At 30.9% G+C, this 922,746-nt stretch carries 855 protein-coding genes, 1 tRNA gene, 3 rRNA genes, 1 other RNA gene, 10 pseudogenes, 9 riboswitches and 7 other annotated features (2 of these 886 only partly in view); of the genes and pseudogenes, 701 read left to right on the forward strand and 169 right to left on the reverse strand.

The genetic code is table 11. From position 1 onward, the window contains the following. Window positions 1-552: the 5' portion of a DUF475 domain-containing protein gene (locus CLAU_RS14060; RefSeq protein ID WP_029170144.1), read on the reverse strand. Its footprint begins 375 nt before the window's first position; 552 of the gene's 927 nt are visible here — the first part of the coding sequence; the start codon lies at window positions 550-552; its stop codon lies off the left edge, out of view. A gap of 244 nt (window positions 553-796) precedes the next feature. Between CLAU_RS14060 and CLAU_RS14065 the strand changes: the two genes are divergently transcribed. The 4 genes from CLAU_RS14065 (at window position 797) to CLAU_RS14080 (ending at window position 4,598) form a co-directional block, all read left to right on the forward strand. Beyond that, window positions 797-1,507 (forward strand): response regulator transcription factor, encoded by a 711-nt coding sequence (locus CLAU_RS14065; protein WP_013237448.1) that lies wholly within the window; start codon window positions 797-799, stop codon window positions 1,505-1,507. Window positions 1,508-1,522: 15 nt separating this feature from the next. Beyond that, on the forward strand, window positions 1,523-1,822 hold the full coding sequence (locus tag CLAU_RS14070) for a ribosomal protein L7/L12 (RefSeq protein WP_023162892.1): 300 nt from the start codon (window positions 1,523-1,525) through the stop codon (window positions 1,820-1,822). Window positions 1,823-2,016: 194 nt separating this feature from the next. Beyond that, window positions 2,017-3,465 (forward strand): HAMP domain-containing sensor histidine kinase, encoded by a 1,449-nt coding sequence (locus CLAU_RS14075; RefSeq protein ID WP_023162893.1) that lies wholly within the window; start codon window positions 2,017-2,019, stop codon window positions 3,463-3,465. A 26-nt stretch (window positions 3,466-3,491) separates the two neighbouring features. Continuing rightward, on the forward strand, window positions 3,492-4,598 hold the full coding sequence (locus CLAU_RS14080) for a LolA family protein (RefSeq protein WP_013237451.1): 1,107 nt from the start codon (window positions 3,492-3,494) through the stop codon (window positions 4,596-4,598). A 64-nt stretch (window positions 4,599-4,662) separates the two neighbouring features. Here the strand turns inward: CLAU_RS14080 and CLAU_RS14085 are convergent, their stop codons facing one another. Then, window positions 4,663-5,421 (reverse strand): sulfite exporter TauE/SafE family protein, encoded by a 759-nt coding sequence (locus CLAU_RS14085; protein WP_013237452.1) that lies wholly within the window; start codon window positions 5,419-5,421, stop codon window positions 4,663-4,665. Window positions 5,422-5,599: 178 nt separating this feature from the next. Here CLAU_RS14085 and CLAU_RS14090 point away from each other — a divergent pair, with 178 nt between their 5' ends. The 3 genes from CLAU_RS14090 (at window position 5,600) to holA (ending at window position 11,101) form a co-directional block, all read left to right on the forward strand. Then, on the forward strand, window positions 5,600-8,188 hold the full coding sequence (locus CLAU_RS14090) for a cation-translocating P-type ATPase (protein WP_023162894.1): 2,589 nt from the start codon (window positions 5,600-5,602) through the stop codon (window positions 8,186-8,188). A gap of 91 nt (window positions 8,189-8,279) precedes the next feature. Continuing rightward, on the forward strand, window positions 8,280-10,058 hold the full coding sequence (locus tag CLAU_RS14095; RefSeq protein WP_013237454.1) for a ComEC/Rec2 family competence protein: 1,779 nt from the start codon (window positions 8,280-8,282) through the stop codon (window positions 10,056-10,058). Window positions 10,059-10,075: 17 nt separating this feature from the next. Then, window positions 10,076-11,101, forward strand: a complete 1,026-nt coding sequence (gene holA / locus CLAU_RS14100; RefSeq protein ID WP_023162895.1) for a DNA polymerase III subunit delta — start codon at window positions 10,076-10,078, stop codon at window positions 11,099-11,101. Between the two features lie 29 nt (window positions 11,102-11,130). Here the strand turns inward: holA and rpsT are convergent, their stop codons facing one another. Continuing rightward, window positions 11,131-11,397, reverse strand: coding sequence for a 30S ribosomal protein S20 (rpsT, locus tag CLAU_RS14105; RefSeq protein WP_013237456.1), 267 nt, complete (start codon window positions 11,395-11,397; stop codon window positions 11,131-11,133). Between the two features lie 260 nt (window positions 11,398-11,657). On the opposite strand from rpsT, the gene gpr reads away from it, so the two are divergent. From gpr to ppdK, 25 genes are all read left to right on the forward strand, one after another. Next, complete coding sequence (gpr, locus tag CLAU_RS14110; protein ID WP_013237457.1) at window positions 11,658-12,632, forward strand: GPR endopeptidase; 975 nt, start codon at window positions 11,658-11,660, stop codon at window positions 12,630-12,632. A 103-nt stretch (window positions 12,633-12,735) separates the two neighbouring features. Continuing rightward, window positions 12,736-13,809, forward strand: a complete 1,074-nt coding sequence (locus CLAU_RS14115; protein WP_023162896.1) for a stage II sporulation protein P — start codon at window positions 12,736-12,738, stop codon at window positions 13,807-13,809. Window positions 13,810-13,907: 98 nt separating this feature from the next. Then, entirely contained in the window at window positions 13,908-14,231 is a 324-nt protein-coding gene (locus tag CLAU_RS14120; RefSeq protein ID WP_029170143.1) for a hypothetical protein, read from the forward strand. Between the two features lie 121 nt (window positions 14,232-14,352). Then, on the forward strand, window positions 14,353-16,161 hold the full coding sequence (gene lepA, locus CLAU_RS14125; RefSeq protein ID WP_023162898.1) for a translation elongation factor 4: 1,809 nt from the start codon (window positions 14,353-14,355) through the stop codon (window positions 16,159-16,161). Between the two features lie 48 nt (window positions 16,162-16,209). Next, a complete protein-coding gene (gene hemW / locus CLAU_RS14130; RefSeq protein ID WP_013237461.1) occupies window positions 16,210-17,358 on the forward strand; it encodes a radical SAM family heme chaperone HemW in 1,149 nt (382 codons plus the stop codon). Window positions 17,359-17,547: 189 nt separating this feature from the next. Next, window positions 17,548-18,588 (forward strand): heat-inducible transcriptional repressor HrcA, encoded by a 1,041-nt coding sequence (hrcA, locus tag CLAU_RS14135; RefSeq protein ID WP_013237462.1) that lies wholly within the window; start codon window positions 17,548-17,550, stop codon window positions 18,586-18,588. 50 nt (window positions 18,589-18,638) lie between these two features. Then, window positions 18,639-19,289, forward strand: coding sequence for a nucleotide exchange factor GrpE (grpE, locus tag CLAU_RS14140; RefSeq protein WP_023162899.1), 651 nt, complete (start codon window positions 18,639-18,641; stop codon window positions 19,287-19,289). A gap of 84 nt (window positions 19,290-19,373) precedes the next feature. Next, window positions 19,374-21,251, forward strand: a complete 1,878-nt coding sequence (gene dnaK / locus CLAU_RS14145) for a molecular chaperone DnaK (protein WP_013237464.1) — start codon at window positions 19,374-19,376, stop codon at window positions 21,249-21,251. Between the two features lie 281 nt (window positions 21,252-21,532). Continuing rightward, window positions 21,533-22,681 carry a molecular chaperone DnaJ gene (gene dnaJ / locus CLAU_RS14150; RefSeq protein ID WP_023162900.1) on the forward strand — a complete coding sequence of 383 codons (1,149 nt, stop codon included), beginning with the start codon at window positions 21,533-21,535 and terminating at the stop codon, window positions 22,679-22,681. A 295-nt stretch (window positions 22,682-22,976) separates the two neighbouring features. Next, window positions 22,977-23,918, forward strand: coding sequence for a 50S ribosomal protein L11 methyltransferase (gene prmA / locus CLAU_RS14155; protein ID WP_013237466.1), 942 nt, complete (start codon window positions 22,977-22,979; stop codon window positions 23,916-23,918). Window positions 23,919-23,928: 10 nt separating this feature from the next. After that, window positions 23,929-24,684: a 16S rRNA (uracil(1498)-N(3))-methyltransferase gene (locus tag CLAU_RS14160; protein ID WP_013237467.1), complete on the forward strand. Its 756-nt coding sequence runs from the start codon at window positions 23,929-23,931 to the stop codon at window positions 24,682-24,684. 87 nt (window positions 24,685-24,771) lie between these two features. Next, a complete protein-coding gene (mtaB, locus tag CLAU_RS14165; RefSeq protein ID WP_029702468.1) occupies window positions 24,772-26,076 on the forward strand; it encodes a tRNA (N(6)-L-threonylcarbamoyladenosine(37)-C(2))-methylthiotransferase MtaB in 1,305 nt (434 codons plus the stop codon). Window positions 26,077-26,135: 59 nt separating this feature from the next. Then, window positions 26,136-26,480: a histidine triad nucleotide-binding protein gene (locus tag CLAU_RS14170; protein WP_013237469.1), complete on the forward strand. Its 345-nt coding sequence runs from the start codon at window positions 26,136-26,138 to the stop codon at window positions 26,478-26,480. 140 nt (window positions 26,481-26,620) lie between these two features. Further along, the gene (gene rpsU, locus CLAU_RS14175; protein WP_007061146.1) at window positions 26,621-26,797 is read left to right on the forward strand and encodes a 30S ribosomal protein S21; all 177 of its coding nucleotides are present in this window, start codon (window positions 26,621-26,623) and stop codon (window positions 26,795-26,797) included. Between the two features lie 29 nt (window positions 26,798-26,826). Further along, complete coding sequence (locus tag CLAU_RS14180; protein ID WP_013237470.1) at window positions 26,827-27,270, forward strand: GatB/YqeY domain-containing protein; 444 nt, start codon at window positions 26,827-26,829, stop codon at window positions 27,268-27,270. Window positions 27,271-27,501: 231 nt separating this feature from the next. Then, window positions 27,502-27,786, forward strand: coding sequence for a sporulation protein YqfC (gene yqfC / locus CLAU_RS14185; RefSeq protein ID WP_013237471.1), 285 nt, complete (start codon window positions 27,502-27,504; stop codon window positions 27,784-27,786). Continuing rightward, window positions 27,770-28,924 carry a sporulation protein YqfD gene (gene yqfD / locus CLAU_RS14190; protein ID WP_029170142.1) on the forward strand — a complete coding sequence of 385 codons (1,155 nt, stop codon included), beginning with the start codon at window positions 27,770-27,772 and terminating at the stop codon, window positions 28,922-28,924. The genes yqfC and yqfD overlap by 17 nt, the downstream gene beginning before the upstream one ends. Window positions 28,925-28,991: 67 nt before the next feature. Continuing rightward, window positions 28,992-31,097 (forward strand): HD family phosphohydrolase, encoded by a 2,106-nt coding sequence (locus CLAU_RS14195; protein ID WP_013237472.1) that lies wholly within the window; start codon window positions 28,992-28,994, stop codon window positions 31,095-31,097. Window positions 31,098-31,134: 37 nt separating this feature from the next. Then, complete coding sequence (gene ybeY / locus CLAU_RS14200) at window positions 31,135-31,629, forward strand: rRNA maturation RNase YbeY (protein WP_013237473.1); 495 nt, start codon at window positions 31,135-31,137, stop codon at window positions 31,627-31,629. A gap of 41 nt (window positions 31,630-31,670) precedes the next feature. Further along, a complete protein-coding gene (locus tag CLAU_RS14205) occupies window positions 31,671-32,369 on the forward strand; it encodes a diacylglycerol kinase (RefSeq protein ID WP_013237474.1) in 699 nt (232 codons plus the stop codon). A 197-nt stretch (window positions 32,370-32,566) separates the two neighbouring features. Continuing rightward, window positions 32,567-33,448, forward strand: coding sequence for a GTPase Era (era, locus tag CLAU_RS14210; RefSeq protein ID WP_013237475.1), 882 nt, complete (start codon window positions 32,567-32,569; stop codon window positions 33,446-33,448). Window positions 33,449-33,495: 47 nt separating this feature from the next. Then, window positions 33,496-34,269, forward strand: coding sequence for a DNA repair protein RecO (recO, locus tag CLAU_RS14215; RefSeq protein WP_013237476.1), 774 nt, complete (start codon window positions 33,496-33,498; stop codon window positions 34,267-34,269). A gap of 15 nt (window positions 34,270-34,284) precedes the next feature. Beyond that, a complete protein-coding gene (locus CLAU_RS14220; RefSeq protein WP_013237477.1) occupies window positions 34,285-34,890 on the forward strand; it encodes a DUF4342 domain-containing protein in 606 nt (201 codons plus the stop codon). Between the two features lie 208 nt (window positions 34,891-35,098). Further along, the gene (gene ccpN / locus CLAU_RS14225; RefSeq protein ID WP_013237478.1) at window positions 35,099-35,743 is read left to right on the forward strand and encodes a transcriptional regulator CcpN; all 645 of its coding nucleotides are present in this window, start codon (window positions 35,099-35,101) and stop codon (window positions 35,741-35,743) included. Window positions 35,744-35,810: 67 nt separating this feature from the next. Further along, on the forward strand, window positions 35,811-38,450 hold the full coding sequence (gene ppdK / locus CLAU_RS14230) for a pyruvate, phosphate dikinase (protein ID WP_013237479.1): 2,640 nt from the start codon (window positions 35,811-35,813) through the stop codon (window positions 38,448-38,450). Between the two features lie 133 nt (window positions 38,451-38,583). Here ppdK and CLAU_RS14235 read toward each other — a convergent pair whose 3' ends face one another. Further along, window positions 38,584-39,147, reverse strand: a complete 564-nt coding sequence (locus tag CLAU_RS14235) for a TetR/AcrR family transcriptional regulator (protein ID WP_013237480.1) — start codon at window positions 39,145-39,147, stop codon at window positions 38,584-38,586. Window positions 39,148-39,456: 309 nt separating this feature from the next. Here CLAU_RS14235 and CLAU_RS14240 point away from each other — a divergent pair, with 309 nt between their 5' ends. The 3 genes from CLAU_RS14240 (at window position 39,457) to CLAU_RS14250 (ending at window position 41,924) form a co-directional block, all read left to right on the forward strand. Then, window positions 39,457-40,647 carry a multidrug efflux MFS transporter gene (locus tag CLAU_RS14240; protein ID WP_029170023.1) on the forward strand — a complete coding sequence of 397 codons (1,191 nt, stop codon included), beginning with the start codon at window positions 39,457-39,459 and terminating at the stop codon, window positions 40,645-40,647. A 90-nt stretch (window positions 40,648-40,737) separates the two neighbouring features. Further along, a complete protein-coding gene (locus CLAU_RS14245) occupies window positions 40,738-41,334 on the forward strand; it encodes an isochorismatase family protein (protein ID WP_013237482.1) in 597 nt (198 codons plus the stop codon). Between the two features lie 257 nt (window positions 41,335-41,591). Continuing rightward, window positions 41,592-41,924 (forward strand): hypothetical protein, encoded by a 333-nt coding sequence (locus tag CLAU_RS14250; protein WP_023162907.1) that lies wholly within the window; start codon window positions 41,592-41,594, stop codon window positions 41,922-41,924. A gap of 194 nt (window positions 41,925-42,118) precedes the next feature. On the opposite strand, the gene CLAU_RS14255 is transcribed toward CLAU_RS14250, so the two are convergent. The 3 genes from CLAU_RS14255 to CLAU_RS14260 all read right to left on the reverse strand — a co-directional run bounded on the left by CLAU_RS14255 (window position 42,119) and on the right by CLAU_RS14260 (window position 43,887). Continuing rightward, the gene (locus CLAU_RS14255) at window positions 42,119-42,361 is read right to left on the reverse strand and encodes a hypothetical protein (protein ID WP_013237484.1); all 243 of its coding nucleotides are present in this window, start codon (window positions 42,359-42,361) and stop codon (window positions 42,119-42,121) included. Continuing rightward, on the reverse strand, window positions 42,351-42,464 hold the full coding sequence (locus CLAU_RS21505) for a hypothetical protein (protein WP_122059781.1): 114 nt from the start codon (window positions 42,462-42,464) through the stop codon (window positions 42,351-42,353). Before CLAU_RS21505 ends, CLAU_RS14255 begins: the two co-directional genes overlap by 11 nt. 385 nt (window positions 42,465-42,849) lie before the next feature. Beyond that, window positions 42,850-43,887 (reverse strand): CotS family spore coat protein, encoded by a 1,038-nt coding sequence (locus CLAU_RS14260; RefSeq protein WP_013237485.1) that lies wholly within the window; start codon window positions 43,885-43,887, stop codon window positions 42,850-42,852. Window positions 43,888-44,289: 402 nt separating this feature from the next. Here CLAU_RS14260 and dnaG point away from each other — a divergent pair, with 402 nt between their 5' ends. From dnaG to rnpB, 7 genes are all read left to right on the forward strand, one after another. Further along, complete coding sequence (gene dnaG / locus CLAU_RS14265) at window positions 44,290-46,062, forward strand: DNA primase (protein ID WP_013237486.1); 1,773 nt, start codon at window positions 44,290-44,292, stop codon at window positions 46,060-46,062. Continuing rightward, entirely contained in the window at window positions 46,062-47,147 is a 1,086-nt protein-coding gene (gene rpoD / locus CLAU_RS14270) for an RNA polymerase sigma factor RpoD (protein WP_029170021.1), read from the forward strand. The genes dnaG and rpoD overlap by 1 nt, the downstream gene beginning before the upstream one ends. 111 nt (window positions 47,148-47,258) lie before the next feature. After that, window positions 47,259-48,149, forward strand: coding sequence for a PH domain-containing protein (locus CLAU_RS14275; RefSeq protein WP_023162909.1), 891 nt, complete (start codon window positions 47,259-47,261; stop codon window positions 48,147-48,149). Between the two features lie 24 nt (window positions 48,150-48,173). Continuing rightward, the gene (locus CLAU_RS14280) at window positions 48,174-48,863 is read left to right on the forward strand and encodes a tRNA (adenine(22)-N(1))-methyltransferase (protein ID WP_013237489.1); all 690 of its coding nucleotides are present in this window, start codon (window positions 48,174-48,176) and stop codon (window positions 48,861-48,863) included. Beyond that, window positions 48,854-49,669, forward strand: a complete 816-nt coding sequence (locus tag CLAU_RS14285; protein WP_013237490.1) for a Nif3-like dinuclear metal center hexameric protein — start codon at window positions 48,854-48,856, stop codon at window positions 49,667-49,669. Before CLAU_RS14280 ends, CLAU_RS14285 begins: the two co-directional genes overlap by 10 nt. 121 nt (window positions 49,670-49,790) lie before the next feature. Continuing rightward, a complete protein-coding gene (locus CLAU_RS14290; protein WP_023162910.1) occupies window positions 49,791-50,504 on the forward strand; it encodes a zinc ribbon domain-containing protein in 714 nt (237 codons plus the stop codon). Between the two features lie 63 nt (window positions 50,505-50,567). After that, window positions 50,568-50,912, forward strand: an RNA gene (gene rnpB / locus CLAU_RS19820) — RNase P RNA component class A. Window positions 50,913-51,077: 165 nt separating this feature from the next. Here the strand turns inward: rnpB and CLAU_RS14295 are convergent. Next, a complete protein-coding gene (locus CLAU_RS14295) occupies window positions 51,078-52,565 on the reverse strand; it encodes a pyridoxal-phosphate dependent enzyme (protein WP_013237492.1) in 1,488 nt (495 codons plus the stop codon). Between the two features lie 215 nt (window positions 52,566-52,780). Between CLAU_RS14295 and CLAU_RS14300 the strand changes: the two genes are divergently transcribed. Next, window positions 52,781-53,542 carry a sulfite exporter TauE/SafE family protein gene (locus tag CLAU_RS14300; RefSeq protein ID WP_013237493.1) on the forward strand — a complete coding sequence of 254 codons (762 nt, stop codon included), beginning with the start codon at window positions 52,781-52,783 and terminating at the stop codon, window positions 53,540-53,542. 54 nt (window positions 53,543-53,596) lie between these two features. On the opposite strand, the gene CLAU_RS14305 is transcribed toward CLAU_RS14300, so the two are convergent. Then, window positions 53,597-53,932: a hypothetical protein gene (locus CLAU_RS14305; protein WP_013237494.1), complete on the reverse strand. Its 336-nt coding sequence runs from the start codon at window positions 53,930-53,932 to the stop codon at window positions 53,597-53,599. A gap of 443 nt (window positions 53,933-54,375) precedes the next feature. Between CLAU_RS14305 and CLAU_RS14315 the strand changes: the two genes are divergently transcribed. The 3 genes from CLAU_RS14315 (at window position 54,376) to CLAU_RS14325 (ending at window position 56,871) form a co-directional block, all read left to right on the forward strand. Continuing rightward, on the forward strand, window positions 54,376-54,630 hold the full coding sequence (locus CLAU_RS14315) for a DUF1653 domain-containing protein (protein WP_023162912.1): 255 nt from the start codon (window positions 54,376-54,378) through the stop codon (window positions 54,628-54,630). A gap of 261 nt (window positions 54,631-54,891) precedes the next feature. Beyond that, window positions 54,892-54,978, forward strand: a riboswitch (glycine riboswitch). A gap of 138 nt (window positions 54,979-55,116) precedes the next feature. Then, window positions 55,117-55,314: a transcriptional regulator gene (locus tag CLAU_RS14320; protein ID WP_013237497.1), complete on the forward strand. Its 198-nt coding sequence runs from the start codon at window positions 55,117-55,119 to the stop codon at window positions 55,312-55,314. Window positions 55,315-55,488: 174 nt separating this feature from the next. Beyond that, window positions 55,489-56,871 carry an amino acid permease gene (locus tag CLAU_RS14325; protein ID WP_013237498.1) on the forward strand — a complete coding sequence of 461 codons (1,383 nt, stop codon included), beginning with the start codon at window positions 55,489-55,491 and terminating at the stop codon, window positions 56,869-56,871. Window positions 56,872-57,268: 397 nt separating this feature from the next. On the opposite strand, the gene CLAU_RS14330 is transcribed toward CLAU_RS14325, so the two are convergent. Further along, entirely contained in the window at window positions 57,269-57,448 is a 180-nt protein-coding gene (locus CLAU_RS14330; protein WP_023162914.1) for a hypothetical protein, read from the reverse strand. Between the two features lie 44 nt (window positions 57,449-57,492). After that, window positions 57,493-57,687, reverse strand: a complete 195-nt coding sequence (locus CLAU_RS21510) for a GyrI-like domain-containing protein (RefSeq protein WP_029170020.1) — start codon at window positions 57,685-57,687, stop codon at window positions 57,493-57,495. Window positions 57,688-57,942: 255 nt separating this feature from the next. Between CLAU_RS21510 and CLAU_RS14340 the strand changes: the two genes are divergently transcribed. Together CLAU_RS14340 and budA are read left to right on the forward strand one after the other, a co-directional pair. Beyond that, a complete protein-coding gene (locus CLAU_RS14340; protein ID WP_013237502.1) occupies window positions 57,943-58,302 on the forward strand; it encodes a hypothetical protein in 360 nt (119 codons plus the stop codon). Between the two features lie 160 nt (window positions 58,303-58,462). Beyond that, window positions 58,463-59,182: an acetolactate decarboxylase gene (budA, locus tag CLAU_RS14345; RefSeq protein ID WP_013237503.1), complete on the forward strand. Its 720-nt coding sequence runs from the start codon at window positions 58,463-58,465 to the stop codon at window positions 59,180-59,182. A 43-nt stretch (window positions 59,183-59,225) separates the two neighbouring features. Here the strand turns inward: budA and CLAU_RS14350 are convergent, their stop codons facing one another. Both CLAU_RS14350 and CLAU_RS14355 read right to left on the reverse strand, forming a co-directional pair. After that, entirely contained in the window at window positions 59,226-61,133 is a 1,908-nt protein-coding gene (locus CLAU_RS14350; protein WP_013237504.1) for an ABC-F family ATP-binding cassette domain-containing protein, read from the reverse strand. Window positions 61,134-61,236: 103 nt separating this feature from the next. Continuing rightward, on the reverse strand, window positions 61,237-62,010 hold the full coding sequence (locus CLAU_RS14355; protein ID WP_013237505.1) for a GDSL-type esterase/lipase family protein: 774 nt from the start codon (window positions 62,008-62,010) through the stop codon (window positions 61,237-61,239). Between the two features lie 360 nt (window positions 62,011-62,370). Here CLAU_RS14355 and lgt point away from each other — a divergent pair, with 360 nt between their 5' ends. Then, complete coding sequence (gene lgt / locus CLAU_RS14360) at window positions 62,371-63,141, forward strand: prolipoprotein diacylglyceryl transferase (RefSeq protein ID WP_013237506.1); 771 nt, start codon at window positions 62,371-62,373, stop codon at window positions 63,139-63,141. A gap of 549 nt (window positions 63,142-63,690) precedes the next feature. Here the strand turns inward: lgt and CLAU_RS14365 are convergent. Next, on the reverse strand, window positions 63,691-64,929 hold the full coding sequence (locus tag CLAU_RS14365; protein WP_023162915.1) for a S1C family serine protease: 1,239 nt from the start codon (window positions 64,927-64,929) through the stop codon (window positions 63,691-63,693). Between the two features lie 186 nt (window positions 64,930-65,115). Between CLAU_RS14365 and CLAU_RS14370 the strand changes: the two genes are divergently transcribed. The 8 genes from CLAU_RS14370 to CLAU_RS14410 all read left to right on the forward strand — a co-directional run bounded on the left by CLAU_RS14370 (window position 65,116) and on the right by CLAU_RS14410 (window position 75,159). Continuing rightward, the gene (locus CLAU_RS14370; protein ID WP_013237509.1) at window positions 65,116-65,556 is read left to right on the forward strand and encodes a MarR family winged helix-turn-helix transcriptional regulator; all 441 of its coding nucleotides are present in this window, start codon (window positions 65,116-65,118) and stop codon (window positions 65,554-65,556) included. A 50-nt stretch (window positions 65,557-65,606) separates the two neighbouring features. After that, complete coding sequence (locus CLAU_RS14375) at window positions 65,607-66,995, forward strand: MATE family efflux transporter (protein ID WP_023162916.1); 1,389 nt, start codon at window positions 65,607-65,609, stop codon at window positions 66,993-66,995. Window positions 66,996-67,050: 55 nt separating this feature from the next. After that, a complete protein-coding gene (locus CLAU_RS14380) occupies window positions 67,051-68,724 on the forward strand; it encodes a TaqI-like C-terminal specificity domain-containing protein (protein WP_023162917.1) in 1,674 nt (557 codons plus the stop codon). A gap of 279 nt (window positions 68,725-69,003) precedes the next feature. Beyond that, on the forward strand, window positions 69,004-69,213 hold the full coding sequence (locus CLAU_RS14385; RefSeq protein WP_013237512.1) for a hypothetical protein: 210 nt from the start codon (window positions 69,004-69,006) through the stop codon (window positions 69,211-69,213). 57 nt (window positions 69,214-69,270) lie between these two features. Continuing rightward, window positions 69,271-69,371: riboswitch (purine riboswitch) on the forward strand. 77 nt (window positions 69,372-69,448) lie between these two features. Beyond that, window positions 69,449-70,885: an NCS2 family permease gene (locus CLAU_RS14390; protein WP_013237513.1), complete on the forward strand. Its 1,437-nt coding sequence runs from the start codon at window positions 69,449-69,451 to the stop codon at window positions 70,883-70,885. Window positions 70,886-71,125: 240 nt separating this feature from the next. Beyond that, window positions 71,126-72,658, forward strand: a complete 1,533-nt coding sequence (locus CLAU_RS14395; RefSeq protein ID WP_013237514.1) for a spore germination protein — start codon at window positions 71,126-71,128, stop codon at window positions 72,656-72,658. Then, on the forward strand, window positions 72,655-73,815 hold the full coding sequence (locus CLAU_RS14400; protein WP_023162918.1) for a Ger(x)C family spore germination protein: 1,161 nt from the start codon (window positions 72,655-72,657) through the stop codon (window positions 73,813-73,815). The genes CLAU_RS14395 and CLAU_RS14400 overlap by 4 nt, the downstream gene beginning before the upstream one ends. Before the next feature lie 243 nt (window positions 73,816-74,058). Then, the gene (locus CLAU_RS14410; RefSeq protein ID WP_023162920.1) at window positions 74,059-75,159 is read left to right on the forward strand and encodes a GerAB/ArcD/ProY family transporter; all 1,101 of its coding nucleotides are present in this window, start codon (window positions 74,059-74,061) and stop codon (window positions 75,157-75,159) included. A gap of 100 nt (window positions 75,160-75,259) precedes the next feature. Here the strand turns inward: CLAU_RS14410 and CLAU_RS14415 are convergent, their stop codons facing one another. Both CLAU_RS14415 and CLAU_RS14420 read right to left on the reverse strand, forming a co-directional pair. Further along, window positions 75,260-75,451, reverse strand: a complete 192-nt coding sequence (locus CLAU_RS14415) for a hypothetical protein (RefSeq protein WP_013237517.1) — start codon at window positions 75,449-75,451, stop codon at window positions 75,260-75,262. Between the two features lie 146 nt (window positions 75,452-75,597). Then, entirely contained in the window at window positions 75,598-76,230 is a 633-nt protein-coding gene (locus CLAU_RS14420) for a GDSL-type esterase/lipase family protein (RefSeq protein WP_013237518.1), read from the reverse strand. 166 nt (window positions 76,231-76,396) lie between these two features. After that, window positions 76,397-76,499, forward strand: a riboswitch (purine riboswitch). A gap of 138 nt (window positions 76,500-76,637) precedes the next feature. On the opposite strand from CLAU_RS14420, the gene purE reads away from it, so the two are divergent. The 9 genes from purE (at window position 76,638) to CLAU_RS14465 (ending at window position 86,011) form a co-directional block, all read left to right on the forward strand. Further along, window positions 76,638-77,117, forward strand: coding sequence for a 5-(carboxyamino)imidazole ribonucleotide mutase (purE, locus tag CLAU_RS14425; RefSeq protein WP_013237519.1), 480 nt, complete (start codon window positions 76,638-76,640; stop codon window positions 77,115-77,117). Window position 77,118: 1 nt separating this feature from the next. Beyond that, window positions 77,119-77,826: a phosphoribosylaminoimidazolesuccinocarboxamide synthase gene (gene purC, locus CLAU_RS14430; RefSeq protein ID WP_023162921.1), complete on the forward strand. Its 708-nt coding sequence runs from the start codon at window positions 77,119-77,121 to the stop codon at window positions 77,824-77,826. Window positions 77,827-77,866: 40 nt separating this feature from the next. Continuing rightward, the gene (purF, locus tag CLAU_RS14435; protein ID WP_013237521.1) at window positions 77,867-79,312 is read left to right on the forward strand and encodes an amidophosphoribosyltransferase; all 1,446 of its coding nucleotides are present in this window, start codon (window positions 77,867-77,869) and stop codon (window positions 79,310-79,312) included. Window positions 79,313-79,325: 13 nt separating this feature from the next. Next, window positions 79,326-80,321 (forward strand): phosphoribosylformylglycinamidine cyclo-ligase, encoded by a 996-nt coding sequence (gene purM, locus CLAU_RS14440; RefSeq protein ID WP_013237522.1) that lies wholly within the window; start codon window positions 79,326-79,328, stop codon window positions 80,319-80,321. After that, complete coding sequence (gene purN / locus CLAU_RS14445; RefSeq protein ID WP_013237523.1) at window positions 80,309-80,923, forward strand: phosphoribosylglycinamide formyltransferase; 615 nt, start codon at window positions 80,309-80,311, stop codon at window positions 80,921-80,923. The genes purM and purN overlap by 13 nt, the downstream gene beginning before the upstream one ends. Before the next feature lie 20 nt (window positions 80,924-80,943). Next, the gene (purH, locus tag CLAU_RS14450) at window positions 80,944-82,443 is read left to right on the forward strand and encodes a bifunctional phosphoribosylaminoimidazolecarboxamide formyltransferase/IMP cyclohydrolase (RefSeq protein WP_013237524.1); all 1,500 of its coding nucleotides are present in this window, start codon (window positions 80,944-80,946) and stop codon (window positions 82,441-82,443) included. A gap of 85 nt (window positions 82,444-82,528) precedes the next feature. Beyond that, window positions 82,529-83,770, forward strand: a complete 1,242-nt coding sequence (gene purD / locus CLAU_RS14455) for a phosphoribosylamine--glycine ligase (RefSeq protein ID WP_023162922.1) — start codon at window positions 82,529-82,531, stop codon at window positions 83,768-83,770. A 156-nt stretch (window positions 83,771-83,926) separates the two neighbouring features. Beyond that, complete coding sequence (locus CLAU_RS14460) at window positions 83,927-84,943, forward strand: phosphodiester glycosidase family protein (RefSeq protein ID WP_013237526.1); 1,017 nt, start codon at window positions 83,927-83,929, stop codon at window positions 84,941-84,943. A gap of 15 nt (window positions 84,944-84,958) precedes the next feature. After that, complete coding sequence (locus tag CLAU_RS14465) at window positions 84,959-86,011, forward strand: hypothetical protein (RefSeq protein ID WP_023162923.1); 1,053 nt, start codon at window positions 84,959-84,961, stop codon at window positions 86,009-86,011. 52 nt (window positions 86,012-86,063) lie between these two features. On the opposite strand, the gene CLAU_RS14470 is transcribed toward CLAU_RS14465, so the two are convergent. Next, a complete protein-coding gene (locus CLAU_RS14470) occupies window positions 86,064-86,957 on the reverse strand; it encodes an MBL fold metallo-hydrolase (protein ID WP_013237528.1) in 894 nt (297 codons plus the stop codon). A gap of 181 nt (window positions 86,958-87,138) precedes the next feature. On the opposite strand from CLAU_RS14470, the gene CLAU_RS14475 reads away from it, so the two are divergent. Next, on the forward strand, window positions 87,139-87,462 hold the full coding sequence (locus CLAU_RS14475) for a hypothetical protein (protein WP_013237529.1): 324 nt from the start codon (window positions 87,139-87,141) through the stop codon (window positions 87,460-87,462). A 49-nt stretch (window positions 87,463-87,511) separates the two neighbouring features. Here the strand turns inward: CLAU_RS14475 and CLAU_RS14480 are convergent, their stop codons facing one another. From CLAU_RS14480 to CLAU_RS14500, 5 genes are all read right to left on the reverse strand, one after another. Next, window positions 87,512-88,147, reverse strand: a complete 636-nt coding sequence (locus tag CLAU_RS14480) for a Vitamin B12 dependent methionine synthase activation region (protein WP_023162925.1) — start codon at window positions 88,145-88,147, stop codon at window positions 87,512-87,514. 23 nt (window positions 88,148-88,170) lie between these two features. Continuing rightward, window positions 88,171-90,384: a cell wall-binding repeat-containing protein gene (locus tag CLAU_RS14485; protein ID WP_023162926.1), complete on the reverse strand. Its 2,214-nt coding sequence runs from the start codon at window positions 90,382-90,384 to the stop codon at window positions 88,171-88,173. A 228-nt stretch (window positions 90,385-90,612) separates the two neighbouring features. Next, window positions 90,613-92,073, reverse strand: a complete 1,461-nt coding sequence (locus CLAU_RS14490) for an FAD-dependent oxidoreductase (RefSeq protein WP_013237532.1) — start codon at window positions 92,071-92,073, stop codon at window positions 90,613-90,615. A 51-nt stretch (window positions 92,074-92,124) separates the two neighbouring features. Continuing rightward, entirely contained in the window at window positions 92,125-92,814 is a 690-nt protein-coding gene (locus CLAU_RS14495) for an NADH-ubiquinone oxidoreductase-F iron-sulfur binding region domain-containing protein (protein WP_023162927.1), read from the reverse strand. Between the two features lie 16 nt (window positions 92,815-92,830). Then, window positions 92,831-94,945 carry an FAD-dependent oxidoreductase gene (locus CLAU_RS14500; protein WP_023162928.1) on the reverse strand — a complete coding sequence of 705 codons (2,115 nt, stop codon included), beginning with the start codon at window positions 94,943-94,945 and terminating at the stop codon, window positions 92,831-92,833. Between the two features lie 188 nt (window positions 94,946-95,133). On the opposite strand from CLAU_RS14500, the gene CLAU_RS14505 reads away from it, so the two are divergent. From CLAU_RS14505 to CLAU_RS14525, 5 genes are all read left to right on the forward strand, one after another. Beyond that, the gene (locus tag CLAU_RS14505) at window positions 95,134-95,973 is read left to right on the forward strand and encodes a MerR family transcriptional regulator (RefSeq protein WP_023162929.1); all 840 of its coding nucleotides are present in this window, start codon (window positions 95,134-95,136) and stop codon (window positions 95,971-95,973) included. A gap of 241 nt (window positions 95,974-96,214) precedes the next feature. Continuing rightward, window positions 96,215-96,961, forward strand: a complete 747-nt coding sequence (locus CLAU_RS14510; protein WP_013237536.1) for a cyclase family protein — start codon at window positions 96,215-96,217, stop codon at window positions 96,959-96,961. A gap of 43 nt (window positions 96,962-97,004) precedes the next feature. After that, window positions 97,005-97,931, forward strand: a complete 927-nt coding sequence (locus CLAU_RS14515; protein ID WP_023162930.1) for a ketopantoate reductase family protein — start codon at window positions 97,005-97,007, stop codon at window positions 97,929-97,931. A 51-nt stretch (window positions 97,932-97,982) separates the two neighbouring features. After that, window positions 97,983-99,380 carry an APC family permease gene (locus CLAU_RS14520; RefSeq protein WP_023162931.1) on the forward strand — a complete coding sequence of 466 codons (1,398 nt, stop codon included), beginning with the start codon at window positions 97,983-97,985 and terminating at the stop codon, window positions 99,378-99,380. Window positions 99,381-99,397: 17 nt separating this feature from the next. Continuing rightward, window positions 99,398-100,477, forward strand: coding sequence for a branched-chain amino acid aminotransferase (locus CLAU_RS14525; protein WP_023162932.1), 1,080 nt, complete (start codon window positions 99,398-99,400; stop codon window positions 100,475-100,477). Between the two features lie 80 nt (window positions 100,478-100,557). On the opposite strand, the gene rlmD is transcribed toward CLAU_RS14525, so the two are convergent. Further along, complete coding sequence (gene rlmD, locus CLAU_RS14530; protein ID WP_023162933.1) at window positions 100,558-101,910, reverse strand: 23S rRNA (uracil(1939)-C(5))-methyltransferase RlmD; 1,353 nt, start codon at window positions 101,908-101,910, stop codon at window positions 100,558-100,560. A 3-nt stretch (window positions 101,911-101,913) separates the two neighbouring features. Then, a complete protein-coding gene (locus CLAU_RS14535) occupies window positions 101,914-102,471 on the reverse strand; it encodes a hypothetical protein (protein ID WP_023162934.1) in 558 nt (185 codons plus the stop codon). 179 nt (window positions 102,472-102,650) lie between these two features. On the opposite strand from CLAU_RS14535, the gene CLAU_RS14540 reads away from it, so the two are divergent. From CLAU_RS14540 to CLAU_RS14560, 5 genes are all read left to right on the forward strand, one after another. Then, a complete protein-coding gene (locus tag CLAU_RS14540; RefSeq protein WP_023162935.1) occupies window positions 102,651-104,501 on the forward strand; it encodes an LTA synthase family protein in 1,851 nt (616 codons plus the stop codon). 58 nt (window positions 104,502-104,559) lie between these two features. Further along, window positions 104,560-104,661, forward strand: a riboswitch (TPP riboswitch). Window positions 104,662-104,724: 63 nt separating this feature from the next. Further along, entirely contained in the window at window positions 104,725-105,459 is a 735-nt protein-coding gene (locus tag CLAU_RS14545; RefSeq protein WP_013237543.1) for a TatD family hydrolase, read from the forward strand. 17 nt (window positions 105,460-105,476) lie between these two features. Beyond that, a complete protein-coding gene (locus tag CLAU_RS14550) occupies window positions 105,477-106,229 on the forward strand; it encodes an ABC transporter permease (RefSeq protein WP_029170017.1) in 753 nt (250 codons plus the stop codon). Between the two features lie 11 nt (window positions 106,230-106,240). Further along, window positions 106,241-107,245: an ABC transporter substrate-binding protein gene (locus CLAU_RS14555; protein WP_023162936.1), complete on the forward strand. Its 1,005-nt coding sequence runs from the start codon at window positions 106,241-106,243 to the stop codon at window positions 107,243-107,245. After that, window positions 107,226-107,963 carry an ABC transporter ATP-binding protein gene (locus tag CLAU_RS14560; protein ID WP_013237546.1) on the forward strand — a complete coding sequence of 246 codons (738 nt, stop codon included), beginning with the start codon at window positions 107,226-107,228 and terminating at the stop codon, window positions 107,961-107,963. The genes CLAU_RS14555 and CLAU_RS14560 overlap by 20 nt, the downstream gene beginning before the upstream one ends. An 84-nt stretch (window positions 107,964-108,047) precedes the next feature. On the opposite strand, the gene CLAU_RS14565 is transcribed toward CLAU_RS14560, so the two are convergent. Continuing rightward, the gene (locus CLAU_RS14565; protein ID WP_013237547.1) at window positions 108,048-108,536 is read right to left on the reverse strand and encodes a DUF6803 family protein; all 489 of its coding nucleotides are present in this window, start codon (window positions 108,534-108,536) and stop codon (window positions 108,048-108,050) included. Between the two features lie 232 nt (window positions 108,537-108,768). Here CLAU_RS14565 and CLAU_RS14570 point away from each other — a divergent pair, with 232 nt between their 5' ends. Then, window positions 108,769-109,449, forward strand: coding sequence for a response regulator transcription factor (locus CLAU_RS14570; protein WP_013237548.1), 681 nt, complete (start codon window positions 108,769-108,771; stop codon window positions 109,447-109,449). 401 nt (window positions 109,450-109,850) lie between these two features. Here the strand turns inward: CLAU_RS14570 and CLAU_RS14575 are convergent, their stop codons facing one another. Then, window positions 109,851-111,668, reverse strand: coding sequence for a serine hydrolase (locus tag CLAU_RS14575; protein WP_023162938.1), 1,818 nt, complete (start codon window positions 111,666-111,668; stop codon window positions 109,851-109,853). 176 nt (window positions 111,669-111,844) lie between these two features. Further along, entirely contained in the window at window positions 111,845-113,170 is a 1,326-nt protein-coding gene (locus tag CLAU_RS14580; RefSeq protein ID WP_023162939.1) for an aminotransferase-like domain-containing protein, read from the reverse strand. Between the two features lie 112 nt (window positions 113,171-113,282). On the opposite strand from CLAU_RS14580, the gene CLAU_RS14585 reads away from it, so the two are divergent. The 3 genes from CLAU_RS14585 to CLAU_RS14595 all read left to right on the forward strand — a co-directional run bounded on the left by CLAU_RS14585 (window position 113,283) and on the right by CLAU_RS14595 (window position 116,241). Continuing rightward, a complete protein-coding gene (locus CLAU_RS14585) occupies window positions 113,283-114,464 on the forward strand; it encodes an MFS transporter (protein WP_023162940.1) in 1,182 nt (393 codons plus the stop codon). A gap of 46 nt (window positions 114,465-114,510) precedes the next feature. Further along, a complete protein-coding gene (locus tag CLAU_RS14590; RefSeq protein ID WP_013237552.1) occupies window positions 114,511-114,699 on the forward strand; it encodes a hypothetical protein in 189 nt (62 codons plus the stop codon). A 180-nt stretch (window positions 114,700-114,879) separates the two neighbouring features. Continuing rightward, window positions 114,880-116,241 (forward strand): Na+/H+ antiporter NhaC family protein, encoded by a 1,362-nt coding sequence (locus tag CLAU_RS14595; protein WP_023162941.1) that lies wholly within the window; start codon window positions 114,880-114,882, stop codon window positions 116,239-116,241. Between the two features lie 60 nt (window positions 116,242-116,301). On the opposite strand, the gene cls is transcribed toward CLAU_RS14595, so the two are convergent. Both cls and CLAU_RS14605 read right to left on the reverse strand, forming a co-directional pair. Next, on the reverse strand, window positions 116,302-117,825 hold the full coding sequence (gene cls / locus CLAU_RS14600; protein ID WP_023162942.1) for a cardiolipin synthase: 1,524 nt from the start codon (window positions 117,823-117,825) through the stop codon (window positions 116,302-116,304). A 62-nt stretch (window positions 117,826-117,887) separates the two neighbouring features. Continuing rightward, entirely contained in the window at window positions 117,888-118,274 is a 387-nt protein-coding gene (locus CLAU_RS14605; RefSeq protein WP_013237555.1) for a zinc finger containing protein, read from the reverse strand. A gap of 203 nt (window positions 118,275-118,477) precedes the next feature. On the opposite strand from CLAU_RS14605, the gene CLAU_RS14610 reads away from it, so the two are divergent. The 11 genes from CLAU_RS14610 (at window position 118,478) to cutA (ending at window position 133,614) form a co-directional block, all read left to right on the forward strand. Further along, on the forward strand, window positions 118,478-120,187 hold the full coding sequence (locus tag CLAU_RS14610; RefSeq protein ID WP_179943928.1) for an ABC transporter ATP-binding protein: 1,710 nt from the start codon (window positions 118,478-118,480) through the stop codon (window positions 120,185-120,187). Between the two features lie 5 nt (window positions 120,188-120,192). After that, window positions 120,193-122,034, forward strand: a complete 1,842-nt coding sequence (locus tag CLAU_RS14615; RefSeq protein WP_023162944.1) for an ABC transporter ATP-binding protein — start codon at window positions 120,193-120,195, stop codon at window positions 122,032-122,034. A gap of 125 nt (window positions 122,035-122,159) precedes the next feature. Continuing rightward, window positions 122,160-124,304, forward strand: coding sequence for a formate dehydrogenase subunit alpha (fdhF, locus tag CLAU_RS14620; RefSeq protein ID WP_023162945.1), 2,145 nt, complete (start codon window positions 122,160-122,162; stop codon window positions 124,302-124,304). A 352-nt stretch (window positions 124,305-124,656) separates the two neighbouring features. Next, window positions 124,657-124,740, forward strand: a riboswitch (cyclic di-GMP riboswitch). A gap of 70 nt (window positions 124,741-124,810) precedes the next feature. Continuing rightward, the gene (locus CLAU_RS14625; protein ID WP_023162946.1) at window positions 124,811-125,821 is read left to right on the forward strand and encodes a galactose ABC transporter substrate-binding protein; all 1,011 of its coding nucleotides are present in this window, start codon (window positions 124,811-124,813) and stop codon (window positions 125,819-125,821) included. A 23-nt stretch (window positions 125,822-125,844) separates the two neighbouring features. After that, on the forward strand, window positions 125,845-127,548 hold the full coding sequence (locus CLAU_RS14630; RefSeq protein WP_029170016.1) for a methyl-accepting chemotaxis protein: 1,704 nt from the start codon (window positions 125,845-125,847) through the stop codon (window positions 127,546-127,548). 78 nt (window positions 127,549-127,626) lie between these two features. After that, window positions 127,627-127,685 (forward strand) — a sequence feature (sodium ion sensor (DUF1646 type); this cis-regulatory element may regulate processes involved in with the transportation of sodium ions). Window positions 127,686-127,731: 46 nt separating this feature from the next. After that, the gene (locus CLAU_RS14635; protein WP_023162948.1) at window positions 127,732-128,922 is read left to right on the forward strand and encodes a cation:proton antiporter; all 1,191 of its coding nucleotides are present in this window, start codon (window positions 127,732-127,734) and stop codon (window positions 128,920-128,922) included. A gap of 44 nt (window positions 128,923-128,966) precedes the next feature. Then, entirely contained in the window at window positions 128,967-129,410 is a 444-nt protein-coding gene (locus CLAU_RS14640) for a GNAT family N-acetyltransferase (RefSeq protein ID WP_023162949.1), read from the forward strand. Between the two features lie 21 nt (window positions 129,411-129,431). Then, window positions 129,432-130,859: a transglutaminase domain-containing protein gene (locus tag CLAU_RS14645; protein WP_023162950.1), complete on the forward strand. Its 1,428-nt coding sequence runs from the start codon at window positions 129,432-129,434 to the stop codon at window positions 130,857-130,859. Window positions 130,860-131,223: 364 nt separating this feature from the next. Further along, window positions 131,224-131,748, forward strand: coding sequence for an FmdE family protein (locus CLAU_RS14650; RefSeq protein WP_023162951.1), 525 nt, complete (start codon window positions 131,224-131,226; stop codon window positions 131,746-131,748). Between the two features lie 402 nt (window positions 131,749-132,150). Beyond that, window positions 132,151-133,020 carry a DUF1002 domain-containing protein gene (locus tag CLAU_RS14655; RefSeq protein ID WP_013237566.1) on the forward strand — a complete coding sequence of 290 codons (870 nt, stop codon included), beginning with the start codon at window positions 132,151-132,153 and terminating at the stop codon, window positions 133,018-133,020. Between the two features lie 258 nt (window positions 133,021-133,278). Then, window positions 133,279-133,614, forward strand: a complete 336-nt coding sequence (cutA, locus tag CLAU_RS14660) for a divalent cation tolerance protein CutA (protein ID WP_013237567.1) — start codon at window positions 133,279-133,281, stop codon at window positions 133,612-133,614. 41 nt (window positions 133,615-133,655) lie between these two features. Here cutA and CLAU_RS14665 read toward each other — a convergent pair whose 3' ends face one another. Beyond that, window positions 133,656-135,770, reverse strand: a complete 2,115-nt coding sequence (locus tag CLAU_RS14665) for a methyl-accepting chemotaxis protein (RefSeq protein ID WP_023162952.1) — start codon at window positions 135,768-135,770, stop codon at window positions 133,656-133,658. Window positions 135,771-136,216: 446 nt separating this feature from the next. Between CLAU_RS14665 and CLAU_RS14670 the strand changes: the two genes are divergently transcribed. The 5 genes from CLAU_RS14670 to leuB all read left to right on the forward strand — a co-directional run bounded on the left by CLAU_RS14670 (window position 136,217) and on the right by leuB (window position 142,296). Beyond that, window positions 136,217-137,152, forward strand: a complete 936-nt coding sequence (locus CLAU_RS14670) for a 4Fe-4S dicluster-binding protein (RefSeq protein WP_029170015.1) — start codon at window positions 136,217-136,219, stop codon at window positions 137,150-137,152. A gap of 208 nt (window positions 137,153-137,360) precedes the next feature. Beyond that, window positions 137,361-137,554 (forward strand) — a binding site (T-box leader). Window positions 137,555-137,604: 50 nt separating this feature from the next. After that, window positions 137,605-137,802: a binding site (T-box leader), on the forward strand. Window positions 137,803-137,905: 103 nt separating this feature from the next. Further along, complete coding sequence (locus tag CLAU_RS14675; RefSeq protein WP_087877532.1) at window positions 137,906-139,441, forward strand: 2-isopropylmalate synthase; 1,536 nt, start codon at window positions 137,906-137,908, stop codon at window positions 139,439-139,441. Window positions 139,442-139,469: 28 nt separating this feature from the next. Beyond that, complete coding sequence (gene leuC, locus CLAU_RS14680) at window positions 139,470-140,741, forward strand: 3-isopropylmalate dehydratase large subunit (RefSeq protein ID WP_476695728.1); 1,272 nt, start codon at window positions 139,470-139,472, stop codon at window positions 140,739-140,741. Beyond that, window positions 140,741-141,235, forward strand: coding sequence for a 3-isopropylmalate dehydratase small subunit (gene leuD / locus CLAU_RS14685; RefSeq protein WP_023162956.1), 495 nt, complete (start codon window positions 140,741-140,743; stop codon window positions 141,233-141,235). The genes leuC and leuD overlap by 1 nt, the downstream gene beginning before the upstream one ends. After that, on the forward strand, window positions 141,232-142,296 hold the full coding sequence (gene leuB, locus CLAU_RS14690) for a 3-isopropylmalate dehydrogenase (protein ID WP_023162957.1): 1,065 nt from the start codon (window positions 141,232-141,234) through the stop codon (window positions 142,294-142,296). The genes leuD and leuB overlap by 4 nt, the downstream gene beginning before the upstream one ends. A gap of 789 nt (window positions 142,297-143,085) precedes the next feature. Here the strand turns inward: leuB and CLAU_RS14695 are convergent. The 3 genes from CLAU_RS14695 to cooS are packed head-to-tail and all read right to left on the reverse strand — an operon-like array spanning window position 143,086 to window position 146,700. Next, on the reverse strand, window positions 143,086-144,348 hold the full coding sequence (locus CLAU_RS14695) for an NAD(P)/FAD-dependent oxidoreductase (RefSeq protein ID WP_023162958.1): 1,263 nt from the start codon (window positions 144,346-144,348) through the stop codon (window positions 143,086-143,088). After that, on the reverse strand, window positions 144,345-144,800 hold the full coding sequence (locus CLAU_RS14700; protein WP_023162959.1) for a 4Fe-4S dicluster domain-containing protein: 456 nt from the start codon (window positions 144,798-144,800) through the stop codon (window positions 144,345-144,347). The genes CLAU_RS14695 and CLAU_RS14700 overlap by 4 nt, the downstream gene beginning before the upstream one ends. Window positions 144,801-144,819: 19 nt before the next feature. Beyond that, a complete protein-coding gene (gene cooS, locus CLAU_RS14705) occupies window positions 144,820-146,700 on the reverse strand; it encodes an anaerobic carbon-monoxide dehydrogenase catalytic subunit (protein WP_023162960.1) in 1,881 nt (626 codons plus the stop codon). A 337-nt stretch (window positions 146,701-147,037) separates the two neighbouring features. On the opposite strand from cooS, the gene CLAU_RS14710 reads away from it, so the two are divergent. From CLAU_RS14710 to CLAU_RS14805, 20 genes are all read left to right on the forward strand, one after another. Further along, on the forward strand, window positions 147,038-148,186 hold the full coding sequence (locus CLAU_RS14710) for a DEAD/DEAH box helicase (protein ID WP_023162961.1): 1,149 nt from the start codon (window positions 147,038-147,040) through the stop codon (window positions 148,184-148,186). A 53-nt stretch (window positions 148,187-148,239) separates the two neighbouring features. Continuing rightward, window positions 148,240-149,187 carry a magnesium/cobalt transporter CorA gene (gene corA / locus CLAU_RS14715; protein ID WP_023162962.1) on the forward strand — a complete coding sequence of 316 codons (948 nt, stop codon included), beginning with the start codon at window positions 148,240-148,242 and terminating at the stop codon, window positions 149,185-149,187. Between the two features lie 129 nt (window positions 149,188-149,316). After that, window positions 149,317-150,024: a lantibiotic protection ABC transporter ATP-binding protein gene (locus CLAU_RS14720; protein WP_023162963.1), complete on the forward strand. Its 708-nt coding sequence runs from the start codon at window positions 149,317-149,319 to the stop codon at window positions 150,022-150,024. Window positions 150,025-150,029: 5 nt separating this feature from the next. Further along, a complete protein-coding gene (locus CLAU_RS14725; RefSeq protein ID WP_013237580.1) occupies window positions 150,030-150,794 on the forward strand; it encodes a lantibiotic immunity ABC transporter MutE/EpiE family permease subunit in 765 nt (254 codons plus the stop codon). Window position 150,795: 1 nt separating this feature from the next. Beyond that, the gene (locus CLAU_RS14730) at window positions 150,796-151,569 is read left to right on the forward strand and encodes a lantibiotic immunity ABC transporter MutG family permease subunit (RefSeq protein ID WP_013237581.1); all 774 of its coding nucleotides are present in this window, start codon (window positions 150,796-150,798) and stop codon (window positions 151,567-151,569) included. A gap of 200 nt (window positions 151,570-151,769) precedes the next feature. Then, complete coding sequence (locus CLAU_RS14735; protein WP_023162964.1) at window positions 151,770-152,429, forward strand: response regulator transcription factor; 660 nt, start codon at window positions 151,770-151,772, stop codon at window positions 152,427-152,429. Next, on the forward strand, window positions 152,420-153,793 hold the full coding sequence (locus tag CLAU_RS14740; RefSeq protein WP_023162965.1) for a sensor histidine kinase: 1,374 nt from the start codon (window positions 152,420-152,422) through the stop codon (window positions 153,791-153,793). Before CLAU_RS14735 ends, CLAU_RS14740 begins: the two co-directional genes overlap by 10 nt. 165 nt (window positions 153,794-153,958) lie before the next feature. Continuing rightward, a complete protein-coding gene (locus CLAU_RS14745) occupies window positions 153,959-155,908 on the forward strand; it encodes a DNA gyrase/topoisomerase IV subunit B (RefSeq protein WP_013237584.1) in 1,950 nt (649 codons plus the stop codon). A 78-nt stretch (window positions 155,909-155,986) separates the two neighbouring features. Further along, entirely contained in the window at window positions 155,987-158,851 is a 2,865-nt protein-coding gene (locus CLAU_RS14750) for a DNA topoisomerase IV subunit A (RefSeq protein ID WP_023162966.1), read from the forward strand. Window positions 158,852-159,405: 554 nt separating this feature from the next. Then, entirely contained in the window at window positions 159,406-160,395 is a 990-nt protein-coding gene (locus CLAU_RS14755) for a lipoate--protein ligase (RefSeq protein ID WP_013237586.1), read from the forward strand. Between the two features lie 188 nt (window positions 160,396-160,583). Then, window positions 160,584-161,138 carry a DJ-1 family glyoxalase III gene (locus CLAU_RS14760; RefSeq protein WP_013237587.1) on the forward strand — a complete coding sequence of 185 codons (555 nt, stop codon included), beginning with the start codon at window positions 160,584-160,586 and terminating at the stop codon, window positions 161,136-161,138. A 49-nt stretch (window positions 161,139-161,187) separates the two neighbouring features. Further along, window positions 161,188-162,420: a M16 family metallopeptidase gene (locus tag CLAU_RS14765; RefSeq protein WP_013237588.1), complete on the forward strand. Its 1,233-nt coding sequence runs from the start codon at window positions 161,188-161,190 to the stop codon at window positions 162,418-162,420. A gap of 48 nt (window positions 162,421-162,468) precedes the next feature. Beyond that, entirely contained in the window at window positions 162,469-164,244 is a 1,776-nt protein-coding gene (gene recJ, locus CLAU_RS14770) for a single-stranded-DNA-specific exonuclease RecJ (RefSeq protein WP_013237589.1), read from the forward strand. Between the two features lie 55 nt (window positions 164,245-164,299). Continuing rightward, window positions 164,300-164,755 (forward strand): arginine repressor, encoded by a 456-nt coding sequence (locus tag CLAU_RS14775; protein ID WP_013237590.1) that lies wholly within the window; start codon window positions 164,300-164,302, stop codon window positions 164,753-164,755. Window positions 164,756-165,069: 314 nt separating this feature from the next. Next, on the forward strand, window positions 165,070-166,443 hold the full coding sequence (locus CLAU_RS14780) for an APC family permease (RefSeq protein WP_029170014.1): 1,374 nt from the start codon (window positions 165,070-165,072) through the stop codon (window positions 166,441-166,443). 374 nt (window positions 166,444-166,817) lie between these two features. After that, on the forward strand, window positions 166,818-168,098 hold the full coding sequence (gene arcA / locus CLAU_RS14785) for an arginine deiminase (RefSeq protein WP_013237592.1): 1,281 nt from the start codon (window positions 166,818-166,820) through the stop codon (window positions 168,096-168,098). A gap of 88 nt (window positions 168,099-168,186) precedes the next feature. Beyond that, complete coding sequence (gene argF / locus CLAU_RS14790; RefSeq protein WP_013237593.1) at window positions 168,187-169,188, forward strand: ornithine carbamoyltransferase; 1,002 nt, start codon at window positions 168,187-168,189, stop codon at window positions 169,186-169,188. A 72-nt stretch (window positions 169,189-169,260) separates the two neighbouring features. Next, the gene (gene arcD / locus CLAU_RS14795; RefSeq protein WP_013237594.1) at window positions 169,261-170,724 is read left to right on the forward strand and encodes an arginine-ornithine antiporter; all 1,464 of its coding nucleotides are present in this window, start codon (window positions 169,261-169,263) and stop codon (window positions 170,722-170,724) included. Window positions 170,725-170,774: 50 nt separating this feature from the next. Next, window positions 170,775-171,740, forward strand: coding sequence for a carbamate kinase (gene arcC, locus CLAU_RS14800; protein ID WP_013237595.1), 966 nt, complete (start codon window positions 170,775-170,777; stop codon window positions 171,738-171,740). A 254-nt stretch (window positions 171,741-171,994) separates the two neighbouring features. Continuing rightward, the gene (locus CLAU_RS14805) at window positions 171,995-174,004 is read left to right on the forward strand and encodes a methyl-accepting chemotaxis protein (RefSeq protein ID WP_023162970.1); all 2,010 of its coding nucleotides are present in this window, start codon (window positions 171,995-171,997) and stop codon (window positions 174,002-174,004) included. Window positions 174,005-174,115: 111 nt separating this feature from the next. Here the strand turns inward: CLAU_RS14805 and CLAU_RS14810 are convergent, their stop codons facing one another. Then, window positions 174,116-174,919 carry a TrmB family transcriptional regulator gene (locus tag CLAU_RS14810; RefSeq protein ID WP_013237597.1) on the reverse strand — a complete coding sequence of 268 codons (804 nt, stop codon included), beginning with the start codon at window positions 174,917-174,919 and terminating at the stop codon, window positions 174,116-174,118. A 257-nt stretch (window positions 174,920-175,176) separates the two neighbouring features. Here CLAU_RS14810 and CLAU_RS14815 point away from each other — a divergent pair, with 257 nt between their 5' ends. From CLAU_RS14815 to CLAU_RS14825, 3 genes are all read left to right on the forward strand, one after another. Next, complete coding sequence (locus CLAU_RS14815) at window positions 175,177-176,241, forward strand: undecaprenyldiphospho-muramoylpentapeptide beta-N-acetylglucosaminyltransferase (RefSeq protein ID WP_013237598.1); 1,065 nt, start codon at window positions 175,177-175,179, stop codon at window positions 176,239-176,241. 608 nt (window positions 176,242-176,849) lie between these two features. Beyond that, entirely contained in the window at window positions 176,850-180,362 is a 3,513-nt protein-coding gene (gene nifJ, locus CLAU_RS14820) for a pyruvate:ferredoxin (flavodoxin) oxidoreductase (protein ID WP_023162971.1), read from the forward strand. 369 nt (window positions 180,363-180,731) lie between these two features. After that, window positions 180,732-181,079 (forward strand): DUF1292 domain-containing protein, encoded by a 348-nt coding sequence (locus tag CLAU_RS14825; RefSeq protein ID WP_013237600.1) that lies wholly within the window; start codon window positions 180,732-180,734, stop codon window positions 181,077-181,079. Between the two features lie 57 nt (window positions 181,080-181,136). On the opposite strand, the gene CLAU_RS14830 is transcribed toward CLAU_RS14825, so the two are convergent. Further along, entirely contained in the window at window positions 181,137-181,781 is a 645-nt protein-coding gene (locus tag CLAU_RS14830; RefSeq protein WP_013237601.1) for an HAD-IB family hydrolase, read from the reverse strand. Window positions 181,782-182,030: 249 nt separating this feature from the next. Here CLAU_RS14830 and CLAU_RS14835 point away from each other — a divergent pair, with 249 nt between their 5' ends. The 38 genes from CLAU_RS14835 to CLAU_RS15010 all read left to right on the forward strand — a co-directional run bounded on the left by CLAU_RS14835 (window position 182,031) and on the right by CLAU_RS15010 (window position 224,338). After that, a complete protein-coding gene (locus CLAU_RS14835; RefSeq protein ID WP_013237602.1) occupies window positions 182,031-182,858 on the forward strand; it encodes an aminotransferase class IV in 828 nt (275 codons plus the stop codon). Window positions 182,859-183,096: 238 nt separating this feature from the next. Then, a complete protein-coding gene (locus CLAU_RS14840; RefSeq protein ID WP_023162972.1) occupies window positions 183,097-185,049 on the forward strand; it encodes a DUF342 domain-containing protein in 1,953 nt (650 codons plus the stop codon). 124 nt (window positions 185,050-185,173) lie between these two features. Further along, entirely contained in the window at window positions 185,174-185,620 is a 447-nt protein-coding gene (locus CLAU_RS14845) for a chemotaxis protein CheW (RefSeq protein ID WP_013237604.1), read from the forward strand. Window positions 185,621-185,644: 24 nt separating this feature from the next. After that, window positions 185,645-186,133, forward strand: coding sequence for a chemotaxis protein CheD (locus tag CLAU_RS14850; protein WP_013237605.1), 489 nt, complete (start codon window positions 185,645-185,647; stop codon window positions 186,131-186,133). 22 nt (window positions 186,134-186,155) lie between these two features. Next, window positions 186,156-187,259 carry a protein-glutamate methylesterase/protein-glutamine glutaminase gene (locus CLAU_RS14855; RefSeq protein WP_013237606.1) on the forward strand — a complete coding sequence of 368 codons (1,104 nt, stop codon included), beginning with the start codon at window positions 186,156-186,158 and terminating at the stop codon, window positions 187,257-187,259. Window positions 187,260-187,263: 4 nt separating this feature from the next. After that, window positions 187,264-188,031: a CheR family methyltransferase gene (locus tag CLAU_RS14860; protein ID WP_013237607.1), complete on the forward strand. Its 768-nt coding sequence runs from the start codon at window positions 187,264-187,266 to the stop codon at window positions 188,029-188,031. Window positions 188,032-188,043: 12 nt separating this feature from the next. After that, the gene (locus tag CLAU_RS14865) at window positions 188,044-190,116 is read left to right on the forward strand and encodes a chemotaxis protein CheA (RefSeq protein ID WP_013237608.1); all 2,073 of its coding nucleotides are present in this window, start codon (window positions 188,044-188,046) and stop codon (window positions 190,114-190,116) included. Window positions 190,117-190,127: 11 nt separating this feature from the next. After that, window positions 190,128-190,727, forward strand: coding sequence for a chemotaxis protein CheC (locus CLAU_RS14870; RefSeq protein ID WP_013237609.1), 600 nt, complete (start codon window positions 190,128-190,130; stop codon window positions 190,725-190,727). A gap of 33 nt (window positions 190,728-190,760) precedes the next feature. Next, window positions 190,761-191,123 carry a response regulator gene (locus tag CLAU_RS14875; protein WP_013237610.1) on the forward strand — a complete coding sequence of 121 codons (363 nt, stop codon included), beginning with the start codon at window positions 190,761-190,763 and terminating at the stop codon, window positions 191,121-191,123. A 259-nt stretch (window positions 191,124-191,382) separates the two neighbouring features. Continuing rightward, window positions 191,383-191,784, forward strand: a complete 402-nt coding sequence (locus CLAU_RS14880; RefSeq protein WP_013237611.1) for a chemotaxis protein CheW — start codon at window positions 191,383-191,385, stop codon at window positions 191,782-191,784. Window positions 191,785-191,811: 27 nt separating this feature from the next. Next, window positions 191,812-192,807: a flagellar motor switch protein FliM gene (gene fliM, locus CLAU_RS14885; protein ID WP_013237612.1), complete on the forward strand. Its 996-nt coding sequence runs from the start codon at window positions 191,812-191,814 to the stop codon at window positions 192,805-192,807. Next, window positions 192,800-194,005, forward strand: coding sequence for a flagellar motor switch phosphatase FliY (gene fliY / locus CLAU_RS14890; protein WP_013237613.1), 1,206 nt, complete (start codon window positions 192,800-192,802; stop codon window positions 194,003-194,005). Before fliM ends, fliY begins: the two co-directional genes overlap by 8 nt. A gap of 245 nt (window positions 194,006-194,250) precedes the next feature. Continuing rightward, window positions 194,251-194,523 carry a flagellar biosynthesis anti-sigma factor FlgM gene (gene flgM / locus CLAU_RS14895; RefSeq protein ID WP_013237614.1) on the forward strand — a complete coding sequence of 91 codons (273 nt, stop codon included), beginning with the start codon at window positions 194,251-194,253 and terminating at the stop codon, window positions 194,521-194,523. Window positions 194,524-194,550: 27 nt separating this feature from the next. After that, window positions 194,551-194,958, forward strand: coding sequence for a flagellar export chaperone FlgN (flgN, locus tag CLAU_RS14900; protein WP_013237615.1), 408 nt, complete (start codon window positions 194,551-194,553; stop codon window positions 194,956-194,958). Between the two features lie 24 nt (window positions 194,959-194,982). Beyond that, window positions 194,983-196,899 carry a flagellar hook-associated protein FlgK gene (gene flgK / locus CLAU_RS14905; RefSeq protein ID WP_023162973.1) on the forward strand — a complete coding sequence of 639 codons (1,917 nt, stop codon included), beginning with the start codon at window positions 194,983-194,985 and terminating at the stop codon, window positions 196,897-196,899. Window positions 196,900-196,979: 80 nt separating this feature from the next. Further along, window positions 196,980-198,386 (forward strand): flagellar hook-associated protein FlgL, encoded by a 1,407-nt coding sequence (flgL, locus tag CLAU_RS14910; protein ID WP_023162974.1) that lies wholly within the window; start codon window positions 196,980-196,982, stop codon window positions 198,384-198,386. A gap of 50 nt (window positions 198,387-198,436) precedes the next feature. Then, window positions 198,437-198,868 (forward strand): flagellar assembly protein FliW, encoded by a 432-nt coding sequence (fliW, locus tag CLAU_RS14915; protein ID WP_013237618.1) that lies wholly within the window; start codon window positions 198,437-198,439, stop codon window positions 198,866-198,868. After that, window positions 198,869-199,084 (forward strand): carbon storage regulator CsrA, encoded by a 216-nt coding sequence (gene csrA / locus CLAU_RS14920; RefSeq protein ID WP_013237619.1) that lies wholly within the window; start codon window positions 198,869-198,871, stop codon window positions 199,082-199,084. Between the two features lie 33 nt (window positions 199,085-199,117). After that, entirely contained in the window at window positions 199,118-199,273 is a 156-nt protein-coding gene (locus CLAU_RS21205; protein ID WP_023162975.1) for a hypothetical protein, read from the forward strand. Window positions 199,274-199,283: 10 nt separating this feature from the next. Then, on the forward strand, window positions 199,284-199,466 hold the full coding sequence (locus tag CLAU_RS21210) for a flagellar protein FlaG (RefSeq protein WP_242832299.1): 183 nt from the start codon (window positions 199,284-199,286) through the stop codon (window positions 199,464-199,466). Between the two features lie 30 nt (window positions 199,467-199,496). After that, the gene (locus tag CLAU_RS14925) at window positions 199,497-199,799 is read left to right on the forward strand and encodes a hypothetical protein (protein WP_013237621.1); all 303 of its coding nucleotides are present in this window, start codon (window positions 199,497-199,499) and stop codon (window positions 199,797-199,799) included. A gap of 92 nt (window positions 199,800-199,891) precedes the next feature. After that, window positions 199,892-200,278 carry a flagellar export chaperone FliS gene (fliS, locus tag CLAU_RS14930; protein WP_023162976.1) on the forward strand — a complete coding sequence of 129 codons (387 nt, stop codon included), beginning with the start codon at window positions 199,892-199,894 and terminating at the stop codon, window positions 200,276-200,278. A 309-nt stretch (window positions 200,279-200,587) separates the two neighbouring features. Then, window positions 200,588-202,945 carry a flagellar filament capping protein FliD gene (fliD, locus tag CLAU_RS14935; protein WP_023162977.1) on the forward strand — a complete coding sequence of 786 codons (2,358 nt, stop codon included), beginning with the start codon at window positions 200,588-200,590 and terminating at the stop codon, window positions 202,943-202,945. 56 nt (window positions 202,946-203,001) lie between these two features. Next, complete coding sequence (locus tag CLAU_RS14940; protein WP_023162978.1) at window positions 203,002-203,346, forward strand: flagellar protein FliT; 345 nt, start codon at window positions 203,002-203,004, stop codon at window positions 203,344-203,346. A gap of 646 nt (window positions 203,347-203,992) precedes the next feature. Next, window positions 203,993-204,214 carry a flagellin N-terminal helical domain-containing protein gene (locus CLAU_RS14945; protein WP_013237625.1) on the forward strand — a complete coding sequence of 74 codons (222 nt, stop codon included), beginning with the start codon at window positions 203,993-203,995 and terminating at the stop codon, window positions 204,212-204,214. Beyond that, entirely contained in the window at window positions 204,204-206,048 is a 1,845-nt protein-coding gene (gene fliD / locus CLAU_RS14950; protein WP_023162979.1) for a flagellar filament capping protein FliD, read from the forward strand. Before CLAU_RS14945 ends, fliD (CLAU_RS14950) begins: the two co-directional genes overlap by 11 nt. Window positions 206,049-206,075: 27 nt before the next feature. After that, window positions 206,076-206,414 carry a hypothetical protein gene (locus CLAU_RS14955; RefSeq protein WP_023162980.1) on the forward strand — a complete coding sequence of 113 codons (339 nt, stop codon included), beginning with the start codon at window positions 206,076-206,078 and terminating at the stop codon, window positions 206,412-206,414. A gap of 280 nt (window positions 206,415-206,694) precedes the next feature. Beyond that, complete coding sequence (locus tag CLAU_RS21390; RefSeq protein WP_013237628.1) at window positions 206,695-208,407, forward strand: flagellin N-terminal helical domain-containing protein; 1,713 nt, start codon at window positions 206,695-206,697, stop codon at window positions 208,405-208,407. 158 nt (window positions 208,408-208,565) lie between these two features. Continuing rightward, entirely contained in the window at window positions 208,566-210,452 is a 1,887-nt protein-coding gene (locus CLAU_RS14965) for a tetratricopeptide repeat-containing glycosyltransferase family 2 protein (RefSeq protein WP_023162981.1), read from the forward strand. Window positions 210,453-210,468: 16 nt separating this feature from the next. Beyond that, the gene (locus CLAU_RS21225) at window positions 210,469-212,040 is read left to right on the forward strand and encodes a methyltransferase domain-containing protein (protein WP_023162982.1); all 1,572 of its coding nucleotides are present in this window, start codon (window positions 210,469-210,471) and stop codon (window positions 212,038-212,040) included. A gap of 17 nt (window positions 212,041-212,057) precedes the next feature. Further along, window positions 212,058-213,200, forward strand: coding sequence for a DUF2920 family protein (locus tag CLAU_RS14975; protein ID WP_023162983.1), 1,143 nt, complete (start codon window positions 212,058-212,060; stop codon window positions 213,198-213,200). Window positions 213,201-213,313: 113 nt separating this feature from the next. Continuing rightward, the gene (gene fliB, locus CLAU_RS14980) at window positions 213,314-214,561 is read left to right on the forward strand and encodes a flagellin lysine-N-methylase (RefSeq protein WP_023162984.1); all 1,248 of its coding nucleotides are present in this window, start codon (window positions 213,314-213,316) and stop codon (window positions 214,559-214,561) included. An 83-nt stretch (window positions 214,562-214,644) separates the two neighbouring features. Beyond that, a complete protein-coding gene (locus tag CLAU_RS14985; RefSeq protein ID WP_023162985.1) occupies window positions 214,645-215,730 on the forward strand; it encodes a hypothetical protein in 1,086 nt (361 codons plus the stop codon). A gap of 564 nt (window positions 215,731-216,294) precedes the next feature. Continuing rightward, window positions 216,295-216,471 carry a carbon storage regulator gene (locus tag CLAU_RS14990; protein ID WP_023162986.1) on the forward strand — a complete coding sequence of 59 codons (177 nt, stop codon included), beginning with the start codon at window positions 216,295-216,297 and terminating at the stop codon, window positions 216,469-216,471. Between the two features lie 234 nt (window positions 216,472-216,705). After that, entirely contained in the window at window positions 216,706-218,415 is a 1,710-nt protein-coding gene (locus CLAU_RS21395) for a flagellin N-terminal helical domain-containing protein (RefSeq protein ID WP_023162987.1), read from the forward strand. Window positions 218,416-218,536: 121 nt separating this feature from the next. After that, the gene (locus tag CLAU_RS15000) at window positions 218,537-220,630 is read left to right on the forward strand and encodes a tetratricopeptide repeat-containing glycosyltransferase (RefSeq protein WP_023162988.1); all 2,094 of its coding nucleotides are present in this window, start codon (window positions 218,537-218,539) and stop codon (window positions 220,628-220,630) included. A 178-nt stretch (window positions 220,631-220,808) separates the two neighbouring features. Next, the gene (locus CLAU_RS15005; RefSeq protein WP_023162989.1) at window positions 220,809-222,161 is read left to right on the forward strand and encodes a glycosyltransferase; all 1,353 of its coding nucleotides are present in this window, start codon (window positions 220,809-220,811) and stop codon (window positions 222,159-222,161) included. Continuing rightward, a complete protein-coding gene (locus CLAU_RS15010; RefSeq protein ID WP_013237640.1) occupies window positions 222,158-224,338 on the forward strand; it encodes a glycosyltransferase in 2,181 nt (726 codons plus the stop codon). Before CLAU_RS15005 ends, CLAU_RS15010 begins: the two co-directional genes overlap by 4 nt. A 470-nt stretch (window positions 224,339-224,808) precedes the next feature. On the opposite strand, the pseudogene tnpC reads toward CLAU_RS15010, so the two are convergent. The 9 genes and pseudogenes from tnpC to tnpA all read right to left on the reverse strand — a co-directional run. Beyond that, window positions 224,809-225,630 (reverse strand): annotated as a pseudogene (gene tnpC, locus CLAU_RS15015) (IS66 family transposase); the annotation flags it as partial. A gap of 86 nt (window positions 225,631-225,716) precedes the next feature. After that, window positions 225,717-226,727 (reverse strand): tyrosine-type recombinase/integrase, encoded by a 1,011-nt coding sequence (locus tag CLAU_RS15020; RefSeq protein ID WP_023162990.1) that lies wholly within the window; start codon window positions 226,725-226,727, stop codon window positions 225,717-225,719. A gap of 2 nt (window positions 226,728-226,729) precedes the next feature. Beyond that, window positions 226,730-226,945, reverse strand: a complete 216-nt coding sequence (locus CLAU_RS21005) for a site-specific integrase (RefSeq protein ID WP_013237643.1) — start codon at window positions 226,943-226,945, stop codon at window positions 226,730-226,732. Then, window positions 226,938-227,696: a tyrosine-type recombinase/integrase gene (locus CLAU_RS15030; RefSeq protein WP_013237644.1), complete on the reverse strand. Its 759-nt coding sequence runs from the start codon at window positions 227,694-227,696 to the stop codon at window positions 226,938-226,940. Before CLAU_RS15030 ends, CLAU_RS21005 begins: the two co-directional genes overlap by 8 nt. Beyond that, entirely contained in the window at window positions 227,683-228,261 is a 579-nt protein-coding gene (locus CLAU_RS20120; protein WP_081442036.1) for a tyrosine-type recombinase/integrase, read from the reverse strand. Before CLAU_RS20120 ends, CLAU_RS15030 begins: the two co-directional genes overlap by 14 nt. Beyond that, window positions 228,222-228,584: a site-specific integrase gene (locus tag CLAU_RS15040; protein ID WP_013237646.1), complete on the reverse strand. Its 363-nt coding sequence runs from the start codon at window positions 228,582-228,584 to the stop codon at window positions 228,222-228,224. The genes CLAU_RS20120 and CLAU_RS15040 overlap by 40 nt, the downstream gene beginning before the upstream one ends. Window positions 228,585-228,721: 137 nt before the next feature. Then, window positions 228,722-229,468, reverse strand: a pseudogene (locus CLAU_RS15045) (transposase); the annotation flags it as partial. A 185-nt stretch (window positions 229,469-229,653) separates the two neighbouring features. After that, window positions 229,654-229,911, reverse strand: coding sequence for an IS66 family insertion sequence element accessory protein TnpB (gene tnpB / locus CLAU_RS15050; RefSeq protein WP_013237648.1), 258 nt, complete (start codon window positions 229,909-229,911; stop codon window positions 229,654-229,656). Continuing rightward, the gene (tnpA, locus tag CLAU_RS15055; RefSeq protein ID WP_013237649.1) at window positions 229,901-230,281 is read right to left on the reverse strand and encodes an IS66 family insertion sequence element accessory protein TnpA; all 381 of its coding nucleotides are present in this window, start codon (window positions 230,279-230,281) and stop codon (window positions 229,901-229,903) included. The genes tnpB and tnpA overlap by 11 nt, the downstream gene beginning before the upstream one ends. 178 nt (window positions 230,282-230,459) lie before the next feature. Here tnpA and CLAU_RS15060 point away from each other — a divergent pair, with 178 nt between their 5' ends. From CLAU_RS15060 to CLAU_RS15165, 22 genes and pseudogenes are all read left to right on the forward strand, one after another. Beyond that, window positions 230,460-230,801, forward strand: a complete 342-nt coding sequence (locus CLAU_RS15060) for a hypothetical protein (RefSeq protein WP_051154306.1) — start codon at window positions 230,460-230,462, stop codon at window positions 230,799-230,801. Continuing rightward, on the forward strand, window positions 230,726-231,565 hold the full coding sequence (locus CLAU_RS15065) for a Mu transposase domain-containing protein (RefSeq protein ID WP_023162993.1): 840 nt from the start codon (window positions 230,726-230,728) through the stop codon (window positions 231,563-231,565). The genes CLAU_RS15060 and CLAU_RS15065 overlap by 76 nt, the downstream gene beginning before the upstream one ends. Window positions 231,566-231,868: 303 nt before the next feature. Next, the gene (locus CLAU_RS15070) at window positions 231,869-232,303 is read left to right on the forward strand and encodes an ATP-binding protein (RefSeq protein ID WP_250613044.1); all 435 of its coding nucleotides are present in this window, start codon (window positions 231,869-231,871) and stop codon (window positions 232,301-232,303) included. A 292-nt stretch (window positions 232,304-232,595) separates the two neighbouring features. After that, window positions 232,596-234,247 (forward strand): annotated as a pseudogene (locus tag CLAU_RS15075) (AAA family ATPase). A gap of 99 nt (window positions 234,248-234,346) precedes the next feature. Beyond that, the gene (locus CLAU_RS15080) at window positions 234,347-234,649 is read left to right on the forward strand and encodes a nucleotidyltransferase family protein (RefSeq protein WP_013237656.1); all 303 of its coding nucleotides are present in this window, start codon (window positions 234,347-234,349) and stop codon (window positions 234,647-234,649) included. Continuing rightward, window positions 234,633-235,019, forward strand: coding sequence for a nucleotidyltransferase substrate binding protein (locus tag CLAU_RS15085; RefSeq protein WP_013237657.1), 387 nt, complete (start codon window positions 234,633-234,635; stop codon window positions 235,017-235,019). Before CLAU_RS15080 ends, CLAU_RS15085 begins: the two co-directional genes overlap by 17 nt. A gap of 182 nt (window positions 235,020-235,201) precedes the next feature. Then, window positions 235,202-235,438 (forward strand): annotated as a pseudogene (locus CLAU_RS15090) (AAA family ATPase); the annotation flags it as partial. Window positions 235,439-235,544: 106 nt separating this feature from the next. After that, window positions 235,545-236,594 carry a glycosyltransferase gene (locus tag CLAU_RS15095; protein ID WP_023162996.1) on the forward strand — a complete coding sequence of 350 codons (1,050 nt, stop codon included), beginning with the start codon at window positions 235,545-235,547 and terminating at the stop codon, window positions 236,592-236,594. A gap of 232 nt (window positions 236,595-236,826) precedes the next feature. Continuing rightward, a complete protein-coding gene (locus CLAU_RS15100) occupies window positions 236,827-238,419 on the forward strand; it encodes a P-loop NTPase family protein (RefSeq protein WP_023162997.1) in 1,593 nt (530 codons plus the stop codon). Between the two features lie 128 nt (window positions 238,420-238,547). Further along, window positions 238,548-238,955: a type VII toxin-antitoxin system MntA family adenylyltransferase antitoxin gene (gene mntA / locus CLAU_RS15105; protein ID WP_013237661.1), complete on the forward strand. Its 408-nt coding sequence runs from the start codon at window positions 238,548-238,550 to the stop codon at window positions 238,953-238,955. After that, window positions 238,948-239,352 carry a type VII toxin-antitoxin system HepT family RNase toxin gene (gene hepT / locus CLAU_RS15110; RefSeq protein WP_023162998.1) on the forward strand — a complete coding sequence of 135 codons (405 nt, stop codon included), beginning with the start codon at window positions 238,948-238,950 and terminating at the stop codon, window positions 239,350-239,352. The genes mntA and hepT overlap by 8 nt, the downstream gene beginning before the upstream one ends. A gap of 44 nt (window positions 239,353-239,396) precedes the next feature. After that, window positions 239,397-239,669, forward strand: coding sequence for an ATP-grasp domain-containing protein (locus CLAU_RS21240; RefSeq protein WP_023162999.1), 273 nt, complete (start codon window positions 239,397-239,399; stop codon window positions 239,667-239,669). A gap of 56 nt (window positions 239,670-239,725) precedes the next feature. Further along, window positions 239,726-240,082, forward strand: a complete 357-nt coding sequence (locus CLAU_RS21245; protein ID WP_023163000.1) for an ATP-grasp domain-containing protein — start codon at window positions 239,726-239,728, stop codon at window positions 240,080-240,082. A gap of 105 nt (window positions 240,083-240,187) precedes the next feature. Beyond that, on the forward strand, window positions 240,188-241,195 hold the full coding sequence (locus tag CLAU_RS15125) for a dTDP-glucose 4,6-dehydratase (protein ID WP_029170100.1): 1,008 nt from the start codon (window positions 240,188-240,190) through the stop codon (window positions 241,193-241,195). Between the two features lie 224 nt (window positions 241,196-241,419). After that, a complete protein-coding gene (locus CLAU_RS15130; protein WP_013237666.1) occupies window positions 241,420-242,313 on the forward strand; it encodes a hypothetical protein in 894 nt (297 codons plus the stop codon). Window positions 242,314-242,559: 246 nt separating this feature from the next. Beyond that, window positions 242,560-244,011, forward strand: coding sequence for a zinc ribbon domain-containing protein (locus CLAU_RS15135; protein ID WP_023163001.1), 1,452 nt, complete (start codon window positions 242,560-242,562; stop codon window positions 244,009-244,011). Window positions 244,012-244,135: 124 nt separating this feature from the next. Beyond that, entirely contained in the window at window positions 244,136-244,315 is a 180-nt protein-coding gene (locus CLAU_RS15140) for a YjfB family protein (RefSeq protein ID WP_023163002.1), read from the forward strand. Window positions 244,316-244,338: 23 nt separating this feature from the next. Continuing rightward, complete coding sequence (locus CLAU_RS15145; protein WP_029170099.1) at window positions 244,339-244,587, forward strand: hypothetical protein; 249 nt, start codon at window positions 244,339-244,341, stop codon at window positions 244,585-244,587. A 416-nt stretch (window positions 244,588-245,003) separates the two neighbouring features. After that, window positions 245,004-247,211 (forward strand): cell wall-binding repeat-containing protein, encoded by a 2,208-nt coding sequence (locus CLAU_RS15150; RefSeq protein WP_242832277.1) that lies wholly within the window; start codon window positions 245,004-245,006, stop codon window positions 247,209-247,211. A gap of 208 nt (window positions 247,212-247,419) precedes the next feature. Then, window positions 247,420-252,213, forward strand: coding sequence for a DUF5050 domain-containing protein (locus CLAU_RS15155; protein ID WP_023163005.1), 4,794 nt, complete (start codon window positions 247,420-247,422; stop codon window positions 252,211-252,213). A 137-nt stretch (window positions 252,214-252,350) separates the two neighbouring features. Then, window positions 252,351-253,103 (forward strand): Ig-like domain-containing protein, encoded by a 753-nt coding sequence (locus CLAU_RS15160; protein WP_023163006.1) that lies wholly within the window; start codon window positions 252,351-252,353, stop codon window positions 253,101-253,103. Between the two features lie 165 nt (window positions 253,104-253,268). Beyond that, window positions 253,269-254,567, forward strand: coding sequence for a homoserine dehydrogenase (locus CLAU_RS15165; protein ID WP_023163007.1), 1,299 nt, complete (start codon window positions 253,269-253,271; stop codon window positions 254,565-254,567). A 68-nt stretch (window positions 254,568-254,635) separates the two neighbouring features. Here CLAU_RS15165 and CLAU_RS15170 read toward each other — a convergent pair whose 3' ends face one another. Further along, window positions 254,636-255,100, reverse strand: a complete 465-nt coding sequence (locus tag CLAU_RS15170; RefSeq protein WP_013237675.1) for a DUF441 domain-containing protein — start codon at window positions 255,098-255,100, stop codon at window positions 254,636-254,638. Between the two features lie 265 nt (window positions 255,101-255,365). Here CLAU_RS15170 and CLAU_RS15175 point away from each other — a divergent pair, with 265 nt between their 5' ends. The 36 genes from CLAU_RS15175 to CLAU_RS20745 all read left to right on the forward strand — a co-directional run bounded on the left by CLAU_RS15175 (window position 255,366) and on the right by CLAU_RS20745 (window position 285,585). After that, entirely contained in the window at window positions 255,366-255,929 is a 564-nt protein-coding gene (locus CLAU_RS15175) for a DUF3867 domain-containing protein (RefSeq protein ID WP_023163008.1), read from the forward strand. Between the two features lie 72 nt (window positions 255,930-256,001). After that, a complete protein-coding gene (locus CLAU_RS15180) occupies window positions 256,002-256,364 on the forward strand; it encodes a YopX family protein (RefSeq protein WP_013237677.1) in 363 nt (120 codons plus the stop codon). 126 nt (window positions 256,365-256,490) lie between these two features. After that, window positions 256,491-256,865 (forward strand): carbonic anhydrase, encoded by a 375-nt coding sequence (locus CLAU_RS15185; protein WP_013237678.1) that lies wholly within the window; start codon window positions 256,491-256,493, stop codon window positions 256,863-256,865. Window positions 256,866-256,982: 117 nt separating this feature from the next. Then, window positions 256,983-257,414 (forward strand): dUTP diphosphatase, encoded by a 432-nt coding sequence (gene dut / locus CLAU_RS15190; RefSeq protein ID WP_023163009.1) that lies wholly within the window; start codon window positions 256,983-256,985, stop codon window positions 257,412-257,414. A 72-nt stretch (window positions 257,415-257,486) separates the two neighbouring features. Then, window positions 257,487-257,819 carry a single-stranded DNA-binding protein gene (locus tag CLAU_RS15195; protein WP_013237680.1) on the forward strand — a complete coding sequence of 111 codons (333 nt, stop codon included), beginning with the start codon at window positions 257,487-257,489 and terminating at the stop codon, window positions 257,817-257,819. A gap of 276 nt (window positions 257,820-258,095) precedes the next feature. Further along, window positions 258,096-260,105 carry a methyl-accepting chemotaxis protein gene (locus CLAU_RS15200; protein ID WP_023163010.1) on the forward strand — a complete coding sequence of 670 codons (2,010 nt, stop codon included), beginning with the start codon at window positions 258,096-258,098 and terminating at the stop codon, window positions 260,103-260,105. A gap of 145 nt (window positions 260,106-260,250) precedes the next feature. After that, complete coding sequence (locus CLAU_RS15205) at window positions 260,251-260,589, forward strand: hypothetical protein (RefSeq protein ID WP_023163011.1); 339 nt, start codon at window positions 260,251-260,253, stop codon at window positions 260,587-260,589. 483 nt (window positions 260,590-261,072) lie between these two features. After that, window positions 261,073-261,921, forward strand: coding sequence for a flagellin N-terminal helical domain-containing protein (locus tag CLAU_RS15210; RefSeq protein WP_023163012.1), 849 nt, complete (start codon window positions 261,073-261,075; stop codon window positions 261,919-261,921). A gap of 322 nt (window positions 261,922-262,243) precedes the next feature. Then, on the forward strand, window positions 262,244-262,645 hold the full coding sequence (gene flgB, locus CLAU_RS15215) for a flagellar basal body rod protein FlgB (protein ID WP_013237684.1): 402 nt from the start codon (window positions 262,244-262,246) through the stop codon (window positions 262,643-262,645). An 11-nt stretch (window positions 262,646-262,656) separates the two neighbouring features. Continuing rightward, on the forward strand, window positions 262,657-263,088 hold the full coding sequence (gene flgC, locus CLAU_RS15220; RefSeq protein ID WP_023163013.1) for a flagellar basal body rod protein FlgC: 432 nt from the start codon (window positions 262,657-262,659) through the stop codon (window positions 263,086-263,088). Between the two features lie 11 nt (window positions 263,089-263,099). Continuing rightward, a complete protein-coding gene (gene fliE / locus CLAU_RS15225; protein WP_013237686.1) occupies window positions 263,100-263,438 on the forward strand; it encodes a flagellar hook-basal body complex protein FliE in 339 nt (112 codons plus the stop codon). 17 nt (window positions 263,439-263,455) lie between these two features. Further along, window positions 263,456-265,054: a flagellar basal-body MS-ring/collar protein FliF gene (gene fliF / locus CLAU_RS15230; protein WP_023163014.1), complete on the forward strand. Its 1,599-nt coding sequence runs from the start codon at window positions 263,456-263,458 to the stop codon at window positions 265,052-265,054. Window positions 265,055-265,058: 4 nt separating this feature from the next. Continuing rightward, window positions 265,059-266,075, forward strand: a complete 1,017-nt coding sequence (gene fliG, locus CLAU_RS15235; RefSeq protein WP_023163015.1) for a flagellar motor switch protein FliG — start codon at window positions 265,059-265,061, stop codon at window positions 266,073-266,075. Continuing rightward, window positions 266,059-266,832, forward strand: a complete 774-nt coding sequence (locus tag CLAU_RS15240; RefSeq protein WP_023163016.1) for a FliH/SctL family protein — start codon at window positions 266,059-266,061, stop codon at window positions 266,830-266,832. The genes fliG and CLAU_RS15240 overlap by 17 nt, the downstream gene beginning before the upstream one ends. A gap of 26 nt (window positions 266,833-266,858) precedes the next feature. Further along, on the forward strand, window positions 266,859-268,169 hold the full coding sequence (gene fliI, locus CLAU_RS15245; protein WP_023163017.1) for a flagellar protein export ATPase FliI: 1,311 nt from the start codon (window positions 266,859-266,861) through the stop codon (window positions 268,167-268,169). Window positions 268,170-268,208: 39 nt separating this feature from the next. Continuing rightward, on the forward strand, window positions 268,209-268,646 hold the full coding sequence (gene fliJ / locus CLAU_RS15250) for a flagellar export protein FliJ (protein ID WP_023163018.1): 438 nt from the start codon (window positions 268,209-268,211) through the stop codon (window positions 268,644-268,646). 28 nt (window positions 268,647-268,674) lie between these two features. Beyond that, the gene (locus CLAU_RS15255; protein WP_023163019.1) at window positions 268,675-270,216 is read left to right on the forward strand and encodes a flagellar hook-length control protein FliK; all 1,542 of its coding nucleotides are present in this window, start codon (window positions 268,675-268,677) and stop codon (window positions 270,214-270,216) included. A 27-nt stretch (window positions 270,217-270,243) separates the two neighbouring features. After that, on the forward strand, window positions 270,244-270,972 hold the full coding sequence (locus CLAU_RS15260; RefSeq protein WP_023163020.1) for a flagellar hook assembly protein FlgD: 729 nt from the start codon (window positions 270,244-270,246) through the stop codon (window positions 270,970-270,972). An 18-nt stretch (window positions 270,973-270,990) separates the two neighbouring features. Further along, the gene (locus CLAU_RS15265) at window positions 270,991-271,395 is read left to right on the forward strand and encodes a TIGR02530 family flagellar biosynthesis protein (protein WP_013237694.1); all 405 of its coding nucleotides are present in this window, start codon (window positions 270,991-270,993) and stop codon (window positions 271,393-271,395) included. 89 nt (window positions 271,396-271,484) lie between these two features. Then, a complete protein-coding gene (locus tag CLAU_RS15270) occupies window positions 271,485-272,456 on the forward strand; it encodes a flagellar hook-basal body protein (RefSeq protein ID WP_029170098.1) in 972 nt (323 codons plus the stop codon). Between the two features lie 282 nt (window positions 272,457-272,738). Then, window positions 272,739-272,933 (forward strand): flagellar FlbD family protein, encoded by a 195-nt coding sequence (locus CLAU_RS15275; RefSeq protein WP_013237696.1) that lies wholly within the window; start codon window positions 272,739-272,741, stop codon window positions 272,931-272,933. 65 nt (window positions 272,934-272,998) lie between these two features. After that, the gene (locus CLAU_RS15280) at window positions 272,999-273,538 is read left to right on the forward strand and encodes a flagellar basal body-associated FliL family protein (RefSeq protein WP_013237697.1); all 540 of its coding nucleotides are present in this window, start codon (window positions 272,999-273,001) and stop codon (window positions 273,536-273,538) included. Between the two features lie 34 nt (window positions 273,539-273,572). Next, window positions 273,573-273,977 carry a FliO/MopB family protein gene (locus CLAU_RS15285; protein WP_023163022.1) on the forward strand — a complete coding sequence of 135 codons (405 nt, stop codon included), beginning with the start codon at window positions 273,573-273,575 and terminating at the stop codon, window positions 273,975-273,977. Next, window positions 273,977-274,774, forward strand: a complete 798-nt coding sequence (fliP, locus tag CLAU_RS15290; protein ID WP_029170097.1) for a flagellar type III secretion system pore protein FliP — start codon at window positions 273,977-273,979, stop codon at window positions 274,772-274,774. Before CLAU_RS15285 ends, fliP begins: the two co-directional genes overlap by 1 nt. A 10-nt stretch (window positions 274,775-274,784) precedes the next feature. Beyond that, the gene (fliQ, locus tag CLAU_RS15295) at window positions 274,785-275,054 is read left to right on the forward strand and encodes a flagellar biosynthesis protein FliQ (protein ID WP_023163024.1); all 270 of its coding nucleotides are present in this window, start codon (window positions 274,785-274,787) and stop codon (window positions 275,052-275,054) included. Window positions 275,055-275,088: 34 nt separating this feature from the next. After that, complete coding sequence (locus CLAU_RS15300; protein ID WP_023163025.1) at window positions 275,089-276,909, forward strand: fused FliR family export protein/FlhB family type III secretion system protein; 1,821 nt, start codon at window positions 275,089-275,091, stop codon at window positions 276,907-276,909. Between the two features lie 55 nt (window positions 276,910-276,964). Beyond that, entirely contained in the window at window positions 276,965-278,980 is a 2,016-nt protein-coding gene (gene flhA / locus CLAU_RS15305) for a flagellar biosynthesis protein FlhA (RefSeq protein WP_406541100.1), read from the forward strand. Then, window positions 278,980-280,173 (forward strand): flagellar biosynthesis GTPase FlhF, encoded by a 1,194-nt coding sequence (gene flhF, locus CLAU_RS15310; RefSeq protein WP_023163026.1) that lies wholly within the window; start codon window positions 278,980-278,982, stop codon window positions 280,171-280,173. Before flhA ends, flhF begins: the two co-directional genes overlap by 1 nt. Beyond that, complete coding sequence (locus CLAU_RS15315) at window positions 280,167-281,045, forward strand: MinD/ParA family protein (RefSeq protein ID WP_013237704.1); 879 nt, start codon at window positions 280,167-280,169, stop codon at window positions 281,043-281,045. Before flhF ends, CLAU_RS15315 begins: the two co-directional genes overlap by 7 nt. 14 nt (window positions 281,046-281,059) lie before the next feature. Continuing rightward, window positions 281,060-281,731, forward strand: coding sequence for a flagellar brake protein (locus CLAU_RS15320; protein WP_013237705.1), 672 nt, complete (start codon window positions 281,060-281,062; stop codon window positions 281,729-281,731). Between the two features lie 3 nt (window positions 281,732-281,734). Beyond that, window positions 281,735-282,460 carry a FliA/WhiG family RNA polymerase sigma factor gene (locus tag CLAU_RS15325; RefSeq protein ID WP_013237706.1) on the forward strand — a complete coding sequence of 242 codons (726 nt, stop codon included), beginning with the start codon at window positions 281,735-281,737 and terminating at the stop codon, window positions 282,458-282,460. 27 nt (window positions 282,461-282,487) lie between these two features. Then, on the forward strand, window positions 282,488-282,970 hold the full coding sequence (locus CLAU_RS15330) for a hypothetical protein (RefSeq protein WP_013237707.1): 483 nt from the start codon (window positions 282,488-282,490) through the stop codon (window positions 282,968-282,970). 2 nt (window positions 282,971-282,972) lie between these two features. Next, complete coding sequence (locus CLAU_RS15335) at window positions 282,973-283,167, forward strand: hypothetical protein (RefSeq protein ID WP_035788091.1); 195 nt, start codon at window positions 282,973-282,975, stop codon at window positions 283,165-283,167. Continuing rightward, a complete protein-coding gene (locus CLAU_RS15340) occupies window positions 283,164-283,931 on the forward strand; it encodes a flagellar basal-body rod protein FlgG (RefSeq protein ID WP_013237709.1) in 768 nt (255 codons plus the stop codon). Before CLAU_RS15335 ends, CLAU_RS15340 begins: the two co-directional genes overlap by 4 nt. A 24-nt stretch (window positions 283,932-283,955) precedes the next feature. Next, window positions 283,956-284,744: a flagellar basal-body rod protein FlgG gene (locus tag CLAU_RS15345; RefSeq protein WP_013237710.1), complete on the forward strand. Its 789-nt coding sequence runs from the start codon at window positions 283,956-283,958 to the stop codon at window positions 284,742-284,744. A gap of 442 nt (window positions 284,745-285,186) precedes the next feature. Continuing rightward, window positions 285,187-285,585 (forward strand): hypothetical protein, encoded by a 399-nt coding sequence (locus tag CLAU_RS20745; protein ID WP_013237711.1) that lies wholly within the window; start codon window positions 285,187-285,189, stop codon window positions 285,583-285,585. Window positions 285,586-285,650: 65 nt separating this feature from the next. Here the strand turns inward: CLAU_RS20745 and CLAU_RS15355 are convergent, their stop codons facing one another. Continuing rightward, on the reverse strand, window positions 285,651-287,282 hold the full coding sequence (locus CLAU_RS15355; protein WP_013237712.1) for a putative manganese-dependent inorganic diphosphatase: 1,632 nt from the start codon (window positions 287,280-287,282) through the stop codon (window positions 285,651-285,653). 493 nt (window positions 287,283-287,775) lie between these two features. On the opposite strand from CLAU_RS15355, the gene CLAU_RS15360 reads away from it, so the two are divergent. Continuing rightward, window positions 287,776-290,316, forward strand: coding sequence for a calcium-translocating P-type ATPase, PMCA-type (locus CLAU_RS15360; protein ID WP_013237713.1), 2,541 nt, complete (start codon window positions 287,776-287,778; stop codon window positions 290,314-290,316). A gap of 36 nt (window positions 290,317-290,352) precedes the next feature. Here CLAU_RS15360 and CLAU_RS15365 read toward each other — a convergent pair whose 3' ends face one another. Then, window positions 290,353-290,757 carry a hypothetical protein gene (locus tag CLAU_RS15365; RefSeq protein WP_013237714.1) on the reverse strand — a complete coding sequence of 135 codons (405 nt, stop codon included), beginning with the start codon at window positions 290,755-290,757 and terminating at the stop codon, window positions 290,353-290,355. Between the two features lie 225 nt (window positions 290,758-290,982). On the opposite strand from CLAU_RS15365, the gene CLAU_RS15370 reads away from it, so the two are divergent. Both CLAU_RS15370 and CLAU_RS15380 read left to right on the forward strand, forming a co-directional pair. Further along, the gene (locus CLAU_RS15370) at window positions 290,983-293,304 is read left to right on the forward strand and encodes an AAA family ATPase (protein ID WP_023163029.1); all 2,322 of its coding nucleotides are present in this window, start codon (window positions 290,983-290,985) and stop codon (window positions 293,302-293,304) included. Window positions 293,305-293,944: 640 nt separating this feature from the next. Further along, complete coding sequence (locus CLAU_RS15380) at window positions 293,945-294,553, forward strand: TetR/AcrR family transcriptional regulator (protein ID WP_023163030.1); 609 nt, start codon at window positions 293,945-293,947, stop codon at window positions 294,551-294,553. Window positions 294,554-294,713: 160 nt separating this feature from the next. Here the strand turns inward: CLAU_RS15380 and ychF are convergent, their stop codons facing one another. Then, on the reverse strand, window positions 294,714-295,811 hold the full coding sequence (gene ychF / locus CLAU_RS15385; protein ID WP_023163031.1) for a redox-regulated ATPase YchF: 1,098 nt from the start codon (window positions 295,809-295,811) through the stop codon (window positions 294,714-294,716). Window positions 295,812-296,091: 280 nt separating this feature from the next. Between ychF and mraZ the strand changes: the two genes are divergently transcribed. The 20 genes and pseudogenes from mraZ (at window position 296,092) to CLAU_RS15485 (ending at window position 313,703) form a co-directional block, all read left to right on the forward strand. Continuing rightward, the gene (mraZ, locus tag CLAU_RS15390) at window positions 296,092-296,520 is read left to right on the forward strand and encodes a division/cell wall cluster transcriptional repressor MraZ (RefSeq protein WP_013237718.1); all 429 of its coding nucleotides are present in this window, start codon (window positions 296,092-296,094) and stop codon (window positions 296,518-296,520) included. An 80-nt stretch (window positions 296,521-296,600) separates the two neighbouring features. Continuing rightward, on the forward strand, window positions 296,601-297,530 hold the full coding sequence (rsmH, locus tag CLAU_RS15395) for a 16S rRNA (cytosine(1402)-N(4))-methyltransferase RsmH (RefSeq protein ID WP_013237719.1): 930 nt from the start codon (window positions 296,601-296,603) through the stop codon (window positions 297,528-297,530). A 36-nt stretch (window positions 297,531-297,566) separates the two neighbouring features. Then, complete coding sequence (locus CLAU_RS15400; RefSeq protein WP_013237720.1) at window positions 297,567-298,037, forward strand: hypothetical protein; 471 nt, start codon at window positions 297,567-297,569, stop codon at window positions 298,035-298,037. Window positions 298,038-298,043: 6 nt separating this feature from the next. Next, a pseudogene (locus CLAU_RS15405) lies at window positions 298,044-299,819 on the forward strand (stage V sporulation protein D); the annotation flags it as partial. 214 nt (window positions 299,820-300,033) lie between these two features. After that, on the forward strand, window positions 300,034-301,482 hold the full coding sequence (locus CLAU_RS15410) for a UDP-N-acetylmuramoyl-L-alanyl-D-glutamate--2,6-diaminopimelate ligase (protein ID WP_013237722.1): 1,449 nt from the start codon (window positions 300,034-300,036) through the stop codon (window positions 301,480-301,482). 352 nt (window positions 301,483-301,834) lie between these two features. Beyond that, window positions 301,835-303,229, forward strand: coding sequence for a UDP-N-acetylmuramoyl-tripeptide--D-alanyl-D-alanine ligase (locus tag CLAU_RS15415; RefSeq protein ID WP_013237723.1), 1,395 nt, complete (start codon window positions 301,835-301,837; stop codon window positions 303,227-303,229). Between the two features lie 34 nt (window positions 303,230-303,263). Beyond that, the gene (gene mraY / locus CLAU_RS15420) at window positions 303,264-304,217 is read left to right on the forward strand and encodes a phospho-N-acetylmuramoyl-pentapeptide-transferase (protein ID WP_029170094.1); all 954 of its coding nucleotides are present in this window, start codon (window positions 303,264-303,266) and stop codon (window positions 304,215-304,217) included. Window positions 304,218-304,309: 92 nt separating this feature from the next. Further along, complete coding sequence (spoVE, locus tag CLAU_RS15425; protein ID WP_029170093.1) at window positions 304,310-305,422, forward strand: stage V sporulation protein E; 1,113 nt, start codon at window positions 304,310-304,312, stop codon at window positions 305,420-305,422. A 407-nt stretch (window positions 305,423-305,829) separates the two neighbouring features. Beyond that, window positions 305,830-306,600 carry a cell division protein FtsQ/DivIB gene (locus tag CLAU_RS15430; protein WP_023163033.1) on the forward strand — a complete coding sequence of 257 codons (771 nt, stop codon included), beginning with the start codon at window positions 305,830-305,832 and terminating at the stop codon, window positions 306,598-306,600. Between the two features lie 14 nt (window positions 306,601-306,614). After that, a complete protein-coding gene (locus tag CLAU_RS15435; RefSeq protein WP_023163034.1) occupies window positions 306,615-307,328 on the forward strand; it encodes a DUF881 domain-containing protein in 714 nt (237 codons plus the stop codon). A gap of 17 nt (window positions 307,329-307,345) precedes the next feature. Beyond that, a complete protein-coding gene (locus tag CLAU_RS15440; protein WP_023163035.1) occupies window positions 307,346-307,687 on the forward strand; it encodes a small basic family protein in 342 nt (113 codons plus the stop codon). A 10-nt stretch (window positions 307,688-307,697) separates the two neighbouring features. After that, complete coding sequence (locus CLAU_RS15445; protein WP_023163036.1) at window positions 307,698-308,423, forward strand: DUF881 domain-containing protein; 726 nt, start codon at window positions 307,698-307,700, stop codon at window positions 308,421-308,423. 121 nt (window positions 308,424-308,544) lie between these two features. Continuing rightward, window positions 308,545-309,213: a YggS family pyridoxal phosphate-dependent enzyme gene (locus tag CLAU_RS15450; RefSeq protein ID WP_023163037.1), complete on the forward strand. Its 669-nt coding sequence runs from the start codon at window positions 308,545-308,547 to the stop codon at window positions 309,211-309,213. Window positions 309,214-309,225: 12 nt separating this feature from the next. Then, window positions 309,226-309,690 carry a cell division protein SepF gene (locus CLAU_RS15455; protein ID WP_023163038.1) on the forward strand — a complete coding sequence of 155 codons (465 nt, stop codon included), beginning with the start codon at window positions 309,226-309,228 and terminating at the stop codon, window positions 309,688-309,690. A 32-nt stretch (window positions 309,691-309,722) separates the two neighbouring features. Beyond that, complete coding sequence (locus CLAU_RS15460; RefSeq protein ID WP_013237732.1) at window positions 309,723-309,989, forward strand: YggT family protein; 267 nt, start codon at window positions 309,723-309,725, stop codon at window positions 309,987-309,989. Between the two features lie 36 nt (window positions 309,990-310,025). Continuing rightward, the gene (locus CLAU_RS15465; RefSeq protein WP_023163039.1) at window positions 310,026-310,799 is read left to right on the forward strand and encodes a YlmH family RNA-binding protein; all 774 of its coding nucleotides are present in this window, start codon (window positions 310,026-310,028) and stop codon (window positions 310,797-310,799) included. A 17-nt stretch (window positions 310,800-310,816) separates the two neighbouring features. Beyond that, window positions 310,817-311,500, forward strand: coding sequence for a DivIVA domain-containing protein (locus CLAU_RS15470; RefSeq protein WP_023163040.1), 684 nt, complete (start codon window positions 310,817-310,819; stop codon window positions 311,498-311,500). 125 nt (window positions 311,501-311,625) lie between these two features. Next, window positions 311,626-312,318, forward strand: coding sequence for a 5'-methylthioadenosine/adenosylhomocysteine nucleosidase (locus CLAU_RS15475; protein ID WP_023163041.1), 693 nt, complete (start codon window positions 311,626-311,628; stop codon window positions 312,316-312,318). Window positions 312,319-312,349: 31 nt separating this feature from the next. Further along, a complete protein-coding gene (gene lspA / locus CLAU_RS15480; RefSeq protein WP_013237736.1) occupies window positions 312,350-312,805 on the forward strand; it encodes a signal peptidase II in 456 nt (151 codons plus the stop codon). Beyond that, a complete protein-coding gene (locus tag CLAU_RS15485) occupies window positions 312,795-313,703 on the forward strand; it encodes an RluA family pseudouridine synthase (RefSeq protein WP_023163042.1) in 909 nt (302 codons plus the stop codon). Before lspA ends, CLAU_RS15485 begins: the two co-directional genes overlap by 11 nt. 57 nt (window positions 313,704-313,760) lie before the next feature. Here CLAU_RS15485 and uraA read toward each other — a convergent pair whose 3' ends face one another. The 3 genes from uraA to CLAU_RS15500 form a co-directional block, all read right to left on the reverse strand. Next, complete coding sequence (uraA, locus tag CLAU_RS15490) at window positions 313,761-315,059, reverse strand: uracil permease (RefSeq protein WP_013237738.1); 1,299 nt, start codon at window positions 315,057-315,059, stop codon at window positions 313,761-313,763. 43 nt (window positions 315,060-315,102) lie between these two features. Beyond that, the gene (gene pyrR / locus CLAU_RS15495) at window positions 315,103-315,636 is read right to left on the reverse strand and encodes a bifunctional pyr operon transcriptional regulator/uracil phosphoribosyltransferase PyrR (RefSeq protein ID WP_013237739.1); all 534 of its coding nucleotides are present in this window, start codon (window positions 315,634-315,636) and stop codon (window positions 315,103-315,105) included. 314 nt (window positions 315,637-315,950) lie between these two features. Continuing rightward, complete coding sequence (locus CLAU_RS15500) at window positions 315,951-317,687, reverse strand: Rqc2 family fibronectin-binding protein (protein ID WP_023163043.1); 1,737 nt, start codon at window positions 317,685-317,687, stop codon at window positions 315,951-315,953. Between the two features lie 154 nt (window positions 317,688-317,841). Between CLAU_RS15500 and dapF the strand changes: the two genes are divergently transcribed. Continuing rightward, window positions 317,842-318,663: a diaminopimelate epimerase gene (gene dapF / locus CLAU_RS15505; RefSeq protein ID WP_013237741.1), complete on the forward strand. Its 822-nt coding sequence runs from the start codon at window positions 317,842-317,844 to the stop codon at window positions 318,661-318,663. Then, complete coding sequence (locus tag CLAU_RS15510) at window positions 318,663-319,742, forward strand: hypothetical protein (protein ID WP_023163045.1); 1,080 nt, start codon at window positions 318,663-318,665, stop codon at window positions 319,740-319,742. The genes dapF and CLAU_RS15510 overlap by 1 nt, the downstream gene beginning before the upstream one ends. Window positions 319,743-320,021: 279 nt before the next feature. Here CLAU_RS15510 and CLAU_RS15515 read toward each other — a convergent pair whose 3' ends face one another. Together CLAU_RS15515 and CLAU_RS15520 are read right to left on the reverse strand one after the other, a co-directional pair. Further along, window positions 320,022-320,621 carry a nitroreductase family protein gene (locus CLAU_RS15515; RefSeq protein ID WP_023163046.1) on the reverse strand — a complete coding sequence of 200 codons (600 nt, stop codon included), beginning with the start codon at window positions 320,619-320,621 and terminating at the stop codon, window positions 320,022-320,024. 469 nt (window positions 320,622-321,090) lie between these two features. Beyond that, window positions 321,091-321,720, reverse strand: a complete 630-nt coding sequence (locus CLAU_RS15520) for a VanZ family protein (protein WP_023163047.1) — start codon at window positions 321,718-321,720, stop codon at window positions 321,091-321,093. A 662-nt stretch (window positions 321,721-322,382) separates the two neighbouring features. Here CLAU_RS15520 and CLAU_RS15525 point away from each other — a divergent pair. Further along, window positions 322,383-322,901, forward strand: coding sequence for a methyltransferase family protein (locus CLAU_RS15525; RefSeq protein ID WP_013237747.1), 519 nt, complete (start codon window positions 322,383-322,385; stop codon window positions 322,899-322,901). A 323-nt stretch (window positions 322,902-323,224) separates the two neighbouring features. Here the strand turns inward: CLAU_RS15525 and CLAU_RS15530 are convergent, their stop codons facing one another. After that, a complete protein-coding gene (locus CLAU_RS15530) occupies window positions 323,225-323,875 on the reverse strand; it encodes a Crp/Fnr family transcriptional regulator (protein WP_023163048.1) in 651 nt (216 codons plus the stop codon). Window positions 323,876-323,985: 110 nt separating this feature from the next. Here CLAU_RS15530 and CLAU_RS15535 point away from each other — a divergent pair, with 110 nt between their 5' ends. Next, complete coding sequence (locus tag CLAU_RS15535) at window positions 323,986-324,750, forward strand: class I SAM-dependent methyltransferase (RefSeq protein WP_023163049.1); 765 nt, start codon at window positions 323,986-323,988, stop codon at window positions 324,748-324,750. Window positions 324,751-325,078: 328 nt separating this feature from the next. After that, entirely contained in the window at window positions 325,079-325,489 is a 411-nt protein-coding gene (locus tag CLAU_RS15540) for a GNAT family N-acetyltransferase (RefSeq protein ID WP_023163050.1), read from the forward strand. A gap of 38 nt (window positions 325,490-325,527) precedes the next feature. On the opposite strand, the gene CLAU_RS15545 is transcribed toward CLAU_RS15540, so the two are convergent. Next, window positions 325,528-325,974, reverse strand: coding sequence for a hypothetical protein (locus tag CLAU_RS15545; protein WP_023163051.1), 447 nt, complete (start codon window positions 325,972-325,974; stop codon window positions 325,528-325,530). A gap of 628 nt (window positions 325,975-326,602) precedes the next feature. On the opposite strand from CLAU_RS15545, the gene CLAU_RS20130 reads away from it, so the two are divergent. Both CLAU_RS20130 and CLAU_RS15550 read left to right on the forward strand, forming a co-directional pair. Next, window positions 326,603-326,746, forward strand: coding sequence for a cyclic lactone autoinducer peptide (locus tag CLAU_RS20130; RefSeq protein WP_023163052.1), 144 nt, complete (start codon window positions 326,603-326,605; stop codon window positions 326,744-326,746). 141 nt (window positions 326,747-326,887) lie between these two features. Next, window positions 326,888-328,184, forward strand: a pseudogene (locus tag CLAU_RS15550) (sensor histidine kinase). 149 nt (window positions 328,185-328,333) lie between these two features. On the opposite strand, the gene CLAU_RS20910 reads toward CLAU_RS15550, so the two are convergent. Next, window positions 328,334-328,492, reverse strand: a complete 159-nt coding sequence (locus CLAU_RS20910) for a glycine zipper domain-containing protein (RefSeq protein ID WP_013237753.1) — start codon at window positions 328,490-328,492, stop codon at window positions 328,334-328,336. Between the two features lie 32 nt (window positions 328,493-328,524). Continuing rightward, the gene (locus CLAU_RS15555) at window positions 328,525-328,764 is read right to left on the reverse strand and encodes an ImmA/IrrE family metallo-endopeptidase (RefSeq protein WP_013237754.1); all 240 of its coding nucleotides are present in this window, start codon (window positions 328,762-328,764) and stop codon (window positions 328,525-328,527) included. Between the two features lie 238 nt (window positions 328,765-329,002). Between CLAU_RS15555 and CLAU_RS15560 the strand changes: the two genes are divergently transcribed. The 41 genes from CLAU_RS15560 (at window position 329,003) to scpB (ending at window position 362,292) form a co-directional block, all read left to right on the forward strand. Further along, on the forward strand, window positions 329,003-330,517 hold the full coding sequence (locus tag CLAU_RS15560; RefSeq protein ID WP_013237755.1) for a GspE/PulE family protein: 1,515 nt from the start codon (window positions 329,003-329,005) through the stop codon (window positions 330,515-330,517). A 307-nt stretch (window positions 330,518-330,824) separates the two neighbouring features. Then, window positions 330,825-331,847, forward strand: a complete 1,023-nt coding sequence (locus CLAU_RS15565) for a type II secretion system F family protein (protein WP_023163054.1) — start codon at window positions 330,825-330,827, stop codon at window positions 331,845-331,847. Between the two features lie 27 nt (window positions 331,848-331,874). Continuing rightward, a complete protein-coding gene (locus tag CLAU_RS15570; protein ID WP_023163055.1) occupies window positions 331,875-332,267 on the forward strand; it encodes a type II secretion system protein in 393 nt (130 codons plus the stop codon). Window positions 332,268-332,330: 63 nt separating this feature from the next. Further along, on the forward strand, window positions 332,331-332,783 hold the full coding sequence (locus CLAU_RS15575; RefSeq protein ID WP_013237758.1) for a type II secretion system protein: 453 nt from the start codon (window positions 332,331-332,333) through the stop codon (window positions 332,781-332,783). Next, entirely contained in the window at window positions 332,735-333,271 is a 537-nt protein-coding gene (locus CLAU_RS15580) for a type II secretion system protein (protein ID WP_023163056.1), read from the forward strand. The genes CLAU_RS15575 and CLAU_RS15580 overlap by 49 nt, the downstream gene beginning before the upstream one ends. Continuing rightward, complete coding sequence (locus tag CLAU_RS15585; protein ID WP_023163057.1) at window positions 333,240-333,737, forward strand: ComGF family competence protein; 498 nt, start codon at window positions 333,240-333,242, stop codon at window positions 333,735-333,737. Before CLAU_RS15580 ends, CLAU_RS15585 begins: the two co-directional genes overlap by 32 nt. Before the next feature lie 56 nt (window positions 333,738-333,793). Beyond that, window positions 333,794-334,147: a hypothetical protein gene (locus tag CLAU_RS15590; RefSeq protein ID WP_144289753.1), complete on the forward strand. Its 354-nt coding sequence runs from the start codon at window positions 333,794-333,796 to the stop codon at window positions 334,145-334,147. After that, window positions 334,144-334,878 (forward strand): hypothetical protein, encoded by a 735-nt coding sequence (locus tag CLAU_RS15595; protein WP_013237762.1) that lies wholly within the window; start codon window positions 334,144-334,146, stop codon window positions 334,876-334,878. The genes CLAU_RS15590 and CLAU_RS15595 overlap by 4 nt, the downstream gene beginning before the upstream one ends. Before the next feature lie 67 nt (window positions 334,879-334,945). Further along, window positions 334,946-335,389, forward strand: coding sequence for a hypothetical protein (locus CLAU_RS15600; protein WP_013237763.1), 444 nt, complete (start codon window positions 334,946-334,948; stop codon window positions 335,387-335,389). A 110-nt stretch (window positions 335,390-335,499) separates the two neighbouring features. Next, window positions 335,500-335,919 (forward strand): hypothetical protein, encoded by a 420-nt coding sequence (locus CLAU_RS15605; protein WP_013237764.1) that lies wholly within the window; start codon window positions 335,500-335,502, stop codon window positions 335,917-335,919. 307 nt (window positions 335,920-336,226) lie between these two features. Next, window positions 336,227-337,303 (forward strand): M24 family metallopeptidase, encoded by a 1,077-nt coding sequence (locus CLAU_RS15610; protein WP_013237765.1) that lies wholly within the window; start codon window positions 336,227-336,229, stop codon window positions 337,301-337,303. 328 nt (window positions 337,304-337,631) lie between these two features. Next, a complete protein-coding gene (gene efp / locus CLAU_RS15615; RefSeq protein WP_029170128.1) occupies window positions 337,632-338,189 on the forward strand; it encodes an elongation factor P in 558 nt (185 codons plus the stop codon). A gap of 39 nt (window positions 338,190-338,228) precedes the next feature. Further along, entirely contained in the window at window positions 338,229-338,630 is a 402-nt protein-coding gene (locus tag CLAU_RS15620; protein WP_013237767.1) for a CD1247 N-terminal domain-containing protein, read from the forward strand. Between the two features lie 127 nt (window positions 338,631-338,757). Then, on the forward strand, window positions 338,758-339,675 hold the full coding sequence (gene spoIIIAA / locus CLAU_RS15625) for a stage III sporulation protein AA (RefSeq protein WP_029170127.1): 918 nt from the start codon (window positions 338,758-338,760) through the stop codon (window positions 339,673-339,675). 1 nt (window position 339,676) lies between these two features. Continuing rightward, the gene (gene spoIIIAB / locus CLAU_RS15630; protein WP_013237769.1) at window positions 339,677-340,195 is read left to right on the forward strand and encodes a stage III sporulation protein SpoIIIAB; all 519 of its coding nucleotides are present in this window, start codon (window positions 339,677-339,679) and stop codon (window positions 340,193-340,195) included. A gap of 57 nt (window positions 340,196-340,252) precedes the next feature. Further along, on the forward strand, window positions 340,253-340,450 hold the full coding sequence (gene spoIIIAC, locus CLAU_RS15635; RefSeq protein WP_013237770.1) for a stage III sporulation protein AC: 198 nt from the start codon (window positions 340,253-340,255) through the stop codon (window positions 340,448-340,450). A 9-nt stretch (window positions 340,451-340,459) separates the two neighbouring features. Continuing rightward, entirely contained in the window at window positions 340,460-340,843 is a 384-nt protein-coding gene (gene spoIIIAD, locus CLAU_RS15640; RefSeq protein ID WP_013237771.1) for a stage III sporulation protein AD, read from the forward strand. A gap of 8 nt (window positions 340,844-340,851) precedes the next feature. Further along, on the forward strand, window positions 340,852-342,084 hold the full coding sequence (gene spoIIIAE / locus CLAU_RS15645; RefSeq protein ID WP_013237772.1) for a stage III sporulation protein AE: 1,233 nt from the start codon (window positions 340,852-340,854) through the stop codon (window positions 342,082-342,084). 16 nt (window positions 342,085-342,100) lie between these two features. After that, window positions 342,101-342,697: a stage III sporulation protein AF gene (gene spoIIIAF, locus CLAU_RS15650; protein ID WP_013237773.1), complete on the forward strand. Its 597-nt coding sequence runs from the start codon at window positions 342,101-342,103 to the stop codon at window positions 342,695-342,697. Between the two features lie 17 nt (window positions 342,698-342,714). Next, window positions 342,715-343,350, forward strand: a complete 636-nt coding sequence (gene spoIIIAG / locus CLAU_RS15655; RefSeq protein ID WP_013237774.1) for a stage III sporulation protein AG — start codon at window positions 342,715-342,717, stop codon at window positions 343,348-343,350. 57 nt (window positions 343,351-343,407) lie between these two features. Next, window positions 343,408-343,968, forward strand: a complete 561-nt coding sequence (locus CLAU_RS15660; RefSeq protein ID WP_013237775.1) for a SpoIIIAH-like family protein — start codon at window positions 343,408-343,410, stop codon at window positions 343,966-343,968. Between the two features lie 110 nt (window positions 343,969-344,078). Beyond that, the gene (locus tag CLAU_RS15665) at window positions 344,079-344,477 is read left to right on the forward strand and encodes an Asp23/Gls24 family envelope stress response protein (protein WP_013237776.1); all 399 of its coding nucleotides are present in this window, start codon (window positions 344,079-344,081) and stop codon (window positions 344,475-344,477) included. A gap of 141 nt (window positions 344,478-344,618) precedes the next feature. Further along, entirely contained in the window at window positions 344,619-345,095 is a 477-nt protein-coding gene (nusB, locus tag CLAU_RS15670; RefSeq protein WP_013237777.1) for a transcription antitermination factor NusB, read from the forward strand. 30 nt (window positions 345,096-345,125) lie between these two features. Further along, window positions 345,126-346,322 (forward strand): exodeoxyribonuclease VII large subunit, encoded by a 1,197-nt coding sequence (xseA, locus tag CLAU_RS15675; RefSeq protein ID WP_013237778.1) that lies wholly within the window; start codon window positions 345,126-345,128, stop codon window positions 346,320-346,322. A gap of 15 nt (window positions 346,323-346,337) precedes the next feature. Next, a complete protein-coding gene (locus CLAU_RS15680; RefSeq protein ID WP_013237779.1) occupies window positions 346,338-346,562 on the forward strand; it encodes an exodeoxyribonuclease VII small subunit in 225 nt (74 codons plus the stop codon). Window positions 346,563-346,607: 45 nt separating this feature from the next. Beyond that, window positions 346,608-347,489 (forward strand): polyprenyl synthetase family protein, encoded by an 882-nt coding sequence (locus tag CLAU_RS15685; RefSeq protein WP_023163059.1) that lies wholly within the window; start codon window positions 346,608-346,610, stop codon window positions 347,487-347,489. Window positions 347,490-347,543: 54 nt separating this feature from the next. Next, a complete protein-coding gene (dxs, locus tag CLAU_RS15690; protein ID WP_013237781.1) occupies window positions 347,544-349,418 on the forward strand; it encodes a 1-deoxy-D-xylulose-5-phosphate synthase in 1,875 nt (624 codons plus the stop codon). Between the two features lie 17 nt (window positions 349,419-349,435). Beyond that, window positions 349,436-350,260, forward strand: a complete 825-nt coding sequence (locus CLAU_RS15695; protein ID WP_013237782.1) for a TlyA family RNA methyltransferase — start codon at window positions 349,436-349,438, stop codon at window positions 350,258-350,260. After that, window positions 350,257-351,114 (forward strand): NAD(+)/NADH kinase, encoded by an 858-nt coding sequence (locus tag CLAU_RS15700; RefSeq protein WP_013237783.1) that lies wholly within the window; start codon window positions 350,257-350,259, stop codon window positions 351,112-351,114. The genes CLAU_RS15695 and CLAU_RS15700 overlap by 4 nt, the downstream gene beginning before the upstream one ends. Beyond that, window positions 351,101-351,553 carry an arginine repressor gene (locus CLAU_RS15705; RefSeq protein ID WP_013237784.1) on the forward strand — a complete coding sequence of 151 codons (453 nt, stop codon included), beginning with the start codon at window positions 351,101-351,103 and terminating at the stop codon, window positions 351,551-351,553. The genes CLAU_RS15700 and CLAU_RS15705 overlap by 14 nt, the downstream gene beginning before the upstream one ends. Before the next feature lie 11 nt (window positions 351,554-351,564). Beyond that, window positions 351,565-353,262, forward strand: a complete 1,698-nt coding sequence (recN, locus tag CLAU_RS15710; RefSeq protein WP_013237785.1) for a DNA repair protein RecN — start codon at window positions 351,565-351,567, stop codon at window positions 353,260-353,262. A gap of 172 nt (window positions 353,263-353,434) precedes the next feature. Beyond that, complete coding sequence (gene spoIVB / locus CLAU_RS15715) at window positions 353,435-354,541, forward strand: SpoIVB peptidase (RefSeq protein WP_013237786.1); 1,107 nt, start codon at window positions 353,435-353,437, stop codon at window positions 354,539-354,541. A 217-nt stretch (window positions 354,542-354,758) separates the two neighbouring features. Beyond that, window positions 354,759-355,574, forward strand: coding sequence for a sporulation transcription factor Spo0A (spo0A, locus tag CLAU_RS15720; RefSeq protein ID WP_058893784.1), 816 nt, complete (start codon window positions 354,759-354,761; stop codon window positions 355,572-355,574). A 68-nt stretch (window positions 355,575-355,642) separates the two neighbouring features. Beyond that, window positions 355,643-355,813 carry a hypothetical protein gene (locus tag CLAU_RS20915; RefSeq protein ID WP_013237788.1) on the forward strand — a complete coding sequence of 57 codons (171 nt, stop codon included), beginning with the start codon at window positions 355,643-355,645 and terminating at the stop codon, window positions 355,811-355,813. A 109-nt stretch (window positions 355,814-355,922) separates the two neighbouring features. Then, window positions 355,923-356,444 (forward strand): NUDIX hydrolase, encoded by a 522-nt coding sequence (locus CLAU_RS15725; RefSeq protein WP_013237789.1) that lies wholly within the window; start codon window positions 355,923-355,925, stop codon window positions 356,442-356,444. Between the two features lie 68 nt (window positions 356,445-356,512). Next, entirely contained in the window at window positions 356,513-357,163 is a 651-nt protein-coding gene (gene spoIIM / locus CLAU_RS15730; protein ID WP_013237790.1) for a stage II sporulation protein M, read from the forward strand. Between the two features lie 258 nt (window positions 357,164-357,421). Then, window positions 357,422-358,300 carry a site-specific tyrosine recombinase gene (locus CLAU_RS15740; RefSeq protein ID WP_013237791.1) on the forward strand — a complete coding sequence of 293 codons (879 nt, stop codon included), beginning with the start codon at window positions 357,422-357,424 and terminating at the stop codon, window positions 358,298-358,300. Between the two features lie 134 nt (window positions 358,301-358,434). Further along, window positions 358,435-359,646: a D-alanyl-D-alanine carboxypeptidase family protein gene (locus tag CLAU_RS15745; RefSeq protein WP_029170125.1), complete on the forward strand. Its 1,212-nt coding sequence runs from the start codon at window positions 358,435-358,437 to the stop codon at window positions 359,644-359,646. A 158-nt stretch (window positions 359,647-359,804) separates the two neighbouring features. Beyond that, entirely contained in the window at window positions 359,805-360,971 is a 1,167-nt protein-coding gene (locus tag CLAU_RS15750; protein WP_013237793.1) for a tRNA nucleotidyltransferase/poly(A) polymerase family protein, read from the forward strand. Next, window positions 360,972-361,727: a segregation/condensation protein A gene (locus tag CLAU_RS15755; RefSeq protein WP_013237794.1), complete on the forward strand. Its 756-nt coding sequence runs from the start codon at window positions 360,972-360,974 to the stop codon at window positions 361,725-361,727. Next, window positions 361,717-362,292, forward strand: coding sequence for an SMC-Scp complex subunit ScpB (scpB, locus tag CLAU_RS15760; RefSeq protein WP_013237795.1), 576 nt, complete (start codon window positions 361,717-361,719; stop codon window positions 362,290-362,292). The genes CLAU_RS15755 and scpB overlap by 11 nt, the downstream gene beginning before the upstream one ends. Before the next feature lie 54 nt (window positions 362,293-362,346). On the opposite strand, the gene ytfJ is transcribed toward scpB, so the two are convergent. Next, window positions 362,347-362,787, reverse strand: a complete 441-nt coding sequence (ytfJ, locus tag CLAU_RS15765; RefSeq protein WP_013237796.1) for a GerW family sporulation protein — start codon at window positions 362,785-362,787, stop codon at window positions 362,347-362,349. Between the two features lie 67 nt (window positions 362,788-362,854). Then, complete coding sequence (locus CLAU_RS15770) at window positions 362,855-363,355, reverse strand: DUF2953 domain-containing protein (RefSeq protein WP_013237797.1); 501 nt, start codon at window positions 363,353-363,355, stop codon at window positions 362,855-362,857. Window positions 363,356-363,646: 291 nt separating this feature from the next. Here CLAU_RS15770 and CLAU_RS15775 point away from each other — a divergent pair, with 291 nt between their 5' ends. Next, window positions 363,647-364,750 carry a D-alanyl-D-alanine carboxypeptidase family protein gene (locus CLAU_RS15775; RefSeq protein ID WP_013237798.1) on the forward strand — a complete coding sequence of 368 codons (1,104 nt, stop codon included), beginning with the start codon at window positions 363,647-363,649 and terminating at the stop codon, window positions 364,748-364,750. Between the two features lie 581 nt (window positions 364,751-365,331). Here CLAU_RS15775 and CLAU_RS15780 read toward each other — a convergent pair. Beyond that, window positions 365,332-365,811 carry a hypothetical protein gene (locus tag CLAU_RS15780; RefSeq protein ID WP_023163064.1) on the reverse strand — a complete coding sequence of 160 codons (480 nt, stop codon included), beginning with the start codon at window positions 365,809-365,811 and terminating at the stop codon, window positions 365,332-365,334. Between the two features lie 579 nt (window positions 365,812-366,390). Here CLAU_RS15780 and CLAU_RS15785 point away from each other — a divergent pair. The 7 genes from CLAU_RS15785 to rnfB all read left to right on the forward strand — a co-directional run bounded on the left by CLAU_RS15785 (window position 366,391) and on the right by rnfB (window position 372,067). Next, a complete protein-coding gene (locus CLAU_RS15785; protein WP_013237800.1) occupies window positions 366,391-366,807 on the forward strand; it encodes a SoxR reducing system RseC family protein in 417 nt (138 codons plus the stop codon). Between the two features lie 213 nt (window positions 366,808-367,020). Beyond that, window positions 367,021-368,394: an electron transport complex subunit RsxC gene (gene rsxC, locus CLAU_RS15790; RefSeq protein WP_013237801.1), complete on the forward strand. Its 1,374-nt coding sequence runs from the start codon at window positions 367,021-367,023 to the stop codon at window positions 368,392-368,394. An 18-nt stretch (window positions 368,395-368,412) separates the two neighbouring features. Further along, entirely contained in the window at window positions 368,413-369,408 is a 996-nt protein-coding gene (locus tag CLAU_RS15795) for an RnfABCDGE type electron transport complex subunit D (RefSeq protein WP_013237802.1), read from the forward strand. 6 nt (window positions 369,409-369,414) lie between these two features. After that, on the forward strand, window positions 369,415-369,972 hold the full coding sequence (locus tag CLAU_RS15800; protein ID WP_013237803.1) for an RnfABCDGE type electron transport complex subunit G: 558 nt from the start codon (window positions 369,415-369,417) through the stop codon (window positions 369,970-369,972). 2 nt (window positions 369,973-369,974) lie between these two features. Beyond that, window positions 369,975-370,616, forward strand: coding sequence for an electron transport complex subunit RsxE (gene rsxE, locus CLAU_RS15805; protein WP_013237804.1), 642 nt, complete (start codon window positions 369,975-369,977; stop codon window positions 370,614-370,616). Then, the gene (locus CLAU_RS15810) at window positions 370,616-371,197 is read left to right on the forward strand and encodes an electron transport complex protein RnfA (RefSeq protein ID WP_013237805.1); all 582 of its coding nucleotides are present in this window, start codon (window positions 370,616-370,618) and stop codon (window positions 371,195-371,197) included. Before rsxE ends, CLAU_RS15810 begins: the two co-directional genes overlap by 1 nt. 15 nt (window positions 371,198-371,212) lie before the next feature. After that, on the forward strand, window positions 371,213-372,067 hold the full coding sequence (gene rnfB, locus CLAU_RS15815; protein ID WP_013237806.1) for an RnfABCDGE type electron transport complex subunit B: 855 nt from the start codon (window positions 371,213-371,215) through the stop codon (window positions 372,065-372,067). Window positions 372,068-372,321: 254 nt separating this feature from the next. Here rnfB and CLAU_RS15820 read toward each other — a convergent pair whose 3' ends face one another. The 4 genes from CLAU_RS15820 to CLAU_RS15835 form a co-directional block, all read right to left on the reverse strand. Beyond that, window positions 372,322-372,840 carry a Gx transporter family protein gene (locus CLAU_RS15820; protein WP_013237807.1) on the reverse strand — a complete coding sequence of 173 codons (519 nt, stop codon included), beginning with the start codon at window positions 372,838-372,840 and terminating at the stop codon, window positions 372,322-372,324. A 28-nt stretch (window positions 372,841-372,868) separates the two neighbouring features. Then, window positions 372,869-373,252 carry a NusG domain II-containing protein gene (locus tag CLAU_RS15825; protein WP_013237808.1) on the reverse strand — a complete coding sequence of 128 codons (384 nt, stop codon included), beginning with the start codon at window positions 373,250-373,252 and terminating at the stop codon, window positions 372,869-372,871. A 205-nt stretch (window positions 373,253-373,457) separates the two neighbouring features. Next, complete coding sequence (locus CLAU_RS15830) at window positions 373,458-374,114, reverse strand: DUF4397 domain-containing protein (RefSeq protein ID WP_013237809.1); 657 nt, start codon at window positions 374,112-374,114, stop codon at window positions 373,458-373,460. 77 nt (window positions 374,115-374,191) lie between these two features. Next, entirely contained in the window at window positions 374,192-374,671 is a 480-nt protein-coding gene (locus tag CLAU_RS15835) for a DUF4883 family protein (protein ID WP_013237810.1), read from the reverse strand. Window positions 374,672-374,991: 320 nt separating this feature from the next. On the opposite strand from CLAU_RS15835, the gene CLAU_RS15840 reads away from it, so the two are divergent. Further along, a complete protein-coding gene (locus CLAU_RS15840; protein WP_013237811.1) occupies window positions 374,992-375,813 on the forward strand; it encodes a Cof-type HAD-IIB family hydrolase in 822 nt (273 codons plus the stop codon). Between the two features lie 18 nt (window positions 375,814-375,831). Next, window positions 375,832-376,131: a metal-sensitive transcriptional regulator gene (locus CLAU_RS15845; protein WP_049781880.1), complete on the forward strand. Its 300-nt coding sequence runs from the start codon at window positions 375,832-375,834 to the stop codon at window positions 376,129-376,131. Between the two features lie 12 nt (window positions 376,132-376,143). Here CLAU_RS15845 and CLAU_RS15850 read toward each other — a convergent pair whose 3' ends face one another. Both CLAU_RS15850 and CLAU_RS15855 read right to left on the reverse strand, forming a co-directional pair. Beyond that, window positions 376,144-376,620 (reverse strand): threonine/serine exporter family protein, encoded by a 477-nt coding sequence (locus CLAU_RS15850; protein ID WP_013237813.1) that lies wholly within the window; start codon window positions 376,618-376,620, stop codon window positions 376,144-376,146. Continuing rightward, on the reverse strand, window positions 376,617-377,387 hold the full coding sequence (locus CLAU_RS15855; RefSeq protein WP_013237814.1) for a threonine/serine exporter family protein: 771 nt from the start codon (window positions 377,385-377,387) through the stop codon (window positions 376,617-376,619). The genes CLAU_RS15850 and CLAU_RS15855 overlap by 4 nt, the downstream gene beginning before the upstream one ends. 337 nt (window positions 377,388-377,724) lie before the next feature. Between CLAU_RS15855 and CLAU_RS15860 the strand changes: the two genes are divergently transcribed. Continuing rightward, complete coding sequence (locus CLAU_RS15860; RefSeq protein ID WP_023163065.1) at window positions 377,725-378,969, forward strand: serine hydroxymethyltransferase; 1,245 nt, start codon at window positions 377,725-377,727, stop codon at window positions 378,967-378,969. A gap of 213 nt (window positions 378,970-379,182) precedes the next feature. Here the strand turns inward: CLAU_RS15860 and CLAU_RS15865 are convergent, their stop codons facing one another. After that, window positions 379,183-379,968, reverse strand: coding sequence for an amidohydrolase family protein (locus CLAU_RS15865; RefSeq protein ID WP_023163066.1), 786 nt, complete (start codon window positions 379,966-379,968; stop codon window positions 379,183-379,185). A 50-nt stretch (window positions 379,969-380,018) separates the two neighbouring features. Beyond that, the gene (locus CLAU_RS15870; RefSeq protein ID WP_023163067.1) at window positions 380,019-380,420 is read right to left on the reverse strand and encodes a MerR family transcriptional regulator; all 402 of its coding nucleotides are present in this window, start codon (window positions 380,418-380,420) and stop codon (window positions 380,019-380,021) included. 156 nt (window positions 380,421-380,576) lie between these two features. On the opposite strand from CLAU_RS15870, the gene CLAU_RS15875 reads away from it, so the two are divergent. Further along, complete coding sequence (locus CLAU_RS15875; protein ID WP_023163068.1) at window positions 380,577-380,819, forward strand: hypothetical protein; 243 nt, start codon at window positions 380,577-380,579, stop codon at window positions 380,817-380,819. Between the two features lie 173 nt (window positions 380,820-380,992). Continuing rightward, the gene (locus CLAU_RS15880; RefSeq protein ID WP_023163069.1) at window positions 380,993-384,763 is read left to right on the forward strand and encodes a phosphoribosylformylglycinamidine synthase; all 3,771 of its coding nucleotides are present in this window, start codon (window positions 380,993-380,995) and stop codon (window positions 384,761-384,763) included. 103 nt (window positions 384,764-384,866) lie between these two features. On the opposite strand, the gene CLAU_RS15885 is transcribed toward CLAU_RS15880, so the two are convergent. Further along, window positions 384,867-385,724, reverse strand: coding sequence for a MurR/RpiR family transcriptional regulator (locus CLAU_RS15885; protein ID WP_013237820.1), 858 nt, complete (start codon window positions 385,722-385,724; stop codon window positions 384,867-384,869). A gap of 313 nt (window positions 385,725-386,037) precedes the next feature. On the opposite strand from CLAU_RS15885, the gene CLAU_RS15890 reads away from it, so the two are divergent. From CLAU_RS15890 to CLAU_RS16030, 29 genes are all read left to right on the forward strand, one after another. After that, entirely contained in the window at window positions 386,038-387,132 is a 1,095-nt protein-coding gene (locus CLAU_RS15890; RefSeq protein WP_013237821.1) for a zinc-dependent dehydrogenase, read from the forward strand. 58 nt (window positions 387,133-387,190) lie between these two features. Then, window positions 387,191-388,729, forward strand: coding sequence for an FGGY-family carbohydrate kinase (locus CLAU_RS15895; protein WP_013237822.1), 1,539 nt, complete (start codon window positions 387,191-387,193; stop codon window positions 388,727-388,729). Between the two features lie 36 nt (window positions 388,730-388,765). Continuing rightward, on the forward strand, window positions 388,766-389,797 hold the full coding sequence (locus tag CLAU_RS15900; RefSeq protein ID WP_023163070.1) for a 2-hydroxyacid dehydrogenase: 1,032 nt from the start codon (window positions 388,766-388,768) through the stop codon (window positions 389,795-389,797). A 59-nt stretch (window positions 389,798-389,856) separates the two neighbouring features. After that, window positions 389,857-390,753, forward strand: coding sequence for a phosphogluconate dehydrogenase (NAD(+)-dependent, decarboxylating) (gnd, locus tag CLAU_RS15905; RefSeq protein WP_023163071.1), 897 nt, complete (start codon window positions 389,857-389,859; stop codon window positions 390,751-390,753). Window positions 390,754-391,231: 478 nt separating this feature from the next. Beyond that, the gene (locus CLAU_RS15910) at window positions 391,232-392,557 is read left to right on the forward strand and encodes a gluconate:H+ symporter (RefSeq protein WP_013237825.1); all 1,326 of its coding nucleotides are present in this window, start codon (window positions 391,232-391,234) and stop codon (window positions 392,555-392,557) included. A 162-nt stretch (window positions 392,558-392,719) separates the two neighbouring features. After that, window positions 392,720-394,240 carry a gluconokinase gene (locus tag CLAU_RS15915; RefSeq protein WP_013237826.1) on the forward strand — a complete coding sequence of 507 codons (1,521 nt, stop codon included), beginning with the start codon at window positions 392,720-392,722 and terminating at the stop codon, window positions 394,238-394,240. 31 nt (window positions 394,241-394,271) lie between these two features. Next, window positions 394,272-395,195, forward strand: coding sequence for a phosphoglycerate dehydrogenase (locus tag CLAU_RS15920; protein WP_013237827.1), 924 nt, complete (start codon window positions 394,272-394,274; stop codon window positions 395,193-395,195). Between the two features lie 23 nt (window positions 395,196-395,218). Continuing rightward, complete coding sequence (locus CLAU_RS15925) at window positions 395,219-395,866, forward strand: bifunctional 4-hydroxy-2-oxoglutarate aldolase/2-dehydro-3-deoxy-phosphogluconate aldolase (protein ID WP_023163072.1); 648 nt, start codon at window positions 395,219-395,221, stop codon at window positions 395,864-395,866. Between the two features lie 176 nt (window positions 395,867-396,042). Then, on the forward strand, window positions 396,043-398,205 hold the full coding sequence (locus tag CLAU_RS15930; protein ID WP_023163073.1) for a DctP family TRAP transporter solute-binding subunit: 2,163 nt from the start codon (window positions 396,043-396,045) through the stop codon (window positions 398,203-398,205). A 192-nt stretch (window positions 398,206-398,397) separates the two neighbouring features. Then, on the forward strand, window positions 398,398-399,273 hold the full coding sequence (locus CLAU_RS15935) for a DegV family protein (RefSeq protein WP_029702440.1): 876 nt from the start codon (window positions 398,398-398,400) through the stop codon (window positions 399,271-399,273). A gap of 182 nt (window positions 399,274-399,455) precedes the next feature. Beyond that, window positions 399,456-400,634 carry an ATP phosphoribosyltransferase regulatory subunit gene (locus CLAU_RS15940; protein WP_013237831.1) on the forward strand — a complete coding sequence of 393 codons (1,179 nt, stop codon included), beginning with the start codon at window positions 399,456-399,458 and terminating at the stop codon, window positions 400,632-400,634. A gap of 15 nt (window positions 400,635-400,649) precedes the next feature. Beyond that, the gene (gene hisG, locus CLAU_RS15945; RefSeq protein WP_023163075.1) at window positions 400,650-401,309 is read left to right on the forward strand and encodes an ATP phosphoribosyltransferase; all 660 of its coding nucleotides are present in this window, start codon (window positions 400,650-400,652) and stop codon (window positions 401,307-401,309) included. A gap of 11 nt (window positions 401,310-401,320) precedes the next feature. Next, window positions 401,321-402,625 carry a histidinol dehydrogenase gene (hisD, locus tag CLAU_RS15950; protein WP_013237833.1) on the forward strand — a complete coding sequence of 435 codons (1,305 nt, stop codon included), beginning with the start codon at window positions 401,321-401,323 and terminating at the stop codon, window positions 402,623-402,625. 30 nt (window positions 402,626-402,655) lie between these two features. Next, a complete protein-coding gene (hisB, locus tag CLAU_RS15955; protein ID WP_023163076.1) occupies window positions 402,656-403,240 on the forward strand; it encodes an imidazoleglycerol-phosphate dehydratase HisB in 585 nt (194 codons plus the stop codon). A gap of 123 nt (window positions 403,241-403,363) precedes the next feature. Further along, a complete protein-coding gene (hisH, locus tag CLAU_RS15960; RefSeq protein ID WP_013237835.1) occupies window positions 403,364-403,972 on the forward strand; it encodes an imidazole glycerol phosphate synthase subunit HisH in 609 nt (202 codons plus the stop codon). A 25-nt stretch (window positions 403,973-403,997) separates the two neighbouring features. Next, entirely contained in the window at window positions 403,998-404,711 is a 714-nt protein-coding gene (gene hisA / locus CLAU_RS15965) for a 1-(5-phosphoribosyl)-5-[(5-phosphoribosylamino)methylideneamino]imidazole-4-carboxamide isomerase (protein ID WP_013237836.1), read from the forward strand. 28 nt (window positions 404,712-404,739) lie between these two features. Continuing rightward, window positions 404,740-405,813, forward strand: coding sequence for a histidinol-phosphate transaminase (gene hisC / locus CLAU_RS15970; protein WP_013237837.1), 1,074 nt, complete (start codon window positions 404,740-404,742; stop codon window positions 405,811-405,813). Between the two features lie 4 nt (window positions 405,814-405,817). Beyond that, the gene (gene hisF, locus CLAU_RS15975) at window positions 405,818-406,579 is read left to right on the forward strand and encodes an imidazole glycerol phosphate synthase subunit HisF (RefSeq protein WP_013237838.1); all 762 of its coding nucleotides are present in this window, start codon (window positions 405,818-405,820) and stop codon (window positions 406,577-406,579) included. 22 nt (window positions 406,580-406,601) lie between these two features. Then, complete coding sequence (gene hisI, locus CLAU_RS15980; RefSeq protein WP_013237839.1) at window positions 406,602-406,931, forward strand: phosphoribosyl-AMP cyclohydrolase; 330 nt, start codon at window positions 406,602-406,604, stop codon at window positions 406,929-406,931. A gap of 19 nt (window positions 406,932-406,950) precedes the next feature. Next, the gene (gene hisE, locus CLAU_RS15985; RefSeq protein WP_013237840.1) at window positions 406,951-407,286 is read left to right on the forward strand and encodes a phosphoribosyl-ATP diphosphatase; all 336 of its coding nucleotides are present in this window, start codon (window positions 406,951-406,953) and stop codon (window positions 407,284-407,286) included. 344 nt (window positions 407,287-407,630) lie between these two features. Beyond that, entirely contained in the window at window positions 407,631-408,281 is a 651-nt protein-coding gene (locus CLAU_RS15990; RefSeq protein ID WP_013237841.1) for a phosphatase PAP2 family protein, read from the forward strand. After that, window positions 408,227-408,922, forward strand: a complete 696-nt coding sequence (locus tag CLAU_RS15995; protein ID WP_013237842.1) for a response regulator transcription factor — start codon at window positions 408,227-408,229, stop codon at window positions 408,920-408,922. Before CLAU_RS15990 ends, CLAU_RS15995 begins: the two co-directional genes overlap by 55 nt. Beyond that, on the forward strand, window positions 408,912-410,423 hold the full coding sequence (locus tag CLAU_RS16000; RefSeq protein ID WP_013237843.1) for a sensor histidine kinase: 1,512 nt from the start codon (window positions 408,912-408,914) through the stop codon (window positions 410,421-410,423). The genes CLAU_RS15995 and CLAU_RS16000 overlap by 11 nt, the downstream gene beginning before the upstream one ends. A gap of 83 nt (window positions 410,424-410,506) precedes the next feature. After that, window positions 410,507-411,100 carry a hypothetical protein gene (locus CLAU_RS16005; protein WP_013237844.1) on the forward strand — a complete coding sequence of 198 codons (594 nt, stop codon included), beginning with the start codon at window positions 410,507-410,509 and terminating at the stop codon, window positions 411,098-411,100. A 127-nt stretch (window positions 411,101-411,227) separates the two neighbouring features. Next, entirely contained in the window at window positions 411,228-412,151 is a 924-nt protein-coding gene (locus CLAU_RS16010; RefSeq protein WP_023163079.1) for an AEC family transporter, read from the forward strand. A gap of 14 nt (window positions 412,152-412,165) precedes the next feature. Continuing rightward, the gene (locus CLAU_RS16015; RefSeq protein ID WP_023163080.1) at window positions 412,166-412,939 is read left to right on the forward strand and encodes a histidinol phosphate phosphatase; all 774 of its coding nucleotides are present in this window, start codon (window positions 412,166-412,168) and stop codon (window positions 412,937-412,939) included. Between the two features lie 3 nt (window positions 412,940-412,942). Next, entirely contained in the window at window positions 412,943-413,437 is a 495-nt protein-coding gene (locus CLAU_RS16020; protein ID WP_023163081.1) for a flavin reductase family protein, read from the forward strand. Window positions 413,438-413,791: 354 nt separating this feature from the next. After that, complete coding sequence (locus CLAU_RS16025; RefSeq protein ID WP_023163082.1) at window positions 413,792-416,356, forward strand: glycyl radical protein; 2,565 nt, start codon at window positions 413,792-413,794, stop codon at window positions 416,354-416,356. A gap of 118 nt (window positions 416,357-416,474) precedes the next feature. Next, a complete protein-coding gene (locus tag CLAU_RS16030) occupies window positions 416,475-417,407 on the forward strand; it encodes a glycyl-radical enzyme activating protein (RefSeq protein ID WP_013237849.1) in 933 nt (310 codons plus the stop codon). A gap of 77 nt (window positions 417,408-417,484) precedes the next feature. Here the strand turns inward: CLAU_RS16030 and CLAU_RS16035 are convergent, their stop codons facing one another. Further along, window positions 417,485-418,231 (reverse strand): response regulator transcription factor, encoded by a 747-nt coding sequence (locus tag CLAU_RS16035; protein WP_013237850.1) that lies wholly within the window; start codon window positions 418,229-418,231, stop codon window positions 417,485-417,487. 68 nt (window positions 418,232-418,299) lie between these two features. Next, complete coding sequence (locus tag CLAU_RS16040) at window positions 418,300-419,511, reverse strand: sensor histidine kinase (protein ID WP_013237851.1); 1,212 nt, start codon at window positions 419,509-419,511, stop codon at window positions 418,300-418,302. A gap of 596 nt (window positions 419,512-420,107) precedes the next feature. Here CLAU_RS16040 and pduB point away from each other — a divergent pair. From pduB to eutM (CLAU_RS16105), 13 genes are all read left to right on the forward strand, one after another. Beyond that, complete coding sequence (gene pduB / locus CLAU_RS16045) at window positions 420,108-420,971, forward strand: propanediol utilization microcompartment protein PduB (RefSeq protein ID WP_013237852.1); 864 nt, start codon at window positions 420,108-420,110, stop codon at window positions 420,969-420,971. 55 nt (window positions 420,972-421,026) lie between these two features. After that, window positions 421,027-422,169 (forward strand): 1-propanol dehydrogenase PduQ, encoded by a 1,143-nt coding sequence (locus CLAU_RS16050; RefSeq protein ID WP_023163083.1) that lies wholly within the window; start codon window positions 421,027-421,029, stop codon window positions 422,167-422,169. Window positions 422,170-422,219: 50 nt separating this feature from the next. Further along, on the forward strand, window positions 422,220-423,023 hold the full coding sequence (locus tag CLAU_RS16055) for an MIP/aquaporin family protein (RefSeq protein ID WP_029170117.1): 804 nt from the start codon (window positions 422,220-422,222) through the stop codon (window positions 423,021-423,023). A 34-nt stretch (window positions 423,024-423,057) separates the two neighbouring features. Then, complete coding sequence (locus CLAU_RS16060; protein ID WP_023163084.1) at window positions 423,058-423,831, forward strand: hypothetical protein; 774 nt, start codon at window positions 423,058-423,060, stop codon at window positions 423,829-423,831. Next, the gene (gene eutJ / locus CLAU_RS16065) at window positions 423,813-424,655 is read left to right on the forward strand and encodes an ethanolamine utilization protein EutJ (protein ID WP_013237856.1); all 843 of its coding nucleotides are present in this window, start codon (window positions 423,813-423,815) and stop codon (window positions 424,653-424,655) included. Before CLAU_RS16060 ends, eutJ begins: the two co-directional genes overlap by 19 nt. Window positions 424,656-424,671: 16 nt before the next feature. Then, complete coding sequence (locus CLAU_RS16070; RefSeq protein WP_013237857.1) at window positions 424,672-424,977, forward strand: BMC domain-containing protein; 306 nt, start codon at window positions 424,672-424,674, stop codon at window positions 424,975-424,977. Next, window positions 424,971-425,237: a EutN/CcmL family microcompartment protein gene (locus tag CLAU_RS16075; RefSeq protein WP_013237858.1), complete on the forward strand. Its 267-nt coding sequence runs from the start codon at window positions 424,971-424,973 to the stop codon at window positions 425,235-425,237. Before CLAU_RS16070 ends, CLAU_RS16075 begins: the two co-directional genes overlap by 7 nt. A 17-nt stretch (window positions 425,238-425,254) precedes the next feature. After that, complete coding sequence (locus CLAU_RS16080; RefSeq protein ID WP_023163085.1) at window positions 425,255-425,926, forward strand: cupin domain-containing protein; 672 nt, start codon at window positions 425,255-425,257, stop codon at window positions 425,924-425,926. Between the two features lie 32 nt (window positions 425,927-425,958). Continuing rightward, entirely contained in the window at window positions 425,959-426,735 is a 777-nt protein-coding gene (locus tag CLAU_RS21405) for a BMC domain-containing protein (RefSeq protein WP_023163086.1), read from the forward strand. A gap of 48 nt (window positions 426,736-426,783) precedes the next feature. After that, window positions 426,784-428,301 carry an acetaldehyde dehydrogenase (acetylating) gene (locus CLAU_RS16090; protein ID WP_023163087.1) on the forward strand — a complete coding sequence of 506 codons (1,518 nt, stop codon included), beginning with the start codon at window positions 426,784-426,786 and terminating at the stop codon, window positions 428,299-428,301. A gap of 1 nt (window position 428,302) precedes the next feature. Next, window positions 428,303-428,953, forward strand: coding sequence for a phosphate propanoyltransferase (locus CLAU_RS16095; RefSeq protein ID WP_023163088.1), 651 nt, complete (start codon window positions 428,303-428,305; stop codon window positions 428,951-428,953). Window positions 428,954-428,994: 41 nt separating this feature from the next. Continuing rightward, window positions 428,995-429,285, forward strand: a complete 291-nt coding sequence (gene eutM, locus CLAU_RS16100) for an ethanolamine utilization microcompartment protein EutM (RefSeq protein WP_023163089.1) — start codon at window positions 428,995-428,997, stop codon at window positions 429,283-429,285. Between the two features lie 74 nt (window positions 429,286-429,359). Further along, a complete protein-coding gene (gene eutM, locus CLAU_RS16105; protein WP_013237864.1) occupies window positions 429,360-429,656 on the forward strand; it encodes an ethanolamine utilization microcompartment protein EutM in 297 nt (98 codons plus the stop codon). Between the two features lie 99 nt (window positions 429,657-429,755). Here the strand turns inward: eutM (CLAU_RS16105) and CLAU_RS16110 are convergent, their stop codons facing one another. Beyond that, window positions 429,756-431,072: a replication-associated recombination protein A gene (locus CLAU_RS16110; RefSeq protein WP_013237865.1), complete on the reverse strand. Its 1,317-nt coding sequence runs from the start codon at window positions 431,070-431,072 to the stop codon at window positions 429,756-429,758. Window positions 431,073-431,267: 195 nt separating this feature from the next. Between CLAU_RS16110 and CLAU_RS16115 the strand changes: the two genes are divergently transcribed. The 57 genes from CLAU_RS16115 to CLAU_RS20750 all read left to right on the forward strand — a co-directional run bounded on the left by CLAU_RS16115 (window position 431,268) and on the right by CLAU_RS20750 (window position 488,594). After that, a complete protein-coding gene (locus tag CLAU_RS16115; protein WP_013237875.1) occupies window positions 431,268-431,714 on the forward strand; it encodes an RrF2 family transcriptional regulator in 447 nt (148 codons plus the stop codon). Further along, complete coding sequence (gene nifS / locus CLAU_RS16120) at window positions 431,715-432,923, forward strand: cysteine desulfurase NifS (RefSeq protein WP_013237876.1); 1,209 nt, start codon at window positions 431,715-431,717, stop codon at window positions 432,921-432,923. Further along, window positions 432,923-433,351 carry a Fe-S cluster assembly scaffold protein NifU gene (gene nifU, locus CLAU_RS16125; protein ID WP_029170221.1) on the forward strand — a complete coding sequence of 143 codons (429 nt, stop codon included), beginning with the start codon at window positions 432,923-432,925 and terminating at the stop codon, window positions 433,349-433,351. The genes nifS and nifU overlap by 1 nt, the downstream gene beginning before the upstream one ends. 141 nt (window positions 433,352-433,492) lie before the next feature. Next, the gene (locus tag CLAU_RS16130) at window positions 433,493-434,008 is read left to right on the forward strand and encodes a PRC-barrel domain-containing protein (protein WP_406540980.1); all 516 of its coding nucleotides are present in this window, start codon (window positions 433,493-433,495) and stop codon (window positions 434,006-434,008) included. A gap of 82 nt (window positions 434,009-434,090) precedes the next feature. Continuing rightward, window positions 434,091-435,119 carry an AI-2E family transporter gene (locus tag CLAU_RS16135; protein WP_013237879.1) on the forward strand — a complete coding sequence of 343 codons (1,029 nt, stop codon included), beginning with the start codon at window positions 434,091-434,093 and terminating at the stop codon, window positions 435,117-435,119. A 95-nt stretch (window positions 435,120-435,214) separates the two neighbouring features. Then, window positions 435,215-435,402 (forward strand) — a binding site (T-box leader). 88 nt (window positions 435,403-435,490) lie between these two features. Then, entirely contained in the window at window positions 435,491-438,130 is a 2,640-nt protein-coding gene (gene alaS, locus CLAU_RS16140) for an alanine--tRNA ligase (protein ID WP_013237880.1), read from the forward strand. Between the two features lie 61 nt (window positions 438,131-438,191). Further along, window positions 438,192-438,443, forward strand: a complete 252-nt coding sequence (locus CLAU_RS16145; RefSeq protein WP_013237881.1) for an IreB family regulatory phosphoprotein — start codon at window positions 438,192-438,194, stop codon at window positions 438,441-438,443. A 63-nt stretch (window positions 438,444-438,506) separates the two neighbouring features. Further along, the gene (ruvX, locus tag CLAU_RS16150) at window positions 438,507-438,920 is read left to right on the forward strand and encodes a Holliday junction resolvase RuvX (protein WP_013237882.1); all 414 of its coding nucleotides are present in this window, start codon (window positions 438,507-438,509) and stop codon (window positions 438,918-438,920) included. 178 nt (window positions 438,921-439,098) lie between these two features. Beyond that, entirely contained in the window at window positions 439,099-439,359 is a 261-nt protein-coding gene (locus tag CLAU_RS16155) for a DUF1292 domain-containing protein (protein WP_013237883.1), read from the forward strand. A 234-nt stretch (window positions 439,360-439,593) separates the two neighbouring features. Then, the gene (locus tag CLAU_RS16160; RefSeq protein ID WP_013237884.1) at window positions 439,594-440,052 is read left to right on the forward strand and encodes a Fur family transcriptional regulator; all 459 of its coding nucleotides are present in this window, start codon (window positions 439,594-439,596) and stop codon (window positions 440,050-440,052) included. A gap of 39 nt (window positions 440,053-440,091) precedes the next feature. After that, window positions 440,092-441,759: a ribonuclease J gene (locus CLAU_RS16165; RefSeq protein WP_013237885.1), complete on the forward strand. Its 1,668-nt coding sequence runs from the start codon at window positions 440,092-440,094 to the stop codon at window positions 441,757-441,759. Between the two features lie 34 nt (window positions 441,760-441,793). Continuing rightward, window positions 441,794-442,153: a YlbF/YmcA family competence regulator gene (locus tag CLAU_RS16170; RefSeq protein WP_013237886.1), complete on the forward strand. Its 360-nt coding sequence runs from the start codon at window positions 441,794-441,796 to the stop codon at window positions 442,151-442,153. A gap of 174 nt (window positions 442,154-442,327) precedes the next feature. Next, window positions 442,328-444,151 carry a translational GTPase TypA gene (gene typA, locus CLAU_RS16175; RefSeq protein WP_013237887.1) on the forward strand — a complete coding sequence of 608 codons (1,824 nt, stop codon included), beginning with the start codon at window positions 442,328-442,330 and terminating at the stop codon, window positions 444,149-444,151. 57 nt (window positions 444,152-444,208) lie between these two features. Beyond that, window positions 444,209-444,856, forward strand: a complete 648-nt coding sequence (locus CLAU_RS16180; protein WP_013237888.1) for an O-methyltransferase — start codon at window positions 444,209-444,211, stop codon at window positions 444,854-444,856. A gap of 1 nt (window position 444,857) precedes the next feature. After that, window positions 444,858-446,084 carry a peptidase U32 family protein gene (locus CLAU_RS16185; RefSeq protein ID WP_013237889.1) on the forward strand — a complete coding sequence of 409 codons (1,227 nt, stop codon included), beginning with the start codon at window positions 444,858-444,860 and terminating at the stop codon, window positions 446,082-446,084. Window positions 446,085-446,169: 85 nt separating this feature from the next. Next, window positions 446,170-447,834 (forward strand): penicillin-binding transpeptidase domain-containing protein, encoded by a 1,665-nt coding sequence (locus tag CLAU_RS16190; protein ID WP_013237890.1) that lies wholly within the window; start codon window positions 446,170-446,172, stop codon window positions 447,832-447,834. Window positions 447,835-447,916: 82 nt separating this feature from the next. Beyond that, window positions 447,917-448,618 carry an RNA polymerase sporulation sigma factor SigK gene (gene sigK / locus CLAU_RS16195; RefSeq protein ID WP_013237891.1) on the forward strand — a complete coding sequence of 234 codons (702 nt, stop codon included), beginning with the start codon at window positions 447,917-447,919 and terminating at the stop codon, window positions 448,616-448,618. Window positions 448,619-448,891: 273 nt separating this feature from the next. Then, on the forward strand, window positions 448,892-449,947 hold the full coding sequence (locus CLAU_RS16200; protein WP_013237892.1) for a type IV pilus twitching motility protein PilT: 1,056 nt from the start codon (window positions 448,892-448,894) through the stop codon (window positions 449,945-449,947). Window positions 449,948-450,082: 135 nt separating this feature from the next. Further along, a complete protein-coding gene (locus tag CLAU_RS16205; protein WP_013237893.1) occupies window positions 450,083-451,357 on the forward strand; it encodes a glycosyltransferase family 2 protein in 1,275 nt (424 codons plus the stop codon). 386 nt (window positions 451,358-451,743) lie between these two features. Beyond that, complete coding sequence (ftsA, locus tag CLAU_RS16210; protein WP_029170054.1) at window positions 451,744-453,015, forward strand: cell division protein FtsA; 1,272 nt, start codon at window positions 451,744-451,746, stop codon at window positions 453,013-453,015. Between the two features lie 18 nt (window positions 453,016-453,033). After that, window positions 453,034-454,143, forward strand: coding sequence for a cell division protein FtsZ (gene ftsZ / locus CLAU_RS16215; protein WP_013237895.1), 1,110 nt, complete (start codon window positions 453,034-453,036; stop codon window positions 454,141-454,143). Between the two features lie 212 nt (window positions 454,144-454,355). Next, entirely contained in the window at window positions 454,356-455,153 is a 798-nt protein-coding gene (gene spoIIGA, locus CLAU_RS16220) for a sigma-E processing peptidase SpoIIGA (RefSeq protein ID WP_013237896.1), read from the forward strand. A 195-nt stretch (window positions 455,154-455,348) separates the two neighbouring features. Then, a complete protein-coding gene (sigE, locus tag CLAU_RS16225) occupies window positions 455,349-456,056 on the forward strand; it encodes an RNA polymerase sporulation sigma factor SigE (RefSeq protein WP_023163094.1) in 708 nt (235 codons plus the stop codon). Window positions 456,057-456,129: 73 nt separating this feature from the next. Then, the gene (gene sigG, locus CLAU_RS16230) at window positions 456,130-456,903 is read left to right on the forward strand and encodes an RNA polymerase sporulation sigma factor SigG (RefSeq protein WP_013237898.1); all 774 of its coding nucleotides are present in this window, start codon (window positions 456,130-456,132) and stop codon (window positions 456,901-456,903) included. Window positions 456,904-457,179: 276 nt separating this feature from the next. Next, on the forward strand, window positions 457,180-457,446 hold the full coding sequence (locus tag CLAU_RS16235) for a YlmC/YmxH family sporulation protein (protein WP_013237899.1): 267 nt from the start codon (window positions 457,180-457,182) through the stop codon (window positions 457,444-457,446). 67 nt (window positions 457,447-457,513) lie between these two features. Beyond that, on the forward strand, window positions 457,514-457,969 hold the full coding sequence (gene nrdR, locus CLAU_RS16240; protein ID WP_013237900.1) for a transcriptional regulator NrdR: 456 nt from the start codon (window positions 457,514-457,516) through the stop codon (window positions 457,967-457,969). Window positions 457,970-458,123: 154 nt separating this feature from the next. After that, the gene (gene pgeF / locus CLAU_RS16245) at window positions 458,124-458,834 is read left to right on the forward strand and encodes a peptidoglycan editing factor PgeF (protein WP_023163095.1); all 711 of its coding nucleotides are present in this window, start codon (window positions 458,124-458,126) and stop codon (window positions 458,832-458,834) included. A gap of 15 nt (window positions 458,835-458,849) precedes the next feature. Then, window positions 458,850-459,545: a response regulator transcription factor gene (locus CLAU_RS16250; protein WP_023163096.1), complete on the forward strand. Its 696-nt coding sequence runs from the start codon at window positions 458,850-458,852 to the stop codon at window positions 459,543-459,545. A 12-nt stretch (window positions 459,546-459,557) separates the two neighbouring features. Then, window positions 459,558-461,282 carry a two-component system histidine kinase PnpS gene (gene pnpS / locus CLAU_RS16255; RefSeq protein ID WP_023163097.1) on the forward strand — a complete coding sequence of 575 codons (1,725 nt, stop codon included), beginning with the start codon at window positions 459,558-459,560 and terminating at the stop codon, window positions 461,280-461,282. 169 nt (window positions 461,283-461,451) lie between these two features. Continuing rightward, window positions 461,452-462,354 carry a phosphate ABC transporter substrate-binding protein gene (locus CLAU_RS16260; protein ID WP_023163098.1) on the forward strand — a complete coding sequence of 301 codons (903 nt, stop codon included), beginning with the start codon at window positions 461,452-461,454 and terminating at the stop codon, window positions 462,352-462,354. A gap of 70 nt (window positions 462,355-462,424) precedes the next feature. Next, the gene (gene pstC, locus CLAU_RS16265; protein ID WP_029170052.1) at window positions 462,425-463,318 is read left to right on the forward strand and encodes a phosphate ABC transporter permease subunit PstC; all 894 of its coding nucleotides are present in this window, start codon (window positions 462,425-462,427) and stop codon (window positions 463,316-463,318) included. After that, window positions 463,318-464,205 carry a phosphate ABC transporter permease PstA gene (gene pstA, locus CLAU_RS16270; RefSeq protein ID WP_023163100.1) on the forward strand — a complete coding sequence of 296 codons (888 nt, stop codon included), beginning with the start codon at window positions 463,318-463,320 and terminating at the stop codon, window positions 464,203-464,205. The genes pstC and pstA overlap by 1 nt, the downstream gene beginning before the upstream one ends. A gap of 12 nt (window positions 464,206-464,217) precedes the next feature. Further along, the gene (pstB, locus tag CLAU_RS16275; RefSeq protein WP_013237907.1) at window positions 464,218-464,967 is read left to right on the forward strand and encodes a phosphate ABC transporter ATP-binding protein PstB; all 750 of its coding nucleotides are present in this window, start codon (window positions 464,218-464,220) and stop codon (window positions 464,965-464,967) included. Window positions 464,968-465,017: 50 nt separating this feature from the next. Next, a complete protein-coding gene (gene phoU / locus CLAU_RS16280; protein WP_023163101.1) occupies window positions 465,018-465,674 on the forward strand; it encodes a phosphate signaling complex protein PhoU in 657 nt (218 codons plus the stop codon). Between the two features lie 285 nt (window positions 465,675-465,959). Further along, window positions 465,960-466,583 carry a DUF47 domain-containing protein gene (locus tag CLAU_RS16285; protein WP_013237909.1) on the forward strand — a complete coding sequence of 208 codons (624 nt, stop codon included), beginning with the start codon at window positions 465,960-465,962 and terminating at the stop codon, window positions 466,581-466,583. Continuing rightward, window positions 466,576-467,571, forward strand: coding sequence for an inorganic phosphate transporter (locus tag CLAU_RS16290; protein ID WP_013237910.1), 996 nt, complete (start codon window positions 466,576-466,578; stop codon window positions 467,569-467,571). Before CLAU_RS16285 ends, CLAU_RS16290 begins: the two co-directional genes overlap by 8 nt. Window positions 467,572-467,747: 176 nt before the next feature. Continuing rightward, complete coding sequence (locus tag CLAU_RS16295) at window positions 467,748-469,082, forward strand: radical SAM protein (RefSeq protein WP_013237911.1); 1,335 nt, start codon at window positions 467,748-467,750, stop codon at window positions 469,080-469,082. Between the two features lie 3 nt (window positions 469,083-469,085). Further along, entirely contained in the window at window positions 469,086-470,402 is a 1,317-nt protein-coding gene (der, locus tag CLAU_RS16300; protein WP_013237912.1) for a ribosome biogenesis GTPase Der, read from the forward strand. A 2-nt stretch (window positions 470,403-470,404) separates the two neighbouring features. Then, the gene (locus CLAU_RS16305) at window positions 470,405-471,403 is read left to right on the forward strand and encodes an NAD(P)H-dependent glycerol-3-phosphate dehydrogenase (protein ID WP_023163102.1); all 999 of its coding nucleotides are present in this window, start codon (window positions 470,405-470,407) and stop codon (window positions 471,401-471,403) included. Window positions 471,404-471,480: 77 nt separating this feature from the next. After that, complete coding sequence (gene spoIVA / locus CLAU_RS16310) at window positions 471,481-472,959, forward strand: stage IV sporulation protein A (protein ID WP_013237914.1); 1,479 nt, start codon at window positions 471,481-471,483, stop codon at window positions 472,957-472,959. 354 nt (window positions 472,960-473,313) lie between these two features. Continuing rightward, entirely contained in the window at window positions 473,314-474,192 is an 879-nt protein-coding gene (locus CLAU_RS16315) for a YicC/YloC family endoribonuclease (RefSeq protein ID WP_013237915.1), read from the forward strand. 15 nt (window positions 474,193-474,207) lie between these two features. After that, entirely contained in the window at window positions 474,208-474,483 is a 276-nt protein-coding gene (gene remA / locus CLAU_RS16320) for an extracellular matrix/biofilm regulator RemA (protein WP_013237916.1), read from the forward strand. Beyond that, window positions 474,483-475,100, forward strand: a complete 618-nt coding sequence (gene gmk, locus CLAU_RS16325; protein WP_013237917.1) for a guanylate kinase — start codon at window positions 474,483-474,485, stop codon at window positions 475,098-475,100. Before remA ends, gmk begins: the two co-directional genes overlap by 1 nt. After that, complete coding sequence (gene rpoZ, locus CLAU_RS16330) at window positions 475,093-475,311, forward strand: DNA-directed RNA polymerase subunit omega (RefSeq protein ID WP_013237918.1); 219 nt, start codon at window positions 475,093-475,095, stop codon at window positions 475,309-475,311. Before gmk ends, rpoZ begins: the two co-directional genes overlap by 8 nt. After that, the gene (gene coaBC / locus CLAU_RS16335) at window positions 475,311-476,501 is read left to right on the forward strand and encodes a bifunctional phosphopantothenoylcysteine decarboxylase/phosphopantothenate--cysteine ligase CoaBC (RefSeq protein ID WP_013237919.1); all 1,191 of its coding nucleotides are present in this window, start codon (window positions 475,311-475,313) and stop codon (window positions 476,499-476,501) included. The genes rpoZ and coaBC overlap by 1 nt, the downstream gene beginning before the upstream one ends. Window positions 476,502-476,593: 92 nt before the next feature. Further along, window positions 476,594-478,795, forward strand: a complete 2,202-nt coding sequence (gene priA, locus CLAU_RS16340) for a primosomal protein N' (protein ID WP_013237920.1) — start codon at window positions 476,594-476,596, stop codon at window positions 478,793-478,795. A 105-nt stretch (window positions 478,796-478,900) separates the two neighbouring features. Then, window positions 478,901-479,359, forward strand: coding sequence for a peptide deformylase (gene def / locus CLAU_RS16345; RefSeq protein ID WP_013237921.1), 459 nt, complete (start codon window positions 478,901-478,903; stop codon window positions 479,357-479,359). Beyond that, window positions 479,359-480,291, forward strand: coding sequence for a methionyl-tRNA formyltransferase (gene fmt, locus CLAU_RS16350; RefSeq protein ID WP_023163104.1), 933 nt, complete (start codon window positions 479,359-479,361; stop codon window positions 480,289-480,291). The genes def (CLAU_RS16345) and fmt overlap by 1 nt, the downstream gene beginning before the upstream one ends. Window positions 480,292-480,311: 20 nt before the next feature. Continuing rightward, on the forward strand, window positions 480,312-480,992 hold the full coding sequence (locus tag CLAU_RS16355; protein WP_013237923.1) for a zinc metallopeptidase: 681 nt from the start codon (window positions 480,312-480,314) through the stop codon (window positions 480,990-480,992). Window positions 480,993-481,080: 88 nt separating this feature from the next. Next, the gene (rsmB, locus tag CLAU_RS16360) at window positions 481,081-482,412 is read left to right on the forward strand and encodes a 16S rRNA (cytosine(967)-C(5))-methyltransferase RsmB (protein ID WP_013237924.1); all 1,332 of its coding nucleotides are present in this window, start codon (window positions 481,081-481,083) and stop codon (window positions 482,410-482,412) included. 9 nt (window positions 482,413-482,421) lie between these two features. Beyond that, window positions 482,422-483,459 carry a dual-specificity RNA methyltransferase RlmN gene (gene rlmN / locus CLAU_RS16365; protein ID WP_013237925.1) on the forward strand — a complete coding sequence of 346 codons (1,038 nt, stop codon included), beginning with the start codon at window positions 482,422-482,424 and terminating at the stop codon, window positions 483,457-483,459. A gap of 14 nt (window positions 483,460-483,473) precedes the next feature. Further along, the gene (locus CLAU_RS16370) at window positions 483,474-484,193 is read left to right on the forward strand and encodes a Stp1/IreP family PP2C-type Ser/Thr phosphatase (RefSeq protein ID WP_013237926.1); all 720 of its coding nucleotides are present in this window, start codon (window positions 483,474-483,476) and stop codon (window positions 484,191-484,193) included. Then, window positions 484,190-486,097, forward strand: a complete 1,908-nt coding sequence (gene pknB / locus CLAU_RS16375) for a Stk1 family PASTA domain-containing Ser/Thr kinase (RefSeq protein ID WP_013237927.1) — start codon at window positions 484,190-484,192, stop codon at window positions 486,095-486,097. Before CLAU_RS16370 ends, pknB begins: the two co-directional genes overlap by 4 nt. A 9-nt stretch (window positions 486,098-486,106) precedes the next feature. Then, window positions 486,107-486,970, forward strand: a complete 864-nt coding sequence (rsgA, locus tag CLAU_RS16380) for a ribosome small subunit-dependent GTPase A (protein WP_023163105.1) — start codon at window positions 486,107-486,109, stop codon at window positions 486,968-486,970. A gap of 40 nt (window positions 486,971-487,010) precedes the next feature. Continuing rightward, window positions 487,011-487,661 carry a ribulose-phosphate 3-epimerase gene (rpe, locus tag CLAU_RS16385; protein WP_013237929.1) on the forward strand — a complete coding sequence of 217 codons (651 nt, stop codon included), beginning with the start codon at window positions 487,011-487,013 and terminating at the stop codon, window positions 487,659-487,661. 1 nt (window position 487,662) lies between these two features. Beyond that, the gene (locus CLAU_RS16390; protein WP_023163106.1) at window positions 487,663-488,298 is read left to right on the forward strand and encodes a thiamine diphosphokinase; all 636 of its coding nucleotides are present in this window, start codon (window positions 487,663-487,665) and stop codon (window positions 488,296-488,298) included. A gap of 122 nt (window positions 488,299-488,420) precedes the next feature. Beyond that, the gene (locus CLAU_RS20750; protein ID WP_013237931.1) at window positions 488,421-488,594 is read left to right on the forward strand and encodes a hypothetical protein; all 174 of its coding nucleotides are present in this window, start codon (window positions 488,421-488,423) and stop codon (window positions 488,592-488,594) included. Window positions 488,595-488,729: 135 nt separating this feature from the next. Here the strand turns inward: CLAU_RS20750 and rpmB are convergent, their stop codons facing one another. Next, complete coding sequence (gene rpmB / locus CLAU_RS16395) at window positions 488,730-488,921, reverse strand: 50S ribosomal protein L28 (protein ID WP_013237932.1); 192 nt, start codon at window positions 488,919-488,921, stop codon at window positions 488,730-488,732. A gap of 202 nt (window positions 488,922-489,123) precedes the next feature. Between rpmB and CLAU_RS16400 the strand changes: the two genes are divergently transcribed. The 6 genes from CLAU_RS16400 (at window position 489,124) to CLAU_RS16425 (ending at window position 495,246) form a co-directional block, all read left to right on the forward strand. Next, window positions 489,124-489,474, forward strand: a complete 351-nt coding sequence (locus tag CLAU_RS16400) for an Asp23/Gls24 family envelope stress response protein (RefSeq protein ID WP_013237933.1) — start codon at window positions 489,124-489,126, stop codon at window positions 489,472-489,474. A gap of 17 nt (window positions 489,475-489,491) precedes the next feature. Further along, window positions 489,492-491,156: a DAK2 domain-containing protein gene (locus CLAU_RS16405; RefSeq protein ID WP_023163107.1), complete on the forward strand. Its 1,665-nt coding sequence runs from the start codon at window positions 489,492-489,494 to the stop codon at window positions 491,154-491,156. A gap of 57 nt (window positions 491,157-491,213) precedes the next feature. Next, the gene (gene recG, locus CLAU_RS16410; RefSeq protein ID WP_023163108.1) at window positions 491,214-493,253 is read left to right on the forward strand and encodes an ATP-dependent DNA helicase RecG; all 2,040 of its coding nucleotides are present in this window, start codon (window positions 491,214-491,216) and stop codon (window positions 493,251-493,253) included. 386 nt (window positions 493,254-493,639) lie between these two features. Next, window positions 493,640-494,200 (forward strand): 16S rRNA (guanine(966)-N(2))-methyltransferase RsmD, encoded by a 561-nt coding sequence (gene rsmD / locus CLAU_RS16415; RefSeq protein WP_013237936.1) that lies wholly within the window; start codon window positions 493,640-493,642, stop codon window positions 494,198-494,200. A 5-nt stretch (window positions 494,201-494,205) separates the two neighbouring features. Continuing rightward, window positions 494,206-494,700 (forward strand): pantetheine-phosphate adenylyltransferase, encoded by a 495-nt coding sequence (gene coaD / locus CLAU_RS16420; protein ID WP_013237937.1) that lies wholly within the window; start codon window positions 494,206-494,208, stop codon window positions 494,698-494,700. A gap of 21 nt (window positions 494,701-494,721) precedes the next feature. Then, a complete protein-coding gene (locus CLAU_RS16425; RefSeq protein ID WP_023163109.1) occupies window positions 494,722-495,246 on the forward strand; it encodes a hypothetical protein in 525 nt (174 codons plus the stop codon). Here CLAU_RS16425 and ylbJ read toward each other — a convergent pair. Together ylbJ and CLAU_RS16435 are read right to left on the reverse strand one after the other, a co-directional pair. Beyond that, window positions 495,229-496,395 carry a sporulation integral membrane protein YlbJ gene (gene ylbJ, locus CLAU_RS16430; RefSeq protein WP_013237939.1) on the reverse strand — a complete coding sequence of 389 codons (1,167 nt, stop codon included), beginning with the start codon at window positions 496,393-496,395 and terminating at the stop codon, window positions 495,229-495,231. The genes CLAU_RS16425 and ylbJ overlap by 18 nt on opposite strands. Before the next feature lie 80 nt (window positions 496,396-496,475). Next, on the reverse strand, window positions 496,476-497,705 hold the full coding sequence (locus tag CLAU_RS16435; RefSeq protein WP_013237940.1) for a nucleotidyltransferase: 1,230 nt from the start codon (window positions 497,703-497,705) through the stop codon (window positions 496,476-496,478). Window positions 497,706-498,115: 410 nt separating this feature from the next. On the opposite strand from CLAU_RS16435, the gene pta reads away from it, so the two are divergent. The 21 genes from pta (at window position 498,116) to CLAU_RS16535 (ending at window position 515,854) form a co-directional block, all read left to right on the forward strand. Beyond that, window positions 498,116-499,117 (forward strand): phosphate acetyltransferase, encoded by a 1,002-nt coding sequence (pta, locus tag CLAU_RS16440; protein WP_023163112.1) that lies wholly within the window; start codon window positions 498,116-498,118, stop codon window positions 499,115-499,117. Between the two features lie 44 nt (window positions 499,118-499,161). After that, a complete protein-coding gene (locus CLAU_RS16445) occupies window positions 499,162-500,358 on the forward strand; it encodes an acetate kinase (RefSeq protein WP_023163113.1) in 1,197 nt (398 codons plus the stop codon). Window positions 500,359-500,421: 63 nt separating this feature from the next. Beyond that, window positions 500,422-500,925, forward strand: a complete 504-nt coding sequence (locus CLAU_RS16450) for a YceD family protein (RefSeq protein ID WP_013237944.1) — start codon at window positions 500,422-500,424, stop codon at window positions 500,923-500,925. A 13-nt stretch (window positions 500,926-500,938) separates the two neighbouring features. Continuing rightward, window positions 500,939-501,124: a 50S ribosomal protein L32 gene (gene rpmF, locus CLAU_RS16455; RefSeq protein ID WP_013237945.1), complete on the forward strand. Its 186-nt coding sequence runs from the start codon at window positions 500,939-500,941 to the stop codon at window positions 501,122-501,124. Between the two features lie 112 nt (window positions 501,125-501,236). Further along, complete coding sequence (plsX, locus tag CLAU_RS16460; protein WP_023163114.1) at window positions 501,237-502,250, forward strand: phosphate acyltransferase PlsX; 1,014 nt, start codon at window positions 501,237-501,239, stop codon at window positions 502,248-502,250. 118 nt (window positions 502,251-502,368) lie between these two features. Further along, on the forward strand, window positions 502,369-502,602 hold the full coding sequence (gene acpP, locus CLAU_RS16465; protein WP_013237947.1) for an acyl carrier protein: 234 nt from the start codon (window positions 502,369-502,371) through the stop codon (window positions 502,600-502,602). 274 nt (window positions 502,603-502,876) lie between these two features. Beyond that, on the forward strand, window positions 502,877-503,584 hold the full coding sequence (gene rnc / locus CLAU_RS16470) for a ribonuclease III (RefSeq protein WP_013237948.1): 708 nt from the start codon (window positions 502,877-502,879) through the stop codon (window positions 503,582-503,584). 18 nt (window positions 503,585-503,602) lie between these two features. Then, the gene (locus CLAU_RS16475; RefSeq protein WP_013237949.1) at window positions 503,603-504,670 is read left to right on the forward strand and encodes an elongator complex protein 3; all 1,068 of its coding nucleotides are present in this window, start codon (window positions 503,603-503,605) and stop codon (window positions 504,668-504,670) included. A gap of 25 nt (window positions 504,671-504,695) precedes the next feature. Then, entirely contained in the window at window positions 504,696-504,791 is a 96-nt protein-coding gene (locus tag CLAU_RS20585; RefSeq protein ID WP_023163115.1) for a hypothetical protein, read from the forward strand. Between the two features lie 14 nt (window positions 504,792-504,805). After that, window positions 504,806-508,369, forward strand: coding sequence for a chromosome segregation protein SMC (gene smc, locus CLAU_RS16480; protein ID WP_023163116.1), 3,564 nt, complete (start codon window positions 504,806-504,808; stop codon window positions 508,367-508,369). A gap of 34 nt (window positions 508,370-508,403) precedes the next feature. Then, the gene (gene ftsY, locus CLAU_RS16485; RefSeq protein WP_013237951.1) at window positions 508,404-509,315 is read left to right on the forward strand and encodes a signal recognition particle-docking protein FtsY; all 912 of its coding nucleotides are present in this window, start codon (window positions 508,404-508,406) and stop codon (window positions 509,313-509,315) included. Window positions 509,316-509,439: 124 nt separating this feature from the next. Further along, complete coding sequence (locus CLAU_RS16490) at window positions 509,440-509,775, forward strand: putative DNA-binding protein (RefSeq protein ID WP_023163117.1); 336 nt, start codon at window positions 509,440-509,442, stop codon at window positions 509,773-509,775. Window positions 509,776-509,791: 16 nt separating this feature from the next. Beyond that, window positions 509,792-511,141 carry a signal recognition particle protein gene (gene ffh, locus CLAU_RS16495; protein ID WP_013237953.1) on the forward strand — a complete coding sequence of 450 codons (1,350 nt, stop codon included), beginning with the start codon at window positions 509,792-509,794 and terminating at the stop codon, window positions 511,139-511,141. Between the two features lie 59 nt (window positions 511,142-511,200). Then, on the forward strand, window positions 511,201-511,458 hold the full coding sequence (rpsP, locus tag CLAU_RS16500; RefSeq protein ID WP_013237954.1) for a 30S ribosomal protein S16: 258 nt from the start codon (window positions 511,201-511,203) through the stop codon (window positions 511,456-511,458). Window positions 511,459-511,476: 18 nt separating this feature from the next. After that, the gene (locus CLAU_RS16505; RefSeq protein ID WP_013237955.1) at window positions 511,477-511,704 is read left to right on the forward strand and encodes a KH domain-containing protein; all 228 of its coding nucleotides are present in this window, start codon (window positions 511,477-511,479) and stop codon (window positions 511,702-511,704) included. 124 nt (window positions 511,705-511,828) lie between these two features. After that, complete coding sequence (rimM, locus tag CLAU_RS16510; RefSeq protein WP_013237956.1) at window positions 511,829-512,317, forward strand: ribosome maturation factor RimM; 489 nt, start codon at window positions 511,829-511,831, stop codon at window positions 512,315-512,317. Beyond that, window positions 512,308-513,036: a tRNA (guanosine(37)-N1)-methyltransferase TrmD gene (trmD, locus tag CLAU_RS16515; protein WP_023163118.1), complete on the forward strand. Its 729-nt coding sequence runs from the start codon at window positions 512,308-512,310 to the stop codon at window positions 513,034-513,036. The genes rimM and trmD overlap by 10 nt, the downstream gene beginning before the upstream one ends. A 132-nt stretch (window positions 513,037-513,168) precedes the next feature. Continuing rightward, the gene (gene rplS / locus CLAU_RS16520; protein WP_013237958.1) at window positions 513,169-513,516 is read left to right on the forward strand and encodes a 50S ribosomal protein L19; all 348 of its coding nucleotides are present in this window, start codon (window positions 513,169-513,171) and stop codon (window positions 513,514-513,516) included. Window positions 513,517-513,571: 55 nt separating this feature from the next. Beyond that, complete coding sequence (gene lepB / locus CLAU_RS16525; protein WP_013237959.1) at window positions 513,572-514,096, forward strand: signal peptidase I; 525 nt, start codon at window positions 513,572-513,574, stop codon at window positions 514,094-514,096. Window positions 514,097-514,111: 15 nt separating this feature from the next. Then, window positions 514,112-514,966, forward strand: a complete 855-nt coding sequence (ylqF, locus tag CLAU_RS16530) for a ribosome biogenesis GTPase YlqF (protein ID WP_023163119.1) — start codon at window positions 514,112-514,114, stop codon at window positions 514,964-514,966. Window positions 514,967-514,996: 30 nt separating this feature from the next. Continuing rightward, window positions 514,997-515,854 carry a ribonuclease HII gene (locus CLAU_RS16535; RefSeq protein WP_023163120.1) on the forward strand — a complete coding sequence of 286 codons (858 nt, stop codon included), beginning with the start codon at window positions 514,997-514,999 and terminating at the stop codon, window positions 515,852-515,854. Window positions 515,855-515,860: 6 nt separating this feature from the next. Here CLAU_RS16535 and CLAU_RS16540 read toward each other — a convergent pair whose 3' ends face one another. The 3 genes from CLAU_RS16540 to CLAU_RS16550 all read right to left on the reverse strand — a co-directional run bounded on the left by CLAU_RS16540 (window position 515,861) and on the right by CLAU_RS16550 (window position 518,086). Then, window positions 515,861-516,229 carry a YraN family protein gene (locus tag CLAU_RS16540; RefSeq protein ID WP_023163121.1) on the reverse strand — a complete coding sequence of 123 codons (369 nt, stop codon included), beginning with the start codon at window positions 516,227-516,229 and terminating at the stop codon, window positions 515,861-515,863. A 35-nt stretch (window positions 516,230-516,264) separates the two neighbouring features. Next, window positions 516,265-516,465 carry a hypothetical protein gene (locus CLAU_RS16545; RefSeq protein ID WP_023163122.1) on the reverse strand — a complete coding sequence of 67 codons (201 nt, stop codon included), beginning with the start codon at window positions 516,463-516,465 and terminating at the stop codon, window positions 516,265-516,267. Between the two features lie 103 nt (window positions 516,466-516,568). Continuing rightward, on the reverse strand, window positions 516,569-518,086 hold the full coding sequence (locus tag CLAU_RS16550) for a YifB family Mg chelatase-like AAA ATPase (RefSeq protein WP_013237963.1): 1,518 nt from the start codon (window positions 518,084-518,086) through the stop codon (window positions 516,569-516,571). 170 nt (window positions 518,087-518,256) lie between these two features. Between CLAU_RS16550 and dprA the strand changes: the two genes are divergently transcribed. The 37 genes from dprA (at window position 518,257) to CLAU_RS16735 (ending at window position 556,739) form a co-directional block, all read left to right on the forward strand. Then, a complete protein-coding gene (gene dprA / locus CLAU_RS16555; RefSeq protein WP_013237964.1) occupies window positions 518,257-519,357 on the forward strand; it encodes a DNA-processing protein DprA in 1,101 nt (366 codons plus the stop codon). A gap of 112 nt (window positions 519,358-519,469) precedes the next feature. After that, a complete protein-coding gene (gene topA / locus CLAU_RS16560; protein ID WP_013237965.1) occupies window positions 519,470-521,578 on the forward strand; it encodes a type I DNA topoisomerase in 2,109 nt (702 codons plus the stop codon). 316 nt (window positions 521,579-521,894) lie between these two features. Further along, window positions 521,895-522,671: a GTP-sensing pleiotropic transcriptional regulator CodY gene (gene codY, locus CLAU_RS16565; RefSeq protein ID WP_013237966.1), complete on the forward strand. Its 777-nt coding sequence runs from the start codon at window positions 521,895-521,897 to the stop codon at window positions 522,669-522,671. 345 nt (window positions 522,672-523,016) lie between these two features. Beyond that, window positions 523,017-523,724 carry a 30S ribosomal protein S2 gene (gene rpsB, locus CLAU_RS16570; protein WP_023163123.1) on the forward strand — a complete coding sequence of 236 codons (708 nt, stop codon included), beginning with the start codon at window positions 523,017-523,019 and terminating at the stop codon, window positions 523,722-523,724. Window positions 523,725-523,974: 250 nt separating this feature from the next. Next, window positions 523,975-524,895 carry a translation elongation factor Ts gene (gene tsf / locus CLAU_RS16575; protein ID WP_023163124.1) on the forward strand — a complete coding sequence of 307 codons (921 nt, stop codon included), beginning with the start codon at window positions 523,975-523,977 and terminating at the stop codon, window positions 524,893-524,895. 96 nt (window positions 524,896-524,991) lie between these two features. Further along, window positions 524,992-525,705: a UMP kinase gene (gene pyrH / locus CLAU_RS16580; RefSeq protein WP_013237969.1), complete on the forward strand. Its 714-nt coding sequence runs from the start codon at window positions 524,992-524,994 to the stop codon at window positions 525,703-525,705. A gap of 20 nt (window positions 525,706-525,725) precedes the next feature. Next, window positions 525,726-526,283 (forward strand): ribosome recycling factor, encoded by a 558-nt coding sequence (gene frr / locus CLAU_RS16585; RefSeq protein WP_013237970.1) that lies wholly within the window; start codon window positions 525,726-525,728, stop codon window positions 526,281-526,283. A gap of 160 nt (window positions 526,284-526,443) precedes the next feature. Then, complete coding sequence (locus CLAU_RS16590) at window positions 526,444-527,211, forward strand: isoprenyl transferase (protein WP_013237971.1); 768 nt, start codon at window positions 526,444-526,446, stop codon at window positions 527,209-527,211. A gap of 73 nt (window positions 527,212-527,284) precedes the next feature. Then, on the forward strand, window positions 527,285-528,082 hold the full coding sequence (locus CLAU_RS16595) for a phosphatidate cytidylyltransferase (RefSeq protein ID WP_013237972.1): 798 nt from the start codon (window positions 527,285-527,287) through the stop codon (window positions 528,080-528,082). A gap of 390 nt (window positions 528,083-528,472) precedes the next feature. Beyond that, the gene (locus tag CLAU_RS16600) at window positions 528,473-529,630 is read left to right on the forward strand and encodes a 1-deoxy-D-xylulose-5-phosphate reductoisomerase (protein WP_013237973.1); all 1,158 of its coding nucleotides are present in this window, start codon (window positions 528,473-528,475) and stop codon (window positions 529,628-529,630) included. Window positions 529,631-529,649: 19 nt separating this feature from the next. Continuing rightward, a complete protein-coding gene (rseP, locus tag CLAU_RS16605) occupies window positions 529,650-530,660 on the forward strand; it encodes an RIP metalloprotease RseP (RefSeq protein WP_013237974.1) in 1,011 nt (336 codons plus the stop codon). 41 nt (window positions 530,661-530,701) lie between these two features. Beyond that, window positions 530,702-531,751: a flavodoxin-dependent (E)-4-hydroxy-3-methylbut-2-enyl-diphosphate synthase gene (ispG, locus tag CLAU_RS16610; RefSeq protein WP_023163125.1), complete on the forward strand. Its 1,050-nt coding sequence runs from the start codon at window positions 530,702-530,704 to the stop codon at window positions 531,749-531,751. A 264-nt stretch (window positions 531,752-532,015) separates the two neighbouring features. After that, window positions 532,016-532,480 (forward strand): ribosome maturation factor RimP, encoded by a 465-nt coding sequence (gene rimP / locus CLAU_RS16615; RefSeq protein WP_023163126.1) that lies wholly within the window; start codon window positions 532,016-532,018, stop codon window positions 532,478-532,480. Window positions 532,481-532,497: 17 nt separating this feature from the next. Next, window positions 532,498-533,562 (forward strand): transcription termination factor NusA, encoded by a 1,065-nt coding sequence (gene nusA, locus CLAU_RS16620; protein WP_023163127.1) that lies wholly within the window; start codon window positions 532,498-532,500, stop codon window positions 533,560-533,562. Between the two features lie 17 nt (window positions 533,563-533,579). Then, a complete protein-coding gene (gene rnpM, locus CLAU_RS16625) occupies window positions 533,580-533,849 on the forward strand; it encodes an RNase P modulator RnpM (protein WP_013237978.1) in 270 nt (89 codons plus the stop codon). Further along, window positions 533,839-534,156 (forward strand): 50S ribosomal protein L7ae-like protein, encoded by a 318-nt coding sequence (locus CLAU_RS16630; RefSeq protein ID WP_013237979.1) that lies wholly within the window; start codon window positions 533,839-533,841, stop codon window positions 534,154-534,156. The genes rnpM and CLAU_RS16630 overlap by 11 nt, the downstream gene beginning before the upstream one ends. A gap of 17 nt (window positions 534,157-534,173) precedes the next feature. Beyond that, window positions 534,174-536,276, forward strand: a complete 2,103-nt coding sequence (gene infB, locus CLAU_RS16635) for a translation initiation factor IF-2 (RefSeq protein WP_023163128.1) — start codon at window positions 534,174-534,176, stop codon at window positions 536,274-536,276. 18 nt (window positions 536,277-536,294) lie between these two features. Then, complete coding sequence (gene rbfA / locus CLAU_RS16640; protein WP_013237981.1) at window positions 536,295-536,660, forward strand: 30S ribosome-binding factor RbfA; 366 nt, start codon at window positions 536,295-536,297, stop codon at window positions 536,658-536,660. Then, complete coding sequence (locus tag CLAU_RS16645) at window positions 536,647-537,609, forward strand: DHH family phosphoesterase (protein ID WP_023163129.1); 963 nt, start codon at window positions 536,647-536,649, stop codon at window positions 537,607-537,609. The genes rbfA and CLAU_RS16645 overlap by 14 nt, the downstream gene beginning before the upstream one ends. Next, complete coding sequence (truB, locus tag CLAU_RS16650) at window positions 537,609-538,487, forward strand: tRNA pseudouridine(55) synthase TruB (protein ID WP_029170050.1); 879 nt, start codon at window positions 537,609-537,611, stop codon at window positions 538,485-538,487. Before CLAU_RS16645 ends, truB begins: the two co-directional genes overlap by 1 nt. Before the next feature lie 2 nt (window positions 538,488-538,489). Beyond that, window positions 538,490-539,428: a bifunctional riboflavin kinase/FAD synthetase gene (locus CLAU_RS16655; protein ID WP_013237984.1), complete on the forward strand. Its 939-nt coding sequence runs from the start codon at window positions 538,490-538,492 to the stop codon at window positions 539,426-539,428. Window positions 539,429-539,543: 115 nt separating this feature from the next. After that, window positions 539,544-539,807 carry a 30S ribosomal protein S15 gene (rpsO, locus tag CLAU_RS16660; protein WP_013237985.1) on the forward strand — a complete coding sequence of 88 codons (264 nt, stop codon included), beginning with the start codon at window positions 539,544-539,546 and terminating at the stop codon, window positions 539,805-539,807. Window positions 539,808-539,878: 71 nt separating this feature from the next. Then, complete coding sequence (locus CLAU_RS16665; RefSeq protein WP_023163130.1) at window positions 539,879-542,023, forward strand: polyribonucleotide nucleotidyltransferase; 2,145 nt, start codon at window positions 539,879-539,881, stop codon at window positions 542,021-542,023. 107 nt (window positions 542,024-542,130) lie between these two features. Beyond that, window positions 542,131-543,429 (forward strand): M16 family metallopeptidase, encoded by a 1,299-nt coding sequence (locus CLAU_RS16670; protein WP_023163131.1) that lies wholly within the window; start codon window positions 542,131-542,133, stop codon window positions 543,427-543,429. An 86-nt stretch (window positions 543,430-543,515) separates the two neighbouring features. Further along, complete coding sequence (locus CLAU_RS16675; protein ID WP_013237988.1) at window positions 543,516-543,788, forward strand: YlmC/YmxH family sporulation protein; 273 nt, start codon at window positions 543,516-543,518, stop codon at window positions 543,786-543,788. A 106-nt stretch (window positions 543,789-543,894) separates the two neighbouring features. Then, the gene (locus tag CLAU_RS16680) at window positions 543,895-544,560 is read left to right on the forward strand and encodes a ClpP family protease (RefSeq protein ID WP_023163132.1); all 666 of its coding nucleotides are present in this window, start codon (window positions 543,895-543,897) and stop codon (window positions 544,558-544,560) included. 183 nt (window positions 544,561-544,743) lie between these two features. After that, window positions 544,744-547,002 (forward strand): FtsK/SpoIIIE family DNA translocase, encoded by a 2,259-nt coding sequence (locus CLAU_RS16685; RefSeq protein WP_023163133.1) that lies wholly within the window; start codon window positions 544,744-544,746, stop codon window positions 547,000-547,002. 59 nt (window positions 547,003-547,061) lie between these two features. Then, complete coding sequence (gene rimO, locus CLAU_RS16690) at window positions 547,062-548,384, forward strand: 30S ribosomal protein S12 methylthiotransferase RimO (RefSeq protein ID WP_023163134.1); 1,323 nt, start codon at window positions 547,062-547,064, stop codon at window positions 548,382-548,384. Window position 548,385: 1 nt separating this feature from the next. Then, entirely contained in the window at window positions 548,386-548,973 is a 588-nt protein-coding gene (gene pgsA / locus CLAU_RS16695; RefSeq protein ID WP_013237992.1) for a CDP-diacylglycerol--glycerol-3-phosphate 3-phosphatidyltransferase, read from the forward strand. Between the two features lie 145 nt (window positions 548,974-549,118). Beyond that, window positions 549,119-550,207, forward strand: coding sequence for a recombinase RecA (recA, locus tag CLAU_RS16700; RefSeq protein WP_013237993.1), 1,089 nt, complete (start codon window positions 549,119-549,121; stop codon window positions 550,205-550,207). A 235-nt stretch (window positions 550,208-550,442) separates the two neighbouring features. Continuing rightward, window positions 550,443-551,987: a ribonuclease Y gene (gene rny / locus CLAU_RS16705; RefSeq protein ID WP_013237994.1), complete on the forward strand. Its 1,545-nt coding sequence runs from the start codon at window positions 550,443-550,445 to the stop codon at window positions 551,985-551,987. Window positions 551,988-552,137: 150 nt separating this feature from the next. Beyond that, window positions 552,138-552,398: a stage V sporulation protein S gene (locus tag CLAU_RS16710; protein ID WP_023163135.1), complete on the forward strand. Its 261-nt coding sequence runs from the start codon at window positions 552,138-552,140 to the stop codon at window positions 552,396-552,398. Window positions 552,399-552,555: 157 nt separating this feature from the next. After that, complete coding sequence (locus CLAU_RS16715) at window positions 552,556-553,416, forward strand: decaprenyl-phosphate phosphoribosyltransferase (RefSeq protein ID WP_013237996.1); 861 nt, start codon at window positions 552,556-552,558, stop codon at window positions 553,414-553,416. 18 nt (window positions 553,417-553,434) lie between these two features. Next, window positions 553,435-554,736 carry a hypothetical protein gene (locus CLAU_RS16720; RefSeq protein ID WP_023163136.1) on the forward strand — a complete coding sequence of 434 codons (1,302 nt, stop codon included), beginning with the start codon at window positions 553,435-553,437 and terminating at the stop codon, window positions 554,734-554,736. Then, window positions 554,733-555,089, forward strand: coding sequence for an EamA family transporter (locus tag CLAU_RS16725; RefSeq protein WP_013237998.1), 357 nt, complete (start codon window positions 554,733-554,735; stop codon window positions 555,087-555,089). Before CLAU_RS16720 ends, CLAU_RS16725 begins: the two co-directional genes overlap by 4 nt. A 71-nt stretch (window positions 555,090-555,160) precedes the next feature. Further along, window positions 555,161-556,354 carry a pyridoxal phosphate-dependent aminotransferase gene (locus CLAU_RS16730; protein ID WP_023163137.1) on the forward strand — a complete coding sequence of 398 codons (1,194 nt, stop codon included), beginning with the start codon at window positions 555,161-555,163 and terminating at the stop codon, window positions 556,352-556,354. 124 nt (window positions 556,355-556,478) lie between these two features. Then, window positions 556,479-556,739, forward strand: coding sequence for an HPr family phosphocarrier protein (locus CLAU_RS16735; RefSeq protein ID WP_013238000.1), 261 nt, complete (start codon window positions 556,479-556,481; stop codon window positions 556,737-556,739). 42 nt (window positions 556,740-556,781) lie between these two features. Here the strand turns inward: CLAU_RS16735 and CLAU_RS16740 are convergent, their stop codons facing one another. After that, window positions 556,782-556,997 carry a DUF378 domain-containing protein gene (locus CLAU_RS16740; protein WP_023163138.1) on the reverse strand — a complete coding sequence of 72 codons (216 nt, stop codon included), beginning with the start codon at window positions 556,995-556,997 and terminating at the stop codon, window positions 556,782-556,784. 247 nt (window positions 556,998-557,244) lie between these two features. Between CLAU_RS16740 and purB the strand changes: the two genes are divergently transcribed. Further along, window positions 557,245-558,675, forward strand: coding sequence for an adenylosuccinate lyase (gene purB, locus CLAU_RS16745; RefSeq protein WP_013238002.1), 1,431 nt, complete (start codon window positions 557,245-557,247; stop codon window positions 558,673-558,675). A gap of 135 nt (window positions 558,676-558,810) precedes the next feature. Further along, window positions 558,811-559,743, forward strand: coding sequence for a hypothetical protein (locus CLAU_RS16750; protein WP_029169980.1), 933 nt, complete (start codon window positions 558,811-558,813; stop codon window positions 559,741-559,743). A gap of 11 nt (window positions 559,744-559,754) precedes the next feature. On the opposite strand, the gene gltX is transcribed toward CLAU_RS16750, so the two are convergent. Continuing rightward, on the reverse strand, window positions 559,755-561,197 hold the full coding sequence (gene gltX / locus CLAU_RS16755) for a glutamate--tRNA ligase (RefSeq protein WP_023163141.1): 1,443 nt from the start codon (window positions 561,195-561,197) through the stop codon (window positions 559,755-559,757). A gap of 360 nt (window positions 561,198-561,557) precedes the next feature. Here gltX and gap point away from each other — a divergent pair, with 360 nt between their 5' ends. After that, window positions 561,558-562,613 carry a type I glyceraldehyde-3-phosphate dehydrogenase gene (gene gap, locus CLAU_RS16760; protein WP_013238005.1) on the forward strand — a complete coding sequence of 352 codons (1,056 nt, stop codon included), beginning with the start codon at window positions 561,558-561,560 and terminating at the stop codon, window positions 562,611-562,613. A 115-nt stretch (window positions 562,614-562,728) separates the two neighbouring features. Here gap and CLAU_RS16765 read toward each other — a convergent pair whose 3' ends face one another. Then, entirely contained in the window at window positions 562,729-563,970 is a 1,242-nt protein-coding gene (locus tag CLAU_RS16765) for a D-alanyl-D-alanine carboxypeptidase family protein (protein WP_013238006.1), read from the reverse strand. A 407-nt stretch (window positions 563,971-564,377) separates the two neighbouring features. Here CLAU_RS16765 and CLAU_RS16770 point away from each other — a divergent pair, with 407 nt between their 5' ends. After that, window positions 564,378-564,986 carry an NUDIX hydrolase gene (locus CLAU_RS16770; RefSeq protein WP_023163142.1) on the forward strand — a complete coding sequence of 203 codons (609 nt, stop codon included), beginning with the start codon at window positions 564,378-564,380 and terminating at the stop codon, window positions 564,984-564,986. Between the two features lie 120 nt (window positions 564,987-565,106). Here the strand turns inward: CLAU_RS16770 and CLAU_RS16775 are convergent, their stop codons facing one another. Both CLAU_RS16775 and CLAU_RS16780 read right to left on the reverse strand, forming a co-directional pair. Beyond that, window positions 565,107-566,588 carry a nicotinate phosphoribosyltransferase gene (locus tag CLAU_RS16775; RefSeq protein WP_023163143.1) on the reverse strand — a complete coding sequence of 494 codons (1,482 nt, stop codon included), beginning with the start codon at window positions 566,586-566,588 and terminating at the stop codon, window positions 565,107-565,109. A gap of 166 nt (window positions 566,589-566,754) precedes the next feature. After that, on the reverse strand, window positions 566,755-567,357 hold the full coding sequence (locus tag CLAU_RS16780; protein WP_023163144.1) for a thiamine phosphate synthase: 603 nt from the start codon (window positions 567,355-567,357) through the stop codon (window positions 566,755-566,757). A gap of 456 nt (window positions 567,358-567,813) precedes the next feature. On the opposite strand from CLAU_RS16780, the gene CLAU_RS16785 reads away from it, so the two are divergent. Beyond that, a complete protein-coding gene (locus CLAU_RS16785) occupies window positions 567,814-568,191 on the forward strand; it encodes a response regulator (RefSeq protein ID WP_013238010.1) in 378 nt (125 codons plus the stop codon). Window positions 568,192-568,315: 124 nt separating this feature from the next. On the opposite strand, the gene CLAU_RS16790 is transcribed toward CLAU_RS16785, so the two are convergent. Then, window positions 568,316-570,316, reverse strand: a complete 2,001-nt coding sequence (locus CLAU_RS16790) for a methyl-accepting chemotaxis protein (RefSeq protein ID WP_013238011.1) — start codon at window positions 570,314-570,316, stop codon at window positions 568,316-568,318. 270 nt (window positions 570,317-570,586) lie between these two features. On the opposite strand from CLAU_RS16790, the gene CLAU_RS16795 reads away from it, so the two are divergent. From CLAU_RS16795 to CLAU_RS16810, 4 genes are all read left to right on the forward strand, one after another. After that, the gene (locus CLAU_RS16795; RefSeq protein WP_013238012.1) at window positions 570,587-570,958 is read left to right on the forward strand and encodes a BlaI/MecI/CopY family transcriptional regulator; all 372 of its coding nucleotides are present in this window, start codon (window positions 570,587-570,589) and stop codon (window positions 570,956-570,958) included. A gap of 6 nt (window positions 570,959-570,964) precedes the next feature. Then, on the forward strand, window positions 570,965-572,452 hold the full coding sequence (locus CLAU_RS16800) for a M56 family metallopeptidase (RefSeq protein WP_013238013.1): 1,488 nt from the start codon (window positions 570,965-570,967) through the stop codon (window positions 572,450-572,452). Window positions 572,453-572,742: 290 nt separating this feature from the next. Continuing rightward, complete coding sequence (locus CLAU_RS16805) at window positions 572,743-573,888, forward strand: S8 family peptidase (protein WP_023163145.1); 1,146 nt, start codon at window positions 572,743-572,745, stop codon at window positions 573,886-573,888. Between the two features lie 154 nt (window positions 573,889-574,042). Then, entirely contained in the window at window positions 574,043-574,234 is a 192-nt protein-coding gene (locus tag CLAU_RS16810) for a type 1 glutamine amidotransferase family protein (RefSeq protein WP_023163146.1), read from the forward strand. Window positions 574,235-574,324: 90 nt separating this feature from the next. Here CLAU_RS16810 and CLAU_RS16815 read toward each other — a convergent pair whose 3' ends face one another. The 3 genes from CLAU_RS16815 to CLAU_RS16825 form a co-directional block, all read right to left on the reverse strand. Next, a complete protein-coding gene (locus tag CLAU_RS16815; protein ID WP_023163147.1) occupies window positions 574,325-574,525 on the reverse strand; it encodes a hypothetical protein in 201 nt (66 codons plus the stop codon). 114 nt (window positions 574,526-574,639) lie between these two features. Then, entirely contained in the window at window positions 574,640-576,616 is a 1,977-nt protein-coding gene (locus CLAU_RS16820; RefSeq protein ID WP_023163148.1) for a glycoside hydrolase family 127 protein, read from the reverse strand. A gap of 22 nt (window positions 576,617-576,638) precedes the next feature. Further along, window positions 576,639-578,030, reverse strand: coding sequence for a glycoside-pentoside-hexuronide (GPH):cation symporter (locus CLAU_RS16825; RefSeq protein ID WP_023163149.1), 1,392 nt, complete (start codon window positions 578,028-578,030; stop codon window positions 576,639-576,641). Between the two features lie 133 nt (window positions 578,031-578,163). On the opposite strand from CLAU_RS16825, the gene CLAU_RS16830 reads away from it, so the two are divergent. From CLAU_RS16830 to def (CLAU_RS16870), 9 genes and pseudogenes are all read left to right on the forward strand, one after another. After that, the gene (locus CLAU_RS16830; RefSeq protein WP_023163150.1) at window positions 578,164-579,150 is read left to right on the forward strand and encodes an AraC family transcriptional regulator; all 987 of its coding nucleotides are present in this window, start codon (window positions 578,164-578,166) and stop codon (window positions 579,148-579,150) included. 121 nt (window positions 579,151-579,271) lie between these two features. Continuing rightward, a pseudogene (locus CLAU_RS16835) lies at window positions 579,272-579,436 on the forward strand (BlaI/MecI/CopY family transcriptional regulator); the annotation flags it as partial. A gap of 202 nt (window positions 579,437-579,638) precedes the next feature. Further along, a complete protein-coding gene (locus tag CLAU_RS16840; protein ID WP_023163152.1) occupies window positions 579,639-580,202 on the forward strand; it encodes a sigma-70 family RNA polymerase sigma factor in 564 nt (187 codons plus the stop codon). Next, window positions 580,196-581,659: a DUF4179 domain-containing protein gene (locus CLAU_RS16845; protein ID WP_420806601.1), complete on the forward strand. Its 1,464-nt coding sequence runs from the start codon at window positions 580,196-580,198 to the stop codon at window positions 581,657-581,659. The genes CLAU_RS16840 and CLAU_RS16845 overlap by 7 nt, the downstream gene beginning before the upstream one ends. Before the next feature lie 395 nt (window positions 581,660-582,054). After that, window positions 582,055-582,846 carry an IclR family transcriptional regulator gene (locus tag CLAU_RS16850; protein ID WP_023163154.1) on the forward strand — a complete coding sequence of 264 codons (792 nt, stop codon included), beginning with the start codon at window positions 582,055-582,057 and terminating at the stop codon, window positions 582,844-582,846. 77 nt (window positions 582,847-582,923) lie between these two features. Further along, a complete protein-coding gene (locus CLAU_RS16855; RefSeq protein WP_023163155.1) occupies window positions 582,924-583,577 on the forward strand; it encodes a bifunctional 2-keto-4-hydroxyglutarate aldolase/2-keto-3-deoxy-6-phosphogluconate aldolase in 654 nt (217 codons plus the stop codon). 150 nt (window positions 583,578-583,727) lie between these two features. Then, the gene (locus tag CLAU_RS16860) at window positions 583,728-585,026 is read left to right on the forward strand and encodes an MFS transporter (protein ID WP_023163156.1); all 1,299 of its coding nucleotides are present in this window, start codon (window positions 583,728-583,730) and stop codon (window positions 585,024-585,026) included. Continuing rightward, a complete protein-coding gene (locus CLAU_RS16865) occupies window positions 585,026-585,601 on the forward strand; it encodes a P-loop nucleotide/nucleoside kinase family protein (protein ID WP_023163157.1) in 576 nt (191 codons plus the stop codon). Before CLAU_RS16860 ends, CLAU_RS16865 begins: the two co-directional genes overlap by 1 nt. A gap of 225 nt (window positions 585,602-585,826) precedes the next feature. Further along, window positions 585,827-586,279: a peptide deformylase gene (def, locus tag CLAU_RS16870; RefSeq protein WP_023163158.1), complete on the forward strand. Its 453-nt coding sequence runs from the start codon at window positions 585,827-585,829 to the stop codon at window positions 586,277-586,279. A 180-nt stretch (window positions 586,280-586,459) separates the two neighbouring features. On the opposite strand, the gene CLAU_RS20755 is transcribed toward def (CLAU_RS16870), so the two are convergent. Then, the gene (locus CLAU_RS20755; RefSeq protein WP_013238030.1) at window positions 586,460-586,633 is read right to left on the reverse strand and encodes a hypothetical protein; all 174 of its coding nucleotides are present in this window, start codon (window positions 586,631-586,633) and stop codon (window positions 586,460-586,462) included. A gap of 245 nt (window positions 586,634-586,878) precedes the next feature. On the opposite strand from CLAU_RS20755, the gene amrA reads away from it, so the two are divergent. Further along, a complete protein-coding gene (gene amrA / locus CLAU_RS16875; protein ID WP_023163159.1) occupies window positions 586,879-588,279 on the forward strand; it encodes an AmmeMemoRadiSam system protein A in 1,401 nt (466 codons plus the stop codon). Between the two features lie 29 nt (window positions 588,280-588,308). Next, window positions 588,309-589,295 carry an AmmeMemoRadiSam system radical SAM enzyme gene (amrS, locus tag CLAU_RS16880; RefSeq protein WP_023163160.1) on the forward strand — a complete coding sequence of 329 codons (987 nt, stop codon included), beginning with the start codon at window positions 588,309-588,311 and terminating at the stop codon, window positions 589,293-589,295. Window positions 589,296-589,336: 41 nt separating this feature from the next. Here amrS and CLAU_RS16885 read toward each other — a convergent pair whose 3' ends face one another. Beyond that, window positions 589,337-589,909 carry a helix-turn-helix domain-containing protein gene (locus CLAU_RS16885; protein ID WP_023163161.1) on the reverse strand — a complete coding sequence of 191 codons (573 nt, stop codon included), beginning with the start codon at window positions 589,907-589,909 and terminating at the stop codon, window positions 589,337-589,339. 125 nt (window positions 589,910-590,034) lie between these two features. On the opposite strand from CLAU_RS16885, the gene CLAU_RS16890 reads away from it, so the two are divergent. The 9 genes from CLAU_RS16890 (at window position 590,035) to CLAU_RS16930 (ending at window position 597,381) form a co-directional block, all read left to right on the forward strand. Beyond that, window positions 590,035-590,745: an AzlC family ABC transporter permease gene (locus CLAU_RS16890; protein ID WP_023163162.1), complete on the forward strand. Its 711-nt coding sequence runs from the start codon at window positions 590,035-590,037 to the stop codon at window positions 590,743-590,745. Continuing rightward, window positions 590,742-591,056 (forward strand): AzlD domain-containing protein, encoded by a 315-nt coding sequence (locus CLAU_RS16895; protein WP_023163163.1) that lies wholly within the window; start codon window positions 590,742-590,744, stop codon window positions 591,054-591,056. The genes CLAU_RS16890 and CLAU_RS16895 overlap by 4 nt, the downstream gene beginning before the upstream one ends. A 122-nt stretch (window positions 591,057-591,178) precedes the next feature. After that, window positions 591,179-592,276: a helix-turn-helix domain-containing protein gene (locus CLAU_RS16900; RefSeq protein ID WP_023163164.1), complete on the forward strand. Its 1,098-nt coding sequence runs from the start codon at window positions 591,179-591,181 to the stop codon at window positions 592,274-592,276. Between the two features lie 177 nt (window positions 592,277-592,453). Continuing rightward, window positions 592,454-592,711 (forward strand): DUF2442 domain-containing protein, encoded by a 258-nt coding sequence (locus CLAU_RS16905; protein ID WP_013238037.1) that lies wholly within the window; start codon window positions 592,454-592,456, stop codon window positions 592,709-592,711. Window positions 592,712-592,861: 150 nt separating this feature from the next. Continuing rightward, complete coding sequence (locus tag CLAU_RS16910) at window positions 592,862-593,206, forward strand: phenylpyruvate tautomerase MIF-related protein (RefSeq protein ID WP_013238038.1); 345 nt, start codon at window positions 592,862-592,864, stop codon at window positions 593,204-593,206. A gap of 87 nt (window positions 593,207-593,293) precedes the next feature. Then, the gene (locus CLAU_RS16915) at window positions 593,294-593,632 is read left to right on the forward strand and encodes an arsenate reductase family protein (protein ID WP_013238039.1); all 339 of its coding nucleotides are present in this window, start codon (window positions 593,294-593,296) and stop codon (window positions 593,630-593,632) included. A 4-nt stretch (window positions 593,633-593,636) separates the two neighbouring features. Next, complete coding sequence (locus CLAU_RS16920) at window positions 593,637-594,803, forward strand: AI-2E family transporter (RefSeq protein ID WP_029169978.1); 1,167 nt, start codon at window positions 593,637-593,639, stop codon at window positions 594,801-594,803. Window positions 594,804-594,954: 151 nt separating this feature from the next. Beyond that, window positions 594,955-595,140, forward strand: a complete 186-nt coding sequence (locus CLAU_RS16925; protein WP_023163166.1) for a hypothetical protein — start codon at window positions 594,955-594,957, stop codon at window positions 595,138-595,140. A 207-nt stretch (window positions 595,141-595,347) separates the two neighbouring features. Continuing rightward, window positions 595,348-597,381, forward strand: coding sequence for a methyl-accepting chemotaxis protein (locus tag CLAU_RS16930; protein WP_023163167.1), 2,034 nt, complete (start codon window positions 595,348-595,350; stop codon window positions 597,379-597,381). 48 nt (window positions 597,382-597,429) lie between these two features. On the opposite strand, the gene CLAU_RS16935 is transcribed toward CLAU_RS16930, so the two are convergent. Together CLAU_RS16935 and CLAU_RS16940 are read right to left on the reverse strand one after the other, a co-directional pair. After that, window positions 597,430-598,842, reverse strand: a complete 1,413-nt coding sequence (locus CLAU_RS16935) for a sensor histidine kinase (RefSeq protein WP_023163168.1) — start codon at window positions 598,840-598,842, stop codon at window positions 597,430-597,432. Between the two features lie 51 nt (window positions 598,843-598,893). After that, complete coding sequence (locus CLAU_RS16940; RefSeq protein WP_013238043.1) at window positions 598,894-599,610, reverse strand: response regulator transcription factor; 717 nt, start codon at window positions 599,608-599,610, stop codon at window positions 598,894-598,896. A 162-nt stretch (window positions 599,611-599,772) separates the two neighbouring features. Between CLAU_RS16940 and CLAU_RS16945 the strand changes: the two genes are divergently transcribed. The 3 genes from CLAU_RS16945 to CLAU_RS16955 are packed head-to-tail and all read left to right on the forward strand — an operon-like array spanning window position 599,773 to window position 602,185. Next, complete coding sequence (locus tag CLAU_RS16945; protein WP_013238044.1) at window positions 599,773-600,684, forward strand: ABC transporter ATP-binding protein; 912 nt, start codon at window positions 599,773-599,775, stop codon at window positions 600,682-600,684. Beyond that, on the forward strand, window positions 600,681-601,442 hold the full coding sequence (locus CLAU_RS16950; RefSeq protein ID WP_013238045.1) for an ABC transporter permease: 762 nt from the start codon (window positions 600,681-600,683) through the stop codon (window positions 601,440-601,442). The genes CLAU_RS16945 and CLAU_RS16950 overlap by 4 nt, the downstream gene beginning before the upstream one ends. Before the next feature lie 11 nt (window positions 601,443-601,453). Then, window positions 601,454-602,185, forward strand: coding sequence for an ABC transporter permease (locus tag CLAU_RS16955; protein WP_023163169.1), 732 nt, complete (start codon window positions 601,454-601,456; stop codon window positions 602,183-602,185). A gap of 242 nt (window positions 602,186-602,427) precedes the next feature. Here CLAU_RS16955 and CLAU_RS16960 read toward each other — a convergent pair whose 3' ends face one another. Beyond that, on the reverse strand, window positions 602,428-603,168 hold the full coding sequence (locus CLAU_RS16960) for a LytR/AlgR family response regulator transcription factor (protein ID WP_023163170.1): 741 nt from the start codon (window positions 603,166-603,168) through the stop codon (window positions 602,428-602,430). A 210-nt stretch (window positions 603,169-603,378) separates the two neighbouring features. Here CLAU_RS16960 and CLAU_RS16965 point away from each other — a divergent pair, with 210 nt between their 5' ends. Both CLAU_RS16965 and CLAU_RS16970 read left to right on the forward strand, forming a co-directional pair. Next, window positions 603,379-605,367, forward strand: a complete 1,989-nt coding sequence (locus CLAU_RS16965) for a methyl-accepting chemotaxis protein (RefSeq protein ID WP_029702338.1) — start codon at window positions 603,379-603,381, stop codon at window positions 605,365-605,367. Between the two features lie 64 nt (window positions 605,368-605,431). Continuing rightward, on the forward strand, window positions 605,432-606,166 hold the full coding sequence (locus CLAU_RS16970; RefSeq protein ID WP_013238049.1) for a hypothetical protein: 735 nt from the start codon (window positions 605,432-605,434) through the stop codon (window positions 606,164-606,166). A 42-nt stretch (window positions 606,167-606,208) separates the two neighbouring features. Here the strand turns inward: CLAU_RS16970 and CLAU_RS16975 are convergent, their stop codons facing one another. Further along, entirely contained in the window at window positions 606,209-606,604 is a 396-nt protein-coding gene (locus CLAU_RS16975; protein WP_013238050.1) for a pyridoxamine 5'-phosphate oxidase family protein, read from the reverse strand. A gap of 277 nt (window positions 606,605-606,881) precedes the next feature. Between CLAU_RS16975 and CLAU_RS16980 the strand changes: the two genes are divergently transcribed. After that, on the forward strand, window positions 606,882-608,273 hold the full coding sequence (locus CLAU_RS16980; protein WP_013238051.1) for a methyl-accepting chemotaxis protein: 1,392 nt from the start codon (window positions 606,882-606,884) through the stop codon (window positions 608,271-608,273). 100 nt (window positions 608,274-608,373) lie between these two features. On the opposite strand, the gene CLAU_RS16985 is transcribed toward CLAU_RS16980, so the two are convergent. Continuing rightward, window positions 608,374-609,783, reverse strand: a complete 1,410-nt coding sequence (locus CLAU_RS16985) for a sodium:solute symporter family protein (protein ID WP_013238052.1) — start codon at window positions 609,781-609,783, stop codon at window positions 608,374-608,376. A gap of 344 nt (window positions 609,784-610,127) precedes the next feature. Here CLAU_RS16985 and CLAU_RS16990 point away from each other — a divergent pair, with 344 nt between their 5' ends. Genes CLAU_RS16990 through CLAU_RS17000 form a run of 3 tightly spaced genes read left to right on the forward strand, consistent with a single transcriptional unit; the run spans window position 610,128 to window position 613,314 of the window. Beyond that, window positions 610,128-610,925 (forward strand): electron transfer flavoprotein subunit beta/FixA family protein, encoded by a 798-nt coding sequence (locus CLAU_RS16990; RefSeq protein WP_013238053.1) that lies wholly within the window; start codon window positions 610,128-610,130, stop codon window positions 610,923-610,925. Window positions 610,926-610,937: 12 nt separating this feature from the next. Next, window positions 610,938-611,915 carry an electron transfer flavoprotein subunit alpha/FixB family protein gene (locus tag CLAU_RS16995; RefSeq protein ID WP_023163172.1) on the forward strand — a complete coding sequence of 326 codons (978 nt, stop codon included), beginning with the start codon at window positions 610,938-610,940 and terminating at the stop codon, window positions 611,913-611,915. Window positions 611,916-611,928: 13 nt separating this feature from the next. After that, complete coding sequence (locus CLAU_RS17000; protein ID WP_013238055.1) at window positions 611,929-613,314, forward strand: FAD-binding oxidoreductase; 1,386 nt, start codon at window positions 611,929-611,931, stop codon at window positions 613,312-613,314. Window positions 613,315-613,487: 173 nt separating this feature from the next. Here the strand turns inward: CLAU_RS17000 and CLAU_RS17005 are convergent, their stop codons facing one another. From CLAU_RS17005 to CLAU_RS17015, 3 genes are all read right to left on the reverse strand, one after another. Beyond that, window positions 613,488-614,189, reverse strand: a complete 702-nt coding sequence (locus CLAU_RS17005; RefSeq protein ID WP_013238056.1) for a FadR/GntR family transcriptional regulator — start codon at window positions 614,187-614,189, stop codon at window positions 613,488-613,490. Between the two features lie 177 nt (window positions 614,190-614,366). After that, entirely contained in the window at window positions 614,367-614,936 is a 570-nt protein-coding gene (locus CLAU_RS17010; protein ID WP_013238057.1) for a DUF6143 family protein, read from the reverse strand. Between the two features lie 22 nt (window positions 614,937-614,958). Beyond that, the gene (locus CLAU_RS17015) at window positions 614,959-615,525 is read right to left on the reverse strand and encodes a DUF6143 family protein (RefSeq protein WP_013238058.1); all 567 of its coding nucleotides are present in this window, start codon (window positions 615,523-615,525) and stop codon (window positions 614,959-614,961) included. 275 nt (window positions 615,526-615,800) lie between these two features. Between CLAU_RS17015 and CLAU_RS17020 the strand changes: the two genes are divergently transcribed. The 9 genes from CLAU_RS17020 to CLAU_RS21260 all read left to right on the forward strand — a co-directional run bounded on the left by CLAU_RS17020 (window position 615,801) and on the right by CLAU_RS21260 (window position 622,296). Next, the gene (locus CLAU_RS17020; RefSeq protein ID WP_013238059.1) at window positions 615,801-617,723 is read left to right on the forward strand and encodes an OPT family oligopeptide transporter; all 1,923 of its coding nucleotides are present in this window, start codon (window positions 615,801-615,803) and stop codon (window positions 617,721-617,723) included. Then, window positions 617,713-618,063 carry a PqqD family protein gene (locus tag CLAU_RS17025; protein WP_013238060.1) on the forward strand — a complete coding sequence of 117 codons (351 nt, stop codon included), beginning with the start codon at window positions 617,713-617,715 and terminating at the stop codon, window positions 618,061-618,063. Before CLAU_RS17020 ends, CLAU_RS17025 begins: the two co-directional genes overlap by 11 nt. A 201-nt stretch (window positions 618,064-618,264) precedes the next feature. Then, entirely contained in the window at window positions 618,265-618,501 is a 237-nt protein-coding gene (locus CLAU_RS17030) for a FeoA family protein (RefSeq protein WP_013238061.1), read from the forward strand. 24 nt (window positions 618,502-618,525) lie between these two features. Further along, window positions 618,526-618,759 (forward strand): FeoA family protein, encoded by a 234-nt coding sequence (locus tag CLAU_RS17035; RefSeq protein ID WP_013238062.1) that lies wholly within the window; start codon window positions 618,526-618,528, stop codon window positions 618,757-618,759. 21 nt (window positions 618,760-618,780) lie between these two features. Further along, entirely contained in the window at window positions 618,781-620,826 is a 2,046-nt protein-coding gene (gene feoB, locus CLAU_RS17040) for a ferrous iron transport protein B (RefSeq protein ID WP_013238063.1), read from the forward strand. A 63-nt stretch (window positions 620,827-620,889) separates the two neighbouring features. After that, on the forward strand, window positions 620,890-621,168 hold the full coding sequence (locus tag CLAU_RS17045) for a winged helix-turn-helix transcriptional regulator (RefSeq protein WP_013238064.1): 279 nt from the start codon (window positions 620,890-620,892) through the stop codon (window positions 621,166-621,168). Between the two features lie 63 nt (window positions 621,169-621,231). Beyond that, window positions 621,232-621,660, forward strand: a complete 429-nt coding sequence (locus tag CLAU_RS17050; protein ID WP_013238065.1) for a flavodoxin — start codon at window positions 621,232-621,234, stop codon at window positions 621,658-621,660. 28 nt (window positions 621,661-621,688) lie between these two features. Continuing rightward, entirely contained in the window at window positions 621,689-621,931 is a 243-nt protein-coding gene (locus tag CLAU_RS21255; RefSeq protein WP_023163174.1) for a Protein of unknown function DUF3793, read from the forward strand. Between the two features lie 23 nt (window positions 621,932-621,954). Further along, a complete protein-coding gene (locus CLAU_RS21260; RefSeq protein ID WP_013238066.1) occupies window positions 621,955-622,296 on the forward strand; it encodes a DUF3793 family protein in 342 nt (113 codons plus the stop codon). A gap of 98 nt (window positions 622,297-622,394) precedes the next feature. On the opposite strand, the gene CLAU_RS17060 is transcribed toward CLAU_RS21260, so the two are convergent. Next, the gene (locus CLAU_RS17060; protein ID WP_013238067.1) at window positions 622,395-622,640 is read right to left on the reverse strand and encodes a hypothetical protein; all 246 of its coding nucleotides are present in this window, start codon (window positions 622,638-622,640) and stop codon (window positions 622,395-622,397) included. 829 nt (window positions 622,641-623,469) lie between these two features. Between CLAU_RS17060 and CLAU_RS17065 the strand changes: the two genes are divergently transcribed. The 4 genes and pseudogenes from CLAU_RS17065 to CLAU_RS17080 form a co-directional block, all read left to right on the forward strand. Beyond that, window positions 623,470-623,922 carry a DUF2975 domain-containing protein gene (locus tag CLAU_RS17065; protein ID WP_013238070.1) on the forward strand — a complete coding sequence of 151 codons (453 nt, stop codon included), beginning with the start codon at window positions 623,470-623,472 and terminating at the stop codon, window positions 623,920-623,922. Window positions 623,923-623,930: 8 nt separating this feature from the next. Continuing rightward, the gene (locus CLAU_RS17070; protein WP_013238071.1) at window positions 623,931-624,140 is read left to right on the forward strand and encodes a helix-turn-helix domain-containing protein; all 210 of its coding nucleotides are present in this window, start codon (window positions 623,931-623,933) and stop codon (window positions 624,138-624,140) included. Between the two features lie 67 nt (window positions 624,141-624,207). Next, window positions 624,208-625,554 carry a B12-binding domain-containing radical SAM protein gene (locus CLAU_RS17075; RefSeq protein WP_023163175.1) on the forward strand — a complete coding sequence of 449 codons (1,347 nt, stop codon included), beginning with the start codon at window positions 624,208-624,210 and terminating at the stop codon, window positions 625,552-625,554. Window positions 625,555-625,583: 29 nt separating this feature from the next. Continuing rightward, window positions 625,584-626,006: pseudogene (locus CLAU_RS17080) on the forward strand (ATP-binding cassette domain-containing protein); the annotation flags it as partial. 159 nt (window positions 626,007-626,165) lie between these two features. On the opposite strand, the gene CLAU_RS17085 reads toward CLAU_RS17080, so the two are convergent. Beyond that, complete coding sequence (locus CLAU_RS17085) at window positions 626,166-627,383, reverse strand: nucleotide disphospho-sugar-binding domain-containing protein (RefSeq protein ID WP_013238074.1); 1,218 nt, start codon at window positions 627,381-627,383, stop codon at window positions 626,166-626,168. Window positions 627,384-627,399: 16 nt separating this feature from the next. Beyond that, window positions 627,400-628,011 carry a TetR/AcrR family transcriptional regulator gene (locus CLAU_RS17090; protein WP_013238075.1) on the reverse strand — a complete coding sequence of 204 codons (612 nt, stop codon included), beginning with the start codon at window positions 628,009-628,011 and terminating at the stop codon, window positions 627,400-627,402. A gap of 305 nt (window positions 628,012-628,316) precedes the next feature. On the opposite strand from CLAU_RS17090, the gene CLAU_RS17095 reads away from it, so the two are divergent. Beyond that, entirely contained in the window at window positions 628,317-630,101 is a 1,785-nt protein-coding gene (locus tag CLAU_RS17095; protein ID WP_023163177.1) for a methyl-accepting chemotaxis protein, read from the forward strand. A gap of 237 nt (window positions 630,102-630,338) precedes the next feature. Here the strand turns inward: CLAU_RS17095 and CLAU_RS17100 are convergent, their stop codons facing one another. Both CLAU_RS17100 and CLAU_RS21515 read right to left on the reverse strand, forming a co-directional pair. Then, a complete protein-coding gene (locus CLAU_RS17100) occupies window positions 630,339-631,499 on the reverse strand; it encodes a MerR family transcriptional regulator (protein ID WP_023163178.1) in 1,161 nt (386 codons plus the stop codon). 98 nt (window positions 631,500-631,597) lie between these two features. Beyond that, window positions 631,598-631,744 carry a TetR/AcrR family transcriptional regulator gene (locus tag CLAU_RS21515; RefSeq protein ID WP_081442043.1) on the reverse strand — a complete coding sequence of 49 codons (147 nt, stop codon included), beginning with the start codon at window positions 631,742-631,744 and terminating at the stop codon, window positions 631,598-631,600. 106 nt (window positions 631,745-631,850) lie between these two features. Here CLAU_RS21515 and CLAU_RS17105 point away from each other — a divergent pair, with 106 nt between their 5' ends. From CLAU_RS17105 to CLAU_RS17140, 8 genes are all read left to right on the forward strand, one after another. After that, a complete protein-coding gene (locus CLAU_RS17105) occupies window positions 631,851-632,342 on the forward strand; it encodes a MarR family transcriptional regulator (protein WP_023163179.1) in 492 nt (163 codons plus the stop codon). Between the two features lie 164 nt (window positions 632,343-632,506). Then, window positions 632,507-633,742 carry an MFS transporter gene (locus CLAU_RS17110; RefSeq protein WP_013238079.1) on the forward strand — a complete coding sequence of 412 codons (1,236 nt, stop codon included), beginning with the start codon at window positions 632,507-632,509 and terminating at the stop codon, window positions 633,740-633,742. A gap of 132 nt (window positions 633,743-633,874) precedes the next feature. Further along, window positions 633,875-634,474, forward strand: coding sequence for a Crp/Fnr family transcriptional regulator (locus tag CLAU_RS17115; protein ID WP_023163180.1), 600 nt, complete (start codon window positions 633,875-633,877; stop codon window positions 634,472-634,474). A 63-nt stretch (window positions 634,475-634,537) separates the two neighbouring features. Continuing rightward, window positions 634,538-635,338 (forward strand): SDR family oxidoreductase, encoded by an 801-nt coding sequence (locus tag CLAU_RS17120; RefSeq protein WP_013238081.1) that lies wholly within the window; start codon window positions 634,538-634,540, stop codon window positions 635,336-635,338. Between the two features lie 132 nt (window positions 635,339-635,470). Continuing rightward, window positions 635,471-636,142 carry a response regulator transcription factor gene (locus tag CLAU_RS17125; protein ID WP_013238082.1) on the forward strand — a complete coding sequence of 224 codons (672 nt, stop codon included), beginning with the start codon at window positions 635,471-635,473 and terminating at the stop codon, window positions 636,140-636,142. 1 nt (window position 636,143) lies between these two features. Beyond that, complete coding sequence (locus tag CLAU_RS17130) at window positions 636,144-637,157, forward strand: sensor histidine kinase (protein ID WP_023163181.1); 1,014 nt, start codon at window positions 636,144-636,146, stop codon at window positions 637,155-637,157. Between the two features lie 158 nt (window positions 637,158-637,315). Continuing rightward, a complete protein-coding gene (locus CLAU_RS17135; protein ID WP_013238084.1) occupies window positions 637,316-638,695 on the forward strand; it encodes an MATE family efflux transporter in 1,380 nt (459 codons plus the stop codon). A 40-nt stretch (window positions 638,696-638,735) separates the two neighbouring features. Next, window positions 638,736-639,080, forward strand: coding sequence for a cupin domain-containing protein (locus CLAU_RS17140; protein WP_013238085.1), 345 nt, complete (start codon window positions 638,736-638,738; stop codon window positions 639,078-639,080). Between the two features lie 25 nt (window positions 639,081-639,105). On the opposite strand, the gene CLAU_RS17145 is transcribed toward CLAU_RS17140, so the two are convergent. Continuing rightward, window positions 639,106-639,537 (reverse strand): MerR family transcriptional regulator, encoded by a 432-nt coding sequence (locus tag CLAU_RS17145; RefSeq protein WP_013238086.1) that lies wholly within the window; start codon window positions 639,535-639,537, stop codon window positions 639,106-639,108. A 136-nt stretch (window positions 639,538-639,673) separates the two neighbouring features. Between CLAU_RS17145 and CLAU_RS17150 the strand changes: the two genes are divergently transcribed. The 4 genes from CLAU_RS17150 (at window position 639,674) to CLAU_RS17165 (ending at window position 644,079) form a co-directional block, all read left to right on the forward strand. Beyond that, the gene (locus CLAU_RS17150) at window positions 639,674-640,186 is read left to right on the forward strand and encodes a flavodoxin (RefSeq protein ID WP_013238087.1); all 513 of its coding nucleotides are present in this window, start codon (window positions 639,674-639,676) and stop codon (window positions 640,184-640,186) included. An 85-nt stretch (window positions 640,187-640,271) separates the two neighbouring features. Further along, window positions 640,272-641,237 (forward strand): metallophosphoesterase family protein, encoded by a 966-nt coding sequence (locus tag CLAU_RS17155; RefSeq protein WP_013238088.1) that lies wholly within the window; start codon window positions 640,272-640,274, stop codon window positions 641,235-641,237. 138 nt (window positions 641,238-641,375) lie between these two features. Next, a complete protein-coding gene (locus CLAU_RS17160; protein ID WP_013238089.1) occupies window positions 641,376-642,143 on the forward strand; it encodes an ABC transporter ATP-binding protein in 768 nt (255 codons plus the stop codon). Further along, a complete protein-coding gene (locus tag CLAU_RS17165) occupies window positions 642,136-644,079 on the forward strand; it encodes an ABC transporter permease (protein WP_013238090.1) in 1,944 nt (647 codons plus the stop codon). The genes CLAU_RS17160 and CLAU_RS17165 overlap by 8 nt, the downstream gene beginning before the upstream one ends. Window positions 644,080-644,139: 60 nt before the next feature. On the opposite strand, the gene CLAU_RS17170 is transcribed toward CLAU_RS17165, so the two are convergent. Continuing rightward, the gene (locus CLAU_RS17170; RefSeq protein ID WP_013238091.1) at window positions 644,140-645,342 is read right to left on the reverse strand and encodes an MFS transporter; all 1,203 of its coding nucleotides are present in this window, start codon (window positions 645,340-645,342) and stop codon (window positions 644,140-644,142) included. A 111-nt stretch (window positions 645,343-645,453) separates the two neighbouring features. Next, window positions 645,454-646,662 (reverse strand): MFS transporter, encoded by a 1,209-nt coding sequence (locus CLAU_RS17175; protein ID WP_013238092.1) that lies wholly within the window; start codon window positions 646,660-646,662, stop codon window positions 645,454-645,456. Window positions 646,663-647,199: 537 nt separating this feature from the next. Here CLAU_RS17175 and CLAU_RS17180 point away from each other — a divergent pair. Continuing rightward, window positions 647,200-648,414, forward strand: a complete 1,215-nt coding sequence (locus CLAU_RS17180; RefSeq protein WP_023163185.1) for an LL-diaminopimelate aminotransferase — start codon at window positions 647,200-647,202, stop codon at window positions 648,412-648,414. A 112-nt stretch (window positions 648,415-648,526) separates the two neighbouring features. On the opposite strand, the gene CLAU_RS17185 is transcribed toward CLAU_RS17180, so the two are convergent. Together CLAU_RS17185 and CLAU_RS17190 are read right to left on the reverse strand one after the other, a co-directional pair. Further along, window positions 648,527-650,770, reverse strand: a complete 2,244-nt coding sequence (locus tag CLAU_RS17185; protein ID WP_023163186.1) for an ABC transporter permease — start codon at window positions 650,768-650,770, stop codon at window positions 648,527-648,529. After that, a complete protein-coding gene (locus CLAU_RS17190) occupies window positions 650,770-651,468 on the reverse strand; it encodes an ABC transporter ATP-binding protein (RefSeq protein ID WP_023163187.1) in 699 nt (232 codons plus the stop codon). Before CLAU_RS17190 ends, CLAU_RS17185 begins: the two co-directional genes overlap by 1 nt. A 281-nt stretch (window positions 651,469-651,749) precedes the next feature. On the opposite strand from CLAU_RS17190, the gene CLAU_RS17195 reads away from it, so the two are divergent. The 7 genes from CLAU_RS17195 (at window position 651,750) to CLAU_RS17225 (ending at window position 662,102) form a co-directional block, all read left to right on the forward strand. Then, window positions 651,750-652,424, forward strand: coding sequence for a response regulator transcription factor (locus CLAU_RS17195; RefSeq protein WP_023163188.1), 675 nt, complete (start codon window positions 651,750-651,752; stop codon window positions 652,422-652,424). Next, complete coding sequence (locus CLAU_RS17200) at window positions 652,421-653,449, forward strand: sensor histidine kinase (protein ID WP_023163189.1); 1,029 nt, start codon at window positions 652,421-652,423, stop codon at window positions 653,447-653,449. The genes CLAU_RS17195 and CLAU_RS17200 overlap by 4 nt, the downstream gene beginning before the upstream one ends. Before the next feature lie 257 nt (window positions 653,450-653,706). Next, window positions 653,707-654,471, forward strand: coding sequence for an ABC transporter ATP-binding protein (locus CLAU_RS17205; protein WP_023163190.1), 765 nt, complete (start codon window positions 653,707-653,709; stop codon window positions 654,469-654,471). After that, entirely contained in the window at window positions 654,458-656,344 is a 1,887-nt protein-coding gene (locus CLAU_RS17210) for an FtsX-like permease family protein (protein ID WP_023163191.1), read from the forward strand. The genes CLAU_RS17205 and CLAU_RS17210 overlap by 14 nt, the downstream gene beginning before the upstream one ends. A gap of 216 nt (window positions 656,345-656,560) precedes the next feature. Further along, a complete protein-coding gene (locus tag CLAU_RS17215) occupies window positions 656,561-657,877 on the forward strand; it encodes a DUF1254 domain-containing protein (RefSeq protein WP_023163192.1) in 1,317 nt (438 codons plus the stop codon). A 595-nt stretch (window positions 657,878-658,472) separates the two neighbouring features. Next, entirely contained in the window at window positions 658,473-659,060 is a 588-nt protein-coding gene (locus CLAU_RS17220; protein ID WP_023163193.1) for a hypothetical protein, read from the forward strand. 141 nt (window positions 659,061-659,201) lie between these two features. Next, entirely contained in the window at window positions 659,202-662,102 is a 2,901-nt protein-coding gene (locus CLAU_RS17225) for a DEAD/DEAH box helicase (protein ID WP_023163194.1), read from the forward strand. 9 nt (window positions 662,103-662,111) lie between these two features. Here CLAU_RS17225 and CLAU_RS17230 read toward each other — a convergent pair whose 3' ends face one another. Further along, window positions 662,112-662,510 carry a (deoxy)nucleoside triphosphate pyrophosphohydrolase gene (locus CLAU_RS17230; protein WP_023163195.1) on the reverse strand — a complete coding sequence of 133 codons (399 nt, stop codon included), beginning with the start codon at window positions 662,508-662,510 and terminating at the stop codon, window positions 662,112-662,114. Window positions 662,511-662,804: 294 nt separating this feature from the next. Between CLAU_RS17230 and CLAU_RS17235 the strand changes: the two genes are divergently transcribed. After that, a complete protein-coding gene (locus tag CLAU_RS17235; protein ID WP_023163196.1) occupies window positions 662,805-663,905 on the forward strand; it encodes an AAA family ATPase in 1,101 nt (366 codons plus the stop codon). After that, window positions 663,898-664,668, forward strand: a complete 771-nt coding sequence (locus tag CLAU_RS17240; RefSeq protein ID WP_029169976.1) for a hypothetical protein — start codon at window positions 663,898-663,900, stop codon at window positions 664,666-664,668. Before CLAU_RS17235 ends, CLAU_RS17240 begins: the two co-directional genes overlap by 8 nt. Before the next feature lie 107 nt (window positions 664,669-664,775). On the opposite strand, the gene CLAU_RS21010 is transcribed toward CLAU_RS17240, so the two are convergent. Together CLAU_RS21010 and CLAU_RS17250 are read right to left on the reverse strand one after the other, a co-directional pair. Beyond that, window positions 664,776-665,300 carry a hypothetical protein gene (locus CLAU_RS21010; protein ID WP_023163198.1) on the reverse strand — a complete coding sequence of 175 codons (525 nt, stop codon included), beginning with the start codon at window positions 665,298-665,300 and terminating at the stop codon, window positions 664,776-664,778. 13 nt (window positions 665,301-665,313) lie between these two features. Then, window positions 665,314-666,204 carry a ParA family protein gene (locus CLAU_RS17250; protein ID WP_023163199.1) on the reverse strand — a complete coding sequence of 297 codons (891 nt, stop codon included), beginning with the start codon at window positions 666,202-666,204 and terminating at the stop codon, window positions 665,314-665,316. 277 nt (window positions 666,205-666,481) lie between these two features. Here CLAU_RS17250 and CLAU_RS17255 point away from each other — a divergent pair, with 277 nt between their 5' ends. The 16 genes from CLAU_RS17255 to CLAU_RS17325 all read left to right on the forward strand — a co-directional run bounded on the left by CLAU_RS17255 (window position 666,482) and on the right by CLAU_RS17325 (window position 684,186). Then, window positions 666,482-668,731 carry an McrB family protein gene (locus tag CLAU_RS17255; RefSeq protein ID WP_023163200.1) on the forward strand — a complete coding sequence of 750 codons (2,250 nt, stop codon included), beginning with the start codon at window positions 666,482-666,484 and terminating at the stop codon, window positions 668,729-668,731. Then, a complete protein-coding gene (locus CLAU_RS17260) occupies window positions 668,709-670,415 on the forward strand; it encodes a restriction endonuclease-like protein (protein ID WP_029169975.1) in 1,707 nt (568 codons plus the stop codon). The genes CLAU_RS17255 and CLAU_RS17260 overlap by 23 nt, the downstream gene beginning before the upstream one ends. Before the next feature lie 885 nt (window positions 670,416-671,300). Beyond that, complete coding sequence (locus tag CLAU_RS17265; RefSeq protein WP_023163204.1) at window positions 671,301-671,978, forward strand: MORN repeat-containing protein; 678 nt, start codon at window positions 671,301-671,303, stop codon at window positions 671,976-671,978. Between the two features lie 17 nt (window positions 671,979-671,995). Further along, window positions 671,996-672,457, forward strand: coding sequence for a His-Xaa-Ser repeat protein HxsA3 (gene hxsA3, locus CLAU_RS17270; RefSeq protein ID WP_023163205.1), 462 nt, complete (start codon window positions 671,996-671,998; stop codon window positions 672,455-672,457). Window positions 672,458-672,481: 24 nt separating this feature from the next. Next, complete coding sequence (gene hxsD, locus CLAU_RS17275; RefSeq protein WP_029169973.1) at window positions 672,482-672,916, forward strand: His-Xaa-Ser system protein HxsD; 435 nt, start codon at window positions 672,482-672,484, stop codon at window positions 672,914-672,916. 24 nt (window positions 672,917-672,940) lie between these two features. Further along, window positions 672,941-673,153: an HxsD-like protein gene (locus tag CLAU_RS17280; protein ID WP_023163208.1), complete on the forward strand. Its 213-nt coding sequence runs from the start codon at window positions 672,941-672,943 to the stop codon at window positions 673,151-673,153. 18 nt (window positions 673,154-673,171) lie between these two features. Further along, on the forward strand, window positions 673,172-674,218 hold the full coding sequence (locus tag CLAU_RS17285; protein WP_029169972.1) for a prepilin peptidase: 1,047 nt from the start codon (window positions 673,172-673,174) through the stop codon (window positions 674,216-674,218). Window positions 674,219-674,226: 8 nt separating this feature from the next. Then, a complete protein-coding gene (hxsC, locus tag CLAU_RS17290; RefSeq protein ID WP_023163211.1) occupies window positions 674,227-675,405 on the forward strand; it encodes a His-Xaa-Ser system radical SAM maturase HxsC in 1,179 nt (392 codons plus the stop codon). Between the two features lie 50 nt (window positions 675,406-675,455). Then, window positions 675,456-676,868 carry a His-Xaa-Ser system radical SAM maturase HxsB gene (gene hxsB / locus CLAU_RS17295; protein ID WP_023163212.1) on the forward strand — a complete coding sequence of 471 codons (1,413 nt, stop codon included), beginning with the start codon at window positions 675,456-675,458 and terminating at the stop codon, window positions 676,866-676,868. A gap of 202 nt (window positions 676,869-677,070) precedes the next feature. Further along, the gene (locus CLAU_RS17300) at window positions 677,071-677,316 is read left to right on the forward strand and encodes a hypothetical protein (protein WP_023163213.1); all 246 of its coding nucleotides are present in this window, start codon (window positions 677,071-677,073) and stop codon (window positions 677,314-677,316) included. After that, window positions 677,317-677,451, forward strand: coding sequence for a hypothetical protein (locus tag CLAU_RS21410; RefSeq protein ID WP_023163214.1), 135 nt, complete (start codon window positions 677,317-677,319; stop codon window positions 677,449-677,451). Between the two features lie 311 nt (window positions 677,452-677,762). Next, window positions 677,763-678,008 (forward strand): hypothetical protein, encoded by a 246-nt coding sequence (locus tag CLAU_RS17305; RefSeq protein WP_023163215.1) that lies wholly within the window; start codon window positions 677,763-677,765, stop codon window positions 678,006-678,008. Window positions 678,009-678,033: 25 nt separating this feature from the next. After that, window positions 678,034-678,291: a hypothetical protein gene (locus CLAU_RS17310; RefSeq protein WP_023163216.1), complete on the forward strand. Its 258-nt coding sequence runs from the start codon at window positions 678,034-678,036 to the stop codon at window positions 678,289-678,291. Between the two features lie 20 nt (window positions 678,292-678,311). Continuing rightward, window positions 678,312-679,448 (forward strand): metallophosphoesterase family protein, encoded by a 1,137-nt coding sequence (locus CLAU_RS17315; RefSeq protein ID WP_023163217.1) that lies wholly within the window; start codon window positions 678,312-678,314, stop codon window positions 679,446-679,448. Beyond that, on the forward strand, window positions 679,438-682,371 hold the full coding sequence (locus CLAU_RS17320) for an AAA family ATPase (protein ID WP_023163218.1): 2,934 nt from the start codon (window positions 679,438-679,440) through the stop codon (window positions 682,369-682,371). The genes CLAU_RS17315 and CLAU_RS17320 overlap by 11 nt, the downstream gene beginning before the upstream one ends. 138 nt (window positions 682,372-682,509) lie before the next feature. Beyond that, window positions 682,510-684,186, forward strand: a complete 1,677-nt coding sequence (locus CLAU_RS17325; RefSeq protein ID WP_023163219.1) for an AAA family ATPase — start codon at window positions 682,510-682,512, stop codon at window positions 684,184-684,186. 34 nt (window positions 684,187-684,220) lie between these two features. Here CLAU_RS17325 and CLAU_RS17330 read toward each other — a convergent pair whose 3' ends face one another. Continuing rightward, window positions 684,221-684,619 carry a (deoxy)nucleoside triphosphate pyrophosphohydrolase gene (locus CLAU_RS17330; RefSeq protein WP_023163220.1) on the reverse strand — a complete coding sequence of 133 codons (399 nt, stop codon included), beginning with the start codon at window positions 684,617-684,619 and terminating at the stop codon, window positions 684,221-684,223. Between the two features lie 51 nt (window positions 684,620-684,670). Further along, complete coding sequence (locus CLAU_RS17335) at window positions 684,671-685,090, reverse strand: hypothetical protein (protein ID WP_023163221.1); 420 nt, start codon at window positions 685,088-685,090, stop codon at window positions 684,671-684,673. Window positions 685,091-685,298: 208 nt separating this feature from the next. Here CLAU_RS17335 and CLAU_RS17340 point away from each other — a divergent pair, with 208 nt between their 5' ends. From CLAU_RS17340 to CLAU_RS17425, 20 genes are all read left to right on the forward strand, one after another. After that, on the forward strand, window positions 685,299-688,478 hold the full coding sequence (locus CLAU_RS17340; protein ID WP_029169971.1) for a DEAD/DEAH box helicase: 3,180 nt from the start codon (window positions 685,299-685,301) through the stop codon (window positions 688,476-688,478). Between the two features lie 173 nt (window positions 688,479-688,651). After that, window positions 688,652-688,816, forward strand: a complete 165-nt coding sequence (locus CLAU_RS20920; protein ID WP_023163223.1) for a hypothetical protein — start codon at window positions 688,652-688,654, stop codon at window positions 688,814-688,816. Between the two features lie 38 nt (window positions 688,817-688,854). After that, window positions 688,855-689,166 carry a hypothetical protein gene (locus CLAU_RS17345; protein WP_023163224.1) on the forward strand — a complete coding sequence of 104 codons (312 nt, stop codon included), beginning with the start codon at window positions 688,855-688,857 and terminating at the stop codon, window positions 689,164-689,166. A gap of 452 nt (window positions 689,167-689,618) precedes the next feature. Beyond that, window positions 689,619-689,957, forward strand: a complete 339-nt coding sequence (locus CLAU_RS17350) for a recombinase family protein (RefSeq protein WP_023163225.1) — start codon at window positions 689,619-689,621, stop codon at window positions 689,955-689,957. 598 nt (window positions 689,958-690,555) lie between these two features. Next, a complete protein-coding gene (locus CLAU_RS17355) occupies window positions 690,556-690,921 on the forward strand; it encodes a type II toxin-antitoxin system RelE/ParE family toxin (RefSeq protein WP_023163226.1) in 366 nt (121 codons plus the stop codon). Next, window positions 690,914-691,198 (forward strand): helix-turn-helix domain-containing protein, encoded by a 285-nt coding sequence (locus tag CLAU_RS17360; protein ID WP_023163227.1) that lies wholly within the window; start codon window positions 690,914-690,916, stop codon window positions 691,196-691,198. Before CLAU_RS17355 ends, CLAU_RS17360 begins: the two co-directional genes overlap by 8 nt. A gap of 572 nt (window positions 691,199-691,770) precedes the next feature. Continuing rightward, window positions 691,771-693,027 (forward strand): UV DNA damage repair endonuclease UvsE, encoded by a 1,257-nt coding sequence (uvsE, locus tag CLAU_RS17365; protein ID WP_023163228.1) that lies wholly within the window; start codon window positions 691,771-691,773, stop codon window positions 693,025-693,027. Between the two features lie 116 nt (window positions 693,028-693,143). Next, complete coding sequence (locus CLAU_RS17370; protein ID WP_023163229.1) at window positions 693,144-693,941, forward strand: J domain-containing protein; 798 nt, start codon at window positions 693,144-693,146, stop codon at window positions 693,939-693,941. A gap of 19 nt (window positions 693,942-693,960) precedes the next feature. Continuing rightward, window positions 693,961-694,353, forward strand: a complete 393-nt coding sequence (locus CLAU_RS17375; protein ID WP_023163230.1) for an HIRAN domain-containing protein — start codon at window positions 693,961-693,963, stop codon at window positions 694,351-694,353. 78 nt (window positions 694,354-694,431) lie between these two features. Next, a complete protein-coding gene (locus CLAU_RS21415; protein WP_275935553.1) occupies window positions 694,432-694,554 on the forward strand; it encodes a hypothetical protein in 123 nt (40 codons plus the stop codon). 1 nt (window position 694,555) lies between these two features. Next, window positions 694,556-694,933 carry an HIT family protein gene (locus CLAU_RS17380; protein ID WP_029169970.1) on the forward strand — a complete coding sequence of 126 codons (378 nt, stop codon included), beginning with the start codon at window positions 694,556-694,558 and terminating at the stop codon, window positions 694,931-694,933. Window positions 694,934-695,047: 114 nt separating this feature from the next. Then, window positions 695,048-697,534 carry a DEAD/DEAH box helicase family protein gene (locus CLAU_RS17385; RefSeq protein WP_023163232.1) on the forward strand — a complete coding sequence of 829 codons (2,487 nt, stop codon included), beginning with the start codon at window positions 695,048-695,050 and terminating at the stop codon, window positions 697,532-697,534. A gap of 25 nt (window positions 697,535-697,559) precedes the next feature. Continuing rightward, complete coding sequence (locus tag CLAU_RS17390) at window positions 697,560-697,871, forward strand: nucleoside triphosphate pyrophosphohydrolase (RefSeq protein ID WP_029169969.1); 312 nt, start codon at window positions 697,560-697,562, stop codon at window positions 697,869-697,871. Window positions 697,872-698,273: 402 nt separating this feature from the next. After that, window positions 698,274-699,938, forward strand: a complete 1,665-nt coding sequence (locus tag CLAU_RS17395; protein WP_023163234.1) for an McrB family protein — start codon at window positions 698,274-698,276, stop codon at window positions 699,936-699,938. Beyond that, on the forward strand, window positions 699,910-702,318 hold the full coding sequence (locus CLAU_RS17400; RefSeq protein WP_023163235.1) for a DUF2357 domain-containing protein: 2,409 nt from the start codon (window positions 699,910-699,912) through the stop codon (window positions 702,316-702,318). The genes CLAU_RS17395 and CLAU_RS17400 overlap by 29 nt, the downstream gene beginning before the upstream one ends. A 39-nt stretch (window positions 702,319-702,357) precedes the next feature. Next, the gene (locus CLAU_RS17405; protein WP_023163236.1) at window positions 702,358-702,579 is read left to right on the forward strand and encodes a hypothetical protein; all 222 of its coding nucleotides are present in this window, start codon (window positions 702,358-702,360) and stop codon (window positions 702,577-702,579) included. A gap of 342 nt (window positions 702,580-702,921) precedes the next feature. Continuing rightward, entirely contained in the window at window positions 702,922-703,728 is an 807-nt protein-coding gene (locus tag CLAU_RS17410) for an Imm6 family immunity protein (protein WP_023163237.1), read from the forward strand. Between the two features lie 137 nt (window positions 703,729-703,865). Next, window positions 703,866-705,173 carry an L-cysteine desulfidase family protein gene (locus tag CLAU_RS17415; protein ID WP_023163238.1) on the forward strand — a complete coding sequence of 436 codons (1,308 nt, stop codon included), beginning with the start codon at window positions 703,866-703,868 and terminating at the stop codon, window positions 705,171-705,173. Window positions 705,174-705,401: 228 nt separating this feature from the next. Then, the gene (locus CLAU_RS17420) at window positions 705,402-707,375 is read left to right on the forward strand and encodes an EAL domain-containing protein (protein WP_023163239.1); all 1,974 of its coding nucleotides are present in this window, start codon (window positions 705,402-705,404) and stop codon (window positions 707,373-707,375) included. Between the two features lie 186 nt (window positions 707,376-707,561). Continuing rightward, window positions 707,562-710,828 (forward strand): DEAD/DEAH box helicase, encoded by a 3,267-nt coding sequence (locus CLAU_RS17425; RefSeq protein WP_023163240.1) that lies wholly within the window; start codon window positions 707,562-707,564, stop codon window positions 710,826-710,828. 271 nt (window positions 710,829-711,099) lie between these two features. Here the strand turns inward: CLAU_RS17425 and CLAU_RS17430 are convergent, their stop codons facing one another. Then, the gene (locus tag CLAU_RS17430; RefSeq protein ID WP_013238132.1) at window positions 711,100-712,413 is read right to left on the reverse strand and encodes a VanW family protein; all 1,314 of its coding nucleotides are present in this window, start codon (window positions 712,411-712,413) and stop codon (window positions 711,100-711,102) included. A gap of 181 nt (window positions 712,414-712,594) precedes the next feature. Next, a riboswitch (cyclic di-GMP riboswitch) is annotated at window positions 712,595-712,678 on the reverse strand. A 488-nt stretch (window positions 712,679-713,166) separates the two neighbouring features. Here CLAU_RS17430 and CLAU_RS17435 point away from each other — a divergent pair. Then, window positions 713,167-713,871 carry a helix-turn-helix domain-containing protein gene (locus CLAU_RS17435; RefSeq protein ID WP_242825700.1) on the forward strand — a complete coding sequence of 235 codons (705 nt, stop codon included), beginning with the start codon at window positions 713,167-713,169 and terminating at the stop codon, window positions 713,869-713,871. A 321-nt stretch (window positions 713,872-714,192) separates the two neighbouring features. Here the strand turns inward: CLAU_RS17435 and CLAU_RS17440 are convergent, their stop codons facing one another. Genes CLAU_RS17440 through CLAU_RS17450 form a run of 3 tightly spaced genes read right to left on the reverse strand, consistent with a single transcriptional unit; the run spans window position 714,193 to window position 718,348 of the window. Continuing rightward, on the reverse strand, window positions 714,193-715,929 hold the full coding sequence (locus CLAU_RS17440; RefSeq protein ID WP_023163243.1) for an NADH-dependent [FeFe] hydrogenase, group A6: 1,737 nt from the start codon (window positions 715,927-715,929) through the stop codon (window positions 714,193-714,195). 26 nt (window positions 715,930-715,955) lie between these two features. Then, window positions 715,956-717,836, reverse strand: a complete 1,881-nt coding sequence (locus CLAU_RS17445) for an NADH-quinone oxidoreductase subunit NuoF (protein ID WP_023163244.1) — start codon at window positions 717,834-717,836, stop codon at window positions 715,956-715,958. Between the two features lie 29 nt (window positions 717,837-717,865). Beyond that, window positions 717,866-718,348 (reverse strand): NADH-quinone oxidoreductase subunit NuoE family protein, encoded by a 483-nt coding sequence (locus CLAU_RS17450; RefSeq protein WP_013238137.1) that lies wholly within the window; start codon window positions 718,346-718,348, stop codon window positions 717,866-717,868. A gap of 188 nt (window positions 718,349-718,536) precedes the next feature. Between CLAU_RS17450 and CLAU_RS17455 the strand changes: the two genes are divergently transcribed. From CLAU_RS17455 to CLAU_RS17480, 6 genes are all read left to right on the forward strand, one after another. After that, window positions 718,537-719,109 carry a MarR family winged helix-turn-helix transcriptional regulator gene (locus CLAU_RS17455; protein WP_023163245.1) on the forward strand — a complete coding sequence of 191 codons (573 nt, stop codon included), beginning with the start codon at window positions 718,537-718,539 and terminating at the stop codon, window positions 719,107-719,109. Further along, entirely contained in the window at window positions 719,099-720,082 is a 984-nt protein-coding gene (locus tag CLAU_RS17460) for an alpha/beta fold hydrolase (protein ID WP_023163246.1), read from the forward strand. The genes CLAU_RS17455 and CLAU_RS17460 overlap by 11 nt, the downstream gene beginning before the upstream one ends. 177 nt (window positions 720,083-720,259) lie before the next feature. Continuing rightward, the gene (uvrA, locus tag CLAU_RS17465; RefSeq protein ID WP_035787789.1) at window positions 720,260-722,764 is read left to right on the forward strand and encodes an excinuclease ABC subunit UvrA; all 2,505 of its coding nucleotides are present in this window, start codon (window positions 720,260-720,262) and stop codon (window positions 722,762-722,764) included. A 236-nt stretch (window positions 722,765-723,000) separates the two neighbouring features. Then, window positions 723,001-724,683, forward strand: a complete 1,683-nt coding sequence (locus CLAU_RS17470; RefSeq protein ID WP_023163248.1) for a sensor histidine kinase — start codon at window positions 723,001-723,003, stop codon at window positions 724,681-724,683. Window positions 724,684-724,713: 30 nt separating this feature from the next. Beyond that, window positions 724,714-725,841 (forward strand): response regulator, encoded by a 1,128-nt coding sequence (locus tag CLAU_RS17475; protein WP_023163249.1) that lies wholly within the window; start codon window positions 724,714-724,716, stop codon window positions 725,839-725,841. Between the two features lie 424 nt (window positions 725,842-726,265). Beyond that, complete coding sequence (locus CLAU_RS17480; protein ID WP_023163250.1) at window positions 726,266-731,296, forward strand: cell wall-binding repeat-containing protein; 5,031 nt, start codon at window positions 726,266-726,268, stop codon at window positions 731,294-731,296. 1,029 nt (window positions 731,297-732,325) lie between these two features. On the opposite strand, the gene CLAU_RS17485 is transcribed toward CLAU_RS17480, so the two are convergent. Then, entirely contained in the window at window positions 732,326-733,354 is a 1,029-nt protein-coding gene (locus tag CLAU_RS17485; RefSeq protein WP_023163251.1) for a 3-deoxy-7-phosphoheptulonate synthase, read from the reverse strand. Between the two features lie 138 nt (window positions 733,355-733,492). Continuing rightward, entirely contained in the window at window positions 733,493-734,092 is a 600-nt protein-coding gene (locus CLAU_RS17490; RefSeq protein ID WP_013238144.1) for a tyrosine-type recombinase/integrase, read from the reverse strand. Window positions 734,093-734,463: 371 nt separating this feature from the next. Here CLAU_RS17490 and CLAU_RS17495 point away from each other — a divergent pair, with 371 nt between their 5' ends. From CLAU_RS17495 to CLAU_RS17505, 3 genes are all read left to right on the forward strand, one after another. After that, the gene (locus tag CLAU_RS17495) at window positions 734,464-736,137 is read left to right on the forward strand and encodes a bifunctional diguanylate cyclase/phosphodiesterase (RefSeq protein ID WP_029170204.1); all 1,674 of its coding nucleotides are present in this window, start codon (window positions 734,464-734,466) and stop codon (window positions 736,135-736,137) included. 11 nt (window positions 736,138-736,148) lie between these two features. Continuing rightward, the gene (locus tag CLAU_RS17500) at window positions 736,149-737,861 is read left to right on the forward strand and encodes a methyl-accepting chemotaxis protein (protein ID WP_023163253.1); all 1,713 of its coding nucleotides are present in this window, start codon (window positions 736,149-736,151) and stop codon (window positions 737,859-737,861) included. 71 nt (window positions 737,862-737,932) lie between these two features. Then, window positions 737,933-738,206: a binding site (T-box leader), on the forward strand. A gap of 163 nt (window positions 738,207-738,369) precedes the next feature. Beyond that, window positions 738,370-739,686, forward strand: coding sequence for an MFS transporter (locus tag CLAU_RS17505; protein ID WP_023163254.1), 1,317 nt, complete (start codon window positions 738,370-738,372; stop codon window positions 739,684-739,686). 565 nt (window positions 739,687-740,251) lie between these two features. Here CLAU_RS17505 and CLAU_RS17510 read toward each other — a convergent pair. Then, window positions 740,252-741,034 carry an IclR family transcriptional regulator gene (locus CLAU_RS17510; RefSeq protein WP_023163255.1) on the reverse strand — a complete coding sequence of 261 codons (783 nt, stop codon included), beginning with the start codon at window positions 741,032-741,034 and terminating at the stop codon, window positions 740,252-740,254. 251 nt (window positions 741,035-741,285) lie between these two features. Between CLAU_RS17510 and CLAU_RS17515 the strand changes: the two genes are divergently transcribed. The 7 genes from CLAU_RS17515 to CLAU_RS17545 all read left to right on the forward strand — a co-directional run bounded on the left by CLAU_RS17515 (window position 741,286) and on the right by CLAU_RS17545 (window position 750,581). Continuing rightward, a complete protein-coding gene (locus CLAU_RS17515; protein ID WP_023163256.1) occupies window positions 741,286-742,371 on the forward strand; it encodes a hydroxymethylglutaryl-CoA synthase in 1,086 nt (361 codons plus the stop codon). A gap of 15 nt (window positions 742,372-742,386) precedes the next feature. Then, the gene (locus CLAU_RS17520) at window positions 742,387-743,616 is read left to right on the forward strand and encodes a thiolase family protein (protein WP_023163257.1); all 1,230 of its coding nucleotides are present in this window, start codon (window positions 742,387-742,389) and stop codon (window positions 743,614-743,616) included. A 22-nt stretch (window positions 743,617-743,638) separates the two neighbouring features. Beyond that, window positions 743,639-744,079 (forward strand): Zn-ribbon domain-containing OB-fold protein, encoded by a 441-nt coding sequence (locus CLAU_RS17525; protein ID WP_023163258.1) that lies wholly within the window; start codon window positions 743,639-743,641, stop codon window positions 744,077-744,079. A 280-nt stretch (window positions 744,080-744,359) separates the two neighbouring features. Beyond that, complete coding sequence (locus CLAU_RS17530) at window positions 744,360-745,649, forward strand: MFS transporter (protein ID WP_023163259.1); 1,290 nt, start codon at window positions 744,360-744,362, stop codon at window positions 745,647-745,649. Between the two features lie 269 nt (window positions 745,650-745,918). Continuing rightward, window positions 745,919-747,205: an MFS transporter gene (locus tag CLAU_RS17535; RefSeq protein WP_023163260.1), complete on the forward strand. Its 1,287-nt coding sequence runs from the start codon at window positions 745,919-745,921 to the stop codon at window positions 747,203-747,205. A gap of 360 nt (window positions 747,206-747,565) precedes the next feature. Continuing rightward, window positions 747,566-747,799, forward strand: coding sequence for a hypothetical protein (locus CLAU_RS17540; protein ID WP_023163261.1), 234 nt, complete (start codon window positions 747,566-747,568; stop codon window positions 747,797-747,799). 301 nt (window positions 747,800-748,100) lie between these two features. Beyond that, entirely contained in the window at window positions 748,101-750,581 is a 2,481-nt protein-coding gene (locus CLAU_RS17545; protein WP_023163262.1) for an HD domain-containing phosphohydrolase, read from the forward strand. Window position 750,582: 1 nt separating this feature from the next. Here the strand turns inward: CLAU_RS17545 and CLAU_RS17550 are convergent, their stop codons facing one another. Together CLAU_RS17550 and CLAU_RS17555 are read right to left on the reverse strand one after the other, a co-directional pair. After that, window positions 750,583-750,987, reverse strand: coding sequence for a YsnF/AvaK domain-containing protein (locus tag CLAU_RS17550; protein ID WP_023163263.1), 405 nt, complete (start codon window positions 750,985-750,987; stop codon window positions 750,583-750,585). A gap of 73 nt (window positions 750,988-751,060) precedes the next feature. Next, window positions 751,061-751,510 carry a YsnF/AvaK domain-containing protein gene (locus tag CLAU_RS17555; protein WP_013238151.1) on the reverse strand — a complete coding sequence of 150 codons (450 nt, stop codon included), beginning with the start codon at window positions 751,508-751,510 and terminating at the stop codon, window positions 751,061-751,063. 366 nt (window positions 751,511-751,876) lie between these two features. On the opposite strand from CLAU_RS17555, the gene CLAU_RS17560 reads away from it, so the two are divergent. Both CLAU_RS17560 and CLAU_RS17565 read left to right on the forward strand, forming a co-directional pair. After that, a complete protein-coding gene (locus CLAU_RS17560; RefSeq protein ID WP_023163264.1) occupies window positions 751,877-752,509 on the forward strand; it encodes a YczE/YyaS/YitT family protein in 633 nt (210 codons plus the stop codon). Between the two features lie 334 nt (window positions 752,510-752,843). Then, window positions 752,844-753,797, forward strand: a complete 954-nt coding sequence (locus CLAU_RS17565) for a MerR family transcriptional regulator (RefSeq protein WP_023163265.1) — start codon at window positions 752,844-752,846, stop codon at window positions 753,795-753,797. Window positions 753,798-753,838: 41 nt separating this feature from the next. Here the strand turns inward: CLAU_RS17565 and CLAU_RS17570 are convergent, their stop codons facing one another. Continuing rightward, complete coding sequence (locus tag CLAU_RS17570; RefSeq protein WP_013238154.1) at window positions 753,839-754,207, reverse strand: winged helix-turn-helix transcriptional regulator; 369 nt, start codon at window positions 754,205-754,207, stop codon at window positions 753,839-753,841. A gap of 161 nt (window positions 754,208-754,368) precedes the next feature. Here CLAU_RS17570 and CLAU_RS17575 point away from each other — a divergent pair, with 161 nt between their 5' ends. From CLAU_RS17575 to CLAU_RS17620, 10 genes are all read left to right on the forward strand, one after another. Beyond that, window positions 754,369-755,187, forward strand: coding sequence for a dienelactone hydrolase family protein (locus CLAU_RS17575; protein WP_013238155.1), 819 nt, complete (start codon window positions 754,369-754,371; stop codon window positions 755,185-755,187). 77 nt (window positions 755,188-755,264) lie between these two features. Continuing rightward, a riboswitch (FMN riboswitch) is annotated at window positions 755,265-755,378 on the forward strand. 159 nt (window positions 755,379-755,537) lie between these two features. Further along, window positions 755,538-757,058, forward strand: coding sequence for an FGGY-family carbohydrate kinase (locus CLAU_RS17580; protein ID WP_023163266.1), 1,521 nt, complete (start codon window positions 755,538-755,540; stop codon window positions 757,056-757,058). A 304-nt stretch (window positions 757,059-757,362) separates the two neighbouring features. Then, window positions 757,363-757,438, forward strand: a tRNA-Met gene (locus CLAU_RS17585). A 536-nt stretch (window positions 757,439-757,974) separates the two neighbouring features. Continuing rightward, a 16S ribosomal RNA gene (locus CLAU_RS17590) occupies window positions 757,975-759,483 on the forward strand. A 418-nt stretch (window positions 759,484-759,901) separates the two neighbouring features. Next, window positions 759,902-762,791, forward strand: a 23S ribosomal RNA gene (locus CLAU_RS17595). Between the two features lie 265 nt (window positions 762,792-763,056). Continuing rightward, a 5S ribosomal RNA gene (rrf, locus tag CLAU_RS17600) occupies window positions 763,057-763,173 on the forward strand. The 16S, 23S and 5S rRNA genes sit together here, the layout of an rRNA operon. A 231-nt stretch (window positions 763,174-763,404) precedes the next feature. Then, window positions 763,405-763,653: a hypothetical protein gene (locus CLAU_RS17605; protein ID WP_023163267.1), complete on the forward strand. Its 249-nt coding sequence runs from the start codon at window positions 763,405-763,407 to the stop codon at window positions 763,651-763,653. Between the two features lie 44 nt (window positions 763,654-763,697). Next, entirely contained in the window at window positions 763,698-764,510 is an 813-nt protein-coding gene (locus tag CLAU_RS17610) for a CPBP family intramembrane glutamic endopeptidase (RefSeq protein ID WP_029170171.1), read from the forward strand. Window positions 764,511-764,531: 21 nt separating this feature from the next. After that, entirely contained in the window at window positions 764,532-765,227 is a 696-nt protein-coding gene (locus CLAU_RS17615; protein WP_013238158.1) for a response regulator transcription factor, read from the forward strand. Between the two features lie 23 nt (window positions 765,228-765,250). Next, window positions 765,251-766,702: a sensor histidine kinase gene (locus CLAU_RS17620; RefSeq protein ID WP_023163271.1), complete on the forward strand. Its 1,452-nt coding sequence runs from the start codon at window positions 765,251-765,253 to the stop codon at window positions 766,700-766,702. 225 nt (window positions 766,703-766,927) lie between these two features. On the opposite strand, the gene CLAU_RS17625 is transcribed toward CLAU_RS17620, so the two are convergent. Together CLAU_RS17625 and CLAU_RS17630 are read right to left on the reverse strand one after the other, a co-directional pair. Next, entirely contained in the window at window positions 766,928-768,904 is a 1,977-nt protein-coding gene (locus CLAU_RS17625) for an oxidoreductase (RefSeq protein ID WP_023163272.1), read from the reverse strand. Between the two features lie 22 nt (window positions 768,905-768,926). Then, window positions 768,927-770,075, reverse strand: coding sequence for an iron-containing alcohol dehydrogenase (locus CLAU_RS17630; RefSeq protein ID WP_023163273.1), 1,149 nt, complete (start codon window positions 770,073-770,075; stop codon window positions 768,927-768,929). Window positions 770,076-770,302: 227 nt separating this feature from the next. Here CLAU_RS17630 and CLAU_RS17635 point away from each other — a divergent pair, with 227 nt between their 5' ends. The 3 genes from CLAU_RS17635 to CLAU_RS17645 all read left to right on the forward strand — a co-directional run bounded on the left by CLAU_RS17635 (window position 770,303) and on the right by CLAU_RS17645 (window position 775,146). Next, the gene (locus tag CLAU_RS17635; protein WP_023163274.1) at window positions 770,303-771,871 is read left to right on the forward strand and encodes a PucR family transcriptional regulator; all 1,569 of its coding nucleotides are present in this window, start codon (window positions 770,303-770,305) and stop codon (window positions 771,869-771,871) included. Window positions 771,872-771,930: 59 nt separating this feature from the next. Beyond that, window positions 771,931-772,830: an NUDIX hydrolase gene (locus CLAU_RS17640; protein WP_023163275.1), complete on the forward strand. Its 900-nt coding sequence runs from the start codon at window positions 771,931-771,933 to the stop codon at window positions 772,828-772,830. Between the two features lie 402 nt (window positions 772,831-773,232). Continuing rightward, a complete protein-coding gene (locus tag CLAU_RS17645; protein ID WP_023163276.1) occupies window positions 773,233-775,146 on the forward strand; it encodes an endonuclease MutS2 in 1,914 nt (637 codons plus the stop codon). Window positions 775,147-775,238: 92 nt separating this feature from the next. Here the strand turns inward: CLAU_RS17645 and CLAU_RS17650 are convergent, their stop codons facing one another. The 3 genes from CLAU_RS17650 to CLAU_RS17660 all read right to left on the reverse strand — a co-directional run bounded on the left by CLAU_RS17650 (window position 775,239) and on the right by CLAU_RS17660 (window position 778,274). Continuing rightward, window positions 775,239-776,279: a M42 family metallopeptidase gene (locus CLAU_RS17650; RefSeq protein WP_023163277.1), complete on the reverse strand. Its 1,041-nt coding sequence runs from the start codon at window positions 776,277-776,279 to the stop codon at window positions 775,239-775,241. Window positions 776,280-776,368: 89 nt separating this feature from the next. After that, the gene (locus CLAU_RS17655) at window positions 776,369-777,553 is read right to left on the reverse strand and encodes an ABC transporter permease (RefSeq protein ID WP_023163278.1); all 1,185 of its coding nucleotides are present in this window, start codon (window positions 777,551-777,553) and stop codon (window positions 776,369-776,371) included. Then, window positions 777,543-778,274: an ABC transporter ATP-binding protein gene (locus CLAU_RS17660; RefSeq protein WP_013238169.1), complete on the reverse strand. Its 732-nt coding sequence runs from the start codon at window positions 778,272-778,274 to the stop codon at window positions 777,543-777,545. The genes CLAU_RS17655 and CLAU_RS17660 overlap by 11 nt, the downstream gene beginning before the upstream one ends. A 179-nt stretch (window positions 778,275-778,453) precedes the next feature. Beyond that, window positions 778,454-778,726, forward strand: a binding site (T-box leader). Window positions 778,727-778,901: 175 nt separating this feature from the next. On the opposite strand from CLAU_RS17660, the gene ilvA reads away from it, so the two are divergent. Beyond that, entirely contained in the window at window positions 778,902-780,113 is a 1,212-nt protein-coding gene (gene ilvA, locus CLAU_RS17665) for a threonine ammonia-lyase (protein ID WP_023163279.1), read from the forward strand. Window positions 780,114-780,185: 72 nt separating this feature from the next. Here the strand turns inward: ilvA and CLAU_RS17670 are convergent, their stop codons facing one another. Further along, window positions 780,186-780,827: a hypothetical protein gene (locus CLAU_RS17670; protein ID WP_013238171.1), complete on the reverse strand. Its 642-nt coding sequence runs from the start codon at window positions 780,825-780,827 to the stop codon at window positions 780,186-780,188. Between the two features lie 309 nt (window positions 780,828-781,136). On the opposite strand from CLAU_RS17670, the gene CLAU_RS17675 reads away from it, so the two are divergent. Continuing rightward, a complete protein-coding gene (locus CLAU_RS17675) occupies window positions 781,137-781,652 on the forward strand; it encodes a hypothetical protein (RefSeq protein WP_023163280.1) in 516 nt (171 codons plus the stop codon). A 242-nt stretch (window positions 781,653-781,894) separates the two neighbouring features. On the opposite strand, the gene CLAU_RS17680 is transcribed toward CLAU_RS17675, so the two are convergent. Both CLAU_RS17680 and CLAU_RS17685 read right to left on the reverse strand, forming a co-directional pair. After that, entirely contained in the window at window positions 781,895-782,467 is a 573-nt protein-coding gene (locus tag CLAU_RS17680; protein ID WP_023163281.1) for a xanthine phosphoribosyltransferase, read from the reverse strand. A 21-nt stretch (window positions 782,468-782,488) separates the two neighbouring features. After that, the gene (locus tag CLAU_RS17685) at window positions 782,489-783,805 is read right to left on the reverse strand and encodes a nucleobase:cation symporter-2 family protein (RefSeq protein WP_023163282.1); all 1,317 of its coding nucleotides are present in this window, start codon (window positions 783,803-783,805) and stop codon (window positions 782,489-782,491) included. A gap of 174 nt (window positions 783,806-783,979) precedes the next feature. Further along, window positions 783,980-784,081: riboswitch (purine riboswitch) on the reverse strand. Window positions 784,082-784,336: 255 nt separating this feature from the next. Here CLAU_RS17685 and CLAU_RS17690 point away from each other — a divergent pair. From CLAU_RS17690 to CLAU_RS17730, 9 genes are all read left to right on the forward strand, one after another. Then, the gene (locus tag CLAU_RS17690; RefSeq protein WP_013238175.1) at window positions 784,337-784,768 is read left to right on the forward strand and encodes a hypothetical protein; all 432 of its coding nucleotides are present in this window, start codon (window positions 784,337-784,339) and stop codon (window positions 784,766-784,768) included. Between the two features lie 281 nt (window positions 784,769-785,049). Beyond that, window positions 785,050-786,948 (forward strand): AAA family ATPase, encoded by a 1,899-nt coding sequence (locus tag CLAU_RS17695; protein WP_013238176.1) that lies wholly within the window; start codon window positions 785,050-785,052, stop codon window positions 786,946-786,948. A 143-nt stretch (window positions 786,949-787,091) separates the two neighbouring features. Continuing rightward, entirely contained in the window at window positions 787,092-787,535 is a 444-nt protein-coding gene (locus tag CLAU_RS17700; RefSeq protein ID WP_013238177.1) for a MarR family winged helix-turn-helix transcriptional regulator, read from the forward strand. A gap of 45 nt (window positions 787,536-787,580) precedes the next feature. Further along, the gene (locus CLAU_RS17705; RefSeq protein WP_013238178.1) at window positions 787,581-789,323 is read left to right on the forward strand and encodes an ABC transporter ATP-binding protein; all 1,743 of its coding nucleotides are present in this window, start codon (window positions 787,581-787,583) and stop codon (window positions 789,321-789,323) included. Then, window positions 789,310-791,232 (forward strand): ABC transporter ATP-binding protein, encoded by a 1,923-nt coding sequence (locus CLAU_RS17710; protein ID WP_029170170.1) that lies wholly within the window; start codon window positions 789,310-789,312, stop codon window positions 791,230-791,232. Before CLAU_RS17705 ends, CLAU_RS17710 begins: the two co-directional genes overlap by 14 nt. Window positions 791,233-791,800: 568 nt before the next feature. Then, a complete protein-coding gene (locus tag CLAU_RS17715; RefSeq protein ID WP_013238180.1) occupies window positions 791,801-792,274 on the forward strand; it encodes a DUF6323 family protein in 474 nt (157 codons plus the stop codon). Beyond that, a complete protein-coding gene (locus tag CLAU_RS17720; protein WP_023163284.1) occupies window positions 792,274-793,584 on the forward strand; it encodes a DUF6179 domain-containing protein in 1,311 nt (436 codons plus the stop codon). The genes CLAU_RS17715 and CLAU_RS17720 overlap by 1 nt, the downstream gene beginning before the upstream one ends. 25 nt (window positions 793,585-793,609) lie before the next feature. Beyond that, window positions 793,610-794,554, forward strand: coding sequence for a helix-turn-helix transcriptional regulator (locus CLAU_RS17725; RefSeq protein WP_013238182.1), 945 nt, complete (start codon window positions 793,610-793,612; stop codon window positions 794,552-794,554). A 256-nt stretch (window positions 794,555-794,810) separates the two neighbouring features. After that, complete coding sequence (locus tag CLAU_RS17730; protein ID WP_013238183.1) at window positions 794,811-795,533, forward strand: effector binding domain-containing protein; 723 nt, start codon at window positions 794,811-794,813, stop codon at window positions 795,531-795,533. Between the two features lie 4 nt (window positions 795,534-795,537). Here the strand turns inward: CLAU_RS17730 and CLAU_RS17735 are convergent, their stop codons facing one another. From CLAU_RS17735 to CLAU_RS17750, 4 genes are all read right to left on the reverse strand, one after another. Beyond that, window positions 795,538-796,911, reverse strand: a complete 1,374-nt coding sequence (locus CLAU_RS17735; protein WP_013238184.1) for an MATE family efflux transporter — start codon at window positions 796,909-796,911, stop codon at window positions 795,538-795,540. A gap of 182 nt (window positions 796,912-797,093) precedes the next feature. Beyond that, entirely contained in the window at window positions 797,094-799,160 is a 2,067-nt protein-coding gene (locus CLAU_RS17740) for a helix-turn-helix domain-containing protein (protein WP_013238185.1), read from the reverse strand. 412 nt (window positions 799,161-799,572) lie between these two features. Beyond that, a complete protein-coding gene (locus CLAU_RS17745) occupies window positions 799,573-801,246 on the reverse strand; it encodes a PucR family transcriptional regulator (protein ID WP_013238186.1) in 1,674 nt (557 codons plus the stop codon). Between the two features lie 241 nt (window positions 801,247-801,487). Beyond that, the gene (locus CLAU_RS17750; RefSeq protein ID WP_023163285.1) at window positions 801,488-802,021 is read right to left on the reverse strand and encodes a nitroreductase family protein; all 534 of its coding nucleotides are present in this window, start codon (window positions 802,019-802,021) and stop codon (window positions 801,488-801,490) included. 263 nt (window positions 802,022-802,284) lie between these two features. Here CLAU_RS17750 and allE point away from each other — a divergent pair, with 263 nt between their 5' ends. The 9 genes from allE to CLAU_RS17795 all read left to right on the forward strand — a co-directional run bounded on the left by allE (window position 802,285) and on the right by CLAU_RS17795 (window position 813,413). Continuing rightward, window positions 802,285-803,052, forward strand: a complete 768-nt coding sequence (gene allE, locus CLAU_RS17755; protein WP_013238188.1) for a (S)-ureidoglycine aminohydrolase — start codon at window positions 802,285-802,287, stop codon at window positions 803,050-803,052. A gap of 20 nt (window positions 803,053-803,072) precedes the next feature. Beyond that, window positions 803,073-804,311, forward strand: coding sequence for a M20 family metallo-hydrolase (locus CLAU_RS17760; RefSeq protein ID WP_023163286.1), 1,239 nt, complete (start codon window positions 803,073-803,075; stop codon window positions 804,309-804,311). 44 nt (window positions 804,312-804,355) lie between these two features. Then, window positions 804,356-805,369, forward strand: a complete 1,014-nt coding sequence (locus CLAU_RS17765) for an aspartate/ornithine carbamoyltransferase family protein (RefSeq protein ID WP_023163287.1) — start codon at window positions 804,356-804,358, stop codon at window positions 805,367-805,369. An 18-nt stretch (window positions 805,370-805,387) separates the two neighbouring features. After that, window positions 805,388-806,326: a carbamate kinase gene (arcC, locus tag CLAU_RS17770; protein WP_023163288.1), complete on the forward strand. Its 939-nt coding sequence runs from the start codon at window positions 805,388-805,390 to the stop codon at window positions 806,324-806,326. A gap of 66 nt (window positions 806,327-806,392) precedes the next feature. Continuing rightward, the gene (ilvC, locus tag CLAU_RS17775) at window positions 806,393-807,388 is read left to right on the forward strand and encodes a ketol-acid reductoisomerase (RefSeq protein ID WP_013238192.1); all 996 of its coding nucleotides are present in this window, start codon (window positions 806,393-806,395) and stop codon (window positions 807,386-807,388) included. Between the two features lie 196 nt (window positions 807,389-807,584). Continuing rightward, window positions 807,585-809,054, forward strand: a complete 1,470-nt coding sequence (locus CLAU_RS17780; protein WP_023163289.1) for an NCS1 family nucleobase:cation symporter-1 — start codon at window positions 807,585-807,587, stop codon at window positions 809,052-809,054. Window positions 809,055-809,164: 110 nt separating this feature from the next. After that, a complete protein-coding gene (gene allB, locus CLAU_RS17785) occupies window positions 809,165-810,532 on the forward strand; it encodes an allantoinase AllB (RefSeq protein ID WP_023163290.1) in 1,368 nt (455 codons plus the stop codon). Window positions 810,533-810,550: 18 nt separating this feature from the next. After that, window positions 810,551-811,909: an allantoinase AllB gene (gene allB / locus CLAU_RS17790; protein WP_023163291.1), complete on the forward strand. Its 1,359-nt coding sequence runs from the start codon at window positions 810,551-810,553 to the stop codon at window positions 811,907-811,909. A gap of 40 nt (window positions 811,910-811,949) precedes the next feature. After that, entirely contained in the window at window positions 811,950-813,413 is a 1,464-nt protein-coding gene (locus CLAU_RS17795; protein ID WP_013238196.1) for an NCS1 family nucleobase:cation symporter-1, read from the forward strand. Window positions 813,414-813,458: 45 nt separating this feature from the next. Here the strand turns inward: CLAU_RS17795 and CLAU_RS21550 are convergent. Then, window positions 813,459-813,702, reverse strand: a pseudogene (locus CLAU_RS21550) (ISNCY family transposase); the annotation flags it as partial. A gap of 159 nt (window positions 813,703-813,861) precedes the next feature. On the opposite strand from CLAU_RS21550, the gene CLAU_RS17800 reads away from it, so the two are divergent. Together CLAU_RS17800 and CLAU_RS17805 are read left to right on the forward strand one after the other, a co-directional pair. After that, complete coding sequence (locus CLAU_RS17800; protein WP_013238197.1) at window positions 813,862-814,074, forward strand: zinc ribbon domain-containing protein; 213 nt, start codon at window positions 813,862-813,864, stop codon at window positions 814,072-814,074. A 31-nt stretch (window positions 814,075-814,105) separates the two neighbouring features. Further along, a complete protein-coding gene (locus tag CLAU_RS17805) occupies window positions 814,106-814,627 on the forward strand; it encodes a nitroreductase family protein (RefSeq protein WP_013238198.1) in 522 nt (173 codons plus the stop codon). Between the two features lie 577 nt (window positions 814,628-815,204). On the opposite strand, the gene CLAU_RS17810 is transcribed toward CLAU_RS17805, so the two are convergent. From CLAU_RS17810 to CLAU_RS17830, 5 genes are all read right to left on the reverse strand, one after another. Next, window positions 815,205-816,374 carry an ABC transporter permease gene (locus tag CLAU_RS17810; protein ID WP_013238199.1) on the reverse strand — a complete coding sequence of 390 codons (1,170 nt, stop codon included), beginning with the start codon at window positions 816,372-816,374 and terminating at the stop codon, window positions 815,205-815,207. Further along, a complete protein-coding gene (locus CLAU_RS17815; RefSeq protein WP_242832262.1) occupies window positions 816,374-817,528 on the reverse strand; it encodes an ABC transporter permease in 1,155 nt (384 codons plus the stop codon). The genes CLAU_RS17810 and CLAU_RS17815 overlap by 1 nt, the downstream gene beginning before the upstream one ends. A gap of 8 nt (window positions 817,529-817,536) precedes the next feature. Continuing rightward, window positions 817,537-818,589 carry an HlyD family secretion protein gene (locus CLAU_RS17820; protein ID WP_013238202.1) on the reverse strand — a complete coding sequence of 351 codons (1,053 nt, stop codon included), beginning with the start codon at window positions 818,587-818,589 and terminating at the stop codon, window positions 817,537-817,539. Window positions 818,590-818,621: 32 nt separating this feature from the next. Then, window positions 818,622-819,098: a MarR family winged helix-turn-helix transcriptional regulator gene (locus CLAU_RS17825; RefSeq protein ID WP_013238203.1), complete on the reverse strand. Its 477-nt coding sequence runs from the start codon at window positions 819,096-819,098 to the stop codon at window positions 818,622-818,624. Between the two features lie 450 nt (window positions 819,099-819,548). Then, window positions 819,549-819,824, reverse strand: a complete 276-nt coding sequence (locus CLAU_RS17830) for a hypothetical protein (RefSeq protein ID WP_013238204.1) — start codon at window positions 819,822-819,824, stop codon at window positions 819,549-819,551. A gap of 218 nt (window positions 819,825-820,042) precedes the next feature. Here CLAU_RS17830 and CLAU_RS17835 point away from each other — a divergent pair, with 218 nt between their 5' ends. From CLAU_RS17835 to CLAU_RS17915, 17 genes are all read left to right on the forward strand, one after another. Continuing rightward, window positions 820,043-820,366 carry a DMT family transporter gene (locus CLAU_RS17835; protein ID WP_023163293.1) on the forward strand — a complete coding sequence of 108 codons (324 nt, stop codon included), beginning with the start codon at window positions 820,043-820,045 and terminating at the stop codon, window positions 820,364-820,366. Between the two features lie 32 nt (window positions 820,367-820,398). Further along, window positions 820,399-820,842: a MarR family winged helix-turn-helix transcriptional regulator gene (locus CLAU_RS17840; RefSeq protein ID WP_013238206.1), complete on the forward strand. Its 444-nt coding sequence runs from the start codon at window positions 820,399-820,401 to the stop codon at window positions 820,840-820,842. 59 nt (window positions 820,843-820,901) lie between these two features. Then, on the forward strand, window positions 820,902-821,588 hold the full coding sequence (locus CLAU_RS17845) for a response regulator transcription factor (RefSeq protein ID WP_013238207.1): 687 nt from the start codon (window positions 820,902-820,904) through the stop codon (window positions 821,586-821,588). Further along, window positions 821,548-822,807, forward strand: a complete 1,260-nt coding sequence (locus CLAU_RS17850; RefSeq protein ID WP_035787953.1) for a sensor histidine kinase — start codon at window positions 821,548-821,550, stop codon at window positions 822,805-822,807. Before CLAU_RS17845 ends, CLAU_RS17850 begins: the two co-directional genes overlap by 41 nt. Window positions 822,808-822,882: 75 nt before the next feature. Then, window positions 822,883-823,824 carry an efflux RND transporter periplasmic adaptor subunit gene (locus CLAU_RS17855; RefSeq protein WP_013238209.1) on the forward strand — a complete coding sequence of 314 codons (942 nt, stop codon included), beginning with the start codon at window positions 822,883-822,885 and terminating at the stop codon, window positions 823,822-823,824. 47 nt (window positions 823,825-823,871) lie between these two features. After that, window positions 823,872-824,534, forward strand: a complete 663-nt coding sequence (locus CLAU_RS17860) for an ABC transporter ATP-binding protein (protein ID WP_013238210.1) — start codon at window positions 823,872-823,874, stop codon at window positions 824,532-824,534. A 13-nt stretch (window positions 824,535-824,547) separates the two neighbouring features. Beyond that, complete coding sequence (locus CLAU_RS17865; protein WP_013238211.1) at window positions 824,548-825,714, forward strand: ABC transporter permease; 1,167 nt, start codon at window positions 824,548-824,550, stop codon at window positions 825,712-825,714. Between the two features lie 87 nt (window positions 825,715-825,801). Then, entirely contained in the window at window positions 825,802-826,566 is a 765-nt protein-coding gene (locus CLAU_RS17870; RefSeq protein WP_023163294.1) for a MerR family transcriptional regulator, read from the forward strand. A gap of 104 nt (window positions 826,567-826,670) precedes the next feature. Then, complete coding sequence (locus CLAU_RS17875; RefSeq protein WP_023163295.1) at window positions 826,671-828,608, forward strand: molybdopterin-dependent oxidoreductase; 1,938 nt, start codon at window positions 826,671-826,673, stop codon at window positions 828,606-828,608. 320 nt (window positions 828,609-828,928) lie between these two features. Then, entirely contained in the window at window positions 828,929-830,386 is a 1,458-nt protein-coding gene (locus CLAU_RS17880) for a spore germination protein (RefSeq protein WP_023163296.1), read from the forward strand. After that, entirely contained in the window at window positions 830,387-831,466 is a 1,080-nt protein-coding gene (locus CLAU_RS17885; protein ID WP_023163297.1) for a GerAB/ArcD/ProY family transporter, read from the forward strand. After that, window positions 831,460-832,578 carry a Ger(x)C family spore germination protein gene (locus tag CLAU_RS17890; protein ID WP_023163298.1) on the forward strand — a complete coding sequence of 373 codons (1,119 nt, stop codon included), beginning with the start codon at window positions 831,460-831,462 and terminating at the stop codon, window positions 832,576-832,578. The genes CLAU_RS17885 and CLAU_RS17890 overlap by 7 nt, the downstream gene beginning before the upstream one ends. Window positions 832,579-832,800: 222 nt before the next feature. Continuing rightward, complete coding sequence (locus tag CLAU_RS17895) at window positions 832,801-833,457, forward strand: pentapeptide repeat-containing protein (RefSeq protein ID WP_023163299.1); 657 nt, start codon at window positions 832,801-832,803, stop codon at window positions 833,455-833,457. Between the two features lie 257 nt (window positions 833,458-833,714). Next, a complete protein-coding gene (locus tag CLAU_RS17900) occupies window positions 833,715-834,155 on the forward strand; it encodes a MarR family winged helix-turn-helix transcriptional regulator (RefSeq protein WP_023163300.1) in 441 nt (146 codons plus the stop codon). Window positions 834,156-834,166: 11 nt separating this feature from the next. Next, window positions 834,167-834,985, forward strand: coding sequence for an arsenite methyltransferase (gene arsM, locus CLAU_RS17905; RefSeq protein ID WP_023163301.1), 819 nt, complete (start codon window positions 834,167-834,169; stop codon window positions 834,983-834,985). A gap of 34 nt (window positions 834,986-835,019) precedes the next feature. Further along, complete coding sequence (locus CLAU_RS17910; protein WP_023163302.1) at window positions 835,020-835,520, forward strand: GNAT family N-acetyltransferase; 501 nt, start codon at window positions 835,020-835,022, stop codon at window positions 835,518-835,520. Between the two features lie 167 nt (window positions 835,521-835,687). Beyond that, a complete protein-coding gene (locus tag CLAU_RS17915; protein ID WP_023163303.1) occupies window positions 835,688-836,119 on the forward strand; it encodes a C-GCAxxG-C-C family protein in 432 nt (143 codons plus the stop codon). Between the two features lie 68 nt (window positions 836,120-836,187). Here the strand turns inward: CLAU_RS17915 and CLAU_RS17920 are convergent, their stop codons facing one another. After that, window positions 836,188-836,646 carry a C-GCAxxG-C-C family protein gene (locus tag CLAU_RS17920; protein WP_023163304.1) on the reverse strand — a complete coding sequence of 153 codons (459 nt, stop codon included), beginning with the start codon at window positions 836,644-836,646 and terminating at the stop codon, window positions 836,188-836,190. Window positions 836,647-836,999: 353 nt separating this feature from the next. On the opposite strand from CLAU_RS17920, the gene CLAU_RS17925 reads away from it, so the two are divergent. The 5 genes and pseudogenes from CLAU_RS17925 to CLAU_RS21475 form a co-directional block, all read left to right on the forward strand. Next, a complete protein-coding gene (locus CLAU_RS17925) occupies window positions 837,000-837,326 on the forward strand; it encodes an ArsR/SmtB family transcription factor (RefSeq protein WP_023163305.1) in 327 nt (108 codons plus the stop codon). Between the two features lie 31 nt (window positions 837,327-837,357). Then, window positions 837,358-837,735, forward strand: a complete 378-nt coding sequence (gene arsD, locus CLAU_RS17930; RefSeq protein ID WP_023163306.1) for an arsenite efflux transporter metallochaperone ArsD — start codon at window positions 837,358-837,360, stop codon at window positions 837,733-837,735. A gap of 21 nt (window positions 837,736-837,756) precedes the next feature. After that, window positions 837,757-839,502 (forward strand): arsenical pump-driving ATPase, encoded by a 1,746-nt coding sequence (gene arsA, locus CLAU_RS17935; protein WP_023163307.1) that lies wholly within the window; start codon window positions 837,757-837,759, stop codon window positions 839,500-839,502. Between the two features lie 83 nt (window positions 839,503-839,585). Beyond that, window positions 839,586-840,641: an ACR3 family arsenite efflux transporter gene (gene arsB, locus CLAU_RS17940; RefSeq protein ID WP_023163308.1), complete on the forward strand. Its 1,056-nt coding sequence runs from the start codon at window positions 839,586-839,588 to the stop codon at window positions 840,639-840,641. Between the two features lie 17 nt (window positions 840,642-840,658). Beyond that, window positions 840,659-840,760 (forward strand): annotated as a pseudogene (locus tag CLAU_RS21475) (TVP38/TMEM64 family protein); the annotation flags it as partial. 96 nt (window positions 840,761-840,856) lie between these two features. Here CLAU_RS21475 and CLAU_RS17945 read toward each other — a convergent pair. The 6 genes from CLAU_RS17945 to CLAU_RS17970 form a co-directional block, all read right to left on the reverse strand. Next, on the reverse strand, window positions 840,857-841,225 hold the full coding sequence (locus tag CLAU_RS17945) for a hypothetical protein (protein WP_023163309.1): 369 nt from the start codon (window positions 841,223-841,225) through the stop codon (window positions 840,857-840,859). Between the two features lie 238 nt (window positions 841,226-841,463). Continuing rightward, window positions 841,464-841,877: a putative zinc-binding protein gene (locus CLAU_RS17950; protein ID WP_023163310.1), complete on the reverse strand. Its 414-nt coding sequence runs from the start codon at window positions 841,875-841,877 to the stop codon at window positions 841,464-841,466. Between the two features lies 1 nt (window position 841,878). Next, a complete protein-coding gene (locus CLAU_RS17955; protein ID WP_023163311.1) occupies window positions 841,879-842,280 on the reverse strand; it encodes a putative zinc-binding protein in 402 nt (133 codons plus the stop codon). Further along, on the reverse strand, window positions 842,273-843,124 hold the full coding sequence (locus CLAU_RS17960; protein WP_023163312.1) for a putative zinc-binding protein: 852 nt from the start codon (window positions 843,122-843,124) through the stop codon (window positions 842,273-842,275). Before CLAU_RS17960 ends, CLAU_RS17955 begins: the two co-directional genes overlap by 8 nt. Window positions 843,125-843,128: 4 nt before the next feature. Then, window positions 843,129-843,410, reverse strand: coding sequence for a 4Fe-4S dicluster domain-containing protein (locus tag CLAU_RS17965; protein ID WP_023163313.1), 282 nt, complete (start codon window positions 843,408-843,410; stop codon window positions 843,129-843,131). A 3-nt stretch (window positions 843,411-843,413) separates the two neighbouring features. After that, window positions 843,414-843,791, reverse strand: a complete 378-nt coding sequence (locus CLAU_RS17970; RefSeq protein WP_023163314.1) for a hypothetical protein — start codon at window positions 843,789-843,791, stop codon at window positions 843,414-843,416. A 389-nt stretch (window positions 843,792-844,180) separates the two neighbouring features. On the opposite strand from CLAU_RS17970, the gene CLAU_RS17975 reads away from it, so the two are divergent. From CLAU_RS17975 to CLAU_RS18025, 12 genes are all read left to right on the forward strand, one after another. Next, the gene (locus CLAU_RS17975) at window positions 844,181-844,558 is read left to right on the forward strand and encodes a hypothetical protein (RefSeq protein WP_023163315.1); all 378 of its coding nucleotides are present in this window, start codon (window positions 844,181-844,183) and stop codon (window positions 844,556-844,558) included. 22 nt (window positions 844,559-844,580) lie between these two features. Continuing rightward, complete coding sequence (locus CLAU_RS21520) at window positions 844,581-844,700, forward strand: hypothetical protein (protein WP_420806602.1); 120 nt, start codon at window positions 844,581-844,583, stop codon at window positions 844,698-844,700. 250 nt (window positions 844,701-844,950) lie between these two features. Beyond that, window positions 844,951-845,259, forward strand: a complete 309-nt coding sequence (locus CLAU_RS17980) for an ArsR/SmtB family transcription factor (protein ID WP_023163316.1) — start codon at window positions 844,951-844,953, stop codon at window positions 845,257-845,259. 223 nt (window positions 845,260-845,482) lie between these two features. After that, window positions 845,483-846,463, forward strand: coding sequence for a VanZ family protein (locus CLAU_RS17985; RefSeq protein WP_023163317.1), 981 nt, complete (start codon window positions 845,483-845,485; stop codon window positions 846,461-846,463). Window positions 846,464-846,580: 117 nt separating this feature from the next. Further along, the gene (locus tag CLAU_RS17990; protein ID WP_023163318.1) at window positions 846,581-846,784 is read left to right on the forward strand and encodes a hypothetical protein; all 204 of its coding nucleotides are present in this window, start codon (window positions 846,581-846,583) and stop codon (window positions 846,782-846,784) included. Window positions 846,785-846,901: 117 nt separating this feature from the next. Further along, window positions 846,902-848,473 (forward strand): serpin family protein, encoded by a 1,572-nt coding sequence (locus CLAU_RS17995; RefSeq protein WP_023163319.1) that lies wholly within the window; start codon window positions 846,902-846,904, stop codon window positions 848,471-848,473. 192 nt (window positions 848,474-848,665) lie between these two features. Then, window positions 848,666-849,211 carry a sigma-70 family RNA polymerase sigma factor gene (locus CLAU_RS18000; RefSeq protein ID WP_023163320.1) on the forward strand — a complete coding sequence of 182 codons (546 nt, stop codon included), beginning with the start codon at window positions 848,666-848,668 and terminating at the stop codon, window positions 849,209-849,211. 2 nt (window positions 849,212-849,213) lie between these two features. Beyond that, a complete protein-coding gene (locus tag CLAU_RS18005) occupies window positions 849,214-850,173 on the forward strand; it encodes a DUF4367 domain-containing protein (RefSeq protein WP_023163321.1) in 960 nt (319 codons plus the stop codon). A 281-nt stretch (window positions 850,174-850,454) separates the two neighbouring features. After that, window positions 850,455-851,135 (forward strand): M15 family metallopeptidase, encoded by a 681-nt coding sequence (locus tag CLAU_RS18010; protein WP_023163322.1) that lies wholly within the window; start codon window positions 850,455-850,457, stop codon window positions 851,133-851,135. A gap of 653 nt (window positions 851,136-851,788) precedes the next feature. Beyond that, window positions 851,789-853,201 (forward strand): L,D-transpeptidase family protein, encoded by a 1,413-nt coding sequence (locus CLAU_RS18015; RefSeq protein WP_023163323.1) that lies wholly within the window; start codon window positions 851,789-851,791, stop codon window positions 853,199-853,201. Between the two features lie 469 nt (window positions 853,202-853,670). Then, a complete protein-coding gene (locus CLAU_RS18020) occupies window positions 853,671-855,848 on the forward strand; it encodes an HD domain-containing phosphohydrolase (RefSeq protein WP_023163324.1) in 2,178 nt (725 codons plus the stop codon). Window positions 855,849-855,901: 53 nt separating this feature from the next. Next, entirely contained in the window at window positions 855,902-856,747 is an 846-nt protein-coding gene (locus CLAU_RS18025) for a TylF/MycF/NovP-related O-methyltransferase (protein ID WP_023163325.1), read from the forward strand. Between the two features lie 367 nt (window positions 856,748-857,114). Here CLAU_RS18025 and CLAU_RS18030 read toward each other — a convergent pair whose 3' ends face one another. After that, window positions 857,115-858,344 carry an aminopeptidase gene (locus tag CLAU_RS18030; RefSeq protein ID WP_023163326.1) on the reverse strand — a complete coding sequence of 410 codons (1,230 nt, stop codon included), beginning with the start codon at window positions 858,342-858,344 and terminating at the stop codon, window positions 857,115-857,117. Window positions 858,345-858,363: 19 nt separating this feature from the next. Next, window positions 858,364-859,125, reverse strand: coding sequence for a DeoR/GlpR family DNA-binding transcription regulator (locus CLAU_RS18035; RefSeq protein WP_023163327.1), 762 nt, complete (start codon window positions 859,123-859,125; stop codon window positions 858,364-858,366). 307 nt (window positions 859,126-859,432) lie between these two features. Between CLAU_RS18035 and CLAU_RS18040 the strand changes: the two genes are divergently transcribed. The 5 genes from CLAU_RS18040 (at window position 859,433) to CLAU_RS18055 (ending at window position 864,272) form a co-directional block, all read left to right on the forward strand. Then, a complete protein-coding gene (locus CLAU_RS18040; RefSeq protein ID WP_023163328.1) occupies window positions 859,433-860,851 on the forward strand; it encodes a sugar porter family MFS transporter in 1,419 nt (472 codons plus the stop codon). Between the two features lie 188 nt (window positions 860,852-861,039). Then, on the forward strand, window positions 861,040-861,198 hold the full coding sequence (locus CLAU_RS20760) for a hypothetical protein (protein WP_023163330.1): 159 nt from the start codon (window positions 861,040-861,042) through the stop codon (window positions 861,196-861,198). 204 nt (window positions 861,199-861,402) lie between these two features. Beyond that, the gene (locus CLAU_RS18045; protein ID WP_023163331.1) at window positions 861,403-862,083 is read left to right on the forward strand and encodes a response regulator transcription factor; all 681 of its coding nucleotides are present in this window, start codon (window positions 861,403-861,405) and stop codon (window positions 862,081-862,083) included. Then, complete coding sequence (locus CLAU_RS18050) at window positions 862,064-863,500, forward strand: sensor histidine kinase (RefSeq protein ID WP_023163332.1); 1,437 nt, start codon at window positions 862,064-862,066, stop codon at window positions 863,498-863,500. The genes CLAU_RS18045 and CLAU_RS18050 overlap by 20 nt, the downstream gene beginning before the upstream one ends. Before the next feature lie 196 nt (window positions 863,501-863,696). Continuing rightward, window positions 863,697-864,272, forward strand: a complete 576-nt coding sequence (locus tag CLAU_RS18055) for a phosphatase PAP2 family protein (RefSeq protein WP_023163333.1) — start codon at window positions 863,697-863,699, stop codon at window positions 864,270-864,272. Window positions 864,273-864,307: 35 nt separating this feature from the next. Here CLAU_RS18055 and CLAU_RS18060 read toward each other — a convergent pair whose 3' ends face one another. Further along, the gene (locus CLAU_RS18060) at window positions 864,308-866,272 is read right to left on the reverse strand and encodes a transglycosylase domain-containing protein (RefSeq protein ID WP_023163334.1); all 1,965 of its coding nucleotides are present in this window, start codon (window positions 866,270-866,272) and stop codon (window positions 864,308-864,310) included. Window positions 866,273-866,521: 249 nt separating this feature from the next. Here CLAU_RS18060 and CLAU_RS18065 point away from each other — a divergent pair, with 249 nt between their 5' ends. The 16 genes from CLAU_RS18065 to CLAU_RS18140 all read left to right on the forward strand — a co-directional run bounded on the left by CLAU_RS18065 (window position 866,522) and on the right by CLAU_RS18140 (window position 883,208). Further along, the gene (locus CLAU_RS18065) at window positions 866,522-867,301 is read left to right on the forward strand and encodes a transglycosylase domain-containing protein (protein WP_023163335.1); all 780 of its coding nucleotides are present in this window, start codon (window positions 866,522-866,524) and stop codon (window positions 867,299-867,301) included. 167 nt (window positions 867,302-867,468) lie between these two features. After that, the gene (locus CLAU_RS18070; protein ID WP_023163336.1) at window positions 867,469-868,083 is read left to right on the forward strand and encodes a manganese efflux pump; all 615 of its coding nucleotides are present in this window, start codon (window positions 867,469-867,471) and stop codon (window positions 868,081-868,083) included. Window positions 868,084-868,354: 271 nt separating this feature from the next. Further along, on the forward strand, window positions 868,355-868,948 hold the full coding sequence (locus CLAU_RS18075) for a phosphatase PAP2 family protein (RefSeq protein WP_023163337.1): 594 nt from the start codon (window positions 868,355-868,357) through the stop codon (window positions 868,946-868,948). Window positions 868,949-869,044: 96 nt separating this feature from the next. Then, a riboswitch (M-box (ykoK) riboswitch) is annotated at window positions 869,045-869,233 on the forward strand. A 231-nt stretch (window positions 869,234-869,464) separates the two neighbouring features. After that, a complete protein-coding gene (locus CLAU_RS18080) occupies window positions 869,465-870,691 on the forward strand; it encodes a magnesium transporter (protein WP_023163338.1) in 1,227 nt (408 codons plus the stop codon). Window positions 870,692-870,705: 14 nt separating this feature from the next. Continuing rightward, window positions 870,706-871,965 (forward strand): Nramp family divalent metal transporter, encoded by a 1,260-nt coding sequence (locus CLAU_RS18085; protein WP_029170042.1) that lies wholly within the window; start codon window positions 870,706-870,708, stop codon window positions 871,963-871,965. 266 nt (window positions 871,966-872,231) lie between these two features. After that, on the forward strand, window positions 872,232-872,792 hold the full coding sequence (locus CLAU_RS18090) for a PadR family transcriptional regulator (RefSeq protein WP_023163340.1): 561 nt from the start codon (window positions 872,232-872,234) through the stop codon (window positions 872,790-872,792). Window positions 872,793-872,810: 18 nt separating this feature from the next. Continuing rightward, window positions 872,811-873,512, forward strand: coding sequence for a flavodoxin family protein (locus CLAU_RS18095; protein WP_023163341.1), 702 nt, complete (start codon window positions 872,811-872,813; stop codon window positions 873,510-873,512). A 14-nt stretch (window positions 873,513-873,526) separates the two neighbouring features. Then, a complete protein-coding gene (locus CLAU_RS18100) occupies window positions 873,527-874,165 on the forward strand; it encodes a VC0807 family protein (RefSeq protein ID WP_023163342.1) in 639 nt (212 codons plus the stop codon). 56 nt (window positions 874,166-874,221) lie between these two features. After that, window positions 874,222-874,455, forward strand: a binding site (T-box leader). 135 nt (window positions 874,456-874,590) lie between these two features. Further along, on the forward strand, window positions 874,591-876,021 hold the full coding sequence (gene trpE, locus CLAU_RS18105) for an anthranilate synthase component I (protein ID WP_023163343.1): 1,431 nt from the start codon (window positions 874,591-874,593) through the stop codon (window positions 876,019-876,021). A 1-nt stretch (window position 876,022) separates the two neighbouring features. Further along, entirely contained in the window at window positions 876,023-876,628 is a 606-nt protein-coding gene (locus CLAU_RS18110; RefSeq protein WP_023163344.1) for an anthranilate synthase component II, read from the forward strand. Next, window positions 876,594-877,607, forward strand: coding sequence for an anthranilate phosphoribosyltransferase (gene trpD, locus CLAU_RS18115; RefSeq protein WP_023163345.1), 1,014 nt, complete (start codon window positions 876,594-876,596; stop codon window positions 877,605-877,607). The genes CLAU_RS18110 and trpD overlap by 35 nt, the downstream gene beginning before the upstream one ends. Before the next feature lie 13 nt (window positions 877,608-877,620). Next, window positions 877,621-878,397, forward strand: coding sequence for an indole-3-glycerol phosphate synthase TrpC (trpC, locus tag CLAU_RS18120; protein WP_023163346.1), 777 nt, complete (start codon window positions 877,621-877,623; stop codon window positions 878,395-878,397). A 13-nt stretch (window positions 878,398-878,410) separates the two neighbouring features. Then, window positions 878,411-879,040 (forward strand): phosphoribosylanthranilate isomerase, encoded by a 630-nt coding sequence (locus CLAU_RS18125; RefSeq protein ID WP_023163347.1) that lies wholly within the window; start codon window positions 878,411-878,413, stop codon window positions 879,038-879,040. After that, window positions 879,040-880,215 carry a tryptophan synthase subunit beta gene (trpB, locus tag CLAU_RS18130; protein WP_023163348.1) on the forward strand — a complete coding sequence of 392 codons (1,176 nt, stop codon included), beginning with the start codon at window positions 879,040-879,042 and terminating at the stop codon, window positions 880,213-880,215. Before CLAU_RS18125 ends, trpB begins: the two co-directional genes overlap by 1 nt. Further along, window positions 880,215-881,000, forward strand: a complete 786-nt coding sequence (trpA, locus tag CLAU_RS18135; protein ID WP_013238274.1) for a tryptophan synthase subunit alpha — start codon at window positions 880,215-880,217, stop codon at window positions 880,998-881,000. The genes trpB and trpA overlap by 1 nt, the downstream gene beginning before the upstream one ends. A 117-nt stretch (window positions 881,001-881,117) precedes the next feature. Next, a complete protein-coding gene (locus tag CLAU_RS18140; protein WP_023163351.1) occupies window positions 881,118-883,208 on the forward strand; it encodes an ArnT family glycosyltransferase in 2,091 nt (696 codons plus the stop codon). A gap of 147 nt (window positions 883,209-883,355) precedes the next feature. Here CLAU_RS18140 and CLAU_RS18145 read toward each other — a convergent pair whose 3' ends face one another. Further along, the gene (locus CLAU_RS18145) at window positions 883,356-884,450 is read right to left on the reverse strand and encodes an NAD(P)-dependent alcohol dehydrogenase (RefSeq protein ID WP_013238276.1); all 1,095 of its coding nucleotides are present in this window, start codon (window positions 884,448-884,450) and stop codon (window positions 883,356-883,358) included. Between the two features lie 15 nt (window positions 884,451-884,465). Further along, window positions 884,466-886,409: an oxidoreductase gene (locus CLAU_RS18150; RefSeq protein ID WP_023163352.1), complete on the reverse strand. Its 1,944-nt coding sequence runs from the start codon at window positions 886,407-886,409 to the stop codon at window positions 884,466-884,468. Between the two features lie 241 nt (window positions 886,410-886,650). On the opposite strand from CLAU_RS18150, the gene CLAU_RS18155 reads away from it, so the two are divergent. The 9 genes from CLAU_RS18155 (at window position 886,651) to CLAU_RS18195 (ending at window position 895,501) form a co-directional block, all read left to right on the forward strand. After that, entirely contained in the window at window positions 886,651-887,577 is a 927-nt protein-coding gene (locus tag CLAU_RS18155) for a LysR family transcriptional regulator (RefSeq protein ID WP_023163353.1), read from the forward strand. A gap of 318 nt (window positions 887,578-887,895) precedes the next feature. Continuing rightward, window positions 887,896-888,417, forward strand: coding sequence for a sigma-70 family RNA polymerase sigma factor (locus CLAU_RS18160; protein ID WP_023163354.1), 522 nt, complete (start codon window positions 887,896-887,898; stop codon window positions 888,415-888,417). A 1-nt stretch (window position 888,418) separates the two neighbouring features. After that, complete coding sequence (locus tag CLAU_RS18165) at window positions 888,419-889,894, forward strand: DUF4179 domain-containing protein (RefSeq protein WP_023163355.1); 1,476 nt, start codon at window positions 888,419-888,421, stop codon at window positions 889,892-889,894. 215 nt (window positions 889,895-890,109) lie between these two features. Further along, complete coding sequence (locus CLAU_RS18170; protein WP_013238282.1) at window positions 890,110-890,451, forward strand: PadR family transcriptional regulator; 342 nt, start codon at window positions 890,110-890,112, stop codon at window positions 890,449-890,451. Then, window positions 890,444-891,037 carry a permease prefix domain 1-containing protein gene (locus CLAU_RS18175; RefSeq protein ID WP_013238283.1) on the forward strand — a complete coding sequence of 198 codons (594 nt, stop codon included), beginning with the start codon at window positions 890,444-890,446 and terminating at the stop codon, window positions 891,035-891,037. Before CLAU_RS18170 ends, CLAU_RS18175 begins: the two co-directional genes overlap by 8 nt. A 47-nt stretch (window positions 891,038-891,084) precedes the next feature. Further along, window positions 891,085-891,957, forward strand: coding sequence for a CPBP family intramembrane glutamic endopeptidase (locus tag CLAU_RS18180; protein ID WP_013238284.1), 873 nt, complete (start codon window positions 891,085-891,087; stop codon window positions 891,955-891,957). 221 nt (window positions 891,958-892,178) lie between these two features. Continuing rightward, window positions 892,179-893,471 (forward strand): S41 family peptidase, encoded by a 1,293-nt coding sequence (locus tag CLAU_RS18185; protein WP_023163357.1) that lies wholly within the window; start codon window positions 892,179-892,181, stop codon window positions 893,469-893,471. Window positions 893,472-893,647: 176 nt separating this feature from the next. Then, window positions 893,648-894,094, forward strand: coding sequence for a MarR family winged helix-turn-helix transcriptional regulator (locus CLAU_RS18190; RefSeq protein ID WP_023163358.1), 447 nt, complete (start codon window positions 893,648-893,650; stop codon window positions 894,092-894,094). A gap of 15 nt (window positions 894,095-894,109) precedes the next feature. After that, window positions 894,110-895,501 (forward strand): MATE family efflux transporter, encoded by a 1,392-nt coding sequence (locus CLAU_RS18195; RefSeq protein ID WP_013238287.1) that lies wholly within the window; start codon window positions 894,110-894,112, stop codon window positions 895,499-895,501. 126 nt (window positions 895,502-895,627) lie between these two features. On the opposite strand, the gene CLAU_RS18200 is transcribed toward CLAU_RS18195, so the two are convergent. The 5 genes from CLAU_RS18200 to CLAU_RS18220 all read right to left on the reverse strand — a co-directional run bounded on the left by CLAU_RS18200 (window position 895,628) and on the right by CLAU_RS18220 (window position 898,344). Further along, window positions 895,628-896,038, reverse strand: a complete 411-nt coding sequence (locus CLAU_RS18200; RefSeq protein ID WP_013238288.1) for a peptide deformylase — start codon at window positions 896,036-896,038, stop codon at window positions 895,628-895,630. 353 nt (window positions 896,039-896,391) lie between these two features. Next, a complete protein-coding gene (locus tag CLAU_RS18205) occupies window positions 896,392-896,862 on the reverse strand; it encodes a Fur family transcriptional regulator (RefSeq protein ID WP_013238289.1) in 471 nt (156 codons plus the stop codon). Between the two features lie 61 nt (window positions 896,863-896,923). Beyond that, complete coding sequence (locus CLAU_RS18210) at window positions 896,924-897,457, reverse strand: methyl-accepting chemotaxis protein (protein WP_013238290.1); 534 nt, start codon at window positions 897,455-897,457, stop codon at window positions 896,924-896,926. A 13-nt stretch (window positions 897,458-897,470) separates the two neighbouring features. After that, on the reverse strand, window positions 897,471-897,959 hold the full coding sequence (locus CLAU_RS18215) for a MarR family transcriptional regulator (protein ID WP_013238291.1): 489 nt from the start codon (window positions 897,957-897,959) through the stop codon (window positions 897,471-897,473). Window positions 897,960-898,161: 202 nt separating this feature from the next. Next, entirely contained in the window at window positions 898,162-898,344 is a 183-nt protein-coding gene (locus CLAU_RS18220) for a hypothetical protein (RefSeq protein ID WP_013238292.1), read from the reverse strand. 11 nt (window positions 898,345-898,355) lie between these two features. On the opposite strand from CLAU_RS18220, the gene CLAU_RS18225 reads away from it, so the two are divergent. From CLAU_RS18225 to CLAU_RS18235, 3 genes are all read left to right on the forward strand, one after another. Then, complete coding sequence (locus tag CLAU_RS18225; RefSeq protein ID WP_013238293.1) at window positions 898,356-898,841, forward strand: MarR family winged helix-turn-helix transcriptional regulator; 486 nt, start codon at window positions 898,356-898,358, stop codon at window positions 898,839-898,841. Window positions 898,842-899,110: 269 nt separating this feature from the next. Then, window positions 899,111-899,356, forward strand: coding sequence for a hypothetical protein (locus tag CLAU_RS18230; protein WP_013238294.1), 246 nt, complete (start codon window positions 899,111-899,113; stop codon window positions 899,354-899,356). Window positions 899,357-899,425: 69 nt separating this feature from the next. Next, window positions 899,426-900,769, forward strand: coding sequence for a CynX/NimT family MFS transporter (locus CLAU_RS18235; RefSeq protein WP_023163359.1), 1,344 nt, complete (start codon window positions 899,426-899,428; stop codon window positions 900,767-900,769). A 120-nt stretch (window positions 900,770-900,889) separates the two neighbouring features. Here the strand turns inward: CLAU_RS18235 and CLAU_RS18240 are convergent, their stop codons facing one another. The 5 genes from CLAU_RS18240 to CLAU_RS18260 form a co-directional block, all read right to left on the reverse strand. Continuing rightward, window positions 900,890-901,558: a DUF6033 family protein gene (locus CLAU_RS18240; RefSeq protein WP_013238296.1), complete on the reverse strand. Its 669-nt coding sequence runs from the start codon at window positions 901,556-901,558 to the stop codon at window positions 900,890-900,892. 28 nt (window positions 901,559-901,586) lie between these two features. Beyond that, window positions 901,587-903,011 carry a sensor histidine kinase gene (locus CLAU_RS18245; RefSeq protein WP_023163360.1) on the reverse strand — a complete coding sequence of 475 codons (1,425 nt, stop codon included), beginning with the start codon at window positions 903,009-903,011 and terminating at the stop codon, window positions 901,587-901,589. After that, window positions 903,008-903,727 (reverse strand): LytR/AlgR family response regulator transcription factor, encoded by a 720-nt coding sequence (locus tag CLAU_RS18250; protein ID WP_013238298.1) that lies wholly within the window; start codon window positions 903,725-903,727, stop codon window positions 903,008-903,010. The genes CLAU_RS18245 and CLAU_RS18250 overlap by 4 nt, the downstream gene beginning before the upstream one ends. Window positions 903,728-903,839: 112 nt before the next feature. Beyond that, on the reverse strand, window positions 903,840-904,205 hold the full coding sequence (locus tag CLAU_RS18255) for a DUF4363 family protein (RefSeq protein WP_023163361.1): 366 nt from the start codon (window positions 904,203-904,205) through the stop codon (window positions 903,840-903,842). A 14-nt stretch (window positions 904,206-904,219) separates the two neighbouring features. Further along, a complete protein-coding gene (locus CLAU_RS18260) occupies window positions 904,220-904,948 on the reverse strand; it encodes a DUF421 domain-containing protein (RefSeq protein ID WP_023163362.1) in 729 nt (242 codons plus the stop codon). A 230-nt stretch (window positions 904,949-905,178) separates the two neighbouring features. On the opposite strand from CLAU_RS18260, the gene CLAU_RS18265 reads away from it, so the two are divergent. From CLAU_RS18265 to CLAU_RS18280, 4 genes are all read left to right on the forward strand, one after another. After that, complete coding sequence (locus CLAU_RS18265; protein WP_023163363.1) at window positions 905,179-905,505, forward strand: DUF3870 domain-containing protein; 327 nt, start codon at window positions 905,179-905,181, stop codon at window positions 905,503-905,505. A 119-nt stretch (window positions 905,506-905,624) separates the two neighbouring features. Continuing rightward, complete coding sequence (locus CLAU_RS18270) at window positions 905,625-906,701, forward strand: dipeptide epimerase (RefSeq protein ID WP_023163364.1); 1,077 nt, start codon at window positions 905,625-905,627, stop codon at window positions 906,699-906,701. An 82-nt stretch (window positions 906,702-906,783) separates the two neighbouring features. After that, window positions 906,784-908,283, forward strand: a complete 1,500-nt coding sequence (gene yjeM, locus CLAU_RS18275; protein WP_023163365.1) for a glutamate/gamma-aminobutyrate family transporter YjeM — start codon at window positions 906,784-906,786, stop codon at window positions 908,281-908,283. A gap of 12 nt (window positions 908,284-908,295) precedes the next feature. Beyond that, the gene (locus CLAU_RS18280) at window positions 908,296-909,069 is read left to right on the forward strand and encodes a serine hydrolase (RefSeq protein WP_023163366.1); all 774 of its coding nucleotides are present in this window, start codon (window positions 908,296-908,298) and stop codon (window positions 909,067-909,069) included. Between the two features lie 134 nt (window positions 909,070-909,203). On the opposite strand, the gene CLAU_RS18285 is transcribed toward CLAU_RS18280, so the two are convergent. The 7 genes from CLAU_RS18285 to CLAU_RS18320 form a co-directional block, all read right to left on the reverse strand. Beyond that, on the reverse strand, window positions 909,204-910,289 hold the full coding sequence (locus tag CLAU_RS18285) for a GerAB/ArcD/ProY family transporter (protein WP_023163367.1): 1,086 nt from the start codon (window positions 910,287-910,289) through the stop codon (window positions 909,204-909,206). A 303-nt stretch (window positions 910,290-910,592) separates the two neighbouring features. Then, complete coding sequence (locus tag CLAU_RS18295; RefSeq protein WP_029170038.1) at window positions 910,593-911,675, reverse strand: GerAB/ArcD/ProY family transporter; 1,083 nt, start codon at window positions 911,673-911,675, stop codon at window positions 910,593-910,595. 31 nt (window positions 911,676-911,706) lie between these two features. Continuing rightward, complete coding sequence (locus CLAU_RS18300) at window positions 911,707-911,925, reverse strand: hypothetical protein (RefSeq protein WP_013238308.1); 219 nt, start codon at window positions 911,923-911,925, stop codon at window positions 911,707-911,709. A 25-nt stretch (window positions 911,926-911,950) separates the two neighbouring features. Next, window positions 911,951-913,138, reverse strand: coding sequence for a Ger(x)C family spore germination protein (locus CLAU_RS18305; protein WP_023163369.1), 1,188 nt, complete (start codon window positions 913,136-913,138; stop codon window positions 911,951-911,953). Between the two features lie 31 nt (window positions 913,139-913,169). Next, a complete protein-coding gene (locus CLAU_RS18310) occupies window positions 913,170-914,771 on the reverse strand; it encodes a spore germination protein (RefSeq protein ID WP_023163370.1) in 1,602 nt (533 codons plus the stop codon). Window positions 914,772-914,830: 59 nt separating this feature from the next. Then, a complete protein-coding gene (locus tag CLAU_RS21525; RefSeq protein WP_341456192.1) occupies window positions 914,831-915,160 on the reverse strand; it encodes a GerAB/ArcD/ProY family transporter in 330 nt (109 codons plus the stop codon). A gap of 94 nt (window positions 915,161-915,254) precedes the next feature. Then, a complete protein-coding gene (locus CLAU_RS18320; protein WP_013238311.1) occupies window positions 915,255-915,815 on the reverse strand; it encodes a DUF6143 family protein in 561 nt (186 codons plus the stop codon). 664 nt (window positions 915,816-916,479) lie between these two features. Between CLAU_RS18320 and adhE (CLAU_RS18325) the strand changes: the two genes are divergently transcribed. From adhE (CLAU_RS18325) to CLAU_RS18335, 3 genes are all read left to right on the forward strand, one after another. Further along, window positions 916,480-919,092 (forward strand): bifunctional acetaldehyde-CoA/alcohol dehydrogenase, encoded by a 2,613-nt coding sequence (gene adhE / locus CLAU_RS18325; RefSeq protein WP_023163372.1) that lies wholly within the window; start codon window positions 916,480-916,482, stop codon window positions 919,090-919,092. Window positions 919,093-919,243: 151 nt separating this feature from the next. Next, window positions 919,244-921,877: a bifunctional acetaldehyde-CoA/alcohol dehydrogenase gene (gene adhE / locus CLAU_RS18330; RefSeq protein ID WP_023163373.1), complete on the forward strand. Its 2,634-nt coding sequence runs from the start codon at window positions 919,244-919,246 to the stop codon at window positions 921,875-921,877. A 92-nt stretch (window positions 921,878-921,969) separates the two neighbouring features. Continuing rightward, window positions 921,970-922,746: the beginning of an ATP-dependent helicase gene (locus CLAU_RS18335; protein WP_023163374.1), read on the forward strand. The gene runs 1,437 nt beyond the window's last position; 777 of the gene's 2,214 nt are visible here — the first part of the coding sequence; it begins with the start codon at window positions 921,970-921,972; the stop codon falls past the right edge of the window.

Raw genomic sequence — 922,746 nt, forward strand, 5'->3', positions numbered from 1 at the left:
TTTTTCGTTTTCTTCAGCATTTTTTTTAAATCCATCGGTTATAAAAAAGGCAGATGATCCAATTACAGCCGATAAAGCAAGTACTGGATTGTATTTTAAAGCTACTGCTACAATACCAACTAAAATAACTGAAACAACAGCATAAAACCAAGTACCATTTTTTAGAAAGAATTCTTCAGTTGCAAGTCCTAAATGCTTATCTTCAATAAATAACCAATGGAGAAACAAGAATACAAGAAACACCCCGCCTCCAAGCATAAGTATAGGTGTTGAATATTCTATTGATTCTATTATATGTGGATCATTTGAAAAAGTTGCAGTTAATGCTCCAATAGGACCAAGAGATTGATTTGTAGCCCATACAATAGCCCAAGGTAATAATCCTCTTACTATAAATACTGCAAATAATATTCCATATAATAAGAACCATTTTTTTGCCTTTTCAGACATGGTTGATAAAACTTCAGCGTTTATTACAGCATTATCTATACTTGAAACTACCTCAAATAAACATAAGCCTATTATGATCAAAATAATTGATATAATTCCCATAAAAATTGATCCTTTCAAATAAAAAATTCAGGTTTTTGATAACACTTATTATAACATAACTCACAAAATATCATACATTGGCTCTCTATTTTTTTAAGTCTTTTATTTTGATATATTGCTTTGAACTATAAAGTTTTTAGCATTTATTACTTCTTTATATGTATCAAATATTTGAATCACTTAATAATGTAAATAAGGAAGATTCATGTTATAATTCTAAAGAATAGATATGGAGGTTTTATTAATGGGCGAAAGACTGATGATAGTTGAAGATGATGAGGCAATTGCAAACATATTAAAGGAACACCTTGAAAAGGAAGGGTATGAAGTTAATTGGGCATCAAGTGGCAAAGAGGGGTTAGAAGATTTTAAAACATATGAATTTGCACTTGTAATGATAGATATAATGCTTCCCGAAATGGATGGTTTTACTCTTTGTAAAAATATAAGATGGATAAATGAAGATATACCTGTAGTGATAATAAGTGCAAAGCAAACAGAAATGGATAAAGTGAAAGGATTAAAGCTTGGAGCAGATGATTATATAACAAAACCTTTTAGTTTGATTGAAGTTTCTGCAAGAATTGAAGCACATTTAAGAAGGTATAAAAAGGTAGATAGAGAATCTGCCGTAAATGGAATATTAAAATTTAAAAATGGACTTATTATAATACCTGAAGAAAAAAAGGTTACTGTGAATGAAAAAGAAATTCAAATGACTATAAAAGAATTTGAACTTTTAAGTCTTATGGCACAAAATCCCAATAAGGTATTTTCAAAAGAAGAGTTATATCATCACATATGGGAGAGTATGGATGTTGAAGGAAACAATACTGTAACTGTACATATAAAAGAACTTAGAGAAAAAATAGGGGACAGTAGTAAAAATCCTACTTTTATAAAAACTGTATGGGGGGTAGGTTATAAGTTTATAGGAGAAAAGAGTATTGGTTAAATAGGGGGTGAAATTATGGATTATAAAATTGTTCTAATACTTGCGGCAGTAGGATTTTTAATATGGATAGTGGCTGATATAAGCCAAATACGAAGTGATAATATGAGAATGAATGCAACTTTGGATAGGATTGCTAGAAAAATAGGAGCATTTGACACATTAAAAGATGAATTAGAAAAGCTTATTTTAGAGAATGAAAGAATTAAGGCAATCAAATTATATAGAGAGTCTACAGGGTGCGGGTTAGTTGAAGCTAAGGAATATATCGATAGCTTAAAAGCAGAACTAAATAAGGATGAAGATAAGAATGAATAATATAACTCAACTTTTTTAGTTGAAAGTTGAGTATTTTGCTAATTATAGCATAGAGGATTTAAAAGAAAGTTGTATCAAAATGTGTATTTTTGCAGGGTGATATGGCTTTTTTCTTAATTATAAAGAAATTATTAAGTTTTATAAAGAAATAAAAAGTATTTGTATAATGATATTGTACAGGTTAGGAGAAAGATATGAAATTAAAAAAGTGGCTTATATTATCTCATTTAGCAGTTATGTTGACCCCTATAATTTTAGCTTTAATCTTGTTTGTAATTATAAATGGTTACAACAGAAATACACAGGTTATGAATTATATATCTACCATGGGCAAATTTAAGGCATATGAGAAAGTACTTGATGATCCAAATATATACGATGGAAGTTCTTTAATGAATAAAAAATTTGTAATGGATAAAGATAAAAGCTCTGTTGCAATAGAAGTATATAATGCAATGGGTCAGCAGATATATTCATCAGATGATAACATGTTAGGATATATTGACAAGAGTGAACTTTATTCTGATCTATATAAAATACAAACAGGAACTAAAGCCAATACTTTGAAAATGCCTGTATTTAAAGATAGTAAATTAGTTGGACTTTATAAAATAGTTATGACAAGAGATGATTTTATTCAAGCTGTAAATTATAGGACTGTTTTAGTCATTTTATGTTTTATATTTATGGTTTTAGTTGTATTCGCATTAGTAGTAATTCTTTTAAATAAAAAATTTAATAAGCCTATCAAACTCTTAATAGAAGGCATGAATAAGTTTGCTGTTGGAGATGAGGATAACTTAGATTACAAATGTAGTGATGAAATAGGAGAGCTTATAAACCACTTTAACAATATGAAAAATGATATTGAAGAAAAGAGAAAAACCATAGAACTTCAGCAAAAATCTAAGGAGTACATGATATCTGCAATATCCCATGATTTAAAGACGCCACTTACTGCAATAAGAGCTTATGCAGAGTCAATGGAATGTGAAGAAGACCTAGATATGAAAGATTTAAAAAATAAAGTTTCTATTATACTTCACAAAAGTGATTATATGAAAAATATGATAGATGATCTGATGATGTACAACCTTCTTACAACAGATTATAAAATGAAATTTGTGGCACTTGAAGGATCAGAGTTATTTGAAATGCTCTTTTCAGGATATGATAAGTCTTGTGAAAAAATGAAAATAAAACTTACTTCAAATATAGAGGTAAATGGTAAGTATAATGTAGATGTGAGACAAATGACAAGGGTAATAGATAATTTAATGGCAAATGCGTTTAGGTATACAAAAGAAGGAGGAGCCATATACATGGGAGCATTTTCACCTGATGAGGAACTTCCTAATTGGCTTGAAATTAATTTCCAAAATGAGATAAGAAGCTGGAAAGAAAAAAGGCTTTTGATTTTAATCAAAAATGAAGGAAGTGGAATTAAAGATAAGGAAAAGGAAAAAGTGTTTATTCCATTTTATCAAAGTGATGATTCTAGAAGTAAAAATATGTGGAAAGGTGTAGGACTTGGATTAAGTATTGTACGACTTGTAATACAAAAACATGGTGGTGAAGTAAAAGTATTTTCAGAAGAAAGCAGTACTGTTTTTATATGTGCTATACCTATGATTAAAAATTAAATAGATATTGAAGGGAGAAATTTATCATGAAAAGGAAAATTATAGCAATACTGACTATGGGGATATTAACAGCAGGTATATTTAGTGGATGTGATGGACTAAAAAAGGATACTATAATACCAGGAGATGTTATAAGTAAGGCTATGACTGCCTATGAAAAGCCTAAATCCTATTACGGAGAGGCAAAGATGGAGAACTATGAAAATGGTAAGGCAGTTATGAATGGTACTATAAAGGAATGGACAGATAATTCAAATAATAAAATAAGAAGGCGTGTAGAAGTTGACAACGAATCAGGTAAAGTGATATCTACAAGTGATGGAGGCAAAATGCTCATATACATGGAAAAAGAAAAAAAGGCAATGACTATGAAAGCAGATGGCGATTTAACTGAAAACAGTGTTGATTATAAATCTCAACTTATGAAGGAACTTAACGCAATATCAAAAACTCATACTTTGATTTATAAAGGTGAGGAAACTGTAAATGGATTTAAAACTTACCACATATTTGCTAAACCAAAACAGGAAAAGAGTTTAATAGGAGAAGTGAATTTTTGGATAGATAAGGACAATTGGTTCTTAGTAAAAAATACGTCGGAAAATGCTAATACCAAATCAAGTATGGAGTATACAAAGCTTGATTTTTCACCTAAGTTTGATAATAGCTTATTTACCCAAAAGCTACCTTCTGATGTTAAGATAGAACAGATTGATGAAAAAGTTAATCAAAATAAAATTGATATGAAGCAAGCAGAAAAAATAGCAGGAAAACCTATATTAACTTTAAATGAAAAGTCCGGATATAAATTGAAAAGTATTACCTACTTGGATGCGAAGGCAGTTAAGCACAAAGAGATAAATCAGACCTATGAAAAAAATGGAGCAGAAGCCTTAGTTCTTACAACTATCATTTTTGATGATAACAAAATACCCTCTAGTAAAGACGATTTAAAACTTGATGGGGAAAAAGATATTACTATAAGAGGTAAAAAGGGAACTTCTATGGAGGATAATGTAAAAAGCATATCATGGAGTGAAGATGGCTTTAATTATGATATGCTCATACAAGACCCTTCTATGAACATGGAGCAGGCAAAGAAAATAGTAGAGAGCTTGGAGCATTCCAAATAAAAAGCAAACAGAGACAAGGGATAAATTATATCACTTGTCTCTATTTTGATTACTTATAAAAAATTTAAATTATAAGTAATGTGGCGGCTGTAATAGGAACTAAAAGCATTGCAACTTTTAATATTGGTATAGGTACTCGTTTTGTAAATTTAGCACCTATATAGGAACCTGTTATTGTACCTACAACTACTTCAATAAGAAGATGTATATCTAAATATCCTAAGTGATAATATCCTGCTCCTCCAGCTAAAGCAATTGGTATAATTACCATCATAGTAGTCCCTACAGATTGACGTACTGACATACCTAGAATAAACATCAATCCGATTTGAATAAAACAAGCAGATCCTATGCCAAATAAACCTGAAATGGTACCTGTAACAAGTCCTATTCCACAGGCACGTATCCAAAAACTCATGCCATTAGGTAAAGAATTTTTATCCTGAGAAGAATGTCTTTTTTCTATAATAAACATACGAATCCATAAAATTAAGGCTGATAAATATAACATCCCTGAAGTCATCCATTTTAGTTCACTGGCAGGTATAATTGCAGAGAAATTAGAGCTAGTCCAAGATCCAATAGCTCCGAAAATTCCTACGGCAAGTCCCACTTTTAATACAGCATCGCCTTCTCTATAGTGACTAAAAGCTCCAGATATGGATGAAAAGATCATTGCAGCTAAAGCAGTTCCAAGGGATACATGAATGGTAAAACCAAAAATTACAGTCAAAATGGATATTATAAATCCAGATCCACCTGCCCCTACAAATCCAAGTGCAATTCCAACTATGAACATTACAAGTATTATCTGTACTGCCAACATCATTCCTTCTTTCAAAGTAAATATGAAAAAAACTTAACATAATGTTTGCATTATACCATATTTTAGACGTAATATTAAAGTATGTAATAGAACTAAACGATTATTAAAAAGATGATAATTGTATTAAGTATAAATTGCTAATAGCTTTAGACCTGGAAATGGAAGGTGTTAATATATGATTGAGTGGTACAAACGCTCCTGGAGTGAAATAGTAAAGGAATTAAATAGCAATACATACTATGGACTTGATGAAGATCAAATTACCCCTCTTAGGGAAAAATATGGGAAAAATCACATTGTTATGCCGAATAGTAAAGGTTTGTTTCATCTTACTATGGTGCAGTTTAAGGAGATATGGGTTATATCTTTAATTTTATTTGCTGCCATATTTTCCTACTTAGGTATGTTTATACAGACATTTTTGTCGCTGCTTATAGTATTTTTAAATATTTTTGCTGTAGCACTAGAACAATATAAGGAAGAAAGAAATTTTAAAGAGCTGAGAAAATTAAATTTTGGAACAGCTAGGGTAATAAGAGATGGAAGAACTATGAGGATACCTTTTGAAGAATTGGTAGTAGGAGATATAGTTATAGTTGAACAGGGGCAATTAGTACCAGCTGATATGAGAATTATAGAAAGCAATGATTTAAAAATAGATGAATGCTCCGTTACGGGAGAAAGCTTTATATCCGAAAAATATGAATCTAAAATAGATGATAATGAACTGACACTTTCAGATATGAAAAATGTATTATTTAAATCATCTTCTGTTGTTTCAGGAGATGGTACAGGGATAGTTATAGCTGTGGGAATGGATACTCAAGTAGCTAACATGGTAAAACTTTTACTGAAAGAAGAAGCGGACAGGAAATCTTTTGGTTTTAGACTCAATAAGATTTTTAATATATTTAGTGAAATTTTAATTTTTGGTCTTTTAATTGCTGGAGGAGTATCCAATTACATATTTCATCACGAAATATATTATAGCTTAAAGAGAGTGGCAAATGTATATTTACTCTCCTTGCCTCAGATATTTTCAGTAATAATTTTACTTATGGGAATTATTTTATTTAAAAACCTAGAAAAAAAGAATATAAATTTTAAAGATTTATCTAGTGTGGAAAAGCTTTCAGAGATATCTACTGTCTGTACAGATAAAGTTGGGGCTTTTTCTAAAAATAAAATGGATATTGTAAAAGCTTATGGAAGTACTGGATTTATTGATATTAGTGAGGAATCTTTAGAGGATGGCATACATGAAAGCTTGTATAGGATGATGCATATAGGTCTTTTATGTAATGATGTTAAATCTATAAATGGTAATATAGAAAATTCTAGAGAACATTTAGTAGAGCAGGCTCTTATAAAATTTTGTCAACAAAATGGAATGGATAAAAAAGATTTAGACAAAAGACATAAGAGAATATTTCAAATTTTATTTGATAGTGAAAGACGTATAATGACAACTGTAAATAGAATGGATGACAAATATAGAGCTCATGTAAAGGGAGCAGCGGATTCTATTATAGATAGATGTACTCATATGATGAAAAATGGTGTAGAAGTTGAGATAACAGAAGAAGATATAAAGGCTATAAAAGATGCGGATATTAGTATGGCTAATGATTGCCTTTATGTTGTAGCATTTGCCTACAGAAATTTTAACTATGAACCGAGTCCTAAAGAAAATATTGAGAGTAATTTAGTTTTTGTAGGGTTAATTGGTTTTGATAATATGCTCAAGGAAAATGCAGTAAATTCTATAAAGAAGGCCCTTTCACTTTCCATTAAGCCTATTATAATTACAGAAGATAATAAACTTACAGCTTTATCTGTAGGAAAAAAGCTAAATTTTGTATCAAGGCTTTCACAAATAATTTCTGGTGTGGAAATAGATAACATGACAGAAAAAGAATTTGAACGTATAGGAGGAAAGGTTAGTATTTTTTCTATGATAAATTCTAAGCATAAAGTAAAGATAGTTAAGACTTTAAAAAGCTATGGATATATAACTGCTATAACTGGGTGGAAGCTAACGGATTTGCCTGCACTTAAAATGTCTAATGTTGGAATAACTAATACTAAAAGCAACATAGTGAAAAAATTATGTGATATATTTACAGAAAACATGGATTTCATGAGTATTATAGATACCATAGAAGATTCAAGAAAAATTATGCATATGATAAAAAAAATGATTTTATATATTATAAGTTGTAGTACCGGTTTTTTCGCGTTTTTGATGATAAGTTTGTTGTTCGATCTTAATATTTCAAATAATATGATTGTGGAATCACTCTGGTTCAACAGCGTACTTGTATTTTTATCATCTCTAGCTCTTATGTGTCAGTACAAGGAAGAAGAAGGAGACTATGATACGTATACTATTGATAAAGATATAATTAAAGAAAACATGAGCTTTATTGTTTTTGGAGGATTTTTAATGGGAGTTTTAGCATTTGGAGTTTTCTACTTTGCTAGTATACAAAAAAATGAATTTCCGTTATTTACTTCTATTTCGTTACTAAATACCTGTGCTGTGTTGTTTGTATACAGCTTTTCAAATGAAAAATTTTTTAATAACATATATTCAAATGCGATTGTAATTATAAATGTTATTGTTCAGTTTATTGGTATATTAGTTTTAGGAAATTTTAAAATTTTATTTGACATAAATTACTGGAAGATTTTTTTAATTGGCACTGCCGTTTGGCTTATATTTTGTATGGTCTATAAATTTAGTAAAAATGAATATGTTTAACCTGTTATTTTTTGGATAATATAAAGTAACAGGAGGTGGATTTTTTGACTTTATTATATTATGATTATTACTACAATAGGTTAAGGAAGATATGAAAAGACCACTGGTGTTTTATTCTATCTCCTTGGCGTTAGGGTCTTTGTCCGCTTTAGTATTTTTAGATAATGTTTTTATAGCTGCAGTAATAGCAGCTTCTTTTTTTATAATAATGTTTTATACCTTGAAAATTAAATTTTGTATTCTAAATGCTATTTTTTTTATTTTTGGAGTGGTAAGTTTCAATATGTATTTTAATATACGGCCTCAAGATCCTTCTCAAATTAGGGTAGTGGAAAAGAAAAACTACTATTTTATAGGAGACTATAGAGGAAGAAAAATTATGCTAAAAAATAAATTGGATAAGCTAAAAGAAGGAGAGAGTATAAAGGTATATGGTAATTTTAAAAGGGAATTAAATGCACAAAAAGGTATAATAGGTACTTACTATATAAAAAAATATGAGACTGGAAAAAAAGATTTTATATACTCCATATATGAATTTAAAAGAAATATATATGAAAGGTTTAAAGAAGTCATAGGCGAAGAAAGATCAGCTCTTGTTATGGCATTATGCTATGGTGAAACTTCATATATTAGTCAAGATGAAATGCAGAAGTTTCAAAAGCTTGGAGTAATTCATGCAGTAAGTGTATCAGGTTTTCATATGGCTATAATATACCAGGTATTGGAGAGTATAGTAGGACTTAAAATAGCTGTGATTGTATCAGCACTTTATGTATTTTTTACGGGTATGGCAGCTGCAACTATGAGATCATTTATAATGATATTCTTATTCAAATTATCAAAAAAATTTTTTAAAGAATATGATAGCATATCCTCTCTCAGCTTGTCAGCTCTGATTTTAATAGCTGTAAAACCATATTATGTAGTGGATTTAGGATTTGACCTTTCATTTTTAGCAACTCTTGGAATACTTCTGTACAATGGGAAAATTTATAGAAAACTTTTTATGCTTCCACAAAAATTGGCCTCCAGTATGAGTTTAACTTTTAGTTCTCAAATATTTACTCTACCCTATATTGCTTTTACAATTCAAAATTTCAGTTGGGGATTTATGATTGGCAATTTATTTTTGCTTCCCCTTTTTTCAATTATAGTTGTTTTAGGAAATGCTGTGCTTTGTATATGCTTTGTAGAACCTTTATTTAAATTATTGTGTAAAGCTATGGAGGTTATTTTTACTGCCATAGATGGTGCCAATATGGTTGTTTTAAAACTATGTCCTGAAATTATATATTTAAAGTATATAGACGGACTTGCCTTTATTGCAGTATTTGTAAGTTTTTTAATGTATAAAAAAGGATATAGAAAATTAAAATATGTTCCAATAGTATGTTTTATTTTAGTATTTTTAGGAGTTTATGCACCATTTATGAATATAACTTTTATAAATAATGACAATGGAAAGGCTGCAATTATAAAACAGGGAATAAATAAAGTTATGATATGCAGCTATGATGACTTTCATTCCAGTTGGATAACAAATATAAAAGATGATCAGTATATAGGAAAGGTAATAACCAATCCGGTAAAAAACTTTACCTATATAATAAATAGTAATGCCTATTTAAATATAGATAATGATATGAATTCCAAACTTCATGTAAAAAATAAGGAGTTTCAAATTCTATTTGATGATGGAAATAGAAATGATATCGAAGTTTTTAGTAGAAATAATTGCATATTCATTCCTAGAATTAAATCCCAAAATAAAAATTCAACTAAAAAGTATGAGAATCCACTAGAAGGTAGTACTTCTTATGTTATAATATTTAATATGATTTTTAGAATACCTACAATATGCGATTAAAATGGAAGTGAGTAAAATTGATAGACATATTTACCTTTGAAAAAAATTTAGAAAAGGGAGATTTGAGGAATTGTTACTTGTTTTGTGGTATAGATGAACTACTTATAAAAGAAAATATAAAAGCTTTAATTAAAAAAGTTATAAATCCTAATTTTATGGATTTAAATTATATGAAATTTGATGGAAGTTCCCTTGAAAGTTTTGATCCCGTAATAAATGCCTGTGAGACATTGCCTTTTATGAGTGAAAAAAAAGTTGTACTTGTATATAGAGCTTCTTTTTTTGGTGAAGATAAAAATAAATTATCCACTGAATTTAAGACCATACACAGTTACTTGAAAAACCTACCTAAGTACTGCATTTTAATATTTTACTATGTATTTAAAAGTAAAAGGGATAAACCAGGAAGAAAAATATATAGTGTTGACAAGGACATTTGTGTTGTAAAAGCTGATAAAGTAAAGGGAAAACAGTTGGAAAATAAAGTTCAAGAATTTTTTTATGAGCGTGGAAAAGATATAAAAAAATTAGATTTGAGGATATTCTGCAGCCTTATGAGCGAAAATAATTTGAGTATAATAGAAAATGAAGTAGAAAAATTGTGTTGTTACACTTATGGAAGAAATATAGAAAGAGAAGACATGAAAAAGATGTTTTTAAGAAGTGGTGATGAGGATATATTTGATTTGGTAAATGCAATATCTGATAAAAAGATAAAAGATGCACTTTACATGTTAAATGAACTCATGTATAAAGGGTATAAAATAAGCTATATTTTATCTATGGTAGAGAGACAGTTCAACCTTCTTTTTAAAATAAAAATGTGCTTGGAAGAGAGAATAACCAAAGAAGAAATTATGAAAGAATTAAACATAAAATCAGAATATGGTTACAGCATTATGGTAAAACAGAGTAAAAAGTTTACAATAAATCAACTAAAAAAAGCAGTGGCATTGTGTTTGAATACAGAAAAGAGAATAAAGAGTTTATCTATAGATGAGAAAACTGAAATGGAACTTTTGATAATAAATACAACTGCATAATAAATAACCGGTTAAAACCGGTTTATTTATTATGCAGTTAATTTATTTAACTTAAAAGCTAACTTAGATTTATTTCTTGATGCTTTATTTTTGTGGATTATACCTTTTGATTCAGCCATATCCAAAGCTTTTACAGCTGCTGTAAAATTAACTTTAGCTTCTTCTACGTTTTTAGTTTCAACAGAAGCTAAGAATTTTTTTATAGTAGTCTTTAATGAAGACTTTATAATTTTATTTCTAAGTGTTTTTGTTTCGATAACTTTTATTCTTTTCTTTGCTGATTTTATATTTGCCATGCTTTCACCCCCTTATTAGTTTTATAGACCTCAACAGCGTTGGGGAAACTTGCTAGTGGGTCATTCTATTTAACAAATGATATTATAGCATTAAATTTCAACTACTTCAAGTAAAAAATCTTCATTAATTGTGCATTGTGAACTGTCAATTGTTAATTGAAGTTATGTGTTGGTATATTGAGTATGAAAACAGCTAATAATAAACTTATGAATTATTTTAATGTCCTATAAAAATAAAAGTTGAATTAGGAGCGGATAATATGTTTAGTGTGAGAACTGATCTAGCAGTAGAGGCAAGAGAAGTATGTAGAAAAGAAAGAGGAGAAGAAGTTCCAGGGGTAGAGACAGAGGAAAAAATTGAAGATGACATCAAAATAACATATGTTAACATAGTAGATGACGTAGGAGAAAAAGTTATGGGAAAGCCAAAGGGATCTTATATAACTATAGATATGCCTAAGTTTACCCACTACGATGGTGAAATCAGAGATAAGGTAAGTAAAGTAGTTGGAAAAGTATTATCAGGAGTAATAAAAATAGAAGATAGCGCCACGGTATTAGTTGTAGGATTAGGAAATTGGAATATAACGCCAGATTCACTAGGGCCTAAGGTTATTTCTAAATTAATGGTAACAAGGCATTTAAAGCAGCTTGTGCCTGATAAAATAGATGAAGGTATAAGGCCAGTATGTGTCATATCTCCTGGAGTACTAGGAATTACGGGAATTGAAACAGGAGAAATTATAAGGGGAGTTTGTGAAAAGGTAAAGCCAGATTTAATAGTATGTATAGATGCACTGGCATCCAGAAAGATGGATAGGGTAAATTCAACAATACAAATAGGTAATACAGGGATATCCCCAGGTTCCGGGATAGGGAACAGAAGAATGGAATTGAGCCAGAAGACATTAGGAGTGCCTGTAATAGCTATAGGAGTTCCTACGGTAGTAGATGCGGCTACTATGGCCAATGATACCATTGACTTGCTTTTGGATGATCTTATAAATAAAAGTAAAGGTGGAAGTGAATTTTACAAAATGCTGAAATCTGTGGATAAAGATGAAAAACAAGGGGTTATACAAGAAATAATGGAACCTTATGGGGAAAATATTATAGTGACTCCTAAAGATGTGGATTTAGTAATGGATTCAATTTCGAAAATAATTGCTGGTGGTATAAATATAGCACTCCAGCCTGCTCTTGATTTAGAGGACATAAATACTTATTTAAATTAATTTGCACTTGTGATAATTTTAATTTCCTTTTCATATAAATTAACAGTATTAAATTTACATGAGAGGGGGGAATTGCTTTAAGAAATTTTAAAGCAGTCAAATATTGAATTACAGAAGATTTAATTTTAAAGGTGATCCTAAATTAGAAATGTGTATCTTAATGTTAACGGTAATACTAGTTATCATTTTGCCCTGCATAGCAAAGGCCAATTCGTACAGCAGCAATGTAAAGAGAAATATGTTTTATGTTGAAGTCTTAAACTATGCCATGCCAACAGTAAAGACTACTTCTTTTTCTGAAGATGATATGGCAGAAAATTGTTTTTCTATAGGAAACACTATTTTGAAGACTGTAGGGTTAGACATAAATAATCCTAAATCTCTTTTAGGAAGAGAGGTGGCTTTTTTAGGACTAGGCTATTCAAAAAATCAAGATATAAGTTTTAATGAGTTTAAGTTAGATGACAAACAGATTAAAAAAAATGGAAGTACATCTAAATCAAATACTCAAAATGATTTGAATTTGGAAAATAAGGATGTAACTGTGTATAACCCAAAACTTAAAAAAACTTTAGATGTGAGTAAACCTGAGGTGCTAATATATCATACCCATACTACGGAAAGCTATAAACCAGGAGATGCAAATAGCTTTGATACTACCCAAAATGTGTGTGCAGTAGGAGATGTAATAGTAAATGAACTTCAAAATAACTATGGGATATCTGCAATAAATGATAAAACAGTGCATGATGCAGAAGCTTATACTCAAAGTTATTCCAGATCTGCTGTAACACTTGACAAGTATTTAAAAAAGTATGGTGATTTTAAACTTATAATAGATTTACACAGAGATTCTGTAGATGATAAAAAATCAGTTACAGCCAGGATGAATGGAGAAAATATATCTAAATTTATGTTGGTTATGGCCAGAAAAAATCCTCACTTTGATAAAAACATGGCTATGGCAAATTCTATAATAGATACTTCAAATAAGCTATTTCCAGGACTTTGCAAGGGAGTTTGTTACTATAATTATGGAACAAGGTACTTTAATCAGGATAAGAGCAACAATGCAATACTAATGGAAATTGGAGCAGATATAAACACTTCGGATGAATCCAAAGCCACAGGTAAGTATGTTGCTAGGATAATAGCAGAGGTACTTAATAATAAGTGATAAATTTAAAAACTTTTGTATAAAATTAGTAGAAATGTTCATCCTTATAATAGAAACTTTATGCTTTTAAATCTAGTTTCTATGTGGGGTGATTTTTTTTGAGTAAAAAAGGTATTAGGGTTGTGATAATATTTTGCATTATGATAGTACTTTTTGGATTTGTAACTATAACAGCAGGACTTCCTAAATATATAAAAGATAAATCTAATTTTAAAATAAATTATACTGTTTCTCCCTTTGATTTTACAGTTGATGTAGGGGAGTATTCATTATGTTTAAATAATAAAATAGTTTATAATTTTGAAAACGGATCTAAACAAGTTATAAATATAGTGGGAGAAAAAGTACATTCAAGTACTTCTTATATTATAAATAAGACTTCGGAGACATTTAAAAATCTAGAAAGTAAACTCCCTAAATAATGTACTTTTCACTGCATATTTGTTATGATATAATTTACTGTAGTTATTCGTACAGAAAAGCTAGAGATTAATCAAATAATGAAAATCTTTTAACTTTTCATAGGTATTGGAGGAAAAGAGTATGCAGAGCGAAAGACAAAAACATATAAGAAATTTTTCTATAGTTGCTCATATAGACCATGGTAAATCTACACTTGCAGATAGATTAATTGAAAAGACAGGAACTCTTACTGAGAGGGAAATGGACTCCCAGGTACTTGATAATATGGAGTTGGAAAAAGAAAGAGGAATAACTATAAAGTCTCAGGCTGTTAGACTTATATATAAAAGACCTTCAGGAGAAGAATATATACTAAATCTTATAGATACGCCAGGACATGTGGATTTTAACTATGAGGTTTCAAGAAGCTTGGCAGCCTGTGAAGGTGCTATTTTAGTTGTGGATGCAACTCAGGGCATACAAGCACAAACCCTTGCAAATTGTTATTTGGCACTGGATCATGATTTAGAGATTGTTCCTGTAATAAATAAAATAGATTTGCCAAGTGCAAGGCCTGAAGAGGTAAAAAATGAGATAGAAGATGTTATAGGAATAGAAGCATCTGATGCACCAACAGTTTCTGCAAAAACTGGATTAAATATAGAACAGGTTTTAGAGGCAATAGTAAGCAAAGTGCCAGCTCCTGAGGGAGATGAAAATGCACCTTTAAAAGCTCTTATATTTGATTCAAATTACGATAGCTATAGAGGAGTAGTTTGTCATATAAGAGTAATGGAAGGTGTAATAAAGCCTGGGATGAAGATAAAACTTATGGTTACAGGAAAAGTGTATGAGGTTACGGAAACAGGAATTTTTGTTCCTAATTTTATGCCAAGAGACGAACTTAAAGCAGGAGATGTAGGATACTTTACCGCATCCATTAAAAATGTAAGAGATGCACGTGTAGGGGATACTGTAACCGAAGCTTCTAGAGAAGCCAAAGAACCATTGAAGGGATACAGACCTGTCGTTTCAATGGTATACAGTGGTATATATCCTGTAGATGGAGCAAAGTATGGTGAACTTAAAGATGCACTGGAAAAACTTCAGGTAAATGATGCAGCTTTGTGCTTTGAACCAGAAACTTCTGTAGCATTGGGGTTTGGATTCAGATGTGGATTTTTAGGACTTTTGCATATGGATGTTATACAGGAGAGGGTAGAAAGAGAATTTAACCTTGACATAATAACTACAGCCCCTTCTGTTATATATAAGATTGGAAAAACAGATGGTACTGTAATAGAACTTACAAATCCAACAAATATGCCGGAAGTTTCAGAAATAAAGTACATGGAGGAACCTATAGTAAAGGCATCAATAATAACGCCTTCTGAATATGTAGGAGCAGTCATGGAACTTTCTCAAAATCGAAGGGGAACCTTTAAAGATATGCAGTATATAGAAACTACAAGAGTTTCTTTAAATTATGAAATTCCACTAAATGAAATAATATATGACTTCTTTGATGTATTAAAATCTAGAACAAGAGGTTATGCTTCACTTGACTATGAGTTAAAAGGATATAAGGCTGCTGAATTAGTAAAGCTTGACATACTTTTAAATGGAGAAGTGGTAGATGCACTGTCCATGATAGTTCCAGAAGAGAGAGCTTATGAAAGAGGAAGAGGTATAGCAGAAAGATTAAAGGAAATAATTCCAAGGCAGCTTTTTGAAATACCAATACAGGCAGCGATAGGTGGAAAAATTATAGCAAGGGAAACAGTTAAGGCTATGAGAAAAGATGTACTTGCAAAATGTTATGGAGGAGATATATCAAGAAAGAAAAAACTCCTTGAAAAACAAAAAGAAGGAAAGAAGAGAATGAGGCAGGTTGGCTCCGTAGAAATCCCTCAGGAAGCATTCATGGCCATACTTAAAACTGAGGATTAGTATATAACAGGAAATTTGTTAAGAGAGTAGGAGTTTGGAAGTGGTTTTATGCAAGGTAAAAATATAGATGTTAAAAAGGCTGTGGCTCTATATATACACATACCCTTCTGTAAAAAAAAGTGCCTTTATTGTGATTTTCCATCTTATAGTGGAAAAGAAAAACTTATGGTAAGTTATACAAAAGCACTAGCTAGAGATATAGAATCTGTAGGAGATAGAAAAATAAGAACTATATTTATAGGTGGGGGGACTCCCACCTATTTATCATTAGAATCCTGGAATAACATATATGAGGTATTAAAGAAAATAAATACAGAAGATAATTTAGAATTTACAGTAGAAGGAAATCCGGGTACATTTACAGAAGACAAATTCAAAGTTTTAAGGAAGATGGGAGTAAATAGACTCAGTATAGGTCTTCAGGCTTGGCAGAATTCTATACTTAAATGTATAGGTAGAATTCATACTTTAGAAGATTTTTTAAAGACATATGATATGGCAAGAAAATTTGGATTTTCAAATATAAACATAGATCTTATGTTTGGACTTCCAGGTCAGACAATAAAAGATTGGAAAGAATCACTGCAAAATGTAGTTAAGTTGAATCCAGAACATATATCTTGTTATAGTCTTATAGTGGAAAAAGGTACTCCATTTTACAATGCACATCAGTCAAAAAGCTTGAATTTGCCTGGAGAAGAAGAAGAAAGACAGATGTATTATTTCACACTTGATTTTTTGTCTAAAATGGGATATGAACAATATGAAATATCCAATTTTTCAAAAAAAGATAGAAAATGCAAGCATAATTTAATTTATTGGGATATGGAGGAGTATATAGGTTGTGGGGCAGGTGCCCATTCTTATGTAGATGGGTACAGGTATAGAAATACCAAAAATATAGAAGAATATATTTTACAGGGAAATTTGAACCAGTTTTTAAGATTAGATAAACATAAAAATTCTATCTGTGACAGTATGGAGGAATTTGTGTTTATGGGTCTTAGAAAAATAGATGGAATTTCTACAGAAGATTTCTATAGAAGATTTAACAAGGATATTTATTCTGTATATGGGGATGTAATTGAAAAGTACATAAAGATGGGTATTTTAATAAAAGAGGGACATAAGCTGTACTTAAGCAAAAGAGGAATAGAAGTATCTAACAGTGTAATGTGTGATTTTATATTGACATAATTTTAAGTGAGTTAGATATCTTAAGTAAATGTGAGAAACCTTAATTAATTCTATTTTAAATTATAAAAAACATATTATTTACCTTAATAATATAGTTATATAGTATTGACAAAAAAAATTATGAGTGATATTTTTTAATCATAGCAATTAGCACTCAACAACAATGAGTGCTAATAAAGAGGTGATATTATGGAAATGGATGAAAGAAAAATAAAAATACTTCAGGCAATAGTAAATGATTATATAAACACTGCGGAGCCTGTTGGATCCAGAACCATAGCTAAAAAATACAATTTAGGTGTAAGTTCAGCTACTATAAGAAATGAAATGGCGGATCTGGAGGAAATGGGTTATTTAGAACAACTTCACAGTTCTTCAGGAAGGATACCTTCCAATAATGGATACAGGTTGTATGTTGACAAATTGATGCATATACCAAATTTGAGCCAAGAAGAAATGTATATAATAAAATCACAGATTATAGATGCAGCTTTATTTGAGGTTGATAAAATATTAAAGCAGGCTGTTTGTCTTTTATCGGAGCTTACCAAACTTACTTCTATAGTTAGAGCACCTTCAGTTAAAAGAGGTTATATAAAGCATATACAGTTAATAAACATTGAATCAAGCACCAATATATTATTAGTACTTATAATTGATAGTGGTATTATAAAGAACAATTTGATAAAGGTAGGAAAAACTATTTCAGATGATATTCTTGTTAAATTAAGTAATATGCTAAACGTCAGATTAAAGAATTTAAGTGCTGAACAAATAAATTTAGAAGTTATAAATAATTTAAAAAATGATTTCCAAGGATATGAAGATATATTCAATAATATAATTTCTGCATTGTATGATAGCTTAAATAGTGTAGATAATTCAAATATATATACTCAAGGGGCTACAAATATTTTTAATTATCCGGAATATAAGGATATAGAAAAGGCAAGAGAATTTTTATCTATGATGGATAATAAAGATAAAGTTAGCAGCTTACTGAACAGTAATTCAAATATTTCAGTAAAAATTGGTAAAGAAAATTATACAGAAGGTGCAGAAGATTGCAGCGTTGTATCTGCTGTTTATAGTTTGAATGAAAGACCTATAGGTGAAATTGGAGTCATAGGACCTACAAGGATACCTTATTCTAAAGTCATATCAATACTTGCAAATGTAGTAAAGGAAATGAATTATATTTTAAGTAATGCCTATTCTGATGAAAAATAGAATGAATTTTGTAAAATAGGTATAAATGTTAGATTGGAGGAAGTATCTAAATGTTAAAGGATAAAGGTGATAATGAAAAAGACCTTAATGAAGAATGTGAAAATGATTCAGAAAATGAAAAAAAAGATAAAGATAATGAAAATGTAAATGAAAGCACAGAGGATAATTCAGAAGAAGAAGTAGAAGAAACAGAAGATAAAGAAGATAAAGAAGATAAAGAGATAAGTTTGCTAGGAGAATTAAAAAAAGAAAATTCAAAATTAAAAGATGAAAATAAAAAGGCCATAAATGAATTGGATTCTATTAAAGATAGACTTGCAAGGGTTATGGCAGAGTATGATAACTTTAGAAAAAGAACTGTTAAAGAGAAGGACAATATTTATTCCGATGCTTGTAAGGATATATTAAAAGAAGTTTTACCAGTGTTAGATAACCTGGAAAGGGCAGTAAATGTAGAAGGAAATGCAGAAGATTTGAAAAAAGGTATAGAGATGACAATGAAACAATTTAATAATGCCCTTTCAAAATTAAATGTAGAGGAAATTCCTTGCGAAGGAGAATTTGATCCAAATCTACATAATGCAGTTATGCATATAGAAGATGATAAATATGATAAAAATTCTATAGTAGAAGTGTTGCAAAAAGGATACAAAAGAGAAGACAAAATAATCAGATACAGCATGGTTAAAGTAGCAAATTAAGTTTAAAACATACAAATTAAATTTGTTTGAATTAAATATATATAAGATAATTTTAACGCAGTTAAATTTAGGAGGTAAGTTAATATGTCAAAAATAATAGGTATTGATTTAGGAACAACTAATTCATGTGTTGCAGTTATGGAAGGTGGAGATCCTGCAGTTATAGCAAATTCAGAAGGAGCAAGAACAACTCCATCAGTAGTATCATTCCAGGCAAATGGAGAAAGATTGGTAGGTCAAGTTGCCAAAAGACAGGCAATAACAAATCCTGATAAGACAATAATGTCAATAAAAAGGCAAATGGGAACAGACCATAAAGTAAATATAGATGGAAAAGATTATACACCACAGGAGATATCTGCGATGATACTCCAAAAAATAAAAGCAGATGCTGAAGCTTATTTAGGAGAAACTGTAACTGAAGCAGTTATAACAGTACCAGCATATTTTAACGATAGTCAGAGACAGGCAACTAAAGATGCAGGTAAGATTGCAGGATTAAATGTACGTAGAATAATAAATGAACCAACAGCTGCATCACTTGCTTATGGACTTGATAAAACTGATACAAGTCAAAAGATATTTGTATATGACTTAGGTGGAGGTACTTTTGATGTATCCATACTAGAACTTGGAGATGGAGTATTTGAAGTTAAAGCTACAAATGGTGATACTCATCTAGGTGGAGATGACTTTGACCAGAAAGTTATGGACTATATAGCAGAAGATTTCAAAGCTAAGAATGGTATAGATTTAAGAAATGACAAAATGGCACTTCAAAGATTAAAGGAAGCAGCTGAAAAAGCAAAAATTGAACTTTCGGCATCTACTCAAACAAATATAAACTTACCATTTATTACAGCAGATGCAACTGGTCCAAAACATATAGATATGAATTTGACAAGAGCAAAATTTAATGAGTTGACTCAAGATCTAGTTGAAAGAACAATTGAACCTATGAGAAAAGCATTAAATGATGCAGGACTTACAATAAATGATATAAATAAGATCATATTAGTTGGTGGTTCTACAAGAATACCAGCTGTTCAGGAAGCAGTTAAGAATTTTACTGGTAAAGATCCATCAAAGGGAGTTAACCCTGATGAATGTGTAGCTGTAGGGGCTGCAATTCAGGCCGGAGTTTTAACTGGAGATGTAAAAGACGTATTACTCCTTGATGTTACACCTCTTACACTTGGAATTGAAACTTTAGGAGGAGTTGCCACTCCACTTATTGATAGAAATACTACAGTACCAACTAAGAAGAGTCAGGTATTTTCAACTGCAGCAGATGGCCAGACTTCAGTTGAAATTCATGTAGTTCAAGGTGAAAGAAAGATGGCTGCTGATAATAAAACTCTTGGAAGATTTACGCTTTCAGGAATAGCTCCAGCTCCAAGGGGAATTCCTCAAATTGAAGTTACATTTGACATAGATGCCAACGGTATAGTAAATGTATCTGCTAAAGATAAAGGAACAGGAAAAGAAGCTAATATAACAATTACAGCTTCAACTAATTTAAGCGATGATGAAATAAACAAGGCAGTAGATGAAGCTAAAAAGTTTGAAGAACAGGATAAAAAGAGAAAAGAATCCATAGACATAAAAAATAATGCAGATCAATCTGTATATCAGACAGAAAAGACATTAAAGGACTTAGGAGATAAAGTATCAGCTGAAGATAAGAAAACTGTAGAGGAAAAAATTGAAGCTTTAAAGAAGATAAAAGATGGAGAAGATTTAGAGGCAATAAAGAAAGCTACTGAAGATTTAACTCAAACTTTCTATGGAATTACATCTAAAATATATAGTCAGAATGCTCAAGCAGGACAAAATCCAGGAGCAGATCCAAATATGGGAGCAGGACAAAATCCAGGGGCAGGAGCAGGTTCTCAAGGTGCATCAGAAAAAAAAGATGATAATGTAGTTGATGCGGATTACAAAGTAGATGATGATAAATAATATTTCCTCTTCACGATTATATAATAAGTGTGTATAATGGTAATAGTTAAGGGATGAGTTTTTATACTCTTCCCTTAATTTAAGTAGAGAACCCAAATCTCCGATTTGGCGTGAATCACTTACTCATTTGACCGAAGGGAAAAGGAGTTACAAAAATTAGAACCCAAATCTTCGATTTGGTGTTAATCACTTACTCATTCGACCGAAGGGAGAAGGAGTTACAGAAATTAGAACTTAAATTTTAGTTTAATGAAAATATTTTAGGTGGTGAAAAGTAAAAAATGGCACAGAAGGACTATTATGAAGTACTTGGACTTGAAAAAGGTGCAAGTGATGGAGATATAAAAAAAGCATTTAGAAAATTAGCATTGAAATACCACCCAGATAGGAACCCCAATGATAAAAAAGCTGAAGAAAAATTTAAGGAAATAAATGAAGCCTATCAAGTACTCTCAGATCCTCAGAAAAAGGCACAATATGATCAGTTTGGAACAACTGACTTCAATGGCGGCGGTGATGCAGGCTTTGGAGGCTTTGGAGGTTTTGATTTTTCAGACATGGGAGGCTTTGGAGATATATTCGATTCTTTCTTTGGTGGTGGAGGCGGATTTGGCTCTAGCAGCAGAAGAAGAAATGCACCACAAAAAGGAGCAGATCTTGAATATACTCTAAATTTAACTTTTGAAGAAGCTGTTTTTGGAGTGGAAAAGGAAATAAATATAGCTAGAAATGAAAAATGTGAGGCTTGTGGTGGAACAGGAGCTAAAAAAGGAACACATCCCCATACTTGTGATAAATGCGGTGGAACAGGACAGATGAGAACTCAGAGGAATACGCCTCTTGGAAGCTTTGTAAGTATGAGCACTTGTGATAAATGTGGTGGAAGAGGAACTATAATAAAAGATCCTTGTCCAGAATGCAGAGGAAAAGGTGCAGTAAGAAAACATAGAAAGATAAAAGTGAAGGTTCCAGCAGGAGTAGATAATGGAAATATAATTCCATTAAGGGGACAAGGAGAAAGTGGCAAGAACGGTGGACAGTCAGGAGATCTTTATGTAAATATAAGGGTTTCACCTCATTCTAAGTTTAAGAGAAAGGGATTTGATATATATACAGATACACATATAAGCTTTGGTAAAGCTTCCCTTGGAACTAGTTTAAAAGTTGCAACTATAGATGGGGATGTAAAGTATGATGTACCATCAGGAACTCAATCAGGAACTGTGTTTAGACTTAAAGGCAAGGGTGTCCCTAGGGTTAATGGTCATGGTAGAGGTGACCAATATGTAAATGTAATTGTTGATGTACCTAAGGATTTAAATGAAAAGCAGAGAGAAGCCATTATAATGCTTATGGAGGCAAGTGGAGAAATACCTGCAGGAGAAAGTGGAAAAAAATCTATCTTTGATAAACTTAAACATCACCACTAATATAATTAATAGTTAAGAATTAATAGTTAATATAAAAATATTGCGAAGCAAAGCTTTTTAAAATAACAAAGTTCAAATAACAAAGAACAGATAAAGATGATTTCCCTCGTGTCTCAGGAAACCTATAATTTTAATATTTTCTGACGTTAGGAAGAAAATTATCTTTATTGATATTTGAACTTTGAACTTTGTTCTTTAAGAAAATTGTTTCGCAATATTTTTAAACTGTGAAAGTTGAACTATTAATCTAAAATATATCTGCGTATAAGTTAAAATTTTGTATAGGAGGAAACCTATGGACAAAGAATGGATAGAAGTCTCAATTACTACTAGCAGCGAGGCAGTAGAGGCAGTTTCAGGAATACTTTACAATACTGAAGTTAAAGGTGTATCCATAGAAGATTCTCAGGATGTAGAATTTAAGAAAAAGCATCCAGAAGATTGGGATTATTTTGATGAGAGCTTGCTTAAAATAAAAGATGGAACGGCAGTAGTAAAAGGATATTATAAACAGGATAAGAACTTAAATGGATATTTGAAATACATAAAAGATAGTATAAATAACTTAGAAAGTTTTGGTATAGACAAAGGAAAAGGTTTAATTACGGTATCTAAAGTAAATGAAGAAGACTGGGAGAATAAGTGGAAAGAATATTATAAGCCTTATAAAGTTGGAAAACATATAGTAGTAAAACCAATATGGGAGAATTATGAAGCAGAAAAAGATGATATAATAGTAGAACTTGATCCAGGTATGGCTTTTGGTACTGGTACTCATGAAACTACAAAAATGTGCATAAAGGCATTAGAAAAATATATTAAACCTGAATATACTGTATTTGATATAGGAACTGGTTCAGGTATACTAGCAATAACTTCTTCAAAACTTGGAGCAAAAGAAGTTACAGGAGTGGATTTGGATCCTGTAGCTGTAAAATCTGCGTCAACAAATGTTGGATATAATCATATTAAAAATGTGAATATACTTCACGGAGATCTTATGGATGTAGTTAAAGGCAAGGCGAATATTGTAGTTGCCAATATAATTGCAGATGTTATAATTTTTTTAGCTGATGGAGTTAAGGATTTTATGCTTCCAGGAGGAGTTTTTATATGCTCCGGTATAATATTAGAAAGAAAAGAAGAAGTAGTTGATAAATTAAATAAAACAGGATTTAAAATAGAAGAAATAAATGAAGATGGAGAATGGGTGTGCATAGTAGCATCAGTGAAATAGGTGGTATGTTATGAATAAATTTTTTGTGCCTCAGGAAGACATAAATTTTAATACAGCCTATATTAGGGGCGAAGATGTAAAACATATACGAAAAGTACTTAGACTTAAATGTGGAGACAAGATAAACATAAATAACTGTAATGGAAAAGAATTTTTAGGTGCTATAGAGAAAATAGATAAAGATGAAGTTGTGGTAAACATTATAGAAGAACTTACGCTATATAATGAAAGCAAGATTAAAATTTATCTTTTTCAAGGGTTACCTAAGTCTGGTAAAATGGATTTGATAGTACAGAAGGCTGTTGAACTTGGAGTTTATGAAATTACACCTGTTGTTACAAGTAGGGTTGTTGTAAAAAATGATTCAGGAGAATTTAAAAAGGTAGATAGATGGAATAAAATTGCTAAGGAAGCTTGTAAGCAGTGTAAGAGAAGCATAATTCCTAAGGTTAATGTTCCAATTAGTTTCAAAGAACTTTTGAGTGAAGGGGAATATATGGATGTTATAGTAGTTCCCTATGAAAATGAAAGTAATACAGGTATAAAAAAAATAGTAAATTCTATAAAAGATAAAAGTAATCTAGAGAAAATAGCTATTGTGATAGGACCTGAAGGTGGATTTGAAGAACAAGAAATAGATGAACTTAAAAATATAAACTCTCATATAGCTACATTAGGCCCAAGAATACTTAGAACTGAAACGGCAGGTTTTGTATGCATATCGCTTATCATGTATGAATTAGGAGATTTAGGAGGTCTTTACTAGGTGAATTCAATTAATGAAAAAAAATTTGATTTAACCCTTGATAACAAAGAATTCTTTAATGCTTATGGAAGAAATAAAAAGGTAGGTATGTCTACTTTAGGATGTAGGGTAAATCAGTATGAAACTGAAGCTATGGCTGAAAAATTTATACAAGAGGGATATGATATTGTAGACTTTGAAGATTATGCAGATGTGTATGTGGTGAATACTTGTACTGTAACCAATATGGGAGATAAAAAATCTAGACAGATGATACATAGGGCTAGGAAAAAAAATAGTAATGCTGTAATTGCTGTAGTAGGGTGTTATTCCCAAATTGCACCAGACAAGGTATCAGAAATAGAAGGGGTAGATGTAGTCCTAGGAACTAGAAATAAAGGAGACGTAGTATATTGGGTAAGTAGGGTCTCTTATGAAGGGAAAAAAATAGTCAAAGTAAATGAAGTATTGAAAAATAAAACATTTGAAGACTTGAAGATAGACGAATACCAAAAGAGAACGAGAGCTTTTTTAAAAATTCAAGATGGATGTAATAGATTTTGTTCTTATTGTGCAATACCTTTTGCTAGGGGCGCTGTGTGCAGTAAATCTCCAGACAAAATAATTGAGGAAGTAGAGAAATTATCTCGTAATAATTTTAAAGAGATTATACTTTCAGGTATACATATTGCATCTTATGGTACAGATATAGACGGAGATTGGAATCTTTTGAGAATATTACAGGAAATAGATAAAGTAAAAGGCATCGATAGAGTTAGAATTGGATCTATAGACCCTCAATTTTTTACAGAAGGTGTTATAGAGAAAATGTCAAAGTTAGAAAAGTTATGTCCTCATTTTCATCTTTCACTTCAAAGTGGATGCGATGAAACCTTAAAGAGAATGAACAGGAGATATACCACTTCAGAATATGAAAAAATAGTATATGAGATAAGAAATGCCATAGAAAATGCATCTATAACTACAGATATCATAGTTGGGTTCCCTGGAGAAACAGAAGAAGAATTTAATAAAACTTATGATTTTTTAAATAGAATAGCTCTTTCCAAGATGCATGTATTTAAATACAGCAGGAGAAGTGGGACTAAAGCTGCAGATATGCCCGGACAGGTAGATGGTAAAACTAAGGATGAAAGAAGCAGCAAAGTATTGGAGTTAGATAAAAAATTAGAAAAGAAGTTTATGAATAAATTTTTAGGATATAATATGGATGTACTCTATGAACAAGAAATTGACAATGATGGAACATATTTCGAAGGCTATACTCCAAATTATATAAAGGTAATAACAAAGTGCGAAAAAGCTTTAAATTTGGAAGGAAAAATCTTGTGTACGCAACTTGAAGGTACAAAAGATGGATATATAGAAGGAAAGTTGAAAAAATTTATTTGACTTTAGCAGGATTTTATTATTAATTATTGAATATTATACTGTTAAGGGAGGTGAAATTTATGGAAGAATGTATTTTTTGCAAAATAATAAAGGGTGAAATTCCATCTGAGAAAATATATGAAGATGATATGGTACTAAGTTTTAAAGATATAGAACCAGCTGCACCGGTGCATGTACTTATAATACCTAAAAAACATATAGGCAGTATAAATGATCTTACCGAAGATGATTCTAAAATAATTGCTCATATATATTTAGTTGCAAAACAGATTGCAGCTAAACTTGGTATAGATGAAAAAGGATATAGAATTGTAACTAACTGTGGAGAAGAGGCAGGACAGACAGTACATCATGTTCATTTTCATTTACTAGGTGGTAGATCGTTTGCATGGCCTCCGGGCTAAAATTATAGAACAATTTAAGAGTTATGAAATTGTTGACAGTATCGAAAGGTTTATTGTATAATGGCTATGTGCTATTTGACCCATGTTAACTGTATTTGATTTTTTAAATTGAATTGAGCTAGCGGAGGGAGGGAGATAATATGTCAGAAATAAAAGTTGGAGAAAATGAAACTATAGAAAGTGCATTGAGAAGATTTAAGAGAAAATGTGCTAGAGCTGGTGTTCTTTCAGAAGTTAGAAAAAGAGAACACTATGAAAAGCCAAGTGTAAAGAGAAAGAAAAAATCAGAAGCTGCAAGAAAGAGAAAATTTAAATAGAATTCTTTGAAAGAGGGTATTAACTGGTAATGTCTCTTAAAGAAAGATTGCAAGAAGACTGGAAGAATGCTTTAAAATCTGGAGACAAATTTAAAGCAAACACTATAAGTATGGCTAAAGCGGCTGTCTTGTTGGTAGAAAAAACTGATGGAAAAAAACTTGACGATGAGAAAATTATAGATATAATAGCAAAAGAAGTCAAAGAGAGGCGTGAATCTATACTTGAATTTGAAAAAGGGAAAAGGCAGGATCTAGTTGAAAAAGCAAAATCTGAAATAGATATCTTGTTGGAATACCTTCCTCAGCAGTTAAGTAAAGAGGAAATTTCCGAAATTATTCGGAATGCAGTTAATGAAGTGGGTGCAGAAAGTATTAAAGATATGAAAAAGGTTATGGCAATTGTTATGCCTAAAACTAGAGGCAGAGCAGATGGCAAACTTGTAAGTCAAATAGTAAAAGAACATTTAAATTAAATGAGTAAAAGGTTGAGATTGTATCTCAACCTTTTTTTACTTCCGGTACGCTTTAAAGATTGTAATTACAGATGCCTAATCAATAAAGCTTACTTAGTGGGAGTGTTACAGTAGGTAGCCATCAGATAAATTTAGGAACTTTATGTAATTTATTATATACATATCTCATAAATTATTAGGAGTAAGCTAATATATTTAAGTGAATATATATAAATTCTTAGAGGTGATACTATGGGAGACAAGATATACAATGCAAAACGGAATATTGCAGATAAACTGGAATTGCCCGGAGATATAATTTTAAATATGCCCCAAATCAAAATTACAGGGGATAATGAAATAATAATTGAAAATCATAGAGGTATTATAGCGTTTGATGAAAGTCAAATAAAAGTTAATTCAGGTATAGGATTGATATCCATATATGGAAGTAGATTTGAAGTGCTTTTTATGGGAGGAAGCACTATAACTATAGGAGGAAGATTTACATCTATAGTCTATGAAGGAAACAAGTAAATTTAGTTTTAAAAACTATAGAAGCGGAATAATTTTATTGGAAATACAATCCCTTATACCTGAAAAATTTATTAACGTTATGTGGAAAAATAATATCTACATAAAAAATATTAAAAAGAAAAGTATTACAACTATGACTATGGAGATAAATTTAAGAGATTATGATAAGATAGAGGATATAGCAAGAAGAACTGGAACTAGAATAAAGATAATAAATAGAAGAGGTCCTATATTTTTTATAATTAAGCTTAAGAGAAAAATAACTTTAGTATTCGGAATAATTTTATTTATAGGAACAATATATTATTTATCTACTTTTATATGGAGTGTAAAAATAAATTCTGAAGAAGGATTGCCGCCTTATATAATAAGACAGCAGCTTAAATCTTATGGCATAAAGCCAGGTATTAACAAAGATAAAATAAATGTATATAAAATAGAAAAAGATTTAGTAAAGGATAATGACAATATAATGTGGGCAAAGGTGAGAATACAGGGTTCTGAATTAAATGTAAGTGTAGTTCAGAGAAAATCACCTCCTAATATAGTGGAAGAAAACACTCCTTGTAATTTAATAGCCAAAAGAGATGGAAAAGTTGTAAGAGCATATACCACTAAAGGAACTGTTGTTGTAAAAGTGGGGGATGATGTAAAAAAGGGACAGCTACTTGTAAAAGGTGAACAAGGATTGGAAGGATCAACTTATAGTGTTCATGCTGCAGGATATATTATATGCACGACTACCTATGAGGCATCTGAAACTGTAAAAGTAAATAATATAAAAAATGAGAGGACAGGTAAGAAAATAGAAAACTATTATATTAATTTCAGGGGAAAGAAACAGTATCTGAAAAAAGATAATAATAAATTTAATAAATATGATAAAATAGAGGAAAGTAAATTCATCTTTGGAAAAGAGACTTATTTTGAAGTTAAACAAGTTACAGTAAAAGGAAATCTTCAAAAAATAGTACAAGACACTGGGCAAAAACTTTACAATAATATATCTTGCAATTTGGATAAATCTATAAAAATTGTAAATAAGGTAATTACTTATGAGGGTCAAGATCCTTGTAAGGTTAAAGTACAAGTTACAGCAGAAGAAAACATAGCCATTCCAGATACAATTACAAATTAAGGGCAAAATATAACTAAAGATTATATAAAGAGATACGTATAAAATGAAGAATAAAGGGTGAGCTTAATTGAAAAAACTATCATTAAAAAAGGTTTTTTTACAAGAAAAAGTTAATAAAATAATTGTTTTTATGATAAGTTTTATATTTATTTATTCGCTACTTGTAACTGGACTAACGACAAAAAAATATAACTTGAAGGAAGGAGATATTGCCAAAGTCGATATAAAAGCACCAAGGGAAGTTAAGGATGAATTATCCACAGAAACGCGCATTCGACAGGCAGAGGATTCTGTACCAATTCAATACAATAAAAAACCTGAAGTGAAAACGGGAGTTATCAGTAAGTTAAATAGTTTTTTTTCTAAAATAGATCAGGTAAATAGTTCACAATTGGAAGAAAAGGATAAAATACAAAAATTAAAAAGTGAAGATAATATAGGATTAGCAGATGATGATTATCAGGATATAATAAAGTTGAATAAAGATGAATTAAAACAACTTCAGGATTTTTTGCAAAAATCTCTCTCAGATATGTATGATAGCAATAATATAAGCGATAACACACAAAGGGATAATAGAGAAGATATAAAAAGGGCCCAGGAAATTATATTGCTGAAAGTGAGTACTTCTAATAGTTTGTCAAAAAATTTAAAGGACATAGCTACTAAAATAGGATATTCTCAAATTTCTCCAAATTTCTTTTATGATAAAGATAAGACAGAAGAACTCAGAAGAGAAGTTGTAAAAAAAGTTTCACCAGTTATAATAAAAAAGGATCAAATTATAGTAAAAGAAGGCGAACCTGTAACAAAATACCAAATAGAAGTGTTAAGAGACTTAGGACTTCTAAATAATAGTTCACATTTTCAATGGCATATTTATATTTCATTAGGTATACTGATTCTTTTAGTATTGGTATTGGAATGGACATATTTTTCTATATATTGTCCTAAGATATATAATGACTTAAAAATGCTTATAATGGTTAATATATTGAGCTTATTAGCTATATTTATGGCTAGGACCATTGGCATAATTTCTACTTTCTTAATACCACTTACATTTGTACCTATGATAGTATCACTTCTTGTTGGAAAAAAAGTTTCACTAGTAATAAGTACTATTAATTGTGTTTTAATAAGTGTGGCTGTACAATTTAGCCTGGATATAACAGTGCTAGCTGTGGTAAATGCTGTAGTAGGATCTATTATCCTTAAAAAGATGCAGCAGAGAATGGATATATTATTTTCATGTTTATATATGACAGTTATAAATGTTATACTTACTTTTTCAATGGGGTTTTTAATCAGTGATAATATGGCAGATGTAGTTGAAAAGGCAGTATATATTGGAATTTCAACTATAATTTCTGGAATTTTAGTTATAGGTTTTTTGCCTCTTTTTGAAGGAGTATTTAATATAGTTACAACTATAAAACTTTTAGAATTATCTAATCCTAATAATCCACTTCTAAAGAGATTGCTTATGGAGGCACCGGGAAGTTATCATCATAGTCTATTAGTTGGAAATTTAGCAGAAGTAGCAGCAGAAGAAGTAGGTGGGAATCCACTTTTGGCTAGGGTAGCGGCTTATTATCATGATATAGGTAAAATAAGAAGACCTTATTTTTTCAAAGAAAACCAGCTGGGAAAAGATAATCCTCATAGCAAGCTAACTCCTAGCTTAAGTGCTTTAATAATAATATCCCATGTTAAAGATGGAATTGAAATGGCTAGGGAGTATAAGCTTCCTAAAATAATAATAGATGCTATACAGCAGCATCATGGCACATCTCTCGTAAAATATTTTTATGTTACTATGAAAAATTCAAGTGAAAAACCAGAGGATGTGAAAGAGGATGATTTTAGATACCCAGGGCCAATACCTGAGACAAAGGAATCGGGTATAATAATGTTAGCAGATGGTGTAGAAGCTGCTGTAAGATCAATAAATGACCCAACTGAGGATAAAATTGAGAAAATGGTAAATAACATAATTAAAGACAGATTAGATGAAGGTCAGCTTAATAATTGTGAGCTTACTTTAAAAGATATAGGTAAAATAAAAATTGCATTTATAAAAGCTTTACAGGGAATATATCACCATAGAATAGAATATCCGGAGGATAAATTCTCTAAAAAATCTATTAATCAATTAAAAAGTCCTACTTAGAAGTAGAACTTTTATATACTAAATTGGAGGAACGTAAATGATTTTTATAGATAATAGACAAAATAAACTAGAAGTAACACAGGAGTTAGAAGAAAATATAAAAGGTGTAATACAATGTGCTCTAAAAGAAGAGAATGTAAATATTCCATGTGAAATAAGTGTTATTTTTATAGATAATGAAGAGATAAAAAATATAAATAGGGAGAATAGAAACATAGATAAGGTAACTGATGTATTATCTTTTCCAATGTTAGAGTATCCAGAAGGCAGCGTATTTAAACAGGTATATGTAAATCATGAATTTGAAGAAAGCGATATGGATGATGGAAATTTAGTATTAGGTGATATAGCACTTTCTCTTGAAAGAGCAGAGGAACAGGCTCAGGAATTTGGGCATTCATTTTTAAGGGAAGCTTGTTATTTAACAGTACATTCAGTACTTCACCTTTTAGGATATGATCATATGGAAGAAAGTGATAAAAAAATCATGAGGCAGAGGGAAGAGGAAATTTTAAGCGGATTCAAACTATAATAATGTATATAAGTTAAAATTACATAAAATGGGGAATAGAGATGAAGGTTAAAAAGCTATTGGATAGTTTTAACTATGCTATTGAAGGTATAATATATTCTGTAAGAACTCAGAGAAATATGAAAATACATATGATAGCAGCTCTTTTAGTATTAGTTATATGCTTTATTTATGATTTAAGTAAAATGGAGATATTAGCCGTAATAATAACGATAAGTATTGTTATTATTGCGGAACTTTTTAATACTGCTGTAGAATCTGCTATAGATGCTACTATAAACTACTATCATCCACTTGCTAAAATTGCTAAAAATGTGGCTGCTGGTGGAGTGCTAGTTGCTGCTGTAAATGCTGTTGTGGTAGGATATATAATATTTTGGGATAAACTAAAGTATATTAATTTTATAGTCATGAGGAAGGTAAAAAGTACAAATCCTTATGTAATATTTATAATACTTGCAATTGTATTTATAACTACAATAATTATAAAGGCGATTTTTGGTGAAGGAACTCCATTAAAAGGAGGAATGCCAAGTGGTCATAGTGCCATAGCTTTTTCTATAGCTACTACTATAGCATTGATATCAGAACAATTAGCAGTGGTAATATTGAGTTACCTTTTGGCATTTATAGTGGCGCAAAGCAGGGTGGATTCAGATACTCATTCAGTTATAGAAGTAGTTTGTGGAGGAGCATTTGGTGTTTTAATAACTGTATTTCTTTTTAGAGTATTTGGATAAAAGGAGAATTTAAATATTATATTTATATGTTTTTTAGGGGAATAATATGAATTATGTAGACAAGTAATTTTAGAATTTTCATCAGAAATATGGAAAGTATACTATTTAAGATATATGAAAATTTGTATGATAAAAATATGGAAAAAACTTTAGTAGAAACTTTTACAAAAAAGATTTAGAAAATAAGGAGAAAATTTATGTTTAAATCAGGATTTATTACAATAATAGGAAGACCTAATGTGGGAAAATCAACACTTTTGAATAATATAATGGGGGAAAAGTTGTCTATTGTATCTTGTAGGCCGCAGACTACTAGAAACAGTATACAGACTATTCTAACAGAGGATGATTTTCAGTTGGTTTTTGTAGACACACCAGGTATACATAAACCCAAACATAAACTGGGGGACTATATGGTTAAAGCTGCTGAGGATTCCATCAAAGATGTAGATTTGGTGCTTTTTTTAACTACTCCTGAATTAGAGCCAGGCAAAGGGGATTTGTATATTTTAGAAGAACTTAAAAAATGTAATGTACCTGTGTTTTTAGTTTTAAATAAAATAGATGAAAATCCAGAACAGAGAGTAGCAGAAACTTTAAAAAATTATTCAGCTATATTTAATTTTGTGGAGGTAATACCTATATCTGCATTAAAGAAAAAGAATGTGGAAGAATTAATAGATCTTATGGTAAAGTATATGCCTGAAGGACCTAAATATTATCCGGATGATATGATTACGGATAAACAGGAGAAATTTATAGTGTCTGAGATAATTAGGGAAAAGGCACTCAGGCTTCTTTCCAAAGAAGTCCCACATGGAATAGCAGTAGAAATAGACTCAATGAAAAAAGACTCAAAGGGAATTTACAATATAGAAGCTACATTACTCTGTGAAAAAGATTCCCATAAGGGTATAATTATAGGTAAAAATGGTGCCATGTTGAAGAAAATTTCAACTTATGCAAGGAAAGATATTGAAAAATTTTTAGATACTAGGGTCTATTTAAAGGTATGGGTTAAAGTTAAGAAAGAATGGAGAGATAGTGATAGATTGTTAAAAGAATTAGGATATAAATAGTATGGGAATTTATTTTAAAATAAGGACATAATATAATTAGAACTGTAGTGGGGGATGATTTTCTGAACATATTCAAAACTAGAGCTGTCATAATTAAAACTCAAGATATAAAAGAGTCAGATAAATTGGTATGGCTTTTTACTGAAAAATTAGGCAAGATAGCAACTATAGCTAGAGGATCAAAAAGTAGTAAAAACTCTCTATTTTCTACTACACTTCAGTTTTGTTATGGAGATTATGTAGTGTATAAAGGTAAGAACTTGTATGTAATAAATGAAAGTAGTTTAATAGATTCATTTCAGGATTTATTAAATGATTTAAATGATTTAACTTATGCTTCTTATTTTTGTGAACTTACCGATATAGCAATGAATGACGGTGAAACTAGCAGTGAATTATTTAGATATCTGGTTACTTGTTTTTATCTTATAAGAAGTCATGGAGTTGATGTAGAAACTTTAGCCAGAGCATTTGAACTAAAAATTTTACAGATTACAGGATATGGTCTTAATTTTGATCATTGTGCTCTATGTAGAAAAAAAATTACCTCTTTTGATTATTTAAATCTTCAGTATTTAGGTGGAGTTTGCAGTGAATGTGAAAAAGTAAATGGTATACCTATAAAATATGCTACGTCAAGTGCGCTCAAATATTTGTCTAAAATTCCTTTAGAAAATGTATATAAGGTTATATTATCAGAAGATGTAAAAAAAGAACTATATAAAATTTTAACATTAATTATTTCTCAAAACTATTTTAGAAAACCTAAAAGTTTAGATGTTTTAAATTGCCTTCAAAGTTTTGAAAAAAATAAAAATTGAAAAGGAGAGAAAATTATGAGTGAAATAACATTAGAAAAAATTGATATTATAAGAGAGAGAACTGGGGTAACTTACGCCGAAGCAAAGGAAGCTTTAGAAAATTGTGAAGGAAATGTGGTTGATGCACTTATATATATAGAAGAAACTGAAAAATCAACTAAGGATAGTATGTATACTACAAAAGACGAATTTCTTGATTGGTTAAAGGACTTGGTTAGAAAGGGAAATGTAACTAGGATAAAAATAAGAAGAGAGGATAGAACAGTACTTGATATTCCAGTAAATGCAGGTATTGCAGCTACATTAACAGCACTTGTATGGCCTCCACTTATAGCTATAGGCATATTGACTGCTGTGTTTACAAAACTGAGCATAGAGATAATAAAAGATGATGGAAGTGTAGAAGTAGTAGATAAAATAATAAAAAGTGGAGTAAAGAGCACTGTAGATGATGTAAAAGATAAAGTTTTTAATGCAGCATCTTCTGTAAAAGATAAATTTACTAATAAAAACGAAGATGAAGATAAAAACACATACAAGTATACTGTAAAATTTGATGACATTGATGAGGATGAAAAAGGATATGGAGAAAATGAGGAAAAAAGTAGTGATAAGCAATAAATTTTATTATTAAGTTGTATTAAAAAGATATTTTGGGTTCAACTCATATACAATTTAAAATATATTGACAATTTTGAATAAAACAAAGAAGAGTATATTATTAATTTGTATATATGTGGTATAATAGCTTTAAGAATACAGTTATGAACTGTAAATTCCTCTTAGTAAATATTTTTACAATTAACTTAATTTACTATGAAGAGAGAGGGTGGACATCATAAAATTATCACCAAGGCAAGAAAAAATAATAGAATTAGTAAAAGAACATGCACCAATAACAAGTGAACAGCTTGCGTCTAAATTGAATGTTACAAGGGCAGCTTTAAGACCTGATTTAGCCATACTTACAATGACAGGCATATTAGAGGCAAAACCAAAGGTTGGATATATATATTCTCAAAAACCTTCTTACAGTTTATTATATGATTATATAATGGAAATAAAAGTAAAAGATATAATGTCAAAACCAGTAATGGTAGATGAAAATACTACTGTGTATGATGCGATACTATACTTGTTTCTAAATGATGTAGGGACTTTATTTATAGAAAACAATGGTGTTTTGATAGGAGCTGTTTCTAGAAAAGATTTTATAAAAATAGCTATGGGCAGTACAGATATGCATAAAATACCTGTAGGTGTAATAATGACAAGAATGCCTAATATAGTATGTGTGCAGAAGGATGATCCTGCATATTTAGCAGCTCAAAAAATAATGGAGCATGAAGTAGATAGTCTTCCAGTAGTAGAAAAGTCTTATGATAAATCCAAAAACGAGACGTTTAAAATTATAGGAAAAGTATCTAAAACCAACATAACAAGACTTTTTGTAAAGATAGGAGAAAGTAAATAAACCGATTATTCAGGTAAATCCTGTTAATATACAAAAATGTTAAAAACTTTATAAGGGAGATGTTTGTATGAATGGTAAGAAGTACGTTTATCTTTTCAATGAAGGAAATGCTGGCATGAGAAATTTACTTGGAGGCAAGGGAGCTAATCTTGCAGAAATGACCAATCTTGGCATACCCGTTCCCGGTGGATTTACTATATCCACAGAGGCATGTACCAAATATTATGAAGATGGTAAATCTATATCGCAGCAAGTTATAGATCAAATTTATGATGCACTTAAAAATGTGGAAGAGACAACAGGAAAAAAATTTGGAAGCATAGAAAATCCATTGTTAGTTTCAGTAAGATCAGGAGCCAGAGTTTCTATGCCAGGAATGATGGATACTATATTAAATTTAGGATTAAATGATGATACTGTAATAGGACTTAAAAAGTTGACAGGAAATGAAAGATTTGCGTATGATTCTTATAGAAGATTTATTCAAATGTTTTCAGATGTAGTTATGGGAATTGAAAAGAGAGAATTTGAAGATGTATTGGATGATGTAAAAAATGCTAAAGGAGTAAAATACGATACAGATTTAGATGAGTCCGATTTAAAGAATATAATCCAGAGATTTAAGGATATTTATAAAAAAGAAGTAAAGGAAGACTTTCCTCAAGATCCTAAAGAACAATTAATTCAGTCAGTTACTGCAGTATTCAGATCTTGGGAAAATCCTAGAGCAATAATTTATAGAAGGTTAAACGACATATCAGGTGATTGGGGAACTGCAGTAAATGTTCAATCAATGGTATTTGGAAATATGGGAGAAACTTCAGGAACTGGAGTTGCATTTACTAGAAATCCATCTACAGGAGAAAAGTCCATATTTGGTGAATATCTCATAAATGCTCAAGGAGAGGATGTAGTTGCAGGAATAAGAACACCTCAACCTATAACAAAGCTAAAAGAAGACCTTCCAGAATGTTATTCTCAATTTATGAGTATAGCAAATAAGCTTGAAAATCATTATAAAGATATGCAGGATATGGAGTTCACTATAGAACAGGGAAAATTGTATTTCCTTCAGACAAGAAACGGTAAGAGAACAGCTCAAGCTGCACTTAGAATAGCAGTAAATATGGTAGATGAAGGTCTCATCACTAAAGAAGAGGCCATACTTAAAGTTGAGCCTAAACAGCTCGATACACTATTGCATCCAAACTTTGACAGTGATGAATTGAAACGGGCAGTTGTAATAGCAAATGGACTTCCTGCATCACCAGGAGCAGCTTGTGGTAAGATATATTTTACAGCAGATGATGCTAAGAAACATCATGATCAAGGTGAAAAGGTAATACTTGTAAGGCTAGAGACTTCTCCAGAAGATATAGAAGGAATGGCAGCTTCTGAAGGAATACTTACAGTTAGAGGAGGCATGACATCTCATGCAGCTGTTGTAGCAAGAGGTATGGGAACATGCTGTGTAGCTGGATGTGGTGATCTTATCGTAAGTGAAAAGGAAAAGCTTTTCAAAAGATTAGATAAGGTTTACAAAGAAGGGGATTACATATCTTTAGATGGAAGTACTGGAAATGTATATGGAGAGCCTATAAAGACTGTAGCACCAGAAATATCAGGAGATTTTGGAATCTTCATGGGATGGGCTGACAATATAAGAAAATTGGGAGTTAGAACAAATGCAGATACACCAAGAGATGCAAACCAGGCTATTAGCTTTGGTGCCGAAGGAATAGGACTTTGTAGAACAGAGCATATGTTCTTTGATGAAGATAGAATACCAGAAATGAGGGAAATGATAGTTTCAAAAACGGAAGAGCAGAGGAGAAAAGCTTTAGATAAATTACTACCAAGACAAAAGAAAGATTTTATTGGAATATATGAGGCAATGGAAGGAAAACCTGTCACAATTAGATTTTTGGATCCACCACTTCATGAATTCTTACCTACTGAAACTGAGGATATAGAGTCTTTAGCCAAGGAAATGGGAGTAAGTTTTCAAGAACTAAAAGATACTATAGATTCTCTACATGAATTTAATCCTATGATGGGGCATAGAGGATGCAGGCTTACTGTTTCATATCCAGAAATAGCTGAAATGCAAACAAGGGCTATTATAGAAGCAGCTATAGATGTTAAAAAGAGAAAAGGGTATGATATAGTTCCAGAAATTATGATACCTCTTGTAGGAGAAATAAAAGAATTAAAATATGTTAAAGACGTAGTTGTGAGGGTAGCAGATGAAATAATACAAAAAGAGGGAATCAATTTAAAATATGAAGTAGGAACTATGATAGAAATTCCAAGAGCAGCTATTACAGCTGATGAAATAGCTAAAGAAGCTGAGTTCTTCTCATTTGGAACTAATGATTTAACTCAAATGACTTTTGGATTTTCAAGAGATGATGCAGGTAAATTTTTGAATGATTATTATGATAAAAAAGTATATGAGTTTGATCCATTCCAAAGGTTAGATCAAGTTGGAGTAGGAAAACTTGTAGAGACTGCTGTAAAATTAGGTAAAAAGACTAGACCTGACATTCATCTTGGAATATGTGGAGAACATGGAGGAGATCCATCTTCTGTAGAGTTTTTCCACAATGTAGGACTTGACTATGTATCTTGTTCACCATTTAGGGTACCTGTGGCAAGACTTGCTGCAGCTCAGGCTCAGATAAAGAATCCAAGACCAATCAAATAAATAAAATTAATAATATGATTTTAATTTGAAAGCTTGATATAGTGGGCGGTTGAATAAGGATCGTGATGCTATGAAAAGGATAGAGTATTGTGACTTAATTTCATTAATGATTTTAAGTAAAATACTCTATTTTTTATTTTTTTGAAAGTGATGAAATAAAGTCATCTATCATAGATTCAAAGCTCTCATCTAAAGTTACTTTATTATTATGAAAATATCCAAAGGAATATAACGAGACAAAACCATGCAAAAGACTTCTTAAAGTTCGGCTCTTATGAACCAAACGGACTTCATCCTTAATGTAAAACTCTAAAATTTGACGAATGATACGATTAGTCCCTTTTGCCAAATTAAATAGCTCTGGGTTCTCCGTACTTGGAATACTCATAAAAAGTCTATAAGCGGTCGTATTTTCAAAAGCAAACTCTTTATAAATTTTGGCATATTCTTTTATGGCCTCATCACCACTCTTACCAATTAAGTTCTGCATTAATTTTTGATTCAATTCATTTAAAAGATATATTGTCATTTCTATTTTAAGGCTATCCATATTATTAAAATGATTATACAAAGAAGGATATTTTATATTCAATTTTTCAGCGATTTTTTGGAAGGTAAGTTGATTAAGACCAATTTCATCCGCCAAAGAAAAAGAAACCTGAATAATTTTTTCTTTAGTTAAATTTCTTTTTTGCATTCACTTCTCACTCCTATAATCTTATGTTATAACAGTAGTTTAACATTACAAAATATATTTATCAAGTTATATTTAATAGTTAATAAACTATACTTAATAATTTACAAACTATAAAATATAGTTTATAATCAAGTTGAAGATAGCAATAATGCAACTAGCAAGAATAAATAATATATACTTTACTATTGCCTTGCTATTTATTAATATTTTATTACGTATTTATATGTATTGATAGCACTGTCTATGGGGTTGGTTATTATTTAGAAATCTTATTATTAATTAAGTTATATAAAAGAAAGGAGTACATTTATGGAAATATGGAGAAAAAACTTAATAGTATGTTGGTTTGGAATATTTGTGGCTGCTATAGGAATGAGTCAGATTGCCCCAGTATTACCACTCTATATACAACATCTTGGAGTTCAAGACACAGCAACAATTACAAAAATTTCAGGAATTGCCTTTGGTATCACATTTATAATTTCAGCTATTTTTTCGCCAATTTGGGGAAGTGCAGCTGATAAATATGGGCGAAAGCCAATGATACTTAGAGCAAGCCTTGGTATGGCAATAACAATAGGATGCATGGGGTTTGCACCAAACGTGTATATACTCATAAGTTTAAGGTTACTTCAAGGTGTAATTACTGGCTATAGTACAGCTTGTACTGCATTGATTGCAACTCAGACAGATAAAGAACATGCAGGATATGCATTAGGTACACTTTCAACAGCTAGTATTGCAGGGGCTTTGCTTGGTCCAACTATTGGTGGTTTTATAGATGAGATATTAGGTTTACAAAGTGTATTTTTCATAACAGGAGCTTTACTTTTAATTTCCTTTATCACAACGCTTCTATTTGTAAAAGAATCATTTGTTAGAGAAGATAAAAAAGTGCTTACTATTAAAGAGGTATGGAGTACTGTTCCACAAAAAAGCTTAACTGTTACGATGTTTGTAACCTTCTTTATATTAGCTGTAGCATTATATTCTGTAGAGCCAATTGTAACAGTGTACGTTAAGCAACTATCCAATAATAGTTCACATATTGCACTTTTAGCTGGACTTACATTTTCAGCTTCAGGTTTTGCCAATATAATTGCTGCTCCAAGACTTGGAAAGCTTTCAGATAAGATAGGAGCCCATAAAGTAATGTTAACATGCCTTATATGTGCAGTGATCATTTTTATACCACAAGCTTTTGTACAAAATACTTGGCAGCTAATGGGACTTCGATTTTTATTAGGACTAGCATCTGCAGGACTTAACCCATCTGTCAATATTATATTAAAAAAGATAACACCTTCTTCTCTTACTGGCAGAGTATTTGGTTTCAACATGTCGGCAGGATATTTAGGAGTATTTGGAGGTTCGGTCTTAGGGGGGCAGATTGCAGGAATTTTAGGAATGCAGTATGTATTTTTTATAACAAGTGCATTGTTATTTATAAATGCAATTTGGGTCTACTTTAGAGTTTATAAAAAACTCAGTTTAAATTAGTAATATTATTAGATTGTTGGATGACTAATTTTTATGAAAAGTATTAAATAATTAATTCTATAAAAATAAAATTAAAAAGGAGATATGAACATGGAAAACCTGAAATTAAATGAAAATGAATTTATTAATGTAGGAAAAAGTGCTCTTGTACTTATAGACTTACAAAATGGAATTACAGCTAGAGAAGTTTCTCCTTCGCCTTATACAAGTGAAGAAGTTATTCAAAATGCAAGCAAGCTAGTCAATGCGTTTAGTGAGAAAGGAGCTTTTATAGTTCTTGTAAGAGTTTCTACTATAGATGGTAAAGATATGGTTAGACCAAAAACAGATTTAAAAGTTACTGGAATGAAATATCCAGAAGGATGGGATAACCTAGTACCTGAAATAGCAGATACCAAGGATGCCCATATTGTTACAAAGAGACAATGGGGGGCTTTTTATGGAACTGATCTAGATTTACAATTAAGACGTAGAGGAATTGATACTATTATATTAGGTGGAATTTCTACTAACATTGGTGTAGACACTACAGCAAGAGAAGCATATCAACACGGTTATAATCAAATCTTTGCAGAAGATGCAATGACAGCAGTAACAAAGGAAGAACATGAGTATGTTTGTAGATATATCTTCCCTAGGATTGGTAAAATTAGAACTACAAAAGAAATAGTTTCATTATTAAAATAAAATAGAAACCAAAATATTAAAGATTATTCAGATATTGTTGTGCCTAAAAAGGAAAAGATGTTGATGAAGGTGCTTGTGATATGATAGGACTTAGAAGATCTCTTCTTGCAGATCCTGATTAGGTAAATAAATTGCATCTGAGTAAAACTGCGTTGATACGATTATGCCTTTATGCCATGAAGGATGTCTAGGGCGTATGGTTGTGAAACAGCTCTTTATCTAAAAAAATTGGCAAAAAAGTTACTATTGTTGAAGCTATGGATAGTTTACTGGCTTTAAATGGTCCAAGCTATTTTGCTAACATGGGAATGCTTTTAGCTCTTATCCCATACAACCATATTGATGTTCTAACTTCATCAAAGGCTGTAAAAACTACGGATAAAGGTGTTCTTGTAAATACAGAGGGCAGTGGTAAGCGGGAGATTGAGGCAGATCCAATAGTTCTTGCTGTAGAATATAATTATAATAAAGAACTTTATAATTCTCTTAAATATGAAATCCCTGATATACGGCTTTTAGGCGATGCCAGGAAGGTTTCAAACATAATGTATGCTATTTGGGATGCTTATGAGGTTGTATCAAATTTGTAGTGAATAATTAGCAAATATAGGGGCTATAAATCGTTATCCAGGGACGTACCTGCTTTAACTTCCACTTGGAGAAGTGGAAGTATTAGAGCAGGTAGTCATCGGATAAATGGAAAGCAAGCTTATATTTCTAAGTATAAGGTAACTTTTAATTACAAGCACTATATATTTTTTATATAATAAGTTGATTAAAATTATTAATGCTCCAAACATTTTAACAAATCATAGTGTACAGAAATATCATTCCTATATTCATCAATAAAAATGCGATATAGTATTCTGTCATTAATCAGAGTTTGTACAAATATGCCGTTTGAATAAATATCATACTGTTCGTCTTCAAATTCAAACATCTCCTTATTAGCTTTTGTAGCTTCAATCATAGTCCTGTCAAAGATTTTAATTTTTTGAAAAAACATTTCTTCACAACTAATTACCATAATATACTCTCCTTACAGATATATTTTCACTTATTCCTGGAATACTAGGACTTAGACAACAAATTCCACGTACAATCAAATAAATAATAGATCTTGCATTCATTAATATAAAAATGTATATTAATTATAATTTCTGCACTTCACATACCTAATTATAGTATAATTCTAAAGCTTATTGTCGAAAGTTTACATTTCTTAAACATACTTAACGTATAATTAACATAACTAAAAAATTGTAATAAGGAGTGTTATGTGATAGTTAATTAGGCTGTTGCAAATGTTTTAGCGTAATAGATGAAGTAAAGGAAACTGTACAGCTTGGCAAGGATATGATTATTCATGGAGAGTTAAGTCCTTTAAAGATAGATAAAGCTATAAAAGCAATATCATTTTTTTATGTTTAAGTTTTTAGTAAGAAGTTAATTATTAAAGCTAGTTGATTTTTATTTTAAATGTTCTTGATAAGCTGAATATAAAAATTCATACTATTAAATAATAATAGTATGAAACTTTTTTTCTACGTATTTTCCTAAACTTATAATAAATTTAAGCTGATTAATATTATTAGAACATTTTTTTAGTAAGTAGTAAAAAGAATTATGATTACATTTTGATATGTTTTTATAATAATCTCTAGATATTTTCCAAAATTTTTGAGGAAAAGCTAAATAAGATATTATATATTTATAATCATCTAATGTTAACGAAAAAGTTTTTTCGTATAAATTTAAACATTCTAATGTTATATCTAGCTGCCAGTTAGTAGAATTTCGCTTTAGAAATCTTCTTAAGAAATAGGAGATATCATGGGCACAATAGTCTATGCTGCATTTATCAAAATCTATTATCCAAATTTTATTGTTATCATCAAATATTATATTTTTATTTACGTAATCTAGATGGCATAGGCAGGTGTTTAAATTATCATAGTTTATAGAAGAAGATATTCTAGAGGACATTTGTGCCAATATAAGGTTGATTTCAAAATATTGTAGAAACAATTGTGAGAATTTATCTTTATATTTAACTGCTAAATTTGAGCAGTTTAACAGTTGCTTAAAATGTTTTTCAAAGGATATATATGTTTTTTCAAAATTAATCCTTTCAATACTACCTTTAATGGGAGTGAAGTTTTTGCTTACTTTATGCATTTTAGCTAAATTAGAGATGGACACTAAAAGATGACTTTTAATGTTATAATTGCATTTAGTACCCGTTATCCAGGGAGTAAGCATAAAAAGCATTTCATTATATTTTACATATCGACCTCCATAAATTGTAGGTAATATTCTAGGAACTCTAACGTTATTTCTAAAAAGCCATTCCATGGCAGAATATACAAAAAGTAAATTTGCTTCATCAAAATATACTTTCTTTAAACAGTAATTTTTATTTAGATGACTTATTTTATATACTGCCCTCTGCTTATCTGTGTTTTTAAATTTGATTCTATCTATAGATGCATCATCCATATTGTAATAGGGAAGTACATATTTTTTTATAGTTCTTTCAGATAACAAATCCATATAAAAACTCCTCAAAAGTTGTTCCTCTATAATAATATTAAGGTGCCTTTTATAATATACATTATTCTTAAAAAAAGAAGTTTCAGAAAATAAAATGTAACAAATTTCTCATATAGAGAAGAATAATTTTTACTAGTATGTGGGTAAAATAGGAATAAATATATAGCATTTACAGTAAAGTTACAGAATTATATTATATATTATATATTTATAAGTAAAATTATGCAGTTTTAAAATTAAAAATTTTTTTTATTGAAGGATATTTAATTTTTGTAAAGAATATATATAGTATATTCCTTATTTGAGAAAAAAGATATTTATTTTTAAAGAAGGAATATAGTAATTTATGTCGAATATATTTATTCTTGAACATAATAATTTAAGATAGGTGGGGATTCGTTAGTGATATCGGAAGATGTCATTCAGAAAATAAAGGATGCAAGTGATATAGTAGATATCATATCTGAAAGTGTAAAGTTAAAAAGGGCAGGTAGAAATTATTTAGGATTATGTCCTTTTCATCAAGAAAAGACCCCATCTTTTAGTGTATCTGTTGATAAGCAAATATATAAATGCTTTGGTTGTGGTGAGGCAGGAAATGTAATAACGTTTGTTATGAAACTGAAAAAGTTAACTTTTCCCGAAGCATTGAAGATTTTAGCTGATCGAGCAAATATAGATCTGGATGAAAATGGTAATAGAAACGGCAATAGAAAGAATACTTATGAAAAACTTTATAAACTAAACATAGAAGCTGCCAGATATTTTTATAATTGTTTAAATAAAAATAAAATAGCTAAATCCTACATGTTAAATAGAGGAATAACAGAAAAAACCATGAACAAATTTGGTATTGGATATTCTGTTGACAGTTGGAATGATATGTTGATTTTCTTAAAGAAAAAAGGATTTACTGAACTGGATATGCTATCAGATGGACTTATAATTAAAAGTAAAAAGGGAAATTACTATGACAGATTTAGAAACAGAATAATTTTTCCCGTATTTGATTTTAGAGGAAAAGTAATAGGATTTGGAGGAAGAGTATTAGATGATTCTAAACCAAAGTATTTAAATTCTCCAGAAACTCATCTATTTAAAAAGGGTATTAATCTCTATGGATTAAATTTTGCCATAAAAAATAATACTTCTAGAATGTTTATAATTGTGGAAGGATACATGGACTGTATATCTCTTCATCAATATGGTATAACCAATGCAGTGGCTTCTCTAGGTACAGCTCTTACTATAAATCAGGCAAAACTTATGGCTAGGTATGTTGATAAAGTTATAATATCTTATGATGCAGATGCAGCAGGTCAAATAGCTACAGTTAGAGGTTTAGATATACTAAAAAGTGTAGGATTAGAAGTAAGGGTTTTAGTAGTACCCCAAGGAAAAGATCCTGATGAATTTATTAGGAATAATGGAAAAGATGCTTTTTTAGAACTTGTAGATAAAGCTCTACCACTTATAGAGTATAGAATTCAAAATATAAAAAGTAACATGAATTTCAACGATTCTGAAGATACTATAAAATATGTAGAAAAAGCACTAAAAATATTGTCTCAATTAGATCCTATAGAAAGAGAAATATATGTAAAAAGTATATCTGAAGAAACTGGAATAAGGGATCAAGTACTATATGATATGTTGAATGATAATATTCAAAAAAATGTAAAAAAAAATGAAAAGGTGAATATAGATGCTGGTTTTGGACAAAAATTATATTTAGAGCCAGCATATTTAAAGGCTGAGAGGGCTCTTTTAAAACTTATTTCAGAAAATGAAGAAGCGTTTAAGTATGCGCTAGATAAAATAGAAGTTGATAATATTATATTAGAAAGTCATAAAAAAATATATAGGTATATAGTGGAAAATATGAAATATGATATAGAAAAAAGAAAAAAGTTTGTAGAGTTAAATTGTCATGACGTAGATACCTCTAAAGAATGGGTTAACATTATGGAAACTAAAATTAAATATGACAGCATCAATTACAAAGATATGATAGATAATTATATAGATAAAATAGAAAGACATAGATTGGAAAAGTCCAAGAAGCACATTATAAATAGAATAAAAGAATGTGAAGCTCAGGGAAATTTGAATGAATCTCTAAAACTGGCACAAGAATTAATTAAAATACAAAAAAGGATTGGTGAAATGCAGTAATGGCAAAAGGAGGCAATAAAATGAAAAGTAAGAGTGCAAAGCTACAGTTAGTTAAAAAAATCATAGAAAAAGGTAAAAAAAATGGCACCTTAACTTATAAAGAAATAATGGACGAATTAGAAGAAGTGGACTTAAGTCCTGAGCAAATAGAAAAAATATATGAAGCTCTTGAATCCATGGGAATAGAAGTAACTGGTGATGAACATGAAACAGAATCAAATGAGAAAAACTTAGATTTATCGGTTCCTGATGGAATTGCAATAGATGATCCTGTAAGAATGTATTTAAAAGAAATAGGAAAAGTACCGCTGCTTTTACCAGAAGAAGAAATATCTCTTGCAAAAAGAATAGAAGAGGGAGACCAAATTGCCAAGAAAAAGTTAGCAGAAGCTAATTTAAGATTAGTGGTTAGCATAGCTAAAAGATATGTGGGTAGAGGAATGCTTTTCTTAGATTTAATTCAAGAAGGTAACCTTGGACTTATAAAAGCAGTAGAAAAGTTTGATTACAGAAAGGGATATAAATTTAGTACCTATGCTACATGGTGGATAAGGCAGGCAATTACAAGGGCAATAGCAGATCAGGCAAGAACAATAAGAATACCTGTTCACATGGTAGAAACCATAAATAAACTTGTAAGAGTTTCAAGACAGTTACTTCAAGAACTTGGAAGAGAACCTCATCCAGAAGAAGTAGCACAAATAATGGAGATGCCTGTAGATAAAGTAAGGGAGATTATGAAAATAGCACAGGAGCCTGTATCTCTTGAAACCCCTATTGGAGAAGAGGAAGACAGTCACCTTGGAGATTTTATACCAGATGATGAGGCACCAGCACCTGCAGAGGCAGCAGCTTTTACTATGCTTAAGGAGCAACTTATAAATGTATTAGATACCTTAACTCCAAGGGAAGAAAAAGTTTTAAGACTTAGGTTTGGTCTAGATGACGGAAGAGCTAGAACTCTAGAAGAAGTTGGAAAAGAGTTTAATGTAACTAGAGAGAGAATAAGGCAGATAGAGGCCAAGGCGCTTAGAAAGCTGAGGCATCCAAGTAGAAGTAAAAAATTAAAAGATTATTTAGATTAAGGCACCCTTTCCAAGGTGCTTTTACTTGTCTGGAAAACTAATTTGTAAACTTTCAAATAGGAGCAGAATATAACTTTATGATATAATGTTTAGTAAAGAAGGTGAGCAAATATGAAAACTACTTATAAATCTGCAAAGGGATTAGGAGTATGGACTATAGTAGGTATAACAGTTATATATAATGTATTTATGATAGTTCTTATAAATTTTATAAATTCCTACGAAATATTTAATCTTTTTAAACTAGCGTTTATAGCCGTAAATGCTTATCAAATTTATTATATAATAATTTGTGGAACTCTAAAATACTCTATGGACGAAGAAAATTTATATATAACCAGTATGTTTAAGTTTAAGAATGAAAAAATTCCTTTTAAAGATATAAGAATGTATCAAAAATCTAAAGGGTACATTAAAGGGGTAAAGCTATCAGGATATGGAAAAAGTAAATTTGCCATAGGAAGGTCGTTTATTCATAAAGTAGGTAGAACATATATGTTTGTTACTTCAACTAAAAATGTTATATACTTAAAGACAGATGATATAACTTATGGAATATCACCGGAAAACTTTCAAGAATTTGAATTAAAAATACAAGAAAGACATATAGAAAATTTACAGTGGGAAAATAAATTAAATAAGGGTGTTGAACTAAGAAAAGAACCCAAATTTCTTGTACCATTTATAATTGCAGCAATTATAGTCCTAATGCTTACGTTAAACCCTATAATCATGTATCTTTATGGAAACTTGCCAGATAGAATGCCTTTAAGTTTTAATCCAAATTTTATAGCTGTAGAATTTGGAACAGGGAAGCAGTTTGCATTTAAACAAATGACATATGGGCTTTTGAATATGGGACTGCTGTTTTGCATGTACTATGCTGCATATATTTTTTCTAAATATGATAAAAAAGTTTTTTATAAGTTTATATATACTGCATTGGTAGTGGCAGCATTTTTTTTAATTATGCAGATAAGAATACTTTGCACATTTAAATAATATTATTTTGGAATGGAGAATTATATGGAAATTAGTTTAAGGCTTAAAATTGTATCAAGTATGGTAGACAATTGTGAATGTGTAGCAGATATAGGTACAGATCACGGATATGTCCCTATTTATTTAGTAGAAAGTAAGGTGTGTAAAAGGGCTATAGCTTCAGATATAAATAAAGGACCTGTAGAAAAAGCCAGATTTAATATAAAACTTCATGGATTGGAAAATAAAATAGATGTAAGACTCGGTAGTGGACTTGCCTCTATAAAGCCTGGAGAAGCTCAGTATGTGATAATTGCAGGTATGGGAGGCAATCTTATAAGAGACATAATTATTGACGGTATGGAAATATTTAAAAAGGCAGATGCTTTAATACTTCAACCTATGAGAAATTCTGAAGTTCTTAGAGAATATATATACAAAAGTGGTTTTAAAATAATAGATGAAGAATTATGTATTGACGAAAACAGATTTTATGAGATAATAAAAATAAGATATGATAATGAAAGACAAGAAGTAGATAGTATATTCTATGAAGTGGGAAAGGCTTTGATAGACAAAAAGCATAAGCTTCTTTTAAAATTTGTAAGAAGTAAGATTGAATCTTATAATAAAATAATTTTAAATATAAAAGACAATACGGAGCTAGCCAGAAGTAGAAAAGAAGATTTATGTAATAAAATAAAGAAGCTTCAGGAGTTGATAGAATGTATTTAAGAGTACAGGATATACATGATATATTGGAAAAAAGAGCACCTTCCATACTTAAAGAAAGCTATGATAATGTAGGACTTATGGTAGGAGATATGAAATGTGAAGTAGGATCTATACTTGTGGCTTTAGATTGTACACTAGAAGTAATAGAAGAAGCTTTAAGGAATAATTGTAATCTTATATTTACCCATCACCCACTACTTTTTAAAAGACCATATACCATAACTACTGATACTCTAATAGGAAAAAAAATAATAGAGTTAATAAGAAATAATATAAATGTATATTCCAGTCATACTAATCTTGATTCTGTAAAAGGGGGAATAAATGATATTATTATGGAAAAGCTTGGACTTACCAATCATGATGTTATTGAACCTTCTAGAATTAAGAATTATGGTGAAAATGATTGTGGCATAGGAAGAATTGCAAGTCTTACCGAACCTATGACTTTAGCTAGGTTTTGTAATGAGGTAAAGAAATGTTTGAATATCTCTTCAGTTAGATATTCAGGAAATGAACTTAAAATTATAAATAAAGTGGCCCTTATAAACGGAAGTGGCCAGGATTATTTTGATGCAGCTAAAGCATTAGGTGCAGATTGTGTTATTACAGGTGATACTACTTATCATTATGTAAGTGATTTTCAAGAACAAGGTATAGCTGTAATTGATGCAGGACATTTCGGAACAGAATGGCCTGCTATGGAAATTATAGCTAATTTTTTAAGACATGAAATAAAAGTAAGAGGATTTGAGAATACTGTAATTTTATCAAAAGTAAATAAAAGTCCGTATAAATATAAGTAGAAATGAAAATTGAATTCATTTCTACTTTTTTTAAAATAAATATGGAAAGTATTTCACAGTATGGTGTTATTTACTCTAGAATTATATTTAAAAAATTTATTTAAATTAATGGGAGGAAGATATGATAAATTTACTTATTGAAATTCAGAAAAATATGGGGATTATAAAGAAAAATAAGAAAGATATAAAAGAAGATTCAAATGTTAGCTTATTGAAAGAGATGAAAAAAGAATTTGAGGCAGAAAAGCTAAATTACAAAAATATAGATAATAAATTTAAAAAGATAGAAGAGGATATGAAAGAACTAGAAGAAAAAATAAGTAAGCTAAAAGGGGATATAAAGATAGATGAGAATAAGTTATATGGAGACATGAAGTATGATTTAAAGTTTATGGAAACGCTGGAGAAGTCTATTAAATTGAAAGAAGATGATATAAAGAAATTGGAAGAAGATAGCTTAAATCTTATGTATGAAGAAGAGAATACATCAAAAGAAAGGTCTAAAAGTAGAAAAAAGTTGATGGATTTAAAAGAAAAGTTTTATAATTGTAAGGAAAGTAGCAGTGAGAACAGAGTTAGAGCTAAAGAAAATATAGTTAAAGCAGAAGGTAATATTAAGGAATTTGAACAACGTATTCCTAAAGAACTTTTGGATGAGTTTAATGAACTATGTTCTGTTAAAGGAACAGGAGCTGCCGTAATTTCAAAAGGAGTTTGTTCTGGGTGTAAAATGAAGGTATCTGCTGTTACTGTAGATGATATTAAAAAGAATAAGCATATAGTTTATTGTGATAATTGCGGTAGAATAGTACATTATAACCATTCAATTGAATAACTTACATTAAAAAATTAAAATTTTTGTTGTAATATTTTATTAGTTATGATATTATGTAATTCGTAAGTAAGTCAGACAATCGCTGCTGTAGAAATACAGGAGAGGAAAGTCCGGGCTTCATAGGGCAGGGTGCTGGGTAACACCCAGTCAGGGTGACCTGAAGGAAAGTGCAACAGAAATATACCGCCGAAATTTATTTCGGTAAGGTTGGAAAGGCGAGGTAAGAGCTCACCAGCGCATTGGTGACTTTGCGGCTATGTAAACCCCATCTGAAGCAAGATCGAATAGGAAAGCATATAAAAGCGGCCCGCTTTGCTTTCGGGTAGTATCGCTTGAGCCCACTGGTAACAATGGGCCTAGATAGATGATTGTCTAATACAGAACTCGGCTTATAGATTTGCTTACCCACTAGAAAACACTAGGTTTTGGCCTGGTGCTTTTTTACTTACATGGAGATATGTATTTGTGGTAGTGGAAATGTCTTTAGGATTATTATGAATGATTAATTTAGAAAACAAGAAAAGGGATATATATACAATATACCCCTTAACATACAACTTTTATTACTAAGCATTATAGATTCTTTGTTAAACCGGTTCTCTCATTAAAGGCCTCAATGTATTTATCAAGTTCTGGTCCCATTTGGTGAAGCTTACCCCAGTAATTATCATAATCATACCATTGTGCGTTTAATTCTTCTAAATCATATTGTTGTTGTTCAATCCATGTATAGTATTTAAGATTATGAATACGCTTTTTACTTTGATATGTTAATTCTTCCATACTATCAGTTCTAACACCTAAAACATTTCTATTATGATCTATAGCACCGTCAACAACTTCATAATCTCTTCCTCTTTGGGCAGTCATTTCTTGTAATCTTGATTGATACATTTCTGCTGAATCAGTAAGCACTGTTATTACCATATCATTTTCATTTAATTCGTAATATTTTGCGAATTTGATACATGAAAGTATATTTGCTGCACCTGATATACCAACCCATGAAAGTTTTTTAATTACATCTTCTTTAACTCCTGCAGACCTTAGATATTCTTGTCCAGCAGGTTCATTAAATAGACGGAACATAGCTAAACTATCATTATCATCTATTGCAATAACCATGTCTGTATTTCTTATATTATGAATCCATGGGACATGTTTGTCACCAATACCTTCAATTCTATGTTCGCCAAAACCATTGTTAAGCAGGGTTGGACATTGTAATGCCTCACCAACTGCAAATTTAGCATTTGGATATTGATCCTTTAAATAGTCTGCACTTCCTAAAGTTCCAGCTGATCCTGATGTTAAACATACGCCAGCAAGTTTTCCTTTCTCACCAGCTTCAGCTTTAATAACTGATTCCATAGCACTGCCAGTAACTTCATAATGCCATAAATGATTACCGAGTTCACCAAACTGATTAAATATAACAACATTATCTCTTGTTCTTCTTAGTTCCCATGTTTTATCATAGATTTCTTTTACGTTACTTTCAGAACCAGGGGTAGCGATAACTTCTCCAGCTACTTTTTTGAGCCAATCAAAACGTTCTTTACTCATATTTTCCGGCAAGATAGCAATTGAACTGCAGCCTAATAAAGCTGAGTTATAAGCTCCTCCACGGCAGAAGTTACCTGTTGAAGGCCATACTGCCTGATGGTAAGTAGGATCAAATTGACCAGTTACTAGACGTGGAACTAGACAAGCAAAGCTTGCCCCAACTTTATGAGCTCCTGTTGGAAAGAACTTTCCTGCCATAGCAAAAATTCTAGCTTTAACACCTGAAATTTCAGGAGGAATCTCAATATAGTTTGGTAATTTGTTGTACAAACCACCTTTTGCTACAGGCTCATTATACCAGGAAATTCTAAATAAATTAATGGGATCTATGTCCCATAATCCTGTTTCTTTTAATCTAGCTTTAATTTTTGCAGGTACCTTGCTGGAGTCTTTCATTTGTGCTAGTGTTGGAATAATGATGTTTTTCTCTTTAGCACTGGCTGCTGTCTTTTTCAATTGTTCTTCATTGATTGTTAAATCGATCAATTTATGCATCCTTTTTACCTCCTAATTTATACAAATTAAAATTAGACTAACTAGTTAGTCAACATATTCTATTCTTTAGTATATAATATTTTTTAATACATGTCAAAAATAACCATAGCAATCTAGTATAAATTGAATTTATATGATGAATAAAATATATAAATTTGATTATATATTAAAAAGTTGGTAATATCAATTTGTATAAATTTATGGGGAGGTTAGAAATGATTACATATATTATAGTATGTCCGCTGGTTTTTATTGCAGGTTTTGTAGATGCAATTGCAGGGGGAGGAGGACTTATATCGCTTCCAGCATATATGATTTCAGGGATTCCGGTTCATTTTGCTATTGGTACAAATAAAATGAGTTCTTGTATGGGGACAATTATAGCTACATGTCGTTATGCTAAAAATGGATATATAAAGTTGAAACTAGGAATTTGCAGCGCAGTTTGTGCTTTGATCGGGTCACCGCTTGGGGCTCTTATTTCCTTAAAAATAGAAGACTTTTATTTTAAAATTTTAATGTTGTTCATTTTGCCTATAACAGCATTTTATGTCTTACATAAGCATAATCTTGAAGATAATAAACAGGAAACATCAATGAATTATAAAACATACATAACATGTATGTTAATTGCATTTTTTTTGGGAATCTATGATGGGTTTTATGGCCCAGGAACAGGAACATTTTTATTGTTATTATTGACGAGCATTGCAAATTTGAGTATGAATACTTCTGCAGGAATTACAAAAGCTATAAATTTATCATCAAATGTAGCTAGTTTAGTAACATTCATTATAAATGCAAAAGTATTTTTAGTTTTGGGTTTAGTCGCAGGCTTATTTAGTATTGCTGGAAATTACATTGGTTCTGGTTATTTTACAAAAAGCGGATCAAAAATAGTACGTCCTGTAATTATAATTGTACTTACGATTTTTTTTATTAAAATATTAGTTGAGATATTATCGAAGCAGTTATAATTACAGGAACGTTTATTTTGTTTTAGGACTATTGGTATAAAGTGGACTTGATTTTTACTTGTATATTTTACCATCCGGTCCTAATTCAAATATGCGTCCAGTTTCTTTACTCACTAATATAAGATTTTGAAAATCAGTTCCATCACTATTATCGTGTCCATATAAAACATAACTTGCATTTAATATATCATCAGAGAGAAACCTTTTTAAAGTATCAGTACCAACAACGTTTTGTGCAGGCTCAAAAGAAGAATTAGGATATTTACTTTCAACGATTTTTAATGCTTGACTATAGTTGACTCCTCCGTGTTCTTGTATGTATGATGCACTTTTATGAGTGATATCGTCATCATCTTGCTTCTGCTGTTTTTTTGCATTTACTGCTTCCAACTTATATTTTGATTTTTCCTGCTGATCTTGAACTGCTTTTGCAAATACATCTTTTAAATTTTTAGCCTCAGAATTATTAGGATCTATTATTAGTACTGCATCTAGGTATTTATTCTATAAATTATACAAAATTCCTTTATAAATATAACACAGAAGTGAAAAAAGAAGTAGGTACTAAAAAATTGAAAAAGTATTCCCCTAATTGGCAGCATAGTTGTTAGATCCAACTGCTTCACATGGGATGAGAGAAAAATCTCTAAAAAGTTTTATGTATCAAGCATATGAATTAGTAATGAGAAGTTCAATAAAGAGTTATTTTAAAAAGAAACGCAATTTTATTGACATAGTAGTATTAGATAAAATTGACTTTAATAAAATTCAAGTAGAAACAGAATTTACTTTAGATAATAAACGCAGAATATATATTAGGAGTGTGAAAAGATATGGACGAATTAGAAAAAAGAAAAATAGAATTACGAAATCATAAAGGAAAGATGGTTAGACATTTCAAAAATAAAAGTTACTTAATATTAGATTTTGCAACACATACTGAGACAGAAGAAGAATTAGTTATATATAAAGCTCTTTACGGTAACTGCGGTGTATTTGCAAGACCAATAGACATGTTTGTTAGTGAAGTAGATCATGAAAAGTATCCGGAAATAAGTCAAAAGTGGAGATTTGAATTAATAAAATAGAAAAGTCGTTTTCATTTTTTTGTTTTATTTAGTTTTGACTTAATATTGTCACTTTAGTATAAATGTTTTTAGAAGTTATGATGAAATATAATTTTTATTTTAGTTAAAAGTGAAGAAATTGTTGCAATTTTATCAAATATGTATTAGTATATAATAAAATTAATAATTCAGATGAAGATAGTGGGAGAGTTATGGCTTTTGCCATTCACCGAAGAAGTAAATCTTTCAGGTACCTATTTAATTATAGAGATGACCGCTATTGGATGAATCCTTGGAGAGACTCTTATTGAGCACCGAAGGAGAAAGTCGCATGGCGAAACTCTCAGGTAAAAGGACAGGGAAAAGGTAACACATCTTACAAAAGTAATATATAATTAATTACTTCATTTAGATCTTATCTATTCCCATTTGTATCTCCAACCACAAAATATTTATATAGGAAAAGGCATTTCTAGTACATGCTTTTGACTAAGATGGAGGGATAAAATGGATCAATTAACAAAACTATTTACTAAAACCAATTCTATAGTATGGAAGGGTTTACTTTTAGTCCTGCTAAATGGAACTAGAACCTATCTTACTGTACGTCTAGGGTTACTTAAATTATTCAAATTGTCTATTTTTGAGAAAAATGAATATGAAGATAATGAAAAAGGTGATGCTATTAGCTTTGCAGTATTATGAAGAATTAAAAGTTGCTTCAATTTATAGTTATATTTTTTAACAGCACTCATACTAATAGTGTATTTGTACATCATTCATATGGAAAATTATATCTTAATATCAAGATAATAACTCTAGGAATACGAATGCAGCAACATAGGTAAAAAAAGTAACGTTTAGAAAGGCGGAATATATATGTCAGAAAATCAAAATTTATCGAGAGGACTAAAAAATCGTCATGTCCAATTACTTGCAATTGGAGGTGCAATTGGTACTGGATTATTTCTTGGTTCAGGCAGGTCCATTCACTTGGCTGGTCCATCTATTCTATTTGCATATGCTATAACAGGAATTATTTTATTTTTTGTAATGCGTGCTCTTGGCGAATTATTGCTTTCTAATTTAAACTACCATTCTTTTGTAGAGTTTGTGTACGATTATCTAGGAGAAGGAGCAGCATTTATTACTGGATGGACATACTGGTTCTGTTGGATTTCACTTGCTATGGCCGATGTAGCTGCCACTGGACTTTATGTACAGTACTGGATTCCCAATGTACCTCGATGGGTACCAAGCCTTATAGTTCTTGTAATTTTACTAATTATGAACCTTACTGCGGTAAAATTATTTGGTGAAATGGAATTCTGGTTTGCATTAATTAAAGTTGTTGCAATTTTGGCACTTATTATAGTTGGTACATTTATGATTATTAAAGGATTTTCTACAAATGCTGGTGCATCTAGCTTTTCAAACCTTTGGAGACATGGAGGTTGGCTACCAAATGGGGCAAATGGCTTTATACTTTCATTTCAAATGGTTGTATTTGCTTTCACTGGAATTGAATTAGTTGGTTTAACAGCTGGTGAAACTGAAAATCCAGAGCATGTTATTCCAAGGGCTATTAATAACATTCCAATTAGAATTATTATTTTCTATGTAGGAGCACTTGCTGTTATTATGGGAATATATCCATGGAACTCAATCAATCCAGCTAAAAGTCCATTTGTACAGGTATTTGCTTCAGTTGGAATTGCAGCAGCAGCAAGCATTGTAAACTTTGTTGTGCTAACATCAGCAGCATCTGCTTGTAATAGCGGTATTTTCAGTACAAGCCGTATGGTTTACTCTCTTGCCAAAGAAAATAATGCACCTGGGTCAATGAAAAAGTTAACTTCTAATCATATACCTTGCAATGCTGCAATATTTTCTGCAGCCGTTATCTTAATTGCAGTTATTTTAAACTATATCATGCCAGGTGAAGTATTTGTACTAATTACAAGTATATCAACATTTTGCTATATATACATCTGGGCAATTATAGTTATCTGTCACATGAAATACCGTAAAACTAAACCTGAACTTGCTGCCAATAACAAATTTAAAATGCCACTTTATCCAATCATGAACTATATAATTCTAGCATTCTTTGCTTTTGTTATAGTTACATTAGCACTTAATAATGAAACTCGTGTAGCCTTATTTGTAACACCTGTATGGTTTATAATGCTTGGGGTGATTTACAAGGTATTTAAATCAAAAAAGAAAACTGAAGAAGATGGCAAAAGAAATTTAGCATAGGCTAATACTTATTGAATATTACCCTTTATATGAAAATTACTTAACCACTAAAGTCAAGACCGCCCATGGGGCGGGTGCCTTGCTTTAGTTCATCATCTATAGATATCATATTTTTTATTTGAATGGAAATTAGTAGGTTTAAAGTGATAACGCATAATATCTTGTAATTTTAATGAAAAAGCAGTTCGCTCAGGTTGAATGGTTTCTTCCACAATTTTTGCAGTTAGAAAAAGTGACTCAAAAATTGTGGTAATAAGTTTAGTCTAGTACGGCTAGTATAATACATTCCTTAATAAGTCTCAATCTATCACGAGGAGTTAACTTAAGTCCCCATCCTCCTGTGGAGTTACCATTTGGATCTTTGACCCATCTTCTCATGTTTTCCCCGAATAAATCCTCAAAACCAAATGATTTCATAAGCAATATATCCGTTTCTCACAACAACAATACCAGTTATATTGCTGTACTCGGATTTTACCATAGGCTCAAGTTTTGAAAGTTTTTCAGAGTCCATTCCCAAGGTTTTAGAATCTGCGGCTTGCCATTTTGTAGTTGGCCAGTAGTTTCTTTCTATCATAAGTACCTCCTCGTATAAATAAGATGTTTTTGTTTTGCTTGATACTACTTTTTCTTCACAGGAAAATATACTTCAGTAACAAGATCTTTAGGAATGGTGACTTGGTGGGGGTCAGTTACATATACTTCATATGGTGGGTTTGTAAGTTTATATCCTTCATTTTCTACCCATTCCCTCAACTTAGCATATACAGAGATGTTAATTCTGAATATGAGCCCCTTAAAACAGACTTCGCACAAAGGACTCCAGGCAAGTATCTTGTTCCCTTTACAATCTCCTTTATCGGAATGGCAAGTTCTGTATCATTGCCAGAAGGATTGTATTCAGCGCTGTGATAAATAGTTATTGGCTTACCAAGAAAGTCAATTACAAAAATATATATAAAGAAAGCAAAGCTACATATATTAAAGCATTTAAGGTAAAACTAAAAATATTATAAAAATGAAATTATTTTTTCTCATAGCTAAAGTTACATAATACGAGGAGGATTTATAATGAAAAAAGTAATAGGAATTATAAGTATTGTACTATTTGTACTCGTAGCACTTCAATCCTGTGCTGCAGGAGTAGGAAATGCATTAAGTAATAACAAAGAAGCTAGTGGATCTGCTGGATTATTTTTATCTGTATGTATGCTTATTGCTGGAATAATAGCAATAATATCAAAATATAGTAAAGGTATGACTATAACAGCTATAGTATTTTATTTGTTAGCTTTTGTTGTAGGGATTGCTAATGTTGGGCATTTTTCAGATTTGCAAATTTGGTCAATCATTAACTTGATATTTGCTGGACTATTGATATTTCATTTGCTTAAAAATAAGCAATTATATAATAGCAGTGGGAAAAAGTAGAATCATATATTGTAATTATTTTTAATTATGTTGGCAAAATTGAAATTGTCACTGAAACACCTCTAAATGTTTTAAATACATATGTTTAATTATTGTGACAGATTCTAATAGTAGAAAGTAGAAATTTGCTATGTTATAATGACATAGAGGTGAATGTAATATGGATGATGAGGTGAAAGTCCCAAACCATATATATCAAATGTCTACAATAAATGCACTTGTTTCGGGGCTGTATGATGGCTGTGTTTCATTATCTAAACTTCTTAAAAAAGGAAACTTTGGTATAGGTACTTTTAAAGGTCTAGATGGTGAACTAACTCTTTTAAATGGAACTTTTTATAGGACTAAACCTGATGGCAGCGTATACGTATGTTCCAAAAACGTATCCGTTCCTTTTGCTGTAGTCACTGAACTGGAAAATTATAATACTTATAATATTCAAAATCGTACTTCTTATGAAGATATAAGAAAAGAATTGGACAGCTTTATAGAAAGCAAAAATATATTTTATGCTTTCTATATGGAAGGTAAATTTAATTATGTAAAAACACGTACTGTTGTAAAACAGAATATGCCTTATAAGCCTATGGCTGAAGTTGTTAAAGATCAGCCTATGTTTGAATATAACGGTGTTGATGGATATGTGGTTGGATTTAGGTGTCCTGATTATGTTGAAGGCCTTAATGTCCCTGGATATCATTTTCATTTCATAAATAAAGATAAGAAATTTGGTGGACATATAAGTGAATTTTCCATTGAAAATGCGAAGGTTTATGTACAGAACTGTTCTTGCTTTAGGATGGAACTTCCTAAAAATGAAAGTTTTTATAATATGGAAGTACAAGATAGAAACGATGAGATAACAAGTGTTGAAAAATAAAGTATTGATAGAAAAAAACACTAGACAGTGCTAATAACAATGTCTAGTGCTTTTTATCTTGCTCAATTTTTTCATTGAGTTCATTTAAGTAAGTCCACCTGTCCATCTTTTCGTCTAGCTCTTTTTCCAGTGAATTCTTTTCGGATAAGAGATCTTCAAGAAGTGCATAATCAGATGAAGCAGCTTCCATTTCTATTTTCTTTTCAGATATAGATTTTTCTAGATGTTCAATTACCTCATCTATTTTGTCAAACTCCATTTGTTCTGCATAGGTAAATTTTAGAGGCTTTTCTTTTTGCAACTTATAGTTGTTTTTAGCTGTATTTTTCTTAGAGCTTATTTTTTCCTCTGATATTTTTGCAGTTTTGTGAAAATAGGAATAGTTTCCTGTATATTGAGTGATTTTACCGTTTCCTTCAAAAGAAAATATTTTATCAACTGTTTTGTCAAGGAAGTACCTGTCATGAGATACAGCTATAACAGCTCCTTCAAAATCGTTAATATAATCTTCTAGGATTGTAAGTGTTTCTATATCCAGATCATTTGTTGGTTCGTCCAGCAAAAGTACATTAGGGTAATTCATCAGTATTTTTAGAAGATATAATCTTCTTCGTTCTCCTCCTGAAAGTTTTCCAAGGGGAGTCCATTGAACTGAAGGTTCAAATAAAAAATTTTCAAGTACAGCAGAAGCACTTATTTTTTCACCCGATGAAGTTGACGCATATTCTGATGTCCCACGTATGTATTCAATTACCCTTTCGTTCATATCCATATCAGAAATTCCCTGAGAATAGTATCCTATCTTTACTGTTTCACCTATATCTATAGTGCCGCTGTCCGGCAGAATTTTTTGAACTAAAATATTCATAAGAGTGGATTTACCACTTCCATTAGGTCCAATAATACCTATTCTGTCATTATTTAGTATGTTATAAGTGAAATTTTTAATTAATGTCTTTTCACCAAAACTTTTGCTTATGTTATCCAGGTTTATGACTTTTTTACCGATTCTTGTACTTTGAAGACTAATATTAAGTTTTGATTTGTTGGAAGATGTACCTTCTGTAGTTAATTGTTCAAATCTTTCTATTCGGGCTTTTTGTTTTGTACTTCTTGCTTTTGCACCCCTTCTTATCCAAGAAAGTTCTTTCCTTATAAGATTTTGCCTTTTTCTTTCATTGGCATTTTCAGTTTCAAGTCTTTCAGCCTTTTCTTCAAGAAAATTACTATAGTTTCCCATATAACTATAGAGTTTTCCCCTATCAAGTTCAAACATTCTATTAGTTATTTTGTCCAAAAAAAATCTGTCATGGGTTACCATAAGCAGGGCACCACTTCGTTTTATTAAGAACTCTTCTAACCACTCTATGGTTTCATCGTCAAGGTGGTTTGTAGGCTCATCAAGTATTAAAATATTTGAAGTGGTTATAAGAGCAGATGCAAGGGCTACTCTTTTTTTCTGACCTCCAGAGAGCACAGATATTTTTTCATTAAAATCATTTATTCCAAGTTTGGTTAAAATAGTTTTAGCCTGACTTTCAATTTCCCACACATTTTGTGCATCCATTTTGGAGTTCAAGGTTCCAATTTTAGCTTGAAGACTCTTGTCTTCTGGATTTTTTTCAATAAGCTTAAGAGTTTTTTCATATTCTCGTAAAAGGCTCATAACAGGAGAAGTACCCCTAAAAATCTGTTCAAGTACTGTTAGATTGCTATTTGTAAAATCAGAATTTTGTGGAAGGTATCCTATAGTGGCTTCTTTTGACTTAGTAATTTTACCTCCATCTGATGTTTCACATCCTGCAATTACCTTTAAAAGTGTGGATTTTCCTGTACCATTTACACCTATAACACCTATTTTATCTCCTTCATTTATACCTAGACATATATTTTTAAATAATATTTTTTCACTGTAACTTTTACTTATATTTTCTGCAGTTAATAAGTTCATTTTTTCACACATCCTTTATTTTATCATATCATGTATTGGAGCTAGACCCAAATATAAAAAATTCCAATAGATTTAATTTATATAAATTTATTGGAATTTTTTATTACAAATAAGATTTTATAGCGTCTCTCCATACTTTATAGCCTTTTCCGTTTACGTGCAGTCCACCTATAGTGTATTCTTTATAAAGTTTATTTTGGTTTGGCAGAGTAAAGAGGGGATACAGATTTATATATTGTATATTTGAGTTTTTACAAAGATTATTTAAGGATGCATTCAAATTTATTATTTGATTATCTTTTGTTTTGGTTTTATATATATCTTTATTTATAGGAAGAACACTTTCTACATATATCGAAGTGCTTGGAGAATCAGTTTTTATATTTTGAATTATTCTGGAATAATTTTTAATAATCTCTTCTATAGATAATCCTTTGTCGATGTCATTTATTCCAAGCATAATAAAAATTTTTCGAGGTTTTAATTTTGTGATTTCACTTAATCTGTTTAAAGCCCCAGAAGTAGTATCAGAACTAATGCCGCGGTTTAATATATCAGGATTATCTAGAAGTTCATTCCATTGTCCAATGTCTGTAAGACTGTCTCCTAAAAATACTATTTTACCTTGTTCCCTGTATGAATTTACATAAGTCGTAACCTTTTCAATGTAATACTCAGAATAAATTTTAGGATCCAAATTTATATTTTTCAGTATATCTGTATCTTCAGAAATAACAGTATTACTTGAAAAACTTGTGGTTTGAGGTGGTGGAGAATTTAAGGATGATTTTAAACAATTATTTGAATACAATATAATTGAAAATATTGTTATGGTACTTATTATTAGTAGCAGCTTTTGTAAATTTTTAGTTTGCATAGACATTCTCCTTAAATTTTAAAATATATATATCTATCTTTACTTATTATGATAAAAAGTATGTAGGATAAATCCTAGGTAAAGGTAAAATTAAGTTAAAAGTTAATACAATATTAAGAAACTAAACAATTATTTAATATATGTGACATATTGTTGTCACATCAATTATATAAAATAATAAATGTATTTAGGTAAAGTTTAATAATAGTAAAATAATAGTCCCCTCTATTATTCAAATAGGCACTGATAACTGGCAGTGCTTATTTTTTATGAGTAAATTGTATTTAATTAAAAACATTGGTACAATTGGATATAAGATTATAATAACAAAATTATATTTTAGAAAGGTTGTAATGTTTTATGAATCCAGTAGCATTTTCAATTAGTGGCTTTCAAATAAGATGGTATGGTATAATGATAGCTTCAGGAGTTATGGCAGCACTTTTTTTAGCTAAATTAAATTGTAAAAACAAAAACTACAATTTTGATAATATAGTAGATACTTTTTTAATATCTTTTCCCTTTGCTATAATAGGAGCTAGAGCCTACTATGTTATTTTTCAATTTCAAGATTATAAGGATAATATAATAGATGTGTTCAATATAAGGCAGGGAGGCCTTGCTATTCACGGAGGACTTATATTTGGGCTTACAGCTGCGTATATATATACCAGACATAAAAAAATAGATTTTATAAAATTAGCTGATTGTGTAGCACCTTCTATAATACTTGCTCAGGCAATAGGAAGGTGGGGAAACTTTTTTAACGGAGAGGCTCATGGTGGATCTGTAAGTTATCAATTTATAAGTAAATTTCCGTTGTTTATACAAAAGGGAATGTTTATAGATGGAACTTATTATCACCCTACATTTTTGTATGAATCTCTGTGGAATTTAACTGTGTGTATAATTCTTGTATATATTTTGAGAAGAAAACATAATAGAGGTTCTGTAATAGCAGCATACATAGGATTGTATTCATTAGGGAGGTTTTTTATAGAAGGACTTAGAACTGACAGTTTAATGCTTGGAAGTATAAGAGTAGCACAGTTAGTTAGTCTTGCAGGAGTTGTATTTAGCATAGCATTTTTCATATATTTAAAGCGCAAGAAAAATATAAACTCATTATAGAATTTATCACTGAAGTCTACTTATCCGATCACTACCATTGCTAACACCCCCATCTTCTATCAAAGTGGGGATAAGCACTGCTACGTGCCTGGATAAGTTCTTCTAAGGTTCAGCTGGAGAAAGTCATTCTTATAAGCAAACTCCATCTGAACCTAAGAATCACTTGATAATCGGTCATATGCTGACAAATTTCATCTTTGTCAGCATATTTCCCAAGTATAAGTCAACTTTTAGTCATAAATTCTATTTTAGATGTTAAACATTTACTGTATTATAAAGATACATTCTAACTTAAAAATAAGATTATGCATAGATATGTTTTTTTCAATAATGAAGCACATTTAAATATTTTGTATATAAGTCTTAGTAAAAAGTTTCTGAAAAACTTAGGACTTTTGAATTGTTTGAGGTACAAGTTTTCAAAAGCCCTTAGCTTTTTCAAAATGTTTTATTTAGACTTATCAAAATATTTAACGAGCTGAATGATGTAAAAAACATTCGGAGCATAATCTTATTTTTGTTTAAAATATCTATTTTTATTTACAGGTTTTATTGTGTCAATGTTAAATTCAGTTTTTTGGTACTTCCATTTCTGTTTACGACAACTTCCACTGTGTCTCCAGATTTGTGAGTAGCTTTTATATCATTTATTTCACTTATAGACTTTACAGATTTACCGTCAAATTTTTGAATAACATCTCCAACCTTAAGTCCACATCTTTCTGCGGCACTAAATTCTTGAACTTCTGCTACATATACACCTTCAGGTACATTATATGCTTGAGAAAGCTGTGAATTTATATCTCTACCTGCAATACCTAGCTTTAAAATAGGTTTCAAAAGACCGCTTAGTTTAGGTTTTACAGTGTCTATTGGTATTGCAAATCCAATTCCTTCTACTCCACTTCCACCTATTTTAGCAGAATTTATACCTATTACTTGACCTGCAGAATTTACAAGTGCACCGCCGCTGTTTCCTGGGTTTATGGCAGCATCTGTTTGAAGATAGGTTTGAGTGTTATCGCCAACTTTAATATCCCTACTTGTTGCACTTATAACACCAGTAGTTACAGTACCTAATAATTCTTTACCAAGAGGATTTCCTATAGCTACTACAGAATCACCTACCTGAAGATTCTTAGAATCACCTAATTCTGCTACAGCTGGCATCTTTTCATTGGTAGTTACTTTAATTATGGCTAGATCTAGGCCTGCATCATAATTTACTACTTTTGCAGTTGCTTCCTTTTTATTGTTAAATATTACACTTACTTTTTCAGCGGATTCTATAACATGATAATTTGTAAGTATATATCCATCTTCATTTATTATTATACCTGACCCCATGCCATCATCTTGGTTGTCGCTACTGTTGCCGTTTGATTGACTTTCATCAGATTGACTGTTACCAGAAAAACCAAATATATCGGATGACTGTGAAGCAGTTTTTATAGATACTCCAACTACAGCAGGACCTACTTTCTTTGCTATTTCAGATACGGTAAGGCCGCCTTTTGCAGTTGATACAGGGGAAGCATCTATAGTAGAAGATTTTTCATTTCCTGTATTTTGTAAAGCTAGATTTTGATATAATGGGGTGCTCTTAAACATACCTAATGTTGGTATGAAATATAAGGCACCTGCAATTGAAATACTTCCACCTATTATACTGCATATTAATCCTACAGCTATATAAGACATAAATTTTTTACTTCTTTTAAGTTTATCTTTGAATTTAGTTTTTAAACTTATTTTTGAAGTATCATATTCATTGTTGAAATTACCCATGTAAGTACCTCCTAAAAAATTTTATTATTTATTTCATGTATATATAATAGAGTTGCTTTGTTACAGTTGTATGACAGAAGTGTTAATGAGTTGTGACAATTTTGCTTTAAATTTTACTAAATAGTATTGACAATACTTATTTATTATTATAACATAGGTTGTGCAATTAATTAGGAGGCTAACTAAATGGAAAGCAAAGCAAAATGTGAACCCTGTGATAAATTTATAACATATTGGCTTAGGGTAATTTATAGAAATATGACAAATTTACATAATAGTAAACTTGCTAAATATGGTTTGACTACATCACAAGTAGGAGTACTTGTACACTTATGGATAGAAGATGGGTTAACTCAGAAGGAAATAGCCGAAGAACTTCAATTAAGACCAGCTTCCATTACAGGGCTTGTAAATACTTTAGTATCAAAGGGATGGATAGATAGAAGAGAGGACACTAAAGATGCCAGAATAAATAGAATTTATCTTACAGAAGAAGGAAAAAACATAAGGCTTAAATGTATGTCAGCAAACGATGAAATAGAGGCAACCTTAAGCAGTGGGTTTTCAAAAGAAGAAAAGCAGCTTATGCTTTGTTGGCTGAAAAAATTGAATAAGAATTTATTGTAGAACAGCCTAAAATATTTAGGCTATTAACTATTTCTATAGGAGGAATTAATTTGGAAAGATCAGTAAAATTAAGAGATGAAAAAGTTGGTAAATTACTATTGGAATTTTCTATACCAGCTATAATTGGCATGCTAGTTAACTCACTTTATATTGTAATAGACAGGATATTTATAGGAAGAGTTGTTGGAGCTATGGCTATATCAGGTGTAAGTTTGACTTTCCCTATATCTATACTTATAATGGCTTTTGGTATGCTTGTAGGAATAGGTGCTGCAGCAAGAATATCCATAAGGCTGGGAGAAAACAATAAAGATGAAGCAGAGCACATATTAGGAAATGCATTTGTACTTTTGATTATAGTTTCTATAGTAATTACAATTTTGGGACTTATTTTTGTGGACCCTATGTTGAGGGGGTTTGGAGCTAGTGATAACACTATAGGTTATGCTAGGCAGTTTATAACTATTTTAATTTCTGTTTCTACATTTCAGACTGTAGGTTTTGGATTAAATAATGTAATACGTTCGGAAGGCGATCCTAAGACAGCAATGAATACAATGCTTATAGGAGGTATATGTAATATAATATTGGACTTCCTATTTATATATATACTTCATTTTGGAATAAAAGGAGCGGCTATAGCTACTTCAATTTCTCAGGCCATAAACATGATATGGGTACTTTATTATTTCTTAAAGGGAAATAGTATGCTTAGAATAAAAAAGAAGTATCTTCGTTTAAACAAAGATATAGTTGCAAGCATTTTCTCTATAGGAATGTCTCCATTTGCAATGCAGGTTGCTGCAAGTTTGGTAAATGTTATATTGAATAAAAGTTTAGCAATATATGGAGGAGATTTAGCTATAGGTGCTATGGGTATAATAAATGGTATATCTACTATGATACTCATGCCTATATTTGGAATAAATCAAGGGTCACAGCCAGTAATTGGGTTTAATTATGGAGCTAAATTGCATAGACGTGTAAAGAAAGCATTACTACTTGCAATTGCAGCAGCAACTTTTGTATCTGCCGCAGGAGGAATTGCAGTTCAAGTTTTCCCTACAGTTTTAGTAAATATGTTTAATAAGTCTGATATGAACTTGACTAATATAACTGTAAATGGAATAAAAATATTTATGATTATGTTTCCTATAATAGGATTTCAAATAGTAAGCTCTAACTTTTTTCAAGCTATAGGAAAAGCTAAAATATCTATGTTTTTAGCACTTTTAAGACAGGTAATAGTTCTTATTCCTATGCTTCTTATACTCCCAAGAATATTTAAGCTAAATGGAGTGTGGATGGCAGCTCCTGTATCCGATGCTGTAGCTTCCATATTGACGGCTTTGTTTTTATATTTTGAAATTAAGAAGTTAAATTCAAATGAAAAAGAAAATTTGTCTTCACCAGAAATATCTGCAGAATTCACAAAGTAATTAATGCACAATAATTGGGCATTGTGAACTGTGAATTTAGAAAAAGAGGTATGGTATGCATAAGTGGCGTGATTTATCTATACTTGGAGAAATGTATGAAAGATCAATGGAAAAGGAAGAAAGAAAACGGAAGGGGAGTTTTTATACTCCTCATTACATAGTTGACTATATAGTGAAGAATATTATGTCAAATTTAGATCTTAAGAAAAATCCTTTTATAAAAGTATTAGATCCTTCTTGTGGAAGTGGATATTTTCTAGTAAGAGTATACGAAATTTTAATGGAAAAGTTCAGTCAAAATTTAGAGACCATTAGAAATACTTTTAACGATAAAACTTATACCATTGAAACTGAAGATGGATTAAAGAGTATAGACGGATTTCACTATTGGCAGCAGGAAAATTTAAGCTTTCATATATTAAAGAAATGTATATATGGTGCAGATATAGACAGCATCGCTGTAGAGCTTACAAAAATTAATTTAAGTAAAGTCAGTGGTATAAACATTAATATGGAGGACAATATCATATGCTGCAACAGCCTTATAAAGTGGAATCAAATTGATAATGTAGAAAAATATAAGGAATCTAATATTCAATCTGTTGTTAAGTTTTGGAACACAAAATATGATTATGTACTGGGGAATCCTCCTTGGGTATCTTTAAGTCGAAAGAATAAGATGAATATAGAGGATGGATTGTTAAAGTATTATAGTGAAAATTATAATGGAAATACATATTTACCTAATTTGTATGAGTATTTTATAAAAAGGTCTATGGAAATATTAAAGCCGGGAGGAAGATTTGGATTTGTAGTTCCTGATAGGCTGTCACGAAATCTTCAATACAGTGAACTTAGAAAGAGTTTACTTGAAAATTATAATATATTAAATCTTGTGTTTGAGATATATTTTCCGGAAATAAACACAGATTCTATGATTATGATAGCAGAAAATAAACATAGAAAAGTAAATAAAATAGAAATAGATATTTATAAGAAGAGGACATATGAAATGTATCAGCATGAATATCTGAGAAATTCAAAATTTAAGTTTACATATTGTTGTTATAATCAAAACTTAAGCATAAAGGATTGTATAGAGAAAAATAGCAGCAAATTAAAAAGCATTTCCAAGACTTTTACAGGATTTATAGGTTATAGTAAAAAAATAACTCCTGTTAAAAAAAATCAACATCAGGTTGAAGTATTAAAAGGGGAAAATATAAAAAAGTTTCGAGTTTTAAACAATTACTATTATGATTTTGTGCCTGAAAACATAATAGGCGGAACTAAAAATATAGAAAAACTTACTTTTAAAAATAAATTAGTAATAAGGAAAACTGGAAAAAATTTAATAGCAGCTTTAGATGATAAGGGACGTATAATAGAACAATCTCTATATGGAATAATAAGTACAAATGAGGAATTTTCACCTCAGTATATTTTGGCAATATTGAATTCAGAGTTAATTCAATGGTATTATTTAAATTTTTTAATTACCAACTCTAATTCTATTCCACAAATTAAAAAATGCAATTTGGATGAAATACCAATAAGACATTGCAGCAGACAAGCTAAAGAAGACATAGAAAAATTAGTTTGCAAAATTATAAATGATAATGATCAAAAAAATATGTTGAAGAAAATATTAGATGATGAGATATTTGAATTATATAATATTGATCATAATTATAGAAGAATTATATTAAATGATATTGAAAATAATTAACTCAACTTTCGCAGTTTAAAAATAATGCGAAGCAAATCTTTTTAAAATAACAAGGTTCAAAATTTGATATTTTAATTTTATACTTTGTTCTTTAAAAATTTTATATGTGCTGTTTCACATTCTGTATACAATAAATTTATACAAAAAAGTACTTGATTTTTAGTTATATTCTCCCTAATATATTTATTAAGGATGATAAGAAATATGAAAAATTTTAAGCTTTAATGAATTTTAGATTTGATAAGTATCTAAATAAAATAGTGGATAGGGGGACAATTTGTGATTACATTATTTGGAATTTTATTTGCAATTTTTGCTGTGTATATTGTATTTTCTTTGTTAGGGATTATAGTGCTTCCACTTGTAGGCATAGTTATATTTCTAGCTTTTATAATGGCCATTATAGGATTTGCTTTTAAAATAGTATTTTCGCTGCCTTTTTTAATATTTGTTGTTATACTTGGATTTTTACATTTTAGCAAGAGATAGTTTATAAAAATGTTGACTTATTATGAACAAGATGATAATATAAAAACGTACATTAAATAATTTTTTTAGCAGAACATTCGTATAATCTTGATAATATGGTTCAAGAGTATCTACCAAGGTACCAAAAATCCTTGACTATGAGTGGATTCCGTGAAAATGGTATTTTTTAACTATTTTCTAACTTGGATTATCCCATAATTCATGTTAGAAATTTTTTAATTTTGGAGGGAATTACATGAATGTTGAAAAAGCGAACAAAAATGACGGTGGCAATTTATCTTTTTTAGAATCATTTTTTAAATTGCCGGAAAACAATACTACTGTAAAGACAGAGATTTTAGCAGGTGTTACTACTTTTATTACTATGGCCTATATAATCTTTGTAAATCCAACTATACTTATGCAGGCAGGAATGAATGTGCATGGACTTATGGGAGATGCAGCGGTTAAAGCCGGGTTATCTGCAATAAATGATCCTATTGTAGGATCTATATTTACGGCAACTTGTATAGCAGCGGCTGTTGGAACTTTCATAATGGCACTTTATGCAAATCTACCTTTTGCACAGGCACCAGGAATGGGACTTAATGCATTTTTTACTTACAGCGTTTGTTTAGGTATGCATTATACATGGCATCAAGCATTGGCAGCAGTTTTAGTTTCAGGAATAATTTTTATTATAATAACAGTAACTTCCATAAGGGAAAAAATTGTAGATGCTCTTCCATTTAATTTAAAACTTGCTATATCAGGAGGTATCGGACTTTTTATAGCTCTTATAGGTCTAAAAAATGCAGGAATTGTAATATCAGATCCTTCTACACTGGTTGCTTTTGGAAAACTTACTAGTGCACCCGTTTTACTAGCAATTATAGGTATTTTAATTACAGTTATACTTATGGCAAGAAATGTTAAAGGATCAATTTTAATAGGAATAATATTAACTACTATAGTTGGTATACCTTTAGGAGTGACACATCTTACGGGAATAAAAGTTGTAAGTGCACCACCATCACTTGCACCTACGTTCTTTGCTTTTGATTTTAAGGGACTTTTGGGAATAGGAAAAGCAGGTGTAGTTGGAGGTTTAACTAGCATAATTATGGTAGTCATAACATTTACTTTAGTAGATTTGTTTGATACTATAGGAACACTTGTTGGAACAGCTGAAAAAGCTGGTATGGTTGATGAAAATGGAAGAGTTAAAAATATGCACAAGGCTCTTTTTGCAGATTCCCTTGCAACTACTATTGGTTCAATGCTAGGAACAAGTACTGTTAATACATATGTAGAATCTACTTCAGGTGTATCTGCAGGAGGTAGGACAGGACTTACATCATGTGTTGTTGGAATACTATTTATACTTTCATTATTCTTTAGTGGACTAGTTGGAATAGTTCCTACCCAAGCTACAGCTCCAGCACTTATAATTGTAGGGGCACTTATGATTGGAGTAGTTACTAAAATAGACTTTAGTGATTTTACAGAAGGACTTCCAGCTTTCTTTGCTATAGCATTTATGCCTTTTAGTTATAGTATAGCAAATGGTATAGCAGCAGCAATAATATTTTATCCAATAGTTAAAATAGTTACAGGAAAATATAAGGAAGTTCATCCAATAGTATATGTACTTGCAGCTTTATTCATATTTAGATTTGCTATGCTTTCATAATTATAAATAAACAAAAATAAGAGCTATTTATAGCAATTTGAAAAATTGCTATAAATAGCTCTTATTTTTGTTTTTGAAGTAACTTAGAAATATCTAAATGTTTTTTGTTTTTTCTAATGTAATTTTGCTATTTTTTTTTTTTGATTTATTTATAAAAAATCAATATGTAAATATGTATATTGTATACAAGTTTGATAAATAATATTATAAAGTTATATATTAAGGTGGTCTATTATAAATATGCGTAATAAAAATGGAAAAGCCAATAATAAAATTTCACACCAAAACTATACAAAAAACTGCATAATTAGTAATTCCATTCAGCTAAATATAAGTTTAATTAAAGATATTTTTAATGATAATGATACACTTATTGTAAGATATTTTGAAAACCAGAAAAACAACAATGTTAAATGCTGTATAATCTTTTTTCAGGAAATGATAGATAGTGAAACAATAAACGCTAATATTATAAAGCCAATAATTGAAAATACATACTTAAACGAAAAAAATAGTAACGTTGAAAATATTTTAAATCACATAATTTTTTCAAATAATGTAAATAAAACTAAGGATGTAAATGAAATTATTGAATCAATCTTAAATGGTAATACCGTTCTTTTTTTAGAAGGCACATCAGAAGCTTTAATTATAAGTACCGTTGGATGGAAACCTAGAGCTATTGAAGAACCGGAAGGAGAAAAAATCCTGCGGGGACCGAGAGAAGGATTTACAGAATCTCTTATGGTGAATCTTTCTATGATAAGAAGAAAACTGTTAATTCCCGAATTAAAGTTTAAGGTCAGAGTATTAGGTACACAAACGCAAACAAAAATATGCCTATGTTATATAAACGGTATAGTTAATAACAAAATACTTAATGAGTTAAATAAAAGATTAGAAAGCATTGACATTGATGGTATTATAGCTTCTAGCTACATACAAGAGCTTATCAATGATGAACCTTTTTCACCATTTAAGACAATAGGCAGCACTGAAAGACCTGATATTGTTGCAGCAAAATTATTGGAGGGCCGTATTGCAATCATAGTAGAGGGTACCCCGATTGCATTAACTGTTCCGCATATTTTTATTGAACTTTTTCAGTCTAATGATGATTACTATATTAATTTTTATTTTTCTTCAATAAGCCGATTACTAAGAATACTGAGTTTTATAATAACTATAAGTTTGCCTTCAATTTTTATAGCATTAACCACCTTTCACATTGAAGCAATACCAACACCATTAGTTATAAGTATAACTGCAGCAAGGCAAGGCATCCCATTTCCCATTACGTTAGAAGCTTTGTTGCTGTTGATTGCATTTGAAATTCTCAGAGAAACTGGTGTGCGAATGCCAAATCAAATTGGGCAAGCTTTTAGCATAGTTGGTGCATTAGTATTAGGCCAGGCATCAGTTGATGCGAGATTTGTAAGTGCACCAATGATAATTATCATAGCACTTACAGGAATAACAGGACTTGCAATTCCCAAAATTAAAGGTGGCTCTATTTTATTAAGAATAATATTATTAATGCTTTCTTCTATATTAGGATTATATGGTTTTGTATTTGGAATAATAGGTATACTGATTCATTTATTTAAAATGCGTTCCTTTGGAGTACCTTATATGCTCAGTCTTATGACATTAAACCCTGAAGATTTAAAAGATACAGCAATAAGAGCACCTTGGTTTTATATGAAATACCGTCCAAAGTTCATTGCTGCTAGCAACTTAGTAAGAAGGTCATCTGGAGGTAAGAAAAGTTGAAAATCAAAAGAAGGATACTTTCTATTTTATTAGTGTTATTATCTTCAGTAACATTATGTGGATGTTGGAATTATGTAGATATTGAAAAATATTCACTTGTAACAGGACTTTCACTGGATAAAGATAAAAAAAACAATAAATATGTGGTAAATGCAGAAATATTGAATTTTCAAATGTCCGGGAAAGAAGCTAAAGCAGTATCAAACATAATTGAATCAAAAGGAAATACTATATTTGATGCAATGAGAAATATGATAAATACTACTGGTAATAAATTACATTGGGGGCATGCAAAAATTTTTATTATAAGCAAAGATATAGCAGAAGAAGGCATTATTCCAGCACTTGATCTACCTTACAGAGATGCTGAAATGAGAGAAGAAATGTATGTATTAATTTCAAATAAAAACCTTGCAAAGGAAATACTGCAGAGCAAAACTATAACCTCAAATTTAAAATCTTTTGATATTGCTAAAATGATAGAACATCAGAGAACACTTGCAAATGCACCTATAGCTAGGGTTTATGAGATTATAAATAATATTGAAGGAAATGATATATCACCAGTTTTACCTCTTTATGATATAAAAACAATTAATGGTAAGCGTACTGTAGAATTAATTGGTACAGCTGTGTTTAAAGGTGATAAGCTTGTTGGATCTTTAAATACAGATGAATCAAAATATTTTCTTTTTGCAGCTAATCAGATTGATAAAGGGCTATTGGCTGAAAAAATTTTAGACGGGAATCAGATAACCAATATAACTTTAGAAATATTTGGAAGTAAAACAAAAATAAAACCCATACATAAGAATGGAAAGCTTAGTATCAATATGAATATTAGGGTAGATGCATCAATAGCAGAAATCGAGGGAAGTAAAAATTTTATTCAAGAAAGTGGTCGTCAAAGGCTTAAACAAGCAGCTGAAGAATCACTAAAAGTATCGATAGGAAATACAGTTAACAAGGTTCAAAATAACTATGAAACAGATATTTTTGGATTTGGCAAACATATAAAATCCGACATACCTTCAGTTTGGAATGATGTTAAAGATAAATGGGACGATACTTTTAAAAACATGAATGTAAACATAAATATTGAAATTCAGCTTAGAAACAGCGGACTTAATTCAAAAACTATTCAAAGAGGAATGTAACTTATAATGCTATTTGTTTTATATTTGTTTATAATAACACTTTTTATTATATATGATCTTATTCCAGTAACTAACAATAAAAACTGGAAAGTGTTTATTGTTTATACAACTTTTATACTATTTTCTTTTGTACTTGATGTATTGTTTGTCTTTCATATTAATGTACCCAGTCCGGCAGTACCTATAAAAAAAATCATTGAATTCATATTTAAGTTACAAGGTTGATTGAAAGGAGAGAAATATGTGGATAGACAAATAATATCTAATTCTCAAGGCATATGTATAATGTCTATGTTCTTAATTGGTACTTCTATTGTGCTAGAAGTTGCTAAAAATGCGAAACAAGATGCTTGGATATCCATAGCACTTGGAATAATTATGTCACTGCCAATGATTGTTGTTTATTCAAAGCTACTTAATAATTTTCCTGAAAAAGATCTGTATGATATTTTTCAGTATGTATTTGGTAAAAAAATTGGTAAAGTAATTTCAGTATTATTTATCTGGTATGTATTCCACTTGGGTGCTTTAGTAATAAGAGTTTTTTCTGAATTTGTAAATGTAGTTTCATTGCCTGAAACGCCTCAATCTATTTTTGCTATTTTTCTCGGTCTATTGTGTATTTGGACTGTAAAATCTGGCATTGAAGTTTTAGGTCGTTTAGCTATGTTTTTTTTACCATTGATTATGGTAATTACAATAATTATCATAGCTCTTCTTTATACTAATTCCCACTTTATAAATTTAAAACCTATATTATATAATAATACAAAGCAGGTTTTGCTAGGAGCATTTTCTTCTTTTTCTTTTCCATTTACTCAATCAATTATCTTTACCACAGTTTTTCATTCACTTAGAAATAAAAAGAAAATATTTAAAGTATTTCTTAAAGCATTGTTAATAAGTGGTATATTTCTTTTATTGTCTTCTATTAATAATGTAGTTGTTTTAGGTTCTCAAACAACTACAGATTTATATTTTCCCCAATTTACATCCACAAGAACGATAAAAATAGGTGATTTTATTGAAAGATTTGAAATTATTGTTGCATTAATATTTGTACTCATGGGATTTATTAAGGTAAGTGTGTGCTTGTATGCAGCATCAACTGGAACTGCTAAAATTTTCAATATAAATAATTACGGAATAATGGTTGGTCCCATAGGACTTCTTATGATAAATTTATCACAAATACTATATAATAATACTATAGAAATGCTTTACTGGGCTAATAATATATACATTTACTATGCTGTTCCGTTTCAAGTAATCTTACCGATAGTAACATTGATTATTTCACAGATAAAATTAAAATCAAATAAATCGAAACCAAAGGTATTTTAGAAAATGCATTAACTAATACCATACTTTCATACTTTTTAAACTTAAGAATTGTATTTTTGTAAGAAAGCTGTTACACATTTAGTATAACAGCTATACATTTTTAGTCTACAAAACTATTCCAGTAATTTGAATAATCAATTGCTGCAGGTGATATATTGGAGTATTTTACATCATAGTGTTCAGCTAATGCATTTATGAATTCTTTTGCAGGCATTCCGGATTTTTCTATTAAATTTTCAATTTGCTTTTGTAAGTCTTCTGGTATTTTAGAAAAACAGTAGGTAGTATTCATTTTAACAAATCCCCCTTATAATATAGTGCTAACGTTTAATATATTATATGATATATAACTTTTTAAGTGTAATATATATGCTGAATTTCTATCTTTAGTATAGCACTATATACAAAAAAATTCAATAAAGAGTAGCCTGTAAAATATTATTTTTTATGTACTTCTTTGAAAGTAAGTATTTTTTTATATACATTTTGTGCTTCTATCAGAGTAAGTGTTTTTTGTATACATTCTGCTATTAATTTATGGCCTAGTGCTGTAGGATGAATTCCATCTATAAACAAATCGTCCTTGGTGTTTGTTTCTAATTTTTCCTGAAAGCAGCTATAAAAGTCTGCATAAAAAAGACTATTTTTAGTGCAAAAATCTATTATCCAATTTCTGTATTCACTTTCTAGCTCACTTACTTTCTCATAATCTAAAGTACTATCCCATTTTTCCTTAGCTAATTTTTTGTATACGAGAGGTTCTATGCCTATTATTGTAATTATTTTTGCAGATAAGGATTCTTTTATGATCTCTTTTAAATTATCTGTTACTAGTTTTAGAGATCTTCCAGTCATAAAGTCGTTACATCCAACCATAATGAGTACATGACTAGGATTATTTTGAATTACATCTTTATAAGAACGTGACAGCAATCCCGAAGCCGTATCTCCACATACTCCTTTGTTTAAAATATCTATTTGAAGTTTTTCTCTTAGAATGGATACAAAACATTCACTATTAGAAACACCATATCCAGCAGTTAAGCTGTCTCCTATACATACCATTTTCATAGGTAAATAATCTCCTTTCAGTTTTAAAACGTAAAATAATGTTCGATATGGTATGAACATTACAACTATATAATTTTTTACAATCTCAAAATATACGAATATTATGCGTTAAATTAGATTGAACGTATTGAATTATATAATTTGATATGATAATATAAGTATATCATAAATAAATGAATAGAATATCCATATAATCCTAATAATGAGGTTTAGGAGTATCTACAGGGAACCGTAAAATTCTCACAGCTATGGATAACTTTATTTAAAGCTAGATGTTTTTATATCAAGTTTTAGTTAAGGTGACTAGCTTAAGGTTTCACATAGATTCTCAATTGTAGATTTATTGAAACCTTTTTATTATACTTTTGGTGATATGATCTAACATTTGTTGTTTAAGGAGGACGAATATGAAAGTAGCAATTATATTTGGAAGTAGTTCCGACATTGACAAGATGAAAGGAGCTGCCAAAGCCTTAAAAGAATTTGATATTCAATATGAGGCATATATTTTATCAGCTCACAGGGTTCCGGAAAAGCTTTTGGAAACTGTAAAAAAATTAGAAGAAGAAGGCTGTGAATGTATTATTTCAGGTGCTGGTCTTGCAGCACACCTTCCAGGAGTTATTGCAGCTAATACAATTATTCCAGTTATAGGAGTTCCACTTAATGCAGCTATTTCTGGACTTGATTCTCTCTTTTCAATAGTACAGATGCCAAAATCTATACCTGTAGCTACAGTTGGAATAAATAACAGTTACAATGCAGGCATGCTGGCAGTAGAGATTTTAGCACTTAAATATTCTGAAATTAAAAAGAAATTAATTGAATATAGAAAAAATATGAAAGAAAAGTTTATAAATGAAAATGGAAAAGGAGTGGAATTATAATATGGAAAAAGGAAAAATGATATATGAAGGAAAAGCAAAAAAGGTATATGAGACAGAAGACAAAGACAAGGTAATAATTTATTATAAAGATGATGCTACAGCTTTTAATGGAGAGAAAAAGGGACAAATATCAGATAAAGGAGTATTAAATAATACAATTACTTCAATGCTCTTTGAGCTGCTTGAAAAACATGGTATAGAAACTCACTTTGAGCAAAAATTAAATGATAGAGAACAACTTTGTAAAAAGGTAGAAATAGTTCCTCTAGAAGTAATTGTTAGAAATGTAGCAGCAGGGAGTATGGCAAAGAGATTGGGACTAGAGGAAGGCAGCGCACTTAAAACTACAGTATATGAATTAAGCTATAAAAATGATGAACTTGGAGATCCTCTTATAAATGATTATCATGCAGTTGGAATTGGAGCTGCTACTTTTGATGAGCTTAAAACTATATATAAGATGACAGAATCTATAAACAATATTTTAAAAGAATTTTTCTTAAGACAGGGAATAAAATTAATAGATTTTAAATTGGAATTTGGAAAATTCAATGGAAAAATACTTTTAGCTGATGAGATATCACCAGATACATGTAGACTATGGGATGCAAAAACTAATGAAAAATTAGATAAAGATAGATTTAGAAGAGATATGGGAAATGTAAAAGAAGCCTATGTAGAAATATTGAAGAGAATAAGTAAAAATTAGCAGCTGCCTTAATTTTATGGTTAAAAGGAGAGAATTTTTAATGTGCACTTTAAATGATAAATTTAATACTTGCTCCTGTATTGATTTGGAGGAAGATAAATTCAAGGACGAATGCGGTGTATTTGGAATATTTTCTAAGAACAATATAGATGTAGCATCTTTAACTTATTATGGACTATATGCTCTCCAGCATAGGGGGCAGGAAAGTGCAGGTATTGTAGTTTCTGATGGAAGTGAATTTAAGTATCATAAAGGGATGGGACTTGTAGCAGATGTATTTAATAAGGATATATTAGAAGGACTTAAAGGGAAAAGTGCTATAGGTCATGTAAGGTATTCTACAGCAGGCTCTAGTACTTTAAACAATGCCCAGCCGCTTATGGTGAAGTATAAACTTGGATCTATTGCTATAGCACACAATGGTACTTTGGTCAATGCAGATGTCATAAGAGGACTTTTAGAAGACGCAGGATATATCTTTCAGACATCTGTAGATTCAGAAGTTATTTTAAGTCTTATTGCAAGAGAGGCTAAGAGAGATATAGGTAAAGCTGTAGTAGATACAGTTCAGGCAGTGAAAGGTTCTTATGCCATTACTATTTTAACGGAAAATGAGCTTATAGGTGTAAGAGATCCCAATGGAATAAGACCACTTTGTATAGGCGAATTAAACGGAGATTATATACTCTGTTCTGAAAGCTGTGCCCTGGATTCTATAGGAGCAAATTTTATAAGAGATGTAAAGCCTGGAGAAATTGTAATTATAAACGATGATGGAATTAAATCTATAAATTTTGCAGAAAAGACAAAATGTGAAACCTGCTCTTTTGAATATATATATTTTGCAAGACCAGATAGTACTATAGATGATATAAATGTATATACATCAAGAGTTAAAGCAGGAAGAATACTTTATAGAGAAAACCCAGTAGAAGCAGATGTGGTTATAGGTGTCCCTGATTCGGGAATACCAGCAGCTCTTGGATATTCAGAAGAATCGGGAATACCTTATGCTATAGGATTTATAAAAAATAAATATGTAGGAAGAACATTTATTGCTCCATCCCAAGAACTTAGGTCTAAAGCAGTAGCTGTAAAGTTAAACCCTCTAAAGGTAAATGTAGAGGGAAAAAGAGTGGTAATTGTTGATGATTCCATAGTTAGAGGAACTACCAGTGGAAAACTTGTAGAAATACTTAGAAAAGCTGGAGCTACTGAAGTGCACTTTAGAGTTTCATCTCCTGTAGTTAAGTATCCTTGCTATTTTGGCATTGACACCCCTTATAGGTCTCAACTTATAGGTTCTAATGCAAAAATAGAGGAAATAAGGGATAAAATAGGAGCAGATAGTTTAGGCTATATAAGTATAGATGGAATTTTGAAATCCCTTCAATGTACTGAGTCAAAAGGATATTGTTTAGGGTGCTTTAATGGAATATACCCAATATCTGTACCTATAGAAAAAGATAAAAATTATTTAGAGTAAGAGGTGGTTTGCTGTGGTAACATATAAAGATTCCGGTGTAAATATTGAAGAAGGATATAAGTCAGTAAAACTTATGAAAGAATATTCATCTAAGACTTTTATACCAGGAGTTTTAAATGGACTTGGAAGTTTTGCAGGTATGTTTGAACTTGGTAAATATAAAAATCCAGTACTTGTATCTGGAACAGATGGAGTAGGAACAAAGTTAAAAATAGCATTTCAAATGAAAATGTATGATACAGTGGGAATAGATTGCGTGGCTATGTGTGTAAATGATGTTTTATGTCATGGTGCAAAACCCCTGTTTTTTTTAGACTACCTAGCTTGCTCTAATTTAGAAGCAGAAGTTGCAGCAGATTTGGTTAAAGGCGTATCAGATGGATGTATTCAGGCAGGTTGTGCCCTAATTGGTGGAGAAACTGCTGAAATGCCTGGCTTTTATTCCAAGGGAGACTATGACATGGCAGGATTCACCGTAGGAGTTGTGGAAAGAGATAATATAATAAATGGGAGTACAGTAGAAGAAGGAGATGTCCTTGTAGGAATAGCATCTAGTGGAGTTCACAGTAATGGATATTCATTAGTAAGGAAAATTGTAAAAGATTTTGATGAGGACTTTTTGGGTACGCCTATAGGAAAAGTACTTTTAACACCTACAAAGATATATGTAAAACCTGTACTTAAACTTTTGGATAAATTTAAAATTAAAGCTATGGCTCATATAACTGGAGGGGGATTCTTTGAAAACATACCTAGAATGTTTAAAGATGATTTTACTGCAGTTATAGATAAGAAGAGTTTTGAAGTGCCACCTATATTTAAGCATTTAATGGAACTAGGTGTAGAAGAAAAGCAGATGTACAATACCTATAACATGGGAATAGGATTTGTACTATGTGTAGATAATAAAGATGCTAAAAACGTAGTGGAAGAATTAAATAAAATGGGTGAAAAGGCATATATAATAGGAAGTGTAAAAAAAGGGGAAAAAGCAGTATGTTTAAAATAGCAGTTTTGGTTTCTGGAGGAGGTACTGACCTTCAGTCTATAATAGATGCAGTTGAGAGCGGATATATAAAAAGCTGCAGTATAGAAGCTGTCATAGGTGACAGACCTGGAATTTATGCTTTAGAAAGAGCTGAAAAGCATAATATAAAATCCTATGTATTAGATAAGAAAATACATAAGTCTAATATTTCTCAGGAAATATTAAAGATGCTTAAAGACAAAGTTGACTTAATAGTATGCGCAGGATGGCTTTCCATACTTAAAGGAGAGCTGATTTCAGAATTTAGAAATAAAATAGTAAATATACACCCTTCTTTAATACCGTCTTTTTGCGGAGATGGTATGTATGGCATAAAGGTTCATGAAAAGGCAATTGAGTATGGAGTCAAAGTATCAGGCTGCACTGTACACTTTGTAGATGAGGGTACAGACAGTGGTCCTATAATAATTCAAAAGACAGTTCCTGTATATTTTGAAGATACTCCAGAAATGCTTCAAAAGAGAATATTAGAAGAAGAGCATAAAGCCCTTCCTGAAGTTATCAAACTTATTTCTGAAAACAAAATAGTGGTGGAGAACAGAATAGTAAAAGTTTGTAATTAAAATAATTGGAGGTGCAAATTATGATAGATCGTGCATTAATAAGTGTTTATAACAAAAATGGATTATTGGATTTAGCAAAATTTTTGATAAATAGGGGAGTTGAAATAATATCTACAGGTGGAACTTATAGATACCTTGTAGAAAATAATATAAAGGTTACAGAAGTATCTAAAGTTACTGGATTTGATGAGATACTAGATGGCAGAGTAAAGACACTTCATCCAGTTATACATGGTGGTATACTTGCCAAAAGAGATAATAAAGAACATATGGATACTATAAAAAGTAAGAACATAAAACCAATAGATATGGTAGTCGTAAATTTATATCCTTTTTTCGACAAGGTATGTGATAATATAACTTTTGATGAAAAAATAGAGTTTATTGATATTGGCGGTCCAACTATGATAAGAGCTGCAGCTAAAAATTTTCAAGATGTAATAGTTGTTACAGATGTAAATGACTATTCACAAATAATTAACGAAATAGAAACTTCTGGAGACGTGAAATATGAATTTAGGAGAAAACTTGCAGGTAAGGTATTTAATTTAATGTCTGCCTATGATGGAGCTATAAGTAACTTCCTACTTGAAGATGAATATCCAGAATACTTAAGCTTGTCTTATAAAAAATCTGAAAGCTTGAGATATGGAGAAAATCCACATCAAAGTGCAGCTTATTACACAGAAACTGTAGGAAAAGCTCCTATGAAGGATTTTGAACAGTTAAGTGGTAAGACACTTTCATATAATAATATGAGAGATATGGATATGGCCTGGAAGGCAGTAAATGAATTTGAGGAAGTATGTTGTGTTGCAGTTAAGCACAATACTCCTTGTGGTGTAGCCCTTGGTAAAGACTTACATGAGGCTTATGTAAAAGCTTATGAGTGTGATTCTACTTCTATTTTTGGAGGCATTATAGCTGTAAATAGAAAATTAGATGCAAAGACTGCAGAGGAAATAGCTAAAATTTTTGTTGAAATAGTTATTGCACCGGATTTTGATAAGGATGCAGTTGAAATATTAAAGGCAAAGAAAAATCTAAGAATAATTAAGTGTGATGTAAAACCTACTAATGGTGTTGAAATATCAAAATTAGATGGTGGGATACTTGTACAATCTTTTGATGATAAGCTGGTAGATGAGACTAAAGTAGTTACAGAAAAGAAACCTTCAAAAGAAGAAATGGATAATTTGATATTTGGAATGAAGGTTTGTAAATACGTAAAATCAAATGCTATTGTAGTAGTTAAAGATTTTATGGCTAAAGGAATTGGTGGAGGACAGGTAAATAGAATATGGCCTGCATGCCAGGCACTTGATAGGGCAGGAGATGGGGTAGTACTTGCCTCAGATGCATTTTTCCCATTTAGTGATGTAGTATGTGAAGCAGCAAAACATGGAATAAAATCTATAATACAACCAGGAGGTTCCATAAAAGATAAGGATTCTATAGATGAATGTAATAAAAATGGAATTTCTATGGTGTTTACAGGGGTAAGACATTTTAAACATTAGTTTTTAAGGCATTTGAAAAATAAGTCAGTATACTGACTAGTTATTTATTTGAAGGTGTCTAATATGAAAAGGGGGATTTTATATAATGAAGGTACTTGTAATAGGTTCCGGCGGAAGAGAACATGCTATTTGTTGGAAGATATCTCAAAGTCCCAAGGTGGATAAAATATTTTGCGCTCCAGGAAATGGAGGAACGGATATAGTAGATAAATGCAGTAATCTAGACATAACAGACATAAATGGACTTATAGATTTTGCATCCAAAGAAAATATAGATTTAACTGTAGTAGGCCCTGAAGGACCCCTTACAGAAGGCATAGTGGATAAGTTTAAAAGTAAGGGACTTAAAATATTTGGACCAAGTTTAAAAGCTGCCGAGCTTGAGGGAAGCAAAATCTATTCCAAGGATTTCATGAAAAAGTATGGAATTAAAACTGCTGAGTATTGCACTTTTGATGATAAAGATAGTGCTTTAAAATACATAGAAAATTGTAGATATCCTGTAGTTATAAAGGCTGACGGATTAGCGGCAGGAAAAGGTGTTTCCATATGTCAGAATTATGAGGAAGCAAGTACTGCATTAAATGATTTTATGGTAAAGGACGTATTTAAAGGGGCAGGAAAAAATGTAGTTATTGAAGAATTTCTAGAGGGAGTAGAGGCCTCAATACTTACAATAACAGATGGAAATACTATTCTTCCCTTTATATCTTCAAAGGATCATAAGCAAATATATGATGGGGGTCTAGGACCAAATACAGGTGGAATGGGAGCTATAGCTCCAAATCCATACTGCAGTGAGGAAGTTTTAAAAGACTTTGAGAAAAATATAATGGCACCTACTTTAAGAGGAATACAGAAGGAAAACCTAGATTATGTGGGAATAATCTTCTTCGGCATTATGATAACAAAAAAGGGAGTTTATTTGTTAGAGTATAATGTTAGAATGGGTGATCCTGAAACTCAAGCTGTACTTCCACTTATGAAAAGTGATTTTGTGGAACTTATAGAAAGTGCTATATATAGAAAACTTGATAAATTTAATTTGGAATGGAAAAAGGGAGCCTCCTGCTGTGTTGTAGCTGCGTCTAAAGGGTATCCTTTAAAGTATGATACTGGTTTTAAAATAGAAGGTATAGAAAAGTCCAGTAATGTTTTTGCTGCAGGGGTTAAAAAAGAAAATGAACAGTTTAAGACATCTGGTGGAAGGGTTTTAGTAACTTATGGAGTTGGAAATGATTTAAATTCTGCTGTGGAAGCTGCTTACTGTAATTTGAAAAAAATAAGTTTTCCGGGTATGTATTTTAGAACAGATATAGGAAAGTAAATTATAATTTTAGTGTAAAATTTAGAAAAACTGATTTGCCTTAATTTTCATAAGGCAGGTCAGTTTTTTAAATTAACAGAATGTAAAAGATTTTTCAGTGGAAATAATTTAAAAATAATAGTAAAATAGTTCTATACTGTATGGAGGTTAATTTAAATGAATGATTCGAGAAATAGACGAAGGAAAAATATAAAAAGAAAGAAAAAGTTTTCTCCTAGATTGTTCTTTTTGTTCATAATTTATGAGCTTATAGTAGTTGTAGTTACTAGTCCCTTGTTGGTATTTTATGGCCCATTTAAAAATGTAAAAAACCAGATAGTAAGCACAGCTATGGCTACTTTTACTCATCAATACATAGCTACCCTTTTTTTGTCAAAGGATGAAATAAATAAAATACTTCAAGAAGGTAAGAGTGGCCAAACTACTAGCCAGGAAGCTGAAAATCTAAATGATGTAAATATAAATTATGTAGGTGATAAGGATATAAAAAGGTATGATATACCTAGCACAAGATTTGATGGCTATATTTTAGAAATAAAAGATCCTAAGAGAATACGTATAGGATATACTAATAAATTAAGAGAAGTTGGAGAAAGAACAAGTGAAATAGCACAGCGAAATGGAGCGGTTGCAGCCATAAATGGAGGAGGATTCACAGATAAAACAAGTAGTGGAAAAATGTGGGTAGGAACAGGAGGCTATCCAGAGGGAATTGTAATATCTGGCGGTAAAGTAATATACAGTGATGTAAAACCTAATGAAAAAATAAATGTTACAGCTTTTACTCCAACTGGAAGACTTATAGTTGGAGACCACACACTTAAGGAACTTCTTGCTGATGGTGTAACGGAGGCAATTTCTTTTAGAAACTCACTTATAATAAATGGAAAGACTGTATCAGTAGAAAATGAAGGCTTAAATCCTAGAACAGCTATAGGGCAGAAGGCAGATGGAACAATAGTCATGCTGGCTATAGATGGTAGAAAAGGATTGAAAATGGGAGCTTCATTAAAAGAAGTACAAAATATACTTTTGCAGCAAGGTGTAATTAATGCAAGCAATTTAGATGGAGGTTCATCCACTACAATGTACTTTAATGGAGAAGTAATAAATAATCCTTGTGATTGGAACGGTGAGAGAACTGTAGCTACAGCTATATATGTAAAACCTTAGAGGAGAGTGTGGTAGATGAAAAAACTTAAGAGAATAATTGTATGGACAATGATTCCTATAGTTATGGAATTAGCAGGTCTTTTATTAGTAGATAAATTTTATTTTGGTGGTGACTCTAATTTCAATATAAAAAAAGTAGATACTACTTCAAAACAGACAGCCAACAAAATTAGTGTAAAAATACCTGAAGATGCAAAGATGGTGAAGGTATCCTATAGCGGAAATTACATATCGTATTATGATGGCCAATCTTTACAGGTAATTGATACATTAAAAAATAGCAAAAAAGAAGTGGATCTACAAAATGATTTATCCTATTATACCTGGAACTTGGATACAGATAACATACTTGTAGCAGAAAAAACAAGTGGAGGATCAGAATCAAGAAATTTAAAATTTGAGACTTATGATGCCAAACGTGATTCAACTTATCCATTGAAGAATGAGGAGAAGAAGCAGGAACTTTCAATATTACTTCCAGATAATTCTTATGATGTAAAACATATAGCTTTTTCTGGAGCTAGCAATGTAATCTATGTCAGTAGTGCTACTAATGAAGAAGGCAGCAGTAGAATATATAGAATTGATGTAATGATCAGGATGAATTTAGTCAATTTTGTAAGATGCCAGCTTGGAAATATGGCTGCTATAAATGGCACAAATGGTGATGAACTTATATATGAAGATAGGACTTCCAATAGAATAAGAACTAGCAGGGGTGGAATAATAGCTACTGGTGAAAATGCTATGCATTATTTATTAAACACAGATAACAACGACAATATTTATATAGGAAATGGAGAAGACAATAAAGTTAATAAAATATTTGTGGCAAATCTTAAAACGAATAAAAGCAGCTGGAAGGAATACACACTTCCAAGTTCTGTAAATAAAAATAATATATACGTTACAAGAAGTGGTAATATATATATTAATGATTCAAAAGATAGTCAGGTAAAAGATATTACTACAGGCAAAGTTACCAAGTATTCAGGAAATTTTGTATCTGTATATAAATACGGAGTAATAAGTCAGGATGGAAAAAAGCTAACAAATAGCCTATTTTAGGCACTTAAAAAAAATGACTAGCCACTATGCTAGTTATTTTTTTTAATATACTTTAGTTGGACTTGAAATAATATAAGTTACCGTCTTCTATAGAATAGTCTATGAGCTTTTCATTGTATAAATAGGATATGAATGCAGATATTCCTCCAAAATTCAAATGATACTCATGAAAGTTTAAAGATAAATTGTTTAAAATGGTTATGTCTTCTAATATGTTTTCTCTAGTGAGCGGTTGATCTAAAAGATCTAGAATTTGATTTTTATATTTATCTATATTTTTGATGTTTTTATCCACTAAAGAATTTATTTCGCTTTTATCCAGTACCTTTTTGGAGTGGCTTATTACAAAGTAATCTGCATCTATGTCTTTAATTTTATTCAATGACAGGATACTATCTTCTATATTATATAAGTATGGGAAGGAGTATTTATCCAGTATCTCGCTGCTGAATATGGAATCTCCAAGGAAACATACCTTTTCAGGAGTTACTATTCCTATTTGCTCTATTGAATGTCCAGGAAGTGCAACAATGTTAAATTTCTCGTCATTCAATTTATTTATGCCATATTCTAAAATGAAATCTACCTCTAGAGGTTTATTACTCCTATCAAATGCTCTTGAAGGATAGGATGAGGAAAGAATAGATGGGAAGATCTCTGTATTTTCCATAAATAATTTTTCTAATTTAGATGTATATACTAGACAGCCTGGATAGTTTTTCTTAAAGTATAAGTTTCCACCACAGTGATCTAAGTGGCTGTGTGTATTTATTATGTACTTGGGATGCAGGCTATTTTCTATAAGTAAATTCTCTATTTTTTTTGCTTCAGTGTTGTTTATGCCTGTATCTACAATTAGGCAGTTTTTATTTTTAAATATGAATACTCCGCAGTTAGTGGGCGCATCTATGTAATAGGTATTTCCTTTTATCTTATTTAAAGTCATTAAAAACACTTCCTTGAAATATTTGAATTATTATTTTGCATATATAGATGATAACATATTTTATCTTTAAAACAAATATAGTTCTCAATATGAAATGAAATTTTGAAATTTATGATTTATAATGATATAATCTTTAATAAGTATTTTTACGTTAAGATAATTTTAAATGGAGGTATTTCAAATGGATTCAGCTGTATCAGGGCTACTTATGTTTATGGGATTTATGGGTGTTATACAAGGAATTGGAATGAAATATAGCAAAGCTGTGAGAACAAAATTTAAATTGGATACAGAAGGTGTAGATCAAAAATATGTTAACTTTAAGGCAAATTTCTTAATGATACTTGGGGGAGTAATATTAATATTTCAAGCAGTTACTTTTATAAATCCTACATTTGGAAGTAAGTTACAAGTAATGCTGCCAGCAGTTTTACTTGTAGCTATTACTTGGGATTTTATATATAACAGAAAGAGGAAAAGCAAATACGATAATAAAAAAAAATAAAAAGCTAATATTAAAAGGTTCGTATAAGTTGTATACGAACCTTTTAATATTAGCTTTTTCTCATACTGCACAAATTTCTATTTGGGCATCTGGAACAGTCATGGTCTTTTTTACTTAATTTTATATTTTTATCAGCTCCATATATATATGCCATAGAGCGCATGGAAGAAAGCATATAGTCTTCATTTACAGTCAAATTTAAAAAATTCTCCGCATCTAGTTTATCTAGTATATACTTTTGACATTTAAGAGGAATCTCTCCATCTCCAGGAGATATTCTACAACTCAATCCTAAATGCAGCTCTTTAACTTTAGCATATATGTGGTTAAAGAGTTGGGAACTGAGTTCAAACAAGTAAGATGAAGCCATAGCATCAAGCATCATGCCCTCCTTCATATTTCCATAGGAAAAGAATTCATTTATTTTACTCGTACAACTATCACCCATAGTTATAATACAATACACAATGTATTCATAATTTTTTACAGCTTCAAAGTCAAAGTTATCCTCTCTTTTTTGTATTTCAAATATCCCTGTTGGTTCTATATTTTCATATAAAATAGGAAGAAGTTTCTCATATAAACCTTCCATTTCTTCATTTTTTATTATACTGCCATAGGACTTTAAAGTTTGTATTACTTGATCTTTGTTTAATTTAAAATCAAAGTCCAGTATTACATCCATTCTTATTACCCCCAAAGTACTAATTAATGTTTAATGTAGTTAACCCATTGATTTCTAATATCCATAAAGTAATTATCACCTGTTATAGAGTAAATTGCTTCTAGTAAATCTATATGAACCTTGTGATAATCTAAAGCAGGATTAGCATCCCTAGATGTCATTAGATGGCTTAAATCATAACTGGTGAAACCACCTATGTCATAGTAAGGTAATACTACTTTCAAGGTTTTAATGCCTTCATTGAAATAATAACTTGTTTGATCACCACTTATGTCAGATACTGTTTTTGAAAGTTGATTCCAGTCATATATACCTAGTAATGTAAACATGTATCCATTTAATGTATAAGTAGGTGTTGTATTCACATACTCTTGAAAGAATATATCACTTTTAAATCTAGGGTCGAGGCTTCCAAGAGTGTCCATAACGCCACCTTGACTTATTGGTGTTATCAAATAGTTAAAAGCTTTGTTACCGGCATCAATATATTTATGATCGTGAGTTATTTCGTAAGCACGAGAAAAAACATTTAATGCTTCACCTTGAGCCATACTTGAAGTCCAATTAGTTCCAAGAGATTCATAGGAGTAATAAGGAAATTTATATCTAAAACTTCCATCACTATCCATGTGATCGAGGAGAAAATCGGTACATTTTATAAATTGACTTAATACAGATGTATCTCCATGTAAATATTTTGTATGAAGATAAAGTGCATATTGGCATATTGTCACATAATTGTATTGAGCACCAAATTCCCTATAGGTTACTATTGGAATTCCATTGTCATCAAAACTTAATATATCAGATTTATTAAAATGATCACTTGTAAAGAAATCTAAATAATCCGACATAGCTTTATACGTAATTGGATTATCAAAATTAAAATTAAGTTTGCTGTACATTTCTACGGCATTTTGAACTATATCTTTAGAACTTTCCTTATAGATATATTTACTTATTATAGGATTTTTTGATGCTGCAACATTTTTGTATACAGTAGCATTAATTTTAATATTTTCAGGTACTGGCAATTGAAGTAAATAATTATAAATGTTTAAAGCTGAGTCATAATTCCCTTGATTATGAATGCTTACTGCAGTATCTAGCAAATGGTATGCATCACTGTCAAAGGCTGTCTTTAAATTATAATTGTTAGGATATAATGAAATACCTAAAGCTATGCCCTTAAAAGCAGCTAATTCATCAGAAGAAGCCTGACTATTATAGGAATTAATAAAGTCATCAGGTGTGATGTCTTTTGAATCCACAAAAAATCTATTTATTAGATAGTCTGGAGTAACATCTTCTCCACCTACAACCACACACTCTTTTAGTGTAGCTTTATTGTTTCTAACCATTCTAATCTGGTCGGAAGACATATCGTCATTTACGAGTATTACAGGTGAATTATTTTTGGCAGCTAGAGGAGAAATAGATAGTCCATCTGGATAGTTTATTCCTGCTGCTACGTATATTTTTTGTACTTTTGAAAGATCATAAAATTCTTTAATTACATTTGCATTTGTATCATATCTGCTTTGACCACTTAGTCTTTCATAATCACCAAAGTAAGAAGCGGTATCGTCAGGAATAACACCTTGTCCACCAATCACATAGGTTTTTGAAGGTTTTAAAGTACTTAAATAGTCTTTAAGTACATCAGGAATATCACTTTTAGGAGTTAAAACAATAGGTTCAGCTTTACTTGAAGCATAGGATGAAATGGATAATGCATCTGCAAAACTTTCTGATGAAACAACAAATAGCTGATTACCTCCAACTTCTTTTGCAATTTCAATGGAAGTTTCAATTCTTGTAGATCCACCCAATCTTTTTACATTTAAATTTTTTTGGGTTAATTCATTTTCTATTTCACTTGAAACAGCGCCTGTCCCACCAATTAAAAATATATTTTTAATGCCTAGGCTTGTCAATTTATTTTGTATTTCAGGACTTAAAGTGTTTCCATCTGTCATTAATAAAGGTGCATTGTACTTGGCACTTAAAGGTGCAGCACAAATTGCATCTGGAAAGTTTTCACCTGAAACAATAATTGCATAATCAGAATGACCGCTCCAGCCATAGTCAGCTATTTTCATATTAGTTGAGTATCTGTTCGGGCCAGATAATCTTGTTATAGTTGGACTTTGAGACTGAGCATTGATTACAGTAGTTTTTGAAAATATTAATGCTGTAGAAATTATTAAAGTAGTTATAACTTTTTTAGATAACATAAATTTCCTCCGATTTAGTTAGATCTTTACTAGAAAACAGAACTGAAGTCCATATAAATGATATCATTATATTATTATATTATCAACAATAACAACCTTAGTGCCGTTAATTTTAATAAGTAGCAAAAAACGCGAATAACATCATACTAAGCCTTAACAGGCAATAGGTGGATATTATTCGCTCATAAGTTTGGATTACAGGTTAAATATGCATATTTTATATGAAATTTATTGTTCTTCCATAAGATTTGCTTTAATATATTCAACAGCGCTAGACCCTGCTATTCTTCCGCTGTTCAAAGCAAAACCTAGGGAATTTCCAGGTAGTACAAAAGCATAATCAGGATTATATAGTGAATTAGCATCAGTTCCAGCAGCATAAAGTCCCTTTATAACATTTAAATCATCATTAAGAACTTCAGTATTATAGTTTATTTTTATACCGCCAGCACTTCCATATGCACTTAAACCAAGTTTTAATGCGTAATATTTAGAGCCTTTAATTGGTAATAAGTATTTAGGATTTTTATGGAATAACTCATCTTTTGAATCACAATAAGAATTATAAGTATCAATGGTATTTTTTAAGTTTTCTGCATCAATGCCAGTTTTTTCAGCTAACTCTTCTATAGAATCAGCAATAAATAATACATCACTTCCATTTTTCTTAGCTTCTTCTTCTTCTTGTCTAAAATAACTCATATCCATACTAGAAGTAACCACATTTATAAGATCTAAGCCCTTTTCTTCATAATGCTTGATTAGTTCTTCATCTATTATAGAATATGCAATTTTCTTTTTTTGTTTTTCAATAGCATTTGCGGTAAATACAGGATTTTCTATAACTTCTTCATTTATAAATCTTTCACCGTCCAGGTTAACTAAGAGATTAGGTTGACGGAAAGGTAACTCTATAGGAGCATATCCACCAGTGTTAGGAGCAAAAAATACCATTTCCATAGTCATAAAATCTTTTGAAGCACCAGCATCCCAAGCCATCTGGATTCCATCTCCAGTTAATCCAGGAATTCTATATGAGAACAAATCTTTTCCCCATTCAAGTCCAACATACTTCTTAATAAAGTCTGGATTATCACCAAATCCACCTGTACCGATGATAACTGCTCCAGCATATACTTCTAATTCACCATCTTTATCACTAGCTGTTACGCCAATTACTTCTCCTTGATCTTTAATAATACTTTTTACAGGTGTTTCTAATAATATTTTAACGCCTAATTCTTCTGCTCTTTCTGTCATAATTTTAATCATAGTAGCAGCTGCACGAAGTCCCGGTTTCCCTGTTTTAGGTTTAACAATATGCCAGGTTGCTTCTGAAGCTGGAAAATACTTTGAAGGTAATGCGAATTCTACTCCCATATTTTCTAACCATTCAATAGTTCCTGCTGACTGCTCCAAATATCTTCTTATCAATCTTGCATCTGATCTCCAGTGAGAATATTCCATGAACTTATTAAAAGCTCTATCTACAGAGATATCTATAAGTCTTTCTCTTTGCATTCTTGTTTCAACACCTAGAGGCCCCATTGCCATATTAGCACATCCACCTGTAGTATTAGCTTTTTCAAGCACCATTACTTTTGCACCATTTTCTGCAGCAGTAACTGCTGCAGCTAGCCCTGATGCTCCTCCACCAACAACAACTACATCTGTTTCAAATTCTCTCATTATTTTTTCCTCCTTAATAATATTATTTATTAATATATGAAATTTGCATTATTAGCTTCTTCTGCGTCTTCTTCTGCCAGCCATTAATCCTCCACCATTTTGTGGCTCTATTTTAAAACTTCCGACAGCTACTGGCTCTAATGGAAGCTTAGGTATTATTGCACCTGCTTTTTGAATTGCTGCTGCTTTACATACTGCTGTACATTTTCCACATCTGTCACAAATAGATGAGTCGATTATATGAATTAAATCTTTACTTCCAGCAACTGCTTTTTGAGGACACTCCTCCACACACTTATTACAGCCGCTGCATTTTTCTGGTGCAACATAATAACTGAAAAATTTCTTACATACTAAAGCATCACATCTTTTTCTCTTTATATGTTTTTCAAATTCTTCTTTGCTTTCTTCAATTATTCTTTTAGTAATTTTTCCAACCTCTTTACCATAGTCACAGCATGATCCTAGGATTAAATCATCTGATATTTCAGTTAGAATTTCAATGTCTCCATCACGTCCCTTACCTTGAGAAATTGCTTCTGTTATTACATTAAGCTGTAATATTCCTTCTCTACAAATTACACATTCTCCACAGCTTGTACGTCTTGTACTATCAGTAAACATTCTCATTTTATCAACAGGACATGGATTTTCTGACTGTTTTTTATATTCTTCAATTATAAAATCCTTAATTTCTTCTAAAGATGCCTGTTTCCATAACTTTCTTTGCACTAATGCCATACTTTTCCACTCCCTTCTATTTAACTTTATACTGAGCCCATAATTTTGGCTTTCTAATTTGTGTACGTAAATCACACTGTAAACATCTATTTGATTCCTTGCAAGCTGAAGTTTCATTTAAACAATGATTTACTTCCTTGAAATTTTTAATACGACTTTGGACATCTTCACATTCATTTTTTGCTCTTTCGATGGATAAGAAATTTTCATCTTTACCTATATATGAATTTGGAACAATATCTTCTGTTAATTTATCTTCAATTACTCCATCTCCACCTAGTTCAATATCTATAGCAGATGCAACTTTACGTCCGGCTGCAATTGCCCTAATTACAGAATTTGTTCCATATACTGCATCACCAACTGCATACATATCACTATCACTTATCTTCATTCCATCTTCAGTAATAATTGAATTTCCACGTCCAGTAGGTATATTCCACTTTTCTGGTATTTCTGCTCTTTGCCCTGTAGCAAAAATAACTGTATCTGCTGGTATTATATGTTCTGAATCTGGTGCTATTTCAAGTTTCAATCTTTTATTTTCATCAAAACTAAAGGATGCTACTTCTTGGCACTTTACTCCTGCAGCAATATTGCAGCTGCCTTCTATGGAAACAAAGGTTCTTGAATTAAGAATTTTAATTCCTTCTTCTGATCCTTGTTGTATTTCGTCATCGCTTGCAGTCATAGATTCTCTATTCTCTAAACAAGCCATTGTAATATCCTTTGCTCCTAATCTTTTTGCTACTCTTGCACAGTCAAATGCGACATTTCCACCACCTAAAACTACTACTTTTTCACCTACAGTTAATGGCCTTTTAAGGGAAACGCTTTGTAAAAATTCTATATTTTCATATACATTTTTGTAGTTAGCTCCTGGAATTGGTAATCTAACACCTTTTCCTGTTCCTATTGCCAATAAAATCTTATCAAAACCTTTAGTTTTTAAATTCTCAAGTGAAGTTATTTCTGTATTAGTCAATATAATAACTCCTGCACGCTCTATTTCTGCAATTTCATCCTGAACAGCTTTTCTTGGAAGACGATATTCTGGAATGCCAGTTGACATCATTCCTCCAGCTACTGGTGATTTTTCAAATACTGTAACTTCATGTCCGCATTTTGCTAAATAATATGCTGCTGTTAAACCTGCTGGTCCACTACCTACAACTGCAATCTTTTTATTAGTTTTAGGTTTAAAGGTAACTTTATCACGCCATAGACCTTCATCATGCTCTGCTGCAAATCTCTTTAATTCTCTAATGGATAAAGCTTTATTGATTTCTTTTCTTCTACAGGCACTTTCGCAAAATGCCATACACACATACCCTAATGAATGTGGAAAAGGTGCTTTTTCACGAATAACTGCAATGGCATCTTGATATTTTCCTTCTCTAATGTATCGAATATATTTTGGAACATCAATATTTGCTGGGCATTCTGCTTTACATGGGATAAGATTTAATTCACGGTTTAAATTTTCCTTGAATACTCCTTCTTTGTCCTGAAGTGCACCTGTAGGACATACTTCTACGCAAGCTCCACAGAAACGGCAGTTTTCTTCTTTTAAAGAATTGTGCTTCCGAATATCAACCATGATTCTATCATCTTCTGTTATTTCATAGTTAAGAACGTTTACTCCTCGAACCTCTTTACACATTCTTACGCATCGTCCACAGGATATACATCTATTTAGATCTCTTACAATAAGCGGATTAGATGCGTTTACAGGTACACTGTTTAGTGTTCTTCTTAGACGAGAAGTACTTACTCCTAAATATTGAATTAATGATTGTAATTCACATTTTAGATATTTAGGACAAGTAGTGCAGTCGTCAACATGATTGGCTAACATTAATTCCATGGATAATCTTCTCATTGCATTTAATTTTTCTGTTTTTGTATGTATTATCATTCCGTCCTCTACCTTAGTAGTACAGGCTGTTTTTATTTCATCACATCCCTCAATTTCAACAACACACAATCTACATGCACCAATGTCAGGTAGATCTGGATGATGACATAAATGAGGAATGTATATGTCTGCTTCTAGTGATGCACTTAGAATGCTTTTTTCTGAATCTACTTGTAACGTATAACCATCAATTGTAATTGATACTGTATTCATTATTTTCACTCCATTTTTATAGTATTTCATCAAGTTGTTAAGTTATTGTTTTAACAATTAAACTATATAGTCTGCCCCAGGGGAAGAGTCAATAGCTTTTTATATATTTTTCAAATGGTTTGATTAAGGAAATAAAGCATTATATAATAAAGATTAGATAAATTTGCTTTCAGGGGGAGGTATCGGAATTGAAAGATTTATATACTACGGGTGAAGTATCTAAGCTAATGAGTATACCTATTAAAGCATTACGTCTTTATGATTCAATGGGTATATTAAAACCTTTTCGTATTGATGAAAATACACATTATCGTTACTATGCTTATGATCAGTTTTTTTATATTGATTTGATTCGCTATATGAATAAAGGTTTAAAAGTATCGTTAGAAGAGATTAAATTTATGTTGAATTCTTCTGATGATTATGAAATCCTTCTAGAGTGTTTATCCAAGCATAAAGTATCTGTTGAGAAAAAAATTCAAGAACTGCAATATTCAAGTGAAGTTATTACAGAGGCAATTAATAACCTTAAAAATAGAGATAACAGTGCTATGGATTTGAAAATATATGAGCAATATCTTATGTCACGTCATGTTGCAGTTAAGAATGTCAATGTTTCAATTTATGATATCGATTTATATTGTAGAAGAAATGAAGACTTATTTGAAAGTGCTATTTCAGCCGAAGGAAATACAATGTGCTATATCTACAAGAAAAAAGATTATAAACCTGGGACACATGATTTACTAGTATCACAGATTGGATACTTTACAGATAAACGTCTTAAAAATATAGAATATCTCATTTTACCTGAAGGTCGCTATTTATGTTGTAAATTTAGATATTCTGAGAAACTTTCCTGTCAGGTTATATATGAACTTATTAAATTTGCAAGTAATAATGGAATTAATTTATCTGATACGGCTATACAGATTTTTGAGCGTTTTGACCTAAGGGCAAAAACTAAATATGAGTATGAAATGGAAATACAAGTGCTGGAACTTGGAATCAATTCAGTATCATTTTAGTATTCCTAAAAAATCATATAAAATATAGTGATATATATTAATTTATAACGCATAGTTACATTGACTGATTATCAATGCAACTATGCGTTTTTTAATAATAACAAAATTTATATAGGCTGATTATGACGATTTATTAAAAAAGTATTGACTATTTTGATAAATGGATATATATTATAATAAAGATTTACGATTCGCGAATATTTTACAAAATATGAATAAAAATGCAGAGGAGAGATGAAAAATGACAATAAATGTAGACTTGTGGAAAACATTAATTGATTTAAAAAAATGCAAATGGGTTGATTTAACACATGCCTTTGGTTCAGATACACCAAAGTGGTCTGGCTTTAAGGCTGAAAAAATTGAAACTCTTTTTACAATTGAGAAGGATGGTATATTTGTCAATCAATATACTTTTCCAGGACAGTATGGAACACATATGGATGCCCCAGGACACTTTGCAGCAGGGAAAAGACTTATTGAGGATATAGAACTTAAAGAAATGGTTCTTCCTCTTGTAGTTATTGATTGTTCAGAAAAGTTTAAAGAAAATCCTGATTATGAACTTACACTTGAAGATTTGCTTGCATTTGAAGCTGAGTACGGTATTATTCCAGAAGGTTCTTTTGTGGCAATGAGAACGGATTGGGGTAAAAATTGGCCAGATCAAGAAAAGTGTTCAAATGCAGACAGTGAAGGAAATCTTCATTATCCAGGATGGGCATATGAAACATTGGAGTTTTTATATGAAACACGAAAGATAGCAGCAAGTGGCCATGAACCATTTGATACAGATGCTCCAATAAGACAAGCTGAATATGGCTTTAAAGGTGAAAATTATATATTAAATCAAGATAAATATCAAATCGAAGTAATGACAAATTTGGATAAAGTTCCACCAGTAGGATCAATAATTTTCTGTGTGGTTCCAAAAGCTAAAAATGCTCCAGGATTTCCAGTACGTGCTTTTGCAATAGTTAATGAGTAATAAGGCATTTTCAAATAAATAAGAAAAAGGGGTTCCTATTGTAATGATTAGAGAAATAAAAAATGTATCTATAATTGGAATGGGTGCAATGGGATGTGCTTATTCAAGCCAAATTTTTAAAAATATACAAGATATTAACGTAAAGATAATTGCCGAAGGAAAAAGAGCTAAGAGGTATAGAAAAGATGGCTTTGTAATAAATGGAGAGAGATACTTTTATGATGTTGCAGAACCAGATGAAAAATGTGAGGCTGCAGATTTAATAATAGTTGCGGTAAAGTATAATCAATTAAAAGAAGCAGTTACTCAGATTAAAAATCATGTAGGTGATAATACCATTATAATATCTCTGTTAAATGGAATTACCAGTGAAGAGATACTTGGAGAAGTTTATGGAAAGGATAAAGTGCTTTATTCAATATCAGCAGGAATAGATGCTGTAAGGGAAGGACATCAAAATGTAAACTTTAAAAATATTGGATATATAGATTTTGGTGAGGAAAGCAATGATACATTAACGGACAAGGTCAAAACCCTTAAAGAATTTTTCAATAAGGCTAAAATTGAAAACAAGATTCCAAAGGATATGCTTAGATCATTGTGGTGGAAATTCATGGTTAATGTAGGTATTAACCAAACCTCAGCTGTTTTAAAGGCAAATTATGGTGTATTTCAAAGAGAAAAAGCTGCCATAAATATAATGAGAAATGCTATGGAAGAAGTTATTTTAGTATCTCAAAAGGCAGGAGTTAATCTCACAGAAGAAGATATAGAAGACTGGGTGAAGGTTTTGAATAAACTGTCACCTGAGGGAAAAACTTCAATGTGCCAGGATATACTGGCTAAGAGAAAAACAGAAATTGAGATTTTTGGTGGGACAGTAGTAGAGCTTGGCAAGAAGTACAATGTTTTAACACCTATAAATAGTACACTTACCAATATTATTAAGGTTACAGAATCCTTGTACTAATAAAATCCAGTGTTAAGTAATTAAGATATTAAATTTAAGGGGGGAATTGCATTGGCTAAGAATGAATTAAAGAAAAACCAATTGAATTATCTTGAGGTAATAGCACTATCTGTTGCTATTATAGCGCCAACCTTTGCTATGTCTATGAATGTAACTTTAATGGCTGGTATTGCTTCATACTCAACTGGATTAGTGTTTTTTGTAAGCACACTTGTAATAGGATGTGTAGCTATAGCTTTTGTAAAATTTAATCAGTATATTTCAACTGCAGGTTCTGTTTATACTTTTGTTCAAAAATCCTTGGGTAAGAAAGCGGGAACAGCTTCGGGATGGATACTATTTTTGGCATATTTTATGTTCTTTACTGGATGCTGTTGTGCCTTTTCTGGACTTTTTACAGAATTTATAAATCAAGTTAGCGGAGTTAAACTCCCATGGATACCAGTTGCAATAATATGCGGCATTACTATGTGGTACATTTCAATTAATGAAGTAGCAATAAGTACAAGGGTAATGTTAGCATTTGAAGGCATAACAATATTAATGATACTTGTGCTTTCTGTTGTAATAATTGCAAAAACTGCCATGACTACAGGTTTAAGCTTGGCACCTTTTAAACTTAATGGAAACAGTGTTGGAAGTATAGGTAGTGCTGGAGTTGTTGCACTTTTGTGTTTTGGTGGTTTTGAAGGAGCATCGAGTTTAGGAGAGGAAAGTAAAGATCCTAAAAAAATAATACCTTTTGCTCTTGCGAGTACGGTTATAGTAACGGGATTGTTCTTTATTTTTGTAAGTTATGCTCAGGTTATAGGATTTGGAATTACTAAAGGCGGATTAGAGGCTCTTACAAAGTCTTCTTCAACTACTGTAGATTTATCCCAAAAGTATATAGGAAAATCATTTGCTATAGTACTAACATTTGGAGCAAGTTTATCGGCTTTTTCATCAGCACTAGGTGCGTTAACAGCAGGTGCAAGAATTCTTTTTACAATGAGCAGAGATGGCAATGTCCCAAATGTATTTACAAAAGTTCATCATAAGCACAGTACGCCTTATATAGCACTTAATGTAATGCTAGCAGCAGCAGTAGTTATAATTTGTTTAATGTTTAAAAATGATGGGATAACTACTTTTGGATATTTAGGGACAATTGGTGCGTTAGCTTTATTGATATCTTATTTACTAACATGTCTTGGGGCTATAATATATTTTAAATCTAAAAATATATGGAAAATTCATAATTTGATACTTCCTACAGTAGGATTACTTGGACTTGCTTTTGCTTTCTATTCTAATATTTATCCTGTACCAAGCTATCCGGCAAATCTCTTTCCTTATATAGTATTAGGATGGACAATTGTAGGATTTGTGTTTAGTCAAATTTATAGAAAAAGCCATGAAGTTTCACATGAAGATTTATATGAAGAAAATGAAGAAAATGCGATATAGTGATAGGAGTGAGTATAATGGATTTTTTGACAAAGAAAATTCCAGATAATGAATTAAAACTAATGTATAAAGATTATGATAGCTTGGGATTTGGTATGATTTATACGGATTATATGTTTACTATGAAATGGACTAAGGAAAAGGGATGGGAAAAGGGGGAACTTAAAAAATATGAGCCAATGTCCTTTGATCCTGCATCAGTGGTAATACAGTATTCTCAAGAAGTTTTTGAAGGAATGAAGGCATATTATTCAGAAGATGGAAGAGTGCTTTTATTTAGACCATTTGATAATGCTAAAAGAATGTATAAGTCTGCTGAAAGATTGTGTATGACACCAGTTCCAGAGGATGTTTTTGTAGAAGCTGTAAAGGAACTTGTTAAAATAGATAAAAGGTGGCTTCCAAAGGAAAAGGGCACATCCCTTTATATAAGGCCTACGCTTATGGGAACAGGAGTGGCTTTAGGTGTTCATCCTTCACCAGAATATAATTTTTGCATTTTTATAACTGCTGTCGGAGCATATTTTAGCAGTGGTTTCAATACTGTTAGCTTATATGTAGAGGACAAGCTTGTTCGTGCAGTTGTAGGTGGAGTTGGAGATGCAAAAACAGGAGGAAATTATGCTGCAAGCCTTCTAGCAGGCTTAAAGGCAGAGAAGGAGGGATTTTCTCAGGTACTTTGGTTAGACGCTAAAGAAAATAAATATATAGAAGAAGCAGGGTCTATGAATATTTTCTTCGTTTATGGCAATAAGCTTGTAACGCCAAAGCTTACAGGTTCAATACTTCCTGGTATAACTAGAGACTCTGTAATAAAATTGGCAGCTCATTTAGGATATGAGGTTGAAGAAAGAAATATATCAATAGATGAAGTTGTGAAAGGAATTAAAGATAAAGAAATTACTGAAATGTTTGGAATAGGTACGGCAGCAGTTATAGCTCCTGTTGGTGGTTTATGTTATAAAGGAGAAACTGTTTATGCTGGCGATAACAAGGTAGGAAAAATAACAGAAGAACTTTATAATAAACTTGTAAACATCCAATATGGTGAAGATGAAGATATTTTTGGTTGGGTAGAAACAGTGGATACAATATAGTCTTAGTGAAAAGAATTATGAATGAAGTGCACCTTAAATGTTAGAGAAAGTTAACTAATATTTAAGGTGCACTTTAGATTTTACTTGCTTAGTTTAACTACGGTTTCAACGTGGGGAGTGTGAGGAAACATATCCATAAGTTTTACTTTATCTACATTGTAACCTGCATCAATTAATACATTTAAATCTTGAACTAAAGTTTTAGGATTACAGGATACGTAAATTATTTCAGGTGCATTAAAATCAATTACATATTTTAATGCTTTAGGATGAACTCCTGGCCTTGGTGGATCAAGTATTATTATGCCTGGTTTATCCTCTAAAGTATTTAAAACATCTTTTACATCTCCGGCTATGAACCTACAGTTTTTTATATTATTTAGCCTGGCATTTTCATTAGCAGAAGCAACAGCCTTTTCTATAAGTTCTACTCCTATTACTTTATTTACACTGGAAGCTAAAACTTGACCTATAGTTCCCGTACCGCAGTACAAGTCAAAAACTGTTTTTGAGGAAACATCTCCAAGAAAATCTTTAATTATAGAATACAGTTTTTCCGTACCCCTTGAATTAGTCTGAAAGAAAGATTCAGGAGAAATTTTAAACTTCAATCCTAAAATTTCTTCTATAATATAATCTCTACCATATAGTATTTCTACTTTATCTGCTTTTACCATGTCTGATAGATTGTCGTTTACAGTATGAAGTATCCCAACTAAAGTGCCTTTATAGTTGAGATCTTGCAATAACTTATTAAAACCATCTAAATCAAATTGTATTTGAGAAGTTGTCACAATGTTTATAAGTATTTCTCCAGTATTTCTGCCTTTTCTCAATACTAAATTTCTCAGATATCCCTCGTGGTTTTTTATTTTGTAATATGGTAAATTTTTTTCCCTGAAATAAGTCACAACTTTATCTAAAATAAGTGTAAAATCTGCATCTACTAGGTTGCAATTATCTACATTTACAACGCCAAAAGATCTTCCTTTTATATGCATTCCAAGGGTGAGTTGTCCTCCCCTTTGCTCATCACCAAAGGAAAATTCCATCTTATTCCTATATCCGGTTTTTTCAGGACTTTTTTCTATGCCTAGAAATTCAAAGTCACAAATGGATGCCTTTTCAAATAGATCTAGGACTTGTTTTTCTTTTAGTTCTAATTGCTTGTCATAAGGTATAAACTGAGAGGTACATCCACCGCATAAATTAAAATGAGGACAAAACGGATCTACTGCATAATTTACATTTTCAAGTATTTCTGTAACTTTTGCTTCTAAATAGTGTTTTGTTTTCTTTGTAATTCTAGCTTTTACCTTTTGACCTGGAACAGTATTTTTAATAAGTACGTCCATATCATCTTTTTTTGCTATTCCTATAGCTGGAAATTGTAGTTCTTCTATGAAAAATTCATATTCGCTGCCTTTTTTCAACTTTTAATCTTTCCTTTCTATGGATGTTGTTTTGGCGAACTTTTCACCTAATGTTTTATTTAATTTGGAACTTCTCATTATAATAGGATATAGAATTAGTATTACTACAAATAGTATAATAAATACTCCCTTCATATCCGACACATAGTATCCAAATATAAGTCTTAATAGCAAGTCAAATAAATATAGAGCTGCTATTGAAACTACAGCTGATACAGCTGTGTCTATGAAAGAAATTTTGAAATTCTGCATCAAAGTTCCCTTTTTCTTACTTGACTTATCCTCACTAGGTTCAGTTGTGGCTGAGGCTTCTTCATTAGTGTGCTGTTCTTCAATATGCTCTACTTGTTTATTTTGTTCTTCTAATTCCTTCTTTTTCTGCTCTTCTTCAAATCTTGCTTTTTCTTCCTCAAGCTTTTTTTGTTCTTCTAATTTTTTATTTTTAAGCTCTTCAAGTTTTTTCTCTTCTTCTAAATTTTTATTTTTAAGTTCTTCCAAAAATTGTTTTTTGTCTTCTTCATTTACTGAGAGTTCTTCTATATTATCTTCTTTTTCTCCCATTAAATATACAACCTCCTAATTCTTTTAACTTCTTCGTAATAAATATATTATGCTACACTATGGCATTTATGTAAATAGGTACGAAAAAATACTTTCATTTTGTTAACATATTGTTTTATAATTATACATATTAGTTTCATTAATTTTAGGATTACAAATGTCCATAGGGGGAAAGTAATATGGATAAAATTAAGTCTTTTTTTACAAATTTTATAGATGTAATTTTTTTTGTAACTGTAGTAATGTTTAAAATATTAGTATATGGAAAACATATGAGTTCATTTAAAAGCTCATTTATTCCAGCATTAGCTTCAGTATTTGTATTGGTATCCATTGCCTGCATTTTTAAAACCAGAGGTCGTGCTAGATTTTTGTATATATGTAATTGCATTATAAGTATATTAATAGTTAGTGACCTAATCTATTATAAATATTTTAAAGATATCATATCTGTATCTGTCTTGATAAGCGGATTTCAATTAAATGCAGTAAAATCTAGCGTGGCTAATTTACTGGACTTTAAAGATTTTTTATATCTTTTTGATATTGTATTTATAATTCCTTTTATAAATAGGTATTTGACAAGCCAAAATAGGAAGCTTTCTACAAAAGTTAGAGTATCAATGTTTTTAGTATTTATTTTAGTAGGTATTTTTATTGATTTCAAAAGCTTTTATGCTTTATCAAAAGAACAGCCAAGACTTCTTACAACTATGTATAATAAAGTGTATATAGCAAAAAAATTGGGTACAGTAAATTATCACTGCCTGGATATTTATAATTGTGTTTTTGCTAATATAAATAGACTAACTCCCGTGTCTAAGGACAAGTTTCAGGCTATAGAGTATTTTATAGATAAAAGCAAGTCCAGTCATGAAAATTTAAATGGAATCGGACAAGGTAAAAACTTGATAATGATACAGGTAGAAGCACTTCAAGGATTTGTTATAAATTCTTCTGTAAATGGAAAGGAGATAACTCCGAATTTAAATAGATGGATATCGCGTTCGGAATATTTTGATAATTTTTACTATCAGGTGGCAGCTGGAGGAACTTCTGATGCGGAATTTATGACAAACAATTCACTTTATCCTGCATCAGCAGGTGCAGCTTATTTGCTTTACTCTGGCAATGAATACAATGCAATGCCGAAAAATTTTAAGAATAAAGGTTATTACACTGCAGCTTTACACGGATTCAGGGAAAGCTTTTGGAATAGAAATGTAATGTATAGAAAATTTGGTTTTGATAATTTTTATGGCGAAAAAAGTTATAAGCAAAATGAGTCTATAGGACTTGGTTTAAGTGATAAATCTTTTTTAACTCAATCTGTGGAGAAGTTAAAAAATATGAAAAGCCCATACTATGCTTTTTTAATAACTCTAACAAGTCATTTCCCTTATGATGATGTAAATAAATATGGGGACTTTGATGTAGGAGATTATAAAGGAAGTCTTATTGGAAATTACATGAAGGCAATACATTATACAGATGAACAGCTTGGAATGTTCTTAGATGAACTAGACAAAAATGGTACTTTAAAAAATTCAATAGTTGTACTATATGGAGATCATTATGCAATACCTAAAGATAAACAAGATCAGCTTTTTAACTTTTTGAAGACGAGTTCCAAATCCGATTTAGAGTGGGAAAAGCTTCAAAAGGTTCCTATGTTTATTCATTTCCCTGATGAATCTGTGAAAGGAGTAAACCATGTTTATGGAGGTCAGATGGACATATATCCTACGGTATGCAATTTATTTAAACTTAAGGAAGAAGACATGCTTGGTAAAGACCTCTTTAATCCTGAGAGCGAAAGAGTTACATTTAGAAATGGTTCTTTTATAGATAAAGATTGTTATTATTCTTCACAAGATGATATTTATTATGATGTAAATACGGGAAATAAAATTTCTAAAAGTGATAAACTTGAAAAAGAAGAAGATTACATATTGAATCAGCTTGGTTATTCAGATTATATTTTGAGACATAATTTAATTAAAAAACTAAATTTGGACAAGAACAAATAATATATTTACATTTATTTGGATAAGTGTTAGTATAAAAATGTAATTAATCTAAAATTATTTATAGTGCCAGGGGTGCCATTTGTGCTGAGAAAAGTGAAAACTTTAACCCTTTGAACCTGATTCGGGTAACGCCGACGTAGGAAAGCTACTTTAATATTGGATTCAAAGCACTGTTTTTATAATAGTGCTTTTTATTTTTGTTAAAGTATAGGGAGAGAATAAAATGTTTGTAGATGCGCATAATCATATGGATTTTTATAAAGACAATTTAAGTAATGCAATTGATAGTATAAATCACAGCAATATCAAAACCTTGGGATGTTCTATGGATTTAGAGAGTTATATATTTACAAAAAAATTAAGTGAATATAATAAAAATATAACTCCATGTTTTGGAATACATCCCTGGGAGGCGCATAAAAACTACAAGGATTTAGATAAGTTCGATGATTATGTAAAGGAATGTAAAATTATTGGAGAAATAGGACTTGACTACTATTGGGTTCTGGAGAAAGAAAAATATCCTTATATGAATCTAGTATTTGAATACTTTTTAGGTAAAGCTAAGAAATATGACAAAATAACAAATATTCATACTAAAGGAGCAGAAAAGGAGGTATTGGATTACATAAGAAAATATGATTTAAGAACACCTATAATTCATTGGTATAGTGGAGATTTGAATATATTGAAAAAGCTTTTGGAGTATGGGTGCTATTTTACAATAAGTGTTGATATAGGATATTCTAAACTTACAGATGAGATAGTAAAAATTCTTCCTCTAGGCAGAATTTTAACAGAAACTGATGGCCCTAATTCACTTGAATGGATAAATAAAAAATATGGATATCCATCTGAAGTTATAAATATTGTAAGAAAAATTTCTTTAATAAAGAATCTCCAGTTTGAAGAAGTTAGAGAAAAAATTTATGACAATTTTAATAAATTAAAATTATAGACTGAAGGTGCTTATATATGGAAAAAACAAAAAACATTCAAAGTAAAATATATCCTATAGCTACAATAATAATAGTTGTGATTATATGGCAGTTAACAATAAACTTAGCCCATGTTCCTCAGTATATTATTCCTTCTCCGCTGGATATTTTAAAAACTCTTGTATCAGATTTTCAAAATATAATGGAAAATACGGAAACCACATTGTACGAGTCTTTTATAGGTTTTTTTATATCTATAATATTTTCCTTTATATTAGCTATAATAATGGATAGTTTTGAAATTGTGAGAAAGTCAATATATCCTATTTTACTAATATCTCAAACTATTCCAACTATAGCAATTGCACCTTTGTTTATAATATGGTTTGGGTTTGGGGTACTTCCTAAAATAATAGTAGTGGTAATGGTATGCTTTTTTCCGATAGTTGTAAGTCTCGTAGATGGCTTTGAGAAAGTAGACAGAGATTATATAAACTTATTTAGCACTATGAAGGCCTCAAAGTTACAGACATTTTATCATCTAAAACTTCCTTATGCCATGGTGAATTTTTTTTCAGGCTTAAAAATAGCAGCAACTTATATGATAATGTCTGCAATTATAGGTGAGTGGCTTGGAGGAGATAATGGCATTGGGGTATACATGGTAAGGGCAAAAAATGCCTATCAATTGGACAAGGTTTTTGCTTCAATTTTAGTCATTGTTATTGTAAGCATTATAATAATTTATATTATAGATTTCATAGGTAAAAAAATAATACATTGGAAATAGAGGAGACGAATATGAAAAAAAATAAAATTATATTTTTGTCGGTAACTATATTTATTATAGGTTTGTTATTTGGGGGATGTGGAACGGATGAAAAGAAACAGCAAGCTGCTTCTTTAGATAAAACTACAGTAATACTTGACTGGACTCCGAACACAGATCATACAGGATTATATGTAGCACTAGATAAAGGATATTATAAGGAGGAAGGACTGGATGTGAAGATAGTTCAACCTTCACAAGGCAATGTGACAAATCTTGTAGCTGCAGGCAAAGGAGATTTTGGTGTAAGCTATCAGGAAGATGTAACCTATGCAGTTACAAACAAGGATCCACTTCCTATAAAGTCTATTGCTACAATAATACAGCACAACACTTCAGGTTTTGCGTCACCTAAAAGCAAAAATATAAAAAGTGTAAAGGACTTTGAAGGAAAAGTTTACGGAGGATGGGGTTCACCTTCAGAAGAAGCTGTAATCAAAGCTGTTATGGAGAAAAATGGAGCAGATTTTAGTAAACTTAAGATTGTAAATATGGGAACTGATGATTTCTTTGCATCTACGAAGAAAAATGTTGATTTTGCATGGATCTACCAGGGATGGACTGGAGTTGAAGCAAAATTAAAAGGTGTGGACTTAAATTTTATACCTGTCAAAGATTTAGATCCTGCACTTGATTACTACACTCCTATTTTAATAACTAGTAATAAAAATATTAGTCAAAATCCAGATAAAGTTAGAAAATTTTTAAAAGCTACAGCAAAGGGATATGAATATGCTATAAAAAATCCTGATGAAAGTGCAAAAATACTTGTCAAGCATGCGCCAGAAATAGATAAGAAATTGGCTGTAGAAAGTCAGAAGTATATGGCAAAGCAGTACATAGCAGACGCACCTAGATGGGGTGTAATGAAATCTGATGTATGGAGTAGATATGCTAAATTTTTGCAAAGCAAAGGGTTAATTAAAAAGGAGCTAAAAACAAGCGATGCTTTCACAAATGAATTTTTACCAAAATAAACAGGATAATTCCATTATAAAAGTTAAAAATGTGAGTAGAAGTTTTGAGAAAAATCTTATACTAAAAGATATATCCATTAACTTAAAAAAGGGGGAATTCGTTTCTATTTTAGGGCCAAGTGGATGCGGAAAGAGTACTTTGTTTAATATAATAACTGGTATTATTAAAGAAGATAGTGGAGAGGTTTCAGTAAAAGGGGATCTAGGGTATATGCAGCAGAAGGATTTACTTTTGCCCTGGAAAACTGTAATGGAAAATGTAGTGCTTCCACTTGATATAAGAGGTAGTAATAAAAGAGAATCGAGAGAAAGGGCAGTTAAGTATATTGAAATAGTTGGTCTTAAAGGCTATGAAAAGAAATATCCCTATGAACTTTCAGGAGGCATGAGACAGAGGGCAAGTTTTTTAAGGACTTTTCTATCTTCTGAGGAAATAATGTTGCTTGATGAACCATTTGGTGCATTGGATTCTATAACTAGAGGTAAAATGCAAAGATGGATTCTTGATATGAAACAGGAACTGAAAAGAAGCATACTCTTTGTAACTCATGATATAGAAGAAGCCATTTTGCTCTCCGATAGGATATATGTGTTATCCTCTAAACCTGGAATGATTAAAAAAGAAATTAACGTAGATTTTGAAAATGAGAACAAGAAAAACAGAATATTTTCTAAAAAACTTTTAGAAATGAAAGCAGATATTCTAAAATTGCTTTAAAAAGAATAATAGTAAAAATAGACTTATACAGAGTATAAGTCTATTTTTAATTAAAAAGTTGAATTGTGTTCTTTAAACTATAAGCTACATATTGTGCATGGTTGGCATACTGCCTATAATTTCAGGATTTACCATGCCAAAAATCATTGCCACATGGGCTACTACAAGAAATCCCCCTACAAGAATAAAATGAATCTTCATTTTTGATTCTGGAGTTTTATTCTTAAATATTATATTAAGTTCCATCAATGCTATAGGTAAAAGAAATACGACGCCGCTTAAATAAAAACCAACTGCTACCACATCAACCCATGTATGCCATCCTCCAGTATTAGTTAAAGGTATTACGGCATTAAATAATAGGTAGATAAATATACCGGTAAAGTAAAACCCATCGAAAATACCAACGATTTTATTTAAAGTTTTAATGCCACCATTTTCTATTCTATTGAAAATTATAAAGAATTCTGTAATGGTGAGAGTTTCAGCACATATTACAGGTATAGCCATAAAAATTATTAAGTTCCAAGGTTGATTGGATGCAAGTAGTGACATGTAATGAGTCATATCCATAATTAAGTACCTCCTAAAAGTATTATTGATAAATTATAATCACATCTTCCTGTACAATATATCAAGAAAATATGTAGATATTATGTAGATATTTAAATTATCTTTATAAGTTCAACATAATTTTTTGATGTCTTAGAATAAGACATATAGTAACAACAAAATCTAACAAATATAAGTGTATAAGTATTAGAACATGTTTAAAACTCTGTTTCAATAATATTGGAGGTATGTTATGGATTCTATTTTAGTTATTGAGGATGAAATAAAAGTATCAGATGTTATAAAAGCTTATCTTGAAAGAGAAGGATATAAGGTTTATTGTGCGACCACGGGTCTTGAAGGAATAAGACTATTCAATAAAATTGAATTTAAATTAGTAATACTTGATCTAATGCTTCCAGATATTGATGGCGAGGAGGTATGCAGCACAATTAGAAGAATATCTAATGTACATATATTTATGCTGACAGCTAAGGTAACTTTATCAGATAAATTACAAGGCTTAAATATAGGAGCAGATGAATACTTAACTAAACCATGCAGTCCAAGGGAACTCACAGCTAGAGTAAATGCACTATTTAGAAGGCTATCTTCTGCTGAAGAACCTGAAATTATTTCTAGAGATGGATTGTTAGTAATAAACCATGATAAAAGATGTGTGAAGCTAAAGGGAGAAGAAATAGCTATGACACCTAATGAGTTCAATATTTTATACGTTCTTGCTAAAAATAGAGGCAGGGTTTTAAGCCGTGATCAGTTGATTGAGCAGGTATTTGGTATTGATTTTGAAGGTTCGGATAGAACTATAGATGTGCATATAAAAAATATTAGAAAAAAAATAGAAAGGGATACGCGATTTCCAAAGTATATTATAACTGTAATAAAATTAGGTTACAAATTTGGTGGTGAATAGAAATGCAAAGTATAAGAAAAAGGCTAAGCTTAGTTTTAGTACTCTGCACTATTGTAACTGTAGTATTGTCTAATAAATTACAGGGATTTTAAGCTGCGACTTTACAATTTATGTAATGCTTTAGTTAGAAAAAGCCTACATAGTGATTCTAATTGGAAATTTACCTTATACATAAAATATACTAACAAAATTGAAATTACATTTAAAAACTTTTATAAATAAGTCTTAGCTTGGTATTTTAGAAAACCTTAGGTACTTAGATGTGTTTGAGGTACGAGTTTATCTAAGTACCTTTAGGTTTTCAAAATACCAAGCTTTAGACTTATTAAAAGTTTTTAGTGTAATGAAATTTGTTAGTATATGGCTGTTATAAGTAAACTTTCCACTTAGAAACTCTATATTTATTTGGATTTATCTATTTGGACATCTTCACCTAATTGATATAAATCTAATCCCGTAGTCTGGTCTTTAACATTTACATTAAATTTAATTTCTACATTGGATACTCTGAGAAAAAATTTATTTTGTGATTCTGGAAAGAGTTCATATTTTGCTTTACTGCCACCCTGTTCATAATAAAGATGGCCTCCATTACTTGTTATAGATATATTTAGCCCTCCTGGAATAGTATAGCTTCCGGCATATTTATCTAGAGTTTTACTGTCCACTTTTACTACTTGTTTTGCACTTGGAAGCTCATAACTTCCACCCATACAGATATTTGCTAAAGTATCATTGAGAGAATTTACATTATAATATCCTACATTTGTAAGCACGATTATGGTTAAATCTTTATTTGGATATCTTGCTATATTTCCTGTAAAACCTAGAACATTTCCACCATGATATATCTCTCTTCCATATTTGCCATCAGTTAACATCCATCCGTAGCCGTAATAAGGACCATTTTTACTCATCTGCACATGATTTGTAAATATATTTTTTAGAGTGAATTGTTTTACTAATTTTTCAGTATATAACGCCCTGTCCCATTTGTATAAATCTTCTGTAGTTGAGTATAGAGCTCCTGCACCATAAGCACCATTTAAAGTTATTTCGTCACTTACAGGATACTGGTCTAAATAACCACTGTAGCCTGTAGATGTATACATTTTATCAGCACCATTATAACCTAGTCCTGTACTTTTCATATTAAGAGGATCAAATATATTTTTTTGAAGGTAGTCAATGTAACTCATTCCACTCGCCTTTGTAACTATATATCCAAGTAAAATGTATCCGGAGTTGGTATAGTCAAAATCGGTTCCTGGAGTGAACTCTAAAGGTTTATTTTTAAATAGATTGATTACATTGTTTATATCTTTAAAAGAGTCAAGTTTCATAGACCAAAACTCAGGAAAATTAGTACAATTTTGAATTCCTGAAGCATGGGTAAGAAGATTTTTTATTGTTATAGTGTCACCTTTCGGAAAGTCAGGTACGTACTTGGATAGGAGATCATTTTCATTGATTAATCCCTTTTCAACTAGCTGCATTATTGCCATTGCTGTAAATTGCTTTGTCATGGAGCCAATTGGAAATTCAGTTTGTGGTGCATTTTTGATGTTTTGTTCTGCATCTGCTTTACCATAACCTTTATCAATAAGTATATTTCCATCTTGAGCTACAAGTACACTTCCGTGGAAGTTATCTGCACTTTGGAGTAAGCTTAAATAGTTGTCTAATTTTTGTGAAGTATTTAAATATCTGCTGGAATTTACTACACTTTGAAAATATTCTTCTGTATTTTTTACAGGAGTAAGTATTTTGGCTGTTTTTGTGCTGCTATCCCAATCTATTGTCTTACCAAGGAATTGGCTGAAAAACTCCAGTGGCACAAAAACAGTAGTTCCTTTAATAATAGGTGCTGTGGATAAACTAAAAACCTCATTATTTATAATTACTTTTTTATTATTGTTTTCAAGTTTTATAGTGTAATCAGAAGTAGTGAGTGTAGCAGAACTATCTTTTATTTGGATATTTGAATTATTGCCAAGCTGTTGCATTACTGTGTTAAGAGGTACCATAACTATTGAATTTGAATCTTGATAAGGCTGTCCATCTTTTGAAGAAATATTGATTCCATCCATACTTACAGTAATTACATCTGAAGCTGATTTAGTAGCTATTACAGGACTTGCACTTACGCTTAAAATGGCTGCATTTGAAAACACGAGAAAAGTTGATATTAAAATACAAGAAAATACTTTTTTTATCATTGAATAATCATCCCCTCTATAGTTTATCTAGTAAAATTAATTATTTCTCTAATCTAGTTGCAATATAGTAAAAATAGTTTTAACATATTAAGTTTTATGAATACAATGATATCACAAAAAATGGAAAACTCAACAATAATTTATGAAATTTAAGATTTAATTAAGGTAACGTAAATTTATCTAATTATAGAGCAAATTTTGCTTATACCTTTTTCAATTTCAATGGTATTAGTTCTACTAACACTCAGTCTTACTAATTTTTTTTGTATATTAGTATTTAAATAAAATATATTTGGATCAATGAGAAGAATGTTTTTTGACTTTAACTCATTAATTATATAGTCTATATGTGTACTGTTAACCACCTCAAAACTGGCAAAAAAACCTGAAGGTGGAACGTGCCAAATTATATTAGAGTTGTAACAAGTTTTTACACATTTATTAAGACAGGCCATTCTTTTAGAATATACCTCCCTAAGCTTTTTTGCATGTATGTTGAACATACCACTTTTTATATAAATTTCTAAGGCTCCCTGTGAAAGTACAGATGTGCTTAAATCATTCCATTTTTTATATTTCCCAAAAGTTTTTAGTATCTCTTTTGGAAGTACAATTGCAGAAATTCTCAATCCAGGCAATAATACTTTAGAATAGGTTTTTACATATATAACTTTTGAGTAAGAATCTAAAGCATATATTGGGTCAGACTTTTTTTCAATATCCAAGTCAGCTAAATAGTCATCTTCAACTATATATACATTATATTTGTGGCAAAGTTTTAATATTTGTTTTTTTTCACTATTTGAATATGAAAATCCTGTAGGATTGTGAAAACGCGGGATAATATAAAAAAATTTTATATCTTTCTGTTTAAATATATTTTCAAGTTCATAAAGATTTATTCCTTTTGAAGTCCTATTTATACCTATAATATTTACATTATTAAGTTTTAAAGATTCTATAACTCCGTAATAGGTTGGTTCCTCAATAAGCACATTTTTCTTACCATTTGGAAAATCCATCATAGTGAGTATATTTATAGCTTGTTGAGAGCCTGCTGTTATAAATATATACTGCTTGTCAGTAAAAATTTGATAATTTTGAAGCTGCTTTTGTATGGTACAAATTAAGTTTTCAACTCCCTGCGTACTAGGAGGAGAGATAAGATTTTTTTTATATAAATTCAATGCTTGATTTAAACAATCCTGAAATTCTTTATAAGGCAAAATACGTTCATCTGGAGCAGATGTTGAAAAATCTATACTTTTATTATCAAAATTATTATTCATATTTAGATTATTTTCAATAAGGTAGTATCCACTTTTAGGTACAGAGTATATTATGTGATCTTTTATCAATAAGTCATATGCTTTGGCAGCGGTTATTTTGCTGCACTCAAATTTTTTACATATGTTTCTTATAGAAGGCAATTTTTTACCCGGTTTAATATATCCTTTAAATATTTGTTCTTTTATATATGTGTAAATAACGTCATACTTCATAAAACTACCTACTTCCTATGAATCTGTACTAGGCCACATTAGTATTTTTTGCATTGTATAGAAAATATATATTTCATATACTTTAATTATACTATATAAGGAGATATAAAATATGAAGCATTTAATTTGTAAAAATGAAGAACAAGTAAGCTTAAAATATGATATATTAATTGTAATTTTAGGAATTGGAGGGTTTATTTCTGCTGCTGATAATTGGTTTGTATCGCCGATACTTCCGGCCATAGCTTCAGAATTTAATACATCAATCCCCAGGACTGGTATTATATTGACATTATATATGATACCTTATGGAATAATGCAGCCTGTTTATGGATATTTTAGTGATTGTTACAGTAAGGTTAGAATACTTAAATTGATTATATGTGGATTTGCTTTAGGAACTTGTGGGTGTGCATTTGCTAGATCTTTATTTGTGCTGAGTGTATGGAGGACAGTAACAGGATTTTTTGCTGCAGGTATTATAGCTGTATCTTTGGCTTTGATTGGAGATACTGTTCCAGTTTCAAAGCGATCAAAATATGTTGGAAAATTTATGGGAATTGTTTTTTTAGGACAAGGTTTTAGCGCTGGATTAGGTGGAACATTAGCCAGATACGTCAGCTGGCGTGTATTATTTATTTTTTTTGTGGCAGCTGCAATATGCACGGTGTTTCTTTTGTTTACCATACCTAAAGGTAATATTGTTCATGTAAATAAGAAGTTTTTTACTGAAGTTAAATGTGTTACTTTAACACCAAGTGGGAAAATAATTTTTCCTATGGCATTTATAGCTGGATTTTTATTTTTGGGTTTGTATAGTTATTTGGGTGCCTATTTTCACTATGCCTTAAAGTTAAATTATATGGAATGTGGAATAATTGTAATGTTTTATGGATTTGCTTGTCTTGGTGCAGGTTCTATCATGGGAAAGTTAAATGTAAAAATAGGATATAAAAATGTGATCATATTAGGTGAAATATTTGCATTAATGACGACTTTATTTTTAATAAATTTTCACTGCTGGGAAATGGGTTTGGTTGCCACTATCAGTTTGGGTATTGGATATATTTTTGTTCAATCTACATTGGCTACTATGGCTTTTGATGTGGCATCTGATTCTAAAGGATTACCTTCAGGATTAATTGGATTTGGTTTATTTTGTGGTGGTGGATTGGGTAGTGTTTTTAGTGGCTTTGTCATTGCTAAAATAAGCTATCAGCTATTATGGATAATATTTTTTATTTTTATTTCAATCTTTATTTTTGTAACATATAAACAGATTAATAATGAATAAAACCTTTTTATGTAACAAAAACTATTGGTAGAAAGGAGAGATAAGGATGAAATTAACAGTTGAAGATATGATAAAGCAAAAACTTCTTGATGAGCAGGAGAGCGTTAGAGATTACCAGGAGTATTCTGGTAAGATAGAGAATAAAGAAATAAATCAGGTGTTTAAAAAATTTGCAGAAGAATCTGCCCTGCAAGCACGGGAACTAGAAAGACTGCTTAATAAATTTGAAAGATAACTATATAGAATTATCTCATAGAAGGTTATTATGACCTTCTATTTTTTATAAAAATTACTAGACTTTTTTAACAAAGATAATATAATATAAAATGTGGGAGTTTTTTAAATATTTGCTCAACTTTCGCAGTTTAAAAACTTTGCAAGTTAAGATAATTATTAATTGTTTTGGAGGCGTATTATGTGCAATAAGAACATCCAGGAAAGGCATAGGTACATCGTTTTAATTTTTACATTTATAGCCATACTCAGCTCTATAGTTTTTAAGGCATCATTATTTTACGCATTTACTATAAGTATAATTTTTTCAACCTGTGTTTTTGTAAAAAATGGGTTTAGTGTTACGGAGCTATTAGTTATGGTAAAGAATAGCCTTCTTGACTGTAGACAATTGCTTACTTTAATTTTATTGATAGGGGCTTTAATCCCTGTATGGTTTTCATCTGGAGTTATACCTACAATAATGTACTATGGCTTCAAATATATGCAGCACATGAATATTTTATTTACGATTTTTATACTTACGTCTGCTGTAGCAGTGTTTATAGGGTCTGCTTTTGCAACTATAAGTACTATTGGAATTGCAAGCTTAGGGTTGGCAAAGGCTTTTGGAATTCCAGATTATATTATTTTAGGAGTAATTGTTTCAGGTGCATTTTTAGCAGATAAAATGTCTCCAATTTCAGGACTTGTAAATCTTACATTAACTACTGTTAAAACATCCTATAAAAATATGTTGTCATCTATGGTTAAGATATTATTTCCTGCATATTTGATAGCTGGTTCTGTATATTTTTACATTGGACAAAGGTATAGTTTGGGTTCTAATTCTTCAAATATAAATAGATATACTACCGCCATTAAAAAGAGTTTTGTAATTTCACCACTTTTTTTACTAATACCTGCAGTAATTTTTATAGTGTCTTTTTTAGGTGTAAAAATAGTTAACTCACTTTCACTTGGATTAGCCGCCAGTGTGATTTTATCTATGGCAGTACAAAAGACTAGCATTTGGGGTGTTGTCATGGAAATAACTACGGGTTATATGGGAAATACAAAATATGAGTATTTGAATAAGGTATTAACTGGTGGTGGAATAACTTCTATGGTTGAGGTTTTACTTATAATGGGAGGAGCTATTTCGTTAAATAGTATTTTTCAAGGAACAGGACTTATAAAACCTATAGTGGATAAAGTAATTTCAACTATAAAATCAAAGGAAGAATTGGTTATAAAGACTTGTGCTATAAGCGGAATGTCCACAATAGCTTGTGATCAAACTGTTGGCATAATATTACCTGGACAACTTTTGAGACATAAGTACGAGGAATTAGGTGTGGAAAATAGGATATTAGCTAGAACAATATCTGATACTGGAACTGTTATTGCTCCATTAGTTCCATGGAATGTAAATTCCTTATTAATTTTAGCAGTCACAGGTATTTCTACCATTAAGTATGCACCTTATGCTTTGTTGTGTTATACTTTGCCAATTGTCACTATAATTGTAACATGTATCTGCAAAGTCAAAAAATCAGGATAACATAAACAGAGTTCTTGGCATCAAGTGGGGTTAAAATTATATTTGATGCAAGAACTCTGTTTATACTAATGGAGCAAACATTCTCAAAATTGATTCTACAATTTTTTTTGAAAGACTTCTTTTTTCCCATACATCTTTGTTTATCTTTTTTGATACTTCTATAGTTCTTAAAAAATCTTTGTAAATATTATCTATTATGGGGACATTGTACAGGTAGGTTGCACATTCAAAATGCAAATATAAACTTCTGTAATCTAAGTTTATAGTTCCAACTACTGCACATTCCCCATCAGATACAAAAGTTTTTCCATGGATAAATCCTGGTGTATATTCGTATATTTTTACTCCTGAATCTAATAAGTTGTCATAATGAGATCTAGTGAGAATCTGTACGATTTTTTTATCTGGAATAAAAGGGGTTATTATTCTCACATCTACTCCCCTTTTTGCTGCGAGGCAAAGTGCCAGTGTCATTTCATATCCTATTACCAAGTAGGGGGTAGTAATATAAATGTAATTTTTAGCACTGTTTATAATGTTTAAATACACGTATTCTGCTGCGCCATCAGGTTTTATGGGTCCACTGTTATAAGGCATTACAATACCCTGACTTTTTTCTAGTTTGAATGAAGTCTTATATTTTGAAAAGTCCTCTTTCTTTTTTGATATTGATTGCCACATTCTTAAGAACATAATTGTAAAACTATAAACTGCTTCTCCTTTTAAGCATACAGCCATGTCTTTCCAGTAACCATATTTTTTATATTCATTTATATACTCATCGCCTATATTAATTCCACCAGTAAAAGCAACAGTTCCATCAATTACAGTTATCTTTCTGTGATCTCTGTAATTTAGCATAAAATTTAAAATTATTTTAAATGGATTAAATATTTTTAATTTTATATTATTGACTTTAAGAGACCTTTTAAAATTTTTTGGTAAAACAACAAGAGAACCAACATAGTCTACTAGTACTCTTACTTCTACACCATTATTGGCTTTTTCTTTTAAAATCTCAAAAATTTCATCCCACATTTTACTTTTTGAGATTATGAAGTACTCTAAAAAAATAAACTTCTTGGCATTTTTCAATTCTTCTAAAAGTTTTTTATACATGTCTTCCCCTGACGAGAAGTAATCAACTTTTGTATTTATATAGCATCCATAGTCACTAATATTTTTTATAAGTCTTGTTTCATTGTATCTCATTTTATTTTCATTTTTAAAAGAAGAAAGCATATCTTGGTCTTCTTTTGGAAATACGTCTTTATCCAATTCTATTTTGTTTATCTTATTAAAGTTACGTTTTATTCCAATCATGGAAAAAATATAAATAAGTGCTCCCACTACTGGAATGAGAAGAATTAAAACTATCCAGCTTATTTTATAAGAAGTATTTTTATCCTTATAGTTTAAATGAATTACGAAAATGACACTTATGATTTCAAAAAAGACAAAGTAATATATTAAGGATATATTAAATGAATTGAAAACTAGTGCAATAGCTACAAATTGAAACATTGTCCAAAATATTAAAATTACAAATTTAAAAACTGCCACAAATATTCTTCTTTCACCCAATAGCAGCACCTACTTTTCAAGTTTTTATTCTATTTTATCATAAACTATGTTAATGAAAAAGATTAAGATTTCCTTTTAAAAGAAGTACCACAATTTTTACATGTTATGGTTATCTTTCCTTTGTGTCTAGGAACTCTTAATTTTTGGGAGCAATTTGGACACTTAAATATTTTATACTGTTTATGATTGTTCATAGAATAGGTAAACCCACTAAACCTTTTAGCTAGAGGTGAGATGAAATTTTCATAAGCCTCAAGTTCCTTGTATCTCCTGTATTTATTCCTTGAAAGGCACCTCCAGGTACTGTATATGAAAAATACAAACCCTAGTGTAGCTGTACGTCTAAATAAAGATAGAACAATTCCGCCAATATAAAGGTGGGTAGAAAGTTTATCAATACCATAACTTTCTCTAAAATAATAAGAAAGTTTATTTAAAAAATTTCTCAAAGTAATCGCCTCTTTAAATTAGATTGATATTCATAGGTTTACATAATATTCTATTTAACTTCTAGATAATTATACAGTATAATTAGTACTTTTGCATTAGACAAGAAGCTTAATTAATCTTATGTTCATAATTGAAACTGCAATTAAAAAGTAATATTATCAATAAATAAGATAAAATTTGGGGAGTGTGTCCATTGAAATATATGAAAAAATATATACATAAATACTGGAAAGGTTTTTGCCTTGCTATATTTTGTCTTGCTGTGGAAGCAATGTGTGATTTGATGCAGCCTACTATAATGTCAAAAATAGTAGATATAGGTGTAGCAAATAAGAATATGGATTACATAGTTAAACACGGATTTATAATGCTGACAGTTACAGGATTAGGTGCTTTAGGTGCATCAGGACGTAATATTTTATCTGGAAGTGTATCTCAAAAATTTAGTAGGGATTTAAGGGCAGATTTATTTAAAAAAATTCAGAGTTTTTCACTTAATAGTATTGATAAATTTAAAAGCAGTTCACTTATAACACGTCTTACCAATGATGTAACTCAAGTTCAAAATTTTGTCAATGGACTTATGAGGATATTTGTAAAGGCTCCTATTGTTTGTATTGGAAGTATTATTATGGCGTCCAAGCTGAATTTACATTTAGCAGTGATATTGTTTATTATAATACCAATTATAGTTTTACTTATATTCTTAAATATGAAAATAGGATATCCCTATTTTATGAAGGTTCAAGTATCACTTGATAAAATAAATTCTGTTATGAGAGAATATTTGTCTGGAGTAAGGGTGGTAAAGGCATTTAACAGATTTAATTATGAAAGTGAAAAATTTGAAATTGCAAATAAAAATTTAGGAAAATTAACTACAACTGCAATGCGTATCATGTCTTTATTTTCTCCAGGAAGAAATTTGATTATCAATATAGGAATAGTATGTGTTTTGTGGATTGGTGGAAAGTATGTAGAGGCAGGAGATATTCAGGTAGGGAAAATAATTGCTTTTACTAATTATATGACACAAATACTTTTTTCTATTATGATGATATCTGCTATATTTAATGTATTTGCTAGATCTAAAGCTTCAGCAGTTAGAATTTTTGAGATATTGGATGAGGAGAATGACATAGAATTTAATGAAGTCTCTACAAATTTTACTGAAAAAGGGAGAATAGATTTTGAAAATGTATGCTTTTTCTATTCAGATGGACATCAAGTTATAAATAATATTAGTTTTAACTGTATGCCAGGAGAAACAATTGGTATTGTTGGACCTACAGGTTCAGGTAAAAGCAGTTTGGTGAATTTAATACCTAGATTTTATAATGTAACTTCTGGAATCATAAAAATTGATGGAGTGAATATACAGAATATAGATCAAAAAACTTTGATGGATAAAATAGCGTTAGTGCCTCAAAAAACAACATTATTTACTGGAACTGTTATTGAGAATATAAGATGGGGCAAAGAAAATGCTTCTCTAGAAGAAGTAAAAAAAGTTTGTGAAATTGCAGAAGCTAATGAATTTATAGATAGATTTCCTGAAAAATATGATACTAAAATTGGACAAGAAGGAATCAATTTTTCAGGTGGGCAAAAACAGAGGATTTCCATAGCACGTGCACTTATTAAAAGCCCTGAAGTACTTATATTTGATGACTGTACAAGTGCATTAGATGCAGTTACAGAAGCTAAGATAAGAGAAAATTTAAGAAAAGGTTTAGAAAATTTAACGTGTATCATAATTTCACAGAAAATATCTTCTATAATGTGGGCAGATAAAATACTTGTAATTGATGGTGGAAAATTAATAGGTATTGGAAAACATGATGAACTTGTGAAAACCTGTAAGACTTATGAAGACATATTAATATCTCAGTTTGGAAAGGAGAATATATAGAGGATATGGGAAAATATGATAGAAATAATATAACAGTTCCTTTAGGTGCTAGAAAGAGAGGAAGGGGAAGAAGACTTGGACCTGTAGAAAAACCAAAAAATTTAAGAAAAACGATTCTAAGACTGTGGAAATATTTTGGAAGTGAGAGAAAATTACTAGTTATAATACTCATATCTGTAATAATAGATTCTGTAGTAGGACTTATAGGACCTTATCTTATAGGAAGAGCTATTGATGCCATGTCAGAATCCTATGGAAAAGTAAACTTTAATATGCTTTGGATAATGATTATGTTGCTTTTATTAACTTATGTAGTGGATACTATTTTAACTTTTTTTCAGGGATGGATTATGTCAGGGGTAGCCCAGCGGATAATAATGGGTCTTAGAAAAAATTTATTTGGCAAACTTCAAAAGCTTCCACTATCTTTTTTTGATATGAATACTCACGGAGAAATTATGAGCAGACTTACAAACGATGTAGAAAATGTAAGTAGTACTATATCACAATCTACGGTTCAGCTTATGTCAGGAGTAATAACAGTTTTAGGATCTTTTGTAATGATGCTTATATTAAGTCCGTTTCTTACTTTTGTGACTTTAATTACAGTGCCTATGGTTTTTTTATTAACTAAGAGTATAGCAAAAAAAACAAATCCGCTGTTTAAAGATCAACAGATAGAACTTGGAAAACTTAATGGACATATAGAAGAAACAATATCTGGGATTCAAGTAGTAAAAGCTTTTAATCATGGTGAAAAGTGTATAGAGGAGTTTAATAAAATAAATTCTTCCCTATGTGAAGTAGGGTTAAAAGCTCAAATTTGGTCAGGGTTTTTAATGCCAATAATGAATGTAATAAACAATATAGGTTTTGCAGCTGTAGCAGGTGTAGGGGGAGTGTTAGCTTTAAAGAATATTATAACAGTGGGAATTATAGCTAGTTTTTTAAGTTACTCAAGACAATTTGCAAGACCATTAAATGATATAGCTAGTATATTTAATACACTCCAATCAGCAGCAGCAGGTGCAGAAAGAGTATTTGAAGTACTAGATGAAAAAGAGGAGTTGGAAGACATTTCTGATGCAAAGGTATTTGATCATGTAAAAGGACGGGTTAGCTTTGAAAACGTAAGCTTTTGCTATAGAAAAGATGTTAAAATATTAAAAAACATAAGTTTTGATATAAGTCCTGGTACAAAAGTTGCCCTTGTTGGACCTACAGGAGCTGGTAAAACAACTATTGTAAATTTGGTCACTAGATTTTATGATGTATCAGCTGGTAAAATTTTAATTGATGGAGAGGATATAAGAAATTATAAGAGAGATAGTCTTAGAAAATGTTTTGGTATAGTTCTTCAGGATACGTATCTTTTTGCGGGAACAATACTTGAAAATATAAGATATGGTAAGTTAGATGCAGATTTTACTGAAATTAAGCAGGCAGTTAGGTTTGCTAATGCAGAGACATTTATTGAGAAACTTCCACAAAAATATAATACTTTAATTCATGAGGGAGGAAACAATTTAAGTCAAGGCGAAAGACAGCTTATAGCTATATCAAGAGCAATACTTTCAAATCCCGCAATACTTGTTCTAGATGAAGCTACTAGTAATGTGGATACACTAACAGAACTTAAAATAGAGGATGCTATGAATAAACTTATGAAGGGGAGAACTAGTTTTATTATTGCTCATAGATTAAGTACTATTAAAAATTCAGACATTATAATGGTAGTAGATAAGGGAGAAATAGTAGAGAAAGGAAGTCATAAAGATTTAATTAAAAAGAAGAGTATGTACTACAATATGTATAATAACCAATTTTACAGAAAAGAGCCACTATAAAAAATTTTAATACTACTAATAACAACGAATAAGTATTTCTTATAGTCTTTGAATTGCACACTTTTTTAGTGATATATTAAATATAGAAAGATTCAAAAAATATAAAAAATAATGGGGTAGTTATTATGGAGAATAAAGTATTAACTGTATGTCCTTACTGTGGTGCTGGTTGCAGACTGTATTTAGTGGTTGAAGATGGGAAAATTAAGAGAGCTGAGCCTGCTATGGGCAGAACAAATGAGGGAGAGCTTTGTCTTAAAGGTTATTATGGATGGGATTATTTAAATGATCCTAAGCTTTTAACTCCACGTATAAGGAAGCCTAAGATACGAAAAAATGGCAAGCTCGAAGAAGTTACTTGGGATGAAGCTATCAGTTTTACTGCAAAAAGATTGGGAGAAATAAGAGACAAGTATGGCGCTGATTCTATAATGGGTACTGGTTGTTCTAGAGGTCCTGGAAATGAAGCTAACTATATTATGCAAAAATTTATGAGGGCTGTTATTGGAACAAATAATGTGGACAACTGTGCTAGAGTTTGTCATGGACCTTCTGTAGCTGGACTTGCTAAAGTGTTGGGAAATGGTGCAATGTCTAATAGCATTCCTGAAATTGATAATGCAGACTTGGTATTTATTTTTGGGTATAATCCTGCAGAATCTCATCCTATGGTAGCAAGAAGAATAGTTAAGGCAAGACAAAAAGGTGCAAAAATAGTAGTAGTGGACCCTAGGGTAACAGAAAGTGTAAGAATTTCAGATTTATGGCTTCCGATAAAGGGTGGTACTAATATGGCACTTGTAAACGGTTTTGCCAATGTTCTTATTAATGAAGGTTTATACAATAAAGATTATGTAGAAAAATATACAGAAGGATTCGATGAATATATTAAAGTTATAAAGAAATATACACCTGAATATGTAGAAAAAATAGTAAATGTACCAGCAGAAAAGATTAAAAAAGCTATGGAAATGTATGCTTCAGCTAAAAACCCAATGATACTTTATGGTATGGGAGTATGTCAATTTGGTCAAGCTGTAGATGTGGTAAAAGGATTAGCTGGTTTGGCACTACTAACAGGAAATTATGGAAGGCCAAGTGTTGGAATAGGCCCTGTAAGAGGACAAAATAATGTTCAGGGAGCCTGTGATATGGGAGCACTTCCAAATAATTTTCCAGGATATCAGAGTGTTACAGATAAAAATGTGAGAGAAAAATTTGAAAAAGCTTGGGGAGTAAAAAATCTTCCAGACAAAATTGGCTATCATTTGACTGAAGTACCTAAAGCAGTACTGGAGGAACATAAATTAAAGGCATATTATATTATGGGTGAAGATTGTGTTCAAAGTGATCCAAATTCAAATGAAGTAAGGGAGGCTTTGGATGAGCTTGAATTTGTAGTAGTTCAGGACATATTTATGAATAAAACTACATTACATGCAGATGTAATTTTGCCAGCAACTGCCTGGGGAGAACATGAAGGGGTATATAGTGCTGCAGATAGAGGATTGCAAAAGTTTAACAAGGCAGTTGAACCAATTGGTGAAGCAAAACCTGATTGGCAGATAATTTGCGAGTTATCTTCAGCTATGGGATATAAAATGCACTATAATAATACAAAGGAAATATGGGATGAAATGAGAAGCCTTTCACCTAAATTTGCAGGTGCAACTTATGAGAAAATGGAAACTTTAGATGGTGTACTTTGGCCATGTCCTACAGAAGATCATCCAGGAACTCCTGTTTTGTATGAAAACAACGAGTTTAGTACTCCGAGCAAAAAGGGTATTTTATTTGCTTCAGAATGGAGACCTACAGAAGAATCACCAGATGAAAAATATCCGCTTAGTTTGTGTACAGTTAGAGAAATAGGGCATTACTCTGTAAGGACAATGACAGGAAATTGTCGTGCTCTACAGCAGCTAGAAGATGAACCTGGAAAAATACAGATGAGTATAGAAGATGCAGAAGAACTTGGAATTAAAACAGGAGATTTAGTTAGAGTATCTTCAAAAAGAGGTTCTGTAGTAACAAGGGCAAATGTTACAGATAGAGTTTTAAAAGGAGCTACTTATATGACTTATCAATGGTGGATTGGTGCCTGCAATGAACTTACAGTAGATAATCTGGACCCTATATCAAAAACTCCAGAATATAAATACTGTGCAGTTAAGGTTGAGGCAATAGAAGATCAAGATAAAGCTGAAAAGTATATTGATGATACTTATAAAGCTTTGCGTGAAAAGTTGGGTATTGTAACTGCAAATTAACTTTTATCAAGTGATTCTTAGGTTCAGGTGTAGTTTGCTTGTAAGGACGACTTTATCCAGCTGAACCTTATTAACAGTATTCTTAGTGTCTTTAGCACTTATAATACGTTATCCTTTAGGGGAAGAACTTATTCAGGCACGTAGCAGTACTTATCACCCACTTTGGTAGAAAAGCAGATATTCCAAATCTTTGATTTGGCGATAGTCGCTTTCGTTGTGTGCGATGGGGGTGTTAGTAATGGTGGCGATTGGATAAAAATAGAGCCAAAAGTGTAAACTTTTCACTTTTGGCTCTATTTTATTGATTATTTTCAATTTTAGCAGTAAAATTAAATAATAATTTAGTATGTTTTTAAAAGTTGGAAACAATGAAAAATTCTCTATAATTGGGCACCTGGAGAGTTTGGAGTTAGTGGTGCAACCTGCCAATAATCGATTAATTTTAATCGATTATTGGCAGGTTGCATATAAGGGAAAAATTTAGATATTTTTAGGGGGCTTTGATTGTGAAGAAATGTATGAAATCAATTGCTGTTACTGGTCTATTAACTATTATTTTGGGGACAGGCTGTTCAAATTCTTTATCTTCAAATAAAAATGAACCTGTAATTGGTTTTGTTGCCTATGAGTTTAATAATACATGGATAACTGAACTTAAGAATGAGATGTATAAGGTATCTAATGGAAAAGCTAGAGTTGATATTTGGAATGGAAATAATATCCAAACAGTTGAAAATGACAAGATAAGTCTCTTTATAAATAGAAAAGTCGATGTACTTGATATAAATCCAGTGGATGTTAATGCTGCAGGGCAGATTATTGAAAAATGTAAAAAAGCAAATATACCTACAGTATTTGTAAATCGCCAGCCTAAAAAAGAAGATGTGGAAAAATGGAATAAAGTTTACTATGTAGGTGCTAAAGCAGAGCAATCTGGAACAATACAGGGGCAGATGCTTGTAAATTATTTTAAAGGCCATCCTACTCAAGATGGCACTATTAGATATATTATGCTAAAAGGGGAAATGAGAAATCAAGATGCTGAAAAGAGAACACAATATTCTATAAAAGCTCTTGAAGATTCAGGTTTTAAGGTGCAAAAGGTGGCAGAAGATACTGCTATGTGGGATCGTACAAAGGCTCAGGAAAAAATGACCTCGTTTATCTCGTCATATGGTCCAAATTTTGACTGTGTAATAGCAAACAATGATGACATGGCCCTTGGAGCTGTTGATGCCCTAAAAGCAGCTGGATATTTTAATGGAGGAAAATATGTACCTGTAGTAGGTGTAGATGCTACGGCACCGGCAGTTAAAGCTGTTGAAGATGGCACCCTTTTCGGGACTGTTTTAAATGATGCTGCAAAACAGGGAGATGCTGCTTTTGATTTATCATATATACTTTCCAAGGGGAAAATTCCTGATGAAAGTAATTTTAAGTATAAGATTACAGATGGAAAATACATCTGGATTGATTACAAAATGATTACAAAAGAAAATGTGCAGGATGCAAAATAGGATTATTAATGGGGGAGAGTATTGTGATAAAAAATGTAAAAGTTAAAACTAAAATTTTTGTAGGATTTAGTATTATTTTGATAATGATGTTTTTAGCTACAATAGGTGCTTTTTTTAATTTTAATCGCATTGAAAAATCTACAGATAGAGTTTCAAAAGATGTCATTCCAATAGGCAATATTATGTCCCAAATTAGCAGTGAACTGATAAATGAAGAGTCAGGAGTCAGAGGTTATATTGCAAGCGATGGAGATAACAGATTTCTAGAGTCCTACGATTCAAGTGAAGAAAATATTCAAAAGAATATAAAAAATATAAAAAGTTATTATTATGTAGATGATAATTTAGCCATTACTATAAAAAATGAAGTTATACCAAATATTCAGGTAATAGATAATTATTTTAGAGATCAAATAAACTTAGTTAAGTCGGGAAAAATTCAAATAGCACGAGATAGACTTCAAGATGGAAAAGTATATATGGATGATTATAAATATGTGTATACTAAACTTAGTAATATGATAAATGAAATTACAAATAATGCATGGACACAGACTAGAAATGCAGGCTCTAGAGCAAAATGGATTATGAGTATTATATTCTTAATAAGTATTGCAGCCAGTATTTTTGCAGCAATGAAAATTTCTAATAAAATTGTATTAAGGCTTGATAAGTGTGTAGATTCCCTGGGACAGATAGCTGATGGAAATTTGATAGTTGAACCTATAAAAATAGAGGAAAAGGATGAAATAGGAGAACTGGCTACTTCAATTAATATAATGGCACAAAATTTAAAAAATATTGTAAGACTGGTTCTAAATGTTTCTAATGAGGTAACAGAAGCTTCAGAAGAACTTTATAATAACACCCATCAGTTAAACGATACTGTAGGACATGTGAATGATGCCATTATCAAGGTGGCTGAAGGAGCTGAAAATCAATCTAAATCTTCAGGAGAAGCATCTGCAGTAGTTGAGCAAATTTCCGCAAGTTCTGAGGAAGTGGCCGCTAATTCTCAGGAAGTAGCAAATGCTGCAAGTAATGCATCTTCAGCAGCTAAAAAAGGCAGTGATGTTATATTACAGGCTGTTAGCCAGATGGAATCTATTAAAAATTCAACGGAAATAGTAAAAGATTCAGTGGAAAAGCTTAATCGTGATTCTATGGCTATTGGAGAAATTGTAAATACTATTTCAGATATTGCAGATCAAACTAATTTATTGGCTTTAAACGCATCTATTGAGGCTGCACGTGCTGGAGAGCAGGGAAAAGGATTTTCAGTTGTAGCAGAAGAAGTACGTGAACTTGCAGAGGAATCAGGTGAATCTGCAGATAAAATTGTAAAACTTATTCAGCAAGTTAAAGAAAATATTCAAGGAGCTACTGTTTCTATGAAGAGTAGTATGGACAATGTAAATGATGGGACGAAAGTAGTGAACAATGCGGGGAATTCATTTAATGAAATATTAAAGCTTGTAAATGATGTTTCTTTGCAAATTCAGAGTACTTCGGAAACTTTACAGCAGCTTGCAGAAGGTAGTGAACAAATTGTTTTAAATGTAGAGACAATTGATAAGATATCAAAGGACACTGCATCTCAAAGTCAAACAGTATCTGGAGAAACCGAAGAATTATATGCATCTATGGAGGAAATAACTTCTTCTAGTCAGAATTTAGCAAATTTATCTGAACAGCTTAAACGAGCTGTAAATAAATTTAAAATTTAATAAAACAATTTATATGTTGAGTAATTGACATAATTGTGATATTATGTCTATATTAAAATTAAAAATAGTGTATATTTCGGTTGGACAAATATTTATTTGTTTTCAAGATGATAATATGACTTTTGGGGTGGAAAGTCCTTTAGGGGGGCTTTCCACTTTTTTAGCTAAAATAAGGAGGTTATAATGGAAAAAACTTTATTAGATATAGTGTTAATTCTTATATGTACAAGGATAGGCGGAATTATTAGTAGAAAGTTGAAGATGCCAGAGGTTTTGGGGGCACTCATTGCAGGTGTAATACTTGGTCCTGTTATTTTAAATGTTGTTCAGTATGATGATAATATAAAACTTCTCTCAAATTTAGGAGTAATTATGCTCATGTTTCTTGCAGGTCTTGAGACTAATATTGAAGAATTTAAAAAAGCAGGTTTATCTTCTTTTATAATTGCCATGTGCGGAATTATTTTACCTTTTATTTTAGGAACTTTAAGTGCCTATATGTTTTTTAATAATTTCTTAGAAAATGTATTTGTTGGAGTTATTTTAACGGCCACTAGCGTAAGTATTAGTGTGGAAACTCTTAAGGAACTTGGTAAGCTAAATACAAGGGCTGGTATAAATATTTTGGGAGCTGCTGTAATAGATGATGTTTTAGGGCTTATGCTCATATCTATAGTACTTGCAGTAGCCCAAAGCTCTGGTTCTGGGGCCTCAGCTTCCGGGATGATGTCACTTGTTTTTGTTTTTGTAAAAATAATTTTATTTTGTGGATTTTCTATATTGGGCATAGTGTGTTTACCTAAGTATATAAATAAATTTACCAGGGATGTAAAGCCAGGTAAAGAGATGCTTACTTTTTCACTGGCATTTGCACTTTTAATAGCATGTATTGCAGAGTATCTTGGAATAGCGGCTATTACAGGAGCATATATATGTGGACTTGTACTTTCTTCTATTGAGCATAAAAAGTATTTAGAAAGAAATATCAAAGCAATTTCTTCTGGATTTTTATCACTTATATTTTTTGCAAGTGTGGGCATTGAAGCAAATTTAAAGGGTCTCAATCTAGAAGTACTAATTATTACTTTAGTTATGTTTGTTATTGCAGTTGTTGGAAAAATAATTGGATGTGGTGGTGCGGCTAGAGTTCTTAAAATGAGTAAAAGTGAGTCTTTACAAATTGGAGTAGGTATGATCTCTAGAGGAGAAGTTGCTATAATTACTGCAAATATAGGATTACAAAAAAATATTATATCGGAGGAAATATTTCTTCCAACTTTAATGGTTGTAATACTTACGACAATTATAACTCCTGTGCTTTTAAAAGTGGCTTTTTCTCATAAAAAGAATTCTTTATCTGAACTAGATATTTAAAATTCACAAATTGTGAATTGATTATGATATTAGGAGATGTTGTAATGATAAGAAGAGGAAATATAAAAGATCTGGACACTATAGTAAAATACAATTATAATTTAGCTAAAGAAACAGAAAATCTGGAATTAGATAAAGAAATATTGAAAAAAGGTGTAAGAACTGCACTAGAAGACAATGGAAATGGAATTTATTTTGTATATGAAAAGGACGACATGGTAGTGGGACAGATCATGATAACTAAAGAATGGAGTGATTGGAGAAACGGAGATTATTGGTGGATACAGAGTGTATATGTAAACAAAGATTATAGAGGACAAGGAATATTTACACAATTGTTTGATTATGTGAAATATCTTGCTGAACGCAGCAATAATGTGTGCAGTTTGAGATTATATGTAGAAAAGAAAAATGAAAGAGCTAAAGATACTTATAAGTCCAAAGGAATGAAAGAAACGCATTATCTAATGTATGAAATTAAAAAATAATTGTTGTTGGGAGATGGTATTGTGTTTAAGAAAATAGGTAAATTTATTGTGGTAGCTGTGGTGTGTGGATTTCTATTTGTGGGTAAAGATTGCTATGCTGCAGAAAATTATAAAATTTGGAATAACGATGCCACCTCTAATGTAGCCAATAACAAGACATGGACAATAAGTTTTAATAAAAATATTGATATAAATTCAGCAAAAAACTCTATTAAAGTATATGAGCAGGACAATAATCAATCAGTAGCAGTTAATGTAGTGAGTTCAAAATCAGATGTTGTGCAGGTTTCACCTGAAAATCCCTACACTTCTGGCGAAAAATACGTTTTGGTAATAGATAATAACTTAAAATCTACTGATGGCAAGCAATTAAATGAAGGAGTAAAATATAATTTTACAGTAAATGGGCAAAATGGATCCAATGGTGAAATTTCAATACAAAATTATACTCAGTATTACAATGCTGTAAAGGATGCACTTTCTAATTATAAGGATACTTTAGTTTTAAACATAACAAACTATGATAGAAGTACTTATAATTTGGGTGTCATAGATAAGATTTTGAAAGACAATCCAAATTTAAGAGATTGGTATTCAAGTGCAGGAAGTAATGTTGAGAGTTCCAGTTCTACTAAAATGACTATAAATTTTAAGTATGACGATACTAAGCAAAATTTAATAGCTAAGGAAAATGCAATACAGCAAAAAGTCGATCAAGTAGTAAACAGTGTCACAACGCCTCAAATGAAAGACTATGAAAAAGAATTGGCACTTCACGATTATGTGGTAAATAATACAGAATATGATCAAAGGGCAGGTACAGCAGATATGCCTGATGATTCCTATACTGCTTATGGAGTTTTAGTGAATAAAACAGCAGTTTGTCAGGGTTATGCAGATGCTATGGACAGGCTTCTTACAGCTGCTGGTATAGAATGTAAAATGGTAATAGGACAGGGAAATGATGGAGATGGATGGATAAGCCATGCCTGGAATATAGTAAAAATACAGGGGCAGTATTATCAGATGGATTCTACCTGGGATGATCCTGTTACAAATGATGGATCCAAGCTCCTTTCACATTCTTACTTCAATATAACTGATTCTCAGATTGAAAAAAATCATGAGTGGGATAAATCAGATTACCCTGAATGTAACAGTACTGACTATAGTTTTGAAAAGTTAAATGTGACGGAGAAAGATAGATATGGTAATGATATAAATGTTGTAGATAATTATAATGACTTTTACAATGCATTAAAAAATTATGTAACTAGTCAGAGGCAATCTTTTAGTATTAAAATATTAAACTATAATTCTACAGATTATAATGTTCCAAAAACGTTAAAGCAAATAGTTATCAAATATAGCATTTATGGAGACTATAGTTTAACCTATTATTCGGATGAAATATCAGGTGCAGAAGTTTTCACAATAGTAAAATCTTAATTAAAGAAAGTAAGGTGGTCTCTGACTCCCTTACTTTCTTTAATTGTTACATATACTTCAAATGAATTATATTATTGTAAAGTTTTATATAAACAGAGTTCTTGGCTTCAGGTGGAGCTTTTTTCTCCATCTGAAACTTATTAACAGGATTCTTAGTGCTTCAGCACTTAGAAGGCGTTATCCTTTAGGAGAAATCGTTATCCAGGGGCGTAGCAGCCGTTATGCACAGCATAAGAACTCTAAATCGCTGAAGCTCAAGAGTTCTAATATCCCCCACTTTATAAGAAGATGTGGTATTACGGCTGGTAGCCATCGGATAAATGACGTATAATTTATATAAACAATTTAGTCAGGAGGGAATAAAATGGATAAAGAACTATGGGAAAAATGTGTTGAATTTCATGGACATTTATGTCCTGGACTTGCAATAGGCTATAAGGCCAGTGAGGCAGCTAAAGAAAAAATGGATATTTCCTTTTCAAAAGATGAGGAAATAGTGTGCATAACTGAAAACGATGCCTGTGGAGTAGATGCAGTCCAGGTGATAACAGGGTGTACCATGGGAAAGGGAAACTTAATTTATAGAGACCGCGGTAAAATGGCATTTAGTTTTTTTAATAGAAAAAATGGTGATGCCCTGAGAGTGGTATTAAAAAATTGGCCGAGAAGTGGAGACAGACAAAAAGATATTGATTATTTGCTAAACTGCCCTTGTGAAAAATTATTTTATTATAAAAAACCAGGATTTTCTGTGCCGGAAAAGGCTAGGTCATTTAATAACATAGTATGTGAAAATTGTGGAGAAGATACAGCTGAACATAGAATTAGAATAATGAATGGAAAAAAGGTATGTTTAGATTGTTTTAAAGAGTATTCAAGGAAAGAATAAATATCTTAATAATATATTAAAATTTTATATTTGGTTATAATTTTATACTTCTTTTATTCATAAATATAGTATATTATATTTATAATATGTATTAATATTTATCTCAACTTTCCCAGTTTAAAAAAATTATGAAGCAAAGCTTCACAAGTTAAGAATTAATAATGAAAAGTTAATAGTGAAGGATGATTTTTAGCTGTCGCAAAAAATCTTTAAATTTATATAAATCAGCAATGTTTCGCTTTAGCGAAATGAGTGGTGAAAAGCTTAATCAAAGATTTTTTGTAGTGTAATGGAAAAAAATCTACATTAACTATTAATTTTTCATTCTTAACTATTAATTAAAAAAGTTTTATATGTGCGAAAGTTGGGTATTTATAAAACTAAAAAAAGGAGTTTAAACACATGAAATTTAAAACAATTTTTAGTAAGTTATTGATAGTGCTTATGGCTATAACTGTAGTTTTACCTATTTCAGGAAATAGAGTTTATGCAGATGCCTATAAAGTTGTAACCTTAGGAGGAGATCTAACAGATAGCCAAAAACAAGAAATGCTTAAGTATTTTGGGGTTACTAGACAGGATGCTAATGTAATAGATGTCAATATAGATGAAGAGAAAAAATATTTAGGAGATGTTGCAAGCAGTGATAAAATAGGTACAAAATCTATATCCTGTGCTTATGTAGAACCAACGTCCAGTGGTGGATTAAATGTATCTACAAATAACATATATTGGGTAAGCAGCAGCATGATAAAGAATGCACTTATTACTGCAGGAATAAAAAATGCAAATGTTAAGGCATCAGCTCCTTTTAATGTATCTGGAACAGCAGCTCTTACTGGAATTTTAAAGGGGTTTGAAAATAGTGCAAACGGCGGCAAAATTGATGAAAATAAAAAGAAAGCTGCCAATGACGAATTGGTTACTACAGGAGAGTTAGGTGACAAGATAGGGAAAGACAAAGCTGCTGGTGTAATGAATGATATAAAAACACAAGTAGTTAAAGATAAGCCTAAAACTGAAGCCGGGGTAAGAAAGATAGTTGAAAATGTAACTAATAACTATAATTTAAATTTGAGTACCGGAGATATTGATAAAATAACTAATGTTATGAATAAAATAAATGGTTTAAATTTGAATTTTGGAGATATAAAAAGTCAGTTAGGTAGTGTTGCAGATCAGTTAAAGGGTACTTTATCTAGCGAACAGACTCAAGGATTTTTTGCTAAAATTATTAATGCAGTTAAAAACTTTTTTTCTAATCTATTTTAGTATAGTTTAGAATTGAGAGTGGATAATTGAAAGCTATCATTTACTTTCAATTATCCACTTTAAACTTCTAACTTAAGGTATTTGAAAGAAAATAACAAGTCAAAGATGCGACGAATATTTTTTATCAGACAAGGAGGCAGGCTCCGCAGATAGTGAATCCTATTTAAGGGTTTTACCGACGCAGTATGATAAAAAATAGGCTAGTATACTGACTAGTTATTTCTTTGAAAATGCCTAAACATAATTGGGGGAATAATTTTGGAATATAAAAATTATAAGATGGAAACTTTTATACCTGAGGAATATGTGACAAAACTTCGGGAGAGTTTGAATGATATAGGAGCATTAACTATAGGTGGAAATTATGACAACTGTATGTCAGTTTCTAAAGTTACAGGGTATTGGAGACCACTTTCAGGAGCAAATCCATTTAAAGGAGAAAAAGGTGAAGTAAGTGAAGAAGAGGAATGTAAAGTAGAGTTTTGCTGTAAGAGTGACATAGTGGAAAAAGCTATAAGCACTATAAGAAAGGTTCATCCTTATGAAGAACCGGTTATAAATGTAATACCCCTTTCAAATTTTGTGAAATATTGAAAAGCATGAAGTTCCAGTAACTTCATGCTTTTTAATATATATCATATTTTTAATTTTGAAACTAATCCTTTAAGATTTTCATTTCTTTCTTTAGCATATTCTGAAAGATGCTTAGCTTTCTCTGATTTTTCTACTATTGTGTTAGTTTTTTCAGCAATGGTAGTAGTTCCGTTTGCACCTTCATTTGCAGCAGTTGTTACACCATTTATTATTTCCGATAAGTTTCTAATTGAATCAAGTATTTGGTTTGATGCATCATCAAATTCTGAAACCATGTTTTTAATTGAATTTGCATCTAAACTGTACTTATCTGCTGCGTCAAGCATAGTTTGGTAATCTAGTTTAACGTTATTTGTCATATAATCCATCATACCATTTGCACTTTGTGCAAGATTGTTTACTGAAGCTATTACTTTTTCTGTTATTTGTTTAATTTTTGAAACTGCATTAGAAGAATCATCTGCAAGTTTTGCTATTTCATCTGCAACTACTGAAAAACCTTTACCGGCTTCTCCAGCTCTTGCTGCTTCTATTGCTGCATTAAGAGCTAGAAGACTAGTTTGTTCGGTTATTTCCATTATAGTGTTTGAAAGAACAGTAATTTCATCAACAGATTTTGATTGTTCTAAGGCACTTTTAAGTTTTTCACTTGTTTCTTCATAAATTTCAAGTCTTTTTTTCTCTGATTCTAAAAAGTTTGCCTTCAATTTTTTAGCAGTATCATCAATTTCTTTAGCTGATACCGCACCTTCTTTAGCCTTGTGGGCTATAACTTCCACTGATTTTTCTATTTCATTTGATGTAGCATTCATTTCTTCTGTAGATGCTGCTGTTTCTTCCATAGTTGCTGATAACTCTTCAGTAGTTGAAGCAACATCTTCTATATTTGAATTTAATTCTTCCATATGTTTTACAGTATCTATAACTGCACCCTCTACATTTGAGGACTCTTCTTTGACCCCTAGAACAAGCTCTCCAATGGAACCTTGCATTTTATCAATGGATTTTGCAAGTATACCTATTTCATCTTCCTTATGTAAAAATTCTTCTGGTATTTTTTCAGTAAAATCGGCATTTGAAAGTACTTCCAGGTGATTACATGCCACAGTTACAGGATAAATATTTCTTTTAATAAGAATAAACATTAATGCAATTACTGCTAAGGTAATAATTATAGTCATAAGCATTATTATCCTGAAAAGTTGGGTATATTCAACATACATTTGTTTGTCTGAAATCATTGAGGCAAAGGTCCATTTGTTAGCTACTCCATTTAAAGTTATTGGAGAGTATGCTTTTAGTGATAAAGTTCCTGTAGCTATAGCTTTTTTGTGCGTTTGAAAGCTTTCACCATTAGAGATTTTATCCAAAATGTCTTTTTCGCTTTTATCCAAATCAACTATATTTTTATTCACTAATTCTTGATTGTTACCATTTGCAACAATTTTACCTGTATTTGTAATTATTGATGCATAACCACCCATAGGTTTTGCTTTGTTGACAGTTTGTTGTAGATTTTGGAGTTTAATATCTGCTCCTACCACTCCTAAAAAATTTCCACTATCATCAAGTATAGGCATTGTTAGTGAAGTAATTAAAGTGCTTTTGCCATCTATTTTATATGTATATGGTTCTATTAAACAAGTTTTTTTCGTTTCCTTTGGAAGAAAATAATAACTTCCACTACTTTCGTCATTATAACCTGAGCAAGGTTCTAGTTTTATACTTCCATTTTCTCGTACGAGATAGGGAACAAATCTACCAGTAGCATCATAACCATCTTTATTTATATAGGAACTATCTTTCCCATCAAATGTATTAGGTTCCCAGGCTGTGTATAATCCTAGTATATCGCTATTTTTTTCTAGTGTAGTTTTTAAAATCTCAATTACCTGTTCTCTGCTTAAACTTCCTGATTTTTTACAATATAAGACAGTATTTTTTATTCCTTCCACGGTGGCCTGTGATACTTTAAAGTCCCCCTGTATATCTTTTGCGAAAGCATCTGATACCTGCTTTGCTTGTTCGTTGGCTTGGTTATAAGAACTTTGTTGAACTTTTTTAAGTGTAACTCCTTCAATAATAGCAATTCCTAAAAGTACTACTATGCCAAGTATAATACTTAATTTCACTGCTAAATTTAATTTTTTAAACATCTGTGTCTCCTTTCAAATTTTGTAGGATAATTAGTAACATAATTATCCTATGCTTCTGCATTCTTCATCATTTTCCTTTACTTTTATTTATTCGTTATGTATGAGTGAAAAAATTAGTGCAAATACTAAATTTTGTGTAAAATTTTGTAGATAATTTACATATATCAAGTATAGACAGTGAAATCAAACGGTTGTATAATACATTTAAAGTTAATAAAGAATTCTTATTATCTCGTTGTTATTAAGAAATCTATTTATAGTAAAATTAAATTGTTTATCAGTAGTATTATTTGATAAATAGTATTCATAAGAAACATTACTTTCTTTGGTGTAGTGTTTTTTGCAATTATATTATACCAAAAAGAATTATGTGCTTATTCTGAAGGCTTTCGCCTTAATTTTTATGTGCGAAAGTTGAGTAAGTTACTATGAAAGGAGATGATATATTGAATTTTTTAACCTGCTTTAAAGTACCAGAAGTTGCTAAAAGTATGGCACATCTATTAGTAACTCCTGAGGAAAGAAAAATTATTGAAATTATTAAAGATGATATATATTCTATTAAGGATCTGTCTACTTTAATAGAAAAAAAATTTAATGTAAATGGTGAGGAATTAGTTAGAAAAATGTATAAAAGAGCTGTTCTTAATAAAGTAGAAGTCAGTGATGGTATTTACTATAAAACATCTGAATTTTATGATAGAATTGCTTACTTTTGTCAGTATGAGACAGATATATGGTTATCTGTACCCCGGAAAATAAGGGATGAAATAGATGATTGGTATGTAACTACTTATGCAGAGACAGCAGAGCCTAGAGTAAAAGAAGTAATTGATGGAAAAAAAGATGTAATTGAAAATGCTTATTTTTTTACTCTGCAAGAGACATTAGATTTAATAGACTCTTTGGATAAACAGATATATTCAGTACCATGTAATTGTAATGCTGTATCTCAAAGGTGTGAAAAAGATAAGGATGTTTGCCTACTGTTTGAAACTGGAATTAATACCCAATGGGATAGAGGACATGGAAAACTTCTTACAAAGGACGAAGCAAAAGCAATTGTAGTAAGAGCTGATAAAAATGGATTAATGCACACATCTGAAACGGATCAAGCTATATGTAACTGTTGTGGTTGCTGCTGCTATCCTATAAGGGCTTCAAAGGTTATAGGAACGACGGGCATTTGGCCTAAAAGAAGATATGACATCATATGGGAGGAAAGTAAATGTGTTAATTGCGGAAGGTGTGTAAAAATATGCAATTTTGGAGCGTTTGTTAAAGAGGATAAAAAAATAAGATATGTTGAAGAAAAATGCCTGGGTTGTACTATTTGCAGTTCACAATGCCATGTTAAAGCAATTAAAATTAAAAAAATCTAGAGAGTTTTTATATTTTATAATTTGTATTTTCAATAAGCTAGTTGACTGGATAAACCAGAGATTAATCACATTTAAATAATTTGATTAGTCCCTTTATTTATATTCTATTATTTACAAGCTATGAGGAATTAAAATAAATAATTGTAAATAGGCTATTGACATGAGATTTTATTTATATTATACTCATTAACATAATAAATAGTTAATTGTAAAAACTTAGATAGGGATTAGTAGATTTGTATTATATTTTAAGAGAGTGGTGCAGGGTGTAAATCCACATATAGTATATTTTGAACTCGCCCTGGAGTTGTAGGCTGAATTATAGTAAGCTGAGCCGGCGAAAGCCGTTATTAAATTGAGTAAAAATTTGGATGGTACCGCGACAGACTTCTCGCTCCAAGAGAAGCCTGTTTTTTATATTATCATTTGCGGTATATAAAAAAATTGAAAATAAGAAAACTGTGATAGGAAATAGTAAATGTAATTTATATTTTAAAGAGAGTGGGGAAAGGTGAAAACCCATAGATATTGTACATTGAACTCATCCTTGAGTTATAGGCTGAAATTATAGTAAGCTGTATCGGCAAAATGCCGTTATTGAATTGAGTAATAATTTGGGTGGTACCGCGAACAGACTTCTCGCCCCAAGAGAGGCCTGTTTTTTTATACCCCTCAATATAAAAAAATTGAAATAGAAGTTTTTTTACTGGCCAGCAAAAAACTTGTGTTATATAAAAATTTTAGGAGGTTTTAATCATGAGTAAGATAAATATATTTGATACTACACTTAGGGATGGAGAACAGACACCAAATGTCAGTTTAAATATAAATGATAAACTCACTATTGCAAAACAACTTCAAAAATTATCAGTAGATGTTATAGAAGCTGGGTTTCCAAGAGCTTCGGAAGGAGATTTTGAAGCAGTTAAGGCTATTGCACAAAATATAGAAGGACCTGTTATAGTTGGTCTTGCAAGAGCTGTAAAAGATGATATATGTGAGGCTTGGGAAGCTCTTAAATATTCTAAAAAGCCTAGAATTCATGTTTTCATTGCTACATCAGATTTGCATATGAAATATAAACTTAAAATGGAACCTGATGAAGTTTTAAAGCAAGCAGTGGAAATGGTAACCTATGCTAAAAGTTTGTGTCCCAGCATAGAATTTTCTCCAGAAGATGCTACAAGGACTAGACCTGAGTTTTTATATAAAGTAGTAGAAGCTGTTATAGATGCAGGGGCAGATGTGGTAAATATACCGGATACAGTGGGTTATACTACTCCAAGTGAATATGGAGCACTTATAAAAGGAATTAAAGATAATGTGCCAAATATAGACAAAGCCACAATAAGTGTTCATTGTCACAATGATCTAGGTCTTGCCGTGGCAAACTCCCTGGCAGCTGTTGAAAATGGAGCACAGCAAGTTGAATGTGCAGTAAACGGCTTAGGGGAGAGAGCAGGAAATGCAGCACTTGAAGAAATAGTAATGGCAATTAAAACCAGATCTGATTGTTTTAATTGCGAAACAGGTATTGTAACAGAAGAAATAACAAGAACTAGTAATCTTGTAAGTCATATAACTGGGATGCAGGTTCAAAATAATAAAGCTGTAGTAGGTGCAAATGCCTTTGCCCATGAATCAGGTATACATCAGCATGGTGTTTTAAATTGTAGAGAAACCTATGAAATTATGACACCTGAATCTGTAGGACTTAAGAAAAGCCTTATAGTACTAGGAAAACATTCAGGAAGGCATGCTTTTGTAGAACGTCTTGAAGAATTGGGATATAAGAATTTAAGCAAAGAAAAAATAGATGAAATATTCAAAGAATTCAAAGATTTAGCTGATAAGAAGAAACATGTTTCAGATGAAGACATAGAAAGTCTTGTAAAAAATGAAATTTTCCAGGTTCCTGAAGTATTTAACTTAAAATACTATCAGGTTTCTACAGGAAATACAGTAACATCAACTTCTACTGTGGAAATAGAGTATGATGGTAAAAATATAAAGGAAGCTTCCTGTGGTGATGGTCCTGTAGATGCTACTTTTAAGGCTATTGAAAAAGCTATAGGAATAGATGTTACATTAAATGACTATTTTATAAAATCTGTAGGATATGGTAAAGATGCACTAGGAGAGGCTACTATAAAGATTGAAAAAGAAGGTAAAATTTTTTCTGCTAAAGGAGTAAGTACAGATATAGTGGAAGCAAGTGGCAAAGCATTTATAAATGCTATGAACAAAATTCATTATGAAAATTCTCTAAAAAAAGTTGAAGAATGCTAATATATAATATAAATTTTGATAGGAGTTGATAAACATGGGCATGACCATGACGCAAAAAATACTAGCTCACCATGCGAAAATGGATGAAGTAAAGGCAGGACAATTAATAAAAGTTAAATTGGATTTAGTACTTGGAAATGATATAACTACGCCAGTAGCTATAAATGAATTTAATAAAATTGGTCTTAACAATGTTTTTGACAAAAATAAAATAGCAATTGTCCCTGACCATTTTACACCAAATAAAGATATAAAATCTGCAGAGCAGTGTAAATATGTTAGAGAGTTTGTAAAGAAGATGGAAATCAAAAATTATTTTGAAGTTGGAAGAATGGGAATTGAGCATGCTTTAATTCCAGAAAAAGGTCTTGCAGTTTGTGGAGATGTAGTAATAGGTGCAGATTCTCATACTTGTACTTATGGAGCTTTAGGTGCATTTTCTACAGGAATTGGTAGTACAGATATGGCAGCAGGTATGGCTACAGGAGAAGCTTGGTTTAAGGTTCCAGAAGCTATAAAATTTGTTCTTAAAGGAAAGCTTACTAAATGGGTAAGTGGAAAAGACGTAATACTTCATATTATTGGCATGATAGGAGTAGATGGGGCACTTTATAAATCCATGGAATTTACTGGTGAAGGAGTAAGTTCACTTACTATGGATGATCGTTTTACCATATGTAATATGGCCATTGAAGCAGGAGCTAAAAACGGAATTTTCCCTGTAGATGAAAATACTATAAATTATGTAAAAGAACATTCAAAGAAAAATTATACTGTATATGAAGCAGATAGTGATGCTGAGTATAGCCAGGTTATAGAAATAGATCTATCAAAAATTCGTCCTACAGTGGCATTTCCACATATACCTGAAAATACAAAGACCATTGATGAGGTAGGAGACATAAGAATAGATCAAGTTGTCATAGGTTCCTGTACTAATGGCAGAATAGGAGATTTAAGGGCAGCCGCTAGCATTTTAAAAGGAAGAAAAGTTAATGAAAATGTAAGAGCTATTATTTTCCCTGCTACTCAAGCTATATATCTTCAGGCAATGAAAGAAGGACTTATTGAAATATTCATAGAAGCAGGGGCAGTGGTAAGTACTCCTACCTGTGGACCTTGTCTTGGTGGACATATGGGAATATTGGCAGAAGGAGAAAGGGCAGTTTCCACTACTAATAGAAATTTTGTAGGTAGAATGGGACATGTAAAGAGTGAAGTATACCTGGCAAGTCCAGAAGTAGCAGCAGCTTCAGCAGTAACAGGTAAAATTTCATCACCAGAGGAGGTAGTAAAGTAATGATAAAAGGAAAGGCAATTAAGTATGGAGATAATGTAGATACGGATGTTATAATTCCAGCTAGATATCTAAACACCAGTGACCATAAGGAGCTTGCTTCTCACTGTATGGAGGATATAGATAAAGATTTCTCAAAGAAAATAAGTAAAGGGGATATAATGATAGCTGGTAAAAATTTTGGATGTGGTTCTTCTAGAGAACATGCACCTATAGCTATTAAAGCTTCTGGAATAAGCTGTATTATTGCTGAAACTTTTGCTAGAATATTTTTTAGAAATTCCATAAATATAGGACTTCCTATAATGGAATGTGAAGAAGCTGCAAAGGACATAGATGAAAAAGATGAAGTATCTGTAGATACAGTTTCTGGAGTAATAACAAATATAACTAAAAATAAAACTTATAAAGCTGTTCCTTTCCCTGAATTTATGCATAAGATTATAAAATCAGAGGGACTTATAAACTATATAAAAGAAGAGGTGGAAAACAAGTGAAGATAGCTATAATACCAGGAGACGGAATTGGAAAAGAGATAATTGAACAGGCAAAAAAAGTATTAAAGGCAGCCTCTGCAAAATATAATTTTGATTTTGAATGTGAGGAGGTACTTTTAGGCGGTGCAGCAGTGGATGCCACAGGAGTTCCTCTTCCAGATAAGACTGTTGAAGTTTGCAAAAAAAGTGATGCTGTACTTTTAGGTGCAGTAGGTGGACCTAAATGGGATAGTTTGCCTAGCAAACTTAGACCAGAAGCTGGTCTTTTGGGTATAAGAAAGGCCCTTGGGGTATTTGCAAATTTAAGGCCTGCCATACTATTTCCAGAACTTATAGCAGCTTCAAATTTGAAGCCAGAAGTACTTGGCGGCGGTCTAGATATTATGATAGTAAGAGAATTAATAGGTGGGGCGTATTTTGGAGAGAAAAACAGAATAGATATTGAAGGTGGAAAAAAAGCTTGGGATACTATAAGTTATACCAGCTTTGAAATAGATAGAATTACCAGAAAGGCTTTTGAAATTGCAAGAAAGAGGAGTAACAGACTTACTTTAGTAGATAAGGCAAATGTACTTGAAAGTTCCAAGCTGTGGAGAGAAGTAGTGGGAAACATAGCAAAGGAATATGAGGATGTAGAAATAAACTATATGTATGTGGACAATGCTTCCATGCAGCTTATAAGAGATCCTAAACAATTTGATGTAATTTTAACTGAAAATATGTTTGGAGACATTTTAAGTGATGAAGCTTCAATGCTTACGGGTTCTCTTGGAATGCTGCCTTCTGCAAGTGTAAGGGGAGATTCCTTTGGATTATATGAACCTGTACATGGCTCTGCACCAGATATTGCAGGACAAAATAAGGCAAATCCGATTGGAACAATCATGAGTGTTGCTATGATGCTTAAGTATAGTTTTGATATGGAACAGGCCTATGTGGATATAAAAAATGCCATATCAAAAGTGCTTAAAGAAGGTTACAGAACAGGTGATATAGCAAAAGAAGATTCAAAATTAGTTGGTACAGAAGAAATGGGAGACTTAATAGTTAAGAATTTATAGGTCATAGAGTTTCTAAGTAAAAAGTTTACTTATACCAGCCATATACTAACAAAAATCATCACACTAAAAACTTTTTATAAGTCTAAAGTTCGGTATTTTGAAAATCTAAAGAAGCTTATATAAACTCGTACCTCAGACACATATAAGCTTCTAAGATTTTCTAAAATACCTCACTAAGACTTATAAAAAAAGTTTTTAAGTGTGATTTCAATTTTGTTAGTATATTTTATGTATAAGTTAAAATTTTATTAGAATTACTATAGAATTTATAAATTATGTTCCAATTATTAAAATAAATGTATATTAAATATTCTATGTGTGATTTAATTTTTCACGATGTTATTGTATACTGGAAAGAATAAATATCATTAACAGTATGAAAATTATTTAAATAGGTAGTAGCTCTACAATTAAACTTACCCAAATTGCCAATTTGATTTAAATGCTAAATGTATCAATTCAGCCGAGATTTATAATTAACAATTTTGAGTAATTATGAATTTAATTTTTAATTTTATGATCTATAGCGTTTCTAACTTAAAAATAAAACTTATACGTAGAAATATTTTACAATAAACAAACACATTTAAATATTTTGTGTATAAGTCTTAGTAGAAAATTTGTAAAAAAACTTAGACCTTTTGAATTGTCTGAGGTACGAGTTTTCAAAAGGCCTTAGTTTTTATAAATTTTCTTCTTAGACTTATCAAAATATTTAACCGTGTTTGTGGTTGTAAAAATATTCGGAGTATAAGTTTTATTTTTTGCTTAGAAACTCTATAAGGTAATTTACCTCAATTGATAACTATATTGTCCATCTTCTTCAACATTGTAAAAATCAGAATAATCTATGTCAAAAATATTTTTATGGATATTGCTTATATTTACTTTATTTTTTATGAGATATCCCAGTACACCGCAGTAAGATATATCTCCAACTAGAAGTGCGCCGTAGATTACTCCATCTTTGTGAACTATTTTTTGATAAACTCTATCTCCTTCTAATGTATCCACAGCATAACTTTCATCTGCTATATTTACATTACCAAGGGATACACATGGAAGGTTAAATAAATTCATTGAGTTCTTCATGCCAAAAGTGTCATTTAACTCTCTATTTATACCTACCATGTTGTAGGCAGCAGTCATTCCCTGTTTTACAGCTATAGGCCATATAGGAGCAGTAAAAGTAACATCTCCGGCAGCATATATATTATCTACAGTGGTTTTACAATGTTTGTCTATGACAATGCCTTTTTCAACTTTTATCCTGCTGTCTTTTATAAAGTTTACATTTGGTCTAACACCAGCAGCAACTATTATCATATCGCAATTTATAGCAGTTGAATTTGATAGTACGGCTTTACTTACAAAGCCATCTTTATTTAAAACTACCTCTTCCAATTTAACTGAAGTAAATACATCTATACCTTTTTCTTTTAACAACTTTTCATATATAGAGGATGCGGCTTTATCCAGTTGAAGTGGGAGAATTCTATCTCCCATTTCTACAACTGAAATCTTTATATTTTTTACCATAAGCCCTAAAAGAGCATCAATTCCTACAAGACCTGCACCAAGTATTACTACTCGTTTTGTGCTTTTAAGTTTGTCTTGTATAGCAGTTACATCTTCAAAATTTCTGAGGGAGTATACTCCTTTAGCTTCTCTTAAATTTTTAACTGGGGGAATAAAGGAGGAAGCACCAGAAGCTATAAGGAGTTTGTCAAATTTGAAGCTGCTGTTGTCTTGAAGTAAGACTTTTTTCTTGTCAATATCAATATTGCTTACATCTGCATCTTTTATCCATTCTATATTATTTTTTTCAAAGAAATCTGCATCTACAAAATTTATAGCCTCTAAATTTCTACTTCCTTCAATTACCTTGTGGAGCATACATCTTGAATAAACTGCATCATCCTTTGAAATAATAGTTATTTTGGAGGACTTATCTAACTTTCTTAAAGTTTTAGCAGCATTTATTCCAGCAGCACTGGCTCCTATTATTACATATTTTGTATGAAAAAATATTTTTATCGTTAAACCACTCATAGGAGATCTGCCTCCTTTTCAATATAAATTGCTCCTGTTGGACAATTTTCAACGCATCTAGGTGTATCTCTGTCACCACATAGGTCACATTTAACTACTTTACTTTTGGTCTGAGTATCTGGTTTCAATACTCCGTAAGGACAGGACATGACGCACATAAAGCAGCTGGCACATTTATGCTTATCATAGGATACTATACCGCTTTCAGGATCTTTAGTCATGGCACCACTCATACATGTCATTACACACTCAGGTTCGTCACAGTGACGGCAAAATATAGGAAGCTTGTTTCCATTATCATCTTTAGATATATGATTTCTACTTTCAAGAAATTTGTTGCTGAGATCAAGATCATAAAAAGATTTCCCATCTTCATTGTGCTCTGCCATACAAGCTAAAGTACAATTTAAACATCCGGTACATAAATCCTTATTTATCATTATTCTTTTCATAAAGACCACCTTCTAAATTTTAATTAAGACCTAAGCTTTTCCTTCTTGCAAGTATGGTTTCTTCTAATTTATCTGCAGCTTTTATTATATCGTCTTCTATTATAAGCTTGCCGCCTGTTAGATTTTCCATGTCTTCACATAAAACTTTTGTTACCACTTTACTTCCACCAATAAAAGGAGATATAGCAAGGTGAAGTGGTAATCCAAGGGCAAGACCAAAACTTCCATCTGCTAATGCTTGTTCTTCAAGCCATTGAGGTGCAGAAAGTACAAGTGGAAGCTGTGGAATATCTATTTTTAGATATTCTGCTAGTTCTTTTGCTACAATTTCCAATCTTCCAATAGCAAGACATGGACCAAAATTTAGTACAGGTGGTATTCCTAGGCTCTTACATACTTCTTTTAAGCTATCTCCTGCAAGTTCAGCAGCTCCTGGAGACATAAGTCCTACATTTTCAAGTCCACCACTTGAACAACCTGCAGAAAGCACAATTATATTTCTCTTTATAAGTTCTTTTGTAAGTTCTACTGTAAATACATCATGACCTTTGGCAGTTAAGTTTGAACAACCTACTATTCCAGCAACACCTTTAATTTTTCCAGCAGCAATTAAGTCTACTAGAGGTTTCCAGCTGCCACCTAAGAAAGATTTTAAGGAACCTTCACTTACACCTGTTATGACGTCATCAAAGCCATGGTTTTTAGGAATATTCATTGTAACTTTAGATCTTCTGTTCTTATAGCTTTCAATAGCTGTATCTATAACATGGTTGCTTATTTTTTCTCTATCTTTAAAGGAATATTCTACATATTCTGCATTTGATTTTTTAGAAACGTCATCTAGGCATATCATTTTAACCATGAACTTATCAGCTATTGGCTCGATGCCAGGAAGAGTACAGTTGAATTCAGATACTATTGCATCTATACCTCCAGTTGCTATTAAGGCTTCACTTGTAAAATTATTTCCTGCATGGCCGGAGAAAACATCAGTATAGTATTTACCTCTTAACTGTAAATCCTGTCCTACACAGGTACATCCAACTAGTTTGAATCCTTTAGCACCAACTGCTTGGGCCTTTTTTACAGCTTCAGGTTTTACAAGTTCTTCTTGAAGATGGGCAATCATGGAGTGCTGGTGGCCTGTTATCATCAAATTTATATAATCCGTATCTACAACTTTAAAACCAACTTTTGCAGGTCTTATAGCAGGTTCACCTAAAACTATGTCATTTAATAAATTTGTAAGGGTAAGTCCATAAATTCCAGTGGATATTCCAAGTTTTAAACAATTTAGAAGCATATCTACAGGGTCACTGTTTAGATTTGTAGAAGTTTTTACTACACCATCAAAAACTTCTGATTTTGCACCGCCAGGCATTATATTTAATTTGTTCCAATTTTCTAGTCTAGGTGCATAAGCTAATTTATTTATAACTTCCATTTTTTCAAATTTTGGTTTGTATAAGTCCTTTAATACGGCATCAGCTACTAGTACAGCTTTTTTATGTGGGTCAGATTCTGTTATACCTAATTTTTCTGCCAGTGTATTGAGAGCATTCATTCCTTTTATCTCGCCGCCGGTTTCACCTATGGATTTTACGTTTCTAGCTGTATTTTCGACTATATGAATATAACATCCACTGCCGGCAGCTACAGCTCTAAGAAAGTTTCTTGCAACCATGGTATCAGCACTAGCACCACATACTCCTCTTGGAGCTTTAGGTGTTATCCTACAGGGACCGTTTGCACAGAGTCTACAGCAGACTCCTAGCTGACCAAAACCACATTTAACACTTTGGCTTTCTACCCTATGATGAGAAGTTTCTACACCATCTAGAGAACCTATAAACTTTTCAAGTACCTTATCTGCTGATTTACAAATTTTGTTATTTGACATAATAAAACCTCCAAAATATACTATTTAAGTATACTATTAAATTATTAGAACTACTGATTAGGATTATTCTCCTAAAGGATAACGTATTCTAAGTGCTAAAGATACTAAGAATACTTATACTAAGAATCAAAAACTGCAATAGTTTAATAATATTAATTAATACTATTTATTTACAAGTACGACTAACTAAAGAATAATTGTTATCCAATAACAATAATATAAACCTTTTCGGTTTCCTTGTCAATATAAAATATAAAATAATTCTTATTTGATTGAAAATTATTTTATATTGATATAATAGAAGAATAGATGTATTAAAAATTAAGGAGAAAAATATATGACAAAAGTTTTGTTTAATGAATTAGGTATAAATGGAGAAATAACAGAAGGACTAAAAAAGGAAGGCATTGAATATGCTGCAGAAATACAATATAAGGCCATTCCAGAAGCTCTTTTAGGTAAAGATATAGTAGGAGAATCAGAAACAGGCAGTGGAAAAACTTTAGCTTATATTGTTCCTATATTTCAAAAAATTGATTTCGAAAGTAAAGATGTTCAGGCATATATACTTGCACCTACACATGAACTTGTAATTCAAATACATAATGTAATAAAAGACTTAGCTTGCAATTCAGATATTCCAGTTAGATCTGCAGCTATAATAGGAAATGTAAATATAAAAAGACAGGTGGAAATTTTAAAAAATGAAAAGCCGCATATAGTAGTGGGTTCCACAGGAAGAATACTTCAACTTATTAAAATGAAAAAACTAAAATCCCATAATGTCAAAATCATTGTAGTAGATGAAGCAGATAAACTTTTAGATAAGAACAACATAAATGATGTTAAAGCTATAATAAAAACTACATTAAAAGAAAGACAATTAATGTTTTTTTCAGCTACAATAGATGATAGAACTTTAGATATAGCAAGGGACTTAATGAAAGATTACAAATTTATAAAGGCAGAACAAAAAACTTCTATGAATGAAAATATAAAACATATGTGTTTTATGTGTGAAAGAAGAGATAAAATATTGATTCTAAGGAAACTTGTGCATATATTAAATCCAAAGAGGGCCATTGTATTTGTAAATAAGCCAGATGAAATAGAAATACTTACAGAAAAATTAAAATATCATGAATTAAGAGCAGAAGCTATATATGGAGCAGAAGACAAGAAAGATCGTAAAAGAGCTTTGGAAAGTTTTAAATTAGGTAAAATTAATTTATTAGTAGCTTCAGATATAGCAGCAAGAGGACTTGATATAGAAGATGTAGATTATGTTTTCAGTTATGATATACCAGAAGATGCCGACAATTATTTACATAGAGCAGGGAGAACAGCAAGAGCTGGCAAGGAAGGTACGTCTATATGCATAATCACAAATAAAGAGCAGAAATTATTAAAACAATATGAAAAGGCATTTAATATAAAAATAAATTTAAAAGATATGTACAAAGGAAAAATAATAGAGCATAGATAAAAAATTGTTTTATAGCATACTAAATATTTTTTATATACAGGGGGATTGTAATATTGGTTACATTAATTAAAAATACATTAAAAGAATTTGAAAGTTTAGAAAAAGCTATATTTGAAGCTGAAAATACTAAAGAACCTTATTGGATTGATATAAATATGCCACAAGAACATGAGTTTTCAATATTAAAAAAACATTTTCATTTTCATCCTATTACAATTCAAAACTGTACGCAAAAAATTAAAAGATCTAAAATTCATGATTATAATGAATATCATTTTATAACCATTACATCAAGTGGAGACTTAGTAAAAGGATTTTTCCCTTATAAAAATATACATATATTTATAAACAAAGACTTTATAATAACGATTCATTATAATGAAAATAAAATAATTAAAAAGATATTTACTGAATTAAAAAAGAAATCAAATGTATGCATTAAAGGCACTGATTTCATACTATATGATATTTTAGATGAAATTGTGGATCAGTATTTTATATTGACGGATAAGCTGGAAAATCATATAGATATTTTAGAGGAAAAAGCAATGATGAGACCTGTTCAGCAAACAGCAACGGAAATAATGAAATTGAAAAAAAACATTATGAAATTAAGGCGTACAGTATCTCCAATTAGGGAATTGTTAAGTACATTATTGAGACATGATGATATAATATCTGAAACTAATAGAATATACTATTCAGATATATATGACCATATTTTGAGAATATATGATTTAATAGAATCAGAACAAGAAATGATAACATCCTGTTTGGAATTGTATTCATCACAGCTTTCAAATTCCATGAACAAGGTAATGAAACTTTTAACCATTATTACTACAATTATGATGCCTCTTACAATAATAACAGGAGTGTATGGAATGAATTTTGAATACATGCCCGAATTACATTACAGGTATGCTTATTTTATAGTTTTATTTGTAATGGCACTTATTACAATATGTGAGATAATATTCTTTAAGAAAAAAGGTTATTAACTATATTAAAGTTTGCAAAAAATGATCTCAGTGATGAAAAGTCACTGAGATCATTTTTTTAAATCCTTATAAAATCCTTAAAATTAGTATTTACAATTAACGTGAATTGATAAGGGAGGATTTATAAAGATGGAAAAATACATTTTACAAACAAAAAATTTATGTAAAAATTTTAAGGGACAGCTAGCGGCAAATAATATTTCGCTTGCAATAAAAGAAAATTCTGTTTATGGATTGCTTGGTCCTAATGGTGCCGGAAAATCTACTACATTAAAAATGATTACAGGGATACTTAAGAAAACTTCAGGTGAAATTATTTTTGAAGGACATCCCTGGAGCAGAAAAGATTTAAAAGATATTGGGGCACTAATTGAAGCTCCTCCACTATATGAGAATTTAACTGCAAGGGAAAATCTAAAGGTCAGAACTACACTACTTGGACTTAAGGAATCCCGTATTGATGAAGTACTTCAAACGGTTGATTTAACAGACACAGGTAAAAAACGTGCAGGTCAATTTTCCATGGGTATGAAGCAGAGACTTGGAATTGCTATTGCACTACTTAATCATCCTAAACTTTTAATTTTAGATGAACCTACTAACGGACTAGATCCTATTGGTATTCAAGATTTGAGAAATCTTATTCGTTCTTTTCCAGAGCAGGGTATAACAGTTATTTTATCTAGCCACATATTGTCTGAGGTAGAGCTTATTGCAGATCACATTGGAATTATTAGTAATGGAATTTTAGGATATGAAGCAAAAATCAATCCGGGTGAGGATCTAGAATCACTCTTCATGGAAGTAGTTAAAAAATCTAAAAGGGAAATGAGGTAATTAAAATGAGTTCATATTTGAAGGCAGAGAACTTAAAGTTAAAAAGGACGATGACTAAAAAACTTGTTTTGATTTTCCCAATTGTCACACTTTTTTTTGGTTTTATGACAGGAGTTTATTATCAATTAAATACATTTAATTGGTGGTACATGCTTATGCTGCCGGGAGGTGTTTCACTTTTCTGTGCACTTGTAAATCAAAAAGAAGAAAAAAAAATTAAATATAGAGCGGTTTTCTCTATGCCTATTGATTTAAAAAAAGTTTGGATTTCAAAGGTTATTCTTATAGCTGTTTATGTTTTATTTTCTTGCATTCTTTTGGCGTTAGGAGTTGGTATAGTAGGAAAATATGTCTTGCCAAAAGTTATTTCAAGTTTTGCTTTAAATTCTATAGTTACTATTCCAGGTATAAATGCAATTACAGCAGCTATTGTTATTGCAATAACGTCACTATGGCAAATTCCACTTTGTCTATTTTTAGCTAAGAAATTTGGGTTTTTTGTACCGGTTATTTTAAATGTTGCAGTAGGTATAGGCCTTAATGGAGCGATGGCTGTGAAATCCATCTGGTGGCTGTGTCCGTATAGTTGGACGAGTCGTCTTATGTGTCCTATACTCGGTATACTTCCAAATGGGCAGTTGCCAGTAGGAAAAGATACAATAATGCTTAGACCAGATGTTATTCCAGTAGGAATTGTGTTATCTATTTTACTATTTGTTGTACTACTTACTGTTACATCAAGTTGGTTTAAAAATCAGGAGGTGGTATAAAATGTTGTCATTATTTAGAGCTTTATGGGCTGACTTTCAAAAGCTAAAACATACTCAAATATTTTGGATTCATATTATAATTCCGATAATAGGTGCATTATTTTTTCTTGTCTGTTACAATTTATTTAACAAGGTAGAGACTATTGAAAAGCACGTACTTTATTTTGAATTACTTGGCATTGTGTTTCCACTTCTAATTGGAATAATTTGCAGCATGGTTGTTTCACAGGAAGAACAAGCAGGTCAATTTCAAGTGCTGCTCGGCAGCACAAAATCAAGAAGTATTTCATGTTTAAGTAAGCTGCTTACCTTGATTTTTATGGGAATATTTTCTTTATTTTTAGCTCTTGGTATAGTACTTTTTGGACTAAAATTGTTTTTATATGTATCCAACGTTCCTTATTTATTATATTTTCAGGTGTTTGGATGGCTTATTTTTAGTAATATATTTATTTATATATTAAGCTTTTTTGCCAGTTTAAAGTTTGGCAGGGGAGCATCTATTTTTCTAGGAATTGCAGGAATGCTTATTGCTGCGCTAATGATTACAGGACTGGGAGATAGATGCTGGATGTATCTTCCCTGGGCATGGGGTGTAAGGTTTTGTGATTTTGCTACTTTGAATTTTATGTCTTCAGCTATGCATAAAGAAATTCCTTATCTTTTACATAATATTCAAAAAGCATCGTGCATTACAGGTGCATATACTTTGGGAATATTGATGCTGCAACTTTTATGGTTTGAGTTTTGGGAAGGACGTAAGTCTGAAGAATAATATTTTTAATAACAAAGTACAAAGTTCAAATATCAGATAAGGATAATTTTCTTTCTGACGTTGGAAAATATTAAAATTATAGGTTTCCTGAGGTACGAGGGAAATCATCTTTATCTGTTCTTTGCTATTTTTACTTTGTTATTTAAAAAAATTTGTATATTAGAAAGTTGAGTTCTTAACTAATTCGAGGGGGGATAGCTATGGCCAATATTCTTGTAATAGATGATGAAGAGGACATTTTAGTACTTGTAAAAAATGTTCTTGCGAAAGATGGACATGTTGTTACAATTATCAATAATCCAAAAAAAATTCTGCTTAATGAATACGCAAAATATGATCTTATTTTATTGGATGTTATGATGCCGGATATAGATGGTTTTGAGTTATGTGAGAAAATTCGTGACATAGTGGACTGTCCAATTTTGTTTTTAACTGCTAAAACTATGGAAAATGACGTAATGTTTGGACTTGGAATAGGTGGTGATGATTATATAAAAAAACCTTTTAGTACAGGAGAACTTCGTGCTAGAGTAAATGCCCACCTGAGGAGAGAAAAAAGAGAAAAGCACAATATGATTTCTATCTCTGGTATGAAATTCAATTTGGCAAGCAAGGAAATTATTATAGAAGATAAAAAGGTACCTATGACAAAAAGTGAATATGCTATTTGTGAATTTCTTGTACGCAGCAAGGGACAGGTGTTTACAAAAGAGCAAATTTACGAAGCTGTATACGGATATGAAAGGGAAAGTGACAGCTCAGGGATTGCAGAGCATATAAAAAATATAAGGGCAAAGCTTGCTATTTTTGATTTATCTCCAATTAAAACGGTTTGGGGGATTGGCTATAGATGGGAATAAATAAAAAACCAATTACAATGAGAAGAATTTTTTTTAGATATTTAGTAACTTTAGCTATTACATTTATCATTGTTTCAGCATTGTATTTTGAATTTGTTTTTTTGCTTATAAAGGCTAACGTATTTTTACCTGCAAATTATAGTGAAAATCTAGCTTTAAATGTAAAATCTAAACTTCAATCAGCACAGACTATAACAGAAAATATGATCCCTAAAGGATGTAAATTTGTTGTTTTTGACAAAAGTTATAGAGTAGTTAAAACAGATTTAAATTCTAAAGATTTAGATGAAGCAAAAAGATATGCGAAGGGAGAGGGATATAATAACCATTGGGCGACGAAACAGTATTATATCATACAAAGAAAAAATGGTTTATGCATACTTCAGTATTATATTATAATGAGATACAGTTCTGACTTTTTAAATAGTAATTTACCTAATCCTCAAGGAATGTTTGTTTTAATGTATATTTTTTTATTTGTTACCATTATTTTTATAATTTCAACAATCTATGCACGAAAGCTAAAAAAACAGTTAAATCCCTTACTTGAAGTATCAGAAAAAATTAAACAACAGGATTTGGATTTTGAGATAACTCATTCAAGGATAAAAGAATTTGACAGTGTTTTATTGTCACTGTCAGATATGAAAGAGGAATTAAAAAAATCCCTAAAAGAGCAGTGGCATATTGAACAGGATAAAAGAAAGCAGATTTCAGCTCTTGCCCATGATATAAAAACACCCCTTGCAGTTATTAAGGGCAATGCAGAATTATTAATAGATTCACCTTTAAATGAGGAACAGAAGGAATATACAGCATTTATTCATAAAAATTCTAATCAAATTGAGAAATATATAAAAACACTTATTGAATTATCTAAAGCAGAAGAAGGCTTTTGCATACAGCTAAGTAAAGTGAACACAGAAAAGTTTGTAGAAAATATTCATAATCAATTAAATGCACTTGCATGTACAAAAAAGTTACAAGTTGAATTTGAGGAAGAGTGTTTGCCGCAAGAAATTATAATTGATCAAAATTTACTATACAGAGCAATTATGAATGTCATTTCTAATGGTGTGGATTACTCACCAGATAATGGTAGAATTTTTTTTAAAGCCGCAGGTTTTCAGGATAACATATGTTTTACTATTACTGATAGTGGTAAAGGCTTTTCAAATAGAGACATTAAATTTGCTGCAGGACAATTCTATATGGGTGATAACAGCAGAACGTCTAAAACACACTATGGTATGGGATTATTTATTGCCTGTTCTATCTTAAAACAGCATAAAGGAGAGATCCATATTGATAATTCACCTATTACAGGAGGAGGGCAAGTTACTCTTCAAATTCCAGTACAATAAAATTTATATGACATTTTTTGAAAATAAATTTGCATAATTTAAATATTACTTATATAATAATTTTGAAGTTAACTACCTTCTTTTTCGAGAAGGTTTTTTTTCGTAAATATGATGGAAATATAGAATTATTAATTATGAATATAAATATTTGAAAGGGGAAATTTTATGGAGGGCAAAGAAAGAAATGTCTATGATGTAAACTCCTTAACTTCATTGGAGAAACTTGAACCAGTACGTGTTAGACCGGGAATGTACATAGGCTCAACTGGCAGTAAAGGTCTCCATCATTGTATATGGGAGCTTTTGGACAATGCTATAGATGAAATTTCCAATGGATTTGGAGATAGGGCATATGTTACCTTAAACAAGGATGGCAGCGTATCTGTACAGGATAATGGAAGAGGAATACCTACTGGAATTCATCCTGTAAAGAAAAAAAATGGAGTGGAAATGGTGTTTACCGAACTTCATACAGGAGGGAAGTTCAATAATTCAGTGTACAAGACTTCAGGAGGTCTTCATGGTGTAGGGGCAGCAGTAGTGAATGCGCTCTCTACCTGGATGGAAGTAGAGGTCAGACAAAAGGGTCATGTATATAAACAAAGATTTGAATATGCTTATGATAAGTCACTAAAGAAGAATATGCCAGGAACACCAGTAACGGCTATTAAAGTAATAGGAAATACAGATGATACTGGTACAAAAGTAACCTTTATGCCTGATAACAAAGTATTTTCTACAACCGATTTTAAAATTGATGTAATAGATGAAAGGTTAAAAGAATTAGCTTTCCAAAATAAAGGTATAACTTTAAAATTAATTGATAATACAGGAGAAGAAAGAGTAGAAAGGGAGTACCATTCAGAGAGGGGACTTCTGGATTTTATAGATTATTTAAATGAGAGTAAAACACCTATTCATAAGGATCCAATATTATTTGAAGGAGAAAGAAAGATAAATGATTTAAGTATGTATGGAGAGGTGTGTATGCAATTTACAGATTCTACTACCTATCATATAGCAAGTTATGTAAATAATATTCCTACAACAGAATCGGGAACCCATGAAAGTGGATTTAAAACAGGTATGACCAGGGCTTTTAAAGAATGGGCTAAAAAATTAAATTTACTTAAGGAAAAAGATAAGGAATTTGAAGGAGACGACTTAAGAGAAGGGATGACAGCTATAGTTAAGATAAAAATAACTAATCCTATATTTGAAGGTCAAACCAAAACAAAGCTTGGAAATACAGAAGCCTATACTATGATGAATGATCTTGCCTATACAAAGCTTTCAGAATGGATAGAAGATAATAAAGATATAGCATCTGCTATAATAAATAATGCTCTCCATGCTGCGGCAAGAAGAGAGAAGATAAAAAAGATAAATGATGCGGAAAAGAAAAAGATAGGTAAAGGTGCGGCCCCTCTTGCAGGAAAAGTTGCCGTATGCACATTAAAGGATTCTTCAAAATGTGAATTTATAGTAGTTGAAGGTGATTCTGCGGGAGGCTCTGCAAAACAGGCTAGAGATAGAAGATTTCAGACTATAATGCCTTCTAAGGGTAAAATTATGAATACGGAAAAACAGAAGCTCGAAAACGTCCTTGGAAGTGAAGAACTCAAGATATTTAATACTGCTATAGGTACTGGAATACTTGAAAATTATAATGAAAGTGATTTAAGATATGATAAAATTATAATTTTAAGTGATGCAGATGTAGATGGATATCATATAAGGTCCCTTTGGATGACTTATATATATAGATATATGAGACAGCTCATTTCAAATGGTCACCTTTATATAGCACTGCCGCCCCTTTATAAAGTATATAAGCAGAATAAAGGCAAAGAGGTAATTAAGTATGCCTATAGTGATGAGACACTGCCAGATGCAAAAAAGAAAATAGGAAAAGGTGTGCTTGTACAGAGATACAAAGGACTTGGTGAAATGAATCCAGACCAGCTCTGGGAAACTACTTTAAATCCTGAAACGAGAACACTGCAGCAAATAACTATAGATGATGCTGCTAAAGCTGAAAAGATGGTATCACTTTTAATGGGAGATGTAGTTGCACCTAGAAAAAAATATATGTATAAATATGCACAATTTTAGATAATGCACAATTCGCAGTTAATGAAATTTAATTATATAACCTTATAGCCTAAAGTGAAAGAATCGGAGGAAATGGATTTGGTTAAGAACACAGTAATTCCAAAAGATAACAATATAATAAAAATTCCTATAGAAGAAGCTATGCCGGACAATTATCTTCCTTATGCAGTAGAAGTGGCAAAGGACAGGGCACTTCCTGATGTCAGAGATGGGTTAAAACCTGTACATAGAAGGATAATATATGGTTCATATATGTTAAAGGCTTTTCCAGACAAACCATATTACAAGTCTGCAAGGATAGTAGGAGACATCCTTGGAAAATATCATCCTCATGGAGATACTTCCGTATATGACGCCATGGTAATACTAGCCCAAGATTTTACAACTAGGATGCCAATTATAGATGGTCATGGAAATTGGGGAAGTCAGGATGGAGATAGTGCAGCTGCCATGCGTTATACAGAAGCAAGACTTACACCTATTGCTATGGAAATGATAAGAGATATAGAAAAAGGTGTAGTAAATATGGTGGACAATTATTCTGGATCTGAAAAGGAACCGGAAGTTCTTCCTGCAAGATATCCCAACTTACTTGTAAATGGAGCTTTTGGAATAGCTGTAGGTCTTGCCACTAACATACCCCCACATAATTTGAGAGAAGTAATAGATGCTACTGTAGCATATATTGATAATAGAGATATAACTGTAGAAGAACTTATGAATTACATAAAAGGACCGGATTTGCCTACAGGAGGAATAATTATAGGTAAAAAATCTATGATTTCAGCCTATGAAACAGGAGAAGGAAAAGTTACATTAAGGGCCAAGACTTCCATAGAGAAATTGGACAGCGGAAGACTTGGAATAGTTATTACAGAGTTTCCTTATAGAAGGAGTAAGGCAAAATTACTTCAGGTAATTTCTGAAATGACTGCAGATAAAAGGTATGCAAGGGCACTAGAGCCTATATCGGATATAAGAGATGAATCTGATAGAAGTGGTATAAGAGCAGTAATAGAATTTAAAAAATCTACAGATATGAAATTGGCTCAGAAGATTTTAAAATATTTACTGAAGAAAACGGACCTTCAATGCAATATATCTTTTAACATGGTAGCATTAGGAGATGGAAAGCCAATAACTATGGGATTAAAACTCATATTGAAATATTATGTGGAATACCAAAAAGAAATCATAACAAAGAGAACTAAAAGGGAATTGGAAGAAGCAAAAAAGAGATTTCATATTGTAGAGGGATTTATAAAAGCTCTGGGAATAATGGATGAAATTATAAAGACTATTAGAAGTTCTAAATCGAAAAAAGATGCGGCTTCAAACCTTATGGAACAGTTTGATTTTACATACCCCCAGGCGGAGGCTATACTGGAGCTTATGCTGTACAGGCTCACTGGACTTGAAATAGATTCTTTTGAAAAAGAACATGAAAAACTTTTGAAAGTTATAAAAAAACTTACTAAAATATTGGAAAGTGAGAAGGAAATTCTGAAAGTTATAAAAAAAGAACTTATTGAAGTTGGAGAAAAATATGGAGACGATAGAAGAACTGCTATTGTTGAAGAAGATGAGAAGGCAAAAATAGATGTAGATGAAATTATAATAGATGAAGATATAGTTATTACTATGTCAAAAGAGGGATATATAAAGAGGACCTCTTTAAAAAGTTATAATCGCTCTAGTGGAAAAGTTGAAGACATAGAATATAGAGAAGGAGATTTTAACGAGTATTTCATAAATTCCAGCACAAAAGATACCCTTATGTTCTTTACAGATTCCGGTGATATGTATAGGATTAGAGGAATGGATATCCCTGAGTTTAAGTGGAAGGAAAAAGGAGAAAAGCTGGATAATTTAATAAAGGGAATTGATTTAGAAAAAAATCATATAACTGCAGTATATAGTATAAAAGATTTTAATTTGCAAAAGGATTTTGTGTTTTTTACTAGCATTGGTGGAATAAAGAGAACAGGAATTGAGTCATTCGTCACAAATTATACAAAACTTATGGCATTGAAATTAAAAAATGGGGAAAAACTTATAGGGGTAGAACTTGTTGATAGAAGTGCAAATGTAGAATTTATAAAAGTAGAAACTAAGTCCGGACTTGAGTTTACAGTAAGAAGTCCAGAAATTAATTTAGAAGATAGAAATATAGTTACTACACCACTTGTTACATTACAAGGGGAAGATTTTGCGGTAAAGATGGATTTTTCAACAGAACCAGAATATAAAGAGTTTTACATAAACATAAATAAGTCTGGAATAATTAAAGTTTTAAATTCAGGAAAATCTTCTAAAAGTGTGTTTACCAATTCTTCAAGTTACATATTGATATTTACATTAGATGGAGAAGTTCTTTCTATACCTGCTTTTATGCTTCAGAACGTAGATAATAGTGGCATAGATATTAAGGTACTTATGAAGAATATAGACGTAGGTAATATACTAAAGATAATTTCTGTGGAAAATTTTGATTGTGGATATGTATACTTTTTTACCCAATATGGTATGGTAAAAAAGACCGCATTAATGGAATTTAAGCAGATTGCTGGATGTTCTACTGCTTATAAATTTAAGGATAAAAAAGATTCTCTTGTAAATGTAGAATACAGTGACAAGGAAGAAATAGAAATATTTTTAATAACTGAAAGAGGGATGGGAATAAAGTTTAAAGCAAATACCGTAAATACTATGGGAAAATTAGCTGCAGGTGTTACAGCTATAAGTTTAAAGGAAGATGATAAGGTAGCATATTGTTTTCTTATAGATGGTAATGATAGTAAAGATTATAAGCTAAATCTAATTTCTGAAAAAGGAAACAAAGAGCAGATAAATGTAAAAGATGTAGTTATTCAGAATAGAGCAGGAAGGGGAAAAAGCATTATGCTCATAGTTATGGATGATAAGGTTAAAAAAGTTTATTAAATACTTAATTTTCACGCATATGAAAATAATAATGTTCAAATAACAAGGAACAGATAAAGGTGATTTCCCTCGTACCTTAGGAAATCTATAATTTTAATATTTTCTTACGTTAGGAAGAAAATTATCCTAATTTGATATTTGAACTTTGAAATTTGTTATTTAAAGAGAGTCATACTTTAAAAGAACTAACATAACTGGTTCTTTTAAAGTATGGCTCTTTTCTGTGAGTTTTAAAATAAATAAGATAAAGATATTAAATACTCAACTTTTTAATAATAAACTATATATAGTATAATTGAGTTATAGTAAAAAACTATTAAATAGGTATTCTATTTAATAGTAAATTTATGCTTAGAAATATTTTTACAATAATGAAGCACATTTAAATATTTTGCATATAAGCCTTAGTAAAAAATTTGTAAAAAACTTAGAATTTTTTACTTAGATTTATCAAAATATTTGACTGGCTAAAGGTTGTAAAAATATTCGGAGAATAAATTAATTTTCAATCTAGAAATCATTATGTATTACATATGCGAAAAGGAGAAAAAATAATGATAAACGTTGTTAATAACTCAAATAATCCATATTTTAACCTTGCCCTTGAGGAATATTTTGTGAAATATAAAGATTTAGGGGAAGATATATTAATATTGTGGCAGAATGAACCAGTTATAGTAGTTGGCAAAAATCAAAATACTTATGAAGAATTAGATCTGGAATATGTAGATAAAAACAATATTAAAGTTGTGAGAAGATTGTCTGGTGGAGGTGCAGTATACCATGATCTTGGCAACTTGAATTTTACTATAATAAAAAATAAATCCAAACTGCATAAAAACGATTTCTCTTTCTTTTCACTGCCAGTAGTATCCTGTCTAAATAAGCTGGGAGTTAAAGCAACTTTCAGCGGCAGAAATGACATTTTAATAGATGGAAAAAAGTTTTCTGGTAATTCACAGTATTTTCATAAGGAAAAGTTATTGCATCATGGAACTATTTTATTTTCAAGTGATTTAACTATATTGTCAAAGGCATTAAAAGTAAAAAAAGAAAAATTTGAATCTAAGGGAATCAAATCGGTAAAAAGCAGAGTTACAAATATAAGTGAACATATTGATAAAGGATTATCTCTTATAAAATTTAAAGATATGTTAATTCAATGCTTTTTTGAAAGCAGAAAAGAAAATCCTAAAACTTATGTTTTAAGTGAAGAAGATACGAAAAATATAAATGAACTTGTTAACAATAAATATGGCACCTGGGAATGGAATTTTGGAAAATCTCCTAAGTTTAATTATAATAAAGAAATGAGATTTGATGCAGGAAGTATATGTGTAAAGGTAAATGTAATTGATGGAATAATGAAAGAATTTAAAGTAGAGGGCGACTTCTTTGAGGAAAATCCTATAAAGGAAATGGAAGATCTATTTATTGATAAAAAGTTTAATATTGAAGATATAAAAAATATTATAGAAAAAAATGATGTGTCAAAATATATTTTAAAACTAACTAATGATGACTTTATGAAATTATTTTTATGATTTTATCCGATGACTACCTGCTCTAATACTCTCACTTCTCCAAGTGTGAGTAAAGAGCAGCTACATCCCTGGATAACGATTTCTAAGCATCATGTGGAGTCAAAACTCCATCTGATGTCAAGAACTCTGTTTATATGTATAATTATAAATTTAATACTGTGTTATAATTTATTTGAGGTGGTTGTGTTATGAAAAAGGCTATAGTTTTACTTGCAAGAGGTTTTGAAGAAGTAGAGGCTTTAACTTGTGTAGATGTTTTGAGAAGAGGAGGGGTACACTGTATAACTTGTTCTATAAATTCTGAAGATGATGTAATGGGTACCCATGAGATACATGTAAAAGCTAACAGCTTATTAGAAAAAACAAATACTGATAAATATGATGCTTTAATAATACCTGGTGGAATGCCTGGAGCAGCTAATTTGAGGGATAACCCTGAGGTTATACAAGTTGTAAAAGACTTCAATAATTCTAACAAGATAGTAGGTGCTATTTGTGCAGGACCTATAGTATTAAAAAAGGCAGGTATTATTGAGAATAAAAAGGTAACTTCCTATCCAGGATATGAAAATGATATAGCACCTGTAAGCTATAGTGAGGATGTAGTGGTTCAAGATGGAAATATTATAACAAGTAGAGGTCCTGCTACTGCCATGCATTTTGCTTTTAAAGTTTTAGAAAATTTGGCAGATAAGAGGACTGTGGAAAAATTAAAGAAAGATATGCTTTTTAATTTAGTTTGACAGTATTATAATGTAAATAGAAAATATGAAATACATATGGAGGCAAAACTTGCAAGAATATATACTGGATAATGGGTTGAAATTGTTATATGAATATAGAGAAGGAAAAGTAACTTCCCTCTGTATAGGTTTTAATGCAGGGGCACTGGAAGAAGAAAAAAAATTTCATTTAGGTACAGCTCATGCAGTAGAACACCTTATATCTAAGGGAAGTAAAAATAGAAGTGAAAATCAGATAAATTCTGAACTTGAAGGTATATTTGGATTTGAAAATGCTATGACAAATTATCCCTACACAATTTATTATGGTACATGTCTCTCAGAGGATTTGGAAAGAGCAGTTGAACTTTACAGCGACCTGCTCTTGAATCCTCTTTTTTCAACTAAAGGTTTTAGGGAAGAGATAAATGTAATACTTCAGGAAGTTAAAGAATGGGAAGACGATATGTATAGGCATTGTGAGAGTACTCTTTTTAGAAATTCCTTTAAAAAAAGGAGGATAAGAGAACTTATAGTAGGCAATAGAAGCAGCATAGAATCAATTACTTTGGATGAAATAAAAAGTTTTTATGATGATTTTTATTTTCCTGAAAATTGTACCATTTGTGTATGTTCGCCTTTAAATATTAGCTTTATAAGGGACATAATAAGCACGTATTTTGGATTATGGAAAAGTGATTTAAAAAAATATGTGCATGAAAAAAGTTTGTGCGAAGCAGTGAGAAATGGAGTGTTTGAAGAAATTGTACCAGGTATAACTGGAGCTAAAATTCAATATATATTTGATATACAAAAATTAAATCATAAGGAATTCAAAGCGCTGCTTCTTCTTAATGCTGCTTTTGGACAGGGCACAGATAGTATTCTTTTTAATAAGATAAGGACAGAAAACGCACTGGCCTATGAGGTTAGAAGCAGCATAAAAAATGAAAGGGGAATAAAACTTCTTTCTATAAATATGGGCACTTCTTTTGAAAGTGTAAAAAGAGCGATTTCTATAACTTCAGACACAATAGACAGATTGAAATGTTTAAAAGGGTACTTTACTGGGACTAAAATAAAGGCTTTAAGTAAAAGTATAAATTTAAAAAGAGAAATAAAATTTGAAAGATCCATTGAATTTTGTAAAGAAGTTGTTACTTCTGAACTTATGCAAAGAGGGTGCAGGTATGATGGTTATTCAAATATATATAATTTAGATGATGTTCGGGAAGAAGATATAATTGAAGTTGCAAACAAGGTTATGGTTAAACCCTCTATACAGATTTTAACTGGAAACTAAATTAATTCACAAATTGTGAATTGATTACTAAAAAAGGGGGTGTTGTTATTGCAGGCAAGGTGGATGTTAAAAAGGTGTAAAAAAGATGTAAAAGCTATTGCCAAAATGGCAGGAATAAGTGAAGTTGTAGCTTCAATTCTTGTAAATAGGGAAATAGAAACACAGGGAGAGATAAAAAGTTTTATAAATCCCTCTATGAGAGATCTCCAGAATCCGCTGCTCATGAAAGATATGGAAAGTGGTGTGGATATAATATATAGTGCTATAAAAGAGAAAAAAAATATAGCAGTATATGGAGACTATGATGTAGATGGAGTAATGAGCACCTATATATTATACTGTGGACTTTTAAGGTGTGGTGCTATGGTAAAATATCATATTCCAGACAGAATTACAGAAGGCTATGGAATAAATATTCATAGTATAGAAAAACTCAAAGAAGATGGAATTCAGCTTATAATAACTTGTGACAATGGAATTTCGGCACTAGAGCAAATTAAAAGGGCTATGGAATTAAATATGCAGGTAGTCATAACTGACCATCATGATATACCTTTTTCAGATGATGAAGATGGGAAAAGAAAATTCTTAATTCCTGAAGCAGATGCTGTTATTGACCCAAAACAGGAAGACTGCAAATATCCTTTTAAAAAACTTTGTGGAGCAGGGGTTGCCTTTAAATTTATTCAGGTGCTTTATGATAAATTTAATATAAAAAAGGAAGAGGCACTTAAATTTATCGAGTATGCAGCTATTGGAACTATATGTGATGTGGTGGATCTCATAGGTGAAAATAGAGTTATAGCTAAAAAAGGACTTGAAATGTTAAATAACACAGAAAATTTAGGAATAAGGGAACTTATAAAAGAGACCTCATTAGAAGATAAAACATTGAATTCTTATCATATAGGATTTGTAATAGGACCTTGTATAAATGCTACGGGAAGACTTCAAAGTGCAGCTTTAGCACTGGAACTTTTACTTTGCAAAGATCCGGACAGGGCACATGAACTTGCGAAAAAACTTCATGAATTAAATATTCATAGGCAGGATATGACGATTAACAGTTTAAATAAAATAATAGATAAAGTTGAAAAGTCAGATTTGAAAAAGGACAAAGTACTTGTGGTATATGAAAAAGGAGTACATGAAAGTATAGCAGGAATAGTTGCAGGAAGGCTTAAAGAAAGATATAATGTACCCTCTATTGTAATAACTAATGGAAAAGACTTTTCTAAAGGCTCAGGTAGATCTATTGAAGGCTATAATATGTTTGAAGAACTTGTAAAATGCAAGGAGTTAATGTTCCAATTTGGAGGTCATCCTTTGGCAGCAGGGTTGTCTATAGAAGAAGAAAATATAGATAAGCTTAGAGATAGATTAAATAGAAATTGCAAACTTACAGATGAGGATATAATACCCAAGATTAGAATAGATAAACAGGTTCCCTTAAATAGCATATCTTTTAAAATGATAGAAGATATAAAGAGATTAGAGCCTTTTGGCAAAGGAAATTCTACACCTGTATTTGGAGAAAAAAATGTGGATGTATTTAGGGTTTATTTTATAGGTAAGGACAAAAATACTTTAAAACTATTCTGCAGGCTGAAAAATAGCTTAAACAAAATTGATGCACTGTCTTTTGATGGAGGCGAAAAGTTTAGACAATTGATATTTAAAGCTTATGGAAGTGGGGCAGCCTATAAAATTTTAAATAATGATTTTAAAAATCTAAAAATGGATTTTATATATTTGCCTTCTGTTAATGAGTATAAAGGGAATAGGAATATACAGCTTATATTGAAAGATTTTAGATTAGCATGAAGTAAAAATAAAGCTTGATTTATATTTTTAAAATTGATAAATGGAGAGATTATATATGAAAACTGAGAGACATACAAAAATACTTGAAATTATTAATTCAAAGGATATAGAAACACAGGAGGAGCTAGTAGAAGAGCTTAAGAGTGCGGGAATAGAAGTAACTCAAGCCACTGTGTCAAGAGATATAAAGAAATTAAAAATTACAAAAGTAGTGGGCCAAAATGGGAAATCGAAATATTCTGTTGTAAGGCATACAGGAAAACTATTTCCTGATAAAATAGTAGCTATATTTTCACAAACAATTATTGATGTACAAACTATGAAAAATTTTGTTGTAATAAAAACTTTATCTGGTTCAGCCAAGGCAGCAGCAGAAGCTGCAGACTCTTTAGCTTTCAGCGGGGTTATTGGCACTGTAGCTGGCAATAATACATTATTTGTAATAACAACAGATGAAAAAGCAGCCTTGAGTTTGGCTAAAAAAATTAAAAACATGATTTCTAATCAATAATGTTTCTTAGAAAGCTCAATTCATAAAATAAGACTTTTTTTGACTTTTATCATAGTAATTTTTAAAATATTTGCTAAAAAATGCTCTGTAAGGTATAATTATTCTGTAAAATATAATAACTACTGTAGTGGTTATTATATTTTACAGAATAGTTGTATATTGGTAATGTTCAAATATAGTAAGAGTGTTACAGTAGGTAGCCATAATATGAATATTTTAATATTATCAATAATTAGGAGGAGTATTCTGTGAACTTTATTAAAAAAAGAAGTGAAAACGATTTTAGAAATTCCAGTAAAAGTTATGGATATTTTATGGGCTTATTTCGAAAAAGAAATGTAAATAATCTTGAAAATTCTGTAGAAGCCAATGGATTAAAAAGAAAATTAAATGCTATTGATATAGCAGCGCTTGGACTTGGAGCAGTAATTGGAACTGGAATATTTGTCGTAACTGGACAAGGGGCGCATATGGCAGGATCAGCAGTTGTAATTTCCTACTTAATCGCAGCAATAACTAGTACTTTATGTGCACTTACTTATGCAGAACTTGCTACTATGTTTCCGGTTTCAGGAAGTACATATTCTTATTGTTACGTTGCCTTTGGAGAAATAATAGCATGGATTGTAGGGTGGAATTTAATACTTGAGTACCTAGTATCTGCAGCTATAGTAGCGTCAGGATGGTCATCAGTATTTGTAGGAATTTTAAAATTATACAATATATATTTGCCTGATAGTATTACCAAATCTCTTCTGTCAGGTGGCATAATTGATTTGCCAGCTGTACTTCTTATTATATTTATAACATATGTGTTGTATAAAGGTGTTTCAGAGAGTAGTAAAATAAATAATATTACTGTAATTATTAAAATTGCTGTAATCGTTATTTTTATAGCATTAGGTGTACCACATATAAATGTAAAAAATTATCATCCATTTGCGCCATTTGGATTAAAAGGAATAATGACAGCTTCTTCTGTTATATTCTTTGCTTATATAGGTTTTGATACAGTTTCAACTTCTGCAGAGGAAAGTATTAATCCTAAAAGAGATGTTCCAATTGGACTTATGATTTGTATGACAGTAATTGTTGTATTATATTTGGCTATTTCCTTAGTATTGACTGGAATAGTTCCATTTATGAAAATAGATGTAAACAATGCGCTCCCTTTTTCATTAGCACAAATAGGAATTAATTGGGGATCTGTATTAGTTAGTGTAGGAGCTGTGGTAGGTATGGTTTCAACATTACTTGTAACATTATACGGTCAAATTAGAATATTTATGACTATGTCAAGAGATGGATTAATTCCTAGTGCATTTTCTAAGATAACAAGTAGAAATGGGATACCAGGTATATGTACAATACTTACAGGTATTATAACGGGAATACTTTCAGGTTTTTTGCCATTCAATATACTTATGGATTTATGTAATATAGGGACATTATCTGCATTTGTTATGGTATCTATAGGTGTAATAATTTTGAGAAAAACAATGCCAAACGCTGAGAGAAAGTTTAGGTGTCCAGGAGTTCCATTTACACCAATTTTAACAGTAGCTTTTTGTTTGTATTTAATGGCTGGTTTACAACCTTTAACATGGATGAGATTTCTAATTTGGACAATAGTTGGTTTAGCAATTTACTTTTTATATGGAATTAAGCATAGTACTTTAAATTATTAAAATATATATAATTTCTAAAATAAAATTTAGGAGGATATCTTAAAGTTATCTTCCTAAATTTTATTTTTTTATAAAAAATTTTTTGAATATTTATAAAAAATATGCATATGAAAATCCAGTAGGAATAATAAATGTCATTTTTATGAATAATAAACATTCAAATACATGTATAAGTATGTCAAAAAATCAAAAAAAATAGAAAAATAAGGATTGACAACGTTATCTTATTAACATACAATAATAACCGTAGTAACCACCTAGATGGTTACTAATGCGATTAGTACTATAGCATTATTAAATGAGACTTTAATATACATACTTTGAAATTAAGTAATGTTGAGTTATCGAAATATTAGATGGGAGGAAAAATTAAGATGGAAACTAAAGTTTTAAGAAGAGATTCAGAAGTTACTTCTGAAAATGGTACTTCAAAAACAGCTTTAAATGTTACTTCAGAAATAGGAAAATTAAAAACAGTCTTATTGCATAGACCAGGCCAAGAGATAGAAAATCTTACTCCAGAATTATTAAATAGGTTATTATTTGATGATATCCCTTATTTGAAAATAGCCCAGCAGGAACATGATGCATTTGCTGATATATTAAGAAATAAAGGTGTTGAAGTTCTTTACTTGGAGAATTTGGCAGCAGAATCTCTATATGACACAGATACTAAACTTAATTTTATTAGTGAATTTATTGATGAAGCTAAAGTAGAAAGCCCTGCATTGAAAGAGGCGCTTACAGAGTATTTTTTAAGATTATCTAATAAAGATATGATTGATAAAATGATGGCAGGAGTTAGAAAAGAAGAGCTTAAAGATTATAAGAGGTTTTCCTTATATGATCAAGTAAATGATTCATATCCATTTATATGTGATCCAATGCCAAATCTATATTTTACAAGAGACCCATTTGCAACTATAGGAAATGGTATTACATTGAATCATATGAGAACAGAAACTAGAAATAGAGAAACTATATTTGCTAAATATATATTTAGATGTCATCCTAGATTTAAGGATTGTAATATACCACTTTGGTTTGATAGAGACGAAAATACATCTATTGAAGGTGGAGACGAATTAATATTAAATAAAGAAACTTTGGCTATTGGAATTTCTCAGAGAACTGATTCTGCTTCAATAGAAAAAGTTTGCAGAAAATTGTTCTGTAAAGGAAATAGCTTTAAGACAATTTTGGCATTCCAGATTCCTGTATCAAGAGCATTTATGCATTTAGATACTGTGTTTACTATGGTTGATTATGATAAGTTTACTGTTCATCCTGAGATCGAAGGACCTTTGGTTGTTTATGAAATAACAAAAGATAAAGATAGTTCAAGTGGATTAAAAGTAGTAAAACAAAATATTGAATTAGAAGAAGTATTGGAAAAGTATCTTGGAAGAAAGATTACGTTAATAAGATGTGGCGGTGGTGACAAAATACATGCTGCAAGAGAACAGTGGAATGATGGTTCCAATACATTAGCTATTGCCCCAGGTGAAGTAGTAGTTTATTCTAGAAATCATGTTACAAATAAGCTGCTCGAAGAGTATGGAGTAAAACTTAATATTATGCCATCATCAGAGTTGTCAAGAGGAAGAGGCGGCCCAAGATGTATGAGTATGCCACTTTGGAGAGAAAATTTATAATTTCAATAGTTAATATAGTATAACAAGATAAGTTATAACAAATTAGAAAATAAAATTTAAAACAATTACCGAATAAGGAGAAATTGACATGGGATTTAATTTAAGAAATAGAAGCTTTTTAACATTAATGGACTTTTCACAGAAAGAAATAAACTTTATGCTTGATCTTGCTAGAGATTTAAAGAGAGCTAAATACCTAGGAAATGAAGAACAAAAGTTAAAGGGAAAAAATGTAGTTCTTTTATTTGAAAAAGATTCTACAAGAACAAGATGTTCATTTCAGGTTGCTGCACAGGATCAAGGAGCTCATGTTACTTATCTTGGACCAACAGGAAGTCAAATGGGAAAGAAAGAGTCCGCTGCAGATACTGCAAGAGTTTTAGGAAAGATGTTTGATGGTATAGAATACAGAGGATATGCACAAGAAACTGTTGAAGATTTAGCAAAATATTCAGGAGTTCCAGTTTGGAATGGATTGACAGACGCAGATCATCCAACACAAGTTTTAGCTGACTTTTTAACAGCTAGTGAACATTTAAATAAGCCATATAATAAGATGACATTTGTTTATTCTGGTGATGGAAGAAATAACGTTGCAAATGCACTTATGATTGGTGCTTCTAAAATGGGAATGGATTTTAGAATAGTAACACCAAAAGAATTATTCCCAAAAGAAGAATTAGTAAATAAATGCAAAGAAGAAGCTGCAAAGAGCGGAGCTAAAATAACAATAACTGATGATGTTGCTAAAGGTGTAAAAGGTGCAGATGTCCTTTATACTGATGTTTGGGTATCAATGGGTGAACCTGATGAAGTTTGGGAACAGAGAATAAAACTATTGAAACCTTATCAGATTAATATGGATATGATAAAGATGACAGGAAATGAAAAAGTTATATTTGAACATTGCCTTCCTGCATTTCATGATTTAAAAACTAAAGTTGGAAAACAAATACATGATAAATTTGGTTTAAATGAAATGGAAGTTACAGATGAAGTATTTGAAAGTAAATATTCTGTAGTATTTGATGAAGCAGAAAATAGAATGCACACAATAAAAGCTGTCATGGTTGCTACTTTAGGAGATTAATAAAATAGTTTATGAACTATATTGTTATAAAAATAACAATATAGTTCATAAAACAATTAGGAGGTTTTATTTGTGGAAGATAATAAACTAGTAGAAGATAATGAATTGTCAGAAAATAATAAATTGGGGTTATTTTCACTTATAGCATTAGTTATCGGCTCAATGATTGGTGGAGGAGCGTTTTCGCTACCAGGTGATATGGCAAAAGGAGCTAGTGCAGGTGCAATTATTATAGGATGGTTAATTACTGGAATTGGTATGATAGCATTAGCTTTTGTATATCAAAATCTTTCAATGAAAAGACCAGATTTAAATGGTGGTATATATAGTTATGCTAAAGCTGGTTTTGGAGATTACATGGGATTTAATTCAGCTTGGGGATATTGGTTAAGTGCATTAATTGGTAATGTATCTTATTTGGTAATGATGTTTGGAGCTGTTGGATACTTTTTTCCTGTATTCGGAAAAGGAAATAATTTAGCATCTGTTGTTTGCGCATCTATTATGTTGTGGCTTATTCAAGGTTTGATATTAAAAGGAGTAAAACAAGCTGCTATAGTAAATGTTATCACTACAATTGCAAAGTTAGTGCCAATATTCCTATTTGTAATTATAGCTATCATAATGTTTAAAGTTAATATATTTACCTTAGATTTTTGGGGTGGTTCTACTCCTAGCCTAGGGGGAGTTGTAGCTCAAGTTAAAAGTACCATGTTAGTAACATTATGGGTTTTTATAGGAATTGAAGGAGCTGTAGTTGTTTCAGGTAGAGCTAAAAGAAGAAGTGATGTAGGAAAAGCTACAGTAATAGGCTTGGTTGGAACATTAGTCATATATATTTTAATAACACTATTATCTTTAGGAATAATGAATAGGGCTCGTCTTTCTGGTTTAGACACTCCATCAATGGCATATGTACTTGAAAGTGTTGTTGGAAAGTGGGGAGCAATCGTAATAAATTTAGGATTGGTAATTTCTTTGTTAGGAGCAACTTTAGGTTGGACTCTTTTGGCAGCAGAAATTCCGTATATAGCTGCAAAAGATGGTATGTTCCCGAAAGTATTTGCTAAAGAAAATAAAAATGGATCAGCAGTAAATTCTTTATGGATTACTAATATATTAGTAGAAATTTCACTTATACTAACACTGTTTTCTAGTAGTACCTATCAAATACTATATTCAATAGCAAGTGGAGCTATATTAATTCCTTATTTTCTTAGTGCACTGTTTGGGCTAAAATTTGAATTAATGAGTAAAGAAGAAAATGGAAGAACTAAAAATATTATAATTGCATCAGTTGCAACTATATACACAGCATGGTTAGTATATGCAGCAGGGTTAAAATACGTTTTGTTAGAAACTATACTTTTTGCTATTGGCATAGTTGCATTTACAATTGCCAGCAAAGAGAACAATAGTAATAAGAAGAAAAATTATATTTTCTTATCATATGAGAAAGTGATAGCACTAATTTTCTTAGTAGCAGGAATAGTTGCAGTAGTTATGCTAGCAACAGGTAAATTGTCAATAAGTTGATAAATAAAGAGACGTATTGTTAAATATATTTTGATTTAGGAGGAGTAATAATGAAAATAGTAGTAGCTTTAGGCGGAAATGCACTACAAAAAGAAGGAGCACCAGCTACAGCTGAAGCACAATTGGATGTAATAAAAAAGACAGCAGTTTATTTAGCAGATATGATTGAAGAAGGACATCAGATTGTAATTGTCCATGGTAATGGGCCACAAGTTGGGAGAATAGTTATACAAAATGAATATGCTAGTAAAGTAACACCAGCTATGCCTTTTGATGTATGTGGAGCCATGAGTCAGGGAATGATAGGATATCATATTCAACAGGCACTAAGATGTGAATTGGTAAAGAGAGGTATAAGTAAACCAGTTACTTCTGTAGTTACTCAAGTTGTTGTGGATAAAGATGACGAAGGATTTAAAAATCCAACAAAACCAATTGGACCTTTCTATACTAAAGAAGAAGCTGAAAAAATTGTTAGTGAAAAAGGATATAAGATGAAGGAAGATGCAGGAAGAGGCTATAGAAGAGTTGTAGCATCGCCACAACCTAAGGAAATAGTAGAGATTAGTACTATTAAAAAGTTATTTAACGATGGACAAGTATTAATTACCGTTGGTGGCGGTGGAGTACCTGTAGTTAAAAATAGAAATGATGAACTAGAAGGAGTAGCAGCAGTTATAGATAAAGATTTTGCTGCAGAAAAACTTGCAGAAGATTTGGATGCAGATGTACTTATGATTTTAACAGCAGTAGACAAAATTGCAATTAATTTTGGCAAACCAAATCAAATTGATTTAGATACGATGACAATAGAAGAAGGAAAAAAATATATAGAAGAAAGCCAATTTGCTCCTGGAAGTATGCTGCCTAAAGTTAAAGCTACCATGAAGTTTGTTTCTTCTAAAGAAGGAAGAAAAGCTATAATAGCATCACTTGATAAAACAAAAGATGCGTTAAATGGAAAAAGTGGAACAACAATAAAATCAACAGATAGAGTATTATGTGCTAGCATATAGGCATAACAACGTATAAAAAATCTTTTGGATAAAAGGCTTATTTAAATGAAATTTAAACACATCTTTTATATTTTTCACATTCCTATGAGTTCATTTTTCTAAATATATGTGTACTTTTAGGAATTTCAAAATCAAATTTAAAATTGAACTACTAGGATACAATTTTTGGGAACATTTCTACATTGGGGCTATAATTATACAATTTTAGTATACCAAAAGAAATGTTCCTATTGTTTATAGAGGGGATATGAATTTTGAAAATTAAGTTAAATTCTTTAAAATTTAAGGGAACTGCTATAATTATTATAGTGTACTTTATTTGTTTACTACTAAGTTCTGTCATAAGCTTTAATATATGCGAAAAGATATTATACGACCAATTTAATCAAAAGGCTTCTATATCATGTAGCAATGTTTCTAATAATATAAATAATTGGATTGAAGGTCAAGGAAAAGCTATAGAACAAATGGCTGAAGATATACAGTTTTATAATAATTTTGATGCAACCAATATGAAAGATTATTTACATATGAAACAACAATCGCAAAAATATGTTATTGCTTATTACGTTGGCCTTAGTGATAAAAGATATTTTGGAAGTGATAATTGGATACCACCACAAGGTTATGATGTGACAAAACAAAAATGGTATAGCCAAGCTGTGAATGAAAATAAGCTAGTGTATACAAAACCATATATAGATGAAGCTACCAAAAAAAGTATTATTTCTATTTTGATGCCTATCAAAATTAATGGGAAAATTGTAGGCGTTATAGGTGAGGATTTATATTTGGACTACCTTATGAATATTACACAAAAATATAAAATTGGTGAAAATGACTATGTATTTCTAGTTGATGCAGATAATGATTTTATTATTCATAAGAATAAAAATTTTTTGCCATCTTCAAATAAGAATGTAAATATGGGTAGTGTAAAAAATTATACTTATACAAGTATAGCCAATAAATCTAAAAATGAAAGTAAAGGATTAATTAAAGGAAAGGATTATGATTCACAAAACAAGTATTTTGTCTATGATAAAATAAGTTCTACAGGATGGCTTCTTGTGTTATCTATTCCTGAAATAGAAATAATAAAGCCTTTATCAAAACTTATCTTAGGATTTATTATTTCGTTTATTATTTCTATCATTATAAGTTCTTTAATTTCAATATATATTATTAATAGAATTTTAAAAGCAATATTTAGATTTAAGGAGCAAACTAAATTATTAGCTGACGGAGATTACAGAGAAACGCTAGATATTAAAGCTAAAGATGAAATAGGTGATCTTGTTGGCAGTTTTAATACCATGATTACTAAACAGCAAAAATTTATAAAAAATGTAAAACAAATGATTTACAATTTACAGACTGAAAACGATGAGTCAGATAAAAGCATATGTGAAGTTACAGAGACAAGTAAAATTGTTACAGATTCTATGGAGGAAATATCAAATGGAAGTGTAGAACAAGCTAAAAATATGACAATTACCTTAGAAAAAGTTAATTCTCTAGGAAAAAGCATAAATAATATAGATAGTAATGTGAGAAGTATGGTTAATGAAACAAATAAAAGCAAAGATAAAAATGAACTTGGATTAACTGCTGCTAGAGAACTTAAAGCAAAATTTGAGGAAAATAATAATTCCATTAGGGTTATGAGTGAAAAAGTAAAGGATTTAACAGAAAAATTTAAATATCTGGAAGATATTAATCAAGTTATAGAGTCCATATCTAAAGAAACTAACCTTTTGTCATTGAATGCTTCTATTGAAGCTGTAAAAGTAGGAGATGCAGGTAAAGGTTTTGGAGTAGTGGCTGATGAAATAAGAAAATTGTCTAATGATTCTTCAGATTCATCAAAAAAAATAAAAAGTGCTATAAATGAAATTGATGATATAATTAATTTGGTAAAAGTTCAAATGGATAATACTACCGCTATATCAGAAAGTACAAATGTAAAGCTAAAAAGTACAATTAATAATTTTGAGGATGTAATAAGTTGTTCTAATAATTTAATACGTCAAATCAATTTGCTAAATGATGAAACTGATAATATGAGAAAAAGTAAAATGGAAGTAATTGAAAATATGGAGAATGTATCTAGTATAAGTGAGCAGCAATCAGCAGCGTCTGAAGAAGTAAGTGCTTCAATGCAGGAGCAGTTTGCTAGTATGGAGAAGATATCTAACAATATAAGAAAAATTAACAATATGAGTAAAAAATTATTAGAAACAATCCAGCTATTTAAAACGTGATGAAATTGAACAAAATGAAATTGAACAAAGAAATTGTCAAAGCAATGTTATGTAACAGTTGAAGTGCATTCACATGGTATAATTAAGGTGATAATTGGAAATAAGATAATGTTAGCCTATTTCCAGATTATCCCTTATACTTTTTAGATTAGGACCAAATTCTTCGTCAAGTTCTTTTTTGTGCTTGGAATATATTTCTGAAATAAATATATCATGAGTTATAAAACATTCAGTTACAAGCATGAAAGGCTTATTTTGGGTCCATATACAGTAGCTTGTGTTGTCGGTTTGAAATATTGAAAACAAACATTCTTTATGATCTATTACTAAGCTAAGCCATCTTCCATTTAATGCAGCATCTTCTTTCATGCCATCCATTTCATGATAAAATACTTTTCCTATTTCATCAACTTTACCATATAGTACGGAAACTATTTTAATATTTCTTTTTTTAGCATCTAATAATTCATCATATAAATTATTGTAATCTTTACTCCAAATATCCAGATATATTGATTCATTTGCGTTTCTTATCATAGATGTAATTTTATCTTTTATTTGTTCTGTATCATTGAAGTGCCACAGGTAATTTATGGATTCTAAATCATTTATACTATTTAAATTATCTTCTAGATAACTTATTGTAGATTTAGTATCTTTTTTATATATATCTAAGAATTCTTTTAAAGACAACGCTATGTATTTACAAGGGTTATAGCCATTTTTAATAATTACATTTTTATTTAAAAGCGACTTTACTGTATCGTATACCTTTGATTGAGGAACGCCTGACCGCTTGCTAGCTTCATAAGCTGTAATTTCTTGATTTTTCAATAAAGTTAAATATATCATAGCTTCATATTTGTTAAATCCTATTTTTACTAATTTAGCGATAAGTTCTTTTTCTAATTCCATTAGTTTGACCTCCATGCAAGATTTTCATTTATTATTATACACATTACTGTTAAAGTTGTCACTCTATTTTTTTAATGGTAATTAAATAGAACTATGTTAAAATAGTAGCTTGTACAATGTTGAACTAAAATTTTAATATACATATTTATAAGTTTTAAGTAATAAATATGTATATTGCTTCTATTGTTGTACAAAGTATAAATAATTACTATAATAAATCTAGGAGTTGGAAAAATTGTACGAGGAGGAAATAGAACTTGAAAAAAATAATACTTACAGGTGGAGGCTCTGCTGGACATGTTACACCTAATCTTGCCTTAGTTCCAAGATTAAAAGAACTAGGATATAACATACAGTATATAGGAACCGAAAACGGAATTGAAAGAAAAATAATAGAAGATCAAAAAATAGAATATCATATAATATCTAGTGGTAAACTCCGAAGGTATTTCGATATAAAGAATTTTACTGATCCATTTAAAGTTTTAAAGGGAATACTTCAAGCTATACTTATAATAAGAAAGGAAAAACCTAACATAGTGTTTTCAAAAGGTGGATTTGTTTCAGTTCCTGTAGTAATTGCTGCACATATAAATAAAGTACCTGTCATTGCTCATGAATCAGATATAACTCCCGGACTTGCAAATAGATTGTCTGCACCTTACTGCACTAAGATTTGTGCTACATTTCCAGAGTCTTTAAAAAACATAAAGGGTAATAACTCAGTTTTAACAGGAACTCCTATAAGAAGAGAACTTCTAGATGGAAGTAGGATAATAGGCAGGAGAATGTGTGGATTTGATAATGAGAAACCAGTACTTCTCATAATAGGTGGAAGTCTAGGTTCTACGTTTATAAATAATACGGTTAGGAATTCACTAAATGAACTTTTAAAAAATTATAATATAGTTCACATATGTGGAAAAGGAAATTTAGATAGGTCCCTTAAGGAGAGAAAGGGATATGTACAATTTGAGTACATAAATGAAGAATTGCCGCATATAATGAATGCAGCGGATATAGTTATATCTAGAGCTGGTGCAAATGTAATATTTGAATTACTTGCTTTAAAAAAGCCAAACTTGTTAATTCCACTATCTAAAAAATCTAGTAGAGGAGATCAAATTTTAAATGCAGCCTCTTTTGAAAAAAGTGGATATAGTATGGTCCTCCAGGAAGAGGAACTTACTTCTCAGGTACTTTTAGATAGGGTTTTTAAACTCTATAGCTCTAGAAATGAATATATAAACAATATGGAGGCAAGTCCTGTGCAGGATGCAGTAGGTAAAATCATAAATTTAATAGAGAAATACAGTATATAAGGTTAATGTTAAAAATTTATAGTATAACTTTAAAAAACTGTCTTAAAAAGTTGTTATATAAAAAATGTTGACAATTAAACAGCTATTTAGTGCAAAACAACCATAAAAATTTAAAAAATACCATAAATTACTTGAAAAATAGTTGATAATAATGTAGAGTTATAAACAAAGGTGAAAAGCATTACTTGTATTCTTTTTTATATATTATTATAAATTAAAATGAAGCTGTATTAGAAAAAATACACACCTGTAATATAAAATTTTAAATTAATTTTTAATTTTTTCAAAATGTATTTTACATGTTTAGAATTTTGATGTATATTAAAATAGTAGAATACATAAGATACTTAATTTAATTAAAGATAGTTAAGTACTTTTCAATGTGCTTTTTTAGATGTTTAATACAAATCTTTAATTGTAAAAGAAATGCTGTACTATTTACTGTACTAGTGACGGGATTAAACTGTATTAATTATAAATAAAAAATAAGTACAGTTGTTTAAAATTATATTTTGTATTAAATCTAATAGTACGATGTAAGTTATTTTATACTATTGCTAGTTTAATAAAAAGATTTAATTATATACTTGAAAAGGAGAGGAATTTTTATGCGTAAAATGAAAACTATGGATGGAAATACTGCTGCTGCTTATATTTCCTATGCATTTACTGATGTAGCAGCTATTTATCCAATAACTCCATCATCACCAATGGCAGAACATGTAGATGAATGGGTAGCTAAGGGAAAGAAAAATATTTTTGGACAACAAGTAAAAGTTATGGAGATGCAATCAGAGGCTGGAGCATCAGGAGCCGTACATGGTTCACTACAAGCAGGAGCATTGACTAGTACATATACTGCATCTCAAGGCTTATTACTTATGATACCTAACATGTATAAGATTGCTGGTGAATTATTACCAGGAGTATTCCATGTATCAGCTAGAGCAGTAGCTGCAAATTCACTTAACATATTTGGTGATCACCAAGATGTTATGGCAACAAGACAAACTGGATTTGCTTTATTTGCAGAAAGTTCAGTACAACAGGTTATGGATCTTTCAGCAGTAGCCCATTTATCAGCAATAAAAGGAAGAGTTCCATTTGTAAACTTCTTTGATGGATTCAGAACTTCTCATGAAATTCAAAAAATCGAATTATTAGAGTATGAAGAATTAGCAAAATTAGTTGATCAGAAAGCTTTGAATGATTTTAGAAGAAGAGCTTTAAATCCAGATCATCCAGTAACTCGTGGTACAGCTCAAAATCCTGATATATACTTCCAGGAAAGAGAAGTTTCAAATACGTATTACGAAGCACTTCCAGAGATAGTTGAAGGATATATGCAAGAAATGACTAAACTTACAGGAAGAGAATATCATCTATTCAATTACTATGGAGCAAAAGATGCAGAGAGAATTATAATAGCTATGGGTTCTGTCTGTGAAACTGTAGAAGAAGTAATTGATTACTTAACCACAAAAGGTGAAAAAGTTGGATTACTTACAGTTCATTTATATAGACCATTCTCAATAAAACACTTTATGAAATACATACCAAAGACTGTTAAGAAAATTGCAGTCCTTGATAGAACAAAAGAACCAGGATCAATTGGAGAACCTCTTTATTTAGATGTTAAGAATGCTTTCTATGGACAAGAAGTACAACCAGTTATAGTTGGTGGAAGATATGGACTTGGTTCAAAAGATGTATTACCATCACATATTCTACCAGTATTTGAAAACTTAAAATCAGATAAACCTAAGGATAGATTTACATTAAGTATAGTTGATGATGTTACAAATACTTCATTACCTGTAGGAGAAGATATAAATACAACACCAGAAGGAACTACAGCTTGTAAGTTCTGGGGACTAGGATCAGATGGTACTGTTGGAGCAAACAAGAGTGCTATAAAGATCATTGGAGACCATACAGATATGTATGCTCAAGGATACTTTGCATATGATTCAAAGAAATCCGGTGGTATAACAGTTTCTCATTTAAGATTTGGTAAATCACCAATAAAATCACCATATCTTATAGATAAGGCTGATTTTGTTGCAGTTCATAACCAATCTTATGTTCATAAGTATGATGTACTTGCAGGACTTAAAAAAGGCGGTAACTTCTTATTAAATACAGTTTGGACTCAAGAAGAATTGGAAAAAGAGTTACCAGCTTCTATGAAGAAATATATAGCAAACAATGATATAAAATTCTATACATTAAATGCTGTTAAAATAGCTCAAGAAATTGGACTTGGTGGAAGAATAAATATGATATGTCAATCAGCATTCTTTAAGATTGCAAATATCATTCCAATAGATGATGCTGTTAAGTACTTAAAAGAAGCAGTTGTAACTTCTTATGGTAAGAAGGGACAAAAAGTTGTAGATATGAATAACGCTGCTATAGACAAGGGCGTAAATGCAGTAGTTAAAATAGATGTTCCAGCTTCATGGAAAGATGCAGAAGATGAAGCAGCAGCTACAAAGGAACTTCCTAAATTTATAGAAAAAATAGTTAATCCTATGAATAGACAAGAAGGAGACAAACTTCCAGTAAGTGCATTTGTAGGAATGGAAGATGGTACATTCCCAGCAGGAACTGCAGCTTATGAAAAGAGAGGAATAGCTATAAATGTTCCAGAATGGCAAGTAGACAAATGTATACAATGTAACCAATGTTCATTTGTATGTCCACATGCAGCTATAAGACCAGTTCTTACAACTGAAGAAGAATTAGCTAAAGCACCTCAAGGATTTGAAGCTAAAGATGCAAATGGAGCAAAAGGACTTAAATTTACAATGGCTATTTCACCACTTGATTGTTCAGGATGTGGAAACTGTGAAGATGTATGTCCAGCAAAAGAAAAGGCTCTTGTTATGAAGCCAGTAGATACTCAGCTGTCAAAGACAGAAGCTTGGGATTATGCTGTTAATGCTGTAGCTCATAAGGATAACCCAATGAAGGACAAATACAGTGTAAAAGCAAGTCAGTTCGAACAACCATTACTTGAGTTCTCAGGAGCTTGTGCAGGATGCGGAGAAACTCCTTATGTTAAACTTGTAACTCAATTGTTTGGTGATAGAATGATGATAGCAAATGCTACAGGATGTTCATCAATTTGGGGAGCATCAGCACCAGCAACTCCATACACAACTAACTATAGAGGACATGGTCCATCTTGGGCTAACTCATTATTTGAAGACAATGCTGAATATGGATTAGGTATGTTCCTTGGAGTTAAACAGACAAGAGAAAGACTTCAGGATAAAATTGAAGAAGCTTTAAAGGGTAGTTTAAGTGCAGAACTTAAAGCTGCTTTTGAAGACTGGATTAAAAACTTTGCTGAAGGTGAAGGAACAAGAGAAAGAGCTGATAAAATAACAGCTTTACTTGAAAAAGAAAAGGGAAGCAATGATTTATTAAATGATATTTATGAAAACAGAGACTTCCTAGTAAAGAGATCCCACTGGATAATTGGTGGAGACGGTTGGGGCTATGATATTGGATATGGTGGAGTAGATCATGTTTTAGCTTCAAATGAAGATGTAAATATTCTTGTACTTGATACAGAAGTATATTCAAATACAGGTGGACAATCTTCAAAATCAACTCCAACAGCTGCTGTAGCTAAATTTGCTGCAAGTGGTAAGAAGACTAAGAAGAAAGATCTTGGAATGATGGCTATGAGTTATGGATATGTTTATGTAGCTCAGATTTCAATGGGTGCTGATAAGAATCAGGCATTAAAGGCAATTCATGAAGCAGAAGCTTATCATGGACCATCACTTATAATAGCTTATGCTCCATGTATCAATCATGGCTTAAGAGTTGGAATGGGTAAGAGCCAGAGAGAAGCTAAGAGAGCTGTTGATTGTGGATATTGGGCACTTTACAGATACAATCCAGAATTAAAAGAAGAAGGAAAGAAATCATTTAGCTTGGATTCAAAAGAACCAACTACAGATTTCAAGGAATTCTTAATGGGAGAAGTAAGATACTCTTCACTTGCTAAACAATTCCCAGATCAGGCAGATGCATTATTTGAAAAGACTAAGAAAGATGCTCTTCAAAGAATTGCAGGATATAAAAAGCTTGATAATGAACAGTAATCAAGTAAATTTAATAAAAAGTATCAGATGGCGTAAGCTGTCTGGTACTTTTTTAATTAATAGTTAATTGGCAAAGCTTTTGAAAATAACAAAGTTCAAATAATAAATAAAGATGATTTCCATCTTACCTCAGGAAATCTATAATTTTAATATTTTATGACGTTAGGAAGAAAATTGCCCTTATTTGTTATTTAAACTTTGTACTTTGTTATTTAAAAAATTAGTTTGTCCATTTAAAAATATTAAAAAAATACTTTTATTATAGAGCAATTAAGGTTAAAATTAGAACATAACAGTTAAAAGGAGGTGAAGATTCCTGGTAAATATATTTGTAAGATATCACCAAATAATAAATGCCAGGTTTACTTTATGGATAAAGAAAATTTAAATGAATGTAACTGTGGCTGTACTAGCCAAGAAGAAAATTGTGGCTGCACAGAAACACACGAACATGAACATGATTGCGGCTGTGGATGCGGCTGTGAAGATTCAGATCCTTTAATAGTAGATTTAGAGGATGAAAATGGAGAGATAGTTTCCTGTGAAATAGTTGATGGTTTTGAATATAAAGAAGGAAAATATGCTGTAGTTGAGAATCCTGAGAATGGCTCTACTTATTTATTTAAAGTGGAAAATGAAGGAGAGCTTGTTATTCCAGAGGATAACGAATTTGATGAAGTTTCAAAGTACTATGAAAAATTAATGGAAGAAGAATAATTAATTGGCGACGTATAGTCTTTCTAACTATACGTTGCCAATTAAAAAGTTTAAAGTTCACTTCCACCTTAAAACTTCAATCCCCTGGTTATCTTTTCTTGTGTAATTTATAAGATAAGGATTGCCTACCAATTTAAAGAGAGGCAAATCAGATAGTGAATCTGAGAACATATAAGAATTTTTGAAGTCAACTTCTATGTTGTCTTTTTTTAAAGATTCCATAAGCCTTGTTACCTTTTCTTCTCCTTTGCAGTTTTGTCCGAGAATTTTTCTAGTATGCTTTCCATTTACAATTTCAAATCGTGTACCTATTATTTTATCAACTTCCTCTATTTTATATAATTCTTTTAAATAAAATTCTGCAGAAGCAGATATCAGATATATTTTATAGCCACTATTTTTAAATTTTTTTAAGGTATATAGAGCATCTTTGTAAAATATTTTACTTAGTCTTTTTTCGTAAAATTCTTTTGTGAGAAGTTCCATATCCTTTTCACGTATTCCATTTATAAATGAAATAAAATTTTCTTTAGCCTTTTTAGCACTAAAAACCTTCAGTACAAATAAAAGGGCAGACATAATGCTAAAAGGTGCGTATAATATGAGTCTAGGACGTTTTTTTACCATGAATATGTAAAATTCCATTAAGGTTTCACTATTTGTTAAAGTAAAATCTACGTCAAATATAGCGAGTTTTTCCAAATGAATCACTTCCTTATTTAATTATAATATCATACTTTGCTTCTATTAAAAACTTTATGTAATGTAAATGACTTTGTTTAGAATTATAATAGAAAAATTGCCAAACAATATTTTTAATTAATAGTTAAGAATGAAGAATTAATAGTTAATGTGGAAAACTTTCCATGAATAATGTAGAATATAATAGAGACTAAATGGCAACATTTAGTTAAATAATAAGAAAATATATGAAAGGGAGATTTGATTTACATGAGTGAGTGTATTGAAAAATTTTTTCTATATAATAATGAATTAAAAAACAAAGAACAATTTAAAGAGGCTGAATTTAAACATGGAAAGTCTATATATGAGGTAATACGTATTATAGATGGAAAACCTCTTTTTTTAAAGTTACATTTAAGACGTATGAAAAACTCAGCAAAAATAACTAATTTGAGATTATGGCTTAATGAAAAAGATATTAAAAATAGTATATTAAAACTTATAAAGGCAAATGAAATTTCAGTAGGTAATATAAAGATTATTTTTAATTTCTATGAAAAGAATACATTTTTGTCTTATTTTTTGCCTTATAATTATCCATCTCTAGAAGAGTATAAAGTGGGAGTAGACACCATCTTTTATCATGGAGAAAGAGAAAATCCAAATGCAAAAGTAATAAATTATGAGTTTAGAACTAAGGTAGATAGTACGATAAAAGAAAAGAATGTGTTTGAAGCTATACTTGTGGATAGTAATGGAAACATTACAGAGGGGAGTAAGTCCAATATATTTATGATAAAGGGAAATACTGTTGTAACTGCACCATTAAAAAATGTGCTTCCTGGAACTACGAGAAAGGTTGTAATGGATATCTGCAGTAAAATAGGGCTTGAAGTGTCAGAGAAAGAGGTAAGCTATAAGGATGTAGAAAAGTTTGATGCACTATTTATATCTGGTACATCACCAAAAGTACTGCCTATAAAAAAAGTGGAAAACGTTAAATTTGATTCTTCAAACAATAAAGTACTGCTTAAAATTATAAAAGCATACGATAAAGAAGTAAGGGATGACATAAAAAATTTTGATACAGATTAGAACATAGAAGGCTTAAGATAGATTATATATGATATTGAAGTTTTTATCCGATGGCTTTCTACTGTAACACTCCCACGCACACAGCGAAAGCGACTATCACCAAATCAAAGATTTGGGATATCTGCTTTTCTACCAAGGTGGGAGATAACAGTAGCTACGTCTCTGGATAATTCATCTAAACTTAGTGGGAAAAACAAATTCCCACTAAGCAAGATTCATTAATTAGGGGGAGATAATTATGAAAGAATTGTTTCATGGTACTTCACTAGAGGAATGCTTAGAATCTGCCAGCTGTAAACTAAATATGCCAAAAGACAAATTACAATATAAGATTGTTAAGAAAAGCAAATTACTTTTTAGAAAAAAAGTAATAATAGAAGTGTCTTTTGGGGAAGAAGATCAGAGTAATGTAAATTCTGTTACAGAGAAGGAAATTGTAAAAACAAATGAAAAAGATGGAACCATAAAATTAGAAAATGGCAAAATAATTGTAAAGGATCCTATTGAAGATGGGAAACCTGCGGTAATACATAGGGGACATAATATATCTATTTTTGTAGATGGAGCTGAAGTTAAGGATAAATGTGAAGTATTTAGTAAAAATAAAATAGAAATAGTTTTTGAAGAAGATGAACCAAAAAGACAAATGAATATATATCTATCTGATGATAGAATGAAAGCATATGCTGAAGTTAAATATATATCTAAAAACGTTTACAAACTGAAAGACAAAGATGAGAGTCATAAAGTGAATTTTGAAGGAGAAATAATTCAATCAATAAAGCCTCCTATGTATACAGTAAATGAAATTAAGAACGAATTATCTAATAATAAAGTGATTTATGGTATAATGGAAGAAAATTTGAAAGAAGTTGTAAACGGTGATAAAAAACTTGTAGTAGCTTGTGGAAAAGAAGCTGTAAACGGTGATGATGATTTTCTAGAGAATAAGTTTGAAACCTCCGTAGTTTTAAAAGAAGATACGATTGGAAATATAGACTTTAAAAGTATAGGTACCATAAATGTTGTAAAAAAAGGAGATATAATTGCAATAAAACATAATGGCACTTTAGGCAAAGATGGATTTGATGTTACTGGAAAGGTTTTAAAATGTAAACCAATAAAACAAATTAAAATAAAGGTTGGAGATGGATGTGTACTTAAAGATGAAAACACCGTTGAAGCATCAATAGATGGTAAACCCTCCATAAAAAGCAACACTTATTATGTTCATCAGGTACACGAAATTAATGGAGATGTGGATATAAGCACTGGGAATATAAATTTTATAGGTGATATAATTATACATGGAAATGTAAAAGAAGGCATGAAAGTAGAATGTGGCAACGACCTTATTGTGGAAAAAGAAGTAGAAAGGGCTAGTTTAAATGCAAAAGGTGATATAAGTATAGGACAAACTGTTGTTAGCTCTCAAATATGTGGTGGCGGTGACAGTGTAAAGAAGATTAAGGCTATGGAACACCTGAGCAAATTTAATAAGAATATGGAACAGTTAGTGGGGGCCGTAAAAGAAATAAAAGACTATAATCTGCTTGGCAAAAGTAAAAAGGATGGAGAAATAATAAAAATATTATTGGAAAGTAAATTCAAGAAACTTATTAAGCTGGGCATAAATGTAATTGCGGACTTGAATGTTGAAAGTGATGATTATCAAGAGGATAAAATTGTAAGATTTATCAAAACCAAGCTTATAGGAATGGGACCTATAAGTATTAAAAGTTATTCCGAGTTAAATGAACTAATGAAAATTATTGAAGATAAAATAGAGGAACTAAAAGACACAAGGGCACTTCCTGTGAAAGTGGTTTTATCTTACTGTCAGGACTCCAATATACAGAGTTCTGGTGATATAATAATAAAAGGAAGAGGAGAATATATATCACAAATTGATGCCAATGGTTCCATTGAATTTTTGCAAGAAAAGAGTGTGGCAAGAGGGGGAATACTAAAAGCTGAAAATGAAATAAAATGTAAGATTGTAGGGAGTGTAGCAGGAGTTTCTACAAAGCTTCAAGTAGAAAGTAAGGGTGGAAATATATGGGCAGATGTGGCTTATCATAATACGGTATTTAAAGTTGAAAACAAGGAAATTGTTCTAGATTCTCCAAGTAAAGATGTACATGTGTATTTGAAGGAAGGGGATATAGTAGTTGACAAATTTGTTCTATAAAAATCCTGTTGCAAAATGCATGATTTATGCTATTTTAAGTAGATATATGCTATAATTATGTAATAATTGATTTAAATAAGGATTTATAAGGATGGCTAACAATATTATTTAAGGAGGATTTTAAATGGATGGCAAGGAAATAAAAGTATTGATATTTAGTATAAATGGTGAGTACTATGCTACAGATATTATGGAAGTAGAGAGAATTTTGGGTTATGAAGAGACTACGAAGCTGCCGGATTCTCCTAACTTTGTAGAGGGAGTCATAAATTATGAAGGAAATATACTTCCTATAATATCCTTGAGTAAGAGATTTGGTTTTGCTTCAGCGGAAGAAAGTAAAGAGGCTAAGATAATAGTTACGAAACAAAGTGGAAATAAAATAGGAATAATAGTAGATGTTGTATCTGAAGTTACTGATGTAAATACTGCAGATATAGAAGTTGCACCTGATATAGTGTCCCAAATATCAAAAAGATATATAAAAGGCCTCATTAAAATAAAAGATAATATAATAATATTCTTAAATCTTGATAAAATACTTACTGAAGAAGAAAAGGAACTCATATAATTAAAAATTGAAAGGTGTATATTTATGGATATAAAAGAGATAAGAGTGGGAATAGCAGATATGAATACTGCAAGTTCTCCTGATAGAATTATAACCATTGGTTTGGGTTCCTGTGTAGGTATAGCTCTATATGATAAGGAAAAGTGTATAGGTGGGTTGGCACATATAATGCTGCCGGACAGCACTCAATTTACAAATACAAAAAATCCAATGAAATTTGCAGATTTAGCTATTCCTATTTTGATAGAAAAGTTAGAAGCCTTAGGTGTAAATAGAAGAAATTTAAAGGCTAAAATAGCAGGTGGGGCTTCTATGTTTAACTTCTCAGATAAAAGTGTAGTTATGAATATAGGAAGTAGGAATGGAGAAGCTGTAAAGAATATATTAAAAGAAAATTCTATTTCAATATTAGCAGAAGATCTAGGAGGCAACAAAGGTAGAACTATGATATTTGATACCAATGATGGAGGTGTCAAGATAAAGACAGTAGGAATTGGGATAAGGGAAATTTAAAAATTTAATGGAGTGATAATGCTTGGAAAAAATTAAGGTTTTAGTAGTAGATGATTCTGCATTAATGAGAAAAATTATTTCGGACATGATAGGTGAAGATGAATCTATAAGGGTTGTAGGAACTGCTAGAAATGGGGAAGATCTTTTAGAGAAACTATCGTTAAATTTTACTGAAAATAGTATGCCTGATGTAATAACTTTAGATGTAGAAATGCCAAAGATGGATGGAATAACAGCACTAGGCGAATTGAAAAAAAGGAATATTAATATACCTGTAATAGTTTTAAGCAGTGTCTCCAAGGAAGGAAAACAGCGTACAATGGAATGTCTTGATATGGGTGCTTTTGATTTTTTACCTAAGCCTTCAGGTACAATATCTTTGGATATAAATAAAGTTAAAACTGAGCTTGTAGAGAAGATAAAAGGAGCCTACCTGGCAAATACAGTTAAACCAAATAAAGCACAAGAAAATATACAACTGTCTATATCAAAAAATGAAAAAGCTTCCACATTAAATGTCACAAGTTCAAATGTAGATAGAAAAATGAAAAAAGATATAAATGCAGTGGTGATAGGAGCATCTACGGGCGGACCTAAAGCACTTTATTCAGTTATAACACAATTTCCCCAGAACATGGGAGTGCCGGTATTTGTAGTACAGCATATGCCTGCAGGATTTACTAAGGCTTTTGCAGACAGATTGGATTCTAATTCAAAAATAAAAGTATTAGAAGCAGAGGATGGTATGAATGTTGAAAAGAATACTGTTTATGTAGCACCTGGTGGATTTCATATGGAAGTATGGAGAGATAAGAGAATACATTTGAACAAAGAACCTGCCATTTGGGGAGTAAGGCCTGCAGTGGATAAGCTATTTATATCTGCATCAAAAGTATATGGAGAAAATATTATAAGTGTAGTTTTGACGGGTATGGGAAGAGATGGAGCACAAGGAACTGTAGAGATAAAGGAAAATGGAGGAATTACACTTTCTGAAGATGAATCAACTTGTACTATTTATGGTATGCCTAAAGCAGCTTATGCCACAGGAAAAGTGGACTTAGTTTTACCAATAGACAAAATAGCAAATGAAATAGTAAAAATAATAAAGTTTGGTGGGAGGTAGACTTATGGATATGGCTTATTTTAAGCAGTGGGTTTTAAGAGAATTCAATATAAATTTAGCTGCATATAAACCAAACCAATTACATAGGAGAATAAATAGCTTGATGTCCAGAGTAGGAGTTAAAAGTATAGATGAATACATAGAACTCTTAAAAAGGGACGGAGAGCAAAGACAGAAGTTTTTAGACTTTATAACTATAAATGTATCTGAATTTTTTAGAAATCCGGAGATATTTGAAGAGTTAAAAGTTAGATTAAAGGAAGAACTACTTCCTAGAAATAGTCCTTTGAAAATATGGAGTGCAGCTTGTTCAATTGGGGCTGAACCTTATTCAGTAGCTATGTATTTGGATGAATTGTCTCATGGAGTTAGACACACCATAATTGCAACAGATATAGATAACACTATAATTGAAAGGGCTAAAAGGGGAGAATATGTTTTATCAGAAGTAAAAAATGTAAAAAAAGAATATTTAGATAAGTATTTTACTATAAAGGACGATAAATATATTATAAGTCCTATAATAAAAAATTTAATCACATTTAAAAAGCATGATTTAATACTTCAAAATTATGAAAGTAACTTTGATTTAATAATATGCAGAAATGTGGTAATATATTTTAATCAAGATGTAAAAGATAAAATATATGAAAAGTTTAGCAAGTCACTTAAAAAAGGAGGACTACTATTTGTCGGGGCCACTGAAAGCATATACAATTATAGAGATTATGGCTTTGAGAAGGCTTCTACCTTTATATATAGAAAGCTATAAGGAGGGAATAAAATGGATACGTCGCAGTATATGTCTATGTTTCTAGAGGAATCAATGGACAACTTGCAAACACTTAATGAATCATTACTTCAGCTTGAGCAAGAACCAGACAACATAGATAAGGTAAATGAAATTTTTAGAGTAGCACATACAATAAAAGGAATGGCAGCTACTATGGGATTTAATGAAGTGGCTGAACTTACTCACAAAATGGAAGATGTACTATCTGAATTTAGGGATGGACAATTAAAAGTAAACCAAGATGTAGTTACAGTCTTATTTAAATGCCTGGATACTCTTGAGCAGATGATAAAAAATATAGAGGATGGAGTAGATGAAGAAACTCCTATTCAGGATATCATTGAAGAATTGGAAAAGATATCTGGTCAAAAAGATGAAAGTGAAGCTAATAAACCTGAAAAAGAAGATAATGTCCAGGAACAAAATGCTGCAGTGGAATCTAAAGGCAAAGATTCTATGGTAGAATTGAATGAATATGATATAAATGTAGTTAAACAAGCTGAGGACAAGGAATTTAACGCTTATGAAATAAAAATTAAACTTAGCGAAAATACTCTTTTGAAATCTGCAAGGGCATTTTTAATATTTAAGGATTTGGAAGCAGTAGGAGAAATAATAAAGTCTATTCCTGGTACAGAGGATATAGAAAATGAAAATTTTGAATTTGAAATATGCCTTGTTTTATTAACTAAAAGTACTTCAGAAGATGTCCATAAACTTTTGATGAACATATCTGAGGTGGAAGAAGTTACTGTGGAAGACGTGGACATCCAGGCAGAAAAAGCAAAGAAAATGGAATCAGATTCAGCTAAAAAAGAAGAAGAGATAAAAGTTAAAGCTGAAAAGAAAGCTGCCCAGGAAGTAGTAAAGCCAAAGCCAGCAGCAGTAGCTCAAAAGAAAAGTAAAAATCCTCCTAAAAAGGAACCTCATAAAAAAATGCACCAGTCTGTAAGAGTTGATCTGGAAAGATTAGATAAATTTATGAATATGGTGTCTGAATTGGTTATAAATAGGACAAGAATGGAGCAAATTAGCAGCAGTTATAAGTTAAATGAATTAAATGAAGTTTTAGAACAGGTGGCAAGGACAACTTCAGATTTACAAGATTTAGTAATGAAGATAAGAATGCTGCCTCTTGATACTGTATTTAACAGATTTCCTAGGATGATAAGGGATTTATCCGTAGAACTGGATAAAGAGATGGAGCTTATAATTGAAGGAGCAGATACAGAACTTGACAGAACAGTAATAGATGAAATTGGAGAGCCTCTAATTCACTTGCTTAGAAATGCAGCAGATCATGGTGTAGAATCTAAAGAAGAAAGAATTGCAAAGGGAAAAGATCCTGTAGGAAAAATAAAACTTATTGCTTATCAGGAAGGAACTAAAGCTGTAATTAAAGTTGAAGATGATGGAAGTGGAATACCTGTAGAGAAGATAAGAGAAAAAGCAGAAAATGCAGGTATAAATACTGAAGGAATGACAGAAGCTGACATAAAGAATCTCATATTTATGCAGGGAATAAGCAGTAATACCGAGGTAACAGATATATCAGGAAGAGGAGTTGGAATGGATGTAGTAAAGACCAAAATATCCTCTCTTGGTGGAACAGTAGAACTTGTAAGTGAAAAAGACAAAGGATCATCTTTTATAATAAGGCTTCCACTTACACTTCAGATAATTCAAGTACTTCTTGTAGGTGTAGGGGATGAAACCATGGCTATATCTTTAAGCTATGTAGACAGAGTTATAGATTATAAAGATGATTTAGTGAAGATGACTAATAATAAAGAAGTTATAATATATAATGGAAATGTAATACCTCTTATAAGACTTTATGAAAAACTTGGTGTTGAAAAATCAGCTAGCAACAAAAATTATATAGTAATAGTTAAGGTAGGAGAAAAAACTGTAGGACTTATGGTAGATTCCTTACTTGGACAGAGGGAAATTGTTATAAAACCTCTTGGAAAGACACTGAAAAATTTGAAAGAATATATGGGAGCAACCATATTGGGAAATGGACTTGTAACTTTGATATTGGATGTTGCTGCCCTGGTATAAGGAGGAAAATAATGGACTATAAAAACCTTACTCCTATTCAACTTGACGCATTAAGAGAAGTTGGGAATATAGGTACAGGGAATGCAGCCACAGCATTATCTCAGCTTATAAATAGAAAAGTTGATATGACAGTACCTGCTATAAATATAGTGCCTTTTGACGACATCTTTACGAACATTGGTGAAGGTGAGGTAGTTATAGGCGTAATAGTTAGAATCTTAGGCGATATACCTGGAAATATACTGTTTATATTTGAAAAGAATACTGCTATGGATCTAATTTCTATGTTAACCGGTCAGAGGGAAGAGGAATTAAGTGATATGGGAAACTCTGTTATATGCGAAATAGGCAATATAATATCTAGTTCCTATATGAATTCTATAGCAAAATTTACTGGACTGCATGTAATACCATCAGTTCCAGCAGCTACTTGCGATATGCTTGGGGCAATACTTTCAACTACATTTATAGAATCAGGACAATATGATGAGTATGTTCTTGACATAGAAACACTTTTTATGCAAAATAATTCAGAGTTAAGTGGGCACTTTTACTATATTCCGGTGCCTGGTTCAATGGAAAAAATTTTAAGTGCTTTAGGAATAGGATAAATATTTAGTAGTAAATAATTTGGAGGGAAGAAAATGGCTAAAATATTAATTGTAGATGACGCTGCTTTTATGAGAATGATGATAAAGGATATATTAGAAAAGAACGGATTTGAGGTAGTGGGGGAAGCAAACAACGGATTAAAAGCTGTGGAGTTATATAAAAAGGAAAAACCAGATGTAGTTACAATGGATATAACGATGCCGGATATGGATGGTATTGAGGCTGTTAAGGCAATAAAAGGATTTGATGCAGGTGCAAAAATTATAATGTGCTCTGCAATGGGTCAGCAGACTATGGTTATGGATGCTATAAAAGCTGGAGCTAGAGATTTTATAGTAAAGCCTTTTCAACCGGATAGAGTTTTAGAAGCAATAAATAAAGTAGTAGCTTCTTAATAATAAGAATATAATTATTTGTAAATTGTTAAACAGATAATCAGAGATTAAAATTTTATGGCTGGTATAAAGGTAACAAGGTTTATTACGAAAACTATCAAGTAGAGTTAAATTTATTGCAAACTTTAAATAGCTAGGATAGTATACTCCATATATTTAATTTCTGATTTAATCTGGTAAGCAGAAAATTAAGATTTGAAATTTTATACAAGGATACTTGTTACATAGTTTGTGTACCTATGTATATGGAGGTGTAAATATGCAAGTTGTTATATTTAGATTAAATAACGAACAATTTGCTGTAGAAACAGCTAAAGTTCAAAGTATAAATAATTCTATGGAAATAACAAAAGTCCCACAGGCGCCAGCTTACATAAAGGGACTTATAAATTTAAGGGGAAATGTAATATCTCTCCTAGATATAAATCTCTTGATGGATATTCCAAAAGCTGAGATAAGTGAAAACAGTATACTTATACTGGAAATGGAAGACGAATTAGTGGGAATAACAGTAGATCAAGTAGATGAAGTTTTAGATGTAGAAGAAAATGCTATTGAAAAGATAAATGATGAAGGAAAAAAAGTCTATATAGAGGGAATAATAAATTTTAAAGATAGTATAGTTACTTTAATTGATATAGACAAACTTCTTTCAAATTAGAATTTTCTTAAGAAATGAGGGAAGAGAATGGCAGATGTATTATCACAGAATGAAATAGATGACCTTTTAGCTGCCTTATCTGCTGGAGAACTTACTCCAGATGAAGTACCCAAAGAAGAGGAAAAGCAGAAAGTAAAGCCTTACGATTTTAGAAGTCCCCAGAAGTTTTCTAAAGATCATATAAGGACTCTTGAACTTATTCATGACAATTATGCTAGAATAATTTCAAATTATTTAACTGCGCAGGTTAGAACTAATGTAAAAGTAAAAGTGGAATCTGTTCAGCAAATAACTTATGAGGAGTTTATTCATTCTGTACCTAATCCTACTGTTTTAACTATATTTAAAATGCCGCCGTTAAGCGGATCTGTTTTGTTTGAAGTAAATCCTCAATTTGTATTTCAAATTATAGATTTGCTCTTGGGGGGAAATGGTAAAGGAAAATACAAAGTTAAGGAATTTACTGATATAGATAAAAATATTATAAAGGTTGTAAATGCAGGGCTTATATCAAATTTGAAATTGGCCTGGGAAGATGTAATGCCTATAGAAACAGAAGTGGAGGGGCTTGAGACAAATCCTGCACTAAACCAGACACTTGCACCTAATGATCCTGTTGCACTTATAACTTTTTCAGTGGAGATGGGAAACAGCAGTACTTTTATAAACATATGCATTCCTTATTTGAGTATAGAAAAGGTACTTGATAAATTAGTAGTTCAATACTGGTTTCAGGACAGTGATGAAGATATATTGAATGAGTCCAGAGAGAAGCTTAGAAATAGGTTAGATATAGTTGATGTAGAACTCACTGCCATACTTGGAACTGTAGATGTTACGGTACAAGAATTTTTGAACCTTAATGTGGGAGACGTATTGACCCTAAAGGAAAAAACTACAAGCCCTGTGAAACTAATGGTGGAAGATAAGGTGTATTATTATGGAAAGCCTGGTGTAATAGACAAGAACATGGGCGTTGAGATATTAGATATTTTAGATAAGGATGTGGAAAATTATGAGTAATGGATTTCTTTCACAGGAAGAGATAGATGCACTTTTAAATGGAGGAGAAAGTACGCCGGATCCACCATCAGAAACAAATTCTCAAGATGACCCACAGTTGCCAGATATAGAGAAAGATTTACTTGGAGAAATAGGAAATATATCTATGGGATCTGCCTCTACAGCACTTTCTACAATAATAAACCAGCAGGTAAATATAACTACTCCAGTGGTAGTTGTAACTACTCTTAAAGAGTTGAAAAATGAATTTGAAGTTCCAAATGTTGCTTTGGAAGTTAAATATACAGAAGGTATAATAGGAGAAAACTTACTGGTAATGAAGATTACAGATGCGGCTGTAATTGCAAGTCTTATGATGGGCGGAGACGGTAAAATAGATCCAGATATTAAAGAATTAGGCGAGATAGAAATAAGTGCAGTATCTGAGGCTATGAACCAGATGATAGGGTCGGCTGCTACATCTATGGCTACTATGCTAATGAGGGAGGTAAATATATCCCCTCCTGTGTCTAAAGTATGGAATGATATTACAAAACCTCTTACTGAAGGAATAAGTGAAGATGAGGCGGTTGTAAAAGTATCATTTTCACTTAAAATAGGGGAACTAGTAGATAGTAGTATAATGCAGGTATTACCTATAGCTACAGCTAAAAAAGTAGTTTCTATAATGATGGGTCAGGAAGAAACTGCACCAGCGGAGTCAGCTCCTAGTGCACCTGAAAATGATAGTACTAGTACTGAACCTGAACTTGAGCCTCAACCTGAGTCTCAACCACCTATACAGCAGTCTCAGCCAGCACCAGCACAGTCTCAAATGGAGCAAAGGACACCGGTGTACGAGAAACCTATAGAAACAAATGTAAACAAGCAACCTGTAGAAGTCAGCCGGGCATCTTTTCAGCCACTTAGTGGATCGCAGGATACAGAAGTTGTCCCTAAAAATATAGATCTTATATTGGATGTACCTCTTGAAATATCAGTGGTACTTGGAAGAACAAAAAAGAACATTAAAGATATATTGAATTTAGGGACGGGTTCTCTTATAGAATTAGATAAATTGGCAGAGGAACCTGTGGAGATACTGGTAAATGGTAAGAAAGTAGCTTATGGAGAAGTGGTAGTAATAGATGAAAACTTTGGAGTTAGAATAACGGGAATTGTGAGCAATGAGGAAAAAATTAGATCTTTAGGAAGATAATATTACTATAAGTATGAATAAATTTAGAAATAAGATGTGTATGGTGAAAGCTATACACATCTTATTTTAATTTATAATATAATGAAATTTATTTGTGTATTAAAGTGGAAACATATAGGGACTTTTTATTTAAAATAAGCAATTTATATTCAATTCAAAGTATAAATATTAAATGTATGTACTCGATAATGTTACTAGTAAAGAAAAATGATATTTGAAGTAGTTATGGTTAGGGGTGTATTTTTATGAAAATAAATGGGATCAATTCCAGTAAGCTGGTGAGCTTTTATAATAGGAGCAAAGTAGAGAAAAGTTTAAAGAGTGAATCAAACAGCAAGGATTCCATTCACATATCATCTATAGGAAAAAGTCTCAGCCCTTATTCCTTAGATGATAAATTTGTAAATTCTAAAGAGAGAGTAGAAAGCATAAAAAAGGCTGTAGCAAATGGAACTTATAAAGTAGATTCTAAGCTCGTGGCGCAAAAAATTATAGATAATATAAAGGGTAAGGTATAATTTGCATATACCCGGGAGGTGATGTAATTGGAACTGCAGCTGTCTGAGATTATGTTAGAAGAATATGAAATGCTTAAATCACTTTATGAAGCTTTAATTGAACAAAATAAATATCTTGTGGAAAGACAGGTGTTTTTACTAGATAAAATAGTTAAGGTCATAGAAGAAAGAAGTAGAAACGTAGCAAGGCTCGAAGTTGAAAGAAGAAAAATAACTGGTGACAGACCTATGAGAGAGATTATAAAAGAATCAGAAGATAAAAAATTAGAAAAAGTATATTTAGATATAGTTAACTTGCTTGGAAAGATGAAATTTCAGAAAGATACAAATGAAGCCCTTGTAAAACAATGGCTTGGCTTTGCAAATCAAATGCTGAGGGCGTTGAACCCAAATAAGCAATCAAAAACCTATAATGCTTTTGGAAGAAGCAGGTAAATAGAAAGTAAGGAGTTGAATTAAATGCCTGGGTTATTTTCAATATTTAATACGGCAAAAAGTGGGCTTTTTGCACAACAAACCGCTATAAATGTAACATCTCACAATATAGCAAATGCTAATACAGATGGATATTCAAGGCAGAGGGCAGATATGGAAACCACAACACCCTATACTTTGCCAAGTGTGGATGGTGCAGCTGGTGCAGGACAGCTTGGTACGGGAGTAACTGTAGACTCTATTGAGAGAATAAGAGACAGTTTTTTGGACTATCAAATAAGAGTAGAAAAAGGAGCTAATGGACAATATAAAGCCCGTGATAAATACTTAAGTCAGGTAGAAAAAGTACTGGGAACAGATGTTGAGTCATCAGGTACAGGAATATCTTCACTTATACAGAAATTTTTTAGTTCCTGGCAGTCACTGTCTACATCTTCTCAAAATGTAAGTACGGTAAAAGAGCAGGCCTATCAACTTACTAATGAATTAAACCATACTTATTCACAAGTTTCAAATATTAAAACTAATACTAATACAGAAATAAAAAATGTGGTAGTAAATGTAAACAATATATTAGGCAAGATATCTAATTTGAACCAACAGATAAAGGATACAAAAGCGACAGGGCAAAATCCAAATGATCTTTTAGATAGCAGAGATTTACTTTTGGATCAGTTAAGCAGCGAATTTGGAATAAATATTACTGATAAAGACAGTGATGGAATTGATGTAACTACCTCAAATAGTGCTTCCGTCGAAGGGGATAATGGATCTGCACCATTACTAGATGGGAAACCACTTAATATAGTTCAATCTGATAATCCAGATGATACAAATGTAGCGTCATTTTCCTATATAACCAATATAACAGCTGTAGCTGATTCTAATGGTAATGTTACAAAAGATAGTAATGGAAATACTGTATATAAAGTAGATTATTATAAAAAAGGAGATACCCTCACGGATGCCAATAAAGTAAGCATATATGTAGGTATGACATCAGATCAGGAAAAAGAGTTGGATGAAAACAGAGTACTTTGGGCAGATGCAGATGGAGTTGCCTATAAGGTTACAGGAGGACAGGATTCATCAGGTAAAGCAGCATCAGTTGTTGATGGAGAAAAATTAGATGGCGCTTCTGCAAATCCCATAAGCTTTAGTGAGCTTGCAATTTTTAGACCTCCAACAGGTGAACTCAAAGGTTATACATCAGTACAAAAGAATATAGATGATTATCAAGATGAACTCAATAATTTTGCAAAAGGATTGGCACTTTCTGTAAATGCAATAATAAGCCAGAGTAGTACTTGGGTAGCAGATAATGTTACGGATGGTTCTGCAGAAGGTGGGATAAATAATTTCTTTGTAAATGCAGATCAAAAAGATTCATCTAAATATTCAGCAGTAGATGAAAATAATATAACAGCAGCCAATATAACAGTGAATGTGGCAATAATGAATGATCCATCTAAAATAAAAGTAGATACCAAATATGATTCAAAAGGAAATTCATTGAGCACTAGCACTGATGGCAATAGAGCAGTAGCTGTAGCACAGCTTGCCAATAGTCTTATGAATATTGGAGGAATAACAAGTGATAGTAGTAGAAGTGATTTATTAAAGAATATATTTAAGTCAGATAGCACAATAAACAATGTATATTCTGTAGGAAAAGTGGATGGAGGGTCTACTTTAGATAATTATTTTAATGACCTGGTAAATAAAGTAGGTAATCATGAACAGGAAGCTAAACAAACGCTGGACACTCAATCTGTTCAGCTTCAAAGCTATACTCAATCTAGAGAGGCGAATTCTGGAGTATCGATTGATGAAGAAATGACAAATCTCATTCAATTTCAGCACTGTTATCAGGCAAATGCAAAGATGATATCTACAGTAGATGAACTTTTGGACGTAGTTATAAATCAACTTAAAAAATAGATAAAAAAGAGCAAATATCAAATAATAATTATATTTTTTCTTTGATATTTGAACTTTGAAATAAAGGATGTGATTGAGTTTTGAGAATAACAAATAAAACATTATCGGACAATTTTTTAGCAGATATGCAGAGAAATCTTGAAAATTTAAGTAAAGTTCAGCAGCAGGTATCTTCTACGAAGAATTTTTCGAAGCCTTCTGATGATCCAATAAATGTTGAAAGAGCTATGCAGCTTCAAAGTTCTGTTAATTATACCACTCAGTATGGTTCAAATATAAAAACTGCAAATACATGGATGGAAACAACAGATACCACTTTAGGGCAAATAGGAACTGTACTTAGTAATATAAGAAACAATTTAGAGCAAGCAGGTGGAGTTTATACACAAGATGAAAAAGATAAAATTAATGACGCAGTAAGTCAGGAAGTACAGCAGGTTGCCACATTATTAAACACAAACTTTCAAGGAGAATATATATTTGGGGGAACTGCAGGACTTTCAAAACCAATAACTACAACTACTGATGCTAATGGAATTGTTTCATTACAGTATGCTGATAAGGATGGAAATGCTGTACAGTTTCTTCCAAGTGTAGAGTCTAGTGGATTTGATAAAGGTAATTGGGAGGGCAAAAGTATAACTTTTACTGTTGATGGAAAGGATTATAAAGTAAACTTAAACTCTTCCTATTCAGGAATAGATGATGTGGTTAAAGATTTAAATAACAAAATACAAGGTAATAATGTTACGCCAACTCCAGCTAATCCACCTACTGCAGCTGACCCTGGAGTTAGGGATAAAATTAACGTAGTAAAGACAGATGATGGCAATATAAAAATTGTGGCTATAAATAGCAGTGATACTATAACATTGAAAGATTCAGATGTATCTGACTTATCGTCTGCAAAGGGAAAACAACTTTCTAACATGACTATGGAAAACATAGGAGCAGATAAAAACATAGAAATTTCTCAGGGAGTAGTACTATCCTATAATGCAACAGCATCAGATATGATGCAGTATGGAAACAATTATAATACAACTTCAGGGGATAGCATAAATGCACTTGTAAATAGGATACAACATCATTTAGCAGGGCAAGTTTTAAATGATGCAGCAGCCGGTGATCCAGATGCAATAAATATACCAAATTCAGATGGAACACCCCATTATTATGTATGGAAAACTGATGAAGATGCAGCAAAAAAGGAGCTAATAGGGCAGGATCTTACAGATATAGATGCAGCCTCAAAGAATGTACTTGCGATTCGCTCAAAGATTGGTGCAAAAGAACAGAGAATGAGTGACTTAAGTACTCAAAATGGATCTTCAATAACAGACTTAAAAGAGGTACTTTCAAAAACAGAAGATATAGATATTACCCAGAAGACCATAGAATATTATACATCTATTACAGTTTATCAGGCGTGTTTACAAACTGGTGGTAAAGTAATACAACCTACGCTTTTGGATTATATTAAGTAAGAGTTAATTATTAACTATACACTACTAATTGAACGTAGAGGGAGATAAGGATGGAACTGAATACAAAATATCATGGAGTACTAAGTTATGAAGAAGAAGATATAATAATATTCGAAAAAGGAATTCCTGGTTTTGAACATTTGAAAAAATTTATATTGGTTCCGGCAGAGGAAAATAATTTATTTTATATACTTCATTCTATTGAAGATTTAAATATTGGAATTGTGGTGGTTTCACCTTTTAATGTAGTGAAAAATTATGAATTTGACTTAAATGATGACAAAGCATCTGAACTCAATGTAAAGAGTCAAAATGACATTATTGTGGTAAATACAGTTCATTTGAATTCTAAACTAGAAAATATAACAGTTAATTTGAAAGCTCCCATAGTGATAAATAAGAATGAAAATATTGGGGAACAATTAATATTGGATAGAGTTGATTATCCAATAAAATACCCACTTTTTAAGGGGGAGTTTTAATTGTTAGTTATAAGCAGGAAAAAGGGAGAGTCCCTTCGTATAGGAGAAGATATAGAAATTACTGTTGTAAAAATAGATGATGGAAGTGTCAAGCTTTCTATATCTGCCCCTAGAAATGTAACAATACTTAGAAAAGAACTTTATAAGGAAGTAGTAGAAGAAAATAAAAATGCGATAGTTTCAGATATAAGTATTTTAAAAAAATTGAAAAAATAAATTTGATAAATAAAATGTAAAGAGGTGTTTTGCATGGAAGTTAAAGATATAGGTCAAGGAAGACAGCTATCTTTAGATTTTAATACATCTAATAACGTTTTAGAGACTCAGCAAAGTACAGATGTAATTGATAAAACTACTGATAAAAGTTCAAGTGAAAAAAAGTTGACTGAAAAAAGCTGTAGATAAATTAAACAAACTGCTTGAGGACAAAGCTACCCACTTAAAATATGAAGTATGTGGCAAATTTAATGATATTACGGTACAAATAATAGATGATAAAACTAATAAGGTTATAAAAGAAATACCACCTAAAAAGATAATAGAAATGGTAGATAAACTTTGTGAATTGGCGGGAGTTTTTTTGGACAAAAAAGTTTAAAACAATGATATTATTATAGGGGGGATTTTTATGGAATTTAGGTTAAATAAAATAGACCCGGAAGTTCGCCGCAGAGTAAAGGAAACTACAAGTGCAGGAAAAGTTCATAATAAGTCAGGAATTTTTATAAATAAAGACTATAAAGGTCAGAAAAAAAATAGTCAGGGAGATTTTAAGGCAGAACTTACAAAATACAAACAGGGCAAAAGTAAAAAACGTATTTTTGTAGAAGCAAGTAAAGTGGAAGAAGTTCAAGTAAAAGCTTTTAAAGAAGATAAGGAAAACATTTCAACAAATGATGAAAGAGGAAACATTTTAGATGTTAAGAAATAATTAAGAATTAATAATTAAGAATTAATAGTTGAGGTAGCACAATTATTAACTATACACTATTAATTATTAATTTAATATGGGAGGTTTATTGTATGTATGCAGGTAACGCTTATAAAACCTATAAAACTAATAGCGTAAATTATGCCTCAAAGGAACAGCTCCTTTTGATGCTGGTAGATGGTGCAGTTAAGTTTTCCAAGATAGGAAGACAAGCCATAATTGACAAAGATATAAAAAAAGCTCATGAAAATATAATTAAGGCTGAAAATATATTTAATGAACTTATAATATCTTTGGATGTTTCCAAGGCAGGAAAATGGGGACAATCTCTTATGAGCTTATATGATTTTATAGTAAGAAGACTTATTGATGCAAATATGAAAAAAGATGTAAAAGTAATAGATGAGGTGATTCCACTGATAGAGGATGTCAGAAATACTTGGGAAGAGGCTTATAAAATTTCTAAAGGTAATAAATAATAGACGAAAAATAATTATCAACTGTCAATTATTCAACTTTCGCAGTTTAAAAACTTTGCGAAACAAAGCTTTTGAAAATAACAAAGTTCAAATAACAAAGAACAGATAAAGATGATTTCCCTCGTACCTCAGGAAATCTATAATTTTAATATTTTCTGACGTTAGGAAGAAAATTATCCTTATTTGATATTTGAACTTTGCACTTTGTTCTTTAAAAATATTACTTCGTAATTTTTTTATATTAAGTTAATTTTTTATGGCGAAAGTTGAGTTAATTATTAGTTAACGAGATAAAAGGAGGAGATAAATATGTCAGATAGTGTAAGTAGTATGCCTACAGGTACAACTGGTGCCGGCGGCGGAGATATGCTTAGAATTACCGGATTAAATACCGGTCTCGATGTAGATTCCATAGTAAAAAAGATGCTTAAAGGTGATCAGGCAAAACTAGATAAAGTTAAGCAGTCCCAGCAGCTGATTCAGTGGAGGCAGGACGCTTATAAGACTATAATAAGTGATATACAGGATCTACAAAAATCTTTTTTTGATGTAAGTGATTCAGGCGACTATCTTTTAAATCAAGATAATTACAGTAATATGAATGCAGTAAGTGATACTCCGGCACTTGTAAGTGCTACAGCACAAACTGGTGCTGCTGCAGGAACATATAAAATATCTGTAGCTGATGTGGCAAAGAATGCAGTTATTGGTGGTTCATCTTCTTTAAACAGTCAGGTTAAAATAACAGATATTTCAAGCTGGGGAGGATCAGGAAAATCTATATCATTTGGTATAGAAGGGGTGGCTAATCCTGTTACTTTAGATTTATCTGGATTTACAGGAACAACAGGAGCTAGTTTAGTTTCATATATTAATCAAAAAATAGCTGCGGATCCAAGTTTGGCTGGAAAAATGTCAACTTCTTATGTAGAGGATGGATCTGATAAATATATAAAATTTACACCATTAGATAATGATTCAAATATTGGAATAGTAAATGACACTGCTAATGGTCATCCAACTAACATAACTGATATGGATGGTTTAGTCAATAAGCAGTTAGTATCAGCTTCAACAAGTACAAAGTTAACTGATCTGGGTAGTGGATTAGATGGGAAAATTGCATTAAATTTAAATTACAATGGAAAAGAAGTATCTGTTCAAGTAGATAACAGCAGCAGTGGAAAAAATGGTTCAGCAACTGTGGGAGATTTGATTACAGCTATTAGCAGTGCTACTGGTGGAGCTGTAACAGGTAAGTTTGATGATACCACGGGAAATTTCACACTTCAAACTACAGCTACTGGAAGCATATCTAGCTTGAAAATAGAGGATTATTTATCAACTCATGAACAGGCTGGAGATACGTCAAGTGAAACCACACCAGGTTTATTGGGTGCACTTGGTATACCGGCAGATGCATTAGGAAAATCATATCAGGGAAGTGATGCTGAGGTTACAGTTACAGGAATCGATGGGCATTCAACTACTATGACTGAGTCCTCCAATAGTTTTACTGTAAATGGAATTAATTATAATGTTATTGGAAAAACAACAAGCGATGTAAGTATATCTGTAACTTCTGATACCACAAAGATATACGATAAAATTTCAAATTTTATTGATAAATATAACAAAGTAATGGATGAAATTCAAACTAAGTTGACTGAGAAAAGTGATAATGATTATCCACCGCTTACAGATGCAAAAAAGAGCGCGATGAATAGTGATGATATAAAAAACTATGAAGCCAAGGCAAAGCAGGGAATTTTAAGAAACGATGAAGATTTGACAAACCTTATGTATAGTTTGAGATCAGCATTTTCTAATGTAGTTCAGGATGGAAATGGAAATAGTGCTGCATCTGTTGCATTTGGTCAATATGGAACTAATGCTATAGGAATAGATTTGTCTAATGATCCTGAGCAGCCAAATAAACTTGTTATTGCTGATAGTTCAAAATTAAGAGATGCTATAGCTAATCACGGTGATCAAGTTTTAAAATTGTTTGCAGGTACTTATAATTCAGCTTTAAACAATAGATATAATATAGCTGGTAATGATTTATCAGCCTGGAAAGGGGCAGGTAAAACTATAAATCTACAATCAAGCAGTGGAAATGTCGCAATAGATATGAGTGGATTCACGAGTGATTCTTTAAATGACTTAGAAACATATATTAATAATAAAATAAATGCAACATCTTTAAAGGGTATGGCATCTGTATCTACTTCAGTAGATGCTTCAGGAACAAAGCATATAAAATTTACTACATCAAGTGATATATCTATGTCAGCAACTGGTATATCAGATTTACCAACTTCTTCTACGAAAATGCTTTCGGATAAAGATGCAGAATTTAATCAGTCAGGTATATTCTCAAGAGTAAAGGGTATATTTGAAGATAATGTAGGTACGCTTGGTACGTCACTAAATAATGCCACATTAACGAAGTTTGCTAATTATCAAGATGATTTCAGTTTATATGGAGGTATAGGAAGTACCCTTCCTGATCAGATATACCAGAAACAACAGCAAATTAAGGATTTGACTGATCAGATGACTAATGACGAAAAAAAGTATTACGATCAATTTACAAGGCTTGAAGTTGTTATGCAGCAGTTGAATTCACAACAATCTGCCCTTTCCATGTATACTAGCGGCTAATATGAAAGTAAAAAAATAGGCTTTTGTTAAAAGTAAAGTCCAGGAGGATTTTTAATATGGAAGAATCTATAGAGAAAATATGGAAGGAGTATAGGGACTGTACTGTTAATATTATAAATACGGTAAAGCAGGGCAATTTTGATTCTTTGGATAGTGAAATGAAAATGAGGCAAGAAATTTTAAATAAAATAACTTCTATGAAAGAGAATAAAGATTGTGCTAAAGAATTATATGATGAACTTCATATTAGTGAACTTGAGAAAGAATTAGAATCACTTATGAAACAGAAAATGATTGTAATTAAAAAGAAGTTGGGAAGTATAACTAAGAATAAAAGAGCTAGTACAGCCTATGGAGGTATGGGAAAAGGCTTTGCCACTATTTTTAGCAAGAAAATTTAACTACCATAAGATAGCTAATATGTAAGAATTAAGGGAAATTTTCTGAAGTGAAGCAGAATAAAATCTTCCATAACTATTAATTCTTAATTTTTAACTATTAATTAATAAAAATGCGGGCAGGATGCCCATTAAAATTCAAGGAGGAATTAGTTATATAATATAATCTGGACAGTTAATAAAAGGCTTTTAGAAATCAATAAGTGAAATAATTAAGAAAAAGCAGCCAATCCTTTTTTATTTTGTTTGTTTCATTACTTACAATAATAAAACAAATAGGGAGGGGTTTTTTTATGTCTTAAATTTTTCTACACAAGTCATGTTAAAGTAAATCTACTTTCTTTCGACATATTAAAATAATAATCAATAAATTTATATAAAAAAGTAAAAGTAATCAAAATTTATAAAGTAAAAAAAGATAATCACGATATAGTAAATAAGAATCATAAAACAAATAACAAAGTGTAAATTAAATAACAAGGTTCAAAGAACAAAAAATGAAGATTTTCGGTATTAGCCGAAAATCCACCTAATTTGAACTTTCATATTTAAACTTTGTTCTTTATCTTGTTTAATAAAACCTTAGGGTTTACTAACAAAATAAAAATGTGGGCAAGGATGACCATTTAAAATTCAAGGAGGAATTTTTATGATAATCAATCACAACCTTATGGCAAATAATGCTATAAGAAACATGAACATCAACTCAAATAATGCTAGCAAATCATATGTAACAGGTCTTGCAATATCAGAAAAAATGAGAGGACAAATCAATAGATTAAATCAGACCTCATTTAATGCTCAAGATGGTATCTCCATGGTACAGACGGATGAAGGTGCATTAGAAGGAGGAGATAAGCATGTCAGATAGTAGTATGCCGATAGGTTCAACTGGTGCCGGCGGCGGTAATATGATTAGATTAACAGGTTTATCTTCAGGTCTTGATGTAGATGCAGTGGTAAAAAAGATGATGGCAGGAGAACAGACAAAACTTGATAAAGCACAGCAGGATCAGCAGACTACCCAGTGGAAGCAAGAGGCATATCAAGATATCATTAAAAATATAAAAGATTTGCAAAGTAGTTTTTTTGATTCAGGAACTTCAGATAAAAATATTTTGTCACAATCAAATTTTGCACCATTTACTGTAAGTGATGCTAATGGAGCATCTACAGTAGATACATCGGTGGCAACCTTTAATCCGATGGTTGGAGCACAGACAGGAAAATACTCAATATCAGTTACTCAATTAGCTAAAGGTGCAGGAGTAACTAATACGTTAGCGGCGGGGACAAAACTTACTACAAAATTAACTGACATAACAGGTACAACTGCAGAGGGAACAGAAGCGACTAGTTTAAAGAAAGTTATTACTTTAACAGTAAATACAGGTGCTAGCGATGTAAATATTACCTTAGATAATACAGATGGAAACGCTTCAGTAGGAGATTTAGTTAATGCAATAAATAATCAAAGTGGAGGTAGTGTGAAAGCGAAATTTAGCGAACTTACAGGACAATTTGCTTTATCTTCATCTGGTACAGGTAAATCTTCAACTTTAACGATAAAAAGTGGAACTACAGCTTCACTTTCTAGTATAATTGGATTTTCCACTGATGTTGTTTCAAATAAGGGAACAGGAACAACTACTAATACTGTTACAAAAGATGGTGTAACTACGACAACTACTGTAACTGAAGGAGATTGGGAAATTACCAGTGAAAGTGCAAGTAACTATAAGGTTACAGATGCTGCAAAAGTTGTAATTCAAAATTCTCAAAATGCAGATGTAACTATTACTGTTCCAGGCGGTAGTCCTGTTACTTTAAATGATACAAATGGTAATGCACAGTCTACTAATAATTTTACTATAGATGGAGTGAGCTATGTGCTGTCAAGTGAGGGCAATGCATCAGTAAATATTGGTTCAGATACGGGCAAGGTATATGATAAAATTAAATCATTTATTGATAAATATAATGATATAGTAGATGATATCCAAAAAAAACTCACTGAAAAGCCAAACAAGGACTATAAACCTTTGACAGATGCACAAAAAGCTCAAATGACTACTTCGCAGATTACAGCTTGGGAAACTAAAGCTAAAGCTGGCATTCTTTGGAATGATGATAATCTTGAAACTATGCTCAATGATTTGTCTACGGCATTTACTACGGCAGTAAATAATGTTGGTCTTTCGTTAGGTCGTTATGGCAGTAATAATTTTGGTATAGATACATCTAAAGATTATACTACACCTTCTCATATTGATATAGTTGATCCAGAACAATTAAAAACGGCTATAGCAACTAAAGGTGATCAAATATCCAAAATGTTTACCAATATATCTGCTATTTCAAATACTGCAGAATATGGCAGCAGCCTTACACAGTATAAAGAAGATGGAATTTTTACTAGAATTTCAAAGATACTTCAAAAAAATGTTGGTTATGTAAACACTACATTTAATAGTGCAGTACTGACATCTTATGCAAATAAGCAGTACGATTTTACTCTTACAGGAACTGGAGGAAAAAATACACTTCCAGACCAATTATATGAACAGCAGCTTAAGATAAAAGATATTAAAAGTAAAATGAGTACAGATCAGGAAAAATATTATCAGCAATTCTCCAAGCTTGAAACTGCTATGGATAGGTTAAATTCTCAGCAGTTACAGTTATCTTCTATGCTTGGAAACTAATATAAAAATTAAAATGGAGAATAAATGATGGAAGTGGATTTAAAAAAAGCTATGGAGAATTTGAGGGATGTCACTTGCGAGCTTATTGATAAACTTCAGAAGGATGATTATGATGCTTTGGAAGGTATAATTGATAAGAGACAGAAATTATTAAATGATTTAGAAAAGATGCATTGTACAATAGAGCAGTATGGCAGTCCAGTCAAACAATTTGAAATAATTGCTTTTCAGAATAAATTATCAAAAATGATGTTTGAAAAGAAAAAGGACTTAAGAGAAAAAATTGATGATATATCTAAAAGGAAGGCTTCGACGAAAGGTTACTATAAGCATATAGGTACAAATATATTTAGCAAGAAAATATAATTAAATTATAGAAATAAATAAAAAATCAATTAAAAAGTCGAAAAAAGTAGTAAAGTAAATAGAAATAACAACGATAAAATAAATAACAAAGCGCAAAGTAAAAAACAAAGTACAAAGAACAAATAACAAAAAATGAAGATTTTCAGCATTAGCTGAAAATTAACCTAATTTGAACTTTGATATTTAAACTTTGAACTTTAATTAGTTAGTAAACCTTCGGGTTTAACTATAAATAAACAAAGGGCAAGGATGCCCGTTAAAATTCAAGGAGGAATTTATTATGATAATTAATCACAACTTACAAGCAAATAATGCCATAAGGAACATGAACATCAATTCAAACAATGCAAGCAAATCAATGCAAAAACTTTCATCAGGTCTTAGAATCAACAGTGCAGCAGATGATGCAGCGGGACTAGCAATATCTGAAAAAATGAGAGGCCAGATAAATGGTCTTGATCAAGCAGCTTCTAACTCACAAGATGCTATATCAATGGTTCAAACAGCTGAAGGTGCTTTAAATGAGACAACTTCAATTCTTCAAAGAATGAGACAACTTGCTAACCAGTCAGCAAATGGTACAAACGTTACTGTTGATAGACAATCTATACAGACAGAAATGAATCAATTGACATCAGAAATTAACAGAATTGGTAATACTACAGAATTCAATACTCAGTCACTTTTGAAAGGTGATGGTTCTGTTAAGGTTGCTGGTTCAGGCTTAACTACTGGAGTTGGTAATTTTACTGGCGGTGTAGATCCTTCAAAGACTGCAGCAACTCAAACTAATACCATAACAGCAACAGCAACAGCAGCAGATACTTATACTGTTACACTTAACGGACAAGCACTTACAGTTACTTTTGCAGCATCAAATGCTGGTGGACAAGCAGCTCAGGCTGTATATAATGTAACAGGAACAGCAGCTACTGTTAATCTTGAATCAACTGCAACAGTAAATGGTGCAGCAACTGGAATAAGAACAGCACTTCAAGATATGATTGATAATAATTCAGCTTTAAAAGGAAACTATACAGTAACAGGTAATGGTGCTAATGTTACTATTACAGCAGTTTCAGGTGGAACATTTGATGGTGCAGCTGGTATTATAGGAGCATCAGCAAAATCTGGTACGACTCTTGCTGGAACAGCTGCAGGAAACACAGGAACAACTAGTACAGGAACAGCTGCGGCTGCTACTATTACTATAGGTGGTACTTATTCAGCTTATATTGGAACTGGTATGACAATTGACAATCAACAAGTTGAATTCTATGATGGTACTAAAGGTGCTTATACTGGTTCTGCAATTGGTGTTGATTTAGCAGGACTTTCAACGGCAGATGATATTTCTAAAGCAATAATTGCACAGGCTGGACCAAAGCTTTCAGGTGTTACACTTGCTACAGGTGGTGGTGCTGGAAAAGTTACTATTTCAGCTGCAGATCCAGGAGTTGCAGGAAATCAAATAAAAGTACAAGATGGAAGTATTCAGCAAAATTTCAAGACTACAATGCAAGTAGGAGCAAATATGGGACAGACATTTGAAATATCTATAGCAGATATGAGATCAAATGCTCTTGGAATTGCTGGTACAGCTGGTGCATCCGTTGCAGGAGTTGCAGGTGCTAAATTTACATCAACAAATGTTGTTACGGATGGAACTAGTGCTACATTAAGAGAAGCATCCCTTGATGTATCAACAACTGATACTGCTACAGCTGCCCTTAAAGTATTAGATAATGCTACAGCTGCAGTTTCAGCTCAGAGATCACAACTTGGTGCTTACCAAAATAGATTAGAGCACACTATAGCAAACCTTGGTACATCTTCAGAAAACTTAACATCAGCAGAGTCAAGAATTAGAGATGTTGATATGGCAAAAGAAATGTCAGCATTCTCAAAGAACAATATTTTATCTCAAGCTGCTCAGGCTATGCTTGCTCAAGCTAACCAACAGCCGCAGCAGGTTCTTCAGTTATTGAGATAAACAGTTAACCTAATTTAGTTACAAGTGAATTAATTACTATTAATAAGGGTGGAGTTTGTATTCCACCCTTATTTAATACAAAATATTAATTTTTTAGAAAGTTAAAGTATTTAATTCTGTAAAAAATTAATATCAAAACTTCAAGAGGGGTTGAAATTATGAAAATCACGGCATGTTTAATAACAAAGAATGAAGAAAAAAATATTAAAAAGTGTATTGAAAGCTTTAAAGAAGTCGTAGATCAAATAATTGTCGTAGATACTGGCTCAATAGATAATACAATTAGCATAGCAAAAGAATATGGTGCTGAAATATATAATTATGTTTGGAATGATGACTTTTCTCAGCCGAGGAATTTAGCTCTTTCTAGAGCAAAAGGTGACTGGATAATATTTTTGGATGCAGATGAGTATTTTTATGGAGATACTAGTAAAAATATACTTAAGATTATTAAAAGTATTGATAATAGTAAAAACATAGTTGGAATATATTGTCCTCGAATAAATATTGACACTGTAAAAAATATTAAAGTTACAGATTATATGGTGCGAATATTTAGAAATAAGGAATCTATGGGATACCTGGGCAGGATTCATGAAAATGTATATGATAATGGAAAAAAGATAGATTGCTTTACTGCAGATAAAAAAGATATAACTATTTATCATACAGGTTATTCTTCTGAAATCCTTAAAAGCAAATATGAAAGAAATTTATTTTTATTACAAAAAGATGTAGATGAAGGAAAAGCTACAGCTGAAACTTATTTCTATTTTGGTGACTGCTATTTTTCACTTGAAAATTATGAACTGGCAATAAAATATATGAAAATGTATATTGATAGTGGTGAAGAAAATGGGGGATATAATACAAAACCATATTATATAACCATAGCTTCAATGATGATGTTAAATTCACCTTATGAGTCTGTAAGAAAAGTAATTGATGAAGCCATAGCAAAAAAAACTAGTTATCCTGAGTTCTATAGGCTTTGGGCATCTTTAGAACATGTTTATGGAAGTTATGATAAATCACTTGAACTTTATAAAAAAGCATTTGAACTTAATGAAAAGTACAATGATATAGAACATAATAATTTTGAGGCCAATATATATAATGCCTATTATAATATGGGAAGGCTTTATGAACTTGAAAATGATAACATCAATGCACTTGAGTATCAGGTTAAGTCCTTAGAGCAAAATAAATATTTTGATGGGGCATTTCAGTGTTTGTTAGGATTAATAAAAAATGAAAATTATTCTGATATAATTTTATTTATTAACAGTATTTATGATATTAATAATGAAAAAGACATTGAATTTTTAGTTAACCAAACAGCAAAAGTTAAATTGGGCAAAGTGCTTTATTATTACGAAAACATAAGGTTAAATAAATTTAAAAAAGAAGATAATAAAATAATGTTTGCCTTATACTCAAACGAAAATTACGAAGAAGCATATAAATATTTTTCTAAGTGCTATTTTGATGAGTGGAGTTATACCTGGAGTCAGTTTTCAGTGTTGTCTGCACTGTTGAGTAAAGATGTTAAATTAATAGAAAAAATAAAAAATTATGTAAAGCCATCTCTTAAAAGAATCATTGAAGGGTACTTAGGAAATAAAAATGTAAAATTTATTAAAGAAGATAAAGGTGATTATTTAAGATTGCTGAAAGAAATAGTATTAGTTAAAGGAAATTCTATTGAATTAAAAAAATTTATTGAATTAAAAAGTAATTTTGAGGAAAATATATCTTCTAGTATAGGAAATATATTGTTTGAATGCAAACAGTATATTGAAGCTGTAAATAACTATAATGATTCGCTGAAGGATGCAGGTATGTATTATGGTATGGCATGTAAATGTGCTGGAGTATGTTATTTTAAAATGAAGAATTATAAAAAGAGCATGGAATATATGCAAAAGGCTGTAGAAAAAGAATATAAACCTAAAGAAGTAAAACAATATTTAATTTGGCTGGAGAAAAAAGTAACTGATCAAAAATTAAAAATAGAAGCAAAAGAATTACTTAATAATTTTTAGAGAGGAAGTAAAAGACATGGCGAACTATCTAAAAATAGCAAATATAAGTATAGATAATAGAAGTGCAGTATTCAATAATTTATATGATGATTTACTAAATAAATATTTACAGGATACAAAACTTAACGCAGTACTAGAATGTATATCAATAAATGATTTGGAAAATTTAAATGATTATGATGCAATTATTATTAAAAATGGAGATATAGATAGATTTAAAACTACCTTTAATATAAAAAGTATAGAAACAGAAGAGACTAAAATAATAGTCTTAAATGATACAAAAAATAATTTTAATAACATGCTTTTAGGTATAAGAAAATTATATTATCCTCCCATTGTTGAAGCTGCAGATAAAATAATTTCTGTAAGTATTCAAAACTTAAAATATGATATTCCTAAAGATAAGTTAGAGTGGATGTATGAACAGCTTCAAATATCACTTCAAATATTGATTAATAATGGATATAAAATAAACATATTTTCACTTAGTAACAATGAGGATATATTGATAAACAATAAGCTATGTGAAGAATTTGCATATCAATTTCAAAATGATAACATTAAATATGTTGGAAATATAGAAAGCAGTGAAAAATTTGTTGAACTAATTAATGAGTCTTTGTTTTTTATAAATTTATCTATGGAGGCCAATATATTATGTACTTCATTTAAGAAAACATTTATTACATTTAAGCTAGATGAAGAGTTTGAGGATTTCCTTAGTTATTTTGAATTAGAAAATATGGCATTTGATGCAGATGAATTTAATGCTGGAGAAATGCTGAAAAGAGTAGAAAAATTAAAGAGTTTTCTTGAATCAGAAGTTATTGATAATAAAATAGAAAGTATATTTGATAAAAATAAAACATTCTTTTATGATGAATTGGTTAATATTAAACCTAAAAAATTGTTTAAAGACAGCAGGTTAGCTACAGATGAAAATAGAGTTTATAATGATGGTAGGAAACGAAAAAAGAAAACACCATTTATCTATAAACTAGATAAAAATAGTGCAAATAGATTAGAACTTGGCTGTGGTAAAAATCCTATGCCCGGATGGATTCATTTGGATTACATGGATTTACAAGGAGTAGATGTGGTAGCAAATCTTGATACATGCGATGAGGTGCCGCTTCCTTTTGAGGATAATACTATAGATGAATTTTTTGGCAGTCATGTAATAGAACATATTTCAAAACCATTACCTATGATGGAAGAGCTTCATAGAATTGCAAAACCAGGAGCAAGGGCTTTATTTAAGTGTCCATATGGTTCTAGTGATGATGCCTTTGAAAATCCTACCCATGTAAGGCAGTATTTTTTACATTCTTATGGGTATTTTTCGCAGCCCTATTATTGGAGAGAAGATTATGGATACAAGGGGGACTGGAAAGTAGAAAAAATATATCTTATCGTAAGTAAAAAAAGATATGAAGGTAAAACAGTAGATGAAATAATGTATGAAGTTAACACTTTTAGAAATGTAGTTATAGAAATGACAGTAGAACTAAGTGCAGTGAAACCAATTAGAGAACCTAAAAGGGAATTACAGACACCTGATAATATTGAATTTGTATTTGTATAGAATAAGAGGTAAGTATCATGGCAAAAGATTATGATTTTTATGTAAACGCTCAACCCAGTATTTATAAAAGTGTTGATAGAAAATTAAAGGTTTATTTTTCGGAACCAGATAGCGGTATAAATAAAAATACGGGAATTTTATTACTAATCCCTGGATTTGGTGCAAATTCTAATTCAAACATATATAGAAAAATGAGACATAATTTTTCAGATAAATATAATTTAGTGGTTTTGTCTTGTGATTATTTTGGATATGAATTTATGCAGAACATGCCATTTTTTATTGAAAGAAATATATTGGAAATTAGCGTTAATAATGAATTTGTTAATTATAATAGTCCGTTAATTGATAATTTAATGGATGAATTAATGAAATCTCCTATGGAAAGTCTAACGTTAAGCGGAAGACTAAAAATTCATGAAAAGCCTGAATATTGCTGTGATATGGGATTAATGCAGGCTATTGATAATATTACAGCAGTTCTTTCAGTTATATCTATTATTTATGATAATGATCTTAAATTTAATACTAAGAGAATATTAATTTATGGTAATTCTCATGGCTCCTATTTATCCTATTTATGTAATGCTTTTGCACCGGAGTTGTTTTCACTTATAATTGATACAGCAGCATATACATATCCAAAGTATATAGAAAAAAGACAGCCTTGGTTTATAAAATATAATGATTCTATATTTAGATCTAATGATAAATACATTGAGAAAAGTATAAAAATACAATTTGATATTAACTATATTATATCTAAGTTGTTCTATGATTTAGATATTTTAAAACTTGATGTTTTATATAATCAATTAAATAATAAATGTAAAATTATATCTTTTCATGGAACTAATGATGATCTAACGCCTATCAGTGAAAAAAGAAAGTTTTGCAGTTCAATAGATAATTGTAAGTTGAATGAAATTATTGAAATTGGTGCAAGTAAATCTGATAGCTCCATATTTCAAAATGACCATCATGACATAGGAGTAAATTTTATTAATTTATTTGATAAGATTATGAATGAATACGATAGTACGTTTAAAATTTCGGAATATTTGAATTTTAAAAATGAGTATATTTATAGCACAATGAAAAATGAATATAAAATAAGTTATAAAGATATTTTTCCAAGATTAATTATTAATTCAATATAATCAAAATATGTGGAAAGCTATTTGCAAAGAAGATGGATCGGATATAAATGAGTTCGTAGATGAAATTGAATTAAAATATGTAAATGTTCAATTTATGATTAGAGGTGAATAGGATGACTATTTATAAGGCTTTAATTCCATATTATATGTCACAATTTAAATGTATTGGTCCACAGTGTGAAAGAAATTGTTGTGCTCAAGGATGGAAAACGGACGTTGATAAAGAGCATTTTTTAAAATATAAAAAAATAGTAAACAGGGAATGGAAAGATAAGTTTCAAAGATACGTTAAAAGAAATAGACAAAATGTAGAGAAGCAATTTGAGAATCTATTTTATGCTAAAATTCATTTGGATGAAAAAGGGAAATGCTCATTTTTGTCTGAGAACATGCTGTGTACTATTCAATCAGAAATCGGTTCTAAGTATTTGTGTAGAACTTGTAGTATGTATCCAAGAGAGTTTATAAATGTAGATGGAGTACTTCAATGTGCACTTACAACAGCTTGCCCTGAAGCTGCAAGAAAAATGCTATTGAATAAAGACACTATGCAGTTTGACTTTATTGATACTTATGAGTATGGGTGGGATTTCAATTGCATTGTTCATACTAATAAAAATCTGAAGTTCAATGGTGCACTAAAATATTTTTATGAAATAAGAAATTTTATTATAGATGTACTACAGTTAAAAAATTATTCCTTAGATAAGAGACTAACAATTTTATCCATATTTGTACATGAACTTGAAAAACTAATAAAAAATTTAAATATTGATACTATACCGGAACTTTTACGAAATACTGTATCTAAAATTAATAATGGAGAAATAGATAATGTAATTAATTCAATAGTTGTACCATCTCAGGTACAGTTAGCTGATTTAAATGAAATTATTCAATATAATTTTACTTTTGTACATCAAAAAGAATATATGATGTATGTTAGCGAGTTTTTAACAGGGATCTCATATTCAAAGGATGTTATTTTTGAAGTAATTGAAAAAAATTATATAAATTCGTATGATGAATATTTAAAACCGTTTTTAAATGAATATGGATATATATTAGAAAATTACATGGTAAATAATGCTTTTAAAAATGTAATACCATTTGGGGAAACAATTTCAAGTAACGTGGTTGAAGAAGTTTATAACTTTGTACTTAAGTATTCTATTATTAAAATGCTTTTAACAGGTATTGGAGCATACAGGAAGGGAATTACGCCTGAACTAGTTATAGACTTAATATCTGTATTCACAATTAGTGTTGATCATTCTAAAGTTTATATGGTAGAAGCATTAAAAAAATTAAAAAATAAAGGTTTACTTAATTTAGAGGGCTTAATATATTTGTTAAAATGAGCATGGTAACTGTGGATTGGAAGCAACAGTATAATTGATCGTAGAATGATTAATTAGTCTATTTTTAAAAGTAGAGGTGTAGTATGGACTTTGAATCAAAATATTTAAAAATTGAAGAAGAAAATTTTGTAAAGAATGCTAAATTATTAAATAAATATCAAAATATTAAAATAAAGGATATGGACTTAAATCCTCTTACTCATAAAGTAAAAAAAATATCTGATAATTATGTAATACCATTTATTTACAATCAAAACATGTGGAAAGCTATTTGCAAAGAAGATGGATCGGATATAGATGAGTTTGTGGATGAAATTAAGTTAAAATATGTAAATGATGTTATAATTGTTTTTGGATTTGGTATTGGGTATCATATTGATGCATTACATAAGAAATATCCCAATAATAATATTCTTGTACTTGAAAGTGATTTTCAAATCGTAAAAATTGCTGCACTTTATGGTAATTTAGAAAACATACTGAGCAGTGATAAAGTTTCTATTGGTCTATTTAAAAAGGAAGAGGATTTAGATAAAATATTAAGACATTATTTTGGAAATCATAATAGAGTAAATTTTATAGTTTCAGCATTTTCAAATTACAGTGAGCTCTATGCAGATGAATTTCAACAATTAGTTAATTGTCTTAATAAATTTAAAATAGATATTGAAAAAAATAGACAGGAACGAATTAAGTTATCTGAAGATATTTTAAATGATACTGATTCAATAAGTATAATTAAAGAAGTAATAGATCATTCAGAAGCTTTAAAGCAATTTGATATTAAAATTAGTATGAAAAACATATTAAAAGAAATTAATATTAAAAGTAATCTAATTAAGGAAGGTATAAGTTGTTTAAGTAATTTATATAGTTTTTTAATTGGAGATAGAAACATAAATGTAAATAAAGCAGTAGATAAATTTAATCAAATTGAAGTAAAAACACAGCTGAGCCCAGAACTATCAGCAATTATGGATATTGCAATGTATAAGTATGTCGATACTTTAAATGAAGATGAAGAAGTTAAAATAATGGTTACTGATTCAGAAAATATTACTCAGATTAAAAAGATAATGTATAATTTAAAAATATATAAGTACAGGGATAAGTGTATGAGCAGTATTACTGCTGAGTTGAAAAAATTAATAAAGCAGCCTCAGAGGTAAGAAGCATATTAACTTTATGTATGATAGTTAAAATAGAAGTTATTTATGCAATGACTACCTGCTCTAGTACTCCCCGCACTTTATGAAAGCGACTGTCACCAAATCAAAGATTTGGGATATCTGCTTTTCTCTAAGTTTACGTTGCGAGTAGCTATGTTCCTGGATAACGATTTCTAGGCATCATATGGAGTTTTAACTCCACCTGATGCCTAGAAATCTGTTTATGAAATGCTTGGTTTTAGAGAAAAGGCTGTAGAGTATTATAATATGTATGGTGAATATAAGCATGCAAGAAATAGACTTAGTAAAATATATTTTTTATAAATATATTTTTAACTTTTATATAAAGTCCATTTAACTTAAAACGAATAATTAAGTAGAAGGATAAGGAATCCAAAGAAAAAAATATTGAAATTGGATATAAAGTTCTTTAAAGTTTTATCGAATAAATTAATGTGAAAGTCAGGACGACTAATAGACCTATTTATACTCTGCAGGAGGCAGAATTGATAGGTGTATTAGTCGCATTTTCATTGTAGAGATTTGACCAAGGAGGGAAGTAAAATGTTAGTATTAGGCAGGAAGCCCGGAGAGTACATTGTAATTGGCGATAATATTAAGGTAAAAGTTATTAAAAGTGAAGCAGGTGATTTAAGGCTTGCTATAGATGCTCCTAGAGATGTAGAAATCACTAGAGGTGAAGTTTGGGAAGAACAGCGGAAATTGAGACAAGCTAAATAAATCAACCTAATTTGATATTTAAACTTTAGAAATTGTAAAAATCTATAATATAAACAATTTAATAAAAAACTCAGGAGGAGTCAATTGTTCTCGTAATTCAGCAGGATGCTGATGAAGCGGGGATGGTTGACTCCTTTTTGATTAACTTTGTTAGTAAAGCCTTCGGGTTTAACTATAAATAAAAAATTTAGTGCACAAGGAAGTGTACTACTCAAAATCAGGGAGGGAAATACTATGATAATTAATCACAATTTACAAGCAAATAATGCTATCAGACACATGAACAGCAATACTAATGCTGCAAGTAAGTCAATGCAAAAACTTTCTTCAGGTCTTAGAATAAACAGTGCAGCAGATGATGCAGCAGGATTAGCTATATCTGAGAAAATGAAGGCACAGGTTAATGGTCTTAACCAAGCTAATTCCAATGCACAAGATGGTGTATCAATGACTCAAACTGCTGAAGGTGCATTAAATGAAACTACTTCAATCCTTCAAAGAATGAGAACACTTGCCAACCAGGCAGCAAATGGAACTAACACTGATCAAGACAGATCCAATATACAGGATGAAATGAATCAGTTAACATCAGAAATCAACAGAATAGGTAATACTACTGAATTCAATACACAGAAATTATTGAATGGTGGTATTGGAGATACTGATGGACAGAAGATAACTCAGGCAACAAGTGCTGTAATTGCAGGAGCAGCTACTTTCACAGCAGGAGCAGCAACAGCTGCTGGAATGAAAGCAACAATTACAGTTGATGGACAAACTTTTGATATATCAAAAGCTATAAATACAACTAATAATGCAGCAGCAACAGGTGTTACTGGTATTACAAATGCACTTAAAGATGTAACGTCTGGAGGAACTAAACTATCCGATTTGGTTGATGTAACAGTAACTGGTACTCATATAACATTTACTGATAAGTCAAGCGGTAGCTCAAGTGACATAAAAATTACTGCAGGAACAGCAGCAGCAAAAGCTTTAACATTAGCAACAGGAGCAACTACTATTGACAAGACGGGTGATCCTACTTTAATAGAAAAAGCTGGATTGCAAGGATCTACTGCCTTAAATACTTCAAGTGATATTACAATAGTAGCAAACTCTACGTTTAAGATAGCAGTTGGTTCTAATAGTGATGTTACAGTTACTTTAAATCCTGGAGTTTCATCAAAAACTTATAATACTAGTAATACAGATAAAAATGTGCAAAAAGCTGCAATGCAGGATTTAGTTACGGATATTAATTCATCACTTCAAAGTGCAGGCTTAAGTGATAAAGTTACAGCTTCTCTTTCGAAAGATAATAAAATACAGTTTGTTTCTCAATCAGGTAAGGATTTGAAACTTACTGATGGAACTAGTACTCCATTAGCATCACATTTAGGATATGCAGCAGCAGATATGACAACTCCAACAAATGTAGAACAGGTTACTGGACCTGGAGCTCAGGGAACTGTTTTTAGTACTACTTTCCAGATAGGTGCCAATGAAGGGCAATCCATGTCATTAGATATAAATGATATGAGAGCATCAGCTCTTGGAATTACAGGAGACTCAGGGCAAAAAGGATTTACAACAACAAATACTGTTACAAATGGAACAACAGATATCAAGCAGGAAGCTGCATTAAATGTTATGAATAAGGATGATGCTTCAGCAGCACTTACAACTATTGATAAAGCATTAAGTACAGTTGCTGCTGAAAGAGGTAAATTAGGAGCAATACAAAATAGACTAGAACATACTGAAAATAACTTATCAACTTCAGCAGAAAACTTGACATCAGCTCAAGCAAGAATAACAGATGTTGATATGGCATCAGAAATGTCAGAGTACTCAAAGAACAATATTTTATCACAAGCTGCACAAGCTATGCTTGCTCAAGCTAATCAACAGCCACAGCAGGTTCTTCAGTTATTAAAATAGTTTTAAGTAATTTTAAAGAGTCAGAGCACTACTCTGGCTCTTTTTAAAAATTGACAGTGCATAGAATCAATGCTTAAATGATTTTATGCAGTATTAATTTTATTTTAGGAGGAAATTAAAAATGCTTCTAAGTATAGGTATGATGGTAAAAAATGAAGAAAAGTATCTGGATAAATGTTTGAGTGCAATAGTTCCCGTTATTAATAATTTGGATTCGGAACTAATAATTGTAGATACTGGATCTACGGATAAAACTGTTGAAATTGCAAAGAAATATACGGATAAAGTATATTTCCATAAGTGGAACAATAACTTTTCTGAAATTAGAAATGTTGTTTTAAGCTACTGTATAGGGGATTGGTTTTTCTATGTTGACGGAGATGAGATACTTGAAGAATGTGAAAGCTTAATTAATTTTTTTAAATCACAAGAATATAAGAATTATGATTCGGCAGCAATATATATAAAAAATATATCTGACTTAAATGATGAAACAAATTATAGTATATTTTCAGCACTGAGGTTGTTTAAAAAGGATAATGACTTTAAATTTGTGAATGCTGTTCATAATCAACCATTGTATAAGGAGCCTATAAAAATCCTTTCTACTAAATGTAAACATTATGGATATATAAGTAGTGACAAAGAACTTATGGAAAGAAAATATAAGAGGACAGCTACCATTTTAAAGGATGAGTTGAAAAAGAATCCAGAAAATGTTTACTATTTGAATCAACTTTCAGTAAGCTATGGAATGCATAAAGAATATAATAAAGCGGTTCGTTGTATTCAAAAAGCATATGATTGCATTGTGAAAAAAAATGAAGATATAAAAAAATATATGTATGTTTATACTCAATTATGTCTTTCTTATTTTAGTATTCAAGATTATTTGAGAGTGGAAAAATATGCAAAAGAAGCTTTGAATTATGATGATGGGCTTATAGATATGTATTATTGCTTAGGTATATCTTCTATGATTTTGAAGAAAAATAAGCAAGCTATATTTTCACTTGAAAAATATCTGGAACTATATAAAAAGTATTATACATCAGATAAAGATATAAGTGTTATAGATTATACACTTGGTAGAGTTAATGAGGTTTATTACAGTTTGTATTTATTAAATATGAGATTAAAAGATTATGGAAGCGCTAAAGAATATTTATTGAGTATAAGCGATGATAAACATAGTATACCTCAGAATATTGTAAAATTATGCATTATTGCTAAAAAATATAATTTGATGAAAGATTACGAGAAAGAACTATTTATCAAACAAAAAAATGAGGATATTAAAGAACTTTATATTGCTTTAGAAAAAGAAAAGTTAAAAATGGTATTTGAGAAAACAAATAAGTTTACAGAAATGTTTAGTCAAGGAAATACATCATATAATCTTTTAAATACAATTAGATTATCATATGAAAATGATAAAAATATAGACTTAGATTTAATAAATGCATTTCTTGAAAAAATTGACATATCCCGTGAACCCTTTTACTTTGGAGATTTAATATATTATATGATTTACGGCAAAGATGATATATCAACAAAATTGGGAAAACTTAGTTTTGGAAAGATTAATGAGTTTCTTGAATTTTTAACAAAAAAATATGATGATTTTAGTGAATGCGTTTATAAATATATTTTGGAATTTGGATACAAAGATGATTTCTATTCTGTTAAAATAAATAAGGAACTTTGCAGATATTTGATTTTACTTGACAAACTGGAAAAGCATAACCTGGAGTATATTTATAATTGCTATATTGGAATAGGTATAAAATACATAGAATCAGTCTATAGCAATTTTGTAATTGAAAATGAGTATTGGACGGAAACAAGGACAGAAGAAGAAAGTTTCTTTGTATATATGAGAAAAGCATGGCAATATAAATCTATAGACGATGAGAACTATATTAAGTATTTAAGGATGGCACTTGATATATATCCATATATGAAAAATTTGATAGATTATTTATTAAATAAAGAGAAGGAAAATGTTTTAGGCATAAATAATGACTTTGAAGATGATAAGGTAAAAGTCAAAAGTACAATAAAAGCACTAATTGAAAATAACAAATTTGATGAAGCTGATAAAATTATTCAAGAATATGAAGAAATAGTTAGAAATGATATGGAAATAGTATTTTTAAAATCTGAGATAGCATTAAAAAAACTTAAAAATCCTAGTACAGTTTATAAAATGTAAAGTTTTTAGAATTAATTACTAGTGATTAGTAGAAATCACAGATAAAGTTATAGTAACTAATAAATTTAGTATGTTTTGCAGTAGGAAGAAAAAAGTAGGTTCATTAGTCGATACTTTTATTATTAAATAAAATATAATTACTACATATTATATGAGATTATGCAAGGTGGAAGATCAAATGAAAAATGATATGGATTTATTAAAAAAACAATTAAAAGATAATATACAAAAGCTTATAGATAGTGATGATTTAAAAGATGCCAGGCAGATTGTAGAGCAGTATAAAGGTACAGATAAGGGTGATATCGAAGCGTATTCTATGGATGCAGTTATTCTTATAATGGAAAACAAGTTTGATGAAGCACAAGAAGTGCTTAGAGAAGGATTAAATATTGATGAAAGTAATTTCGACTTGAACTATAATCTAGGATATATATATGAGCAAAAGAAGAATTTTAGACAAGCATTATGGTATTATAATAGGGCTTTACATAACTGCGGTGACGAAAATGCGGTAAAAGAAATCAATCAAATTATGAAAAAAATACAAAAGGAACATAACACTAAGTTAATAGATGATAGAAAGAAAATAATCTTTTTTGATAAAGGTGATGACAAGTTTATATGGGATATAATAAATGAATTATCTGAAGAATATGAAACAAGACATATAAGAGTTACAAATTATAAACAGATTGATGAAGGTATGCAGTGGGCTGATATATGTTGGTTTGAGTGGTGTGATGAACTAGTTGGTTATGGAAGCAAACTGCTAATTGCAAAAGAAAAGAAAATAATATGCAGAATTCATGGATATGAAGTGTATTCTGATTTTATTAGGGAACCAAATTGGAAGAATGTTAATGATTTGATTATTGTGGCTCCGCATATTAGAAGAATATTTGAAGAAAATACAAGAAATATAGATAAGGGAAACTTAAGAATCCATACAGTATTTTGTGGAATTAATGTGGACAAGTATCCATTAAATATAAAAAAGAAAGGTTACAACTTAGGATATTTAGGATATATAAATTTCAAAAAAAATATACCATTAACTCTTGATATATTTAAAAAATTGCACGATATTGATTCAAGATATAAGTTGTATATAGCAGGCCAATTTCAAGATGCGAGAACATTAGCATATTTTCAGTATTTTATAAAGGAATATAAACTTGATAAAAGTGTAGTTTTTGAAGGATGGCAGAATGAAAAGCAAAAGATTGAGTGGTTTAAAAAAATAGATTATATGGTTATATCAAGTATTGATGAAGGATTATGTTTTGCAGCTGCAGAAAGTATGGTAAGCGGTATAAAGCCTATTTTACATAATTGTGAAGGCATAAAAGACCACTATGATAAAAAGTATATATTTAATTCTGTTGATGAAGCAGTAAAAATGATAACAGAAGAAAAATATGATTCTAGAGAATATAGAAAGTTTATTCAGGACAAATATTCACTTGACAAAGAAAATTTTTATATTACAAAAGTACTTGATAGATTAAATGAAGGTGAATTGAAATGAAAATATTGTATATAAGTGTTATAGAACAAAATGCAGGATGGGGAGCTGAGTATTTTGTAAACAGAGGATTTATAAAAAATGGACATAAAACCATTACACTTGATTATAGAAAATACAGAGATCAGTTGGGAGAAAAGTTATTGCAAGTTGGTGATTTTGATGTATTATTACTTCAAAGAGGAGATTGGTTTCCTATAGAACTTTTAAAAGCTGTAAATAGACCTAAGTTTTTTTGGGCATCAGAACCAATTGTATCGTGTAGGGATGAGGATAGGCTTTTAACATCAGGAAAGTTTGAACACATATTTGTTCATACTAATAGGTGTTTAAACTTTGCCGTAGAAGATTATAAATGGCTTAGTAGAAGTAACACATCAGTTTTGGTAAATGGATTTGATGAAATGATGCAATATAAAATGCCTAGTACATTGAAAGATATTGATGTTCTTTTTGTAGGTACACCTTCAAAAAGAAGAGAAAAAATAATTCAGATACTAGAAAAAAAATTTAATATAGTATATACACAAGCATTTGGTGAAGAAATGACAAAATATTTTAATAGAGCTAAAATTGTGCTTAATCTTCATACATTTGAAAATCTTGATACTGAAACAAGAGTATTTGAGGCACTTGGTTGTGGTGCATTTTTAATAAGTGAAAAGCTTTCAACTGAAAATCCTTTTATCTCTGGGAAAGACTATGTGGAAGTAGAAACAGGTGATGTAGAAGCAATAGACAAAGCAATAGAATATTATTTAAGAAATAGTAAAGAAAGAAATCAAATAGCGGAATCTGGATATAATGAGGCACTAAAACATCATACGTATACAGAAAGAGCAAAGTATATTACAGAAGTGATGGAAAAGTATACTGGTGAAATAGATAAAAGTAAACCAGCTATAAACAAAAATGTTGTTATGAATTATATTAAAAACAAGAATAATCCTAAAAGTTATGATAAAGTTTATGACATTAGAACGAATTATACCACAAATAAATTATTTACTATAATTAATAGTATGGATAAGGAAGAAGATGTCATAGATAATACGCAGCAAATTATCAGTTTAATAAATAAGAATGAAATAAATATTAATGATTTAATTAATATAATTGTAAATAGAACTGTAAAAAAAGAAGAATTATTAGATTATATTGCTGTGAAATTTTATGAAACTAAATTGGTAGATTTGGCATTAAAACTTTTAATGGTTGCTTATGAAATTAATGAAGAAAATATTGATACTCTTTATAATTTAGGATATGTACTTAGTAATTGCGGTGAATATAAAGTTGCAATGTCATATATTCAAAAATATAAAGGTAAAGATAAAGATTTAGATTGCCTCATAAAAAATATTTATGAGAAATTAAAGTGTGATGAAAGTTTATACATTAAAAATTATAAATATGTATTTGATAGTGAAGGAAATTATGCTGAAGAATTGAAAGCTCAATATTGGCTAAGAGTCAATTCTGAATATTGCTCACAGATTGAAAAAACTTTTAAATGCGTTGAAACATTAGATAATGGTTTTGGAGGTTGGGCTTTATCTAAAAGTTCATTAAGATATTTATGTGGTTATTTATTTAGCAAACGAAAAAGTGAATATAACATAATTGAATTGGGCAGTGGGCAATCAACTTTATTCTGGAATAAATTTATGGATATATCAAATTTAAATTTAAATATTAATACATTTGAACATGACGGATATTGGGCTAATGAAGTAAGAAAAAAAGTAAACTATAATGGTAAAATAAATATTAATGTATGTAAGCTATACACTATTGATGATAATATATGGAATTGTATGTTTTCATATCCTAAAAATTCAATTGGAATTTGGAGTAAATATTCAACTGAAATTCCAGAAAACCAATATAAAAATACCCGAGTACATAATTGTTTTTATAATATAAAAAAATCAATGTTTAGCAAAGAAGGTAGCATTGATGCAATGATTGTTGATGGTCCGCATGGTAATGGGCGCTCTTTAAGTTATGTTTTGTTTTATAATTATCTAAAATCTGATGCGTATATTTTAATAGATGATGTGAATCATTATCCATTTTTAGATGAATTGAACAAAATTTATAATTTTATCATACTTGAATCATCATTTTCCAGTAACAAAAGGTGGATATTGTTAAGATTAAATGGGTACAAGTTTTAGTATTAGAGTAGGCAGTGAAATATGCTATATATACCTGTAAAAATAAATGGTCATTTGTTAGAATAGTCATAACTTGCTACTTGTTTTTTACAGGAGGATTGAACCCACGGGGGGGATTCCATGGTAGATGTTCTTCCAGAAAGGCCGTGAAAATAATTTTGTGTATTCTCTTTCTTTAGGCTAATAATTCTAAATCAAAAAGTTTGTAGAATAATGTTACTACAAGGCAATATACTTTATGGATAATATTATTTGTATATCATCTCCAATTTTAGTCGATAATATACTTACCAATAGCAGGATAAGGCAATGCTGAGGAGCAACCTGAGCGTCTATTGGTGTTCTTTACAGAAACGGATGGTTTTAAACTATCCGTTTCATCCGTTTCTGGGAGAACAAAGTAAGCGATAAACTACCCAGTGTATAAACATAAAAAATAAACGACCATTTATTAAAATGGTCGTAATTTATTATGCTTTCTTTTTACATGAAGATTGAACCCATTGGTCCCATGGCAGGTATTCATCCAGGAATTCTGGATGTGCTCCAAATTGAACACCTGGTAAATTTTTAAACAAAAACTTGAGATAACTATAGGGCTCAAGGCCGTTAGCTTTAGCCGTTTCAATTATACTATAAACTGCTGCACTGGCTTCAGCTCCCCTTGGACTTCCACTGAAAAGCCAGTTTTTTCTTCCTATCGTAAATGGTCTTATGCTATTTTCTGATAGGTTGTTTGAAATGGCACAATTTCCATCCATTAGATAGTTCATAAATCCTTCTTTATTCTTTACTGCATAATCTACTGCCTTACCGAGCCTTGATTTTGGAAGACAGCTCTGTTTTATAGAATTAGCCCAGCTCCAAAAGGCCTCAAGAATCGGTTTTTCCGTTTCAAGACGCTTCGTTTTTCGCTCCTCAGGTGTAAGATTCACAAGTAGTTTTTCTTCTGAAAAGAGTTTATTGCAAAAGTCAATTCCTATTGCCGGAAGTGTAGCTTCTGGACTTTTTATGTCTTTAGGAAGTGCTTCAACAAAATACCTTCTAAGATGTGTCCAGCACAGGCATCTTATTACTTCAGGTACTTTATTGTACCCACTATAACAGTCGGTATGAAGGTATCCTTTAAAACCTTTTAAAAATTTTTGTGGACAATTTCCACTTCTTGAAGGCTTGTAATCAAACAACCTTATAGGTGTCTGGCTGCCTGCATACGTACTATATACCCACATATAGGATTCAGATGCGTTTTTCCTTCCAGGTTCCATAAGTACCTGTACAGGTGTCTCATCTTATGCAGAGTTAAATATTATGTAGAGTAGAAAATGGTTGAGCTGGATATATAGGCATGGGTAAGCTTAACCACTCTACATAATATTTAGATGTTTTTACGGAGCCATTCCAGTAAATCGTTCTTTTCTGTTTTTGAATAATCTTGGACGGTTTCTGTTATAAAATTACTGGCTTCCTCGATATATTTTCGTTTCAGTTCGGGATTACACCTAGCATAGATTTCTGTTGTTGTTACTGAGGAATGCCCCAAGAAGTCACGAATGTATATTAGATTAACATTATTTTCAAGCAGATGCATAGCTTTTGAATGTCTAAGTATATGAGGATGTAGTTTGTATGGATAAAGGTCTAATCTATTTTTTCGTGACATATCCCCATATTTATTAAGAATATAAGCAACTCCTGATCTTGAAAGTGGGTTACCCAATCTATTGACAAATATATTTTCTTCAAAATTATGTCGGGTTGAAATACTTAAATAATTTTTTATGATTTCAGATACCTGTTGGCTAATGGGAACAACTCTTATCTTATTCCCTTTACCAGTTAATGCAACAGTATTTGGAATACGGAATGATATATCTCCAATTTTTAAATCAATGATTTCTTGAACTCGACATCCAGTTTCATAAAGCAATGCAAGCAGTGCTAAATCACGTATTCCTCTATCAGAAGTTTTGTCTGGCATCTTCAGAAGATAGGAAATAGCTTCTATATTAAGATAGCCTATAGATTTTTGAGTTGCTTTTTTAGCTCGTATGCCTAAAACCTGTTGGCATATGTCACTTTTTTCTGGATTTTCTCGAATGACATAAATACAGAATGATTTCAAAGCTGCAAGGCGTTGATTCCTTGAGCTAACAGTACATTGTCTTTCTTTTTCAATCCAGTTTAGAAAGTCATTAACATTATCAGCAGATAAAATATCCATATTTAACTTGTTAATTTTGCAAATTCTGAAGAGTTCAATATATCGAAAGAAGAGTATAAAAGTATCTCTATATGATTTGATTGTATTAGGTGAAAAGCCTGCTTCTCTATCAAGATAGTTTGTAAAATATCTTGTAACATAATATGAAAAATCTTTTTTATGCATGCTCATACCTCCGGGAAGATATTTTCTGCATCTTCTGCGCTGTACTGGAGAATATCTTTAAAATATTGTTTTGTTAGACGAAGATATTTTTCAGTAGATTCTATACCTTTATGTCCAAGGTATGTGCTTAATATTGGTAATGCACAATATGGATCTTTCCCCTGAGAAACCATCTGTTCTAATGCATGAACACTAAATGTATGTCTTAGGTCATGCACTCGGGGATACTTTCCATGATATATTTGCCTGTTTCTGGAATTTATAAAACTGATTACGAAATGTCAAAGGAGAATACATCTCATTGTGTAGTGCTGGGAAAAAGTAAGGATTTTCTCGCCGATTCACTTTAAATTCATATGCAATTAGATACTGTTGAAGTGATTTTGACATTGGAACTAAGCGCGAGACATTATTTTTGCCATTCATGATGACAAGAATTCCATTTTCTAAGTCAACATCTGTGAATTTTAATGAAAGAGCTTCACTTATTCGTAAGCCACATCCATATAACACTCGTATGACTGCAGGATAAATAAGAGGGGTGTTAACAAATTTATTCTTGTTTGGCTTAATGCAATCAGCAGCATATATAATCTTCTGTATTTCTTCAATGGTAAAGATGTATGGGACAAAATCTTCAGAAGTTTTTACTAGCTCTTTTGGATATATATATGCAGGAATACCTTTTAGATTAAGAAAAATGGCAAATTGACGTATAGTTGACTGTTTTGCATGAAGATGATGCTTACTATCACTTGTATTTCTAACAGCATATTTTTCAACTAATTCCTGTGACATCTCATATTTGGGTTCAGATTTGGAATAGTTATATATGTATTTCAAGAGGGAATTTAATTTTCCCTGCTCACCTAAAGGATATTTGAATCCAAGCGAATGTTTGTAATTTACATACTCCATTGCAATATCACAGTAAATCTTAGGAAAGTGGAATATTTCATTCTGTTTCATAAGGCACCTCCAGAGAAACTGTTCTAAGTGCATCAATATTTATATTAAGATACATTCTAGTTGTATTCAGATTGGAATGACCTAATACTTCTTTTATTATATGCATAGGGGTATTGTTGTGTAATAAGTTACTTGCAAGGGAATGTCTCATGGCATGAGGGCCATGTTTACGCTTTGAAATATCAATATTAGACTTTATAAAATATTTTGAAACAATCCTGTGTATACATGTGTTTGTCAGTTGACGACCGCCATTCCTTATACCTATAAAAATAATATCTGATTTAGTATCTGGTCTACTATTTTTAAGATAATCCAGTAATGCATACTTTATATTTTCCAATAAAGGCAACTGATTGAATATTTTAGTTTTATACTGTATAAACTCTATTGTATTATGTTCCCAGTGTATATTAGATAATTTTAGCCGAACAATGTCACCTGAACGGATTCCTAGTTCTCCTGCTAAAAGTATGACAGCAAAATCTCTTTTACCATACAGAGTTGTTCTGTCAACAGAACTGATTAACCGTCTAATTTCATTAGGTGAATAAAATGATAAAATTCGTTGCCTGAATACATAATATAACTAGCATTATATAGGTAATTGAAGAAATGCCTAAGAATAAATGTTCTTCCGCTTATAGTAGAAGAAGCTAAATTACATATAGAGATAAGATAGTTGGTTACATTTTTTTGATTACAATTGTATATACTGGCTACGCCATTATCACCTAAATAATTCATAAATGATACTATGGTTAGCCTTCTGGATGAAATTGTTAATGGCGATAAATTATTAAACTCATCCAAAGAAAGATAATCTTTTAAAAGTCTTGCATATACATCATATTTTAGAAGTAGTTTAGTGGAATTTTTAATTTGCATTTTTATGCACCTCCTATTAGAAGTATAGACATAAAAATGTTATGTAGAGCTAATTGTTTAAATAATTTCTAAAATTCTAGAATATCCAGTACTCATTACTATTAACTCTACATAATATTTAACTCTGCATAAGATGAGTTATGTTGTGCTACACATAACTCATCTGTATGCAAATATTTTTCTTCAATAAGTTTCTGGTGCATCAATTTTGTAAGTGGTATCAGCCAATCTCTAGCTGCAACCATAATCCAGTTACTCATTGTTGCACGGCTTAGCTTTACCCCCAGTGACTCCCATTCTTTCTCCTGACGGTATAGTGGAAGAGCATCTACAAATTTCTCATACATGATATGGGCAACCGTAGATGGTGAAGCCATTGAATGCTGTACTACAGGGTACGGCATTGGTGATTTCTCTATATAAGGTAACCCTTCTTTTCTGCATTTCCTACATTCGTAAGATTCCCGGTAATAGTCAATAACACGAACTTTTGCTGGAATAAATTCTAATTCTGTGCGAATAAATTCTCTGCCAATGCTTACTAGAGATGTTCCACATTTTTCACAGAAACGTTCGTCTTCTTCAAGACCACAAATTACTGTATCATGGGGAATATCTTTTAGAAGTTCTGCCCGTTGTCCATTGAATTTCTTACGTCGGTAGTTTGCTACTTCTTGTAATGTTGGTTCTGGCGCAGACGGCTTGCTTTCTGTTTCTACTTCATTAAAAAGGTTTATCTGACCTGCAATTACAGATGTTTTTTCACTGCTCCTGCCAAATAACTTGTGTGTTAAAAATTCAACTGTCTCATGGAGAGTTTTATTCTCCTTCTCCAGTTGTATTATGCGATTTTTAAGCTTTAGAATTTCATTTTTGGTATACATAATTGAGACAGTTCCTTTACTATTTTTTATATCTATTATTATACCATGAATTTCTATAAAACCGCATGATTTCAGATTTCTCTGACACTAGAGGGCATTTTGTACATCTACCTTTTTTACAGCCTTCGGCTGATTCAATGACAGTCCTTCCATGAGCCACCGAAATTCCCGGGGAGTTATGCATTTTACTGCCTGTGCATCCTGGGCCACTGAAAACATCCATTTTCTAATCTTTTATAAAGAAGTACAAAGCCATCACCCTCCCAATATAATGCCTTCATTCTGTCTCTTTTCCGACCACAGAATAAAAATAAACTATTTTGGAATGGATTCAACTCAAAATTCTGCTGTACAATTGCGGCAAGTCCATCAATGGATTTTCTCATATCTGTATATCCAGTTGCAATATATATCTTCGCTGCTTTTGAGATATCACCCAACATTTTTGAGCACCTTTATAATATTTTGAATTAAACTTTCTGAAGCACTGTTGTGAAATTCAAGTACTGCAGAGCCTAAATGGACAATAACATCAGCTTGAGATGTTTCTGAAGAAACATAAGCTGTATCTGTAGAGATGACATTAGATATTTTGGACATATCCATTGGAACTATTTGTTCCTGATTGTTTATTGAAGGCAGTGCTTTACAGGCAGCCGCACGTATTTTCCTTAGCCAGTAGTAATAACTGTTTGTCTTAATTCCATTATTCCTGCACCAAGAAGATACATTTTCTCCACTGTCCATGCATTCACGTATAGTCTTAATCCATTTATTCATTCTATAATCCTGTGTTGTTTTTTGTACATCCATTTAAAATCTCCTATTAAAGTTTTTCAAGTTAACTTGAAAAACTTTAAAACTTATTTTAGAAGATTATCTCACATTTTTTAAACACTTTCTATCCAACTTCTTATTTGACGCTTACGTAAAAGAGATATGTGAAAGACACAAGGAAGCCTTTATTCGCCAGGAATATGATTATGGTGATGTGTGTGAATTTGACTGGGGAGAAGTTAAACTTAATATAGGTGAAGAAGGATTTAAAAAATATCAAATGGCAGTATTTACTGCTGCTAAAAGCAACTATCGGTTTGCAATGTTGTTTAAATCACAGGATACTCCAGCATTTCAACAGTCACATGCTGATTTTTTTGAACGCTGTCAGGGTTCTTTTAGAAGTATGGTTTATGACAATATGAAAGTTGCAGTTAGAAAGTTTGTCGGACCTATGAAAAAGAACCAACAAAAGCCCTTATGGAACTCTCTATATATTACGGATTCAATTTTCGATTTTGCAACATTGCTACTGGCAATGAGAAAGGACATGTAGAGAGAAGCGTTGAATTTGTAAGAAGAAAGGCATTTAAAATTAAGGAATGTTTTGATTCTATTTCAGATGCTAACAATCATCTATTAGAATGCTGTATGCAGATAAATAGTAAACCTATTTCTAATGATACAGTTCCATTAGAGGTATTTCATCAGGGAAAAATGTATTTAAACCCACGCTTGCCTATATTTGAAAGTTGTATTGCCTTAGAATATAGAGTAGACAAATATTCAACTATTATAATAAGTCAAAATCATTATTCAGTACCTGATTTCCTGGTTGGAAAAATGCTGCTAGTTAAAGTATATACAGATAAAATTGTTATTTATCATAAAAATATCATTGTTGCAGTTCATAAAAGAAATTATCTTAATCACAGCTGGAATATTCAGCTTAAACATTATCTTAAAACTCTATATAAAAAACCAGGTGACCTACATAAAAGCACAGCACTGCTTCAAGAGAACACCAAAATACAAAACATATTCAACAAATATTATAGCAAAGATGCAAAAACATTTCTAGAAGTTTTAGAGATTATCTATGAAAGAGGCGTTGATGATGTTGCCGATGCCTTAATAAAATTAGAAAAAATATCACCACTGGATATGAGTAGAGATAAAGTAATGGCTATTTGCGATTATGCTTCACAAACTAAATGTAGTACTAAGAAAGACTATACAGATGTCCTGTCGAAAAAGTCAAGGGCAAGCCTTTCTTTGTACAATAACCTTGCTAATCTACAACTTGAAAGGACGGTGTAGGGATGAAAATAAAATTCAATAAGAGATTAAAGAATTCTGCAATATACTCAAACTCAGAGGAATACATGACCACTTTGAGGAAGTTATTGAGGAATCCAGAGATTATGAAGAATTTTTGCACAAACTACTGCTGCTTGAGATTGATGAAAAAGATAAACGTGGAGTTGAGTGCCGGATAAGTAATGCAAAGTTTCCATATAGAAAATACCTTGATGATATTGACGTAAGATATTTGCCTGAAGGTATGCAGAAAAAGCTTCCTGAACCCAGTACTCTACATTTATAGAAAAAGGTCAAAACGTAATTTTAGTAGGTAATCCAGGTACAGGTAAAACACATGTAAGTATAGGACTAGGTATAAAAGCTTGTATGGAAGGATACAAAGTGTTGTTTACCACTATTCCATTACTAATAACTAAACTTAAGGAATGTAACAGCCAGAAAACATTAACTTATTTTGAACGTAGATTTGAAAAGTATGACTTAGTAATAGCAGATGAACTTGGATATATTTCTTTTGATAAAGAAGGTGCTGAGCCGCTTTTTACAAATCTTTCTTTAAGGGCATCAAGAAAATCAATAATAATAACCACCAATTTATTCTTTGATCGATGGGAAGAAATATTTGGTGATCCAGTTATAACAAGTGCTATGGTAGACAGACTTACAAACAAAGCACATATCATAGACATGACAGGTGACTCCTATAGACTTCGTGAGTCTCTTAGTCAATGCTAAAACTTAGCACCTATGAAAATTCATAGGTGTAACGTCTTATAATTAGTGACCTAAAATTCAATGAGCAGATGACCTAAATTTCACTTGACATATACATTGAATTGGCTGCTCTTTTTAGTATATCTAAATGATTATAAAAAGAACAAATGTTTGTATAAAATTAATTTTTTATGACCATAATAAAAATACAGCTTTAATAATGGAAAAATATGATTGTTATAGATTATAATAAAATAGAACATGAAGAAATTTTGTGGATATATACTATCTATAAAAAGGTGGTTTTAAAATTATGAAAAAGAGATTTAATGTAACGGGAACCTGCATACCGGAGAAACATTATATGGTAGACATTTCTGATAAAATAAAAAGGATAATGAATTTCATAGAAGATGAAGAATATTTTGTAATAAACAGACCAAGACAATATGGAAAGACTACAACTTTGTATATGCTTGAGAGGTCTTTGAATAAAAATGAAGATTATTTAGTTGTTTCCATAAGCTTTGAGGGAGTTGGAGACTTGATATTTGAGGAGGAACAAAGCTTTGTAAAAGCATTTTTGGAAATAATGGCTGATAGTTTATATTTACAGCATGAAAATTTAGCATCTTTTTTAGAAGAAGAAAAAAAGAATTTAGCAAATTTTAAAGATTTATCAAGAGCAATAACAAAATTTATTGTAAAAGTTAATAGAAATGTAATTTTAATGATAGATGAAGTGGATAAGAGCAGCAATAACCAGCTGTTTTTAAGCTTTTTGGGAATGCTTAGAAATAAATATTTACTTAGGAATGCAGGAAAAGACAGAACATTTCACAACGTGATACTTGCTGGAGTGCATGATGTTAAGCAGGCATCCAAAATCTATGATTTTGAGATGATCGCTTACTCATGCGAAGAATTGAGCAGGAGCTTCCTTGAGAAGAAGATTAAGATAAGATTTGATGAAGAGCATAAATACAACAGCCCCTGGAATATTGCATCTGATTTTGATGTGAATATGAGCTTTTCAAAAAAAGAAATAGGAACAATGCTTGATGATTATGTTAAAATAAAGGTGTAGAACTTGATAAAGAGTATTTTTCAGATAGACTCCGTTTCTATACTTCGGGATACCCCTTCCTTGTAAGCAAACTCTGTAAGATAATAGATGAAAAGATAATGGTAGAAGATCAGCTTAAGTGGGAAAAAGAATATATGGATATGGCTGTTAAGAGACTTTTAAATGATGATAATACGAATTTTCAAAGCCTTATTAAAAACATTGAAAACAACAGTAAATTGAAGGAAATGGTGAAGGATTTAATAATAGACGGAAATAAAATTAATTATAATATAAGTAATCCAATTATAAATATGGGAATGCTTTATGGAATATTTAAAAGTAAAAATAATAGCTTAAAAATAAATAATAGAATATATGAGCAGCTTATATATGATTATATGAGTTCTTTAATAGAGACTTCAACTGATGTGGGTTTTTACAACGAAAAGTCAAATTTTATAAATGAAGATGGTAATTTAGGTGTAAAAAAGGTACTTATAAAATTTCAGGAATTTATGAAGCATGAGTATTCAGAAAAAAGAGAAGCCTTCTTGGAGGCAGACGGTAGGCTTTTGTTTTTAGCTTTTATAAGTCCAATAATAAATGGAACAGGTTTTGCCTTTAAGGAAGTGCAGGGCGGAGAGGAAAAGCGGTTTGATATAGTTATAACTTATAATAAGAAAATGTATATAGTGGAGCTTAAAATATGGCGTGGTGAAGAGTACCACGAAAAAGGACTTGTCCAGCTCGGAGAATACTTGGAGCAGTACAGTCTAGATCAGGGATATCTTCTGATATTTGACTTTAGAAAACTAAAAGATGAAGTGGGAAAAGTAAATGAGGTTAATGTTAAGATAGGAAATAGGAAGAAAAGGATAGTGGAAGTTTATTGCTAATAATATGATTATGATATAATATAAGTAAAGAAGGATTAAAATAATAATCATATAATATAATCGATAAAAATTGAATATTTTTAGTACGGGTGATTAAAAGTGATAGATGATAAATTGAAAATTGAGTTAGAAACAATTTTTAGCAAATATGCAGAAATTGAAAAAGTTTTATTATTTGGGTCACGAGCTAGAGGAGATAATAGGTACAATTCCGATATAGATTTATGCATATTTGGAGAAGGTGTAACTCATTTAATTTTAGCAAAAATAAATATGGATGTAAATGAATTAAATACATGCCTAAGCTTTGATATATTATCCATTAATGAGCTTAGCAAAAAAGAATTAATAGATAATATATTAAAAGAAGGTGTTGTTATATATAATGAAGAGATTAGATGAAAGAATATATGATTTTATAAATGCCTTGAGTAGATTAAGAGAAGCCTTAGAAAAAGATATTACAGATGATATAATAGTAGATGGTATTATTCAGAGATTTGAATTTACATTTGAGCAAAGTTGGAAGGTTATGAAGCTTTATCTAGAGGATCAAGGAATATTGGATGAAGCTTTAGCACCAAGAAGCACTATAAGAGTGGCTTTTAAGCATAAAATAATATCTAATGGAGACTTATGGATTGAGATGATGTTAGATAGAAATAGAACATCTCATATGTATGATGAAACAACTGCTAAAAATATAGTTGAAAGAATCAAAAAAGTGTATATTAATGAATTTAATGATTTGGAGAAATTCTTAAAAGAGTAGCAGACAAAATGAAAATTGAGTAACAGATACCTGTAAAATAATGTAATAATATTTCTAGAACAGTCATTGAATTGGCTGCTCTTTTTAGTATATCTAAATAATTATAAAAAGAACAAATGTTTGCATAAAATTAATTTTATATGATCATAATAAAAATATAGCTTTAATAATGGAAAAATATGATTGGTATAGATTATAATAAAAAAATGTATATACTGAAGCTTAAAATATGGCGTGGAGAAGATTACCATAAAAAGGGACTAATGCAGCTTAGAGAATATTTAGATCAGTATGGATTAAGTCAAGGATACCTTTTAATATTTGATTTTAGAAAACTTAAAGAAGAAACAGAAAAAGCAAATGAAGTCAATGTTAAAATAGAAAATAGGAAGAAAAGGATAGTGGAAGTTTATTGCTAAGTTTTCTTAAGCGTCTTAAATTTATAACTTAAGAGCCAAGCATTAGATGTTCCAAGCATAAAGGTTTTGAAAACAGATTAAAGTGATAAATTATAGGGGTAAAAATATGTTAACTTTATGTATGATAGTTAAGAATGAAGAAGAAAATTTAAAAAATTGTTTATCAAAAATAGCTAATTTTGTGGATGAGATAGTTATTGTAGATACTGGATCAAAAGACAGTACAAAGTCTATTGCTTTAGAGTTTACAGATAAAATTTATGATTTTAAGTGGTGCAGTGATTTTTCCAAAGCTAGAAATTTTTCTATATCAAAAGCGTTAAATGATTGGATACTTATTTTAGATGCAGATGAGTTTGTAACACAGTTCTCTACATATAATATAGATAGATTTATAAACAATTCTTCAAATAAAAATAAAGTGGGTAGGATTCAGAGAATTAATATAATGGAGGATTCGAGTGGAAATAAGAAATATATAGAAAGGGTAAATAGACTTTTTAATAAAAACTATTTTCACTATGAAGGAATAATTCATGAACAGATTACAGCCTTAGATGGTAAAACTTATGAAACAGATATGCTAGATATAACTGCAGAGCATGTAGGCTATACAAAGGAAGTATTAAAAAGAACAGATAAACTTAAAAGAAATATAGATTTATTGGAAATAGCAGTGAAAAGTAACGCAGAAGATCCTTATCTTTATTTTCAACTAGGTAAGTCCTATTATATGCTGACGGATTACAAAACTTCTGTATTATATTTTGAAAAGGCTTTATCTTTTAATTTAGATTTTAGACTGGAGTATGTTGAGGATCTGGTAGAGACTTATGGATATTCTCTAATTAATAGCAATAGGTATTCAGAGGCACTTATTTTAGAAAAATGTATTGAGATTTACTCAAAGTCTGCTGATTTTCATTTCCTTATGGGACTAATATATATGAATAATGCTAAATTCACACAGGCAATAGAAAGCTTTTTAGAGTGTACCAAGTTTCCATATGCTAAGGTGGAAGGAATAACTACATATATTTCGTATTATAATATAGGGGTTATTTATGAAGTGCTTGGTTTTAGAGAAAAAGCTATAGAATATTATAATATGTGTGGTAACTATGAGCAGGCAAGAAACAGGCTTAAGGTGCTTTAGCCCCCTAAATGTAAATTTTAGAGATTAGGAATAGCTTTAATTGGCTGTTCTTTTTTAGTATCTTAAATTGTTAAAAAGAACAAACGTTTGTATAAGATTATATTCTTGCGGCCATAATAAAAATATGCCGTATATAATGGAAAAATATGATTGTTATAGATTATAATAAAAGTAGAAGATTAAGAAATTTTGTGGAGATGAACACTATCTATAAAAAGGTGGTTTTTAAATTATGGAAAAGGAATTTAATGTAACGGGAACCTGCATACCTGAAATGCATTATATGGTAGATATATCAAATAAATTGGATAAAGTATTTAAGCTTATTGAAAAGGGAAAGTATTTTGTGATAAATAGACCAAGACAATATGGAAAAACTACAACTTTATATATGCTTGAGAGGACTTTGAATAAAAATGAAGAATACTTTGTTATTTCTATAAGCTTTGAGGGAGTTGGAGATCTAATATTTGAGAAAGAACAAAGCTTTGTAAAGGCATTTTTAGAAATAATGGCTGACAGTTTATATTTCCAGCATGAAACGTTATCAGCCTTTTTAGAAGAGGAAAAAAGGAATGTAATTAACTTTAAGGATTTATCGAGAGCTATAACTAAATTTGTTATGAAGAGTAATAAAAAAGTAATACTTATGATAGATGAGGTAGATAAAAGCAGCAATAATCAATTGTTTTTAAGTTTCTTAGGAATGCTTAGAAATAAATATTTACTCAGAAATGTGGGAAAAGACAAAACCTTTCACAGTGTAATACTTGCAGGAGTGCATGACGTCAAGAGCTTAAAGCTTAAAATAAGATCTGATGAAGATCATAAATACAACAGTCCCTGGAATATAGCTTCGGATTTTGATGTGGATATGAGCTTTTCAAAGAAAGAAATAGGGACTATGCTGGATGATTATATGGAAAGTAAAGGTGTAGAACTTAACAAAGAGTACTTTTCAGATAAACTTTATTTCTACACTTCAGGATATCCCTTCCTTGTAAGTAAACTTTGCAAGATAATAGATGAGAAAATAATGAAGGAAGGTCAGCTTAAGTGGGAAAAAGAATATATTGATATGGCTGTTAAGAGACTTTTAAATGATGATAATACGAATTTTCAAAGTCTGATTAAGAATATTGAAAACAACAATGAACTATATGATTTTATAAGGAAAATAGTTTTAGATGGAGAAGATATGACATATGTAAAAAGTGATGAGATAGTAAGTTTAGGAACATTACACGGTATCCTAAAAGAAAAAGGTGGTAATTGCAAGGTAAATAATAAAATTTATGAACAGCTAATATATAACCACATGATGATGAAGGTAATAAGAAATAAAGAATATGCTGAAATATCTAAATATAATTATAAGTCAAATTTTATAAGTGAGGATGGAAATCTTGATGTAAAAAAGGTACTTATAAAATTTCAAAAATTTATGAAACACGAGTATTCAGAGAAAAGAGAAGCCCTCTTGGAGGCAGACGGCAGGCTTCTCTTTTTAGCTTTTATAAGTCCTATAATAAATGGGATAGGATTTGCTTTTAAGGAAGTTCAAGGTGGAGAGGAAAAGCGTTTTGATATAGTTATAACCTACAATAAGAAGATGTATATAGTGGAGCTCAAAGTATGGCATGGTGAAGAGTACCACGAAAAAGGACTTGTCCAGCTTGGGGAGTATCTGAAGCAGTACAGTTTGGATACAGGATATCTTCTGATATTTGACTTCAGAAAACTTAAGGCTGAAGCAGGAAAAGTAAATCAAACTGACATTGAGGTAGACAGCAGAAAAAAAAGCATATTTGAAGTTTATTGTTAAATATTAGGTATATGTTAATTTATAGAGATGAACTAGATTAGGTAGTCTGAAAGCTGTTATTTTGATTATATAGATAATATTATTGCAAAATTTAAATAGGTAATAGATATAAGTGAGGTGTGAGTCAATTGAATATAGATAAAGATAAGGTAAATAAGATAATTCAATTTCTTACTGGAAATATAGAACCATATTTAATATATTTATTTGGTACAAGTGTAAATGGAATTTTTAGAGAAGACAGTGATATTGATATTGCCTTTATTAGTGATAGCAATACTACAGACTATGAAATATTTATGTTAGCACAAAAACTTGCAAATATATTAAAAAGGGATGTTGATTTAATTAACTTAAAAAAAGCATCTACTGTATTTAGAATTCAGGTAATAGCTAAAGGCGAAAAAATATATTGCAGTGATAATAAAAGAAGGGCTTATTTTGAAATGTATGCATTTAAAGATTATGCTACGTTAAATGAAGAAAGAGAGATAGTACTAAAAAATATAAAAAAGAGAGGAAAAATATATGAATGATGTGATATTGAATAAAATATCTGCTATTGAAAGATGTATAAAAAGGATAAATGAAGAATATGATAATAATACTGAAAACTTAAAGAATTATACTAAACAAGATTCTATAATTTTGAATATTCAAAGAGACTGTGAGGCATCTATAGATTTAGCTATGCATATAGTTTCTGAAAGAAAACTTGGCATTCCACAAAACAGCAGAGATGCATTTGAAGTACTGTTTGAAAATAAAATTGTAGATGAAAAACTTATGAATAATTTAAAATCTATGGTTGGTTTTATAAATATAGCTGTTCATGATTATCAAACTGTAAATTTAGATATAGTAAGAGAAATTATTGAGAAACATATACATGATTTAGAAAAGTTTTCAAAGCATATGCTTGATATTTCGTAAAATCAATAAATATACTTGTGGAATTTTACCGAAGGGAGCTTATAATGAAAATACTTATTACAGATATAGGAGATAGAGTTCAGCTCATAAAATATTTAAAAAATAGCTGCATTGTAATAGGAACAGATTATGTAGATAACATGTCTCCAGCAACAGCTTTTGTAAACAAATTTTACAGTATATCTAAAATTAATAATATTAATTACATAGATTTTCTATTGGATATATGTAAAAGGGAAAGTATAAAATTCCGCTTCATGAAGCGGAATTTTATACTTTATGTGATAATAGACAAAAATTTGCTTATGTTGGTATAACTCTTTTACTAAGTAATAAAAAATAATAGAAATATGTAAGAATAAATTAAAGACATATGAATTTTTTAAAAGAAATATCAGGAGAAGTTTCAAAGAGTAGGACTGTAATGAACGGCCCCATAATAAAGGAAAATTATAAGCTTATTAAAACTTTGGTTGAAGATGTTGATAGTACGGAAAATATTAAAGTAATAGGACCTTATACTATTCAATGCAAGGTAACAGAGGATGATAAGATAAAGTATATAGAAGTGAATCCACGCTTGGGAGGTGGTGTCCCCCTTACTTTTAAAGCTGGAGTTGATTATGGAAAATACTTTAATATGATGGCAAGAGGAGAAGAAATAGAACCTGTTATTGGAAAGTTTGAAGAAGTAACAATGATTAGGTATGACGAGGCCATATTTATATGATGCAAGAGGATATTAGGTACTTTTATAGAATAAATTAAATAATATGAAGTAATGAGTTCACAGAAACTCTTAATTATTCTTATATGAGGAAAGAGGTAGAGTATGATGAACATATTAATCACAGGAGGAGCTGGCTTTATTGGCCGTTGGATGGTAAAAAAACTATTGGAGAACGGGAATAAAGTTACAGCTTTTGATAATTTATCCAATGGAAGAATTGAGAATTTGCAGGAATTTAAAAATAACTCTGGTTTTAAATTCATAGGCGGAGATGTAAGAGATGAAAATAAGTTGGATGAAGTATTTAAGGAAAAGTTTGATATAGTATATCATTTGGCGGCATCTATAAATGTTCAAGACAGCATTGAGAATCCAAGGACTACTTTTTATAACGACGTAGTAGGTACTTTTAATATACTTGAGAGAGCTAGAATTCAAATGTTTGGTAGAAATGGAAAAATGGATGAAGAAGGTTGGGTACTTGATCCTAATGAAGATACTTATCCATGTAAAGTTGTGTTTACTAGTACGTGCATGGTTTATGATGTGTCAGGGCAAGAAGGAATAGATGAAAAGCATCCAGTAAAGCCTGTGTCACCTTATGGCGGAAGCAAAATAGCAGCAGAAAATATGGTACTTTCCTATTACAATGCATATAAACTTCCAACGGTAGTTGTAAGGCCTTTTAATACTTATGGACCATTTCAGAAAACTGGAGGAGAAGGTGGCGTAGTTGCTGCATTTATAAACAATTCACTGCACAGTAGAGATATAAATATATATGGTTCAGGAGAGCAGACTAGAGATCTTCTATATGTTAAGGATTGTGCTCGATTTTTGGCAATGGCAGGGTATTGTGATAAAGTTAATGGGCAGATAGTTAATGCTGGTACTGGAAGAGATGTTACTATAAATGAATTAGCCCAAATTATTACGAAAAACAGAGTTAAAGTAAGACATGTAAAGCATATTTATCCTCAAAGTGAAATTATGAAATTAAAGTGCAATTATAAGAAGGCAAGAGACCTTATAAATTGGGAGCCGGAACATACATTGGAGAAGGGAATTGGAGAAACTGAACGTTGGATAGAGGGAACTAAACTGTTAAAATAATATTTCTTTGGGTATATAAAGCACCAATAGCTGATTGAACCGACCCCCAAAAGTTAGACCTAAAATCTAACGATTGGAGGTTGGTTTTTTATTGGCAAAATATAGTTTTGAATTTGTTCTTAAAATTCCTGTTAAATATTTCCCTAAGATTACGATAACATAAGTAGTGATGTGAGATAGTTATTACTGTACAAAAACATTTAGTGGTAAGGAAGGTATAAATTATGATGATTTCAAGTGCTGTGTCTAAAAATAAATCAGTTAATATATGCTGTAAAAAAAATAAGAAGTTAACTCAGATAGAAAAAAGTATTTCAAATAAGTATTCTAAAGAATCTAATACATTTGAGGTAAATGAGCTTAGATCCCAATTAATGAAGGCGGAAACTTCAGAAGACCACATACATGAAGGTGTATCATTTATTCAAGAAAGAAATAAGTCTGTTGATTCTTTAAGAAATATGTCCGAAAAGCTTAAACAATTATCTGATAAATACAACAGCGATAAATATACTGATGAAGATAAGGAGAATATAAAAAAACAAGCAAAAGATTTAATAGACAATATGGATAATATAATAAATGAAGGTTTTGAAATCAAAAATAAAACTTCAAGCAGTGAAATTAGTATAGAAACTTGTCATGGATCGAATATTATTATAGATACAAAACCTTTAAAGATAAGTATGGATGATACTATGATTAAATACAATCCAGATAATAAAAGAACCAGTATTGAAGGTAGTTTAAGCATAGATAATATATTAAAGAATACTAATAAAATAGAAAAAAATTTGATAAAGCCTTTAGATGAGTATTCAGATAATATGAGAAAACAAATGTCAAGTATTGCAGGTGATGCTATGTATCAGGATATGATAGTAAATATGGCAGTTAAACAATTGTGCGATTTAGGAGATATGGATGGAGATACGGCAAGGCGGATTATAAGAAATTCTAAAATCATATTAGAAGAATGTGGTTTAGGAGATATTGATCAAGACACAGCAAAGCAGACTATAGCAAATTTCAAAAATGTATTAGAAGATTCAAATAATGCATTAAGATGTCAGTCATCTGGATTGTCAAGAGATGCTGCTTTGCAACTATTAAATTAAATGTTTTGCCATAGAATCCCATAGATATAGATCAGAGAATATACTATTCTAATAAAATAGCTGCAACATGCTAACGAGCTCGGTGATTGTAATATTACAGGGATAGAAATGTTCCCATTAGGTGCCTGGCACCTAATGGGAACATTTTTATATAGAATAAACTATTAACATATGTTAATATAAATTTAATAAAATATTAATCGAAAATTATAACATTTTTAAACTTGTATATGAGGAGGCGTTAAGGTGAAATTTTGTGTTAAATGTGGAAATAAATTAGAAGATAATGATATGTTTTGCCCAAAATGTGGACATAAATCTGGAGTAGAAAAGGGACAAGAGGATGATGTAGGGAATACTCAAATTTTTAATACCGACCTTATAAATAAGCAAAATAATGATTTTCAGTTTAAAGAAAATCTTAATGACGAAGAAGTAAATGAAAGTATATTTGATACATTTAGAAGAAAGTTAGGATTGAATAAAAAAGTGGCAGTAGTTATAGGAATAGGCATTTTATGTATTACAATACTGGTGTCTTTTCTAATAGGTAATTCAGCCAGCAAACCTTCTAATGTGGTTTCAAAATTTCAAAAAGCGGTTGCATCCAGTAATAAAGGACAATTAGTGGATATTCTTTATTGCAGTGATAATAGATTGAAAATAGACGAAAAAAGTGTAGCACCTTTAATTAATTATTTTAAGGACAATCCTTCCTATTTAAATGAAGTTGTAAGTCAATTAAACAATGAAGTAGCTAGATCTGGTGGAAATTTAAATTTTAATTCCAAAGGCAAATTTGATATAGTTTATACAGGAAAGAAGTATTTGTTTTTTAAGGATTATAGGATAGGAATAAAGCCATCATTTATATCAGTAAAAACGGGAATAAAGGATGTACAATTTTCTCTAAATGGTACTCAAATAGCAAAAAGTGATTCAAAGGATTTTTCCAAGCAGCTAGGCCCTTTTATTCCTGGGAAATATAAACTTAATGCAGATTACAAAAATAACTATGAATCTTTAAATGAATCCCGTGATATAGATTTTATGAATTCAAACGAAGACAGCGAAAATGTAGAAGTGTTTAAGGATGTTTCTTATGTCAATATAAATAGTGATTATCCAGATGCGGAGATATTTTTAAATAATAAGGATACTGGAGTTAAAGCAAAGGATGCTAGTAATTTTGGACCGCTGGCTGTTAATTCAGCTGTATATGGTGTTGCGGCTGTAAACGGGCAAAAACTTAGAAGCAGCGACTATATTCTGAAAAAAGATGATAATTATATAAAACTTGACTTTACTCAATCTCAAACTAGTATGCAAGTTGATCAGTATAGAATGCGTAATTTAATATATTGGTATACCTATTATTTTACACAAGCTGTAAATACCGGTGATTTTGAAGATGTTGAGAATTATCTGTATCCTGGAAGCCCGCTTTATAATGACCAAAAAAGTTATGTGGCAACTACTTACGAAAAGGGCATAAAAGAAGATATCAAATCTTTTAATGTAATCTCATATAACTTAAGTGATGATAAAAGATCTGGAACTGTAAGTACGGAGGAGGTTTATAATATATATCAAAGTGATAGTACTACTCCTAGCACTAAGACTTTTCATTATACTTATACATTCAGGTACAATGAGGAATTTTCTGGATATCAACTTTCAGATATCAAATCTAATTAGTGATTGGCACTTTAGTGGGATATAAATGCTCCCTTAAGGTGCCAGGCACCAAAAGAAGATATTGCTAAATGTTTTTTTCTAATTTACGATAATGTAAGTATAAAAGATTATTGGAGGGATAAATATGGATATAGCAGCGCTATCAGTGGCAATGAGCCAATCGAGTGTACAGCAGTCAGCTGGTATAGCACTTACAAAAATTGCTATGGATGCAGGAGAACAAAAGGCAGCTGGTATGACAGAAATGTTGAGCAATTCTGCAGTAGACCCTAATTTAGGCAGTCACTTAGATGTAATGGCATAACCCTAGGGGTGTAAAAATTGGTAATGAATCAAAAAGAGCAATTAAGGCAAGAATTGGAAGAAAAGCTTCAGTGGGTAAAGTATAGGCAACAAATGCTAGATATTATGGAGAAAAAGCTGCTGAAAATGAGAAAAATAGCAGAACAAGCTAAACAGGATAATATTGACGAAAAATACTTAAAAGTTTTAAATGATAAAATAAATGATTTGGCAGCTCAGGTTAGGGCGTTAGATGGAGAAAGTAGAAAAGCAGAAGATGAAAAAATATTGTAGGCAAGGTGCCTGTCACCATATGGGAACGTTAGCGCCCCATTTAGGTGACAGGCACCTTTTCATTAAAGTAATTTGCAAATTATACGAAAAATAAATAATGGGATTAAAGGATAACTAGTGCAAATGTGCCACATGGAGGCAAGCATGTAATAGCTAAACTCCTTCCCGGAATTTGTGGGAGATTATATGCTAATTTTATGGTGAAATTTGCTATTAAATTAGGTATAATGTTAATAATGGAAATGTTTCTTGTTAGGTGCCTGGCACCGAGCGGGACATTTATTGCCCCATCAAGGTGACAGGCACCAATAATAAAAATGCAAGCAATGGGGATTCTCAAGAAAACTAAAGAAAGGAGTTGCCTATATATTAATATGAATAGTTTTAAATTGAATGGTGTGCTTAGAAGTAAGAGATTGGCTCTATTAGTTGCATCTGCAGCAATTATAGGTATTTTAAGTACTACAAAAGTATATGCGGCACCGACAGTAGATAGGTATGGTGGTATGGATAGGTATGAGACATCTGCTAAAGTATGTGATGCTGGATGGAATACTAATACTGATTATGCTGTATTAGTAAATGGAGATGATTATCATGATGCTCTTTCAGCTGCACCTCTTGCTAAAAAGTACAATGCTCCTATACTTTTAACAAACACAGAAGTGCTAAATCCTTATACATCTTCAGAACTTATTAGGTTAAATGTAAAAAACGTATTTATAGTGGGTGGAAAAGGTGTGGTATCACAAAGTATAGAAGATTCACTAGTGGCTAAAGGAATGAAGGTTGTTAGAGTTGGTGGTAAAGATAGATATGAAACTGCCCTTCAGGTTGCAGCGAAGATTGGTAAAACTAGTGAGGTGGCATTAGTAAATGGGAATGATTTTAGGGATGGAATGACAATAGCATCCATAGCTGCTTTAAAAGGAATGCCTATAATATTAACAGATGGAGAAAATATGCCTGCTTCTGTGAAAAAATATTTAGGTAATACAGCTAAAATGGCTCAAATATATGTAGTAGGTGATAAAAATACTATAAGTGACAATGTCATAAGTGGGTTATCTAATGTTAAAAGAGTAGGGTCAGGAGGCAATGCGTATGCTAGAAATGTAAGCATAATACAAGCCTTTCAGAATGAAGTAAATACTGGCACTTTATATGTAGCTTCTGCTAAGAACTTTCCAGATTCATTGAGTGCATCGGCTTTAGCTCCTAAAACATCATCTCCAGTATTATTTGTGGATAGTCCAATGGATGAGGCTACATCAAATTTTCTTAAAACACATATAGTAAATAATTTAAAAATATTAGGAGGAACAGGTTCCGTAAGCTATAATTCAGAAATTTCAGCTGAAACTATGACTTTGGGAGTAAGCAGCACTGATGCTATAAATGATACTATATGGCAGGGCGAGAAATATACTCCAAGGGCAACTATGGTGATAACAGCTACAGATGGTACTAAAAAGGAAGTTGCTATAGACTGGAATTTGAGCCAAGTAAATACCGCAAATCCAGGCACTTATACTTTTACAGGAAAATTAAAAGGAACAGACACTACAGTGTATGCAACTCTTAAAGTAAAACCTCTTCCATATAAAATTGATGATTTAACTCAAACTGCGGTTAGTAGGACAAACTTTGGACTTCCAACTACTGTTTCCGCTCAGATGACGGACGGTACAACAACTGATCTACCTGTGTTATGGGATTACGGTACACAGTCTGGGAATAAACCAGGAGTCTATGTTTTTTATGGAACAGTAGATAAATACAGTAAAAAGGTTAAGCTTACTTTAACGACAATTGATAATGGGACAGGCAAGACTATAAAAACTATAAATAACATAAAGGCAACTGTAACTACTAAATCTAGTTATGTATTTCCAACTACAGTATCAGCTATAATGACTGATGGTTCAACACAAGGTTTATCTGTAACTTGGTCAAATGAAATTAAATATTCTACTGGAGTGTATACTTATGAGGGAACAGTAAGCGGATATAGTAAAAAAGTAGGTCTTATGCTTATAGTTACAGGAGAGGGTGGAACAGACCCTAACGATCCAAATTATCCTACTAACCCTAATGATCCTAATGTAATGGACTTAGGAGAATTGGAACCTATAATGCAAGATGAAAAATATCCAACTACAGTAAAAGATCCAACTACTGGGAAACAAGTACCAGTTACATGGACAGATGCTGTTAGTATTGATTCTACTTTTTTAGATAATCAATATTTAGATGATTGTAGAGTTGCTAAATTTACTTTGAATGGAACTATAAGTGGTAATAAAAAAGTTAAAGCAACTATAGGAATAATTCCTAAAATTATTACTCTTAATGTAGATGGAAAAACTAGCAACGTTCCAGCTGTATCTATAAATATTAAGAAAAGTGACTATCCAAATGGTGTATTTAATATGAGTGAGTTATCAACTAGAATAAATGCAGTTATAAATGGGCCAAATGGGATTAGAGAAGCAAAAAATGTACATGTTCTTCTTTGGGATCCACCAGTTGTTGATATAAGTGATGCTAGTACATACTATGTAACGGCAACTATAGAGCATTATAGTACACCTGTGACCGTTACAATAAAAATTGAAAACTAGCTAAGTGATTGATAATATATTTTCTTATGATGTAAAAATTGTTGCTAGATTTTATATAAAAAGGTAAAAAAATTACAAATTGTTACGATTATAAGAATATAAATGTTTTGTTGTATATATTTAGTAAGTTATAAAATTAAGTGAATTAGCACCCGCGAATTTCACGAGTGAATAATTATAACACAATAATGTATGGAGGTAATAAATAATGAAGAAAACTAGGCTATTGGTAATGACAGCAGCAATTGTACTTGGAATAGGTACTAGTGTTTACGCTAAGTTGCCACCTAATTCCATAGTAGTAGGAAATAATGTTTATGATATAAGTTATTTTACAAATGATGCTAGTGGTACTAATACTGCTAAGGTAAATGATCAGCTAGCAAACAATTTAGGTAAATTATACTATGTAGATTCTACAGGTGTAGCAAAGGATATATTTACAGAAGCAACTGTAGATGATAGTCAGATAGTATCTAAAGTTGGTAACACTTTAACATATTATCCTGGAAATGGAACTACGGAAAAAATTGTTACTGATGCAAATAATAATTTTTTAGATCCTAATACGATTACTGGTGGGTATGTAATAGCTCATATTACTTATAAACAGCTACTATCAGAAGGATTAAATTTATTTACTTGTCAGCTTAGTCAATTATCAGGTGTAAGTGGAGCAGCTTATTTCCAGGTAGGAAGCAGTCCAATGACTCCTTTAACAGATGTAGCTACTTATATGGGACAACTTTCTAATGGAGCTGGTAATATGGTACATTTATATGCTAGTGATGGTGCTACAGAATTAGCAAATGGATATTTGAATATAGTTACAAATGGGGCTTCATCAGGAGATAAGAACTTAACAGTTAATTTGACGTTAACTGGAAACTCAACAGATGTAGATAGTTCTACTCAGGGAAATAAAGCTTATAATATAGTTAATAATGGATTTGTTACAATTGATAAAAGTGGAAAATGGATTTACTACAGTAACACAGGAGATAGTGGTAAACTTTATAAAAGAAGTGCAACAGGTACAGATGATATGCTCATTAGTAATGACAGTGCAAAATATATTAATGTAGTAGGAGATTGGGTATACTATAGCAATTATAACGATGGCGGAAAGATATATAAGGTTAAAATAGATGGAACTCAAAGACAGAAGATTTCTGATGATATGGCATCTTGTGTAAGTGTAGTAGGAGATTCCATATACTATATAAATCATAGTGACAATGATAGAATATATGTACAGGATTCTACAGGTAAAAAAATGGTTTTAAGTGACCAAGCCAAATATTTAAGTGTTACAGGAAACTTTTTGTTCTATGTTAATGCAGGAGATTCAAATACGTTATATAGCTATGATTTAAGAAATAGTAGAAAAGCAAAGATAAGTACTATAAATACAAAATTTATTAATGCTTGTAATGATTATCTGGTTTTCTATACGGGCTATGATGGAGTGTTATATAGATCTACAAATGCACAAGGACAAATTCCAGTACCTATGAGTGTAACTACAAATGTACAAACATCTGCAAAAGCCAGTTCCTATAAAGCATTAACAGACAAACCTACAATTATATGTGCTACCGATGATAATAATATTTATTACATAAGTTATGTAGATGGCAATAAAATATATAAGTTAGATAACACGGGAAATGGATATAGAGTTGTAAATGATTCAGCAGATTATATAAATATAATAAATGATAGTCTATATTATATGAAATCAGGGAAAATCTCAGTTGCACCTAAAGATGGAGATGGCACTCAAAGGGGTGTTTCAATAACAAAACCTAGATTAAATAGCAGGGTAGTAAGTGTTAAACCTATGCAAACATATACTACAGACGATATAACAAAATTTAATTTTCCAGAAACTGTTTCTTGCATAATGAGTGACGGAAGTGAACAGACATTAGTAGTTTCATGGGATAAAACTATACCAAAGGCATCAAAAGGTATATATACATTTAAGGGTACAATACTTGGATATGGAACATCTGTTACTATGAATGTAGCATTAGATTCTGGAACTATTAATGCTAATAATGTAACAATTGTAAACAATGTAGGAAGTAAAGACACTATAAGTATTACTGGATTGACTACTGGTGATGTGGTAAATGTTTATAATAGTAGCACTGATACAAAACCATTAAAATCAGCTGTTGTAGATGCAAGTGGAAAAGTAAATATGACAGGCTTAAATCTTTCTCCTGATGGTGGAAGTGTATATATTAGTTTAACTAAAACAGGTAGACAAGAAGGTAACAAAGTAGGAGTTCAGTATCAGGCAGAGGCACCAGCTGGATTTACAGTAGATGCGGCTAATCAAAATATAACCGGGTTACAGTCTAATAAGTTGTATAAGGTTTATATACAAGATGAAAACGCAGATGGAACAGTACCAGTTCTTCCTACAAGTTATGATATTTCTGCACAAGCAGATGGTAATGGAGTTCTAAAGGTTCCTACTATGATATCTAAGATAGATGGTAATAAAGATGGAAAGCAAATGCTTAGAGTAGTTGCTGCAGGTAATGTAGACAGTGCTCCTTCATCACCAATTGAAATAAAAAGAGCGACAGTACCTAATTATGTAGACATTAATCTAAGTCTTGGAAGAATAAGTGGAACTGATACAGGAATGGTATTTACCTATGATGATTTAAAAACTAACTCAAATCCAACTTGGTATCCATGTCAATCAGGATCTACGTCAATTTCTATGACTAGATCACTGCAGGTATCAGTTAAAGAATTGGGTAGTGGTCCAGTACTTGAAAGTAAACCTGTATCTTATGGATTATTCCAGAAACCTGTTATAAATGGAATAACAGATGGAGGAACATATACTACTAAGCAAGATAAATCTACGGGTGAATCATTATTCCCAACTGTAACTTGGAATGATGATAGCATTATTGATGCAGATAATAGTACAAAATATTGTGCAGTATTAACTAAGGATGGAAATCCTATTTCAGGACATGGTTCAAAAACATATTCTATGAATGCTGGAGTTGTTGATACAACAGGAACAACTTATACATCTATAAAGGATGGCAGTGATTTGGAGAGTGTAATAAATAGTAATGGTGATGGAAGTTATGCACTTACGGTTGTAGGAACAAAGACTGTATCAGGTATGAATCCATCTAGTGCAACAAATGTTACTACTGTTAAATTTACAGTAAATTCAGCAGTACCTGCAACGGTAGATATAAGATTTGCTGAAACAGCAGGAACAGAGAAGTGGAATGATCCTATTGATCATACTAAGGGTATAAGTGCTGTTACGCCAGCTGATATACCAACTCTTTATCAGGCAACACCAAATTGGACGGATTTAGCAGGAACTATTGATACAGCAGTAATACAGAGATTAGATACTGCTCCTGCTGACGATTCAAGTTGGAATTTAGCAGCTAAGGTAGCTTTTCAAAGAACTGTTATAAGTCAGGATGGATATTATAAGTTAACAGTTACATCTACAAGCACAGAAAATGGAGCAACAAATGTTTCTACAAAAGTATTTAGGGTTGATACGCAAGATAAAGCTACATCACCGTCAGTTGTAGGAGTATCAGATGGTGGAATTTATGATACAGTTATCAATGGAATTACAATAACAGATACACTAGCTAATACTACAAAAGCTACAATAATGAGAGACGGATATAAAACTGATTATATAGTAGATCCAACAAGTCATAAGGGTGGATCATTAACAGTAAATGGAAATTACGTGTTGACACTAGATACAACAAATAACATAAATGGTGCTACGACAGAAAAAACTATTAGCTTTAAAATTGATGATGCAGAGAGTAATCCAACTCAACCAGCACCAGCAGCACCAACAAATATAGGATTTACATTTAATAATGATGGTACTGTACAATTTACAGGAGTAGATACTAGTGAAGAGTACAGCGTAAATAATGGACAATCATGGACGCCTGTTACATCACAAGGAATTCAGTTAATTACTTCAACAAATGATTTGAATTTATTAAGCAAGGCTACTACTACTAATGTGGAAGTAAGGTATAGAGCAAATGGAAGCACACCAGCTTCAGAACCACAGGTTATTTCTTTGGCTCCTTCACCTGCAGCACCATCTGCAAAATTTGAATTTAGCTATGATGCAAATCATAATTTAATAGGTGAATTAAAAAATTCAGATGGGACAGCTATTTCTAATCCTCCAAGTTATGAGTATAGTATAGATGGCGGATTAAATTGGAATAGTGTAGACAATAACGGAGCTTTCAAATCAGAAGATGTCAACACAATAAATACAACTAATGGAGTACAAGTTAGAACTAAGGCGAGTGGTCAAACTAAAGCTTCTAATGTTGAAAAGATATCGGTAACTCAAGCAGCAGCACCTAATGTAACTTCAACTCAAGTAACAGGAGGAGTTAAATTAACTAGTCTTTCTACAGGACTTGAATATAGGGTAAATGTTGGCAGCACAAAAGGAACAACATGGAATGATTTTACTTCAGGTAGTATTATTCCAGTTACGCAGTCAGGTTCTATAGATGTAAGAAGTAAAGCTACAGGAACTGCAATGCCTGGTAATATAGCAAATATACCAGTTCAATTATCAGCAGCACCAGCAATTAAGACTGCAGCAGTAGCACCTAAATTAAATGATAACTATTCAACAGCAGTAACTGGAAAAAATTTAGAAATAAATACTAAGGTTATTGCATTAACTAATACTTTACAATTAAATGGTAGTACTACTGCAATAACATTACTTCAGTTAGAGAATGCATTACAAAAAGACATAGATAACTCTATTGGAAGCGGTGTTATTAAAGTGGGTGATGATGGAACAGGAAAGCTAACTATTACTACGGTAGCAACAGGAGCTTCAGCTAAAATAGATCTTACTGGAACATCAACGGGAGCCGGATCAATTAGCACTGAATTAGGATTTACAGATATGTCAACTGTTACAGGAGCAAATTAATAATATTAACTAAGATGTTCAAGTGCTAGTTAAAAAATATAAAAAGCAGTTCTAGTAATAGGACTGCTTTTTTCATCAAGATGAGTGTTTATATAGAGTTTTCTATTGTATTCAATACTTAAAAGGAGGAAGAAAAATTGAAAAATGTTATTAAAAGAGCTGCCTTAATTTTATCATTTGTAATGATTTGTTGTATTTCATATGGTTCCTCAAGTGTTTCAGCAGCAGATTTTAAAGATATGGGAACTAAAACTATAAGTGACGTAAACAAAGTATGGACAGTAAAATTTGGAGAACCAGTAGATATTAATTCTTTAAATAGTAATATAAAGCTTCAAGATATTACAAATGGTAGTACTGTTAGTGTAAGTGTTTCAGCAGGCACTGATGAAAATTCAGCAAAGATTAATCCACCTTCTGGAGGTTATAAATTATCCCATAATTACAAATTAACTATAGATAAAAGTATTAAATCTAAAAAAGGAAGGCACTTATCACAACCGGCTGTGCTAAATTTTACTTTAGCTTCTAATAGTAGTAATAGTGGAGGTAACAGTAGTAGTAATAGTGGAGGTAACAGCAGTAGCAATAATAGTGGTGGTAACAATAGTAACTCTAATAGCTATACTGCTTCAGCAAATGTTCAAGTTTATCCATCAATTGCATTCAGAAAAATAACGGTATCTACAAATTTACCAAATGTTACAAAGTATAAGATAGAAGAAAATAATAATTCTTTTGCTATTAATAGTAGTACTATTACACTTGTATCAAAAAATACATTACAAGTATACTTATATGATAATAGTGGAAAACTGCTTGGAACATCTACATTGGATGTAAGCTCTACGAAAAACAACATTATTATGAACATAACTCTGGCAAATTAAAAAGGTGCCTGCCACCGACATGGAACAGAAATGTCCCACTAAGGTGACAGGCACTATTTAAAAAAAGAACTATATGTGCTAAAATATTTTCATTATATTTTATAAGACTTAGAATGAATGGTATGCTGAAAAGGAAAAAAGTAAACATTAGGAAGGAGAATGGAGATGAAAAAGGTTAGAATAGCATTAATGGGTCTTGGAAATGTTGGCGCAGGAGTTTGGACAATATTGAATTCTAATAAAAAAGAAATAATGAAAAGATCAGGATATGAAGTAGAGGTAGCAAAAATTCTTGTAAGAGATAGAAACAAACAGAGAGATGTGGAAGTTCCAGATGAAATTGTAACTACGGATTTTAATGACATATTGGAAGACGACTCTATTAAAATTGTAGTTGAAGTTATGGGCGGTATAAACCCTGCAAGAGAATATATGCTCAAATGTATGGATAGAAAAAAGCAGATAGTAACTGCAAATAAAATGCTGCTTGCAACTGGTGGAGACGAACTTTTTGAAAAAGCGGACAGCAAAGGAGTAATGTTTAACTATGAGGCAAGTGTGGCTGGAGGAATTCCAATAATAAATGGAATAGATGAAAGTTTAACTGCCAATAAAATTGAAGAACTATATGGTATAGTAAATGGAACTACAAACTATATTTTAACTAAAATGCAGCTGGAAAAATTGGATTTTGATGTGGCTTTAAAACAGGCACAGGATATGGGATATGCTGAAGCTGACCCTACGTCGGATATTGAGGGATTTGATGCCCAATATAAATTAGCAATACTTTCATCACTAGCCTTTGGAACAAAAATTAATGTAGATAATGTGTATAGAGAGGGTATTACAAAAATTAAATCTATAGATATAAGATATGCTAAAAAATTTAACATGGTAATAAAGCTCCTTGCTATTGCAAAAGAAAATGAAGGTAAGCTTGAACTAAAAGTACATCCAACCATGATTCCAGAATCACACCCGCTTGCTAACGTATATGATTCTTTTAATGCAATATTTATAAAGGGTAATGCAGTGGGAGATCTAATGTTTTATGGAAGAGGTGCGGGAAGTTTACCAACAGGTAGTGCTGTAGTAAGTGATATTATTGCTATATTGAGAAGCAATGTGGATATAGAAAATTTCAATTCTGTAGTGAAAAATAATCTATGGCATAGAAAAATAAAAGATATAAAAGATTGTGCAAGTAAATTTTATATTAGGCTTTCTGTAATGGATCAGTCAGGAGTACTTGGAGAAATAACCACAATTTTAGGAAAACATAATGTAAGTCTTCGCTCAGTAATGCAAAAAGGCAGGGAAGAGTCAAAAGATAAAGTAACTATAGTATTAATTACTCATAAGATAGAAGAAGCAGAGATTAATTCTGCTATTGAAGAAATTATTAATTTGAAATCTGTAATGCAAATAGACAATATTATAAGAATTGAAGATTTTAAATAATTCTAATTTAACTTGAGGCAGTTGTTACTTGAAAAAGTTTTTTATGCAGCAACTGCCTTAATATATTTTTAAAGTCCTATTTTGTGAAAAAACTTCAATCCTAAAGCAATCATTCCAGATGTTATCATAGGACCTACGGGAACACCGCCTAAAAAAGCAGCGGCAATTACTGCTCCCAAAATTAATGCTGGCATTACTTCAGTATGGCCTTGCACAGTTAAATACTGCATGCCAAGACCACTTAAATAAGTTGTAAAAAGGGATATGAGCAAGGCAAATATCCCAAGCCATGAGGTAAATACATTTCTAATACTTATATACTTTACACTTCCATTTGCAATTGGAATTAAAATTGAAGCTACTAGTATTACTACTCCCCAAAATATCCCGTTTTCCTGTAAAGTTGGAAATACATATTTGTCTATATTAAGAAGCTTTAGAAATAGAAGTATACAGGCAGCTAAAGCTACGGAATTTGCTTTTCCAAGAACGGCAGCTGCCAAAATTATGACTAAAATTATAGTTGATTCCATTTAAATCATCTCCTAAAATATAATAAACAATTTATATAAAATATAGTAAATATAACAAAATATCAGAGTAATAATATATACTATTTATAATTTAATAAAATGCAACTTAGGAGAATAATTCATAGAAAATTATAATAATTTTAATGAATTTCCATTGAAAAAAGTTATTCAATTGTATAGTATAATAGTATATGTTTTGATAGAATAGTTATATTAGGGTTAGTTAATAGATATTAAAAATGTATTTTTAAGGGGAGAACTTGTTATGGATGATAGAATTGTAAACTTCGATGAAATTAAAAATAGAGTTAGGGAAAAAGATGTAGAGAAATTTGAAGATTATGTATATGGACTTTCCTATGATATGTCTCAGGGAAAATTATCAATGGGAGATTTTTATAAAGACATTCAAGAATATATGGAAAAAAATAATATATCACAAGAAAAGCTGTTTAACATTCAAAAAAAACTTATGGAAAGATACGGCTTTAATATGGAAGATGTAGAAAAGCAGATGAAAGACATGGGAATTGATATGCCTTCTGTAAATAAAAATGTTGACTATGAATCTTTGAGAAAAACAGTATCATTTCAGGAGAAATATAAGCAAGGTATAGGCAGTGCCTTAGTAACCACTTATAGTATAAATAATTCCTTGAATAGCCTTAGTATACTTATAAGTGAAGAAAAACTTACTTTAAAAAGTGAAAAAGATATAGACTTGCAAGATCCCGAGTTAAATGAATTTTTGTGTTCCTATAAAAAAGTAATAAAAGATAAAAAACTTAAAATATCATTGTGCTCAAATGTTAAAGAATTTGAATACTAATTTAGTTATATAAGATATTCCCTATATTCACTAGTATAGGGAATATTTTAGTATGATTTGGGGTGATTCAGTATGAGAAAATTTAAGTTTAAAATATGGGATAAAGAAAAAAAGTGTTTTTATATAAGTGAAAATCCCTATCCAGAAGAAAGTTACAAAGTAAAAGATAGGTTTATATCTCTTGAGTGTACAGGCTTAAAAGATAAAAATGATAAAGAAATTTTTGAAGGAGATATAATATCCATAAATAATGAAAAAAGTTCTATTAAGTTGCCTGTGAAATTTGGAAGGTATTCTTTTGAGAAATTTATAGGTGAATGTGGAGAAATTACTGATGCAACTGAACTCTATGGCTTTTATGTAGAAAATGAGTATTTATACATTCAAATGTTGAAAGAGAATGTAATAGTTACAGGAAATATATTTGGTATATAAAATAATGTATTAAGTAATCTAATCCTATTTGTATTTAAGAAAGTTGAGTTAGTTATATTGCTTTTTACTTCAAGCTGCTATAAACTTATAGTAAAATTTTAATTTTACTATAAGGGGTGGATTGCTTTGAACAGTGATTTTGCTGTATTGTTAAATTGTATGGATGGAAGAACTCAGCTTCCTGCAATAAATTGGATAAGAGACAATTTTCGTGTAAAATATGTAGATATAATATCAGAACCAGGAATTGACAAAGTAATTTGTGGGGAAGATGAAAATTTTATAAATTCATTAAAGTATAAAATGGATATATCTATAAATTCTCATGGAGCTTCTATGGCGTTTGTAGTAGGACATTATGATTGTGCAGCAAATAAAGTAGATAAGACAACTCATCTAGAGCAGATAAAAAAGTCTGTTTGTATAATAGAAAAATTATATAAAAATATTGAAGTTATAGGTCTTTGGATAAATGAGAATTTCGAAGTGGAAAAACTTTAGGTATTTATCATTTACATTTAAGATTTTCAAAGAAAGATCCTCATTAATAATATATGGTATAATAGCTTAGATAATTTAAAAACATGTAGATTAATTGTGAAAGGATGTTTGTAATTTATGAAGCTATTAATAAAAAAAGTTAATGAGGATGCTGTAACTCCATTTTATGCACATAAAGGAGATGCAGGTCTTGATCTATTTTCAGTAGAAGAAGTCTTAATAGAGCCAATGGAAAGGAAGTTAGTATCTACCGGGATTAAGATTCAGCTTCCACCAAATACAGAAGCTCAGGTAAGACCAAGGAGTGGTCTTGCATTAAAATACGGCATAACCCTTTTAAATACACCTGGTACTGTGGATGAAGGATACAGGGGTGAGATAAAAGTGCTTATGATAAATTTAGGGCAGGAACCCTTTTTAGTTGAAAAAAGTATGAAAATTGCTCAAATGGTAGTGAAGCCTGTGGAAAGAGTATATGTACAAGAAGTAGAAGAGCTAAGTGACACTGAAAGAGGGGAAGGAGGATTCGGTTCTACGGGAACAAAATAACACTTTAATTAGCTGAATAAAAGCTTTCCTCCTGGATATAATTATAGAAAAATAACTAGGAGGCGAAAGTTAGTGAATAGTGTCACTCTTATTGGAAGGTTAACTAAGGATGCAGAATTGGTTCAGCTCGAAAATTATAATAGAAGTGTAGTTAAATTCATTTTGGCAGTAGGCAGAGATTTTGCAAGTAAAACTGGAGAAAGAGAAGCGGATTTTATTCCTGTTTCTTACTGGAGTAATTATGGAAGTAAATTGCTTCCTTATTTAAAAAAAGGGAGACTTATAGGCGTAAATGGTAAAATAATTACTAAAAGCTATACTAAAGATGATATAAGAAAATATTTTACTACTGTAGAAGCAGATAAGGTTCAGTTTTTAGACAGTGAGAAGGAAGCTTTAGCATAATTAAAAAAATACAGGTATAGGATAGATTGGGGTAAAATTAAAAGATTACCCCAATTTTTAATTGCTTATTGAAGGTATATTATTCATTGTTTTTTATATTATTCTAGAGTATGATATAATAGGAAAATATAGTGAAAAGGTGCGTTTCTAGAACTTTTAATCATATTTTAATTTTTAATGTATAAATTTGGTCATAGTTACTTAAAAAATAGGAAAATGTAAAGACTGAAATTAATATTTGCAATTTTGCGTTAACTTAAGGGGGAAAAATATTTTATGTTTAATTTTAAAAGTATTAAAACTAAGTTAATACTGATAATTTCTGCAACAACAGCAGTATTATTATGTATACTTGGAATATCAATTTATGAAAAATCTTATGGGATATTGTATGAAAAGTTTCAAAACAGTTCTGAGCAAATTGTCATAAATGTAAATGGTTCTATAAATAAATTTTTAAATGGTATGGAAAGTCAGACTCAGGTTATTGCTAATAGTTCTACTTTAAAAAACTTGGATATTAATAATGATGGGAGTAGAAACAGTGCAGTAGAATTGCTTAAAAATACTAAAGACAGCAATGAAAATATGGTCAGCGTATATTTTGCTGATCTCAGTGGTATGAGAATAAATATGACTGGAAACATACGTCAGCCATCTAAAGAATACGATGCTAGACAAAGAACGTGGTATAAAGATGCTATGAATAAAAAAGGACAAGTTGTATGGACAGATCCATACAAAGATGTAAATACATCACAGATTATGATTACAGTAGCAAAAACTGTTGAGAAAGATGGTAATGTAGTAGGAGTAGCTGCTATTGATGTTTCTCTGAAAAATTTATCTAAAGATATAGCTTCTATAAAAGTAGGAAACACAGGATATGTTTATATTACTAATAAAGAAGGTAAAATAATAGTAGATCCCGATTTTAACCAGGTAGGGAAAGACAGTGAACTTAAAAAAAGTAATTGGGACTATATTAGCTCAAATAAATCTAGTTATTTTAAGAATACATATAATGGAATAGAGAAGCTGTACGCTTATACTACAAATGAGAAAAATTCCTGGAAAGTTGTAGGCACAGCTAAAAATGCTGAATTTATAAGCGATACAAGTGGTATAAGAAAATTTATTTTCTGTTTAGTTGTTATAGGGATAATAATATCTATAGTAGTATCTATTTTAATTGGTAACTCAGCATATAAGATATTAAAGAAGTTAAAAGTAATAGTTGGTAAAGTAGGTGAAGGAGATTTTACTTACAGTATCCCTGAAAAGTTTTTAAATAGAAATGATGAGTTTGGAAGAATAAGCAATTATGTACAAAGTATGAATATGAATATAAAGAAATTAGTTGAAGATGTTAAGAAAAATTCTTCAAATGTTGAACAACAAGCTGAAGGTTTAAATGCAATTTCTGAGGAGATATCAGCTTCTTCACAGGAAGTATCTGCAGTAGTTCAGGATTTAGCTAAAGGTGCTGAAGGACAGCAAAAGTATATAGATAATATGTTTAGTTTATTAGAAGGTGTAAGCAAACACATGGAAAACATAAATGATAAATTAAATTCTGTAAAGGTAAGTACGGGTAATGCAATGAATAAAGTAGACTTAGGAAAAAATGAAGTCAATTCATTGAAAAAGGCAATAGGCACTGTAGATTCTTCTTTTACAGTAGTTTCTGATAAAGTTTATAAGCTTAATGAATCTATAAAAAAAGTAAGAGAAATAACGGACGTTATAGCACAAATAGCGGAGCAAACAGATCTTTTGGCTTTAAATGCAGCTATTGAATCTGCAAGGGCAGGTGAAGCTGGAAAGGGATTTTCAGTAGTAGCAGAGGAAATAAGAAATTTAGCTGAAGAGTCTCAGGATTCAGCTAAAAAAATAAGCGATTTAATTAATTATATAAACAGTGATTCAAATGAGGTTATTGTAAATTCTAAAAAGGCTGAAGAATCTATAAATGAACAGAATATAGTGGCAGAAAATATGGTGAAATCTTTTGAAATGATAGTAAATTCAATTGAAGAGATTGAACCTTTAGTTGATAAAACTTTTACTTCAGTAAATAGCACAGTACAATCTAGGAAAGAATTTATGGACAGTATGAATCAGTTTGGAAATTTAATAAAAAACACCACTACATCTACGGAAGAAATAGCAGCATCTACAGAGGAAGTAAGTGCATCTATACAAGAAGTTGCATCATCTGCTGAAAACTTAAATTCTACATCAAAGAACTTAATAAATGTTGTAAATAAATTTAAAGTAGAATAAAAGTGTATAAATTACGAATTCAGTTAAGATAATTAGTATTTGACAGTATGCTTGTTACATTGATAATATATAATATATAACTTAATCAAATTAAAAAATAAATTAATAGATATAAAAAGTACGGAATAAAAGAGGGGGATTTAACTTGAGTGAACACGAAAAAGTATTTATACCTAAAGAGTCTATAGATAAATTGGTTTCAGGGTTAAAAAGTATAAGAATTACTACTAGAGAGAAAGCTACACGGAAAGAAGTAGGTAAACTCCTAGATTTATTACAAGAAGATTTGAGTCAAAAAAATATTCCTCTTAAAGAACAAATATTGGAAAAGATGAAGGAAAGCAAAGGAGTAGATCCTAACTTAAATGCTAATCTGTATATATTATATCGTAATTTAGACAGCGGCCAGATTACTGAAGAGCAGGCACTTGAATTATTTCAAATGTATGTTAGGATAGAGCCCTATAATAAAACTATACTATAATTTAACTCAACTTTCACAGCTTAAAAAAATTACGACGTAATTTCTTTAGTTGAGAGTTGAGAGTGAAGGTTGATTTTTAGCTATCGCAAAAAGACTTTAGACTTATATGGATCATCAATGTTTCGCCTTAGCGAAATGAGCCTTTAAAATTTAATTAAAGATTTTTTGTAGTGTAACGGAAAAAATTCACATTAACTTTCCACTTTCCACTCTCAATTTTAAAATAAATAAATTGATTCGCAATATTTTTATTTTCCGATGTTAGGAAGAAAATTATCTTTATATGATATTTGAACTTTGTTCTTTAAAAAAATTACACCGTAATTTTTAGTTCATATGTAACGTACATGAAAGATGATTTTAATTTATTGAATAAATGTTTTACTCTAAAGCATTCTATAGGAGATTTCGATAATAAAGGGATAAGCTTTATGAGTTTACTATAGAATAAGTGCTTACCGTATGTAGAAAGGAGTAAATTTTATGAGACTGAGTTATAACATGCCAGCTTTGATAATGCATATGATACAAAATCAAGCTTTAGATAGGCAAAGTGGAGATTTGAACAGAATATCCAGTGGATGTAAAATAAATAGTGCTGCAGATAATCCAACAGGACTTGTACAAAGAGAGAACATAAGTATTCAAGTTAAGAGCCTTGAGACCGTAACTAGAAATGTTCAGGATGGTGTAAGTATGCTTCAGAGTGCAGAAGGTGGGCTAAATGAAATCACAAGTATGGTCCAGAGGGTTAGACAACTTACGCTGCAAGCTGGAGATGGTTCTTTTAATGATAGGGATAGACAAAAAATACAGGGTGAAATAGATCAGATGCTAGATGGAATAAATGAAATGGCGAATAACACGGAATTTAATGGATTTAAATTATTAGGTCAAAACAAAACTATTAGTATGACTGTAGGAACTAATGCTGGGGACGATGTAAATATACCTCAAATAGATTTGACTAATGGATCGGATGGTGTTATTTCAGATTTGTATAAAATTAAGACTGATGGAGGAAAAGATATATTGAGCGGAGATACTGATAGTGCTTTAAGCATAATAGATAGTTCTTTAAATACAATAGTGTCTTTAAGAAGTAAATACGGGGCTCTGGAAAATAGATTTACCAGTAGCTATAATAATATGCAAGAGCTAAATGAAAAAATGACTGATGCGTACAGCAGTATAAGCGATTCAGATATGGCAGAGGAAATGATGAATTATTCAAAAGAAAGCATAGTAATACAGGCCTCTAATGCAATGATAGCTCAGGCTAATAAATTGCCCCAGGATGTTTTACAGATAATACAGAATTTTAGAAAGTAATATATTTGAAATTAAGTTAAGGTACCTTACTTTTATGGTTTAAGGTATCTTTCTTATAGTTTTGAGCCTAAAATTATCCACTAATGGATAAGAAATGATAAAATACCTTATAAGTACGGGTTTATTTACAATATGCAATATATTTCTATTAAAAGATAATAAACTTATAAAAATGTTACAAAAATATAGAATATAATTTATAATTGTGTTAATCTATCTATATAGAAAATAATTTTAATCAAAAGTAAAGTACAATTTAAAATTAAATTGTTTAAGAAAAATTATAATATGTTTAATATTTAAAAAAAGGGGGGGATTTGGGTTGAATATAAATAATATGTCAAATGATAAATCAGTAAATTATTTACTTGCAAGAGGGCTAGATGCAGCTGAAGCTAGAAGTCAGGCAATATCTAGTAATATATCAAATATTAATACTGCGGGATATAAGAGGAAATATGTTACATTTGAAGAAAACCTTAAGAATAGTGTAGATAATTTGGAATTAAAAACGGATGATGCAAAACACATAAAGATGGGTAATGATTATGGAGCAATAACTACAAATACCGACAGTTCAACCAGTATGAGATCAGATGGAAACAATGTGGACATTGAAGTAGAAACTGTGAATCAAGCTGCAAATGAACTTATGTATAATGCACTTATAACCCTTGAAAATAATAGGCTAAGTATGCAAAAATCTGTTATAAATGGAAATTAGGAGTGATATTTATGATTCAAGCATTTAATACTATGAGAATAAGTGCCAGTGGACTTTCGGCAGAAAGACTTAGCATGGATACAATAGCTTCCAATATGGCAAATGCAGAGACAACACGTGGTGCAGACGGACAACCTTATAGGAGAAAAGTTGCAGTTTTTGGAGAAAATTTAAGTAAGGCTTTAGATAGTAATGGAAATTATGGAGATGTTCCTGAAGGGGTAAAAGTTGTAGCAATAAAGGATGATGCTTCACCTTTTAGAAGAGAGTATGATCCTACTAATCCAGATGCTGATGCCTCAGGATATGTTTCTATGCCAAATGTGAATATATTGAATGAAATGGCTGATATGATGGTAGCGACTAGAGCTTACGAAGCAAACCTAAGTGCTATCAATTCTGAAAAAAGTATGTTTTCAAAAGCTTTGGAAATAGGTAAATAGGGGGGCGTATTATGAAAATAAATGAATTTACTCCAGATACTACTGTGTTTGATAAAATAAGTGGGAATACACAAAGTCAAAATGTATCAAATGCTTCTAAGGATAATATAGTAAATAATGAAGATGCTGTATCTTCTTTTTCGAGTTTATTACAAAACAAGTTAGATGAAGTCAACAATCAGCAGATACAGGCAAACAATAGTATCAATGAATTTGTATCAGGAGATAGAAATGATGTAGCTAATGTTATGCTTGATGCTGAACAGGCTAAGATGTCATTAGAACTTGCTGTACAAATTAGAAATAAATTTGTTGAAGCATATCAGGAGATAAATAGAACACAGTTATAGAAGGAGAACCGGATTAAATGGGTAAAATATCGCAGATTTTTAAAAACTTAATAGGCAAATGGAAGGATTTAAGTAGAAATAAAAAGATAGCTTTTAGTGTTATAGCTGTAGGAATTGTTGCAGCTTTGATATTTGGTGGATTAACTTTAGGAAAAACGAAATATGCGGTATTATTTTCTAACCTAGATGCTACTGATTCAGCTGCAATTTACAAGCAGCTTCAAAGTGATAAAGTAGATGCAAAAGTACAAGGAAATTCCATATTAGTGCCTCAAGCTCAAGTAGATAAAATTAGAATGCAGACCCTTTCAGAAGTGCAGCTTACTAATGGAAGTCAGGGATTTGAACTTTTAGATAAAAGCAATTTCGGGCAAACAGATCAGCAGATGAATATAAATTATCAAAGAGCTCTTCAAGGTGAGCTTGAGAGAACTATAAAATCACTTCCACAAATTGAAAATGCAAGGGTTCATTTAGTACTTCCCGATAATACTGAATTTGTTAAAGACACACAACCGGGGAGTGCTTCTGTAACTATAAAGTTAAAGCCAGGACAGAGTTTGTCCCAAGATCAGACAAAAGCTTTGGTAGCACTAGTATCCGGAAGTGTGAAAAGTATACCTAAAGAAAACGTTGAAGTTATAGATGATAAATTAAACCTTCTTTCAAGGGATCTATATCAAAATAAAGATGGCAAAGATAGTGACTCCACTGTTCCTGCTGAAAAACAACAAGAATTGCAGCAAAAATATGAGGATGATATGGAAAAAAGACTTCTTGCCATGCTGGAGCCTATATATGGTAAAAACAAGGTGAAGGTACAGATAAATGCAGATTTGGATTTTGATGCAGTACAACAGGATTCCACTACGTATGATCCAAAGAATGTGGTAGTAAGTGAGCATACTGTAAATAATACAAATACAGGTGGCACAAATAATGCAAGTACAAGCCCTGTAGATAATAATATGAGTAACACATCTGTAAGTAATACAAATAGTGGCAATTCAACTCAAAATGAAGTTACAAGAAATTATGATGTATCTAAGGTGGATCAAAAAACCATAAAGGCTCCAGGCAGTGTAAAAAGGCTTACAGCATCAGTTGCACTGGATGGAACTGTAGATGATGCTACTAAGACCTCTATTAGAAATCTTGCAGTGTCTGCTATAGGATATAATCAAACAAGGGGAGATACTATAAATGTTGAGGCAATTCCTTTTGATACTACGGCTCAAGACAATGCAAAGAAGGATTTAGATGCAATGCAAAAGGCTGAAGTCCAGGCAAGTCGTAATAGGATTATTATAGGTGCATCTATAGCAGGAGCATTATTAATAGCTGCTATCGTTGGATTTATATTATGGAGAAGAAAACATGCGGAAGATGAAGAAGAATTATTTGATGAAGAACTTGGTAATACCCAGGGCATAGATGCTGTTATAGGAGACGATGATTTAACCAAAGAGCAGAATAAGCTTAAATTTAAGCCTGTAGAGTTTGAACATGAAACGGAAGATACACATGTGGAGAATGAAATAAAGAAATATGCTAAGGATAAGCCAGATCAAGTTGCAGACATAATCAAAGCATGGATAGCAGAGGATGAGAGGTGATAAAATGGCTAAAGACAGTAAAAAATTAACAGGAGTGCAAAAAGCGGCCATACTATTTATAACTCTTGGACCGGAAGCTGCTGCAGGAATAATCAAAAAATTGCCAGAAGCAGAAATACAAAAAATAACTTATGAAATAGCTAATATAAACTCTGTAAAATCTGATCAAAAAAAGGAAATACTTCAGGAATTTATAGAGATGAATAAGGCTAAGGACTATTTGCTTGAAGGTGGAATAGAGTACGCTAAAGATCTTTTATCAAAGGCACTTGGAAGTCAAAGAGCTATTGAAATATTGGATAAAGTTACAGAGGCAACTCAACAATTTAGGCCTTTTGCCATAGCAAGAAAAGCAGATGCTCCTCAGCTTTTAAATATAATATCTGATGAACATCCGCAGACTATTGCACTTGTACTGTGTTATCTTCAAGCGGACAAGGCTGGACAAATTCTTTCAGCACTTCCTGAAAATGTACAGGCTGAGGTAGCATTTAGAATAGCTACAATGAGTAATACTTCACAAATGGTTGTAAAAGAAATAGAGAAAGTATTAGATGACAAGCTATCATCTATAGTTAAATCAGATATGAAGGTAATTGGTGGAGTTCAGACTATAGTAGATATATTAAATCAAGTAGATAGAACTACAGAGAAAAATATTACTGAAGGTCTTGAAAAAGAAGATGCAGAATTGGCTGAAAAGATTAAGGGATCTATGTTTGTATTTGAAGATATCATTACTCTTGATGATGTATCTATTCAAAGGGTACTCAGAGAGGTGGATACAAAAGAGCTTTCTCTTGCACTTAAAGGATGCTCTGAGGAAGTGGCAGATGCAATATTTAGGAATCAATCAAAGAGAGCTTCTGCTGCATTAAAAGAGGACATAGAATTCTTAGGACCTGTTAGACTTATGGATGTAGAAAAGGCTCAACAAAAAATTGTGGGCATAATAAGAAGACTGGATGAATCGGGAGAAATAGTTCTAGCAAGAGGAGGAGAAGATGCAATCATCGTATAAATCTATATTAAAAGGTGACAGCATAAACAATTGCGGAACACAGGAAATACACACAGAATTTAAAAAGCAAGAAGCATCCAGAGGAGTATTCAATGGAAAAGATATTAAAGATGATTCTGTTCTGAAAAGCTATGAAAATTTAGGAAGAACTATCTTACAAGATGCCAATATTAAAAAAGAAAAAATTCTTTCTATGGCTTATGAAAGAGCATCTGAAATCTCAAAAAAAGCCTATGATGAAGCCTATGAAAAAGGTTATGCCAAAGGTCAAGAGGAAGGTTATAATACTGCTTATGAGGAAGGCTACAAGAAAAACCTTGATAAAGCAAAAGTAGAGGGAGAACAGATAAAAAAGAATGCAAATGATGTCTTAAATAAAGCTGTAGAGGAAAAGAAAAGGTATCTTGAGGAAAAGGAAGAGGAAATAAAAGAATTTATATTAAATTCTGTAGAAAGTATATTAAAACGTGAGGTAAGGGATGCAGATAGTTTAAATGCTCAAGTATTTGATGCTTTGAATCAAATGAAAAAGACCAGCACTTTTATAATAAAAGGTAAAGAAAAGTACTGCAGTGAATTCAAAAGACAAGTAAATATATGGAAGGAACAGCTGCCTTTTAAAGGTGATATTTTTATAATACCAGATGAATCTTTAGATGAAGGTAGTGTAGTTATAGAAAGAGATAATGGAAAAATGGTTCTGGGCATAGATATTGCCTGTGAGAAAATAAAGAAGATAATTCAGGATGAAAGTTAAGTTTCTGCAGTTAGAGGTGATATTTTGTGATAACTATAAACTTTGATAAGCTTAATAGAAAAGTAAAGGAAGCCACTTATAATTATCAAGAAGGAATTGTGAAAAAAGTTATTGGCTTAACTGTAGAGGTAGAGGGCATTAGAGCCTTTGTGGGAGAAGTATGTCATATTTATAATGAGGAAAATAGTAAGATTTCCTGTGAAGTTGTTGGATTTAATGAAAGCAATGTAATTTTAATGCCTCTTGGGGAACTTATTGGAATTTCACCAGGTTGTAGAGTAGTACCAGAAAGGATGCCTTTAAATGTGAGATGCTCAGATGAGCTTTTTGGAAAAGTACTTGATGGATTAGGTAATCCTATAGATGGTGCGTATATATCAAGTGGGGTACCTTATCCACTTGATACAGAGCCTCCAGATCCCTTAAAAAGAAGGAGAATTACTGAAGTAATTCCTACGGGAGTAAGGGCAATAGATGGTTTCCTAACCTGCGGTCAAGGACAGAGGATAGGAATATTTGCAGGAAGCGGTGTGGGAAAGAGTACTACTCTTGGTATGATTGCAAAATATGCTGAAGCAGACGTAAATGTAATAGCTTTAATAGGTGAAAGAGGTAGAGAAGTTAAGGATTTTATAGAAAAAGACCTTGGAGAAGAAGGAATGAAAAAATCAATCATAGTGTGTGCTACTTCAGATAAGCCAGCTTTGGTTAGATTAAAGGGAGCTTTTACAGCTACAGCTATTGCAGAGTATTTTAGGGACAAGGGTAAGAAAGTAATTTTAATGATGGATTCCGTAACTAGATTTGCTATGGCTCAAAGAGAAATAGGACTTGCTATTGGGGAGCCTCCAGCAACTAAAGGATATACACCTTCTGTATTTGCCAAACTTCCCAGACTTATGGAAAGAGCAGGAACATCAGATATAGGATCTATTACAGCTTTTTATACCGTACTGGTAGATGGGGATGATTTAAATGAACCTATTGCAGATGCAGTAAGAGGTATACTTGATGGGCATATAGTTTTATCACGTACCTTGGCCAATAAAAATCATTATCCTGCTATAGATGTACTTGCAAGTATAAGCAGACTTATGTCTGAAATAGCTGAAAGTGATCATAAAAAAAATGCTTCTTTTGCAAGGGATATGCTTTCAACTTATAAAAATTCCGAGGACTTAATAAATATAGGTGCTTATGTAAAAGGAAGCAGCGAAAAAATAGATAAGGCTGTAGCTTATTACGATAAAATAATTGCCTATCTCAAACAGGATGTGAATGAAAAATCATCCTTTAAAGAAAGTGTTGAAGGGTTGAAAAAAATATTTCAATATTAGTCTTAAATTGTGCATTGTGAATTGAACAAAGGAGGATATATGGGTAAATATAAATTTAGGCTTCAAAAGTTACTTGACATAAGAATAGACAAGGAAGAAGAAAGTAAAAGAGAATTTCAGCAAGCTAGAAGAGAAAGCTTGAAAGTAAAAGAAAAACTAGGTTTATTAAAAGCCAACTATGAGAAATACAATAATATGTCCAACTTTAAAAGCGTCATTGAACAAAAAATAACTCATAAGTATTTAAAAGCTTTAGTTTACAGTATAGATAAGACTCAAATTGAATTAAAGGATAAAGAAAAGATAGTAGAAATGAAAAGAAATGAACTGCAAAAGAGGCAGATAGATAGAAAAACAGTTGATATTTTAAAGGAAAAGGAAGAAACTGCTTTTATAAAGGAGCAAAATAGGATAGAACAGAAGGCAAATGATGAATTTGCCCTGTATGGATTTATAAGAAATATTCAAAATACATAATTTTTTATTTTGAAAGGAGGTGAAATAAATGAACGTAAATGGATTAAACTTCATGTCTTCTATGAATGTACAGTCACCAAAAGTTCAATCAAGTTCTTCAAGTGAAAATAATGGCTTTGCTTCTTTTGTTAAATCCAACAGCAGTAATGATAACAATAAGGTTGATACTAAAGACACTACGTATAAATCATCTAATGAATCTATAGATAGCAAGAATAACGTAAGTGTCGATAAAAATACAACAAAGGTACAATCATCAAATTCTCATAGCGAAAATAAAAATGCTGTAGATAGTGAACAAAATGATGATTCTAAAATTGAAACTTATTTAAGGAAAGCTGGATTTACAGATGAGGAGATAGCAGATATTAAACAGAAGATTAAAGATGGCAGTATAGATAAGAACAGTGTACTTTCACTTTTAAGTTTGCTATTTGGAAATAATCAGGGTATTCAAAGTAAATCCAATGATTTTCTAAATATGGTAACCAAAGAATTAAGCAGTGAAATTTCAAATGTTTCAACAAATGGAGATTCTCTACAATCTAGTTTAAATCAGGAAATATCTAAGAGTCTTAGTGATACTTCAAATAAAGATGTATCAGGTAACGTTAAAGATGTCTTAAATAAGACATTAGATAAGAAACTTGATTTCCTAGTGGATATTCTAAATAAATTTGATAAAAGTGGACAACTTACTCAAAAGCTTTCTAAAAAAATAGCAGATAATATTATGTCCAAGTTATCTAATGTTATGTCAAATTCATCTGGAAATGATATAAGTGATTTAAAATCTCAAATATACACTGAACTTTTACAAAAGTTAAATCCAAAACTAGCAGACAATTTAAATTCGGGAAAGAATGTATCAACAAATAATTTATTCCAAATTATAAGCCAAAATAGACAAATGATAGAGAATTTAGATACAACAGGTAGTTCTCTTCAAAATTCTTCAAATGGTAATAAAAATTCTACAGGTGGTAACAGTAAAAACACTGATATATTGAATAAAATACTAGGCAGTGATGGAGAAGATACTAAGGACAATAAAATTTCTAAAGCAGTTAACTTTATGACGCAATTTAATAACGTCAAGGGAGGAAATATACTTGTAAATGCTACTGAAGCTCAAAGTCTTAATTTAAATAAAGCTACTTTTAATTCAGATATGATAAAAACACTTAAGTATATGGATTTGAATAATGTGAAACAGTTAACTGTTAAAATTAACCCTAGGGAATTGGGAGATATAACTATAAATCTTGTTATGGAAGAAGGAAAGATGAAAGCAGTTCTCACAGCTTCAAACAAAGATGCCTATAATCTCTTAAATTCAAATATGCAGGATTTGTCAAATAAGCTTCAGAATAATGACATAAAAGTCCAGAGCTTTTCATTGAACTTATATCATGAAGACACAACTTTCTTCAAAAATGGAGATAATGGAAGACAGAATCAAGATAATGAAAAAAGAAATAGAACTTTAACTGTAAATAGCATACAGGAGGAAGATGCTCCAGAGAAAAATGACTATTACAGTGACAGCAACGTAAATATGCTGGCCTAGTTTTAAATTTAATAAAGGAGGAAAAAAATGGCTATTGATCCGGCATCAGGTACAGATAACAATAGTACCAATCAGAAAAGTTATTCTTATCCTATTTCTACCGATAATACTTCAAATAATACTTCAAATGGAACTAAAGTAGTTAAAAAGAATAATGACATAGATAAAAATATGTTTTTAAAAATACTATCTGCAGAGCTTGCAAATCAGGATCCAACTAGCAGCGATTCTCAAAGTTCAACTCAGTATATAAGTCAGTTGGCACAATTTTCATCTCTAGAACAGATGGCAAACTTAAATAGTTCAACTAAGATGGGGACTGCAAACTCACTTATGAATAAATATGTGACCTTTAGTGATACAGATGAGCAGGGAAATAATGTAAGTGGACAGGTAGTTGGAGTTATTAAAGATGGAGATGATATAGAGCTTAATGTGCTTATGGGGCAGGAAAAAGACAAAGATGGAAATATGGTTGATAAATATGAAAAGTTCAATATAGATGATGCAGAAAAGATTGTTGATTTAGGAGATACAACTAATTTCACTGTTAGTAGTAATATGTTGTTAAATGCAACTTCACTTATAGGAAAAAAGGTTAATTTAGATGATAAAGATTCCAGTGGAAATAATTACAGTGGGGTTGTACAATCAGTATCAAGACTATTTGGTGGAATAACAGTAAAAGTAAAACTTTCAGACGGAAGTACAAAGGATTTTGATTTTAAGGATGTTTCAGATGTAGAAAATTCATAGATAAGAAGGTGAATATCTATGGGCTATAGGGTTATTAATGGCAAGTTGTATTTTGCAGCAAATTTAAAAGCAGTATGTAACGAGAAAAATAGTATAAAAAATAATTTGAATGATTCTAAAGATAAAATATCCTTTAAGGATACTTTAACTAGTGAGATTAATAAAGATACAAGTTTTACTATATCAAATCATGCTGCAGAAAGGCTAAGAAGTAGAAATATAAACTTAAATGAAAATGATATGAAAAATATAAATTCTGCCATAAATAAGGCAGAAAATAAAGGATGTAGTGAATCTGCATTGCTTTATAAAAATTCAATATTTATTATATCTATAAAAAATAGAACAGTAATTACAGCACTGGATAAGAATTCAAATAGCGACAATGTATTTACTAACATAGATAGTTTAGTAATAGTATAAAAAGTGGCTGGACCCAAGTGGAAGCCATGTTCTGTGGAGTGAAAGAAGCAGAACAACAATACATTAATAAAAAAATTGGAGGAAAAAATATGTTACCATCATTATATACAGCAATTAGCGGACTTAGAGTAAATCAGCAAAAGTTAAATGTAACATCAGATAACATAGCAAATTCATCTACTACGGGTTTTAAATCTAAAAATATGATTTTTGAAGATATGCTGAGTCAAAATCTTTCTGATCCAAGTGCACCAGTAGATGGCGGTCTTGGAGGAATAAATGCGAGACAAAGTGGCCTTGGAGTTAAAGTAGCAGGGATAAATACGGATTTTACTGCAGGAAGTAGTCAAACTACAAATAGAAGTTTGGATTTTATGGCGAATAAGGGAGGAAGCTATTTTGTAGTTAGCCCTGACGGAGATGTCAGCAATGCTAATGGCGGCAATGCTAGTGATACTACTAGTAAAAGTTATTATTATACAAGAGATGGAGCTTTTACTTTAGATGAAGCAGGTAATCTTTTGACCCAAGATGGTTACCACGTTATGGGATATAATGTAGATGATAAAACTGGTGCAATTACAGATACTGCTTCTGGAACAGATACTAGTAATATTGTACCCCCCAAATGTCTTCAAATTGCTCAGTATTATACTAAGGATGGTGCAGTTGATACTGCTCCTGGAGATCAGACTACTGCGGATAATGAAAAGGTTACTTCTTGGTCTGTGGGGCCATCAACAGGAATTATAACTGTAAAAACTGCGCTTGGTTCACATCAGGTGGGACGAATAGCACTAGCTTCTTTTCAAAATGAAGGGGGTCTTGTAAAGGATGGAGGAAATTTGTATGAATCATCTCCAAACTCAGGTGATGCAGCTTATGGAACCCCTGGTACAAATTATGGTTCTCTTAATCAAGGAGCTCTTGAAATGTCAAATGTAGATTTAGCACAACAATTTACAGATATGATAGTAGCTACCAGAGCTTTTCAAGCCAATGGAAAGATAATAACTACGGATGATACTATACTAGAGGATTTGGTTAATTTGAAGAGATAGACATAATTAAAGCTTAAAGTTCAAATATCAAAGTTCAAATAATGATTAGTGTAGTATTTTGTGACATTAGAAAGAAAATTATCATTATCTGTTATTTATTCTTTGGTATTTAGTAATAGGTGATAAGTGACAAAGTTAGTGAAAAAATGTCACTTATCACTAAAAAATTACATTTTAGAATAATACAGACGTTTTAAATCCTTGTTAAATGAAAAAATTGTACATATCAGCTCAAATTGGAATTATAATATAATATATAACAGTACATTTAGGAGGATTTTTATGATAAGATTAACTGGACTCGATAATAAAGAATTTATTATAAATGCAGATGCTATAGAAAAATTAGAAGCTATACCTGAAAGCTTAATAACTTTAACTAATGGTAAAAAATATTTAGTAAAAGAATCTAATGAGGAAATAGTAGAAAAAGTTATAAAATATAAAAGAAAAATATACACAGGAAATTTTGACTAATTAATAATTAATAATTAATAATTATTAACTATTAATTATTAACTATTAAGTAAGGGGGATACACTATGGAAAATAAAGCAGAAAAAAAAGGTTCATCTAAAATCAAAATTATTGCTATAGGTATATTAATATTGGCGGTGGTAGCAGGAGGGGCCTTTTTTGGATATAATAATTTCATAAAAGACAAAAAAAACACTGCTAAAAATGCTGTACAACAGGTTAATACTCAGCAGGTTAATACTCAGCAGGTTGTAAACAATGGACAAACTGCTGGAACAGTTGCAAATTCGTTAGATCAGGTTGTATCTTCCCAAACTTTTCAACTTGACGAGGTTACAGTAAACTTGGCAGATGAAGGTGGAAACAGATATTTAAAGGTTGCAGTTTACCTAGGATTTAATGATAAAAAACTTACAGCTGAATTGACTGCCAAAAAACCAATTGTAACTGATGCAGTTATTGAAATCTTAAGAACAAAGAAAGCAGCAGATATAAGTGCTAAAAATATGAACAATATAAAATTGGAAATAATTCAAAAAATAAATCCTATGCTGGAAAAAGGACAGCTAAACAATGTATATTTTACAGACATTATAATTCAATAATACTTTTATAAGTTTATCCTAAAGGAGAATGTAAATGAATTTACAATTTATGTGGATGATTTTTAGAACAGTAATAGCTCTTCTATTTGTAATTTTTTTAATATATATTTCTGCAAAATATGGTGGAGAAAAACTCAAAAATGTTCAAAAGGGTAAATTCATAAGAATAATGGAAAGAGAACAACTGTCAAAAGAAAATAGTTTACTTGTAGTAAAAATAGGAGAAAAAATGCATGTTGTATCTTCTGCATCAGGAAGAATTGAAATAATATATGAATTGAATGAAGAAGAAATTTCGGAGTTCAAAAATAGAAGCACTATACCAGAATATAAAAATTTAAAAGATTTTTATACAAGATCAGGAATGGAGCAATTAGTTAAAAAGGCAAGTGACAAGTTAACTTTAAAAAAACTTATAGATAAAAAGGAAGATAAATGATGAACAGAAGAGATAAAAAGATTTTTATAACTATTTCAATTTTAATATTTGTCATTCTTGTTTTTAAAGCACATAGTGTATATGCAGCTCCAGATGCATCACAGACGATGCCTATACCAAATATAAATGTATCTATGGATAATGCAGGCACTTCTACTCCACAGCAATATGTACAAAATATAAAATTGCTTATATTTCTGACGATTATAACATTGCTTCCATCTTTTATAATGATGATGACAAGTTTTGTAAGAATTATAGTGGTATTTGGTTTTTTAAGAAGTGCTATGGGAACACAGCAGTCACCTCCAAATTCAATTTTGATTGGACTAGCACTATTCATGACAGTTTTTATTATGTATCCTGTTTATTCAAAAATAAATACAAACGCTATTGTGCCCTACATGCAAAATAAAATAACCCAGGAACAAGCAATAAATGAAGGGGCTAAACCACTTAGGAGTTTCATGCTTAAGCAGACATATAAAAAGGATTTACAGTTATTTATAGACCAAGCTAAATTAAATTACAAGGTTACTGCAGATGGACAAAATGCACCACTCTATGTAGTAGTTCCGGCCTATATGATAAGTGAACTTAAAACTGCTTTTGAAATAGGATTCTTAATATATATACCATTTATGGTAATAGATATGGTGGTGTCAAGTGTACTTATGGCTATGGGAATGTTCATGCTTCCACCAACTATGATATCTCTGGCATTTAAACTACTTTTATTTGTAATGGTAGATGGATGGTATTTGCTTGTAAAATCTTTAATTGTAAGTTTTTCATGAGGTGAATTGAATGAGTGAAAACATGGTAATTAGTATTATAAAAGATGCAGTACAAACGGGACTTATGGTAGGAGCTCCCATACTTATAGTTTCAGTAGTGGTAGGTCTTATAATAAGTATATTTCAAGCCACTACTCAGATACAGGAACAAACACTTACTTTTGTTCCTAAGCTTATTGCAGTAGCTGTAATAGGACTTATTTCAGGAAGCTGGATGTTACAGCAAGTTGTAGCTTTTACTGAGAGAATTTTTACGTATATAGCCCATATAACACAATGAACATTGCTGCAAAGTATAATTGGAGAGGAATAAATTGATAAATACATTATATTTTACCGCCTTAATTTTAGTATCAATAAGAATTTTTTCTTTTTTCATATTGGTTCCAATATTTTTCCCAAGTGGAATTCCAAATGTAGTTAAAGTGGGACTAACAGTAGTTATGGCATATATATTGATGCCAGGTATAGATTACTCTTCTATAAGCAGTATAGATAATACAATGTTTTTTGTAATGAATTGCTTGAATGAGGTAGCAGCGGGCCTTACCCTTGGATTTTTAACTAGCTTATGTTTTTCTATGGTGAGAATAGCGGGAAATCTTATGGATATGCAAATGGGATTTGCTATGGTTAGTATGTTTGATCCTACTTCAAATAGTAATACGACTTTAATTGAGCGTTTACTTTATTGGTTTAGTTTGGTTATTTTCTTTATAGTAGATGGACACCATATGCTTATAAAATCTTTAATTCAAAGTTTTAGTGTAATAAAACTTGGAAGTTTCTTTTTAAATCAAGCTTCAATTAATATAATTTTTAAAGCCTTCATAGAGTATTTTGGCATTGCAATTCAAATAGGAATACCTATAGTTTTAATACTCCTATTTACAGATTTAACAATGTCACTTATAGCAAGGACAGTTCCACAGTTAAATATAATGATATTAGGATTGCCTGTTAAAGTACTGATAGGGTTTGCATCATTTTGTTTTGCACTTCCAATTTTTCTTAAATTAATAGAACACTTATTTACAGCTATACCTAATTCCATAGATGGTTTTTATAAGGCATTGCCGTTGCTTTTGATATTTGCAAAAGATGATAAGACAGAAGAGGCTACTCCTAAAAAGAAAAGTGATTCTAGGAAAAAAGGTCAGATAGCTAGAAGTAAGGAAATAGGACTTACTATGACACTGCTTGCATCAACTTTAGTTATAGCAGTTCTAGGAGGATATGTTGGAACATCTCTTGGTTCCACAATGGTAGCTTTTTTAAATGACTATATAAATACATCGCTTAATTACAGTAGTGTAAATAAAATAATGTTTATAACCATATGGAGAATAGCTATAGTTTTTCTACCTATAGCGGTTCCAATACTTGCGATAGGAGTATTGGCAAATATGGTTCAAACAAGAGGGCTTATAACTTTTGAAACTTTAAAACCAGACTTTTCAAAATTAAATCCTATAAGTGGATTTAAAAGAATGTTTTCTGCTAGGTCTGTCATGGAACTTTTGAAGGATACCGCTATAGTGTCTATAGTAGGATACGTAGGGTACAAATTTATAAAAGACAATTATATGTATATATTGAACTTAGGTCAATTGGACTCTAGGGCTGTAGCAAAGGCTATAGGAAGCTTAGCTGTGGGTATATTTTTTAGAATAACTTTAATTATGCTTATAATTGCAATTCTTGATTATATGTTTCAAAGATATCAATATAATAAAGACCTTAGGATGTCAAAGCAGGAAATTAAAGAAGAATTTAAACAAGATGAAGGAGATCCACAAATAAAGGGCAAGAGAAGACAAAAACAGAGAGAATTAGCTATGCGAAGAATGATGCAGGAAGTTCCAAAGGCTACTGTAGTAGTTACAAATCCTACTCATGTTGCTGTAGCTTTAAAATATGAAGATGGGCAGAATGCACCTGTCCTTGTGGCAAAGGGATTAGATGCTGTAGCCCTTAAGATAAAAGAAATAGCAAAGGACAATGATGTGCCAATAATTGAAAACAGGCCACTTGCAAGGCTTATATATAAAGAAGTTGAAATTGATATGGAAATACCAGCTGAGATGTATCAGGCAGTGGCGGAAATACTTGCGTTGGTTTACAAGATGAGGTGATATTTTGGAAAGAAGTAAAAAAAAGTTTAGACTAAAAGATAACTTAGATATAATAATGGCATTAGTAGTTATTACAGTAGTGTTTATGATTATAATTCCAATGCCCGCAGGACTTTTAGATGTATTGATTTCATTTAATATAACATTATCTATAATAATTATACTTTTAACCTTGTTTACTACGGAAGTATTACAATTTTCTATATTTCCTACTTTACTTTTAATAACTACAATTTTTAGATTGGCTTTAAATATATCCTCTACAAGACTTATACTTAGAGATGGATATGCAGGGGAAGTTATAAATGCTTTTGGCAGCTTTGTAGTAGGAGACAATTATATAGTAGGAGTAATAATATTTTTGATTATAATTATCATACAGTTTGTTGTAATAACAAATGGTTCTGGCAGAGTTGCGGAAGTTTCTGCAAGATTTACTTTAGATGCAATGCCAGGAAAACAAATGAGTATAGATGCAGATTTAAACTCTGGTTTAATTGATGAAAAAGGTGCTAAAGATAAGAGAGAAAAACTTCAAGAAGAAGCAAGCTTTTATGGAGCTATGGATGGTGCATCCAAATTTGTAAAAGGAGATGCTGTGGCATCGCTTTTAATTGTAGTAATAAATATAATAGCAGGTATTGTAATAGGTATAGTAATTAAAGGACTTGGAGCTTCTGAAGCTGCCCAAACTTATGCAAAGCTTAGTATAGGTGATGGACTTGTATCTCAGGTTCCAGCGCTGCTTATATCCACAGCTTCAGGTATACTTGTCACACGTTCAGGGAGTGCTGAAGGTTTTGGTACTCTTGCTATTAAGCAGTTGACGGGATTTCCTAAAGTAATAGCTATTGCAGGTGCAGTGCTGCTGTTTCTAGCTATAGTGCCTGGTCTTCCACATATAGCGTTCTTAATTTTATCAGTAGCTTGTATGATAGCTGCGTATATGCTTTACAAAGATGAAGTTCAGCATAATATGCAGCAGCAGGAAATAAAACAACAGGAAATAACTCAAATAGAAAATAAAGAGCCAGAAAATGTAATGAACTTAATATCTGTGGAACCTATGGAAGTGGAAATAGGTTATGGATTAATACCACTGGCAGATGAGAGTTCAGGAGGAGATCTACTTCAGAGGATAACCTCTGTAAGAAGGCAGTGTGCTATTGAAATGGGGATAGTAGTTCAACCAATTAGAATTAGGGATAATTTGCAGTTAAATACTAATAGTTATGTAATAAAAATAAGAGGTACAGTAATTGCAAAAGGAGAGCTTATGCCAAATATGCTTCTATGTATGGATCCTACTAATTCAAACAGTGATATTCAAGGAATAAGCACTACAGAACCATCTTTTGGACTACCTGCTATATGGATAAATAAAGATCAAAGAGAAGAAGCAGAAATAAAAGGACTTACGGTAGTGGATCCTACTACGGTTATGGTAACTCATCTTACAGAGTCAATTAAAAATCATTCTTATGAATTACTTGGGAGACAGGAAGTTAAGCTTATTGTGGATTCTGTGAAGGAAAAATATCCTACTGTAGTGGAGGAACTCATACCAGACCTTCTTACTATAGGAGAACTTCAAAAGGTGCTGCAAAATCTTTTAAGAGAAAGGGTTTCTATAAAGGATATGGTAACTATTATGGAATCTCTTGCGGACAATTCAAGAAATACAAAAGATATAGAAGTACTTACAGAGTATGTTAGATTTGCATTAGGAAGAAGTATATGCAATTCACTTATAGATGAAAATGGAGTTATAACAGTAGTTACTTTATCTAAACAATTAGAGGATTTGATAGGGAGCAATATTCAAAAGTCAATGCAGGGTTCTTTCCCGGCAGTAGATCCGGATACTACGAGTAAGATATTAAATTCAATTAAAAGTTTACTAGAATCAGTCTATTTTTATGAAAATCAACCTATAATTTTAGTTTCACCTAATATAAGGGCACCTTTTAGGAGATTAATTGAAATGGTATTTCCATCGGTAAATGTATTATCATTAAATGAAATACCAAATGATGTAGAGATAAAAACCGAAGGAGTGGTTTCAATATAATGATCATTAAAAGATACAAAGTCAATAATATGAATGAAGCTATTACGAGAATTAGGTATGAACTTGGAAAGGAAGCTGTAATAATAAGCCAGAGAAAAATAAGAAAACCTGGCATATTAGGTTTTTTCTCCAGAAAAATTTTAGAGGTAACTGCAGCCGTAGACAATAAGAAAAAAGAAAGCAATCGTGAAGCAGATATGCAGGATAGTATTGTAGCAATAAAAAAACTTGTAAATGATAAAATGAAAAATAACACCTTATGTAATGACGTAAAAGGTGATAAAATTATAGATAATGATGCTAAAGAAAATTACAATACATCGGAGTGTAATTGTGAAAATAATATAGTGGATAAAAATAATGACTCTATTATAAAAGAAATGCAGCAGATGAAAGGCATGTTAAATGAAATGATGAAGGGTTCTTACGGTAATGTAGGAAAAAGTGCGTTTCAGATAAAGCTTGAAAATAGTGATTTCAACAGTAAAGTAGTTAACACAATTTTAAATAGAGTAAATATAATAGAAGATGATAGAGCTGAAGAGGAAAAGTTAAAAGAAGTAGTTACAAGTATGATAAAAGTAGAAGATAAAGTACTTGAAAATATAGTAGTATTAGTGGGACCTACTGGTGTCGGAAAAACTACTACTATTGCTAAACTTGCAGGTAAGCTTTCTCTTATTGAAAAGAAAAAAGTAGGACTTATAACTATAGATACTTATAGAATAGGTGCAGTAGAACAACTTAAAACTTATGCAGATATAATGAATATACCTTTTCAAGTAGTATTTACTATAAAGGACATGGGAAAAGCTATAGAGAATATGTCAGACTGTGATGTGATTTTAATAGATACTACAGGAAGAAGCAGTAAAAATAAGATGCAGATATCAGAACTTAGGGCATTTATAGATAAGGTAAATACGGACAATATACATTTAGTTATAAGTTGTACTACTAAAAATAGAGATATAGATGTGATAGTAGAGGGATACAAGGAGCTTAATTATAATAATGTGATAATAACTAAATTAGATGAAACATCTACTTATGGATCTATATTAAATATTTTACAAGCCGCAAAAAAACCTATAAGTTTTGTTACTACAGGACAAAATGTTCCAGAAGATATAAAGGTTATGAATACAGAGGAATTAGTTAAACTTGTACTTGGGGAGGATATTATATGCTAGACCAAGCTGAAGAGCTTAGAAAATTAGCTCAAGAGGACAAAAAGGCAAGAAAAGAAAAAGTACCTAGCAGTAAAAAGCCTAGGATAATAACTGTTACTTCTGGAAAAGGGGGAGTTGGAAAGAGTAATTTTGTAGTAAATGTATCTATAGCACTACAGAAGATGAAAAAAAATGTACTTATATTTGATGCAGATATGGGAATGGGTAATGACGATGTTTTAATGGGATGCTTACCTAAATATAGTGTATATGATGCCATATGTAAGAATAAAAATATAGAAGAGGTTATCATACAAGGACCTTTTGGAGTAAAATTACTTCCAGGTGGAAGAGGAATTTCAAAAATTGCAGATATAACAAAATCCCAGAAAAAAGAATTTATAAAAAAGGTATCTTTGCTAGAAGATTTGGATTATATAATATTAGATACAGGTGCTGGAATAAATAGAGATGTGCTAGGATTTATTGCCTGTTGTCAGGAACTTATTATAATTACTACACCAGAACCTACATCGCTTACGGATGCATATAGTTTAGCAAAAGCTGTAAGTTATTTTAAATTAAATGATTTTGTACAAGTAATTATAAACAAAGCTTCTAATGTTGAAGAAGGGCAGAAAACCTTTAATAAATTTAAGAGTGTAGTAGATAAATTTTTAAATGTGGAAATAAAATATCTCGGCTGCATATTAGAAGACAAAAAACTTGTTCAGGCAGTTAGAAATCAAGTACCATTTTTGATAAATTACCCCAACTCTCAAGCTTCTAAGGATATAAATTTAATAGCTAGCAAGTTGTCAGGAACTGAAATAGACAGCAGGAAAAGTAGTATACAGGATTTGTTTAAAAAGATTTTTAATACTTTTTCATAAGGAGAAGGAATAAGATGAATTCCAATATTGAGTTTACAGTTAATAGCAGAATTGAAATAGACGTGGACAATGAAATATATAAAAGTAATATTCAGGATGTGTCAGAGGATTGTATAAGTATAAGCATACCCGTAAACAATCATAAGTATATGCCTCTTTCAAAAGGTGAAAAGGTGCATGTTATATATTATGATGGGAAAAATGTATACAAATTTAGTACTGTGGTTGTAGGGCGTAAAATAGAGAGAATACTTATGATTATGTTGAAGAAACCTGAGAAAGTTCAAATTTGCCAAAGGCGGAATTTTGTAAGAGTACCTTTGATCTTAGATGTGCTGTGTGCCATGTTTCCTTTAGAAAAGGACTTATATCACTTAAATGATCAAGTTGAAGTGTTTAAAGCGTGTTCTGTAGACATGAGTGGCGGCGGAATGAAAATAGTAGTAGATGTAAAAATGAAAGATAAATTAAAACGTGGAGATATTATTATAGTGACGATTCCAATGGAAAATGACAGTTTAACTTTAAAAGGAAAACTAGTTAGAATTAGTAACAACAAGGATGAAAGTAAATTGACCTGTGGATTATCTTTTATAGATATGGACAAGAACAGTAGAGAAAGAATAATAAGGGTATTATTTCAAATTATGAGACAGCACATAAATAAAGGAGCAAAGGAGGATTAAAATATGGCTTTGGCGGATAAATTAGATATAAAAGAAGAATTGGTAAAAAAATATCTTCCTCTAGTAAAATACATTGCTTCTAGGGTTATAATAGGAAAGACCAAATACATTGAATATGAGGATTTAGTTAGTTATGGAATGTTAGGGCTTATTGATGCAATAAACAAGTTTGATAAAGACAGGGGAATGAAATTTTCTACTTATGCGTCAATAAGAATAAAAGGTTCTATGATAGATGAACTTAGGAGAAATAGCCCTATTTCTAAAGGCGCCATGGACAAGCTTAATAAATACAATGCAGCTATGGATTCCCTTCGTACTAAACTAGGAAGAGAGCCATCAAGTGAAGAAATAGCAAATGAACTAGGTATGCCCTTGAAAAAAATGATGGAAATTGAAAATTATATAAACTATATATCTATAGTATCTCTAGAAGATTTGATATTTTCTGAAGATGATGATATTCCACTTATGGGAACTGTAGAAGATACTAAAAGTCCAAGTCCAGAAAAAAGTCTGGAGAAAAAAGAAATGCTAGAATATTTAGCCAAAGCATTAGATCTTTTAAATGAAAAAGATAATTTAGTTATTACTCTATACTATTATGAAAAGTTGACTTTAAAGGAAATAGGTCATATATTAAATGTATCCGAGTCTAGGGTATGTCAACTTCACAGCAGAGCAATTTTACATTTAAGAAAAAACATGACTAAATTGAAGTATGTATAGAAATGTTTTTAAGAAGGAGAAAATTTTATGGTTCCAATCATATTGATTATAGCAGGAATACTTTTAGTAGTATTGAATTTTAATGCAGTACGTAAAGAGAAAAAATCTTTTCAAGACAAATTAAATGTAAAGCAAAATGAAATGGGAAACTGTGAACTGGAAATTGGCAAAATAAGAAAGGAATTTGCAGAAACTATACTTGAACTGCAAAAAGAAATTGAAGATTTAAAAAAACAGGGTAATCAGGATTTTCATGAAGTTATTTTATCTGAAGAGGCATTTGAAGGTTCAGAGGAAAAATTAGTAGAAGAAGAAATCAAAGACAATAATGAAGAGGAATCAGAAAAAAGTGAAAATTTAGATGAGGCTGTTGAAGAGGATGCAAATAATATTAAAATTGATGAAATAAGAGGACTATTGAAAGATAATATTTCTGTAAGTGATATCTCTGAGAAAACTGGTATTGGTAAGGGGGAAGTTCTATTAATAAAAGAATTGTATACAAAATAAAAATGTTTTTTGATTTTTTTAGTGATAGAAAGATACTTATAGGTATAGGCATAGGTATTTTAATAACTACTTTTATAATGAGTGGTGTTAAGATCCAATATCAAATGAGTAAAAGTCAAATTGAGGATAAGGCAAGATCAATGGGAATGCATTATCCTGATGAAATGAAAGTTATGGATAAAGGAGGAAGCAAATGATTAGAAGTTTTTACTCTGCAGTATCTGGGATGATAACTCAAGAGGCAAAACAGGATGTTATAACAAATAACCTGGCAAATGCAAATACTGTAGGATTTAAGCAGGATGACCTTAGGGTGAAAAGCTTTAATGACATGCTTTTACAAAATTATGACAAAACAGAAGGAAATAGAAGTGTTAGAAATATAATAGGATCTATAAGTCTTGGAAGTGGAATTGATTCAGTTAAAACAGGCTTTACCCAAGGATCAATAGATTCTACAGGTGTGTCTACTGATTTTGCTATTGATGGAAGAGGATTTTTTACTGTTAGGGGACAGGATGGAAAAGAATATTATACGAGAGATGGACATTTTCACGTAAATACAAATGGAGTACTGGTAAATGATGCTGGAGACAGTGTTTTGGCAAGAAATACTAGGACAGGTGCTTTGGGTGAAATGAATGTGGGAAACGGGAATATGACCTCAGATGACCACGGAAATATAAATATAGATGGAACCCCAAGTTATAAGCTCTATACTGTGGATTTTAATGATTATAATACTTTGACAAAAGTGGGAGACAATCTATATACAGGAACAAATGCTGCAGAGACAAATGTTGTTGTAAGGCAGAAGTCACTTGAAAAATCTAATGTAAATATAGTAAATACAATGTCACAGTTGATGACTACTATGAGGTCTTTCGAAACTGATCAGAAAGCAGTTCAATCAATAGATGAAACTTTGGAGAAGCTAATAAATGAAGGTGGTAAAGTATGATTAATATAAAAGGGATGATTTTGTATGCTTAGAGCTATATGGAATAGTGTAAGTGCTATGAATGCACAGCAGGATAAGTTAAATAGTATATCCAATAATTTAGCAAATTCAGATACTGTAGGATATAAAAAAGAAAATGTAGAATTTAATGATCTAGTGTATGAAACTTTAAACAGAAAGGGATATCCTACTAATTCTAATGGAACAAATACGATAAATGGTACAGGGGTAAAGGCTACAGAATGGATTAGAGATAATGCTCAGGGTCCAATTCAACAAACAGGGCTAAAGACAGATATGGCTATAGACGGAGATGGATATTTTAAAGTAACTCTAGGGAATGGAACGGCAGCTTATGAGAGAGCAGGAAATTTTACTGTAGACAGAAATGGCAATTTGGTTGATAGTAATGGAAATAAGCTTGAAGTCAACCTTACAGCAGAGGGAAGTAGTTTGTTCAATTCAGGGACGGTATTTAAAGATAATAATTTTAAAGTAGATGAAAAAACTGGACAAATATACATGAATGTTGGTAATCAAAGTGTACTTTATGGAAAGATAAACATATATAATGCAGTAGGACAGGATGCCATGAAATCTATAGGAGATAATTTATATCAGCCAGCAAACAATGTGCAAATGAACATAAATACCAAAGCACATATTATCCAAGGTTCTCTGGAGCAGTCTAATGTAGATTTGGGAAGAGAAATGACAGATATGATAATGGCACAGAGATCTTTTGAACTTGCATCAAAAGGGCTTACTACTTCAGATGAAATGTGGGGACTCATAAACAGTATGAAGAGATAGAGAGTTTCTAATCATAAAGTCAACTTATACTCCGGATATTTTTTACAACCTTCAGCTCGTTAAATATTTTGATAAGGCTAAGCAAAAAATTTTAAAAAATGCTGAGAACTTTTGAAAACTCGTACCTCAAACAATTCAAAAGTTCTAGATTTTTTAAAAATTTTTCACTAAGTCTTATATACAAAATATTTAAAAGAGCTTCATTATTGTAAAAATATGCCTGCGTATAAGTTGATTTTTTAGTTAGAAAGTCTCATAAAATATCCCTCTATATACATTTATTTTCAAGAATAGCACTGTGCAAGATATTCTAGTTTGAAATTTGTTATTATATGATCTGTATAAGTCAACTTTCAACTGAGAAACTCTATAATTTTATGAAACATATGCAAGGTACATACATATAATGTACAGATGTAATATTTTCAGGAGGATCAGTGTTATGTATAGATGTCCTTTTATGGACCAAGATGAATATATGGAAGAAGATTATATGTATGATGGGGATATGGACTATCCTCAAAATATGTACTCCCCTGACTTTTATAGAATGTGCCCTATGTTTTTAAATGCTAGGAAGAATGCATATATGAGGTGCATGTACCCTACAAATTATATGCAGACACCAGCACCAACATATCCATATTATGATTCTGAAGAAAAAACGGAATATGTACCTTTTGATGAAAAATATGAAGATTTGGAAGAAGAAACAGAACGAAAGGAAGAAGATACAGAAGAAACAGAAGAAAAAGATACGGAAGACGAACAGGAGACTGTAGATGACAGTTATGGTGGTACAAGAATTAGAACTGTAGATATATCGGATATTCAGGATTAAAAAGAAAAATGGACTACTCAAAGCAATTTTAAAAAATTGCTATTGCAGTAGCCCTTTTATTTGTATTAAGACATGGCAGCAGTAAGAGGTGGTATAACCTGCTTTTTCCTTGATAGAATACCAGGAACATAAGCACCATTATCAGTTAAAGTTATGTTAAAGGCTTTAGAAACTACATCCTGTTTTTCACCTATGGCAATTAATTCAGATCCACCTTTTAATATATCTGTTACCATAAGAACTATAAGCCCATAATTTTCTTCTTTACATTTTGATTCCATAACCTTTATAATGTCTTTTCTAATGGATTTAAACCCTTCGGTATCCATAGTTGAGATCTGTCCAACACCTACTTTTACTTCTGAAATATTAAATGCTTTGAAATCTTGATTTAACAATTCTTCAGGAGTTTCTCCTTCAAGAGAAGAACCTGCTTTAAACATATCATTAGAGAAGGTTTCAGGATCTATTTCAGCTATAGCTGCTAATCTTCTAAGTATCATTTTGTCTAAATCTGTGGAAGTAGGTGATTTAAACAAAAGGGTATCTGAAATTATAGCAGAACATAAAAGTCCCGCAACTTTTTGAGATGGTCTTATACCATTTTCAAAAAATTTGGATGCAACTATAGTTGCTGTACAACCTACTGGCTCATTCCTAAAATATATAGGTGAACCAGTTTGGATATCTCCTACCTTGTGATGGTCTAATATTTCAAGTATTTCTGCATCCTCCAATCCTAAAACAGATTGGGATTTTTCATTGTGATCTACAAGTATTACTTTCTTTTTGTTTTGTGATATTAAATGATATCTAGACATACTTCCAATAACTTTATTTTCTAAGTTTACTACAGGATAACTCCTGTATCTGGTTTGAAGCATAACTTCTCGTACGTCTTCTATTAAGTCATTTGTCTTGAAGCAAACTAAGTTATCTTTTTTCATCACATATCCTATAGGAATACTTTGAGGTATTAGCCTAGCAGTTGTAAAAGTGTCATAAGGGGTAACTATAATGGAACAATTAACTTTTTTTGCTTTTTCCAGTATATCATCATTTACTGTATGATTTCCTGTTATTATCATAAGTGAAGCTTTGGAATCAAGTATAATATCCTGTGCGTCTACCCTGTCACCACATATAACTATGTCCCCTTCTTCTATGAATTCACAGATACTTTCTGGCTGCATTGCAGCAATTATAACTTTTCCTGTAAATTTGATGTTTTCATTGGAAGCATAAGCACACTTGGCTGATAATGTATCCAGTATATTTTCAAGGGTAGTGCCGCTTTTTTGAATTACGTTAGAATCCCATATGTCCATATAACAGGAAGTTATATTGGATTGAGATGCAACACCTATTAATTTATCATCTCCATCTACTACAGGGAGAGTTTTAACATTATTTTTACTTATCATTGACCAAGCTGTTTTTATGGAGGTTTCAGGTGATATAGGATTTACATTATCAATATCTAAATCAGAAATCTGAGGTTTAACATTTTCCATTAGTTTTGGTGGGGTAACTTTAAAGTAATCAAGTACAAATTGAGTTTCTTTATTTAGTTCTCCTAACCGTATAGGAATTGTTGTAACTCCTATTTTATTTTTAAATTCAGAATAAGCTATTGCAGAACATATAGAATCTGTATCTGGATTCTTATGTCCTGTAATATATACAACATCGTTCATAATTTTTCCTCCTAAGTGTATATATATGAATAATATATCTATTTACAAAAGTAATGTTACCAATACACATAATATTATAGCAAAAAATCACTTAATTATCTATATATAGGGTTATAATCAAAATTAACTTATACAGGTCATGTAATGACAAATTTCAGCACCATAAAAACTTTTCACAAGTCTAGCACTCGGCATTTTGAAAATCTAAGAAGCTTAGCTAAACTCGTACCTCAAACATATCTAAACTTCTAAGATTTTCTAAAATACCTCGCTAAGACTTATGGAAAAGTTTTTAAAGGTGCTTTCAATTTTGTCAGTATATTTTATGTATAAATTTAAAATTCAAATAAAAACTCTATATTGATTATATCCAAATATCATTAAAATTAACATGCAAATACATAGTGAGCAATGAATTAACTGTCATAATAGAATATAAAGGGGGCATATATTTAATTAACGTAGAGAAAATAAATGCCTTGGAGGGATAAGATTGATTAATGAAAGGGAGTTAGAAAGTGGTTTAACTCAAGTTGAGGCAGAGAGAAGGCTTAAAAAATATGGAGCCAATGTACTTAAAAAGAAAAAAAGGGTGTCTCCTATAAAAATATTTATTTCGCAGTTTAATGATTTTATAACCTGGATACTTATAGTAGCTACAATTATATCCGGATTTATGGGAGAAAAGGCAGATGCAATAACTATACTAATTATTGTAATTATGAATTCTATACTAGGTTTTGTACAGGAATTTAAGACAGAAAAATCTTTAGAAGCATTGAAAGAAATGGCATCCCCTACTTCAAAGGTTATAAGGGATGGAAAAGTGAAGGTTATAAATTCAGGAGAACTAGTAATAGGTGATGTGATACTTCTGGAAACAGGGGATAAGGTTCCAGCAGATTGCATTTTACTTTCTATTGGAAATTTCATGGTAGACGAATCCCTTTTGACTGGTGAATCTGTAGGAGTGGAAAAAGATAGTGGAGACAAGAATAATTCACTATACATGGGGACTATAGTGGTAAAAGGTAAGGGAAGAGCAAAAGTTGTAGAGACAGGTATGAAGACGGAAATGGGAAAAATAGCAGGTATGCTTCAGGACATTGAAAAGGAAAGGTCTCCTCTTAAAGAAAAGCTTGCTTCACTTGGAAAAGTACTTGTAGTCATGTGTATTGCTATATGTATTATAGTTACATTGACTGGAGTATGGAGAGGTCAAGACAAATATGAGATGTTTTTAGTAGGAGTTAGTTTAGCTGTAGCTGCTATTCCAGAAGGTCTTGCAGCTATAGTAACAGTAGCACTGGCTCTTGGAGTATCTAGAATGTTAAAGAGAAATGCATTAATAAGAAAATTACCTGCAGTGGAAACACTTGGATGTACTTCAGTCATTTGCAGTGATAAGACAGGAACTCTTACTGAAAATAGGATGACTGTAAAGGCTCTTTATTTTAATGGAAGGGTACACAGGATAGGAAAGGATATTTTACCAGAGAATATTTTTATGAAAAAAGCTTTTACATATTGTAACGATTGTGATTTTGATATGAAAAGAGCAGATATTTCAGGGGCGGTTATTGGAGATCCTACGGAAGTAGCACTTATAAAGGCTTTTTTCAAAGATATTAAAACTTTAAAAACCTTTTTAGGAAAGGCCAGGAGAACTTATGATATACCTTTTGATTCTGATAGAAAAATGATGTCTGTTATAATGAAAGAAGGTTCAAGAAAGATAGGTTATGTGAAAGGAGCACCGGAGAGAGTTATAAGAAGGTGTAAATATATATTAGATGGAAGTGAAGTACGAATTTTTACTTCAAATGATAAAAATAAGGCTCTGAAAGCAGTGGAAAAAATGTCTTTTGATGCCTTAAGGTGTATAGCAGGTGCCTACAAAGACAAAGAAGTAGTGCCAGGTAAGTCTTTGGAGGAGAATTTAATATTCATAGGTGTAGCGGGAATTATAGATCCACCTAGAAAGGAAGCAAAAGAAGCAGTATTAAAATGTAAATTAGCAGGTATAAGGCCAATTATGATAACTGGAGATCACAAGAATACAGCTTTTGCTATCGGAAAAGAACTGGACATATGTAAACATGAATCAGAGGTTATAACTGGAGAAGAATTAGACAAGCTGAGTGATAGACAGCTTGCAGTTAAAATACAAGATATATCCATATTTGCAAGAGTTAATCCAGGTCATAAACTTAGAATAGTAAAAGCCTTTAAAGCTAAAGGTAATATTGTAGCTATGACTGGAGATGGAGTAAATGATGCACCTGCAGTAAAAGAAGCGGATATAGGAATTTGCATGGGAATTGCAGGTACAGATGTAACAAAGGAGGCTTCTTCTATGATACTACTTGACGATAATTTTGCTACTATAGTATCTGCTGTAGAGGAAGGAAGAGTCATATATGATAATATAAGAAAGTTTATAAGGTATCTTTTATCTTGCAATTTAGGAGAGGTTCTAACCATGTTTCTTACTTCTATTTTTTATTTAGATACTCCACTTTTGCCGATACAAATACTAATGGTAAATTTAGCTACTGATGGTCTTCCTGCTATAGCTCTTGGAGTTGACCCAGCTCAAGGAGATATAATGAGGGGCAAGCCTAGAGCTAAAAATGAAAGTATATTTGCACGAGGATTAAGTGAAAAAATTATTGTGAGGGGAGCACTTATTGGAGTGTGCACAGTGCTTGCTTTTGTAATAGGATTATATCTAGGCTTTGGACTTAAAACATCCAGAACTATAGCACTTTGTACTCTAATAATGTCACAACTTATACATGTGTTTGAATGTAGATCAGAAAATCATTCACTGTTTGAGATAAATTTATTTACAAATGTTTATCTTTTAGCAGCAGTTGCTACATCTATTACTATGGTTTTATGCATACTTTACTTGCCATTTTTACGTGGAGTTTTTCATACATCTGCACTTAGAATTTCACAGTGGGCAATAGTTTTGTTTTTCTCTGGGATAATCGCATTTTTAAACAGTCTTTACTTATACTTTAAATAAAAAAATAGAATTGCTTTTAAGCAATTCTATTTTTTTTTATTTAAATCTTTGAACTTTTTGAACTTTAGGTATTTTCCCTTCTATAGGAATTAAGTCCTTTTTTGTGGTCATATTTCGTATATTTATAAGTTCTACGCTTTCTCTATTCTCTTTTCCTCTTTTTCCTTTGAGTCCTTGAACTAAAACCAGATTGCCTTGATGTATAGATATAAAATCAGGCTTCTTAAACCACCTTTTTTTAATATAAGAGCATTTTACTATGTTTCTGCTTCTATCAGGTCTTACTAAAAGTGTTACTGTTAATTTATTAAATATCCATAATATAGCTTTTTTACTAATTTTGACAGATACAACAGTACCTTGAACCTGAGTTAACCTGTCACCATACTTTTTTAAATAAGATTTTGTGTAATATTGAGCAATTTTCTCCTTAAAACTCATGTATATACTAACTCCTTTGTTACTTTATTTTGTTTATACGATTATTAGAAATAACAGACAAAATTTGATTATATTATACCATAGTATATTTATTTTTGAAACATACCTATAATTTTTAGTATGTTTTTTATATGAGGTTGATATACTTATTTTTTTATTTTCGTTCCTAAATAAACTTTTTAAGAATACTATTATATTAGACTAAGTATACAAGGAGAATGAAATATGAATTATAGGGAATTACCTAAAGACCAAATCATATATGATTTTAAGTTGGATGATATTGATTTTAGCGAAGATGATAGAGATGATTTAAATAGAAATGTTAATTATATGCCTGAGTATAGTAGAGTATATGAAAATATGAGAGATGCATTAACAATAGATAAACAAGGATATAATGTTTATCTTATAGATGAATTTTCAAAAGATAAACTTAAAAATATTAAGAAATTTATAAATGAAACTATGAAAGATAAAATAGAACTTCAGGATATATGCTATATAGTTATGAAAGATACTAAAAATCCTAAAGTGTTGTTTTTAAGATCCGGAAAAGGTAAAAAGCTAAAAAATATGCTAAAGAAAATACAAAATATATATGCTAATTCTACTTATGAATTTTACAATGGATACGAGGACAAACAAAAAAAATTATTGGTGCAAAACATTCAAAAAAAACGAAGTTATTTAATAAATAAAATTGTAGAAATGTCTAAAAATGAAGGCTTTTCATTAAAAATTACGGAAAGTGGTTTTAGTTTTGTTCCTTTAAAAGAAAATGGGAAAATGATGAATGAGATAGAGTATGAGTCTTTAGATTTAGAAAAAAAGGAACAAATGGTGAACAAAGTAAATACACTTAAGATTCATGCAGAGAGGATATTAGATAAATTAAAAGATATGGAATCCTATGAAATGGAAAAGATTAAAATCCTTATAGATGAACATTATAAAAAAGATACAAAGAAGTTAAAGGAAGAATATTTTAACGTATTTAGTAAGGATAATAAGGCCTTAGAATTTTTAAGCAATATATGTAACAATATAGAAAGTGAAATTAAAGAGATATATTCTATAAACTATGAAGATGATGTAGATAATATACGGAATATAATATATAGGTATTCTGTGAATGTACTCGTAGATAATAGTGATAACGACAAATTACCTATAGTGTTTGAAGAAGACCCGTCTATAAATAATTTACTTGGAAGCATAGAATATGAAAATAAAAATGGGACTTATGTTACTGATCCAAGCCTCATTAGGCCAGGATCACTTTTAAAGGCAAATGGTGGGATATTAGTACTTCGAGTTAGTAGTCTTTTAAGTAATAAAGGAGCATATTATTATTTAAAAAAGTCTATTATAAGTGGCAAAGTTGACTTGAATTATAATAGAGGATATTTAGAATTATTGTCTTTAAGTGGATTAAAACCAGAACCTATAGAGTTTAATGAAAAAATAATACTTATAGGAGATTACCGTACCTATGATTTACTTTATACTTATGATGAAGATTTTAAAAAGATTTTTAGAATAAGAGCTGAGTGCAAATCTATTTTACAGATGGATAAGGATTCAAAGAAAGCTTTCTTATATAAAGTGCTTTCTATATGTAAAAACAATAAGTTACATCCTGCGGATGAGGGAGCTGTAAAGGAGCTGGCGAAATTTTTATCCAGAAAAGCTGAAAATAGAGATAAATTTTTTATGGATGACTATGATCTAGAAAGAATTTTAATAATTTCAGACAAAAGAGTCTGTGAGGATCATAGGGATTTTATAAATGAAGAAGATATCACAAATACAGCTTATAAAGAAGAAATTATAGAGGGTCAGGTAGTGGATTCTTACACAGAAGGTCAGATATTTATAGACGTAAAGGGTAAAACGGTGGGACAGGTAAATGCTCTGTCGATAATTGATACAGGGTATTTTAATTTTGGAAAGCCCATAAGAATAACCTGCTCGTGTTACAAGGGTAATGGAAATATTATAGATATCCAAAAAGAGAGTGATTTAAGTGGAAAAATTCATAACAAGGCAATAAATATATTAAAGGGGCATGTTAAAAATTTAAGCGGTGGTTATAATAGAGTACCTGTGGATTTTTATTTAAGCTTTGAACAAATATATGGAAGAGTAGATGGAGATAGTGCTTCCGTAGCAGAGTTAGTTAGTATTATATCTGCACTTACGAAAATAAGTATAAAACAAAATATAGCTGTAACAGGTTCCATAAATCAGTTTGGAGAAATACAACCTATAGGAGGAGTGAATGAAAAAATAGAAGGTTTCTTTAAAATATGTAAAGTATTAGATACTACAAAAGGGAAGGGTGTACTCATTCCAAAGTCTAATGCAAGCAGCTTAGCATTAAAAAATGAAGTGGAAAAGGAAATAGCAGAGGGTAATTTTCATATTTATATTATGTCTAACTTAAAAGATGCAGTGGAAATTCTTATGGAAGAAAATTATGATAATGTAATTCATGAGGCTAAGAAGGAGCTTAAAAAGTACTATAAAAATAAAGAACAATAGCAGAATTCTTAAATACTGCAGCTGATCTCGAGAAATCTGCTGCAGTTCTGTTTATGATTTTATTTCCTCATTAGAAGAAGAAAGTTGATTTTTATTTTTTATAAATAGAGTTGCTATTAAAGCGATGAGTACAAATAAGGTACATAGCATTAGTGTATAGTCGAAAGCATCTGAATATGCCTGACGACTTACTAGTTTTACAAGAGTACTTTTAGCTTGAATCTGCTTATCTGTGGTAGAGAGTCCAACCTGTGAAAGCTTTTGCTGAATTTGGTTTAAAAGATTTAAAGCTGTATTGTTAAAAGGAGTTATTTGCTCTGAAAGCTTATGGTAATATATTTCTGCTACTTTGATTTGAGATATTTTTGCATTGATTTTAGCAGATACATTAGAAGAGGTATTTGCTGCAATTTTTCCACCAAAGAGGTATATGTCTTGGGATGATGAAGTAGAATTTTTTTGTTAGACGAATCTAAACTGCCATTGTGAGAAGAGCATCCAATAAGTAATAAAGGACATATTAATAATATTGATATTAGCTTTTTCATTTTTATCCTCCTTAAATTAAAAATTATGTATTATAGAGATATATGTTTTAAACAATGTTTCATAATACATAGTTATTTTAGGAGGGCATTAAATGAAATATAATTCAAAAGATATTCCAAATGCTAAGGACCGAATATTGAATTCTACTCTTTATATTATTGGAAAAGAAGGATTTCAAAATGTTACTATAAGAAAAATAGCAGCGGCAGCTGATGTTAATGTAGCGTCAATTAATTATTATTTTGGTTCAAAGGAAGGTGTAATTAACGAGGCGTTAAAATGTCTTACCAGTAAATTTATGAGTTCTTTTGAAATTCTCGAAAATAAGCAGATTACACCAATAGATAGACTTAGGAATTTCCTTAGGAGTTACTCTGATGCTAGCGTTGAGTATCCAGATGTATTTAGAAATTTTGTCAATCAACTTATTATATATAAGGATGACTTGAAATTTGATTATATTAAATTTATTGAAGATGAAAGAGTCTTTAAGATAAAAGGTATTTTATTCGAAGTTACGGGAATTAAAGATGAAGAAAAATTATCTATGATGGCACTGCAGGGAATTGCTAGTTTAATTTTTCCTGTAATATCTGATAACCAAACAAGAAAATTTTCTAATTTAAATTATAAGGATAAAAATGTAAGGTATAAATATATAGATGTGTTAATTAAGTCACTTCAAGGTAACAGTATATAATGTAAGATTCACGATGCACAATTCACAATTGTATTAAGTTCCTACTCTCTGCTAGAAATTTGTATTGTAATATATAAAAAAAGAACAAAATGTTTTAACATTTTGTTCCTAAATTATTAACTATGCATTATAAGTTTTGCACTGTGAAATTATTTATTGCCTAAACATTGAACCTAAAGTTAACTACATCTCCATCCTGCATAATGTAGTCTTTTCCTTCCAATCTATAGCATCCCTTTTCTTTTGCAGAAGTCTCGGAGCCGCATTCCACAAGCTTGTCGTAGGATACAATTTCAGCTCGTATGAATCCCTTTTGTATATCAGTGTGTATTTTGCCTGCAGCTTCCGGAGCTTTAGTGCCTTTCTTTATGGTCCATGCTCTTACTTCTTTTTCTCCAGCAGTTAAAAAACTCATAAGACCAAGCAGCCTATAGCTGCTGTTTATCAATTTATCCAGGCCAGCTTCATTTAAACCATATTCCTTTAGCATCTCGAGTCTTTCATCATCTTCTAGAGAAGAAAGTTCTTCTTCTATTTTGGCAGAAATTATTACTACTTCTGAGCCTTCTACTTTTGCATATTCTTGTACTTTCTTTACAAAATCATTTTCCAAATTTCCGGAAGTTAAGTCATCTTCAGAAATATTGGCTACATAGAGTACAGGTTTAGTTGTAAGCAAAAAGAAGCTTTTAACAAGTTCGGCTTCATCTTCATTTAGATCTAGAGTTCTTACAGGATTACCTTCCTCCAGATGTTTTTTTACTTTTAACATAATTTCATATTCAACTTTTGATTCTTTATCTCCACTTTTCGCAAGTTTCGACACTTTTTCAATTCTTCTGTCCATTACTTCTAAATCTGAAAATATAAGCTCTAAGTTTATGGTTTCAATATCACGAATAGGATCCACACTGCCATCTACATGGACAATATTATCATCTTCAAAACATCTAACCACATGTACTATAGCTTCTACTTCTCTTATATGAGATAAAAACTTATTTCCAAGGCCTTCTCCTTTGCTAGCACCTTTTACAAGTCCTGCTATATCGTAAAATTCAATAGCTGTATATACCTTTTTCTTTGAATTGTACATTTTTTCAAGTACATCTAATCTTTTATCTGGTACACTAACCACTCCTACATTTGGTTCTATAGTACAGAATGGATAATTGGCAGATTCTGCACCTGCCTTTGTTATTGCATTAAATAGGGTGCTTTTGCCAACGTTTGGCAAACCCACAATTCCAAGTTTCATCTATGTACATTCCCTTCTTAAAATATAATTAACTGGCGTAAAATTCATCTAAATTATACTCTACAGAGCATATTATTTCAATAAATGTAGTGAATATAAACTAATTCTGATGGTCGGTAGAAGGAGATGAAAAAAATTGATGAAAAAATAAATTTAATAGACTTAAAAAAAATATTAAAAGTCTATTAAAAAAGAGGAAATTTTATGTTAATATAGAATAAGTAATTTGGTGGATTAAAGTGGTTAAAAGTGGAGCGTAATAGCAGTAAGAGGTGTAATGATGTTTTTAGGTGAGTATGAACATTCACTAGATAGTAAAAATAGAATAATTATACCTTCTAAATTTAGAGAAGAATTAGGAAACAAATTTATTTTGACTAAAGGTTTAGATAGTTGTCTTTATGCTTTCCCACTTTGCGAATGGCATTTACTTGAAGAAAAGTTAAAGAAACTTCCACTTACTAATAAAAATGCCAGAGTTTTTGTAAGATTTTTTTTCTCCGGGGCAAATGAAATGGAACCTGATAAGCAAGGGAGAATTTTAATACCCCAGACACTCCTAGAATATGCAGCTATAAATAAGGAAATAGTAAGCATAGGAGTATCTAGCAGAATAGAGATATGGAGTAAAGAAAATTGGATAGAATACAATAATTTAAATATAAATTTTGACAATATAGCGGAACAAATGAATGAACTTGGAATATAAGCATCTTCAAAAAAATATCCGTCATATCTTTGAATTGTTATTTTTTTCAGATGCCATAGCAAAATTGGAGGACGTATTATATGAAATTTAAACATGTACCTGTACTACTTAACGAGACTATAAATAGTTTAAATATTAAAGAAGATGGAATATATGTAGACTGCACTTTAGGAGGAGGAGGGCATTCCTTTGAAATCTTAAAGAGGTTATCCGACAAGGGAAGGTTAATAGGAATAGATGAGGATACGTCTGCTATAAATGCAACAAGGGAGAGACTAAATGAATTTAAAAATATTACTTATGTTCACAATAACTTTTATTATATAGATGAAATTTTAGAAGAACTTAAAATAGATAAAGTTGATGGTATACTTATGGATCTAGGAGTTTCTTCTTATCAACTAGATGAATCAGAAAGGGGATTTAGCTATATGAAGGACGCTCCCCTTGATATGAGAATGAATAGGGATAGTTCGTTATCTGCTTATGAGGTGATTAACAATTATAGTGAGGAAAATCTTTATAACGTTATAAGAGATTATGGAGAGGAGAACTTTTCAAAGAGAATAGCAAAATTTATAGTAGCTGAAAGGGAAAAGGCTCCTATACAAACAACATTACAGCTTGTAGATATAATAAGAAATGCAATACCTGCAAGGTTTCAAAAAGAGGGTCATCCTGCAAAAAGAACTTTTCAAGCTATACGTATAGAAGTAAACGGAGAACTTAAAATATTGAACAAAGCAGTAGAAGATAGCGTAAAAAGACTGAATACAGGTGGAAGAATATCAATTATAACTTTTCATTCTTTAGAAGATAGAATTATAAAAACTAAATTTAAGAAATTAGAAAATCCATGTACTTGTCCACCGGATTTTCCCCTATGTGTGTGCGGCAAAAAACCTATTGTAAAAATAATAAATAAAAAGCCTATAATACCTACAAAAGAGGAAAAAGAGAAAAATTCAAGAAGTAAAAGTTCTAAGCTTAGGACAGCAGAGAAAATTTAGTTCTAAAATTTAAAAGAGGTGAATAAAGTGATATTAATGAACAAAGAGAGTATGGTAAATGGAAATACTGTCCTGCAGCCAGAGTACAAGCCTTACAAAGAGACAGAAGAAAAAAAGATTAAAACTAAGGATCCAAATAGGGCGTTAAAGGTAAAAAAGAAACTAAAAGTAATTAGAAACATATGTGTGGTTTTTATTGTAGGTGTTATTCTGGTCTATAGATATTGTGCAATATACAATTCACAGACGGAGCTAAATTCTATAGAAAATGATATAAGCGAAATTAACAAACAAAATGAAAACTTGAGGGTAGAACTTGTAAAATACAATAATTTGGGATACATAGAGGATAATGCAATAAATAAATTACAGATGAAAGTACCAGATAAAGGAAATGCAGTATATACAAATTTAGATAAGAAAGTTATTAAAGTAGAAGAAAATTCAGATGAATCAGAAATGCACAGGGGGATATTAAATGAGTTGAAGCAATTGATATGGAGGTAAATAATTTTGGCTAAAAGGGAATACAGAGATAGAGTAATTATCAGAAAGAGAATGGTAATTATTTTTAGTTTTCTATTTATGGTTTTCTTTTTACTAGTAGGGAGAATGTGTTATGTAATGATATACAGATCACCACAGCTTAAATCCATGGCAATAGCTCAATGGACAAGTGATGTCAAAATTGATGCGAAAAGAGGAAGAATTTTAGATAGAAGTGGAAATGAATTAGCAGTAAGTGCTAATGTGTACAGAATTGATTTGGATATGAATACGTTAAGAGACACTATGGAGGAGAAGAAGATATCGGAAGATAAAATATCAGGAGAGTTAGCAGAAGCTCTTTCTATGGACAAGAAAGAAGTGTCAAAAATAATGAAAAAAACTCTTCCAGGAGGCCTTCCTATTGCATCTGCTAATCTCAAAAGAAGAGTGGAAAAGGCCGAAGCGGATAAAGTTAGAAATTTGAATTTAAATGGAGTACTTGTATCGGCAGATACTAAGAGATATTATCCAAATAACAATTTTTTAGCACAGGTAATTGGACATACTAATTCAGATGGATTTGGACTTACAGGAGTGGAACTTTATTATAATAAGGATTTATCAGGCACTCCAGGTCGTAGAATTGCAGAATTAGATAGAAAGAGTAAAGAACTTCCATATACTATTTCAGAATTTACAAAACCTGTAGATGGAAAGGATATAGTACTTACCATAGATGAAATGATACAACATTTTGCAGAAAAATCTGCAGAGCAGGCACTAAAAGATTATAATGCAAAAGCAGTTTCTATAACAATTATGAATCCTAAAAATGGAGAAATACTGGCTATGGCAAATAAACCTGATTACAACCCAAATTCTCCTTGGGTAGATAATAAATCTTACTCAGAACTTCAAAATTTATGGAGAAATAGAGCAGTAAGCGATACTTTTGAACCAGGTTCCATATTTAAAGTTATAACTGCACAAACTGCGCTTGAAACAAATTCAGTTAGTGATAGTGATAAATTTACATGTAATGGAAGTATAAGTATAGGCAATAGAGTTATACATTGCTGGGTATCTGCTGGACATGGTGTACAAGGCTTTCCAGACATAATTAAAAATTCCTGTAATATAGGTTTTGCAGAACTTGGTAAAAAAATAGGAAAAGAAAAATTAAATGATTACATACACAAATTTGGATTTGGTCAAAAAACTGGAGTAGATTTACCAGGAGAAGCTAAAGGAATAGTTAAAAAGACGGAAAATATAAGCGATGTGGATTTGGCAACTATTGCTTTTGGACAGACAGATACATTGTCAGCAGTTCAGTATCTTAGAGCTTTTAATGCAGTGGCAAATGGAGGAACTTTAATTACTCCTCATGTTATGAAAGAAATAGAACATTATGATGAAAATAGCAGCAAAGAAGTTATAGATAAAAAATATGACCTGGCTGGTAATAGTAAAAAACTTTTGGATAGTAGTAAAACTGCAAAGCTTAGATCATACCTAGAAAGGGTAGTTACGGAAGGTAGTGGAAAAGGCACTTTTATAGAAGGTTATCACATAGCAGGAAAAACAGGTACAGCCCAGAAAGCTGGAGTTGGAGGATATCAGACAGGAAAATATGTTTCTTCATTTGCAGGTATGGCACCTTCGAATGACCCTAAAATAACAATGTTAATTTCTATAGATGAACCAGATCCATCCACTTATTATGCAAGTCAAACTGCGGTACCTACAGCAAAGCAGGTTTTTGAAGATGTACTTAATTATCTTGCAGTGAAAGGAGATACATCACCTTAAAATATTTATCTCATGGATTCATTAATAAAAATAATTAACTTGTTCTTTACATGAAGTGATTAGAAAATTATAATAAAATAGTGAAAGATTTGATAGAAATTACTTTAAGGCATGCAGTACTATTATTTGTTAAGTCTGCATGCCAATGCTATGTGTAGATTATGCACATATCGGATAATTTTAAATTTAGGGAGTGTATACCATGAAATTGAAGAAAGTGATGAACGGACTTACATATGAAGTTGTTAAGGGAAATGATGATTTAAATATAGGAGAAATTCAATATGATTCTAGAGAAGTCAAATCTGGAGATGTTTTTGTATGTATAAAGGGGTATGTTACGGATGGACATAAATACATAGATAAGGCTTATAAAAATGGTGCAGCAGCCATTGTAATAAGCGAAGAAGTAGAAAATGTACCCGATTGTACTGTGATAAAGGTAAAGGATACAAGAAAAGCACTTGCTATTATTTCATCAAATTACTATGATAATCCTTCTAAAAAGATGAAAATAATAGGAATAACGGGAACTAACGGTAAAACTACATCTACATTTATGATGAAATCCATACTAGAAACAGCAGGTTATAAAGTAGGACTTGTAGGTACTATAGCAAATTATATAGGAGAAAAGAAAATACCTTCTCATAGGACTACTCCTGAATCTTTAGAACTTCAGAAGTTATTTAAACAGATGGTGGATGAAGGAGTTCAGTATTGTGTTATGGAAGTATCTTCTCATTCACTGTACTTAGATAGAGCATACGGAGTGAGATTTTCAGAGGCAATATTTACAAATCTAACGAGGGATCACTTAGATTTTCACAAGACCTTTGAAAATTATTATAAGGCTAAATTAATATTATTTAAAAATACTATTAATTCTGTTATAAATATAGACGACAAATATGGAGATAAAGTATATGAAGATGCATTAGGAACCAAGATAACCTATGCTATAAATAAGGAAGCTGATTTAAAAGCTAATGATTTAAATATACATTCCAGAGGAGCTAATTTTAATATAACATATAGGGGGCAGACAGCGCATATAAATTTAAATATACCAGGTAAATATAATGTGATGAATGCTCTTGGAAGTATAGGGGCATGTCTTTGCGAAGGTATAAGTTTAGAAGTTGTGAAAAAGGGACTTGAATCTATGAATGCTGTACCTGGAAGATGTGAAATAGTTACTAAAGGGTATAACCTTGGATATGAAGTTATAGTAGACTATGCCCATACTCCAGATGGGTTGGAGAACATATTAAAAACTGCTAGAGAATTTACTACAGGAAGACTTATAGCTGTCTTTGGATGTGGGGGAGACAGGGATAATACTAAAAGGCCTATAATGGGTAAGATAGGTACAGAGTTATCTGATTTTGCAGTTATAACTTCAGATAATCCAAGAGGAGAAGAGCCTAGGGCAATAATTGATGAAATAGTAAATGGTGTTGAAAAAGATGATTACAAGGTAGTTGAAAATAGGAAAGAAGCTATAAAGGAAGCTATACATATGGCACAAAAAGGTGATGTAATTGTGGTTGCAGGAAAGGGGCATGAAGATTATCAGATATTAAAAGATAAGACCATACATTTTGATGAAAGAGAGATAATAGCTGAAATTTTAGACAATGCACAGTGACCAATTCACAATTATAGAGTTTCTAGTTTGAAAGTTAACTTATACTAGAGCATATAATGACAAATTGCATCACCTTAAAAACTTTAATAAGTCTAAAGTTTTTAAAAGTGCCTTCAATTTTGTTATTATATGTTATGTATAAGTTCAAATTTCAATTAGAAAGCCTATAGAGTTTGAAAAATAAATAACAGATAGCAAAGAACAAATATCAGATAATGATGAAGTACTTTCTAGTATAAGAAAGTATTAGGCTAAAATATTCTAAGACTTTAAAAAGTTATCATTTATTTGAACTCTGATATTTGAACTTTTAACTTTAAGATAATTGCCTAAAAGAGGGGAGAATAAAAATTTGGAATACATGAGTTTTGACGAAATAGTAAATGCTGTATCTGGACAAGTAATAATTTCTGGGAAATATAGTGGATATAGAAATGTAAGTACGGATACTAGAAAAATTGAAGAAAAAGATATATTTATTGCCCTTAAAGGAGAAAGATTTAATGGAAATAAATATGCTGCAGTTGCAAGTGATAAAGGTGCTTCTATATGTATTGTGGATGAAGTATATTTTAAAAAAAGTGAAATAAATGAGTGTACTAGTGTAATTCAAGTTAAGGATGGAAATCAAGCACTGCTTGATTTAGCAGAATTCTATAAAAGTAAACTTAGTGTAAAAGTAATAGGAATTACAGGTTCTGCAGGTAAAACAACAACAAAGGATTTAATAACATCTGTATTAAGTGCTAAGTTCAAAGTGTTTAAAACAGAAGGCAATCTTAACAATCAGATAGGACTTCCACATATGATATTTAGATTGAATAATAGTTATGATGTGGCAGTGCTTGAAATGGGAATGAATAATAGAGGAGAAATACATAGTATGGCTAAAGCTGCTAGACCAGATATTGCAGTAATAACCAATGTACTTAGGGCACATATAGGAAATTTAGGAACAAGAGAAAACATACTTGCAGCAAAACTTGAAATAACAGATTTTTTTTCAAAGGATAATACTTTAGTAATAAATTCAGATAATGATATGTTAAGCAATTTAAAAGAAGATAGATTTAACATAAGAAGAGTTGGATTAGAAGAAAATTCAGATATATCGGCTTATGATATAGAGGTAAAAGAAGATTTTATAAGTTTTAACATATGTGAAAACAATGTTAAGATGGAAGAGAGGTTTAAGGTAAATGTACCTGGAAAGTACAATGTATTGAATTCTCTACTTGCAGTTGCTTGTGGGAGAATTTTAAATATGACTTATGGAGAAATAAGAGAAGGCTTAAAAAATATAGAGACTACTGCAATGAGAATGGAGATATGTAAAGGAAAAAAGTTCAATGTAATTAATGATAGTTATAATGCCAATCCTGAGTCAATGAAAGCAGCTATTGATGTTTTGAAAAATTTTAAATCAAAAAGGAGAGTAGCTGTATTAGGTACCATGGGGGAATTGGGAGATGAATCCTGCAGGATGCATGAGGAAGTAGGAAAGTATGCAGGAGAAAATGGCATAGATATATTGATAGCTCTTGGAGAATATGCAGAAGATTTTAAAAGGGGATTCCAGGTCACAAATAAAAATGGAAAGTGTATTAGTTTTGATACCTATGCAGAAACTTTGGAGTTTCTTTTAAAGAAGTGCATTGTAGAGGGAGACACAGTGCTTATAAAAGCTTCTAGAGTAATGAAATTTGAAACTATAGCAGAAGAACTAAAGAAGAACAGCAATAATTAGGAGGTGAATGCCCTTTAGCTTAGGGCAATATGACATGTATAGATTAATTTATTCTGTACTAATTGCATTTTTTATAGCTATTTTAGAAGGACCTATTTTGATCCCTCTTCTTCATAAATTTAAATTTGGCCAGAATATAAGAGAGGATGGCCCAAAGAGTCATTTGAAAAAAGCAGGTACTCCAACTATGGGAGGAGTACTATTTATACTAGCAACTTTTATAACTATGGCAATTATAGTAAAAAAACCATCAGATGAGGCTATGATAGCCCTTTATGCTTTTGTGGCTTTTGGAGTAATAGGTGCTATTGATGATATCTTAAAGATATTGAGAAAGCAAAATTTGGGACTAAGAGCTTATCAAAAAATGATATTATTATTAATTGTATCTGGAATATTTGCCTACTATTCTGCCAATAATCCATATATAGGGACATCTATAATAGTTCCTTTTGCACATAGAAGTTGGAATTTAGGAGTATTTTATATTCCATGTATAATAATATATTTTGCAGCCACGACAAATGCAGTGAATTTAACAGATGGACTTGATGGATTGGCAACGTCAGTTACACTTTTAGTAATGACTTTTTTAGCTCTTGTAAGTTTTGCCATGGGGCATATTACTTTGGCTATTTTCTGTGCAGTTCTTGCCGGAGCACTTTTAGGATTTTTGAAATACAATGCTTTTCCAGCTCAAATATTTATGGGAGATACAGGATCTCTGGCACTGGGAGGTGCAGTAGGGGCAGTTGCAATGATATTAAAACTCCCACTGCTTGTTCCAATAATTGGAGGAATATACGTAATAGAGGCAGCATCTGTTATACTTCAAGTGGCTTCCTTTAAACTTACAGGAAAGAGGATATTTAAAATGGCTCCAATCCATCACCACTTTGAACTTTCAGGTTGGCATGAGACTAAAGTAGTTTCTATATTTTGTATAATTACAGTAATATTATGTCTGTTAGGATTTCTATCTTTGTAAAATGAAAAGAAGAAGGTTATCTTTAAATATAGTAATTTTTAAATGCTTTTGTCAGCCTCATATAGTAATAATCTAGGAGGATTTTTATGAGAATTAGTAAACCAAATACTAAAATGGGCTCTATAGACTTTTTGCTCTTTGCAACTATAATGTTATTGGTAGCTATTGGAGTTGTCATGGTCTATAGTGCCAGTTCTTACAAAGCATTTTTTGATAAAAGTACAAGAGATAGCATGTTTTATTTAAAAAGGCAGGGGTTATGGGCAATAATTGGAACATTCCTTATGTTTTTTACAGTAAAATTTGATTATAAGAGAATAAAGAAGTATACTAAATTACTTATGATAGTATCTGTAATATTTTTACTTGCAGTTTTTGCCTTTGAATCTAGAAAAGGTGCACAAAGATGGATAACATTAGGTTCTGTTGGATTTCAACCTTCTGAAATAGCAAAATACATTGTAGTTTTATATATGGCAAAAAGTATAGAGCTTAAAGGGGGAAGAAAGATAGAAACCATGCTGTATGGTGTGCTTCCATATCTTTTGGTTTCTGCATTTTATGCAGGACTTGTATTTGCAGAAAAGAATTTAAGTATAGCAGCTGTAATAATGATAGTTACCCTCATAATTTTATATGTATCGGGAGCTAAAATAACCCATGTACTTGGCGTAGTTGGACTTGTAGTCCTTGGAGGAATAGCAGGTATAATATTTGAACCTTATAGGATGGCTAGATTTACAAGCTTTCTAAATCCTTGGTCTGATCCTAAAGGAAAGGGATATCAATTGATTCAATCTCTTTTAGCAATGGGATCAGGAGGAATATGGGGAATGGGACTCGGTAGATCAAGGCAAAAGTGTTATTACATACCAGAACCTCACAATGATTTTATATTTTCTATTATAGGAGAAGAATTAGGACTTATAGGATGTACTGTAATTGTTATATTATTTATAGTTTTTGTGTGGAGAGGAATTGTTATTGCTATAAGGGCAAAGGATACTTATGGAACTATTTTAGCTACTGGAATAACTTCGGTTATTGCAGTTCAGGCAATAATAAATATTGCAGTTGTAACTGGTGCCATGCCTGTAACAGGAGTACCATTACCTTTTATAAGTTATGGAGGTTCGGCCCTCACAATCAATATGATAGCAGTTGGAATACTTTTGAACATATCAAGGCAAACAGAAAGTGGTTAAGAATAGCATTGCAAATTTTTTGTAATGCTATTGTGGACTTTTAAGAACTTAGAAAGAAAATTATCCTTATTTGATATTTGAACTTTGAACTTTGGCAATTTTAATGAAATAGAGTATGTAAATATTTAATATAAATTTAAGGGTTATTTTAATGAAATTACTGTTATTAAGTGTTAATATATATGTATCTTATGTTATTTTATCCGATGACTACCTGCTCTAATGCTCCCACTTCTTCTCCAAGTGGGAGCAAAGAGCAGCTACGTCCCTGGATAACGATTCACCCTAAAGGATAACGCCTTCTAAGTGCTAAAGCACTAAGAATCCTGTTAATAAGCATCAGGTAGAGTCAAAACTTTCCTCTAGTGCCAAGAACTCTGTTTATATTATAAGTGAAAGGATAGGAAATGAGTCATATTATTACGAAAACAGATAATGAATTGATTTTAAAAAGACGAAAAAAGGTAAAAGTAAAACGAGTTCTTATGCTTATGGTATTTTTAATAGCATTATTTTTTACACTCTGCTTAAAATTGCCGTATTTTAATATAAAGTATATTAAAGTGTATGGAAATAAAAGTATTTCAAGTAATAGCATTATTGAGGATTCAAAAGTATATGGTGGAAATAATATCTTTTATATTAATCTAAGAGATGCATCAGAAAATATATTAAAAAATCCGTATATAGAAGATGTTGATATAGGCAGAAAGCTTCCTGGAACCATTAATATTAATGTAAAGGAAAGAGAAGCGACCTTTTATATAGAAAGCAGCAAAAAATATTTCATTATAGATAAAAATGGAGTTTTACTTCAAAGGAGAGACAACATAAACAACATGAAGTTAGTTAAGTTAAATGGAATTGATTGTAGTAAAGTTAAATTGGGAGAATGTATTTTAAATAAAGATAATGATAAAATTAAGGCTGTAACTAGCCTAGGAAGTATAATTCAAAATAATAAATTACCTTTTGAAATTACTTATATGGATGTAAGTAATTCTGTGGACATTAAAGTTTACTTTAAAGATATGTGTGTGGAATTGGGACAAGGAGATAATTTAGGTAAAAAGGTAAACAGGGCTTTAAACATAATGTTAAATGAAAAATTGGGCAGTGCAAGGGGATACATAGACGTAAGATTTGATGGAAATCCTGTATTTCACATTGAAAATTAGGAGGATAAAATAAAATGCGTAAAGTTGCTTCACAAATTAGTGTTGCTTTGGTGTGCTGTATACTTGGATTCATGCTTACCTACCAATTTAGAGTACTTATGAAACAGGATAATACATTAAATTTGAATAATCAAAATAGTTCTGATGTTACTGTGGAAATAGAGCAGTATAAAAAGGAAAAAGCTGCATTAGAAGCAAAAGTAAATGATCTTCAAAATAAAGTAAAGGGCTATGAAGATGCTGCAGCAAGCAAAAGTGATTCTACAAAACACCTTCTGGATGAATTAGAAAGTTCTAGAATACTTACAGGAGAGGTAGATGTAAAGGGACAAGGTGTCACTATATATCTTAATCCTAACGGCAATCTATTTGGAAATAGTGTTAATAATCACATAACTGATAAAGATTTAGTGTATCTCGTAAACGAATTGAGATTTGCAGGTGCTGAAGCTATATCTATAAATGATATAAGGATTGTTTCAAGAACGGGTATAAGGACAGCAGGAAATTATATACTTATAAATGATGAAAAAATATCACCATCAAAAAGAATAGTTATACAAGCTATAGGAGACAAAAGTTTGCTATATAGTGCCATGAGTTTTCCAGAAGTATTTTCAGATTTAAAGACTATATGTGATGTTAAGTTTGAAAAATCTGATAGTATAACTATAAAGAAATATAACAAACCATATAAATTTGAGTATGCAGAGCCTGTGAAGGAATAAATTAGAGGTGGTAAAAAATGATAGGATTTGTTGGACTTATATTGGGAATAATTATAGGTGTAGTTTGGAATGTGAATATTCCAGATAAATTTTCACCTTATATGTCTGTGGCTATCTTAGCTTGTCTTGACTCGGTGTTTGGAGCTATAAGAGCTAACTTGTCTAAAAACTTTAAAACAGATATTTTTATATCTGGATTTTTTGGAAATGCAGTACTTGCTGCAGCATTTGCTTATTTAGGGGATAAGCTTGGAGTACCTATATATTTGGCAGTGGTTATAGTTTTTGGAGGAAGGATATTTAATAATTTTGCAATAATAAGAAGAGTATTAATTGAAAAAGCTAAATCACATCAATGAGGTGAAATAAATGAAGAGTAGTGAAGCTAATACTTTTGTTTTTATAGCTTCTATAATAATAGGTATATTAATATCCACCAATATAAGCTTTACAAAAGGTAAGACTAATAAGAGAGTGTTTTTAAATTCAAAACAGTATCAAGATGCATATAATTATAAAAATCAGCTTCACAGTGAGATATCTGGATTATTAAAACAATATAATGATACCTATAACAAGCTAAAAAAATATAGAAGCAGTGAGAAGAATGAGGCTCAAGTTGTAGCTGGAATAAATCAAGAATTAAATCAAAACAATATGGTGCTTGGGAAAGTAGCTGTAAAAGGTCAAGGAATAAATATATATTTGAATGATGCACCTATGAATGATGGACTTGATAGTTTTCAGTATCAGATGAAGCTTGTACATAATACAGATATTATACAGGTTATCAATGATTTGAAAAATGCAGGATCTGAGGCAATTTCTATAAATGGTCACAGAATAGTAGGGGTTTCCGAAATTTATTGCAGTGGTCCATTTCTAAGAGTAAATGGAGTAAAAATAGCTTCTCCTTTTTTAATTAATGCTATAGGAAATAAGGAAGTACTTTATACTTATATGATGTCAAATGAAAATTACTTAAAAATAATGCTAACTAGAAAGATTGTGGTAGAGGTACAAAAATCAGATAATATAAAAATACCTGCCTATAAGGGAGAGTATAAAACAGAATTTATGAAAGAGATAGAGTAGATTATTTTATAAATTTGTTGAAAATAATTAAAAAAATAATTAATTTTTGCAGGAATTTTGATGTCTATGAAGAATACTAATAATTGTATATGTTTGTGCTTAAATAAAGGAGACGGTAATATTGTCAATTGAACAAAACTTGAGTAGGATAGAGGAAGAGTTAAAGGATAAAAATGTAACCTTAGTGGCAGTTTCAAAAACTAAGCCTATTGAAGATATACAAAAAGCTTATGATGCAGGTATTAGAGATTTTGGAGAAAACAAAGTACAGGAGCTCACAAATAAAATACCAAACCTTCCACAGGATATAAGGTGGCATTTAATAGGTCATCTTCAAAGAAACAAGGTAAAATATATAGTTGGTAAGGTTTATCTTATCCATTCTTTGGACAGTATAAGACTTCTTAATGAATTAGAAAAACATTATAAAGATCAAAAGTTAATTGCAAATACTTTGATACAAATAAATATAGGGTTGGAAGAAAGTAAGACAGGTTTACCTCTAGAGGAATTGGAAGATTTAATAAATGCCTGTGAGAATTGTACCAATGTAAAAGTAAAAGGTCTTATGGCTGTAATTCCTAAAGGGGATGAAGAAAGTTGTAAAAACTATTTTCGAAAGCTAAAAAGTATTTTTGATGGCTTGAAGAAAAGAAAGTTTAATAATATAAGTATGAATATACTATCTATGGGAATGACTCATGATTATAAAATAGCAATTAAAGAAGGAGCAACACTGGTGAGAATTGGCGAAGGTATATTTGGAAAGAGAAATTACAATAATAAATAGGAGGTATTTTTTATGGCAGGTAAAATGATAAACAAAATGATGGGATTTTTAGGATTGGAAGATGACTTGGAGGAAGATATAGAGGAAGAAGAAACAAAGAAAGGAGAAAATCAAAAAATCGTAAATGATTTTGCAGAGGTAGACCCTATTGTAAATAGTAAAAGACAAAATAAAGTTGTAAGCATACATACTACAATAGCAGCTAAGGTAAGAATAGTTAAGCCAACTACTTATGAGGAAGCAGCTGATATATGTGATGAACTTAAAAATAGAAAAATAATAGTTATAAACACTACAGGACTTGAGATTAGAATAGCTCAAAGGTTACTTGATTTTATGGGCGGTGCAAGCTATGCATTAGGAGGAAATTTGGAAGAAATAGAAAAAGGAATATACATACTTTCACCATCTAGTGTAGAAGTAAACAGTGATTTAAAAAATGAGTTATCTGGAAAAGGAATATTTGGATGGAAGTAAGTATATTTACTGATAAATAATTGGAGGCAAAAATGATAAGTAGTACTTTAGCTGTTGCAATATCATTACTGTTTAGATTTCTTGAAGGTGCTATAATATTGGATGTAATTCTATCTTGGGTTATGCAGGGGAGAAGTAACGCATTTGTGGATTTTTTACATATATTTACGGAACCCCTCATGATACCTGGAAGAAAAATTCAGGAAAAACTTATGCCGGGGTTAATGATAGATTTTTCACCTATAGTGGCCTTTTTTATAATAGATATATTAAGAGGAATTGTATTTTCGATACTCTAGTATATGAAATAATGCATAGCAAATTAAGGGATAATTATGGATAAAAAAAGTTTTATAAAGAGATTTCATTTTTGCGATGAAAGTGAAATCTTACCTATATATGATAAAATAAGTTTAGCAAAAAAAACTAATAATACGGTATATACCTCAACATTTTATACTCCCAATGTATGGAATACTTTAGAAGATCTAAAGGAAGAAATTGGCTTAAATATATGCAGCTGTGGCATATTTGAAGATGCAGAAAGAAAACTTATAGCATTTTCAAAGTTTGATATAAGGAATTATCCAATAAAATTGATGGAAATAAAATGTAAGTCTAAATTTGTTAAATTACAACACAAGGATTATCTAGGGGCGCTTATGGCTCTTGGACTTAAAAGAGAGAAATTTGGAGATTTAATACTAAAGGAAGATAAGCAATGTTATTTAGCTGTTTGTGAAGATATAAGTGATTACATAGAGATGAATTTAAATAGCGTAGGAAAGAGCAGCTGCAAAGCAAATGTTTTAGATATTAGTTCTGCGGAAATTCCCCTATATAATTTTAAAACTTCTGTTTTAAATGTTTCTTCCTTGAGAATTGATTGTTTAGTTAGTTCTCTATGCAATGTATCAAGAAATAAATCTCAAGAAATGATTAAGAGAGGTAAAGTCCTTTTGGATTATTTACCAGAAACAAGAAAAGATAAATCTATAGAAGATAATTGTATAATAACTGTAAGAGGCTGTGGAAAGTTTAAAATTGTGGGAGAAACGGGTTGGACGGGAAGCGGTCGATGCAAACTTCTTATAAAAAAATTTAGTTAATTTGTGAGGTGCTCGTGATGTTTATTACTGCTGCAGAGATAACAAATAAGGAATTTAAAAAAGGACTTAGAGGTTATAATATAGATGAAGTAGATGAATTTTTAGACAAAATAGCAGAAGATTATGAGTCTATATATAAGGAAAATTCTCTTTTAAAGGAAAAAATGCAGTCTTTGGATGAGAAGATAAGTCATTATACTAAAATGGAAAATACTATAAAAGATACACTTTTATTAGCTCAAAATGCTTCTGAACAGGCTAAAGAAAATGCTAAAAAGGAAAGTCAATTTGTAGTAAAAAATGCAAATGATGCTGCACAAAAGATAATAGATAAAGCCCATAGTGATGTTATTCAAATTACAGATGAGTTTCAAAATGTAAAACAGGAATTTTCTAAGTTTAGAACTAAGTTTAGAAACTTTATGAAAACTCAAATGGAAATGTTTGATGATATGGAAAAAGATTTTGTAAAGAACTATAACATTGGGTATGAATCAAATGAAAATGAAGTGGAAGATACTACTGTTAAGGAAAAGGAAATAGAAGTAGTAGAGCCAAAAAAAGAAGATGTTTCTTTAGTTGAAAAGAGTAACAAAGAATTTGATGAAGATAATAAAGATGACTCAAATCATACGGAAAAAGAAATTTTTCAAGATAAAGATGAACTCGAAGAAATTAAAAATTTTTTTATTAAAGGATAGAAAAAGCCACTCTAAAAGTAGAGTGGTTTTTTAGTATGCACTGTAAACAAAGCATATTTGACAATCAATGTTGATTTAATATATGCTAGTAATTATAGAAATAAAAATGAGGAGGATATAAAAACATGGTTATTGGAATTATAGGAGCTATGGATGAAGAAGTAGAAATACTTTTATCTGAATTAGAACTGGAGAAAGTTGAAGAAAAAGCTAATATGAAATTTAATTTAGGAAAACTTTATAATAAAGATATAGTTGTAGTAAGGAGTGGTATAGGTAAGGTAAATGCAGCAGTATGTGCCCAAATACTTGCAGATGATTTTAATGTAGATTACATAATAAATGTAGGTATTGCAGGAGGTGCAGGAGAAAATGTATATCCAGGAGATATAGTAATAGCAGATAATTTGGTACAGCATGATATGGATACGTCTGCTTTTGGAGATAAAGTAGGACAGATACCTAGATTAGATACATATGATTTTAAATGTAATAGAAGACTTGTAGAAAAAGCTAAGGATGCCTGCAATAAATTAGGAAATATAAATAGTTTTGTAGGAAGAATAGTTACAGGAGATCAATTTATTTCAAGTACAGAAAAGGTTAGATATTTGAACAAGGAGTTTGGAGCACTGGCTTGTGAAATGGAAGGTGGAAGTATTGCACAGGTAGCCTATTTGAACAATATACCTTTTGTAATAATAAGATCTATATCAGATAATGCAAACAATGGTGCTAGCATGGACTATAAAAAATTTGCACCTATTGCCATAAAAAATTCTACACAAATAATTAAAAGTATGATTATGAGCTTGTAATTTTTATGCATTGCGTTTTGGGAGGAAAATAGTGGAAATATTTATAATATTACTTGGAATTTTAATAGATAGGGTTACGAAAATATGGGCCATTGAAGTTTTATCTAAAGTTTCTCAGGTAATAGTAATAAAAGATTTGTTTTCATTACTGTATTTGCAAAATAAGGGAGCTGCTTTTGGAATTTTACAGGGTAAGCTTTACTTTTTAACTATAATTACAATAATTGTAGTTGGAGGAATGATATTTTATATTATAAAATATAAACCTAGTGAAAAGCTTATAAGAATAAGTTTTTCACTTATAATAAGTGGAGCTTTGGGAAATTTGATGGATAGAATGGTGTATAAATATGTAGTTGACTTTATTTCTGTCCATTATAAAGACATTTATTATTTTCCTGTATTCAATATAGCAGATGTGATGGTGGTAGTAGGAACTGCACTTTTGGCATTCTATTTATTAAAGGAAGAAAAGTATGGAAAGTAAAAAATTTTTGGCTTGTAGTGAAGAAGAAAATATGAGACTTGATGTATTTCTGTCTAAATGCTTCCAAGATAAATCAAGATCATATATTCAAAATGTAATAGAAGATAAGTTAGTAGAAGTAAATGGAAAAGCAAAAAAGTCCAATTATAAGATTAAGTCAGGGGATAATATAGAAATTACTATACCTGACCCTGTGAATTTAAATATACAGTCGGAAGATATACCTCTTGATATATTATATGAAGATAAGGATGTTATTGTAGTAAATAAGCCTCAAGGGATGATAGTGCATCCTGCACCAGGAGTATATGAAGGTACTTTAGTAAATGCTCTTTTAAATCACTGTCGTGATTTATCTGGTATAAATGGAGTAACAAGACCGGGTATAGTACATAGAATAGACAAAGATACTTCAGGAATACTCGTAGTAGCTAAAAATGATAATTCTCATAATAAATTAGCGAAACAGCTTAAGGATCATTCTATGACTAGAGAATACATAGCCTTAGTAGAGGGAGTCGTAAAGTTAGATGAGGGAACTGTAGATGAGCCTATTGCAAGACATCCTAAAGATAAAATAAAGATGGCAGTTTGTGTGAATGGAAAAAGGGCCATTACCCATTATAAGGTTATTAAAAGATTTAAAAATAATACTTTGATAAAATGTATACTTGAAACAGGAAGAACACATCAGATAAGGGTACACATGGCATATATAGGGCACCCTCTTGTAGGAGATCCAGTATATGGATATAAAAAGCAGAGGTTTAAACTAGGCGGTCAGCTCCTCCATGCTGAAAAGCTTGGCTTTATTCATCCATCTACAGGAAAGTATATAGAATTTGAAACAGAAATACCAGATTATTTTAAAAAAGTGATAAAGGTTTTAGATAATTAGATAATATGAATTAAAAAAGCAGTCTATATAATTTTAGACTGCTTTTTAGAGCAATTTTTAAACAGCTTCTTCATTTGATTTTTCAGAAGCACTTTCTTCTGGTAATATTAAATTAAGTATTATTCCAACAATAGTTGCAAGAGCTACACCGGATATTTGAACTGGTGATCCACCTACAGAAAAGTTTATGGAAGCGCCGCCAATTCCTATTACTATTATGACAGACGTCAATATTAAGTTTCTATTTTTACTAAAATCTATTTTATCCTCTACAAATATTCTAAAACCTGAGGAAGCTATTATTCCAAATAGCACTATGCTTACACCACCTATTACAGGCATAGGCATATTTTCAATTACAGCAGCTACAGGGCCTATAAATGAAAGCAGTATAGCTATTACTCCAGCACCGCCTATAACCCATACACTGTAAACTTTGGTTATAGCCATAACTCCTATATTTTCTCCATAAGTTGTAGTTGGAGGTCCACCTGCAAAACCTGCAAATATAGTGGCTAATCCATCTCCTAATATAGATCTATGAAGTCCTGGATTTTTGGTAAAATCTCTTCCTACTACATTGTTTGTTACGTAAATGTGACCTATATGCTCTGCTAAGGTTACAAAAGAAATAGGAGCCATAAGCATGACGGCATTTATGTTGAATCTAGGAAACATAAATGGAGGTAATTTGAAGAGTTTAGTACTTACAATAGTATCTAGTGCTTGCTTTGGTACTACACCTAAAATTAAGGCAGATATATATCCAACTATTATGGCTATTAGTATAGGTATTATTCCTAAAAATCCTTTAAAATACATGGTTCCAATAACAGCTACGGCAACTGTAATTGCAGACACTGTCATCCATGCCCATCTTGGTATACTTTGCATCTGATCAGTTGTGTAAGTAGGGTTGAATCCTGCCCAGTTTATAGCTGTAGCTGCAAGACCTAGGCCTATTACTATTACTATGGAACCAACAACTACAGGTGGAAGGGCTCTGTTAAGCCAGTTTACACCGCAAAGCTTTATTATGCCAGCTACAATTAAATATACACAACCTGCTGCTATTACACCAGAAAGCATAGCTGCTGGACCATAGCTTTTAGATGCTATAAGGATTGGACTTATAAAAGCAAAGGAAGAACCTAAGTAAGCTGGAAGCTTGGCCTTGGTACATAAGATATAAATAAGGGTTCCAATACCGCTGCAAAATAATGCTATGGATGGACTCATTCCTGTTAAAATTGGAACAAGTATAGTTGAACCTACCATTGCAAATAAATGCTGAAAACTAAGAGGTATGGTAACTCCTATAGGTAATTTTTCTTCTACATCAACAATATTTTTCATTTATGTGCTCCTTTTCTAGTCTCTCAAGGACTATTTTAAAAGTTTATAATTCATATATTTTTACTGAGTCATTTTTGTCTATTTCTGCAATTTCAACTGATATCATTTCATTTCTAGAGGTAGGAATGTTTTTACCTACATAGTCGGCTCTTATAGGAAGTTCCCTATGCCCTCTATCAACTAAAACGGCCAGCTGAATTAATTTTGGCCTTCCAGAATGTATAATAGCATCAATTGCTGCTCTTGCAGTTCTGCCTGTATAGATAACATCATCTACTAATATAACTTTTTTGTTTTCCACATCTATTACATTAGATCCTTTTAGTATAGGTTGTCCTGCAAGACTGCTTAAATCATCTCTATAGAGGCCAATATCTACATCTTCTACTTTTAATTTTATTCCTTCAATGTTATAAATGTTTTCGGCTATTCTTTTTGCTAAGGGGTATCCTCTTCTCTTTATGCCTACAAGTATTATATCCTCTGTACCTCTATTCTTTTCTAATATTTCGTGGGATATTCTTTTTAAAGTTCTATTCATAGCCTTTTCATCTAAAATAAGTGCTTTTAATTTCAATATATGACCCTCCCTTCTTTTTAATTTACAATTATAATTGTGCTTATTTCAATTTAATTTACACTATAAGCATTATAAAAAATGTCCTTCACGCAGTGAAGGACATAATAGTCATACGGATATAAAAATACTTTATTGACCTCACTGGATCATTTTAAAAGATATTAAATTCACAACCTATTATAAGATAGTTTTTTTAATATTGCAAGTTTTTTTAGCACTACATTGGCTTTACGGAATAAATATGGTCTATTTTGTCTCAAAAGATTATTTTTTAAAAAGCTAGTAGTATTCAAAAATCTACTTGAAAGTTTTTATTGAAGCTGTTTTATATCCGGTTTTGTAGGTTCTGTATAAATGGTTTGATTAGTATAATATATTACCATTCCCGGTTTGGCCCCATTTGGTTTATGGACATTTTTAATTTCTGTATAATCTACGGCTACTTTGGAGGAATTTTTAGCTTTACTGTAATATGCCGCAAGATTTGCAGCTTCTTCCAAAGTTTTATCTGGAACTTTGCCAAAATTTTTAATTATTACGTGAGATCCAGGAATTTCTTTAGTATGAAGCCATATATCCCTTTTATCTCCAAATTTGAGAGTAAGGTAATCATTTTGAAGATTATTTTTACCTACATATATGTCTATTCCATCACTGGATACAAATTTCATTGGCTTGGAATCTCTACCCTTTTTTTTAGTATTTGATTTTTTAAATTTTATATACCCGCTTTCCATAAGTTCTCTTTTTATTTCTTCAATATCATCGTAGTTTTCACAATTCTTTATGTTGGTCATTACAGAAGTCAAATACTCCATTTCCTCTTTTGCTATTTTTAATTGTTCATTTGCAGCTTGTTCTGTTTTCTTTAATTTATTGTATTTTTTAAAATAACGTTGTATATTTTCGGAAGGAGTTTTATTTTTATCAAGTTTTATATCTAAATACTCCATTTTTTCACTATAGTAATTTTGAATTCCTATATGGCTGTCACCCTTTTTTATATTGTAGATCTGTGAAGTTAAGAGTTCACCATATATTCTAAAAGTATCTTTATTTTTAGCCTCTTTAATGCTATCTATTAGAATTTTTATTTTCTTAGTGCATCTTTCTAAGTTTATATTTATAAGTTTAGAAAGGTCAGAGCTTTTGTTGCTTAACCTATCACATTTGTCCTTTTCATAGTAAAATTCTTCTATTAATTGGGAAGGTGTAGTATAGCATTTTTCTTTGCATTTATTTAAATAGGTTAATTTATAACAGTAGAAATCTTTTACTTTTTCATTTTCTATGTAGGATGCAAAGTAAAAATTATCATTTATCACTTCATCAAAAATTTTCCTGCAAGAGTCGTATAGAAAGTCTAAATTGCTATTTTCTGAAAAATCTTTTTCACTATTTAATTTGTAGGATAATTCCTTTGAAAAGGAGCTACTTATGCCAGTAAACACTTTTGAAAAAAAACTTTTATCAATTTTTGTTGAGGTAGTTGTTAAAAACTTTACAAAATCCTCTTTTGTAAAGGAAAGGGGATTTAGTTTATTTGAAGTTGGTGGAAATACGTATTTTATTCCGGGAAATAGGGATCTCACGGTGTTTATTTCAGGTGTTATATGTTTTATACTATCCATGATCAAATTATCTCTTTTTCGAACTAAAGTTATATTACTATGTCTTCCCATTATTTCTATTACTAATGTATATATACTGTTAAAACCCAATTCATCTGAGCTTTCGAAATCTAAAAAAACAATTCTATCTGTGTCCAATTGCCTTATGTCAACTAATTTTGATGGGCTTAGGTGTTTCCTCAAAACCATGCAAAACATAGGGGGCTGAAGCGGATTTTGTTTGCTTTTAACTGTAATATGCATTTTAGGATATACTGGACTTGCACTTAATAAAAGCTTATAATTTTTTCTCCCATTTTTAATGCTTAATACTATTTCATCCTTTTCAGGTTGATTTATTTTTTCAACTTTTCCTCCTAGTATTTTTTCTTTCAATTCTTTTAAAACGCTGTGTATGAAAATACCGTCTAAAGCCATATTGTTCATCCTCTCGTAAGTTATGTATTTAATAAATTATATCATCTAGAATTTTTAAAATAAAGTTGTAAAAATTTTATTGATAAAAGATTATTACAGTAGTAAACTTAATTTGAAATATACAGCATCTTTATGGAAGGGTGAAAAATTTAATATGAAATTTATTAAAATGCAAGGTACTGGAAATGATTTCGTAGTAATAGATGACAGAGATAATAGATTTTTAGGAAAAGAAAAAGAACTTGGATTAAAGCTTTGTAATAGACATTTTGGAATAGGCGGAGATGGGATATTGATAGTTCGCCAGAGTGAAATTGCACAGATCAAAATGATAATAATAAACTCAGATGGTTCTTATGCATCTATGTGTGGAAATGGAATAAGATGTTTTGCAAAATATGTATGGGAAGAAAATTTAGTAAAAGAGTCTCCTATAAAGATAGAAACGGGGGATGGTATAAAGGAAGCATTTTTGAATATAGAAAATGGTAAAGTGAAGGAAGTCACTATTGATATGGGAACACCTTCTTTTGATCCAAAGAAAATTCCGGTAAACTCCTGTGATGAAGTTGTAAAAAAGGAATTAAAAATTAATGAAAAAACTTATAGTATTACTTCAATGTTTATGGGAGTACCTCATACAGTTATATTTGGTGATCTTGAAAAGTATGATGTGAAAGAAGGAAAGGCTATTGAAAAATATTCTATTTTCCCCGAAGGAACTAATGTAAACTTTTGTGAAGTTTTAAATAAGGACGAAATTAAAATAAAAACTTGGGAAAGAGGAGCAGGTCCTACTTTAGCCTGTGGTACGGGAACTTGTGCCTGTGCTGTAGCTTCAAATAAGCTTGGCTTTACAGAGGGAAAAGTTAAAGCTCACGTTCCAGGAGGAATTCTTTTTATAGAAGTGAAAGACAATAAAGTTTTTATGACAGGTCCTGCAGAGGTTTCGTTTAAAGGGGAATATGATATTTAATGAAAAACTTTAGAATGATAATTTTTTTTGTTTTCATGTCTTTTACATTTCTCATATTAAGTAGTTGTACACCTAGAGATGTAAACAAAGGTAAAAGTGGAGCAAATATTCATTATTCTAATGTTATAGCGGTTGAAGCTAAAGAAACTGATACGAAGATATTTAATGTGGATAATTATAAGTTATCTCAAAACTTAACGAATAACAATATAAATAATATAGAGGAAATGCTATATGACACAAAGAAAACCACTTTTATTTATTTAAATAAGGAAAAAGATTCTAATAAAAATAAAATAGATATAATTACTAAGGATTCTGTAGATGAAGTTAAAGATTTTTATAATGCACGAGATATTAAAATGAATTCTACAGGGGATAAGATTGCCTTTAGGACTTTTAAAAACAGCTCGGTATATAGTGCTGAGGGAATGAAAGTATACGATATAAAAAATAAAAAGTATTTAGATATTAAATCGAAGGTTCTAGTTTCTGGAGATTTATATGAGTGGCTAGACGATCATAGAATAATTTATTATGGAAGCATAGAAGGAAAAGCAAATTCTAATAGAGTATATATATATGATTTTAATACAGACAGAGAACAAATATATTTAAATGACATTAAAGGGTACTGTATATATTTTATTCCTTTAGGAAATGATATATTATTTTTATCGAGAAGTTACAATGAGTTATATTTATATTTTTATAATAATGAAAGTAAACAGTTTACACTTTTAAGTGATGGATTTACGGAAATATATAGTTCAGTATCAGATAAAAATAGAAAAAGTGTATTTTTTATTGGAAATCAAAAGGACAATAACACTGCACTTTATGAGTTTAAAGAGGAAAGTGGTACAGTAAACAGGATTACCTATGACTTTCCACAAACTCTTGGTATTTCTTCAGGAATAGCTGAAGATGAAAGTGGTAATGTATATTTTACAGGTATAGGAAATTCAGGTCAGCAGGATAATTTGGATGTATTTATGTATAATGCAGATGAAAAATCTATAAATGTTATATCTGAGCATGCTGGCAAGTATAAAATTTATAAAAATAATGAAATGTAAGGGTACTATGAAAATTACAGTTAAAGTAGTTTTTATAGTATCTTTTTTAATTAATAGTTAAGAATGAAGAATTAATAGTTAATGTGGATTTTTTTGAGTCGGGGTGTGGACATTTTCTTGGACTATCTAGGCTGTAAATTATTGTGCAGTGTCATTGCATAAATAATAAGAAGAGGAATATGGGAGTACTGAAATTTAATTTCAATAAAAGCTCATGTAATGACTGTATGGGCTTTTATTGAAATAATATTAAGAGTTTATAACTTATTAAAGTACAGTCTATTTAAATACCTTAACACGGTCTTCTAATGGTTGAAACTGTTTTTCATCTGGTTGTGCCGTTGGCTTTCCGAATGGCATTTGCGCAATTAACTTCCAATTGATTGGTATACTCCATTCTTTTTTTACATCATCTTCAATAAGTTCGTTATAGTGTTGTAGTGATACTCCAAATCCTTCGACTTCTAATGCAGTCCAAATAACAAATTGGTGCATTCCACTTGCTTGTTGGGACCAAATTGGGAAGTTATCTTTATAGCGAGCAAATTGTTGCTGAAGAGACTCTATTACACTAGTATCTTCAAAGAATAAAACTGTACCATATCCACTTTTAAATGAATTTATTTTATTTTCAGTATCACTAAATTGATCGGCTGATACAACCTTTCTCAATGCTTCTTTTGTAATGTTCCATAATTTATCATGATGATTTCCTAATAATAAAACTACCCTTGCACTTTGCGAGTTAAATGCGGATGGGGTATGTTTAACAGTATGGTCTATGATTTCTTTAATTCTATCATCTGAAACTACAGCTTCCTTGCCAATTCCATAGAATGTACGTCTGTCTGCAACAGCAGTTAAAAAATCTTTTGACATTTAATCATTCCTCCAACTTATATGAAATTTTTCTTTTTTATTATTTGTAAATAGAAGTCAGTATATTCTTATTTAATATTAGCTGCTGCAACATCAGCAGATTTCTCTATATATGTATACTGTATAGCTATCTCTATGATATAATATACTTTAGATGTAAATTTGTAGTTCATGATGTTATTTATATAAAGACAATGGATTAAAGAGGAATTCACAGTTGTAATTTATTGTATAAGAAACTAAAAAGGAGGTTACTTCTTATGGATTCAGATATAGCTCCACTTGTAATAGGAACTTTAGGCGGCATTTTAATGATAATTTTAGGTTATATAAGCAATAAAGAGGATGAAAAAGAAAATAAAAATTGATACGTAGTTTCTTATATTGTTTACTAACTAAGGCCACATCAGGATGTTAATTCCAGCATGTGATCTATTTTTATATATATAAACGTTCATTTTAACATTGATTAAAATTTATAAAGAATTTTAGCCAAACCAAATTCATTAAATATAAAGAAACGTCCTAAAAACATAGCACAAATAAATATAAAAGGTTCTATTTCCAAATAACTTGTCTTTATATCTTTCTTTTTCACTCTATTAAGCATCTTATATAAACAATAACCTACTATTGCTCCCAAAGTATTCAGTATGAAATCATCAATATCTGTACATCGAGTATTGAAAAGCTGACTTAATTCTATTAATATAGAAAAAGAACTTCCAATAATTATGAACTTCCATTTGTTCCAACTTGTCCAAATTAGTGGAATTAAAAATCCAAGAGGAATAAACAATATGATATTTAAAACATACTCTATTATATCTATATTTCCAGAAAAGGGTATCAAATTAATCTCATTTGGGTTTATTTTGAATCCATACATTTTAATATTATATAATGTTCCAGCACCCGTAAAATGTAGAACTCCAAAAATATAAAGTGCAAAAATAAAATTCCAAATTAAAAATCTTTTTTTATTTCTCATTTTATCTTTTCTAAATACTACATGTAGAATCACATATGTGATAAAAAACGGAATTAAAACAGAAATCATTTCATATCCAATCAAAACCCAATTACGTATATCACTCATTATAGCTCTCCTTTCCTTATACACATCAAACATGCATGTGAGATATTGTCGTTGATATATCAATTTAGCTATTATTTTTGCATCTTTCTTATTATTCTTTGTAGGATTGTTACATCACTACTATAGGCTTATTTATTTTTAATATTTTATATAATAACCAATATTAAAAATATAATTTGTAAAATCGTATAAAATTTAGATATTCTCTAAGAAAGTTGTAAACAATATCTAATTGTTTTAAAAAAGGAAATATTTTAAAATACAATATATAGTATATTACAAGCATACTATTGGAAAAATTTTTAAGCAATTTTCAAATTAGTATTGACTATATATTATATTAATTTACTTTTACATATCTCATTATTTTGCTGATTTTTACCATATATTATTAGTTGATATTTAAATGTTAATAAAAATATTTTCATAATATCTATAGTATATGGGATATCACCAACATTTCCGACAAAACCAACACTAAGACAAAAAATGAGTAATTGTATAGATAATGATATAATTTACTTATTATTTAGTTCACAGTTGTAAATTATTACGTCACAATTATTAAACATAAAAAGGTTAAATTGATATAAGTATTATCGGATGACCACATGTAATGGTAGAAAGTAGTTATAAATTAAGGATATAGAAGGTGGGATAAAATGAACGCAGTTTTGACAGTAATACCAATTATACTTATTAGGTATGGACTTTTAAGTATAGTAAACAAAGAAGCACTTAAACGTGCGGGCTTATTTGCTCCAGTAATCGGAAGAGAAAAAGTAGCATATTGGGTTTATCAAATTTCAACTACCTTTATTTTACTATATTTGTTATTACTTAAAATCAGGGAAGACTCTGAGTGGTTTTATATAGGTCTAATAATCTATAGTTTGGGGATTATTTTATATGTGGTATCTATAATAAATTATGCTAATCCTAAAATGAGTGGAATAAATTTAAATGGGTTATATCGAGTATCCCGAAATCCTATGTACATTGCATATTTTCTTTCTTTCTTAGGATGTGTATTTCTAACTCAATCAAGGATATTGCTTGTGCTATTAATATGTTTTCAAATATCAGCGCATTGGATTATTCTTTCAGAAGAAAGATGGTGTATTAAGGAATTTGGAGAAGAATATTTAAAATATATGAATAGAGTAAGACGTTATATTTGATAGGTATAATAAAATTTTATTTCACCCATAATTCACATTTTTTTATTATATAAAAAAATATATAAAATGGGGCCATAACCAACATGGCTCCATTTATGATCCCTGAACATTATATAACTCATCTACCACAATTCTATTCTTATACATATACTGCATATCTAACCCTATGATATAATGTATTTTAGATGTAAATTTGTATTCCATGATGATATTTATATAAAGACAATGGATTAAATAGAAATTCACAGTTGTAAATTTATGCGTCATAATCGTATAATATGAGACCATTTATAGAATCTCTATTTTTCTTTATAATTAATGGATTATGTTTCTAAAAACTTCAAAAGAGCATTTTTATTTAATACGAGAATTTTTTTATATTTAGTATTAATCCATTGATATTGAGAGAATTTGTTTAAAGTTCTGCTTACCGTAACTCTACTTACACCTACAGCCTTTCCAATATCCTCATGGGTACGATCAATAGAACAATTAGTAGATAGACTCACATTTAGTAGATATTGGGCAATTCTTTTCTCTGCTGGTAAAAATGAAATATTGTCAATTTCATTTGATAACATTCTTACCTTTTTCGATAGAAGCTCTATAAAATTCAAAGCAAGAAGTGGCTCTTTTTGAAAATATAACATAATGTCAGATTTATTAATATTGATGATTTCTGAATCTGAAAAAGTTTTTGCCGATGACATTCTTGGAAAGCCATCAAAAAAAGAAGCTTCTCCAAAAATTTCTCCCTTTTTATAAATTGCTAAAATTTTTTCTAAGCCATCTGTGGAATTTACAAAAGCTTGAACTCTTCCTTCTTTTAGGTAATAAAAATTTTTAGCAATTTCTCCTTGACGATAAATTATTTGATTATCTTTAAACATCTGTGCAGGTTTTGTCTTAAAAGTTTCAAACAATCTAGTAGGAATACCTATTTTATGGACTAAAAACAAATCCCATGTATTCAAGAAAAAACACCTCCATTTAGTAATTATTTTTTGATTGTATCATAGTTTACATTATTCATAAAAGTTTTATGTGATAATATAATAAAACAATTTATGGAGGTAGCAAAAAAATGAAATGGAATAGTAATCTATATGATAATAAACATTCTTTTGTAGCAGAATATGGTAAGCCTATGATTAATTTTGTAAATGTGGGAAAAGAGCAAAAAATTTTGGATTTAGGATGTGGTACAGGGGTATTAACAAATGAGCTGGCAAAAAACGGTGCAACTGTTATTGGAATAGATTTATCAAAAAATATGATTGGTAAGGCAAAATCTAATTATCCTAACTTAATCTTTCAAGTGGAGGATGCAACAAGTTTGCCTTTTAAAAATGAGTTTGATACTGTTTTTTCTAATGCGGTTTTTCATTGGATATCAAATCAAGAAAAATTGTTGCATTCTGTTTATACTTGTTTAAAAGATAATGGGACGTTGATTTGTGAATTTGGAGCACAAAATAATATAAGTCAAATACAAACTGCTTTTGAAAAGGTAATAGAACAAAAGGGATATTCTTATTGTTCACCATTCTTTTTTCCTTCAAAGGAAGAATATAAGTTATTATTAGATCAAGCTGGTTTTGAAGTAAAACATATCATTGAATATGATAGACCAACACCACTTGCTGATGAGGAAAAAGGACTACGTAACTGGATTTGTCAATTCTTTGCAAGTGATTTACTAGAATTTTCAGATGAACAAAAGGAGCAAATATTACTTGAAACAGAAAAACTTTGCAAAAATAGCATATGGAAAAACAACCAATGGGTAGCGGATTACAGGCGTATTCAAATTATTGCAGTTAAAAATAAAAACAATCGTACCAAATGAACATAATAGGTAATTATATTTTTTAGTTCGGAATGTTCTTATTATACGAAATAAATATAGATCATAAATGGAGCTATAACCAACATAGCTCCATTTATGATCCTTGACCATTATATAACTCATCTACCACAAATCCATTCTATACATATACTGCATGTCCAAGCCCTATGATATAATATATTTTAAATGTAAATTTGTAGTCAATCCTGTTATTTATATAAAGACAATGGATTAAAGAGAAATTTACAGTTGTAAATTATTGAGTTACAATCACAAGGTAAAATGAGCAATAAAACTATTTTAATCACGCTTTAGAGGAGTTTTTATAATGGAAATAATTGAAGGTGAATACATATTTACAGACGATGCTACTCGGATTAAATTAGGTGAGGTTTGCAGCCTGTTAAGGCAATCTCATTGGGCTAAAAATCGACCTGCTGAAATCATTGCTAAAACAATTGAAACTTCACTTTGTTTTGCAATTTATCACAATGATATACAAATTGGATTTGCAAGAGTTATAAGTGATTATGCTGTCTACAGTCTAATATTAGATGTAATTATTGATGAAAAATATAGGGGTAATGGCTTAGGAAAAAAACTAATTGAATTTATAAACAACTATCCAAGTATAAAAGATACAAGTAAAGTTCTTTGGACAAAATATGCTGAAAGATTATATTTGAAATGCGGATTTAAAGAAGAAGATTTTTATAAATTTATGTTTAATAGATCTTAATTAAATACCGTTGTGACGGAATATTCACAACTTTTTCTTTATAAATTATACTTAGCTAGTTCCTGTTTAAATTTATTCAAAATATAAAGCTCTTTACTATTAGCAATTCTAGTATTTTCATCTATGCAAAGTAGATTAGATTGTCTTTGCATGTCATTTACTAACGAGTTTAATAAGTTATTAAAGTTACCATAGCTAAAAGAGTTTACGCTTTTTGAATTGAAATTAGGATTAGCCATATTAAGTTCGTTAAGTTTAAACATAGCTATTCCTGCATCAAGCCTGTCTTCTTTAGAAAGGCTATTTACAACATTGTCCCAAGATTTAACTACACTGTCAGGGGCATTTCTTAGTATATCTGAACCAGATAATTTGTTTTTAGCCTCATCCATGCTTGATTTAAAAGTTGATATGTTATTAGTTGTGTTTGTATTAGAAATATAATTAGAATTTTTAGTATAGATATTTTTTGAATTGATTTTCATGTATAATTCTCCTATTCTACATTAATGGTAATCTTGTCGGAAAGTTTATTATAGCTGTCTATCCTACAATCATTTGGGCCTCCACATAAATCCCCTTCACACAAAACTTCAATTCCAAGTTTTAATTTTATTTTACAATTTATATATCGTATGTAAATTAGGTAAATTTATAGAATACATTGAATAAAAACCCATATTATGAGATACAATTAGCAATTTCAACTTATTGCCATATATCTACAATATAAATATATAAGAGTACCCATAATACATGAATATGAAGAATATTAATGATTTATTAAAATAGAAATGAAAAATAAGAAAAGGGGCTATAGCTTAAATATAGCTCCTTTTATGATATCCTGACCATTATACAACTTATTTGCCACAGTATTAGCAGATTGCTCTATGTACGTTCATGCCTATCTTATGCACATAACTTATTGTCAATATATGTTTAATTTCATGTATAAAAATTTTGTCCTGAGATTTATTTTATTATGGAATTCGTATACCCAATATTTACAAAATTAATTTTCTTATTTCTATTTTTTTTGTAATATATAGCAGGAAAATCTAATTTATTGTAGAATTTATAAATTAAAACATTATAGGAGGTATATGAAAAATGAAAAATTTAAAAGAGAGTGTTTTAAAGAAAAGTATGAAAGTGGTAGGTTGTTTGTCTTTATTTCTAGAAGCTTTAGTTATAGTCCCAGCATCAGCAGGTTGTTACCATCAGCCAAAATGTCCTGATGAACTTTTGAAATAATTACTTAGTCTTTTACAAATACTTAGGTTAAAGATTTTAATAATGAAAAATACAAAATTATTGGTTTTTATCTATAGTATTTATAAAAAACTTTAGAATCAAAGGGGGAATATTGTGGTTGCTGTTATAAGAGAAATAATTATGGATACTTATAGAAGCATTACTTCTTTTAGGTATTTTTGAAGCACTGTATGATAAGAAAAAATTTATAATACAGAATAAAATTAGAACAGGATTATTTTGTGTATTGTATATTTTTGGAACTTATTGGTGTACATTACATATGGTACTAGTTGACCACACATTGTTCCTTCTAGTGTACGATGTTTTATTAATTGCTTGGATTATGAAAATAAAGATTTTTGATTCTATAGTTATAGTTTCTTTATTTTTTACAATAATTTTTAGTACAGAATTTTTTGTTCAAATCATTGAAATGTTTATATTTGATCTGGATTTGAATCAAGTTTTTTTAAATTCTATAGGTGCATGGGCTGCTACATTAATTTCTAAAGCATTACAAATTTTTATTGTAGCTATGATTTTTAAATTTAATTATTATTTTGTTAAACTTAAATTATTTGAAAAAGAAGGGGCTGTTTTTGCTAGTTTAATAATTGAATCAGTAGTGGTTACTATCTTAGTATTTTGCGTTAATTTTAGCCTACTTGATATAAAAAATATACAAATGTATAATATTTTAATTTTTACTGTGTATTTCATATTTCTAATTTTAAAATTTAAAAACTTAAAGGAAAAACAAACACTTGTAAATGTAAATGCTAAGTATAAAGTTCAAGAAAGCCAAATTAAAAATATGGAAGAAATAATTAGTATAATAAGGCAGGAAAAGCACGATTTTGCCAACCACATAAATGTTATACAGGGATTATGTTTATTAAACAAGCCTAACACTGTTGAAAGAATAAATAATTATGTGTTGAAAATTTCAGATACCATGCAGTCTTCCTTTAAGTATTTAGATACAGGAAATGATTACATAGATGGATTATTATCTATCAAAAACAACTATGCTGTGAAAAATAACATAGATTTTGAAGTAATGATTGATGAACCGTTTGATTTGATAAAAGTCAGACAGGATGAATTGATAAGTATAATAAGCAACCTGGTAGATAATGCATTTAAAGCGTTTCAATCTAAGTTATACACTGATGATAAGGAGATAGCTGTCAGCACTTTTAGAGAGCATGAAGATTTTTGTATTGAAATAGCTGATAATGGAGATGTCATTCCAGAAGACATGATAAAAAAGATTTTTGATAGAGGATTTTCCACAAAAACAACTAAGAAAAGTGACCACGGTTTTGGATTGTATATTACTAAACAATTAGTTGAAGAAAACAATGGAAGAATATATGTGGAAAGCAGTCCTGAAATTACTAAATTTTTAGTGAAATTTAAGATAGAAGGATAGATAAGAGAATGAATTTATAGACTCTAAAGTAAAAAGTTTTTGAAGTAGGCCCACAATTTTCTAATCTAAAACTAAAAACAGAGCTGTAACCCAATATAGCTCTGTTTTTATATATTCGAGGGTGTAGGTTAGTACCTAAAACTTATGTACTATTTTGTTTTATTGTTACTCAAAGCTATTCCTAAAGCAGCGCCAATTGATATTCCTAAAGCAAGATTATTGAATGATACTCCAAATGAAATACCCAAACTTATTCCAATAGCTAAATAATCATAGCTTTTTTTATTTGCCTTTTTATTCTGTTCCATAAATAAATTCCTTTCTCAATAAATAAATTGCCTTATTTATTAAATTTATATTTAACTAATAATTTCTTATTAACTCCAAAATATGATGCAATTTGGCCTTTACACATATTTTCTAAAGAATATTTGTCAATGTTTTTTTCGTCAATTAAAAGTTCAGCTGCAAACTTGTTTGCTTCATTTTCAATTCTCCCCCTGGGGAATAACGTATATTCTCTTATAAAGCAAGTGGATCTATGGTAGAGGAGTAAAGCATGTCCTAATTCATGCGCCAATACAATAACTTTTTCAACTCGTTCAAGTTAAAGTTTATTATTAGACTAATGTAAAATCCCTTAGTATTTTCCCTTTTTCCTACCAATGTCAACTAAATTGTTTCACAATATTTTCATATTAAGTTAAAATTTCATATGTGCAAAAGTTGTCTTAATTATATTTTATCATCATTGTTTAAAGATAAAAAAGGTGGCTATAATTTAGATATGTAAATAATAATGAAAAGGGGAAAGTAAAGTGTTTCCTGTAGAATTAAAGAATATAAATATAGAAGATATTTCTATAGAAATAGATGTGATAAAAAAAATACCTGAAGAAATAGCTAGGGATAATTGTTTAATAGCTTTAAAGATGGAAGAAAATAAATTATTTATAGCCGTAGATAAAGTACCAAGTTTTAATTTAATTGAGGAACTAAAATTTATATTGGGAAAAGAACTTAAATTTTTTAGGACTAGTAGGGAAGTTATATTTAAGCTAATAAATAAGTACTACTGCAAACAAAATTTAGATCATGCATTGAAAGACATAAAGTTAAAAGAGAGTATTCCAGAATTAATTGCTAATCCACTTAAAGATAAATATAAATTTCAAGGTTCTCCAGTTATAAAGGCAGCTAATTACATAATTGACAAGGCCATAGATGAAAGAGCCAGTGATTTGCATATAGAACCATTTGAAAATGGTGTTACCATAAGAATGAGAGTGGATGGAATTATGAGGGAGTATATTAAAATACCAAAGTCTATCTATCCTCTTCTGTGTACTAGAATAAAGATAATGGCAGAGCTTGATATAGCAGAAAAGAGGATACCCCAAGATGGAAAGATAAAGTATGTTAAACAAAATCTAAACTATGATTTAAGGGTATCTACGCTTCCTACTATATATGGCGAAAAAGTAGTTTTAAGAATTTTATATAGAGATGAAAACATAAAAGACATGACTGCACTTGGATTTTCAAAAGAAAGTGAAGATAAAATAGAAAGAATGCTATGTTGCGATCACGGACTTCTTCTAGCTGTCGGGCCAACCGGTTCCGGGAAATCCACCACATTATATTCCCTATTAAATAATATAAATAGGTGTGAAAAAAATATAGTGAGTATAGAAGATCCTGTGGAATATACATTAGAAGGTATAAATCAAGTAAATGTAAATACCAAGATAGGGTTTAATTTTGCAGAAGGATTGAGAAGTATACTAAGGCAAGATCCAGATGTAATAATGGTAGGTGAAATAAGAGATGAAGAAACAGCTCATATAGCAATAAGGGCAGCAGTAACGGGACACTTGGTTTTAAGTACGCTGCATACTAATAATCCTCTTGAATCTGTCATAAGGCTTCAAGATATGGGAGTGCCAGAATATTTTATAGAAGACGCTTTGGTAGGTGTAATATGCCAGAGACTGGTTAGAAAAATATGTACCCATTGTAAAAGCAGATATGTACCTTCACTTCAAGAGATTAAAGAACTAAATTTATCTTCTAATTGTTATTTGTATAGAGGAAAAGGGTGTTCCAAATGCAGTCATACAGGATATAAAGGAAGAACAGTAGTATACCAGATAGTTAGCAAGAAAGATATTAGAAGACAGTATAGAAAAAATGATAAAATTAATTTTAAGGATGGTATAAAAAAATCAAATACTATTTCTTTGAGACAAAAATGTATAGAGCTTATTAAATCAGGAATTACAACTTATGAAGAACTACTAAGGCTAAATTTATCCGATGACTACCCGCACTAATATTCCCACTTTTTCAAGTGGGAATAAAGAGCGGCTATGTCCCTGGATAACGATTTCTAAGTATCAGATGGAGTTAAACTCCATCTGATATCAAGAACTCTGTTTATTTGATTGCGATATTAAGGTTAGGTGATGCAACATAATAAAATACTGGGCAATTGATACAAAAGGTAAAAAAATTAAAGGCAAATGTGAAGAATCTGCATTTACAAGGTTAAAATATACTTTAAGGAAAAAGGAATATTTTATATATCAGACTATTTCTTTAGAAAGTTATAAAAAATTTTTTTTTAAAAATCCAGGACCAATGGATATAAGCGTACTATGTAGTCAACTGAGTGTTATGCTGGGGGCTGGAATAAACATATCAAGAGTACTTGATAATTTGGAAACTCAGTGTAATAAAAATTCCTTAAGATTAGCATTAAAATCTATAAAAGAAGATGTAATTAAAGGTCAAAGTATACATAGTAGTATGGCAAAGTTTAAAAATATATTCCCTAATTTTATGATTGAAATGATAAGAGTAGGCGAAACTAGTGGAAAACTGGATGAAGTATTGGCAAAACTATCTGAATATTATGAAAAGAAAAATAATATAATGTCCACTATAAAAGCTTCCCTTATATATCCAGTAGTAACTTTGATAACTTCTATATTCATTGTAATGTTTTTGATGATTAAAATAATACCACAATTTACAGATATTATACAGTCAAATGGAGGTGAAATACCAACCTTGACCAGAGTAGTAATGGGCATATGTCAGCTTTTAAAATTGTACTATTTGCAAGGAATTGTAATTCTAATTCTAAGTCTATTGTTGAGCTATAAATTTAGTAAAAGCGGTAGGGGAAGAAAAATTAGAGAGAGTATAAAGCTTAAATTACCTTATTTTAACAAGGTGTATAATAAAATGTTTATTTTTAAAATATGTTCAGCTATGACTGTACTTAGTGAATCAGGAGTTAACATATTGAAGGCTTTAAAAATAATTAGGAATTTAATTGGAAGTGAAATTATGGCTGAAAGATTAGAAAACTCAATAAAATATATAGAACAAGGAGAAAGTATGAGCGATGCCTTAAATAAGGCAAAAATAAATGATAAATTATTCATATCCCTTGTTCAAACAGGAGAGGAAACGGGACAGATTGATTTAATGTTTGCTAAATTAGAAAAACTGTTTGGCAGTGAACTAGATAGGTATTTCGAAAAATCAACTAAAGTTATAGAGCCAATGATAATAATCATTCTTTCCTTATTTGTTGGAATATTTATTATATCTGCACTTATGCCTATTTTTACTATAATGGATTCTACTCTATAAATTAAAAAGAAAGCTGGGTTATAAATTATGAAGGTACATAAAAAGAAAAAAGGATTTACCCTTATAGAACTTATGCTTGTAGTTGCTATAATATTAGTTCTTTTAGGATTTTTGGTTCCTAAATTTTCTGGATATCAAAGTAAGGTAAAAACTGCTAAAGCCATAAATACGGCTAAACAGCTAGAAACAGCTGCTATGGCCAGCTATGGAAATAGTGATGGAAAATTTGATACAGCTGATGTGCAGGAATGTTTATCAAAGCTTACTTCTGCAGAAAACCCGCAAGTTTCAGCTGGGGACAGTGATCAATTTATAACTATAAGCTATAAAAGTGATGATAAAGATTATACTTTAGAAATAAATGCTCAGGAAAGTTCCTATAAAGTTAAAGATGGAGATAAGCAGGTATTTCCAAAATGAGAAAATCCATAATTTAATATTTAATTGTACTTGTAAAAATTGTTGAATGAGGAGAATAATTTTATGGCTGATAAAATAAAAAAAAAGGGATTTACTGTTATAGAACTTCTCTTAGTACTCAGCATATTTTCAATACTTTTAAGCTTTAGCCTGGTTAACTTAGGTACTTTTGGTAATCTTAAGAATAAGATAGATGTTGATCTTACTAATAACAATATTTTAGATTTTATAAATAAATCTAAAACCTACTGTAGAGACAAGGAAGAAGAAGGAGGATACATTTATTTTGACACAAAAAACAATGAAATAACTTTTAATGTAGCATCGAGTGAAATATTTAAATTAAAGTTACCAGAAGGATTTGTATTAAACCGTGTAAGGGAGGATAACAGAATAAAAATAGATAACATGGGAATTACAGAGGATGCCTGCAGTATAAAATTTAAAGACAGGAAGGGAGAAATGCATTGCATTACTATGTGCGTGGGGACAGCTTACGTAGATATAAAGTATTAATTTGTAAACTAAAAAACTTTGTGGTAAAGATGTTACCTCATAGGCAAAAGATACTGGTCAAAAGAGGATTCACATTAATTGAAGTGTTGTGCAGCATAACTGTTTTCTCGGTATTATTTATGACTGCACTGTTTATTCAGGTAGATGCACTTAAAGTAAAAACATATAACGAAGAGATGAATAATTGTACTTTAGTTATGGAATATGTGAAAAATAGTATTATGTATAATTGCAGCTATGATAGTTTGTTGAATTTAAGGATGAAAGAAAGAACATATATAGACTGCAGCAATTTAAAGTTTCAACATATCAAGAACATAAATGTAACTACTCTGTTTTCAGATGAAAAACCTTTAAAAGAACCTTACATAATTTTAAAGGTAACGGGTGAAAAAGTGCTAAGGGTAAATTTGCAGCTCCATGCTAAAATGTATGGAAATATAAAGGTTGAGGAATGTGATTTTTATAAAGGAAATTATAAAAAGTAGATTAGATGTAAAAAAAGGATTTACAATTATAGAAATGCTTATGGTCATAGCTTTGGTAACGGCAATAACTACCACACAAATAATTGTTATATCGAAATATATGAAATTACACAGAGAAGAAATAAATTATAGTAGGGAAAACTTTTGTGTAAATGAAGCTTTTATAATAATTGAATATCAGATAAAAGCCGCAAAATACATAGATATAAAAAACAATATGATAATTTTAAGGAGATATGATGATAAAGAATATGATTATATAAAAAAGGACAGAAAATCTAATATCATAATTTCTTATGGTAGTCCTGATTCTTCTACTGTAAATAATGTGTTAAAAAATGTTGAGAACTTTTATGTGGAAAGGCAGGGAAAAGTATTCTATATATCTATAAATACAAAGAAAGGTAATTTGTATAGAAGATGTTTTGCTATGGAAAAAGAAAAGTTAAAAAAGGATTTATATTGATATATGTGCTTTTTATAGGGTGTATGTGTATTTTAATTTCTCTTGGATGCTACAGCATGGAAATGCACATTAGATCAAACAATTTAAACAGCCATAAAAAGTCTATTCAGGTGGATGTAACTGAAAAATACAGGGAATACCTTTTTACGGAGCTAAATGAGTATATAAGTAAAAATCCATCTTGTGATGATAATGGAATAAAGCAGTATATATCTTCTTTAGACAATTTTAAAATATATTTTGAAGAATGTTATATTTTCTATGACAAGAATATAGATTGCTTTAAAGTGGAGTATATTTTTAATGGTGAATTTTATAAAGAAGAAACTTATGAGTATGAAGTTAAAAATAAAGATATACTGTATAGCTGCATAGATTATTCTTTTAAGAAAGGTGGCTTAGAAAAGTGAATGAAAAAGCTATTTTAGAAATTAATAATAAAAGTATAACATATAGAAGAATGGCGAAAAAACATTCTATATTCAATTTATTTAAGAAAAATAAAATAGATGAGAATGTTATTCCTGTAAATAATATCGAGAACATAAGAATTGATCTGAAAAATAAAAGATTGTTTATATTAGTACATGGAGAAGAGATATATGTAACTGTTATGAAATTACCTAAATTGAAAAGTAAACTCCTCTACAAAGTCATAAGAGATGAATTGAAAAATAAATTTAAAAATTTAGATAATATAATGTTTTCTTATGAAATAGTTCAATCTAGTAAATATAATTTAGAGGTAATGGTTTCTTGTATGAACTGGCATGGCATGGATATAGCAAAGATGTGTAGTGACAGCGGTGCTGATATTAAACAAATAGTACCAATTCAGTTTTATATGTGGTCAAAGTATAAAAGCAAGATAAAAGATGAAAATTATATATTCATTCTAAATATGAATGATATTATATATTTCATGGCTTGCTATAGAGATAAGATTATATTGAATAATGTATATAAAGATATATTTAAAGATGATTTTTCAGAAATTTTAGAACAATTTAGATTTAAATTAAATATTTTAATGCCCAATTTTAACTTTGCCACTATAATCTTTGTGAATTTTATTTACAAAGATATAATAGAAAGTCTTTCTACAAGTTATAAATGTAGAGACTTAGGGGATTTAAGATAGTTTACCTGAGTTGTTGTCATAGGGTGTTATGAAATTAAAATAATGAAATTAAGAGGTAGTTTGGTACATGAAAAACTTATATTTTTTACCACAGTGGTGTATAGAAAAAGGAAAAACTAAAAAGAATAAAAGTCTTAAGTTACTTATTTTGATTATTTTAATAGTAAACATAATATTTTTAGATATACTTATGATAAATAGAAATCAATTAAATGATGTAGAAACTAGGTTGAAAGAACATAGTTCTGTAAAAAAGTTATCACATGATAAAAGTAGTACTTTTGAAAATTATTTAGATTTTTATAATTACATATATTTAGGAAGAAGCTTTAAAAATGTAAATATAGAAAATAAAAGTCTAGATTTAGATTTTGAGGGAAATGAAAAAGAATGTTTTTCACTAATTAGAGATGCAGAAAAATCAAATAAGTTTATAATTAAAAATTTTAAGCTCATAGGAAATGATGAAGGAGGAAAGAAACTGTGGAAAGTCAATCTAAAATTAAAATAAAAGGAATTTGTTTTATCCAATGGTTTAGTCTTTAGGTCTTTTAAAGTGTTAGCGGAGAAAAATCTATTAAAATTGTACATTATAAATTTAATGAAGGTGGAATATTAATAATGAATATGGTAAATAATATATATAGAATTATTATAATATTTTTAGTGTGCAGTTGCACTGTACTTTTAATAAAAAATTATAATGTGCTCAAAAGCATACATAGTGAAAATGTTAAGCTTCAATTTGTAGAAAAAAACTCAAAAACCCAAATAAAAGATAAGGAACAAGTGAGTTATACTGATATTTTGAGAAAATTAAAGTGTATAGAAGGTATGCAGGTAATTAATGTTGCAAGCAATAATGATGGGAAGCTAACCGTACAGTTTGAAGTAATAGGAAATCAAGCTGAAATCAAAAGTATTCTGGAAAAAGTTAAAAAAATCAAATATTTTAGTAACATAGATAATATTAAAATTGAACAGGATAAAATTCAAGGTATAAAAACGAAGGCAGATGTAAATTTTATCCGAAACTATTAATTCTTCATTCTTAACTATTAACTAAAAAAATTACGTTGTAATTTTTTTATATTAAGTGAAAGTTTCATATTGTGTATTGAAGCAAGCACACATTAATATTTGCAAATAATCACAAGTTTTGATAAAATAACATTGTTCACTATGATGATAGAATAATATTATTTTAAATTTTATTTATTAAAATAACAATTTTATTATTTAAATTATTAGCTAAATTTGATTTCAAATTTAGCAGGGAGTAATCTGCCACAAATTAAAGTAATTATAAACATATTATGCCCTGCTAAAATTTAGGGGGGTAATTTAAATGTTTAAAAAAAGAATTGAAAAATTGAGAGAGGCTATGGATAGCCAACAGTTAGAGGCTGTTCTGTTAGTTGGAGATCCTAATAGAAATTATTTAAGTGGGTTTACGGGAGATGAAAGTTTTTCACTTATAACTTTAGACAAAGCATTTTTTATAACTGATTCCAGGTTTACTGAACAGGCTAAACAGCAAGTTAAGGATTATGAAGTTTTAGAATATGGTAAAAGCGGTTCTTTTGTAAAATTTTTATCAGATTTGATAGGTAAACTTAAAGTACATAGGCTTGGATTTGAGGAAAATATAGTTTCTTACAGCCAGTATGAGCTTTACCATAGTAATTTAGATTGTGAACTTGTACCAATGAATGGAATGGTGGAAAAAATAAGAATTGTGAAAGATAAAGAAGAAATAAATTCAATAAAAAATGCTGCAAAAATTGCGGATAAAGCTTTTGACCACATGGTGAAATTCATAAAATCTGGTATGACAGAGAGAGAAGTCGGATTAGAACTGGAGTTTTACATGAAAAAGTTAGGAGCTAAGGATTTATCTTTTCCATCCATAGTTGCTTCTGGAGAGAGATCAAGTCTGCCACATGGTCAGGCTACAGAAAAAGTTATAAAAAAAGGAGAATTTTTAACTTTGGATTTTGGTTGCATTTATGAAGAATATTGTTCTGATATGACAAGAACAGTTGTTATAGGTGAACCATCACAGAAAATGCTAGAGATATACAATATAGTGTTAGAAGCTGAAGAACTTGCCTTAAAGGAATATAAACCAGAAATGCCAGCATCAAAAGTAGATGCAGTTGCTAGAGATTATATAACTAATAAAGGATATGGCCAGTGTTTTGGGCATAGTTTGGGTCATGGAGTAGGAAGAGAAATTCATGAGGCTCCTGTAATTGGATATAGAAATAATTCTAAATTAAAATCAGGAATGGTAGTAAGTGATGAGCCAGGTATATATATACCTGATTTTGGTGGAGTAAGAATAGAGGATTTGGTAATGGTAACTGAAAATGGAGGAGAAACTTTATCCAAATCACCTAAGAGTTTAATATGCATAAATTAAGTTCTTAGTATTACTTTATTTAGATAACATATTTATATAACATATTATGTTGTATAATATTAAATATATAAAAGAAAGTTCTATGAAAAATTAGATAAAAATCAAAACTAGGTCGAATAAGAATAAGAAAGGGGTTAAAACCGTTAATCCAACACTGCTTTTAAAAGTGTTGAAATATAGGGTTAGTTATATCCGAATTTACGTCCCTGGAGTGTGTGACCAAGCGAAAGTAGCTTATAGCAAAATCGGGCACTATGAATGGGAAAGTAAGCTTAAAATCTTAGACATATTTAATTAAGAGAAGAGTTTACATAACGGTATGTATATAATGATATCAGCAGGAGATTTAAGAAAGGGAACTACTTTTGAACAAGATGGACAAGTGTACACAGTACTGGATTTCCTTCATGTAAAACCAGGAAAAGGGGCAGCATTTGTAAGGACAAAACTTAGAAATGTTATAACAGGATCAGTTACTGATACTACTTTTAATCCAACTGCAAAATTGCAGGAGGCAGTTATAGAAAGAAAAGAAATGCAGTATTTATATTCAGATGGAGAATTGTATTATTTTATGGATCAGGAAACATTTGAGCAAATTCCATTGGAATATGAAAAGGTAGAGGATGCAATAAAGTTTTTAAAGGAAAATATGTTTGCTATAATTAAGTTTTATAAAGGTGAAGCATTTTCCGTTGAAGCTCCAAATTTTGTTGAACTTCAGATAACTCATACTGAACCAGGAGTTAAGGGAAATACTGCCACTAACGTATTAAAACCAGCTACTCTTGAGACAGGGGCTGTTGTTCAAGTCCCTATATTTGTAAATGAGGGAGAAACTATAAGAATTGACACTAGAACCGGAGAATATATGGAAAGAGTTTAGCCAATACTAATGGTAAAATAACTTTAAGGATGTGGTATTGTGAATTCTATTATATCTAAAGTATCCTATCTAAATGGTCTAGTAGATGGACTAAAAATTGATAAAAGTACTAATGAAGGAAAAATGCTAATAGAAATTGTTAATGTACTTAAAAGCATGGCAGAAGAAATTGATGATATGTCCAGAGCTCAAAAAGACATGGAAGATTATGTGGATGCCATGGATGAAGATTTAGCGGATTTACAAGACAACTTATATGATGATGATTATGAAATCTGTAAGTGTAAGGATGAAGGAGAAAACTTTACTGAAATACAGTGTCCAAATTGCAATGATACCGTATATGTAGATAAGGATATATTAGAACAACGAGAAGAATTAACGTGTCCAAATTGCCATAGTAGTATTCCTATTAAGGATGAACTTAAAAAAAGTAAATAAATAGTTTTAAATCCTATTGAAGTTTGTAGCTTCAATAGGATTTTTTTATTTTATTTCTATTTATGTGGAATAATTTTTACATAATCAAAATAGGAATTAATATAAAGAAATAAAGGAGATGAGAGAGATAGATACTAAAGAAATTTTAAACATTATACCTGAAAATTTAAAAGTTGCCCTAGGTGATTTAATAGAATCCCCTAATTTACAAGAAATAAGGATAAGGGTGGATAGGTCTTTGATACTTCAGTTAGGTGAAAGGGAAGTTGTATGCAAGTATATTCCTAAGTTGGAAGATATAAGAACAATAATTAAAAGGATGAGTAATTATTCCATATATGCTTTTGAAGAAGAAATTAAGCAAGGATATATAACTATTAAAGGTGGACATAGAGTGGGAATATGCGGAAGATGTGTTATGGAGAAAGATGAAGTTAAGACTATAAAAGATATCGCATCCTTAAATATCAGAATATGTAGGGAAGTAGTTAATTGTTCGGATTCAATTATGAAATTCATTTCAAAAGGAAATGAAATAATAAACACTATAATAATTTCACCTCCTAAGTGTGGAAAAACCACTTTAGTAAGAGATATTGTAAGAAATATTTCCCAAGGTGTTAAAAACATAGGACTTACGGGAAAGAAAGTATCTGTTATAGACGAAAGAAGTGAAATAGGAGCTTGTTTTAATGGAGTTCCCCAGTTAAATGTTGGTGTCAGAACAGATATATTAGATGGATGTCCTAAAAGTCAGGGAATAATAATGGCCATAAGAAGTATGTCACCAGAAGTTATAGTTTGTGATGAAATAGGAACTTACAGGGATATGGATAGTATTGTGACTGCTTTAAATTCAGGAATAAGTCTAATTATAACTATTCACGGTTATGGAATAGAGGATTTATATAACAGGCCTGTTTTTAAAGAAATAGTTGAAAATAAGGTATTTAATAGGGCTGTAGTACTTAGTAATAGAAAAGGTGCAGGAACAGTAGAATATATATATGACTTCCCGAAAAATTCAATAATATGGAGGGGATAAAATGTTAAAGTTTTTAGGATGCATTATTACAATATGTGCTTCTACTGGAATTGGATTTATATGGGGAGAAAATTTAAAAGGCAGAGTTAAGCAATTGAGGGAATTACAAAGATGCATCAATCAACTTCAAAATGAAATAATATACACACATACTCCACTGCCAGAAGCTATTTTAAATACAGCATCTAAAAGTGTAAATCCTATTAAAGATGTGCTTGAAGAAATATCTCATATGTTAAAGGAAAATTCTGTTGACAGTGTATATGAGGCTTTTAATGTGATATTTGAAAAGAAAAAAGATGTTCTAAATTTGAAAAATGAAGACATAGATGCACTAATAGATTTATCTAAAACACTTGGAGAATCAGATATAGAAGGACAGAAAAGAATGTTTTCTCTAGCCCTAGAAAATATAAAAAAACAAATTGAAATTTCAGAAATTTCAATGAATAAAAATTTGAAAATGTACAGATGTCTGGGATTTTCTTTAGGTGCAGTGGTGGTGATAATTTTAGTCTAAACTGCAGGTACACATTAATTAAATTTCTTATAAGGAATGAAAGGGAGAGATAATTAAATGATGGACATAAGCTTAATTTTTAAAATAGCAGGAGTGGGTATGATTGTTATACTCATAAACAAAGTTTTAGAAGCCAGTGGGAAAGGTGATTATGCAGTGGTGACCAATTTAGCAGGAATTTTAATTGTCCTCATGATGGTAATTAATTTAGTAAATAAATTATTTACTACAGTCAGAACTATGTTCCAACTTTAGGAGAAAGTTATGGAGATAATTAAGGTAGTAGCGTTTGCTTTTATAGCACTGTTTTTAGTACTTCTGTTTAAAGGAAAAAGAGATGACATAGCAGTTTATATAAGTATAGCTGCAGGAATAATTATATTCCTATTTATGATAGCAAAGATAACAGCAGTACTTCAGTTTATTCAGCAGTTAGCTGCTAAGGCAAATATAGATTTCATTTATTTAACCACTGTATTTAAAATAATTGCTATTGCATATTTAGCTTCTTTTTGCAGTGAAATATGTAAAGATGCTGGACAAGGAAATTTAGGAGCAAAGGTTGAATTTGCAGGTAAAATATTAATTTTAGTACTTGCAATTCCTATACTTATGGCTGTCCTTCAGTCAATTTTAAAGATTATGTAGGTGTTAATATGAAAAAGATTATATTGGGTTTAGTTATGGTTTTATTAATAGGCTTTAATGTACAAGCTTTTGACACCAGCAATGGAGAAACAAATGTGCAGAATCAAATTAAAATAGAAAATAGTAATGACGGTAGTTCACAGAATGACAAATATAATAAGATTCAAAATAAACAAAGCGAATCTGAAAAAGAGCAGATAGAAAAATTTTATGATTATATATCTAATATGAAGACAAAAAATGAAGTTCTTAATGACATAGATGTAAGAGATTATGTGAAAAGTTTTCTAAAAACTGGGTCAGGAAATACATCTTTAAAGAAAATTATACGTGCACTTGCAATGTATGGGGTGAGGGAAGTAGCAGCCTCATTAAAACTTTTAGTACTTTTGATAGTAATTTCACTTATATGTGCATTACTTACTAATTTGCAGAGAGCTTTTAATGGAGAACAGTTATCTAATATAGCCTATTTTGCATGTTACTCACTAATAATAATAATAATGGCCAGAAGTTTTTACATAAGTGTGGATATTGCTAGATCTACTATAAAAGAAATGACTGATTTTATGGTTGCTTTAATACCTATACTTATAACTTTGGTGGCTGCAGTTGGAGGATTTGTAGAAGCATCAATTATGGATCCTATTGTAATAGGTGCTATAACTATAAGTGCTAATTTGTTTATGGATGTAATAATTCCTATAATATCCATGTCTTTTGTACTTCAGTTTGTAAATAACTTATCTTCTGAATATAAAATAGATAAACTTACCAAGCTCCTAAATCAGGTAGCACTTTGGGCACAGGGAATTATAATGACTGTATTTATAGGAATTATAACTGTAAGAGGGATAACCTCTAAGACTATTGATGAAGTTACAGCAAAAACTGCTAAATTTGCAGTGGACAATTTTGTGCCCATAGTTGGGAAAAGTCTCTCAGATGCCATATCTACTGTAGCAGGATATTCTATTTTACTAAAAAATGCGTTAAGCAGCTTGGGACTTGTAATTATTGTAGCAATACTGCTGTTTCCAGTAATAAAACTTTTGATTATTGTAGTAGCATATAAGCTTACTGCAGCTCTAATAGAACCTATAAGCGATGGAAGACTTGTAAACTGTATAAACTCTGCAGGAAGCTCCATTGTACTTATAATGGCGTGCCTCATATGCGTATCTGTTATGTTTTTCATAATGATATGTATAATAGCTGCAGCAGGAAAAATTACAATGTGAAAGAGAGGAATACAATATGCTTCAATCTTTAAAGGAGTGGCTGATAAATATATGCACTGCACTATTTTTTATTACAGCTATAGAAATGATATTACCAGATAATAGCATGAAGAAGTATTGCAAATTTGTGTTGGGTCTCATTTTGATTACAGTTTTCATTAATCCAGTAGTGAAAATATTCAATAAAGATTTTGATATAAATCAGTATACTGAAAAGGCTATAGAGAGCTTTGAAAAGGGATTTAACAGTAAAAATCAATTAGATGAATTTAATGATTACAAGAAAAAGAGCATGGAAGATACTATTGAAACTTTTAAAATGAATCTTGAAACTAAGTGTGAAAAAAGTCTTAAAGAAAAATATCCAGATGAAAATTATAAAGTAAAAATAGATGCAAATTATGATGAACAAAATAATAGTGTATGTATAAAAAATGTAAATGTTCAAGTTAGAGATGGAAGTGTGGAAAAAATAAAAAAGGTTGATATAAATACTAAAAGTGCTTCTGTCAGCAATTTGGATTCTGGAGATGACGATAAAAATGTAAAATTAAAAACTTATTTAAGCCAGGAATTAAATGTATCTAAAGATATAATACATGTAAATTCTTAGTTGGAGGAGTTAATATTATGAATTTAAAAAAGTGGTTAAAGGAACTTTTTAATAATAAAAAGGTATCTAATGACAAAAAAAGTATTTTTAATTTGACTATATTATTTTTGGTAGGAGTACTTATAATTGTTACAATAAGTTTTTTTAAAAACTACAATAATGAAAGCAGTGTAAATACTTCTAAAAATTTAAATGATGACAGTAGTAAGAGTAATAATCAGCAGAGTTCTACTTCTTCCGAACAAAGTAAGACTGAGAATTATGAAAAATCAATGCAGGAGAATTTGAAAAATACTTTAGAAAAAATGGATGGAGTAGGCAAAGTGGAAGTAATGATAAACTTTGAAAGTGGGGAAGAGAGTGTACCGGCAGTGAACATAACTGATTCGACAAATAATACAGAAGAAAAGGATACTGAGGGTGGTACAAGAAATACTACCCAAAAAAACAATGGAAGTACGGTGGTTGTTACAAATGATGGGAGCAAATCACAGCCGCTTATAGTTAAGACATACAATCCTAAAGTTTCAGGTGTGTGTGTTGTAGCTGAAGGAGCTGAGAACAAAATAACCGAACTCAGAATATCAAAAGCTATAACGGATTTGTTTGGAATATCAGAGGATAAGGTAAATGTATATCCTATGAAAAAATAGTATATAAGTATATTTTTTAGCATATAATTCTTTAGAAGATAAATGGGGGGAGTTAAAATGAATAAAAAACAAGCTGTAATTATTGTGACTCTTTTAGCTTTAATTGTTTGTGTGGGAGTAGTTGCTACAAAGTTAAACAGTCCTATAAATTATGTAAATGGTGTGGATAATGGAAGCGGTAAAAGTGCAGTATCTTTTAATAGCAGCGATAATAATAGTTCACAGGATAAGAGTACTCAAGCAAAAAGTACCCAATCTAAAAGTGAGCAGTCCCAATTCTTTGAGGAGACACGGCTTACAAGGGATCAAAAAAATGCGGAAACTCTTCAAACTTTAAAAAGCCTTATAGATGACAAAAATGTTTCTGATCCAAATCGTTCTGATGCGGAAAAAAAGTATACTGCATTAGCTATGAATACGAATTATGAATTGAAAATAGAAAATACTCTAAAAAGCAAGGGATATGAAGATGCTATATGTTCTATAGAAGACAACAAGGCAAGGGTAATAGTTAAAGGCAAGAATAAATTGGAAGACAAGGATACAAGACAGATAAAAGATGTAGTTATGAGTATCTCAAATATTCAAGAAGTTGAAATCGAGGTAAAACAAGGTTAAAACAAAGTGGAGCAATTACATAAATAAATTAATTGTAAAAGAAATATCCATTTGATATAATGTATGTAATGTGGGTCTTTCGATGATGTAAAAATCTAGGAGGTGAAACAATGGAGGAAAATACGAATAACGAAATTGATATGGGTATTGTAAAAATATCTGATGAGGTTGTAGGTGTAATTGCAGGTCTTGCTACTACTGAAATAAAAGGTATAGTTGGGATGAGTGCTAGTCTTGTAGGTGGAATTACTCAAATACTTACAGGAAAGAAAAACTTATCTAAAGGTGTTAAAGTGAGTGTAGGAGAAAATAGTGCAGCAATAGATTTATATGTAGTAGTAGAATACGGAGTAAGAATTCCTGATGTAGCACTTAAAGTTCAGGAAAATGTAAAGAGAGCAGTTCAATCTATGACAGGCTTAGATGTTTCAGCTATAAACATACATGTGCAAAATGTTATGATTCCTAAAACAGAAGAGAGCAATGATAATATAGAAGAAGAGCAATAGTATGCACCCTCTGGATTCAGAGGGTGTTTCTATTTAAAGATATGTTTGTATACTTGAACTAGTGTATTAGTTTAAGTATAATTATATCTGAAATGACAATAATTATTTTTAGAAGAGTATATATCCAAGTAGGAGGAAAACATGAATAGAAAAAAATCCAGAGAGTTGATAATGAAATTATTATTTGAAATGAGTATAAATAGAGAAGATTTTAGAAGTGTTTTGGCGAACTTAGAAGATAATTTAGAAAAAAAAATTGAGAGCAAAGAAACTGATGGTGCCGAGGAAGTTTACAGTGAAAATATTGACAAACTAAAAAATGTTGATATGGAATATGTAAAAAGGGTTGTAAAGGGAATAGAAGAGAATAAGGATAGTTTGGATAAGGAAATTGAAAAATATCTTAGAAATTGGACATTAAACAGACTTCCAAAAGTTGATGCTGCAATATTAAGAATTTGTACATATGAATTTTTATATGAACAGGATATTCCCGAAAAGGTATCTATAAATGAAGCTATAGAACTTGCTAAAAAATATTCTTCCGAGAAATCTGCGCCATTCATAAATGGTGTGCTTGGAAATATGATAAAAGATAAGAGCATAAGTAAACAGTAATTATGAATTAAATATGAGGGGTTAAATAATATGTATATTAAAACATTAACTGTGTCTGATATTAACAATTATATAAAGAAGACTTTAGATAATGACTTTATACTTGCTAACTGTTCTATTAAAGGAGAAGTATCTAATTTGAAATTACATACAAGTGGACATATATATTTTTCCCTAAAAGATAAGTTTAGTAAGATAAACTGCATTATGTTTAAATCAGATGCTCAAAATTTAAATTTTATACCTGAGGATGGTATGAAAGTAATAGTTAAAGGAAGGGTGTCCTTATATGAAAAGGAAGGGTTATATCAGCTTTATTGTAATGAAATGAAACCAGATGGTATGGGGGAATTGTATTTAGCTTTTGAAAAATTGAAGGTAAAGTTAGAACAAAAGGGATTGTTTGATGAATCACATAAAAGAAAAATACCTACTTATGCCAAGAAAATAGGTGTAATTACTTCTTCTACAGGAGCTGCGCTTAAGGATATAATAAATGTAACTAAAAGAAGAAACAAAAAGGTAGAACTTTTAATTTATCCATCACTAGTTCAGGGTGCAAATGCTAGCAGTGATGTGATAAAAGGAATTGAAGTATTAAATTCTATAGAAGATGTAGAACTTATAATTATAGCAAGAGGAGGAGGTTCCATAGAAGAACTTTGGTGTTTTAATGATGAAAAGTTAGCAGAGGCAATTTATAGCTCAAAGAAGCCCATAATAACAGGAGTTGGACATGAGATTGACTATACTATAGTGGATTTTGTATCTGATAGAAGAGCACCTACACCTTCTGCGGCAGCAGAGATTGCAGTTTTTAACTTGGAAGAAGCCTTACAAAAACTCAATAGCTATAAAAATAGACTTTACACTTATGCTAAGGATAAAATAAAAGATGAAAAGAATAGACTTAATTTTTTGAAAAAAACATTAGATTTAAACAGTCCCCTTATATATATAGCAAATCAGTATAGTAATGTGGATAAACTCAAAGAACTCTTAAATTTCAAATTAAATGTTAAAATCAATGAGAAAAAAGAAAAATTAGCAAAGATAAATGCACTGCTTTCTGCCCATAACCCATTAAATATTTTAAATAGGGGATATTCTATAATAGAAGATGATGAGAATAATGGAATAAGTTCCATTGAAGAACTAAATAAAAAAGATAAGATTAAAGTAATTATGAAAGATGGAACTTCTAAATTTAAGCTAATTCATTATTAGAAAAGAGGTGCTCGTATGCCTAGAAAAACGGAAAGTTATGAAAATATAATGGAAAAATTAGAAAGTATAGTCAATTCTATGGATAATGGAGAATTATCGCTACAAGACAGTATGAAGAGTTATGAAGAAGGAGTAAAATTGTGCAATAAATTATATAAGATATTAAATGACGCGGAAGGAAAAATAAAAATTCTTACTGAAGAAGGAGAAGAAGACTTTAATATTAAATCTCGAGAATAATATGCTGGATTAATAAGGCTATTTACATAGAATGGAGAATGTATTATGGAAATTAAAGGTGTAATTGAAACATTAAGAGAGGAATTGAATAAATACCTCTATGACTATATGGAGGGAAAAGGATCTTATAATAAGAGAGTATATGAAGCTATGCAGTATAGCTTAGATGCAGGAGGAAAGAGAATAAGACCTCTACTATTTCTTTTGACATATAAACTTTATAAGACAGATTGCAATGAGGTTATGGATATAGCAGCAGCTATAGAAATGATACACACTTATTCCTTAATTCATGATGATTTACCTGCTATGGACAATGATGATTTAAGAAGGGGCAAACCTACAAATCATAAGGTATTTGGAGAAGCTATTGCTGTACTTGCGGGAGATGGACTTTTAAATGAAGCAATGAGTCTGATGTTTAGACACTGTATTGGGAAAAAGGATAACGCTATAAGGGCTTGTAGCATTATTTCTGAAAGTGCAGGAGCTGATGGGATGGTTGGCGGACAGACAGTGGATATTTTAAGTGAAAACACTAAGATACCTATAGATCAGCTCTATTACATGCACAGTAAAAAAACGGGAGCGCTCATAAAAGGATCTATAATATCTGCAGCAGTATATGCGGGAGCAAGTAAAGCTGAAATAGATAAATTAAGCTATTATGGAGAAAAGTTAGGATTGGCATTTCAAATAAAGGATGATATATTGGATTTAACAGGAGATACTGCTCTTTTAGGTAAAAAGATAAAAAGTGATCTAAATAATAACAAAACTACATTTATAAGTACTTATGGAATAAATAAATGCAAAGAAATGTGCAATTCAATTACAAGTGAATGTATAGGAGTACTGAATGGGATGAGTGTAGATACTTCTTATCTAAAAGATTTAACATCATTTTTATTAAATAGAGAAAAGTGAAGTTTAAGCTGTGATAAAAATTTTAAAACTACTTTATTAAAGGGATAGATAAGGATGAGTAATTTATTAGATAATTATAAAGATATAAATGACGTAAAGAAGATGTCGTTAAATGATAAAAAAAAGCTAGCTAGAGAAATTAGAAAATTTTTAATAGACAAAGTATCTAAGACAGGAGGTCATTTGGCGTCTAACTTAGGGGTTGTGGAGCTCACTTTGAGTTTATTTAGTGTATTTGATCTAAATTATGATAAACTTATATGGGATGTGGGACATCAGGCTTATGTGCATAAAATCCTCACGGGAAGAAAGGATAAATTTGATACTTTAAGGCAATTTGGAGGATTAAGTGGATTTCCTAAAAGGTGCGAAAGTATATATGATTTTTTCGAAACAGGGCATAGTAGTACTTCAATATCTGCAGCACTTGGAATGGCTAGGGCTAGAGATTTAAAGCATGAGAAATATAATGTTGTTGCAGTTATAGGAGATGGAGCACTTACTGGAGGTATGGCACTAGAGGCCCTAAATGATGTAGGTTATAGAAAAACTAAGCTTATAATAATATTAAATGATAATCAAATGTCTATAGGAAAAAATGTAGGTGGAGTATCTAAATATTTAAATAAACTTAGAGTGGACCCTAAGTATAATAAATTTAAAGCGGATGTAGAAGCTAAATTAAAAAAGATACCTAATATAGGAAAAGGAATGGCAAAATATCTTGAAAAGGTAAAAAATGGAATAAAACAAATGGTAGTTCCTGGAATGTTTTTTGAAGATATGGGAATTAAATATTTAGGACCAATAGATGGTCATAATATAAAAGAACTTACAGACGTACTCGCTTCTGCAAAAGACATACAAGGTCCAGTTATTATACATATAATAACTAAGAAAGGAAAAGGATATGAATTTGCAGAAAAAAATCCAGGTAAATTCCATGGAATAGGGCCTTTTAATTGCGCCAATGGTGAACTGGATGCTGGATCTTCAAATACTTATTCCAAGGCCTTTGGAAATGAAATGGTAAAGCTAGCAGAAAAAGACGATAGAATAGTGGCTATAACTGCAGCCATGAGGGATGGAACAGGTCTTAAAAGTTTTTCTCAAAAGTTTCCTGAAAGGTTTTTTGATGTGGGAATAGCAGAACAGCATGCTGTAACCCTGGCAGCTGGAATGGCACAGGCAAATTTAAAACCTGTATTTGCAGTTTACTCTACTTTTCTTCAAAGAGCTTATGATCAACTTATTCATGATGTATGTATGCAAAAACTTCCAGTAGTTTTTGCTGTAGATAGGGCCGGCATTGTAGGAGAAGATGGTGAAACACATCAGGGAATATTTGATTTATCTTACTTAACGGAAATGCCACATATGACGCTTATGTCTCCTAAATGTATAGATGAACTTCCATATATGTTAAAATGGGCATTAGGCCAGAGTTTTCCTGTAGCTATAAGGTATCCAAGGGGAGGAGATAGTGTATGTCTCAATCCCGTAGAAAATTTTAAACTTGGAAAGTGGGACTGTATTTCAAATGAAGGCAGTGTAGCAATAATTGCTCAGGGTAAAATGGTACAAAATGCAGTGTTAGCAGGAAAAAAACTTAAAGAAAAGGGTATAGATGTAAGGATTATAAGTGCATGTTTTATTAAGCCGCTGGACAAGGAAATGTTAAACAGGTTAGTTGAAGAAAGTGTAACTATCGTTACTGTTGAAGACAATGTAATAAGAGGAGGATTAGGATCCTATATATTAGAATATGTAAATAAATTAAATAAAAAAGTAAAAATAATAAACTTAGGGTTTGATGATAAGTTTGTACAGCATGGAAAATCCGATATTTTGTATAAGCTGTATGGTTTGGATCCTAAAGGTATCGTAAATAGTGTACTTGAAGCAGCAGAGGTAAGTCATATATTTTAATAGTGAGGTAGTTTATTATGTCAGAACCAAAAGAAAGATTGGACGTACTTTTAGTAGAAAAAGGCATTTTTCAATCTAGAGAAAGGGCTAAAGCCAGTATTATGGCTGGAGAAGTATTTATTGATGGACAGAGAGTAGATAAATGTGGACAGAAGATAAAAAAAAGTTCCAATATAGAATTTAGAGGAGAAAAACTTCCTTTTGTAAGTAGGGGAGGATTGAAATTACAAAAAGCTGTAAAAGAATTTAATATTAACTTAAATGATAAAGTATGCATGGATATAGGTGCATCTACAGGTGGGTTTACAGATTGCATGCTTCAAAATGGAGCTAAAAAAGTATTTTCAATAGATGTGGGATATGGGCAATTTGCGTGGAAACTCAGGATAGATGATAGAGTGGTTTGTATGGAAAGGACAAATATAAGATATGTAACGCCTGAGGATATAGGTGAATATGCAGATTTTGCAAGTATAGATGTTTCCTTTATATCTCTAAAAAAAGTTGTACCTGTAGTTAGTAACTTACTGAAAGAAAATGGTAGTATAATGGCACTTATAAAGCCACAGTTTGAAGCTGGAAGAGAAAGGGTAGGAAAAAAGGGTGTAGTAAGGGAAAAATCTACTCACATAGATGTGATAAACGAAATTATAACTTTTTTGAGAGAAAATAATTTAAAAATAATTTCATTGAGTTATTCTCCTGTAAAGGGTCCGGAAGGAAATATAGAGTATTTAGTATATTTTACTAAGAAAAGTGATTTTAAGGAGTCGTTCATAGATGAAGATATAATAAACATAGTAAACTCATCTCATTGTGAACTAAATGGGGAGGAACTATGAAAAATATAGGAATTAACGTTAATACAACAAAAGATCCAGATAAAAAAATGTTAAATTTCATAAAAAAAACAATACATAGCATAGATAAAAGTGTAAAAGTAAAAGTATATGAAAATTGTGATGGATTAGATAAGGATGAAAGCGCTAAGTTAGATGTAATTATAGTATTAGGAGGGGATGGTACTATATTAAATACATCAAAACATATACTTGATTCAAATACACCTATACTGGGAGTAAACATAGGGCATTTAGGATTCTTAGCACAGGTGGAGGTAAACAGTATAGAGAACGCACTCAAAAAATTATTTAATGGAAATTATGTAATTGAAGAGAGGAATATGATTCAATGCATCTATGATGATGGAAATGGACCAAAGACATATGATGGATTAAATGATGTAGTATTATACAAGGGTATTAAGTCAAGGATACAGAGATATGATGTTTATATAAATGAGAACTTTTACAATACATTTAGTGGTGATGGTATTATTGTATCTACGTCTACAGGATCTACAGGATATAATCTTTCTGCAGGGGGACCTATAATATATCCATCTTTAGATATATTATGTCTTACTCCTATGTATTCGCAGTTTTTAACATCTAGAACCATTGTACTGGACAATAGATGTTGTATAACTATAGCAGTTAGAAAAAATTTTAAAAATATATTTTTATCAATAGATGGCCAGGAATGGATTGAAGTAAATGGACCAAATACTATAGAAGTAAGAAGATCTAAAAATAAAAGAAAGTTTATAAAATTTGATGATAATAATTATTTTGATACATTAAAAGATAAAATTAATTTTAAGGCAAAAGAAGGTGAAGTATATGAAGGTAACTAGACATGCTAAGATACTTGAAATTATAAATTCAAATGATATTGAAACTCAGGAAGAATTAGCGGATAGACTAAAAAAAAGCGGTATGAATGTAACACAAGCCACGGTTTCAAGGGATATAAAAGAATTAAAACTTATAAAAGTATTATCTGATAGTGGAAAATATAAATATGCAACTATTTCACATACGAAAAATTTCTTATCCAATAAACTTGTAAATATATTTTCTCAGACTGTAACAAGTGTGGAAAATATAGAAAATTTCATAATAGTAAAAACAATTTCAGGGTCTGCTTCTGCGGCAGCTGAAGCCATAGATTCTTTAAATTTTGTTGGAATAGCTGGAAGTATAGCTGGTGATAACACTATATTTGTAATGACTAGAGATGGAGAAAGTGCTCACATAATAACTCAAAAAATGAAAAAAATGATTTCTCAGTAGGAGGCTATTTTATGCTGCTTCAATTGAATATAAAAAATTTTGCACTTATAGAAAAGTTGACTATATCCTTTGAATCAGGTTTTAATGTATTTTCTGGTGAAACTGGAGCAGGTAAATCTATATTGATTGATGCAATAAACTATGTACTTGGAGGGAAATTTAATAAGAATTTGATAAGGACAGGAGAAAATAAGACTTTTGTAGAAGCAGTTTTTACTATAGAGAACCCAAAAACTTTTGAGATTTTAGAAGAAAAAGATATGAAATCAGAAGAAGATTTAGTAATAATAAGCAGAGAATCTTTTCAATCAGGAAGAACTGTAGCAAAGATAAATGGTAAATCTATTTTATTGTCTGATTTAAGAGATATAAGTAGTACACTGCTTGATATACATGGCCAACATGATAATCAAAATTTACTTTCAGAACAAAACCATATAGATTACTTGGACTATTATGGTGAAAATTTTATTTCTGAGACAATGAAAGAATATAAAAAAAATTATCAGCATTTAAATAATATAAAAGATAAAATATATGAACTTTCGGGCAAAAGTGAAGATAGAGAAAAGCTAATAGATTTTTTAAAGTATCAGATAAATGAAATAAATTCAGCAGATTTAAAAGAAACGGAAGAAAAAGAACTGGATAAAAAATTTAATGTTTTATCTAATGCTGAAAAAATAAACAATGTAATAAACAAATGCTATATAGCCCTTTATAGTGGGGAAGAGGGAAAAAACTCCATATATGATAATTTCGGAATAGTTTTAAAACAGTTGAATTCCATAAAGAATATTATGCCTAAAATAGGAGATATGTGCACTTCACTTGAAAATATATATTATGCCATGGAAGGTAATATAGATGAAATAAGAAGTATGAAAGATAGTGTTTATTGTGATAAAAACGAATTGGAATATATAAATAGCAGAATATATCAGATAAATGGTTTAAAAAAAAAATATGGTAATACTATAAAGGACATATTAGATTATAGAGATAAGATAAAAACTCAATATGAGGAAATGAAAAATGCCTCTGATGTAATAAAAAATTTAAATTCGGAAAAAATAAAGTTAGAAAATTTACTTAAAATTAAAAGTGAAAAACTTCATGAAATGCGATGTAAAACAGCTCATGTTTTAGAAAAAAATATAAAAAATGAGTTGAATTTCATAGGACTTGAACACAGTATCTTTAAAATAGAAGTTAATTTTGAAGATAAATTTACTTCAAAAGGAATGGATAAGGTAAAGTTTTGTATATCTACTAATCTAGGTGAACCTCTAAAACCTTTGGAAAATGTAGTTTCAGGAGGAGAGCTTTCAAGAATAATGTTAGCATTAAAAACTGTATTTGTAGATAAGGATCATATTCCATCTGTTATATTTGATGAAATAGATACAGGAATAAGTGGAAGAATAGCACAGAGTGTAGCGGAAAAAATGTATACTATATCTAAAAAACATCAGGTTTTTTGTGTTACACACCTACCTCAAATAGCATGTATGTCTGATACCCATTATTGGGTTTCAAAAAATATTAGCAACAATAAAACCTATACGAAAGTTAAAAAGATGAAAAAAACAGAAAAAGAATGTGAAATAGCTAGAATGATAGGAGGGGAAAAAGTTACAAAGCTTACTTTAGAACATGCGAAAGAACTTGTTAGAATGGCAGATTCTAAAAAGTGTAAAATTAAATAGTAGAAACTAAAGAAGTTATCTCCAAAAGTCAGGAGGTGACTTTTAACTTTTTGAATAAAATTTATATTTTTGAAGAATACATTAACTTTAAATGCATCTATATGATAGCATAATAAGATATTTAAAAGGGCAACTTAAATGTAGAAAACAGTGTAACACAGGAGGTAAAAGCATGGGTAAAAAAATTAAACACAGATTATGCTGGATGTCCATTCCTATCCTGTTTATGATGTTAGTTGCCTATTATGGATTGTATGATGATGGAAAAAGATCCAATTTAGTTCAAGTTTCTCACGCTAAATCAGCATTTAATACAGCTGCAGCCAGTAATGTTAATGTATACTTAGGCGGAGAACCTATTGGGGTAAAACTAAATACTAAAGGAGTATTGGTAGTAGCGCTTTCAGATATAGAAACTTCAAGGGGAAAAGTTACAAGTCCTGCTGCATTGGCAGGAATACAAGTAGGAGATAATATAATTAAGGTAAATGATGTTTATGTAAAAAATGCCGAACAAACTCAAACTGAAATAAATAAAGCAAAGGAAAAAAGCATAAAAATATTAGTAGAGAGAAATGGAAAAAGTATGGAAAAAACAGTAAAGCCTGTAAGTGCATTAGAAGGTAATAATTATAAGATAGGGCTTTGGATAAGAGATTCTACGGCAGGAATAGGTACTTTGACTTTTTATGATGAAAAAAGTGGTATGTTTGCAGCATTAGGGCATCCTATAACTGATATAGATACAGGAACAAAACTAAATATAAATTCAGGAGAAATAGTAAGTGCCTCTATTGTATCAATTAAGAAAGGTCTTGAGGGAAATCCTGGAGAATTAAAAGGTATATTTGTAAATGAAGATGTGAAATTAGGAGATATAACAAAGAATACAGAATGTGGAGTTTTTGGAAAGGTAAATACAAATTTTAAATGTAAGAGTTCTAAAAGCATAAAAATATGCCTAAAAAAAGATATTAAGGAAGGTCCTGCTAAGATTTTTACAACTATATCTGGGGAAAAGCCAGAATATTATGATATACAAATAGAAAAACTATTATCACAAAATTCACCTGGACCTAAGAGCATGGTTATAAAAGTAACGGATCCTAGACTTTTAGCCAAAACTGGTGGAATAGTTCAGGGAATGAGCGGAAGTCCTATAATACAAAATAACAAATTAGTTGGGGCTGTCACTCATGTGCTTATAAATAAGCCTCAGGTAGGATATGGAATTTATATAGACTGGATGCTCAAAGATGCAAATATAATGTCAAAATAAAGAGTACAAAATGTTTTAAATAATTATAAAAAATATGGTAAAATAAGAATAGTATAGTATATGATACTAAAGATAGCATTTAATATGCTATCTTTTAATTTTTTTCGTAATAAAATTTTCATGTAATTTATATAAAAAGAAGGAATTAAAATTCCTTTGTCGAATTTATTATTTGTTAAGATATGGCAATTAGCTAAAAAGAGGGGGAGTAAATAGTATGGAGGAATCAAAAATAAGTGTAATTATCGCAGATGATAATGCTGAATTTTGCAGTATTCTCAACGATTATCTTTTAAATCAGAGGGATATATTAGTTACAGGAGTTGCAAAGGATGGGATAGAGGCTCTTAAATTAATCGAAGAGAAAAAGCAAGACTTAGTAGTACTGGATATAATAATGCCTCACCTTGACGGACTTGGTGTTTTAGAGCGATTAAATAATATGAATATGAGTCCAATGCCAAGAGTAATAGTTTTGTCTGCAGTAGGACAGGATAAAATAACTCAAAGGGCTATAACATTAGGTGCAGATTATTATGTAGTAAAGCCTTTTAATATGGAAGTGTTTACGAAAAGAATAAGGCAGATGTTTAATAATGTTATAAGTAGTGGAGATGAAGTAAAGAAAACAGTATCCATTATGGATAATGAAGAAATAAAGTTTTCAAGAGATGATCCTACTAATTTGGAACAGGAAATAACTAATATAATACACGAAATAGGTGTTCCAGCACATATAAAAGGATATATGTACTTGAGAGAGGCAATAACCATGGTAGTAAACGATATGGAACTATTATCGGCAGTTACAAAAGAGCTATATCCATCTATAGCTAAAAAATATAATACCACTGCCAGCAGGGTAGAAAGGGCTATAAGGCATGCTATAGAAGTAGCTTGGTCTAGAGGCCAGGTGGAAACTATAAATAAAATTTTTGGTTATACTATACATAATGATAAGGGTAAGCCCACAAATTCAGAGTTTATAGCCATGGTTGCTGATAAATTAAGATTAAAAAATAAGGTAAGCTAAAAAGTTAAAATATCTTCCATTCATTTTAATTTAAAGAATGGAAGTTTTTTAAAAGGAGCATATAACCCATGAAAATAGAATTAGAATTAGAAGATATAAAGAATATACAAAATTTAATTAAAAGTAGAATAAATGAACTTAGAGAAAAAATGTCAAACGATTCAGATAGGGAAGAGGAGCTAAGACAAATTATAAGATATTATAAAACATTAGCAAAAAATATAGAAAAACAACTTTAACTTCATTTAATTGACAATGAGATTGGTAAAGTATAAAATTAATTAAAATAATTAATTTTATGAAATTTTAAGTAGTAATTTTACAAAATAGATAAAGAGGTGCATAAATATGGATTTTACTGAAAAAACTATAAAGCAAGAAAACATATACAAAGGAAAAATTATTGATGTTAATGTCCATACTGTAAAACTTCCTAATGGTAGAGAATCTAAAAGGGAAATAGTAAATCACTGTGGTGGAGTAGCAATACTGGCATATAAAGACAGTAATACGTTGTTTATGGTGGAACAGTTTAGAAAACCTATAGAACATGTGCTTCTTGAAATACCAGCAGGTAAAATTGAGCAAAATGAAGATATGGAAAGCTGCGGAAGAAGAGAACTGGAAGAGGAGATAGGATATAAGGCTAAAAAATTTGAATATCTGGGTAAGGTAGTTACGAGCCCTGGTTTTTGTGATGAATATATATATATTTTCAAAGCTGAAGATTTATATAAGGGAAGAAATGATATTTGCGATGAAGATGAATTCATAAATGTGCGGGAAGTTAAATTGAATAAAATTAAGGAAATGATAAAAAAGGGAGAAATAATAGATGCAAAGACCATTTGTGCGTTTATGATGGTATAACATAGTCATATAACTCTTTTGTAAATCATAAATTATAAAAAGATGATGAACAAAAGGGGGATAAAGTTATGTTGGAAAATAAACTATCAAGTTTAATAAATGGGCACATTAAAAATAATTTTTGGTTATATGTTATAAGTATATTATGTGTATTTACAGGGGTAGTACTAGGTATATATAGCGTTAGATACATGGGTGGATTTGAGAAAAGTGATCTTTTGAGCTACCTTAAAAATTTTACGACTACAATAGGATCAGGAAGTGTAAATTACAAATCTATTTTTTTAGAAACGTTAAAAAATAATATTCCAATAATTTTAGCTGTTTGGTTTTTGGGTCTTACAATGATAGGAATACCAGTAATACTTATAATAGATATAATAAAGGGATTTACCATTGGATTTGCTATGAGTTTTATAATAAGTGGAATGGGAATAAAGGGCATGTGGATTTCACTTTTAGGTATACTTCCACAAAATATAATATATATACCATGTATAATATTTTCATCAGTGCTTGCTATGGAATTTTCACTTATGATATTTAAAGATAGATCTGGACTTAAATGGAAATCCAATGTTTTGGTTAGGTTTACATCCTACTCTGTTTGTTTTTTACTGGTAACTACTGTCATGTTTATAGGCTTTTTTATGGAAGCATATTTAACCCCAAATATGATTAAACTTATTGCAGCAAGTTTTGGGATGATGATAGTATGATTTTGAATGAAAAAAAAGCAGCATTTATTATAGTAACGTTGAAATGTTTTTTTATACTTGTATTTTTTGGCGTATTTTTACCTAGATGTATAGACTTTGTTATATATAACTTTGTTGTTAAACCTCATTCTTACGACAATAGTATATTTGTCTATAGTATATTTGGTAAAAATATCAAAGTAATATATAATTACACTATTATTTTTAACGAATTTCTTAAATTTTAAAATTGTAACTCTCGAAGAGTAGGTGGTAATTTTGGATGGACTTTTATTAGGTTATGAAGAAACCTTAGAGAAGAAACACATGAGTAAAAATACAATGGATGCCTATGTAAGGGACATAACCAGATTTTATAATTTTATAAAAGATAGGGAAGAGAATCTAGAAAATGTAGAAGTTGTATCTATAATGGCATATGTACAATATCTTCAAAAAGAAGGGAGAGCTATCTCATCTATAGTAAGAAATATAGTATCCTTGAGAAACTTTTATAAGTATTTGATGCTGAAAGGTGTTTTAAATGAAAATCCCGTTTTGTATTATCAAATTCCAAAGGTTGAACATAAAGTTCCTAAGATATTAACTATAGAAGAAGTAGACAAGCTTTTAGAAGCACCAAATTTAGATACTAATAAAGGAATAAGAGATAAGGCTATGCTAGAGGTTATGTATGCTGCAGGAATGAAGGTAATGGAGCTTTTAAGCTTAACTATATATGATATAGATTTAAAGCTTTCTTATGTAAGGTGTAGAAGCTTAAAAGAAGAGGAACGAATAGTGCCTATAGGTTCTGTGGCTGTAAAGTATTTGAAAAATTATTTGAATATAAGGCATAAATTAAATATATATAATTTAGATGTTTTGTTTCTCAATTTAAGGGGAGTGCAAATGAGCCGTCAGGGGTTTTGGAAAATAGTAAAATATTATGCAAAAGAGGCAAATATAGATAAAAACATAAATGCTTTTACGTTGAGGCATTCTTTTGCAGTGCATTTACTTCAAAATGGAGCGGATATTAAATCTGTACAGGAACTTTTGGGACATAAGGAGTTATCTGCTACTCAGATATACTCTTCAGTAATAAAAAGAAATAAAATTGCACAAGTATATAAAAAGTCTCATCCCAGGGCATAGAAAATATTTAAAAGTTAATGAAAAAAATAAAGGATTTGATGTTAAAGTCAATTTTAACATCAAATCCTTTATTTTTATGTGATAATTTTCTTGACTTAAGGAAAGAATACATCTCAAAGGAGGAGAGAAATAAAATGAGGAAAAAGCAAGGAGCTTTTAAAATAGTAAGCAATATATTAATTTTATTTTTTATTACAGTGTTGTGGTTACCAGTTGTTAATGCAGAACCTTTAAGTGAATCAAATAAAAAAGAGATGAATAGTACAGAATCAGGTTTAAATATAAATGCTAGGTCGGCATTGCTTATGGAACCTGCAAGTGGAAAAGTAATTTTTGAGAAGAGTTCTCATGAAAAATTAGAACCTGCTTCAGTTACGAAAATAATGACTATGCTTTTAACTATGGAAGCAGTGGACTCAGGAAGAATATCATTGTCAGATAAGGTAACCGTAAGTGAAAATGCAAAAAAGATGGGCGGAAGTTCGATGTTATTAGATACTGGAGAAGTTAGAAGTGTGGAAGATTTAATAAAGGGAATAGGAATAGCTTCAGGAAACGATGCAGCAGTTGCTATGGCAGAATATTTAGGAGGAAGTGAAGATCAATTTGTACAGCTTATGAATAAAAGAGCAGCAGAACTTGGAATGAAAGATACAAGTTTTAAAAATTGCACAGGACTTAGTGAAGATGGACATTTAACTACAGCCTATGATATAGCATTAATGTCTAGAGAGTTACTTAAGCATACAAGGATACTGAAATATACAGGAACATATATGGAGACAATATCAGAAGGCAGAAAAAGTCCTATAGAGTTAGTAAACCATAATAAATTAGTAAGATTTTTTAAAGGGTGTGATGGATTAAAAACTGGGTTTACCAGTTCTGCTAAGTACTGTATATCTGCAACTGCAACTAGAGATGGTGCAAGAATGTTGGCTGTAATAATGGGCTCTCCTACATATAAGGTGAGGAATAAAGATGCATCTATGATGATGAATTATGGATTTTCCAAGTACTTTGGAAAGAATATTTTAAAAAAGGGAGCTGATGTAGAAAAGATTCCTCTAAATAAAGCAGGAGATAGATTTTTTATTGCTAAAGCTTCAGAAGATTTAAAGGTGGTAGTTGAAAAGGGAAAAGAAAGTAAAATTACTTATAAGTGTGTAATAGATAAAAATAAAAAGCAATACAAAAAAGGCGAAAAAGTTGGGTATTGTGATGTATATGTAAATGGAGAGGCTTTAGGAAAAGTTAACTTATATAGCGACAGGGATGTAAAAAAGTTAGGCATATTTGGGAACTTTAAAGATAGTTTAAAAAATATTTTACAGAAAGGGCAATAGTTTATATATTTTTAATATATAATGTATAATGAAAACAGGAAATTCGATTGGGTTATTGGATTTTTAAAACTCGTTGAATTTCCTGTTGATTTGTTTAAGGCATTTGAAGGAAAATAACAAGCCAAAGATGCCTAAAGCGCAGGAAAGGAAAGAAAGACATGAATATTTTAAAGGCGTTTACTATAGAGCAAATACAAATTATAAATTTAATAAAAGCTATATGTAAAAGTAATGGTATAAAGGCTTATATAGTAGGAGGGGCCGTTAGAGATGCGTTCCTTGGAAATAAAGTAAAAGATATTGATATATGTATAGACAAAAATCCTAATTTTATTATAGGCAAATTGAATGGAATTAAATGCTTTCAGTATTATGATAAATTCCAAACAGCTTCTTTGTTATTTCAAAATGAGGTAAATATAGACTTAATAAGGTGTAGAAAAGAATACTATGCTAGAGATGGTGAACTTCCTATAATTGATCCGTCTAACATATACAATGATTTGAGAAGAAGAGATTTTACGGCTAATGCATTGGCTTATGATATAGTAACAGGAAGTTTAATAGATATTTATGGTGGATTGGAAGATATAAAAAATAAAAGCCTACAAAAGATACATTTAAATAGTTATAGAGAAGATCCTACTAGAATATTCAGAGCAGTAAAGTATGCAGTAAGGTATGGCTTTGATTTAAAAGATAAGGATGAAATAATTAATTGTGTGAATGAAGGCGTGTTTAATTTGATAAGCAATGATAGAATAGTAAAAGAAATATACCACTTATGTGAGGAAAAAATGTGGATAAAAAATATTTTAATGTGTGGTAATTTGAAGATTTTTAATGTTAACAGAGAAAAATTAGAAATAGGAAACGAAAACTACAATAATACAGATAAAAGAATTTTAAGATTATTTTATGCGCTTGAAGACAAAAAGTGCGCTCATATATTAGGTGAAAATTCAGTCTTGGATAGCAAGCTAAAAGTTTCGATAAAAAATTTTACAGAAAATTATCAAAAAATAGCCAGCCTAATTCTAAATGCTATGGATAATTATGAATTGTATAAAATATTAAAGGGCATAAATGATTATGGGCTTATACTTTTAAAATGGAATGACAAACTTAAGTATAAGATTTATAATTATGTTCATAATATGTATCATTATAAATCGTCTTTAAATGGAAAATTCATAAGTTCTATTGGAATACAAAATGGAAAAGCTATAGGAGAAGTTTTAAATTACATGACAAAGATTGAATTAAATTCTATGATAAAGTATGGAAAAAAATATTTAGTAAAAAATTTAGGAGAGATTATTTAGATGTCTTTAAATATAAAAATAGAAAATTTTGAGGGTCCTTTTGATCTGCTTCTTCACCTTATAAAAAAAAATAAAATGAACATATATGATATAAAAATATATGAGATTACGGAACAATATCTTCAGTACGTAAATAATATGAGAGACATGGACTTAGATGTGGCCTCTGAGTTTATAGTTATAGCAGCATCACTTATAGAAATAAAATCAAAAATGCTTTTACCTAAAACTCAGTTAAATGAAGATGATAATGAGGATGAAAAAGATCCTAGAAAAGAATTAGTAGACAAGCTTCTTCAATATAAAAAATTTAAAGCAGTAGCTGCATTTTTGAAAAAGAGAGAAATAGGCTTAGAAAAAATGTTTGGAAAAAAACCAGAGATAATTGAACAAGTGAATATGGGTACAAGTCCTGAACAATTTTTAAAGGGAATTACTATGTTAGATTTGTATCGGGTTTACAGTCATCTTATGGATAGCTATGTAAATAAACTTAACAACGGAAATGTCATGGGCAGGGAAATATCCTTAGATAAGTTTAAATTACAGGATAAGATGTTATATATACGAGAAATTATTCAAACTAAGCCTCAAATTAGGTTTTCTGTTGTTTTAAAAAAATGTTCTTTTAAAATAGAGAAGGTCGTAACTTTTATTGCACTTTTAGAACTTATAAAACTTAAAATAGTATCCGTAATGCAGTATGAAAATTTTGATGAAATCTATGTGGAAAGGATAATTGAAAATGAGAAATAATAATGAGAAAAGTACTAACAGCGAAATTGCTCAAGAAAAGGATTTAACAAAAGATGAATATTTTTCCATAATAGAATCATTATTGTTTGTATCTGGCGAACCTCTTACTCTTAAGCAAATTGCTTCAATAATAAAACTCAGTAGTAAACGTACAAAGGATTTACTTAAGGATATGACAGTTAAGTACAGACAGAAATCTAGAGGAATAAAAATTTTAAACAATGAGGATAAGTACAGTTTAGTTACTAAAACGGAAAATAGTTATTACGTTGAAGAATTACTTGGGAATAACTCAAGACAATCCCTATCTCAAGCATCATTGGAAACCTTAGCTATTATTGCTTATAAACAGCCTATAACTAGAATAGATATAGATGAAATAAGGGGAGTAAAAAGTGATAGGGCAATATCAACTTTGGTTGAAAGAAAACTGATAAAAGAAAATGGAAGATTGAGTGTGCCTGGGAGACCCATATTATATGGTACTACGGAAGAGTTCTTAAAATATTTTGGGCTTGAAAATATAAATGAAATTCCGAGTATTGAGGAATTTCATCTTGATTAATTTAGGTATATTCAAAAAATTATAGTGTATTATGTAAGTGAAGAAGAGGAATGACTATTCTTCTTCTTCCTTTTTTTCTTCTTCTTTCTTTTTATCAGAGTTATGTTTGGATTTTGGAGACTTAGAATTCATCATTCCTCTTATTACATCCATTACCTGTGGAATTGAATCTACTATCTTATCATAGGTGTTATTTTGATCTAAAGATAAAAGTCTTATAGAGTCACCTTTTGTGACTAAAAAAGCCACAGGTTTTACCGTAACTCCAGCTCCTGACCCACCACCAAAAGGATATTCTGGATTAGGTGATTCTTCATGGCTTACGTCGAATTCGCTTCCTCCAGATGCAAATCCAAAGGATACCCTTGAAATTGGTATTATAAGAGAACCGTCTTTTGATTCTACAGCATCGCCTACTATGGTATTTACATCTATCATATCTTTTAAATTTTCCATAGTGCTTTTTAATAAATTTTCTATAGGATGGTTATCCATAAAAATTCCTCCTTTACTATTCATTCTTAACTTAAAAATATGCATAGATTATAGTTTTTTTACACTTTTAGCTGTGCTTAAATAGTTTTATATACATATAAATAATTTTAGCTAAACTAATGTAAATTATACTTGATATTTCTAAATTAAAATAAAAACTGTTAAAAACAGGTTTTACGTGTAATTCTTTTTTCTTCACTACAAAAATATTTTTGATTAGAGCAAATATAAAAGTGCTTAATGTTGGTATAAGCCCATAGGTTATGGCAGTATAGGCTGCATCATCTAACCCATAAATGAGTTTTACCTTAATTTTTATATGGGGTTTAAATTTTAATTTTTTAAGGGATTTCAAATTTACTTTGAAATTATTTATGAGGAATGAGGACTTTTTCTTTCTTTCAAGAGGGGGTTTATTATCTTTTAAATTAAATTTGTTTATAACATTTAAATTATAAATTTTTAGTGAGAAGGCTTTATTGATATAGTTTATTTTTATTTTAAGAGGTATAGGAATAAATACCAAAACAAATAATATTAAGATAAATAAAATAAGTAATTTAATCAATATTTAAATCCCCCCATTTAAAAGGTTTTATTATTAATAATTATTACCTTAATAGTGAATTATATACTAATTTAGAATGAGTTTTACTAGTAATATATTTGTTTTAGGGAAAAGTATTTAGTATAGCTAAGAGTTAAGAAGCGAGAGCTGAGAGTTATGGATGATTTTCTTAAGTTCTAAATTTAAGATTTTTGTACTGTAGAGAAAAAAATCCTCATTCACTATCTACTCTCCATTATCCACTTTTCACTTAATAATCTATTGAGAGGAAGGAGATAAACTATATAAATTATGAAATTTAAAAAGAGTTTATCATATATAGTAATAACATTTATACTTTTTAATATTTGCAGCTATACTGTGTTTGCAGATGATAAAAATTCATCTTTTCGAGAACCTAATATAAATGCACGCTGTGCTATAGCTATGGATAGTAAATCAAAAGTAATTATGTATCAAAAAAATGCTTCTGAATTAGTACCGATGGCAAGTACGACTAAAATAATGACAGTACTAGTTGCAATAAAATATGGAAAATTAGATGAAAAAGTACAAATATCATCTAGATCAGCAGGGATAAGGGGGTCTGTGGTAGGCTATAAAAAAGGAGAAAGCATAACTTTAAAGGAACTTTTATATGGACTTATGTTGAGGTCAGGAAATGATGCAGCTATAGCTATTTCAGAAGGTGTAAGTGGAAGTGTAGAAGAATTTGTGAAACTTATGAATGAATATGCTAGTGAAATAGGTGTAATAAACACTCATTTTAAGACACCTCATGGACTCGACAAAGAAGAACATTACACCACGGCGTATGACCTTGCAGTACTTACATCTATAGCTAAAAACAACACACTATTTAATGAAATCGTTAGTTCGAAAGATGTGGATGGACCACAAAATGGATTTACAAGAAGCTATCACAATATCAATAAAATTCTTTGGAAAATTCCAGATGCAAATGGTGTTAAGACAGGTTATACGGGTAAGGCAGGAAAATGTTTAGTTACATCTACAAAAGTTCAAGGAAATGATGTTATAATAGTAGTTTTAAATTGCCCTAGAAGATGGGAAGAAACAGAAAAAATATATAAATATGTTGATAAAAATTTTAAGTTTAACAAGTTATTTTCTAAAGGAGATAAAGCTCTTGAGTTAAGAGTAAACAAAAAGGATTTAAAGTTAGAATGTGAAGATGATGTTATAGTGCCTATAAAAAATGGATTCAAGTGCAGTGTTAAAATTATAAAACCTCAAAGAATAAAATATTCGGTTAACAAGGGTGATAGAATAGGAATGCTTTGTATATATGAAGGGGATAAAAAGATATATAGTACGTCCCTTAGAGCTTCCAATAGCATAAAAGTGAAAAAATTCATCAAATGGATATTTTAATTAGAAATTCTATAGAGTTTCTAAGTAGAAAGTTTACTTATACTAACAAAAATCATCACACTAAAAACTTTTTATAAGTCTAAAAAAGTTCAGTATTTAGAAAATCTAAAGAAGCTTATATAAACAGAGTTCTTGGTATCGGGTGGAGTTTTGCTCCGTCTGATGCTTAGAAATCGTTATCTAGGGACGTATCTGCTGTTTATTCCCACTTGGATAAGTGGGAATATTAGAGCAGATAGTCATCGGATAAACTCGTACCTGAAACATATATAATCTTCTAAGATTTTCTAAAATGCTTCACTAAGACTTATAAAAAAAGTTTTTAAGTGTGATTTCAATTTTGTTAGTATATTTTATATATAAGTTAAAATTTCAATTAAAATCACTATAGATAGTTACCTTACAATTTATATAGTTTTTCTAACTTAAAAATCAAGTTATATGCAAGCATATTTTTACAATAATGAAGCTCTTTAAAAATTTTTTGCTTAGCCTTATCAAAATATTTAACGAGCTGAAGGTTGTAAAAATATCCGAAGCATAAGTTAATTTTTCGTTTGAAAACCTCATTGAAGTATATGTTAATGGCAGAAAAAAAGTTCTTCTTTTTTGGAGTCTTCTAGTAAAGTGAATCTTTTTATAGGATAAGTACTATTCCCTTTTATATTTTTTAAAGTATTTTCTAGAAACTTATCACTAAACTTAACTTGTGAATCTTTTTTAATTTCATTATATATAGTATATTCTATATGAGGAGGGGTAGCATCTACTATATAAACCGGAAAAAGATTTTCTATAGGCTTGTTTACAAGTGCATATTGATATAGTGAAGCATCGACAATAACACCTCGGTATACATTAAAACAATGGGCAAAACTCCTACTATAGTTTTTATTTATGTAAATACGCAATATGCCTTGCATAGCAGGAACATCCATATCTTCATGCTTACAAATTTGGTATATAAGGGAGGCTATTAAGGGACCGTTATTTGAAATAGTATATTTATTAATGCAATATTTGCATACATTTTTTAAAAAAGTTTTTTCAGAAATGTTCATATCTATTATCATCTCCTAATTTTGAAATCTAATATATCTATTAAATCATATTTTCATATGTAAATAAATAAGTTTTTATGCAATTTTGAAAAAGGTATTTGCATAAAACGGCTTGAAATCAATAGTTAACGCAATAGTTATTCTTTTAGCATACATTAAGTCAACAAAATTAGCATGTAATAATTATGAATAATTATTACATATATTCAATATTATATTAAAAAAAATACTTTGTTTTAAGTATAAAGTAAAAAAATAGGCATAAATGTAACAAAAACTGTTAATTTTTTGTGTCAATAATTTTTGTTATATTATTTTAATTAAATTTTTCACATGTATAATTAAAAGTAAGATAGATATTCTAATGTACTTACTTAGGTAGAAAAACATGTATACAAAATTAAAAAACTATTATAACACATAGTATCAATATTGAAGGTAATACTGTTCAATATCGATACAGATAAAAAAAATATATAATACAGAAGAAAAAATTATAAATTTGTGGTATAATATAAAGTATAGTAATTTAAGTTTAAACCTCGTGAAAACGCTAACAAATAATAGGAGGTGTATTATATGAAAAGAGAATCGGAGGGTATTGTAATTGAAACAAGTGAAAGTATTGCAAAAGTAAGAGCTAGTAGACACGGAGATTGTAAAAGTTGTGGTGCTTGTCCTGGTGATAATGCTATAGTTGTAGATGCAAAAAATCCGGTTGGAGCAAAACCTGGTCAACATGTTGTTTTTGAAATAAAGGATGCAAATATGTTATGGGCAGCCTTTATTGTATATATACTACCGCTTATTGGAATCCTTATAGGTGCATTAATAGGAACATGGATAGGTGGAAAATTAGGTCATTCTTTAAGAGAGTTTCAAATAGGTGGGGGAGTATTATTTTTCATTTTATCATTGATATATATAAAAATATTTGATAGATCTACAAGCAAAAATGAGAGTAAAAAGCCAGTAATCACAAAGATATTGTATTGAGTAATTTGTGTACAAACTTTAATTAATGGAGAGACTTTTAAAACTAACTTACATTTAATAGATAAATTGTCATTATATATTATTTGCTATAGTATATAATTTTATAACAAATTATGGAAAACTCCGTAATTTGTTATAAAAATTATGTTTATATTTATTTTGCAGTTTCGTTTATATACATGCTGTAAAAATTATTGAAAGAGGTGTTTAAGAGTGTTAAAAAGTTTTCGAGGTGGAGTACACCCGGATGATAGCAAAAAGTACACAGCTAATAAACCTATAGAAATAGCACCTATACCAGATAAGGTGTTTATTCCCGTTAGACAGCATATAGGTGCTCCTACATCTCCTGTAGTACAAAAAGGAGATGAGGTAAAAAAGGGACAACTTATTGCGAAAAGTGATGCTTTTGTTTCAGCCAATATATATGCATCTACTTCTGGAAAGGTTGTAGATATAGGAGATTACCCACATCCTGGTTTTGGAAAATGTCAAGCTATAGTTATTGAAAAGGATGGAAAAGATGAGTGGGTAGAAGGAATACCAACTTCACGTAATTGGAAAGAGCTAAGTGTAAAAGAAATGCTTGGAATAATAAGAGAGGCAGGCATTGTAGGAATGGGAGGCGCAACTTTTCCTGTTCATGTTAAGCTTGCACCACCACCAGATAAAAAAGTAGATGTTTTTATTTTGAATGGTGCTGAGTGTGAACCTTATTTAACTGCAGATTATAGGTCAATGTTGGAAAATTCAGACAAGGTAGTTGCTGGAGTTCAAATAATTATGAAAATCCTCAATGTGGAAAAGGCATTTGTAGGTATTGAAGATAATAAACCAAAAGCTATAGAAGCTATGAAAAAGGCTTTTGAAGGTACAAAAGTGCAAGTAGTAGGCCTTCCTACAAAGTATCCTCAGGGTGCTGAAAAAATGCTTATAAATGTTTTGACAGGTAGAGAAGTTCCATCAGGTGGATTGCCTGCAGATGTAGGTGCGGTTGTTCAAAATGTAGGCACATGCATAGCAATAAGTGATGCAGTGGAGAGAGGAATTCCACTTATACAGAGGGTTACAACTATAAGTGGAGGTGCTATTAAAGAGCCTAAGAATATATTAGTTAGAATTGGAACTACATTTAAAGATGCTATTGATTTTTGTGGAGGATTTAAGGAGGAACCAGTTAAAATAATTTCAGGTGGACCTATGATGGGATTTGCCCAATCAAATTTGGATATTCCAATAATGAAGGGTTCATCAGGAATACTTGGTTTAACTAAAAATGATGTAAATGATGGAAAAGAATCTTCTTGCATTAGATGTGGCAGATGTCTAAAAGCTTGTCCTATGCACTTAAATCCAAGTATGTTAAGTATCCTTGGACAAAAAGATTTATATCAAGAGGCTAAGGAAGAGTATAATCTTTTGGACTGTGTAGAATGCGGTAGCTGTGTGTATACATGTCCTGCTAAACGAAAAATTGTACAGTATATTAGATATTTAAAATCAGAAAATAGAGCTGCAGGTGAAAGAGAAAAAGCTAAAGCAGCTAAGGCTAAAGAAAAGAAAGAAAAAGAAGAGGTCTTAAAATAATAAAGGAGTGATAATAAAATGGCGGAAGCACAGATAAAGAAAAATATTTTTACTATTTCGTCATCACCTCATGTTCGTTGTGATGAATCTGTTTCTAAGATAATGTGGAGTGTCTGTTTAGCACTAACTCCAGCTGCGGTTTTTGGTGTATTTAATTTTGGCATTCATGCTTTAGAAGTAATTATAACAGGAATTATAGCTGCTGTAGTTACGGAGTACTTTGTAGAAAAAGTTAGAAATAAACCTATAACTATTACAGATGGAAGTGCTTTTTTAACAGGACTTTTGCTTTCTATGTGTTTACCTCCTGATATTCCACCTTATATGGTAGCTATAGGATCTTTTATAGCAATAGCAATAGCTAAACATTCTATGGGAGGACTTGGTCAGAACATATTTAATCCAGCTCATATTGGAAGGGCTGCGCTAATGGTTTCCTGGCCTGTAGCAATGACAACATGGTCAAAATTAAGTGCCAGTGGTGTAGATGCTGTAACAACAGCAACTCCTCTTGGAATTTTAAAACTTCAAGGTTATTCAAAATTACTTGAAACCTTTGGAGGACAGGGTGCACTTTACAAGGCAATGTTCTTAGGTACTAGAAATGGAAGTATAGGAGAAACTTCTACAATATTACTTGTTTTAGGTGGACTTTATCTTATATATAAAAAATATATTAACTGGCAGATTCCAGTAGTAATGATTGGTACTGTAGGAATACTTACTTGGGCTTTTGGAGGAACTACGGGAATTTTTACAGGAGATCCTGTATTTCATATGATGGCAGGTGGACTTGTAATAGGTGCTTTCTTCATGGCTACTGATATGGTAACAATTCCTATGACTATTAAAGGACAGATTATTTTTGCATTAGGTGCAGGTGCATTAACATCGCTTATAAGATTAAAAGGTGGTTATCCAGAAGGCGTATGTTATTCAATATTACTTATGAATGCAGTTACTCCTCTAATAGATAAGTTTACACAGCCAGTTAAATTTGGGACAAGGAGGTAAGCTTTAATGGCTAAAGATAAAGATCAAAATAGTATTTTTGCAATTACTAAGAACTTAACCATTACATGTTTTATATCTGGAATTATAATAGCTGCAGTTTATTATATAACATCACCAGTAGCAGCGCAAAAACAGGTTCAAATACAAAATGATACCATGAGAGTTTTAGTCAATGATGCTGACAAGTTTAATAAAGTGAATGGTAAAAAAGATTGGTACGCAGCTCAAAAAGGGAATAAGACCATTGCATATGTTGTACCTGCAGAGAGTAAAGGTTACGGTGGGGCTATAGAGCTATTGGTAGCTGTTACTCCAGATGGAAAAGTAATAGATTTCAGTATTGTATCTCATAATGAAACTCCGGGACTTGGAGCAAATGCTTCAAAGGATTCTTTTAGGGGACAGTTTAAGGATAAAAAGGCAGATGCCTTAACGGTTGTAAAAGATAAGTCTAACACTAAGAACATTCAAGCCATGACAGGAGCTACAATTACGTCAAAAGCTGTAACTAAAGGAGTTAAAGAAGCTGTTGAGCAAGTTACTACGTTTACGGGAGGTAAGTAATTATGAAGAATTTGTGGAATATATTTAAAAAAGGATTGATTGCAGAAAACCCCATATTCGTGCTTGCGCTTAGTTTGTGTCCAGCACTGGCAACTACAAGTACAGCTGTAAATGGATTTACAATGGGGATTTGTGTGCTATTTGTTATAACTTGTAATAATACTGTGGTTTCTATAATTAAGAATGTTGTAAATCCTAAGGTACGTGTCCCTGTATATATTACTTGTATAGCAACTATTGTTACAGTAGTGGAACTTGTTATGCAGGCTTATGCGCCTCTATTATATAAACAATTGGGAATTTATTTAGCATTGGTAGTTGTATTTGCTATAATACTTGCCCGTGCAGAGACGTTTGCATCTAAAAATCCTGTAGTTCCTTCTTTCTTTGATGGACTTGGAATGGGATGCGGATTTACTTTAGCACTTACTATAATAGGAATGATACGTGAATTATTTGGATCTGGAGCTATATTCGGTGTTAATGTATTTGGGGCTTCATATAATCCAGCTTTGATTATGATACTTCCACCTGGAGGATTCATACTCATAGGATATTTAGTTGCTATAGTAAAAGTTTATAATCAACATATGGAGAAAATTAAAATGCAAAAATTAGAAAAAGCAAATGGAGGTGAAGCATAATGGCATCTTACCTTACTCTTTTTATAAGTGCAGTAGTTGTAAATAACTATGTGCTGACAAGGTTTTTAGGACTGTGTATATTCTTTGGAGTTTCTAAAAATTTAAATGCATCTGTAGGTATGGGTATGGCTGTTACTTCTGTTATTACGATGAGTTCAATATTGGCCTGGGTAGTATATCATTTTGTACTTATACCATTTAATTTAACTTTCTTGAAAACGGTAGTTTTTGTACTTCTTATTGCCAGTTTTGTGCAGCTTTTGGAGACTATTATTAAAAAGCAGGCACCAGCCCTATATAATATGTGGGGAATATACCTTCTTTTAATAGCTACAAACTGTATCGTACTTGCTGTACCTATACTAAATGCTGATTCTAACTTTAATTTTTTACAGAGTGTTGTTAATGCGATAGGATCTGGGCTGGGCTTTGCTATGGCTATAATTTTGATGGCAAGCCTTAGAGAAAAATTGAGATTAGCAGATGTACCTAAACCGTTAGAAGGTCTTGGAGTAGCTTTTATTTTAGCAGGAATGTTAGCTCTGGCTTTCCTTGGTTTTTCAGGTATGATTTCTATATAGAAAGGAGCTAATAAAATGAATACCGTGATTATGATTTTAGTTGTAATGACTATTATAGGTCTTATATTTGGACTTGTTTTAGCCTATGTAAATAAAAGATTTGCAATGGAAGTGAATCCACTTGTAGACTTAGTAGAAGATGTACTTCCAAAAGGCCAATGTGGAGGGTGTGGATTTGCAGGATGTAAAGCTTATGCAGAAGCTGTTGTTTTAGACGAGAGTGTACCTCCAAATCTTTGTGTACCTGGAAAAGCAGCAGTTGCAGAACAGGTAGCAAAGTTAACAGGTAAATCTGCTCCACCTATTGAACCTAGAGTTGCACATGTAAGATGCGGTGGAGACTGTACAAAGGCAGTTAAAAATTTTGAATATGAAGGTATACATGATTGTGTAGCTGCAAATTTACTTGAAGGTGGACCTAAAGCTTGCAAATATGGATGCCTGGGATTTGGAACATGTGTAAAGAGCTGTCCTTTTGGAGCTATGGCAATGGGCTCAAATGGACTTCCAATAATTGATACAGATATATGTACAGGTTGTGGTACCTGTGTAAGTGCGTGTCCAAAACAGGTACTTGGATTTAGACCTGTAGGTTCTAAAGTAATGGTTAATTGTAATTCTAAAAATAAAGGTGGAGCTGTACGTAAGGCGTGCAGTGTAGGATGTCTTGGATGCGGATTGTGCGCTAAAAATTGTCCAAATGATGCCATTAAAGTAGAGAATAATTTGGCAGTAGTAGATCAAAGTATTTGTGCATCATGCAGTGAAGCTACCTGTCTTGCTAAATGTCCTACAGGAGCTATTAAGGCTATTGTAAGTGGTACAGACTTACAACAGCAGAGCAAGAATGAAGCTGCTGCAAATTCATAATGGCAGTGGAGCAAAGCTTAAATTTGCTGATATTAATAATATAATTAGAGTAATATCAAGTGATTCTTAGGTTCAGGTGGAGTTTGCTTATAAGGAATACACTTTCCTCCATATGAACCTTAGAAGAACTTATCCAGGTGCGTAGCAGTGCTTATCCCCCATTTTGAAGAAGATAGGGGGTGTTAGCAATGGTAGCAATCGGATAAAAAATGTGCTGCGATTTTGCAGCACATTTTTTTATACCTATGGTGGAGTTACTTATTTTTTAATTCTTTAAACATAGGAATTTTATATAAGTTATTAGTTAGGAATTTCACGCACCAACCTATAAAGTATCCTGTGATTATAGCAGAGATTAAAAGCACCGGTAGATATATGTATATCCTAAAATCTTGAATTACTATAGAAGCTACTAAAAGTTGGCCTATGTTGTGAAATATTGCCCCGCATATGCTTATAGTCCATAGACTTAAGGAATTTTTAAAATATTTGTATAGAAGGATCATAACAATGTTACTTAAAATTCCTCCGGCTATGCTGAACATAAAGGTAGACATTGTCCCACCAAACATAGATCCTAGAAGCGTCCTTAAAAACATAATTAGTAAGGCTTCTTTCCATCCTATAAGTATAAGTGCAGCTAGGGAAATTGTATTTGCAAGTCCTAATTTTATTCCGGGAAATAAAACCGGAACTTGAGTTTCTATTATGTATATGACTAAAGCCATACTTGTTAGAAAGCTTAAAAAAACCATTTTCCTTGTTTTATTCATTAATCACACCTTGATTTTTAATATAATTTTAACTGGATATATCATCGTATTTAGAATTATTTCCCTCTAGTTTAATTATTAATTTATGGGGAAGACATATAATACTTTGACCTGGTTCGGATATCCATCCGGTTTTTACACAAATTTTATCAGGGCAATCTGCGTCTTTTATGCGTATTTTACCATTTTCTATTTCTATCAAATTATAGTGAGATTTATTGTATTTTACTGTAAGTTCTTTTGTGTTTTTTACTTTAGTTAAGTCTATTGTATCTATAATTTTACCATCTTGCTTTATTACAGCTATTTTATGTGAACCCTTTACATATGAACGGTATATAAATACTCCAGCACAACTTGCAATTATTAGTATTAAAATTAATACTGCAGCAATTTTATCCCCTTTTTTCATATTAACACTCCCATGCTTTGTATAATTACAGAAAATTAAGTGATGACCTATCTATGATTTTACTATAACAAAAGGTCATTTACAATGTTACTGTAATAAAAACTTGAATTTTAGTGTGATAAACTATTAGAGTATTTCTACCAATTTAAATAATTAGAATATTAATTCCGATAAAAAAAGACCGTCTCTAGGGAGACAGCCTTTTTTAGTGCAAATAGCTATTGCCATCCAGGGGAATTAGAACTTGAAGCTTAGGATCACGTGATACATTACCTACGGCATATACGCTGTAAAATCTATTTGGAATAATTCTGATATTTGGAATATAAAGAACTTTTTTACCAGAATCGGAGGTAAATACTTCTAACGTGTATTTGCCAGGGCTTACAGGAAGATATCTGGTAACTCCTTTATAAGATACGTTTGGAAACAATACATTTCCATTAGGCAATTTTACATCTACACTAGGTGCGTCTGGGGAAAGATGAACAAATCTTATAAAAGCCTTACCTGGTATCTTAGGACGTCTTACATCTTCTATAGATAGTAAACCCATATTTGGATAATTGCCTATAGAAGACATAGTGAATATTTTCCCAGCAGATATAGGCAGCCTTTTATCCAAAATAGGATTTAAATTATTTCCTGATGGGAAAATTTTTATGTTGTATACCCCTGAAGGTACACTTACATAGTCAGAGAAAGATTTATAGGTTAAATTTTTGAAGATACGCCTATCGTTTAAATACACATCTATTGCAGGAGAATTAGGACTGGCATTTAGAAACCTTATATAAGAAATAGGATCTATTTCAGGCATTCTGTAAAAACTTTCATAGCTGTAATAAGGGCAAATAAACATTACAGTCACCTTTCATTAAATTGATACACTAATAATATATGTGTATTTTAGTATCTGTGATACAATAATAAAGTACTTTAATACTCATTGAAAATATATTTTCCCAAATAATATAAATTTAATGAAGCAGGTACTTTGCTCATATCTATATAATCTACAGGATAATTTCCATCCCAGGGATATATTGATAGATATTTTTCGTTATATACGTTTATCACCAGTTTTTCTTTATTAAAAGTAAAATAAATTATGTAGGCAGCTTTTTGTGGAAGGTCTTTTGGCTTATTTATAAAACAGGTCTTATTTAGATACTTTAACATGTTTTTTATATCTGAAATATTTTCATTCTTTAGTTCTGTTTCGTTGTGAAAATTATTTTCTTCTATAATGCATTTTAAGGAGGAAGACATGGTAAGATTTTTAGCAAGTAAATTGGTATAATAAAAGTTGTTAGGTTTTTTTGTAGAAAACATGTAATTACCTAATTTATAACTGCATCCTGAAAATGCAATAATTATAATTAAAAGTGTACTTAAAAACATAAAAAATTTTTTCATTTATATCACCTGACAAAAGTATTCTAGATAAAGTTATGTTTGTGTTTTGCAGTTTATACCATATAAGATAAAAATTAAAGAATTATATAAAGTGATTCTTAGGTTCAGATGAAGTTTGCTTATAAGGATGACTTTCTCCAGCTGAACCTTATTAACAGTATTCTTAGTGTCTTTAGCACTTAGAATAGGTTATCCTTTAGGGGAAGAGCTTATCCAGGCGTGTAGCAGTGCTTATCTCCCACTTTCGTAGAAGATGGGGGGTAGCAATGGTAGCGATCGGATAAAAAATTTTGATAGTTAAAAGGAGAGATGGGATACCAATGAATTATAAAATAATTGCAATGGATATGGATGGTACTCTTTTAAATGATGATAAATCTATATCGAAATATAATGAAGAAATGATACATAAAGCGATGAGATCAGGTGTGAAGGTGGTTATATCCTCTGGCAGACTTCCTGTAACATTAGGATTTTATATAGATACAGTATTTAAAAATCAGCCTGTAATATGCTGTAATGGGTCTATAGTACTGGATGAAAATAAAAATATTATAAAATCCAATTTATTAGACAAAGAAGCTATTTTAAAAGTTATAGACATTTTAAGAGAAAAAAAAGATACATATTATCATTTTTACAGTGATAATATACTATATAGTGAAAGAGTTAGTCATGCTACAAGAAAGTTTTATAAATTTAATGAGAATATGGATAAAGATTTTAGACTGGAGATAAAGATTATAAAAGATTCTAAAGAGTTTATACAAAATAATGGTTCGTGTATAAATAAAATAGTAGTAATAGATAAGGATATAGATTATTTAAATGAGTTGAGGGAAAAGATAAATAAGGTATCTAAAATTGATACTACAAAATCAGATATACATAACATTGAAATAATCAGTAAAGGCGTTTCTAAGGGGAGTGGATTGAAGTTCTTGGCAGACTATTACCACATACCTCTAAATGAATGTATAGCTGTGGGAAATGATGAAAATGATGAAAGTATGATAAAAGAAGCAGGTCTTGGAATTGCTGTGGCCAATGCAAGGGAATTTTTGAAAAAGTCTGCAGATTATGTGACAGAAAAGGATAATAATAATGGAGCAATAGGGGAAATTATAAAAAAGTTTATCTGAAAGTTATAATATAATTGTATGGGTTTATTATGCTGGATTATATTGGGAGTGATATTTTTGGAACAAAAAAAACAAATTCAAACTAGATTGAAGAAGATAGAGGGACAGATAAAGGGTATTGAAAAAATGATTGAAAATGATATGTGTTGTAAGGATGTTTTAATACAAATTGCAGCAGTGAGAGCAGCAGTAAACAAAGTGGGAGGGTTGATGATACAAAACTATGCAAAAACTTGTCTTTTTGAAGAAGGGGACACGAGATGTAAAAATGATAAAATAGAATCTTTAGTATCAACTCTCACTATGTTTTTAAAATAGAGGTATCTATATTTAACAATGCAATTTAAATTTTTTGTTCTTAAACAATCTCTTTTTAAAAAGTGAAGAAGCTTTAAAGACAGAGGATACAAAAAATACACCTACAGCTATAGTTCCTGCAGTAGCTAGTGTTTTAAGACCAGTTGAAAGGGAAGCATTTATATTGCCCTGTATAGATTGAAGCATTGTGTTATACATACCTCCTCCAGGTACTAGAGGAATAATTGCTCCTATGACGAAAGTTGTTACAGGTGTTTTTAGTATACGAGCCATTATTTCAGAATAAGTAGATGCAAATACTGAAGCTATGAAAAAGCAAACTGCACTTGAAAAATTTATGTGGGAGGAACTAATTAAATATACAAACCAGGTTAATCCACCTCCTAGGGAAGTAAATATTAAGTTTTTACCTCGTACATTCTCTAGTATATTAAAACCAAGGGTGGCAATTAAAGTATATACAGAATTTATTATTATACTTGTTATCATAATTTAAATCCTCCTAAAATAATCCACAATCGCAATATAACACCAGTACCTGCTGCAATTGCTACTGCAACTAAAAAGGCTTCTAATCCCCTTGAAATTCCCGAGATTAAATCTCCTGATATTGTATCTCTTATAGCATTAGTTATTGCAAGACCAGGGACTAATAGCATAATAGAACTTATTATTATGGTATTGGTATGGGATGCTGCATGAAGTTTAGTACACATAAGTGCTATTAAGGTAGCAGTAGCTCCACATATTATGTTTATGAAAAATTCATTTGTCTGAAGAGAGTTAAGTCCTGTAGAAATCAAGCTTATAAGGCAGCCTATAATAAAGGATATTATGAAGTCTACTATATTACCTCCATAGGCTAGACAAAGAAAACTTACAGCAACTCCAGAAAATAGAACATTTGTTTTAAAAGGATAAGGTTTTACTGAATCTATTTTAGACAACTTGTTCTCAATTGCATCTAGAGTATAGCATTGATCTTTAATATGTCTGGAAACGTTGTTTACTTGAGATATTTTTTCTAAGTTTAAGGTTCTTTGTTTTACTCTTTTTACAATGGATATAGTCTGATCATATTCATCTGATGCTGAAACTATAATTACATTCAAGGTTACAAAAGCATCTACATCACATATGTTATAGCTTTTACATATTCTGGTTATAGTTTCTTCTACCCTATATATTTCAGCTCCACTTTTTAGCATTATTTTTCCCGCATAAGCAGCCAAATTTATTATTCTATTTATATCCATGCTCAATCTCCTCATACAAAAAATAAACTATGCATTTATACAGCATAAAAATTCTATCATCTTATAACAATAATGGCAACACTGGAATATTAAAAAATTATAGATTTTCTGAGGTACGAAGAAAGTCATTATTATTTGAACTTTGATATTTGAAGTTTAAACTTTTTAAAGTTTTTTTAACAATGGGTTCTAAAATTACGAATTGCAAATTATTTAAAACTATACTTGTGTAAAAGCAGCTTATAAAGTAATATATTAATAAAGTTAAGCACTAGACAGTATAATTCTTTATTATAGGTAATAATACTGAAAATTTTTTAAAAAAGGAGAGAAAAAAATGGATTTTAGTAGCCTTAAAAATGGTGACAATGCTGTTTATGAAATAATCAAAGAAGAGTATGGAAGACAGGAAAATGGTATAGAACTTATTGCATCAGAAAATTTTACTAGTAAAGCTGTAATGGAAGCAATGGGTTCTTTTCTTACGAATAAATATGCTGAAGGGTATCCTGGAAAAAGATATTATGGAGGATGCTTTGTAGTTGATAAAGTTGAAAATTTAGCTAAGGAGAGGATGAAAGAACTATTTGGAGGAGAACACTTTAATGTTCAGCCTCACTCAGGGTCACAGGCTAACATGGCAGTTTACATGTCAGTTTTGAAACCAGGAGATACAGTTATGGGAATGGATTTAAGTCATGGAGGCCATTTAACTCATGGAAGTAAAGTTAGTTTTTCAGGAAAATTATATAATTTTGTTTCTTATGGGTTAAGCAAGGAAACAGAGAGAATTGACTATGATATGATAAGGGAACTGGCACTTAAATATAGACCTAAGATGATAGTTTCTGGAGCAAGTGCTTATTCAAGGGAGATAGATTTTAGCGCAATAAAAGCTATATGTGATGAAATTGGAGCTTATATGATGGTAGATATGGCTCATATTGCAGGATTAGTTGCAGCAGGAAAGCATATGTCACCAGTACCTTATGCAGACTTTGTCACAACTACTACACATAAGACACTTAGAGGACCTAGGGGAGGAGCTATAATTTGCAAAGAGAAATATGGTAAAGACCTTGATAAAACTATATTTCCTGGCATACAAGGGGGACCTTTAATGCATATTATAGCAGCTAAAGCAGTTTGTTTTGGTGAAGCATTAAAAACTGAATATAAGGAATACATAGACCAGGTTGTTAAAAATGCAAAAATTTTGGGAGAAGAGCTTACAAAGTATGGATTTAGACTTGTAAGCGGTGGAACCGACAATCATCTTCTTTTAGTAGATCTCACCAATAAAAACATAACAGGAAAGGATACTGAGGAAGTCCTAGAGAAAGTAGGTATAACAGTAAATAAAAATGCAGTTCCTTTTGATAAATTAGGGGCAAATATTACAAGTGGAATTAGAATAGGTACTCCAGCGGCAACTACAAGAGGCTTTAAAGAAGAGGAAATGAAGAAAATAGCTTATTTTATAAACAGTGCTGTAGAGAACAAAGATGGTGATCTTTCTAAAATTAAGGAAGAAGTAGTTGAACTATGTCATAAGTTTCCACTATATAATATGAATCTATAAATAAGTAAAGGCTCTCATATCTTTAGCACAATATAATAACTAATTGTAGTCATGTCAAGAATACCTTTAAAAAGGATACTTTTGACATGCTATTTTTAGTTACTTGATTCTTCTGTGATACGCTATTGAAAACTTACTGTTTTTTTTAAATCTTAATAAGTCGGAAAGTGTATAATAATTGATTTGTGCGGTTAATTTCATATATAGTAAATATTACATAAGTCTTAATATATTTTCACCTAGCACTAATTGTTTTTTATGATTATCTTTAATTACTGCTTCTATCATAGTTCTTGATGCTAGGGGATTTCCCCAGGGAGCATCCGAACTAAATAGAACTCTTTCTGGAAGTTCTTCCACAGCTAACCTTAATGCAATAGTTGCATAAACTGCAGATGTATCTAAATATATATTATTTATTTCCTTGGCAATTTCAATAGTATCAAGCCAGTTGAGTCCTCCCATATGGCCAAGTATTACAGGTATATTTGGAGATGCTTTAGCTAAATTTGCGATACCTTTTATGTCACTTAAAGTTAAAGGACTAAAGGTGTGAATCCATATAGGCATTGGCTTAAAATTGTTCATTGAGTTGAATACATTTTTAAGTAAGTTTATACATCCAGAAGCAAGAGTAAATTCACCAATACCTATAAAGTTGTTTTTTACAATTTGATTTTCAATAAAATAGCTGGTTTCATCTTCCGAAATACCAACTGGAACACTTCCAAATCCCTTGAACCTCTTAGGGTTGTTTTTTACAACTGAAGCTAATTCTTTATTTATAATTTTCCTTGATTCTAAAGAATTTGTATTACCAACTAAGATATTGTTTAAAGCTAATATGCCGTTTTTAACTTCATCTACTGTTTTAGCACCTTCTGGGTGTATTGATGTAGCAAATAAAATAGTTAAATCAACTTTTGCTTCGTCCATCATTTTAATTTGTTTTTCAGTAGGTAGCATTACATGTTCGTGACTGTCTATAATCATTTTCATCTATCCCTTCTATATATTGTATATAAAGAGGATAAACCTTAGAGTTGACTCTAAGTCAATGGTGATTTTAAAATTTTTTTATAAATATTTCTTCTATCTATAGAAGCATTAATTAGTTTATCTAATTCTTCTCTTTCACTTTTTAGCTTTTGTATGTGAGTGTCCAATATATTTAATCTTTTCTGAATTATATCATGTACATTTAAATCATTTTTAAAATCTTTTATCATACAGCCTTCTTTAATGATTTCCTTGATATCATCAAGTGACATTCCTATTTTTTTGAAAAATATTAAACACTCTAGATACTTTATATCTGATTCTGTAAAGATTCTAACTCCATTTTTGTCTCTTTTTAACCATGGTAAAAATCCTATCTTTTCATAATATCTTATGGTATAAGAGGTGAGACCTGTTGCAATTGAAACATCTTTTATGGAATAATATTTCATTATAATTACCAACCTTTCTGATATTTCAATTATATAATAATTTGTTAAATACTCAACTTTCGCATATATAGTATATTGTTTAAAATTGAAATAATATTTTATTATGTTTGTACATACAATTTATATTAAAGGAAGTATAGTGGGGAGGATATTATTATGATAAAAAGGGGAAGTTTAATTGAAGTGGAAAATACAAAATATTATGATGATGGACAAATAATTAAGGTATTTTCAAGAGGTGCATGTTTAAGGGATTGTGAGATGGGAGAACAGGCAGAAATAATTACTTTTACAGGACATGTAATTAAAGGCATGGTTTCCCAAAATAAATGCTTTTATAATAGACATTATAACTTAGGTAAAAATGTAAAGGAAGTATTATCAATTAAGGTTCATTAAAGATAAATAAACTAGCATAGCAGTTAGTTATTTTTTTAATATGATTAATGTAAAATATAATAACTTATAACTATATTATTCACAATGGAATATATATATGATATAATATGTACGAACTATTATGACAAAAATACAAAAAACGTTCGAAAAATAAGTAATGAGGAGAGAGTACAATGAGTGTTAAAAGACTATTTGTGGAGAAGAAAAAAGGATTTGACATAGAAGCTCAAGGCCTTATGAAAGATATTAGAGAAAGCCTTAATATTCATGATTTAGAAAATATAAGGGTAGTAAATCGTTATGATATAGAAAATATTGATGATAGTGAATATGAAAGATCAAAGTATATAATATTTTCAGAAAAAACTGTAGATGAAATATATGAAGAAGAATTACAAGCTGAAACGAATGCTAAAATTTTTGCCGTAGAATATCTTCCAGGTCAGTATGACCAAAGAGCTGACTCTGCATCTCAATGTATTCAAATATTAACCCAGAGTGAGAAAACTCAGGTTAAATCTTCAAAAGTATACTTACTTTATGGAAACATATCTAAAGAGCAATTTATGAAAATAAAAAGTTATTGTATAAATCCAGTAGATTCCAGAGAAGCTTCTTTGGAAAAAATAGATCATTTAAGTGAAAAATTAGACGCACCTTCTTCTGTAAAAGTTTTGGATGGATTCGTAGAAAAAAGTGATGATGATTTAAAGGTCATTTTAAATTCACTTGGTCTTGCTATGAGTTTAGAAGATTTAATTTTTTGCAGAAATTATTTCAAAGAAGAAAAGAGAAATCCTACTATAACTGAAATTAAAGTTATAGACACATATTGGTCAGATCACTGCAGACATACAACTTTTACTACTGAATTAAGTAAAGTATCTATAGAAGATGGAAAGTTTTCCAAACCTATAAAGAAATCCTATGAAAATTACTTAAATTTAAGAGATGAGATATATGGGGAAAACAAAAAAACTGAATGCCTTATGGACATGGCTATTATTGGAATGAAAAAGCTCAGAAAAGATGGTAAATTAAATGATTTAGACGAATCAGATGAAATAAATGCCTGCAGCGTAGTTGTAGACGCTGATATAAATGGAAAAACTGAAAAATGGCTCGTAATGTTTAAAAATGAAACTCATAATCATCCTACGGAGATAGAACCTTTTGGAGGAGCGGCAACTTGTCTTGGAGGAGCGATTCGAGATCCTCTTTCTGGAAGATCCTATGTGTATCAAGCTATGAGAGTTACCGGAAGTGGTGATCCTAGAACTAAAATAGAAGATACTATAAAAGGAAGACTTCCTCAGAAAAAAATAACTTTAGGAGCAGCTTCGGGATACAGTTCTTATGGAAATCAAATAGGTCTTGCAACAGGTATGGTTTCTGAAATATATGATGAAGGCTATAGGGCAAAGAGAATGGAAATAGGTGCTGTAATAGGTGCAGCTCCGTTTGAAAATGTAAAAAGGGAAGAACCAAAACCTTCTGATGTGGTAATACTGTTAGGAGGAAGAACTGGAAGAGACGGATGTGGAGGAGCAACTGGCTCTTCTAAGAAGCATACAGAAACATCACTTATTACCTCAGGAGCTGAAGTGCAAAAAGGTAACCCTGTTACAGAAAGAAAAATTCAAAGACTTTTTAGAAAATCAAAAGTAAGCAAGATGATAAAAAGATGTAATGATTTTGGTGCAGGTGGAGTTTCTGTAGCTATAGGAGAACTTACAAGCGGACTTAAAATAAATCTAGATTTAGTTCCTAAAAAATATGAAGGATTGGATGGAACAGAACTTGCAATATCGGAGTCTCAAGAACGTATGGCTGTAGTTGTATCAAAGAAAGATGAAAAGAAATTTATAGAATATGCATCAGAAGAAAATCTTGAAGCTACTACAGTAGCAGAAGTTACAGATGACGAGAAACTTAAAATGTATTGGAAGGGAAAACTTATTTTAGATTTAAGCAGAAAATTCTTAGATACTAATGGGGTTAGAGCAACTACAGAAGTTGTTGTAAAGGCACCGGAGGAAAGTGGTTATTTTGAGAGCAGCAAGAAGTACAAGAATATGAATGACGGCGAGATTTTAAATAAGTGGATTGAAACACTAAAAGATTTAAATGTATGTAGCCAAAAAGGACTTGCAGAGAGATTTGATAGTACTATAGGTGCTTCTACTGTATTTATGCCTTTTGGAGGAAAGTATCAAGATACACCAATAGAAGCTATGGCCGCAAAATTGCCGGTATTAGATGGTAAAACAAATACTGCTACTTTAATGAGTTTTGGATATAATCCGGATATAGCTAAGTGGAGTCCATTCCATGGAGCTTTGTATGCGGTAGTTGAATCTGTAGCTAAAATTGCAGTTTCGGGTGGAGATGTTAACAGTATAAAGCTAACGTTTCAGGAGTACTTTGAAAGACTAGGTAAAGAACCTATTAGATGGGGAAAGCCACTTTCTGCCCTTTTAGGAGCATTACATGCTCAGCGAGGTTTTGAAATAGCAGCGATAGGTGGCAAAGACAGTATGTCTGGAAGTTTTAAAGATATGGATGTACCACCTACTTTAGTATCTTTTGCTGCAGCACTTGGGGAGGCAGATAAACTTGAGTCTCCTGAATTTAAAGGATACAGAAATAATGTAATACTTTTGAAAGCCTCTAAAGATGAATTTGAGTTACCATATTTTGAAGAACTTAAAAAAATGTATAGTGTTGTAAGTTCTATGATAAGAAAAGGCGAAATATTAGCAGCTTCTACTGTTAAAACAGGAGGAATATGTGAGGCTGTAAGTAAAATGAGTTTTGGAAATAGGATAGGAATGAAATTTACAGAACCTATGAAAGGTGAAGAAATTTTTGCACCAGATTATGGTTCCATAGTTGTAGAAATGGATCCATCTGTAGACTTTGAAAAGAGCTTTAAAGGTCTTTCTTATAAGATTCTTGGTGTTACCCAAAAGGAAAAAAATATTAGTGTAAACGGAATTAAAATGAATATTTTAGATATGATAGAATATTGGGGAAAAACTTTGGAAAGTGTATTCCCTACACATACTGAAGTTGAAGATAAAAAGATAAAGTTTGAGCGTTTTGAAAGCAACCATAAAAGTTTTCCAGTTGTAAAAGCTTCTGTACCTAAAGTTATTATACCTGTATTTCCTGGAACTAATTGTGAGTATGATTTGGGAAAGGCTTTTAAAAATGCAGGAGCAGAAGTTGATACTGTTGTAATTAAAAACTTAACTGGAAATCAGATAGAAGAATCAGTAGATCGAATAGTGAGCGGAATAAATTCATCTCAGATTATAATGCTTCCAGGTGGATTTAGTGCAGGAGATGAACCAGATGGATCAGGAAAGTTTATTGCTACTTTTTTTAGAAATCCTAAAATAGCAGAAGCTGTAATGGAACTTTTAAATAAGAGAGACGGACTTATACTTGGAATATGCAATGGCTTTCAGGCACTTATAAAATTGGGACTGTTACCTTTTGGAGAAATAAGGGATATAGATGAGTCATGTCCTACACTTACGTATAATAAAATAGGAAGACATGTATCCTGTATGGTAAATACTAGAATTGTTTCAAATTTGTCTCCATGGTTTAGCAATGTATCTGTAGGGGATGTACATTCAATACCTGTTTCCCATGGAGAAGGAAGGTTTATAGCAAGTGATTCCGTAATTAAAAATTTAAAAGATAAAGGTCAAATAGCTACACAGTATGTAGATTTTCAAGGAAATCCAAGTTATGACATAAAGTTTAATCCAAATGGATCATGTTTTGCTGTAGAAGGTATAACAAGTCCTGATGGAAGAATACTAGGAAAGATGGGACATTCAGAAAGAATTGGAAAAAGTGTTACAAAAAATGTTCCGGGAGTAAAAGACCAAAAGTTATTTGAAGCAGGTGTAAATTACTTTAAATTATAAAGTATAGTTATGGACATATAGACTAATTTTAATATAATTAAGAAGCCTACGGTACTTTTAACATCAGCCGTAGGCATTTCTAATTTGTTAATTAATTATAGTTTTAATATCTCTTTACTGCTATGCCAGCTCTTATTTTGTCAAGATTATTTAAGGTTATATCCAGTCTTTTTAAAGCAACACTCACAAATAGACTATTAATTAATACTAATGATGTAATTCTTGATTCCATAGCTTCACTTCTTACCATTGATTCTTTGCCATATGATGTTAATAATATATCCGAAATCTTCTGAAGAGGAGATTTTTGGTTGCTTGTTATAGAAATGATTTTAGCACCATTTTTCTTTCCTACTTTTATAGAATCGATTAAGTCTTTATTGCTTCCTGAAGTAGAAAAGGCAAATATTACATCATTTCTTTCAGCCATAGCAGCATACATAACTTGCCAATGAGAATCAGAATTGCAAACACAAGGTATACCTGTTCTTATAAACTCATGATATGCATCCAGAGCAACTATCCAAGAACCTCCCATTCCAAAAAACATTAGCTTTTTTGCATTTAATATTAACTTTACCGCTTTTTCCATTTCCGTACTTTCATTCATGCTTATGGCTTTTTGAATACTATGTATACTTGAACTCATGACCTTTTGCATTATTATATACATATCGTCATTTTCTTTAATACCCTCAAAGATATTTTCAACTGGCTTGACTATTGTACTAGCTAGGTTAATTTTAAGATCCTGATAGCCTGTATAGCCCAACTTGTTGCAAAGCCTGAAGATTGTTGTTTCACTTACCTTACTTACATAAGCAAACTCGGTAATAGAAAAATGGATAATACTTTCAGGATTTTCTAGAATATAGTGAGCCGCTTTTTTTTCCGCAGTTTTTAAATTACTATAGATTGCTCTAATTCTTGCTAAACAATCACCAGCTTCTATATTATCCATAATTGCCTCCTTATAATTATTATTTAATTTAGATGTAAAATTCTTAACACATAGGTAATTATAACACAAACATTAATGCAGTGTTTATAAAACGTTAGCGGAATAGTGTAATAGAATTTTATACTGTGAATCATGATTTCTCAATATTTTGAATAACAAACATTAATACAATATGAAAAAAATATTTTTTATACTTGATTATTTTATAGCGTATGATATACTAAATATGAAAATAATTTTCGCAATTTATTAAATTATATAATAAAATAAAGATCTAGCTAGAAGTCGGCTAGAAAGAAGGGAATGAACGTATATGAAAGCAGCTATATATAAAGGAATTGGGAAAATAGAACTTGAGGAAATAGCAAAACCTAAGGTTGAAAAGGGAACAGTATTAATTAAAGTTAAAGCATGTGCAATTTGTGGTGGAGATTTAAGAACTTTTAATTTTGGACATAAATCTATAAAACCACCTATTGTTTTGGGACATGAAATTGCAGGAGAAATTGTTGAAACTGCATCTGATATAGAAAAATATAAGGTTGGTGATCGTGTAATTGTTGCACCAGCTATAGGATGTGGATCATGTTCGTATTGTTTATCAGGATGGCAGAATATGTGTTATCATCGTACTACTATTGCCCATCATTATAATGGAGGCTTTGAAGAATATATGCTTATACCTGCAGCTGCAATCAAAGCAGGCAATATTAATTATATTCCAGATGAAGTAACATATTTGGAAGCATCTCTTGCAGAACCACTGGCATGTGTTTTAAATGCACAGGAAGTTATAAACGTTGGATTAGGAGATACAGTAGCTGTAATAGGTGCTGGCCCAATAGGATGTATGCATGCAGAAGTTGCCAGGGCAAAAGGAGCAGGTAAAGTTTTCTTAATAAATCGTAGTGAAGGCCGTTTGCAAGCAACAAAAAAATTTGGCTTTGATGAATATATATGTTCAGGAAAAGAAGATGCAGTGAAAGCTGTTATGGATTTAACGAATGGACTTGGGGCTAATATAGTAATTGTTACTGCCGGCTCACCTGAAGCTGAAATAATGGGACTTAATATGGCAAGTAAAATGGGTAAAGTTTGTTTCTTTGCAGGATTGCCTAAAGATCAGCCAACAGTTAATCTGGATTCCAATCTTTTGCATTATAGACAGATTACTGTTTTTGGAACATTTTCTTCGGCACCGCGTCATAATGCACTTGCATTAGAAATGATACGCAGTGGAAAAGTTTCTGCTAAGGATATATTAACTCATGTTGTAACACTTGATAAAATAATTGATGGTATGAAATTAGTAAAGAATAGAGAAGCATTACGTGTTAGTGTAGCGCCTTGTATAGATGAAATAAATGATGAATTTAATAAACTCCCAGGTGTAAAGATTGTTAAGTAGTATAAGTTAAAAGTTAAAAAAGATTAAAGATTAATGTATTTTCGTGGGGGGAAAACATATGCCTTGTTTAGTGGGAATAGATGTTGGAACGACAAATTGTAAGGCAGTAGCTTATGATATAGATGGGTCTATAAAAGCTATTGCAAAGCATAAAACGGTTACTTATTATTTGGAAGATAATTGGACTGAATTTGATCCTGGACAATTATGGGAGTCAGTTCAAACGATATTAAAGGACCTTTCTAACCAATTAAAAGGTGAAAGTATTGATGGGATTGCAATTGCTAGTATGGGGGCTGCTGGTGTACTTTTAGATGAAAACGATAACTGGATTCATCGTTCAATAACCTGGTTTGATACACGAACTAAACAAATAGCTGATTGGTGGAGAAAAACACTTGGGGATGAGAAAGTATATTCTATTACGGGTTTTGTTCCAAATCCTATGGCTGGAATAACTAAAATACAGTGGATTAAAAATAAAATGCCTGAAAAATTTAATAAGGTAAAACACTGGTTGTCTATGCAGGATTATATTGCATATCGACTTACAGGAAAAGCTGGAGTAGATTATTCAATAGCTTGTCGTACAATGGCAATGGATTTAAAAAATAAATGTTGGTCAAAGGAAATTCTTAATCATGCTAACATTCCTGTTGATATATGTTCAAATTTAAAGAGATCTGGGGAATTAGTAGGAAGAGTAAGCAATAAATCATCTTTACTGACAGGGATTAAAGAAGGAACTCCTGTATATGCAGGAGGAATGGATTATGTATGTGGCGCATTTGCTTCTGGCTTATGCGAAAGTGGTGAAGTACTGAGTGCAGTTGGAACAAGTGAGCAAATCCTGATGGTAACCGATGAGCCTGCTAATGATATAAAGAATATTAAAACAAATTTTACATGTGTCAATTATGTAGTAAATGATAAATATTATATTGGAGGACAAGTTATTTCATCAGGTGTAATTTTAGACTGGTTCTGTAATGAAATAGGTAAAAAGAACGTTTCAGAGTTGGTTTCTGAAGCTGAAAAATCACCTATAGGTGCACATGGAGTTATGATGCTTCCACATTTTCGTGGAAAGTATGTACCAGGGGCAGATCCACTTTCTAAAGGCGCATTTCTTGGATTAACCACATCACATACACGCGGTGATGTAGTGAGAGCTATTTTGGAAGGACTTTGTTATGAATCTACTGTTATAATAGAAAATTTGCAAGAAGTAACTAATAAAGAAATAAGTTGTGTGCACGTAGTAGGAGGTGCTGTAAATTCACCTTTCTGGATGCAGCTAAAAGCTGATATATTAGGTAAAACTATTATTTGTCTAGATGTACCAGAAGAAGTTACACTAGGTGCAGCTATGATTGCTGGTATAGGTAGTGGAGTGTATAGTAGCCCATCTGATGCAATACAGAAAACCCGTAAAAATGAGACAGTATATAAACCAGATGCGGAATGCCATGAAAAATATCATATGCTTATGAATGAAATTTATAAGCACATTTATCCTGCTTTAAAGGAAACAAATTATAGAATAAATCGTATTTCAGAAATACTTAATAAAGAATGCTTAATGAAAGATGCTTAATCAGTAAAAAATAAAGGAATAGGGGAGGAATAGAAAATGAAATTTTTAGTTGTAGGAGATCCTATGTTATCTTCAAAAACATTGAGTGGTGCTGTACATGATATTTTTGGCAGTGATACAGAGGTAAAGGAAGTAGATTGGAAGCCAGCAAGCGACGATGAGTTCTGGTATTTGAGAAGCCAAGTAGAAAAACTTGGACCAAGTGCAGGAAAACCGCCTAAGGAATTAGACGAAGCAGTTAAGGATGTAGATGTAATTATTACTCATCATACACCTATAAGTGAAAAATTGATAAATGCAAGTAATGCATCTTATATAGGTGTTTGCAGGGGCGGAGTTGAAAACGTAGATGTTAAAGCAGCAAAGGCAAAGGGTATCAAGGTAATGAGAACTATGGGACGTAATGCACAAGCTGTTTCTGATTTTACTATAGCTCTTATGTTGGCACAACTTCGTAATGTAGCAAAAGGCCATGAAGCACTTATTAAAGGAGAATGGAAGAAGAAATATGCTAATTCAAGTTTTATGGGCGATATGGCCGATAAGACAATAGGATTAGTTGGATTTGGTTATATTGGAAAACTAGTTGCCCAAAAATTATCGGGATTTGATGTGAGTATCGTTGTTTACGATCCTTTTGTAAAAGAAGATCTATTAGAAAAATATAATGTAAAAGCAGTTTCATTGGAAGAGTTATGCAAGCAATCAGATATAATTAGTGTTCATGCAAGACTTAGCGAGGAAACTAAAGGACTTATTGGTGAAAAGGAACTTTCATTAATGAAATCTACTGCATATTTAATTAATACAGCCCGAGCAGGTTTAATTGATGAGGCTGCATTAATTGATGCATTGCAGCAGCATAAGATTGGTGGAGCAGCACTTGATGTATTTTGGACTGAACCATTACAAAAAGACCATCCATTACACAAATTGGAGAATGTAACAATTACACCACACCTTGCTGGTGCAACAAATGATACTTTTAACAAGACTCCATACTTGTTATTAAGAGAATTTAAAAAATATTTAGAAACCCATGAAGAATCAAGCTGGTTGGTTAAATAAGAAGTAATTTTTATAGATATGGAATTAATTTAGTGATAATGAATTTTGGAGGGAACTTAATGGATGTTGGATTGATTGGACTTGGAAAGATGGGGTATAATCTTGCATTAAATATGAAGGAGCATGGGCATGATGTTACTGCATATGATTGTAATGAACAAAATGTCAAAGAAGCTGAAAAGGATGGATTAGCTGGTGCATATAGTGTTGAAGAATTGGTTTCCAAGCTTAAAGGAAGAAAAGTTGTTTGGCTTATGGTACCCGCAGGAAAACCAGTGGATACTTTAATAGATGATCTTTTGCCTCTCCTTAATAAACATGACATAATAATTGATGGAGGTAACTCTCATTATAAAGATACCTTGAGAAGATATGAAAAGATTAAGTTAAAAGAAATAGATTTTGTAGATGTTGGAACAAGTGGAGGTATTGAAGGCGCAAGGTATGGTGCATGTACAATGATAGGTGCACAAGATGAGGTTTTTGAGTATATTGAGCCGTTAATCAAAGATATAAGTGTAGAAAATGGCTATTTGCATACAGGTGAAAATGGATCGGGACATTTTGTAAAAATGGTTCATAATGGGATAGAATATGGAATGCTTGAAGCAATTGGAGAGGGATTTGAAGTTCTTGAAAAAAGTCAGTTCAACTTTGATTTTAAAGAGATAGCTCGAGTATGGAATTATGGATCAGTTATTCGCGGTTGGCTTATGCAGTTAATGGAAGATGCATTCAAAAATGATCCGAAACTTAGTTCAATAAAAGGAATAATTCATTCTAATGGTGAGGGACTGTGGACAGTACAGGAGGCATTGGAGCTCAAGGTTTCTGCACCGGTTATAACTGAGTCCTTATTCACAAGATTTCGTTCAGAAGAAGATGATACATTTACAGGTAAAGTAATAGCTGCACTGAGAAATGAATTTGGTGGACATGATGTAGAAAAAGAATAGTTTGAATTTAATTATTATAAATTAAGGGCTATCTATATGATTTTTAAAATAGCCCTTAATTTATTAGGGCTTATCTTATTGTAGAGTATTTAAAGCTACATGCTTTAAATCTTTCTAAGAGCATTTCTAATTGTATTTATCGTTTTTTGTATATTTGAAAATATATTATTAAATTTGCTACATAGAAATATAAATTTAGCAAACAAGAAAAAAATTTTTTACAAAAATGTTTTTTTATATTGAAAAAAAATATATGAATGATATACTGTTTATAAAAGAAATATTCTTCATGTATTTTATATGTAAACGTATATTTAAAGTGATTATGAAAAAAATTTTTTTAAGGAGGATGATCTATGTTTTAAATCAAGTTATTGAATTAAGGATCAAAGACAACATTGTATAGACAAGCATTATATATTTAAAAATTGCGTAAACGGTTTAAAAGAAAAATATTATGCAAAAGGGGAGTTGAATTATGCCTTTATTAATAGTTGCCTTAGGAATATTATTATTGCTAATTCTTATGATGAAATTTAAAGTAAATGCAATCATTTCATTGATAGTTGTTTCAATTGCTGTTGGTATAATGGAAGGAATGCCTTTACCAACGGTAGCTACTTCAATTGAGAAGGGAGTTGGATCTACATTAGGTAGTCTTGCATTATTACTGGGATTTGGTGCTATACTTGGAAAACTCATGACTGATTGTGGTGGAGCACAAAGAATAGCAATGACACTTATAAATAAGTTTGGCAAGAAAAGAATACAAGCTGCTGTTGTATTAACTGGTTTTATAGTTGGTCTTGCAATGTTTTATGAAGTTGGTTTCGTTTTGCTGATACCATTGGTATTTACTGTAGCATTAGAAGCTGATCTTCCTGTTCTTTATGTAGGAATTCCTATGGCAATAGCACTTTCTGTTACTCATGGATTTTTACCGCCGCATCCTGGACCAACAGCTATAGCTAGTGTTTACAAGGCAGATCTGGGTAAGACTCTTATATATGGTATTATTGTGGCAATACCAACAGTAATAATTGCCGGTCCTCTTTTTACGAAGTTTATAAAATGTGATAAAAAAGTAAGCGATTTGCCAAAAGGTTTGTTTACTGCAAAGATATTTAAAGAAGAGGACATGCCTGGTTTTGGAATAAGTGTATTTACAGCTTTAACTCCAGTAATTTTCATGGCATTGAATGCTATTGTAAAGCTTACTTCACTTAAAGATACTGTTTTTGCTAAATTTACTGGTTTTATTGGAGAACCAACAATTGCACTTTTATTGTCAGTATTAATTGCAATATATACTTTTGGTTTAGCTAGGGGCAGGAAGATAACTGATATTATGAAAACTTCCGAGGAATCAGTAAAGACTATAGCTGTAATAATGTTTGTAATAGCAGGTGGTGGAGCATTTAAACAGATACTAATAGATAGTGGTGTAGCTGGTTATATAAAGGTTTTAATGAGTGGAAGTACTATTTCACCAATACTTATGGCATGGCTCATAGCTGTTGTAATAAGGCTTGCAGTAGGATCAGCTACGGTTGCTGGAATGACTGCAGCAGGAATGGTATTACCGATTATAACAGCAACACATGCAAGCCCTGAACTTATGGTTCTTGCAACTGGAGCAGGAAGCTTGTTTTGCTCACACTTGAATGATGCTGGATTCTGGATGGTTAAGGAATACTTTGGGTTAACGGTTCCTGAGACTTTGAAAACGTGGTCAGTAGCGGAAACAATCCTTTCGGTTTGTGGTTTGATAGGTGTTTTACTATTAAATATGGTTGTCGGATAAAATAGGACAATCCGTAGAATTCTAGAAATAGATAATTCTTATGTTTATTCCAATGATTCTTATTTAATTTAAAGATAGGTTATATCAATTAGAATCGGTTTAAAATATCATATTTAATTCAGTAAGATATAGAATTTTATAAAATTAAGAAGGTGTAGTAACTTGAGTGAAAGGGTTTATTTGGGAATCGATATTGGAACTAGTGGGATAAGATCAAATGTATTTGATATAAAAGGTAATCAAATAGGTTTTGATTATAAAGAATATCCGACTATTTGTACTGAACGAGGAATGTTAGAACTCGATCCTGATGTTGTATTTAAATCACTTATAGAAGTAGTTAAGAATTCTATTGATAAATGCAATTTATCATTTAATGATATAAGATCTATTGGTATGAGTTCTCAGATGCACAGCTTTCTTGCAGTAGATAGAAATGGAAATAATCTTACAAACGTTATTACATGGGGTGATACAAGGTCTATAGATGAAGCAAGATTTATAGAAAAAAATTATGATTGCAATAAATTGTACAGAAAAACTGGCTGCAGGGTACAACATCCAATGTATCCTCTGAGCAATATACTATGGGTTAAAAATAAAATGCCGCAAGTTTTTAAAAATACTTATAAATTTGTCACTATCAAAGAATATATTATTTTTAAACTGAGTGGTAAATTTGTAATTGATGTTACGGATGCTTCAGCAATGGGTTGTCTGAATATAAATAATTTTCAGTGGGATGAATATATTTTAAAAAATATATTGCAAATAGATTCAGATAGATTTGGTGAAGTCAAGGAATGCACCTATGTAGTGCCAGGCATTAAAAGTGAATATGCACGGCAAATGGGAATAAAAATTGATACGCCGTTAGTAATAGGATCAGGCGATGGAATAATGGCAAATATAGGATGCGGGGGCTTTGATGATACATCAATGTCATGTACAATTGGCACCAGTGGAGCTTTGAGGATTGCTGTAAATAAACCACTTTTTGATGAAGAACAGAGGACGTGGTGTTACTGTTTTACTAAAGATACATGGGTAGCCGGTGGAGCAATAAATAATGGAGGAATAGTTCTCAAGTATTTTAGAAACCAATTTAGACAGCAGTTTGAAAAAGAAGCTTCTGAAGCTAAATATGATAATATTTATCACCTTTTTGATTACTATGCTTCACAGATAGATCCTGGGAGCAATGGATTGACCTTTTTACCATTTATAACAGGAGAGAGAGCACCTGGTTGGAATGCAGATGCAACTGGGTCATTAGTTGGATTAAGGTTTATGCATGATAAAAGACATATTATAAGAGCATCTATGGAAGGCGTTATTTATAATATGTATTCAATATACAGGATGATAGAAAAAATTGATGGTAATGTCCAGCAGATAATTGCAAATGGCGGATATGCAAATTCAGATATATGGTTGCAAATTCAGGCGGATATTTTTAATAAAGAAATAGCAGTTGCAGGAATAACAGAAGCTTCTGTTTTTGGAGCAGCGTATACCGGAATGGTGGCTGTGGGAGACATAAAAAGTTTGAAGGATCCCATACCTAAGATGAAACCTGTTAAAGTGATAAAACCAAATAGTAAAAATGTTGAAGTCTACAAGGATATGTATAAAAGATTTTTAAATTACTATACAGCTATTTTGGGAAAACAATTATTTTAATTGTGTAAGTATTGGAAAAGAGGTAGTAAATATGGGAAAGATATTAATTACGCCAAGGTCATTTGGTAAGCATAGTAAGAAGCCTTTTGAATTACTTAAGCAAAGAGGATTTGAACTTGTTGTAAATCCATATGGGAGAATTTTGACTCAAGATGAAATGATTAAAGAAGTTGCGGATGTAGATGGGATTATTATAGGAGTAGATCCATTAAATGCTGAAGTTTTAAAACATGCAAAAAAATTGAAAGTAATATCAAAATATGGTGTTGGAACTGATAATATTGATCTTAATTATGCAAAAAACAACAATATAACTATAACTATAACAAAAGGAGCAAATTCAGATGCAGTTGCTGATTATGCATTTGCACTTATGATTTCAGTTGCAAGAAAAATTGTAACGATAGACAGAGGCTGCAGAAAACTTGATTGGAGTAAAGTTACAAGTATTGGCATGTATGGAAAAACACTTGGATTAATTGGACTTGGAAATATAGGTAAAGGAGTCGCAAAGAGAGCTAAGGGTTTTGACATGAAAGTTTTAGCTTATGACGTGTACAAAGATATGAATTTTGCTTCTAGAAATAATGTACAGTACGTAACTATTGAAAAAATATTAAAGGAAGCTGATTTTATTAGTATTCATCTTCCACTTACTAAAGAAACCAAATATATAATTGGAGAAAAAGAGTTAAACATGATGAAAGAAAATGCGGTGATAGTAAATACTGCGAGAGGTGGATTAATAGATGAAAATGCACTATATGATGCATTGAAAAATAATAGAATTTGGGGTGCAGGTATAGATGTTTTTGAACAGGAGCCACCTAAAAATAAAGAACTACTTGATTTGAACAATATAGTTGTAGGTTCACATTGTGCAGCATCAACCTTTGAGGCAGTTGACAATATGGGAATTATGGCAGCAAACAATATTATTGAAAATATAAAATAAAGATTATAAAGGGGAATTAGACAATGAATAGGGTTAGGACAATAATGAAACTGGCGCAGCAAGGAGTTGTAGCAGTAATAAGAGCAGATTCGAAAGAACAGGGACTCAAAATAGTTGATGCTGTAAAAAAAGGTGGCATCAAGATGCTTGAAATTACAATGACTGTGCCGGGTGCAATAGACATAATAAAAGAACTTGCTGAGCATTATAAAAATGAAGATGTAGTGATAGGTGCTGGAACCGTACTTGATGCAGAAACTGCAAGGGCTTGTATACTTGCAGGAGCAAAATATATAGTTAGTCCAAGCTTTAATGCAGATGTTATTAAGTTATGCAATAGATATCGTATTTTAGTAATGCCTGGTGCCATGACTGTAAAAGAGGCAGTTGAAGGTTTGGAAGCAGGAGCGGAAATAATAAAGATCTTTCCGGGAAGTGTTTTCGGACCTCAAATAATTAAAGCTTTTAAAGGACCTATTCCACAGGGTAATTTCATGCCTACAGGTGGAGTGAATTTAGGTAATGTAAAGGAATGGATAAAATCAGGAGCTATAGCTGTAGGAACGGGTGGAGATTTGACAAAAGGCGCTAAAACAGGTGACTATGAATTGGTAACTGAAACTGCAAAGAAATTTGTACAGGCAGTGAAAGAAGCAAAGGAAGGCAAATAGAATAATAATTTCCTATAATAAATTATAGGTATTTATCACCCCTAACATATTTATTTTGTAAATATGTTAGGGGTGTTGCTGACAGTACATGTTAAGACATAAATCGACTTTTAATAAATATAATTTACAATAATAGTTAATAATTATATATAAATGATTCGGGGTGTTGATGTCTTATGCAAAAAAATTACTTAAAAATTTTTTCAGCAATATCAGTTATATTACTAATTGTATTGTTGATTCGCATGATTATCTTTGATTTTAATTTGTGTAATATAATTATTGCATTTTTTGTTTTGGTTCTGTACTTTATCAGTTTCATTAAATTACATCGTATTGCTAAATCTCTAAAGAATGTCTGTAAACAAGTTTCAAATATAAAAGGAGGAGATTTGACGGTTGCGATTGAGTCCAGGTCAAATGATGAGCTGGGTATGATAGGAAATTCAATTAATATTATGCTTGAAAATTTACGTAACCTGTTGAGTTTGATCAACGATGAGGCAGAAGAAATGTCTAAAAAAAGTGTGGAATTTGCATCAGTATCTGATGAAACAAACCGTGGCATAAAAGTAATTTCAGCCACAATATCTGAAATTGCTGCAGGGTCTCAAGAAACTGGTGGGATGGCAGTTGAAGCTGCAAATAAGAATAGTCAAGTTTTTGAACTGGCCGAGAATACTGCAGAAGAGTCGAAAAAAGTACTTGAAAGTACGCGAAATGTTCTTCAATCGGCAAAAGAAGGACAAATGTTAATTGAAAAATCAGTATCAGTAATAAATGATATATCCAGTGTTACCGACAATAATACAAAACTTGGTAATGAATTAAAAGGTAAATCAACTGAGGTAAGTGGAATTGTTGATCTAATAAATAGCATTTCAGATCAAACTAATTTGTTGGCGTTAAATGCTGCGATTGAGGCAGCAAGAGCGGGAGAACACGGCAAGGGATTTGCAGTTGTAGCTGAGGAAGTTCGCCAATTATCCAATCAGTCACAGCAGGCAGCAAAAAGAATAAATAAAATAATAGAAGGCATGCTTTTAGATACGTCACAAGTAGTTAAGGCATTTGAAATTATGAGTAAAAGTACTGTCTCGGGTGTAGATACTATAAATAAAGCAAAGTGTAATTTTGAAAGTATTATAAGCAGCATTGAAAAATCAAGGGAAAAACTACAGCAAGTGGTTACTCATGCGAATAATCAATCAAAAGCTACCAATGATTTGATGTCTACAGTGCATAATGTAGCTGCTATTGCGGAAGAATCTTCAGCTTCCACGCAAACTGTATCTGAAAATAGTGAACAAATTTCTAAATCAGTCGCTTCAATAGCTGGAAATGCAAAGAAACTTTCAAATATGGCCGGCAATTTGGAGCAGGCACTTTTCAAATTTAAGTTTTCAAATGTGAGAACTCTCAGAGTCGGCTTTGAAATGACGAACAATTCTATATGTTATGCCGGTATGGAGAGATTTGGACAGGAACTGGAAAAACATACCAATGGCCGGTATAAACTTAAGATTTACCATAGTGCACAACTTGGAACAGGTATGGATATGATAGAGATGTTAGGTAAAGGTACTCTTGAAATGACATATCCGTCGTTTTCAACATTGGCTTGCTTTGACAAGAGATTTATGATATTTGATTTTCCTTTTATATTCAAAAATGAGCATATAGCAGACAAAGTACTTAATGGTACTTTTGCAAGAAAGTTATTAGATATGCTTGAGGAGTATGGATTTTATGGACTTGCATTTGCTGAAAATGGTTTCAGGGATACTACCAATTCTGTACGTCCCATAACAAAGTTAGAAGATATTAAAGGTTTAAGAATCAGGACAATGGAAAATGATTTGCATATTGATACATGGAAGTATTTAGGTGCAGAACCTGTACCACTTCCTTATGCAAAATTATATAATGCAATGCGTAAAAAGGAAATAGATGGACAAGAGAATCCTGTTACGGCAATTTACGGTGATAGATTTGACGAGGTTCAAAAATACTTGACATTGACCCATCATGTATATTCACCATTTGTACTTATGTATTCAAAAAAATTGTGGGATACGGTTCCGGAAAACGACAAAAAAATCATTATAGAATGTGCCAAAGAAGGAGCACTTTATACTACAGAGGTTAATAGAAAGAGAGTTGACAGATGTTTATCGGAGTTAAAATCCAGAGGAATGAAAGTTGATTCTATAAGTCGGGATGAAATGGTTAAAATTAAGGATGCTGTCAAACCTGTTGTTGATAAATACAAAAATGAAATCGGTAAAGAATTAGTAAAAGAGCTATTTGATGAGATTGAAAAAGCTGAAGGAATATAGAAAGTAGTTTCTATTAATTTTTAGATTATACTTAAACACTATATTAAAATATAGCCTTTAACTTTAAAGAAATTCTATAACTGGCAAATTCACATATGTTAGTGTGGTCAATATACTGTATTTTTGATATAATATTATATGGAAACATATGTAAAAGGACTATAATGTAAATAACATATTATATTGGGGGAGATGTTGGTGACAGTACCTATAATCATGACGGATGCATCCTGTGATTTGCCAGGAAGTTTTATGGAAAAAAATAATATACCATTTTTGGGGTTGATGTGTCACTTTAAAAGCAAAGATTATGAGGATGATTTTGGTAAATCCTTAAGCTATGAGGAATTTTATAAGGGCCTTGAAAATGGAGAAATGCCATATACATCACAGATAAATGAATACAGGTTTACTGAAAAATTTAGAGAATTGCTGAAACAGAAAAGACCTATCATATACATAGGAATGTCATCTGGAATAAGTGGAACTTTTAACAGCTCAAAACTAGCAAAGGATGCAATTTTAAGCGAATTTGAAGATGCAGATATAACATTGATAGATAGTAAAGGTTCTTCTATTGGACTTGGAATTTTAGTATACTATGCTTGTAAAATGGCACAGCAAGGTTTAAGTAAAGATGAGATTGTAAATTGGGTAAACAATAATAGGCTAAAGATGAATTATTGGTTTGTGGTAGAGGATTTAAAGCATTTAAAGAGAGGTGGCAGAATATCTTCATCTAAAGCTGTTATAGGTACTCTTTTGGATGTAAAGCCTATTATATATATTGAAAATCAAGGAGAACTTAAAAATGTAACCAATGTTAGGGGAAGAAAAAAAGCTATAAAATACCTGGTAGAAAGATTTAGAGAAAGAGCCTTAGATGATAAAAATCAGGTTATAGGTATATCTCATGGAAATTGTATAGAAGACGCCAAGCTTTTAAAAAATATAATAGAGAGAGAATTTCCAAATAATAAATTTATCATAAACACGTTGGGTATGGGTATGGCTACTCACTGCGGCAGCGGAATGCTTTCACTTTGTTTTTTGGGAAATAAAAGATGATTGTATTGATTAAATGAATATGGTAAATATAAGAAATTACTACTGTATTTAAATTCAGTAGTAATTTTTTTTTGCAAAACATATTGAAATTTTATAAATTAACTGTTATTATATCAATAACGTTTAATTTATCACTACATCGAATTAAAGCGATACTGTAATAAAATAAGGAAGTGATACTTGTGACTAATTGGAAAAAATATATACCTGAGGGAACAAAGGATATTTTGTTTAATGAATGTGCGGAAAAAGTGAAGATAGAAAATATATTAAAAAAAATCTATATACAAAGTGGATTTATGGAAGTAAAGTCACCAACATTAGAATTCTATGATGTGTTTAATGGGGAAAATGCAACTTTACCGCAGGAAAAAATATATAAATTGATTGATAACCAGGGAAGAATTTTAGCTTTGAGGGCAGATATGACTACCCCTATTGCTAGAATCGCAGGTACAAAATTGAAGGAAGTAGTTCATCCTCTAAGACTTTGTTATACTTCCAATGTGTATAGAGTCAGCGAAAGTTTAAATGGAAAAAATAGTGAGATAACTCAATCTGGTATTGAAATAATAGGCATAGAAGGTATCGGAGGAGACGCTGAAGTTATAGTAACAGGAATAAAGGCACTTTTAAGCTGTGGACTTGAGAATTTTAAAATAGAACTTGGACATGCAGAATTATTTAAAGCACTAGTAGATGGTGTAAATTTGGATTATGAAGAAAGAGAGAAACTTAGAAAGAGTATAAATAATAAAAATTTTACTGCTTTAAATAACATACTTCTTGAAAACAAAGATAAATTTGAAGAAAGCTCTTTAAAGTCTTTGGAAGAACTTCCTAAGTTATTTGGAGGGATGGAGGTAATTGAAAGAGCCTCTCATCTTATGGAAGATAACAAGAGAGCATTGAAGGCTTTAGAAAGTATAAAAAAGGTGTATGAGATTGTAAAAAGTATTGGTTTTGAAAAATATCTAGCTCTTGATTTAGGAATGGTACACAACATAGATTATTATACTGGCATAATATTTAGAGGTTATACTCATGGATTTGGAGGAAATATATTAAGTGGAGGAAGATATGACAATTTGATAGCTCAATTTGGAGATAGTCAGCCTGCTACAGGATTTGCCATGGATGTAGATGGAATAATCACTTCACTTGAAGAAAATGGACAGTTGTGTTGTGAAAAAAATACTAAGGTTCTTGTATATTATGGGGGAGAAAGTTTTGGAAAAGCTTATGAAAAGGCTGAAAGCTTAAGAAATCAGGGTATAGTTACAGAGTTAAGTCCTTTTAGAGATGAAAGTGAAGCAAGAAAATATGCAGAGAAAAAAAATATGGAATTCACAAAAATATAGGAGCGTAGAATTGATATGTCAAATATGAAGAGGGTAAAAATAGCTTTAACTAAGGGCAGAATTGAAAAAGAAGCTGTAAATATATTTCAAAAGTCAGGTATAGATTGTAGTGAAGTTATAAATAAAGGAAGAAAGCTTATATTTCACAATGAAGAAGACAATATAGATTTTGTGCTTGTGAAGGCTCCTGATGTACTTACTTATGTAGAACATGGAGTAGTTGATGTTGGCATAGTTGGAAAAGATACTTTACTGGAACAAAATAAAGATTTTTATGAGGTACTGGATTTGGGTTTTGGAAAGTGTAAATTTTCTGTAGCAGGACCTAAAAATTCTAATTTTTATTCCGGGTATAATAGAAAAAAGATTGCTACAAAATATCCCAACGTAGCTAGAAATTATTTTAGAAAATTGGGACAGGATGTGGAAATTATAAAAATAGAAGGTTCTGTGGAATTGGCTCCTATACTGGGACTAGCAGACGCCATAGTTGATATAGTGGAAACTGGAACTACTTTAAAGGAAAACGGACTGGTGGTTTATGAAAATATATGTGACATAAGTGCCAGAATGGTAGTAAATGTAGCTAGTATGAAGATGAAGAAAAATGAAATAGAGAACATAATAAATAGAATTCAAATGCAGATAAGGGTAGGAGACATATTGACAAATTAGGAGGAAAATTCATGGAAGATAAAATTGTAAAGACAGTATATTTAGATACGGAAGAAGGAAGCAAATATTTAAAAAATTTTAGAAATATAGAAGAGAGTATACAGGAAGATGTAACTTTAAAAGTTTCTAAAATACTTGAAGATATAAAGAAAAATGGAGATGAGGCTCTTCTAAAATATACAAATTTATTTGATAGTAAAGAAGTTACTAAAAGCAATATAAAAGTGACACAAGAAGAAATAAAAAAGGCTTATGAGTTTGTAGAAGATGAGTTTATAGATGCATTAAAAACTGCAGCGGAAAACATAAAATTTTTCCATGAAAAGCAGAAGAAAACCTCCTGGATAATTACAAAAGAAGAAGGAGTAGTACTTGGACAGCAAATTAGAGCACTGGAGAATGTAGGAATATATGTACCAGGGGGAACAGCTGCATATCCATCCTCAGTTTTAATGAATGCAATTCCTGCAAAAGTAGCAGGGGTTAAAAATTTGCAAATGGTAACTCCACCTTCAGAAGATGGAAGTATAAATCCTAATATTTTAGTAGCTGCTGATATAGCTGGAGTAGATGAAATATATAAGGCGGGAGGAGCACAAGCTGTAGGAGCGCTGGCTTTTGGAACAGAAAGTATTTCTAAAGTGGATAAAATAGTGGGACCTGGGAATATATTTGTAGCTATGGCAAAAAAGAGCGTATATGGCCAGGTAGATATAGATATGATAGCAGGGCCAAGTGAAATACTTATAATTGCAGATGAGAGGGCAAAAGCAAAATATGTGGCAGCAGACTTGATGTCACAAGCAGAACATGATGTACTTGCATCTGCAGTACTTGTTACAACTTCGAAAGAATTGGTAGTAGAAGTGAAACTGGAACTTGAAAGACAAGTACAATCTTTGGAAAGAAAGGATATAATACTAAAATCTCTGAAAGATCGCGGAGCCATAATTATAGTAGACAGCATAGAAGAAGGCATAGATGTGGCAAACGAAATAGCTCCAGAACATCTGGAATTATGTGTTGAGGATCCTTTTTCTATACTTGGAGATATAAAAAATGCAGGTTCCATATTTATGGGTGATTTTGCACCGGAACCTCTTGGGGATTATATGGCAGGACCAAATCATATACTTCCGACAAGCGGAACAGCTAGGTTTTTTTCTCCACTTTCTGTAGATGATTTTATAAAAAAATCAAGTTTTACTCGTTATTCCAGGAAGGCTCTTTCAAAAATAGGAGACAAAATTATAAAGTTAGCAGAAACAGAAGGGCTTACAGCTCATGCAAATTCAATAAAAGTTAGAACTAAATAGTAAATATTTCATTAAAAGAAGGTGTTTTGTTTGAGGAGAGGGGAACTTTCTAGAAAGACCTATGAAACTGATGTGAAGGTAAAAATAAATTTAGATGGTAGTGGAAAGTACAATATAGATACGGGAATAGGCTTTTTTAATCATATGTTGTGCATGATAGCAAAACATGGGATGACAGATCTTGATATAGCTGCAAAAGGTGATCTTGATGTGGACTTTCATCATACCATGGAGGATATAGGAATTGTCATGGGGAAATGTATAAAAGATTCCTTGGGAGATAAAAAAAATATAAAAAGATATGGAACATTTTTTATACCAATGGATGAGAGTCTTTCGATGGTATCTATAGATTTGAGTGGCAGACCTTATTTAGTATTTGATGCTGATTTTAAAACTGAAAAGGTAGGAGAAATGGATACGGAATTGGTAGAAGAATTTTTTAGGGCAGTTGCTTTTAATGCAGAAATGACACTTCATATAAAAGTAATCTACGGAAAAAATACACACCATATGATAGAAGGAATATTTAAGGCATTTGGTCATGCACTTAAAGAGGCAGTATGTATAGATAGAAGTATAAATGGAATAATGTCTACGAAAGGAACTATATAAATAGTTAAAAATTAGGAATTAATAATTAATAGTGAGTAGAAAGTTGATGGAGATTTTTCTTCACTATGTTACGAAAATTATCCATAATTGTGCATTGTGCATTGAAGAAAGGGGTGTGTAAAATTGATTTCCATTGTAGATTATGGTATGGGAAATTTAAAGAGTGTTCAAAAAGCACTTAAATATATAGGAACAGATAGTAAAATAACTTCAGATCAGCGTGAAATAGAAAAAAGTGAAGCAATTATACTTCCTGGGGTAGGTGCATTTCCCGAGGCTATGAAGAATTTGAAAAAGAGAAATTTAGATAAAGTGCTAAAAAAGGAAGCAGGAAGAGGAAAGCCTTTTATGGGAATATGCCTTGGAATGCAGCTTTTATTTGACATAGGAGAAGAAATAGAAGAGTGTGAAGGATTAGGTCTGATACCAGGAAAAATAACAAAGTTATATGGGGATATAAAGATACCACATATGGGGTGGAATAATTTAGTAATAGATAAACAGTGTAAAATTTTAGAGGATGTACCTAAAAATAGCTATGTATACTTTGTGCATTCATTTTATGGAGAATTAAAATTTAAAGAAAATTTAAATGCCTATAGCACTTATGGAGAAATAAATATACCAGCTGTTGTAAGTAAAGATAATGTTTATGGAGCTCAGTTCCATCCAGAAAAAAGTGGTGACGTAGGTATTGAAATGCTCAAAAATTTTGTAAAGATAACAGCTTAATTGGATAATTTAAGGGGGCTTTTATATGTTGATACTTCCAGCGATAGATTTAAGAAATGGAAAATGTGTTAGATTGTATCAAGGAAAATTTGAAAAATCGGAGATAGTAGGAGAAGACCCGGTAAAGGTAGCACTGAGCTTTAAAAAAAGCGGTGCAGAGTATATTCATATGGTGGATTTAGATGGGGCACTTGATGGAAAAATAAAAAATATAGAAGTCATATCAAAGGTAATAGACGCCATTAAGATTCCAGTAGAACTTGGTGGAGGTATAAGAGATATAAAAACCATAGATATGCTTATAGAAATAGGAATATCAAGAGTAATACTTGGAACTGCAGCTTTAAAAAATCCTGATTTTGCAAAAGAAGCACTAAAAAAATATGGAGAAAAAATAGCAGTGGGAATAGATGCAAAAAATAAGAAAGTTGCAGTAAATGGATGGCTTAATGTAAGCAGTGTCCATTACATAGATTTTGCAAAACGAATGGAGGACATAGGAGTCAAAACTATCATTTTTACAGACATAAGTAAAGACGGAACGCTAAAGGGACCTAATTTAGATCAACTCTTTAAAATTCAAAACAGTGTAAGCTGCAGGATAATAGCTTCTGGCGGAATAAAAAATATAGACGATTTGAAGGATATAAGTAAAATGGATATTTACGGTGCTATTACAGGCAAAGCTATATATTCTGGAAACATAGATTTAAAAGAAGCCATAGAAATTTGCAAATAAAAAATTACAGTAGAAGGTGGAATGAATCATGAGTAAGTATTGGAGCGAAATCACAAAAAGTGTAGAACCTTATGTGTGTGGTGAACAGCCTAAGGATAAAAAATATGTTAAATTGAATACAAATGAAAGTCCTTATCCACCGTCCCCTAAGGTAATTAAGGCAATAAAAAATGCTGCAGATGAAGACTTGAGGTTGTACCCAGATCCAGATTGCGATGAGTTAAGGGACGTTATTTCCAAATATTATGGCTTAAATAAAAATCAAATTTTTATAGGAAATGGATCTGATGAAGTTCTGGCTATGTCTTTTCTAACTTTTTTTAATAAGGATGAAACTATAATTTTTCCGGATATAAGTTACAGTTTTTATCCTGTTTATGCTAATTTATATAATCTAAATTATAAGCTTGCAAAATTAAATGAAGATTTTTCAATTCCATTTAAGGAGTTTCTAACTGAAAACGGAGGAATAGTAATTCCCAATCCAAATGCACCTACAGGAAGATGTCTTGAAACCAAAAAAATTGAAGAAATTTTAAAATATAATCAAAATAAAGTAGTCATAATTGATGAAGCTTATGTGGATTTTGGAGGAAACTCTGTAGTAGGTCTTATAAAAAACTATGCTAATCTTTTGGTAGTACAGACATTATCTAAATCACGTTCTTTAGCTGGAATTCGTGTGGGATTTGCACTTGGACAAGAAGAACTTATAAATGGACTGAATAGAATAAAAAATTCATTCAATTCCTATACTGTAGACAGGGTTTCAAATGCAGCAGCAATAGCAGCTTTTGAAGACCAGGATTATTTTGAAAAATGTGTTAGTAAAGTAATAAATACCAGAGAAACAACTGTAAATAAATTAGAAAAAATGGACTTTAATATCATACCTTCAAAATCCAATTTCATTTTTATAAGCCATGCCAAATATCCTGCAAAAGAACTTTTTATAAAGTTAAGGGAAAAAGGAGTTCTTGTAAGATATTTTAACAAGGATAGAATAGACAATTACTTAAGGGTAAGTATAGGATCAGATGAAGATATGAAATTCTTTATAGATAAAATTAAAGAAATAATAGATGAGATAGAGAGGAGCTAAGATTTTGCTTACAAAAAGAATAGTTCCATGTTTAGATGTGAATATGGGAAAGGTTGTTAAAGGAATAAACTTTGTTGACCTACAAGATGTAGGAGATCCTGTTGAAATAGCTGAACATTACAATAGACAGGGAGCAGATGAAATAGTATTTCTGGATATTACAGCTACTCATGAAAAGAGAAAAACCATAATTAATTTAGTAGAAAGAACTGCAGAAAAAGTGTTCATACCGCTTACAGTAGGCGGTGGAATATCTCAGATAGATGATTTTAAAAACATACTTAGGGCAGGTGCAGATAAAATATCAATAAATTCTTCTGCTATAAGGAATCCTAACTTAATATATGAGGCAGCAGACAAATTTGGATCACAATGTGTAGTAGTTGCAGTGGATGCTAAAAAAAGGGATTCAGGAGATGGTTGGGATGTATTTGTAGAAGGCGGAAGAAAAAATACAGGAATAGATGCATTAAAGTGGATTAAAAAGGCAGAAAGCTTAGGTGCAGGTGAAATACTTTTAACTAGTATGGATGCAGATGGTACTAAAAATGGATATGATATAGAACTTACAAGAACTGTAACTAATCTGGTAAATATTCCAGTAATAGCTTCAGGAGGATGTGGGTCTTTAAATGACTTCTATGATGTATTTAATGATGCAGGAGCAGATGCAGCCCTTGCAGCCTCACTTTTTCACTATGGAGAGCTTACTGTAGGTGAAGTTAAACAATATTTAAAAACTAAGGATATACCGGTGAGGGTATAAAAATATGAACAAAGGTGAAAATATGGAAAGAGAAATTTTAAAGAACATAGATTTTGAAAAAGGGAAGGGACTTGTACCTACAATTGTTCAGGACTTTCAAAATGGAGAAGTACTTATGATGGCGTATATGAATGAGGAGTCGTTAAAAAGAACGCTGGAAACAGGAAAGACCTGGTTCTTTAGTAGATCTCGAAATGAGCTTTGGAACAAGGGAGCTACATCAGGTCATTATCAAAATGTAAAAAGTATAAGTGTGGACTGCGATTATGATACAATTTTAATAAAAGTTGAGCAAATAGGAGCAGCTTGTCACACAGGAAACAGGAGCTGTTTTTATAGAAAATTATATTAAATTGAAGGGGGAATATTTTATGGAATTTCAAAGTATATTAGAGGAATTAAGTAAAGTTATAGAGGAGAGAAAGTCAGATCCTATAGAAGGTTCTTATACAAGTTACCTATTTAAAGAAGGAATAGATAAGATATTAAAAAAAGTAGGGGAAGAAAGTGCAGAAGTTATAATTGCAAGCAAAAACAATGATAAAAAAGAGGAAGTTTATGAGATATGTGATTTGATATATCACCTTTTAGTTTTAATGTCAAATCAAAATATAACTTTAGATGATTTATCACAAGAACTTGGTAAAAGAAGACAGAAAATATGTAATAAAAAACCTGAAAGAAAAATTATAGAAGGAATACACTAATATAGAGATTCTAAACTAAAAATCAACGTATACTGCGAATATTTTTACGCATACATTGATTTTTAAGTTAGAAAATTTATCAGATGGGATACCTATTGTAAAACTTAAACTAAGTAAGATTTATTGATAAAAGTAAGCTGTGTTTGAATATAAAGAGTGCAGTTTACTTTTTTTCATTAGAAGGTAAATGCTAAGTAATCTTATAATTTAAGAAATTTTTAAGAATTTAATTAACAAATATTAAGAAATTTTTCCTATAATAATAAGTATAGAATGTTATATAATAATTTTAGAAAGTTAGGCATTTAAATTTGAGAGTTGGTGTTGTATTGAAGCGTTTAAAATTGAATTTACTACCATTGAGTTTGCTACTAATCATACCTGCAATAAATGTGTCTTATGGTTTGCTAAATAATACAATTAGAGGATGTCATAGTTTAGTTACTAGTTTGGATATGGCCATTCCATTTATAAAAGAATTTATAATTGCATATTGGATGTGGTTTCCATTTATGTTTGTATCACTAGTATATTTGTGTTTTAATTATAGGAATAGTTATTATAAATGCGTAATAACTATGGTTATAGGTATGATTACATGTTATATAATCTATTTTTTCTTTCAGACCATGGTGCCAAGGCCTGTTGTTAGTGGAAATGATATTTTTTCTCGTGCTGTAAGGTTTACCTATAGCTGGGATAAGCCTTTTAATTGTTTCCCCAGTATACATGTGCTTGCAAGTTATATAATAATGATGGCATCAAGAAAATTGGATAAAAAACCTTTTATAAAATTTGCTATGAATTTTATAGGCATATCTGTAATAGTATCTACCCAATTTGTAAAACAGCATGTGATTTTAGATATGATCTTTGCTATACTATTGGCAGAGATAATCTATAGGTTTGTTGCTGGTTTCATTTTGGAAAGGGGACTAATATGGAAAAAGAAATTGTGTTGGTGGTTGACGATGAAAAAGAAATTAGAGACTTAGTTGAGATATATTTAGTAAATGAAGGATACAAAGTATTGAAAGCTTCTGATGGTTTAGAAGCTTTACAGATTTCAAATGATAATGAAGTTGATTTAGTAATTTTAGATATAATGATGCCTAAAATGGATGGAATTGAAGTTTGTATGAGAATGAGAAAAAGTAAAAATATGCCTATAATAATGTTGTCAGCTAAAAGTCAAGATTTAGACAAAATATTAGGTCTTACTACTGGAGCCGATGATTATGTAGTAAAACCTTTTAATCCTCTGGAACTTGTAGCCAGAGTAAAATCTCAACTGAGAAGATATAAAAGGTTAAATGTACCTAAAAAAGTTGACCAGGAAGTAATTGAAGTAGATGACTTAATGATAAACACTAAAAATCACCAAGTAAAGGTTGGTAACAAGGATGTAAAACTCACTCCAAGAGAATTTGAAATTTTAGAACTTTTATCTTCAAATAGGGGTGTAGTGTTTAGTATTGAAAAGATCTATGAATCTGTATGGAAACAGGATTTTTTTGAATCTGATAACACTGTAATGGTACATATAAGAAAAATAAGAGAAAAGATAGAGGAAAATCCGAGAAGACCTCGTTTTATAAAGACCATTTGGGGGGTGGGATATAAAGTTGAAAAATGATTTTAGAATATCTTTAGAATCTAGCTTGAGTAAAATGAAAAACAGTATAAGGCTGGAGCTTATATTTGTATTTGCCCTCTGTTTTGTCACGTCTGCTGCACTTGGAAAAGTAGCAGGCGTTTTTTTACAAAATAGGAATATCACTGCTAGAATAGATTATAGTAAAGGTATAGATAGGATGTCCGTAAATGCCAACTTAATAGGTGATGAAATAAAGAGTAAAAGTATAAGTATAGACGATAAGAATAAAATACAAAAAATTATAGATAGTTGTAATGATACCTCAGATTTGGAAAAGATAATGATTACGGATTTAAATGGAAAAGTTTTGTACAAATCAAATAATGCAGATGAAACACAAATAGATGTATATACTACTATAAAGAATTCCATAAAAAATTCTCTTGAAATGATGAAAAATATTCAAAACATATATGCAACTAATAAAGGTAATGAAATAAGTAAAAATAGAGAATATATCAGTTTTTATCCTATAAATTTTATTGATGGAAAAGCCTATTTAGTCGTTAAAGGTATGCCCCAGTATGAAATAATTTATGAAAAAAGATACAATCCCATTCCTGGGACCATTGTATCTTTTATATCATTTCTAACAATGTTTTATTTTATAACTAATAAAAAAATGAAATACATAGAAAATATATCTTCTGGACTTATAGAAATATCAAGGGGAAATTTAGATTATAGAATAAAGAGTCAGGGGAGAGACGAACTGGCTTTACTATCAAATAATATAAATTTTATGGCAGAAGAGCTAAATAATAAAATGAAAGTTGAAAGGGAAGAGGAGAGAATAAAAAATGAGCTCATAACTAATGTATCTCATGATTTAAGGACACCGCTTACTTCTATTAAAGGGTATTTAGCTCTTATTAAAGATAAAAGATATGAGGATGAAACACAAATGAAACAATATATTAATATTGCTTACAATAAATCTGAAAAGTTAGAAGAATTAATAAATGACCTGTTTGAATACACTAAACTTACCAATAATGCAGTTAATTTAAATAGGCAAAGTATATCTTTAAATGGATTACTAGAACAACTTATGGAAGAATTGGTTCCGATTTGTGAAGAGACAGGGGTAACTATTACAAGAAGTTTTCCAAAGCAGAAATTTCTTGTTTATTTAGATCCGAATAAAACTGCAAGAGTGTTTGAAAATTTATTTATAAACGCTATAAGATATAGTATAAAACCGGGAGACGTAGAAGTTTTATTAAAAGAAGAAAAAGGCGATGCAGTAATCTCTATAAAAAACAAGTGTGAGCCTGTAAGTAAAGAAGAAGTTGATAAGTTATTTGATAGGTTTTATAGAGTGGATAAATCAAGATCTTCTAATACAGGAGGAAGTGGGCTTGGACTTGCTATTGCTAAAAGTATAGTGGAAATTCAAGGTGGAAAAATAAAGGCAGAATATTCTTCAGGTTATATGATATTTGATGTGATTTTTAATTTGGCAGATAGTAGGTCATAGAAACAATATTTTACACGAATTACATTCAAATTTTTATTCTAATGGATTATAATATAAATATGGCTTTTAAAGGAGGAATATAAATGGATAAAATCACCTTGTTAGATGAACTGGTAGAAGTATCTGCAAAACCTGTACTTCAGGCCAGAAATTATTGGCATGCTAGTGTGTACAATGTTTTAAAGGCAAAGAAGGATTCTATAAACGATGATAACAATTATTTTTTAGAATTAAAGGCTGATATTTTGAGTATAAAAAGGCTATGGAGAGAAGAATTAGATACTCTACATTCTTGGGGTAAAAAACAAGATATGCCTTCCACGTCGGAAATAAGTGAAACAATTTCAAATATGGAAAAGAAATGTGAGACAGAAGTATTAAATGGAAAAGTGGTTTTTAAAAATGGAGATGAACCAGATAAGGATGATTTACAATTTCTAGAGAGATATAGTTCCATAAAAAACATAAATGAAAGATTGACATGTATGGAAGAAGATTATTTGTATTGTCGTATAAGGGATTATATAGTATTAAATATATATCAATTTTTATCTGAGAATAGGGAATTTGCAATTAATATATTAAAGGATGACACTGATGAAGTTATAATAAGAATGTCGGACTTAATTTCAAAGTATGCAGATAGGGGAATGTATGCTGACATGGAGGAAGATTAATATTAATGTACTTAAATCTAGGGGCAGCAAAAGGTGTTTTCAAAGAAATAATTAGTCAGTATGTTAGTCTATTTTTATTATGCTGCGTTGGTAGATTTCTTTCAGATGCCTAATTAGGGGGAAAATTTTGATTGTAAGGGTAATAAACCAAGTAATAATTTTATCACTTATGATGCTTATAGGAGTCTTTGCAAAAAAGAAAAATATAATAACTGAAGAAGGAGAAAAAAGTCTATCGAGTTTTTTAGTTAATATCACTCTTCCATCACTTCTCATTACTTCTTTTAACTATAGGTATTCAGAAAAGATGATTGCTAATGCAGAAAGTATATTTTTGTATTCAATTATTATTCATATAGTAATTATATTGTTGAGTAAAGTTTGTGCTTATAAATATGAAGACAAAGTAAAGAAAGTAATGAGATTTATTATTATATTTTCTAACAGTGGATTTATGGGATATCCAGTATTAGAGGGACTTTTTGGTAAAGTGGGAGTTTTTTATGGAGCAATTTTTAATATACCTCTTAACATATTTATGTTTAGTGTAGGAATTGCCATATATGCAGGTAAAAATGATATTAAAAATATAAAAAATGTAATTTCTAATCCAGTTATAATTTCAACTATCGTTGGATTTTTAATGTTTGTATTTTCTATAAAACTTCCATATGTTGTAGATACTACATTGAGTAGTGTAGGTTCTATGACTACACCGCTTTCTATGATTATAGTAGGAACTATGCTGGCAGGAGTGAAACTCAAAGATATCTTTTCGGGATTCCAGGTATATTATACTTCATTTATGAGATTGATAATAGTGCCTCTAGTTACTGTTTTACTTTTAAAACTTGTGAAGGCGGACAGTTTTATGATTCAAATGTGTGCTGTGATTGAAGCAATGCCATCAGCTGTTATGGCTTCTGTGCTTGCACAGCAGTATGGAGCAGATAGTAAATTGGCAGCTAGAAGTGTTTTTATAACTACTATAATTTCAATGGTTACTATCCCTATTGTGGTTATATGTATACAATTTCTAACTAAAATTTGAAGGAGGGTTACATATTGTTTGATACACACGTACATACTAATTTTTCTACGGATTCTGATATGAAAATAGAAGAAGCTATAAAATCTGCAAAAGAAAAAGGTATATCTTTTATAACAACAGAACATATGGATATTAATTTTCCCAAAGAGGGTCTATTTTGTTTTAACGTAGATGAATATTTAAACAAGTATTTAAAATATAGAAATGATAATCTACTTCTCGGCATAGAGCTTGGAATGAAGGAGGATTGTTTAGAACAAAGCAGAAAGTTAATAAATGATAATTCTTTTGATTATGTAATTGGATCTATACATTTAGTGGAGAACTTAGATCTCTATTATTCAGATTATTATGAAGGCAAAAGTAAAAAAGAGGCTTATTTTAAATATTTGCAAGATATGCTAGAAAATTTAAAACAATTTGAGTTTATAGATAGTCTGGGTCACATTGACTATATAGCTAGGTACGCTAAATTTGAGGATAAAGAATTATATTACAGTGATTTTCCAGATATTATTGATGAGATATTCAAAGTACTTATAGATAAAGAAAAATGTTTGGAATTAAATACTAGGAGACTTAAAAATGAAAATTCAATAAAAAGTATGCTGGAAATGTATAAAAGATTTAATGAATTAGGTGGAAAATACATAACAGTAGGCTCTGATGCTCATAATTTAGAGTCTATGGGAAGTAATTTTAGAGAAGCAGTAGAAATTGCTAGAAGGTGTAATTTAAAAATAGTATATTTTAGAAATGGAAAAAAAGAGTATGATAAAGAGGTGTAGATTATGGATTTTACAAATAATTCGGCTGAAGTAATCAAGCAATTAGGTAAAGAAGGAGCCTTCCTTACAAGTAAATATAATGAAAAAGTAAATACTATGACAATAGGGTGGGGAAGCATAGGTGTTATATGGAGAAAACCTGTGTTCACCGTGCTAGTGAGACAATCTAGATATACTAAAGAATTCATGGAAAATAGTGGTAGTTTTACAGTAAGTGTTCCTTTTAGCAGTGATATGAAAAAGGCTCTTGCAATATGTGGAACTAAATCTGGTAGGAATATAGATAAATTTAAGGTGTGTAATTTGCAGCTTAATCCAGGTAGAAGTGTAGATAGCCCGGTGATAGCAGGATGTGATATGTATTATGAATGCAAGATTATATATAAACAGGATATGAAAAAAGAACTTTTGACAAAAGAAGTAGATTCAAATTGTTATCCTGATGGAGATTATCATACAGTTTATTATGGAGAAATAGTAAATTGCTATGAAAAATAAAGTCTTCATTGTAAAGATATTTAATTTTCATAAGTAAAACACATACTGTATAAATACAATGATGGTTCATACATAGTATTTATACAGTATGTGTTTTATTTTTTAGTTAGAAACTATATAATTTAGATTTCTATTTTGCAGAATTAAAGTTATTAATTTAAAACTCCTCTACTGTAAGTAGAGGAGTATTGTTGTGTAAATTTTTTATATATCAAAATAATACATCATATTCAAATCTATATAATACAAAAACAGGTCGAAATAATCAAAAAAAGATAGGAACTTTAAGAATAAAATGTAATTATGAAAATGATTAATAAAAGTTATATAAAATTAATTAAGGGGGTTGTTTAATTGAATGATGTTTTAAACAAACTTTATACTGCAAATCAAAGTAAAAGAATAGAAAAATTAACTAACGATTTATACTCGGTAACTCCTGAAATCGAAGCGCAAAGAGCAGTTTTAATAACGGAATCTTTTAAGGAAACTGAAGCTTATCCTATGATTATTAGAAGAGCTAAAGCTTTAGAAAAAATACTAAATGAAATGGATATAGTTATTCGTGATGAAGAACTTATTGTAGGAAATTTAACTAAAAAACCTAGAGCGGCTTCAATATTTCCGGAATTTTCAAATAAGTGGCTTTTGGAGGAATTTGATACTCTTGCAAAAAGAACTGGTGATGTATTTCTTATTAGTGAAGATGTAAAATCACAACTTAGAGAAGTATTCAAATATTGGGATGGAAAAACAACAAATGAGCTTGCAACAGAGTATATGTTTTCAGAAACGAAGGAAGCAATGGAAGCAGGGGTATTTACTGTTGGAAATTATTACTTCAATGGTATAGGTCATATTTCTGTAGATTATGCAAAAGTATTATCTAAAGGATTTAACGGTATAATTGAAGATGCAGAAAGTGAAAAGGCTAAAGCAGATAAAGCAGATCCAGATTACATAAAGAAGGATCAGTTTTTAACAGCTGTAATCATAACTTCAAAAGCTGTTATTAAGTTTGCTAGACGTTTTGCTGAATTAGCTAGAAATTTAGCAAGTCAATCATTGGATTCACGAAGACGTGAAGAGTTAATGCAAATAGCTGAAAATTGTCAGTGGGTACCTGAAAGACCAGCTAGAACGTTTTATGAGGCTCTACAATCATTTTGGTTTGTACAATCTATTATTCAAATAGAATCTAATGGACATTCAATATCACCTATGCGTTTTGACCAATACATGTATCCTTATTTTAAGAAGGATGTATCAAATGGACTTATTACACAAGAAAAAGCCCAAGAACTTTTAGATTGTCTATGGGTTAAATTTAATGATGTTAATAAGGTTCGTGATGAAGGATCAACAAAAGCATTTGGTGGATATCCAATGTTCCAGAACTTAATTGTAGGTGGACAAACTATTGATGGAAGAGATGCTACAAATGAGCTTTCATTTATGTGCCTTGAAGCTACTGCACATACCAAATTACCGCAACCATCAATTTCAATAAGAGCTTGGAACAAAACTCCAGATGAGTTATTATTAAAAGCTGCTGAAGTAACTCGTTTAGGTTTAGGTATGCCAGCTTACTATAATGATGAAGTTATCATTCCTTCTTTGACAAGCCGCGGTCTTACGTTAGAAGATGCTAGAGATTATGGTATTATTGGATGTGTAGAACCTCAAAAAGGTGGAAAGACGGAAGGATGGCATGATGCTGCATTCTTTAATATTGTAAAGGTATTAGAGATAACTATAAATAATGGTATGGATAATGGCAAACAGATAGGATTAAGAACTGGAGACTTCACTTCTTTTACATCATTTGAGAAATTATTTGATGCATACAAATTACAGATGGAGTATTTTGTTAAACTTTTAGTTAATGCAGATAACAGTGTAGATTTAGCACATGGAGAGAGAGCACCATTACCATTCTTATCTTCAATGGCAGACGATTGTATAGCTAGAGGAAAGTCATTACAAGAAGGAGGAGCACATTACAACTTTACAGGACCACAAGGAGTAGGAGTTGCAAATGCAGCAGACTCGTTAGAAGCTATTAAGAAACTTGTTTTTGAAGATAAGAAGATAACTTTACAGGATTTAAAGAATGCGTTAGACACTAATTTTGGTGAATGTAAGAAAAACCCAATATCTGAACTTGCTAATAGCATAAATGAAGTGGGTGATATGAAAGGATTAACACCTGAAACTATATTGAAAGTTATTGAGAAATTATTATCAGAAGAAAAGAAAACCTCATTAGAAGGATTGGAGCCGGGTAAAGATATTAATTTAGGTAGTTATGGAAATAAAGAGAGTATTCGTCAAATGCTATTAAATAGAGCACCTAAGTTTGGTAATGATATAGATGAGGTTGATGATTTAGCACGAGAAGCCGCATTAATTTACTGTAATGAAGTTGAAAAATACACTAATCCACGTAATGGTCAATTCCAACCAGGACTTTATCCTGTTTCTGCAAATGTTCCAATGGGATCACAGACAGGAGCAACACCAGATGGAAGAAAAGCTGGGGAACCACTAGCAGATGGTGTATCACCAGTTTCAGGAAGAGATGCAATGGGACCAACTGCAGCTGCTAATTCTGTTGCGAAAATAGACCATTGTAAAGCTTCAAATGGTACATTATTTAATCAAAAGTTTCATCCATCTGCTTTAGAAGGTCAGACTGGTTTACAGAATTTATCTTCTCTAGTAAGAACCTTTTTCGATGAAAAAGGATTACATGTACAATTTAATGTAGTAAGTAGAGAAACGCTTTTAGATGCTCAAAAGAATCCTGAAAATTATAGAAATCTGGTAGTACGTGTAGCCGGATATAGTGCTCACTTTACTTCTTTAGATAAGTCAATTCAGGATGATATTATAAAAAGAACAGAACATACTTTTTAGTTAGTTTGGTTTCATATATTTTGAGGAAGAGTTTTTACTACTTCCTCATTTTTAAATTAGTAAAAGAGAGTTAGTTGTAAAGTTTTTTATAGAGCAGCTTTTTATAGGAGGAAAAGTTATGTTGAATTATCAAGTGAATTTAGATAAAAAAGGAATTATTTTTGATATACAGAGATTTTCTGTTCATGATGGACCAGGAATTCGTACAATAGTCTTTTTTAAAGGCTGCCCGTTATCTTGTCGTTGGTGTAGTAACCCAGAATCTCAGTGTATGGAGCCACAAGTAATGTTTATTCCAAGCAAATGTATAGGATGTAAAAAATGCTATGAAGTTTGCAGTAATGGAGCAATAGATTTCAACCTTCCTTCTAGAGTTGATCAGAATAAATGTGTTAAGTGTGGTAAGTGTGTTGAGAATTGTTATGCTGGAGCTTTGAATTTAGCAGGAAACACGAGAACTGTAAAGGAATTGTTACTAGAATTGAAAAAGGATAACATATATTATAGACGATCTGGTGGTGGAATTACTTTATCAGGAGGAGAAGTAACAGCTCAACCTGAGTTTGCTGAAGAATTACTAAAAGGATGCAAACAAAATGGTTGGCACACAGCTATTGAAACCGCAGCATTTACATCTCAAAGTGTTTTAGAAAGGATGCTACCTTGGCTTGATTTAGTTATGCTTGATATTAAGCACATGGATGCAAATAAACATTTAGAGTATACAGGAAAGCCTAATGAGTTAATCTTACAGAATGCAAAATTAATAGCTCAGTTTGGAGTTCAGTTAATAATAAGAGTACCTGTTATTCCAGGAGTTAATAGCGATGAAAATAATATAAGAGCTACAGCTAATTTTGCAACTAGCCTTAAAAGTGTTAAAGAATTACATCTTCTACCATACCATCGTCTTGGTGAAAATAAGTATGAGTACTTAGGACATGATTATATAATGAAGGGTTTACAACCACCTACTAAAGAAGAAATAAATAAGCTTAAAGAACTAGTGGAAGAATGTGGACTAATATGTAAAGTTGGTGGAATTGACTAGTTCTAAATGACAAATAGAGAGAAGTGTATTAAACATCGAGTTTTAATATACTTCTCTTATTAATTCGTCAGTAATTTTTAGGAATTATTGCAATAACTCATTTTAAATTTGTAAGGTGATTTATTCTCATTCTTAAAAAATACTTTGCTGAAATATGCAATATCAGTATAACCTACTTCCATGGCAATTTGTGTTATAGATTTATCTGTATTGACTAATAACTTTTTAGCATTTTCAAGTCTTAGATTTGTAATATACTGGGTAAATGTCACTCCCATTTTTTGCTTGAAATATCTACTTAAGTACTGAGGATTTAAGTGTACAAAATTTGCTACAGTATTTAATTTTATATCTTGTGTATAATTATTATCAATATATTTTATTGCAGTTTTTATAGTACTTTCAGAAATTTCCTTAGACTTTAAATTAGATATTTTTCTAGAATCAAAGTTATCTATAGATTTAAGAGCTTTATTTATAGAAGCTTTTAGATTAGATGGCCGAACAGGTTTTAATAAATAATCTATTACTCCATATTTTATTGCCGTTTGTGCGTAGTCAAATTCTCCATAGGCTGTTATTATAATTGTTTTAGTGTTTGGCAGAAAGTTAATTATTTCTTTTTGAGCATCTAAACCAGTTTTTTCAGGCATTTTTATATCCATAAGAATTATATCAGGTTTATTTATCTTAGCGTTTAATACTGCTTCTTCTCCATTTTTAGAATCTCCTTCAATATCAATATTAAAGAATTCTCTTTGCAATAATATTCTTAATGATTTTCTCTCAAGAGGTTCATCATCGACTATCATAAGTTTATACATCTTAATCACCCTCCTGTTAAGGTATTATAAAATTTGTTTAATAGTAATGGTTAAAATACTAAAAATTATTATTTCAATTTTGGAATACGTATATATACTTTTGTTCCAACATCAAGAGTACTTTCTATTTTCAGACCGTAATCTCTACCAAAATAATGCTTTAGCCTATTGTCAGTATTTTGCAGTCCTATACCTAAACCACTATCAGAGAGGTCTTTTGAGTTATTTAATAGGTTAAGTATGCTGCTATTAATTCCTCTGCCATTATCACTTATTTCAATTATTATATCTTTTTTTGAATTGGAGGTGCTATTTATAGTTATTTTTCCACCTTCTTTTTTGGTTTCAAGGCCATGAACGAGGGAGTTTTCAACAAGTGGCTGAAGAATCATGGTTGGAATTCTATATTCATTAAGAGATTCATCTATATTAATTTCATAGGAAATTCTATCGCTGTACCTTAAAGCTTGGATAAAAAGATATCGTTTTATATTAGTAATTTCATCTTTGAGTTTGGGAAATTCCTCTAAGTTTCGTAAGCTATATCTTAATAAATCAGAGAGATTATATATTAGTTCTTCTGTTGTAGGAGCATTTTCAATTAGAGCCATACTTGCTATTGTATTTAAAGTGTTAAACAGAAAGTGAGGATTAATTTGAGCTTGTATAGTTTTTAACTGCATTTTTTTGGCATACTGTTCAAGCTTAATTTTTTCTTCACTTTCTTTTAATAATTTTTCCTGTGTAAGAGTATGAAGGCCCATTTCAGCTATATAATTTGCAAGAAATGTATAAAATGAAACACAATTTTGTAGGTAGTCGCTTTCAACAATTTCTATGCGTTCAGCAGCTTCCTTTAGTTTTTCTAGAGGAAGCTCATAATTTTTAGAAATCCAATTTAAGTCTATGGAATCTCTTGTTTGTTGTCCTTTTAGTAATACCTGTCCGCCCAACACGGCACCTACATAGATATCGTTTACTATTATAGGTGCAGCACAATCAATTAGTCCTGTGTGGCATTTATATACTCTTGGCTTTTTATCTTTCATAGCCATAAAGCCTGCTTGAGAATCACAGGATATACAGTTTTTACATCCTTTTGGGGAGGAACGAATAAGTTTACAAAATGGCGTGAAATTGTTTTCATTACAAACAGGAACCCCATGAATATCTGTTGTAACTGCAGAAAAAATAACTATTTTAGCGAGTTTGTCTTGGATATCTTTTAAAGTGTTTATATCAATAATGTCACTGAATTTAAGATCTTTTAATGAATTCATTTGTATATCCTCCGTAAAAAAAAATCTTGTAAATAGTAAGTTACTTTAGAAATATAGCTTATGTATATTTGTAAAATTTAAGAATATTTTAAGGGGTACACGATTTGAAAGTCACAGAAAATAAAATTAAAATTTACTGAGTTTATTTTTTAACAATTAAAACTGTGAAAATAAAATAAGTTAAATGAAAAATAGATATTTAACTTATATAATACTCAAACAAAATTTGTCGCTTAATAGAATTATAATATTTAATGTGTCGATTTACAAGAAAATTAACTAATGAATATAAAAATATAACAAATTTCTAAGATGTCAAAATAGTACAACATATAAAAATATATATTGTACAAAATGCAGTCGAATTTATTAAAAAACTTTATTTGCTTTTGTAATAAAATTAAACCACAAATTTGATTATAAAAAATATTATAAACTTTTGGGGGTGAGATCTTATAGGAAAAAAACATTGCTAGGTACAGTAATTTAATGAATCATCAGCTAATAAGAAGGCTGCAAGGTTTAATAGCTAAGGTAGCAAATGTTAAAGAAATTTACCTTCATTGTCAAAATATTAAATGTTTCGAGGTGGAAAAATGGATCAAGAGATAATCAATAAGGTTTTGGAAGAGCTTAGAAAGAAAACAAATTGTGAAAATTCAAGTGATACAACAGATAAAACACAAAATACACAAAATTCTAAATCAGAATTAAAGGAAGAAAAAATAATAGAAAAGGAAGAAAAGAGGGAAGCTTTTATGATAAATGATACGCCTGTAATAACAGAATATGTAGGATGTGCTATTGGAGATACGGTTGGTTTGGTTATTGCTAACATTGATGGAAGTATTCAAGAAAAAATGAACTTGGATCCTAAGTACCGTTCTTTAGGAATTATAAGTGCAAGGACAGGTGCTGGACCTCATATTATGGCTGCAGATGAAGCTGTAAAAGCAACAAATACTGTAATTGCGGCAATAGAACTTCCAAGGGATACAAAAGGTGGTGCAGGACATGGATCACTCATAATTTTTGCTTCTGAAGATGTATCAGATGCTAGAAGAGCTGTTGAAGTTGCATTAAAAGATGTAGAAAGAACATTTGGAGATGTATATGGATGTGATGCGGGACATGCAGAACTTCATTATACTGCAAGAGCAAGTCTTGCACTCGAAAAGGCTTATGGGGCTCCACTTGGAAAATCTTTTGGAATAGTTGTAGGAGCACCAGCAGGGGTAGGTTTGGTTATGGCAGATACTGCAATGAAAACTGCTAATGTGGAATTGGTTACTTATGCAAGTCCAAATGATGGTACATCACATTCAAATGAGGTAATTATATCAATAACAGGAGATTCTGGAGCTGTTAAGCAGTCTGTAATAGCGGCTAGAGAAGTAGGAATAGGAATATTAAAATCTATGGGACAAAATCCTATTTCAACAACAAAGCCTTATATTTAAGCTATATGCAAACGCTTATATAAATATATGTTATAAACGTAAAAGAAGGGATAATATGACTATATTTAACATTAAACCCACAATTTGTTTTAATAGAGGGTCAATAGAGTATTTGAAAAACATAAAGAATAAAAGAGTGTGTATAGTTACGGACCCGTTTATGCTTAAATCAGGTACTGCAGATAAAATAATTGACATATTAAAAGATAATAAAGTTGAGTATGAAATTTTTTCAGAGATAAAACCTGATCCACCGATTGAAATCGTTGCTATGGGAGTAAATAAAATGAGAATATTTAAACCAGATGTAGTAATTGCATTAGGCGGCGGTTCATCAATTGATGCTACGAAAAGCATTATATTCTTTACTATTAAAATATTAAATACTAATGGAGGCAATTATAAAAAACCATTATTTGTAGCTATTCCAACTACTAGTGGTACAGGATCAGAAGTTACTTCTTTTTCAGTAATTACAATGGGAGGTACAAAATTTCCTTTGATTAATGATGAATTAGTTCCAGATATAGCTATAATTGATGCAAATCTTGTTAAAACAGTGCCTCAACGAATAACAGCAGATACTGGAATGGATGTTTTGACTCATGCCATTGAGGCGTATGTTTCGACAAAAAGCTCTGATTATACAGATGCGCTGGCTGAAAAGGTTGTAAAATTAGTATTTGACTATTTACTAAGGGCTTATAGAGATGGAAACGATGTGCTTGCAAGAGAAAAATTACATAATGCATCTTGCATGGCTGGTATGGCATTTACAAATGCATCTTTAGGAATTAATCACAGTATGGCACATACATTAGGGGGGAAATTTCATATACCACATGGTAGGGCAAATGCAATTTTATTACCGTATGTCATTGAGTATAATGCTAATTTAAAATCAGAAAATGAAACAGAATCAGGAAAAAAGTATGCTAATTTGTCTAGAATCTTAGGGTTACCTTGTGCTTCTACAAATGAGGGAGTAAGAAGTATTATTGCTGCAATAAAAATATTAATGAATGCAACTAATACACCTATGAACTTACAGGAAGTAAACATAGATAAACTTGATTTTTTAAACGAACTAGAGAATATGGTAAATGATGCTTTAAATGATAAATGCACAGCTACTAATCCAAGGAAAACTAGCAAAGAAGAAATAGCTAAATTGTTTGAAGAAGTTTATGGTAAATAGCATTTTTATAAATTAGCGGAAATGTTAACAATAAGGAGGATAATATGAATATGAAAAATAAATTATTAGGTGAATGTTTTGCTGAATTTATAGGTACATTTATCTTATTATTTATTGGAATTGGGGTAGTAGCAGCTCTAGTTGCAGTAAATGCAAACGTTACATTTTGGGGATTATCTATGTGTTGGGGATTAGCTATAACAATAGCTATATTTGTTGTTGGCGATACTTCCGGAGCTCATATAAATCCTGCGGTTACAATAGCTCTAGCAGTATGGAAGAAATTTGACAAAAAGAAAGTAATTCCTTATATTGTTTCACAAATTTTAGGAGCTTTTACAGCAGCAGCAATAGTTTATGGGTTATATGGCAGTTCTATAAGACAATTTGAAAGCAGCAAAAATATTATTAGAAACTCACAAGCTGGGTGGAGTTCAGCAGGAATATTTAGTACATTCCCTAAAACAGGGTTGTCAATGTTCAATGCTTTTATGGTAGAAATGTGTATAACGGCCATTTTAGTATTAGTTATTTTTGCAGTAACAGATGGATGCAATAAGAGTTGTCCTAAAAATGGTATGCCAGCTTTGGCTATAGGTTTGGTAGTAGCGTTATTAGGAGCATCATTTGGAACTTTAACTGGTTTTGCTATGAATCCAGCCCGTGATTTTGGTCCAAGATTATTATGTGTGCTGGCAGGATGGGGAACAAATGCTTTTGGACCTAATAATTATGGACTTATTGTACCTATATTTGCTCCTATTGTAGGAGGAATTTTAGGTGGAGGCATATATGAAAAATTAATTTCACTTTATTTACCTGCTAAAATGAAACCTAGTATTGAAAAGAATTAGGTTGAGAGCTAGAAGAGGGTAAAGGGGGTTCAAAATGAAATTTATTACCGAAATTGATTTGCGGGATTTATATAGAAAAGAACCTTTTACAGATTATGAGTTAAAACTTGGGACAAGACTTACACCTGAAGCAAGTCAGTTTCTGTCAGACAAAGGTATAAATATGTTTGATGACGGGTCTTATTACAAAAAGAAAAATGTTGTAAATAAAGAACAACCTGTGGAGAAGAAGCATGATGTAGATAAAAAACAAGCTGTAGAGAAAAAGGAAACTGTGGAAAAGGTGCAGACCATAAATGAAAATCAGACACCTGCACAGCCCAAAAAGAAGAATAATTGGAAGAAGAAAAAACTTTACAGTAAGATGAAATCAACGGAAGCATTGTTCCTTATTACAGAAGAAGAACTTTTGAATAAGGATATTCTTTGGGCACAGAATGTTATTAGTTTAGGTAAGCAGTTTACTAAAATTAAAAACGCCATTCAGGGTAAAGGGTCCGTTGAAAATCTTTGTATTAAGGAATGTACAGCAATAAATTTTAGCAATTATTCACTTGATTTAGATGATTGCTTTGAAATTACAGAATTTCATATGCAGCTTAAAAAGGGAAGAGATATCATAATTTTGCATAGACTGCGATGTGCTCTTAGAGAAATCGAACCATTTATTTTAGAAGCATATGAAGATAGTGAAGATGAGGATGCATTGTGCAGTGATACTATTGGAAAGATCAATCAAATTATTAATGCTTTGTCCCAAATGATTTGTTCTATTTTTGGAGGTACAAAATGTCAGAGAAAAATTTGACTTTTAAGTTCTGCGACCAACTTGTGAAAGATTTTGAACATGTAGTAAAGCATCCGATTGTTGGCAAGTCATCTGTTTATTATACAGGAGTTGACTTAGGTACAGCATGTGTTGTCCTAGCAGTTGTAGATGAAAACTATAAACCAGTAGCAGGTGCTTATAAATATGCAGATGTAGTTCGAGATGGTATGGTTGTTGATTATATTGGTGCAATCAATATTGTTAGAGAGATGAAGCATGAAATTGAAGAAAAGTTAGGTACAGAGTTGATTTATGGAGCTGCAGCTATTCCACCAGGAACAGATGATTTGGATTCAGGGGCAGTTAAAAATGTAGTTCAGGCAGCTGGTTTTGAACTTACAAGTGTGCTTGATGAACCAACGGCTGCTAATAAAGTTCTTAGAATTAAGAATGGTGCAGTTGTAGATATCGGTGGTGGAACAACTGGAATTTCAATTTTAAAAGATGGAAAAGTTGTTTATATTGCAGATGAACCAACAGGAGGTACTCAGTTTTCATTAGTAGTTTCTGGTGCATATAAAATGCCTTTTGCAGAAGCAGAATTGTATAAACGTAATCCAGAAAACCATAAGGACCTTTTACCTGTACTAAAGCCAGTAGTTGAAAAAATTGCATCTATTATTAACCAGCATATTAAAGGGTATGATGTTCAGGAAATATCTCTGGTTGGAGGAACTTGCTGTCTGACAGGTATTGAGACAATTATAGAAAAAAAGACAGGAATATTTACTCATAAGCCAAAGAATCCGATGTTTGTAACCCCTTTAGGCATAGCACTTAGCTGTACGCAGGAAAGTATATAGTTGGAGATGATTCAATATGGAATTTCGAACTATTAAATCGCCTTCAAAGGGTACAATAGATATGCTTATGAGGCGTATGGGTGCTAATGTTAATAAAGATTCAATTTGTGTTGATGCGGTTGGTCTTGTACAAGGTAAAATGCTGGACATGATTTATGCCGCAGATATTGCTGAAAAGGCAGTTGGTGTCACAGTAGAAGATATTAAAGGAAGTTGTCCACAGAACATGATAATGATTGCGATTTTTGGCGATACGTCATCTGTTGAATCAGCAATTCAGGAGATTAAGCGCAATGTTAAAAAGGAGAAAGATATATGTTAATAGCAAGATTAATTGACAATGTATGGGCAACAAGAAAAGCAGAATCACTTAATGGATTGAAGTTTATGTTAGCGGAAGTAATTGGTGGAACTGGTGCTGGTCAGCATTTAGTTGTTGCAGATATAATCAGTGCCGGAATTGGAGATAGAGTTCTTGTTTCAACCGGGTCATCAGCTCGAAAAATGTTAGATGAATGTGAGGACATCCCGGTTGATGCAGTTGTTGTTGGAATTATTGATGAAGATTGCAATGTAGAATAGACTCAGGAGGTACAAGAATGAAAAAATTAATTTGTGCAAAAGATGTTGAGACTGCAGAAAGGCAGGGCCAAAAAGTAGTGTACATTGGATGTGAAGCAATTATTACTCCATCAGCCAAAGATATAGCAAAAAGTTATGGCATAGAATTTTCTACTGAAAAGCAAGTCCTTGAAGCAAAAAGTTCTTGTGAAGTGGAAACTCCTTGTGAAACAAAAACTTCTGAGCTTGAAAAAGTTTTTGAAAATGGAATTGATAGTGAAGTAATTTATAAAGTATTTAAGATCATGATGAAAAAAGGCCTTTTAAATGGAGTGATTGATTTGATTACCAATAAGAAGCCTTATCTTGCTGAGACTGACTCTATCGGTTTAAAGATTGTTCGTGGCAGTTCAGTAAAATATGAAGCACTTGATACTGGAAATCCTGATGACAAAGTATTTTATCAGGAGATAATCAATGCAGACGATGGTTCTTCAATGAATGCCGGATTTATTACAATTGAAAGTTGTAAATTTGATTGGGAAACAGAATGTCAGGAACTTTACTATGTTATAGAGGGTACATTGACAGTAACAGTGGATAATAAAGTTTATACTGCACATCCTGGTGATTCAGTATTCTTCCCTAAGGGAGCTAAGATAGCATTTGGTTCACCTGACAAGATGAAAGCATTCTATGATACATATTAGAATAGCTGATCAAGGTTGAGGAGGGTTAAATAATGCAGGCACTTGGGTTAATCGAAACAATAGGACTTATTGCAGCTATTGAGAGCGCAGATGCTATGCTTAAGGCGGCAGATGTGAATCTTTTAGAAAAGACATATGTAGGAGGAGGACTTGTTTCTATTGTTGTAACTGGTGATGTGGGTGCTGTGAAAGCAGCTGTAGACGCTGGTGGAGCGGCAGTTAGAAACATAAATGACACATTGCTTGTTTCACAACATGTTATTCCCCGTCCACATGAGGAATTAGATAATATAATTGTATCAGCAGTACCACTGAAAGATAGAAATATTAAAACTGTTAATCCAGAAGAAAATCAATCAAAAGTGGTAACAATGGTTGAGGGCAATGAAGAGGAGTCAGTAGAGGTTTCTTTAAAAATAGAAGAACTAGAGTATGACGATTCTAAAGAAGAGGATTCAATGATAGAAAATCCAACAATAGATGATTCAATAGTGGAAGATCCAATAGAGGAAGACTCTAAAGAAGAGAATTCAACAGTAGAAAATTCAGAGAATGAGGAGCTTTTGCCAGAAAAAATAACTGATCCTTTAAAAATAGATTTGACTAAACTAAATAGGAAAGCTGTAGATAAGATGGTACTTGACTATGGTTTAGAAAAAGCTATTGAGATTTTGAGTAAGTTTAAGGTAATAGAGCTTCGAAATCTCGCTCGTAAATATAAGAACTTTGGTATCAAAGGAAGGTCCATTTCTAAAGCAGACAAAATGCTGCTGCTTGTAGAATTCAGAAAATATTATGGGCATAATTAATAGGTTGTAAAATTTAAACATATGTAAAAATCATTGGAGGGATCACAATTGGAAAATTTTGATAAAGACTTACGTTCTATACAAGAAGCAAGAGATCTTGCACGTTTAGGAAAAATTGCAGCAGACCAAATTGCTGATTATACTGAAGAACAAATTGATAAAATCCTATGTAATATGGTTAGAGTAGCAGAAGAAAATGCAGTTTGCCTTGGTAAAATGGCTGCAGAAGAAACTGGTTTTGGAAAAGCTGAAGATAAGGCTTATAAGAACCATATGGCTGCTACTACAGTATATAATTACATCAAGGATATGAAGACTATTGGTGTTATAAAAGAAGATAAAAGTGAAGGTGTAATTGAATTTGCAGAACCAGTTGGTTTATTGATGGGTATTGTACCATCTACAAATCCAACATCTACTGTTATTTATAAATCAATCATTGCAATTAAATCAAGAAATGCAATTGTATTCTCACCACACCCAGCTGCATTAAAATGTTCAACAAAAGCAATAGAACTTATGCGTGATGCAGCAGTAGCAGCAGGAGCTCCTGCAAATGTAATTGGTGGTATTGTTACACCATCTATACAAGCTACAAATGAACTTATGAAAGCTAAAGAAGTTGCTATGATAATTGCAACTGGAGGCCCTGGAATGGTAAAGGCTGCATATAGTTCAGGAACACCTGCAATAGGCGTCGGTGCTGGTAACTCTCCATCTTATATTGAAAGAACTGCTGATGTTCATCAATCAGTTAAAGATATAATTGCTAGTAAGAGCTTTGACTATGGTACTATTTGTGCATCCGAGCAATCTGTAATTGCTGAAGAATGCAACCATGATGAAATAGTAGCTGAATTTAAGAAACAAGGCGGATATTTCATGACAGCTGAAGAAACTGCAAAAGTTTGCAGCGTACTTTTTAAACCTGGTACACACAGCATGAGTGCTAAGTTTGTAGGAAGAGCTCCTCAGGTTATAGCAGAAGCTGCAGGTTTCACAGTTCCAGAAGGAACAAAAGTATTAATAGGAGAACAAGGCGGAGTTGGTAATGGTTACCCTCTATCTTATGAGAAACTTACAACAGTACTTGCTTTCTATACAGTTAAAGATTGGCATGAAGCATGTGAGCTTAGTATAAGATTACTTCAAAATGGTCTTGGACATACTATGAACATTCATACAAATGACAGGGACTTAGTAATGAAGTTTGCTAAAAAACCAGCATCCCGTATATTAGTTAATACTGGTGGAAGCCAGGGAGGTACTGGTGCAAGCACAGGATTAGCACCTGCATTTACATTAGGTTGTGGTACATGGGGAGGAAGCTCTGTTTCCGAAAATGTTACTCCATTACATTTAATTAATATAAAGAGAGTAGCATATGGTCTTAAAGACTGTACTACATTAGCTGCAGACGATACAACTTTCAATCATTGTGCTACAAGCCCTGCAGAATTTGCAGCAAAGAGCAATTGTGCTAGCAATGCTGCGGATACTACTGATAATGATAAACTTGCTAGACTCGTAAGTGAATTAGTAGCTGCAATGAAGGGAGCTAACTAAAATGGACAAGTACGAAGCTGTTATAAAGCTTTTATTGGAAGTTGTTCAAGGTAGTCAGTCTTCTAAAGAGACAAAACAAGATACAAATGAAATCCCAGTTGGAGTTTCAAATCGTCACATTCATCTTTCACAAGCAGATTTTAACATATTGTTTGGAGAAGGATACCAGGTAACAAAGATAAAGGATTTAGCACAGCCAGGACAGTATGCTTGTAAAGAAACAGTAACAGTATGTGGACCAAAGGGAGCTATTGAAAAAATTAGAATACTTGGACCATTACGTAGTAAGACACAGGTAGAAATCCTAAGAGGAGATTCTTTCAAATTGGGAGTAGCTCCAGAAGTAAGGATGTCCGGTGATTTGCACGGAACACCTGGAATTGCCATAATAGGATCCAAAGGATCTGTTCAAATAAAGGAAGGTGTGATTGTTGCACAAAGGCACATTCACATGACTCCTGCAGATGCACAACATTTTGGGGTGCATGATGGACAGACAGTAAGTATTAAAGTTGATGGACCACGTGGTGGAATTTATAATAATGTTGCAATTAGAGCAAATGATACTTCAGCTTTAGAATGCCATATTGACACAGAGGAAGCAAATGCAATGTGTGTTGGCAACTCATCAAAAATTACAATAGTAAAATAGTAAAATCATAAAATAACAATATTTGGAGAGGAGAAATAAAAATGAAATCTGATGCATTAGGAATGATCGAAACAAAGGGGTTAGTAGGTTCTATAGAGGCTGCAGATGCAATGGTTAAAGCAGCTAATGTTAACTTAATTGGAAAAGAACATGTTGGCGGCGGTCTTGTAACAGTAATGGTAAGAGGAGATGTAGGAGCAGTAAAGGCAGCTACTGATGCTGGTGCTGCAGCAGCACAGCGTGTTGGAGAATTAATTTCCGTTCATGTTATTCCTCGTCCACACGTTGAGGTTGAAACTATACTTCCTAAGACTGGTTTAAAGGAAGACTAATATTAGAAGATATAGGATATAAGATACAAAGTACAAAATAAAAAAAATAAATTATAAACTAGGAGGAAATAAAAATGAAATATGATGCATTAGGAATGATTGAAACAAAAGGTTTAGTAGGTTCAATTGAAGCTGCAGATGCAATGGTAAAGGCAGCTAATGTTTATCTAATAGGAAAAGAACATGTTGGCGGCGGTCTTGTAACAGTAATGGTAAGAGGAGACGTAGGAGCAGTAAAGGCAGCTACTGATGCTGGTGCCGCAGCAGCACAACGTGTTGGAGAATTAGTTTCTGTTCATGTTATTCCTCGTCCACACGTTGAAGTTGAAACTATCCTTCCTAAAACTAATTTAAAGGAAGATGAAAAGTAGATTACAGTTTACCATTTATTTAGTAAGATATAAATGAATATTAAAGAATGTATAAATCCCCTTATATTGATGATTTAAGGGGATTTTGTTTTAGGTAAGTTATTTTTTTTTACCCCAAAGTCTAATTAGTCTATCTTTAATTTTAGCTTCAAATCCGTTAGATGTTGGGTTATAATACACAGTATCTTTATGAGAATCGGGCAAATACTGTTGATTTACAAATCCTCCATATGAGTGTGGATATAAATATCCAATTCCGTGTCTTAACTTCTCTGAACCTTTGTAATGGGCATCTCTTAAATAAAGAGGTATTCCAGAATCTCTGCGTTTTCTAACATCTGTGAGGGCAGAATCAATTGCAACACAGCAAGCATTTGACTTTGGTGCTGATGCTACGTATATTGCTGCCTGAGATAGTGCATATCTACATTCAGGCATGCCTATCATATGTACAGCATTCATAGCATTTGTAGCTACTACTAAAGCCATAGGATCAGCATTTCCTACGTCCTCTGAGGCCTGAATAGTAATTCTTCTTGCTATAAACATTGGATCTTCACCAGCATCTAACATTTTTCCAAGATAATATACTGCTGCGTCAGGAGAACTTCCCCTAAGTGATTTTATGAAAGCGCTTATAGTATCATAGTGGGATGTACCTTGTTTATCGTACAATGTCATTTTCCTCTGGATGCATTCTTTTGCATCGTCAGCAGTTATAAAAATTTTATCTTCCTTCCTGGATGAAGTCCTAACTGCTATATCTAAAGCATTTAAAGCCTTCCTTATATCACCATTACTATGTACAGCAAAATAATCAAACACCTCAGGATCTACTTCTATGTTGAGATATCCAAAACCTTTTGGACTTTTGATGGCATTATTCAATGCTTCTTTAACGTTATTCTCGGAAAGATTTTTAAACTCAAAAATCATAGAACGAGAAAGAAGGGCATTATTAATTTCAAAATATGGATTTTCTGTAGTAGCACCTATCAATATGATAATACCTTTTTCAACTGCGTTTAAAACACTATCCTGTTGAGCTTTGTTGAATCTATGTATTTCATCAATAAATAATATTGTTTTTTTAGAATAAAATTTTTGGTTATCATCTGCTTCCTTTATAATCTTCTTTACATCTGATGTACCAGAATTTACAGCACTCAATTCATAAAAATTTGCCTTTGTTGTATTAGCTATAATTCTTGCTAATGTAGTCTTACCTACACCAGGTGGTCCGTAAAAAATAGCTGAGGAAATATTATCTGTAACTATTGCTCTATATAGCATTTTGCCTTTACTTAAAATATGTTCTTGGCCTATAAATTCTTCCAAGGTCTCTGGTCTCATTCTTTCGGCTAAAGGTTTTAATTCCTTATTATTTTTGTTGTTAGCAAAATCAAATAAATCCATAATTTCACCATCCTTTTAAAATTATTCTATATTATTATACTGCAAAAGGGGTAATTATTAATAATAAAACCTTGGGTAAAAATAGAAGAATTCAGGTGGAAAAAATTAATTTTTTATTGTTGACAATTTTACTCGGATTTGATACTATAATATTAATTACAGTATTAAGTCACATTGATTTAAGGAAGTGATGAATTGAAGCTATCCACAAAAGGAAGATATGGGGTAAAAGCTATGGTAGATTTAGCTATTCACTATAGTGATGAGCCGTCATCTATAAAAAGTATATCGGAAAGACAAAATATATCAGAATATTATTTAGAACAGTTATTTTCGAACCTTAGAAAATCTAATTTAGTAAAAAGTATTAGGGGAGCACAAGGTGGGTATATTTTAAACAGAGAACCCAAAGATATAACTGTAGCTGATATAATGAAAGTTTTAGAAGGACCTATAGAAATATCAGATTGTGTAGATGAAAATAATGAAAATTCTTGCAGTAATATGGACTGCTGTGCTACTAGGCTTTTATGGAGTAGAATTAAAGAAAGTATAGAACAGGTTATGAAGTCTACAACTTTACAAGACATGGTAGATGATTATATTCAAATGAAACAAGAAAAAACGAAAGGGGATATATAAATGAATAAGAAGGTTTACATGGACTATTCAGCTACTACTTATACAAAACCCGAGGTATTACAAGAGATGATTCCTTATTTTACTGAGAATTTTGGAAACCCATCTTCACTGTATTCAATGTCAGATGTTCCAAGAGAGGCAATTAATACAGCTAGACAAAGAGTGGCTAAGGCAATAAATGCAGATAAAAATGAAATATTTTTTACAGCAGGTGGCTCAGAAAGTGATAACTGGATATTAAAAGGAATAGCTTTTGCAAATAAAAATAAAGGAAATCATATAATAACTACTAAGATAGAACATCATGCTATTTTACATGCATGTAAGTTTCTTGAAAAGAATGGATTTGAAGTTACTTATTTACCTGTAGATGAGTATGGATTTATAAATTTAGAAGATTTAAAAAAAGCAATTAAGGATACTACAATACTTGTATCTGTAATGTTTGCAAATAATGAAGTGGGAACCATTCAACCTATAAAGGAAATAGGTGAAATATGTAGAGAAAAGAAGATATATTTTCACACAGATGCAGTTCAAGCTATAGGACACGTTAACATAGATGTAAAGGATATGAATATAGATGCTCTTTCTATGGCAGGACATAAGTTTTATGGACCTAAGGGAATAGGAGCAATGTACTTGAAAAAGGGAGTAAAAATTGAAAGCCTGATACATGGTGGTGCACAGGAAAGAGGAAAGAGAGCTTCCACTGAAAATGTCCCAGGAATAGTTGGAATAGGAAAAGCAATAGAATTAGCAACTTCTGAAATGAAGACAGAAAGTAAAAGACTTAGTAAATTAAGGGATAAACTTACAAAAGGATTAGTTGAAGAAATACCTTATGCTAAAGTAAATGGACCTAGTGGAGATAAGAGACTTCCTGGAAATGTTAATTTGAGTTTTATAGGAATAGAAGGAGAAACTTTGCTTCTAGATTTAAATGATGCAGGTATATTTGTTTCTACAGGAAGTGCTTGTGCATCGGCTTCATTGGATCCGTCACATGTACTTTTAGCTTTAGGGTTACCTCACGAAGTGGCACATGGTTCCCTTAGATTAACTTTAGGTGCTGGTACTACTGAAGAGGATGTAGATTATGCACTGCAGGTAATTCCGAAGGTAGTAGCTAGAAGAAGGGCAATGTCACCGCTTTGGGAAGACTTTCTTAAAACACAAAATAAAGGAGAGAAGGTAGAACAATTATGATGTACAGCGAAAAGGTTATGGATCACTTTAGACACCCTAGAAATGTAGGTGAAATTCCGGATGCAAATGGTGTTGGAGAAGTTGGAAATCCACAATGTGGAGATATAATGAAGATATATATAAAGGTTGAAGATGATGTGATAAAAGATATAAAGTTTAAGACTTTTGGATGCGGTTCTGCTATAGCATCTTCCAGTATGGCAACTGAACTTATAAAAGGAAAAACATTAGAAGATGCATGGGAGCTTACTAACAAGGCAGTTGCAGAGGCGCTGGATGGACTTCCACCAGTGAAGATGCATTGTTCTGTTTTAGCAGAAGAAGCTATCCATAAGGCAATAAACGATTATAGAGAGTCACAGGGACTTGAACCATGGGCAACTAAAAATCATTCTGAAACTATCCACGAACATGTTCATGGAAATTAATAATAATTTAGATAATATATTAAGTAGGTTTTCTGTAATATATAGAATTTAAACTTTGTTTACTAAATAAAAATATAACCTTTTTATGAGGTTATATTTTTATTTTTTGGATAAACTACAGGTATATATTTTTAAATTAAGGTGATATCTTTGTATAGAATAAGAGATTTTATATTTATGGATGCAGTAAATCTTTCAGGAAATTTACTGGGGTTTATAAGTGATATATTTTTAGACTTTAACAAAAAACAAGTAAAGGGGTTTGTTATAACTCCTAACAACATATTTAGAAAAAGTTTAAACGTATTTATAAAGGATATAGTGAGTCTAACATCTGTAATAGTTGTTACTAATGTAAATAAGGATAAGTATTTTCAATTTAATGATGTAAAGAGAATGAATGTAGTGGATGAAAAAGGATGTTTAATAGGGATGGTAGAAGATATATTATTTGATGAAGAAAGTTTTTGCATAAAGGCAGTTATACTTTCCACTGGATTTATAAATAATTTTATAAAAGGAAAAAAAATATTGCTTATAGATGATTTGACTTTAGGAGAAGATAACGTATTTTACAGAGGGAAAAAAGAAAATTTAAAATTTTTTAATTCTCCTCATGCACTATTTAACTCAGATAAGGCATCTGAAAGAAAATAGGCTAGCATACTGAATGGTTATTTTTTTGAAAATGTCTAAGAAAGAGAAACACTCAAGTATAATTAAAATTGTGGAAGATGATATGATGAATATTATTAAAAATTCTGTCGTCAAATATGTACTTACAATAGTTATATTTGCAGCAGCTGCCTTGCTTGTTGCTAAAAGTTCTGTATTAAGGGAAATGTTATATTTGATTTTTATATCTTTTTTAATAGCGTATACCCTAAAACCTATAGAAATAAAGATGGTTAATGCCGGAGTAAATAAAAAAGTTAGTGCTATTATTATAATAGGTATACTAATTTTATTAGTTGTTTCTACATTTGCTCTTCTTATACCATCTTTATTTAAGGAAAGCTTAAAGTTAAATGCCACTGCTGCCAATATTCAGATGTTAATAGACAAATTTTATGCAAAACTAAAGTTAATCCAGGGCAATAGGACAATACACTTATTAGTAAATAATTTAAATAGAAGGATTGACAGTGAAATTGCTTCTATATTTGTTAAAATATTCGATTTCTTAATGAATATGGGAGAAAATATATTGTATTTAGTAGTTATACCAATAATAACTTATTACTTTTTAGCTGATGATAAATGCATAAATGAAAGTTTGCTTTCGGCATTCCCGGTAAATAGTAGAAAACCTATTAAAAAAATATGCTGTCATGCAGATAAGATATTAGGACGATATATAGCAAGTCAGATTATGCTAAGTGCTCTTGTGGGAATAGCTACTTTTTTTATACTTATATTTTTAAAGGTGGAATTTCCTATAATATTATCTATATTAAATGCATTTTTTAACATAATACCTTATTTTGGACCTATATTTGGGGCTCTCCCGGCTATAGTTATAGCCCTTACAAAATCTCCAGAAACGGCTTTATGGACAGCGGTATGGCTTTATCTTCTGCAGCAGATAGAAGGAAACATACTATCACCTAAGGTTACAGGAGATAGCATAGATATGCATCCTCTTATAGTCATTCTTCTATTAATAGTTGGAGGAAAGATATCAGGATTTATTGGAATGGTATTAGCAGTACCTTTTGGAGTTTTAGTTAAAGTTATATATGAGGATCTGAATTACTATATGTTTTAAGGACCATTTTTAATTTTTGATTAGTATAAGGTACTATAAAAGACTACAATATTGACATAAAAGTGTATTTAAATTATAATTTGTATCATAATGGAATATAGGCAATGAATAGAAAAAGTAAATATTTTATTATATAAAGAGAGGGAGTGGATGGTGTAAACTTCTTATAATATATATTGAAGCTATCTATGAGTCATAACATATAATTTAAGAGATACAGGTTTTTTGTTTTATATATCTGTTTAATTAGGGTGGTACCGCGGATTCAGCTTTCGTCCCTTTTCAGGGATGGAAGCTTTTTAATTAAAATTATTTTTTACATAATAAGATGATAAAATTTGATTACATATGAGTGAAGAGGAGAGATACATATGGAAAAATTAGGATTAAATCAAATTAGAGAGATGTATTTAAGTTTTTTTGAAAAGAAGGGGCATTTGAGAATGCCAAGTTTTTCTTTAGTGCCCAATAATGATAAGAGCTTACTTCTTATAAATGCAGGAATGGCACCTCTTAAACCCTATTTTACAGGATTGAAGGTTCCACCTAGAAAAAGGGTGACTACCTGTCAGAAATGTATAAGAACAGGGGATATTGAAAATGTTGGGAAAACATCCAGACATGGTACCTTTTTTGAGATGCTTGGAAATTTTTCATTTGGAGACTATTTCAAAGAAGAAGTAATTCCTTGGGCTTGGGAATTTACTACTGATGTTTTAAAGATTCCTAAAGATAAATTATATGTCACTATATATTTAGATGACGATGAAGCTTATGATATATGGGTGAAAAAGACGGACATAGATCCATCTAGAATATTCAGACTAGGAAAAGAAGATAATTTTTGGGAACATGGAGCAGGACCCTGTGGACCTTGTTCGGAGATTCACTATGATAGAGGCGAAGGAAAGATAACTACAGTAGATGAATTTGTAAAAGCAGGTGATAGTGACAGGGTAGTTGAATTTTGGAACTTGGTATTTACACAATTTGATAAAGATGAAGAGGGAAACTACAATAAGCTTTCTCATCCAAATATAGATACGGGTATGGGTCTTGAGAGAATGGCAACTATAATGCAGGGTAAAAACAGTATATTTGAAGTGGATACTATAAATTCTATATTAAAAGAAGTTAGCAATATGGCTGGTATAGAATATAGTAAAAATGAAAAAAGCGATATGTCCATGAGAATAATAACAGATCATGTGAGAAGCGTTACATTTATGATAAGTGATGGAATACTTCCATCTAATGAAGGCCGCGGGTATGTGCTTAGAAGACTTTTAAGAAGGGCTGCAAAGCATGGAAAGTCCCTTGGTATTAAGGAAGGATTTTTGTATAAACTTACAGAAGTTGTCATAAACAATTCTTGCGGAAATTATCCTGAATTGAAGGAAAAAGAAGAGTATATAAAAAAGATTATAAAGCTAGAAGAGGAAAGATTTGATGAAACTATAGATAGTGGAATGCAAATTTTAAATGACTTTATATCTGATTTAAAGTCAAATAAAAATACTGTACTTGAGGGTGAAAAAGCATTTAAATTGTATGACACTTATGGTTTTCCTATAGAACTTACCCAAGAAATATTAGAAGAAAAAGGAATGACTGTGGATTTAGATGAATTCAATCAGAATATGAAAGATCAGAGGGAAAGAGCAAGATCTGCTAGAGCAGAGACCAATTATATGGGAGCAGAAAATACTGTATTAAATAAAATTCCTTTTGAAATAAATACGGTATTTGAAGGGTATGATAGATTAAAATCCAGTTCCAAAGTTAAATTAATTGTAAAAGATGAAGAATTTGTATCTGTTTTAAACGAAGGAGAAGAAGGAGTTATTATAACTGCTAATACGCCTTTTTATGCTGAAATGGGAGGCCAGGTAGGAGACAAGGGAACTGTATTTAGTGAAAATTTCAAAGGAGAAGTTTTAGATTGTAAGAAAAATCTAGCAGGAAAGGTACTACATTTTGTTAAGGTTATTTCAGGAAGTATAAATTTGGAGGATACAATTGAACTGAGTGTAGACGAGGATAGAAGAAGTAATATAAGAAAAAATCATACGGCAACTCATCTATTAGATTCTGCTTTAAAACAAGTTTTAGGAGAACAGGTACATCAGTCTGGTTCTTATGTAGATGAATCTAGGCTAAGGTTTGATTTTAATCATTTTGAAGCTGTAAGCTATGAAAAATTAAGGAATATTGAAAACTTGGTAAATGAAAGTATAATGAAAGTTTATCCTGTAAAAACAACTATAATGTCCTTAGAGGAAGCCAAAGAAAGTGGTGCAATAGCACTTTTCGACAACAAATATAAGGATGAAGTAAGGGTAGTTTCCGTAGGAAATTTCAGCAAGGAACTTTGTGGAGGTACTCATGTAAGTAATTCTGGAGAGATAGGCTTGTTTAAAATAACTTCTGAAACTGGAATAGCAGCTGGTATAAGAAGAATAGAAGCAGTTACAGGTAAGATGGCTGCTGAATATGTTAATTCAAAAAGTGATATACTAAGAGAAATATCAAGCAAACTGAAATGTTCTGAAAAAGAAATTGTTCATAAATTGGATTTGCAATCTAGTGAACTGAAAGAATTGGAAAAAGAAATTGAAGAATTAAAATTGAAAGTTGCAGGAAGTGCAGAAGACGATATTTTAAAGTCAGTAGAGAAAATAGGAGGAATAGATCTATTTACAGGTATATTGAAAGATGTAGATGGAAATTCTCTTAGGGAATTGGCTGATAAAATCAGGAGTAAATCTGAAAATTGTGTAGTTTTGCTTGGAAGCAGCATAGGAGGAAAAGTGCAGCTTGTAGCTATGGCAACTAAAGAAGCAGTAAAAAGTGGAATACATTGTGGAAAAATCATAAAGGAAGTTGCAGCCATTACAGGTGGCGGCGGTGGAGGAAGACCTGATATGGCTCAAGCAGGAGGAAGACTTCCAGATAAGTTACAAGAAGCTATAGGAAAAAGTAATACAATTATTACAAAATTAGTTAAGTAGTATACATTTTATGAAATATGTTTTATAATATATTTATTAGAATGTTAGCGGGGTGATATATATGAGCAACGATAATACTATTCAGTTTGACATTTCTGAAAGTAAAAAAGCATTGACAAAGGAAATATTGACTGAGGTTTATGATTCGCTAATTAAAAAAGGCTATAATCCAGTAAATCAATTGGTGGGATATTTGATTTCTGGTGATCCAACGTATATAACAAATTATAATGGAGCAAGGTCATTGGTTAGGAAGCTTGAGAGAGATGAAATACTTGAAGAAGTCTTAAAAGCATACTTAGACATAAAATAAAAATGTCCTTATGGACATTTTTATTTTAAATATGAGAATAATATAAAGTAGGAGAGTGAAGATTTGAGAATACTCGGATTGGATATAGGTGACAGAACTATAGGAGTGGCACTAAGTGACCCACTTGGGATAACGGCACAAGGAATCACTACTGTGAGAAGAAAGAATCAGGAAAAGGATATTGAGGAATTAAAGTCTATATGTGAAAAATACGGTGTAGAATGTATTGTTTCTGGGCTTCCTAAAAATATGAATGGTACGTTAGGTCTTCAGAGTGAAAAAGTGTTGAGTTTTTGCAAGGTTATAGAGCAAAGTATAAAAGTACCCATAAAGATGTGGGATGAAAGATTAACTACTGTAGCAGCTCATAGGGCTATGATAGAGGGAGATTTATCTAGGGCAAAGAGAAAAAAAATAGTAGATAAGATGGCAGCTATTTATATACTTCAAGGATATTTGGATAGTATTTCAAAATAGTATCAAGTGAAAATTGTTTGAACTTATTTAGGGATATAGTCTCTCTTTATCATAGACTTGAAAAAAATCAGAAAACTAAAATCTATAATTTTTGTGAAGGGTTTTTGCAAAGTATCGTTAAGTGTTAAAGAGAGTAGTTATTGAATAAATCTGGATTTAAAAGAAAGGAAAACTCAATATGGATAATAACGCAGCAGATTTAATATTAGAAGATGAAAATGGAAAAAAGGTTAAGTTCCAGGTGGTTACTAAATTTGATATAAAAGAAGAAGAATATATAATTGCGGTACCTGAAGAATGTGCTGATGAAGATACAGCTATAGCACTTAAAATAGTAAAAGATGATAATGGAGAAGAAGTTCTTGTAACAGTAGAAGATGAGGATGAATTTGATAAGGTTTTAGAAGTTTATGAAAGTTTATTTGGAAATGAAGCTTAGTTAATATAAAAGCTAGAGGCTAAAAGCTGTGGCTTAGATAGCTTTTAGCCTTTAGCTTTTATATTAATTGATTTTCAATTGACAATAACTTTATACTATATTAAACTTATAGTATTGTAATTTTTAAACAATGTTTTTATCCGATGGCTGCTATCTATAACACTACCGTTACACACAGTGAAGCAGTAGAGAAGGTTGTCATGGGACAAATTTAGGTTGAAATGGGGTATAGTAATGCCAAAACTTTCCTCTTCAGAAATAGAGAGATTAAAAAATAGCTTAAAAGAAAAAGGATATAAACTTACGCCGCAGAGGCGTGCTGTAGTTGATATTATAATAAGAAATGAAGGAAAACACCTTACTACAGAAGAAATATATGATCAGGTTAAGAGTGAATGCCCTGAAATTGGTTTGGCTACAGTTTACAGGACAGTACAGCTTTTAGAGGATATAGGCGTTATATGTAAATTGGATTTGGAGGATGGATGCAATAGATACGAAATAGTGCATGAAGAAGAAAACCATCAGCATCATCATTTAATATGTACTAAATGTTCTAAGATAATTGAAGTAACGGATGATTTGTTGGAACCTTTAGAAAAAAAGATAGAAGAAAAGTATGATTTTAAAATTTTAAACCATAGTTTAAAATTTTATGGCATATGTAATAAATGTACAAAAAAATCAAAATAAGTATAAAAAACTAAAATATAAAAAGGAGGGAAGATTTTTTTGCGTAAAGAAAAAGATAGAGTAAAAGTCATTCCATTAGGTGGTCTAGGTGAAATAGGAAAGAATCTTACAGTAATAGAGTATAAAAATGACATAATAGTAATTGATTGTGGCATGAGTTTCCCGGATGCAGATATGCTGGGCATAGATATAGTTATACCCGATATTACTTATTTAAAAAAGAATATTGACAGGGTGAGAGGAATATTTTTAACTCATGGACATGAAGACCATATAGGAGCGTTACCTTATGTGCTAAAAGAAATCAATGTTCCTGTGTACGGTACGAAGTTGACCCTGGGTATTGTTGAGAGTAAGTTAAGGGAACATAACTTAAATGATGTAGTAAAATTAAAGTGTGTAAAGGCAAAGGACGTAATTAAATTGGATAGTATGTCTGTGGAATTTATAAGAACTAGCCACAGTATAGCTGATTCAACTGCCCTTGCAATACATACACCAATAGGTATTATATTTCATACTGGTGACTTTAAGGTAGATTATACGCCTATTGATGGAAGTGTAATTGATTTTGCTAGGCTTGCAGAACTAGGTAAAAAAGGTGTAATCCTTATGTTAGCAGATAGTACTAATGTAGAGAGACCGGGATACACTATGTCTGAAAGAACTGTAGGAACAACTTTTCAAAAGTTTTTCTCACTTGCAAAAAGTAGAATAATAGTGGCTACATTTGCCTCTAATATTCATAGAATACAGCAGGTAATTACTGCTGCTGAAAAATATGACAGGAAAGTTGCAATTTCCGGGAGAAGTATGGAAAATATAATGGAAGTAGCTATGAACTTGGGATATATAGACATTAAAAAAAATACTCTTATTAATATAGATAATATAAATAGGTATCCTGGTAATAGAATAGTTATAATAACTACTGGAAGTCAAGGCGAACCTATGTCAGCTCTTTCCAGGATGGCAGCTTCCGAACATAAGAAAGTAAATATTATTCCAGGAGATACAATAATAATTTCAGCAAATCCTATACCTGGAAATGAAAAATTAGTTTCTGGAGTTATAAATCAACTGTTTAAAAAGGGAGCAGAAGTAATATATGAAGCACTAGCAGATGTGCACGTTTCAGGTCATGCCTGTCAGGAAGAATTAAAATTAATTCATACTCTTGTAAAACCTAAATTTTTTATGCCAGTGCATGGAGAATACAGGCATTTGAAGCAGCATAAAGACCTTGCCGTAAGCTTAGGAATGCCTTCAAACAATATAATTATAGCAGATAATGGAGATGTAATAGAAGTTTCCAGAGACTCTATAAAGAAAACGGGTACAGTAGTATCTGGACAGATATTTGTAGATGGACTTGGAGTGGGGGATGTTGGAAATATAGTTTTGAGAGATAGAAGACATCTTTCACAAGACGGTATACTTACAGTAGTAATTACCATTGAAAAACAAACTGGCACCGTTATTGCTGGTCCTGATATAATATCCAGGGGATTTGTATATGTAAGAGAATCAGAAGATTTAATGGAAGAAGCAAAGGAACTTGTACGAGGTGCATTAAATGAATGTGAGGAGAAACACATTACTGAATGGGCAAGTATAAAATCAAATGTAAAAGAAGTCCTCAGATCATTCTTATACGAAAAGACAAAGAGAAAACCAATGATATTACCTATAATTATGGAAATATAATGTTTTGAAATATTGTCTAAGGAGGATGGTTGAAATGAGTATATGCGATAAAGCAAGTGAGCTTGCAGCAGAGCTTAAAAACTGTGAAGAAGTGACTGCATTAAGAGAGGCAAGTAAGGAAATAGAAAAAAGTGAAGCAAATATAAAAATGTTAGATGACTTTAGAAAAATACAAATGGAGGCTTATTCAGAGCAAATGCAAAATGGAGAGGTCTCTGAGAAAACTAAACAAAAATTTAAAGATATAGGTTCTGTAGTATCTATGAATCCATCTGTAAATAAGTATATACAGACAGAACAGAGATTCAGTATTATGTGGCAGAATATATTAAAGGTGCTAAATGATGCCATAGGAATAGACTTTTCTTTTGGAACAGGTAAAAATAAAAAATAGTTTTTACGTGAAAACCATTAGAATGATGTTTAGAAAGTTGACTTTTTAACACTATGATATTAAAATAAATATGTTACTTTAAATTGGATACAGGGAAGTATCCAATTTTTTTGAGTATTTATTCAGAATTTTAATATGTTTAGTCAGTTTAAGTGTAAAATTGGAGGAGTAATAATGAATTTGTTTACAAGAAATGATATAAGAAATGTGGCAATAATAGCCCATGTCGATCATGGTAAGACCACATTGGTAGATGCATTATTAAGACAAAGCAATATATTTAGATCAAATGAAAAAGTTGAAGAGAGAGTCATGGACTCAAATGATCTTGAAAAGGAAAGAGGTATTACTATACTATCAAAGAATACTTCTGTAATGCATAAAGGAATTAAAATAAATATAGTAGACACACCGGGCCATGCAGATTTTGGAGGAGAAGTAGAACGTGTACTTGAAATGGTAGATAGCGTTTTATTATTAGTAGATGCTTATGAGGGACCTATGCCTCAGACAAAATTTGTTTTGAAAAAGGCGTTGGAATTAAAATTAAAGCCAATAGTTGTTATAAATAAAATAGATAAGTCGGATGCAAGACCTTCTGAAGTACTGGATGAAATTTTTGATTTATTTATAGAGTTAGGTGCTAATGATGAACAGCTTGACTTCCCTGTAGTTTATTGTTCTTCAAAAGCAGGGTTTGCTAAAAAAGAGATGGAAGATGAATCAGATAATATGGAACCTTTATTTGATGCAATAATAGAAAATGTTGCTCCACCTCAGGGATATTTAGATATGCCACTTCAAATGCTAATTACAACTATAGATCACAATGAATATGTAGGTAGAATAGGTGTAGGAAAAATAACAAGAGGAAGTATAAAGAAAAATGAGCAGGTTGCACTTATAAGAAAAGGAAATAAAATAGAGAATGTAAAAGTGTCTAATCTTTATGTTTATGATGGACTCAAAAAGAAAGAGGTAGATGAGGCAAAACTTGGTGATATAGTTGCTGTATCAGGTATTCCTGATATAAATATAGGTGAAACTATAGCAGATGCTTCAGAACCAGAAGCACTTCCTTTTGTAGAGATAGACGAACCTACATTGAATATGAACTTTATGGTAAATGATTCACCTTTTGCTGGAAGAGAAGGAGATTATGTAACTTCAAGACATTTGAGAGATAGACTCATGAAAGAGCTTGAAACAAATGTTGCCCTTAAAGTAGAAGAAACTGACTCAGCAGATTGCTTTAAAGTAAGCGGCAGAGGAGAACTACATCTTTCAGTTTTAATAGAAACTATGAGAAGAGAAGGCTATGAATTTCAAGTTTCAAAACCAACAGTTATATATAAAGAAGAGAATGGAAAAAAATTAGAACCTATTGAATATTTGACTATAGATGTACCTGAAGAATTTATGGGAATTGTTATGGAAAAGCTTGGACCTAGAAAAGCTGAAATGGTAAATATGACTTCTGCAGTTAATGGGTATACAAGACTGGAATTTAAAATACCAGCAAGGGGACTTATTGGATTCAGAAATGAATTTATGACAGATACCAAGGGAAATGGAATAATGAACCATGTATTAGATAGTTATGAAGAATACAAAGGAGACATACCAGAAAGAACAAGAGGATCACTCGTAGTATTCGAACCAGGTACTGCTATAACTTATGGACTTTTTAATGCTCAGGAAAGAGGAACTCTTTTTATAGAGCCAGGAACAGAAGTATACGAAGGAATGATAGCTGGTGAATGTTCAAGAGCTGAGGATATAGAGGTAAATGTATGTAAAAAGAAGCATTTGACAAATACAAGAACTTCAAGTGCGGATGATGCATTAAAGTTAGTTCCTGTAAACAAAATGAGTCTTGAAAAATCACTAGAGTTTATAGCATCGGATGAATTAGTGGAGATTACTCCTAAGAGTATAAGAATGAGAAAGAGAATATTAAATACAGATCTTAGAAAAAAGGCTGCAAGGAGAAAATAGTAAAAGCTTTTACACATAAGAATAACTATTTAATTTGAAGTTATTTTGGAGGAAAAAATGAGCGGTGTTGCATATGAATACATGGAAAATTATATAAGATCATTGATAGGAGAACATGATGGAATATTAAAGGAGATGGAAGAGTACGCCAGATTAAATTCTGTTCCAATAGTTCATAAAGAAGTGGCAAGATTTTTAGAACTTATGATAACTATGAAAAAGCCCTTAAAAATTTTGGAGCTTGGAACAGCAATTGGTTACTCTGCTATTCTCATGAGCTTAAGTTCCCATAAAAAAAGTCATATAACAACAGTTGAAAGAGATAAGCACATGATAGAAATCGCCAGGGAAAATGTGAAAAAATATAAATTTGAGCAGCACATTGACATTATAGAAGGAGACTGCCTGGAAGTACTTAAAACTATGCAGGAACAATATGATTTTATATTTATGGATGCAGGCAAAGCACACTATAATCATTTTTTACCTTATTGTTTAAAACTTTTAAATGAAGAAGGCATGATAGTAGCAGATAATGCATTATTTAGAGGAATGATTGCTTCAGATGAATTGGTGAAAAGAAGAAAGATAACTATAGTAAAAAGAATGAGAGAGTACTTAAATACAATATCTGATCATGATAAATTTATAACATCAATTATACCTATGGGAGATGGTATAGCTGTTACAGTGAGGAGGAATTAAGATGAAAAAACCAGAACTTCTAGCACCAGCTGGTAATCTTGAAAAGCTGAAGACAGCTATAAACTTTGGTGCTGATGCAGTTTATCTTGGAGGCAGCAAGCTGAATTTAAGAGCTTTTGCGGATAATTTTGAAGATAATGAATTAGAAGAGGGAATAGAGTATGCTCATAAAAGGGGTAAAAAGGTATTTGTAACTGTAAATGTGTTCCCTCATAATGAAGATTTAGTGGGAATGGAAGATTACTTAAAAAAATTATACGAATTAGGATCAGATGCAATACTTGTATCTGATCCAGGAATAATAATGACTGCAAAAGAAGTCGTTCCTAACTTAGAACTTCATTTAAGTACTCAAGCCAATAATGTGAATTGGAAATCAGCTATGTTTTGGCACAACCAAGGAGTAAAGAGAATAGTACTTGCAAGAGAGTTATCGCTTAAAGAAATAAATGAGATACGATGCCATTTACCGGAGAGTTGCGAAATAGAGGCTTTTGTTCATGGTGCAATGTGTATGTCCTATTCTGGTAGATGTGTACTTTCAAATTATATGACAGGAAGAGATGCCAATAGAGGTCAATGTGCCCAGCCATGCAGATATAAATATTATTTGATGGAAGAAAAAAGGCAAGGGGAATACTTCCCGGTATTTGAAGATGATAGAGGAGCTTATATATTAAATTCTAAAGATTTATGTATGATAGATCATATTCCTGAACTAGTTAAGAGTGGCATAAATTCATTAAAAATAGAAGGAAGAATGAAGAGTTCATATTATGTGGCTACTGTAGTAAAAGCCTATCGAAGAGCGATAGATGCTTATTTTGAAAATCCAGATTCATATAAATTTAAAAAAGTATGGTTGGATGATTTAATGAAAGCAAGCCATAGAGTATATTATACTGGATTTTATTTTGGAGATCCGGGCAAACAGGTATATGAGACCTCTTCATATATAAGAAATTATGATATAGTAGGAATAGTGAAAGATTATGATAGCCTTGAAGAAAGAGCTGTTATAGAACAGAGGAATAAGGTTTTTAATGAAGATGAAGTAGAAGTGCTTAGACCTAAAGGTGATGGCTTTTGCATACGCCTTTATGACATGAGAAATGAAAAGGGAGAAAAAATAGAATCGGCACCTGTAGCCCAAATGATATTTACAGCTAAAGTAAGTAACAAGATGGAAAAGGGAGATATGCTTTTAAAAGCAAAAAGTGATAAATAAAAAATAAGTATGGTAAAAATGATAAAATTATGAATAAAACACCTTATTTTGGACAAAATTTTAGTCTAGATGAGGTGTTTTTTTTATGTTTGAGATTAATAGAAATGTAATTAGAAAAAGACAGTGTTTTTTATTTATAGTAATTATTTTAATATTTTCAGTACTATATTTTAAAATAATAAAGGTTCAATATTTTGGGTGGAACAAATTAAGTGTAATGGCGGATGCTCAGTATTCCTATAAAGAAGATCTTACAGATGCCAATTACAAATTATTTGATTCTTATGGAAGACAGCTTATGAGTTACAATAAGAAATATTATGTTGTAATACTGCCAGAAGTGTTTTTAAAAGATAATCAAAATGCAGATTCAGAGAAAGTTTTGACACTTGTATACACTCTTAGAAATTATAATAGTAGCTATGATTTATCTAAGATAGCTGTGCTAAATAGCAGTCAAAAAGTATATTATGAAATTGACGAGAGTACATATAATAAACTAAAAGATATAAAAGGCGTAAATGGATTTTATACCTATATATACTCCCCATTAAATAGGAGTGGAGTGTGGAGCATAGAAAATTTACTTGAAAACCCTAGAAGAACTAAGGATAATAAGATGAAATCTGGGAGTTCTTTGGAAATGCAGATATATAATAAAACTAAGAATAACGAAAAACCTCAGGTAGTATTTGAGAGGGATGTAAATGGAAATATAATAGGGAAAAAGACCAATTTACCTAAAAATAATGTAAATGTTAGGTTGACTGTAGATAAAGATATAGAAGATAAAATAAAAGAAGTGTTAAATAGCAGCGAAAATAAAAACTATGGGCAGATTGGGGTAGTTTTAATGGAGGCAAGTACGGGAAAAATAAAAGCTCTGGTGCAGAAAGATGATAATAAGCCAAATGTAAATTTAGGGGTTTCTACTAATCATGGATTTTTCCCTGGATCTATATTCAAAGTTTTAGTGGAGGAAGCAGGACTCGATAAGAATATGATAAGTGTAAATGATAAGTTTACATGTAGAGGACTTTATGAAGAAAAAGATGAGTCCCATCACGGAACTTTGACTCCAGAGGGGGCACTTACACTGTCATGTAATGATGTATTTTCTCAAATAGGAAATAAGGTTGGATTTAACAATTTTTATGACAATGCAAAATCTCAAGGATTGTTTCAAAAAGTGTTAAATTTGGATAGTGAAAAAGAGGGCCGATTTGAGGTGAAAAATCCAAGTTATAGTGATGGAAGCCTGGGACTTGCAGCTATAGGTCAAAATGTAAGAATAACTCCACTGGAAGCTATAAGCATACCTAATACAGTTATAAATGATGGAGTATATGTTAAACCGTATATAGTAGATAGTTACGTAGATGATAAAAATAATGTTATAGAACAAGTTAATACTACAAGTTATTCTGTAATTGAGAAATCTACAGCAGAGGAAATGAAGAAGCAGATGATAAATGTAGTTGATATGGGTACAGCAAAATCAGCGTATATGAACAATCAGGAAGTAGGGGGAAAGACTGGAAGCACACAGAGAGTGGAACTTACTGGCAGCAGCAAAACTGCACAGGAACATTCAGATGGATGGTTTTCCGGTTTCTTTAAAGCAAATGGAAGATATTATTCGATGGTAGTTTTTGTTGAAGATATAAATAAAGACAGCGAAAGCGGAGGAAATACTGCAGCTCCTATTTTTAAAAATATAATTTTGAAAGTACAGCAATATTTAAAGTGAAATTAAATAAATTTATTTATGTGTGCACTTTTTTAAAATATATTCATAGTATATTAATAAGCACTGTTAGGAGGAGCAACAAGTGTTTTTAACAAATTGCTTATTAGATATCCTGGGAAATGTAGTATTTATGACGGCTTACGTTACAAATAGTAGTTCATTTCCACAACCCTTAAGTGATGAAGAAGAAGAATATTATCTCAAAAAATTAGAGCAGGGAGATTTGCTTGCTAAAAGTATTTTAGTGGAGAGAAATTTAAGACTAGTAGCACATATTGTAAAAAAGTATTCATATCCTAGTAAAGAAGTAGATGAATTAATTTCAATTGGAACTGTTGGGCTTATTAAAGCAATAGATTCTTTTGATATGTCTAAGGGAACTAGACTAGCAACATATGCAGCAAAGTGTATAGAAAATGAGATATTGATGCTTATAAGAAATAATAAAAAAATTAGAAATGAAGTATACTTAGAAGATCCTATTGGTGTTGATAAAGAAGGAAATGAAATATCTCTTATGGATGTTCTCAGTAGTGATGAAGGTTCTATAATTGAGATTGTAGAACAAAAATTACAGGTAAAAAAATTATATTCTAAAATAAACACTTGTTTATCTGAAAGGGAAAAAAGCGTTGTGGAAATGCGATATGGCCTCTTGGAAGGAAAACCAAGGACCCAAAGAGAGATAGCTAAGCTATTAGGAATATCAAGATCTTATGTATCAAGAATTGAAAAAAAAGCTTTAAAAAAGTTATACAAAGAATTAAATTATGGGACAGGATAATTTTGGATGAAACTTATAGAGTAAAGGTTTTAATAAATTCCATTATGTATTTTTATACAATTTTATGTAAATACAAATGGAATTTATTTCATTTTTTGACAATCGTAAATAACTTTGGTCAAAAGTAAAATTGTTTATAAAAAAGTAGACATAAATGACGAATATAATAAGGTATAATATAATTTTATAAATAACTTTTAAATTTTTGAATTAAAGTTTTATTCTATAAAATAATTATTGAAAATATAGACGGATCAGAGAGGGGAACTTAAATTGCTATCATTAAAAGATTTATTAGAAATAACTATTAAAGAAGAGGCATCAGATTTGCACCTTACTGTAGGTATACCTCCTGTAATAAGGGTAAATGGAGAACTTGAAGTACTTGGAAAAGAAAAACTGCAGCCATCAGATACAGAAAGATTTAGTAAAGAAATATTAGATAAAGATTATGATAAATATATGAAAATTGGAGAAATCGACATATCATTTTCTGTAGCTGGACTTGGCAGATTTAGAGTAAATATTTTCAAGCAAAGGGGAAGTAATGCCATTGCAGTGAGAGTTGTAGGATTGAAAATACCAACTTTAAATGAACTTAAATTTCCACAGGTAATAAAAAATCTTTTATCTTATAAAAAAGGACTGATTTTGGTAACAGGTCCTACAGGTTGTGGAAAAAGTACGACTTTAGCAGCTATGATAAATGAAATAAATTGTACAAGAGCTGCACATATAATAACTTTAGAAGATCCTATAGAATATTTACATAAGCACAACAAGTCTATAATAAATCAGAGGGAAATAGGGAAAGATTCCTTAAGCTATGCTAATGCTTTAAAGTCAGTACTTAGAGAAGATCCAGATGTAATTTTAGTGGGAGAAATGAGAGACCTTGAAACTATATCTGTTGTGCTTACGGCTTCTGAAACCGGACATCTTGTATTTTCGACGTTACATACTATAGGAGCAGCTAAAACTATAGATAGAATTGTAGATGTATTTCCACCGTATCAACAACAGCAGATAAAAATACAATTAGCAGCAGTTTTAAGGGGAATAGTATCTCAGCAGCTTATACATAGAGAAGATGGTAAGGGAAGAGTAGCAGCAGTTGAGACTATGATTGCTACTCCAGCCATTAAAAATATGATAAGAGAAGGAAAAACCTATCAAATAGAATCTTCAATGCAAACCGGGTCAAAGTATGGTATGAAGACAATGGATATAGCACTGGCGGAACTTTATAAAAAAGGATTAATATCTTATGAGTCTGCTATTGCCTATGCTTGTGATGCAAATATAATAACTAAAATAATTTCATTATAGAAAATTTATGTAAAAAGGTAGAACTTTTAAGTGCTGCTTTTTTACATAAATAAAATATTTTAATTAATTATTATAATTACTATAGTAATTAATTTTTATTTGTGCTAAAATAACTTTGAATTAGGGGGGATTAAATTGAGCATTTTTAAGGAATTAATTCATAATGCCTCTCGTGTTTTAACTTATACAGTTTATATAATATCTATTTATTATTTGTTTATATCAATTTTTGGCATACGGAGAAAAAAAGATACTGGAGAGGTAAAACCAGAAAAAAGTTTTGCATTAGTTGTTGCAGCTCACAATGAAGAAGTTGTAATTGATGATATTATAGAAAGTTTAAAAAAACTTGATTATCCTAAGGCATTATACGACATTTTTGTAATTGCAGATAACTGTACAGATAAAACTGCATTAAAGGCTAGAAAAAAGGGAGCCATTGTGTATGAAAGATTTACCGAAGGAAAAAGAGGTAAAGGTTATGCACTGGAGTGGATGTTTGATAAGATCTTTAAGATGAAAAAGAAATATGATGCTGTTGCTATATTTGATGCTGATAATTTGGTTAATAGAAATTTCTTGAAGGAGATGAATAAGCAGCTTTGCAAAGGCTATAAAGTTGTTCAAGGTTATTTGGATAGTAAGAACCCTTGTGATACGTGGATTACAGGAAGTTATTCTATAGCATTTTGGACCTGTAACAGGATGTTTCAACTAGCCAGAAGTAATTTAGGTCTGTCGACTCAACTTGGTGGAACTGGTTTTTGCATAGATATAACTGTTTTAAAAAAGTTAGGTTGGGGTGCCACGTGTCTTACGGAAGATTTGGAGTTTACATGTAAATTGGTATTGCATGGTTATAAGGTAGGATGGGCTCATGATGCCATAATATATGATGAAAAGCCACTTACACTTTTCCAGTCTTGGAAACAGAGAAAAAGGTGGATGCAGGGATTTGCAGATGTATCCAGCAGATATTTTTTTAAACTTTTAATAAAATCAATAAAAAGTTGCAATTTTGTACTTCTTGATTGTGCATTTTATAGTATTCAACCTATAGTAACTGTTCTTATAGGAATTTCTGCTATAAGTGGTGTAATTCAATATTTTATGAAGACATATAATTTAATATCTAATTTCAATACAGTTGTATACTCTATAAATTTTGATTTGTTTACGATTATAGCGGTACTATTTTCTATATTACAATTTGTATATACTCCTTTTGTGCTTATTTTAGAAAAAAAATTAGATCTTAGGATATTTGGGTATTACATAATTTATCCTCTATATGTTATAACATGGTTTCCAATTTCTCTTCAAGGAATTATATACAAAAACGATAAAGAATGGAACCATACTATTCACAGTAGAAGTGTAAAGATAAAAGATTTAGAAAAAGCTAATTAAATAAATTTTTATAGGGGAAAGGGCTGTAAGTCTTTTCCCCTTATTAAGGTATATTTGAACAGGATTTATTCCCAAATTAATTTAATATTGTTTAACTTAATTTGAGTTTTTATTAAAATGTGATAAAATATAAGAGGAAAATTAGATTTTTTGTTGAATATATATTTTGGATGTGTATTTCCTATAGTTTTCTTTATCCGATGACTATCTGCTCATGCTCTAATATGTGATAATATTTTATATTTATAATAAAAATTGTATGAATGTAAATAAGATCCTTACTTTATGAAATTGAGGAGCGGTTGCGTACATGGATAACGTCTTCTAAGATTCAAAAAGTTGAATCTAGGAATTATGTTTATGCAAAGGAGGGAAAAAATACTTTAATGAATGAGTATATAATTGGCATAGATATAGGTTCGTCCAATATATGTGCTGCTGCTGGAAAAGTGGACAAACATGCTGGAGTACAGATAATGGGTATAACTTCTTCAAATTGTACGGGAGTGAAAAGAGGAATAGTTGTAGATATAGATAATACTTCAGAATCTATAAAAAAATGTATAAGTTCTTTAGAAAGAATGCTTGATACTAAAATATCAGAAGCGTATATATCTTTACCAGGAGGAATAAGTGAGATTATTTGGAATAAAGGTGTAGTTGCTGTATCTTCAGAAGATCGTGAAATAAAACAAAATGATGTAAAAAGAGTTTTAAAAGCATCTAAGATTATTACGGTTCCAAATGATAAAGAAATAATAGGGGTAATACCTGAGCAATACATAATTGATGGTTACGACAAAATAAAGGATCCCATAGGTATGAGCGGATTAAGATTGGAAGTAGACTCACAAATAATAATGGCTCAGTCAGCAATAGTAAATAATATTTTTAAAAGTGTAAATAAAGCAGGAATAAAAGTTTTAGGAGTAGTATTTCAACCCATAGCTATATCTGAAGTAGTATTAAAAGAAGATGAAATTCAACGGGGAGTAGCTCTTGTTGATGCAGGAGCAGAGTCTATAAATATTTATATTTATGAGGGTGGAAATTTGAGGAGTATAAGTACTATAGGCTTAGGTGGAAATATAATAACAAATGATATTGGAGTTTGTTTAAAACTTTCTGCTTCAGAGGCAGAAAAACTCAAAATAAAATATGGAAGTCTTGAAATAAACCATGATGAAGAAAACTTTAAGATAGAAGTCGATGCTGATTATAATAACAAAGTAAAAGTTGATTATAATATTTTAGTTCAAATTATACAAGCTAGAGTAGAAGAATTATTTTCTATAATAGATAAGGAAATAAGAAATTCTGAGTATTATGATAAACTTTCGGGCGTAGTTATGGTAGGAGGCGGAATGGCTGCTATAAATGGAATAGAAAAATTTGGTGAAAATGTGTTGAAGAAGCTTGTAAGAATTGGAATTCCAAAATACATAGGAGCAGCTAGTCCTATGTATGCTACAGCAGTTGGAGTAGTAAAAGATGTTTCAAATTCAATAAAAGTTAAAAATGCAGCATTTACGGATCCGATTAAAAATAAAGATATATGTGATTATGAGGAAACAGATAAAAAACAAAAAACAAGTAAAAAAAATAAAGATAGTAGTTTTGTATCAAGAATAAAACAATTCTTTACAGATTTTTTTTAATAAAGGAGGCAGGGTATTGTGTTAGATTTTGATGTTGATGTTCAACAATTTGCTCAGATAAAAGTAATAGGATGCGGCGGCGGAGGAAACAATGCTGTAAATAGAATGATAAAAGAAGGATTAAAAAATGTTGAATTTATAGCCATAAATACAGATAAGCAAGCATTAATGCTTTCACAAGCATCGCAAAAAATACAAATAGGTGATAAGCTTACCAAAGGACTTGGTGCAGGGGCAAATCCTGAAATAGGGAAAAAGGCCGCAGAGGAAAATAAGGATGAAATATCTCAAGCTATAAAAGGTGCGGACATGGTGTTTATTACAGCAGGTATGGGTGGTGGAACTGGTACAGGGGCAGCTCCTATAATCGCAGAAATTGCAAAATCAATGGGTATACTTACTGTGGGTGTGGTTACTAAACCTTTTCCTTTTGAAGGAAGAAAGAGAATGCTTCATGCAGAAATGGGAATAAAGGATTTGAAGGATAAAGTTGATACTTTGGTTACAATACCAAATGAAAGGTTACTTTCTGTGGTGGATAAAAAGACAACTTTAATGGAATCCTTTAGACTTGCAGATGATGTATTAAGACAAGGCGTTCAAGGTATATCAGATTTAATTACTATACCTGGACTTGTAAATTTAGACTTTGCAGATGTTAGAACAATTATGATAGACAAGGGTCTTGCACATATGGGTGTAGGTAAGGGAAATGGTGATAATAGGGCACAGGATGCAGCAAAACAGGCAATATCAAGTCCACTTCTTGAAACTTCCATAGTAGGGGCTACTGGAGTACTTTTGAATATAACAGGTGGACAGGACCTAGGGCTTTTAGAAATAAATGAAGCTGCGGAGATAGTTCAAGATGCAGCAGATCCTGATGCAAACATAATATTTGGAGCTGTTATAGATGAGGAAATAAAAGATGAAATAAGAATTACTGTAATAGCTACAGGTTTTGAAACGGGAAAGGATGAAGTTAAGAGGGAAACAAAATCCGATATCAAATCTTCAAGACGAAGTATGATGAATAATGAGGATGAAGCAGCAGCTTCTGTAGAATATGAGAAAATTGATGAAAATAATTTGGAAGTACCAGCTTTCCTAAGAAGACAGAGAAAGTAGAAAAAATCCGTGTATAGTTTAAACTATACACGGATTTTTTATTGTCTAACTTTATGCAATACAAATGACTTTAAATAGTACTAAAAAAAGATTTTATGGCATAATATAGAAAATAAAAATATTATATATGATTAAGAAATGACAAAATTTTGAAATATATAAGTATATAATAAAGGTAAATACAGGAAATAAAGCTGGAGGTGAGCTTACAATTGGTAGTATATGCAGACTTGCTAATTTTAATAAACTTTATAGTAAACTTTTTTTTATTATATATTACAGGAAGAACTCTTAAGTTAAAGATAAAACTTAAATTTATGATTTTAGCTGCGGCCATAGGAAGCGGTTATACGGTTACATTAATTTATCCAGTCTTAAATATATTTTCTGCTTTCTATTTTAAAATTTTAGTAGCAGCTATGCTAATTTATATTTCTTTCGGTAATAGGGGATTTATATGTAATTTTAAAATTTCAGCTGTATTTATTTTGTATTCTATGCTGCTGGCAGGTATTTGTATGTTTGTGGAATATAGTAATTGCTCCTATACAGGAGATTATATGATAATTAATTTCCCTTATGAATGGCTTTTTATTTCTATCATGGTGTTGTACATAATAATTGATAGATTGGTAATTTATGTTAAAGATAGGAACAAGATGTTTAAATTGATTTATAATGTGGATATTGTATTTAAAGACAAAAGTAAGAGTGTAAGGGCTTTTTTAGATACCGGGAACGAGCTTAGGGAGCCAGCTACCAATTTGCCAGTAGTGATAGTTGAGAAGTCTGTATTTCAAAATATAAATCTAGAAGAAATGGATAAGTTTTATATACCTTATAGAGTTATAAATGGCAAGTGTGGCAAGCTTCAGGGCTTTAAGCCAGATGTAGTAAAAATAGACTTTGGACAAGAAACTAAAAATAGAGAAGTTATAATTGCTATTTGCAAGGATAAATTGAGTAAATTTGACGATTATCATGCACTTCTTTCTAGGGGAGTGATATAGACGGTAGGTGTATAACGGCTGATACGCCCATGGATAAGATTTTCTCCTAAAGGATAACGCATTATAAGTGCTAAAGACACTAAGAACACTGTTAATAAGACTCAGATGGAGAAAGAATATTTCTCACAAGTAACCCCTATTTGAGTCTAAAAATCACTTGATGTAAAAGGAAATTAAATGATGGAGGCTATGATTATGCTTAGGTTAAAAATATTGTTGAACAGAATACTTACAAAATTTAAATTTGCAATAAAAAACATATATTATATAGGGGGAAATGATGTACTACCACCTCCACTTAGCAAAAAAGAAGAAGAGGATTTGGTTTTGAAGTTAGTTTCTGGAGATGAGAAGGTAAGATCTACTCTTATAGAAAGAAATTTGCGATTGGTAGTTTATATAGCTAGAAAGTTTGAAAATACAGGTGTAAATGTGGAAGATTTAGTATCAGTAGGTACCATAGGACTTATAAAAGCAGTAAATACATTTAATCCTGAAAAAAAAATAAAATTAGCTACTTATGCTTCTAGATGCATAGAAAATGAAATACTCATGTATCTGAGAAGAAATAGTAAAACAAAGGCAGAAATTTCTTTTTATGAACCACTCAACATAGATTGGGATGGAAATGAATTATTACTTTCTGATATTTTAGGAACGGACAATGACGTAGTATACAATTTTATAGAAGATGAAGTGGATAAGCAGCTTCTAATGCTAGCTATGAAAAAATTGAGTGACAGGGAAAAGGAGATAGTTAATCTAAGGTTTGGATTAAATGGCAAAAGTGAAAAAACTCAGAAAGAGGTTGCAGACTTACTTGGAATATCACAGTCTTATATATCAAGGTTAGAAAAGAGAATAATAAAGAGACTTAGAAAAGAAATAAATAAAATGTTATAGGGTTGTCTTTAGTATAAAACTCAGCTTCTTAGTAAATACTTAAAATGCTATATATTCTAAAGGGGCTGATTACATGATAATTAATAAAGTAGAAATTTGTGGCGTAAATACATCAAAATTGCCAGTTCTCAAGGGAAAAGAAATGAAAGAACTTTTAATAAAGATGCAGCAGGGAGATAATGAATCTAGAGAAAAGTTTATAAAGGGTAATTTACGATTGGTGTTAAGTGTAATACAGAGGTTTAATAACAGGGGAGAAAATGTAGATGATCTATTTCAAGTAGGATGTATAGGGCTTATAAAAGCCATTGACAACTTTGATTTAAGTCAAAATGTTAAATTTTCAACTTATGCTGTACCTATGATTATAGGAGAAATAAGAAGATACTTAAGGGATAACAATTCCATAAGGGTAAGCAGATCTCTTAGAGATATTGCTTATAAAGCACTTCAAGTTAGAGATAAATTAATAAGGGAAAATAATAAAGAACCAACTATATCACAAATAGCGGAAGAATTAAATATACCAAGAGAGGAAGTGGTATTTGCATTGGATGCCATTCAGGATCCAGTTTCCCTGTTTGAACCCATATATCATGATGGGGGTGATGCAATTTATGTAATGGATCAAATAAGTGATACTAAAAATTTGGATGAAAACTGGTTGGAAAACATATCGATAAAAGAAGCCATGAAAAAATTAAATGACAGGGAGAAATTGATACTTAATTTAAGATTTTTTGATGGACGGACTCAGATGGAAGTAGCAGATGAAATAGGTATATCACAAGCGCAGGTATCTAGGTTAGAGAAAACTGCCTTAAGGCATATGCGAAAATATATATAAATAGGTATAATGTTTAATTTATAATAATTAGAAACTCAACTTTCACACATATGAAATTTTGACTTAATATAAAAAAATTGCGGCATAATTTTTTTAGTTGATAGTTAAGAATTAAAAATTAATAGTTAATGTGGATTTTTTCCGTTACACTACAAAAAACCATCCTTCACTATTAATTCTTCATTATTAATTCTTAACTTGCGAAGCTTTGCTTAGCAAAGTTTTTAAACTGTGAAAGTTAAGTTAGAAAATAATAAAAATGGGGGATGTACATAAATGGAGTTAGAAGGAGATTTATTTTCTTTGACTAATCTAAGAAATATGGAAATAATAGATATAAATACGGGTGCAAAATTAGGTTTTATAAAAGATCTAAAGATAAATTGTGAAGAGCATAAGATAATATCAATTATTTTACCATCTCAAACTTTTAAAATATCATTATTTGGGAAAAATGAAGATATAGAAATACCCTGGGATAATGTAAAAAAAATAGGTGTAGATGTAATTTTAGTCGATGGGAAAAATCTTGTAGAGGAGTAGAAGTTTCCACAAAATAAGTATATAATTATAATATGTATACTATCTTATATGAAGGACGTGAATTAAAGTGAAATGCCCTTATTGTGGATACAATGAAACTAAAGTAGTGGATTCTAGATCTACAGATGACAATATGGCTATACGAAGAAGAAGAGAATGTTTAAGGTGTAATAAAAGATATACCACTTATGAAAAAATTGAAAATGTACCCATTTTAGTTGTAAAGAAAAATATGAATAGAGAATATTTTGACAGGACTAAAATATTAAATGGATTAATAAAAGCTTGTGAAAAACGTCCTGTTTCAAGAAAACAAATTGAAAATATAACCGATGAAGTAGAGAAAAAGATAAATAATAATATGATCACAGAAATAAGTTCCTCGGAGATAGGGGAAATTATTATGGAGAATTTAAAAAAGGTGGATGAAGTATCTTATGTCAGGTTTGCGTCTGTTTACAGACAATTTAAGGATATAAATACTTTTATGCAGGAAATAAAAAATCTTATTTCAAATAAATAAATGGTATGCTTAAAGGCATACCATTTATTTTATGTTAAATTAAAGTTAAAACATATTTATAGTCCCATCAATTAAAAAAACAATGTTAAAATATATTTAAGATAATCTTAAATATGTTTTTAATTTTGAAATAAATTCTAGATGGAGGATTAACATGGAGAAAATTACAGTAGAAGGTTATGAATTTATAAAAATAGATTTGCCAGGTGCAGAAGCAATATTTTCAACAGCCAAAAATGATTTGAGTTTTAATAAGTCCACAGATTCTGGAAAGGAAAATATTAAAAGTTTAAAAAGATGGTTTAATTTGAAAACTGTGGGATATTTGAATCAAGTTCATGGGTGTCGGAGCATAATTTATACAGGTAAAGATGAAGAGAATGCAGATGGAATAATTACAAATGAGAGTAATACAGCTGTAGGAGTTTTTAATGCTGATTGTATTCCAATACTTTTATATGATAAAAAAAATAAGGTTATAGCAGCAGTCCATAGTGGATGGAAAGGTACTTTAGCTTGTATTCTTTCTAAAACTATTGAAAAACTTGAAAGGAATTTTAATAGTGAATCTAAAGATATAATAGTATGTGTAGGACCACATATTCACAGCTGTTGTTATGAAGTTGGGGAAGAAGTAATGGATAAATTTAAGAACTCTGATTTTTATAGATTTAAGGATGTATTTAGAAATAGAAATCTTGATCTAAAAAAATGTATATTATATCAACTTCAGGACAGAGAAATAGAAAGTGAAAATATAAAATATTTAGATATATGTACCTATTGTAATACTGAATATGAAATGCATTCTTATAGAAAAGATAAAGACTATGGAAGAATGTTTTCATTTATTTATCTAAAATAAAAATGGGGGATTATTATGTTACAAGAAAAGATATTAATAGTAGATGATGAAGAACATATTTGTGAACTTATTAAATTTAATCTTGAGAAAAATGGATATAAGGCTATTGTAGCAGGAAATGGGATAGATGCATTGAAAATTGTAAGGGAAGAGATGCCTCAGTTAATTTTACTGGATGTAATGCTGCCTGGAATGGATGGATATGATGTGTGCAAAGAAATAAGAAGGGACAATGCTATATCTTTTATTCCTGTAATAATGATAACTGCAAGAGGAGAGGAATTTGATAAAGTACTAGGATTAGAACTTGGAGCAGATGATTATATGACAAAGCCTTTTTCTATAAGGGAATTAGTTGCTAGGGTTAAAGCTGTACTCAGAAGAACAGCATTAAAACCTGTAGATAAATGCTATGTATTTGGACAGGTAAGTATAGATTTTGATAAACATGAAGTAATTAAAAATGGTGAAAAGGTAGAATTAACCTTAAAAGAATTTGAACTCCTAAAAATGCTTATAAAAAATAGGGGAAGAGTAATGACTAGAGATTTTCTATTAGATAAAATATGGGGGTACGAATATGTTGGAGAAACTAGAACAGTAGATGTACACATAAGACATTTAAGACAAAAAATAGAAGATTTCGACAAAAAACCTAAGTATATTGAAACTATTCGTGGCATTGGCTACAGATTTAATTCAGAAGAGTAGTTGGTGAAAAAAATGAAAAAAAGATTAACGCTTTCAATGCTTTGTACTCTTATATTTAGTATGCTTATAACAACTATATTATTTATAGTAATTGAAAATCATGAATATATTGAAAATATGAAACAAACTTTAAAAGTGAATAACCAGATTATAATAAATGTACTGAAAAATGAAAAGATAGATAGCCGGGGAAGTTTTTTTAAAAAGCAATTTCAAAATAAACTTATAAGAGAAACTTTAATAGACAGGAATGGTAAAGTAATAAGCGATTCTGTGGCAGTAGAAAAGGATATGAATAATCACAATCACAGAAAGGAAATTCAAGAAGCAAGAAAAAGTGGGACTGGTTATGATATAAGAGTCAGTGATACTACGGGTAAAAAAACACTTTATTTTGCTACTATATTTAAAGATGGATATGTAGTAAGAAGTGCATTTACCATGCAGACAATTAAGGGATTTGAGGATAATTATTTTAAATATTATATAATTATAACTCTTTTCTCCATACTTGTTTCTATAGTATTTGCCTTAAAGCTTTCAAAGTCCATAGTAGGTCCTATAAAAAAGCTTCAATATACTACATCTAGTATAGCAAGTGGAGAATTGGATAAAAGAGTGAGAATTAATTCTAAAGATGAAATAGGGGAATTGGCAAATACATTTAATTATATGGCAGATGCTCTTCAAAGTACCTTAAAGGATTCTCTAGATAAGCAAAATAAACTAGAGGCAATACTTAAAAGTATGGACAGTGGTGTAATAGCTGTTGATACTAAGTACAATATTATAATGATAAATCCCTATGCAAAAAAGATATTTGGTATAAAAAAAGATATAATAGGTGAAAGTTTGATAGATAATATAAGGGATTTTGAACTAGAAGATGTATTTAAAAGTATGGAGGATGACTACAGAGAAATTAAAATACTGTGGCCAAGAGAGAGAGAATTAAGGATAAAAACAGCCTATATTATAAATAGCAGTAAAAAAATAGGTAAAGTGGCAGTGATTCAAGATATAACGGATATAAAAAAGCTGGAAAATATGAGATCTCAATTTGTGGCCAATGTTTCGCATGAATTAAAAACCCCTCTTACTTCTATAAAAGGATTTGCTGAAACCTTAAAGTATGTAGATGATGTTGAAAATAAGAATAGATTTTTAAACATAATAAATGATGAAGCGGATAGACTTACCAGGTTGATAAATGATATATTAACTCTTTCCCATATAGAAAGTAATAGTATAGATAAGGTAGAAGAAGTAAAAATAGACGACATAGTAAAAGATGTTTGCTGTATGATGAAAACCGCAGCATATAAAAAGAATATTAAGATAGAGAAAATAGGAGATAAGGTACCTAGCATATGGGCTGATGCAGATAGATTTAAGCAGATGGTAATAAATCTCATGGACAATTCAATAAAATATACTAACAATGGTGGCACAGTAAAAATTGGAACAATGCTTCAAGATAATAATTGTGTTTTATGGGTAGAGGATAATGGGGTAGGGATTTCAAAAGAACATCAAAATAGACTTTTTGAAAGATTTTATAGAGTGGATAAAGCTAGATCAAGAAATCAGGGTGGAACAGGACTCGGACTTGCTATAGTAAAACATATAGTTTTAGGCCTCAGTGGAACTATAGACCTCCAAAGTGAAGTTGGAAAGGGGAGTAAATTTACAGTTAAAATCCCTTTAGATGCTAATAGTAAAAATGAAGATATGTAATAAATGTTAAATTAACATCTGTACTTAAAGAAATAAGTGCGGATGTTAATTTTAATTAACATACATGTAATAAAGGATTAATCTTTGAGGAATATTATAAACAATGTAAGCAGTAAGTGTTTGAAGCAATATTATTGTTAGGGAGCAAATTTTAAGGAGGTCTAATATTATGAAGAAAAAAGGCTTGAGAGCTCTTATAGCAGCTATGACTATTACTGTAGTTGCAGGAGCATTTGTTGGATGCGGTGGAAACAAAAATGAAAGTAGTTCTGGAGGTACATCAGAAGGATCTAAACAGGAAGTAACAGGAGCTATAACATTAGCAGGATCTACTGCACTTCAGCCTTTAGCAGAACAGATCGGAAAGACGTTTTCTGGGAAAAACCCGAAGGCAACTATAAATGTTCAAGGTGGAGGAAGCGGTACTGGTTTAAATTTAGCATTGCAGCATACCACAGATATAGGAAATTCTGACGTAACAGCAGAATCAAAATTAGATGCAAGTAAGGCAAAGCAGTTAGTAGACCATAAGGTATGTGCAATAGGATTTGCAGTAGTAGTAAATCCTAATGTTAAGGTTGATTCTTTAACAAAAGATCAAATACAAAAAATATTTACAGGACAAATTACTAATTGGAAGGATGTAGGGGGAGATGACATGAAGATAAATGTAATAAACAGAACAAAGTCATCTGGTACAAGATCTACATTTAAAGATACGGTAATGGGTGGAAAGGATGAAAAGGAAGGACTTGGAACAACCCAGGATTCTAATGGAAATGTAGAAAGTGCAATCAAAACTACTCAAGGTTCTATAAGTTATCTAGCTCTTTCTTATTTAACAGGATCAGTAAAAAGTAATGTTAAAGCTTTAAAAATAGAAAATGTTGAAGCTTCAACGGAAAATATAGTTTCTAAAAAATATCCTTTCTGGTCTTTTGAACATATGTATACAAATGGGGAAGCAAAAGGACTGGCAAAAACTTATATAGATTATGTACTCAGCGATGAAAATAAAGATACTATAAAGAAACTTGGATATATACCAATGAGTGATATGAATGAAAAATAATTTGGAAGGTTTTAATGGCTGGCTGCAAAAACAGTTGGCCATTAAAAATATAAATTTGAGGTCGGTGAATATGGAGAAAAAGTCATTTTGGAATAAACTAAAAAATGAGTATATAGGAAGAGGATTTGCAACGCTCTGTGGACTAATTATTATAGTTCTTACATTGAGTATAATAGTTTTTATATTTTCAAAGGGAATAAATACATTTGTAAAATGGAGATATCCTATAACTGAATTTTTATTTACTTCTAATTGGGTTCCTGACAGCAGCAATCCAAAACTTGGGGCATCTATATTTTTCGCAGGATCTATACTTGTTTCTGTAGGAGCAGTTATAATAGGTGCACCTATAGGCATAGCACTTGCTGTATTTATGCATTATATATCTCCTAAGGTAGGTTCTAAGATATTACAACCTTCTTTAGAATTATTTGTAGGCATACCTTCAGTTGTATATGGTTGGGTAGGATTTAGTGTACTTCTTCCATTTTTAAAGAGAGGTTTTGGAGGTATTGGTTTTAGCTTAATTGCAGGTATATTAGTTTTGAGTATAATGATTTTACCTACTATAGCAAGCATATCAGCAGATGCTGTAAAAACTATTCCTAAAAGTTATATGGAGGCATCTTATGGACTTGGTGCAACTAGATGGCAAACTATAAGAAGAGTCATAATTCCATCTGCTAAAAGTGGTATATTGACGGGAGTAGTATTAGGTCTTGCTAGGGCTTTTGGAGAAGCTCTTGCAGTGCAAATGGTAATAGGAAATACAGTGAAATTCCCTAAAAATTTATTGAGTCCTACATCTACACTTACTAGCGTTTTAACTATGGATATGGGAAATACGGTATCTGGAACTGCATGGAATGACGCATTATGGTCTTTAGCGCTATTTCTTTTAATAATTTCTTTTATATTTATTATAATAATACGAGCTATTGAAAAAAGGAGTGAAATAAAATAATGGATGCTAAAGTTAAAGATAGAATTTGGACTGGAATCTTTTATGCAGTAACTGTTTTTGTAGTAGCTCTTCTGGTAGCTTTGATAGGATATATATTGTTTAAGGGCATAGGCTTTTTTAAACCATCGTTTTTATTTGGAAATGCAAAATTTGGAGAAGCAGGGGGAGGCATAGGACCTCAGCTTTTTAATTCCTTTTACATGTTAATAGTTGCACTTATTATAAGTGTTCCCTTTGGCATAGGAGGGGGAATATACTTAGCAGAGTATGCTAGAGAAGGAAAGCTTTTAAATATGATAAGATTGTGTATAGAGACTATGTCTTCTTTGCCTTCTATTGTAGTAGGATTGTTTGGACTTCTCATATTTGTAAATATGACCGGTTGGGGGTTTACACTATTATCAGGGGCGCTAGCCATATCTATATTGAATTTGCCAGCTTTAACTAGGGTAAGTGAAAATGCTATAAGGGTAGCGTCAATTCCTGTAAAAGAGGCTAGCCTTGGACTTGGTGCAACAAGGTGGCAAACTATATCGAAGGTAGTTCTTCCATCGGCAATACCACAGATACTGACAGGCATAATACTTGCGGCAGGGAGAATATTTGGAGAAGCAGCAGCACTTTTATATACGGCAGGAATGAGTGCACCAAAATTAAATTTCTCCTATGTAAGTTTGACTAATAATGGATCTGCTTTCAGCTTAATGAGACCTGCGGAAACGATAGCAGTATATATATGGAAGTTAAATTCTGAGGGAATGGTACCAGATGCTACACAAATAGCTAATAAAGCTTCTGCGGTTTTGGTAATTATGGTATTATTGTTTAATTTTTTAGCCAGAATTCTCGGAAAAAAAATATATGAAGCCTATACTGGTAAAAAATGAGGAGGAAAGTTGATGGATATAATATATACTAAAGATCTTAATCTATATTATGGATCTACCCAGGCTCTTAAAAAAGTAAGTTTGAATGTAGAAAAAAATTCAGTTACAGCATTAATAGGACCTTCTGGGTGTGGAAAATCTACATTTTTGAGAACTTTAAATAGGATGAATGATTTGATAGAGTCAGTTAGAATAGAAGGAAAAGTGTTTTTTGAAGGCAAGGATATATATCAAGATTATGATGTGATAGATTTGAGAAAAAGAATTGGAATGGTGTTTCAAAGCCCTAATCCATTTCCTATGTCAATATATGACAATGTAGCATACGGACCTAGGATACATGGTATAAAGGACAAAAGTAAATTAGATGAATTAGTTGAAAATAGTTTAAAAGGGGCAGCCATATGGGATGAAATTAAAGATAGATTGAATAGAAGTGCACTAGGGCTTTCTGGTGGCCAGCAGCAAAGATTGTGTATAGCAAGAACTCTTGCAGTAGAACCAGAGGTGCTGCTTATGGATGAACCTACTTCTGCATTAGATCCTATATCTACATTAAAAATAGAAGAATTAATGGATGTATTAAAGAAAAAATATACTATAATAATAGTTACGCATAATATGCAGCAGGCTGGTAGAATATCAGATTATACTGCTTTTTTCCTAAATGGAGAAGTTATAGAAGCGCAAAAAACAGAAAATATTTTTTATAAACCTAAAGATAAAAGAACAGAGGATTATATTACAGGAAGATTTGGCTAAACTATAATTTTAAAATAAAAGTATATATTATATTTAAGAGAGGTGATACTGTGCCGAGAAGTAAATTTGATTATGAATTATCCGAAATGCACAATGATGTACTTAGGATGGGAAGTGTAGTTGAAAAGCAAATTCATCAATGTATAGAAGCTTTAATTAATCAGGATATAAAAATTGCAAAGGAAACTATAAAAAATGACGATTTAGTGGATAATTTGCAAAAAGAAATAGAAAATAAGTGCATAAGATTGACAGCAAGAGAACAACCTATTGCTACGGATTTAAGGATAATATTTACCACATCTAAATTGGTAACTGACCTAGAAAGAATAGCTGATCATGCTGTAGATATAGCGAAAGTTACATTGAGATTGGAAAATGAAAAGTATGAAAGAAAACTTATATATATACCTCAAATGGCTGAGATAATAAATAAGATGATAAAGAGGGCATTAGATGCTTATGTGGACAGAAACGTGGAAGAAGCGTATGAAGTTTGCAAAATGGATGATGAGGTAGATAAATTATATAAAAGTGTATTTAAAGAAATGCTGGAATTGATGAATAAAGATAAAAGCAAGATAAATCAATTTGCCCAATTGTTATTTGTATGCAAGTATTTGGAAAGAATAGCTGATCATGTAACTAATATATGTGAAGAGGCTATATATTTAGTTACAGGGGAACAAAAAGATTTAAATGAATAAATATATGTTTAACAATGCACTTAGGAAACTAGGTGCTTTTATTTTGCAAAATATTAGTCTTTGGTGTAAATTAAATTATTAGTAAATTTTTGTAGAATTTTTAATTATTTTTAATTTTTAATGTCATGTAATATGTTAAAATGGTATAGTTCATGCATTTAGTTATCATATTAATTGTATATTCGCATATAATATAGAGGTTAATTTTGTATTTAATTTTAGTTAATTATATGTTATACTTTATAAGGTCGAAAATATATATTTTCAATAATAGGGAGGGATATAATGTTTGCTTTTACTCCAAAAGAAGACAAATTCTATGAGTTCTTTGTGCAAACTGCAAATATTGCCTATACAGAAGCAAAATTGTTGTTAGATTTTTTAAATAACCTGGAAAATTCAGAAGAAAATTTGAAAAAATTAAAAGAGGTGGAACATGAAGGAGATAAAAAACAGCATGAGATATTGGAACAGCTAAATAAGACATTTATTACCCCAATTGATAGGGAAGATATATATGCAATAGCAAACGACATGGATAATATTATTGATTATATGGAATCTACAGCTAGTAGATTTGTTATGTTTAATGTAAGTGAATGTACGGAAGACGCTATTTCATTAAGCAAAATGATAGTTCAGTGCTGCAAGGAACTTATCATTATAATGGAAGAATTAAAAAATATGAAAACAAGCAAACAGTTATCAAAGAAAATAATAGAGGTAAATAGGATAGAAGAAGATGGAGATATAGTTTCAAGAAAAGCTATTGGTGATATATTTAGAAAAGACATAGAAGTTATAGATGTCATAAAATGGAGAGAAATATATCAATATCTTGAGGATACTTTAGATGCCTGTGAGGATTTAGCTAATGTTATTGAAGGAGTAGTAATGAAAAATGCCTAGTACTTTAGTAATAACTATTTTAATAGTTGTAATTGCAGTTATATTTGATGTTATTAATGGTTTTCATGATAGTGCTAATGCTATAGCCTGTGCTGTATCTACGAGGTCTTTATCTTTAAGACAGGCCGTTGTAATTTCTGCAGTTTTAAATTTTGCAGGTGCTTTTTTAAGCGTTTCAGTCGCGGAAACTGTGGGAAAGGGTATAGTTGATCCTAATAACATAACTCAGGAAGTAATTATAGCAGCCCTTATTGGAGCTATAATATGGAACTTAATAACTTGGTATTTTGGAATACCTAGTAGTTCTTCCCATGCCCTTGTAGGAGGAATAGTAGGATCAGCAATTATATATAAGGGTACATTTCTAATTGTCAATTGGTCAACTCTTTTTTGGAAAGTTATTTTATGGCTTATATTGTCGCCAGTAATAGGATTTATAGTGGGATTTATTATTATGAATATAATAAAAGCATTTCTAGTAAATACGAGGCCTTCTACTGTAACAAAAGTATTTTCAAAAGCTGAAATCTTTTCTACCATGTTTTTAGCTTTAAATCATGGTGAAAATGATGCTCAAAAAACTATGGGAGTTATAACTATGACTCTTGTAAGTGCTGGGTTTATAAAAGAATTTTCAGTACCTACATGGGTAAAAATAACCTGTGCACTTGCTATGGCATGTGGAACTGCAATGGGAGGAAAAAGGATAATCAAAACCATGGGTTCTAAAATGGCTAAAATAGTGCCTGTAAATGGTTTTGCAGCAGAAATGGGATCTTCTGCGGTAATATTAACAGCTACTATGTTTCAGGCACCTGTTAGCACAACTCATATAATAAATTCAGCTATAATGGGAGTTGGTTCAGCTAAAAGACTTTCAGCAGTTAGGTGGTCTGTAGTTAAAGATATAGTTATAACCTGGGTATTTACTATACCAAGTTGCGCTGTTATTTCAGGAATTATATTGTTTTTAATAAATTTACTATAATTTTAACAAAATCTCTTCTATTAATTTAGGGAGATTTTTTATTTAAAAAGTTTAATAATTGACTAAATATACATATTAGGTTATATTCTAAATGTATGTTAAAGTATCTAGGTTCAATATTGTAACCTAATAGATTAAGATGGTCATATCATAGATTTTAGCCGGGAGTTGTATAAATGGAAAATAGAATAAAAGCAATTAAATGTGAAAGCATTGCTGAGGAAATGGGAATAGAAAAGGGAGATTGTCTTTTATCCATTAATGGAGAGAAAGTCAAGGATATTATAGATTATAAATTTTTGACAAGCGATGAGTATATTAAAGTAGAAATAGAAAAGCAAAGTGGAGAAGTGTGGGATTTAGAGATAGAAAAGGAATATGATGAAGAACTGGGATTGGAATTTGAGGAACCTATTATTGATAAACCTAAAAGTTGCCATAATAAATGCATATTTTGTTTTATAGATCAGATGCCAAAAGGAATGAGAGATACCCTTTATTTTAAAGATGATGACTCAAGATTGGCATTTCTTCAAGGAAACTTTGTGACACTTACTAATATGAATGATGAGGAGATAGATAGAATAATTAAATATAGGATAAGTCCTATAAATGTATCTGTACATACTACTAATCCAGACCTTAGAATTAAAATGATAAATAACAAATTTGCTGGCAATATATATACACTATTAAAAAGACTTACCCAAAATGGTATAAAAATAAATTGTCAGATAGTATTATGTCCGGGTATAAATGATGGAGCAGAATTTAAAAGAACTGTAGAGGATTTGTATAGATTATATCCTGGAGTCACAAATGTGGCAGTAGTTCCTGTGGGAATTACAAAGTACAGACAGAACCTTTTTAAATTATCTAGATACGATAAAAATTCTGCATCTAACCAATTAAAGATTGCAGAAGAATTGCAGTGTAAATATATAGAAGAAATAGGAGTTCCTTTTGTAAGATTATCTGATGAATTTTATCTTGTCTCTGAAACTGAGATCCCAAACTCTAATTTTTATGAAAATTACAGCCAGTTGGAAGATGGTGTGGGTATGGTAAGACTCTTTAGGGATAATATATCAAGTCATCTTAAAAGCTTAAATAAAGGTGCACGAGGGTCGTTTACATTTTTAACTGGAGAATTAGCCTATAGTGAAATAAAAGATGCAGCAGAAAAAATAATGGAAAACAGCCCAGATATAATAATTGATGTAAAAAAAATAATAAATAATTTTTTTGGCCATACTATAACTGTGTCTGGGCTTATTACGGCAAGAGATATAATGGAACAATTAAAATATAAGACATTAGGAAAAAACATAGTAATACCGGAATGTATGCTTAGAAAAGGATATGAACTTTCAAATTCAGATAAAAGGGTATTTTTAGATGATATAACTTTAGATGAATTAGAAAAAGCTTTAAGTAGAAACATACTGGTATGTGATTATACTGGAAATGATTTAATACAGATTATAAATGAAAACAGTGAGGTGGAATAACTAATGGGAAAGCCAATAGTTGCTATAGTAGGAAGGCCTAATGTAGGTAAGTCTACGTTATTTAACAAATTAGCAGGAAAGAGAATATCTATAGTGGAAGATACACCTGGAGTTACAAGAGACAGGGTGTATGCTGAAGCAGAATGGTTAAAATATAATTTTACCATAATTGATACAGGTGGAATTGAACCTGAAAGCACTGATGTAATAATTTCTCAAATGAGAAGGCAGGCTCAGGTGGCAGTAGAAACTGCAGATACAATAATATTTATAGTAGATGGAAAAGAAGGAGTTACTGCAGCAGATAGGGAAGTAGCTCAAATGCTTAGAAAAAGTAAAAAACCAGTTGTACTTGTTGTGAATAAAATAGATAATATAAATCAAAATGCTTATGTTTACGAATTTTATAACTTAGGTATAGGAGAACCTATGGCTATATCTGCATCACAGGCATTAGGACTTGGGGATATGCTGGATAAAGTAGTGGAAAACTTTAAAGATGATGAAGATGATGATATAGACAGTGAGTATATAAAAGTAGCTTTTATAGGAAAGCCAAATGTAGGAAAATCATCTCTTATAAATAAGTTGTTGGGGGAAGAAAGAGTTATTGTAAGTGATATTCCTGGAACCACAAGGGATGCTGTGGACAGTTATCTGGAAACGGACTATGGGAAGCTTTTACTTATAGATACTGCAGGTCTTAGAAAAAAGAGTAAGGTTAAAGAGGAAATAGAGAGATATAGTGTAATAAGAACTTACACTGCAATAGAGAGGGCAGATGTATGTGTGCTTATATTGGATGCAGTTCACAATATAAGTGAGCAGGATGAAAAGATAATAGGCTATGCTCATGAATTAAGTAAATCCATTATGGTTATAATTAACAAATGGGACTTAATAGATAAGGATACAAAAACAGTTGACAAATATAAGACGGAAATAGGAACAAGTCTTTCTTTTATGCCATATGCTCCTTATTTATTTATATCTGCAAAAACAGGACAGAGAGTAAATAAGGTTTTACAACTTATAAAAGAATGCTATGACAATTACTGTAAGAGGATAAAAACAGGAGTGTTAAATGACATAATAAGCAAAGCAGTTATGATGAAAGAACCTCCTGTTATATTGGGTAAGAGATTAAAAATTTATTATGTAACTCAAATAGGAAATAAACCTCCTACTTTTGTATTTTTTGTAAATGACCCTAGCTGTGTTCATTTTTCTTATAGAAGGTATATCGAAAATCAATTGAGAGATAACTTTGATTTTACGGGAACAGGAATAAAGTTAGAGTTTAGGGAAAGGAAGGAATAATTGTGTATTCATCTGTATCTTTTTTGGGAGGGGGAAGTTTTGGAACGGCCCTCTCAGTTATACTTGCAAAAAAAGGTGTAAAGGTAAACTTGTGGGATAGAAATGAAAGCATAGTTGAGGATATAAATGTAAAAAGAGAAAATATAAAGTATTTACACGGCGTAGTTATTCCACAAGATGTAAAGGCCTCTAATGATGCAGAGGATGTAATTGAAAAAGGAGAAGTCCTAGTGTTGTCAGTGCCATCCCAGGCAGTAAGAGAGGTTTTAATAAATTTTAAAAACTTTATAAGGGAAGATCAAATAATTGTAAACATAGCTAAAGGTATAGAAGAAAAAAGTGGAAAGAGACTTTCTAAAGTTATACAGGAAGAACTACCTTTAAATAAGGTAGTGGTACTTTCAGGACCAAGCCATGCGGAAGAAGTTGCTAGGGATATACCAACTACAGTAGCTGTATCTTCAGAAAACATGCAATACGCTAAAAAAATTCAAGATTTATTTATGACGAATAAGTTTAGAATATATACAAATGAAGATATTATAGGAGTAGAAATTGGAGGAGCAGTTAAAAATGTAATTGCACTTGCCTGTGGAATTTCAGATGGTATAGGTTATGGAGATAATTCAAAGGCAGCTCTCATGACTAGAGGAATTGCTGAGATAGTAAGAATTGGTGAAAAATTAGGAGGCAGAAGGGAAACTTTCTCGGGACTTACAGGTATAGGTGACCTTATAGTTACATGTACAAGTGTTCATAGTAGAAATCGAAGGGCAGGTATACTTATAGGACAGGGAGTTCCTGTAAATAGAGCAGTAGATGAAGTAGGAATGGTAGTAGAAGGTATAAAAGCTTGCAGGGCTTTTTATGAATTAAAAGAAAAATTAAATGTGCAGATGCCTATAACAGAGGCACTTTACAGCATACTGTTTCAAGGAAAAGAGCCTAAATATACCGTATATGAGCTTATGACCAGAGCAAAAAAGGATGAAGTGTATTAATCAATAATATTAGTAATAAAATATGCCCCATAAAAATATATATATACTGATAATATTAGATTATTGGAGGGTATATTTTGGAAAATTTTGATATATACAAAGATATTGCAGACAGAACTCAGGGGGATATATATGTAGGTGTTGTGGGACCTGTAAGAACTGGAAAATCAACTTTTATAAAGAGATTTATGGAAATAATGGTTCTTCCTAACATAGATAATTCCTATAAAAAACAGAGAGCTAAAGATGAGCTTCCACAAAGCTCCTCAGGGAAATCCATTCATACTACAGAACCTAAATTTGTACCAAATGAAGCCATAGAGATAAATTTAAATGAAGGTACTAAATTTAAAGTTAGAATGGTAGATTGTGTTGGCTATATAGTTAAAAGTGCAGCTGGATATATGGAAGGCGAAGAAGCTAAAATGGTTACTACTCCATGGTATGACTATGAAATTCCTTTTGAAGAAGCAGCTGAAATAGGAACAAAAAAAGTAATAAATGAACATTCAACTATAGGACTTTTGGTTACTACAGATGGGTCTATAACGGATATAGAAAGAGCAGATTACGTTGAAGCAGAGGAAAGAGTGGTTAATGAACTAAAATCAATCAATAAACCATTTATAATGGTACTAAATTCTCAGCATCCCTTTGATCCTGATACGGTAGCCTTGAAAAAAGAGTTAGAAGGTAAATATGATGTGCCTGTCCAAACTATGGATGTACTTAATATGAAAGAAGACGACATAACAAATGTATTTCAAAGAGTACTTAAAGAATTCCCTGTTAAAGAGATAAATATTGATATGCCGGAATGGATAGAAAAAATGGATCCATCACATTGGTTAAAGCTAGATTTTATAGGCCTAGTAAAAGATATGTGTAGTAATATATACAAGGTTAGAGATATAACAAAGTCACTAGAAAGTTTTAAAGATGTAGAATTTATTGGAGAATCTATGGTAAAAGAAATAAATATGGGAGAAGGTACTGCCAGAATTGATCTAACACCTAGAAAGGATCTTTATTATAAAATATTGAGTGAGGTCTGTGAGAAAAAAATCGAAGGTGAAAGTGACTTATTAAACATAGTAAAAGAAATGCACAGTGCAAAAGTAGAATATGATAAAATAGCAGGTGCATTAAAGGAAGTAAAGGAAACAGGTTACGGACTAGTTGCTCCGCAACTTTCTGAAATGAAATTAGAAGAGCCTGAAATTGTAAAACAGGGAAATAGATTTGGAGTAAAATTAAAGGCAAGTGCACCTTCACTTCACTTTATTAGAGCAGATATTGAAACCGAGATTTCTCCTATTATGGGTACAGAAAGAGAAAGCGAAGAGATGGTTAAATCTCTTTTGGAGCAATTTGAAAGCGATCCATCTAAAATATGGCAGAGCAATATGTTTGGAAAATCCCTAGAAATATTAGTGAAAGAGGGATTACAAAATAAGCTTTATAAAATGCCAGAAGATATTCAAATTAAAATACAAAAAACACTTCAGAAAATCATAAATGAAGGTAACGGTGGGTTAATATGCATTTTACTTTAATGTTTCATCATGTATTTTATTTTACTTAAAAGTATCTATAATGGCGTAAATTTTAACATCTGTGCTTTTAAAATTTAGGACTTTAGATGATTTTGATATTGTCTAGGGTTCTAAATTTTTGAGTATAATTTAGAGTTACCTATATAGCTCAAAATAAATTTTATTGAACATTCTTGCAGGTTTGTTTGTTGGAGATATTTTATGGTATAATCATTTTAAATCTTGCTTTTAAACTTAGGTTTACGATAGATCAATTGAAATTAAAGTACTCATAAGTTTTTCTTGAAATTATTATTAATATGTATGTATAATAAAATGTGGATTGATGAGGCTTCATGGAAGGATGAAATTATAATGATTAAAAGTATGACTGGTTTTGGAAGAGGCACTATAGAAAGTGAAAAACAAAGTTTTATAGTGGAAATAAAAAGTGTAAATCATAGATATTGTGATTTAAATATTAAAATGCCAAAAAGTCTTATGCCTCTGGAAGACAGAATAAGAAAAATTGTTCAGCAAAAAATAAATAGAGGTAAGGTAGATGTTTTTATAACTCAAATGAACTTTGAAGATCAGGCTACAAAGGCTGTATTAAATGAAGGTTTAGCTAATAGCTATGTAGAATGTTTAAATGTTATTAAGGAAAAATACAATATAAAAGACAATATATCTCTTTCACTTATTGCTAAATTTCCAGAAATTATAACTGTAAAAAAAGACGATGCTGATCTTGGAAATATATGGAAGTATTTATTAACTGCTTTTAATGATGCATTAGAAATGCTAGTGGGTATGAGAGAAAAAGAAGGGGAGAAACTAGAAAAAAATATACTTGAAAAATGCAGTTCTATTCAAACTTTACTAAATACTATAGAAAATAAATCTTTTCAAGTAGTAAAGGAATATAAAGAAAAGCTTTCAGAAAGGTTGAAGGATTTGCTTGATAAATATCCGGTAGATGAGAATAGAGTTGCAATGGAAATAGCACTATTTGCAGATAAATCTTGTATTGATGAAGAAATTGTAAGGCTAAATAGCCATATAGTACAATTTAAAGAGACATTAACATTGAAGGAACCTGTAGGAAGAAAACTTGATTTTATACTACAGGAAATGAATAGAGAGGCAAATACAATTGCTTCCAAATCAACAAATCTGGATATAACTAAAGTTACATTAAATATAAAAAACGAAATAGAAAAAATAAGAGAGCAAATACAAAACGTGGAGTAAGATAGGAGGAAATGTATGGGTATAAAATTAATAAACATAGGATTTGGAAATATTGTTTCAGCAAATAGATTGGTGGCTATAGTAAGTCCAGAATCCGCTCCCATAAAGAGAATAATTCAGGAAGCAAGAGATAGAGGAATGCTTATAGACGCTACTTATGGAAGAAGAACAAGAGCTGTTATAATAACAGATAGTGATCATGTAATACTTTCAGCAGTTCAACCTGAAACTGTAGCACATAGATTGTCTTCCAAAGATGGTGAAGATGATATTGGTGAGGTTGAGGAATAATGTCAAGAAAAGGATTGCTAATTGTCATATCAGGACCTTCTGGAACTGGAAAAGGTACAGTTTGCAAGGCATTGCTGAAAAAAAATGATTTTTGGATTTCTACTTCAGCTACTACTAGGTCTCCAAGAAAAGGGGAGGTAGATGGAGTAAATTATTATTTTTTGACCGAGGAGACTTTTAAGGACAAAATAAAAAATAAGGATTTTTTAGAGTATGCTAAAGTTTATGAAAACTATTATGGTACACCTAAGTCTCAAGTTTTGAAAGCTATAGATGAAGGAAAAGATGTAGTGCTTGAAATTGATATTCAGGGAGCCTTAAAGGTAAAAGAAAGCTATCCAGAAGGGGTGTTTATATTTATACTTCCGCCTTCAATGAAGGAACTTAAAAACAGGATTATAGGTAGGGGAAGTGAAACACCTGAGTCCTTGAATCTAAGATTTAAGTCAGCTTATAAGGAAATAAATTATGTTTCAAAATATAATTATGCGGTTATAAACGATACTGTAGACAATGCAGTGGAAAATATAGAGAGCATTATTACAGCTGAAAAATGTAGAGTAGATAGGATTAAAGATGAAATATTAAATTCTAAGGAGGGTATTTTATATGAATAATTCAATGATAAATCCATCTATTGTGGATTTACTTAAAAAGGTAGATAATAGGTATACTTTAGTTACTATAACAGCTAAAAGGGCAAGACAACTAATTCAGGATTCGGAACCACTTGTAGATGTGGATTCAACTAAACCAGTTACTATAGCTATTAATGAAATAGATCAAGATTTGATTACCTATGAAACTGTAAAAGAGGGAATTAAATAATGGTAAATGGCAAGAAAACAGTTGTCATAGGGGTAACTGGTGGAATAGCAGCTTATAAATCACTAGATGTTATAAGTAGGTTGAAAAAAAAGGACTTTGATATAAATGTAATAATGACAAAGTCTGCTGCAAAATTTGTTACTCCCCTTACTTTCCAGACTTTAAGTCAAAATATAGTACACACTGATATGTTTGAAGAACCACGAGCTTTTGAAATACAACACATTTCTCTTGCAAAAAAAGCGGATTTGGTAGCAATAGTTCCTGCTACGGCTAACATAATAGGAAAGGTTTCAAGTGGAGTAGCAGATGATCTTTTAACTACAACTATCATGGCAACTAAGGCTCCTGTAATTTTTGCACCTGCTATGAATACAAATATGTATTCCAATCCAATCCTGCAGGATAATATAAATAAACTTATGAAGTTTGGATATGAATTCATAAAACCAGCTGTAGGAAGATTGGCATGTGGCGATAGTGGAGAAGGAAAACTTCCAGATGCTGATTTTATAGCTCAGGTAATTGAAAGTATGCTTTATGGTATTAAGGACTTACGGGGAAAAAAGGTTCTTGTAACTGCAGGACCGACTATAGCAGATATAGATCCAGTAAGATATATAACAAATAGGTCTTCAGGAAAGATGGGTTATTCCATAGCCGAAGAGGCTAGGGACAGAGGTGCAGATGTAACTTTGATATCTGGGCCTACAAAGCTAAATATTCCATTTGGAATTAATTTTATAAATGTAAGGACAAATGCACAGATGCTAAAGGCTGTGCTTGATAATTTTCAAGGACAAGATATAGTAATAAAAGCTGCTGCAGTATCTGATTATAAAACAAAAGATTATTCCAAAAGGAAGATAAAGAAAAGTGAAGATGAATTTTCATTAGCTTTTATTAGTGATGTGGACATATTGAAGGAACTTGGGAAATTAAAGAAAAATCAAATTCTAGTTGGATTTGCTGCTGAAAGCAACGATCTTTTGGAGAATGCTTCAAAGAAGCTCGAGAAAAAGAATCTTGACTATATAGTTGCCAATAATATAACGGCATCTGATTCAGGATTTGCTTCAGATGACAACAGGGTAACAATACTATCAAGGGATGGAAAAAAGGTGGATTTAAATAAGATGAGTAAGAGAGAAGTTGCTCGAAATTTATTCAATATACTATCCCAAAGGTAATTTGATTTATCTAAAATATCGGTTTAAATGTTTGAGAGGGGTTTAAATTTAAAATACCTCTCTTATTTAATGTTTATATAAAGGGTGATTTAGTGTATACATATGCAGGTATAATTGTAAACAATAGTTCTGTAAAATTAGATAAAATTTTTACCTATAAAATACCAGATAAGTTAAGTGGAAAAATTAGTATAGGTTCTAGAGTAAAAATACCTTTTGGTATGGGAAACAATAAATTAGATGGATTTGTAGTTAGGTTATATGAAGATGATATAGAAAGCAGGAAAATTAAAGAAATAAGTGATATATGTGAAAAATTCCCGCTTTTTACAAAAGAAGATTTAACTCTTATAGAAAAAATGAGAGAAATATACTTGTGTACATATCTAGAATGTATAAGAGTGTTTATTCCGAGGGGAACACTTAAAGGAATGAAAAAGAAAAAGGAAAGCCTAATTTATATTGGTAAAGATTTAGAAGGAAACTTTAATAAAGAACCATACATAGATATATATAAAGTAGTAAAAGAAAACAATGGAGTATACACTAAGAACTTTATAAGCAAAAATTATAAATTATCCCTATCATCTATAAATACTATGATAAAACATGGATTTCTTGTGGTTAATGAGAAAACTGTAGATAGGTATGATGTAAGACAGTATAGAGCGTATTCTAAAAAGGTACTGAATAGTGAGCAGCAGTATGCAGTAGACAATATAATAAACTCAGATAAAAACATATTTTTAATTCATGGAGTCACAGGTAGTGGTAAAACTGAAATTTACATGCATCTTGTTGAAAAGGCTATGGATAAAGGTAAGGAATCCATAATACTGGTGCCGGAAATTGCACTTACTCCACAAATGGTTGAAAGATTTAAAGGAAGATTCGGAAAAAATATAAGTGTATTTCATAGCAAATTATCAGATGGGGAAAGATATGATGAATGGATGAGGGTAAAGCTTGGCCAGGTGAAAGTTGCAATTGGTGCAAGATCTGCGGTATTTCTTCCATTTAATAACTTAGGACTTATAATAATAGATGAAGAACATGAGTGGAGCTACAAATCAGACAGTAATCCAAAGTATAATGCTAGAGAAATTGGACAGATGAAATGTAAACAATACAATTGTAAAATGATACTTGGCTCAGCCACACCTTCTATAGAAACGTATTATAAATGTAAGACTGGTGAAATTGAACTTATAGATATAAAAAACAGAGCAGATGGGGCACTTATGCCAGAAGTTGAAATTGTAGATATGAGGCAGGAACTTATAAATAACAATAAATCTATATTCAGTAGGGAACTTTATCAATGTATTTGTAACAGACTTTCAAAGGGTGAACAGATAATATTGTTTTTAAATAGGAGAGGCTATTCCACCTTTGTTTCTTGCAGAAAATGTGGTTATGTATTTAAATGCAATAATTGTGATATATCCTATACCTATCACCAGAATCAAAGAAAACTTGTTTGTCATTATTGTGGAAGCAGGATAGAAGTACCTAAAGTTTGTCCTAAATGTGGCAGTAAATATGTTAAATATTTTGGTGTGGGAACAGAAAAGGTGGAAAACCAGATAAAAGCTTATTTCCCTAAAGCAAGAACACTTAGAATGGATTTTGATACTACAAGAAGTAAAAATTCTTATGAAAATATCTATAATACATTCAAACAGGGAAAAGCAGATATACTTATAGGAACTCAAATGGTAGCAAAAGGTTTGGATTTTAAAAATGTAACTTTAGTAGGTGTAGTGGCTGCAGATTTGTCCCTTAATTTGCCGGATTTTAAATCTACAGAGAGGACATATGAACTTATAACCCAAGTTTCAGGAAGGGCAGGTAGAGGAGAAAAGCCTGGAAAAGTAATTATTCAAACTTATAATCCTGAAAATTACAGCATAAGATATGCAGCTAAAAATGATTACGATAGTTTTTATAGGGAAGAAATTGGAATAAGGGAAAATATGAGTTATCCCCCATTTGCAGATATACTTCTTATAAATATGAATAGTAAAAATGAAAATGTATTAATAAAAAATATACAAAATGTTGGTATATTCTTAAAAAAACTTCTTGAAAAAGATGATAAAATTATAATATTAGGACCATGTCCCTGTCAAATATCAAAAATAAAGGAATTGTACAGGTGGCAGATAATATTAAAAGGAAAGATAACCATAAATATTGCACAAAATGTTAAAGAAGTAGTTTATGATTTATTGAAAGATGTTTATAATGATATAAGAGTTAGTATAGATAGGAATCCTAACAGTATGTTGTAAGATATATTAATTTAGACGCAATTATCAATATGAAACAGGAAGGAGTTGAATAAGCCGTAAAAAATCTATCAATATATATTAGATTTCATTGAAACGGCAAATAATATGGCTTTGAGAACTGTCAGAAAATATGGAGATAGTATATTAAGAAAAAAAAGTAGGAAAGTAGAGGAAATAAATGAAAGAATCCATGTACTGTTAGATGACATGGAGGAAACCCTTTATGAAGAAGATGGTGTAGGACTTGCAGCACCTCAAGTGGGTGTTTTAAAGAGAGTTATAGTTATAGATGTTGGAGAAGGGATTTTAAAACTAGTGAATCCAGAAATTACATATTCTGAGGGTAAAGCCGTAGATATAGAAGGATGCTTGAGTATACCCGGAAGTGAAGGGGAGGTTGAAAGGCCAAAGAAAGTAAAGGTAAAAGCATTAAATGAGAAAGGTGAAGAGATTGTAATAGAAGGTGAGGATTTGCTTGCCAGAGCACTTTGCCATGAAATAGACCATTTAAATGGAATACTCTTCATAGATAAAATCATAAAAAAAGGTGAGGTAACTAAGTAATGAATATAGTTTTTATGGGAACACCTGAATTTTCGGTGCCATCTTTAAAAAGATTAATAGAGGAATTTAATGTTGAAGCTGTATTTACTCAACCAGATAAACCAAAGGGGAGAGGTAAAAAGTTATGTTTTTCCGAAGTTAAAGAAGAGGCTCTTAAACACGATATTCCAATATATCAACCCCTTAAGTTAAAAAATGATGCAGAGGCAATTTCTGCTTTAACAAAGATAAGACCAGATTTCATAGTGGTAGTTGCCTATGGACAGATACTTACAAAACAAGTTCTGGATATACCTAAGTATGGATGCATAAATCTTCATGCTTCACTTTTACCTAAATATAGGGGAGCAGCACCTATAAACTGGTGTATTATAAATGGAGAAAGTGAAAGTGGAAATACTACTATGTTTATGGATACAGGGCTTGATACAGGAGATATGCTTTTAAGCAGCAATGTTAAAATTACAGATAATATGACAGCTGGTGAACTCCACGATGTGCTTATGGAAGATGGAGCAGAACTATTGGTCAAAACATTAAAAGGACTGGAAAAAGGTGATATTGTAAGAAAAAAACAGGGAGAAACTACAACTGAGTATGCTGGAATGTTGAATAAGAGTATGGCAAAGATAAATTGGAATTTAAATTGTAAAGACATAAAAAATTTTGTAAGAGGTTTAAATCCATGGCCTATTGCATATACTCAATATAAGAATGATAATATGAAAATATATGAGGTGGAGTGCTTGGATGAAAGTTGTGGTGAGGAACCAGGCTGTATAATAGATGTATCCAAAAATGGAATTAAAGTTGCCTGTGGAAATGGCACTGTACTCATAAAAAAAATACAATTTCCTGGAAGAAAACCCATGAATGTAAGTGAATATATAAAAGGACATTCTATAGAAAAAAACATTGTATTAAAAAAGTAATTTGTGGAGGTGGTTAACCTATGTTTTTCTTTGACAGCAGTTTTATTATACTCATTCCTGCGATTTTAGTAGCAGCTTGGGCACAGTATAAAGTATCGTCCACTTTTAATAAATATTCAAGATATAGAAGTCAAAATGGATATACAGGTGCTCAGGTAGCTAGGATGCTTTTAGATGGCAGTGGTTTATATGATGTACCAGTAGAGCTGATACCAGGAAAACTCAGTGATCACTATGATCCTTCAAAAAGAGTTATGAGACTTTCAGAAGAAGTTTATTATGGAAATTCTGTGGCGTCAATTGGGGTTGCAGCTCATGAAACAGGGCACGCAATTCAGCACAAAAACGGGTATGTACCACTTATTATAAGAAATTCCATTGTACCTGCAGTTAACTTTGGTTCTAGTGCGTCCTGGATACTATTTTTAGCAGGAATTATTTTAGGAATTAAGGGACTTGTGAATATAGGTATAATTTTATTTACTTTAGTAGTTTTGTTTCAGATAATAACTCTTCCAGTAGAATTCAATGCGTCAAGTAGAGCATTAAAAATATTAGAAAGAAGAAATATATTATATTCCGATGAGTTAGTTGGAGCTAGATCTGTTTTAAGTGCTGCTGCAATGACTTATGTAGCTGCAGCGTTAACGGCTATAGCTAATTTATTAAGACTTATATATATAAGTAGGGACAGAGATTAAAAATATATATTTTAGACATTTTAAAGAAAATAGGCTAGCGTACTGACTGGTTATTTCTTTGAAAATATCTTAAGTTAGAGGTAAAAAGATGAATGGAGCAAGAAGTACAGCTGTAGAAATACTTAATGAGGTATTGGGAAGTAATGCATATTCTAATAAAGTTTTAAATACGTATTTAAATAAGAATAATTTAAACAAAAAGGATAAGGCTTTAGTTACTGAAATAGTATATGGTACTTTAAAATATATGTATACTATTGACACTATACTAGATGATTTCATAAAAAGTAGTTTAAAGAAGATGAATATAGATATAGTAAATATACTGAGAATTTCTATATATCAACTCAGGTACCTAGATAAAATACCTGAGTTTGCAGTAGTAAATGAAGCCGTAGAACTTTCGAAAAAAAAGTCAAAGGGGCTCTCAAAATTAGTCAATGGAGTCTTAAGAAATTACTTGAGAAATAAAGATAATTTGCACTGTGAACATAAGGACAATAAAATAGATAACTTGTGTTTTAAATATTCATTTCCAAGGTGGATGACTTTGCTTTTTATTCATCAATATGGAGAAGCTGTAGGTGAGAGTATATTACAATCACTTAATTACATACCCAAAGTTACAGTTAGAGTTAATGGATTAAAAATTGATTATAAAAGTGTTTGGGATGAACTTTTAAAAAATGGATATGACATACAAAAAGGTAAAATATGCAAGGAAGCTGTAGTAATAAATAGAGGCAGCAATATAGAGGAAAATCCACTTTTTAAAAAAGGATATATAACAGTACAGGATGAAAGTGCCATGCTTGTAGCACATATTGTAGACCCGGAAGAAAATATGACCGTACTTGATATGTGCAGTGCACCTGGAGGAAAGTCCTGCCATATGGCAGAACTTATGAAAAATACAGGAGTAATATATGCCTATGATTTACATGAGAATAAATTAAGATTTGTAGAAGAAAACGCAAATAGAATGGATATTAAAAACATAAAATGTAATAAGTTAGATGCGGAAAAATATGTAGAACAGTTTGAAGCTACAGCAGATAGAGTGCTAATAGATGTGCCATGCTCAGGACTAGGAATAGTAAGAAAGAAACCTGAAATTAAATGGAACAAAAGTATGAAGTCTTTAAATAGCCTTATAAATGTGCAGAGAAAAATCATGTTAAATGCTTCAAGATATGTAAAAGATGGTGGAAAACTTATATATTCTACTTGTACCTTAAATAAAAGTGAAAATGAAGATAACATAAATTGGTTTATTAGAGAAAATCCCCAGTATAAATTAGAAAAAATTTATTGTGGTGATTTTGACAACATAATTTATCATAAAGAGGGATATATAACTATATTGCCCGATGATAATATGGATGGATTTTTTATTGCAAAAATGATAAAACATAGGTAGGTGCAATATATGGATAATATTCTTGACTTTGATATGGAAGAATTGAAAAGTTGGATGAGAGACAATTGTGAAAGTGAATTCAGAGCAAAACAGATAATGGACTGGATATATAAAAATGGTCAATGCGATTTTGATAATATGACCAATATACCTAAGAAGTTACTAGAAAAGTTAAAAACAAATTTTTACATAGGTACTACTGAATTAGTTAAAAAATGTGAGTCAAAATTTAGAGATACTTTTAAATTTTTATATGAATATAAAGATGGAAATATGGTGGAAACTGTAGTTATGAAATATAAACATGGTAATTCCATATGTATTTCAACTCAAGTAGGATGTAGGATGGGATGTAAGTTTTGTGCATCTACAATAGATGGAATGGTTAGAAACTTGACAGCAGGAGAAATGTTAGGCCAAATTTTAAAATCCCAGAATGAAATAGGAGAGAGGATATCTAATATAGTCCTTATGGGAAGTGGGGAACCCCTAGATAATTATGAAAATGTGTTGAAGTTTTTAAAAATAGTAAATTCTGAGTACAGTTTCAACATAGGCCAAAGACATATAACCTTGTCAACTTGTGGTATAGTACCTAAGATAAAGGATTTAGCAGATAGGGATCTTCAGATAACTTTGGCCATATCACTACATGCTCCAAATGACGTTATGAGAAAAAAAATAATGCCTATTGCAAATAAATATTCCATAAAAGATGTAATAGATGCATGTAAGTATTATATAGATAAGACGGGTAAAAGGGTATCTTTTGAATACGCTTTGGTAAGTGGAGTAAATGACAGTTTAAAATGTTGTGATGAATTAACTGAACTTATAAGTGGATTATTGTGCCATGTTAATTTAATACCAGTCAATGAAGTTAAGGAAAATAACTTAAAAAAATCTTCTTCTGATGATGTAAAGAAATTTTACCATAGGTTGATTAAGAATAAAATAGAGACTACTATAAGAAGAGAAATGGGTTCAGACATAGACGCTGCTTGCGGACAATTGAGGAGAAGTTATTTAAAATCGAAAAAGTTATAGAGAGGGTGTAGAAAATGGTGGGGATCTTATCAGATGTAGGTAAGGTAAGAAAGCTAAATGAAGATTTTGTAGATTTCTATAATGGTAAAAATTTTAACTTATATGTAATAGCAGATGGAATGGGTGGACACAATGCAGGAGAGGTAGCCAGCAAGATTGCTGTGGAAACAACCATTTCTTACATGAAATCAAATGAAACATCAAATATGGAGGAAGATTTATTAAAAGCTGTAAGTGTAGCAAATGATAAAATTTATGAACTTTCTATTAGCAACAGTCAATTTGGTGGAATGGGGACAACTATAACAGTCTGCCTTGTAAAAGATAAAGATATGATAGTAGCAAATGTAGGGGATAGTAGTTGCTATGTTGTAAAATATGATGGTATAACAAAAGTGACTAAAGATCACTCTTTAGTACAACAACTGGTGGATGAAGGTAGTATAACTGAAGAAGAAGCTGCAATTCATCCTAACAAAAATATAATAACAAGAGCGCTTGGAACTAATAAGTCTGTAAAAGTAGATATATTTAAAGTAAATTTAGAAGATGTAAATAGAGTAATAATGTGTACTGACGGGCTATCTAATGGAGTAAATATGAACGAAATGTATGATATAATAATGAATAACAATAACGAAGATGCTTGCAAGCAGCTAATAGAACTAAGTAAGCTTAGAGGTGGAAAGGATAATATATCAGTTATTGTATTTGAAGGAGAGTGTAAAAAATGATAGGGACTATGCTAGGGAATAGATATGAGTTGCTTGAAAAAATAGGAGAGGGAGGTATGGCTATTGTTTATAGGGCCAAAGACCACCTCTTGAGCAGAAACGTAGCTGTTAAAATTCTCAAAGAAGAATTTTCAAGTGATGGAGAATTTGTAGAGAAATTTAAAAGGGAAGCAGCAGCAGCAGCAAGTCTTTCAGATAATAATATAGTGAACATATATGATGTAGGTACACAGAAGGATATAAACTACATAGTAATGGAATGTGTTATTGGAAAGACTTTAAAACAAGTAATAAAAGAAGAAAAGAAAATACCTCCTGCAAGGGCAGTAGAAGTAGCTATTCAAATAGCTAAAGCTTTGAAATGTGCCCATAAGAATAATATTATACATAGAGATATAAAACCTCATAATATTCTTGTGACAGAAGATGGTATAGTAAAAGTAACGGACTTTGGTATAGCCAAAGCCTCGGATTCAGTTACAATAACTAATTCTAATAAGATAATGGGTTCTGCACACTACTTTTCCCCAGAACAAGCAAAAGGAAGCTTTGTAGACTTTAGAACAGATATTTACTCCCTTGGCATAGTTATGTATGAAATGGTTACAGGACGTGTTCCCTATGATGCAGAAAGTCCTGTATCAATAGCACTAAAACATATACAAGAACCTGTAGTTCCACCAAATCAGTTAAATGAAAATATACCAGATAGTTTAAATAGACTTATTCTGAAAGCTGTGGAAAAAGAGCCTATAAGAAGATATCAGACAATGGAAGATATGTTAGTGGATTTGAAAAAGATAGAAAATAATCAAAAAATCAATTTGTCAGATGATGACTTAAGTGGTGATATGACTAGGATAATGGATCCTGTAGATGTAAACAATGCTTATAAAAATGAGGACGATTATGATGATGAAGTAGAGCCAGCAAGAAAACCAGTTAAATTAAACTTAGACCCTAAAAAGAAAAAGAGAATATTGACCACCGCAATAGGTGTTCTTGTAGTTGTAATAGGTATAATTTCAGGATATATTTGGTATAACAAGGTATATAGCAGCGGAGACATAACTGTGCCGAGTATTGTAGGCATGAAACAGGATGATGCCAAACAGTTAGTAGAAAGCAAAAAGCTTAATTTTGTAATAGGTGGCAAAGAAAAAAGTGACAAACCAGAAGGAACAGTAATAGATTGTTTTCCTAAATCAGGAACAAAGGTAAAATCAAACTCAGATGTAAGGGTAATTATAAGCAGTGGATCTGATTCACTGACTGTTCCAAATTTGGTTGGGGTAGATTTTGCTACTGCAAAGGATATTATATCAAACAGTGGGCTCACTTTGGGAAATGTATCTTACAGACACAGTGACGATGTAGCAGAAGGAGATGTTATAAGCCAAGATCCTACAGCAGATAGTAAAGCTCAAAATGGTACAAAAGTAAATCTTGTGGTAAGTAAGGGAGCAGATGCAAAATATGTAACAGTACCAGATGTTTCAGGCAAAAACATAGAAGAAGCAGCTTCTATAATGGCAGGTTCAGGACTTAAGGTTTCTAGAAATCCAGTAGCTACTTCAGATAAATCTCAGAGTGGAGTTGTAACAAGCCAAAGCATAGGAGGATCACAGCAAGTTAAAGAAGGTACTACGGTAAGCTTAACTTATTATGAATATAAAGAAACTCAAAATGATCAAAGTAGTAATTTAGGAACCCCAACTGGAGGAAAAAGCACTGGAAGCAGCGGACAAAGTAAGGATGGAAGCGATACAGGAAGTGGAAGCGGGTCTAGCGGAAGTAAATCTGATAATGGAAGCGGCACAGGCAGTTCTTCTTCTGATGGAGGTACAGGAAACAATGGAAATACAAATACGGGTGGTACAGGAAATTCAGATAAAACAAATTAGGAGGAATTTATGCAGGGAACTATAGTTAAGGGTATAGGAGGATTTTATTATATAAAAACAGATAATGGGGTAATTGAATGTAAGGCAAGGGGAAAGTTTAGGCATAATTCACTTTCCCCTATGGTAGGAGATAAAGTTGATATTGCACTAGAAAAAGAGCAGGGAGTTATTAATAGAATCTATCCTAGAAAAACTAAATTGAAGAGACCTGCTGTAGCTAATGTAACCCAGGCACTGGTAGTTTTTGCATTTAACCGTCCTGAAATAAATGAAGATCTATTAAATAGATTTCTTATAAGCTGTGAATTGAATAATTTGAAAATAGTAGTTTGCTTTAATAAGCTGGATTTAGCAGAAGAAAAGGAAAAATCCGATATAGCCAATACTATGAAAAAAATAGGCTATGACGTAATATTTTTAACGGCAAAAGAGAATTGTGGAATTGATAAAATTAAAGAAAAGCTTAAAGGAAATATTACGGTATTGTGTGGTCCATCGGGAGTTGGAAAATCTACTATTTTAAATGCCATTTCAGGAAAAGAGATTATGGAAACGGGTGAGATAAGTCAAAAATTGAAGAGAGGAAAACACACTACAAGACATAGTGAGCTAATAGAATTGGAAGAAGGGCTTATAGTGGATACTCCGGGATTTTCCTCTCTGGATATATCTGATATATCAGAGGAAAAACTTCAGTATTGTTTTCCAGAGTTTACTGACCTTATAGGGAAATGTAAATTTACAGGTTGTTTTCATTATAAAGAACCGAATTGTGCTATTAAAGCTTCTGTTGAAGATGGCAAAATAGATAGAAAAAGATATGAGTTTTACATTAAGGTTTTAAATGAAATTATAAGTAAAAAAAAGTATTGAGCTGCTCATATAGCAGTATAAATTAAGGAGAGAGAAACATATGATAAGAATAGCACCTTCAATATTATCTGCAGATTTTTCAAAATTAGGGGAAGATATAAAAAGTCTGGACAAATATGGGGCCGATTTAATTCATATAGACGTAATGGATGGAAATTTTGTACCGAATATATCTTTTGGAGTACCTATTATTAAAAGCATAAGGCCTCTTACAAAGTTGCCTTTTGACGTACATTTAATGATAGAAGAACCTTCAAGATATGTGGAGGATTTTGTAAAAGCAGGAGCAGATATTATAACAGTTCATTTCGAGGCGGATAGGCATATAGATAGGACTATAAATTATATAAAAAGTTTTGGGGTAAAAGCTGCAGTTGCACTGAACCCAGCTACCTTAGTAGATAATATAAAGTACTTAATACCTTATTTAGACATGGTTCTCATAATGTCTGTAAATCCAGGATTTGGAGGACAAAAATATATAGAGTATTGTTCTGATAAACTTAAGTACATAAAAGAATTAAGCAGTAAATGTAACAAAAATTTAATGATAGAGGTAGACGGCGGTGTTTCAAAGGGCAATATAGCAAAAATAGTAGATAGCGGTGCTAATGTAATAGTAGCGGGTTCTGCTGTATTTAAGGGTGGAAATATAGAAGAGAACATAAGATTATTAAGAGGGGAAATTTAAAATGAAAGCAATCATAGTATCTGGGGGCAGTGCTCCATCTAGAAAATTAATTGAAGAGGAAATTGATGAAGATTCTATTTTGATTTGTGCAGATGGAGGGGCAAATTGTCTCTATGAGTATAAAATTATACCGGATTATTTAATTGGAGATTTTGACTCTATAGACAAGAATGTTTTAACGTTTTTTAAAAGTAAAAAATGTTCTATAGATACATATCCTAGGGCTAAGGATTTTACGGATACTGAAATTGCAGTAGAAAAGTCCCTGGAATTAAAAGTAGACCAGATAGTAATGCTTGCATGTACTGGAAGCAGGATAGACCATGTTTTAGCCAACTTAGGTATGCTTTTAAAATGTAACCGCAGTGGAGTGAAGGCATATATAAAGGATGAACATAATATTATTGAATTATTATGCAAGACAACGACAATAAAAGGATATCCTGGAGAGACCTTTTCCCTCCATGCCTACTGCAATGTAGTCAAAAATTTAAATATAATAGGTGCTAGATATAAGTTAAGTAATTATGATTTGGCTTTAGGTGATGCAAGGACAGTATCTAATGAATTTATTGAAGAGGAAGCCCGTATAGTGTTTGATAGCGGTATGCTTTTGTGTATGCACAGTAAGGATTGAACAGACAATAAGACAAACTTTTAATAGTATAGATGGTTAAAAGTTTGTAATTATAAAAAGTAGTAACGATATGAAGGTATTATGCATATAATAGTATAAAGCAATTTTTAAGGGATAATAACGTGAAAAAGAAAAGCTGTATTAGAAGAAGGACAAAGAAAAAAATAGGATTAATAGCTTTATCTATAGGTGTTGGATTTTTAATGACAGTTATTATCCCAATATGGGGCTGGATAATAGCTGCAGGCATGGGACTAATTTATTGTGGATGGTATTTAATAAGTTATCATAGATAAGGGGGTAGTTTAATGAAAATTATTGCATTTAAGCTTCCAGGAGTTCTATCTGCAATTATAAAATTTTTCACTAAAAAAAAATAAGTACTTAAAAACAAAAATGCAATTGTATATAAACAACTGCATTTTTATTTTTTATATAGCACGCTGAACCTTTCCTGAACGAAGGCATCTTGAACAAACATGTATAGTTTTTGGTGTTCCATTAACTATAGCTTTAACTTTTCTTACGTTTGGAGTCCAAGTCCTTTTAGATTGACGGTGGGAGTGGCTGTATTGTACTCCAAATACTACACCTTTTCCACATATTTCACACTTCTTTGACATTAAAAACACCTCCTTATGAGTCCTCTAAAATTCAAACACCACTTATTTTATCACAGAAAGCATAATAAGTGCAAGTAAATAGTAAAATTTAAGTAAATGTCCTTTTTCATAGAGCTAATATTTCCTTGAATAAATGTTTTATTTAATATAAAATATGTTTATGGCATTATAGAATATAATACTTTAGTAAGGAGGTTTTTGTATGATAGCTAGTATTGCCGGAGAAAATGGGTATATTGACTATTCGGAAGAAGTAGTTGCAAACATAGTTGGGTTATCAACTATGGAATGCTATGGAGTAGTGGGTATGGCTTCCAAAAACGCAAAAGATGGCTTTTGGGAATTAATAAAAGGTGGAAGTTTTAATAAAGGAGTAAGGGTTCGTTCTCAAAATAATGAACTTATAATAGAGCTATATATAATAGTGGAATATGGAACAAAAATATCAGTGATTTCAAATAGTATAATACAGAGGATAAAGTATAATGTAGAAAACTACACAGGACTCAAAGTATCAACTATTACAGTAAATGTTCAAGGTGTTAGAGTCTAGGGAGGTAATTCGTAAAAATGGAATACTTAAATATAGATGGACATCACTTTTACAACATGGTTGTAAATGCTAGCAATAAACTCGAGAATCAAAAAGATTTTGTTAACTCATTAAATGTGTTTCCTGTTCCCGATGGTGATACGGGAACTAATATGTCTATGACCTTTAAAAGTGCAGTACTTGAGGTAAGTAATTCTAAAGATAGCTCTATAGAAAGTATCTCTAAACAATTAGCAAGAGGTGCGCTTATGGGGGCAAGAGGAAATTCAGGGGTAATACTGTCTCAGATATTTAGAGGAATAGCAAAAGGTCTTCAGGGAAAAAAGCAGGTAAATTCAGAAGAATTTGCAAATAGCTTACAAGAGGGAGCAAAATCTGCTTATAAAGCTGTTATGCGTCCTACAGAAGGGACCATATTAACTGTTATAAGAGCTGCTGGCGAAAGTGCTATTAAGTCCAGTAAAGAGGATATAACTGAGTTACTTCAAGATGTATGTAGTTATAGTAGAACTATATTGAATAAAACGCCTGACATGCTTCCTGTTCTAAAAAAAGCAAAAGTAGTAGATGCAGGTGGAATGGGCCTTCTAATAATACTTCAAGGAATGCAGGAAGTTTTAAGGGATGGTAAGGAAAATGTAGTTGTAGAAGAGGCTCACGATAAAGAAGTTAAATCTGCAGTTAAAGATTTAGGACAGCAGGATATAAAATATGGATATTGCACAGAATTCTTTATCCATTCTAAAGGAACTTGTATAAATGAATTTAAGAAAAAGTTAGAGACCATGGGAGATTCTATGGTAGTGGTGGATGACGAAGATATAATTAAGGTGCACATTCACACAAATGATCCAGGATGGATTCTTTCAGAGGCAATTAAGCTAGGGGAACTGTCAAAAATAAAAGTAGATAATATGAGAGAACAGCACAGACATCTTTTAAGTATAGAAAATTTTGAGGAAAATTCTGATGAAGATAAGGCTTATGATAGTGAGAAACTTAGTTATGAAGAAAAAACTGAGTCACAAAAGTATGCACTTATTTCAGTAGCTATGGGAGATGGAATTAAGAGTATATTTGAGGACTTGGGAGTAGATTACGTAATAGAAGGCGGACAGACCATGAATCCCAGTACTGAAGATATATTGAATTGTATAAATAAAGTAAATGCTAAAAATATAATTATATTGCCTAATAATAAAAATATAATTATGTCTGCTAATCAGGCAAAAGAAATATCCAATAAAAATGTAAAGATTGTGCCTAGTAAGACAATACCACAAGGTATTACGGCAATAACATCATTTAATTCAGATATGGATATAGATGAAAATATAAGTACTATGGAAAGGGCACTAACTACAGTGACTACTGGTTCTGTGACCTATGCGGTTAGAGATACAGAAATAGATGATATAAGCATAAAAAAGGGAGATATATTAGGACTTATTGATGGAAAGATAGAGCAAGTTGGAAAGGACATTTTTGAAGTTTGTGGCGAGCTTTTAAACCATATGATAAAAGAAGATAGTGAACTTATAAGTATATATTATGGTATAGATTGTGAAGAAGAAAAAGTAAAGCATTTTGTAGAAGAAATTGAGAAGAAGTATACTGAAATGGACGTACAATGTTATAGTGGAAAACAGCCTTTATACTATTTTATAGTTTCTGTTGAATAAAAAAAGCGTAAAGCTTTTTTTATTTTTGGTATTTAATAAGAAGGCAGGTGAGAGTTTGTGAAGCTAAGTGAGGATATCGGATCTTTAAAAGGAGTAGGTAAGGTAACTTGTAAAAACTTAAACAGATGTTGTATATTCAACATACTTGACTTGCTCTTATATTTTCCAAGAGATTATGATATTATTTCTAGTTGCAGTGATTTAAAAGGGAACACAGAAGGAAAGGTCATGATAGATTGTAAGGTTAATTCGATAGAAAGAGATATAAGGACTAGGACTGGTAAAATAATCTCTACAATTGTTTTTGAAAATAGAAATGGACTTTTTAAGGCAAAATGGTTTAATCAACCTTATGTGAAAAAGAAGTTTAAGATAGATGCTGAATATAGAATAGCAGGTAAAATCCAACATTACAGAGGAAACAGTGTTATAACAAATCCTAAAGTGGTAAATATTAATTCAAATAGCAAAATTGAAGAAAAAATACTTCCTATATACCCTTTAAAGTCAGGAATAACTAACAATACATTTATAAAACTTATATCTTATGTACTTACTAAAGTGAGTATAGATGAAAATTTACCTAAGTGGATAATTACAAAATATAAGCTCTGTAGTTTGGATAAAGCTATAAGGATAATACATAATCCAGTTAATTTTAGAGAATTGAGAGAAGGGAAAAAGAGACTTAAATTTCAGGAACTTTTTACTTACTCTCTAAAAATTTTGATGTTAAAAGAGTATTTTGGGAAAAATAAAAAAGGGGTAGCCTTTAAAATAGCTCCAGAGTTAATAGAACTAAAGAATAAATTACCATATAAACTTACAAAAGCTCAAAATAAAGTTATAAGAGAAATACTTATAGATGAAAAAAGAGAGGTTCCTATGAATAGGCTGCTGCAAGGAGATGTAGGAAGTGGGAAGACTGTAGTGGCGTTAATATCTATTTTTAATGTAGTAAAGAACGGTTATCAAGCAGTTCTAATGGCCCCCACCGAAATATTGGCACAGCAGCACTATGAAGAAGCTATGAAGCTTTTAGAGGGTTTTGACGTAGAAATAGAACTATTGTGTGGAAGTGTTACCCCAAAAAATAAAGATGAAATAAAAGAAAAATTAAAAATGGGTGAAATAGATATTATAATAGGAACCCATGCTTTAATTGAAGATAATGTGGAGTTTAAAAATATAGGAATAGTAGTTACAGATGAGCAGCATAGATTTGGAGTGATGCAGAGAAGTAAACTTGTAAATAAGGGAGATCATGTAGATACTCTTATTATGACAGCTACGCCTATTCCAAGAACTTTGAGTTTGTATTTATATGGTGATTTAAATGTATCAACTATAGATGAACTTCCTCCAGGAAGGCAGAAGATAGATACTTATTACAGAGATAAAAATTCAAGAGACAAAGTTTATAAATTTGCTTTGGAGGAAATAAAGAGGGGAAGACAAGTATATGTAGTATGTCCCCTTGTAGAGGAAAACGAGGAGTTAGATTTAAGTTCTGTAGAAGATATATATGAGGAATTAAAAGAGAAATATTTTAAAAACATACAGATAGATATACTGTATGGAAAAATGCAGCCGAAACTTAAAGAAGAAAAGATGAATAAATTTAAAAATGGCGAGATAAAAGTTATAATTTCAACTACGGTTATAGAAGTAGGCATAAATGTGCCAAATGCTACGGTTATGATAATAGAAAATGCAGAGAGATTTGGGCTTGCACAGCTGCATCAGTTGAGGGGAAGAGTAGGAAGAGGCTCTTATAAATCATATTGCATTTTGATTGCAGATATTAAAAATGACATAATAAGAAAAAGAATGGAGATAATGAGAAGCAGTAATGATGGATTTTTTATTGCAGAGCAAGATCTGAAGATAAGGGGTTCAGGAGAAATTTTTGGATTTAGGCAGCACGGGGAAGATGAACTTGTTTTCTCTAATCTAGTAGAGGATATAAATATACTTAAAGAAGCTAATAGGGAAGCTAAAAGACTTTTAGCAAGTAGAGATGAGGAAGATATAAGAATAAAAGAAGAAATATTAAATAATTTAGAAAGAACTTCAAAATTTATAAGTTTTAATTAATTGTTAATTTGACCACATAATCAAGTGATTCTTAGGTTCAGGTGGAGTTTGCTTATAAGGAATACCTTTTCTCCATCTGAACCTTAGAAGAACTTATCCAGGCGCGTAGCAGTGCTTATCCCACACTTTGAAGAAAAGCAGATATCCCAAATCTTTGATTTGGTGATAGTCGATTTCACTGTGTGCGATGGGGGTGTTAGCAATGGTAGCGATCGGATAAATTAAATTAATATGAGAATAATGAAAACTGAATTAATGTACAATTCATAATAATTGTGTAGGATGCATTATGAATTTTAAATAATTTTTGAATAATATAAAAATATATGCTAAAATATTATAAAATGACTATAGTATGTAAAAAACATAAAGTAGGAGGAAAATTTATGAGAATAATTGCAGGTCTTGCCAGAGGAAGAAAATTAATGTCTCCTAATGGGTATAATATTACGAGACCTACTTTAGATAGAGTTAAGGAAGCCATGTTTAATATAATTCAGAATAGAGTCTATGGTTCGAAAGTATTAGACGTATTTGCAGGCACAGGGAGCTTAGGACTTGAAGCTGCAAGCCGTGGCGCAGAAAAATGTTATTTAGTTGACAGAAGTAGTGACACTTTTTACTTTTTAGACAAAAATGTGGAGAATTTAGGATTTTCTAATATATGTAAAACTATTAATAAGGATTCTTATGAAGCCTTACAGGAACTTTCAAGAAAAAATTTGATGTTCGACATAATATTTATTGATCCACCTTATAAAAAGGATATGATTCCACCAGCTGTAGAGATAATTGAAAGTAAAAACCTACTGCAAAAAGATGGAATTATAGTTACTAAAATTGATACCAGTGAAGAAATATATCAAGGAAATATTAATATAGTTTTAATGGATCATAGAAAATATGGAAAAACTACGGTATGCTTTTATAAATATAAGGAGGATTAATTATTATGAAGACTGCGGTATATCCCGGAAGTTTTGATCCAATAACCAATGGGCATTTAGACATAATAAATAGGGCATCTAAAGTATTTGATCATTTGATAGTTGGAGTACTAATTAATCCTGAAAAGCAGGGCCTATTTAATATTGAAGAAAGAGTAAAATTAATTCAAAAGGTAGTGAAAGATATACCTAATGTAAAAGTTGAAAGCTTTAGCGGTCTGTTAATAGATTTTATGAAAAAAAATGACATTCAAGTTATAGTAAAAGGACTGAGAGCAGTATCAGATTTTGAATATGAATTTCAGATGTCTCTTATGAATAAAAAGCTAGATTCTGATAAAGAGACAGTATTTATGATGACTAGTGCCATGAATTCCTATTTGAGCTCATCCTCGGTAAAGCAAGTTGCTATGTTTGGGGGATGTATTAAAGGTTTAGTACCTGAAGAAATAAGGTTTGATATTATAAACAAGATTAATAGAGTTTATAAAAAGTGCTAAGGTATCTTAGGGGGAAAAATTATGGATGCTATTAAATTAATAGAATATCTTGAAGAAATTATAGATACATCTGCAAAAGTTCCTATGACAGGGAAGGTTATGGTGAATAAAAAGGAAATTTTAGATGTGCTTCAAAAAATAGTGGATTATCTTCCTAGCGAGCTTAAAAAGGCACAGTGGATAGTAAACGAAAAAGAGAGAATTTTAAGTGAAGCTGTACAAGAATCTGAAACTATGAAAAAAGAAAATTTGAGTTTGTTAAGACGTCAAATAGAAAACCATGATATTACCAAAGAAGCTAATATGAGGGCAGAAGAAATTATATCATCTGCGAAGAAAAACGCCAAGGCAATAAGACTAGGCGCTCGAGACTATGCAGATGAACTATTAAGCCAGTTGGACAATGAATTATCAAGGAAAAATGATGAGATGCTAGCAACGCTGAAAGTAGAACTTCAAAAGATGTTAAATAATTTAGTAAACAGCATGGATCTAAAGACTGAAGATATAAGAGCAAATATAAAAGAACTAAGAGACATGAAATAATTGCTTTAATTTATATAAAATCCAGGGAGTAATAAGCAAAATTATAGTAAGTATAAACAAGTTATTAAAGTATGTAGTTATTTTATAATAAGGTAGAAAAGTTTCTTGCGATAATTTTAAAGAGAATAGGTTATAAAGTGATAAGCTAAATATGGAACATATTATTCCCTGTAGTATTTTTCTAAGAGAATATTTTTTTAAAGATATTTTAAATTTATAAGTAAAAGAGTACACTTGAGATATAATTGATAGTCCGCTGAAGGTGAATAAAAAACTTACTAGTATAATTTTTAAATTAAGGGAGGCAGTAGAAGATGATATTAAGCTGCATCCATTAGTCATTTCTATCATTCCAAGGAAGATTCCTTCCATTATGTTACCCGAAATATGAGTTATACGTGAAATGCTACTAATTAGTAAATTAAATAGAATATTATTTTTTAAAATACTATTTACAACAGAAAATAATATGACAAATCCACCTATTGATATGCAGTTTTTTAAAGAATCTTCAATACTGTTTTTAAATACCTTTCCGATATTTTCACTTTCATGAGAGTGATTTCTATAAGCAATAGGTTTGTAATATGTTTTTTTAGAAGGTATCAAAAAACTCATAACTATACAAGATAGCAAATTAGAAAGTAATAGTATATACCCTATAAAAGAGCTCTTTAGCATGGAAACTCCAACAGAACCTAGCATAAAGAGAGGACTTGCATTAGAAGCTATATTTAAAAGCCTCTCGCAGGTGAAAAGGTCTATTATTTTTTTTTCATAAAGTTGACAAGCATATTTTGCTCCAAGGGGATACCCACAAAGTGTGCTTATAATTAATACGAAGCTGCAGTTAGTTGGGAGTCTTAAGGGTTTGCACAGGGCTTTGCCTATTAATTTTGAATATATGTACACTCCATCACAAGAGAGTATTATGTTGGATACAACTAAAAATGAAAATAAAGATGGAAATACCTTGTAAAAAAATAATAGACTACCTGAAATTACCCCATCTATACATAGCTTTGGTGCAAGTATAATTTCAATTATAAAAATTGAACATACTATAGTTATAAGTAAATTTTTATCTTTTAGTAAAATAAAAAGAAGTATTAATATTGCAAATATTAATAGATAAAATAAAACTTCCAAGAATGTCACCTACTTTTTAAAAAATTTATTGAATATAAACACAGTTTATTAAATTATATTTAAAAAGTAGGAAACTTATTCTAAATTTGATCTGCCATGATGGGACTTTGAAGGTAATCATTGTTAAAAGGTATATTTTTGTTTAATAGACTATAGGCTTTTGTGCACTGTATGTCTAATTCAAGCATTTCACTTATTTTTTTTGGCATTTTTACGTAAATTGGAATGGAAGAGTTATTTTTCATTTCCTTAAGTACTTTTATACCGGTAGAATTAAATCCTAAGACTCTTCCATAGGGACATATATTTCTTCTCAATATTTCAGAATTTAAATTTTCAAATCCTAAAAAAAACTGGCATAATATTCTACTTATTCTGCTGTAAGTATATCTTTTGGTTTTAGATTTAATTATTATATCGCTGTAGGAACAATTATTCTGTAGAGATTTGAGTATTCTATTTTCAATTCCTTCGGATATGTCAGGTAAATTTTTAATTTTATTTTCATATAGAAAGGATTTATATCTTAAATAGGGCACCATACAATCTTCGAAAATAAAGCCACATCCAGTAGATTGAACTTTCTTTAAAATAGAAAGTACATTTTCTGGAATATTAGAACTTAAGTCATTTATGTTCCCATTTAATTTTAAGAAATTACGTATAGATGATGCACTGGAAAAAGATTGCTCTATGTTTAAGCTATTATATGAACTTCCAATTCTTTTTATTGATATGGGAGTAATATTGCTTTTTATTCTTATTAGGTTTTTTAAATATTCTATACCTAAAATATTGTTTGGAGATTGAAGTATTTCATCTATATTGTACTTTGTAAGAGAACTTTTAGTATTTAATAGAAAATTATTTAAAGCACTATTTCGTGCAGAAGGATAGGACATACCCTGTGACATTTTTTCCTTTAAAAATAATTTAAATTGGGTAGGCTCTTCTGCAAGAATTTTTGCAATAGATTTCAGCAAGTTTATATTACTATATTCGCTTCCAAAACAAAGATTTTTTACTACACCCAAGTTTTCTAAGAGACTTACAGCACCATAGGCAAAAAATTCAGCAGAAGATAGACTGTAGATAACAGGAAGTTCAAATACCAGGTCTACTCCATTTAGAAGTGCCATTTTGGTTTTAGTCCATTTGTCAACTATAGATGGTGAACCTCTTTGCACGAAGTTACCACTCATAACTGCTATTACAGCATCACATTTTGTAGCAGAACGAGCACTTTCAATATGATATTTATGTCCATTGTGAAAGGGATTATATTCAACTATTATTCCAGTTACGTTCATAGAAATTTTCCTTTCTAAAATATTTTATTCCATGTCAAGAACTCTGTTTATTTCATTAAAGAACTATAAGTACAAAGTATAAGGCATTTGAAAAAATAGGCTAGTATATTGATTGATTATTTATTTTAAAATGCCTAAGTGAAATATATACATATTATAACAATAAAATAAGTATTAGTGTAGGATTTTTAAATAGAGTATCTATTTTCAGATTAAATTTTTGATTATTTGATTTACATTATATAATATTGAGTAAAGTATTGACTAGCAAAATTTTTTGATACTTTAATTTGTGAAATTTCTTATCAAAAGTTATATTTTTGAATAATTTTTATTGAAAAATACAACTAAAAAGGATTATAGTATAAGTGTGTGTAATTTTGTGTTAAATTTAAAGGGAGGAAATGAACATGAAATTGATGGAAAAAATTTGGAGTAAGGCAAAGGAAGACAAAAAAAAGATTGTCTTAGCTGAAGGAGAAGAAGAAAGAACTCTTCAAGCTTGTGAAAAAATAATTAAAGAGGGTATTGCAAATTTAATCCTTGTAGGGAATGAAAAGGTAATAAAAGAAAAAGCGTCAAAATTAGGTGTAAGTTTAAATGGAGCAGAAATAGTAGATCCAGAGATTTCAGATAAACTAAAGGCATATGCAGATGCTTTTTATGAATTGAGAAAGAAGAAGGGAATAACGCCAGAAAAAGCGGATAAAATAGTAAGAGATCCAATATACTTTGCTACAATGATGGTTAAACTTGGAGATGCAGATGGATTGGTTTCAGGTGCGGTTCATACTACAGGCGATCTTTTGAGACCAGGACTTCAAATAGTAAAGACAGCTCCAGGTACATCAGTAGTTTCCAGTACATTTATAATGGAAGTACCAAATTGTGAGTATGGTGACAATGGTGTACTTCTATTTGCTGATTGTGCTGTAAATCCATGCCCAGATAGTGATCAATTGGCTTCAATTGCAATAAGTACAGCAGAAACTGCAAAGAACTTATGTGGAATGGATCCAAAAGTAGCAATGCTTTCATTTTCTACTAAGGGAAGTGCAAAACACGAATTAGTAGACAAAGTTAGAAATGCTGTAGAGATTGCAAAAAAAGCTAAACCAGATTTAAGTTTAGACGGAGAATTACAATTAGATGCCTCTATCGTAGAAAAGGTTGCAAGTTTAAAGGCTCCTGGAAGTGAAGTAGCAGGAAAAGCAAATGTACTTGTATTTCCAGATCTCCAAGCAGGAAATATAGGCTATAAACTCGTTCAAAGATTTGCAAAAGCAGATGCTATAGGACCTGTATGCCAAGGATTTGCAAAACCTATAAATGATTTGTCAAGAGGATGTAATTCTGATGATATAGTAAATGTAGTAGCTGTAACAGCAGTTCAAGCACAAGCTCAAAAGTAATAACAAAAAGCATAAATGATTCATTTTTAGGAGGAATATTAAACATGAAAATATTAGTAGTAAACTGTGGAAGTTCATCTTTAAAATATCAACTTATTGATATGCAAGATGAAAGTGTTGTAGCAAAGGGTCTTGTAGAAAGAATAGGAATGGACGGTTCAATTTTAACACACAAAGTTAATGGAGAAAAGTTTGTTACAGAGCAACCAATGGAAGACCACAAAGTTGCTATACAATTAGTATTAAATGCTCTTGTAGATAAAAAACATGGTGTAATAAAAGACATGTCAGAAATATCCGCTGTAGGACATAGAGTTTTGCACGGTGGAAAGAAATATGCAGCATCCATTCTTATTGACGAAAATGTAATGAAAGCAATAGAAGAATGTATCCCACTAGGACCACTACATAATCCAGCTAATATAATGGGAATAGATGCTTGTAAAAAATTAATGCCAAATACTCCAATGGTAGCAGTATTTGATACAGCATTTCATCAGACAATGCCAGATTATGCTTATACTTATGCAATACCTTATGATATATCTGAAAAGTATGATATCAGAAAATATGGTTTTCATGGAACTTCTCATAGATTCGTTTCAATTGAAGCAGCTAAATTATTAAAGAAAGATCCAAAAGATCTTAAGTTAATAACTTGTCATTTAGGAAATGGAGCTAGCATATGTGCAGTAAACCAAGGAAAAGCAGTAGATACAACTATGGGACTTACTCCTCTTGCAGGACTTGTAATGGGAACTAGATGCGGTGATATAGATCCAGCTATAGTACCATTTGTAATGAAAAGAACAGGCATGTCTGTAGATGAAGTGGATACCTTAATGAATAAAAAGTCAGGAATACTTGGAGTATCAGGAGTAAGCAGTGATTTTAGAGATGTAGAAGAAGCTGCAAATTCAGGAAATGATAGAGCAAAACTTGCATTAAATATGTATTATCACAAAGTTAAATCTTTCATAGGAGCTTATGTTGCAGTTTTAAATGGAGCAGATGCTATAATATTTACGGCAGGACTTGGAGAAAATTCAGCAACTAGCAGATCTGCTATATGTAATGGATTAAGCTATTTTGGAATTAAAATAGATGAAGAAAAGAATAAGAAAAGGGGAGAGGCACTAGAAATAAGCACACCTGATTCAAAGATAAAAGTATTAGTAATTCCTACAAATGAAGAACTTATGATAGCTAGGGATACAAAAGAAATAGTTGAAAATAAATAAGACTTGACTTTTAATGCTCATCTCTATATAATAGGTTGTGGCTAATATATAGAGGTGAGTGATATGAAATTAAATGTATCAGATTTACTAAGTGAAGAAGTTGTTACAAAGGACATAAATGTTACAGTAGAAGAAAAGGGATTCTATGATGGAAGTGAATACATAAAGTTATTAGAGCCTCTAAAGTTTAGCGGAACTTTAAGTAAAGAAGGAGATATTCTTCTGTTGGAAGGAAGAATTAATACTTTACTAGAGCTCACTTGTTCACGATGTCTAGGTAAATTCTCTTATGCTGTGAATGTTGCTATTACTGAAAAATTTACAAATAATAACAAGGAAAATAAGGATGATGAAGCCATCTTTATAGATAGTAATATCATTGATATTACGGAAATAATAGAAAATAACATTATATTAATTTTACCAATTAAGAGGCTTTGCAGCGAGAATTGTAAGGGGTTATGCCAACAGTGCGGCACTAACTTAAATAATTCTAAATGTCAGTGCAAAAGCGATGATATTGATCCGAGATTGGCAAAGCTAAAAGATATGTTTTTCACTGATTAAGGAGGTGTTTACTGTGGGAAATCCAGCCAGCAGAATATCAAAAGCAAAAAGAGACTCAAGAAGAGCACAGACTTTTAAATTAGGTTTACCAGGTTTAGTTGAGTGTCCTCAGTGCCATGAAATGAAACTTGCACATAGAGTTTGTAAGAATTGTGGATATTATAAGGGTAAGGAAATCATTTCAACTGAAAATAAATAAAAGAAAGTCATTTGACTTTCTTTTTTTGTTCATGGGGTCTATAAAAGTTAGATCATATTAAGTAACAAAATTAGGTAACAAAGGTCCAGATTATAGGATAGGATGTGAAAATATGATAATTGCTGTGGATGGTATGGGAGGAGATTTTGCACCTTGTGCTGTAGTGGAAGGTGTGGTAGAAGCAGTTAAAAAGCAAAACGTAAATATAATAATAACCGGCCAAAAAGAGCAAATTGAAAATGAATTAGCTAAATATAATTATCCTAAGGACAAAATAGATATTTTAAGCACTAAAGAGGTTATAACTACAGGTGAATCCCCAGTTATGGCTTTAAGAAAAAAAAAGGACTCTAGCTTAGTTAAAGCACTTAATCTTGTAAAAGAAGGTAAAGCAGATGCTGTTATATCAGCAGGAAGCACAGGGGCGTTTATGGCAGGTTCCACTTTAATCGTAGGGCGAATTAGAGGGGTAGACAGAGTAGCATTAGCTCCTATAATGCCGGGAAAAAACGGAAATTTTATGGTAATAGATGCAGGAGCAAATGTTGACTGTAAGCCTCAGTATTTGCAGCAATTTTCTCTTATGGGCAAGATATATTTTGAGAGCATACTAAAGGTAAATAACCCATCTATAGGCCTTATAAATATAGGTGAAGAAGAAGAAAAGGGAAATGAACTGGCTAAAAGTGCATATAAACTTTTGAAAAGCATGGATTTTAACTTTGTAGGAAATGTAGAACCAAGAGATGTTACTAATGGAGATGTGAACGTATTAGTTTGTGATGGAGTAGTAGGAAACACAGTTTTAAAGATGTATGAAGGTGTAGCGTTAAATTTATTTTCCATGTTAAGAGAAGAGGTTATGAAATGCTTTAGCAGTAAGCTAGCAGCTTTTATTTTAAAACCTGCTTTTAAAAGTTTAAAAGGTAAATTAGATTATACAGAATATGGTGGCTCTCCTTTTTTAGGATGTAAGGGTATATGTGTAAAGGCTCATGGAAGTTCTAATGGAAAAGCTTTTAAAAATGCAGTAATGCAAGCTATAAGCTGTTATGAAAATAATGTTGTTGGTAAAATAAAATCTGAAATAGAAAAAATACATAATGTAGAAAGTAATAATATATAAAGTATATAATATAAATGTATTGATATAATATAAGTTAGTATAATAAATATATTTATTATTGACGGTATATAACTTATGTAATATTATTTATGTATGAAAAATTTTTGGAGGCGAAATTATGATTTTTGAAAAAATACAAAAAATAATATCTGAACAACTTGGAATTGGCTCTGATGAAATAAAAATGGAATCATCTTTTATTGACGATTTAGGTGCAGATTCCCTTGATATCGTTGAGTTAATAATGGCTCTTGAAACAGAGTTTGATATTGAAATACCAGACGAAGAAGCTGAAAAGGTAAAAACAGTGGGAGATGTAGTTGAGTACATAAAAGCTCATACTGAAGAATAAACAGAGTTCTTGGCATCAGGTGGAGTTTTTAACTCCACCTGATGCTTAGAAATCGTTATCCAGGGACATAGCTGCTCTTTACTCACACTTGGATAAGTGGGAGTATTAGAGCAGGTAGTTACCGGATAAACAGAGTATATGCTTAAAAGTCCCGTTAAATCGGGACTTTTAATTTAAATCTTTGATTACAGTAATGAATTTATTCTTGAGTTTGTTTTTTATATAGTTGGTCTATGGCAAACTGAAGAATAAACTTCAAAAGGAGAATTAGAAAATGGAAGAGATAGGCTTTATTGAATTACTAGAAAAGAAGTTCAATATGAGTTTTAGTAACAAGGAAATCATAGAAGTAGCTTTAACTCATAGTTCATATGCTAATGGTAGAAAAAATATAAAATTCAATGAAAGATTAGAATTTTTAGGAGATTCTGTATTGCAGCTTTGTATATCAGAATACTTATTTTTAAAATATAAAAGTAAACCTGAAGGAGAGCTTACAAAAAAAAGGTCTCTTATAGTTTGTGAAAATTCCCTTTATCATGTAGCTAAAAAATGGAATCTTGGTAAATACATAAAAATGAGTAAGGGAGAAGAGATTACAGGAGGAAGAGAAAGAACTTCCATATTGGCAGATTGTGTTGAAGCGATTATTGCTGCAATTTATTTAAATTTTGGATATGAGAATACAGGAAAATTTATAATTGAAAATTTTCAAGATATTATAGAAAATGCTATTAAAAATAGAATAATAATGGATTATAAAACTAAGCTTCAAGAAACTTTACAAAAAGACGGAGATGTATCTATAGAATATAACCTCGTAAAATATGAAGGACCTCCTCATAGAAGAAAGTTTTATACTGAAGTGTGTACAGAAAAAAATGTTTTGGGCAGCGGCGTAGGATACAGCAAAAAGGAGTCAGAGCAGAATGCAGCTCAGGATGCTTTGATGAAATTAAATGTAAAAGTAAGTATGCTTTAGGAATGAGGATAAGTCAAAATGAAACATTATATAATACCTATATTTGTACCTAATGAAGGATGCCCCCATAACTGTGTATTTTGTGATCAGACTGCAATTACAGGAAATGAGGAAAAAGTTGATGCCTGTTTTACTAGAAATACTATAAATCAGTATTTAAAAACTATAAAACGAGAAAATTCCGTAGTAGAAGTATCTTTTTTTGGAGGTACTTTTACTGCAATTCCGATGGAAAGGCAAAATGAACTTTTAAGTGTGGCTAAAGAGTATAAGGATAGAGGAGATATAGATCTTATACATATGTCAACAAGACCAGACTATATAGACAAAAGTATACTGGATAACTTAAAAAGCTATTCTGTAGACGTTATAGAACTTGGTGTACAGTCATTAAATGAAGAAGTACTTATAAAATCAGGAAGAGGACATTCCGCGGAAGATGTTGTTAAAGCATCTTCTCTTATAAAGGAGTATGGATTCACATTGGGACACCAGATTATGCTGGGGTTACCTTCAGATACTTTCGAAAAAGATATGGAAACTGTAAAAAGATCCGTACTTATGAATCCGGATATATACAGATTATACCCTGCTCTTGTAATAAAGGGAACTTTCATGGAGACCATGTACAAAAAAGGTGTATATAAACCTTATACATTAGATGAAGCAGTGGATATATGCAGAAATTTATATTACATTTTGCGAAAAAATAAAATAAACGTAATAAGAATGGGACTCCAACCTACAGAAGAAATAAATGTAGGTAAAGATGTAATAGCAGGTCCTTTTCATCCTGCCTTTAGGGAACTGGTAGAAGGAAATATTTACAATAATATGATAGAGGACAGTATATCAGAGTCTTATGAGGGAAATGTAGTTATAAAGATAAACAATAGGGATATTTCAAAGTTGTATGCAAATAAAAGAAAATATTTCAATGATATGAAAAAGAAATTTGGTAAATGTTTTGTAAAAGTTATTCAAGATCCTTCAATTAGTAGGGAAAACGTAGTTATAATTGAAGAGGGAGTAACTAAATTTGTATCTATAGATGAATATATAGCAGATAAATGTAAGGAAAGGTAGAGTTTTTTAAAGGAGTGTGTGTATTATGAAAAAGAATACTAGAGATAAGATGATGAAGGTAATGATAGTTTTTGTAGTGCTTATGTTTTTAGTTACGCTTCTTCCAATGCTTTTTAGATAAGGGGCTGCTTTTCGATGTTTTTAAAGAATATAGAGATAAGAGGATTCAAATCCTTTGCAGACAAGACGGAACTTATATTTAAAGGAGGAGTTACCTCTATAGTAGGGCCAAATGGAAGTGGAAAGAGCAATATTTCTGATGCAATTAAGTGGGTGTTAGGGGAACAAAGTGTCAAAAGCCTTAGAGGCGGAAAGATGGAAGATGTAATTTTTGCTGGTACTCAATATAGAAAACCAGTTGGATTATGTCAGGTTTCTCTTACCTTAAATAATGAGGATAAGAAACTCCCTATTGATTATTCTGATGTAACTGTTTCAAGAAGACTTTATAGGTCTGGAGAAAGTGAATACTATATAAATAATACTCAGTGTAGATTAAAAGATGTAAATGAACTATTTATGGATACAGGTATTGGAAGAGAAGGTTATTCAATAATAGGACAAGGTAAAATAGATGCTTTATTGAGTGGAAAACCTGAGGATAGAAGGAGTGTACTGGAAGAGGCTGCAGGCATTGTTAAATTTAAGTGGAGAAAAGAAGAAGCAGAAAAAAAACTATCAAATACTGATGCCAATTTGGTAAGAATAGAAGATATTTTAGAAACTCATACTGAAAGGTTAGAATCACTTAAAGAGGAAAATGACAAGGCTAATGAATTTTTGAAACTATCAGAGAATCTGAAGGAAAAGGAAATAAATTTATTAGTTCATTCTATGGAAAAAATAGAAAGTAAAATTGGAGAAAATCAAAAATCTACAGATTTTATGGATAAAGAAGTTAAAGAATTGAATTTGGAATTTGTGGATTTAAAATGTAAGATAACAAATGGAAATGAGCAAATTGAGGATTTTAACAATAAAAATTCTGACTGTAAAACAAATTACTATGGAGACCGAGAACGTGTTCAACAAACAGAGGGTGAAATAAAGCTTTTAAAACAAAGAATAGAAAATTTAAAGGAAACTATAGAAAAAAATTTTTTAGAGTTAAAACAAGTTGAAGAATCTAACAGAAAAAAGCTGCAGCAGGTGGAACTTCAAAAAGATGGCATTTCCAAGTTAAAAGCGGATAAGGATAAATTAGAGAATGATATATCTGAGTATAACCATAATATAGGAAATGTACAAAAAAATGCAGTAGAAAGAGAAGATTTATATAAGAAATTAAAGGATGATCAGATAGAATATTTAAGTAATATATCTAACTTAAAAAATGACATATCTTCTGCACAAAAGGAAATAGAAGATACGCTGGATAAAATTAATAATATGAAAAGCTCCTGTGAAAGCTATGTTCATTCTATAAAAATAAATGCTAGTACCAAAGATATGCTGGTTTCAAAAGTATCTAGTATAAAAAAACTAATATCGGAATATCAAGACAAGGTTAAAGAAAATAAAAGGAAAATTTCAAAATTTAATACTAATCTTGTTTTAGAAGAAAAAAATCTTAAAGAATTAAACAAAACTTATAACAAATTAGAGGCAAATTATGCTGTGCTTTTGAATTTACAGCAGCACTATGAAGGATATAATAGGTCCGTAAAATCACTTATGAAGGATATAAAAGATAAGGCAGTAAGAGTACCTGAAAACAGCTGTTTTTTGCTTGGAGAGGTTATAGAGTTACCTAAAGAGTATGAAACTTGTATAGAGGTTGCCCTTGGCAGTGCTATATCCAATATAATAACTGAAGACGAAATTACGGCCAAAGCTCTCATAAAGCATTTGAAGAATAAAAATATGGGAAGAGCTACTTTTTTGCCCCTTAATATAATAAAGGGAAAAAAGATTTCTAATAGTGAAAGGTTTAAGGGTATAAGTGGATATATAGGGATCGCTAGTGAGGTCATAAATTATAAAGATAAGTTTAAAAATGCACTTGAATATGTACTTGGAAGAACAGTTATATGTGAAGACATGGATAGTGCGCTTAAAATAGCTAAATTAAGTGGATATAGTTTTAGAATAGTTACTTTAGCTGGAGATGTAGTAAATTCAGGAGGATCCCTTACTGGTGGAAGTTTTCAAAAAAAGAGCAGCAATATAATAGGGCGAAAACGTGAAATAGAAGAAAGTGCAATTAAAATAAATAAAACAAGTGAATCTCTAAAAGATTTAAATGGGAAAGTACAAGAATATAAAAAATGTATAAAAGAATTGGATGAAGAAATTTTAGATTTAAAGGAAAAAGGTTATTCTGAAAATATAGAATTGACTAAGATTCAGGGGAAAATAAATAATATAGATAATGAAAGCTCTAAATTAATAGAAAATATGAAAATATCAAATAGAGAGATAGATATTTTGACTAAAAATAAAGAGCTGAAGGAAAAAAATCTGGAGGATAAAAAGAAAAAATTAGAAAATTCCTTGGGACAACAAAACAAAAATGACAGCTCTATTTTAAAAATAGAAAAGGAATTGGAAGAAAATAAAAGTAATATAGAAAAAATGAAGGAAAAACTTTTAGATTTCAAAGTAAAAAAGGCTCAATTAGATGAAAGTATCTTAAATAAAAACAGAGAACTTAAGAGATTGACAGATGAAATACAAGAATTAAGTGTGAAAAAATCCAGGATAATTGAGCAAAATAAAGATTGTGAAAATAATATACATAATCAAGAGTTGAAGGTAAATGAGAATAAAGAAAAAATACAAGTCTTAAAGAAAAGTATAGAAATTTTAAAAAATAATATAGAGGAAAATGATAAAGAACTTATAAAATTAAAGGATAGCGTAAAAAAATGTAATGAAAAGTTAGAAAGTTTAACTCTTTTAATAAATAAGAAAGAAGAAAAGCTTCATAAAGTGCAGGTAGTTTTAGCTAGGCTTAATTCAGAAAAAGAAAATATGTGTTTAAAACTAAAAAATGAAATTAAAATTACTTACGAAGAAGCCCTAAAATATAAAAAAGACATAGAAAATTTAGATAAATATAATTCAGATGTAGTAAATTTGAAAAATAGTATTTCTAAATTAGGAATAGTAAATTTGGGTGCTATACAGGAGTATAGCGATTTGAGAGAAAAGGTAACATTCTTAAGTACTCAAAGAGAAGATTTGGTAAAATCAAAAGAAGAGTTAAATAATGTAATAGATGCTATGACTGAAAAAATGAGAACCGTATTCAAAAAAAATTTTGATAGATTAAAAGAAAGTTTTAATGAAACGTTTAAAGAGTTGTTTAAAGGTGGAAGTGCAGATTTAATAATTACAGGTGGAGATGAACTTAGTGGGAATATAGATATAACAGTTCAGCCCCCAGGAAAAAGGCTTCAAAACATAAATCTAATGTCTGGAGGGGAAAAGGGGTTATCTGCTATAGCACTTTTATTTGCAATACTTAAGATAAAACCTACTCCTTTTTGTATATTGGATGAAATAGAAGCTGCCCTTGACGATGCAAATGTAGCACGATATGCAAGCTTCCTAAAGAAGTTTTCAAATGAGACTCAGTTTATTGTTATAACTCATAGAAGAGGAACTATGGAGGCAAGTGATGTGCTTTATGGAGTTACTATGCAGGAAAAAGGTGTTTCAAAAATTGTTTCTGTAAGTTTAAAAGATGAATATTAAATATACCTAAAAAAGATGAAAGGATGTGCCAAACATGCTAAAAGGATTTTTTGATAAATTAAAAAATGGACTTGAAAAAACCAAAAGTAATTTAACTGGAAAAATAAGCGACATGTTAACTAGTGCTGTTAGTATAGATGATGACTTGTATGAAGAATTGGAAGAGATACTTATAACAGCAGATATAGGTGTTGAAACAACTACTTATATTATAGATAAATTAAAAGAAAAGATAAAAGAACAAAAAATAAAGGACCCTTCTCTTATAAACCAGTGCTTAAAGGAAGTTATTATAGACATATTAGGGGATGAAAAAAATAGCATTGAACCTGAAAAAACTCCTGAAATAATCCTTGTAATAGGAGTAAATGGCGTGGGAAAAACTACTTCAATAGGGAAAATGTCTTCAAAACTTAAAGATAGTGGTAATAAAGTAATTATGGCAGCTGCAGATACTTTTAGGGCAGCAGCTATAGATCAATTAGAGGTGTGGAGCAGGAGAGCCGGCGTTGATATAATAAAACATCAGGAAGGTTCTGATCCTGCAGCAGTCATATTTGATGCCATTCAGGCAGCAAAAGCACGAAAAGCTGAAGTGCTCATATGTGATACTGCAGGTAGATTGCATAACAAGAAAAACTTAATGGACGAATTGAGTAAGATAAATAGAGTAATAGAGAGGGAATACAAAGAGGCATTTAAACAAACTTTACTTGTATTAGATGCAACTACGGGGCAAAATGCAGTACAGCAGGCAAAACAATTTACTGAAGTATGTCCTATAGATGGTATAATACTTACTAAGCTAGATGGTACTGCTAAGGGTGGAATTGTAATATCTATTAAACACAGTTTAGATATACCTGTAAAATTAATAGGAGTTGGAGAAGGTATAGATGATCTTCAGGAATTTTGTAGCAGAGATTTTGTAGAGGCATTATTTTAAAATCTGTTAAGTAAAAGTACTTGACACTATTCGAAAATTTTGATATCATATATTTCGTTGGATGAAGAGCTTTTAATTTAGGCAGTCTAGCTTCTAATAAATTAATTTAAGTTGAGATGGTATTATGGAAGAGAGAGTACAGCTTTCCATATTACTTGATATATATGGTAAGCTTTTAACTGAGAAACAGCAAGATGTGATGGACTTGTACTATAATGAAGATCTTTCTTTAGCAGAAATATCTGAACACACTAGTACTAGTAGGCAGGCAGTATATGACATAATAAAGAGATGCCACAAACTTTTATTGCAGTATGAAGAAAAGCTTCATTTGTTAGAAAAGAATGAAAAGCTGAAAAAAAGTAAGCAATCTCTTTTAAAATTTATAGATTCACTTTGCTGCAATGAAAATAAAGAAATACTTAGTAAAATAAAGAATTACATAATAGATAATATTTGAATTTAGGAGGATTATCATGGCTTTTGAAGGATTGGCATCTAAACTTCAGGAAACTTTAAAAAAGCTTAGAGGCAAAGGCAAACTTTCTGAAAAAGATATAAAAGATGCTATGAGAGAAGTGAAATTGGCACTTTTAGAGGCAGATGTTAATTACAAAGTTGTGAAAAATTTTATTAAAAGTGTCAGTGAAAAATGTATGGGAGAAGAAGTACTAAAAAGTTTGACTCCAGCACAGCAAGTTATAAAAATAGTAAATGAAGAACTTACGTTATTAATGGGTAAAAATGAGAGTGGAATTGAGTATAATTCCAATGGATTGACTGTAATAATGCTTGTCGGACTTCAAGGTGCAGGAAAAACTACCATGTGTGGCAAATTGGCGCTTCAACTTAGGAAAAAGAATAAGAAACCCCTTCTAGCAGCTTGTGATATATATAGACCTGCTGCAATAAAACAACTTCAAGTAGTTGGAAAAGAAATAGATGTTCCAGTATTTTCAATGGGAGATAAGGTAACAGCAGTAGATATATGTAAAGGGGCTTTAGAATATGCAAAAAACAACAATTTAAATGTAGTTATAATAGATACAGCAGGTAGACTTCAAATAGATGAAGAACTTATGGGTGAATTGAAGCAAATTAAGGAAAATATAAACCCTGATGAAATTATGCTTGTAGTAGATGCAATGACAGGTCAAGATGCAGTTAATGTGGCTTCCAGCTTTAACGAGCAGTTAAATATAAGTGGAGTCATACTTACAAAATTAGACGGAGATACAAGGGGTGGAGCAGCACTATCCATAAGAGCTATGACTGATAAACCTATAAAATTTGTAGGTATGGGAGAAAAAATGAATGACCTTCAAGTATTCTATCCAGATAGAATGGCCTCGAGAATACTTGGCATGGGGGATGTGCTTTCGCTTATAGAAAAAGCACAGCAGTCTATAGATAAAGAAGAAGCTGAGAAGTTAGGAAATAGAATGCTGAATAAGGAGTTTAACTTTGAAGATTTTTTGGCTATAATGCAGCAGACTAAAAAAATGGGACCTATAAGTAAGCTTATGGAGATGGTACCAGGAGTTAATATGAAGGAATTGAAGGGAGTAGATTTTTCCAAGGGAGAACAGGAACTTGCAAAAATCGAATGTATAATTAATTCCATGACAGTAAAGGAAAGAAGAAATCCTTCTATTATAAGTGGTTCGTCTTCAAGAAAAAAGAGAATAGCATTGGGTTCTGGTACTACTATACAGATGGTAAATAAACTTCTAAAGGATTTTGAAAAGATTAAGAAGACTATGAAACAGTTAAATGGAATGAAAAAAGGATTTAAGAAGGGATTATTTGGAAAAATGCCTTTTTAAAATAGAGATTTATTGATATGAAAGCCATATGCTTTAATATTTTAAGGAGGTGATTATTAATGGCTGTAAAGATAAGATTGAGAAGAATGGGTGCTAAAAAAGCTCCATTTTATAGAATAGTTGTGGCAGATTCTAGATGTCCAAGAGATGGAAGATTTATAGAAGAAATAGGATACTATAATCCTACAACTGATCCAACCACTGTTAAATTTGACGAAGAAAAAGCTGTCAAATGGATAAAAGATGGTGCTCAACCAACTGATGTTATAAAAAAGCTTTTTGATAAAGCTGGGCTAAAAGATAAGCTTGATAAGTAATAACTGGGGGTGTATTGAGTGAAAGAGTTAGTGGAAATTATTGCTAAGTCATTAGTGGATAACCCAGATATGGTTCAAGTAAATGAAATTGCAGGTGAGCAATCTATAATTCTTGAATTAAAAGTTGCACCAGATGATATGGGAAAGGTAATAGGAAAACAGGGAAGAATAGCCAAGGCTATAAGAACTGTTGTAAAAGCAGCGGCTATAAAAGAGAATAAAAGAGTTGTTGTAGAGATAATATAAGAGTTAGATATTCTAACTCTTATATTTATATATATAATTTTAAAATTAAGCGAAGGGAGTGAAATTATCCTCTTTTAGAAATTAAGCTTGAAACCTTAATTTTTGATATGCGGGATATTGTTCTATGAAAGATTTTATAACTGTAGGACAGATAATAAATACTCATGGAATAAAAGGAGAATTAAAGGTGTATCCTTTAACTGATGATATTGAAAGATTTAAAAAATTAAAATCTGCATATATAGATGGTACACTAAAAAATATAATAGAATGTAAACTCCAGTCAAAGAAGGTTATACTTAAAATTGAGGGTATAGATTCTATAGAAGAAGCTATGGCTTATAAACAAAAATATATAGAAATTCCACGAAATGATGCAGTTAAATTAGAAGAAGGAACATATTTTATTACAGATATAATAGGATGCAGTGTAGTGGATGAGGATGGAACTTTTTATGGCAAGGTTGGGGATGTAATTCATACCCATAATAATGATGTTTACTGGATAAAGGGAGAAAATGAGCTTTTAATTCCTGCTATAGAAAATGTTGTAGTCAGCATAGACGTAGAAAAAGAAGAGATAGTTATAAAGCCGGTGAAAACATGGATGTAAAAATAGATATATTGACACTTTTTCCTGAAATGTTTGACATATTTAATTATAGTATAATTGGAAGAGCAATTAACAAAGGTATTTTGCAAATAAATACTTTTGATATAAGAGAATTTACCATAGATAAGCATAGAAAAGTAGATGATTATCCCTATGGTGGAGGAGCAGGAATGGTGATGGCCGCCCAGCCAATTGTAGACTGTATAAGAAAAGTTAAATGTCAAAATAATGGAAAAGTGATTTATCTAGGCCCTCGAGGAAAAACTTTTAACCAGTCTATGGCTAAAGAATTTTCAAAAGAGAGGGAAATGATATTTTTATGTGGACATTATGAGGGAATAGATGAAAGAGTTTATAAATATATAGACACTGAAATATCTATAGGAGATTTCGTAATAACTGGGGGAGAAATGGCATGTATTCCAGTTGTAGATAGTATATGTAGAATGATTCCTGGTGTACTTGCCAAAAGCGAAAGCTATATGGAAGAATCTTTTTATAATGGATCACTAGAATATCCACAGTATACTAGACCGGAATGTTTTGAGGGAGATAACGTACCAGAGGTTCTTTTATCTGGTCACCATGAAAATATAAAAAAATGGAGACGAATGAAATCGCTTGTAATAACTAAAAGTAAGAGACCAGATTTATTTGAAAAACTTAAATTATCCACAGAAGACAAAAAACTCATTGACTTATATAAAAAGAACATATAATGTAAATTTTTAATTATATATTGAATTTGATATGTAAATATGCTAGAATGTATTTTGTGTGCTATACAGACGTTCCTCTATCTGCTATAAGCTGGGTAAGAACGTTGAATAATTATTAGGAGGTAATGCACAGTGTTAGAAATAATAAAACAAATAGAAAATGAACAGATAAGAACAGATCTTCCAAAATTCAATGTAGGTGATACAGTAAAAGTTCATGTAAAGATTAAAGAAGGAAATAGAGAAAGAATACAGGTTTTCGAAGGTGTAGTTTTAAAAAGACAAAACGGTGGAATAAGAGAAACCTTTACTGTTAGAAGAGTTGCTTATGGTGTTGGTGTTGAAAGAACTTTTCCAGTAAATGCTCCTATAATAGATAAAATAGATGTAATTAGAAGAGGTAAAGTTAGAAGAGCTAAATTATACTATTTAAGAGATAGAGTAGGTAAAGCAGCTAAAGTTAAAGAAATATTAAAATAAGAAAAGGGGGCTTTATAAAGTCCTTTTTTTATATTTAAGGTGGTGTAAAGTTTTTATGAAGGAATTGCTAGATTTAGGTAAATCCATACTGGTAGCTATAATAGCAGCATTTTTAATTATAACTTTTGTATTTGAAACTGTAAGTGTAGATGGGCATTCTATGGATCCAACTTTAAATAATAAGGATAGATTAATTGTAGAAAAAGTTAGTTATTATTTTAGGGCTCCAAAGCCTGGTGATATAGTTGTAATAAAGTATCCTGCAAATCCTAAAGAAAAGTTTATTAAAAGAGTAGTTGCAGTAGGTGGAGACAAAGTTAAGATTGAAAATGGAAAACTTTATGTAAATGATGTGGCTAAAAATGAACCTTATATATTAGAACCTATGGTTACAGGAGACTTTAATGAAGTTACTGTACCTAATAATACGGTATTCGTACTTGGAGATAATAGAAATAACAGCAGGGATAGTAGATTTTCTGATGTAGGATTTGTAAATTATAAACTGGTAGTGGGAAGAGCTGCTTTTAGGATATATCCATTTAGCAGATTTGGAACGTTGAAGTCGGCCCATAAGTAGAAAGGAAGAAATTATATGGATATAAATTGGTTTCCAGGGCATATGGCCAAGACAAAAAGAGAGATGAAACAAAATCTTAAGCTGGTAGATGCAGTTATAGAGATAAGGGATGCTAGGATAATAAGGTCCAGCAAAAATCCAGAGGTAGATGATATTTGTGGATCAAAACCTAGAATAATACTTCTAAATAAGAATGATCTAAGTGAGGATAGTGTAACCAAAAAATGGATTAAATATTTATCAAATAAAAACATCAAGGCTCTTGCTGTAAATTCAAATACAGGACAGGGTATTAAAAGTATAAAACCATTATTAAATGAGCTCTTAAAAGAAAAGCATGATAGAATGAACAATAAGGGCATTTTAGGTATAACTGATAGGGTAATGGTAGTAGGTATACCTAATGTAGGTAAATCTTCATTTATAAACAAAATGGCTAAAAACAGCATAGCAAAAACAGGAGATAAGCCGGGAGTCACAAGGAGCAAGCAGTGGATTAAAACTAAGCTTGGAATAGAACTAATGGACACACCTGGAATATTGTGGCCTAAGCTGGAAAGCCAGGAAACTCAGCTACATTTAGCCTTTACGGGAGCTATAAAGGATGAAATCATGGATATTGAAGAGCTTGCATTAAGTCTTTTGAAGGACTTATGTGAAAGATATCCTAAAAGGCTAATGGACAGATATAAGTTATCTGAATTAAGTGAAGATCCTTTAGTAAATATGGATAATATAGCAAGAAAGAGAGGAGCTATAGTATCTGGAGGAAAGATAGATTACAATAGAGTTTCTGTTATAATTTTGGATGAATTTAGAGGAGGAAAGCTAGGACCTATTTCTCTTGAAGATCCATTAGATTTTAATTGAATTAAACTTCTGAAAGGTGTATTTTAAATAATGGAAGATAGCGAAAGTGTAGATTTTGATATAAATAAAGAAAATTTTTCGTGGAATGAACTAGAAAATTTTAAATTCGATAAAATAAAGTATGCAATAAAAAATTTAGAAGAAGGCTATTTTGACTTAAATGAGGATGAAATCAAAAAAGTTATAGAAAATTTAAAGTTAGACAAAAGAAAAAATGTAAGGTCGTTGTCTTCAAGTTTTTACAAATTCATTTTAAATAAAAATTCAGAGATTTCCAGAGTAAGAAAAATGTATGAATTTGATAAGTCTTTTGGAAACCATATATATACAGCTGGTGTAGATGAAGTTGGAAGGGGGCCTTTGGCAGGTCCAATAGCTGCTGGGGCAGTGATACTTAATTTGAATTATAATGAAGATAGAGAATTAATTTTAGGTATAAAGGATTCTAAAAAGCTTACGCCAAAACGTAGATGTGAGCTTGCAAAGGTTATAAAAGAAAGGGCGCTTGCTTATAATATTGCGGTTATAAACAATATTGAAATAGATAAGAGGGGAATATCCTGGTGTAATAATGAAGTACTAAAGAGAGCAGTAGAAGGTCTCAAATTACCTGTAACCATGGCATTATCTGATGGGTATGCAGTAAAAAACTTGTCCACTAATAATGAGTTTGTAATAAAAGGTGATACGAAGAGTGCTAGTATAGCTGCAGCTTCAATTATTGCGAAAGTATACAGGGATAGTCTCATGGAAGAATACTCTCATCTGTATACAAATTATAAGTTTGAGCAAAATTCTGGATATGGAACTAAAGATCATATAGAATCTATAAAAAAATATGGAATTTGTAAAATACATAGAGTAAGTTTTTTAAAAAATATATTGTAGATAAGTTTATATTTCAAAGGCATCTTTAATTAGCTTTATAGATGAAATGCCGTCATGAGGGTTAACCATAACTTCTATTACATCAAATCTAAAATTGAATTTAAATAGCTTTTTTTTAGCTATATACATTTTAGCAGTATTACATATTCTTATACGTTTGGTGTAATTTACGGCTTCACCAGGACTGCCATATTGAGTATTACATCGTGTTTTCACTTCTATAAAGCAAATATAATTTCCGTCTTTTCCTATTATATCGATTTCCCCAAGTTTACAATGAAAATTTCTTTCTAGCAGAGTATATCCAATTTGCTTGAGATAAATTTCAGCTATATCCTCCCCTAGAGAACCTATATCTTTATTAAAAGAATGCATAAAAATCTCCTTTTATTTTTAAATTATGAATACGATTACCATAGACTAGATATACTTATTAAGCCTGTTTTTAAACTATGTACAACATCAGGTATATATATATTTATGAAAATCAATAAAAAGAATATAGAAAGTACGCTTCCAATACTTATGATATCAGAATTTTTGTTTTGTATTCCAGTAAAAAATAATATGAAACTGAAAAACATACCAAGTATAACAAGTAAAAAATACATACACATCACTCCTATTAAATTGATTTTATGTAAAAAAATAACTTAATTTTATTATACAATTTTTATAACTTAAAATAAAGCTCTTTGAGGAGTTTTATGGAAATTACAAAAATTTTTCATCTAAAAATTTTCTATAGTGAAGAGCTTCTGCTAGGTGGGATTCTTGTATTTTTTTGCTATTGTTTAAATCAGCTATAGTTCTAGCTACTTTTAATATTCTGCTATAAGCTCTGGTTGTTAAGTTGTACTTAATATAAATTGATTTTATAAGTAACAGACATCTTTCATCTAGATTGCAGTATTTTCTTATTAATTTGCTGCTCATTTCTGAATTGTAGTGTATTCCTTCATTTTTAAATCTTTGTTTTTGAATTCTTCTTGCCTTTTCTACTCGGCTTTTTATATTTTTAGAAGGTTCACCTCTGGAGCAATTTTCAATATCTTTGAAGTCTAGAGAATTTACGAAAGTAAATAAATCTATCCTATCTAGAATAGGTCCGGATAGTTTTGATATATATCTTTTCCTTTGAAAATCAGTACAATTACACTCCTTTTTAGAGGCAAAATTTCCACAGGGACATGGATTAGTGGCTAATACAGTCATAAAATTACAGGGAAAGGTTACCCTACCATATGCTCTATTTATAGTTATCTTTTTTTCTTCTAAAGGTTGCCTTAAAGTTTCAAGGACATTTTTCTTAAATTCTAAAATTTCATCTAAAAAAAGTACTCCATTATGAGCTAGGGATATTTCACCAGGCATTAAATTTTTTCCACCTCCTATTAGAGAAGCAGTTGTACTTGTATGGTGTGGATTTCTAAAGGGAGGTCTTGTTATTAGACCTTCATTTTTGTTTAAACTTCCAGTTACACTGTATATTTTAGTTACTTCTAGAGCATCCTCATAACTCAAATTTGGTAGGATAGTTGGAATCCTCTTTGCCATCATAGTCTTACCAGATCCGGGAGGACCTATCATAAGTATATTATGATTTCCTGCAGCAGCAACTTCTAAAGCCCTTTTACAGCTTTCTTGTCCTAATATATCTGAAAAATCTAATGCATTTTTACTTTCAACATTTATTGTTTTATGATTAAATGGTACCAAATCTCTATATTTTATAAAATACACAACTTCCTTTAAATTATTGAATGCATAGCAATTAATTTTATTTATGGCAGAGCATTCTTCTGCATTTCCTATAGGAACTATAAAATTCTTAATATTGTTTTTCATACCTTCTATTGTTATAGGAAGAACACCTCTTACCTTGTTAAGTTCTCCAGATAAAGACAATTCACCCATGATTAAAAAGTTTCTACAATCAGCAAAGTTTATTTGATTTGTAGCCATTAATATACCAAGGGCTATAGGTAAGTCAAATAAAGATCCAACTTTTCGCATATCAGCAGGAGCTAAGTTTACTATTATTTTTTTTACAGGAAATTCAAAACCTGAATTTATGATAGAAGCTTTAACTCTCTCTTTAGATTCTTTTACAGAAGTATCCGCAAGACCTACTATATTAAAGCAGGGAAGCCCTCTTTCTATATCTACTTCTACGGATACTATATTTCCTTCTACACCTAAAAATGAAGCTGTATTTAGTTTAACTGCCATAATTATTATCACCTCTACTTAATTCTTGACAATAAATTTGCATTTTAAACTTTTAAATATAGGTGGGAATAAATCAAATTATGAAGCTAATACTAATTTTGATTTGAATAAAATGTATGGATTATGAGCATAATTTTTACATAATTATAGATATGGGATGTGAATAATATATGAATATATATGATTTGTGGTTTGCTTGTGTTAAAATATCAAATAAGTTGAAAATTTCTATCTTAAAAAAATTTAAAAGTACAAGGGAAATATATATTCACAGTATTTACAATGATGATTTTACACTTTTACGTAAAAGTTATCCTAAAATATACGATGAACTTAAAAAGGCTTGGAATAGTTATGAATTGGAGAATATGCTGCAATACTGCAGTACAAATGGAATTAATGCTATAAACTTTTGTGATAAAGTATATCCTGAGAGATTAAAAAATTATGAGGATTCTCCAGCAGTTTTATTTTATAAAGGAAATATAAAAAAACTCAATGATAATTTTAGTGTATCTATTGTAGGTGCTAGGGATTGTAGTTTGTATGGTAAAAATTTAGCTACATTAATAAGTAGGGAAGTTGCTGTAAATAATATAAATATAATAAGTGGTATGGCAAGAGGAGTTGATAGCTATGCACAGAATGCAGCTGTTGAAAAAAATGGATATACCTGTGCTGTGCTTGGATCAGGGGTAGATGTTATATATCCCAGACAAAATAGAAAGTTATATGAAAATATCTTGAAGGGAGGATGTGTGCTGTCAGAGTTTGTTCCTAAGACAAAACCTTATTATTATAATTTTCCACTTAGAAATAGAATTATAAGTGGATTGAGTGATGTGGTAATTGTAATTGAAGCAGGGGATAAAAGTGGAGCACTAATAACAGCAAGCTGTGCTTTGGAACAGGGTAAAGATGTTATGGCAGTACCAGGATCTATATTTTCTTCTAAGAGTAGGGGAACGAATAAACTTATAAAAGATGGAGCCTATGTATTTACATGTTTAGAGGACTTATTTGATATATTACCTGTAGAGTATATGAATAAGACTTGTGAAAAAAAGCATAAATTAAGCTGTAAAGAAGAAAAAATATGTAATGTAATAGGACATATTCCCATGCATATAGATGAAATAAGTAGAATAACTAATGTTGACATAAAACGATTATATGAGTTATTATTTGAATTGCAGTTAAAAGGTGAAATAATGTGTCTTGCAGGTAATTATTATGTAAAAGCTGAAGGCAGCGAGAGTATTACAAGATAGTACATATAATTTAATTAAAAATAATATTTAGTCAAGGGTTTAAATATGATGGCTAAAATCTAAGGGGGGTGTACACTCTGGAGTGAGCTTAAATATGCCAGAGTATATATAAATGGGACAAAAATTAGTTATAGTTGAATCACCAGCAAAGGCTAAAACCATAGGAAAATATTTAGGTAAAAATTATGTAGTCAAGGCTTCAATGGGCCATGTTAGGGATCTTCCCAAAAGTCAACTGGGAGTTGATATAGATAATGAATATACTCCTAAATATATAACTATAAGAGGAAAAGGTGAGCTTTTAGATAAGCTGAGAAAAGAAGCAAAGAAAAGTGAAAAAGTCTATTTGGCTACTGACCCTGATAGAGAAGGGGAAGCTATTTCCTGGCATCTATCTCATGCGTTAAAATTAGATGAAAATGAAAAGTGTAGAATAGAATTTCACGAAATTACAAAAAATGCTGTAAAAAGTTCAATAAAATCTGCTAGATTAATAAATATAAATTTAGTTAATGCACAGCAGGCTAGGAGAGTACTTGACAGGCTAGTTGGATACAAGATAAGCCCTATACTTTGGAGAAAAATTAAATGGGGTCTAAGTGCAGGAAGAGTACAATCAGTAGCTCTCAAAATGATATGTGAGAGAGAAAAGAAAATAGTAGATTTTGTGCCACAGGAATACTGGACTATAGAATGTGAACTTCATAAAGAAAATGAGAGTAAATGTTTTAATGTAAAGCTTACTACATTTAATAAGAAAAAAATTGAAATTGGTAGTAAAGATGAAGTAGATAAAATTATAGAAGAGTTAAAACAAGGACAATTTATTGTAAAATCAATAAAAAATACTAATAAAAATAGGACTCCTCTTCCTCCATTTACTACAAGTACATTACAGCAAGATGCCTACAAAAAATTAAATTTTTCTACTAAACGAACTATGTCCATAGCCCAACAGATATATGAAGGAGTGGACATAAAAGGGTATGGAACTATAGGTCTTATCACATATATGAGAACTGATTCAGTTAGAATAGCACAAGAGGCTCAGGAAGCTTGTAGAGATTTTGTAGCAAATAAATTTGGAAAGGAGTATATTGAAGAAAAGCCTAGAAACTTTAAAAGTAAAAAAAATATACAGGATGCGCATGAAGCTATAAGACCTACTAATGTAGAAATAACACCTGAAATAGCAAAGGAAAATTTAAAACCAGAACAGTATAAACTTTATAATTTAATATGGAATAGATTTGTAGCAAGTCAAATGTCATCCTGCCAGATCGATGTTAAATCCATAGATATAGTGAATAGCAATTATGGATTAAAAGTCAGTGGATCACGAATAAAATTTGACGGATTTATGAAAGTATACAAATATGCCACAGAAGAAGAAAAATCCGATATATCCCTCCCTAAGCTTGAAGAAGGAGAGAAATTATTAAGAAAGTCTATAGATGGAAAGCAGCATTTTACACAACCTCCAGCTAGATTTTCTGAGGCATCTCTTGTAAAAACCTTAGAAGAAAATGGAATAGGTAGGCCTAGCACTTATGCTCCAATTTTATCAACTCTTTTGGATAGAAAATATATACAGAGGGAAAAGAAAACTTTAATTCCAACTGAACTAGGAGATATAGTTAATAATATAGTAAGTCAGTATTTTAAGCAGGTAGTAGATGTGGAATTTACTGCTGCAATGGAGTCCAAGTTAGATAGTGTTGAAGATGGAAAAGATGATTGGAGAAAAGTAGTAGGTGAATTTTATGAGCCTTTAAAAAAATCCATTGAAATAGCAGAAAAGGAAGTTGCTAGAATTACTATAGAAGATAAGGTTACAGATATAAAGTGCGATAAATGTGGTAGAAATATGGTTATAAAGCATGGAAGATTTGGAGATTTTCTAGCATGCCCAGGATATCCGGAATGTAAGAATACAAAACCAATAGTGGAAGAGTTGGATGTAAAATGTCCTAAATGTCAGGGAAAAGTTTTGATAAAAAGAAGTAGAAAAGGCAGAAAGTTTTATGGGTGCAGTAATTACCCTGACTGTGATTTTGTAAGTTGGTTTGAACCTACAAACGAAAAGTGTAAGGAATGTGGAAATTATATGGTGAAAAAATATAATAAATCCAAAGGAAACTATTTGGAATGTTCTAATTCAGAATGTAAACACAGGGAATATAAAGCTGTGGAAGATGGAGATGAAAAAACAGCTAAGTAAAAGTTATATATTTTACATTTTAATAAACATTTAAAATAGAAACTAGTTAAAAGTATAATTTTCGAGTGTAGATAAAGGTAAAATCTAGTCGAATTAAAATGATTATATTGAATTAAAATCATTATTATGTTATCATAATTAATGAATAAAGAATAATTCTAAATATTTCAAAAAGTCTAAATTATTAATAATGTAATTAAAGAAAATTTTTTATGCGGATATTTGCAAAAGATATATCTTTTTTATTAATAGGTAGAAATGTATATGCAATGTTTATGTGTAAGAGATAATGCAGTGGTAACAAGGAGGGTTATAAATGTCAACACTATTAGACAAAACAAGAAAATTGAACAAGATATTACAGAAGTCAGGAACAGAACCAGTAGCTTTTGAAGATATATGTAAATTGTTAAGTGAAGTTTTGGAATGTAACGTTTATATTATAAGTAGAAGAGGGAAAATATTAGGATATAATTTTCCAGATGGTTTTGAATGTTATATGCTTAAGGAGAAAGTAATAAATGAAATGAAATTCCCTGAGCAGTATAATAATAAGCTTTTAAATGTACATGAGACTTTGGCCAATTTAAGTAATAATGGAATTTGTGTTTTTGAAGATGGAACTCCCTGTGATATAGATAATAAGCTTACAACTATAGTTCCTATAGTAGGTAATAGAGAAAGATTAGGAACCTTATTATTAGCAAGTTTTGGAGAAAAATTTACTGATGAAGATCTAGTATTAGGGGAATATAGTGCAACTATAATTGGGCTTGAGATATTAAGATCTAAAAATGAAGAAATAGAAGAGGAAGCTAGAAAGAAAGCAGTAGTTCAATTAGCTATTGGGACTTTGTCGTACTCAGAATTGGAAGCAGTGGAACATATATTCAGTGAGTTGGATGGAAATGAAGGATTACTTGTAGCATCAAAAATAGCTGATAAGGTGGGAATAACCAGGTCTGTTATTGTAAATGCACTTAGAAAATTTGAAAGTGCAGGAGTTATAGAATCTAGGTCACTTGGAATGAAGGGGACTCATATTAAGATATTAAATGAAAAATTAATGGATGAGTTGAAGAAGATAAAGTGATTCTTAGGTTCAGGTGGAGTTTGCTTATAAGGAATACTTTTTCTCTATTTGAACCTTATTAACAGTATTCTTAGTGTCTTTAGCACTTAGAATACGTTATCCTTTAGGGGAAGAACTTATCCAGGCGCGTAGCAGTGCTTATCGCCCACTTTGAAGAAAATGGGGGTTAGCAATGGTAGCGATCGGATAAAATAAAAAATACTAATTTTTTGTTGAATACATTTAAGCCTTGTGGTATACTACATAAGGTAATTAATACACACATTATCTAATTCACAAAAAGGTGCCAAAAGGTATTTTGTGAATATGAAGATGATGGAGGAAAAACCTAGGAGGGAAAAATTAATGTCAGTTATTTCAATGAAACAATTATTAGAAGCAGGTGTTCATTTTGGACATCAAACAAGAAGATGGAATCCTAAAATGGCTCCTTATATTTTTACAGAGAGAAATGGAATCTATATAATAGATTTGCAGAAAACAGTAAAAAAAGTAGAAGAAGCTTATAATTTTATAAGGGAAGTTGCAGCAGAAGGAAAAGATATATTATTTATTGGAACTAAAAAGCAAGCTCAGGAAGCTATTAAAGAAGAAGCAAAAAGAAGCAATATGCATTATGTAAACAACAGATGGCTTGGAGGTATGCTTACAAACTTTGCAACTATAAAGACAAGAATAGCTAAATTAGAAGAATTAGAGAAAATGGAAGAAGACGGAACATTTGAAGTTCTTCCTAAAAAAGAAGTTATAAAATTAAATAATGAAAAAGAAAAGTTAGAGAAAAATTTAGGTGGAATAAAGACAATGAATGCTGAAAATGTAGGAGCACTTTTCATTGTTGATCCAAGAAAAGAAAAGAATGCTATATCTGAAGCTAAAATTTTAGGCATTCCAGTAGTAGCTATAGTTGATACAAATTGTGATCCTGATGAAATAGATTATGTTATACCTGGAAATGATGATGCAATAAGAGCTGTAAAATTAATTACATCTAAAGTTGCAGATGCAGTAATGGAAGGAAGACAGGGAGAACAATTAGCTGAAGAAGAATAATATATGAAAATTAGAGAATGTTTATATATAGGTCGAATACAAGTAGGAGAGGAGCTGAAAAACCGTTGATTGGCAATTGCTTAAAAATTATGATTGCCATATAAGTAGGGTGTAATGCATCCGAATTTACGCTCTGGGAGTGTCAGACCAAGAGAAGACAAAACTTCAGACACTGTGAGCAGAGAAGTAAGCTATAAGGTTTTATTGCGTTTTTGGATAATTTATAGCTTTTAGATGACGGAATATAATTATGATAACTGCACAGATGGTAAAAGAACTTAGAGAAAGAACCGGAGCAGGAATGATGAACTGCAAAAAAGCTTTAAATGAAGCAAATGGTGATACTGAAAAAGCCATTGAAATATTAAGAGAAAAGGGTCTATCAGCTGCAGCTAAAAAATCTGGCAGAGTAGCTTCTGAAGGACTAGTTAAAACATACATTTCAGAGGATGGAAAAATTGCTTCAATAGTAGAAGTAAACTGCGAAACAGACTTTGTATCTGTAAATGAAGATTTTGTAGGTTTTGCAGATAATATAGCAAAACAGGCAGCTTTAACAAGTGCAACTACTGTAGAAGAATTAGAAAAAGAAAAATATATAGCAGATGATACTAAGACTGTAAAAGATGCATTAGTAGACTTAATTGCAAAATTAGGTGAAAATATGACACTTAGAAGATTTAAGAAATTTTCTGTTTCAAAGGGCTTAATCGAAAGCTATATTCACGGCGGCGGAAGAATAGGAGTTTTGGTTAAACTTGAATGTGAAAATGAAAGTCCTGTTCTAAAGGAAGTTGCAAAAGATGTAGCTATGCAGGTAGCTGCTGCTAATCCACTATTCTTAGATAAGAATACAGTTGATACTAATGCTTTAGAAAAGGAAAAAGAAATATATAAAGTTCAAGCTTTAAATGAAGGAAAACCAGAAAAAATTGTTGATAAGATAGTTATGGGAAAAGTTCAAAAATATTATAAAGAAAACTGCTTAGTAAATCAAGTATGGGTTAAGGATTCAGATTTTACTATAGATAAATACCTTAAAGATAAATCAAAGGAAGTTGGAGCTGAAATAAAGATCTCTGATTTTGTTAGATTTGAAAAAGGTGAAGGAATAGAGAAGAAAGAAGAAAACTTTGCCGAAGAGGTTCGTAAGCAGATGGAAGGTAAATAGTAACTGAAAAGAGAACACGCCGTGTTCTCTTTTTTTGGGGTATGAACTTTTTAAGTTTTATATTTCATTTTAGCATAATTTGGAGGTATAATATAGATGGGTAATCTTAAATACAAAAGGGTAATGCTTAAACTTTCAGGGGAAGCTTTGGCAGGAGAAAAAGGATATGGACTGGATTTTGATGTAGCAAAAAGTATAGCAATTGAAATAAAAGAACTCACATCTATGGGAATATCAGTAGGAGTTGTTGTAGGTGGTGGTAATATCTGGAGAGGAAGAAGCGGAGAGGGTATGGACAGAACCACTGCAGATTATATGGGAATGCTTGCTACATGTATAAATGCTCTGGCACTTCAGGATTCATTGGAAAACTTAGGTGTAAATACTAGAGTTCAGACAGCTATCGAGATGAGAGAAGTAGCAGAACCATTTATAAGAAGAAGGGCAATGAGGCATTTAGAAAAAAATAGAGTAGTTATATTTGCTGCGGGCACTGGAAATCCGTATTTTTCAACAGATACGACTGCAGCTCTTAGGGCAGCAGAAATAGAGGCAGATGTTATACTTTTGGCTAAAAAAGTAGACGGTGTATATGACAAAGATCCTCATAAGTATAAAGACGCTCAAAAATTTGATAAGTTAACTTATATTGAAGTGTTGGATAAAGGACTTCAAGTTATGGATTCTACAGCTACATCACTTTGTATGGATAATGATATACCTATATTAGTATTTGGATTAGATAATCCAGAAAATATAAAAAAGATTGTTCTTGGAGAAAGAATTGGTACACTTGTTTGTAAAGAATAAAAATGAGGAGGTATTTTCTTATGATCAAGGATACTTTAAATAAAGCAGATGGAAAAATGGGTAAGACCATAGATGCTTTAAAAAGTGAATTAGCTTCTATGAAAGCAGGGAGGGCTAGTGCAGCACTACTTGATAGAATAGAGGCAGAATACTATGGTTCAATGACTCCTATAAATCAATTGGGAAACATATCTATTCCAGAACCAAGAGTACTTTGTATACAACCTTGGGATAAAACGGCCTTAAAGGCAATAGAAAAGGCAATATTGAAATCTGACCTAGGTATAAATCCATCCAATGATGGAGAAGTTATCAGATTGGTTATACCTGAACTTACAGAAGAAACTAGGAAAGATATAGTAAAGAATGTAAAGAAAGCAGGAGAAGATTCAAAGGTTGCTGTAAGAGCAATAAGAAGAGAGTGCAATGATAATATTAAAGCTCTTAAAAAAGAAAATGATATTTCTGAAGATGAAATAAAAAAGGCTGAGGCAGATGTTCAGAAAAAAACTGATGACTTTATAAAAAAGATAGATGAAATAATTAAAAAGAAAGAAAATGAAATTATGTCACTATAAAGCAAGCGGTTATTGTATAAAAAATATATTTAGATTTTTAAAACCTGCGCAAATCCGCAGGTTTTTGCTAAATATGCTTTTATCTAATGACTATCCCCTCTAATACTCATACGCACTCTGTTTATTAAAACTAAAACTTTGTATTGAAATGAGGTATACTATGGTAAAATTTTTTAATTTAAATAAAAACGAAGACCAGGACGATAGAGAAGTACATATTGATTTAAACAATATTCCCAAACATATAGCTATTATAATGGATGGAAATGGAAGATGGGCAAAAGAAAGAAATTTACCTAGAACTATGGGACATAGGGCAGCAGTGGAAGCTATAAGAGACATTGTGAAAGAGTGCAGTAAGTTAAATGTGAACTATTTAACATTATACGCTTTTTCTACAGAAAATTGGAAAAGGCCTAAAGATGAAGTAAGTGCACTTATGAGGCTTTTAGTTGAATATTTAAAAAAGGAATTGAATGAATTAGATAAAAATAATGTTATCATAAATTGTATTGGAGATATAAGTAAGCTGCCTTTGGCCTGTCAAGAACAATTGATCATATCTTGTGAGAAAACTAAAACAAATACTGGACTTACTTTAAATTTAGCATTAAATTATGGTGGAAGATATGAAATCGTGAGAGCTTTTAAGCTCATGTATGAAGATATAAAATCTAAAAAAATAAATGAAGAAGATATAAATGAGGAAACTGTATCAAAGTATCTGTATACTAAAGGTATGCCAGACCCTGATATTATAATAAGACCAAGTGGAGAACAGCGTTTAAGCAATTTTCTATTGTGGCAGTGTGCATACTCTGAGTTTTGGTATTCTGATATAAAATGGCCAGATTTTAAAAAGGAACATCTGTATAAAGCTATTTCTGATTATCAAAATAGAGATAGAAGATTTGGAGGATTAAAATAACTGTATATTGGGGATATAAGTTATAATTTTACTTAAAATCCCCATTGATACTTTATTCTATGGAGGTGGAGCTTTGAATAATAGATATTTAGGAGCATTTGCACTCATACCATTTATTTTAATATTATTCTTAGGGGGAATTTATTTAAAATATGGAATTATGATCATTTCTCTTATGGGAATGTATGAATTTTATAAAGTAATAAAACAAAAAAATATAAATTCTATAAATATAGTAGGTTATCTACTTTGCATATCCTACTATATAACCTTAAGAGTAGAGGCAAATTATAAATTTGTATTTTTTGCTATTATAGTGTCAATTTTTATGGCGCTTTGTATTCCAGTTTTAGATGTGGAATATAATTTTTTAGATGTAGCAACTACCTTGTTTGGTTTTCTATATGTGGCAGTATTTTTTAGCACTATAGTTTTAGTAAATAGCAGTAGTTATGGTAACTATTTAGTGTGGATTATAGTTATATCTTCCTGGTGCTGTGATACAGCAGCTTATTATACGGGTAAGTTTTTAGGTAAGAAAAAATTATGTCCTAAGGTGAGTCCTAAAAAGACTGTGGAAGGTTCTATAGGTGGAATAATTGGTAGTGCAGTGGCTTGTGGAATCTTTGGATTTTTTTCAATTCAAAGGGGTGTTCCTATATCATTTTATCATTATATAGTAATGGGAGTAATTTGTGGAGCATTTTGTCAGTTCGGGGATTTAGCAGCTTCTTCTATAAAGAGATATGTTGGAGTAAAGGACTATAGCAACCTTATACCAGGTCATGGTGGGATCTTAGATAGATTTGACAGCATACTTTTTTCAGGAGTTATAGTTTATTATTATCTAACCTTTGTAGCTGTAATTTAAGTAGCGAACCCAAATCTCTGATTTGGTGTGAGTCACTTACTCATTCGACCGAAGGGAGAAGGAGTTACATAAATTAGAACCCAAATCCTAACAAGTTAAGAATTAATAATGAAAAGTTAATAGTGAAGGATGATTTTTAGCTATCGCAAAAAATCTACATTAACTATTAATTAAAAAAATTTTACATATGCGAAAGTTGAGTTAATAATAGAGAAATATATTCTATAAAAAGGATATGTTTCTCTATTATTTTATTTCATGTATTAGCTGTGAGTTTAATATAGATCATGTGCGTATTTATTTTATAGCATAAATATGGTATAGTTAATCATGTTAAAAATCTTATTTAATGTGTTATAAGGACTAGAGGAAAATGAGGAGTTGTTATGAATGAAGAGAATTTCAATAATTGGAGCCACAGGTTCTATAGGAACCCAAACTCTTGATGTACTTAGAAAACAAAAAGGAGATTTTCAGCTTATAGGTGTATCTGCAAATAGTAGTGTAGATAAACTTTTACATATAATAGATGAATTTAACCCCAAATATGCGGTGCTAACCGAAAAAGAATCTTATTTAAAGATAAAAGATATTTTTAGTAATAAAAAATCAAATACAAAAATATTATTTGGAGTAGATGGATTAAATACTATAGCTAGTCTTCCTGAAGTTGATATGGTTGTAACATCTGTAGTTGGAATGATAGGGCTTGTACCAACTATAAAAGCAATTAAAGCGAAGAAAGACATAGCTTTAGCTAATAAGGAGACATTAGTTGTAGGAGGAGAACTGGTTACAAAATTATCGAAAGAAAATAATATAAAAATATTTCCTGTAGATTCAGAGCATAGTGCTGTTTTTCAATGCCTTCAGGGAAATAATTTTGACGAAGTTGCTAATTTGATTTTAACCGCTTCAGGTGGACCTTTTAGGGGAAAAACAAAAGATCAACTCTCAAAAGTAACTGTAAAAGAGGCGTTGAATCATCCAAATTGGAGTATGGGAAAAAAGCTCACAATAGATTCTGCTACTCTTATGAATAAGGGACTTGAAGTTATAGAAGCTCACTTCTTATTTAACTTACCTTATGAAAATATAAAGGTTGTAGTTCATCCACAAAGTATAGTACATTCTATGGTGGAATATAGGGATGGAAGTGTTATGGCACAGCTTGCCACTGCAGATATGAGATTACCTATACAATATGCACTGAATTATCCGAAAAGAAAGGAAGCTGTAATAGATAAATTGGACTTCTATAGCGTAGGAAATTTAAGTTTTGAAAAGCCTGATACAGATACATTCAGACCACTTAAATTAGCTTATGAAGCAGGGAGGATAGGAGGCACAATGCCAGCTATACTAAATTGTGCAAATGAGGAAGCAGTAAGTTTATTCCTTGCTAATAAAATAAATTTTTTGGATATAGGCAACATATTAGAAGAGTGTATGAATAAATTTACTTCACAAAGTACGTATACTCTGGATGATTTACTTGACCTAGAAATAAAAGTTAAGAAATATGTAAAAGATAAATTTATCAAATAAGAATTGGGAGGAATACCATTTGTATATAATAGCAGCGATAATAGCCTTTGGCGTATTGATTATAATTCATGAACTGGGACATTTTACTATGGCGAAATTAAATGGAGTAAAAGTAGAAGAATTTTCTATAGGAATGGGTCCTAAGCTCTTTGGAATAAAGGGCAAGGAAACGGAATATCATATAAGGCTTCTTCCTATTGGTGGTTATGTAAAGATGCTGGGTGATGAGGGTGAAAGTGATGACCCTAGGGCATTTAATAATAAAAGTCCTCTTAGAAAACTTAGTGTAGTAACAGCTGGACCCATAATGAATTTTGTACTTGGAGTTATACTATTTGCAATAATAGCTTCTGCGAGGGGGTATCTGTCTCCTATAGTGAGTAAAGTAATGCCAAATCAACCTGCAGCTTTAGCGGGTATCAAGCTAGGAGATAAAATAACTAGGGTAAATAATTCAAAGATATCTACCTGGGAAGACTTTGTAACAGAAGTTTATACTGCAGGAGGAAATCCAATTAATATAACTTATGAACGTAATGGAAACACAAATCAGGTAAGAGTTATTCCAATAAAAGATAAAAAAGAAAATAGGTATGTTGTAGGTATTGAATCAACTCAAGTCACTAAGCCTACTTTGGGGCAGTCAGTATCCTATGGGTTTATAGAAACTAAATCCCTAATCAAACAGACATTTAGTTTTTTTAAAACACTATTTAGAGGAAAAGCATCTATGAATGATGTAGGGGGACCTGTTACTATAATAAAAATATCAGGTGCAGCAGCAAAAGCAGGAATATTGAGTTTGATGGCATTTTCAGCTTATATAAGTATACAGCTTGCTATATTTAACATAATACCTTTTCCAGCTTTGGATGGAGGATATATATTTTTATTTTTGTTTGAAATAATAACAGGTAAAAAAGTAGATGAAAATAAGGTTGGAACGATAAATTATGTTGGATTTGCAATACTTATGGCACTTATGGTACTAGTTACCGTAAAGGATATATTCTATCCTATAAAATTTTAAGAAATGCTTAATTGTGAATTGAATAAATTGGTGGTGAAATTTTGAATAGAGTAAAAAAGAAAACAGTAAAGGTAGGCAATATATTTTTAGGTGGAGATTTTCCAGTAGCCGTACAATCTATGACAAATACGGATACTAGGGATGTAGAAGCCACTACAGCTCAGATATTTCAGCTAAAAGAAGCAGGTTGTGATATCGTCAGATGTGCGGTGCCTGATGATATAGCTTGCAATTCCATGAAAAAAATCATAGAAAGAGTAGATATTCCACTTGTAGCAGATATACATTTTGATTATAAGTTGGCGCTTAAATCTATAGAAAATGGGATATCTGCACTTAGAATAAATCCTGGAAATATTGGAAGCATAGAAAGAGTACGAGAAGTGGCAAGAGCAGCAAAAGAAGCTAATATTCCAATTAGAATAGGGGTAAACTCTGGATCATTAAAAAAAGATATTTTAAATAAATATGGTAGAGTTTGTTCGGATGCACTAGTAGAGAGTGCTCTAGAACATGTAAAAATTTTGGAAAACGTAGGATTTTATGATATAGTTATATCCATAAAATCTTCAAATGTAAATCAGATGATAGAAAGTTATAGAAAAATATCTGAAATTGTAGATTATCCACTTCACCTTGGAGTAACAGAAGCAGGAACTATTTGGCGAGGAACTATAAAATCAAGCATAGGCATAGGTACTCTTTTGATGGAAGGTATAGGAGACACTATAAGAGTATCTCTTACAGGAAATCCAGTGGAAGAAGTAAGAGTGGGAAAAGAAATATTAAAATCCTGTGGAATTATAAAAGAAGGTGTGGAATTTATATCATGTCCCACCTGTGGTAGAACTGAAATTGATTTAATTAAAATAGCTGAGCAAGTGGAAAAAAGACTTTTAAATATGCATAAAAACATAAAGGTTGCTGTTATGGGATGTGTAGTAAATGGACCAGGTGAGGCTCGGGAAGCAGATATTGGTATAGCAGGCGGCAAAGGTGAAGGCATTATATTTAAAAAAGGAAAAATAGTAAAAAAGGTAAGTGAAGAAAGTTTAGTAGAATCACTTATAGAAGAAATAGAAAACATTTGATTTTTACATGAGTAATTCAAATTATTTACATTTAGGGTAACCTTGTGAATAATTTTTCTTGAAATAAAAATTACAGTGTGTTAAAATATAAATGGTAAATCTACAGAAGTTTATTTAGAATGTAGGAGTGGGTTTTAACCCGCTCTTTCTATTTGTGAAAAACGCAGCGAAAGTTGCGTTTTTAAATTTAATTAGCTATTTAACATTTTTTTTAGCAAGATTGTATAACATAAACGTATAACCTGTAAATGGAGGAGGATTTAAATGACAAAAAATACTTTTATGGAAAGAATGTCAGCATTAATACAACCTATAGTTAATAATTTAAATTATGAATTATACTATTTAGAGTTTAAAAAAGAAAGTAACAATAATTATTTAAGAATATACATAGATAAAAAAGAAGGAAACATATCGTTAGAAGATTGTGAAAGTGTAAGTAGAGCAGTTAGTGATATGTTGGATAAAGAAGATCCTATAAAAGATCCTTATTACCTAGAAGTTTCATCACCAGGTGTAGAGAGAAAGCTATATACGGAAGAACACTTAAAAAGATACATTGGATATAGCGTACAGGTTAATATATCAGGACTTTTAAAAGGAAAGAAAAAATATGAGGGGGAACTTCTAGATTTTAATTCAAATGAATTGAAGATAAAATGTGAAGAAGAAGATATCGCTATTCCAAGGGACAAAATTTTAAACGTAAATTTAAAAGGTGATTTTTAGGGGAGGTATATTTTAAAATGAATCAGGAGTTTATAGAGGCCTTAAAAGAAATAGTTAAGGAAAAGGGAATAAGTGAGGATTTACTATTTACTACCATAGAGGATGCATTAGTAGCTGCGTATAAAAAGAATTATATGGGGCATGGAGCAGGTAGCCAAAATGTTAAGGTTACTATGAATAGAGAAAATGGAGAAATTCATGTGTATTCACAAAAAAATGTAGTAGAGGAAGTTTGTGATAAATTTGGTGAGATAAGTGTAGAAGATGCTAAAAGCATGGATTCAAGTTATGAGGTAGGTGATATAGCAAACATAGAAGTTACACCTAGAAAATTTGGAAGGGTAGCTGCACAGGCTGCAAAACAAGTAGTTATACAGAGGATAAAAGAAGAAGAAAGAAGAATTATATACAGTGATTTTGCGGAAAAGGAAGACGATATAATAACAGGTACAGTCATAAGAAAAGATAAAAATAATGTACTTATAGATTTAGGAAAGACAGAAGCAGTACTTGGACCAAATGAGCAGATACCGGGAGAAAAGTATAACTTCAATGACAAACTCAAATTATATATTATTGAAGTAAAGAATACTACAAAGGGAGCTCAAATTGTAATATCGAGGACTCATCCTGGACTTATAAAGAGATTGTTTGAACTAGAAGTACCTGAGATATTTGATGGAACGGTTGATATAAAGTCCATAGCAAGGGAAGCTGGTTCCAGAACAAAAATTGCAGTACACTCTAACGATGAAAATGTAGATCCTATGGGAGCTTGTGTAGGACCTAAAGGAGTAAGGGTTCAAAATATAGTAAACGAGCTAAAAAATGAAAAGATAGATATAATAAAGTGGAGCAAACTTCCAGAAGAGTATATAGCTAATTCACTAAGTCCTGCCAAGGTATTGGATGTGGATTTAAATGAAGACATTAAATTTGCACAAATTGTAGTAGATGACAATCAGTTATCTCTGGCTATAGGTAAAGAAGGTCAAAATGTAAGATTGGCAGCAAAGCTTACAGGATGGAAAATAGACATAAAGAGCAAATCACAGGCTGAGACGCAAGATGAAGAAAATTAATTAAGGTGGTGTTTAGAATGAAGCAAAAAAAAGTACCACAGAGAATGTGTACAGGATGCATGGAAATGAAACCAAAAAAAGAACTCATACGAATAGTAAAAAGCAAAGAGGGAGAAGTTTCTGTAGACCCTACAGGAAAGAAAAATGGTAGGGGAGCTTATGTATGCAAAAATGTGGAATGTTTGGAGAAAGCTTTTAAGAACAAAAGGCTCCAGAAAAATCTTGAAATTCAGATAGACGAAACCTTATACCAAAGTTTAAAGGAACAGATAGAAAATGGTAGATAAATTTCTTCAGTTTATGGGATTAATAAAGCGTGCAGGAAAACTTTTAGAGGGATATAATAAATGTGAAGAAGCAATCAGGAGGAATAGAGTGCATTTTGTGATAATGTCTCAAGATGTTTCTAAAAATACATGGGAAAAATTTTTAAACTACAATAATAAATATAAAGTACCAGTTGTAAAGACAATATATACTGGAGAAGAAATTGGAAATGCAATTGGATCAAGTGAAATAAAAGTTGTAGGGGTTACAGATAAAAACATGGGTAAGGCACTAATGAATTTATTGAAGAAAAATGAGAAACTTTAGTTTCGGGGGTGTATAATTTGTCAAAAATAAGAATATATGAATTAGCCAAAGAGTTGAATATATCTAGTAAAACATTAATATCCATACTTCTAGATGAGTTTGGAGTAAAAGTGAAAAACCATATGAGTGTAATAGAAGAGGAAGATGCAGAACTAATTAAAGAGTTTATAGAAGAAAATGAAAGCAGCGAAGATGGAGAAGAGAGCATAGAGGATAAATACAAAAATTTAGTGCAGGAGAATTCTCCAAAAGTTAAAAAGAAAACCATAAGTGTTAAAAATAATACTAAGAGTAAAAGCACTCAAGGAAAGAAAGAATCAAAGGACGGAGAGTTACAAGAAACTGAAAGAGCTCAAATAGAAATGGAAGATACTATAACTGTAAAAGAGTTTTCTGAAAAAATAGGTAAGCCATCTACAGAAGTTATTAAACAACTTATATTTATGGGAGTAATGGCAGCTATAAATCAAGAAATAGACTTTAATACAGCTGAAAAACTAGGAGAAAAGTTTGATGTAACTGTACTTCGAAAAGAAGAAGACATTAATAAGGAAGCGGTAGAACAAGAAGTAGAACAGGAAGATGCTGAGGATGATGATCCTAATTCAGAAAAAAGACCGCCAGTTATAACTGTTATGGGACACGTTGACCATGGTAAGACTTCTCTTTTAGATGCCATAAGGAAATCAAAGGTAACTGAGACGGAAGCTGGAGGTATAACCCAGCACATAGGTGCTTATACTGTTAATATAAATGGAGAAAAGATAACCTTCTTAGATACCCCTGGACATGAAGCTTTTACTGCCATGAGAGCAAGAGGAGCTCAAATTACAGATATAGTTATTTTAGTTGTAGCTGCGGATGATGGAATAATGCCGCAAACTGCAGAAGCAATAAATCACTGTAAAGCTGCAAATGTACCTATAGTAGTAGCTATAAATAAAATAGATAGACCAGGAGCCAATGTAGATAAAGTTAAACAGGAACTGTCAGATTATGGATTAATATCAGAGGACTGGGGTGGAGATACTATATGTGTACCAGTGTCTGCTCATACTAAAGAAGGTATTGATAGTTTACTTGAAATGGTACTTTTAACTGCTGAAATGCAGGAAATTAAGGCAAATCCTCATAGAAATGCAAAGGGAACAGTAATAGAAGCAAAATTGGATAAAGGAAGAGGAGCAGTTGCTACACTTCTTGTTCAAAATGGAACTCTTCATGTTGGGGATTCTATAATAGTCGGAAGTACTTATGGTAGAATTAGAGCTATGTTTGATGATAAGGGAAAGAAAATTAAAGTTGCAGGACCATCAATACCAGTAGAGATACTTGGATTGTCAGAAGTGCCTGCAGCAGGAGATAGATTCCATCAAGTTAAAGATGAAAAGACTGCAAGGGATATAGCAGCAAAGAGAAAACAAAAGGTAAGAGAGGAATATCTACAGTCCGCTCATAAAGTTTCTCTGGAAGATCTTTATAATCAAATAAAAGAGGGAAAAGTAAAGGAACTTAACATAATAGTTAAGGCAGACGTACAGGGATCTATAGAAGCATTAAAACAATCTCTTCAAAAATTATCAAATGAAGAAGTTAAGGTAAGGGTACTTCATGGAGCAGTTGGTGCTATAACAGAAACAGATGTCACATTAGCATCTGCATCAAATGCTATAATAATAGGATTTAATGTTAGACCTGATAGTAATGCTCAGGCAGCAGCAGAAAAAGAATCAGTTGATATAAAAACTTATAGAGTTATATATAATGCAATAGAAGATATAAAGGCTGCTATGGTTGGTATGCTTGAACCTGATTATAAAGAGGTTGTGCTCGGAAAAGCTCAAATCAGGCAGACTTATAAAATATCTAATGTAGGAACCATTGCAGGATGTTATGTACAGGAAGGAAAAATAGTTAGAAACTCCCAGGTAAGGATAATAAGAGATGGTATAGTTATATTTGAATCTGAGCTTGCTTCCCTAAAGAGATTTAAAGATGATGTAAAGGAAGTAGCAGAAGGATATGAATGCGGACTTTCTATTGATAAGTTCAATGACATAAAAGATGGAGACATAGTTGAGGCCTATACCATGGAGGAAATTAAGAAAAAAGAGTTATAAATAGTGAGGTGGTAGTTTATGACTAACTACAGAAGTGGAAGAATAAATGAAGAAATGAAAAAGGAAATAAGCAATATAATTAGAAGTGATATCAAGGATCCTAGAGTTACTGCTATGGTAAGTGTTACTAAGGTTGATGTTACAAAAGATCAAAAATATGCAAAAGTATATGTGAGCGTTTATGGTGAAGGCAAATCAAAGGAAGATACTTTTGAGGCACTTAGAAATTCAGCAGGTTTTATAAGGAGAGAAGTTGGGCATAGAGTAAAACTTAGAAATACTCCAGAAATAATTATAGAACAGGACAATACTATAGAATATGGCATGCATATAGATAAAATTCTCCAAGAGATAAAGGAGAATAAGAAAAATGATAATGAATGATATTATAAGTGAGATAAGAAGAAGTAATAAAATTGCAATTACTTTTCATTCTTCTCCAGATGGTGATTCTATAGGAAGTTCTTTAGCCCTATTTCAAGGCATGAGAAAATTGGGAAAGGAAGTTGAAATACTCTCAAAGGAAAAAATTCCGGAGAGTTTCAGCTTTTTACCCTGTAGTGAAAATATAAATGGCAAAAAGTTTGAGGTGGACCCTGAAGTAGAATGTGTTATAGTGCTTGATTGCGGAGATATAAAAAGAATAAATGCAGATTTGAAATTTGAGCAAGGAAGCTATACTGTAATAAATATAGACCACCATCTAACAAATGAGTTATATGGAAATTTAAATTATGTGGATACTAATGCGGCTGCTGTATCTGAAATAGTATATCAGTTATTAAAACTTATGGATGTTGAACTGGATAAAAATATAGCTCAGTGTCTTTACACTTCAATAATAACAGACAGCGGATCCTTTAGATATCCCTCAACTACTTGTGTAACCCATACTATAGCAGGAGATTTGATAAATACAGGTATTGATTTTAGTGAAATTCACAGGATAATTTTCGAAAACAAGAAGTTTAATAGAATAAAACTTTATGGAAAAGCAATTGAGAGTATGGAGCTTATAGGAGACAGTATCTGTGTAATAAGTATCACTAAAGATATGCTATCTGGGGTTGGCATAGAAAGAGATACAGACACTTCAGATATTGTAAATATAGGCATGAAGGTGAATACTGTAGAAGTTGGAATTTTGTTAAAGGAAGTAGAAGATAAGATAAAAGTAAGTTTGAGGTCTAAATCAAAGGTAGATGTAAGAAAGATAGCAGAAAAATTCAATGGCGGAGGACATGTAAGAGCAAGTGGTCTTGCAGTTAGTGATAAATCTATAGATGAAGTAAAAGATATGATATTAAAAGAGGTTGAGAAAGAACTGATATGATTGATGGAATTTTAAACATAAATAAACCTGTTGGAATGACTTCCTTTGATGTAGTTAAGAAAATTAGATCAATATCAGGTAATAAAAAAGTTGGCCACACAGGTACTCTTGACCCTATTGCATCAGGAGTACTTCCTATTTGTATAGGTGGTGCCACAAAATTTGCAGATTATATAATGAAAAGCCACAAAATTTATCTAGCTGAGTTGAAGCTTGGAGTTAATACGGATACCTATGATAGGGAAGGAACTATAGTAGGTACTTCAGAAGTTAAGCTTGATGAAAAAAGTGTAAGAGATACAATTTTAAGTTTTCAGGGGGAAATAGAACAACTTCCACCTATGTATTCAGCAATTAAGATTAATGGAAAAAAGCTTTATGATTTAGCAAGACAAGGTATAGAAATAGAGAGAAATAAAAGAAAAATCAACATATATTCTATAGAAATTATTAATATAGAATTACCTTATGTAGTGTTTCAAGTTAAGTGTTCTAAAGGAACTTATATAAGAAGTTTATGCCATGATATTGGCGAAAAATTAAATTGTGGTGGCATAATGTGGAACCTAAAGAGAATGGCTACGGGAAATTTTAATATTTCAAATTCTATTTTACTAGAGGACCTGCAGAAAGATATCATATCAAAATACATTATTCCAGTAGATAAAGCACTAGAAGAATATCCTAAGGTTATAGTTCAGGATAAATATTTAAAACACGTTTTAAATGGTATCACAATAAAAGACAAAGAGTTTATAGATAAAATTCAAGAAGGTAAAATCTATAGGGTATATATACATGAAAATAAATTTATAGGTATTGGAAGTAGGGGAACTTTTGGATTTAAGATGGTAAAATTATTCGTTAGAGGTAACTAGTTATGATAATAATGGAAGATAATTTTAAAAAACATTTTACGAAAAGTACATATATTGCTTTAGGAAGCTTTGACGGACTTCATTTAGGACATATAAACCTTATAAATAAAACTGTTAAACTTGCAAGAAATAACAAGGCAAACAGCATGGTGTTTACCTTTAAAAATCATCCACTTTCTATAATAAACCCTGAGGTATCTCCTAAAATTTTAATGAATAATGAATCGAAAATAAATGTATTGAAAGATGCTGGTTTAGACATAATAAATATGGCTAACTTTAATGAAGAATTTATGAAAATATGTCCTGAGGATTTTGTTATTCATCTTTTAAACAATTATAGAGCTAAAGGACTCATAGTTGGTTTTAACTATAGATTTGGGTATAAGAACTTGGGGGATGTAAGTTTACTCAAAAAAATGAGCAAGATACATAAGTTTTCTTTAAATGTTATAGATTCAGTAAAATATAAAGGACAGGTAGTTAGTAGTTCGATAATAAGAACTATTATATCCGATGAAGGGGATATAAAAAAAGCGAATAAACTTTTGACAAGACCTTTTATGCTGCAGGGCGAGGTAATACACGGTAAACAACTAGGAAGAAAATTGGGATTTCCAACTGTAAACCTTGACTATGATAAGAGGTTTGTTATACCTAAAGGTGGTGTATATTACACTATAGTTGAATGCAATAATGATTTGTTTAAAGGTATAACAAATGTAGGTTATAATCCGACTACCTGTGACAATAAGCTGAGCATTGAAACACATATACTTAATTTTAATGAAAACATGTATGATAAGAATATAAAGATATATTTTATTGAGAGAATTAGGGATGAATCAAAATTTGGCAGTTTAACAGAACTGGCAGATCAGTTAAAAAAAGATAAGATGTATGCAAGTAAGAAAAGAATAGAAATTAATTTAAAAAATTAATTTACAATAACGACTTTATTTGCTATAATTACAATCGTGATCCGTATGCTAAGAATTCCGAATTGCCGACGACATTCTTGGAATATAGGGGATTAACAATTGGAGGTGTAACAAAATGGAAAAGGCATTAAAAGAAGAAATAATGAAGAAATATGCAAGACATGAAGGAGACACAGGCTCACCAGAAGTTCAGATAGCATTACTTACTGAGAGAATTAATCATTTAAATGATCATTTAAAGATCCATAAGAAAGATCATCACTCAAGAAGAGGTCTTTTAATGATGGTTGGTAAGAGAAGAGGTCTTCTTAACTATTTAATTAAGCAAGATATTGAAAGATACCGTGCTATTATTAAAGCGTTGAATTTAAGGAAATAATCTTTAGAGCGGCTGTAACCGCTCTATTATTTTAACAAAATTGTAACCTATTGAGAGGAGGTATGTTTTTTATGAGTGAAATAATTCAAACTACTGTTGCTGGAAGAACTTTGAAAGTTGATTATGGTAAAATAGGAAAACTTTCTAATTGTGCTTTTTTTATAAGTTATGGCGATACGGTAGTTTTAATCAATGCTAATGCTTCAGATAAACCTAGAGAAGGAGTGGACTTTTTTCCTTTAAGCATAGAATATGAGGAAAGGTTGTATTCTGTTGGAAAAATACCTGGAGGTTTTATAAAGAGGGAAGGAAAGCCTTCTGAAAAGGCTATATTACATGCCAGGGCAATAGATAGACCTCTTAGACCACTGTTTCCGAAAGGATACAGAAATGATGTTCAAGTCGTTTGTACGGTAGTATCTGTAGATCAAGATAATGCGCCAGATATATTAGCTATAAATGGAGCATCACTGGCTCTTTGTATGTCAAGCATTCCTTTTACTACTCCAGTAGGAGCAGTATCTGTAGGACTTGTAGATGGTAAGTTCGTAATAAATCCTGGCTTAGAGGAAAGAAGTAAAAGCAGTTTAAATCTCACAGTATGTGCTACGGATGAAAGAGTTATGATGGTAGAGGCTGGTGGAGATGAAATACCAGAAGATACCATGTATGATGCTATAATGTTTGGATTTGAAGAATGTAAGAAGATAGTTGCATTTCAAAAAGAAACTATGAATAAATATGGAAAGCAAAAGGAAGAACCAGAACTCTATAAAGTAGAGGAATCCATAGAAGAAGAAGTTAGAAAATTTGCATTTCAAAAAATAAAAGATGCCATGTACATAATGGATAGAGACGAGAGAAATGCAGCTTTAGAAGATGTGGATAAAGAATTAAATGAGCAATTTTCAGAGAAGTATCCAGATAATGGACCAGATATAGCAGAGGTAGTATATAAGATTAAGAAAGAAATAGTAAGAAATATGATGTTAAACGAACACAGGAGAGTTGATGGAAGGGCTTTTGATGAAATAAGGCCAATAAGTTGTGAGGTTGGTATTCTTCCAAGAACTCATGGAACTGGATTGTTTACAAGAGGATTGACCCAGGTAATGACTGTTGCCACCCTTGGTTCTTTAGGTGATGTACAAATACTTGATGGAGTAGGTTCTGAAGAATCAAAGAGATATATACATCATTATAATTTCCCATCGTACAGTACAGGCGAGACTAGACCTTTAAGAGGACCTGGAAGAAGAGAAATAGGACACGGTGCGTTAGCTGAGAAAGCTTTAGAACCACTTATACCAAGTGAAGATCAATTCCCATATACTATAAGACTTGTATCAGAGGTATTGAGTTCTAATGGATCTACTTCCCAGGCAAGTATATGTGGAAGTACACTAGCACTTTTAGATGCAGGAGTTCCTATAAAGAGACCAGCAGCTGGAATAGCCATGGGACTTATAACTAGTGAAGATTTGTCTAAGGAAGAAATAGTTACTGACATACAAGGAATTGAGGATTTCTTTGGAGACATGGATTTTAAAGTTGGTGGAACAGAAAAAGGTATTACTGCCATTCAATTTGATACAAAGATTCATGGATTATCTGAAAACTGTATAAGAGAAACTCTTAATAGAGCAAGGACAGCTAGGTTATTTATATTGGATAAAATTCACAAGTGTATTCCAGAAGCTAGAGAAGAATTATCAGAGTATGCCCCAAAGACATATACAATGTCCATACCTCCAGATAAAATAAGAGATGTAATAGGAGCTGGCGGAAAAGTTATCAATAAGATAATAGCAGAAACTGGTGTAAAGATAGACATAAAGGAAGATGGAAAAATATTTGTAATGTCAGAGGACAGTAGTAGTGCTAAGAAAGCATTAAAGATTATAGAGGATCTTACTAGAGAAGTAAAAGCAGGAGAAATATACTTAGGTAAAGTTACTAAAACAACTAATTTTGGTGCTTTTGTAGAAATACTTCCAGGAAAAGAAGGATTAGTACACATATCAAAGTTAGACTTTACAAGAGTTAATAAGGTAGAAGATATAGTTTCAGTAGGAGATAAGATATTAGTAAAGGTAACAGATATAGATAATCAGGGTAGAATAAATCTCTCCAGAAAAGATGCAATAAAAGATTCTGAGGAAAATAGCACTAAAGAAAATAATTCCAAAGAAAGCAGCTTAAAGCAAAATAAGTAATAAATAGAAGGGCTTATATGCCTTTTTATTTTTTAAAGATGAAAGGGGTGAAAAACTCTTGCAGTATAGTGTGTAGGGTTAATATCACTATAGGGCAGTAAAAGCCAATGTATAATCTGTTTCAATTGGATAATGGACTTAAAGTAATTGTAGAGAATATAGATTATGTAAATTCTATAAGTGTAGGTCTATGGGTGAAAAATGGATCTAGAAATGAAAATGAAAAAAATAATGGCATTTCCCACTTTATAGAACATATGTTTTTTAAAGGAACATCAAATAGAACATCTCTTGAGATAGCTGAATGCATAGAAGATGTAGGAGGACAGATAAACGCTTTTACGGGTAAGGAAGCTACATGCTTTTATGTAAAAGCATTGGATTCACATTTCGAACTGGCAATAGATGTTATATCAGATATGTTATTTAACAGCAAATTTTCCAATGAAGATATAGAAAAGGAAAAAGGAGTTATAATTGAAGAGATAAACATGAATGATGATTCTCCAGAAGATGTACTATCGGACCTACATAGCAAAGCTATGTGGGGAGATGATTCGATATCATTACCAATACTCGGAAATGCTGATACTGTAAAATCTTTTACAAGAGAAGAGCTGCTAGAATATATAAGATCTCATTATACACCTGAAAATTCTGTAGTGTCCATAGCAGGCAAAATTGACATGAATACAGTTGAAAAACTGATGGAAAAGTATTTTGGGAAATGGAATTCCAATGGAAAGAGTTTAATTAATTATTCTAGCCCCCAATTTTTAAAAAATCATCTTTTTAAAAGAAAAAGTATAGAACAGCTACACATAAGTCTTGGTGTACCTGGAGTTGAAAGCGGTAATGATGATATTTATGCACTTTTGCTTTTAAATAATGTGTATGGAGGAGGGACTTCTTCCATACTATTTCAAAAAATAAGAGAGGAAATGGGAATTTGTTATTCAATTTATTCTTATCCAGCTTCCTTTAATAACATAGGAGTAGTTAATATTTATACTGGATTAAATGTAAAATATTCTTATGATGTAATATGCAGGATAAAAGACGAACTCCAAAAATTTGTAAAAGAAGGCATAGACTCTAACAGATTGAGAAAAGCAAAGGAACAATTAAAAGGAAATTACGTACTAGGGCTTGAAAGTATGAGTAGCAAAATGTTTAATAATGGAAAATCAGTCTTGCTTTTAAATAAGTTGAGTACTCCCTCAGATATAATAGATAAAATAAATAAAATAGATCAAGACACTATTAAAAGGGTTATGAAAAATACTTTTTGTAAGGGAATAGTAAATTCTGCTTTTGTAGGAGAAAAAGTAGATATACATCTTATGGAAAATTTATTAGAGAAAGATACAGACTTATTTCCAAAATCGGAAGACACTTTATTGTAAAGCGTTTAATTATTAAAAAATTAGTTGGTAATAAAGAGAAAATATCCCTCATAGTATTTAATATACAATTGATAGGGGGATATAATATGGATGAAAATATAAAGTTTTATAGTGAAATGGAAAGATATGAGATTATAAATGTAAATGACGGAAATAAATACAATTGTCTGGGAAATAATGATATAATAGTGGATTCTTCTGGAAACTTAAAAATACTTATTTTAAGTGAAAACAAATCAAAATTTTCAATTTTTGGTAAAAGTGAATTTATAGAAGTTCCTTGGGAATACGTAAAAAAAATAGGGGCTAAGACTATTATAATAGATGTAGAAGAAAAATCTTTAAAAAGAGTTCATTAAAATAAATATGATTTTAATATAAAAGATCAATTTATGAGCTTCATTCAGAAAGGTATATGAATCTCCTAAAATGCATAAGCTAAACTTGTTCAAGGAGGAGATTAAAATGCCAGAAGATGAAACTAAGAATAGAAAATTGGAAAATATTAAAGAACTAGGGTCTGTAAATGTAGCTGAAGGAAGAGATAATATTCAGATACTTCCAATAATAGGTCAAATAGAAGGTCATGTAAATCTTTCATCTGAAACTAAAACTACTAAATATGAACATGTGATACCAAATTTAATAGCAATTGAAAATGATAAAAGAGTAGAAGGATTGCTTGTAGTTTTAAATACTGTAGGAGGAGATGTAGAAGCAGGCCTTGCTATAGCAGAGATGATAAGAAGCTTAAGTAAACCTACGGTATCTCTTGTTATAGGAGGAGGACATTCTATAGGGGTGCCACTTGCTACAGCCTCTGATTATTCCTTTATATCTCCTAGTGCAACCATGATTATACATCCAATAAGGATGAGTGGTATGGTTATTGGAGTACCTCAGACTTTTGAATATTTTAATAAAATGCAGGAGAGAATAAATGAATTTATAGTTCGAACATCTAAAATAACAGGAGAAAAGTTAACTGAGTTGATGCTTCAGACAGATGAGCTTCTAAATGATATGGGTACTATATTGATTGGAAAACAGGCAGTGGAGCAAGGCTTAATTGATGAAGTGGGTGGAATAAGTCAGGCTATTAACAAACTAAATGAAATGATGGCAAAATAAATTTACTTTTATTAAATTAGCCATAGGATTTATCCTATGGTAATTTATGTTTTAATATAAATATGTAAAGTCTTATCTATTAAAAACATTAAAGGAAAAAGGAAAGCTATGTAGAATATTTAATTTAGAAATATCTATTTTTAAATTAAAGTGTGTCTGTAATTTACTGGAGGCGATATAGATATGGCTAAAAGCAGAAAAAAAGAAACTCATGTACTTGACAAAGAAATAAAGGGAATAGTGCTATTTACAGTAGGCGTGCTTATGATAATAAGTGTATTTTCACCGTCTTCCGCTGGTATCATTGGTAGATTTATAAAAAAAATTTTAATAGCAGTATTCGGAATAGGATCTTATATATTACCATTCCTTATAATATTTATAGGATGCTGCTGTATAGTGAAGAAAAATAAGATAAATTTCAACAAAAAATTTTATGGAATTTTACTATTTATTATAAATACACTGTTATTTATACAACTAATAGTTATGTCTGACTATTATGTAGAAGATAGCTTGATTTCAGGCATACAACGATTGTATGAATCAAATACTATATTTCATGGAGGAATAATAAGTTTCCTAATAGATGTTCCACTTTTTAAATTGTTTGGAAAAACAGGCTGCTATGTTATATTTATATCAATTTACATAATATCTTTTATAATAATGAGTAAGGTTACTATATATGATATATTACATAATATAAAGAATTTTTTCTTTGAAAAAGGTACAAATAAGGATACTAAGATTGAAGACAAAATTTTAAATCAGGGTAAAATTGAAAATGAAGAAGCAAACAAAGATGACTTCATTAAAAATATAAACAATAGAATAAAGATATTAGATTTTATGAAGTCATCAGATATAAAAGATAATTATAGATCAGAAAAGCCTAAGGAAAACAGTGAAAATTTAATGTATCCTGCTGAACTTGAAAATGATACTTACAAAAAAAATTGTGAATTAATAAATGAAGAACTTGAAAAAAATATGACAGAGAGTGAAAAAAACTTAGTTTCAGTATATAATTTTCCGCCTGTGGATTTATTAAAGCAGAATATACAATCAAAGTTAAACAAGCATGATAAAAAAGAATTAATAAGCAGTGCCAATAGGCTGGAAGAAACTCTTGCAAATTTTGGGGTAGATGCAAAAGTGCTTCAAGTAAGCAAGGGACCATCTGTAACTAGATTTGAACTTCAGCCAAGTCCTGGAGTCAAGGTAAGTAAAATTGTAAATTTATCGGATGACATAGCCCTTGGACTTGCAGCTTCAGGAGTGAGAATAGAAGCTCCCATACCAGGAAAATCTGCCATAGGTATAGAAGTACCAAATAAAGATTTGACACCAGTTTATTTAAGGGAAGTTGTAGAATCGGAGGAATTTATAAATTCAAAGTGTAAACTGGCTTACTGTCTTGGAAAAGACATAGGAGGAAATTGTATAGTATCAGATCTTACTAAAATGCCACATATGCTTATTGCAGGTGCAACGGGGTCTGGTAAAAGTGTGTGTATAAATACTCTTATAATAAGCTTGATTTATAAGTATTCTCCTGATGATGTTAAACTTTTGATGGTAGATCCTAAAGTGGTAGAATTAAATGTATATAATGGCATCCCACATCTTCTTATACCCGTAGTTGTAGACCCTAAAAAGGCATCAGGTGCGTTAAATTGGGCTGTACAAGAAATGACAAGGAGATATAAGCTATTTGCAGAAAATAATGTAAGAAATATAGAGGGATATAATCAATTGTTTCAAGAAGGAAAAACAGATAGTAAGCTCCCTTTTGTAGTCATAATAATTGATGAACTTTCTGATTTGATGATGGTATGTCCAAATGAAATTGAAGATTATATAGGACGTCTCGCTCAAATGGCAAGGGCAGCTGGAATGCATTTGGTTATAGCTACTCAGAGACCTTCTGTAGATGTAATTACTGGAGTAATTAAAGCAAATATACCTTCAAGAATATCTTTTGCAGTATCCAGTCAAATTGATTCTAGAACTATACTAGATAGTGCTGGAGCTGAGAAATTACTTGGAAAAGGAGATATGTTATTTTATCCTGTAGGTGAAGCAAAACCTATAAGAATACAGGGAGCCTTTATATCCGAAGGTGAAGTTGAAAGGGTAGTAAATTATATAAAAGATGAACAAGGTGGGCCTAATTATGAAGATAAAATAATTGAGCAAATAGATACAAATGTAGTGAAAACTAGTAGTGATAGTGATGAACTTTTAGATGAGGCAATTAGAGTTGTAGTAGATGCAGGACAAGCATCTACATCTTTACTTCAAAGAAGGCTTAGAATAGGATATAATAGAGCGGCTAGAATAATAGAAGAAATGGAAGACAGGGAAATAATATCAAAAAAGGATGGAACAAAGCCAAGACAAATTTTAATTGACAGAAATCATTATGAAAATACGTAAATTAATGCAATGGTAGTATTTTACGTAAGATTAAAAATAACTAAGTAGGAGGAAGTTTGGTGGATAAACTAAGAGTTGGACTAATAAGTTTAGGCTGTGACAAAAATAGATTGGATTCTGAAGTAATGTTAAGTAATTTAAATCAAGAATACAGTTTAGTTCATGATCCTAAATTAGCGGATGTAATAATTATAAATACATGTGGATTTATAGAATCAGCTAAACAGGAATCCATAGATACAATACTTGAAATGTCACAGTATAAAGAAAAATTTAATTGCAAATTAATTGTAGTAACAGGATGCCTGGCTCAGAGGTATGGTAAGGAACTTATGGAGTTATTGCCAGAAATAGATATAATGCTTGGAGTAAATGATTATGATAAGTTAAATGAAACTATAAGGAAATGTATTGAAACTGACAACAGTAGGATTTATAATTGTGATTACAGTGATTCTAATATAAATGAAGGAAAAAGAATACTTACTACTTCAACATATACTGCTTATTTGAGAATTGCAGAGGGATGTGACAATCACTGTACCTACTGTATAATTCCTAAAATTAGGGGAAAGTATAGAAGTAGAACCATTGAAAACATAATAAATGAATGTAATGATTTAGCTAATCAAGGTGTTAAGGAGATAATACTTATTGCACAGGATACTACAAGATATGGAATAGACATATATGGTAAAAAAATGCTTCCTGAACTCATTCAAAAAATATCTAAAATTAATGAAATAGAGTGGATAAGGCTTTTGTATTGCTATCCTGAAGAGTTAACAGATGAAATCATAAATGAAATTTCAATGAATGATAAAGTATGTAAGTATATAGATATACCTATTCAGCACATAAGTGATTCCATACTGAAGCTTATGGGAAGAAGAGGAAGAAAATTAGACATAATAGAAAATATAGATAAGCTTAGAGCTAGAGCAAAAGGTATTGCAATTAGGACTACAATAATAGTTGGCTTTCCTGGAGAGACAGAAGAAAATTTTGAAGAACTAAAGGACTTTGTAAGTACTATGAAATTTGATAACTTAGGTGTATTTAAGTATTCCAGAGAGGAAGGAACTGCAGCTGCAGAAATGAAAAATCAGGTTCCCGAGGAGATTAAGTCTGCAAGGGAAGGAGAACTTATGGTACTTCAAAAGCAGGTAATGACTTCCATAAATAAAAGTAAAATTGGCAGCACTTACAAAGTAATTGTGGAGGGAAAAAAGGGAGAACTGTGGTACGGAAGAAGTTATGAAATGGCTCCAGATATAGACGGAGTTATATATATAAAGTGTAAAAAAACTTTAAAAATAGGTACTATGGTTAACGTAAAAATTACTCATAGCCTTGAATATGATTTAGTAGGAGTTGTATGAAATGAATCTAGCAAACAAACTTACAATGCTTAGAATGATATTGATTCCGTTTTTTTTAATATTTATAACGGTAAAGGGGATGCCCTATGGTAAGCTTATTGCAATAGCTATTTTTATATTAGCATCTATTACAGATAAATTAGATGGGTATATAGCTAGAAGCAGAAATCAAATAACAAATTTTGGGAAATTTATGGATCCCCTAGCAGATAAACTTTTGGTTACTACTGCACTTATATGTCTTGTAGAGTACCATATAATACCATCTTGGGTTGCAGTGATAATAGTAGCTAGAGAATTTGCAGTTACAGGGCTTAGGACAATTGCAGCAGCAGAAGGAATGGTAATAGCTGCAAGTCCTTGGGGAAAAGCTAAAACTGCAACACAAATAATTGCTATAATTCTTGCTCTTTTAAATTTAACTTATAATCATGTATCCTTAAGTTTACTTAGGGGATTTTTGAACCGTCCTCACAAAGTTTTAAATTTAGTTACAGATGTTGCTATGGGTATAGCTATAATAATGACTTTAATTTCAGGTATAGATTATTTTCTGAAAAATAAAGAAGTTATAAGGACAGACAGATAATTATAAGTATAGTTGATTAAAATGTTTTTAAGTGTTCATAATTAAAGCTAAATACAGAATTATGAAAAAAACTGTTGACTGTATAGTGTAGATAGTATATAATTTATACAGAACATGCGTTCGTATTAGAGAGGAAGTGAACTTCTTGGCAAATTTAAGTAATGAGAAATTACAGGCTATAGAATCAGCTATGGGACAGATAGAAAAACAATTTGGAAAAGGTGCCATAATGAAACTAGGAGAACACAGTGTATTAAATGTGGATGCCATTTCAACAGGCTGCCTTGACTTAGATATAGCATTAGGTATAGGTGGTGTTCCAAGAGGAAGGGTAATAGAAATATTTGGTCCTGAATCTTCAGGTAAGACTACGGTGGCACTTCATATAATTGCGGAAGCTCAGAAAAATGGAGGGGCTGCAGCTTTTATAGATGCAGAGCATGCACTAGATCCTTCTTATGCTCAAAATTTAGGAGTAGATATAAATAATCTTATTGTATCCCAACCAGATACTGGAGAACAGGCTATGGAGATAACAGAAGCACTTGTAAGATCTAATGCCATAGATGTTTTGGTAGTGGATTCAGTAGCAGCACTTGTGCCGAAAGCTGAAATAGAGGGAGAAATGGGAGACTCACATGTAGGACTTCAAGCTAGGCTTATGTCTCAAGCCCTTAGAAAACTTACATCTTCTATAAATAAATCAAAGTGTGTAACAGTATTTATAAATCAATTAAGAGAAAAAGTAGGAGTTATGTTCGGCAATCCTGAGGTTACGCCTGGTGGAAGAGCTTTAAAGTTTTATTCTTCAGTTAGAATGGATGTAAGAAGAATAGATTCTATAAAGCAAGGAGATACCATAGTAGGCAATAGAACAAGAGTAAAAGTTATTAAAAACAAAGTAGCTCCACCTTTTAAACAGGCAGAGTTTGACATAATGTACAATCAAGGTATTTCAAGAGAAGGAAATGTGTTGGATGTAGGTGTTAGAGAAGAACTGGTACAGAAAAGTGGTGCGTGGTTTTCTTATAAAGAAACACGGCTTGGACAAGGCAGGGAAAATGCAAAACAATTTTTGAAAGAAAATAATGATATATTAGTTGAGATAGAAAGCAAGATAAGGGAAAAATATAAATTACCTTCTTTAAAAAAGAATTCTCTTGAAGACAAAGATAAAAATAATGTTGATAGTAAAATTGATAAAAAAGATAATTTAAAACATTCTGATAAATAGTTTATAAAGGGGAGTAAATTACTCCCTTTTATAATGAAAAATAAGTACCAAATTTTGTTTGAGAGAATAAAATGCATATAACTTGACAATAATTAAAATATAATATAAAATTAAGACAAATTCTGGTTTATCATGTATTTAGGAATTACCAATTGAATAAATATGGCACCTTTTCTATGCTTGCATATTTAACTGAATTATAGATTTACATAATAAGAGCAAAGGAGGTGTTCATGTGAATTCCATAATAATATATGAGGTTATTGCTGGTATACTAGTAGCAGCTGCCTTGATAGTTCAATTCAATATGATCAAAAAGAAGGCAGTTGTTATAAAATCACAGGCTTTAGAAGAGTCTAATAGATTAAAGGAAGAGGCAAAAAAACAAGCTGAAACCCAAAAAAAAGAGGCTATACTAGAAGCTAAAGAGGAAATTCATAAATTAAGAAATGATTTTGATAAAGAGTCTAGAGATAGAAGAAATGAAAATCAAAGACTTGAAAGAAGGTTAATCCAGAGAGAAGAGTTATTAGATAAGAAAAGTGATGCTCTTGAAAAGAGAGATAGTGGCCTAGATAAAAAGCAGCAGGACATAGATAAATTACAGATAAGTGTAGAGGAATTATATAAGAAACAAAGAGAAAAATTAGAAAAGTTATCAGGACTAAGTTCTGAAGAGGCTAAGAATATTTTACTAGAACAAGTTAATAAGGAAATAAAACATGAATCTGCGATGATGATTAAAGAAATTGAAACAAAGGCTAAAGAAGAAGCTGATAAAAAAGCAAGAGAAATTATAACTTGTGCTATCCAGAGGTGTGCTGCTGATCATGTAGCAGAAACTACAGTACATGTTGTACCTTTACCTAATGACGAAATGAAAGGCAGAATAATAGGTAGAGAGGGTAGAAATATAAGGACTCTTGAAACATTAACTGGTGTGGATCTAATAATAGATGATACACCTGAAGCTGTAATATTGTCGGGCTTTGATCCTATAAGGAGAGAGGTTGCAAGAATAGCACTGGAGAAACTTATAATTGATGGAAGAATACACCCAGCAAGAATCGAAGAAATGGTTCAAAAAGCTGAAAAAGAAGTTGAAAATAATGTTAAAGAAGAAGGAGAACAGGCCACTTTTGAAACTGGCGTGCACGGCCTTCATATGGAATTAGTAAAATTGTTAGGAAGATTGAAGTATAGAACCAGCTATGGTCAAAATGTTTTAAAACATTCTGTGGAAGTTGCCTATTTAGCTGGACTTATGGCATCAGAAATTGGCATAGATCCAACTATAGCTAAAAGAGCAGGATTGCTTCATGATATAGGTAAAGCAGTGGATCATGAAGTTGAAGGTCCTCATGCCGTTATAGGTTCAGAGGTTGCTAAAAAATACAGAGAATCACCAATAATTGTAAATGCTATTGCAGCTCATCATGGAGATGTAGAATTTCAATCCTTAGAAGCTGTACTCGTTCAAGCAGCGGATGCTATTTCTGCTGCAAGGCCTGGTGCTAGAAGAGAAACACTGGAAGCTTATATTAAGCGTCTAGAAAAACTTGAAGAAATAGCAAATACATGTGAAGGTGTAGAAAAGTCATATGCCATTCAAGCGGGAAGAGAACTTAGAATAATGGTTAAACCAGAAAATATTGATGATGCAGGTGCTATTGAAATGGCAAGGAACATAGTAAAGAGAATTGAAGAAGAGCTAGAGTATCCTGGTCAGATTAAAGTAAATGTCATTAGAGAGACTCGTGCAATTGAATATGCAAAATAATAAATAGTATTGTTATAACATAGAAAAATATTCCTTTTAGGTTTTGTAACCTAAAAGGAATTTTTGATTTTTTGTAGAATACTATATATATGTAGTAGTAATAATTAAAGTTAATGTAAAGAGTTATTATAATATATAGGAGGTTTAATTATGGAAGTATTAAAAGTTTCAACAAAATCAAGTCCAAATTCGGTGGCAGGAGCATTAGCAGGAGTTTTAAGGGAAAGAGGAGCAGCAGAGATACAAGCTATAGGAGCAGGAGCGTTAAATCAAGCTGTTAAAGCTGTAGCTATTGCTAGAGGGTTTGTAGCACCTAGTGGAATCGATTTAATATGTATTCCGGCATTTACGGACATTGAAATAGATGGAGAAGAAAGAACTGCAATTAAATTAATAATACAGCCAAGATAACAATAAAAATTAATTTTTATTAAAGGACTTGTGATTTATCTCAAGCCCTTTATTATATTACGATTAAAATGACATATTGACTATAATATAGACTATGTTAAAATGTAAAAAGACGCATAATTCAACTTTAACATATATACAGCTAGGGAGGAAAGTTATGGGAGCAATAATTGAACTAATGAGACCTAAGCAGTGGAGTAAAAATTTTTTTGTTTTCGCTGCAATTATTTTTTCAGGAAATTTTTTACACACCAGTGTATTAGAGAATAATATATTAACTTTTATTTTATTTTGTATGACATCTTCTACTATTTATGTATTAAATGATATTGTAGATGTTGAAAAGGACAAGTGTCATCCTGATAAGAAGAATAGACCTATTGCAAGTGGCCGTGTATCTAAAAATAAAGCGATCATCTTAGATATACTATTATTTATTTTGGTATTATGTCTTGCATATATATTTCTAGATATAAAAATTTTGCTTATTTTTTCGGTGTATATTATAGTAAATATATTCTATTCTTTTAAACTTAAAAATTTAGTTATAATAGATGTTATGACTATTGCTTTTGGATTTGTATTAAGGGTTGAAAGTGGAAGTATAGCTACAGGGGTTCAGGTTTCACCCTGGTTGTTTTTATGTACGATACTTCTAGCACTGTTTTTAGGTTTAAACAAAAGAAAAAGTGAGATTGTAACTTTAAAGGACAAGAGAAGTTCTTCTAGAAAGATATTAGAAAAATATTCAATTGAGAATATTGATAAAATGTTAACTATAGTAAACCCATCTGTACTTATGGCTTATTGCCTGTATACTTTTAGTTCCACACAAAGTAGAACTATGATGTTTACCATACCCTTTGTGTTGTATGGCATACTTAGATACGAATATCTAATGGATAAGGAGAACATAGGTGGAAAACCAGAGGATGTATTTCAAAAAGACATACCTTTTCTTGTGGATATATTAATATGGATTATAGTTGTTATAGTTATAATATACTTTAAATTATAGAAGGGAAACCAGTTTTAAATGAAATATAATGTTTTTGAATACAATTACTACCAATTAGGAAATGATACCTACAATAATAGCAAAGGGTATTATTATATTATGATGACTTTAGGTATGTTTTTATCCATACTGTGGGTAATTTTTGTGAATGCCAAGCCATTTTCAGATTTTGATTATTATTATAATTTGGCAAAGGAAATATCAAGAGGCCTTCCTTGGGGAGATACATATACTTCTGTGGGCTATTCCATAGTTTTAGGAGGAATATTTAAGTTATTTGGAGCTAGTGTATTAACGGCTAAAATATTTAATTTGTGTATTACTTTTATAAATTACTTGTGTTTTAAGTTTATCTTATCTAAGGTGAACTTAAAGGAAATAGATAGGAAAATAATATTTGGATTATTTGTATTGTTCCCTAATAACATACTTTTTAACAGTATTTTAGGTACAGAACTTATTTTTACAAGTATAATGCTTGCAGCCACTTGTCTTTATTTTAGTGATTTGAAACTCAAGTATTTTTTTATAGGAATACTTACAGGACTTAATACAATAGTGAAGCCTTTTTTTATAGTATTTTTCTTTGCTATCTTTTTAGTAGATGTAATAAAGCATAAAAAGTTGATTTGGGCTTTGAGAAATTCTCTTATTGTTCTTATAATGAGTGTGATTGTTATTTCTCCCTGGGTATATAGAAACACAAAATTAATGGGACAACGTACGTTTGTATCTAATAATGGTGGAATAGTGCTTTATATAAATAATAACTCACAAAATCATTTGGGAAGATGGATGCCTGCAGCAGATGTGGAAGATTCTATTGTAAATAAACCCGAATATAAAAAGGCAAATAGAACAGAACAAAATAAGATGTTAAGTGCTGCTGCAAAGAAATGGATAAAAAGCCATCCTGTTGATTTTATAAAATTGGGATTTAAAAGATTGCTTAATACATATTTTTGGAGTGATGATGTAACGTATAGTACTTATGGCAGTGGAGTTAATAGGAGCTATGTTCACACTCTGTTTGCAATTGACAACATTATAAGGGTAATTGTGTTTTTATCCACTATTATATATGTTTTGTTATATTCATTAAGAACAATTTATAGTATCTTTAAAGGTAGAAGTGATGAATTAGATAAGTTTAAACTTTATTTAATAATGTTATTTTTTATGTTTACTTCTGTTTATTTTGTAACAGAAGGACAAGGGAGGTATTCCTTTCCAGAAATATTTATAGCTGTTTATTGCTGTTATTTTTCTTTAAAATATTTATTGCATTTATTATTGAAAGTTAAGGTGATAAGGGCATGATTGTATTGATATTAATATCGGTTTTTTTGGGAGCCATTGGACAGGTACTTGTAAAGTATGGAGCAGTAAATCTTAATTTAAACTTTACTATAAAATATTTAATTCCAAGTATTTTAAGCATATTAAAAAATTTACCTGTTATGTTAGGAATTATATCCTATGGATTAAGTTTTTTACTATGGATAAAAGTCCTAAGCAAGGTAGAATTAAGTTATGCTTATCCTATGGTTAGTTTAGGATATATAATAACTATGGTGTTTTCCTATTTTATGTTTAAGGAAAACATATCTTTTATAAGAATATTAGGAGTAGCTTTTATAATGCTTGGGGTAATACTTGTTTCAAGAAGTTAGAATAAAAAACTCTGACTTATCTTATTATAAATAAAGAATGTTGTAAATTAAATTGTAATGGAGGAATGAAAATGATATTGTCAAAAAAAGCTGAAAAAATTCAACCGTCTATAACTTTAGCTATAACAGCTGAAGCCAAGAGAATGAAATCAGAGGGAATTGATGTAATAGGTTTTGGAGCAGGAGAACCTGATTTTAATACACCAGAAAATATTCAGGAAGCTGCAATAGAGTCTATGAAAAAGGGGTGCACAAAATATACTCCAGCGTCTGGTATTTCAGAGCTGAAAGAGGCTATTGTTAAGAAATTTAAAAAAGATAATGGACTAAGCTATAATACAAATCAGATTATAATATCTACAGGGGCAAAACAGTGCCTTTCAAATACGTTTTTAGCTACATTGAACCCTGGAGATGAAGTTATAATACCTACACCATATTGGGTAAGCTATCCTGAACTAGTTAAACTTGCAGATGGTGTACCTGTATTTGCAGATACAAAAGAAGAAGACGGATTTAAATATACTTTAGAAACTTTAGAAAAAGCATATACTAAAAATACCAAAATGATTTTATTAAATAGTCCTAATAATCCAACAGGAACTATTTATTCAAAAGAAGAACTTGAAGTAATAGCTAATTTTGCAAAGGAAAAGGATTTGCTCATTTTATCTGATGAAATATATGAAAAATTAATATATGGCACTAATGCACACATAAGTATAGCAAGTTTATCAGAAGATGCTTACAATAGAACAATAGTTATAAATGGAGTTTCAAAAACCTATGCCATGACAGGATGGAGAATAGGCTATGCTGCAGCAAATAAAGATATAATTAAGGTAATGTCTAATGTACAGAGTCATACTACTGGAAACCCTAATTCTATAGCACAATATGCAGCTGTGGCTGCTTTAAATGGAAAAGATACTCAGATTAAAAGTATGGTAAGTGAGTTTAAAAATAGAAGAGATTGTATGGTAAGTAAGATAGATAAAATGAAAAATGTTTCTTGCTTGAATCCAGAAGGTGCTTTTTATGTAATGTTAAATATATCAAATCTTTTTGGTAAAACTATAGATGGAGTAGTAATAAATAATTCTTTAGAATTTTCACAGAAATTATTGGAGAAAGAAAAAGTAGCAGTAATTCCAGGTCTGGGTTTTGGATTAGATGGATACATAAGATTATCTTATGCTACATCTATGGAAAATATACAAAATGGAATGGATAGGATAGATAAGTTTATATCTCAATTAAAATAGGCGATGGCAGTTTTTGTCATAGAACAAAAAAATTGTATTGAAACGTAAACAAAAAATGGTATAATAAGTAGAGAAAGATTTGTCACATTGTGGTATATAATATTAAAGCATAGAGGTGAATTAAATGATTTCTAAAGAAGTTATAGTTAAAAGTTCTACAGGATTACATGCAAGACCTGCAACTCTATTAGTAAAAAAAGCTTCTTCATTTAAGTCAGATTTATCTATAGAATTTGATGGAAAAAAAGCTAACATAAAGAGTTTAATTGGAGTTCTTTCATTAGGAGTAACAAAGGATTCTAAAGTTAAAATTACTGCATCAGGTAATGATGAATCACTAGCAGTAGAAGAGATTATTAAATTAATAAACTCACTAGAAGAGTAAGATAATAAATATAAGACCTATGTAAAAGTATAGGTCTTATATTTATTTATAGCTTTTTTTGGCTTTAAAAAATAGTATAATCATATCTATTCCTGCAGTTCCTATAAGTATATATAGTATTCTTCCAATTAAATTAACAGGGTCACCAAATAAAATCTCCACTATGTTAAAATCTAATAAACCTATTAGTCCCCAATTTATAGCCCCGATAACTACTAAAATTAAAGAAACTTTATCTATGATACTAAGTTTATACATATTTTGCTTACTGGGCTAGAAAACTTATCCAAACCCAATAAAGTTCACCTCTTTCTTTTTTATTAGTTCTTAATTAAAGTATATTAGATATATAATAAAATAGAACAGTTTGTACACCTTATTTATTGGATAAAATTTGTTCAATCTATTATTTTAGTGAATATAAACGTGTAATATAGCAAAAATATATGTTATAATATGAATAATAAAAACAATTATATTACATACGTACGGAGGTATTTTTAAAATGAGAGACACATACACAACTCCTTTAAACACAAGATATGCATCTAAAGAGATGAGCTATATATTTTCTGATGAAAAGAAATTTAAAACTTGGAGAAAACTTTGGGTAGCTCTTGCAGAGTGTGAAAAGGAGCTTGGACTTAATATAACTTCTGAGCAAATAGATGAACTGAAGGCTAATATGGAAAATATAAATTACGAAGACGCAAAAAAAAGAGAAAAGGAAGTAAGACATGACGTAATGAGCCATGTATATGCTTATGGACTACAATGCCCTAAAGCTAAGGGAATAATACATTTAGGTGCAACTAGCTGTTATGTGGGGGATAATACCGACCTTATAATTATGAGAGAAGCCCTTCATATAATAAAGAGAAAAGTTATAAATGTAATAAGCTATCTTACTAAGTTTGCTTTAAAATATAAAGATATGCCAACTTTGGGATTTACTCATCTTCAACCTGCACAGCTTACTACAGTAGGAAAAAGGGCAACTTTATGGCTTCAAGACCTTTATTTAGACATTGAAAATGTAGAATTTGTCATACAAAATATGAGATTTAGAGGTGTAAAGGGAACTACTGGAACTCAAGCTAGCTTTATGGAACTTTTCAATGGAGATGAAGAAAAAGTAAAAAGATTAGATACAATGGTAACTAAGAAAATGGGATTTGAAAAGGAGTTTATGGTTACAGGACAGACTTATACTAGAAAACTTGATTCCATAATATTAAATACCTTATCAGAAATTGCTCAAAGTGCATATAAGTTTAGCAATGATTTAAGAATATTGCAGAATATGAAAGAGATGGAGGAACCTTTTGAAAAAAATCAAATAGGATCTTCTGCTATGGCATATAAGCGAAATCCTATGAGATGTGAGAGAATAGGCTCTCTTGCAAGATACATAGTAGTAACAGCTTTAAATCCTGCTATAACAGCTTCAACTCAATGGTTTGAAAGAACCCTTGATGATTCAGCAAATAAGAGAATATCTATACCAGAAGCCTTTCTAGCTCTTGATGGAGTGCTAAATTTATATATGAATGTATCGGAAAATATGGTAGTGTATCCTAAGGTAATTGAATCTCATGTGTCTTCTGAACTTCCTTTTATGGCTACAGAAAACATAATAATGGAAGCTGTTAAAAAAGGTGGAGACAGACAGGAACTTCATGAGAGAATTAGGGTTCATTCTATGGAAGCAGCTAAAATGGTAAAAGTTGAGGGAAAGAAGAACGACTTATTGGAAAGAATAATAGGAGATCCTTTCTTTAAGATGAGTGAAGAAGAGATACTTTCACTAGTGGATTCTAAGAAGTTTATAGGTAGGGCACCTGGTCAGGTAGTTGACTTTATTCAGCAGCAAATAAAACCTCTTCTTGATAAAAGTAAGGATATTTTAGGAGAAGAAGCTGAAATAGATGTTTAGAGATTTTCTTTCAAATACCTTAAACTATAGAATAAATATGTAAAAATAAAAATTAAATTTGCAACTTAAATTAAAGCCTTCATATTCTAGTATTATAGGATTACCCTATAGCCTTAGTTATGGAGGTGTTTTTAATTGTCCAAAAGAAATAATACAGATGATTTAATGCAATTAGCTTTATATATGGTACCAAAGTATATGAAAAGAATACAAAAATATAATAAGATGTTTGCTAATTCTGATAATGAAAAAGAGTACTATGAGCAGGAATATGCTGACAATAAAGAAATATTTGATTTCATACAGAAAAATATTATAGAAAAAAATAAAGATCTATTAAAAAGTGAATCAGAAGATAAGACTAAAAAAATTGCTGAGAAAACTGATACGAAAGACAAAGATGAAAAAGAGAAGAAAGAGGAAAAAGATAAACCAGAGGAAAAAAAGGAGGATAATAAAAAGGAAGCATCAAAGAAACATAGTTCCCATAGAAAAGAAAAAAATTTGAAGAAGTTGAATGGAGAAATAAAAAAAGATGGTACTATAATGTTTAAAAATAAGTGTCTTTTAAACTGTAATTCAGGAGTAATGGATTTATTAAATAAATTTGGCAGTGAAAAATTAGACTTGTATGTTAAAAATGATACAAGTGATATTTTTAAACATGTAAATGTAGTGCATTCAGATGGGGAACTTGTTAGATTTAATGATGGAGATTCGGATATTGTAGTACCTATAAAAAATATAGTAGGATTATATTCTACTAAACTCTCATCTATGGAAAAGCTATTAGAGGAAGATAACTATAAAATTAGCTGTCCCCTTGAAAAAACTATGCGAGAGTATTTTAGTTCTTTAAAGGGAAAGGCTATAGAGATTTGTACAAAGGGTGAAGAAAGCTTTAAGCATTTAAAAAATAAAACTGTTACAAATGTAGGTAAAGGATTTGTAATAGTAGATAATAATACAATGGTGACATTTTACAATATACTATTTGTGAAAGAACTAAAGAAAGAACAGGGAACACCAGAGCAAAAAACTGATAATAAAAACGTACCTAAAATATAGGTACGTTTTTATTATTGAGCATTTTTAAGTTTCTCAATACCAATTTCTGTTCTCTTTATAGATTCTTCTTTGCCTATAATATCAGCTATTTCAAAAGCTCCACCAGGGGTGGATTTTTTGCCAGAAAGGCCAATTCGTACAGGCCACAGTACTACTCCATTTTTAACGCCCATTTCTGATATTAAGTCCATACAGCATTTTTCTATATTTTCAAAAGTCCAAGGTGATAGTTCTTTAAACTTTGGAAGAATTTTTTCAAGTACTGTAAGTGAGCTTTCCAAATTTGATTTCATTCTTTTGTGCACATATATGTCTTCAGTGTATTCTGGGAGTTCCTCAAAGAAATCTAGGAAGTCAGGTATCTCGCTTAATACTTCAACTCTTGTTTGAAGTAAACTACTTATCTTTAAAAAATCTAAGTCCTTTGAAATTACTTTTTTATAATAAGGAAGGGCAAGAGAGTTGAATTCTTCTAAAGACAGCTTCTTTATATATTCCCCGTTCATCCACTTCAGTTTTACATTATCAAATATAGCAGGTGATTTATTGATATTTCTATAGTCAAATTCTTTTACAAGCTCCTCTAAATTAAAGATTTCCTGTTCACTTCTTGGGTTCCATCCTAAAAGTGCTATATAATTAAGTACAGCTTCTTTCAAATAACCCTTTTCTATCAAGTCCTCAAAAGACGCATCACCGTTTCTTTTGCTCAGTTTATTATGTTCATCTTTCATTATTGGGGGACAGTGAACGTATATTGGAATTTCCCATCCGAAAGCTTCATATAATCTATTGTATTTAGGAGCAGAAGATAGATACTCGCTTCCTCTTACTACATGAGTTATTCCCATAAGATGATCATCTATTACGTTTGCAAAGTTATAAGTAGGATATCCATCTGATTTTATAAGTATCATGTCATCTAATTCAGAATTGTCAACAGATATGTTACCATAAATTTCATCATTAAATGAAGTGACACCTACTTCAGGATTGTTTTGTCTTATAACATAAGGAATTCCTGATGCTAAATTTTTTTCTATTTCTTCCTTTGAGAGGTGTAAGCAGTGTTTATCATATTTATAAGTATCTGAATTATTTCTCAGTGAATCTAGTCTTTCTTTTGTGCAGAAACAATAGTATGCTTCTCCTTTTTCTATAAGTTCTTTTGCGTATTTTAGGTAAATATCAGTTCTCTGACTCTGTACGTAAGGACCAACAGGGCCTCCTATATCAGGTCCTTCATCATGTTTAAGACCTGTAGCTTTTAGAGTATCGTAAATTACATTTAGGGCCCCTTCTACAAATCTTTCCTGATCTGTATCTTCAATTCGGAGTATGAAATCCCCACCTGCATGTTTTGCAATTAAATATGTATACAGCGCAGTTCTTAAGTTTCCAACGTGCATATATCCTGTTGGACTTGGCGCAAACCTCGTTCTAACTTTAGCCATTTTTTTCACTCCCATTATTTTAAAGTAAAAACCTTTCATCTATTTCAGATGAAAGGTTGTAAGTTTTCTACTACCCTTAAATAATATAATAATAGAGATTTTGTGTCAAGCAGGTTTATTATGAACTTATTTGTAAAATGGAGAAAATGGATATTAAATGTAGATAATATTAATATATGAAAGGAAAATAAGTATATCATAATAAATGGGCAGGAAAATAAATTTGACATATATGCTGTCTATTGATATAAATAATATAGCACATATGTTATTTATACAGCATATATTTTAAAATATAAAGATAAATGTTATGTAATAATAAAGTAAAAGTACATAAATTTTTTATAGGGGGAAAAGATAATGTCCATAAAAGTTGGAATTAATGGTTTTGGAAGAATAGGAAGGTTGGTTTTGAGAATTGCTCAAGAAAGACTGAAGGACAATATTGAGATTGTAGCAATTAACGCAAGAGCAGATAACGAAACTCTGGCACATCTTCTAAAATACGACTCCTGCTACGGAAGATTTAATGGAAATGTAAAGGCAGCAGAAGATTCAATTATTGTAAATGGTTCTAAAATAAAAGTGTTTAGAGAAAATGATCCTGAAGATTTACCTTGGGGTAAATTGGATGTAGATATAGTTATAGAATCCACGGGAAAGTTTAAAGATAGAGAAAGCTTATACAAGCATATAAAAGCTGGAGCAAAAAAAGTTATAATTACAGCTCCTGCAAAGGACGAAGATATAACTATAGTTATGGGAGTAAATCAAGAAAAATTTGATGTTGAATCTCATAATATTATCTCAAATGCATCCTGTACAACTAATTGTTTGGCACCTTTTGCTAAAGTATTAGATAAGAATTTTGGAATTATAAGAGGCCTTATGACTACAGTTCACTCTTATACAAATGACCAACAATTGCTTGATAAAACTCACAAGGATTTGAGAAGAGCTAGAGCTGCAGGAGAATCTATAATTCCGACTACTACTGGAGCAGCTAAGGCAGTGGCAAAAGTATTGCCTAATTTAGAGGGAAAATTAAGCGGTTTTGCACTTAGAATACCTACACCTACAGTTTCTATTACAGACTTGGTCTGTGAACTTTCAAAATCTGTTACGGTAGAAGAAGTAAATGAAGCTTTTAAAAGAGCTTCTGAGGGATCTATGAAAGGAATACTGGGATATTCTGAAGAACCACTGGTATCTATAGATTATAAGGGAGACGATAGGTCTTCTATAGTAGATGGTCTTTCAACTATGGTATTAAAGGATAATATGATTAAAGTAGTATCCTGGTATGATAATGAATGGGCTTATTCCTGTAGAACTGTAGATTTGGCTAATTATATTGCAGGTGAGATGGAGAAGGCTAGTGAAAAACCTATTGATATGGTTGCAGAAGGAGTTTAAAATATCAATCAAGTTTTCATTCAGATGAAATCCAATAAAAAAATTGTTCCTATGAAACTTCATGGGAACAATTTTTTTATCTTAAATTATCTTGGTCAGTTTTTCGTATAAACTGTTATAAATAGCGATGTCTTCTTTTACGTCTTTTCATTATACGTGCCAGGATAAAAATAAATATCAATGCTAATATAAAAATTGCAGCGTAAAAGGAAATAACATTTTTATCTAAGGTCTGTTTTGGCAGATCCGAATAAATATTATAATCCTTGGAGAACTCACGTTGGCTTACAGTAAGTGTTCCCAGGGGAACTTCACCTTTTAGAGCTTCCACAGAAGTATTTTTAATGCTTATAATTTCTTTCAAGTCTTTTTTATTCAAATCATTATCATAATATGTTACATCATCTTTAATCTTAATAGGTACTTCTAAGCTTTTTTTAATACCTATAAAAGAAATAGGATTGTAGCTAACTTCTTTTCTTCCTATTATAGAATCCTTTTTATTCAAAACAACAGGTTGTTTTGAATAACTCCAATTTATTATTTTTTCCATATCATTAAATACATAACTGTCTGCAGGATCGTAAACTGAGCCCATTACGACTCCTACCATTTCCCTACCATTCCTGTTATAAATTGCAACTAGACATCTTCCAGCTGGATCAGTATATCCAGTTTTACCTGCAATGCAGCCATCTTTGCCTAAAAGCTTATTTGTGTTTTTGATTGGAAAAGCAAGTCCTTTTGTAGTTTTTATAGTATTTGCAGGTCTTTCCATAGCCTTTTGTATACGTGGAATTTTAAAGGCTTGTCTCGCTATAACACTCATATCGTAGGGTGTAGTATAGTGATTTGGATTATGGAGACCATTTGGTGTTACAAAGTGAGTATTCTTTAAATTTAGGTTTTTTACTTCTTCATTCATTTTGTCAGAAAATGTAGGTGCATCCTTAGATACATTTTCTGCTACGACGTATGCTAAGTCATTGGCAGAATACATTAAAAGCCCATCCATTACATCTTCAGCAGACATAGTATCACCTACCTCTATTGCATGTAGATCTCTATTTAAAGAGGACGGTGGCTGAGATTTAGCATCAGCTGTGTATGTTAGCATATCCCCTGGTTTTTTATTTTTTTCAAGAAGAATAGCTGTTAAAAGTTTTGTAGTGCTAGCAGGGTACATTTTAATATCTGCATTTTTTTCATATATTATTTCATTTGTCTGCATGTCCACTGTTATTGCTGCTTTACCATATATTTCAGGTAGAGCAGTTGAATTATCAGCAAGTACATTAAAAGATAAACAAAATATGAAAATAAATGTAAGTAATAAACTAGTATTTTTACATTTCAAAGTACATCACTCCACTTATTTAATATTTATGTATATGTTTTGTTAAGGCATTTGAAAGAAAATAACAAGTCAAAGATGCGACGGATATTTTTTATCCGATGACTAACCCGCTCTAATACTCACACTTTCCCAAGTGTGAGTAAAGAGCGGCTATGTCCCTGGATAACAATTTCTAAGCATCATGTGCTAAGAACTTTGTTTATCAGACAAGGAGGCAGGTTCCGCAGATAGTGAATCCTATCTAAGGGTTCTACCGACACAGTATGATAAAAAATATCCTAGCATACTGACTAGTTATTTCTTTGAAAATGCCTAAAAACATTATATAATTAATCATGACATTTTAAAGTATAACATTATAAAATTCATTTTACAATTGAGGATTATTTGATTTTAGGAGGTAAACAATGATAGATAAAATAAATGATATATTTAAATCTAGAAAAGCAAATATGATTGGACATTATAATAAAAATTCAGTGATGATTCCCTTATGCAGTATGGACGGAGAATTAAATTTGTTATTCGAAGTAAGGTCTTTAAATTTAAAACATCAGCCTGGGGACGTATGTTTCCCTGGAGGAAAAATGGAAAAGGGGGAAATTCCAAAAGATACAGCTATTAGAGAAACTATGGAAGAACTAAATTTAAATAGGGAGGATATAGAATTTATAGGGGATATGGATTATATTGTCACTCCCTATAATTTTATAATGTATCCTTTTGTATGCAAGTTAAATAGGGAAGATATAAGTCCAAGTAAGGAGGAAGTAGATCATGTATTTACGGTACCTCTAAATTTTTTTATAGATAAAGAACCTGTATTACATGAAATTGAGATAGTTCCACATCCAAAAGAGGATTTTCCCTATAATCTGATAATAGGTGGAGAAAACTACAAATTTAGGAGGGGGAAAATGCCATCATATTTTTATACATATAAAGATTATACTATATGGGGGTTTACGGCACTAATATTAAAGAAATTTACGGATATAATTAAAAATGAAATATAACTTATTAACAGTATTCCTAATGTTTTTAGCATTTAGAAAGCATTATCTAGAGGCTTCAGACATAGAACAGAGGAACAGGTAATAAGCTTATTACCTGTTCCTCTACAAATTGCATTGATATTATTCTACATAAGTTGAAGAATATTTACTGAGAAGTTCATGTTTTAAATCCCAGAGTTTTTGAGATAAATCTACATAGTAGTGATGAGGATTTTCAAATCTCAGCACTTCAGGCCATAATTTGGACAATTCTTCTTTTGCTCTATCTTTTATGTCTAGCACATCAGGGCAGGTGTATACAAGTTTTCCCTTATCAAATATTTTTACTCTTAAATCTTTTATATAATAATCTCTTATTTTTTTCCTTTTCCACGTAAAAACTGGATCAAATATTTCTATAGTCTCATCCTTATTTATTTCTTCATCTTCTAAAGTTATTAAATCTGCAATTGCTTTATTTTCCTTTTTACTATAAATTCTATATACTTTTTTAAATCCAGGGTTAGTTATTTTCTCTTCATTTTCACTTATTTTTATTTTAGGTATAATTCTACCTTCCCTATCTTCTATGGCAGATAGCTTATATACTCCGCCAAATACTGGTTCTGATCTTGCAGTTATGAGTCTCTCTCCTACACCAAAAGAATCAATGCAGGCACCTTCTCTAAGTACATCAGTTATGATAAATTCATCTAATGAGTTTGAAATAACTATGTTAACATCTTCAAGATCGGCTCTATCAAGTATTTTTCTGCATTCTTTTGTTAAGTAAGTTATGTCTCCACTATCAATTCTTACTCCTTTAGGTTTATGACCGTTTGGAATTAAAATTTCTTTGAAAACCTTTATAGCATTGGGGAGACCGGATCTCAGTACATTGTATGTATCAATAAGTAGCACACAATTATCAGGATATACTTCAGCCCAGGCCTTAAAAGATTCATATTCTGATGGAAAAAGTTGTATCCAACTGTGGGCCATTGTGCCAACTGCAGGCATACCAAACATTTGCTCAGATATAGTGCAAGCAGTGGAACTACATCCGCCTATAACTGCAGCTCTGGCACCATATATAGCTGCATCAGGAGCTTGAGCACGCCTAGAACCAAATTCCATTACAGGTCTAGTGCCTGCTGCTCTACAAATTCTACTTGCTTTTGTTGCAATTAGAGTTTGGTGATTTATAGTTAGAAGTATCATGGTTTCAACAAACTGAGCTTGAATAGCGGGACCTCTTACAGTTATTAGCGGTTCATTTGGAAATATAGGAGTTCCTTCGGGTACGGCCCATACATCACAGCAAAATCTAAAATCTTTTAGGTAATTTAAGAAGTCTTCTGAAAATTGTTCCTTACTCCTGAGATACTCTATGTCTTCATCTGTAAAACTTAAATTTGACAGGTATTCTATAACTTGTTGAACACCTGCCATTATGCAATAACCACCTTCATCTGGAATCTTTCTGAAAAACATATCAAAATAGGCTATTCTATTACCCATATTGGTTTTCAAATACCCGTTACCCATAGTAAATTCATAGAAATCTACTAGCATTGTGAGGTTTCTTTCGTTTCTCACATTAAAGTTCTTTGTGCTTTCCATAATGAAAATCTCCTCTTATCTACGTTTTGATTATGATAAAAAAATATACATATGTATACATTGTAATACTTAAATTAACATATTACAAGGTTGTACATTTATGGAATTCTGAACTTTATTGAAGAATGTAAGTCATGGTTTGATCTCTAAATTTTTTATCATACCTTCATCTTTTAAAATGTTTTTTTAGATTATAAGTTGTAGTAAAAGGGTCATCTGAAGTCATTACAAGAGACATTACAGCTGCACCACGAACTTTGGTTTCTAGTACTGTGTCTATATTGGTCTCAGTTATTCCACCTATTGCAATAACTGGAATTGAAATGTTACTTAGGACTTCTTTTAAAAATGAAATACCCCTACCTTTTAGTCCTTTTTTACAGTCTGTTTCAAAAATGTGTCCTGTAAGGAGATAATCTGCGCCTTTTTTTTGTGCGTTTATAGCTTCCAAAGTATTGTGTACAGATACACCTACAGTGCATTTTAATTTTAAATTGCTATTCATATAATTTTGATAACTTGTGTGAAATCCTTTGGCATTTACTTTTAAGGCTGTTTCTATACTGCTGTTTATTATTAAGGGTATATTACTAGAATCTGTAATTTTTTTTATTTCTTCAGCAATTGGAACTAGTTGCCTATAAGTAAGATCTTTTTCACGTAAGATTATGGCATCTGCGCCACCTAATATGGAAGCTTTTAGTATATCAATCATATTCTTATTTTTTACAAGCCTTCTGTTTGTTACTATATATAATTTTTTGTTCATAGTATTATGGACTCCCAATCTTTTATTTTATGGATAAATTTATACTTAATTAATAAAAATAAAAAGGAGTGTTTATGTTTTAAACACTCCTTGAAATATATCTTTATTAATTTGTCTCCCTACGGTAGTGTTAACTACATCAAGTTCAAATGGCCAGGTTTCATCTTCCCAATCAAAATGGTCCACCCGCAACAATTTATTAATTTATAGGTATATAATACTACTTAGTTTTATATATGTAAATGATTTGAAATATAATTTGTAATAAAATGGTACAAACTATAGAAAATTATTCTAATATTTTGTATAATTAAAATATAAATTTGTGATTATTTGTATGCTTAGGTAACTTTATGGTTGATTTACGAAATTGATGGAAGAGTTATTGATGGTAGATCGAATAAAAAGTACTAAATATTATATAGATAAACTTTATGAGGGGAGTTTTAAAGAATTATGGGTAAAAAAAATATATTAATAATTGATGATTCCTTAAGTGTGAGACAATTTATAAGAAAGATTTTAGAGAAAGCAAATTATAAAGTATATGAAGCAGGGGATGGTGAAGAAGGAATCAAAGTATTTAAAGAAAGTGGTAATATTGATCTAGTAATTACGGATATATATATGCCTAAAAAAAGCGGAATAGAAGTTCTTATAGAATTAAAAAAAGAGTATGAAGATTTAAAAATAATTATTCTTTCCGATGGAGGGGAAAAAGACTTTTCAGATGAAAATGGAATATGTGAAGACCTTGGGGCCACTTATTTTTTTAAAAAGAATTGGGTAAAGGACGAACTTATAGAATTAGTAAATAGGATATTTATCAAGTGATTTTTATGAAGCAACTTTTTTAGTTAATAGTTAAGAGTGAAGAATTAATTCTTAATTTGTGAGAGTTGAGTAATTAATTTAAGATTAAGCTGCTATATAAGATATAGCAGCTTAATTTTGCCTATTAGTTAATTTTAAATTTATTTATTTCAGCTGCTAATTGTTCTGCTAATATTTGAAGATTACTTGAATGTTTTGTAAGTTCCTCCATAGTGGCTGATATCTCTTCTGTTGAAGCTGTAGTTTCTTGTGAAGCTGCAGCTGTTTCCTGTGATATAGATGAGATATTATCAATTTCAGATATTGTAGATTGCTTTTTCTCATTTATATCTGAAATTGATGTTTTTACTTCATCAACTTTAGCAATCATTGATTCAATTGATTTTAGAATTACTTTAAATATTTTATGAGTTTGATCTACGGCTAAATATTGCTCATCTACTGCGCTTTCAGCGGATTTGATAGCACTTACTGCTGTCTCTGATTTATTTTGTATACTTTCTATAATTTTCTTTATCTCATTGGTTGAATTTTGAGATTCTTCAGCAAGTATCCGTATCTCTTCTGCTACTACGGCAAATCCTTTACCAGCTTCGCCTGCACGTGCAGATTCTATACTTGCATTTAATGCTAAAAGATTAGTTTGTTCTGTTATTTCAGATATTGTTTCAGATATACTATTTATCTGTTTAGCACTTTCGTTCATGTCACGAACTATATCATTGACGGAGGTAGTAACCGTTTTAGCCTTATTTGATTTTTCAGTTAAAGTATCTACTACAGATAGTCCTTTTGTACCTAACCTTTTAGTGGCATTTGAGATTTTATCCATTTCATCAGAACTAATACTAACTTCTTTCAGCCTGTTTGATAAATCCTCCATTTCAGAAGCGCCATTTTGAGCACCTTTAGCTTGTTCAGTTGCACCTAAGGAAACTTCTTCAACAGATTTTGCTACTTCGCCTACAGAAGCTGTTACTTCTTCAGACATACTTGCAAGACTTGTTGACGTTTCTAGCACTGTTTCAGATGATTTTAAAACATTATTCATGAGCTTGGATATATTTTTCATCATTAAGTTAAATGATTCAGCCAAATCTTTAAATTCATCCTTTGTGGAAGCAGTTATGGACACCGTTAAATCTCCATTTGAGGCTTTCGAAAATACTCCCTTTAATTTTTTAATATTATTAGATATTCCTTTACTTAAAAACAATGAAAGAAATATCGCAATTATTCCCATTACTATTATTATTAAGAAAGTTTTGACTAATATAGAGTTTGTATCTCTGGTGAGTTCGCTTTTATCTAAAGCAGCCACTAGCTTCCAACCTGTTAATTTATTTGTCTGGTATACACCAAATTTACTAGTACCATTATAGGTATAATTAACAAATCCACTGTTTCCCGATTTTGCTTTATCCCAAAAAGACAGCTTAGAGATTAGATTTGTATTGATAAGTTCTTTTTGGGGATGGGCTAAGGTAGTACCTGATGAATCAGAGACAAATACATATCCTGTAGTACCTACCTTCTTTGTAGATATTCTTTCTGTAAGTGTAGTTAGAGAACAATCCAATCCAATAACGCCAACTACTTGTCCATTTTTTTCTACTGTTTGTACAACTCCAACAAGAGTTTTACCAGTTACAATGTCTTTGTAAGGAGGAGTTATTACAACTTTACCTTTATTAGCTAAAGCTTGTTTATACCAAGGCCTTGTAGTTGGATCATATCCTTCAGGCATTGTTGAAATAGGATATATAGTAAACTTTTTGGAGGCAGTTCCGTAATATACATCAAATATGTCATTATCACTTTCTTTTATACCTTTTAGCATATCTGATATCATTGGAGTATTATTGTCTGTATCAATATTTATAATACCGGGATTATTTGCAGTAAGATTTATTATATCTGAAAATCCATTAAAGTAATTAGTTAATCCACTGTCTATCTCTGAGAGAGTTTGAGTACTTGTAAGTGTTAACTTATTGGTGAGAATTGACTTTGATTGCATATAGGAACCAAAGCCTCCTATGGTTAGTGGAATTACACAAATTGCTATTAAGCTAGTAATTAATTTAGTTCTAATACTGTTTAGTTTGAAATCCTTAAAAGTCATGTTAATCCCCCTTTGTTATTTTATACCGATCACTTAAAAATTTAGTGCTAACTTTAATTAATATGTAATATAATAAAATAATAAAGTACATATTAACAAAAATCAACATAATTCAATAAATTTTTTAAATAAAAATAATTTAAAAAATATACCAAAATGATACAACTTTAAAATGGATAATATATAAAATACTATTGATAATTATTGAGAAAGCGAATAATATATATACTATAGATTACAATCGTAATTATGATTTTAGGAGGAGTTATTATGGCAAATATACCCAAAATATCTGAATCAGAGTGGGAAGTAATGAAAGTCATATGGAATAAAAATCCATGTTCGGCAAATGAAATAATAAAGCAATTGGAAGATAGTACAAGTTGGAAACCTAAGACAGTTAAATCACTTATAAGCAGACTTTTAAAGAAAAATGTAATTGGATTTAATGAGGAGGGCAGAACTTATTATTATTATCCTCTATTTGATGAAAAAGAATGTGCAAGACAGGAGAGCAGTTCTTTTATTAAAAGAGTATACAACGGTGCTGCTAAGAATATGTTATTGAATTTTATAGAAGACAATAAATTGACAGAAGAGGATTTAGACGATTTAAAAAAAATATTAAATGATAGGGATTAGGATCTTATGTTTAAGTTTATTATTTTATATAAATGGGTATTATATTTATCACTTCTAGCTAGTTTTTTAATAATATTTTTTCTAGCTGCTAAAAAAGTTTTAAAACAGAGATTGAGAATAGAAGTTCAATATATTATTGGAATTCTGATTTTGGTAAGACTTATTGTACCGGCTTTACCTAAGAGTTCACTTAGCATATTTAACATAATGCCGTTTTACTTTAATAGACCTCCTGTTACCTCGGCAATAGATAAATTTGACTATGATCAGTATCTTACTGAGAGTGTAAGTGAGGAAAGTGTAGGTAGTGCTAAAGGTGAGACTGATTATGCTTACTTAAATCCAAGTATTATTAGGGATACATTTAACATACCCGAATCATATATGCAAGTCACATTTGAAATATGGTATGTAGGTTTTATTTTAGGCATGATTTATATGCTTATGTCATATGTGACATGTTTGAAAAAAGTAAGTAAGTATGAATCAATAAGGGATAAAAGAATTATTGATATTTTGAAAAAGTGCAAAAACAATATGAATATAAAGAAGAATATAAATGTTGTACAAGGAATAGATATAAAAAGCCCAGCAATTTTTGGTATGATCGCACCTAAGATATTGATGCCCTTAACTGTGATTAAATGTATGAATGACAATGATATTAAAAATATATTTTTACACGAACTTTCGCACTATAAGAAAAAAGATATTTTTGTAAATTATGTTATCGGAATAACTAGAGTAATTTATTGGTTTAATCCTATTATATGGTATTTCACAAATGAAATGAAAAAGGATATGGAATTGTCCTGTGATTCTATAGCTCTTAATTATATAGAATCTGAGAAGACCAAGGAATATGGATATACTATGATAGACCTCATAAAATACTCAAAGTTTGTTAAAAAATCTAGAGTAAGTATGGCAGTTGGCATATCTGTAGATGCTAAATATATGGCCAAAAGAATTAGCATGATAAAGAAATTTGAAAGAATTTCCCCTAAGGCTATTGTAAGCTCCATAATTGTATTCTGCTTTTGTATATTAATTATGCTTACTGAAGCAAAAATAAACAATGTGTTTTCACAAGATGCGTTAAATAAACAGATAACGTCCAAATATGTAGTAGATGAACTTGGAATAAATAGAATAGAGGATAATACAAGTTATCCTTATGAATGTGATCTTGAGGTTTTGGGAAACTGGAAATCTGTAGATATTGTTGATAATATATCTGATTTCAAAAAAGATAAGAGACAGTGGAAAGATAACATGTATATAAAAGAAATTAAATTTTTTAATGGAGGTGCTACAGATAAAAGCTGGTTAACGTGGACAAAAGGAATTGTAATTGATAAAAGTGATAAACTTTCTAGTGAATATGTAATAAAAAATATAGATGGAAAAATTTATATGTTTTTTAGGTGGAAAAATGGCGACTATGCATTTGGATGCAGAAAACCAGTTTACTACGTTTTGAAAAAGGTTTAAATGCATTATAGTTTCTAAGCAAAGAATAAATTTATACTCCGGATATTTTTACAATCCTCAGCTCGGTTAAATATTTTACTAAGACTTATATGCAAAATATTTAAATGAGCTTCATTATTGTAAAAATATCCCTGCATATAAATTTATTCTTAAGTTAGAATGGCTATATAGAGTTTGTAGCTTGAAATTAAAATTTATACATGAAATTTGTCATTATATGATATTGTATAAGTTTAAATTTCAATTAGAAACTCTGTAAAAATTAATTATGGATAAAAGGAGAATTAAAGATGAAGAAAAAAATTTTAATCATTACGATTACAATTGTAATTTTACTTGCAATTGGAGGGGGCATTTTTGTAAAAAATGCTATGGAAGAAGGTGACCCTAAGAATTGGGGAATAAATCCTTCAAAAATTTCAGACATAGTAACAAACAGGGTTTTGCAAAAATGTAACTCAGATCTTGAGAGAATATATGGATTTCAAGATAAAGATATGTCTAAAAAGGATTTGTCACAGGTATCTTTAGATGTTATTTCAAATATAAGCTTTGATAAGTCTACAAAGTGGCCTGAAAAAAGTAAACTTCCAGGTGGATATGATCCAAACAAGTGGTTTGATACTGGTAAAGATCCAGGACTGAATTTAAGCAAAATTCATGAAAAGGGAGTTACAGGTAAAGGAATCAGTGTAGCGGTTATAGATAAGCCAATAAGATCTACTCATGATGAATTTAAGGGCAAGATGAATTATTATAAAGTTGGTGATCATCAAACAAGTGCTCATTTTCATGGACTAGCTTGTGCTTCTATTTTAGCAGGTAAAACTTGTGGAGTAGCAAGTGGATCAAAATTGTATTACTTTGCAACTCCAGATTCAAAAGACAGACAGGAATATTATATGGAGGCTATAGATAAGATTATTGATGTCAATAAATCACTTTCTAAAAATGAAAAAATACGAATTGTATCCATATCCGATGGTGTAAGTAAACGGGGCAAATACTTTGATAAATGGCAGCAAACTATAAAGAGAGCAAATTCCAGCGGTCTTACAGTAGTATATTCTAATTTACTTTATGATAGAAAATTTACATGGGGAGGATGTGATCCTTCAAAGGATAGAAATAATCCACTAAATTATGAACTTAGTAAATACTTAAATGAAAGAAAAATAAGTAAGTCCAATATAATTGTCCCAGGAGATTTTAGAACTACTGCTGGCAATAGTTCTGATAGTACTTATGTTTACTGGGGTGAAGGAGGATTTAGCTGGGCTATTCCTTATGTTACAGGACTTGCAGCTTTAGCATGGCAGGTAAACCCAAATTTAACCTTTAATCAAATATTAAATAAACTTATAGAAACAAAGACCACTACATCAGAAGGTAGATATATAATTAATCCAGAAAAATTTATAAATTCAATATCTTAAATAAAATATATTAAAAGATGATTTCTATATTTATAGAAATCATCTTTTTGAGTTATGATAGTTCTTAAGTTATTTAAATCTAGCAAAAATTGATGTCAGAAAATATATGGTATCTTCATATTAATATGTGAGAAGCTTCTTAAGGAGGAAAAATGTGAATATAGATGAAAATAATTTTATAGAACATATAAAACATTTAAAATCCTTGAATTGTGAAGCTGTTGAAGTAAAAAAGTGTGAAGAACTAGATGATATTAGTGGTATCATACTTCCAGGAGGTGAAAGTACAACTAATCTTAAATTTCATGAATACTTTTTAAATATGTGTAACCAATATGCTAATTAGACTTTTATGTGATGTTATAATTAAAAAAGAGGACTTGCATATAGCTACAGCAAGTCCTTTGAAAGTTACTTTTTTATCTATTTAAGTGAGCTATTTATAGTCTTTTTTATGTTTAGAGCCAATGGATAGGCTTAGAAAAATTAGAATAACTAATGTTCCTGCAATGATTATGGTATTAGTGTTATTAGCAATCTTATTGCGACTTACCAAGAATGCTAAGTAAGCAAGTGCAATCTGAAACAACCAGGAGAGAATCGGCTGACCTCCCCAAACTTTCATTAAAAATTTCAATACTTTTCCCTCCTATATTGTATTATGATATTTGTACAAACTGGATTTGAGAGAATTATAAAAAACTTTTTAAAAGAAGGTAATAATTTTATGAATATTGTCTGATATATATAGTTAATACTCTTTATTAAGCCAAACTGCCATTTGTCCATCATCACGATTTCCCCATGCGTAGTATGGAATTAAACTCAATTTGGATTCATGCCAATCATATGGTTTATTTGATACTGTTGTATAGAGTAAATCATCTTTACTATCCTCATTTAGAACCTCAGCATCAACTTCAATAGTTCCTATTCCATTTAATAAATGATCATTATAATGATAACGTGCTTGTGCTTGTTCTTTTATGCGATATAACCACAATGGAGCAGAATTATCCATTTCTTCAGCACAATACACTATTGGGCCACGCTGAACTGCAACCTTGCCTAAGTCGTTCTTAACTCGGTTATTTGCTCGTATGAACTGGATGCACATGTCAAGGCTTAAATCAATTTGCATTTGTGATGATTCTACAAAAATGTATACAAAGCCGCTTTTCACAGGCAAGTTAACATCCTTCTTATTAACTTGAAGTTTGTAGTTACATTGTGACCAACTAGGAATACGAATACCAAACTTAAATTTATTTTCACCAGGGTTTTTAATTTTATAGCTAATATTTCCATCCCATGGGAAGTTGTTACTCTGTATAATAGAAATATTGTTATCAAAGTTAGCTTCATTAGATATAAACTGGTGAGAAAGAATAGTGGAACCATGAACAGTATAAATGTATTGATCAACGGAAGCTATTAAACGGGCAACATTACTTGGACAGCAAGCACAGCCGAACCAATCGGCACGTCGAGTTAAAATGTGTGATTTCCCTGGATTGCCTTTACTTGCTGTTGGATCTGCTTCCAATGGATTGACATAGAAAAAATGTTTGCCATCCAACGATATACCACTAAGTGATCCATTAAAGAGTTCTTTTTCCAAAATATCTCCATATTCACCTTCGGGCTCAATTTGAAGCATCTGCTTAGCAAAGAAAGTCATACCTACAGATGCACATGTTTCACCATACATAGTGTCATTTGGTAAGTCATAATCATATGTAAATGATTCTCCGGTAGTAGTAGATCCTATATTACCAGTGACATACATACGCTTTTTAACAATGTTATTCCAAAATCGTTTGCATACAGTTAATAAATCTTGATCGCCTGTTAATCGAGCAACATATGCAATACCAGTACATAGATATACTACACGAACTGCATGACCTTCAGCTGTTTCCTGATCTACAATTGGTTCTGCAGCTTGATAATAGCTCAACGGAAAATTTCTCATGCCTTCGATCAAGTCGTGATCAAATCCATCTTGTTCAATCTGATGATCAAAAAACTTAGGATCTTGTCCTCGTTGCTTCAAGAAATAGTATGCTAAATTCAGGTATTTTTTTTCATGTGTTAATTCGTATAAACGCGATAAAGCCAGTTCAATTTCAGGGTGACCATCATATCCAGGAATTTTTCCTTTTTCTAAGCCAAAATTGTTATCAATGCAATCTGCCATCTTACGAGCAATATTTAGAGCTTTCTCATTACCAGTAACTTGGTAGTAAGCTACTGCAGCCTCGATATAATGTCCCATTGTATATAATTCGTGTGACTGCTTTAATCTTTTGAATTTTCGCTCTGGAGCTTCAATCTGGAAATACGTAGACAGATAACCGTCGTATTCCTGTGCTTCGGCAATTAAATCAATTAATTTATCAGCTATTTGTTTCAAATCGTCATTTGGATGATAGCGAAGGGAGTATGCCACAGCTTCGAGCCACTTGTACACGTCGGTATCTTGGAAAGGAAAGCCGCTATGATGCCCCTTTATTTTGCTAGCGACAATTTTTAAATTAGCAATAGCATGGCTGTTTTTAGTTGTTCCATTTTTTTGAGGGTCATCAGCAATATGAATATTTGCTTCATCATTCATTACCGACCATTGATAAGGCAAAACTTCTTTGACAATTAGTTCTCGATAACGATTCCAAAACTCAGAGGTGATTTTAACATTATTTAATTCTAAATTAGTACAAGTTTGCATTTTTTCTACACTCCTTTTTGAATCACTCATTTACTGAGAACTTTTGGCTAGTGCGCCTTTTAGTTAAGTCTGCTTGAACAATAGGTTCATGTTCTTCATATTTTTTATACATAAGTAAAGGTATTATGTTGATAATGAAAATAATAATTGGTAACCATATAAATGAGAATTTAATTGCTGCTAACGAACCAGCTGTTTGAGCATGATCTGGAACATAATTAAACATTTTCATAATAATTGATGGAATAAATGATCCAAAGCCAGAACCCATTTTAATACAAAAAGAGCTTCCAATTGCGGTCAAAAATCCACTAGCTCGGATACCATTTTTCCATTCACCATAATCAACCGTATCACCTACCATTGCAAAGAACATTGTGCATGCTATTCCACTGCCAATACATGCTATACACCAGCCAACTAGCATTGCATCAACATTTTTTCCGACTAATGCCATTAGAAGCTGACCTATACAAGCTAAGATTAATCCTAATACCGTAGTTCCCCATTTTTTAAATAGTTTAACAATTATTGGTACAGAAGCCATACCAATAACTTGAATAATCGTAAATCCATTAAAGACTGAAATTAGAGATTGATTATTCATATTGTATTGGAAATAGTAGGCTAGTGTAGAATTACGAGACATAAAACCTGTCCAATAAATTACATTGGCAAGCACGATTAGTACCCAAGGCCAGTTACATTTAGCAGCCTTAAAGCTTTGCTTAAGAGGAATTACTTTCTCGTGCTCAATATTTTTTTCACGCATGTCAGCAAAAGCAATTAATAGTAATACAATTGCGACAATTGCATATATCAGAACAGCTAAAGACCAGCCTCTTTGCTTATTACTTCCTCCTAAATAGTTTGCTAAAGGTAAAATAAAGGTAATTGCAAAAAAGTTTCCGATGTTTCCACCAACCATCCTGAAGGAATTTGCTATAGTTCGATCTTCTGAATTAGACGTTAAATTTGGCAAGACTGAGGTTATAGGAGTAGACATTCCCGTATAAGAGATACCTGCCAAGATATACATAACACCTGCATAGACTACCTTAGCTGTTCCTGAAAGATTAGGAGTAGTAAATAGTAGCCATACAAAAATAGCAAATGGAAAGCTCATCCACAAGAACCAAGGACGACTTTGTCCATATTTACTATGAGTGTGGTCAATGATAATTCCCCATATGGGAGCATCTAAAGCATCAAAGAATCTAGCAATAAGTAATAATATACCTGCTACACCAACTGATAAACCAAATACTTCAGTAAAGAAATAAAGTAGATAACTACTGATAATGCAGTACAACAGGTTACCGGACATATCTGTAAATGAGTATGTGATTTTACGGTGCAGTGGTAATTTATCATCCTGAGCCACTGTACCTTGACTGTTTTGAATAGTAGTCATTTTTTTAATATCCTCCTTTAAAAGTAATTTGTTACAATTTGAATTGTAACCCTTTCCAAATTTATTCTCAATGACTATAATAGTAATTATGGTGGACATTTCCGACTTTACAAAAAGAAAGGGTGTATGATTTATGTTTTACTATTCATTTTCTTTATTAGATCCGGTTTTATATTATAAAGGTGGAGAATTTTCAGCAGATATTCCTTGGCAGCATAATCCGATGTATCACAGAGGAGATTATGAAATTATAGTTTGTATGAAAGGAACATTTTATATTCAAGTAAAGTCTACTCGATATGTCATTAGACAGCATGATGTTCTTCTAGTTCCTCCGTTTTCCAAGATGTTTGGCTATCGTAAGTCAGCTTCACCTGTTGACTTTTACTGGCTGCATTTCTTTATCAAGAAAAAGCCTACTTTAATTTATGAAACTGGATTAGCCAGTAAGGTCTTTGGTATGTCTTCAGATTACTCAAGAAATTCAAATTTAGATGATCCGGTAATTCTTCCTTCACAATTTCATCTTCAAGATATGGGAAAGTTTATTATTCTAGTTCACCAAATATTAGATGTTTCTAGTAGAAATCGATATGGTCAACAAGAAAGTGATTATTTGATGACTGCATTTCTAATTGAATTAAGTAATCATTTTCTTAATCAATGTTTAGAACAAAAAGGGTATATAAATAAAATTGCTCGATTAAAAGAATGGATTCGTGCAAATATGTCTTCTGATTTAAATGTAAAACAAATAGCTGATGCAACACAACTTAACGCTGATTATTTAACTCGATTATTTAAACGTTATACAGGAATGACAACGTTACAGTACCTCACTAGATTAAAAATAGAAGTTGCTCAATTGCTTTTATTGCGTACTAATTTAACGGTTAAACAGATTTCAATTTATGCTTATTTTACAGATGAAAAGCTTTTTATGAGACGTTTTAAGGCACAAACTGGACTTACTCCAACTGAGTATAGGAATGCTTATACACACACACATCTAAACAATCCTCATATTGATCCCAAAATACCTGTGCCTAAACGAATAGAAGATAAAATTGATAATATAATTGATAATGTAAATGGAAGATTTACGGATACTAGTAAGTAAAATTAGAAGAATATTTAGGAACTATATTGTTTTTAATAAAAAGTATTGAAAATAATTTGAGAAAGGAACTATAATAATATTATAGATTACAATTGTAATTATATTTTCAGGAGGAGTTACCATGACAAATATACCCAAAATATCTGAATCAGAGTGGGAAGTAATGAAAGTCATATGGAGCAAAAATCCATGTTCAGCAAATGAAATAATAAAGCAGTTGGAAGATAGTACAAGTTGGAAGCCTAAGACAGTTAAATCACTTATAAGCAGACTTTTAAAGAAAAATGATAGGGATTAGGAGCTTATGTTTAAATTTGTTATTTTATATAAATGGGTTTTATATTTATCACTTTTAGCTAGTTTTTTAATGATATTTTTTTAAGTTATAATAGTTCTTAAATTAACTCTAAATTTAAGAAAAATTGATGTCAGAAAATATATTGTATCTTCGTATTAATATGTGAGAAGCTTCTTAAGGAGGAAAAAATGTGAAGATAGATGAAAATAATTTTATAGAACAGATAAAAAAGAAAAACCCAAAGGCTATTGAATTTATAGTGGATAAATATAGCAATTTAGTATTTAAAGTAGTGCGTACAGTATTGAATTCTAAGTTTGAAGCACAGCATTCGGAAGAATGTGTAAATGATGTGTTTTGGGCTGTGTGGAACAATATTGAAAGTTTTGACAGCGAAAAAGGAAATTTTAAATATTGGATTACAGCTATAGCAAAGTATAAATCCATAGATTGCAAAAGAAAACTTTTTAGCAAAGGTACAGATGAATGTATAGACGACTATAGGCTTGAGGATGAACTTAATGTGGAAAATGAATTGGTATTAAAAGAGAATAAGAAAGAACTTTTAAAAGCTTTAGATGTTATGAAACCTCAGGACAAAGAGATATTTGTAAGAAGATATTTTTTATATGAAGGAATAGAAAGCATAGCAAAGAGCTTTGGAGTTGACAGAAATTTAGTGGACAAGAGACTTTCAAGGGGACGTAAATTTTTGAAAGAAAAACTTATAGTCTTGAAGGGAGAAATATTATGAATATGAATGATTTTAATATGGAAGAAAAAGATATATATAAATTGTTTAACGATGTAAAGATTGAAGAAAGCGAGTTTGATCCTATGGATGAAGAAGTTACTGATATAGAAAAACAGAAGATAAAGAAAAATTTAAAGAAAAGAATAAAAGGTGAGAGAAAATTTAAACCGTTAAAATACGTTTCTATAGCAGTAGCTTTAGGTTTGATATGTACTATAGGTATAGGTACTATTTCTCCCGCCTTTGCAGAAAATATACCAATTTTAAATTCTATAACACAAAAACTAAATGATGAATTTGGTTCTCATGGATCTTATGCCGAGTATTCTCAAATTGTAAATAAACCTGTTATGAGTAATGGGATAACTCTTACTATAAATGAAGTAATAGCAGATGATTCAAAGCTTGTGATAGGCTATACGATAAAAAGTAACAAACATATTGAAAACTTAGAAACCTTTAGTTTAAGTATGTTTTTGAAGATTGATGGAAAAAGATCTGGATCAAGTGGAAGCTCTGTGGGAAATTATACTAATGATTGCACCTATGTTGGAAGTGAAGAAATTCACACTGATTTGGTAAAGAATACTTCAAATAAGGTCAATATAACTTTAAATGTGGATGAAATATCAAATATAAAAGGAAAATGGAACTTTGCTTTTAGCGCATCAAAGGATCAGTTAGTTAAAAATAGTGTTGTATTTAAGCCAAACATTAAGCTGGATTTTCCAAATAGCATTGCAAAGGTAGATAAAGTCGTTTTTTCTCCTATAGATACTTCTATTTTTGTAAGTGGAAATTATAAAGACAAGGAAAAGGTTAAAAAGAATATAGAGATAAATCATGATCCAAGCTTAATGGATTATGATTATTGGGTTGCTTATGATGATAAAGGAGTTGAACTTATACCTAAAGGGATAGGTGGTGGAAATAGTGATTCTAATAAAGGAACATTTAATACGGAGATGCAATACGATAAACTTAATAAGATTCCAAAATATTTAACTATTGTTCCATGTAAAATTACTCCTTCAGCTGGGGGTGGTGTGAGTACAGATAAGAATGGCAAAGAAGTACATTACACTGTTAAAACTAAAAAGCCAGTAGAAATAAGTAAGACAATTGATGGGATATATCCTATGGAGCTTACTCAAGGTAAGATGGGAAAGATTACAATAGAAAGTATAGAAACAAATAATGATAGTACCACAGTTAAATATAGGGTAGATGGTAAAGCACCATATTTTCAGGCACAAGATCTTTGGATAAAAGATTCTAGTGGAAAAGAAGTTGATTACAAAAGCTATGATATAAAAAAGGACAACAGTAATCCAAATGAATTTGTAAGGCAGTTTAAAAAACTCGATTCAAACAAGAAATATACTATATTTACTGATGACTTTAGCAATGTGGAGTTCAGAGAGGACTTGAAATTTACAATTAATTTAAGTAAATAATATCAAGTGATTCTTAGGTTCAGGTGGAGTTTGCTTATAAGGAATACATTTTCTCCATCTGAACCTTAGAAGAACTTATCCAGGTGCGTAGCAGTGCTTATACCCCACTTTGAAGAAGATGGGGGTGTTAGCAATGGTAGCAATCGGATAAAAATTCCAGGTGATTCAATTAAATTATCTGGAATTTTTATATTTATAAGTCATAGAGCTTTTCTTTAAGCAAGTATTTTATCCAAAGGCTATTGTTTGTGGATTCAGTTAATTTAAACCTATAATTTATAAAAAAGATACTTTGAAAAAAATATTGACAAGTCAGGAAAAAGTGTTTATAGTACAATTGTAGTATTTGTGAACGCGGTTCACACATGCGAACAATAATTAACTAAGGTGATAGCATGTCTAATTATAAAGAAAATAAATCAGCAGCGAGAGTAGTAGATATATTGGTACTATTGGCTCATAGTGGTAAATCTTTAACATTAAATGAAATTTGTAGTAGTAAGGATTGGCCTAAAAGTAGTACCTTTGAATTGGTTCAAACTCTAATAGGTAAAGGTATTCTCGAAATGGATGACAAGAGGCTTAAAACCTATAGATTAAGTTTGCTAGCATTTGAAATAGGAAGTGCATATCTTTCAAATTTAGGTGTTACTGATGTAGCAAGAGCATATATTCAAGAACTTAATAAAAAGACAGGTAGTACAGTATTTCTAGGGATAGAAGATAATGGAGATATTGTGTATCTTGATAAGGCTGAGAATCACTCTATTATGAAACCTACAGCAAAACTTGGATCAAGGCGTCTTATATATACAACAGGGGTTGGTAAAGCGTTACTTGCTGCATATACTGATGATAAAATTGTAGAAATACTTGAGAAGAAACCTTTGTTAGGTAAAACGAAATTTTCACATACTTCAGTAGATGAAATACTAAGAGATATGCATGAAATAAAAAAACGTGGATATTCGATAGATGACCGTGAAGATAACATGGAAATGTATTGTATGGGTGCTGCAATTTATGATCAGTTTGGCAAAGCAGTTGCTTCTATAAGTGTTGCAAGCTTATACAATTCAATGAATGATGAAAAAAAGCTATTTGTTTCTAATGCGGTAACAGATACTGCTATGCAGATTTCTAGAAGACTTGGTTATATGGGTAATAAATTATACATGGACAAATAAGATTATGCCATGTGTATAAATTTATTTTAATAAAATGTTATGGAGTACTTAATTTATTAAAAGGAGGAGCTTTTTGAATGTGGGAAAAACTAGAAAGCCTAAAAAAGATTGAAGAAACTGGAATTCTTCTAATGATTCGTTTAGATAGTGAAGATGAAGCTATGAAGGTAGCTGAAGCAGCTATAAAGGGTGGAATTTTGGCACTAGAAATTACTATGAGTGTACCGAATGCACTTGGAATTGTTAAGAAGCTATCTGAAAAATATAAAGAAAAGGGGCTTGTTATTGGAGTAGGAACTGTTCTTGATCCAGAAACCGCACGTGCAGCTATTCTTGCAGGTGCAAATATGCTTGTAAGTCCTAATTTGAATCCCGAAATGATTAAGATGGGAAAACGCTATCAAACAGTTATTATTAGTGGCGCATTTACACCAACTGAAATTGTAAATACTATAGAAGCAGGCGCAGATATTGTGAAATTATTTCCAACTGAATTCATTGGCCCAGCTTATGTTAAAACAGTTAAAGGTCCACTAGTTCAAGCAGCTATTATGCCAAGCGGCGGAGTAACCCTAGAAAATGCCGGAGAATGGCTTCAAGCAGGGTCAACATGCCTTGGAGTTGGCAGTGGTATAACTAAAGCGGCTCAAAAAGATGGCGATTACACAAAAGTAACTAAAGCAGCTGAACTATTTTTAAAAGTAGTTAAAGAAAGCCGCCAAAATAATTAAAATTTCAATTTGTCTCGTATTGCATGGACACCTTTGCAAAGGCATTTGACGGTGTAACTTTGCAAAAGTAAGTGCAGTACCTGAAATCACACATAAATAATGATTGCAAATTGTGAAAACGGTTAATCATGTATGATTGGAGGATTAATAATGAAACAAGAAGAAAACATGTCTAATACACAATCTATGGATAATTCTAAAAGTAAATTAAACATACGCTGGGCTTTTGTTATTTTACTACTAATTGGGGCAATTGTCAATTATCTAGATAGGGCGAATCTTAGTGTTGCCAATACAACTATTGCAAGGGAATTTCATTTATCATCAACTCAAATGGGGCTTTTGTTATCTGCATTTTTATGGCCCTATGCAATTGCAAATTTGCCCTCTGGATGGTTAGTAGATAAATTTGGACCTAAGAAGATGTTTTCATTTGCATCAGGATTTTGGTCTACGGCAACTATTATATGTTCTTTTATAAGTTCATATCCACTATTTTATTTAATGCGTATGATTTTGGGAGTAGCTGAGTCACCATTTTTTACAGCTGGACTTAAAGTAAATCAGAGGTGGTTTTCAGATGAAGAAAGAGGATTGCCAGTTGCAATTATAAATACAGGTTCACAAATTTCTAATGCAATTGCTCCACCAATTTTAACACTTTTGCTAGTTGCTTTTGGATGGAGGAGTATGTTTGTTATAATAGGTGTACTTGGTATTTTGGTTTTATTAGTATGGCAAAAACTATATAGAGATCCTACATCTGAAGAAACAATTGCAATAAAAGGTTCCCTAGAAGCTGCCCAAGAGGTTAGAAAATCAGGCAAACAAGCTTCATGGGGAGAATTATTTAAACATAGAAACACATGGTTTATGATAATAGGAAATTTCGGAATAATGTTTACTATATGGGTATACTTAACATGGCTTCCATCTTACTTACAAAAAGAGCGTGGTTTTAGTTTAACTCAAAGCGGTTTTATAGCTTCTCTTCCATACATATGTGGTATTGTAGGGGTACTTTTAGGTGGAACTATATCAGATTACTTAATTAAAAAAGGTGTTCAGGCTATAACTTCACGTAAATTTCCTATAGTTGGAGGAGCGCTTATTGCAGCAATATCTACAGCTCCACTTCCATTTATAAAGAGTACTAGTGTAATTATTGTACTACTTTGTGTTGGATACTTTGCATCACAATTGCCTTCAGGAGTTATATGGACTCTTGCAGCTGATGTTGCACCAAGTGATCAAGTTGCATCATTAGGAGCAATCCAAAATTTTGGCGGATTTTTAGGAGCAGCGATAGCACCAATAGCAACAGGAATTATACTTGACAAAACAGGAACTATAGGCGGCGTATTCTTAATAGGGGCAGGACTCCTTATCCTTGGAGCTATTTCATACGGAATATTTTTAAAGCCGGTAAATAGGGGAGGCGCAAATTAATGACTCCGAGAGTTGTATTTTTAGTTGGACCTGCTGGTTCTGGAAAATCAACAGTTGGAAAACTTATTGCATCACATTTTCAATTTGCATATTTAGATAAAGATGTAGTATGTAATAAATTTACGGGTAAATTGCTAGAAACTCAAGGAATTTCTCCTGATGCTCGTGATGGTTGTGAATTTTATCAAAAGCGGATTATGCCGATAGAATACGAGACTTTGCTTGAAATAGCGGCAGACAATATAAAAAGTGGTATATCAGTAGTATTGGATGCGCCATTTGTAGGATATTTTACAGACGAAAACTATATAAATAAGTTAAAAGAAAAATATAGCCTTGAAAACTATGTTCCCTTGGTTTTAAGAGTAGCAGTATCAGCTGAAGTATTACTTAAGAGAATTAGAGAGCGTAATTTTAAAAGGGATGAGTGGAAACTTAAAAACTGGGATATTTTTATAGATAGTTTAAAATCCAAACAGTGTCTATGGAAAAATGTTAAGATAAAGGAATTTGATAATAGTAGCGAAGAGATTGACACAAATAATTTATTTAAAATAATAGAAGAAAACTGTTAATAGTGTTTTATTAACAAGGTTAGAAATGGGTATAGAGTTGCTTGAAAAACAAATCTATACCCATTATTTTATTATCTAGTTATCCTAAAATGTATCAATTTTAAAATTCTTATGATGTATGTAAGAAGTTACCACATTTGATTAGAAATGGTGAAGTATTGTTTATTGACAAAAAAAATTGCATAATATATAGTGAAAGAATATTTTGTGACGGAGGTTTTTGAAATGGCATTAAGAAATATACGTACTTTAGGTGATGAAATATTGAGGAAGAAGTGCCGGGCTGTAGAAAAAGTTGACGACAGAATTTTAACATTACTTAAGGATATGGCAGATACGCTGCATAACACAGAAAATGGCGCAGCAATAGCAGCACCACAAGTTGGTGTCTTAAGAAGGGCAGTTGTTATAGACATGGGTGAAGGTATAATATACCTAGTAAATCCAGAAATAATTGAAGAAGAAGGAAGCCAGGAAGTTATAGAAGGATGTTTAAGTATTCCTAATAAGTGGGGAAAGTTAATTAGGCCTGCAAAGGTAAAAGTAAAAGCATTAAATGAAAAAGGTGAGGAATTTACAATAACAGGAGAAGGAGATTTAGCTAAGTGTTTATGTCATGAAATAGAACATTTAGATGGAATACTCTTTATAGATAAAGTAACAGAATTTATAGAATAAAGATAATACTAAAATGTATTGTATTTGTTTTAAAATAATATGACATATTAAATAATGTTTGATTTTTTATATTATATTTTTTGGACAACAAGTAATTATCGGATAGATTTGAAAAGACATGAAAGTGGTTTCTCCAACTTTATTTAGAGAAGCCACTTTTGTTATTTTTAAGTGTACAAGCTAATATCTACTGTGGGTGTCTTTTCCACAAACTTGGTAGCCTTTTTCACTGCTGTAAACCTTCCACTGAGTTCTTGCACCAAAGTCATTGTTATTTATATTTATAGGCTCTTCATCATTTTTTGATTTTTCTACCTTTTTATTATCAATTTTATCTCCTAGTTTTTTTGTCATAGAAAGCACCTCCTTTTATAGTTTTACTCCAAGATGTTTTTTTATGATATGTATCTTAAGGTTCTATTTCCATAAGATTATATTATTAAATAATTATAAATAATTATAAATAATTAATAGAAAATGTTATAATTAACTAAATGGTAAAGATAACCTAAAATAAAAGAGAGTTACTAAATCATATTTTAGATAAAAATAGCAGATAATAAACGTAAAATATTAAATTATTAAAGTAAGGTGATATTATGGGAAAAATACATGGCTTTTATACAATGCCTCATCCTCCTATTGCAGTTCCTGAAATAGGACGCGGTCAGGAGATAAAAATAAAAAATACATTGGATGCCTGTTATAAAGTGGGTGAAGATATAGCATCTATAAAACCGGATACGATAATAATAATTACACCCCATGGACCAATGTTTAGTGATGCAATTGCAGTGTCTTATGAGAATAATATCCATGGTGATTTAGGAAAATTTGGGGTTCCTGAGGTAAGTCAGAGTTCAAATATAAATCTGCCTTTAACAGAAAAGATAATAGAGTATTCAAAAGAACAAAATATTTTAATAGGAAAGATAACAACAAGGTCTGCCCAGGAATATGGGATGGAATATGAATTAGATCATGGTGCCTTAGTGCCATTGTACTTTGTAAATAAAAAGTATCCAAATTATAAGTTGGTTCATATAACTTATGGAATGCTTTCTAAAATGGAACTCTATAAATTTGGAATGTGTATTAAAAAAGCTGTAAATGAGGTCAATACCAAGGCAGTATTCATTGCCAGTGGAGATTTATCTCATAGACTTACAAAAGATGGACCTTATGAATACAGCCCTTATGGGGAAAAGTTTGATAGGGAAATAACTTCACTTCTTGAGAAGGGCGATGTTTTGAAAATATTTGATATGGATAAAGAAACTGTAAGTGAAGCAGGAGAATGTGGACTGAGATCTTACTATATAATGTTGGGAGCCATGGATGGATGCGACATTAAAGGTAAAATCCTATCTTATGAAGGTCCCTTTGGTGTTGGATATGGTGTAATGAGTTTTTCACTTAAAGATAATGGTAGAGACACTTATAGTAAATTAATAGAAGAAAGACAAAAAATAATTGCGGCAAAAAGAAAAACTGAAGATCCTTATGTAAAGCTTGCTCGTGAAAGTTTAACTTCTTATTTGGTTTATCATAAATATTTAGAAAATCCTGATTATGTAACTGACGAAATGAAAAATAGCAAAAGGGGAGTTTTTGTATCCATGAAGAAGGAAGGTCAGCTGAGGGGATGTATTGGGACTATTTTTCCAACAACAGAGAATATAGCTGAAGAAATTATCAAAAATTCCGTTTCATCAGGAATAAATGATCCTAGATTTATGCCAGTTAGAAAAGATGAGCTTGAAGATATAGATTTTTCCGTAGATGTGCTTACAAAGCCAGAAGAAGCTTCGAAAGGGGAACTTGACCCTGAAAGATATGGTGTAATAGTTCAAAAAGGTTCTAGATGCGGTCTTTTACTTCCAGATTTAGAAGGAGTGGATACTGTAGATAAGCAGCTTCAAATTGCACTTGAAAAGGGAAATATATCTCCTAATGAAGACTATACTATTGAAAAGTTTGAGGTTATAAGGCATAAGTAAAGTTTTTCAGTAAGGGAGGAAGATAACTTTTGTTACATGAAGGACTGTTTTATGAAAAACAAAATGATAGAGTAAAATGTATGTTATGTCCCCATAACTGCATTATAGGTGATAAAAAGCAGGGAAGATGTTCTGTTAGAACTAATGAAAATGGTGTGCTTCAATCTACAAATTACGGTGAAATAACATCTATGGCAGTTGATCCAGTAGAAAAAAAGCCTCTTTATCATTTTAAACCTGGCAGAAACATTCTGTCCGTAGGAAGTTTTGGATGTAATTTTTCCTGCAGCTTTTGTCAAAATTATACCATAGCCCAGTATAGACCTAAAAGCCAGTATATACCTCCTGAAAAATTAATAGAAGCATGCTTGGATATAAAAGATAATGTTGGCATAGCTTTTACTTATAATGAGCCCAGCATATGGTATGAATATGTATATGAAACCTCGAAAAAGCTGAAAGAAAATCATCCGGAATTTAGTGTAGTACTTGTTACAAATGGATATATTGAAGTAGAACCACTTCAAAAACTTTTACCCTATGTAGATGCCATGAATATAGATTTAAAGGCATTTAATCCAAAATACTATAAAAAAGTATGTGGAGGAGATGTTGAATCCGTACTTAAAATTATAAGTGAATCAGCCAAGAAGACTCATGTAGAGGTAACCACGCTGCTTGTGAATGACCTAAATGATTCTGCTTCGGAGGTGGAAAGTATTGCTTCCTATCTTGGGAATTTAGATAGAGACATTCCACTTCATCTGTCAAGATATTTTCCAACTTATAAGATGGATAGACCAGCTACAGATGTAGATGTAATGGTACAATCAAAAAAAATTGCAAAAAAATATTTAAATTATGTCTACCTTGGAAATGTTCAAGGTGTTGATAGTTCTACATATTGTCCTAAGTGCGGAGAGCTTTTAGTAGAGAGAACCGCATATTTCACTGAGGTTCATATGGATAGCAATAAATGCCCTAAGTGTGGATACCCTATAAATATAGTATTTTAAAAGCTAAAGCAGGTGACTTTGTTAAGGTTACCTGCTTTAAATTATGGCAAATAGTATTTAAGATTCATTGGATAATAATTTAAAATGGTCATTTTAATCATTTCATTTGAATTATTTATATATGTATGGGTTTTAGAGGCATCAAATGAAATCGAATCTCCTGGACTTAAAACATATTTTTTATTGTCTGTTTCAAGAGTAAGCTCTCCATCAAAAACCAGAATGTACTCATACTCATCCTCACCGTGAGAATTTGAAGTATAGGAGCTTTCTGTATCTAATTCAACCCTAAACAATTCAAAATTTCTTTCATTTTGAGTAGAAAAGTGGCAGTAAACTCTGTACTTTCCATCTTCACTGCATTGATTTATAGTATCTTCTTTTTTTACTAAGGTAGTTTTACTTTTAGGTTCATCTATAAGTGCTGTATAGGGAACTTTAAGCCCATTTGCCAGTTTCCATATTGTATTTATAGTTGGGTTTGATTGACCTCTTTCTATTTGTCCTATCATAACCTTGCTAACACCTGAGAGTTCAGAAAGATTGCTTAAGCTGAGCTTTTTATCACTTCTAAGTTTCTTGAGATTTGAAGCAATTATATTATTTAAATTCATTTTATTTCACCTCTTGACAAATATAACGTACGGTTGTATAAATATAGTATACCAAATTAAACTATAACGTACAATATTTATATTATAACATACGAAATGGAACTATTAAATATTAGGGGGCAAAAATGGCTGAACAAAATACAACTTACTCAAACAAGAATTCTTTTATAAATGGGGCAATAGATTGCATTCCAACTTTGTTTGGATATTTAAGTATAGGATTTGCCTGTGGGGTAGTGAGCAAATCCTGCGGCATGACTATCTTAGAAACAGTGGCTATGAGTACTTTCATATATGCAGGTTCATCTCAATTTGCTGCTGCAGGACTGATACTGTCATCAGTATCAGTTCCAGGTGTAGTCTTGACTGTACTTTTAGTAAATTTAAGACATCTTTTGATGAGTGCATCCATAGCACCTTATTTTAGTAAAAATTCACTTTTTAAAAATTTTACAGTAGGTGCACTTTTAACGGATGAAACTTTTGCACTTGCTTCTTCAAAGGCAAATAGCGAAGACAAAATAGATTATAGGTGGATGATGGGAATAAACCTGACAGCCTATATAAATTGGATATTTGCAACTTTTATCGGGGCATGCTTTAGCAGCTTGATATATGACTATAAAAAATTTGGACTTGATTTTGCACTTCCAGCTATGTTTATAGGGCTCTTGATTTCAAGTGTGAAGGAAAATTCTAATTTAAGAAAATCCTATGCAATTATGATTTCCTCTGCTGTAATTTTACTTATTTCTATTAAATTTTTATCTGCAAACACGGGAATTATGATTGCAGCCATACTTGGAGTAATTATAGGGGGGATAATAAGAAAATGAATATGTATATCTGGTACATAATTATAGGCGGCTGTATAGTGACAATACTTCCTAGGACACTTCCTATAATGTTGATTTCAAGAATTAATATAAATGATAGGACAGCGGAATTTTTAAAATATATTCCCATTTCTATTTTGACAGCCCTTGTAGTGTCATCACTGTTTATTTTAAATAATAAATTTTGTGTAGATATATCTACTGTATTTGCATCAATTATAACTGCAGTAGTGGCTGTTAAAAAGAATAATTTGCTTTTAACTGTAATAGTAGGAGTAATATCCATAGCAGTGTTAAGAATGATATTTTGATTTTTTAACTAGTGGTTAAATTTTTTATATAAATTCAACTATACATCCATTTGTATAAGAGCTCTGATAAGGTATACTAAGTGTTGTAGGGCCTTATAATCAAATTATGGAGTGAATATGATATGGATAAATTGCAGATAGGTGAAGTAATATTTAAACTTAGAAAGGAAAAGAAAATTACACAGGACCAATTAGGAGGATTTATTGGAGTGTCTACAGCAGCAGTGTCAAAGTGGGAAAGTGGTAATTCCTATCCTGATATAACCCTTCTTCCTGTACTCGCATCATTTTTTAATGTTTCTATAGATAAACTTTTGAATTATAAAATTGAACTTTCTGAAAAAGAAGTTATGAAGATATTTAAAAAATGTGAAGCATTGTTTAGTAGTGATAAAGTTGATGAAGGAATTGATAAATCCATGGAATATATATTGAAATATAAATCAAGTTATTATTTAAAATATATGATAGGATGCCTGTTTAATATGTATTCATGGAAAAAGGGAGAAGAAAAAATAGAAAATATAATGCTTAAAAATTCTGTTGAATTGCTTGAAAATGTAGTGGAAAATTGTAATGATACAAAATTAGTTGAACAAGCACTATTTCAACTTGGAGGTATTTATCCTTCTATTGGAGAAAATGACAAGGGAATAGAAGCTTTAAATAAGATTCATAAGAATCAATTTAATGTTGATTTTATGCTTGCAAATATATACTTAAGCAAAAATAAGGTGAAAGAAGCAAGAAAGATACTTCAAAGTCAGCTGTGGAAAAATATATTTGAAATTAGTTTTACCTGTTTAGCATTGGCTAAATCTTATATCAAAGATAAAAACTCAGATGTTATAGATAAATATTGTAATTTGGCTGTAAGTGTTAAAAAATTATTTTATCCAGAATGTGATAAAGTTATTGGTATGCATGTAGAATATATGAATTTTGCACAAATTTATCTTAGACTTGATGAAAATAAAAAGGCAATAGAAATGCTGCATAAGTGGATACAATGCATTAAAAATAATGATATAAATGCGCCTAAAGATTTTTCATCTACCTGGTGTTTCAATGAACTTTCAGAAGGAGAACGTGCCTTTACTTTGGATTTGTATGAAAATATGATGAAGGTATTAGAAGATCCAGTATTTAATCCTATTAGAGAAAATAATGATTTTAAGGCTATTTTAAAAGATTTGAAGGAAATTAGAAAACCCAGATAGATTACGCTTAGTTCCATAATTGTAAATATTGTTTTTTAAAACTGTACAAAAAAATACGCCATATGGAGTATGTTAAAAAATTTTTTTCTCTATACAATTGTAGTTGTATGGAGAAATTTTTTTATCTTCAATTATATTACATTTAGATCCCAAATAAGATAAAAGGAGATAAGCTAAATGAGTAAGATAATAAATGTTATACCAAACGATGATTATACACTTCTAATAGAATTTGAAGATGGCAGTAAAATTTTATTTAATATGAAAAGGCTAATAAAGACAATGCGTTACTTAAGTTTAACTGATATTGAGCGTTTCAAAAATGTAAGAATTAAGGACAAAGTAATTTCCTGGGATGATTTTGATAATTTAAAACCTCAAATGCTGCCTTTAGCTATTACACTTGACAATATTTTGCTTATGCTGAGAGACTAATATGTTAATTTGTTGTGTCTAGTTGTGAATAATGTTGGAAGACATAAAAAGATTTTGGTAAAAAATCTGATGATAAAGTATTATGAAAAAATAAAAAGTTACTGTATAATAATATTAATCCATTGTAAACAAAAGAAAGGAATAATGTTTATGCCATATATAAATTCAAGATTAACAGTAAAACTTTCATATGAGCAAAAAAAGCGTATAAAGGATGAAATGGGAAAAATAATTTCAGAGATTCCTGGAAAATCCGAAGAATGGCTTATGGTAAGTTTTGATGATGATAAAACAATTTATTTTAGAGGAAATAAAATGGAAAAGGCTGCCCTTGTTGAAGTAAAAATATGTGGAACTACTGAAAGGACTTACAAAAATAAGGTTACTGATTTAATATGTTCTTTTTATCAATCAGAGTTCGATATACCAAAGGATAGTATATATGTAATCTTTAGTGAAATTAGCGATTGGGGATTCAATGGAAACTTATTCTAGACATTCAATTATGGGCTTGCGCCAGGCAGGTCTATTTTTTACAATAAATCTGTGTATATTAAGCAATAATTTTAAGGAGAGTTAGAAATGAATATTCAAATATTTGGAGTGAAAAAGTGTTTTGATACAAAGAAAGCTGAACGCTACTTTAAGGAAAGAAGAATTAAATATCAATTTATAGATTTAAATATTAAAGAAATAAGTAAAAGGGAATTACAGAGCTTAAAGGCAGCAGTAGGTATTGATAATTTGATAAATAATAGGGTAAAAGAATATGATAAATTAAATATTGGATTAATAAGGAGCGGTGATATAAAAGAAGAGATACTTTTAAAGAACCCAAAGCTTTATAAAACTCCAATTGTTAGAAATGGGAAACAGGCTACAGTTGGATATGAGCCTTCAATTTGGAGTAAATGGGAGTGATCCAATGGAAATAGATAAAAAATTACTAAAATATTGTATATATGCAGGAGCAACAGTGATTCTAATTTATATTGGTATAGCATTTTTAAATAATATAGGTAATATATTTGCTCTACTGTGGAATCTGTTAAAAAAAATCATTAACCTTGCAAAACCTTTTGTTATGGCACTAATAATTGTGTACTTATTGAAACCAGGGGTAGAAAATATTGAAAAGTTCTTAGAAAAGAAAAAGATACTAAAAAAAGCATCCCACAGAAGAGTAATAGGAATTATGGGGGTGTATACATTAGTAGCAGCTATTTTTGCAGCCGTTGTAAGTGGAATATATATTATGATTGGTGGAAAACTCTCTCACAATACAAGTATAGCAAATATGGCATCGTATTTAAATGAATATTTAAATAACCCAACATTGTCAGTTAGTTCTGTTAGTGAAAAATTAAAAAGTTTAAATATTTCAATACCTACAAGTTTAAATGACAAGATTGCCCAAATAGTAAGTTATGTACAATCTTACTTTTCAGCAAGTATAGGAGCAATGACAAATTCTATTGTAGCTATAGTAAGCAATATAGCTCTATTTTTTATAGCAATAATATTAAGTATTTATTTAATACAAGATTCTGAGTATTTTGTAGGGTTATGGAATAAAATATTTAACCTTGCATTTGGAAAAAGTAAAACAGGGAGCAAATTAAAAGAAGTGTTACATGTTATGGATGTTACATTTTATAAATATATAAGAGGACAATTGCTAGAGGCATCTATAGTGGGAGTTCTATCAGCTATTGTACTGTATTTTATTGGAATAGATTATGCTTTGGTTATAGGAATTATTGCAGGTATTTGTAATATGATACCATATATAGGAGCTGTTGTTGGAACTGTTTTGGCAGTAATTATGGCACTGTTAGGTGGACAACCTATTACAGCAGTATGGGCAATTATTGGAATGCTAGCAGTTCGGCAGGTTGATGATAGCTTATTGGCACCTAAAATTGTAGGAAATAGCGTAGGATTGCATCCCGTATTTACTATGATTGCAATACTTATAGGTGGAAATTTGGGGGGGCTTATAGGAATGCTTGTAGCTGTACCTACTGCTGCTTCACTAAAAGTACTATTGGGTAAATGGTATGCTTCTCACATGGAGAAGTCTGCATCTTAAAAAATAGTATTATTTTTTAAAAGTTCATAAAAAATACTCCATATGGAGTATTTTAAAAAAAGTTTTTCTCTATACAATTATAGTTGTATGGAGAATTTTTTTAGTTGATACAATTCTTCATATGTAAAAAAGTTAAAGCGGAGGTATATAAATGAAATGGGAGGTAGTAAAAAGACAAACTAAAACTGGTATGTACATTAGTACAATAAAGTCATTTGAGTTTGATAAAGAGTCTAAAGGTAAAGCATATGATGGGGCATTAAAATATGCTAAACATAAGAATAAAATGTCATTTATAAAAAAATATTATTATGAGGTGGAATTTAATTGGCAATAATTTATATATTTTAAAACCATGATTGATTGTAAAAGCATCAATGAATCCTATTTAGTTAGAAAGGCAGAAAATGATGGGATGTAGATGTGCTTAAAGATAACAAAATATTTTGTAAGTTAATATTTTATTAAATATTTTGACAGAGTATACGAAAATAAAGTTAACCAAAAGAATGTACTTTATGAAATATATGGAGGAGATGCTTATATGTCAATAAAAAGAAAAATTCCACTTTTAATAGCAATAATTATTACCATTTTAATGACTGTAACTACTATATTTATTGATAATAGGTCTAGCAACTTAATAGAAACTAAGACGGAAAAGGAAATAGAAGAAATATGTAATCATTCAGCTCAAACTATAAGTGCAATAATTGAAAAAGAAAAGTTGGGGGTTAGAATATTTTCAGAAAAAAATGTAGTTGTAAATTTACTTAAGACAAATAAGGATTCTAGTAATATTGAGGATTTAAATAAGCAAAAACAAGATATGAATTTAACTTTACAAAACTATGTTAAAGAGAACAAAAATCTTGAGCACATATTTTTGGTTGACACAAATGGAAATATAATTGCAGACAGTGATAAGAACTCTCTTGGCAAAAACGTAAATGATAGATCCTATAATAAATCTAGTTTGGAAGGTAAAGCTTCAGTAAGTGAAGTTATGATGTCGAAAGTAACTAAAAATCCAATAATAGTGTTTACGAATCCTGTAGTAGGAAATGGTGAAATTTTAGGATATGTGGGTACAGCAGTATATGGGAGCAGCTTTTCAAAGTATCTAGCTGGTTCTAAAGTAAGTAATTTTTCATCTAGTTACGGATTTTTATTAGATTATAAAGGCAATACTATTTACCATCCAATTAAGAGCAAAATAGGTAAACCTGTTGAAACTCCTCAAATAAAAGATGTAGCTGATAAATTAAATAAGGTTGGAAATGTAAAAGAGGATGTCCTTAAATACAATTTTAAAAATGTAGACAAAATAGCAGGATATAAGGTTATCCCTGAAACAAATTGGATTATAGTAGTAACTTCTGATAAATTAGAAGTGCTAAAAGATGTTAAATCTATGAGAAATATTATAATACTTATAGCAATAATAGCATCAATTTTGGCTATAGCAGCAGGATATATGTTTTCAACAAGGATTACTAGTCCTATTACTAAAATAGTTAATCTTATAAATAAAACAGCAAATTTAGATTTAAACCATGTAAAAGACTTTGACAAACTGTGTGGATATAATGATGAAATAGGGACAATGGCTAATTCTATAGAAAATATGAGAAAAGCATTAAAAACAATGGTTAAAGACATGAAGATGTCTTCTGATACAATAAATTCAAATGCTGTGTTAGTGGAAAAGTTAACTGGTGAGTTAAAGGTCAATTTAGAAGGTGCATCAGCAGAAAGTCAAAATCTTTCAGCTGGTATGGAACAAAATGCAGCTTCAGTAGAAGAAGTTTCAGCTTCATCTGATGAAATCGGAAATGCTGTGAATTCCATGACCCAAAAATCTGTAGAAGGTTTAAATAAAGCTAACGACATTGAAAAGAGAGCAGAAGAATTAAAAAGAGATGCAGTTGAGTCAAATGAAAAGGCCAATGAAATATATTCCTCTGTGAAAGATAACCTTGAAAAAGCTATTGAAGATTCTAAGGCTATTGAAAAAATAAAGTTGTTGTCTACAGACATAATTTCTATTACTGATCAAACAGGTTTGCTTGCTCTCAATGCTTCAATAGAAGCAGCTAGAGCTGGTGAAGCAGGAAAGGGATTTTCTGTTGTAGCTGATGAAGTCAGACAATTGTCAGAGGAATCTGCAAAGACAGCTGGCAATATTCAAAATGTAGTCAATGAGGTTACAGAAACAGTAAAGAATTTATCAAGTAATTCAGCAAAGCTTCTTGAGTTTATAAATCAAATTGTTTTAAAAGACTACAATAAGTTAGTTGAGACAGGTAAAGAGTATAGTCAAGATGCTGAAACGGTGAATAATTTTATGAACGATTTTAGCAGTTTAGCAGAAAAATTAAGTTCATCAGTTAGTGAAATAAACAATGCTATGGGTGAAGTGGCAAATACCGTGACTGACGGTGCAAAAGGTGTTACTGAAATCGCTAGCAAAATAACTAATATAGATGAAAAGTTAGGCACTGTAAAAACAACTACTGAAAACAATAAACAAAGTGCTGATAAACTACAAGAAATTATATCTCAATTTAAATTTTAAATTTGTCAAAAAAGCTGGACTTAAAAGTTCAGCTTTTTTGATATTAAACTAAAAGATTATGGTTATGATTGTACCTTCCCCTAAAGTGCTTTCTATATGTATACTTCCTCCGTGGGCATCTATTATCTGCTTGGATATTGCCATACCAAGGCCTGAGCCTTCTGTTGAAACACTGGTATTTGTCCCCCTATAATATCTCTCGAAAATGTAGTTTAAATCTTTTTTAGGTATGCCTTTGCCGTTATCCTTTATTATAATGTAGATCTTATCCTTTTCATAAATTGAAATATCAACTTGGACATCCTCCTTATTGTGAGTTATAGCATTAAAAATTAAATTACTCAGGGCTCTTTTAAAAAATTTTTTATCAATAAGGGCTTTTATTTTTTCATTTTCGGGATAAAATTTTACATTCCTATTTGAATACATCGGATGATTTAAAATTCCTATAATTATATTTTGCAAAAGAGAGGTTACATTTACCTCTTCTTTTTTTAGAGGAACAGCTTTATTTTTTAACTTGTAAGTCAAATTTAAATCTTCCACTAGTGACTGAATATAGGATGATTTATTGTATATTATTTCTGAATACTCATGAATTTCGTCTTCAGAAAAAGTGTAATCCGGGTCCTTCATTATTTCAGCATATCCTTTTATAGAAGATAGCGGGGTCTTAACATCATGGGATATGGATGAAATCCAGGTGTTTCTCATTTTTTCAAGTTCTTTTCTTTTTGTTTTGTTTTCCTTAAGTGTTTTGCTTAAATTATTTAAGTTAGAAAAGACATTTTTATAAACACCTTTTTCTGGATAATTTATTTCGTAATTGCCTTTTGCAAGATTATTTATGCCACTTATTATGTTTTGAAGCGGTTTAGCCATTCTCTTTCCAAATAGAAAATAAGCTATAATTATAGCTGCTAGTATATTTATGCACAGTAATAAAATAACACCATTCCAAAAGAAACTTTTTAAGGCAGAAGGATTAAATGTAAGAGTATGTTTTGCCACACGATTAAGTGGAAAACCTACTATATAGGCAAAACTTTTGTTATTGTATTTCTTTTCACTTACAAATACAGAGGAGTTTGCTATGTCATATTTGTAAATATGGGTATATTCTATTGGTGTGTATTTAGTAGGGACTGATTTTGGTTTATTAAAAGAATACACTTCCTTAAAATTTTCATCTATTATTTGAATCCACGCGTTATTTTTTAAAATTTTGTTTTTACCATCTTCTTTTACAAATGGCACTCCATTTTTAAAGTCTATGTATTCAGAAAAGTTTAAGGTAATCCTTTCGGGGGATAAACTAGTTAAATTTTCATGAGTATATACAATTACCTCGTTCCAAACAATTAAATTTATGAATAATTCAATTATGACTATAAATATTAGTGTTACTAGAAATTTTGTAGTCAGGGTCCAGTTAGTTTTAATTTTACTTATAAATTTCATTTGTAGTTACCTCAAAATTAAGATTATAAAAGTCTAAATAACAAGTATTTGTTATTTAGAAATTTTTAATTTATATCCCAGTCCCTTAGCAGTGACTATGTATTTTGGACTGGAAGGGTTATCTTCTAGCTTTTGTCTTAGCTTCCTAATATGAACCATTATTGTGTTGTCATATCCTTCATAGTTGTCATTCCAAACTTCATCACATATCATCTGCTTGGTTAGTATTTGATTGGCGTTTTGAGCCATGTAACATAAAAGGTGGTATTCCTTTGGAGTAAGCACTACATTTTTATCGGATTTTGATACTTCACCTTTTTCCAGGTCAATTATTATATCTCCGAAACTTATCTTTTCCTTTTTCATGGATATTTCATTTTTAATATATATGTTTCTTCTCAAATGAGCTTTAATTCTAAAGGCAACTTCTTTAGGGCTAAAGGGCTTAGTTACATAGTCATCTGCACCTAGCCCAAGGGCAAGTATTTTATCTACATCATCAGATTTTGCAGATAAGAATATGACTGGAACAAAAGAAAAGTTTCTTATATTTTTGCATACCTCAAAGCCATCCATATCTGGCATCATTATGTCCAAAACTACTATATCAGGTTTTTCGGTTTTGCATAATTTTATACCCTCTGTGCCATTTTTAGCCTTAAATATTCGCCTAAAGCCTTCTTTTTTTAGCACTGTTTCTAGAAGCTTTAATAGCTCCACTTCATCGTCTATTAAAAGTATTTTCCTATCTAGAATGTTATCGTACATGGTTATCTCCTTTAACTATCAATTGTCAATTTTATTATAACATTATTTATATATTGTTTAATTAGGTAGAAGAATTTTAAGGTTCCGTTAAGGTTTAGGTAAATGAAATTTAAGTTTGCACCTTTATTATAGGGTCATAAGTTAATTGAGGGAGGAAATTATATGTCACAAGAAATTTTACAAACAAAAAATTTAACAAAAAATTTTAAGGACTTTAAGGCAGTAAAAGGAATAGATTTATCAATAAAAAAGGGTAGGGTATATGGATTTTTAGGTCCCAACGGTGCAGGGAAATCCACAACTATAAGAATGCTCTTGGGACTTATAAAGCCAACGAAGGGGGAAGTTAAAATATTTGGTAAAGACTTAAGAAAAAATAGAATGAGCATTTTAAAAAAAATAGGATCTATGGTTGAAGCACCATCTTATTATGGAAATTTAACAGCATATGAAAATTTACAGGTAACAGCAGAACTCCTAGAACTTGACCATAAGTATATTGATGAAGTTTTGAAAGTTGTAAAACTCACTGAATGGAAAGATAGACAGGCCAGTAAGTTTTCACTTGGTATGAAACAAAGACTTGGTATTGCCCAGGCACTTATATCGAAACCAGAACTTTTAATACTGGATGAACCTACTAATGGACTTGATCCATCTGGAATTCATGAAATAAGAGGACTTATCAAAGAACTTCCCAAACTCTATAACATGACAGTTATTATATCAAGTCATAATTTGAGTGAAATTGAACTCATAGCAGATGATATTGGAATTATAAATAGAGGAAAGATGTTGTTTCAAGGAACACTTGAAGAACTTCATTCAAAGAGTAAAGGACAAATTTGTATAGAATCTAAGGATTTAAAGAAGCTAGAAGGTACGCTAAATAATAGTGGATATAAGTATAAAGTAAGGGATAAGGATATTTTCTTAGAACCTGAGGGGAGAGAACTTGATGAGATTTTAAAACAACTCATATTAAACGGCAATAGAATATTTAAATTTGTAGAAGTACAAAAATCTCTTGAAGAAATATTTCTTGACCTTACTGAGGGAGGAGAAAATATATGAGCTTTATGTCAATTTTAAAATCTGAACTAATGAAATATAAAAGGTCAGTACTGTGGAAAGGTGTATTTTTTATTCCTGTTCTCTCATTTATACTTTTATTTATGGATTTACATTTTAGATGCAATTTTTTAATGGCAGATAATCATATAAAGTATTTAGCTCAAATTGGAATTTACGGTAAGATAGGTGCTCTGCTCTATGAAAATCATCTTGCTACGTTATGGTGCATACTTTTAAATTTGTCCATTGTCGTGGTAGCAGTTATTGTAAATTATATGGAATACAGCGAAAATACCTGGAAGCAAATAATAGCAAGGCCTGTTGAAAGAAAAAAGGTTTATTTATCCAAGTGGATTGTAGTACTTATAGCTGCAGTTATATTAGTGATATTAAATGGAGTATTTTTAATAATTATAAAAAGTTTGTTTCATATAGATGGCGGCTGTGCAGTGATTTTTAAATACATTGGAATGGAATTGTGTACTACCTTAGGGGTAGTGAGTTTTCAGCAATTTATAAGTTGTTATATGAAAAATTCTCTAGCATCAGCAGCCGTAGGATTTGCAGGAAGTATAGGAGCATATATGTTTGCACAGAGCAAATTACTTTCATATGTAGTTCCATATGCTAATGTTCTACTAGCCTTACCTTCAGGAGACAGTAAAGATGCATATACTGCAGCTTTCTTTGGAATAGTGTCTGGTATTTTATGGCTTGCAGTTGGAATTATAGAATTTAATAAAAGGGATATTAAGTAGGGGTGAATAGCGTGAAAAATATATATAAAGTAGAATTACTAAAGTTAAGACATTCAAGAATACTTAACATAGTGATGTTTCTTCCACTGTTTTTTGTAATACTTGGTTTTACAAATTTCTTAAGATATAGAAAGCTTTTTACAGAGAAAGGTCAAAACGTATGGAGCCAGGTATATACTCAGAGTTCAATATTTTATGGATTATTTATTATAGGGTTGTTTATCACAATTGCAATTGCTGTTTTGGTTAGAATAGAAAATAGTGAAGATAATTTTAAAAGGATTCTGACGCTGCCTGTAAAAAGAAGTGAATTATATATAGCAAAGCTTGTTATAGGCTGCGGTATAGTATTTTTAAATCTTATATTATTTATGCTTCTTACGATCTTAGCAGGTGCAGTTATAGCACCACATAGTCAAAGTATGCCAAGAGAAATGATATATGCTCCGCTGCTTGCAATTATAGCTTCACTGCCTGTTATAGCAGTTCAATATTATCTGAGCATGAAATTTAAAAATATTGCAGTACCACTAGGAGTAGGACTAGTCTTTTCTTTTCCCTCAGTTCTCATTGACAACACCAGGTATTGGATGCTTTTTCCCTGGGATTATCCAGGAAGGGTATTACTAGGTGGCTCAAATGTAAGTTTTAATTTTCCACCATATATGTATGTAGTATCTGCTATTTTATTTATAGTAGTTACATTAGTTGGAGTGAATGAATTTAACAATAGAGATATCTAACTTACTCAACTTTTGCATATATAAAATTTTGACTTGATATAAAAATAATGCGAAGCAAAACTTTTGAAAATAATAAAGTTCAAATAACAAAGAACAGATAAAGAGGATTTCCCTCGTACCTCAGGAAATCTATAATTTTAATATTTTCTGATGTTAGGAAGAAAATTATCCTTATTTGATATTTGAACTTTGCACTTTGTTCTTTAAAAATATTGCGACGCAATTTTTTTAAACTGCGAAAGTTAATCAACATCAACTTTTCCACTTTTTATTTGTTCAAAGCAATAATCAGAATAAATTTGTTTAATAATACTAGCTTTGTCCTTACGAATAGGAACTTTATCACCATTTTTCAAAAGAAAGTCAATTTTTAGCATAGAAGCTATATAAAACATATTTATGATATAGCTTCTATGACATCTTAAAAAGGATGACCCACTTAGGAGATCCCATAATTTTTTTAAAGAAGAACAGGTTTTTATAATGTGAGTACTTGTGTGAATAAGACAAGTTTTATCATATACTTCGATATAATATATATCCTTTAGGAGGATTTTCATAGAAATACCTTTACTATAAACTTCAATAAATCGCATGCTATTTGAAAACTCATTTTGACATTTGCCCAGTAAACGTTTAATCTTATCGTAACTAACTGGTTTTATAAGATATTGCATTGCGTCTACCTCGAAGGCATCAAGAGCGTGATTTTTACTGCTGGTAACAAAAACTATTATGCACTTTTCATCATGAATTCTAATTTGTTTTGCAATTTCAATACCATTAGAGTAAATTTTATCATCTATATAAATATCTAAAAATATCAGTTGAAAATTTACTAGTGTAAAATCTGAGAGTAATTTATCTCCATTTTTATAAGTGAAAAGTTCAATTTCAAAACTGTAATTATTACAATATTTTTTAATCATATCAATTAGTACTTGCATATCAGATTCTAAGCTATCACATATTGCAATATTCAAAACTTAATTCCCCCAATTTATATAATGTTATGAATAAAATTTATTGATTCCAATGAAAAACACTAAATTCTTAAATATAATTTTATCATCAAATTTTGATTTTAGGAAGAACTTACGAAATAAAATGCTATTTTGCGAAATGCTGCTTGATTTCCTATAAGGATTTATATATATTTATAAAAATAGAAGTGTGTCATTATAGGGGGGATTGTGTTGAAGAAGGGAAAATCATTACAAGTTATAGCTGTTGTTGGAATTTCAGTTATTTTTATTGCACTTATTAGTTTAGTCACATCTATAGAGTACATGAATTCAAAAAAGTTGATACTATCTTCTATGGAGAAATCTGGAAAGCAAACGGTTACAATTCATGCTCAAAATTTATCTTCATGGATTAAAGCTAGGTTATCACAGGTGGAGGTAATTGCAAATACTCAATTGGTATCGAGTATGAATTATAGTGAAATAATACCTTATTTTAAAAGAGAACAAAAAAATTATAACGGAGTTTTTAATACTATTGGAATATCTGATACATCTGGAAAGTTGATTATGCAAAATGATGTTACTATTGATATAAGCTCCGAAGATACATTCCCAAAGGTTATTCAAGGAAAAGAAATTATATCAGATCCATTTAAAGATAAGCAAAATCCTTCAAATTTAATAATCTCTATGGAATGTCCTGTAAAAGATATAAAAAGTGGAAAAGCAATTGGACTTGTGAGTGGTGCTTGTCTTGTTTCTACAGTTTTCAAGGAAAATACCAATTTTCATATAGGACAAACTGATAAAGTGTATATACTAAGTAATAAAGGTGATGTTTTATATAAGCAAAGTAATGATCCACTTAATGAAACTAATTTATTGAAGAGCTCTAATAGCGAGCTTAATGGGTTAGTTAAAGAGGCACTTTCTAAAGACAGTTTTTTAGGACAGTTTAAAGACAAGGATGGAACAAAGATGCTGTTTTCTGCTCGTGTAAACGGAACAGATTGGTATATGCTTCTTCAGGTCCCTACAAAAGAGTATACTTCTAGTTTAAATTCATTATTGTATTTAATATTAGCAGTTAGTGTTCTTGCAATAATATTTTTAATAGTAATATTGATTATTTTACTGAAAAAGTTTTTTGATAGACTTTTAAAGATATCTTTGATTGCAGATGAGGTAGCAGAAGGAAATTTAATGAATTCTTTGCCGGAATCTTCAGATGAACTTGGTAGAATTAATACCACTTTTAATAAGATGATAAATAACTTAAAGAATATAATAATCAAAATAAGAAATGTTTCAGAAGTTGTTGCTGAATCTTCAAATAGTTACAAAGAGGTTAGTTTAGAAGTGGTACAAGAAGGAAAAAACATTAAGCAATCAATAGATAATTTAACTTCAGGATCAAAAAATATAGCAGAGGAAATACAAAACATTACTGTATCGGTAAATGATGTTGAAGATAAATCCAGGAAACTTGCAGAAATAAGTGCTAAAATTGATGAAATGATAGCTGAAGCAAAAGATAAAACTTCAGACGGTTCTAAAAATTTACATACGACAGTAGAATTATTAAACAAAATGGAACAAAAAGTAAATATTTCATCAGATGTTGTAACAGAACTTTCAGAAAAGTCCAAGACTATAGCAAATGTAACAACTACTATAACGGATATAGCTGAACAGACAAATCTATTAGCTTTGAATGCTAGTATTGAAGCAGCTAGAGCAGGGGATCAGGGTAAAGGATTTGAGGTTGTTGCAGAAGAAGTTAGAAAGTTAGCTGAACAGTCTGAAGTGGCTGCACAAGAAATTTCAAAGGAAATACAAGAAATTCAAGGTAAAATAACAAATGCTGTAGTATCAATGGATGAAAGCATTAATTATGTAGGACTAGGTATTAAATCTACAGATAATATATTAGTTATATTCTCAGAGATTGAAAAGGAAATCGATAGAATTAAGACTATGAGTTTCAATGTATCTGAAATAGCAAAAATAGTATTACAGAATAATAGAAAAATACTTGAGTCAGTTTCAAATACATCTGCAATGAGTGAAGAAGCAGTTGCAAGTGCATTGTCTTTTCAAGATATGGTAAGTAAGCAGGAAGATATATTTTTAAATCTTAAAGGGGCATCAGAACATTTGGATGAACTTTCAGCAGCATTATCAGGGGAGATTTTTAAATTTAAGGTAAATTAGGAAAGAGCACTTCTTTCAATTATTAATAAAATGATAATATATTAATAATTGGGAGAGGATATATATGTTTTTTAGATTTCCTGATGAGTCTATGAAAAATGAAGATAAGGTATACATTATAGACAAAAAATTCGCAGACGTAAATGGGGACGGACGTGTTGAAACTTTAATGATTACGGGGAAGAAACCTTATGGAGAAAATGGTTTTATAGAGAACATGGCTCTTGTTGTAAGAAATAAAAAGACAGGGTTAAATATAAAAGTAAAACCAAAAGAAAATTCAGGTTATGATCCTAAGTTATTTATAGGAAAATTTGATGAAAAGAGCAGTATACCTTTTGTATTTTTATCTATAGATTCAGGTGGCAGTGGTAGATATTATTTTGATTATATTTATTCTTTTAAAAACAATGTGACAAACCTTGTTTTTGATTATGATAAATTTAATGATGAAAATGTGTATGATGTTGAATATGAAAATTTCTATAAGGTAGGTGTAAAATCACAAAATAAAAATTTGAAGGGTGTAATAGACCTCAAATCTATAAGAGATAAAGAATACTTATCAAAGATTTACAATAAAGATGGAACCCTTAAAGAACCTGAGGCAGCAGGAGTGCTGTCCCTTTCCAATCTTTCACCCTTAAGTATAAATGGGTTTGGAATTTTTGACCTTTTAGCAGGTCAGAGAATAATAGGACTTTATAATTCAGATACTTTGGGATATGTAGAATCTATTTTAAGATGGGACAAAGATAAGTTTATGACTATAGCAGTTAGGCTGGTAGTATCAATGTAAATTATAAAAGCTAAAGTGTATCTACTTTAGCTTTTATAGTTTTTAAAATTTAACGTTGTGAGAATTACCCTGCATATCATAGAAGGTTGCATCAGCCTGGTCTATGTAAAATGTCTCGAAAGTAGGATCGCCTACTTTATACATATTTTTAAGCATAGGCATAGTATTCAAAACAGCTTCTTGTGACTCTTTAGAGGTATTAAAAACTGCCTTTCCATTTAACCTAAGCCATTTTCCTTCTGGAGAAGTTGCACTGATTTGCATTTTAGGATTAGCTTTTAATTGCTTATATACATTTTTGGTATTGGCAGTGCAAAAATATAACTTGTTGTCGTATTTCATTGCAAATCCAAAAGGACGTAATGCAGGTGCATCTCCATTTACAGTAGCAAGATAGAAAACTTTGTTGTCAGTTAAGAACTTTAAAACTTCATCCATAATTAGTATCTCCTTTTACTATAAAATATTTTTAAAATGTAACTAATTACATTTTAACACAAAAATTAGAATAGATAAATTGTATGGTCAACTTTTCTATAGATGGTTGAAATCTATTTAAAAAATCAAAAATTTTATTTGCAAAACATGTTTTTTTATGAAGAATTATGATAAATATGTGGCATTAATTAGACCACAATGTTATAATTGCCATGGAACAAATGAATAAAATCATTCAATTGAAATAATTAGTATATGATAATTAGGGGGAATCATTTTGTTTGATAGGTTATTAAAAAAAGCAGATACAAGAGAAGATCAATATGTAAGTTCAGATTATATACATAAGGACGTACTTGTAAAACTTTTTTCTGATGTAGCACAAGGTAAAATGACAAAACTAAGTTTAAGAGATGTAAAGTGCAGTGATGTGGTAGAAAAATGGAATGAAGTTATAGACGTGATGTGTGAATCCAGAAAAAAAAGAATTCTTGAAACAAATGATGTATTGCAAATGGTAATTAAAATGGATTCAATTAGAAATATTATCAAAAGTGTGGATACACAAACAGAACATTTACATTCAATGTCTCAAAATAGTGAAGAGCTAGAGGCATCTATTGAGGATGTTTCTAATATATCGCAAAAAATGTCAAAGAGTTCAAGTGATGCAAAAAAAGTATCTGAAACAGGAATAAAAAATGTGTATGATTCAGTTGAATTTGTAAAAAAATCATTTGATGATATTGACATAATAGATAAGCAGATGAAAGGTGTTAAGGAAAAAACTCATAAGATAAATGAAATAGTTGATATTGTAAAAGGTATTGCAGATCAAACAAGTTTACTGTCATTAAATGCTTCAATTGAGGCAGCAAGAGCAGGGGAACAAGGTAAAGGATTTGCTGTTGTTGCAGATGAAGTAAGAAAACTTGCTGAAAATACTACAAGTTCAGTTTTAGACATACAAAAAAATGTTTCGAATTTGCAAAAAGATATTGACTCATCAGTTGATAAAATCAACCAGACAGCTAAGCAATTAGAGTCAGGTAAAGATCTAGTTAACAGTTCGATGGATTCAATCAATATAATTGGTAATTCAATAGACAGTGTTAACGAGACGATTAATCAAGTTGCAGCAGATACAGAGGAACAAACTGCAGCAACCCAGTCTTTTGCTAGTAGTATTATGGAGCTATCGCAGCATGCTGATCATATAGACAGTAATTGTAAAGGTATTGGAAAATTTATATATGATTTAAGTAAAAGAATAGACTCTATGAGAATTGATATGCTTAAAAATAAATCATGTCTCACAGATTGTGATATGATCGAAATATATAAAACTGACCATTTAATTTGGAGATGGAGAATATATAATATGCTTCTTGGTAACGAAAAAGTAAATACTAATGAGGTAGGGGATTATAAGGGATGCAGACTTGGAAAATGGTATTATAATATAGATAGTGATAAGTTTAAAAATAGCAAGGCCTTTGTAGAGTTGGAAAAATCACATATAGAATTACATGAAGTTGCAAAAGAAGCTGCTATTGCATATGAGAGAAATGATATAAAGATGGCAGAAGAATGTCTTGAAAGAATGGATATGTGTTCAAAAAAGGTATTTGCTCTAATGGATGAGATAAAAAACATCAAACTAAACTAGTGACATTACATTTATAGGGTTTCTAACTAAAAAATCAACTTATACGGAGTATAAGTTGATTTTTCGTTTAGAATCACTATAGATAAAAAATCAATATTTATTAAGCAATGTTTTCTTCTTTGTCGATAGCAGATTCAACTTTATTTTTATCTATTGAATTAACAATTATATATGCAAGTAATCCTACAATTATACCAAAGATTATTGGATAATTAGAGTCAACTCCATATTTAAAAAAGGTTCCAGAAACTACTATAGTACTTAAAAATAATGATACAAGGCCTGCTTTTGGACTGAACTTTTTAAGCACAAATGCAGCAAGTACAGGTACGAATACACATCCTGACAGATAAGCATAGGCCATATCCAGTGCTGTAAGTACATCTTGAATCAAAAATGCTATTATCATAACTCCAATTCCAATTAAACAAGCAAAAAGTCTATTAATTACAATTGATTTCTTTTCATCAGGATTTTTATTAATAAAACGAGTATACACATCATTGTAAAGTATAGTAGAAGATGCAAGGATAGAACCACTGGCAACTGACATTGTAGCAGCCATAGCAGCAGCTATAACAAAACCTTTAAGTCCAATTGGCAGGAATAAAGAAACTCCTGAAACAAAGGCGTTTTGAGGATCTTTTAATGATGGTAAAGCTATGTATACACACATACCTAGTAAAATAGCAGCAGCTCCATATATCATACTGTAAAATCCAGCTAAAATAGTTCCTCTTTTAGCAATTTTTCCATTTCTTGCTGTAAAAATACGCTGCCATATATCCTGTCCAATTATTAAACCAGGGATATACATTAGAAGATACATTACAATACTATCATATCCTATACCTGTTATACTAAGGTGTGATTGAGGCACTGATGTTAAGATGTGGTGAATACCGCCCATTTTTACTATAGCAAATATAGGGATTAATATAACAATACCAAGAGTTTTTATGACAAATTGGATGATATCTGTCATGGAAACAGACCACATTCCTCCTATAAAGGTATAAAATATTACAATTCCACCGCCAACTAGCATAGAAATTTGTGTATTCCAGCCCATTATACCGCTTATTATTGCTCCAACAGATACAACTTGTACAACACTCATCATCATTGTATATACGAATGTAAGTAATGAACTAAATATTCTTGCAGATTTACCATAGTTATTTTCTATAACTTCATTAATACTAAGTGCTTTCATTTTTGAAAGCTTGGAGGAAACTAAAAATCCAAGGGCTATTAAGCCTAAGCCTAAACTTCCTGCTAACCAAATACCAGATACACCAAACGTATATCCTAATTTTGCACCTCCTACTGTTGCTGCACCGCCTATTGCAAGGGCAGCCATGCATCCAAAAAACATTGGAAATCCTAGTCTTCTACCAGCTACTAGATAATCTTCCTTTGTTTTTGTAAATTTTGTTGAAATGATACCAATACTTATCATTACAATAAAGTATAAAATAATAATACCGTAATCAAATGTAGTTAACATTTAATAACCTCCTTTAAGTTTATCTATACTTAACAGATTTTTAAATATAATTTTTGAATATTTATTAAAAAAGTTTATAATCTGTTAGTATTAAATTTTTCATGTACATAATCATTTAATATTAATATCAAATTTAGTGATCTTGAGAATATGTCGCTATTTGAAATATAAAATAACATTATTTGAAACGACGTTTCTTGATATAATATTATCACTTATAAAATTAAAATCAATATAAATATACAAATTTTTATTATTTTTTTTGCATAATAATTCATACTTAATATTGACTTAGTGATCTCTTAATGATAATCTACGTGGTAAGACCACTAGGAGGAGTATTTATGAAGATAATTGTACTTATAAAAGAAGTTCCAGATATGGAAAAAGTAAGATTTGACAGTGAAAAAGGTGTTGTGGACAGGTCGTCTGCTGAAGCTGAAATCAACCCCTTTGATCTAAATGCCCTGCAGGAGGCAGTTAATTTAAAAAACAAATTTGGAGGAGAGATAACTGTTATTACTATGGGGCTTCCAAGATCAGAAAAATCACTAAGAGATGCCTATGCTAGAGGTGCAGACAGGGGAATTCTTTTAACGGATAGAAAATTTGGTGGAGCTGATACATGGGCAACAGCCAATACCATTGCCGCTGAAATTAGAAAAATAAAAGATTATGATCTTATTATTTGCGGTGAGAAATCTGTTGATGGGGATACAGCTCAAGTTGGGGCAGAAGTAGCTGAATTTTTAAATATACCCCATGCTTATTATGTTGAAAAAGTTAATGCTGTTTCAAGAAGTGAAATTGAAGTAACCATTGAAAATATTTGTGGAAAAAAACAAAATAGAAAAATGAAAATACCAGCACTAATAAGTGTAACTAAGAATATCAATTATCCTGAGTTACCTTTATTAGAAAGGAAACTTGAATCATTAAAAATTGAAATAGAAAAATGTTCTTTAGAAAACCTTTATGGTTATATAAAAGAGGAAGAAGCAGGTTTTAACGGTTCTAAGACTAAAGTTGTTAAAATAGCGGTACCAAAGGAAGTAAAGCGCGAAAGTAAAATTTATAAAGGCAATTTAAATTGTTATATGAAAGATGTAATTCATATGATGAAAGACAAAAATATAATATGAGGTGGTGACAACATGAAAGATTATAAGGGTATTCTCATTTATGTGGAACAAAATGAAGGCATTATACACAAAGTAAGTTACGACCTCATTAATAAAGCAAAGGAACTCTGCAAACAGAGTAATTCACCTCTATACTGTCTGGTTCTTGGAGATGAAGGCATAGATGTTAAAGAGCTGAATTACTGCGGAGCAGATAAAGTATTTTACATGAAAGATGGATGTTTTGAAAATCCGGAAGAATATCTGTTTAAGGAGAACATAGTTAAATTTGTGAAAGAATACAAACCAGAAACAATATTAATAGGCGCTACTAATTTTGGACGTTCTCTTGCACCTAGAATTGCAGCAGCTTTGAAAATAGGGCTTACGGCAGATTGTACGGATTTAAAAATGGATGAAGATGGAAAAGTTATACAAGTTAGGCCAGCCTTTAGTAATAATATCTTTGCTCATATAAAATCCAAAGGTTTTCCCCAAATGGCTACAGTGAGGTACAAAGAATTTAATGAGGCAGAGAGAAATGAAAAAAAGGACATAAATGTTTCAGTAATAGAACCTTATGTTAGGTCATATGACAAAGTAAGCTGGATACAGAAGTTTAAGGAAGAAAATTTTGATATTACAGAAGCAGAAGTTGTAGTTGCTGCTGGCAGGGGAATTAAAAAAGCAGAAGATTTACATATGCTTCATAAACTTGCTTCATTACTTGGCGGCGAAATTGGAGCATCAAGGGCTCTTGTAGATACAGGAATGATTGGAAGTACCCATCAAATAGGTTACAGTGGAAACAGGGTAAAACCAAAGCTTTACATAGCCTGTGGTATATCCGGTGCTCCACAGCATATAGCAGGTATGAAGGAATCAGAAGTTATTGTTGCCATTAACAGTGATCCTTCTGCACCCATATTTAATATTGCAGACTACGGATATGTAGGAGATTTATATGAAGTTATTCCGAAAATGATTGAAAAAATAAACTCAAGTAAATAAAGGAGGCTTGGTGATGGAACAAGGAACAATTGATTATTTAATAAATACTGTTGGCAGCGACTTTGTAATAACAAATCCTGAGCAAAAGTTATCTTATATGTATGATGAAATAGAACATAATGTAAGACCTAAGGTAAATATGGACTCGATAGTTGTAAAGCCGCTTAATTCAAAGGAAATATCTGAAATTGTAAAATATGCAGGTGAAAACAAAATTCCTATTGTAGTACACGGTGGTGGGACAGGACTCTGTGGAGGTGCTAGTCCAATAAAAGAAAGTATTGTAATTTCAATGGAAAGAATGAATAAAATCGTTGAAATAGATGAGAAAAATATGATGGCAGTAGTTGAAGCAGGTGTTACACTGGCTCAGCTGATTGAAGAATTGGAAAAGCACAGCGGAATATGTTTTCCTGTGCACCCTGGAGACGAGGGAGCACAAATGGGAGGTATGGTTGCAACCAATGCAGGCGGAGCAAGAGCTGTAAAGCACGGTATTATGAGAAATCATATAAAAGGTATTGAAGTAGTTCTCCCAAATGGTGAAATACTAAACCTTGGAGGGAAATTACTTAAGGATAATACAGGATATAACCTTTTACAATTGATTATGGGAAGTGAAGGAACTCTTGCCATTATAACAAAGATTACTTTTAGATTGTATCCTGAAGATAAGTTCACGGCTTCCATAGTGCTAGCTTTCGAAAATATAAGTGATGCCTCAAATGCAGTTCTCGAAATTATGAAAAATGGAGTTGCTCCACTTGCAGTAGAATATCAGGACAGATATTTAAATGTAAAATCTGCCGAAATACTTGGACTTCACTGGCCTCTTGATAAGGGCATGGCTGATCTTCTTATTATTTTATCAGAGAAAAGTGAGGAAGCACTATACGCTTCCTGCCAAATAATTAATAATGTATGCAAGAAATATAATGCAAGTAAAGCTGTATTTGCAGGTACTAAAAAGGAGCAGGCTGAAATGCTTGCCATAAGAAGCGGCAGTTATGAAGTAATAAAGGAGAATATTGCCTATTCCTTTGATATGGCAGTTCCGGCAGGATATATGCCTGATTTTTTAAATGATTTGTGGAAGCTTGTGGATTCCTACGGTACAAAGTCTTATATAACAGCACATTTGGCTGATGGAAATGTACATAATGATATTTATATGGTGGATGGTAAAAATCCTGAATATCTAGAAGAACTTAAAATGAAAATGTACAAACTCTGCTTTAAATATGGCGGTACTTTAACCGGCGAGCACGGCATAGGAAAGTTAAGAATAAGGGATTTAACTTTTCAGAAGTCGAAAGCAGAAATTGAGCTTATGAAAAGCATAAAAAGGGTATTTGACCCGAATAATATTCTCAATCCAGGTACAGTGCTGGAAATGTAACTGTAAAATTATAGAGTTTCTAATTTAAAGTTAGATTTATATACATTAATAGATTATTAGTAATTGAAAATTATGTTTAAGTTAAGAATTAATAATGAAAAATTAATAGTGAAGGATGATTTTTAGCCGTCGCAAAAAATCTATATTAACTATTAATTCATAACTATTAATTCTTAATTCATTTTCTTAAGCAATTCCATATCTATTTTTTTAAGATGATTCTTTAAAGCCTCTTCGGCACCATTGGGGTTGTGGCTTTCTATAGCTTTAAGGATGCATAAGTGTTCTTCGTATATATTATGTATAGATTTTTCTTCGTATATTGAAATATTCACGGTTTTGTCAATAAAAATATCCATTAAGTAGGAAAGACTGTTCCATGTAGTGATAAATAATTCATTACCTGACAATTTAATGATTTCATAGTGGAATTCTTTATCAAATTCTGCTTTTTTACTTTCATCATTTTCATTTATCATGTTTTTATATATTTTATACAATTTTTTTATGTCTTGTTTTGAGGCATTTTTGGCAGTAGCTTTTACAGAGGAAGATTCCAGGACTTCTCTAAGATCAAATAAGTCTTGAATACTCCCATTGCTCAATTTAAAGGATATGGACAGCGGCTTATAGTAACTGTCATTAATATTGTTAGATATAAAGTTTCCCTGACCATGCTTCCTTTCGATTAAGCCAATTATCTCGAGAGCTTTTAAAGCTTCTCTTAAAGCTGGACGTCCAACCTTCCATATTTCTGTTAGTTGTCTTTCAGGCGGTAATTTATCGCCAATTTTCAATTCATCATGTAATATCATATTTTGTATTTTTTCAATAATAGATTGAACTACATTTTTATTTTCAGTGCTTTCAGACATAGTAACTCCTTTGCATATTTAAGTCTATATAATGTTATCATAACTGGGTCAGAAATTGAAGTGTATGCTGAAGATGTATGTGATGAGAAGTTTAAAGTTAGGGCAATTTCAAATGAAATTGAATAAGAATCCTGTTAATAAACATCAGGTGGAGTTTAAAACTCCGCCTGATGTTTACTAACATATTATTTTTTCTTCCCACCATGTATAATCTACAGTTGCTGCAGCAGACTGATTAGGAGTTTCAGGGTTTGATAAGAAAATTAGAAATGATCCTCCAGGAGGAAATATAAACTTTCCCACTTCCTCATCACCAACTGTAACGTCTGGAAGAGCTCTTCTAACGAAAGCTTTTTTACCTCCAAGGGGCTCATTAATTACATTAATTGCCTCAAATAATCCTATTTTGGGTTTAGGCGGTGGACAAAGAGCTGTATTGCCAGGAATTACTGTTGTAACTCTTATTGCATTTCCTGATGGCTGACTATTAAACCATATTTGGGCTCTTATTGCTGATTTTCCTGTATTTGAAACCTGCCAAGAATAAACATGTAAGTTAACACCTGAATTATTAGGATTGAATAAACCTGCCCATGCACTTTTACCATTCCCAAATTCTAGTTCATCTGTAGCCCCAACAAAATATTTTCCTTGAAGTGATAGATACAAAGCATATGGCATACTGGCTACTTGAGTTATTGGATTTGCTAAAAGAACTGATTTTTTGTTGTTATTGCAGCTTCCCATTTGAGATAATGCCTCCTATTCTCTATTTGATTTCTTGAATTTTTTCTTCCGACCATCCAAAAGCGACTCGACCTTCTCCAATTTCATTTGATTCTTCTAAATTTGACAAGGAAATAATAAATGATCCTCCTGGTGGAAATATAAATTTACCAACTTCTTCACTTGCAATTGTAACTTCCGGAGTAACTTTCCTTGTAAATACATTGTCTCCATCATAGGGCTCATTAAGTGCATTATTTGCTTGAAGTAAATTTACTCTTGGTATTGGTAATGTCTTAAAAGCAGTGTTGGAAGGTGTCACCAATTCTGATTTAACAGGCTCACCAGATGGTTCTGCATTAAACCATATCCGCGCTGTTAATGGCGACTTTCCCACATTTGTAACAGTCCAAACATATATATGAAGATTTACTCTAGAATTAACTGGATTTACTAATCCTGCCCAGGCTATATTTTTATCTTGAAATTTCATATCATCTGCATATCCTACAAAGTACTTTCCTTGAAGTGATAAATATAAGGCATAAGGCATATCAGCCACTTGAGTTATTGGATTGGGCAAAAGAATTGAATTTTTATAATTTTCCACTTTTATCACGTCTCCTATTAAGGTATTTTCTTATGAAAAATACACTTCTTAGTCATATAATATTTGTACTATATAAGTTTTGTGAGAGCACGTCCAATAAAAACATTATAAATAATTTGTTATCGTTGATCATAAATAGCATCACTATTGCAAGTTAAAAGCCATTTTAATTTATTTAATAAACAAATCTTTTTATTTATAAAAATTTAAAAGTGCATTTTTGACATCAATTATGCTATAATTATGATTGTAAAATATAAAAGGAGGTACATATAATGAATAAAAAGTTATCTAAAGATGCATATGGCGGCGTAGCTGGTAAAGACTATGTTCCTTACATATCCGATGGCTCTAAATCTGGTGGAAATGTTGCTGTATTAACAATCGGTATTATTCTAGCTGTACTATTTGCAGCATCTACTGCCTATTCAGGTATGAAATCAGGGCTTACAGTTGCTGCTGGTATACCTGGATCTATAATAGGATCTGTATTTATAGCTATATTTGCTAAAAAGAAAGGTATCCTTGGCAAAAATTTGGTCCAAGGTATGTCAAGTGGTGGAGAATCAATTGCTAGTGGTATGATATTTGTTTTACCTGCAATAATTTTAATAGGTTCAAAATTTTCTTTCTTGGAAGGCTTTGTTGTTGGTGTAGGAGGAGTTTTATTTGGAATAGGAATAGCTTCTCTTGTTTACAATTATTTAATAATTGAAGAACATGGTAAATTAATGTACCCTGAGTCAATGGCCATATCTGAAACACTTGTTGCTTCAGAAGGTGCTAAAGAATCAGTAAAGTATATGGGAATAGGCTTTGGAATAGGTGGTATTATAACTGTTTTTACTAGTTCATTCTTAAATGTAGCTAATGATGTTATAAGCTATGTAAACGAGTCTTTTTATAAGTGGAAATTTGAAGTTGAAGCTAACCCTCTATTATTAGGTATAGGATTTATAGTTGGCATAGATGTTTCCTTAACTATGTTTGCTGGTTCTATATTATCTAACTTTGCTGTTACACCTTTAATAGGTTATTTCGTTTCTCTTGGAAAAGGCGGTGCAACTGTATGGAATAATTCACATGTTGCTTTAAGTGCCATGCAAGTTAAGGATATAACAGGCAGTTATGTAAAATATATCGGAGCAGGTATGATGCTTTCTGGCGGTTTTATAGGTGCTATAAAACTTATACCAACTATAGTATCTTCTGTAAAGGAAACTCTTGGTGCCAAGTCTTCAAAGGGTTCTGGTAGTTCATCTGCTGAAAATTTAATATTATTTGGTGGTATAATAATAGGATTCGTAGGTGGCTTCATGATATCTGGTGGTAATATACTAATGGCAATAATAGCTTCTATTTTATCACTGTTGTTGTCAATGCTATTTGTTATAGTTTCTGGTCGTTTAACTGGTACTATAGGAACTTCAAATCTTCCTGTATCCGGTATGACTATAGCTTCTATAGTTATTGTAACATTATTATTTGTTACAATGGGATGGAAAAGTTCTGTAAATAACAGATCTTTACTTTTATTTGGTACATTTATAGTTACCGCTATATCTGCAGCTGGTGGTTACTGTCAATCACAAAAAGTTACTTTCCTAATTGGTGGTGACAAAAATGAAATGCAAAAATACTTTACTATAGCTGGTATAGTTGGTGCTGCAGTAGTTACTGGTGTTATACTATTACTTTCAAGTCAACTTGCAATGACTGGTGATAACGTACCATTTGCATTACCTCAAGCTAATCTAATGTCAACATTAACGGGTGGTATAATGTCAGGTAGTTTGCCTTGGGTTATGATAATTGTTGGTATTGTTATGGGAGTTACTTTATTCTTATTAAAACTTCCTGTAATGACAATTGCAATAGGATTCTATTTGCCAATATCTACAAATGCCATAATATTAATAGGCGCATTTGTTCGTCTATTTGTAGAAAAGACTTCTAAAAGTGAAAAACAAAAAGAAGCCAGAGTTTCTAATGGTATAAGTTTATCTTCTGGACTCGTTGCTGGTGGTTCCATAATAGGACTTGTAGGCATAATACTTATAAATGTATTAAAAGTTGTAAAAGTAGGTGAACCGAGTGGATTTGCTGCTTCTAATGGAATGGGATATGTAGTATTAGCAGCGTTAATAATAGCTTCCATAATACCTATAATGAAGAGTAAGGAAAAAAATGCCGAATAACAACGAAGAGGTATTAAATATAATATTTAAAATCTCTGATAATTTAGAATATGAGGTAGATGAAGACAGCATTGTGACTATACTTGAAAAACAAGATCATAAGATTCAAAAGTTCTTTAGAAAAATTAAATTTAGAATTCCAGAATACAAAAAAATTACTCTGGACGAATATTCAAGTTATGTGTTTTTACAGATAGATGGAAAGAAAACTGTAAAAGCTATTGGAGAAAATTTAGAAGCAAAGTATGGTGATAAAGTTAATCCGCTTTATGAAAGATTGTTGTTATTCTTAAACCATATAGATGTTAATTGTCACTATATAGAAAAAACAAATTCATAAAAATAAAGATGGCGCTATGTGGTAGCTGCCATCTTTATTTTTATGAATTTTTACAAACTTCAAATAGAATATATAAAGCAAATATGCTATTGACATATTTAGAAGTAAGTACTAATATATATAATATAATTGATTATGATTATCAATATCAATTGCAAATATTGTACATAAAAATTGTACTATTTTTAGGAGAGTGATATTATGGCCAATAGTATAGGACTTAATGAAGTCAAAATTAAATCAAGAGTTAAGGTAGTTCAAATATTACCTGAAAGTAAAGTAAGAAAAAAAATTATGGACATGGGTATTGTAAGAGGGACTGAAATTGTTGTAGCAGGAAAAGCACCCATGGGTGATCCAATAGAACTTCAGGTTAGAGGATACAGCTTAAGTTTAAGAAAAAATGAAGCAAAAGATATTTTAGTAGAGCTAGTATAAAAAATTTGTTAGGAGGTGATTCATATGATTGAAAGCAATATGCCGTTAAATGCTGTTTCAATGGGGAGAAGCGCCGAAATAAAAGATGTAGTTGGCAGTGAAATTATGTGCAAGAAGCTTATGGAAATGGGACTTAGTAAAGGAACTATAATTAAAATAATGAATAATGACATAGGACATTTGGTAGTAAAACTTGGTGAAACCAGGCTTGTACTTGGGCGTTCAATGGCACAAAAAGTTATGGTTAGAGAAGTTTAAAGTTAATATATTGGAGGCTTGATGATGAATAAAAATTTGGTTATTGCTTTAGCGGGCAATCCTAACTGCGGTAAAACTAGTTTATTTAATGAACTTACAGGCTCAAGACAGCATGTAGGGAATTGGCCGGGTGTTACAGTTGAGAAAAAAGAGGGAAAATTAAAATTTCAAGGTAGAGATATAACAGTAGTTGATTTGCCAGGAACGTATAGTTTAGGGGCATATTCAGAGGATGAAGTTGTAGCTCGTGATTTTATACTTAAAGAAAAACCTGATGTGGTTATTAATGTAGTAGATTCCTGTAATCTTGAAAGAAATTTATATCTTACGATGCAGATTCTTGAAACTGGAGCTAAAGTAGTTTTAGCACTTAATATGATGGATGAAGCTAAAAATAAAGATATAAAAATCGATGCGAAAAAATTATCCAGTGCTATTGGAATACCAGCAGTTCCAACAGTAGCAACTAAAGGTCAGGGAATAAATGGGTTAATAAGTGAAGCTGTTAAGCTTGGAGATTTAAAAGAGTATAATTTATATAAAATTGATTATGGTGCTGAAGTAGAAAGAGAAACAGGAAAAATAGAACTTGCTTTTTCAGAAGCAGCTGCAGCTCTTGAATATCCATCTTTCTGGACGGCATTAAAGCTTATAGAAAATGATGAATATATAAATAAATATGTGGGTGAGAAAGTAAAAACAAATGCAATAAAGAAACAGGTTCAAAATAGTATAGAAAAAATTACTAAGTCTATTGGCTATGAGCCGGATGCTTTTATAATTGACAAAAGGTATGAAAAGATAAGCAGTGTTGTTAAAGATAGTGTAAAGAAAAATACAGTTGTTAAAGAAACTGTTTCGGATAAAATAGATAAAGTAATTACCAATAAATGGCTTGGAATACCTATATTTGCACTTATAATGTTTGGTGTTTATCAGATTTCAATAGGTCTTGGTAATGGCCCACTTGCTGATTTAGTAAATGACTGGATAGGTAAGCTTGGAGCTAGCGTGGATTTTGGACTTCAACATATAGGGGCACCTGGACTTTTGGGCGATTTTGTTAGAGATGGTATTTTTGGTGGTGTTGGTTCAGTACTTGGATTTATGCCTATGATTTTGATAATGTTTTTCTTAATATCCCTTCTGGAAGACAGCGGATATATGGCAAGAGCTGCTTATGTAATGGACAGGCTCATGCATGCAGTTGGGCTCCATGGTAAAACAGCAGTATCACTTATAATTGGATCAGGTTGTAATGTTGCAGGAATAATGTCGGCAAGAACTCTTGAAAACAAGAAGGATAGAATGATAGCTATTTTAATAAGTCCTTTCATTTCATGTCCGGCAAGGCTTGAAATTTATGGATTATTTATTGGAGCATTCTTTGCAAACAAAACAGTAGGTATATTTAGTGAAGGCGGACTTATTGTATTTATACTCTATGCTTTAGGTATTGCAGTTGCAATATTGATGGGGAAATTTTTTAGTTCAAAAGTATTTAAAGGTGAAAATTCATATTTTGTTATGGAATTACCTCCATATCGTATACCAACTCTTAAAGGAATTTTAATTCATATGTGGGAAAAATCAAGTCACTTTTTAAAGAAGGCAGGAACCGTTATTTTAGTTGTATGTATAGTTGTTTGGATTCTTACTAATTTACCAGCAGGTGCACCACAAGACAAAACTATATTAGCAAGATTAGGATCATTAATAGCTCCTATATTTAAACCGGCAGGTTTTGGAACATGGCAGGCAGGAGTTGCACTTATTACAGGATTTGCAGCTAAAGAAGCCGTTGTTGGTACTTTTGGAACAATTTATGGAGTAGAGGAAGGAGTACATCTCTTCCATGCAATACAAAATACTTTTACACCGCTTACAGCAATGTCATTTATGGTAATGTGCCTTTTATATGTACCATGTGTTGCAACTATAGGAGCAGTAAAAAGTGAAACAAATTCAAGTAAATGGACATGGGCAGCAGTAGGGTATACTTGTGCAATTGGATGGATATGTGCAGTAATAGTATACCAGGTAGGAAGATTGATGGGATTTGTTTAAATTACACTTTTAATGAGAATGAATATTAATATCATTAAAAAGAAATACGAAAGGATGATTTTTATGATTATGAAAATTTTGAAGAGACTTTCAAAAGGAGGACTGTATTCAAATAAAATTATGGCTAAAGAACTTGGAATAGATGAAGGCCTGGTTGAGCAAATGATATCGCAGCTTGAAAGACTTGGATATATAAAGCGAGATAATATGAATGCTTCATCAGGTTGTGATTGTGGATGCTGCGATTCAAAAAAGAAAAAAAGTTGCTGCAGTGGTAAAGACAATATAAGCATAGATTTGTGGAAGCTTACGGAGAAGGGAAAAGCAGTAGTTGCTGGATAAAAATTGCTTTTATATTGATAATGATAGTCAACAAATAAAACTGATTATAAGGAGGATTAAGTTATGAAAAAAATATCAATTATTTATTGGAGTGGTACAGGAAATACTGAGACTATGGCAAAAGCAATACGAGAAGGAGCCAAAAGTGAAAATGTAGATGTTAAACTTGTTGGTGTAGGCGAAGCAAGTGTAGAAGATGTGTCAGGTGCAGATATTGTTGCCTTTGGATGCCCTGCAATGGGTGATGAACAGCTTGAAGAAAATGAAATGGAACCATTTATAAAATCTATTTTACATGATATTAAAGATAAAGATATTGTTCTATTTGGTTCATATGGTTGGGGTAGCGGAGATTGGATGACTAACTGGGAAGATCAGATGAAGGAGTACGGAGCAAATCTCGTAGAAGAAAGCCTTATAATAAATGAAGAACCGGATGATGATGGACTAGAAAAATGTGAAAAACTAGGCGAGGCATTAGCAGAAAAATAAAAATTTTTAAATATAGGGGAGGTTATTTATGAGTAGAGAACAGGTAAATAAATTTTTTAATATAATTAATGAGTATAATGATTTTGAATACTTATTGTATGTGATAATATGCCATTGTGCTCCAACTTTAAAAAGACAAAAAATAGCCTCCCTTATTATATTTAGTGATAATGGAAGAAAGCTAAATTTAATATGGGAAAAATATAAGGATAGAATAAAAGAAAATTTAAGGATTAGTTTTTTTGAATTGAGAAGGAATAAAAAAATATAACAGTATTATTCTATAACGATAAAATGTTGGAGACAAGTATAAAGTGTCAAAAAAATATAGATTTTCTAAATAGATTTGGATATACAAATGAAATGGATCTTAACCAATGTTTATGCCATTTAAGTAAAAGGTTTCAGAAAATATGTCCACACGAGATAGGCGTATTTCTAGGATATCCTATAGAAGATGTAATAACGTTTGTAGATTGTCCTAGTATAAAATGTAAAATGATAGGCTATTGGAAGGTTTACCATGATGTAGAAAATGCTAAAGTGATTTTTAATAGATATGATTTAATAAAGAAAAAAATAAGGCGGCTAATTCTTAAAGGATATAAACCTACTCAATTGATACTAAATGTATAAATTTATTGTCTAAGATGATGATTGCAAAATATGTTATAGAAAAATAATGGGTATAGATTTGGTTCTTTCACAAATCTATACCCATTCCTCTAGAAACCCTATATTTGAACTTTTAATGCATTTGGTTCATATACTTTGGGCACTGCTCTTGCCATAAAAATTAAAGTTGCAATCAAAAATATTGTAACTACAATAAAAAGTACATATTGGTAAGCAAATTTGCTTAAAACAAATCTGCAAATTAATGATCCAAATGGAACAGCTCCCAGGCAGAAAACCCCTATTATGGAAAAGAACCGTGTCCTCATTTCAATTGGAACCATCCTTTGAAGGTTGACATTCATAGGTTATATTCTTATAAGTTATGAGAAATGAACAAATTGCAGATATTATAAGTGACAGTCCATTTAAATAAAATACTGTTTGAATTCCAAAGAGTTCGGCATATTATACCTCCGATAGAAGGTCCTATAATCATTGAAATTGTATCACTTCCACCTCTGATGGATGTAGGCTCTCATAAGTTTTTCTTCACCCGCCAGTTCTGGAAGGATTGCTGTAGATGATGCTAGGAAAATGCTGTCCATAATAGAAATAAATATTTGAAGAAGGAATAGTATATATATATTTAAATTGTTAGATAAGGCTAAAATCCCTAAACAAATTATTAAAATTGCCATGCCTGTATCGGTTACTAATATGATTGACGTCCTTTGACTGAACGCCTACAATCTTTAAATCTTTGTACTCATTTAAAATATCAATGCAACTTGAAAGATTTTTAAGCATATCTGCATTTACATATTTTTTATCTTTTCGGGAATATACCTTTGCACAAATGGAGTCTTTACAATTGAAAGTCCAAATTTTAAAAATATATTTTGCATTTTGTGGTATAGAAATTTTTCCTATAGTTTTAAACATGGTCTTTATGAATTTAATTGTAGTTTCAGAAGTAAAATAGAATGTAGGAATTGTACCTCTAAATCTAAATTTATATAAAACATTTTTGTATAAATCAGAACTGCTCCTATTTACTGTAAAATAATTGATGTGTAGTTTAGTTATCTCAAATACAACAATAAATACATAGCGGAAATCAATAAGTTTTTATTGAAAAACAATAAAAAGCATGTTATCTTATACACAAGAATTAAAAGTGAGGTGCTTTTTATGAAACTAGAATCAACAATTTTTTTAAAGATAGCTGTTATTTTTATTGGAAGTCCAGTTCTTGCTTTGTGCATATTTTGGTTACCTGGATTTGTAAATTATTTGTCTTATCCCATTTTAGCAGGTGTGTATACCACAGCAATATCGTTTTTCTTTGCTCTGTATCAGGCATTAAAACTTTTAAGCTATATTGACAAGAACAAAGCTTTCTCAGAGTTATCTGTAAATGCTTTAAAGTATATAAAATATTGTGCAATTACAATTAGTATTTTGTATGCAGCACTAATACCACTCTTATTTCCCATAGCAGATGCAGATGATGCACCAGGTCTTGTAGCATTTCCAATTATTTTTACTTTTGCATCCATTGTGATTGCAGTTTTTGCTGCCGTTCTTCAAAAGCTTTTAAAAGAAGCTATAAATATAAAATCAGAAAATGACTTAACAGTTTGAGGTGATATATGGCCATTATAATTAATGTAGATGTGATGTTAGCTAAAAGAAAAATGAGCGTAACTGAACTTTCAGAGAAAGTTGGAATAACTATGGCAAATCTCTCTATACTAAAGAATGGAAAGGCAAAAGCTATTCGATTTTCAACTTTAGAAGGAATATGTAAAGCTTTGGGATGCCAACCAGGTGATATTTTAGAATACAGAAATGATGGATAAATGGAATGCTCTGTACTGCAAGTAGATTAGTTAAATATTGAATAAAATTTGTTTAAGGAGATAATGTATGAAGATTAAATTAATTCAACCGAAAATGCTGCCAAGGCCTATGGATACAAAGTTAAAAACTAGGATGGCTCCTTCATTAGCATTACTTACAATAGCAAATCTCACTCCAAAAGAGCATGAAGTTATTATTGAGAATGAAAATGTTGAAAAGATAGATTTTGATGAACCTGTAGATTTAGTAGCAATAACTGTTACTGTAGATGTTATGAATAGGGCAGTGGAAATTTCAAAGGAGTTTCAAAATCGCAATGTTACAGTAATTGCAGGTGGCATACATATTACAGCAGATCCAGAGAGTGTTATTAATAGTTTTGATGCAATATCTGTAGGAATGGCTGAGAGAGTTTGGGTAAAAATCCTTGAAGATAAAGAAAATAATTCACTTAAGAAGATATATTATGATATGGAAAACATTGCTGGGAAAGAAATAGTATCACCTGACTATTCCAGTATTGATAATAAAAAGTATTTATATACTAATATAATTAGTACAAGCAGAGGATGTCCTTTTGAATGTGATTTCTGCTATAATAGTTGCAAAAGTGTACTTAAAACTTATATTAATAGACCTATAGATGATGTAATTAGAGATATAAATGCATTAAAAACAAGGCATATAATGTTTATTGATGATAATTTTATTGGAAATCCTAAATGGACAAAAAAATTATTGAAGGAAATAAAACCACTTAAGCTAAAGTGGAACGCAGCGGTTACTTCCAATATAGTAGACATGCCTGAATTATTAGATGAAATGAAGGCAGCTGGTTGTCAAAGTCTATTTATAGGTTTTGAAAGCATAAATAGTAAGTCAATAGATAGTGTTCACAAGGTACAAAATAGTGTAAAGCGATATGAGAAGCTCGTAGAGGAAATCCATAAAAGGGGAATAATGATAAATGCAAGTTTTGTTTTCGGATTAGATGAAGATGATGTTTCTGTATTTAAGAATACATTGGAATGGATAGTTAAAAATAAGATAGAAACTGTGACTTCACATATACTTACCCCATATCCTGGTACAAAGTTATATTCATCATTAATGGAGGAAAATAGAATTGTAGATTTTAATTTGTCAAATTATAATACTGCACATGTGGTATATAAACCTAAGAATATGACAGCAGAAGAATTATACAAGGGCTATTTATGGATATATAAAGAGGTGTATACGTTTAAAAATATAGTGAAAAGATTACCAAAGTCTAAAAAGCAGTGGATTCCATTTCTAGCATTTAATTTGTTTTATAGGAAGTTTGGTAAGCTGACAGAATTATTGTGTAATATAGTTTCTTTTAAAAATATAGGAGAATTTTTCAGATGGGTGGCTTATTGTACAAAGTAGGTGATAATTGTTTTTCTCCAATTGGCTATCGCATTGGACGAAAAAATGCAACAGATGAAGAAGTTATACAGGCTGCAAAATTTGCACATTGTGATGAATTCGTAGGAAAGCTGACAGAAGGCTGGAATACAATGATTGGTGAAAATGGTTCTGAACTTTCTGGTGGTGAACGACAAAGGATATTTATTGCTAGAGCATTTCTAAAGGATGCACCAATTATATTGTTAGATGAAGCAACAGCTTCACTGGATGTTGAAAATGAAACTATGATACAGGAAGCACTGTCAAGGCTTATTCAAAATAAGACAGTACTTATTATTGCACATAGAATGAGAACAGTAGCAGGTGCCCACAAAATTGTAGTATTGAAGGATGGCATTGTTGCTGAACAGGGGAAACCTAGTAAATTAGTTAAAAAAGGTAAGATATATAAGCATATGGCTGAAGTGTAATTAAGATCTGCTTCCTGGCAATTTTAAAATTTATGTGATGTTTTGACTCAGTTTTATGAAGGCTGCTGAAAAAATGATTTTTATAGCAAAATTGCAGCGCAATTATACGTCTTATAAGATGTGATTTTTGAAAAAGCAGCCTCGTTTGATAATATGAATTTAATAATTTAATATAAAATCTGCAGCTTTAGCTGCACCTCCCAAGCTTTTTATTTTATCTGAATATATTTTAAGATTTTGTTTAAATGTATTATCTTTAATAATTTTTGTACACATTTTTAAAAGAAATTCTTTATTGAAATTATATATACCAGGATTTAATGCACAACCTATTTCAGAAGCCTTCTCAGCATTAAAGTAGCGTTCAAAATGTTTCCCAGGAAAAATAATTGCAGGTACTTCATTTTCAATGCATTGTACTGTTGTATTTTGACCACCATGATGAATAGCAATATTTGCTATTTTTAGGACTTTGTCTGATGGAACCATATTCATAAAGTGTACATTTCCAGTATTAGAGTTTATACTATCCTTAAATCTAGGGTTTCCTCCTGCTGTAACTATAACATCGAATTCTGAACCTAGGAAAGTATCTAAAATTATTTTTTGGTACATATCTGGAGTTATTGCTCCTGCACTTAAATACACATATATTAATGGACGCTTTTTTTCAAAATTGAAGTTGGATTTTATAAAATTTTTAGGTATTATTGAGCCTAAAAATATATATTTTGAACTGTCTTTTAAATCCTCAAGCTCAGGTATGCTTGGAACAAAAATTTTATTGGAATTATAATCTTGATTAAGCTCACATATATTTTTGATAGTTTTTAAATTTAAAGTTTTTAGAAGCTCATTATAATATTCAGCATATATTTCATCAGCTTTATTAGAAAATCCAAAATAACAGAAATCTGTTTTACCTGGAGTACCGCCAGTACAAAAATATGGTATGTCCATTTTCTTTGCAACTATAGGCATCACAGTTTCAAATTCTCCGAATATTAGATCTGGCTTAAAATTTTGCACTAGTGTCATTTCTTCTTTAAAGGTATTTTGTACATATTCCTTGGAAATAAGGCCTTTAAATCTTATTACATCACATAAGCTGCTAATAGAAAATTTATGTGCGTGTGAACTTTCTTTAACAGTATTATAATTTTTTTGCTGCCATAATTTTGGTATAGGTGGCTTATATCCTTGTATAACCTTATATCCGCAGGCTGCGGCATAGTCCGCTTCTCTTCCTGCAGCTCTAAATAGTATGCTGCAGTCTTGCTGCTTTTTTTTAATTTCGTCTGCTATAGCAATTAATCTGGTTATACTACCCAAAGCTTCAATAGAGGCTATTCCTGGTGTAAACAATATTTTTTTCAAATTAAACATCTCCTAATTAAATTTTATTTATTCCATTTATGAAAAGGTCTATAAACGTACTAATTTTACACTTTAGTTCCTCATCAGAAAGTTTTTCTCTTAAAAAGAGTTCATGAAAAAAAACAAAATTGAAAAAAGCACTATATATGAATTCTGCTGCAGATTCTGTATTAACTTTTCTGAAGTAACCTTTATTTATACCTGAAATTATATAGTTTTCTAGAGGACCATTTAAATTTGGAGCTGATTTTTCAAGTAGAGAAAGATCTGGTCTGTTTCCGGATTTATCCATAGCATAGAGATAATGAAACTCTAACATGTTTCTTTCGGTAACATTTTTATAGAAGAATATAAAATAATCTATGAGTTCATTTCGATAATTTTCACTTGCTTCTTTGGGAATTCCTAAAATTTCTACTGAAGTGAAAATTTTAGAATATATAGCTTCAATTATTTTCTTCTTATTAGGGAAAATGCAGTATATCATAGTTTCACTAATTCCAATAGCATTTGCAATATCTTTGGCGGTAAAACTATAGCCCTTTTTTAACATAAGTTCTTTTCCAATGCTTACAATTTGTTCTGCTCTTTCTTCACGGCTCATCCTTGATTTTGAATTACTTTTCAATTTTATCCTCCTGTAATCTAAATGTTTATTACTTAGTAAGTACTTACTAAGTATAGAGCAGCTATTTTTTATTGTCAAGTAAGGGGAGTTATATTGACTTGTTGATTTTATTATATTAAATGAAGCGGTGAACTTAAAAATGAATTGATATAAAGAATATATTGACTGCATATAGTAAAAGAAAATTTTGGTTAAGAATCATTGAAATATTATAAAAAGAGGTATATAATAACGTTATACTGATAATGATATTCATTATCAGTATAACGTTATTATATCAATTTATATGTGAAAGAGGTGTTGACATGAAAAAAATAAGACATAAAATTTTACTAACATTTTTGATTACTTCTTCATTATTTATTATACTTGCTGGAGTATATAATATAAATAATCTTATCCAAGTGGATAAAAGTGAAATATCAACTCTACGCACCACATTGTTTGATGACTATAATAAAATGATAAAAAATGAAGTAGAAACAGCTGAGAGTGTTTTGAATACATATTATGATTTATATAAAGAAGGAAAATTAAGTCAAGAAGAAGCACAAGAAGAAGCAAAAAAAGCTATTAAGAATTTGAGATACAATAAAAATGGATATTTTTGGATTGATGATACAAATGGAATACTTGTGGCACATCCTATGCAGCCCAAAGAAGAAGGAACAAATCGAATTAATGTTAAAGATTCAAATGGTACTGAATTGATGAAAGAAATTATAAGTGCAGCAAGAGATGATAAAAATTCCGGATATACAAATTTTATGTGGAATAAGCCGCAGAAAACTGGAACTAATAAATTGGTTCCTAAAAGAGTATATTCCAAATTGTTTAAGCCTTGGAATTGGATTATAAGCACTGGAAATTATGTTGATGATATTAATTCAGTTATTGATTCAAAAAATGAAGAACTTAGAAATAATTTATATAGGAATATTAATACTGCAGTAGCTTTTATCGTTGTTTCATTACTTATGGTTTTCTTAATTTCCGTAGTTCTAAGCAAAAAAATATCTGATCCTATTGTTAAATTGGTAAAAGCTTTTAAAAAAGATAAAAATGGACAAATTAATATGCAGGAAATTAAATTGAATTCCAGGGATGAAATTGGTTTGTTGGCGGATACGTTAAATGAAATGTCGTCACAAGTTAAAAGTTTTGTGAGAGGAGTTGTTTTAGAAGCTAAGAAGGTTCATGGTAGTACTGATGCTGTAAATGAAGATTTATATTCTTTGAATTTAAAAATACAAGAAATATCTAAAATAATTGGGGAGTTATCTGCAGATGTTGAAGAAACAGCATCATCAACGGAAGAAATAAATATTGTTTCAGGAGAAATAGAAAGATCAGTAGAAAATATAGCTGATAAAGCAGAGGATGGAGCTGTGTCAGCTGGCAAGATAAGTACTAAAGCAGTTACTTTGAAAGAAAATTCTATTAAGCTTAAAAATGAAGCAAATGAAACATGCTTAAAAATTAGAAACATGATGAGTGAAGCATTGGAGAAAATAAAAGAGACTGAAAAAATTAAAACATTAACTGGTGTAATTTCAGATATATCTTCTCAAACTAATTTGTTGGCTTTAAATGCGAGTATAGAATCTGCAAGGGCAGGAGAAGCAGGAAAAGGTTTTGCTGTTGTAGCTGAAGAAATAAGAAAACTAGCAGAAAATTCAAAAATGACTGTAAATGAGATACAGAATACGATTGATAGAACATCTGAAGCTGTAAATAATCTTGTGAATATTTCTACAAAAACATTGATATATATTGAGACAAAGGTCTTAAGTAGTTATGATGACACAGTTATAGTTGGAGAAAATTATGATAAGGATGCAGTATATGTTAACAATCTAGTATCAGATCTAAGTTCAACTTCAAAGCAACTTTTAACATCAATGAAAACTGTATCAGAGTCAATAAATGAAATAGCAGAAATAACTAATGAAGGTGCAGTAGGAACAAGTGAAGTTGTAGATAAGATATCAAAAATAGAAAATAACGCCAATAATGTGAAAAACGAAATGGATAATTTAGAAGAGAGTGTTGGGCATTTAAACAATCTTATATTAAAGTTTAAAATATAATTGAATTGTTTAAAGGTTCAATTATATTTTAAGTTAAAAAGCTAAACTCTGAAAGCAGGATAAATAAGATTATAGAAATAAAGTTATAATGGTTGGCGATGGTGTAAATTCACCATCTCTTGTTGCATAATCTTTGAACTATGGAAATAAGTGTAATTAGAATGAAACCTTGTTTAAAGGGCTAAAATAATGGGCATAGGATATTTCTGTATATCCCATACCCATTTGATAAATTCACTACTTACTATTTTCACAATAAAATTTTAGGGCCTCTCCAATAAATTTAGAGGAACCACTTTTGTGTTTCTCATCAAAGACTTTGATATATGCAGGCTTTGAATAAAGATCAGCCATAGTTCCCAAAAAGTTATCTCCCACATCTACGTTTAAAGCTTTATGCTGTTTTTTGTATGTATCTGCAATTTCAGAAACAATTTTTTGAATCTCGTTTGAAGAAGGATCTTTGCTTAAATCAGATGCAAGCTTTTCATATAGTTTCTCCAGTTTAGGTTGATAATCTTTTAAATAAAATTTTAGAGCTTCTCCAATGAATTTGCACGCACCACTGCCATATTTTTTATCGAAGTCTTCTATCCACTCAGGATTTAGTAAATAACTCTTTGACATATAGTACCACCGATCGTTTCCCTTATCACCTTTAAAAATTTCATAATCTTTTTTAGCTGTATTTGTTATTTCTTCAGCAATTTGCTGGATTTCCTTTGAAGAAGAATCTTTACTTAGGTCAGATACAAGCTTTTTATATAGTTCTTCTAATTTTGGGTGCTTCTTTTCCAAGCAGTCTTTTTTAAATTTATCATATTGTTCTGCTATATTCTGCATAACACTATTGTTGAGATTTTTCTTTGCAGCCTCAACATATCTTTCAATACTTCCATATTGCTTTATAGCGCTTTTAGCAATTTCAGCTTCATTAGCTTTCATTGTTTCAATCATTTCATCAAATTTATCTATACTACCCCAGTTTTTAATTACTCTATCTTTATTTTCTTTCTTGAATTCTTCTAATACATTATAATATTCACTCATATCAAATTCTTTAAAACTCATTGTATTCGCTCCTTTTAAGGTTTTATTTATAAGCTCTATCAAACCATCTAATCTATCTCGTTTTAAAATGATTAGTTTCTTATGATTTTTTAGAGCTTCCATCTTATCGAAGTGAGGACTTGTTATGATTTCTCTAATTTCCTTTAGTGGTAAATCAAGTTCCTTAAAAAATAAAATCTGCTGCAGAGTTTCAAGAGCTTCATCGTCATAAAGCCTATAGCCTGCTTCTGTCAATTTAGTTGGTTTTAATAATCCAATTTTATCGTAGTGGTGCAGCATACGCACGCTTATTCCTGTTAAATCCGAAACTTGTTTTACTGTTCTCATAACTTAACCTCAAACTTTGATTTTAGAGCTTTAATACTGCCTAATACTCTGCCGGCATGAATTTTATTAGTATTTTTAACCCTTGATTATATATTACACTATGACATAATGTTAGGGTCAATACTTTTAAAAATATTGTGAAGCAATAAATTTTTGAGATAGGATTCTAGCACATCTTCTTTTGAAGTAAAGTTATGATAAAAAGTTTTTTTCCCCAAATCTGCGTGAGCAACTAATTTTAACAGTTAAAATGGTAAATTGTTTAAAAATAGATGGATTTGAATATTGTTGAAATAGAAACAAAAGTCTAATATAATATTGTTAATGTGTCAACAGATGGGAGGACAAACCATGAACAGGAATAAAGCGGAACATATCATAAAGGGTTTTAGTGATGTATATAATAAAATGGTTTCACTTAATAAGTTTAAGATGGAAGCTAGTCTTAAAGAATATACGTCTTCTGAAGTGCATTGTATCGAATATATTGGAGAAAATGAAGATTCTAACGTGACAAAACTTGCTGAAGCCTTTTATATGACTAGGGGTGCTATAAGTAAAATAACCAAGAAGCTCATAAAAAAAGGGGCAATTGAAAGCTATCAGAGGCCAGATAATAAGAAGGAAATTTATTTTAGGCTTACTAAACAGGGGCAGGAAACTTATAAAGTCCATGAGGGATTGCACAAAGAGTTTCAAGAGCGAGATAAATCTGTATTTGAGCAGGTAACTGAGGAACAATTAGATATGATGCTTAACTTCATGGAAAAGTATAGTAGGCACTTGGATGCAGAAATAAAGAAACAAGGTCTAGACATAAAAGATCAAAATGATTTTCAATAGTGTGATTGTATCAAAAAATAATTTAAAGCAGAGCTGTATGAAAATGCTGGAATATCAGCGATTTCATATAGCTTTATTTTATTGTTGACAGGGAAACAATAAAATGATAGAATGATTATGTTGCCAAGGAAACAAAAAATATAATTTTTGGAGGGAGAATTTAAATGTCAATATTTAGATCATACAAAGAATTGAACACAGAACAGACCATAGATAAAAAGGCTTTAATATTCGGTATTATATCTATGTTTCTTTGCGGGTTAGGCTTCACTATCGCAGCACCTGTGATTCCATTCTTAGTTAAACCTTATATAAGCAATCCTGGAGATCAAGCTATAGTTGTTACGCTGCTTACCTCTGTTTATGCAATTTGCGTATTTTTTGCAGCTCCAGTACTTGGAGCTTTCAGTGACAAATATGGTCGCCGCCCAGTGCTCTTAATATGCCTTTTGGGTTCATCAGTGGGGTACTTAGTTTTTGGTATAGGAGGAGCGTTATGGATACTATTTGCTGGACGTATAATAGATGGGGTAACAGGTGGGGACATAAGCACTATTTTAGCATACTTTGCAGATATCATTCCTCCAGATCAGAGAACCAAATACTTTGGATGGGCCAGTGCAGTTGTAGGCGTAGGTACTGTTATTGGACCAACTTTAGGTGGATTACTTGCTAAGTTTGGTTATTCTGTCCCAATGTATTTTGGAGCAATAATAACTATATTGAATGTTGTTTATGGATTCTTTTTTATGCCTGAGAGTCTTGATAAGAATAATAGGCTGAAAGAGATTACCTTTGTAAGACTTAACCCATTTACACAGCTCGTAAACATACTTTCTATAAAAAACTTAAAAAGACTGCTTGTATCAGCATTTTTACTTTGGATACCTAACGGGTCTTTACAGGCAGTTTTTTCACAATTTACAATGGATACCTTCAATTGGAAACCTGCAATAATTGGACTTATGTTTTCAATTATGGGATTTCAAGATATCATTTCACAAAGCTTAATAATGCCAAAGCTTTTGATAAAACTCAGTGATAAACAGATAGCAGTTCTTGGAATGGCTTCAGAGATTATAGGCTACGGTTTTATTGCAGCATCAGCTTTGTTCTCATTTTATCCTATTTTTATTGCTGGAATGTTTATATTTGGTTTCGGTGATTCCATATTTGGTCCTTCGTTCAATGGGATGCTTTCAAAATCTGTTGCTTCTAGTGAACAAGGAAGGATTCAAGGAGGCAGCCAATCTATTCAAGCTTTAGCAAGAATGATTGGACCTATCATTGGCGGTCAAATATATGTAGCACTTGGACATGCTGCGCCTGCTCTTATGGGTATGCTGCTTACGGCAGCAGCGATACTAGTTTTATATGAAGGTATCCATGTAAATAAGTAAATATAAAGTTTTTATTATATAATTATGATTTTAGATATTCAAGAAATTTAATGCTTTATAGATTCTATGTAAATTTTATAATTTATGCTATGCTTTAAGTAAATGAATATTTAAAAGAGGAGAGCTTTTCACATGAATAAAAGTGTAAATGATATTTTATGGGTGAATCTTTTAAAAAGTAATGGTATTTTTCTTGATGAGGAAAATATTGCTTTACTGAGGAATATTTCTAGGATTAAGGCATTAAAAAAGGATATGTTCTTTTTACAGGAAGGTGAAAAATCTACTGAAATAAGTTTTATTATTAAAGGTGTCTTTCGTTCTTATTATATTGATAAATCAGGCAATGATGTAACAAAATATTTTTATTCAGAAGGGGATATATTATTTTCTTATGCAGCATATCTATCTCAAAAAGAATCTATGTACTGTATACAAGCACTAGAAGATAGTGAAATTCTTGTAGTCAAGATTTCTGATTTTGAAAAAATAGTAGAAGGAAATTATCAATTACTTTTATTCTACAAGAAAATGATTGATAAGGTACTTGTTATAAAAGAAGAGCATGCAATTAGTTTTAAATTATTAGACAGTGTAAAACGTTATAAACAATTTCTTGATACATACCCTGGTTTGGAAGAACGTGTTAAGCAGTGTCATCTTGCATCCTATTTAGGAATAACTCCTGTGTCCCTTAGCAGAATAAGAAGAAAATTAAATCTTAACAAATGATAATGCAGGAAATCTCCAGGTGATTTATGATGTAGTTAATTTTATTACTGGAGGCTAATTGTTATGAAAAATGAAATAGTTGTTTTAATTACTGGATGCTCTACAGGAATTGGGAGAGAGCTTTGTAATATATTATCTCATAAAGGATGTACGGTTGTTGCAACAGCAAGAAATGTGGAAGCCTTAAAGGATTTATCTGCATTCTTAAAATTACCACTGGATGTTACCAAAAAAGAATCTATTCACAGCACAATAAATCAAGTTATATCAAAATTTCATAAAATTGATATTCTTATAAATAACGCAGGTTATTCACTTAGAGGAGCTTTAGAAGAAATTGATGTAAATAGTTCTAAAAGTATGTTTGATGTAAATGTATTTGGTATAATTAACATGGTTCAGGAGGTTATTCCAGAAATGCGTAAAAAGCAATCTGGTAAGATTATAAATATTGGCTCCATTTCAGGAAAATTTGTTCAATCCATCAATGGGGTTTATTGTGCATCAAAATTTGCAGTTGAGGCATTAAGTGACACACTGCGTTTAGAATTACACAGCTATAATATTCAGACCACTGTCATTGAGCCAGGTCCCATGAAAACCCATTTTTTTAATACATTAGTGGATAATTCAGGGGATCTTATGGGAAATTCCCAATCTTGTTATTCACATTTTTATAAATCAGATGATAAATATAGAAAAAAGCAAAAACAAGCTGATCCTAAAGAAGCAGCACAAGCTATTAGTAATATAATTTTGAAAAAACGAATTAATGCTCGTTATAAAGTTACTGTTCCCTTCATATATAGTATGGTTACATATTTTCCTGATTTCCTAAGAGAATATTTTATGAAAAAGAGATAAATAAAGTATTATTTTACTATTTATATTCATTGTCTCATAATATGATATTTAAATCAGATGAAATAATATGAAAATAATAGAGATTTATTGTATAATAAAAAAGGAAATTTATAAAAGTACAGGGAGTAGGATATGTATAAAATTTTAATTGTTGAAGACGATATGGCAATTGCAAAGTCAATGAAAAATTATCTCAGTGGATGGAATTATGAAACTGAATTTATAACTGATTTCAAAGACATTACTGCAGAATTCATTAAGTTTGAGCCACATCTTGTACTTTTGGATATATCCCTACCATTCTTCAATGGATATCATTGGTGCAGTGAAATTCGCAGGATATCAAGGGTACCTATTATTTTTATCTCTTCTATGTCCGATAATATGAATATCATTATGGCCGTAAATATGGGTGGTGATGATTTTATTCCCAAACCTTTTGATTTAAATATTCTTGTGGCAAAGGTGCAGGCATTGTTAAGAAGAACATATTCTTTTGGCGGAAAGATGGATATAATTGAGCATAATGGTGTAGTGCTAAATTTAAGCAGTGCTGCTATCGAATATGAAAATAAAAAAATTGAACTTACAAAAAATGAATTTAAGATACTTCAAATTTTGCTTGAGAATGTTGAAAAAGTAGTTCCAAGAGATGTTATTATGACAAGGCTTTGGGAAAGTGACAGCTATATAGATGATAATACTTTAACTGTTAATATAACCCGTCTTAGAAAAAAACTTTCAGATGCTGGTATTTGTGACTTTATTAAGACAAAAAAAGGCATTGGATATATGGTGGAATAATATGAAAGAAAAATCTTTTTTACAGCTTTTATTATGTTATGTTAAAGGTCATAAAAAAGCAATAATAATGTACGGCATTTTTATTGGAATCTTTGCTGTAGTATTTTCATTATATTCACTGCAGCTTGAGCCAGTTTTGTATGCCTTCTTTTTATCATCAATTGCAGCTTTCCTTTTTATTATTTACGATTTTATTAAGTGCTATAAAAAGCATAATGAACTTTGTATTATTGAGAAAAAGATAAACATAGGGTTAGATAAACTGCCGGCAGCTAATAATTTAATTGAAGCTGACTATCAGAATGTTTTGCAGACACTTTATAAACAAAGTACGGAACTAATTTCAAAAACAGATATTAAGCAGTCAGAAATGATAGATTATTATACCCTATGGGCACATCAAATTAAAACACCTATTGCAGCAATGAGATTAATACTGCAAAGCGAATATAGTGAACAAAACAAGGAATTACTAGGGCAGGCCTTTAAAATTGAGCAGTATGTTGAAATGGTGCTGGGATACTTAAAGATTGATAGTGCCTCATCAGATCTGGTGCTTAAAAACTATAGTTTACTTCAGATTATAAAACAAGTTATAAGAAAGTATGCACATGTATTTGTTAAGAAAAATATAGCCCTTGATTTAAAAGAAATGGATTGTACTGTGCTGACAGATGAAAAGTGGCTGGTATTTGTAATTGAACAAATACTATGGAATGCATTAAAATATACAAGCAGCGGTAAAATATCAATATACATGGAGGAAGCTTCTAGAAAGGTGCTTGTAATTGAAGATACAGGAGTAGGCATTGCAGAGGAAGATTTGCCAAGGGTATTTGAAAAAGGTTTTACTGGATATAATGGACGTGCTGATAAAAAGGCAACGGGAATAGGGCTTTATCTTTGTAAAAAGATATTAGATAAACTTTCACACACAATAACCATTACCTCGAAGGTTGGTGTTGGAACAACGGTAAAGATAAATCTTTCTTCTGTGAAAACTATAATTGAATAATCTATCCGATGACTACCTGCTCTAATGCTCCTTCTTCAAGTGGGAGCAAAGAGCAGCTACGTCCCTGGATAACGCGGTCTAAGCATCAGGTGGAGTCAAAACTCCATCTGATGCCAAGAACCCTGTTTATGTAAAAAAATTAGGAAGGTGAATTAGAAATGGACAATATAAATGAACTTAGAAACGGAAAAATTAATAATTTGTTGTGGAAATTCTCATGGCCAGCAGTAATCGCCATGCTGATAAATTCTCTGTATAATATTATTGACCGAATATTTGTAGGACGAGGAGTTGGTTCAATTGCAATTGCAGCTACAACTGTAGCTTTTCCGATTATGCTTATTCTTATGGCAGTATCTGTACTAATTGGTGTTGGTGCTACCTCACTTATATCTATTCGTTTGGGGGAAAAGAAGCCAGAGGAAGCTGAAAAGATTATGGGGAATGCTATATTTTTGTTGATCTTACTGCCTCTGTGTATTAGCATTATTTATTTTCTTTTTAGTAATTCTATTTTGACTTTTTTTGGAGCTAGTGCCGAGGTTTTGCCTTATGCCAAAGAATTTACACATATTATAATGTTAGCATCATGGGTGGGTTCTCTGAGTATGGGAATGGTTAATTTTATTAGAGCTGAAGGTAATCCTAGAATGTCCATGTATACACAAGTAATTGGAACAGCAATTAATATAGTCCTTAATTATATTTTTGTTATGAGGCTAGGCATTGGAATTAAAGGATCTGCACTGGCAACAGTTTGTGGCCAAACATTCTCAGCCATTTGGGTCTTAAGTTATTTTCAATCGAAAGCTAGTTTCCTCAAAATACGAATAAAAAATCTCAAATTGCAGAAAAACTTGGTCATTAGTATTATGTGTATTGGTTTTGCACCTTTTTCAATGCAATTGGCTAACAGTCTTCAAAACGTTATTTTAAATAAATCATTAATGACTTATGGTGGAGACATAGCACTATCAGCTATGGGCATTGTTGGTAGTATAGCTACTTTAATGTTTATGCCCATACTTGGTGTTAGTCAGGGAGCTCAACCTATTATCGGTTTTAATTATGGTGCCCAGCAATTTGATAGAGTAAAAGAAACTTTGAAGAAAGCCATAATTGTAGGTATAGTAATTGCCACATTCAGTACTGCAGTGGTACACTTATGGCCAACTCAAATTGCTGGTATGTTTTCTAACAATAATGTAAAATTGAATAAACTAACTGCCCATGCAATGTCAATGTTTTTCCTTATGTTTCCTGTAGCGGGTTTTCAAATTGTTGCTTCTCAATATTTTCAAGCAGTTGGAAAGCCAATTCAATCTACAATCCTTGGACTATCAAGACAACTGCTGGTATTGATTCCTCTATTACTAGTATTGCCGCGCTTTTGGGGGACTGAAGGTGTATGGATGACTCCGCCTATTGCAGATATTTTATCTGCCCTTATAACTGGAATTTTTATATTCTTAGAAATGAAACATATAAATGAAAATTGTATGCCTCAAGATACCGATTTTAAAAAAGCAAATTCTTAAGAAATATTTTAATACTAAAAAATTTATGGAGGATGAAAAAATGATTAATAATGAAAAAAGAGAAATTATTAGACAAGACAATGTCAATGGAGGAAATGGATATATTTTAAAAGAAAGTTTATTGACTCTTGAATACTTGGGAGAACACTGTAAATTATTTTCAAAGATTACTTTGAAACCAGACTGCGAAATTGGATATCATGAGCATCATGATGAGACTGAAACATATTACTTTTTGTCAGGAAAGGGAATGTATCAGGATAATAAAGATGAAATTCCTGTTAAGGCAGGAGATGTTACTTTTTGTGAAGATGGCAGTGGTCATGGAGTTAAAAACACAGGAACTGAAGATATAGAGTTTGTTGCACTAATTTTAAAAAAATAAGTAAAAAAGTGAGACTTATATAGCCTCACTTTTCTGTATCTTTATTCAGAAATTTCATAGCCAGTTCTTCCTGTAAACCGGGAACTTCAGTAGTTCCCCTTTTCTTTGATATTCTGTAGAATTCGCATTTATAATTGATACGGTGAAGCGCATTTTGTAAGAGTGCAATTTGCTTTTCCGTTTTTTTCTTCTGATGAAGGAATAGCTCATATCGCTGCTCAATGGTAGAATCGCCTTCTTCACACCATTCAAAAAACTGTTTGATGTCCTTAAGTGGCATCCCTGTATTCTTTAAACATGATATCATTTTCAAGCATTCAACATCTGTATCATTAAATATTCTTATATTACCAGAAGTTCTATTGACAAGTGGGAGAAGTCCTTCTTTGTCATAGTAGCGTAGAGTTGATATGGATATGTCTAGCATTTTTGAAATATCACCAATTGAATAATTCATAAATTTCCTCCAATAAAATTAAATTAAGTATTGACCTAAAGTTAGATTTAGGTATTATTATATACCTATCATAAGATATAAATGAAGCTTATGCAAGACTAGAATATATTTTAATCAAAGAAGAAGGGGAAAAAATATGGATGTAAAAGAATTGGAAAAGGTATCTGATTTTACATTAGGGGAAGAAAATACTACTTATGTAAAGTATTTTACTGGAAAAAGCTATTTAAGTGTTTTAAATACTAAAGAAGTGGTTATATGCAATGTTACATTTGAACCAGTAAAGTCTTATACAGGTGATTATAATTCAGTAGTTGAACAAGGAAAACGGAAAGTAGACCGTGGATTTAAACCGGAAATAAAACCTCTTCTAGTAAATCTGGAAGACTATGATACGATTATTATAGGCACTCTTGTGTGGTGGTATACCTATGCCTCAGCAGTTGCAACTTTCTTATCTGAATACGATTTGTCAGGCAAGACGATAATTCCATTTGTAACGAATGGAGGATGGATTGGGCATACATTAAAGGATATTAAAAAGGTTTGTAAAAATGCCGCTGTTACAAATGTGATTGATATTGGATTTAACACAGACAAAATGGTAATGTCTGAATCCAATCTTGAGAAATGGATTGCTAGTTTGTAAGAGTTTGTTTAAAATCAAATGTATGGAAATGTAATTTTTTAGTATGCAAATTTATCAGTTATTAAAGGTAGGTGATTTAAAGTATATGAAAAAATTAAAATTAATAGTGTTAATAATATTATTAGTATCAATTTCCTTATCAATAATATATGTTAGAAGGGTTTTAATAGGAAATTATAGGGTTAAACAAGAAGAGTCTATGGATAAGAAAAAAACAGAGAATAATACTTTAAAATTTGCTGTTTTAGGTGATGTACATGGGGATATTAAAAAATTACAAAATGCTATTAATGACGTACATAGTATAGATGGAAATATGGATACTTTAATATTAAATGGTGATAATGTGGATCAAGGAGTAAAGATGCAGTACTATGCATTAGAACTTACGCTGTGGAAAAATAAGAATATTATTCCTAAAAAAATAATTAAAAATATTGGTAACCATGATTATTTTGATTATTCTAAAGGTACAAATAAGCCAAAAGATGTTCAACATTTTATAAAAATGTATTTAGATTTTGCAGGTGAAAAGTCTGTATATCATGATACCTGGATTAAAGGATACCATTTTATATCTCTGGGTTCAGAAACTGGAAATACGAAAAAGTTAGGATCGGTGGATGCTTTTTTATCACAAAATCAATTTAGTTGGCTCAAAGAAAAGTTAGGTCAAAAATATAAAAAAAATAGACCTATTTTTGTATTTTTACATCAAAATTTGGATAGTAGTATAGGATGGAAAGGATTAAAAGAAGATCAAGAAAAAGAACTTAGAGATATTCTGTCATCATATCCAGAAGTTATTTTGTTTACTTCCCATACTCATATCCTATTAAATATAGATAATGTAAAAACAAACTTACCCTTTACTACAGCACATACAGGGGCAGTTCGATATGCTATAAAGCCAGAAAAGGATGGTATAAAAAGGTTTTATAATGAAAGTCAAGGTTTATATGTACAAGTAAATGGGAATAAAGTCTTAATTAAAGGAAGAGATTTTGTAAAAAAAGAATGGGTATTTTCAAAAGAAGTTGTACACTATTGAAAATATTAAAAAATACAGTAAAAAAGTATCTTACAAACATGTAAGGTTAGAAGGAGAAATGTAAGCCAAAGTTATGGCTCTGCATTTCTCTTTTTTTTATAATTATAGTATAGTCAAAGTGAACAGGGGAGGAAGAAAATGAAGTTATTAGAAGTAAATAATTTAAAGAAAATATATTCATCAAGATTTGGAGGAAACCAGGTTCAAGCGTTAAGTGACGTAACCTTTTCAGTGGAAAAAGGAGAATATGTAGCAATTATGGGAGAGTCAGGTTCAGGAAAAACCACATTACTTAACATACTAGCATCTTTAGATAAGCCAACTAGCGGTGAGATTTTACTGCAGGGTAAGAATATTGTAGCAATTAAAGAAAGTGAAATCACTGCATTTCGTAGAGAAAATTTAGGCTTTGTATTTCAGGATTTTAACTTACTTGATACCTTTTCTTTAAAAGATAATATTTTTTTGCCACTTGTTTTATCAAGAAAATCCTATGGAGAAATGGCAAAAAAATTGAGGCCTATTGCAGAAAAATTGGGAATAGAGCAAATACTGGAGAAATTCCCTTATGAGGTATCAGGAGGTCAAAAGCAGAGAGCGGCTGTTGCCAGGGCTTTAATTACAGATCCACAGCTTATTTTAGCAGATGAGCCCACAGGAGCTCTTGATTCAAAATCAACAGATCAGCTTTTAAAATTATTTTCAGAGATTAATAATGAAGGGCAGACAATTGTTATGGTTACCCACAGTACCAAGGCAGCAAGTCATGCAGGAAGGGTACTTTTTATAAAAGATGGAGAAGTGTTTCATCAGCTTTATAGGGGTTCCATGTCAAAAGAAGAGATGTTTGAAAAAATCTCCAATACACTTACGGTGATTACTACTGGAGGTGCGGGAAATGAATAAGCTGTTTTATCCGAGACTTGCAGTAATAAACATTAAAAAGAATAGTAAAACATATTTTCCATTTATACTCACTTGTATATGTACAATTATGATGTTTTACATAATGCATGCAATTTCAATAAACAAAGGATTGGATGGAGCAAGTGGATCTGAGAGCCTAAAAACGCTTCTTTTTTTGGGAACAATAGTAATAGGAATTTTTTCAGCTATATTTCTTTTTTATACAAATAGTTTTCTTATTAAAAGACGAAAAAAAGAAATTGGACTGTATAATGTGCTGGGTCTTGAAAAAAAGCATATTGCAAAAATATTATTTTTTGAGTGCATTTTTACTTCCGTTATCAGTTTAACGGCTGGACTTATTGGTGGAATTATTTTAAATAAGCTTATGTTTCTTTTGCTCATAAAGATGCTCAATTTTAAAGTATCCTTTGGATTTTCTATTTCGGTGCCGTCTATCATAAAAACCTTAATTGTTTTTTGCAGCATTTTTTTTGTAACATTATTATCAAATTTATTTCAGATTAAAATATTAAAGCCTATTGAACTTTTAAAAGGGTCAGAGCAGGGGGAAAAAGAGCCAAAAACAAAATGGATTATGACTATTATAGGATTGGCAGCTCTTTGCGGCGGATATGGAATAGCTTTAAATGTCAAATCACCTCTTGCTGCACTTAACCTATTCTTTGGCGCAGTTATTCTAGTTATGATAGGAACTTATGCACTCTTTACAGCAGGAAGTATTGCAGTATTAAAGTTTCTCAGGAAACAGAAGAACTTTTACTATAAGACAGGTCATTTTATATCTGTTTCTGGTATGATGTACAGAATGAAACAAAATGCAGTTGGACTTGCAAATATTTGTATATTGAGTACTGCTGTACTTGTGATGCTCTCAACTACTATTTCTTTATATGCAGGTATGGAAGATATTCTAAAGCTTCGTTACCCAAGAGATATAGTTGTAACTGCTAAAGAAACTAATAAAAGTCAAATACAAAAGCTGGATGAAACTTTAAATTCAGAATTAAAAAACGGTAAAATAGATATGAAAGGTAAGCTTTACTATTTTGACAATAGCTTGGAAGTTGTAAAAAAAGATGGCAAATTTTTATCTATCAAAAAAGATCCTGGCAGGGCAAATATTTCTATAATAGAGGCTATTCCTATTTCAGATTATAATAGATTGGAAGGAAAAAATATTACTCTTCATGATAATGAAGCAATTTTTTTCTCGAAAGTAAAGAATTATACTGATGACACAATTAATATTGATAATAAGAGCTTTAAAATTAAACAAAGATTGGATAAACCTGTAGGTGGTTTAAATAATTCCATGATAGATTTGGTAGATACTTATATAATACTTGTAAATAATATAGACTCTGTAGGAAAAAATGGCTTTAAGGAATATACAACTGCCTTTAATATTAATGGTACAAATAAAGAAATACTATCAATATCCGATAAGTTAAATAAAAAATTTACAGAGAATAAAATTAAAGCTAATGCCGAAAGTGCTGCAAGTGGCAGGGAACAATTTCTTTCTTTATATGGCGGTTTGTTCTTCTTAGGAATATTTTTAGGTATATTATTCTTAATGGCAACGGTACTTATTATTTACTATAAGCAGATATCAGAGGGATATGAGGATAAGGAACGTTTTGAAATCATGCAGAAAGTGGGAATGGATAAAAAAGAAATAAAGAAAACTATAAGAAGTCAGGTATTAATGGTATTTTTCTTGCCTCTTGTTTTCACAGTAATCCATATTGCCTTTGCATTTCCAATGATCACAAAGATGCTTGCTGTTTTAGGACTAAAAAATGTAAATTTATTTATACTTTCAACCGCAGGAACGATAGTTGTTTTTGCAGCAATTTATACAATTGTATTTTCTTTGACAGCCAGGGTATATTACAAAATTGTTGAATAATATGAAGTGTGACCACCAATTGGCAATATATTGAGCCAGCTGGTGGCTTTTTATTTTACTTTAGAAATACGAAGAGCAAGTCTTTTTATTGTATATTGCATAAGCAAAAATTCCACACAGTAATGCTAAGGCACTAAAATTAAACAACCATACATAGCCCAATGAGGAAGCTATAGTTCCTCCTAGCAAAGGGCCTAGGCCCTGACCCAGGTTAGCACCAATAAAAAAAGTACTTGAAGCTAGTCCCTTTTTTTGACTTCCCAATTTATGAAAACACTCTGCTTGTAGAGCAGGTTGTGCAGTTCCCTGTCCAAATGCTTTAAAAATAGCTGCCAGAAGTATCATCCAAAGTGCACTTGCATGAGCTATTAGCAGTGCTTCTGTGATGCTGAACAATAATGCCGGATACATAACAGTTGAAAGTCCCTTTTTATCATACAGTTTTCCAGACATTGGTCTTGTGAAAATAAGAAACAATGCATTTACTGTGAAATACATTCCAATTCCATTTATCTTACGTTCTTCACCCAGTAAAACTAAAAATGAAGTGGCAAGTCCATTTCCCATAAAAAATAAGCCGCCAATTAAAGATAGTGGCAATATTTTAAATGCAATAATATCTTTTAAATGAATGGCATGTTTTTTGTCTACTGTATTTTTTATAGATATCTGATTTTTGTTTGGCAAAAAATTCATACACACTGCAGCTATTATAATTAGTACTGCTGATACTATAAAGGTTTTGGACATTCCGAATCGATTAGAAGCTTCTATTCCTATTTCGGGACCAAAGGCAGTTGCAATAATTTGACTGATTCCAAGATAACCTATACCTTCTCCCATTTTATTTTTTGGTATGAAATCCGTTGCCCAAGCGATACTTGTTGCACTAGTTATACTGAAACTAGCACCATGTATTATTCGGAAAAAAATTATAAATGTAATATTAGGTGACAAGCCATAACCTAGTGTTGCAATTCCATTTATAAAAGTACCAATTATCATTACATATTTTTTGCTAGTTCTATCTGTGAGTATTCCACCAAATGGTCCAATAAGCAATGCTGTAAATGAAAATAAACCTACAATTATGCCTGCAGTGCTTAGAGAGGCACCTAAATTGGAAGTGTACTTTGCTAAAAGTGGAAAAACAAGATAAAATGCCATGAAGGTAAGGGTATTAATCGCTAATAGGGAAATAAAATTGAAATTCCACAGTTTCATATCTTTTTTTGTTTCTAAATTTGATTTTGTTTCTGTCATATATAAATTCTTTCACCTCTAATATAATTAAATATGTTAGAAATCTAACAATTTGGTTTCTAACATTTATATTATACCTTACTAAAACCCATGTCAACTAAGGATAAGTTTTTAATTATTATTTAAATTTTCACTAACAATTTTGGATTTTGCTTTTTTTGCATTTAATGTATGCAAATAGTATATAACTATTCCAGAAAACAATAGTGCAGCACAAATATAAAAAACAGAAGTTAAACCAAATTTACCGGCTATGGTTCCTCCTATAATTGGCCCCAGTCCTTGTCCGGCATCATATCCAATAAAATAAGTACTTGTGGCAATACCTACTTTACTAGGACCTAGCTTTTTAACACAAGTAGCTTGCAGTGCTGGTGAAAGTGAACTTTGTCCTATTCCGTAGAGAACTGCCACTGCTAATATCATCCAAAGAGATGAAGAAATTACTAATAATAATGATGCCATCATAGCCATGATAAAAGCAGGAAATGCTATAATTGACAAACCTTTATTATCAAGAAGTTTACCTGAAAGTGGCCTGATAATAAGAATTACAATGGCATTTACCGTAAAATAATAACCGATATTTGATATATGTCTCTCATCGCCTAGCAAAGCTAAAAAGCTTCCGATAACTCCATTCATAAACGTAAATAAACAAGCAAGAACAGCAAAAACAATCAGTTCCTTGGCAAAAAAATCACTAATTTTAATATGAAGCTTACTTACATTTAAATTTTCTCTATTTACTGGATTATATGGAATCATGGTCATAAGAGCTGCAGCAATCATAACAATAATACAAGATAGATAAAATACATATTTAAATCCAAATTGTGATGAAATCTCCAGTCCAAGATTTGGACTTATTGCAGTTGCCAAAATATACCCAAGGCCCATGAAACCTATTCCCTCACCTATTCTTTCTTTAGGCATATATGTTGTAGACAGAGCATTAATTACTGTAACACTTACTGAAAATGATATGCCCTGAACAATTCTAAAGAAAAAAAGAGTATATATATTGTACGAAATTTTTAAACCTAATGCGGAAACCGCCAGAAATATGGTTGAAACAACTAATAAATGTTTCTTGTTAAATCTGTCAGTTGAAAATCCAGCAAACGGACGAATAATAATAGATGTAATTGCAAAAATACCAGCAACTAAACCTGCTATGGACATTGTTGCACCTAAACTAATTGTATACTTAGGTAGTATTGGTGTCATCATAGTGAAACCAATAAAGACGAGAGCATTTATTATTAGCATTAGAATAAATGAAAAGTTCCATAGATTTTCTATTTTTGATTGTTCCATAAAATCATCCCCCAAGGTTATTTTAATAATATAGTTGTAGATGAAGCATCGTACGAATACGGCCTAACTTTTATTATACTATAAATTGCAAAGTACAAGGATGAATTATGTAAAAATAGGGGAAATAATTAAAAAGTGAAAATAGAAGCTTTAGATGCAGAAATGAAGTGCCAAAGTATGGAGGAGCTGAGTATAATAATCCTATAGACAATAGACATTTAAGGGATTTTCAAAGAAATAACCAGTCAGTATGCTAGCCTATTTTTTATCATACTGCGTCGGTAGAACCCTTAGATAGGATTCACTATCTGCGGAACCTACCTCCTTGTCTGATAAACAAAGTTCTTGGCATCTGATGCTTAGAAATTGTTATCCAGGGACATAGCCGCTCTTTACTCACACTTGGGAAAGTGTGAGTATTAGAGCGGGTTAGTCATCGGATAAAAAATATACGTCGCATCTTTGACTTGTTATTTTCTTTCAAATCCCTAAGTCATTTCTTTAGAACGAGAAGAAAAAGACAGCAAGGAGGATATTATGTGTAAATTAAATGATAATTATTTAAAATTGCAGGGAAGATATTTGTTTGCAAGTATAGCAAAAAAGGTAGCTAACTTTAAAAAAAATAATCCGCATAAGAAAGTTATTTCGCTTGGTATTGGTGATGTAACTCAGCCATTAGCACCAGTTATTATAGAGGCACTGCATAGTTCAGTTGATGAAATGGGACATAAGGATACTTTTAAAGGATATGCACCGGAATTTGGTTATGAATTTTTAAAAAATGCAATTATAAAAGGTGATTATAACTCCCGTGGTGTGGACATTTCAATAGATGAAGTGTTTATAAATGATGGAATAAATGCTGATGCTGGTAATATTCAAGAACTATTTAGTGTAGATAATAAGATTGCAGTTTGTGATCCTGTATATCCTGTATATGTAGATTCAAATGTAATGGCTGGAAGGACAGGAACATATGATAAGGATGCACAAAGGTGGAGTGAAGTTATATATATGTCCTGTACTCCGGATAATAATTTTGTGCCGGATATTCCAGAAGAAAACCCAGATATTATATATCTATGTTTTCCAAACAATCCAACAGGGACAACGGTTACAAAAGATCAACTTCAACTTTTGGTTGATTATGCAAATAAAGTGGAAGCTGTTATTGTATATGATGGTGCTTATGAAGCATATATTTCAGAAGATAATGTATGTCATACAATTTATGAATGTGATGGTGCAAAAAATTGTGCTGTTGAGCTTAAAAGTTTTTCGAAGAAGGCTGGATTTACAGGATTAAGGCTTGGGTATACAATTGTTCCGAAGGAACTAAAATGTTCTGGAGTTTCTTTGAATAGACTTTGGGCAAGACGTTATGGAACCAAATACAATGGTACACCATATATAGTTCAGAGGGCAGGAGAAGCCGTTTATTCTGAAACTGGAAAAGAGCAGATAAAAAAGCAAATTGATTATTATAAAAATAATGCCAAAATCATTTTGGAAGGATTGAAATCAGCAGGCTACTCTGTGTATGGAGGAGTGAATGCACCATATGTATGGCTAAAGACACCGAACAATATGAATTCATGGGATTTCTTTTATTACTTATTAGAAAAAGCAAATATTGTAGGTACGCCTGGAAGTGGATTTGGACCGATGGGGGAAGGATATTTTAGGCTTACAGCTTTTGGAACTTACGAAAATACATTGGAGGCTGTTGAGAGGATTAAGAAACTCTAACAAATTAAATAATAGCGGTTACAACAATAAGTAATGAAACTAGTAAAACTTCTTATAGGTAGAATAAGAGATTTGCCTATAAGAAGTTGTTTTTGATATTAAGAGGCTTTGCTTATTCTATTCGGGATTTTAGAGCTTCGGACATGGAAATTTTATTTATTTTTTTCCTGCTTAATAGCTTTGAGAGTTCATAGGTCAAGTATATAATAATAAAACCAACTATAGCATAAATGTAATTTATAGTTACTGGAAAGGATACATTCATGTCTTTAGTCATTGACTTAAAGAGAGCACGCATGGAGGCAAGAAGCAGCGGTACTCCAAGAATATAACCAAGTACAACTATAAAGGAGGAGCTGTTTAAAATTAGTGAATAAACCTCCTTATTTTTGTAGCCTAGGACTTTCATAAGAGATATATTTTCTTTGTTTTCTTCTATTGTAAGAGCGGTAACAACATATATTACTATAAGTCCAATTATAAAGGACATAAAAGCTATACCACCTACAATAGTCTGAAGTGGCTTTGTAATTGTGTTAAAGGCATTTCTCATATCATCAACTGTTACAAAAGTTAGCAGTTTGCTTTCTGGAATGGACAATCTTTCTGTACTCCAAAGTCCAGTATAGCTGTCAGGAGAAAACTTAAGCATGGCATTAAGTTTATTAAGAGGTATATAAATATAGCTGCCCACATAGGTTTCAGCAATATCATCAACAGTTATACTGTATTCTTTTGAATCAAGCCTATTAACAGACTTAATGGTATCCTTTGGATTTATATTAAGTTTATCAGCTAAAGGTCTTGTTATAATAACTTTATCTGATTTCAGCACATTTCCTGCTTTGTTTTTAAAGTAAATATACTTAGAATCAGGACTTACTCCATATACTGTAAAAGTTAGATTATTATCTGTTTTAAGTGCAAAAGGTACTTCAGAGAAGGCTTCACCTTTCTCTGGTTTGCCATTTTGGACAGAATTGAACACGTACTGATAGTTATATTTAAAGGCTTCACTAAATGAACTTTTCATAAGATAGTCTAAAGAACTTTTAGCTGTAAAACCCATTAAAAGCAGCATAGTTGCCATAATAATGCCAAGCATAAGAAATAAACTTCTAGGTATGCTTCTGAGCAATTCTCTTATTTGAAACTTAGTATTAAAATTTAATTTATCAAGTTTTAGATTTTTTTCTATAAAGCCAACTTTATTATTTTCTCTTCCACCTCTCATAAGTTCAACAGGTGAAGCTTTAAGTGATTTATTTACAACAAAATAGCTGCAGATAATCAAAAAGACTACAGGAAGCAGAATGCTCATTATCAAATAATTTATATTAAAGATTAAAGAACCTACAGGTATATTAAAGTAGGACACATAATAGGAAATCATAGGCTTTAAGGTTATTACCCCAAGCATAGTTCCAAGAATACCGCCTAATAATGAGACAGCTAAAGGATACATGAGATAATGTTTCATAATTTCTCTTTTCTTATAACCTAGTGCATAAAGAGTTCCTATAATAGCAGCTTCTCTTTTTAACATTCTCAGCATTACTATACCAGTTAGAATACAAGTAAGGATTAAGATACTCATGGGCATAGAGGAGCTCATCTTATCAATTCCAGAAAGCTTTGCAGTCATATAAGTCACTCTTGGATTATCAGTTACGTTCATCCAGCTTAAAATAATAATATTTTTGCTTCTTAAATAACTCTTGAGTTCAGATATTTTTTTACCTAAATTGCTTCTATCGCCATTAAATCTCACAGCATAAAAACTATTTCCTCTGTTTATATTATTAAAATCATTTTTATCAATTACTGCAATGCCAAAGCTGCTTGGATCATTCATAATATCTGATTCCGATTTTAGTGGATATATATAATTTGGCATAGACATAAAACCAGAAATGGTAAAATTCTGATTATATAGTTTTATACTGTCACCAATATTTAACTTATTAGCTTTTGCATAAGAGGGGTCAATAAGAATATCACCATTGCTCAAATTTTTACCTTCAATTATTGCAGGTATGTTAACCTTGGTATTTTCCCTAAAGATTCTTAAAGTTTTATTTTCTGATATAGAATAATCAAAGGATTTTGTTTCCTCCAAACTCATATTAAACTTTGCTTCGAAGGACTCTGGATTATTTAATTTTTTGCTTGTCATAAAGGTTGCATCTTCCTGCTTATAGTCTCTTTCAAATGAAGATAATAATCCTGATAAATTTACAGAAACCAAATTAAACATTGTAAAAAGCAGACAGCTAAAAATAATAAGCAGGAAGGAACCGAGGTATTGAGATTTACTTTCCAGCATGGTTCTTTTAATTTTTTTATTTATAATCATTACCACTCAATCCTTTCTGCAGGAATAATCTCTTTGTTGACTGCACTATCTATAATTTCTCCACTTCTTACTCTATAGACCCTGTTTGCCATAGAACTGATTGCATTATTATGTGTTATCATAAGTATAGTTGAACCAAAATCCTTGTTAATTCTCTGAAGAAGCTTTAATATGTCCCTAGAGGTTGAAAAATCAAGGGCACCAGTGGGTTCATCGCATAATAAAAGCTTTGGATTTTTAACTATTGCCCTTGCAATAGAGACTCTTTGCTGTTCACCACCGCTTAATTCTCTTGGAAATCTATATTTTTTATCAAGCATACCTACGGCTTTTAAAACTTCATCAGTATTAAGTGGGGAACTGCTTATATTTGAAACAACCTCTACATTTTCTCCTGCAGTTAGGTTAGGTATTAAGTTGTAAAATTGAAATATAAAACCTATATTTTTTCTTCTGTAGTCCGTAAGTTCAGTATCATTTAGTTTAGTAATTTCAAGGTTATCTACTAAAACAGTACCAAAATCACATTTATCAATTCCACCTATAATATTGAGAAGGGTTGATTTGCCAGAACCAGAAGGACCAAGTATAACTCCAATTTCACTTTTGCCTAAATTCATTTCTATACCATTCAAAACAGTGGTAGTTATATCAGTTGTTTTATAGCTTTTCTTTAAATTTTTTACTATTAAGAACATCTATTTTATTCCTTTCGCTATTTTAATTGTTATTAGTTTAAACACAGGAGGGAGTTTTATTCTACATTTATTAATCATGCAGTAATGTGGAACTTAGATTATTATGTGCTCTATTTATAGTTCTTTTTATGTGAATATTTGTTTAAACAGGCAGAGTTGTAGGATATAATAAAGTAAGAAATTGTTTTTTATATTTTAAAACATCTTTGTAAAGAAGGAAGTAATGATTTCTGAGGCGTAGGAAATGGAAAATACAATATTTATAACATTGAGGTGAAAGCATGTATAAAATAATGACAGTAGAGGATGATTTAAAACTTTGCCAAGAAATACAAGAAGCTCTTTTAAAGTGGGGCTTTAATCCTGTTAAAGTTAAAAACTTTGAAGATATACTTAATGAATTTGTACAAAATAAACCTGAGCTAGTCATTATGGATATAAACTTACCTTGTTTCGATGGATTTTACTGGTGTCAAAAAATAAGAGAAATATCAAAGGTACCAATCATATTTTTATCTTCAAGAAATACAAATATGGATATAATAATGGCAGTACAAATGGGTGGAGATGACTTTGTCACAAAACCATTTTCTATAGATATATTGGTGACTAAGCTTCACGCCATGCTTAGGCGAACATATTCTTATGGAGAAAGTTTAGGAGATGTACTTGAGTTCAGGGGAGTTATTTTAAATATAAATGACAGCACCTTATCCTATAATGAAAACAAAATAGAATTGACAAAAAATGAATTAAAAATACTGCTTCTTTTGATGAAAAATATAGGAAAGATAATCTCACGAGATAGGATTATGAGAATTTTGTGGGATGATGATACTTTTATTAATGACAATACATTAACTGTAAATGTAAATAGGCTTAGAAAAAAGCTGGAAGACATAGGCATTAAGGATTTTATAGAAACTAAAAAAGGGCAAGGATATGTAATATTATGAATTTAAAGGTATATTTGAAAAAGTCTATATGGGCAATTATACATTTTATCATTATAATCACAATAGTTAATTTAGTATTAATAGGAACCACAGAATTTTCAAAGATTATGTATGACGTTATATACATGAATATTTTAGTTTTTTGTGTTTCTATATGCTTTTTAATATTTAGATATAAAAAATGGAAAGAACGCTATAAAGATTTTTATGAAGGGTTGATGCAGGAGAAAAACATAGATTTACTAATTACTAAAGATGATGTTTTTGAAGCAAAGCTTATTAAAGCTACAATAAAATTAAAAAACAAGAAACTTTATGAAAATGTAAATGAGTTAAAAGAAGAACTTGATGAGTTAAATGAATATATAACAAAATGGGTTCATGAAATAAAGATTCCTATTTCAGTATGTGAATTAATATCGGACAAGTTAGAAGATACTATTGATACAAATAGCGATATTCCTGAAAGTTTAAGAGGTGAACTTGCAAGAATAAAGTTTTTAGTTGAACAGGTACTTTATGCAGGCAGAGCATCTAGCTACTCACAGGATCTTTTAATAAATGAAGTAAACATAAAACAAGTAGTAAATGAGGCTGTTAAAAAGAATGCATTTTTTTTCATTTCCCAAAAGATAGATTTAAGATTAAAGGAATTACAATTTAATGTGTTAACGGATAAAAAGTGGCTTTCTTATATATTAGAGCAAGTTTTAAACAATGCTTGCAAATATGTAGGCGAAAATGGAATAGTGGAAATTTATTGTGAAGAAGATGAAAAATCTATAAGATTATGTGTAAGAGATAATGGAATAGGAATATTGCCTAAAGACATATCCAGGGTATTTGATAAGGGTTTTACAGGAAGCAATGGAAGAAAAAGTGGAAAATCAACAGGAATGGGATTATACTTCTCTAAAAAAATGGCTGAAAAACTGAATCATGATATAAAAGCTGTTTCACAAGCTGGAAACTATACAAAATTTATTATAACCTTTTATAAATTATCTGATTATTTTAAGGTATGAGTTTAATGCTCATGCTTTTTTTCTTGCTTAAAAATATCTAAGGTTACGAAAATATCACATAACACTTTAAAATGTCATGTAATGTGATGGAGAAGAAAAAATAAAAAGATTAAAATTAATATATAAGATTAAAGAGGACCTCTTAAAGTATATTGCAAGGAGGAAAATAAGCTTATGCTTAAAATAAAAAGAAAAATAGCAGCTGTATTAATGATAAGTATATAACTAGCTTTGATTAATAGAAAGGAGCAAATAAAATGAGTACAGTAATAGAAACTAAGAATTTGGGAAAAATATATGGTTCAAAAGCAGTGGCTTTTACAGCACTTCATGGTATTAATCTTAAGGTGGATGAGGGTGAATTCTTAGGGATTATGGGTCCCTCTGGAGCAGGTAAAACTACTTTGTTAAATTTACTTTCAACTATAGATGTACCAACTACGGGAAACATTATATTTAATGGTAAGGATATAACCAAATTAAAAAATAAAGAGCTGTCATTATTTAGAAGAGATAAGATAGGTTTTATTTTTCAAGATTTTAATTTGCTGGATACTATGACTGTAGAAGACAATATAGCACTGCCTTTAGCATTATCCAAAGTAAATCATAAAGAAATCCAAAATAAAGTTAAACAATTAAGTGAGTTTTTTGGAATTGATAAACATTTAAAAAATTATCCATATGAGCTTTCAGGAGGACAAAAACAGAGAACAGCAGCAGCAAGGGCTTTGATAACAGAGCCTTCCGTAATATTTGCAGACGAGCCTACAGGGGCTTTGGACTCCAAATCCTCTGCAGAACTGCTTCAGTGCTTGAGCAGTATGAATGAAAGGTTCAATAAGACAGTAATAATGGTAACCCATGATGCTTTTGCAGCAAGTTACTGCAGGAGAATATTATTTATAAAAGATGGAAAAATTCATGCCAGAATTGATAAAAATGAATCCAGAAAGGAATTTTTCCAAAGGATAATTGAAATGCTGGCCGCTTTGGGAGGTGCAGTTAATGAACTCCTTTAGTATAGCCTATAATAATTTTAAACATAATATAAAAACTTATGCTTTAAACCTTATGGCAATGATTTTTTCTGTGGCAGTTTATTATAATTTTATAGCTTTAAATGATAATCCACAAATTGTTCAAATTAATGAAATTATGAATATTGTTAGATCTGCATCAACTTCAACAGCAGTGCTGCTTCTTGTATTTTTAATATTTTTCATTTGGTATTCAAATTCTTTTTTCCTAAAGCAAAAGAAAAAGGAAATAGGAATTTATGCTTTTATGGGCATAGATAATTATAAAATAGGATTAATTTATGCCTTAGAAGGATTTCTACAAGGACTTCTATCTATAGTCATTGGCAGTTTCGTTGGAATACTATTTTCAAAACTATTTATAATGCTTTTATGTAAAGTTGCCTTTTTAGATGTAAAAATAAACTTTTTTATATCAGTACATGCGTTGATTGAAACAATTGTTACATTTTTAATTATATTTTTTATAATTTCAGTTTTAGGTTATTTTAATATAGTAAGAAGTAAATTAATAGATTTATTTAATGCTTCAAAACAGCAAGAAGGACTTCCTAAGTTAAGTAAATTTAAAGCAGCAGCTTCAATCATAATAATTTTAATAGCATATGGTATGTGTATAAGCTTGCCTAAATTAGCGGTAATTGGGAGTGTTCCTATTATAACTATAATGATTATTTTTGCAACTTACTGGATTTTTGGTTCTTTCTTTTCAATGATAATGAGATATCTTTTAGATAAAAAACAAATTTTATATAATGGTACAAACGTTGTAAGCATATCCAATATTGTTTTTAGAATTAAAGGAAATTACAAAACCCTTGCAACTATTGCTATTTTGATTGCATCGGCAATTACAGCTTTAGGAACAGCAGCTTCAATTAAATATAATACAAAAATAGAATTAGACCTTCCCTATTCTTTTACTTATGTATTAGATAACAACACAGGAGATGAAATTGAACCTAAGGTTAATAAGTATATTACTTCATCAAATCACAATATTTTGTTAAAGGAAAAAGCAAATTTTATTTTTGTAAATAAGTTCAAAACTGATGAGAATTTCTCAAATGATGAATTTATGGTAGTTAAAGCTTCTGACTTTAAAAAGATAACAAAAGATCTAAAGGTTAAAGATGCAGAAGGCCTTTTAGAAAAATCAGAACTTAGAAGTGGTGAGGTAATTTATGTGCAAAGGCCTAAAACTCTTGTACAAGGAAGTAAAATAAAAAACATTGAGATTAGCAATTTAAAGTATAATGTAAAAATGGATTTGAAAACACCTTTATTTGGTGGAATAATAAATGATCCTTGTTTAATCGTAAATGATAAAGATTATGAAATGATAAAGAGCAATTTTAAGGAAAGCAAATTTTACGGCATTATAGTAAATGACCAAAAAAATACATTGAATTTGTCTGCAAAATTAAGAACTATAAGAGTTTTAGACAATAACTTATATTCCTATGCTCAAAAATATAGATCTGGGTATGAAGCTTATGGAGTTATTTTCTTCATGGGATGTTTTCTAGCATTAGTTTTTGTAGTAGCTACAGGAAGTATTATTCATTTTAAAATTTTAAGTGAAGCTTATATGGACAAGGAAAAATATAAAATTTTATTAAAAATTGGAATGACAGAAAGAGAACTGAAAAGCACCATTTCAAAGCAAACAGCAGTATATTTCATCTTGCCTTTGCTTGTAGGTGTAATTCACAGTTCATTTGGTATAGTGGTATTAGGCAGATTAATGGAATGTAATTTAGTATTGCCTACAGCTATAAGTGTTGCAACTTTCATTGTAATTTATGGTATGTTTTATATCTTTACCTTAGGTAAGTTTAGAAAAGTTATTTAAGGATTATCTAATGCAGCATTAACCTCTGGACTTGAGTGGAATATTGATTAAGGGGTGTGCATAAAAGCGCAAAAATAAACAAATATGCGTAATGAGTGAGTGTTTTGAAGAATTGTTTATAGGATTACTATAATTAATTAAATTTGGTAAATATAATCACAGAAGTCAATCTCCCTGCATATTATAATCCGAATATCATTTTAAGGAGTGTTTCTTATGCAGGCAAAAAGCTCTTACTGGGAAAATTATTCATATAGTATAGGCATACAAGCCTACATATATGGATATCCGCTTGTTACTATGGAAAGGACCAGGCAGCTACAATCATTAGTAGAAGTACCCTGCAGTCTAGCATTTACTATGTCCAATGTATTTTTTGAATATGATGAACTTATTACACCGGATTTCAAAGATGTCGTATCACCTAATGTTGATACCATTTATTCCATTGCCTGGCTGGATCTCAAACGGGACCCTGTAGTTCTTAATGTTCCGGATACTAATGACAGGTACTATGTAATGCAATTATTGGATGCCTGGACGAATAGCTTTACCAGCATAGGGCGCCGTACCACAGGAACGGATGCTGGAAAATTTGCCATTGTGGGTCCCGATTGGAAAGGCATTCTACCTTCAGGGATTAATGAGGTTAAAGCTCCCACAAACACCGTATGGATTTTAGGCCGTATCCTGGTAAAAGGTGAGGATGATTTAGATAATGCTAGAGCTATACAAAAGCAATTTACACTGACATCACTGTATGGAGAAAAAACTCCATCCATGATAAAGCCAGTAAATATATTACTTTTAGAAAATAATGTCGAAGATCTTTGTGCTCTAAATTTCTTTAAAACTATGACAGACTTAATGATTCTAAATCCTACTATTGATAATGAGGCCCTTGAAAAGCAATTTGAGCATATCGGTATTGATCTTACGTACGGCTTTGATGCTGAAAAATTAGATACAGAAACTATTGCGGGGCTAAATCGTGCTGCCATAGATGCATTTCAAATAATTGCAAATAGTAAAGAAGAATTAAACCCCAAGTTTATTAATGGGTGGATAGTAATAACTGGTTTGGGCACTTATGGGGACCAGTTCCTTAAGAGGGCATATATTGCCTTTAGCGGGCTTGGTGCAAACGTGGACGAAGAAGCTATTTATCCCAGAGCTTTTACCGATGAGCAAGGAAACCAGCTGAATGGGCAATATAAATACATTTTACATTTTGATAGGGATCAGCTACCCCCAGTAGAAGCTTTCTGGTCCTTAACAATGTATGGCGCGGATTTCTACTTGGTTCCAAATGAAATTAACCGTTATGCTATTGCAGATTACACCCCGGGGCTTGAGTACAATGAGGATGGCTCACTTGATATCTATATCCAAAAAGACCGGACAATAAATAACGAATCGAATTGGCTACCAGCGCCGCAAGGAGATTTTAACTTAGTATTAAGGATGTATCAACCCGCTTCTAAAGTATTAAACGGCACATATGAAATACCAGGGATAAAAAGTGTCCAGTAATCAACTTATAGTTATTCCTGTCTACAAAGGGGGAGCAGGCAATAATAACCCTATCCCCTAAAAGGCTCCCCTTTAATAAAATTGCGTATTATTATCTATAATGGAGCAACTTAGATTATTATGTGCTCTATTCATAGAAAAACTATAAGTGGATTTGCAATAAATCTGTTTATAGTTCTTTTTATGTGAGTGTTTGTTTAAATAGGCTGGGTTGTAGGATATAATAAAGTAAGATTCATTGATGAGAAAGACTGCTATATAAAAATGAAATAAAAATACCCTTGTAAAGAAGGAAGGTGTATTAATGAAGAAGTTCATATATTTTATGAAAATTTAATAGTAAAATGGTTTCAAGAAGCTATGACCAATCAAAAGTATGAAGTAATGATTTCCAAGGCAAAGTGAAAAAGGTCTTAGTTATGGTTACTACAAGCAGTATCAATTGAAGAAATAACGGAAATAATAGAAAAGTAAGAAAAATACCAAATGAATATGAGAAAATTATAAATTAAAGGATGAAACGAAAAAGAAGCTTGAGAAATAAGGTAATTAGTTTGTAAATGTAATATATTGAAGGAAATGAGGTAAACATTATATGGCAAAATGTATACTTTGTAATAAAAAAATAAAATTTGCAAGAAAATGTCCAGCTTTAAATGAAACTATTTGTTCTACCTGTTGTGGAAATAAAAAAGGATCAGAAATACAATGCACAAATAGTTGCAATTACTTTGTTGAAGGTCAGATTAAAGAAAATAAAAAGCAAATAATACAGCTTGTAAAAGAATCTTTTAATAGTGAATTTGAAGACATATATCAAGATGAGAAAATACTGCGATTAGTAGCACCTTTTGAAAAGTTTATATTTAAAAATTATTATAATCATAGAGATGTCACGGATGAGTTCATAAGTGATTGTTACACAAAAATGTATTACTCTTTAGAGGGAAAAGGAAATGTTTATTCTTTTAATGAAATTGAGAAGGATATATTTGATGAATTTAATAAAATTGTGAAAAAGACAAAAATGCCAATAGAAGCACAAAAACTTATACTAATAAGAATGATGAAATCAGTGGATAGTATGACTGGAGGCATGTTTGAAAATAGAATGTATCTTGAATTATTAAGAAATAATTTTACTGGAACTGGAATTGTTGCAGAAGTTATGGGGAAAATGTAATATTTGTGGCCAAAACTATAAAGGTCATTCTTGACTCTCAGGAAAAAAAGTAATGATTTTGAAGATTTGACAGGAGTAAAAAATAGATTAAAAGCTGTTGTGTGATACTAATAGAATATTTAATCTAAGGGAGATATTGTTATGGGGTTACTAAATGATGAATTAAATACTGTACATGAAAAGCAAATAGAAACGTCTTGTATTGAAGCTAAAGAAATAGAAAATAAAGAATTTTTAATAAACAACAAATTAATAGTTAACTCACAAGAAGGCAATCTCTTAAATGAGTTAAAGAGAAGTTTAAGTGAATGCAAAAAATTTTATTTTAGTGTTGCATTTATTAATTTCAGCGGGCTTCAGCTTTTACTCGACAGCTTTAAAGAACTTGAGGAAAAAGGAGTTAATGGGAAAATATTAACTTCTACATATCTTAACTTCACCGAGCCCAAGGCTCTGGAAAGGATTAATAAATTCAGTAATATTGATTTAAAGATATTTGTAGCTACTAAAGAAACAGGGTTCCACACAAAGGCCTATGTTTTTGAAAATAGAGATGAATATAAAATAATAATAGGATCTTCCAATATAACTCAGCGTGCTTTAAAGAGTAATGTTGAATGGAATGTTAGAGTCATTTCTAAAAAAGATGGTAGCTTTGCAAAAGAGGTATTAGAAGAATACTTGAAATTATGGGAAGACACTTCTATTGTCGATGAAAAATTTTTAGATAGTTATAAAAGTTTTATAAATGAACTTAAAAAGGTAGAAAAAAGTAAAACTATAGATTTTACAGATTATGAACTTATAAAACCCAATGATATGCAGAAAAGAGCTATGGCCAATTTGGATAGGCTAAGATATTTAGGAGAAAATAAAGCTTTAGTCATTGCTGCTACAGGTACAGGAAAAACCTATATGTCGGCATTTGATGTTATAAATTGTAATCCTCATAAAATGTTATTTCTGGTACATAGAGAAGAAATCTTAAAAAATGCAGAAAAAACCTTTAAGAGACTAGTAAAAAACAAGAGGAAAACAACAGGCATCCTAGCTGGCAGCAGTAAAGATTTCTCTGCTGATTACTTGTTTTCTACTATAAAATCGCTGAATATAAATCTTCACCGATTTAAAAAAGAAGAATTTGAATATATAGTTATAGATGAAGCCCATCATGCGGCAAGTCCATCTTATCAAAAGGTCATAGGATATTTTAAACCTAAATTTCTCTTAGGAATGACAGCAACACCAGAGAGATGTGACAGCGAAAACATATTTGATATTTTTGATGATAATATAGCTTTAGAAGTAAGGCTTCGTGAAGCTTTAGAATTAAATCTTGTGATACCTTTTCATTATTTTGGGATAACTGATATTGAAGGTGTAGATTTAAGTGATGTAAAAATTAATGATATAGCAGAAGTATCCAAAAGATTGAAGATTAATGAAAGAGTTGATTTTATAATTGAAAAGATGAATTTCTACGGATATGATGGACAAAAATGTAAGTGCATCGGTTTTTGTGTAGGAATTGATCACGCGGAGTTTATGGCAGATGAGTTTAATAAAAGAGGAATAAGAAGTGTATGCCTAACAGGAAAAAATTCTGCAGAAGAAAGGGACTACTATATTAAAAAATTAGAGTCAGATCAGGATGATTTAGAGGTTATATTTACAGTGGATATTTTTAATGAAGGTGTGGATATACCGTCAGTCAATTTGATTTTGATGCTTAGACCAACAAACTCGCCAATAATATTTATACAGCAGCTTGGAAGAGGTCTTAGAAAATACGAAAACAAGGAATTCTTAACGGTACTAGATTTTATAGGAAATCACAATAAGGCATTCCTAATTGCAATAGCATTAAATGGTTCAAGGTATTATGATAAAGACAGTTTGAAAGTAGCAGTTGCAACTCAGTTTGCCAGCATCCCAGGATGTACGAATATTCAAATGGACAGAATATCACAAGAAAGAATACTAGAGCAGTTAAATGAAGAAAATTTCAATTCAATGAAATATTTGAAGGAAGAATACTTTGAATTTAAAAAGATGAACGGTGAAAAAACACCTTATCTATTGATGGATTACATAAAATATGACGGTTCGCCAGATCCATTAAAGTTTCTAAGTAAAGAAAAAACGTATATAGGCTTTGTAGCTAAAATGGAAAAGAATGATGAACTTAAAAAATTATTAAAACAGGAGGAATTTTTAAAGATACTTAAATGGCTTTCAAAAAGTCTTCCAATAAAAAGAATATATGAATTCAGCATATTAAAATATCTGCTAAATAATGATGAAATAGATGTAGAAAATGCTAAAAGCGAAATATTGAAGTATATTGATAATGTGGATTACGAAAGTGTGATTCACAGTTTGAATTGTTTGAATGGAAGTTATTATGATTCATCTGAACTCAAAAATAATATAAAATGCTTCCAATTAAAGGATGGAGTTTTAAGTGTCACCTGGGATTTTAAAAAAATAGTGCAGAATAGAAAATACAGGATATACATTGAAGATGTTATAAATTATGGCATTGTAAGGTACAGAAAAGAATTTGAAAATAAATATTATGGAGTTCCATTTTTTAAGCTGTATGAACAATACCAGATGATAGATGCAGCACTTTTATCTAATTATACCAAGATACATACTTCTTTTAGGGGACAAGGACTTGTTACTAATGGAAAAGAATATTTTTTATTTGTGGATCTGCATAAAGAAGAAAATATAGATGAAAGGATAAATTATAAGGATAAATTTTTAGACAGGCAGTATTTTCAATGGCAAACTCCTAATAATACAGCTCAAAGTTCTGAAAGGGGAAAAAATATAATATTCAATAAAGATAGAAAGGTTAATTTACATATTTTTGTGAGGAAATATAAACAAATAGATGGTATTGTACAATCCTATATTTATATTGGTAAGGGCGATGTTGTTGAATATGAAGGAGAAAAGCCTATAACAGTAAAAATAAAGTTGCAAAATGAAATTTCAGTAAATTTATATACGGAGTTTATAAAAAAGGTATAGTGTTTTTTACTATACCCTTTCTGATATTAACTTTTTAGCTGCAGGAATATCTGCTGGAGCCCATTTTAAAGAAGAGAGATTTTCTCTCTTTAGCCATATCAGTTTAGAATGTTCATTGGCTGTAGGAGTATCTGATACTAATTTGCACTTTACAGTAATCAAATTTACTATAAAAGTATCATATTCATGAGTATTGTCATTAAATACATCCAAGTATTCTACAGTACATTTTAACTCCTCTTTTATTTCTCTTTCTATAGCTTGTTTTATAGTTTCACCTTTTTCAACTTTTCCACCTGGAAATTCCCACTTATTTGGTAGGGACATTTTTGGAGAGCGAAGGGCACATAGTATTTCATTATTTTTATTTTCTATAACAGCTCCAACTACTTTTAATGTTTTCTTCATTTTAGTCACACCTTTCTTCTAGACAAGTTTAGCATAGATGGGTTTCATAAATCAATTTTGAAATGGTCTTAACATATTTTGTTTAAAGAAGTTAAATTGTAGGATATAATAAAACAAGAAATTGCAATCGTATTTAAGGGTAAGAAAATTAGTATAAAAACTGCTTAAAGATTACATTGAATGTTGTATCTAAAGAGAGATAAACTTAATTTACCGTAATTTTTTTACGGCAACTTGAATAATTTCGTTGATTTCAGTCTAGAATAATGTATAATTTAATTTGGGGGTGATATTATGCTGAAAAAATTTGAAGTAAGAGGTTTTAAAAACTTTAAAGAAAATATGCAGCTGGACTTTTCAGATGTACGAGATTATAAATTTAATGAACAGTGTGCCAGTAAAGGTTTACTGAATAAAATAATAATTTATGGAAAAAATTCAGTTGGAAAATCAAATTTGGGCCTAGCACTATTCGATATTACAACACATTTGGCCGATAAAAATGTTACACCGGATTTATATGATTACTATTTAAATGCAGATTTAGATTCAGGTTTTGCTGAGTTTCATTATGTATTTAAATTAGAAGCTGGAGAAATAGATTATTTGTATCGAAAAAATGATGTAAGAGAGCTAACATTTGAAAAGATTTCAATAAATGATGAAGTTATAATGACTTATGATTATACAAAAAAATCAGGAGATTTAGAAGGACTTAAAAAATTAGCTCCTTCCTTGAATTTTGAATTCCAAAATGAGAATATCTCAATTTTAAAATATGTAGTTAATAATACTTTATCCAATACCGCTGCACCTCTTAAGCAATTGATGCGTTTTGTAAATAACATGTTATGGTTTCGAAGTCTTGATGAAAACAGATATATAGGTTATAAAAAGGAAAGTGAAGATTATATAAACTTTATATTTGAAAAAGATTATTTGAAAACTTTTCAGGATTTGCTTCATACAGCAGGAGTTAATGAAGATTTAGTAGCTATAAAAGATCCTGATGGAAAACAGCGTTTATACTTTAATAAAAAAACTCCTATTCCGTTTTTTAAAGTTGCTTCTAATGGAACTAAGGCTTTATATGCACTCTATTATTGGCTCACAACGGCCAAAGATATATCATTTTTGTTTATTGATGAATTTGATGCATATTATCATTTTGAACTTTCAGAAATGATAGTACAGTTATTAGAAAAACATAATGAGTTTCAAACTATTTTAACTTCTCATAACACTAATCTCTTGACAAATAGGATTATGCGTCCAGATTGCTATTTTATATTAACGTCAGATAAGTTAACATCATTGGCTAATGCTACTAATAGAGAATTGCGTGAAGGACATAATTTAGAAAAGCTTTATATAAATGGTGAATTTGATGAGTAAGGTAGTAAAAAAGAATATTTTAGTTTTGGTAGAGGGTGCTAAAACAGATGTAAAAGTAATGGAGAAACTATTTAATATTTATGAAATAGATGCTAAATATAAAATAGTATCATACTGTACTAATATATACACACTTTATCAAGAAATGTTTAGAGATGGTATTGATGGATTAGAGGATATGGATATACTTCAAGTATTAAAAGCTAGAGAAAAAAATATTGAGAAGAAAAAAATATTTGATAAGAGATATACAGACATACTATTAATTTTTGATTTAGATCCACAGGACCCCCAATTTGTGCCTGAAAATATTAAATTAATGCAAGATTATTTTTGCGAATCTTCAGATATGGGAAAACTATATTTAAATTACCCAATGATTGAAGCATTTTATCATTTAAGTTCTATACCAGATGATGAGTATTTTAGTAGAAAAGTTAAATTGAAAGAGCTTCAAGATAAAAAATATAAATTTCGTGTACAACAGGAAAGTATGGGTAATGATTATCGCAAATTTGCTGCAAGTAAAGATTTATGTAATATAATTATTTTGCAAAATCTCACTAAGGCTATATTTTTGGCTACTGGTAAATCTATTAAATGGAAAGATGTAGTAATTAATGCTAATTTAATTGAGCTAATAGATTCAAATTTTATATTAGAAAAACAGTTATTTCATCTAAAAAATGATAAATTTATATATGTTCTTTGTACTTGTGTATTCTATATAATAGAATATAATCCAAACCTTTTACTATCTTAAGCTATTAAAGAAAATGTAAATTTTAGTAATATTAAATTGAATTTTAAATATTCAGATAAATAAAAGAATTAAATAAAAACAGGGTGATGGTAATTTAACACATCACCTTATTCATGTGCACTTGCAGTTCTAAATACCTGTCCCATTTTTGAAAGTTTAGAGGATCTTTCAACTATATATTCTATGACTACATTAATATCTTTTTGCTTGTATATAATTCCATTTAAATCAGGAGTGTATACTTTAATCATCTTTATTAGCTCATCCAATTTAAATAAATTCAGCTGTTCTTTTAACCTAGCTGCTCCAATATCTCTAAATGCAGTTACTGGATTTAATAAAGGCATGTTAGTATTAATTGAATTAGGATTACAGCTATTCACACTAATTGAAATATTAATATTGATATTTAGCTTATCACATTTGTTTTGCAGATCTTCAAGTATTGCTGCTAATTGCTTTATATCATCTACATTAGCTTTATTATTAGATGAAGAATCAAAATTTGACGCTTTAAAATCTCTTAAAACTTGTTTAACATATTTTTTATTAAACCCTTTTCCTATTATATTATCTATATCAAGGCCATCCTTGTAAAACTTAATAATTTGATATTTTTTAGTGATCTTCATATGAATCAATCCTTTACAAATTACTTCTACTCATAAATTCCAAAGTTAAATTCCTGTAATCAGTATAATTGTTTCCATATTTCTTTTTAACTGTGTTGATTGTCTGACAAAAATCAGCTATGTTTGAGGAAATATCTCTTTGGTATATTATTGATTCAAAAAGTTTAGGAACATAACTAGGATCTTTTTTAGGCTTGGCTTGTCTAGATTGTAAATCTTCAAGAGTACGTTTATGCATAGTGCTTCTTTTTATCATTTTATTAATGATTAATCCTAATTCTGATAGATTGTAAGAAGGATTTAGCATTTTGAGCTTTCTTTTTGAAGATTCTATTTTATTGAGCATTTGAGGTATACCATAGGTGGATAAGATATCAGGAATTACTGGAATTACATAATAATCACTTATATAAATGCCATTTAAAGTAATAAGACCTAAATTTGGAGGACAATCAATTAATACATAATCATATCTATTTATTAATTTTTTTGTTAAGTATTTTGATAATATAGGTATTGAATGGTCATTTACTTCATGATTTTCATCAAGTTCTGATAGTCTGTCACTTAAATCAATCAAATTAATACTTGATGGAAGTAGATGCAGATTATTATTACCACCCTTAATATTTGAAGTCCTTTTTATTATAGATTCTTTAATATCAAAAGCCTTAGTTCCATTTAGTTCATCAAAAAACATTTGATGAATAGTTTTATTATTTTCATTTGCTTTCTTCCAAGTATCTTGATCAATAAGTAAGATGGTTGCATTGGTTTGAGGATCTAAATCTACTACCAATACCTTTTGATTAAATTCATAAGTAAGAAATTCAGCTATTGCAACTGCGGTTGTGGTTTTACCCACACCACCTTTTAAATTAATAAAACTTATAACTTTTCCCATAATGTCTCCATTTAATTAATACAGTATATTTATATTACTTTAGATGATAAAACATTCAAAATTTAGGAAAAAATAAATGGTCAAAGTATTAAGACGAAGTTTTCTATTTTACAAGTATTAATTATGGAGTATGTATAGAATTTGTAGTAGAGAATGCCCATTTTTTTACTGTAAAAAGAGATGAATATGTTATAAAATAATAGTATAATTTGAAATTTTATGTAAAAAGAGTAATTAATATGACCATACTAAATAAATTTGACAAGCAGGTGAAATTGTGGAAGGTAGATCAGGTGGATGGATAGAAGTTAATGGAGAAGATATAATAGGTAAAAAATTAGTAGATAAATCAACGTTTAAGTACGGTGTAACCATACCAAAAGGAGAAGCACATAAATATTTAAGAGTTGTAAATGAAGAATATTTAGATAGAAATGAAAGCAAAGAAGTATCATTATTAGTTGACGGAAAAGAATTTAAAGCACTATTTAGAAATGCAAAATCTGATACAAGAAATGATACTTATCAGTTTCTTTTCAGAAAAGAAATTAAAGATTATATAATAGAAAAATTACAAAAGAGCTATAAGTACATATTTGAGTACAATGAAAATCCCAATATAGAAAAACCGCAAGAATACATAGAATTTTATAAAACAGATAAGCTTAATACTTTTAGAATTGAGCTAATTGCTGATGATAATTATAATTTTACAGAGCTGCCTAATGCAGAAGAAAACAAGTCAAAAGGAACTTCAGCTGCTCCATCAGAAGATAACGTATCATTAAAGAAAAATTTCTTTAATTACATTGGACATAAAGAAGAAAATCTTGGAAACAAGTATCAAAAAAGCTATAAGCTTGTTTTATTAATAGCTCTCTTAGAACTAGCAGATTTCGAAGGAAAAGCTGTATATGACGATATTTGTTCATATATCAAGGACTTTTACATAGAAAGACATAAAAAACAATTACTAGTAGAAACTTCAGATTCAGAAATTCAAAGGAGTATACAAAACTTACAAGTAAATACTGTAAGAAATGTAATAAATGAAAATTCTTATAATGTTATAAGTAAAGAAGATTATATATTTAAGGAGCACGTAGATGATGTTGAATACTTAAGCTTTAATACAGAGCTTTGGAATGAATTTACTGAAGAAGATAAGGAAAAACTAAGAGGCATTTTAAATAACAAGCTCAATAAATACTATTTGGATAAGGGTTTAGGAGAAAATGGGGAATTACACAGCAAAAATGAAACTGCCGCTACAGTAAGAAATGAAGAAACTGACACATTGGAAACACCAATGTCAAATAAAATCTCAAGTTTAGAAGAAAACTTTCAAAGTAAAGCTGTAGTGGAATATATTCATAAGTACATAACAGCAAAAGGCTATGAATACAGCATTGATATTATAAAAAATTTATACCTGTCATTAAAAACTAAACCTTTTGTTATTTTATATGGAATTTCTGGAACAGGCAAAAGTAAATTGGTGGAGCTGTTTGCTAAGGCTTTAGGAGCTTCAAGAGAGGATGAAACTTATAATTTAATACCTGTAAGACCAGATTGGTCAGACGCATCGGAATTAATAGGGTATAGAAATATAAATGGAGAGTTTCAGCCTGGAATACTTACAAATGTAATTGGTAAAGCTGCAGAACATGAGGGAATACCTTACTTTGTATGCTTGGATGAAATGAATCTAGCTAGAGTGGAATATTACTTCAGCGACATATTGTCCATAATGGAAACAAGAGATAAGGAAGATGGAGAGATAAAAACAGATAAGCTCATAAGAAGAGAGTTTTTTGCTGGAGATACAGATGCAGTAAAAAGCTTTGGAGATTTATACATACCAGAAAATTTATATATAATTGGTACAGTAAATATGGACGAAACAACCTTTCCATTCAGTAAAAAGGTATTGGATAGAGCGAATACTATAGAATTTAATGAAGTTAATTTGGATTATGATTTTGATAGAGAAAAAGTTGAAGTACAACCTAAGATTTATCCCAATAAACTTCTTCTTTCAGAATATGTAAAGATATCTGAGTGTGGAGAAAGCAAAGATACAGCTAAAGCTGTTATAGATGAACTTAAAGAAATAAATAGTATTTTAGAAAAATGTGACATGCAGTTTGCCTACAGAGTTAGGGATGAAATAGTTTTTTATGTGATTTATGCAGTGCATGAAGAAATAATGGATTTTAATCATGCTTTAGATTACGAGATAAAACAAAAGATACTACCTAGAATTGGAGGCAGTGGTGAAGAAATTGAAAAATGCTTATTTAAATTATTTTTACACTGCTCCCAAATGGAAAAAGGAAACCTTGATTCTGATTATATAGATGAAAATACGTTAAAAGAACTGACCAAATATTTAGATAAGGTTAAGGAAAGTCTTAAAAAGGATTATGATGGAGAAAAGATTTCCTGTAAATATCCTATATCCTCTGAAAAAATATTGAAGATGATCAGGAGGTTTAATAGAGATGGATTTACAACCTTCTGGTAAATCAAAAAAAGAAATGTTTTATCTGGAAACAGATAAAATATATTTCACTATAAAAGGGAAAAACAGAAATTGTGAAATAGATGATAAAGACATAGACAGCAGGGGATATTCAATAAGTTATGAGGAAAAAGGAGCAAATTTAATTGTTTATACGGAAAAAGCTTATTTCTTTGAATATGAAAATTATGAATTGTTAATAGAAAAGAAGGATAAAGATATAGATCTAAGCTTTTACCATGAAAATAAAGATATAAGAAACAAAATAACTAGAAATAGAAGTGGCAGTTTAAGCGGTATTGTAACCTTTAAAGGAGAAATAGGATATTCTGACTTAGTAATAAAAGTAAATGGAAAATATCATTTTATTATACAAGTAGAAGTGTTTCCTACAAAAATAGATTATAGAAAAGATTACATGGCTATTCGCAGTGATGTAAATGAAGAAATTTATAATTTAGCCTTTGATTTTCTTAAAAGAACTTATTCTTTAGGCGGACTGAGTAAACACAAAGGAGATTCCTTAAGTGAATATTACAGCATTTTAAATTATATCTTTGAAAAGTTAAAAAAAGCATTAAACACGATAACAGCTATGCCACATCATCTATTGGTTAATGAAACACAGATTGTTCCTTATCATAAATTGAAGAATGTAACAAGTGAAACTATAAAGTGGCTGGAAAAGAGACCTGAAAAACTTATGAAAAAGAAGGACAAGTTTCTTCCTGTAGAAGCTCTAGAGGTTAGAAAAAAGGTGACTTTAGATACTAATGAAAATAGATTTTTGAAGTTTATTGTGAAGAGTATTTTATTTAAGTTGAAGGAGCTTAGAAAAAGATATCTAAAACTTGGAAGAGCAGTAGACAGCTCATTTATTTCAAGATTGGAAGGCTTTACAAAAACCATGAATAAATATTTGACTTCCACATTTTTAAAGTATGTAGGAGAATATGAATTTAGAGAAAATTCGTCCATGGTTTTTAAAATGGCTGTAGGCTACAAGGATGTTTATAAATATTATTTGATGCTTCAAAAGGGATTGACTTTAAAAGGAGAATTATTCAAGCTAAATATAAAGGATCTTCCACTGCTTTATGAGTACTGGTGTTTTATAAAGATAAATGGAATACTCAGAAAACACTATAATTTAATATCCAATGATACAGTAAAGGTAAAAAACAATGGAATTTTTGTAGCTCTAAAAAAGGGAGTGGAATCTAGAGTAGTTTACGAAAATCCTGAAAATGGTGAAAAATTTGTGCTTTCTTATAATTCAAAGATGCCGTCAGAAACTGTAGGCCAAAAACCGGACAATGTTTTAGCTATAGATAAAATAGGTGAAAAGGCAACTTACAATTACATTTTTGATGCTAAATATAAGCTGGATAAAGCTGTAAAAGGCAGCAGCTATGAAAAACATAATAAAACTCCAGGGCCTAAGGAGGAGGATATTAATACTATGCATAGGTACAGGGATGCTATAGTTCGTAAAAACGAGGGAACAGGAAGATATGAAAAAATTGTATCTGGAGCTTTTGTGCTTTTTCCTTATGGAAATGAGGATGAATATTGTGAGCATCCGTTGTATAAAAGTATAGATACTGTGAATATTGGAGGAATTCCTTTTTTACCGAGTGCCACAAAGCTCATGGAGAAGTTTTTGAGGAAGATTATTGGGGAATAGGTATAAATAGGGGTTAAGGTGAGTTTAATATGAAAACTTTATTAATAATTGATGCATATAATTATAATATAGATGAAGGTGTGAGAAATAATTCATAACAATAAATAGAAGAGGTAATATGGATTTCATAAGTAAATATGAAAAAGATATAGAATGTTTTAATACATTTAAATATGATAATTTTAGATAAAGGAAATAGCGTATATTTCATAAGATAGGATATGGCGAGGATAAAAAACTAAAAGATTATTCGAGTAAATTAAAAAATAAGTTTATTTTTAAGAAAAGTTTGATATAATATAAATAAGAAATACTTAGTGTTGGTAACACTAAGTACCCTTAGAACATTTATTTTGTTTTAGGGCTATTGGATGAATTAAATAGAAATTTAATTAAGAGAAGAGCACGCTAATCTTGTGAGGATGGGTGCTTTTTCTCTTTGCCATTAATTTCTATGTGAATATCAAGAAACTTTATCTCAATAATTAACTTAGAAATAAAAAGATTATGTTTTAAAACTAACCTAATAATATAAAGAGTAGTTAAACTTTTTATAATTAATTCTAGCATATCCAATACCACCCCCTAAGCTAAAGTGAAATAATTCACCAATAGCCCAAGGAGATAAAATATTCAAAACCTCCGCAGCCATCCATCTGCGATTATTCAATTATACTTGGATATTGTACCATAATTATGAAAAGGTATATAGAGGTATTTACTGGAAAACAATATGTGAAGCGCATCAATATAAATTAAATTGTATTTTATCTAACTATATGCAGGAATTATATTATTTTTGTAGAAATATAATATAATTGATAAAATTTGCGAATTTATACATAGGCTTGAAATTATTATGGATAAAAAGTGGGAGGTGGAATTTTGAGAATACAAGATAAATATGATAAAGTAGGAAAAAGTAAATCTAATGGTTTAGATAAGACTGTTATTTTAAAAACTAAGGATATTGAAACAAAGCCAGTTAAGAAAAAGAAAAAACGTTGGATTTTTGGAGGGATAATAGCTTTATTTATACTTATAGGAGCTATAGGTAGTTTAAATAGTCCCAATAATAACACTAATAGCAATTCTGTGAAGACAACTTCAAGTTCACAAAAGCAAGCTGCAGTTGAAACTGCTCCAGTGAAAACAACTTTAGAGTATGATGGAGATACTTATGATGGCTATGTAAAGGATAATAAAAAAATTCAACAAGGTAAGTATACTTGGGCCAATGGTGATGTTTATGATGGTCAGTGGGCGGATAATAAGATGAATGGAAAAGGTGTTTTGAAAAAAGCTAATGGTGACAATTATAATGGAGAATTTATAAATAATAAAAAACAGGGAAGCGGTACATATGTATGGGCTAATGGTGAAAGTTATGAAGGAAGTTTTCAAAATGATTTAATGAATGGAGAAGGCATTTATCATTTTAAAAATGGTGATATATATGATGGAGAGTGGAGCAATAATAAAATGAATGGTGAAGGAAAATATACGTATAAGAATGGACAAGTACAGCAGGGAACCTGGGAAAATAATAAATTTGAAAAATGATTTGGAGTGCATGAATAATGAAAGAAAAAAATATAAGCAAATTACAATTTCCTCAAATAAAGAAATCTATAACTGATTTTATATATGAAGAGGAAGGGGAAATAAGCAGAAATAAGTTGATGTTTGTAGGATCTTTATTAGTAATAGCTAGTTTTATAGCTTCTGGTGAAAGTGCATTTGCTTCACATAGTTCTCATTCTTCGCACAGTTCACACAGCTCTCATTCTTCCCATAGTTCTTCAAGTTATGGCGGAGGAAATGATTATACAAATAGTGACAGTTATACAAATTCATCACCAGATACTACGTCGTCAAGCACTGACAGTTATTCGAATGACAGCACTTCTTCAAGTACTACAGGAAGTAGTTCAAATAGTACTCAAACTCAAATACAGCCACAATCTCAGCAAGCTGTAGTTAAACCTGATCCAGTACCACAGACTCCTCAGACACCAGCTGATACGGATTTACCAAAGTAAAATAGTATATAAAGGAAGAAATATATGGATAATGTAATTGAAGTATTAAAAGATGATAAAGCAGTATTTTTTATAAACGAAGAAATATATTCTCTTACAGCAGTGATGAAAACAGCATATATTTTTATAGAAAAAGTCTATATTTATTTTGATTATGAAAAAGAAAAATTAATAAGAGTTGAGTTTACTCCAAAGGAAATTAAAGATAAAGATTTTTTGAAAAAATTAGTAGGAGAATTTTATAATGAATTATTAAATCAAACTCTCAGAATTGAAATCTTTAAAGAAACAAAAAATATAAGAGAATTAATACTAGGAAGAGCACTTTATAATACATGTGTAGAAGTTAAAGAAAGTAACAGCATAAATAAAGAAAATTATTACTATCAAATGAATGAGGAAGATGGAAAAATAATATTTAGAGATGATGAAATAAGTAAAGCTTGGGGAGAAAGTTAGCTTATTTAAACGAAAGGGACTTTTATGCAATTTTTTAGACTAAATTTAAAAATTTATAACTTAAAGGATATAAAGAAAGCGATAGAAGATTACAGAAGTTTAGTTGAGATCAGGTACAATCTAGAAGAAAATAATACAGTCATACTTAAATTAATAAATTGTAATGACGAAGATTTTCAAATAATTAAAAATGAATTTTGTAATTACGTTATAGGATTGGTTGGAAAACATATATAATACTCAGTAGGTGAAGGCATGATTAGTAATTTAATATGTAAAATTTTGAATTTTATTATAATTGCATTAGGTATAAACAGTTCTTATACGGATATAAAAAGAGGTAAGATATATAATAATCATCTTATTATGTTTTTCGTACCTGGAATCATACTTCAGATACTTTATTTAAATAGTTCGAGTTTTACTACAGTTAAAATGTATATAGTTAATTTAATTGCAGCAATGTTCTTTTCTGTTATGATGTATGTTTTTAAAATATGGGCAGCAGGAGATGCTAAATTAGTTATGCTAATTGTAGGTTTAATGCCTATGGAAATGTACAGGTCTAATCCTAAAAATATATTTCCTGGATTTTCTATTATAGTTCTTATTTTTTTATGTGGATTTGGTTATTTAATATTAGAAAGTTTATTTTTATATATGAAAGATAGATTTTTAAATGCAGATAGAAAAGATATAAGGCATATTGATATAGAAGAATTAAAGATAATAATATTAAGGATTATTTTTGCATGGATTATATCAATAAACTTAAATCGTTTAATAGTCCACTTTTTAAAAAATTTTTACTTGTATAATTTTGGATTATATATGGTTTTAAATGCTTTACTTATTCTTTACTTAACAAGGTATGCAAATAGTAAGAAAATATTTTATTGGGTTACTATTCTTGGAGTAGTAACATATGTTTTTAGTACTGTTTATTTAGGAGCAGGAAACATACATTTAAATGTAAAATTAATGGCATTTGTAATAGTTCTAATTTTATTTAGAGCTTTATGTGGAAAATATAATTATAAAAATGTATCAATAGAAAAATTAAAACCCGGTATGTTGCTGTCTTCAGGTACTGTCTTTAATTTTTATAATTCTAAAATTAAAGGATTGCCAGATGATTGTTCGGAAAGTATGAGTTCAAGATTAACTTATGAAGAAATAGAAAGTATTAAACTTTGGCAAAAAAGCAAAAATGGATCAAATGAAGTTGTAATAGTCAGAAAAATACATTTTGCACCATTTATATTTTTAGGAACTGTGATAAGTTTGATTATGGCAGGTTAGGAGATTTTATGATTAAAGATTGTAAATACAGGCCTCTTTTTTTAAAGGGAAAAATGGGACAAGGTTCTTATTCTTTAGTTTCAGTGTGTAAGAGTGAAGAAAGTTTAGATAAAAAATGTAAGGCTAAAGTAATACTAAAAAGTAAAACTTTTATAAAAGGCTATGATGCTTATGTTTTTCAATCCGAAAATGTACAGGAAAAAGTTATGAATTACTTAAAATTAAATAATATTCCATATATTTGTGGTGTAGATGAGATAGATACATTAGTAGATAAGGATGTAATCGAAATGGATACTGATAGATCAACTATAAAAGTATTATACAGAGCCAATTCTACAGATAACGTTTTAATGCTTACAAATAAATGCAATAATAATTGTATAATGTGTCCTGATTCTTTAAAGGTAAGAACAGAAAATAAAAATATACCCTTAAGTATTCTAAAAAAGTATATAGAACTTATAGATGAAGAAGTTAAATTTTTATGTATTACAGGTGGAGAACCTACCTTGTTGAAAAAAGACTTTATAGAAATAATAAGATATTTAGGAGAAAAGCTGCCTGATACCGAGTACCTTTTACTTACTAATGGAAGAATGTTTTATAATAAAAATTTTGCAGAATCTTTTTTAAAAAGCACACCAAAAAATTTAATAACAGCCATTCCTATTCACGGCCATTATCCAGAACTTCATGACAGTATATCTGGAGTTAAGGGAAGCTTTATACAAAGTTTTTATGGATTAAAAAACTTATATGAATTAGGAGGAAAAATAGAAATTAGGGTGGTAATAAATAAATTAAATTATACTGTAATTACCAATATTGCTGCTATGATTTCTAATTATTTTCCTAAAGTAGTAAGAGTAAATTTTATGGCTATGGAGATGCTGGGAAATGCTGTAGTTAATAAAGAAAAGGTGTGGATTGATTTTAACAGTGTTCAAGAAAAGCTTAAGGAGGCTGCTTTTATATTATTAAAAAGTGGAATAGAGGTAGGAATTTATAATTTTCCGCTGTGTAGTTTAGATGAAAGCATATGGAATTTAAGTGTAAGAAGTATATCTGACTATAAGATAAGATATAAAGAACAGTGTAAGGAATGCAGTGTTATGAAAAATTGTGGAGGATTTTTCAATTCTACTATAAATATGAAGGATTTAAAGGTGAACCCAATCCAGTAATACATCTGGCAGCTATAGAATAAAAATTTTAAAAGTGTAAGAGGTAAATAATGATAAGTAAATTAAATTACTTTAATTTTAAAAAGTTTAAAGATAAGTATTTAATCACTAATGATTTGGGAAATTACTTGTTTTTATCACAGCAAGAATTTGAAAAATTATGCGGGCAAACTTATATTGAAGATAAAAATTTATGTGATAAATTATTAAAAAAATATTTTGTAGTAGATGGAAATAGAGAAATTGTTATAAATGAGGCTGCAAATGAACTCAGAAATCATAAAAACTATTTGTTTGAAGGAACTCAACTTCATATATTTGTACTTACTACTAATTGCAATCAAAGTTGTATTTATTGTCAGGCATCTGCTAGTACTTTAAAAAATTCAAATAAAATAATGAGTAGGGAAGTGGCACAAAAGGCTGTTGATATAGCACTACAATCTTTTAGTAAAAGCTTATCCTTTGAATTCCAAGGTGGAGAGCCTTTAATGAATTTTGAAGTGCTAAAATATATAGTTGAGTATGCTAAAGAAAGAAATAAAACTATAAAGAAAGAAATAAGCTTTAATCTGGTAAGTAATTTAATTTTGGCGGATGATGAAATTATAGAATTTCTCATAAGTAATGATATAAATATAGCTACTTCATTAGATGGTGATGAATATGTACATGATAAAAACAGACCATACAGGAAGGGAAGTTCCTTCAAAATTATAAAAGAAAAAATAAATAAAATTAATAATTTGTATAAAGAAAAAAATAAAAAATGTAGAGTACAAGCTATTCAAACGACTACCAGGTTTAGTTTGGAAAACTGGAAGGAAATAATAGATACTTATGTAGATTTGAGTATGAAAAATATATTTATAAGACCATTAACACCCTTAGGAAATTCAAAGGAACATTGGAATAAAGTTGGATATACACCAGAAGAGTTCTTGGATTTTTATAGAAAGTGCTGTAATTATGTAAAAGATTTAAATAATAAAGGAATAAATATAAAAGAAGGACATTATTCTATATTCATATCTAAAATATTAAAAAATGATTATATAAATTATATGGAGCTTAGATCACCTTGCGGTGGAACTATAGGTCAAATGGCGTATAATTATGATGGAAATATATATACTTGTGATGAAGGCAGAATGCTTGCAGAAAGAGGTAATGAAAGCTTTAAAATAGGTAATGTATATAAAAATGACTTTAATTCGCTAGTTAATAGTAAAGTATGTTCAACATTATGTACTGCTTCTTGTATAGAAACTTTACCAGCATGTTCAGATTGCGTATATAATCCTTATTGTGGAGTGTGTCCAGTATACAATTATGATAAAACAGGATCTTTGTTTGATCAGATGCCAGGAAATTATAAATGTAAGATTTATAAAGGTATTTTGGATTTGATCTTTGAAGATATTTTTTACTATGATTTTTGTAATAAAAAACCTATGCTTTAACAACAGTTTTAGCATAGGCCTTTACATTTATTTCAATTAAAATAATTTAGAAACATGTTTAAAAATATTATTATGCGCTAGAATGTTTAACAGGGATATAAACAGAAGTGAATAAAAGATATTGATGTCTTAAAAATATCTTTATATAAATATTTTAGTATGCTAAAATTGAGACAAATACAATTGTATGGGAGTTGATATTATGAAATGGGAAGATGTGAGAAAGCAATATCCTAATACTTTTGTAAAATTTGAGATAGTGGAATCTCATATCGAAGAAGACAAGGAAATAGTAGATGAAGTTGCATTTATTAAACCTATTAAAGATGGGAAAGAAGCTATGAAGGAACATTTAAAATGCAAAACTGGTCAATATGTGTATAATACGGTTAAAAGTAGAGTTGAAATTCAGTTAGTTAAATATATTGGTATAAGAGGTAAAATGTAAATGGTTGATTTGAAATATAAGAATGGGTTATTAGGTTTAGATTTGCTAAAAGTTTCTAAAGTAATTATTGATATTGCTGAAGATAAAATAATGGTAAAAGATGATAAGCTGAATGATAGTTCAAACTTCATATAAATATAATTGCAGAAATTAGTTGGGATATATATGAGAAAACACTTTATATTTTTATGTAAGGTGTTTTTATTTTTTAGTTGATTATGGCACAAATTTTGGATTGATTTATCCTAAATTTCTTGATTTTGAAGAAGATATAAAATGTAATAGGTAATTTATGATATAATTACAAATAAAACCTAATAAAAACTATGGGAGATTTAATCATGGAAAGAAAAGTTTATATCGAAAAGCTTTTTTCAAAGCGAAGAGAAAAACTTATAGATATGTGTATTAGGCTTCAAAAATAAGGAGAAAGATTCCTTTACATAATGCCTTCAAGTGCTGCCATAAAAGAAGTAAGAAAAAGGTTGTTAAATCAAAGCTGTGGACTTTTAGACTCTAGAGTAATCGTTTTCGATGATTTAGAAATGGATATAGTAAAGGAAGAAATTCCACAGGATAGAGTTATATTTGAGCCTGTGGTGAAGGTAGTTATTTCTGAAATTTGCAGTAAGCTTAAGGAAAAAGGAAAACTTAAATATAGAGCTTATAGAAGAAATATCAAAGCACAGTGATATAAATATATATGTAAATTCTTTTATGGAGGATTTCTTAGAGAAAGAAATAAAAAGTCCCTTTGAAAAAATGGGCTTTGAAATAGTAAGTGAAGATGGGGAACTTTATGATATAAAAGATGACTTTAAGGAATTAGAAAATGAATTTTATTCGGGTGAAAGATTATCTTATATGAATAAAATTTTTGGAAGAAACCTTGAAACCATGAAAGTTGAAGACTTTCCAAAAGCAGAAAAACATGAATGTGAAAAGTGTGTTTATAAAGATATATGCTTGAATTAATTGTCTATGGAGGTATGAATGTGAAAGAAATAAGGATATTGCATTGTGCGGATATGCACCTTGGTGCAGAATTATCAACATTGGGAAGAAAAGCAGTGACAAGGAGGGCTGAAGTTAAAAGGACATTTTTGAATATTTTAAAATTATGTCAGGATGAAAAAATACAATTATTGCTCATAGCGGGAGATTTATTTGATAATGTTCATGTTCAGAAAACTATGCTGGAAGAAATAAAAAATGGGTTTGCAGGACTGGAAGGTACTATTATTGCAATTGCACCGGGAAATCATGATCCAATTACTGAAGATTCACCCTATTTGTTAAAGGATTTCTGGCCTGATAATGTCATTATTTTTAAAGGTGCATTAGAAAAAATAGAACTTAAAAAATTGGGAGTTCGTCTGTGGGGAGGAGCTTTTACGGGAACATATCAAGTCGATTCTATGTTGAAAAATTTTACCATTCTAGATGATGAGTTAATTAATATTTGTGTAATTCACGGTGAAATTGTCGCCCCGCATCAAAAGAGCAATTACAATCCAATTACAGAAATGCAGCTTAAAAATAGCAAAGTGGATTATGTTGCTTTAGGACATATTCATAAACAGACTGAAGTATTAAAGGCTGGAAATACATATTATGCGTATCCAGGATGCCCGGAAGGAAGGGGATTTGATGAGCTTGATGAAAAGGGTGTCTACATCGGGACAGTTTCAAAAGGACTGTGCAGGCTAAAATACCGTAGATTGTGCCAGCGTATGAATATTGAACTTCATGTAGATATTTCTGATGCAAAGAATTCAAAAATGGCTGCGGATATTATACTGGATAAAATGAAGTCAAGATGTGAAGAAAATTATTCGGAAAATCTTTACAAGGTGATTCTGGAGGGAATGATTGCAGACAATGTCAGTATTGATATTGATGATATCAAGGCAATTTTATATGAGATATTCTTTGTTAAAATTAAAGATCATACTACAGTAAAGATAGATTTTGATACGGTTCCAGAGGAAACGACACTTAGGAATATTTTTATACGGAAGATGATGGAACAAATAAATGATGCAGGACCTGATGAAAAAGAAAAATTAAACAAGGCACTCAGGCTTGGATTGAAGGCATTTTTCGGGGAGGTAAAATATAGTGAAGATTAATAAATTGCAGATAGGCAGTTTTGGCAAATTCAAGGACTATGAATTAGAATTAAAAAACGGTTTTCAACTGATATACGGAAAAAATGAGGATGGAAAATCAACCTTGATGGCATTTATTAAAATAATGTTTTACAGCAAACTGGAAAGGGGTAAGGACATAAATAAAAATCTGAGGAAGAAATACCAGCCATGGGATGGTTCCATGATGAATGGAGCAATTGAATTTGAACATGATGGAACATGTTACCGCCTGCAGAAAGATATGGGTGCTACTCCTGGAGCAGATAAAGTAAAGCTGATCAATATGGACACTGGAGAGGAAGTATCTCTTGGTAAAAATGAAGAGGTTGGAAAAAGATTTTTTGGCCTTGATTTGGACGGGTTTGAACGCAGTGTTTATATAAGTAATATGGGAAGTTTTTCTTCCAATGGGAATAATGATGAAGTTGCAGAAAAATTGATGTCAAATTTAGTTCTTTCAGGAGACGAAAATGTATCCCAGCAATTGGTGATAAACCGTATTAATGATGCAGTAGAAGATATGGTGTCTAAAAGCGGAAAAAAGGGAATACTCGTTGAAGCTAAAAATGAACTTGACTCTTTGCATAATGAAATGGCGGATATTCAAATACTTGAAGATGAACAGAAAAAAAACATGGAAGAATATCATTGCCTGAAAACAAAGTTGAATGAGCAAAAAAATATTAAAGACTTGCTGGAGCTAAATACAAATAGAAATAGACTCAAGCAAGTAAATTCTCTTATTGAAAAAATAATGGGGTACACTGAATCAGAAAAAAAATTAGAAAAAGAAAATATTCCATTTAAAAGTCTCAAGGCGTTTTTAATGGAGTGCAATTTACTGATGGATGAAAGTGAAAAAGTAAGCGGAAGCCTGGAAAAGCTGAAAGGATCAATTAAAAATGAAGATTGTAATGGAAATAAGCTTATTCCAGTAAGTGAAAAAGAGTATGAATGTCTAAATGAACTGGTCAGCAGGGAAAAAACACTTAAAGACTTGCTAAAGAGAATTGATGAATGTTTTTTGCCGGCGTTTAGGTCTTTTATAGAAGCAAAAAGTAGTTATCAAAATGCAGAAGAATTGTTAAAACAAGAAACTGAACTGGCAGGACAATTACAAAAATTTCATGAAGCTTATAGGAAGTATGAAGAAGAAAAAAGCACCAGAATAATGGACAAAGAGAAGATTACAAGAGACTTTGAAAAAGACAGGACAAAGTGGAATTCTGAAAAACAACTGAGGGAGCAGCATATTGAATTTACAAGTGAAAAATTGTCAATGCAGGGCAAATTGCCACAAACATCAGGTAAAGAAAGCCAGAATAAAAACTCATTACTGATTTTTAGTGTTATACTTGGCGTCATTTCACTTATACTTGCAGTAAAAATCAGTCCACTTGCAGCAATTGGAGTTGCTGCTGCCGCTGGAATAGGTGTATTTGCAATCAAGTCCCATAAACAAAGTGAGAAAATGGAAAAGGTTAATAAATACGATTCAACAAGTAATCTAAAGCAGGAATTGCAAAATCTCAAAGTTCAAAGTGAAAGGGAAGACAGGAGGGTTTCTGACAGGACAAAAGATTATGAGGATAAAATAGCGGATATTTCAAATAAAATTGATAAAATTGAAGAAAAGTTAAAATCATTAATAGAAAATAATAATGCCTACATGAATTCAATGGATAAATGTTCACAGCTGAAAAACGAGAAAGATATAGCTTTGAATTATCTAAATACAAGACAAAGCATTTTTTCCCAGGAATTGAATTATATGCTTGAAAAGTATTCGAAAAATTCAAACTTAAATGCAGAAGCAAAAATTACAGTTTTACAGCCAGAAGATTTAAGGGAAACAGATGCTGTAAGTTATAGAAATAAAATTGAGGAACTTTATAATGCTGCAGAACTGGAAATTAAAGAAAAAATGAATGAAAAATCGTGTACATCCATAAAAGAATATGAAAATAAATATCTGGAGTATGCTTCCAACATGAAAAATCATGATGCTGTTACCAGAGTTCAGGAAGAGTACTTAAAAAAAGCCGGACAACTTCTGGATAAAGTGAATGAATACGAAATTACACCGGATTATGAAGCTGCTAAAGCTTTAGTACAAGAGCTTCAAGAAAAGATTTCTCAATTGGAAAGGAAAAAATGCGAAGTACTCAATATAGCAAAGGGAATGGGATATGATTCTCCTTCACTTGATCATTTAAATGAGGAAAAAAATAAACTGGAAGCATCAATAAAACGATTTGAGGCTGCAGGAGATATTAATTATTCCATAGAAGAATTAAAACAAAAAGATATTGTATCTGAAGATATTGAACAACAATTATTTGATTTGCAGAAAAAAATCAGGACACCGGATAAAAATTCAAGTCAGATTCAAGAAGAAATAGATGAAAAGGGAAAAGAGGTGGATGAAAAGACACAATACTTTGATTGTCTTAAAATTGCACTTGAAGTAATGCAGGAGGCTTCAGATGAGATGCGCAAGAGTTTTGGACCGGAGTTAAACAGGAAGACTTCAGAAATATTCAAAAGTCTGACTAATGGAAAATACGGCAATATTCTTGTAACAAAAGATTACGATATTTCTATCCAGTCAGGTATACACTATAGGAAATGGAAATACTTGAGCAATGGAACAGTTGACCAAGCTTATCTGGCATTAAGATTAGCTATTGCAGAGCTTATTTGTGATAAAAACATTTATTTACCTTTATTTTTAGATGATGTGCTCATGCAGTATGACGACGAAAGAATGGATGCGGCCCTGAAGTTTTTGTCTGATTATGCAGTTCAAAAAGGGGATGAATTTCAACTGCTTTTGTTCACTTGTCATCAGGATATAATAGAACGTGCAAAGCATTATACTAATGAGGTAGTTAAAATTTGATGTAATGAAAAACGAAGGGCACATATTTGAAATGGTCTTAACATCTTTTGTTTAAAGAAACTAAATTGTAGGATATAATAAAGTAAGAAATTGTTTTTTATGTTTTAAAACATCTTTGTAAAGAAGGAAGGTGTATTAATGAAGAAAATACAAGTAGGAACATCAGACTTTAAAGAATTAATAGAAGGCAATAATTATTTTGTAGACAAAAGTTTATTGATAAAAGAATTTATAGAAAATGGTGCGAAAATAATATTGACTCCAAGGCCTAGAAGGTTTGGAAAGACATTAAATTTAAGCATGCTTAAATATTTTTTTGACATAAGAACTAAGGAAGAAACTAAGAATTTATTTAAAGGCTTAAAAATAGAAAAGGAAAAGAAAATAATGAAACTTCAGGGAGAATATCCTGTTATCTTCATTACTTTTAAAAATCAAAAGCATATATCCTTTGAAAACTTTGAAGATGGAATAAAAGTTCTGTTATCAAATTTGTATAAAGAGCATGAATATTTACTAGATAGTGATAAGTTAACTGAATTTGATAAAAATGATTTTAAAGAAATAATTTTAAGAAAAGCTTCCATAGGAAATGTATCAGAGGCAATAAGCTCTCTTATGGGGTATATGAATAAGCATTATGGGAGAAAAGTGATGCTTTTTATAGATGAATATGATGTGCCAATACAAGAAGGTTATCTTAGAGGATATTATGATGAAATGATAGTCCTAATAAGAAATTTATTAACATCAGCCTTAAAAGACAATCCATACGTTGAAAAGTCTTTAATAACAGGTATTCTTAGAGTGGCAAAGGAAAGTATTTTTTCTGGCTTAAATAACTTAAAAGTATATTCCATATTAAGTCTTAGATTTAATGACAAATTTGGATTTACAGAAGAGGAAATGAAAGAACTTATAAAATATTATAATTTAAAAGATAGCACAGAGCAAATAAAAAATTGGTACAATGGATATATTTTTGGAGGAAAAGTAATATATAATCCATGGTCTGTTTTAAATTATATTGATAACAATGAAGAAGGCTTTATGCCTTACTGGATTAACAGCAGCAGCAATGATCTTATAAAAAGGCTTTTATTAAAAGGGGATAAAGAAATAAAACTAGATTTAGAGTATCTTCTCGAGGGAAAATCCATAAATAAGGTAATTGATGATACTATAGTTATGGCAGAAGTTGAAGATTCCAACCAAAATATCTGGAGCTTTTTACTTTTAAGTGGATATTTGAAGGCTGTAAGAACAGAGCTCATAAGAGGAAGATTAAATTGTGAACTGCAAATTCCAAATGAAGAAGTTCATATATTTTATGAAAATTTAATAGTAAAATGGTTTCAAGAAGCTATGACTAATCAAAAGTATGAAGAAATGTTAAGTAATTTAGTTACTGGTGATATAGAAAACTTTGGCTATGCTTTTCAGGAATTTGTAATAAATAACTTAAGTTATTTTGACGTATCAGGAAAAGAACCGGAAAAAGTGTACCATGCCTTTGTACTTGGAATGCTTGTGTCCATTTCAAATACCCATGAAGTGAAGTCAAATAAGGAAAGCGGTTTTGGAAGGTATGATGTAATGATAATTCCAAAGGATATTTCAAAACCAGGAATTATTATTGAATTTAAGAAAATAAATGTGTTGTCAAAGGAAACAATGGAACAAGGAAAAGTAGAGGCATTAAAGCAAATAGATAGGATGAAATATGAACAGGAACTTATAAATTGCAACGTAAAACATATAATAAAGATTGCCATTGTGTTTAAGGGGAAGAAAGTAATAATTTCTAAGGTATAGTTTGCCAATATCACAAAAGGTATAGTGTTTTTTACTATACCCTTTCTGATATTAACTTTTCAGCTGTAGGAACATCTGCTGGAGCCCATTTTAAAGAAGACAGGTTCTCTCTTTTTAACCATATCAGTTTAGAATGTTCATTGGCTGTAGGAGTATTTGATACTAATTTGCACTTTATAGTAATCAAATTTACTATAAAAGTATCATATTCATGAGTATTGTCATTAAATACATCCAAGTACTCTACAGTGCATTTTAACTCCTCTTTTATTTCTCTTTCTATAGCTTGTTTTAAATTTTCACCTTTTTCAACTTTTCCACCTGGAAATTCCCACTTATTTGGCAGAGACATTTTTGGAGAGCGGAGAGCGCATAGTATTTCATTATTTTCATTTTCTATAATAGCTCCGACGACTTTCAATGTTTTTTTCATTTTAGTCACACCTTTCTTCTAGAAAAGTTTAGCATACATGGGCGTTTATATTTAGTTCTGCTTATATAATCCAAATCCAGTTATAATCAATTTATCCCAACCAGTTTCTTCATTATTAATCCAACTGTATTCAATGTTAAGTTCTTTCAACCAAGCATTAAGTCCACTACTTGCTTTACTTACATTTGGTGATTTTCTTCCAAATTTATCTTTTATAGTTTCAAGCAATTCAACTTGTTCTTCTTTTTCTAATTCTTTATCTAACATTCCTTCTATGACTTCTCGGCATTCTAAATAGGATGTATGATCCTCGGTATATATTTCATTGGCTAATAATTGTCTTTTGTTATTTAAAGTCTTTTTTACTTCATTTATTTCTTCTACATTTGATAAGTACTTTTTAGCCACGTTCATAGCAGCAATTTCATTATCTATTTTGATTATTGCTTTTTCTAATTTTTCATTTCTCATTTTAATAGTCTCACTTTACATTTTTTATTTATACATTGTTTAACGACAATAGGTAATTATATCATAAAACTACTTATCATACAAAATTTTAAAACTCTTTATGAAGCAGGTATAAATAAGTACCTTATTTTTGATAAAAAGGTAAGAATAAGTTATAATATGCACATATGAATGTAAACTAGGAAGTAGCAGGGGAGTGTCAACTGTGATAAAGGATGGGGTCTATGAGCAGGTAATATATGAAGATCTTAAAAATAAGTTAAAAGAATTAGATTTAGATAAATACGTTCTTGAAAAAGAAACTATAGATGTAGAAGAAGCTAAAACTATACTCACAAGCTATATATCTTCTGTAGTTAAAAAGTGTTTACGATTTATAAGGGAAAGTAATAAAAAGAATGATAAGGAAGCTTTGATTTCACAAATAAAGGCTTGCAATGAGCTTATAAAAAGTTTAAGCAAATTAGCCCATGAAAAAAACATTACTGGGTTAAAAATTGATGAAGAAGGGGAAATGCTTACGGCCTTGTATTCAAAAATAAATAGCATTAAAGCTGTTAAGGGAAATAAGGCAGTAAGACCAGTAACTCCACTTTCTCAAAGTTCACTTTTCACAGGTTCAAAGCAGGAGCCAGACATGATGAGTGAAATAAAAAAGGAAATATTGTGCTGTGATTCTATTGATATGTTGGTGTCCTTTATTAAATGGAGCGGTTTGAGATGCATAATTGAAGAGCTTAAAGAGTTTACAGAAGGTGAAGATCATAAACTTAGAATTATTACTACTTCTTATATGGGAGCTACTGACTATAAAGCTATTGAAGAACTTAGTAAGCTTAAAAATACTGAAATAAAAATATCCTATGATACTGATAGAACAAGGCTTCATGCAAAGGCTTATCTTTTTAAAAGGGAAACAGGCTTTACTACAGCATATATAGGATCTTCCAATTTATCTAATGCGGCACTAACCTCTGGACTTGAGTGGAATATAAAAGTTACAGAAAAAGATTCCTTTGATATTATTAAAAAATTTCAGGCAACATTTGAAAGCTACTGGAATGATGATGAGTTTAATAGTTTTAATGGAGAACTTGAGGGGGATAAGAAAAGGCTTATAACTTCTTTAAAAAAGGAAAGTAAAACTGATAGTAATGACAGTACTATATTTAGTTTAGACATACATCCTTACTATTATCAAAAGGAAATATTAGAAAAACTTAAGGCTGAAAGAACACTATATGGAAGATGTAAAAATCTTATAGTAGCAGCTACAGGAGTTGGAAAAACAGTTATAGCAGCCTTTGATTATAAGGACTTTGCAAAAGAAAATAGAAAAGAGAAAAATAGGCTTTTATTTATAGCTCACAGAGAAGAAATATTAAAGCAGAGTAGAGACACCTTCAGAGCTATATTAAAGGATAATAATTTTGGCGATTTATATGTAGGTGGAAATATACCGGAGTCTTTGGATCACCTGTTTATGAGTATACAAAGCTTTAATTCTTCAAAGCTTTATGAGAAGACTACTTCTGATTTTTATGATTTTATAATTGTAGATGAGTTTCATCATGCAGAAGCACCTTCCTATAAAAAGCTTTTGGATTATTATGCTCCAAAGATACTTTTAGGATTAACAGCTACTCCAGAAAGAATGGATGGCAAAAATGTACTGGAACGCTTTGATGATAGAATAGCAGCCGAAATGAGGTTATCAGAAGCCATAGACAAAAAGCTTTTAAGCCCATTTCAATACTTTGCAGTATCAGATAGTGTGGATTTATCTAAACTTAAATGGACTAGAGGCGGATATGACAAAAATGAGCTTCAAAATGTATATACCAATAATGATATTAGAGTAAGTGGAATAATAAGCAGTTTGTATAAATATGTTACGGATATTGATGAGGTTGTGGGACTGGGCTTTTGTGTAAGTGTAGAACATGCTAAATATATGGCAGATAGATTTAACAGCAGAGGCATTTCCTCTATAGCAGTACTTGGAGAAAGCAGCAGTGAAGAAAGAAATAATGCTAAAAGAAGACTTATATCAGGTGAAGTGAAGTTTATATTTACAGTAGACTTATATAATGAAGGTGTAGACATACCAGAAGTAAATACAGTGCTGTTTTTAAGGCCAACAGAAAGCTTAACAGTATTTTTGCAGCAGCTTGGAAGAGGTCTTAGATTATGTGAAGGAAAAGAATGTTTAACAGTACTGGACTTTGTAGGTCAGGCTCATAAAAACTATGATTTTGAGCAAAAATTTAAAGCACTCATTGGCAAATCAAAACATTCAGTAGAATATAGTATAAACAATGGATTTTTAAATTTACCTAAAGGCTGCTATATACATTTAGAAAAACAAGCTAAGGAGTATATATTAAAAAATATAAAGGCAGCTAAATTGACAAAAGCAAGCCTTATAAGTAAATTAAAATACTTTGAAGGTGACACTTACAAAAAGCCAATACTTGAAAACTTTTTAGATTACTATAATTACAGTTTAGTTGATGTTTATGGCAAAAATGGAGACAGAAGTTTTTCTAGAATGAAGGTTGAAGCAGGATTAATAGATGACTATGTAAACAAGGATGAAGTACTTCTTACAAAGAAAATGAAAAATATATTTCATATTAATTCAAGAAAACTTATAGAGTTTATGATAAAAGTATTAACTTTAAAATCTAAATTGGATACTAGCAATTTAGATGAAGAAGAAAAACATATGCTTGGAATGTTATATTACAGCTTTTATATGGAACCTCCAGAAAAAATAGGTTATGAATCCTTTGCAGAGGCTTTGTATAACCTTTGTTCTAATAATAAGGAATTAATAGAAGAAGCTGTAGAAATTCTTAATTATAATTACTTACATATTGATTTCGTAGATAAAACTGTGGATTTAGGAGGAGCTGTTCCATTAGATTTACATTGCAATTATTCTATAGATCAGATTATGGCTGCCTTTGGATATTTTAATGAAAATAAAAAGCCATCCTTTAGAGAAGGAGTAAAGTATTTTAGAGAAATGAAAGTAGATGCCTTTTTTATAACCTTAAATAAATCAGAAAAGGATTATTCTCCTTCCACTCTTTATGAGGATTACGCCATGAATGAGAGGTTGTTCCACTGGCAAAGTCAAAGTAGAACCAGTTTAGAAAGTGAAACAGGACAAAGGTATATTAATCATTTCAAAACAGGTAATAAAATAGTTTTATTTGTTAGAGAAAATAAGAAGAAAGATGGTTTAGCTGCACCTTACACTTATTTGGGAGAGGCAGAGTATGTAAGTCACAGAGGAAGCATGCCTATCAGCTTTGTGTGGAGATTGAAGGAAGAGATGCCTGCGGGTATTATGGGAGCGGCTAATAAAGGGGTAGTTTAAAAAATATAATTGCTAATGCATTTTTAGGTTGGGGTGTGTACTTTTTAGGAGAAATAGATTTGGTTAAGAAATATTGTGAAGATACTATGTTTAGGTTATAAGAATAGGATATAATAGAGGTGTAAAAAATGTTTTTATATAATGCTAAAGTGTTTTTATGGAGGCATGTTTAAATGAAGAATAATAATGAAAAATTATATGATATATTTTTAAATTATTCTTACAATGATTTAATGGATTTGTTTAGAAAAGCTAAATGCAAAGAAGAACAGGATTTTTATGCTATGCTTTCTAATTTAGTGCTTCAAAGAGAAGCGGAAAAGGTTATAGGTAAGTAGTATGCCAACATATACAATATTTGCAGGAGTTAATGGATGTGGTAAAACATCTATTTATAAATCAACTTACTATGAATTATATAGGTTTGGAAAGTGCTGAAATTGCTAAAGAAAGAGTTAAATTAAGAGTTAGTAGGGGTGGGCATGGAATACCTGATAAAGATATAGAAAGAAGATATAGTGAATCTTTAAATAACTTATTTAATGTTAATGAATTATGTGATGAAATTAATATTTATGATAACACAGATATATTTAAACTAGTAATATCTATAAGAAATGGGAAAATGATATGGTATGACAAAAATTTACCTAAATGGACAAAAACAATAATGAATTTAGAAGTTTGAAAAGTTCTTAATGTTCCCCACACGCTGCACGTGGAATGTGTAGTAAAGCTACAAAAGGAAAGACAGCTAGAGGTATTGGTATAGCTGGGATTAGAAAGTGGTAAAAAATGTATATGGTTAGTTATACAGGGTTAGGAAACAGTAAGTATCATTATTAGAATATAAAAACCCTCGTTCTCACCCTGTGTAGGTGTTAGTAAAGATATAAAGAATAGATAAATAGAAGTGTGTAAATCATTGATAAATAAAGGATTTTCAAAATTAGGAGTATAACCATAAATTTTATTTTTGGGGTGCTTTTTAGTTGGAAATCCTTGTTTTTATTTTGAAGAGAAATGTTTTGAGGATTATAATATTTGTATAGTATAGTAGGCAGGATAGATACCGTAGAGGTTGAGAAGTCAGTATAGATGTGGCTTTTACGAGTAGGTGAGATAGATGTTTAAAAAATATTGATAAGAGTTAGTACAAATCACGATTCTCAAGAAGAAAGCCTAGAAGCGCAAATAGAAGGATTAAAGAAAATTGTAAAAAACAACCTTAGATGGATTTTATTTAAAGCTTACACAGATAAAGATTCAGGAGGTAATGTATTTCGTTCTGGATTTCAAAGTATGATATTTGAACAAGAAAAATATTTGATGGAGAACGCTCATGAGCCAATGATAGAGCTTGAAAGATTTGAGCAGGTACAAGAAGACATGAGACTTAGGAGCAATATTGAAATTCTTGATGGCAAAGTTAAAAGAAAAGGAACTCATTATAGTATAAAGAAGGAAAAGAAAGTTTAATCGTATTTTACACTCAACTAGCCATTTGAGTGTAAGGATTTAAAATTGATGAAGGTGAGGAGAAAATATGCAAATTGCACTAACAAAAAAACTGGCGGTTGCCATGGGAATAAATCCACCGACTATTCATGAAGTTGTAAATCCATTGTTTTCCTAGACGGCAAACTGGACTAAAGTTTGGGATAATCGTAGAACAGAGGATGTGGGAGGGTTACCAGGATTTATTGACTTTCGTGAAATTATGATGAATCCTAACTCTCCAGAATATAAAGAAATGCGAGAATGAGCAGGATATTGGACTGTACAGTTGAGTGATTGGAAAAAACGTCCTAGAGTTATAAGTATATGAATTTAAGTTGATATCAATATTATTAACTCAAACATTAAATATAAATAAAAAAAGGTATCAAATGTTGATGTTTACAAGCTTTGGTAAAGCATACTTGCCATTTGCACTACTGTTATATTTGTATCATTAGCAGCTGTAATAAAATTAACTAAGCCTGTAGAGTACAGAAGATAAAATATTGACCAAGGTTATCATATATGATAACATATAATTAGTAAATGCATATATTATATAAGAGGAGATATAAACGTGGATTGGAAGGTTGAATTCTACCAAAGAGAAAATGGTAACATCCCTGTAATGGAATTTTTATCATCACTCTCACCTAAAATGAGAGCAAAATCATATAGTGAAATAGAACTTTTACAAGAGCATGGAATTTATTTAAAAGAACCTTATGTAAAACCGATTAAAGGGGAACAATACAAGGGAATATATGAATTAAGAATAAAATTAGGTTCAGATGCATCAAGAATATTTTACCTCACTTATCATAGAGATACTTTTGTATTGCTGAATGGATTTCTTAAAAAGACAGATAAAACGTCAAAACTAGAACTTGAAAAAGCAAAAAGATATAAAGAAGATTTTGAAAAGAGGTGTGAAGATGAGTAAAGCAAGTGTTGATTTCTCTGTTATTAAAGAAGAGCTTATGCAGGATAGCGAATTTAAAGAAGAATATAATAAGCTAAAGCCTCGATATGAGTTGATTTCTGAGGTGATAAAAGCAAGAAGAGAATTAAATTTAACACAAGAAGAATTAGCTTCTAGAATGGGAACTCAAAAATCAAATATTAGCAGGCTTGAAAGTGGAAATTACAATCCTTCTTTAGATTTTTTAAGTAAGCTTGCAAAAGGTCTAGGAAAAGAAATTCATATAGAACTAAGATAATATTTAATGATTTTACACGCAGAGCAAAAGCACTGCGTGTTTTTGCGAGGTGAAAAAATGTTAACCACCAGAAACAGTTTTCTTATCAGTTTCAGTGTATTTTAAAAAATCAAAATTAAAAGAATGGCTATTTTACAAGGTTTATTCGAGATTTTGAAATAGAATTTTGACATCAATTCTGTCCTTAAATTTAGTATAATTATCACACGTGGAGTACGTAGTAAAGATTAAAAGGAATACCTTTTACCTGAGAGAGCTAACACATCTGAGTCTTAGAATAACTTATACAGGGGCGTACAATTTGGGTGATATAAAAATAACATTTTAAAATTTTCATAGTATGAACAACTTTATTACAGAATTATTTATGAACTAGATAAGTTATGAGGGATAAGGATTAATTTATTACAAAATAACAGTGTAATTTGAAACTTTATGGTATATAAGTAATTAATATGACTAAACTAAACATATCTTGCAATTAGGTAAAAAAGTGGTACCATAAATTGAAGCGTATACTAAAAATGACAAATAAAGTACTATAGTTTCAATGAGAGAAGGATGTGGATAGGATGAGTATAGGGTATGCATGTTTAACTATAGGAGTTTTAAATACTAATTTAAAAAGCTGTAATGCTAAAAATGTATGTGATGAGAAGTTATTAGATATAATAGAACATAATTTGAGATCTCTTGAAAATATGATTGCGTATAACATAAAAAATAGTATACATCTCTTTAGAATTAGTTCTGATTTAATATCTTTTGGATCAAGTCATTTAAATAGGCTGCATTGGTGGGACATATTCTCTAATGAATTTTCTAAAATTGGTAGGAAGATCAGAGAGAACAATATTAGGGTTTCAATGCATCCTGGACAATATACTGTGCTTAATTCTCCAAATAAAGATGTAGTAAGCAGAGCAGTTGAAGATTTGAATTATCATTCTAAAGTTTTAGATAGCCTCGGAGTTAATGCAGAGAATAAAATAGTGCTTCATATTGGTGGGGTTTATAATGACAAGAAGCAAGCAATAAATAGATTTATAAACAATTATGTAAATTTGGATGATAAGGTGAAGAGAAGACTTGTTATTGAAAATGATGATAAATCCTATAATATAAATGATGTAATTGAAATAGGAACAAGGCTAGGTATACCAGTTATTTTTGACAATTTGCATAATGAAATTAATCCATGTAATGAGGATAAAAGTGAATTGTACTGGATAAATGAATGTAAAAATACATGGAAGGATAAAGATGGATATCAGAAAATCCATTATTCACAGCAGGATATTTCAAAGAAACCGGGCTCACATTCAAATACTATAGCAGTAGATAGATTTGTTGATTTTTATGGAAGTTTGGAAAGAGAAGATATAGATATAATGCTTGAAGTGAAAGATAAGAACCTTTCAGCAGTAAAATGCATAAATTCCATAACCAGGGATAAAAGAATTAGCAAGCTTGAAAATGAATGGAGCAAGTATAAGTATACTGTTTTGGAAAGGTCACCTAAAGTTTATTTAGAAATAAGAAATTTGCTTAAGGATAAAAAGAATTACCCTGTTGTTCAATTTTACAATTATATAGATGAAGCTATGAAAGAGGAAGTTATACCGGGTAATTCAATAAATGCTGCACTGCATGTATGGGGATATTTTAAAAATATAGTGGATAGTAGAGAAAAGGAAGGTTTTCTTAGGAGCATTGATAGGTATAAGAAAGGGGAAGTTTCTATTAATGTAGTTAAAAATAAGTTGTGGAATATGGCAGTTAAATATGATGAAAGGTATCTTAAGGATTCGTATTATTTTATATTTTAAAGCTAGTGATAATTTTATAGTATAATTATACGTATGTACTGGACAGTGAGCTGCCATTTAAAATAGAACCTTTGAAGTAAGAAGGGATAATATTACTAACTTAAGGAGTAGATGAAATGGAAGAGAATAGTGTAGGCTTTAATATAGAATATGAAAGAAAAAAGAAACTTCTTAAATCATTGATAGAGCAACTTTCCAAACTTATAGAGGAAAAAGATTTTCTTTTAAATGTGAAAAAGGTAAATATAGAAACAAAATATATGTGTTCCATTGGAAGATATGAAATGGAGAGAATGAACTTAAATTTTGAAATAAGAGCTTTGAAAAAAGAAATATCCCTTAGACAATCAGCATTAAATAGGGGAGAAGTTGTGTCAGAAGAATATATCCAACAAGTTATGAAAGAAGAATTGAGAGTTTGGCATGAGAAGGTAAATGCTTTTTCCAAGCAGATAAAAGATGCAGAAATATTTATGAAATTACCAAAGCTTTCTGATGAAGAAAGCAAAAGATTTAAAAGCTTGTATAGAAAACTTATAAAGCTTTTGCATCCGGACATACATAAATGTGATGAAAGGGACAAACTTTTATGGCAAAGGGTTTGTGAAGCTTATAAGAATGGAGACTTAGAAGAACTAGAGAACTTAATGTATTTAGTGGAAGACAAAAATATGAATGATTTATTATATAAACAAGATGAAAGTATAGAAGATAAAATTGAAAAGTTAAAAGATTTAATCTTTAAATGCCTGGATAAGATAGATAAAATAAAGAAAATGTTCCCATTCACAATTGAAAAGGAGATTTCAAATGATCAGTGGGTAAAAGGCAAAATTGATGAAATTCAGATAAATATTCAGTTCTTGAAAACCTATAGGGAAAGATTAAAGGTTGTACTTAGCGAATTTAAATAAGTTTTAGGGGATGCGGAGTATGGATGACAAGGCTTTAACTAAATTTAATACTTCAGGGACAAGCCTCATAAATTCCTTTTCTACAGGAAATTTACCCATGCCATATGCTAATGAGATATTTTTATTAAATGTATGGATTGCAGGTTTGAACTATTATGAAGGACACAGTATAGAGGATGAACTAAATGTAGGAAACAAGCTTTTGTTAAAAAGGGAGCCCAAAAATCAATATGATAATTTGGCTATAGAAATATATGATGCTAAAAATAGAAAGTTAGGGTATGTGCCAAGAGCGAAAAATGAGGTTATATCCAGGCTCATGGATGGTGGAAAGCTGTTGTATGGTATAATTACTGAAATTGAATATGAGTATTTGGAGATAAGTGCAGATATTTTTATGAGTGATTTTTAAATAATAGAACTGAAATTGCAGTAAAGTAGAGAATATTATTTGAAAGTATAAATTAAAGTAAAGGGGCATTTTTTAGGAGTGCTTAGAAATAAATATTTAGCTATTGCTTCAAAAGAAGATATAACTTTTAAAAGTCTTATATTAGGTGGAGTAAATGATATCAAGAATATTAAGCTTCAAATTAGAGAAGGAAGGGATTAGAATGACAGATTGTATATTTTGTAACTACAACAAATCAGAAATAATAGCAGAAAATAAGCTTGCTTTTGCTATAATGGATAAATTTCCTGTAAATGAAGGCCATACCTTGATAATACCCAAAAGACATTTTCCATTTTTGTTTGAAGCCTCAGAGGAAGAATTAAAAGCTATATACAGCCTTATGTATGAGGTTAAGGAAATGTTAGATATTCAGTATCAACCGGCAGGATACAATGTGGGAGTTAATATTGGTTATTATGCAGGGCAGACAATAAAGCATTTACATGTTCATTTAATTCCTAGATATAAGGGAGATGTAGAAAATCCTAGAGGGGGAGTTAGAAACTTAAAGAAAGCTTTAGTTGAGTATGATGGGTAAAGGATAATTCATACGTTGAAAAGTCTTTATGATAAATTAAAGCGGAAAATAAATTTTATGGATTTGTGAAATTGCAAAATTATAAAAACATTTTACCTTGGAGGAGGTGAAGGTATGACAGAAAAATTGAAATTAGAAAATAATTATGCATCTGTAAATGCAATAACAGCCAAAGAAATAGAAAATCCAAACTGTATTACTGGTGATACTAATTATTTGCTGCCTAGGCTTAAGGAGTCTTTTAAGAAAGCTGTAAGTATTGATATAATAGTGGCATTTTTAATGGAGTCAGGAGTAAAGCTTTTAAAAGAAGAGCTTAAGGAAGTAGTAAATAAAAATATACCTATAAGAATACTTACAGGAAACTATTTAAATATAACTCAACCACAAGCTTTGTATATGTTAAAGAATATAATGGGAGATAAGGTTGATTTGAGGTTCTATAATATACCTAACAAGTCATTTCACCCAAAGGCATATATTTTTGAGTATGAAAAGGATGGAGATTTATATGTAGGTTCCTCCAATATATCAAGATCTGCATTAACTAGCGGTATTGAGTGGAATTATAGATTAAATAAAGATAAGAATATTGATGATTTTAACAGCTTTAAAAGTACTTTTGAGGACTTATTTTTAAATCATTCTACAATAATAGATGAAGAAGAAATGAGAAAGTATTCAGAAAGTTGGGTAAGACCTAAGGTATACAAACATATAGATAACAATGAAAATGTTTCTTTAAAGAAGGACAATAATCTAATTGAGCTTTATGAACCAAGGGGAGCACAAATAGAAGCTTTATATGAATTAAAGAAAAAAAGAGAAGAGGGCTATGATAAAGGTCTGGTAGTAGCAGCTACAGGTATAGGAAAAACGTATTTAGCTGCTTTTGATTCAAAGGATTATAATAGAATTTTATTTGTAGCTCATAGAGCAGAAATAATAAATCAAGCAGCAGTATCTTTTAAGAATGTAAGACCAGATAAGTCTATAGGCTTTTTTTATAGTAATAACAAAGATAATACCAGCGACTTTATATTTGCAACAGTTCAAACGCTTGGAAAGCCTGAGTATTTAAATGATAAGTATTTTGCTAAAGATGCTTTTGATTACATTGTAATAGATGAATTCCATCATGCAGCTGCAGGAAATTATAAAAATATAATTGATTATTTTCAGCCTAAATTTATGTTAGGTTTAACAGCTACTCCAGAAAGATTGGACAACAAAGATGTATTTGCATTATGTGATAACAATGTAGCTTATGAAGTTAGGTTAAAATCTGCAATTAATAAAGGGTGGCTTGTGCCTTTTAGATATTATGGAATATATGATGAACTTGTAAACTATAAAACCATAGATTATAAAAATGGTAAATATGATAATAACCAGCTGGAAAAAGCTTTAATGATAAATAAAAGAGCGGATTTAATAATTGAACATTATAGTAAATACAAAAGTGAAAGAGCTTTAGGCTTTTGTTCCTCAAGAAAGCATGCAGAATTTATGGCAGAATACTTTTGCAGTAAAGGTGTAAAAGCTTGTGCAGTAGTAAGTGAAGGAAGCTCTGACTGCAGCGTAGATAGAAACGAAGTAGTAAATAAGCTTGGCAAAGGTGAAATAAAAGTAATATTTTCAGTGGATATGTTTAATGAAGGTTTGGATATTCCTTCAATAGATCTTGTTATGTTCTTAAGACCTACACAGTCACCAACAGTATTTTTACAGCAGCTTGGAAGGGGTCTTCGTAAGTATAAGGGAAAGAATTATTTAAATGTATTAGATTTTATAGGAAACTATAAAAAGGCAAATCTTGTACCTTTATTTCTTACTGGTGAACCAAAGACATCTAGTGGCTCAAAGATTATACCTAATGAAGAAGATTATCCAGAGGATTGCTTTGTAGATTTTGACTTTAGGCTTATAGATATATTCAAAAGAGAGGATCAAAAAGAGAAAAAACTTCAAGATTTAGTAAAGGAAGAATACTACAGAATAAAAGAAGATTTGGGCTATAGACCTTCAAGAGTTGAACTGATTACATATATTGAAAATGATATATATTATAAAGTTGCAAAAGTAACATCTAAAAACCCTTTTAGAAATTATTTTAAGTTTTTAAAAGACATAGGGGAATTAGAAGAAGATGAAGTTGCCATTATAGGGACGAAGGCAGAGAAATTTATAAACATGATTGAAAAGACAAGGATGACTAAAACCTATAAAATGCCTGTATTTTTAGCTTTTTATAATGGGGGAAAGTTAAAAATAAGAATAAATGAAGAAGATATTTATATTAGTTTTAAAAATTTTTATGCTAAAGGTTCTAATGCAGTAGACCTAATAGAACAGGAAAATTCGGAAGGTATTAAAGAAAGAGATAAGAAAAGCTGGTATGAACTTGCCAAAAATCAGCCATTAACACATTTAGCTGATACCGAAAGAAAATTTTTCTATTTTGATGGAGAAGATTACTGTTTAAATGAAGCGTTAGAGGAATTTAGAAGTAATGAAGTTTTCATGAGGAACTTTAAAGATGCAGTAGATTTGAGAACAAGAGAGTATTATAAAAATAGAGTAGAAAATAAGAAAAAGTGACAATGAGTAAAGGAAGGTTAATATAATGAAGACTTATAATAAATTAGTTCGTGATAAAATACCACAGGTAATAGAAGCTACAGGTAAGAAATTTGATGTTAGGAAGGCAGATAAGAAGGAACATTACAAATTATTGGAAACAAAACTTCAAGAAGAAGTTAAGGAGTTTTTAGAGGATAAAAATTTAGAAGAACTAGCAGATGTTATGGAAGTACTTTTTGGCTTGGCTGAGAATTTGGGGTATAGTGAAGAAGATTTGATGAAGAAAAGATTAGAAAAGAAAGAGGAACGTGGGGGATTTAAAGATGGAATTGTTTTGGAGAGGGTTTATGAGTAGTGTTATAAGTGGAGTCTTTAAAAAATAATATTTATTAAAGCTTCATATAAAAATAAATATAAGTATTATTGAGATAAACTTTAATTTTATTAATATACTATAGGATTCATATAGAATTTTATAGATAATCATAAAAAAAGTTAGGGATCATCTCTTTTTTACTTTAATAAATAGTTTATTTGTTATAAAAAAACAATATAATTTGAAATTTTATATAAAAATAAGAATTAATAATGTTTAATTATAAGGTTAAAGCAACAAAAACTGTTTAAGTTTTTGTAAGGTGCCTGACCCCCTTACAAAGATTGGAGAATAAAATTTAAAATATTAAATTTTTAATTAGAATTATTTGCGAGATTAGACTATAGAGAATTTATAATAAAATATAAAGAAGGGATTAATATGGATCAGACACTAAATATGGTTTTAAAATATAATGATTCTGTATATTCTATTGATACAATAAAAGAACATAGAGATATACAAAATTCTTGTGGTAAAGTTATTTGGGAAATTATAAAACCTAAAGTAGATAGTCCAGGTGTTTCAACGAAAAAAATTATCAAGATAAAAGAGCAAATTAAAAATAATATTAAGACTTATGCATACATGGCAACTTCAGGACAAATAAAAGCTAAAGGAGAAGTTATAGACATATTGACAATTGATGAAGTAAGCGAAAATTCACATTTGGTACCGAAATATTATAGGAAGGATTTAGATAAATGTGCGGTTGGAATTTTATTAAAAAATGTTGAAAATGAAGATCCTACTATTATAGATAAACTTCAAAGATATGGAACTAATGGTGGAATTATAGCTTTAAGTAATCAAACTAACCCACTATATGTTTCATTTAAGAATATTGATGATAATAGTATATATAATTCATTAACTGATAAATCTGTTGAAAATATAAAGGCAGATGAAGTAGTAGAAATATCAGAAGAGGAGATAAAGAATTTTATAGAAGATATAAATGAATATGTAAATTCATTAGGCTATATTTATACTTTTGAAGATTTATCTAATTTCTATTTATCACTTAAAACTAAGCCTTTTGTCATATTAGTAGGTATTAGTGGAACGGGTAAATCAAAAATAGTAAGATTATTTGCAGAAGCAATTGGAGCGAATACAGGTAATGGAAGATTTAGAATGATTTCTGTAAAGCCTGATTGGAATGACAGTACTGAGTTATTTGGATATAAAAACATAAATGATGAATTCATACCTGGGCAGCTTACAGAAATAATAAAAGAAGCATCAATACATAAGAACATGCCTTATTTTGTGTGTATAGATGAAATGAATTTGTCTAGAGTTGAATACTATTTAAGTGAATATTTAAGCCTTATAGAAAGTAGAAAAGTAGAAAACAACGAAATTATAACAGACAACATATTTAGCAACAGTTATATAAATAATAAATACTGTGAACTATACATACCAGAGAATTTATACATAGTAGGAACAGTAAATATGGATGATACTACTTTTCAATTCAGCAGAAAGGTATTAGATAGGGCTAATACTATAGAGTTCTCAGAAGTGGATTTGAGCAAATTGTTTCTAAATAATAAAGAAACGCAGGAATTTGTAAATGAAAATATAAGCAATAATTTTATGAAAGCAAATTATCTAAATATAAATGATATAGAAGAAGAATATAGAAATTTTGCAATCTTAATTAATAAAAAGATAATTAAAATAAATGAAATATTGAAAAAAGCTAAAAAGCATTTTGCTTATAGAGTTAGAGATGAAATTATATTTTATATGATTGAAAATAAAAAAGCTGAACTTTTGGATGAAAATTTAGCTTTTGATTATCAAATAATGCAAAATATACTTCCGGCTATTAGCGGTAGTGAAGCAATAATAAAGGACACTTTAGTTGAATTATTTAATTTTTGCTTGGGAAAAGAAGCTATACTGTCGGATTCAAATTACTTAGAAGATGCAGGAAACTATTTAAAAGATGCTGTATATTACAAAAGTGCATCGAAAATATTGGATATGTTAAGAGGTTATAAATATGATGGTTTTGCGACCTACTGGTTTTAAAACTTTATTATATATTGAAACAGCGGATTTTAAGTTATATATAACAGGAAGTTTAAACAATAAAAAGTTTAAATATATAAATGCTAACTTAAATCTAGGTGCTTATTTATATGTAGATAGTGATGAATATGATGTACATATTAAGACTTCTAATGATAATGGAGATTTATTTGCAAATAAAGGTCTTGAAATGAGACCTTCATTTTTTGAAGATGGTGTGTATCAAATTTTTTTAGAAAATTATACTAATCAAATTATAGAAATATACCATAGTGACAAACAAATCAGAGAAAGCATAACAGTTATAGGTAATAACTTAATTGGAAGTTTCAGTTTTAATGGGGATATAGGTCATTCATGCTTTAAAATTAAAAAGAATAATAGAGAAGTTTTAACTTTTACCATAGAAGTATTTCCAACAAAGATGGATTACATGAAGGATTATAAAGAAATTTTAAATGAAGTCAACGAAGAAATAGCTTCTTTGGTATTTGACTTTTTAGGAAAAACTTTTCAAACTGCAAATTTAAAAGAAGTTTTCAATCAAACAGGGGTAGAGTTTACGGAGATTCTAAGGAACATCTATGAACAACTTGATAAGGCCATTAAAAGAATTGTAGATCATCCTAAGCATGGAGTATTAAATAAGGAAGAGATTAAGAATGTAGATGTGGCTAAGAAGGTTTCAAGAAGCAGCATAAATTATATAAGAAAACACAGCAATAATCTTATAAGTTCAAACAAAGGTATTATTGAAATTAGAGGAGAAAAATATGTACCATCTAAAGTGGTAGAAATAAAAAATACTACTACTTTAGACATATATGAAAATCAATATGTAAAATTTATGCTTAAAAGCATTCTTGTAAGAATTAGATTAATCAAGGGTAATATATTAAATACTTATGGAGAAGAAAATGAATATTTTAAGATTTTAGTTTTATTTGAGAATAGGACACTAAGACATTTAAAGTGTTTTTTTAAAGATATATCAGATATACCAGGAAGAAAAAGCATGTCTTTAGTTTTTAAGATGTCCAGTGGATATAAGGAAGTGTACTATTATTACATGATGTTAAAGAAAGGGTTAGATATTAGTGAAGATCTTTATGAGATGACGCCAAAGAAACTTTGGAAACTTTATGAAATATGGTGCTACATGAAGCTCCACAGAATATTAAATGAAATAGGTTTTGCAACTATTAAGAATGGAATAATAGAAACTAAGGATAATGGCATAACTTTATCTCTTGCTCAAAATAAAGAAGCTAAAACTACATATAAAAATAAGAATGGAAGTAGTGTGGATTTATGGTACAATAAAGTCTATTCTAATCTTCCAACAGCAACGCAAAGGCCAGATACTGTTCTTTGCCTTAGAAATAATCAAGATAAATGCAGAGTTTACATCTTTGATGCTAAATATAGATTGAGCATAGATGATAAAAATATTGTTGGCCCCATGGAAGAAGACATAAATGTAATGCATAGATATAGGGATGCAATAGTTAGTGAAATGGATGAAAGTATGCAGTTTAAATATAATACTTTTGGAGCTTATGTTATGTTCCCGTATTCTGATGAAAAAGAATTTAAAAAACATAAATTTTATAAAAGTATAGAAAAAGTTAATATTGGCGCTTTTCCCATGCTCCCAGGGAGTACAAGTTTAATTAAAGAACACATTTATAAAATATTAAATGAATCTTATATTGAATCTAAAAGTAAGCTTCCAACCTATGATGATGAAGATTATTACTATAAATTTAAAAATACAAATGTAATGGTGGTAAATGTTAGTGATATGGAGCATTTAGAAGCTTATAAAAAATATAAGTTTTATCATATACCGGCTAAAAGATTAAATAATGTTAGGTTAGGGGTTGAATACATTGCTTTTTATCAATCTAAAAACAACTTCAGAAATTTTGCTGGAATACGTTATTATGGAAGAATAAAAGAGATCAAAAGATATAAGAGAAATGAATGTACTGAAATTCCTAGTGGAAGAGGAGAAAATGAAGATATATATTTGAGATTTGAATTGGAAGAGATACTTTCTTTAAACCCCATAGCACCTGTGGAATATGGGGTTGAACTTATAAATTATACTACTATGTATCTTTTAAAAAATGCAGAGACAGTGCATGAGTTGAGTTTTAAAAGTAAAAGTGAAATAGAAGTATATAAGGTATTGAAAAAGTTAAGCAAATTAAGAGGTATGAGTATAGTAAGGTTTAAAGATTATTTTATGATTGGTAATGTAAAGGTTACGGTATTAAATTCTAAAGAGGCTAGAGTGAATGATGATATAGTAGAAATAGGAAGTTTGTATGAAAAGATAAAGAGGATTTATTTAGATGCAAAGAATTATATTTAATTTTTATTAAATATAAACATAAAGAAAGGAATTTAATTAATGGATAGAGAAGAAATTATAAAAATAATACAGGATAATACTATGGAGTCTTCTGAAGTTATAGAATACCTTGGCATTAGTAAACAACGATTATCTAGCTTAAATTCTAGTGGAAAGCTTATTCCGGTAAAAAAAGGTATATACTTAAGGCAGGATGTTGAATTTCGAAGAGAAGAACAAAGAGATTTGAGAGAAAAGTATTATAAAAAGCAAGATAAATAGAGTGTTGTAAGGCAAGATTAATAAATAAAGTTATCTTCAAAAAATATGCTTATTTTTATAAAAAGTTTGATATAATATGAATAAGAAATGCTTAGTGCTGGTAACACTAAGATCTTTAGAACATTTATTTTGTTTTAGGACTATTGTATGAATTAAATAGAAATTTAATTAAGAGAACAGCATGCTAATCTTGTGAGGATGGATGCTGTTCTCTTTGCCATTAATTTCTATGTAAATACCAAGAAACTTTGAAATCATTGCCAAAGCTTTACAGGATGCAGATATAGGTTGTTCACCTATATCTGCATCCTTGTATATAAAATGAATGAAAGAGGCTGTATTATGTCACGAAAAGAAATTTTAGATAAATTAATTTTAGGGAAAACAATTGCCCCTAACGTAGCAGAGGCTTTAAAAAACAATCTTGATTTTGGTAATTTGCTTATATATTTTAGTAATGCAAGTAATGCATACTGCTTGGTTAATGGCTTTTGTTATGCAATAAGACTAGATGGAAAACCAATTATTTGGGAACGCTATAAGATGAAGGAAGAGTTGTTTTTAAAACATGCAGAGAATTTTTCAAATAACTACTTTGAACCAAAACAGGAGTTATTACTAAAGATTCCTAAGATTATGTCGGAGTTTCTTGCTCCACTTAAGTGGATAGAAAGTAATATTGAAATGTTATCAGATATTGAACTAGGTAGTATATTGGTTAGAATTGGTGAAATGTTACTTGAGGAAATTAAACAGAAGAAAAATGAAGCATCAAAGTTATCAGATGATAGTTTGTGGGTGGAAGTTGTCGAAAGAACTCTTAAAGTGTGCAAAGAATTTGTACAAGGAGAAGGTGTCACAGTTGATGAAATTTATCCTCTTCTAGATAGTGAAGATTGTTCAGATATTGTTGAGTTTTCATGTCAAGTAGAAGATAACAATGTTATATTACTCATAGGTCATATAAGCAATATAACATCATACATACTTACACTTGCTATTTACAAAGAGTATGGGGAACATTGCCCACTTCCTGAAATACTTGATAGTTTCCAGGGAGAAGATATGCCAGAAATGTTTATAAAATTTTTGCTTTATATGATACAGGATAAGTTAATTAATAAAGAAAAATTTCAACTCCTAGGTTGACTTATAACTTTTGGTTAAATTTATTATGCAGGTACTATCTTTTGGAAATATGTGAGAAATGTTGTTATTAACTTGTCTCTCACTTATAATGATGTAGAATAATTAAAAAGAGATTTATTTTAGGGGGGAAATTGTTTTTGCATGAATTAACACAATTAATTAAAGATGATATGAAGCCTGCATTAGGGGTGACAGAACCAGGTGCAATTGCCTTTGCAGTAGCAAAAGCAAAAAGTTATACAAAAGGCAATGTGATAAAAATAAATGTGGCAATGAACAGCGGCATGTATAAGAATGCCTTTACCTGCGGAATACCAAACAGCAGCGAGGTTGGCAATGTCTTTGCTGCAGCGCTGGGTTACGTAGCAGGAGATGCAAAAAAAGGCCTTGAAGCATTGGAAAACGTAACAGAGAAGGACAATATAGAAGCTCATAAACTCGTAAAATCTGGTGCTGTCACAGTTGAACTCAGTGGAATTACAAGTAAAATATTTATAGAAGCTGCAGTTATTACTGAAAGTGATACAGCCGTTGTTACCATAGAGGATTCTCATACAAATATCACAAAGATTACTGTAAATGGAAAAGTAGAAATGGAACAAAAAGGTGAAAAAGAGGATGATGGTGATGAGCTGTCAAAAGAAGTATTTGATATACATAAATATACTCTTCAGCAACTATATGATTATATTACAACTGTTGATGTTAAAGAAATAAGTTTTATAGAAGAAGCTTATAAAGTTAATCTTAAATTATATGGTGAAGGGTTAAAGAACCCTAGAACAACATTTGCCAGACATCTTTTGAAAAACAATGGCGGAAAGGAAATCTCTAAAGATGAACAGTCCACTGCATCTTTACTTTGCAATGCAGCAATTGAATCCCGTGTAATTGGTTTGGATAAGCCGGCAATGAGTATTACAGGCTCTGGTGCCCATGGAATTATTGCTACAATGCCTTTGTATGCAGCTTATAAAGTAAATGGTTATACAAAAGAACAACTACTTCGTGCTACTGCACTTAGTTATTTAGTCTGCATGTATATCAAAGAGTATTCTGGAAAGCTTTCAGCCTTTTGTGGCTGCGCAATAGCAGCAGGTTCTGGAATGGCATGTGCATTGGTATATTTGCGAGGGGGAACTGTAGATATGATGGCCCATGTGCTGAACAATATGGCTAGCAGTATTACCGGTATGATATGCGATGGTGGAAATCAGGGATGTACTATGAAAGGAATTGTTGCTGTAGATGCTGCCTATAAAGCTGTAGATTTTGCAATGAACGGCATATATATTGATGATGTACATGGCATTAATGGTAAAACTCCCGAAGAAACCATGAAGAATATGGGCTGCATTGCATCTCCAGGGATGGTTGGTACTGAAAAAACTATTGTGGAGATTTTTGAAAACAAAAGAAAGATTAATTCAAAGGATATCAAGTGATTTTATATAACAAGATAAGGTGTTGAACAGGCTATCACTGAAGGTTTATATAAGAATGGGGAAACTCTAAGAAATAATAGATTGACTAAATATACAATCCCAATATATAATATTATATACTTTGGTTGTATGTGAATTGTTACAATTGTATGTTGAAGAAGATGAAATAGCTTAAAAAAGTAATAGATAAGTTTAAAATATGAATTATTGTATTTAACGGGAGAAATTATGATAAAAGAGATAATTAATAAAATTAAAAAAAATTTTTTTGTTCAGGTTATTTCAAAAAATCCAAAATTACAAATTATATTTAATAGTGTTATAATGTTAGCTTTGACAATATTTCTAATATTTACGTTTATTTCTTATAAAACACTTAAAGATAGTTACAACAATGAAACTAATATGTACCAAAATGGATATTTGACTTCTGCTTATGCAAATAAAATCAATGAAGATATTTGGAGTATACGATTATACGCACTGTATTCAGTTAATGATTATATGAATACGAAAGATAAGGTAGATGAATATGAAAAAGATGTTGAAGAAAATATTAATAAATATACCACGCTTCACGATTTAACCAATGAAGAAAAAGATTTAGTTGTTCAACTTAAAGAATCAAATAAGAAATATTCAAATAGATTAAATGAATTGCTTGGAAAGCTAAAAGAATCTAAAACTATTACCAATGATGAAAAGAAAGAAATAATGAATTTAGGAGATAGAAGAATTGAACTAAGCAAGGAAATGTTAAATTATTCAGATCAATATATAAAAAGTTTAAGTGATAAAAATGAAATTATAAAGGAAATCACCTTACGGACAATAATTGTTATTAATTTTGCAATGATACTTTTGTTTAGTTTAATGATGTTTGTGGTTACCAAAATAAGTAAAAAGATGGATTACTATGCATTTCATAATTGTGTTACTGACCTTCCAAATAAGAATTATGTATTAAACACATTAGTTAAAGAAATTCCTAAAATAAATACCTATTCCATATTAATAAGTTTGGATATGGATAATTTTAAAGCTGTAAATGATACGCTAGGTCATATTTCAGGTGATGAATTTTTAAAACAGGCAGGGAGAAGATTTAAGAAGGTAATGCATATTCAAGACTACATTTGTCATAATGGAGGCGATGAGTTTTTATTTTTAATAAAGTCTGTTAAGAATAAAGATGAAGCAGAGGTAATGCTTAGAGAAATTTTAAATGTATTTAAAAAGCCTTTTAATATTTATGGAAAAAATGTTGATTATGTTACTGCAAGCCTGGGTGTGGCAGTTATTCCTAAAGACGGAAATAATTTTGAAATTTTGTACAAGCGTGCAGATGATGCTATGTATGAATCTAAAAGAATAGGCAAACATGTATATAGCTTTTATAATGACGCTATAAATGTTGGTATATATGAAGACACAATAAAGAAAAAAGCAATAGAAGATGGCATTAAAAATGGTGAGTTTAAAGTTTTTTATCAACCTAAAATTTCAAAACATGGTGAGGTATTAGGTGCGGAAGCACTTGTAAGATGGATTAAAGAGGATAATAAGATTATACCTCCTTCAGAATTTATTGATTTTGCAGAAAGAGAAGGGCTTATAAAATATATAGGAGAATTGGTTATTGTTGAGGTATGCAAGAATGTATCAAATTGGATTGACAAAGGTTATAAAAATTTTAAAATAGCTGTAAATTTATCTACAGAACAGCTCATTGACAGTAAACTATGTGACAACTTACTGAAAGTAATAAAAAGATTTAAAGTGCCTTTTGAGTATATAGAATTTGAAGTTACAGAAACAACAATAGCGAAGAATTTTGATGAAGCTGTAAATAATATAAATAAAATAAGAGCTAATGGAATCAAAATAAGTCTTGATGATTTTGGAACTGGATACTCATCATTGAATTATTTAAAAAATATGCCCATAGATATTATTAAAATTGATAAATCCTTTGTTGATGATATAACATCAAATGAAGCAAGTGTGGTAATGGTTAATACAATTATCTCATTATCTCATTATTTTGGATATGAAGTTGTAGCAGAAGGAGTAGAAGCAATAGAACAAATAGAAAATTTAAAAAGCTTAGGATGTGATATATTCCAAGGATATTATTATGGAAAACCAATGGAAGATACAAATTTTGAAAATGGATTCTTAAAGCTCCGTAACATCAAGTAGATATCCTAAAAGCTGTATAAAAGAATATAAATTCACTATCATTTTTGTAATAAAAAACCTATGCTTTAACAACAGTTTTAGCATAGGTTTTTACAATTATTTCAATAAAAATAATTTAGAAATATGTTTAAAAATATTATTATGTGCTAGAATGTTTAACAGGCATACAAACAGGAGTGAATAAATTTGTTTGAAATAAATGAAGGTATAATAAGAGACAGTTTAAATTTTGAAACGTACGAAAAAGGTATTACATGTTATGAAAATGATCAAGTAGAAAACTTGAATGTAAGTACTCAAGAAGAATTAGGGTGGAAAAAAACTATTATTGAAGGAAAAGTGAAGTCTTCTTCACAAATGCCTATAAAGTACAATGTAAAAATAGTATATCCAAATATCAATGAAAATATAAGTTGTCATTGTGACTGCAAGGCATATTATAATTATAATGCTCCATGTAAGCATATAGCCGCGGTGCTTATAAAATATGCTAGAGAAAAGAATAAGTCAGGGATAAAGAAAAATAGCAAATTAATTCAACAATTAAAGAAAAGTCTAGTATCCCCTAAGACAAAGATGGAAACTAAGACTTTAAATCTGCAGTATAAGCTCCAATTTAATATTAGTCGCAGAGAAAGTGAAGCTTTTTTAGAATTAAAGGTGGGAGAAGAAAAGCTTTATGTAGTAAAGAATATGAAGAGTTTTTTAGAGGCAGTTATAGAACATAATGAGCTGGAGTTTGGCAAAAGTTTTACATATAACTCATATTTACACAGGTTTAAGGATGAAGACAAATTTATTTTGAGCATGCTTAAAGATCTATATGAAATAGACAAAGTTACAGAGAACATGGCAATGTATGGTTATCATTACAACAAAACACCGAGATTTTTAAGCGGAAAAAGGGCAAGGCTTACGGAAAGTAACTTAAAAAAATTTCTTGATAATATAGGAGAAACAGCTGTAGATTTAGTCATAAATGATGATAACTACAGTGAAGTTAAAGTAGTAAAAGAAAATTTCCCTTTAGAATTCAAATTAGACAGCAGAGAAAATAATATAATTTTATCTCAAATCTCAAAGCTGCCTAAAGCTTTAGTCAAAAGCGGAAATTATTTTTATTATAATAACAAGATATATATGCCAACAAATGAACAGGTAAGGGTGTATAAAGCACTTTACAATACTTTTGTAGAACAAAGAAACTCTGAAATTACTTTTCAGCAAAGTGAAAGTGAAGAAATAGCTTCTTATATAATTCCAGCCTTAAAAAAGATAGGTACAAAGGTAACGGTGAATAACAGTATTAAAGAGAAATTTTATGAAGAACCTTTAAAGCCTTGTCTTTATTTTGATAAGGATAAAGATGCTGTAGTTTGTGATGTAATATTTAAATATGGAAATATAGAGATAAATCCTTTAAAGGATGATGAGGCAAGGAAAGATGATGAGAAGGTATTAGTTAGAGATATTGAGGAAGAAGCAGCTATAGTAGATACCTTGACTGCTTTTCAATTTGAAAAGGGAAAATTTAATTTTATTTTAGAGGATGAAGATAAAATTTTAGATTTTGTGGGAGAAGGCCTGGAAAAACTTCAGGAATCTGCAGAAGTTTACTATTCAGATGCCTTTAAAGATATAAGAATTTATACCGCTAAAAGCTATAAATCTAACATAAGATTAAATGATGAGGATCTCTTAGAATTTACCTTTAATATTGATGGTGTAAATAGAGAAGAGTTAAAGCACATATTTGATGCATTAAAGCAAAAGAAGAAATATTATAGACTTAAAAATGGAGGCTTTATTCCTCTGCAGGCTGGAGAACTTCAAAATATGTCGGATATGATAGATTACTTAAACATCAAGACTTCAGATCTTGAAAAGGATCAAATAGTTCTTTCTAAATATAATTCTATTTACATAGATACAAGTCTTAAGGAAAATAATATAACTTTTGTACAAAGAAATAAGAAGTTTAGAGAACTTATAAATAATATAAAGGATATTGGTGACATTGATTATACAATTCCAGAAAAACTGGATAATATTATGAGAGGGTATCAAAAATTTGGATTTAAGTGGTTTAAAACTCTTTCAAGCTGTGGTTTTGGAGGTATTTTAGCAGATGAAATGGGTCTTGGAAAAACTCTCCAGGCTATAGCTTTTATAAAATCAGAGGTAGATGAAAATGAGGAAAGACAGCCTTCTTTGGTGGTGTGTCCTACATCCTTAGTGTACAATTGGGAAAGTGAAATAAATAAATTTCAATCGGATTTAAAATGCTTAGTTGTATCAGGCAGCAGGGATGTAAGAGAAAGTCAGTTAAAAGAGATGAATGAGGCGGATATAGTTATAACTTCCTATGCACTTATTAAAAGAGATATAGAAGAATATAAAGCTATAAAATTTAGACACTGCTTTTTAGATGAAGCTCAAAATATAAAAAATCCTAATTCTTTAAATGCTCAAAGTGTAAAATCCATTAAAGCTGGCAGCTATTTTGCACTAACAGGAACCCCTATTGAAAATTCTATTACAGAATTATGGTCAATCTTTGATTTTATCATGCCAGGATATTTATTAAGCCATGGAAAGTTTAGCCAAAAATATGAACTGCCTATTATAAAAAATGGTGATAAAAAGGCTTTAGAGGAATTGAATAAACATATTAGACCTTTTATTCTTAGAAGGCTTAAGAAAGATGTCATAAAAGAACTTCCACCTAAAATTGAACATAATATGGTGATAGATATGACAGAGGATCAAAAGAAAGTATACGCAGCTTACCTTGGGCAAGCTAAAGAGGAATTGAATAATGAAATAAGAGATAAAGGCCTTAATAAAAGTAAAATAAAGATACTTTCTGTAATCACAAGACTTAGACAAATATGCTGTGATCCCTCTACTTTTATAGAAAACTATGAAAGTGATAATGGGAAAATGGAAGCTCTTATGGATATAGTACAGAATAGTGTAAATGATGGGCATAAAATATTGTTATTTTCTCAATTTACCTCTGTACTTAAAAATATTGGAGATATGTTCAAAAATGAAAATATAAAGTATATGTACCTTGATGGCAGCGTAAAAGCAGAAAAAAGAGGAGAAATGGTTAGGGAGTTTAATGAAGGGGAAATCCCTATATTTTTAATATCTCTTAAAGCTGGTGGAACAGGACTAAATCTAACTTCTGCAGATATAGTTATTCATTATGACCCCTGGTGGAATCCAGCAGTAGAGAATCAGGCTTCAGACAGGGCTCATAGAATTGGACAGAAGAAAACTGTAGAGGTTATTAGACTTATTGCTAAGGGAACTATAGAAGAGAAAATACACAAAATACAGGATAAGAAGAAAGAAATAATAAACAATGTTATAGAAGAAAATACTGGAGAAGAAATTTTACTTTCCAATATGGAAGAGAAGGATATTGAGGAGCTTTTCAGTTGAATAAAGATATATCATCCTTTTGTTTGTTTGGTTACTTACAATAATAAAACATTTTGATGGGGCTTTTTATATCTTAAATTTTTCCATTTAACTTATAGAACTCATGTTAAATAATAAAAATTCTGGTGCCTAACTAAGTGGCATCAGAATTTTTTAAATTCAATTAAGCTATTGGCATGTAATCATAGCAAGCTCATGCAGGCTTTCACAGGACCCCCTGGAAGGTTGTTAACAAAGGACTATTTGCTAAAGGTTTTCTTTACTATATATACTATTTTATGTAGTTATCAGTATTTATCCATTTTGTTGAAGTTTCTTTTCCATCTTCATAAGTGACTAAGTAGACTTTTGCAATTGTAGCTTTGCCATTACTTGCTTTATCAACCTTGTTTATAAGATTATAAATTTTATTATTTAACTTTGAATTGGAATAGATATTAATCACCAAATTTTTATTTTTAGTTAAACATTCTATATAAATTGGGAAATCAAGTGTATTCTTAAATTTATAATCTATGTGCCCATAATCTACAGTTGCATCCATTCCAAGACCAACGTAAGTAACAGGTATGTTATGGTGTTCCCTTTCTGTAGGTACTATACCACATCTTACTACAGCATTGTGCAAAGTTGTTGATACTTGACATACACCACCACCTAAACCTGGCTGAAGTTTATTACCTACAATTATTTTTGAAGATTTATATCCATTTTCTTTAGTTCTTTTTCCAACAATTTTATTGAAACTAAATATTTCACCTGGCATTATAGTAGTACCATTTAAGGTTTTAGCAGCAACTTCAATATTATTTGATCTGTTGTCATCAGAAGATGAAAAATTAGTTGAAAAGCTTGATATTTTTGTATTAATATTTACTAAACTTGATTTCTTTATTTTAGGTGCTACTTTTCTTATTGTACCAGAAATGTATACATCGTTCATATTTTTATTGTTAATTTTTTTGTCAATATCATTAAAAAGTTTATCCCTATCAACTTCTTGTCCATCTTTTTCTAAATCAATTTTAAATTTATCATCTTCATCTTTAGTTATACTGGCGTTTACTGGTGCCCTATTAAGTTCATTTTCAATTTTTGATATAGTGTTATTTATTTCTTTTTTATTGTAGCTGTATTTTAAATTAAATTGTTTTCCGTTTTTACTTTTTATATTTTTATATTTATTATGAGTATTTCCACATTTTCCATATTTAAAAGCATCTTGTACAACGTCATCTAAATTGTACTTGATATTGAGTTTTGAATAATTTATTGTATAAACTTTATCTTGTACTTTAATTATTATATTCTTTTTAAATATTTGATTTACATATTTACGTTTTAAAGTATCTATAGCTTCATCTTTAGTCTTACCACCTAAATTTATGCCTTCAACTTTAACTCCTGGATATATGAGATTATCATATCTTGTAACTAAAAAATGTATCCATAATGAATGTATTATATAGGTTAATATAGAAAGTATAATTAATGATCTTGTCATCTTCTTTTTATTTATTTTTAACTTTCGTTTTAATTTTCGTTTTTTTGGTATAATTTGATTTCTGTCTATGGGTTGTATCATTTAGTAAAATGCCTCCTACTGAAGAGAATTCTTACAAGCTCAATTCTTTATTTATTGTTTTGTAATTATTACATACAAAGTTTGCTCAATTATTAAAAGTGATTTTTATAATTCAAGTTTATTTTGCTTCACCACCTACTGATTACTATTTTTTTGCATAAAAAAACAGCCACATATAACATATATAGCTGGCCGGTTGCACTATTAACTCCAAATTTCCAAAGTGCCCAATTAGAAGAAATTTTTCATAGTTTCCCATATTTTCTACGGTATATATATTCTTGATTTTTCTTACATAACACTACATTAAAGATAGTACCATATTTATGTCTTAAAGTAAATAATTACTTACTAATTTGTAATATAAAAATAAAAAAACTTAAAACTTTTGTAAAATTATAGCATAAAAATTAATTTATGTCGATTAAGTAAAATATTTTTAGGCAAAAAAAGAAAATATGGCAAGCAGATTGATAAATCTAAACATATAAAAGTCTTTTGACAACTAAATAGTGCAATGTTAACATTATAGATAAGCTAAACCATTATGTTAAATTATGGATAAAAATAGAGGGCTTATACTGAGTTCAATTCAAAACAGATTAAAAATAAGGAGTTTTATATGATACTATAATATAGCTAAAGATGTATATGAAAAAGTTGATAAAATTTACGAAGGTGTCAATAATTATTTAAATTAAGAGAGAAAAATGAAAAAGATTTTAATATGGATGGTAATAATGAATAGTAGGGGTGGTTGTATTGTTTTCAGATAAGTTAAAAAGATATAGAAGAGATTTAGGACTTACACAAAGGGATTTAGGTAGGAAATTAGATTTATCAAAAGCAACTATAGGCCAGCTAGAGACTGGTTTAAAGGAACCCTCTAGGATATTACTTGAAAAAATATATAAAATTAGTGGCAAAAACATGAATTGGTGGCTTGATAAAAATGAACAATTTAAATTTAACCAAACATTTAAATATACCATTTATCCAGCTAATAAATACAAAGCTATTTTTCCCATATTATTTTCAGCTATTTTTTCGGCAGTGTTAATATTTGCATTAACTGATAGGTCTAATACTTTAGAAGTATGTATTATATTTATTGCAGTACTCTTATGCTTAATGTGTACTGCCTACTACACTGTGTTAGCCTACTATTTATTTAAAAATAAAATTTATATTACTATAGAAGACAAATATATAGAAATAAAAAAAATTTCTACAACAAAAAGGGTGAACATAGCAAACATAACAGAAATAGAGTTTACGGTACGTTCTAGAGGTAGTTACCCAATGGTAGTAATTAAGTGTGATAATAGTACAAAGTATTACTATAAGGATTTATATTTTCCTCAGTCATGGTTTGCTAAGAAAGATATTAATAGTATGGTAGACAACTTGAAGAAGAGTAACGAAAATATATGGGTTATTGGACGAGGCAATATGTAAGGGTAAGGTAGGTGTTAAAACACAAGTAATAGATTACTGTAGAGGTTATTAGACTTATTTCGAAAGGAACTAATAGGACTAGAGATATTTGACATGGAGGATATTAAGGAGATTGGAAAGCACTTTTAATAATAGATATTCCGGTTAATAGAGGTATTTACTGGAATATAGGGAAGAGGAAATAATGTACATGATAATCTAAAATTGGAATATCACATATTTGAAATTAAAATTAATTTGCTTCACCCTTGTTATATGAAGGATGAAGCGTTTTTACATAAATCTATACCAAGGCCCTTTATGGATGGTCATGACTGCGTATTATAATTTTTGCCTTTTTATATAATGGGTGTGAAGGAGATCATGAGCTTTTTTTCCACCTACATCACCAATAAATTCTTTATATAGAGCTTGAACTTCAGGATTTTCATGAGATTTTCTGAGAGGTTTGTTTCTATCTTCTCTATATAAAGCTTCCATTCTTTTCTTTACGATATCTAAATCTCCAAAGTGATATGGCTGACCTCCTCCGTCAATACATCCTCCAGGACAGGCCATTATTTCTATAGCATGATATTTTGATTCACCAGATTCTATTTCCTCAAGAAGTTTTCTTGCGTTGCCAAGACCGTGTGCTACACCGATGTTTATTTTTTTACCACCAATATTTATACTGGCTTCTTTAAGTCCGTCAAGACCTCTTACACTATGAAATTCTACTTCTTTTAAAGTCTCTCCAGTAATCCATTCATAAGCAGTTCTAAGAGCTGCTTCAATTACGCCGCCGGTAGTTCCAAATATTACAGAGGCACCTGTGGATTCTCCAAGTGGATTATCAAAATCTTCATCAGGAAGTTTGTTAAAATCTATTCCTGCTTCCATTATCATATCTGCAAGCTCTCTTGTGGTAACCACAAGATCAACATTTTTATGACCTTCATATTGAAGCTCTTTTCTGCTTATTTCATATTTTTTTGCAATACAGGGCATAACTGAAACTACTACAATTTTAGATGGATCAATATTTAATTTTTCTGCCATATATGTTTTAGCTAAAGTACCAAACATTATGTGTGGAGATTTACAAGTTGAAGGTATATCTAAAAGATCAGGAAATTGATGTTCTATAAATTTAACCCAGCTGGGACAGCAGCTTGTGAGTATTGGAAGTCTTCCACCATTTTGAAGTCTATCTATAAATTCATGAGCTTCTTCTAAAATAGTTACATCTGCTGCAAAGTCTGTATCACATACCTTATCAAAACCCAATCTTCTTAAGGCTGCAACCATTTTGCCAGTTACAATAGTTCCAGGTTCCATACCGAATTTTTCACCTAAAGTAACTCTTATAGCAGGGGCAGTTTGAACTACTACATATTTATCAGGATCAGTTAGTACTTCCCATACCTTAGCTACATTACTAACTTGAGTTAATGCAGCGGTTGGACATACTGATACACATTGACCGCAAAATGTGCATTGCGTGTCAACCATAGGACGACCAAATGCAGGGGATACTACAGTTTCGAAGCCTCTATCTACTGCAGAGTAAACCTGACAGGTTTGAACTTCATTGCACATGGTTTCGCATCGTCTGCACATTATGCACTTATCCAGATTTCTATATAGAGCACCGCTGGAGGAATCCTTCTTATAATTAGACATAGCACCTTTATATCTTATTTTCCTTATACCTAATTCAGCAGCAATTAATTGAAGTTGGCATTGAGTATTCTTTTCACATACAAGGCAGTCGGTAGGATGATCTGATAATAAAAGTTCTACCATGGTACGCCTTGCTTTTATAGCTCTGGCACTGTTTGTTCTAACTATCATACCCTCGAAAGCTTCTGTAGAACATGAAGGTGCAAGATTTCGTCTTCCTTCAATTTCAACAAGACAAACTCTGCAGGAGGAAGTTCTATTTACCATTTTTATATCGTGAAGATCAAGATAGCAGAGAGTAGGTATATTTATGTTTACTTTTTTTGCAGCGTTTAAAATTGTAGTGCCTTCTGGGACAGAAACCTTTATATCGTTTATAGTTAAATTTACCATTTTTACAAACTCCTTTCTTTAAATTATTATTCTTTCGTAATAGCAGAAAACTTACAAATACTACTACATGCACCACAATTTATACATTTTGACTTATCTATTACATGTGACTTTTTTATTTCTCCGGAAATAGCTCCTTTAGGGCATACCTTTGTACAGGCTGTGCAGCCAATACATTTTTCAGAATTTATATTGTATTTTAAAAGTGCAGTGCAAACTCCAGCAGGACAGCGTTTATCTTTTACGTGGGCTACATATTCATCCCAGAAAAATTTCATTGTACTTATAATTGGATTAGGTGATGTTTGACCAAGACCACATAGGGCTGAATCCTTTATTACATAGGATAAATCTTTTAATCCTTCAAGATGTTCCATGGTACCTTTTCCTTTAGTGATATCCTCTAAAATTTCTAAAAGTCTTTTATTTCCGATTCTGCAGGCAGTGCACTTTCCACAGGATTCATCTACACTAAATTGGAGATAGAATTTGGCTATATTCACCATACAATTATCTTCATCCATAACTATCATTCCACCAGAACCCATCATGGAGCCTATTTCAGTAAGACTTTCGTAATCAATGGCAGTATCTAAATGATCTGCAGGAATGCACCCGCCAGAAGGACCGCCAGTTTGAACAGCCTTAAGTTTTTTACCACCGCGAATACCTCCGCCTAAATTATATATTATTTCCCGCAAGGTTATACCCATAGGTACCTCAACAAGGCCAACATTATTGATCTTGCCTGCTAAGGCAAAAACTTTGGTTCCTTTACTCTTTTCAGTTCCTATAGAACTAAACCACTTAGAGCCTTTTAATATAATAGGGGGGATGTTTGCCAGAGTTTCTACATTATTTATATTAGTTGGTTTTTTCCAGAGACCTATTTGGGAAGGAAAAGGAGGTTTTACGGTAGGCTCTCCACGTCCGCCTTCTATGGAATTTATGAGTGCAGTTTCCTCACCACAGATGAAAGCTCCGGCACCATATTTTAAATCTATGTGAAAGGAAAAATCAGTACCTAAAATATTATCACCCAATAAACCTAAATCGTAAGCTTGCTTTAAAGCAATTTTTAATCTGTTTATTGCAAGAGGATATTCAGCTCTGATATAAATATAACCCTTATTTGCACCTATGCAGTAACCTGCAATAGCCATAGCTTCAAGTACAGAATTTGGATCTCCCTCAAGTATGCTTCTATCCATAAAGGCACCGGGATCACCCTCATCAGCATTGCAGATCATAAACTTTGTATCAGATTCAGATTTTTTTGTCATTTCCCATTTTACGCCAGTAGGAAAGCCACCGCCACCTCTGCCTCTTAAGCCACTTTTTTTAATTTCATCAATTACGCTGTCAGGTGTCATTTGTGTTAAAACTTTGCCTAAAGCTTCGTAGCCATTCAGTGCTATGTATTCTGTAATATCTTCAGGGTTTAAAAGACCGCAATTTCTAAGAGCAATTCTTTTTTGATTTTTATAGAATGGAATATCCGTTTGGTTGGATATTTTCTCATTAGTAATAGGGTCTTTATATAAAGCTTCCTCAACTACTGTATCTTTGGCCATATGTTCATACACAATTAGCTTTGCTCTTTCGGTATTAACTTCAACATAAAAAACATTATCTGGTACAACTTTAACGATAGGTCCTTTCTCACAAAACCCAAAACATCCTGTAGAAATGACATCAACTGTATTTTCTAGACCTGCGTTTTTAATTTCAGTTTCAAGTATGTTGACTATATCTAAGCTTCTTGAAGCACGACATCCTGTTCCACCGCATACAAGTAAAGTTTTTTTTATATTTTTATCTGCATTATCATAAGTACGGTTTGCTATCTTAGCTTTATACTTTTCTCTTAAAGTTTTTAAATCTTCAAAGGATTTTATCTTATCCATATATTTTCCTCCACATAAATTTCTGATATTTATTTTAAGGTATATTGACTTAATATTCCTTTAACATCTTCGACCTTTACTTTCCCATGGACTGTTCCATCAACTACAACTACTGGTGCAAGGCCGCAAGCTCCAACACATCTTAAAATATCTATAGTGAACAATCCGTCTTCTGTGGTAAATCCATCTTTTACTTTAAGCTGATTTCTAAATTCTTCTAAAATGTTTTCTGCACCCTTAACAAAACAAGCTGTACCCATGCATATGCTTATTACATGTTTACCTTTGGGCTTCATTGTAAAGTATGAATAGAAAGTAACTACGCCAAATACTTTTGCTGCACTAATGTCAAGTTTATTTGCAATAAATGTTTGTAATTCTTCAGGAAGGTATCCAAATATATCCTGAGCTCTGTGAAGTACACTTATAAGTGAACCTTCTTTTTCTTCCAAACTATCTATATAGGAAGATAGTTCTTTTAGTTTTTCGTTATCTAATTTGCATACATCCATAATATTTCCTGCTGTGCCGCAGTTTTTTCACCATCTTTCATTTTATATTCTTAAGATAGTATTGGTAGTATGGGAGTTTTTTATTATATAGTCATCGGATAAAATAATAGACAATATATTGACAAATATAAAAAATATCATTAAACTGTAATAAGACAATATATTGTCTTATAGGAGGGAAAACTTTTATGGATACATATAGAGAAATATTTTTAATGGAACAAACCTATGCAACATTATTTTCACTGGCCAATAAGCTTCAGGTAAGAGGAGATGAATACCTGGGAGATTTGACTTCAAGGCAGTATATGACCATGGTTGCAATTGCTCATTTATCTGAAGGTAAAACTACCCTCAATAATATTGCAAGAAAGCTTGGTTCTACTAAACAAAATGTAAAACAAATTGTTACTGTCATGCAGAAAAAGGAATATGTTGATGTTGTACCTAATACTGAAGATAGACGTGCTGTCAATGTAATAATTACGGAAGCTGGAAAGCAGGTATTGTATCAAGTTTCAGAAAAAGGAATATTGTTCATGGCACAGCTTTTTAAAGATTTTTCAACTGAAGAGCTAGAAACTATTTGGGGAATGCTTAAAAAACTGTATCGATTTGATGGTGAAGAACAAGATGGCTTTGAAGAAGATAGTAATTTAAAAGTAGATGAAAGTCAGAAAGATGACGCAGCAAGAATATTAAAGGAGTTTGAAAATATAAGAAAAAATCAAAGAAAGGAGAGAAAAAATTATGAGAAATAGAAACAACAGGTTAATATGTACTTCTGAATATGTAAGTATTAATGGAATAGATCAGTTTCTGTATCATCTAGGAACAAGCTTTGATAATCCTGTGATGCTATTTTTGCATGGAGGGCCAGGCTCTGCAGAATCCCTATTTACAGGATTATTTCAAGATAGATGGGAAGAAATATATACTGTAGTTCATTGGGACCAGAGGGGTGCTGGGAAGACCCTCACGAAAAATCCAGATAAACTTCCTACAATAGATTTAATGCTTCAGGATTTATTTGAAGTTATCCAGTATCTTAAGAAAAAATATAACAAGAAAAGGGTTGTTATATTTGGCCATTCCTGGGGAAGTGTTTTAGGATCAATATTTATTAGAAAGCACCCGGAAGAAGCCGAATACTATATTGGTGCTGGACAGGTTATTGGTATGGTGGAAAATGAGCAGGTAGCCTATAATAAACTTAAAGAAGTTATTGAGCAGGCAGGCGATAAAAAATCATTGAAGAAGCTTGAGAGCGTAGGTGAATATCCTGGCAGCAAGATTGTTTTTGACAAAGAGTTTTTGAGAAAATGTAATATAGTTCATAAGCTTCTGGGTAAATATAAATTAGGTATGGAAATGGGCATTGATATATGGATAGCTATGTTTAAGAGTCCCATTTTTAAGTTCTCCGATATTATAGCATTTATGAAAATCTTTAAGGCAAATTCAAAGGTTCACAGTTTTCTTGGTGACTTTAATTTACGCAGAGAATCGAAAGAATATAAGGTGCCAGTATATTATATCTTGGGAGAAAGGGACTGGCAAGCTCCCCGTGTTGTAGCTGAAGATTATTTTAAAGATATAAAGGCTCCAAGTAAAGATATATTCATAATTCCTAATGCAGGACATTTCTTGATGATGGATCAGCCTGACCTGGTTTTTGATGCATTATCAAAAATAAGTAAGAAAGAAAAAAGTATACAATATTCCAATAATTAAAATAAGTATTGACTCTCCAGTTACTGGATGCATTATTCTTTCAAGTAGAAGTTTGAAAGAGGTGTATATTATTACCTCAGAACTTAAGAAATATTCAAGGCTGGAGGTGTACCAATGAGTACTAAGCTTAGAGAACTTATAGTAAATGAAGGTATTAATGAAGAATCTGAAGATAATATGATTGTTATAAAAGGTGCAAAGCATCATAATCTTAAAAACGTTTCTTTGAAACTGCCAAAGAATAAACTTATTGTATTTACTGGAGTCAGTGGAAGCGGAAAATCTACTTTAGTATTTGATATAATACATGCTGAAGCACAACGAAGATTTATTAAAGGTTTATCCACCTTTGCAAAAAGAAGTGTGGGAAAAATTGAAAAGCCAAAGGTTGAATATATTTCAGGCTTAACCCCATCCCTTGCCATAGAGCAAAAAAGTGTAAGCAGCAATCCACGCTCTACCGTTGGAACCTTGACGGAAATTTCTGATTACCTGCGTCTTTTATATTCCAGAATAGGGATTAGAACCTGTGAAAACTGTAAAACGGAAATAAAAACACTGCTTTATAAAAATAAAAAAAGTGAATGTCCTAATTGTCATACCTTTATTAAACCTCTTATGTCAGCACATTTCAGTTCCAATACTCCTCAGGGAATGTGTCCTCATTGTAAGGGGCTTGGCGTCACACAGGAAGTTGATCTAAAGCTTTTAATTGGTGATGGAAGCTTAAGTATTTTAGATGGAGCTATTAATTGGTTTGGAAATCTTAGAGAAAATAATAAAACTACATGGCCAACAGGACCTTTAGATATTGTATTTGATCATTATAATTTAGATATTGAAACACCCTGGAAAGACTTACCTAAGAGTTTTCAAAACGTAATACTGTATGGTTCAGGAGAAGAAAAGCTGGAGTATCCATCTATAATGGGAGGTAAAACTACACTTAAACCGGTTAAGGGAATTGTTACGGAGTTAACTAGACTTTATTATGAAACAGATTCCGAGGTAACAAGAAAAAAGTATGCACAATTTATGAGTTTTAATACTTGCAGTGTCTGCAAGGGTACAAAACTATCAAAAGAAGCAAATAGCGTCAGGATAGGAAAAAGAACAATATCGGAGGTTTCAAATATGTCTGTGAGAGAAGCTTTAAGCTTTATCAAAGATGTATATGAACATGTTCCAAATTCTATATTCAAGGTGTCAGAGGAAATAATTTTAGAGATATATAAGAGATTATCTTTTTTAAATGATGTTGGTCTTCACTATTTATCTTTAAACAGGAGTGCACCTACCTTATCTGGAGGTGAAGGACAGAGGGTGAGGCTGGCTGCACAGCTTAGCAGTGAGATTACAGGTATAACTTATGTTTTAGATGAGCCATCAACAGGACTGCATCCGCGGGATTTAGAAAATCTAGTAAGCACACTTTTAAAGTTAAGAGATAAGGGAAATACAGTAATTGTTGTAGAACATGATGAAGAAATAATTAAGCATGCAGATTATATTGTAGATATAGGCCCTTATGCAGGAATTTTAGGTGGAGAAATAATAGCACAGGGAAGCTTAGATGCTATTAAAAATAATAGTAATTCATTAACGGGAAAATATTTGAGTAAAACTTTAAAAGTCAATGATACTATGTATAACAATTTGGAAAATAATAAATTCCTTACAATAAAAGGTGCAGACTTAAATAATTTAAGAAGCGTTACAGCAAACTTCAGGTTAAATACATTAAATGTTGTAACAGGAGTCAGTGGCAGTGGAAAAAGCAGCTTAATAAGCAGAACTTTAAAGCCTGTTTTAGAAAATTTATTAAATAAAGCGGATAATAAGGGAGAACATTACAGTGAAATATTAGGATATGAAGACTTAGATAAGGTTATAAATGTTTCGCAGGAGCCTATAGGAAGAACTCCAAGATCTAATCCAGCTACTTATATAGGAGTGTTTGATAAAATACGAAAAGTTTTTGCAAATACAAAGTATGCTAAGGAACACCATATGAGCTTTGATTATTTTAGCTTTAATTCAATAAAAGGAAGATGCCCCTATTGTGAAGGGCAAGGTCAAATAAAAATAGAAATGCACTTTTTACCAGATGTATGGATAGAGTGTGATGAATGTGGAGGCAGGAGATTTAAAGAAGAAGTGCTTAAAAATGAGATCAATGGTAAGAATATTGCTGATGTGCTTGATATGGATGCCAATGAGGCATCAGAATTCTTTAAAGATTACAAAGATATACATTTAGTTCTTGAAGTTTTAAAAGAGGTAGGACTTGGATATATAAAGCTTGGTCAAAGTGCTACAACATTAAGTGGAGGAGAGGCACAAAGAGTAAAACTTGCAAAGGAACTCAGCAGAAAAGCTAAAGGAAAGACGGTATATATATTTGATGAGCCTACAAATGGATTGCATTTTCATGATGTATCCCAGCTACTTGCTATTTTTGATAAACTTCTTAGAGCAGGACATACTCTTATAGTTATAGAACATAATTTAGATGTTATAAAAGCAGCAGGATGGATAGTAGATATGGGGCCAGAAGGCGGAAAAGATGGAGGTAAAGTTATTGTAGAGGGCACTTTGAAAGATGTTATTGAGTCAAAGCAAAGCTTTACTGGAAGAGCTATTAAGCAAATGAAAAGTATAAAAAATTTAACAAGATGTTAAATAGACATAACGCCAACTTATTGTAATTAGTGAGTTGGCGCTTTTAATTTCTAAAAGTATTCTTAAATATTAAAATGCAAAATAATTTCTTGAATCAGGTACAATAAATGTTGTATTATTAAATAAATGAAGTAATAAATGTAACAATAAATTTACAATTTTGTAGAGGAAAAGAGATGTGATTTTTGAAGGCAAACTATTTTTTTAGCTTGGAATTGTTAATATAAGCATTAGTGATGGGATATATAGGGCGCCTTTCATGGAAAAGAGACAAGCCATATGTAGCAGTATCTTTGTTACCTGCATCAATTTATGCATTTGGATATGCATTTGAAATATTATGTACAAACATTGAATGGATAAAATTTTGGGTTAAAGTAGAATATTTAGGGGGAGCTTTTTTAGGTGTACTATGGTTAATGTTTGCACTTAATTTTACCGGGTATATAGAAAAAATTAAAAATATAACTTTGATGTTACTATATATTATGCCTGTTATCATATTAATAGTGAATTATACAAATGATTTTCATCATTTGTTTTATAAAAAAATGTATATTAATAATGATGGAATTTTTCCAATTTTAGAAGTAATACATGGTCCCTGGTATTGGGTACATATTGTGTATAATTATGTATTAATGGCTATAGGTTTAATAATTTTTATAAAAGCTTATTTAAGGGCAGTGACAATTATAAGAAAACAGATACTACTTTTAATAATAGCTTGGATAATTCCATGGATTTCAAATATTATTTATATTTTTGGATTATTGCATTTTGATGTGGATTTAGTGCCACTTACAATTTCTATTTCAGCAATAATGTATAGCTTTGCTGTATTAAAATTTAAGTTTTTAAAACTTACGCCAATAGCACTTGAGAAAGTCTTTTCCAATATGCTGGATGGAGTTATAATACTAGATTCTAAAAATAATATAATTAATTTTAATAATTCATCAAAAAGTATTATTTCAGAATTGAAAGATATAAAAGCAGGAGGCAAAAAAATTGATGAGGTATTAAAGAAATATAAGGCGTTATTAGAAGTTGTAAATAGTACTTCTAATAATGAAAGTTTAATAAGTGTAAAAGATAAAGATAAGTTAAGATATTATAAGATCAATATCAGTAATATATATGAAAATACTGATAAAATCATAGGTAAGATAATAATATTGAACGATATTACTGAAATTGAGCTGCAGCGTGAAAAATTATCTGAGCTCAATGCATTTAAAGATAGACTATTCACTATAGTTTCCCATGATATTAAGTCTCCGTTAGGTGTTTTATTAAGTTTACTAGATCTTTTAGAAGATGAGGATGATATTTACAAAGAAGAAAATAAAGAAATACTATATCAGATTAAGGAGAATAGCAAAAATACATATGAAATGATTGAAAATGTACTTCAATGGTGTAGAAGTCAAATGGATGGGATGACTTGTAACAATCTTTCATGGACACTATTGGATATAGTGAAAAATTCCATAACGCCCTTAATACAAAATGCGGAGTTAAAGAAAATAAAGGTATCTTATGAAATATCTGAGGAAATTGTTGTTTGTGTAGATAGAGATATGCTTGAAATTGTATTAAGAAACCTATTTTCTAATGCAATAAAGTTTACTAATAGTGGTGGAAATATAAAAATATCGGCGCAAGAGTTTGAAGGAATGGTTAATGTAGCTGTTAGTGATAATGGTGTAGGAATGGAAGAAGAGAAGGTAGAAAAATTATTTAGTAATTTTAACCATCACACTACTTTGGGTACTTCAGGGGAAAAAGGAACAGGAATTGGATTAATGGTTTGTAAGAAGCTTATTGAAAAAAATAACGGTAAAATATGGGCTCGGAGCAGTGTAGGTAAGGGAAGTACTTTTGGTTTTACAATTTTATCAGGTAAAAGTGCTTAAAAGCTTAAATAGGTTGGGGGCTGGATAAATATGAGGGTTATTATTATTGATGATGATAAAGCTATGATTCTTATCCTTAAAAGGATTTTTAATAAAATTCAAGGAGTGGAGGTAATAAATGCATTTAATAGTTCAAACAATGTATTGGAATTTCTAAAAGAATGCTGTGTAGATATTGTGTTTTTGGATATAAATATGCCAGGAGAAAATGGAATGGAGCTAGCTAAGAAAATAATAAAAATGAGTCCCATAACGGATATTGTATTTACTACATCTTATAGAGAATATGCTGTGGAAGCTTTTGATATATGTGCCTTTGACTATATTGTTAAACCAGTTTTATCGGAGCGGTTACAGCGTACTATAAGTAGGGCATTAAAAAAAAGATCATTGTTAGTTGAAAAAGTGTTAGCAAAAGAAAAAAGTATTTCAGTTTATCTTTTTGGAGGTATAGATGTAAGTAGCCAAAGTTTAGGCACTGTAAAATGGCTTTCTACCAAAAGTATGGAGCTTTTTGCATATCTTATTTTAAAGGAAGGAAGGAAAGTGCCAAAGAATATAATTATAGAAGATATATTTCCAGGCATGCCTTTAAAGAATGCTGAAAACTATCTGAAAACTGCTGTTTATCAAATTAGAAAAGTGCTTGAACCACATGATTCAAAAATACTTCTTATATCAAGTAATGGGGCTTATAGGCTAGAATGTAGTGATTTTTATGTGGATTTCATAGATTTTAGAGAAAAAATTCAGAAACTTGAAAAAATAGATACATCGAACCTCCAGGAAGCATTAGATGCAGAGAAAATGTATGTAGGAGATCTTTTAGGAGATAGATCCTACTATTGGAGTATGCTAGAAAGAGAAAAATATTTAAATCAATATTTAAGTTTAGCCAAAAAACTAGGAAAGTATTATTTTGATAATGGTAACATGGAAAAAGCTTCTTATATTTTAAAAAAATTAATTAAAATTAGTCCACTTCAGGAAGAAGCAAATTGTCTTTTTATGAAGGTACTCGCAGTGCAAAAGAATAAAAAATCATTAATGAAATATTATGAAGGTTATGTAAGAATGTTAAAAAGGGAGTTAGATATATGTCCAGAGCCAGTTGTAATAGATTTGTATGGAAAACTTATGAATGGCTTTTGTAATTAAGTTTAGTAAATAAAAATGAGGTATTAGATTGATTCTAATATCTCATTTTTATCTGATGGCTACCTACTGTAACACTCCCACTTCTATCAAAGTGGGAGATAACAGTAGTTACGCCCCTAGATAATTCATCTAAACTTAGTGGGATAAACAAAACTCTAGAGAGAAAGCGATTAACTTTAAATCAAAGATTTAAGTTATCAGCTTGCACACAGCGAAAGCGACTATCACCAAATCAAAGATTTGGGATATCTGCTTTTCCCACTAAGTAAGATTCATTGATAATGTGAAAGTAAAAGAAGCTTTTACTTTTCTTTTACTTACATGTTGTAAAATAAATTATAATAAAATATTTGCTTTTGCTGTATGTGGTAATGCTGCAGTAGGCAACAGACAAAAATATATTTAACGGAAGGAAGTGTTTGAAATGTTTAGAAGATTTAAAAAAATAATAACAAAGATAGCTCTTTTGGCAATGATATTTAGCATTTTTCCACAAAATGTTGTGAAGGTACATGCTGATCCAGCGCCAATTGATGAATCATCGGCTCCTGTAGTTGCAACTTTATCATATCCACAAGGAATAGCTGTAGATAGCAGCAATAATATCTATGTAGCTAGTGATAGTAATAACTATTTTTCTAAAATATCACCAGATGGAACAATATTAAAAACTTATACTGGGTTTGATGGTCCGTATGGAGTGTCAATGGATAGTAGTGAAAACTTGTATGTAACTAGTGATTTAAGTAATACTGTTACTAAAATATCTAAAGATGGAACAATATTAAAAACTTATACTGGGTTTAACAGTCCATATGGGGTAGCAGTTGACAGTGATGGAAATCTCTATGTAGTTAATCAGAATGGTAACACTATTCAGAAAGTGTCAAAGAGTGGAGAATTATTGAAAACTTATTCTGATTTAAATTTAAACAGTCCATATGGAATAGCATTGGATAGTAGTAATAATATCTATGTAGCTGATTATGGGAATCATGCAGTCAAGAAGGTATCATCAGAAGATGGAACAATATTGAAAACTTATGATGTATCGGGACCCTGTGGAGTAGCAATAGATAGTGACAACAATATTTATATAGCTGAAAAAGATGATGGATGTGTTGAAAAGTTATCACAAGATGGAATAGTATTAGCTGAATATACTAATTGTGGTAGTTCACTACGAGGAATAGCCTTAGATAAAGATAAAAACATCTATGTGTCTGATGAGGGTAACGGTTGTATAAAGAAAATAATACAACCAGCGCCAGCTTCAACAGCCTGTGACATAATCACATGGACAGCACCAGCAAGTCCAGCAATGACCGAAACAACAGCAAGCAAGACAGTACCAAATGGAGTAACAAGCTTAGGGGTAGATGTAGCAGTAAGTGCAAATGCAACCTGGAAGTTATATAGTGATGCAGTATGCAGTACTGAAATCACAAACAAAACAATGAATTTAAATGTAGGAGTAAACACAGCGTATATTAAGGTAACAGCAGAAGATGGAACAACAAAAAAAATTTATACAGTAAAAATAACAAGACAAGCCCCGGCGGCAACAGAAATAACAAGCTTTGATAAAATAAATGATGTATTAGCGGGAAATGCAGGAAGTGCAACTTATTCTGATGCAGCAGCGGTAATAGCAGCCCTGCCAACAACAGTAAAGGCAAATAATAGTGCAGTGACTGTACCAGTAAGCACATGGGTGGACACGGACCACTATAATCCAAGTGCAGCAGGAAGCTATACCTTTACAGCAACATTAGGAGCAATACCAACAGGTTATGCAAATAGTGGGAACTATACAGCAACAGTAAAAGTAATTGTATCATCAGCTCCAGGAGGTACAGTAACAGTAGCAGGAGATAGCAAGATAACAGGCCTAACTATAGGAAACAAGTACAAAGTAACAGTAGATGGAGCAGTAAAATATGTAAAGGCAGATGGAACATTATCAGATAATGAATCAGATGCAGCAGCATTAACTGGAACAGAAATAACAGGCTTGACCAATGGAAAGACATACAAAGTAGAAGTCTATGTACAAAATGGAAACACAGGATCTAGTGGCTTAAGTTGGCAGTTAGTTGGTAATGCAGACATCTCGGAAGGAATAATGATGTATCCAGGTATAGCTATAGCTCCAGATGGAACACTTTATATTTTATATTCAGATAAAGGAAATGGCAGTAAGGCAACAGTAATGAAGTATGACAATATAAATAAGATATGGACAGCAGTTGGTGGTGGAGTTGTTTCAGCAGGTGAGGCAGACTGCACAACTATAGACATAGATAAAGATGGAGTACCTTATATTGGATATACTGATATGGCAAATGGCTTTAAAGGAACAGTAATGAAATATGATAGTAAAAGTAATAGCTGGACATCAGTAGGAAAGCCAGGTTTTACGGGATCTCATTTAGGATATCCAACTATTACAATAGATAAAATTACTGGAACACCATATATTGCATTTAAAACACCATCAGATAAAGGTGGAGCAACAGTAATGAAATATGATAGTACAAGTGACAGTTGGATAACTGTGGGAGATGAAGACTTCACAGAGAATGGGATAAATAGTGCCTCTATAGCTATCTATAATGGAGTACCATATTTTGCATACGCAGATGCGAATAAAACATATGATGATAAAGCAACAGTAATGAAGTATGATGGAAAAAACTGGGTTACAGTAGGAAATAAAGATTTTTCAAAAGGTAATGCTGGTATGCTGATGATAGCTATAGACGGAAATGGAGTACCTTATGTTTCGTATGAAGATACCGCAAATGATGGTAAGGCAACGGTAATGAAATATGACAGTGAAACTAAAAATTGGGTAACTGTTGGAAGTGAAGGTTTTTCGGCAGAAAGAGCGAATAGTTTATCAATGGCTATAGATAAAGATGGGACACCATATATTGTATATGAAAAAATAGTTGGTACAAATATTAAATCAGTGGTAATGAAATATGAAAGTGGAAGTTGGAAAACCGTTGGAGATCCAGATATTTCACTATATGTATCCATGGCTATAGACAAGAATGGAGTACCTTATATTTTATCTGGAGATAATGCAAATGGTTATAAAGCAACAGTAGAAGCATATTTACCAAGTCAAGCAGGTACTGTAACATTAGCAGAAGGTTCAGTAAGTGGAGCAGTAGCAGGAGACAGCAAAGTAACAGGCTTAACTATAGGAAGCAAATATAAGGTAACAGTAGACGGAGCAGTAAAATATGTAAAAGCAGATGGAACATTATCAGATAATGAATCAGATGCAGCAGCATTAACTGGTACAGAAATAATAGGCTTGACCAATGGAAAGACATATAAAGTAGAAGCATACACACCTCCATCTGGAAACTCGTTTTCAATACAGGTTACAGGAAAGCCGGTAGAAACAGTAAATAGCTTAGATGTAACACCAAATATGACAGGTGGATATCACTTTAAACTTCCAAATGCAACAAGGGATGCTCTATTAAGTGATGTTAATTCAGTAAATACAGATAAAGTTGATGTAACTATAAGCAAAGGAAGCAAAAGTATAAGTGGAGAATTTCCAAAGACTAATATAACCAATGAAAATTTGATAGCTGGTGTAGTACTTCCAGTTACTGTATCAAGTCCTATTATTGTAGCTGGAAACACTATTACTTCAGGAAACTATAATATAAGTATAAAAATGATTCCGGGAAGTACAGAAAGTGATTTTGATATAGCTTTTATATCAAAGCCAGGTTCTCATAGCGGCGGAAGCTCTGGTAGTTCATCAGGAGGTACTTCAGATCAAACTACTGTTACAGGTAATGTAGTGGAAGGAAATTCACAAAGTCAAGTTTCAAATATAACAGCTAGTGTAACTACTGACAGCAGTGGTAACAAAACAGTTTCAATGAAGGCTTCAGAGGTAGCAGCATTAAAAGCACCAGACGGAACTGTAAGTGGTTTAACAGATGTTTCAAAATTAAGTATTACCACAGATAAAGGAACACCAGTTACAATTGGGACTGACGGAACAGTTAAAATTGAAAGCTTAGCAAAAGGAACAACTAACAACTTTAATTTAACTTATGATTTAGGAAATGGACAAAAGATTGTTATAGGAACGATGGAAGTTAAAGTTGGAACAGATGGAAAAGTAGGCTTACAAAGTAACTTAATTGACCCTTATGGAATAATAACAGATGTATCTACAGGAAAACCTATAGATGGAGCAAATGTAACAGTATATTATGCAAACACTGATAGAGATAAAGCTGCAGGGAAGAAACCAGATACAGAAGTACCACTCCCTGGTATAGATGGATTTAAACCTAATAATAACAAGAATCCACAAGTAAGCGACAGCAATGGAGCCTATGGATTTATGGTATTTCCAAATTCAGATTACTACGTAGTAGTAAATAAAGATGGGTACTATAAATATGTAAGTCCTACAATTTCTGTAGAAAAGGAAATCGTAAAATGGGATATAAGAATGAATAAAGAAGATGCTTCAAGTAAAGTAACAGGAGTACAGCGTTTGTCCGGACAAAATAGGATAGATACAGCTTTAGATATTGCAAAGGCAACTTATCCAGGGAAAATTTCAAATGTAGTAATTGCTTCAGCACAAAATTACCCAGATGCTTTGTCAGGAAGTGTACTAGCATACAAACTAAATGCACCAATGTTGCTTGTAGGAAGTACAGATGAAGATCAGCAAAAAGTACTAGCTTATATTAAATCCTGCATGGATAATACAGGTTCGGTTTATATACTTGGAGGAAACGGAGCAGTAAGCAAAGAATTTGAAGATAAAGTTACAGCTAATGGTTTTAAGAATATTACAAGACTAGGTGGAGCAGACAGATATGAAACTTCAGAAAAGATAGCAGAAAAGTTAAATGTAAATAAAGAAACTCCTGTAGTTATAGTTTCGGGAGAGGATTATGCAGATGCAGCTTCAATATCTAATATAGCAGCAGCAAACCAATATCCTATTTTATTAGTTAGAAAAAATGAAATTTCAGATACAATAAAGAAAGAAATTTCAACTATAAATCCAACTAAAGTATTTATTATAGGATTGCAGGGATCAATAGACACAGAAGTTGAAAATACTATTGCACAGATTATACCAATAGAGAAGTCAAATATTACGAGAATAGGTGGATCAGACCGTTATGAAACTTCTCTTGAAGTAGGAAAATATTTTAAGTTAGATGGAAATGAAGCATGTATAGCATCTGGTAATAATTTTCCGGATGCACTTGCTGGAAGCATATATGCTGGAAAGCATAATGCCCCAATTGTTTTAGTTAATACAAAATTGTCAGATAATCAAACTTCATATTTGAAAGACAGAAAATTATCTGGAGCAACCATATTTGGTGGAGAAGGTGTAGTAGATAAGAATATTCAACAACAACTCTCTCAAATAATTGGTAAGTAATTAATAGACTCCCATTAACTTTAAAAAGGTTAATGGGAGTTTAAAAAATTTTTGTTTAGATTTAATCAAAAATTACCAGTATATAATAAAGACAAAAAGGTTACTATAATAGCATAGGGTATATAACAGTTGAGTCAAGATTTATATATGCTTTGAAAAGAGGTGTGTATAAGTCGGCCGACGATTGTATATGGGTTATTGTACAAATAGCTTATATATAGTCAGAGGGAAGATTCTATATTGTGGGGAAAAGCTTTAATATAGTTGATTAAGGTTGATTATATTAAGGTTCCAACTTATGATATAGGGTCGAGCTAAAATTATATGAGGTGTTGAGATGGTTATATATAGCCGAGAGGTTATATATAGTTGTGTAGATATTTTATATAGTCGAGGAAACCATCATTATAGGTGGTGAACTGCTTTATCATGGTGGAAACATCATAATAAGGTGATATATGTTATCTACAATGGTGCAACTTAGATTATTATGTGCTCTACTATATAAGAACTATAAGTGGATTTTAATTAATCTATTTATAGTTCTTTTTATTAAAAAAATGATGATTAATTAAAGGTATTTTTGTTATTTACTTACTTTGCATCTTTATTTAACTAATAGTATTATAAAAATATGAATTATCGAAAAAATATATAAAACCAACAATTATGTTTATTAGTATAATATTATCTTATTTTACACAAGAGGATAATAATCGAAGAAAAAGTAATAGAAGAAAAAATAGTGGAAGAAGAAATAATTAAACAAGGAGATATGAAATATTATATAATAGAGACAATGATATTTGTGATAGTATCTTCAATAACTTGGATTTTATCACGTTAGATAATTTGAGGGCAAGTTATTACAAACTTGATTATTTGTATAAATGTTTGTTGTGGAAATGCCCTATGACATCATCTAGAGTTGAAATGGAAATATGTATAGACACGAAACCTAAGGTGTGAAGTACTTTTAGTTTCAGCTTAGGTTTCATGTATGTGCAAATGAATTCATCTATTGTAAATTTACACGTTTTCAGCAATATAGTAAATTAAATTTTCTGTATCCTCCCAGCCCAGGCATGGATCTGTTATGGATTTTCCATAAACATTATCATTTACGTCTTGCTTACCTCCTACAAGATAGCTTTCAATCATAAATCCTTTAATCAATTTTTTTAGTGTAGAATTATATTTTCTACTCATTAATACTTCTCTTGCAATTCTCGGTTGTTCCTTATAAAGCTTCATTGAATTTGCGTGATTTGTATCTACAATAATAGCAGGATTTAATAACCCTTGTTTTTCATATTCATTAGCAAGATAAGTCAGATTTTCATAATGATAATTTGGAATGTTTCTGCCATAAGAGTCTACGGCTCCTCTTAAAACAGCATGTGCAAGAGGGTTTCCACTTGTTTTAATCTCCCAACCATCATAAATAAAAGAATGTCCAAGCTGTGCTGCTTTAATGGAGTTTAACATTACATGAATATCTCCACTGGTGGGATTTTTCATTCCTACAGGCATGTCAATACCGCTTACAGTAAATCTATGCTGTTGATCTTCTACTGAACGAGCTCCAACTGCATGATAACTTAACATGTCTGAAAGATATTTATAATTTTCAGGATACAGCATTTCATCAGCAGCAGGCATATGAAATTCACTTAATGCTTTTATATGCATCTTTCTAATTGCTCTTATTCCTTCAACTAAATCTGGCTTTTTATGTAGATCTGGTTGATGAGCCATTCCTTTATATCCTTCACCAGTGGTTCTTGGCTTATTTGTATATATTCTAGGTATAATGATAATACAATCCTTTACTTTTTCTTGAACTTTTGCAAGCTTTCCAATGTATTCGCAAACAGAATCTTCGTTATCTGCAGAACAGGGCCCTATTATAAGAAGAAATTTGTCATCTTCATTTTCAAAAATTTTTTTTATTTCAATATCTCTATTTTTTTTAATTTCTTTAATATGATTTGGCAGAGGCATTTCTTGTATAATTTCCTGTGCTGTAGGTATTTTTTTAATAAATTCCATACTCATATTTTTAAATCCTTTCTTTAAGATATTTATATGATTTAAGTTTCAATTTATGTAATTATATCATCTAGTTTTTTTATGTCAATATAAACTTAAAGCTAAAATGCTATATTTGCACTTTAGCTTTAAATTTAGATATTTCTAGACCATTTCACTTTTTTCTTCAAGCTTGGAATACATTTTCTCCTGCTGCTTGGTCGTAAATTGAAAGTAAATTTCTGTATTAGTAACAGATCTATGTCCGAGCCACCATTGCAGTTCTTTTATATCCATATCGGACTCTGCTAAATGAACTGCTGTAGTATGTTTTAGAGCATGAAAATGATATTTACTCTTATCATGAATATTAGAGTAAGAACAATATTTTTTCATAAGATAATCAAGAGTTTGCCTTGAAATAGGTCTATTTTTTTGACTTTTAAACAGAACTTCAGAGTTAGATGACAAATTGCTTTCATGTATATATTTATCTAATGCATCTTTTGTTTTCTTATCAAGTCTTATAGTATTATTGCAGCTGCCTTTTAGTCTTTTACAGTAAAGTTCGCCCTTTGAAGCGTTATAATCTTCCAATTTAATCAAAGCAATTTCAGATGCTCTTAAACCACATCTATAAGCAACTCTAAAAATTGCTAAATCTCTAACTGCATGTATATTATCTAAATTTATGATAGCGTTAAAAAGGCTTTTTGTTTCCTCCTGAGTAAAATATTTTATTTTTTTATTACCGGTTCTTTCCATTTAGTTTCCTCTTTTCAAAATAATTGTACAATATAAATATTTTGTATAATAAATTATAGCATAATATTGAGTAAAATCCAATTATTATGAAAACAGTATTAAAATAATGTTGTAATTTACAGAATAATGAAGAAATAAATATCATAATTTAAAATTTATGGAATTATATTGGAAGAATAAAACAGTAAATAGGTATAAAATTCTTATTTTTCGGACAAAATATTTATTTCGTCTAAATAAATAATAATGTAGATAAAAAAATAAGTCAAAATATTAATCACATGGTAGAAAATGAAGATTTACATAAACAAATACGAATAGTGTTAAATAGTTATAGAAGAAAAATTATTTGCATAGATGAGGATTGTAAAATGTGTAGAAACGATAAATATAGTTTAAAAGATGACAACGTGTATACATATGCACTTAATACAGGAAATGTTGGAATATGTAAATGGAATATAGATACAGGTGAAATGGCTATTTCCGAAAAAATAACAGGATATAAATTTAATGCTATTAAAAGTATGAATGAATTTATTAATATTATAACTTATGAAAAAGACAAAATGATGGCAATACAAGATTTAGATGATTATATTAATGGATCGCTAGAATTTTATCAAAGTACATTTAGAATAAAGACTAAATGTGGGGATATTAAATGGGTTCTGCTTAAGGGGAAAATATTTAAAGATGAAACAGAAAGTTCTGGTGTACTAGGTGTATTAATATTTAATATTACAAATATGAAGTTCTATGAGAGATGGGATAGTCTTACTAATTTACCTAATAGGAGATTTTTTTTAATAAAACTCAATAATTCAATAAAAACGGCTAAAATTCATAATAAAAGCGGCGCACTTATATATATTGATATCAATAATTTGAAAATTATAAATCATAATTTTGGGCACCGCTTTGGTGATTGGATTTTAAAATCGTTTGCAAAATCAATTACTGTATTACTTGGTAAGCAGGGTGAATTATTCAGGTTAGAAGGGGACGAGTTTGCAATACTAGTTTACCAATTTAATGATATAAAAGAAATAGAGAAAATGTGTAATAAAATTCATAAATGTTTAAAAAAGTCTTTTAAAATAATGGGTAAAGAAATTTACATTAGTACAAGTTTAGGGGTAACTGTTTTTCCAGATGATAGTTCTGATCCAGATGAACTATTAAAGTTCTGTAATTTTGCAATATATAAATCTAAGGGTAAAGGGAAAAATGAGTGTACCTTTTTTGATAAACAAAAGGCACAACCCTATTTTAGAAAAATTTTAATTGAAAGTGAACTGAAGAATTCAATTATTAATAACGAATTAGATATTTTTTATCAGCCTCAAATTAATGCTTTAAATAATAAGATTATTGGTGTTGAAGCACTTTTAAGGTGGAATAATAATAAACTAGGTAATGTACCTCCTACTGAATTTATTCCTATAGCCGAAGATAATGGATACATTGTTCAAATTGGAAACTGGGTTCTAAATAAAGCCTTAGAGACTGCTTGTTCATGGAAAGAAAAGGGCTATAAATTTAACACGATATCTGTAAATGTATCTCCGATTCAATTAAAAAAAAGTGATTTTAAGAGCAATATATTAAACATATGTGCAAAGCACAATGTAGAACCTTCTTTGCTTGGAATAGAAATAACGGAAAGAACTTTAATTGAAATTGGAGAAGATAGGATTGAATTATTAAATGAGCTTATGGAAAGTGGTATAAGCATTGCAATAGACGATTTTGGAACAGGATATTCTTCTTTGAATTATTTAATTAATTTACCTGTTAATACATTAAAAATAGACAAGTCATTTATTTCCAATATACATAATGATAAAAACAAAGCTGTAATTGGCAGTATAGTTAAATTATCAAAATATTTAAAATATAAAGTAATCACTGAAGGAGTGGAAACAAGAGAACAGTTAGATGAAATTGTTAGTTTAGGCTGTAATTTGATTCAAGGTTATTATTTTAGTAAACCGCTTAAAGAAAATAAAATTGAGGATTTATTAAAAAATCAAAGTAAATAGGAGGAATCAAGGTGAAATTTTTTCAAAATATTAAAGTAAGAACAAAATTGATACTATCTTTTACTATAATGGCTCTATTAATTGTTGCAGCTGGTGTTACAGGTAGAACGTCATTAAAGAAAGTAAGTGTAAATTCTGAAGAGATGTACAACAATAGATTGCAGAGTGTTTATATGCTTACAGACATGAAACAAAATTTAACAGAAATAAAAAGTGATATGCTGCAATTGGTTTATGTGAAAGATGCTTCAAAAAAAAGCGATTTAGAAAAGGATATCCAAATAAATAAGGACGAAGATAATAAATATATTGAGAATTATGAAAAGCTTACTAAAGATGACACAGAAAAACAAATGTGGGCTGAATTTAAAAGTTATTCTAGTAAGTATATAACTTTAAGGGAAAACACTATTAAGCTTATTGATGCAGGAAATTTTGATGAGGCAGCTAAACAATACGGACAGATATCAACGACAAGAGATGCTATGTTTTCAAGTCTTAATAAGCTAATTAGTTTAAATAATGACAATGCAAAAATCAAAAATTCAAGTAACCATTCTGAATTTTTAAACAGCAATAAAATTATGACTATACTAATAATAGCTGGACTAATATTTGCGATAGGCTTAGTATTATTGCTAAATTCATGCATAGCAGGCCCTTTGGAATTAGCTGTAGAAAATATAAAAGTTATAGCCAAAGGAGATTTTACTACAGTTGTACCACTTGGACGTAAAGATGAAATAGGAGAACTTGCCGATGTAGTATATATGATGCAGAAAGATTTAACTGAGTTAATTAAAGGAATAATGGCAAATTCACAGGAGATTAGTGCATCTAGTGAAGAACTTTCTGCTACAGTAGAAGAGTTATCGGCAAAAGCAGAGGAGATAGATGGTGCAGTAAAGAATATAACATCTGGAATTCAGGAAAACAGTGCATCATCAGAAGAAATAACAGCATCTATTGAAGAAGTGGATTCTAGTATTAATGAACTGTCTGGTAAAGCTACAGAAGGAAGCAATAATGCAAACCAATCTAAAGAAAGAGCTGTTAAAGTTAAGAAAAAAGGTAAGGATGCAATAAAGGAAGTACGAAATTTATATGAAGAGAAGAAAAATCATATGCTGCAGGCAATTGAAGATGGAAAAGTGGTAGATGATATAAAGATTATGGCGGACACTATTGCAGATATATCAGAACAGACAAACTTACTTGCACTAAATGCGGCTATAGAGGCGGCTAGGGCTGGAGAACAAGGCAAAGGATTTGCAGTAGTTGCAGAAGAGGTAAGACAACTTGCAGAACAATCTTCACAAGCAGTAACAGGTATTCAAGATACTATTATAAAGGTTCAGGATGCATTTAAAAATCTATCTGAAAATGGTAATGATGTATTAAAATTTATAAATGAAGATGTAGATCCACAATTCCAGGATTTTGGAAACATGGGAAGTCAATATTATGATGATTCTGATTTTGTTAGCAGAATGTCTGAGGAAATTGCATCTATGTCTGAAGAGCTTACAGCCACAGTGAATCAAGTAAGCAATGCAGTGCAGGATGTGGCAGAAAATGCACAAAACTCTAGTGAACATTCAAAAACGATAATGGCAAGCATTGATGAAACGGCAAAAGCAATAGTAGAGGTATCCAAAACTGCACAAAGTCAAGCGGAACTTGCTCAAAAACTTAATGAAATGGTTCAGAAATTTAAGATATAAAGTTATTTTGGGTCAGATAAATATTCCCAAAAAACATTTGACAATCTCAAAAAAAAATAATATACTTAATAGCATAAACTGTGATGGAGAAAGAAATATTTAATCTATTAACTTAAGAGAGCCAACGTTTGGTGCAAGTTGGTGTTAATGAAAATATGCAAATCACTCCGGAGTTTCCAAGTAGAAAGGCTTTTGCCAAGTAAACGAGGACGTATACCAGCGATATATGGTTAGGGTTTATTTTAAATAAAGTTTTTTATTTAAAGTTGACCTGAATTGAGAGGCAATTGGTGTATCTAATTGCAAGTAAGGTGGTACCACGGAAATATATCTTTCGTCCTTATAAACATATTAAAATGTGTTTATAAGGATGAAAGATTTTTTTTATTCATTAAAATATGTGTAATAGGAAAGGAGGATAATTTAATATTGGAATATTAAAAAAATTGGGGCAAATTACAATATAGAAATATGATTATACAGGAATAAAAGAAGGGGGCTTTATTTTATGAATATTAAAGGTAGTGTTACTAAAAGAAAATATTTGAATGTTATTTTGCCATTGTTTATAGCATCTATGCTGGCGTATATTGACAGACTCAATATATCCTATGCTGCTTTGACGATGAATAAAGATCTAGGATTTACCGCACAGGTTTTTGGAATGGGAGCAGGAATCTTATTTTTCGGGTACGTAGTGTTTGAGGTACCTGGAACTGTATTTGCAGAGAAGCGAAGTCCAAGTAAATGGGTTGTTAGAATTATGCTTACTTGGGGCATAGTTACTGCTCTTATGGGTTTTGTGCATACGGAACTTCAATTTTATATTGTTCGTTTTTTAGTAGGAGCTGCAGAGGCAAGTTTTTATCCAGTTTGTTACTCAGCTATTGTTCCTCGTTGGTTTAATGAACAGGAAAGGCCTAAGGCACTCTCAATACTTTTAACTTCAATGCTGGTTTCAAGTATTATTGGTTCTCCTTTAGCAGGTGTAATATTAGGTATTGCAGCTTTTGGATTTAAAGGTTGGCAGATGTTATTTATTTTAGAAGGAACTATGGCTTTTATTTATGGAATCATTCTTATTTTTTGGCTGAAGGATTCTCCTGAAGACGTCAATTGGTTAACTCCAGAAGAAAAGAAGACAATAAGAACAGAATACGAAAGAGAAATTGCTGTAAAAAATTCAATAAAGAAATATACATTATGGGAAGCCTTAAAAGATAAGACAGTTCTCAAATTATGTTTTATATATTTTATGTGGGTTACAGGATTTTGGGGATTTGGATTTTGGCTGCCAACAGTACTCAAATCAGTATCAGGATTGAGTAATTCTAGTGTCAGCTGGCTAATTATAATACCAATGACAGCAGCACTTATTGGTTTCATAATTAATGGTAATTCTACCTCAAAAACAGGAGAAAGAAGATGGCATATAGCTATTCCACTTTTTATTGGTGCTGTAGGTATGGCACTTGGAGCTTTGGTTTCTAATCCTGTATTAAGCTTTATATTCACTTGTGTTACTGCCATTGGTGTATATGTAGGAATGGGAGTATGGTGGGCAGTACCTACGTCATTTTTATCTGGTCCTGCAGCGGCTGGTGCTACTGGTCTAATTAACTCCATAGGAAATTTAGGAGGATTTACTGGACCTTATTTTGTTGGATTTATAAAAACTAGTACAGGTTCTTATACAGCGGCATATATGTGTTTGGCCGTATCACTGGTAATTGCAGGTGTTACTATGCTTACACTTAAGAAAAAGGTTCCAGCTGATATGCTAGAGCAGGACAATGCTAAGCAAAACAAAATTGAACTAGGATAAGCTATATAAAAATCACTATCATTTATGGTGAACTGTGCTTTGTCAAGTAGACAGGGCACAGTTAAAATTATATGTTAGTGATTTTTTATTTTCAATATGAAAATACGTTGACAGCATATGATTACAAATGACGAGATTCTAAAGGTATTGAGTAATTCTACAATAGAGAATAAGAATGGACTGTATATATTATATCCACCTAAAGTTGTTGAAAATGCTAAAAAGGACAGAATATAATTTTTATGTTGATTTAGCATTAGCGTAGATCTTTTGATATAAACTATTTGTAAACATAGTCTTCGTTAATTCTATAAAATACCAGATTATTAAGATGAGTTGAAGTTCATCTTAATAATCTATCAAAACAAGTTCACCATCCATAAGAGCCCTTATTCTGGAATATTAAATACCATTTCCTTTTATAATGATATTTTTAGGAGATGGTATTTTTATATACTTATCTTTATTTGATTTTTTAATATATGGAGGCATTACATGTGGAATCCTTTTAGTATGTAGAGTGTATTTTATGACTATAAAACAAACGAATGCGAATATTGATATTTTAGTCTTGTGAAGTAGATTCATAGCCAAGCTGACGAGAAATATCGGCAGCAATTTTTTGCATAATGGCAATATAATAAGTTTTTTTATCAGAAAAACGTGCTTCTGGAACTACTATATTGACTGCAGCAACTATTTTATTGAAAGAATTGTAAATAGGGACAGCTACACTGCATACGCCTGATTCAAATTCTTCATTATTGAAAGCATATCTAACTTTTTGAGAATCGTGAATCTGGGAGAGAAACATGGATAAGCTTGGTATTTTCTTGTTTGAATAAGATACTTGTTCGGAATAGTATATTTTCTCTATCTCAATATCACTTAAGTTACTCAACAATATTTTTCCCGCACTTGAATATAGCGGCGACAATGAAGTATTGATAGGCATTTCAACTCGTAGAGAATAATTTAGACCACTGCTGAAAGAATCAATAATATAAGCTTTGTTGTTTTTTAAAATAAAGCAGTTTATACATTCTGGGCATTCATGATGCATCTTGTTTACTACATCATGAAATGACTTGCAGATAGGGTTGTTTTCAAAATAGGAAGTTTTAATGTTGAAAAAAGCAGTTCCTAAAGAGTATTTATCAGTAATAGTGTTTTTTTCAATAAATCCAAAATTAATCATTGTATTTAAAATTGAGTGAACTGTACTTTTACTTAAGGATAATTTGCTGGCTATTTCGGAAACACCCCAGTATACTTTGGGTGAGGATGACATAAGCAAAAGTATACGCATGGCTTTCTCCACAGCTGGAACGTTTGTATTAGTTGACATAATTTATTGTGCCCCTTCCCTTTAACTTTATTTTTGATGTGTTACTTATTATACTATCGGCTAGTAAAAAATGCAATAATAGCAAAGTAAAGCATTACAATACGTTCATGATACAGAACATAAAAACGCATTTAACAAAAAAATTGTCAAAAATAAAAAGTAAATAAACTATATTGACAGAAATATAGGCAAAATGATATAATATTCTTGTAAATCATTCTGTATACAGAACAAAATGAAAGGAGAAAATGATGAATAAAGTTGGTATTATAAGTTATGGTGTGTCTTTACCAAAAAAACGTTTAGCTGTGGAGGAAATTATTGAATTATGGCAGAATAGTTCCTTGGATCTAATTAAGAATAAACAAGGGGTAAAAGAAAGAGGGGTTCTTGGATTTGATGAGGATTGCAATACTTTTTCTGTAGCAGCTGCGAAAGAAGCATTTAAACAAAATGGAAATGCAAAAGAAATAGGAGCTTTATATTATGGTACTTGTACAAATCCATATGATTCAAGACCTTCAAGTACAATTGTTCAGGAAGCATTAGATATGGATTATACTACAAAATGTGTGGACGTACAGTTTTCTACTAAATCCGGAACTACTGCTATGATTAATGCAATGGCTATGGTTGGTTCAGGAATAAGTGATAAGGCAATGGCAATTGGTGTAGATACAATAAACCGTCATACAGCACCAGGAGATTTATTGGAGCCATATGCTTCCTCAGGTGCTTGTGCAGTTGTATTAGGAACGGAAGAAGTTATTGCGACCATCGATGGAATAGAATCATATTCATTCGATTTGTCTGATGGGTTCCGTGTGGAAGGAGAACGTTATATTAGATCAGGTATGCTTCTTGGCAGTGCCAAAAATGAAGTTGGGTTATATGCCAATACAGTAAAGGCAGGACAGAATCTAATGAAGAAATTAGGTTCAAAACCGGAAGACTATAAATATGCTGTATTCCAACAGAATACTCCAAGAACTTCTTATGGAATTGCAGGTAAGCTTGGTTTTACAAAAGAGCAGGTGGCACCTTCTATATATGCAGATGCTATTGGCGATACAGGATCCGCTTCCGCTATGATAGGATTAGCAAAAGTTTTAGATGTTGCTAAACCTGGAGATAAGATTTTGGTAGTTTCTTATGGATTCGGAGCTGGAGCAGATGCAATTGCACTTACAGTTACAGATGCTATTAATCAAATAAGAGGAAAGGCAAAAACTATTCAATCATTAGTTGAGAATAAGACTATGGTTGACTATAAAACAGCTATAAAGTCCGAGTATAAATATATTAGGCATTCATATCCATTAAACGCATATCTATAAGGAGGGAGTAAGATTATGAAAGAAAAATTAAAGAGAGCGGCAATTGTAGGAATTGGTACTACTGCAAAACCAGGAAATATTCATCCATATAAAACGTGGAAAGATTTAGTAGCTGATGCTGCTTATGAAGCAATTGGAGACGCAAAAGGATTAAAACCAAGAGATATTGATGGAGGCGTTATTGCTTACCATGGAGAAGGAGTAAATGAACAAGGCGGTATAGGAGGCAGTGTTGCTGATTTACTTGGTATTGCTCCAGCACCTGTATTTCCACATTCTATGAATTGTTCAGGAAGTGCAGTTGCATTGAATACAGGATGGGAAATGATCGCATCTGGAAAATACAAAAGAGTTTTAGTTATGGGATTTGAAAAAGAAGGAGATAACATTAATTATACTGAAAATATTAATATAAGTTTCGATACTGAGTACGATTATATGTTTGGATTTAGACACAGAGATGGATTTGAACTTATGAGTAACTACTATATGAAACATTATGGTTACGAAGATTACACTTCTTATGCAGCTATGTCTTATGCAGCACATACTTATGGAAGAATGAATCCAAAAGCATCTGTATATGGAAAGCCAATGCCTGAGTTTGAATCACTAAAAAATGCTAATTCATGTTTTAGTATGATGGGAGAAGGAGCAGCAGCAGCTATCTTAGTACCAGAGGAAGATGCATATCTTTATACAGATAAACCTGTATTTATTGAAGGAATTAGTTTGGCTTGTACATCACATTACATAGCACATAGAGTAGGTGAGCCACCAATGGGACCAGACTTCCCAGAAGGCTTAAAGAAAGAAGAAACTTACGGACAATCTGTAGCGTTGATTGCAGCAGCACGAGATGCTTACGATATGGCTGGTATAACAGCAAAGGATATTGATGTAGCTCAAGTATACGATTTGACAGCGGGGTCATTCTGGTTCTTAGATGGATTGGGAATTACAAAATTTGGAGAAGGCGGAAGGTACTTTATAGAAGGAAAAGCTATGCTAGATGGTGGTGCTGTACCAATTAATACAGATGGTGGTAACATCGCAAGAGGACATGCTTCTGGCGCAGACGGATTGAATCAAGTAATTGAAGATGTAGTTCAGTTACGTGGAGATGCAGGAGAAAGACAGGTAAAGGATGCAAAAGTAGGTGTTGCAGCATGTGTTGGTAGTGCATTTGCCCATATGACAGTTGTAGTATTGACAAATGATAAGTTTAAGAGAAAAGAAGCTTAATATTTAAAAGGAGGAAATCAAGATGAGTGCAGAATTTCAAGAACAGATTTATAGACATACAACTGCTAGTGCAACCAGAAGCTGGCGTGAGAGGAGGGGCAGATATCTTCTTGAAGGAACTAGATGTAAAGATTGTGGTGCAATTCATTATCCAAGAAGAACTGTATGCTCAACTTGTAATAGCAGAAACTTAGAACCATTTAAGCATCCTACTACTGGAACTATTGTAATGGCTAATATATGTTGGCAAGCAACAGGAGTGCATTTTGGATACGGTGAAAATATTCCTAGAATCTCTACTGTAATTCGTTTAGATGATGGAGCTACAATATTAGCAGAAGTAGCGGATACTGATATTCCTAAAATTGTAGAAGGTGCAAGGGTGGAAATGGTATTAAAGAAACTCCATCGTGAAAGCAATTCTACTTGGATGTATGGATACAAATTTGTAGTAGTTGATTAGTAATAGAAGATAGTATCAAAAGTTTACATTAAAGATTTTGTATTGATACTATATTAAGACCACTATTGTAAAGGTTTTAAGGAGAGCCACAGATACGACGAAGCATATCAGTACTTACATAAGTCTATTCAACACTTAATTTTAATGATCTTTTATAATTAAGTTTCTTTAGAGCAAAAAAGTAAGTTGGATGTACACAACAAATTTGAGGTAGTTATTTCTCATTGCATTTCGTATCTGTGGCTAAATTTATGCACAATATTAATGAGGAGGAAAATATATGGAAGAAAAGATTTCTATACCAAGTAGTATTAAAAAGATGACAGTTATTTTGGTTTTGGCATATTTATTGAATTTTATTGGTTTTACATTTACATTGTCTACCATGGCGTTAACAGGAAAGAAACTTCTATCAGGTAGTGGAGCTGCGGGAATTCCTTTAACTTTATTATCCGCTGTTGCTTTGTTTTCAGCATTACCTTTTGGAAAGCTGGGAGACAAGATAGGCAGAAAAAAATCTTTGATTTTAATTATGTTGTGCTATGTAGTAGGTGATATGCTAGGTGCAATTGCAATTAATTCTAATAGTGGAACCTTGTATCTTGCTTCAATGGCTATACTGGGTATAGGTGTTGGTGCTATGGCACTATTTGCTACTGCTGTAACCGATTTATATCCTGCTAAATTTAAGGGGAGAGCATCAGGATATGCACAGTTAGGTGTTATGGGGGCTAATACATTAGGATATTTAGTTGGTGGACAATTAGTAACCCATTTGGGAACTACATCTGTATATTATGCAGGATTTATTGCTCAGTTCGTATCTATTGCATTGATTTTAAGTTTAAAATTTGATACAAAAGAAGTGGGACTTAAATTACAGCAATATTGGCCTCGTGAAGCTTTTTCAGAACAGGAGCTTAATCCTAAACCAGTAGTGGAAAATGTAAAAAAAGAACATAATAGACCTGCAATTAAGCTATTATTAATATTTCCACTCTTATTAGCTGTGTTGCTTCGTATTTTCATTCATATTGGAGCAAATTTTGTTAATATAGCACTTCCAGTTGCTTTTACACAGATTGGTTTCCCATTGACTACAATTACCATATTTATGACAATTCGTGCTTTAGGATCATTTGTTTCTGCTAGTCCTTGCGGTGCAATTATGGATAAGTATGGTAGAAAGTTTGGGTTTATTACAGCACCTGTGATAACTGCAATTGGTATTCTTTTAATTGGTTTAACTGGAACGGTTCCGCTTATTGTTGTAGGATCATTTTTAATTGGTGTTGGTAATGCAGTAGCTAATGTTGTACCACCTGCAGTAGCTAATGATGTTACCTATTTGCCAGAACGATCTGCTGCGGTGGCTATATTTGGAATTTCGACAAATGTAGGAGGTTTTGTATTCCCTACACCAATGGCGTCTATTTTGCACAATTACAATATAGCTGTCTTGGCTATAGTTAGTGCTGCTGTGCTGATGATTCCTGTAATTTTGAGTTTCTTTATTAAAGAAGTTTCTATTGGACGTTATAAGGGAGTTGAATTGGATAGCGTAGACTAACAGAATATGCATGTTACTAACAGAAAAAGAGTTATAAGTAATTAATTCAAGAGGTGCATTTCTGAGCAGGTAGTATTAACTAGCAAACTACAGGTGGAACCTATGATAATATAGTAACTCAACCATTATAAGACTAAATACATTAATCACCATAATACAATTTGGCGATTAATGTGTTTATTATGGGCTATAATATGATAATCAAAAAAATGTTTAATTGTATGATTTAATTAAAGTGCACGTTATATAATAAGGGAGGAAAATAGTCTATGGAATACAAAGGGGATAAATCGAAGACAAATCCAACAAGCGAAGAGAAAAATGTAAAGAAAATCGGTTGGATCATAATTTCTTTTTTGTTTTTCTTTCAATTTCTTAATGTTGCTGATAAAATGATCATTGGTCTAGTATCGGTTCCTATTATGCATGAGTATCACCTATCGCCTGCCCAATGGGGACTTGTTGGGAGCGCTTTTTTTTGGCTATATTCATTATCTTCAGTAAGTGGAGGTATTTTGGCAGACAAATTAGGAACAAAGCGTGTGATAAGTTGGATGTGTGCTGCCTGGACCCTCATTCAATTTGCTACTATTTTTGCTGTTAATTTTTCATACTTACTAATAACTCGTATTATTTTAGGAGCAGCTGAAGGACCTAACCAAGCTGTTACTATGACGATGGTAGCTAAATCTGTACCAAAAAGAAGGCTAGGACTGGCATCGTCAATCCCACTTATAGGTGGAAATCTTGGAGCGATAGTTATGGCTCCGATTTGTGGGATTTTAATAGCATGGTTTGGTTGGAGATCTGTGTTTTTACTTACTGGTATTTGTTGTTTCTTGTGGTGGATTTTGTGGGAAGTATTTACTAAAAAATTTACGGAAGTGAGAGAATCCAAGCAAGATAAGCAGAATATTGATAAAATGACCTGGAAAGAAACATTTAAAGTGATTTTATCGAGAAATGTTCTTCTGGTTGCTTTGGCTGGCTTCTTTGGAAACTATTGGTATTATTCGATACTAATGGTATGGATGCCCAACTATATGCAAACAATTCGAGGGGTGAGCGCTAGCGTTATGGCATTCCCAATAATGACTATACTCATTGCACAATTTGGATTATCCATGCTTTCAGATGAAATCTATAAGAATACTGGTGATGTTAAAAAAGCTCGTGTTTCAGTAATATCTATTTGCATGATTTGTGCAGGAATAAGCGTTTATTTAATGACAATTACCAGATCCAATGCTCTTGCTGTTGTTTTCATGTGCCTTGGTGCCTTGGGACTAGTATGGGCAACTCATGCACCAGCTATTATTATGCAATATACTGATCCCAAACATCATGCAAAGACAGTAGGTATGGTTATGTCTATTGCTACCTTGGCCGGCACAATTTCTCCAATTTTAGTTGGAATATTAATTCAAAGTGCTCCTACTGCACTACTCGGTTATCAAAAAACATTTTGGCTAACGTCAGGATTATATGTTATATTTGGTATTCTACTCTGGATTGGGATTAAACCGACAAAATCACTGCCTTTGCAAACAGAATAGAAAATATGTAGACTATAAGCTTTAGAAGTACTATACATTTTTAAATATGAGTGAATGAATAAAAAGCAACTAATTGAATGTTTTATGATATATCTAAACTTAAAATTAAAGATATACCCCCTAATTTTAGAGGTATATCTTTACCCAAAATCAGTAACTTTGCATACTAGTATCGCTTTTCTATGACACCTTATATTGAAACTGTGGTGAAACTGAGTAATTAATATCAAGGATTTTACATAAATTAAATATGAAATTTTTGGCGTAGTTCAAAATAAGCTTAATTACGTCTGCCCTATTTAATTACCTAATTTCCTACCTTCCCATACATATTATTTCAAATAGAAATGTCCATCATATTTGAACTACGCCGAAACTTATACATTTAAAAATGGTGACACTTATAAAGGAGAATGGAAAAATAATAATATAGATGGCAAAGGCAAATCAGATGTATTAGCAAATTCGAAAAATACAGTTTCTCAAAGTAATACTGCAGAGCAAAATAAAATACAAGAAGTTCCTAAAATAGAAACAGCAGATGATGTGCCTCAAATTCCGCAAGTTGAAATTTTGACACCAATACCTTGCTAGATAGAAAGATGTGCAGTGATTTGAGTGTGTGTTTAAATAGTATTTCTAATGATTTTTATCATAGTTAAGTAACATCCATAGGTCTGTGTAAAATAGAATAGACGGGATAAAATAAAAATTACTATAGGATTAAGTTCCTGTAGTAATTTTTATTTTATATGGTAAAAAATGTTAGTGTAGAAGTTTAATAAATCTGATATACTTATAAAAAATGTATTACTTTGATATAAAAATAAATGTAAAAACATACATACTTTTTAATGCAACAGCAGAATGTAAATGACTGTAAAGGAAAGGGGGCATGATTGAAATAAAACATAAAGTTTTTATTATAGTGTTTATTGCAATAGTAACTTGTTTATTGGGTAATAATTTCGGAAAAGCAGTGTTTGCTGATAACAAGGAAAGTGTGAATCCTAATAAAAAAGCTATTTACAAGGTGCTAGGTAATGATGAAAAAAAAGCAGACAGAACAATAATAATAGGTGATGATAAAGATTATCCCCCATATAGCTTTATAGATCAAAATGGTAATCCAACTGGTTTTGATGTAGAACTTGCTAAGGCTGCAGCAGAGGCTATGGGGTTTAAGGTAAAGATTAAACTAAGTGTCTGGAGTGAAGCTATGGATGAACTTGAAAACGGTAAAATAGATGTCATAGCAGGTATGTTCTATTCTAAAGATAGGGAAAAATTTTATTCATTTACAACAAAAACTGCAATAACTGGTGCTGATGTATTTACAAGAAAAGGAGAAAGTATAAAGAACATAAACCAGTTAAGAGGAAAGACAGTAGTAGTTGAATCAGATGAGATATCAGGAGAATATCTAAAAAAACAGAATCTTGGCATTAATTTTGTTAAAGTTCATTCATCTGAGGAGGCACTTAAACTTATATCTATGAACAAATATGATTATGCAGTAGTTTCAACTATAATAGGTCATTATTTTATGAAAAAAGATAAGATTTCAAACATAAAGGGTAATGGATTAGTTATTAATCCTGATGATTACTGTATTGCTGTAAAAAAAGGAAATGAAGACTTATTATTTGCTCTTAATGGAGGTCTGCAAATACTTAAGGCTACAGGAAAATATGATGAGATATATAATAAATGGCTTGGGGTTTATGAAGAAAAAACTTTCTATCAGACAGTAATAGAGTATAGAAGTTTAATAATGGTATCAGTGGCAAGTATACTTCTATTATTATTATGGAATAGAACTCTTAAAAAAAGGGTTGTTGTACGTACAAAGGAATTATTAGAAGCAAATGATGCTTTGAATAAGAGTAAACAGGAGTTACTGGTATCAAATGAAGAAATAGAGGCTTCTTATAATGAATTAGCTGCAATAGAAGAAGAACTTCGAAGCCAATATTATAGACTAATGAAAAGTGAAGAAAATTTAAAGAAAAGTGAAGAACGAAATAGAGCAATAGTAACTGCTATTCCAGACATTATCTTTGTTGTAGATGAAAATGCTGTTTTCAAAGACTGTCAAATAAAAGATGCTTCTGTGCTAATAATGCCTGAAAATGAGTTCATAGGAAAAACTCTTTGGAATGTACTTCCATCTAAAATAGCTGAAACTGGTTTTGAGAAAATTAAGGCTGCTCTTAAAAATAATTCTTTGGAAAGTTTTCAATACGAAATTGATACACCAGTAGGTAAGAAATATTATGAACTTCGGATAGTTAAATGTAGGGAAAATGAGGTTATTGTAATAAGCAGAGATATTACAGATGAAAGAAAAAATCAAAAGAAAATTGAATTCTTAAGCTATAACGATCAACTTACAGGACTATACAATAGGAGGTTTTTTGAAGAAGAGATTGAAAGATTAAATAGCAAAGAAAATCTTCCTCTTACTATTGTTATGGCTGATGTTAATGGATTAAAGTTAATAAATGATTCTTTTGGACATGCTGCTGGTGATGAATTGCTGAAAAAGGTTTCAGCAGTAATGCTCAATGTCTGCAGTGATAAAGGTATAATATCACGTATAGGAGGAGATGAGTTTGTAATACTGCTTCCGAAAACAAATGAACTTGAAGCAGGCAAAATACTTAAGCGTATTTCTGAATTGGCTTCAAAAGAGAAAGTAGAGTCAATAAACCTTTCAATTTCTTTTGGATTTGATACAAAGCATTATGATGATGAAAATGTATTTGAAGTACTGAAAAAAGCAGAAGATTTCATGTATAAAAAGAAGCTTTTTGAGAGCCCAAGTATGAGAGGAAAAACAATTGGTGCCATTATAAATACACTACATGAAAAAAATAAAAGAGAGGAACAACATTCTCATAGGGTATCTGAATATTGTAATCTTTTAGGAAAGGCTATGAATTTACCGGAGGGTGAAATACAAGAACTAAAGACTGTAGGGTTGTTACACGATATAGGAAAGGTTGCCATAGATGAAAATATTTTAAATAAGCCAGGTAAGCTTATCGATGAAGAGTGGGAAAAAATTAAACGTCATCCAGAAATAGGCTATCGAATTTTAAGTTCTGTTAATGATATGGCGGAGATGTCAGAGTATGTTTTAGCACATCATGAAAGATGGGATGGAAAGGGCTATCCTAAAGGACTTAAAGGAGAGGAAATTCCATTAAAATCAAGAATAATTGCAATAGCCGATGCTTTTGATGCTATGACAAGTGAGAGGGCTTATAGAAGTGCTTTATCAAAGGAGATAGCTGTAGAAGAGCTTATTAAGAATGCAGGTATTCAATTTGACCCAGAACTTGTAAAGATATTTGTTGAAAAGGTAGTATAACTCACTTTTTATTGTCAATCACACTTGGAGATCCAGAGACTTTAATCTTAGCCTCCTCCTTTTTTAAGGTTTCTTCAATATGCTGTATCTCTTCAATTTGTTGTTTATATATGGATACATCTTCTAAGATAATTTTATGTTTTACAAATTCTACCTGTTCTTCGCTCAAAGGGATACGTATAAATTCAGTAGAACTATCTTTATGTTGTACATCAGCTGGGCTAAAGGTCTCTTTCTCAATTATAAGTTCTTCGTGTACAACAGGTATAGTAAAATTTTTTTCTTCTGTGAAAGTTTCTTTATGAATTTTTACATTTCCTGTTTGCATCCACTTTTTTGCTATATCAAGCTGTTCTTTTTTAATTTGAAGAGTTGTACTATTGATATTATTACTTGTCTTTGCCATAAATTTTGTCCTCCAATTGTTTAGAAAGACACCTCACGAATTGTGTACAATTTGTGAGGTGTCTCAAATTTAACTAGCTCTGGTTACTTGTACTGTCAACTACATTAGGATCACCAATTTTATTTACTTTAGCTTCTTCTCGTTTAAGAGTTTCATCTATATGCTCTGTATTTTCTATGGCACGCTTATGAGCTGAAACTTCTCCTGATACTACTGTGTGTTTATTTACATCAACTTTTTCTTCACTGACAGGAATTTTAATACTTTCCTCATCAGTTATAGGAGAATCAGAGGCTTCATTGTCTAGGTTTCTTCTTTCAATTACGACTTCTTCACGTGTTACAGGGACATCTACACTTTTTTTCTCTTCAATGATTTCTTTGCTAAGCTCTACTTCACCTTTTTGAACTTTATTTTTAGTAATGTCAAGTTCTTCCTTACGGAGACGAAGTTTTGCTTCATCCTCATCAGTATCTCTTTTATTATCATCATTGTTTCCCAAAAGTCCATTTAATATACTCATATATAGACACCTCCTTAAATAATGACCATTTATATATTGCCCTTTGTGAAGTATATTATCCTGTTTCAATATTGGAAATATGCTAAAGAAAAGGTTCGAGAGTAATTAAAAGTGATATAAATTTTTTATTAAGACTTATGTACAAAATATTTAGATGAGCTTCATTATTGTAAAAGTATGTCTGCATATAAGTTGATTTTTAATTTATAAAGTTTATATAATAGTATTATTACTATTTATATACAATATACGAAGGAAGTGAAAAGAGTAAATAAACAGTAGTTAAAAATTTATAATTTCTACTAAATAGAGTGGCTAAATTTAAAAATGTAAATTTATAGCAAAATTAAGAATCGAGGAATGTATATGAAGAGATTTTATCGTGGAATGATGTACTGTATCGGACTTGTGATACTAGCATTAGGAATTATTTTAAATACAAAAACGGGACTGGGAGTATCACCGATAATTTCAATACCCTATTCTATCTCAAAAATTTGGAATATAAACTTGGGAAATGCAACTATGTGTATTTACATACTGTGTGTAGCTGGACAAGCAGCATTGCGTGGAAAGGAATTTCGTCCATTTGACTTACTACAGGTTCCCATGAGTATTGTATTTAGCCGTATAATTAATATTTTTAATGATATGATAGTCATAAATTGTGATAACTTAATAATGAATTTGCTTTTGCTTGCAGCAGCAATTATTCTAACTGGAATTGGAGCATATATTACAGTCCAAATGAAGATTGTTCCAAATGCTGCAGATGGTTTTACACAGGCACTAGCAGAGCGAACTAAGAAAGGACTTGGACTGGCAAAAAATATAACAGATATATCAAGTGTTATGATCACTGTAATTATTGGTTTGGTGTGTGCTGGAAAAATTGTTGGAATTGGAATTGGAACTTTAGTGGCAGTTATTGGTGTTGGACGAGCTATTGCCTTAACTAATATGCTATTTGGAAAGAAAATGATTGCACTTGTAGAGTAATATAAACAGAGTTCTTCGCGTCAGATGGAGTCAAAACTCCATCTGATGTTTAGAAATCGTTATCCAGGGACGTAGCTGCTCTTTACTCTCACTTAGAGAAAAGCAGATATCCCAAATCTTTGATTTGGTGATAGTCGCTTTCGCTGTGTGCGTGGGAGTATTAGAGCAGCTAGTCATCGGATAAATTGAAATTTTAGGGAGTAAAGTACTAATTATTTGAGAATGACAAGATGTACTTTATTCTTTTTTTACTAAAAAATATATTGACATGTACCTTAGGGATACCATTAATATAAAAAGTAAGATTTATTGATATTGGTGGGAGGAAATATGTATGAATATAAAAGCTGCAGCAGAGAAGACTGGACTTACTAAGAAGGCTATTAAATACTACGAAAGTGAAGGCTTGATTAATCCTTTAAAAAATGTTGAAAACAATTATAGGGAATATTCAGATGAGGATATTATTAGATTAAATTTAATAGGAGCACTTAGAACTTTAGATATACCAATAAAAGGTATAAAGGATGTAATTGCAGGTAAAAAAGGACTGCAGGAAGCTTTAATGGACGCTTTAGAAAAAATAGATGAGAACATAAGTTATCTAGAAAAAAGTAAGTTGATCATATCAAGTCTTATGGAAAAGAATCCAGATGATTATAAGTATTCAGGAGAACAAATTAAAAAGCTGCGGGAAACACTGGAAATGTCTAGAGATAATAAAAAAGAACTTATATCAAATAGTTTGCTTAGAATATTTCCAGGAAATTTTGGAAAAATGTTTGTCGTTATGTATGAGCCATTTTTAGAAGTTACAATTGATAATGATGAAAAGAAGAGGGTATGGTTAAAGCTTGTTGAATTTTTAGATTCTGCTGAGGAAGTAGACGAAAGTGACTATCCAATAGAAGAATTAGATAAGGTAGATGGTGATAATTTAGATGAACTAAAGAGAATCATGAGTAGTCAAGCTGAAAAGATATTGAACTATGATGACAGCGTTAAAAATACTGCAGTAAATAGTCAAATTAAATTTGTAAGATCTTTAAAGAAAGATGAGAAAGTAAAGTGCAGCTTTATTAGATGCATTGAACTTACAAAAAAGTATTGTAAGATAATTAAGCCTATTCAAGGAGAGTTTGAAAAATATCTAGCTGTGCTTAATGAGAGCTATAAAAAGTATAGAGAAAATGACACTAAGATGCTGCTTGATATTGAGAATGGAGTAAAAGACAATCTAGGATTTGGTATAAACGATTTAGTAAAGAGTTTTAATGAAGAAAAATAGAAGATGAATGAGTTAAAAAATGTTTTATTTTAACTGATAAATTATAGTTTCTTGGAATTATTTACACTAAGTGAGCTGCAATAGCCAGCTCCCCATTTGCTAATTATTTCTAAAATAGGTACAACTGTATTACCTTTTTCAGTTAAAGAATACTCTACTTTAGGAGGAATTTGAGTGTATATGTGACGATTTATCAAGCCATCAGATTCAAGTTCACGTAATTGCTGAGTTAATATTTTTTGAGTTATATTATCAAGAGAGCGTTTTAGTTCTCCAAAACGTAAAACCTTATCTTTTAAATGCCACAGAATCAAAGGTTTCCATTTACCACCGATAACGCTTAGTGCTAGTGATATAGAGCATTTATATGGTATTCCATTATGAATCATTATACAATTATTATCATCCATTTTTTATCCTTCTCCCATAAAAGTAGTATCCAAAAGGGTACTACAGCACATTTATGTGCCTACTTAACATTAAAAAATATAATACTATAATTATAGCATAAGTCAAATTTGACGATGTAATTTTGTTAACAAAAAATAAATGCTTTAGAGGAGAATTTAGTATGTTAAGTATGGAGGAAATTTTAAAAAAAGAGGTAGTTTATAAGATAGACAACATGGAGAATGTTAATATATTAAAAAACCTAGTATATAAAACAAATGGTAAGAAAGAATTCTTAATGGATATGTATACTCCTTTTAGTAATGAGAAGGAGGAAAAATTACCTGTTGTAATATTAGTACATGGGGAAGCGAAATTTGTAAATTTTAAAGATGTGGGACAATATACTTCAATGGGAAAGTTAATAGCAGCTTCTGGTTTAAATGCAGTAACTTTTAATCATAAAGTTTTGTCAGAAGGATTTAGCATTAAAGAAATTAATAGTGATATAGATATCCTTATCAAATACTTGGTAGAAAATAATGAAAAATTAAATATAGACAAGGATAAAATTGCTATCTGGTGTTTTTCAGGGGGTGTTCCTTTTGGATTATATGCAGGTATGCACAGGTATTCTAATTATGTTAAATGTATTATTGCATACTATGGCTTGACCGATTTTAAACATGCAGGACAATTACTTGGAATTAATATATCAGATGAAGATGAAGAAGTAGAAAAATATTCACCAATATATCTTATAGATGAAAACTCAAAGAAAATTCCACCATTATTTATTGCAAGAGCAGGACTTGATAATCCAATACTTAATGAATCACTTGATAAGTTTATTACAAAAGCGTTGGTAAACAATTTAACTGTTGATATCTATAATCATCCTACAGGAGGACATGCATTTGATTTATTTAATGATAATGATAGAACATGTGAAATAATATCTAAGTCATTAGATTTTTTAAGAAAGTATTTGATTGTATGAAATAGCCTAGTTTATAGTAATATATGAGCATTGACAGAGAAAAAGCATAATGATATATTAATGGTAAAGTTATATAAAATATCCTTCGGGGTTGGGTGAAATTCCCTATCGGCGGTACAGCCCGCAAGCCATATGGCAGATTCGGTTAGATTCCGAAGCCGACAGTATAGTCTGGATGAAAGAAGGTGGATAAACAAGATGTATATGTTTATTATGTTTACAATCCCCTAGGAGAACCTAGGGGATTATTTTATTTTACTTAAAATTACATATGGATAGTATGATAAAGAAAAGAGGCGAACTTTAGTGGGAGATTGCAATTTCTATGTACCTCTCGCTAAATATATAAAATGGAACATTATTATCTTGCTTTTGATGCAGGAACTCAAAGCGTAAAGGTTGCTGTATATGATAAAAATATGAAATGTGTAGCAAAATCGTCAAATAGGACAACTTTGAAATATCCTCATCCAGGATGGGTTGATATGGATGCAGATGAATATCTTTTACTTACAAGACTTGGCATGAAACAGTGCATAGAACAGTTAAAAAAACAAGAAATTGATCCTAACTTAATTAAAGTAATTATGGGGGATGGAATTATTTGTGGAATTGTAGGTATAGATGAAAGTGGAAAGGCAATTACACCTTACATAAACTATCTGGATTCAAGAACACAGAGTGATGTTGAAGTCCTTAAGAAATTGAATCTTGATATTTGGGGAAAGGAAACCGGAAATGCTGATCCAAGCTGTATGTTTCCAGCACTGCATGCAAGATGGATCTTAGCAAATAATAAAGAATTTCAAAAAAGAGGCAAAAAGTTTGTCCATAATGCTCCCTATATTTTGATGAATCTTGCAGGTTTAGAGAGTGAGGATGCTTTTGTTGATTGGGGAACTATGTCAGGATGGGGCCTTGGATATCGTGTGTATGAAAAGGAATGGTCAGATAAGCAGCTTGATATATTAGGAATAGCTAAAAGCTATATGCCTAAGATTGTAAAGCCCTGGAATATTATTGGTACGTTATCGGAAAGTGCAGCAAAGGAAACGGGATGTCCTCATGGCATACCAATTTGTGCTGGTGCAGGTGATACAATGCAGTCCATGCTGGGAAGTGGAATTCTTGAAGCAAATAAGGCTGTAGATGTTGCAGGAACTTGTGCCATGTTCTGTGTCTCTACAAATGGGATTATTCCAGAGCTTAGTAAAAGAGGAAGTGAATTGATTTTTAACAGCGGCACTTTAGAAAATACATATTTTTACTGGGGATTTGTTAGAACTGGAGGTCTGGCACTGCGTTGGTTTAAGGATAACATTTGTCAAAAATCTGATGATGATAGCTATTATAAACTGCTTAGCAGAGGAGCGGAAAAGGTTGTACCGGGATGCAATGGTGTGATTTTCTTACCATATTTAACTGGTGGATATGGTCAATTTTCAAAGATAAAAGGTTGTTTTTTGAACATGACCTTGGATACAGATCAATTTGCTTTATGGAGGTCTGTTTTGGAGGCTATTGCTTATGATTATATGGAAATTACAAATGATTATAGAAATGCTGGTATCAAAATAGACAGAATTACTATTACTGAGGGTGGAAGTAAAGATGATTTGTGGAATCAAATTAAAGCAGACATTATGCAAAGTGAAACAATTACACTAGAAGTGTCAGGAGGTGCTGTACTTACAGATTGTATTATTGGTGCATATGCAGAAGGTGATATAGAGGACTTAAAAGAGGCACTTGTCAACAATATAAAAATTATCAATAAATATAGTCCAAATGCCAACAATTCAAATGTATATAAGGAGCAGTATGTACTTAGAAAAAGTGTATTAAGTGGTGTGGATAGTAACATAAAGTGATAAAAGTGGTTAGCAGTTAGTTGCTAACTCATTTTTCATAATGAGCTGACTGATACTAGTAGGTCGGAGATTTGACTAATACTAATTGAGAGGTAATACTTATTTTCAGCAAACTATGTCAGGTGTGTCACTATATGAATTATTGGGTATATAGAAGCATAATGAGGTATTGCTATAATATTGTATGGTAAACACCGAATATTGCTAGTTGTTTATATCTGCATATATGATAAGATATCACTTGTCGCTTCAAGAGGCGGCCAGTACAACCAAGGATAGTTGTTAATATAAATGTATATAATGACGCGGGGTGGAGCAGTTGGTAGCTCGTTGGGCTCATAACCCAAAGGTCGTAGGTTCAAGTCCTGCTCCCGCAACCAAGAGTATTATAGTAATTCAGTTTGCATAGTACTATATAAAAGTTATTAATTATATTACTAAAAGATATATAATGTAATGAACAACCTGGAAATAAATTACTAATTGACATGATAAAATAGATGTGATAAGATATAATTCCTGTCGCAACTGAACGATAACTTAGAAAGTTTAATTCATAGTAAATTACTAGTTGACAGGTTGAAACAAAGATGATATACTATAAAAGTTGTCGAAGTGAGGCAGCAAAATGATCCTTGAAAATTAAACAGAGGAAGATATAAGTACAACTTATTTAGAATAAACCAGCAATTCTTTTGAGCTGCGAGAGCAGCTAAAAAAGTAATTTCGTAAGAATAATGTATTATATTTTGCTAACAAGCTGAAATGTAATATATTAAAATCAATAATAACGAGTAGTTCAAGGAAAGCCTTGAGTGAGGAGCGGAGTTTACTTAAGTAAATGAGCACCACAGCGAAAGGTTTGACGCAGAAATGCGAAGTTAGTATTGATTTTCAACAGAGCCATATAAACTTTTAAATTAAGAGTTTGATCCTGGCTCAGGACGAACGCTGGCGGCGTGCTTAACACATGCAAGTCGAGCGATGAAGCTCCTTCGGGAGTGGATTAGCGGCGGACGGGTGAGTAACACGTGGGTAACCTACCTCAAAGAGGGGGATAGCCTCCCGAAAGGGAGATTAATACCGCATAATAATCAGTTTTCACATGGAAATTGATTTAAAGGAGTAATCCGCTTTGAGATGGACCCGCGGCGCATTAGCTAGTTGGTAGGGTAACGGCCTACCAAGGCGACGATGCGTAGCCGACCTGAGAGGGTGATCGGCCACATTGGAACTGAGAGACGGTCCAGACTCCTACGGGAGGCAGCAGTGGGGAATATTGCACAATGGGCGAAAGCCTGATGCAGCAACGCCGCGTGAGTGAAGAAGGTTTTCGGATTGTAAAGCTCTGTCTTTGGGGACGATAATGACGGTACCCAAGGAGGAAGCCACGGCTAACTACGTGCCAGCAGCCGCGGTAATACGTAGGTGGCGAGCGTTGTCCGGAATTACTGGGCGTAAAGAGTGCGTAGGCGGATATTTAAGTGAGATGTGAAATACCCGGGCTTAACCCGGGCACTGCATTTCAAACTGGATATCTAGAGTGCGGGAGAGGAGAATGGAATTCCTAGTGTAGCGGTGAAATGCGTAGAGATTAGGAAGAACACCAGTGGCGAAGGCGATTCTCTGGACCGTAACTGACGCTGAGGCACGAAAGCGTGGGTAGCAAACAGGATTAGATACCCTGGTAGTCCACGCCGTAAACGATGAGTACTAGGTGTAGGAGGTATCGACCCCTTCTGTGCCGCAGTAAACACAATAAGTACTCCGCCTGGGAAGTACGATCGCAAGATTAAAACTCAAAGGAATTGACAGGGCCTCGCACAAGCAGCGGAGCATGTGGTTTAATTCGAAGCAACGCGAAGAACCTTACCTGGACTTGACATACCCTGAATATCTTAGAGATAAGAGAAGCCCTTCGGGCAGGGATACAGGTGGTGCATGGTTGTCGTCAGCTCGTGTCGTGAGATGTTAGGTTAAGTCCTGCAACGAGCGCAACCCCTGTTGTTAGTTGCTAACATTTAGTTGAGCACTCTAGCAAGACTGCCGCGGTTAACGCGGAGGAAGGTGGGGATGACGTCAAATCATCATGCCCCTTATGTCCAGGGCAACACACGTGCTACAATGGGCAGTACAGAGAGAAGCAAGACCGCAAGGTGGAGCAAACCTCAAAAACTGCCCCCAGTTCGGATTGCAGGCTGAAACTCGCCTACATGAAGTTGGAGTTGCTAGTAATCGCGAATCAGAATGTCGCGGTGAATACGTTCCCGGGCCTTGTACACACCGCCCGTCACACCATGAGAGCTGGCAACACCCGAAGTCCGTAGTCTAACTTAGGAGGACGCGGCCGAAGGTGGGGTTAGTAATTGGGGTGAAGTCGTAACAAGGTAGCCGTAGGAGAACCTGCGGCTGGATCACCTCCTTTCTAGGGAGTCGAAAGATAGAGTATAATCTATCTTATAAATTGATGGTTTAAGTAAGTTAGAAAGTCTACTCTGTTTAATTTCCAGGGATTATTTACATGTTGACCAAAATTGATCGACATGATATTATATGTATCCCAGGTGAGTTAAACATTATTGTTTAACCACTGAAAAAATTTGTCCTTTGAAAATTGCACAGTAAATAAGAAATAAAGTAAAGCAAAGGTTATAATATAACCTTTGTAGTAGATGTATATTATTTTAAAGATTTAAGATAATATATGGAACTAAGAAAATTGGCAGTAACGAGTACAGCAAGGAAAAGACCGAATGAGGAGCGGAGTTTACTTATGTAAATGAGCACCGGAATGAGGTATTTGACGAAGCTGGACGAAGTTAATGACGATTTTCGACAATAAAGGTCAAGCTACAAAGGGCGCATGGAGGATGCCTTGGCACCAGGAGCCTAAGAAGGACGCGATAAGCTGCGAAAAGCTCTGGGTAGGCGCAAATAGCCAGAGAACCAGAGATATCCGAATGGGGAAACCCACCTAGACAACGCTAGGTACTGCAAACTGAATACATAGGTTTGTAGAGGCAAACCCGGGGAACTGAAACATCTAAGTACCCGGAGGAAGAGAAAGAAACATCGATTTCCTAAGTAGCGGCGAGCGAAAGGGAAAGAGCCCAAACCAGGAACTTGTTCCTGGGGTTGCGGATAGGTCATAAAAACTGTGAAGTGTTAATTGAAGAGAGCTGGAAGGCTCCGCCGGAGAAGGTAAAAGCCCTGTAAATGAAAACAAAGAGCAGTCAGATCTAATCCAGAGTACCACGAGACACGAGAAACCTTGTGGGAAACAGGGAGGACCACCTCCCAAGGCTAAATACTACCTGGTGACCGATAGAGAAGGAGTACCGTGAGGGAAAGGTGAAAAGAACCCCGGGAGGGGAGTGAAATAGAACCTGAAACCGTGTGTCCACAAACAGTCGAAGTACGTAAAGTACGACGGCGTGCTTTTTGTAGAACGAGCCAGCGAGTTACGATATGCAGCAAGGTTAAGTACTTAAGGTACGGAGCCGGAGGGAAACCGAGTCTGAAAAGGGCGAAAAGTTGTATGTTGTAGACCCGAAACCGAGTGACCTATCCATGGCCAGGTTGAAGCGGAAGTAAAATTCCGTGGAGGACCGAACCACGTTGGTGTTGAAAAACCATGGGATGAGCTGTGGATAGCGGAGAAATTCCAATCGAACTCGGAGATAGCTGGTTCTCCTCGAAATAGCTTTAGGGCTAGCGTCGGAAATGAGTAATGGAGGTAGAGCACTGAATGGGGTAGGGGCTGACAACAGTTACTGAACCTTATCAAACTCCGAATGCCATATACTTGAATTCCGGCAGTCAGACTGCGAATGATAAGATCCGTGGTCAAAAGGGAAACAGCCCAGACCACCAGCTAAGGTCCCAAAGTGTAAGTTAAGTGGGAAAGGATGTGTGATTTCTAAGACAACTAGGATGTTGGCTCAGAAGCAGCCACTCATTTAAAGAGTGCGTAATAGCTCACTAGTCAAGAGATCATGCGCCGAAAATGTCCGGGGCTAAAACTTACCACCGAAGCTGTGGACTCGAAAGAGTGGTAGAGGAGCATCCTGTATGAGTAGAAGTCGTACCGGAAGGAACGGTGGATTGTACAGGAGAGAGAATGCTGGCATAAGTAGCGAGAAATAAGTGAGAATCTTATTGGTCGAAAACCTAAGGTTTCCTGGGGAAGGTTCGTCCGCCCAGGGTAAGTCGGGACCTAAGCCGAGGCCGAAAGGCGTAGGTGATGGACAATCGGTTGAAATTCCGATACCGCATAAAAGCGTTTGACAAAAGGGATGACGCAGGAGGATAAGGTGTGCATACAAATGGATGTATGTCTAAGCATCGAGTCAGGTATACCAGGAAAATCCGGTATATCAATGATGAGGTGTTATGGGGAACCCGCAAGGGGAAGTACCTGATTTCACGCTGCCGAGAAAAGTCTCTATGGAGTTTTTATGTGCCCGTACCGCAAACCGACACAGGTAGGTGAGGAGAGAATCCTAAGACCATCGGAAGAATTGTTGTTAAGGAACTAGGCAAATTAACCCCGTAACTTAGGGAGAAGGGGAGCCACGCAAGTGGCCGCAGAGAAAAGGCTCAAGCAACTGTTTATCAAAAACACAGGTTTCTGCTAAAGCGAAAGCTGAAGTATAGGAGCTGACGCCTGCCCGGTGCTGGAAGGTTAAGGGGAAGACTTAGCGCAAGCGAAGGTCAGAACTTAAGCCCCAGTAAACGGCGGCCGTAACTATAACGGTCCTAAGGTAGCGAAATTCCTTGTCGGGTAAGTTCCGACCCGCACGAATGGCGTAATGATTTGAGCACTGTCTCGACAACAAATCCGGCGAAATTGAAGTGCAAGTGAAGATGCTTGCTACCCGCGATTGGACGGAAAGACCCCGTAGAGCTTTACTGCAGTTTAGCACTGAATTTCGGTATTGTCTGTACAGGATAGGTGGGAGACTAGGAAGTAGTGGCGCCAGCCATTACCGAGTCGATGTTGGGATACCACCCTGATAGTACTGGAATTCTAACCGGGCTCCATGAAACTGGAGACGGGACAATGTTAGGCGGGCAGTTTGACTGGGGCGGTCGCCTCCTAAAAAGTAACGGAGGCGTACAAAGGTTCCCTCAGAAGGGTTAGAAATTCTTCGAAGAGTGCAAAGGCAGAAGGGAGCTTGACTGCGACACAAACAGGTGGAGCAGGGACGAAAGTCGGGCTTAGTGATCCGGTGGTACCTCGTGGGAGGGCCATCGCTCAACGGATAAAAGCTACCTCGGGGATAACAGGCTGATCTCCCCCAAGAGTTCACATCGACGGGGAGGTTTGGCACCTCGATGTCGGCTCGTCGCATCCTGGGGCTGAAGTAGGTCCCAAGGGTTGGGCTGTTCGCCCATTAAAGCGGCACGCGAGCTGGGTTCAGAACGTCGTGAGACAGTTCGGTCCCTATCCGTCGCGGGCGCAGGAAATTTGAGAGGAGCTGTCCTTAGTACGAGAGGACCGGGATGGACCGACCGCTGGTGAACCAGTTGTTCCGCCAGGAGCATAGCTGGGTAGCCAAGTTGGGAAGGGATAAACGCTGAAAGCATCTAAGTGTGAAGCCCACCTCAAGATAAGATTTCCCATAGCGTAAGCTAGTAAGACCCCTCGAAGAACACGAGGAGATAGGTCAGAGGTGTAAGCAGGGCAACCTGTTAAGCTGACTGATACTAATAGGTCGAGGGCTTGACCAAATAAAAACGAAAGAAAAAAAGTTTACTGTGCAATTTTGAGAGGACAAATAAAATGAAGTTGATAATTGACAGTGGAGAGTTGACAGTTAAAGATATTAATTTCAATTTGATTTGAACTTCTTAAATTTAATATATAAGAAAATTGATAGTAACAAGTACAGCGAGGAAAATGCTGAACGAGAAGCGGAACTTACTGAGGTAATTGAGCACCGCAGAGAGGTATTTGACGAAGCTGGGCGAAGTTAATAGCAATTTTCGATGATAATCTGGTGGTAATGACGTGAAGGTAACACCCCTTTCCATACCGAACAGGAAGGTTAAGCTTCAGAGTGCCGATGGTACTGCAGGGGAGGCCCTGTGGGAGAATAGGTCGCTGCCAGGTAAGTAAGATACCCATTGTATAGAACATTCTATGCAATGGGTATTTAAGTATATGGTTAAAAGTAAATTTTTTTAATTACGAAGGTGATGAAAAGATGAAGTGTTATTTAACGCTCCATCTTTTTTATTTCAAAAATTAAGGGAACTTTAAGGTTTAGTTAAGAGACATGAAAGTATACACGTTTAAACTTAAATATGTAAAAATTAAATTTAAAGGTAGGATGTATTGTATATGGATAATTTTTTTAAAACTATGAAAATAAGAAAAGTAATACTGGCTTATGCTGCTGTAGTAATTTTTTTCTGTATAATTTCTGAACTAAGCTTTGTAAAATCAACAGGAATATTAGATGAAAATTTATTTTTACTATTATGTAATTTGGGGGTTTTAGTATGGTTTATGTTAGAATTGAGAAAAGTGGGCTGCGCTTGGAATTGCTTGCTTTGTTATAGGAACAGCTTTGAGCATTTATTTTGTTAAAACAAATTGGAATAAAGAAATTACAGCATAAAAGGAGAATGTTTATGGATTTTGAATTACTTAAAGGGACTAGGACAAGATACTTATTTTTAAAAATGCTTTGCATACTTGGATTAGGTATAGGAATACTTGTAGTACTTGGGAAAATTTTTAAAGTACATTTGACAGATAGCCATATAGAAATGTGTGCACTTATAATAACAGTATTATGGTTTCTGATTACTTTAAAGTTTATGAAAAATAATAATATAAATGTATATGATTTTGTAAAGAAACCTTCTAAAAAAGGATTTGTATTAGAGCTCCCAGTGAATTTAATAATAACCTATATGGGAGGCCTGGGATTTATTTTGATAATGTTAGCTTTAGTAAGTTATATAAACCCAACTATGTTAAGCAATGTGCAGTCAAATTTGGTAAATAAATCTCCTGAATTGAATACAAATTTTATTATAGGAATTAGTTTCATATCAACAGTTATTATAGCACCTATAGCAGAGAAATTCATTTTTAGAGGAGTACTTATGGGCAGGTTGTACAATAAATATGGAATTGGTAAATCAATCTTGTTTTCTTCAGTTATTTTTTTCGTTATGCATTTAAATATAAACCCTATGCTTTTATTTTTGGGAATAAGCTGTGCTCTTCTTGTATATAAGTATAAGTCACTGGTGCCTTCAATTATACTGCATATGTGTAACAATTTTATTACTTTTATAAGTGGCTTGAAAAGCAGCGGCGGCGGAAACAATTTCTTAAATGTTAATTCTAGCTTTATGATTGGAGGTATTATACTATTTATTATATATGTTTTATATTCTTATAGAAATTATAGAAAATGTAAAAAAGCATTTTAAAGGAAAGGAAAGCTTGTATCTATGAAAAAAATTTTAATTGCTGATGATGAGCAGGAAATAATAGAACTGATGACATTATATCTTGAAAGGGAAAATTACGAAGTATTTGGAGCTTATGATGGATTTTCAGCACTGGATATTTTAAAAGAAGGAGCAATTGATATTGCAATAATTGATATAATGATGCCAAATATGGATGGATATCAGCTTATAAAAAAAATAAGAGAAAAATATAAAATTCCTGTAATTGTTATGTCAGCTAAAAGTGAAATAAGCGACAAAATATTGGGCCTTGAACTTGGGGCGGATGACTATATAACTAAACCTTGTGATCCACTGGAAGTAATGGCAAGGGTAAAGGCACAGCTTAGAAGATGCTCTGAATTTAATTGTAATGAAGAAAAGGATACGGAAACTATAGTAGTTGGAGAGTTAAAACTCGATACTAGTTGCTGTGTCATTTATAAAGGGGATAAACCTATATCAATTACATCCACAGAGTACAAGCTCTTGCTACTTTTAATGGGCAATCCTAAAAAAGTTTTTACTAAAAAGCAGATTTTTGAGTCTGTTTGGAATGAACCCTTTTATGGTGATGACAATACAATAATGGTTCACATTAGCAAATTGCGAGATAAAATTGAAGAAGATTCCAAAAACCCAGTGTATTTAAAAACCATAAGAGGACTTGGATATAAATTTGAAAGTAAAAAGTAATCAGGGCATGGAGTGTATCATATATGTTTTTTGAAATATTAAAAAACCTAAGAAAAAAGTTTAAGAGATTATATATCACTATGTTTAAAAATTACATTATATTTGTATTTTTAATGCTGCTTGTCTTATCAGGCACTATAGGTTTTATGATTTTTAGCATAGGAAAGATGGTTTCATCAGAAGACTACATAAAAGATACCCAGAAATTTTTTATGGCATCGAAAATAGTAAAAAGTGATTATAAAAAAATTGATGCATCAAAAATTGTTGCTTCAAAAGGTTGGGTTGAGATACTTAATTCAAATAAAAAGGTTATCTATGTTATAGGAACTAAAAAAGATAAGGTAACAAGTTATACTGAAAATGAACTTTTGAATTTTATGGATTTATCCTATAATAACTTAAAAAGTGGCACTTCTTACTTTTATTCTGTTACAGCTTTTAATAGTAATGGTGAAGATCTTTATTGCATTGTGAAAGTGCCTCCTGGAATAGTGACATTAAATGTGGACATAGCACCTTCCCCGGACAAGTATATTAAAAAAGCTGCAATTTATATATTGGTAGGTATATTTATAATTATAGTGTTTCTAACAGTATCCGTATTTTTATATGCTTATTTAACTACTAAAAAGGTAGTTATGCCATTAAAAAAAATACTGCAGGGCATAAAGAGAATGACTGAAGAAGATTATTCAACAAGGATTAATTTTAATGCAGAAAATGAATTTGGAGAAATAAGAGATGCTTTTAATTTTATGGCTGAAAAGATTGAAGCTTCAATATTTGAAAGAAACAGGATGGAAAATTTGAAACAACAGCTTTTATCAGATATATCTCATGATTTGAAAACACCATTAACTTCCATCATGGGATACTCCAAGGCACTTAATGACGGTGTGGTAGAAAATGATAAAAAAATTAAACAGTATTTAAACATAATATACAATAAATCAAAGAGAACAGTTTCTCTAATTGAAAATCTTCATGAGTTTACAAAACTTGATAATAGCAAGTTTTTAATAAGCAAGGAAGAATGCGACTTTTGTGAGTTTGTACGAGAAATAGTATCTGAATACTATAATGAATTTGAAGAAAAGAATTTTGAACTTGAAATAAACTTACCAGAGGACGAAATTATATATGAATTTGATAAAGTAGAGATGGAAAGGGCTATCTCAAATATTATATCTAATATATTGAAGTACAATGAAGTTGGGACAAAGGCAAAAATAGAATTGACTTATGACAATTCAAAAATACAACTTATAATTGCAGATGATGGAGTTGGCATTGATGAAAGTCTAAAGGAAAATATATTTGAACCCTTTGTAAGAGGAGACAAGTCAAGGTATACAAAAGGTGGTACGGGACTTGGACTTTCTATTGCGAATAAAATAGTACAAAAGCATGGAGGAACTTTGACTCTTGAAAAATGTAAGAAATACAAAACAGTATTTAGGCTAAAACTTTAAAAAGAGAGCGCTGCACTAAGAGTAAATTACTTAGTGCAGCAGTCCCATAGTATTTATCCGATCGCTACCATTGCTAATACCCCCATCTTCTATCAAAGTGGGGATAAGCACTGCTACGCGCCTGGATAAGTTCTTCTAAGGTTCAGCTGGAGAAAGCTATCCTTATAAGCAAAGTCCATCTGGACCTAAGAATCACTTAATTTAGTAGCAATTCTAATACATTTCTTAGTTTAATTTATAAGCTTCTGCAAACGCTGTAGATACTGCATTTGCAATTCTGCCAACTTGTGCAGTATCACCAATTTTAATTACATTGTGGAAATTTGTATTTAATTTCTCTACTAAAGTCTGATCAGCATGTACTCCTAAAGAAAGTACTACATATTCAACTGGAAGCTTCTCTTTTTCTCCATCTTTTTCTTCTAATATAACTGACTCGTCTGTAATATCTACTAATTTGTGAGATGGCATGAAAGAGGTGTTCATTTTTTCTAATCTACCTTGTACATCGGTTAAGTTTTGCCAGCTAGCATCAGGACCAATTTTATCCATCATTTCTACAACGTATACTTTATTGTTCATTGTACCTAATAATTCAGCTGTTTCAAGCCCAGTCATACCAGAACCTATAACTGCCACCTTTTTATTTGAAATTTTAACTTTTCCTGATAAAATATCAGAACTTGTACAAACGTTTTTACCTTGTACACCAGGAATAGATTTAGGCACTATAGACGTGGAGCCTGTGCCTATAAACACTGCATATGGACTCAATTCTTTAATGGATTCTATTGTTGCTGGTGTATTTAAATGAACTTCAACACCTAGTTTTTTTAATTGAACTTCAAAATATTTAATAAGCCAATTAATTTTTTCTTTGTGAGGTGGCTTGTTTGCTAAACATAATTGTCCGCCAAGTTCTGAATTTTTTTCAAATAGTATTACTTTGAATTTACGTTCTGCTAGAACACGTGCTGCTTCCATTCCGGATGGACCTCCACCTACGACAACTACCATACGTCCATTTCCATCTTGTCTGGAACTATTATAAAACCATTCACGAGCAGCTCTTGCATTAATTGCACAAGAAAATGGTTCACCTTTCATACCATTAACTGCCATGGAATCCATGCAATTTAAACATGAAATACATCTTCGAATTTCATCTACTCTGCCCTCAGCAGTTTTCTTTACCCAATCGGGATCAGCAAGTAAGCCTCTGGCAATTGTTACGCAATCTACTTTTCCTTCTGAAATGATTTTTTCAGCGAAATCAGGATTCCGGATGGTACCTACTCCGAATACAGGTACATCAACTGCTTTTTTAACAGCTTCTGCTAAATATATTTTCCATCCTTCTGGATAAGAAGTAGGTTCCCAAGCTTTATTCATTGTTTCATAAATTCCAGCAGATACATTTATGGCATCCAGTCCAAAAGGTACAAGGTATTTACAAATTTCAACAGCTTCGTCTAACAATAATCCATCTTCCTTAATTGGAAATACGGAATCTCTTAAAAATTCATCTGCAGAGATTCTCATAATTACTGGATATTCACGGCCAATTCGCTGGCGAATTCCCTGGATAATTTCTTTAATAATACGGGCTCTATTTTCGGTACTTCCACCGTATTCATCAGTTCGTTTGTTTGTAAATGGGGAAAGAAATTGATTTAGCATATATCCATGTGCTGCATGAAGTTCAACACCATCAATACCAGCTTTGTAGCATCTTTCTGCTGCATTTATAAAATCTTGTACAAGACTCTTTACTTCTGCGTTTGTCATTTCACGACAGGGTGCTTGAGTTAGCATACTTTTAATGCCGCTTGGAGAAATTGTTGGTTTTCCACCAATTACTTCACATACAGTTTGACGTCCTGGATGATGCAATTGAATGAAGATAGCACCATCATAATAATGTACTGCATTTGCAAGCTTTCTAAGACCTGGAATACATTCATCAGTAGCTGCAGAAGATTGGCGGGGCATCATAATTCCAGTATCGTTGTTTACTCGAGTAACCTCATTTATAATAAGGCCTACTCCGCCTTTAGCTCGTTCAGCATAGTATGCACATTCACATTCAGAAATTGTTGCATTTTCATTTGCAGTTGCTGATCCCATAGCTCCCATTACAACACGGTTTCGTATTTTTAAGCTTCCAATATTTATTGGAGATAATAAATTTTCATAACTCATAAGTAAATCCTCCTATATTCTTTTATTGATATGTGTCATAGATTTTTTCAAGCAACTTTGGAACCATTTCATCTGTTACAGGAACACCGGCAAAATTGCGCAAAGGCTCACTGAGTACATAATCTGTACAATTTAAAACATCTTCTTTTTTAAGTCCCAGCTCTTTACAAGAAGGAATCTTTAAGGATTTCATAAATTTACGAACACTATCTGCAACTGTTTTTCCAATTACAACACCATCTTCACTATCAACTATAATTCCCATGATTTTAGCTACTTTTTTAATTTTTTCAGGGAATTTTGGAGCTGTTAATTCTATTATAGTAGGTGTTACTAATGCACAACCTATGCCATGTGGAATGTGAAAATTGGCTCCAAAGGAATGTGCAATAGCGTGTCCAACATGAACTGTAGAATCATTGAAGGATTTACCTGCAAAATTACTTGCTAAAGCCAAATTATCTCTAGCTTCATAATTACCAGGTTCTTTATATGCAACAGGAAGCCAATTTACAATTCTTTCAATTGCATCATAGGCAAGTAAATCAGAATGAGGATTTGGCTGCATGCTTGTTAAGGATTCAGTACAGTGTGAAAAAGCATCCATACCTGTATAAACTGTAATATCCTTTGGCAAGCTGAGAGTAAGTTCTGGATCTAAAATTGAAAAAGATGGCACAGAAAAGCATCCAACTTTTTCGTGATTTTTAGTATCTGTAATGACAGCTACAAAGGTACATTCTGAGCCAGTACCTGATGTGGTTGGTATTAAAACAAATTTTACTGGTGGATTTTTCATAGGTGCATGATGTATCATATCACTAACTGTGATTTCATTTGCAGCAAAACAAGCTATTCCTTTTGCTGTATCCAGCACACTTCCCCCACCTACACCGATAATACCGTCTACGTGTTCTTTCTTTGCCATATTACCACCAGCTTCTACTGTGTAATCAGGTGCATCCATTTCTACACCATTAAATATGACAGTTTCTATATTTGCTTTTTTTAAGCTATCTATTGATTTTTGAGAGTGTCCTAAAGCTTCAACTTGTTTATCTGTTACAATCATTACTTTTGTAAATCCTAATTCTTTTGCAATTTCTCCCGTTGAATTAATTGCACCAGCGCTGTAAGCTACTGTACATAGCTGACCATATCTTCTTATCATGTTTATCCCTCCAAGCAATTATTGTTATTTTTTTATCAACCTTAAGAAAATTATAACACTGCATATTTTTAATATCTTCGTCAAGGTTTGAGAATTTGAATAATATAATTTGTAATTTTTTACAAGTATTAATTGGATATTATTGCTTATGCAATTGTTTACTATGCTAATTTCTGCTATGATTAGATTAGTAAGATAGTTAATATTTCAACAAAGAAGGGATAATTATGTCTGTACAATTTTCTACAATTACTGAATTACTTGATAAATTCAGCATAAAAGTCCATCTTAAAGAAGATTGTGAATTGATAGGATTTCGATATTTAAATAAAGATGTTTCAGTATATCTTTCTGATTATTTGTATATAGGGAAAGTGTCCGACTTGGCAGAAATGCCTTCTTCTAGCAGAGCAAACTATATGTTATATGAAGATATTCTATTATCTACTTTATACAAGCAAGAAAGTATGTCCAATATCATTTTAGTTTCTAACAAGAGTGACATTACCTCTATCATAGACATCTTGCAGGACTTATTTGATATGGAGATTAAAATGGTTAATTTCACAAATAAGTTGTTAGAACTTTGTCAAGAGGGGACAACTATCCAGCAGCTTTTGGATGTTGGGTATGAAACTTTAGGCAACCCTTTATTATTAGTGGATATTTCTCTTTGTTTTATGGCTCATGCTGGAGGAAATACTATAAAAAATGAACCACTGTGGGAATGGACACTTTCGAAAGGCTATGTAACTGAAGCGTATGTTAATTCAATCATGGAAAATAAAATTGATAGGAATATAGAAAGTGAGCATAATGAAAATTCAGATCTAATTTTATGGGAATCCGGATTACTAAATCATAGGCAATTGGTAGGAAGAGTCTTAAAAAATAAGCAGCCTTTAGCATATTTGAAGATGTTAGAATACAATAAGCCAATTACAAAATATGATGAACAAATGTTAATAACTCTCTGTAGATTTCTTTCTTTGACGATTAAGGGCTCTAATGAAAGTTTCTCATCTACCAATCCTTTAGTGGATTCATTTATTACGGCATTGCTCAATCAGAAATTATATGACCATGATGCCATTAGCGAACGTGCAAGATCATTCAATTTAAAACTTTATGATAATTTATATGTTATTGCCATTGAATTAAATGATATAAATAGAAATGAAGATAAAATCTATTATTTGAAAAGAAAAATGCAAAATTATTTTAATAGAGATACAGTAATTATTTATGATAAATATATTGTGGTTTTACTGGATGTTAAAGGAGAAAATATATTTAATAAAAATGAATTGAACTTATTTAGAAAATTACTAGAAAAACACAACTGTAGGGCTGGTATCAGTAAGGTTTTTCATAATTTATATGATTTATCAGAATATTATAAGCAAACTATTACTAGTTTATCAATTGGAAATCAAATACATAGTTCTGAGCGAATTTTAAATTATAATGATTTTATAGTGACACATATGATTTTAAGTTTTGGAGACAAAGCACATCTTAAAATCCTTGTTCACCCAATTGTAAAACTTTTAATTCATATTGATGAAGAAAAAAATAGTGATTTTTTTAAAACACTGTGTGCTTATTTAAAACATAATCAGGATGTTACTTTAACTTCGAAAGCTCTCCACATTCATTATAATACTTTAAAATATCGAATTAAACGTATTATAGAATTAACGAATATTGACTTTAATAATAGTGAACTGTTATTTGAAGTACAATTATCAGAAAAGGTTTTAAAATTAGTAAAACAAATAGGAATTGAAAAATAATTACGTTAATGATAAAGTGATAATATCATAAAAATTAAAAGTAAACTCGGAGTGATAATATGAAATATGTGGACATTAAAAATAAACAAGGATTAACTGAAGAAGAGTTTTTAAAGCAATATGATGATAGTATATATGAAAAACCATCTCTTACTGTAGATATGTTGATTTTTACAGTAATGAACGAAAAAAAGGAAAATTACAGGAAGCTTCCAGAAAAATCTTTAAAGATTCTTTTAGTAAAGAGAGGAGATCATCCATGCATTGGGAAATGGGCACTTCCTGGTGGATTTGTAGGTATTAATGAAAGCTTGGACCAAGCAGCTTTACGTGTATTAAGAGCAGAAACTAATGTTGATGATATTTATATGGAACAGTTATATACCTGGGGAGAAGTTGATAGAGATCCTAGGACTAGAGTAATAAGTTCATCTTATATGGCACTTGTGGACAGCAGTTCATTAAGCATTAAAGCTGGCAGTGATGAAGAAGATGCGGCATGGTTTAATGTCAGTTACAATTTGCTCCAAGAAAAAAAAGAAGCAATGGAAAAAGGATATATTTATGAACAAATAGTACAAATAAAACTCTGGAATGAAAATGAGGAACTATCTGCCAAGATAAGAATTATAGAAAATCCAGATGGTGAAGTAAGTAGAGAAATTACGGAATCTACAGGTATTGCTTTTGATCATGGTAAGTTTATTGAATATGCTATTAGCAGGTTAAGAAATAAAATTGAATATACAAGTTTAGCATTTAATCTTATGCCAGAATTATTTACGTTAACGGAACTTCAGCAGGTTTATGAGGTTATACAAGGAAAAGAACTTTTAGCAGCTGCCTTTAGAAGAAAAGTTGCAAGTATGGTTATTGAAACAAATCAGTTTACAAAGGATGCTGGGCATAGACCTTCAAAATTATTTAGATATAATTTAGGATGGAAAAGAAGCATATAAAAAATAAATTAGTTGACAATTTACATATACATATAATACAATCAAAAAAGATAGATTTCATTAAATAAAAATAGAGAGGTATTTTATGAGCGTGGTAGTATCTAAATAGATTAAATTTTATATTTAAATAGATCTTTGAAAAAAGGGTAGTTTTTATACCTTTGTTTGTCATAGGTTTATTTAAAGCAATCTATGGAGATACAAAGCTATAAAATACCGTTATTATATTTACAGGATAGTTCTTTATGGCTATCTTAATGGTATGTATTTTAAGCTGTGGAAATGTCCACAGCTTTTTTTTGTAAAAATAATATTTAATAAGTATAATATGTCAAAGGTGAAATCTATCCAAGATATTTGTATCTTCATAGAATATTAAATTCTATGTAAGGAGAAAAGAAAATGAATACAAACACTTTTGATAAATTGCAATATAATGACTTAAAGAAAATAGTAAAATCTTATTGTGTAAGCGGATTAGGAAAAAAGTTAATAGATAAGCTTAAGCCAAGTACAAATTTAAAGGTTATAGATAAAAGGCTGAATGAAACCAGTGAAGGAAGAGCTTTATTAGATACTTGCAGTTATATACCTTTAGAGGGAATATTCAATATAGATAATATTATAGATAATGTTGAAAAAGGTATGGTGCTGGAGCCAGAAAATTTAACTACTCTCTGCAATTTTTTAAGAGGGTGCAGAAAAATTAAGAATTTTATGAAAGATAAAGAATTTTATGCTCCAACATTAAGTTCATATGGTAATTCAATTACAGAATTTACATTTATAGAAGAAGAGATTGAACTTTCTATAAGGGGAAGCTTGGTGGATTCTAACGCTAGCAAAGAATTAAGAAAAATAAGAAGACTTATAGAAAATACGGAAAGTAAGATACAAGATAAATTAGAAAAGTTTTTAAAAAATAGTAGTAATAAAAAATATATACAGGAATTTTTTATAAGCAAAAGAAATGGAAGATATACTATACCTATAAAAGCTGCATATAAGAATCAAGTTCCAGGCAATATAGTAGAAACTTCTTCTAAAGGTTCCACTATATTCATAGAGCCAAATAATATAAGTAAAAGTACAGAAGAATTAACAGCATTAAAAGCTGAAGAATCAATAGAGGAATATAAAATACTATCTACTTTAACAGCATTAGTATTTGATAATTTAAGAGAAATTAAAATTAATATGGAAGTTATTGAAGAATATGATATGATTTTTGCTAAGGCGAAATACAGTAAAGCTATTAATGGAATGAAGCCTAAAATTAATGATTATGGATATATAAATATCATAAAGGGAAAACATCCATTGTTAAAAGGTGATGTAGTACCTTTAGATTTTAAGGTAGGTGATGATTATAGAACTTTAATAATAACAGGACCTAATGCAGGTGGAAAAACAGTAGTATTAAAAACAGTAGGAATTTTAACCTTAGCAGTTCAATCAGGATTTCATATTTCAGCTGCAGAAGGAACAGAAATATCTGTATTTGAAAAAATATTTGTTGATATTGGAGACGATCAAAGTATAGAAAATGCACTAAGTACTTTTTCTTCCCATATAAAAAATTTAGCAGATATAATTGACAATAGCAATAAATCTACACTTATATTGTGCGATGAAATAGGAAGCGGAACAGAACCTAATGAAGGAGCAGGACTTGCTATAGCCATATTAGAGGAATTTTATCATAAAGGATGTATTACAGTAGCTACTACTCATTATGGTGAAATAAAGAATTTTTCAGAAATTCACGAAGATTTTCAAAATGCGGCTATGCAATTTGAAAGTGAAACATTAGAACCATTGTATAAATTAGTTATAGGTAAATCTGGAGAGAGCAATGCACTTTGGATATCTAAAAAAATGGGTATAAAAAACTCTGTACTTGAGAAAGCAGAAAGCTATATAAAAAATAAAGATTATAACTTTAAATTAGTTAAAGAAAGCAAAATTAAAAATAGAAAAGTTGAAGAAGAATTTGATGAACACAAAAACTATTACTACTTTAAAATAGGAGATAGGGTATTTCTTATGGACTATGAAGATTTTGCTATTGTCTATAAAGAAAAGGATAGGTTTAACAATGTTACTGTATTGTATAAAGAAAATTTTATAGAAGTTAATGAAAAGAGAATCAGGCTAGAATTAAAAGCAGAAGATTTGTATCCTAAGGACTATGATTTAAATACTCTATTTGTAAGTTATAAAGATAGAAAGTTAGAAAGAGACATTATAAGGGGCTCTAAAAAGGCTTTAAAAAAGATTCAAAAAGAAATAAAAAATCAATATCATAAGGAATGAAATCTTGCACTATATAAACATTATTGTTTATTATGAATTAAAATAACACTATAAGCCGGGAATTTAAGATCTCGGCTTATTATAAAGCTTGGTTATACTTCGGTAATATATTTTATGATAAGGTCAACTGTAGCTAACAATGCATCTACATGAGTTCTTTCATAGGCGTGAGATGCAAAAACACCAGGACCTATAAGGGCTGTTCTAACATCCCAACCAGCACGTAGTGCAGCAGAAGCATCTGAACCATAGTGAGGATATATGTCTAGCTTATATGAAATATTATTTTTCTTGCAGGTATTAACTAATTTTTTCCTAAGATCATAATCATAAGGACCAGAGGAATCTTTAGCACAAATACATACGCTATATTCTGATGAATTTTGATCGCAGCCAGGGGCTCCCATGTCAACAGCTATGAACTCTTTAGTTTTTTCAGGTAAAGCAGCACTAGAACCATGACCAACTTCTTCATAATTGCTTATATAGAAATTAGTTGTGTAAGGAAGTTTTATATTGTTTTCATGAATGTATTTAATTACATACATAAGAAGAGATGCGCTAGCTTTATCATCTAGATATCTACTTTTAATAAATTGCTTTTCAGTGATAGTTGTCCTTGTATCTATGCATATATAGTCTCCTACATCAATACCAAGAGCTGCTACATCATTTTTAGAGGACACTTTTTCATCTAGTATTACCTCCATATTTTCAGGAATCCTCTTAAGACTGTTGGCTTCATCACCGCTTATATGGACAGAAGGTTTGATGGTTTGAATAGTACCGGAATAACTTACGTCATCTAAAGTTTTTATAGTACAATTTTCACCTTCAAGTGTTGACATCATATATCCGCCAATAGGAACCATGGAAAGAGTGCCATTTTCCTTTATGCCTTTAACCATTGCACCTAATGTATCAACATGGGATGTAAAGGTTCTTTGATAATCGTCATTTATTCCAGTAAAAGATACAATAAGAGCACCTTTATTTGTGGTTTTATAAGGTATATTTATTTTGTTAAGTTCATCCTTGAGATACTGCATTATTAACTTAGAATATCCTGTAGGACTTGGTATAGAAAGAATAGTTTTTAGAATATTTAAAATAGTATTTTTGTCATAATTCATAATTTTAATCCTCCAAGTGTAAAATATAGTTTAGTCTTTATATTTATTTTATGATTACAATATAGTAAGAGTCAATTTTGCTTAGAAAATTATGACCTAAAAATAACACTTTCTTTATTGAACATATATCTTGCAAATGAGATTGCAGCAACTATATACACTATCATCCAGCCAAAGGTTATAGCTATATGTGCTGTATTGTGTATTCCAACTAAGAACTCTTTTGTAAGGCAAGAAGCATTAGCTATAGGTATACTAAAAAAATAAGTTTCTATACTTTTAGCGTCCTTCATCATTGTGGCATAAACCAATATGACAGCTATTATTGTAAAAGGACTTAAATATGTTTGAGCTTCTTTTGATGATTTTGCATAAATACTTATGGACAACCCTAAGGCCCCAAAAACCATAGTTAAAAGTATAGGCAAAATCATTATCAAAATAATAGTTTCTAATCCTATATTGATGTCATTTGCACCTTGAAACATTCCATTTGTCTGATTCATTGAAATAAATAATCCTGCAAGGTTTGCCAGTGATACTATAATTCCCACTATTGTAATTGCAAGAAATTTTCCCCAAAGTAAGGACATTCTACTTGCTTTTGTAGTTAGAAGTGGTTCTAGAGTACCTCTTTCCTTTTCTCCAACACCTAAGTCTAAGGAGGGTGCTACTGTATTACCAACACTTCCAAGAATCAATAAAAGTGGTACCATTATATTAAGCATTAATTTCCCAATACCACTTTCCTTTTTTTCTATAGTATCCTGGGCAACATTTATTGGAGTTAATACTTTAGAATCTATATTTCTTTTTTCCAATCTTTTAGAAACTATATTCTTTGAATATTTATCTATGTAAGAATTTAATATGTCAAAGGCTTCCATACTGTCACTACTGGAGTTGTCATAAGTTAATGTGATTTTTTCATTCATATCTTTACTTATATTTTCATCAAAATTTTCTGGTATAGTTATTCCTGCTAAAATTTTACCATCTTTTACATCTTGTTTTATGTTGTTGGATTTAATTATTTTTACATTCTTTTGTGATTTAAAAAATGATCCTAAATTGCTGCTGCCTTTATCAACCACAGCTATTTTTAAATTGCTTTCTACATTTTTATGACTTGTACTTGTAGCTTTTCCTATAACAAACGAAAGTACAGGAAGAAGCAGCATGGGAATTAATATACTCATGAGGATTGTCTTTCTATCTCTAAACATATCTAAAAGTTCTTTTTTTAACACTATTAATACAACATTAGTTTTCAATTATATCACCTACCAACTGCATGAATATTTCTTCCATGTCATCATTATTGTATTTAGACTTTAAATTTTCTATTGTTCCTGTTTCTATAATTTTTCCTTTGTGAATTATTATAATTCTATCACAAAGCTTTTCTACTTCAGCCATACTGTGACTTGAAAATATGACAGCTTTATTGTCAATTTTACACTTTTTTATAAAATCATGTACTATTCTAGATGAACTGACATCTAGACCTGATGTTGGTTCATCAAATAATACTACTGATGGATTATGTACGATAGACCTAGCTATAGAAATTTTTTGCTTCATTCCTCTTGAGAATTTACCTACTCTCCTATCCAAATAGTCTTCCATTTCAAGATTTTTTGCTAAATACTTTATGCTCTTTTCGGTTTCGTACCTTGACATTCCATTGAGTTCTGCAAAGTATCTTATATTTTCTCTTCCAGTTAATCTATCATAAAGACCAACTTCGCCGCCAAAGAGTATTCCTATTTCTCCTCTTACTTTTTCTGGATATTTATTCACGTCATAATTGTTTATTAGAGCTGTTCCTGATGTAGGCTTTAGCATAGTTGCAAGCATCCTAAGTGTAGTTGTTTTACCTGCTCCGTTTTCACCAAGAAGTCCTACTATTTCCCCATTGTTAACTTCAAAACTAATATTATCTACAGCTGAAATCTTTTTAAATATTTTAGTTAATGATTGAACTTTAATCAATGTGTTTCCTGCCTTTCTTTTTTATTTTAAGTTAACTTGTTTCTCAAATTATTATGCAATAATAAGAGAAAATTGTAAACTGTAAGTTTTAAAGATTTAAATATTTTTAGAAAAAAATTAGAAAAATAGATTGACAATATGGCAAAAAAATAATATACTTAACAACAAGTTAGTAATAAATACAAGCTTTGATGGAGAAAGAAATATTTGATGTTTAACTACAGAGAGCCAGCGTTGGTGTAAGTTGGTGTTAACATAAATATGCAGCTATCACTCCGGAGCTTCCAAGTAGAAAGGCTTTTGCCAAGTAAATGAGGACGTATACCAGCGATATATGGTTAGGGTTCACGATGAATAGATGTTTTTATTAACGTTGACCTGAGTGAGTGGCAATTAGTGTATCTAATTGTAATTGAGGTGGTACCGCGGAAAGTTAATCTTTCGTCCTTATAAGCATATTTAAAAGTATGTTTATAAGAACGAAAGATTTTTTTATTATATTATAAAATTTGAGAGGTGAGTGAAGAGGGGGCTTTTACTTTATATTAGAAAATTTTTAGAATTGGGGCAAGGTGCAATACGTAATAATATTATTATATCGAGTATAAGAGAGGAGATTTGAAGATTATGAAAGTGAATTTAACATTAAAGGATGTATTAGAGGCTAGTAAAAGAATAGAAGGAATATGTGTAAAAACTAAATTAATATATAGTTCAGAATTTAGCAAAGAAAGTGGTAATGAGGTATATATAAAACCAGAAAACCTTCAAATTACTGGAGCATTTAAGTTAAGAGGGGCATCAAACAAAATCGTTAAACTAAGTGATGAACAAAAAGCAAAGGGGCTTATAGCTTCTTCTGCAGGAAATCATGCTCAAGGTGTAGCATACTCTGCACAAAAACTTGGAATTAAGGCAACAATTGTTATGCCTGAAACTACTCCACTTATAAAGGTCCAAGCTACTAAAAACTATGGAGCTGACGTAGTACTTAAAGGAAAAGTTTATGATGAGGCTTATGAAGAAGCTAAAAGATTAGAGAAAGAAAATGGGTATACTTTTGTTCATCCTTTTAATGATGTAGATGTAATGGCAGGTCAGGGAACTATAGCACTTGAGATAATAGAAGAACTAAAGGATGTAGATGCTATATTAGTACCAATAGGTGGAGGTGGATTAATAAGTGGAATAGCAGTAGCTGCTAAATCTATTAATCCTAATATAAAAGTAATAGGAGTTCAAGCAGAAGGTGCAAATCCTATGAAAGTTTCTTTTGATACAGGTAAACTCACTTATGCAGATAAAGTTGATACTATCGCTGATGGTGCAGCAGTAAAGCAGCCTGGAGATCTTACTTTTGAAGTAATAAAAGAATATGTAGATGAAATTGTTACAGTAAGTGATAAAGAACTTATGGAAGCTGTATTTGTTGTTTTGGAAAAACATAAGCTTGCAGCAGAAGCAACGGGAGTAATGTCTTTAGCAGCACTAAAAAGATTAAACTTTAAAGGAAAAAAAGTAGTTTCTTTAATAAGTGGAGGAAATATAGATGTAGTAACAATGGCATCCGTTTTGAATAATGGATTATTTTCAAGAGGAAGAATATTCTGTTTCTCAGTTAAACTTAAGGACACTCCAGGACAACTTCTTAAAATATCTCAGATATTAGCTGAAAAAGGAGCTAATGTAATAAAACTGGATCACAATCAGTTCAAGGCTGTTGATAGATTGAAACATGTGGTTTTAGAAGTTACAGTAGAAACAAATGGATATGAGCATATAGAATCTATAGTTAAGGCATTAAATGATGAAGGATATAATGTAGATAGAGTTTGTTAAGAATAAAATAAATTCTTAAAAAAGCGGATAGTGTTAAAGCTATCCGCTTTATTTGAAACATGATTAGATAATCTATTTGTGTGGTACTTCTCCATAATGCTTTATATGATCAGCTGAAGTTTTTACATATTTAAAAACAGTTTGATGTTTTTTATTGTCATACTCTTGAATATAATGATAGTAAACTATACTGTTTACTAAATGGGGCGTCATACGAAAACTTAAAAAGGTAGTAAAATCACTGCTGGTTACAGACTTCTTAGTTATAGGATCTTTATAGGAAAAAGAATGAAATACACCATTATGAGTGTGAAGATTTTTAGCATTTTTTTCTTTCCCATAGTAACAAAATACATGTTTATTGTCCCTTATTCCAATATTAATAAAGGCATGTGCATGAGCGTGTTGAATACTATGAGTATGAAAATACTTTTCATTGTAAAAATAGAATTTATCATACTTAAAAGGACTTCCCTTACTTGCATCTGAACAATGTCGTACTATATAACCCTGACCATCACAACCGATTATTCTTCCATTGTGTATCTTTACAGCACCTTGCTGCTGATACAGTACGCCAACTCCTTTGTCATTATCAGATAAATTGCAGGAGCTATTATAAGCTGCTGCTCCTATTAAGAAACCTTCTGTTTGTAAAGAAGTATCTTCTAATTCACGAATATTGACTTCATTTTTATGATGATGGGACATCATTTTTTCCTCCTAATCATTGTTAATATTAGACTATTGCAAGAGTCTAATATGTTCCCCAGTATATATGGATATTTAAGTACTATTTATTTGTTACAAATTAAGTGCATTCATCAGATAAAGTAAATTTTAATTAGTATTTTAGGCATGCATTAATAATTTTAAGTAAAATTTTTCTTGTAAATAAATGCAAATTTTGAGATTATCAATATAAATAGTATAATAGAAGATAGGAGTATTTAATTTAATTTAAATATTCTAAAAGTACTTAATAACTAACCATCAAAAAAGATATGAATAAGGAGAGATAGTATGGGCATTACAGTTAAAAATGTAATAAAAAAATTAAAGCCAGATGTATCTGAATTTGTTATGAAAGAGTTGGAAAAGCTGGACTCTAAGTGCTATTTACAAAGGCACGAATCTGATTATAGGTTTAATATACATCAAAAAGAAAACAAAAAGATAAATTTACCTACAAGTGGGGGAGCTCCTTGTATGAGAGCTTATGTATATGGAAACCTTATGTTTACGGAAGATAACATTTATTTATCAAATAAATGTATAAGTAATTCAGAAGCATTAGAACATGATAGTTATAGGTCTATTTATGAAAACCAATATAATAAGTTTGTGAAGAAATTAGAAGATAAAGATAATGAGGAAGATATAAAAAAATTTAAAAGCGAAAATTTTATTAAAAAAGATGAAGATGGTATGGAAGGAATAAAAATTACAGATGAAAATGTTGATGAAATAGTGGATAGTTTACTTAGTAACATACCGCCTTTTTCTGAAGAATACATTAAAATGTTTTCTGATCTATAAATAACTTTAATTCCTGTCAGACAAAATAAGCATATTAAAATTTTATAGTACATTAGCTGATATAAATATTTATAAAACTGGTTATGGAAATTATATGTTCTTTTTATATTTATGGAAATTAAATTTGGAAGGAATCTAGGAACAAGTTGATTTTTATCTGGGTATAAAAGAAAGATGAAAAATAAATGAAAGTTTTCATCTATTTTCCATCCAGGTCACAATAGAAACTCAAACAAATTTAATTAATCCATAAATTCAATAGTATCTTTTGCAAGCCTCTTTATTCTGGCAAGAGAATATACATGATATCCTTGTTCATCAAGGAGTTTACGGCCGGGTTGAAAGGATTTTTCAATAACAATTCCTATTCCTGCTACCTTTGCACCACACTGTTCAACAAGGCGAATAGTACCTTTTGAAGCTTCTCCATTAGCTAAAAAGTCATCAATTATAAGAATATTATCCTCGGGGCATATGTATTTTTGAGATAAAGTGAGTTCATAATCAGAATCTTTGGTAAATGAGTGAACTGTAGTTTGATATACATCCTTATTTAATGTTTTGGACTCTTTCTTTTTTAGTATTACCATAGGCAAATCCATTTGAAGTGCAGTCATAACAGCTGGAGCTATTCCTGAACTTTCAATAGTAAATATCTTTGTGATCCCCATGTCCTTAAAATGTTCTGTGAAACTTTTTCCTATGGAATACATGAGGCTTGGATCAACTTTATGATTTAAAAATGAATCTACCTTTAATATTGATTCACTTAAGGCATGTCCTTCCTCTAAGATTTTTTTTCGTAATTCCTTCATAAATTAACACCTCGCGATTTTTTATTTTTCTTCTCTTAAAATAAGATTTAATATAAGTGCTGCGATAGTTCCTGTAGAGATACCAGATGAAAAAATCATCTTTAAACTTTCTGGAAGGTTTGATAAAATTTCAGGTCTAAAAGTAACTCCAAGACCTAAACCTATAGAAGTTGCTATTATGAGAAGGTTCCTATTATTTAATTTTACCTTACTTAAAGTTTGAATTCCAGCAGCAGCAACCGTTCCAAACATTACTATTCCAACACCACCAAGTACAACTTGAGGCATTGCGTTTATTATCGCAGCAAATTTGGGAAATAGTCCTAGTATAATAAGTATTATTCCTGCGGTCATTGTGACAAATTTACTTGCAACTTTAGTAAGTGGAATCAATCCCACGTTTTGACTAAAAGAAGTGTTTGGCATAGCACCAAATATTCCAGCAATTACACTTCCAAGCCCATCAGAAAGTACACCATGTGAAATCCTAATATCATCCTCTTTAATACCGGATATTTCGTTTATTGCTCTTAAATTTCCTACAGTACTTATGACAGAAACTAAATATGCCGGAATAAATGGAAGTAGAACACTTGAATTAAAGGTGATACCATGTTCAAATATTTTTGGAAGTGTTACTATAATTGCTTTTGAAATAGATGAGAAATCTACCATACCAAGAGCAATACAAATTATGTAACCTGCTGCCATTCCAATTAGAATTGAGGCACTGCTTAAAAGTCCTTTGCCATAATGGTTTAAAAGTAAAGTAATTAAGGTTACAGTTAACGCAATGCCTATATTTTTTAAACTTCCATAATTTTGGACTCCAGAACCTCCTGCCGCCCAATCTATTGAAATTGGCAGAAGTGTAAGTCCTATTAGGCATACAACTATTCCAGTTACAATTGGTGGAAAAAGTTTCATTATGTATTTAATAGAAAAGCTTAAAATAATTACAATAAGTGCCCCTAATATAGTGGCTCCGAATATACCGGAGAGTCCAAATTTTTTCCCAACTGCTACAGCCGGAGCTACAAAAGTAATGTCCGTTCCCATAATACAGGCTACCCTTGCTCCAACTGGGCCAATACCCCTAGACTGTATGAATGTAGCTATTCCAGCTACTAGAATTGCAGCACTTATTAGTGCTGTAGATGTATGGGAGTCAAGTTTTAGTGAAGATGAAATAATTATTGGAACTACAATAATTCCACCAAAAGCAGCAAAAATATGCTGAAATCCTAATAAAATTTGAGATAATAATTTAGGCTTATCATAAACTCCATAAATTAATCCTGTTTCAGATGTTTGTTCTTCTTGTCTTTTAGCTTCCATGATAGGCTCCTTTTTAGTTAATAGTTAAGAATTAAAAATTAATAGTTAATGTGGATTTTTTTTGATAGCTAAAAATCATCCTTCACTATTAAATTTTCATTATTAATTCTTAACTTGCGAAAGTTAAGTACATAAAAAATACCCCATAAAAATGAGGTACATTTGAAAGATATATAAAACTTCAAATAACCTCGTAGTCTGCTTATTTAAGGTTAGCAGGTAGAAACTGTCGGACCATATTACCGAATGTATACGAGTTATTACTTATGTATGGTTAAAGTCACAAATAAGATTATAACACATTTCACATTAAAGTATAATGTAAAATATTTCATCGTATTGGAAGAAACATTTTGAGATCTTAATTAAATCTTAATAAATTTAATAAGTACTTCTTCAAAGATAATCCTTAAAATTTACTTGTATTAGAAAATAAGGGTTATTTCTATTTCAATTGGTTGGGGTCCAAAGGACATTGGATATAAAGAAGTAACAGAAGCTGTGAAGAGAGCCAAGGAGGAAAATATATTTGTGGTGTCTTCATCTCTTAGACATACTTATGGATTTAAATTCAATGGACTTGGAAGAAATCCTTTATTAAATCCTGATGTGGAATCATCATATACCCCAGGATTATGGTGGCAAAAAGATTATTATAACGGAAAATACGATTCAAATAATACACTGCTTGTTCCTATGGACTCGAGGTCTACTGCAAGCCCAACGGGTTATAATGATTATGCTTTTTACAGAGAAGGTGGCTGGAGTTGGTCAATTCCTTATATAGCAGGCGTTTATGCACTGGCATGTCAGGTTGATCCCAATATAGATCCTGAAGAATTTTGGAAAGTAGCATTAAAAACTGGAGATACAATTGAATTTAAAAACAAAGGGAAGGTCTATGAACTAGGGAAAATAATAAATCCTGTAAAGCTAATTCAAAATTTGAAAGCCAATTTGTAAATAAAATTATATAAATTTAATTTAATGTAATATAATATCGATTAAAATGGAAGGATAAATTATGAAGCTGCTTTTTATCCGATGACTACCTGCTCTAATACTCCTACGCACTCTGTGAAAGCGACTATCACCAAATCAAAGATTTGGGATATCTGCTTTTCTCCAAGTGGGAGTAAAGAGCAGTTACGTCCCTGGATAACGATTTCTAAGCATCAGATGGAGTCAAAACTCCATCTGATGCCAAGAACTCTGTTTATTATAAACTAAAAAGGGGAATTCCTATGAATAAAAGCGTATTTTATAAATGGCTAAAAATAATTAAAAAGTTAGATGATATGACTTGTAATGCTCAAATTTCAAATTGCCTTATAATAGAAGAATCTTATGGAGATCTAGATGATTCTTATGCAAGGGATAAGTGTGAGTCTATTTTTTCTAAACTTTCTTATACTGAAAAAGAGGATGATGAAAATATAAAATCAAAAAATCTTTTTAATTCCTTGAAGTTGTATGAGGAGTTTAAAGAAAACAAACTTGTTCAGGAAATAATGGATATGCCTGATGTAGATCCAGATAAATATGATGGGTCCTATGAGCTTGTTCGGGAAACAGTAGAATCCTTTTCAAGAACACCAATAGATGTTATAGATGTAAGTGATTTGGATATGTTGTATTTTATGACTGTGGGAACCTGGAAAGTTAAAGTAAAGTATAAGATCCAAAAAATACAAAATAGTCATTTGCCTATAGAAGAAAAGAAAAGACTAACAAAAATATTTAATTCTGTAATGGAGAGGGCTAGAAAACATGAATATGAAAATATTGTAGGTGAATGGTCTGTAGGAATGTTTAGTACTGGATTTTACACATTTGCCTCAAAATCAGACGAAGAGAGCGCTAGAAGATTTATATCTTTGTGTATAAGAATACATAAATCATATGATGAAAATGAAATCCTTCATATGGCTGAGGAAACCTTTAAAACTAGCATAAAAGGTATGCAAGCAGTGGAAGCTTCAGTTATTCTTCATTGTTTGAAGCCCTATATTTTCCCTATAATTAACACAGATACAATTGAAGATTACGTTTTGCTTGAAGAAAAAGGTGTAATTTTTACAGATCCAAAAGAGCTTGTAAATTACATTGAAAATACTAGAAAAATTAAAAAGTTTAGGGATGAAGAGTGTCTGTTTAGGAATTACAAAGTATTGGATATGAAATTACTAAGCATAGAGAGAATGAAAATAGATAAGTCTAAGTACAATGAAATTGTGCTAAACAAGGATGCTATTGATGAAGAAGATTCAGAAATATCTGTTTGTTCAGAATCTACGTATTCTAAAAAGGCTTTCTTAAATGAAATATTCATGGAAGAAAGCCAGTATGATGTTATATATAACCTTTTAAGGTATAAAAAGAACATAATTCTAAAAGGTCCATCTGGTGTTGGTAAAACCCTTATAGCTAGAAAATTTGTTTACTCTATAATGGAGCAAAGAGATGATACAAGGGTTAAGATGATTCAGTTTCATGAAGGGTATTCTTACGAAGATTTTGTCATAGGTTATAGACCAGAAAAGAATGGATTTAGTCTTAAATACGGCATATTTTATCGTTTTTGTAAGCAGGCTGAAAGTGATCCTAGAAGACCCTATTATTTTATAATTGATGAAATAAACAGAGGAAATCTTAGTAAGATTTTTGGAGAAGCTATCATGCTTGTTGAGGCTGATAAGCGTGGAGAAAATTATGCTATATCCCTACCTTATATTGAAAACTTATTTTATATACCGAGAAATGTTTATATTATAGGTACTATGACTGCACGTAAAGATAGCAGCAGAGTGTTTGATTGTGGTCTTAGAAGACGTTTTGCTTTTATTGAAATTGAACCTGCATTTAATAATTTAAATTTTAAAAAATATATCGAAAATAAGAACGAAGATTTGGCAGACAGTATTATTGAAAAGTTTATAAAACTTAATGAAGATATTGAAAATGATCCTTTCTTAGGTGGGGATTTTCGCATAGGGCACAGCTATTTTTGTACGCCAAAGCATACATTAAGCAAAGAGGAGTATAAAAATATTATTCAATATGAAATTTTACCTCAGATTGCCGAATATTGGTCTAATGAACCTTATAGGATAAATAAATGGATAAAAGAACTTATGGAGTAATAAAAAAACTATGAAGAAAGATTTTTAATCTAAACTTCATAGTTTTTATATTCTGCGAAAAATTATTGACATAATGTATAATTAAAATTATAATAGTTAGAAACCTTACAATTAGAAATCTAACAAATGGTGGAGGCGTGAAAATGAACAATAAAACAGAAATGTACATTGGAAGAAAAGTTAGTATACTTTCTAGAAGAATTCATAGAAGAATAGATAAAGAGGCATCACAGTATGGTATAACTGCTGTTCAAGCTAGGATACTTGGTTTTATATATTGTAAGTCCAATAAAAAAGATATATTCCAAAGGGATATAGAAGAAGAACTTGATATTAGACGTTCGTCAGTAACTAGCGTACTTCAGCTGATGGAGAAAAATGGATATATCAAAAGGGTAAGTGTTTCTGAAGATGCAAGACTTAAGAAGATAATAATAACAGAAAAAGGTTTGCAAATTCAAAAAAAGGTATATGATTTTATTCTTGGAATGGAAGAATCTTTAAAGGATGAATTAAGTGATGAGGAGACAGACATATTAGTCGATTTACTTGACAGATTGTCTGAAAAAATTGGCGATGGAATATAGATTCCTAATATTAGTTAGAAATCTAACAAGGGGAGGAACAAGGTTATGATAAGAAAGATATCAAGTTATATAGGCGAATTTAAAAGAGATTCTATTATAACGCCTATATTTGTTGCTTTAGAGGCCATAATGGAGACGATTATTCCGCTGTTGATGGCATTGATAATTGATAATGGCGTGGGAAAAGGAAATATAAAATATGTATGCATTGTTGGAACTATAATGCTTATGGTGTCATTTGTGTCACTTACCTGCGGTGCATTATCAGGAAAATATGCGGCTAAAGCATCTACTGGTTTTGCTAGAAACCTGCGAAGAGCAATGTACTATAATATTCAGAACTTTTCTTTTTCTAATATAGATAAATATTCTACAGCTGGTCTTATAACTAGACTAACTACAGACATAACAAATGTTCAAAATGCATTTCAAATGATAATAAGAATGCTTGTTAGAGCACCATTTATGCTAATCTTTGCTATGGCAATGAGTTTTTATATAAATGCAAAGTTAGCTCTTGTATTCTTAGGTGCCATAGTTTTTTTGGGAATTATATTGTACATTATTATGACAAGAGTACATCCATATTTCATGGAAGTTTTTAAAAAATATGATGATTTAAATGCTAGTGTACAAGAAAATCTAACTGCTATAAGGACTGTGAAAGCTTATGTAAGAGAAGAGCATGAAAAAAGCAAGTTTTATAAAGCTTCTGAAACTTTGTATAAGTACTTTATAAGAGCTGAAAAATTAATAATAATTAATGCTCCTGCAATGCAATTTGCAGTGTATACATGTATTTTACTTTTGTCGTGGCTTGGAGCAAAAATGATTGTTTCAAAATCCATGACAACGGGAGAACTTATGAGTTTGTTTACTTATACCGTTAATATATTAATGAGTCTTATGATTATTTCAATGGTATTTGTAATGGTAATTATGGCCAAGTCATCTGCTGAAAGAATTGTTGAGGTTTTAAATGAAAAAAGTGATTTAGCAAATCCAGAAAATCCAATTTGTAAAGTAAAAGATGGATCCATATTATTTAACAAAGTTGGTTTTAGTTATAGCAAAAATATGGACAATCTAGTTTTGGAAAATGTAAGCTTGAAGATTAATTCTGGTGAAACCATAGGTATTATAGGAGGAACAGGAAGTGGAAAATCTACTTTAGTTCAACTTATTCCAAGACTATATGACACTACATGTGGAACTGTTGAAGTTGGCGGAGTTGATGTTAGAAAATATGATATAGAGACTCTTAGGGATGAAGTTTCAATGGTGCTGCAAAAGAACGTATTGTTTTCTGGGACAATAAAGCAAAATTTAAGATGGGGAAATAAGAATGCTTCTGATAAAGAAATAGTTGCTGCGTGTAGAGAGGCTCAAGCTGATGAATTTATAGAAAAGTTTCCTGATAAGTATGATACTTTTATTGAAGAGGGTGGTTCAAATGTATCAGGCGGTCAAAAACAAAGATTATGTATTGCAAGGGCTCTGCTAAAAAAACCAAAAATATTGATTTTAGATGATTCTACTAGTGCAGTGGATACTAAAACTGATGCTCTTATTAGGAAAGCATTTGTAGAGGAAATACCAGATACTACAAAAATTATTATTGCACAGCGTATATCTTCAGTTCAGGATGCAGATAGAATTATTGTATTAAACGATGGAAAAATAGATGGCTTTGGAACTCATGAGGAGTTACTAAAGACAAATGATATATATCATGAAGTTTATGAATCTCAAGTGAAAGGAGACGACGATGACAATGGCTCAAAATAATAATAGTAAACCTAGAGCAATGGGCAGACATCGTGGATATGTAAAGCCTAGTAAAAACTCTTTAAAAACATTAAAAAGATTATTAGCCTATGTTATTAAGGAATATAAGTTTTTATTTCTTATTGTATTAGTAGGTATTACCATAAGTTCTCTTGCTAATGTTATTGGTACATTATTTTTAAGAAATTTAATTGACGATTATATAACACCTCTTTTACAAAAATCAAATCCTAATTTTGGACCGCTTTTAAAAATGATAACTACTATGGCAGCAATTTATTATGTTGGAGTTGTGTCAACATATGTATACAGTCGTGTGATGATTATAATTTCTCAAGGATCTCTTAAAAGAATAAGGGATGACATATTTTCTCATATGGAAAGTCTATCTATTAGTTTCTTTGATACACATTCCCATGGAAATTTGATGAGTCTTTATACAAATGATACAGATACTTTAAGGCAGATGATTAGTCAAAGTATTCCGCAAATATTAGCAGCAATTATTACTGTTGTCAGTACTTTTATTTCAATGGTATATTTAAGTTTCCCACTGGCTATAGTTGAAATTTTGATTGTAATTTTGATGATTTATGTTATCAAAAATATTGGCGGAAAAAGTGGAAAGTATTTCGGGCTTCAACAAAAAGATTTAGGTATGGTAAATGGATATATAGAAGAAATGATAAATGGCCAGAAGGTTGTTAAAGTCTTTTGTCATGAAGAAGAGGCAAAAATCAATTTTGATAAGTTAAACGACGATCTTTATCATAGTGCAAATAATGCAAATAAGTACGCCAACATTTTAATGCCTATTATGGGTAATATTGGTTACATAAATTATGTATTTGTTGCTATTTTTGGTTCTATTTTAGCCATTAGTGGATTTGGCGGATTTACTCTTGGAGGAATTGCAGCATTTTTGCAATTGACAAGAACATTTAGTACTACAATTAATCAAATGTCACAGCAGTTTAATTTCGTTATAATGGCACTGGCAGGAGCTGAACGTATATTCAGACTTCTTGATGAAAAGCCAGAAGAAGATGCAGGCTATGTATCCTTGGTTAATGCAAAAGAAAATGAAAAAGGGGAATTAGTAGAAACTGATAAGCATACGGGAATTTGGGCATGGAAACATCCTCATCATGATGGCACGCTTACTTATACAAAGCTTCTCGGAGAGGTAGTATTTGATGATGTGGATTTTGGATATACTGATGAGAAAGTTATACTGCATAATATAAAGCTTTATGCAAAACCGGGACAAAAAGTAGCCTTTGTAGGTGCTACAGGTGCAGGAAAGACTACTATTACTAATTTAATTAACCGTTTCTATGATATTCAGGATGGAAAAATTAGATATGATGGCATTAATGTTAATAAAATCAAGAAGGATGATTTAAGAAGATCTCTTGGAATTGTACTGCAGGATCCGCATCTGTTTACAGGAACAGTTGCAGATAACATTAGGTATGGAAAATTGGATGCATCAGAGGAAGAAGTAATTGCAGCAGCAAAGCTTGCAAATGCAGATGGATTTATAAGACATTTACCAAAGGGATATGATACGGTTATTACTGGAGATGGTGGAAACCTGTCACAAGGTCAAAGACAGCTATTAACTATTGCTAGAGCTGCTATTGCAGATCCACCGGTTTTAATACTTGATGAGGCTACATCCAGCATTGATACAAGAACAGAAGCTATTGTTCAAGAAGGAATGGATAAGCTTATGAAAGGAAGAACGGTATTTGTAATTGCTCATAGGCTTTCAACGGTTAAAAATTCAGATGTAATTATGGTGCTGGAACAGGGGAGAATCATTGAAAGAGGAAGTCATGACGATTTGATTGAGCAAAGAGGAAAATATTATCAGTTATATACAGGAGCCTTTGAACTGTCATAAAGTCAATTATAATCTCTATAGGGTTTCTAAGCAAAAAATCAACCTTATACTCCGGATATTTTTTACAACCTTCAGCTCGGTTAAATATTTTGATAAGCCTAAGTAAAAAATTCTAGAAAAGCTAAGAACTTTTGAAAACTCGTACCTCAGACAATTCAAAAGTTCTAAGTTTTTACGAATTTTTTACTAAGTCTTATTTACAAAATATTTAAAAGAGCTTGATTATTGTAAAAATATGCCTGCGCATAAGTTGATTTTTAAGGTAGAAACCTATAGAAATGAATTTTTAACTGCGTGTAGTTAAAGCTAAAAGTCCAGTTAGATATTTTGTTAAATTAAATGCAAAATATTTAACTGGACTATATTTTTATAAGTAAAAATATATAAACTATAATGAATTTTATCGATTTCACATTATAAAAAATAGTAAATTACACATTATCTATTTAATTATAATAAGAGATGTGTTATAATAACCATTGCATAAACATACAACTACTCAATAATACTATATCATAAAATGAATTTTGTGTCAAGTACTTTATTTTCATTTTTAGGAGGAAAAACGATGAATTTACCTGAAATATTTAATTCACTCAGCAAGTTACAGGAATCAAACAGTATAAATGAAATTTCTAAATTAAATGATGACCTTAAAATCCATGATCTTGCTCTTAGCGTCAAAGATGCAAAAGATATAATAAGGACCAGAAACAATGCATTAAAAGCTCAGGGTAGGATTGAGCTAAATTTAGATGTGATGAAATCTATTATAAAGGAGCTTGGAAAATCTTCTTATGTAAATCAGGACAATTTAGTTGAAACAATTAGTGATATGTATGAAGTATTTCATTATGTGAAAAATTCTACATCAGATTTTTTATGTGATGATGAAATATTAAAAACTATAATGTTTTTTTACAATACAGTTTATGGTGGTTCGATGGAACTTATAAAAGGCAAAGGTATTTCTAAAATTGTAGATAATTTTAGAAATGGTAAAGATGTTAATAATATAAAAGAAGAGGAGGACAATAAATAGTGAAAGAATTTATTAAAAATAGAAACACAGATGCACTATATATTCTTCAAAATCTAATAGTAAGATACACAAAAGGTAAAAGCAGTTCCATAAAAGAGGATACAGCAGTTCGTATTTTGAATTCAATTTACTATGCAATAAATGCCTACATTAAAAGTTCCACAAATTCTAGTAAAGGATTTTCTTTGATGGTTCAAGATGATATAGTTAAAACGTATGAAGGTGGCATTGAAATTCTTAAAAAATCTGTGTTAGAGTGCAAAGAACTTTATGGAGAAGTAAAAGAAAACAAGCTTCATATTCCAAATGAAGTATATAATTATATGATAGATACAGTATTACCTTATTTCTTTGAAAGCTATGATATAATTTTTGCAGCACAGGATATAACATGTACTATGGATTATCCCCTTGTATTTGATAATATGAATATAAAAGGCATTTATTATATAAAACAATACCTTGAAAAATTGAAGATTGAAACTGAATTTTGTAACTTTTTTACACAGGCAGCTATTAGAAAATTACTTAGAGATTATGGTAAAAAGTATAAAATAAATATTATAAAAGCTCCAATAAATGTCTTTGAAATACTCATTGATCAGTCTGCTTTTCTAGTTTTATCAGAAAGCAGTGAAGAAAAACTTACAATATCAATGGGTGAGTTTAAAAGAATAAGTGAAAGGTTTTTAGGAAAAAGCAAAGAGGAGATATGTTTAATTGTAAACAGAACTTTTAGTAAAATTATTTCCAAGTTTAATATAAAAAACTTGAAACTTATAGGCTATATAAAAAAGTATGAGAATTCATTTAAAACTAGGTTTTTGATTGCCTGCAGCAGCGGGAATCTTTATAATATGGTTGTTATAGATAAAGAAGATAATGAACAAAATTATGTTGCCTTTGAAAAAGGCAGGAAAATGGATGATTATGCATTTAGTTGTGTTGTGGATGAGGTTACAAAATGCGAAAGTGTTAAAGACAAGCTTGAAATTATAAATGAAAATGTACATTCTCTTGAAGATTACATGGACATTTTGAATTTGGAATGTTTATTTGGCGATGAATATAAAGAGGCATTTCAGTTACTTGATGACATGTCCCTTGCTGTACTTGGTAAAAATGTATTTTATGATGACTTAAGGTGTAATTCTTTTAAACTCACGGATGAGAAGCTGCTTGTTTATAAAGGTACTTTAGAATATGAATGGCAGAATTATTACATCGAATTTTTACTAGAACTAAAAGAAAAAAGAATAAGAGACATAGAAAAGATAATTATGGATATTGATTTAGGAGAGGAACTGTAATTAAAATATATGGAGGATTTTAGTTTTGAAAATAAATAGGCTTATTGCAATTGTTGTCATGCTTTTAAATAGAAAGAAAATATCTGCAGCAGAATTGGCTGAAAAATTTGAGGTATCTGTAAGAACTATTTATAGAGACATTGAAGCAATTAACATGTCAGGGATTCCCATAGCATCTCAGTCCGGAAATAATGGAGGTTTTTACATTGTGGACAATTATAAAATCAACCATCAGTTTTTAACGTTGGATGACATGATTTCCATAGTAGAAGCTTTGAGAAACATAAATGAAGTTTTAAATGATAAAAATGTGGATTTAGCCATTGAAAAAGTAAAAAATATAGTGCCAGATGAAAAGAAGAGTGATTTCAATTTGCATTTTAAACAAATATTTATAGATACTTTGCCCTGGGGCTTTAAAAAATCTAGTGAAGAAAATGAGAAGTATAATATGATATATGAGGCTTTAGAGAACAAGAAGTGCATGTCTTTTAACTATAGAAATGCAAAAAGTGAATATATTTCGAGAAAGGTGGAACCCATAACCCTTGTTTTTAAAGGTTTTGGGTGGTATTTATTTTCTTTTTGCAATTTAAGGCAGGATTACAGGATATTTAAACTTTCTAGAATGGATACTTTGAGTATTTTAAATGAAGATATTCATAAAGGTAGAATTTCTTATGAAAAATATTTAAGCATGAATAAAGTTGAAAAGCTGCCTACAAAACTTACTCTTAAATTTTCAGAAAAAGTTAGATATAGGGTAGAAGATTCTTTTGATAAGGATGAAATGACCTTTCAAGAAGATGGAAGCATCATAGTAAATATTAAATTTTTGGAGGATGAATGGATTTATTCCATGATACTTGGCTATGGGGAATATGTAGAGGTAATAAAACCTCTTCATGTAAGAGAGATTATAAAAAATAGATGCAAAAAAATGAATGATATTTACGAAAAACAAAATTAAACCTGACATAATGCTGTCAAAGCTTCCCTGTATAATAAAAATATAAACAGAGTTCTTGGTTTCAGGTGGAGTTTTTTCTCCACCTGAAACTTAGAAATCGTTATCCAGGGGCGTAGCAGCCGTTATACCCCATTTTATAAGAAAAGCAGATATCCTAAATCTTTGATTTGGTGATAGTCGATTTCATAGAGTGCGATGGGGGTATTACGGCTGGTAGCCATCGGATAAATTAACCCATAGGGAAGGAGAATATTATATGAAACAAAAATACTGTCAAAGTTGTGGAATGCCAATGAGTGAGGAACTTTATGGTACTGAAAAGAATAATAAAAAAAATCAGGAATATTGTATTTACTGTTATGAAAATGGAGATTTTAAACAGCCAGATTTAACTATGGAACAGATGATTGAGGCTTCTGTACCTTTTATGGTTCAAAAGGGAATGAAGGAAAGTGAAGCAAGGGGTCTTATGGCAAACTGTCTTCCAAATTTGAAAAGGTGGAGAAAGAGCAAAATAACCTGTAAAACAGTTAAAAAGGATCAAATTATATTGGTTGGAAAAGAAATAAGGACTACTAATGAAGGTGGCAAATGCAAGGCTGCAATTGAAAAACTCTGGAAAGAATTCAGTGAGCAAAAGCTTGAGGATAAAATACCCAATAAGTTGAAGAACGGTGAAGTTTTAGGATTATATAGTGAGTATGAAAATAAAGAATTTGGGCATTATTCTTATATGGTTGGACTTCAAGTAAAAGATATAGGTAACATACCTGATGGTATGACATATAAAGTAATTCCGGCATCTAAATATTATGTGGTAACAGTAAAGGGAAAAATGCCGGAAAGCATTGGAGAAGCCTGGGGATATATATGGAATGCTGATATTGAAAGAACATATACAGGAGATTTTGAGATTTATGATGAGAGATATGATGGGAGTGAAAATTCCGAAGTGGATATATATGTGGCTGTAAAGTAATCCATTAAAATTTTTCACTCACTCCAACTTGATTAAAATCTTCCTTTAATGCTTTATTTAAAAAGTAAAAAGAGGTTAAAACAGCGGATGCATCAGTTATAGGGTAGGCAGCCCAGGCACCTTTTATACCAAAAAGTTGAACAAGTAGTATGGCTAAAGGGATAAACACTATGATTTCTCTATATATTGAAAGTAAGAAACTTTTTTTAGCTTCACCAATTGCCTGATAATAGTTTATTACTACATAATATATTCCTGTTAAGGGAATTAGACATATGCATAGTCTGAATGCTTTAACTGTTTTATTTAAAAGGGTAGTATCGTTTAAGAAAAAGCCTATGATATAATTTGGAAATAGCATAAAGATTGACCAAAGTGCAAAAGAGGTTATTAGAACTACTTTAATTGAAGTATTTAAAACCTTTTTAACTTTATCATAGTTTTCAGCACCAAAATTATAAGCCACTATAGGCTGCATTGCAGAACTTATGCCTATTATGGTTACAAATAGAAACATAGAAATTTTAGTTATTACTCCTACCATGACAATGGCAGATTCTCCGCCCTCAGTATAAAGAAGGTTGTTTAGAACTACAGTAACTAAGGCATCCTCAATTTCTATTATAAAGGTGGAGAATCCAACGGTAATTATGCCCCATATAATTTCTTTTGTAACTGAATTGTGAATGGAATGCATTGAAAATTCCATATGAAATTCCCTTATGATATTTTTAAACTTGTAAAATGCAAAGGTAAAGGCAGTTATTTGAGACAATACAGTAGCTATAGCAGCACCTTCTATTTTAAAGTGTAATTTAACTATTAATATATAGTTGATTAAAATATTTAAAGTAACACCTATTAAATTAGTATATAGAAGAGCTTTTGTCTTTTTTAGAGAAATCATAATATAACAGGCCACTACTGATAAGGACTGGAAAATGCCTCCTAAAAGTAGTATAGACACATATTTGTTAACTAGAGGATAAGTTAGATTGTCTGCACCTAATACATAAAAAATTGGCCTTCTAAATATAAAAATAATTAATGAAACTATTGTAAGTGATATTAGAACCAAACTAAAAGAAGTAAATACTATTTTTTTAAATTCTGAATAATTCTTTTCGCCTAAACTTCTAGCGGCATAAGTGGAAGCTCCTACAGCTATCAAAAGCCCAAGGGCTACTAATAATTTTTGAATTGGGAATGCTATAGTAATAGCTGCTAGTGTAGTAACTCCTATGTAGTGTCCTACATACACCGTGTCTACAATATTGTAAAGCTCAGATACCAAAAGTGCGAACACAGAAGGTATGGCAAATTTTAAAAGTAATTTTCTTATTTTACCTTGTTTAAGAGTATTATTTTCAATTTCCATAAATTTCACCTCAATAAGTTAAGCTATTAAAAAGTAGGCTTAACTTTTTCTATAGTTAAATTATAATGCTTTTTGGCAAAATTTACATTCACTTAAAGGTTCATAAAAAGGTACTATGTCGTTATAGCGTGAAAATAGTCACATTATTGAAATAGCATAATAGCACCTGTTTTAATATATTATTAGACCTCTTTTATTAGAATTAATAGAGCACCATAACCTTTGAGTTTAGCTCGTATATTAAATACAGTACTTTTTTTAAAACTTTTAAAATGTATATTTGGAAAAGAAGCTTTGTGAAGAATCTGTTTTTCTTCTTTGCCTAGTCTTTTGGGTTTTCCCATATCAACCCAGTAATTGTATGAGGAACCGGATTTTTCATTCATTTCATAAGTAGTTATTTTTATAGATGAAGGTATATTTACTATATTTATTGAAAGTTTTTGTACAGCAGCGTTTTTCACAGCTCTAAGTTTTGAAAAATTCTCAAAAGGAATCAGTTTATTTATATTGTCATGGTGGTTGTAGAGTAAGATTTGATACTCATTATTAGATTTTGTAACTATATACCCTTTGTCTTTAGCAACTAAAGTGTCTCCAAGTTTATTCAACAAGTAATAGGCATAATAAGAAGGCTTTTTTATTCCCTTGTTATTTATAAGTCCTGGGTATCCAAAAAACACTTCATTAGTCAAGTTAATTTGTTTATCTAACACATCAAAGGCTCTTAAAAAGTTTAAAGAATTTGTATTGTTTATTACACTATGTATAATATAGGGCAGCATATATGTGGTATCGTAGATAAAATCTATGCTGTCTTTTGTATAAAATGCATCTTTAATTATTTCAAGTTTATATTTTGTAGATAAAAGTTCTGTTACTTTATTTATAACAGCAGGCTCTAGAGTAGAGTCAAATTGAAATTTAAAGGAATCTAAGTTTAAACTATCTAAGTCATTAAAATAATTTAAGAAAGATTTTATAGCTAATAGAAAGCTTGAAGTAGAGAAGCCAGTATCATTTAAGACTATAATAGGTTTTATATTAAGTGTATCTAAAAATTCAAGTACATCCCGAGCTCTATTCCAATTATAGAACTTAGACTCTGGAAATATACACATATCTTCGCTGAAAATATTTAAAAGTCTGGCATAGATAAAGCCTATTTCTTCCTGAAGAACTCCTAATATATCTTTGTTATCTTCCAGGAGAAGTTCAAAGGCATTTCCTACATTTAATATATCTTTAAAATTTTTGCTGAACTTTCCAAGGTCATCTCCCATATTTATATTTATCTTTGTTATTTTATCTTCATAATTGAACCTGTCATAGTCCTCCAAATAATGATTTATATACTGAAGGCTTTCTTCTAGATTAAAAAATTCAATGATTTTTTGTTTTTCAAAAGTCTCATCATTTATTTTGAATTTTTTTCTATATTGAAGGGGAGTGTAGTTATATTGAATTTTAAAATGTTTGTTAAAGTACCTGGTATGCGAAAATCCTACTTCTTCTGAAATTTCAGATATAGTTTTATCTGTATCTAAAAGAAGTTTTAGGGCCTCTTCAACTCTATTTGAATTCAATAAATCTGTAAAACTGTATCCTGTGACATCCTTTATACCGTGGGACAAGTAGTCAGTACTTAAGAATTCTTTTTTTGCAATATCCTGCAGTGTTATGTTATCGTTATAATTATTAAATATGTATTTGGAAATTCTGTGATACCTTTCAAGCTGTTCTTCTTTTTCCTTTAAATCTTCATTTTCATACATTAAATAATGAAAATTGTTTATGAGATGATAGAGAAGGTCTATAAGGATAGTTTCGATTTCTTCATCGTAGTTATCTTGTTTTTGAATTAACTCACAAGCTATTTTAGCTAAAAAGGTTCTTAAAATATCATATTCTTCACTTTCTTGAGCCCTGTCATCTGTGGTATTGGTAAAGAAAAACATGTTTTCAATATCACTGTAGTATTTTTCAAAAAAATAAGGATCTATATGAAATACTAAGACTCTATTATCTGCATCACTGCTTACAATACTGTGGGTTTCATCTATGTTTACTATTTCTATGTCTTTTTCTATGAGTTCATATTTGTCAGATTCTATGGTGATATAAAGAGTGCCCTTTAGGACATAAAGTATTTCTATTGAATTATGCCAGTGGAGAGGATAATTCATTATATTTGTTAAATTTATAGAAACAGGTATATTTGAAGGATAATTTATATATTTTCTCCTCATATATATTGAACTCCTTTCTTCTTTAGGGAAAAGAAGGGCCAAGCCCTAGCAATACTTTTTAAAATTATAACCAGTATAATATATGAAAAAAGTTTTTTCAAGCAAGTGGGAATTTGTTTGTTAAAAAGTATGATTGATTTGTGATAATGTCTTAGTATACCATTTGCAATTATGTCCCCAATAAATAAAAAATAGTGCTAAAATATACTTCATAACAACATATAAATAAAGTGAATATAATTAGAAAGGTACAATTAAATATGAGGTTATTAAGAAGTTAGTAGAAACAAATGGAAATAAGAAAAGCTGCCGCATTATTGTTGCCAATTAAAGCTACAATTCCGTTATCTTTTTGTGTTGAATCCCAAACACTTCAAGTATTTTACAGATATGTTTAGTAGTATGTTTTGTATCATTTTACAGGAATATTGTTATAACTTAGTACTTTAATTAATTCCAGACCGATTTCCAGTTCTAGACGGTTATAATAATTTTCTAAATCAATGTTGCAAATTTTGTTTATTTTTTCCAATCTATACAAAATGGTTTTATAATGTACAAATAGAACATGGGCAGCTTTTGAGGCATTACCATTGTTTTCAAGATAAATCCTTAGTGTTTCAAGTAATTGGGTATTATATTTTTCATCATGTTTTTTAAGATTAATTAATTCTTTAGGTATAATTTCTAGTAAGGAATCTCTATCATCTACTTTACTTACTAATCTTAAAACTCCTAAGTCCTTGAAACTAATAATAGCATTTTTAGAATAGATGGTGGAACCAAGCGCAATAGCATCTTTTGCTTCTCTATAGCTCTTATATATTAGTTTAAGATTATCTACTGGTTTTCCTATACCGGAGACTACTTTAATATCTTCATATTCTTCAATAATTTTTTTCTGAATGCTATTAAAAATATCCTTTATAGAAGCAAGAGTAATTTCAACATCTTGCTCATCCATTGACCATAAAGTAATTACTGTATTACTTAACTTACCAATTATGCAGTGGTGGTTTTTATGCTGAATTTTTCTTGAGGCCAATTTGAAAATTTTATCATAAATATCTTCATGTTTTAGATTTGGATTTTTTAATTTTGTTTTTGAAGAGCTAATAATGTCTAATAGTATTACTGAGTATTTTCCTTTAATATTTAAACCAATAAGACTGGATCTTTCTAAAAGCATTTTTTCATCAGTAACTTTATTATTTATAAGATCATAAATTAAATCATTTATAAATCTTTCTTCAATGGTTTTCATTGCAATGTGCTTTTTCATTTCAATTAGAGTAGCAGTAGTCGCAACTTCCAGAGTAAAATAATCAGTATCCTTTAGTTTTTTATTGATTTCAAAAATACAAATATAAGCTTTTACATTATTTTGAACAGTTATAGGAAAGAAAATTTCAGATATTTCCTTATTTGAACTGTTATTAGATATTTGGACAGCTTGTGCAAAGTAGTACAAATTATGAAAATCATTTCTGATAGCTGAACTTTTAATTTTAAAGTATTTATCCAAATATTTATCTGTTGAGGCAATACATTTGTTATCTATGTCAAATACGGCAACTGGATTACCTATGGATTTTTTAAAATAATCTAATATTGCCTGAAGACCTAATTCTTTTAAAGATATATAAGAGAATGCATCATAAATTTTTTTGATTCTATTTAATTCATTTAGATAACTTTGGTTAATTTGCAGTAAAAGTAGATTAATAATTTTGGAAACCGGCTCATTTGTTACTATGTATATTATTGATATTTTAAGTCCTTTTTCATATTGAACAAATATATTAGAAATGTTTTTATTAATAATGTTATCTTCCTTATTGCTAAATAAAATTAAAGTAATATTTTTATTTGAAAGCTTAGTTAATGTTTTGATAATATTATCTTTGGTCAAATCAAAAGTTTTTAAATTAAGAATATATAAAGAATTTGGCTGAATATCATCATTGTTGTCACAGTCATCAGTAAAAACTGTAGAAAGAAAATTATCATCATAAGGATATTCTTTTAGAATGTAATATTCGCAAATAACTTTATTTTTAAGAAATTCGATTAAAATGTTTAACAATTGGAACACCTCTATATAAATCATTATCGTATACAAAAAGAATATATTATTGTATACGATAATAATTTATAATATTCCTCTATTTTTGCTTAAAAGAATTATTTACTTTAAATAATTCAAGAAGGGGCTGTCGCACTAAAAATAAATTCTACAACATATTGTGTTAGCAAGTGACTTGCAAAACAATGTGTTGTAATGTAAATTCCTTAGTGCGACAGTCCCTTGATAATAATTCATACTGCTACTTTAAGTATTTATTTAAATAACTATTCAAATATACTTTATTGTAATTTAAGTTTTCTTCTGTCAAAGGATCTTTTTGCTCACCTGGGAAGCCTACAGAGATTACTGCTAGAATGTTTATGTTTTCAGGAACATTAAACAAGTTTCTAATGTATTCTTCTGAGGATGTATTTTCATTATAATTTCTATTTCTTACTTGAATCCAACAAGAACCTAGGTCTATTTCTTGAGATAACAAATGGATATTACTTGCTGCAATTGAAGCATCTTCTATCCATACATCACTTAGCAAGGAATTACCCATAACGATAATTCCAAGATCAGCATTTTTTAAAAATGAGGCACCTAGTTTGAAATTAGAAAGTTTACTTAATAAGTTTTTATCTTTAACAATAATAAATTCACAAGATTTAGAATTTTTAGATGTTGGTGAGAATAATGCAGCTTGTATTAAGTTTAATATTTTTTCATCGCAAACTTTTTCATTTGTGTATTTTCTTATACTTCTTCTCTTTTTTAATAGTTCGAGCATCTTTATATCCTCCTTTTAATAAATTGTTTCTTAATATAAATAGTAACATAAAATCGATTAAAAAATGTATCTATTATGGATAAAACGTTTAATGTTGTTTATCCATAACAAGTGATATAAGAGAAAATTTATAGAAGTTTATTATCCAAAATAGATAATTGCCATTTCCTTATTTTAGAATATATAGTAATTTATTTTACAAAATTTATAAAATATAATAAAAATATAGAAAATAATTTAAAAAATTTAGGAGGGGTTATAAAATGAGTTATCCAAAAGATCATCTTGTATCAAGAGCTGTAATTAAATTAGGGGAGTATGCTGTTTTACCACCAGAAGGAAGGGTAATTAATGTTATACCAAATTTTGAAGGATTTAAAATGACAATACTTGCTTCACCAAAAATGGGAACAAGTTTTGTACAGTATATAGGTGAAGTAGCACCAGATGCAAAAACTACTAAAACATTTGGAGGAGATGGTATTGAAACTTTTGTATTCTTCTTGGATGGAGAAGGAGAGCTTAAAGTAAAAGTTGGAGGCGAAGAAAAGAAATTAAAACAGGGAGGATATGCTTTTGCACCTGCAGATTTAGGGATGAACATAAAAAATGAATCTAAAGGAACAATGAGGATATTGCTTTATAAACAAAGATATATTCCTCTTGAAGGAAAATCAGCTAGGGCAGTATTTGGCAATGTCAATGATATAGAAGAAAGAATTTATGATGAAATGGAAAACGTATTTATAAAGGATTTACTTCCAGTTGAATTAGGATTTGACATGAATATGCATATTTTAAGTTTTGAACCAGATGGCTGTCATCCTTTTGTAGAAACACATGTACAGGAGCATGGAGCATATCTAATGCAGGGACAAGGAATATACTTACTTGGAGATGAATGGGTACAAGTTAAGAAAGAAGATTTCATATGGTTTGGGCCTTTCATGAAACAAGCAGTGTATACTACAGGAAGAGAAAGACTAACTTATATTTATTCTAAGGATTGTAATAGAGACGTAATTTTATAAAATGTTAGGAAATGATGAGTATGGAGACTTCATTAGCAAGAATAAAAAAGGATATAGGAACAATTCAAAAGTTCACCAGTACTCCTGGACAAGGATGTACACGATTTTCATATAGTATTGAGGATAAAAAAGCAAAAAATTATTTAATAGACGAAATGATTTCACTTGGTATGGATGTAAAAATAGATGGAGTTGGAAATTTAAGAGGCACATATAAGGGCCAGTGTGAAAATCTACCAATTATTTTGGTAGGTTCTCATATGGATACAGTGAAACATGGAGGAAGTTTTGATGGTATAACTGGAGTAATTGCAGCCCTCGAAGTTATTAGAGTATTAAAAGAAAATAACATAAATACAAAGCATACAATAGGATTAATTGGTTTTGCTGAGGAAGAAGGTTCTAATTTTGGAGCTACTACTTTGGGGAGTAAAGTGATAACTGGTAAAATTGCTTCATCTGAATTAAAAAATATAAAAAATTTTGAAGGAAAAAGTTATTATGAAGTTTTAGAAGAAAGTGGTCTTAATCCTGAAAATATTGATAATGAAAGATTAGACAAGAAGGACATTCTTGGTATGTTAGAACTTCATATAGAACAGAGCATAGTTCTAGATAAAAATAATTTGTCTATAGGTATTGTGAAGGGGATAGCTGGGACTAGAACTTATGGTGTGGAGATTATAGGAGAATCAAATCATGCTGGTGCAACGCCTATGAATATGAGAAAAGATGCTTTGATAGCAGCTTCAGAAATAATTTCACATGTAAACGATATAGTGAAAGAAAATGGGTTATCTACAACAGTTGCTACAGTAGGTAAAATAGAATGTCACCCTAATGTATCAAATGTTATAGCTGAAAAAGTAGGCTTTACAATTGATATAAGAGACTTAGATGACTATGCTATGGATAGAGTGCTTAAAGAAGTAATAAATTATTCAAATAGAATTTCAGATAAATATGAAGTTAAATGCAATATTAGGCAAATAACTTCGTTTAAAGGCACTAGAACTTGTGAAAAAATTAACAATATTATTGAGGATATTGTTAAAAGCAGAGGGTATTCCTATTGCAAAATGTTGAGTGGAGCAGTTCACGATTCGGCAGTAATGGCAGAAATTACTGATGTTGGTATGATATTTGTACCAAGTAAGGATGGGAAAAGCCATGTACCTGAAGAATACACTTCATTTGAAGATATAAAAAGGGGAAGTGATGTATTACTAGAAACACTGCTAAAACTAGATAAAATTTAGTTAAAGTTAGAAATGTATAAAATTAAGAAAGGATGAATTTTATTATGCCTATTACTAAAGATTTTAAAACAAATAAGCTTAGTGATTATCTTGAAGCTACTGGACTCAAAGGAAAAAATTTCAAATTTGTTGATGATCTTTCAAAGGAAGGATTATTAAGTTTATTTAAGGCGGCTGAAGTTTTGGAACCGTACTGGAGATCAAAATTAAATATAATGAATGGTAAAGTTTTATGCACAATGTTCTTTCAACCAAGTACTAGAACTAGATTTAGTACTGAAACTGCAATGATTAGATTAGGAGGTTCAGTTATAACTGAATCAGATCCAAGTCATAATTCTTCTGTAGCTAAAGATGAATCATTATGGGATACACTTAGAGTAGTTTCTCAATATGCAAACATAATTGGTTTAAGACATCCTGATGATAAGCAAGTATTTGAAGCACTTCCAGCAGCTGAAGTTCCAGTAATTTCTTGCGGCTGGGGAAATATAACTCATCCAACTCAAGGACTTCTTGATATGTATACAGTTTACAGAGCTTTTGGAAGATTTGAAGGATTAAGAGTAATGGTAACATCACCAGATCTAACAAGAGCAAGAAGTGGGCATTCTTTTGCTTTAGGTTTGGCCAGAATGGGAGCTGAGATAGTATATTCAGGACCAAAGAATTTGAAAACTCCAGATCTTATAAAAGGTAAATTAAATGATATGGGTGCAAAATATGAAGAACATTTTGATTTAAACAAGAAAGAGCAGGGTGAATTAATAACAACTTGTGATCTTGTTTATCTTCCAGGCTGCAGCGTTCCTGTAGGACAGGATGCAAGAGATGTATTCATGGAAAAGGCAGCAAACTATTATATTGATCTAGAAACTTTAGAGAAAGCAAAAAAGAAAACTGGAAAAATAATAGGAATAATGCATTCTCTACCAAGATTCAAAGGAGAATTTGATTTTAGAATAGATAATACAGAACATGAGCTATATTTTAAGCAGATAAGCTTTAGTGTAGCAATAAGAATGGCACTTATTGCATCTATGATAGGTATTTCATAAAAGGAGTGAACTAAAAGCATGGAAAGCAGAAAAATAGTAGTAGCTTTGGGTGGAAACGCTTTAGGTAATACACCAGAAGAACAAAAGCGATTAGTAAAAAGTACTGTAAAACCAATTGTTGATTTAATTCAGAGGGGAGATAAAGTTATAATAGCTCATGGTAATGGACCTCAAGTTGGAATGATAAATCTTGCTTTGGAGACTGCATCCAAAACTGGTGCTAAAACTCCCAAAATGCCATTTCCAGAGTGTGGAGCCATGAGCCAGGGGTATATTGGATTTCATCTTCAAAATGCATTAAGGGAAGAATTGTTAAGTAGAAGGATGAATATTCCTGTAGCAACTGTTATAACCCAAGTTATTGTTAACAAGCAAGACCCAGCATTTGATAAGCCATCAAAACCAATAGGTGCGTTTTATAGTAGAGAAGAGGCTTTAGCTATTTCTAAGGAAAAAGGTTATATAATGAAGGAAGATGCAGGAAGAGGATGGAGAAGAGTTGTACCATCTCCAATTCCTATAGATGTAGCAGAAAAAAAAACCATTAAAACTCTTGTTGACAATGGAGAGGTTGTTATAACTGTTGGAGGAGGAGGCATACCTGTTATAGCTAAAGGAAATAGTTTAATAGGAGTCTCTGCAGTTATAGACAAGGATTTTGCTAGTGAAAAAATTGCTGAAATACTTGACGCAAATTTATTAATAATACTTACTTCAGTGGATAAGACAGCAATCAATTATGGAAAGCCAAATCAAGCTAATCTTGATATGTTAACAATTAAAGATGCAGAAAAATATATTGAACAAGGACAATTTGCTCCAGGTTCCATGCTTCCAAAAGTTCAGGCTGCAATTAAGTTTGTAAAATCCAGTAGTAAGAGAAAGGCAATAATTACATCACTAGAACGTGCAGCAGATGCTATTGAAGGTAAAACAGGGACTGTAATTGTTGCATAGGTATTATTATAAATATTAAAAAACTAATAAAAAAAGATTATAAATAATAGTAGGAGGTAAAAAAGTATGAGTAGTATTGAAAAGGTTTATCATGATGAAGATGTTAATATGGATGCACTTAAAGGTAAGGTTGTAGCAATAATGGGATATGGAAGTCAGGGAAGAGGACAATCCAATTGCCTAAGAGACAATGGAGTAAATGTTATAATTGGTGCAGGAAATAAGGATAGATATCCGGATTGGGAAAATGCGGAAAAAGATGGATTTACTGTATATCCTTTTGATGAGGCAGTTAAAAAAGCTGATGTAGTAATGATATTACTTCAAGACCCTGCTCAACCTGCAGTTTATTATGAATCAATTCATCAAAATTTAAGACCAAATCAGACACTTTGCTTTGCACATGGGTTTGCAATATTGTATGGAACAATTGTGCCACCAGAATTTGTAGATGTAGTACTTTTTGTTCCTAATGGACCAGGTCCTGTTGTAAGGCAAAAATTTCTAGATGGTTCAGGAATATATGGTGCAGTTGCTGTAGACCAGGATGTTACTGGACATGCTAAAGAAACAGCTCTTGCGATTGCTAAAGGTGTTGGCAGCACAAGAACTGGTACAGTATATATTTCATTCCAACATGAGACTGAAGGAGATAACTTTGAAGAACAGGTTCTTTATGGTGGAACAATCAATCTTATGAGGGCAGTGTATGAAACTATGGCTAAGAATGGATATCCAAAATCCTTTGCTTATGCAAAGGCTATAAGGTCCATTAGGTCAGTAATTGACGATATAGATCGAGTTGGAATAGAAGAATATTTGTCGAAAAGATGCAGCAGAACTTGTGAATTTGCAGTTAGAACTTCTGGACCCAGAGTTATTAATTATGATGAAATTGAAAAAATATTTAGAGAAACTGAAAAAGGTGAATTTGCAAAAAGATGGTTATTGGAATTCCAATGCGGTATGCCTACTTTAAACAGATTGAGAAGAACTCATAAGAATTCGAATATGGAAGTTGTAGGAAAAGAGTGGAGAGAAAAGTTCAGTAAAGAAGTATAACATAAAAATTAGAAATATGAAAATTAAATGATTGATAAAAAAGTTTTTAAACTTAATTAGCCTATTGTACTAGATATGTATGTAACTATGATGTTGATATATTATTAAGTTCAATAGGCTATTTTGATAAGAAAGTGGGTTGGAAATTTTGTTATATGCTTAAGTGATTTATTTAACAAACTAGGGAGGAATTATAATGGAAAAAGATATAGATGTATTTGATGGAGAATTAGTTAATCCTAATGAAAGACTATATAATGAAGATCTTGCTCCTGCAAAAGAACGTAAGTGGGAAACATATAGTATATTTGCAATGTGGATGTCTGATGTCCATAGTGTTGGTGGATATACCTTTGCAGCAGGTTTATTTTTTATGGGACTGACTGCATGGCAAGTTTTATTAGCTGAAATTATTGGTATATCTATTGTAATGTTTTTTTCCAATCTTACCAGCAGGCTTGGAACTAGGCTTGGAGTCCCATATCCTGTAATAAGCCGTATATCTTTTGGGGTTTGGGGAGGCAATATACCTGCTTTAATTAGAGGCCTAGTTGCAGTATTTTGGTATGGTATACAGACTTACTTAGCATCGGTGTCGGTTGTAGGCATTATATTAATATTTGCTCCGGGTGCTAAATCTTTAATGTCACGATCATTTTTGGGGTTGAATAGTCTTTATTGGATTGGATTCCTAATTATGTGGGCTGTTCAATTGTTAATAATGATATATGGCATGGAAATAGTCAGAAAATTCAATAACTTAGCCGGGCCTTTAGTTTACGTTTTAATGTTTTTCTTGATAATATGGGTTGTAAATACATCGGGTGGACATATTAACTTAAATGTTGGTTTAGCAGGTAAAAGATTATTTGGGTTAAATGCCGTCTATACATTTGTAGTAGCAATTGCATTGGTAGTAGCATATTTTAGTACAATTATGCTTAATGTCTGTGATTTTACTAGATTTTCACCAAATTTTAAAGTGGTTAAAAGAGCTAATTTTTTAGGATTGCCTGTTAATTTTACATTATTCTCCATAGCAAGTGTAATTACGACTGCAGGAAGTATAGTTATATTTGGTTCGGCAATTTATGATCCTATACTATTAGTACAAAAAATTCCCAATAATACAGCTCAACTTATTGGAGCCGTTGGATTTATGATTGCGACTTTAGGAATTAATGTTATAGCAAATTTAGTTTCTCCTGTTTATGATCTTGCAAATTTGTTTCCAAAGCATATTAATTTCAAGCGAGGTGCAATAATTACTGCCATGCTTTCCATAGTAGTACTGCCATGGAAAATATATGCAAATCCAATTGCAGTAAATTACTTTTTAGGCGGTCTGGCTGCATTTCTAGGGCCAATTTTTGCGATAATCATAGTAGATTATTATGTAGTCAAGAAGGAAAAAGTAGATGTACAAATGTTATTTCAATTGAGTGGATCATATTGGTATGATAATGGTTTTAATAAAAAGGCTGTATTGGCATTATTGCTTGGAGTGATAATATCTGTACCTGCAGCTATGGTTCCTGAATTTAAAGTAATAGCTTCATTTTCCTGGTTTATAGGAGTATTTGTAAGCGGACTTTCTTATTGGATATTAATGAAGGATACTGTTGTTACCGATCTTAACGATTACAAAGAGGAACATTCTTTATAGTTGTTTGATTGTAATTTTATAATTAAACGTTTTTATAAAAAAATAAATATTTTGAATGGGGCAGTTCTTTACATTCTTAGTTCTATTTTTAGATTAAGTAGGAGGTAGTAATGAATAAGTATGATCTTATCATAAAAAATGGAAATATTGTATCTGAACATTCTATTAAAAAAGGAGATATTGGAATATTAAACGGTAAAATAGTTGAAGTGAGTCCTAAAATAAATGAGACTGCAACTGCTAATGAAATAATCGATGCAGAAGAACTTTATATTTTACCAGGATTGATTGACGTACATGTTCATCTCAATGAGCCGGGGAGAACTGAGTGGGAAGGTATTTATACTGGTAGTTGTAGTTTGGCAGCAGGTGGAGTTACAACATTTTTTGACATGCCATTAAACAGTGATCCGCCTTTAATTTATCCTGACCAATTTAAAATAAAAGAAGATTTGGCAAAGAAAAAATCTATAATTGACTTTGGCATTTTAGGAGGATTAGTTCCTGAAAATTTAAATTATTTAAAGGATTTAAAGAAATGTGGAGTTATAGGCTTTAAAGGTTTCATGTCAAACAGTGGTATCAAGGAATTTAATTATCTTGATGATAACAGCTTGTTTGAAGGATTGAAGAAAATATCTAATCTACATTCTATAGTAATGCTTCATGCAGAAAGTGAGGTTATAACTAGTCATTTAGCTTCAGAGGCGATAAGTGAAGGAAAAATTGCTGCTGAAGATTATGCTGCTTCAAGACCAATTATTTCAGAAGTTGAGGCTGTAGATAGAGCTATGTGTATGGCAGAAGTGGCAAATTGTAAAATTCATATAGCTCATGTAAGTAATAGTGAAGTAGTTAAAAGAGTTAAACTTGCAAAAAATAGAGGAGTGGATGTTACATTAGAGACTTGTCCACACTATTTATCTTTAACTGTAGATGACATCGTAACACAGGGTGCAATAGCGAAATGTTCTCCTCCACTTAGAAAAAAAGATGATGTGGATCAATTGTGGAAAGCGCTCATAAATGGGGATATTGATATTATATCTTCTGATCACTCACCATCTTCACCCGATTTAAAGGATATGAGTGATGGAAAAAACATATTTAATGTGTGGGGAGGTATCTCTTCAGCTCAAAGTACATTAAATGTTCTGTTAGAGGAAGGATATTGGAAGAGGGGAGTTTCACTGGAATTAATATCTAAATTAACATCTGCTAATCCAGCTAGAAGATTTGGAATTTATCCTAGGAAAGGAACAATTTCAGTTGGAAGTGATGCGGATTTGGCCATTATTGATTTAAATCAATCTTTTATATTGAAAAAAGAAGACTTGCTATACAAACATCCGGTTAGCCCATTTATTGGTAAAAAATTTAGAGGTAAGGTAGTTTACACAGTTACAAAAGGCCATAAAGTATTTGAAAAGGGCAAGATTTTAGATGATGGCTATCGTGGTGAATTGATAATTAATTGATTTTGAGGTGAAATTTAGATGTTAGATTTGTTTATTAAAGGTGGCAAAATCATAGAAAATGATTATATTTTTAAAGGTTCTATAGCTGTAAAAAGCGGTAAAATAGTGGGCATTACAAATACTGATATTAAAATTGATGCTGCTAATGTAATTGATGCTTCTGGAAAAATGATATTTCCGGGTGCTATAGATTGTCATGCACATTTAAATGATCCGGGATTTGAATGGAGGGAAGACTTCATTCATGGCTCTGAAGCAGCAGCAGCAGGAGGTGTAACAACTATAATTGATATGCCGCTTCAGAATGAACCTGCACTTACATCAAGTAAAATATTTTTAGATAAGCAAAATAAAATCATGCACAAGTCTGTTGTTGATTATGCTTTCTGGGGTGGTCTTGTAGATAATAATGTGCAGAATATAGAGGAACTTTATAAGTCAGGTGCAATAGGACTAAAAGCATTTTTAGGTCCAGTTTCTTCTGATTATTCTACCATAAATATGGGAATAGCAAGACAGGCATTAGAAATAACTACTCCATTAGGAATGGTTATTGGATTCCATTGTGAAGATTATTCAATAATAAAAAGTTATGAAACAAAGTTAAAAAAGGAGAATAAATTTGCTAGATCAGATTATTTTCAATCAAGGCCGGTTATTGCAGAATTATTAGCAGTTAAAAATGTGATAGAAATGGCAAGAGAATCAGGTGGAAAAGTTCATATTTGTCATGTAAGCCACCCAGAGGTTGCTAAAGAAATAAAAAAAGCAAAAAATCAAGGAGTAAATGTAACTTCAGAGACATGCCCTCATTATCTTGTATTTACGGATAATGATATGGTAGAAAATGGTGCAATATTCAAATGTGCTCCACCATTAAGAAGTTATAAAGATAAGGAGGAACTTTGGGATTATGTGATGGATGGCACAATAAATTGCATAGCATCCGATCATTCTCCTTGTACTATTGAAGAAAAATCAGAAGATAAACATAACATATGGGAAATCTGGGGAGGTATAAGTGGCATACAAACTACATTCCAAGTTATGTTTAATAAAGTAGTGAATGAGAAAGGATTATCCCCTACTATATTGACAAAACTTTTATCTAATGAGTCGGCAAAGATTTTTGATTTATATCCTAGAAAAGGTAATTTAAATATTGGTTCAGATGCTGATATTGTAATTGTTGATCCAAGAAGAAAATGGAAAATTACTTCAGAGTCACTTTTTTATAAAAATAAAATATCAGCTTTTATTGGACTTCAGGGTAAAGGAATTCCAGTTACTACAATAGTAAGGGGAAATATAGTTTATGATGATGGCAAAATTGTAGGAAAACATGGTACGGGCTGTTTAGTTAAAGCTATACGATAAAAGGTAGAATTGTTATTTAAATATGAGGAGGGTTTATATTTTGGGCATTAAATTGAAAAATTATAAGTTTGAAAATTCTAATTCATTGACAAATGATGATTTAAAACCGATTATAAAAGAAAGACGTACGTGGAAGACTGTTAATTATGCTACACTTTGGATGGGAATCATTCATAATATTCCTACTTATGCTACTGTAGGAGGGTTAATAGCATTAGGGCTTTCGCCATGGCAAACCCTAGGAATAATTATTACTGCTTCTCTAATATTATATGCTGCATTAACACTTAATGGACATGCAGGCACAAAATTTGGAGTACCATTTCCAGTTTTAATTCGTTCCTCCTTTGGTGTTATTGGTGCTAATATTCCAGCAATGTTGAGAGCATTTGTTGCTATTATGTGGTTTGGAATTCAAACATATGCAGGAAGCACAGCTATTAATATTTTGATACAAAAACTTTGGCCATCATGGAATAGCCTTGGTGGTAACTGGAGTTTTTTTGGACTTCATCTTTCGGGTATGATTTCATTTTTGTTATTTTGGGCACTTCATTTATTTACATTAAATCATGGTATGGAATCTATTAAAAAATTTGAAGTTTTTGCAGGCCCAATGGTTTATCTAGTCTTTGGTGGTATGGTTTTTTGGGCTATTAGCATTGCTGGTGGTCTTGGACCAATTTATTCTCAACCAGGAAAGTTTAGAACATTTAAGGAAGCATTTTGGCCTTTTGTTGCAGGTGTTACGGGAGTTATATCAATATGGGCAACTTTGATATTAAATATTCCTGATTTTACACGTTTTGCGGAATCTCAAGAAGCTCAAAAGAAGGGACAATTTTTAGGATTACCTGGAACTTTTGCACTGTTTGCATTTGCTAGTATTACTGTAACGTCAGGAACTCAGGTAGCTTATGGAAAACCAATTTGGAATATTGTAGATGTACTTTCTCGTTTTGATAGTCCATTTGTAATTGCAGCTGCAGTAATTACACTTTGCATTGCAGCAATGTCGGTTAATGTTGCATCAAATATGGTCTCACCTGCGTATGATATTGCTAATTTATTTCCTAAGTATGTAAATTTTAAACGTGGAGCTTATATTACAGCAATTTTAGCTGTGTTTACTTTTCCATGGAAGACAATGGAAAGTGCTACAAATGTAATGTCATTTTTAGGAACAATTGGTGGGGCACTTGGTCCGGTTGCAGGTATTATGTTTGCTGATTATTTTATTATACGTAAGCAAGAATTAAATGTGGATGATTTATATGCTTTGAATGGAGAATATACTTATAATAAAGGATATAATTATCGAGCATTTATTGCTACGCTAATTGGAGCATTTTTTGCACTAATAGGAGACTTCATTCCTTCATTAAAAAGTTTAAGTAATATTTCATGGTTTGTAGGTGTTGCTATAGCTGCAATTGTTTATGTAGGTTTAATGAAAATTGATTCTCCAAATATAAAATTAAGTACAATAAATTCCCAGAAGTAATGCGTCAACCATTTTCGAAAATCTCCACAATCAATCTTATGATCTAAGTGTTAAATTAATTTTATCAACAGATGGTTGTTTTTCAAACACAGATTTGGTATGATTGATTTCAAGAGCAAATTTGGTAATGAATTCTTTTATGTAGTGGTTGAAGAATTCATTTGCCTGTTCCAGGATTGTTACAGCTGCTTAGTTCAAGTCCTAAGGGTAACCGTGACTGTAACGTTTGGAATAGACGCTCTACACGACCATTTGCTTGAGAGATACTACTAGTTTTAATTTCTGTACCTTTCTAATTATGTCTATCTCATTTATATATTGTTATGAGTTATATTTTAACACTATTTTTTATTTATTTGGAATATAATCGCAAAGGGTATACTAAGATATTATCGTAAATCAATCATAATTATTTTACAATCATATATAGGTTAAGAGGAGGGTTTAAATGGAAAAGAAACAATACATCTGCCCAAAATGTGGAAATACAGAATATGAATCAGATCAATTTCAGGCAACAGGAGGAAATTTCTCAAAGATATTTGATGTACAGAATAAGAAATTTATTACTATTAGTTGTAAAAAATGTGGGTATACAGAATTGTATAAGGCACAGTCTTCAGCTGGATGGAATATTCTAGATTTTCTTATAGGCAATTAACTTATAATATATATGAAAGGAAGACATCATTATGAATGAAGTTTTACAAAATATTTTAACAAGAAGAAGTGTAAGAAAGTTCAAAGAAGAACAAATAAAAGACGAAGAATTAGAATTGATTTTAAAAGCTGGGGTGTATGCACCAAGTGGTATGAACAAACAAACTTGGCAGTTTACAGTCGTTCAAAGTAGAGAGAAGATGGAGCTGCTAGCAAAAGTAGTTAGAAAAGCATTAGGAAGAGACGCTGGATATAATTTTTATGCACCTCCAACTTTAATTATGTTGTCCAATGAGAAGGAAAATGTAAATGGACTTGCTGATTGTGCTTGTGCTCTTGAAAATATATTTCTAATGGCAAATTCACTAGGGATAGGTTCCTGTTGGATCAATCAATTAAGAACTATTTGTGATGAAAAAGAAGTAAGGGAAGTACTAAGTAGTTTTGGTATACCTGAAAATCATATTGTTTGGGGAATGGCATCCATTGGATATCCTGAAGGCATATCAAAAGCACATGAGAGAAAAGATGGAGTTATTAAATTTGTAAAATAATAATATAAAATTTCTAAACGAAAAATCAACTTATACTGCGGATATTTTTAATAATTAGAAATTAAGAGTTAAGAATTAATAATTATGGTTGATTTTCTTCCGTTAATACTACAGAAAATCTAAAACATAGTGCAATTAAAGCAAAGCTTCAATAAACTTTAAATTTAAGTTTTTTCGAGCATATTGAAGAAAAAAATTCACTCACTATTAATTCTTAACTTAAAAATATGCCTACGTATAAGTTGATTTTTAAGTTAGAAATCTTGTATAGGGTTTATAAGTCTAAAATTAAATTATACATATAGTTAAACCATTGAGATCAATAGATTTCAATTAATGTATAATTTAAGTTATTAGTTAAAAACCCTATAGATAGTTAACTCTACAATTAAGCTTATCCAAATTGCTAACTTTATTTAAATGCTAAAGTTATAAATTCAACTGAGACTTATATAAGCAATTTTAGGTAATGATAGATTTAACTTTAAACTTTATGATTTATATAAGAAACACAGAAACAACAAATTTTAATGCCAATATTAAGTATGTTTCTAGTGAAGATGAAAAATGTAAAGCTCTAAGCTTTCTGTAGTAGTTTACTGTTTTTATATTTCATAAAGGCAATTTTAGCAGAGTATAGTGCAAGTCCTACTGGTAACCAAAATGCGCCGAACCTAAGCTCATTTTGCAAATAAGGAAGCATAAGATCAAAGCTTAATCCTTTTAAGTTTAACATTTTTAATGCTACAGTCATATGTCTGAATGGCCATAGAATATTAAGAGCATCTGCCATCCCATTTGGCAGCAGATAATCTGGCATCACAACACCACAGGTTAGAAATATAACTATATTTATCAAATTAAAAAACAGTATAAAGTGACCAAGGTTATCCATAAATGATGTTAAAACTAATCCCATAGCTGTAAGGTTAATAAAAAATAAACTCATTAAAACAATATATATTAATATATCACCACGAAGAGGTACACAGAATAATTTATCAACAATACATAAGCAAGTGAAAATTACTATACTACATAGAGTAGAATATAGTAATATTCTTCCTATAAGGCCAATTACAGCTTTTACACCTTCTTTTGAACGCATCTTAATATGTGCAAATTGCTCTTTCTTCTTCATTAAAGCAGGTACTAAAAGTAGTGGTACAAAAAAACCTTGATTAACTAAAGGTATCAAAGTATAAATTAAATATCTAAGATAACTACTTTGAGGCTCATACAGTACGCGTTCAACATAAGAAAAGTTTAAAACAGTTTGCTTAGATTGGTATGGAACCATACCATTTCCTTGAAGAACACTTATTTGAGCACCAGCATTTACCGTACCTAAAACCTGACTAGCATATGCTAAAACATTGGATAGTATGGGAAGATCAGTTCCATCTATTAGCAATAAGGCACTAGGTGATTTTGCCATACTTACATCTTTTTCAAAATGCTTAGGTATTATTATACCTCCATTTACCCTACGATCTCTTATTGCTTTTTCAAGTTCAGTATCCGAATTTGCATAATAATTAACATTTAAACCTGGGTTAATTTTAAGCTGTTGTACAATAGTTCTTGACAAATTTGAATTATCTCTATCAACTACACCAAATGGAAGATGCTCTATATAAGGATTAGACATGGCATAGCCAAAAATAAGTGTTGCTACAATAGTGAGTATAATAGTCTTAAGTAGGGAGCTTCTTTCTTCTTTTAATATCTTAAAAAGACTGTTCATTATGTTATCACCTCTTCATCTTGACTATTGATGATACTATTTTTCTCATTTATTCTAATATTTCTAAGCCTTTTAGCCTCTTTCATTTTATATAAAAGGAATGTAACCACCCACATAAAAATCATAAATTTAGTAAGCCAGAATATATTAGATAAGTTATCTTGAAAACTTCCGCCTATAAGTGTTAAATCTCTTAGAGGTATGGCATAGTAGTAAAATGGAATATATTTAGCTATTATAGGAGCAATATCAGGCATAGCTACAGTTGGAAATGTGTATCCAACCAAAAATAGAGTTATTGCTACTGGGCCTGCTAGTCCTACTGCATCTATCTGCTTTCCATTAAACAAGATACTTAAAAGTACTCCCACAAATGTCATTCCAATACAAAAGAGAATAGTTAACATAACTCCTGCTTCAACAGACCCTCTATAAGGTAAACCAAAATATTTACAAAAAATTACAAATATAGTAAAAACACAAGCTGATCCCAGAAGTCCAACCATAATACCTTTAATCCATATTTTTTTATAGCTATTACCTTTTTTTATTAATAAAATTACAACTATAATCATTCCAACCTGAATAGTATTGATTGAAAATCCTGGAATGAAAAAATTAAACATATTTTGAGTAGGATTTCCTATAAGTCTATAATTGTAACCTATAGGATTGATATAATTTTTAGCTACTTCTGGCATTAATCCAAGTTGATCCTCTGCTACATTTATTAAATATGCTGATTTAATGGTACCTAGAATTTGTGCAATTTTTGTTTTACTAGAAGCAGTCATGGCCATTTGTGCCCCATCATAAACAACCATAATGTTGGGATTCTTTCCATCAGTTAGATCCTTTGAAAAATTTTTAGGAATAATAAATCCTACAGCTATGTCTCCTTTGTCTATTAAATCTTTAACATCATTATCAATTTGGCTATATGCAACTATATTAAATGTTGAATTTGTCCTTAGTTCCCTAACAAAAGATTGAGATAATAAAGAGTTATCATGATCTACAATAATAGTTGGAATTTGACTAAGTGAATGAGCACTAAATTCAAGTGCTAAAACAATAGCCCCCCCAATGCCAATTATAAAAAGCATTAAGATAGGAGTTATCATATACTTAAATTTTAATATTGTTTCTTTCATAATAATCATCACTTCTTTCCAAAATCAACAAAGGCTGTCATTCCAGCATGAAGTGGTTTATTCATATCAATTAATTCAACTTTAATCCCATAGGACACTATATCAAAATCCCCATTATCATTTGTTGCCCTTTTAACTGCAAAATCAGCATCCTTATTAATTCTAACTATTTTACCTTTAAACTTTTGATTAGGATAAGCAGGAATTTTCACAGGCACTTCTTCATTTAACTTCACTTTTGAAAGATCTGTTTCTTTTATATCACATTCAACCCAGGGTGCAACTGTATTTGTCATTACAAGAAGAGGCATTCCTGTAGATACAAGTTCACCAACCTCTACATTTAACTGATTTACAACTCCATCTGCCGGTGCTGTTATTGTTGTATCATTTATATAACTTTGCACTTCATCTTGCCCACCTTCAGCTTGTTTAATTTGGGCTTGATATCCCTGTATTGTTGCATCTGCTTGACTTACTTGTGCTTGTAATGCGGCTATATCTTCAGGTCTTGATCCATCTTTAGCAACATCATATTGATTTTGTGCCACCTCCATATCTGTTTGAGCCTTATCTAAATCTTCTTTAGCTGCATAGCCTTTACTATACAGTGCATTTATCCTATCGTATGTAGATTTCGCTAAATCATATTGAGATTTGGCTTCATCAATTTCCTCCGGTCTTGCTCCATTTTGAGCCTTCTGAAGTTGTGCTTGTGCTGATGATTTTGCTGCTTGTGCTGCTTTCATTTGTTCAGTAGCTGCATCGATTTGAGCTTTTGATTGAGCTTCTTTTGCAATTAGCGAACTATTATCTATAGTTATTAAAACTTGTCCGTTTTTTATGCTGTCACCTTCAGCTACCTTTATAGCTGTTATTTTTCCTGCAGCTTTAGAATTTATATTTATTTCTTTAGTCTCTATGTCTCCTTGAACAGTTAAGTGGTCACTTTGCTGTTTTACTATTTTATCTCCTGTCAAAACAAAATTCTTACTACATCCTGAAAACAAACCTGTTGTAATTGTTAGAGCTAATACTAATGCAATTTTTTTTCTTTTCATATAAATCCTCCCAAACCAACTAATATATTTACTTATAAGAACCTGTTAGTCAAACGTTGTCTAATTTTTACAAGTGATTCATGTAGAATTTGCATCTGTTCTTCTGGTAAAACACCTAATAAAGACACTATAATATTTTCTTTATCTGGTAATATCTCAGCTAAAATTTTCTTCCCATCTTCTGTTATAGTAATCTTTGTATATCTCCTATCATTTTTATTTTCCTGTCGTAGAACAATTCCTTTTAATGTCATTCTATCAATTAAAGTTGTTACACTAGGTTTCTTTACTCCTAATTTCTTACTAAGAGTAGATGAAGTACTTCCTTCATCACCACATAAATATAGGTAATACAGAACTTTGAATTGTACCTGTGTTAATTCAAACTTTTTATAGCCTTCTTCACCAATTTTATTTATTAAATCTGATATTTTAATAATCTCGTCAGTTACCCCAAAAGTTAACTCCATTGGATCAATCTTAATTAAATCGGTATCTTTCTTATTCATAAACAACACTCCTAAAATGCTTTTTCATATTATTCTGTTAACATTATTAATTTAATATATTGATAGTTAGCATGAGTAATAATTAGTATAGTTAATAGTTAGCATATCTAACAATTAACTATACTAACTATTATACACATTATTATATTAGTTTCAATATCAATAACTGGAAATTATTATTAATAATCTGTAACTTTTAGTTTTAGTTCTGCAAACTGGAAATCTAAGTTCAAAAATGTGTGTTACCAAGAAAATGCTGGAGATTTGACATTAAAAAAGTATTACACAAATGATAGGGTATGTAGGATACGAATTGTTAGAGGGGTTAAATATAGGTAACGTGTTTGCATTATCAAGTGTCCGGCAAATGTACGAAGTTACTAAAGTTATGGACCACAAAAATGGATTGCCTTAAAATTAGGCAATCCATTAATTATGTATTAAGTGAGATTATAAGGAAGATAAAAACATTTCGTATGCGTCTTCAAATGAATCGTAGGGATCTGGATTTCCGCCGTTTGTGCTTTTGCATTGGTTGTCACTGTACTCTTGTCCAACTGCAAGAAGACCCCCAACAGTTATAGGATGTCCTGCATCACAGGCTATTTTACAAAATGTATCCATAGGATCATCTGCGAGATGAGTTTCCAGCAGCTTCTTTCTTAAGGAAGGATCTTTTTTAGCATCAGTATAAAGCAGTTCTAATTCAGTAGTTGTGTTGTCCATAATTTGCACCTCTGTACTTTAAATTAATAATGTAATTATAGCACTGCATAAGAATTTAGGCCAATAGAGATTGTAATAAGAGCATCATCTTATTATATAGTTTCGTTTTGTTTTCAGCAAAATTATTTGTAATTGAACAAAAAGAACCTTTAGCTTATAATAATATTAGTCCATAAATAGACTAATATTATTATAAACAGTGAAAGAAGGTTTTATTGTTGGAATGGATTTATCTAATTGGAGCTATTATACTTGAAACAATAGGAACAACTTGTATGAAGATGTCTGATGGATTTACAAAATTACTGCCAGCTTTAGGAACAATTCTAACGTATGGCTTGTGCTTTGTACTTTTTTCAATATCTTTAAAAAAGATACCTGTGAGTGTGGCATATGCTATATGGTCAGCTGCAGGAACTACTATTATATCAGTAATAGGAATTTTTATTTTTAAAGAAAATATAAGTATTTTAAAAGTTTTGTCTATATTTTTTATTATATTAGGAGTTGTAGGATTAAACTTTAGCGGCGTTAGTCACTAACCTTTTTATAATTAGAAAAGAGTGTATGAAATATGAATGAAGAAAATGAAGTTGCTGAGCTATTAAGTGATTATTATGAATCCTGGTTTAAAATTAATGAAATTTATCGTATCTGGTCAAAAAAGCATGGTATTCAGGATACGGTTATGTTTATTTTATATGTAATAGAAGTTTCTCCTTGCTGCAGTCAAAATGAAATTTGTGATAAATTATGCCTGCCAAAACAGACGGTTTCTTTAATATTATCCCGCCTTGAGAAAAAAGGATATATTTCTAGAAAATTAGATCCTGAAGACCGCAGAAATAAAGTAGTCAGCTTCACAGAACAGGGAAGTAAATATGCAAAAGAGATATTAGAACAGCTTAAAGCATCGGAGGTAGAAGCTCTCAGTAATATGTCTCAAGAGCAAAGAAGGACTATGGTGGAAAGTTTCTGCTTGTTATCTGATTTATTAACCAAAAGCCTTTCTAAATAATATCTAGCCTATATGGGAATATTTAATTAAAAGAACATTCTATTTGAAAGGGAAAAATAATGAAAATACTTGTAGTAGAAGATGATAAACTTATTTCTCAAAGTATAAAAAACAGCCTTAAAGATTATTACAGTATAGATACTGCCTTGGATGGAGAAGAAGGACTCTATATGGCAGAACAAAATATATATGACCTTATAATTTTAGATATAATGCTCCCAAGTTTAAATGGAGATGAAATACTTAAAAGTCTGCGGAAAAATGGAGTAAGTACGCCAATACTATTGCTTACCGCAAAGGATTCTCTGGAAGATAAAATAAATGGCTTTAAAATAGGTGCTGACGATTATATTTCAAAGCCATTTCATATAGAAGAGCTAAAAGTGAGAATTGAGGCATTACTTAGAAGAAGTGGAGCACTGATAAATGAAAATATATTGAAATGTGGAAACTTAAAAATCGACATCAAAATTAGAGAATTATCAATAAATAATGAAAAGGTAAATTTACAGGCTAAACTATTTGATCTTATGGAGTATCTAATAAATAACAAAGGAACTATACTCACTAAAGAGCAGATATTTGATAGAGTGTGGGGTTTTGAATCAGATACTGCCATAAATATTGTAGAGGTATATATGCACAAATTGAGGAAAACATTAGTTGAACACGGTTGTGATGGAGAAATAAAAACTGTAAGGGGAATTGGATACATGTTTAAATCCAGTGATAAGTCAAATGTTTAAAAAGCTGAAATTAAAGCTTACATTTTTAAATGTAGGGGTATTTTTTATACTTTTTTTAACATTTAATGTTGTTATTTACTTATATGCTAAATCTAATATATATTTCTCAATAGATAAAAATTTGCTGATTTCAAGAGATATGATTCAAAGAAATATGCCACAAAATAGTTCTTATTTATCTACATTAGATCCAAGGGTGATAGCCATAGTACGTGACAAAAGTGGAAAAGTTATTTTGGATACTCATATAAATATATTTTATAGGGCAAATCAGGAATATATCAAACCAACTAAGGTGGATCAATTATATGACATAAACTTTAAACGGTTTCATTTCAGAAGCATAGCATTTTCAGCTCAACTAAAGAGTGAAACAGTAATGGTTCAGCTGCTTAGAAATACAAATTCAGAAATAGAATTCTTAAAGAATTTGTTAAAAATAATAATATGGGGAAGTATTATTGTACTTTTAGTTTGTACGCTAGCTGGAAATCTTCTTGCTAAAAGGAGTATGGTTCCAATAGTTAAGGCATGGGAAAAACAAAAGAGGTTTGTGGGGGATGCTTCCCACGAGCTCAGGACACCCCTTACCGTAATACAGGCACAGTTGGAGTTGGTTATTAGAAATTCAGAGGATAAGATAATAACTAAAAGTGAAAATTTAGGAATAGCCTTATCGGAAACAAGAAGGTTATCAAAACTGGTAGCTGATTTGCTCATTCTTACCCGTTCTGATTCTGATGCAGTAGAAATAGATAAAAAAACTGTAAATATGTATTTGCTCATTAAAAAAATAACTGATATATATGCTGAAGCTGCAGATATGGAGGATAAGCAGGTAAAAACTGATTTAGAGAAAAATTTAATTGTAAACTGTGATGAAGAAAGAATTAAGCAGCTAATGGTAATTCTTTTGGATAATGCTATTAAATATACTTATAGAGGAGGAAATATACAGGTTGTTCTTACCCAAAAAGATAATAAGTGCATCATTTATGTAAAAGATGATGGTATTGGTATAAAAAGTGAGGAAAAAGAATTAGTATTTGAAAGGTTTTATAGAGGTGATAAGAGTAGAAATAGAGAAACAGGTGGTGCAGGTCTTGGACTTTCTATAGCTAAATGGATAGTACAAAAACATGAAGGAACTATAAATATTTTTGAAAATATACCTAGAGGAACGGTTGTAGAAGTAGTTTTAAAAAATAATTTTAGTTAAGCAAAAGTTAAGATTAAAATGTCATAATCATTTTCATAAAGGATACATTAAATTTATTGAAAGGAATAGATAAATATGAAAAAAATGATTGTTGGCATAGTACTAGTGGCGGTAGTTGCAGTTGGAGGCTTCTTGGTATATAAAAATGTATCAGCTAAGAAGTCAGCTCAAAATGTGAATTCTCAGTTTGCTAGGGGAAAGGTAACTGTAAAGGACATTACACAGTCTGTATCCGGTTCGGGAAGTGTTCAAGCATCTCAAAGTGAAGTATTCAAAGCAGCAGGTAAAGACACGGTTGCATCTGTACTTGTAAATAATAATCAAATAGTCAGTACAGGAGATGAACTTGTGACATTTACTAATGGAAGTGCGCCTATAGTGGCAGATATGAGTGGAGTTATAAGTGCTGTAAATGTTAATGTAGGAGATAATGTAAATGAAGGTACTCCACTTGTAACTATGTTTAATAATACAAATCTTCTTACAACTATATCTGTGGATGAAACGGATGTAACGAAGTTAAAGGTAGGACAAAAGGCTGACATAAAATTAAATGCTTTTCCTGATACCAAATTTACAGGAACAGTTACAAGTATAAGTCAGCAGGGACAATACTCAAATGGAGTATCAAATTTTGATGTATCAGTATATTTTGATGATGTTCAAAATATTAAAGTTGGAATGTCTACAGAAGTATCGATAACTACAGATTCTAAAAATAATGTACTTGCAATACCGGTAGAAGCAGTTAGAGACATTAATGGTGGAAAATATGTACTTGTGTATGATGGTAATAAAACATCTATGAAGAAAGTAGAACTTGGTATAAGTGATGGAAAGTCAGTTGAAGTAACTAATGGATTGGTAGCAGGAGAAGAGGTTCAACTCCCACAAGTTAAAAGTTCTACTACAAGCTCTTCAACGAAAGGAATGGGAAGCTTCCAGATGATGAGAGGTTCTGGCGGAGGAAATAGACAATCTGGTTCTCAAGGAAGCAGCAGTAGAAGCAGTAACTAAGTTTGTAGCAACAGCAAAGCTGTGAGAATTAAAGAAAGGAGAACCTTATGATAGACATTAAAAATGTATGTAAATACTATACCATGGGAGATACAGTAGTAAAGGCATTGGATGATATAAATTTAAGTATAGATGAAAATGAATTTATATCTATTATAGGACCTTCAGGATCAGGAAAATCAACTCTTATGAATATACTAGGATGCTTGGATATACCTGATTCCGGAAGCTATATATTTGATAATGTAAATGTAGAAAATGCAAGCGAAAATGAGTTAAGCCTAATTAGAAACAAGCAGATAGGTTTTATATTTCAAAATTTTAATTTATTGCCTAAGTTAAATGCAGTAGAAAATGTAGAAGTTCCCCTTTTATATAGAGGAATAAACCAAAAGGAATGTAGAAAGTTAGCATTAGACTATCTAGAGAAGGTGGGGCTTAAAGGAAGAGAACATCATAAACCAAATCAGTTATCTGGAGGACAGCAGCAGAGAGTAGCTATCGCAAGAGCTTTAGTAGGAAGTCCAAAGATTATCTTAGCTGATGAACCAACAGGTGCACTGGATAGTAAAACAAGTGCTGAGCTTATGGAATTTATCAAAGAACTCCATAAAAAGGGACAAACTATAATACTTATAACTCATGATCCTAATGTGGCTAAACAAGCTGAGAGAATCATAACTATAAGAGATGGTAAATTATATGCATAGGAGGAGAGATTAGATGAACTTTTTTCAAACGGTAAAGCTTGCTATAAAAAATATAAGAAGCAATAAATTGAGATCTATCCTTACTATGATAGGTATAATTATAGGAATATCATCTGTAATAGTACTTGTTGGTATGGGAAGTGGATCTACAAAGAATATAACTTCTCAAGTTGAATCACTTGGAACTAATCTTATTGTAGCTAATACATTCAGCAGTGGAACTAAGCAGTTGACTCTTGATGATATGGATAATATAAAGAAGCTTAATGGTGTAGATGAAATGGCTCCTATTATATCTTCCAGTACTTCGGTTAAAGTAGGAGAAAATTCGCAAAATACCGCAGTAACCGGAACTACCAGCAACTTTTCTCAAATAAGGAGCATGAACGTTGCAGAAGGAAGATTTATAGCCGACCTTGATGTGGATTATAGAAGTAAAGTAGCTGTTTTAGGGTCAGATATAGCACAACAGCTGTACGGACTTACAGATCCTGTTGGAAAGAATATAACTATAAAGGGAAGTACTTATACGGTAGTAGGTGAGCTAAAATCTCAGGGAAATTCTATGGGAAGTAATACAGATGATATGGTGATTATACCAATAACTACTGCTATATCTCTTGCAGGAAATAGAAATGTAAGTACCATGTATATAAAAGCTTCTAATGACAATAATGTTGATTATGTAACAAATGAAGTTGACAATTATCTTACGAATTTCTTCAAGTCAACGGATAAAAACCATACGGTTATGAGTCAAAAACAGCTTCTTGACACAATGAGTTCGATAACAAATACTCTGACTTATCTGCTTGGAGGAATAGCTGCAATATCTTTAATTGTAGGGGGCATAGGAGTAATGAATGTTATGCTTGTATCTGTATCGGAGCGTACAAAGGAGATAGGCATAAGAAAGGCACTGGGTGGTTCTAGAAAGGACATACTGATTCAATTTCTTATTGAGGCACTTGTACTAAGTTCTCTTGGAGGAGTAATAGGGGTATTATTTGGACTTGGAATAGGATGGCTTGTATCAACTCTTGGAATGTCAGTTACCTTCTCTCTGCCTATAATTGCAGTAGCATTTTCTTTCTCCCTTATAGTTGGAGTTGTATTTGGTATATTCCCGGCATATAAGGCTTCAAAACTCAAGCCAATTGATGCACTCAGATTTGAATAATAAAAAATCTCTGTATTTTACAGAGATTTTTTATTGACATTGACGCAGCGTATAAGTTTATAGTTAAATCGTCAGGAGGTGATAGCAGTGGAATATACAGTGCAGAAATTAGCCCATATGGCGGGTGTCAGTGCGCGGACTCTTAGATATTACGATGAAATTGGAATTTTAAAGCCGGCAAAAATCAATTCATCAGGATATCGCATTTATGGTCAAAATGAGGTCGATAGACTTCAGCTAATACTCTTTTATAGGGAATTTGGCATAAAGCTTGAAAATATCAGAGAGATTATAACCTCTCCTGATTTTGACAGGGTTAAAGCACTGAGAGAACATCGCAAAAAGCTTCTTGAAAAAAGAATTGAACTGGATTTATTGATTTCTAATGTTGAAAATACAATTAAATCTATGGAAGGGAGAATTGTAATGAGTGATAGAGAAAAATTTGAAGGATTCAAGAAAAAACTTATTGATGGCAATGAAAGAAAATATGGAGAAGAAATTAGAAAAAAATACGGAGATGAAATTGTAGATAAAGCAAATAGCAATCTTAAAAATATGACACCTGAGGAATATGAAGAGGTAACTGGACTTGAAAATGAAATACTTGAAACACTGAGTAAAGCCTATAAAACAGGTAATCCTGCAGGTGAACTGGCTCAAAGGGCTGCTTCTCTCCATGCAAAGTGGATAAGTTTTTATTGGGGAAATTACAATAAAGAAGCTCACGCAGGTATTGCTAAAATGTATGTAGAGGATGAAAGATTTAAAGCGTATTATGACAAAAAACAGCCAGGGACAGCAGAGTTTTTAAGAGATGCAGTTTTAGTTTATACTGGAATGAAAAAATAATCTAGGCTTGTACTTAATGAATTAAAAAGATATAATGGAGAAAATTTTAAAATAATTGGTGTAAAGTATATGAAATTAGATGTTTTAAGTGAGGCGTATAGAGTATGAAAAGTCATGGATGTCCTCTGGACTGCTTTGGATGCTGCAAATTAAATGTATATGTGGAAGATAACAAAGTAGTTAAAATAGAGGGAGATAAAAACCATCCTTATACAAAGGGTATAGTATGTGAAAAAGCAAAAAATCATTTGAAGAGGTTAAATGCCAGGGATAGATTGTATTTACCTATGAAAAAACAAAATGGCAAATGGGTAAATATAACTTTTGAAGAAGCCATAAATATAATTTCAGATAAATTGAGATATTACAAAGAAAAATATTCTTCAAATTCTGTAATTCATTATGGTTCATCTGGAACAGGAACTGTATTAAAAGGCATAGAAGATATATTTTTTAATTTTTATGGCGGCATAACTAAAATAGAAAATGAAATATGCTGGAGTGCAGGTAATAAGGCACAAAAATATGATTTTGGAGATAATAAATCCAATTCTATAGAAGACATTTTGAATGCAAAAAATATAATACTGTGGAGTAAAAATCCAGCAAATTCGCACATTCAATTGCTGCCATTTTTGAAGAGAGCAAGGCAAAATGGAGCAAAAATAATAGTTATAGATCCTATTTCTACTGACAGTACAAGTTTTTGTGATATTCATATAAAGATAAATCCAGCATCAGATGCTGCTATGGCTTTAGCTATGGCAAAGGTAATAATAGGAGAAAATCTGCAGGATACAGAATTTATAAAGAAAAATGTAGTAGGATTTAAGGAATATAAAGCTTATTTAGATACTCTTAGTATGGAGTATTTGTCTAGAGAATGCGGTGTTAACATAGACACTATAAAAGAAATTTCTCATATTTATGCTGAAGAAAAGTACAGTACTATATGCATGGGATATGGGCTTCAAAGGTATAAGAATGGGGGGAATTCTGTAAGGAGCATAGATGCCCTTGCTGCTATAACGGGAAGTATAGGGAAAAAAGGCGGTGGAGTAAATTATTCCAATAAAGTGTATCCTAAAGTATTAAATTTGGACCCCTATGGCAGTCATAAATATGCATTAAAGGATAGAAACTGGGATTTTCATAAATTACTTAAATGCTCCAAGGATATTAAGGCTATATTTGTAAGTAAGGCTAATCCACTAAACCAATGGCCTGATTTAAATAATTTTATAAAGGCTTTTGAAAATATAGAGTTCAAGGTATGTATAGATATGTTTATGACCGATACGGCTAAGCACTGTGATTTGATTATTCCATGTACTAATACTCTGGAAAGCGAAGACCTGTTATATTCTTCTATGAGTAATCCCTACATAATATATAATGAAAAGTGTGTGGAACCAAGGAATGAATTAATGGATGAATACTACTTTTTTATGGAACTTGCAAAAAATATGAGGATGAGAGAGTACCCTTATGTATCTAAAAGGGAATACTTAACCGAAGTAATAAAACCTTTAGAAAAGAAGGGAATAACTCTTGAAAAGATAAAAAATGGATATGTAACCATACAGGAAAATTCTATTGCCTGGAGTGATCTAAAATTTAAAACACCATCAAAAAAAATAGAGATATATTCCGAAGATGCTGAGAAAGATGGATTGAGCCCTATACCAGTGTATGTTAATGACGAAAAAAGTGATAAATTAAGACTTTTGACTACCCATCCTAAAAAATCACTTATGTCTCAAAGTTTTAAAGATGTAGATACCATGGCCGCAGCTAATATAAGTAGAAATACAGCAAAGAAACAGGATATACATAATGGTGATATTGTTAAATTAGGATCTCCAAGGGGAGAAATACGCGTAAAGATAAATATAACAGATAAAGTACCAGATAACCTTGTCCATATGAATGTAGGCTGGTGGGAAAAAAGTTCAAATCCAAATTTTCTAACGGAAAATCAAATTGCTGATATGGGTAAGCAGGCAGCTTATTATGATACTTTTGTAGAAATTAAAAAATAGAGAGAAGAAAACATTAATAGTAAGATTTCTAATAATACAGATATATGAAAATATCCTGATGAAGTAATAAAATATGAATCCTGTTAAACTTGTTTTAAGTTTCATCTTTACTATAATTGCTAAAGCAGTGAGTATGTGAAGTAGTAGACTTAAGCAAGTTTATTTTACATATTTTGAATTAAAATAGCTATACTAAAATAATATAGGAGGTTAAGTGAGAAATCTAATTCTATTTTGAAAAATATTTATTATAGCACTGATAAAAAATAATAGATATAAGCTTGTAGAATTTATTATATTTACTAAGAGGTACTTAAAAGATGAATTTGAATAAAGTTTTATCCAAAGATATAGATATCAATATAAATGAACTAGGTGAAAAGTTCAAGGATTGTCCAGATATATTAAGTAAAAAGTTAATTCTAAAAGGTGGAATAAAAGGATGCTTTTTTTATATCAAGGGATTCATAAATTTTGATTTGATTCAAAGAGATTTTATAAAGCCTCTTTTGTCTATAGATATTGATAATGTATCTGATAAAGAAATTTTGGATTATTTGCCTTTGTTTAATACTTCTCTAGGTTATGATATTAATATTCTTGTTACATCAGTGCTAAATGGAAAGACAGTTTTTTTGATGGATAAGTTAAACTATGCAATCATATGTGATTTAAAGAAAGTTGAAAAGAGAAGTATAAGTGAACCTGAGAGTGAGAAGAATGTGCGAGGTCCACATGTGGGTTTTATTGAAAATCTTGACACAAATATTACCTTAATAAGAAGGGAAATCAAGGACAATGATTTGAAGTTTAAAACTGTTCAGGTAGGAAGTAGAACAAAGCAGAGAGTAACTGTCGGATATATTCAAGGTATTGCAAATCCGGAACTACTAAACACATTGCTTACTAAGATTAGCAAAATTGATACGGATGGACTATTGGCTATTGGGTATATTGAACAATATATTACAGATTCACCAAATTCGCCATTTCCACAATATTTACCTACAGAGAGACCAGATAAGGTAATAGCTGCATTATTGGAAGGAAGATTTGCAATATTAATGGATGGCACTCCCTTTGCTTTAATAGTTCCAGTTTCTTTTTGGAGCTTTTTTCAAGCATTAGATGATTATAGTACTAAGTGGATGATTGGATCTTTTTTTAGATTGATAAGGCTGCTTTCAATGATTATTGCTGTAATTTTACCCTCCATTTACATATCTATAACGTCCTTTCAATATTATTTAGTACCTATAAATTTGCTTGAACCTTTGGCAATATCCAGAACTCAAGTAGCTTTTCCACCTATTGTTGAAGCGCTTATAATGGAATTTACAATAGAAATAATTAGAGAAGCATCTATCAGGCTGCCTACCTATATTTCTACTACCATAGCTGTAACAGGTGGTATTATAATTGGGCAGGCAGCTGTTAATGCCGGAATAGTCAGCAGCTTATTTATTATAATAGTTGCAGTTACTTCTATAGCATCTTATGTAAGTCCAGTTTATGATTTTGGGTCAGCATTAAGATTGATAAGATTTATGTTTTTAATTTTAGCATCTTTTTTTGGAATCATAGGAGTATTAATATCTACAGTTTTAGTAATAGCACACCTATTATCATTGGAATCTCTGGGTCAGCCCTATTTAATGCCTATAGTTCCTTTCAAAAAAAAGAATATTAAGGACACTATAATTAGAGCACCTCTAGATTTTATGAAGATAATACCGCATATATCAAGGCCACTCAAAAAGAAAAGGGGTGGTAAATAGTTGGAGGATAAAAGGCATCAGATCACTTCTAAACAATTAAAAACATTTGCTTTATCATCTCAAATTGGTTTAGGCATTATGACATTGCCCTCTGTTCTTGCAAAAAAAGTTGGTCATGATGGTTGGATAGCTGTTATTTTAACAGGAGTTTTAGTGTTGTTATCTGTACTCTTTGAATTAGCATTTTTAAAAAGATATAAAAATAATTCGATTTTGGAGATAAATATAAAATTATATGGCAAAAAATTGGGGATAGTTCTAAATTTTATATTTATTTGTTATATATTTGCTTTTGCAGCTCTCAATATAAGGCTATTTACTGGAATAGTAAGTGTTTTAATCTTAAGGAAAACTCCAAAAGTTGTTATATCATTTTTGATTGCTTTACCTACAATCTATCTTACTGCTAAAGGATTAAAGGTAATATGTAGATTTACTACACTACTGTATTTATCTCATATAGTAATAATTTTTACATTTGCAATAATTGTTAAAGATATTAGAATTACTTATATAATGCCTATTGCTAAGTCAGATTTTAACTTAATAATAAAAAGTCTTCCTTATACAATTTATTCCTTTTTAGGATTTGAGCTGGCTTCAGTTTTTTATCCAAATGTAGTTAACAAAGAACATATAACAATGCATATTATACAAGGTGTCGTATATACTACACTATTTTATCTAATTATTGTTGTAGTTTCAGTACTTATATTTGGTGAAATGAAGTTAAAAATGCTTGTATTCCCAATCTATAATATTGAAGAGGCAGTAAAAGTACCGGTTATAGAAAGATTTGATATGGTTTTTATATTGCTTTGGTTCCCTATGATGGCATCTTCTGTAAGAAATTATTTTTTTACATCTTACTATTGTGTTTCAAAAATATTTAGAATAAAAAAAGAAAAACTATTAATTGTAGTAATTTTTATAATTATGTTCATAGTTGGAACAAAACTCAGGAATGTACAGATGGTTTGTAGCTGTATCAATTATATGGCTATATGGGGAATAGTGAATATAGTATTTATAATAATTTCCTTTTTTATTTCATGTTTAAAAGGGAGGGAGCAATGTTGAAAAAAAGACTAATTCCTATAATTTTGATATTTACCATATTTTTAGAAGGCTGTTGGGATCAAACAATTTATGAGAGAACAGGTTTTATATTACAGGTTGGGATAGAGCCCTCTAATAATAACCTCCTGATTACTTATACAGATCCAGTTGTAGAGCCAAAGTCAAAAGAGCAGGTTGAAGTTATATATGGTAGTCAGGAGAATTTATTAAGACAATTTAGAGAAGATGCAAGAAAAATTTCGTCTAAGATGTTGGAAGCGGGAAAAGTACAGCAAGTTTTAATATCAGATTCCATAGCTGCCAAGGGCATAAATAATTTATTGGAAATTTTTGAAAGAGATCCAACTACCTCTATAATAGCATACGTTGTAGTTGTGGAGGGAAGTCCTAAAAATTTAATGGAAAAAGCCCAAAGTTTTGGAGATAAGCCCCGTCCAGCATTTTATATACATCAATTAATTGAGGATAATATAGAGGAATCTTATGTGCCTGATACTCAAATACATAGATTCACTACAACATTTTTTTCACCAGGCATAGATCCAATTACTCCCATAGTAAAATTGCAGTATGATAAGGGAAAGGGCATTGAAGTAACTGGGTCAGCACTTTTTTCTGAAGATAAAATGGTTGGCAAAATAGATACAAATCAAACTTTACTATTGTTATCAATGATGGGAAAAGCAAAAAAGACTTTATATGTGAGTAAATATTTTCAAAATCCAGGATATAATAATGGAAAAAGGGGATGTGCCATTGGTATTAGAAAAGTTAAAAGAAAAGTTAATGTTTATTTGGATAACAATATACCAATAGCAGATATTACTTTAAACTTTGATGGTTCGCTGAATGAAATGCATTGGAATGCCATTCCAGATGTGGAAGTGCAGAAAAATATTGAAAAAACATTAGAAGCGGAGATAAAAAAAAGTTGTGAGCAAGTTTTAACCTATACACAAAAAGTTGATAGTGATCCTTTGGGAATAGGTGACATTATTCGTGCCAAATATAATTCTTACTTTGAGAATGTTAACTGGAAAAACGTGTATCCCAGTGTTAAGTTTAATGTTAATGTAAAATTAAATATTTCAGATCATGGTGTTATAAATTAGACTATATCCATTTTGTCAGTTTTTACATATCCAATGACTACTTATAATTCATTTATATACAAGCTTGATATGCCATCTCTATAGCAAAATTATTACACATCATATTATAATGTAATGTGTGAAAATATGCTTTATAATTAATATAAAGATCCACATAATCTATAATTACTGATATGAAAAAATTATTTCTAGAATAAGTTATAGGGGAGAGATAAAAACAAAATGGTTCAAAATAGGAATGTTACTAAAGTACTGAAGCCAAAGATTCAAGACAATCTACCTGAATTTGATTTAGTACAAAGAGGAATATCTGATTATGATTCGATTTCATCTGTATTGGTGAATGAATGCTTGGTGGAAAACTTTAAGACAAGAAGAGTATCCTTTAATGAGGTAATATTCAGAAATGTAAAGTTTATAAATATATCATTTGAACAGGCAGAATTTTTAGATGTAAGATTTGAAAACTGTGATTTATCGAATGTTAATTTGAGTGAAGCTTCAATATATAGAGTAGAGTTTATAAATTGTAAGCTTACAGGAAGTAATTTTACGGAAGCGGTTTTTAGAAATGTTATGTTTGATCAGTGTAGTGGACAATATACATGTTTTAGATTTACAGATTTCAAACAGGCAATCTTCAGTAACTGTCAGCTTCCATATGTTGATTTTTACGAGAGTAAATTTTCTAAATTGGAGCTTAAAGATACTGACATTACCCAGGGTCAATTTTGCAATACTAAACTAAAGGAAATTGATTTTACAAGCTGTAGAATTGATGGTATCGCTGCAGGTGTGGAAGATATTCGTGGTGCAATAATCTCATATACTCAGGCTGTTTCACTTATTAGCCTACTTGGAGTTGTGTTAAAGGAATAGTGTTTTTGTTTATTTTATGGATTCAGGAGATATGCATATGAATATAAAAAATAAAAGCATAAGAGGTATATTGGCAAAAGTTTAATAGAAGAGGTTATATAAGTTTCCCATACTTTTAATCAAAGTTATATTTGGTTAGAAGTATGAGAAAAGAATGCAGATGCAATACCGTTTAAATTTAAAAATAGAAACACAAATTTGGATAATCAGTTGTATATTGCAACAGTTTTATGTTACAATTAATTTGAGGTGATCAAATGGAAAACCAAGGAAGTAGCTATTTGCGTGAATTAATAAGAATATTGGTAAGAGATTTAGGTATATTAGAAAAATCAGATACAAGCTGCTGTGGCGTAACAATTTCTCAATGTCATGCTATTGTAGAAATTGGAAGATCAGAAGAAATTTCCTTAAATGAACTTGCTAAGAGACTGAATTTAGACAAAAGTACAATGAGCAGAACAATAAATAATCTTGTAAAAAGTGGATTGGTAATTAGAGAGATGCATCCAGAAGACAGACGATATGTAACTATAAAACTTACTGATGGGGGAATGGATACATTCAAAAATATTGAATTCAGAATGAAAGAATATTACAAAAACATATTTCAATCTATTCCAGACAATAAAAGAGAACAGGTACTTGAAAGTTTGAAATTGCTAACTGAAGCTGTAAATAAAAATAAATGTTGTTAGGAGGATTAATTATGAAGAAAAATATTAAGGGTCAAGTTAAGGCATATTATGGAGGTATAGCTAAAAAAGTAAGTGCTAAACCTGAAACTAGCTGCGGTTGCGGTACATCTTGCTGCGGTGATGCTGCAGGTAATTCAAATTTATATACAAAAGAATTTATAAAAGGACTGCCAGAAGAAGCTGTCAATGCATCTCTTGGATGTGCTAATCCTGTTGTACTTGCAAATCCTCAAAAGGGTGAAGTTGTTTTGGATTTAGGAAGTGGTGGAGGAATAGATGTATTTATTTCATCTAAATATGTTGGAGACAGTGGCAAAGTCTACGGACTTGATATGACTGATGAAATGCTTGAGTTAGCAAATAAGAATAAAGAAAAAATGGGAGTTAGGAATGTAGAATTTATAAAGGGATATATAGAAGATATTCCCCTTAAAAATGAAACCATAGATGTCATTACATCAAATTGTGTAATAAACTTGTGTGAAAGTAAAGAAGCAGCATTAAAAGAGGCATATAGAGTTCTTAAAAATGGTGGTAGGTTAGCAATAGCAGATGTTGTAGTGCTTAAGGATATACCAGTAGAAATGAAGCAAAGTGTGGAAATGTGGGTTGGCTGTATTGCAGGTGCATTGCCAATTAGAAAATACAAAGAAATATTAGAAAGAGTCGGCTTTAAGAACATTGAAATAACACCGGTAAATATATACACCAAAGAGGTTATAGAAGATATTGCAAAACAGAAAAATTTAGGTGATGTATATAGCAAAATAGATGCAGAACTTGTTGACGGTGCTTTTGCAGGGGCACATGTAAAAGCATACAAACTTTAAAAAATATATTATAAATAAGTGGGAGCAGAGAAGGATGGATTATACAATTGAAGGTATGAAGAAAGAAGATTGGGAAGAAGTATCGAAAATATATTTAGAAGGTATTAATACAAAAAAGGCTACATTTCAGACACAGGTACCTGCATGGGAGGATTGGGACAGCAGCCACCTTAAATCTTGTAGATTAGTAGCTAGATTAGGAAATGCAGTGTTGGGGTGGGCAGCTCTAAGTCCAACTTCAAGCAGATGTGTTTACGCAGGTGTTGCAGAAGTCAGTATATATATAGGAGAAGAATATAGGGGAAAAGCTATAGGAACCTCCCTTTTAGATAATCTAATTAAATTATCTGAAAAAAATGGACTTTGGACTTTACAATCTGGAATTATAAAAGAAAATTTACCAAGCATAGCACTGCATAAAAAATGCGGTTTTAGAGAAATAGGTGTAAGAGAGAAACTGGGAAAGATGTGCAATAAGAAATGGTATGACGTAGTTTTAATGGAACGAAGAAGTGATACTGTAGGAATAGATTAGCTGTTTTGTCGGAACTATTATCAATGAATCTTACTTAGTGGGAGTTTGGTTCTCCCACTAAGTTTAGATGAATTATCTAGGGGCGTAGCTACTGTTATCTCCCACTTTGATAGAAGTGGGAGTGTTACAGTAGGTAGCCATCAGATAAATAATAAGGAGGTTATAATGTGAATAAATTACAAAATGCTGCTGCTAATTTTAAAGAAGGATTTCACTGCTCTCAATGTGTCCTAGAAGCTTTCAGTGAGGAATTAGGAATTAACAAAGAGTTAGCCTTAAAGATTTCCTCATGTTTTGGAGGAGGAATGTGCTTTGGTGAGACCTGCGGTGCTGTAACTGGTGCCGTAATGGCTTTAGGCCTTAAATATGGAAATATTAAAGCAGATGATAAGGCGGCAAAAGAAAAAACGTATGATGTTACAAGAGCTTTTTGTGAGAAATTTAAAGAAATTAATGGTTCCATAATATGTAGAGAGCTGATCGGAGTTGATTTTGCGCATAAAGAAAATAGAATGATCGCAAGAGAAAAAGGGTTATTTAAAGAAAAGTGTCCTAAGTATATTGAAGATGCGATTAATATATTGGAAACTATGCTGTAAGAAAATTCATATATAAATTGTTAAAACTCCCAAGATTGGTATTGGGAGTTTTATGTTAAATAGATTAATTATTTTACCTTTAGGTTTAATTCTCTGGCTATTATTTTTGCTGATTCTTCTGCAACCTCTCCTGTAAAGTAAATGCATTGTTTCATATGTTCTTCAGAACCAAGGGTCATATCTTTTGTTAAAACTCTGCAGCATAAGCATTTATGTTTATCTTTAAAAATATCATGCAGTTCTTTAGATAAAGCCATAGCTTTATTAACCCTTTCATCTTTGGGTTCACATCTTCCGAAAAATAAGCCTATTGCCATAATGCCTCCGGTTACTGCACCACAAGTACATCCAGATCCACCTATACCTACTGGAAAACCCGAAGCCATTTTTATAATGTCATCGGATACTGGCAGGTTAAATTCATCCTTAATTGTTTTTACTATTGATTCAGAACAATAAAAATCCCTATTACGGTAATAGTTTTCTGCTGTAGTTTTTATTTTATGTAAGTCAATGATTTTATTCAATGTAATCTCCTCCTATAATATTTTTACAATATTAAAGCTATAATGTAATTTTAAGCAGTTTGATATAATTCCCCTTAGCCATATATTAAATTCAATAAATTTCTCTTGCAATAGTTATTATTTATATTAATAAAAGGGCACTTTTGTATAAGCAAATGTTATAAGTTTATTTTAATATAATACAATAAATAAAATTGATAGGAACACCTTACAATTAAATACATAAAATATGTGTATAGATTATCATTTATATATAGATATTAATTATAATTGATAATGCTATATTTTATTGACTGTATATAGATTGTAGTTTATATTATATATAGATGATTATCTATATATGAGGTGATACAATGGACAAAAAATATGAAGATAATGCAAAGATATTTAAAGCTTTATCAGATTCCAGCAGATTAAAAATTCTTGATATATTATCCTGCGGTGAAAAGTGTGCTTGTGAAATACTTGAAGGTTTTGATTTTACACAGCCTACTTTATCCCACCATATGAAAGTACTGATGGAATGCGGACTTGTAGAATCTAGAAAAGAAGGTTTATGGAGTCATTACCGTTTGAATAACAATAATGCAAACAGATTAATGTTATTTTTAATGAATATCATCACTGATACAGATGATTGTATTTGTAAAGGAAAAAATAAACCTAATTGCTGCAAATAATAATGAAATTAAATTATAGGGAGCGATATAAATGAGTAAAATAGAGATTTTTGATCCAGCTATGTGCTGTTCAACAGGTGTTTGCGGACCAAGTATAAATAAAGAACTTTTAAGAGTTGCAACAGTTATAAATAACATGGTTAAAAAAGGCGCTAATGTAACAAGACATAATCTTTCAAGTGAGCCACAGGCATTTATAGACAACAAGAAAATCAATGAATATTTAAACTCAAAGGGTGCTGATATACTTCCAATAACCCTTGCTGATGGGGAAGTTAAAAAAATTAAGGAATACCCAACAAATGAAGAATTTGCAGAATGGTCAGGATTATCTAAGGAAGAAATATCTAATGTAACAATAAAAAAACCTACTAAAAGTTGTGGCTGTAACCATAAAGGCTGCTGCTAGAAAGAAGGAAGGGATTAACCCGTGATAAGGGCTTTTGACTTGAATGATATACATTTAACCAAATATATATTTTTTACAGGAAAAGGCGGCGTAGGAAAGACGTCAGCAGCATGTGCAGTTGCAGTTAGCTTAGCAGATCAAGGTAAAAAAATCATGCTTGTAAGCACAGATCCAGCTTCAAATCTGCAGGATGTATTTAACACAGAGCTAAATAACAAAGGAACTGTTATTAAGGAAGTACCAAATTTAGTTGTAGCAAATTTTAATCCAGAAGATGCTGCTAAAGAATATAGAGAAAGTGTTATTTCACCCTATAGAGGAAAGCTTCCAGATACAGTAATAAAAAATATGGAAGAGCAGCTATCAGGTTCCTGTACTGTAGAAATTGCAGCTTTTAATGAATTTTCTAATTTTATAACTGATGAAAAAATACAAAAACAATTTGATCATATTATATTTGATACTGCCCCCACAGGGCATACACTGCGAATGCTGCAGTTGCCGTCAGCCTGGAGTAATTTTATAAGTGAAAACACCCATGGAGCATCTTGTCTTGGACAATTAGCAGGACTTGAAAGCAAAAAGGAAGTATATAAAAATGCTGTAAAAACTTTAGCAGATGGAAAAAAAACTACCCTTATACTTGTATCGAGGCCTCAAAATACACCTTTAAAGGAAGCAGAAAGAGCATCTAAGGAATTACAGGATATAGGAATAAATAATCAGATATTGATTATAAATGGAGTCTTAAAAAATCATGATGATGATCTTTCAAATGCAATTTATGAAAAGCAGCAAAGTGCTTTAAAGTATATATCAGAATACCTAAAAAAACTAGAGACCTATGCGATTCCACTAAGACCTTATAATGTAACAGGACTTGAAAATGTAAGAGCTTTTTTAAAGGAAGATAATATTGAATATAGTAATGAAACTTTAAATGATAAAAAGATATCTAAATTAAAGGATGTTATTGATGATTTATACAATAGGGATAAAAAAGTAATTTTCGCAATGGGAAAAGGCGGTGTTGGTAAAACTACTGTGGCAGCAGCTATTGCTTTAGGAATTGCTAGAAAAGGTAAAAAGGTACATTTAACTACTACAGATCCAGCAGCACATCTAAAATTTGTTTTAGACGCCAGCTTTGGTATCACTTTAAGTCATGTTGATGAAAAGAAGGAACTAGAAAAGTATAAAAAAGAAGTTTTGAGTAAAGCTAGAGAAACTATGGGTGAAGAAGATATAGCTTATGTAGAAGAGGATTTAAGGTCTCCATGCACTCAGGAAATAGCTGTATTTAGAGCTTTTGCAGAAATAGTTGAAAAATCTGAAGAAGAAATAGTAGTTATTGATACTGCACCAACAGGTCATACATTACTATTACTGGATTCTACCCAAAACTATAATAGAGAGATAAAAAGATCACAAGGTGACATACCAAAGTCAGTTAAAAAACTTTTACCAAAGCTTAGAAATGCCGATGAAACAGAAGTCATCATTGTAACTTTAGCTGAAGCTACACCTGTATATGAAGCTGTGAGATTAGAGAAGGATTTAAAGAGAGCAGGAATTAGTAGTAAGTGGTGGATTATAAATTCAAGCCTGTTTGCAGCTAATACTACTAATGATATCCTCAAAGTAAAAGCAAACAGTGAGATATCCTGGATAAATAAAATAAGTGAAATTTCTAAAGGAAACTTTGCGGTTATCGAATGGAAACCAGAAGAAGTGAAAGGTGATAAGTTGTTAGATCTAATTAAATAAAGACTAAGTTTGATAAAAAGATATACATTCTCAATGAGATATTAAATGGTATTAATGATTAGGAAAATTTAGGAGGAATTATTGTGAGTAATCAATCATCAAGATTATCATTGCTTGATCGTTATTTAACATTGTGGATTTTTATAGCAATGGCCCTAGGAATATTTTTAGGATGGGCTTTGCCGGGTTTATCTAGTACACTGTCAAATTTATCAGTTGGAACAACATCTATTCCTATAGCTATAGGCCTTATAGTTATGATGTATCCACCACTTGCTAAAGTTAACTATAAGGAACTTGGAAAGGTTTTTCGTAATCCAAAAGTGTTAACTCTTTCATTAGTACAAAACTGGATTATAGGACCTATTTTAATGTTTACTCTAGCAGTTATATTTCTTAGAAATTATCCGCATTTTATGGTAGGACTAATTCTCATAGGACTTGCAAGATGTATTGCTATGGTAATTGTATGGAACAGTCTTGCAGATGGTGACAGCGAATATGCAGCAGCACTAGTTGCATTTAATTCTATATTTCAGGTAGTATTTTATTCTATATTTGCTTATATATTTATTACTGTGCTGCCAAAGGCAATAGGACTACAGGGCATGCAGGTTCATGTATCTATGGGTGAAGTAGCTTCTTCCGTAGCAATTTATTTAGGTATTCCCTTTATTGGAGGTATGCTTACAAGGCTGCTTTTGGAACCTAGGAAAGGGACAGAATGGTATACTAAAACTTTTGTACCTAAGATAAGTCCTTTAGCACTAATAGCATTATTATTTACTATAGTTATAATGTTTATGTTTAAAGGAAAATACATTATTGAGCTTCCAATGGATGTTGTAAGAATTGCTGTCCCTCTGATTATATACTTCATAATTATGTTCTCTGCATCTTTCTTTATAAGTTATAAATCAAAAATAGACTATCATAAAACAGTTAGTTTGTCATTTACAGCTGCAAGTAATAATTTTGAGCTGGCAATTGCAGTAGCAGTAGCAGTTTTTGGCATTCAGTCCCAGGAAGCTTTTACTGCTGTTATAGGGCCATTAATTGAAGTACCTGTTATGATTGGACTTGTTAATGTAGCTTTATTGTGGGGAAGAAAGTATTTTGGTTTAAAACAAGAAAAATAAATATTGAAGACTATGCGGCTCCTTTCGCAGTATTTATAATTACTTTTGATAATGCCGGTATATTTGGATGGATTAAAGGTGCAATTTTATCATGGTTAAATGCAATGGCAGGTGCTGCATTTTGAGATATCTTTTAATTTACTAAAAAGCTGCTAAAAAATTGACCGATATATGGTTTATTTTTAGCAGCTTACTTGTTTTAATATGTCATCATATTAATATTGTAATTTTATTGCTTTCCTCAAAGATTCTAAAGCAAGTGATGCCTTTTGGTAGTCAATGTTTGGCTCAAGGCCAATCCCACAGAAATAAGTATCATTTACTATAGCAATCAACATAGTCATATTTGATGATTCAACTATAAGCTTGTTTGGAGTGCCTCCATTCAAGTTTTTCAAAGATGAAAATAAAGTATTAATTATAGCAGTACATTGCTGCGGGAAAAAGTTACTTTGATTAGTAGGATCTGAATCTTCATTTAAAGCAGAAACTCCCTTTTTATAATTTATTAACCCATGACACTTATAACCATCTAATTCAGTGATTTTTTTGATTATAGGTTTCATTTCCTCACTTATTATCACACCGTTCACACTCCCAATATAATGTTATAATCATGATATAATTATAACATTATAAACTACATAAGGTATTATTATAAAAAAATATAATAATTAGAAATCAAGCTATTAAAAAAAGATATCATTAAACTTGCTATAAGAGATTAGTTGATACAGCAAATTTAACGATAAATATATTAAAATAATGACGAGTCTCAGATTTAAAAATTAAAGAACATTGTTACCTTTGTTGAAATCACTTTCATTTTTCAATCTCCGGCGTTATTTTATCAAACTTCTGACATATCTCATCTGCAACCTTGTCAACCATTTGGTAGTGTTCTTTTTTTAAATCTTTAGAAGAAACAATTTTACTTAAAGCAGCATCTTCGCCTAATACATCAGAAACAATTACAGTATCACTTACTTTTCCGCTGTACTTTTCTGTTGCTCTTTTAGCACAGCATTTGTTGCATCCATCTACAGTAATTACAGGATAATCCTTTGCAAAAGATCTTTCTTCTTCTCCACCAGCAAGATATAAAGGCAGGCATAGAGTAACAGTTTTATCCTTACGGAGTTTTTCTAACATTTTCCTAGTAGCTAATCTTGCAATCGTACCTCCCAAACATTCTTCACCACTACAGGATAATACTCCAATTTTTGAATCTGACATGTTATTCATCCTCCTTTAATATTTCATCAACTTTTGTACAAACTTTTTCGGATAACTCATCAATTATTTTCCAACCATCCTCTGTCAGCGCTGTGGCAGTACCAGCATCTACACCTTTGTGGTTTCTCATTTCATCAACAGTTCTATACTTAGCCTTTACTATTCCTCCGGCTAGAGATACATTTTTAGCAGAGCAAAGTCTTGGACACCCATCTATAGTTATACAGGAATGGCCCTCTATTTTTTCTTTAGCATCAGCATCACCTGTTACTATATGGCCAAGACAAAGGATTTCAGTTTCATCAGTTTTTAACTCGTTTGTAATCTTTAGAGCAGTTTCTCTTGCCATAAGGCCCAAAACCTTACCTATACCACTACATGGAATAACTTTTACTTTAGACATGAAATTCATCTACCTTTCTTTTTAATACTTCAAAATATTTATCAAAATCATAAAGAAGATCTTTATCACTTTCAAAATCACTTAATTCTATTTCCGCAATCCAGCCTTTTTCATAAGGACTTTCATTTATTAGTTCAGGGGATTCAATTAAATTTTCATTTATTGCTGTAATTGTACCGCTTACAGGACATACTACTTCAAAAACAGCTTTTCCTGATTCTATGGTACCTGCTTCGCCAAATTGTTCTATTTCACTGCCTGTTTTAGGAGGTTCGAAGAATATTATATCCGATAGACTATGTTGGACATAATCAGCAACACCTATTCTTGCTCTATTACCTACAACATATACCCAACAATCATTTTCGTTAAACAAAAAACCTTCTTTTGGAACTTTGAATGTAAATTTATCTTTTTTATAAATTTCATATTCAAAGGTTTGAGGAAATACAGTAGAACTAGCTTTTTTAACTTTTTCTTTTTCTTTTGTAAGTTTATTTGCGATAATGTCTACAAGTTTAAGTTCATCTTTGCCAAGTCTCAGATTATTTTCAATAGCGATGTTATTTGATTTTGCTTCATCGCTTATATTAATTTTTTGATCAACTTTTAAGCTCTTTTCGGAGGCAATTTTACTGGCACACCTTGTACCGCAGCCATCAATTACAAGAAGAGGTTTTTCTTCAACTATCTTATTGTATATTGCATCAACTGTTCTGTATAAAACAGGACATATAATTTGGCTATCTGTAATTTCTGTAAGTTTTATAGCTAATTCTTTTGCAATACATCCAGCACATTTATCAAGACCATTACAAGGGAGAATGGCATAAGATTTACTCATCACCTTACATCTCCTTTCGTATTTCTTTTATCTTTTTTGTCGTTTTTCCCTTATTAGGAAAAGTTAGTGCATCAACACCACAGGTTTTACCACAAGCACGACAGAAGACAACGCAGTTATTAGGATTTTTTACAATAAGTTTTTTATCGTTATTTTCTATAACTTCATAAACGTTGTGAGGACAAAATTTTACACATTCCATGCAGTAATTGCATTTATCATAATCTATTCTAGGGCTCCAATCTATTTTTTCCCTTGGAACTCCCATAAAAGTTGATTCACTCATAACTTATTCCTCCTCAATACCTAATTCTTTTAAAGACTTTTCAACTATTCCAAAGGCTTTTTCATTAGTCATGTCTCTTATGTCCAGCATAACTGCATCCTTTTCAATATCAAGGCCTGCATCTTTAAAAGCTTGTTTAAACATCTTTCTTTGCATATTTGGAGCACAGGCACCAATTATTAATTTCCTATGAGAGTTTAAAAAATCAGCAAGAAATCTATCACCATCTTCTTCACAAAGTTGTGGATGGATAAATCCATATTGTACAGGTAATTCTATTCTAACTTGATTAATAAAATCCCAGATATCCATTGCCTTAAAGCCTGGGCACTTTCCAGTGCATACACACATAATAAAACCTGGTAATTGCCTTTCTTCCATAATAAAATCCTCCCTAATATTGGTTTATTTCTAGTCTTCCTTATTACATACAATAATAATTTAATTAAATAGTTATATAAGTATAATACTACTACAAATTTTTATAGTCAACATTGAAATTTTAATCAAGATGATTTAATGATAAAAATATTTAAGATGATTGGACATCCAATAAAACTTGAAATAATGAAATAAAAAAAATCTATAAGAATGCTGAAAGTTTATAAAAAAATACAATATATCAAATTTTAAGAAAATTTAATGAAAAAGAACACATAGATACTCTTGTAGAAGCTTTAAATAAAATACAAAATAAGTATATGTAGTTTGTTAAATTATACATAACTTATTGGATATGATTAAAATAAAATGGAAAGGATAGTGATGAAGTGTATCTAAATAATATAAAACTTTTATTTATACAACCCTGCGTAGCTGAAAGCAAAAAAATAAGATTTAAAGCAGAGTTTTCATCAGATGTTTCCAACATAATGCCATATCTAAATTCAGTTGTGAAAAGTGGAAGTTACAATAGTAATATGCCTAGCTTTACATTTAAGAAAGATAGCAGACTAATAAATATTTACGCTAATGATATGACTGTTGCAAAAGCAATTAATGAAACCGATGCATATTCTATAATGGATTTTGTAAAAGATTTAATAAATGAAACATATGATAATAAGAATAGTATAGAACCAAATTATGAAATGAGAAAAAAACATGGGCTTTTAAGATTTATTCATATTTACCCAAAAAAATTGTAAAAAATGTGGAGAAATTACTTGCATTGCTTTTGCATCAAAGTTATTAACAGGAGTAAAAACACTAAATCAGTGTGATGTTCTAGAAGAAGAACAATATAAAGAAAAACTAAAAAGTTTAAAGGATTTATTAGAATTTGTATAGCAGCGAAACATGAGAATAAGAATCTATACATTTTCTATACTAAAACGGAAAGCTCCTATAGAAGATACCATTAACTAAAGAATAAGATCTTCCATAGGAGCTTTTACAGTTAACATTGAAATTTTAATAAAAATAACCTATACTATATAAAGTATATTAGTATTTAATTAAAAGGAATTATTCTTTATAGTTTAGTGTGAAAAAAGATAAATATCAATAGAAGATGTTAGGTGGATAAGGAGGAGAAATTTTGAATCAAGACGATTTAGCAGTAAAAGTGTTTAAGGCATTGGGCCATCCAGTAAGATTTAAAATAATGAAGTTTTTATGTGATGGACCTAAATGTGTGTGTAAATTAAATGAGAAGTTTGAATATAGTCAGGCAAATTTGTCTCAGCATTTGAGAATTTTAAAAGACGCAGGATTAGTTAAGAGTGAAAAGGTAGGACTTGAAATGCACTATGGATTATATAGCAATGACGTTAAAAATATTATTGAAGATGTTGGAAAATATGTATTAAATTATATAAATGGTATTAAGAAAACAGAATCGTTGTAAAGTTAAGAAAATTAAAATAGAATTGCATAGATAAACATAGTTCAAAAGGGTTAGTTTAATACATATTAAACTAACCCTTTTGAATTGAGCATTTAGTTTAACTAAAAAATTTGTAAATTGAACCTTTTAGGTGCAGCATGTGTCGTATATATTGAAGGATACTGTACTAAAAAGTACTTAAGAAAAACAAAAGTTGATATTTTAAAATAAAAGGAGAAGAAAGATGAAGATTAAATTTGATAAAACTAGGTTATTAAAGGCTGTAATATGGATTTTATTTATAGCATATATTGCTGCTTTGTTTAAAGTCTTAATATTTAGATATCTTTCAATAAGTCAATTATTCAGTGGAAGTTATGGAAAAATGAGGTCAATTAATTTAATTCCGTTTAAAACAGTTATTCAAGATCTTGTTAATAGTAGGACAATGGGATATATGAGTGCTGTATCTAATACTTTTGGCAATATAATTATATTTATACCACTTGGTTATTTTGTACCTTCTTTAAATGAAAAATATTCAAAGTTTAGTAATGTATTAATATCTACAGCTTGTTTTAGTTTATTTTTTGAAATTTCTCAGTATATTTTAGGTGTTGGAAGTAGTGATATTGATGATATTATTTTAAATACTATTGGAGGAATTATAGGATATGTTTTATATAAATACATCAATAAGCTGATACCAAAAAGAAATACTTTTTATGTGAGCATAATAATAATGACCTTTATATTCTTTATTGGTGGAGGTATTGTTGCTGTAGATCAATTTGGGACATACTTAGGAATTAGTAAATTGCATGAACAAGTTATTGGTGGAAAAAATGTTCCAAAAGGTAAGGCTGATATATTTGGAAAATTGGTGAATAGTAGTGGTGATTTAGTTACTGTAGACAAAATTATTAGAAATAATAAAAACGGAAGTACTGCAGTAAGTTCTAATTATACTAAAAATACTAATGAAGAGAATGTTGAAGTAATGTTAAGTAAATCTACTAAGGTTTATTTGGAAAAAGGTGTTTTAAGGAAAAAATTTTTAAAAGGATATAGTTTAACTGTTACCTACAGTAAAATTCCTACTGAGAATATAAGTAAGTTATCCTCTGGTACAAAAATATCTGTATGGGGAAAATATGATAAAGGGAAATTTATTGCAAATGTAATTAGTATTCTCGATGAATCTAGGGAACAGCAAAAATTTTGATAAGCAATCTGATGAAGTTATAAAAAATCTTAATTATGTAAAAAATATATTTTAGCATCATTAAAGTATATAGATACGCTGAGTGATCCTGAAGGTAAAGCTTCTGAAGCTGATGATATGTATATTATGGGTATAACACAGGAAGATGTTCAAAAGTATCGTGATGAAATTCTTTCAACTACAGCAGATGATATACGAAATTATGCACCTATGATGGATGGCATCATGAAGCAAAATAATCTGTGTGTAAGCGGAAATGAAAATATAATAAATTCAAATAAAGCATTGTTTCAAAGTATAAAGAATTTATGCGACAATTAAAAGGAGCAGATAATTAGATGACAGTATAATTAGAAGTGATATAATAGTAGGTGTAATTTAATATTATTTATATAAGATTGATAACTTGAACTGGTTTTTAATTGGGGGGGATTTTATATGTTCAAATTGAAACTAGTTATACCTGTTTTAGTTTCAATTATACTTGTATCCGCAGGCTCTGGATATTATATGCAAAAGGTAAAAGCTAGTGATGCATCGGAAAATATAAAACAATGGACAGAACAAAAGGATGTTAGTACAGAAAAAGTGTGGAAATTAACTTTTAAGCAGGGTTTGTTAGTTGATTGGCCATCTTTGGACAAGGCTATTACTGTAACAGATTCAACGGGTAAGATAATTAATGTGAGAATGGATGAAGCAAACTATGGTAACAGTATTTTAATATATCCTCCTGAGGATGGATATAAGACAGGAGAAACCTATTATTTGAATGTTTCTAAAGACTTGAAATTTTATACTAAAACAGGTTCATCTACGAGTAACCTTAAGCAGCCAATTACTATGAAATTTACGGTTAATGGCATTAAAACAATAGATATAGATAAAGATAGTTTAGTAAGTGTATCAAATAATAAGTTTGCATTTGATTTAATGAAGCAATTGACAAGTAAGGACAAGGATAAAAATATAATAATATCGCCGTTAAGCATAGGAACCATATTAGCTGAGACACAAAATGGTGCAGAAGGACAGACTAAAAATGAAATATTAAAGTCTATAGGGTTAAGTAATGCAGACGATAGAACTATAAATGAACAATACTATAGTTTATTGGATTATTACAATAATTTAAAATCAACAAAGCTAAAAACGGCGGATTCCATATGGGTTGATAAAGACACAATTTTAAATAAGCAATTTGCTGATACTTCACGAAAATATTATAATTCAGAAGTAAGCACGTTAGACTTCAAAGATAATAATTCAGTAGATATTATCAATAATTGGGTAGATAAAAGTACAGATGGACAAGTAAAAAAGATAATAGATAATATTAATGCAGATGATGTGGCAATTTTGATCAATTCTGTAAACTTTAAAGGAACCTGGTTAGATGAATTCCCTAAAGATAATACAAAACCAGAAGAATTTAATTTATCTAGCGGTCAAAAAATAAAAGTAGATAATATGGAAGATACACGTGTAAGTAGTTATTTAAAAGAAGATAATTTTGCAGCTGTGAAAATTCCATACTATGATGGGTTAGAAATGGATTTGTTTTTACCGGATAAGGGAGTAGATATAAACAATTTTGTATCAAGCTTTAGTAAAAGTAATATGGACAAATGGATGAATGACTTCTATGACGCAAGAGTCACCATGAAAATACCTAAATTCAAGCTGGAATATGAAGAAGACAACATGGTTGATATACTTAAGAAGTTAGGCATAGTTACAGCTTTTGATGTAAATAAAGCTGATTTTAGTGGAATTTCACAGCAAAAGCCGCTATTTATAAGTAAAATTACACACAAAACTTCTATCAATGTAGATGAAAAGGGAACAGCAGCAGCAGCAGTAACTGCTTTGGACATGATTGGTTCATCAATGCCGCCAGAATACAAGAATGTTGATTTTACTATTGACAGACCTTTTGTTTTTGCAATAAGAGATTGTAAAACAGGAGTAATAGTATTTATGGGAAAAGTTGAAAATCCACAAAAGTAGTTAAAATATATCATATATAAAAGAAGTAAGTTCGAAAGAGCTTACTTTTTTTACGTAGATAATTTATATATTACAAGTTGTTTTAGAAATTTTTTTAAATATGTGTAATGAAAGTAGGGTTTATACGTATTAACATATGATGAATTACTTAGCTAGGTAAAAAAATCAGAGAAAGGGGTGGTTTTAAAATATATGGAACAAACTACACTAATTAATGCTTTAGATGAAAAAAAATCTAGAGATAAAGATTTTACTTATATTTTTGAAATCTACTATAAGAGAATTTACAACTATGTATATTACCGGATTAATTGTAATGAAGAAGCAGAAGACTTGGCAAGTGAAATATTTGAAAAAGCAATGATTAAAATCAACACGTATAGTGAAGATAAATCTCCTTTTGAAGTATGGCTTTTCGCTATAGCAAGAAACGTGATAAATGATTATTTCAGAAGATTAAAAAAGCATAAAGTGCTTTCTATGGATAAATTGCAAAAGGTAATATCTACGGAAAAGAATCCGGAAGATGTATTTGTAAAATCAGAGACTAATGATGAACTTTTAAAAGCGCTAAATATTTTAAATATAAAAGAACGAAATATTATAGCATTTAAATTTGGAGCAAATTTAAAAAATAAAGAAATTGCAGAAATTATTGGCATTACAGAAAGTAATGTGGGGGTAATACTCTATAGGACAATGAAAAAGTTAAAAAAAGAATTGGAAAGAGAGGTATAAATATGAACAAAAAAAATATTGAGGATAAATTTTCTGTGAATATGGATGCTTATCTTAATGGAATACAAAATGTTGATGAATCAAACAGTGAAGAATTCAATGAACTTTTAGAAATCGGTAAAACTTTAGCAAATAAAGATTTTAGTGAGAATAGTAATAAAGAAGCTGTTTTTAATAAAACATTAAAAAATATAAATGAGTATAACGGAGATAATATTATGAAAAAATCAAATAGAATAAAAAAGACAGTCGCTGCAGCAGCAGTATTTTTAGTAGTAGGCGGTGTGTTTACCCAGACTTCTTTTGCTAAAGGTTTAGCAGAAAAAGTAATAAATAGAATATCTCTTGGTCATATAACAGCGGAACAAATACAAGAACCTTCGCAAGTGGTAATTCCAACCGATTTAAAAGGAAAAATTTTTGATAAAAATAAAAATCCTGTAACAGTAGTTACAAAAAATACTGGAAAATTATATACAAAATCAGGTGAAGAAATTGCTACAATTTTAAATGGAAAGATAGTAACAGTAAGTGAGGCAAAAGCTGAAGATGAAAAAATTCAGAACAATATGTTAATAGTTAAAAATTCTAGCAGCTTAAATAAATATACTTGTTTTGATGTTAAGCTGCCTTCCTATTTGCCAGAAGGTTATAAATTTGATAGGGCAGAATTCTATAAAGATAACGATGGAAGCGTAAGTAAAGAATATATTGATTTATATTTTACTAATGCAAAAACAGGAAAGTATATTTCCATGAATCAAAGATTTGCTAGTAAAAAAACTAAGTATGAAGATGGAACAGATGGAAAAATGGAAAAAGTAAAAGTTAATGGAAAAGACGCAATATTGTTTGATAACAGAAACATGGACTGGGAAAATAATGGGGTACTTTATAGTTTATCAGGTAGAGGAGCATTTGGAAAAACTGAATTAATAAAAATTGCAGATTCTATTAAATAAACAAGATGATTGAGTGCTAAAGGCACTAAGAATACTGTTAATAAAATTCAGATGGAGAAAATCATCCTTAGAAGCAAACTCCATCTGAACCTAAGAATCACTTGATAAGAATAAGCATAATACTGAAGTAGTTTAGTATTATGCTTATAATATTTTTTAATAGGATGATAAAAATCAATTTTTAAATTAATTATAGCATTTTTAATTGAACCTTTTTGGTATAAGATGTGTCTTACATAGTAGAGTTAACAAAATAATCAAAAGTTGTGGAGGCATATAAATTGAAAAAGTTAGTTATAGCACCACTATTGTTGATAGTTGCAGTAATAATTTATTCAGTATGTAATTTAAATCAAGCTAAAAGTAATCATGTATACTCAAATAATCAAAATTCAAATGAATTTTTAATTTTAGCAAATAAAAATCATCCTCTATCATCAAGTTATATACCTGAAAATTTAACAATGCTCAATGTGGAATTTTCACCAAGTGCATCTCATGAAGAAAAGATGATGCAAGGTGAAGCAGCTGAGCAGTTGGAAAATTTATTCAAGTATGCTCATAAAAAGGATATGAATTTATATGGTGTATCGGCATATAGATCTTACAAATCGCAAAAACAAGTATATGATGAGAGAGTTCGACGGGTAGGCAAAAAGCAAGCTGATGAATATGTAGCACATTCTGGTACAAGTGAACATCAAACAGGTCTTGCGATAGATGTTACAAATGAAGCTGGTTTCAAAGGCATGTTAACAGTAGATTTTGGACAAACAAGAGAGGGAAAGTGGTTAAAGGCTAATGCCTATAGATTCGGATTTATTATGAGATATCCAAAAGAAAAAGAAGCTATAACAGGTTATAATTATGAGTCCTGGCACATACGATATGTTGGAGTAAAAGCAGCAAAAGAAATATATGGTAAGAATATAGTGCTGGAGGAGTACTTAGGTGAAGAATAAATTTGATATAATTGATGAATCTAGCAAATAATTATTTTAATCAGTAGATCATCAATAAAAATTGTATTATTTGTTAAATAAATGGATTTGTAAACCTAAGCATAATGCTGTAAAATTACAGTGTTATGCTTAGGATATTGCTTTTAAATAAAAGGTAGACACAAAAATTGGAATAATGTAAAATAAAGAAGAGAAGTTTTCCTGAGATGTGTTGTAGAAATGATGTGTATTAATAATTTTGATACATACTTAAGTGGCGGATTTTAAAGACAATTCGTCACCCCTACCATACAAGCTGCCTGTAAGTATTAAGTGATACTTAATGACTTGCAGGTGGTTGTTGTTTTGGGTACTAAAAGGTGATATATTTTTATTGTGTATTATAATTAAAATGTGTACATGATAATATAACTTTTTATTTGAATTAACTATAATGTTAGAAGTTGCTATATAATTTTGAGCTGAATAAATAGTTAATATCCGTTCTTTTAGTTTATTTATTTTTTCAGTTTTATCAAATAATAATTGTTTTAAATATCAGTTTTATTACACAAAATATAATGTGGCCTTTATCTATATAAGTTAATTAATATTAAAGACTATAAAGCCTTAATTTTTAAATTTTTATTGTAATTATAGAAGGGATGGGTATTATGGAAAATGATGCAGAAAAGGAAAATGAGAAGGAGGGAAAAAATAGGCGTAATAAAATTATCAAAGGTACTATCATTTCTATTTGCATTTTACTTATTATATATTTTGGGATGGCAGCGTACTTCACGAAGCATTTTTATTTTGGATCTGAAATTAATGGTGTGAATGTTTCAGGTAAAACTGCGGAGCAATTAAATACGGAATTGACGTCTCAGATAAAATCATATAAGTTAAATTTAAAAGAGCGAGGTAGTAAAAGCGAACAAATTAGTGGATCTGACATTAAGTTAAAGTATAGTTCAGATAATGAATTTAGGAAACTTAAGGATAAGCAAGGTAATTATAAATGGATTATAGCATTCTTAGATACAAATGATACTAAAATGACAGCTGCAGTTTCATATGATAATAAGCTATTGGAAGATAAAATAGATAAACTCTCTTGTCTTGATAGTAAAAATGTAATTGAACCTAAAAATCCTAGCTTCAAATACTCAGATAAAGGTTATAATATTGTAAGTGAAGTATATGGAAGTAAAGTAGATAAAACTGCATTATATAATAATGTAGTAAAGGCAATATCTAAAGGTGAAACTACGTTGGATTTAGAAGCAACGAATTGTTATGTAAATCCAAAGTATACTGTAAAATCACCAAAGACTACCCAAATTAGGGATCTTCTTAATAAATATGTATCTTCTAAAATTATCTATACGTTTGGAGATAAAAAGGAAACGGTAGATGGTTCTAAGATAAATAATTGGCTTACAGTTAATGATAACTTCGAAGTTGAATTTGACAAAGATAAAATAAAAAAGTATATGCTTGAGCTTTCAAAAACTTACGATACAATTGGAAAGACAAGAAGTTTTGTTACAACTTCAGGAAGAACAATAAGTGTTGGCGGCGGTGATTATGGTTGGGACATTGATTCCTCTAAGGAAACAGAAAATTTGATCACCTACATTAAACAAGGTGGAACTGTAAAAAAAGAACCAGCATATAGTCAAACTGCGGCATCTCGTGGAGCTAATGATATAGGAAATACCTATGTGGAAGTAGATTTGAGCGATCAACATTTATGGTTTTATAAAAATGGTTCACTAGTAGTACAAGGGGATGTTGTTACAGGTAATGTAAGTCAGGGACATCCAACACCAGAAGGCGTTTATTGGGTGAAATATAAAGAGAGACATGCCACATTAAAAGGTGAAGGATACAGTTCACCAGTGGATTATTGGATGCCATTTAATGGAGGTATTGGAATTCACGATGCAAGTTGGAGAAGTTCATTTGGTGGAAGTATATATATGTCAGATGGTTCACATGGTTGTGTAAACTCACCATATTATTTGGCAAGTACAATATACCAAAATATTGATAAAGGTACTCCAGTTGTTTGTTATTATTAGTATAATACTATACGATTTTAGGAATATGTTTGATTAAATAATAATCTATATGATTAACATAAGATGAATTAATTGAAAAGGTGATAATTAAAAAAGTTATCACCTTTTTTAATTTTTTGATATAATGTAGTTAAATAATTTTTGTTGTATTTTATCGAAATAAGCAGTATATAAGGATATATCACATTTATCCGATTGCTACCATTGCTAACATCCCCATATTCCATCAAGGTGGGGGATAAGCACTGCTACGCACCTGGATAAGTTCTTCCCCTAAAGGATAACGTATTCTAAGTGCTAAAGACACTAAGAATACTGTTAATAAGGTTCAGCTGGAGAAAAGCCATCCTTATAAGCAAACTCCATCTGAACCTAAGAATCACTTTATATTAAAATATAAAGCTAATAATGTTTTAATGTCAATAAATTGAGCGGAATTGTAGAATTATATTACAGATGGGGGTATAGTATGCTTGTATCAATAAGAAAAAAAATCTACTCAATTTTTAATAAAAACAATAAGCCGTGGAAATACGAAAGTATAAGAATATGTTTAATATTTTTAGGGATTAGTTTACCGTGGGTTTACTTTTCTGATAGAATTGCAATTAAATTTGCTGGTAACGACAGCATGTTCTTAGCTATAAGTACATACAAGGGATGTCTATATGTTGCTGTAACTTCATTTGTTTTATATTTATTAATAAGCAATATTTTAAAAAAGGTTGCTTTAGTAGAAGAGAAACTTAATGAAAGCTATAAAGAATTATCATTAGTTAATGAAGAACTTAAATCATATGTAAAAAAATTGATTGACTCAAAGAAAAAATTAGGACTTCAATATGATGAAATCATTAAAAGTGAAAAGAAACTAAGTAAAAGTGAAGAGAAAAGCAGGGCTATTATTAAGGCATTACCAGATACATTATTTGTTGTCAATGATAAAGGGTATTTGATAGATTGTATGTCAAGTGATGAAAAATATGTGCTCATGCCGAAAAAAGATTTTATAGGAAAGAATATTTTGGAAATTTTTCCTAAAGGAATGTCAGAAAAACTCTATGAAAAAATGCAGGTAGTGCTTAAAGAAGGAATATTGGATAGCTTTGAATATAAGGTGTGGATTCATAATAAGGAACATCACTTTGAAATTAGAATGGTAAAAAATAATGAAAAAGAAATACTTGCTATATCGAGAAATGTTACTGATGAAAGACAAAACGAAATGGAATTGAAATTAAGTGAAGCCACTTTTAGAAACCTCTTTGAAAACTCATCGGATGCTATATTTATAATTTCAGACGGAAAGATAGTTGATTGTAATCTAGCCATGATTAAAGCATTAGGATATGATTCAAAGACATTTATACTAGGTAAGAATCCACTTGAGTTTTATCCTGAAAAGCAGCCAGATGGGGAAATAACCAGAGAAAAAGTTATTAGAATGCGTAAAAATACTATAGAAAAAGGAAAATGTAAATTTGAATGGTGGTATAAGAAGGCCGATGGAAATGTATTACCAGTAGAGGTTATGTTAACAACCATTTTTCTTAATGGAAAGAAAGTTTTTCATTCTTTATGGAGGGATATTAGAGATAGAAAGGAAATGGAACTTAAATTGGAATATTTGAGTTACCGTGATCAATTAACAGGTTTGTATAATAGAAGGTTTTTTGAAGCAGAATTAAATAGACTAGATGTGGAAAGAAGTTTACCACTTACAATTGTTATGGGAGATGTAAATGGCTTAAAACTTGTGAATGATTCTCTTGGACATGTTATGGGAGATAAACTCCTTAAAAAGGTGGCAGAAGTCATAAAAAAGGGATGCCGAAAAGAAGACATTGTTGCTAGATGGGGAGGGGATGAATTTGTAATCTTATTACCTAAAACAGATGCTTTTCAAACAGAACAAATTCTTAAACGTATTAAATCCATAGCAGCAAAAGAAAAGATAGGTGCCATTGACATATCTATTTCCTTTGGCTATGAAACTAGGAAAAGTAGAGAAGTAAAAATTCAAGAAACTTTCAAAAAAGCTGAAGATTACATGTACAAAAAAAAGCTTTTTGAAGGGCCAAATATGATAGGAAAAACCATAAGTGCTATAATTACTGCACTTCATGAAAAAAATAAAAGAGAAGAAGAACATTCTCATAGAGTTTCAATATTATGCGAGGATATGGGTGAGGCTCTTGGTTTACTTGAACACGAAATTAGAGAATTGAAAACTGTTGGATTGCTTCATGACATAGGAAAAGTAGCTATAGAGGAACATCTACTGAATAAGCCTGGAAAACTTACAGATGAAGAATGGCAGGAAATAAAAAGGCATCCGGAAATAGGATATAGAATACTTAATACAGTAGATGATATGTCAGAAATGGCATACTATGTATTGGCTCATCATGAAAGGTGGGATGGAAAGGGATATCCAAAGGGTCTAAAGGAAAAAGAAATACCACTTCAATCGAGGATTATAGCTATAGCAGATTCTTATGATGCTATGACCAGCGAAAGAAGTTATCGAAGTGCTTTGCCAGAAGAAGTTGCTATAGGGGAACTAAAGCTTAATGCAGGCACTCAGTTTGATCCAGAACTTATAGGTGTATTTATTGAAAAGGTATTAGATAAACTGCATTGTTAAAAGGCATAATACTAGTAATAAATTAAAAATGACTTGTAAAAGAAGGTATGGCAATGAAAAAGGTTGTAATTTGGGGTGTAGGACAAGGCGGACAAATGATGAAAAATCTCTTAAGTCCAGATATGAAAGTTGTGGCGTATTGTGACAATAATAAAAAAATGCAAGGGACTAAGATTGACAATATACCTGTTATTAATGAGCAGCAACTTTTGGATACAGAACCAGACTATGTTTATGTAGCAATTTTAAACAAGGATGCTTGCAAGGAAGTAAAATTACAAATTGAAGCATTAGGAATCAAATGCAGTATTATTAGTATTACTGAATATCGACAGCAGTTAGATATTCGTCTTGCAGTTTTAAAGTTGATTGCTAGAGAAGTAGAGCAGAGGAATATTCGAGGGGATGTAGCAGAATTAGGAGTATATCAAGGCAAATTTGCAGCTGAAATAAACGCTTTATTTCCAAAGAAAAATATATATTTATTTGATACTTTTGAGGGATTTGATGGGCGTGATATAGAAATTGAAAAGAAAAATGAATTTTCCCGTAGTGAAATTGGGAAATTTAATGATACCAGTATTGACATGGTATCCAGTAGGCTGCCTTATAAAGAACAGGCTATATTTAAAAATGGATACTTCCCTGATATTGCACATGGAATAGACGCAAATTTTGCAGTGGTTAGCTTAGATGCAGATTTGTATCAGCCAATATATGAAGGATTAAAGTTTTTTTATCCCCGTATGAGTGTAGGAGGATATATGATCATACATGACTATAATAACACTCAATTTTCTGGAGTAAGAGAGGCGGTACAACAGTTTTGCAGAGAAGAAAATGTATTTGTAGTTCCAATATGCGATTTACATGGAACTGCTGTAATAGTTAAACAGTAGATATACACAAACTTTATATAGAGTTCCTAAGCAAAAATAACCGTATACTCCGAATATTTTTTACAAACACAAGCCCGGTTAAATATTTTGATAAGCCTAAGTGAAAAATTTTAAAAAATCTAAGAACTTTTGAAAACTCGTACCTCAAACAATTCAAAAAATCTAAGATTTTTACGAATTTTCACTAAGCCTTATATGCAAAACATTTAAATGTGCTTGTTTATTGTAAAAATATTTCTGCGTATACGATTATTTTTAAACTATAAAATTCATATCTGATGTTTCAAAATAATGATTGAACTCATACACAAAAATATCATGATAAAGTTTGGCAGCTAAAGTTAAAATCACTTCAAAAAATAACTGCCTAATATGCAAAATTGCCATTTATAAATACGGGAATTTCTCTTCCATCTTCTGTAACTCCGGTTATATTTAGATCCTCTGTACCAACCATAAAGTCAACGTGCTCTAGAGAAGAATTTATACCTGCATTTTTTAAATCTTCTTTACTCATATTTTGACTCTCTTCTAGACAGGTGGGGTAACCTTCACCTATAGCTAAATGGCAGGATGCATTCTCATCGAAAAGTGTGTTGTAAAATAATATATTTGAATTGGAAATAGGTGAATTAAAAGGTACTAATGCAACTTCACCAAGGTAATGAGAACCTTCATCTGTTTCAATAAGATTTTTTAATGTTTCATAACCTTTTTTACAGGTAAAGCTTATAATTTTCCCATCCTTAAAGGTTAAAGAGAAATTTTCTATAAGATTTCCATTGTAATTTAAAGGTTTTGAACTTACAACTTTTCCGTTTACACCCCATTTTAATGGGAAAGTATACACTTCTTCTGTAGGTATATTTGCCATGAATTCTACACCTTCAGGTGTAGATGATGAGCCACCAAGCCATATATGATCTTTTGAAAGTTCAATTTTTAAATCAGTACCTAGTGAATTTTTGTACATGAGATATTTAAATTTATTTTTATTGAGAAAATCCATACTTTTTTTAAGATTTGCTTTATGGGTATCCCATGCATTTATAGGATTTGGTTTATCTGCCCTTACAGTCTTAAAGATAGTATCCCACAGTTTTTCAACTGCTTTTTCTTCTGAAAGGTCTTCAAAAACTTTTTTTGCCCAGGATTTAGTTGGAACTGATACAACACACCAGGAATTTTTATCTGTCATAATCCTTTCTCTATATTCAGAAAGTGCAATATTTTGGGCTTTGCTTGCTCGCATTAATCTTTTTGGATTTACATCTTTCATAAGTTCTGGATCTTGGGCATAAATACTTAAGAATGCAGCTCCGGATTTAGCATAAGATGTATATAATTCTTTTTTCCAATTTGGAAACTCATCAAAAATTTCGTCCTTTCCATTTAAATATTTAATTTTTGTTGAAAGTTCATCACTCCAATTTATTATTACATCTCGTGCACCTTCTTTGTAGGCAACTTCAGAAATTAATCTAGTAAATTCAGCACATTCTATTGGTGAATTTATAACTAATATTTGGTCGTCTTGTATATTAAGACCTGATTTTACAACTATTTTTGAATAATTTTCTAAATAATTTTTATTCATGCCTATATCTCCTTCATTTTTATAATTGTTCTGAGACAATTAATTCTATAGAACTTTTTTCAATTAATTGGCTATACGCTTCAGGTGGAAACTTATCTGTTATTAAGTAATCTATATCATCTAGATCACAGTAAGTTACTAGAGAACAAATATCAAATTTTGAATAATCTGCAAGTATAAATACTTCACTGCTTTTTTTTACTGCAATTTTTTTTATTTCACTTTCAAGTGGAGAAGAATTTGTAACTCCATTAGTTAAGGATATTCCTGTGGCATTCATAAAGGCTTTATTTATATTATAATTTTTAAGCAGGTTTAAAGAATCTATTCCTGAAAAAGAATTTGTTTCTCGATTTAGTGTTCCTCCAGTTGAAATTATGTTCAAGTTAGTATATTTTAAGCAGTTCATGATAAAGGTTAGGTTATTTGTTACTATAGTAAGGTTATTTTTATCCTTTAAAAAATCTCCCATATTTAAAGTCGTTGTACCTGAATCTATAAATATTATATCTCCATCTTTAACGAAACGTGAAGCAGCTTTTGCTATTAAACCCTTAGTATAGGTATTTTTTACTTGATTTTCATTAAATGGTGATAATAGTTTAGAATTTGATGCAACACCTCCATATACTTTTTTTATGTTTCCTCTTTTAATTAGTTCCTGTATGTCTCTACGTATAGTGTTTTTGGATACATTAAAAACATCAGTTAAGGTATCTAAGGTTACAGTATTTTTATTTAATACATATTCCTCTATCTGATTTATTCTCTTTGATTTCATAATACCATACCTTTCAAAAATCTAAATTTAATATGTTAATAGTAAAACATTATACAGCATTAGTAAGTTTTACAGGGAATATATTCATATTCTAAATATAATTATATATAAAAATTATTAAAAGTAAATAATTGAGAGGATGTTATTTGTAAGTTAAGCAGAATAAACTTAGTTATGAATAAATAAAAAGGATATTATGGGAAAATATTGACTAAGTTATAAGAAAAGTGATAACATTTAATCAAAAGATACTCAATATATAACAAATAAATTACCATTACAAAAATGATAGGAGAGATGATTTAAAATGGTACAAACTTCTAATATACAAAAATCAAGGTTTTTGAAAAAAATATCTATTATATCAACATTCGGAGGACTTTTATTTGGGTATGATACAGGAGTTATAAATGGTTCACTTACTTTTATGTCAAGAAAAGATCAATTGAATTTAACAGCTGTTACTCAAGGTGCTGTTACAAGTTCTCTAACCTTAGGAGCAGCTTTAGGAGCAGTGTTTACAGGACGTTTATCTGACAAATATGGAAGAAGAAAACTGCTTAGGACACTTGCACTGATTTTTTTCTTTGCAACTTTAGGATGTGCACTTTCGCCAACTGCATCAGTTATTATTATTTGTAGATTTATACTGGGATTAGCAGTAGGTGGAGCATCAGCTATTGTACCAACATTTTTATCAGAAATGGCTCCTTCAAGCATTAGAGGAAGTATTGTTTCTCAAGATCAGTTTATGATTGTATTAGGACAGCTGCTAGCTTACATATTTAATGCTATTTTAGGAAGTATTTCTGGGAATCCTGGAATATGGAGATATATGATAGCAATAGCTACTATTCCAGCAGTTATCTTATGGTTTGGAATGTTATTTGTTCCAGAAACACCAAGATGGCTTGCTGCAAAAGGAAGAACTGCTAAAGCACTTGAAGTTTTAAAAATGATACGTGATGAAATGGAAGCACAAAAAGAACTTAAAGTAATACAGAGTAACATAAATACAGAGGAAAATTTGAAACAAGTAACTTTTAAGGATTTAGGCATTCCGTGGATTCGTCGTCTTGTATTAATTGGCATTGGCATAGGTATAGCACAGCAGATTGCTGGAGTAAATATAGTTATGTATTATGGTACAACAATTTTAGAAAAGGCTGGATTTGGAGTTAAAGCAGCTTTAATTGCCAATATAGGGAATGGAATAGTGTCTGTTATTTCAGCATTGGTTTATATGAAATTTTTGGCAAATAGGTTTAATCGTAGGACTATGTTATTATTAGGATATACTGCTACTACTTTATCAATGGCTGCATTGTCTATAGTTACGTTTAAGTTAACAGGATCGGCATTACTTCCTTTCTTAGTTATTGCTTTAACTATGATTTTTTTGGCTTTCTTTCAAGGAACCATTGGCCCTGTAACCTGGCTGGAGATGTCTGAAATTTTCCCACTAAAAGTAAGAGGCTTAGGTATGGGAATTGCAACATTCTTTTTATGGATAGGTACGTTTTGTGTTGGTTTTATGTATCCTATATTATTGAAGACAGTTGGATTAACTTGTTCATTTATTGTATTTGTAGTATTTGGTATTATTGATATATTGTTTACTTATAAATTTGTACCAGAAACGCGTAATAAATCTTTGGAAGAATTAGAAAAATCCTTTAGAAACTATAATATGAAAAATTGTAAGGAGGCGTATGTACAAAGTTAATGAATTATACGAGAATAAATTTAGATTATTTTTAAGCTGCATTCCTATAGTTGATAGGGGTGCAGCTTTATTATGTCTTAAATATGCCAATATCTTATAAAGTAAATTTACGATTTTTTTAATTTAATTTTAACTTTAATCTGATAATATGAAAATTAAACCATACATATAGAAAGGTGGATTTTAAAATGATAACAAATACACATCTACTAATTTCTAAAATTATATATAATTATTGTGGGAAAAAATTAAATATTAAATTGAACAAATGGAGTTTTGCATATGGTAACATAAAGCCAGATTTCGTAAGAGATGATTCTAATTATTGTCATATTAATAATAAATGATATTTATCAAAAGTATAATAAAGAAAACAAATCTCTTACAAAAGATATAAATTATGCAATTTCAACAGCAATAATGGTTACAGAAACAATAGTAAGCTCAGACAGATTGAAATATAATTATGTCAAAAATAATAGTAAAGTATGTTAATATTTTGTTCTAATAAGAAGGATCGCAGATAACTATTTTAACATGGAGGTGGCAGCTTGGAGAATTTTAGAATTCTTTTAGTAGAAGATGAAAAGCAAATGTCAATGTTTATTCAAATGGAACTTACCCACGAAGGATATAAAATTGATGCAGCATATGATGGAAGGGAAGCTTTAGAAAAAGTGGAGGATAAAGAGTATGATTTAATTCTTCTTGATATTATGATACCAAATCTAAATGGAATTGAGGTTTGCAGAAGAATAAGGCAATTCTCTCATGTACCTATTATAATGCTGACTGCTAAAAGTGATATACCAGACAAGGTTTTAGGACTTGATGCAGGGGCTAATGATTATTTAGCTAAACCCTTTGCAATAGAGGAATTATTGGCAAGAATACGTGTATATGAAAGAGATAAAGCATTGAAAAATCAGACTGATCAAATTAAAGTAAAAAATATTGTCATGGATAATAAAACACATCAGGTCTTAAGAAATGGCAAAGAAATTGAACTTACCAAAACAGAATATAATCTTCTTAAAATGCTGTTAATTAATAAAAATATTGTACTTACAAGAGATAAATTAATTGAGGAAGTATGGGGATATGATTATTCAGGAGATACTAATGTGGTAGATGTATTTATAAGGTATTTAAGAAGTAAAATTGACAATGAATGTCAAGATAAGCTTATAACTACCATAAGAGGTGTAGGCTATGTTATCAAAGATAATTAATCGTATTTCAAAGATGTTAAATTACATTTTAAAGATTATTAAGGGTACAAAGATTTCTATAAAGATAACAATAGTATATGCTTTTATGTTTTCATTAGTACTGCTTTTATTAAATGCATCTATTTTATATGGTGTAAAGTATTATTTGTATAACCAGTCAAATAAGCAAATAGATGATATGCAAACCATAATATTAAATAATATTATGGCAAAAAATCAGCACTTGGATTTGTCAGATAAAGGAATCCTTTTAAATATTCCTCCTAAAGAAAATATATCTGTAAGAATAATACAAGAAAGTGGTAAAGTAATAAATTCATCTGAAAAATTTGATTATAAAATTAAACTTCCTCGTAACAATGATAAAAAGGTTCAGAATAGGGAAAGACACATGGAAGATAAAGATAGGCATTTGACATATAAAAATGTTAAATTTCAAAGCAAAAAATATGGTACTGTATATATTCAAATAGTAAAAGATATGAATAGTGAATATGATTTTATGGAAATATTATTTGGAGTTATGGCTGCAGCTGATTTTATAGGCATTATCGCCTCTATTATATTGGGTTATATCATAAGCAAGAGAATGTTAAAGCCCATTGATTATATAACTAAGACTGCTGAAAATATAAGTATTAACAATTTGAAAGAAAGAATAGAAGTAAAAGAACCTGAAGATGAGCTGGAGAGACTTGCCAGCACTTTTAATAAGATGATAGATAGACTTCAAGAAGCCTTTAATAAGCAGGCACAATTTGTATCAGATGCTTCACACGAACTTAGAACTCCTGTTGCTGTTATTCAGGGTTATGCCAATCTATTGGATAGATGGGGAAAAGATGATAGAGATGCTTTAGAAAAATCAATTTATGGAATTAAGTTAGAGGCTGCTAATATGGCTAATTTAATTGAAAAGTTATTGTTCCTTGCAAGAGGTGACAGCGGTACTCAGTTGATAGAAAAAAAGAAATTTTGGCTTAATGAATTAATTGATGAAGTAGTTAAAGAAAGCAGAATAATAGAACAAAATCATGTAATATCCAGTAGTAGAAATGACACTGTAAGAGTTTGTGCAGATTATAAGATGATAAAACAAATGCTAAGGGTATTTATTGATAACAGCATGAAATTTACTCCAGAACATGGAAAAATAGACATAACTTCAGAAGTACAGGGTAAGGTTGTAAAAATAACTGTTAGTGATACAGGCATTGGAATACCAAAAGAAGAAATTAAAAATATATTTAATAGATTTTATATTGTAGATAAATCAAGATCTAAAGAAAAAGGGGGAACAGGGCTTGGACTATCTATTGCTAAATGGATTATAGATATGCACCAGGGGGCTATAGATGTAGAAAGTGAAGAAGGAAAAGGTACAAAAATAACTGTTACGTTAAAATTAGATAAGTAATGTAATAATATTTAGATAAGGTGAAAGAAATTAAAAAATTCACCTTATTAATTTTTGTCATATTTTCTTAGGGTAAAAAGTAAAGATCATCTTTTAACATAAATCTAAGGACTTTTTAACCCAATTTTAATCTACTAAGTTGATAATATATAAGAGGATAAAAGCTATTAAATTTTAACTACGAGGGGAGAAAAATATGCATTTAAATATTTTAAGAAAAATAAATATGTTTGATAACTATATTTTATTTTCTATTAAGAAATATGTACAAAATAAATATTTAGATATGTTGATGCCTATAGTGACAGATATGGGCAACCTGGGCATTGTTTGGATTATTATAGCTATTATTTTAATATTAGATAAACCGTATAGGATGGTTGGAAGTGTAGTGATATTAACGTTAATTGTGAGTACAATTGCTGGAGAAGGAATAGTGAAACATATAGTGAGACGAACTAGGCCATGTAATCAACAAAATAGTTTGAATCTGTTGATTTCAAAGCCCATATCTTATTCTTTCCCTTCAGGACATACTTTGTCTTCTTTTGCTGCTGCAGAAGTGCTGTCCATGTATTTTACTGAGTATAAGTTGATATTTATAGGAATAGCATTTTTAATAGCTTTATCCAGAATGTATTTATATGTTCACTATCCAACAGATGTTATAGCAGGAGTTATACTTGGCATATTATGCTCAAAGCTAATTTTTATAATTTTACAAGAAGGATTTATGGAAAAGGTTGCAATGTTTTACCAAAATATATTATGAAAAATTGTTTTTAATACTTATTAAATATTTTTTATCTAAGGTGTATAAAAATCTTTGTCTTGCAATCCTGAATGCACCTGCTGCATATAATTATGCCAAATTTGTCCCGGATATGTTCCACCATATAAGTTATCAACATACTTTGGTATATCATATCCAACCCATACTACTGTAGTATAGTAAGCAGAATATCCGCATAACCAGCCATCCTTCTGGTTACTTGTTGTACCAGTCTTAGCAGCGCTGGTAATTCCATTAAGCCTTACATTATATGCAGTACCCCAGACATTTTCTAAAGTGCCTTTCAAAATATCCGACATTAAATAACTTGCATTATAGTTATATACTCTTCTTTTTCCTAAATTATTTTCGTAAATAGTTTGTCCCTGGCTATTTACAATACTACGTATGCATGTAGGAGCAATAAATTCTCCTCCTCTTGCAAGTGTTGAATAAGCAGATGCCATTTCTATTGGAGTTACTCCATAAGTTAAACCTCCTAATGCAGCAGATAGAGTGTAATCTTTTTTTACAATTTTATTGAAATCCATATCCCTTACGAAGGATAATCCATAAGTAGGCGTTATGTCATTAAATATTTGGTATGCAACACTATTTAATGACATTTGCACAGCTGTTCTTATAGGTATATCTCCCATATAAACATCACCGTCATTATGAGGACCTCCATCTATATAATGATCATTTATAATACTTGTGTCATCATATCCTTTTTCAAAGGCAGGGGTATAAACTGCCAAGGGTTTCAAAGATGAACCAGGCTGTCTAAAGCACTGAAATGCCCTATTCAAATAATCTTTCTCGGGACTTGTTCTACCACCAACTATTGCTATAACATATCCAGTTTTATTATCTATTGAAACGGATGAACCCTGCAGAGAATATATTCCTTTATTTTGCTCTGTAAAATCTAGGAGTCCATTATCTAAGGAATCTTGTAAAAGTTTTTGTTTATCCATATCTATAGAAGTATAAATTTTATATCCATTAGTACGGATGTCATTTATACACTCGTTATATACATTAGAATAATTTTTATCATAACTATCTATATCCTGCTGTGTATCGAATGTATTTTTAAATTGGAATCCATTTAGCTTCATAAGTACCCTTGCAGCACAATTAAGAGCATAGGATTCAATCCATACGTTTCCATCATATTTTTCTGGGTTTAATACAATCTTATAGTTAACTGCTGTAGTGTACTCATAATCTGTAATATAATTATTTTTCTTCATTGATGATAGAATAAAATCTCTACGTTTTAATGTATTGTTTATATTCTTTATAGGGTTATAATAAGTAGGATTATTGGGTATTGCAGCTAAAAAGCATATTTCTGATAAATTAAGTTCATTACAACTTTTGCTAAAATATCTCCTTGAAGCCGCCTCAATTCCATAAGCATTATTGGCAAAATTAATATTATTAATATAAAATTCTAGGATTTGCTGTTTAGTATATTTTTGATCTAATTTTATAGCAATTATTATTTCTTCTAATTTCCTTTTATAAGTTTTGTCAAAATTTAAAAACACAGTCCTTGCTAACTGCTGTGTAATTGTACTTCCACCCTGTGTAATTTTTCCCTTGCTTTTTATAATAGAATATAAAACTCTAAAATTTGCCTTTATACTAAAAGCACCATGATTAAAATAATCTTTGTCCTCTATAGATATAAAGGCATTTTTTACAGCTTGAGGTATGTAAAAAGATGTTAAATATATAGAATTTTTTGAACCATATAGTTTATTTAGTACAGTGTTCTTTGAATCGTACAAATAAGTTGTTTGATTTCCATGAAAAGTACTATATGATATAGAATTTATTTTAGTTGACGCATCATTATAGAGTGATACTGCTATAAATAAATACTTACTACAAAAGAGAAATATAACTATTATAAATACAGAAAAAACCGTGAGCAGATTATGCTTTTTTACTTTATGAGTTTTTTTGCTTTTTTGATTTTTTGGCAATTGGGTCACTTCCATTTTTAATTGTGTACTTATAATATCCCCAGTAAATTTTTTATATATACTTTATATTCGAGCTGCAATGTACCTAAAACATCTCCGTATTTTAATCAATTTATGCAATTGTAGTAGGATGGACTTTTATAGCTATTTACTTTTTAAGAATATAGCTATAAAATATCTTATTATAGAAAATTTTTATATAAAGTAGTGTAATGAAAAAATAGAATTTCTAACAAAAGGAGATTTTAAATGCCAAAGAAAAAGAGCAGTGGAGGTAGTTTATTAAAACATTTATTTTTAAGTATTTTGGTATTAGTTATTATTTTTAGTGGATTCATTTATCTTAAATATGGGCATACAGTTAGATCTCTATATGACGATGCAGTTATAAAAGTAAATAATTGTTCAGAGTATACTTTTAAAAATAGGGAAAAGTATTTAAATAACGGAAAATCTCTATATTTGGAATCTACACAAATTCCTAATAATGTGAAAAATGCTTTTGTTGCTATTGAAGATAAAAATTTTTATAAACATGAAGGAATTAGTACAGAGGCTGTTTTTAGAGCAGTATATTCTTTAGTTGTTAACAATGGAAAAATAACACAAGGAGGAAGTACTATTGCTCAACAATTAGCGAGAAATGTGTTCTTGAATTTTGATAAAAATTATCAAAGAAAATTAGAAGAGATGTTTATTGCTACAAAGCTAGAGCAAAAATTTACAAAAGATCAAGTATTAGAGTTTTATATTAACAATATTTATTTTAGCAACAATGCTTATGGTATTAATTCTGCTGCCAAAAAATTTTTTAATAAAGATTGTAGAGAACTGAATCTTTCAGAAATATGTTTATTAGTTGGTATACCTAATGATCCTCAATATTATGATCCAATAAAGCATTTAGATAATGCTTTGCAGCGAAGAAATTTAATATTAAAAAATATGAAAGAAAATAACTATATAACTGATACGGAATATGAGAATGCGATTAATTATAAAATAGTATTAAATCTGGATGAAAAATAGTAATGCGTTCTGTTAGTATTATAATACATTTCAATATTTCTTTTAGAGCTTGTTTAGGTGACTCATAATAATGGGCATCTTGAATAAGCTCCTTTTTGAGTTTTTAATCACACTAAAAATTTGAAACCATATACTAAAACGGAAAGAATAAAAAAGGGGACTATTATATGACACTAATTTTATCCGCATTATTGTTTAGTTTATCCTCTAACCTAGACAATGTAGTTGTAGGTATTGCTTACGGAATAAAGAAAATAAGGATAGGAATAATTCCTAACCTTGTAATAGCAGTTATAACTTGTACAGGAACATTTCTATCAATGTCACTTGGGGTGTATATATCAAAATTTTTACCTCACTCTATAGCAAATGCGTTAGGTTCTATAGCCATTGCTATATTGGGGGTATATTTTATAACACAAAGTATAATAAAACTTATAAATAATAAAAAATCAAATGGACTTGCTTTAAAAGACATTACTGATATGATTGAATATGCCGAAAAGTCAGATCTGGACAACTCTGGTGATATAAACATAAAAGAAGCTCTTCTTGTAGCATTTGGGTTAACCTTTAATAACTTAGGTACCGGCATAGCAGCTAGTATAACAGGAGTTAATATTAAATTTACAGTCATATTTACATTTATATTAAGTATTCTTACAATTATAATTGGTGAAGTCGTAGGTAATCATGTATTGGGTAAATTATTTGGTAAATATGCACCATTAATTTCAGGCATATTGTTAATAATACTTAGTATAATTGAATTCTTTAATTGATATTTTTTTAGTTATTTTGTCAATTGTGATGTAAAAGTAAATTAGAAGAAAAAGATGCTGTCTCAAAATACATTTTGAGGCAGCATCTTTTTATATACTAAAAGCCATATAATTAAAAAGCTGGTAGACATTTGTTTGATAAAAAATCATTTTTAAGATAAATCTAAGAGCTTTTTAATCTAATTTTAATCTCACATGTTGATAATGTATAACAGAGAAAGGATGAATTATATTAAAAACTGTTGAATTTATATAGAAAGGATAGTTAAAAATGAATATGGAGATTTTTAGATTAATAAATAATTTGGCAAATAAAAATAGTATTTTAGATAGTATAATGATTTTCTTTTCAAAGGATGTACCTTATATATTTATGGCAGTTGTTGCAGCAGTATTTATTTTAGGAATTGTAAAAACAAATTCTGATTATAGAAAGATTGCGTTTAGCACTTTTGTTATTACAGTAATCAACCTGATTTTAAGTTTTATTATTGGAGGCATTTACTATAAGGACAGGCCATTTGTTCATAATAAGGTAAATCTATTATTTACTCATGTGAAAGACGCATCTTTTCCAAGCGATCATGCAATGGGGACAATGAGTATAGCATTGGGACTTGGAAAGTATAATAACATACTTAGTTTAATGTTAACTATATTGTCGGTAATTGTAGGATTTTCAAGAGTATATGTTGGACAGCACTATCCTATGGATGTTATAGGTGCGTATATGATTGTTTGTGGAACAAGTTATATTTATAATCTGAAATTGAGGAGTAAAATTGAAAATTTGTATGAAATACTTGAAAAGAAATTGATAACATTATGGGCTGCAGAGTGTGCAGGGTATAAAGCTTCTAAGTAACATATTTTTAACATTATGATTGCTTAAAAAATATTTACAGCTGAGGAATATATGTATATAATAAATAATAGATTATTATTAATTGAAAATATAATTTAATAACATTGTTAGGTGAGATTACTGTACAAGACATACGCTACTGCCCAGAAATGTCGAGAGACGCCAATGGGTGAGCAGGTACTACCGGATTAAGGTTTTACTTAATGTAGCTGACAACATTTATAGAAATATGAATGCTTATGATCTAAGCTTTACAGAGTCAAAGCTCAACGAGTGAAGATGTGCTATTTTTTGTCTTGGAATTTATTAAGAATCCAATCTCTTCATTTTGTTGTGAAGAGATTTTTTTATTGGATAAATTACCAAGTTAAGGAGAGTGATGAATTTAATGGACGGTGACCCGTGTTATAAATGTAATGATATAAAGCTTAAAGATTTATTAGTAAAAATATAGTAGGGATGTACTTGCATTAAAAACTTTGCATTGTGCACCCTGAAAGCAAAGGAGTGTATGCAATGCAGTTTACAAGTGTTTATTTAAGTAGAATATTAGGTAATAAAATTTATACGACTAGTAAAGAAGTAATAGGAATTTTAAAGGATGCAGCTGTTGATGTGAATTTTCAAAATCCTAAAGTTACCATAGCTGTTGTTAAAACAAAAGAAGGAACAAGATTTATTGGCTTTGATAATATCAATGTTTCTAAAGAAAAAGGACAGTATGTTTTAATATGTAGTGAAGTTCAAGATAAAGATTTAGGTGACTGTATGTTACTGAAAAAGTATGTTTTGGACAAACAGATTGTTGATGTTAATGGAAGAAAGGTAGTTAGAGCTAACGATGTTAGATTAGTTATAGTACCATCAGGTATGTTCATTGCAGCAGTAGATATTGGTATGGATGGCCTATTAAGAAGGATTGGAATTGCTAAACCATTAAAGAGATTAGGATTTAAAATATCAAGTAAACTAATGTTATGGGATGATATTCAAACGGCTTTTACCTCAAACGACATTTTACTTTCAAAAAGTTATAATAAACTATCCACACTACATCCTTCAGACCTTGCAGATATAATTGAGGACTTTGATGTAAATACGGGTGCAATTATTTTTTGTAACTTAGATAATGCAAAAGCTGCAGATGTATTAGAAGAGCTAGAAGATGATGCACAGGTAAACTTGATAAGAACATTATCTACAGATAAGGCAGCTGATATTTTGGAAGAAATGCCAGCAGATGAAGCTGCAGATGTTTTAGATGGATTAAATGAAAATAAAGCAGAAGAATTGCTTAATAATATGGAAAAAGAAATTTCAGATGAAGTAAGAGAACTTATGAAATATGAGGAATACTTAGTGGGAAGTATTATGAATACTGATTTTATATCATGCCCCATTTATTATACAGTAGCTGATGTAGTAAGTGATATTTGTCAATCAAAAGAAGAAATCGATGAAGTTTATTATGTTTATGTTGTAAGTGATGAAAATAAGCTTGTAGGAATAGTATCTTTAAGAGATTTAATTATTTCCAAACAGGATAAAAAATTAGAAGATATTATGATTAAAGAAGTTATATATATGAAGGATACAGATGAAATAAGGGATTTAGTTAAAGCTGTATCAAAATATAACCTATTTTCTATACCCGTAATTGATGAACAAATGCATATCATAGGGATTGTTAATATAAATGATATTTTATATGAAATTACTAAGTCAAATAAGAGGTATAGATAATGGGGGTGTTAATGATGAATGCAAAGAGAAAAACATGGATGGCAAATCTATTGATATTTTTAAGTGTTTTAGGCCCTGGAATTATAACAGGTAGTGTAGATAATGATGCAGGTGGTATTACAACATATTCTGTAGCAGGTGCTACCTATGGTTACAAATTACTTTGGTCATTAATACCATGCTTTATTGTGCTTCTTGTAGTGCAGGAAATGAATGCTAGAATGGGTATAGTTACAGGTAAAGGATTGGCAGATTTAATTAGAGAAAATTTTGGTGTTAAGATAACTTTTTTTATATTTATTGGATTAATAATTGCAGATATAGGGAATACAGCTACTGAGTTTGCAGGTGTTGCAGGTAGTATGCAGATTTTTGGAGTAAGCAAATATATATCTGTGCCACTAGCTGCTATTGCAGTATGGATTCTAGTAGTAAAGGGTACTTATAAGACTACTGAGAAGTTATTTTTGGTTTTTAGCATATTTCTATTATCATATGTTGGTTCTGCATTTTTTGCCAAACCAGACTGGCATGAAATAGGACATGCATTAATTCATCCTGCTATTGAAACTAATTATGACTATATAAGTACAGTTATTGGCATGGTGGGAACTACTATTGCTCCCTGGATGCAGTTTTATATACAGTCAGCAGTTATAGAAAAAGGACTTAAGATGGAAGAATTTAAATACGAATTTTGGGATGTTGTTGTTGGAAGTATTATTACAGTAGTAGTTGCTTTCTTTATAATTGTAGCTTGTGGGGCAACCCTTCATAAAAGTGGAATTCAAATAAATGAGGCTAAAGATGCTGCATTAGCATTAAAGCCACTTGCTGGAGCTTTTGCTTCTCAAATTTTTGCTTTTGGATTATTTATAGCTTCTATTTTTTCGGCTACAATACTACCTTTAGCTACAGCATTTTATATTTGTGAAGCTTTTGGTTTTGAAGCTGGTATAAATAAAACATTAAAAGAAGCACCACAATTTTTTACACTGTTTACTATAATAATTATTATTGGAATTGGCATTATATTGATTCCAGGAGCACCTTTAATTCAGATAACATTATGGTCACAGGTTATAAATGGTGTGTTACTTCCTGTAGTTCTAATTTGTATGATGCTTATGGTAAATAATAAAGATATTATGGGCGAATATGTAAATGGTAGAACTAAAAATGTAATAGGATGGGTAACTATTATAGTGTTAGTTATATTAACAGCTATTTTAACTTTTGAACCTATCGTAACTGCTTTTATAACGCACAAGTAGGTACTTGTTTTACAACAATATAAAAATTTTATTCTATAATTATTATACTTATAAACTTTTGAAATTAAAAAGAAATAGATAAATCAAGTTATTTTTAAGCCACATTCCTATAGTTAATAGGGATGTGGCTCTATTTATAATGTTTTAATATATTCAACTAATTGTTTTTATTAAAATTTAATTTAAATATTGATTTATTATATCACTATGATATAATAAATAACATAATATATCATAGTGATATATAAAACAGAGGTGAAATTAAATTGTCAAAAGTAAATAAAACAAAATATGCTATTTTGGGAGTACTTAGCCATATATCAGGATCTGGATATGATATTAAAAAATTTTGTGATTCTTCTATAAACTATTTTTGGAATGAGAATTATGGACATATATATCCTGTACTAAAGAAAATGGAAGAAGAAAAACTTATAACAAAACAGGTTGAGCAGACAGAAGGAAGACCAAGTAAAAATGTTTATTCCATTACAGAAAAGGGCAGAAAAGAACTAAGAGAGTGGATTATGCTTCCTGTGGAAAGTATTCCTAACAGGTCAGAGCTTTTGCTGAAGATATCTCTTTCAGGAAATGTACCTACACAAAATGTCATTCAAAAAATTGAGAGCGTAAAAGAAAAGTGCGAAAAAGAATTTGAGGAATATTCGAAAATTGAAGATGCATTTAACACAGGAAAAATAAAATTGGATAAAAAAAATTTAGCTTTGTGGAAGTCCACTGTTAGGTTTGGAAAATATATTGAAGAGGCAAAATTAAAGTGGTGTGATGAAACACTGAAAAGTTTAGAAAATATAAAAGATTTATAGATTAAGGAGATGTATAAAATGAAAGTGTTAGCTTTAAATGGAAGTCCAAGGGGAAAACAGGGAAATACAGAGGTTATTTTAGAAAATTTCCTTAAAGGATGCTCGAAAGCAGGAGCAGACGTAGAAACTATATATCTTAAGGATAAAAAGATAAATCACTGTAGAGGCTGCTTTACATGTTGGACAAAGACTCCTGGAAAATGTGTTTATAAGGATGATATGAGTGAATTGCTAGACAAAATAAAAGGAGCAGATGTAATGGTATATGCAACTCCTCTATATTATTTTACTGTAACTGGAATAATGAAGGATTTTATGGATCGTATGCTGCCTATGAATAAGGGTGAAATAGTTAAAAAGGGTGAAAAATATTCTCATATCCGTCGATTTAAAAAGGAACCAGTAAAGACTGTTTTAATCTCAAATTGTGGTTTCCCCGGCAGATATAATTTTTCCGGTTTACTTGAAACTTTTAAAGTTATGACTAAGGGAAATCTTGCAGCGGCAATTTTAAGTGATAAAGGAGGGATACTTGCTGCTTCCAAAGATAACGATATGGTGAAAAAATTGTATGAACCTTTCTTTAAGGCAGTAGAAAAAGCTGGAGAAGAAGTTATAAAGTGTGGATATGTAAAAGATGATACACAAGCTATACTTGACAGGGATGTTATTGATACGGAAACGTATTTAAAGAATGCAAATAGAAATTGGAATGAATAAATTGGAGGTTAGCTATGGAAAAGTCATATGCCAATGGTGTGAAAAATAAAAGTTCAATATTGAGAAATATATTAAATAAGGATTTTGTTGTAAGTGCTATAATACCTGTTGTGATATTTTATGTTTTTGATAAATTTAAAATGACTCTTAGTGGAATCATATTTTCTGGTTTGTGGAGCATAGGTGTTGTTATAGCAAATTTTATTAAAACAAGAGAACTTAATGCTTTGGCAGTAATGGCTGCAGCTTTCTCAGGAATTGGTTTGGTGGGAAGTGTTATTTCTAAAAATGCTACCTTTTATTTTGTATCTCCTCTGGTTGGAAACGCCTTAGTTTCTTTACTCTTCTTTTTGTCTTTATTGTCTAGGAAATCTTTGATTGAAGTAATAGTGGAACAAAGCTATTTAAAAAATGCTCCAGAAAAGATGAAAAATGATAAAGACCATAAATTTGTTTGGAGGTTTCTTACTGCGATATGGGGATTTGGCAATTTTAGTCAAGCAATTTTGGGCATTGTACTTCTTAAAGTTGTATCCATGAGTTTATACTATGCTGTAATTAATATATATGGAAATATTTTAAGTATTTTGCTCCTGGCATTTTCCATCACATTCCCAAAAATATATTTGAAAAAGAAGATACAAAAGATTTAAAAATTAGTATTGACAACGGGGAAAAAAAGCCTTAATATATAAAACAAGTTAGTAATATAAAACCTGTGAAAAGAAATAGTAAATATGGAAATTTAGTTTAAGCGAATTTGGGGTAGTGTAAGCCAAGTACTGTAGTCTGTATTGAATGGGTCTTGGAGGTGTAATGCAAAATTAGAGTAGCAAAAACCGGTAGTCTACCGTTAAAAGGACAGGGTATCGAGTAAATCTGTACCTGGAAAAGATAGTTTGTATTTAGGTGGCATAACGAAATTTAACATTTCGTCCTTTAAGGATGAGATGTTTTTTATTTAAAAAAAATTCACCATAAATAGAGGCTAATTTGGGTGGCAACGCGGTCATTTCGTCCCAGTTTAAGGATGAAATGGCCTTTTTTGTATAAATTTAAATCAAAGAGGTGGTATTTTGTGATCAATCTTAAAAAAGAAGAATTTTATTATTATAAAAATTTGAAAAAGACGTTCCCCTTATTTATAAAAATAAATGGAGATGAGATTACCCCTATAGGTATTTACTATAGCTTGGAAGGAAAAAATAAATTCTTATTTGAAAGTATATATTCTGAAAATGAAATAGGAAGATATTCTTTTGCAGGAATGAATCCCTATAGGAAGATAAAAAGCTGCGGAAATGAAATATGTGTAGAAGACGAAAGCGGAGTAAGAAATGTTCAGGGAAAAGTGTTGGATTATATAAAAAAATATTTAAATGTACCTTATGATAGCCTTGGAATTTCCATACCATTTACAGGAGGAGCTATAGGTTATGCAGGATATGATGTGATAAGGCAGTATGAAAAGCTGCCAGTGGAAAACGAAGATGCTTTAAAAACACCGGAAGCATATCTCATGTTTTATAGATCTTTTGTGTGTTATGACCATTTTAAACATGAAGTTTATTTTATTTACAATGTGGCAGAAGAGGATGAAAGTTCTTACGAAAGCATTGTAGACTCTCTGGAAAGTTTGAAAGACATGATATGTACAAGTAATGTGATTCATAAACTTTCAGAAGTTAGAGAATGTAAAAAATTTACATCAAATGTTTCAAAGGAAAAATACTGCAGCATGGTAGAAGAAGCAAAAGAATACATAAAAGCTGGGGATATATTTCAGGTAGTTTTGTCACAAAGGCTGAAATTTGAAAGTACTTCTGATCCCTTTGAAGTGTACAGAAGATTAAGAGCTAAAAATCCTTCACCTTATCTTTTTTATATAGATTTTGAAGAATTTAAAGTAGCAGGTTCCTCTCCAGAAAGCTTAGTAAGTGTAAAGAATGGACGGGTTATGACTAACCCTATAGCGGGTGCAAGACCTAGGGGGAAAACTTTGGAAGAGGATTTAAAATTAAAAAAAGAATTGTTAGAAGATGAAAAGGAAAGAGCTGAACACGTGATGTTAGTTGATCTTGGGAGAAATGACATAGGGAAAATAAGTGAGTTTGGAAGTGTAAAACTAGATAGATTTATGGATGTAGATTTTTATTCTCATGTTATGCATATAGTTTCCAAGGTTTCAGGAAATTTGAGAAAAGATTTAGGATACTTAGATGGATTAATATCTTGTTTGCCTGTAGGAACTGTATCTGGAGCACCTAAAATAAGGGCTATGGAGATAATTGATGAACTTGAAGACACTAAAAGAGGTATATATGCCGGTGCAGTTGGATACTTTTCACTTAATGGAAATATGGATACCTGCATTGCAATAAGAACCATACTCTTTAAAGATGGTCATGCATATGTTCAAGCTGGTGCAGGTATTGTGTATGACTCTGTTCCAGAAAGAGAATATCAGGAAACGTTAAATAAAGCTATGGCTATGATAGAGGTGATATAAAATGATACTTTTAATAGATAATTATGATTCATTTACTTATAATCTTTACCAATATATTGGTGAAATATATGAGAATATAAAAGTTTTTAGAAATGACAAAATATCACTGGATGAGATAGAGAGGTTAAATCCTGAAGGAATAATACTTTCCCCGGGACCAGGTATTCCTGAAAATGCAGGTATATGTATAGAGGTTGTAAAAAAATTCGGAGGTAAAATTCCTATTTTGGGAATATGCCTTGGACATCAGGCTATTGGATGTGCTTACGGTGGAAAAGTAGTGAGAGCAAACAATATAATGCATGGGAAGACATCAGAAATAGGCATAGTTCCAAATAAATTATTTAAAAATTTGGAAAATTCTATAAATGTTATGAGATATCACTCTCTCATAATAGAAAAAAACACTTTACCAGAAGAACTTGAGGTAACGGCAGAAAGTTTGGATGACAGAGAGATAATGGCTGTGAAGCACAAAGAACATGAAGTTTATGGACTTCAATTTCATCCGGAATCAATTCTTACAGAGAAGGGAAAGCAAATAATAAAAAATTTTTTGGGGGGGATTTGTAATGTTACAGCAGACAATAGAGAGAATCATATGTAAAAGTAATTTGGAGGAAAGTGAAGCCTATGAAGCTATGAATGAAATAATGCAGGGAAATGCAGAAGATTCCCAAATAGGAGCTTTTCTAGCAGCCTTGAGAATGAAAGGTGAAACTGCAGAAGAAATAACAGGATTTGCAAGGGCGATGAGGGATAATGCTGAGAATTTAAAACTAGAGTCAGAGTATGTTATTGATACTTGTGGAACAGGAGGGGATGGAGGAAGAACATTCAATATATCCACGGCAGTATCCTTTGTAGTTGCAGCTGCAGGAGTGAAAGTGGCAAAACACGGCAACAGAGCAGTATCAAGTAAAAGTGGAAGTGCAGATGTACTTGAAAAGTTAGGCTTTAATATAAATTTAGAACCAAAATATGCTTCCAATTGTATTGATAAAAACGGTATGGCATTCTTGTTTGCTCAAAAGTACCACCGTGCAATGAAAAATGTAGCCGGTCCAAGAAAGCAATTGGGTATAAGAACTGTATTTAATTTACTCGGTCCTCTTACGAATCCAGCTTTTGTAAAAGGCCAGGTACTTGGAGTATATGATAAGAATTTGACTCACACAGCTGCAAAAGTACTTTCAAATTTAGGTTGTGAAAGAGCTATGGTAGTTTGTGGGGAAGATGGACTTGATGAAATAACTACTACCTCTAATACCTATGTGAGTGAATTAAAAGATGGAAAAATATCAGATTATAAAATAAATCCAGAAGATTTTGAAATTAATGTATGCAGTATGGATGCCATAAAAGGATATACTGCTGAAGAAAATGCAGCACTTATACGTAAAATTTTTCAAGGAGAAAAAGGTGCTAGAAGAGATATTGTAGTTTTAAACAGTGCAGCAGCTTTATATGTTGGAAAAGCATGTGAAAGCATGGAAGAAGGAGTGAAGATGGCAGAAGGTATTATAGATTCTAAAAAAGCTTATGAAAAGATGAATGAACTCATAAAGTGCAGTAATAATTTTTAGGGGGCATGAAAAAATGATACTTGATGAAATAGTGAAAGCTAAAAGGCCTCAATTGGAACTTGAAAAACAAAATATGCCTCTTACTAAAATAATAGAAGGATGCAGTGGAAAGGTTACAAGAGATTTTAAAAAAGTACTTGGCAAAGAAGAAATATCTATTATTGCAGAGATAAAGAAAGCATCACCTTCAAAAGGTATTATTGTAGAAGATTTTGATCCTGTCAGCATAGCAAAAATATATGAAAGCATAGATATAGATGCAGTGTCTGTACTTACAGAAAAAAATTTTTTTAAGGGAAGTGATAAATACATAAGCAAAGTAAAAGGGGTAAATTCAAAGCCCATTTTAAGAAAGGATTTTATAATTGATACCTATCAAATATATCAATCCAAATTTATAGGTGCAGATGCTATTTTGCTTATAACAGCCATCTTGAAAGATAAATTAAAAGATTATTACAATTTAGCGCAAAGTATTGGACTTCAATGTCTGGTGGAAGTTCATGATGAAGAGGAACTTGAAATTGCACTTGAAGCTGGATGTTCCATTGTAGGAATTAATAATAGAAACTTAAAAGATTTTACAGAAGACTTGAAAAATACAGAAAGAATTATAAAGAAAATACCAGAGAAAGTTTTAGTAGTTTCTGAAAGTGCTATAAAGGCTCCAGAAGATATAAGATATCTAAACGGATTAGGTGTAAATGCAGTACTTATAGGAGAAACCTTTATGAGAAATATTAAAGATGAGTACAAATTAAGAGAGTTTATAAAACAGTCTAAGTTTTGAAAAGGGTGAATTTATGACTTTAGTAAAGATATGTGGTATAAGGCGAATTGAAGATGTAGAAATTTTAAACAAGCTCCTCCCAGATTATGCCGGATTTGTGTTTTGTGAAAGCAAAAGGCAGGTTACTTTAAAATTAGCAGAAGAGCTTATTAAAAATTTAGATAAAAAAATAAGGCCAGTGGGAGTTTTTCAAAACAATAGTTTGGAAGAAGTGAAAAATACAGCAGAAATGTTGAAGTTAGATGTAATCCAGCTTCATGGAAGGGAAGATGAGAGTTATATAAAAAACCTGTATCCATTTAAAATATGGAAAAGTGTAAGCATTGATGGAAAAGATATATTAGATAATGTAAAACACAAGATAGATAAAATATCAAATTATAATGTAGAAGCAGTGCTTGTAGATAGCAGTGTAGGAGGAAAGACTGGAGGAACGGGCATAAACTTTAATTGGAATGTATTGAAAAACTTAAATGTAAATAAGAAATTGGTACTGGCAGGAGGTCTTAATTCGGATAACATAAATACTGCTTTAGAAGTTGTAAAGCCCTATGCAGTAGATGTATCCAGCGGAGTCGAAGAAAATGGTGTAAAGAGTTTGAAAAAAATAAATGAATTTATGGAGAAAGTGAGGAATTTTTAATGGATGGAAGATTTGGAAAATTTGGAGGACAGTATGTACCAGAAACAATAATGAATGCAGTTATGCAGCTTGAAAAGGAGTTTAATAAAGCAATAAAAGATGAAAAATTTATAGAGGAATATAAGTACTATCTTAAAGATTATGTGGGAAGAGAAAATCCACTGTATTTTGCAAAGAATTTTACTGAAAAATTAGGTGGAGCAAAAATATATCTTAAAAGAGAAGACTTAAACCATACGGGAGCACATAAAATAAACAACGCACTAGGACAGGTGCTCCTTGCAAGGAGAATGGGTAAAAAAAGGGTTATAGCTGAAACAGGAGCTGGACAGCATGGGGTAGCTACAGCTACGGCAGCTGCTATCTTTGGAATGGAATGTGAAGTATTTATGGGTGAAGAAGACATAAGAAGACAAGCTCTTAATGTATTTAAGATGAAAATATTAGGTTCTAAAGTTACTTCTGTAACTTCGGGGACGGGAACACTTAAAGATGCTGTAAATGAAGCTATGAGAAATTGGGTATCGAATATAGAAGATACCTTTTATGTAATAGGCTCTGTAATGGGACCGCATCCTTATCCAACTATGGTTAGAGATTTTCAAAGAGTAATTGGAGATGAAGCTAGAAAGCAAATTCTGGGAAAGGAAGGGAGACTTCCTGATTATGTCATAGCTTGTGTAGGCGGTGGAAGCAATTCCATGGGAATTTTTTATCCCTTTGTAGAAGATACTTCTGTAAATTTGGTAGGAGTAGAGGCCGCAGGAAAAGGACTTGATACGGATGAACATGCAGCTACTATATCAAAGGGGTCTGTAGGAGTAATTCATGGTATGATGACTTATGTGCTTCAAGATGAGGATGGTCAAATACTTCCTGCGTATTCTATATCAGCAGGACTTGATTATCCGGGAATAGGACCTGAACACGCATATTATCATGATATAAAGAGAGCAACTTATGAATCAGCTACAGATAAGGAAGCAGTCAATGCATTTACTTACTTGTCACAGGTTGAGGGAATAATTCCAGCACTTGAAAGCTCTCATGCCCTAGCTTATGCAATGAAGCTTGCTCCAAAACTCAGTAAGGATAAAATAATCATTGTAAATTTATCTGGAAGAGGGGACAAAGATATAAATACTATAGCTAATATAATGGGGGTGGAACTATAATGAATAGAATAGATTTAAAGTTTTCAAAGCTAAAAGAAAGAGGAGAAAAAGCTCTAATACCGTTTATAACTTCCGGAGATCCAGATTTAGACACTACTTTCGAATTAGTAATTGCAATGGAAGAAGCAGGAGCAGATATAATAGAACTTGGAATACCCTATTCAGATCCTCTGGCAGATGGACCTACTATACAGGCATCTTCAAATAGATCCCTTAAAGGCGGAACGAAAATAGCAGGTATAATGGATACGGTGAAAAAGATAAGGGAAAAAACAGAAGTACCTCTTGTGTATCTTGTCTACTATAACTCCATATTCAAGTATGGTATGGAAAAGTTTATAAGAGAGTGCAGCCAGTGCGGCGTAGACGGAATTATAATACCAGATCTTCCTATAGAAGAGAGAAAGGACATTGCAGCCATTGGAAAAGAATATAATGTACACCTTATTCCACTAGTAGCACCTACTTCAAAGGAGAGAATAGAAAAGATAGTAAAAGATGCGGGGGGATTTATATATTGTGTCTCTGTAAATGGTGTTACAGGTACAAGAAGCAGCATAAATACTGATATTGAGGAATATATGAATATAATTTCAAGTTATACGAATGTTCCAAAGGCACTTGGATTTGGAATATCCTCAGCAGAAATGGCTGCAAAATTCAAGCCTTATTGTGAAGGGATAATTGTGGGAAGTGCAGTAATTAAAAAGATAGAAGCTGGAAAAAGTAAAGATGATATAATTAAAAATGTAAAAAAGTTTATTAAAGAATTAAAATTAGCTTAGAATGAAAAAGATGCTATTTTCACATTGTTAATAAATTTGACACTCAAATAACATATTTGTAATGTAAATTTAATTAGAATTAGATTATTCATATTTACTTGAAAGAAGGTTGGTATAGTGAATAAAAAAATTAAATTTACAAGAGAAAGCATTTTGTTATCATTAATTTTAATATTATCTGCAGTGTTGAATTTTGCTAATTTGGGTATAGAAGGAAATGCAAATACTTTTTATGCTGCAGGTGTAAAAAGTATGATGATGAATTTTAAAAATTTCTTTTTTGCATCTTTTGATCCAGCAGGTTTTGTAACCATTGATAAACCACCGTTAGGCTTTTGGATTCAAACTATATCTGCAAAAATATTTGGATTTAGTGGATGGAGCATAATTCTTCCACAGGCTCTTGCAGGAGTAATTTCTGTTGCAATTATATATTTTCTTGTTAAAAGATCTTTTGGAGCTTCGGCAGGACTTATTGCAGCACTGTGTCTTGCAGTAACACCAATATCTGTAGCAGCGGCTAGAAACAATACTATTGATAATTTGCTTGTTATGTTTTTATTGCTAGCATGTTTAGCTGCACAAATAGCTGCTGAAAGAGGTAAAATTGGTTATCTTATATTGAGTTTGGTTCTTATAGGCATAGGATTCAACATAAAAATGGTTGAAGCCTATATGGTAGCACCTGCTGTATATATAACATATCTTCTTGCTTCTACTATGAGTTTTAAGAAGAAAATAAAGGATCTTATCTTAGGTACAGTTGTACTTTTAGTAGTATCACTATCCTGGGCTATAGTTGTAGACTTGGTGCCAGCAAGTAATAGGCCTTACATAGGAAGCAGTACCAATAATACAGTTATGCAGTTGATAATAGGTCATAATGGATTGGAAAGAATTGGAATAAACGGAAGGAATGCTGGTAAAGGTCAAAAACAGCAAAGAACATTAAAAAATGAATTTAATAAAAACAATATTAAAAGAACAACAGGTTGGGGTGATTTTGGAAATAGGTCTAATGGATCAAACAAAAACAAGTCATATGTTAATAATGCACAAGGTGGTATGAGATCTAACTCAAAGTCCGGTATTTTTAGATTATTTGGTAATGGCAATATGTCAGATCAAATATCCTGGTTTTTATTATTTGCTGTGATTGGGTTTATTGCTGCAGCCATAAAGGAAAAGTTAAAGGCTCCCTTTGATAGTAAAAGAAAATTATCATTAATATTATGGGTTATGTGGTTATTGCCTGAATTTATATATTTTAGTTTTTCAAAAAATGTAACGCACACATACTATTTAACAACAATGGCACCGTCTATTGCAGCTTTGACTGGAATTGGATTATCAGCTATGTGGACATTTTATAAGGAAGGTGGCTTAAAATCCTGGGTTTTACCAATAGGACTTATTGCAAATGGTTGTGTTGAGATACTCATTTTATCTTATAATTATAATAGATCAAGTGGGTACAAGATTATAATTATAATAACAGGGATTTTATGTATTATATCTTCACTAATATTATGTATAATTAATTTAATTAGAAGTAAAGAGAAAAGTTCAGGTTTTAGTAATAATACAGCATTAAGTAAAACACTGGCTAGTATTGCTTTTATAGGAATTTTAGTTGCTCCTACAGTGTGGTCATTTACTCCAATGATTTACAAAATGAATGGAAGCAGTCCGTCAGCTGGATTGGAGCTTGAAAGGAGTAATCAGCAAAGAGATATGGGTAACACCAGTAACTCAAAACTCATAAAATTCTTAGAAAATAATAAAACAAATGAAAAGTACCTTGTTGTAGTGCCTTCAGCTAATTCTTATGGTTCGGATTTAATACTTAAAACTGGCCAACCTGTAATGGCACTTGGAGGATTTAGTGGATCAGATCCTATACTTACAGTAAACCAGTTCAAAAAATTAGTTAGTGATGGAGCTGTAAGGTATGCTTTGGTAAATGCAGGTAATGGCAGAGGCTTTATGGGGTTCGGGGGTCATGGGAGTAACTCGAATAATGATATTGATAATTGGATTAGGAAAAATGGAAAGGTTGTTCCAGATAGTAAATGGAATAATTCTAATACTTCGAGGAGCAATACTAAAAATCAGAGAATTAATGGCCTTACTGCATTTGGCAGAGAAAACAATTCTATGAAATTATATGATTTAAGTAAATGGCGCAAAATGGAGGCAGTGAAGTAAAATAAACAGAGTTCTTGGCATAAGATGGAGTTTTGACTCCATCTTATGCTTATTAAAATGAAAGTAAGCCTCATTTAAATTATAATATGGGTATCCTAAAATTTCCTTGTATCTTTCTTCGAATATAAGCTTCATTTTTTCACCCATTTAATTTATTTTTAATACAGCTTTAATAACTTTACCATTGTGAGAGTCTTCAAAAGCCTTGTTAATATCTTCAAAATCATAGAATTTAATTAATTTATCAAATGGAAATTTACCTTCTTTATAGTATTGAATTAATTGAGGAATAAATAACTTTGGAATAGAATCACCTTCCACAATCCCAATTAAAGATTTTGCTTCACCCATTAATTCTTCTTGTACATTAATGGTCAAATCTCCAGTTGCTCCCAAAACTACTGCAGTACCTAAGAAACGAACACAAGCAAGAGCTTTTTTTACAAAATCACCAACTCCAGTGGTATCGATTGCATAGTGGCATCCTCCATTTGTGATCTGCTTGATTTCACAAACTATATCATCAGTTTCTTTTCTGTTTATAGTATGAGTTGCTCCAAGCTCTTTTGCAAGTTCTAAACTACTTGGATTCCCTCCTACTGCAATAATTTTTGAACATCCTGTAATTTTAGCTGCCATAATAGCACTCATTCCTACAGTTCCACATCCAAATACCGCAATAGTAGAACCAAACTTTGGATTTAATCTATTTAATACAGCACCTGCACCTGTTTGGATGCCACAACCTAGAGGACCTACCAATGCAAGATCCATATCATCATCAACTTTTATTGCACTGTTTTGATTTACCACTGCATAAGTTGCAAAGGAGGATTGTCCAAAGAATGAAGATATTTCTTTTCCATTTTGTGAAAGTCTCTTTGTACCATCACTCATAACCCCACCAAAATTAATTGCATTAAAATTTTCACATGCATGTTGATGTGCACTTAGACAGTTTTCACAATGTCCACAAAATCCAAAGGAAAATCCAACACGGTCACCCTTTTTAAACTCAGTAACACTACTACCAACCTCTTCTACAATACCACAACCTTCATGTCCAAATACTGCTGGTAAAGGTACCGGAATCGCTTGTAGTTTTGCAACTTCATCAGTATGACAAACCCCACTTGATACTATTTTTACAAGTATTTCATCTGCCTTTGGTGGTGCTAATTCTACCTCTTCAATTTTAAAATCTTGTCCTTTTTCATGAACTACTGCCGCTTTTATTTTCATAATAATCCCCTTTCTTTAAATATCTAGTGCACGATAGTATCCGTTTGTAACTGCCTCAACAACACGACCTGGCTTAATACAGTCGCCTGTTTCAAATACACGTGGTGCTGCGTTATAGAAGCTTTCTGCAACTGCACGGTCAGCTTTCATACCTGCTGTTAACAAAATGCTGTCAGCCTCAAAAGTAACTTCACCATCGGTTGTTTCGCAGACAAGTCCTTCAGCTGTAACAGCCTTTGCCTTTGTATTTACATTAATCTTGATATTGCTGCCCCGCATTGCCCTTACCATTGCATTTTTGTGCATAAAATAAGAATCTGCTGCCCAGTCGTTTTTCATCTCAACGATTGTAACATCCTTTCCAAGGCTATCCAGATAAATTGCAGATTCGCATCCAACAAGACCTCCACCAAGAATAACAACCTTGTGTCCAAGTGCAGGAGCTTTTTGATGAAGAACTTCAAGACCAACAACTTTCTCATTATCGATTCCAGGGATTGGTGGAACAATCGGTTTAGCTCCAATAGCTGTAATTATGACATCAGCATTCTCTGCTGCAGCCTGCTCAGCAGTAAGCTCTGTATTCAAACAAACTTCAACGCCTGATTTCTTCAAACGTCTTTTTAATACGTTTACAAAATTGAACATATCCTTCTTAAAAGGAATATATTGTTCAAAAAGAAGCTGTCCGCCAAGTTCACTGCTTTTTTCATAAAGAGTAACAGAATGACCACGATCAGCTGCTGTAATAGCTGCTTCCATACCTCCTGGGCCACCACCAACTACGATAACTTTCTTTGGCGTTGTGACTGGGAATGCATGCTTGTTTTCCAGTTCATTGCCAATAACCGGATTAAATGCACAACAGAATGTTCTATTTGTTAAATAATTGAAGAAACAGGTATAGCAGCGGCAGCAGCGATTAATGTCATCTGCATTTCCTGAAAATGCTTTCTCTGGGAAATATGGATCAGCCAGTGATTGACGTGCAATTTGTATGATATCTGCTTTTCCTGAAGCAATAATTTCTTCCATCATGTCCGGATCATTTAGTCCACCTAATGTAGCAACCGGTGTCTTCACGTGCTTTTTAATCTCAGATGCAAGATATACATTATATCCATGTTCAATAAACATAGATGGGTGAGTAAGTGTAAATACCTCTGGGTCCTCATGAATACCGGCAGAAACATGGATAATATCAACCTTTCCATCCAGCATTTTGGCCATCTTGATGCCTTCTTCGATTGTGTATCCATCTTTCGTATACTCTGCTCCACTCATACGGAATTCAATTGGATAATTGGCTCCAACAGCTTCACGTACTTTTTCTATTACCAGTAGTGGAAAACGCATACGATTCTCCAGACTGCCTCCCCATTTATCTGTTCTGTGATTCATGGTTGGAGAGCTGAACTGACCAAGCAGCCATCCATGACCACCATGGATAAGTACCATGTCAAAGCCAGCCTCTTTCACTAGCTTTGCACCTTTAGCAAAACAATCCGCAACTCTATAGATATCCTCATCTGTCATGCTGCGAACCTGAAGTCCTTCTGGATTTATTTCATCATTGGGCCCAATTAATGTACCATCAGCATTGCCATGACTACGGGCATTGCCGTATTTTCCACCATGGGCAAGCTCCATTACTGCATTACAATTGTGACGATGCATGGCGTTTGCAGCTTCCTTAAGTGAAGGGAGAGACATTATGTCATAGAGCTTTATTTCCTTTGTGTGTGTACGACCAATAGCATCTACAATACCAAGACCAATGGCTACACTGGCAAGACCACCACGTGCACGATTTTCATGGAATGCGATTTCTTCTTTCCTCATATTACAGTCTGCGTCTAATTCCGGGTTGGACATAGGCGCACCAAAAATTCTGTTTTTAAAAGTAACTCCATTAATCTTAATAGGACTGGCAAGATGTGGATAATATTTGTTCTTCATATCCTTTTACTCCTTTTTTATCTAAGTTTGATAATTTCTTGACACCTTAAGTATATATGATAAAATTAAGACAAAAAAGAAGAAAAATTATTGTATATCTACAACCAAAAGGTTGCATGCAGAAGACTGTTTCATGAACATTTTCAATTTTTAATTATAGTTGTGCTATTTTCTATAAGAAATTTATTATACAATGTGTGATAATTTACTATATTTAAAAAGCTATAAAGGGGGATGAGTTATGACATTCAGACAAATGGAAGTCTTTATAGAAGTATGCGAGTGCAAAAGTATCAATAAGGCATCTGCGGTATATCATGTGTCTCAGCAAGGCATATCCAAAATAGTCCGAGAACTGGAAAAAGAGCTGGGATGCCAACTACTTTACAGAAATAGCAATGGAGTATCTCCCACAAAATATGGTGCGTATTTTCTGGATGAATGTCGTATTATTCTAGAGCGAAAAAGATATATGTATTCCCATATTTCTCAGATAAAAGATGTGCCTCAGGAAACCATTTTTCTTGGTATGGCCTTTGGCGTAATTTCTGTAATGCCTTATAAACTGATTACAGATTTCGAGAATACACATCCACATGTGAATATTGAATATTCGGATCATGCAGACTTTTATCTGGAAGAACTTTTAAAAAAAGACGAATATGATTTCTGTATTACAACTGGCGTTATAGACACAGATCGCTTTTCTGCTGAATGTCTAATTCAAGAACATATATATTTGTGTATTCCTTGGACACATCAATTATACCGCAAAAAACATATCAAAGTAGATGATTTGAACTGTCAACGATATGCCATGTTCAACACACAATTTCACATACGCCACAATTTCGTTGCGACTTGTCGAAATGCAGGATTTAACCCAATTATTGATATATCTTCTGGTGATTTCAACTCCTTAAGAGAAATTGCACAACATAACAACCTTCTATTTGTTGTTCCGGAACATACCATACGTTCGGATGATTCCAAGCTCAGATATTATAAATTCCCGGATGATAACTTTAGCTGGGACGTATATTTCGTAAAGAAAAAAAACAAAGTGCTAACTGAAAATATGTTGGCATTTTATCGATATATAAAGCAACAACTTCCTAAACTCAACAATCGTCAGAGTAGAATAGCTTTCCATGATCTCAATGAATAGCAAGTTCAACCTTTTAAATATCCTTGCACCATAAGAGGTATAAGAGGGGATAGTGGTTTTGCAGTTCCAGAGTTATATGATTTAGGTAAATGATGCAAAATGGAAGAAGTAAAGTAAATTACATTGTTAGATAGAGTCTATATAGTATAAAATAGGTGCAGCTGTGTAAAATAGCTGCACTTATTTTTCAATTATTTTAGGAGAAATTTTTATTTGTAAAATAATTTTTACAAATAGTAAAACCGTTTAGTGATTTTTGTTGTCTAATAAATGTATAATACAAATTACGCGTAATTTAAATATTGAAGGAGATAGAATATGATTTTGGAAGAGCAGGTTAAGTTAGCAATTAACCAAGATGAAAAAGCTTTTGAGTATCTTATGAACACAAGTAAAGAAGGGCTTTATAGAATAGCATTTGCCTATACAAAAAATGAACAAGATGCCCTGGACATACTACAAGAAACAGTATATAAAGCTTATATTTCTATATATAAATTGAAGGAACCTAAGCATTTTAAGACATGGATAAGTAAAATTTTAATAAATAATGCAATAGATTTTATTAATAAAAAAAAGAAGATTAACTATTTAACAGAGAGTTTATCTGATGAATCACATTATTATAAAGAAAATCATATTGAAGAAAAACTTGATATTTTGAGTTACATAGATAAATTGGAAGATAAATATAAAAATATTATATTCTTAAAATATTTTCAAGATCTTACAATAGCTGAGATTTCTCAAGTCATGGATTGCCCAATAGGTACTGTAAAAACTCATCTTAATAAAGCTTTAAGTAGCTTAAGAATATTTATGGGAAAGGATATATGTTAATATGTTTAATTTAGATAATTTGAAAGACGAGATAAAGATTCCAAAAGATATAGACTTAGCAATAAAGAAGGGCATTGAAAGAGGTAGAAAGGAATGTAAAATGAAAAGTCCTCAAAAAAGGTATAAAAAATTTGCTGCTTTAGCTGCAGTAATAGCTATTACAATTACTGTGGGAATTTTTAATCCTGGCATAGTAAAGGCACTTCCTGGTATAAAATCAATCTTCAAGTTGATTAATTATAATAATGTAGGTGAGAGTTTTGATAAATTTGAAGCATTTTCAACTAGTGTTAATAAGACAGTGACAAAAGATGGAATAACAGTAACTATAGATAAAATTGTTATTGATGACAATACTTTTGCAGTTACCTCAATAATTCAAGGCAAGAATATTAAGGCAAATCAAGGAGATATGGGACATATAAAATTGAATGGGAAATCTTTATCCGCATACGGTAGTACAGACAAAAAAATAGATGACAATAGGATTGTTAGGGTAACCAGTAGTAATATTTCGGATATGAAACTGTCAAATGATGTAAATGTAGACTTGAATATTGTCTGGATTGGCAATGTAAAAGGACCTTGGAATTTCAAATTTAAAGTTTCTAAATCAGAGAAACCAACAAATTCAAGGTGTATTTCTCTGAACAATAAAATTAAACTGCCGGATAGCACTCTTAAAATTAAAAACTTGGTAATAAGTCCTCTTGGAAATTCAATAAATTATTCTGGTGTATATGATAAGTTAAATGAAAATATGATAAATTCAATTTTTGATTTTATTGTTATGGATGACAAAGGAAAAGTGCTGGAAACTGATTTGGGATCAGGAACTAATGGTAAGAAAGATTATAATGGAACAATAGAAGTACTTAATGATCTATCTAATGTAAAAAGCTTAACTGTGATTCCAATATTAAAAAGGTGGGGAGTCAAAACAAAAGAGATTAACAAATTTCCCTATTCCGTATTACAAACTACGATAAATAGTACTAATTTCAATATTCCTCAGGAAATCATGACTAAAAGTAGACCTGTAACAGCAAAGGAAAAATCTGATGGATATGCTTTTGACAATGTTATTCACGTATTTAACATAGATAAAGATAGACAATTTTCTACCATAGACAAATTGGTTAATCAGGTAATAAAAGTAGGACAAAATAGTAGTGCTGTTATCACTAAGATTGAAACGACAGCTAAATATACTAAAGTTACATTTAAACTTCAAGGTAATGGTGTATATCCTTACAAAAATATAAATGATACAGTGATTGTAGATGAAAATTATAAAGACATAGAGCGTGCTGAGGATGGACCTATTGCCATACTTGAGAATGTAGAAGAAAGGATTGTATCAATTAAGCTGCCACCTATAGATAAATCAAAAAAATATAAGATTGCACTTCCTATTATTGATGAACCTAAAATTGAAAATCAATATAAAATCAACATTGATTTAGATAAGCAATAAGCATTATCAATGAATCTTACTTAGTTGGAGTGTTACAGTAGGTAGCTATCTGATAAAATTTTTACAAATAAAAAGATACAGGCTTTTATTGGCTGTATTTTTTTGAAAAAGTACTTGATAATATTTAGTAGTATGTCTTATAATATAGTTAAGAACTATATTATATTATTACGTACTTTGTAAGATGTACTAGTTTAGTTAGGAGTGCTGTTCTAATGGAATTTGAAAAGGAATTACTAAAAGGATATATTGATATAATCGTTTTATCAGTTTTAAAACATAAAAATATGTATGGTTATGAAATTGGAAAAACAATAAAACAGGCAAATAAAAACTTTCAAATAAAGGAAGCAACTTTATATGTATCCTTAAAAAGAATGGAAAAAAGGAATTACCTGGAAGGATACTGGAATGACGATGAAAATACTGGCGGTGGAAGAAGACGTTATTACAGGATTACACAAGAAGGCTTGAATTTTTTCAGAGAAAAAGTTCAGGAGTGGATGGCTCTTAGGGAATTATTAGATCATTTTTTGGGGGTGAATATTAATGAATAAAATTGATTTGTATGTAAAACGTATTTGCAGCAAATTCAATGGATCTGACAAGGATATCCAAATACTTAAGGAGGAGCTGACGTCAAATCTGAATGATGAGGTGTCAGAGCTCCAAAATCAAGGTTTTAGTGAAGAAGAAAGTATACAAATTGCTTTAAAAAATTTTGGTGAAGAAAACAATGTTATTTTAGAAATGAACAGCATATGGACAAGAAAAAGTGAGGTTACTTTGAAGATAATAAAAACAGCAATTGCTATTTTTATTATTGGCTGTGTTTTTCTTGCCATTCACATCATTTTTAATAATGGCAGTTTGAATTTTCAAAACTTTATTTCTTTGCTTTTTAGCATTTCTTGGATTGTTGGGTGCATTGCTTTTTACCAATATATTAATATTGAGAACAAAAGCGGATTTTTAATTTTAATAGTCTTATGCGATATCATTTTTAGCGGATTCTTTGTTTGTTGTATACTTTTTCCAAATCACATAAAAGAAACCTTAATCATTATATTCGGTATTGTATTAATTACAGTTTTAGTTATGAAGCTATATTTCATTAAGAATAAACTTCAAAATCTAAATTAAAAGTATGCTAAAATAATAAAATTTAATTTTTATGGGGAGGTTTAATTATGTCTAACTTAAATCCTTTTAAAATTTTATCAAATCTTGAAAATCAAAAATCAGAGGCTAAAAAGCTGAGTATTACAGATGCAGTAGTTGCTGCAATTTCGTATATTCTGATATCATGGTTTACTTTAGGAATCGGCTTCAGTGTGATTCGTTCATTCAGTAATAGTATATTACAATTGTTACTATCTATTTTTGCAGTAGGAGTTACTTTTTTTGCAGTCACTGCAGTATTCTATGCATATTACATTACTAATCTTGGTAAAGATAAAATCAAAATAAGACTGGTAAAAAAATTTACTTTAATTAATGCATTACTTTTAGTACTGATTGTTTTAGGTTATCTTATGTTCTTTGATTCACTTCTGATGCCAATAGATAAAATTCTTCCAGGATTTATTTCAGTTACAGAAAGCATACAGCTTATTAATAAGAATTCTATATTTTTTATTGGATATTTGTGTATCATTGGACCTTTATTAACAGAGTTTGTATTTAGAGGGATTATTATCGGTGGACTTTCAAAAAAATATTCTAGCCTAAAAACAATACTGGTATCCTCATTGTTGTTTGGAATATCTACCTTTAATCCTGCAGGATTTATATGCGCTTTTTTACTTGGAATCTTATTAGGTTACCTTTATATAAAAACTCATTCATTATATTTGTGCATAATTGGAGATATACTTTATAGTGCAACTACAAGCATTTTGCTTCAATACTATCCACAGTTTTTATTGCTAATTAGTTCAAATACTCTTATTATAGTCCTACTAACTATCATTGGACTTTTGATAATATATTTTGGTATGAAAAAACTTTCCTCAAATATTGAAAATCAATATAAAACCAATATAGATTTAAATAGGAGATAGCCATTGCAAAAATTTTACAAATAGAAAGATACAGACTTTTATTAGCTGTATCTTTTTTAATGGAATATTTCAATATTAAAAAAATGTAACTTTAAATGGTAAAATGTAAGCTAACTTCATGGCAAAATATATAAAAATGAACTAATATAAGTATATGAATACAGTTATAAAAACAAAAAACTAAAAAATGTTCAAATTCTTTGATATATAGGGGGATATTTGTGAAATTAAAGAAAAGAAAATTAGTGGTTATACTAGTAATAGCAGCTATTATAATTGCTGCAGCAGGAATATTTGCTTACAACTTATTTAATAGAAAAATAAGTTCACCTGTACTCAATAATGCAAGTAGAAATGAAAAGTGGACGGCGGATTTAAAGTTTGTAAAAAATGAATTGCCTAAAAAACATAAAAATCTGTTCTTTTCAAAAAGTAAGGTCGAATTTGACAGGGATATGGATTCACTTATAAATAAAGTTGACAAATACAATGATATGCAAATTAAATGGGAACTCACAAAAATAATAAGTTCTATAAATGACAGCCACACATCTGTTGTTATACAATCCAAATCAGCGTATCCAGTAAGCTTTTTCCAATTTGAAGATGGAATTTACCTGATAAATTCATCTTTAGCATATAAAGATTTCTGGGGTAAGAAATTAGTAGCGGTAAATGGGTACTCCATAGAACAATTACACTCAAAACTGGATCCTATTATATCTAAAGATAATAAAGCTATTTTGAAAAATGAATTTTCCAGTTTGCTTAGGTTTCCGGATGTGCTTAAATTTGCAGGAATAGTGAAAAATGATGACGTAGTTTTTACTTTTGAGGGATCACCAAATACTAGTGTTACTGTAAAGCCTTTAAATAAAGAAGAATTTGATAAAACTAAATTTTTATCTGACGATCCTAAGTATATAAATAATATTCCACTTTCAAAGCAAAACTCAGATAAAAATTATTGGTTTAAGTACATTGAAAAAAGCAGTACCATCTATGTGAAATACAATAGTTGTTCGAATATGAAGAATTATTCTTTCTCAAGTTTTACAAAGGATGTATTTAAAACTCTTGACAGCAAAAAAGCTAAAACGTTGGTTATAGATTTACGTGACAATGGTGGTGGAAATTCTAAGATGTTTGATTCTTTTCTAGATGAAATAAAAAAGAGAAGTAATATAAATAAAAAAGGAAATTTATTTGTCATCATAGGCAGAAAGACATTTTCCTCTGCAATATTGAATACTATGGATTTAAAAAACAATACAAATGCCTTGCTTATTGGGGAACCAACCGGAGGCAAGCCAAATCATTTTGGTGAGGTTAAGGTAATACATTTATCAAATACCAATGTAGATATACAGTATTCTAGTAAGTATTTTAAAACAACAAGTAAAGATACGGATTCCATTTATCCTGACGTAAATATTATTTTAAAAGCATCGTCTTATTTTAATGGTAAGGATGACTTTTTAAATTATATTTTAGATAGACAAAGTATTAAGTAAAAAAAGTGTACCTTTTATTAAGAACAATAAAAAAAGAGCTATATTAAATTAGAAAGATGATTTCTGTATTGTACCGGAGTCATCTTTTTTAGTATCTTGACAAATATAGACTAATAACATAAAATATAGTTAGAATTCTTACTTTAAGTATTCTAACTATATGAAAGGTGATGTTTATGGCAAAAGATGAATTTCGAGAACTGCACGAGTTATTATTTAAAATTATGGGCTTATTCCATGCAAAATTTATCCGTAAATTTTGCACGGAAAGCCCAAATCATCCAGAACTAAAAAAAAATCATACTGCAATCATTGGGTTCCTTTATCAATATAAGGTTCTTACTGCAACAGAAATTTCAAAGATGCTTAATATGGAAAAAGGTAGCTTAACTACATTGATTGATCAATTAGAAAGATTAGGTCTTGTTATTCGCTGCAATGATGCTAATGACCGACGAAAAGTACTTATATCCCTTACAGATACTGGGATAAAGGAAATGGAAAGTATCATGAATATCTCCATTTACCGTATGAGCGAAATTCTAAGTACTGCAAATCCTAATGAACTAGCAAAATTTACTGACAGTCTCAAATATGCTGTAGAATTTATGCAAAAATTTTAAGAAGGTGAATTAAAAATGGATAACACAAATGAACTTAGAAATGGGAAAATTGGTACTCTATTATGGAAGTTTTCATGGCCAGCTGTTATAGCTATGTTGGTAAACTCTATGTATAACATTATTGATCGTATATTTGTAGGTCGTGGCGTTGGCTCACTTGCCATTGCAGCCGCAACTGTAGCCTTTCCAATTATGCTTACTCTTCTGGCAGTATCCGCATTAATTGGAGTTGGTGCTACATCACTTATTTCCATTCGATTAGGTGAAAAAAAGCCAGAAGAAGCTGATAAAATAGCTGGAAATGCTGTAGTATTGTTGGTTTTACTACCTCTTTGTATTAGCATTATTTATTTTCTCTTTAGCACTCCTATTTTAACTTTTTTTGGTGCAAGCGCTGAGGTTTTGCCTTATGCTAAAGCTTTTACCAATATTATAATGATGGCATCATCTTTAGGCTCTATAAGCATGGGAATGGTTAATTTTATTAGAGCTGAAGGTAATCCTAGGATGTCCATGTATACTCAAGTAATCGGAACTGTTATCAATATAATCTTAAATTACATTTTCGTTATGAAATTAGGTTTTGGAATTAGAGGATCTGCTCTTGCAACTGTCTGTGGTCAGATATTTTCATCTATTTGGGTGTTAACTTATTTTCTATTTGGCCCTAGTGTTCTAAAAATAAAGTTAAAAAATCTCAAGTTGCAGAAAAACTTAGTTATTAGCATTATGTCTATTGGTTTCGCTCCTTTTGCAATGCAATTAGCTAACAGTCTTCAAAATACTATCTTGAATAAAGCATTAATGAATTGTGGAGGAGATATGGCATTATCCGCTATGGGTATTGTTGGAAGTATATCCACATTAATGTTTATGCCTATTCTTGGTATTAGCCAAGGTGCTCAGCCAATCATTGGCTTTAATTATGGTGCCAAGGAATTTACTAGAGTAAAAGAAGCACTGAAAAAAGCAGTTATTGTTGGTACAATTATAGCAGTATTCAGTACTGCAGTAGTTCATTTATGGCCTACTCAAATTGCTAATATGTTCATTAATAATAATCCTAAGCTGACTCAATTAACTGCTCACGCAATGTGTATCTTCTTTTTTATGTTTCCTGTGGCTGGTTTTCAAATTGTCTCTTCCCAGTACTTTCAGGCAGTTGGCAAACCAATTCAATCCACAATTCTGGGGTTATCCAGACAATTGTTCTTATTGGTTCCACTATTATTGATATTACCACGCTTTTGGGGTATTGAAGGTGTTTGGAGAACTCCACCTATAGCAGATATTTTGGCTGCTCTTATAACTGCAAGCGTTGTGTTTTTTGAAATGAAACATATAAAAGAGAAAGAGAATGAACAGCTCCAAAGCAGTACCTTTGATGGAGTTGTTGTTGAGAAATAAGTTTTTTTACACTGGAAATATACTCAAAGTTATTTGAAAATAAATATCTAAAAAAGGAGTGGATTACACCATATATTGGTTTGTAATCCACTCTTTGTTTTTTGATTAAAGTTAAATAATATGTAATTAGATTATTATACCTTCAAAATGATCCATTTCATGTTGAATTATTTGTGCTGTAAATCCAGTAAACACTTGCTTTTGGTTCTTAAAATTTCTATCAAGATACTCTACCTCTATCATTTCATATCTTTTTGTTTTTCTAACGCCAATTAAAGATAAACAACTCTCTTCTGTTTCATAAGGCTTTTCCTTCTTTAATATAACTGGATTTATCATAGGCACAATAAGGTTACCTACAGTAAATACCAATATACGCTTTCTTACTCCAATCATATTACCAGCCAATCCAACACAATTCTGTAAGTTTGCTCTTAATGTATCCATTAAATCATCAGCTACTGCCATATCCTTTTTAGTTGCCTCTTCTGATTTTTGTCCTAAAAACAATACATCTTTTACAATTGGTTTTATCATATTTACACCTCAACTATATATTTTCAATTTTTATTGTTACTCCTATTATTTCTTTTGATTTCGCATCATTTCAAGTCTTAAATTTATTTTCGCTACCATAAAGTTATTACCGGTTACACAATATATCTTCTTTGCTATTTCTATTTCATCTAAATAACTAATATTTTTTACACTTTTTCGGTGGGGAAAAAAGTTTCCCTTTTTTGAGGGATTTTTATTGACAATAACAATTAAGACAGAAATAATTTTTTACATAGCTGTCTTTCCAAAATATCATAGAAAGCTAATTTACAGAAAAAGTCCGCACCCCCCTCTCAAAAAAGCAGCAACTGGATTAACTTCAGTTACTGCCTTTACTTTTGCTGGCTATATGCAATAAATGTAGATTTCTTTTTTAAGCACTGTGAGCATAAACCTTCAAAAGTTATGCTTTGCTCTGTAATATAAAATCCATAGTTATTGCTTATTCTATCATTGAAAATACTTATAAAATCATCGTTTATATCTATAATAGCTCCACACTCTTTACATATAAAATGATGCTTATGTTCGCTTTTGTTTAAAACCATCTCATAGCGAGTTACATTATCACCAAAGGTTAATTTTCTCACTATTCCAAATTGATATAGTAATTCTAAAGTCCTATAAACTGTAGCCACACCAGTATCCGGATTTTTTATTCTAACATAATGATAAAGCTCTTCAACACTTAAGTGATTATCTTTATTCTCAAATAAAACTTGTAGTATAATCTTACGTTGATAAGTAAGAGTAATATCTGCTGCTTTTAATTGTTCATATATGCTATCTAAATAATCATTCACAACATCATCTCCTATATGATTTCATGAATCCATTATAAATCTTCCTTGCATTTAATTCTCCTTAATCAGTCATTTGTTTTAATTCACCAAACTTGGTAAGTACAATATCCATTTCATTACTTACTTTAGAAAAGTTACTTCTAGCTTGTTGCACATTATTTAATCTATTCTTTAATTTTTCCATTTCAATACTTGCTTCCTCTGTCAAAGAATATATCTTTTTCAGTGTATCATTCATGCTCAAGACTAATTCTTTTGTTCCAATAGAAAGTTTTTTAACTTCATCTGCAACTACTGAAAAACCTCTGCCGGCATCGCCTGCTCTTGCAGCTTCTATTGATGCATTAAGTGCCAACAAATTAGTTCTAGATGCAACATCATTTATTTCCGATGAGATATTTTCTATGTATTTTGTATGAGTTAAAAGCCCTTCAAAAGTTGCAATAAAACTGGTCATTTCATTTCTTCTGCTAGTTACCTCCTCTGAAAAACTTATATTTCCTTTTATTTCATTTAATAAATTAGATATAGTTTCAATACATTCTTTAACCTGTGTTTCTCCATTATTTATTGTGCTGTTATTCTCTTGAATCATCGTATTCCCCTCCTTAAATTTCACTTATTAAATCATCTATAAAACTATTTATAATGTTTAATCCTTCTTTATCATATTTACTTAATATTTTAATAAATTTTTCATGTTTAACTTTATGGAGCATTTCGTGTATTTTAAATACTTCTTTTCCTTGTGCTGTCAGTGCATAATAAATTTCTTTTTTATTATTTTCCAAATGATTTCCTTTTATTAACTCTTTCCTTAACAGCTTATTAGTAATTTTAGATATGGCACCTTTCGTCATGTTTAATTCCTTTGCTATAGATGTTGCATTAATCAATTGAGTCTTTCCAATACAATCAATTACATGAATTTCTGAAAACATTAATCCCATATCATAAAGCTCTTTGTGTTTGTATTTGATTAGCAAGTCCTTTATTTCATCATCATGACTATTCAATGAATTATTTATATGTTCAAAGGCTGCCATAAACTTATTTATTATTAAATCTATCTCAAATTTTGTATTTTCTGTTTTCATGATCACAATCCTCTTTTTAAATTAATTTCTATGGAAACAATTATATTATACCTTATATCACTAGCTTATTCAATATATTTTTTAAAAAATAGTTTACAAGGAAATAATATTGTAATATTATGATATTGCTTCTGGGAAAATTAAATAATTACACTGGAGGTTAAAATGAAATTTGATTTAAGTTTCAAGCAAGCTTAATCTTTCAGGTTTCGCAACCATCCCTGGCAGGTTCTACTATCATTTGACGCTGTATATATTTAGCTTGATTTTCTTTAATTTTACTATTAACAATTTCAGCAATATCATCAGCTTTAATACGTGTTATTGTTCTACCTTTAATTGCTGTTAATTTAATAGTAACTTGACAAAAGCGTATGGCAGCCATATACTATTGTCATGAATAAATTTGTAAATAACAAACATCAAATTGCGGATAATTCTTTGAAGTTAGCACTTGCCTTGGTTGATCTGGATAAAAAGACTCGCAACTACAAAACAGATGTGCCGATTTTTTACTCTGAAATACATGTAATAATGACTATTGCCGAGCATCCTGGCATTCATGTGGGTGGTCTAGCTGATATTCTAGGAGTAACAAAAGGGTCTGTTTCCGAAGTTCTCAAAAAGCTAGAGAGAAAGGGTCTGGTTATAAAGGAAGTAGATGATCTTAATCTATCTAGATATTCATTGAGTCTTACTGAAAAAGGTAAAAAAGCTCATAACAACCATATGCATTACCATGCTGTTGTAAACAGTATGGTTGAAGATGAGCTACAAAACGCCTCCGAACATGAATTAGAATTTTTGTCAAACTTTTTGTCGTCTTTGATGAACAAGGTTAAATTTTTCAGCGAAAATTTTGATGAATCAAGTGATTCTTAGACTCAGGTGGAGTTTGCTTGTGAGGAATATCTCTCTCTATCTGAGTCTTAGAAGAACTTATCCAGGCGCGTAGCAGTGCTTATCTTCCAGTTAAGTAGAGAGCCAAAATCTATGATTTTGTGCGAATCACTTATTCCTTGGACAATAGGAGAAGGAGTTTCATATAAAAAGATGGGAGTATTAGCAATGGTAGCGATCGGATAAAATTTTTAAGCAAGAGTATGGCAACCATACACTTTTTATCTATAATTAAGTTAGGAGGTGCTAACATGAAAAAGAAAAAATCATCAAAGTTATATATGGTTTCTGATAATAGTGAAGTGAATGAGAGGGGGTATAAACAAGCACTTGAAGCTAATAAAAGGACTTTGTTGGCTATTTATAATTCTTTAGCCTCATACGTTCCCTTTGGCTTTTATCCATATGAATTCCAAATATTTGAGCAAGTCAATCCTTCCAATAATAAGTTGGAAAGAAATAAAATTGATAAGCTATTAAAAAAACAAGATGAATAAACAATTGTATCCAAGAGTATGGTAACCATACACTTTTGCTTATGATTAATGTAAGGAGGGACTATACGAATGAATCAATTAAGCAACAAACATGAAAAGAGCCTAGATTTATATTCAAAAAGAGCTACATCAATAATGCTGATAATCGGAATTACATTTATTGCAGCGAATTTGCGGGCACCTTTAACAGCGGTTGGCCCATTGGTCGATCAAATTCGTGGCAGCTTGCATATTTCAAATACATTGGCGGGGATGATTACAACCCTTCCGTTATTCGCTTTTGCAGGATTTTCACCTTTCGCTCCAAGATTGGCGCGAAAATTTGGCACTGAATTGGTGCTGCTTTGGTCACTTATCTTTCTGACGTTTGGAATTATATTACGCTCATTGTTTGGGGGGGTTGGACTATTTATTGGGACAGCAATACTTGGATTGTCCATTTCTGTTGGTAATGTGCTGATACCCAGCCTATTCAAACAGAAATTCCCCGAACGAATCGGTGTGATGACGGGCATCTATAATGTTTCTATGGGCCTTTTTGGGGCGATAGCATCCGGTATTAGTGTCCCCGTTGCGGCAGAATCAGGATTGGGGTGGGGTGGAGCGCTAAGTATTTGGACTGTACTTAGTTTCTTATCCATTATCTTCTGGATACCTCAAATAACACGGAGAAGGCAAGAAACGTCTATTGCTACGAGAACGGTCGGTAGTAACATTAAAGCAAAATCCAAAGACTTACACGAAGAAAAAAATGAAATAGAGAGTGTTAAGGGAGAAGTCATTAATAAATCTAATCTATGGAAATCTCCTTTGGCATGGCAGGTAACGGTATATATGGGATTACAGTCGATGGTGCTCTATTGCATGGTTGCATGGTTGCCGACTATTTTGATCCAGCAGGGTATGGATTCAGGCAGAGCAGGATTTATGCTCTCTCTTTATCAACTAGCATCGCTCCCCATAGCGTTTGTGGGTTCTGTCCTTGCTGGGCGTAAATCCAATCAACGTCCATTAGTTATCATTGCTTCTCTATGTGTTTTGGTTGGACTTTTAGGGATATTCTTCGGAGGGACAGGGCTTACATTCCTATGGGTGATTATGATTGGCAGTGGCGGAGCACTTACTTTTTGCTTAGCTATTATATTTTTCAGTTTTCGTACGAGAAATGTAGATGAAGCGGCAAGGCTGTCCGGCATGGCACAATCAATCGGATACCTACTTGCTGCTTTTGGACCGATGCTTTTTGGGTTTCTACATGATGCGTCTAATAACTGGGCATTGCCGCTCATTATCCTAATTGGACTTGTCGTTTTATGCTTGTTTGTTGGGCTGGGTGCATCACGTGATTTATATGTTAGTACTGCTATGGACAATGAATCAATATCTAAATTTGCTACTTCTAATAAGGATTAAATTACAAAAAGTATCAAAGTAAAATGATACTGATGACCTTTTAAAACATACTTTACATAAACAAAGTATTAAGTAAAAAAAGTGTACCTGCATTTGGAAAAAATACGGGTACACTCTTTTTTAACTATTTAAGTCAAGCAAATTTACATTAAGTTTATTAAACAAGTTACTATTGTAGCTTTTAGCAGCTTGTTTTTGTAAACTTGCTTTCTTAATATCCTCTTCAGCTACTTGTGAGAGCATTCTATTTTCTGCTTTTCTCTGTTCCTTCAGCCTCTTTAACCTTTTTTCTAATAATTCATCAAACTGAGTCATAAGTGATGTGCTGCTTTTTGAAGATGAATTATCAGTTGCAATGCCGCCAGCACTGCACATATCACCATTTGCATCATAATAGCTGCCAAGACTTGTTACTTTGTTACCATCCATTTTGGCTGCATTTTTCAGCCAATTTAAAGCCATAGGTTCATCCCCAAGGTTTTTCTCAAGTTCTGCTGCAACTTTTGGATCGTTTGCTGCTTTTTTTAGATAAGCTGGATCAATTGTAATGGGTGCATGATCTATGTTGGCACTTGTTGGTATCATTGCTCCCTTTGAAAAATGACCAACTATGATGTTTAAGTTTGGAAATTTAGCACAAAGCCCTTTATAATATTCGTCTACAGAATTACTTGTAGTTTTAGATGTTGAGTTAGACTCAGTGACTGATTTTGAAGCATCAGTTTTTGTATTAATATTTGATTGATTGTAATTATTTAAAGCATAATTAGTATATAGTCCTAAAGACATAAAAATTCCACCTTTCTAAAATATATCTTTAAAGTTTTTTTAACATTACTGTCAGGTTAAATACTTTATTTTCTATTTCAATATCGATGTCACCAAAGTATTTTCGGGCTACTGTTTGTACATTTTTTAGACCAATACCGTGAATCGATTTATCTGATTTACTTGAAACTGGAAGCTTTGTAGTATTGTCAAATTTAATTTGTGATTCAAAGCTATTTTTTACATCTATAAAAAATAAGTTTTTCTTTTTACTTGAGGTTATAATAATAAAAGGTTTTGATTCCAATGACTGTTTTTTACAAGCATCTAAGGCATTTTCCAGTATATTGCTTAAGATAATGCTTATATCAAATACATCCAATCTAAAGCTTGAGGGAAAGGTAAAATCTGATTCAAATAAAATATTATTTTTCAAAGCTTTTCTGTAGAAATCATTTATTATTACATCTGTTACGGAGTTACCAGTCCCAAATTTAAAATCAAGCTTATTTACAGTATTTGAAATATCATTAAAGTATTTTTCCATTTCATTATATTTACCTTCTGTAACTAACCATTTTAAATTGTTTATATGATTTCTCATGTCATGTTTTATGCCGCGAATACCATTGTACATTTGTTGTATCTGATTAGTATAATTTTGGAGGTCATATACCTGATGCTCTAAAATTATTTTATTTCTCTTTTCTTCATTCAAACTTATCATATTTTGAAATAGTATCGTTGTACCAGCAATTCCCATAAGAGATACTATACCTATAGCAGGAATTAAAAAAATAAAAGAAGGATATTTATCATAAAGAAAATCTTTTGAATTATTATTAAATGTAGTAAGTATTATTTTAAATATCATAAAACTTATGAGCTGTGCTGATAAAGCAGGCATAATCAAAAACAAAGTTTCTTTTGTATTAAAATCATAGTTTTTATATATAAATTTTTTAGTTATGTAAACTATTGAAGTATACATTAATATAAAAAATATTAGTAAAAATATAATTCCTATTATAATCTGAATGTACTCCATTAAGACAGGGTAGTGTTTAATTAGTAAAGGATGGTTTTGTAAGTAATCTACACTAATAAGCTTAAAAGAGTTTTTCTGTAAAAAATAAAATATACTGTAGGAGGTTAAAAGACACAATTCTTTAATTGCATAAAATGTAGCAATTAAAAATACTTTTATTGGAACATTAGTATCATATACTATTGAGATGATGGCAAATGCTAGGATTATACCAAGTAAATCCATAAGTATATTGTCTGTGCTAGGATACATCCAAAAAAATATAATACAGTATATAAAGTAAACAATAGGAATAATAATATCAGTTTGCCTTCTAATTTTATCTTTTAAAAAGTTGTGTAGAAAATAATATAGAAAAATTGCACTAATTAAATATTTTACATTACTTAAAAATTCAAGTATTATTTTTAATGAAAATTGGTTCAAAGGTATATCACCTCTGTTTTTAAATAACGAAGATAGTTTTTTACAAAATCGTTATATTTATGTTTTGCTATTATAAGTTTAATTCCATTTTCAAGTGTAATGGTTGAAGTATCATATTCTGTAATATAAGCCATATTTACAATATATCCACGATGGCATCGAAAGAAGGTACTGCCAAGTTGAGATTCTACGTCATCCATTTTAGCATAATATTCTTGAGTGCCACTTTGGGTATACAAAATCACTTTTCGTCTATTACTTTCTACATAGTAAATTTCCTTGAGAAAAACTTTTTTATAGGTGGTTCCAATTTTTATAAGTATGTATTTATTAGATTTTTCATTTAATTTTTTATACTCTAATACTGCATTTTTAAATACTTCAATAAATTTGCTGTTGTCTATTGGCTTTAGCAGATAATGAAATGCATGTACATCAAAAGCATCATATACATACCTATCAAATCCAGTTACAAATATTAATATAGATCTGCACAATTCATTTTCACTGTTTCTAATTTTTTTTGCAGTAGTTATACCATCTAAATTGTCCATTTCAATATCTAGAAATATTATGTCATGTCTTATTTTTGATTTAAATAGATCTTTACCTGAAATATATTCTCTAACATCACAGGAAATTTTCTGTGATAGTATTAATGATTTTATGTAATCTCTTGTGCTTTTTTCATCATCACAAATTGCTATATTTAACATTGTTTTTCATGCACTCCTCTAGTGAACTATCGAAGCAAAAAATATATACTTTAACAAGATGTAACAAATGAACGTTTTTTTGTAATGAAATTCTTGATGAAGTGAAAAGTTACTACCCACCAATGTTATCCCAGTGCTCATAGGCTTCATTGAGCTCCATAAATGCATTTGCTTTGTTTCTTGTGGCAATTGCACCCTGCAGTCGTGCTACATTCATGGTAAATGAATCAATCTCATCTTTTTCTGCACTAAATTGCACTCTAGTGACTACTTTCTTCCATGCATTTGACAACTGATCACTTTTCTTGTATGCATCATCCCATTTATTATTTTTTACATCTTCCATAACTAGCTGAATACACTTAGGTACGTTATCATTTTTGGTTAAAGGCTTTTTTAAAAAATTATCGCTAATCATCACTAATACAAATAAAGTTAATGTTACTATAGGAATGGTTTTAACTAAAAAATTTCTCATATAATAGCTCCTCCTTAATAAGGCCCTTTATAATCGCCAATATCGGTTATCTTGACCATATGATCATCATATTTATCTACATAAAGAGATCCAGCAGGATTTAAAGTGGCTAGAAAAACATCGGAAATATTATTGATTTTTTGCAATTTTAATTGGTGCATAAGCCATTGCTTGGTTTTATTTAGTTGTTTAAGATTTTGTTCAATGAGTATTCCATCATAAATGAGTTCTGTGCTTATACCTGATGCTTTTTTAGAAATATTCATGTCTTTGGCTGTTACAGGTTCACATTCAGGTTTTTTAAGTACAGAAAGTTGTCCGTTAGGTTCAAGAATGGCAAAATCCACATCTGATAAATCAAATACATCTTTATTTCTTAAAAGCTCCATAAGATCAGATACTGTATATTTCATTTGCCTCAAAGTATCTTCCATTATCTTACCACTCATTATAACTATAGTGGGTTCACCGCCTATATATTTTGCCGCATATCGCCATTTTATTGTTATATACTCCATTAAATAACTTAAAGCTGCCCAGCAAAATAAACCTACCCAATGAGGCCAAGCTCTGCTTGATAGATCTGTAGTGAGGCTTGCAGCAATAGATCCTATTGTAATACCTACTACATAATCAAAAAACGTTAACTGACTTATTTGCTGTTTACCTAATATCTTTGCAAAGATAAGTAAAGTAAAAAAAGCAATAATAGAACGTACTAAAACAACTAATCCTTCATTCACTGTTATTTTCCTCCTGTGTTACTATTCTTTATACAGTAGTTATTATCCGATATAAGTTGAATTTTATTCTGTTTCTGTGGAAAAAGATTTATTGTATTTTAGATATAGTTGTACCCCTAATTATTAGATTAATTGTTTATTAGTTGACTTTTTTCAATAATTATCATATTATATACATAATAACTAACAATTAATAATTAAACTTAATTTTCAGTTAATGAGATGATTTTATGTATATGGAAAATACAGTATATGTAGTGGGTAATGCTAAAACTAATGAGGATAATGCCATTACCATTAGATTTAATTCTTTTTACATAGGTTTTGTAGTGGATTTAAGTACAGATAAAGTAATTGATTTAAATTCATCTTCTACTTTAAGAACTACGGATGAATTTATAAGATCTCTTTTAATAGGTAGAAACCTTAGGATATTTGATGATAAACTAAAAGAAGAAGTTATAAAAAGATACCACGGTTCATCTCAAAAAGCCATTATTGTAGCTTACAGAGATGGAGTTAAGAAATATAATGAAGTGAAAAAAAAATATTTTTAAATTACTGTTTTGTTTATGATAAATAAGTTACCCTTATTTTAAAGTGAATGAAAGCCAGTAAAAGCAATTTTAATATGCTTTTGCGGGCTTTTTTTGTATTAATTTCAAGGAGGTTCTAAATGAAAATAAGAGATATAAAAATAAAAAGAATATCCGTTCCGCTGAAGACACCATTTAAAACAGCACTTCGTACTGTGGAAAGGGTAGAGGATATTATAGTTGAAATATACACAGATACAGGAAATATTGGCTTTGGAGAAGCCCCACCTACTGGAGTCATAACAGGAGATACAATTGGATCTATAATAGGGGCCATAGAAGACCACATAAAAAAGTCTATTATAGGCATGAATATGGAGAATTTTGAGTCCATAATACAAAAATTGAATGGGTGTATTGTAAAAAACACTAGTGCAAAAGCTGCAGTGGACATAGCACTTTATGATTTATATGGTCAGTTATATAAAGCGCCACTGTACAAGCTTTTGGGTGGTTTTAGAAAAGAAATAACAACAGATATAACTATAAGTGTAAATGAACCTGAAGAAATGGTAAAAGACAGTATAGATGCTATAAAAAGAGGATATAAAACTTTAAAAATAAAGGTAGGTAAAGATTTTAAAAAAGATCTGGAAAGAATGAAAGCTATAAGACAGGCTATAGGGTATGATATTGACCTTAGAATAGATGCAAATCAAGGATGGAAGCCTAAAGAAGCAGTAAAAGTGCTAAGAGAAATGGAAGATGCAGGACTTGACATTGATTTTGTGGAACAGCCTGTTATAGCACATGATATAGATGGATTAAAGTTTGTTACAGACAACGTAGCCATACCAGTTTTAGCAGATGAGAGTATATTTTCACCAATGGATGCCTTAAATGTTCTAGAGAGAAGGGCAGCAGATTTAATAAATATAAAACTCATGAAAACAGGCGGAATATACAATGCATTAAAAATATGTTCTTTAGCAGAAATACATGGAGTTGAGTGTATGATAGGGTGCATGTTGGAGGCAAAAGTAAGTGTAACAGCTGCAGTTCACCTAGCTTGTGCAAAGAGTATCATAACTAAAATCGATTTGGATGGTCCTGTTTTATGCAGTGAAGACCCAATTAATGGAGGAGCAGTATTTAATGAGAGCAAAATAACACTTACAGATAAACCTGGACTTGGAATAGAGTCTATCAATTATTAATAAGTTAAAATGAAGCCCTTAGATTAAATTTCTAGGAACTTCTATATTAATATTATATTTTAATAAATTTAGGAGGGGAAAAATGGGTACAAATAATTTAAAAAAACTGTCGCTTGTAGCACTAATTTTAATGATTTTTACCGAAGTGTTTGGCTTTGCTAACATGCCAAGAGCATTTCTCCTTATGGGATATTCATCTATTCCATGGTATATAATATCAGGAATAGCATTCTTTATTCCATATGCATTTATGATGGCTGAATTTGGTTCTGCATTTAAGGATGAAAAAGGTGGAATTTATTCATGGATGAATAGATCTGTAGGACCTAAATATGCTTTTGAAGCAACATTTATGTGGTATGCTTCATATGTTGTTTTAATAGTTGATATGTGCTCTCTTATATGGATTCCACTTTCAAATCTAATATTTGGAAAAGATGTAACAGCTAGTTGGGGATTTTGGGGACTTAAATCTACCCAAGTTATAGGAATTTTTAGTATTATTTTTATAGTAGCCATAACATTTATAGCTACTAAGGGATTGAAAGACATTTCAAAGGTTACCTCAATTGGAGGTACTGCAGTTATGTTGTTGAATGTTTTTTTGATTATAGGAGCTGTAATTGTGCTCATGGCAAGCCATGGACATCTTGCACAGCCTCTTAGTTTTACAGTATCTCCTAATCCCAAATACGGTAGTTCTCTTTCAATTTTATCATTTATAGTATTTGCTATATTTGCTTATGGTGGAATTGAAGTTGTAGCGGGACTTGTAGATCAGACTGAAAAACCTGAAAAAAATTTTGCAAAAGGAATGGCTATATCTGCAATAGTCATAACACTAGGATATTCTATAGGCATATTTATGTGTGGTATATTTACTAATTGGAAACAGGTACTTTCAAACCCAGATGTTCATTTAGCTAATGTTGCATATGTTATAATGCAAAATCTGGGGTATCAGCTAGGAGTTAGTTTTAATTTAAGTCAATCTGCAGCACTTACATTAGGTGCATGGATAGCAAGATTTGTTGGACTATCAATGTTTCTTGCACTGACAGGAAGTATCATAACCGTACTGTATGGACCGCTCAAACAGATAATAGAAGGCACTCCAAAAGGATTATTTCCTGAAAAACTTACAGCAATAAAAGATGGTATGCCTAAAAATGCAATGTGGGCACAGTGTATTATTATCGTTTTGTTTTTAGTACTACTTACAATTGGTGGAGAAGGAGCATCCAAGTTCTTTAATATAGTTGTAAGTATGACAAACGTAGCATTGACAATTCCCTATATGTTTATAGCAGGAGCTTTTGTTCCGTTTAAGAAGAAAAAGGAAATTAACAAGCCGTTTATAATCTTTAAAGGATACAAATCTTCATTGATCTGGGAAATAGTTGTTGTATTTACTATAGGCTTTGCAAATTTGTTTACAATAATTGCTCCAGCATTTCAAGGTGACATGCAAAGCACCATATGGATGGTTGTAGGCCCTATATTTTTTTCAATTGTAGCATTTGTAATGTACTCTAATTATGAAAAAAAGAATAAAGTTTCAAAACAAAAAGTAGAAAATTAGGAGGCATAAAATATGCTGTATGAAAAAATATTAGATGTAATAGATTTAAAAAAATTGAATTGTGCTTTTGTGATAAAAAATCTTAAAACAGGAGAAAAAATTGCTTATAATGAAAATGTGGTGGTGCCTTCTGCAAGTCTTATAAAAATACCTATAATGATGGAAATATTAAATCAAGTTAAAGAAGAAAAACTTTCACTTAAACAGAGAATAACAGTAGAGGACAATGTAAAAGTACCTTTTAGCATACTTAATCTTTTGGAAAGTGGAAACAGCTATACGCTAAAAGATGTAATAACCTTGATGATAATTCAAAGTGATAATACGGCTGCAAACATACTGATGGATCTTGCAGGGATGGACAATGTAAATAATTATATTAAAGATTTAGAAATAAAAAATACAGTACTTCAGAGAAAGATGCTGGATTCAAAGGCAAGAAAAGAAGGCAGGGAAAATAAAACTACTGCTGCTGATATGGCAAAATTCTTTGAAATTATCTATAAAGGTGAAAGGGCTAAGGAATGCTACAGTGTTATTATGAAGAACATATTGACTAGCCAGCTGGATAATAGTGTTATGAGACTAAACATTCCCGATGATATACGTATTGCACATAAGACGGGGGATTTGAATGGAATAAGCCACGATGCAGGTATAGTATATCTTCCTAATGTTGATTATATTTTTTGTGGACTTACCTGGGATGCTGTTACAAATAATTTTGCGAGAGAAACAATTGGAAAGATTTCTAAAGTAGCTTATGATTATTTTATATCCTTGTAATAGATATTAAATTCAGGTGGGCTGCCTGGTGAAGGCAGTCTATTTGAATTTTAAGATAATTAACTTTTAATTTATGGTTGATTACTGTAACATTCCAACTAAGTAAGATACGTTTATAATTATGGTATTTTAGATTAAGCACCTAATTTCCTAATCCAGGATATAATCAATGATATAGAAGGAAATAAAACTATAAATGGAATAACATATATAGGATATATAGAAGATGCTATATACGCATGCTCTACTGGTGAATCAAACATAGTAATTGAAAATATAAGGCTTATAATTCCAACAGGAACAACTAGTGGTTTATAGGTGCGCAATTTGAAAAATTGAGCAATGGACAATATTACAGCATAATAAAAGATACATATTTTTACAAATTCATTAAATAATAATACCAGTGCAATTAATATTTCCATTCTTGTAATGACTTCACCTACATTTATTAATTTTGCTACTTGATATGATGGAAAAAAATTAATGGAAATTAAATTTCCAAGCACTGCTATGTTTTCTAAAATGGAACTTAAAAAAAATATACCTCCTACAATTAAACCTTCAAAGGCGTATTTTTTTACTTTATTTGTATCATTAACATAAGGAAAAATCATTAAAAATACAACTATTTCACCGAAAGGAATGGATATCATAAGGTTAGTTCCTTGAATAAATTCTTTTGAACTTATTTGAAAAAGTGGTAAAAGGTTTGATAAATGTATGTCTTTAATAATGAGTATTGAAATTAATATAAATACGAAAATTGACAATATACTTAAAATAAGAGAAGCCCTAGCGATGATTTCCAATCCTTTTTTTAGAGTATATATACAAACTATTGTAAATATTATTATAAATACGCTAATATCTACTTCTGTAAAAAGGTATGTAGAAAAGAAGTCTGCAGTAAATCTGAAATTAGCAGAAACTATGTACCAAAAGAAACAAGTGTACAATATGGATATTATTTTCCCTAAATAGCGTCCATAGATTGTTTCGTTTATTTCTATCAAATTTTTATTAGGAAATTTTTTATTTAGAGATGTATAAATTAATAATAGAGGTAAGATGATGATAAAACCTGCCAATAATACTATCCAGGTATTTATTTTTGTTATTCCGGTTATGAAAGCTGCTGTAAGTGTAGAAGCTTGAAGTAAACCAATAATTAAAAATATTAATTGAGGACCTGATATTACACCTTTTTCAATCTTCATGGATAGTCACTACCTTTATATGTAAAAATTAATTTTAATTGTAATTTAAATGCAATAAATTTTTTACCACAAATTCTATTCCTTTTACAGGATTAGGTATATGTATATTTAGAACATAGAATAAGCTTAGAATAAAGGATATAATTATAAATATAGAATATACTTTTAATTCATGCCAGTATTTATTTTTAATCATTTCAGGAACTTCAAATGATAATATACATATAAAGATTATTATCAATAGAAATATCATTTTTTATACCTCATTATACTTAATAGTTTATTATTGTGAGATAGTAGTTTTTAAGTACTTAAATTTCTAATCCAGGTTATAATGAGTGAAATAGAAGGAAACAAAATTACAAAAATAATAGCATAAATAGAGTATGTACTTGCAAAATTTGATTCTTCTGCAGGTGAACTATACATGGTAATTGAAAATATGATACTTATGATTCCAAGTGGAATTACCAGAGAATTATAGGATTGCAATTTAAAAAATTGTGCTATAGACAGTACTGTGGCATAATAAAAAATACAAATTTTTAGAAACACATTAAATAGTAGCATTACTCCGAACAATATTTCCATTCGCGTAATAACTTCTCCTATATTTATAAGTCTTGCTACCTGATATGATGGAAGAACATGAATATAACCTATATTTCCAAGTACAGCTGTGTTTCTTAAAATAATAATTAGAAATTGAACAGTTCCTATGATCAAACCCCAAAATGAAAATCTTTTTACTTTACCTTTGTCGTTAACATATGGAAAAATCATTAAAAATGTGATTAACTCACCAAAGGGAATAGATACCATAATATTAGTACCTTGAATAAATTTTTTGAAATCTATTTGAAAAAGAGGCAAAAAATTTGACAAATGCATATCATTTAAAATAAGAACTGTAATAATCACAGTTACAATAATTATCAATATGGTTAAAATAGAGCCAATTCTAGCTATAACTTCTATACCCTTTTTTATTGTGTACATACAAGTTAATATAATTACAACTACAAATATAGTAAGATCTGTTTGAGGAAAAAGATATGTGGAATAAATATCTGATATACCTCTTACATTTGATGGAATTAAGAACCAAAAGAAAAAAATGTATAATATAGATATTATTTTCCCTAAATAACGTCCATATACAATAGTATTTATTTCTATTAGGTTTTTGTCAGGGTATCTTTTGTTTAATGATGTATAAACTAGCATCATAAATGAAATTACAATAAAGCTTGTTAACAGAGAAATCCAGGTATTTGATTTTGTTATTCCACTTACGAAAGCTACAGTAATTGATGCTGATTGAAGTAAACCAATAATTAGAAATGTCAATTGTGTATTTGATATTATACCTTTTTCAATTTTCATAAATACTTTTACCTCTGCACATAAGTTTATTTTAATTGTAATTTAAATGTAATAAATTATTTACTACAAATTCTATGCCTTTTACGGGATTAGGTATAGGTATGTCTAGGATATAAAATAAGCTTAGTATAAAAGCTATAATTAAAAATATAGAAAATATTTTTAATTCATGTAAATGTTTATTTTTAATCATATCTGGAGTTTCATACAATATTATACCTATAAAAGTTACTATCAATATAAATATCATTCTTCATACCTCAGTATAGTTGGCATTAGTTATCTCTGGACATAATTGATTTAGTAATTCTACCTGTTCTCCTTATTTTTGCATTTACATTTATATTTACAGGAATATTTTGAAAAGTTTCTTCCCAGTTTTTTTCAATCTTAGACCACTGCTTAGGGTAATGCTGATATATGGCATCTCCAAAACCAAATATATCTGCATTTAATTTTTTGGACTTTTTTAATGCAAGCATTATTTCCTTTTTTATAGTATCCTCCTCACGTTTTTCAAGAATTGAAAAAGATTTTGAATTTGATAAATCCTCAGAAGAAAGTTGTTCTTGTAAATCTCCTTCTTGCTTAATTTTTATTTGTATACTTACTTTGCCATCTTTTATTTGTGGAATTATTTTACTTGATGTATGAGTTGTTGCTATGCTTACTTTACTATTGCTGTCTTTATTTGATGTATCTACACTTACAATTCCATCCTTCATTTTATTAGTACACCATAGAAGTCCGCGACTTTCCTTTTCATTAAGGCTTCCAACCATCTTTCCTCTCTTAAATACTGCTGTTTTTGAAAGGTATACTATTTTTTTATTATTGTCATTTGAAATTTCAACTATAGGTGCAATAGGTGACGTGGTCTTACTTATCAATTTAGATGAAAAATCTTTTAAATTTACAGCTGGTACCTGAGATACCTCTTGTTGGTTTTTAATCAATTCTCCTATATTTCTTCCAGAAGTAGTTTCAAGTTCTGGTTTTGCATTTAATATTTCACTAGCAGGCTGTTTGGATATTAAAATCCATGTTAAGATACGAGTTTCACGATATCGCAAGAAAAAATCCATATACTTTTCGATTCCTTCTTCCGCCATATTTTTCCCAAATATAACTACCTGATTATGTGAAAAAAATAAATGACGATTTAGTTTACGGTTAAAAGCTTTTGTTGCATCAGAAATGCTTTTTCCTTTTTCTCTTAAATTTAAGTAACCAGTGTTTCTTGATGCATTGTCTTTACTTTTTGACATATCTTTGATACCAGATGCATTAGCCACTTGGACAGTCATTTCTATGGGATAATCATCTTCTTTTCCTTTGTCTAATCCAACTCCTACTACTATGGCTAACTTATTTAATTCATGGGAACCCAAACAGGAAGTTAAATTTAAAGCTACTAAAATACATACAACTATTTTTATTGCTAAATTTATGTATTTTTTCATTAGATTCACCTCGTAAAAATGCACTGGTATTTTAATTGTTATTTTCTTTTAATGGTGGCTCCGGTTTCGCAGAGGAATCCTGTCTTTTTAAATTGTGCCATCCTATAGTTCTAGGTCTAGTAAACATACTCCACAAATGAATTCTTACAAAACTATCTTTTAAATCTTCTGTGCTTAAAGGAGAAAATGGAGCAAAATATGGAGTACCAAAAGATCTTAAGGATACAATATGAACAAGTACAATTAATAATCCAATTCCAATTCCAAATATGCCCAATATTCCGGCTAATATAAGAAACACCATTCGTAAAATGGAAATTACATCTGTATATACAGGAATTACAAAACTGGAAACAGCTGTCAGTGCTATTACAATAACCATAAGTCCTGATACCAATCCTGCTGTTACGGCAGCTTCACCTATTACTAAAGCTCCTACAATGCTTACCGCCTGACCTACTGGGCGAGGCAATCTAACACCTGCTTCTCGTAGGATTTCAAAGGTTATTATCATGAGACCAGCTTCTATAACTGCAGGAAATGGGACACCTTCTCGACCTGCTGCCATGGTAAACAATAGAGTAGTAGGTATTAATTCTTGATGAAAAGTAGATAGCATCACGTAAGTAGCTGGAGAGAATACACTTATAAAAAAGCATAGAAACCTTAAAAATCTTAAAATACTTGCAAAGTAAGGTCTAGAATAATAGTCTTCTGAACTTTGAAAACCTTCAATAAAGAGCATTGGCATAGTAAGTATAAAAGGAGTACCATCAACTAAAATAGCAGCTCTTCCTTCTAATATTTTAGCAGCTGCTGTATCTGGCTTTTCTGAATTACCTATAGTAGGGAAAATAGAATAGGGGGCATCTTCTATAAACTGTTCAATATAGCCTGATTCCAGAATAGAGTCTGTATTAATTTTATTTAGCCTATGTTTTATTTCTTTTATGAGTTTAGGATTAACGACTCCTTTTAAATAAACAATGCATATATTGGTGTTTGTTTGAGTGCCAATTTTCATCGTTTCAAAGGTTAAATTTGGATTTTGAATTTTACGTCTTAAAAGTGTCATATTTGTGGCCATAGTTTCACAAAAGCCTTCTCTAGGTCCCCTTACTACAGCTTCAGTTTTAGGTTCTTCTACACCCCGAGTTTCCCATCCCTTTGAATGGATAATTAAAGCTTCTTTGCAGCCATCTACAAGAAATATGGTATCGCCAGATAAACATCCATCTATTATTTGATTTACTAATGCAACTTGTTTAACATTTCCAACAGAAAGCATACAGTTTTTTATAACGCTCATACTGTCTAGCTCTAATTTATTTTCTAAATTGCACAGCTTGCTGTCGTACATAAAAGGTTTAATTATAAGTTCATTTATAGTTGCTTTTTCTGTCATACCTTCTAAAAATATAATTGCAGCATTTATTTGAAGCTTAGAACCAAAGGAAAATTGACGGTAAATTATATCACTGCTTGAACCTAAAATATTTTTTAAAACATTTAGGTTATCTTCAAGGCTAGTAGAAAGTTTTGGTTGTGGAATTTTCCCTTTTGAATTTTCACTGCTTGCATTAGTATTTTTAAGCTGCGTGAATTTAAACTTTTTATATATATAATTAAACACTTTATTTACCTCTATTTTTATTTTATAGCATTAGTATTTGTTTACTGACAGTACATTATTCATTGTTCCTTTTTCTTTTCAGATGTCTCTTTTCTGAAGGCATCATTATTGTATTTTATTCCTAATAGGTAGAGAAAAAGCTGGCAAAGTAATATTCCTAAATATAAAACTGCTTTTGATGTAGTTTTTCGTACAGAACTTTTATCATTAAAATAATGCCAATACATTAAGAAGATAAAGATTTCTCCAAAGGGGAACATTACTACGCTAGGTAGTGTTTGCAAAATAGGTTTAATGTCATTTCCTAAAACTGGTGTTAATTTTTTAAAATCTACATCTCTTGATATATAAATCAATATGTATATACTTAGCATAAATATTATAAGAATAGGAAATTAAAATGACAATCCATTTTTAAATTAAGTGAACTGAACCTATATTATAAGTCCAGTTCACTTAATTTAAATCTATGCAATAGTTAAATTATAGAGGTTTCTCCCACCAGCCTAAAGCAACATCAGTTTTAATGTGCTGGTTGCCAGGAGAGTGTAGATATACGATAAGAGAGCCTCCTGGAGGGATAATGATTTTACCATAATAATTTCCCACTACTGTGGAATTTGCTTCTGCAATTCTGTTAAATAAACTTATACCGCTGGAAGGTGAGTGTTTTACATGCTGCGCAAAACTCAATAAAATATTCGAAGTTGGTAAAGGATATATGGTAGTATTTGCAGGGGATACATAGGGAGATATAGAAGTTCTACCAATAGGTTCAGAATTTAGCCATAGCTCTGATCTAAAAGCTGTACTAGACGTATTTGATACTGTAAAGGTATTTATATATAACTTAACTCCTGAATCCTCTGGGTTTATCAAGCCTCCCCAAGCATTTAAATTACGTTCTAGAATTAGAAAGGGGGTATGACCCATAAAATATTTTCCTTTAAAAGATTCATATACACGATAGGGTAGGTTTACTACTTTAGTTGGTTTATCATGATGACTTACGGTATCGGAATTTAAAATGTTTTGATTTTCCATAAATATGACCTCCTAGTATTTAGTATTATTTTATGTAAATATATATGTAGAAGTGTACCATTTGTGCAAGATTTCAATAAAGGGTGTATTTTACCTATTTTTTTTAGTATAAAAAATGCAAAAAATATGAACAAAAGCAGAGTTCCTATGTATTAAATTGTAAAATATCCACTAAAAAAATAAAATTATAATAAAAAATACAAAAAAATAATTGACAATATATAAATAATTATGCATAATTATATCATGATAACAATTAGTTAAGCATAATTACATATATATGAACATAATATGACATCTTAGAAGCATATCTTTCGTTAGTAATAATATAATTTCCTTTAGAAGAAAATGATTTATTTAAAATAAATAGTGTAATGTTTTTTATAATTTCAAAAAGTTCCCCAATTTAGCATACTAGGCATGATAAAAATAGCTTGAATAAGTGCTTGCTATTATTTATTGATACATAGAGAATTTCACTCTTTGCATTTTATCTAACATCAAGGGGTTTATTTGTCACAAATTATGTAAAAATAAAACAAAGATGTAAGAAAATCCTATGATATAAATTTTGTAAACATAATAAATTAGCTTTGATAAGATTGGAAGAATGATAGTTACTACTTAGAACTGCTAAAAATTAGGAAAGAGGTGTCGCTAATTAATGAAAGTTACAAACGTAGAAGAACTAATGAAAAGACTAGAAGAAATAAAGGATGCTCAAAAGAAATTTGCTACATATACTCAAGAACAAGTGGATGAAATTTTTAGACAAGCAGCTATGGCAGCTAATAGTGCTAGAATAGAACTAGCTAAAATGGCAGTAGAAGAAAGCGGAATGGGAATTGTAGAAGACAAGGTTATTAAAAATCACTTTGCTTCAGAATATATATATAACAAATATAAGGATGAAAAAACCTGTGGAGTTTTAGAGAGAGATGCAGGCTTTGGTATAGTTAGAATTGCGGAACCTGTAGGAGTTATTGCAGCAGTAGTTCCAACAACTAATCCAACATCTACAGCAATATTTAAATCACTAATAGCTTTAAAAACTAGAAATGGTATAATTTTTTCACCCCATCCAAGGGCAAAGAAATCAACTATTGCAGCAGCTAAAATAGTACTTGACGCTGCAGTTAAAGCTGGTGCTCCTGAAGGAATTATAGGATGGATAGATGAACCTTCCATTGAACTTTCACAGGTGGTAATGGGAGAAGCAAATTTAATTCTTGCAACTGGTGGTCCGGGTATGGTTAAGGCTGCCTATTCTTCAGGCAAACCTGCTGTGGGAGTTGGTCCAGGTAACACACCTGCTGTAATTGATGAAAGTGCCGACATTAAAATGGCAGTAAATTCAATATTACTATCAAAAACTTTTGATAATGGTATGATTTGTGCCTCAGAGCAGTCAGTAATAGTTTTAGACTCAATATATGAGGAAGTTAAAAAAGAATTTGCTTATAGGGGTGCTTATATATTAAGTAAGGATGAAACAGATAAGGTTGGAAAAATAATTTTAAAAAATGGAGCCTTAAATGCAGGTATTGTAGGACAACCTGCTTTTAAAATAGCACAGCTGGCAGGAGTGGATGTACCAGAAAAAGCTAAAGTACTTATAGGAGAGGTAGAATCGGTAGAACTTGAAGAACCATTTTCTCATGAAAAGTTATCTCCAGTTTTAGCTATGTACAGGGCAAGAAATTTTGAGGATGCCATTGCAAAAACTGATAAACTGGTTAGGGCAGGTGGATTTGGACATACATCTTCATTGTATATAAATCCAATGACAGAAAAAGCAAAAGTAGAAAAATTTAGTACTATGATGAAAACATCAAGAACTATAATTAACACACCTTCATCCCAAGGTGGTATAGGTGATATATATAACTTTAAACTAGCTCCTTCTTTGACATTAGGCTGCGGTTCCTGGGGGGGAAATTCTGTATCCGAAAATGTTGGGCCTAAACATTTATTAAACATAAAAAGTGTTGCTGAGAGGAGAGAAAATATGCTTTGGTTTAGAGTACCTGAAAAGGTTTATTTCAAATATGGTAGTCTTGGAGTTGCATTAAAAGAGTTAAAAGTTATGAATAAGAAGAAAGTATTTATAGTAACAGATAAAGTTCTTTATCAATTAGGTTATGTGGACAAAGTTACAAAAGTTCTTGAGGAACTAAAAATTTCCTATAAGGTATTTACAGATGTAGAACCAGATCCAACCCTTGCTACAGCTAAAAAAGGTGCAGCAGAACTGCTTTCCTATGAACCGGATACAATTATATCAGTTGGTGGTGGTTCAGCAATGGATGCAGCTAAGATCATGTGGGTAATGTATGAGCATCCAGAAGTAAAATTTGAAGATTTAGCTATGAGATTTATGGATATAAGAAAGAGAGTATATGTTTTCCCTAAGATGGGAGAAAAGGCAATGATGATTTCAGTAGCAACATCCGCAGGAACAGGGTCGGAAGTTACTCCATTTGCAGTAATCACTGATGAAAAAACAGGAGCTAAATATCCATTAGCTGATTATGAACTAACTCCAGACATGGCTATAGTTGATGCAGAACTTATGATGGGAATGCCAAGAGGACTTACAGCAGCTTCGGGTATAGATGCATTAACCCATGCACTGGAGGCGTATGTGTCAATAATGGCTACAGAATTTACCAATGGATTAGCCCTTGAAGCAGTAAAGTTGATATTTGAATATTTACCAAAAGCTTATACAGAAGGTACAACTAATGTAAAGGCAAGAGAAAAGATGGCTCATGCTTCATGTATTGCAGGTATGGCCTTTGCAAATGCATTTTTAGGGGTATGCCACTCTATGGCACATAAATTGGGAGCACAGCATCACATACCACATGGAATTGCCAATGCACTTATGATAGATGAAGTTATAAAATTCAATGCTGTAGATGATCCAATAAAACAAGCTGCATTTCCCCAATACGAGTATCCAAATGCTAGGTATAGATATGCTCAGATAGCTGATTGTCTGAACTTGGGAGGAAATACAGAAGAGGAAAAGGTACAACTATTAATAAATGCTATAGATGATTTAAAAGCTAAGTTAAATATTCCAGAAACTATAAAAGAAGCAGGAGTTTCAGAAGATAAATTCTATGCTACTTTAGATAAAATGTCAGAATTAGCTTTTGATGATCAGTGTACAGGAGCTAATCCAAGATATCCACTGATAAGTGAAATAAAACAAATGTATATAAATGTTTTTGATAAAACCGAACCAATTGTAGAAGATGAAGAAAAGTAATTATTAAATAAAAATGGTGTTCAAATAAAATTTGAACACCATTTTTATTTTTAAGGAGTAAATATGAATAATAATAACATAGAAACAAACAATAAAAATGAGAAATTTGTTTATATTTAACAGCATAAAAAATAAGAAAGAGGTGTCATTAATGAAGGTAACTAAGGTAACTAACGTTGAAGAATTAATGAAAAAGTTAGATGAAGTAACGGCTGCTCAAAAGAAATTTTCTAGCTATACTCAAGAACAAGTGGATGAAATTTTCAGGCAGGCAGCTATGGCAGCCAATAGTGCTAGAATAGACTTAGCTAAAATGGCAGTGGAAGAAAGCGGAATGGGAATTGTAGAAGACAAGGTCATTAAAAATCATTTTGTTGCAGAATATATATATAACAAATATAAGGGTGAAAAGACCTGCGGAGTTCTGGAACAAGATGAAGGCTTTGGTATGGTTAGAATTGCAGAACCTGTAGGAGTTATTGCAGCAGTAGTTCCAACAACTAATCCAACATCTACAGCAATATTTAAATCACTAATAGCTTTAAAAACTAGAAATGGTATAGTTTTTTCACCACATCCAAGGGCAAAAAAATCAACTATTGCAGCAGCTAAGATAGTACTTGATGCAGCAGTTAAAGCTGGTGCCCCTGAAGGAATTATAGGCTGGATAGATGAACCTTCTATTGAACTTTCACAGGTGGTAATGAAAGAAGCAGATCTAATTCTTGCAACTGGTGGACCAGGTATGGTTAAGGCTGCCTATTCTTCAGGAAAGCCTGCTATAGGAGTTGGTCCAGGTAATACACCTGCTGTAATTGATGAAAGTGCCGACATTAAAATGGCAGTAAATTCAATACTACTTTCAAAAACTTTTGATAATGGTATGATTTGTGCTTCAGAGCAGTCAGTAATAGTTGCAAGCTCAATATACGATGAAGTCAAGAAAGAGTTTGCAGATAGAGGAGCATATATATTAAGTAAGGATGAAACAGATAAGGTTGGAAAAACAATCATGATTAATGGAGCTTTAAATGCTGGAATTGTAGGGCAAAGTGCCTTTAAAATAGCTCAGATGGCGGGAGTCAGTGTACCGGAAGATGCTAAAATACTTATAGGAGAAGTTAAATCGGTAGAACCTGAAGAAGAGCCCTTTGCTCATGAAAAGCTGTCTCCAGTTCTAGCCATGTACAAAGCAAAAGATTTTGATGAAGCACTTCTAAAGGCTGGAAGATTAGTTGAACGAGGTGGAATAGGGCATACATCTGTATTGTATGTAAATTCGATGACGGAAAAAGTAAAAGTAGAAAAGTTCAGAGAAACTATGAAGACCGGTAGAACATTGATAAATATGCCTTCAGCGCAAGGCGCTATAGGAGATATATATAACTTTAAACTAGCTCCTTCTTTGACATTAGGCTGTGGTTCCTGGGGAGGAAACTCTGTATCAGAAAATGTTGGACCTAAACATTTGTTAAACATAAAGAGTGTTGCTGAGAGGAGAGAAAATATGCTTTGGTTTAGAGTACCTGAAAAGGTTTATTTCAAATATGGCAGCCTTGGAGTTGCACTAAAAGAACTGAGAATTATGGAGAAGAAAAAGGCGTTTATAGTAACGGATAAAGTTCTTTATCAATTAGGTTATGTAGATAAAATTACAAAGAACCTCGATGAATTAAGAGTTTCATATAAAATATTTACAGATGTAGAACCAGATCCAACCCTTGCTACAGCTAAAAAAGGTGCAGCAGAACTGCTTTCCTATGAACCAGATACAATTATAGCAGTTGGTGGTGGTTCGGCAATGGATGCTGCCAAGATCATGTGGGTAATGTATGAGCATCCAGAAGTAAGATTTGAAGATTTGGCCATGAGATTTATGGATATAAGAAAGAGAGTATATGTTTTTCCTAAGATGGGAGAAAAGGCAATGATGATTTCAGTAGCAACATCCGCAGGAACAGGGTCAGAAGTTACTCCATTTGCAGTAATTACGGACGAAAGAACAGGAGCTAAATATCCTCTGGCTGATTATGAATTAACTCCAAACATGGCTATAGTTGATGCAGAACTTATGATGGGAATGCCAAAGGGGCTAACAGCAGCTTCAGGTATAGATGCGTTGACTCATGCACTGGAGGCCTATGTGTCAATAATGGCTTCAGAATATACCAACGGATTGGCTCTTGAAGCAACAAGATTAGTATTCAAATATTTGCCAATAGCTTATACAGAAGGTACAATTAATGTAAAGGCAAGAGAAAAAATGGCTCATGCTTCATGTATTGCAGGTATGGCCTTTGCCAATGCATTTTTAGGGGTATGCCACTCTATGGCACATAAATTGGGAGCACAGCACCACATACCACATGGAATTGCCAATGCACTTATGATAGATGAAGTTATAAAATTCAATGCTGTAGAGGCTCCAAGGAAACAAGCGGCATTTCCACAATATAAATATCCAAATGTTAAAAGAAGATATGCTAGAATAGCTGATTACCTAAATTTAGGTGGAAGTACAGATGATGAAAAAGTACAATTGCTAATAAATGCTATAGATGACTTAAAAACTAAGTTAAATATTCCAAAGACTATTAAAGAAGCAGGAGTTTCAGAAGATAAATTCTATGCTACTTTAGATACAATGTCAGAACTGGCTTTTGATGATCAATGTACAGGAGCTAATCCACGATATCCACTAATAGGAGAAATAAAACAAATGTATATAAATGCATTTGATACACCAAAGGCAACTGTGGAGAAGAAAACAAGAAAGAAAAAGTAAATATATAATAAATTGAATATAGTAAACAAAAAGGGACATATTTATAGTTAAATAAGTCCTTTTTATTTTACTATTGTTTAGGTGGTTAAATTATGAATCTGGAAGTGTTAAAAACAGAGTTTAAGTATTTAAGAGATAAAATAATTGAAAAGCAATATGAACATCTTGATCCTATGCAAAGAAAAGCAGTTTTAAATGGTGAAAATAATTGCATTGTCATTGCTTGCCCTGGAGCAGGAAAGACTCAGACTATTATTAATAGAGTGGACTACTTATGTAGATTCGGTCCTATATACAATACAGATTATGTACCTAATTGTCTAAAGACCGATGATTTACAGATAATGAAGAAATATTTAAATGATAATTCTTTTAAAGATGTGACTGCAGTAAATAAAATTGAGCATTTGTTAAATAGCAATAAAATAAATCCACAGAACATAGTTGTTATAACTTTTACTAGAGCAGCTGCTCTCAATATGAAAAACAGATACATATCTATAGGAAATAAAGAAAAGTCACCTTTTTTTGGAACATTCCACTCCCTATTTTATAATATATTGAAAAAGCATAATAAAGAAATAAATATTATAGATCCTTATAAGGCACATGAGATAGTTAAAAATACACTTATGTATTATCTGGACTTTATAGGAGAAGAGAGAGTAAAGGAAGTTCTAAATGACATATCTCTTTTAAAAAATAGTGAAACTAACATAGATTTATTTAAAAGTAAAATTGACAAAAGTGTATTTTTAAAATGTTTTAATGAATATGAAAATTATAAAGCTAGAAATAAGCTTATGGATTTTGATGATTTACAATTAAAAGTTAAAGATATGTTTCTAAATCAGAAATCTATTCTAGAT

It is taken from the genome of Clostridium autoethanogenum DSM 10061 (genome assembly GCF_001484725.1).
Lineage (GTDB): Bacteria > Bacillota > Clostridia > Clostridiales > Clostridiaceae > Clostridium_B > Clostridium_B ljungdahlii.

Excerpts from the sequence above, each read along its gene's own strand:
- CLAU_RS14065 (WP_013237448.1), top strand. The coding sequence starts at position 797 with ATGGGCGAAAGACTGATGATAGTTGAAGATGATGAGGCAATTGCAAAC.
- CLAU_RS14070 (WP_023162892.1), top strand. The coding sequence starts at position 1,523 with ATGGATTATAAAATTGTTCTAATACTTGCGGCAGTAGGATTTTTAATA.
- CLAU_RS14075 (WP_023162893.1), top strand. The coding sequence starts at position 2,017 with ATGAAATTAAAAAAGTGGCTTATATTATCTCATTTAGCAGTTATGTTG.
- CLAU_RS14080 (WP_013237451.1), top strand. The coding sequence starts at position 3,492 with ATGAAAAGGAAAATTATAGCAATACTGACTATGGGGATATTAACAGCA.
- CLAU_RS14090 (WP_023162894.1), top strand. The coding sequence starts at position 5,600 with ATGATTGAGTGGTACAAACGCTCCTGGAGTGAAATAGTAAAGGAATTA.
- CLAU_RS14095 (WP_013237454.1), top strand. The coding sequence starts at position 8,280 with ATGAAAAGACCACTGGTGTTTTATTCTATCTCCTTGGCGTTAGGGTCT.
- rpsT (WP_013237456.1), bottom strand. The coding sequence starts at position 11,397 with ATGGCAAATATAAAATCAGCAAAGAAAAGAATAAAAGTTATCGAAACA.
- gpr (WP_013237457.1), top strand. The coding sequence starts at position 11,658 with ATGTTTAGTGTGAGAACTGATCTAGCAGTAGAGGCAAGAGAAGTATGT.
- lepA (WP_023162898.1), top strand. The coding sequence starts at position 14,353 with ATGCAGAGCGAAAGACAAAAACATATAAGAAATTTTTCTATAGTTGCT.
- hemW (WP_013237461.1), top strand. The coding sequence starts at position 16,210 with ATGCAAGGTAAAAATATAGATGTTAAAAAGGCTGTGGCTCTATATATA.
- hrcA (WP_013237462.1), top strand. The coding sequence starts at position 17,548 with ATGGAAATGGATGAAAGAAAAATAAAAATACTTCAGGCAATAGTAAAT.
- grpE (WP_023162899.1), top strand. The coding sequence starts at position 18,639 with ATGTTAAAGGATAAAGGTGATAATGAAAAAGACCTTAATGAAGAATGT.
- dnaK (WP_013237464.1), top strand. The coding sequence starts at position 19,374 with ATGTCAAAAATAATAGGTATTGATTTAGGAACAACTAATTCATGTGTT.
- dnaJ (WP_023162900.1), top strand. The coding sequence starts at position 21,533 with ATGGCACAGAAGGACTATTATGAAGTACTTGGACTTGAAAAAGGTGCA.
- prmA (WP_013237466.1), top strand. The coding sequence starts at position 22,977 with ATGGACAAAGAATGGATAGAAGTCTCAATTACTACTAGCAGCGAGGCA.
- CLAU_RS14160 (WP_013237467.1), top strand. The coding sequence starts at position 23,929 with ATGAATAAATTTTTTGTGCCTCAGGAAGACATAAATTTTAATACAGCC.
- mtaB (WP_029702468.1), top strand. The coding sequence starts at position 24,772 with ATGTCTACTTTAGGATGTAGGGTAAATCAGTATGAAACTGAAGCTATG.
- CLAU_RS14170 (WP_013237469.1), top strand. The coding sequence starts at position 26,136 with ATGGAAGAATGTATTTTTTGCAAAATAATAAAGGGTGAAATTCCATCT.
- rpsU (WP_007061146.1), top strand. The coding sequence starts at position 26,621 with ATGTCAGAAATAAAAGTTGGAGAAAATGAAACTATAGAAAGTGCATTG.
- CLAU_RS14180 (WP_013237470.1), top strand. The coding sequence starts at position 26,827 with ATGTCTCTTAAAGAAAGATTGCAAGAAGACTGGAAGAATGCTTTAAAA.
- yqfC (WP_013237471.1), top strand. The coding sequence starts at position 27,502 with ATGGGAGACAAGATATACAATGCAAAACGGAATATTGCAGATAAACTG.
- yqfD (WP_029170142.1), top strand. The coding sequence starts at position 27,770 with ATGAAGGAAACAAGTAAATTTAGTTTTAAAAACTATAGAAGCGGAATA.
- ybeY (WP_013237473.1), top strand. The coding sequence starts at position 31,135 with ATGATTTTTATAGATAATAGACAAAATAAACTAGAAGTAACACAGGAG.
- CLAU_RS14205 (WP_013237474.1), top strand. The coding sequence starts at position 31,671 with ATGAAGGTTAAAAAGCTATTGGATAGTTTTAACTATGCTATTGAAGGT.
- era (WP_013237475.1), top strand. The coding sequence starts at position 32,567 with ATGTTTAAATCAGGATTTATTACAATAATAGGAAGACCTAATGTGGGA.
- CLAU_RS14220 (WP_013237477.1), top strand. The coding sequence starts at position 34,285 with ATGAGTGAAATAACATTAGAAAAAATTGATATTATAAGAGAGAGAACT.
- ppdK (WP_013237479.1), top strand. The coding sequence starts at position 35,811 with ATGAATGGTAAGAAGTACGTTTATCTTTTCAATGAAGGAAATGCTGGC.
- CLAU_RS14235 (WP_013237480.1), bottom strand. The coding sequence starts at position 39,147 with ATGCAAAAAAGAAATTTAACTAAAGAAAAAATTATTCAGGTTTCTTTT.
- CLAU_RS14240 (WP_029170023.1), top strand. The coding sequence starts at position 39,457 with ATGGAAATATGGAGAAAAAACTTAATAGTATGTTGGTTTGGAATATTT.
- CLAU_RS14245 (WP_013237482.1), top strand. The coding sequence starts at position 40,738 with ATGGAAAACCTGAAATTAAATGAAAATGAATTTATTAATGTAGGAAAA.
- CLAU_RS14250 (WP_023162907.1), top strand. The coding sequence starts at position 41,592 with ATGGATAGTTTACTGGCTTTAAATGGTCCAAGCTATTTTGCTAACATG.
- CLAU_RS14255 (WP_013237484.1), bottom strand. The coding sequence starts at position 42,361 with ATGGTAATTAGTTGTGAAGAAATGTTTTTTCAAAAAATTAAAATCTTT.
- CLAU_RS21505 (WP_122059781.1), bottom strand. The coding sequence starts at position 42,464 with ATGAATGCAAGATCTATTATTTATTTGATTGTACGTGGAATTTGTTGT.
- CLAU_RS14260 (WP_013237485.1), bottom strand. The coding sequence starts at position 43,887 with ATGGATTTGTTATCTGAAAGAACTATAAAAAAATATGTACTTCCCTAT.
- rpoD (WP_029170021.1), top strand. The coding sequence starts at position 46,062 with ATGGCAAAAGGAGGCAATAAAATGAAAAGTAAGAGTGCAAAGCTACAG.
- CLAU_RS14275 (WP_023162909.1), top strand. The coding sequence starts at position 47,259 with ATGAAAACTACTTATAAATCTGCAAAGGGATTAGGAGTATGGACTATA.
- CLAU_RS14280 (WP_013237489.1), top strand. The coding sequence starts at position 48,174 with ATGGAAATTAGTTTAAGGCTTAAAATTGTATCAAGTATGGTAGACAAT.
- CLAU_RS14285 (WP_013237490.1), top strand. The coding sequence starts at position 48,854 with ATGTATTTAAGAGTACAGGATATACATGATATATTGGAAAAAAGAGCA.
- CLAU_RS14290 (WP_023162910.1), top strand. The coding sequence starts at position 49,791 with ATGATAAATTTACTTATTGAAATTCAGAAAAATATGGGGATTATAAAG.
- CLAU_RS14295 (WP_013237492.1), bottom strand. The coding sequence starts at position 52,565 with ATGCATAAATTGATCGATTTAACAATCAATGAAGAACAATTGAAAAAG.
- CLAU_RS14300 (WP_013237493.1), top strand. The coding sequence starts at position 52,781 with ATGATTACATATATTATAGTATGTCCGCTGGTTTTTATTGCAGGTTTT.
- CLAU_RS14315 (WP_023162912.1), top strand. The coding sequence starts at position 54,376 with ATGGACGAATTAGAAAAAAGAAAAATAGAATTACGAAATCATAAAGGA.
- CLAU_RS14320 (WP_013237497.1), top strand. The coding sequence starts at position 55,117 with ATGGATCAATTAACAAAACTATTTACTAAAACCAATTCTATAGTATGG.
- CLAU_RS14325 (WP_013237498.1), top strand. The coding sequence starts at position 55,489 with ATGTCAGAAAATCAAAATTTATCGAGAGGACTAAAAAATCGTCATGTC.
- CLAU_RS14330 (WP_023162914.1), bottom strand. The coding sequence starts at position 57,448 with ATGATAGAAAGAAACTACTGGCCAACTACAAAATGGCAAGCCGCAGAT.
- CLAU_RS14340 (WP_013237502.1), top strand. The coding sequence starts at position 57,943 with ATGAAAAAAGTAATAGGAATTATAAGTATTGTACTATTTGTACTCGTA.
- budA (WP_013237503.1), top strand. The coding sequence starts at position 58,463 with ATGGATGATGAGGTGAAAGTCCCAAACCATATATATCAAATGTCTACA.
- CLAU_RS14350 (WP_013237504.1), bottom strand. The coding sequence starts at position 61,133 with ATGAACTTATTAACTGCAGAAAATATAAGTAAAAGTTACAGTGAAAAA.
- CLAU_RS14355 (WP_013237505.1), bottom strand. The coding sequence starts at position 62,010 with ATGCAAACTAAAAATTTACAAAAGCTGCTACTAATAATAAGTACCATA.
- lgt (WP_013237506.1), top strand. The coding sequence starts at position 62,371 with ATGAATCCAGTAGCATTTTCAATTAGTGGCTTTCAAATAAGATGGTAT.
- CLAU_RS14365 (WP_023162915.1), bottom strand. The coding sequence starts at position 64,929 with ATGGGTAATTTCAACAATGAATATGATACTTCAAAAATAAGTTTAAAA.
- CLAU_RS14370 (WP_013237509.1), top strand. The coding sequence starts at position 65,116 with ATGGAAAGCAAAGCAAAATGTGAACCCTGTGATAAATTTATAACATAT.
- CLAU_RS14380 (WP_023162917.1), top strand. The coding sequence starts at position 67,051 with ATGCATAAGTGGCGTGATTTATCTATACTTGGAGAAATGTATGAAAGA.
- CLAU_RS14390 (WP_013237513.1), top strand. The coding sequence starts at position 69,449 with ATGAATGTTGAAAAAGCGAACAAAAATGACGGTGGCAATTTATCTTTT.
- CLAU_RS14395 (WP_013237514.1), top strand. The coding sequence starts at position 71,126 with ATGCGTAATAAAAATGGAAAAGCCAATAATAAAATTTCACACCAAAAC.
- CLAU_RS14415 (WP_013237517.1), bottom strand. The coding sequence starts at position 75,451 with ATGAATACTACCTACTGTTTTTCTAAAATACCAGAAGACTTACAAAAG.
- CLAU_RS14420 (WP_013237518.1), bottom strand. The coding sequence starts at position 76,230 with ATGAAAATGGTATGTATAGGAGACAGCTTAACTGCTGGATATGGTGTT.
- purE (WP_013237519.1), top strand. The coding sequence starts at position 76,638 with ATGAAAGTAGCAATTATATTTGGAAGTAGTTCCGACATTGACAAGATG.
- purC (WP_023162921.1), top strand. The coding sequence starts at position 77,119 with ATGGAAAAAGGAAAAATGATATATGAAGGAAAAGCAAAAAAGGTATAT.
- purF (WP_013237521.1), top strand. The coding sequence starts at position 77,867 with ATGTGCACTTTAAATGATAAATTTAATACTTGCTCCTGTATTGATTTG.
- purN (WP_013237523.1), top strand. The coding sequence starts at position 80,309 with ATGTTTAAAATAGCAGTTTTGGTTTCTGGAGGAGGTACTGACCTTCAG.
- purH (WP_013237524.1), top strand. The coding sequence starts at position 80,944 with ATGATAGATCGTGCATTAATAAGTGTTTATAACAAAAATGGATTATTG.
- purD (WP_023162922.1), top strand. The coding sequence starts at position 82,529 with ATGAAGGTACTTGTAATAGGTTCCGGCGGAAGAGAACATGCTATTTGT.
- CLAU_RS14460 (WP_013237526.1), top strand. The coding sequence starts at position 83,927 with ATGAATGATTCGAGAAATAGACGAAGGAAAAATATAAAAAGAAAGAAA.
- CLAU_RS14465 (WP_023162923.1), top strand. The coding sequence starts at position 84,959 with ATGAAAAAACTTAAGAGAATAATTGTATGGACAATGATTCCTATAGTT.
- CLAU_RS14470 (WP_013237528.1), bottom strand. The coding sequence starts at position 86,957 with ATGACTTTAAATAAGATAAAAGGAAATACCTATTACATAGATGCGCCC.
- CLAU_RS14475 (WP_013237529.1), top strand. The coding sequence starts at position 87,139 with ATGGATTCAGCTGTATCAGGGCTACTTATGTTTATGGGATTTATGGGT.
- CLAU_RS14480 (WP_023162925.1), bottom strand. The coding sequence starts at position 88,147 with ATGGATGTAATACTGGACTTTGATTTTAAATTAAACAAAGATCAAGTA.
- CLAU_RS14485 (WP_023162926.1), bottom strand. The coding sequence starts at position 90,384 with ATGTTATCTAAAAAAGTTATAACTACTTTAATAATTTCTACAGCATTA.
- CLAU_RS14490 (WP_013237532.1), bottom strand. The coding sequence starts at position 92,073 with ATGAGAGAATTTGAAACAGATGTAGTTGTTGTTGGTGGAGGAGCATCA.
- CLAU_RS14495 (WP_023162927.1), bottom strand. The coding sequence starts at position 92,814 with ATGGCATTAGTGCAAAGAAAGTTATGGAAACAGGCATCTTTAGAAGAA.
- CLAU_RS14500 (WP_023162928.1), bottom strand. The coding sequence starts at position 94,945 with ATGAATACAGTATCAATTACAATTGATGGTTATACGTTACAAGTAGAT.
- CLAU_RS14510 (WP_013237536.1), top strand. The coding sequence starts at position 96,215 with ATGACAATAAATGTAGACTTGTGGAAAACATTAATTGATTTAAAAAAA.
- CLAU_RS14515 (WP_023162930.1), top strand. The coding sequence starts at position 97,005 with ATGATTAGAGAAATAAAAAATGTATCTATAATTGGAATGGGTGCAATG.
- CLAU_RS14525 (WP_023162932.1), top strand. The coding sequence starts at position 99,398 with ATGGATTTTTTGACAAAGAAAATTCCAGATAATGAATTAAAACTAATG.
- CLAU_RS14535 (WP_023162934.1), bottom strand. The coding sequence starts at position 102,471 with ATGGGAGAAAAAGAAGATAATATAGAAGAACTCTCAGTAAATGAAGAA.
- CLAU_RS14540 (WP_023162935.1), top strand. The coding sequence starts at position 102,651 with ATGGATAAAATTAAGTCTTTTTTTACAAATTTTATAGATGTAATTTTT.
- CLAU_RS14545 (WP_013237543.1), top strand. The coding sequence starts at position 104,725 with ATGTTTGTAGATGCGCATAATCATATGGATTTTTATAAAGACAATTTA.
- CLAU_RS14550 (WP_029170017.1), top strand. The coding sequence starts at position 105,477 with ATGGAAAAAACAAAAAACATTCAAAGTAAAATATATCCTATAGCTACA.
- CLAU_RS14555 (WP_023162936.1), top strand. The coding sequence starts at position 106,241 with ATGAAAAAAAATAAAATTATATTTTTGTCGGTAACTATATTTATTATA.
- CLAU_RS14560 (WP_013237546.1), top strand. The coding sequence starts at position 107,226 with ATGAATTTTTACCAAAATAAACAGGATAATTCCATTATAAAAGTTAAA.
- CLAU_RS14565 (WP_013237547.1), bottom strand. The coding sequence starts at position 108,536 with ATGGATATGACTCATTACATGTCACTACTTGCATCCAATCAACCTTGG.
- CLAU_RS14570 (WP_013237548.1), top strand. The coding sequence starts at position 108,769 with ATGGATTCTATTTTAGTTATTGAGGATGAAATAAAAGTATCAGATGTT.
- CLAU_RS14575 (WP_023162938.1), bottom strand. The coding sequence starts at position 111,668 with ATGATAAAAAAAGTATTTTCTTGTATTTTAATATCAACTTTTCTCGTG.
- CLAU_RS14580 (WP_023162939.1), bottom strand. The coding sequence starts at position 113,170 with ATGAAGTATGACGTTATTTACACATATATAAAAGAACAAATATTTAAA.
- CLAU_RS14585 (WP_023162940.1), top strand. The coding sequence starts at position 113,283 with ATGAAGCATTTAATTTGTAAAAATGAAGAACAAGTAAGCTTAAAATAT.
- CLAU_RS14590 (WP_013237552.1), top strand. The coding sequence starts at position 114,511 with ATGAAATTAACAGTTGAAGATATGATAAAGCAAAAACTTCTTGATGAG.
- CLAU_RS14595 (WP_023162941.1), top strand. The coding sequence starts at position 114,880 with ATGTGCAATAAGAACATCCAGGAAAGGCATAGGTACATCGTTTTAATT.
- CLAU_RS14610 (WP_179943928.1), top strand. The coding sequence starts at position 118,478 with ATGAAAAAATATATACATAAATACTGGAAAGGTTTTTGCCTTGCTATA.
- CLAU_RS14615 (WP_023162944.1), top strand. The coding sequence starts at position 120,193 with ATGGGAAAATATGATAGAAATAATATAACAGTTCCTTTAGGTGCTAGA.
- fdhF (WP_023162945.1), top strand. The coding sequence starts at position 122,160 with ATGGAGAATAAAGTATTAACTGTATGTCCTTACTGTGGTGCTGGTTGC.
- CLAU_RS14635 (WP_023162948.1), top strand. The coding sequence starts at position 127,732 with ATGGAAAAAACTTTATTAGATATAGTGTTAATTCTTATATGTACAAGG.
- CLAU_RS14640 (WP_023162949.1), top strand. The coding sequence starts at position 128,967 with ATGATAAGAAGAGGAAATATAAAAGATCTGGACACTATAGTAAAATAC.
- CLAU_RS14650 (WP_023162951.1), top strand. The coding sequence starts at position 131,224 with ATGGATAAAGAACTATGGGAAAAATGTGTTGAATTTCATGGACATTTA.
- CLAU_RS14655 (WP_013237566.1), top strand. The coding sequence starts at position 132,151 with ATGAAATTTAAAACAATTTTTAGTAAGTTATTGATAGTGCTTATGGCT.
- CLAU_RS14665 (WP_023162952.1), bottom strand. The coding sequence starts at position 135,770 with ATGTTTAAAAAATTAAATTTAGCAGTGAAATTAAGTATTATACTTGGC.
- leuD (WP_023162956.1), top strand. The coding sequence starts at position 140,741 with ATGATAAAAGGAAAGGCAATTAAGTATGGAGATAATGTAGATACGGAT.
- CLAU_RS14695 (WP_023162958.1), bottom strand. The coding sequence starts at position 144,348 with ATGAGTGGTTTAACGATAAAAATATTTTTTCATACAAAATATGTAATA.
- CLAU_RS14700 (WP_023162959.1), bottom strand. The coding sequence starts at position 144,800 with ATGAAAAGAATAATGATAAATAAGGATTTATGTACCGGATGTTTAAAT.
- cooS (WP_023162960.1), bottom strand. The coding sequence starts at position 146,700 with ATGTCAAATAACAAAATTTGTAAATCAGCAGATAAGGTACTTGAAAAG.
- CLAU_RS14710 (WP_023162961.1), top strand. The coding sequence starts at position 147,038 with ATGACAAAAGTTTTGTTTAATGAATTAGGTATAAATGGAGAAATAACA.
- CLAU_RS14720 (WP_023162963.1), top strand. The coding sequence starts at position 149,317 with ATGGAAAAATACATTTTACAAACAAAAAATTTATGTAAAAATTTTAAG.
- CLAU_RS14725 (WP_013237580.1), top strand. The coding sequence starts at position 150,030 with ATGAGTTCATATTTGAAGGCAGAGAACTTAAAGTTAAAAAGGACGATG.
- CLAU_RS14730 (WP_013237581.1), top strand. The coding sequence starts at position 150,796 with ATGTTGTCATTATTTAGAGCTTTATGGGCTGACTTTCAAAAGCTAAAA.
- CLAU_RS14735 (WP_023162964.1), top strand. The coding sequence starts at position 151,770 with ATGGCCAATATTCTTGTAATAGATGATGAAGAGGACATTTTAGTACTT.
- CLAU_RS14740 (WP_023162965.1), top strand. The coding sequence starts at position 152,420 with ATGGGAATAAATAAAAAACCAATTACAATGAGAAGAATTTTTTTTAGA.
- CLAU_RS14745 (WP_013237584.1), top strand. The coding sequence starts at position 153,959 with ATGGAGGGCAAAGAAAGAAATGTCTATGATGTAAACTCCTTAACTTCA.
- CLAU_RS14755 (WP_013237586.1), top strand. The coding sequence starts at position 159,406 with ATGATAAACGTTGTTAATAACTCAAATAATCCATATTTTAACCTTGCC.
- CLAU_RS14760 (WP_013237587.1), top strand. The coding sequence starts at position 160,584 with ATGAAAAAGGCTATAGTTTTACTTGCAAGAGGTTTTGAAGAAGTAGAG.
- CLAU_RS14775 (WP_013237590.1), top strand. The coding sequence starts at position 164,300 with ATGAAAACTGAGAGACATACAAAAATACTTGAAATTATTAATTCAAAG.
- CLAU_RS14780 (WP_029170014.1), top strand. The coding sequence starts at position 165,070 with ATGGGCTTATTTCGAAAAAGAAATGTAAATAATCTTGAAAATTCTGTA.
- arcA (WP_013237592.1), top strand. The coding sequence starts at position 166,818 with ATGGAAACTAAAGTTTTAAGAAGAGATTCAGAAGTTACTTCTGAAAAT.
- argF (WP_013237593.1), top strand. The coding sequence starts at position 168,187 with ATGGGATTTAATTTAAGAAATAGAAGCTTTTTAACATTAATGGACTTT.
- arcC (WP_013237595.1), top strand. The coding sequence starts at position 170,775 with ATGAAAATAGTAGTAGCTTTAGGCGGAAATGCACTACAAAAAGAAGGA.
- CLAU_RS14810 (WP_013237597.1), bottom strand. The coding sequence starts at position 174,919 with ATGGAATTAGAAAAAGAACTTATCGCTAAATTAGTAAAAATAGGATTT.
- nifJ (WP_023162971.1), top strand. The coding sequence starts at position 176,850 with ATGCGTAAAATGAAAACTATGGATGGAAATACTGCTGCTGCTTATATT.
- CLAU_RS14825 (WP_013237600.1), top strand. The coding sequence starts at position 180,732 with ATGGATAAAGAAAATTTAAATGAATGTAACTGTGGCTGTACTAGCCAA.
- CLAU_RS14835 (WP_013237602.1), top strand. The coding sequence starts at position 182,031 with ATGAGTGAGTGTATTGAAAAATTTTTTCTATATAATAATGAATTAAAA.
- CLAU_RS14840 (WP_023162972.1), top strand. The coding sequence starts at position 183,097 with ATGAAAGAATTGTTTCATGGTACTTCACTAGAGGAATGCTTAGAATCT.
- CLAU_RS14845 (WP_013237604.1), top strand. The coding sequence starts at position 185,174 with ATGGATGGCAAGGAAATAAAAGTATTGATATTTAGTATAAATGGTGAG.
- CLAU_RS14850 (WP_013237605.1), top strand. The coding sequence starts at position 185,645 with ATGGATATAAAAGAGATAAGAGTGGGAATAGCAGATATGAATACTGCA.
- CLAU_RS14860 (WP_013237607.1), top strand. The coding sequence starts at position 187,264 with ATGGATATGGCTTATTTTAAGCAGTGGGTTTTAAGAGAATTCAATATA.
- CLAU_RS14865 (WP_013237608.1), top strand. The coding sequence starts at position 188,044 with ATGGATACGTCGCAGTATATGTCTATGTTTCTAGAGGAATCAATGGAC.
- CLAU_RS14870 (WP_013237609.1), top strand. The coding sequence starts at position 190,128 with ATGGACTATAAAAACCTTACTCCTATTCAACTTGACGCATTAAGAGAA.
- CLAU_RS14875 (WP_013237610.1), top strand. The coding sequence starts at position 190,761 with ATGGCTAAAATATTAATTGTAGATGACGCTGCTTTTATGAGAATGATG.
- CLAU_RS14880 (WP_013237611.1), top strand. The coding sequence starts at position 191,383 with ATGCAAGTTGTTATATTTAGATTAAATAACGAACAATTTGCTGTAGAA.
- fliM (WP_013237612.1), top strand. The coding sequence starts at position 191,812 with ATGGCAGATGTATTATCACAGAATGAAATAGATGACCTTTTAGCTGCC.
- fliY (WP_013237613.1), top strand. The coding sequence starts at position 192,800 with ATGAGTAATGGATTTCTTTCACAGGAAGAGATAGATGCACTTTTAAAT.
- flgM (WP_013237614.1), top strand. The coding sequence starts at position 194,251 with ATGAAAATAAATGGGATCAATTCCAGTAAGCTGGTGAGCTTTTATAAT.
- flgK (WP_023162973.1), top strand. The coding sequence starts at position 194,983 with ATGCCTGGGTTATTTTCAATATTTAATACGGCAAAAAGTGGGCTTTTT.
- fliW (WP_013237618.1), top strand. The coding sequence starts at position 198,437 with ATGGAACTGAATACAAAATATCATGGAGTACTAAGTTATGAAGAAGAA.
- CLAU_RS21205 (WP_023162975.1), top strand. The coding sequence starts at position 199,118 with ATGGAAGTTAAAGATATAGGTCAAGGAAGACAGCTATCTTTAGATTTT.
- CLAU_RS14925 (WP_013237621.1), top strand. The coding sequence starts at position 199,497 with ATGGAATTTAGGTTAAATAAAATAGACCCGGAAGTTCGCCGCAGAGTA.
- fliS (WP_023162976.1), top strand. The coding sequence starts at position 199,892 with ATGTATGCAGGTAACGCTTATAAAACCTATAAAACTAATAGCGTAAAT.
- fliD (WP_023162977.1), top strand. The coding sequence starts at position 200,588 with ATGTCAGATAGTGTAAGTAGTATGCCTACAGGTACAACTGGTGCCGGC.
- CLAU_RS14940 (WP_023162978.1), top strand. The coding sequence starts at position 203,002 with ATGGAAGAATCTATAGAGAAAATATGGAAGGAGTATAGGGACTGTACT.
- CLAU_RS14945 (WP_013237625.1), top strand. The coding sequence starts at position 203,993 with ATGATAATCAATCACAACCTTATGGCAAATAATGCTATAAGAAACATG.
- fliD (WP_023162979.1), top strand. The coding sequence starts at position 204,204 with ATGTCAGATAGTAGTATGCCGATAGGTTCAACTGGTGCCGGCGGCGGT.
- CLAU_RS14955 (WP_023162980.1), top strand. The coding sequence starts at position 206,076 with ATGGAAGTGGATTTAAAAAAAGCTATGGAGAATTTGAGGGATGTCACT.
- CLAU_RS21390 (WP_013237628.1), top strand. The coding sequence starts at position 206,695 with ATGATAATTAATCACAACTTACAAGCAAATAATGCCATAAGGAACATG.
- CLAU_RS14965 (WP_023162981.1), top strand. The coding sequence starts at position 208,566 with ATGAAAATCACGGCATGTTTAATAACAAAGAATGAAGAAAAAAATATT.
- CLAU_RS21225 (WP_023162982.1), top strand. The coding sequence starts at position 210,469 with ATGGCGAACTATCTAAAAATAGCAAATATAAGTATAGATAATAGAAGT.
- CLAU_RS14975 (WP_023162983.1), top strand. The coding sequence starts at position 212,058 with ATGGCAAAAGATTATGATTTTTATGTAAACGCTCAACCCAGTATTTAT.
- fliB (WP_023162984.1), top strand. The coding sequence starts at position 213,314 with ATGACTATTTATAAGGCTTTAATTCCATATTATATGTCACAATTTAAA.
- CLAU_RS14985 (WP_023162985.1), top strand. The coding sequence starts at position 214,645 with ATGGACTTTGAATCAAAATATTTAAAAATTGAAGAAGAAAATTTTGTA.
- CLAU_RS14990 (WP_023162986.1), top strand. The coding sequence starts at position 216,295 with ATGTTAGTATTAGGCAGGAAGCCCGGAGAGTACATTGTAATTGGCGAT.
- CLAU_RS21395 (WP_023162987.1), top strand. The coding sequence starts at position 216,706 with ATGATAATTAATCACAATTTACAAGCAAATAATGCTATCAGACACATG.
- CLAU_RS15000 (WP_023162988.1), top strand. The coding sequence starts at position 218,537 with ATGCTTCTAAGTATAGGTATGATGGTAAAAAATGAAGAAAAGTATCTG.
- CLAU_RS15005 (WP_023162989.1), top strand. The coding sequence starts at position 220,809 with ATGAAAAATGATATGGATTTATTAAAAAAACAATTAAAAGATAATATA.
- CLAU_RS15010 (WP_013237640.1), top strand. The coding sequence starts at position 222,158 with ATGAAAATATTGTATATAAGTGTTATAGAACAAAATGCAGGATGGGGA.
- CLAU_RS15020 (WP_023162990.1), bottom strand. The coding sequence starts at position 226,727 with ATGCATAAAAAAGATTTTTCATATTATGTTACAAGATATTTTACAAAC.
- CLAU_RS15030 (WP_013237644.1), bottom strand. The coding sequence starts at position 227,696 with ATGAAACAGAATGAAATATTCCACTTTCCTAAGATTTACTGTGATATT.
- CLAU_RS15040 (WP_013237646.1), bottom strand. The coding sequence starts at position 228,584 with ATGCAAATTAAAAATTCCACTAAACTACTTCTAAAATATGATGTATAT.
- tnpB (WP_013237648.1), bottom strand. The coding sequence starts at position 229,911 with ATGTTGGGTGATATCTCAAAAGCAGCGAAGATATATATTGCAACTGGA.
- tnpA (WP_013237649.1), bottom strand. The coding sequence starts at position 230,281 with ATGGATGTACAAAAAACAACACAGGATTATAGAATGAATAAATGGATT.
- CLAU_RS15065 (WP_023162993.1), top strand. The coding sequence starts at position 230,726 with ATGGAACTCTCTATATATTACGGATTCAATTTTCGATTTTGCAACATT.
- CLAU_RS15085 (WP_013237657.1), top strand. The coding sequence starts at position 234,633 with ATGAAGAGATTAGATGAAAGAATATATGATTTTATAAATGCCTTGAGT.
- CLAU_RS15095 (WP_023162996.1), top strand. The coding sequence starts at position 235,545 with ATGTTAACTTTATGTATGATAGTTAAGAATGAAGAAGAAAATTTAAAA.
- CLAU_RS15100 (WP_023162997.1), top strand. The coding sequence starts at position 236,827 with ATGGAAAAGGAATTTAATGTAACGGGAACCTGCATACCTGAAATGCAT.
- hepT (WP_023162998.1), top strand. The coding sequence starts at position 238,948 with ATGAATGATGTGATATTGAATAAAATATCTGCTATTGAAAGATGTATA.
- CLAU_RS21240 (WP_023162999.1), top strand. The coding sequence starts at position 239,397 with ATGAAAATACTTATTACAGATATAGGAGATAGAGTTCAGCTCATAAAA.
- CLAU_RS21245 (WP_023163000.1), top strand. The coding sequence starts at position 239,726 with ATGAATTTTTTAAAAGAAATATCAGGAGAAGTTTCAAAGAGTAGGACT.
- CLAU_RS15125 (WP_029170100.1), top strand. The coding sequence starts at position 240,188 with ATGAACATATTAATCACAGGAGGAGCTGGCTTTATTGGCCGTTGGATG.
- CLAU_RS15130 (WP_013237666.1), top strand. The coding sequence starts at position 241,420 with ATGATGATTTCAAGTGCTGTGTCTAAAAATAAATCAGTTAATATATGC.
- CLAU_RS15140 (WP_023163002.1), top strand. The coding sequence starts at position 244,136 with ATGGATATAGCAGCGCTATCAGTGGCAATGAGCCAATCGAGTGTACAG.
- CLAU_RS15145 (WP_029170099.1), top strand. The coding sequence starts at position 244,339 with ATGAATCAAAAAGAGCAATTAAGGCAAGAATTGGAAGAAAAGCTTCAG.
- CLAU_RS15155 (WP_023163005.1), top strand. The coding sequence starts at position 247,420 with ATGAAGAAAACTAGGCTATTGGTAATGACAGCAGCAATTGTACTTGGA.
- CLAU_RS15165 (WP_023163007.1), top strand. The coding sequence starts at position 253,269 with ATGAAAAAGGTTAGAATAGCATTAATGGGTCTTGGAAATGTTGGCGCA.
- CLAU_RS15170 (WP_013237675.1), bottom strand. The coding sequence starts at position 255,100 with ATGGAATCAACTATAATTTTAGTCATAATTTTGGCAGCTGCCGTTCTT.
- CLAU_RS15175 (WP_023163008.1), top strand. The coding sequence starts at position 255,366 with ATGGATGATAGAATTGTAAACTTCGATGAAATTAAAAATAGAGTTAGG.
- CLAU_RS15180 (WP_013237677.1), top strand. The coding sequence starts at position 256,002 with ATGAGAAAATTTAAGTTTAAAATATGGGATAAAGAAAAAAAGTGTTTT.
- dut (WP_023163009.1), top strand. The coding sequence starts at position 256,983 with ATGAAGCTATTAATAAAAAAAGTTAATGAGGATGCTGTAACTCCATTT.
- CLAU_RS15200 (WP_023163010.1), top strand. The coding sequence starts at position 258,096 with ATGTTTAATTTTAAAAGTATTAAAACTAAGTTAATACTGATAATTTCT.
- CLAU_RS15210 (WP_023163012.1), top strand. The coding sequence starts at position 261,073 with ATGAGACTGAGTTATAACATGCCAGCTTTGATAATGCATATGATACAA.
- flgC (WP_023163013.1), top strand. The coding sequence starts at position 262,657 with ATGATTCAAGCATTTAATACTATGAGAATAAGTGCCAGTGGACTTTCG.
- fliE (WP_013237686.1), top strand. The coding sequence starts at position 263,100 with ATGAAAATAAATGAATTTACTCCAGATACTACTGTGTTTGATAAAATA.
- fliF (WP_023163014.1), top strand. The coding sequence starts at position 263,456 with ATGGGTAAAATATCGCAGATTTTTAAAAACTTAATAGGCAAATGGAAG.
- fliG (WP_023163015.1), top strand. The coding sequence starts at position 265,059 with ATGGCTAAAGACAGTAAAAAATTAACAGGAGTGCAAAAAGCGGCCATA.
- CLAU_RS15240 (WP_023163016.1), top strand. The coding sequence starts at position 266,059 with ATGCAATCATCGTATAAATCTATATTAAAAGGTGACAGCATAAACAAT.
- fliJ (WP_023163018.1), top strand. The coding sequence starts at position 268,209 with ATGGGTAAATATAAATTTAGGCTTCAAAAGTTACTTGACATAAGAATA.
- CLAU_RS15255 (WP_023163019.1), top strand. The coding sequence starts at position 268,675 with ATGAACGTAAATGGATTAAACTTCATGTCTTCTATGAATGTACAGTCA.
- CLAU_RS15260 (WP_023163020.1), top strand. The coding sequence starts at position 270,244 with ATGGCTATTGATCCGGCATCAGGTACAGATAACAATAGTACCAATCAG.
- CLAU_RS15265 (WP_013237694.1), top strand. The coding sequence starts at position 270,991 with ATGGGCTATAGGGTTATTAATGGCAAGTTGTATTTTGCAGCAAATTTA.
- CLAU_RS15270 (WP_029170098.1), top strand. The coding sequence starts at position 271,485 with ATGTTACCATCATTATATACAGCAATTAGCGGACTTAGAGTAAATCAG.
- CLAU_RS15275 (WP_013237696.1), top strand. The coding sequence starts at position 272,739 with ATGATAAGATTAACTGGACTCGATAATAAAGAATTTATTATAAATGCA.
- CLAU_RS15280 (WP_013237697.1), top strand. The coding sequence starts at position 272,999 with ATGGAAAATAAAGCAGAAAAAAAAGGTTCATCTAAAATCAAAATTATT.
- CLAU_RS15285 (WP_023163022.1), top strand. The coding sequence starts at position 273,573 with ATGAATTTACAATTTATGTGGATGATTTTTAGAACAGTAATAGCTCTT.
- fliP (WP_029170097.1), top strand. The coding sequence starts at position 273,977 with ATGAACAGAAGAGATAAAAAGATTTTTATAACTATTTCAATTTTAATA.
- fliQ (WP_023163024.1), top strand. The coding sequence starts at position 274,785 with ATGAGTGAAAACATGGTAATTAGTATTATAAAAGATGCAGTACAAACG.
- flhA (WP_406541100.1), top strand. The coding sequence starts at position 276,965 with ATGGCATTAGTAGTTATTACAGTAGTGTTTATGATTATAATTCCAATG.
- flhF (WP_023163026.1), top strand. The coding sequence starts at position 278,980 with ATGATCATTAAAAGATACAAAGTCAATAATATGAATGAAGCTATTACG.
- CLAU_RS15315 (WP_013237704.1), top strand. The coding sequence starts at position 280,167 with ATGCTAGACCAAGCTGAAGAGCTTAGAAAATTAGCTCAAGAGGACAAA.
- CLAU_RS15320 (WP_013237705.1), top strand. The coding sequence starts at position 281,060 with ATGAATTCCAATATTGAGTTTACAGTTAATAGCAGAATTGAAATAGAC.
- CLAU_RS15325 (WP_013237706.1), top strand. The coding sequence starts at position 281,735 with ATGGCTTTGGCGGATAAATTAGATATAAAAGAAGAATTGGTAAAAAAA.
- CLAU_RS15330 (WP_013237707.1), top strand. The coding sequence starts at position 282,488 with ATGGTTCCAATCATATTGATTATAGCAGGAATACTTTTAGTAGTATTG.
- CLAU_RS15335 (WP_035788091.1), top strand. The coding sequence starts at position 282,973 with ATGTTTTTTGATTTTTTTAGTGATAGAAAGATACTTATAGGTATAGGC.
- CLAU_RS15340 (WP_013237709.1), top strand. The coding sequence starts at position 283,164 with ATGATTAGAAGTTTTTACTCTGCAGTATCTGGGATGATAACTCAAGAG.
- CLAU_RS15345 (WP_013237710.1), top strand. The coding sequence starts at position 283,956 with ATGCTTAGAGCTATATGGAATAGTGTAAGTGCTATGAATGCACAGCAG.
- CLAU_RS20745 (WP_013237711.1), top strand. The coding sequence starts at position 285,187 with ATGTATAGATGTCCTTTTATGGACCAAGATGAATATATGGAAGAAGAT.
- CLAU_RS15355 (WP_013237712.1), bottom strand. The coding sequence starts at position 287,282 with ATGAACGATGTTGTATATATTACAGGACATAAGAATCCAGATACAGAT.
- CLAU_RS15365 (WP_013237714.1), bottom strand. The coding sequence starts at position 290,757 with ATGAGTTTTAAGGAGAAAATTGCTCAATATTACACAAAATCTTATTTA.
- CLAU_RS15370 (WP_023163029.1), top strand. The coding sequence starts at position 290,983 with ATGAATTATAGGGAATTACCTAAAGACCAAATCATATATGATTTTAAG.
- CLAU_RS15380 (WP_023163030.1), top strand. The coding sequence starts at position 293,945 with ATGAAATATAATTCAAAAGATATTCCAAATGCTAAGGACCGAATATTG.
- ychF (WP_023163031.1), bottom strand. The coding sequence starts at position 295,811 with ATGAAACTTGGAATTGTGGGTTTGCCAAACGTTGGCAAAAGCACCCTA.
- mraZ (WP_013237718.1), top strand. The coding sequence starts at position 296,092 with ATGTTTTTAGGTGAGTATGAACATTCACTAGATAGTAAAAATAGAATA.
- rsmH (WP_013237719.1), top strand. The coding sequence starts at position 296,601 with ATGAAATTTAAACATGTACCTGTACTACTTAACGAGACTATAAATAGT.
- CLAU_RS15400 (WP_013237720.1), top strand. The coding sequence starts at position 297,567 with ATGAACAAAGAGAGTATGGTAAATGGAAATACTGTCCTGCAGCCAGAG.
- CLAU_RS15410 (WP_013237722.1), top strand. The coding sequence starts at position 300,034 with ATGAAATTGAAGAAAGTGATGAACGGACTTACATATGAAGTTGTTAAG.
- mraY (WP_029170094.1), top strand. The coding sequence starts at position 303,264 with ATGTATAGATTAATTTATTCTGTACTAATTGCATTTTTTATAGCTATT.
- CLAU_RS15430 (WP_023163033.1), top strand. The coding sequence starts at position 305,830 with ATGAGTCATATTATTACGAAAACAGATAATGAATTGATTTTAAAAAGA.
- CLAU_RS15435 (WP_023163034.1), top strand. The coding sequence starts at position 306,615 with ATGCGTAAAGTTGCTTCACAAATTAGTGTTGCTTTGGTGTGCTGTATA.
- CLAU_RS15440 (WP_023163035.1), top strand. The coding sequence starts at position 307,346 with ATGATAGGATTTGTTGGACTTATATTGGGAATAATTATAGGTGTAGTT.
- CLAU_RS15445 (WP_023163036.1), top strand. The coding sequence starts at position 307,698 with ATGAAGAGTAGTGAAGCTAATACTTTTGTTTTTATAGCTTCTATAATA.
- CLAU_RS15455 (WP_023163038.1), top strand. The coding sequence starts at position 309,226 with ATGGCAGGTAAAATGATAAACAAAATGATGGGATTTTTAGGATTGGAA.
- CLAU_RS15460 (WP_013237732.1), top strand. The coding sequence starts at position 309,723 with ATGATAAGTAGTACTTTAGCTGTTGCAATATCATTACTGTTTAGATTT.
- CLAU_RS15465 (WP_023163039.1), top strand. The coding sequence starts at position 310,026 with ATGGATAAAAAAAGTTTTATAAAGAGATTTCATTTTTGCGATGAAAGT.
- CLAU_RS15470 (WP_023163040.1), top strand. The coding sequence starts at position 310,817 with ATGTTTATTACTGCTGCAGAGATAACAAATAAGGAATTTAAAAAAGGA.
- CLAU_RS15475 (WP_023163041.1), top strand. The coding sequence starts at position 311,626 with ATGGTTATTGGAATTATAGGAGCTATGGATGAAGAAGTAGAAATACTT.
- CLAU_RS15485 (WP_023163042.1), top strand. The coding sequence starts at position 312,795 with ATGGAAAGTAAAAAATTTTTGGCTTGTAGTGAAGAAGAAAATATGAGA.
- uraA (WP_013237738.1), bottom strand. The coding sequence starts at position 315,059 with ATGAAAAATATTGTTGATGTAGAAGAAAAATTACCTATAGGAGTTACC.
- CLAU_RS15500 (WP_023163043.1), bottom strand. The coding sequence starts at position 317,687 with ATGGCTTTAGACGGTATTTTCATACACAGCGTTTTAAAAGAATTGAAA.
- dapF (WP_013237741.1), top strand. The coding sequence starts at position 317,842 with ATGAAATTTATTAAAATGCAAGGTACTGGAAATGATTTCGTAGTAATA.
- CLAU_RS15510 (WP_023163045.1), top strand. The coding sequence starts at position 318,663 with ATGAAAAACTTTAGAATGATAATTTTTTTTGTTTTCATGTCTTTTACA.
- CLAU_RS15515 (WP_023163046.1), bottom strand. The coding sequence starts at position 320,621 with ATGTCAAAAGATTTTTTAACTGCTGTTGCAGACAGACGTACATTCTAT.
- CLAU_RS15520 (WP_023163047.1), bottom strand. The coding sequence starts at position 321,720 with ATGAGTGATATACGTAATTGGGTTTTGATTGGATATGAAATGATTTCT.
- CLAU_RS15525 (WP_013237747.1), top strand. The coding sequence starts at position 322,383 with ATGAACGCAGTTTTGACAGTAATACCAATTATACTTATTAGGTATGGA.
- CLAU_RS15535 (WP_023163049.1), top strand. The coding sequence starts at position 323,986 with ATGAAATGGAATAGTAATCTATATGATAATAAACATTCTTTTGTAGCA.
- CLAU_RS15540 (WP_023163050.1), top strand. The coding sequence starts at position 325,079 with ATGGAAATAATTGAAGGTGAATACATATTTACAGACGATGCTACTCGG.
- CLAU_RS15545 (WP_023163051.1), bottom strand. The coding sequence starts at position 325,974 with ATGAAAATCAATTCAAAAAATATCTATACTAAAAATTCTAATTATATT.
- CLAU_RS20130 (WP_023163052.1), top strand. The coding sequence starts at position 326,603 with ATGAAAAATTTAAAAGAGAGTGTTTTAAAGAAAAGTATGAAAGTGGTA.
- CLAU_RS20910 (WP_013237753.1), bottom strand. The coding sequence starts at position 328,492 with ATGGAACAGAATAAAAAGGCAAATAAAAAAAGCTATGATTATTTAGCT.
- CLAU_RS15565 (WP_023163054.1), top strand. The coding sequence starts at position 330,825 with ATGGATATAAGCGTACTATGTAGTCAACTGAGTGTTATGCTGGGGGCT.
- CLAU_RS15570 (WP_023163055.1), top strand. The coding sequence starts at position 331,875 with ATGAAGGTACATAAAAAGAAAAAAGGATTTACCCTTATAGAACTTATG.
- CLAU_RS15575 (WP_013237758.1), top strand. The coding sequence starts at position 332,331 with ATGGCTGATAAAATAAAAAAAAAGGGATTTACTGTTATAGAACTTCTC.
- CLAU_RS15590 (WP_144289753.1), top strand. The coding sequence starts at position 333,794 with ATGGAAATGCACATTAGATCAAACAATTTAAACAGCCATAAAAAGTCT.
- CLAU_RS15600 (WP_013237763.1), top strand. The coding sequence starts at position 334,946 with ATGAAAAACTTATATTTTTTACCACAGTGGTGTATAGAAAAAGGAAAA.
- CLAU_RS15605 (WP_013237764.1), top strand. The coding sequence starts at position 335,500 with ATGAATATGGTAAATAATATATATAGAATTATTATAATATTTTTAGTG.
- CLAU_RS15610 (WP_013237765.1), top strand. The coding sequence starts at position 336,227 with ATGTTTAAAAAAAGAATTGAAAAATTGAGAGAGGCTATGGATAGCCAA.
- efp (WP_029170128.1), top strand. The coding sequence starts at position 337,632 with ATGATATCAGCAGGAGATTTAAGAAAGGGAACTACTTTTGAACAAGAT.
- spoIIIAB (WP_013237769.1), top strand. The coding sequence starts at position 339,677 with ATGTTAAAGTTTTTAGGATGCATTATTACAATATGTGCTTCTACTGGA.
- spoIIIAC (WP_013237770.1), top strand. The coding sequence starts at position 340,253 with ATGATGGACATAAGCTTAATTTTTAAAATAGCAGGAGTGGGTATGATT.
- spoIIIAD (WP_013237771.1), top strand. The coding sequence starts at position 340,460 with ATGGAGATAATTAAGGTAGTAGCGTTTGCTTTTATAGCACTGTTTTTA.
- spoIIIAE (WP_013237772.1), top strand. The coding sequence starts at position 340,852 with ATGAAAAAGATTATATTGGGTTTAGTTATGGTTTTATTAATAGGCTTT.
- spoIIIAF (WP_013237773.1), top strand. The coding sequence starts at position 342,101 with ATGCTTCAATCTTTAAAGGAGTGGCTGATAAATATATGCACTGCACTA.
- spoIIIAG (WP_013237774.1), top strand. The coding sequence starts at position 342,715 with ATGAATTTAAAAAAGTGGTTAAAGGAACTTTTTAATAATAAAAAGGTA.
- CLAU_RS15660 (WP_013237775.1), top strand. The coding sequence starts at position 343,408 with ATGAATAAAAAACAAGCTGTAATTATTGTGACTCTTTTAGCTTTAATT.
- CLAU_RS15665 (WP_013237776.1), top strand. The coding sequence starts at position 344,079 with ATGGAGGAAAATACGAATAACGAAATTGATATGGGTATTGTAAAAATA.
- nusB (WP_013237777.1), top strand. The coding sequence starts at position 344,619 with ATGAATAGAAAAAAATCCAGAGAGTTGATAATGAAATTATTATTTGAA.
- xseA (WP_013237778.1), top strand. The coding sequence starts at position 345,126 with ATGTATATTAAAACATTAACTGTGTCTGATATTAACAATTATATAAAG.
- CLAU_RS15680 (WP_013237779.1), top strand. The coding sequence starts at position 346,338 with ATGCCTAGAAAAACGGAAAGTTATGAAAATATAATGGAAAAATTAGAA.
- CLAU_RS15685 (WP_023163059.1), top strand. The coding sequence starts at position 346,608 with ATGGAAATTAAAGGTGTAATTGAAACATTAAGAGAGGAATTGAATAAA.
- dxs (WP_013237781.1), top strand. The coding sequence starts at position 347,544 with ATGAGTAATTTATTAGATAATTATAAAGATATAAATGACGTAAAGAAG.
- CLAU_RS15695 (WP_013237782.1), top strand. The coding sequence starts at position 349,436 with ATGTCAGAACCAAAAGAAAGATTGGACGTACTTTTAGTAGAAAAAGGC.
- CLAU_RS15700 (WP_013237783.1), top strand. The coding sequence starts at position 350,257 with ATGAAAAATATAGGAATTAACGTTAATACAACAAAAGATCCAGATAAA.
- CLAU_RS15705 (WP_013237784.1), top strand. The coding sequence starts at position 351,101 with ATGAAGGTAACTAGACATGCTAAGATACTTGAAATTATAAATTCAAAT.
- recN (WP_013237785.1), top strand. The coding sequence starts at position 351,565 with ATGCTGCTTCAATTGAATATAAAAAATTTTGCACTTATAGAAAAGTTG.
- spoIVB (WP_013237786.1), top strand. The coding sequence starts at position 353,435 with ATGGGTAAAAAAATTAAACACAGATTATGCTGGATGTCCATTCCTATC.
- spo0A (WP_058893784.1), top strand. The coding sequence starts at position 354,759 with ATGGAGGAATCAAAAATAAGTGTAATTATCGCAGATGATAATGCTGAA.
- CLAU_RS20915 (WP_013237788.1), top strand. The coding sequence starts at position 355,643 with ATGAAAATAGAATTAGAATTAGAAGATATAAAGAATATACAAAATTTA.
- CLAU_RS15725 (WP_013237789.1), top strand. The coding sequence starts at position 355,923 with ATGGATTTTACTGAAAAAACTATAAAGCAAGAAAACATATACAAAGGA.
- spoIIM (WP_013237790.1), top strand. The coding sequence starts at position 356,513 with ATGTTGGAAAATAAACTATCAAGTTTAATAAATGGGCACATTAAAAAT.
- CLAU_RS15745 (WP_029170125.1), top strand. The coding sequence starts at position 358,435 with ATGAGGAAAAAGCAAGGAGCTTTTAAAATAGTAAGCAATATATTAATT.
- CLAU_RS15750 (WP_013237793.1), top strand. The coding sequence starts at position 359,805 with ATGAATATTTTAAAGGCGTTTACTATAGAGCAAATACAAATTATAAAT.
- CLAU_RS15755 (WP_013237794.1), top strand. The coding sequence starts at position 360,972 with ATGTCTTTAAATATAAAAATAGAAAATTTTGAGGGTCCTTTTGATCTG.
- scpB (WP_013237795.1), top strand. The coding sequence starts at position 361,717 with ATGAGAAATAATAATGAGAAAAGTACTAACAGCGAAATTGCTCAAGAA.
- ytfJ (WP_013237796.1), bottom strand. The coding sequence starts at position 362,787 with ATGGATAACCATCCTATAGAAAATTTATTAAAAAGCACTATGGAAAAT.
- CLAU_RS15775 (WP_013237798.1), top strand. The coding sequence starts at position 363,647 with ATGAAATTTAAAAAGAGTTTATCATATATAGTAATAACATTTATACTT.
- CLAU_RS15780 (WP_023163064.1), bottom strand. The coding sequence starts at position 365,811 with ATGAACATTTCTGAAAAAACTTTTTTAAAAAATGTATGCAAATATTGC.
- CLAU_RS15785 (WP_013237800.1), top strand. The coding sequence starts at position 366,391 with ATGAAAAGAGAATCGGAGGGTATTGTAATTGAAACAAGTGAAAGTATT.
- CLAU_RS15795 (WP_013237802.1), top strand. The coding sequence starts at position 368,413 with ATGGCGGAAGCACAGATAAAGAAAAATATTTTTACTATTTCGTCATCA.
- CLAU_RS15800 (WP_013237803.1), top strand. The coding sequence starts at position 369,415 with ATGGCTAAAGATAAAGATCAAAATAGTATTTTTGCAATTACTAAGAAC.
- rsxE (WP_013237804.1), top strand. The coding sequence starts at position 369,975 with ATGAAGAATTTGTGGAATATATTTAAAAAAGGATTGATTGCAGAAAAC.
- CLAU_RS15810 (WP_013237805.1), top strand. The coding sequence starts at position 370,616 with ATGGCATCTTACCTTACTCTTTTTATAAGTGCAGTAGTTGTAAATAAC.
- rnfB (WP_013237806.1), top strand. The coding sequence starts at position 371,213 with ATGAATACCGTGATTATGATTTTAGTTGTAATGACTATTATAGGTCTT.
- CLAU_RS15820 (WP_013237807.1), bottom strand. The coding sequence starts at position 372,840 with ATGAATAAAACAAGGAAAATGGTTTTTTTAAGCTTTCTAACAAGTATG.
- CLAU_RS15825 (WP_013237808.1), bottom strand. The coding sequence starts at position 373,252 with ATGAAAAAAGGGGATAAAATTGCTGCAGTATTAATTTTAATACTAATA.
- CLAU_RS15830 (WP_013237809.1), bottom strand. The coding sequence starts at position 374,114 with ATGTTTATTTGCCCTTATTACAGCTATGAAAGTTTTTACAGAATGCCT.
- CLAU_RS15835 (WP_013237810.1), bottom strand. The coding sequence starts at position 374,671 with ATGAAAAAATTTTTTATGTTTTTAAGTACACTTTTAATTATAATTATT.
- CLAU_RS15840 (WP_013237811.1), top strand. The coding sequence starts at position 374,992 with ATGAATTATAAAATAATTGCAATGGATATGGATGGTACTCTTTTAAAT.
- CLAU_RS15845 (WP_049781880.1), top strand. The coding sequence starts at position 375,832 with ATGGGTTTATTATGCTGGATTATATTGGGAGTGATATTTTTGGAACAA.
- CLAU_RS15850 (WP_013237813.1), bottom strand. The coding sequence starts at position 376,620 with ATGATAACAAGTATAATAATAAATTCTGTATATACTTTAATTGCCACC.
- CLAU_RS15855 (WP_013237814.1), bottom strand. The coding sequence starts at position 377,387 with ATGGATATAAATAGAATAATAAATTTGGCTGCTTATGCGGGAAAAATA.
- CLAU_RS15860 (WP_023163065.1), top strand. The coding sequence starts at position 377,725 with ATGGATTTTAGTAGCCTTAAAAATGGTGACAATGCTGTTTATGAAATA.
- CLAU_RS15865 (WP_023163066.1), bottom strand. The coding sequence starts at position 379,968 with ATGAAAATGATTATAGACAGTCACGAACATGTAATGCTACCTACTGAA.
- CLAU_RS15870 (WP_023163067.1), bottom strand. The coding sequence starts at position 380,420 with ATGAAATATTATTCCATAAAAGATGTTTCAATTGCAACAGGTCTCACC.
- CLAU_RS15875 (WP_023163068.1), top strand. The coding sequence starts at position 380,577 with ATGATAAAAAGGGGAAGTTTAATTGAAGTGGAAAATACAAAATATTAT.
- CLAU_RS15880 (WP_023163069.1), top strand. The coding sequence starts at position 380,993 with ATGAGTGTTAAAAGACTATTTGTGGAGAAGAAAAAAGGATTTGACATA.
- CLAU_RS15885 (WP_013237820.1), bottom strand. The coding sequence starts at position 385,724 with ATGGATAATATAGAAGCTGGTGATTGTTTAGCAAGAATTAGAGCAATC.
- CLAU_RS15890 (WP_013237821.1), top strand. The coding sequence starts at position 386,038 with ATGAAAGCAGCTATATATAAAGGAATTGGGAAAATAGAACTTGAGGAA.
- CLAU_RS15895 (WP_013237822.1), top strand. The coding sequence starts at position 387,191 with ATGCCTTGTTTAGTGGGAATAGATGTTGGAACGACAAATTGTAAGGCA.
- CLAU_RS15900 (WP_023163070.1), top strand. The coding sequence starts at position 388,766 with ATGAAATTTTTAGTTGTAGGAGATCCTATGTTATCTTCAAAAACATTG.
- gnd (WP_023163071.1), top strand. The coding sequence starts at position 389,857 with ATGGATGTTGGATTGATTGGACTTGGAAAGATGGGGTATAATCTTGCA.
- CLAU_RS15910 (WP_013237825.1), top strand. The coding sequence starts at position 391,232 with ATGCCTTTATTAATAGTTGCCTTAGGAATATTATTATTGCTAATTCTT.
- CLAU_RS15920 (WP_013237827.1), top strand. The coding sequence starts at position 394,272 with ATGGGAAAGATATTAATTACGCCAAGGTCATTTGGTAAGCATAGTAAG.
- CLAU_RS15925 (WP_023163072.1), top strand. The coding sequence starts at position 395,219 with ATGAATAGGGTTAGGACAATAATGAAACTGGCGCAGCAAGGAGTTGTA.
- CLAU_RS15930 (WP_023163073.1), top strand. The coding sequence starts at position 396,043 with ATGCAAAAAAATTACTTAAAAATTTTTTCAGCAATATCAGTTATATTA.
- CLAU_RS15935 (WP_029702440.1), top strand. The coding sequence starts at position 398,398 with ATGTTGGTGACAGTACCTATAATCATGACGGATGCATCCTGTGATTTG.
- hisG (WP_023163075.1), top strand. The coding sequence starts at position 400,650 with ATGTCAAATATGAAGAGGGTAAAAATAGCTTTAACTAAGGGCAGAATT.
- hisD (WP_013237833.1), top strand. The coding sequence starts at position 401,321 with ATGGAAGATAAAATTGTAAAGACAGTATATTTAGATACGGAAGAAGGA.
- hisA (WP_013237836.1), top strand. The coding sequence starts at position 403,998 with ATGTTGATACTTCCAGCGATAGATTTAAGAAATGGAAAATGTGTTAGA.
- hisC (WP_013237837.1), top strand. The coding sequence starts at position 404,740 with ATGAGTAAGTATTGGAGCGAAATCACAAAAAGTGTAGAACCTTATGTG.
- hisI (WP_013237839.1), top strand. The coding sequence starts at position 406,602 with ATGGAAAGAGAAATTTTAAAGAACATAGATTTTGAAAAAGGGAAGGGA.
- hisE (WP_013237840.1), top strand. The coding sequence starts at position 406,951 with ATGGAATTTCAAAGTATATTAGAGGAATTAAGTAAAGTTATAGAGGAG.
- CLAU_RS15995 (WP_013237842.1), top strand. The coding sequence starts at position 408,227 with ATGGAAAAAGAAATTGTGTTGGTGGTTGACGATGAAAAAGAAATTAGA.
- CLAU_RS16005 (WP_013237844.1), top strand. The coding sequence starts at position 410,507 with ATGGATAAAATCACCTTGTTAGATGAACTGGTAGAAGTATCTGCAAAA.
- CLAU_RS16020 (WP_023163081.1), top strand. The coding sequence starts at position 412,943 with ATGGATTTTACAAATAATTCGGCTGAAGTAATCAAGCAATTAGGTAAA.
- CLAU_RS16030 (WP_013237849.1), top strand. The coding sequence starts at position 416,475 with ATGTTGAATTATCAAGTGAATTTAGATAAAAAAGGAATTATTTTTGAT.
- CLAU_RS16035 (WP_013237850.1), bottom strand. The coding sequence starts at position 418,231 with ATGTATAAACTTATGATAGTCGATGATGAACCTCTTGAGAGAAAATCA.
- CLAU_RS16040 (WP_013237851.1), bottom strand. The coding sequence starts at position 419,511 with ATGAATTCATTAAAAGATCTTAAATTCAGTGACATTATTGATATAAAC.
- pduB (WP_013237852.1), top strand. The coding sequence starts at position 420,108 with ATGGATCAAGAGATAATCAATAAGGTTTTGGAAGAGCTTAGAAAGAAA.
- CLAU_RS16050 (WP_023163083.1), top strand. The coding sequence starts at position 421,027 with ATGACTATATTTAACATTAAACCCACAATTTGTTTTAATAGAGGGTCA.
- CLAU_RS16055 (WP_029170117.1), top strand. The coding sequence starts at position 422,220 with ATGAAAAATAAATTATTAGGTGAATGTTTTGCTGAATTTATAGGTACA.
- CLAU_RS16060 (WP_023163084.1), top strand. The coding sequence starts at position 423,058 with ATGAAATTTATTACCGAAATTGATTTGCGGGATTTATATAGAAAAGAA.
- eutJ (WP_013237856.1), top strand. The coding sequence starts at position 423,813 with ATGTCAGAGAAAAATTTGACTTTTAAGTTCTGCGACCAACTTGTGAAA.
- CLAU_RS16070 (WP_013237857.1), top strand. The coding sequence starts at position 424,672 with ATGGAATTTCGAACTATTAAATCGCCTTCAAAGGGTACAATAGATATG.
- CLAU_RS16075 (WP_013237858.1), top strand. The coding sequence starts at position 424,971 with ATGTTAATAGCAAGATTAATTGACAATGTATGGGCAACAAGAAAAGCA.
- CLAU_RS16080 (WP_023163085.1), top strand. The coding sequence starts at position 425,255 with ATGAAAAAATTAATTTGTGCAAAAGATGTTGAGACTGCAGAAAGGCAG.
- CLAU_RS21405 (WP_023163086.1), top strand. The coding sequence starts at position 425,959 with ATGCAGGCACTTGGGTTAATCGAAACAATAGGACTTATTGCAGCTATT.
- CLAU_RS16095 (WP_023163088.1), top strand. The coding sequence starts at position 428,303 with ATGGACAAGTACGAAGCTGTTATAAAGCTTTTATTGGAAGTTGTTCAA.
- eutM (WP_023163089.1), top strand. The coding sequence starts at position 428,995 with ATGAAATCTGATGCATTAGGAATGATCGAAACAAAGGGGTTAGTAGGT.
- eutM (WP_013237864.1), top strand. The coding sequence starts at position 429,360 with ATGAAATATGATGCATTAGGAATGATTGAAACAAAAGGTTTAGTAGGT.
- CLAU_RS16110 (WP_013237865.1), bottom strand. The coding sequence starts at position 431,072 with ATGGATTTATTTGATTTTGCTAACAACAAAAATAATAAGGAATTAAAA.
- nifS (WP_013237876.1), top strand. The coding sequence starts at position 431,715 with ATGAATAAGAAGGTTTACATGGACTATTCAGCTACTACTTATACAAAA.
- nifU (WP_029170221.1), top strand. The coding sequence starts at position 432,923 with ATGTACAGCGAAAAGGTTATGGATCACTTTAGACACCCTAGAAATGTA.
- CLAU_RS16135 (WP_013237879.1), top strand. The coding sequence starts at position 434,091 with ATGATGAATATTATTAAAAATTCTGTCGTCAAATATGTACTTACAATA.
- alaS (WP_013237880.1), top strand. The coding sequence starts at position 435,491 with ATGGAAAAATTAGGATTAAATCAAATTAGAGAGATGTATTTAAGTTTT.
- CLAU_RS16145 (WP_013237881.1), top strand. The coding sequence starts at position 438,192 with ATGAGCAACGATAATACTATTCAGTTTGACATTTCTGAAAGTAAAAAA.
- CLAU_RS16155 (WP_013237883.1), top strand. The coding sequence starts at position 439,099 with ATGGATAATAACGCAGCAGATTTAATATTAGAAGATGAAAATGGAAAA.
- CLAU_RS16160 (WP_013237884.1), top strand. The coding sequence starts at position 439,594 with ATGCCAAAACTTTCCTCTTCAGAAATAGAGAGATTAAAAAATAGCTTA.
- CLAU_RS16170 (WP_013237886.1), top strand. The coding sequence starts at position 441,794 with ATGAGTATATGCGATAAAGCAAGTGAGCTTGCAGCAGAGCTTAAAAAC.
- typA (WP_013237887.1), top strand. The coding sequence starts at position 442,328 with ATGAATTTGTTTACAAGAAATGATATAAGAAATGTGGCAATAATAGCC.
- CLAU_RS16180 (WP_013237888.1), top strand. The coding sequence starts at position 444,209 with ATGAGCGGTGTTGCATATGAATACATGGAAAATTATATAAGATCATTG.
- CLAU_RS16185 (WP_013237889.1), top strand. The coding sequence starts at position 444,858 with ATGAAAAAACCAGAACTTCTAGCACCAGCTGGTAATCTTGAAAAGCTG.
- CLAU_RS16190 (WP_013237890.1), top strand. The coding sequence starts at position 446,170 with ATGTTTGAGATTAATAGAAATGTAATTAGAAAAAGACAGTGTTTTTTA.
- ftsA (WP_029170054.1), top strand. The coding sequence starts at position 451,744 with ATGAATGAGTATATAATTGGCATAGATATAGGTTCGTCCAATATATGT.
- sigE (WP_023163094.1), top strand. The coding sequence starts at position 455,349 with ATGCTTAGGTTAAAAATATTGTTGAACAGAATACTTACAAAATTTAAA.
- sigG (WP_013237898.1), top strand. The coding sequence starts at position 456,130 with ATGATAATTAATAAAGTAGAAATTTGTGGCGTAAATACATCAAAATTG.
- CLAU_RS16235 (WP_013237899.1), top strand. The coding sequence starts at position 457,180 with ATGGAGTTAGAAGGAGATTTATTTTCTTTGACTAATCTAAGAAATATG.
- pgeF (WP_023163095.1), top strand. The coding sequence starts at position 458,124 with ATGGAGAAAATTACAGTAGAAGGTTATGAATTTATAAAAATAGATTTG.
- CLAU_RS16250 (WP_023163096.1), top strand. The coding sequence starts at position 458,850 with ATGTTACAAGAAAAGATATTAATAGTAGATGATGAAGAACATATTTGT.
- pnpS (WP_023163097.1), top strand. The coding sequence starts at position 459,558 with ATGAAAAAAAGATTAACGCTTTCAATGCTTTGTACTCTTATATTTAGT.
- CLAU_RS16260 (WP_023163098.1), top strand. The coding sequence starts at position 461,452 with ATGAAGAAAAAAGGCTTGAGAGCTCTTATAGCAGCTATGACTATTACT.
- pstC (WP_029170052.1), top strand. The coding sequence starts at position 462,425 with ATGGAGAAAAAGTCATTTTGGAATAAACTAAAAAATGAGTATATAGGA.
- pstA (WP_023163100.1), top strand. The coding sequence starts at position 463,318 with ATGGATGCTAAAGTTAAAGATAGAATTTGGACTGGAATCTTTTATGCA.
- pstB (WP_013237907.1), top strand. The coding sequence starts at position 464,218 with ATGGATATAATATATACTAAAGATCTTAATCTATATTATGGATCTACC.
- CLAU_RS16285 (WP_013237909.1), top strand. The coding sequence starts at position 465,960 with ATGTTTGCTTTTACTCCAAAAGAAGACAAATTCTATGAGTTCTTTGTG.
- CLAU_RS16290 (WP_013237910.1), top strand. The coding sequence starts at position 466,576 with ATGCCTAGTACTTTAGTAATAACTATTTTAATAGTTGTAATTGCAGTT.
- CLAU_RS16295 (WP_013237911.1), top strand. The coding sequence starts at position 467,748 with ATGGAAAATAGAATAAAAGCAATTAAATGTGAAAGCATTGCTGAGGAA.
- der (WP_013237912.1), top strand. The coding sequence starts at position 469,086 with ATGGGAAAGCCAATAGTTGCTATAGTAGGAAGGCCTAATGTAGGTAAG.
- CLAU_RS16315 (WP_013237915.1), top strand. The coding sequence starts at position 473,314 with ATGATTAAAAGTATGACTGGTTTTGGAAGAGGCACTATAGAAAGTGAA.
- remA (WP_013237916.1), top strand. The coding sequence starts at position 474,208 with ATGGGTATAAAATTAATAAACATAGGATTTGGAAATATTGTTTCAGCA.
- gmk (WP_013237917.1), top strand. The coding sequence starts at position 474,483 with ATGTCAAGAAAAGGATTGCTAATTGTCATATCAGGACCTTCTGGAACT.
- rpoZ (WP_013237918.1), top strand. The coding sequence starts at position 475,093 with ATGAATAATTCAATGATAAATCCATCTATTGTGGATTTACTTAAAAAG.
- coaBC (WP_013237919.1), top strand. The coding sequence starts at position 475,311 with ATGGTAAATGGCAAGAAAACAGTTGTCATAGGGGTAACTGGTGGAATA.
- def (WP_013237921.1), top strand. The coding sequence starts at position 478,901 with ATGGCTTTGAGAACTGTCAGAAAATATGGAGATAGTATATTAAGAAAA.
- fmt (WP_023163104.1), top strand. The coding sequence starts at position 479,359 with ATGAATATAGTTTTTATGGGAACACCTGAATTTTCGGTGCCATCTTTA.
- CLAU_RS16355 (WP_013237923.1), top strand. The coding sequence starts at position 480,312 with ATGTTTTTCTTTGACAGCAGTTTTATTATACTCATTCCTGCGATTTTA.
- rsmB (WP_013237924.1), top strand. The coding sequence starts at position 481,081 with ATGAATGGAGCAAGAAGTACAGCTGTAGAAATACTTAATGAGGTATTG.
- rlmN (WP_013237925.1), top strand. The coding sequence starts at position 482,422 with ATGGATAATATTCTTGACTTTGATATGGAAGAATTGAAAAGTTGGATG.
- CLAU_RS16370 (WP_013237926.1), top strand. The coding sequence starts at position 483,474 with ATGGTGGGGATCTTATCAGATGTAGGTAAGGTAAGAAAGCTAAATGAA.
- pknB (WP_013237927.1), top strand. The coding sequence starts at position 484,190 with ATGATAGGGACTATGCTAGGGAATAGATATGAGTTGCTTGAAAAAATA.
- rsgA (WP_023163105.1), top strand. The coding sequence starts at position 486,107 with ATGCAGGGAACTATAGTTAAGGGTATAGGAGGATTTTATTATATAAAA.
- rpe (WP_013237929.1), top strand. The coding sequence starts at position 487,011 with ATGATAAGAATAGCACCTTCAATATTATCTGCAGATTTTTCAAAATTA.
- CLAU_RS16390 (WP_023163106.1), top strand. The coding sequence starts at position 487,663 with ATGAAAGCAATCATAGTATCTGGGGGCAGTGCTCCATCTAGAAAATTA.
- rpmB (WP_013237932.1), bottom strand. The coding sequence starts at position 488,921 with ATGTCAAAGAAGTGTGAAATATGTGGAAAAGGTGTAGTATTTGGAGTA.
- CLAU_RS16400 (WP_013237933.1), top strand. The coding sequence starts at position 489,124 with ATGATAGCTAGTATTGCCGGAGAAAATGGGTATATTGACTATTCGGAA.
- CLAU_RS16405 (WP_023163107.1), top strand. The coding sequence starts at position 489,492 with ATGGAATACTTAAATATAGATGGACATCACTTTTACAACATGGTTGTA.
- rsmD (WP_013237936.1), top strand. The coding sequence starts at position 493,640 with ATGAGAATAATTGCAGGTCTTGCCAGAGGAAGAAAATTAATGTCTCCT.
- coaD (WP_013237937.1), top strand. The coding sequence starts at position 494,206 with ATGAAGACTGCGGTATATCCCGGAAGTTTTGATCCAATAACCAATGGG.
- CLAU_RS16425 (WP_023163109.1), top strand. The coding sequence starts at position 494,722 with ATGGATGCTATTAAATTAATAGAATATCTTGAAGAAATTATAGATACA.
- CLAU_RS16435 (WP_013237940.1), bottom strand. The coding sequence starts at position 497,705 with ATGAACGTAACTGGAATAATAGTTGAATATAATCCCTTTCACAATGGA.
- pta (WP_023163112.1), top strand. The coding sequence starts at position 498,116 with ATGAAATTGATGGAAAAAATTTGGAGTAAGGCAAAGGAAGACAAAAAA.
- CLAU_RS16445 (WP_023163113.1), top strand. The coding sequence starts at position 499,162 with ATGAAAATATTAGTAGTAAACTGTGGAAGTTCATCTTTAAAATATCAA.
- CLAU_RS16450 (WP_013237944.1), top strand. The coding sequence starts at position 500,422 with ATGAAATTAAATGTATCAGATTTACTAAGTGAAGAAGTTGTTACAAAG.
- plsX (WP_023163114.1), top strand. The coding sequence starts at position 501,237 with ATGATAATTGCTGTGGATGGTATGGGAGGAGATTTTGCACCTTGTGCT.
- acpP (WP_013237947.1), top strand. The coding sequence starts at position 502,369 with ATGATTTTTGAAAAAATACAAAAAATAATATCTGAACAACTTGGAATT.
- rnc (WP_013237948.1), top strand. The coding sequence starts at position 502,877 with ATGGAAGAGATAGGCTTTATTGAATTACTAGAAAAGAAGTTCAATATG.
- CLAU_RS16475 (WP_013237949.1), top strand. The coding sequence starts at position 503,603 with ATGAAACATTATATAATACCTATATTTGTACCTAATGAAGGATGCCCC.
- CLAU_RS20585 (WP_023163115.1), top strand. The coding sequence starts at position 504,696 with ATGAAAAAGAATACTAGAGATAAGATGATGAAGGTAATGATAGTTTTT.
- smc (WP_023163116.1), top strand. The coding sequence starts at position 504,806 with ATGTTTTTAAAGAATATAGAGATAAGAGGATTCAAATCCTTTGCAGAC.
- ftsY (WP_013237951.1), top strand. The coding sequence starts at position 508,404 with ATGCTAAAAGGATTTTTTGATAAATTAAAAAATGGACTTGAAAAAACC.
- CLAU_RS16490 (WP_023163117.1), top strand. The coding sequence starts at position 509,440 with ATGGAAGAGAGAGTACAGCTTTCCATATTACTTGATATATATGGTAAG.
- ffh (WP_013237953.1), top strand. The coding sequence starts at position 509,792 with ATGGCTTTTGAAGGATTGGCATCTAAACTTCAGGAAACTTTAAAAAAG.
- rpsP (WP_013237954.1), top strand. The coding sequence starts at position 511,201 with ATGGCTGTAAAGATAAGATTGAGAAGAATGGGTGCTAAAAAAGCTCCA.
- rimM (WP_013237956.1), top strand. The coding sequence starts at position 511,829 with ATGAAAGATTTTATAACTGTAGGACAGATAATAAATACTCATGGAATA.
- trmD (WP_023163118.1), top strand. The coding sequence starts at position 512,308 with ATGGATGTAAAAATAGATATATTGACACTTTTTCCTGAAATGTTTGAC.
- lepB (WP_013237959.1), top strand. The coding sequence starts at position 513,572 with ATGAAGGAATTGCTAGATTTAGGTAAATCCATACTGGTAGCTATAATA.
- ylqF (WP_023163119.1), top strand. The coding sequence starts at position 514,112 with ATGGATATAAATTGGTTTCCAGGGCATATGGCCAAGACAAAAAGAGAG.
- CLAU_RS16535 (WP_023163120.1), top strand. The coding sequence starts at position 514,997 with ATGGAAGATAGCGAAAGTGTAGATTTTGATATAAATAAAGAAAATTTT.
- CLAU_RS16540 (WP_023163121.1), bottom strand. The coding sequence starts at position 516,229 with ATGCATTCTTTTAATAAAGATATAGGTTCTCTAGGGGAGGATATAGCT.
- CLAU_RS16545 (WP_023163122.1), bottom strand. The coding sequence starts at position 516,465 with ATGTATTTTTTACTTGTTATACTTGGTATGTTTTTCAGTTTCATATTA.
- CLAU_RS16550 (WP_013237963.1), bottom strand. The coding sequence starts at position 518,086 with ATGGCAGTTAAACTAAATACAGCTTCATTTTTAGGTGTAGAAGGAAAT.
- dprA (WP_013237964.1), top strand. The coding sequence starts at position 518,257 with ATGAATATATATGATTTGTGGTTTGCTTGTGTTAAAATATCAAATAAG.
- topA (WP_013237965.1), top strand. The coding sequence starts at position 519,470 with ATGGGACAAAAATTAGTTATAGTTGAATCACCAGCAAAGGCTAAAACC.
- codY (WP_013237966.1), top strand. The coding sequence starts at position 521,895 with ATGTCAACACTATTAGACAAAACAAGAAAATTGAACAAGATATTACAG.
- rpsB (WP_023163123.1), top strand. The coding sequence starts at position 523,017 with ATGTCAGTTATTTCAATGAAACAATTATTAGAAGCAGGTGTTCATTTT.
- tsf (WP_023163124.1), top strand. The coding sequence starts at position 523,975 with ATGATAACTGCACAGATGGTAAAAGAACTTAGAGAAAGAACCGGAGCA.
- pyrH (WP_013237969.1), top strand. The coding sequence starts at position 524,992 with ATGGGTAATCTTAAATACAAAAGGGTAATGCTTAAACTTTCAGGGGAA.
- frr (WP_013237970.1), top strand. The coding sequence starts at position 525,726 with ATGATCAAGGATACTTTAAATAAAGCAGATGGAAAAATGGGTAAGACC.
- CLAU_RS16590 (WP_013237971.1), top strand. The coding sequence starts at position 526,444 with ATGGTAAAATTTTTTAATTTAAATAAAAACGAAGACCAGGACGATAGA.
- CLAU_RS16600 (WP_013237973.1), top strand. The coding sequence starts at position 528,473 with ATGAAGAGAATTTCAATAATTGGAGCCACAGGTTCTATAGGAACCCAA.
- rimP (WP_023163126.1), top strand. The coding sequence starts at position 532,016 with ATGACAAAAAATACTTTTATGGAAAGAATGTCAGCATTAATACAACCT.
- nusA (WP_023163127.1), top strand. The coding sequence starts at position 532,498 with ATGAATCAGGAGTTTATAGAGGCCTTAAAAGAAATAGTTAAGGAAAAG.
- rnpM (WP_013237978.1), top strand. The coding sequence starts at position 533,580 with ATGAAGCAAAAAAAAGTACCACAGAGAATGTGTACAGGATGCATGGAA.
- CLAU_RS16630 (WP_013237979.1), top strand. The coding sequence starts at position 533,839 with ATGGTAGATAAATTTCTTCAGTTTATGGGATTAATAAAGCGTGCAGGA.
- rbfA (WP_013237981.1), top strand. The coding sequence starts at position 536,295 with ATGACTAACTACAGAAGTGGAAGAATAAATGAAGAAATGAAAAAGGAA.
- CLAU_RS16645 (WP_023163129.1), top strand. The coding sequence starts at position 536,647 with ATGATAATGAATGATATTATAAGTGAGATAAGAAGAAGTAATAAAATT.
- CLAU_RS16655 (WP_013237984.1), top strand. The coding sequence starts at position 538,490 with ATGATAATAATGGAAGATAATTTTAAAAAACATTTTACGAAAAGTACA.
- rpsO (WP_013237985.1), top strand. The coding sequence starts at position 539,544 with ATGGAAAAGGCATTAAAAGAAGAAATAATGAAGAAATATGCAAGACAT.
- CLAU_RS16665 (WP_023163130.1), top strand. The coding sequence starts at position 539,879 with ATGAGTGAAATAATTCAAACTACTGTTGCTGGAAGAACTTTGAAAGTT.
- CLAU_RS16670 (WP_023163131.1), top strand. The coding sequence starts at position 542,131 with ATGTATAATCTGTTTCAATTGGATAATGGACTTAAAGTAATTGTAGAG.
- CLAU_RS16675 (WP_013237988.1), top strand. The coding sequence starts at position 543,516 with ATGGATGAAAATATAAAGTTTTATAGTGAAATGGAAAGATATGAGATT.
- CLAU_RS16680 (WP_023163132.1), top strand. The coding sequence starts at position 543,895 with ATGCCAGAAGATGAAACTAAGAATAGAAAATTGGAAAATATTAAAGAA.
- CLAU_RS16685 (WP_023163133.1), top strand. The coding sequence starts at position 544,744 with ATGGCTAAAAGCAGAAAAAAAGAAACTCATGTACTTGACAAAGAAATA.
- pgsA (WP_013237992.1), top strand. The coding sequence starts at position 548,386 with ATGAATCTAGCAAACAAACTTACAATGCTTAGAATGATATTGATTCCG.
- CLAU_RS16710 (WP_023163135.1), top strand. The coding sequence starts at position 552,138 with ATGGAAGTATTAAAAGTTTCAACAAAATCAAGTCCAAATTCGGTGGCA.
- CLAU_RS16715 (WP_013237996.1), top strand. The coding sequence starts at position 552,556 with ATGGGAGCAATAATTGAACTAATGAGACCTAAGCAGTGGAGTAAAAAT.
- CLAU_RS16720 (WP_023163136.1), top strand. The coding sequence starts at position 553,435 with ATGAAATATAATGTTTTTGAATACAATTACTACCAATTAGGAAATGAT.
- CLAU_RS16725 (WP_013237998.1), top strand. The coding sequence starts at position 554,733 with ATGATTGTATTGATATTAATATCGGTTTTTTTGGGAGCCATTGGACAG.
- CLAU_RS16730 (WP_023163137.1), top strand. The coding sequence starts at position 555,161 with ATGATATTGTCAAAAAAAGCTGAAAAAATTCAACCGTCTATAACTTTA.
- CLAU_RS16735 (WP_013238000.1), top strand. The coding sequence starts at position 556,479 with ATGATTTCTAAAGAAGTTATAGTTAAAAGTTCTACAGGATTACATGCA.
- CLAU_RS16740 (WP_023163138.1), bottom strand. The coding sequence starts at position 556,997 with ATGTATAAACTTAGTATCATAGATAAAGTTTCTTTAATTTTAGTAGTT.
- purB (WP_013238002.1), top strand. The coding sequence starts at position 557,245 with ATGAGAGACACATACACAACTCCTTTAAACACAAGATATGCATCTAAA.
- gltX (WP_023163141.1), bottom strand. The coding sequence starts at position 561,197 with ATGGCTAAAGTTAGAACGAGGTTTGCGCCAAGTCCAACAGGATATATG.
- gap (WP_013238005.1), top strand. The coding sequence starts at position 561,558 with ATGTCCATAAAAGTTGGAATTAATGGTTTTGGAAGAATAGGAAGGTTG.
- CLAU_RS16770 (WP_023163142.1), top strand. The coding sequence starts at position 564,378 with ATGATAGATAAAATAAATGATATATTTAAATCTAGAAAAGCAAATATG.
- CLAU_RS16775 (WP_023163143.1), bottom strand. The coding sequence starts at position 566,588 with ATGGAAAGCACAAAGAACTTTAATGTGAGAAACGAAAGAAACCTCACA.
- CLAU_RS16780 (WP_023163144.1), bottom strand. The coding sequence starts at position 567,357 with ATGAACAAAAAATTATATATAGTAACAAACAGAAGGCTTGTAAAAAAT.
- CLAU_RS16785 (WP_013238010.1), top strand. The coding sequence starts at position 567,814 with ATGGGTAAAAAAAATATATTAATAATTGATGATTCCTTAAGTGTGAGA.
- CLAU_RS16790 (WP_013238011.1), bottom strand. The coding sequence starts at position 570,316 with ATGACTTTTAAGGATTTCAAACTAAACAGTATTAGAACTAAATTAATT.
- CLAU_RS16795 (WP_013238012.1), top strand. The coding sequence starts at position 570,587 with ATGGCAAATATACCCAAAATATCTGAATCAGAGTGGGAAGTAATGAAA.
- CLAU_RS16800 (WP_013238013.1), top strand. The coding sequence starts at position 570,965 with ATGTTTAAGTTTATTATTTTATATAAATGGGTATTATATTTATCACTT.
- CLAU_RS16805 (WP_023163145.1), top strand. The coding sequence starts at position 572,743 with ATGAAGAAAAAAATTTTAATCATTACGATTACAATTGTAATTTTACTT.
- CLAU_RS16820 (WP_023163148.1), bottom strand. The coding sequence starts at position 576,616 with ATGCAAACTTGTACTAATTTAGAATTAAATAATGTTAAAATCACCTCT.
- CLAU_RS16825 (WP_023163149.1), bottom strand. The coding sequence starts at position 578,030 with ATGACTACTATTCAAAACAGTCAAGGTACAGTGGCTCAGGATGATAAA.
- CLAU_RS16830 (WP_023163150.1), top strand. The coding sequence starts at position 578,164 with ATGTTTTACTATTCATTTTCTTTATTAGATCCGGTTTTATATTATAAA.
- CLAU_RS16850 (WP_023163154.1), top strand. The coding sequence starts at position 582,055 with ATGTCTAATTATAAAGAAAATAAATCAGCAGCGAGAGTAGTAGATATA.
- CLAU_RS16855 (WP_023163155.1), top strand. The coding sequence starts at position 582,924 with ATGTGGGAAAAACTAGAAAGCCTAAAAAAGATTGAAGAAACTGGAATT.
- CLAU_RS16860 (WP_023163156.1), top strand. The coding sequence starts at position 583,728 with ATGAAACAAGAAGAAAACATGTCTAATACACAATCTATGGATAATTCT.
- CLAU_RS16865 (WP_023163157.1), top strand. The coding sequence starts at position 585,026 with ATGACTCCGAGAGTTGTATTTTTAGTTGGACCTGCTGGTTCTGGAAAA.
- def (WP_023163158.1), top strand. The coding sequence starts at position 585,827 with ATGGCATTAAGAAATATACGTACTTTAGGTGATGAAATATTGAGGAAG.
- CLAU_RS20755 (WP_013238030.1), bottom strand. The coding sequence starts at position 586,633 with ATGACAAAAAAACTAGGAGATAAAATTGATAATAAAAAGGTAGAAAAA.
- amrA (WP_023163159.1), top strand. The coding sequence starts at position 586,879 with ATGGGAAAAATACATGGCTTTTATACAATGCCTCATCCTCCTATTGCA.
- CLAU_RS16885 (WP_023163161.1), bottom strand. The coding sequence starts at position 589,909 with ATGAATTTAAATAATATAATTGCTTCAAATCTCAAGAAACTTAGAAGT.
- CLAU_RS16890 (WP_023163162.1), top strand. The coding sequence starts at position 590,035 with ATGGCTGAACAAAATACAACTTACTCAAACAAGAATTCTTTTATAAAT.
- CLAU_RS16895 (WP_023163163.1), top strand. The coding sequence starts at position 590,742 with ATGAATATGTATATCTGGTACATAATTATAGGCGGCTGTATAGTGACA.
- CLAU_RS16900 (WP_023163164.1), top strand. The coding sequence starts at position 591,179 with ATGGATAAATTGCAGATAGGTGAAGTAATATTTAAACTTAGAAAGGAA.
- CLAU_RS16905 (WP_013238037.1), top strand. The coding sequence starts at position 592,454 with ATGAGTAAGATAATAAATGTTATACCAAACGATGATTATACACTTCTA.
- CLAU_RS16910 (WP_013238038.1), top strand. The coding sequence starts at position 592,862 with ATGCCATATATAAATTCAAGATTAACAGTAAAACTTTCATATGAGCAA.
- CLAU_RS16915 (WP_013238039.1), top strand. The coding sequence starts at position 593,294 with ATGAATATTCAAATATTTGGAGTGAAAAAGTGTTTTGATACAAAGAAA.
- CLAU_RS16920 (WP_029169978.1), top strand. The coding sequence starts at position 593,637 with ATGGAAATAGATAAAAAATTACTAAAATATTGTATATATGCAGGAGCA.
- CLAU_RS16925 (WP_023163166.1), top strand. The coding sequence starts at position 594,955 with ATGAAATGGGAGGTAGTAAAAAGACAAACTAAAACTGGTATGTACATT.
- CLAU_RS16930 (WP_023163167.1), top strand. The coding sequence starts at position 595,348 with ATGTCAATAAAAAGAAAAATTCCACTTTTAATAGCAATAATTATTACC.
- CLAU_RS16935 (WP_023163168.1), bottom strand. The coding sequence starts at position 598,842 with ATGAAATTTATAAGTAAAATTAAAACTAACTGGACCCTGACTACAAAA.
- CLAU_RS16940 (WP_013238043.1), bottom strand. The coding sequence starts at position 599,610 with ATGTACGATAACATTCTAGATAGGAAAATACTTTTAATAGACGATGAA.
- CLAU_RS16945 (WP_013238044.1), top strand. The coding sequence starts at position 599,773 with ATGTCACAAGAAATTTTACAAACAAAAAATTTAACAAAAAATTTTAAG.
- CLAU_RS16950 (WP_013238045.1), top strand. The coding sequence starts at position 600,681 with ATGAGCTTTATGTCAATTTTAAAATCTGAACTAATGAAATATAAAAGG.
- CLAU_RS16970 (WP_013238049.1), top strand. The coding sequence starts at position 605,432 with ATGTTTTTTAGATTTCCTGATGAGTCTATGAAAAATGAAGATAAGGTA.
- CLAU_RS16975 (WP_013238050.1), bottom strand. The coding sequence starts at position 606,604 with ATGGATGAAGTTTTAAAGTTCTTAACTGACAACAAAGTTTTCTATCTT.
- CLAU_RS16985 (WP_013238052.1), bottom strand. The coding sequence starts at position 609,783 with ATGTTAACTACATTTGATTACGGTATTATTATTTTATACTTTATTGTA.
- CLAU_RS16990 (WP_013238053.1), top strand. The coding sequence starts at position 610,128 with ATGAAGATAATTGTACTTATAAAAGAAGTTCCAGATATGGAAAAAGTA.
- CLAU_RS16995 (WP_023163172.1), top strand. The coding sequence starts at position 610,938 with ATGAAAGATTATAAGGGTATTCTCATTTATGTGGAACAAAATGAAGGC.
- CLAU_RS17000 (WP_013238055.1), top strand. The coding sequence starts at position 611,929 with ATGGAACAAGGAACAATTGATTATTTAATAAATACTGTTGGCAGCGAC.
- CLAU_RS17005 (WP_013238056.1), bottom strand. The coding sequence starts at position 614,189 with ATGTCTGAAAGCACTGAAAATAAAAATGTAGTTCAATCTATTATTGAA.
- CLAU_RS17010 (WP_013238057.1), bottom strand. The coding sequence starts at position 614,936 with ATGGGAAGCTGCAATAACAACAAAAAATCAGTTCTTTTAGCAAATCCA.
- CLAU_RS17020 (WP_013238059.1), top strand. The coding sequence starts at position 615,801 with ATGAATAAAAAGTTATCTAAAGATGCATATGGCGGCGTAGCTGGTAAA.
- CLAU_RS17025 (WP_013238060.1), top strand. The coding sequence starts at position 617,713 with ATGCCGAATAACAACGAAGAGGTATTAAATATAATATTTAAAATCTCT.
- CLAU_RS17030 (WP_013238061.1), top strand. The coding sequence starts at position 618,265 with ATGGCCAATAGTATAGGACTTAATGAAGTCAAAATTAAATCAAGAGTT.
- CLAU_RS17035 (WP_013238062.1), top strand. The coding sequence starts at position 618,526 with ATGATTGAAAGCAATATGCCGTTAAATGCTGTTTCAATGGGGAGAAGC.
- feoB (WP_013238063.1), top strand. The coding sequence starts at position 618,781 with ATGATGAATAAAAATTTGGTTATTGCTTTAGCGGGCAATCCTAACTGC.
- CLAU_RS17045 (WP_013238064.1), top strand. The coding sequence starts at position 620,890 with ATGATTATGAAAATTTTGAAGAGACTTTCAAAAGGAGGACTGTATTCA.
- CLAU_RS17050 (WP_013238065.1), top strand. The coding sequence starts at position 621,232 with ATGAAAAAAATATCAATTATTTATTGGAGTGGTACAGGAAATACTGAG.
- CLAU_RS21255 (WP_023163174.1), top strand. The coding sequence starts at position 621,689 with ATGAGTAGAGAACAGGTAAATAAATTTTTTAATATAATTAATGAGTAT.
- CLAU_RS21260 (WP_013238066.1), top strand. The coding sequence starts at position 621,955 with ATGTTGGAGACAAGTATAAAGTGTCAAAAAAATATAGATTTTCTAAAT.
- CLAU_RS17060 (WP_013238067.1), bottom strand. The coding sequence starts at position 622,640 with ATGAATGTCAACCTTCAAAGGATGGTTCCAATTGAAATGAGGACACGG.
- CLAU_RS17065 (WP_013238070.1), top strand. The coding sequence starts at position 623,470 with ATGAAACTAGAATCAACAATTTTTTTAAAGATAGCTGTTATTTTTATT.
- CLAU_RS17070 (WP_013238071.1), top strand. The coding sequence starts at position 623,931 with ATGGCCATTATAATTAATGTAGATGTGATGTTAGCTAAAAGAAAAATG.
- CLAU_RS17075 (WP_023163175.1), top strand. The coding sequence starts at position 624,208 with ATGAAGATTAAATTAATTCAACCGAAAATGCTGCCAAGGCCTATGGAT.
- CLAU_RS17095 (WP_023163177.1), top strand. The coding sequence starts at position 628,317 with ATGAAAAAAATAAGACATAAAATTTTACTAACATTTTTGATTACTTCT.
- CLAU_RS17100 (WP_023163178.1), bottom strand. The coding sequence starts at position 631,499 with ATGAGAACAGTAAAACAAGTTTCGGATTTAACAGGAATAAGCGTGCGT.
- CLAU_RS17105 (WP_023163179.1), top strand. The coding sequence starts at position 631,851 with ATGAACAGGAATAAAGCGGAACATATCATAAAGGGTTTTAGTGATGTA.
- CLAU_RS17110 (WP_013238079.1), top strand. The coding sequence starts at position 632,507 with ATGTCAATATTTAGATCATACAAAGAATTGAACACAGAACAGACCATA.
- CLAU_RS17115 (WP_023163180.1), top strand. The coding sequence starts at position 633,875 with ATGAATAAAAGTGTAAATGATATTTTATGGGTGAATCTTTTAAAAAGT.
- CLAU_RS17120 (WP_013238081.1), top strand. The coding sequence starts at position 634,538 with ATGAAAAATGAAATAGTTGTTTTAATTACTGGATGCTCTACAGGAATT.
- CLAU_RS17125 (WP_013238082.1), top strand. The coding sequence starts at position 635,471 with ATGTATAAAATTTTAATTGTTGAAGACGATATGGCAATTGCAAAGTCA.
- CLAU_RS17130 (WP_023163181.1), top strand. The coding sequence starts at position 636,144 with ATGAAAGAAAAATCTTTTTTACAGCTTTTATTATGTTATGTTAAAGGT.
- CLAU_RS17135 (WP_013238084.1), top strand. The coding sequence starts at position 637,316 with ATGGACAATATAAATGAACTTAGAAACGGAAAAATTAATAATTTGTTG.
- CLAU_RS17140 (WP_013238085.1), top strand. The coding sequence starts at position 638,736 with ATGATTAATAATGAAAAAAGAGAAATTATTAGACAAGACAATGTCAAT.
- CLAU_RS17145 (WP_013238086.1), bottom strand. The coding sequence starts at position 639,537 with ATGAATTATTCAATTGGTGATATTTCAAAAATGCTAGACATATCCATA.
- CLAU_RS17150 (WP_013238087.1), top strand. The coding sequence starts at position 639,674 with ATGGATGTAAAAGAATTGGAAAAGGTATCTGATTTTACATTAGGGGAA.
- CLAU_RS17155 (WP_013238088.1), top strand. The coding sequence starts at position 640,272 with ATGAAAAAATTAAAATTAATAGTGTTAATAATATTATTAGTATCAATT.
- CLAU_RS17160 (WP_013238089.1), top strand. The coding sequence starts at position 641,376 with ATGAAGTTATTAGAAGTAAATAATTTAAAGAAAATATATTCATCAAGA.
- CLAU_RS17165 (WP_013238090.1), top strand. The coding sequence starts at position 642,136 with ATGAATAAGCTGTTTTATCCGAGACTTGCAGTAATAAACATTAAAAAG.
- CLAU_RS17170 (WP_013238091.1), bottom strand. The coding sequence starts at position 645,342 with ATGACAGAAACAAAATCAAATTTAGAAACAAAAAAAGATATGAAACTG.
- CLAU_RS17175 (WP_013238092.1), bottom strand. The coding sequence starts at position 646,662 with ATGGAACAATCAAAAATAGAAAATCTATGGAACTTTTCATTTATTCTA.
- CLAU_RS17180 (WP_023163185.1), top strand. The coding sequence starts at position 647,200 with ATGTGTAAATTAAATGATAATTATTTAAAATTGCAGGGAAGATATTTG.
- CLAU_RS17185 (WP_023163186.1), bottom strand. The coding sequence starts at position 650,770 with ATGATTATAAATAAAAAAATTAAAAGAACCATGCTGGAAAGTAAATCT.
- CLAU_RS17190 (WP_023163187.1), bottom strand. The coding sequence starts at position 651,468 with ATGTTCTTAATAGTAAAAAATTTAAAGAAAAGCTATAAAACAACTGAT.
- CLAU_RS17195 (WP_023163188.1), top strand. The coding sequence starts at position 651,750 with ATGTATAAAATAATGACAGTAGAGGATGATTTAAAACTTTGCCAAGAA.
- CLAU_RS17200 (WP_023163189.1), top strand. The coding sequence starts at position 652,421 with ATGAATTTAAAGGTATATTTGAAAAAGTCTATATGGGCAATTATACAT.
- CLAU_RS17205 (WP_023163190.1), top strand. The coding sequence starts at position 653,707 with ATGAGTACAGTAATAGAAACTAAGAATTTGGGAAAAATATATGGTTCA.
- CLAU_RS17210 (WP_023163191.1), top strand. The coding sequence starts at position 654,458 with ATGAACTCCTTTAGTATAGCCTATAATAATTTTAAACATAATATAAAA.
- CLAU_RS17215 (WP_023163192.1), top strand. The coding sequence starts at position 656,561 with ATGCAGGCAAAAAGCTCTTACTGGGAAAATTATTCATATAGTATAGGC.
- CLAU_RS17220 (WP_023163193.1), top strand. The coding sequence starts at position 658,473 with ATGGCAAAATGTATACTTTGTAATAAAAAAATAAAATTTGCAAGAAAA.
- CLAU_RS17225 (WP_023163194.1), top strand. The coding sequence starts at position 659,202 with ATGGGGTTACTAAATGATGAATTAAATACTGTACATGAAAAGCAAATA.
- CLAU_RS17230 (WP_023163195.1), bottom strand. The coding sequence starts at position 662,510 with ATGAAGAAAACATTAAAAGTAGTTGGAGCTGTTATAGAAAATAAAAAT.
- CLAU_RS17235 (WP_023163196.1), top strand. The coding sequence starts at position 662,805 with ATGCTGAAAAAATTTGAAGTAAGAGGTTTTAAAAACTTTAAAGAAAAT.
- CLAU_RS17240 (WP_029169976.1), top strand. The coding sequence starts at position 663,898 with ATGAGTAAGGTAGTAAAAAAGAATATTTTAGTTTTGGTAGAGGGTGCT.
- CLAU_RS21010 (WP_023163198.1), bottom strand. The coding sequence starts at position 665,300 with ATGAAGATCACTAAAAAATATCAAATTATTAAGTTTTACAAGGATGGC.
- CLAU_RS17250 (WP_023163199.1), bottom strand. The coding sequence starts at position 666,204 with ATGGGAAAAGTTATAAGTTTTATTAATTTAAAAGGTGGTGTGGGTAAA.
- CLAU_RS17260 (WP_029169975.1), top strand. The coding sequence starts at position 668,709 with ATGGATTTACAACCTTCTGGTAAATCAAAAAAAGAAATGTTTTATCTG.
- hxsA3 (WP_023163205.1), top strand. The coding sequence starts at position 671,996 with ATGAAAGAAAAAAATATAAGCAAATTACAATTTCCTCAAATAAAGAAA.
- hxsD (WP_029169973.1), top strand. The coding sequence starts at position 672,482 with ATGGATAATGTAATTGAAGTATTAAAAGATGATAAAGCAGTATTTTTT.
- CLAU_RS17280 (WP_023163208.1), top strand. The coding sequence starts at position 672,941 with ATGCAATTTTTTAGACTAAATTTAAAAATTTATAACTTAAAGGATATA.
- CLAU_RS17285 (WP_029169972.1), top strand. The coding sequence starts at position 673,172 with ATGATTAGTAATTTAATATGTAAAATTTTGAATTTTATTATAATTGCA.
- hxsC (WP_023163211.1), top strand. The coding sequence starts at position 674,227 with ATGATTAAAGATTGTAAATACAGGCCTCTTTTTTTAAAGGGAAAAATG.
- hxsB (WP_023163212.1), top strand. The coding sequence starts at position 675,456 with ATGATAAGTAAATTAAATTACTTTAATTTTAAAAAGTTTAAAGATAAG.
- CLAU_RS17300 (WP_023163213.1), top strand. The coding sequence starts at position 677,071 with ATGAAATGGGAAGATGTGAGAAAGCAATATCCTAATACTTTTGTAAAA.
- CLAU_RS21410 (WP_023163214.1), top strand. The coding sequence starts at position 677,317 with ATGGTTGATTTGAAATATAAGAATGGGTTATTAGGTTTAGATTTGCTA.
- CLAU_RS17305 (WP_023163215.1), top strand. The coding sequence starts at position 677,763 with ATGCCTTCAAGTGCTGCCATAAAAGAAGTAAGAAAAAGGTTGTTAAAT.
- CLAU_RS17310 (WP_023163216.1), top strand. The coding sequence starts at position 678,034 with ATGGAGGATTTCTTAGAGAAAGAAATAAAAAGTCCCTTTGAAAAAATG.
- CLAU_RS17325 (WP_023163219.1), top strand. The coding sequence starts at position 682,510 with ATGAAGAAAATACAAGTAGGAACATCAGACTTTAAAGAATTAATAGAA.
- CLAU_RS17330 (WP_023163220.1), bottom strand. The coding sequence starts at position 684,619 with ATGAAAAAAACATTGAAAGTCGTCGGAGCTATTATAGAAAATGAAAAT.
- CLAU_RS17335 (WP_023163221.1), bottom strand. The coding sequence starts at position 685,090 with ATGAGAAATGAAAAATTAGAAAAAGCAATAATCAAAATAGATAATGAA.
- CLAU_RS20920 (WP_023163223.1), top strand. The coding sequence starts at position 688,652 with ATGAAGAATAATAATGAAAAATTATATGATATATTTTTAAATTATTCT.
- CLAU_RS17360 (WP_023163227.1), top strand. The coding sequence starts at position 690,914 with ATGAGTAAAGCAAGTGTTGATTTCTCTGTTATTAAAGAAGAGCTTATG.
- uvsE (WP_023163228.1), top strand. The coding sequence starts at position 691,771 with ATGAGTATAGGGTATGCATGTTTAACTATAGGAGTTTTAAATACTAAT.
- CLAU_RS17370 (WP_023163229.1), top strand. The coding sequence starts at position 693,144 with ATGGAAGAGAATAGTGTAGGCTTTAATATAGAATATGAAAGAAAAAAG.
- CLAU_RS17375 (WP_023163230.1), top strand. The coding sequence starts at position 693,961 with ATGGATGACAAGGCTTTAACTAAATTTAATACTTCAGGGACAAGCCTC.
- CLAU_RS17380 (WP_029169970.1), top strand. The coding sequence starts at position 694,556 with ATGACAGATTGTATATTTTGTAACTACAACAAATCAGAAATAATAGCA.
- CLAU_RS17385 (WP_023163232.1), top strand. The coding sequence starts at position 695,048 with ATGACAGAAAAATTGAAATTAGAAAATAATTATGCATCTGTAAATGCA.
- CLAU_RS17390 (WP_029169969.1), top strand. The coding sequence starts at position 697,560 with ATGAAGACTTATAATAAATTAGTTCGTGATAAAATACCACAGGTAATA.
- CLAU_RS17395 (WP_023163234.1), top strand. The coding sequence starts at position 698,274 with ATGGATCAGACACTAAATATGGTTTTAAAATATAATGATTCTGTATAT.
- CLAU_RS17400 (WP_023163235.1), top strand. The coding sequence starts at position 699,910 with ATGATGGTTTTGCGACCTACTGGTTTTAAAACTTTATTATATATTGAA.
- CLAU_RS17405 (WP_023163236.1), top strand. The coding sequence starts at position 702,358 with ATGGATAGAGAAGAAATTATAAAAATAATACAGGATAATACTATGGAG.
- CLAU_RS17410 (WP_023163237.1), top strand. The coding sequence starts at position 702,922 with ATGTCACGAAAAGAAATTTTAGATAAATTAATTTTAGGGAAAACAATT.
- CLAU_RS17420 (WP_023163239.1), top strand. The coding sequence starts at position 705,402 with ATGATAAAAGAGATAATTAATAAAATTAAAAAAAATTTTTTTGTTCAG.
- CLAU_RS17430 (WP_013238132.1), bottom strand. The coding sequence starts at position 712,413 with ATGATACAACCCATAGACAGAAATCAAATTATACCAAAAAAACGAAAA.
- CLAU_RS17440 (WP_023163243.1), bottom strand. The coding sequence starts at position 715,929 with ATGGTAAATTTAACTATAAACGATATAAAGGTTTCTGTCCCAGAAGGC.
- CLAU_RS17445 (WP_023163244.1), bottom strand. The coding sequence starts at position 717,836 with ATGGATAAGATAAAATCCTTTGAAGATTTAAAAACTTTAAGAGAAAAG.
- CLAU_RS17450 (WP_013238137.1), bottom strand. The coding sequence starts at position 718,348 with ATGGATGTATGCAAATTAGATAACGAAAAACTAAAAGAACTATCTTCC.
- CLAU_RS17455 (WP_023163245.1), top strand. The coding sequence starts at position 718,537 with ATGGATACATATAGAGAAATATTTTTAATGGAACAAACCTATGCAACA.
- CLAU_RS17460 (WP_023163246.1), top strand. The coding sequence starts at position 719,099 with ATGAGAAATAGAAACAACAGGTTAATATGTACTTCTGAATATGTAAGT.
- uvrA (WP_035787789.1), top strand. The coding sequence starts at position 720,260 with ATGATTGTTATAAAAGGTGCAAAGCATCATAATCTTAAAAACGTTTCT.
- CLAU_RS17470 (WP_023163248.1), top strand. The coding sequence starts at position 723,001 with ATGGGATATATAGGGCGCCTTTCATGGAAAAGAGACAAGCCATATGTA.
- CLAU_RS17475 (WP_023163249.1), top strand. The coding sequence starts at position 724,714 with ATGAGGGTTATTATTATTGATGATGATAAAGCTATGATTCTTATCCTT.
- CLAU_RS17480 (WP_023163250.1), top strand. The coding sequence starts at position 726,266 with ATGTTTAGAAGATTTAAAAAAATAATAACAAAGATAGCTCTTTTGGCA.
- CLAU_RS17485 (WP_023163251.1), bottom strand. The coding sequence starts at position 733,354 with ATGAGTATGGAATTTATTAAAAAAATACCTACAGCACAGGAAATTATA.
- CLAU_RS17490 (WP_013238144.1), bottom strand. The coding sequence starts at position 734,092 with ATGGAAAGAACCGGTAATAAAAAAATAAAATATTTTACTCAGGAGGAA.
- CLAU_RS17495 (WP_029170204.1), top strand. The coding sequence starts at position 734,464 with ATGTGTAGAAACGATAAATATAGTTTAAAAGATGACAACGTGTATACA.
- CLAU_RS17505 (WP_023163254.1), top strand. The coding sequence starts at position 738,370 with ATGAATATTAAAGGTAGTGTTACTAAAAGAAAATATTTGAATGTTATT.
- CLAU_RS17510 (WP_023163255.1), bottom strand. The coding sequence starts at position 741,034 with ATGTCAACTAATACAAACGTTCCAGCTGTGGAGAAAGCCATGCGTATA.
- CLAU_RS17515 (WP_023163256.1), top strand. The coding sequence starts at position 741,286 with ATGAATAAAGTTGGTATTATAAGTTATGGTGTGTCTTTACCAAAAAAA.
- CLAU_RS17520 (WP_023163257.1), top strand. The coding sequence starts at position 742,387 with ATGAAAGAAAAATTAAAGAGAGCGGCAATTGTAGGAATTGGTACTACT.
- CLAU_RS17525 (WP_023163258.1), top strand. The coding sequence starts at position 743,639 with ATGAGTGCAGAATTTCAAGAACAGATTTATAGACATACAACTGCTAGT.
- CLAU_RS17530 (WP_023163259.1), top strand. The coding sequence starts at position 744,360 with ATGGAAGAAAAGATTTCTATACCAAGTAGTATTAAAAAGATGACAGTT.
- CLAU_RS17535 (WP_023163260.1), top strand. The coding sequence starts at position 745,919 with ATGGAATACAAAGGGGATAAATCGAAGACAAATCCAACAAGCGAAGAG.
- CLAU_RS17545 (WP_023163262.1), top strand. The coding sequence starts at position 748,101 with ATGATTGAAATAAAACATAAAGTTTTTATTATAGTGTTTATTGCAATA.
- CLAU_RS17550 (WP_023163263.1), bottom strand. The coding sequence starts at position 750,987 with ATGGCAAAGACAAGTAATAATATCAATAGTACAACTCTTCAAATTAAA.
- CLAU_RS17555 (WP_013238151.1), bottom strand. The coding sequence starts at position 751,510 with ATGAGTATATTAAATGGACTTTTGGGAAACAATGATGATAATAAAAGA.
- CLAU_RS17560 (WP_023163264.1), top strand. The coding sequence starts at position 751,877 with ATGAAGAGATTTTATCGTGGAATGATGTACTGTATCGGACTTGTGATA.
- CLAU_RS17565 (WP_023163265.1), top strand. The coding sequence starts at position 752,844 with ATGAATATAAAAGCTGCAGCAGAGAAGACTGGACTTACTAAGAAGGCT.
- CLAU_RS17570 (WP_013238154.1), bottom strand. The coding sequence starts at position 754,207 with ATGGATGATAATAATTGTATAATGATTCATAATGGAATACCATATAAA.
- CLAU_RS17575 (WP_013238155.1), top strand. The coding sequence starts at position 754,369 with ATGTTAAGTATGGAGGAAATTTTAAAAAAAGAGGTAGTTTATAAGATA.
- CLAU_RS17580 (WP_023163266.1), top strand. The coding sequence starts at position 755,538 with ATGGAACATTATTATCTTGCTTTTGATGCAGGAACTCAAAGCGTAAAG.
- CLAU_RS17605 (WP_023163267.1), top strand. The coding sequence starts at position 763,405 with ATGGATAATTTTTTTAAAACTATGAAAATAAGAAAAGTAATACTGGCT.
- CLAU_RS17610 (WP_029170171.1), top strand. The coding sequence starts at position 763,698 with ATGGATTTTGAATTACTTAAAGGGACTAGGACAAGATACTTATTTTTA.
- CLAU_RS17615 (WP_013238158.1), top strand. The coding sequence starts at position 764,532 with ATGAAAAAAATTTTAATTGCTGATGATGAGCAGGAAATAATAGAACTG.
- CLAU_RS17620 (WP_023163271.1), top strand. The coding sequence starts at position 765,251 with ATGTTTTTTGAAATATTAAAAAACCTAAGAAAAAAGTTTAAGAGATTA.
- CLAU_RS17625 (WP_023163272.1), bottom strand. The coding sequence starts at position 768,904 with ATGAGTTATGAAAATTTATTATCTCCAATAAATATTGGAAGCTTAAAA.
- CLAU_RS17630 (WP_023163273.1), bottom strand. The coding sequence starts at position 770,075 with ATGATAAGAAGATATGGTCAGCTATGTACAGTAGCTTACAGCGCTGGT.
- CLAU_RS17635 (WP_023163274.1), top strand. The coding sequence starts at position 770,303 with ATGTCTGTACAATTTTCTACAATTACTGAATTACTTGATAAATTCAGC.
- CLAU_RS17640 (WP_023163275.1), top strand. The coding sequence starts at position 771,931 with ATGAAATATGTGGACATTAAAAATAAACAAGGATTAACTGAAGAAGAG.
- CLAU_RS17645 (WP_023163276.1), top strand. The coding sequence starts at position 773,233 with ATGAATACAAACACTTTTGATAAATTGCAATATAATGACTTAAAGAAA.
- CLAU_RS17650 (WP_023163277.1), bottom strand. The coding sequence starts at position 776,279 with ATGAATTATGACAAAAATACTATTTTAAATATTCTAAAAACTATTCTT.
- ilvA (WP_023163279.1), top strand. The coding sequence starts at position 778,902 with ATGAAAGTGAATTTAACATTAAAGGATGTATTAGAGGCTAGTAAAAGA.
- CLAU_RS17670 (WP_013238171.1), bottom strand. The coding sequence starts at position 780,827 with ATGATGTCCCATCATCATAAAAATGAAGTCAATATTCGTGAATTAGAA.
- CLAU_RS17675 (WP_023163280.1), top strand. The coding sequence starts at position 781,137 with ATGGGCATTACAGTTAAAAATGTAATAAAAAAATTAAAGCCAGATGTA.
- CLAU_RS17680 (WP_023163281.1), bottom strand. The coding sequence starts at position 782,467 with ATGAAGGAATTACGAAAAAAAATCTTAGAGGAAGGACATGCCTTAAGT.
- CLAU_RS17685 (WP_023163282.1), bottom strand. The coding sequence starts at position 783,805 with ATGGAAGCTAAAAGACAAGAAGAACAAACATCTGAAACAGGATTAATT.
- CLAU_RS17695 (WP_013238176.1), top strand. The coding sequence starts at position 785,050 with ATGAATAAAAGCGTATTTTATAAATGGCTAAAAATAATTAAAAAGTTA.
- CLAU_RS17700 (WP_013238177.1), top strand. The coding sequence starts at position 787,092 with ATGAACAATAAAACAGAAATGTACATTGGAAGAAAAGTTAGTATACTT.
- CLAU_RS17705 (WP_013238178.1), top strand. The coding sequence starts at position 787,581 with ATGATAAGAAAGATATCAAGTTATATAGGCGAATTTAAAAGAGATTCT.
- CLAU_RS17710 (WP_029170170.1), top strand. The coding sequence starts at position 789,310 with ATGGCTCAAAATAATAATAGTAAACCTAGAGCAATGGGCAGACATCGT.
- CLAU_RS17715 (WP_013238180.1), top strand. The coding sequence starts at position 791,801 with ATGAATTTACCTGAAATATTTAATTCACTCAGCAAGTTACAGGAATCA.
- CLAU_RS17730 (WP_013238183.1), top strand. The coding sequence starts at position 794,811 with ATGAAACAAAAATACTGTCAAAGTTGTGGAATGCCAATGAGTGAGGAA.
- CLAU_RS17735 (WP_013238184.1), bottom strand. The coding sequence starts at position 796,911 with ATGGAAATTGAAAATAATACTCTTAAACAAGGTAAAATAAGAAAATTA.
- CLAU_RS17740 (WP_013238185.1), bottom strand. The coding sequence starts at position 799,160 with ATGAGGAGAAAATATATAAATTATCCTTCAAATATACCTGTTTCTATA.
- CLAU_RS17750 (WP_023163285.1), bottom strand. The coding sequence starts at position 802,021 with ATGCTCGAACTATTAAAAAAGAGAAGAAGTATAAGAAAATACACAAAT.
- allE (WP_013238188.1), top strand. The coding sequence starts at position 802,285 with ATGAGTTATCCAAAAGATCATCTTGTATCAAGAGCTGTAATTAAATTA.
- CLAU_RS17760 (WP_023163286.1), top strand. The coding sequence starts at position 803,073 with ATGGAGACTTCATTAGCAAGAATAAAAAAGGATATAGGAACAATTCAA.
- CLAU_RS17765 (WP_023163287.1), top strand. The coding sequence starts at position 804,356 with ATGCCTATTACTAAAGATTTTAAAACAAATAAGCTTAGTGATTATCTT.
- arcC (WP_023163288.1), top strand. The coding sequence starts at position 805,388 with ATGGAAAGCAGAAAAATAGTAGTAGCTTTGGGTGGAAACGCTTTAGGT.
- ilvC (WP_013238192.1), top strand. The coding sequence starts at position 806,393 with ATGAGTAGTATTGAAAAGGTTTATCATGATGAAGATGTTAATATGGAT.
- CLAU_RS17780 (WP_023163289.1), top strand. The coding sequence starts at position 807,585 with ATGGAAAAAGATATAGATGTATTTGATGGAGAATTAGTTAATCCTAAT.
- allB (WP_023163290.1), top strand. The coding sequence starts at position 809,165 with ATGAATAAGTATGATCTTATCATAAAAAATGGAAATATTGTATCTGAA.
- allB (WP_023163291.1), top strand. The coding sequence starts at position 810,551 with ATGTTAGATTTGTTTATTAAAGGTGGCAAAATCATAGAAAATGATTAT.
- CLAU_RS17800 (WP_013238197.1), top strand. The coding sequence starts at position 813,862 with ATGGAAAAGAAACAATACATCTGCCCAAAATGTGGAAATACAGAATAT.
- CLAU_RS17805 (WP_013238198.1), top strand. The coding sequence starts at position 814,106 with ATGAATGAAGTTTTACAAAATATTTTAACAAGAAGAAGTGTAAGAAAG.
- CLAU_RS17810 (WP_013238199.1), bottom strand. The coding sequence starts at position 816,374 with ATGAACAGTCTTTTTAAGATATTAAAAGAAGAAAGAAGCTCCCTACTT.
- CLAU_RS17815 (WP_242832262.1), bottom strand. The coding sequence starts at position 817,528 with ATGAAAGAAACAATATTAAAATTTAAGTATATGATAACTCCTATCTTA.
- CLAU_RS17820 (WP_013238202.1), bottom strand. The coding sequence starts at position 818,589 with ATGAAAAGAAAAAAAATTGCATTAGTATTAGCTCTAACAATTACAACA.
- CLAU_RS17825 (WP_013238203.1), bottom strand. The coding sequence starts at position 819,098 with ATGAATAAGAAAGATACCGATTTAATTAAGATTGATCCAATGGAGTTA.
- CLAU_RS17830 (WP_013238204.1), bottom strand. The coding sequence starts at position 819,824 with ATGGACAACACAACTACTGAATTAGAACTGCTTTATACTGATGCTAAA.
- CLAU_RS17840 (WP_013238206.1), top strand. The coding sequence starts at position 820,399 with ATGAATGAAGAAAATGAAGTTGCTGAGCTATTAAGTGATTATTATGAA.
- CLAU_RS17845 (WP_013238207.1), top strand. The coding sequence starts at position 820,902 with ATGAAAATACTTGTAGTAGAAGATGATAAACTTATTTCTCAAAGTATA.
- CLAU_RS17855 (WP_013238209.1), top strand. The coding sequence starts at position 822,883 with ATGAAAAAAATGATTGTTGGCATAGTACTAGTGGCGGTAGTTGCAGTT.
- CLAU_RS17860 (WP_013238210.1), top strand. The coding sequence starts at position 823,872 with ATGATAGACATTAAAAATGTATGTAAATACTATACCATGGGAGATACA.
- CLAU_RS17865 (WP_013238211.1), top strand. The coding sequence starts at position 824,548 with ATGAACTTTTTTCAAACGGTAAAGCTTGCTATAAAAAATATAAGAAGC.
- CLAU_RS17875 (WP_023163295.1), top strand. The coding sequence starts at position 826,671 with ATGAAAAGTCATGGATGTCCTCTGGACTGCTTTGGATGCTGCAAATTA.
- CLAU_RS17880 (WP_023163296.1), top strand. The coding sequence starts at position 828,929 with ATGAATTTGAATAAAGTTTTATCCAAAGATATAGATATCAATATAAAT.
- CLAU_RS17890 (WP_023163298.1), top strand. The coding sequence starts at position 831,460 with ATGTTGAAAAAAAGACTAATTCCTATAATTTTGATATTTACCATATTT.
- CLAU_RS17895 (WP_023163299.1), top strand. The coding sequence starts at position 832,801 with ATGGTTCAAAATAGGAATGTTACTAAAGTACTGAAGCCAAAGATTCAA.
- CLAU_RS17900 (WP_023163300.1), top strand. The coding sequence starts at position 833,715 with ATGGAAAACCAAGGAAGTAGCTATTTGCGTGAATTAATAAGAATATTG.
- arsM (WP_023163301.1), top strand. The coding sequence starts at position 834,167 with ATGAAGAAAAATATTAAGGGTCAAGTTAAGGCATATTATGGAGGTATA.
- CLAU_RS17910 (WP_023163302.1), top strand. The coding sequence starts at position 835,020 with ATGGATTATACAATTGAAGGTATGAAGAAAGAAGATTGGGAAGAAGTA.
- CLAU_RS17925 (WP_023163305.1), top strand. The coding sequence starts at position 837,000 with ATGGACAAAAAATATGAAGATAATGCAAAGATATTTAAAGCTTTATCA.
- arsD (WP_023163306.1), top strand. The coding sequence starts at position 837,358 with ATGAGTAAAATAGAGATTTTTGATCCAGCTATGTGCTGTTCAACAGGT.
- CLAU_RS17950 (WP_023163310.1), bottom strand. The coding sequence starts at position 841,877 with ATGTCAGATTCAAAAATTGGAGTATTATCCTGTAGTGGTGAAGAATGT.
- CLAU_RS17955 (WP_023163311.1), bottom strand. The coding sequence starts at position 842,280 with ATGTCTAAAGTAAAAGTTATTCCATGTAGTGGTATAGGTAAGGTTTTG.
- CLAU_RS17960 (WP_023163312.1), bottom strand. The coding sequence starts at position 843,124 with ATGAGTAAATCTTATGCCATTCTCCCTTGTAATGGTCTTGATAAATGT.
- CLAU_RS17965 (WP_023163313.1), bottom strand. The coding sequence starts at position 843,410 with ATGAGTGAATCAACTTTTATGGGAGTTCCAAGGGAAAAAATAGATTGG.
- CLAU_RS17970 (WP_023163314.1), bottom strand. The coding sequence starts at position 843,791 with ATGGAAGAAAGGCAATTACCAGGTTTTATTATGTGTGTATGCACTGGA.
- CLAU_RS17985 (WP_023163317.1), top strand. The coding sequence starts at position 845,483 with ATGAAGATTAAATTTGATAAAACTAGGTTATTAAAGGCTGTAATATGG.
- CLAU_RS17990 (WP_023163318.1), top strand. The coding sequence starts at position 846,581 with ATGTATATTATGGGTATAACACAGGAAGATGTTCAAAAGTATCGTGAT.
- CLAU_RS17995 (WP_023163319.1), top strand. The coding sequence starts at position 846,902 with ATGTTCAAATTGAAACTAGTTATACCTGTTTTAGTTTCAATTATACTT.
- CLAU_RS18000 (WP_023163320.1), top strand. The coding sequence starts at position 848,666 with ATGGAACAAACTACACTAATTAATGCTTTAGATGAAAAAAAATCTAGA.
- CLAU_RS18005 (WP_023163321.1), top strand. The coding sequence starts at position 849,214 with ATGAACAAAAAAAATATTGAGGATAAATTTTCTGTGAATATGGATGCT.
- CLAU_RS18015 (WP_023163323.1), top strand. The coding sequence starts at position 851,789 with ATGGAAAATGATGCAGAAAAGGAAAATGAGAAGGAGGGAAAAAATAGG.
- CLAU_RS18020 (WP_023163324.1), top strand. The coding sequence starts at position 853,671 with ATGCTTGTATCAATAAGAAAAAAAATCTACTCAATTTTTAATAAAAAC.
- CLAU_RS18025 (WP_023163325.1), top strand. The coding sequence starts at position 855,902 with ATGAAAAAGGTTGTAATTTGGGGTGTAGGACAAGGCGGACAAATGATG.
- CLAU_RS18030 (WP_023163326.1), bottom strand. The coding sequence starts at position 858,344 with ATGAATAAAAATTATTTAGAAAATTATTCAAAAATAGTTGTAAAATCA.
- CLAU_RS18035 (WP_023163327.1), bottom strand. The coding sequence starts at position 859,125 with ATGAAATCAAAGAGAATAAATCAGATAGAGGAATATGTATTAAATAAA.
- CLAU_RS18040 (WP_023163328.1), top strand. The coding sequence starts at position 859,433 with ATGGTACAAACTTCTAATATACAAAAATCAAGGTTTTTGAAAAAAATA.
- CLAU_RS20760 (WP_023163330.1), top strand. The coding sequence starts at position 861,040 with ATGATAACAAATACACATCTACTAATTTCTAAAATTATATATAATTAT.
- CLAU_RS18050 (WP_023163332.1), top strand. The coding sequence starts at position 862,064 with ATGTTATCAAAGATAATTAATCGTATTTCAAAGATGTTAAATTACATT.
- CLAU_RS18055 (WP_023163333.1), top strand. The coding sequence starts at position 863,697 with ATGCATTTAAATATTTTAAGAAAAATAAATATGTTTGATAACTATATT.
- CLAU_RS18065 (WP_023163335.1), top strand. The coding sequence starts at position 866,522 with ATGCCAAAGAAAAAGAGCAGTGGAGGTAGTTTATTAAAACATTTATTT.
- CLAU_RS18070 (WP_023163336.1), top strand. The coding sequence starts at position 867,469 with ATGACACTAATTTTATCCGCATTATTGTTTAGTTTATCCTCTAACCTA.
- CLAU_RS18075 (WP_023163337.1), top strand. The coding sequence starts at position 868,355 with ATGAATATGGAGATTTTTAGATTAATAAATAATTTGGCAAATAAAAAT.
- CLAU_RS18080 (WP_023163338.1), top strand. The coding sequence starts at position 869,465 with ATGCAGTTTACAAGTGTTTATTTAAGTAGAATATTAGGTAATAAAATT.
- CLAU_RS18085 (WP_029170042.1), top strand. The coding sequence starts at position 870,706 with ATGAATGCAAAGAGAAAAACATGGATGGCAAATCTATTGATATTTTTA.
- CLAU_RS18095 (WP_023163341.1), top strand. The coding sequence starts at position 872,811 with ATGAAAGTGTTAGCTTTAAATGGAAGTCCAAGGGGAAAACAGGGAAAT.
- CLAU_RS18100 (WP_023163342.1), top strand. The coding sequence starts at position 873,527 with ATGGAAAAGTCATATGCCAATGGTGTGAAAAATAAAAGTTCAATATTG.
- CLAU_RS18110 (WP_023163344.1), top strand. The coding sequence starts at position 876,023 with ATGATACTTTTAATAGATAATTATGATTCATTTACTTATAATCTTTAC.
- trpD (WP_023163345.1), top strand. The coding sequence starts at position 876,594 with ATGTTACAGCAGACAATAGAGAGAATCATATGTAAAAGTAATTTGGAG.
- trpC (WP_023163346.1), top strand. The coding sequence starts at position 877,621 with ATGATACTTGATGAAATAGTGAAAGCTAAAAGGCCTCAATTGGAACTT.
- CLAU_RS18125 (WP_023163347.1), top strand. The coding sequence starts at position 878,411 with ATGACTTTAGTAAAGATATGTGGTATAAGGCGAATTGAAGATGTAGAA.
- trpB (WP_023163348.1), top strand. The coding sequence starts at position 879,040 with ATGGATGGAAGATTTGGAAAATTTGGAGGACAGTATGTACCAGAAACA.
- trpA (WP_013238274.1), top strand. The coding sequence starts at position 880,215 with ATGAATAGAATAGATTTAAAGTTTTCAAAGCTAAAAGAAAGAGGAGAA.
- CLAU_RS18145 (WP_013238276.1), bottom strand. The coding sequence starts at position 884,450 with ATGAAAATAAAAGCGGCAGTAGTTCATGAAAAAGGACAAGATTTTAAA.
- CLAU_RS18150 (WP_023163352.1), bottom strand. The coding sequence starts at position 886,409 with ATGAAGAACAAATATTATCCACATCTTGCCAGTCCTATTAAGATTAAT.
- CLAU_RS18155 (WP_023163353.1), top strand. The coding sequence starts at position 886,651 with ATGACATTCAGACAAATGGAAGTCTTTATAGAAGTATGCGAGTGCAAA.
- CLAU_RS18160 (WP_023163354.1), top strand. The coding sequence starts at position 887,896 with ATGATTTTGGAAGAGCAGGTTAAGTTAGCAATTAACCAAGATGAAAAA.
- CLAU_RS18165 (WP_023163355.1), top strand. The coding sequence starts at position 888,419 with ATGTTTAATTTAGATAATTTGAAAGACGAGATAAAGATTCCAAAAGAT.
- CLAU_RS18170 (WP_013238282.1), top strand. The coding sequence starts at position 890,110 with ATGGAATTTGAAAAGGAATTACTAAAAGGATATATTGATATAATCGTT.
- CLAU_RS18175 (WP_013238283.1), top strand. The coding sequence starts at position 890,444 with ATGAATAAAATTGATTTGTATGTAAAACGTATTTGCAGCAAATTCAAT.
- CLAU_RS18180 (WP_013238284.1), top strand. The coding sequence starts at position 891,085 with ATGTCTAACTTAAATCCTTTTAAAATTTTATCAAATCTTGAAAATCAA.
- CLAU_RS18190 (WP_023163358.1), top strand. The coding sequence starts at position 893,648 with ATGGCAAAAGATGAATTTCGAGAACTGCACGAGTTATTATTTAAAATT.
- CLAU_RS18195 (WP_013238287.1), top strand. The coding sequence starts at position 894,110 with ATGGATAACACAAATGAACTTAGAAATGGGAAAATTGGTACTCTATTA.
- CLAU_RS18200 (WP_013238288.1), bottom strand. The coding sequence starts at position 896,038 with ATGATAAAACCAATTGTAAAAGATGTATTGTTTTTAGGACAAAAATCA.
- CLAU_RS18210 (WP_013238290.1), bottom strand. The coding sequence starts at position 897,457 with ATGATTCAAGAGAATAACAGCACAATAAATAATGGAGAAACACAGGTT.
- CLAU_RS18215 (WP_013238291.1), bottom strand. The coding sequence starts at position 897,959 with ATGAAAACAGAAAATACAAAATTTGAGATAGATTTAATAATAAATAAG.
- CLAU_RS18220 (WP_013238292.1), bottom strand. The coding sequence starts at position 898,344 with ATGGCTGCCATACGCTTTTGTCAAGTTACTATTAAATTAACAGCAATT.
- CLAU_RS18225 (WP_013238293.1), top strand. The coding sequence starts at position 898,356 with ATGAATAAATTTGTAAATAACAAACATCAAATTGCGGATAATTCTTTG.
- CLAU_RS18230 (WP_013238294.1), top strand. The coding sequence starts at position 899,111 with ATGAAAAAGAAAAAATCATCAAAGTTATATATGGTTTCTGATAATAGT.
- CLAU_RS18235 (WP_023163359.1), top strand. The coding sequence starts at position 899,426 with ATGAATCAATTAAGCAACAAACATGAAAAGAGCCTAGATTTATATTCA.
- CLAU_RS18240 (WP_013238296.1), bottom strand. The coding sequence starts at position 901,558 with ATGTCTTTAGGACTATATACTAATTATGCTTTAAATAATTACAATCAA.
- CLAU_RS18250 (WP_013238298.1), bottom strand. The coding sequence starts at position 903,727 with ATGTTAAATATAGCAATTTGTGATGATGAAAAAAGCACAAGAGATTAC.
- CLAU_RS18255 (WP_023163361.1), bottom strand. The coding sequence starts at position 904,205 with ATGAGAAATTTTTTAGTTAAAACCATTCCTATAGTAACATTAACTTTA.
- CLAU_RS18265 (WP_023163363.1), top strand. The coding sequence starts at position 905,179 with ATGTATATGGAAAATACAGTATATGTAGTGGGTAATGCTAAAACTAAT.
- CLAU_RS18270 (WP_023163364.1), top strand. The coding sequence starts at position 905,625 with ATGAAAATAAGAGATATAAAAATAAAAAGAATATCCGTTCCGCTGAAG.
- yjeM (WP_023163365.1), top strand. The coding sequence starts at position 906,784 with ATGGGTACAAATAATTTAAAAAAACTGTCGCTTGTAGCACTAATTTTA.
- CLAU_RS18280 (WP_023163366.1), top strand. The coding sequence starts at position 908,296 with ATGCTGTATGAAAAAATATTAGATGTAATAGATTTAAAAAAATTGAAT.
- CLAU_RS18285 (WP_023163367.1), bottom strand. The coding sequence starts at position 910,289 with ATGAAGATTGAAAAAGGTGTAATATCAGGTCCTCAATTAATATTTTTA.
- CLAU_RS18295 (WP_029170038.1), bottom strand. The coding sequence starts at position 911,675 with ATGAAAATTGAAAAAGGTATAATATCAAATACACAATTGACATTTCTA.
- CLAU_RS18300 (WP_013238308.1), bottom strand. The coding sequence starts at position 911,925 with ATGATATTTATATTGATAGTAACTTTTATAGGTATAATATTGTATGAA.
- CLAU_RS18305 (WP_023163369.1), bottom strand. The coding sequence starts at position 913,138 with ATGAAAAAATACATAAATTTAGCAATAAAAATAGTTGTATGTATTTTA.
- CLAU_RS18320 (WP_013238311.1), bottom strand. The coding sequence starts at position 915,815 with ATGGAAAATCAAAACATTTTAAATTCCGATACCGTAAGTCATCATGAT.
- adhE (WP_023163372.1), top strand. The coding sequence starts at position 916,480 with ATGAAAGTTACAAACGTAGAAGAACTAATGAAAAGACTAGAAGAAATA.
- adhE (WP_023163373.1), top strand. The coding sequence starts at position 919,244 with ATGAAGGTAACTAAGGTAACTAACGTTGAAGAATTAATGAAAAAGTTA.